General features: G+C 63.2%; 877 protein-coding genes, 13 tRNA genes, 2 other RNA genes, 2 pseudogenes and 1 riboswitch (2 of these 895 only partly in view). Of the genes and pseudogenes, 486 read left to right on the top strand and 408 right to left on the bottom strand.

All coding sequences use genetic code 11. The features are described 5' to 3' along the window. Positions 1–2,132, top strand: partial view of a TonB-dependent receptor gene (locus tag Q9K02_RS11935; RefSeq protein WP_305933093.1) — the 3' portion only. Its footprint begins 595 nt before the window's first position; only the last 2,132 of its 2,727 coding nucleotides appear in the window; its start codon lies off the left edge, out of view; the stop codon is at positions 2,130–2,132. Positions 2,133–2,365: 233 nt separating this feature from the next. Continuing rightward, positions 2,366–2,599 (top strand): annotated as a pseudogene (locus tag Q9K02_RS14565) (HNH endonuclease); the annotation flags it as partial. 110 nt (positions 2,600–2,709) lie between these two features. Here the strand turns inward: Q9K02_RS14565 and Q9K02_RS11930 are convergent. Both Q9K02_RS11930 and Q9K02_RS11925 read right to left on the bottom strand, forming a co-directional pair. Next, positions 2,710–5,217, bottom strand: a complete 2,508-nt coding sequence (locus Q9K02_RS11930; protein ID WP_305933092.1) for an ABC transporter permease — start codon at positions 5,215–5,217, stop codon at positions 2,710–2,712. A 26-nt stretch (positions 5,218–5,243) separates the two neighbouring features. After that, entirely contained in the window at positions 5,244–5,933 is a 690-nt protein-coding gene (locus Q9K02_RS11925) for an ABC transporter ATP-binding protein (RefSeq protein ID WP_305933091.1), read from the bottom strand. A 62-nt stretch (positions 5,934–5,995) separates the two neighbouring features. On the opposite strand from Q9K02_RS11925, the gene Q9K02_RS11920 reads away from it, so the two are divergent. After that, positions 5,996–6,682 (top strand): arylesterase, encoded by a 687-nt coding sequence (locus Q9K02_RS11920; protein WP_305933090.1) that lies wholly within the window; start codon positions 5,996–5,998, stop codon positions 6,680–6,682. Here Q9K02_RS11920 and recF read toward each other — a convergent pair. Further along, on the bottom strand, positions 6,679–7,758 hold the full coding sequence (recF, locus tag Q9K02_RS11915) for a DNA replication/repair protein RecF (protein ID WP_305933511.1): 1,080 nt from the start codon (positions 7,756–7,758) through the stop codon (positions 6,679–6,681). The genes Q9K02_RS11920 and recF overlap by 4 nt on opposite strands. A gap of 232 nt (positions 7,759–7,990) precedes the next feature. Here recF and Q9K02_RS11910 point away from each other — a divergent pair, with 232 nt between their 5' ends. From Q9K02_RS11910 to Q9K02_RS11905, 3 genes are read left to right on the top strand one after another with little or no spacing between them, the layout of a single operon-like run. Continuing rightward, positions 7,991–8,110 (top strand): recombination protein F, encoded by a 120-nt coding sequence (locus Q9K02_RS11910; protein ID WP_278328117.1) that lies wholly within the window; start codon positions 7,991–7,993, stop codon positions 8,108–8,110. A 35-nt stretch (positions 8,111–8,145) separates the two neighbouring features. After that, positions 8,146–8,262, top strand: a complete 117-nt coding sequence (locus Q9K02_RS14560) for a recombination protein F (protein ID WP_422785429.1) — start codon at positions 8,146–8,148, stop codon at positions 8,260–8,262. Next, positions 8,259–8,480 carry a PspC domain-containing protein gene (locus tag Q9K02_RS11905; protein WP_305933089.1) on the top strand — a complete coding sequence of 74 codons (222 nt, stop codon included), beginning with the start codon at positions 8,259–8,261 and terminating at the stop codon, positions 8,478–8,480. The genes Q9K02_RS14560 and Q9K02_RS11905 overlap by 4 nt, the downstream gene beginning before the upstream one ends. Before the next feature lie 125 nt (positions 8,481–8,605). Here the strand turns inward: Q9K02_RS11905 and Q9K02_RS11900 are convergent, their stop codons facing one another. Genes Q9K02_RS11900 through Q9K02_RS11880 form a run of 5 tightly spaced genes read right to left on the bottom strand, consistent with a single transcriptional unit; the run spans position 8,606 to position 12,170 of the window. Next, complete coding sequence (locus Q9K02_RS11900; protein WP_305933088.1) at positions 8,606–9,388, bottom strand: SDR family oxidoreductase; 783 nt, start codon at positions 9,386–9,388, stop codon at positions 8,606–8,608. Continuing rightward, entirely contained in the window at positions 9,385–9,963 is a 579-nt protein-coding gene (locus tag Q9K02_RS11895; RefSeq protein ID WP_305933087.1) for an NUDIX hydrolase, read from the bottom strand. Before Q9K02_RS11895 ends, Q9K02_RS11900 begins: the two co-directional genes overlap by 4 nt. A gap of 12 nt (positions 9,964–9,975) precedes the next feature. Continuing rightward, positions 9,976–10,653, bottom strand: coding sequence for a TPM domain-containing protein (locus Q9K02_RS11890; RefSeq protein WP_305933086.1), 678 nt, complete (start codon positions 10,651–10,653; stop codon positions 9,976–9,978). Further along, entirely contained in the window at positions 10,654–11,481 is an 828-nt protein-coding gene (locus tag Q9K02_RS11885) for a TPM domain-containing protein (protein ID WP_305933085.1), read from the bottom strand. 11 nt (positions 11,482–11,492) lie between these two features. Continuing rightward, positions 11,493–12,170 (bottom strand): LemA family protein, encoded by a 678-nt coding sequence (locus Q9K02_RS11880; protein ID WP_305933084.1) that lies wholly within the window; start codon positions 12,168–12,170, stop codon positions 11,493–11,495. 136 nt (positions 12,171–12,306) lie between these two features. Between Q9K02_RS11880 and mscL the strand changes: the two genes are divergently transcribed. After that, a complete protein-coding gene (gene mscL / locus Q9K02_RS11875; protein WP_305933083.1) occupies positions 12,307–12,816 on the top strand; it encodes a large conductance mechanosensitive channel protein MscL in 510 nt (169 codons plus the stop codon). A gap of 185 nt (positions 12,817–13,001) precedes the next feature. Next, positions 13,002–13,346: a transfer-messenger RNA gene (gene ssrA, locus Q9K02_RS11870) on the top strand. Positions 13,347–13,406: 60 nt separating this feature from the next. Here the strand turns inward: ssrA and Q9K02_RS11865 are convergent. The 4 genes from Q9K02_RS11865 to Q9K02_RS11850 form a co-directional block, all read right to left on the bottom strand. After that, on the bottom strand, positions 13,407–13,652 hold the full coding sequence (locus tag Q9K02_RS11865) for a hypothetical protein (RefSeq protein ID WP_305933082.1): 246 nt from the start codon (positions 13,650–13,652) through the stop codon (positions 13,407–13,409). 144 nt (positions 13,653–13,796) lie between these two features. After that, positions 13,797–15,050 (bottom strand): N-succinylarginine dihydrolase, encoded by a 1,254-nt coding sequence (locus Q9K02_RS11860; protein ID WP_422785428.1) that lies wholly within the window; start codon positions 15,048–15,050, stop codon positions 13,797–13,799. Further along, the gene (locus Q9K02_RS11855; protein ID WP_305933080.1) at positions 15,047–16,063 is read right to left on the bottom strand and encodes an arginine N-succinyltransferase; all 1,017 of its coding nucleotides are present in this window, start codon (positions 16,061–16,063) and stop codon (positions 15,047–15,049) included. The genes Q9K02_RS11860 and Q9K02_RS11855 overlap by 4 nt, the downstream gene beginning before the upstream one ends. Continuing rightward, positions 16,060–17,268, bottom strand: coding sequence for a hydrolase (locus Q9K02_RS11850; RefSeq protein WP_305933079.1), 1,209 nt, complete (start codon positions 17,266–17,268; stop codon positions 16,060–16,062). Before Q9K02_RS11850 ends, Q9K02_RS11855 begins: the two co-directional genes overlap by 4 nt. Positions 17,269–17,408: 140 nt before the next feature. Here Q9K02_RS11850 and Q9K02_RS11845 point away from each other — a divergent pair, with 140 nt between their 5' ends. After that, the gene (locus Q9K02_RS11845) at positions 17,409–19,499 is read left to right on the top strand and encodes a malate synthase G (RefSeq protein ID WP_305933078.1); all 2,091 of its coding nucleotides are present in this window, start codon (positions 17,409–17,411) and stop codon (positions 19,497–19,499) included. A gap of 1 nt (position 19,500) precedes the next feature. On the opposite strand, the gene Q9K02_RS11840 is transcribed toward Q9K02_RS11845, so the two are convergent. From Q9K02_RS11840 to Q9K02_RS11820, 5 genes are all read right to left on the bottom strand, one after another. Continuing rightward, positions 19,501–19,968, bottom strand: a complete 468-nt coding sequence (locus Q9K02_RS11840; RefSeq protein WP_305933077.1) for a hypothetical protein — start codon at positions 19,966–19,968, stop codon at positions 19,501–19,503. A 362-nt stretch (positions 19,969–20,330) separates the two neighbouring features. Next, entirely contained in the window at positions 20,331–21,161 is an 831-nt protein-coding gene (gene rsmA / locus Q9K02_RS11835) for a 16S rRNA (adenine(1518)-N(6)/adenine(1519)-N(6))-dimethyltransferase RsmA (protein WP_305933076.1), read from the bottom strand. Beyond that, positions 21,154–22,158: a 4-hydroxythreonine-4-phosphate dehydrogenase PdxA gene (gene pdxA / locus Q9K02_RS11830; RefSeq protein ID WP_305933075.1), complete on the bottom strand. Its 1,005-nt coding sequence runs from the start codon at positions 22,156–22,158 to the stop codon at positions 21,154–21,156. Before pdxA ends, rsmA begins: the two co-directional genes overlap by 8 nt. Positions 22,159–22,163: 5 nt before the next feature. Further along, positions 22,164–23,507: a peptidylprolyl isomerase gene (locus Q9K02_RS11825; protein ID WP_305933074.1), complete on the bottom strand. Its 1,344-nt coding sequence runs from the start codon at positions 23,505–23,507 to the stop codon at positions 22,164–22,166. 155 nt (positions 23,508–23,662) lie between these two features. Beyond that, positions 23,663–26,053, bottom strand: coding sequence for an LPS assembly protein LptD (locus tag Q9K02_RS11820; protein WP_305933073.1), 2,391 nt, complete (start codon positions 26,051–26,053; stop codon positions 23,663–23,665). 100 nt (positions 26,054–26,153) lie between these two features. Between Q9K02_RS11820 and Q9K02_RS11815 the strand changes: the two genes are divergently transcribed. From Q9K02_RS11815 to Q9K02_RS11785, 7 genes are all read left to right on the top strand, one after another. After that, a complete protein-coding gene (locus tag Q9K02_RS11815) occupies positions 26,154–27,611 on the top strand; it encodes a leucyl aminopeptidase (protein WP_305933072.1) in 1,458 nt (485 codons plus the stop codon). Positions 27,612–27,631: 20 nt separating this feature from the next. Next, positions 27,632–27,799 (top strand): DUF2256 domain-containing protein, encoded by a 168-nt coding sequence (locus Q9K02_RS11810; RefSeq protein WP_305933071.1) that lies wholly within the window; start codon positions 27,632–27,634, stop codon positions 27,797–27,799. Continuing rightward, positions 27,796–28,242, top strand: a complete 447-nt coding sequence (locus Q9K02_RS11805) for a DNA polymerase III subunit chi (protein WP_305933070.1) — start codon at positions 27,796–27,798, stop codon at positions 28,240–28,242. The genes Q9K02_RS11810 and Q9K02_RS11805 overlap by 4 nt, the downstream gene beginning before the upstream one ends. 133 nt (positions 28,243–28,375) lie before the next feature. Then, complete coding sequence (locus Q9K02_RS11800; protein ID WP_305933069.1) at positions 28,376–28,795, top strand: hypothetical protein; 420 nt, start codon at positions 28,376–28,378, stop codon at positions 28,793–28,795. 177 nt (positions 28,796–28,972) lie between these two features. Continuing rightward, complete coding sequence (locus Q9K02_RS11795; protein ID WP_305933068.1) at positions 28,973–29,464, top strand: hypothetical protein; 492 nt, start codon at positions 28,973–28,975, stop codon at positions 29,462–29,464. Between the two features lie 118 nt (positions 29,465–29,582). Then, positions 29,583–30,005, top strand: a complete 423-nt coding sequence (gene ndk / locus Q9K02_RS11790) for a nucleoside-diphosphate kinase (protein WP_278328140.1) — start codon at positions 29,583–29,585, stop codon at positions 30,003–30,005. 83 nt (positions 30,006–30,088) lie between these two features. Beyond that, complete coding sequence (locus tag Q9K02_RS11785) at positions 30,089–30,508, top strand: nuclear transport factor 2 family protein (protein WP_305933067.1); 420 nt, start codon at positions 30,089–30,091, stop codon at positions 30,506–30,508. 45 nt (positions 30,509–30,553) lie between these two features. On the opposite strand, the gene Q9K02_RS11780 is transcribed toward Q9K02_RS11785, so the two are convergent. From Q9K02_RS11780 to purM, 4 genes are read right to left on the bottom strand one after another with little or no spacing between them, the layout of a single operon-like run. Further along, complete coding sequence (locus Q9K02_RS11780; protein WP_305933066.1) at positions 30,554–31,750, bottom strand: sulfotransferase family protein; 1,197 nt, start codon at positions 31,748–31,750, stop codon at positions 30,554–30,556. Next, complete coding sequence (locus Q9K02_RS11775) at positions 31,750–31,944, bottom strand: hypothetical protein (RefSeq protein ID WP_278328143.1); 195 nt, start codon at positions 31,942–31,944, stop codon at positions 31,750–31,752. The genes Q9K02_RS11780 and Q9K02_RS11775 overlap by 1 nt, the downstream gene beginning before the upstream one ends. 31 nt (positions 31,945–31,975) lie before the next feature. Then, a complete protein-coding gene (gene purN, locus Q9K02_RS11770; RefSeq protein ID WP_305933065.1) occupies positions 31,976–32,575 on the bottom strand; it encodes a phosphoribosylglycinamide formyltransferase in 600 nt (199 codons plus the stop codon). After that, a complete protein-coding gene (gene purM, locus Q9K02_RS11765; protein ID WP_305933064.1) occupies positions 32,568–33,677 on the bottom strand; it encodes a phosphoribosylformylglycinamidine cyclo-ligase in 1,110 nt (369 codons plus the stop codon). The genes purN and purM overlap by 8 nt, the downstream gene beginning before the upstream one ends. Before the next feature lie 69 nt (positions 33,678–33,746). Between purM and Q9K02_RS11760 the strand changes: the two genes are divergently transcribed. From Q9K02_RS11760 to Q9K02_RS11745, 4 genes are read left to right on the top strand one after another with little or no spacing between them, the layout of a single operon-like run. After that, positions 33,747–35,042 carry a heavy-metal-associated domain-containing protein gene (locus tag Q9K02_RS11760; RefSeq protein ID WP_305933063.1) on the top strand — a complete coding sequence of 432 codons (1,296 nt, stop codon included), beginning with the start codon at positions 33,747–33,749 and terminating at the stop codon, positions 35,040–35,042. Positions 35,043–35,055: 13 nt separating this feature from the next. Then, complete coding sequence (locus tag Q9K02_RS11755; protein WP_305933062.1) at positions 35,056–35,667, top strand: P-loop NTPase family protein; 612 nt, start codon at positions 35,056–35,058, stop codon at positions 35,665–35,667. 26 nt (positions 35,668–35,693) lie between these two features. After that, positions 35,694–36,383 carry a serine O-acetyltransferase EpsC gene (epsC, locus tag Q9K02_RS11750; RefSeq protein WP_305933061.1) on the top strand — a complete coding sequence of 230 codons (690 nt, stop codon included), beginning with the start codon at positions 35,694–35,696 and terminating at the stop codon, positions 36,381–36,383. After that, positions 36,383–36,733 (top strand): DUF2794 domain-containing protein, encoded by a 351-nt coding sequence (locus Q9K02_RS11745; protein WP_305933060.1) that lies wholly within the window; start codon positions 36,383–36,385, stop codon positions 36,731–36,733. Before epsC ends, Q9K02_RS11745 begins: the two co-directional genes overlap by 1 nt. A 4-nt stretch (positions 36,734–36,737) precedes the next feature. Here the strand turns inward: Q9K02_RS11745 and Q9K02_RS11740 are convergent, their stop codons facing one another. From Q9K02_RS11740 to Q9K02_RS11730, 3 genes are all read right to left on the bottom strand, one after another. Further along, the gene (locus tag Q9K02_RS11740; protein WP_305933059.1) at positions 36,738–37,880 is read right to left on the bottom strand and encodes a hypothetical protein; all 1,143 of its coding nucleotides are present in this window, start codon (positions 37,878–37,880) and stop codon (positions 36,738–36,740) included. A 64-nt stretch (positions 37,881–37,944) separates the two neighbouring features. Then, complete coding sequence (locus Q9K02_RS11735; protein ID WP_305933058.1) at positions 37,945–38,874, bottom strand: SDR family NAD(P)-dependent oxidoreductase; 930 nt, start codon at positions 38,872–38,874, stop codon at positions 37,945–37,947. Between the two features lie 134 nt (positions 38,875–39,008). After that, a complete protein-coding gene (locus tag Q9K02_RS11730; RefSeq protein ID WP_305933057.1) occupies positions 39,009–39,692 on the bottom strand; it encodes an HAD hydrolase-like protein in 684 nt (227 codons plus the stop codon). A 60-nt stretch (positions 39,693–39,752) separates the two neighbouring features. On the opposite strand from Q9K02_RS11730, the gene glmU reads away from it, so the two are divergent. Both glmU and Q9K02_RS11720 read left to right on the top strand, forming a co-directional pair. After that, positions 39,753–41,111, top strand: coding sequence for a bifunctional UDP-N-acetylglucosamine diphosphorylase/glucosamine-1-phosphate N-acetyltransferase GlmU (gene glmU / locus Q9K02_RS11725; protein ID WP_305933056.1), 1,359 nt, complete (start codon positions 39,753–39,755; stop codon positions 41,109–41,111). A gap of 16 nt (positions 41,112–41,127) precedes the next feature. Next, complete coding sequence (locus Q9K02_RS11720) at positions 41,128–41,406, top strand: HNH endonuclease (RefSeq protein ID WP_305933055.1); 279 nt, start codon at positions 41,128–41,130, stop codon at positions 41,404–41,406. Positions 41,407–41,462: 56 nt separating this feature from the next. Here Q9K02_RS11720 and Q9K02_RS11715 read toward each other — a convergent pair whose 3' ends face one another. Further along, positions 41,463–43,601: a prolyl oligopeptidase family serine peptidase gene (locus tag Q9K02_RS11715; RefSeq protein WP_340310184.1), complete on the bottom strand. Its 2,139-nt coding sequence runs from the start codon at positions 43,599–43,601 to the stop codon at positions 41,463–41,465. Positions 43,602–43,700: 99 nt separating this feature from the next. Next, on the bottom strand, positions 43,701–45,185 hold the full coding sequence (locus Q9K02_RS11710) for an ArnT family glycosyltransferase (RefSeq protein WP_305933054.1): 1,485 nt from the start codon (positions 45,183–45,185) through the stop codon (positions 43,701–43,703). Positions 45,186–45,263: 78 nt separating this feature from the next. Between Q9K02_RS11710 and Q9K02_RS11705 the strand changes: the two genes are divergently transcribed. Both Q9K02_RS11705 and Q9K02_RS11700 read left to right on the top strand, forming a co-directional pair. Continuing rightward, a complete protein-coding gene (locus Q9K02_RS11705) occupies positions 45,264–45,959 on the top strand; it encodes an SGNH/GDSL hydrolase family protein (protein WP_305933053.1) in 696 nt (231 codons plus the stop codon). After that, the gene (locus tag Q9K02_RS11700; protein WP_305933052.1) at positions 45,877–47,103 is read left to right on the top strand and encodes an acyltransferase family protein; all 1,227 of its coding nucleotides are present in this window, start codon (positions 45,877–45,879) and stop codon (positions 47,101–47,103) included. The genes Q9K02_RS11705 and Q9K02_RS11700 overlap by 83 nt, the downstream gene beginning before the upstream one ends. A 4-nt stretch (positions 47,104–47,107) precedes the next feature. On the opposite strand, the gene Q9K02_RS11695 is transcribed toward Q9K02_RS11700, so the two are convergent. The 10 genes from Q9K02_RS11695 to Q9K02_RS11650 form a co-directional block, all read right to left on the bottom strand. Then, positions 47,108–48,628 carry a hypothetical protein gene (locus Q9K02_RS11695; RefSeq protein WP_305933051.1) on the bottom strand — a complete coding sequence of 507 codons (1,521 nt, stop codon included), beginning with the start codon at positions 48,626–48,628 and terminating at the stop codon, positions 47,108–47,110. 2 nt (positions 48,629–48,630) lie between these two features. After that, positions 48,631–49,020, bottom strand: a complete 390-nt coding sequence (locus Q9K02_RS11690; protein WP_305933050.1) for a GtrA family protein — start codon at positions 49,018–49,020, stop codon at positions 48,631–48,633. After that, the gene (locus Q9K02_RS11685) at positions 49,020–49,709 is read right to left on the bottom strand and encodes a class I SAM-dependent methyltransferase (protein WP_305933049.1); all 690 of its coding nucleotides are present in this window, start codon (positions 49,707–49,709) and stop codon (positions 49,020–49,022) included. Before Q9K02_RS11685 ends, Q9K02_RS11690 begins: the two co-directional genes overlap by 1 nt. After that, positions 49,696–50,724 (bottom strand): glycosyltransferase family 2 protein, encoded by a 1,029-nt coding sequence (locus tag Q9K02_RS11680; RefSeq protein ID WP_305933048.1) that lies wholly within the window; start codon positions 50,722–50,724, stop codon positions 49,696–49,698. Before Q9K02_RS11680 ends, Q9K02_RS11685 begins: the two co-directional genes overlap by 14 nt. Positions 50,725–50,870: 146 nt before the next feature. Next, positions 50,871–51,128 (bottom strand): ATP synthase F1 subunit epsilon, encoded by a 258-nt coding sequence (locus tag Q9K02_RS11675; RefSeq protein ID WP_278328160.1) that lies wholly within the window; start codon positions 51,126–51,128, stop codon positions 50,871–50,873. A gap of 2 nt (positions 51,129–51,130) precedes the next feature. Continuing rightward, on the bottom strand, positions 51,131–52,588 hold the full coding sequence (gene atpD, locus Q9K02_RS11670) for a F0F1 ATP synthase subunit beta (protein WP_305933047.1): 1,458 nt from the start codon (positions 52,586–52,588) through the stop codon (positions 51,131–51,133). Positions 52,589–52,621: 33 nt separating this feature from the next. Further along, on the bottom strand, positions 52,622–52,954 hold the full coding sequence (locus tag Q9K02_RS11665; RefSeq protein ID WP_305933046.1) for a hypothetical protein: 333 nt from the start codon (positions 52,952–52,954) through the stop codon (positions 52,622–52,624). A 54-nt stretch (positions 52,955–53,008) separates the two neighbouring features. After that, entirely contained in the window at positions 53,009–53,884 is an 876-nt protein-coding gene (locus Q9K02_RS11660) for a F0F1 ATP synthase subunit gamma (RefSeq protein WP_305933045.1), read from the bottom strand. Positions 53,885–53,906: 22 nt separating this feature from the next. Continuing rightward, on the bottom strand, positions 53,907–55,436 hold the full coding sequence (gene atpA / locus Q9K02_RS11655) for a F0F1 ATP synthase subunit alpha (protein WP_305933044.1): 1,530 nt from the start codon (positions 55,434–55,436) through the stop codon (positions 53,907–53,909). Positions 55,437–55,448: 12 nt separating this feature from the next. Continuing rightward, complete coding sequence (locus Q9K02_RS11650) at positions 55,449–56,003, bottom strand: F0F1 ATP synthase subunit delta (protein ID WP_278328165.1); 555 nt, start codon at positions 56,001–56,003, stop codon at positions 55,449–55,451. Positions 56,004–56,197: 194 nt separating this feature from the next. Here Q9K02_RS11650 and Q9K02_RS11645 point away from each other — a divergent pair, with 194 nt between their 5' ends. Beyond that, on the top strand, positions 56,198–57,028 hold the full coding sequence (locus Q9K02_RS11645; protein ID WP_305933043.1) for a TauD/TfdA dioxygenase family protein: 831 nt from the start codon (positions 56,198–56,200) through the stop codon (positions 57,026–57,028). A 7-nt stretch (positions 57,029–57,035) separates the two neighbouring features. Here the strand turns inward: Q9K02_RS11645 and Q9K02_RS11640 are convergent, their stop codons facing one another. Further along, positions 57,036–58,592 carry a S1 family peptidase gene (locus Q9K02_RS11640; RefSeq protein ID WP_305933042.1) on the bottom strand — a complete coding sequence of 519 codons (1,557 nt, stop codon included), beginning with the start codon at positions 58,590–58,592 and terminating at the stop codon, positions 57,036–57,038. A 91-nt stretch (positions 58,593–58,683) separates the two neighbouring features. Between Q9K02_RS11640 and ada the strand changes: the two genes are divergently transcribed. After that, positions 58,684–59,724: a bifunctional DNA-binding transcriptional regulator/O6-methylguanine-DNA methyltransferase Ada gene (gene ada, locus Q9K02_RS11635; protein ID WP_305933041.1), complete on the top strand. Its 1,041-nt coding sequence runs from the start codon at positions 58,684–58,686 to the stop codon at positions 59,722–59,724. Between the two features lie 15 nt (positions 59,725–59,739). Here the strand turns inward: ada and Q9K02_RS11630 are convergent, their stop codons facing one another. Then, positions 59,740–61,116, bottom strand: coding sequence for an NAD-dependent succinate-semialdehyde dehydrogenase (locus tag Q9K02_RS11630; protein ID WP_305933040.1), 1,377 nt, complete (start codon positions 61,114–61,116; stop codon positions 59,740–59,742). A 135-nt stretch (positions 61,117–61,251) separates the two neighbouring features. Between Q9K02_RS11630 and Q9K02_RS11625 the strand changes: the two genes are divergently transcribed. After that, entirely contained in the window at positions 61,252–61,908 is a 657-nt protein-coding gene (locus tag Q9K02_RS11625) for a response regulator transcription factor (RefSeq protein WP_305933039.1), read from the top strand. On the opposite strand, the gene Q9K02_RS11620 is transcribed toward Q9K02_RS11625, so the two are convergent. The 3 genes from Q9K02_RS11620 to Q9K02_RS11610 all read right to left on the bottom strand — a co-directional run bounded on the left by Q9K02_RS11620 (position 61,844) and on the right by Q9K02_RS11610 (position 66,244). After that, on the bottom strand, positions 61,844–62,266 hold the full coding sequence (locus Q9K02_RS11620) for a hypothetical protein (protein WP_305933038.1): 423 nt from the start codon (positions 62,264–62,266) through the stop codon (positions 61,844–61,846). The genes Q9K02_RS11625 and Q9K02_RS11620 overlap by 65 nt on opposite strands. 201 nt (positions 62,267–62,467) lie before the next feature. Beyond that, a complete protein-coding gene (locus Q9K02_RS11615; protein WP_305933037.1) occupies positions 62,468–64,045 on the bottom strand; it encodes a cryptochrome/photolyase family protein in 1,578 nt (525 codons plus the stop codon). Between the two features lie 33 nt (positions 64,046–64,078). Further along, on the bottom strand, positions 64,079–66,244 hold the full coding sequence (locus tag Q9K02_RS11610; RefSeq protein WP_305933036.1) for a primosomal protein N': 2,166 nt from the start codon (positions 66,242–66,244) through the stop codon (positions 64,079–64,081). Between the two features lie 64 nt (positions 66,245–66,308). On the opposite strand from Q9K02_RS11610, the gene Q9K02_RS11605 reads away from it, so the two are divergent. Genes Q9K02_RS11605 through Q9K02_RS11565 form a run of 9 tightly spaced genes read left to right on the top strand, consistent with a single transcriptional unit; the run spans position 66,309 to position 74,313 of the window. Next, entirely contained in the window at positions 66,309–67,010 is a 702-nt protein-coding gene (locus Q9K02_RS11605; RefSeq protein WP_305933035.1) for a DUF4197 domain-containing protein, read from the top strand. A gap of 57 nt (positions 67,011–67,067) precedes the next feature. Then, entirely contained in the window at positions 67,068–67,886 is an 819-nt protein-coding gene (locus tag Q9K02_RS11600) for a sugar phosphate isomerase/epimerase family protein (protein WP_305933034.1), read from the top strand. 27 nt (positions 67,887–67,913) lie between these two features. Further along, the gene (fsa, locus tag Q9K02_RS11595; protein ID WP_305933033.1) at positions 67,914–68,576 is read left to right on the top strand and encodes a fructose-6-phosphate aldolase; all 663 of its coding nucleotides are present in this window, start codon (positions 67,914–67,916) and stop codon (positions 68,574–68,576) included. 9 nt (positions 68,577–68,585) lie between these two features. After that, positions 68,586–70,409 (top strand): cobaltochelatase subunit CobT, encoded by a 1,824-nt coding sequence (gene cobT, locus Q9K02_RS11590; protein WP_305933032.1) that lies wholly within the window; start codon positions 68,586–68,588, stop codon positions 70,407–70,409. Next, entirely contained in the window at positions 70,410–70,826 is a 417-nt protein-coding gene (locus Q9K02_RS11585; RefSeq protein WP_305933031.1) for a hypothetical protein, read from the top strand. A 5-nt stretch (positions 70,827–70,831) separates the two neighbouring features. Beyond that, a complete protein-coding gene (locus tag Q9K02_RS11580) occupies positions 70,832–71,506 on the top strand; it encodes a nitroreductase (protein ID WP_305933030.1) in 675 nt (224 codons plus the stop codon). Positions 71,507–71,532: 26 nt separating this feature from the next. Further along, positions 71,533–73,026 (top strand): cysteine--tRNA ligase, encoded by a 1,494-nt coding sequence (gene cysS / locus Q9K02_RS11575; protein ID WP_305933029.1) that lies wholly within the window; start codon positions 71,533–71,535, stop codon positions 73,024–73,026. Positions 73,027–73,028: 2 nt separating this feature from the next. Beyond that, on the top strand, positions 73,029–73,340 hold the full coding sequence (locus Q9K02_RS11570; protein WP_305933028.1) for a DUF559 domain-containing protein: 312 nt from the start codon (positions 73,029–73,031) through the stop codon (positions 73,338–73,340). 34 nt (positions 73,341–73,374) lie between these two features. Then, positions 73,375–74,313: a D-2-hydroxyacid dehydrogenase gene (locus tag Q9K02_RS11565; RefSeq protein ID WP_305933027.1), complete on the top strand. Its 939-nt coding sequence runs from the start codon at positions 73,375–73,377 to the stop codon at positions 74,311–74,313. A gap of 9 nt (positions 74,314–74,322) precedes the next feature. Here Q9K02_RS11565 and Q9K02_RS11560 read toward each other — a convergent pair whose 3' ends face one another. Both Q9K02_RS11560 and Q9K02_RS11555 read right to left on the bottom strand, forming a co-directional pair. Continuing rightward, complete coding sequence (locus Q9K02_RS11560; RefSeq protein ID WP_305933026.1) at positions 74,323–74,676, bottom strand: hypothetical protein; 354 nt, start codon at positions 74,674–74,676, stop codon at positions 74,323–74,325. Next, complete coding sequence (locus Q9K02_RS11555) at positions 74,666–74,878, bottom strand: hypothetical protein (protein ID WP_305933025.1); 213 nt, start codon at positions 74,876–74,878, stop codon at positions 74,666–74,668. The genes Q9K02_RS11560 and Q9K02_RS11555 overlap by 11 nt, the downstream gene beginning before the upstream one ends. Before the next feature lie 111 nt (positions 74,879–74,989). Between Q9K02_RS11555 and Q9K02_RS11550 the strand changes: the two genes are divergently transcribed. Both Q9K02_RS11550 and Q9K02_RS11545 read left to right on the top strand, forming a co-directional pair. Continuing rightward, positions 74,990–75,676 carry a LexA family transcriptional regulator gene (locus Q9K02_RS11550; RefSeq protein WP_305933024.1) on the top strand — a complete coding sequence of 229 codons (687 nt, stop codon included), beginning with the start codon at positions 74,990–74,992 and terminating at the stop codon, positions 75,674–75,676. A 96-nt stretch (positions 75,677–75,772) separates the two neighbouring features. Continuing rightward, positions 75,773–76,117, top strand: coding sequence for a hypothetical protein (locus Q9K02_RS11545; protein WP_305933023.1), 345 nt, complete (start codon positions 75,773–75,775; stop codon positions 76,115–76,117). Positions 76,118–76,133: 16 nt separating this feature from the next. Here the strand turns inward: Q9K02_RS11545 and Q9K02_RS11540 are convergent, their stop codons facing one another. Further along, entirely contained in the window at positions 76,134–76,505 is a 372-nt protein-coding gene (locus tag Q9K02_RS11540; protein WP_305933022.1) for a cytochrome c, read from the bottom strand. A 119-nt stretch (positions 76,506–76,624) separates the two neighbouring features. Here Q9K02_RS11540 and Q9K02_RS11535 point away from each other — a divergent pair, with 119 nt between their 5' ends. From Q9K02_RS11535 to Q9K02_RS11505, 7 genes are all read left to right on the top strand, one after another. Next, entirely contained in the window at positions 76,625–77,266 is a 642-nt protein-coding gene (locus tag Q9K02_RS11535; RefSeq protein WP_305933021.1) for an MBL fold metallo-hydrolase, read from the top strand. Positions 77,267–77,533: 267 nt separating this feature from the next. After that, positions 77,534–77,713: a 50S ribosomal protein L32 gene (gene rpmF / locus Q9K02_RS11530; RefSeq protein WP_200980932.1), complete on the top strand. Its 180-nt coding sequence runs from the start codon at positions 77,534–77,536 to the stop codon at positions 77,711–77,713. A 27-nt stretch (positions 77,714–77,740) separates the two neighbouring features. After that, positions 77,741–78,778, top strand: coding sequence for a phosphate acyltransferase PlsX (gene plsX, locus Q9K02_RS11525; RefSeq protein ID WP_305933020.1), 1,038 nt, complete (start codon positions 77,741–77,743; stop codon positions 78,776–78,778). After that, a complete protein-coding gene (locus Q9K02_RS11520) occupies positions 78,775–79,740 on the top strand; it encodes a beta-ketoacyl-ACP synthase III (protein ID WP_305933019.1) in 966 nt (321 codons plus the stop codon). The genes plsX and Q9K02_RS11520 overlap by 4 nt, the downstream gene beginning before the upstream one ends. 124 nt (positions 79,741–79,864) lie before the next feature. Continuing rightward, positions 79,865–80,164, top strand: a complete 300-nt coding sequence (locus Q9K02_RS11515) for an integration host factor subunit alpha (protein WP_305933018.1) — start codon at positions 79,865–79,867, stop codon at positions 80,162–80,164. 8 nt (positions 80,165–80,172) lie between these two features. Continuing rightward, a complete protein-coding gene (locus Q9K02_RS11510; protein ID WP_305933017.1) occupies positions 80,173–80,535 on the top strand; it encodes a MerR family transcriptional regulator in 363 nt (120 codons plus the stop codon). Positions 80,536–80,557: 22 nt separating this feature from the next. Continuing rightward, positions 80,558–81,076, top strand: a complete 519-nt coding sequence (locus Q9K02_RS11505; RefSeq protein ID WP_305933016.1) for a TPM domain-containing protein — start codon at positions 80,558–80,560, stop codon at positions 81,074–81,076. Positions 81,077–81,131: 55 nt separating this feature from the next. On the opposite strand, the gene Q9K02_RS11500 is transcribed toward Q9K02_RS11505, so the two are convergent. From Q9K02_RS11500 to Q9K02_RS11480, 5 genes are all read right to left on the bottom strand, one after another. Continuing rightward, on the bottom strand, positions 81,132–82,484 hold the full coding sequence (locus tag Q9K02_RS11500) for a M24 family metallopeptidase (RefSeq protein WP_305933015.1): 1,353 nt from the start codon (positions 82,482–82,484) through the stop codon (positions 81,132–81,134). A 22-nt stretch (positions 82,485–82,506) separates the two neighbouring features. Next, complete coding sequence (smc, locus tag Q9K02_RS11495) at positions 82,507–85,929, bottom strand: chromosome segregation protein SMC (protein WP_305933014.1); 3,423 nt, start codon at positions 85,927–85,929, stop codon at positions 82,507–82,509. Positions 85,930–85,952: 23 nt separating this feature from the next. Next, positions 85,953–86,696, bottom strand: coding sequence for a thioredoxin domain-containing protein (locus Q9K02_RS11490; RefSeq protein ID WP_305933013.1), 744 nt, complete (start codon positions 86,694–86,696; stop codon positions 85,953–85,955). 111 nt (positions 86,697–86,807) lie between these two features. Then, entirely contained in the window at positions 86,808–87,515 is a 708-nt protein-coding gene (locus Q9K02_RS11485; protein WP_305933012.1) for a DsbA family protein, read from the bottom strand. Next, entirely contained in the window at positions 87,512–88,090 is a 579-nt protein-coding gene (locus Q9K02_RS11480; RefSeq protein ID WP_422785450.1) for a DUF721 domain-containing protein, read from the bottom strand. Before Q9K02_RS11480 ends, Q9K02_RS11485 begins: the two co-directional genes overlap by 4 nt. 29 nt (positions 88,091–88,119) lie before the next feature. On the opposite strand from Q9K02_RS11480, the gene Q9K02_RS11475 reads away from it, so the two are divergent. Further along, entirely contained in the window at positions 88,120–89,118 is a 999-nt protein-coding gene (locus Q9K02_RS11475) for an A/G-specific adenine glycosylase (protein ID WP_305933010.1), read from the top strand. Here Q9K02_RS11475 and Q9K02_RS11470 read toward each other — a convergent pair. Further along, positions 89,115–89,336: a hypothetical protein gene (locus tag Q9K02_RS11470; protein ID WP_278328195.1), complete on the bottom strand. Its 222-nt coding sequence runs from the start codon at positions 89,334–89,336 to the stop codon at positions 89,115–89,117. The two genes, Q9K02_RS11475 and Q9K02_RS11470, sit on opposite strands and share 4 nt — an antisense overlap. Positions 89,337–89,445: 109 nt before the next feature. Here Q9K02_RS11470 and Q9K02_RS11465 point away from each other — a divergent pair, with 109 nt between their 5' ends. The 3 genes from Q9K02_RS11465 (at position 89,446) to Q9K02_RS11455 (ending at position 92,308) form a co-directional block, all read left to right on the top strand. Beyond that, complete coding sequence (locus Q9K02_RS11465; protein ID WP_305933009.1) at positions 89,446–90,774, top strand: serine hydrolase domain-containing protein; 1,329 nt, start codon at positions 89,446–89,448, stop codon at positions 90,772–90,774. A 71-nt stretch (positions 90,775–90,845) separates the two neighbouring features. Then, positions 90,846–91,628 carry an NAD(+) diphosphatase gene (gene nudC / locus Q9K02_RS11460; RefSeq protein WP_340310348.1) on the top strand — a complete coding sequence of 261 codons (783 nt, stop codon included), beginning with the start codon at positions 90,846–90,848 and terminating at the stop codon, positions 91,626–91,628. After that, a complete protein-coding gene (locus Q9K02_RS11455) occupies positions 91,625–92,308 on the top strand; it encodes a DsbA family oxidoreductase (protein WP_305933007.1) in 684 nt (227 codons plus the stop codon). The genes nudC and Q9K02_RS11455 overlap by 4 nt, the downstream gene beginning before the upstream one ends. A 54-nt stretch (positions 92,309–92,362) precedes the next feature. Here Q9K02_RS11455 and Q9K02_RS11450 read toward each other — a convergent pair whose 3' ends face one another. From Q9K02_RS11450 to mgtE, 4 genes are all read right to left on the bottom strand, one after another. Further along, entirely contained in the window at positions 92,363–92,605 is a 243-nt protein-coding gene (locus Q9K02_RS11450) for a hypothetical protein (RefSeq protein ID WP_278328198.1), read from the bottom strand. 137 nt (positions 92,606–92,742) lie between these two features. Then, positions 92,743–92,877, bottom strand: coding sequence for an Entericidin EcnA/B family protein (locus tag Q9K02_RS11445; protein ID WP_278328199.1), 135 nt, complete (start codon positions 92,875–92,877; stop codon positions 92,743–92,745). Positions 92,878–92,972: 95 nt separating this feature from the next. Beyond that, positions 92,973–93,362: a DUF1489 family protein gene (locus tag Q9K02_RS11440; protein WP_305933006.1), complete on the bottom strand. Its 390-nt coding sequence runs from the start codon at positions 93,360–93,362 to the stop codon at positions 92,973–92,975. A gap of 30 nt (positions 93,363–93,392) precedes the next feature. Further along, positions 93,393–94,841 (bottom strand): magnesium transporter, encoded by a 1,449-nt coding sequence (mgtE, locus tag Q9K02_RS11435; protein WP_305933005.1) that lies wholly within the window; start codon positions 94,839–94,841, stop codon positions 93,393–93,395. 94 nt (positions 94,842–94,935) lie between these two features. Between mgtE and Q9K02_RS11430 the strand changes: the two genes are divergently transcribed. From Q9K02_RS11430 to miaB, 3 genes are read left to right on the top strand one after another with little or no spacing between them, the layout of a single operon-like run. Continuing rightward, positions 94,936–95,397, top strand: a complete 462-nt coding sequence (locus tag Q9K02_RS11430) for a peptidylprolyl isomerase (RefSeq protein ID WP_278328202.1) — start codon at positions 94,936–94,938, stop codon at positions 95,395–95,397. Further along, positions 95,390–95,758, top strand: a complete 369-nt coding sequence (locus tag Q9K02_RS11425) for a hypothetical protein (RefSeq protein WP_305933004.1) — start codon at positions 95,390–95,392, stop codon at positions 95,756–95,758. The genes Q9K02_RS11430 and Q9K02_RS11425 overlap by 8 nt, the downstream gene beginning before the upstream one ends. Before the next feature lie 35 nt (positions 95,759–95,793). Next, the gene (miaB, locus tag Q9K02_RS11420; RefSeq protein ID WP_305933003.1) at positions 95,794–97,137 is read left to right on the top strand and encodes a tRNA (N6-isopentenyl adenosine(37)-C2)-methylthiotransferase MiaB; all 1,344 of its coding nucleotides are present in this window, start codon (positions 95,794–95,796) and stop codon (positions 97,135–97,137) included. A gap of 15 nt (positions 97,138–97,152) precedes the next feature. On the opposite strand, the gene Q9K02_RS11415 is transcribed toward miaB, so the two are convergent. Then, a complete protein-coding gene (locus Q9K02_RS11415; protein ID WP_305933002.1) occupies positions 97,153–98,046 on the bottom strand; it encodes a DUF2059 domain-containing protein in 894 nt (297 codons plus the stop codon). A gap of 198 nt (positions 98,047–98,244) precedes the next feature. Between Q9K02_RS11415 and Q9K02_RS11410 the strand changes: the two genes are divergently transcribed. Continuing rightward, complete coding sequence (locus tag Q9K02_RS11410; RefSeq protein ID WP_305933001.1) at positions 98,245–99,288, top strand: PhoH family protein; 1,044 nt, start codon at positions 98,245–98,247, stop codon at positions 99,286–99,288. 102 nt (positions 99,289–99,390) lie between these two features. Here Q9K02_RS11410 and Q9K02_RS11405 read toward each other — a convergent pair whose 3' ends face one another. Continuing rightward, positions 99,391–99,918, bottom strand: coding sequence for an ester cyclase (locus Q9K02_RS11405; protein ID WP_305933000.1), 528 nt, complete (start codon positions 99,916–99,918; stop codon positions 99,391–99,393). Between the two features lie 248 nt (positions 99,919–100,166). Here Q9K02_RS11405 and ybeY point away from each other — a divergent pair, with 248 nt between their 5' ends. The 3 genes from ybeY to Q9K02_RS11390 all read left to right on the top strand — a co-directional run bounded on the left by ybeY (position 100,167) and on the right by Q9K02_RS11390 (position 102,555). Further along, positions 100,167–100,655, top strand: a complete 489-nt coding sequence (gene ybeY, locus Q9K02_RS11400; protein ID WP_305932999.1) for an rRNA maturation RNase YbeY — start codon at positions 100,167–100,169, stop codon at positions 100,653–100,655. Between the two features lie 21 nt (positions 100,656–100,676). Then, the gene (locus Q9K02_RS11395) at positions 100,677–101,600 is read left to right on the top strand and encodes a hemolysin family protein (protein WP_305932998.1); all 924 of its coding nucleotides are present in this window, start codon (positions 100,677–100,679) and stop codon (positions 101,598–101,600) included. A 70-nt stretch (positions 101,601–101,670) separates the two neighbouring features. Then, positions 101,671–102,555, top strand: coding sequence for a LysR substrate-binding domain-containing protein (locus Q9K02_RS11390; RefSeq protein WP_305932997.1), 885 nt, complete (start codon positions 101,671–101,673; stop codon positions 102,553–102,555). Here Q9K02_RS11390 and Q9K02_RS11385 read toward each other — a convergent pair. The 7 genes from Q9K02_RS11385 to Q9K02_RS11355 form a co-directional block, all read right to left on the bottom strand. Further along, on the bottom strand, positions 102,552–103,457 hold the full coding sequence (locus Q9K02_RS11385; RefSeq protein ID WP_305932996.1) for a lysophospholipid acyltransferase family protein: 906 nt from the start codon (positions 103,455–103,457) through the stop codon (positions 102,552–102,554). The genes Q9K02_RS11390 and Q9K02_RS11385 overlap by 4 nt on opposite strands. Further along, positions 103,429–103,851, bottom strand: a complete 423-nt coding sequence (locus Q9K02_RS11380) for a Fur family transcriptional regulator (RefSeq protein WP_221587950.1) — start codon at positions 103,849–103,851, stop codon at positions 103,429–103,431. The genes Q9K02_RS11385 and Q9K02_RS11380 overlap by 29 nt, the downstream gene beginning before the upstream one ends. Positions 103,852–103,924: 73 nt before the next feature. Next, positions 103,925–104,365, bottom strand: a complete 441-nt coding sequence (locus Q9K02_RS11375; RefSeq protein WP_305932995.1) for a Ros/MucR family transcriptional regulator — start codon at positions 104,363–104,365, stop codon at positions 103,925–103,927. Between the two features lie 138 nt (positions 104,366–104,503). Next, on the bottom strand, positions 104,504–104,956 hold the full coding sequence (locus Q9K02_RS11370; RefSeq protein ID WP_305932994.1) for a GNAT family N-acetyltransferase: 453 nt from the start codon (positions 104,954–104,956) through the stop codon (positions 104,504–104,506). Beyond that, positions 104,953–105,567, bottom strand: coding sequence for a tRNA (adenosine(37)-N6)-threonylcarbamoyltransferase complex dimerization subunit type 1 TsaB (gene tsaB / locus Q9K02_RS11365; protein WP_305932993.1), 615 nt, complete (start codon positions 105,565–105,567; stop codon positions 104,953–104,955). The genes Q9K02_RS11370 and tsaB overlap by 4 nt, the downstream gene beginning before the upstream one ends. A gap of 37 nt (positions 105,568–105,604) precedes the next feature. Continuing rightward, complete coding sequence (locus Q9K02_RS11360; RefSeq protein WP_305932992.1) at positions 105,605–106,213, bottom strand: malonic semialdehyde reductase; 609 nt, start codon at positions 106,211–106,213, stop codon at positions 105,605–105,607. A gap of 22 nt (positions 106,214–106,235) precedes the next feature. Then, complete coding sequence (locus tag Q9K02_RS11355; protein WP_305932991.1) at positions 106,236–106,817, bottom strand: NifU family protein; 582 nt, start codon at positions 106,815–106,817, stop codon at positions 106,236–106,238. Positions 106,818–106,914: 97 nt separating this feature from the next. Here Q9K02_RS11355 and Q9K02_RS11350 point away from each other — a divergent pair, with 97 nt between their 5' ends. The 10 genes from Q9K02_RS11350 (at position 106,915) to Q9K02_RS11305 (ending at position 120,519) form a co-directional block, all read left to right on the top strand. Further along, complete coding sequence (locus Q9K02_RS11350) at positions 106,915–109,854, top strand: M16 family metallopeptidase (RefSeq protein ID WP_305932990.1); 2,940 nt, start codon at positions 106,915–106,917, stop codon at positions 109,852–109,854. 131 nt (positions 109,855–109,985) lie between these two features. After that, positions 109,986–111,359 carry a class II 3-deoxy-7-phosphoheptulonate synthase gene (locus Q9K02_RS11345; RefSeq protein WP_305932989.1) on the top strand — a complete coding sequence of 458 codons (1,374 nt, stop codon included), beginning with the start codon at positions 109,986–109,988 and terminating at the stop codon, positions 111,357–111,359. A gap of 94 nt (positions 111,360–111,453) precedes the next feature. Further along, positions 111,454–112,560 carry a GGDEF domain-containing protein gene (locus Q9K02_RS11340; RefSeq protein WP_305932988.1) on the top strand — a complete coding sequence of 369 codons (1,107 nt, stop codon included), beginning with the start codon at positions 111,454–111,456 and terminating at the stop codon, positions 112,558–112,560. A gap of 112 nt (positions 112,561–112,672) precedes the next feature. Continuing rightward, a complete protein-coding gene (egtB, locus tag Q9K02_RS11335) occupies positions 112,673–113,923 on the top strand; it encodes an ergothioneine biosynthesis protein EgtB (protein ID WP_305932987.1) in 1,251 nt (416 codons plus the stop codon). Continuing rightward, the gene (gene egtD, locus Q9K02_RS11330; RefSeq protein WP_305932986.1) at positions 113,923–114,921 is read left to right on the top strand and encodes an L-histidine N(alpha)-methyltransferase; all 999 of its coding nucleotides are present in this window, start codon (positions 113,923–113,925) and stop codon (positions 114,919–114,921) included. Before egtB ends, egtD begins: the two co-directional genes overlap by 1 nt. Then, the gene (locus tag Q9K02_RS11325) at positions 114,921–115,862 is read left to right on the top strand and encodes an NAD(P)/FAD-dependent oxidoreductase (protein WP_305932985.1); all 942 of its coding nucleotides are present in this window, start codon (positions 114,921–114,923) and stop codon (positions 115,860–115,862) included. The genes egtD and Q9K02_RS11325 overlap by 1 nt, the downstream gene beginning before the upstream one ends. 45 nt (positions 115,863–115,907) lie before the next feature. After that, a complete protein-coding gene (locus Q9K02_RS11320; protein ID WP_305932984.1) occupies positions 115,908–116,570 on the top strand; it encodes a retropepsin-like aspartic protease family protein in 663 nt (220 codons plus the stop codon). Positions 116,571–116,645: 75 nt separating this feature from the next. Beyond that, a complete protein-coding gene (gene otsB, locus Q9K02_RS11315) occupies positions 116,646–117,356 on the top strand; it encodes a trehalose-phosphatase (protein ID WP_305932983.1) in 711 nt (236 codons plus the stop codon). Then, a complete protein-coding gene (locus tag Q9K02_RS11310; protein WP_305932982.1) occupies positions 117,353–119,137 on the top strand; it encodes a glycoside hydrolase family 15 protein in 1,785 nt (594 codons plus the stop codon). The genes otsB and Q9K02_RS11310 overlap by 4 nt, the downstream gene beginning before the upstream one ends. Continuing rightward, positions 119,119–120,519 (top strand): alpha,alpha-trehalose-phosphate synthase (UDP-forming), encoded by a 1,401-nt coding sequence (locus tag Q9K02_RS11305; protein WP_305932981.1) that lies wholly within the window; start codon positions 119,119–119,121, stop codon positions 120,517–120,519. The genes Q9K02_RS11310 and Q9K02_RS11305 overlap by 19 nt, the downstream gene beginning before the upstream one ends. A gap of 9 nt (positions 120,520–120,528) precedes the next feature. On the opposite strand, the gene Q9K02_RS11300 is transcribed toward Q9K02_RS11305, so the two are convergent. Beyond that, positions 120,529–120,978 (bottom strand): response regulator, encoded by a 450-nt coding sequence (locus Q9K02_RS11300; RefSeq protein WP_305932980.1) that lies wholly within the window; start codon positions 120,976–120,978, stop codon positions 120,529–120,531. Positions 120,979–121,097: 119 nt separating this feature from the next. On the opposite strand from Q9K02_RS11300, the gene Q9K02_RS11295 reads away from it, so the two are divergent. Further along, positions 121,098–121,877: a tyrosine-protein phosphatase gene (locus Q9K02_RS11295; protein WP_305932979.1), complete on the top strand. Its 780-nt coding sequence runs from the start codon at positions 121,098–121,100 to the stop codon at positions 121,875–121,877. Positions 121,878–121,941: 64 nt separating this feature from the next. Further along, entirely contained in the window at positions 121,942–122,925 is a 984-nt protein-coding gene (gene trxB, locus Q9K02_RS11290) for a thioredoxin-disulfide reductase (protein WP_305932978.1), read from the top strand. 101 nt (positions 122,926–123,026) lie between these two features. Here the strand turns inward: trxB and Q9K02_RS11285 are convergent, their stop codons facing one another. From Q9K02_RS11285 to Q9K02_RS11275, 3 genes are read right to left on the bottom strand one after another with little or no spacing between them, the layout of a single operon-like run. Next, on the bottom strand, positions 123,027–123,461 hold the full coding sequence (locus tag Q9K02_RS11285) for an MAPEG family protein (RefSeq protein WP_305932977.1): 435 nt from the start codon (positions 123,459–123,461) through the stop codon (positions 123,027–123,029). A gap of 10 nt (positions 123,462–123,471) precedes the next feature. Further along, positions 123,472–123,924, bottom strand: a complete 453-nt coding sequence (locus Q9K02_RS11280; protein ID WP_305933509.1) for an MAPEG family protein — start codon at positions 123,922–123,924, stop codon at positions 123,472–123,474. Between the two features lie 49 nt (positions 123,925–123,973). Further along, entirely contained in the window at positions 123,974–124,936 is a 963-nt protein-coding gene (locus Q9K02_RS11275; protein WP_305932976.1) for a threonine ammonia-lyase, read from the bottom strand. Between the two features lie 64 nt (positions 124,937–125,000). On the opposite strand from Q9K02_RS11275, the gene Q9K02_RS11270 reads away from it, so the two are divergent. Genes Q9K02_RS11270 through Q9K02_RS11260 form a run of 3 tightly spaced genes read left to right on the top strand, consistent with a single transcriptional unit; the run spans position 125,001 to position 128,343 of the window. Further along, positions 125,001–126,212, top strand: coding sequence for a saccharopine dehydrogenase family protein (locus tag Q9K02_RS11270; RefSeq protein WP_305932975.1), 1,212 nt, complete (start codon positions 125,001–125,003; stop codon positions 126,210–126,212). Then, on the top strand, positions 126,212–127,165 hold the full coding sequence (locus Q9K02_RS11265; RefSeq protein WP_305932974.1) for a peptidyl-alpha-hydroxyglycine alpha-amidating lyase family protein: 954 nt from the start codon (positions 126,212–126,214) through the stop codon (positions 127,163–127,165). The genes Q9K02_RS11270 and Q9K02_RS11265 overlap by 1 nt, the downstream gene beginning before the upstream one ends. Continuing rightward, positions 127,165–128,343 (top strand): carboxynorspermidine decarboxylase, encoded by a 1,179-nt coding sequence (locus tag Q9K02_RS11260; protein ID WP_305932973.1) that lies wholly within the window; start codon positions 127,165–127,167, stop codon positions 128,341–128,343. The genes Q9K02_RS11265 and Q9K02_RS11260 overlap by 1 nt, the downstream gene beginning before the upstream one ends. Here the strand turns inward: Q9K02_RS11260 and Q9K02_RS11255 are convergent, their stop codons facing one another. Continuing rightward, positions 128,344–129,300: a DUF3137 domain-containing protein gene (locus tag Q9K02_RS11255; protein WP_305932972.1), complete on the bottom strand. Its 957-nt coding sequence runs from the start codon at positions 129,298–129,300 to the stop codon at positions 128,344–128,346. It abuts the gene before it with no gap. Positions 129,301–129,368: 68 nt separating this feature from the next. Here Q9K02_RS11255 and Q9K02_RS11250 point away from each other — a divergent pair, with 68 nt between their 5' ends. Then, entirely contained in the window at positions 129,369–129,944 is a 576-nt protein-coding gene (locus tag Q9K02_RS11250) for a LemA family protein (RefSeq protein ID WP_305932971.1), read from the top strand. A gap of 198 nt (positions 129,945–130,142) precedes the next feature. After that, on the top strand, positions 130,143–131,345 hold the full coding sequence (locus tag Q9K02_RS11245) for a type III PLP-dependent enzyme (protein ID WP_305932970.1): 1,203 nt from the start codon (positions 130,143–130,145) through the stop codon (positions 131,343–131,345). 4 nt (positions 131,346–131,349) lie between these two features. On the opposite strand, the gene Q9K02_RS11240 is transcribed toward Q9K02_RS11245, so the two are convergent. Continuing rightward, positions 131,350–132,123 carry a hypothetical protein gene (locus tag Q9K02_RS11240; RefSeq protein WP_305932969.1) on the bottom strand — a complete coding sequence of 258 codons (774 nt, stop codon included), beginning with the start codon at positions 132,121–132,123 and terminating at the stop codon, positions 131,350–131,352. 138 nt (positions 132,124–132,261) lie between these two features. Here Q9K02_RS11240 and Q9K02_RS11235 point away from each other — a divergent pair, with 138 nt between their 5' ends. Both Q9K02_RS11235 and Q9K02_RS11230 read left to right on the top strand, forming a co-directional pair. Next, a complete protein-coding gene (locus tag Q9K02_RS11235) occupies positions 132,262–132,960 on the top strand; it encodes a glutathione S-transferase N-terminal domain-containing protein (protein WP_305932968.1) in 699 nt (232 codons plus the stop codon). Next, a complete protein-coding gene (locus Q9K02_RS11230) occupies positions 132,957–133,571 on the top strand; it encodes a 2-hydroxychromene-2-carboxylate isomerase (RefSeq protein ID WP_305932967.1) in 615 nt (204 codons plus the stop codon). The genes Q9K02_RS11235 and Q9K02_RS11230 overlap by 4 nt, the downstream gene beginning before the upstream one ends. Here Q9K02_RS11230 and Q9K02_RS11225 read toward each other — a convergent pair. From Q9K02_RS11225 to murI, 4 genes are all read right to left on the bottom strand, one after another. Beyond that, entirely contained in the window at positions 133,568–134,263 is a 696-nt protein-coding gene (locus Q9K02_RS11225) for a nitroreductase (RefSeq protein WP_305932966.1), read from the bottom strand. The two genes, Q9K02_RS11230 and Q9K02_RS11225, sit on opposite strands and share 4 nt — an antisense overlap. 63 nt (positions 134,264–134,326) lie before the next feature. After that, positions 134,327–135,520 carry a cell wall hydrolase gene (locus Q9K02_RS11220; protein WP_305932965.1) on the bottom strand — a complete coding sequence of 398 codons (1,194 nt, stop codon included), beginning with the start codon at positions 135,518–135,520 and terminating at the stop codon, positions 134,327–134,329. Between the two features lie 46 nt (positions 135,521–135,566). After that, positions 135,567–136,787, bottom strand: coding sequence for a 5-aminolevulinate synthase (gene hemA, locus Q9K02_RS11215; RefSeq protein ID WP_305933508.1), 1,221 nt, complete (start codon positions 136,785–136,787; stop codon positions 135,567–135,569). 109 nt (positions 136,788–136,896) lie between these two features. After that, complete coding sequence (gene murI, locus Q9K02_RS11210; RefSeq protein ID WP_305933507.1) at positions 136,897–137,691, bottom strand: glutamate racemase; 795 nt, start codon at positions 137,689–137,691, stop codon at positions 136,897–136,899. A 119-nt stretch (positions 137,692–137,810) separates the two neighbouring features. Here murI and plsY point away from each other — a divergent pair, with 119 nt between their 5' ends. Then, positions 137,811–138,416: a glycerol-3-phosphate 1-O-acyltransferase PlsY gene (gene plsY / locus Q9K02_RS11205; protein WP_305932964.1), complete on the top strand. Its 606-nt coding sequence runs from the start codon at positions 137,811–137,813 to the stop codon at positions 138,414–138,416. Then, entirely contained in the window at positions 138,413–139,507 is a 1,095-nt protein-coding gene (dprA, locus tag Q9K02_RS11200) for a DNA-processing protein DprA (protein ID WP_305932963.1), read from the top strand. The genes plsY and dprA overlap by 4 nt, the downstream gene beginning before the upstream one ends. Positions 139,508–139,538: 31 nt before the next feature. On the opposite strand, the gene Q9K02_RS11195 is transcribed toward dprA, so the two are convergent. Continuing rightward, positions 139,539–140,024 carry a YybH family protein gene (locus tag Q9K02_RS11195; RefSeq protein ID WP_305932962.1) on the bottom strand — a complete coding sequence of 162 codons (486 nt, stop codon included), beginning with the start codon at positions 140,022–140,024 and terminating at the stop codon, positions 139,539–139,541. Positions 140,025–140,236: 212 nt separating this feature from the next. Here Q9K02_RS11195 and topA point away from each other — a divergent pair, with 212 nt between their 5' ends. Next, complete coding sequence (gene topA, locus Q9K02_RS11190) at positions 140,237–142,819, top strand: type I DNA topoisomerase (RefSeq protein ID WP_305932961.1); 2,583 nt, start codon at positions 140,237–140,239, stop codon at positions 142,817–142,819. Between the two features lie 250 nt (positions 142,820–143,069). Next, positions 143,070–143,252, top strand: coding sequence for a hypothetical protein (locus Q9K02_RS11185; protein ID WP_278322337.1), 183 nt, complete (start codon positions 143,070–143,072; stop codon positions 143,250–143,252). Positions 143,253–143,335: 83 nt separating this feature from the next. Here the strand turns inward: Q9K02_RS11185 and Q9K02_RS11180 are convergent, their stop codons facing one another. Further along, positions 143,336–143,530, bottom strand: coding sequence for a hypothetical protein (locus Q9K02_RS11180; protein ID WP_305932960.1), 195 nt, complete (start codon positions 143,528–143,530; stop codon positions 143,336–143,338). A 183-nt stretch (positions 143,531–143,713) separates the two neighbouring features. Here Q9K02_RS11180 and Q9K02_RS11175 point away from each other — a divergent pair, with 183 nt between their 5' ends. Next, a complete protein-coding gene (locus Q9K02_RS11175; RefSeq protein WP_305932959.1) occupies positions 143,714–144,325 on the top strand; it encodes a hypothetical protein in 612 nt (203 codons plus the stop codon). Between the two features lie 111 nt (positions 144,326–144,436). Here Q9K02_RS11175 and era read toward each other — a convergent pair whose 3' ends face one another. Genes era through lepB form a run of 3 tightly spaced genes read right to left on the bottom strand, consistent with a single transcriptional unit; the run spans position 144,437 to position 146,828 of the window. Then, positions 144,437–145,342 (bottom strand): GTPase Era, encoded by a 906-nt coding sequence (era, locus tag Q9K02_RS11170; RefSeq protein ID WP_305932958.1) that lies wholly within the window; start codon positions 145,340–145,342, stop codon positions 144,437–144,439. Then, complete coding sequence (gene rnc / locus Q9K02_RS11165; protein ID WP_305932957.1) at positions 145,339–146,013, bottom strand: ribonuclease III; 675 nt, start codon at positions 146,011–146,013, stop codon at positions 145,339–145,341. Before rnc ends, era begins: the two co-directional genes overlap by 4 nt. Beyond that, entirely contained in the window at positions 146,010–146,828 is an 819-nt protein-coding gene (lepB, locus tag Q9K02_RS11160) for a signal peptidase I (protein WP_305932956.1), read from the bottom strand. The genes rnc and lepB overlap by 4 nt, the downstream gene beginning before the upstream one ends. 70 nt (positions 146,829–146,898) lie before the next feature. Here lepB and pgi point away from each other — a divergent pair, with 70 nt between their 5' ends. The 4 genes from pgi (at position 146,899) to Q9K02_RS11140 (ending at position 150,217) form a co-directional block, all read left to right on the top strand. Then, on the top strand, positions 146,899–148,455 hold the full coding sequence (gene pgi, locus Q9K02_RS11155; protein ID WP_305932955.1) for a glucose-6-phosphate isomerase: 1,557 nt from the start codon (positions 146,899–146,901) through the stop codon (positions 148,453–148,455). An 81-nt stretch (positions 148,456–148,536) separates the two neighbouring features. Beyond that, positions 148,537–148,728, top strand: a complete 192-nt coding sequence (locus Q9K02_RS11150; RefSeq protein WP_305932954.1) for a hypothetical protein — start codon at positions 148,537–148,539, stop codon at positions 148,726–148,728. A gap of 63 nt (positions 148,729–148,791) precedes the next feature. Next, positions 148,792–149,778: a calcium/sodium antiporter gene (locus Q9K02_RS11145; RefSeq protein WP_305932953.1), complete on the top strand. Its 987-nt coding sequence runs from the start codon at positions 148,792–148,794 to the stop codon at positions 149,776–149,778. A gap of 214 nt (positions 149,779–149,992) precedes the next feature. Continuing rightward, on the top strand, positions 149,993–150,217 hold the full coding sequence (locus tag Q9K02_RS11140; RefSeq protein ID WP_305932952.1) for a hypothetical protein: 225 nt from the start codon (positions 149,993–149,995) through the stop codon (positions 150,215–150,217). On the opposite strand, the gene Q9K02_RS11135 is transcribed toward Q9K02_RS11140, so the two are convergent. After that, positions 150,195–150,434, bottom strand: coding sequence for a DUF6894 family protein (locus Q9K02_RS11135; protein ID WP_305932951.1), 240 nt, complete (start codon positions 150,432–150,434; stop codon positions 150,195–150,197). The genes Q9K02_RS11140 and Q9K02_RS11135 overlap by 23 nt on opposite strands. A gap of 63 nt (positions 150,435–150,497) precedes the next feature. Next, positions 150,498–151,211, bottom strand: a complete 714-nt coding sequence (locus Q9K02_RS11130; RefSeq protein WP_305932950.1) for a Crp/Fnr family transcriptional regulator — start codon at positions 151,209–151,211, stop codon at positions 150,498–150,500. A 320-nt stretch (positions 151,212–151,531) separates the two neighbouring features. Here Q9K02_RS11130 and Q9K02_RS11125 point away from each other — a divergent pair, with 320 nt between their 5' ends. Together Q9K02_RS11125 and Q9K02_RS11120 are read left to right on the top strand one after the other, a co-directional pair. After that, on the top strand, positions 151,532–152,911 hold the full coding sequence (locus tag Q9K02_RS11125; protein ID WP_305932949.1) for a DEAD/DEAH box helicase: 1,380 nt from the start codon (positions 151,532–151,534) through the stop codon (positions 152,909–152,911). Positions 152,912–152,977: 66 nt separating this feature from the next. After that, positions 152,978–153,664, top strand: a complete 687-nt coding sequence (locus Q9K02_RS11120; protein WP_305932948.1) for a CDP-alcohol phosphatidyltransferase family protein — start codon at positions 152,978–152,980, stop codon at positions 153,662–153,664. Positions 153,665–153,791: 127 nt separating this feature from the next. Here the strand turns inward: Q9K02_RS11120 and Q9K02_RS11115 are convergent, their stop codons facing one another. Further along, positions 153,792–154,874 carry a mechanosensitive ion channel family protein gene (locus tag Q9K02_RS11115; RefSeq protein ID WP_305932947.1) on the bottom strand — a complete coding sequence of 361 codons (1,083 nt, stop codon included), beginning with the start codon at positions 154,872–154,874 and terminating at the stop codon, positions 153,792–153,794. A gap of 177 nt (positions 154,875–155,051) precedes the next feature. On the opposite strand from Q9K02_RS11115, the gene gorA reads away from it, so the two are divergent. Next, complete coding sequence (gorA, locus tag Q9K02_RS11110; protein WP_305932946.1) at positions 155,052–156,416, top strand: glutathione-disulfide reductase; 1,365 nt, start codon at positions 155,052–155,054, stop codon at positions 156,414–156,416. On the opposite strand, the gene Q9K02_RS11105 is transcribed toward gorA, so the two are convergent. Next, positions 156,413–157,522, bottom strand: a complete 1,110-nt coding sequence (locus Q9K02_RS11105) for an NAD(P)/FAD-dependent oxidoreductase (protein ID WP_305932945.1) — start codon at positions 157,520–157,522, stop codon at positions 156,413–156,415. The genes gorA and Q9K02_RS11105 overlap by 4 nt on opposite strands. 152 nt (positions 157,523–157,674) lie before the next feature. Between Q9K02_RS11105 and Q9K02_RS11100 the strand changes: the two genes are divergently transcribed. From Q9K02_RS11100 to Q9K02_RS11080, 5 genes are all read left to right on the top strand, one after another. Next, positions 157,675–158,232 (top strand): TspO/MBR family protein, encoded by a 558-nt coding sequence (locus Q9K02_RS11100; RefSeq protein WP_305932944.1) that lies wholly within the window; start codon positions 157,675–157,677, stop codon positions 158,230–158,232. A 199-nt stretch (positions 158,233–158,431) separates the two neighbouring features. After that, positions 158,432–158,677: an accessory factor UbiK family protein gene (locus Q9K02_RS11095; protein WP_278328264.1), complete on the top strand. Its 246-nt coding sequence runs from the start codon at positions 158,432–158,434 to the stop codon at positions 158,675–158,677. A gap of 31 nt (positions 158,678–158,708) precedes the next feature. Then, positions 158,709–159,308 (top strand): DNA repair protein RecO, encoded by a 600-nt coding sequence (gene recO / locus Q9K02_RS11090; RefSeq protein WP_305932943.1) that lies wholly within the window; start codon positions 158,709–158,711, stop codon positions 159,306–159,308. Further along, on the top strand, positions 159,305–160,372 hold the full coding sequence (gene leuB / locus Q9K02_RS11085; RefSeq protein WP_305932942.1) for a 3-isopropylmalate dehydrogenase: 1,068 nt from the start codon (positions 159,305–159,307) through the stop codon (positions 160,370–160,372). The genes recO and leuB overlap by 4 nt, the downstream gene beginning before the upstream one ends. Before the next feature lie 32 nt (positions 160,373–160,404). After that, on the top strand, positions 160,405–161,535 hold the full coding sequence (locus Q9K02_RS11080; RefSeq protein ID WP_305932941.1) for a glycosyltransferase family 2 protein: 1,131 nt from the start codon (positions 160,405–160,407) through the stop codon (positions 161,533–161,535). A gap of 56 nt (positions 161,536–161,591) precedes the next feature. Here the strand turns inward: Q9K02_RS11080 and Q9K02_RS11075 are convergent, their stop codons facing one another. Together Q9K02_RS11075 and Q9K02_RS11070 are read right to left on the bottom strand one after the other, a co-directional pair. Next, positions 161,592–162,863, bottom strand: coding sequence for a phospholipid carrier-dependent glycosyltransferase (locus Q9K02_RS11075; protein ID WP_305932940.1), 1,272 nt, complete (start codon positions 162,861–162,863; stop codon positions 161,592–161,594). Positions 162,864–162,906: 43 nt separating this feature from the next. Continuing rightward, a complete protein-coding gene (locus Q9K02_RS11070) occupies positions 162,907–163,293 on the bottom strand; it encodes a hypothetical protein (protein WP_305932939.1) in 387 nt (128 codons plus the stop codon). A 90-nt stretch (positions 163,294–163,383) separates the two neighbouring features. On the opposite strand from Q9K02_RS11070, the gene Q9K02_RS11065 reads away from it, so the two are divergent. Together Q9K02_RS11065 and metZ are read left to right on the top strand one after the other, a co-directional pair. Continuing rightward, positions 163,384–163,908, top strand: coding sequence for a TetR/AcrR family transcriptional regulator (locus Q9K02_RS11065; RefSeq protein ID WP_305932938.1), 525 nt, complete (start codon positions 163,384–163,386; stop codon positions 163,906–163,908). Between the two features lie 40 nt (positions 163,909–163,948). Next, the gene (gene metZ / locus Q9K02_RS11060) at positions 163,949–165,154 is read left to right on the top strand and encodes an O-succinylhomoserine sulfhydrylase (RefSeq protein WP_305932937.1); all 1,206 of its coding nucleotides are present in this window, start codon (positions 163,949–163,951) and stop codon (positions 165,152–165,154) included. Here metZ and Q9K02_RS11055 read toward each other — a convergent pair. The 3 genes from Q9K02_RS11055 to Q9K02_RS11045 all read right to left on the bottom strand — a co-directional run bounded on the left by Q9K02_RS11055 (position 165,151) and on the right by Q9K02_RS11045 (position 166,924). After that, complete coding sequence (locus Q9K02_RS11055) at positions 165,151–165,567, bottom strand: DUF6628 family protein (RefSeq protein ID WP_305932936.1); 417 nt, start codon at positions 165,565–165,567, stop codon at positions 165,151–165,153. The two genes, metZ and Q9K02_RS11055, sit on opposite strands and share 4 nt — an antisense overlap. 101 nt (positions 165,568–165,668) lie before the next feature. After that, entirely contained in the window at positions 165,669–166,445 is a 777-nt protein-coding gene (locus tag Q9K02_RS11050) for a hypothetical protein (protein ID WP_305932935.1), read from the bottom strand. Continuing rightward, positions 166,442–166,924 carry an MgtC/SapB family protein gene (locus tag Q9K02_RS11045; RefSeq protein ID WP_305932934.1) on the bottom strand — a complete coding sequence of 161 codons (483 nt, stop codon included), beginning with the start codon at positions 166,922–166,924 and terminating at the stop codon, positions 166,442–166,444. Before Q9K02_RS11045 ends, Q9K02_RS11050 begins: the two co-directional genes overlap by 4 nt. A 67-nt stretch (positions 166,925–166,991) precedes the next feature. Here Q9K02_RS11045 and Q9K02_RS11040 point away from each other — a divergent pair, with 67 nt between their 5' ends. The 3 genes from Q9K02_RS11040 to apaG all read left to right on the top strand — a co-directional run bounded on the left by Q9K02_RS11040 (position 166,992) and on the right by apaG (position 170,426). Continuing rightward, positions 166,992–167,603, top strand: a complete 612-nt coding sequence (locus Q9K02_RS11040; RefSeq protein WP_305932933.1) for a 2-hydroxychromene-2-carboxylate isomerase — start codon at positions 166,992–166,994, stop codon at positions 167,601–167,603. 382 nt (positions 167,604–167,985) lie between these two features. Continuing rightward, positions 167,986–169,938 (top strand): alpha/beta hydrolase family protein, encoded by a 1,953-nt coding sequence (locus Q9K02_RS11035; RefSeq protein WP_305932932.1) that lies wholly within the window; start codon positions 167,986–167,988, stop codon positions 169,936–169,938. Between the two features lie 89 nt (positions 169,939–170,027). Then, positions 170,028–170,426, top strand: coding sequence for a Co2+/Mg2+ efflux protein ApaG (gene apaG, locus Q9K02_RS11030; protein WP_305933506.1), 399 nt, complete (start codon positions 170,028–170,030; stop codon positions 170,424–170,426). 31 nt (positions 170,427–170,457) lie between these two features. Here the strand turns inward: apaG and Q9K02_RS11025 are convergent, their stop codons facing one another. The 3 genes from Q9K02_RS11025 to Q9K02_RS11015 form a co-directional block, all read right to left on the bottom strand. Further along, positions 170,458–170,769, bottom strand: a complete 312-nt coding sequence (locus Q9K02_RS11025) for a hypothetical protein (RefSeq protein WP_305932931.1) — start codon at positions 170,767–170,769, stop codon at positions 170,458–170,460. Positions 170,770–170,845: 76 nt separating this feature from the next. Then, positions 170,846–172,327, bottom strand: coding sequence for a Ppx/GppA phosphatase family protein (locus Q9K02_RS11020; RefSeq protein ID WP_305932930.1), 1,482 nt, complete (start codon positions 172,325–172,327; stop codon positions 170,846–170,848). After that, on the bottom strand, positions 172,324–174,504 hold the full coding sequence (locus Q9K02_RS11015; RefSeq protein ID WP_305932929.1) for an RNA degradosome polyphosphate kinase: 2,181 nt from the start codon (positions 174,502–174,504) through the stop codon (positions 172,324–172,326). Before Q9K02_RS11015 ends, Q9K02_RS11020 begins: the two co-directional genes overlap by 4 nt. 96 nt (positions 174,505–174,600) lie before the next feature. Between Q9K02_RS11015 and Q9K02_RS11010 the strand changes: the two genes are divergently transcribed. Continuing rightward, positions 174,601–175,386 carry a LysR family transcriptional regulator gene (locus Q9K02_RS11010; protein WP_305932928.1) on the top strand — a complete coding sequence of 262 codons (786 nt, stop codon included), beginning with the start codon at positions 174,601–174,603 and terminating at the stop codon, positions 175,384–175,386. 153 nt (positions 175,387–175,539) lie between these two features. Next, positions 175,540–176,064 (top strand): GNAT family N-acetyltransferase, encoded by a 525-nt coding sequence (locus Q9K02_RS11005; protein WP_305932927.1) that lies wholly within the window; start codon positions 175,540–175,542, stop codon positions 176,062–176,064. Here Q9K02_RS11005 and Q9K02_RS11000 read toward each other — a convergent pair. The 7 genes from Q9K02_RS11000 to Q9K02_RS10970 all read right to left on the bottom strand — a co-directional run bounded on the left by Q9K02_RS11000 (position 176,025) and on the right by Q9K02_RS10970 (position 180,993). Then, positions 176,025–176,684: a GNAT family N-acetyltransferase gene (locus Q9K02_RS11000; protein ID WP_305932926.1), complete on the bottom strand. Its 660-nt coding sequence runs from the start codon at positions 176,682–176,684 to the stop codon at positions 176,025–176,027. The genes Q9K02_RS11005 and Q9K02_RS11000 overlap by 40 nt on opposite strands. 80 nt (positions 176,685–176,764) lie before the next feature. Next, entirely contained in the window at positions 176,765–177,688 is a 924-nt protein-coding gene (locus Q9K02_RS10995; RefSeq protein ID WP_305932925.1) for a hypothetical protein, read from the bottom strand. Beyond that, positions 177,685–179,064 carry a glycosyltransferase family 2 protein gene (locus tag Q9K02_RS10990; protein WP_305932924.1) on the bottom strand — a complete coding sequence of 460 codons (1,380 nt, stop codon included), beginning with the start codon at positions 179,062–179,064 and terminating at the stop codon, positions 177,685–177,687. Before Q9K02_RS10990 ends, Q9K02_RS10995 begins: the two co-directional genes overlap by 4 nt. Positions 179,065–179,341: 277 nt before the next feature. Then, positions 179,342–179,608: a hypothetical protein gene (locus Q9K02_RS10985; protein ID WP_305932923.1), complete on the bottom strand. Its 267-nt coding sequence runs from the start codon at positions 179,606–179,608 to the stop codon at positions 179,342–179,344. A 269-nt stretch (positions 179,609–179,877) separates the two neighbouring features. Beyond that, positions 179,878–180,381, bottom strand: coding sequence for a hypothetical protein (locus Q9K02_RS10980; RefSeq protein WP_305932922.1), 504 nt, complete (start codon positions 180,379–180,381; stop codon positions 179,878–179,880). A gap of 162 nt (positions 180,382–180,543) precedes the next feature. Then, a complete protein-coding gene (locus Q9K02_RS10975) occupies positions 180,544–180,822 on the bottom strand; it encodes a hypothetical protein (RefSeq protein WP_305932921.1) in 279 nt (92 codons plus the stop codon). A 9-nt stretch (positions 180,823–180,831) separates the two neighbouring features. Next, positions 180,832–180,993 carry a hypothetical protein gene (locus Q9K02_RS10970; protein ID WP_305932920.1) on the bottom strand — a complete coding sequence of 54 codons (162 nt, stop codon included), beginning with the start codon at positions 180,991–180,993 and terminating at the stop codon, positions 180,832–180,834. A 342-nt stretch (positions 180,994–181,335) separates the two neighbouring features. On the opposite strand from Q9K02_RS10970, the gene Q9K02_RS10965 reads away from it, so the two are divergent. The 37 genes from Q9K02_RS10965 to Q9K02_RS10785 all read left to right on the top strand — a co-directional run bounded on the left by Q9K02_RS10965 (position 181,336) and on the right by Q9K02_RS10785 (position 208,583). Then, a complete protein-coding gene (locus Q9K02_RS10965; protein ID WP_305932919.1) occupies positions 181,336–183,009 on the top strand; it encodes a P-loop NTPase fold protein in 1,674 nt (557 codons plus the stop codon). Between the two features lie 403 nt (positions 183,010–183,412). Beyond that, positions 183,413–183,784: a 30S ribosomal protein S12 gene (gene rpsL / locus Q9K02_RS10960; RefSeq protein ID WP_006831873.1), complete on the top strand. Its 372-nt coding sequence runs from the start codon at positions 183,413–183,415 to the stop codon at positions 183,782–183,784. A 264-nt stretch (positions 183,785–184,048) separates the two neighbouring features. Continuing rightward, positions 184,049–184,519 carry a 30S ribosomal protein S7 gene (rpsG, locus tag Q9K02_RS10955; protein ID WP_278328288.1) on the top strand — a complete coding sequence of 157 codons (471 nt, stop codon included), beginning with the start codon at positions 184,049–184,051 and terminating at the stop codon, positions 184,517–184,519. A gap of 107 nt (positions 184,520–184,626) precedes the next feature. Continuing rightward, complete coding sequence (fusA, locus tag Q9K02_RS10950) at positions 184,627–186,720, top strand: elongation factor G (RefSeq protein WP_305932918.1); 2,094 nt, start codon at positions 184,627–184,629, stop codon at positions 186,718–186,720. A gap of 91 nt (positions 186,721–186,811) precedes the next feature. Further along, a complete protein-coding gene (gene tuf / locus Q9K02_RS10945) occupies positions 186,812–187,987 on the top strand; it encodes an elongation factor Tu (protein ID WP_305932917.1) in 1,176 nt (391 codons plus the stop codon). Positions 187,988–188,309: 322 nt separating this feature from the next. Next, positions 188,310–188,621 carry a 30S ribosomal protein S10 gene (rpsJ, locus tag Q9K02_RS10940; protein WP_061924928.1) on the top strand — a complete coding sequence of 104 codons (312 nt, stop codon included), beginning with the start codon at positions 188,310–188,312 and terminating at the stop codon, positions 188,619–188,621. A 246-nt stretch (positions 188,622–188,867) separates the two neighbouring features. Next, complete coding sequence (rplC, locus tag Q9K02_RS10935) at positions 188,868–189,749, top strand: 50S ribosomal protein L3 (protein WP_305932916.1); 882 nt, start codon at positions 188,868–188,870, stop codon at positions 189,747–189,749. Positions 189,750–189,752: 3 nt separating this feature from the next. After that, positions 189,753–190,376, top strand: a complete 624-nt coding sequence (gene rplD / locus Q9K02_RS10930) for a 50S ribosomal protein L4 (RefSeq protein WP_305932915.1) — start codon at positions 189,753–189,755, stop codon at positions 190,374–190,376. Further along, the gene (locus Q9K02_RS10925; RefSeq protein WP_278328294.1) at positions 190,369–190,677 is read left to right on the top strand and encodes a 50S ribosomal protein L23; all 309 of its coding nucleotides are present in this window, start codon (positions 190,369–190,371) and stop codon (positions 190,675–190,677) included. Before rplD ends, Q9K02_RS10925 begins: the two co-directional genes overlap by 8 nt. A 14-nt stretch (positions 190,678–190,691) precedes the next feature. Then, positions 190,692–191,528 carry a 50S ribosomal protein L2 gene (rplB, locus tag Q9K02_RS10920; RefSeq protein WP_305932914.1) on the top strand — a complete coding sequence of 279 codons (837 nt, stop codon included), beginning with the start codon at positions 190,692–190,694 and terminating at the stop codon, positions 191,526–191,528. A 6-nt stretch (positions 191,529–191,534) separates the two neighbouring features. Further along, positions 191,535–191,810, top strand: a complete 276-nt coding sequence (gene rpsS, locus Q9K02_RS10915; RefSeq protein ID WP_278328295.1) for a 30S ribosomal protein S19 — start codon at positions 191,535–191,537, stop codon at positions 191,808–191,810. Continuing rightward, on the top strand, positions 191,810–192,187 hold the full coding sequence (gene rplV / locus Q9K02_RS10910; protein WP_067690121.1) for a 50S ribosomal protein L22: 378 nt from the start codon (positions 191,810–191,812) through the stop codon (positions 192,185–192,187). Before rpsS ends, rplV begins: the two co-directional genes overlap by 1 nt. A 1-nt stretch (position 192,188) precedes the next feature. Further along, positions 192,189–192,884, top strand: a complete 696-nt coding sequence (gene rpsC, locus Q9K02_RS10905) for a 30S ribosomal protein S3 (protein ID WP_278328296.1) — start codon at positions 192,189–192,191, stop codon at positions 192,882–192,884. Between the two features lie 21 nt (positions 192,885–192,905). After that, positions 192,906–193,340: a 50S ribosomal protein L16 gene (gene rplP, locus Q9K02_RS10900; RefSeq protein WP_278322378.1), complete on the top strand. Its 435-nt coding sequence runs from the start codon at positions 192,906–192,908 to the stop codon at positions 193,338–193,340. After that, positions 193,340–193,549 carry a 50S ribosomal protein L29 gene (gene rpmC / locus Q9K02_RS10895; protein ID WP_305932913.1) on the top strand — a complete coding sequence of 70 codons (210 nt, stop codon included), beginning with the start codon at positions 193,340–193,342 and terminating at the stop codon, positions 193,547–193,549. Before rplP ends, rpmC begins: the two co-directional genes overlap by 1 nt. Before the next feature lie 10 nt (positions 193,550–193,559). After that, on the top strand, positions 193,560–193,850 hold the full coding sequence (gene rpsQ, locus Q9K02_RS10890; RefSeq protein ID WP_278322380.1) for a 30S ribosomal protein S17: 291 nt from the start codon (positions 193,560–193,562) through the stop codon (positions 193,848–193,850). 57 nt (positions 193,851–193,907) lie between these two features. Beyond that, positions 193,908–194,276 (top strand): 50S ribosomal protein L14, encoded by a 369-nt coding sequence (gene rplN, locus Q9K02_RS10885; protein ID WP_067464754.1) that lies wholly within the window; start codon positions 193,908–193,910, stop codon positions 194,274–194,276. Next, positions 194,276–194,596: a 50S ribosomal protein L24 gene (gene rplX / locus Q9K02_RS10880; RefSeq protein ID WP_305932912.1), complete on the top strand. Its 321-nt coding sequence runs from the start codon at positions 194,276–194,278 to the stop codon at positions 194,594–194,596. The genes rplN and rplX overlap by 1 nt, the downstream gene beginning before the upstream one ends. Continuing rightward, positions 194,589–195,167: a 50S ribosomal protein L5 gene (rplE, locus tag Q9K02_RS10875; RefSeq protein ID WP_278328299.1), complete on the top strand. Its 579-nt coding sequence runs from the start codon at positions 194,589–194,591 to the stop codon at positions 195,165–195,167. Before rplX ends, rplE begins: the two co-directional genes overlap by 8 nt. A 26-nt stretch (positions 195,168–195,193) precedes the next feature. Continuing rightward, positions 195,194–195,499 (top strand): 30S ribosomal protein S14, encoded by a 306-nt coding sequence (rpsN, locus tag Q9K02_RS10870; RefSeq protein ID WP_278322383.1) that lies wholly within the window; start codon positions 195,194–195,196, stop codon positions 195,497–195,499. A gap of 11 nt (positions 195,500–195,510) precedes the next feature. After that, positions 195,511–195,906, top strand: a complete 396-nt coding sequence (gene rpsH, locus Q9K02_RS10865; protein ID WP_305932911.1) for a 30S ribosomal protein S8 — start codon at positions 195,511–195,513, stop codon at positions 195,904–195,906. Beyond that, positions 195,906–196,439, top strand: coding sequence for a 50S ribosomal protein L6 (gene rplF, locus Q9K02_RS10860; RefSeq protein ID WP_305932910.1), 534 nt, complete (start codon positions 195,906–195,908; stop codon positions 196,437–196,439). The genes rpsH and rplF overlap by 1 nt, the downstream gene beginning before the upstream one ends. Before the next feature lies 1 nt (position 196,440). Further along, positions 196,441–196,785: a 50S ribosomal protein L18 gene (gene rplR, locus Q9K02_RS10855; RefSeq protein ID WP_278322386.1), complete on the top strand. Its 345-nt coding sequence runs from the start codon at positions 196,441–196,443 to the stop codon at positions 196,783–196,785. Continuing rightward, positions 196,785–197,645 carry a 30S ribosomal protein S5 gene (gene rpsE / locus Q9K02_RS10850; protein WP_305932909.1) on the top strand — a complete coding sequence of 287 codons (861 nt, stop codon included), beginning with the start codon at positions 196,785–196,787 and terminating at the stop codon, positions 197,643–197,645. The genes rplR and rpsE overlap by 1 nt, the downstream gene beginning before the upstream one ends. Before the next feature lie 5 nt (positions 197,646–197,650). Next, on the top strand, positions 197,651–197,836 hold the full coding sequence (gene rpmD, locus Q9K02_RS10845) for a 50S ribosomal protein L30 (protein ID WP_278328303.1): 186 nt from the start codon (positions 197,651–197,653) through the stop codon (positions 197,834–197,836). Positions 197,837–197,953: 117 nt separating this feature from the next. Then, entirely contained in the window at positions 197,954–198,478 is a 525-nt protein-coding gene (rplO, locus tag Q9K02_RS10840) for a 50S ribosomal protein L15 (RefSeq protein ID WP_305933505.1), read from the top strand. A gap of 102 nt (positions 198,479–198,580) precedes the next feature. Beyond that, on the top strand, positions 198,581–199,945 hold the full coding sequence (gene secY / locus Q9K02_RS10835; protein WP_278328304.1) for a preprotein translocase subunit SecY: 1,365 nt from the start codon (positions 198,581–198,583) through the stop codon (positions 199,943–199,945). Between the two features lie 33 nt (positions 199,946–199,978). After that, positions 199,979–200,626 carry an adenylate kinase gene (locus tag Q9K02_RS10830; RefSeq protein WP_305932908.1) on the top strand — a complete coding sequence of 216 codons (648 nt, stop codon included), beginning with the start codon at positions 199,979–199,981 and terminating at the stop codon, positions 200,624–200,626. A gap of 61 nt (positions 200,627–200,687) precedes the next feature. Beyond that, on the top strand, positions 200,688–201,290 hold the full coding sequence (locus Q9K02_RS10825; RefSeq protein ID WP_305932907.1) for an SRPBCC family protein: 603 nt from the start codon (positions 200,688–200,690) through the stop codon (positions 201,288–201,290). A gap of 74 nt (positions 201,291–201,364) precedes the next feature. Beyond that, a complete protein-coding gene (gene gdhA / locus Q9K02_RS10820; protein WP_305932906.1) occupies positions 201,365–202,729 on the top strand; it encodes an NADP-specific glutamate dehydrogenase in 1,365 nt (454 codons plus the stop codon). A 290-nt stretch (positions 202,730–203,019) separates the two neighbouring features. After that, positions 203,020–203,388, top strand: coding sequence for a 30S ribosomal protein S13 (rpsM, locus tag Q9K02_RS10815; protein ID WP_278322393.1), 369 nt, complete (start codon positions 203,020–203,022; stop codon positions 203,386–203,388). A gap of 56 nt (positions 203,389–203,444) precedes the next feature. Next, positions 203,445–203,834 (top strand): 30S ribosomal protein S11, encoded by a 390-nt coding sequence (rpsK, locus tag Q9K02_RS10810; protein WP_006831904.1) that lies wholly within the window; start codon positions 203,445–203,447, stop codon positions 203,832–203,834. 110 nt (positions 203,835–203,944) lie between these two features. Then, the gene (locus tag Q9K02_RS10805) at positions 203,945–205,000 is read left to right on the top strand and encodes a DNA-directed RNA polymerase subunit alpha (RefSeq protein WP_305932905.1); all 1,056 of its coding nucleotides are present in this window, start codon (positions 203,945–203,947) and stop codon (positions 204,998–205,000) included. A gap of 91 nt (positions 205,001–205,091) precedes the next feature. Then, complete coding sequence (gene rplQ / locus Q9K02_RS10800) at positions 205,092–205,514, top strand: 50S ribosomal protein L17 (RefSeq protein WP_305932904.1); 423 nt, start codon at positions 205,092–205,094, stop codon at positions 205,512–205,514. An 89-nt stretch (positions 205,515–205,603) separates the two neighbouring features. Further along, positions 205,604–206,965, top strand: coding sequence for a serine hydrolase domain-containing protein (locus Q9K02_RS10795; RefSeq protein WP_305932903.1), 1,362 nt, complete (start codon positions 205,604–205,606; stop codon positions 206,963–206,965). 133 nt (positions 206,966–207,098) lie between these two features. Further along, complete coding sequence (locus tag Q9K02_RS10790) at positions 207,099–207,674, top strand: hypothetical protein (protein ID WP_305932902.1); 576 nt, start codon at positions 207,099–207,101, stop codon at positions 207,672–207,674. Between the two features lie 204 nt (positions 207,675–207,878). Continuing rightward, positions 207,879–208,583 carry a hypothetical protein gene (locus tag Q9K02_RS10785; RefSeq protein ID WP_305932901.1) on the top strand — a complete coding sequence of 235 codons (705 nt, stop codon included), beginning with the start codon at positions 207,879–207,881 and terminating at the stop codon, positions 208,581–208,583. Here the strand turns inward: Q9K02_RS10785 and Q9K02_RS10780 are convergent. The 5 genes from Q9K02_RS10780 to lpdA (Q9K02_RS10760) form a co-directional block, all read right to left on the bottom strand. Continuing rightward, a complete protein-coding gene (locus Q9K02_RS10780; protein WP_278328312.1) occupies positions 208,580–209,200 on the bottom strand; it encodes a trimeric intracellular cation channel family protein in 621 nt (206 codons plus the stop codon). The two genes, Q9K02_RS10785 and Q9K02_RS10780, sit on opposite strands and share 4 nt — an antisense overlap. Continuing rightward, positions 209,197–209,913, bottom strand: a complete 717-nt coding sequence (locus tag Q9K02_RS10775) for a PepSY domain-containing protein (RefSeq protein ID WP_305932900.1) — start codon at positions 209,911–209,913, stop codon at positions 209,197–209,199. Before Q9K02_RS10775 ends, Q9K02_RS10780 begins: the two co-directional genes overlap by 4 nt. Before the next feature lie 15 nt (positions 209,914–209,928). Further along, positions 209,929–211,263, bottom strand: coding sequence for an amidase family protein (locus Q9K02_RS10770; RefSeq protein ID WP_305932899.1), 1,335 nt, complete (start codon positions 211,261–211,263; stop codon positions 209,929–209,931). A gap of 48 nt (positions 211,264–211,311) precedes the next feature. After that, a complete protein-coding gene (locus Q9K02_RS10765; protein WP_305932898.1) occupies positions 211,312–212,133 on the bottom strand; it encodes a hypothetical protein in 822 nt (273 codons plus the stop codon). A 75-nt stretch (positions 212,134–212,208) separates the two neighbouring features. Next, positions 212,209–213,621, bottom strand: coding sequence for a dihydrolipoyl dehydrogenase (lpdA, locus tag Q9K02_RS10760; protein WP_305932897.1), 1,413 nt, complete (start codon positions 213,619–213,621; stop codon positions 212,209–212,211). Between the two features lie 115 nt (positions 213,622–213,736). On the opposite strand from lpdA (Q9K02_RS10760), the gene Q9K02_RS10755 reads away from it, so the two are divergent. Together Q9K02_RS10755 and Q9K02_RS10750 are read left to right on the top strand one after the other, a co-directional pair. Then, on the top strand, positions 213,737–214,219 hold the full coding sequence (locus tag Q9K02_RS10755) for a MarR family winged helix-turn-helix transcriptional regulator (RefSeq protein WP_305932896.1): 483 nt from the start codon (positions 213,737–213,739) through the stop codon (positions 214,217–214,219). Further along, complete coding sequence (locus Q9K02_RS10750; protein WP_305932895.1) at positions 214,216–215,181, top strand: S41 family peptidase; 966 nt, start codon at positions 214,216–214,218, stop codon at positions 215,179–215,181. The genes Q9K02_RS10755 and Q9K02_RS10750 overlap by 4 nt, the downstream gene beginning before the upstream one ends. 14 nt (positions 215,182–215,195) lie before the next feature. Here Q9K02_RS10750 and Q9K02_RS10745 read toward each other — a convergent pair whose 3' ends face one another. The 8 genes from Q9K02_RS10745 to Q9K02_RS10710 form a co-directional block, all read right to left on the bottom strand. Then, complete coding sequence (locus tag Q9K02_RS10745; protein ID WP_305932894.1) at positions 215,196–215,498, bottom strand: hypothetical protein; 303 nt, start codon at positions 215,496–215,498, stop codon at positions 215,196–215,198. Between the two features lie 11 nt (positions 215,499–215,509). Further along, on the bottom strand, positions 215,510–216,766 hold the full coding sequence (gene odhB / locus Q9K02_RS10740; protein WP_305932893.1) for a 2-oxoglutarate dehydrogenase complex dihydrolipoyllysine-residue succinyltransferase: 1,257 nt from the start codon (positions 216,764–216,766) through the stop codon (positions 215,510–215,512). Positions 216,767–216,807: 41 nt separating this feature from the next. Next, the gene (locus Q9K02_RS10735; protein WP_305932892.1) at positions 216,808–219,642 is read right to left on the bottom strand and encodes a 2-oxoglutarate dehydrogenase E1 component; all 2,835 of its coding nucleotides are present in this window, start codon (positions 219,640–219,642) and stop codon (positions 216,808–216,810) included. Between the two features lie 100 nt (positions 219,643–219,742). After that, the gene (gene sucD / locus Q9K02_RS10730) at positions 219,743–220,633 is read right to left on the bottom strand and encodes a succinate--CoA ligase subunit alpha (protein ID WP_305932891.1); all 891 of its coding nucleotides are present in this window, start codon (positions 220,631–220,633) and stop codon (positions 219,743–219,745) included. A gap of 1 nt (position 220,634) precedes the next feature. Further along, positions 220,635–221,240 carry a hypothetical protein gene (locus Q9K02_RS10725; RefSeq protein ID WP_305932890.1) on the bottom strand — a complete coding sequence of 202 codons (606 nt, stop codon included), beginning with the start codon at positions 221,238–221,240 and terminating at the stop codon, positions 220,635–220,637. Then, the gene (gene mdh, locus Q9K02_RS10720; protein ID WP_278328324.1) at positions 221,237–222,199 is read right to left on the bottom strand and encodes a malate dehydrogenase; all 963 of its coding nucleotides are present in this window, start codon (positions 222,197–222,199) and stop codon (positions 221,237–221,239) included. Before mdh ends, Q9K02_RS10725 begins: the two co-directional genes overlap by 4 nt. 254 nt (positions 222,200–222,453) lie before the next feature. After that, the gene (locus Q9K02_RS10715; RefSeq protein WP_305932889.1) at positions 222,454–222,795 is read right to left on the bottom strand and encodes a hypothetical protein; all 342 of its coding nucleotides are present in this window, start codon (positions 222,793–222,795) and stop codon (positions 222,454–222,456) included. Between the two features lie 134 nt (positions 222,796–222,929). Next, positions 222,930–224,036 carry a cell wall hydrolase gene (locus Q9K02_RS10710; RefSeq protein WP_305932888.1) on the bottom strand — a complete coding sequence of 369 codons (1,107 nt, stop codon included), beginning with the start codon at positions 224,034–224,036 and terminating at the stop codon, positions 222,930–222,932. 171 nt (positions 224,037–224,207) lie between these two features. Beyond that, a riboswitch (cobalamin riboswitch) is annotated at positions 224,208–224,370 on the top strand. A gap of 153 nt (positions 224,371–224,523) precedes the next feature. On the opposite strand from Q9K02_RS10710, the gene Q9K02_RS10705 reads away from it, so the two are divergent. From Q9K02_RS10705 to Q9K02_RS10685, 5 genes are read left to right on the top strand one after another with little or no spacing between them, the layout of a single operon-like run. Beyond that, the gene (locus Q9K02_RS10705) at positions 224,524–226,329 is read left to right on the top strand and encodes a TonB-dependent receptor plug domain-containing protein (protein WP_305932887.1); all 1,806 of its coding nucleotides are present in this window, start codon (positions 224,524–224,526) and stop codon (positions 226,327–226,329) included. Continuing rightward, a complete protein-coding gene (locus Q9K02_RS10700) occupies positions 226,326–227,138 on the top strand; it encodes a helical backbone metal receptor (protein ID WP_305932886.1) in 813 nt (270 codons plus the stop codon). Before Q9K02_RS10705 ends, Q9K02_RS10700 begins: the two co-directional genes overlap by 4 nt. Beyond that, positions 227,135–228,088: a FecCD family ABC transporter permease gene (locus Q9K02_RS10695; RefSeq protein ID WP_305932885.1), complete on the top strand. Its 954-nt coding sequence runs from the start codon at positions 227,135–227,137 to the stop codon at positions 228,086–228,088. The genes Q9K02_RS10700 and Q9K02_RS10695 overlap by 4 nt, the downstream gene beginning before the upstream one ends. Next, positions 228,085–228,813 carry an ABC transporter ATP-binding protein gene (locus tag Q9K02_RS10690; protein WP_305932884.1) on the top strand — a complete coding sequence of 243 codons (729 nt, stop codon included), beginning with the start codon at positions 228,085–228,087 and terminating at the stop codon, positions 228,811–228,813. Before Q9K02_RS10695 ends, Q9K02_RS10690 begins: the two co-directional genes overlap by 4 nt. A 14-nt stretch (positions 228,814–228,827) precedes the next feature. Further along, positions 228,828–229,127, top strand: coding sequence for a GCN5-related N-acetyltransferase (locus tag Q9K02_RS10685; RefSeq protein WP_305932883.1), 300 nt, complete (start codon positions 228,828–228,830; stop codon positions 229,125–229,127). Here the strand turns inward: Q9K02_RS10685 and Q9K02_RS10680 are convergent. From Q9K02_RS10680 to Q9K02_RS10635, 10 genes are all read right to left on the bottom strand, one after another. Next, a complete protein-coding gene (locus Q9K02_RS10680) occupies positions 229,124–230,323 on the bottom strand; it encodes a GGDEF domain-containing protein (protein ID WP_305932882.1) in 1,200 nt (399 codons plus the stop codon). The two genes, Q9K02_RS10685 and Q9K02_RS10680, sit on opposite strands and share 4 nt — an antisense overlap. 116 nt (positions 230,324–230,439) lie before the next feature. Beyond that, positions 230,440–232,695 carry a M3 family metallopeptidase gene (locus Q9K02_RS10675; protein ID WP_305932881.1) on the bottom strand — a complete coding sequence of 752 codons (2,256 nt, stop codon included), beginning with the start codon at positions 232,693–232,695 and terminating at the stop codon, positions 230,440–230,442. A gap of 165 nt (positions 232,696–232,860) precedes the next feature. After that, positions 232,861–233,406, bottom strand: a complete 546-nt coding sequence (gene thpR / locus Q9K02_RS10670; protein ID WP_305932880.1) for an RNA 2',3'-cyclic phosphodiesterase — start codon at positions 233,404–233,406, stop codon at positions 232,861–232,863. A gap of 101 nt (positions 233,407–233,507) precedes the next feature. Then, a complete protein-coding gene (locus Q9K02_RS10665) occupies positions 233,508–234,407 on the bottom strand; it encodes a lysozyme (protein ID WP_305932879.1) in 900 nt (299 codons plus the stop codon). 309 nt (positions 234,408–234,716) lie between these two features. Beyond that, positions 234,717–237,344, bottom strand: a complete 2,628-nt coding sequence (locus tag Q9K02_RS10660) for a calcium-binding protein (RefSeq protein WP_305932878.1) — start codon at positions 237,342–237,344, stop codon at positions 234,717–234,719. A gap of 434 nt (positions 237,345–237,778) precedes the next feature. Further along, positions 237,779–238,840 (bottom strand): helix-turn-helix transcriptional regulator, encoded by a 1,062-nt coding sequence (locus Q9K02_RS10655; protein WP_305932877.1) that lies wholly within the window; start codon positions 238,838–238,840, stop codon positions 237,779–237,781. A 155-nt stretch (positions 238,841–238,995) separates the two neighbouring features. Beyond that, positions 238,996–241,944 (bottom strand): calcium-binding protein, encoded by a 2,949-nt coding sequence (locus Q9K02_RS10650; protein WP_305932876.1) that lies wholly within the window; start codon positions 241,942–241,944, stop codon positions 238,996–238,998. A gap of 163 nt (positions 241,945–242,107) precedes the next feature. Continuing rightward, complete coding sequence (locus Q9K02_RS10645; protein ID WP_305932875.1) at positions 242,108–245,833, bottom strand: M10 family metallopeptidase C-terminal domain-containing protein; 3,726 nt, start codon at positions 245,831–245,833, stop codon at positions 242,108–242,110. A gap of 394 nt (positions 245,834–246,227) precedes the next feature. Then, the gene (locus Q9K02_RS10640; protein WP_305932874.1) at positions 246,228–248,159 is read right to left on the bottom strand and encodes a calcium-binding protein; all 1,932 of its coding nucleotides are present in this window, start codon (positions 248,157–248,159) and stop codon (positions 246,228–246,230) included. Positions 248,160–248,332: 173 nt separating this feature from the next. After that, on the bottom strand, positions 248,333–248,926 hold the full coding sequence (locus tag Q9K02_RS10635) for a response regulator transcription factor (protein ID WP_305932873.1): 594 nt from the start codon (positions 248,924–248,926) through the stop codon (positions 248,333–248,335). A gap of 316 nt (positions 248,927–249,242) precedes the next feature. Here Q9K02_RS10635 and uvrA point away from each other — a divergent pair, with 316 nt between their 5' ends. Continuing rightward, positions 249,243–252,230 carry an excinuclease ABC subunit UvrA gene (uvrA, locus tag Q9K02_RS10630; protein ID WP_305932872.1) on the top strand — a complete coding sequence of 996 codons (2,988 nt, stop codon included), beginning with the start codon at positions 249,243–249,245 and terminating at the stop codon, positions 252,228–252,230. A 70-nt stretch (positions 252,231–252,300) separates the two neighbouring features. Further along, positions 252,301–252,771, top strand: coding sequence for a CHRD domain-containing protein (locus Q9K02_RS10625; RefSeq protein ID WP_305932871.1), 471 nt, complete (start codon positions 252,301–252,303; stop codon positions 252,769–252,771). Between the two features lie 251 nt (positions 252,772–253,022). Here the strand turns inward: Q9K02_RS10625 and Q9K02_RS10620 are convergent, their stop codons facing one another. Further along, complete coding sequence (locus tag Q9K02_RS10620) at positions 253,023–253,922, bottom strand: hypothetical protein (RefSeq protein WP_305932870.1); 900 nt, start codon at positions 253,920–253,922, stop codon at positions 253,023–253,025. A gap of 341 nt (positions 253,923–254,263) precedes the next feature. On the opposite strand from Q9K02_RS10620, the gene Q9K02_RS10615 reads away from it, so the two are divergent. Next, positions 254,264–254,632: a hypothetical protein gene (locus tag Q9K02_RS10615; protein WP_305932869.1), complete on the top strand. Its 369-nt coding sequence runs from the start codon at positions 254,264–254,266 to the stop codon at positions 254,630–254,632. Between the two features lie 366 nt (positions 254,633–254,998). Continuing rightward, complete coding sequence (locus Q9K02_RS10610) at positions 254,999–255,976, top strand: hypothetical protein (RefSeq protein ID WP_305932868.1); 978 nt, start codon at positions 254,999–255,001, stop codon at positions 255,974–255,976. 132 nt (positions 255,977–256,108) lie between these two features. Here the strand turns inward: Q9K02_RS10610 and Q9K02_RS10605 are convergent, their stop codons facing one another. After that, positions 256,109–256,621 (bottom strand): septal ring lytic transglycosylase RlpA family protein, encoded by a 513-nt coding sequence (locus tag Q9K02_RS10605; protein ID WP_305932867.1) that lies wholly within the window; start codon positions 256,619–256,621, stop codon positions 256,109–256,111. 923 nt (positions 256,622–257,544) lie between these two features. Further along, on the bottom strand, positions 257,545–258,759 hold the full coding sequence (locus Q9K02_RS10600) for an argininosuccinate synthase (protein ID WP_305932866.1): 1,215 nt from the start codon (positions 258,757–258,759) through the stop codon (positions 257,545–257,547). A 917-nt stretch (positions 258,760–259,676) separates the two neighbouring features. On the opposite strand from Q9K02_RS10600, the gene Q9K02_RS10595 reads away from it, so the two are divergent. Next, positions 259,677–259,946: a hypothetical protein gene (locus tag Q9K02_RS10595; protein WP_305932865.1), complete on the top strand. Its 270-nt coding sequence runs from the start codon at positions 259,677–259,679 to the stop codon at positions 259,944–259,946. Positions 259,947–260,390: 444 nt separating this feature from the next. Here Q9K02_RS10595 and Q9K02_RS10590 read toward each other — a convergent pair whose 3' ends face one another. The 9 genes from Q9K02_RS10590 to rlmN form a co-directional block, all read right to left on the bottom strand. After that, entirely contained in the window at positions 260,391–261,641 is a 1,251-nt protein-coding gene (locus tag Q9K02_RS10590) for an SAM-dependent methyltransferase (protein WP_305932864.1), read from the bottom strand. Between the two features lie 39 nt (positions 261,642–261,680). Then, entirely contained in the window at positions 261,681–262,421 is a 741-nt protein-coding gene (locus Q9K02_RS10585) for a molybdopterin-dependent oxidoreductase (protein ID WP_305932863.1), read from the bottom strand. Next, the gene (locus Q9K02_RS10580; RefSeq protein ID WP_305932862.1) at positions 262,411–263,082 is read right to left on the bottom strand and encodes a cytochrome b/b6 domain-containing protein; all 672 of its coding nucleotides are present in this window, start codon (positions 263,080–263,082) and stop codon (positions 262,411–262,413) included. Before Q9K02_RS10580 ends, Q9K02_RS10585 begins: the two co-directional genes overlap by 11 nt. Beyond that, on the bottom strand, positions 263,079–263,852 hold the full coding sequence (locus tag Q9K02_RS10575) for an SDR family oxidoreductase (protein ID WP_305932861.1): 774 nt from the start codon (positions 263,850–263,852) through the stop codon (positions 263,079–263,081). The genes Q9K02_RS10580 and Q9K02_RS10575 overlap by 4 nt, the downstream gene beginning before the upstream one ends. Before the next feature lie 120 nt (positions 263,853–263,972). Beyond that, a complete protein-coding gene (locus Q9K02_RS10570) occupies positions 263,973–264,359 on the bottom strand; it encodes a glycine zipper 2TM domain-containing protein (protein ID WP_305932860.1) in 387 nt (128 codons plus the stop codon). A gap of 131 nt (positions 264,360–264,490) precedes the next feature. Then, positions 264,491–265,138 (bottom strand): MOSC domain-containing protein, encoded by a 648-nt coding sequence (locus Q9K02_RS10565; RefSeq protein WP_305932859.1) that lies wholly within the window; start codon positions 265,136–265,138, stop codon positions 264,491–264,493. 178 nt (positions 265,139–265,316) lie between these two features. Beyond that, on the bottom strand, positions 265,317–265,913 hold the full coding sequence (locus Q9K02_RS10560) for a class I SAM-dependent methyltransferase (RefSeq protein WP_305932858.1): 597 nt from the start codon (positions 265,911–265,913) through the stop codon (positions 265,317–265,319). Next, positions 265,910–266,917, bottom strand: a complete 1,008-nt coding sequence (locus Q9K02_RS10555; protein WP_305932857.1) for a septation protein IspZ — start codon at positions 266,915–266,917, stop codon at positions 265,910–265,912. Before Q9K02_RS10555 ends, Q9K02_RS10560 begins: the two co-directional genes overlap by 4 nt. Positions 266,918–266,921: 4 nt before the next feature. After that, positions 266,922–268,163 (bottom strand): dual-specificity RNA methyltransferase RlmN, encoded by a 1,242-nt coding sequence (gene rlmN / locus Q9K02_RS10550; protein ID WP_305932856.1) that lies wholly within the window; start codon positions 268,161–268,163, stop codon positions 266,922–266,924. Positions 268,164–268,444: 281 nt separating this feature from the next. On the opposite strand from rlmN, the gene Q9K02_RS10545 reads away from it, so the two are divergent. Then, positions 268,445–269,113, top strand: a complete 669-nt coding sequence (locus Q9K02_RS10545) for an outer membrane protein (RefSeq protein WP_305932855.1) — start codon at positions 268,445–268,447, stop codon at positions 269,111–269,113. Positions 269,114–269,172: 59 nt separating this feature from the next. On the opposite strand, the gene Q9K02_RS10540 is transcribed toward Q9K02_RS10545, so the two are convergent. The 3 genes from Q9K02_RS10540 to Q9K02_RS10530 are packed head-to-tail and all read right to left on the bottom strand — an operon-like array spanning position 269,173 to position 272,088. Next, positions 269,173–269,655 (bottom strand): invasion associated locus B family protein, encoded by a 483-nt coding sequence (locus Q9K02_RS10540; protein WP_305932854.1) that lies wholly within the window; start codon positions 269,653–269,655, stop codon positions 269,173–269,175. Then, positions 269,648–270,139, bottom strand: a complete 492-nt coding sequence (gene greB / locus Q9K02_RS10535; protein ID WP_305932853.1) for a transcription elongation factor GreB — start codon at positions 270,137–270,139, stop codon at positions 269,648–269,650. The genes Q9K02_RS10540 and greB overlap by 8 nt, the downstream gene beginning before the upstream one ends. Positions 270,140–270,159: 20 nt before the next feature. Further along, positions 270,160–272,088: a lytic transglycosylase domain-containing protein gene (locus tag Q9K02_RS10530; RefSeq protein WP_340310130.1), complete on the bottom strand. Its 1,929-nt coding sequence runs from the start codon at positions 272,086–272,088 to the stop codon at positions 270,160–270,162. 102 nt (positions 272,089–272,190) lie between these two features. Between Q9K02_RS10530 and dapA the strand changes: the two genes are divergently transcribed. The 9 genes from dapA (at position 272,191) to alaS (ending at position 283,921) form a co-directional block, all read left to right on the top strand. Then, positions 272,191–273,072, top strand: a complete 882-nt coding sequence (dapA, locus tag Q9K02_RS10525; RefSeq protein ID WP_305932851.1) for a 4-hydroxy-tetrahydrodipicolinate synthase — start codon at positions 272,191–272,193, stop codon at positions 273,070–273,072. 45 nt (positions 273,073–273,117) lie between these two features. Beyond that, entirely contained in the window at positions 273,118–273,600 is a 483-nt protein-coding gene (gene smpB / locus Q9K02_RS10520) for an SsrA-binding protein SmpB (RefSeq protein WP_305932850.1), read from the top strand. 109 nt (positions 273,601–273,709) lie between these two features. Further along, complete coding sequence (locus Q9K02_RS10515; protein ID WP_305932849.1) at positions 273,710–274,315, top strand: DUF2062 domain-containing protein; 606 nt, start codon at positions 273,710–273,712, stop codon at positions 274,313–274,315. Then, positions 274,312–276,789 (top strand): hybrid sensor histidine kinase/response regulator, encoded by a 2,478-nt coding sequence (locus Q9K02_RS10510; protein WP_305932848.1) that lies wholly within the window; start codon positions 274,312–274,314, stop codon positions 276,787–276,789. Before Q9K02_RS10515 ends, Q9K02_RS10510 begins: the two co-directional genes overlap by 4 nt. A 137-nt stretch (positions 276,790–276,926) precedes the next feature. Then, positions 276,927–277,991 (top strand): recombinase RecA, encoded by a 1,065-nt coding sequence (recA, locus tag Q9K02_RS10505; RefSeq protein ID WP_278328364.1) that lies wholly within the window; start codon positions 276,927–276,929, stop codon positions 277,989–277,991. Between the two features lie 240 nt (positions 277,992–278,231). Beyond that, positions 278,232–278,858, top strand: a complete 627-nt coding sequence (locus Q9K02_RS10500; RefSeq protein ID WP_305932847.1) for a glutathione S-transferase family protein — start codon at positions 278,232–278,234, stop codon at positions 278,856–278,858. 91 nt (positions 278,859–278,949) lie between these two features. Then, positions 278,950–280,116 carry a nucleotide sugar dehydrogenase gene (locus Q9K02_RS10495; RefSeq protein ID WP_305932846.1) on the top strand — a complete coding sequence of 389 codons (1,167 nt, stop codon included), beginning with the start codon at positions 278,950–278,952 and terminating at the stop codon, positions 280,114–280,116. Further along, entirely contained in the window at positions 280,116–281,138 is a 1,023-nt protein-coding gene (locus Q9K02_RS10490; protein WP_305932845.1) for an NAD-dependent epimerase/dehydratase family protein, read from the top strand. The genes Q9K02_RS10495 and Q9K02_RS10490 overlap by 1 nt, the downstream gene beginning before the upstream one ends. A 119-nt stretch (positions 281,139–281,257) precedes the next feature. Further along, the gene (gene alaS / locus Q9K02_RS10485; protein ID WP_305932844.1) at positions 281,258–283,921 is read left to right on the top strand and encodes an alanine--tRNA ligase; all 2,664 of its coding nucleotides are present in this window, start codon (positions 281,258–281,260) and stop codon (positions 283,919–283,921) included. Between the two features lie 55 nt (positions 283,922–283,976). On the opposite strand, the gene Q9K02_RS10480 is transcribed toward alaS, so the two are convergent. From Q9K02_RS10480 to Q9K02_RS10465, 4 genes are all read right to left on the bottom strand, one after another. After that, the gene (locus Q9K02_RS10480; protein ID WP_305932843.1) at positions 283,977–284,162 is read right to left on the bottom strand and encodes a hypothetical protein; all 186 of its coding nucleotides are present in this window, start codon (positions 284,160–284,162) and stop codon (positions 283,977–283,979) included. Between the two features lie 63 nt (positions 284,163–284,225). Next, complete coding sequence (locus tag Q9K02_RS10475) at positions 284,226–285,986, bottom strand: cation:proton antiporter domain-containing protein (protein ID WP_305932842.1); 1,761 nt, start codon at positions 285,984–285,986, stop codon at positions 284,226–284,228. A gap of 49 nt (positions 285,987–286,035) precedes the next feature. Further along, positions 286,036–287,604 carry a bifunctional GNAT family N-acetyltransferase/carbon-nitrogen hydrolase family protein gene (locus Q9K02_RS10470; RefSeq protein ID WP_305933504.1) on the bottom strand — a complete coding sequence of 523 codons (1,569 nt, stop codon included), beginning with the start codon at positions 287,602–287,604 and terminating at the stop codon, positions 286,036–286,038. 192 nt (positions 287,605–287,796) lie between these two features. Continuing rightward, the gene (locus Q9K02_RS10465; RefSeq protein ID WP_305932841.1) at positions 287,797–289,017 is read right to left on the bottom strand and encodes an NADP-dependent isocitrate dehydrogenase; all 1,221 of its coding nucleotides are present in this window, start codon (positions 289,015–289,017) and stop codon (positions 287,797–287,799) included. A gap of 252 nt (positions 289,018–289,269) precedes the next feature. On the opposite strand from Q9K02_RS10465, the gene Q9K02_RS10460 reads away from it, so the two are divergent. The 16 genes from Q9K02_RS10460 (at position 289,270) to Q9K02_RS10385 (ending at position 306,989) form a co-directional block, all read left to right on the top strand. Further along, a complete protein-coding gene (locus Q9K02_RS10460; protein WP_305932840.1) occupies positions 289,270–290,631 on the top strand; it encodes an exopolysaccharide biosynthesis polyprenyl glycosylphosphotransferase in 1,362 nt (453 codons plus the stop codon). 167 nt (positions 290,632–290,798) lie between these two features. Further along, positions 290,799–291,080, top strand: a complete 282-nt coding sequence (locus Q9K02_RS10455) for a hypothetical protein (RefSeq protein WP_305932839.1) — start codon at positions 290,799–290,801, stop codon at positions 291,078–291,080. Between the two features lie 162 nt (positions 291,081–291,242). After that, on the top strand, positions 291,243–292,553 hold the full coding sequence (locus tag Q9K02_RS10450; RefSeq protein ID WP_305932838.1) for an O-antigen ligase family protein: 1,311 nt from the start codon (positions 291,243–291,245) through the stop codon (positions 292,551–292,553). Next, on the top strand, positions 292,550–293,242 hold the full coding sequence (locus Q9K02_RS10445) for a polysaccharide biosynthesis/export family protein (protein WP_305932837.1): 693 nt from the start codon (positions 292,550–292,552) through the stop codon (positions 293,240–293,242). The genes Q9K02_RS10450 and Q9K02_RS10445 overlap by 4 nt, the downstream gene beginning before the upstream one ends. A 58-nt stretch (positions 293,243–293,300) precedes the next feature. Further along, positions 293,301–295,469, top strand: coding sequence for a GumC family protein (locus Q9K02_RS10440; RefSeq protein WP_305932836.1), 2,169 nt, complete (start codon positions 293,301–293,303; stop codon positions 295,467–295,469). 12 nt (positions 295,470–295,481) lie between these two features. Continuing rightward, positions 295,482–296,627, top strand: a complete 1,146-nt coding sequence (locus Q9K02_RS10435; RefSeq protein WP_305932835.1) for a hypothetical protein — start codon at positions 295,482–295,484, stop codon at positions 296,625–296,627. Between the two features lie 57 nt (positions 296,628–296,684). Then, positions 296,685–297,248 (top strand): dTDP-4-dehydrorhamnose 3,5-epimerase, encoded by a 564-nt coding sequence (gene rfbC, locus Q9K02_RS10430; RefSeq protein WP_305932834.1) that lies wholly within the window; start codon positions 296,685–296,687, stop codon positions 297,246–297,248. After that, complete coding sequence (rfbB, locus tag Q9K02_RS10425; protein ID WP_340310125.1) at positions 297,245–298,288, top strand: dTDP-glucose 4,6-dehydratase; 1,044 nt, start codon at positions 297,245–297,247, stop codon at positions 298,286–298,288. The genes rfbC and rfbB overlap by 4 nt, the downstream gene beginning before the upstream one ends. Beyond that, positions 298,285–299,130, top strand: a complete 846-nt coding sequence (gene rfbD / locus Q9K02_RS10420) for a dTDP-4-dehydrorhamnose reductase (protein WP_305932833.1) — start codon at positions 298,285–298,287, stop codon at positions 299,128–299,130. Before rfbB ends, rfbD begins: the two co-directional genes overlap by 4 nt. After that, the gene (gene rfbA / locus Q9K02_RS10415) at positions 299,127–299,996 is read left to right on the top strand and encodes a glucose-1-phosphate thymidylyltransferase RfbA (RefSeq protein WP_305932832.1); all 870 of its coding nucleotides are present in this window, start codon (positions 299,127–299,129) and stop codon (positions 299,994–299,996) included. Before rfbD ends, rfbA begins: the two co-directional genes overlap by 4 nt. A gap of 26 nt (positions 299,997–300,022) precedes the next feature. After that, positions 300,023–301,306 (top strand): lipopolysaccharide biosynthesis protein, encoded by a 1,284-nt coding sequence (locus tag Q9K02_RS10410; RefSeq protein WP_305932831.1) that lies wholly within the window; start codon positions 300,023–300,025, stop codon positions 301,304–301,306. A gap of 32 nt (positions 301,307–301,338) precedes the next feature. After that, the gene (locus Q9K02_RS10405; RefSeq protein WP_305933502.1) at positions 301,339–302,253 is read left to right on the top strand and encodes a sulfotransferase family protein; all 915 of its coding nucleotides are present in this window, start codon (positions 301,339–301,341) and stop codon (positions 302,251–302,253) included. An 80-nt stretch (positions 302,254–302,333) separates the two neighbouring features. Continuing rightward, entirely contained in the window at positions 302,334–303,332 is a 999-nt protein-coding gene (locus tag Q9K02_RS10400; protein ID WP_305932830.1) for a sulfotransferase family protein, read from the top strand. 2 nt (positions 303,333–303,334) lie between these two features. Then, positions 303,335–304,582: a glycosyltransferase family 4 protein gene (locus tag Q9K02_RS10395; protein ID WP_305932829.1), complete on the top strand. Its 1,248-nt coding sequence runs from the start codon at positions 303,335–303,337 to the stop codon at positions 304,580–304,582. Beyond that, positions 304,579–305,886, top strand: a complete 1,308-nt coding sequence (locus Q9K02_RS10390; protein ID WP_305932828.1) for a hypothetical protein — start codon at positions 304,579–304,581, stop codon at positions 305,884–305,886. The genes Q9K02_RS10395 and Q9K02_RS10390 overlap by 4 nt, the downstream gene beginning before the upstream one ends. Continuing rightward, on the top strand, positions 305,886–306,989 hold the full coding sequence (locus tag Q9K02_RS10385; protein WP_305932827.1) for a DUF1972 domain-containing protein: 1,104 nt from the start codon (positions 305,886–305,888) through the stop codon (positions 306,987–306,989). Before Q9K02_RS10390 ends, Q9K02_RS10385 begins: the two co-directional genes overlap by 1 nt. On the opposite strand, the gene Q9K02_RS10380 is transcribed toward Q9K02_RS10385, so the two are convergent. The 3 genes from Q9K02_RS10380 to cpdR form a co-directional block, all read right to left on the bottom strand. Next, a complete protein-coding gene (locus Q9K02_RS10380) occupies positions 306,986–308,128 on the bottom strand; it encodes a hypothetical protein (RefSeq protein WP_305932826.1) in 1,143 nt (380 codons plus the stop codon). The genes Q9K02_RS10385 and Q9K02_RS10380 overlap by 4 nt on opposite strands. A 71-nt stretch (positions 308,129–308,199) precedes the next feature. Further along, a tRNA-Val gene (locus Q9K02_RS10375) sits at positions 308,200–308,274 on the bottom strand. A gap of 78 nt (positions 308,275–308,352) precedes the next feature. After that, positions 308,353–308,742: a cell cycle two-component system response regulator CpdR gene (cpdR, locus tag Q9K02_RS10370; RefSeq protein ID WP_305932825.1), complete on the bottom strand. Its 390-nt coding sequence runs from the start codon at positions 308,740–308,742 to the stop codon at positions 308,353–308,355. 291 nt (positions 308,743–309,033) lie between these two features. Between cpdR and Q9K02_RS10365 the strand changes: the two genes are divergently transcribed. Together Q9K02_RS10365 and Q9K02_RS10360 are read left to right on the top strand one after the other, a co-directional pair. Further along, positions 309,034–311,610 (top strand): M10 family metallopeptidase C-terminal domain-containing protein, encoded by a 2,577-nt coding sequence (locus Q9K02_RS10365; protein ID WP_305932824.1) that lies wholly within the window; start codon positions 309,034–309,036, stop codon positions 311,608–311,610. Between the two features lie 85 nt (positions 311,611–311,695). Then, positions 311,696–312,637, top strand: a complete 942-nt coding sequence (locus tag Q9K02_RS10360; protein WP_305932823.1) for an N-formylglutamate amidohydrolase — start codon at positions 311,696–311,698, stop codon at positions 312,635–312,637. Positions 312,638–312,830: 193 nt separating this feature from the next. On the opposite strand, the gene Q9K02_RS10355 is transcribed toward Q9K02_RS10360, so the two are convergent. From Q9K02_RS10355 to Q9K02_RS10335, 5 genes are all read right to left on the bottom strand, one after another. Next, positions 312,831–313,643 (bottom strand): class I mannose-6-phosphate isomerase, encoded by an 813-nt coding sequence (locus tag Q9K02_RS10355; protein WP_305932822.1) that lies wholly within the window; start codon positions 313,641–313,643, stop codon positions 312,831–312,833. Next, positions 313,628–314,668 carry a mannose-1-phosphate guanylyltransferase gene (locus Q9K02_RS10350; RefSeq protein ID WP_340310123.1) on the bottom strand — a complete coding sequence of 347 codons (1,041 nt, stop codon included), beginning with the start codon at positions 314,666–314,668 and terminating at the stop codon, positions 313,628–313,630. Before Q9K02_RS10350 ends, Q9K02_RS10355 begins: the two co-directional genes overlap by 16 nt. Positions 314,669–314,756: 88 nt before the next feature. Continuing rightward, the gene (locus Q9K02_RS10345) at positions 314,757–315,770 is read right to left on the bottom strand and encodes a M48 family metallopeptidase (RefSeq protein ID WP_305932821.1); all 1,014 of its coding nucleotides are present in this window, start codon (positions 315,768–315,770) and stop codon (positions 314,757–314,759) included. Then, the gene (locus Q9K02_RS10340; RefSeq protein WP_278328394.1) at positions 315,745–316,542 is read right to left on the bottom strand and encodes a SapC family protein; all 798 of its coding nucleotides are present in this window, start codon (positions 316,540–316,542) and stop codon (positions 315,745–315,747) included. The genes Q9K02_RS10345 and Q9K02_RS10340 overlap by 26 nt, the downstream gene beginning before the upstream one ends. A gap of 68 nt (positions 316,543–316,610) precedes the next feature. Beyond that, positions 316,611–318,059 (bottom strand): FAD-binding oxidoreductase, encoded by a 1,449-nt coding sequence (locus tag Q9K02_RS10335; RefSeq protein ID WP_305932820.1) that lies wholly within the window; start codon positions 318,057–318,059, stop codon positions 316,611–316,613. Between the two features lie 160 nt (positions 318,060–318,219). Between Q9K02_RS10335 and Q9K02_RS10330 the strand changes: the two genes are divergently transcribed. The 5 genes from Q9K02_RS10330 to Q9K02_RS10310 all read left to right on the top strand — a co-directional run bounded on the left by Q9K02_RS10330 (position 318,220) and on the right by Q9K02_RS10310 (position 323,727). Beyond that, the gene (locus Q9K02_RS10330) at positions 318,220–318,795 is read left to right on the top strand and encodes a hypothetical protein (protein ID WP_305932819.1); all 576 of its coding nucleotides are present in this window, start codon (positions 318,220–318,222) and stop codon (positions 318,793–318,795) included. Between the two features lie 127 nt (positions 318,796–318,922). Beyond that, positions 318,923–320,302: a DEAD/DEAH box helicase gene (locus Q9K02_RS10325; RefSeq protein WP_305933500.1), complete on the top strand. Its 1,380-nt coding sequence runs from the start codon at positions 318,923–318,925 to the stop codon at positions 320,300–320,302. 159 nt (positions 320,303–320,461) lie between these two features. After that, on the top strand, positions 320,462–321,712 hold the full coding sequence (gene wecC / locus Q9K02_RS10320) for a UDP-N-acetyl-D-mannosamine dehydrogenase (protein ID WP_305933499.1): 1,251 nt from the start codon (positions 320,462–320,464) through the stop codon (positions 321,710–321,712). Then, a complete protein-coding gene (wecB, locus tag Q9K02_RS10315) occupies positions 321,709–322,845 on the top strand; it encodes a non-hydrolyzing UDP-N-acetylglucosamine 2-epimerase (protein ID WP_305932818.1) in 1,137 nt (378 codons plus the stop codon). The genes wecC and wecB overlap by 4 nt, the downstream gene beginning before the upstream one ends. Before the next feature lie 54 nt (positions 322,846–322,899). Beyond that, positions 322,900–323,727, top strand: a complete 828-nt coding sequence (locus tag Q9K02_RS10310) for a sterol desaturase family protein (protein ID WP_305932817.1) — start codon at positions 322,900–322,902, stop codon at positions 323,725–323,727. A 92-nt stretch (positions 323,728–323,819) separates the two neighbouring features. On the opposite strand, the gene Q9K02_RS10305 is transcribed toward Q9K02_RS10310, so the two are convergent. After that, entirely contained in the window at positions 323,820–326,129 is a 2,310-nt protein-coding gene (locus Q9K02_RS10305) for an ATP-dependent helicase (protein ID WP_305932816.1), read from the bottom strand. A 134-nt stretch (positions 326,130–326,263) separates the two neighbouring features. Between Q9K02_RS10305 and Q9K02_RS10300 the strand changes: the two genes are divergently transcribed. Together Q9K02_RS10300 and Q9K02_RS10295 are read left to right on the top strand one after the other, a co-directional pair. Further along, positions 326,264–326,818, top strand: a complete 555-nt coding sequence (locus tag Q9K02_RS10300) for a hypothetical protein (protein WP_305932815.1) — start codon at positions 326,264–326,266, stop codon at positions 326,816–326,818. Between the two features lie 268 nt (positions 326,819–327,086). After that, on the top strand, positions 327,087–327,536 hold the full coding sequence (locus Q9K02_RS10295; protein WP_305932814.1) for a hypothetical protein: 450 nt from the start codon (positions 327,087–327,089) through the stop codon (positions 327,534–327,536). 6 nt (positions 327,537–327,542) lie between these two features. On the opposite strand, the gene rsmD is transcribed toward Q9K02_RS10295, so the two are convergent. From rsmD to Q9K02_RS10280, 3 genes are read right to left on the bottom strand one after another with little or no spacing between them, the layout of a single operon-like run. After that, a complete protein-coding gene (rsmD, locus tag Q9K02_RS10290; protein WP_305932813.1) occupies positions 327,543–328,097 on the bottom strand; it encodes a 16S rRNA (guanine(966)-N(2))-methyltransferase RsmD in 555 nt (184 codons plus the stop codon). Further along, complete coding sequence (locus Q9K02_RS10285) at positions 328,094–328,861, bottom strand: pseudouridine synthase (RefSeq protein WP_305932812.1); 768 nt, start codon at positions 328,859–328,861, stop codon at positions 328,094–328,096. The genes rsmD and Q9K02_RS10285 overlap by 4 nt, the downstream gene beginning before the upstream one ends. Positions 328,862–328,879: 18 nt before the next feature. Beyond that, the gene (locus Q9K02_RS10280) at positions 328,880–330,043 is read right to left on the bottom strand and encodes an aromatic ring-hydroxylating oxygenase subunit alpha (protein WP_305932811.1); all 1,164 of its coding nucleotides are present in this window, start codon (positions 330,041–330,043) and stop codon (positions 328,880–328,882) included. Positions 330,044–330,114: 71 nt separating this feature from the next. Between Q9K02_RS10280 and Q9K02_RS10275 the strand changes: the two genes are divergently transcribed. Next, positions 330,115–331,839: an MFS transporter gene (locus Q9K02_RS10275; protein ID WP_305932810.1), complete on the top strand. Its 1,725-nt coding sequence runs from the start codon at positions 330,115–330,117 to the stop codon at positions 331,837–331,839. A gap of 68 nt (positions 331,840–331,907) precedes the next feature. Beyond that, the gene (locus tag Q9K02_RS10270) at positions 331,908–332,303 is read left to right on the top strand and encodes a hypothetical protein (RefSeq protein WP_305932809.1); all 396 of its coding nucleotides are present in this window, start codon (positions 331,908–331,910) and stop codon (positions 332,301–332,303) included. Between the two features lie 6 nt (positions 332,304–332,309). Here Q9K02_RS10270 and Q9K02_RS10265 read toward each other — a convergent pair whose 3' ends face one another. The 9 genes from Q9K02_RS10265 to radC form a co-directional block, all read right to left on the bottom strand. After that, positions 332,310–333,569: a bifunctional folylpolyglutamate synthase/dihydrofolate synthase gene (locus Q9K02_RS10265; RefSeq protein WP_305932808.1), complete on the bottom strand. Its 1,260-nt coding sequence runs from the start codon at positions 333,567–333,569 to the stop codon at positions 332,310–332,312. 8 nt (positions 333,570–333,577) lie between these two features. Further along, entirely contained in the window at positions 333,578–334,426 is an 849-nt protein-coding gene (accD, locus tag Q9K02_RS10260) for an acetyl-CoA carboxylase, carboxyltransferase subunit beta (protein ID WP_305932807.1), read from the bottom strand. Further along, positions 334,423–335,223, bottom strand: a complete 801-nt coding sequence (trpA, locus tag Q9K02_RS10255) for a tryptophan synthase subunit alpha (RefSeq protein ID WP_305932806.1) — start codon at positions 335,221–335,223, stop codon at positions 334,423–334,425. The genes accD and trpA overlap by 4 nt, the downstream gene beginning before the upstream one ends. A 534-nt stretch (positions 335,224–335,757) precedes the next feature. Further along, complete coding sequence (gene trpB, locus Q9K02_RS10250) at positions 335,758–336,972, bottom strand: tryptophan synthase subunit beta (protein ID WP_305932805.1); 1,215 nt, start codon at positions 336,970–336,972, stop codon at positions 335,758–335,760. Then, positions 336,969–337,610, bottom strand: a complete 642-nt coding sequence (locus tag Q9K02_RS10245; protein WP_305932804.1) for a phosphoribosylanthranilate isomerase — start codon at positions 337,608–337,610, stop codon at positions 336,969–336,971. The genes trpB and Q9K02_RS10245 overlap by 4 nt, the downstream gene beginning before the upstream one ends. Before the next feature lie 7 nt (positions 337,611–337,617). After that, positions 337,618–338,292 carry an orotidine-5'-phosphate decarboxylase gene (pyrF, locus tag Q9K02_RS10240; protein WP_305932803.1) on the bottom strand — a complete coding sequence of 225 codons (675 nt, stop codon included), beginning with the start codon at positions 338,290–338,292 and terminating at the stop codon, positions 337,618–337,620. Beyond that, positions 338,289–338,678 (bottom strand): hypothetical protein, encoded by a 390-nt coding sequence (locus Q9K02_RS10235; protein WP_305932802.1) that lies wholly within the window; start codon positions 338,676–338,678, stop codon positions 338,289–338,291. The genes pyrF and Q9K02_RS10235 overlap by 4 nt, the downstream gene beginning before the upstream one ends. Before the next feature lie 71 nt (positions 338,679–338,749). Next, positions 338,750–340,060, bottom strand: coding sequence for an adenylosuccinate lyase (gene purB / locus Q9K02_RS10230; RefSeq protein WP_305932801.1), 1,311 nt, complete (start codon positions 340,058–340,060; stop codon positions 338,750–338,752). A 115-nt stretch (positions 340,061–340,175) separates the two neighbouring features. After that, positions 340,176–340,874 (bottom strand): RadC family protein, encoded by a 699-nt coding sequence (gene radC / locus Q9K02_RS10225; RefSeq protein WP_305932800.1) that lies wholly within the window; start codon positions 340,872–340,874, stop codon positions 340,176–340,178. Positions 340,875–340,944: 70 nt separating this feature from the next. Here radC and Q9K02_RS10220 point away from each other — a divergent pair, with 70 nt between their 5' ends. The 9 genes from Q9K02_RS10220 (at position 340,945) to Q9K02_RS10180 (ending at position 347,964) form a co-directional block, all read left to right on the top strand. Beyond that, positions 340,945–344,178 carry an intermembrane phospholipid transport protein YdbH family protein gene (locus Q9K02_RS10220; RefSeq protein ID WP_305932799.1) on the top strand — a complete coding sequence of 1,078 codons (3,234 nt, stop codon included), beginning with the start codon at positions 340,945–340,947 and terminating at the stop codon, positions 344,176–344,178. Then, complete coding sequence (locus Q9K02_RS14530; RefSeq protein WP_340310117.1) at positions 344,175–344,438, top strand: YnbE family lipoprotein; 264 nt, start codon at positions 344,175–344,177, stop codon at positions 344,436–344,438. The genes Q9K02_RS10220 and Q9K02_RS14530 overlap by 4 nt, the downstream gene beginning before the upstream one ends. Further along, a complete protein-coding gene (locus Q9K02_RS10210; protein WP_305932798.1) occupies positions 344,438–344,842 on the top strand; it encodes a YdbL family probable chaperone protein in 405 nt (134 codons plus the stop codon). Before Q9K02_RS14530 ends, Q9K02_RS10210 begins: the two co-directional genes overlap by 1 nt. A 17-nt stretch (positions 344,843–344,859) precedes the next feature. Then, complete coding sequence (locus Q9K02_RS10205) at positions 344,860–345,285, top strand: hypothetical protein (protein WP_305932797.1); 426 nt, start codon at positions 344,860–344,862, stop codon at positions 345,283–345,285. 109 nt (positions 345,286–345,394) lie between these two features. Then, positions 345,395–345,715: an AtpZ/AtpI family protein gene (locus Q9K02_RS10200; RefSeq protein ID WP_278328421.1), complete on the top strand. Its 321-nt coding sequence runs from the start codon at positions 345,395–345,397 to the stop codon at positions 345,713–345,715. Positions 345,716–345,768: 53 nt separating this feature from the next. After that, complete coding sequence (locus tag Q9K02_RS10195) at positions 345,769–346,557, top strand: F0F1 ATP synthase subunit A (protein WP_278328422.1); 789 nt, start codon at positions 345,769–345,771, stop codon at positions 346,555–346,557. A 40-nt stretch (positions 346,558–346,597) separates the two neighbouring features. Further along, a complete protein-coding gene (locus Q9K02_RS10190; protein ID WP_305932796.1) occupies positions 346,598–346,825 on the top strand; it encodes a F0F1 ATP synthase subunit C in 228 nt (75 codons plus the stop codon). 85 nt (positions 346,826–346,910) lie between these two features. Then, positions 346,911–347,405, top strand: coding sequence for a F0F1 ATP synthase subunit B family protein (locus Q9K02_RS10185; RefSeq protein ID WP_305932795.1), 495 nt, complete (start codon positions 346,911–346,913; stop codon positions 347,403–347,405). Continuing rightward, a complete protein-coding gene (locus tag Q9K02_RS10180) occupies positions 347,398–347,964 on the top strand; it encodes a F0F1 ATP synthase subunit B family protein (RefSeq protein WP_278328424.1) in 567 nt (188 codons plus the stop codon). Before Q9K02_RS10185 ends, Q9K02_RS10180 begins: the two co-directional genes overlap by 8 nt. Before the next feature lie 64 nt (positions 347,965–348,028). Here the strand turns inward: Q9K02_RS10180 and Q9K02_RS10175 are convergent, their stop codons facing one another. The 6 genes from Q9K02_RS10175 to aroA all read right to left on the bottom strand — a co-directional run bounded on the left by Q9K02_RS10175 (position 348,029) and on the right by aroA (position 354,117). After that, positions 348,029–349,003 carry an NADPH:quinone oxidoreductase family protein gene (locus tag Q9K02_RS10175; protein ID WP_305932794.1) on the bottom strand — a complete coding sequence of 325 codons (975 nt, stop codon included), beginning with the start codon at positions 349,001–349,003 and terminating at the stop codon, positions 348,029–348,031. A gap of 4 nt (positions 349,004–349,007) precedes the next feature. Then, entirely contained in the window at positions 349,008–349,763 is a 756-nt protein-coding gene (gloB, locus tag Q9K02_RS10170; RefSeq protein ID WP_305932793.1) for a hydroxyacylglutathione hydrolase, read from the bottom strand. Between the two features lie 98 nt (positions 349,764–349,861). Next, on the bottom strand, positions 349,862–351,565 hold the full coding sequence (rpsA, locus tag Q9K02_RS10165; protein WP_305932792.1) for a 30S ribosomal protein S1: 1,704 nt from the start codon (positions 351,563–351,565) through the stop codon (positions 349,862–349,864). A 376-nt stretch (positions 351,566–351,941) separates the two neighbouring features. Further along, positions 351,942–352,565: a (d)CMP kinase gene (locus Q9K02_RS10160; protein WP_305932791.1), complete on the bottom strand. Its 624-nt coding sequence runs from the start codon at positions 352,563–352,565 to the stop codon at positions 351,942–351,944. After that, a complete protein-coding gene (locus tag Q9K02_RS10155; protein ID WP_305932790.1) occupies positions 352,562–352,831 on the bottom strand; it encodes a CBU_0592 family membrane protein in 270 nt (89 codons plus the stop codon). Before Q9K02_RS10155 ends, Q9K02_RS10160 begins: the two co-directional genes overlap by 4 nt. Next, a complete protein-coding gene (aroA, locus tag Q9K02_RS10150; protein ID WP_305933497.1) occupies positions 352,828–354,117 on the bottom strand; it encodes a 3-phosphoshikimate 1-carboxyvinyltransferase in 1,290 nt (429 codons plus the stop codon). Before aroA ends, Q9K02_RS10155 begins: the two co-directional genes overlap by 4 nt. Positions 354,118–354,293: 176 nt before the next feature. On the opposite strand from aroA, the gene Q9K02_RS10145 reads away from it, so the two are divergent. The 8 genes from Q9K02_RS10145 (at position 354,294) to Q9K02_RS10110 (ending at position 359,799) form a co-directional block, all read left to right on the top strand. After that, positions 354,294–354,638 (top strand): TIGR02300 family protein, encoded by a 345-nt coding sequence (locus Q9K02_RS10145; protein WP_067689751.1) that lies wholly within the window; start codon positions 354,294–354,296, stop codon positions 354,636–354,638. A 90-nt stretch (positions 354,639–354,728) separates the two neighbouring features. After that, positions 354,729–354,804 (top strand) — tRNA-Ala (locus tag Q9K02_RS10140). Positions 354,805–355,087: 283 nt separating this feature from the next. Next, positions 355,088–356,584 carry a signal recognition particle protein gene (gene ffh / locus Q9K02_RS10135; RefSeq protein WP_305932789.1) on the top strand — a complete coding sequence of 499 codons (1,497 nt, stop codon included), beginning with the start codon at positions 355,088–355,090 and terminating at the stop codon, positions 356,582–356,584. A gap of 34 nt (positions 356,585–356,618) precedes the next feature. Then, entirely contained in the window at positions 356,619–357,101 is a 483-nt protein-coding gene (rpsP, locus tag Q9K02_RS10130; RefSeq protein WP_305932788.1) for a 30S ribosomal protein S16, read from the top strand. 9 nt (positions 357,102–357,110) lie between these two features. Then, positions 357,111–357,596, top strand: a complete 486-nt coding sequence (rimM, locus tag Q9K02_RS10125; RefSeq protein ID WP_305932787.1) for a ribosome maturation factor RimM — start codon at positions 357,111–357,113, stop codon at positions 357,594–357,596. A gap of 33 nt (positions 357,597–357,629) precedes the next feature. After that, on the top strand, positions 357,630–358,367 hold the full coding sequence (locus Q9K02_RS10120) for a DUF5818 domain-containing protein (RefSeq protein WP_305932786.1): 738 nt from the start codon (positions 357,630–357,632) through the stop codon (positions 358,365–358,367). Positions 358,368–358,405: 38 nt separating this feature from the next. Beyond that, positions 358,406–358,963: a glycine-rich domain-containing protein gene (locus Q9K02_RS10115; protein WP_305932785.1), complete on the top strand. Its 558-nt coding sequence runs from the start codon at positions 358,406–358,408 to the stop codon at positions 358,961–358,963. After that, a complete protein-coding gene (locus Q9K02_RS10110) occupies positions 358,960–359,799 on the top strand; it encodes a TIGR04222 domain-containing membrane protein (protein ID WP_305932784.1) in 840 nt (279 codons plus the stop codon). The genes Q9K02_RS10115 and Q9K02_RS10110 overlap by 4 nt, the downstream gene beginning before the upstream one ends. On the opposite strand, the gene Q9K02_RS10105 is transcribed toward Q9K02_RS10110, so the two are convergent. After that, positions 359,796–360,710 carry an NAD(P)/FAD-dependent oxidoreductase gene (locus tag Q9K02_RS10105; protein WP_305932783.1) on the bottom strand — a complete coding sequence of 305 codons (915 nt, stop codon included), beginning with the start codon at positions 360,708–360,710 and terminating at the stop codon, positions 359,796–359,798. The genes Q9K02_RS10110 and Q9K02_RS10105 overlap by 4 nt on opposite strands. Positions 360,711–360,766: 56 nt before the next feature. Here Q9K02_RS10105 and trmD point away from each other — a divergent pair, with 56 nt between their 5' ends. From trmD to Q9K02_RS10040, 13 genes are all read left to right on the top strand, one after another. Beyond that, complete coding sequence (trmD, locus tag Q9K02_RS10100; RefSeq protein WP_305932782.1) at positions 360,767–361,492, top strand: tRNA (guanosine(37)-N1)-methyltransferase TrmD; 726 nt, start codon at positions 360,767–360,769, stop codon at positions 361,490–361,492. A gap of 12 nt (positions 361,493–361,504) precedes the next feature. Continuing rightward, positions 361,505–361,873, top strand: a complete 369-nt coding sequence (rplS, locus tag Q9K02_RS10095; protein WP_278328437.1) for a 50S ribosomal protein L19 — start codon at positions 361,505–361,507, stop codon at positions 361,871–361,873. Between the two features lie 300 nt (positions 361,874–362,173). Continuing rightward, positions 362,174–364,435, top strand: coding sequence for a S9 family peptidase (locus tag Q9K02_RS10090; protein WP_305932781.1), 2,262 nt, complete (start codon positions 362,174–362,176; stop codon positions 364,433–364,435). A gap of 85 nt (positions 364,436–364,520) precedes the next feature. Then, the gene (locus tag Q9K02_RS10085) at positions 364,521–365,546 is read left to right on the top strand and encodes an aspartate-semialdehyde dehydrogenase (protein WP_278328439.1); all 1,026 of its coding nucleotides are present in this window, start codon (positions 364,521–364,523) and stop codon (positions 365,544–365,546) included. Then, positions 365,543–366,106 carry a hypothetical protein gene (locus tag Q9K02_RS10080; RefSeq protein WP_305932780.1) on the top strand — a complete coding sequence of 188 codons (564 nt, stop codon included), beginning with the start codon at positions 365,543–365,545 and terminating at the stop codon, positions 366,104–366,106. Before Q9K02_RS10085 ends, Q9K02_RS10080 begins: the two co-directional genes overlap by 4 nt. Positions 366,107–366,131: 25 nt before the next feature. Continuing rightward, on the top strand, positions 366,132–366,779 hold the full coding sequence (locus tag Q9K02_RS10075; RefSeq protein ID WP_305932779.1) for a 2-hydroxychromene-2-carboxylate isomerase: 648 nt from the start codon (positions 366,132–366,134) through the stop codon (positions 366,777–366,779). Next, positions 366,776–367,225, top strand: coding sequence for a GFA family protein (locus Q9K02_RS10070; RefSeq protein ID WP_305932778.1), 450 nt, complete (start codon positions 366,776–366,778; stop codon positions 367,223–367,225). The genes Q9K02_RS10075 and Q9K02_RS10070 overlap by 4 nt, the downstream gene beginning before the upstream one ends. Continuing rightward, entirely contained in the window at positions 367,222–367,986 is a 765-nt protein-coding gene (locus Q9K02_RS10065) for an alpha/beta fold hydrolase (protein WP_305932777.1), read from the top strand. Before Q9K02_RS10070 ends, Q9K02_RS10065 begins: the two co-directional genes overlap by 4 nt. A gap of 69 nt (positions 367,987–368,055) precedes the next feature. Next, positions 368,056–369,903 carry a M2 family metallopeptidase gene (locus tag Q9K02_RS10060; RefSeq protein ID WP_305932776.1) on the top strand — a complete coding sequence of 616 codons (1,848 nt, stop codon included), beginning with the start codon at positions 368,056–368,058 and terminating at the stop codon, positions 369,901–369,903. A 2-nt stretch (positions 369,904–369,905) separates the two neighbouring features. Continuing rightward, complete coding sequence (locus Q9K02_RS10055; RefSeq protein WP_305932775.1) at positions 369,906–370,916, top strand: YncE family protein; 1,011 nt, start codon at positions 369,906–369,908, stop codon at positions 370,914–370,916. Then, positions 370,913–371,377, top strand: a complete 465-nt coding sequence (locus Q9K02_RS10050; protein WP_278328445.1) for an ATP-dependent zinc protease family protein — start codon at positions 370,913–370,915, stop codon at positions 371,375–371,377. The genes Q9K02_RS10055 and Q9K02_RS10050 overlap by 4 nt, the downstream gene beginning before the upstream one ends. Then, positions 371,374–372,279, top strand: coding sequence for a 30S ribosomal protein S6--L-glutamate ligase (gene rimK, locus Q9K02_RS10045; RefSeq protein ID WP_305932774.1), 906 nt, complete (start codon positions 371,374–371,376; stop codon positions 372,277–372,279). Before Q9K02_RS10050 ends, rimK begins: the two co-directional genes overlap by 4 nt. Further along, positions 372,279–372,773, top strand: a complete 495-nt coding sequence (locus tag Q9K02_RS10040) for a YbjN domain-containing protein (RefSeq protein WP_305932773.1) — start codon at positions 372,279–372,281, stop codon at positions 372,771–372,773. Before rimK ends, Q9K02_RS10040 begins: the two co-directional genes overlap by 1 nt. On the opposite strand, the gene Q9K02_RS10035 is transcribed toward Q9K02_RS10040, so the two are convergent. From Q9K02_RS10035 to rpsF, 5 genes are read right to left on the bottom strand one after another with little or no spacing between them, the layout of a single operon-like run. Then, on the bottom strand, positions 372,774–373,544 hold the full coding sequence (locus Q9K02_RS10035) for an SDR family NAD(P)-dependent oxidoreductase (RefSeq protein WP_305932772.1): 771 nt from the start codon (positions 373,542–373,544) through the stop codon (positions 372,774–372,776). Between the two features lie 26 nt (positions 373,545–373,570). After that, positions 373,571–375,121: an AMP nucleosidase gene (locus Q9K02_RS10030; protein WP_305933496.1), complete on the bottom strand. Its 1,551-nt coding sequence runs from the start codon at positions 375,119–375,121 to the stop codon at positions 373,571–373,573. An 18-nt stretch (positions 375,122–375,139) separates the two neighbouring features. Further along, entirely contained in the window at positions 375,140–375,820 is a 681-nt protein-coding gene (gene rplI / locus Q9K02_RS10025; RefSeq protein WP_305932771.1) for a 50S ribosomal protein L9, read from the bottom strand. Positions 375,821–375,831: 11 nt separating this feature from the next. Then, positions 375,832–376,056: a 30S ribosomal protein S18 gene (rpsR, locus tag Q9K02_RS10020; protein ID WP_050601121.1), complete on the bottom strand. Its 225-nt coding sequence runs from the start codon at positions 376,054–376,056 to the stop codon at positions 375,832–375,834. Continuing rightward, positions 376,056–376,421 carry a 30S ribosomal protein S6 gene (rpsF, locus tag Q9K02_RS10015; RefSeq protein ID WP_278328450.1) on the bottom strand — a complete coding sequence of 122 codons (366 nt, stop codon included), beginning with the start codon at positions 376,419–376,421 and terminating at the stop codon, positions 376,056–376,058. Before rpsF ends, rpsR begins: the two co-directional genes overlap by 1 nt. 191 nt (positions 376,422–376,612) lie before the next feature. On the opposite strand from rpsF, the gene Q9K02_RS10010 reads away from it, so the two are divergent. Beyond that, positions 376,613–377,587, top strand: coding sequence for a DUF808 domain-containing protein (locus Q9K02_RS10010; RefSeq protein WP_305932770.1), 975 nt, complete (start codon positions 376,613–376,615; stop codon positions 377,585–377,587). A 10-nt stretch (positions 377,588–377,597) separates the two neighbouring features. Here the strand turns inward: Q9K02_RS10010 and Q9K02_RS10005 are convergent, their stop codons facing one another. Next, entirely contained in the window at positions 377,598–379,025 is a 1,428-nt protein-coding gene (locus Q9K02_RS10005) for a glutamate ligase domain-containing protein (protein ID WP_305932769.1), read from the bottom strand. A gap of 53 nt (positions 379,026–379,078) precedes the next feature. On the opposite strand from Q9K02_RS10005, the gene Q9K02_RS10000 reads away from it, so the two are divergent. From Q9K02_RS10000 to Q9K02_RS09980, 5 genes are all read left to right on the top strand, one after another. Continuing rightward, entirely contained in the window at positions 379,079–379,903 is an 825-nt protein-coding gene (locus tag Q9K02_RS10000) for an LD-carboxypeptidase (RefSeq protein ID WP_305932768.1), read from the top strand. A gap of 25 nt (positions 379,904–379,928) precedes the next feature. Continuing rightward, a complete protein-coding gene (gene fabD, locus Q9K02_RS09995) occupies positions 379,929–380,867 on the top strand; it encodes an ACP S-malonyltransferase (protein ID WP_305932767.1) in 939 nt (312 codons plus the stop codon). Continuing rightward, complete coding sequence (gene fabG / locus Q9K02_RS09990; RefSeq protein ID WP_305933495.1) at positions 380,867–381,619, top strand: 3-oxoacyl-[acyl-carrier-protein] reductase; 753 nt, start codon at positions 380,867–380,869, stop codon at positions 381,617–381,619. Before fabD ends, fabG begins: the two co-directional genes overlap by 1 nt. A gap of 323 nt (positions 381,620–381,942) precedes the next feature. Further along, entirely contained in the window at positions 381,943–383,067 is a 1,125-nt protein-coding gene (dnaN, locus tag Q9K02_RS09985; RefSeq protein ID WP_278328455.1) for a DNA polymerase III subunit beta, read from the top strand. A 59-nt stretch (positions 383,068–383,126) separates the two neighbouring features. Next, positions 383,127–384,197 (top strand): DUF2855 family protein, encoded by a 1,071-nt coding sequence (locus Q9K02_RS09980; RefSeq protein ID WP_305932766.1) that lies wholly within the window; start codon positions 383,127–383,129, stop codon positions 384,195–384,197. On the opposite strand, the gene Q9K02_RS09975 is transcribed toward Q9K02_RS09980, so the two are convergent. From Q9K02_RS09975 to Q9K02_RS09950, 6 genes are all read right to left on the bottom strand, one after another. After that, positions 384,194–385,204 (bottom strand): zinc-dependent alcohol dehydrogenase family protein, encoded by a 1,011-nt coding sequence (locus tag Q9K02_RS09975; protein ID WP_305932765.1) that lies wholly within the window; start codon positions 385,202–385,204, stop codon positions 384,194–384,196. The two genes, Q9K02_RS09980 and Q9K02_RS09975, sit on opposite strands and share 4 nt — an antisense overlap. Then, positions 385,201–386,952 (bottom strand): N-acyl-D-amino-acid deacylase family protein, encoded by a 1,752-nt coding sequence (locus tag Q9K02_RS09970; RefSeq protein ID WP_305932764.1) that lies wholly within the window; start codon positions 386,950–386,952, stop codon positions 385,201–385,203. Before Q9K02_RS09970 ends, Q9K02_RS09975 begins: the two co-directional genes overlap by 4 nt. 63 nt (positions 386,953–387,015) lie before the next feature. Beyond that, positions 387,016–388,497, bottom strand: coding sequence for an MFS transporter (locus Q9K02_RS09965; RefSeq protein ID WP_305932763.1), 1,482 nt, complete (start codon positions 388,495–388,497; stop codon positions 387,016–387,018). 40 nt (positions 388,498–388,537) lie between these two features. After that, the gene (locus tag Q9K02_RS09960) at positions 388,538–389,398 is read right to left on the bottom strand and encodes an alpha/beta fold hydrolase (protein ID WP_305932762.1); all 861 of its coding nucleotides are present in this window, start codon (positions 389,396–389,398) and stop codon (positions 388,538–388,540) included. Between the two features lie 21 nt (positions 389,399–389,419). After that, a complete protein-coding gene (locus Q9K02_RS09955) occupies positions 389,420–391,108 on the bottom strand; it encodes a PHA/PHB synthase family protein (protein ID WP_305932761.1) in 1,689 nt (562 codons plus the stop codon). A 90-nt stretch (positions 391,109–391,198) separates the two neighbouring features. Next, positions 391,199–392,512 carry an FAD-dependent oxidoreductase gene (locus Q9K02_RS09950; protein WP_305932760.1) on the bottom strand — a complete coding sequence of 438 codons (1,314 nt, stop codon included), beginning with the start codon at positions 392,510–392,512 and terminating at the stop codon, positions 391,199–391,201. A gap of 193 nt (positions 392,513–392,705) precedes the next feature. Between Q9K02_RS09950 and Q9K02_RS09945 the strand changes: the two genes are divergently transcribed. From Q9K02_RS09945 to lepA, 3 genes are all read left to right on the top strand, one after another. Next, a complete protein-coding gene (locus Q9K02_RS09945; RefSeq protein ID WP_305932759.1) occupies positions 392,706–394,922 on the top strand; it encodes a putative bifunctional diguanylate cyclase/phosphodiesterase in 2,217 nt (738 codons plus the stop codon). Positions 394,923–395,029: 107 nt separating this feature from the next. Then, positions 395,030–397,213, top strand: a complete 2,184-nt coding sequence (locus tag Q9K02_RS09940) for a sensor domain-containing protein (protein ID WP_305932758.1) — start codon at positions 395,030–395,032, stop codon at positions 397,211–397,213. 158 nt (positions 397,214–397,371) lie between these two features. Beyond that, a complete protein-coding gene (gene lepA / locus Q9K02_RS09935; protein ID WP_305932757.1) occupies positions 397,372–399,189 on the top strand; it encodes a translation elongation factor 4 in 1,818 nt (605 codons plus the stop codon). Here the strand turns inward: lepA and Q9K02_RS09930 are convergent, their stop codons facing one another. The 8 genes from Q9K02_RS09930 to Q9K02_RS09895 all read right to left on the bottom strand — a co-directional run bounded on the left by Q9K02_RS09930 (position 399,190) and on the right by Q9K02_RS09895 (position 407,823). Beyond that, entirely contained in the window at positions 399,190–400,176 is a 987-nt protein-coding gene (locus tag Q9K02_RS09930) for an O-methyltransferase (RefSeq protein ID WP_305932756.1), read from the bottom strand. Further along, entirely contained in the window at positions 400,166–401,557 is a 1,392-nt protein-coding gene (locus tag Q9K02_RS09925) for an ATP-binding protein (protein ID WP_305932755.1), read from the bottom strand. The genes Q9K02_RS09930 and Q9K02_RS09925 overlap by 11 nt, the downstream gene beginning before the upstream one ends. Next, on the bottom strand, positions 401,554–401,970 hold the full coding sequence (locus tag Q9K02_RS09920; RefSeq protein WP_305932754.1) for a very short patch repair endonuclease: 417 nt from the start codon (positions 401,968–401,970) through the stop codon (positions 401,554–401,556). The genes Q9K02_RS09925 and Q9K02_RS09920 overlap by 4 nt, the downstream gene beginning before the upstream one ends. A 2-nt stretch (positions 401,971–401,972) precedes the next feature. Further along, positions 401,973–403,070, bottom strand: a complete 1,098-nt coding sequence (locus Q9K02_RS09915; protein ID WP_305932753.1) for a DNA cytosine methyltransferase — start codon at positions 403,068–403,070, stop codon at positions 401,973–401,975. A gap of 73 nt (positions 403,071–403,143) precedes the next feature. After that, positions 403,144–403,992 carry a hypothetical protein gene (locus Q9K02_RS09910; RefSeq protein WP_305932752.1) on the bottom strand — a complete coding sequence of 283 codons (849 nt, stop codon included), beginning with the start codon at positions 403,990–403,992 and terminating at the stop codon, positions 403,144–403,146. Positions 403,993–404,323: 331 nt separating this feature from the next. Beyond that, the gene (locus Q9K02_RS09905; RefSeq protein ID WP_305932751.1) at positions 404,324–405,664 is read right to left on the bottom strand and encodes a methyl-accepting chemotaxis protein; all 1,341 of its coding nucleotides are present in this window, start codon (positions 405,662–405,664) and stop codon (positions 404,324–404,326) included. An 85-nt stretch (positions 405,665–405,749) separates the two neighbouring features. Beyond that, complete coding sequence (locus Q9K02_RS09900) at positions 405,750–407,018, bottom strand: glutamate-5-semialdehyde dehydrogenase (protein ID WP_305932750.1); 1,269 nt, start codon at positions 407,016–407,018, stop codon at positions 405,750–405,752. Positions 407,019–407,055: 37 nt separating this feature from the next. Continuing rightward, positions 407,056–407,823: a pyrroline-5-carboxylate reductase family protein gene (locus Q9K02_RS09895; protein WP_305932749.1), complete on the bottom strand. Its 768-nt coding sequence runs from the start codon at positions 407,821–407,823 to the stop codon at positions 407,056–407,058. A gap of 217 nt (positions 407,824–408,040) precedes the next feature. On the opposite strand from Q9K02_RS09895, the gene proB reads away from it, so the two are divergent. From proB to nhaA, 3 genes are all read left to right on the top strand, one after another. Further along, entirely contained in the window at positions 408,041–409,186 is a 1,146-nt protein-coding gene (gene proB, locus Q9K02_RS09890) for a glutamate 5-kinase (protein WP_305932748.1), read from the top strand. Between the two features lie 217 nt (positions 409,187–409,403). Continuing rightward, positions 409,404–409,577: a hypothetical protein gene (locus Q9K02_RS09885; RefSeq protein WP_305932747.1), complete on the top strand. Its 174-nt coding sequence runs from the start codon at positions 409,404–409,406 to the stop codon at positions 409,575–409,577. Positions 409,578–409,585: 8 nt separating this feature from the next. Then, positions 409,586–410,791: a Na+/H+ antiporter NhaA gene (gene nhaA, locus Q9K02_RS09880; protein WP_305932746.1), complete on the top strand. Its 1,206-nt coding sequence runs from the start codon at positions 409,586–409,588 to the stop codon at positions 410,789–410,791. A 41-nt stretch (positions 410,792–410,832) separates the two neighbouring features. Here nhaA and Q9K02_RS09875 read toward each other — a convergent pair whose 3' ends face one another. Next, on the bottom strand, positions 410,833–411,009 hold the full coding sequence (locus Q9K02_RS09875) for a Flp family type IVb pilin (protein ID WP_305932745.1): 177 nt from the start codon (positions 411,007–411,009) through the stop codon (positions 410,833–410,835). 185 nt (positions 411,010–411,194) lie between these two features. On the opposite strand from Q9K02_RS09875, the gene Q9K02_RS09870 reads away from it, so the two are divergent. From Q9K02_RS09870 to recN, 3 genes are all read left to right on the top strand, one after another. Continuing rightward, positions 411,195–411,998: an outer membrane protein assembly factor BamD gene (locus Q9K02_RS09870; RefSeq protein ID WP_422785449.1), complete on the top strand. Its 804-nt coding sequence runs from the start codon at positions 411,195–411,197 to the stop codon at positions 411,996–411,998. 55 nt (positions 411,999–412,053) lie between these two features. Then, positions 412,054–414,066 carry a CapA family protein gene (locus tag Q9K02_RS09865; protein WP_305932743.1) on the top strand — a complete coding sequence of 671 codons (2,013 nt, stop codon included), beginning with the start codon at positions 412,054–412,056 and terminating at the stop codon, positions 414,064–414,066. A gap of 61 nt (positions 414,067–414,127) precedes the next feature. Further along, positions 414,128–415,792, top strand: a complete 1,665-nt coding sequence (recN, locus tag Q9K02_RS09860) for a DNA repair protein RecN (RefSeq protein WP_305932742.1) — start codon at positions 414,128–414,130, stop codon at positions 415,790–415,792. Between the two features lie 9 nt (positions 415,793–415,801). Here the strand turns inward: recN and Q9K02_RS09855 are convergent, their stop codons facing one another. Further along, entirely contained in the window at positions 415,802–416,794 is a 993-nt protein-coding gene (locus Q9K02_RS09855; protein ID WP_305932741.1) for an acyl-CoA thioester hydrolase/BAAT C-terminal domain-containing protein, read from the bottom strand. A gap of 76 nt (positions 416,795–416,870) precedes the next feature. On the opposite strand from Q9K02_RS09855, the gene ligA reads away from it, so the two are divergent. Beyond that, complete coding sequence (gene ligA, locus Q9K02_RS09850) at positions 416,871–418,940, top strand: NAD-dependent DNA ligase LigA (RefSeq protein ID WP_305932740.1); 2,070 nt, start codon at positions 416,871–416,873, stop codon at positions 418,938–418,940. Positions 418,941–419,103: 163 nt separating this feature from the next. Beyond that, positions 419,104–419,595, top strand: coding sequence for a CinA family protein (locus Q9K02_RS09845; protein WP_305932739.1), 492 nt, complete (start codon positions 419,104–419,106; stop codon positions 419,593–419,595). Here the strand turns inward: Q9K02_RS09845 and Q9K02_RS09840 are convergent, their stop codons facing one another. Continuing rightward, on the bottom strand, positions 419,596–420,267 hold the full coding sequence (locus Q9K02_RS09840) for an SDR family oxidoreductase (protein WP_305932738.1): 672 nt from the start codon (positions 420,265–420,267) through the stop codon (positions 419,596–419,598). A 161-nt stretch (positions 420,268–420,428) separates the two neighbouring features. Here Q9K02_RS09840 and Q9K02_RS09835 point away from each other — a divergent pair, with 161 nt between their 5' ends. After that, the gene (locus Q9K02_RS09835; protein ID WP_305932737.1) at positions 420,429–421,895 is read left to right on the top strand and encodes an FAD-binding protein; all 1,467 of its coding nucleotides are present in this window, start codon (positions 420,429–420,431) and stop codon (positions 421,893–421,895) included. 42 nt (positions 421,896–421,937) lie between these two features. Next, a complete protein-coding gene (locus Q9K02_RS09830) occupies positions 421,938–423,035 on the top strand; it encodes a serine hydrolase (RefSeq protein ID WP_305932736.1) in 1,098 nt (365 codons plus the stop codon). Here Q9K02_RS09830 and Q9K02_RS09825 read toward each other — a convergent pair. The 4 genes from Q9K02_RS09825 to Q9K02_RS09810 are packed head-to-tail and all read right to left on the bottom strand — an operon-like array spanning position 423,032 to position 426,212. Next, positions 423,032–423,697 carry a DUF2459 domain-containing protein gene (locus Q9K02_RS09825; protein WP_305932735.1) on the bottom strand — a complete coding sequence of 222 codons (666 nt, stop codon included), beginning with the start codon at positions 423,695–423,697 and terminating at the stop codon, positions 423,032–423,034. The two genes, Q9K02_RS09830 and Q9K02_RS09825, sit on opposite strands and share 4 nt — an antisense overlap. Then, complete coding sequence (locus tag Q9K02_RS09820) at positions 423,694–424,599, bottom strand: 50S ribosomal protein L11 methyltransferase (protein ID WP_305932734.1); 906 nt, start codon at positions 424,597–424,599, stop codon at positions 423,694–423,696. The genes Q9K02_RS09825 and Q9K02_RS09820 overlap by 4 nt, the downstream gene beginning before the upstream one ends. Next, positions 424,592–425,512 carry a subclass B3 metallo-beta-lactamase gene (gene bla, locus Q9K02_RS09815; protein ID WP_305932733.1) on the bottom strand — a complete coding sequence of 307 codons (921 nt, stop codon included), beginning with the start codon at positions 425,510–425,512 and terminating at the stop codon, positions 424,592–424,594. Before bla ends, Q9K02_RS09820 begins: the two co-directional genes overlap by 8 nt. Further along, complete coding sequence (locus Q9K02_RS09810; protein ID WP_305932732.1) at positions 425,502–426,212, bottom strand: SDR family NAD(P)-dependent oxidoreductase; 711 nt, start codon at positions 426,210–426,212, stop codon at positions 425,502–425,504. The genes bla and Q9K02_RS09810 overlap by 11 nt, the downstream gene beginning before the upstream one ends. 109 nt (positions 426,213–426,321) lie before the next feature. Here Q9K02_RS09810 and sdhC point away from each other — a divergent pair, with 109 nt between their 5' ends. The 5 genes from sdhC to Q9K02_RS09785 are packed head-to-tail and all read left to right on the top strand — an operon-like array spanning position 426,322 to position 431,123. Then, on the top strand, positions 426,322–426,711 hold the full coding sequence (gene sdhC, locus Q9K02_RS09805) for a succinate dehydrogenase, cytochrome b556 subunit (protein WP_305932731.1): 390 nt from the start codon (positions 426,322–426,324) through the stop codon (positions 426,709–426,711). A 9-nt stretch (positions 426,712–426,720) separates the two neighbouring features. Further along, on the top strand, positions 426,721–427,107 hold the full coding sequence (sdhD, locus tag Q9K02_RS09800; protein WP_305932730.1) for a succinate dehydrogenase, hydrophobic membrane anchor protein: 387 nt from the start codon (positions 426,721–426,723) through the stop codon (positions 427,105–427,107). Next, a complete protein-coding gene (gene sdhA, locus Q9K02_RS09795; protein WP_305932729.1) occupies positions 427,107–428,948 on the top strand; it encodes a succinate dehydrogenase flavoprotein subunit in 1,842 nt (613 codons plus the stop codon). The genes sdhD and sdhA overlap by 1 nt, the downstream gene beginning before the upstream one ends. Further along, entirely contained in the window at positions 428,948–430,258 is a 1,311-nt protein-coding gene (locus Q9K02_RS09790) for a M20/M25/M40 family metallo-hydrolase (RefSeq protein ID WP_305932728.1), read from the top strand. The genes sdhA and Q9K02_RS09790 overlap by 1 nt, the downstream gene beginning before the upstream one ends. Continuing rightward, positions 430,236–431,123, top strand: coding sequence for a glycoside hydrolase (locus tag Q9K02_RS09785; protein ID WP_305932727.1), 888 nt, complete (start codon positions 430,236–430,238; stop codon positions 431,121–431,123). The genes Q9K02_RS09790 and Q9K02_RS09785 overlap by 23 nt, the downstream gene beginning before the upstream one ends. On the opposite strand, the gene Q9K02_RS09780 is transcribed toward Q9K02_RS09785, so the two are convergent. Together Q9K02_RS09780 and Q9K02_RS09775 are read right to left on the bottom strand one after the other, a co-directional pair. After that, entirely contained in the window at positions 431,120–431,761 is a 642-nt protein-coding gene (locus Q9K02_RS09780; RefSeq protein ID WP_305932726.1) for a peptidylprolyl isomerase, read from the bottom strand. The genes Q9K02_RS09785 and Q9K02_RS09780 overlap by 4 nt on opposite strands. A gap of 26 nt (positions 431,762–431,787) precedes the next feature. Beyond that, on the bottom strand, positions 431,788–432,348 hold the full coding sequence (locus Q9K02_RS09775) for an ATP-dependent Clp protease proteolytic subunit (RefSeq protein WP_305932725.1): 561 nt from the start codon (positions 432,346–432,348) through the stop codon (positions 431,788–431,790). Positions 432,349–432,498: 150 nt separating this feature from the next. Between Q9K02_RS09775 and Q9K02_RS09770 the strand changes: the two genes are divergently transcribed. Further along, the gene (locus Q9K02_RS09770; RefSeq protein WP_305932724.1) at positions 432,499–432,888 is read left to right on the top strand and encodes a BlaI/MecI/CopY family transcriptional regulator; all 390 of its coding nucleotides are present in this window, start codon (positions 432,499–432,501) and stop codon (positions 432,886–432,888) included. Continuing rightward, positions 432,885–434,582: a M56 family metallopeptidase gene (locus Q9K02_RS09765; RefSeq protein WP_305932723.1), complete on the top strand. Its 1,698-nt coding sequence runs from the start codon at positions 432,885–432,887 to the stop codon at positions 434,580–434,582. Before Q9K02_RS09770 ends, Q9K02_RS09765 begins: the two co-directional genes overlap by 4 nt. Positions 434,583–434,644: 62 nt before the next feature. On the opposite strand, the gene ypfJ is transcribed toward Q9K02_RS09765, so the two are convergent. Next, positions 434,645–435,490, bottom strand: coding sequence for a KPN_02809 family neutral zinc metallopeptidase (ypfJ, locus tag Q9K02_RS09760; protein ID WP_305933494.1), 846 nt, complete (start codon positions 435,488–435,490; stop codon positions 434,645–434,647). 86 nt (positions 435,491–435,576) lie between these two features. Between ypfJ and Q9K02_RS09755 the strand changes: the two genes are divergently transcribed. The 4 genes from Q9K02_RS09755 to Q9K02_RS09740 all read left to right on the top strand — a co-directional run bounded on the left by Q9K02_RS09755 (position 435,577) and on the right by Q9K02_RS09740 (position 439,627). Then, positions 435,577–436,335: a 3-hydroxybutyrate dehydrogenase gene (locus tag Q9K02_RS09755; protein ID WP_305932722.1), complete on the top strand. Its 759-nt coding sequence runs from the start codon at positions 435,577–435,579 to the stop codon at positions 436,333–436,335. 69 nt (positions 436,336–436,404) lie between these two features. Then, on the top strand, positions 436,405–437,865 hold the full coding sequence (gene guaB / locus Q9K02_RS09750) for an IMP dehydrogenase (RefSeq protein ID WP_305932721.1): 1,461 nt from the start codon (positions 436,405–436,407) through the stop codon (positions 437,863–437,865). A 15-nt stretch (positions 437,866–437,880) separates the two neighbouring features. Further along, on the top strand, positions 437,881–439,059 hold the full coding sequence (locus Q9K02_RS09745) for an RsmB/NOP family class I SAM-dependent RNA methyltransferase (protein WP_305932720.1): 1,179 nt from the start codon (positions 437,881–437,883) through the stop codon (positions 439,057–439,059). Between the two features lie 49 nt (positions 439,060–439,108). Continuing rightward, the gene (locus tag Q9K02_RS09740; RefSeq protein WP_305932719.1) at positions 439,109–439,627 is read left to right on the top strand and encodes a hypothetical protein; all 519 of its coding nucleotides are present in this window, start codon (positions 439,109–439,111) and stop codon (positions 439,625–439,627) included. An 18-nt stretch (positions 439,628–439,645) separates the two neighbouring features. On the opposite strand, the gene Q9K02_RS09735 is transcribed toward Q9K02_RS09740, so the two are convergent. Beyond that, positions 439,646–440,083 (bottom strand): RNA pyrophosphohydrolase, encoded by a 438-nt coding sequence (locus Q9K02_RS09735; protein ID WP_422785448.1) that lies wholly within the window; start codon positions 440,081–440,083, stop codon positions 439,646–439,648. Between the two features lie 35 nt (positions 440,084–440,118). After that, positions 440,119–441,069: an alpha/beta hydrolase gene (locus Q9K02_RS09730; RefSeq protein WP_305932717.1), complete on the bottom strand. Its 951-nt coding sequence runs from the start codon at positions 441,067–441,069 to the stop codon at positions 440,119–440,121. A 174-nt stretch (positions 441,070–441,243) separates the two neighbouring features. Here Q9K02_RS09730 and Q9K02_RS09725 point away from each other — a divergent pair, with 174 nt between their 5' ends. After that, on the top strand, positions 441,244–443,178 hold the full coding sequence (locus Q9K02_RS09725) for a 2-oxoacid:acceptor oxidoreductase subunit alpha (RefSeq protein WP_305932716.1): 1,935 nt from the start codon (positions 441,244–441,246) through the stop codon (positions 443,176–443,178). After that, on the top strand, positions 443,178–444,212 hold the full coding sequence (locus Q9K02_RS09720; RefSeq protein ID WP_305932715.1) for a 2-oxoacid:ferredoxin oxidoreductase subunit beta: 1,035 nt from the start codon (positions 443,178–443,180) through the stop codon (positions 444,210–444,212). Before Q9K02_RS09725 ends, Q9K02_RS09720 begins: the two co-directional genes overlap by 1 nt. Before the next feature lie 12 nt (positions 444,213–444,224). Here Q9K02_RS09720 and Q9K02_RS09715 read toward each other — a convergent pair whose 3' ends face one another. Then, on the bottom strand, positions 444,225–444,944 hold the full coding sequence (locus Q9K02_RS09715; protein ID WP_305932714.1) for a phosphatase PAP2 family protein: 720 nt from the start codon (positions 444,942–444,944) through the stop codon (positions 444,225–444,227). A 68-nt stretch (positions 444,945–445,012) separates the two neighbouring features. Here Q9K02_RS09715 and Q9K02_RS09710 point away from each other — a divergent pair, with 68 nt between their 5' ends. Both Q9K02_RS09710 and Q9K02_RS09705 read left to right on the top strand, forming a co-directional pair. Continuing rightward, on the top strand, positions 445,013–445,975 hold the full coding sequence (locus Q9K02_RS09710; RefSeq protein WP_305933493.1) for a metal-dependent hydrolase: 963 nt from the start codon (positions 445,013–445,015) through the stop codon (positions 445,973–445,975). Positions 445,976–446,002: 27 nt separating this feature from the next. Then, the gene (locus Q9K02_RS09705; RefSeq protein WP_305932713.1) at positions 446,003–447,403 is read left to right on the top strand and encodes a cryptochrome/photolyase family protein; all 1,401 of its coding nucleotides are present in this window, start codon (positions 446,003–446,005) and stop codon (positions 447,401–447,403) included. Here Q9K02_RS09705 and Q9K02_RS09700 read toward each other — a convergent pair. Beyond that, positions 447,382–448,065 (bottom strand): sulfotransferase family protein, encoded by a 684-nt coding sequence (locus Q9K02_RS09700; protein ID WP_305932712.1) that lies wholly within the window; start codon positions 448,063–448,065, stop codon positions 447,382–447,384. The two genes, Q9K02_RS09705 and Q9K02_RS09700, sit on opposite strands and share 22 nt — an antisense overlap. Positions 448,066–448,136: 71 nt before the next feature. Here Q9K02_RS09700 and Q9K02_RS09695 point away from each other — a divergent pair, with 71 nt between their 5' ends. Next, positions 448,137–449,390: an SAM-dependent methyltransferase gene (locus tag Q9K02_RS09695; RefSeq protein WP_305932711.1), complete on the top strand. Its 1,254-nt coding sequence runs from the start codon at positions 448,137–448,139 to the stop codon at positions 449,388–449,390. 2 nt (positions 449,391–449,392) lie between these two features. Continuing rightward, positions 449,393–450,580 (top strand): serine hydrolase domain-containing protein, encoded by a 1,188-nt coding sequence (locus Q9K02_RS09690; protein ID WP_305932710.1) that lies wholly within the window; start codon positions 449,393–449,395, stop codon positions 450,578–450,580. Positions 450,581–450,713: 133 nt separating this feature from the next. On the opposite strand, the gene Q9K02_RS09685 is transcribed toward Q9K02_RS09690, so the two are convergent. From Q9K02_RS09685 to purF, 3 genes are all read right to left on the bottom strand, one after another. Beyond that, the gene (locus Q9K02_RS09685; RefSeq protein ID WP_278328512.1) at positions 450,714–451,061 is read right to left on the bottom strand and encodes a PilZ domain-containing protein; all 348 of its coding nucleotides are present in this window, start codon (positions 451,059–451,061) and stop codon (positions 450,714–450,716) included. Between the two features lie 117 nt (positions 451,062–451,178). Beyond that, complete coding sequence (locus Q9K02_RS09680; RefSeq protein WP_305932709.1) at positions 451,179–451,892, bottom strand: SDR family NAD(P)-dependent oxidoreductase; 714 nt, start codon at positions 451,890–451,892, stop codon at positions 451,179–451,181. After that, complete coding sequence (purF, locus tag Q9K02_RS09675; protein ID WP_305932708.1) at positions 451,889–453,361, bottom strand: amidophosphoribosyltransferase; 1,473 nt, start codon at positions 453,359–453,361, stop codon at positions 451,889–451,891. Before purF ends, Q9K02_RS09680 begins: the two co-directional genes overlap by 4 nt. A 191-nt stretch (positions 453,362–453,552) precedes the next feature. On the opposite strand from purF, the gene Q9K02_RS09670 reads away from it, so the two are divergent. The 11 genes from Q9K02_RS09670 (at position 453,553) to Q9K02_RS09620 (ending at position 463,826) form a co-directional block, all read left to right on the top strand. Next, complete coding sequence (locus Q9K02_RS09670; RefSeq protein WP_305933492.1) at positions 453,553–454,794, top strand: lipoprotein-releasing ABC transporter permease subunit; 1,242 nt, start codon at positions 453,553–453,555, stop codon at positions 454,792–454,794. Next, complete coding sequence (locus Q9K02_RS09665) at positions 454,787–455,473, top strand: ABC transporter ATP-binding protein (RefSeq protein WP_305932707.1); 687 nt, start codon at positions 454,787–454,789, stop codon at positions 455,471–455,473. Before Q9K02_RS09670 ends, Q9K02_RS09665 begins: the two co-directional genes overlap by 8 nt. Before the next feature lie 49 nt (positions 455,474–455,522). Then, positions 455,523–455,801: a hypothetical protein gene (locus Q9K02_RS09660; RefSeq protein WP_305932706.1), complete on the top strand. Its 279-nt coding sequence runs from the start codon at positions 455,523–455,525 to the stop codon at positions 455,799–455,801. Between the two features lie 11 nt (positions 455,802–455,812). Next, positions 455,813–456,292 (top strand): glutathione peroxidase, encoded by a 480-nt coding sequence (locus tag Q9K02_RS09655; RefSeq protein ID WP_305932705.1) that lies wholly within the window; start codon positions 455,813–455,815, stop codon positions 456,290–456,292. Positions 456,293–456,323: 31 nt separating this feature from the next. Then, on the top strand, positions 456,324–456,644 hold the full coding sequence (locus Q9K02_RS09650; protein WP_305932704.1) for a hypothetical protein: 321 nt from the start codon (positions 456,324–456,326) through the stop codon (positions 456,642–456,644). 73 nt (positions 456,645–456,717) lie between these two features. After that, the gene (dnaE, locus tag Q9K02_RS09645) at positions 456,718–460,194 is read left to right on the top strand and encodes a DNA polymerase III subunit alpha (protein ID WP_305932703.1); all 3,477 of its coding nucleotides are present in this window, start codon (positions 456,718–456,720) and stop codon (positions 460,192–460,194) included. 20 nt (positions 460,195–460,214) lie between these two features. Beyond that, positions 460,215–461,819 carry a long-chain fatty acid--CoA ligase gene (locus Q9K02_RS09640; protein WP_305932702.1) on the top strand — a complete coding sequence of 535 codons (1,605 nt, stop codon included), beginning with the start codon at positions 460,215–460,217 and terminating at the stop codon, positions 461,817–461,819. Position 461,820: 1 nt separating this feature from the next. Then, positions 461,821–462,315 carry a GNAT family N-acetyltransferase gene (locus tag Q9K02_RS09635; protein ID WP_305933491.1) on the top strand — a complete coding sequence of 165 codons (495 nt, stop codon included), beginning with the start codon at positions 461,821–461,823 and terminating at the stop codon, positions 462,313–462,315. 41 nt (positions 462,316–462,356) lie between these two features. Then, positions 462,357–462,824 carry a DUF411 domain-containing protein gene (locus Q9K02_RS09630; protein WP_305932701.1) on the top strand — a complete coding sequence of 156 codons (468 nt, stop codon included), beginning with the start codon at positions 462,357–462,359 and terminating at the stop codon, positions 462,822–462,824. Positions 462,825–462,849: 25 nt separating this feature from the next. Continuing rightward, positions 462,850–463,281: a DUF1330 domain-containing protein gene (locus Q9K02_RS09625; protein ID WP_305932700.1), complete on the top strand. Its 432-nt coding sequence runs from the start codon at positions 462,850–462,852 to the stop codon at positions 463,279–463,281. A 50-nt stretch (positions 463,282–463,331) separates the two neighbouring features. After that, positions 463,332–463,826, top strand: a complete 495-nt coding sequence (locus Q9K02_RS09620) for a hypothetical protein (protein WP_305932699.1) — start codon at positions 463,332–463,334, stop codon at positions 463,824–463,826. On the opposite strand, the gene Q9K02_RS09615 is transcribed toward Q9K02_RS09620, so the two are convergent. The 5 genes from Q9K02_RS09615 to Q9K02_RS09595 all read right to left on the bottom strand — a co-directional run bounded on the left by Q9K02_RS09615 (position 463,827) and on the right by Q9K02_RS09595 (position 469,078). Beyond that, the gene (locus Q9K02_RS09615) at positions 463,827–464,912 is read right to left on the bottom strand and encodes a PA0069 family radical SAM protein (protein WP_305932698.1); all 1,086 of its coding nucleotides are present in this window, start codon (positions 464,910–464,912) and stop codon (positions 463,827–463,829) included. It lies immediately after the preceding gene. A 39-nt stretch (positions 464,913–464,951) separates the two neighbouring features. After that, positions 464,952–465,950 (bottom strand): sodium:calcium antiporter, encoded by a 999-nt coding sequence (locus Q9K02_RS09610; RefSeq protein ID WP_305932697.1) that lies wholly within the window; start codon positions 465,948–465,950, stop codon positions 464,952–464,954. A gap of 87 nt (positions 465,951–466,037) precedes the next feature. After that, complete coding sequence (gene moaB / locus Q9K02_RS09605) at positions 466,038–466,565, bottom strand: molybdenum cofactor biosynthesis protein B (RefSeq protein ID WP_305932696.1); 528 nt, start codon at positions 466,563–466,565, stop codon at positions 466,038–466,040. Between the two features lie 12 nt (positions 466,566–466,577). Next, a complete protein-coding gene (locus tag Q9K02_RS09600) occupies positions 466,578–468,296 on the bottom strand; it encodes a lytic transglycosylase domain-containing protein (protein WP_305932695.1) in 1,719 nt (572 codons plus the stop codon). Continuing rightward, positions 468,293–469,078 (bottom strand): uracil-DNA glycosylase family protein, encoded by a 786-nt coding sequence (locus tag Q9K02_RS09595; protein ID WP_305932694.1) that lies wholly within the window; start codon positions 469,076–469,078, stop codon positions 468,293–468,295. Before Q9K02_RS09595 ends, Q9K02_RS09600 begins: the two co-directional genes overlap by 4 nt. An 80-nt stretch (positions 469,079–469,158) precedes the next feature. Between Q9K02_RS09595 and Q9K02_RS09590 the strand changes: the two genes are divergently transcribed. From Q9K02_RS09590 to Q9K02_RS09560, 7 genes are all read left to right on the top strand, one after another. Further along, positions 469,159–470,805, top strand: coding sequence for an electron transfer flavoprotein-ubiquinone oxidoreductase (locus Q9K02_RS09590; RefSeq protein ID WP_305932693.1), 1,647 nt, complete (start codon positions 469,159–469,161; stop codon positions 470,803–470,805). 240 nt (positions 470,806–471,045) lie between these two features. Beyond that, a complete protein-coding gene (locus tag Q9K02_RS09585; protein WP_305932692.1) occupies positions 471,046–471,858 on the top strand; it encodes a 4-(cytidine 5'-diphospho)-2-C-methyl-D-erythritol kinase in 813 nt (270 codons plus the stop codon). Beyond that, positions 471,855–472,580 (top strand): N-formylglutamate amidohydrolase, encoded by a 726-nt coding sequence (locus tag Q9K02_RS09580; protein ID WP_305932691.1) that lies wholly within the window; start codon positions 471,855–471,857, stop codon positions 472,578–472,580. Before Q9K02_RS09585 ends, Q9K02_RS09580 begins: the two co-directional genes overlap by 4 nt. A gap of 91 nt (positions 472,581–472,671) precedes the next feature. Then, positions 472,672–474,528: a dihydroxy-acid dehydratase gene (gene ilvD / locus Q9K02_RS09575; protein WP_305932690.1), complete on the top strand. Its 1,857-nt coding sequence runs from the start codon at positions 472,672–472,674 to the stop codon at positions 474,526–474,528. A 38-nt stretch (positions 474,529–474,566) separates the two neighbouring features. Next, on the top strand, positions 474,567–474,923 hold the full coding sequence (locus Q9K02_RS09570; protein ID WP_305932689.1) for a hypothetical protein: 357 nt from the start codon (positions 474,567–474,569) through the stop codon (positions 474,921–474,923). Continuing rightward, positions 474,920–476,305 (top strand): NAD(P)H-hydrate dehydratase, encoded by a 1,386-nt coding sequence (locus tag Q9K02_RS09565; RefSeq protein ID WP_305932688.1) that lies wholly within the window; start codon positions 474,920–474,922, stop codon positions 476,303–476,305. Before Q9K02_RS09570 ends, Q9K02_RS09565 begins: the two co-directional genes overlap by 4 nt. Then, positions 476,302–477,516 carry a class I SAM-dependent RNA methyltransferase gene (locus Q9K02_RS09560; protein ID WP_305933490.1) on the top strand — a complete coding sequence of 405 codons (1,215 nt, stop codon included), beginning with the start codon at positions 476,302–476,304 and terminating at the stop codon, positions 477,514–477,516. The genes Q9K02_RS09565 and Q9K02_RS09560 overlap by 4 nt, the downstream gene beginning before the upstream one ends. Here the strand turns inward: Q9K02_RS09560 and Q9K02_RS09555 are convergent. From Q9K02_RS09555 to Q9K02_RS09540, 4 genes are read right to left on the bottom strand one after another with little or no spacing between them, the layout of a single operon-like run. Then, the gene (locus Q9K02_RS09555; protein WP_305932687.1) at positions 477,513–478,289 is read right to left on the bottom strand and encodes a hydrolase 1, exosortase A system-associated; all 777 of its coding nucleotides are present in this window, start codon (positions 478,287–478,289) and stop codon (positions 477,513–477,515) included. The two genes, Q9K02_RS09560 and Q9K02_RS09555, sit on opposite strands and share 4 nt — an antisense overlap. After that, the gene (locus tag Q9K02_RS09550; RefSeq protein WP_305932686.1) at positions 478,286–478,915 is read right to left on the bottom strand and encodes an alpha/beta hydrolase family protein; all 630 of its coding nucleotides are present in this window, start codon (positions 478,913–478,915) and stop codon (positions 478,286–478,288) included. The genes Q9K02_RS09555 and Q9K02_RS09550 overlap by 4 nt, the downstream gene beginning before the upstream one ends. A gap of 59 nt (positions 478,916–478,974) precedes the next feature. After that, positions 478,975–479,277 (bottom strand): phosphopantetheine-binding protein, encoded by a 303-nt coding sequence (locus Q9K02_RS09545; RefSeq protein WP_305932685.1) that lies wholly within the window; start codon positions 479,275–479,277, stop codon positions 478,975–478,977. 37 nt (positions 479,278–479,314) lie between these two features. Beyond that, positions 479,315–480,304, bottom strand: a complete 990-nt coding sequence (locus Q9K02_RS09540) for a GNAT family N-acetyltransferase (RefSeq protein WP_305932684.1) — start codon at positions 480,302–480,304, stop codon at positions 479,315–479,317. Positions 480,305–480,330: 26 nt separating this feature from the next. Here Q9K02_RS09540 and Q9K02_RS09535 point away from each other — a divergent pair, with 26 nt between their 5' ends. The 12 genes from Q9K02_RS09535 to Q9K02_RS09480 all read left to right on the top strand — a co-directional run bounded on the left by Q9K02_RS09535 (position 480,331) and on the right by Q9K02_RS09480 (position 495,438). Further along, on the top strand, positions 480,331–481,845 hold the full coding sequence (locus tag Q9K02_RS09535; RefSeq protein WP_305932683.1) for an acyl-CoA ligase (AMP-forming), exosortase A system-associated: 1,515 nt from the start codon (positions 480,331–480,333) through the stop codon (positions 481,843–481,845). Next, positions 481,842–483,068, top strand: a complete 1,227-nt coding sequence (locus tag Q9K02_RS09530) for a pyridoxal-dependent decarboxylase, exosortase A system-associated (protein ID WP_305932682.1) — start codon at positions 481,842–481,844, stop codon at positions 483,066–483,068. The genes Q9K02_RS09535 and Q9K02_RS09530 overlap by 4 nt, the downstream gene beginning before the upstream one ends. A 291-nt stretch (positions 483,069–483,359) precedes the next feature. Next, positions 483,360–483,890 carry an XrtA/PEP-CTERM system exopolysaccharide export protein gene (locus Q9K02_RS09525; RefSeq protein ID WP_305933489.1) on the top strand — a complete coding sequence of 177 codons (531 nt, stop codon included), beginning with the start codon at positions 483,360–483,362 and terminating at the stop codon, positions 483,888–483,890. Between the two features lie 15 nt (positions 483,891–483,905). Continuing rightward, positions 483,906–485,426 (top strand): XrtA system polysaccharide chain length determinant, encoded by a 1,521-nt coding sequence (locus Q9K02_RS09520; protein ID WP_305932681.1) that lies wholly within the window; start codon positions 483,906–483,908, stop codon positions 485,424–485,426. Between the two features lie 15 nt (positions 485,427–485,441). Further along, complete coding sequence (locus Q9K02_RS09515) at positions 485,442–486,494, top strand: P-loop NTPase family protein (protein WP_305932680.1); 1,053 nt, start codon at positions 485,442–485,444, stop codon at positions 486,492–486,494. Beyond that, a complete protein-coding gene (locus tag Q9K02_RS09510) occupies positions 486,484–488,151 on the top strand; it encodes a preprotein translocase subunit YajC (RefSeq protein ID WP_305932679.1) in 1,668 nt (555 codons plus the stop codon). The genes Q9K02_RS09515 and Q9K02_RS09510 overlap by 11 nt, the downstream gene beginning before the upstream one ends. Positions 488,152–488,163: 12 nt before the next feature. Continuing rightward, complete coding sequence (locus tag Q9K02_RS09505; RefSeq protein ID WP_305932678.1) at positions 488,164–489,363, top strand: XrtA/PEP-CTERM system-associated ATPase; 1,200 nt, start codon at positions 488,164–488,166, stop codon at positions 489,361–489,363. 17 nt (positions 489,364–489,380) lie between these two features. Beyond that, positions 489,381–490,253: an XrtA system polysaccharide deacetylase gene (locus tag Q9K02_RS09500; protein ID WP_305932677.1), complete on the top strand. Its 873-nt coding sequence runs from the start codon at positions 489,381–489,383 to the stop codon at positions 490,251–490,253. Next, the gene (locus Q9K02_RS09495; protein ID WP_305932676.1) at positions 490,250–491,311 is read left to right on the top strand and encodes a FemAB family XrtA/PEP-CTERM system-associated protein; all 1,062 of its coding nucleotides are present in this window, start codon (positions 490,250–490,252) and stop codon (positions 491,309–491,311) included. Before Q9K02_RS09500 ends, Q9K02_RS09495 begins: the two co-directional genes overlap by 4 nt. Positions 491,312–491,325: 14 nt before the next feature. Next, a complete protein-coding gene (locus tag Q9K02_RS09490) occupies positions 491,326–492,549 on the top strand; it encodes a TIGR03087 family PEP-CTERM/XrtA system glycosyltransferase (RefSeq protein WP_305932675.1) in 1,224 nt (407 codons plus the stop codon). A gap of 58 nt (positions 492,550–492,607) precedes the next feature. Next, positions 492,608–493,528, top strand: a complete 921-nt coding sequence (xrtA, locus tag Q9K02_RS09485) for an exosortase A (protein ID WP_340310095.1) — start codon at positions 492,608–492,610, stop codon at positions 493,526–493,528. Positions 493,529–493,539: 11 nt separating this feature from the next. Beyond that, positions 493,540–495,438 carry an XrtA/PEP-CTERM system amidotransferase gene (locus Q9K02_RS09480; protein ID WP_305932673.1) on the top strand — a complete coding sequence of 633 codons (1,899 nt, stop codon included), beginning with the start codon at positions 493,540–493,542 and terminating at the stop codon, positions 495,436–495,438. Between the two features lie 7 nt (positions 495,439–495,445). On the opposite strand, the gene zapE is transcribed toward Q9K02_RS09480, so the two are convergent. The 3 genes from zapE to Q9K02_RS09465 are packed head-to-tail and all read right to left on the bottom strand — an operon-like array spanning position 495,446 to position 497,809. Then, positions 495,446–496,561 carry a cell division protein ZapE gene (gene zapE, locus Q9K02_RS09475; RefSeq protein ID WP_305932672.1) on the bottom strand — a complete coding sequence of 372 codons (1,116 nt, stop codon included), beginning with the start codon at positions 496,559–496,561 and terminating at the stop codon, positions 495,446–495,448. Then, on the bottom strand, positions 496,558–497,025 hold the full coding sequence (locus tag Q9K02_RS09470; RefSeq protein ID WP_305932671.1) for a PaaI family thioesterase: 468 nt from the start codon (positions 497,023–497,025) through the stop codon (positions 496,558–496,560). The genes zapE and Q9K02_RS09470 overlap by 4 nt, the downstream gene beginning before the upstream one ends. A 1-nt stretch (position 497,026) precedes the next feature. Next, positions 497,027–497,809 (bottom strand): succinate dehydrogenase iron-sulfur subunit, encoded by a 783-nt coding sequence (locus tag Q9K02_RS09465; RefSeq protein WP_278328552.1) that lies wholly within the window; start codon positions 497,807–497,809, stop codon positions 497,027–497,029. Between the two features lie 222 nt (positions 497,810–498,031). On the opposite strand from Q9K02_RS09465, the gene Q9K02_RS09460 reads away from it, so the two are divergent. Next, entirely contained in the window at positions 498,032–498,757 is a 726-nt protein-coding gene (locus Q9K02_RS09460; RefSeq protein ID WP_305932670.1) for an SDR family NAD(P)-dependent oxidoreductase, read from the top strand. 65 nt (positions 498,758–498,822) lie between these two features. Here Q9K02_RS09460 and Q9K02_RS09455 read toward each other — a convergent pair whose 3' ends face one another. Next, a complete protein-coding gene (locus Q9K02_RS09455) occupies positions 498,823–500,493 on the bottom strand; it encodes a M10 family metallopeptidase C-terminal domain-containing protein (RefSeq protein ID WP_305932669.1) in 1,671 nt (556 codons plus the stop codon). 193 nt (positions 500,494–500,686) lie between these two features. Further along, the gene (locus tag Q9K02_RS09450) at positions 500,687–501,706 is read right to left on the bottom strand and encodes a D-alanine--D-alanine ligase family protein (RefSeq protein ID WP_305932668.1); all 1,020 of its coding nucleotides are present in this window, start codon (positions 501,704–501,706) and stop codon (positions 500,687–500,689) included. 138 nt (positions 501,707–501,844) lie between these two features. Between Q9K02_RS09450 and Q9K02_RS09445 the strand changes: the two genes are divergently transcribed. After that, a complete protein-coding gene (locus Q9K02_RS09445; RefSeq protein ID WP_305932667.1) occupies positions 501,845–502,480 on the top strand; it encodes a class I SAM-dependent methyltransferase in 636 nt (211 codons plus the stop codon). A 77-nt stretch (positions 502,481–502,557) separates the two neighbouring features. Here Q9K02_RS09445 and Q9K02_RS09440 read toward each other — a convergent pair whose 3' ends face one another. Then, positions 502,558–505,326: an Rne/Rng family ribonuclease gene (locus Q9K02_RS09440; RefSeq protein ID WP_305932666.1), complete on the bottom strand. Its 2,769-nt coding sequence runs from the start codon at positions 505,324–505,326 to the stop codon at positions 502,558–502,560. Positions 505,327–505,775: 449 nt separating this feature from the next. Here Q9K02_RS09440 and Q9K02_RS09435 point away from each other — a divergent pair, with 449 nt between their 5' ends. From Q9K02_RS09435 to Q9K02_RS09415, 5 genes are all read left to right on the top strand, one after another. After that, positions 505,776–506,633 (top strand): N-acetylmuramoyl-L-alanine amidase family protein, encoded by an 858-nt coding sequence (locus Q9K02_RS09435; protein ID WP_305932665.1) that lies wholly within the window; start codon positions 505,776–505,778, stop codon positions 506,631–506,633. A 67-nt stretch (positions 506,634–506,700) separates the two neighbouring features. Beyond that, positions 506,701–509,208, top strand: a complete 2,508-nt coding sequence (locus tag Q9K02_RS09430) for a penicillin-binding protein 1A (protein ID WP_305932664.1) — start codon at positions 506,701–506,703, stop codon at positions 509,206–509,208. A gap of 89 nt (positions 509,209–509,297) precedes the next feature. Beyond that, on the top strand, positions 509,298–510,425 hold the full coding sequence (gene prfB / locus Q9K02_RS09425; protein ID WP_305932663.1) for a peptide chain release factor 2: 1,128 nt from the start codon (positions 509,298–509,300) through the stop codon (positions 510,423–510,425). Beyond that, positions 510,422–511,186: a class I SAM-dependent methyltransferase gene (locus Q9K02_RS09420; protein WP_422785425.1), complete on the top strand. Its 765-nt coding sequence runs from the start codon at positions 510,422–510,424 to the stop codon at positions 511,184–511,186. The genes prfB and Q9K02_RS09420 overlap by 4 nt, the downstream gene beginning before the upstream one ends. Beyond that, positions 511,186–512,592 (top strand): NAD(P)H-dependent flavin oxidoreductase, encoded by a 1,407-nt coding sequence (locus Q9K02_RS09415; protein ID WP_305932662.1) that lies wholly within the window; start codon positions 511,186–511,188, stop codon positions 512,590–512,592. Before Q9K02_RS09420 ends, Q9K02_RS09415 begins: the two co-directional genes overlap by 1 nt. A 4-nt stretch (positions 512,593–512,596) precedes the next feature. On the opposite strand, the gene Q9K02_RS09410 is transcribed toward Q9K02_RS09415, so the two are convergent. Both Q9K02_RS09410 and Q9K02_RS09405 read right to left on the bottom strand, forming a co-directional pair. Next, positions 512,597–513,025 (bottom strand): nuclear transport factor 2 family protein, encoded by a 429-nt coding sequence (locus tag Q9K02_RS09410; RefSeq protein ID WP_305932661.1) that lies wholly within the window; start codon positions 513,023–513,025, stop codon positions 512,597–512,599. Between the two features lie 54 nt (positions 513,026–513,079). Beyond that, the gene (locus Q9K02_RS09405) at positions 513,080–514,096 is read right to left on the bottom strand and encodes a 2-hydroxyacid dehydrogenase (RefSeq protein WP_305933487.1); all 1,017 of its coding nucleotides are present in this window, start codon (positions 514,094–514,096) and stop codon (positions 513,080–513,082) included. An 84-nt stretch (positions 514,097–514,180) separates the two neighbouring features. On the opposite strand from Q9K02_RS09405, the gene Q9K02_RS09400 reads away from it, so the two are divergent. After that, positions 514,181–514,648, top strand: a complete 468-nt coding sequence (locus tag Q9K02_RS09400; protein WP_305932660.1) for an SH3 domain-containing protein — start codon at positions 514,181–514,183, stop codon at positions 514,646–514,648. Positions 514,649–514,701: 53 nt separating this feature from the next. Here the strand turns inward: Q9K02_RS09400 and Q9K02_RS09395 are convergent, their stop codons facing one another. Continuing rightward, positions 514,702–515,133: a hypothetical protein gene (locus tag Q9K02_RS09395; protein ID WP_305932659.1), complete on the bottom strand. Its 432-nt coding sequence runs from the start codon at positions 515,131–515,133 to the stop codon at positions 514,702–514,704. Between the two features lie 58 nt (positions 515,134–515,191). Continuing rightward, complete coding sequence (locus tag Q9K02_RS09390) at positions 515,192–516,388, bottom strand: thiolase family protein (protein WP_305932658.1); 1,197 nt, start codon at positions 516,386–516,388, stop codon at positions 515,192–515,194. A gap of 88 nt (positions 516,389–516,476) precedes the next feature. On the opposite strand from Q9K02_RS09390, the pseudogene Q9K02_RS09385 reads away from it, so the two are divergent. The 24 genes and pseudogenes from Q9K02_RS09385 to Q9K02_RS09270 all read left to right on the top strand — a co-directional run. Next, a pseudogene (locus Q9K02_RS09385) lies at positions 516,477–517,925 on the top strand (coniferyl aldehyde dehydrogenase); the annotation flags it as partial. Between the two features lie 163 nt (positions 517,926–518,088). Beyond that, on the top strand, positions 518,089–518,463 hold the full coding sequence (gene ndhC, locus Q9K02_RS09380) for an NADH-quinone oxidoreductase subunit A (protein WP_278328567.1): 375 nt from the start codon (positions 518,089–518,091) through the stop codon (positions 518,461–518,463). Positions 518,464–518,531: 68 nt separating this feature from the next. After that, positions 518,532–519,077 carry a NuoB/complex I 20 kDa subunit family protein gene (locus Q9K02_RS09375; protein WP_278328827.1) on the top strand — a complete coding sequence of 182 codons (546 nt, stop codon included), beginning with the start codon at positions 518,532–518,534 and terminating at the stop codon, positions 519,075–519,077. A gap of 10 nt (positions 519,078–519,087) precedes the next feature. Further along, a complete protein-coding gene (locus tag Q9K02_RS09370; RefSeq protein ID WP_305932657.1) occupies positions 519,088–519,978 on the top strand; it encodes an NADH-quinone oxidoreductase subunit C in 891 nt (296 codons plus the stop codon). Then, the gene (locus Q9K02_RS09365; protein WP_305932656.1) at positions 519,975–520,517 is read left to right on the top strand and encodes a hypothetical protein; all 543 of its coding nucleotides are present in this window, start codon (positions 519,975–519,977) and stop codon (positions 520,515–520,517) included. The genes Q9K02_RS09370 and Q9K02_RS09365 overlap by 4 nt, the downstream gene beginning before the upstream one ends. Then, positions 520,514–521,725: an NADH-quinone oxidoreductase subunit D gene (locus Q9K02_RS09360; RefSeq protein ID WP_278328570.1), complete on the top strand. Its 1,212-nt coding sequence runs from the start codon at positions 520,514–520,516 to the stop codon at positions 521,723–521,725. The genes Q9K02_RS09365 and Q9K02_RS09360 overlap by 4 nt, the downstream gene beginning before the upstream one ends. After that, positions 521,722–521,904 carry a hypothetical protein gene (locus tag Q9K02_RS09355; RefSeq protein WP_305932655.1) on the top strand — a complete coding sequence of 61 codons (183 nt, stop codon included), beginning with the start codon at positions 521,722–521,724 and terminating at the stop codon, positions 521,902–521,904. The genes Q9K02_RS09360 and Q9K02_RS09355 overlap by 4 nt, the downstream gene beginning before the upstream one ends. Beyond that, positions 521,897–522,565, top strand: a complete 669-nt coding sequence (locus tag Q9K02_RS09350) for a complex I 24 kDa subunit family protein (protein ID WP_305932654.1) — start codon at positions 521,897–521,899, stop codon at positions 522,563–522,565. The genes Q9K02_RS09355 and Q9K02_RS09350 overlap by 8 nt, the downstream gene beginning before the upstream one ends. Next, positions 522,565–522,738, top strand: coding sequence for a hypothetical protein (locus Q9K02_RS09345; RefSeq protein WP_305932653.1), 174 nt, complete (start codon positions 522,565–522,567; stop codon positions 522,736–522,738). Before Q9K02_RS09350 ends, Q9K02_RS09345 begins: the two co-directional genes overlap by 1 nt. Then, complete coding sequence (locus Q9K02_RS09340; RefSeq protein WP_278328574.1) at positions 522,738–522,881, top strand: hypothetical protein; 144 nt, start codon at positions 522,738–522,740, stop codon at positions 522,879–522,881. The genes Q9K02_RS09345 and Q9K02_RS09340 overlap by 1 nt, the downstream gene beginning before the upstream one ends. Continuing rightward, on the top strand, positions 522,881–524,173 hold the full coding sequence (gene nuoF / locus Q9K02_RS09335) for an NADH-quinone oxidoreductase subunit NuoF (protein ID WP_278322676.1): 1,293 nt from the start codon (positions 522,881–522,883) through the stop codon (positions 524,171–524,173). Before Q9K02_RS09340 ends, nuoF begins: the two co-directional genes overlap by 1 nt. Further along, positions 524,170–524,856 (top strand): hypothetical protein, encoded by a 687-nt coding sequence (locus Q9K02_RS09330; RefSeq protein WP_305932652.1) that lies wholly within the window; start codon positions 524,170–524,172, stop codon positions 524,854–524,856. The genes nuoF and Q9K02_RS09330 overlap by 4 nt, the downstream gene beginning before the upstream one ends. Before the next feature lie 3 nt (positions 524,857–524,859). After that, positions 524,860–526,848, top strand: a complete 1,989-nt coding sequence (gene nuoG / locus Q9K02_RS09325; RefSeq protein ID WP_305932651.1) for an NADH-quinone oxidoreductase subunit NuoG — start codon at positions 524,860–524,862, stop codon at positions 526,846–526,848. 133 nt (positions 526,849–526,981) lie between these two features. Then, positions 526,982–528,037, top strand: coding sequence for an NADH-quinone oxidoreductase subunit NuoH (gene nuoH, locus Q9K02_RS09320; protein WP_305932650.1), 1,056 nt, complete (start codon positions 526,982–526,984; stop codon positions 528,035–528,037). Further along, the gene (gene nuoI / locus Q9K02_RS09315) at positions 528,034–528,522 is read left to right on the top strand and encodes an NADH-quinone oxidoreductase subunit NuoI (RefSeq protein WP_278322679.1); all 489 of its coding nucleotides are present in this window, start codon (positions 528,034–528,036) and stop codon (positions 528,520–528,522) included. Before nuoH ends, nuoI begins: the two co-directional genes overlap by 4 nt. Positions 528,523–528,549: 27 nt before the next feature. After that, the gene (locus tag Q9K02_RS09310) at positions 528,550–529,173 is read left to right on the top strand and encodes an NADH-quinone oxidoreductase subunit J (protein WP_305932649.1); all 624 of its coding nucleotides are present in this window, start codon (positions 528,550–528,552) and stop codon (positions 529,171–529,173) included. Continuing rightward, positions 529,170–529,475: an NADH-quinone oxidoreductase subunit NuoK gene (nuoK, locus tag Q9K02_RS09305; RefSeq protein WP_305932648.1), complete on the top strand. Its 306-nt coding sequence runs from the start codon at positions 529,170–529,172 to the stop codon at positions 529,473–529,475. Before Q9K02_RS09310 ends, nuoK begins: the two co-directional genes overlap by 4 nt. 6 nt (positions 529,476–529,481) lie before the next feature. After that, a complete protein-coding gene (gene nuoL / locus Q9K02_RS09300; RefSeq protein ID WP_305932647.1) occupies positions 529,482–531,539 on the top strand; it encodes an NADH-quinone oxidoreductase subunit L in 2,058 nt (685 codons plus the stop codon). Continuing rightward, positions 531,539–533,083, top strand: a complete 1,545-nt coding sequence (locus Q9K02_RS09295; protein ID WP_305932646.1) for an NADH-quinone oxidoreductase subunit M — start codon at positions 531,539–531,541, stop codon at positions 533,081–533,083. The genes nuoL and Q9K02_RS09295 overlap by 1 nt, the downstream gene beginning before the upstream one ends. Continuing rightward, the gene (gene nuoN, locus Q9K02_RS09290; RefSeq protein ID WP_305932645.1) at positions 533,083–534,546 is read left to right on the top strand and encodes an NADH-quinone oxidoreductase subunit NuoN; all 1,464 of its coding nucleotides are present in this window, start codon (positions 533,083–533,085) and stop codon (positions 534,544–534,546) included. The genes Q9K02_RS09295 and nuoN overlap by 1 nt, the downstream gene beginning before the upstream one ends. After that, positions 534,543–535,265 (top strand): biotin--[acetyl-CoA-carboxylase] ligase, encoded by a 723-nt coding sequence (locus Q9K02_RS09285; RefSeq protein WP_305932644.1) that lies wholly within the window; start codon positions 534,543–534,545, stop codon positions 535,263–535,265. The genes nuoN and Q9K02_RS09285 overlap by 4 nt, the downstream gene beginning before the upstream one ends. 3 nt (positions 535,266–535,268) lie before the next feature. Next, on the top strand, positions 535,269–536,042 hold the full coding sequence (locus Q9K02_RS09280) for a type III pantothenate kinase (RefSeq protein ID WP_305932643.1): 774 nt from the start codon (positions 535,269–535,271) through the stop codon (positions 536,040–536,042). Further along, entirely contained in the window at positions 536,039–537,688 is a 1,650-nt protein-coding gene (locus tag Q9K02_RS09275; protein ID WP_305932642.1) for a ribonuclease J, read from the top strand. Before Q9K02_RS09280 ends, Q9K02_RS09275 begins: the two co-directional genes overlap by 4 nt. Before the next feature lie 9 nt (positions 537,689–537,697). Further along, entirely contained in the window at positions 537,698–537,970 is a 273-nt protein-coding gene (locus Q9K02_RS09270; protein WP_305932641.1) for a DUF1467 family protein, read from the top strand. On the opposite strand, the gene Q9K02_RS09265 is transcribed toward Q9K02_RS09270, so the two are convergent. Continuing rightward, the gene (locus Q9K02_RS09265; RefSeq protein WP_305932640.1) at positions 537,971–540,601 is read right to left on the bottom strand and encodes a coiled-coil domain-containing protein; all 2,631 of its coding nucleotides are present in this window, start codon (positions 540,599–540,601) and stop codon (positions 537,971–537,973) included. Between the two features lie 86 nt (positions 540,602–540,687). On the opposite strand from Q9K02_RS09265, the gene Q9K02_RS09260 reads away from it, so the two are divergent. The 4 genes from Q9K02_RS09260 (at position 540,688) to Q9K02_RS09245 (ending at position 544,697) form a co-directional block, all read left to right on the top strand. Beyond that, complete coding sequence (locus Q9K02_RS09260; RefSeq protein WP_305932639.1) at positions 540,688–540,993, top strand: Hpt domain-containing protein; 306 nt, start codon at positions 540,688–540,690, stop codon at positions 540,991–540,993. Positions 540,994–541,072: 79 nt separating this feature from the next. After that, positions 541,073–542,251 carry a hypothetical protein gene (locus Q9K02_RS09255; RefSeq protein WP_305932638.1) on the top strand — a complete coding sequence of 393 codons (1,179 nt, stop codon included), beginning with the start codon at positions 541,073–541,075 and terminating at the stop codon, positions 542,249–542,251. 89 nt (positions 542,252–542,340) lie between these two features. Beyond that, on the top strand, positions 542,341–543,252 hold the full coding sequence (locus Q9K02_RS09250; RefSeq protein ID WP_305932637.1) for a hypothetical protein: 912 nt from the start codon (positions 542,341–542,343) through the stop codon (positions 543,250–543,252). 2 nt (positions 543,253–543,254) lie between these two features. Then, positions 543,255–544,697: a sensor histidine kinase gene (locus tag Q9K02_RS09245; RefSeq protein ID WP_305932636.1), complete on the top strand. Its 1,443-nt coding sequence runs from the start codon at positions 543,255–543,257 to the stop codon at positions 544,695–544,697. 53 nt (positions 544,698–544,750) lie between these two features. Here the strand turns inward: Q9K02_RS09245 and Q9K02_RS09240 are convergent, their stop codons facing one another. Both Q9K02_RS09240 and gltX read right to left on the bottom strand, forming a co-directional pair. Then, positions 544,751–546,037 carry a citrate synthase gene (locus tag Q9K02_RS09240; protein ID WP_278328592.1) on the bottom strand — a complete coding sequence of 429 codons (1,287 nt, stop codon included), beginning with the start codon at positions 546,035–546,037 and terminating at the stop codon, positions 544,751–544,753. 10 nt (positions 546,038–546,047) lie between these two features. Next, entirely contained in the window at positions 546,048–547,499 is a 1,452-nt protein-coding gene (gltX, locus tag Q9K02_RS09235; RefSeq protein ID WP_305932635.1) for a glutamate--tRNA ligase, read from the bottom strand. 121 nt (positions 547,500–547,620) lie between these two features. Between gltX and Q9K02_RS09230 the strand changes: the two genes are divergently transcribed. Further along, positions 547,621–549,735: a ComEC/Rec2 family competence protein gene (locus tag Q9K02_RS09230; RefSeq protein ID WP_305932634.1), complete on the top strand. Its 2,115-nt coding sequence runs from the start codon at positions 547,621–547,623 to the stop codon at positions 549,733–549,735. Between the two features lie 75 nt (positions 549,736–549,810). Here the strand turns inward: Q9K02_RS09230 and lexA are convergent, their stop codons facing one another. The 8 genes from lexA to Q9K02_RS09190 all read right to left on the bottom strand — a co-directional run bounded on the left by lexA (position 549,811) and on the right by Q9K02_RS09190 (position 558,335). Further along, the gene (gene lexA / locus Q9K02_RS09225) at positions 549,811–550,509 is read right to left on the bottom strand and encodes a transcriptional repressor LexA (protein ID WP_305932633.1); all 699 of its coding nucleotides are present in this window, start codon (positions 550,507–550,509) and stop codon (positions 549,811–549,813) included. 148 nt (positions 550,510–550,657) lie between these two features. Further along, the gene (gene trpC / locus Q9K02_RS09220; RefSeq protein WP_305932632.1) at positions 550,658–551,443 is read right to left on the bottom strand and encodes an indole-3-glycerol phosphate synthase TrpC; all 786 of its coding nucleotides are present in this window, start codon (positions 551,441–551,443) and stop codon (positions 550,658–550,660) included. Further along, positions 551,440–552,432 carry an anthranilate phosphoribosyltransferase gene (trpD, locus tag Q9K02_RS09215; protein ID WP_305932631.1) on the bottom strand — a complete coding sequence of 331 codons (993 nt, stop codon included), beginning with the start codon at positions 552,430–552,432 and terminating at the stop codon, positions 551,440–551,442. Before trpD ends, trpC begins: the two co-directional genes overlap by 4 nt. Beyond that, complete coding sequence (locus Q9K02_RS09210) at positions 552,429–553,043, bottom strand: anthranilate synthase component II (protein WP_305932630.1); 615 nt, start codon at positions 553,041–553,043, stop codon at positions 552,429–552,431. The genes trpD and Q9K02_RS09210 overlap by 4 nt, the downstream gene beginning before the upstream one ends. Before the next feature lie 61 nt (positions 553,044–553,104). After that, complete coding sequence (pip, locus tag Q9K02_RS09205; protein WP_305932629.1) at positions 553,105–554,067, bottom strand: prolyl aminopeptidase; 963 nt, start codon at positions 554,065–554,067, stop codon at positions 553,105–553,107. After that, positions 554,064–554,663: a phosphodiester glycosidase family protein gene (locus tag Q9K02_RS09200; RefSeq protein WP_340310086.1), complete on the bottom strand. Its 600-nt coding sequence runs from the start codon at positions 554,661–554,663 to the stop codon at positions 554,064–554,066. The genes pip and Q9K02_RS09200 overlap by 4 nt, the downstream gene beginning before the upstream one ends. Before the next feature lie 230 nt (positions 554,664–554,893). Further along, positions 554,894–556,393 carry an anthranilate synthase component I gene (trpE, locus tag Q9K02_RS09195; protein WP_305932627.1) on the bottom strand — a complete coding sequence of 500 codons (1,500 nt, stop codon included), beginning with the start codon at positions 556,391–556,393 and terminating at the stop codon, positions 554,894–554,896. A 7-nt stretch (positions 556,394–556,400) separates the two neighbouring features. After that, complete coding sequence (locus Q9K02_RS09190; RefSeq protein ID WP_305932626.1) at positions 556,401–558,335, bottom strand: peptidylprolyl isomerase; 1,935 nt, start codon at positions 558,333–558,335, stop codon at positions 556,401–556,403. A 202-nt stretch (positions 558,336–558,537) separates the two neighbouring features. Here Q9K02_RS09190 and tpiA point away from each other — a divergent pair, with 202 nt between their 5' ends. From tpiA to Q9K02_RS09175, 3 genes are all read left to right on the top strand, one after another. After that, positions 558,538–559,299: a triose-phosphate isomerase gene (gene tpiA, locus Q9K02_RS09185; protein WP_305932625.1), complete on the top strand. Its 762-nt coding sequence runs from the start codon at positions 558,538–558,540 to the stop codon at positions 559,297–559,299. A gap of 87 nt (positions 559,300–559,386) precedes the next feature. Continuing rightward, positions 559,387–559,743, top strand: coding sequence for a preprotein translocase subunit SecG (gene secG / locus Q9K02_RS09180; RefSeq protein WP_305932624.1), 357 nt, complete (start codon positions 559,387–559,389; stop codon positions 559,741–559,743). Between the two features lie 103 nt (positions 559,744–559,846). Continuing rightward, on the top strand, positions 559,847–561,481 hold the full coding sequence (locus Q9K02_RS09175) for a CTP synthase (RefSeq protein WP_305932623.1): 1,635 nt from the start codon (positions 559,847–559,849) through the stop codon (positions 561,479–561,481). 334 nt (positions 561,482–561,815) lie between these two features. On the opposite strand, the gene Q9K02_RS09170 is transcribed toward Q9K02_RS09175, so the two are convergent. After that, positions 561,816–562,286, bottom strand: coding sequence for an Hsp20 family protein (locus Q9K02_RS09170; RefSeq protein ID WP_305932622.1), 471 nt, complete (start codon positions 562,284–562,286; stop codon positions 561,816–561,818). 159 nt (positions 562,287–562,445) lie between these two features. On the opposite strand from Q9K02_RS09170, the gene grxC reads away from it, so the two are divergent. The 4 genes from grxC to Q9K02_RS09150 all read left to right on the top strand — a co-directional run bounded on the left by grxC (position 562,446) and on the right by Q9K02_RS09150 (position 564,131). After that, a complete protein-coding gene (gene grxC / locus Q9K02_RS09165; RefSeq protein ID WP_305932621.1) occupies positions 562,446–562,709 on the top strand; it encodes a glutaredoxin 3 in 264 nt (87 codons plus the stop codon). Next, positions 562,710–563,528 (top strand): carbon-nitrogen hydrolase family protein, encoded by an 819-nt coding sequence (locus tag Q9K02_RS09160; protein WP_305932620.1) that lies wholly within the window; start codon positions 562,710–562,712, stop codon positions 563,526–563,528. A 9-nt stretch (positions 563,529–563,537) separates the two neighbouring features. Further along, complete coding sequence (locus Q9K02_RS09155) at positions 563,538–564,017, top strand: DUF1178 family protein (protein WP_305932619.1); 480 nt, start codon at positions 563,538–563,540, stop codon at positions 564,015–564,017. Between the two features lie 37 nt (positions 564,018–564,054). Beyond that, a tRNA-Arg gene (locus Q9K02_RS09150) sits at positions 564,055–564,131 on the top strand. A gap of 2 nt (positions 564,132–564,133) precedes the next feature. Here Q9K02_RS09150 and Q9K02_RS09145 read toward each other — a convergent pair. The 5 genes from Q9K02_RS09145 to hppD form a co-directional block, all read right to left on the bottom strand. Further along, a complete protein-coding gene (locus tag Q9K02_RS09145) occupies positions 564,134–565,312 on the bottom strand; it encodes an MFS transporter (RefSeq protein WP_305932618.1) in 1,179 nt (392 codons plus the stop codon). Beyond that, entirely contained in the window at positions 565,309–566,214 is a 906-nt protein-coding gene (locus tag Q9K02_RS09140) for a haloalkane dehalogenase (protein ID WP_340310340.1), read from the bottom strand. Before Q9K02_RS09140 ends, Q9K02_RS09145 begins: the two co-directional genes overlap by 4 nt. Positions 566,215–566,289: 75 nt before the next feature. Continuing rightward, positions 566,290–567,168 (bottom strand): mechanosensitive ion channel family protein, encoded by an 879-nt coding sequence (locus Q9K02_RS09135; RefSeq protein WP_305932617.1) that lies wholly within the window; start codon positions 567,166–567,168, stop codon positions 566,290–566,292. Between the two features lie 81 nt (positions 567,169–567,249). After that, entirely contained in the window at positions 567,250–567,822 is a 573-nt protein-coding gene (locus tag Q9K02_RS09130; protein ID WP_305932616.1) for a VOC family protein, read from the bottom strand. Continuing rightward, a complete protein-coding gene (hppD, locus tag Q9K02_RS09125) occupies positions 567,819–568,940 on the bottom strand; it encodes a 4-hydroxyphenylpyruvate dioxygenase (protein WP_305932615.1) in 1,122 nt (373 codons plus the stop codon). The genes Q9K02_RS09130 and hppD overlap by 4 nt, the downstream gene beginning before the upstream one ends. Before the next feature lie 149 nt (positions 568,941–569,089). Between hppD and Q9K02_RS09120 the strand changes: the two genes are divergently transcribed. The 8 genes from Q9K02_RS09120 to Q9K02_RS09085 all read left to right on the top strand — a co-directional run bounded on the left by Q9K02_RS09120 (position 569,090) and on the right by Q9K02_RS09085 (position 575,576). Beyond that, on the top strand, positions 569,090–569,404 hold the full coding sequence (locus tag Q9K02_RS09120; protein ID WP_305932614.1) for an FtsB family cell division protein: 315 nt from the start codon (positions 569,090–569,092) through the stop codon (positions 569,402–569,404). Positions 569,405–569,535: 131 nt separating this feature from the next. Then, positions 569,536–570,612 carry a pyruvate dehydrogenase (acetyl-transferring) E1 component subunit alpha gene (gene pdhA, locus Q9K02_RS09115; RefSeq protein WP_305932613.1) on the top strand — a complete coding sequence of 359 codons (1,077 nt, stop codon included), beginning with the start codon at positions 569,536–569,538 and terminating at the stop codon, positions 570,610–570,612. 3 nt (positions 570,613–570,615) lie between these two features. Continuing rightward, entirely contained in the window at positions 570,616–572,001 is a 1,386-nt protein-coding gene (locus Q9K02_RS09110; protein WP_305932612.1) for a pyruvate dehydrogenase complex E1 component subunit beta, read from the top strand. A gap of 280 nt (positions 572,002–572,281) precedes the next feature. Beyond that, positions 572,282–573,538, top strand: a complete 1,257-nt coding sequence (locus Q9K02_RS09105) for a pilus assembly protein TadG-related protein (RefSeq protein WP_305932611.1) — start codon at positions 572,282–572,284, stop codon at positions 573,536–573,538. Between the two features lie 8 nt (positions 573,539–573,546). After that, a complete protein-coding gene (locus Q9K02_RS09100; protein WP_305932610.1) occupies positions 573,547–573,990 on the top strand; it encodes a TadE/TadG family type IV pilus assembly protein in 444 nt (147 codons plus the stop codon). Beyond that, a complete protein-coding gene (locus Q9K02_RS09095; RefSeq protein ID WP_340310083.1) occupies positions 573,987–574,391 on the top strand; it encodes a TadE/TadG family type IV pilus assembly protein in 405 nt (134 codons plus the stop codon). Before Q9K02_RS09100 ends, Q9K02_RS09095 begins: the two co-directional genes overlap by 4 nt. 44 nt (positions 574,392–574,435) lie before the next feature. Next, the gene (locus tag Q9K02_RS09090; protein ID WP_305932609.1) at positions 574,436–575,089 is read left to right on the top strand and encodes a squalene/phytoene synthase family protein; all 654 of its coding nucleotides are present in this window, start codon (positions 574,436–574,438) and stop codon (positions 575,087–575,089) included. A gap of 28 nt (positions 575,090–575,117) precedes the next feature. Beyond that, a complete protein-coding gene (locus Q9K02_RS09085; RefSeq protein ID WP_305932608.1) occupies positions 575,118–575,576 on the top strand; it encodes an EF-hand domain-containing protein in 459 nt (152 codons plus the stop codon). On the opposite strand, the gene trmFO is transcribed toward Q9K02_RS09085, so the two are convergent. Next, a complete protein-coding gene (gene trmFO, locus Q9K02_RS09080; RefSeq protein ID WP_305932607.1) occupies positions 575,573–576,940 on the bottom strand; it encodes a methylenetetrahydrofolate--tRNA-(uracil(54)-C(5))-methyltransferase (FADH(2)-oxidizing) TrmFO in 1,368 nt (455 codons plus the stop codon). The genes Q9K02_RS09085 and trmFO overlap by 4 nt on opposite strands. A gap of 52 nt (positions 576,941–576,992) precedes the next feature. Between trmFO and Q9K02_RS09075 the strand changes: the two genes are divergently transcribed. Beyond that, a complete protein-coding gene (locus Q9K02_RS09075; protein WP_305932606.1) occupies positions 576,993–577,649 on the top strand; it encodes a lysoplasmalogenase in 657 nt (218 codons plus the stop codon). On the opposite strand, the gene Q9K02_RS09070 is transcribed toward Q9K02_RS09075, so the two are convergent. Next, positions 577,646–578,494, bottom strand: a complete 849-nt coding sequence (locus Q9K02_RS09070; RefSeq protein WP_305932605.1) for a TauD/TfdA dioxygenase family protein — start codon at positions 578,492–578,494, stop codon at positions 577,646–577,648. The genes Q9K02_RS09075 and Q9K02_RS09070 overlap by 4 nt on opposite strands. A gap of 10 nt (positions 578,495–578,504) precedes the next feature. Then, positions 578,505–581,345: a DNA gyrase subunit A gene (gyrA, locus tag Q9K02_RS09065; protein ID WP_305932604.1), complete on the bottom strand. Its 2,841-nt coding sequence runs from the start codon at positions 581,343–581,345 to the stop codon at positions 578,505–578,507. 301 nt (positions 581,346–581,646) lie between these two features. Between gyrA and Q9K02_RS09060 the strand changes: the two genes are divergently transcribed. Further along, entirely contained in the window at positions 581,647–582,918 is a 1,272-nt protein-coding gene (locus Q9K02_RS09060; RefSeq protein WP_305932603.1) for a tetratricopeptide repeat protein, read from the top strand. A gap of 81 nt (positions 582,919–582,999) precedes the next feature. On the opposite strand, the gene Q9K02_RS09055 is transcribed toward Q9K02_RS09060, so the two are convergent. Then, complete coding sequence (locus Q9K02_RS09055; protein WP_305932602.1) at positions 583,000–583,725, bottom strand: NYN domain-containing protein; 726 nt, start codon at positions 583,723–583,725, stop codon at positions 583,000–583,002. A gap of 39 nt (positions 583,726–583,764) precedes the next feature. Next, complete coding sequence (locus Q9K02_RS09050; RefSeq protein ID WP_305932601.1) at positions 583,765–584,403, bottom strand: carbonic anhydrase; 639 nt, start codon at positions 584,401–584,403, stop codon at positions 583,765–583,767. 84 nt (positions 584,404–584,487) lie between these two features. On the opposite strand from Q9K02_RS09050, the gene lipA reads away from it, so the two are divergent. Continuing rightward, on the top strand, positions 584,488–585,429 hold the full coding sequence (gene lipA, locus Q9K02_RS09045) for a lipoyl synthase (RefSeq protein WP_305932600.1): 942 nt from the start codon (positions 584,488–584,490) through the stop codon (positions 585,427–585,429). After that, positions 585,429–585,887 carry a type II toxin-antitoxin system RatA family toxin gene (locus Q9K02_RS09040; RefSeq protein ID WP_305932599.1) on the top strand — a complete coding sequence of 153 codons (459 nt, stop codon included), beginning with the start codon at positions 585,429–585,431 and terminating at the stop codon, positions 585,885–585,887. Before lipA ends, Q9K02_RS09040 begins: the two co-directional genes overlap by 1 nt. Here the strand turns inward: Q9K02_RS09040 and Q9K02_RS09035 are convergent. Both Q9K02_RS09035 and Q9K02_RS09030 read right to left on the bottom strand, forming a co-directional pair. After that, a complete protein-coding gene (locus tag Q9K02_RS09035; RefSeq protein ID WP_305932598.1) occupies positions 585,848–586,351 on the bottom strand; it encodes a CinA family protein in 504 nt (167 codons plus the stop codon). The two genes, Q9K02_RS09040 and Q9K02_RS09035, sit on opposite strands and share 40 nt — an antisense overlap. A 10-nt stretch (positions 586,352–586,361) precedes the next feature. Next, a complete protein-coding gene (locus Q9K02_RS09030) occupies positions 586,362–587,504 on the bottom strand; it encodes a bifunctional 2-C-methyl-D-erythritol 4-phosphate cytidylyltransferase/2-C-methyl-D-erythritol 2,4-cyclodiphosphate synthase (protein WP_305932597.1) in 1,143 nt (380 codons plus the stop codon). Between the two features lie 76 nt (positions 587,505–587,580). On the opposite strand from Q9K02_RS09030, the gene dusB reads away from it, so the two are divergent. The 7 genes from dusB (at position 587,581) to hflX (ending at position 596,788) form a co-directional block, all read left to right on the top strand. Next, positions 587,581–588,600 (top strand): tRNA dihydrouridine synthase DusB, encoded by a 1,020-nt coding sequence (gene dusB, locus Q9K02_RS09025; protein ID WP_305932596.1) that lies wholly within the window; start codon positions 587,581–587,583, stop codon positions 588,598–588,600. After that, a complete protein-coding gene (locus Q9K02_RS09020) occupies positions 588,597–589,658 on the top strand; it encodes a two-component system sensor histidine kinase NtrB (protein ID WP_305932595.1) in 1,062 nt (353 codons plus the stop codon). The genes dusB and Q9K02_RS09020 overlap by 4 nt, the downstream gene beginning before the upstream one ends. Positions 589,659–589,667: 9 nt before the next feature. Next, positions 589,668–591,080 (top strand): nitrogen regulation protein NR(I), encoded by a 1,413-nt coding sequence (gene ntrC, locus Q9K02_RS09015; protein ID WP_305932594.1) that lies wholly within the window; start codon positions 589,668–589,670, stop codon positions 591,078–591,080. 61 nt (positions 591,081–591,141) lie between these two features. Next, entirely contained in the window at positions 591,142–593,355 is a 2,214-nt protein-coding gene (locus tag Q9K02_RS09010; RefSeq protein WP_305932593.1) for a sensor histidine kinase, read from the top strand. 23 nt (positions 593,356–593,378) lie between these two features. Beyond that, the gene (ntrX, locus tag Q9K02_RS09005) at positions 593,379–594,764 is read left to right on the top strand and encodes a nitrogen assimilation response regulator NtrX (protein WP_305932592.1); all 1,386 of its coding nucleotides are present in this window, start codon (positions 593,379–593,381) and stop codon (positions 594,762–594,764) included. A gap of 165 nt (positions 594,765–594,929) precedes the next feature. Continuing rightward, positions 594,930–595,472, top strand: coding sequence for an RNA chaperone Hfq (hfq, locus tag Q9K02_RS09000; protein WP_305932591.1), 543 nt, complete (start codon positions 594,930–594,932; stop codon positions 595,470–595,472). Continuing rightward, positions 595,451–596,788: a GTPase HflX gene (gene hflX / locus Q9K02_RS08995; RefSeq protein ID WP_479692277.1), complete on the top strand. Its 1,338-nt coding sequence runs from the start codon at positions 595,451–595,453 to the stop codon at positions 596,786–596,788. The genes hfq and hflX overlap by 22 nt, the downstream gene beginning before the upstream one ends. Here the strand turns inward: hflX and mazG are convergent. The 10 genes from mazG to Q9K02_RS08945 all read right to left on the bottom strand — a co-directional run bounded on the left by mazG (position 596,785) and on the right by Q9K02_RS08945 (position 605,718). Next, a complete protein-coding gene (gene mazG, locus Q9K02_RS08990) occupies positions 596,785–597,561 on the bottom strand; it encodes a nucleoside triphosphate pyrophosphohydrolase (RefSeq protein WP_305932590.1) in 777 nt (258 codons plus the stop codon). The genes hflX and mazG overlap by 4 nt on opposite strands. 117 nt (positions 597,562–597,678) lie before the next feature. Further along, positions 597,679–597,846, bottom strand: a complete 168-nt coding sequence (locus Q9K02_RS08985) for a hypothetical protein (RefSeq protein ID WP_278328640.1) — start codon at positions 597,844–597,846, stop codon at positions 597,679–597,681. After that, positions 597,843–598,610 carry an MBL fold metallo-hydrolase gene (locus Q9K02_RS08980; protein ID WP_305932589.1) on the bottom strand — a complete coding sequence of 256 codons (768 nt, stop codon included), beginning with the start codon at positions 598,608–598,610 and terminating at the stop codon, positions 597,843–597,845. Before Q9K02_RS08980 ends, Q9K02_RS08985 begins: the two co-directional genes overlap by 4 nt. After that, entirely contained in the window at positions 598,607–599,383 is a 777-nt protein-coding gene (locus Q9K02_RS08975; protein WP_305933483.1) for a TatD family hydrolase, read from the bottom strand. The genes Q9K02_RS08980 and Q9K02_RS08975 overlap by 4 nt, the downstream gene beginning before the upstream one ends. Continuing rightward, entirely contained in the window at positions 599,383–600,942 is a 1,560-nt protein-coding gene (gene metG / locus Q9K02_RS08970; RefSeq protein ID WP_305932588.1) for a methionine--tRNA ligase, read from the bottom strand. The genes Q9K02_RS08975 and metG overlap by 1 nt, the downstream gene beginning before the upstream one ends. Beyond that, on the bottom strand, positions 600,935–601,882 hold the full coding sequence (locus Q9K02_RS08965; RefSeq protein ID WP_305932587.1) for an AAA family ATPase: 948 nt from the start codon (positions 601,880–601,882) through the stop codon (positions 600,935–600,937). The genes metG and Q9K02_RS08965 overlap by 8 nt, the downstream gene beginning before the upstream one ends. Beyond that, positions 601,882–602,520 (bottom strand): dTMP kinase, encoded by a 639-nt coding sequence (tmk, locus tag Q9K02_RS08960; protein WP_305932586.1) that lies wholly within the window; start codon positions 602,518–602,520, stop codon positions 601,882–601,884. Before tmk ends, Q9K02_RS08965 begins: the two co-directional genes overlap by 1 nt. Then, a complete protein-coding gene (locus tag Q9K02_RS08955; RefSeq protein ID WP_305932585.1) occupies positions 602,517–603,683 on the bottom strand; it encodes a D-alanyl-D-alanine carboxypeptidase family protein in 1,167 nt (388 codons plus the stop codon). Before Q9K02_RS08955 ends, tmk begins: the two co-directional genes overlap by 4 nt. 33 nt (positions 603,684–603,716) lie before the next feature. Further along, positions 603,717–604,712, bottom strand: coding sequence for an SPOR domain-containing protein (locus tag Q9K02_RS08950; RefSeq protein WP_305932584.1), 996 nt, complete (start codon positions 604,710–604,712; stop codon positions 603,717–603,719). After that, the gene (locus Q9K02_RS08945) at positions 604,696–605,718 is read right to left on the bottom strand and encodes a lytic murein transglycosylase (protein ID WP_305932583.1); all 1,023 of its coding nucleotides are present in this window, start codon (positions 605,716–605,718) and stop codon (positions 604,696–604,698) included. The genes Q9K02_RS08950 and Q9K02_RS08945 overlap by 17 nt, the downstream gene beginning before the upstream one ends. 121 nt (positions 605,719–605,839) lie before the next feature. Between Q9K02_RS08945 and Q9K02_RS08940 the strand changes: the two genes are divergently transcribed. Next, positions 605,840–605,929: transfer RNA gene (locus Q9K02_RS08940), tRNA-Ser, on the top strand. Position 605,930: 1 nt separating this feature from the next. On the opposite strand, the gene Q9K02_RS08935 is transcribed toward Q9K02_RS08940, so the two are convergent. The 7 genes from Q9K02_RS08935 to Q9K02_RS08905 all read right to left on the bottom strand — a co-directional run bounded on the left by Q9K02_RS08935 (position 605,931) and on the right by Q9K02_RS08905 (position 613,435). After that, positions 605,931–606,116 (bottom strand): hypothetical protein, encoded by a 186-nt coding sequence (locus tag Q9K02_RS08935; protein WP_305932582.1) that lies wholly within the window; start codon positions 606,114–606,116, stop codon positions 605,931–605,933. Positions 606,117–606,167: 51 nt separating this feature from the next. Next, on the bottom strand, positions 606,168–606,899 hold the full coding sequence (locus Q9K02_RS08930) for a sulfotransferase-like domain-containing protein (RefSeq protein WP_305932581.1): 732 nt from the start codon (positions 606,897–606,899) through the stop codon (positions 606,168–606,170). Then, positions 606,896–607,831: an aminotransferase class IV gene (locus tag Q9K02_RS08925; protein ID WP_305932580.1), complete on the bottom strand. Its 936-nt coding sequence runs from the start codon at positions 607,829–607,831 to the stop codon at positions 606,896–606,898. The genes Q9K02_RS08930 and Q9K02_RS08925 overlap by 4 nt, the downstream gene beginning before the upstream one ends. Next, positions 607,831–609,690: a cation:proton antiporter domain-containing protein gene (locus Q9K02_RS08920; RefSeq protein WP_305932579.1), complete on the bottom strand. Its 1,860-nt coding sequence runs from the start codon at positions 609,688–609,690 to the stop codon at positions 607,831–607,833. The genes Q9K02_RS08925 and Q9K02_RS08920 overlap by 1 nt, the downstream gene beginning before the upstream one ends. A 22-nt stretch (positions 609,691–609,712) precedes the next feature. Next, positions 609,713–611,128, bottom strand: coding sequence for a dihydrolipoyl dehydrogenase (lpdA, locus tag Q9K02_RS08915; RefSeq protein ID WP_305932578.1), 1,416 nt, complete (start codon positions 611,126–611,128; stop codon positions 609,713–609,715). A gap of 169 nt (positions 611,129–611,297) precedes the next feature. Next, entirely contained in the window at positions 611,298–611,684 is a 387-nt protein-coding gene (locus Q9K02_RS08910) for an acyl-CoA thioesterase (protein ID WP_305932577.1), read from the bottom strand. A 410-nt stretch (positions 611,685–612,094) separates the two neighbouring features. Next, a complete protein-coding gene (locus tag Q9K02_RS08905; RefSeq protein WP_305932576.1) occupies positions 612,095–613,435 on the bottom strand; it encodes a pyruvate dehydrogenase complex dihydrolipoamide acetyltransferase in 1,341 nt (446 codons plus the stop codon). A gap of 128 nt (positions 613,436–613,563) precedes the next feature. On the opposite strand from Q9K02_RS08905, the gene Q9K02_RS08900 reads away from it, so the two are divergent. Then, on the top strand, positions 613,564–614,016 hold the full coding sequence (locus tag Q9K02_RS08900; RefSeq protein ID WP_305932575.1) for a universal stress protein: 453 nt from the start codon (positions 613,564–613,566) through the stop codon (positions 614,014–614,016). Positions 614,017–614,020: 4 nt separating this feature from the next. Here the strand turns inward: Q9K02_RS08900 and Q9K02_RS08895 are convergent, their stop codons facing one another. The 10 genes from Q9K02_RS08895 to radA all read right to left on the bottom strand — a co-directional run bounded on the left by Q9K02_RS08895 (position 614,021) and on the right by radA (position 625,608). Beyond that, positions 614,021–614,542 (bottom strand): peroxiredoxin-like family protein, encoded by a 522-nt coding sequence (locus Q9K02_RS08895; protein WP_305932574.1) that lies wholly within the window; start codon positions 614,540–614,542, stop codon positions 614,021–614,023. Between the two features lie 50 nt (positions 614,543–614,592). Further along, positions 614,593–616,923 (bottom strand): ribonuclease R, encoded by a 2,331-nt coding sequence (rnr, locus tag Q9K02_RS08890; protein WP_305932573.1) that lies wholly within the window; start codon positions 616,921–616,923, stop codon positions 614,593–614,595. Between the two features lie 12 nt (positions 616,924–616,935). Further along, the gene (locus tag Q9K02_RS08885) at positions 616,936–618,315 is read right to left on the bottom strand and encodes a M28 family peptidase (RefSeq protein WP_305932572.1); all 1,380 of its coding nucleotides are present in this window, start codon (positions 618,313–618,315) and stop codon (positions 616,936–616,938) included. 37 nt (positions 618,316–618,352) lie between these two features. Further along, complete coding sequence (gene proS / locus Q9K02_RS08880; RefSeq protein WP_305932571.1) at positions 618,353–619,894, bottom strand: proline--tRNA ligase; 1,542 nt, start codon at positions 619,892–619,894, stop codon at positions 618,353–618,355. A gap of 48 nt (positions 619,895–619,942) precedes the next feature. Then, positions 619,943–620,497: a polyhydroxyalkanoate synthesis repressor PhaR gene (gene phaR, locus Q9K02_RS08875; protein WP_305932570.1), complete on the bottom strand. Its 555-nt coding sequence runs from the start codon at positions 620,495–620,497 to the stop codon at positions 619,943–619,945. 79 nt (positions 620,498–620,576) lie between these two features. Then, the gene (gene alr / locus Q9K02_RS08870) at positions 620,577–621,611 is read right to left on the bottom strand and encodes an alanine racemase (protein WP_305932569.1); all 1,035 of its coding nucleotides are present in this window, start codon (positions 621,609–621,611) and stop codon (positions 620,577–620,579) included. Further along, entirely contained in the window at positions 621,604–623,223 is a 1,620-nt protein-coding gene (locus Q9K02_RS08865; RefSeq protein ID WP_305932568.1) for an MFS transporter, read from the bottom strand. The genes alr and Q9K02_RS08865 overlap by 8 nt, the downstream gene beginning before the upstream one ends. Before the next feature lie 41 nt (positions 623,224–623,264). Further along, positions 623,265–623,705: an iron-sulfur cluster assembly scaffold protein gene (locus Q9K02_RS08860; RefSeq protein WP_305932567.1), complete on the bottom strand. Its 441-nt coding sequence runs from the start codon at positions 623,703–623,705 to the stop codon at positions 623,265–623,267. After that, on the bottom strand, positions 623,702–624,226 hold the full coding sequence (locus Q9K02_RS08855; protein WP_305932566.1) for a CvpA family protein: 525 nt from the start codon (positions 624,224–624,226) through the stop codon (positions 623,702–623,704). The genes Q9K02_RS08860 and Q9K02_RS08855 overlap by 4 nt, the downstream gene beginning before the upstream one ends. Positions 624,227–624,240: 14 nt before the next feature. Then, positions 624,241–625,608 (bottom strand): DNA repair protein RadA, encoded by a 1,368-nt coding sequence (radA, locus tag Q9K02_RS08850; RefSeq protein ID WP_305932565.1) that lies wholly within the window; start codon positions 625,606–625,608, stop codon positions 624,241–624,243. A 71-nt stretch (positions 625,609–625,679) separates the two neighbouring features. Here radA and Q9K02_RS08845 point away from each other — a divergent pair, with 71 nt between their 5' ends. Then, complete coding sequence (locus tag Q9K02_RS08845; RefSeq protein WP_305932564.1) at positions 625,680–627,995, top strand: patatin-like protein; 2,316 nt, start codon at positions 625,680–625,682, stop codon at positions 627,993–627,995. Here Q9K02_RS08845 and Q9K02_RS08840 read toward each other — a convergent pair. From Q9K02_RS08840 to dnaK, 3 genes are all read right to left on the bottom strand, one after another. After that, positions 627,992–628,882 (bottom strand): MBL fold metallo-hydrolase, encoded by an 891-nt coding sequence (locus tag Q9K02_RS08840; protein ID WP_305932563.1) that lies wholly within the window; start codon positions 628,880–628,882, stop codon positions 627,992–627,994. The two genes, Q9K02_RS08845 and Q9K02_RS08840, sit on opposite strands and share 4 nt — an antisense overlap. A 49-nt stretch (positions 628,883–628,931) precedes the next feature. Further along, positions 628,932–630,050: a molecular chaperone DnaJ gene (gene dnaJ, locus Q9K02_RS08835; protein ID WP_305932562.1), complete on the bottom strand. Its 1,119-nt coding sequence runs from the start codon at positions 630,048–630,050 to the stop codon at positions 628,932–628,934. Positions 630,051–630,123: 73 nt separating this feature from the next. Then, complete coding sequence (gene dnaK, locus Q9K02_RS08830) at positions 630,124–632,052, bottom strand: molecular chaperone DnaK (RefSeq protein WP_305932561.1); 1,929 nt, start codon at positions 632,050–632,052, stop codon at positions 630,124–630,126. 188 nt (positions 632,053–632,240) lie between these two features. Here dnaK and Q9K02_RS08825 point away from each other — a divergent pair, with 188 nt between their 5' ends. The 3 genes from Q9K02_RS08825 (at position 632,241) to Q9K02_RS08815 (ending at position 633,831) form a co-directional block, all read left to right on the top strand. Further along, on the top strand, positions 632,241–632,723 hold the full coding sequence (locus tag Q9K02_RS08825; protein WP_305932560.1) for a copper chaperone PCu(A)C: 483 nt from the start codon (positions 632,241–632,243) through the stop codon (positions 632,721–632,723). A 113-nt stretch (positions 632,724–632,836) separates the two neighbouring features. After that, positions 632,837–633,262 (top strand): vgr related protein, encoded by a 426-nt coding sequence (locus Q9K02_RS08820; protein WP_305932559.1) that lies wholly within the window; start codon positions 632,837–632,839, stop codon positions 633,260–633,262. Continuing rightward, a complete protein-coding gene (locus tag Q9K02_RS08815) occupies positions 633,259–633,831 on the top strand; it encodes a hypothetical protein (RefSeq protein WP_305932558.1) in 573 nt (190 codons plus the stop codon). The genes Q9K02_RS08820 and Q9K02_RS08815 overlap by 4 nt, the downstream gene beginning before the upstream one ends. A 66-nt stretch (positions 633,832–633,897) precedes the next feature. On the opposite strand, the gene Q9K02_RS08810 is transcribed toward Q9K02_RS08815, so the two are convergent. The 4 genes from Q9K02_RS08810 to hrcA all read right to left on the bottom strand — a co-directional run bounded on the left by Q9K02_RS08810 (position 633,898) and on the right by hrcA (position 637,687). After that, entirely contained in the window at positions 633,898–634,188 is a 291-nt protein-coding gene (locus Q9K02_RS08810) for a YMGG-like glycine zipper-containing protein (RefSeq protein WP_278328672.1), read from the bottom strand. A gap of 63 nt (positions 634,189–634,251) precedes the next feature. Continuing rightward, a complete protein-coding gene (locus tag Q9K02_RS08805; RefSeq protein WP_305932557.1) occupies positions 634,252–636,003 on the bottom strand; it encodes a DUF885 domain-containing protein in 1,752 nt (583 codons plus the stop codon). 25 nt (positions 636,004–636,028) lie between these two features. Further along, positions 636,029–636,631 (bottom strand): nucleotide exchange factor GrpE, encoded by a 603-nt coding sequence (gene grpE, locus Q9K02_RS08800; protein WP_305932556.1) that lies wholly within the window; start codon positions 636,629–636,631, stop codon positions 636,029–636,031. A 12-nt stretch (positions 636,632–636,643) separates the two neighbouring features. Further along, positions 636,644–637,687: a heat-inducible transcriptional repressor HrcA gene (gene hrcA / locus Q9K02_RS08795; RefSeq protein ID WP_305932555.1), complete on the bottom strand. Its 1,044-nt coding sequence runs from the start codon at positions 637,685–637,687 to the stop codon at positions 636,644–636,646. A gap of 85 nt (positions 637,688–637,772) precedes the next feature. Here hrcA and rph point away from each other — a divergent pair, with 85 nt between their 5' ends. Together rph and rdgB are read left to right on the top strand one after the other, a co-directional pair. After that, entirely contained in the window at positions 637,773–638,489 is a 717-nt protein-coding gene (gene rph / locus Q9K02_RS08790) for a ribonuclease PH (RefSeq protein WP_305932554.1), read from the top strand. Next, complete coding sequence (rdgB, locus tag Q9K02_RS08785) at positions 638,486–639,112, top strand: RdgB/HAM1 family non-canonical purine NTP pyrophosphatase (RefSeq protein WP_305932553.1); 627 nt, start codon at positions 638,486–638,488, stop codon at positions 639,110–639,112. The genes rph and rdgB overlap by 4 nt, the downstream gene beginning before the upstream one ends. A 3-nt stretch (positions 639,113–639,115) precedes the next feature. On the opposite strand, the gene Q9K02_RS08780 is transcribed toward rdgB, so the two are convergent. Continuing rightward, a complete protein-coding gene (locus tag Q9K02_RS08780; protein WP_305932552.1) occupies positions 639,116–639,676 on the bottom strand; it encodes a CAP domain-containing protein in 561 nt (186 codons plus the stop codon). Between the two features lie 38 nt (positions 639,677–639,714). Between Q9K02_RS08780 and hemW the strand changes: the two genes are divergently transcribed. Together hemW and Q9K02_RS08770 are read left to right on the top strand one after the other, a co-directional pair. After that, positions 639,715–640,869, top strand: a complete 1,155-nt coding sequence (gene hemW, locus Q9K02_RS08775; protein ID WP_305932551.1) for a radical SAM family heme chaperone HemW — start codon at positions 639,715–639,717, stop codon at positions 640,867–640,869. Then, positions 640,866–641,762, top strand: a complete 897-nt coding sequence (locus tag Q9K02_RS08770) for a tyrosine recombinase XerC (protein ID WP_305932550.1) — start codon at positions 640,866–640,868, stop codon at positions 641,760–641,762. Before hemW ends, Q9K02_RS08770 begins: the two co-directional genes overlap by 4 nt. Here the strand turns inward: Q9K02_RS08770 and Q9K02_RS08765 are convergent. From Q9K02_RS08765 to rsmI, 4 genes are read right to left on the bottom strand one after another with little or no spacing between them, the layout of a single operon-like run. After that, on the bottom strand, positions 641,759–642,367 hold the full coding sequence (locus Q9K02_RS08765; RefSeq protein WP_305932549.1) for a DedA family protein: 609 nt from the start codon (positions 642,365–642,367) through the stop codon (positions 641,759–641,761). The genes Q9K02_RS08770 and Q9K02_RS08765 overlap by 4 nt on opposite strands. Positions 642,368–642,391: 24 nt before the next feature. Then, entirely contained in the window at positions 642,392–643,360 is a 969-nt protein-coding gene (gene gshB, locus Q9K02_RS08760) for a glutathione synthase (RefSeq protein WP_305932548.1), read from the bottom strand. 10 nt (positions 643,361–643,370) lie between these two features. Next, entirely contained in the window at positions 643,371–643,721 is a 351-nt protein-coding gene (locus Q9K02_RS08755) for a YraN family protein (RefSeq protein ID WP_305932547.1), read from the bottom strand. Continuing rightward, on the bottom strand, positions 643,718–644,587 hold the full coding sequence (gene rsmI / locus Q9K02_RS08750; RefSeq protein ID WP_422785424.1) for a 16S rRNA (cytidine(1402)-2'-O)-methyltransferase: 870 nt from the start codon (positions 644,585–644,587) through the stop codon (positions 643,718–643,720). The genes Q9K02_RS08755 and rsmI overlap by 4 nt, the downstream gene beginning before the upstream one ends. Positions 644,588–644,606: 19 nt before the next feature. Between rsmI and Q9K02_RS08745 the strand changes: the two genes are divergently transcribed. Together Q9K02_RS08745 and parE are read left to right on the top strand one after the other, a co-directional pair. Beyond that, positions 644,607–645,764, top strand: a complete 1,158-nt coding sequence (locus tag Q9K02_RS08745) for a penicillin-binding protein activator (RefSeq protein WP_305932545.1) — start codon at positions 644,607–644,609, stop codon at positions 645,762–645,764. Positions 645,765–645,828: 64 nt separating this feature from the next. After that, positions 645,829–647,820: a DNA topoisomerase IV subunit B gene (parE, locus tag Q9K02_RS08740; protein WP_305932544.1), complete on the top strand. Its 1,992-nt coding sequence runs from the start codon at positions 645,829–645,831 to the stop codon at positions 647,818–647,820. Here the strand turns inward: parE and Q9K02_RS08735 are convergent. Beyond that, on the bottom strand, positions 647,817–649,037 hold the full coding sequence (locus tag Q9K02_RS08735; protein WP_305932543.1) for a bifunctional alpha/beta hydrolase/OsmC family protein: 1,221 nt from the start codon (positions 649,035–649,037) through the stop codon (positions 647,817–647,819). The two genes, parE and Q9K02_RS08735, sit on opposite strands and share 4 nt — an antisense overlap. A gap of 101 nt (positions 649,038–649,138) precedes the next feature. Here Q9K02_RS08735 and Q9K02_RS08730 point away from each other — a divergent pair, with 101 nt between their 5' ends. Further along, positions 649,139–650,005 (top strand): AAA family ATPase, encoded by an 867-nt coding sequence (locus tag Q9K02_RS08730; RefSeq protein WP_305932542.1) that lies wholly within the window; start codon positions 649,139–649,141, stop codon positions 650,003–650,005. 83 nt (positions 650,006–650,088) lie between these two features. On the opposite strand, the gene Q9K02_RS08725 is transcribed toward Q9K02_RS08730, so the two are convergent. Then, positions 650,089–651,489: a methyl-accepting chemotaxis protein gene (locus tag Q9K02_RS08725; protein WP_305932541.1), complete on the bottom strand. Its 1,401-nt coding sequence runs from the start codon at positions 651,487–651,489 to the stop codon at positions 650,089–650,091. A 125-nt stretch (positions 651,490–651,614) separates the two neighbouring features. On the opposite strand from Q9K02_RS08725, the gene Q9K02_RS08720 reads away from it, so the two are divergent. The 3 genes from Q9K02_RS08720 to Q9K02_RS08710 are packed head-to-tail and all read left to right on the top strand — an operon-like array spanning position 651,615 to position 654,043. Next, a complete protein-coding gene (locus tag Q9K02_RS08720) occupies positions 651,615–652,796 on the top strand; it encodes a vWA domain-containing protein (RefSeq protein WP_305932540.1) in 1,182 nt (393 codons plus the stop codon). Between the two features lie 6 nt (positions 652,797–652,802). Continuing rightward, a complete protein-coding gene (locus tag Q9K02_RS08715; protein WP_305932539.1) occupies positions 652,803–653,636 on the top strand; it encodes a DUF817 domain-containing protein in 834 nt (277 codons plus the stop codon). Positions 653,637–653,656: 20 nt separating this feature from the next. Next, positions 653,657–654,043 (top strand): hypothetical protein, encoded by a 387-nt coding sequence (locus tag Q9K02_RS08710; protein ID WP_305932538.1) that lies wholly within the window; start codon positions 653,657–653,659, stop codon positions 654,041–654,043. Here Q9K02_RS08710 and Q9K02_RS08705 read toward each other — a convergent pair. From Q9K02_RS08705 to Q9K02_RS08690, 4 genes are all read right to left on the bottom strand, one after another. Continuing rightward, entirely contained in the window at positions 654,040–655,332 is a 1,293-nt protein-coding gene (locus Q9K02_RS08705) for a spinster family MFS transporter (RefSeq protein WP_305932537.1), read from the bottom strand. The two genes, Q9K02_RS08710 and Q9K02_RS08705, sit on opposite strands and share 4 nt — an antisense overlap. Positions 655,333–655,449: 117 nt before the next feature. After that, the gene (locus Q9K02_RS08700; RefSeq protein ID WP_305932536.1) at positions 655,450–656,412 is read right to left on the bottom strand and encodes an aspartyl/asparaginyl beta-hydroxylase domain-containing protein; all 963 of its coding nucleotides are present in this window, start codon (positions 656,410–656,412) and stop codon (positions 655,450–655,452) included. Further along, positions 656,409–657,611 carry an exo-beta-N-acetylmuramidase NamZ family protein gene (locus Q9K02_RS08695; protein WP_305932535.1) on the bottom strand — a complete coding sequence of 401 codons (1,203 nt, stop codon included), beginning with the start codon at positions 657,609–657,611 and terminating at the stop codon, positions 656,409–656,411. Before Q9K02_RS08695 ends, Q9K02_RS08700 begins: the two co-directional genes overlap by 4 nt. Next, a complete protein-coding gene (locus tag Q9K02_RS08690; protein WP_305932534.1) occupies positions 657,608–658,093 on the bottom strand; it encodes a DOMON-like domain-containing protein in 486 nt (161 codons plus the stop codon). Before Q9K02_RS08690 ends, Q9K02_RS08695 begins: the two co-directional genes overlap by 4 nt. 89 nt (positions 658,094–658,182) lie before the next feature. Between Q9K02_RS08690 and tyrS the strand changes: the two genes are divergently transcribed. From tyrS to Q9K02_RS08665, 5 genes are all read left to right on the top strand, one after another. After that, positions 658,183–659,412, top strand: coding sequence for a tyrosine--tRNA ligase (gene tyrS / locus Q9K02_RS08685; protein ID WP_305932533.1), 1,230 nt, complete (start codon positions 658,183–658,185; stop codon positions 659,410–659,412). A gap of 111 nt (positions 659,413–659,523) precedes the next feature. After that, on the top strand, positions 659,524–659,862 hold the full coding sequence (locus Q9K02_RS08680; RefSeq protein WP_305932532.1) for a PilZ domain-containing protein: 339 nt from the start codon (positions 659,524–659,526) through the stop codon (positions 659,860–659,862). A gap of 74 nt (positions 659,863–659,936) precedes the next feature. After that, on the top strand, positions 659,937–661,250 hold the full coding sequence (locus tag Q9K02_RS08675) for an MFS transporter (protein ID WP_305932531.1): 1,314 nt from the start codon (positions 659,937–659,939) through the stop codon (positions 661,248–661,250). Continuing rightward, positions 661,247–662,164 carry a cysteine synthase A gene (cysK, locus tag Q9K02_RS08670; protein ID WP_305932530.1) on the top strand — a complete coding sequence of 306 codons (918 nt, stop codon included), beginning with the start codon at positions 661,247–661,249 and terminating at the stop codon, positions 662,162–662,164. Before Q9K02_RS08675 ends, cysK begins: the two co-directional genes overlap by 4 nt. Next, positions 662,161–662,871: a dienelactone hydrolase family protein gene (locus tag Q9K02_RS08665; protein ID WP_305932529.1), complete on the top strand. Its 711-nt coding sequence runs from the start codon at positions 662,161–662,163 to the stop codon at positions 662,869–662,871. The genes cysK and Q9K02_RS08665 overlap by 4 nt, the downstream gene beginning before the upstream one ends. A gap of 76 nt (positions 662,872–662,947) precedes the next feature. On the opposite strand, the gene Q9K02_RS08660 is transcribed toward Q9K02_RS08665, so the two are convergent. The 4 genes from Q9K02_RS08660 to Q9K02_RS08645 form a co-directional block, all read right to left on the bottom strand. Further along, entirely contained in the window at positions 662,948–664,753 is a 1,806-nt protein-coding gene (locus Q9K02_RS08660; protein WP_305932528.1) for an acyl-CoA dehydrogenase C-terminal domain-containing protein, read from the bottom strand. A 45-nt stretch (positions 664,754–664,798) separates the two neighbouring features. Further along, entirely contained in the window at positions 664,799–665,257 is a 459-nt protein-coding gene (locus Q9K02_RS08655) for a MerR family transcriptional regulator (RefSeq protein WP_305932527.1), read from the bottom strand. Between the two features lie 31 nt (positions 665,258–665,288). After that, entirely contained in the window at positions 665,289–665,660 is a 372-nt protein-coding gene (gene hisI / locus Q9K02_RS08650) for a phosphoribosyl-AMP cyclohydrolase (protein WP_305932526.1), read from the bottom strand. A gap of 350 nt (positions 665,661–666,010) precedes the next feature. Beyond that, a complete protein-coding gene (locus tag Q9K02_RS08645) occupies positions 666,011–666,784 on the bottom strand; it encodes a ComF family protein (RefSeq protein ID WP_305932525.1) in 774 nt (257 codons plus the stop codon). A gap of 54 nt (positions 666,785–666,838) precedes the next feature. Between Q9K02_RS08645 and Q9K02_RS08640 the strand changes: the two genes are divergently transcribed. After that, positions 666,839–667,597 carry a class I SAM-dependent methyltransferase gene (locus Q9K02_RS08640; RefSeq protein WP_305932524.1) on the top strand — a complete coding sequence of 253 codons (759 nt, stop codon included), beginning with the start codon at positions 666,839–666,841 and terminating at the stop codon, positions 667,595–667,597. On the opposite strand, the gene ppdK is transcribed toward Q9K02_RS08640, so the two are convergent. The 3 genes from ppdK to Q9K02_RS08625 are packed head-to-tail and all read right to left on the bottom strand — an operon-like array spanning position 667,594 to position 673,472. Beyond that, complete coding sequence (gene ppdK / locus Q9K02_RS08635) at positions 667,594–670,257, bottom strand: pyruvate, phosphate dikinase (RefSeq protein WP_305932523.1); 2,664 nt, start codon at positions 670,255–670,257, stop codon at positions 667,594–667,596. The genes Q9K02_RS08640 and ppdK overlap by 4 nt on opposite strands. 60 nt (positions 670,258–670,317) lie before the next feature. Next, positions 670,318–672,576, bottom strand: coding sequence for a glycine--tRNA ligase subunit beta (gene glyS / locus Q9K02_RS08630; RefSeq protein WP_305932522.1), 2,259 nt, complete (start codon positions 672,574–672,576; stop codon positions 670,318–670,320). Further along, positions 672,573–673,472, bottom strand: coding sequence for a glycine--tRNA ligase subunit alpha (locus Q9K02_RS08625; RefSeq protein WP_305932521.1), 900 nt, complete (start codon positions 673,470–673,472; stop codon positions 672,573–672,575). Before Q9K02_RS08625 ends, glyS begins: the two co-directional genes overlap by 4 nt. 192 nt (positions 673,473–673,664) lie before the next feature. Here Q9K02_RS08625 and Q9K02_RS08620 point away from each other — a divergent pair, with 192 nt between their 5' ends. The 9 genes from Q9K02_RS08620 to Q9K02_RS08580 all read left to right on the top strand — a co-directional run bounded on the left by Q9K02_RS08620 (position 673,665) and on the right by Q9K02_RS08580 (position 679,300). Continuing rightward, positions 673,665–673,982 carry a UrcA family protein gene (locus Q9K02_RS08620; protein WP_305932520.1) on the top strand — a complete coding sequence of 106 codons (318 nt, stop codon included), beginning with the start codon at positions 673,665–673,667 and terminating at the stop codon, positions 673,980–673,982. Positions 673,983–674,049: 67 nt separating this feature from the next. Then, positions 674,050–674,187, top strand: a complete 138-nt coding sequence (locus Q9K02_RS08615) for a hypothetical protein (RefSeq protein WP_305932519.1) — start codon at positions 674,050–674,052, stop codon at positions 674,185–674,187. 14 nt (positions 674,188–674,201) lie between these two features. After that, positions 674,202–674,399: a helix-turn-helix transcriptional regulator gene (locus Q9K02_RS08610; RefSeq protein ID WP_278328712.1), complete on the top strand. Its 198-nt coding sequence runs from the start codon at positions 674,202–674,204 to the stop codon at positions 674,397–674,399. Further along, the gene (locus Q9K02_RS08605) at positions 674,383–675,036 is read left to right on the top strand and encodes a hypothetical protein (RefSeq protein ID WP_305932518.1); all 654 of its coding nucleotides are present in this window, start codon (positions 674,383–674,385) and stop codon (positions 675,034–675,036) included. Before Q9K02_RS08610 ends, Q9K02_RS08605 begins: the two co-directional genes overlap by 17 nt. Before the next feature lie 29 nt (positions 675,037–675,065). Beyond that, on the top strand, positions 675,066–675,986 hold the full coding sequence (locus Q9K02_RS08600) for a TraB/GumN family protein (protein WP_305932517.1): 921 nt from the start codon (positions 675,066–675,068) through the stop codon (positions 675,984–675,986). A gap of 69 nt (positions 675,987–676,055) precedes the next feature. Continuing rightward, positions 676,056–676,937: a TraB/GumN family protein gene (locus tag Q9K02_RS08595; RefSeq protein ID WP_305932516.1), complete on the top strand. Its 882-nt coding sequence runs from the start codon at positions 676,056–676,058 to the stop codon at positions 676,935–676,937. Positions 676,938–677,062: 125 nt separating this feature from the next. After that, a complete protein-coding gene (locus Q9K02_RS08590; protein WP_305932515.1) occupies positions 677,063–677,764 on the top strand; it encodes a 50S ribosomal protein L25/general stress protein Ctc in 702 nt (233 codons plus the stop codon). Between the two features lie 91 nt (positions 677,765–677,855). After that, complete coding sequence (gene pth / locus Q9K02_RS08585; protein ID WP_305932514.1) at positions 677,856–678,425, top strand: aminoacyl-tRNA hydrolase; 570 nt, start codon at positions 677,856–677,858, stop codon at positions 678,423–678,425. 143 nt (positions 678,426–678,568) lie between these two features. After that, positions 678,569–679,300: a cistern family PEP-CTERM protein gene (locus Q9K02_RS08580; protein ID WP_422785423.1), complete on the top strand. Its 732-nt coding sequence runs from the start codon at positions 678,569–678,571 to the stop codon at positions 679,298–679,300. A gap of 104 nt (positions 679,301–679,404) precedes the next feature. Here the strand turns inward: Q9K02_RS08580 and Q9K02_RS08575 are convergent, their stop codons facing one another. Further along, positions 679,405–680,928 (bottom strand): tetratricopeptide repeat protein, encoded by a 1,524-nt coding sequence (locus tag Q9K02_RS08575; protein WP_305932512.1) that lies wholly within the window; start codon positions 680,926–680,928, stop codon positions 679,405–679,407. Positions 680,929–681,040: 112 nt separating this feature from the next. On the opposite strand from Q9K02_RS08575, the gene Q9K02_RS08570 reads away from it, so the two are divergent. From Q9K02_RS08570 to Q9K02_RS08545, 6 genes are all read left to right on the top strand, one after another. Beyond that, complete coding sequence (locus Q9K02_RS08570) at positions 681,041–682,036, top strand: SDR family oxidoreductase (RefSeq protein WP_305932511.1); 996 nt, start codon at positions 681,041–681,043, stop codon at positions 682,034–682,036. Positions 682,037–682,101: 65 nt separating this feature from the next. Then, complete coding sequence (ychF, locus tag Q9K02_RS08565; protein WP_305932510.1) at positions 682,102–683,202, top strand: redox-regulated ATPase YchF; 1,101 nt, start codon at positions 682,102–682,104, stop codon at positions 683,200–683,202. Positions 683,203–683,212: 10 nt separating this feature from the next. Then, the gene (locus tag Q9K02_RS08560) at positions 683,213–684,478 is read left to right on the top strand and encodes an alkaline phosphatase family protein (RefSeq protein WP_305933482.1); all 1,266 of its coding nucleotides are present in this window, start codon (positions 683,213–683,215) and stop codon (positions 684,476–684,478) included. 58 nt (positions 684,479–684,536) lie between these two features. Then, positions 684,537–685,349 carry a DUF1206 domain-containing protein gene (locus Q9K02_RS08555; protein ID WP_305932509.1) on the top strand — a complete coding sequence of 271 codons (813 nt, stop codon included), beginning with the start codon at positions 684,537–684,539 and terminating at the stop codon, positions 685,347–685,349. Between the two features lie 41 nt (positions 685,350–685,390). Then, positions 685,391–686,131: a glutaredoxin gene (locus Q9K02_RS08550; RefSeq protein ID WP_305932508.1), complete on the top strand. Its 741-nt coding sequence runs from the start codon at positions 685,391–685,393 to the stop codon at positions 686,129–686,131. Positions 686,132–686,146: 15 nt separating this feature from the next. Next, positions 686,147–686,611: a MaoC family dehydratase gene (locus Q9K02_RS08545; protein ID WP_305932507.1), complete on the top strand. Its 465-nt coding sequence runs from the start codon at positions 686,147–686,149 to the stop codon at positions 686,609–686,611. Between the two features lies 1 nt (position 686,612). Here Q9K02_RS08545 and Q9K02_RS08540 read toward each other — a convergent pair whose 3' ends face one another. Further along, entirely contained in the window at positions 686,613–687,098 is a 486-nt protein-coding gene (locus tag Q9K02_RS08540) for a hypothetical protein (RefSeq protein ID WP_305932506.1), read from the bottom strand. Beyond that, entirely contained in the window at positions 687,098–688,903 is a 1,806-nt protein-coding gene (mutL, locus tag Q9K02_RS08535) for a DNA mismatch repair endonuclease MutL (RefSeq protein ID WP_305933481.1), read from the bottom strand. The genes Q9K02_RS08540 and mutL overlap by 1 nt, the downstream gene beginning before the upstream one ends. A 192-nt stretch (positions 688,904–689,095) precedes the next feature. Between mutL and Q9K02_RS08530 the strand changes: the two genes are divergently transcribed. The 9 genes from Q9K02_RS08530 to Q9K02_RS08490 all read left to right on the top strand — a co-directional run bounded on the left by Q9K02_RS08530 (position 689,096) and on the right by Q9K02_RS08490 (position 697,628). Continuing rightward, positions 689,096–690,139, top strand: a complete 1,044-nt coding sequence (locus tag Q9K02_RS08530; RefSeq protein WP_278328727.1) for a rod shape-determining protein — start codon at positions 689,096–689,098, stop codon at positions 690,137–690,139. Between the two features lie 12 nt (positions 690,140–690,151). Further along, positions 690,152–691,042: a rod shape-determining protein MreC gene (locus Q9K02_RS08525; RefSeq protein WP_305932505.1), complete on the top strand. Its 891-nt coding sequence runs from the start codon at positions 690,152–690,154 to the stop codon at positions 691,040–691,042. Further along, complete coding sequence (locus Q9K02_RS08520; RefSeq protein WP_305932504.1) at positions 691,042–691,593, top strand: rod shape-determining protein MreD; 552 nt, start codon at positions 691,042–691,044, stop codon at positions 691,591–691,593. The genes Q9K02_RS08525 and Q9K02_RS08520 overlap by 1 nt, the downstream gene beginning before the upstream one ends. Beyond that, complete coding sequence (gene mrdA, locus Q9K02_RS08515) at positions 691,593–693,710, top strand: penicillin-binding protein 2 (RefSeq protein ID WP_305932503.1); 2,118 nt, start codon at positions 691,593–691,595, stop codon at positions 693,708–693,710. The genes Q9K02_RS08520 and mrdA overlap by 1 nt, the downstream gene beginning before the upstream one ends. Positions 693,711–693,751: 41 nt before the next feature. Beyond that, positions 693,752–694,825, top strand: a complete 1,074-nt coding sequence (rodA, locus tag Q9K02_RS08510) for a rod shape-determining protein RodA (protein WP_305933480.1) — start codon at positions 693,752–693,754, stop codon at positions 694,823–694,825. 110 nt (positions 694,826–694,935) lie between these two features. Then, positions 694,936–695,011, top strand: a tRNA-Lys gene (locus Q9K02_RS08505). Between the two features lie 116 nt (positions 695,012–695,127). Further along, entirely contained in the window at positions 695,128–696,366 is a 1,239-nt protein-coding gene (gene ribB / locus Q9K02_RS08500; RefSeq protein WP_305932502.1) for a 3,4-dihydroxy-2-butanone-4-phosphate synthase, read from the top strand. A gap of 4 nt (positions 696,367–696,370) precedes the next feature. Then, on the top strand, positions 696,371–696,793 hold the full coding sequence (gene ribH, locus Q9K02_RS08495) for a 6,7-dimethyl-8-ribityllumazine synthase (protein WP_305932501.1): 423 nt from the start codon (positions 696,371–696,373) through the stop codon (positions 696,791–696,793). 4 nt (positions 696,794–696,797) lie between these two features. Continuing rightward, on the top strand, positions 696,798–697,628 hold the full coding sequence (locus Q9K02_RS08490; protein WP_305932500.1) for a DMT family transporter: 831 nt from the start codon (positions 696,798–696,800) through the stop codon (positions 697,626–697,628). On the opposite strand, the gene Q9K02_RS08485 is transcribed toward Q9K02_RS08490, so the two are convergent. Both Q9K02_RS08485 and Q9K02_RS08480 read right to left on the bottom strand, forming a co-directional pair. Continuing rightward, complete coding sequence (locus tag Q9K02_RS08485; protein WP_305932499.1) at positions 697,625–698,716, bottom strand: Rv3169 family protein; 1,092 nt, start codon at positions 698,714–698,716, stop codon at positions 697,625–697,627. The genes Q9K02_RS08490 and Q9K02_RS08485 overlap by 4 nt on opposite strands. Then, positions 698,716–699,765: a phosphotransferase gene (locus tag Q9K02_RS08480; RefSeq protein ID WP_305932498.1), complete on the bottom strand. Its 1,050-nt coding sequence runs from the start codon at positions 699,763–699,765 to the stop codon at positions 698,716–698,718. Before Q9K02_RS08480 ends, Q9K02_RS08485 begins: the two co-directional genes overlap by 1 nt. Before the next feature lie 77 nt (positions 699,766–699,842). Between Q9K02_RS08480 and Q9K02_RS08475 the strand changes: the two genes are divergently transcribed. Continuing rightward, positions 699,843–700,100: a hypothetical protein gene (locus Q9K02_RS08475; protein ID WP_305932497.1), complete on the top strand. Its 258-nt coding sequence runs from the start codon at positions 699,843–699,845 to the stop codon at positions 700,098–700,100. On the opposite strand, the gene eno is transcribed toward Q9K02_RS08475, so the two are convergent. After that, the gene (eno, locus tag Q9K02_RS08470; RefSeq protein WP_305932496.1) at positions 700,097–701,383 is read right to left on the bottom strand and encodes a phosphopyruvate hydratase; all 1,287 of its coding nucleotides are present in this window, start codon (positions 701,381–701,383) and stop codon (positions 700,097–700,099) included. The genes Q9K02_RS08475 and eno overlap by 4 nt on opposite strands. A gap of 173 nt (positions 701,384–701,556) precedes the next feature. Between eno and Q9K02_RS08465 the strand changes: the two genes are divergently transcribed. From Q9K02_RS08465 to Q9K02_RS08440, 6 genes are all read left to right on the top strand, one after another. Next, complete coding sequence (locus tag Q9K02_RS08465) at positions 701,557–702,195, top strand: hypothetical protein (RefSeq protein WP_305932495.1); 639 nt, start codon at positions 701,557–701,559, stop codon at positions 702,193–702,195. Positions 702,196–702,217: 22 nt separating this feature from the next. Next, positions 702,218–702,652 (top strand): phage holin family protein, encoded by a 435-nt coding sequence (locus tag Q9K02_RS08460; protein WP_305932494.1) that lies wholly within the window; start codon positions 702,218–702,220, stop codon positions 702,650–702,652. Next, entirely contained in the window at positions 702,649–702,966 is a 318-nt protein-coding gene (locus tag Q9K02_RS08455) for a hypothetical protein (RefSeq protein ID WP_305932493.1), read from the top strand. Before Q9K02_RS08460 ends, Q9K02_RS08455 begins: the two co-directional genes overlap by 4 nt. Before the next feature lie 46 nt (positions 702,967–703,012). Beyond that, entirely contained in the window at positions 703,013–703,546 is a 534-nt protein-coding gene (locus Q9K02_RS08450) for a hypothetical protein (protein WP_305932492.1), read from the top strand. Positions 703,547–703,648: 102 nt separating this feature from the next. Continuing rightward, positions 703,649–703,879: a DUF4170 domain-containing protein gene (locus Q9K02_RS08445; RefSeq protein WP_278328742.1), complete on the top strand. Its 231-nt coding sequence runs from the start codon at positions 703,649–703,651 to the stop codon at positions 703,877–703,879. Positions 703,880–703,889: 10 nt separating this feature from the next. After that, a complete protein-coding gene (locus tag Q9K02_RS08440) occupies positions 703,890–704,366 on the top strand; it encodes a GNAT family N-acetyltransferase (protein ID WP_305932491.1) in 477 nt (158 codons plus the stop codon). 19 nt (positions 704,367–704,385) lie between these two features. On the opposite strand, the gene greA is transcribed toward Q9K02_RS08440, so the two are convergent. From greA to carA, 4 genes are all read right to left on the bottom strand, one after another. Further along, the gene (greA, locus tag Q9K02_RS08435; RefSeq protein WP_278328744.1) at positions 704,386–704,853 is read right to left on the bottom strand and encodes a transcription elongation factor GreA; all 468 of its coding nucleotides are present in this window, start codon (positions 704,851–704,853) and stop codon (positions 704,386–704,388) included. Between the two features lie 110 nt (positions 704,854–704,963). Further along, a complete protein-coding gene (gene carB / locus Q9K02_RS08430; protein WP_305932490.1) occupies positions 704,964–708,311 on the bottom strand; it encodes a carbamoyl-phosphate synthase large subunit in 3,348 nt (1,115 codons plus the stop codon). After that, positions 708,311–708,805 carry a hypothetical protein gene (locus Q9K02_RS08425; RefSeq protein WP_305932489.1) on the bottom strand — a complete coding sequence of 165 codons (495 nt, stop codon included), beginning with the start codon at positions 708,803–708,805 and terminating at the stop codon, positions 708,311–708,313. The genes carB and Q9K02_RS08425 overlap by 1 nt, the downstream gene beginning before the upstream one ends. Beyond that, positions 708,802–709,980 carry a glutamine-hydrolyzing carbamoyl-phosphate synthase small subunit gene (carA, locus tag Q9K02_RS08420; RefSeq protein WP_305932488.1) on the bottom strand — a complete coding sequence of 393 codons (1,179 nt, stop codon included), beginning with the start codon at positions 709,978–709,980 and terminating at the stop codon, positions 708,802–708,804. Before carA ends, Q9K02_RS08425 begins: the two co-directional genes overlap by 4 nt. A gap of 150 nt (positions 709,981–710,130) precedes the next feature. On the opposite strand from carA, the gene Q9K02_RS08415 reads away from it, so the two are divergent. The 11 genes from Q9K02_RS08415 (at position 710,131) to Q9K02_RS08365 (ending at position 720,417) form a co-directional block, all read left to right on the top strand. Beyond that, positions 710,131–710,583, top strand: coding sequence for a GatB/YqeY domain-containing protein (locus Q9K02_RS08415; protein ID WP_305932487.1), 453 nt, complete (start codon positions 710,131–710,133; stop codon positions 710,581–710,583). Next, positions 710,580–711,278, top strand: a complete 699-nt coding sequence (locus Q9K02_RS08410; RefSeq protein WP_305932486.1) for a hypothetical protein — start codon at positions 710,580–710,582, stop codon at positions 711,276–711,278. Before Q9K02_RS08415 ends, Q9K02_RS08410 begins: the two co-directional genes overlap by 4 nt. 36 nt (positions 711,279–711,314) lie before the next feature. Continuing rightward, a complete protein-coding gene (gene dnaG, locus Q9K02_RS08405; RefSeq protein ID WP_305932485.1) occupies positions 711,315–713,168 on the top strand; it encodes a DNA primase in 1,854 nt (617 codons plus the stop codon). 55 nt (positions 713,169–713,223) lie between these two features. Beyond that, positions 713,224–715,254 (top strand): RNA polymerase sigma factor RpoD, encoded by a 2,031-nt coding sequence (gene rpoD / locus Q9K02_RS08400; RefSeq protein ID WP_278328751.1) that lies wholly within the window; start codon positions 713,224–713,226, stop codon positions 715,252–715,254. Positions 715,255–715,404: 150 nt separating this feature from the next. Continuing rightward, on the top strand, positions 715,405–716,817 hold the full coding sequence (locus Q9K02_RS08395; RefSeq protein WP_305932484.1) for a sensor histidine kinase: 1,413 nt from the start codon (positions 715,405–715,407) through the stop codon (positions 716,815–716,817). Beyond that, a complete protein-coding gene (locus Q9K02_RS08390; protein WP_305932483.1) occupies positions 716,814–717,167 on the top strand; it encodes a response regulator in 354 nt (117 codons plus the stop codon). Before Q9K02_RS08395 ends, Q9K02_RS08390 begins: the two co-directional genes overlap by 4 nt. A 68-nt stretch (positions 717,168–717,235) precedes the next feature. Further along, positions 717,236–717,673 (top strand): ribose 5-phosphate isomerase B, encoded by a 438-nt coding sequence (rpiB, locus tag Q9K02_RS08385; RefSeq protein WP_278328754.1) that lies wholly within the window; start codon positions 717,236–717,238, stop codon positions 717,671–717,673. Between the two features lies 1 nt (position 717,674). After that, a complete protein-coding gene (gene glyA / locus Q9K02_RS08380) occupies positions 717,675–719,000 on the top strand; it encodes a serine hydroxymethyltransferase (RefSeq protein WP_305932482.1) in 1,326 nt (441 codons plus the stop codon). 4 nt (positions 719,001–719,004) lie between these two features. Next, positions 719,005–719,226 carry a hypothetical protein gene (locus tag Q9K02_RS08375; protein WP_305932481.1) on the top strand — a complete coding sequence of 74 codons (222 nt, stop codon included), beginning with the start codon at positions 719,005–719,007 and terminating at the stop codon, positions 719,224–719,226. An 8-nt stretch (positions 719,227–719,234) separates the two neighbouring features. Then, positions 719,235–719,702: a transcriptional regulator NrdR gene (nrdR, locus tag Q9K02_RS08370; RefSeq protein WP_278328757.1), complete on the top strand. Its 468-nt coding sequence runs from the start codon at positions 719,235–719,237 to the stop codon at positions 719,700–719,702. After that, a complete protein-coding gene (locus Q9K02_RS08365; RefSeq protein ID WP_305932480.1) occupies positions 719,689–720,417 on the top strand; it encodes an RNA methyltransferase in 729 nt (242 codons plus the stop codon). Before nrdR ends, Q9K02_RS08365 begins: the two co-directional genes overlap by 14 nt. Here the strand turns inward: Q9K02_RS08365 and Q9K02_RS08360 are convergent. After that, the gene (locus Q9K02_RS08360; RefSeq protein WP_305932479.1) at positions 720,407–720,718 is read right to left on the bottom strand and encodes a chorismate mutase; all 312 of its coding nucleotides are present in this window, start codon (positions 720,716–720,718) and stop codon (positions 720,407–720,409) included. The genes Q9K02_RS08365 and Q9K02_RS08360 overlap by 11 nt on opposite strands. Positions 720,719–720,926: 208 nt before the next feature. Here Q9K02_RS08360 and rpsD point away from each other — a divergent pair, with 208 nt between their 5' ends. Together rpsD and Q9K02_RS08350 are read left to right on the top strand one after the other, a co-directional pair. Continuing rightward, the gene (gene rpsD, locus Q9K02_RS08355; protein ID WP_278328760.1) at positions 720,927–721,541 is read left to right on the top strand and encodes a 30S ribosomal protein S4; all 615 of its coding nucleotides are present in this window, start codon (positions 720,927–720,929) and stop codon (positions 721,539–721,541) included. A gap of 121 nt (positions 721,542–721,662) precedes the next feature. Next, on the top strand, positions 721,663–721,833 hold the full coding sequence (locus Q9K02_RS08350; protein ID WP_278328761.1) for a hypothetical protein: 171 nt from the start codon (positions 721,663–721,665) through the stop codon (positions 721,831–721,833). Positions 721,834–721,837: 4 nt separating this feature from the next. Here Q9K02_RS08350 and Q9K02_RS08345 read toward each other — a convergent pair whose 3' ends face one another. The 7 genes from Q9K02_RS08345 to Q9K02_RS08315 all read right to left on the bottom strand — a co-directional run bounded on the left by Q9K02_RS08345 (position 721,838) and on the right by Q9K02_RS08315 (position 728,597). Further along, complete coding sequence (locus tag Q9K02_RS08345; protein ID WP_305933479.1) at positions 721,838–722,500, bottom strand: M50 family metallopeptidase; 663 nt, start codon at positions 722,498–722,500, stop codon at positions 721,838–721,840. A 111-nt stretch (positions 722,501–722,611) separates the two neighbouring features. Next, complete coding sequence (tgt, locus tag Q9K02_RS08340) at positions 722,612–723,745, bottom strand: tRNA guanosine(34) transglycosylase Tgt (protein ID WP_305932478.1); 1,134 nt, start codon at positions 723,743–723,745, stop codon at positions 722,612–722,614. Positions 723,746–723,747: 2 nt separating this feature from the next. Continuing rightward, positions 723,748–724,641: a DUF481 domain-containing protein gene (locus Q9K02_RS08335; protein WP_305932477.1), complete on the bottom strand. Its 894-nt coding sequence runs from the start codon at positions 724,639–724,641 to the stop codon at positions 723,748–723,750. Between the two features lie 165 nt (positions 724,642–724,806). Next, complete coding sequence (locus tag Q9K02_RS08330; protein ID WP_305932476.1) at positions 724,807–725,361, bottom strand: outer membrane beta-barrel protein; 555 nt, start codon at positions 725,359–725,361, stop codon at positions 724,807–724,809. 111 nt (positions 725,362–725,472) lie between these two features. Next, positions 725,473–726,237: an ABC transporter permease gene (locus Q9K02_RS08325; RefSeq protein WP_305932475.1), complete on the bottom strand. Its 765-nt coding sequence runs from the start codon at positions 726,235–726,237 to the stop codon at positions 725,473–725,475. Continuing rightward, positions 726,234–727,169, bottom strand: a complete 936-nt coding sequence (locus tag Q9K02_RS08320; protein WP_305932474.1) for an ABC transporter ATP-binding protein — start codon at positions 727,167–727,169, stop codon at positions 726,234–726,236. Before Q9K02_RS08320 ends, Q9K02_RS08325 begins: the two co-directional genes overlap by 4 nt. Further along, entirely contained in the window at positions 727,170–728,597 is a 1,428-nt protein-coding gene (locus Q9K02_RS08315; RefSeq protein ID WP_305932473.1) for an 8'-apo-carotenoid 13,14-cleaving dioxygenase, read from the bottom strand. On the opposite strand from Q9K02_RS08315, the gene Q9K02_RS08310 reads away from it, so the two are divergent. Then, positions 728,598–729,242 carry a TetR/AcrR family transcriptional regulator gene (locus tag Q9K02_RS08310; protein ID WP_305932472.1) on the top strand — a complete coding sequence of 215 codons (645 nt, stop codon included), beginning with the start codon at positions 728,598–728,600 and terminating at the stop codon, positions 729,240–729,242. Here the strand turns inward: Q9K02_RS08310 and queA are convergent. From queA to Q9K02_RS08285, 5 genes are all read right to left on the bottom strand, one after another. Further along, positions 729,212–730,240, bottom strand: coding sequence for a tRNA preQ1(34) S-adenosylmethionine ribosyltransferase-isomerase QueA (gene queA / locus Q9K02_RS08305; RefSeq protein WP_305932471.1), 1,029 nt, complete (start codon positions 730,238–730,240; stop codon positions 729,212–729,214). The genes Q9K02_RS08310 and queA overlap by 31 nt on opposite strands. Before the next feature lie 84 nt (positions 730,241–730,324). Next, positions 730,325–731,005: a peptidylprolyl isomerase gene (locus Q9K02_RS08300; protein WP_305932470.1), complete on the bottom strand. Its 681-nt coding sequence runs from the start codon at positions 731,003–731,005 to the stop codon at positions 730,325–730,327. 80 nt (positions 731,006–731,085) lie between these two features. Then, complete coding sequence (gene coaD, locus Q9K02_RS08295; protein WP_305932469.1) at positions 731,086–731,598, bottom strand: pantetheine-phosphate adenylyltransferase; 513 nt, start codon at positions 731,596–731,598, stop codon at positions 731,086–731,088. Further along, entirely contained in the window at positions 731,598–732,488 is an 891-nt protein-coding gene (locus tag Q9K02_RS08290; RefSeq protein WP_305932468.1) for a polyprenyl synthetase family protein, read from the bottom strand. The genes coaD and Q9K02_RS08290 overlap by 1 nt, the downstream gene beginning before the upstream one ends. A 14-nt stretch (positions 732,489–732,502) precedes the next feature. Continuing rightward, positions 732,503–732,760: an exodeoxyribonuclease VII small subunit gene (locus Q9K02_RS08285; RefSeq protein WP_305932467.1), complete on the bottom strand. Its 258-nt coding sequence runs from the start codon at positions 732,758–732,760 to the stop codon at positions 732,503–732,505. Between the two features lie 64 nt (positions 732,761–732,824). Between Q9K02_RS08285 and Q9K02_RS08280 the strand changes: the two genes are divergently transcribed. Genes Q9K02_RS08280 through Q9K02_RS08260 form a run of 5 tightly spaced genes read left to right on the top strand, consistent with a single transcriptional unit; the run spans position 732,825 to position 737,315 of the window. Further along, complete coding sequence (locus tag Q9K02_RS08280; RefSeq protein WP_278328774.1) at positions 732,825–733,220, top strand: DUF2177 family protein; 396 nt, start codon at positions 732,825–732,827, stop codon at positions 733,218–733,220. Between the two features lie 7 nt (positions 733,221–733,227). Then, entirely contained in the window at positions 733,228–733,908 is a 681-nt protein-coding gene (locus tag Q9K02_RS08275; protein WP_305932466.1) for a hypothetical protein, read from the top strand. A gap of 11 nt (positions 733,909–733,919) precedes the next feature. Then, positions 733,920–736,166 carry a phosphoribosylformylglycinamidine synthase subunit PurL gene (gene purL, locus Q9K02_RS08270; protein ID WP_305932465.1) on the top strand — a complete coding sequence of 749 codons (2,247 nt, stop codon included), beginning with the start codon at positions 733,920–733,922 and terminating at the stop codon, positions 736,164–736,166. A 46-nt stretch (positions 736,167–736,212) separates the two neighbouring features. Further along, entirely contained in the window at positions 736,213–736,620 is a 408-nt protein-coding gene (locus Q9K02_RS08265; RefSeq protein WP_305932464.1) for a DUF3052 family protein, read from the top strand. Positions 736,621–736,643: 23 nt separating this feature from the next. Further along, complete coding sequence (locus tag Q9K02_RS08260) at positions 736,644–737,315, top strand: nitroreductase family protein (RefSeq protein WP_305932463.1); 672 nt, start codon at positions 736,644–736,646, stop codon at positions 737,313–737,315. A gap of 3 nt (positions 737,316–737,318) precedes the next feature. Here the strand turns inward: Q9K02_RS08260 and Q9K02_RS08255 are convergent, their stop codons facing one another. Together Q9K02_RS08255 and serB are read right to left on the bottom strand one after the other, a co-directional pair. Continuing rightward, the gene (locus tag Q9K02_RS08255; RefSeq protein WP_305932462.1) at positions 737,319–738,152 is read right to left on the bottom strand and encodes a Coq4 family protein; all 834 of its coding nucleotides are present in this window, start codon (positions 738,150–738,152) and stop codon (positions 737,319–737,321) included. A gap of 72 nt (positions 738,153–738,224) precedes the next feature. Then, positions 738,225–739,109 carry a phosphoserine phosphatase SerB gene (gene serB / locus Q9K02_RS08250; RefSeq protein ID WP_305932461.1) on the bottom strand — a complete coding sequence of 295 codons (885 nt, stop codon included), beginning with the start codon at positions 739,107–739,109 and terminating at the stop codon, positions 738,225–738,227. Between serB and miaA the strand changes: the two genes are divergently transcribed. From miaA to Q9K02_RS08210, 8 genes are all read left to right on the top strand, one after another. Continuing rightward, positions 739,102–740,055: a tRNA (adenosine(37)-N6)-dimethylallyltransferase MiaA gene (miaA, locus tag Q9K02_RS08245; RefSeq protein WP_305932460.1), complete on the top strand. Its 954-nt coding sequence runs from the start codon at positions 739,102–739,104 to the stop codon at positions 740,053–740,055. The two genes, serB and miaA, sit on opposite strands and share 8 nt — an antisense overlap. A 108-nt stretch (positions 740,056–740,163) precedes the next feature. Continuing rightward, positions 740,164–741,915 carry a biosynthetic-type acetolactate synthase large subunit gene (gene ilvB, locus Q9K02_RS08240; RefSeq protein ID WP_305932459.1) on the top strand — a complete coding sequence of 584 codons (1,752 nt, stop codon included), beginning with the start codon at positions 740,164–740,166 and terminating at the stop codon, positions 741,913–741,915. After that, entirely contained in the window at positions 741,915–742,214 is a 300-nt protein-coding gene (locus Q9K02_RS08235) for a hypothetical protein (protein ID WP_305932458.1), read from the top strand. The genes ilvB and Q9K02_RS08235 overlap by 1 nt, the downstream gene beginning before the upstream one ends. Continuing rightward, positions 742,211–742,726, top strand: coding sequence for an acetolactate synthase small subunit (gene ilvN / locus Q9K02_RS08230; RefSeq protein WP_305932457.1), 516 nt, complete (start codon positions 742,211–742,213; stop codon positions 742,724–742,726). The genes Q9K02_RS08235 and ilvN overlap by 4 nt, the downstream gene beginning before the upstream one ends. Positions 742,727–742,853: 127 nt before the next feature. After that, positions 742,854–743,888 carry a ketol-acid reductoisomerase gene (ilvC, locus tag Q9K02_RS08225; protein WP_305932456.1) on the top strand — a complete coding sequence of 345 codons (1,035 nt, stop codon included), beginning with the start codon at positions 742,854–742,856 and terminating at the stop codon, positions 743,886–743,888. Positions 743,889–743,934: 46 nt separating this feature from the next. Next, positions 743,935–744,525 carry a DUF6151 family protein gene (locus Q9K02_RS08220; protein ID WP_305932455.1) on the top strand — a complete coding sequence of 197 codons (591 nt, stop codon included), beginning with the start codon at positions 743,935–743,937 and terminating at the stop codon, positions 744,523–744,525. 84 nt (positions 744,526–744,609) lie between these two features. After that, positions 744,610–745,254 (top strand): YceI family protein, encoded by a 645-nt coding sequence (locus Q9K02_RS08215; RefSeq protein WP_305932454.1) that lies wholly within the window; start codon positions 744,610–744,612, stop codon positions 745,252–745,254. Positions 745,255–745,296: 42 nt separating this feature from the next. Continuing rightward, complete coding sequence (locus tag Q9K02_RS08210) at positions 745,297–746,445, top strand: alpha-hydroxy acid oxidase (protein WP_305932453.1); 1,149 nt, start codon at positions 745,297–745,299, stop codon at positions 746,443–746,445. Here Q9K02_RS08210 and Q9K02_RS08205 read toward each other — a convergent pair. Together Q9K02_RS08205 and Q9K02_RS08200 are read right to left on the bottom strand one after the other, a co-directional pair. After that, on the bottom strand, positions 746,442–747,569 hold the full coding sequence (locus Q9K02_RS08205; RefSeq protein ID WP_305932452.1) for an epoxide hydrolase family protein: 1,128 nt from the start codon (positions 747,567–747,569) through the stop codon (positions 746,442–746,444). The two genes, Q9K02_RS08210 and Q9K02_RS08205, sit on opposite strands and share 4 nt — an antisense overlap. Beyond that, positions 747,566–747,994, bottom strand: a complete 429-nt coding sequence (locus tag Q9K02_RS08200) for a PaaI family thioesterase (RefSeq protein ID WP_305932451.1) — start codon at positions 747,992–747,994, stop codon at positions 747,566–747,568. Before Q9K02_RS08200 ends, Q9K02_RS08205 begins: the two co-directional genes overlap by 4 nt. Positions 747,995–748,222: 228 nt before the next feature. Here Q9K02_RS08200 and leuA point away from each other — a divergent pair, with 228 nt between their 5' ends. The 4 genes from leuA (at position 748,223) to Q9K02_RS08180 (ending at position 752,870) form a co-directional block, all read left to right on the top strand. Then, positions 748,223–749,899, top strand: a complete 1,677-nt coding sequence (gene leuA, locus Q9K02_RS08195; RefSeq protein WP_305932450.1) for a 2-isopropylmalate synthase — start codon at positions 748,223–748,225, stop codon at positions 749,897–749,899. Positions 749,900–749,993: 94 nt separating this feature from the next. Continuing rightward, a complete protein-coding gene (locus Q9K02_RS08190; protein WP_305932449.1) occupies positions 749,994–750,512 on the top strand; it encodes a PilZ domain-containing protein in 519 nt (172 codons plus the stop codon). Positions 750,513–750,764: 252 nt separating this feature from the next. Then, complete coding sequence (locus Q9K02_RS08185) at positions 750,765–751,820, top strand: amidohydrolase family protein (RefSeq protein WP_305932448.1); 1,056 nt, start codon at positions 750,765–750,767, stop codon at positions 751,818–751,820. Between the two features lie 81 nt (positions 751,821–751,901). Beyond that, positions 751,902–752,870: an NAD(P)H-dependent flavin oxidoreductase gene (locus tag Q9K02_RS08180; protein ID WP_305932447.1), complete on the top strand. Its 969-nt coding sequence runs from the start codon at positions 751,902–751,904 to the stop codon at positions 752,868–752,870. Here Q9K02_RS08180 and Q9K02_RS08175 read toward each other — a convergent pair. The 3 genes from Q9K02_RS08175 to Q9K02_RS08165 all read right to left on the bottom strand — a co-directional run bounded on the left by Q9K02_RS08175 (position 752,867) and on the right by Q9K02_RS08165 (position 754,774). Next, positions 752,867–753,202, bottom strand: a complete 336-nt coding sequence (locus Q9K02_RS08175; protein WP_305932446.1) for an AHH domain-containing protein — start codon at positions 753,200–753,202, stop codon at positions 752,867–752,869. The two genes, Q9K02_RS08180 and Q9K02_RS08175, sit on opposite strands and share 4 nt — an antisense overlap. 196 nt (positions 753,203–753,398) lie before the next feature. Beyond that, a complete protein-coding gene (locus tag Q9K02_RS08170) occupies positions 753,399–754,082 on the bottom strand; it encodes a hypothetical protein (RefSeq protein ID WP_305932445.1) in 684 nt (227 codons plus the stop codon). A gap of 206 nt (positions 754,083–754,288) precedes the next feature. Beyond that, a complete protein-coding gene (locus tag Q9K02_RS08165) occupies positions 754,289–754,774 on the bottom strand; it encodes a flavodoxin family protein (protein ID WP_305932444.1) in 486 nt (161 codons plus the stop codon). An 80-nt stretch (positions 754,775–754,854) separates the two neighbouring features. Here Q9K02_RS08165 and recJ point away from each other — a divergent pair, with 80 nt between their 5' ends. The 12 genes from recJ (at position 754,855) to Q9K02_RS08105 (ending at position 766,720) form a co-directional block, all read left to right on the top strand. Further along, a complete protein-coding gene (gene recJ, locus Q9K02_RS08160; protein ID WP_305932443.1) occupies positions 754,855–756,639 on the top strand; it encodes a single-stranded-DNA-specific exonuclease RecJ in 1,785 nt (594 codons plus the stop codon). Between the two features lie 83 nt (positions 756,640–756,722). Beyond that, positions 756,723–756,798: transfer RNA gene (locus Q9K02_RS08155), tRNA-Glu, on the top strand. Positions 756,799–756,847: 49 nt separating this feature from the next. Continuing rightward, positions 756,848–756,923: transfer RNA gene (locus Q9K02_RS08150), tRNA-Glu, on the top strand. A gap of 268 nt (positions 756,924–757,191) precedes the next feature. Then, positions 757,192–758,184 (top strand): sensor histidine kinase, encoded by a 993-nt coding sequence (locus tag Q9K02_RS08145; protein ID WP_305932442.1) that lies wholly within the window; start codon positions 757,192–757,194, stop codon positions 758,182–758,184. Between the two features lie 144 nt (positions 758,185–758,328). Then, positions 758,329–759,675 carry an OprO/OprP family phosphate-selective porin gene (locus Q9K02_RS08140; RefSeq protein WP_305932441.1) on the top strand — a complete coding sequence of 449 codons (1,347 nt, stop codon included), beginning with the start codon at positions 758,329–758,331 and terminating at the stop codon, positions 759,673–759,675. 78 nt (positions 759,676–759,753) lie between these two features. Beyond that, complete coding sequence (locus tag Q9K02_RS08135; protein ID WP_305932440.1) at positions 759,754–760,800, top strand: substrate-binding domain-containing protein; 1,047 nt, start codon at positions 759,754–759,756, stop codon at positions 760,798–760,800. A gap of 17 nt (positions 760,801–760,817) precedes the next feature. Continuing rightward, positions 760,818–762,203 (top strand): phosphate ABC transporter permease subunit PstC, encoded by a 1,386-nt coding sequence (gene pstC / locus Q9K02_RS08130; RefSeq protein WP_305932439.1) that lies wholly within the window; start codon positions 760,818–760,820, stop codon positions 762,201–762,203. Then, the gene (gene pstA, locus Q9K02_RS08125) at positions 762,196–763,458 is read left to right on the top strand and encodes a phosphate ABC transporter permease PstA (RefSeq protein ID WP_305932438.1); all 1,263 of its coding nucleotides are present in this window, start codon (positions 762,196–762,198) and stop codon (positions 763,456–763,458) included. Before pstC ends, pstA begins: the two co-directional genes overlap by 8 nt. 38 nt (positions 763,459–763,496) lie before the next feature. Further along, the gene (pstB, locus tag Q9K02_RS08120) at positions 763,497–764,243 is read left to right on the top strand and encodes a phosphate ABC transporter ATP-binding protein PstB (RefSeq protein ID WP_278327901.1); all 747 of its coding nucleotides are present in this window, start codon (positions 763,497–763,499) and stop codon (positions 764,241–764,243) included. 4 nt (positions 764,244–764,247) lie between these two features. Beyond that, positions 764,248–764,928 carry a phosphate signaling complex protein PhoU gene (gene phoU, locus Q9K02_RS08115; RefSeq protein ID WP_305932437.1) on the top strand — a complete coding sequence of 227 codons (681 nt, stop codon included), beginning with the start codon at positions 764,248–764,250 and terminating at the stop codon, positions 764,926–764,928. Positions 764,929–764,995: 67 nt separating this feature from the next. Then, complete coding sequence (gene phoB, locus Q9K02_RS08110; protein ID WP_305933478.1) at positions 764,996–765,682, top strand: phosphate regulon transcriptional regulator PhoB; 687 nt, start codon at positions 764,996–764,998, stop codon at positions 765,680–765,682. 42 nt (positions 765,683–765,724) lie between these two features. After that, complete coding sequence (locus Q9K02_RS08105; protein WP_305932436.1) at positions 765,725–766,720, top strand: META domain-containing protein; 996 nt, start codon at positions 765,725–765,727, stop codon at positions 766,718–766,720. On the opposite strand, the gene Q9K02_RS08100 is transcribed toward Q9K02_RS08105, so the two are convergent. The 4 genes from Q9K02_RS08100 to Q9K02_RS08085 all read right to left on the bottom strand — a co-directional run bounded on the left by Q9K02_RS08100 (position 766,721) and on the right by Q9K02_RS08085 (position 773,753). Further along, positions 766,721–767,446: an extensin-like domain-containing protein gene (locus tag Q9K02_RS08100; RefSeq protein WP_305932435.1), complete on the bottom strand. Its 726-nt coding sequence runs from the start codon at positions 767,444–767,446 to the stop codon at positions 766,721–766,723. It lies immediately after the preceding gene. A gap of 61 nt (positions 767,447–767,507) precedes the next feature. After that, positions 767,508–771,065, bottom strand: coding sequence for an error-prone DNA polymerase (locus Q9K02_RS08095; RefSeq protein WP_305932434.1), 3,558 nt, complete (start codon positions 771,063–771,065; stop codon positions 767,508–767,510). A gap of 4 nt (positions 771,066–771,069) precedes the next feature. Then, positions 771,070–772,512 carry a UdgX family uracil-DNA binding protein gene (locus Q9K02_RS08090; protein WP_305932433.1) on the bottom strand — a complete coding sequence of 481 codons (1,443 nt, stop codon included), beginning with the start codon at positions 772,510–772,512 and terminating at the stop codon, positions 771,070–771,072. Continuing rightward, a complete protein-coding gene (locus Q9K02_RS08085; protein WP_305932432.1) occupies positions 772,509–773,753 on the bottom strand; it encodes a putative DNA modification/repair radical SAM protein in 1,245 nt (414 codons plus the stop codon). Before Q9K02_RS08085 ends, Q9K02_RS08090 begins: the two co-directional genes overlap by 4 nt. Positions 773,754–773,880: 127 nt before the next feature. On the opposite strand from Q9K02_RS08085, the gene Q9K02_RS08080 reads away from it, so the two are divergent. Together Q9K02_RS08080 and Q9K02_RS08075 are read left to right on the top strand one after the other, a co-directional pair. Then, the gene (locus tag Q9K02_RS08080; protein WP_340310057.1) at positions 773,881–774,690 is read left to right on the top strand and encodes a carbonic anhydrase; all 810 of its coding nucleotides are present in this window, start codon (positions 773,881–773,883) and stop codon (positions 774,688–774,690) included. Between the two features lie 114 nt (positions 774,691–774,804). Beyond that, complete coding sequence (locus tag Q9K02_RS08075) at positions 774,805–775,203, top strand: PilZ domain-containing protein (RefSeq protein WP_305932430.1); 399 nt, start codon at positions 774,805–774,807, stop codon at positions 775,201–775,203. Here the strand turns inward: Q9K02_RS08075 and Q9K02_RS08070 are convergent. Together Q9K02_RS08070 and Q9K02_RS08065 are read right to left on the bottom strand one after the other, a co-directional pair. After that, on the bottom strand, positions 775,200–776,771 hold the full coding sequence (locus Q9K02_RS08070; protein WP_305932429.1) for a Y-family DNA polymerase: 1,572 nt from the start codon (positions 776,769–776,771) through the stop codon (positions 775,200–775,202). The two genes, Q9K02_RS08075 and Q9K02_RS08070, sit on opposite strands and share 4 nt — an antisense overlap. Beyond that, entirely contained in the window at positions 776,768–777,601 is an 834-nt protein-coding gene (locus Q9K02_RS08065; RefSeq protein ID WP_305932428.1) for a hypothetical protein, read from the bottom strand. The genes Q9K02_RS08070 and Q9K02_RS08065 overlap by 4 nt, the downstream gene beginning before the upstream one ends. Before the next feature lie 122 nt (positions 777,602–777,723). Here Q9K02_RS08065 and Q9K02_RS08060 point away from each other — a divergent pair, with 122 nt between their 5' ends. Next, entirely contained in the window at positions 777,724–778,209 is a 486-nt protein-coding gene (locus Q9K02_RS08060; RefSeq protein WP_305932427.1) for a pyridoxamine 5'-phosphate oxidase family protein, read from the top strand. Positions 778,210–778,276: 67 nt separating this feature from the next. On the opposite strand, the gene Q9K02_RS08055 is transcribed toward Q9K02_RS08060, so the two are convergent. Together Q9K02_RS08055 and Q9K02_RS08050 are read right to left on the bottom strand one after the other, a co-directional pair. After that, the gene (locus tag Q9K02_RS08055; protein WP_305932426.1) at positions 778,277–779,860 is read right to left on the bottom strand and encodes an amino acid permease; all 1,584 of its coding nucleotides are present in this window, start codon (positions 779,858–779,860) and stop codon (positions 778,277–778,279) included. Positions 779,861–779,963: 103 nt separating this feature from the next. Continuing rightward, complete coding sequence (locus Q9K02_RS08050) at positions 779,964–781,394, bottom strand: sodium-dependent transporter (protein ID WP_305932425.1); 1,431 nt, start codon at positions 781,392–781,394, stop codon at positions 779,964–779,966. 129 nt (positions 781,395–781,523) lie between these two features. Here Q9K02_RS08050 and panB point away from each other — a divergent pair, with 129 nt between their 5' ends. Next, the gene (gene panB / locus Q9K02_RS08045) at positions 781,524–782,396 is read left to right on the top strand and encodes a 3-methyl-2-oxobutanoate hydroxymethyltransferase (protein ID WP_305932424.1); all 873 of its coding nucleotides are present in this window, start codon (positions 781,524–781,526) and stop codon (positions 782,394–782,396) included. Positions 782,397–782,411: 15 nt separating this feature from the next. Then, positions 782,412–783,479, top strand: a complete 1,068-nt coding sequence (locus tag Q9K02_RS08040; RefSeq protein ID WP_305932423.1) for a DUF475 domain-containing protein — start codon at positions 782,412–782,414, stop codon at positions 783,477–783,479. Here the strand turns inward: Q9K02_RS08040 and Q9K02_RS08035 are convergent. From Q9K02_RS08035 to Q9K02_RS08005, 7 genes are all read right to left on the bottom strand, one after another. Further along, positions 783,412–784,413: a bile acid:sodium symporter gene (locus Q9K02_RS08035; RefSeq protein WP_305932422.1), complete on the bottom strand. Its 1,002-nt coding sequence runs from the start codon at positions 784,411–784,413 to the stop codon at positions 783,412–783,414. The genes Q9K02_RS08040 and Q9K02_RS08035 overlap by 68 nt on opposite strands. A 39-nt stretch (positions 784,414–784,452) precedes the next feature. Beyond that, positions 784,453–786,213: a tetratricopeptide repeat protein gene (locus tag Q9K02_RS08030; RefSeq protein ID WP_305932421.1), complete on the bottom strand. Its 1,761-nt coding sequence runs from the start codon at positions 786,211–786,213 to the stop codon at positions 784,453–784,455. Then, complete coding sequence (gene prsR, locus Q9K02_RS08025) at positions 786,197–787,564, bottom strand: PEP-CTERM-box response regulator transcription factor (RefSeq protein ID WP_305932420.1); 1,368 nt, start codon at positions 787,562–787,564, stop codon at positions 786,197–786,199. Before prsR ends, Q9K02_RS08030 begins: the two co-directional genes overlap by 17 nt. Continuing rightward, on the bottom strand, positions 787,564–789,672 hold the full coding sequence (gene prsK / locus Q9K02_RS08020) for an XrtA/PEP-CTERM system histidine kinase PrsK (protein ID WP_305932419.1): 2,109 nt from the start codon (positions 789,670–789,672) through the stop codon (positions 787,564–787,566). Before prsK ends, prsR begins: the two co-directional genes overlap by 1 nt. Continuing rightward, entirely contained in the window at positions 789,672–791,057 is a 1,386-nt protein-coding gene (locus tag Q9K02_RS08015; RefSeq protein ID WP_305932418.1) for a TIGR03013 family XrtA/PEP-CTERM system glycosyltransferase, read from the bottom strand. Before Q9K02_RS08015 ends, prsK begins: the two co-directional genes overlap by 1 nt. 142 nt (positions 791,058–791,199) lie before the next feature. After that, positions 791,200–791,496, bottom strand: coding sequence for a hypothetical protein (locus Q9K02_RS08010; protein WP_305932417.1), 297 nt, complete (start codon positions 791,494–791,496; stop codon positions 791,200–791,202). Positions 791,497–791,580: 84 nt separating this feature from the next. Beyond that, positions 791,581–792,963, bottom strand: coding sequence for a helix-turn-helix domain-containing protein (locus Q9K02_RS08005; RefSeq protein ID WP_305932416.1), 1,383 nt, complete (start codon positions 792,961–792,963; stop codon positions 791,581–791,583). A 153-nt stretch (positions 792,964–793,116) separates the two neighbouring features. Between Q9K02_RS08005 and Q9K02_RS08000 the strand changes: the two genes are divergently transcribed. Next, positions 793,117–794,715 (top strand): isocitrate lyase, encoded by a 1,599-nt coding sequence (locus Q9K02_RS08000; protein ID WP_305932415.1) that lies wholly within the window; start codon positions 793,117–793,119, stop codon positions 794,713–794,715. Between the two features lie 20 nt (positions 794,716–794,735). Continuing rightward, a complete protein-coding gene (locus Q9K02_RS07995; protein ID WP_278327903.1) occupies positions 794,736–794,918 on the top strand; it encodes a hypothetical protein in 183 nt (60 codons plus the stop codon). Between the two features lie 100 nt (positions 794,919–795,018). Here Q9K02_RS07995 and Q9K02_RS07990 read toward each other — a convergent pair whose 3' ends face one another. The 8 genes from Q9K02_RS07990 to efp form a co-directional block, all read right to left on the bottom strand. Further along, positions 795,019–796,326, bottom strand: coding sequence for an amidohydrolase (locus Q9K02_RS07990; protein WP_305933477.1), 1,308 nt, complete (start codon positions 796,324–796,326; stop codon positions 795,019–795,021). A 78-nt stretch (positions 796,327–796,404) separates the two neighbouring features. After that, a complete protein-coding gene (locus Q9K02_RS07985; protein WP_340310053.1) occupies positions 796,405–798,195 on the bottom strand; it encodes an SLC13 family permease in 1,791 nt (596 codons plus the stop codon). A 61-nt stretch (positions 798,196–798,256) separates the two neighbouring features. Then, complete coding sequence (locus Q9K02_RS07980) at positions 798,257–798,865, bottom strand: hypothetical protein (protein ID WP_305932413.1); 609 nt, start codon at positions 798,863–798,865, stop codon at positions 798,257–798,259. Positions 798,866–798,959: 94 nt separating this feature from the next. Then, a tRNA-Leu gene (locus Q9K02_RS07975) sits at positions 798,960–799,043 on the bottom strand. 68 nt (positions 799,044–799,111) lie between these two features. Then, positions 799,112–799,444, bottom strand: coding sequence for a hypothetical protein (locus tag Q9K02_RS07970; protein ID WP_305932412.1), 333 nt, complete (start codon positions 799,442–799,444; stop codon positions 799,112–799,114). A 110-nt stretch (positions 799,445–799,554) separates the two neighbouring features. After that, the gene (locus tag Q9K02_RS07965) at positions 799,555–800,373 is read right to left on the bottom strand and encodes an inositol monophosphatase family protein (RefSeq protein ID WP_278326979.1); all 819 of its coding nucleotides are present in this window, start codon (positions 800,371–800,373) and stop codon (positions 799,555–799,557) included. A 10-nt stretch (positions 800,374–800,383) separates the two neighbouring features. Continuing rightward, positions 800,384–800,734, bottom strand: a complete 351-nt coding sequence (locus Q9K02_RS07960; RefSeq protein WP_278326980.1) for a hypothetical protein — start codon at positions 800,732–800,734, stop codon at positions 800,384–800,386. 12 nt (positions 800,735–800,746) lie between these two features. After that, positions 800,747–801,310 (bottom strand): elongation factor P, encoded by a 564-nt coding sequence (efp, locus tag Q9K02_RS07955; protein WP_305932411.1) that lies wholly within the window; start codon positions 801,308–801,310, stop codon positions 800,747–800,749. 146 nt (positions 801,311–801,456) lie between these two features. Between efp and Q9K02_RS07950 the strand changes: the two genes are divergently transcribed. Next, complete coding sequence (locus tag Q9K02_RS07950; protein WP_305932410.1) at positions 801,457–801,822, top strand: elongation factor P; 366 nt, start codon at positions 801,457–801,459, stop codon at positions 801,820–801,822. A gap of 3 nt (positions 801,823–801,825) precedes the next feature. Here the strand turns inward: Q9K02_RS07950 and Q9K02_RS07945 are convergent, their stop codons facing one another. From Q9K02_RS07945 to thiE, 3 genes are read right to left on the bottom strand one after another with little or no spacing between them, the layout of a single operon-like run. Further along, positions 801,826–802,521, bottom strand: coding sequence for a M23 family metallopeptidase (locus Q9K02_RS07945; RefSeq protein ID WP_305932409.1), 696 nt, complete (start codon positions 802,519–802,521; stop codon positions 801,826–801,828). Between the two features lie 17 nt (positions 802,522–802,538). After that, positions 802,539–803,837 (bottom strand): L,D-transpeptidase family protein, encoded by a 1,299-nt coding sequence (locus Q9K02_RS07940; RefSeq protein ID WP_305932408.1) that lies wholly within the window; start codon positions 803,835–803,837, stop codon positions 802,539–802,541. Positions 803,838–803,888: 51 nt separating this feature from the next. Further along, on the bottom strand, positions 803,889–804,512 hold the full coding sequence (gene thiE, locus Q9K02_RS07935; protein ID WP_305932407.1) for a thiamine phosphate synthase: 624 nt from the start codon (positions 804,510–804,512) through the stop codon (positions 803,889–803,891). Between the two features lie 80 nt (positions 804,513–804,592). On the opposite strand from thiE, the gene Q9K02_RS07930 reads away from it, so the two are divergent. Continuing rightward, a complete protein-coding gene (locus Q9K02_RS07930) occupies positions 804,593–804,982 on the top strand; it encodes a hypothetical protein (RefSeq protein ID WP_305932406.1) in 390 nt (129 codons plus the stop codon). A 3-nt stretch (positions 804,983–804,985) separates the two neighbouring features. Here the strand turns inward: Q9K02_RS07930 and Q9K02_RS07925 are convergent, their stop codons facing one another. Then, positions 804,986–805,873, bottom strand: coding sequence for a fructose bisphosphate aldolase (locus Q9K02_RS07925; RefSeq protein ID WP_305932405.1), 888 nt, complete (start codon positions 805,871–805,873; stop codon positions 804,986–804,988). Between the two features lie 126 nt (positions 805,874–805,999). On the opposite strand from Q9K02_RS07925, the gene Q9K02_RS07920 reads away from it, so the two are divergent. Beyond that, a complete protein-coding gene (locus Q9K02_RS07920) occupies positions 806,000–806,758 on the top strand; it encodes a flavodoxin family protein (RefSeq protein ID WP_305932404.1) in 759 nt (252 codons plus the stop codon). Here the strand turns inward: Q9K02_RS07920 and Q9K02_RS07915 are convergent, their stop codons facing one another. From Q9K02_RS07915 to tkt, 4 genes are read right to left on the bottom strand one after another with little or no spacing between them, the layout of a single operon-like run. Beyond that, positions 806,759–807,217 carry a PaaI family thioesterase gene (locus Q9K02_RS07915; protein WP_305932403.1) on the bottom strand — a complete coding sequence of 153 codons (459 nt, stop codon included), beginning with the start codon at positions 807,215–807,217 and terminating at the stop codon, positions 806,759–806,761. Next, the gene (locus tag Q9K02_RS07910; protein WP_305932402.1) at positions 807,214–808,413 is read right to left on the bottom strand and encodes a phosphoglycerate kinase; all 1,200 of its coding nucleotides are present in this window, start codon (positions 808,411–808,413) and stop codon (positions 807,214–807,216) included. Before Q9K02_RS07910 ends, Q9K02_RS07915 begins: the two co-directional genes overlap by 4 nt. Before the next feature lie 10 nt (positions 808,414–808,423). After that, positions 808,424–809,431, bottom strand: a complete 1,008-nt coding sequence (gene gap, locus Q9K02_RS07905; RefSeq protein ID WP_305932401.1) for a type I glyceraldehyde-3-phosphate dehydrogenase — start codon at positions 809,429–809,431, stop codon at positions 808,424–808,426. Between the two features lie 15 nt (positions 809,432–809,446). Continuing rightward, complete coding sequence (gene tkt / locus Q9K02_RS07900) at positions 809,447–811,438, bottom strand: transketolase (protein ID WP_305932400.1); 1,992 nt, start codon at positions 811,436–811,438, stop codon at positions 809,447–809,449. A 174-nt stretch (positions 811,439–811,612) separates the two neighbouring features. On the opposite strand from tkt, the gene Q9K02_RS07895 reads away from it, so the two are divergent. The 7 genes from Q9K02_RS07895 to Q9K02_RS07865 all read left to right on the top strand — a co-directional run bounded on the left by Q9K02_RS07895 (position 811,613) and on the right by Q9K02_RS07865 (position 815,496). After that, entirely contained in the window at positions 811,613–811,831 is a 219-nt protein-coding gene (locus Q9K02_RS07895; RefSeq protein WP_278326992.1) for a hypothetical protein, read from the top strand. Then, on the top strand, positions 811,828–812,145 hold the full coding sequence (locus tag Q9K02_RS07890) for a cell division protein ZapA (protein WP_305932399.1): 318 nt from the start codon (positions 811,828–811,830) through the stop codon (positions 812,143–812,145). Before Q9K02_RS07895 ends, Q9K02_RS07890 begins: the two co-directional genes overlap by 4 nt. Positions 812,146–812,171: 26 nt before the next feature. Then, positions 812,172–812,359, top strand: a non-coding RNA gene (ssrS, locus tag Q9K02_RS07885) — 6S RNA. Between the two features lie 29 nt (positions 812,360–812,388). Then, a complete protein-coding gene (locus Q9K02_RS07880) occupies positions 812,389–812,970 on the top strand; it encodes a 5-formyltetrahydrofolate cyclo-ligase (protein WP_305932398.1) in 582 nt (193 codons plus the stop codon). 10 nt (positions 812,971–812,980) lie between these two features. Further along, a complete protein-coding gene (locus Q9K02_RS07875; RefSeq protein WP_278326995.1) occupies positions 812,981–813,196 on the top strand; it encodes a DUF2842 domain-containing protein in 216 nt (71 codons plus the stop codon). Between the two features lie 47 nt (positions 813,197–813,243). Next, a complete protein-coding gene (locus tag Q9K02_RS07870) occupies positions 813,244–814,680 on the top strand; it encodes an MFS transporter (RefSeq protein ID WP_305932397.1) in 1,437 nt (478 codons plus the stop codon). A 33-nt stretch (positions 814,681–814,713) separates the two neighbouring features. Beyond that, positions 814,714–815,496 (top strand): Fpg/Nei family DNA glycosylase, encoded by a 783-nt coding sequence (locus Q9K02_RS07865; protein ID WP_305932396.1) that lies wholly within the window; start codon positions 814,714–814,716, stop codon positions 815,494–815,496. 13 nt (positions 815,497–815,509) lie between these two features. Here Q9K02_RS07865 and Q9K02_RS07860 read toward each other — a convergent pair. The 5 genes from Q9K02_RS07860 to thyA all read right to left on the bottom strand — a co-directional run bounded on the left by Q9K02_RS07860 (position 815,510) and on the right by thyA (position 820,629). Continuing rightward, a tRNA-Asp gene (locus Q9K02_RS07860) sits at positions 815,510–815,586 on the bottom strand. A gap of 304 nt (positions 815,587–815,890) precedes the next feature. Continuing rightward, the gene (locus Q9K02_RS07855; RefSeq protein ID WP_305932395.1) at positions 815,891–817,204 is read right to left on the bottom strand and encodes a dihydrolipoamide acetyltransferase family protein; all 1,314 of its coding nucleotides are present in this window, start codon (positions 817,202–817,204) and stop codon (positions 815,891–815,893) included. Positions 817,205–817,209: 5 nt separating this feature from the next. Continuing rightward, a complete protein-coding gene (locus Q9K02_RS07850) occupies positions 817,210–818,271 on the bottom strand; it encodes an alpha-ketoacid dehydrogenase subunit beta (RefSeq protein ID WP_305932394.1) in 1,062 nt (353 codons plus the stop codon). Continuing rightward, on the bottom strand, positions 818,268–819,581 hold the full coding sequence (locus tag Q9K02_RS07845) for a 3-methyl-2-oxobutanoate dehydrogenase (2-methylpropanoyl-transferring) subunit alpha (RefSeq protein WP_305932393.1): 1,314 nt from the start codon (positions 819,579–819,581) through the stop codon (positions 818,268–818,270). Before Q9K02_RS07845 ends, Q9K02_RS07850 begins: the two co-directional genes overlap by 4 nt. Before the next feature lie 91 nt (positions 819,582–819,672). Continuing rightward, positions 819,673–820,629, bottom strand: a complete 957-nt coding sequence (thyA, locus tag Q9K02_RS07840; RefSeq protein WP_305932392.1) for a thymidylate synthase — start codon at positions 820,627–820,629, stop codon at positions 819,673–819,675. A gap of 79 nt (positions 820,630–820,708) precedes the next feature. Here thyA and Q9K02_RS07835 point away from each other — a divergent pair. From Q9K02_RS07835 to Q9K02_RS07810, 6 genes are all read left to right on the top strand, one after another. Further along, a tRNA-Pro gene (locus tag Q9K02_RS07835) sits at positions 820,709–820,785 on the top strand. An 85-nt stretch (positions 820,786–820,870) separates the two neighbouring features. Further along, positions 820,871–820,999, top strand: coding sequence for an Entericidin EcnA/B family protein (locus Q9K02_RS07830; RefSeq protein ID WP_305932391.1), 129 nt, complete (start codon positions 820,871–820,873; stop codon positions 820,997–820,999). 94 nt (positions 821,000–821,093) lie between these two features. Further along, positions 821,094–822,293 (top strand): GGDEF domain-containing protein, encoded by a 1,200-nt coding sequence (locus tag Q9K02_RS07825; protein WP_305932390.1) that lies wholly within the window; start codon positions 821,094–821,096, stop codon positions 822,291–822,293. Positions 822,294–822,332: 39 nt separating this feature from the next. Then, positions 822,333–822,806: a low molecular weight protein-tyrosine-phosphatase gene (locus Q9K02_RS07820; protein WP_305932389.1), complete on the top strand. Its 474-nt coding sequence runs from the start codon at positions 822,333–822,335 to the stop codon at positions 822,804–822,806. Continuing rightward, positions 822,799–824,139 (top strand): ABC1 kinase family protein, encoded by a 1,341-nt coding sequence (locus Q9K02_RS07815; protein ID WP_305932388.1) that lies wholly within the window; start codon positions 822,799–822,801, stop codon positions 824,137–824,139. Before Q9K02_RS07820 ends, Q9K02_RS07815 begins: the two co-directional genes overlap by 8 nt. Beyond that, positions 824,136–824,942 carry a fructosamine kinase family protein gene (locus tag Q9K02_RS07810; RefSeq protein WP_305932387.1) on the top strand — a complete coding sequence of 269 codons (807 nt, stop codon included), beginning with the start codon at positions 824,136–824,138 and terminating at the stop codon, positions 824,940–824,942. Before Q9K02_RS07815 ends, Q9K02_RS07810 begins: the two co-directional genes overlap by 4 nt. Here the strand turns inward: Q9K02_RS07810 and recG are convergent. Then, positions 824,939–827,002, bottom strand: a complete 2,064-nt coding sequence (gene recG / locus Q9K02_RS07805) for an ATP-dependent DNA helicase RecG (protein WP_305932386.1) — start codon at positions 827,000–827,002, stop codon at positions 824,939–824,941. The two genes, Q9K02_RS07810 and recG, sit on opposite strands and share 4 nt — an antisense overlap. Before the next feature lie 161 nt (positions 827,003–827,163). Between recG and Q9K02_RS07800 the strand changes: the two genes are divergently transcribed. Both Q9K02_RS07800 and mfd read left to right on the top strand, forming a co-directional pair. Continuing rightward, positions 827,164–827,442 carry an FAD assembly factor SdhE gene (locus tag Q9K02_RS07800; RefSeq protein ID WP_305932385.1) on the top strand — a complete coding sequence of 93 codons (279 nt, stop codon included), beginning with the start codon at positions 827,164–827,166 and terminating at the stop codon, positions 827,440–827,442. Between the two features lie 117 nt (positions 827,443–827,559). Then, a complete protein-coding gene (mfd, locus tag Q9K02_RS07795; protein ID WP_305932384.1) occupies positions 827,560–831,051 on the top strand; it encodes a transcription-repair coupling factor in 3,492 nt (1,163 codons plus the stop codon). Here the strand turns inward: mfd and Q9K02_RS07790 are convergent. Further along, entirely contained in the window at positions 831,048–832,370 is a 1,323-nt protein-coding gene (locus Q9K02_RS07790) for a GGDEF domain-containing phosphodiesterase (protein WP_305932383.1), read from the bottom strand. The genes mfd and Q9K02_RS07790 overlap by 4 nt on opposite strands. 130 nt (positions 832,371–832,500) lie before the next feature. Here Q9K02_RS07790 and Q9K02_RS07785 point away from each other — a divergent pair, with 130 nt between their 5' ends. Next, positions 832,501–833,280 carry an NAD kinase gene (locus Q9K02_RS07785; protein WP_305932382.1) on the top strand — a complete coding sequence of 260 codons (780 nt, stop codon included), beginning with the start codon at positions 832,501–832,503 and terminating at the stop codon, positions 833,278–833,280. A 95-nt stretch (positions 833,281–833,375) separates the two neighbouring features. Beyond that, positions 833,376–833,450 (top strand) — tRNA-Asn (locus Q9K02_RS07780). A 5-nt stretch (positions 833,451–833,455) separates the two neighbouring features. Here the strand turns inward: Q9K02_RS07780 and Q9K02_RS07775 are convergent. Next, entirely contained in the window at positions 833,456–834,193 is a 738-nt protein-coding gene (locus Q9K02_RS07775; RefSeq protein ID WP_305932381.1) for a sulfite exporter TauE/SafE family protein, read from the bottom strand. 60 nt (positions 834,194–834,253) lie between these two features. On the opposite strand from Q9K02_RS07775, the gene Q9K02_RS07770 reads away from it, so the two are divergent. Continuing rightward, positions 834,254–834,871: a GNAT family N-acetyltransferase gene (locus tag Q9K02_RS07770; protein WP_305932380.1), complete on the top strand. Its 618-nt coding sequence runs from the start codon at positions 834,254–834,256 to the stop codon at positions 834,869–834,871. 18 nt (positions 834,872–834,889) lie between these two features. On the opposite strand, the gene secA is transcribed toward Q9K02_RS07770, so the two are convergent. Together secA and Q9K02_RS07760 are read right to left on the bottom strand one after the other, a co-directional pair. Beyond that, positions 834,890–837,655 (bottom strand): preprotein translocase subunit SecA, encoded by a 2,766-nt coding sequence (gene secA / locus Q9K02_RS07765; RefSeq protein ID WP_305932379.1) that lies wholly within the window; start codon positions 837,653–837,655, stop codon positions 834,890–834,892. Between the two features lie 99 nt (positions 837,656–837,754). Next, a complete protein-coding gene (locus Q9K02_RS07760; RefSeq protein WP_278327029.1) occupies positions 837,755–838,027 on the bottom strand; it encodes a hypothetical protein in 273 nt (90 codons plus the stop codon). Positions 838,028–838,190: 163 nt separating this feature from the next. Between Q9K02_RS07760 and Q9K02_RS07755 the strand changes: the two genes are divergently transcribed. From Q9K02_RS07755 to Q9K02_RS07745, 3 genes are read left to right on the top strand one after another with little or no spacing between them, the layout of a single operon-like run. Continuing rightward, on the top strand, positions 838,191–840,251 hold the full coding sequence (locus Q9K02_RS07755) for a spermine/spermidine synthase domain-containing protein (protein WP_305932378.1): 2,061 nt from the start codon (positions 838,191–838,193) through the stop codon (positions 840,249–840,251). Between the two features lie 39 nt (positions 840,252–840,290). Next, a complete protein-coding gene (argJ, locus tag Q9K02_RS07750) occupies positions 840,291–841,517 on the top strand; it encodes a bifunctional glutamate N-acetyltransferase/amino-acid acetyltransferase ArgJ (RefSeq protein ID WP_305932377.1) in 1,227 nt (408 codons plus the stop codon). Continuing rightward, positions 841,514–842,323, top strand: coding sequence for an inositol monophosphatase family protein (locus Q9K02_RS07745; RefSeq protein WP_422785421.1), 810 nt, complete (start codon positions 841,514–841,516; stop codon positions 842,321–842,323). Before argJ ends, Q9K02_RS07745 begins: the two co-directional genes overlap by 4 nt. On the opposite strand, the gene trxA is transcribed toward Q9K02_RS07745, so the two are convergent. The 8 genes from trxA to ahcY all read right to left on the bottom strand — a co-directional run bounded on the left by trxA (position 842,320) and on the right by ahcY (position 855,138). Then, entirely contained in the window at positions 842,320–842,640 is a 321-nt protein-coding gene (trxA, locus tag Q9K02_RS07740) for a thioredoxin (RefSeq protein WP_278327032.1), read from the bottom strand. The two genes, Q9K02_RS07745 and trxA, sit on opposite strands and share 4 nt — an antisense overlap. Positions 842,641–842,693: 53 nt before the next feature. Further along, positions 842,694–846,173 (bottom strand): double-strand break repair helicase AddA, encoded by a 3,480-nt coding sequence (gene addA / locus Q9K02_RS07735; RefSeq protein ID WP_305932376.1) that lies wholly within the window; start codon positions 846,171–846,173, stop codon positions 842,694–842,696. Further along, the gene (gene addB / locus Q9K02_RS07730) at positions 846,170–849,175 is read right to left on the bottom strand and encodes a double-strand break repair protein AddB (protein ID WP_305932375.1); all 3,006 of its coding nucleotides are present in this window, start codon (positions 849,173–849,175) and stop codon (positions 846,170–846,172) included. Before addB ends, addA begins: the two co-directional genes overlap by 4 nt. Beyond that, entirely contained in the window at positions 849,168–849,890 is a 723-nt protein-coding gene (locus tag Q9K02_RS07725; protein WP_305932374.1) for a nucleotidyltransferase family protein, read from the bottom strand. Before Q9K02_RS07725 ends, addB begins: the two co-directional genes overlap by 8 nt. Beyond that, positions 849,887–850,876: an aminoglycoside phosphotransferase family protein gene (locus tag Q9K02_RS07720; protein WP_305932373.1), complete on the bottom strand. Its 990-nt coding sequence runs from the start codon at positions 850,874–850,876 to the stop codon at positions 849,887–849,889. Before Q9K02_RS07720 ends, Q9K02_RS07725 begins: the two co-directional genes overlap by 4 nt. Then, entirely contained in the window at positions 850,873–851,310 is a 438-nt protein-coding gene (tsaE, locus tag Q9K02_RS07715; protein WP_305932372.1) for a tRNA (adenosine(37)-N6)-threonylcarbamoyltransferase complex ATPase subunit type 1 TsaE, read from the bottom strand. The genes Q9K02_RS07720 and tsaE overlap by 4 nt, the downstream gene beginning before the upstream one ends. Continuing rightward, positions 851,307–853,649, bottom strand: coding sequence for a sensor histidine kinase (locus Q9K02_RS07710; RefSeq protein WP_305932371.1), 2,343 nt, complete (start codon positions 853,647–853,649; stop codon positions 851,307–851,309). The genes tsaE and Q9K02_RS07710 overlap by 4 nt, the downstream gene beginning before the upstream one ends. Positions 853,650–853,722: 73 nt before the next feature. Continuing rightward, positions 853,723–855,138: an adenosylhomocysteinase gene (ahcY, locus tag Q9K02_RS07705; RefSeq protein ID WP_305932370.1), complete on the bottom strand. Its 1,416-nt coding sequence runs from the start codon at positions 855,136–855,138 to the stop codon at positions 853,723–853,725. Positions 855,139–855,362: 224 nt separating this feature from the next. On the opposite strand from ahcY, the gene Q9K02_RS07700 reads away from it, so the two are divergent. Next, positions 855,363–855,842, top strand: coding sequence for a peroxiredoxin (locus Q9K02_RS07700; RefSeq protein WP_278327040.1), 480 nt, complete (start codon positions 855,363–855,365; stop codon positions 855,840–855,842). Between the two features lie 172 nt (positions 855,843–856,014). Here the strand turns inward: Q9K02_RS07700 and folE are convergent, their stop codons facing one another. From folE to Q9K02_RS07685, 3 genes are read right to left on the bottom strand one after another with little or no spacing between them, the layout of a single operon-like run. Beyond that, complete coding sequence (gene folE, locus Q9K02_RS07695) at positions 856,015–856,626, bottom strand: GTP cyclohydrolase I FolE (RefSeq protein WP_305932369.1); 612 nt, start codon at positions 856,624–856,626, stop codon at positions 856,015–856,017. Continuing rightward, the gene (locus tag Q9K02_RS07690; RefSeq protein WP_305932368.1) at positions 856,623–858,161 is read right to left on the bottom strand and encodes a phospholipase D-like domain-containing protein; all 1,539 of its coding nucleotides are present in this window, start codon (positions 858,159–858,161) and stop codon (positions 856,623–856,625) included. The genes folE and Q9K02_RS07690 overlap by 4 nt, the downstream gene beginning before the upstream one ends. Positions 858,162–858,175: 14 nt before the next feature. After that, positions 858,176–858,667 (bottom strand): hemerythrin domain-containing protein, encoded by a 492-nt coding sequence (locus tag Q9K02_RS07685; RefSeq protein WP_305932367.1) that lies wholly within the window; start codon positions 858,665–858,667, stop codon positions 858,176–858,178. Between the two features lie 93 nt (positions 858,668–858,760). On the opposite strand from Q9K02_RS07685, the gene Q9K02_RS07680 reads away from it, so the two are divergent. Then, the gene (locus tag Q9K02_RS07680; protein WP_305932366.1) at positions 858,761–859,153 is read left to right on the top strand and encodes a metallopeptidase family protein; all 393 of its coding nucleotides are present in this window, start codon (positions 858,761–858,763) and stop codon (positions 859,151–859,153) included. Between the two features lie 101 nt (positions 859,154–859,254). On the opposite strand, the gene Q9K02_RS07675 is transcribed toward Q9K02_RS07680, so the two are convergent. Together Q9K02_RS07675 and Q9K02_RS07670 are read right to left on the bottom strand one after the other, a co-directional pair. Further along, positions 859,255–859,331: transfer RNA gene (locus tag Q9K02_RS07675), tRNA-Arg, on the bottom strand. A gap of 44 nt (positions 859,332–859,375) precedes the next feature. Beyond that, complete coding sequence (locus Q9K02_RS07670; RefSeq protein ID WP_305932365.1) at positions 859,376–859,798, bottom strand: NUDIX domain-containing protein; 423 nt, start codon at positions 859,796–859,798, stop codon at positions 859,376–859,378. 92 nt (positions 859,799–859,890) lie between these two features. Between Q9K02_RS07670 and Q9K02_RS07665 the strand changes: the two genes are divergently transcribed. Together Q9K02_RS07665 and Q9K02_RS07660 are read left to right on the top strand one after the other, a co-directional pair. Further along, a complete protein-coding gene (locus Q9K02_RS07665) occupies positions 859,891–860,070 on the top strand; it encodes a Flp family type IVb pilin (protein WP_305932364.1) in 180 nt (59 codons plus the stop codon). Positions 860,071–860,188: 118 nt separating this feature from the next. Beyond that, positions 860,189–860,362: a Flp family type IVb pilin gene (locus tag Q9K02_RS07660; protein ID WP_305932363.1), complete on the top strand. Its 174-nt coding sequence runs from the start codon at positions 860,189–860,191 to the stop codon at positions 860,360–860,362. Positions 860,363–860,446: 84 nt separating this feature from the next. On the opposite strand, the gene Q9K02_RS07655 is transcribed toward Q9K02_RS07660, so the two are convergent. The 5 genes from Q9K02_RS07655 to Q9K02_RS07635 all read right to left on the bottom strand — a co-directional run bounded on the left by Q9K02_RS07655 (position 860,447) and on the right by Q9K02_RS07635 (position 865,866). After that, positions 860,447–861,922 carry a M48 family metalloprotease gene (locus tag Q9K02_RS07655; protein WP_305932362.1) on the bottom strand — a complete coding sequence of 492 codons (1,476 nt, stop codon included), beginning with the start codon at positions 861,920–861,922 and terminating at the stop codon, positions 860,447–860,449. A 105-nt stretch (positions 861,923–862,027) separates the two neighbouring features. Next, a complete protein-coding gene (locus Q9K02_RS07650; protein ID WP_305932361.1) occupies positions 862,028–862,972 on the bottom strand; it encodes an acetyl-CoA carboxylase carboxyltransferase subunit alpha in 945 nt (314 codons plus the stop codon). A 9-nt stretch (positions 862,973–862,981) separates the two neighbouring features. Continuing rightward, positions 862,982–863,860: a tyrosine recombinase gene (locus tag Q9K02_RS07645; RefSeq protein WP_305932360.1), complete on the bottom strand. Its 879-nt coding sequence runs from the start codon at positions 863,858–863,860 to the stop codon at positions 862,982–862,984. Positions 863,861–863,869: 9 nt separating this feature from the next. Then, entirely contained in the window at positions 863,870–865,708 is a 1,839-nt protein-coding gene (locus tag Q9K02_RS07640; RefSeq protein WP_305932359.1) for a hypothetical protein, read from the bottom strand. Then, on the bottom strand, positions 865,705–865,866 hold the full coding sequence (locus Q9K02_RS07635; RefSeq protein WP_305932358.1) for a hypothetical protein: 162 nt from the start codon (positions 865,864–865,866) through the stop codon (positions 865,705–865,707). The genes Q9K02_RS07640 and Q9K02_RS07635 overlap by 4 nt, the downstream gene beginning before the upstream one ends. Positions 865,867–865,914: 48 nt before the next feature. Here Q9K02_RS07635 and Q9K02_RS07630 point away from each other — a divergent pair, with 48 nt between their 5' ends. From Q9K02_RS07630 to Q9K02_RS07620, 3 genes are read left to right on the top strand one after another with little or no spacing between them, the layout of a single operon-like run. Further along, positions 865,915–866,481 carry a shikimate kinase gene (locus Q9K02_RS07630; RefSeq protein WP_305932357.1) on the top strand — a complete coding sequence of 189 codons (567 nt, stop codon included), beginning with the start codon at positions 865,915–865,917 and terminating at the stop codon, positions 866,479–866,481. Beyond that, on the top strand, positions 866,472–867,593 hold the full coding sequence (gene aroB / locus Q9K02_RS07625) for a 3-dehydroquinate synthase (RefSeq protein WP_305932356.1): 1,122 nt from the start codon (positions 866,472–866,474) through the stop codon (positions 867,591–867,593). Before Q9K02_RS07630 ends, aroB begins: the two co-directional genes overlap by 10 nt. A 32-nt stretch (positions 867,594–867,625) precedes the next feature. Next, positions 867,626–868,393 carry a cyclase family protein gene (locus tag Q9K02_RS07620; protein ID WP_305932355.1) on the top strand — a complete coding sequence of 256 codons (768 nt, stop codon included), beginning with the start codon at positions 867,626–867,628 and terminating at the stop codon, positions 868,391–868,393. Here the strand turns inward: Q9K02_RS07620 and Q9K02_RS07615 are convergent, their stop codons facing one another. From Q9K02_RS07615 to Q9K02_RS07560, 12 genes are all read right to left on the bottom strand, one after another. Next, a complete protein-coding gene (locus tag Q9K02_RS07615; protein WP_305932354.1) occupies positions 868,394–868,654 on the bottom strand; it encodes a hypothetical protein in 261 nt (86 codons plus the stop codon). A gap of 180 nt (positions 868,655–868,834) precedes the next feature. Next, on the bottom strand, positions 868,835–870,892 hold the full coding sequence (locus tag Q9K02_RS07610; protein ID WP_305932353.1) for an acetyl-CoA carboxylase biotin carboxylase subunit: 2,058 nt from the start codon (positions 870,890–870,892) through the stop codon (positions 868,835–868,837). After that, the gene (locus Q9K02_RS07605; RefSeq protein WP_305932352.1) at positions 870,892–871,284 is read right to left on the bottom strand and encodes a lysozyme inhibitor LprI family protein; all 393 of its coding nucleotides are present in this window, start codon (positions 871,282–871,284) and stop codon (positions 870,892–870,894) included. The genes Q9K02_RS07610 and Q9K02_RS07605 overlap by 1 nt, the downstream gene beginning before the upstream one ends. 23 nt (positions 871,285–871,307) lie before the next feature. Further along, positions 871,308–872,039, bottom strand: coding sequence for a heme-dependent oxidative N-demethylase family protein (locus tag Q9K02_RS07600; RefSeq protein ID WP_340310040.1), 732 nt, complete (start codon positions 872,037–872,039; stop codon positions 871,308–871,310). A 58-nt stretch (positions 872,040–872,097) separates the two neighbouring features. Beyond that, on the bottom strand, positions 872,098–872,484 hold the full coding sequence (locus tag Q9K02_RS07595) for a hypothetical protein (RefSeq protein WP_305932351.1): 387 nt from the start codon (positions 872,482–872,484) through the stop codon (positions 872,098–872,100). Further along, positions 872,481–873,491, bottom strand: coding sequence for a biotin synthase BioB (gene bioB, locus Q9K02_RS07590; RefSeq protein ID WP_305932350.1), 1,011 nt, complete (start codon positions 873,489–873,491; stop codon positions 872,481–872,483). Before bioB ends, Q9K02_RS07595 begins: the two co-directional genes overlap by 4 nt. Positions 873,492–873,800: 309 nt before the next feature. Then, positions 873,801–875,957: a methylmalonyl-CoA mutase gene (gene scpA / locus Q9K02_RS07585; protein WP_305932349.1), complete on the bottom strand. Its 2,157-nt coding sequence runs from the start codon at positions 875,955–875,957 to the stop codon at positions 873,801–873,803. Between the two features lie 8 nt (positions 875,958–875,965). Next, complete coding sequence (locus Q9K02_RS07580; RefSeq protein ID WP_305932348.1) at positions 875,966–876,577, bottom strand: glutathione S-transferase family protein; 612 nt, start codon at positions 876,575–876,577, stop codon at positions 875,966–875,968. Between the two features lie 23 nt (positions 876,578–876,600). After that, positions 876,601–877,062 (bottom strand): methylmalonyl-CoA epimerase, encoded by a 462-nt coding sequence (mce, locus tag Q9K02_RS07575; RefSeq protein WP_305932347.1) that lies wholly within the window; start codon positions 877,060–877,062, stop codon positions 876,601–876,603. An 80-nt stretch (positions 877,063–877,142) separates the two neighbouring features. Further along, positions 877,143–879,182, bottom strand: coding sequence for a S9 family peptidase (locus Q9K02_RS07570; RefSeq protein ID WP_305932346.1), 2,040 nt, complete (start codon positions 879,180–879,182; stop codon positions 877,143–877,145). A gap of 119 nt (positions 879,183–879,301) precedes the next feature. Then, positions 879,302–880,834 (bottom strand): acyl-CoA carboxylase subunit beta, encoded by a 1,533-nt coding sequence (locus Q9K02_RS07565; protein ID WP_305932345.1) that lies wholly within the window; start codon positions 880,832–880,834, stop codon positions 879,302–879,304. A gap of 54 nt (positions 880,835–880,888) precedes the next feature. Beyond that, positions 880,889–881,626, bottom strand: a complete 738-nt coding sequence (locus Q9K02_RS07560) for a TlyA family RNA methyltransferase (protein WP_305932344.1) — start codon at positions 881,624–881,626, stop codon at positions 880,889–880,891. A 34-nt stretch (positions 881,627–881,660) separates the two neighbouring features. Here Q9K02_RS07560 and Q9K02_RS07555 point away from each other — a divergent pair, with 34 nt between their 5' ends. The 3 genes from Q9K02_RS07555 to Q9K02_RS07545 all read left to right on the top strand — a co-directional run bounded on the left by Q9K02_RS07555 (position 881,661) and on the right by Q9K02_RS07545 (position 884,355). After that, entirely contained in the window at positions 881,661–882,236 is a 576-nt protein-coding gene (locus Q9K02_RS07555; RefSeq protein WP_305932343.1) for a hypothetical protein, read from the top strand. A gap of 598 nt (positions 882,237–882,834) precedes the next feature. Beyond that, positions 882,835–883,914 (top strand): branched-chain amino acid aminotransferase, encoded by a 1,080-nt coding sequence (locus tag Q9K02_RS07550; RefSeq protein ID WP_305932342.1) that lies wholly within the window; start codon positions 882,835–882,837, stop codon positions 883,912–883,914. A gap of 243 nt (positions 883,915–884,157) precedes the next feature. Further along, entirely contained in the window at positions 884,158–884,355 is a 198-nt protein-coding gene (locus tag Q9K02_RS07545) for a hypothetical protein (RefSeq protein WP_305932341.1), read from the top strand. On the opposite strand, the gene Q9K02_RS07540 is transcribed toward Q9K02_RS07545, so the two are convergent. After that, positions 884,356–885,258 carry a LysR family transcriptional regulator gene (locus Q9K02_RS07540; protein WP_305932340.1) on the bottom strand — a complete coding sequence of 301 codons (903 nt, stop codon included), beginning with the start codon at positions 885,256–885,258 and terminating at the stop codon, positions 884,356–884,358. A 106-nt stretch (positions 885,259–885,364) separates the two neighbouring features. On the opposite strand from Q9K02_RS07540, the gene Q9K02_RS07535 reads away from it, so the two are divergent. Next, the gene (locus Q9K02_RS07535) at positions 885,365–886,066 is read left to right on the top strand and encodes a pirin family protein (RefSeq protein ID WP_305932339.1); all 702 of its coding nucleotides are present in this window, start codon (positions 885,365–885,367) and stop codon (positions 886,064–886,066) included. A gap of 14 nt (positions 886,067–886,080) precedes the next feature. Then, entirely contained in the window at positions 886,081–886,665 is a 585-nt protein-coding gene (locus Q9K02_RS07530) for an FMN-dependent NADH-azoreductase (RefSeq protein WP_305932338.1), read from the top strand. A gap of 51 nt (positions 886,666–886,716) precedes the next feature. Here the strand turns inward: Q9K02_RS07530 and Q9K02_RS07525 are convergent, their stop codons facing one another. The 3 genes from Q9K02_RS07525 to Q9K02_RS07515 all read right to left on the bottom strand — a co-directional run bounded on the left by Q9K02_RS07525 (position 886,717) and on the right by Q9K02_RS07515 (position 891,207). Beyond that, positions 886,717–888,780, bottom strand: coding sequence for an NAD(+) synthase (locus tag Q9K02_RS07525; protein ID WP_305933475.1), 2,064 nt, complete (start codon positions 888,778–888,780; stop codon positions 886,717–886,719). A 281-nt stretch (positions 888,781–889,061) separates the two neighbouring features. Beyond that, entirely contained in the window at positions 889,062–890,075 is a 1,014-nt protein-coding gene (locus Q9K02_RS07520; protein ID WP_305932337.1) for a sensor histidine kinase, read from the bottom strand. 127 nt (positions 890,076–890,202) lie between these two features. Continuing rightward, the gene (locus Q9K02_RS07515) at positions 890,203–891,207 is read right to left on the bottom strand and encodes a DNA topoisomerase IB (protein ID WP_305932336.1); all 1,005 of its coding nucleotides are present in this window, start codon (positions 891,205–891,207) and stop codon (positions 890,203–890,205) included. 94 nt (positions 891,208–891,301) lie between these two features. Here Q9K02_RS07515 and yghU point away from each other — a divergent pair, with 94 nt between their 5' ends. Then, a complete protein-coding gene (gene yghU / locus Q9K02_RS07510; protein WP_305932335.1) occupies positions 891,302–892,153 on the top strand; it encodes a glutathione-dependent disulfide-bond oxidoreductase in 852 nt (283 codons plus the stop codon). Positions 892,154–892,278: 125 nt separating this feature from the next. Here the strand turns inward: yghU and Q9K02_RS07505 are convergent. Beyond that, a tRNA-Gln gene (locus tag Q9K02_RS07505) sits at positions 892,279–892,353 on the bottom strand. 108 nt (positions 892,354–892,461) lie between these two features. On the opposite strand from Q9K02_RS07505, the gene Q9K02_RS07500 reads away from it, so the two are divergent. Together Q9K02_RS07500 and Q9K02_RS07495 are read left to right on the top strand one after the other, a co-directional pair. Further along, positions 892,462–893,754 carry a DUF3422 domain-containing protein gene (locus Q9K02_RS07500; protein ID WP_305932334.1) on the top strand — a complete coding sequence of 431 codons (1,293 nt, stop codon included), beginning with the start codon at positions 892,462–892,464 and terminating at the stop codon, positions 893,752–893,754. A gap of 74 nt (positions 893,755–893,828) precedes the next feature. Further along, the gene (locus Q9K02_RS07495; protein ID WP_305932333.1) at positions 893,829–894,413 is read left to right on the top strand and encodes a pseudoazurin; all 585 of its coding nucleotides are present in this window, start codon (positions 893,829–893,831) and stop codon (positions 894,411–894,413) included. 97 nt (positions 894,414–894,510) lie between these two features. Here the strand turns inward: Q9K02_RS07495 and Q9K02_RS07490 are convergent, their stop codons facing one another. The 3 genes from Q9K02_RS07490 to puhE form a co-directional block, all read right to left on the bottom strand. Further along, complete coding sequence (locus Q9K02_RS07490; protein WP_305932332.1) at positions 894,511–894,714, bottom strand: hypothetical protein; 204 nt, start codon at positions 894,712–894,714, stop codon at positions 894,511–894,513. Between the two features lie 83 nt (positions 894,715–894,797). Beyond that, positions 894,798–896,018 carry a 5-aminolevulinate synthase gene (gene hemA, locus Q9K02_RS07485; RefSeq protein ID WP_305932331.1) on the bottom strand — a complete coding sequence of 407 codons (1,221 nt, stop codon included), beginning with the start codon at positions 896,016–896,018 and terminating at the stop codon, positions 894,798–894,800. A gap of 2 nt (positions 896,019–896,020) precedes the next feature. Continuing rightward, positions 896,021–896,135: the final stretch of a putative photosynthetic complex assembly protein PuhE gene (gene puhE / locus Q9K02_RS07480; RefSeq protein WP_305932330.1), read on the bottom strand. It continues 692 nt past the right edge of the window; 115 of the gene's 807 nt are visible here — the last part of the coding sequence; the start codon falls outside the window, past its right edge; the stop codon is at positions 896,021–896,023.

Raw genomic sequence — 896,135 nt, 5'->3', positions numbered from 1 at the left:
AAGCGAGTTACGGCAATTTCGACGCTATGGTTGCCAAGGGCTACGTGACGGGACCGATTAGCGAGTCCTTTGCCTTCAGCGTCGGCGCGGGGATAAACAAGCGTGACGGCTATCTGACCAATGGTTTCAACGGTCAGGACATCAACGATCGTGATCGCTGGTTTACCCGCGGCCAGTTGCTCTTTGACAATGGCGGACCGCTCCGTGCGCGTATCATCGGCGACTACGATAAGATCGAAGAACGCTGCTGCGGCGTCGTCAATGTCCGCCCGTCTGCCGAAACAGGGGCAGTTCTGGCGGTAGGCGGACTGGTCAACGATTTCCGCGACAACCCCGACGGCGATGTGATCTTCACCGATGTCGATCCCATCAACGATGTCGAGAACTACGGCATCTCAGGCCAGATCGATTACGACTTGGGTGGTATCTCGCTGACGTCGATCACAGCCTATCGCGAAACCAAGCTTGCAGCCAATCAGGACGTCGATTTCACCAGCGCCGCGCTCGCATCGGGTGCGAATATCGGCGACGCAGCGATCGACACCTTCACCCAGGAACTCCGGATTGCATCGGACTTCGACGGTCCGATCAATTTCCTGATTGGCGGCTACTACTTCGACGAGACTGTCGACACCTCCGACCAGATCGTCTTCGGCGAAGATTTCCGTCCCTATGCCAACCTGCTGCTGCAGGGAGCGACGGGCGGAACGCAGAACATCGACACGGTTGAAGCAACCCTCTCGGCGCTGAACGGCCAGGATTTCACGGGCCAATTCTTCGCTGAAGGTCAGGGTTTCTTCAATAACATCGTGCAAGACAACGAGGCATATTCGATCTTCGGAAACGTCGATTTCGAGTTTGTCGACGGTCTCGTCCTGACGTTGGGTGCGAATTACACCAAGGACAAGAAACAAATCGTCACGGACTCGACGAGCACCGATGTCTTCTCGAACATCGATCTCGTCGCTTCAGGCAATCGGGCGATTTTCGCTACGGCATTTCCGGCGCAGGTCGGGGATGCTTTCGGACTTGGTGGGCCTGCCACGCCAGAACAGATTGCCGGTCTGCTAGCCAATCCGAACTTTGCACCGATCGTGGCGCAGATCCAGCAAGGTGTTCAGGCATTCGCCGACGCCAACGACACCAATCCGGCGGTCAACCCCCTGCTCGCGCTCACCCCTTTCCAGTTCCTGCCTCCCTTGCAGAACTGTCCGAACGCGGTGGAAGATTGCGCCACGAATGATGACGATTTCAGCTGGAACGTGCGCCTCGCGTACGAGATCACGCCGACGCTGAACGTCTATGCAAGCTGGGCGACCGGCTACAAAGCGCCGAGCTTCAATCTTTCGCGTGACAGCCGCCCGCTTCCGGGCGATTTCGCTGCGCTCGTGGACCAAGGCTTGGCGGTCACGAACCTTCGTCCGGGTACTCGCTTCGCAGATGCCGAAAATTCCGAGGTTTACGAGATCGGCTTCAAGGGCAATTGGGAATACGCTTCGGCCAACTTGACCTTCTTCAAGCAGTCGATCGAGGATTTCCAGGCAAACACCTTTACCGGTACGTCCTTCATCCTTTCGAATGCCGGGAAGCAGGAAACGCTGGGGGTCGAATTCGATGGCCAGGTTCGTCCGACCGACGCACTGACACTGAGTGTCGCGATGACTTACCTCGACGCGAAGTACGACAGCTTCACCAATTCGCCTGTCGGCGATCTGACCGACGAAGAGGTGGCCGGTGTGCCAAAGCTGTCCGCCGTATTCGGCGCTCAGTACGACCAGGAGGTCAATTCGAACGGCGATCGCATCATCCTGCGCGGTGACTTCTCCTACCAGTCGCCCGTTCAGGTGATTGCCGGATTGACCAACTTCATCGTGACCGATCCGGCCACGGGCGCCCGCGATTTCGGCCCGGCCCGCGATGCGGCTCGTCCGTTCCGCCGGGAGGTCAACAGCCTCAACGCTTCGCTTACCTACGCATTCGACATGGGGCTGGAACTTAGCGTTTGGGGCCGCAATCTGCTGGACGATCGTTATATCACCACGATCTTTCCCGCCGTGGCGCAGGGCCAGTCGATCTCCGGCTATCCCAATCAGCCGCGGACCTACGGCGTGGGAGCCCGCTTCCGCTTCTAAGCCAGGCGGATATGTGCAATCAGACGGGGAAGGGGGCTGTCGGGCCCCCTTTTCTTTGTCTTGACTGCGAGCCAGCGAAGACGATCTTTCAAAAGGCATCGAACAGAAGTTCGATGTGTGAGGTTGTGGGGGAACGGCATTAGCCGCCTATAGCGCGAGCCATTAGGCTCTTTCCTCGAGCGGTTAATAACCGGTGCGCACCGCAGGAATGTAATTTCCTTTCGGAGGCATCAATGGCCGATTTAAAGACTAAAACCTCGTTCCATTTTCAGAAGCAGAACGGTCTTTGTTTCTATTGCGACGACCCCATGTGGATCAACGATCCGGATCACTATCGCCAGAAATTCCGACTTACCCAAAAGCAAGCACGCCAACGCCAAGCCACCGCCGAGCATCTGGTTGCCAGATCTGAAGGGGGCTCAAACGATCGGGACAATCTCGTTGCGGCATGCCGCTTCTGTAATACCCAGCGGCATAAATGTCCGGTAGCCAAATCTGCCGAAGATCATCGGAAGCATGTCAGGCGTCGAATGGAGCTAGGAAAATGGCATCAGGCCAAGCTGAACCGGCCGGATTTCTATAGCGCCCGCAATGCCTGCGCCGGTTTGGCCCTCAGCAGCGGCAGGGACGCCCCGAGCGCAAAGGCCAGAACGATCCCGAGTCCCAACCCGAGCACAGCCATCACCTCGCCCCAATCGGGCAGCCAGTCGAATTCGAACAGCTGGGTCACGACCAGCCAGCCGGCAAAGCTGCCGACAGCGAGCGCGACGATGGCAAGAGCGCCAGCCAGCGCGACATATTCGATCAACTGCATGGCAAGGATCTGCCGCCGGTCCGCGCCGAGGACGCGCATCACCACGGTATCGTAGGTCCGCGCCGCACGCGCGGCCGCAATCGCGCCAAGCAGCACGGCCAGACCCGCAAGCACGGCTACGCTGGCGGCGGCCAGCGTGGCGAGACCCACCTGCTCAAGGATCGTCCGGGCCTGTCCCAGCACGCCACCGACCTCGATCACCGAGGCGGAGGGAAAGCTCGCGACCAGAGACTGCAACAGCGGCCCGGTCGGTTTGCCTTCGGACAGTTCGATGGTGGCGGCCAGATTGTGCGGCACATCGGCCAGCGCATTGGGGCTCAGCACGAAGACGTAATTGAAACCCATGCTCTCCCAGTCGATGCGGCGCAGATTGGCGATCCGTGCCTGTTTCTCGACGCCCAGCACACCGAAAGTCAGCATGTCGCCGATTTCGAGGCCGGCGGCCTCGGCGAATTCCTCATCGACAGAGACCAGCGGTTCCCCTGCATACATTGGCCCCCACCATTCGCCTGACGTAATGCTATTACCCTCGGGGACATTGTCGGCATAGGTCAGGCCGCGCTCGCCGCGTAGCGCCCATGCGCCGTCGGGGATGTCCTCGAGCTCCGAAGTGCGGGTCATTGCGCCTTCCGGGCCGAAGGCGAGGACGGAGCCGCGCAGGGCGGGCACGGTGCGCCAGTCGGCCTGCGGATCGGCATCCTCGATCAGAGTTTCGAATTCGGCGATCCGGTCTCGCGGGATGTCGAGCACGAAATAGTCGGGCGCCTGCTGCGGCACGCGGCTTTCGATATTGCCGTCGATCGCGGATTGCACCGCGGCGAGGAGAACGAAGGCCGACAGACCAAAGCCGAGCGCGGTGACCAGTGCTCCGGTCGAGCTTCCGGGCCGGTGCAGATTGGCGAGCGCGTTGCGCGCGATAGGGTCTTTCGGACGCGGCAGCGCGGCGGCGAGTTTGCGGATGCCCCAGCCGAGCAGGGCCAGCAAGCCTAGCAGAACGGCGGCGCCTGCAAGGAACCCACCAGACAGCAGAGGTTGCTCCGCCGTCAGCAGCGCCAGCGCCACGATGGCCGCCAATCCCCCGCCGACCACCAGCAAAGCAACGCGATCTCTTGCGAGCGGTGCTACTCGAGCCCGCATAAGCGCCATCGCCGGAAAATTGCGCGCTCTCAGCAGTGGAGGCGCAGCGAAGACCAGCGCGACGAGGAGGCCATAGGCTAGCGCGAGCAACAGCGGGCCGGGTGCGACGACGAAGCCGGTCGAGACGGGCAGCAGTCCTTCCAGTGCGGTCGCAAGCAGCGGGACGATCGCGATGCCGGCTACGATGCCTGCAATACTACCGGCCACAGCAGCTGCGGCGATCTGAAGTGCATAGATCCGCGCGATATCGCGGCTCGTCGCGCCGAGAATCTTGAGAGTGGCGATCCCCTGCCGCCGCGCGTCGAGATAGCTGGTCACCCCGCCACCGATACCGATTCCCGCGATCACCAGCGCAGCAAGTCCCACCAGAGTGAGGAATTCGCTCATGCGGTCGATGAAGCGGTCGGTGCCGGGGGCGGCGCGATCGGCGGTGTCGATGTCGAAGCCGGACTCGGGAAAGCGCTCTTCGATGTCTTCGCGCACGTCCTCCGCATTCTGCAGTGTGTCGAAGCGGACACGGGTCTTGGATTCGTACATGGAGCCGGGCGCGATCAGGCCGGCGCGCTGCGGGAGGTCGTCAGCCACGATGATCGTCGGGCCGAGCTGGAAACCTTCGCCGAGCCGGTCGGGTTCGTCCGCGATCAGCCCGCCGACCGTGACCGTTTCGGTGCCGATCGCGATCGTTTCTCCGACCGAAACACCCAGCCGTTCGGCCGCGCCGGGGGAGAGCCAGGCCTCACCCGCTTCCGGCTGCCCGACCGAGCGGCCGTCCTCCAGCACGAGTTCGCCATAGAGCGGATAGGCACCGTCGATGGCCTTCAGTTCGATCGGTGCAGCCTGCTCGCCGTAGCGGGCCATCGCCTGCAAGCGCGTGCCTGCCGAGACCGTGCCGTATTCGGCAAGCGCGGCGCTCTCTTCCTCGTTGAGGCCGCGCTGCCACAATTCGATCTGCAAGTCCCCACCGAGGAACTGGCGGCCATTGGCCTCCAGTTCGCGCTCGATCGCGGCGGTCAGCGTGCCGATGGCTGCGAGCGCTCCGGTGCCGAGAAACAGGCACACGAGCAGCAGGCGGAGCCCGCGAAAACGCGCGTTGAGGTCGCGCCGGGCGATGCGCCAGGCCGTCGACCAGCCCATCGCTTGTTTGTTTGTCCGCGTGTCGCTCATGCGGCGGTGTCGGTTGCGATGCGTCCGTCACCCAACGTCAGCACCCGGGCGCAATGCTCGGCGAGTTCGGGATCGTGCGTGATGACGAGCAGGGTCGCGCCGGTTTCCGCGCGGCGGGCGAACAGCAAATCGACGATTTCGTGACCGGTGGCAGCGTCGAGATTGCCGGTCGGCTCGTCGGCGAAAATCAGGTCGGGGCGCGGCGCGATGGCGCGGGCGATGGCCACGCGCTGTTGCTCTCCGCCCGAAAGTTGCGACGGGTAGTGATCGAGCCGGTGGCCGAGGCCGACCGCCTCGAGCTCCGCACGCGCGCGGTCCTGCGCATCGGCCTCTCCCGCCAGCTCCATCGGAGTGGCGACGTTCTCCAGCGCGGTCATGGTCGGCAGCAGGTGAAAGGCCTGCAACACAATACCGATGGCACCGCGGCGCGCATGGGCGAGGGCGTCCTCGTCCATCGAGGCGAAGTCTTGCCCGGCGACCTCCAGCGTGCCGCCGCTCGCGCGTTCCAGCCCCGACAGCACCGCCATCAACGAGCTCTTGCCCGAACCCGACGGCCCGAGCAGGGCGACCGTCTCTCCGTTGGCTATTTCGAGATCGATCCCGCGCAGGATTTCGACCGGTGCGGCGTCGCTACCGAGAGTAAGGGACAGGTTGCGGGCTGAAATAGCGGCTTGAGATGTCGTCACGGCGCTGCGATGGCATGGGGTGACCGGTTGCACAAGGAAACTCGCCGATGCGGCTTTATCATTTGTCGATTGCCATTCTCGTCGCAGCGCTGGCCGCCTGCGGCACTGAAACAGCGGAAGCGCCCGCGCGCCAAGCCGGTGAAACGCCTTCCGTGGCGCGCCCGGACGTCGCCGTCGAGGGGCCGGAGCGGCGCATCCTGGCCTTCGGCGACAGCCTGTTCGCCGGCTATGGCGTTGGCGAGGAGAACAGCTATCCGGCGCTGCTCGAAGACGCTCTGCGGGAGCAGGGCATCAACGCGCGGATCGCCAATGCGGGCGTGTCGGGCGATACCAGCCAGGCGGGGGCGCAGCGGCTGGCCTTCACGCTCGACGCGCAGGCCGAAAAGCCCGATCTCGTCATTCTCGAATTGGGCGGCAACGACATGCTGCGCGGCGTTTCGCCTGACCAGACGCGGGCGAGCTTCGAGGCGATGCTGGGCGAGTTGCGCCAGCGCGATATCCCGGTTTTGCTGATGGGCATGCGCGCGCCGCCGAATTACGGGCCCGAATACCAGACGCAATTCGACGAACTCTACGCCGAACTGGCCAGCGAATATAATGCAGAGCTTATCCCGTTCTGGCTGGAGGCGATCTACCAGGATCCGAGCCTGTTCCAGTCCGACCGCATCCATCCGACGGTCGAGGGTATCGAGGCTCTGGTCGCGGACACGGCGGACGAAGTCGCGGCGGCGCTACCTCAGGTAAACTAGAGCCGCTGGACCTCACCGTTGGCGATCCGCCAAATCGCCGCTTCACTCAAGATGGTGTCGAAAGGGGAAGGCTCGGTTCCGGTGATCCAGACCTGCGCGCCGCTACCGCGCAGCTGGTCGAACAGGGCGGCGCGGCGGACAGGATCGAGATGGGCGGCCACCTCGTCGAGCAGCAGGATACCGGCGCGACCCTGCGCCGCGAGCCCGGCGTGAGCGAGCGTGATCGCCACCAGCATGGCTTTCTGCTCGCCGGTCGAGCTTTGCGCGGCGGGAACGCGCTTCGCTGCGTGGATCACCTCCAGCTCGTCGCGATGGGGACCGGATAGCGTGCGCTGCGCCAGCCGATCCTTGCTGCGTCCTTCGTAAAGGGCCTGCGACAGGCCGTCCGGACTATCCGGCGCGCCCGGCGCATAGGTGATGGCCGGCCGGGCGAAAGGCTCCGCAGGCATGGCAGCAAGGCGCGCCATGAGGGTCTCGATCAGGCGCGCGCGGCCCGTCATCAGCGCCCCGCCATGCTGGACCATCTGCGCCTCGATCGCATCGAGCCAGCCGCTCTCCGGATCGCGCCGGTCGGACAGCAGCCGATTGCGTTCGCGCAGCGCCGCTTCGTAGCGCGCGGCGTGGCTGGCGTGCGCCGGGTCCAGCGCGAGTGCCATGCGGTCGACGAACCGCCGACGGTCGGCGGCAGGGCCGGTGAACAGCCCATCCATCGCCGGCGTAAGCCAGGTGATTGCGAGCCATTCCCCGAGCGCGGTGGCATTCGTGTCCGAGCCATTGATCCGGACTCGTCGCCGCCCCGGGTGGGCGTTTTCGCAATATGTGCCCAAGCGCACAGGCTCGCCGTCCTGCTTCAGGCCTGCCGCGACGGTAAACCCCACCTGGCTCCCGGCGCGCACCATGTCTGCCAGCGCGGCGCGGCGCAGGCCACGGCCCGGCGACAGGAGCGACAACGCCTCAAGCACATTGGTCTTGCCCGCCCCGTTCTCGCCCACCAGCAGGTTGAAGCGCGCCGTGCCCGAAAGCTCGGTCGCGGCATGATTGCGGAAGTCGGAAAGGGCAATTCGATCGAGCGCCATGGTCGGCTGCAGCGATAGCGGGCGGTGCGTCATGCCGCCACTCGAAACCCCGGCTCTAAAAAGTGGTGAAATTTCCCAACCTTTCGGATCGATGAACGGCGTTGGGGCGCTCGGTTCAGTTAAGAATGGCTGAAATCTGCGGTTTTTCGAGTTTGGCACGCCTCCTGCAAAGCATTGGTCAACCCGGATGGTCCGGGGGAAACAACAGACCAAGGTTCAAGGAGACCACCAAATGTCCGCTTTCGATTATGCCAGCAACCGCGCTCTCGCCGCCGTTTTCGCTCTCGCCGTTTCGGCCGTCAGCATGGCGATGGCCATCGTCCCCGCAAGCCCCGCCGTCTTCGTCGCCTGACGTAGACCGCAACTCGATCAACAAGGAAGGAAACGATGTTTAACTCTGAAAACTCCAGCAAGCTTTTCGCAGCTGCTTTCTCGCTGGCCCTCTCGGCGGTGTTCTTCGCCACGGCCATCATCCCCGCTTCGCCCAATGGACTGATCGCATGAACGACCTGAAATTTCGTGACACCGACCACGCCGTCCGCCCCGCCAAGAGCTTCGCGCTCGACCGCAGCAACGGCAAGCTGATGGGCGTATGCTCCGGCATCGCCGACTACTTCGGCATCGACGCACTCTGGGTTCGCCTGGGCTTCGTCGCAGGAACGCTGCTCGGTTTCGGCAGCTTCATCCTGATCTACCTCGCGATCGCGCTGATCGCGGATTGAGCACGGCCCCGCGCCGTCCGACCCGGTTTTCGTGTCGGCCGTGCCTTCAATTTCGAGAAAACCGGGAGGGGCCGTCGGGCCCCTCTTGTGATTCCAGCCCCCTGAGATTCTAACGGCTGTGGAGATCACATCGCCGAAATGCCGCCATCGAGCTTGAGTTCGGCCCCGGTCATAAACCGGCTCTCGTCACTGGCGAGATAGACCACCGCATTCGCGATATCGTTCGGTTCACCGACGAACTTGAGCGGGATCTGCCGCGCCAGCTTGTCCATCAGCACACCCTTGTCGAGATTGTGGTTCTTCGCCGTCCCGTCGAGGATCGGCGTATCGACGAAGGTCGGGTGCACCGAATTGCAGCGGATCTGCATGTGCTTCTTCGCGCAGTGCAGAGCGATCGACTTGGACAGCATCCATACCGCCGCCTTGGACGAATTGTAGGCCGGCATGGTGTCGCTGGCGATCAGCCCGGCAATGCTGGAAATGTTCACGATAGAGCCCGGCGCATGCTCGCGCATCAACGGCAGCGCCTTCTGGCAGCCGTGGAAGATCGAATCGACATTGATCGCGAAGCAGCGCTTCCAGTCGTCGAAATCGCAGGTCTCGATGTTTCCGCCGACCCCGATGCCGGCATTGTTGACCAGCACGTTGAGCCCGCCGAGTTTCTCGCGCGCCGCATCGACGGCGGCTTCCCATTGACCCGGATCGGTGACGTCGTGCTGAAACCCGAAGGCCGTGCCGTCGCCCAGCTGTCCGTTGATCAGCGAAGCGGTTTCTTCCGCCCCGGCGCCGTTGATGTCAGTGCACAGCACCCGTGCGCCTTCTTCCGCCAGCCGCGTCGCGTGCGCCCGGCCCAGACCCTGCGCCGCGCCTGTCACCAAGGCCAGCTTGCCCTCACACCTGCCGCTCATCCACTCTCTCCCAGAAAACTGTCCAGCGACGCCATCAGCATCGCAATTCGTACATCCACACCGTGACCCATCGCGCGCCAGCGGGCAACGAATTCCGGCAACTGCGTGCGAGGCACGTGGTGGACGACGATGTCTTCGCTGTCCGTGCCGCCACCTTCGCCGGTTCTGGTCAGCCCGTGCGCGCGCAGCAAGGTGAAGCTTTCGCTCACCATGCCGGGCGAGGAATAGAATTCGCCGAGCTTCTCCATTCGCGCAGCGCGATAGCCGGTTTCTTCCTCGAGCTCGCGAATGGCGGCCGTTACGTCGCTTTCGCCGCTCTTGTCCTTGTCGTCGCCGATGAGGCCGGCCGGGATTTCGAGGCAGATGCGGCCCAGCGGCACGCGGTATTGCGAGACGAGGATCACGCGATCCTGATCGTCGATGGCGATGATAGCGGCGGCCCTGATCCCGCGCGAGCGGCTGGCATATTCCCAGCGACCCCGCCGTTTGGCAGTGACGAAGCGGCCCTGCCACATGGTTTCTTCGGGCAGGTCGGCGTCCGGGTCGCGGCCCGGGGTTTCGATGGGGTCGGTCATTGCCCGGCAGGCTTAGACTTCGATCAGCCGGTCCGGCAACTCATTCTGATCCTCGTCGCCGCGCGGGAAATGCTCCGCCAACACTGCGCCGACATCGCGCACGCCCGCCGCAAGTCCCTCGGCCAGACGGCCCTGTTTGATCTCGACCAGCATGTCGGCCATCGCTTCGCCCCAGACCTCCGCCGGGACGATCGCGGCGATAGGCTCGTCGGCGACGATCTCCGCGCGGTGTTCCTGCATCGAGAGGTAAAGCAGCACGCCGGTGCGCCCATGGGTGCGCCGTTCCGCCCCGACCTTGAAGTGCTTGATGGCGGCAGCGCGGACACGTGCCTGCTTCGCGGGCGAGGGCGTCAGGGCGAACCGAAGCGGATCCCAAGACAGCAGCAGCCAGGTCAGCGCGAAGCCGATCAGGCCCAGCGCAATCGTCATGGTGGCGAGTTCGCCGGTCGTCCATTCGTGCATCCACCCGCCGACGAGTTCGTCCCAAAGGTCCATGAATGGCTTTGGCAGAACGGCAAAAAGGCTCATCAGTGTGAAGGCCACGCCCGCCGCCCACACCAGAACGACATCGGAATATCCGTCCGACCGGTCCGCCAGCACAGTGACGATCTCGCCCGAGGTCGTGCCCTCCGCGGCCGCAACGGCATCGCTGACGATTGTGTGCTGCGCTTCGTTCAAATAGCGTGCCATCTACCACCCCCCGGAGGCGCCACCGCCTCCGAAACTGCCGCCGCCGCCGGAGAAGCCGCCGAAGCCGCCGCCTCCTCCGCCGAAGCCGCCACCGCCCCCCCAGTCGTCGCCACCGCTCAGCGCGCCGCGCGCGATGGCCGAGCCGACTTCCCACAGGATGATGTCGCCCGCTGCCTGTCCCAGCCGTCCGCCACGGCCATAGCGCCGCCGCTTGCCGCGCCGCAGCATCGGGATGATGAAGAAAAAGAAGATAAAGGCGATCCAGATCGCGCCCCCGAGCGGGAAACCACCCCTGCTCTCGCGCGCCTCTTCGGCCTGCTGCGCAACCTGCGCGGCTTGTTCTGGCGGCAGTTCGAGCTGGGTGATGATTTCATCCGCCGCCCAACTGATCCCGCCGGAATAGTCGCCCGCGCGGAAATAGTCCTTCATGCCCTCGATATATTCGAAGGCGAGGCCATCGGGGATCGTGCCTTCGAGGCCATAGCCAACCTCGATCCGCATCCGCCGCTCGTTCGGGGCGACGATCAGGATGATGCCGTCGTTGCGCTCCGCATCGCCCAGAGCCCATTCGCGGCCCAGGCGATAGCCGTAGTCCGCGATGTCGTAGCCTTCGAGATCGGGGATCGTGGCGATTACGAACTGGCGCTGGTTCGCTTCCTCGAAGGCATCGAGCTTGGCGGTAAGCTCGGCCTCGGTCGCCGGGTCGATGATATTGGCCGCATCGACAACGGGAGCCGTCCCGCGCTCGGGAAAGTTCTGCGCCGCAGCGGGCAGCGCAAAGCCCAGCGCGGCGGCGCAGATCAACAGCAGTCGCAGCAAAGCCTGCATTGCAGGGCCGCTCAGTTGGCGGCTGCGGCGTCGGCAGGCTCGCTGGTGTTGTCGTTTGCCCCTGCGCCAGTGGCAGTGTCGCCGCTGGCGCGCATGTTGAGTTCTGGAGCGGTTTCCGCGCCTTCGCTCACTGCTTCGTAGGGCACCATCGGCTCCGCACCGTGGATGATGTTCGCTCCGATCGTGTCGGGGAAGGTGCGGATGGTGGTGTTATACTGGCGGACCGCCTCGTTATAGTCGCGGATGGCGACACGGATGCGGTTCTCCTGGCCTTCGATCTGGGTCATGAAACGACCGAAGTTTTCCTGGCTGCGAAGTTCCGGGTAGGCTTCGACATTGGCCATCAGGCGCGACAGCGCGCCGCCGAAGGTGTTCTGGGCCTGCTGGTACTGCGCCATGGCTTCGGGATTGTTGAGATCGTCGCCATCCAGCTGGATTTCCGGGCGCGTTGCGGAAGCGCGGGCCTGGATTACACCCTCAAGCGTTTCGCGCTCCTGCTCGGCCGAGCTCATCACGATCTGCTCGAGATTGGGGACGAGATTGGCACGCTCCTGAAAGGCGGCCTCGACGTCTGCCCATTTGGCCTTGGCGTTCTCTTCCGCAGTGGGCACCGAGTTGATGCCGCATGCCGACAGGGCGAGCGCCGCTGCGGCAACTATCGATGTTCGAAGGGCGGCGAAACGGGTCATGGGGAGGGTCCTTTGGTAGTATTACGGTACTGACTTATGAAGATAGCACACCTCGCCGATCATTCAAGATTAACGACGTGCTTGTGGGCAAATTCGCTCTGTGCCAGAAAACATGGCGAAAAAGGGGTTAATGCGGATGAGCCTGGGTACGGAATTCAAAAAATTCATCGCACGCGGCAATGTGATCGACCTCGCCGTAGGTGTGGTCATCGGCGCGGCGTTCAGCGGCATCGTGACACAGCTGACCGAGGCGATCCTGATGCCGCTGATCGGCTGGATTTTCGGCGACATCGACTTCTCCAACTGGTTCTTGCGGCTCGGTGAGATACCCGAGGGTTACGAGGGCGCGCTCGACAATTACGAGCAGCTGAAGGAAGCCGGGGTTGCGATGATCGGATATGGCGCGCTGATCACCGCCATGATCAATTTTCTCATCGTGGCCTTTGCGCTGTTCATGCTGGTGCGCAGCGTCAACAAGGTCAGCGACGAGATCAAGGCCAAGCAGGCGGAAACCGAAGACAGCTCGACGAGCGACGAGGTGCCGACCGATCCGCAGCTCGATGTGCTGAAGAAGATTCTCGCAGAATTGCGGAAGGGCGATGCGGCGACGCCGGACTACGCGGCCGAGAAGGGGCCGATGGGGTAGGGGGTTTTTGGTCGCGTGCGGTCGGGACATCCGTCCCGACTTTGCTGTTCCGTCCCACGCCCCCACCCGGCCACCCACGGCACTATACTGTTTGGGTGGCCGGGTGGCGGCGAGGGATGGAACAGCTTAAGCCTACGACGGAAGTCGAAGTCGCACCAAACCATGAACCCGACAAAAACCCCTGCTCACTTCACATTAAGCTGCGACGCTCTATATAGAACCTCGCCGGTTTCGACCGGCTATGGCGATAAACTGCGCCGTGCAATAGGTACAACGGACCCGGGGGCAGTACCCGGCGGCTCCACCACAACCCGCGATTTTACGCGGTTTCTGACGGGGCCGAACTAGGATCGACGTGTGCTGAAAGACGGTGTTTTCGCCCGGGCTGAGTATCCCGTGAAACTGTTCACAACACACAAGTGCCAACGATAACGAAGCACTCGCTCTCGCTGCGTAACCTGACGGGCTAACGCCCTGATCTTACAAAGCTAAAGCGCGGTCGGACCCACCGGGCAACAGAAGCGGATTCCGGGGCTCCGGGGGTAGCTAGCAACAGAAACCCCCACCTTCTTCTACGATAATATCTGGACTTAGTCTTCGCTGTCCTGAGAGGTTGCCGCCGCCTCGCGCTCATATCGGATCGCGTCGAGGATTTTCGCGCCGCCGAGGAACACCGCGCCGGCCGTCGCGGCAAACAGCAGATAGCCGCCCACACCGGGATATTCGACCGTGTAATGCGCGCCGCGGGTCATGGCGCCCAAGGCGAGGGCGAAGATGATCAGATACGCTTCGAAGCGCGTCTTGATCACGAACAGCCGTTTCACCTTGGTCAGCACGCTTTTGCGGTCTCCGTTTCTTAACCCTTCATCGTGCAAACCCCGTGCCAAGCGCGCGGTTCCGCCGATCGAATGGTTAACTCATCGCCGAGTGTAAGCGCTGCCGACGCGCAGTCCAGCGCGTTAACCACCTAAATCCGTGAGTTATGCCAGTTCGTCCAGCGACAGGACGGCCAGCAGGGCCTCGCGCGCTTCGATCACGGTCTTTGCCAGAGCTTCGTTGCCGATATCGGCCGGATCGATCTGCTCGGGCCAGGTCTGGGCGATGATTGATTCGATCCGCTCCGCCCGCTGCTCGTCGAGCAGGAAGCGGGCGTCTACCGTGGCGGGGTCGGCGACGACGCGCAGCCGCAGGCAGGCGGGGCCGCCGCCATTCGCCATCGACTGGCGGACATCGACGGGGATCACCTTGCGGATCGGCCCGTTGCCCGCGAGCATATTCTCGCACCAGTTCCACACGGCGGCGCTTTCCTGGCACTCGCTCGGCACGACCAATGCGATTTCTCCTGACGAGAGAGTGACCAATTGCGCGTTGAACAGGTAGGTCTTGATCGCCTCGGCGAGGCTGACTGCGCTCTCCGGCACCTCGACCACCTCGAGCGCGGGAAACGCCGCACGGATCGCGTCATAGGCGCCCTGCCGGTCGGCAAAGGCGCGCTCGTGCGTGAACAGCACCCGCTCGTTGGCTACGGCGACCACGTCATTGTGGAACGCGCCTGCCTCGATGGCTTCGGGGTTCTGTTCGATGAAAACGCAGGCCGCGGGATCGAGATCGTGAAGGCGAGCGACCGCGCGGCTGGCCTGTTCGTGCTGGCGTGCCGGGAAGCGGCCACCTGGTCGGCCATAAACGAAGACCTCGACGCCCTTGCTGCCGTGCCCTTCGCAGAATCGCATGTGGTTGGCCGCGCCCTCGTCGCCGAAGCTGGGCGGGACGGCATCGTGGACGGCGAAGTGGTCGCGGTCGCCGAAGGCGATTTTCAGCTGCGCCTGCGTATCGCGCCATTCCTGCCCGCGATGGAGCATCGTCACGAGATTGGCGGGCGTCAGATGGCAGCGCCCGTCCGCAGTATCCGGCGCGGGGCTGACGGTGGCGGCATTGGCGGTCCACATGGAACTCGCGGACCATGCGGCAGCGCGCAAGGCGCGATCGGTGTCCTCATCGACGCCAAGCCGCTCAAGCAGCGAAAAGTTCGGCCGCGGGAGGGGCAGCAGATAGCCCTGCGCCAGCCCGCGCTCCATATTCCCGCGCATCTTGGCGATACCCTGGAGCGCGGCGGCACGCGGATAGGAGGGGTCGCCCTTGTGGCTCGCGCTGGCGATATTGCCGAGGCTGAGGCCAGCGTAATTATGCGACGGGCCGACGATGCCGTCGAAGTTGATTTCGACAAGCTTGCTCACCGCGCGACGCTCCATACCGAATCGCCCTTGGCGACGCCCAATGCTTCGGCGCATTCGGCATCGATCGCGATCGTCCCGTCGTCGCCGATATGGCGCATCCCATAGGCGCTGCGGAATTCGCCGAGCTTGCCGGTGGCGACCAGCGCCCGCTCGCCGTCGTCGAGATCGGTGGCGGAGAGCGTCTTTTCCGCCGCTTCGGCGATGCTTTTCACGCTGTCTGTCCGCGTGGTCATGGTCGGCCCGCCGTCGAAGATATCGACATAGCCTTCGTAGGCAAAATTCTCGTTCTCCAGCATCCGCATCGCCGCGCGGCCGCTGGGGTGCGGAACGCCGATCACCTTGCGCGCCTCGCCGTTGAGCATGGCGATGTAGACCGGGTGTTTCGGCATCAGATCGGCGATGAATTGGTTGCCATTAATGGCGTTGAAATAATCGGCTTCCTGGAAGGTCATGCCGAAGAAGCGCCCTGCGACCCCGTCCCAGAAGGGCGAGCCGCCGCGATCGTCGATCACGCCGCGCAATTCGGCGAGGATCCGGTCTGCAAAGCGCGCGCGGTGCATGGCGATGAACAGATAGCGGCTGCGCGCCAGCAGCAGGCCGAGCCCGCCGGCGCGTTCGCCCGGATGGAGGAACAGGCCGCCCACTTCGCTCGACCCCTCGAGATCGGTAACGAGGCTCAGCAATTCGGCGCGCACCGTGCGGTCGAGTTCCTGGCTATGCTGGGTCAGCGTGGTCAGGCGATAGGAGTAGAAGGGCCACTGCTGCCCGACCTGCGTGAACAGCTGGCAGGTGCCGCGCACCTGGCCGTTTTCGCTATTCTCCAGGACCAGCGTAAACACGTCATCGCCCAGCGTGTTCTCGGTACGGGCGAAGGCTTCTTCGGCGCGCTCCAGCTTTCTGGTTAGCGCGGCGCGATCTGCGGGCAGATTGGTGAAGCCGCCACCGGTCAGCTTGGCCATCTCGTAAAGATGCTCGAGGTCGCCGATCTGCGCGGCGCGCAAGCGAAAGGTCACAGGGGATCTCCGGTCGAAAGCCTGGTCAGCACCAGCGCCGACAGGGCGGCGCGTTCGCGCAGGGATGGCACGATCATGAACTCGTCAGGCGAATGGATCGCCCCGCCGCGCACGCCCATGGTATCGACCACCGGAACGCCGGTGGCCGCGATATTATTGCCGTCGCACACGCCGCCCGTGCTCTTCCAGCCGATCTGCTGACCAAGCTGGGCACCGCAGTCTTTCACGAGATCGAACAGGCGCTGCGCTTTCCCATCGACTGGCTTGGGCGGCCGGGTGACGCCGCCGTGGCGGTGGACGCCGACTTCGTGCTCGGCCTCGATAAGGCGCAGGATCGCGTCGAGCTCGCCATCGAAGCGCTCCATCGCGTCGGTTGACTTGGGGCGGATGTTGAAGCGAAGGACTGCGAGGTCGGGCACGACATTGTTCGCCGCACCGCCCTCAATCTTGGCCGGATTGACGGTGATGTCCTCGGCCTCGAGCGCCTTGACGCGCAGCACCAGGTCGCTTGCCGCGACAATAGCGTTGCGCCCGTCCTGTGGATTGCGGCCCGCGTGCGCGCTCTTGCCGGTCATCGTGACCGAGTAATTACCCGTGCCGCCGCGCGCATGGGCCAGCGTGCCGTCGGGAAGAGCGGAGGGTTCGTAGGTCAGCGCGGCGTATTTGCCACGCGCCAGCTCCTCGATCAGGCCGCGGCTGGCGAGGCTGCCGGTTTCCTCGTCCGAATTGATCATAACATCGTAGCCGACGCGCGATGCGCCCTCGGTCGTCTCGAACAATTTCAGCGCATGGAGGATGACGTCGAGGCCGCCCTTCATGTCGGCGGTGCCGGGGCCGTTGATCGTCTCGTCGTCGAGCCAGCTAACCTCCTGGAACGGGTGATCTGCCGGGAAGACGGTATCCATGTGCCCGGTGAGCACAAACCGCCGCTCCGCCTCTGGCCGCACACGCAGGACCATGTGTTCGCCATGCGGTTTCTCGAACTCGCGCCCCTCGGCGGAGATTGCGGTGACGGTCGCGGGCTCCAGCAGCTCGACCTCGCCGGGAAGCTGGCTAAACGCATCGGCAAGCTTGCCCGCCATGGTGGCCAGCCCGTCCAGATTGCCGGTGCCGGTGTTGATCGCCGCCCAGTCCTGCACCTCGCGCAGCATGGTGTCGGCATCGACGGCATCGAGAAAGGCTTGCGGGGTGGCGTCCGGTTTCATCGGCAACGGTCTCTAGCCATGGCACACCGCAAGTCCACCCCTGCGCACTGTGAGCAGGTTGCAATGTCACGGACCATCGTTATGGAGAACGCCTCCTCCCCGGGCCGAAATTGTGATTTGCATACCCCTAGAGGAGTTCCATGACCGATTATGTGACGCGCGCCGGGATCGAGGTCGATCCGCAGCTGGCTACCTTTATCGAAACCGACGTGCTCCAACCGCTCGGGCGCGATGTGGACGGGTTCTGGCAGGGGTTCGCGACACTGCTGAGCGAGTTCGCGCCGCGCAATGCCGCGCTGCTGGCGAAGCGCGAAGACCTACAGGCGAAGATCGACGCGTGGCATGGCGAGCGCGCTGGCCAGCCGCACGACGCCGGTGCCTATCGCGCGTTCCTGGAAGAGATCGGCTATCTCGTGCCCGAACCGGGCGATTTCACCATCGGCACGCAGAATGTCGATCCCGAGATCGCGACCATGGCCGGGCCGCAGCTGGTGGTGCCGATCCTCAACGCGCGTTTCCTGCTGAACGCGGCAAATGCGCGGTGGGGCAGCCTCTACGATGCGCTCTACGGCACCGATGCGCTGGATGCGCCTCCGGCGAAGCCCAGTGGCTATGACGAAGAACGCGGCGCGGCAGTGATCGCGGAAGGGCGCAAGCTGCTCGACGAAATCCTGCCGCTTGCGAGCGGAAGCTGGGCGGATCTCGAAAGTCTCGACGACCTCGCACTTGCCGATCCATCGCAACTCGTCGGCGCAACCGATAAAGGGCCGCTATTCCGGCACAATGGCCTGCACGTCGAGATCGTAGTCGATCCCGACAGCCAGGTGGGCAAGACCGACCGGCTGGGCATTGCCGATATCAATCTGGAAGCTGCGCTGACCACGATCGCCGATTGCGAGGATTCGGTCGCAGCAGTCGATGCCGAGGACAAGCTGGTCGCCTATCGCAACTGGCTCGGCATCATGCGCGGCGATCTCGAAGAGAGCTTCGAGAAGGGCGGCCGGACGCTCACGCGTACGCTGGCGGGCGACAAGACTTACACGGACAGCGAGGGTGGGGAGCACAAGCTGCCCGGTCGCAGCCTGATGTTCGTGCGCAATGTCGGGCACCTGATGACCAATCCGGCGATGCGCTGGGACGGCGGCGAAATTCCCGAAGGCATCATGGACGCCGTCCTCACCAGTGCAATCGGTGCGCATGATGTCGAGGGCCTCGGCAAGTTCGGCAATTCGCGCTGCGGATCGATCTATATCGTGAAGCCCAAGATGCACGGGCCGGACGAATGCGCCTTCACCAACGACCTGTTCGATGCGGTGGAGGATTTGCTCGGCCTGCCGCGTCACACCGTCAAGGTCGGCGTGATGGACGAGGAACGGCGCACCAGCGCCAACCTTGCCGCCTGCATCCATGCGGTGAAGGACCGGATCGTCTTCATCAACACCGGCTTCCTCGACCGCACGGGCGACGAAATCCACACCTCGATGCGGGCCGGGCCGATGATGCGCAAGGGCGAGATGAAGAACTCCGCCTGGCTCAAGGCGTATGAGGCGCGCAATGTCGGCATCGGCCTGGCGCATGGCCTCGCGGGCCGCGCGCAGATCGGCAAGGGCATGTGGGCCGCACCCGACCTCATGGGCCAGATGATGATTGAGAAGATCGGCCACCTGCGCGCAGGCGCCAACACCGCCTGGGTGCCGAGCCCGACTGCGGCGACGCTCCATGCGATCCACTATCACCGCGAGGACGTGTTCGAGATCCAGAAGGGCCTGCCCGATGCGGCGAAACTGGACGAGTTGCTGACGATTCCGCTGGCCGATGGCGTGAACTGGTCCGAAGACGAAATCCGCGAGGAACTCGACAACAACTGCCAGGGCCTGCTCGGTTACGTGGTTCGCTGGATCGACCAGGGCGTCGGCTGCTCCAAGGTGCCCGACATCAACGACGTCGGCCTGATGGAAGACCGCGCAACGCTGCGCATCAGCTCGCAGCACATCGCCAACTGGCTGCTGCACGGGGTGATCTCGGAGGATCAGGTCATGGACAGCCTGCGCCGCATGGCCGCCAAGGTCGACGAACAGAACGCGGGCGACCCATTCTATGAACCGCTGCTCGAAAACGAGGACGGCCCGGCCTTCAGCGCGGCGAAGGACCTGATCTTCAAGGGCGTGGAGCAACCGAGCGGCTATACCGAACCGCTGCTCCATGCTTGGCGGAGGCGGAAGAAGGATTAGCTTAGAGTTCGCGCTTTTTTGCAGCGAGATCGAGCGCGTATTCCTTGGCCTGGATCAACAGCTCGCGAAGTTTGCGATCACGACAGCCGGTGAGTTCGGACTCTATCGAACTAAGAAAATTATCGAGCGCCCGCTTCGACCGTTTCACGAGCGGAGAGCGCTGCTTCATTGAGAGCAAGAGTCCGACACCAGCATAAGGATAGATTTGAACCACGATGCTGCGGTCTTCCGGTAATGCGAGGAGCGATTGGTCAAAATAATCGAAGGTCTCAAACCGGAAGTTGTTGCCCGTTTTCAGCTCACCATCGAAAGGAGAAACTACGCTCCATGGTTTGGGTCCAAAACTGTCGCCGAGATCGTTCAGCGCGAAAAGTTCGCCGCCCGAAAAGAATTCCACGAAGCGATAGTCATGCCAATCTAGCCCAAATTCGGCTTCGACTGTCGAAATGACGCGATCATTGAACATCATGGGTTTCGATCACCTGGCGGCAGGAAAAATGGGCGGGAGGGTAGAGAGGCAATGCCCCGCAGCCGGTTGGCTGAAAGACGGATTGTGGGTGGTTAGCGGACATCGGCGATAGTAGGGGTGTTTAATGGTCAAGTTCGTCCGCCAGCACACCAAACCCGATCATACCGAGCAGGTTATCATATCCAAGCGAGATGACGGTTCGTTTACCTATCAGATGCGGTGGCGCGAGGGGGGAGAGTGGGGACCACTCGGACCAGAATGTGGGCTATATGACACCGCACTAACCGCCGAGACCGAAGCAATGCAGAGGGTTTCATGGCTCGCTGTTGCTAGGCACTAGCTCACGGTCCGCAATCGGGTCGTTAGCCGCCATTCCCCAAGACCCGCGCCAGCATCACAAACTCCTCGACCGTCACCGTCTCCGCGCGCCTTTGCGGGTCGATGCCGAGGCTCTCCAGCCCCTCGACCGCGCCGGGCACGCCCTTGAGGCTCTGGCGCAGCATCTTGCGACGCTGGCCGAAGGCGGCTTCGGTGAGGCGTTCGAGCAGGCGGGCGCTGACGCCCTCGGGCATGGCGGCGGGCTCGACATGGACGATGGCGCTCATCACCTTGGGGGGCGGGGTGAAGGCGCTGCGGTGGACCTTCATCGCCAGTTTCGCGACGCTACGCCACTGGGCGAGGACCGCCAGCCGGCCATAGACCGATCCGCCCGGCTGCGCGACGATGCGCTGTGCGACCTCCTGCTGAAACATCAGCGTCAGGCTGGTCCATAGCGGCGGCCATGCTTCGCCGCCCAGCCAGCGCACGAACAGCGCGGTGCCGACATTATAGGGCAGGTTGGACAGCACGGCGAAAGGCTCGCCGCCCATCAGCTCGGCATGGTCGATCCTGAGCGCATCGCCTTGCACGACGGTGAGCTGGCCGGGAAAGGCCTCGCCCAGTTCGGCGAGCGCAGGGAGGCAGCGCGTGTCCATCTCGATCGCGGTAACGCGCGCGCCGGCACGCAGCAGTGCGCGCGTGAGGCCGCCGGGGCCGGGGCCTACTTCGAGCACCTGCTTGCCTGCGAGGTCTCCGGGGATCGCGGCGATGCGGTCGAGCAATTGTTCGTCGAACAGGAAGTTTTGCCCCAGGGCTTTCGATGCGCTGAGGCCATGGCGCGCGATGACGTCACGCAAGGGAGGGAGGTCAGCCATGGCTGGCCCGCCGCGCCGCCATCTCGCCTGCCATCCTGAGCGCGGCGATCATCGCGCCGGGATCGGCCACGCCTTTGCCCGCGATGTCGAAGGCAGTGCCGTGATCGGGGCTGGTGCGCACAATGGGCAGGCCGAGCGTCACGTTCACACCTTCGTCGAAATCGAGCGCCTTCAGCGGGACGAGCGCCTGGTCGTGATACATCGCCAGCGCTGCGTCGTAAGTCTGCCGCGCGCGGGGCGTGAACAGTGCATCTGCGGGGTGCGGGCCGGTGACGGCGAGCCCCTCGGCCTGCAATGCCTCGATCGCAGGCGTGATGATGCGGGCTTCCTCGTCCCCAAACCTGCCGCCTTCGCCCGCATGCGGATTGAGCCCGCAAACGGCGAGGCGCGGCGCGTCGATCCCGAAGTCGCGCCGCAATGCGCGGGACACGATGCGCGCGCGGTGCTCGATCAGGTCTTGCGAAAGCCGGCCTGGCACTTCGGACAGCGCGCAATGGACCGTAAGGGGCACGGCGCGCAGGCTCGGCCCGGCGAGCATCATCACCGCGTCCTCCTGCTCGAGGCCGCAGACATCGGCGAGAAATTCGGTCTGGCCCGGATATTCGAAGCCGACCTGTGCCAACTGCGCTTTCGCGATGGGAGCGGTCACTAGGGCCGATGCTGATTCCAGCAGCGCGCAACGCGTCGCCTCGGCCAGCGAGTGCAAGGCGAGGGCTGCGCCGCTCGGCTCGGGTTGTCCGGGCGCATACGCGCTGTCTTCCTGTCCGAGCACAGGGAGCGCATCACTGAAAACCGTCTCGGCTTCGGCAGGGCTGGCGATCGGCTCTACCGGAACCGAAAGACCGCGGGCTTTCGCCGCCGCTTTCAGCACACCCCCTCCGCCGACCACGAAAAAGGGCGCGAGGCCGTATTCCCGGCGCCGCGCCCAGCTTTCCGCGATGATCTCCGGCCCGATCCCCGCCGGATCGCCAATCGATACGGCGAGCGGGGCAGTCATCGGTGTCAGTTGTACTCGATATAGGCGTCGTTGCGCAGGTCGCGCAGGTAGCGCTGCGCACGGCGCTGGATGCGCTCTTCTTCGAGCTGACCCATCAGCGTATCGAAGTCCGGGCCGCTGGCGGCCTGCGGATCGTCGCGGCCACACAGCATCAGCACGCGCACACCTTCCTCGAAAGACCCGAAGGGCGGCGTGACCTGGCCGAGCTGCAAGTTCAGCACGAGCTGCTGAAGCTGTTCGGGCAGGGCACGCGCGGCGATCTCGTCATTGGTGACCACGGTCGCACCGAGGGCAGACGCTCCGGCTTCGGCATCGCCGCATCCGCGCAGCTGCTGCACGCCGGCCAGGAAGCTTTCGAGCCGGGGTGTGCGCTCTGCTTCCGGCACGCCGGTGAAATCGAGCGCGATCTGCTTCAGCGAAAGGACAGCGTCACGCGGGTCGGCCGTCAACACCTGCCGCTTGTCGATCAGCAGGCCGATCCAGTAGCCGCCGGGAATCTCCAGCGGGCCGACCAGCTGGCCCGGGCTCATTTCGCCGACCACGGTCTCGAGCTGCGGGTTCTTCAGCTGGGGCAGGGCGATCCAGCCGAGGTCGCCGCCGACCGCCGCGGTCGAGGCTTGCGAGAACTGGCGGGCATAGGCGACGAAGCTGCCGCCCTGGCGGAGCTGCTCGACGATCTGCTGGGCATTGCCCTGCACCTGCGGCGCGGTTTCGGGCGTTGCCTGCAGGAAGATTTCGCCAAGGCGATATTCATCGGTCCCGCGATTGGCCTCGAGCCGCTGGATAAGGTCGTTCACCTCGTCGGCCGAGACGTTCACGAAGGGTGCGAAGTTGCGCCGCAGCAAACGGCTCCATGCAAGCTCTCCGTGAATCTGGCGCTTGAGCGACTGCGGCGAGGAGCCGATGCTCCGCAGATATTCGCCCATCGCGCTTTCGTCCTGCCCGAAGTTCTGGGCAGCGACACGCGCATAGCTCTGGTCGATCTCGGCCTGCGGGATCGTGATTTCCTGCGTTTCGGCCGCCTGGATCTGCAGCGTTTCGTCGATGAGGTTGCGCAGCACCTGCATCTTAACGCGCTCGAGTTCTTCGGGGCTGATTTCACGCTCGTTCGCTGCGACCAGCAGCGCAGCGCGCTGGTCGACATCGGTGCCGGTGATCACGAAGCCATTCACCACCGCCGTCGCCTTGCGGACGTTCGGATCGGAATTGCCGAGAATGCTCAAATCGGTCGGCAGACCGAGGGGATTGGCCGTTTCCGCCGTTGCCTGCGCCGACACGGAAATCGGCGACAGCGCCAGACCTGCCACTGCGGCAAGGGAAAGAAACTTGGAAATGCGGTTTGCGCTCACGTGTGATACCCAATTGCGGCACCGTTGCGGTACCAGTCCATGACGGGGCCGTGCCGTGTGGCGGCTTAACCCAAGCTGATTGCCGTAGAACACCTGCCCCGTTCGTCTTGCGAGCGCGGATAGCCTGTTCGGCGCTGTCTGCCAACGGGTGCGACTTAGCGAAAACCCAGATTCTTGAGGCTGAAGAAAACCTGGAAGGTGTCGCCCCGCCGAGCGTCGCCCGCGGTTTCATAGTCGCGTCGCCAGGTTACTCCCATTTCGAGACAGTCGTCGGAATAGGCGACGCCGAGGCGGGTGCGGATGGGCTCGAACCCGTCGGAGCTAAAGGTCGGGTCCTCCTCGCGATTCGTCAGGTTGAATACGCCGGAGCCGAAGACGGACCAGTAATTGGCAAATGCGACGCGCACCGCGCCGCGCAATTCCTCGCGGTCCTGCAAGTCTTCCACGGCGGTAATGTCGCGATTGAGGCGCACATAGCCGAGCTCGGCATAGGTGCGGCGCGATCCGACCGTCGCGTCGATCTCGTTGCGGCGGACGGCGAAACTGTCCTTGTCCAGCCGGAAACGGTGAGTGAACTTCACAAAGTTGCGATAGCGGACCTCGGTGCGGCCCACGAAGTCGGAGAAGCGCTCTGACAAGCCGGTGCCATCGGGCAGGATGTCTGCATCCTCGTCCAGCCGATAAGACTGGCCGAGGGTCGATTTCAGCTCCCAATTCGGAACTCGCAACTGCCAATCGAACCCGTAGGTAACGCGCGCACCGTCCTCGATCCGGTCGTATCCGGGAAAGCGGTTGAGCGCGAAGAGGTTGGAATCTTCCAGATCGATCGCGCGCGCATCCTCGTTCGGGATGGCGAGATTCTTGATCGGGGGCGTGGCAACCAGTTGGACCCGCGGCGTCAGGACCTGCTCTCCGCCGAACAACTGGCCGACCAGCGGCCATTGCACGTCCACCGCGCCCAGCGCGACGCCGCGCGCCTCCCAGCCGGGATTGCCGCGATAGAGCGCCGTATCGGTGAGGAAGTTCTCGTCCGAATGGTAGATGTCGCCGCGCACCATGCCGGTCAGCGTGACGACTTGGCCGAGCCCGGTGACCGTGGAGATATCCCATTGCGCGCGGGCGAAGGCGCGCTGCGTATCCTGACCGACGTCGCGCATGATCGCGAGCGTATTGGCCTGCAGCTCCAGCTTGCCGCCCAGCAGCGGGTCCTCCAGCCGCTTGCGGAAATCCATCACCGGCAGAGCCACCGGCACCTCGCCCTGCGGCTGGTTCAGGCGCAGCGTCTGCGTGGCCCAGCCGGCGAGTGAGAAATAGGTGGAGTCGCTGATGCGCTCGAGGTTCACCGTGGACCGCAACCTGTCGTCGCGGCTGATATCGTAGCGCCGCAGGAAGGTGCGGTCGCTGGCGCGGCGGATGGAACCGGTCACGCTCCATTCCGGGTTCAGCTGGAACTTGCCGTTGGCGAAGACATAGCCGCGGAAATCGCTGTCGCCGGTCGTTTCGACGCCGGTGAAATCGGAGATCCTGCGGCTTTTCGTCGCATAGCCGGTGATCTGGTAAGCGCCCTTCTCGGTAAGATGGCGCCACTGTCCCGAGATCATGGGTGGGGCATCGGTGTAAAGGAAGCCGGTTAGCGTCAGATCCTTATTGTCGGCGAGCCGGATATAATAGCTGCCCGACACCTCGACGCCGTTGCTTTCGGAAAAGCGCAGGTCGGGGACCAGCACACCGGAGACTGCGCCGCCATCGGTTCGCACTGCCAGCCCCGGCAACGGCAGGATGCGCGCGCCGAACAGTTCGAGATAAGCCCCGGTAAAGCGGACCCGCTGCTCATCGGGGTCGTAGACCACCCGTTCGGCGGTGATCCGCCAGCTGGGTTCTTTGGGACAGCCTTCGGATGTCACGACATCGCAGCCGGAATAGGCCGCCTGTTCCAGCGCGATAGTGCCGTCGCTTTCGCGCACGCCGCGATTGGCCGCGAGCCGCCCGCCCTGGCGCAGTGCGAGCAGCAGGTTCTCCATAGCGCCCGCTTCGAACTCATTGGTCAGCTCGACCCGTTCAGAGAATAGCTGATTGCCGTTCTCGTCGACGAAGCGCACGCGGCCTTCTGCCAGAATAACGCCGGTGCGCCTGCTCCAGCTCACCGAATCGGCGCGCAGCGACCGGTCGCCGCTGCGCAGCACGACATTGCCGCTGGCCGTGACGAGGTCGGCATCCGAATCATAGCTGAGGACGTCTGACTCGAAGTCGATCTCGCGTTCGCCCGCTGCGTTGAGACCATCGTCGCCAGTAGGCTCAGGCGGCGGACCGACTTCGGGGAAAGGGTCCTGAAGGCTGGGCGGCTCGTCAGGCTCGGCGGCCGTTGAAACGGAAGGCGCGTCGGGTTGCGGATCGCCGGGGTCGCCCTGCGGGTCTTCGACCGATCCGACATCGTCGCCGACCTGCTGCGCGGCGAGCGGCGTCGCCAGCGCAAGCGTTGTCGCCACGCCAAGCGTGCGCAGTGCCAGCCGGCTGGCTTCGATGGCTGTCTCGGCGGGCAGGGCCATGCCTTGCCTATCGCACCGGCCACGCCTAATCGCAATCGCCATCCTATGGGGCGAGCCGGAATGCGCTTCGCACCCGTCAGTCACATCTTTGGGAGAGCCCATGCACATCCAGTTCAGCCAGTCCCGTCCGGAAACGGCGCGCCTTCTTGCCCAAGTCGTGGACAAGGGCAAGCTGCCTTCGTCGCTCGAAAAAGCGATGAGCGAAGGGGCTGACGCGGCGCGCTTCAAGGGCGGCGCAGGCCAGCTGTTCGAAAGCTTCGTCGAGCGGGATGGCAAGGTCCTGCGCCTCGCGCTCGCCGGAGCAGGTGATCGCAACGACGAGGCGCGCAGCGCCAACCTCGAAAAGGCAGGCGCGGCCATCGCCGGGAAATATCAGTCGAGCGGCGAGACGGAGGTCGTCCTAGATCTCGCGGACAGCGGGCTGTCGGCCGATGAAGCCGCCAGCGTCCTCCTCGGCCTGCGGCTGCGGAACTGGCGCTATGATGTCTATCGCACGCGGATGAAGGACGAGCAGAAGATTTCGCTCGAAACCGTGACGGTTATCAACGCGCCCGAAGGCAGCGAAGCCGCCTGGGCGGAGGCCGCGCATCTTGCCAGCGGTATCGAATTCACCCGCGAGCTGGTCACCGAACCGGCCAACATCATCTACCCCGAAAGCTTTGTCTCGCGCTGCCGCGAACGGTTCGAGGGCACCGGCGCCGAGATCGTCGTGCTCGGCGAGGCGGAGATGGAAAAGCTCGGCATGGGATCGCTACTCGGTGTCGGCCTCGGGTCGGAGCGCGAATCGCAACTGCTCGCCATCCGCTGGAACGGCGGCGGCAGCGAGGCGCCGGCAGCCTTCGTCGGCAAGGGCGTGACTTTCGACACCGGCGGCATCAGCATCAAGCCGGGGCCGGGCATGGAAGACATGAAGTGGGACATGGGCGGCGGCGGGGCCGTCGCGGGTGCGATGCTCGCACTCGTCCTGCGCAAGGCGAAGGCCAACCTCGTCGGCGTGATCGGCCTCGTCGAAAACATGCCCGACGGCAAGGCACAGCGCCCCGGCGATGTGGTCACCTCCATGTCGGGTCAGACCATCGAGGTGCTCAACACCGATGCCGAAGGTCGTCTGGTGCTGGCCGATGCGCTGCACTGGACGCAGGAAGAATTCCAGCCCAGCCGCATCGTCGATTTCGCCACGCTGACCGGCGCAATCATCATCTCGCTCGGCAACGAATATGCAGGCGTATTCTCCAATAATGACGAACTCGCTGGCCAGCTTTACGACGCCGGCATCGCCACCGGCGACAAGAACTGGCGCCTGCCGATCAGCGCCGCTTACGACAAGCTGATCGACAGTCCCATTGCCGACATGAAGAACATCGGCGGCAAGGCGGCCGGTTCGATCACCGCCGCGCAGTTCCTGCAGCGCTTTATCGCGAACGACACGCCCTGGGCGCATGTCGATGTGGCGGGCATGGTGTGGTCGGACAAGCCGGGCCAGACCTGGGGCAAGGGTGCGACGGGCTACGGTGTGCGGCTGATCGACCGCTTCGTCGCCGACAATCTCGAAGGCTGAGACCGGTCCGGGAGGTCGCTATGGCGAAAATGCGCCGCAAGGGCGACCTCCCGACCAAGACCTGCGTGACCTGCGGGCTCGATTTCGCCTGGCGCAAGAAATGGGCGAAGGACTGGGACGAGGTGAAGCACTGTTCCGAACGGTGCAGGCGCAACAAGTCGCAGCCGGGCGGTGAGGGGCAGCCATGACCACGCGGGTGGACTTTTATCAGCTCAGCCGCGACCCGGTCGATGTGACGGTCGCGAAGCTGGCGCGCAAGGTCCTGCAATCGGGCGAGCGCCTGCTGGTCGTTTCCGGATCGGCGGAGCAGCGCGAGGCGCTGTCGAAGACCCTGTGGGAGCAGGGCGGCGCGGCATTCCTGGCCAATGGGATGGCCGACGCGGCCCACGCCGATCGTCAGCCGATCCTGCTGTCGAACGGGTGCGAGGCCACAAACGGTGCGAAGCTAGCCATCATAGCCGATGGCGAGTGGCGCGAAGAAGCTGCCGGTTTCGAGCGGGTCCTGCTGCTGTTCGAACCGGAAGGGCGAGACGCCGCACGCGAACTATGGCGGCGTCTCGATCCCGACGAGGCGTTCGACAACCGCATTTTCAAGCAGACCGAGCAGGGTGGCTGGCGCGAAGGTCGTTAATTCGGAACAGAGCAGGCTTTCGTCCGTCGATTGGGCGATGCGTTCGTTTGCTCTTTCTTTATTGGCCACTGCGGCAGTCCTGTTTTCTTCGTGCTCCAAAGTAGAGCCCGACCACACAGACGAAGAAACCGCGATGGTCGATCCGCGCGGGACTTTCGATGTGGATCAGGAGACCGGCGAAACGTCGGCTCGGTTCGAAGCGGAGGATGGTACCGTGACCGCGATGCGGTCCGGCCGCACGGTGCCGCCAGACCTTCCAGAGGGGTTCACTCTCTATCCGCAGGCGCGCGGGGTCAACGTCACCCGTGTCGACCAGGGCGAGCGACGTTCGATCATCGTCGACATGCGCAGCGACGCGACGCCGCGCCAGATTGCCGATCACTATCTCGCGGAAGCCGAGGCGGCAGGGTTCACGATCGAACCGCGGGTGCGGAGCGACGAGACCGAGGTCCTCGCTGGCGAGAATGCGGACGGACAAGCCTTCTCTCTGGTCGCAAAGCGCGATGACGGTGCGACGCAGGCCCAGTTGTCGATGGGCGACACGTTCCGCTGAATACGGATTGGAGGGATAGCTCCAGTCCGGAGGCATTTCTTGGCGCTTGTCTTGTCGAATGCCGAATGGGGCAGCTATCGATCGGGCGAGATGGTTCCGGACATCGCTTTTAACTTCGAGGCTTGACTCGCTGTGTGCGTATGATGTTTTAACCGCTCGGAATTCGGGGGCTTTTACATGAAAAAATACTGTGCGGCGGTGGTCATTCTCGCTCTGGCAGCCTGCAGCGAAAGTGAAGCCACTTCGGTCATCTCGGCCGATGGCACGACCGAATACGAGGTGTCCGGCACCGGCGACGATAATCGAGTGCGGATGTCCGATGCCGAGGGCAACGAGGCAGTCGTCACAGTGGGCTCCGACGCGTCTGGCGAGTTGGACCTTCCCGATGGATATGCACTCTATCCGGGGGCCGAGGTGGAATCGAGCACGACATTCAATGGGTCGCAGGGCAGCGGCGTGATGGTAACTTTCGCCGCCGATGCCCCTCCGCAAGAGCTCGTCGAATACTACCGCAAGCAGGCGACGAGCGCCGGGGTAGAGATCGACACCGACGCGCGCACCGGCGAAGAAAGGATGATCGCCGGTGAAGGGCCAGGTGGGCTGTCCTTCAGCCTCCAGACCTCCCCGGGCGGCAGCGGTTCGACCGGCATATTGGTGATCGCGCAATAGGGAAGGCTGCGGCGGACGCGCTTGCCAATACGAGGATCGTAGCAGGCTTGCCGACCCGACGAAGGGCGGCTATCGGCGCGCATCGATTCCCCCCTTTCAAGTTTCAAGGATTTTCACCATGGCGGTCACCCGCACCTTTTCGATCATCAAGCCCGACGCCACGCGCCGCAATCTGACCGGTGCCGTCACCAAGATGCTGGAAGAAGCCGGCCTGCGCGTCGTCGCTTCGAAGCGCATCCAGATGACGAAGGAACAGGCCGAAGGCTTTTACGCCGTCCACAAGGAACGCCCCTTCTTCGGCGAACTGGTCGACTTCATGATCAGCGGCCCGGTGGTCGTTCAGGTCCTCGAGGGCGAAGACGCGGTGAAGCGCAATCGCGATGTCATGGGCGCCACCAACCCTGCCGATGCCGACGATGGCACAATCCGCAAGACCTATGCCGAAAGCATCGAAGCCAACTCCGTCCATGGTTCCGACAGCGACGAGAATGCGAAGATCGAAATCGACTATTTCTTCGACGAAGACGAAATCGTCGGCTGATTTCAAAGGCCTTCTGGCCGATTTAACATCTGATAATCAAATATAGATTGTGACGGGTCGGCTTATCGATAAGCTGGCCCGTCATGGTTTTCGGCGGGTTCCTCAAAAGACTGCAAAGCAGACGGCAGCGGCGCATTGCGGCGGTCCGGAGGATTTCGGACCTGCTGAATGCTATGGAGCAGGATGCTGCGCGCCCGCTGCTCTCGCCTGACCTCATCGTAGTCGATGGGGCCGGTAGGCGTATCGAAGGTATCGATGATTTTCTGACGGCCGACCGCAATCTCCGGATCGCGGCGGGGCACGCTCAGGTGCGGATCGACGATATTTCCGTCAGGGATAATGAGGTCTTCGTTAGCGGCACGATCGATAGCGAGAGCAAAGAAATGTCCGGGCAGACGTTCTGGCGATTGACCTTCGACGGCGAAATCGTTTCGGAAATCCACATAACGCGCGATCCCGAACTGATGACGGTGACGCGCTACCACGCCATGCAGTTGCGCTGATCGAGGATCGAGAAAGCGTTCGCCTCCCCGACCTGGGAAATAGGCTCAAGCAGCACTGAAACCCGCCATCTGCTCCGCATGATCGTGGTGCGGGTCATCATGCGACTTTTCCCGTTCTTTGCGCATTGCCCCGACAGCCTCGGGTGTCAGTTCGATGTCGAGTGCACGGTAGGCTGTACCGATCGCGGATCGCCAATCGGAGTTCAGTGCAGCGAAGTCGATTGTCGCCAGCAGACCGGAAAAGTTTCGGAGATCGTGCTCCATCGCAGCCTCGCGGTGCGAAATTTTCTCCTGCCACATGGCGGTGAGCCACTGCAGGTCATGGTGGTCGGACTGAAACGCCATCTGGCTGGCAGTCATCGAAACGCTGCTTTCCAGGATATCTTCCTTCGGGCGCCGGCAAAGCACCAGACGCGCATCCGGGAATTGTGCGAGCAGCACTCCCAGATCTTCGGCGAATTGCGGGCACTTGAGGACGCGAGGGCGGTTGGCTTCCTGCATCACGTGGGCATCGGTACGCAGGATACGCGCGAATTCGCGGTAGACGGGCCCTGCGTCCCGCGCGCTACTGAATGCCACGAAAGAAGGGATTTGCCATTGAGCCTCGAACGTAGCCGGTGACAGGGCCGCTGCAAGCCACCCGATTTCCTCATCGGTCCGCAACGCTCCGAAGGGATGGACGGTGTCGAGCCAGGGATTGATACGCCTGGCGACGGCGAGAGCGGCGCGAGCCTTGATGGGCCGCAAGTCGGGCGTTGCGGGAACAGGATCGTGGCTGTTGCAGAAACGCGTGCCCGAATGGCGCGGATCGGCGGCGAGCAGGCGCTGGACCCGCGTGGTGCCGCTGCGCATCTGGCCGACCACGAGGATCGGCGGCGCGATCTCGCGCTCGGCCATGCCCGGGTTCTCGTTCCAGAACCGGCCGAGGGCATGGCGCTTGCGAATGGCAGCGGTGATCTGGCCATAGGCCATCGTATGGCCGAGGGGATTGAGCGACGCCTCTTCGTTGAGCGCGACGCACAGCGCCTCCAGCCGGTCCCGGAAATCGGCGACGTCTTCCGCGCTACGGATAGAATGCTCGTCCTCCGCCGAAAAACCGTCCGAGCCGACGCTCCACAGATAGTCCGGTTCCAGCGGCGGGCGCTTCGTCAGCCCGTGCTGCCACATCGTGGCGAAAGCCCGGCTTGCCAGCTCGGATGCCTTCGAGCGCGCGAAAGGATGCGGACGGGGCGGGGCGGTCATTAGCCGCTACGTCTCGCATTGAAGCGCGCGATGACAATACGCGCGACCAGCACGAAGAGCAGCACGCCACCGACAACAAGCAACGTCTCCGTCATGCTCGCCTCGGAATGTCGGCCTTCGATGTCGTTCGCATTGCTGGCGACGATGACGAGACCGATGGCGGCCAGTGCGTAGAATATGAAAGAGCGACCCATCGGGCGCACACTATCCGTCCGCACAGGCATATCAAGCGCGCTCTCGCATACGCTGCACATAATCGGCCAGGACGCGCGGATAGAGCTGGTGTTCGGCGACCCGCACGCGATCGGCGAGCCTTTCAGGGGTATCGGTAGGCCAGATCGCCACTTCGATCCTCCCGAGGGCCTCGCCCGCGTCGAGATCTTCGGTCACGAGGTGCACCGTGGCGCCGGCATGGCTATCGCCGGCCGCGATGGCGCGGGCGTGGGTGTCGAGACCGGGATACTTCGGCAGTAGCGAGGGGTGGATGTTGAGCATCCGTCCCTTCCAACGCTTCACGAATTGCGGCGTGAGGATGCGCATGTAACCTGCCAGTACGATCAATTCCGCACCCGCATCTCTCGCAGCGGCTTCCATCTCGCTATCGTGATCGCCGCGGGACATCCCCTTGTGCGACAGGGCATAGGTCGGGACGCCTTCGGCCTCGGCTAGCACCAGCGCTTCGGCCGCCGGATCGTTCGACGCGACGAGGCAAATCTCATAAGGGCAAACCGGCTGACGGCTGGCGTAGAGCAGCGCGGCCATATTGGTGCCCTTGCCGGACACGAAGACTGCGACGGGCACCTTCGTGGCCGCCGTGTCAGGCATTATGCGTTGCCGACCAATCTTCGCGCGCCGCCCAGGTCCCGGCGCTACCGCGGACGGTACAGCCTTTCGCGCCCTCGACGATGCGGCCGACCGGCAAAACCGTTTCACCCGCACTCTCAAGCCGTGTGCGCACGATTTCCGCGTTCGCAGGTTCGACCGCCAGCACCATGCCGACGCCGCAGTTGAAGGTGCGCGCCATCTCCGCAGGCTCGATATTACCCTGTGCCTGCAGGAAGGCCATCAGCCCCGGTTGCTCCCACCCGTCGGCATCGACCTCGGCATGGGCGCCGGAGGGCAGCACGCGTGGAATATTTTCGAGCAAGCCGCCGCCGGTGATGTGCGCCATGGCATCGATCAGCCCCGCTCGCGCCAGTGGCAGCAGGCGCTGAACGTAGATGCGCGTCGGTTCGATCAGCGTATCGACCAGCAGGCGATCGCGGTCGAAGAGGGCGGGGCGATCCAGCTTCCAGCCCTTGTCCGCAGCAAGGCGGCGGACCAGCGAAAAGCCATTCGAGTGCACGCCCGAACTTGCAAGTCCGAGCAATATGTGGCCGGGAGCAACACGCTCCCCCGTCAGTTGTTCGCCGCGTTCGACCGCGCCCACACAGAAGCCGGCGAGATCGTAATCGCCCGCTGCATACATGCCTGGCATCTCGGCGGTCTCGCCGCCGATCAACGCGCAGCCGGCCTGCTTGCAGCCATCGGCGATGCCCGCGATCACGCGTTCGGCGACTCCGTTCTCCAGTTTGCCGGTGGCGAAATAGTCGAGGAAGAACAGCGGCTCCGCGCCCTGCACGATCAGATCGTTGACGCACATGGCGACAAGATCGATGCCGACCGTGTCGTGTCGCCCGGTGTCGATCGCGAGTTTCAGTTTGGTGCCGACGCCGTCGTTGCCTGCGACCAGCAGCGGATCCTTGTATCCGGCAGCCTTGGGATCGAAAAAACCGCCGAATCCGCCGATCTCGCCGTCTGCACCGGGACGCATTGTCGCCTTGACCAACGGGCCGATGGCTTTCACCAGCGCATTGCCCGCCTCGATCGAGACGCCCGCCTGTTCATAGGTATAGGACGTGGCTTTTTTGCCGGGTTCATCGCTCATGCCACCCGCCTTACGCATTCGCGCTTGGATTTCCAGATTCCTTTCGGCAAAAGGCCCGCTGTTTCCCCGATGGATTACGCCATTCCCCTCCGAACCGCGTCGCGACGCACTTGGCTGCTGCTGCTGGCCGGCATCGTCGTGCTTGCCGGACTGGGCGCGATCGCCTGGGCACAGGTCGGTGGCGAGCGCGGCATCGCGGCCATCGCCGCCTCGAGCGATATCGAAGTGTCCGGCATCGAAGTCGACGTAAGCGCCGACACGGGCGAAGAGGCGCGCGAGGAAGCTTGGGTAGAGGCGGCCAAGCTCGCCTGGGAAAAGATCGAAGGGCCATCGCTGCCCGACTCCCAGATCAATTCGCTCGTCTCCGCCATCGTGATCGAGCGCGAGCGGCTCGGGCCAAAGCGCTATATTGCGACGCTCGGCGTGATCTTCGATCGCCAGCGCGCGTCGCGCTATCTCGGCGCGGAAGGGGCGGCTTCGCGCTCGGCCCCGATGCTGCTGGTACCCGTGACCGTCTCGGCCGGCACCAATCTCGTCTACGAGCGCGTCAATCCCTGGCAGCGGGCGTGGGCGCAATATCAGGCGGGCGCGAGCCGGATCGACTACGTCCGACCGGTCGGATCGGGCGGCGATTCGCTGCTCGTCACCTATGGGCAGACGGGGCGCCGTAGCCGCGTTTGGTGGCGCAATGTGCTCGACCAGTTCGGAGCCGCCGATGTGCTGACACCGGTCGCGCGACTGCGGTACACTTATCCCGGCGGCCCTGTGGAGGGCACTTTCACCGCACGATACGGGCCGGACAACATTTATCTCGACAGCTTCACTATGACCGCCGAGACGCCTGAGCAGCTGCCCGCCATGCTGGACCGTGCAGTGGTGCGCTTCGACAGCGTTTTCACGCGAGCACTGGCGGACGGAAGGCTGCGGCCAGATCCCACGCTCAACCTCGGGTCGCCCGATTCCGATCCGGCTATCCAGCGCCTGATCGAGCTTGGCCGCGCCCTCATCGCCCAGGATCGCGCGAATCGTGAACAGGCAACCCAGCGCGGAAGCAACGAAGAGGCGACCAGCGAGAGCGGCGATGCCATCACTGCCGCGCCGATCCGCACGCCGCCGCCGGAAGGCTCGGTCGCGCTCTACACGGTGCAGGTCGCGACGCCCGATGCGGCAAGCTTCGACAGCGCGCTGGCCGGCATTCGCGGGGCGAACGGCGTTCGCAGCACCGGGGTGCGCAGCACGGCCATCGGCGGCACCACGGTCGTGACCGTCAGCTTCGGCGGGTCGATCGGCGAATTGGCAGATGCGCTGCGCGCCCGTGGCTTCACCGTCCAGCAGGGCAGCAACGCGCTTTCGATCAGTCGCTGAGGGCGCGGGGGGCATGTCCCAGATCGCTCTCCCGCTGGCGCCGGTGCATAGCGGCGATCCGCCATCGATCGTGATCGGCAGCGGCAACCGGGCGGTTGCCGAAGCCTTGCAGGCACCGGAGAACTGGCCCTTCCGCAGTGCTGTCCTGTTAGGTCCTTCGCGGTCCGGCAAATCGCTGCTGGCCAAGTGGTTCGTCGATGCCGGGCTCGGAGGGGCGATCGACGGGGCCGATGCACAGGACGAAACCACGTTGTTCCACCGCTGGAACCGCGCACAGGAGGATGGCACGCCGCTCTTGCTGGTCTTGAACGGCGAGCAGTGGAACATCGACCTTCCGGACCTCCAGACCCGGATGCGCGCCTCGCTGCAGCTCGAAATCGGGCCGCCAGACGATGCCATGGCGGCCGACCTCATCCTCTCGCACGCTACCCAGCGCGGGCTGGCTCTGGGCGAGGGCGCGCCCGCTTATCTCGTCCCGCGATTGGAGCGAAGCCATGCTGCAATCGAGCGCGTCGTTGCCGAAATCGACCGGCTCAGCCTTGAACGCAAGGTGCCCGCGACCCTATCTGTCTGGCGTGACGCGCTGGAAGCAGTGCAGGGTCCGGAGCAGGGTCGCTTGCTTTAGAGCGCAGCCGGTGGGAGAATACGCGCATGTTTGAACGGCTTGTCGCCTATCTCGACAGCATCAAGGCCCGCGATCCCGCGCCGCGTAGCCGCTGGGAAATCCTCACCTATCCGGGCGTCTGGGCGCTGTTCTATCACCGCATCGCGCACTGGCTGTTCGAAGCCGAGCTGTTCTTCCTCGCCCGGCTGGTCAATCACTGGAGCCGGATGGTGACTGGGATCGACATTCATCCGGGCGCGAAGATCGGGAAGAACTTTTTCCTCGACCACGGCTTCTCGGTGATCGGTGAGACGGCAGAGATCGGCGACAACGTGACCATGTACCAGCACGTGACTTTGGGCGGAACGAACCCGACCAATGGGGTCGGCGGCAAGCGCCACCCGACAATCGAGGACGATGTGATTCTCGGCTCGGGCGCGCAGGTGATCGGGCCTGTGACGGTTGGACGCCGCGCCAGGATCGGGGCGAATGCCGTCGTGACCGACGAAGTGCCCGAGGGCGCGACGATGATCGGCCTGAAGGCGCGCAGCACGCTGGTTCCTGCGGAGGAGTGGATGAAGGAGTTCGTGCCCTACGGCACGCCTTGCGAGGATGCCGAGGGCAACCGGATCGACTGCATCGAGAAGCTGGAGAGCGAACTGCGCTCAATGCGTGAGGAAATCGCCGCCCTGCGCGCCGAGCGCGAACCCCAGCGCCGCAGCGGAACCGCCGATTGATGAGCGCTGCCAGCGGCACGGTCGTCGCTTTTCCCGGACGCAGGCCCAACCAGATCGGCTTCGCGCGCGAAGAGCTGATGCGCATCCTCGATCTCTACGGGCGCATGGTCGCCGCTGGCGAGTGGCGCGACTATGCGATGGACTTCACCAAGGACACCGCGACCTTCGCCGCCTTTCGCCGGACCGCTGAACGACCGCAGGCGCGGATCGAAAAGCGGCCCGCGCTACGCAATCGGCAGGGTATGTGGACCCTGTTCGGCGAGCATGGCCAGGTGCTGAAGCGCGGGCACGAGCTCGCCGGTGTGATTGCCCCGGTGGAGCGACGGCTGCTCAAGGCCGTCGACGACTAGGCAGTCAGGCTGTCGCCGGCAGGCGCGTCCGCATGTCTCCCGGCAGGCTGCCGACCACGGCGGCGCGGATCGGCGTCCACAGCGCGCTCAGCGTCAGCAGGGCGGAGCCGATCACCAGGGCGGTCAGCGCGAAATTGAGCTCCACAGCGCCGAATTCACGGAACAGGAAGGTCAGCGCGATCAGCACATAGGCCAGTGCCGACACTAGCAATGCACGGCGATCGACCGCCAGCGCGACCAGCCCGAACACGACATACACCGCGATCACGGCAAAAGCCGCGCCAAGGCCGATGTTGTCGCCGTCAGTCACGCCAATCAGCGCGAAGACCGGATGGGCGATCATGGGCGCGGCCAGCAGGTGCAGCCAGAAGGCGACGTCGCTGCGACGGGTAGACCGCGCCGTATCGCTCATGTCCCAGCGCATGGCGAATGCGAAGATGACGAGACCAACGATGAAGACTACCGAGAGGACGACCGTCTCCAGATTGTCGCTACTGGGCCCGATCGCCGCGACCAGCAGGAGCACGGCGGTTCCGGCGACAGCGGCGGTCATGGCGGCGACGGTGATCGGCACCATGAACCGCTTCCAGTGCAGCCATGAAGCGCCTGCGGTGACCAGCGCGGCAACCGCGAGCAGGATTACGCCGATGGTCTCGCTCGTCGTGCTGCCGCCGTTGAAGAACGACATGATAACGCCCGCCTGCGTCACCATCACTCCTATCGCGAAGGCGAGGAGAAGAATGATGCTCGGCAGGGCCATGCGGCGCTTCAGAGTAAAGAACTCGGCCAGCAGCCAGGCGGTCGCCGCTACGAAGGCTGCGGCGAGGGCGGTGCTAATCCCTTGCGCAAGATCGCGCTGGGCGCGCGTGTCGGCATACCAGTTGGGGTCCCATTCGGTACCATCGTAATAGGGAGCCGGATAAATCGCCCCCGCGACAGCCTGACTGATCGCGCCGACGGCCAGCAGCATGATCACCACGCCGATCGATACGAAAATGTCGTTAAAGCCGGTGATCAGCCGGAAATGCTCGGCGTCCGCCGGGACCGCATCGCGGGAAGCGGCGACATGCGTGCGCAGCGCGTCGGCCGCTTCGGCGCTCAAGGCACCTGCCGCGACAGCCGAGTTGATGTCTTCCTGACTGTACAAAAGCCTATGCTCCCCTGTTTCGGGGAACATAGGCTCTAGTGTATTACCAAGTCAATACGGCGGGTCAGCCCCGCGCGCTGCTCGGGCCGGTGCCGGTGACTTTCTGCATCGCGGTCAGGATCGCGCCCGACTGTTCGGAACCGCTCTGCGGCGCCTTCAGGTTGGAGAACTCGCTGATCTTGTCCCAATTGGCGGCGAAGCCCTCGACCGTGCGCTCTTCGTCCTTCAGCCAGACGGCATCGTTCATGACGGTCCAAGCGCTGTGGAAGCCGCCGGCTCCCGCGCCAACGATGGCATTGGTCGGCGCATCTTCGCTGACGAGAAAGAGCGCGGCGGGGACCACGTTCACCGGATCGAACAACTTGAACGCTTCCTCGGGGAAGAGGTCTTCGGTCATGCGTGTGCCGGCAACCGGCGAAATCGTGTTGACCTTGATGTTGTACTTCGCGCCTTCGAGTTGGAGCGTCTTGGTGAGGCCTGCGAGACCGAGCTTGGCCGCGCCATAATTCGCCTGGCCGAAATTGCCGAACAGGCCGGTCGAGGAGGCGGTCATCAAGATGCGGCCATAGGCCTGCTCGCGCATGGTTTCCCACACGGCCTTCGACACATTGGCCGAGCCGTTGAGGTGCACGTCGACGACGAATTCGAAATCCTGCATCGTCATTTTGGCGAAGGTCTTGTCGCGCAGCACGCCCGCATTGTTGATGACGATATGCACGCCGCCCCACTTCTGCTTGGCGTCGGCGACCATCTTTTCCATCTGCTCGAATTCGGTGACGCTGCCGCCGTTCGACATCGCTTCGCCGCCGGCCTTCTCGATTTCCTCGACCACCTGCAGCGCCATGTCCGAATGGCCGGTGCCGTCGCGCGAGCCGCCGAGATCGTTGACGACGACCTTCGCGCCGCGACGGGCGAGTTCCAGCGCATATTCGCGGCCCAGACCGCCGCCGGCGCCGGTGACGATGGCGACCTTGTCCTTGAAATCGATGCTCATGGGATGGCTCCTGCTGTTTTTCGTTTACGTAAAGGTCAATTGTGCGGTGCGGCGTGGCACTTTTGCCTTGGGCTTGCAACCGTATGCGCGGTGCTCCGCCGTGCCGTAGGGGCAGGGCGAGAACGGCTGGCGGGTCAGAGGCGTTCCAGCGCAGCGACCAGTTCGGCCAGCGAATCGATCTCCGCATCGGCGCCCAATTGTCCGCGCGGTTTGTCGCAATAGCCGTAGCGGGCCCCGATCACCGGAACGCCGGCCCCGCGCGCCGCTTTCACATCGTAGCTGCTGTCGCCGACGAAGGCGAATGTACCCCCGCCGCCGCGCTGCCGTGCTTCGATCAGCGGATCGGGCATGGGCTTGGCGCGGTGAGTGCCGTGCTCGTCCTTGCCCAGGCTGTTGCCGCCGATGATCGCGTAGAAATGGTCGGCCAGTCCGAGCGTCGTGAGAATCTGCTGAGCAAATTCCTCGAACTTGTTCGTAACCAGCGAGAGCTTCACGCCGCGATCCGCCAGCGCCGCCAGCGTGTCCTCGGCATGCGGATAGGGGCGGGTGTGCACGGCGTTGTGCTCGGAATAATAGGTCAGCATCTGCTTGTAGAGCCTGCGAAACTCGTCGTCCGGCATGCCGCCCTGCGCATCGACCGCCTGCTTCAGCATGATCTTCGCGCCGCCGCCGATGAGGTCGCTTGCACTATCCGCAGGCACCGGATCGAACCCGCCCAGTTCCAGGGCGTGATTCACGGCCGCGCCCAAATCGCGGTGGCTTTCGACCAGCGTGCCATCGAGGTCGAAACCGACGATATCGAAAGGGAAATCGCTCATGCGCAATCGCGTGGCGGATGGTTCTTCAAACCGCAAGCAATTGGTGGCATGGGCGAGGCCATGAGCCAATCGACAGACTTCGCCGCCGTCATCCTCGCCGCGGGCAAGGGCACGCGCATGAAAAGCAGCCTGCACAAGGTCTTGCACCCGATCGCCGGGCGCCCGATGTTGATGCATCTGCTCGACAGTTTCGCGCAATTGGAGCTGAAGCGCACCGTCGTGGTGGTCGGCGACAAGCGCGAACAGCTCGATGCAGCCCTGGCGAACCGCGACGTCAGCACGACCCTGCAGGATCCTCAGCTCGGAACGGCCCATGCAGCATTGCAGGCACGCGAGGCGCTCGACGGTTTCAGCGGCAATATTCTCGTGTGCTTCGGTGATTGTCCGATGGTGAAGGCGGAGACCGTCCGCAAGCTCGCAGCCGCGCTGGAGGGTGGCGCGAAGGTCGCCGTGCTCGGCTTCCGGCCCGAAGATCCACTGCAATACGGTCGCATCATCGCGGATGAGGGCGGCGCGGTATCCAAAATGGTCGAGTTCAAGGATGCCAGCGAAGCCGAGCGTGCCTGCGACCTCTGCAATTCGGGGCTGATCGTCGCTCATTCGGACGATATGTGGCCGCTGCTCGACGCGGTCGGCAACGACAACGCGCAGGGCGAATACTACCTGCCCGACGTCGCCACCAACGCGATTGCGCGCGGCGACAAGGTGGTGGTCGTGGAGACCGAGGCGAACGAGGTCGCCGGGATCAACAGCCGCGCCGAACTCGCCGCCGCAGAGGCGCAGTGGCAGACCGAACAGCGCGAGCACTGGATGGCCGAGGGCGTGACCCTGCGTGCCCCGGAGACGGTATTCTTCAGCTACGATACCGAGCTGGCTGCAGATGTGACCATCGACCCCAATGTGGTTTTCGGCCCCGGCGTCACTGTGGCAAGCGGGGCGCATATCAAGAGCTTCAGCCATATCGAGGGCGCGACCATCGGCGAAGGTGCGCAGGTCGGCCCTTACGCCCGTCTGCGGCCCGGCGCGGTGATGGAAAAGGGCAGCTTCGTCGGGAATTTCGTCGAGATGAAGAAAGCGACCCTGGGCGAAGGGGCGAAGGCAAGTCACCTTACATACCTCGGCGATGCGGAAGTCGGCGCGGGCGCGAATATCGGCGCAGGCACGATCACCTGCAATTACGATGGCTATTTCAAATACAAGACCGTGATCGGGGAGCGGGCTTTCATCGGCTCCAACAGCGCGCTGATCGCGCCGGTCACTATCGGCCCCGACGCCATCGTGGCGGCAGGAAGCGCAGTGAGCCGCGACGTGGGTGCCGGCGACTTGCGCATGGTCCGCGCCGAGCAGGTGGTGAAGCCCGGCTGGGCCGACCGTTTTCACGACACGATGAAGAAGAAAAAGGCGGCCGGGAAGAAGTGAGCGTGCTATCGCGGGAATGAGTGCTGTGGCAGAGGCTTGCTGGCTATGCGATCGTCCGCTCGGTCGCCGCGTGCAGCAGCATCACACGGTGCCCAAATCGAAAAAGGGCAGGACAACCGTATCGGTCCACCCGATCTGCCACCGCGCGATCCATGCGAACTTCACCAACGCCGAGCTTGCCCGTATCGGAGAGGATCGCACCGCATTGCTGGAGCGCGATGCGCTTAGGAAGTTCGCAGAGTGGGTCGCAGACAAACCGCCCGACTTTCACGCGCCGACCCGCTCACGGCGCTGATACGGCAAGGGCGACCCATCTCTGGGCCGCCCCTCTGGTTTGTTTCATATCCGAACTCAGCCGCCGGTCTGTTCGTCGTCCGCCAGCTGCTGGAGCAGGTAGACATATTGCAGCGCCTGCAATTGCGCGCGCTGTTCGTTGTCCACGCCGCCCGAGTGGCCGCCGGTCATTTCTTCATAGTAATAATACGGCTGGCCGAGCGACTTGAGCTTCGCCGCACCCTTGCGGGCATGGGCCGGATGCGTGCGGTCGTCGGCGGTCGAAGCCCAGAGGAAGGGGGTGGGATAGTCCACGCCCTCGACGATCTTCTGGTAGGGCGAATAGCCTTCGATCCACTCACGCTGTTCGGGAATGCGCGGATCGCCATATTCGCCGATCCACGAGGCACCGCGGCCGATCAGGTGATAGCGCAGCATGTCGAACAGCGGAATCTGGACGATCGCCGCGTCGAAAAGGTCGGGGCGCTGGGTGAAGGCCGTGCCGACCAGCAGGCCGCCTTGCGAGCCGCCCTGGATGCCGAGGTGATCGGGGCTGGTGATCCCGCGCGCGACCGCATCCTCGGCGATGGCGATGAAATCGTCCCAGGTGCGCTGCTTGTTCTCGCGAATGGCGCTCTGGTGCCAGCCGGGGCCGAATTCGCCCCCGCCGCGCATGTTGCCGAGGATGTAGACCCCGCCGCGTTCCAGCCACATCTTGCCGGTCGTGCCGAGATAGGCAGGTAGGCGCGGGACCTGGAAGCCCCCATAGCCGGTCAGCAGCGTGGGGTTCGTCCCGTCGAGCGTCGCGCCCGCAGGCTTGACGACGAAGTATGGAATCTTCGTGCCGTCCTTGCTCGTCGCCTCGAACTGCTCGACCTCCATGCCCTCGCTGTCGAAATAGGCGGGTGAGGTCTTGAGCACTTCCATCGTGCCCGCTTCGCCATCGAGGTAGTAGAGGCTCGACGGGTTGAGGAAGTCGGTAACCGTGAACATCACCTCGTCGCGCTCGTCGGAGGAGGCGTTGATCCCGATCGTCGCGTTTTCGGGCAGGTCGACTGCGTTCCGAACCCACTCGCCATCGGCATAGTCCAGCTTCATCACCTTGCCGCGCACGTTGTCGAGCAGGGTGACGTAGAGGCTGTCCGAGGTAATCGTTGCTCCTTGCTTGGTCTGGCGATCCTCGGGCGCCCACACGAGCGTTTTCGTCGCGCCGTTCGGGTCGGCCTTGAACGCTTCCAGATCGACCGCGATCAGCGAGTCGGCCGGGAATGTCTGCCCCTGCGTTTTCCAATCCACATCGGTCGAGAACAGCAGTTGGTCGTCGACGATCCCATAGGGAGATGCCTTCAGTGGGATGTCGAGACGCACCCACTCGCCGTCTTTCTGGAAGTAGTGCTCGGTCTCGTGGAAGCTGACCGCGCGGAAAGCGGTGTATCCGTGGACCACGGCATCGCCGTCGCGCAACAGGCTCGCGCCGGACCAGACGTCGCTCTGCTCGCCGCGGAAGATTTCCGGTGCATCCTCGATTGAAGTGCCGCGTTTCCAGACGCGTGTGCTGAGGGGATATTCGCTATCGGTGAGCGAACCCTCGCCGAAATCGCGGCTGACGAGCAAGGTATCTTCGTTGAGCCACTGAATGCCGCCCTGGCTTTCGTTCTCGAGCACGAAACCGCCTTCGACGAAACTCTTAGTCGCCATGTCGAATTCGCGCAGGATGGTCGCGTCCTTGCCGCCGTCGCTCAGCGCGATCATGCACATGTTCTGGGCCGGGGGCAGGCAGGTCGAGCCCTTGTAGACCCACTCCTTGCCTTCCGCTTCGGCCAGCGCATCGACATCGAGCACGGTTTCCCACTCCGGACTGTCGGTGCGGTAGCTTTCCAGCGTGGTGCGACGGACGAGGCCGCGCGGGTTTTCCTTGTCCTGCCAGAAATTGTAAAGTCCGTCCGGACGGATCGAGACATAGGGGATCTTGTCCTCGCTGTCGTAGATCGCCAGTGCCTCGGCTTTAAGCGTCTCGAAGCGCGGATCGCTGGCGAGCGCAGCCATGGTCAGCTCGTTCTCGGCGCGCACCCAGTCGAGCGCTTCGTCGCTGCGGGCCTCTTCCAGCCAGATGTGCGGATCGTCTTCGGGGCCGGGCACGCCGTCCTGTGCAGCGGCGGGGGTGGTGGTTGCAAGCGTCATGGCTGCGGCCATGGCCAGCGTGGATACGAGTTTCAAGTGCAGTCTCCCATGCGTTCTACGCCCTATGAGCCATAGCTTGCGGGCGGTGCAAGGGGAGGGGCTATCGACGGAGGGCGGACTCCGGCGGACCAAGGCTCACCGGCGGAGTTCCCACGCGCGGATCGTGCGGTCTCCGATCTCGATTTCAGCGAGTTCGCTATAGTTGCGATCGATGTATCCAAGCACCAGCGCCTTCGCCTCCTCGTTCTGCGGAGTAAGCGGCGTGTCGGCGGTGACGATAACGGGCGGACGGGTCGCGAGAATGCGTGCGACCTCACCCTCCTGCGATATCCCCAGCGCATCCCGCTCAAGCGCATTGTTGAGATGGTCGGGATAAACGAAGCGCGAGGGCAGGCAAGAATCGGCGAGGCGATAAAGCGAGCTCGGCCCGTCGAACACGAAGATGCAGGCATCGCTGTTTTCGCTGCTCTGCGCGACGGTCGCAGCGAAACGGTCGTAATCGGCGGCGCGCTGACGAACCTCATCCAAAAGCGAAAGGGGCCCAACGAGCGCGAACGCACCCGCTACGACGAGGGCAAGCGGACCCCACCGTGCAGGTCCCGTGCGGTCGAGCAGGGGGAGGGCGAGCAGCACGCTCGCCGGGACGAGGGCGGCGAAATAGTAGCGGTAGACCGTGCCCGGCAAAAATGCGGTTGCGAGGCAGGCGACGAACCAGAGCGCGATGTAGGCATAGTGCGGACTGTCGCGCGGCGGGGTCAGGCGAGTGGCGGCGTAGAGACCGCCGCCAGCGAGCACGGCCAGCGGGACAAGGCCGACGAGCAGATCTTTGTGAAGCCGCCCGGCGCCTGACGGCGCGCGGTCGAAGAAGGACAGAAAATTGGCGAAGAAGAAGCCGTCCCAGTGCCCCGCCAGCGCATAGTATAGCGCCACCAAGGTGGTTGGCAGCAGGCCGAGCGCGAGGAAAGCAGCGCCAAGGACGACCAGTCGTGCTTTGCTCGCTCCTCGCCGGTACTGACCCCACAGCGCCCACAGGCCGAACATCGCGCATTGCGGTGCAACGGTGTATTTGACCTGCAAGGCCAGACCGCCAATCAGCATGGCTACGAGTGCGCGACGGATGGCGTTCGGGTGGGCAGGATCGCTCACGAGTACGGCCATCGCCAGCATCAGCGGCACGTGGAACGCTTCCGATTGCCCCGACGCGCTGCCGTAAACCGACATCAGCAGGACATAGAGCATGCCTGACCCCGCGGCAGTCGCGCGGTCGACCAGCGGCCTGGCCAGCACTGCGGTGAGCCAGCCACCCCCGACGGTAAACAGCAGGGCGAGCGCCTGGTAGGCTTCGGGCCCAGACCCGCCGAGCGCGTGCGCTGCAGCGAAGAGGGCAAACAGCCCGATTGGCTTGCGATCCCAGACGTCGACGAATGGCAAAGCGCCCTGCGTGATCGCCTGCCCGATCAGCGAATAGAGCTGCTCGTCATAGCCAGCGATTGGGAAGCCAAACCACGGAAGTCGTGCAACGAGAGCCGTCGCGACGATGGCAAGCAGGACCAGCGCATCGCTGCGCCATGCTGGCCGCGCCCGGGGTGCCATGTCGATATCGCCTGCAATACTCGCCACGCGCAGCTGCCCCTTTCGCGCGCTAGCCTGCCATCGCGATGGTTAATTTTTCGATGATAGCGTCATCGCTACCGGACCATGGAAAGCATTTCTGAACTGTACTGCGCTAAACAGGCCCCCATGGCGCAGCGGGCGAAAACCATTGTCGGGGCGGTCGGATGGGTCTTCGTCGGGCTTGGGCTGGCCCTGCTCGCCTTCGGCGCCTGGGCGATCGCGCCGTTCTCGTTGAAGCCTTTTTACGTCATCCGAACCGCGGAACTCGTACTCAAAGCCCCTTTCACCGAGCGCATGGTGATCGGGGATAGCCGCGTCAGTTTCGCTGAGGCCCCGAGCGGTAGCCTGTTCGCAGGCTATGGAGGCGCGACAAGCCGCGATCTCGAACGCGTTTCCGGAATTCTTTGCACACTTAGCAACGCGCAAGTCACCATCGCGCTCGGCATCAACGACACCAAGCCATGGGAGCATGACGAAGCCGGCTCGCGTCGCGCATTTGGAAAAATCGTCGCCAACTGCCAGCGCGACCATCTTTGGCTCTCGGCAATCTGGCCGGCGGAAGCTTCCATGCCGCCGGGAGGCAAGGCCTACGATCCAGTGATGACGGCTACGTTGAATGCGCATCTCGAGGCTTTGGCGCAAAGGGCGGGGGCTCGTTTCATGTCCGCACCGCAGATGCAGCCAAATTATACATACGATGGAGTGCATTTCACCGAGCCGGTATCGCACGATTACGCACGCCGCCTCGCTTATCCGGAGCAGGTGCTTGCCTCGCCTTAACGTGATTTCAAGCATGATCAGGCATAACCGAGCGATGGCCCGGCCGCATTTCATCACGCCTCCGATGTCCATCTTACTGGATGCGGTGCGTGCCATTGCCGCGCTGCTGGTGCTGGGTGGTCATGCAGTACAGGTGGGCATCTACACCGGCCCCTATCCTTTCGGCCCGACGACGCAGCATTATGCGGTGATCGTCTTCTTCGTCCTTTCGGGGCTGGTTATCGCGCATTCGGTGCGCGGCGGGCGTTACACCTTGCGGGATTACGCCATCGCGCGTGCCGCGCGCATCGTACCAGTCGCGGCGTTCGCGGTGCTGTTCGGCTCGGTGATATTTTACCTGTTGACCTCGCGCGGCTTGTGGCCGCAGCCGACCGCGCCGGTCCCCGATAGACTGACAATGCAATCGGTGGTGATGCCGCTGCTGTTTCTCAGTGAAAGCGGCGACGGCATTTCTCCCGTGTGGAACCCGCCCTACTGGTCGCTCAGCTACGAAGTATGGTTCTACACCCTGTTCGGCGCAGCAGCCTTCCTGCGCGGCACGAGGCGCGTATTTTGGGTCGCGCTGCTCGCCTGGATCGCAGGTTGGCGCATCCTCCTGATGATGCCGATCTGGCTCATCGGTGCGGCGCTCGTTGCGCATGGAACGCGCTGGGAGCCCAAGGGCACGCAAGCCATCGCATTGGCGCTGTTCGGCGTCATTCTGCTCAGCCTGTCGCGCCTGTGGGCATACGACGTTCAGACCGCGATGGCCGAGTGGCATGCCGGCTTCGGCTATCACGCACGCATGAGCGAATATTTCGTCACGGATTTCATCTTCGGCTTTGGCATCGCAGTGCTGTTTATTTCAGCGCGCCCGTTTGCGGAGCGTTTTTCGAGAACCTTTCATCGTTTCGAGGCGCCCATCCGCAGGGCCGCCGGATTCAGCTTCTCGCTTTATATCCTCCACTGGCCGATGCTGTCGGCATTATCCGCGCTCGGTATCGGTGCCGGGGAGAGCCCGCTGGCCTTTCTGGCGCTGGCTGGGGGCATAATCGGAGCCTGCGCATTGATCGCACAATTCACCGAATATCGCAGCCGCGAGGTGCGGCACTGGCTGGCCAGCCATCTCCTCGGCGCTTCTGCCAAGCCGCGTGCAGCCGCCTGACTTCCTATCGGTTGATTTCGAACACGATACCGCTTTCTCCACGCCAGATCTCGCTAGCGGGGAAGGGGAGGGCGACAGCGTCCGGTTCGATGCCGTGGATCCAGATATGGGTGAATGCATCACGCGGCACGTTTGAGAGCGAATGAGCCAGAGCGGGCAAGCCCGAATCGGCGCATTCGACTGAAACGACCGACTGCGATGGATCGCGCACGAAAGACTCGCCTTCTGGGTAGTGCACGGTGAGCGCATTAGCGCCTGCCATTTCCCACTGATCGTTGGTGAAAGCGCTGCGCCGCGCAATCGCAAATCCGCCGAGATGTCGCAGCGGATTGAGGCGCCACTGGAAGCCGCATTGCTCGACTGCGAAGTTGACGACGCGAGCGCCGCGCGGGATTACGTCGAGAGCAGGCAAATTGGCCTGAACCAGCCGGTCCTTGTCGACGAAATCGACGCTGGTGGCGCCGATCCTCAACCCGAGAAACGCAAGCGCAGCGACGAACATGACCCGCTGCAAACTCCGGCTGAGATCCGACCCGCTCAACGCCAGCAGCGCGACGATCAGTGTATAGGGCACCAATCGCATGTCGGCGTAGAACGAGCCGAATACTCGCGCGGGCAGCGCCATGAAAGCACCGATGCAGAACAGTGCTGCAATCGCCATGGCACCATGAACGCGGACGGGGCGCAGCACGAAACCTGCAAGGACAACAGCGGCGAGAAATCCGGCCGACAGCCAGTCCAGCATCGGCGGCCCTGACCGGAAGACCGAAACAAGCCAGACGATCTTGAGCAGGACGGACCATTCGGTGGTGTCCGCGCCCGCAGACCCTGTGCGCCACACCAGCATCGGCACGATAGCCAGTAGCAAGACGCCGCAGTCGCTCAGCACCCGCAGGACGAGGTCCGCACCCCGCAGTCCCTCGGTCCAGCGCGCATGGAGGGAGGCGCTTCCGCAGAGCAAGCCGAGGAAAGCCCAGCCGAAGGCGTGGCAGAGCCAGACGGTCAGTCCCGCGACGGCAAGGAACAGCGGCGCTCGCAATGCGACCTGCGATTGCCGCAAGTGCAGCCATGCGGCGAAAACAAGCATCGCGAGCGCCATCGAGAGCGAGAAGTTGAGGAATCCGTACTGGAAGGGGAAGGCGTAGATGAGCGGCAGAGCGCAAACCGCGAAGGGCGTGATTCGCCCGTGCAGGGCCGTACTGATTGCCAGAATGCCTGATGCCGCCAGCAATTGAGTCGCCAGCACGATAAGCCCCACCGTAGGCTCAAGCCCCAGAATTGGCGCGAGCAGTTCGACGACCAGGTCCGCGCCGAGATTGCCAACCAATTGCCACTGGTAGCTGAAATAGGGCTGTAGCTCCGGTCGCTCTGCCAATTGGGTCTGTATCGCATAGCGCCCAAGATGGCCGAACAGATCCACCAGCGGCGGAAATTCGACCAGCAGCAAGGGCACGGCGCAGGCGAACAGCAGCACCGGCCAGAGCAGCCGCTCGCGCGGATTGAAGCTAATTGTGGCCTTCTGCACCCCTATGCGCCCTGCCGGTGTACGAACACCAGTCGAACGCTAAGGACGTAAAAAACTGCCGTGTAAGTCGCCAGCGCAGGTAATTGCACCAATGCATAGCCCTCGCCAAAAAAGGCTCGACCCACAGTGAGCACAGCGAGGTTTGCGGCATAGGCCAGCATGAGGGCCACGGCAAAGCGCGCGACCTCACCTTTCTGGACTGGTCCGCGGAGGCCGAAGGTAAAGCGTCGGTTGAGCGCGAAGGACAATAAAAAACCTGTGCCATAACCTATCGCATTGGCGAGATAGTCACCGATCCCGATCGACAAGCAGAGCAATATCACGCCGTAACCGACCACCGTGTTGACGATGCCCGCCAGCCCGAACCGTCCAATCTGCCAATGCTTTTGCATCAGCTCGCAATCAACGAATATTGCGCCCCGATCGGCAGCCACGCGAGGCTTCTCTCGAGAGGACGGAGCCGTGCGAGTGGGGCGGGGAAGAACACACGATAATCGAGTTCGATCCGATCGAAGCCAGCCGCTGCCAGCCGCCGCCGCATTTCGGGCCCTGAAATCAATACTGCGTTCTCGTCGAAGGGACAGGTTCGGACGGCATGTTGCGTCAACGGATTCCAGGGATTGTGTTCGAACATCGCGAACCGGCCCGCATGGGAAAGCACCCGGCGAATTTCGCCGAGCAGTGGCAAATGGTCGCAGGCGTCGATGTGGTGAAACACACATGCCGTGAATACCAGGTCGAACTCCCCGTCGGAACAAGGGATTGAGCGACCGTCATAGGGTAAAACCGTCATCGGTCGAATGGCACGCGTGCTACATTGTGCCAGCGACTCTCGTGAGACGTCGAGGCAGGTAATATCCGCAGTAGGAAAAGAGCTTTGCAGATGAGGCAGTGAATTGCCGATCCCGGCGCCGAAATCGAGAATGCGCTTCGGCACGATCCCGTCGTGATTTAGCGAGTGCGCGACCGCCTCGATCTTGTACCTGTGAAAATACGCGGGGTCCTCGCCGCTCAGCCGAATTGAAGCGGCGTGCTGAGCATCATAGGCCGCGGCTACGCCATCGAACTCAGCTGGCTTCACGATAAGCCTCGCGAAGATCCTGGTTCATCCGATGGACTGCATTGCCTGCCCCTTCCGCAGATTCTCTGGTGCGGATTTCATCGACGATGAACAAGGGGCGGCCTTTCGCTTCCATATACATCCGGCCGAGATATTCACCGAAGACGCCGAGCACCATCAGCTGGACGGAACCGATGATCAGGATCAGCGCGGCAAGGCTCGCCCAACCTTGCACGGCCTCGCCGCTGAGCCAGCCCCAGCCGACCCAGCCCAGCGCGAGTATGCCCAACAGGCCGAAGGCCATGCCGAGATGCGAGGCGAAGCGCAGAGGTACTGTCGAGAAGCTGGTGACGGCATCCACCGCAAGGCCGATCATCTTGCGCAGCGGGTAGTTCGTCTGACCGGCAAAGCGCGCATCTCGCTCGTAAGGGACGGCGACCTGCCTTAAGCCGATCCAGCTGACCATGCCGCGCACGAAGCGATAGCGTTCGGGCATGGCCTTGAGTTGCTCGACCACGCGGCGCGTCATCAGGCGGAAATCGCCCGTATCGCGCGGGATCGCGACGTCGGTCATGGTCTGCAGGAAGCGATAGAACAGCGCCGCGGTCCCGCGCTTGAATGCCGTCTCGCCTGCGCGGGCGGTGCGTTGGCCGTAGACCACGTCTGCGCCGTCGGCGATCGTCGCGACCATCTCGCCCAGCAATTCGGGCGGGTCCTGCAAATCGGCATCGAGCACGAAGACGAGCTCGCCGCGCACATGCTCCAGTCCGGCGGCGAGCGCCAGCTGGTGTCCGTGATTGCGCGAGAGGTTGATGCCGACGACATGCGGCTTCGCGTCGGCGTGGCGGCAGATATGCGCCCAGCTGTCGTCGCTCGACCCGTCGTTGACGAGGAGGATTTCGTAATCGTCCGGGTACTGCGCTGCGCAGACGGCCTCGACGCGGCGCATCAGCTCGTCGATCCCGGCTTCTTCGTTGTAGACCGGCACGACCACGGACAATGCGCGGTCGCAGATCGGTGCCGGTGTTGCGTTCATCGCCTGCCCCCGTGGAACTCTTGCGTCGGGGCTAAAGATTATTGGTAAACGGAGAGTAAACTGAGCGCCTTGGAGCCATCGCTGCGCCATACGAAAAGGGCGGCCCCGCAGGACCGCCCTCTTACGTTGTCTATGAGTGCGGAGGCTTAGCCCTCGACGTGTTCTGCAAGCACCGTCAGGCCCTTGTCGCCCACTTCGGCGAAGCCGCCACGGACTTCGATCGTCTCGGGCGCACCGCCTTCGGTCTTGTAGACCTGCACCGCGCCGTCGCGGATCGTGGACATGAAGGGCGCGTGGCCTTCGAGCACACCGAATTCGCCTTCCGCACCGGGGACGACCACCATATGGACATCCTCCGAGCGGACCAGCTTGGCCGGCGTGACGAGTTCGAAGTGAAGAGCCATGCTCAGTCTTCTTCCGCCATCTTCTTGGCCTTCTCGACCGCCTGGTCGATGCCGCCGACCATGTAGAAGGCGCTTTCCGGCAGGTGGTCGTATTCGCCGTCGACGACAGCCTTGAAGCTGGCGACCGTGTCTTCGAGCTGGACGAACACGCCCGGGATGTTGGTGAAGACTTCGGCGACGTGGAACGGCTGGCTGAGGAAGCGCTGGATCTTGCGGGCGCGGGCCACGGTCAGCTTATCTTCTTCCGACAGTTCGTCCATGCCGAGAATGGCGATGATGTCCTGCAGGCTCTTGTACTTCTGCAGCGTTTCCTGAACGCGGCGAGCGGTCTGGTAATGCTCTTCGCCGACGACGCGCGGTTCGAGCACGCGGCTGGTCGAATCGAGCGGGTCGACGGCCGGGTAGATGCCCAGCTCAGAGATCGCGCGGCTCAGCGTGGTCGTCGCGTCCAAGTGGGCGAACGAAGTTGCCGGGGCCGGGTCGGTAAGGTCGTCGGCAGGAACATAGATGGCCTGGACCGAGGTAATCGAACCCTTGGTGGTCGAGGTGATGCGTTCCTGCAAATTACCCATGTCGGTCGACAGGGTCGGCTGGTAGCCAACGGCCGAAGGAATACGGCCGAGCAGGGCAGACACTTCCGAACCCGCCTGCGTGAAGCGGAAGATGTTGTCGACGAAGAACAGCACGTCCTGGCCTTCGACGTCGCGGAAATATTCTGCCATGGTCAGGCCCGACAGGGCGACGCGGGCGCGCGCACCCGGAGGCTCGTTCATCTGGCCGAAGACGAGAGCAACCTTCGAACCTTCGCTGATAGCCTCGCCATTGTCGTTCTTGGCGATAACGCCGGCGTCGAGGAATTCGTGGTAGAGGTCGTTACCTTCGCGAGTACGCTCACCGACACCGGCAAAGACGGACACACCACCGTGGCCCTTCGCGATGTTGTTGATGAGCTCCTGGATCAGCACGGTCTTGCCGACGCCTGCGCCACCGAACAAGCCGATCTTGCCGCCCTTCGCGTAAGGGGCGAGGAGGTCGATGACCTTGATGCCGGTCACGAGGATGGCCGCTTCGGTCGACTGGTCGACGAACAGCGGGGCTTCCGCGTGGATGGGGCTGGTGCTGTCCGCACCGATCGGGCCGCGTTCGTCGATCGGCGCGCCGACGACGTTCATGATGCGGCCGAGCGTCTTGGGGCCGACCGGGACCGAGATCTGCGCGCCGGTGTTGACGACTTCCTGGCCGCGCACGAGGCCGTCCGTGCCGTCCATCGCGATGGTGCGGACGGTGTTTTCGCCAAGGTGCTGCGCGACTTCGAGGACCAGCGTGTTGTCGCCGTTCTTCGTTTCGAGCGCGGTGAGGATCGCGGGCAATTCGCCTTCGAACTGCACGTCGACGACGGCGCCGATGACCTGGCTGATAGTGCCGTTGGGGCTCTGGTTAAGTACGGGTGCGGTGGCCATGATCTATGTCCTGACTAGTGGGTTTCTCGCGCCTTAGCCGACGCAAACATTTTCCGGATCGGCAAAAACCCAGTCGCCGTCGCCGGCGGTAAGGGTTGCCTCGTTACGCAGATATTCGTCCTCGCCGAGACCGAATTCGCAGACGACGTCGGGCGAGCCCATGCCGGCGCGGCGGCAGACGGCGGTATTGACGGCCTCTTCTTCGGGGCACTGCTCGGCGTATTTTGCAGTGAAATAGGCCTGGTCGGGCGGAGTGAGCGTCTCGATCGGCTCAGGCGTCGCTGTTTCGACCGGAGCGGGCGCGGGCTCTTCGCTGCATGCAGCAAGCAAAGCGACGGCGACGAGGGTGAAAACGGGTTTGGTCATAAATCTGGCTCCGGTCGGCGTTCTTGGACGTCTCTCCGGCATCCTCTCCAATTCTTACAGCGCTTCGGCGCCGGCGATGATTTCGATCAGTTCGGTAGTGATCGCGGCCTGGCGGCTGCGGTTGTACTGGATGGTGAGCTTCTGGATCAGGTCGCCCGCATTGCGCGTTGCGTTGTCCATCGCGGTCATCGAGGCACCCTGTTCGGAGGCCTCGCGCTCCAGCAGCGAACCGAACAGTTGCGTCTTGACATAACGCGGCAGTAGTTCTTCGAGGATTTCCTCCTCGCCCGGTTCGTATTCAACCACGGCGTCGCCGCCAGTGCCCGCATCGCCTTCGGGCGAGGGAACGGGAATCAGCTGGTCGACGGTCGGGTCCTGCGCGAGGGCCGACTTGAAGATCGGGTAGACGAGATGTGCGACGTCGAATTCGCCCTTTTCGAACCGCTCGATCAGATCGTCGGCAATCGCTTCGGCCTCTTCGAAGCCGGGCGTACGGACTTCAGAGGTGTCGAAATGCTTTTCGATCCGGTTGGCATAGTCGCGCTTGATCGGTGCGCGGCCCTTCTTGCCCACGAGGTAGAAGGACACGTCCTTGCCCTCTGCGATCAACTCGCGCGCCTTGGCCTTGGCGGCCTTGACGATATTCGCATTGAGGCCGCCGCACAGGCCCTTGTCGGTGTTGACGACCACCAGCAGGTGGCGCTTGTCCGAACCGGTGCCCTTGAGCAGCTTGGGCGCGCTGTCACCGCTCACCTTGCCGGCGAGGCTGGCCATTACGCCCGACAGCCGCTCGGCATAGGGGCGCGCGGCTTCGGCAGCCGCCTGCGCACGGCGCAGCTTGGCCGCCGCGACCATCTGCTTGGCCTTGGTGATCTTCTGGGTCGATTTGACCGAGTTGATCCGGCCCTTGAGTTCTTTCAGCGAGGCCATGACGGCTCCCTAGTTACGGCTCTTAGGCGAACTGCTTGGCGAAGGTCTTGAGCGCGCTGACGACCTTGTCCCTGGTATCGTCTTCGAACTTGCCGGTGGTGCGGATGGTTTCCAGCACGTCGGCGTGTTCGCTGCGCATGTAGCTCAGCATCTGCGCTTCGTAGTCCGTCACGCGGTCCACCGCGACATCGTCGAGGTAGCCGTTGGTGCCGGCGAAGATCGATACGGTCTGCTCTTCGAACGGCATCGGCGAGAACTGCGGCTGCTTGAGCAGCTCTGTCAGGCGCGCACCGCGGTTGAGCAGCTTCTGCGTCGCGGCGTCGAGGTCCGAGCCGAACTGCGCGAAGGCGGCCATTTCGCGATACTGCGCAAGGTCGAGCTTCATCGAGCCGGAAACCTTCTTCATCGCCTTGGTCTGGGCGGCACCGCCCACACGCGAAACCGAGAGACCGACGTTAATCGCCGGGCGCACGCCCTGGTAGAAGAGGTCGGTTTCGAGGAAGATCTGGCCGTCGGTGATCGAAATCACGTTGGTCGGGATGTAGGCCGACACGTCGCCCGCCTGCGTTTCGATGATCGGCAGCGCGGTCAGCGAACCGCCGCCTTCCGACTTGTTCATCTTTGCCGCACGCTCGAGCAGGCGGCTGTGAAGATAGAATACGTCGCCCGGATAGGCTTCGCGGCCCGGAGGACGACGCAGCAGCAGCGACATCTGGCGATAGGCGACGGCCTGCTTGGAGAGGTCGTCGTAGCAGATGACGGCGTGCATGCCGTTGTCGCGGAAGAACTCGCCCATCGCGCAGCCGGTGTAGGGCGCGAGATACTGCAGCGGAGCGGGCTCCGAGGCGGTCGCGGCGACGACGATGGAATATTCCATCGCGCCGTTTTCTTCGAGGCTCTTGACGATCTGGGCCACGGTCGAGCGCTTCTGGCCGACGGCGACATAGACGCAGTAGAGCTTCTTGCTCTCGTCGTCGCCCGCGTTGGCTTCCTTCTGGTTGATGAAGGTGTCGATCGCGACGGCGGACTTGCCGGTCTGGCGGTCGCCGATGATCAGTTCGCGCTGGCCGCGGCCGACCGGAACGAGCGCGTCGATGGCCTTGAGGCCCGACTGCACGGGTTCGGAAACCGATTCACGCGGGATGATACCCGGCGCCTTTACTTCGACGCGGCGGCGCTCGGTCGATTCGATCGGGCCCTTGCCGTCGATCGGGTTGCCGAGAGCGTCGACCACGCGGCCGAGCAGGCCCTTGCCGACGGGGACATCCACGATGGTGCCGGTGCGCTTCACACTGTCGCCCTCGGCGATGTCCGTGTCGGCACCGAAGATCACCGCACCGACATTGTCGGCTTCGAGGTTCAGCGCCATGCCCTGAACGCCGTTGGCGAATTCGATCATTTCGCCGGCCTGCACGTTGTCGAGGCCGTGGATGCGGGCAATACCGTCACCCACCGACAGCACGGAACCGACTTCGCTGACTTCGGCTTCGGTTCCGAAATTGGCGATCTGGTCCTTGATGACCTTGGAGATTTCTGCGGCGCGGATATCCATGAGTAAAGTCCTTTAAGCCTTCATGGCCTGGGATAGCGAATTGAGACGGGTGCGGATCGAGCCGTCGATGCGCTTCGATCCGATGGTGACGACGAGGCCGCCGAGCAGCTCGGGATCGACCTTCGTGGAAAGCTTGACCGTGCGGCCTTCGCGGGCCGTCAGCTTGGTCTTGAGGTCGGCCAGCTGCGCGTCGGTCAGCGCATGGGCGCTGGTGACTTCGGCGGTCACCTCGCCGCGTTGAGCGGCGGCGATGGCGCGGAAGGCGCGGATGACCTGCGGCAACTGCGACAGCCGGCGGTTCTGCGCCAGCACGCCGAGAAAGTTCTGGGTGAGCTCTGAGAGACCCATGATCGCGGAAACGCCCCACAGCGCCTTTTCGGCGGCTGCGCGCGAGATCTTGGGATTGGTCGTGAGGGCGGCGAGCTCGGGCGATTCGTGCAGCCCGGCTTCGAGCTTTTCGAGGTCCGATTCGACTGCGGTGACCGTGCCGGCCTCGCTTGCGAGATCGAACAGGGCCGAGGCGTAACGGCCTGCCAGGCTAGCCTGAATACCGGCGGAAATATCCACGCGCTTGAGGTCCTCTTGGGTCCGGAGAAAACTTTGTGCGTCCCGACCGGTTGCAGGCGACGGAACACATCGCCCCGGCAGGGTCGGCGCGCGCCTAGCAAAGGCCCTTTCCAAAGGCAAGCCGACTCCGGCCCGGATTCTGGACTCCTTGTGCGAGCGGCGTAGAATGCGCGAGGAGAGTTGGGAGAGATGCGATGGAGATGGTGCCGCTGGCTCCGAAGTGCGGGGTGGAGATCACAGGTGTCCGGTTGAGCGAGGCGGACGGCGACACGCTCGATCCGATCCGCATGGCGATCTACGAGCACGGCGTCGCGCTGTTTCGCGGGCAGGACGATTTCACGCCCGAAGCGCATATCGCTTTCGCCAAGCGCTGGGGCGGGATCGACATCAACAACTACTTTCCGCTGACCGACGAGCATCCCGAGATCGCCGTGGTCCGCAAGGCTGCCGATCAGCAGACCAATATCGGCGGCGACTGGCACACCGATCATTCCTATGATCAGGTGCCCGCGATGGGCTCGATCCTTGTTGCGCGCACCTTGCCGCCCAGCGGCGGCGACACGCTGTTCGCGCACATGGGTGCGGCTTACGACGCGTTGCCGGACGATCTCAAGCAGGAGATCGAGGGGCTGGAGGCGTTCCACACTGCCGACCATATATACAAGGCCGACGGGCTTTATGCGAAGACCGATATGGGCCGAGAGCTGCGCGGACACGATCTGAAAACCGGCGCGACGCATCCGGTGGTGATCCGCCACCCCGTCACGGGCCGCAAGCTGCTCTACGTCAACCGCGCCTTCACGGTGAACATAGTGGGAAAGACCCGCGAGGAGAGCCTGCCGCTGCTTACTCGCCTTTATGCCGAGGCGCTGGCGGCGGACAACACCTGCCGCGTAGAGTGGGAGCCGGGCGCAGTGGCGATCTGGGACAACCGCACCACCTGGCACAATGCGCTTAACGACTACCAGGGCCACGCCCGCGAGATGCATCGCATCACGCTGAGCGGGGAAGCGCTGGCGGCATAAACGCGCGCTATCGCCGCTCGCTGCACTCGTAGACCAGCCGTTCGTTCGCCTGCCGCGGGAGCTGGCCGAGCACTTCGGTCTGCAAGTCGCCAAGCTGGCTCGCAGCATTCTCTGCGCCGCAGACGGGGGCCTTGTACTTGCCGCGCGCTTCGCGGGCTTCGGCCATCGCGCTGCGCGGCAGGAGGTAGCGTTCGACGCGATAGATGCGGCGGTCGGGGTCGAAACTGTTGACCGAGACCGCATCCTCGGAATTGGGCACGAAGACCCGGCTCCAGGTGCCGCCGAAGAAGCCGTATTGCGTGCGCTCGTTGACGCAGCCGCCCTCGGCCCAGTCGAAGCTGAGGTCCTGCGCCTCGGCGCTGGTGATGCGGCTGCGTTCGGGCAGAAGCGTGCATTGCAGGGCGAGGTCGCCGGTAACCGGCTCTTCGGAAGAGCCGGGTTCACTATCTTCCTGCATGGCTGCGGCGACTCGGCGGTCGATCTCGTCCAGGCCCGGACGGGTGAGATAGGCAGCGATCGCGGCCAGAACCGCGACAGCAGCAGCGACCGCGACGATGCGCATGCGGGTTTCGTCGCGCTCTTCCGAATTGTAGATCGCAATAGCCCATTGGCCCAGCGCAAACGCCACCAGTAGCAGCACGAAGGCGAGGAAGACGCGGTCTTCGCGCTCGGTCATTACGGCCTGTTCGGCCTCCAACTGCGCGCGCTCGCGCTTGGCGCGGCTGGCTTCGGCGCGCTGGGCGAGGTCCTGTCGTGCGGCCTGCTGTTCGCGCTCGATCCGCTCGCGTTCGGCCGCATCGAGATCGGCCATCGAGCGGCAAGGCCGTTCGTTGACACGCGGCGTCACGTCGTTGGCGCGCAGGAACGGCAGCAATTCGCGCATGGATACGGCGAAGAAGAACTCCGCATCGCCGCCCTCGTTGTCGGCCCCGAAACTGTTCACACCGAGCACGCGGCCGCAGGTGTCGAGCAGGGGCCCGCCCGAATTACCCCGAGCAATGGGTGCGGTGTGGAGGATCGTGTCGAACTGGCGGCTGGGACGCTGCCCGGAGATAAAGCCGCGGCTCTTCACCGGCGGCTGGCTGCGGAAGATATCGCCAATCTCCAGCCCCTGTGCGCGGTCGACATTCATCGGATAGCCGACGCTGGTCACCTCGCCGCTGTCGGGCGGCGCGCCGCCGGCTAGCGCCAGCGGAGGCAGACGCAGGTTTCCGCCGGTGATGCGGATGAGCGCGAGATCGTTCTGGGGCGAGGCCGCGATGAGCCGGCCATAGGTCGCCTCGCCGCCGCCGTTCGGCACGATGCCGATTTGCAGCCCCGAATCGCGCACCGCATCGCGCACGACATGGGCATTGGTGACGACCGTGTCGCCCGAGACCGCAAAGCCGGTTCCATGGCTGATCGGATAGAGTTCTCCGTCGCCATCCTCGCCGATGATGATGACGCGCACCACGCCGCGCGCCGCCGCATCGATGTCGGCGGCATCGGCATGCGCGACCAGCGGCGCGAACAGTGCCGTGACCAGCGCCGTGACCACTGCGAGATATGCGAGAATGCGTCCCATCGGCTGGCGCTTTTGGCGGGCATTGGCTTTGATCGCAAGGTGCGGGATGCAGCTCTTCGCAAGCTGCTCTAGCCAGGCAGTGAAATCGGCTATGGAGGACGATGCTATGATCGGTGACGATGAAGCCTGGGCCGCAGTGAAGCGGCGCGACCGCGCTTTCGACGGGCGCTTCGTCACGGGTGTGCTCAGCACGGGCATCTATTGTCGCCCGTCCTGCGCGGCGCGCCATCCGCTGCGCGACAACGTGCGTTTCTTCGCCAGCGGAATTGACGCACGGGCGGCGGGCCTGCGCGCCTGCAAGCGCTGCCTTCCTGACGATGTCGCGCGCGACGAGGCGGCAGTGCTGGCGGCAATCGACGAGATTCGCAGCGCGGAGGAAGTGCCGACGCTGGAGGAATTGGGTGCGATCGTCGGCTATTCTCCGGCACATTTCCAGCGGGTGTTCAAGCGGGCCACCGGCCTGTCGCCCGCAGCCTATGCGCGTGCCTTGCGTGAAGAGCGCGTTCGCGATGCACTGGGCGAAAGCAAGAGCGTCACGGGTGCGATTTACGAGGCCGGTTATGGCTCGGCCTCGCGATTCTACGAGCAGACGAAGGGACGGTTGGGCATGACGGCAAGCGACTGGCGCGACGGAGGCAGGGGTCGCACGATCCACTGGTCGGTGGTCGACACCAGCCTCGGCACGATGCTTGTTGCCGCGACCGACAAGGGCGTCTGCTGCCTGTCGTTCGGCGAAGGCGAAGCAGACCTCCGCGCCCGTTTTCCCAGGGCGGAACTGGTGCAAGGCGGCGCAGACTTCGAAATGCTTCTCGGGCGAGTCGTTGCAGCGGTCGAAACGCCCGGCGCGGACAGCTCGAATATTCCGCTCGATGTGAAAGGCACCGCTTTCCAGGAAAAGGTGTGGAAGGCGCTCCGCAAGATCCCGCCTGGCGAAACCCGCAGCTATGGCGAGTTGGCAGCCGAGCTAGGCAACCCGAATGCCAGTCGCGCCGTCGGCGGAGCCAACGGCGCGAACAACATTGCCGTCCTTATCCCCTGCCACCGCGTGGTGCAGGCTGACGGCTCATTGGGCGGCTACGCCTACGGGCCGGAAATCAAGGCCGAGCTTTTGCGAAGAGAGCGAGAAGGATAACCATCGCTGCGCCCTTTACTCAGCGCCTACGAAGATCGCCTTTGCATTGACGAACTCCTTGACGCCGAAGCCGCCGTGCTCCTTGCCGTATCCGGAGTTCTTCACGCCGCCGAAAGGCATCGACGGATCGGCCACGCCGTAGGTGTTGATGTAGACCATGCCGGTGTCGAAATGCTTCGAGGCCAACTCGATCGCGCGTTCCGTGTCGCCGCACAGGATGCCGCCGCCCAGGCCATAGCGGCTATCGTTGGCGAGGCGCATGGCGTCCTCGTCATCCTTGGCGCGGATGACGCTGGCTACGGGGCCGAACAGTTCATCGTCATATGCTGGCTGCCCGGGCGCTACATCGGTGAGGACGGTTGCCGGATACCACGCACCCTTTTTGTCGGGCACGCTACCGCCGCAGGCGATCTTGGCGCCGTTCTTGACCGACTCGTCCACCTGATCCTGCAGGTCGTCGCGCAGGTCGGCGGAGGACATGGGGCCCATGTCGCTGTTCTCGTCGGTCGGATCTCCCAGCTTCACGCCCTCGAAATGCGCCACGAACTTCTCTAGGAATGCGTCGTAGACCTTGTCGGTCACGATGAAGCGCTTGCCGTTGATGCAGGTCTGGCCGTTGTTGTAGAGTCGGGCCTGCGCGCAGACCTCGGCAGCCTTGTCGAGATCGGCGTCTTCCAGCACCATGTAAGCGTCGTTCGAGCCGAGCTCGAGGACGGTCTTCTTGATCGCCTTGCCGGCCTTCTCGCCGACGTGGCGGCCTGCGCCGTCCGATCCGGTGAGCGTGACGCCGCGGACCTTGTCGTGCCCGATGATTTCGTCCGACGTATCATGGTCGATCACCAGCACGGTGAACAGGTTCTCGGGCAGGCCTGCGTCATGGAAGATCTTCTCGATCATCAGGCCGCTTCCCGTACATAGCGAGGAGTGCTTCAGCAGCACGCCGTTGCCGGCCATGAGGCTGGCGATGGCATAGCGGATCACCTGATAGGCGGGGAAATTCCAGGGCTGGATGCCATATACCACGCCGATCGGCGAATACGTCACGATTCCGCGCGCAGCATTGCTGGGATCGCGCTGTTCGTCGGCGAGTTCCTTCGGCCCGGTGGAGGCGGTGTAGTCGCAGATGCCTGCACACAATTCTACCTCGTCGCGGCTGTCGCCGATCAGCTTGCCGACTTCGCGCGTCATCAGTTGCGCCAGGTCTTCCTTGCGATCGCGCAGGGCCTTGCCGATGGATTTGATGACTGCGGCACGATCCTGGAGGCTTTTCATCTTCCATTCGGTGAAGGCCTGATGGCAGGCTTCGACCTTGGCAAAGGCTTCGTCCTTCGAAAGCTTCTGATAGGTTTCGATGTCTTCGCCGTTCGCGGGATTGACGGTGGTGATGGGCATAAATGCGCGCTTTCGTGAAATGATTGAGTTGTATTCATCAAGCGGCGCAGCAAGCGAAGCGTTCCGGATCGAACGACAAATCGCTGCGCTCCCGGTTGGCGATCGCCCACGGGACTACGTAGTTTTGCGGAGTAGATGAAAACGCGAAGTTCTTTAGAGGCACGTGCAAAAGCGCAGCAGAACGGGGCCGTCATGAAAGCGCATGTAATTGACCCTGATATCGGTCGGCGAGGCAAGCTTGCACGACGCTTTTTCGAATTGGGGCATCACGCTGAAGTTTTCGAAAGTCCGGAAGAATTTCTTCGGTTCGGTCCCGAATTTGGTTATGTGTTTGCTTATGACAATTCGACGGAACACTCAGCGGCGGATTCGTCTCCCGGCGCCTCCGTCTGCGACAGTGGTCTGCCAGTCGTAATGTATTCCGACGATCCCGACCTCGAACGCGTCGTCAAGGCGATGGTGGCCGGTGCCCTCGACTATCTTCGCTGGCCGATCGACGGGGAAAAAGTCGATCAGCTGATCGCCGACGTGACCGCACGCGAGAATATCCGCGCACGAGAAGAGGGCATTCGCAAAGATGCCCGCGCCAAGATCGACCTCCTGTCGAAACGCGAGAGAGAGACGCTTGCCCTGATCACGCGGGGACTCGGCAACAAGGCGATCGCGCAAGAACTGAGCATCAGCCATCGCACGGTGGAAATTCACCGCTCCAACGCGTTCGAAAAGATCAATGCCGCGTCGACGGCCGATGCTGTTCGGATCGGGGTCCACGCAGGACTGGATCGGGATTGATCAGGAACTCGTGGGTCGCCTTGCTCTGCAGGTCGATCAGGCAATTGAGCCAAGCGATCAAAATCGATTTCGCTGAGGTGTCGTTCGATGCCTTGCCGGACGCATCGAACCAGGGCGCTTCGATAGTCACAATTGCATGCCCGTTCGGTTCGGAAAGCTTCAACGGGAAATGATCGGCAACAAGGGCGTGTGCTGCGTCCATATGGGCGCCGCTATCCAGCCATTCTTCAAATACGTCCTCGCCCACATCGACTGTAAGGACCTCGGCTAGGGCACCCGGCACGATCTGGAGCAGGTGAAACACATGGCGCAACGCAGATTCATCGTCGATCGCGCCCGTCTCCAGTCGCGCCTGCACCAGCCTGATACGCTCGAACCAGTCGTCCGGCGAAAGCGGTGTGATAGATCCCGCATCACTCACAATGTCACTCTTATCGGTATTCCGGTGGTTTGGGTAGGGCTTCCCGGATAGGCGGTGGCTGGACTAGTCCGGATACCCCGCGCATTCCGATGCGTGTTTCACCCGGTGTGCCAATGTGAAACGCAATGCAGGCTGCTCTCAACTCTGTTGCATGCGGGCCCATTTCGGATCTGCCGGTTCGAGCGTGTCGAGAAACGCCTCTGCGCTGTCGAGATATTCCTGTTGCTTTTCGTCCCCCATCCGGTCCCAGGTCGAGTAGATCCGACCGATCCGGTGATTGCTTTTGAGTCGTTCGCGGTGGCGGTTCATGAAGTGCCAGTAGAGCGAATTGAAGGGACAGGCGCCCTCGCCGGTCTTCTTGCTGGGGGAATAGGTGCAGCCCTTGCAGTAGTTGCTCATCTTGTTGATGTAATTTCCGCTCGCGGCATAGGGCTTGCTCGCCAGCTTGCCGCCATCGGCATAGAGGATCATCGCCGCCACGTTGGGCAGTTCGACCCATTCATAGGCGTCGGCATAGACGACGAGGTACCAGTCCTGCACCTCGCGCGGGGATATGCCCGCAAGCAGCGCGAAATTGCCGAGCACCATCAGCCGCTGGATATGATGCGCATGGGCATTGTCGCTCGTCGATCGGATGGAATCGGCGAGGCAGCGCATATCGGTCTCGCCGGTCCAGTAGAATTCCGGCAGGCCGCGCTGGGCGTTGAGCGCGTTGGCTTCCTGCAGATGCGGCATCTGGTGCCAGTAGAACCGGCGGACATATTCGCGCCAGCCGATGATCTGGCGGATGAATCCCTCGACCGAATTGATCGGGGCCTTGCCGTCCTTGTAGCTTTGCTCCGCACGCCGGCAGAGTTCCAGCGGATCGAGCAGGCCGAGATTAATGCTGGTCGAGAGCATCGAGTGGTAGAGGTCGTCCTCCCCGCAGACCATCGCGTCCTGATAGGGGCCGAAGTGCTCGATCCGCTCGGCGAAGAAGGCGTCGGCGGCTTCTTCCGCCTCGTCGCGTGTCACTGGCCAGCGGAATTTTTCGAGGCTGCCGAAGTGGTCGCCGAAGCGGTCCTCGACCAGTTCGATTACTTCCTGCGTGATGTCGTCGGGTTCGAAATTGGGGCGCTCGGGCGACGTCATGCCGTCCTTGGGCGGCTTGCGATTCTCGCTGTCGTAATTCCACTCCCCGCCTTCGGGCTTGTCGCCATCCATCAGCAACCCCGTCTTGCGGCGCATCTCGCGGTAGAAATACTCCATCCGCATTTCCTTGCGGTCCTCGGCCCAGTCGTCGAATTCGGCCTGGGTGGAGATGAAGCGGTCGTCGCGCAGGATCTCGACCTCGCAGGGGAACTTGTCGGCCCACTGGTCCATCGCCTCGCGCACGCGCCATTCGCCGGGTTCGACCACATTGATGGCGCGCGGAGAATGCTCCTCGACAGCGCGCGCGACTTCGCCGGTGAAGCTACCCGCATTGTCCTCGGAATCGAGTTTAACATAGTCGACCGTCCAACCGGCATCGCGCAATTCCTCGGCGAAGTGCCGCATGGCGGAAAAGATCAGAACGATCTTTTGCTTGTGATGCTTGACGTAAGTCGCCTCGTCCCAAACCTCCATCATCAGGATGACGGTATCGTCCTTCGCCCGGCCCCTGATCGAGGCGAGGTCGCGGGTCAGCTGGTCGCCGAGGATGGGGACGAGGACGGGGCCTTCGGAGGTGTCTGCCATGGCGGGTGAACGCGCAATCTGGCCGCCGGTGCCTCAAACGAAACTGTAGGGATCGATATCCACTGCCACGCGCACGCCAGGCGGGTGGTCGACCTGCCGCAGCCAGCCGCGGATCACTTCCTGCAATTGAACGCTTCGGCGCGCGTTGATGAGGAAGCGATAGCGGTAGCGATTGCGGAGCAGGGCCATGGGCGCGGGGGCCGGGCCAAGGATCATGCAATCCTCCACCTGCGGGCGGAATGCGCCGAGGCGGTTGGCGGCCTCGCGCGCTTCGGCGTCGTCTTCGCTGGAGATGATGATTGCCGCCCAGCGGCCGAAGGGCGGAGCACCGGCATGGCGTCGTGCTTCGGTTTCCGCTTCGTAGAAGGCATCGCGGTCGCCCTCTGCCAACGCGGCGATGACGCTGGCTTCGGGATGGCGGGTCTGGATCAGGACCTCGCCCGGCTTGGTCCCGCGCCCGGCGCGCCCCGCCACCTGCGCGACCTGCTGGTAAGTCCGCTCTCCCGCACGCAGGTCGCCGCCCTCGAGGCCGAGATCGGCATCGACCACGCCCACAAGCGTGAGCTCGGGGAAATGGAACCCCTTGGTTACCAATTGCGTGCCGACGATCACGTCCACCTCACGCGCCTCGACCGCGGCGATGAATTCCGCGGCCTTGCCGGGGGAATTGAGCGTGTCCGACGTCGCCACGAACACCCGCGCTTCGGGCAGACGTTCGGCCACCTCGTCGGCGATCCGCTCCACGCCCGGGCCGCAGGCGACGAGGCAATCGGGTTCGCCGCATTCGGTGCAGGCCTGCGGGCTGGGCGTCTCGTGGCCGCAATGATGGCAGGCAAGGCGGCGGCTGAAGCGGTGCTCGACCAGCCAGGCGCTGCAATTGGGGCATTGGTAGCGGAAGCCGCAATTACGGCAGAGCGTCAGCGGCGCATAGCCGCGGCGGTTGAGGAACAGCAGCGACTGTTCGCCCTTGGCCAGCCGGTCCTCGATTCCGTCGATCAGCCGCTGGGCGAGCCACATGCCGGTCGGCGGTTTCTCTTCGGTCAGGTCGATCGTGTCGATGCTCGGCAATTCGGCCCCGCCGAAGCGGCTCGGCAGGTCGATCTTGGCGTAGATCCCGCTCTCGGCCATCTGCAGGCTTTCGAGCGCGGGCGTGGCGCTGGCGAGGACCACCGGCACCTTCTCGAAATGTGCGCGCATCACGGCGACGTCGCGCGCATTGTAGCGCACGCCGTCCTCCTGCTTGAAACTGATCTCATGCGCCTCGTCGACCACGATCAGGCCGAGTTTCGCGAAGGGCAGGAACAGAGCCGAGCGCGCGCCGACCACGACCTGCGCCGCGCCCTGCGCCACCGCGCGATAGGCGCGCCGCCGCTCGGTCGATTTGAGCGAGGAGTGCCATAGCACTGGGGCTGCCCCGAACCGCTCCTCGAAGCGGTGGAGAAAGTTTTCGGTCAGCGCGATTTCTGGCAGCAGCACGAGCACCTGCCGGCCCATCCGCAGCGCCTCGGCGACAGGCTCGAAATAGGTTTCGGTCTTGCCCGACCCGGTCACTCCATCGAGCAGGAAGGGGGCGAATTCGGCCTTGCGAACCGCCTCTGCAAACACGCCGGATGCCTCGGCCTGTTCGGCGCTCAGCTCGACATGGGCGAAGTCGGGCCGCGCATCGGGATAGGGCCGGTCGCAATCGACCTCGACCGGTTCGAGCACGCCTTGATTGACCAGCCCGCGCAGCACGCCTTCGCTGACACCCGCAATCCCGGACAATTCGCGGATGTTCGCCTGCTCACCCTCCAGCGCCTCCATCGCCGCCTGCCGCTGGGGCGTCATCCGCTCCGGCATGCCGCCGGTCAGCCGATATTCGGTCATCGTCGCCGGGCCTTTGAGCGCTCCGCCGGAGGACAATGCCATGCGCGCCACGCTCGACAGGGAAGCGACGTAATAGTCCGCCGTCCATTCGATCAGCCGCCTGAGCGGGGCCGACAACGGCGGCACCGGCAAAACTCCACGCAAATTCCGCAACTTCTCCGCCGGAACCTCGCTGCCGGGAAGCCGTTCAGCCTCCCAGACGATGCCGATGATCGTGCGCGGGCCCAGCGGGCATTCGACGACCGACCCGGCTTCGACCTTCAGCCCCTCGGGCACCTTGTAGTCCAGCGGACCCAGGGCGGCGTTGAGGACGAGGCAGCGGACACGGTTCATGGCGCCGTCATATGGGCGGCGCGACAGGGGCGAAACAAGGGTGGGAAACATGAGGACTGAAAATATGACCGATATTCTTGTGAGACCTACCGGACGCCGCGCCTTTCTCGGCGGGCTGTCGCTCGGCGGGGCGGCACTGGCGCTGCCCGCCTGCACCAGCCTCGGCGGCTTCGGCCTGGTGGATGCCGTGCAGCGCATCCTGTTCCTGTCGAGCGAGCGGGCCTTCGGGCGCATGCTCCAGTCGAACGGTTTCTGGGACGAGCAGGTGGCGCAGCTTGGCCTGAACAATCTGCTCGGCACGCGCGGCGATGTGCTCAGCCGTATCCTGACCTCCACGCTGTTCAAGAATCGTCTCCAGAATGCTTTCGGCGACATCGCCTATGAAGGAGCAGAGCGTGCCGCGCCGCTGGTAACCGATGCCGTGCGCACCATCGGCATCCAGAACGCGATCGATCTCGTGCGTGGCGGACCGACCGCGGCGACCGGCTTCCTGCGCCAGTCGATGGGCCGCACGCTGATCGAGGCGATGGTGCCCGAACTCGGCACCGCGATGCGCGTCGCCAGCGATCCGCTGGTCGGCGAACTCATCAACGGCCTCACCGGCGTCGACCTGTCCGGCGCGACCACGCGCTTTGCCGACAATATCGACAACACCATCTGGCGTGAAATCGGCAACGAGGAAGCCGCCATCCGCCGCGATCCCGGCGCGACGCGCGACCCGCTGATCATCGGCGTGTTCGGGGCAGGCGGCCAGGCGGGGTACTGACCTGCTGGCGGCCTAGGCGCGCTGGCTCTGCGGCGTGCGCTCTGCCATGAATGCCGGATGAGATTTGCTTTTGTGATGGCGGCAGGCCTGCTTGCCGGTTGCGCGACGCCGCAAGTTGCGCCGGAGCCCGCAAGCTTCGGCGTCCAGCTCTACACCGTGCGCGAGTCCATGCAGCGCAATCCGTTCGCCGCGATCCTCGACGTGGCGCGGCTCGGCTATGACGAGATCGAGTTTGCGGGGACCCATGGCGCCGATCCGGCGCTGCTATGTCGCTATGCGCGCGGGATGGGGTTGGAGGTCGCCGCCGCGCATGCCGACTGGCGACAGCTCAAGGCCGATCCCGCCGCCGCGATCGCCGAGGCGAAGGCGTTGTGTGCCGACACCCTGTTGCTCGCATGGCTGCCCGAGGAAGAGCGCCGCACGCTAGACCAGTGGCGCGAATGGACTGCGAGGCTTAGTGCGATCAATACGCTGGCCAAGGCCGAGGGCCTGTCGCTCGCCTATCACGCGCATGATTTCGAATTCGCGGAGACCAATGGCATCCGCCCGATCGACCTGCTGTTCGAAGGGCTGGATAGCGACATCGGCTTCGAACTGGACACCTACTGGCTGGCCACGGCCGGCGTCGATCCGCTCGCCTTTCTCAAGGCCAACGCCGACCGCGTAACCCATCTCCACCTCAAGGATATGGCAGCTGACGGCAGCATGGCCGATGTCGGCGAGGGCACGCTGCCGATACAGGCGATCATCGCGCAGGCGCGGACGCAAGGCGTGCGCCATTTCCTCGTCGAGCGCGACGATGCGCCCGATCCGTGGGCGAGCCTCGCGACGAGCCTTGACTCGCTGCGCGCAATGCCCTTGCAGCAAGGCGAATAATCCACCGCCTTTCCGGAGCGCGCAGCAATGAAATTCTTCGTCGACACCGCCGACATCGCCGACATCAAGGAAATGGCCGACACCGGCCTGCTCGACGGGGTGACCACCAACCCCTCGCTGATCGCCAAGTCGGGCCGCGATTTCATGGAAGTGACCAGGGAAATCTGCGACCTCGTCGATGGCCCGGTCAGTGCCGAAGTCGTCGCGCTCGATCACGAGACGATGATGAAAGAGGCCGAAACGCTGCGCCGCATCGCGGACAATGTCTGCATCAAGGTGCCGCTGACGATCGACGGGCTGAAGACCTGCAAGAAGCTGACCGGCGACGGCACGATGGTGAACGTCACGCTGTGCTTCTCGGCCAACCAGGCGTTGCTCGCGGCCAAGGCCGGCGCAACCTTCGTCTCGCCCTTCGTCGGTCGGCATGACGACAACGGCTTCGACGGCATGGCGCTGATCCGCGACATCCGCACGATCTACGACAACTATCCCGGCTTCACGACCGAAATCCTCGTCGCCAGCATCCGCAATCCGGTCCATGTGCTGGAAAGCGCGCGCATCGGCGCCGATGTCGCGACGATGCCGCCCGCCGTCATCAAGGGGCTGTTCAAGCACGTCCTGACCGACAAGGGCATCGAAGGCTTCACGAAGGACTGGGAAAAGACTGGCCAGACCATCCCGACGTCCTAAATAGGCCGCGTGGCAGACCAGACCCCCCTCGATCGTTTCAAGCAGGCGCTGACCGGTGCCAGCCGTGCGCTGGCGAACGAGCCGGAAGTCGAAGTCGCGTGGAGCGCGGACGCCCCCGCACAGGCGGGCAAGAACTTCCGCGTTCCGCTGCCGGGCCGCACGCTCCCACGCGAGCAGGCGACCGAGGCGCGTGGCTTCGCGGACAGCTTCGCGCTCAAGCTGCGCCATCACAACGAGGCGCTGCACACCAAGGGCGCTCCCTCCGAGCCGATCGCCCGCGCCTGTTACGATGCCATCGAGCAGGTCCGCTACGAGGCGATCGGCACCACGCGCTATGCCGGCATTCGCGACAATCTCGGCTCGGCAGTCGAGATGCGCACCAATGCCGACCCCATCGTCCGCGCCGACGAGGCGAACGAGGTCCCGCTGCCGACCGCGCTCTCGCTCATGCTGCGCGAGGCGCTGACGGGCGAGGCGATCCCCGAACGGGCGCAGGGCGCGGTGGAGATGGTGCGCGAGGATATCCTCGCCAAGATCGGCACCGACATGGACGATCTGGCAGGCGTGCTGGACGACCAGACTGCCTTCCAGGACCTGACGCTCGACATGCTGCGGCATCTCGACCTGACGCTGCCCGACACGCCCGATGCCACCGATGCCGAAGATGGCGACGAGGACGATGGCGAAAGCCCCGAGCAGGACGAGGATACCGACGAGGAAGACGAGGGCGGCGCCGAACCGCAGGCCAGCGACATGCGCTCGGACGTGACCGACGGCGAGGCGGAAGGCGACGCCGACCAGGAGGTCGAAGGCGAGCAGGAAATGTCCGACGGCGATCCCTCGGACGAGGAGGGCGAGGGCATGCAGCCCGTCCGCCCGAACCGCCCGTGGACCGAGATACCCGAAGGCTTCGACTACAAGCCCTATACCGACACATTCGACGAGGTCGTCGAGGCACCCGAGCTGTGCGACAACGAGGAACTGGACCGGCTGCGGCAATATCTCGACAGCCAGCTGGCGGGCCTTCAGGGCGTCGTCACCCGGCTCGCCAACCGCCTCCAGCGCCGCCTGATGGCGCAGCAGAACCGCAGCTGGGACTTCGACCAGGAAGAGGGCATGCTCGATGCCGCGCGGCTGACCCGCGTAGTCGTCAGCCCCGGCCATGCGCTGTCCTACAAGATCGAGCGCGATACCGAGTTCAAGGACACGGTCGTCACCCTGCTGATCGACAACTCGGGCTCGATGCGTGGCCGCCCGATCAGCATCGCCGCGATCAGCGCCGATATCCTTGCGCGCACGCTGGAGCGATGCGGCGTGAAGACCGAAATCCTCGGCTTCACCACCCGCGCATGGAAGGGCGGGCAATCACGCGAGGCGTGGCTCGCCGATGGCCGCCCAGCCAATCCCGGTCGCCTCAACGATCTGCGCCACATCCTCTACAAGCAGGCCGACGAGCCCTGGCGCCGCGCGCGCCGCAACCTCGGCCTGATGATGCGCGAAGGGCTGCTGAAGGAAAACATCGACGGCGAGGCGCTGCTCTGGGCCCACGACCGCCTGCTCCGCCGCCCCGAAGATCGCCGCATTCTGATGGTGATTTCCGACGGCGCCCCGGTCGACGACAGCACGCTGAGCGTCAACCAGGCAGGCTATCTCGAAAGCCATTTGCGCAAGGTGATCGACTGGATCGAGAAGCAATCGCCGGTGCAACTGGCGGCGATCGGGATCGGACACGACGTGACACGGTACTATCGGCGCTCGGTCACGATCATGGATGTCGAGCAGCTGGGCGGGACGATCATCGAACAGCTGGCCGATTTGTTCGAGGTGGAGTGATTGGAAAAATCTGGACTTTCTGGGTTTTCATTAGCCGATGCCCAGCCTCCTCGAGCAAAGGGCGCGTGGAGGTTATACGAGATTGAAGCTGTTGTTTGGGATGGTCGATCCCTGCGGATCCAGATGCAGGATCACACTCGGTCGGTGACGATCTCTTTCGATCTGCCTACGAGTTTTCGCTCGCAAGACGAGGGCGACATGCTCGATTATTGGACCGTGCGTAAAGCGGAAGAGATTGAGGTCGCTACTGTCTACACAATTGAACAAAGCCCCTATCTCGAATGGTTGTCTGCTAACAGTGTTGCTGGCCTGACTGGACCTCAAAAGCACTGGCTAATTGCAGGACTCGATCAGTGTGTGGAAGTGATATGTGATGCAGATGATCTTCCCACTATTGAAATGAGGATTTTGAAGTAATTACGATGAAGGTATCCGAAGCCGTCCAGACCCGCCGGTCCGTCCGTGCGTTCACCGATCAGCCGGTCGAGCGTGAGATGCTCACCCGCATCCTAGAGAAGGCGCAGCGTTCTCCCTCCGGCGGGAATACCCAGCCGTGGCACGGCATCGTCCTCACCGGCGAGCCGATGCAGAAGCTGTTCGACCGGATTGCCGAGGAGTTTCCCAAGGGCCGCGCGGCGCATGCGCCCGAGTATCACGTCTATCCACCCGAACTCGATGGGGCCTATGAACAGCGCCGCCGCGGGGTGGGCGAGGACATGTATGGTGCGCTCGAAATCTCCCGCGAGGACAAGGGCAAGCGCCTGATGTGGTTCGCCAACAACTTCCGCGCCTTCGGTGCGCCGGTGCTGATGCTGGTCCACACGCCCAAATACATGGGCCCGCCGCAGTGGAGCGATATCGGCATGTGGCTCCAGACCATCGGCCTGCTGTGCCGCGAAGAGGGCCTCGACACCTGCTTCCAGGAAGCCTGGGCGGTCTATTCCCCGCAAATCCGCGAGATGGTCGACATTCCCGAGGACCACATCTTCTTCTGCGGCGTCGCCATCGGCTACCGCGACGAGGATGCAGCCGTGAACCAGTTCGAAGTGAAGCGCGCCGACATCGACGAGGCTGTGCGCTGGGAGGGTTGGCAGTAGGCGAAGCGCGACCTAATGCGCAGCCCATGACCGAGACGCCGCTCAAGCTGTTCAATTCGCTGACCCGCCAGCTGGAAGAATTCCAGCCGATCCACGAAGGCGAGGCGCGCGTCTATTCCTGCGGGCCGACGGTCTACAACTACCAGCACATCGGCAACATGCGCGCCTATGTCTTCGCCGACACGCTGGGGCGCGTGCTGCAGTGGAAGGGCTACAAGCTCACCCATGTGATCAACATCACCGATGTCGGTCACCTCACCTCCGATGCGGACGAGGGCGAGGACAAGATGGAGAAGATGGCCGCGCGCGAGAACAAGAGCGCGTGGGACATCGCGAAATTCTACCAAGAGGATTTCGAGCGCGATCTGGCGCGGCTGAACGTCCAGCCCAAGCAGCATCCGCGCGCCACCGAATATGTCGAGGCGATGATCGCCTGGGGCGAGAGGATCGCCGACAAGCACTGCTACGAACTCGACAGCGGGCTCTATTTCGATGTCTCGACGGTGGCGGATTATGGGCGGCTGGCGCGCGCCGCTACGGACGCCAACGACGGTGACGCCGAGGGCCGGATCGACACGGTCGAGGGCAAGCGCAACCAGGCCGATTTCGCGATCTGGCGCAAGACGCCCGCAGGCGAAACGCGGCAAATGGAGTGGGATTCGCCTTGGGGCAAAGGCGCTCCCGGCTGGCATCTCGAATGCTCCGTCATGGGCGAGAAACTGCTCGGCTTTCCCTTCGACATCCACACCGGCGGGATCGACCACCGCGAGATCCACCACCCGAACGAGATCGCGCAGAACCAGGCTTATTGCTGCACGAACGGGTTGGACGACGCGCGCAATTCGGGCGCACGGATCTGGATGCACAACAACTTCCTCGTCGAACGCAGCGGAAAGATGAGCAAAAGCGCGGGCGAATTCCTGCGCCTGCAACTGCTGGTCGACAAGGGCTACCACCCGCTCGCATACCGCCTGATGTGTCTGCAGGCGCATTACCGCAGCGAGCTGGAGTTCAGCTGGGAGGGACTGCAGGCGGCGCTGACGCGATTAAAGCGGATGGTGATGGCGGGAGAGCGCGTCCTTGCAGAAGATGAAAGTTGGCATGCGCTTCCCATGGAGGAGCGACGGGCCAAATCTCTGAACACGCCAAAGGTTCTTCATCCGCTGCTTAAGCGATTTGAAGCATCGCTATCTGACGATCTTAACACGCCAGAGGCGCTGACAGCGCTCGAAGAGGTCTTGGCTTCGAAAAAGGTCGATCCTTCCGAACGCCTTGGTCTGGTTCTTTCGATGGATCGAGTTTTGGGATTGAACCTGCTCCAAATAGATCGCACCGACCTTCGCATCCGCCCGAAGGACGCACAGCTCACCGAGGCCGAGATCGAAGCCGAACTTCAGCGCCGCAAAGAAGCCCGCGCGGCGAAAGACTTTGCAACTTCCGATGCAATCCGCGACAGTCTCGCGGCGAAGGGCGTCGAGGTCATGGACGGCGACCCGCTGGGATGGGAATGGAGACTGTAGGAATGGCAGACCCGCACGCGCTTCTCTGGGAACATCTGAAAGACGCGCCGCGGGGGCTGACATTCGTCCGTGACTATGCCGGCGACGGCTTCACCCTGCCGTTCTATTGCGAAGACGCGCATCTCGCGGTCGAGATCGAGGACGACCCATTCAAGACCGCGAAGCACGAAACCCGCGATGCCTGGCAGGAGGCGAATAGGGTGGACATCATGCAGGTCCCGCCCAGCCACGTGAAGCAGAACGCCTCCGAAGTCGCCGATGCGATCCTCGACATCGCCGCACCGCGCCGCGAGCGGTTTGCCAGGGCGGTCTGAACCGGCAAGAAGGCCTGCCGAGGAGAACCGCCCGATGACCATAGCCGTCCTGTCCGCCCTGATCCGTCCGCTCGTCGAACCGCGCCTGCCCGAATGGGTCGAGCCCCACTGGTTTGCCAGCAAGGAAGAGGCGCTGGACCTCGCGCCCGAAGCCGAGATCGGCTGGTTCGACCTCAATGAGAAGGAGCCGATGATCGAGATCGCCAGGGCGGCGACCAGTCTCAAGTGGCTCAACTCGATCTATGCCGGGCTCGATTTCATGCCGCTGGACCTGCTCAAGGAACGCGGCGTGGTCGTGACCAACGGCGTCGGCATCAACGCACTGACCATCGCCGAATATGTCGTCATGCTGATGCTCGCCCATGCGAAGGGCTATCGCGAGGTGGTGCGCGCGCAGGACCGCAAGGAATGGCTGATGGATAGCCCGGGCAAGCGCGAACTCGCTGGCGAACGGGTCCTGCTGCTCGGCATGGGCGCGATCGGCAGCCTGGTGAAGACGCGGCTCGAAGCTTTCGACATGACCGTGGTGTCGGTGCGCCGCTCGGGCGGGGAGGGCGCATTGCGACCCGGCGAGTGGCGCCAGAAGCTGGGCGACTTCGACTGGGTCGTACTCGCCGTTCCCTCGACCGAGGAAACGAAAGGCATGATCGGCGAAATCGAGCTCGCCGCCATGCGCCCCAATGCCGTGCTGGTGAACATCGCGCGCGGCGATGTGGTCGATCAGGACGCGCTGGTCGCCGCCCTCAAGGAACAGAAAATCGAAGCGGCCCTGCTGGACGTCACCGATCCGGAGCCGCTGCCCGACGATCATCCGTTGTGGGAGATGGAGAGCGCACAGATCACCATGCACCTGTCGGGCCGCGCGCAAACGAAGATGTTCCAGCGCAGCGCCGACCGCTTCATCGAGAACCTGCAGCGCTGGGAAGCGGGCGAGCCGGTCCAGCCGCAAATGGACCTCGACGCGGGCTACTAACCGGGCGGTTTACGCGTCCTCCAGCAACAGCAACTCGCATTGCACCACAAACCGCGGGTCGGGCGCGATGCGGTGTTCGACTTCGACAATGGTCGCGTCGGCCACCAGCTGGCCGGGAATGGCGAATTCGTGATCGGGGAGCTCGGCCACGAAATGCTCGCCCGCTTCGACTGCGTCCGCGCCTGCGAACACCAGCGCCAGAGAATGCCGCGTCCCGGCAAAGGTGATGCTGGCCCAAGCCTTTTCGCTATGTGTTATGACCTGCGCGTGATGCTGGGCCAGCGTCATCAGAGCTTCGCACAAGCGGTCGCCGGACGTGCGGCGGGTGCGGGAAGGGCGCTTGAGTTTCGCTTCAACCGACATGGGCTGCCTCCCGCACACAGCTCTCTTGCGCGGCTTCGAAGCCGGCCATGAAGCCGCGGATGCGCTGTTCGGTGCCGTCGCGCGGCTCGCGCCCCAACCTGAGGTCGAGCACGAATCGCGGATCATGCGCGGCGAGGCGGCCGAACTTCGTGGCCGCCATTTCGTGCTGGCGCAGGAATTTCTCGATGGATCGGATCAGCATGCGAAAGCTCCCAATTGGCTGAACTGACTGGCGAATCGCTCGCCGTGTTCACTATACGTTCCAACCGAAATCCTACTTGTCTAGGAAAAATCCTATGCTATAGGAAATTTCATGGAAAACATCCCACGCGACGAACAGCGCGCCCGCCGGCGTTTGCAGGATATGGCCCTGCATAAGGGGGCAAGCCTGGCCGGGCTTTCACGCTTGATCGGGCGCAATCCCGCCTATCTCCAGCAATATGTGACTCGTGGCAGCCCGCGTCATCTGGACGAGCCGGATGTCCGCAAGATTGCGGAGTTTCTAGGAATATCTACGCGTGCTATCGAAACGCGGCATTTCGACGACCCGCCAGCCGCTCGCCATGCGGCGCAGGTTGGTGATCCCACGGCCGCCCGGGGCGAGTGGGTCGAAGTGCCGCGCTTGCCGCTCGATGCATCTGCTGGACCCGGCTCTTTCTCGGCAGAGGAAATTTCCTACGATCTCTTCCAGTTCTCCCGCCGCTGGTTACGCGAAATGGGGCTGGAAGGCGCCGACCTGTCCGCGATCCGCGTCGAGGGCGACAGCATGGAACCGCTCCTGCGCAGCGGGGACGAGATCTTCGTCGACCGCAACAAGCGCGCGGGCGAGGGCGTGCATGTCGTCCGCATCGGCGACGCGCTGCATGTCAAACAGGTCCAGGCCAGTGCCCCGGGCCGCATCAAGCTGATCAGCGCCAACGATGCCTACGCCCCGATCGAACTCGCGCGCGACGAGGTGGAGGTCATCGGCCGCGTCGTATGGAAGGGCGGGCGGGTGTAATCGGAAGCCTATTCGGAACAAACGCTTACGGCACTCGTAATTCCGTCATTCCTGCGTCGGGTGGGCGCGGCAGGTCACACCAGACGGAGAACCCGAATGCGAAAGATCCTCTTACCCCTCGCCATGGCTGGAACGCTCGCCCTAGGAGGCTGTGCCGCCTACGGCGGTAACGGCGGCCTGCTCGGCGGTATTCTCGGCAACGATCGCTATGACGATGACCGTTACGGCTACGACGGCGGCGACGATTTCGAACAGGCGGCGGTGCGCGCCTGTGGCCGCGAAGCATCGCGCTATGGCCGCATCCGCATAGACGATGTGGACCGTCCCAGCAGTGATCTCGTGCGGGTACGCGGGCGAATCGACGTCCGCAGTAGCGATCGCGACCAGTTCAACTGCGTGTTCCGCAGCGATGGCCGGATCGTCGAATTCCGCCGCTACTGATCGGTCGCTCCTGACCTCATCCCACCGGTTTGGAATACTCCTCGGATTGCAGCGTCATCAGGTAATCCGCGATCAGTTCGATGTCCTCTTCCACCAGGTCGACATCCATCTGCATCGGATAGTTGTGTGCGTCCGACAGGAAGGTCTCGAGAGTTTCGCGGGTGACGCCCGGGCTGTTCGCAATATCGGCGAATCCCGGCGCTTGCGGGTTGGGGGAGATGGCATCGAGCGTCACCGCGTGACATTCGCCGCAGACACCGCTGACGAAAGTCGGCACTTCGGCGGATGCCCCAGCGACCGGCGTGCCGGTTGTCTCTTGCTGCGTGTCGTAAGCTGCGCAGGCGGCCAGTGTGAAAACGGCGACGATCATCATACCCGAACTGTTCATGCCTAGGCTCCTTTTCCACGGACCATAACATGATTGCGCGGGCAAACCTTGTTTTCGATCAACAATCCGACCATTTTCGAACCATGGAACAAAGTACCCAAGCCCCCGCGAAGCCTCCGATGAAAGCCGGCATCGTACCGGTGACGCCGCTCCAGCAGAACTGCTCGCTGATCTGGTGCACCGCCACCAACAAGGGCGCGCTGGTCGATCCGGGCGGCGATCTCGACAAGCTCAAGGCGGCGGTCGCCAATTCCGGTGTCGAGCTCGAGAAAATCCTCATCACCCACGGCCATATGGACCATTGCGGCGAGGCCGGCGTGCTGGCGAAGGAACTCGGCCTGCCGATCGAAGGCCCGCATGAGGCCGATCGCTTCTGGATCGCGCGCCTTGACGAGGACGGCGCGAAATACGGCATGAACGCCGAGGTGTTCGAGCCCGACCGCTGGCTGGTGGACGGCGACACGGTGACCGTCGGCGACCTCACGCTGGAAGTCATCCACTGCCCCGGCCACACGCCCGGCCATGTCGTGTTCTTTCATCGACCGAGCAAGTTTGCCGTCGTCGGCGACGTCCTGTTCCAGGGTAGCATCGGGCGGACGGACTTTCCGATGGGCAACCACCAGGACCTGATCGACGCGATTACGCAGAAGCTCTGGCCGCTGGGCGACGATGTGACCTTCATTCCCGGCCACGGCCCGACCAGCACCTTCGGCCAAGAGCGCAAGACCAATGCCTTCGTAAGCGATTACGCGCTTTCTTGATGCATGCGGAAAGCGCATGCGCGCTTCCCTTCGGCTTCGGGAGGGGGCGTGGGACGGAACAGCCAAGGAAAGCGCAGATGCGCTTTCCGCTCGCAGCACATAAACCCAACCCCACATCGCTTGCATCGCTCATGAAATTCGCTATAGCGCGCGCCTTCACCGCACCTGTCGGGATGTTTCGGGTTCACGCACACTTGTGCGATGCCGGACCTTCCCCTAGGGCGGCCACCGAAATTGATTGAATTTGTTTGAGGAAAAGGTGCCGCCATGGCCGTCCCCAAGAGGAAAGTATCGCCCCACCGCCGCGGCAACCGCCGTGCGCATGATTCGCTCAAGGTCGAAGCTCATCACGAGTGCTCGAACTGCGGCGAACTGAAGCGTCCGCACAACCTGTGCCCGCATTGCGGCCACTACAACGGTCGCGAAATCATCGCCGTCGGTCTCTAAGACCACGCTGATAAACCGGAGACGCTCATGAGCCTGCCGCGTATCGCTGTCGATGCGATGGGCGGCGATGAAGGCGTGCGCGTGATGATCGAAGGCGCGGCGCTGGCCCGTCGCCGTCACGATAGATTCAAGTTCCTGCTGGTGGGTGACGAGCCGCGCATCAAGGCGGCGCTCGAAACCCATCCCGGCATGGCCGAAGCCTCGGAAATCCTCCACTGCGAGGACGTGATCGCGGGCGACGAAAAGCCGTCGAAAGCGCTGCGCCGCGCCAAGACCACCAGCATGGGCCTTGCTGTCGATGCGGTGAAGCGCGGGGAAGCCGGCGCCGCCGTATCTGCCGGCAACACCGGCGCGCTGATGGCGATCAGCAAGCTCGCCCTGCGCACCATGCCCGGCCTCGACCGGCCCGCACTGGCCGCCCTGCTGCCAACGCTGGGCGACAACGACGTCATCATGCTCGACCTCGGCGCCAATCGCGAATGCGATGCACGCAACCTCGTGCAATTCGCCATCATGGGCGCGGCCTATTCGCGCATCGTCACCGGCATCTCGCGCCCGCGGACCCGGCTGCTCAACATCGGCACGGAAGAGACCAAGGGCACCGAGGATATCCAGAACGCCGCCGAGACATTGCGCGCCGCGACCGGCCTCGAAATGCAGTTCGAAGGTTATGTCGAAGCGGACAAGATCAATCGCGGCGAGTGCGATGTTGTGGTGTGCGACGGCTTTTCGGGCAATATCGCGCTGAAGGCGATCGAGGGGACGGCGCGCTTCGTCACCGACCTGCTGCGCCGGGCTTTTACCAGCTCGATCCGCTCAAAGGTCGGCTTCCTCGTCTCGCGCCCCGCGACCGAGCTGCTCAAGCACCATCTCGACCCGAACAACCACAACGGCGCGGTCTTCCTCGGCCTCAATGGTGTGGTGGTGAAGAGCCATGGAAGCGCCGATGCCAAGGGCGTCGCCAATGCGGTGGAAGTCGCCGCACGGCTGCTGGAGGACGACATTCTCAACCGCATCAAGCACGATCTCGGCGAAGTCGGAACCGATACGCTGGTGGCCAAGTGATCCGGTCGGTCATCACCGGCACGGGATCGGCGCTGCCGGCGAATTGCGTAACCAATGCCGAGCTTGCCGAGCGCGTCGATACCTCCGACGACTGGATCGTCGAGCGCACCGGCATTCGCCAGCGCTATATCGCCGATGAGGACGAATTCACCTCAACGCTAGCAACCAAGGCGGCACGGGCCGCGCTCGAGGCCGCGGGGATCGACGCGAGCGAGATCGGCCTGATCGTCCTCGCGACTGCCACGCCAGACCACACCTTTCCGGCCACCGCCACGCAGGTTCAGGCCGCGCTCGGCTGCGGCGGCGGTATCGCCTTCGATGTGCAGGCTGTCTGCTCGGGCTTCCTCTATGCGCTCGCGACGGCGGATTCGATGCTGCGCACCGGCATGGCACAAAAGGCGCTGGTGATCGGCGCGGAGACCTTCAGCCGCATTCTCGACTGGGAGGATCGCACCACCTGCGTTCTGTTCGGCGACGGCGCAGGCGCTGTCGTGCTGGAGGCGCACGACGTGGCCGAGGACGGCCCCGGTATTCTGGCATCGCGGCTGCATGCCGAAGGCGCGCACAAAGACATGCTCTATGTCGATGGAGGTCCGTCGACCACCGGGACGGTCGGCCATTTACGCATGAAAGGCCGCGAGGTGTTTCGTCACGCGGTCGTGAACCTTGCCGATGTGCTCAAGGAAGTGCTCGCAGACACCGATCTCAATGCAGGCGACATCGACTGGGTCGTGCCGCACCAGGCCAATGCCCGCATCCTCGACGCCACCGCGCGCAAGCTCGACCTCCCGTCGGAAAAGGTCGTGGTGACCGTCGACCGCCATGCGAATACCTCCGCTGCGTCGGTACCGCTCGCTCTCGATACCGCGGTGCGCGACGGGCGGATCAAGCAGGGCGATCTCGTCATGTTCGAGGCTATGGGCGGCGGCTTTACCTGGGGTGCCTCGCTCGCCCGAATGTAGACCTGCGCTTTCGGCAAGGCCGGATTTGCCAGAATCGCGCCAAGCCCCTATATTGCTTGGCGAAGTTAAGACGGGGTCGCACTACCACTCAGGGTCGCATCTGAGGGGGAAGGATAGAATGGATATGATGCGCTCCGTGGGCACGCTGACTCGCGCCGATCTGGCCGAGACGATCAACCGGAAGATGGGCCTGAGCCGTGCAGAATCACTCGATATGGTCGAGGCGATCCTTGAAAAGATGTGCGACGCGCTGTCCGATGGCGAGAATGTGAAGATTTCCGGTTTCGGCAGCTTCGTGCTGCGCGATAAGAAGGAACGGATCGGCCGCAATCCCAAGACCGGGGTGGAGGTGCCGATCACGCCGCGCCGGGTGATGACCTTCCGCGCCAGCCAGTTGCTCAAAGAGCGGATCGCGAACGGATAGGATCACGTATGGCGCAATTCGACGACGGTAAGGAAGCGGGCGCGCTGCGCACCATCGGCGAAGTCGCCAAGGCGACCGGTATCAAGGCGCATGTCCTGCGGTACTGGGAACAGCAGTTCCCCATGCTCAAGCCGCTGACCCGCAACGGCGGCAGGCGTTACTACCGGCCCGAGGACGTCGCGCTGGTCGAACGGATCGACCGGCTGGTGAACCGTGAGGGCTATACGCTGAAGGGTGCCAAGGCGGCGCTGAAAGGCGTGCCGGACCAGCAGGCTGCGGCGCAGCAAACTGGCCCAAGAAGCGAGACTTCGGACATCGTCCCGCGACTGAAAACCATACGAGATGATCTTAGGGCTGCGCTGGCGGCATAGCCCCTCACTGTGGCCGCCTCGTATGCGAGTGCTTTTCCTTTCGTTTCTGCTGCTCACGGGTGCATGCTTCGACCCCCAACCGGGCGCTCAGTTGCCGGACGCGCCGGGACAAAAGCAGCAGATTGCGCGATCGCCAAGCATCGTTCAGCTTGGACGTGTTTCGGACCACGCCGATATTCTAAGCTTTTCGCAGGAACAGGCTTTGACCGAGCAACTGGAGGCTTTCGAAGCGCAGACCGAGCATCAGATGGTCGTAGCGACAGTCGACTCACTCAATGGCGAGGAGATAGCGGACTTCGCTCGCGATCTCGCCAACGCTTGGGGAGTCGGCCGCGCCGATCACGATGATGGTGTCGTGATCCTTGTCGCCCCGAACGAGCGTAGAGTCAGGATAGCGGTCGGCTACGGTCTCGAAGAAGAATTGTCGGATACGTTTTGCCAGGGAGTCCTGGATTCCATCATTTTGCCAAGCTTTCGAGAGAACGATTTCGCTAATGGAATCGCTGGCGGTGTTAAAGCGATCACCGAAAGACTGTCGTAGTCGGACGAGGACAGGAACTGTGATCCACAGCCCAAGAGCGGGTTGTCTAGGTACTTCACTCCGACCCGATCAACGTCAGCTCCGTCTGCCGCCCGTCGAGGAAGCGCACGGTCTCCCCATCGAACCAGGCATCCTCCTCGCTGCGGAAATCGACCTTTTGGCCGCCCCATTCGGGCACGGCAGTGTAGCTAGTCAATTCGATCGACCAGCCGGTATTGGCGCGAAGGCGGTATTCGCTGCGCGGGTCGCCGTTCTGGTTGTCCCAGAAACCCACCGCCGTGCCTGCGCCGTGGCCGTGCGAGCCGATGGGGTGTGAGTAGATCGACGGGTCGAGGCCGTCCGCGATGGCCGTCGCGCGGGCGCGGGCGAGGATTGCGTTGCCGGTGAGGCCGATCTCGAAGGCCGCGATGAGGTGATTCTGCACGCGATTGGTCGCCGCGAGCCCGCCGCGCAGGCCTGCGGGTGCCTCGGTCTCGCCGGGCTTCAGGACATAGGCGAGATGCTGCGTATCGGTGTTGAGCCGCAGATAGGTGATGCCGAAATCGGTCCACAGCAGATCGCCCGGCTGGATCACCGTGTCGCCCGACAGCATACCATCAGCGCCCTCTCGCTGGATGCCGACCGAGGGGTGGAACCACGGCGTCAAGCCCAGCGAAGCGAGAGTCTCGCGATACCACCACTGCACATCCGCTGCCGTCGTCTCGCCCGGCGTGATGACCTCGCGCGAAAACGCCTGCGCGATTAGCGCGTGCGCGATGCGAACGATGCCGGGATAGATTTCGAGCTCGCTTGGAACGCGGCTTTCGAGCCAGCGCACGGCCAGCGTTTCGCCCGAAACGATCCGCTCGCGATAGGGCTCGGGCAGGGCAGCATGCATCAGGCGATACTGGCTCAGCGTCATGCCGTCGCCGAAAGCGGTGAGGTCGGAGAAGTTGATCGCGATTTTCGCCGGATCGCGCGCGGCGATCAGGTCGGCCACCGCCTGCCACTGGTCGGGCTGCTGCGCCGGTTCCCAGCTCGCCTCGAACAGGTCGGCGAGACCATAGCGGCTGACCGTCAGCCGCTCGACCGGCTGGCCGTCGCCCGGATCGTGGAAGACCAGGATCGTGCGCCGCCGCGCGCTCATACTGGTCGCATCGAGCATGGTGGCAACCACCGGCTCCTCGAAATACTCGCGCGCCATCAGCACCCACATGTCGATGCCTTGCTCGCGCATGATCGCAGGGATGATGGTATCGAGCCTCTCGGCAAGGATGCGGTCGATCACCTCGGCTCGCTCGCGCATCGGCAGGATGGGTGGCAGCTCCGGCGCGGCATGCTCGGTCTCGCTCATCAGCAGGATAGGCGGCGAGGCGAGGGCGGGCGTGGAAAGCAGCGCAACAACCACGGCGGCGAAACGTAAGATCATCGGTATCTCTCCTCCGGCAGCGTCACTCCGCCGCCAGCAATTCCTCCGCCGCGCCCAGATCGACGCTGACGAGCCGACTGACGCCCTTTTCGATCATGGTCACGCCGAACAGGCGGTGCATACGGCTCATGGTCACGGCGTTGTGCGTGACGATGAGATAGCGCGTATTCGTCTCGCGCGTCATCGCGTCGAGCAGGTCGCAGAAGCGGTCGATATTCGCATCGTCGAGCGGCGCGTCGACCTCGTCCAGCACGCAAATCGGCGCGGGATTGGTCAGAAACAGCGCGAAGATCAGCGCGGTCGCCGTCAGCGCCTGTTCTCCGCCCGACAGCAGGGTGAGCGACTGCAGGCGCTTGCCCGGCGGCTGAGCGAAAATTTCCAACCCGGCCTCGAGCGGATCGTCGCTGTCGATCAGCGCGAGATGTGCCTCGCCGCCTTCGAACAAGCGGGTGAAGAGACGCTGGAAGTGGTCGTTGACCTGCTCGAAGGCAGCACGCAGCCGTTCCCGCCCCTCGCGGTTGAGGCTGCCGATAGAGCCGCGCAGCCGGCTGACGGCCTCCCGCAGTTCTTCCTGCTCGGCGGAGTTGGCACCGTGCTCGGTCTCGATCCGCTCGAGCTCTTCGGCGGCGACGAGGTTGACCGGTCCGATCCGCTCGCGACTTGCGGTCAGGCGGTCCATTTCCTCACTCTCGGCCTCGGCACTGGCGATGGCGGTTTCATCGAAGGCAAAACGCTCGGGCAGCAGCGGGGGCGGGCATTGGAAGCGCTCGCCCGAGATGCGCGCCATTTCGATGCGGCGGCCATCCTGGTTCTCCGCCCGCGCGGCGAGGCCGGCCCGGTTTTCGCGCGCTTCGGCGAGCGCCTCGTTGGCCTGCGCGAAGGCCCGGTCCGCTTCCTGCGCCACCTCGTTGGCAGCAGCGACGGCCTTTTCCGCCTCGGCAAGTTCTGCGCCGAGCCGCTCGCGGACCTGATCGCCCTGTTCGATCTCGCGAATCAGGCCTTCGGGCTTGGCAGCAGTCACGGCGCGTTCTTGAGCGATCTCTTCGGCGCGGATCTCCATGTCGGAGAGGCGGCGGGCGGCATCGCCGCTGCGGGCCTGCCAGTTCGCCATGTCGCTGCGCTGCGCCGACGCCCGCTCACGCGCCACGGCAAGCGACTGGTCGTGCGCGGCAAGCTCGGCAGCACGCGCCTGCAAGGTCGAGCGGGCCGCCTCGTTCTGCGCGCGCGAAGCCTCGAGCGAGGCGCGTCCCGCCTGCGGATCGGGCAGCGCGTCACGCTTGGCTTCGGCTGCGGTTAGGTCTGCCTTGGCCGATGCGATCAGCTCGCCATGCTCGGCCTCGTTGCGTTCGAGTTCTTCCAGTCGCGCGGCGAGCCGCTCGCGCGCCGCCTCGGCCTGGTCGAGAGCCCGGAGCGCCTGCCGCTCCGCATCGGCGGTCGCGGCCAGGTCCCGTTCCGCAGCCACGAGATCGCGCTGCAACTGGCTCAATTCCTCGCTTGCCGCGTCGAGCGAGGATTGCGCCGTTTTCGCGGCTTCGCGCAGTTCGGGCAGGCGCGCTTCCAGTTCGGCGAAGCGGTTCTCGGCCTCCAGCCGCGCCGCCTCGGCAGAGCCTTCGCCGCGCACGACCAGCCCGTCCCACCGCCGCAAGCTGCCGCCCAGCGTCACCAGCGCGTGGCCGGGGGCGAGCGTCCGTCCGTCGTCGGTTTCCGCCACATGGACCAATGCCAGCCGCGCGCGCAATTCGTCGGGGCATCGCTCGACTTGGTCGGAGAGGCTGTCCTCCACCGCTGCGGGAGCATCGGCCCCGGTCCAGTAACGCCCCTCGGCATCGCCATCGGGTGATCCGAGCAGCGCCTTGCCGTCGCGCCCCAGAGCTGCCGCGACCGCGCGTTCATAGCCCTTTGCCGCCCGCACGCCGTCGATCGCCTGCTGGCGGCCGCTGCGCTTTTCGGCAGCGCGTTGGCGTGCGTCGCGGTCGCGTTGCAGGGCATCGTATTCGCGCTGGACACCGGAGAGTTCGGCCTTCGCTTCGGCGAGCGCAGAGGAGGCTTCGTCACGCTCGGCCTGCAGCTCGCTCTTGCGCGCCTGCATCGTCTCCAGCGCCGCGCGCTGCTGTGCCAGTTCAGCCTCGGCCTGCGCCAGCGCCGCCTTCGCCGCATCGACATCGTCGTCCGGGTTCTCGCCCGCCAAAGCCTCGCGCTGCTGCGCCATGCGCCGCGCTTCGGCCTCGACCCGGTCGAGCCGCGCGCGCGCCTGTGCGATTTCGGCCTCGGCCACCCGCCATTCGGCTTCTACACCGGCATTGTCCGCCGTCGCCTTGGCGAGCGCGAGTTCGGCGGTGCGGCTGTCGCGCTCGGCCTGCTCCGCCGCGCGTTCGAGGGCGGGGCGCTTGGACTCATCGTCGGCGAGAGTCTTCTCGACCGCTGCCAGATCGCGTTCGAGCCGCGACAGCGCTTCGGCGGCATCTTTGGTCAGCCGGTCCGCCTCGCCGCGATCCGCCTCCAGCCGTGCCGTCTGCCGGTCGAGGTCGGCGAGGCGCTGTTCGGCGGCTTCGAGCTGTGTGGTGAGGGCAGCCATGCGGTGCCCATGGGCGCTGGCATCGTCGCGCCGGTCAGCCTGCTCCTCGCGCGCCTCGGCCAGAGCCTCCGCCGCCGCCCGCTGGGATTTTTGCGCTGCGTCCGCGGCAGCCTGGGCTGTGGCGACCCGCGCTTCCGCCTCGCTCGCTGCCTTCTTGGCTTCGTCCGCGGCGGTCGCAGCATCGCGCCACCGGGCGAAGACCAGCCGGGCCTCGGCGGTCTTGATCTGGTCGGAAAGTTTCTTGTAGCGCTCCGCCTGCTTCGCTTGCCGCCGCAGCGAGGCAATCTGGCTGTCGAGGCTCGCCATGATATCCTCGAGCCGCTCGAGATTGGTCTCGGTCTGACGCAGCTTGCTCTCGGCATCGCGGCGGCGAACGTGAAGCCCCGCGATACCCGCAGCCTCCTCCAGCATCTGGCGGCGCTCGGTCGGCTTGGCAGCGATCACCTGCGCAATCTTGCCCTGGCTGACGAGCGCCGGACTATGCGCCCCGGTCGCGGCATCGGCGAAGATCAGAGCAATGTCCTTGGCGCGCACATCGCCGCCGTTGAGGCGATAGGCGGAACCCGCGCCGCGCTCGATCCGGCGCACGACTTCCATCTCGTCGCCATCGTCATCCGCGCCCTGCAGGACCACTTCGGCGAAGTCGCGCGGCGGGCGGCTTTGGGTGCCGGCGAAGATCACGTCCTCCATCCCGCCCGAGCGCATGGACTTGGGCGAGTTTTCGCCCATCACCCATCGGATCGCTTCGAGCAGGTTGGACTTGCCGCAGCCGTTCGGGCCGACGACCCCGGTCAGGCCAGGTTCGATATGCAGGGTGGCGGGTTCGACGAAGCTCTTGAAGCCGCTGAGCCTGAGCTTCGTAATCTCCATCCCCGCCCCCGCGCTGCCGCGCCTTACCTGGCGCCGGCGCGCTGGAGGATCGGCTCCAGCGCGGCCCAGGTGTTGGCGTCCGCAGCCGTCCCGTTGATGAGGAAGGTCGGCGTGCCGGTGATGTTCAGCTCGTCAGACTGGCGGGTCGAGTTGTCGGCGATGGTCGTATAGGCCTGCTCGTCGGCAAGGCATTCGCGCGCCTGATCCTCGCTAAGCCCGCGGGCTGCGAAGAAATCGTAGAAACCGCCGACTTCGGCCAGCCGTACGAGGCGCTGCTCGGGCGGCAGGTTGAGCGACTGCTCCACCGCGGCCTGGTTTTCGAAGATGGGTCCGAGGACCTGCTGCTGGTTGGCGAAGACCTGGTCCGACAGCGGGATGAAGGCTTCGTCCGCCGTGCAGCGCACCAGCGTCGCGAGCGCAAGGTCGTGCGGCCCGTGGATCTGGTTGCGCAGTTCGAAGCTGACACGGCCAGAGTTCACATATTCGCTGATCAGCGGCTCCATCCCCTCGGCGGCGAAGCGCGCGCAGGTCGGGCAGGTGAGCGAGGCATATTCGACCAGCTTGATCGGCGCATCGGGATTGCCGATCATGTAACCGTCCATATCGGTAACCGTGACCGTGTCGCTCCACTGGGTGCCTTCGGGCGCGGGGACGGCGGCAACGGCGTCGCCTTCGATCTCCCCACCGGTATCGGCAGCGTCCGAACCGCAGGCGGCCAGCGCCAAGGCGAGAGGGGCAGCGAGGGCGAAACGAAGCGTCTTGGTCATGAATATCCTCTTTGTCGGCAAAGCGGAGGCTAGATCAGGCGAAACCGCCAGGGAAAGGCGGGGCAGGGGGTATCCACAGGGCTTTCCCCCGAAAACCGCGCTAAATTACGTTCAAAGCGCCTTGTCGAGCTGCGGCTGGAGGTCTTCCCAGGCATGGGTGCCGTCCAGCAGCTCGCCATTGAGCATGAAACTGGGCGTGCCGCTGATCCCGTGCGCCTCGATATCGGCGCGCGATCTTTCGGCCAGCGCATTGGCCTTGGCCTCGTCTGCAAGGCATTTGTCCGCCGCGACGCGCGAATACCCGCGGCCTTCCATGATGTCGTAGAAATCGAGATCGCTGGCGATGGCCTGGAAGCGCGCGCCGAGCGAGCCGAACTGCCAGCGGGCGCGCTGTGCCTGCGTGGTCTTGCGCGCCTTGGCCATCCAGGAATCGTGACGCGCCATGAAGGCTTCGTGATTGCCCGGGAATTTCTTCGCCTCGCCGCAATGCGTCAGCAGTACGGCGGTCAGGTCGACCGGATCGCGAACCAGATGGCGGATTTCGAAACTCATGCGTCCGCTGGGCACATAGAGCATCTTGAGCGCCGCGTCGCCGGTGCGCGAAAAGCTGGCACAGTGCGAGCAGGTGTAACTCATGTACTCGACCAGCTTGGTCTCGGCCTTCGGATTGCCGAGCAAATGGCCGCCCGACGTCTCGGCGACCATGCCGGCCCAGTTGCCGCCCTTGACCGGCAGGCCGCCCTGAGCGCTGGCGCCGAGCGCGAATGTGCTCGCCGCAGCTACCAGAAGTCCCGCAAAAAGCGATGTTTTCCTGCTCACGTGTCGTCTTGTCCCTCGTTGTGCGACCCGAGGCCGCGCGCCAGCGATTCAAGCACCGTGCGCAGTTCGGGATCGCCAATATCGCGCAGACTGTCGCCAAGTTCCATCGGAATCGGCTTGAGCGACGGCGGCGCTTTCGGTTTGTCCTTCGCAGGGGGCGCCTGAACCACACCTTGCCGCAGCTTGATCCGGGCCACCGCGCGGTAGCCGAAGAAGCGGTTCACCCGCTCGATGATGTCGGGCAGGATCTGCTGGATCAGCGGCGCGTGGGCAGGCAGGACGACGAGGTGCATGATCCCATCGGACTTCTCGCCGGGCGGGAAGCGGATCATCTCCGGCGTGCAGACGCGCGAATGCGTATCGCCGACGATCTCCGGCCAGCGGCTGACTACCGAGCTCTGGACGAAGCCGAAGCGGCGAAAGGCACTGCGCCCGATCTGCGGCATGAGGTCGCTGATCGGCTTGGCCCCGCCGCCGCGCGGGCGGCTGTAGGTCTTCGGTTTTTTCCCGCCTGCCGCTGCGCTGCTCGATGCGTGCGGCTTTTTCGCGCCCGTTTTGCTGTCGTCCCGTTCCATTGCACCTTCCGCCATGCCATAGGCGCGGCGTGGCCGCCACTGTCTCCGAAATTTTACTCGACTGGTACGATCGCCATGCGCGCGATTTGCCGTGGCGCGCGCCGCCCGGAACGCCTGCGCCCGAGCCTTACCGTGTCTGGCTGTCCGAGGTCATGCTGCAACAAACCACCGTCGCTGCCGTGAAGCGCTATTTCAGAGCCTTCACCGAACGGTGGCCTACGGTCGAAGCGCTGGCTGCGGCGCCGGAAGAAGACGTCATGGCGGCATGGGCGGGGCTGGGCTATTACTCGCGCGCCCGCAATCTGGTGAAATGCGCCCGCGCAGTTGCGGACATGGGAGCATTCCCTTCCAGCGAGAAGCAATTGCGCGAACTGCCGGGTTTGGGCGACTACACTGCCGCTGCGATCGCCGCGATCGCCTTCGATAAGCGGGCGGTGGTGGTCGATGCAAATGTCGAACGAGTGGTTGCGCGGCTGTTCGCCATCGGCGAGCCGCTACCCGGCGCGCGCAAGGCGATCCGGGCGAAGGCGGACACGATCACGCCGGAGGCGCGCGCGGGCGATTTCGCGCAGGCGATGATGGATCTGGGGTCGTCGATCTGCACGGCGCGTGACCCAAAGTGCCTGCTGTGCCCGCTGGCGGACGAATGCGAAGGCAGGAAGACCGGCGATCCTGCCCGCTTGCCGGTGAAGGCGCCGAAGAAGGCCAAGCCGCTACGCAAGGGTCGCGCATGGTGGATCGAGCGCGACGCTGCGGTCTGGCTCGTCCGGCGGGAAGGCACCGGCATGCTCGGCGGGATGCGCGCGCTACCCGACGACGGCTGGACCGCGCGCGTCGACGGGGAGGGCGGACCGGACGGCGAACCACTCGGCCTCGTACGCCACGGCTTCACGCATTTCGATCTAGAACTCTCGGTCGAACGGCATGACGCGCCGATGGGCGAGGGCGAATGGTGGCCGCTCGACAAGCTCGACGAGGCTGGCCTGCCGACGCTGTTCGCCAAGGCCGCTCGGCTGGCGCTCGCCTAGAGTATCCCGCCGCCCAGGCTCAGCCGGATTACGGCTATAAGCAGCACAATCAGGTTGAAATTGCGCCCCGAATTGCTCGACGACAACTGCCCCACGATGATGCCGATCACGATCAGCGGCAAGGCGAGCCAATTGGCCCAGCCGAGGAAGGGGATGGTCGCCGGAATGACGATGACGAGCGAGACGAGTCCGAAGAGGAACGAAAGGATGTTCAGCATGTGTCTTATATGGGTAGGACAGCGCGCATAATCAAGCGTTTCAATTCGCAATTGACCGTTCAGCTATGGTCCCGCACATAGCCGGGCGACCCGACCGGAGAGGATTTTCATGGCATATCGCGAATTCGACACCCCGCAGATTTCCCGCCGCTCGCTATTGCGCGGCGGTGCCTGGCTGACCGCGAGCGCCGCGCTGGCGGCCGTGCCGATGGGCCGTCAGGCGTTCGCGCGCACTCCAACTGCCACGTGGACGAATGTCGAGGCGATGGTCGATAAATATGTCGGTTCGCGCAAGGTCGCCAACATGGTTGCGACGCTCGGCTGGGGCCAGCGCGATCCGCTTACCATCGCGCGTGGCACGCTGGCGCTGGGAGGGCCGACCAAGGTCGATCCCGACAGCTTGTATCGCATCTATTCGATGACCAAGCCGGTGACCGGCATGGCCGCGATGATGCTGGTCGACGAAGGCCGCCTCGGCCTCGACCAGCCGATCGCCGAACTGCTGCCCGCCTATGCCAACATCCAGGTGCAGAAGACCTATGACGGCTCGATCGAGGATGTCGTCCCGGCAGAGCGGCCGATCACGGTGCGCCACCTGCTCACCCACACGGCGGGCCTCGGCTACGGCATCGTTCAGAAGGGCCCGATCACCAAGGCCTACGAGCGGCGCGGCCTCGTGCCCGGGCAGGTCAGCCGCATGCCGATCCCCGGCATCGGGCGTGCGCAGGCGGTCGAAGGTCTCGATGTGTTCGCGGACCGGCTCGCCGAACTGCCGCTGGTCCTCCAGCCCGGCACCAAATGGAGCTATTCGGTCGGCCTCGACCTGATGGGTCGCGTGATCGAAGTTGCCAGCGGCATGGCGTTCGACGCGTTCCTGAAAGAGCGGATTTTCGAGCCGACCGGGATGGACAGCACCTTCTTCACCGTGCCGGAGAGCGAAGTGGACCGCTTCACCACCAATTACGGCATTCTCAACAACACGCCGCTGCCGATCGACCCGGCCAGGGCGTCGATCTATCTCGACAAGCCGGCTTTCCCCTTCGGCGGGGCGGGCCTCGTTTCCTCCAGCCGCGATTACGATCGCTTCCTGCGCATGCTGCTGGGCTACGGCGCGATCGACGGCAAGCGCGTGATGAGCGAGGCGGCGGTCAAGCTCGGCACCTCGAACCTGCTGCCCGACACCGCGACGACCGAGAACACCTGGGTCGAAGGACAGGGCTTCGGTGCAGGCGGTCGCGTGTCGGACGGCAGCTACGGCTGGGGCGGCGCGGCCGGCACGGTCGGCTTCGTCAATTACGCCGCCGGGCTGCGGGGCACGCTGATGACGCAGTACATGCCGTCCGAAGCCTATCCGATCCATGCCGAATTCCCCAAGGCCGTAATGGCCGATCTCGCCGCCATGCAGGCGGCACGGCAGGGAGCGGGAGAGGCGCTTTGATCGCCTTCACCGGCTCGCGCCTCGACCGGGCGGATCATGTCCGCGCCGATCCTGAGCGGTTGGCAGGGTATATAAACTGGAAGGCGCGGCTCCTCGCGCTCGACGGGTTGATGCCCGCGCTCGACGACGACGGGCGGCTTGGCTGGGGCACGCTGGCCGATGTGCCGGAAGACGCGGAGCTGTGTTTCCTTGGCCTCGACGAGGGTAAGGCCTGCTTCGCCGCCGTTCCGCCGCGCGGCGATTCCCGGCCGCGCATGGCCAACCCGCAACTCTGGTCGCTGATGGCGACGCTCTCGCCGGACGATCTTGCACTCTACGGCGGCGCGCGCAGCCTGACCGACTGGCACGCCCGCCATCGCTTCTGCGCGCAATGCGGCGGCGACACGAAGATTGCCAAGGGCGGCTGGCAGCGCGACTGCAGCAGTTGCGGCGCAAGCCATTTCCCGCGGACCGATCCGGTCACCATCATGCTGGTCGAATTCGAGGGGCACCTGATGCTCGGCCGCGGACTCGGCTGGCCGGAGGGCAGCTTCTCCGCGCTCGCAGGTTTCGTCGAGCCGGGCGAGAGTATCGAGGAGGCGGTCGCGCGCGAGGTGCTGGAAGAAGCGGGCGTTGCAGTGCGCGATGTCAGCTATGTCGCAAGCCAGCCGTGGCCGTTCCCCAGCCAGCTGATGATCGGTTGCCACAGCCATACCGACAGCGACGATCTGACCATCGACGAGACCGAGATGGCGGAGATCGAGTTCTTCACCCGTGCCGATGTCGAGGCGGCACTTGCCGGCAACGGCCCTTTCCGCTGCCCGCCGCGCCATGCTATCGCGCATCACCTGATGGAATGGTGGGTGAACCAATGAGCGAACCGAGAACCCTGCGGATCGATATCTGGTCCGACGTGATGTGCCCCTGGTGCCTGGTCGGATGGGGCAATCTGCAAAAGGGTCTCGAGCAGCTGGACGGCGAGATCGCAGCGGACATCCGCTGGCATGCGTTCGAGCTCAATCCCGACATGCCTGCCGAGGGCGAAGAGCGCACCGCGCATATTGCGCGCAAATACGGTTCGACGCCGGATCAGTCGCGTGCCGTGCAGGGCCGCATGCGCGAGGCTGCGAAGACGGCGGGCGTCTCGCTCGATTACGAGGGTTCCGATCCGGCACCCGAAGCGATGATGTGGAACACCTTCGCTGCGCACAAGCTGCTGACCTGGGCGGGCGAGGAGCATGGTCCCGAGAAGCAGACCGAGCTTAAACTCGCGCTGTTCAAGGCGCATTTCAACGAGCGCCGCAATATCGGCGAGGAACCGGTGCTGCTCGACGTCTCGGAGAGCGTCGGGCTGGACCGCGCGGCGGCCGACGCGGCGCTCGCCAGCAAGGAAGTCGCCCACAAGACCCGCGCCGAAGAGCGCGCCGCGTGGGATCTCAATATCTCCGGCGTGCCTGCGATGATCGTGGAGAGCAAGTTCATGATCCCCGGCGCGCAGCCGCCCGAAGCCTATGTCAACGCTCTGCGGCGCGTGGCGGAAAAAGTGCCGGCTTGAACGAAAACGCCCCACCAACCTGGCGGGGCGCTTGTCTTCGATTTGTCCGGCTGATCAGCCGCGCGAGTCCTGCATTGCGGCAAGGGTCTTGTCACCCTTCTTCGCATCCTGCTGCGGATTGTCGGAGCCGACTTCAGGCTCGCGATTGGCGGGATCCTTGGCGCTGTTCTCTTCGCCCCGTTTGCCGACACGGCGATTGACCTCGCCGCCTGCGGAACCCTGATGGCTCGGCGTCGGGTTTTCGGTCAGTTCGTCGATATAGTCGTTGTCGGGGTGCATGGATTGACGTTCGGGCATGTGTATCTCCTTCACAGAACCAATGGTCGGGAAGGGCGGCTAGTTCCGCGGAGCCACTAGCGTGATGGAGCCCGAAACGACGATGGCGCCACCCGCGGGGGCAGCGCCATCGAATTGCATTGGCTTGTCGCCGGTGGTCAGCAGTTGCCTTCCACACCGTCGGCGCAATCGCCCACGGATTCGACGTCTTCACCGATACCGTCGACGGTATTGCAGGCTGACAGCAGCGCGGCGGCGCCGAATGCGAAAATGGTCAGGACACGTTTTTTCATTGTCATACTCCCCTGGCGCCGGGCGAAATTGTCCGGGCGACGGGCAATCAACAACTTATCGAGTAAGCCGTTCCAACGGAGCGGCAGGCAGGGCCTTAGATCAAGCCGAGCCGTTCCAGCTTTCCGGCGAGCTTGCCGGGCAGGGCGTCGCCTATATCCTCACCCTCTTCCAGATCGCGCGGGGGTTCGCCCTTCAGGTAGCGCCAGCCCTGATGGGCGCGCTTGGGGCGCGGATAGACCCGGACGAGTTCGGGCTTCAGGTCTATCGACCAGCGTCCGGTTTTCGTCTCGCTGAAGCCGAGGATTTCGCTGCGCGCGACGATGCTGTGCTGGTGGATCCAGTAGAGCGAGCCGCCGATGCATTGCTCCCACTTGGTCGGGCGATAGCGGGTCGTCAGATTCGGGCTCCGCCGCTGCGCGTACCAGCTTTCGATATCGTCGTAAGACTGCGCGCCGAAAGCGATCTTGGTCAGGTGGAGCGGCATGGGATGGATGTAGGGGGTGCTGCCCCCGAGTCAAACCACCCCCAGCGCCACAGCCAAGCCGAGGAAGGCGAAGAAGCCCATCGAGTCGGTGATCATCGTCACGAACACGCTGCTCGCCACGGCCGGGTCCTGGTCGAGCCGTTCGAAGGCCACCGGCACAAGCACGCCTGCGAGCCCCGCCACCGCCACGTTGATCACCATGGCGAGTGCAATCACGACGCCCAGCAGTGGCGTGAAGATCGCTGCCGTCGCCGCGCCGATCAGCACGGCGATGGTCGCGCCGTTGAGCATGGCCACGCGCATCTCGCGCCATAGGATGCGCCGCGTGTTGCTGCGGGTGAGCTGATTGGTGGCGATCGCGCGCACGGTCACCGCCATCGTCTGCGTGCCCGCATTGCCGCCTATGCTGGCGACGATCGGCATCAGCACGGCCAGCGCTACCAGTTGCTCGATCGCTGCGCCAAACAGTGCGATGATCAGCGAGGCGACCAGCGCGGTGCCGAGGTTCGCGACCAGCCAGCGCACGCGGGCGGAATATGCCTCGCGGATCGGCTCGTTGATGTCGCCTTCGCCCGCGCCGCTCATAAGCAGCGCGTCTTCGCCCGCTTCTTCGGAGATGATGTGGACCACGTCGTCCACCGTCATCTGGCCGACCAAGCGCCCGTCGTCGTCCACCACGGCGGCGCTGATGAGGTTGTACTTTTGGAACATCAGGCCGACCTCTTCCTGGTCGAGCATGACGGGGATCAGCGTCTGGTCGCGCTTCATCACATCGGCCAGCGCGATGGCGCGGGGGGCGCGCAGCACCCAGCTGAGCGCACAGGTGCCGACCGGATGGTGCTTTTCGTCCACCACGAAGATTTCGTAGAATTCGTCCGGCAGCTCGCGCCCATCGCGAAGGTAGTCGATCAGATCGCCGACGGTGAGATGCTCCGGTACCGCGACCAGGTCGCGGCTCATCAGGCGACCGGCGGTTTCCTCCGGATAGGAGAGGGCGGACTGGATCGCGATCCGGTCTTCAAGCTCGACCTCGGCCAGGATGGCGCGCTGGTCGGCCTCGTCGAGATCCTCGATCAGTTGGACCGCATCGTCGGTTTCCAGCTGGTCGACGATCTGCGCGACTGCCTCGGGCGGCAGGCCTTCCATCATGTCCTCGCGGACGTAGTCGTTGAGCTCCGCGACCACATCCGACGTCATCAGATCGGTGATCGCCTCGGCCAGCTGGTAGCGTTCCTCGCGCTCGAACAGTTCGAGAAGGTCGGCGATGTCGGCGGGGTGGAGCGGTTCGACGAGGTCGTAGACGCGCGCCGTGTCGCCTTCGTCCAGCGCTTCCTCGACGCTTTCGACATATTCCTTCTTGAGCGTGTTCTCCTCGTCCATCCGCTCGTCGTCGATGCGGTCGTCCGGGCGCGCCTCCTCCTCCGGCTCGCGCGCCAGCAGAAAACCGTTGTCGTCGAGGGGGCGGTCGCTCTCGCTCATGCGCTCGCTCTAGGCAGGGGGGCACGAAAAGCAAGCCGTGACACAGGCGCTGCGTTTGCTAGGGAGGCGCCAACCGAAATACAGGAGACGAACAATGGCCGATAAGCTGACCTTCACCCTCGACACCGGCGACGGCGAGAACAAGGACGTGGTGATCAAGCTGCGCCCCGACCTGGCGCCGAACCATGTCGAGCGCATCACGACGCTTGCCAACGAAGGCTTCTACGACGGCGTGGTGTTCCACCGAGTGATCCCCGGCTTCATGGCGCAGGGCGGCGATCCGACCGGCACCGGCATGTCCGGCAGCGACAAACCCGACCTCAAGGCCGAATTCAACAGCGAGCCGCACACCCGCGGCACCTGCTCCATGGCCCGCACCCAGGTGCCCGACAGTGCCAACAGCCAGTTCTTCATCTGCTTCGACGACGCCGAATTCCTCGACGGCCAGTACACCGTCTGGGGCCAGGTCGAGAGCGGCATGGAACACGTCGACGCGCTGCCCAAGGGCGAGCCGCCGGCAAACCCAGGCAAGATCGTGAAGGCGACCGTTGGGTAAGCTTCTAGCCTTTTCTTTTCCGGTACTGGGCGCCGCTCTCGCAGGAGCAGCGGCGCACCATTACACGAAAACGCCCACCCTCATGCCAGAGGTTTTGCGACTGACATCCGATGCGCAGCCTGGCAACGTTGCCGAGTGTTTGAAAGAAGCAAGAACGCCAGCGTTTGGTGAGATGCGGGTTTCTCGTTCTGCGAGTGCGGTGGGGGCGTACGACACTGCAAAGGTTATTGAAACTGAGGTCGGTGCCAAAATTTATCTCTACGATGCGCTCGGCGATCGACCGACGGCTGCGGTTCGGTCTGAGGTATTGCTGACTCGAGAGCAGGAATTGTTGATGCGTGCCTGCGTGGGTTCAGATTGAAACCAATTAGCCTTCCCGCTAAAGCGCCCTCTCCCATGAGACCGACCAATTCCCCCAAGACCTACAGGGTCAAGAGCTTCGGCTGCCAGATGAACGTCTATGACGGCGAGCGCATGGCCGAGATGCTGGGTGAACGGGGCATCGTGCCCGCGCCCGACGGCGAGGAGGCCGACCTGGTCGTGCTCAACACCTGTCACATTCGCGAGAAGGCGGCGGAGAAGGTCTATTCGGACATCGGCCGCCTGACCAAGGCGGGGCGCGAGGCTGGCAAGGAGCCGCTGATCGCGGTCGCGGGCTGCGTCGCGCAGGCCGAGGGGGAGGAGATCATGAAACGCTCTCCGGCGGTCAGCATGGTCGTCGGCCCGCAGGCCTATCACCGTCTGCCCGAAATGCTCGACAAGGCGGTGAAGGGCGAGCGGGCGACCGACACCGACATGCCCGCCATCGCCAAATTCGCCGCGCTGCCGGAACGCCGCCGCACCAATCCGGCGAGCTTCCTCACCGTGCAGGAAGGCTGCGACAAGTTCTGCACCTATTGCGTGGTGCCCTATACGCGCGGCGCGGAAATAAGCCGTCCCTATGCGGACCTCGTCACCGAGGCGCGGAAGCTGGTCGACGCGGGCGCAAAGGAAATTACGCTGCTGGGCCAGAATGTCAGCGCATGGTCGGGCGAGGACGAGAAGGGCCATCGCGTCGGCCTCGCCGGCCTGATCCGCGACCTTGCCAAGGTCGATGGCCTCGCGCGCATCCGCTACACCACCAGCCACCCCGCCGACATGGACGACGCCCTGATCGCCGCGCATGGCGAGATCGACAAGCTCATGCCCTTCCTCCACCTGCCGGTGCAGGCAGGCAGCGACCGGGTGCTCAAGGCCATGAACCGCAGCCACACGGCGGAAAGCTACCTCAAGCTGCTCGACCGATTCCGCGCCGCGCGACCCGACCTCGCGCTCTCGGGCGACTTCATCGTCGGCTTCCCCGGCGAGACCGATGCCGAGTTCGAGGAAACGCTCGCGCTGGTGGACGAGGTCCAATACGCACAAGCCTTCAGCTTCAAGTATAGCCCACGCCCCGGCACGCCCGCCGCCACGATGGACGGACAGGTTGCGAAAGAGGTCATGGACGAACGCCTCCAGCGCCTCCAGGCCGCGCTCAACCGTGACCAGCTGGCCTTCAACGAGGCGAGCGTCGGGCGCATCTGCGAAGTCCTCGTCGAGCGCAAGGGCAAGCACGAGGGCCAGTGGCTCGGCAAGACCCCGTGGCTGCAAAGCGCCTGGTTCGAAGGCGATGTGGCGATCGGCGACCTCGTGCAGGTCGAATTGCTCGAGGCGGGTCCGAACTCGCTCAGCGCCAAGCTGCGCGAAACCGTCGCCGCCTGAGCTTCTGCCAGCGCGTCAATCCTTCGCGCGGATCACCTTCTTGCGATATTCCGACCAGGCGGCGTCGTGGATCTGCTCGCCGCGCGCCGTGCGGGGCAACCGATAAAGCGCTTCGAGATAGGCCCAGTCGAATTCGGTCATTTCCTGCGGCGCAGCATCGGCGTCGAGGAAGAGCGAGAGGATCGTCGGCGTCGTGTCCGGACCGTCGGAGGCCATATCGTCGATCGAGGCGAAACTGCGCATGGAGGCATAGTCCGCCAGCTGTTGCAGTGTCTTGCCCGGCACCAGCGCCCGTTCCATCAGCACGACCGAGCCGATCATGTCCATGCGGATTTGCTGGGTCATGCGCGTGGCGTTGAAGGGATCGCCCGCCTTCACCTGGCGCGGCGGATCGCCGACCTCGATCACGGCCAGCTGCTTGCCGTCGACTTCTCTCTCCTCGGTCGAATGCCAGGCATGCGCCCCGCCGCTGCCGCGCAGAATCCGGTCGTATTCGTAGTCGAGCAGCGTGGAAAACAGCCACGGCGCTTCTTTGCGGAGCTGTTTCACTTCCTCGGGGCCGTCGTCCACGAAGGCGACCAGCGTGTTGACCTGGCAACCCTCGCCGGCAATCGCGATGTCGAGCCGCCGGGCATTGGCCTCGATCCGGTCGATCAGCACGCCTGCATAGGCGGGGTCCATGCCCATAACGCCGACGCAAATCTGGCCGTATTGGCGGGCCACCGGCTTGTCCACGCGGGGGCGGCGGGTGATGGCCCGGGTCATACCCTCGACCCGCTCCATTGCTTCCTGCTCGCGCTCTCCCGTCACGATGATGACTTCTTCGGCAGGGTCGGTGTCCTGCGCCAGCAGAGGGGCGGCGGCCGACAAGCAAAGAGCGACGGCGGAGCAAATCGTGAGCTTTTTCATGGCGCTACTCCAGTATCTCCACCGCAGAAAGCCAAACCGTTTTCGGCAGATGCCCCAGCCGTTCGACCAACGACTTGCGCAACCGATCAACGCACAGCCGGATGACATCGGTATTACTATCCACCATCCGGAAGGTGCGTCCAGCTTGCGCGCGCGACAATCGGGGCTACATTTCCGACTCGCACACGAAAGGAGCGCATGGCCCGTAAACCCGCACCGAAGGACGCCAGGTCCTTCACCCCGCCGCCCAGTCCGCAGCGCGAGGTTCGCCGCGCGCAGGTCGACATCAGCTTCGACAACCAGAGCCTGCTCGGCGCGCTGTTCGGCCAGTTCGATGCCAATCTGGTGCAGGTGGAAAACCGGCTCGGCGTGTTCATCTCGGCACGCGGCAACCAGCTCCATATCGAAGGCCCCGAAGACAGCGTTGCCCGTGCGCGTGACGTGCTGAAGGCGATGTACGACCGGCTTGCCATCGGGCAGGAGCTCGACGGCGGCGCGATCGAGGCGCTGATCGCCATGTCGGACGAACCCACGCTCGACGGGATCGTCGATGCCGAACCCGGCAAGGGCAAGAACGCCCCGCCGATCATGATCCGCACCCGGCGCAAGACCATCGTGCCGCGCAGCGCGATGCAGGCGACCTACATGCGCAGCCTTGTGCGCGACGACATCATCTTCGCGCTCGGCCCGGCGGGGACCGGCAAGACCTATCTCGCGGTCGCGCAGGCGGTGGCGCAGCTCATCACCGGCAGCGTGCAGCGGCTGATCCTCAGCCGTCCGGCAGTGGAGGCAGGCGAGAAGCTCGGCTTCCTGCCCGGCGACATGAAGGAGAAGGTCGATCCCTATCTCCGGCCGCTCTACGATGCGCTTTACGATTGCATGCCGCCCGAACAGGTCGAGCGGCGGCTGGCTTCCGGCGAGATCGAGATCGCGCCCATCGCCTTCATGCGCGGGCGCACGCTGGCCGATGCCTTCGTGATCCTCGACGAGGCGCAGAACACCACGCGCGAGCAGATGAAGATGTTCCTCACCCGCTTCGGCCAGAACAGCCGCATGGTCATCTGCGGCGACCCCAACCAGGTCGACATCCCCGGCGGCGGCGGCATGAGCGGCCTTGCAGATGCGGTCGGCAAGCTGGAGGGCGTGGAAGGCTTCGGCACGATCCGGTTTACGGCAGCGGACGTGGTGCGCCACCCGATCGTGGGGCGGATCGTCGAGGCGTATGAGGGGAAGGGCGAGTAGGGCGGGAAATGTCCGCTAACGGTGCGACTGCGGGAGTGCAGCCAACAGCATACGGCCTTGGAATTGCTGCGCTCGGCATTCGCTAGCGGCGAGCGCTATTGTCTAGCTCTCATTGGCTGGCTTCCCTCCACCCGGGGGCTGGGGTAGATCGATATCATGTCGATGGTTCCAGATTTCGACTATTTTCCCGTTCTCATCAAATCGGAAAACATTGATGATCGGCACTCGATCGACCTTTGTAATTCCCATAGCCTTGCCTCGCTCGCTTGGGTCGAGTGAAACAAACCATCGTGTCGCTACCTTATCGCCCTCGGCGATTTGATAATCAATCTCTCCGCTCAAAGCGCCAAAGCTATGAAAAAGATCGGCGACTTCCTTTTGCGCGATTGCAGGTTCTGTGACGTTCTTACGATCTCCGATATCGTGAACTACATATTTCTCTGCAACGAAGTCTGCGTAAACGCCAGTGTTGTTGGTGAACCAGAGATTTTCGTAAAAATCCGCAGCAAGGCGCTTGTTTCTTTCGAGCGTAGTTTCGGCATTTTCTTCGCGGGATGGCTCCGCTGCAACCTCAGAGCAGCCCGGTAGAATAGCGGCACTTAGTGCAACTGCGAAAATAATCTGACGCATAAAACATCCCTCCATGTTTCGGGTCCCAACTTAATCCGCCAGCGTGTCGATGGCAAATGGCCTCCTTCCCTAAATCAAGGCCATTGCCAGCCACCGCTTTCCTACCGTTAGACGCTCAGCTAGGTGGCGCGGATGATCTACGGTTATCTCTGCAGGCTAACGTCCGTTCTTACCAAGCGAATGGAAGGCAGGTTTTTAGGCCCAGGACAGTGTAACATACGGTCCATGTCTCGGAATTTGGCAGGCTGATGGACCTCGATATCGCGATCGATGGTTGGCCCGAGGCGATCGATTGGGCGGAGCTTGCGGACGGTGCGGCCGACGCGGCAGCCGGAGTGGAGCCGATATTATCGAGTGAGCGACTGACCGCCTCGATCCTTTTCACCACCGACGCGGAGGTCCACGACCTCAACCGCGAGTGGCGTGGCAAGGACAAGCCGACCAATGTGCTCAGCTTTCCCATGCTGGAGCGCGACGCGCTACTCGCGCTCGCGCCCGATGGCCCACCCGAAATGCTCGGCGACATCGCGCTTGCCCAAGAAACATGCGCTCGCGAGGCGGCGGAGAAGGGCGTCAGCCTCGAACACCATACCGCCCATCTGATCGTCCACGGCCTGCTCCACCTCGCCGGGCACGATCACATCGATAGCGACGCGCAGGCCGAGGCCATGGAAGCGCTCGAGATCGCCGCTCTTGCAAAAATGGGCATCGCCGACCCATATGGGGATCGCAACTGATGGGAGCGCATTGTTAGGGCCATGCCCGATTCGTCATCACCCGCCGGAGACGCGGAGAGTAGAAGCGGGCTGTGGCTCGCAATCCGGAAAATGTTCGATCCCGACGGCGGCGAGCGCAGCCTGCGCGCGCAGCTGGAAGAAGCTATCGACGAGCACGAGGACGAGAACGGCGAGGACGAGCCCGAGCATAGCGGCACGGGCGACCTCTCGCAGGTCGAGCGCCAGATGCTGCGCAACCTGCTGCACTTCTCCGAACACGATGCCGACGACGTGGCCGTGCCGCGCGGCGAGATCATCGCCATGAACGCCACCGCCAGCTGGGACGAGCTGGTCGAAACCTTCGCCGAACACGGCCATTCGCGCATGCCCGTCTATCGCGACCAGCTCGACCATGTGATCGGCATGGTCCATCTGAAGGACGTATTTCCCTATCTGGCGCGCGGTGACGAACCGCCCGCGGACTGGACCGTGCTGATGCGCCAGCCGCTCTACGTGCCGCAGACGCGCAATGCGCTCGATGTGCTGGCCGATATGCGCGCCCAGCGCATGCACCTGGCGGTGGTGGTGGACGAGTTCTCCGGCACCGACGGGATCATCACGATCGAGGATCTGGTCGAGGAGATCGTCGGCGAGATCGAGGACGAGCACGACGACGCGCCCGAGGAATGGATCGTGCCGATCGGCGCAGGGATGTGGGATTGCGACGCACGCGCCGAGCTGGACGATGTGGCCGAGCAGGTCGATCCCGCCCTCGCCGAAGTCGAGGAATCGGTCGATACGCTGGGCGGCCTCGCCTTCGTGCTGGCCGAGCAGGTGCCGCAGGTCGGCACCGTGGTCGCGCATCCCAGCGGCTGGCGGATCGAGGTCACCGACGGCGACGAGACCCACGTGAAGCGCCTTCGCCTGCACGAACCTGCCGGCGAGGACGAGGGCGAAAGCGACTGATCGCATTGTTGCACGAATCCGCACATTCGCCCTCGACAGGCGCGCATCCCGTCCATAGCTAGCAAGCATCATGGCAACCCGGCGACTTCCCCCCCTGCGTGCGCTCGAAGCATTCGTGCGCACCGTCCGGCTAGGTTCCGCCCGGGCGGCGGCGGAGGAATTGGGCCTCAGCCCTTCGGCCCTTTCGCGGCGGATCGGAAACCTCGAGGAATTCGTCGGCAAGAAGCTGTTCACGCGAGCGCGCCAGTCGATGCAGCTGACGGACGACGGGCATGCGTTCTACGAGGCGGTCAATCCGCAACTAGAGGCGCTGGCGCGGGCGGTGGAGAGCCAGTCCGACAATCTCTCGCTGCTCCGTTTGCGCCTCGGCGTGCTGCCGCTGTTCGGCACTCAGCGCCTGTTCCCGAAGCTCGGCGAATTGCGCACGCGCCACCCGTTGCTGCACATCGATATCGATACAGGCGCGCATCTCGAGGATCGCGTCGGCGACCTGCTCGATGCCGCGATCATCCTGTCGCGCGGGCCGGAGCGGGGCCTGCATGCCGTGCGGCTGGACTACAACAAGGTCCATGCGATCTGCAGCCGCGGATTGCAGGAAAAGCTGGGCGACAACCCCGATCAGGAAGCGCTCGCCAAGCAGACCTTCCTCATTCACAACGAACTGTCCGAAAGCTTCGTCGCCTGGCGACAGGAGATCGACATGCCCGATCTGGAGCCTGCGGCAATCGATCACTTCGATTCAGGCCAGATCATGCTGGAAGCGGCCGCGCAGGGCCTAGGCATCGCGATCATGCATGACGATCACTTGCGCCGCGCGCATGACAACCGGCTCGCCCGTCTGTTCGATGTCGATGTGGAAAGCCCCTACAGCTACTGGTTCGTGTGCAAGCCGACTGCGCTGGAAGAAAGACCCGTGCGGCTGTTCCACGACTGGCTGATCGGCGCCGAACTCTAAGTCGCGTCGCCGCCGCCGTCCTTCGGGCGATAGCGCACCGCATCTACGACATGCTGGAAATCGCGCAGGGGCCTGCCGAGTGCCGCGATCAGCGCTTCTTCGATCTCTTCGCGCGCCTTGGCGGCGATCGCCTTGCGGCCGCGGTGGTCCTCCGGACTGAACGGCTCGAGGTAATTGATGACTAGCGGAAAGGTGCCCTTGCGCGCCATCACGCGCATCGCATTGTGCAGGCCGCTTTCGTCGCCGACCCAGCCGATTTCCTCGGCATTCTCGCCATAGTCGAGCATAACCGGCTGGACGAGGACCCCCGGAGGCGGAGGCTCCAGCACCGATAGCATAGAAGACTTGAAAGGCAGTAGCGACTGTCCGTCCGTCACCGTGCCCTCGGGAAAGACCGTCACCGACCAATTGTCCTGCAGCGCTTCCTTCAGCGCATTGATCTGCTCGGCCACACCCAGCCGGTTCTCGCGCTTGACGAAAACCGTCCGATTGAGGCGGCACAGCCAGCCGATCACCGGCACCTCGGCCAGTTCCTGCTTGGCGACGAAGGCCGTGCCGCTGGCTCCGGCAGAGGCCAGAATATCCACCCACGACAGGTGGTTGGAGATGAAGAAGACGTCCCGCCGAAGCGGCGTGCCGACGATAGTGACGCGCGCTCCGATCACCCGTGCCGTGTAACGCAGGAACAGCATCGGGAAGGGGGACCCATAGGCGAAGATGCGATAGAGATAGTGCAGCGGCACGAACACGATCAGCAGGACGAGGATGCCGAGCGCGCGCAGAGTGAATCGCATCCAGCCGATGGCGGTCAGCGGCACCTTCTCTCCGCGCGCGGCGGCCAGCCGACGCTCGGTATAGCGCGCGAGGCGCCGCTCAGCTTTCGCGGTCGAGCCGGACGCCATAGAGTTCCAGGCGATGATCGACGAGGCGGTAACCGAGCTTCTCGGCGATCTGTTTCTGCAGCGCCTCGATCTCGGGATCGACGAATTCGATGACCTTGCCGGTTTCCACGTCGATCAGGTGATCGTGGTGGGCCTCGGGCGCCGCTTCGTAACGGGCGCGGCCATCGCCGAAATCGTGGCGGTCGAGGATGCCGGCCTCTTCGAACAGGCGCACCGTGCGATAGACGGTCGCGATCGAAATGCCGGAATCGATCTTGTTCGCGCGCTCGTGGAGCAGTTCGACATCGGGATGGTCGTCGCTTTCCGACAGTACGCGCGCGATTACGCGCCGCTGCTCGGTGATGCGCAGGCCCTTGTCGGCACACAATTGCTCGAGATCGATTTTCTGGTGCATTTGCTTCCCGATTGAAAAACGCCCCGTACCCTTATCGGGCCGGGGCGTCTTCCTCAAGGCGAACCGAAGGGCTTTACGCGCTCTTCTTCTTGCGACCGCGCTTCTGGCCGGGCTTGCGGCCGAGGCCGATCTTAACCGCGAGGTCGCGGCGGGTGGCGGCATAGTCCGGTGCAACCATCGGATAATCGGCCGACAGTCCCCAGCGCGCGCGATAGTCTTCCGGCGTCATGTCATGCTCGGTCGACAAGTGCCGCTTGAGCATTTTCATCTTCTTGCCGCAGTCGAGGCACACGAGATGATCCTTCTTTACCGAAGAGCGGATCGAAACAGCGGGATCGGGAGTGGGCTCGGCGGGGGAGCCTGCACTGTCGAGGCCGGAAAGGGCTGAATAGACATTGGAAATAAGCGTCGGCACGTCGTCGACGGCCACGCTATTGTTGCTCACATGTGCAGCGACAATATCCGATGTCAGCGTGATAAGCGTTTCGGTCATGTCGGTTTCGATAGTGTCCATTCGGCAAGGCTCCCTTCAGCCTGTCTTTATTGATGCTACCCTTTGGTTGGCAGCATTGTATAAAATCGACAAGAGAAGGTAAAGCGCACAGTTCACAGGATTATTTTGACGCAAATATACAAGTGAATTGGCGCGTATTTACAACTTTCGGCCGAATGTGATGGCATCGAGTGCCTTGCCGTCCAGAGTGCGGTAATAGGCGGGCCGCTGACCGATCGGCTCGAATCCGACTGCGCGGTAAAGTCGCTCGGCCGGGTTATTGGCGCGCATTTCCAGGAATACCTGCTCTGCGCCGCCATTGCGCGCGCTCTCGAAGAATTGCTCGAGTAAATTGCGGCCGAGGCCTTTGCCGCGATGGTCGGGGTGGACTGCGACCAATAGCAATTCTTCCTCGCCTGGCGCGCGGCGGGCGAGAACGAAACCGGCGGCTTCATCATCTGCGCCGACGGCACCGCCTTGGGGGTTGCACAACAAAGCGTAAGTATGGGGCAGGGCGAGCGACCCCTCGACCTGCGTCCGCGTCCACGCTTCGCGCCAATGCGGGTCGAAAGCAGCATCCATGACTGCCATCAACTTGTCGATCTCGTTCATTTGCTCGGAAGCTTCGCGTCCGGCCCCCGACCGTAGAGGGGCGCGAGATCGGTGGTGAGGCGGCTCTCGTGGAGCAGGTATGCCGCGCGGGCATCGGGCGTCAGTTCCAGTACAAGAGCATCTTCGTCCAGCAGCACGGCCAGTTCCTTGGCGCGATTGCCGACCAGGATGCGGTGGCGAGTGGCCTCCGCTGCCGCGTCAGGCGCGAGCGATCGGACCTCGTCTTCGGCATGCCCATCTGCGGCGAAATTCTGGATGAACCATTCGCCATGGCCCCCGTTCATGCACACCGTGACGGCGCGGGGATCGGGTTGCCAGCTGCGCACGCGCACCAGCTCCAGCGTCGGATAACCGAGCACTTCGGCACCCCAGGCGATTCCCAGTGCCCGTGCCACCGCAAGTCCGATCCGCACACCGGTGAAGCTGCCCGGTCCGAGGGACACGAGGATGCGATCCGCGCGGCCCTTGCCGGGCAGTTCGGCAATCATCGGCACAAGCCGTTCGGCATGACCGCGGCCCAGCACCTCGTGCCGCGCGTCGACCAACACGCTGCCGTCGAAGAGCGCTACCGAGCAGGCCTCGGTCGCCGTTTCTATCGCCAGAATACGCATCCCCAGCGCCCTGCCTCAGGCGCGGCTGCGCTTCAAGTCAGGCGATGCGGTTGAACTTCTCGAAATCGGGGCGCGGGCTGCGGCCGAAGATCGTCGTCTCGTCGCCATAGCCGATGGCGCAGACCCAGTCCGCCTTGTGCCGCGGATTGTCGGCGAAGAAAGCCTCGGTGACCTTGTCGAGGTCGACGCCCGACATCGGCCCGCAATCGAGTCCCTGCGCGCGCGCGGCAATGATAAGGTAAGCGCCCTGCAGCGCCGAGTTACGCTTGGCCCCTTCTATCCGCCCGTCTTCGTCTCCTTCGAACCAGCTCTTGGCGTCGGTATGCGGGAACAGCCAGGGCAGTTCTTCGTGAAAGTCGATATCGTAACCGATGACGACGACGACCGGTGCGGTCTTGATTTTCTCCTGATTACCCTCGCTAGCGCATTCGGCGAGTTTGTCGCGCGATTCCTGCGACACGCACCAGACGAACCGGCCCGGCTGCATATTGGCCGAGGTCGGGCCCATTTTCAGCAATTCGTAGATCGCCTGGATCTGGTCTTCGCTCACCGGCTTGTCGAGCCAGCCATTGTAGCTGCGCGCTTCGCGGAAAATCTGGTCGAGCGCGTCGGCGGAAAGCGTATTGTCGTGGAATTGCTTGGTCATGAAGTCCTCTTGTCTGGGCCGTTCAGGCTGCGCGGACTTCAACGACCTCCGGGACATAATGTTTCAGCAGGCCCTCGATGCCATGCTTCAGCGTGGCGGTGGAGGAGGGGCAGCCCGAGCAGGCGCCCTGCATCTGCAAATGCACGATCCCGTCGCGATAGCCGCGATACTGGATATCGCCGCCATCGCCTGCGACAGCCGGACGCACGCGGGTTTCGAGCAGTTCGTTGATCTGGGCGATGATGTCGGAATCCTCGTCACGCTCTTCGACCAGCATGCTTTCGTCTTCCGCCGGTACGCTGATGCCGCCAGCGCTTCCGGGCATGAATAGCGGCGCTTCGGACACAAAATGATCGAGCAGGATGGCGACGACCTGCGGCTTCAAGTCGGTCCAGCTGACGCCGGGTGCGGCGGTCACGGTGATGAAGTCGCCGCCGAAGAACACGTTGGTCACATCGCCCAGATCGAAGATCGCCTGGGCCAGCGGGCTTGCCTCCGCCGCTTCGGGCGTAGAGAATTCGCGGGTGCCTGATCCCATTACGGTCTTGCCGGGCAGGAACTTGAGGCTGGAGGGATTGGGCGTGGTTTCGGTTTCGATGAACATGACAGCTATTTAGGGATGGCGGGAACCGGTCACAAGCAACAATGCTTTTTGCCGATGTTCACTGTCCCTTCACACCAAGGCTCCCTATATCCACGCCATGGCTATTCTTCCGCGCGCCGTCCGGCGTCTCGCGCTTGTCCTCCCCTTTGCTCTGCTGGCACCGCAGCTCGCGGTTGCGCAGGACCCGGTCCCGCCGACACCGCAATATTTGACGGAAGAGGGCGAGACCCCGTGGATTTACGAGGGCAGCGACGTCCCGCGCGACGAGGAATGGACCTTCGGGGAGCTGCCCAATGGCCTGCGCTATGCCGTGCGCAAGAATGGTGTCCCGCCCGACCAGGTCTCGATCCGCGTGCGGATCGATGCCGGGTCGCTGCACGAGGAAGATAGCGAGCAGGGCTATGCCCACTTGCTCGAGCATCTTCTGTTCCGCGAGAGCGAATATCTCGGCCCGGCGATGGCGATCCCGACCTGGCAGCGGCTCGGCGCGACTTTCGGTAGCGATACCAATGCCGAAACCAGCCCGACGCATACGGTCTACAAGCTCGACTTGCCCAATGTGGACGAGGCGAAGTTGGCCGAGAGCATGAAAATCCTCTCCGGCATGGTTCGCGCGCCGGTGCTGAGCGATGCCAATGTGCAGGCCGAAGTGCCTATCGTGCTCGCCGAGAAGCGCGAGCGGGGCGGTCCGCAGCAGCGTGCTGCCGAGCGGACCCGCGAGACGTTGTTCGCCGGTCAGAAGCTCGCCAACCGCCTGCCGATCGGAACCGAGGCCACATTGAACGGCGCGACCGGCGCTTCGGTCAGTGCGTTTTACGAGCGTTGGTATCGCCCCGAGAACACGGTGATCGTCGCGGTCGGCGACCTCGATCCGATGCAGCTCGCCGCCGAAGTCGAAAAATGGTTCGGCGACTGGCAGGGCGAGGGCGCGGCGACTCCCGCTCCCGATTTCGGCGATCCCGTCGCACCTCCCGGCGCCGATCCCGCCAATCCGGTGGGCGAAGTGGCGGGCATTGTCGCGCCCGGGCTGCAGCGTAGCTTCACCTATGCCGTGATGCGTCCGTGGCGTCCGGTGAACGATACGATCGTCTATAATGAAGGGCTGCTGCGCGACAGCCTGGCGCAGGCGCTGATCAACCGGCGGCTCGAAGCGCGGGCGCGTGCGGGCGGCAGCTATCTCTACGCGCAGGTCGCGCAGGACGATGTCAGCCGCTCCACCGATGCGACGTTCGTGTCCTTCGCACCGCTCTCCGAGGATTGGGAAGCGGCGCTGGCCGACGTGCGCGGCGTGATCGCCGATGCGCTGGCCAATCCGCCGACGCAGGAAGAGATCGACCGCGAGCTGGCCGAATTCGAGTCCATCTTCGCAAGCTCGGTCGAGCAGCGCCGCGTCATGGCGGGTGCGCGACTGGCAGACGATATCGTCAATGCCGTCGATATCCGCGAGACCGTGGCCGCGCCGGAGACGGTGCTGACTGTGTTCAACTCGATGCGCGAGAAGGTCACGCCGGAGCAGATGCTCGAACAAACCCGCAAGCTGTTCGCCGGCCCGGTCATTCGCGCGGCCTATGTGACGCCGGAAACTGGCGAGGCGAGCGATGCGGAAATCCGCACCGCCATGCTTGCGCCGGTCGAGGTAGCATCGGATGCGCGGATCGCGGCGCAGGATATATCCTTCGAGGACCTGCCCCCTATCGGCGAGCCGGGCACCATCGCCCAGCAGGGTCCGCTCGGCGTGCTCGATATCGAGCGGGTGGACTTCGCCAATGGTGTGAAGGCCATTTTGTGGGCCAATGATGCAGAACCGGGCCGTGTTGCGGTCAAGGTGCGCTTTGGCGGCGGCTGGCGCGCGATTGCCGAGGACGAGGCCGCTTACGCAATGCTCGGCCGCATGGCGCTGGTCGGGTCGGGCGTTGGCGAGCTGGGACAGGAAGAACTCGACCGCATTTCCACCGGACGCCGCATGGGCTTCGATTTCGACATCACCGACGGGGCCTTCACTCTGTTCGCGCAGACCCGCAAGCAGGATTTGGCCGACCAGCTCTATATCTTCGCGGCCAAGTTCGCGATGCCGCGCTGGGATCCGAACCCGGTCGAGCGCGCCAAGGCTGCGGCGCGGCTGGCCTATGAAAGCTATGCTGCCAATCCGGCGGGCGTGATCAATCGCGACCTCGAATATCTGCTGCGCGACAAGGATGGCCGTTTCGAAGTGGCCGATCCTGCCGCAATCGCGGAAACGACGCCCGAAGGCTTCCGCGAAGTGTGGGAGCCGCTGCTCAAGAACGGCCCGATCGAAGTGCTGGTATTCGGCGACTTCGACAAGGCCGAGGGGATCGCCGCGCTGACGCGGACTTTCGGTGCGCTCGACCAGCGCGGTGAGCTCGCCGCCGATGTCGCGAGCGAAAGCTTCGGCTTCCCCGAACCGGGCGAGACCGTGGTGCGCTATCACAATGGCGATGCCAACCAGGCCGCTGCCGTCATCGCATGGCCGAGCGGCGCGGGTGTCGACGGCCTGCCCGAATCGCGCCAGCTCGAAATCCTGACGCAAGTGTTCAACAACCGCCTGATGGACGCGATGCGCGAACGGGCCGGGGCGAGCTATGCGCCGGTGATCAACAGCCAGTGGCCGACCGATGTCGCAAGCGGCGGGCGTATAACCGCCTTCGCCCAGTTGCGGCCCGAGGACGTGCCGGCCTTCTTCGCCTCCGCGGACGCAATCGGGCAGGATCTCGCGACCACGCCGCCGAGCGCGGACGAACTCCAGCGCGTCACCGAGCCGCTGCTGCAATATGTGAACCGCGTGTCGACCGGAAACCTGTTCTGGCTGTTCCAGCTTGAGGGATCGACGCAGGACCCGGCCCGCATCGGCCTGTTGCGCTCGCTGCTGAACGACCTCACGCAGACCACGCCGGAGCGGATGCAGGCGCTGGCGCAGAAGTATTTCGGCGACACGCGCGGTTGGCGCATGGCGGTGATCCCCGAGGGACAGGAATTGGCGACGCGCGTTACGACCGCGCCCGCCGAGGCTGGCCGCTAGGCGGTCGCTCTCCGGTCACAGCAATCGGGTTTTTGGGCTGGCCAAGCAAAAGCTGCTTGCGGCATGAGGCCCGTTCGTCTGCGATAAGCTGATAGGACTGGCGCAATTCCGCGCCGCAACTGGAATTTTCAATGGCGACGAACTGGGCACCGGATAGCTGGAAGAGCTTCGAGGCACGGCATCTGCCCGAATATCTCGACGCCGCGGCGCTTGATGCTGCGACCACTGCGCTCGAAACGCATCCCCCGCTCGTCTTCGCGGGCGAGGCGCGGGCGCTCAAGGCGGATCTCGCCGAGGTGGCCGAGGGCAAGGCGTTCCTGTTGCAGGGCGGCGACTGCGCCGAGAGCTTCGCCGAGTTCCACCCCAACAATATCCGCGACACCTTCCGCGTGCTGCTGCAGATGGCGGTTGTCATGACCTTCGCCAGCAAGAAGCCGGTGGTGAAGGTCGGGCGCATGGCAGGCCAGTTCGCCAAACCGCGCAGTTCGAACACCGAAACGCAGGACGGCATTACCCTGCCGAGCTATTTTGGCGACAACATCAACGGCATCGACTTCGACGAAGCCAGCCGGACCAACGATCCGCAGCGCATGGTGCGCGCCTATTCGCAGGCTGCTGCCACGCTCAACCTGCTGCGCGCCTTTGCCGGTGGTGGTTATGCCAACCTGCGTCAGGTTCACCAGTGGACGCTCGAATTCATGGGCCGCAGCCCTTGGGCGGACAAGTTTAAGGACGTCGCCGATCGCATCGGCGAGGCGCTCGATTTCATGGAAGCCTGCGGGATCACGCCCGAAACACTGCCGCAATTGCGCGGCACCAGCTTCTACACCAGCCACGAGGCGCTGCTCCTGCCCTATGAGCAGGCGCTGACCCGCCGCGACAGCCTGACCGGCGACTGGTACGATACCAGCGCGCATATGGTCTGGATCGGCGACCGCACGCGCTTCCGCGATAGCGCGCATATCGAATTCGCCCGCGGCATCGGCAATCCGCTGGGCATGAAATGCGGGCCGAGCCTTGAGACGGACGATCTTCTGCACCTGCTCGACATGCTGAATCCGGCACGCGAGCCGGGCCGCATCACGCTGATCAGCCGCTTCGGCCACGACAAGGTCGAAGACGGCCTGCCGCGCCTCGTCCGCGCGGTGAAGGCGGAAGGCCATCCGGTGGTGTGGAGCTGCGATCCGATGCACGGAAATGTCGTGAAATCGGAAAGCGGCTACAAGACGCGGCCCTTCGACCGCATCCTGACCGAGGTAAAAGGCTTCTTCGCCGTCCACCGCGACGAAGGTACGCATCCGGGCGGTATCCATGTCGAAATGACCGGGCAGGATGTGACCGAATGCGTCGGCGGCGCGGTAGCCATCACCGACGAGGCGCTCAAGGATCGCTATCACACGCATTGCGACCCGCGCCTCAATGCGGCGCAATCGCTGGAGCTGGCCTTCCTGATCGCCGAGATGCTCAACGACGAGCACGCGGTGCGCCGCGCCGACGCCGCCTGAGCCGCAGCACTAGGCATTATCCCCTAGCTGCGGTTTGCGGCGCATTTCCCGACGCTCGCCTACTCCCGGCGCTGCGAAAGGAGATCGTGCGCCGATGCCGACGAGCCGGGTCGATACTGCATTGCTGGCGACAGCATGGCTGCTGGTTTGCACAACCCTGTTTATGCTCGTGGCTGCGGGTCATGTCGGTGCCCCGCTGTGGTTGATGCTTACAGCGCACGTAGTGCTTGGCGCGTTGATCCAGCGGCACGCCAAGCGCAAACCCGCCCCGGCGATCAGCCCGCCGCGCCCCCTGCAGTCGCTCAACGCCAGTCTGGCGGACGAGCTCGCCGGGATCGGACGGTTGAGTTTCGATCCAGCCAGCGGGCGTCATCGCTGGTCGCGCGAGTTTTGTCGGATTGCCGGACTGCCGCCGATGACCGCGCCCGATGAGGCATGTTTGGAGGCGCTCATGCCCCAAGGCTTGAAGCAAATGCGGGTTACGCTCGCCCGCCATGCAAAGGACCGCGAGACCTACACCGTGGAATTCGAGATCGAGAATCCGCAGCTCGGCACCCGGTTGCTCCGCGCTCGTGCGCGCAACATGTTCTCGCCCGAGGGGGCGTGCGAGCAGGTGCTGATGGTCGTGCGCGACGTGACCGAGGACTATTCGCAGGTCGCCCGTATCGAGGAAGCGCGCGCAGCGGCCGTGCGAGAGGCCGAAGAGGCGAGGCAGCAGGCCAATACCGATGCTTTGACGGGTCTCGCCAATCGTCGCAGCGCGATGCAATCGCTGGACCGCGAGATCATGCGCGCGCGACAGAGCGGCGAGCCGCTCGCGCTGCTCGTTTTTGATGTCGATCACTTCAAGGCTGTCAACGATACCCATGGCCATGCGCAGGGCGATCTCGTGCTGGCGGAAATGGGCGGAATCATCCGGCGGCAGAAGCGCGACGGACAATTCGCGGCGCGCGTCGGGGGCGAGGAGTTCCTGATGATCCTGCCGGGCGCTGACGGGCGCGCCGCGTCCGCTGCGGCCGAAAGGCTGCGGCTGGCGATCGATCACGGCACGCGAATGGCGGACGCGCCTTCCGTCACCGTAAGTGTCGGGCACGCGGCCCTCGGGCCGGGCGATACCAGCCTGACCCTGTTCGCCCGCGCGGACGAAGCGCTCTACGCGGCGAAGCGCGGAGGCCGGAATCAGGTCAGATTGGCGGCATGACGTCGGATCAGCGCGGCACTGCCAACCTAAGTCTTTAAACTGCCAACGGATTGCGCCATGTATGGCGATGGTCGTCGCATTCTGACGTCCGTCGCAATCAGGGGGCGCACCAATGTCACGCCCGAATCCAGTACCGGTCCGCACCGATGCGCCGCTCGCCACACGCTTCGCCGTCGTGCGCGCGCTCACCGAAGCGCTTGCCGCACCGCTGTCCGAAGCGGATGCCACCTTGCAGTCAATGGAAGATGCCTCGCCTGCGAAATGGCATCTCGCCCATGTCACGTGGTTCTGGGAAACCTTCCTGCTGCGCGACCACCTTGATGGCTACAAGCTTTATGACGAGCGCTGGCCCTTCGTCTTCAACTCCTATTACGAGGCCGAGGGTGAGCGGATCGCGCGTTTTTCCCGCGGCATGCTGTCGCGCCCGACCGTGGCGGACATCCTCGACTGGCGCGCTCATGTCGATGCGGCGATGGAGCCGCTGTTCGAGCGCGAGGAGCTCGCACCGCTGATCGAGCTCGGCTTCTCGCACGAACAGCAGCATCAGGAATTGCTGCTGACCGACATCAAACACGCGCTGTTCCAGAACCCGCTTGGGCCGGCGATGTGGGACAAAAAAACACCACAGGCGCAAGTACAAGCGGACGACTGGCATTCGCACCCTGGAGGGATCGCGCGGATCGGGCATCAGGAAGCAGGCTTCGCGTTCGACAACGAAGGCCCTGCGCACCGCGTGCTGCTGGAACCCTTCGCGCTCTCGTCGCGGCTGGTGACCAATCGCGAATGGGCCGAGTTCATCGCCGATGGTGGTTACGAGACCGCCTCGCTGTGGTTGTCGGACGGCTGGGCGTGGGTGAATGACAACAACATTCGCGCCCCACTCTACTGGCATGAGGACCAGCACTTCACTCATAGCGGATGGCAAGCGCGTGACGCGCATGCACCGGTCACGCATCTCTCCTATTTCGAAGCCGACGCTTTCGCCAGCTGGGCGGGCCACCGCTTGCCGACCGAGTTCGAATGGGAGGCTATCGCGCGCGGCCAAGAGGGCGAAGCTGTGGCGCACGATCCGGCAGGTGGCAACCAGCTGGACGAGGCCGCGCCCCCGCTGCCAGTCGGCGGAGACAGCCTGTTCGGCGACTGCTGGCAGTTCACCCGCTCGGCCTATCTCCCCTATCCGCGGTTCCAGCCCGCCGAGGGTGCGGTGGGCGAGTACAATGGCAAGTTCATGAGCGGGCAGTTCGTCCTCAAGGGCGCGAGCTGCGCCACGGCGCGCGGCCATTCGCGCGCGTCCTATCGCAATTTCTTCTACCCGCACCAGCGTTGGCAGTTCACCGGTGTGCGGTTGGCAAAGGATATTTGATGAAAGCCGATAATGGTATCGCCATCGTCGACCGCGATGAGACGGGCGTCGACAAGGCCTTCCGCGCCGACGTACTCAAGGGCCTCGCCCAGCGGCAGAAGGCGATCCCTGCGCGCTGGTTTTACGACGAGCGCGGGTCGCAACTGTTCGAGGATATTACCAAGCAGCCGGAATATTATCCGACCCGCGCTGAGACCGAAATCTTGCGCGACCGTGGCAGCGAATTCGCAGAACTGGTCGGACCCGATCGCGCGGTGGTTGAATTCGGATCCGGCAGTTCGGTGAAAACGCCGCTGTTGCTCGAAGCGGTCGCACCCGGGGCGTACGTCCCGCTCGATATATCCGGTGAGTTCCTGCGCCAGTCGGCGGCTGCGCTGTCGGAGAAGTTTCCCGGCCTGCCGGTTCATCCCGTCGAAGCCGATTTCATGCGGAAGGTCGAACTGCCCGACGAGGTCGAGCAACTGAGGAAGCTCGGCTTTTTCCCGGGTTCGACGATCGGCAACATGGTGCCGCGCACGGCGGTCGACCTGCTGCGCTCGATGCGCGCCACGATGGGCGCGGACGAGGGCCAACTCCCGATGCTGCTGATCGGCATGGATCTGGTCAAGGATCGCGAGGTACTGGAGGCCGCCTATGCCGACGAGCAGGACGTCACGGCCGAGTTCAATTGCAACTTGCTGCATCGCATCAATCGCGAACTTGACGGGACGATCCCGACGGAGAAGTTCGAGCATCGGGCCATCTGGAACGACGATTTCGCGCGGATCGAAATGCATCTTCTCGCTACCGAGGCAGTAGATTTCGAGGTTTCCGGCAAGCGTTTCTCGATGGCAAAAGGCGATACAATCCACACCGAGAACAGCCACAAGTTCACCCGGCGCAGCGCCAACACCCTGCTGCTGGCAGGCGGATGGACGCCGCTGAAGCGCTGGACCGACGCAGAGAAGCGCTTCTCGCTGATCCTAGCGCAAGCCACAGAGCAGCGCGACGCGCCCTGATGCCGGGTGAAATCGCAATTGTTGGTGCAGGTATGGCCGGACTGGCCTGCGCGACAGAACTCTCACGTGCCAGACGGCAGGTCACCCTGTTCGACAAGGGACGCGGACCGGGCGGGCGCATGGCGACGCGCCGTGCCGAGATCGACGGCGAGACGATCCGCTTCGATCACGGCGCGCAATATTTCACTGCCCGCGATTCAGGTTTTCAGGAACAGGTCGCGCGGTGGGAAAGCGAGGGGGTGGTCGCGCGCTGGCCGGCGGCGGACGAGGATGCCTGGGTGGGGACACCGGCCATAAATACGCCCATCAAAGCACTGGCCGAGCCGCTCGGCGTGCATTGGGCCGCCCGCGTGACCGACGTGGCCAAGGGTGAGCAGGGCTGGCGTTTGAGTGTCGACAATGAGATTCACGAGTTCGACAGTGTCGTGCTCGCGATTCCGGCCGAGCAAGCAGTCGAATTGCTCTCCGATGTCCATGCGAATTTCGCGGACCGTGCCCGTCGCACCCAGTCCCGTCCGTGCTGGGCGCTGATGGCGCACTTTCCGGAGCGGCTTGAGTGTGGCGACGTCCTGCGCGGCGGGGAGGGCGATACGGTCTCCTGGGCCGCGCGAAATGGCGCGAAGCCGGGCCGCGACGGGTCGGAGAGCTGGGTCGTCCATGGCTCGCCCGACTGGTCCGTCGCGCACTTGGAGGAAGAGGCGGAAAGCGTTGCAGGCCAGCTTCTCGATGCGTTTCTACATCAGGCGGAAGTCAGACCGCAGGCACCGTTGCACATGGCGGCACACCGCTGGCGGTTTGCCATGGCGGAGCCGGTCGATGGGCCTGATGCACTGTGGGATGCTAGTACGCGGCTCGGCGTGGCGGGCGACTGGCTGATCGCACCACGCGTCGAGGCGGCTTGGCTGTCGGGCACGCGGCTGGCGCGCGCTATCCTCGCCTAACCTTCCGTTCATTGGAAAGCAGGCTCAGCGCTCTATATTAGCTGCATGGACCTCGCTTCCACCTTCTCCGCCATCGCCGATGCCCTGCGCGCCATCCCTCGCTCCGAACTGCTGCTGGCGGCGGTTGCGGCGATGGTGCTCGGCTGGATCGGGGCGATGGTGGCCCGGCGGTCTGCGTTCGGCGGGGTAATCCGGACAGTGAGCTCCTTGGCGCTTGGCGTGATCCTGCTGACCGTGGTGCTGCAATTGTCGCGCTTCGACCCGCGGTTCGATGTGGCCGTTCCGCAGATCGGCCTGCCCGAGCAGGTCGTCAGCGGCGGCGAAACCCGCATCCCCCTCTCGCCCGATGGCCACTACTGGGTCCGCGCCAGCGTCAATGGGGTCGAGGGCAATTTCATGATCGACACCGGCGCCACGTTGACCGCAATCTCCGCGCCGCTGGCGGAAAAGGCCGGGCTTGAACCGCGCCGCGGCGGCATTCCGATCCTGCTCGGCACGGCGAACGGCACGGTGCAGGCGCATGTGACCACCATCGATAGCCTCGAACTCGGGAATATCCGCGCCAGCGGGACCGACGCCGCGGTTGCCGAAAGCTTCGGCGATTTCAACGTGATCGGCATGAATGTGCTCGCCCGGCTGGACGAATGGCGGGTGAAGGACGGCACGTTGATCCTCGTGCCGAAGGCGGAAGACGCTATCTCCGAGTAGGGGCTTTACCTTGGGCCGCGAGCCGCTAGACCCGCGCCGATGGTCAGCCCCGACACGCTTCCACCGCCACCGCCCATGGCCCAGCTCATCGCCGAGGGCCCGCTCGCCCTGTTCCTCGATTTCGACGGCACGCTGGTGGAAATCGCGCCCAGCCCGGGCGATATCGACGTGCCCGAGGGACTTGCCGACCGCCTGCGCGGCTTGCGGGATCGGCTGGACGGCAGGCTCGCGCTGGTCAGCGGCCGCGCCCTCGACGATCTCGAAATGCATCTTGGCCCGTGCGAACTGTGCCGCGCGGGATCGCACGGGGCGTCGCGCCTCCTGCATGACGGCTCGCGCCTGGGGGAAGCGCCGGAAGGCCTGCCCGACGATGCCGTAGCCGAACTGCGCGCCTATGCCGAAAAGCACGACCTCTATTACGAGACGAAGTCGCACGGCGGGGCGCTGCATTTCCGCAAGTCCCCCGAAAAGCGCGAAGCAACGCTCGCCTTCGCCCGCAACTTTGCCGAAGGGCGCGAGCTGTGCGTAACCAGCGGCAAGGGGGTCGCTGAGATCGTCCGCCACGGCGCGACGAAGGAGGCGGCCGTGGAGGCGTTCATGGCGATCGAACCCTTTACCGGAACCACTCCGGTCTTCATCGGCGACGATGTCACCGACGAAGATGGCTTTGCCGGTGCAATCGAATTCGGCGGCTTCGGGGTGGCGGTGGGCGATCGCATCAGCGACAAGGCACGCTATCGCCTCGCAAGCGTTACCGCAGTGCACAATTGGCTGGAGCTGGAATGACCGCAAATCTCGAACTCGCCCCGATCGGCAATTGCCAGGTCAGCGCGCTGGTGGACGAGGAGGGCGGTTTCGTCTGGGGCTGCGTTCCGCGGGTCGACGGCGATCCGGTGTTCTGCTCGCTGCTCAATGGCGACGAGAAAGACCGCGGCACCTGGCGCTTCGAGCTCGAGGGGCAGGTCAACGCCAGCCAGCATTACGAGCGCAACAGCGCGATCCTGAAGACCCGGCTCGAGGCGGAAGACGGCAGCGCGGTCGAGATAAGCGATTTCGCCCCGCGCTACGAAACGTCCGGGCGGATGTATCGGCCCGTCGCTTTTACGCGCATCGTCCGCCCGGTGGCAGGAGCCCCGCGGCTGAAGGTCGTGCTCGCGCCGATGAAAAATTATGGCGAGCAGCTCGCCCCCACCAACAACGGCACGAACCATATCCGCTATCTGGCCGGACCGCAGACTCTGCGTCTGTCCACCGACGCGCCGGTGGGCTACATCCTCGAAGGCCGCCATTACCGCGTCGAAAGCGACCAGCACTTCTTCCTTGGCCCGGACGAGCCCTTCGTGGGCAATATCCGCAGCGAAGTGCGCCGGATGGAAGCCAATACGGCGAAATATTGGCAGCATTGGGTGCGCGGCCTGCACATCCCGCTCGAATGGCAGGAAGAGACGATCCGCGCGGCGATCTCGCTCAAGCTGTGCCAGCACGAAGAAACCGGCGCGATCGTGGCCGCGCTGACGACTTCCATCCCCGAAGCGGCCAACAGCCAGCGCAATTGGGATTATCGCTACTGCTGGATCCGCGACAGCTATTACACGGTGCAGGCGCTCAACCGTTTGGGCGCGCTGGACGTGCTGGAAAAATATCTCGCTTATTTGCGAAACATCGTCGACCAGGCGCGCGGCGGGCAGATCCAGCCGCTCTACTCGGTCATGGGCGCAGAAGAGCTCGACGAGTTCGAGGCCGAGCACCTCGCTGGCTATCGCGGCATGGGGCCGGTGCGCGTGGGCAACGCGGCATACAAGCAGGTGCAATACGACTGCTACGGCCAGATCGTCATGCCGACTGCGCAGGCCTTCTTCGACCAGCGCCTGCTGCGCATGGCCGACGAGACCGATTTCGCGCATCTCGAGGAGGTCGGCGAGGCCGCCTGGGCGAAGCATGATAAGCCCGATGCTGGACTATGGGAGTTCCGTACGCGGCAGGAAGTGCACACCTACTCCGCCGTGATGTGCTGGGCCGCCTGCGACCGGCTGGCCAATGTCGCCGCCACACTGGGCAAGGGCGATCGGGTCGTCTTCTGGAAACAGCGCGCCGAGAAAATTCGCGCCACGATCGAAGAGAAAGCCTGGAGGGAGGATGGCGAGCATTACGGCGCGAGCTTCGAGAACGGCTATCTCGATGCGAGCCTTTTGCAGATGGTCGAGCTGCGTTTCCTGAAGCCCGACGACGAGCGCTTCATAAAGACCTTCGCCGCGATCGAGCGGGACTTGCGCCGTGGAGATCATATGCTCCGCTATGCTGCGGAAGACGACTTCGGCGCGCCCGAGACGGCGTTCAACGTCTGCACCTTCTGGCTGATCGAGGCACTGGGCCTGGTCGGCCGCCGCGAGGAGGCGCGCGAGATCTTCGAAAGCATGCTCAGCCATACGACCCACTCGGGATTGCTGAGCGAGGACCTCGATTACGAGACGGGCGAGCTTTGGGGGAACTTCCCCCAGACCTACTCGCTGGTAGGTATCATCAATTGCGCCGGCCTGTTGAGCAAACCGTGGAGCGAAGTCCGCTGACCGACACCCCCCGTCTCGTCGTCATTTCCAACCGCGTTGCCGTGCCCAAGGCGCGCGGCGCAGCAGGTGCGCAAGGGGGGCTGGCAGGCGCGCTGCATGCGGCATTGAAAGACCGCGAGGGCCTGTGGTTCGGTTGGTCGGGCGAGGAAAGCGAGAGCGGGCGCACCGGCAATATCGACACCCAGACCAACGATGGCGTGACCACCGCGACCATCGACCTTTCGCAGCGCGATATCGAGGAATATTACAACGGCTACGCCAATTCGACGCTCTGGCCGCTGTTCCACTACCGCCTCGATCTGGCGAAGTTCGAGCGGGAGACCGGCAAGGGCTACGAACGCGTCAACGAACGCTTCGCCGAGCTTGCAGCTCCGTTGATTGAGAACGACGATGTCGTCTGGGTGCACGACTATCACCTGATCCCGCTCGGCGAACGCCTGCGGTCGCGCGGACTGAAAAACCGGATCGGGTTCTTCCTTCACATTCCCTGGCCCGCCACGCGGCTGTTCGTCTCGCTACCCTATCACGAGCGGCTGGTGCGCACGATGCTGCATTACGACCTCGTCGGCTTTCAGACCAAGGAATGGCTCGACAGCTTCCTGCACTATTGCCGCACCGAATTGGGCGCCGAGGTGGACGAGGACAGCGGCAGCGTCACGCTGGACGGACGCACGACGCTGGCGCGCGCCTATCCCATCGGGATCGACTGGGACCACTTCAGCAAGCTGGGCGAGACCGGCGAGGCGCGCAATGCTCAGCAGCGGATGATGGCCTCGACCCGGCGGCGCATATCGATGATCGGCGTCGACCGCCTCGACTACTCAAAGGGCATCCCCGAGCGGATCGACGGTATCGGGCGCTTCTTCGACCGGGAGCCGGAGCGCATTCGCGATCTCGTTTTCGTCCAAATCGCTCCGCCGAGCCGCGAAGACGTGCAGAGCTATCAGGAAATCCGCGAGACCCTGGAGCAGAAATGCGGCCAGATCAACGGCGCGCGCAGCGAGGTGGACATGGTGCCCATCCGCTACGTCAACCGCGGCTATAGCCACGAGGAGCTGTTCGGATTTTTCCGCGCCTCGAAGATCGGCTTGGTCACGCCTTTGCGCGACGGTATGAACCTCGTGGCTAAAGAATATGTTGCCGCCCAGGACCCGGACGATCCCGGCGTGCTAATCCTCTCGAGTTTCGCCGGGGCGGCGCTGCAATTGCAGGATGCGGTGCTAGTTAATCCGCACAGCCCCGACGATATCGCCCATGCGATCCGCAAGGCGCTCGACATGCCGCTGGACGAGCGCAAGGCGCGCTACGAGAAAATGGTAGCAAGTGTGCGCGACGAAAACGTGCAGGCGTGGACTGCCGACTTCCTGCGCGACCTGGGCTGAACCGCTCGTCTAGACCAGGCGGTGGGCAGGGTCCGGGACCTGCGACTGATAGCCAAGCGCCTCGCTCAGTGACAGATGGCTGGGCCGCCCCTCTCGCGAGGCAAGCACCAGCTCCACGGTGCGGACCAGGAACTTGTCGAGGAAGGGCTTGCGGATATGGCCCTGCGCCCCGCCGTAGAGTGCGGCCTGTTCGTCATAAGCCCCGTGGATCGCGGTAAACATGATGACCGGCAGGTCGTAATGCTTTTCCGACTGGCGTATTTCGCGCAGCACCTGCTTGCCCGTCAGGCCAGGCATGTCCTGATCCAGCAGCAGCACGTCCGGCCGCCGCCAGCGCAGCAGGTCGAGCAGTTTGGTCCCCTCTGTCACCCAGCCGCAGGCGTGGCCCGCCTTGATCAGGATGTCGGCAGCCATCTCCGCGATCAGTTCGTCGTCGTCGGCAATCAGGATATGCGCCAAGTTTCCGGCTCCTCGCATGGGGTTTGTGCCGATGAAACTAGGTGCCACGCGTACCGATCGCCTATCCTGAGGACTACGTAAGATTGCGCAGTGCGGGGAGGGCTGCCACCACGGCGCACATGATTCGCGATCCCTTCCTTTCGACCACCGGCATCCACAATTTCCGCGACTTCGGCGGGTGGGAGACCGGCGATGGCGGTCGGGTGAAGACCGGCCTGCTATGGCGTTCCGGCCAGCATGTCAGGGCGAGTGATGCAGACCTCGTCGCGATGGATGCGCTCGGCATTCGCACTGTCATCGACCTGCGCGGGGAGAGCGAGCGGGAGCGCAATCCGTGTCGCCGTAGCGATGCCTTCGACGCAGACGTGCTGGCCTATGAAGGCGAGACGACCTCCAGTCCGCCGCACATGGACATCGACCAGAACAGCACGACCGAGGACTTCGCGCGCCAGCGTATGCTCGCGGTCTACACGCGCATGCCGCGCAACCCGGCGATGATCGAAATGTTCGGCCGCTACTTCCGCGCTCTGGACGAGCGCGAGGGCGCAAGCCTCGTCCATTGTTTCGCCGGCAAGGATCGCACCGGCGTTGCCGCCATGCTGGTGCTGCATGTGCTCGGCGTGAATCGCGACAAACAGATGGCGGAATTCCTGCGCACCAATGACGCGCCGACGCTGGCCGTGTTGCGCGATCAGTCCGTGCCGGGGATCGAGGAACGGCTCGGCCGCAAGCTGGACGAGGGCGCGGTGATGGCACTGCTCGGCGTGCGCGAGGAATATCTCGAACGGTGGTGGAGCGAGGTCGAGACAGAATACGGTTCGCTCGATGCCTTCCTCGACGGACATTTAGGTGTGGACGAGGCCATGCGCGAACGCCTGATCGCACGCTTCGTGGCGTGACTCTTCGCGCCCGCATCCCATATAGCGGCCAGACACGAATTCCAGACTGACGGACGACACCACCATGGCTACCCATCGCACCAAGATGCTCATCATCGGCTCCGGCCCGGCGGGGTACTCCGCTGCAATCTACGCGGCGCGCGCCATGATGGAACCGATCGTGGTGCAGGGCCTGCAGCCCGGCGGCCAGCTGACCATCACGACCGATGTCGAGAACTATCCCGGCTTTGCCGACGTCATCCAGGGACCCTGGCTGATGGAGCAGATGCAGAAACAGGCCGAGCATGTCGGCACGCGGATGATGTGGGATACGATCGTCGATGTCGATGTGGCTGGCGGTTCGCCGTTCACGGCCAAGGGCGACAGCGGTGACGAGTATATCGCGGATGTGCTGGTGATCTGCACCGGCGCGCAGGCGAAATGGCTCGGCGTGCCGGGCGAGCAGGAACTGGGCGGCAAGGGCGTTTCGGCCTGCGCAACCTGTGACGGCTTCTTCTATCGCGGCAAGAAGGTCGCCGTGATCGGCGGCGGCAATACCGCGGTCGAGGAGGCGCTCTATCTTACCAACCATTCCGATGACGTGACCCTGATCCACCGCCGCGATGAGCTGCGGGCAGAGAAGATCCTGCAGGAGCGACTGCTCAACCATCCGAAGATTTCGGTGCTGTGGAACAAGACGGTCGATAGCTTCGCAGCCGGGCCGACCGGTGCGCTGGGGCATCTCAATCTCAAGGACACCCAGACCGGCGAGACGAGCGAGTTCGCGACTGACGGCGCATTCGTCGCCATCGGCCACGCACCCGCGACCGAGCTGTTCAAGGGCAAGCTGCCGATGGACGATGGGGGCTATCTGCTGACCGAGCCGGGTTCGCCCAAGACCGACGTGCCCGGCGTATTCGCTGCGGGCGACGTGACCGACCACGTCTATCGCCAGGCAGTCACCGCAGCGGGCATGGGCTGCATGGCCGCCCTCGATGCCGAGCGCTTCCTCGCCAATCTCGAGATCGACGCGGACGGGCACGCCCACGCGGCGGAGGCTGCCGAATAGTCCCTTAAATCCGTTCGTATCGAGCGGAGGCCGTCAGGCCAAAGTCGAGATACCATTGCCAAGGTGTCTCGACTTCGCTCGACACGAGCGGCGGGTCATTCTCAGAAGTGAATATCGAACGCGAAGATCGCCGCGTGGAAAATCAGCGCGATCAGCACGAGGCTCGCCAGCGCGTAGAGCACGAAGCGCACCATCACGACATTGGCGGTCGCCTGCACCAGCGAATGCATGATGCGCAGGCCGACATAGATCCACGCCAGCAGGGCATTCATCCCGTCGCCGAAGCCGACAATCGCGAGGATGATGCACGTCGCGTAGAACACCGTCGGCTGTTCATGCAGGTGGTTGTGGTTGTGCGCCTTCCACTGGACTTCGGCCGGCAGACGCTCGTCCAGCCCGGAGGTCTTGCGCGCATCGTTAGGCTCGATGCCAGCCTTCGACATCGCAGGAATGCGCACGACGTACATCCACAGCCACATGACCATGGTCCAGGCGAGCAGGACGACGACGGGCTGGAGTATTTCGGATCGGATCATGGCTCTCTCCTCATCCCGTCACGATCGACGGGTCGTGGAACAGGGTAGCGAGCATTGCGCGGACGGCCAGCACGGTCAGGGCAAGCGTGGACAGCAAGAAAATCAGGAAGCGGACCTTCACGACATTGACGGTCGCCTGATAGACCGAATGGATGATCCGCAGCACGACATAAATCCATGCCAGCACCACATCGATCGCGCCTGCGCCCATGATCGCCAGGATCACGACCGCCGGATAGAAGATCGTCGGCTGCTCCATAAGATGCGCGTAATTATGCGCTTTCCAGTTGACCTTGTCGGGGATCACGCCTTCGAGGTCCTGGCCGCGACCCCCCGGTTTCGCTTTTCCCACATCCCGGCCTAGCTTGCTCATGGCGGGGAAGCGCGTGAACGCCATCCAGTAAAGCATGATCAGCGACCACACCACCAAGACGGCGGCCGGTGCGAGCATTTGTGCCTGTATCATGGTTTCTCCCTGTTTCGCGCAGGACTGCGGCGGGAGCGGCGCAAAGTCAAACCCCGGCGATGGTCCGGGCGAAGCTTTCCGCATCGGTGTTCCCGCCGGTCAGCATGATCACGGTATCGGCATCCACCGGCACTTTGCCCGTCAGCGCCGCGGCCAGCGCCGCCGCGCCACCCGGTTCGACCACCAGCCGCAGCTTCGCAAAGGCGAAGCGCTGGGCCTCGCGCACTTCCTCGTCGGTCACCGTGACGCCCGACTCCGCGCGGCCCTGCAACACGCCGAGATTAATGGCTTTGGTCGCATCCGGCTGGAGCGCGTCGCAGATGGTGGCGGGTGGATCGTCGTCGACGCGCACGATCTCGCCGGCTTCGAGGGACCGGCCGACCATGTCCCACCCTTCCGGCTCGACCACATGGATCGCCGCCGTGGGGCAGGCGAGGGCGAGACCGGCGGCGAGGCCCCCACCTCCGCAGCACACGATGAAGCGCGAGGGAGTCTCACCCAACTGCGCCGCAGCCTCGTGCCCCGCGCTGCCCTGTCCCTCGATCACCCAGGGATCGCCGAAGGCATGGACCAGCACCGATCCGCGCTCCTCGATCAGCTTTGCCGCCACCTCGTCGCGGTCCTCGCCGGGGCGATCGTAGAGTACGATTTCCGCGCCAAGAGCTCGGGTCGCTTCCAGCTTCACCCGCGGTGCATTGCGTGGCATCACGATGGTCGCAGCGATACCGAGCTTTTGCGCCGCCCATGCCACGCCTTGCGCATGGTTGCCGGAGGACACCGCCACCACGCCGCGCGTCCGCTCGTCCTCGGTGAGATTGACCAGCCGCCACCATGCGCCCCTGATCTTGAACGCGCCGACCGGTTGCAGCACCTCTGCCTTGGCCCGGCACTGCACTCCGCCGATCTCGACCGGCAGCAGCGGTGTCATCGGCAGGCCGATTTCTTGCAGGCTTTGCAGGGCCGCAAACGTGCCCTCGGCGGTCGGTGCGCGCATATCGTCTCGGATCATTTGGCGCGCTTAGCGCATTTCGTTACAGGGCGCGCAAGAATCGAATTCAGCCAAGAGGTTTTCCATGTCGACAGTTCTGGTCATCGGCGCAGGCGGCGTCAGCAGCGTGTGCGTCCACAAGATGGCGATGAATGCGGACATCTTCACCGATATCCATCTCGCCAGCCGCACCAAGAGCAAGTGCGACAGCATCGCCGCCAGTGTGAAGGAGCGCACCGGCGTCGATATCTCGACCTACGAGATCGACGCTGAGGAGGTGCCTGCGATGGTCAATCTGATCCGCAAGATCGGCCCGAGCCTCGTCGTCAATCTCGCGCTGCCCTATCAGGATCTCCCGATCATGGACGCCTGCCTAGAGGCCGGTGTGAGCTATCTCGACACCGCCAATTACGAGCCAAAGGACGAGGCGAAGTTCGAGTACCATTGGCAGTGGGCCTATCACGACCGCTTCAAGGAGGCGGGGCTGATGGCGCTGCTCGGTTCCGGTTTCGACCCGGGCGTGACCAGCGTGTTCACCATGTGGCTGAAGAAGCACAAGCTGAAATCCATCCGCCAACTCGACATTCTCGACTGCAACGGCGGCGACCACGGCCAGGCCTTCGCCACCAACTTCAATCCTGAAATCAATATCCGCGAAGTGACTGCGCCTGCGCGTCACTGGGAAGGTGGCGAATTCGTCGAGACCCCGGCGATGGGCAAGAAGGTTGAATTCGACTTCGAGGGCGTTGGCCCCAAGAACATGTACATGATGTATCACGAGGAGCTGGAAAGCCTCGCCAAGTTCAATCCGGAGCTGGAGCGTGCGCGCTTCTGGATGACCTTCGGCGACGAGTACATCAAGCACCTCACCGTGCTGCAGAATGTCGGCATGACGCGCATCGACCCGGTGCGTTACCAGGGCAAGGACATCATTCCGCTGCAATTCCTCGCCGCCGTGCTGCCCAAGCCCGAAACGCTGGGCGAGACGACCAAGGGCAATACGAACATCGGCGTGATCGGCACCGGCGAAGCCCTCGACGGGTCGGGCGAGAAGACGTTCTACATCAACAATATCTGTAGCCACGAGGCCGCTTACGAGGAAACCGGCAACCAGGCGGTTTCCTATACCACCGGCGTCCCCGCGATGATCGGCAGCGCGATGATGGTCACCGGCAAGTGGTCGGGTGACGGCGTGTTCAACATGGAGCAGATGGACCCCGATCCCTTCATGGATATGCTCAACGAGCATGGCTTGCCGTGGCAGGTGAAGGAGCTGGACGGGCCGGTCGATTTCTGATGCGACGATTGCTGACCGCTTTGAGCGCGCTGGCGCTTGGATCCTGCGGCAGCCCACCTGAAGAAGATCTGCCCCGCGCGGCGATCGATACCGGCTGGCCGACCATCCCCGACGATGCGGTCTTCGGGCAGGTCAGCGCGGTGGAGGCGGATAGCCACGGGCATATCTTCGTGCTGCATCGCGCGGGTCGCGAGTGGGAAGAGCCGTTTCCTGCCGAACCGATCGCCGAACCGACGGTCTTCATGTTCTCCCCCAGCGGCGTGCTGCTCGGCCAATGGGGCGCGGGCGAGTTCGTCATGCCGCACGGACTTTCGGTCGATGCGGGCGACAATGTCTGGATCACCGATGTCGCGCGCGAGCAGGTCATCCAGTTCGATCACGAAGGCAACCAGCGAATGGTCCTCGGCGAGCGTGGCGTGTCGGGGCAGGACGACAGCCATTTCGGCCGTCCAGCCGACATCGCCTTCATCGGCAATCGCGTGCTCGTCGCAGACGGCTATGTGAACACGCGGGTCGCGGAGTTCGACCGCAGCGGCGCTTTCCTGCGCGAGTTCGGCAATTTCCGTCTCGCCCACGGCATCGCGGTGGACGAGGACCGCGTCTATGTTGCCGACCGGGAGAACGAACGCATCCAGGTGTTCGACCACGCCGGAAAACTGCTCGACAGCCGGGACACGCCCACCGGCGGGCGGCCCTATGGCGTCGCGACGCTGGGCGGGGGCTGGCTCGTCACGGTCGAGGGCAGGGATCGGGCTGATAATTTCGGGGCGATCGTGCGCGTCTATACGCCCGAGGGTCAGCTCGAGCGTTCGCTCGATGTTGCGCTCGACGGTCGCAACGCCAGCCTCGGCCACGATATTGCTATCGGTCGCGACGGCATGGCCTATGTCACCGACGTCTATGGCGACCGCGTAGTCCGCTTCGAACTCTCGCCCGAACAGGAACCCGAATAATGGAAACGAAAGCCGGCGATCCCGGAGCCTTCCGCAATTTCGACTTAAATCGCGTCGACAGCCCCGCCTTCGTCGTCGATGCGGCAAAGCTGCGCGCCAACTGCCAGGTGCTGGCAGAGATCCGCGACGCGGCAGACATTAAGGTCCTCGCCGCGCTAAAGGCTTTCAGCATGTGGTCGACCGCGCCCATCGTCGGCGAATATCTCGACGGCGTATGCACCTCGGGCCTGTGGGAAGCACGGCTGGCGAGCGAATTCTACGACGGCGAAATCGCCACCTATTCGGCGGCCTACAAACCGGAGGAGCTGGAAGAGGTCTGCCGCCTGTCGGACCATATCATCTTCAACTCGCCGGGCCAGATGGAGCGGGCGGCGCTGATCCTCGAGGCTGCGCGCGCGGCAGGGCAGGATTTCGACGTCGGCCTGCGGATCAATCCGATGCACCCGACGGGCGAAGTGCCGCGCTACGATCCCTCCAGCCCCGGCAGCCGCCTCGGCTTTCCGATCGACCAACTGACGCCGGAGATCATGGAAGGCGTGGAGGGCATCCACTTCCACAACCTCTGCGAGCAGGATTTCGAGCCGCTCCACGCGACATGGGACAAGGTGTTCGACGCGATCGAGCCGTGGTTCGGGCAGCTTAAATGGATCAACATGGGGGGCGGTCACCACATCACCCGCGCCGATTACCAGCGCGAGGAACTGGTCGAATTCCTGCGCGATGCGAAAGACGATACCGGCGCGGAAATCTACCTCGAGCCGGGCGAGGCGGTGGCGCTGGATGCGGGCGTCCTCGTCGGCACCATCCTCGACACCGGCTTCAACGGCGTGCCGGTGGCGGTCGCGGACATTTCGGCGACGTGCCATATGCCTGACGTGATCGAGGCGCCCTATCGCCCCGCCATGCTGGGCGAAGCGCCCGACCGCGAGGTGCCCGAAGTCCGCATCGGCGGCCCGTCCTGCCTCGCCGGCGACGTGATCGGCGATTACCGCATCCCCGGCGGCGCGGAGGTCGGCAAGCGTTTCGCTTTCCTTGACCAGGCGCATTATTCGATGGTCAAGACCAACACCTTCAACGGGGTTCAGTTGCCAAGCATCTGGCTGTGGGACAGCGAGACCGACCAGCTCGAGCTGATCCGCGAATTCGGCTACGAGAGCTTCCGCGACCGGCTGAGCTGATCAGCCGTAGCGCTCTGCCGGGCGGATGCGGTTCATCGTCAGCGCCAGGTCCGCGATCCCGGCGAATTGCCGTATTGTCTGGGCCACCATCGCGCGGTCGGCCTGCGGGTTGAGCGATCCGCTCTCGAACAAATTGCCGCCTTCCAGCGCCAGGACCATGTTGCCGCCGGTGAACACCACCGCGCTGCCCTTGCCCTGAAACAGTCGTTCGAGGTTTAGCAGCCGCTCGATATACTCCGGATTGATCAGCCAGCGCGCCTCGGTCTGGTCGGTGGTGTAGACGTCGAACCGGTCCTCGAAATCCGGGCTGACCATGTCCGCGAGCTGCAGCACCTGCCCGTCCAGCTTCACGCTGTCCTTCGCCCCGCCGAACAGCTTCTTGAACTGCCCGTCCTTCGCCAGCAGCGTGGTGCCGTGGAACGGGCGCTCGAACGCCACGGACACGATCGCGCCGCGAAACACCGTGACCCAGCGGCGGTTCTTGCCTGATCCGCGTCGTTCCTGGAGGTGCGCTTCATGCAGGGTGAAGTCGTGGCCTGCCGTCTCGCCTTGCCACAAATCCTCGAAATCGCGTTTCTGGTGCTTGGGGAGCAGGCGGTATTCGCGCGCGATTTCGAAGGCATCGGTGGCCTCGCAATCGTGGCAATATGTGAGACCGAGCGCGCCCGCGATGGCCTCGTTTATGCCGGTCTTGACCTGTTTCTTCGCCTTCTGCTTCGGAATTTGCGACCACGCCCATGCACCCGTGAGGGCAAAGCCCGTCAGCCACAGCTTCGGAGTAAATTCGATTGGTACGAGAATGAAGAAAAACGCGGCCAGCGGCAGCAGCACCATGCCCGCCTTCCATAGCCGGTCCCACGACAGCGCAACCGCATCGGCGCGGACCTGCGCTTGGCCTTCCAGCCACGCGCCGAGCTCGCCCGCCATCAGCCGGTCCGCATCGGGATACTCGATCACGCCCTACTTCCCCCGTTAACGTCTTCGGTCTAACATAGGGGGCGAAACGTAAAAGGGGGGTTTTTACCGTGTCCGAAGTCGCCAGCGCATTCTGGACGTCCGTCGCCCTGTTCCTGGGGGCCGGCCTCGTCGTCCTGCTGATCGTCATCTACAACAGGCTGGTCGCCCAGCGCCAGAACGTGAAGCAGGGCGTCGCCGATATCGACGCGCAGCTGCGCCAGCGGCACGATCTCATCCCCAATCTGGTCGAGACGGTAAAGGGCTATGCCGGGCACGAGCGCGAGACGCTCGATGCGGTGATTTCCGCGCGCAACCAGGCGGCCAACGGCCCGATCACTTCCGGCGACGAACAGGGCCTGCGCGTCGCGCTCGACCGCCTGCTGGCGTTGAGCGAGAATTACCCCGACCTTAAGGCATCCGCCAATTTCCAGGAACTGCAGCGCGAGCTCTCCCATGTCGAGGACAAGCTCGCCGCCGCCCGCCGCGCGCTGAACGCCGCCGTCTCACGCTACAACACCGTGCGCGAGAGCTTCCCGGCGGTGCTGTTCGCCGGCCTGCTCGGCTTCAAAGAGGCGGATTTCCACCGCCTCGACGACAGCGAGAAGGGCACCGTGGACCAGGTGCCGTCGATCAGCTTCCAGTAGCACGTTCTCAGGAACGGCCCATCGCAACATACGCCCGCCGCACCCCGCGGCGGGCTTGCACATTTTCGCCGTGTATTCACTTGCGTTTCATGACCCACGAACTATACGCCGCGCTCCCGCTGCCCCAAGGACCCTTCCTAACCGCAAGGCAGCTTGTCGTTTCATGGTCCGCTAGGACCGTTTAGGGGGTCCCTTGAGTTGCAGCATTTTCCCGACGCCAAGGCTGTAGTCCGCGTTCTTCGCCCTGAAGAGCCGGTCATCCTCAACCGCCCGCACGCCGCGGCGCGCGCTGCCCGTTTCTTCGTCGAGAAGTTTCCGGGCAAGTCGCTCTATGCGGTGAAGGCCAATCCCTCGCCCGAGCTCTTGCAGATCCTGTGGGACAATGGCGTGACGCATTTCGACGTCGCCTCCATTGCGGAGGTGCGCTTGGTGCGCTCGACGCTGCCACAGGCGACGTTGTGCTTCATGCATCCGGTCAAATCGCCCGGCGCGATCCGCGAGGCATATCACAGCCATGGCGTGAAGACGTTCAGCCTCGATAGCGTCGAGGAGCTGGAGAAGATCGTCGAGGCTTGCCGCGACGACGAGGGCAACGCTGCTACCGACTTGCGCCTCTGCATCCGCCTGCGTGTCTCGAGCGAGCATGCTGCACTCAGCCTAGCCGCCAAATTCGGCTGCGACCTCACCGAAGCGCCCGCGCTGCTGCAGCAGACCCGCCAGCATTGCGACTGGCTGGGCGTGTGCTTCCATGTCGGCAGCCAGGCGATGAGCCCCTTCGCCTATGTCCAGGCGATCGACCGCGTGCGCGCAGCCATCGCCGAAGCCTCGGTCGTGATCGACATGATCGACGTCGGCGGCGGCTTTCCCAGCGTCTATCCCGGCATGGAACCGCCGCCGCTGGAGGACTATTTCAAGATTATCCACCAGCACTTCTACGCGCTACCGATCGCCTATAACGCGGAGCTGTGGTGTGAGCCCGGCCGCGCTTTGTGCGCGGAGTATTCCAGTCTCGTCGTAAAGGTGGAAAAGCGCCGCGGCGAGGAACTCTACATCAACGACGGCGCTTATGGCGCACTGTTCGATGCCGCGCACGTGGACTGGAAATTCCCTGTCCGCGCCCTGGAGGATGATCTGATCAAGCCGGAGATGGACTTCGCCTTCTACGGCCCAACCTGCGACGATGCCGATTACATGCCCGGCCCGTTCGCCCTGCCGGAAGACATCCAGGCGGGCGACTACCTCGAGATCGGCATGCTGGGCGCATATGGCGCGGCAATGAAGACCGATTTCAACGGTTTCGGTGCGGCAGAGCGCATCATCGTGCAGGACGAGCCCATGGCCAGCCTTTACGATGGCAGCCGCACTCGGCCCGAGGCGGACAATGTGGTCAGCCTGCGCTGAGCGATCAGCCGTGCTCGGCCCGGTGGCGGTCGAGCACGGGCTTTACCCGGCCGAGCGCTTCGCCGATCAGCGTGGGAAATTCTTCCTCGCCCAGCTCGCGCACGGCGTTGTGTGCAGCGGCCACGCGGCGTGCGTCGGCCCAGTCGATCCCCAATTCGATCGCCCAGTCCCTGAATTCGTCGGCAGCGCCTGCTTTCGGGCTGAGCGCCTTGTCCAGCGTCGGGTGGAAGCTCAGTCGTCCGGTCATCGGCAGGGCCGATAACGGGAAGCCCTTGTCCAAGTAGACCAGCGTATCGTCCACATGGATCGTCCCGCTGGCGCGGTGCAGGGCGAGGATGGACGAGAAATGCACCGACTCGTCCTCGCACACCAGCGGCATCCCCTTCGGCTGCGAGAAGGCAAAGGTATCGCCGAACTTCTCGGCCAGCGCCGGTTCTTCGCAGCGGGTCGCGTGCCAGGGCAGATCGGGCAGTTTCTCGTGATGGCGCGCGGTGCCGTAAAGCGTCGCATCCGGATAGGTGCGGTGCATCCACTCGCAATGGAGCGTGTGGTAGGGATGCAGGTTGATGATCGCATCGAGCTTGCGCCCCTCGTCGGTCAGCGCATCGACCTGCTGGCGGACTGGGGCGGGCAGGGTGTAGCTGTCGAGGAATACGTACCGCCCGTTTTTCCGCCGCACCAGCGAACACTGCGTGCCGATATCGAGCAGGCCGCCGACCCGCACCTCGCCGGTTATGCGCCAGAAGCCATCGGCAAGTCGGGTCATCGTCTCGGGCATCGCAATTCCTTCGTTGGGGTTTGCTGACCCTACGCCCCCCGCGCCCGATATATCCCTGGTTATCGCGAGGTTTTGGAATTCCGCTTGCGTCCTCTCCAACCCCTGCCGACAATACAGGCGAGAGAGGAGGGACCGCCGATGATCGAATTCTTCACCGCGCCAGCACCCAACGGGTGGAAGGTCGCCATCATGCTCGAAGAATGCGGGCTTGAGTATGAGCCGCGCTGGGTGAACCTGGCGGCGGGCGACCAGCACACGGAGGACTATCTCGCGATCAATCCCAACGGCCGGATCCCTGCGATCATCGACCACGCGCCGGAGGACGGCGGCGATCCGGTGACGATCTTCGAATCCGGTGCGGTGCTGCTGTATCTTGCTGAAAAGTCGGGCCGCTTCCTGCCCGATGATCTGCGCGGCCGGTCCCGCGTGCGGCAATGGCTGTTCTGGCAGGTAGGGCATCTGGGGCCGACGTTGGGCCAGCATGGTCACTTCCACCTCTATGCCGAGGAAAAGCTGCCTTACGCCATCGAGCGTTTCCACCGCGAGGCGCTACGCGTGTACGGGGTGATGGACCGGCAGCTCGCCGATAATGAGCACATCGCGGGCCAGGACTATACCATCGCCGACATGGCCTGCTTCCCTTGGGTGCGGACGTGGAAGGCGCAGGGGATCCCGCTGGAGGACTTCGCCCATGTGAAGCGCTGGTACGACACGCTCAAGCAGCGCGATGGGCTGCGGCGCGGCGTCGCGCTCGGCAGCGATATGGCGCGGCGCGGGGAGATGAGCGAGGAAGAGCGCAAGAACCTTTTCGGCACCGGCAAGGCGAGGGTGCGATGAGCGTCCCGGTCGAGTTCTTCTTCGACCTGTCCAGTCCGTGGACCCGGCTCGCATTTGCGAATGTCCGCCCGGCGCTGGACGGTCTGGATTACACTATCCGCTGGCTACCCTTTCTGGTGGGCGGCGTGTTCAATGCGGTGAACCCATCGGTCTATGAGAGCCGCAAGCCGGAGAATGCCGCGAAGCTGGCGCGCAGCTTCGAATGGCTGAAGCAATGGGCGCAGCTGGCCGGCGTAGGGATGAATTTTCCGACCGAGCATCATCCGCTGAAATCGGTCCACGCCATGCGGTTCTGCTGTGCGCTCGAAGACGACCAAGAGGCGCTGGAGCGTTTTGCCCATGCCGCGTTCGAGGCCTATTTCACCGAAGGCCGCAATCTTGACGATCAAGCGGAACTGGTGGCGGTGGCGGATGCCTGCGGCTTCGGTGGATCTGCGCTAGGACAGCAAGCGACCAGCCAGCCGATAAAGGATCGGCTGCGCACCAATACCGAAGAAGCGATCGAGCGCGGCGCCTTCGGTTCGCCGACGCTGTTCGTCGGCGGCGAGCACATGTATTTCGGGAACGACCAACTGCCGCTGGTGCGGCAGAAGGTTGCCGAGCTCGCCTAGTCGTCGAAGCCGACAAAACGCGCGGCTTCGTCCACCTCGCGGCGGGTTATCTTGACCGGGTTGGCGGGGAAGTCCTCGTCCGGCCAGCCCATCGCGACGGCCTTCATGATCACCTGATCGTCCGGGATGTTCGCATGTTCGCGCACAACCGGGCTTTGCATGATGCCTTGCGAATTGATGACGCAGCCGAGCCCGCGCGACCATGCAGCATTGACCAGCGCGGTCGTCACTGCGCCGCAATCGAACGGCGTGTCGTCGCTGCCGGAAAGTTCCCTGTCATAGGTCACGATGACGCAGACGGGTGCGTCGAACTGGCGGAAACCGCGCAGCACCCAATCTTGCCGTGCGTCCTTGTCGTCGCGCTCGATCCCCATCGCCTCGAACAGCTGGACCGCGCAGCCGATCTGGCGCTCGCGATGCTTGCCCGAGAAGGGCTCGCCACGGCGGAATTCGCGGCTGTCCGGCTCGCCGGCGAGGATACGCTCGGTATTGCCCTTGCGGATCCGGTCGAGCGGCTCGCCGGTGATGACGTGGAAATTATAGGGCTGCGTGTTCATCGAGGAGGGCGAGCGCATGGCCAGCGCCAGCACTTCCTCGATCAGGTCGCGCGGCACCGGCTTGTCCAGATAGCCGCGGATGGAGCGGCGGCCGTTGACCACCTCGTCGAATGTCATGTCCGGATTGCCGCTCATTACTCTCTCCCGAATGCGTTTCGAAAGGGGATTTAGCGTGCAATGCGCGCAGGACAAAATACCTTACGGCCGCGCCTGCGGCAGGCAGGTGCCGATGGTCGGATCGGGGAATAGGCGGCAGTCGAAATAGACGATCGGGTCGCGACCCTGGCGGGCGGGCAGGTAGCTGAAGCGCAGGGTGCTGCGCGCGGCGAAGGGGAGGGGGAGTTCGCCCGGCATGTCCGAGGCACTGCTCCAGCCATAGACCTGGCAGTATCGATTGCCTGGGCACAATGCGCGCGCCCTATCGACGAGTGCTTGCGGCGAATCGCCGCCGGAGACGAGAACGAAGTGGACTCCGGGATCGGGCGATCCGGGGCGGGCGCTCGTCGATGGGGAAGGCTTCGCACCGCTGCTGTCACTCGCTCCGTCGGCGGTGATGGTGCGGATCGCGACGCCCTCATCCACCAGTTGCGGGAGCAGGTCGGCGGGCCGCTCGACGGCCTGTGCCCGGCTGCGCAGCGCCAGCGGGTCCGGCTCGCCCCCGGCATAGCGGGCGGAGAAGCCGCGCTGCGTGCCCCATGTGCCCTTCCAGCGCAGGAATATATGCGGCCCGACCACCGCGACCTTGTCGAGCGAGGGGGACCAGTAGGGGTAGACGTAATCGGCGTGGTAATGCGTGGCCGTCCCGACCGCCTGGTGCACATAGCCGCCGAGCGCTTCCTCCGCGCGGGCGCGGGCACTGCGCCACGCCCCATCGGAATAGCGCCGCGCGAGCGAGCCGTCGCAGGTAAAGGTGAACTGGCAACCGGTGGGCCGCTGGGATCCTTCGAACACCACGCCGCAGACCGTATTCGCAAAGGCCGGATGGCGCGTGCGATTGAGCACCACCTGCATCACCGCGCGCTGGTCCGCATCGCCGCTGCCCGCTTCCGCCATGGCTGCCAGCGCGAGGCAGTCGCGCGCGCGGGTGCGGTCGGCACTATCGCCGCGAAAGGCGAACGGAGAGATGGGCGAGAGTGCCGCAGGATCGACCGGAACGGCGGCATTGCGAGCCTGCGCGTCGTCTGCGGCAAGTTCGGATGTTAGCACCGTATCTTCGGCAGAAGCCGGTAGGTCGGGCATCATGAGCGGCTGCTCCGTAGCTTCCACTTGCCCCTGCTCGGGTTCGGGATGAGACTGAAAGATCGCGAGCAGCAGCAGCGGCAGCAGCACGAGCGCCGCCAGCGCAACGTATGGCCCGATACCGTCGGTCTTGTCGGATTGTTCTGCGACCATCACCGGCAATGTAGGAATGCGCGCGAACGCAAAACAGGTGCGGGCGTCAGGCCGCCTGCTTGAGCTCGAGCTCCAAGCGGCCCCAGATCTCGACCAGAGCCTCGACCAGCTCGTCCATCATCGCGGGCGTGTGGGCCGGGCCGGGGGTGAAGCGCAGGCGCTCGGTCCCGCGCGGCACGGTGGGGAAGTTGATCGGCTGCACATAGACGCCATATTCGGCAAGCAGGATATCGCTGATCTTCTTGGCTCGCACCGGGTCGCCGACCATCAGTGGGACGATATGCGTGACGCTGTCCATCACCGGCAGGCCCGCATCGCGCATCTTTTGCTTGAGCATGGCCGCAGCGGCCTGCTGGCCGTCACGTTCTTCGCTGCTTGCCTTGAGATGGCGGACAGCCGCCAGCACGCCTGCGACCAGCACGGGGCTGAGCGAGGTGGTGAAGATGAAGCCGGGCGCATAGCTGCGGATGCAGTCGATGATCCGCGTGTCGGCTGCGATGTAGCCGCCCATCACGCCGAACGCCTTGCCCAGCGTGCCTTCGATGATGTCGATGCGGTGGGCCGCCTCGTCGCGCTCGGTGATGCCGCCGCCGCGCTTGCCGTACATTCCGACGGCGTGGACCTCGTCCACATAGGTCAGCGCATTGTACTTTTCGGCAAGGTCGCAGATCGCGTGGATCGGGGCGACGTCGCCATCCATCGAATAGACGCTTTCGAAGGCGATCAGCTTGGGTGTCGCCTCGTCCTCTGCGGCGAGCAGTTCTTCCAGATGCTCGAGATCGTTGTGACGGAAGACGCGCTTCTCGCAGCCCGAATTGCGGATGCCCGCGATCATGCTGGCGTGGTTGAGCTCGTCGGAAAAGATCACGCAGCCCGGCAACAATTTGGCGAGCGTCGAGAGCGTAGCGTCGTTGGAGACATAGCCGCTGGTAAACAGCAGCGCGCCGTCCTTGCCGTGGAGGTCGGCCAGCTCATGCTCCAGCTGGATGTGGTAATGCGTGTTGCCGCCGATGTTGCGGGTGCCGCCGGAGCCTGCGCCAACGTCGTGCAACGCCTCTTCCATCGCCTCGATCACTTTGGGATGTTGGCCCATGGCGAGGTAATCGTTCGAACACCACACGGTGACCGGCTTCGGTCCGTTGTGGCCGGCAAAGCAGCGCGCATTGGGGAAGGCACCCTTGTTGCGCAGGATGTCGATGAACACGCGATAGCGGCCCTCCGTGTGGAGGCGGTCTATGGCTTCGTCGAAGATCTGGTCGTAGTTCACGCGGGAACCGTCCCGTATCGGCGCCGCGCGTTCGCGGCCAAGTTCGGGCGCGACATAGGGCGAATGGCGACGCAATTCCACCGCGATCTTTGCGAATCGTTCGCAAGCTTCAGAGGTGGACAAGACCCTTCAGGCCGTGCGCGGCGAACGCTTCGGTCAGCTCTTCGAAATCGTCCATCGGTCCGGTGGTGACCGCGAAATCTGGCACCTCGCGTTCCATCTCCTGCCCCTGGACGAGGCGCGCGATCTGGCGGGCGATGCCCTTTGCGCCGTCGATGAAGGTCACATCCTTGCCGAACGCCTCGCGCAATTCAGGCTCCAGCAGGGGAAAGTGGGTGCAGGCGAGGACGACCGTATCGAGGTCCTCGCCTCCCGGCTGGAAGACGAGGCCCGATGCGGCCTTGGTCACCTCGTCGACGCAAATCTCCTCGCCGCGCAGCTTGGCCTCGCCCAGCGCAACCAGCCCGCTCGCGCCGTAGCGCAGCAGCGTCTTGCCCTGCGCGAATTCGCGTTCGAGGTCGTCGACATAACCTTGGCGGACGGTCGAATCGGTGCCGAGCAAACCGATGGTTCCGGTCTTGGTGATCTCAGCGGCAGGCTTGATCGCAGGGACCGTGCCGACGATCGGCGTCTCCAGCACCTCGCGCACCATGCCCAGCGCAATCGTGCTGGCGGTGTTGCAGGCGATGCAGATCAGCCGGGGATGCCAGCGCTCCGCCATCCGGCCGAGCAGTCCGGCGACGCGAGCGGCGACCTCGGCCTCGGTCTTGGTGCCATAGGGCAGGCCGGCCATGTCGGCGGCGTAGATAACCGGAGCATCGGGCAGCAGTTCGCGCAGCTCGGCCAGCACGGTCAGCCCGCCCACGCCGGAATCGAACAGCAGGATGGGGGCAGAGGGCGACAATTTATCCAAATCCGTTCATCCTGAGCTTGTCGAAGGTTCGCCCTTCACCTTAAACGCGGGGGGGTAGAAGAAAATGCAGCCCTTCGACAAGCTTGGGGCGAACGGTTAGGGGACATCGCATGGATTTCGGAAGCGGTTTCACCATCACCACGCTCTATGCCGCGCTGCTCGGCTACGGCTTCGGCTCGATCCCCTTCGGCCTGATTCTCGCCAAACTGGCCGGAAAGGGCGATATCCGCCAGCAGGGCAGCGGCAATATCGGCGCGACCAATGTCCTGCGCACCGGCAGCAAGGGGCTGGCGGCGGCGACGCTGCTGCTCGACCTGCTGAAGGGCTTCGTGCCGGTGTTTCTCGCCAAGCTCTGGTTTCCCGAAGACATGGGCTGGACCGCGCTGTTCGCCGTGCTCGGCCACTGCTTCCCCGTCTGGCTGGGCTTCAAGGGCGGCAAGGGCGTAGCGACCAATGCGGGCGTTGCCTTCGGGCTCATGTGGCCGCTTGGTGTCGTCTACGCGATCGCCTGGCTGGGCATGCTGGCGGTGACGAAGATCAGCTCGCTTGCGGGAATGGTCGCTGTCGTGGTCACCGCGATCGCCGCGTATTTCGCAGGCGAACCCACTTTTGCGAAGGTCATGGCGATCATCGCCGTGCTGGTGCTGTGGCTCCACCGCGAGAACATCAAGCGGCTGAAGGCCGGGACCGAACCGAAAATCGGCTCCAAGGGGTGAGCGCGTCGCTATCGCAAGACGAGGCTTTCGCCCGCATCCGGCTGCTTCGCTCGCCCAATATCGGGCCGGTCAGCTATGCGCAGCTGCTTGCGAGGTTCGGCTCTGCGGCAGACGCGCTGGAGGCCCTGCCTGAACTCGGAAAGAAGGGCGCTCGGCAATATCGGGCCGCGCCCGCCGACCGGATCGAGCGCGAGGTGGATGGCGTGCGCAAGGCGGGCGCGAGATACCTCTTCCATGACCAGCCGGACTATCCCGCGTTGCTGGCGCAAATCGACGGTGCGCCGCCGATCCTGACCTGGCGCGGGGACCTGTCACTGGCGGCCAAGCCCTGCGTGGCGATGGTCGGCGCGCGCAATGCCAGTGCGGCGGCGGTGAAGCTGGCGCGCGAGTTCGCACAGGGTCTTAGCGAGGCGCAGTTCACCGTCGTCTCGGGTCTGGCACGCGGAATCGACGGCGCAGCGCATGAGGGCGCCTTCCCGCGAACCATCGGCGTGATCGCCAGCGGGATCGACATCGCCTACCCGCCGCAGCATGCCGAGCTGCAGGAGCGGATAGCGAGCGAAGGCCTGCTAATCGCCGAACAACCGCCGGGCACCGAACCGCGCGGCAGCCACTTCCCCAGCCGCAACCGCATCATCGCCGGGCTGGCGGGCGGCACGCTGGTGGTTGAGGCGGCGGTCAAATCCGGCAGCCTCATCACCGCGCGGTTGGCGGGCGAGGCGGGGCGCGAGGTCATGGCGATCCCCGGCAGCCCGCTCGAAGCGCGCAGCCACGGTTGCAACCACCTCATTCGCGAAGGCGCGGTGCTGGTGCAATCGCCCGAAGACGTCGTCGAGCTATTGAGCGATTTCGACGGCAACCCGCGCAGCACCTTCCGCGAGCCGGTCGAGCAGTTCGATTTCGAACCGTCCGAACTGGCCGAGGCCGAACCGGCGGACATCGCCTCGCTCCTGACCACCGCGCCGGTCGCAATCGACGAACTGATCCGCCAGTCGGGCACCAGCGCCGCGGCGGTCCAGCTGGCGCTGCTGGAGCTGGAAATTGCGGGCAGGCTGGAGCGGCACGCGGCGGGGCGGGTGAGTCTGGTCTGATGTCCGCTAATGGATGGAAAGCCGACGTCGACTAAAACGATATGTCTTCCACCACTCGCCAGCCGAAACCCGGCTGCCGTTGCATCACCAAAAGATAGTTACTGTCGATGGTGCGGACCGAACTTTCCTGCCGATCCGTATAGGTCACGCTCAATCTACCGCGTGTGTAGGCGAGGTCGGAAGAGGCTGATACCTTGGTGAACTCGTTCACATAGTCTAGCCTGAAATTGCGATCTTCCATGTACCGAGAAATATTGGCGGCGATAGCATCACGGCCCAGGGTAGGTGGCTGGCCGGGGATGAAAACGTAAGCGTCAACCGCGTAGTAGTCCGCTGCCAGAACTGCGTTCCCGCCGTTGTAGGACGCGAACACTTCGGCTTCGAAAGCACGAACTTCACGTTCTAAGGAAGCGAATTCAGAATTAGACGGATAGCTTGTTGCTGCACATGCTGGCAAAAGGAGGAACGACGCCCCCGACAGGAGCATCACCGAAGATCCTGTATTCATTTTAATCATCTTCACCTCGCTATTTCACGTTTTGTGACCTTGCAAAATTTGTCGCAATGTTCGCAAGGGCCAGTGTGATAAACTTGGAGTACGTCGGCTAATGGGTCATTTATGGACAGCCCCTCTACGCCCGGATCGAAACCCGCTTGACGCCCCCGAAACCCGAACTCCATTTTCGCGCGTATACGCACGTACACACGTAAGGGACGTCCCGAACCACAATGCAACTCGTCATCGTAGAATCGCCGGCCAAGGCGAAAACCATCGAGAAATACCTCGGCAAGGACTTCAAGGTCCTCGCCTCCTACGGCCATGTCCGCGACCTGCCGCCCAAGGATGGCAGCGTGCGGCCGGACGAAGGCTTCGAGATGGACTGGGAGCTTTATCGCGACAAGCAGAAGCGCTTCAAGGAAATCAGCGATGCGGCGAAGGGTGCGGACCGGCTGGTCCTCGCCACCGACCCCGATCGCGAGGGCGAGGCGATCAGCTGGCATGTCCGCGAATTGCTGGCCAAGCGCAAGACGCTGCCCAAGGAAGTCGACCGCGTCACCTTCAATGCGATCACCAAGCAGGCCGTCACCGATGCGATGAAGGCACCGCGTGAGCTCGACCAGCCGCTGATCGACGCCTATCTCGCCCGCCGCGCGCTGGACTATCTCTACGGCTTCACACTCTCGCCCGTGCTGTGGCGCCGCCTGCCCGGCGCGAAGAGCGCGGGCCGCGTGCAATCGGTCGCGCTGCGCCTGATCGTCGACCGCGAGATCGAGATCGAACATTTCCGGCCCGACGAATATTGGTCGGTCATCGCCAAGCTGCAGCAGGACGGCAGCGAATTCGACGCGCGGCTGGTGAAATTCGACGGCACAAAGCTGGAGAAGCTGACGCTCGGCGACGAAGGCAGCGCGATGGCTGCGAAGAAAGCGGTCGAGGCTGCGAACTTCACGGTCGAGGAGGTCGAAAACAAGCCGTTCAAACGCAACCCCTCCCCGCCGTTCACCACCTCCACCCTGCAGCAGGAAGCCGCCCGCAAGCTCGGCTTCTCCGCCAGCCACACCATGCGGCTCGCCCAGTCGCTCTACGAAGCAGGCGCGATCACTTATATGCGGACCGATGGCGTGAGCATGGACGGCAGCGCGATCGCTGCCTGCCGCAAGGCAGTGGCCGATCGCTACGGCGGCCACGCGCTTCCCGACAGCCCGCGGATGTACAAGACGAAGGCCAAGAATGCGCAGGAAGCGCATGAGGCCATCCGGCCGACCGAATTCAATCGCGACCGCGCTGGATCGGGGGACGAGGGCAAGCTCTACGACCTCATCTACAAGCGCGCGATGGCGAGCCAGATGGCCGCCGCCCAGCTTGAACGCACCAGCGTGACGCTGCGCGATCCGACCGGCCAGCACGAGCTGCGCGCGACGGGGCAGGTGGTGAAATATCCCGGCTTTCTCGCCGTCTATCAGGAAGGCCGCGACGATGCGGGCGACGATGACGAGGACGGCCTGCTGCCGGCCATCGCCAAGGGCGACAGCCCGCTGAAAAAGGGCGTCGAGGCGAACCAGCACTTCACCCAGCCGCCGCCGCGCTTCTCCGAGGCGAGCCTGGTCAAGCGGCTGGAGGAGCTCGGCATCGGCCGCCCCTCGACCTACGCCAGCACGATCCAGACCCTGCGCGACCGCAACTATGTCCGCATGGAGAAGAACCGCTTCTTCGCCGAAGAGTCCGGCCGCCTGCTGACCGCCTTCCTCGAACGGTTCTTCGAGCAATACGTCGCGTTCGACTACACCGCAGGGCTCGAAGACGAGCTCGACACGGTCAGCGACGGACGCGAGGACTGGAAGAAACTGCTCGAAGCCTTCTGGCGCGACTTCAAGCCGAAGACCGAAGAGGTGATGGAGAAGAAGCCCTCGGAAGTGACCGAGGTGCTCGACGGATTTCTGGCCGATTACCTCTTTCCCGAACGCGCCGACGGCAAGGACCCGCGCACCTGCCCGCTCTGCGAGACCGAGGGCCGCGAAGGCGGGCGTCTTGCCCTGCGCGGTGGCCGTTACGGCGCCTTCGTCGCCTGCGCCAACTATCCCGAGTGCAAATACACCCGTCAGTTCGCCAAGCCCGGCGGTGCCGATGCCGATGACGGCGCGGACGATGGCGTGATGGGCGAGCATCCCGAAACCGGCCTGCCGATCGAGCGCAAGAGCGGGCGCTTCGGCCCCTACGTCCAGATGGGCGAGGGCAAGGAAGCGCAGCGCGCGAGCATCCCCAAGGACCTCGACGACTTTGATCTCGAATGGGCGATCAAGCTCCTCGGCCTGCCGCGCATCGTGGGCGAGCATCCGGAGACCGGCAAGGAAATCGAAGCCGCCATCGGGCGTTACGGACCGTACCTGCGGCACGATGGGAAATATGCGAAGCTGCAATCGACGCGCGATGTCTTCGAAACGGGCATGAACGCGGCGGTCACGCTGCTCGCCGAAGCGGCTAACCGCAAAGGCGGCGGGCGCGGCAAGGCTGAACCGATCAAGACGCTCGGCGAACATCCGACCAGCGGGGCCGAGATGAAGGTCATGCCGGGCCGCTACGGCCCCTATGTCACCGACGGCACGACCAATGCGACGATCCCCAAGGACATGAAGCCCGAGGACCTGACCGAGGCGCAGGCCATCGAACTGATCGATGCCCGTGCTGCGAAGGGTCCGGCGAAAAAGAAGAAGGCTCCGGCAAACAAGAAGGCTGCTGCGAAGAAAAAGGCCCCGGCCAAGAAGAAGGCCGCTTCGAAGAAAAAGCCTGCCGAAAAGAAGGCAGCCGACTGATGGAGGTTCAGGCTTCTGCCGACGATTTGCTAGGCCTTCTCGGATTGGCGATGGTTGAGATACGGGCTTCGGAATCGCTCCGCCAAGCGCAAGTCTGGGCGGACGTTTTCCATAATGTCCCATCCGCCGTGCGGAATGGTTCTTCGCCGAAAGAAACGATCAATCGCCTCTTGGCGTGCGCAGAGCGCCATAACAAGCGCGAGTACTTCGAGAGGTATATCACGAGCTATCTGGGCGAGGCAGCCGACTGATGGGCAAGGAGCATTTCGAGCGGCACAAGCAGCCCTGGACCGGCGAGGAGGCGGGCCAGCTCCGCACGCTTGCCGCCAAGGGTCAGGGCCTCAAGCAGATCGCCAAAGCGCTGGGCCGCAGCGAGGAATCCACCAAGGATTTCGCCAAGAAAAACAAGATCAAGGTAGCGAAAAAGCGGTAGCCCGCTGCCTGCCATTCACCCTACTGTAAATGAGAAAGGGCAGCGCCGGACAAACCGGCGCTGCCCCTTTTCAAATCGACCGCTCAGGCGCCGGTCGGCAGGTGGCTGGTGCCCGTTTCCATGTCGGGCGCTCCGTTCGGGTAGAAGCTGTTGCCGACCCATTCGCCGCCAGGATAGCGCTCCAGCATATAGTCGTACCAGCTCTGGCCCGGAGCGGGATTGCCGCCGGCAACCGTCAAAACTTCCGTCGCGCTCATATCCTTGATCAAGGTCATCATCCTACCTCCAATTATTGGTGAGAATCGAAGGCTAGGGGCTAAGTGGCGGACCGACGATAGGACGAATGAGCTATTCGATCGCAGCTGAGGACTTCGCAGGGATTCAGTAGCTATCTTCCTTCGATCGGAATGCGGATTAGACGGCTGTTTGCATTTGTAAGCGTTCGTTTTAAGCACAGCATTATGAATAGCCTGATCGTACTCCTCCTATTGAGTATTTCGGTGCCGCGTTTCGGATTGGATGAAGCACGTTATGTGCACGGTAAAATGCCGAATTCGATTGACCGCGATGGAGCATGGGTCGCTGCTAATGTGGAGCTTTGGGTCGATGTCGATGGCCGAATAGAGACCTGCAATCTCGGCACTTTCGTGGGCGATGATCAACTCGCGCAACGCATCTGCCCGATCTTAGTCGACAGGAAGCTGGATAGAGGGCGAGGAGCGGAAGGCCAACCCAGCGCCAGCCGCATCCGTACACGAATTTTGGTTTCTCCCAGCGACGTCCCAAACCTCCAGACCCAGATGATTTCCAGCTTGGACAGGGCGGGTGGCTTATTCCTGCTGGACGGCACGGCGTATGCCGAAAAAGAGGCTAAGGTCACAGTGGCAATTGAAGTCGCTTACGACGGTACAGTTAAAGCTTGCGGGGAGGGACGCAAAAAGGCCGATCGGCGATTGATTGAGCTAGCTTGCCAAATGGCCTCCGAGCGCGACCATGCAGTTTACCGCACTGACAATGGCGAGGCCGCGGACTATGTTAAGAGCTTCAGCGTACAATTCTCCAAGGCTGCGTGAGTCACTACGTCAGGCAGCCTGACAGTCATGCGATGGGTCGGCTCGAACGAGTTTTCTGAAGAGCCGAAGAATTACCTCGTTGATAGCGCACGTTGTTGCGAGAGACCTGGATCAGCTCTTCCACTCCAGCCCCATTTCCTCGAACATTTCCTTGTCGTCGCTCCAGCGTTCGTCGGTCTTGACGTGCAGGAACAGGTGGACCTTCTGGCCGAGTAGTTCGCTCAATTCCTTGCGCGCGGCCTCGCCGATGGACTTGATGCGGCTGCCGCCCTTGCCGAGCACGATGGCGCGCTGGTTGTCGCGCATCACCACGATCTGCTGGTGGATCTCGACGCTGCCATCCTTGCGCTGGATGTATTTCTCCGGCCGCACCGCGCTGTCGTAGGGCAGTTCCTCGTGCAGTTGCTGGTAGAGCTGCTCGCGCGTGATTTCGGTGGCGAGCAGGCGTTCGGAGGCATCGCTAACCTGGTCTTCGGGATACATCCACGGGCCTTCCGGCATCATGTCTGCCAGCGCCTGTTTCATTTCCGGCAAGCCGTCGCCGGTAAGGGCGGAAACGAAGTAGATCTCCGCGAAATCGACCTTCTCGCCCAGCTCCTGCGCCAGCGCGAGCAGCGGCTCTTTCTTGGCGACATCGACCTTGTTGAGCACCAGGATCTTGCGCTCCGGACGGCTGGCGACCTGTTCCAGCAGCGGTTCGAGCTCGTGGCGGCGCTGCTTCACTGGATCGACGAGTAGCAGCACCGCATCGGCCGCTTCCGCGCCTTCCCATGCGGCACTGACCATGGCGCGGTCGAGCCGGCGCTTGGGCGCAAAAATGCCGGGCGTGTCGACAAGGATCAACTGTGTCTCGCCGTGCAACGCAATTCCCATCATTCGCGCGCGGGTGGTCTGCGCCTTGGCACTGGTGATGGCGACCTTCTGGCCGACCAGCTGGTTGACCAGCGTGCTCTTGCCCGCATTGGGCGCGCCGAGGACGGCGACGACGCCGCAGCGTGTGGTTTTCTGCTCGCTCATCCGAACTGCTCCATGAATGCCTGTGCGGCGGCCTTTTCGGCTTCGCCCTTGCTGGTGGCGCTGCCTTGCGCCTCGCCGACTTTGTGCACGCTCACGCGGACGGTGAAGCGTTGCGCGTGGTCGGGGCCGGTGCGCTCGACAATCTCGTATTGGGGCGGCGCGCGGCGATTGCCCGCGGCCCATTCCTGCAGCGCGCTCTTGGGATGCTTGGCCTTGCCCGCACCGCTTTCCAGCGCCGGGCGGAACAGCTGATGGACGAGCTCCTTCGATGCCTCGAACCCGTTGTCGAGAAATTGCGCGCCGAGCAAGCTTTCGACCACGTCGCCGAGGATGTTGTCGCTGTCGCGCCCGCCATCGGCGCGTGCCTGCTTGGAGATACGGATATGGTCCGCCAGCCCAATGCCGCGGGCGACCTGCGCGCACATTTCCCGGCTGACGATGGCGTTGAGACGCTGGGCAAGCTTGCCTTCCGGCGCTTCGCTTTTGGCAAACAGCCAGTCGGCGATGGACAGGCCGAGCACGCGGTCGCCGAGGAATTCGAGCCGCTCGTAATCGCGCGTTTCGCCCATGCTCCCATGCGTCAGCGCGGCGACCCAGCGGGCCTCGTCCTTCACGGTGAAGCCATTCGCGGCGAGGAAAGTGCGGGTCTCGGGTTCCAGTGTCTGAGTCATATGTCGCTCCCGATCCGGTCCCAGCGGGCAGCGGTGAACCAGGTCCACGGCAGCAGCCATTCCGCGCTTCCGTCCGTCGACCACAGCACCATGCTGGCGCGTGCCACCAGCAGGCGCTGATCGACGAGGCCGACCCCGCCGCCGGCCTGCGCGGGGAAGCGGCTGTCCTGCGAATTGTCGCGATTGTCACCCATTACAAACAGCTGTCCCTCGGGCACCACCACAGGGTCGAAATCGTCTTTGGGCCACGGGCCGAGGTCGATCACCGGATAGCTCTTGCCGTTCGGCAATGTCTCGAGGAACTGCGTGTAGCGGCATGCCGGGCCATCGGGCGTTTGCACTTCTTCGGCACGCATGTTGCACTGCGTGTTGAGGCTCATCGGCAGCAGGATGGGCGGGGCTGCCTGCTGCGGCACCGGTTCGCCATTCAGGAACACAGTCCCGCCGCGCATCGCCACCGTATCGCCCGGCAGGCCGATCACGCGCTTGACGTAATCGAAGCGGTCGACCGGATGTTTGAACACCACCACGTCGCCGCGTTCCGGCACATTGCCGAATATTCGTTCGTCAGGTCCCGGCAGGCCGAGCGGCAGCGAATTCTCGTTATAGCCATAGGGCCATTTGGCCGCGATCAGATAGTCGCCGGTGCGCAGGCCCGGCAGCATGCTTTCGCTGGGGATCGTGAAAAAGCTGAACGCCAGCGTGCGGAACAGCAGCACCGCCAGCACCAGCTTCGCGCAGAACCACAGGAAGCTGGCCCAGCTTTCCTGTTTCGGCTCGTCGGCGGTGTTTGCGTCGGCGCTCTTCGCTGTCATGCGGGGTTCTCAATCATCGCCCAGTCCCCTAGTCGCAGCCCTCGCAACCATCAAAGGATTTTCGCCCGCCATGTCGACCGCTGCCGAACTCTGGGACACTCTCGAAAACCTGCCGCGCCCGACGCTGGGCGAGCTGTTCAGCGCGAGCCGCGATGGCGGCGAGGGCGCGGACGAGCCGGGCGGTGACGAGCGCGTCGCGATGCTTTCGGGCCGGATCGAGCTGGAGGAGGGCGGCATCCTGTTCGACTGGTCGAAGACGCATCTCGACCGCGCGGTGATCGCGGCCTTCGAAGAGCTGGCCGAGGCGATGGACTTCGCGGGCATGCGGGCGAAACTGTTCGGCGGCGAGGTGGTCAATCCGACCGAGGGCCGGGCGGCCGACCACGCGACCCTGCGCGGAACCGGCGACGAGGCGAAGGTCGAGGAAGCCGCCGCGCTGATCGACCGCATGGGGATGCTAGTCGAGGCGATCCATCAGGGCGCGCTGGGCGAGGTCGAGCACCTGATCCACATCGGCATCGGCGGCAGCGCGCTGGGCCCGGCGCTGGGCGTGGACGCTCTCTCCCGCGACCTCAGCTATTGCGACGTCCATGTCGTCTCCAATATCGACGGGGTGGCGCTGGAGGCGGCGTTTGCGAAATGCGATCCGGCCAAGACGCTGATCGCGGTGGCCAGCAAGACCTTCACCACCATCGAGACCATGACCAACGCCGAAAGCGCGCTCAAATGGCTGCGCGACAACGGCGTCTCCGACCCCTCGGGTCGCGTCATCGCGCTGACCGCCAATCCCGAAGGGGCGGTCGAATGGGGCGTCGACGAGACGCGCATCCTGCCGTTTCAGGAGAGCGTGGGCGGGCGCTATTCGATCTGGTCGTCGATCGGCTTTCCCATCGCCATGGCCGTCGGGATGGACGATTTCCGCGCTATGCTGGCAGGGGCCAAGGCGGTGGACGAGCATTTCCGCGACACCGACGGCGCGGCCAATCTCGTATTGCGCGCGGCCTTCGCCGACCTCTATTACACTCGCGTGCGCGGCTGCCAGACGCGGGCGGTCTTCGCCTATGACGAGCGGCTCAGCCTGTTCCCTGACTATCTCCAGCAGCTAGAAATGGAGAGCAATGGCAAACGTGTGACCGCCCACATGCAGCCGGTCGACGGGCCGACGGCACCGATCACCTGGGGCGGGGTGGGGACCGATGCGCAGCATGCAGTGTTCCAGCTGCTCCACCAGGGCACGCATCTGATCCCGGTGGACTTCATCGCCAGCATCGCGCCGGGCGACGATCTCGACCCGGCGCACCACCGCATTTTGCTGATGAATTGCTTCGCGCAAGGCGCGGCGCTGATGGCAGGGAAGAAGGGCGAGGATCCGGCGCGCAACTATCCTGGCGACCGTCCCTCGGCGACGATCCTGTGCGACGACCTCGACGCGGCCGCGTTGGGCGCGCTGATCGCGTTTCACGAACACCGCACCTTCGCCAATGCCCTGCTGATGGGAATCAACCCGTTCGACCAGTTCGGGGTGGAACTGGGCAAGCAGATGGCCAAGGCGATCGAGCAAGGCGGCGAGAGCTTCGATGCGGGCACCGAAGCCTTGCTTAGTATCGCCGGATTGCAGCAGGCTTAGAGTGGCCTTAACATTTGATATATTAGACTAAATTAAACGTTTTGAGCTATCCGGCGCTCATTGCTTTGAGGGGAATGACGCTTGGCACTGGCCGACCGGGAATTGATGCTGCAGGAGTTCCGAAAGGCTTACGACCGGCTGGAAGCAGTCCGGAAGGCAGCGAAGGAAACTAGCGACACGCGCGCCTTGTCGCATGCCGAGCATAATTTTCATGCGGTCGCGGAAGGTCTCGCGCGCCTCCTCATCCGTGCGGAGAAGCGCGCCAACGATTAGGCTGGCATGGCGATTTAAGTGCGTGCTGGAAAGTGCGTGGTGCTTGGCCTAAGCGCCGGCTCTATGACGACGACTATCCTGCTCTTGCTCGCCGGTTTCGCCCTGCTTCTGCTGGGCGGTGAGCTGCTGGTTCGCGGCGCTTCGCGACTTGCCGAAAGGTTCGGACTCTCGCCGATGCTGGTCGGTCTGGTGATCGTCGGACTTGGCACCTCGACGCCCGAACTAGCCGCCAGCGTGCAGGCGTCACTTGCCGGATCGCCGGGTATCGCGATCGGCAATATCGTTGGATCGAACCTCGCCAACATCCTGCTGATCCTCGGCACCGCAGCGCTGATTGCGCCGATTGCCGTGGGGGCAAGCGCGCTGTGGCGGGACGGGATGGTGGGAGTCGGTGGGGTCCTTCTGCTGTTACTCGCAGGGTCCACCACCGGTCTTTCGCAACTGGCCGGCGGCGCGTTTCTGCTGATCCTCGCGGCCTATCTCGCTCTCGCTTACCGGCAGGAGACGGCAAGCGCCGGCGCTTCCGCGGCAGGACAGCGCACCGCGGCTGCCGAGCATGCCGATCCGGGCCTTCACCCCGAGGACAGCGGCACGGCCGGCGGCGTCGCCGTGCCGATCCTGCTGTTCGTGGTGGGCACCGCCATCATCATTGCCGGCGGTTACATCCTCGTCGATGCCGCCATCGACATGGCCGCGCGGCTGGGCGTCTCTGACGAAGTCATCGGACTCACCGTCGTCGCTGCGGGCACCTCGGCCCCCGAACTCGCCACCAGCGCCATCGCCGCCTTTCGCAAGGAGAGCGACATCGCGCTCGGCAACGTGCTGGGCTCCAACATCTACAACATCTTCTTCATCGGCGGCGTGACCGGCCTCGTGGCCCCCGGCCCGATACCCGGCGGGATCATGACGGTGGACCTCTGGGTGCTCCTCTCCGCATCGATCGTCGCCATTATTTTCGCCTACACGGGCGGTCGGCTCGGTCGGCGCGAGGGCGGACTGCTGGTTGTGGGCTATGTTGCCTTCCTCGCTGCCACAGCCGGTTTGGTCTGAGGGATACCGTCTCCCGATCCACACTCAGCATGCGAAAAATTTTCGCATAGCTAATGCATGTTATCGCGCGCGTGCAGCTTTTGGGATGTTAAGTTGCGGCAGCCGACCGTAGGCGAACGATCTTACTGTCCCAAACAGCGGCAAATTGTCGACCCATCTGTTCGTCCACCCGCTTTTGCGGGGCGTCGGTTGCGTTCTTTTTCGGGAGGGGCCCATGCCGAGATACGTGTTGCACTACAGGGAAAATCGACACCAGGTCGAACACAAGATTGAATTCCAATCTGTCTGCCCGGCGAGCGTGCTGGATGTCGTCGCTCGCAAGAAGCAAGGGCTGGACGCCGATCTTTACGAAGACGGTCGGCCTCTATGCCATCTGACCAATCTCGGTCCGGAAGAGGTGTGGCTGGTGAGCCGGTTCAACGGTGATCGACGAGCTTGATGTGTACGGTGAAGAGGATGGTTCCCTCCTCATCCCGCGCATCGACAGCCAATCCCTTGCTATCGAGGATCGATGGCTCGTTCTTCAGGATTTCGCCCGCGAATTCGACAGCTGCGACCTGTGCTGCCCTCTGGCTGTCAAGTTCCGTGCCAAGCCGGTCGAACTCGCTCGAGTGGTCGTGCAAGTCGAAAAAATAGCGCGGCATCGAGCTGTCCATAGTAGTTCCTTCAGTTAAACGCTCGAAGACAGATAAATATTCCGTATTTCCGTGCTGGTTCGATCAACGGCGTTCCAGATGGAGATAGTCACTGTTGAATTCCGCGATATCCTTGAGCTTGTCGATGTCGCAAATTTTTAGACGGCGCTGCTCGAATTCGATCAAACTTTCGCTGCGCATACGTTGAAGCGTGCGATTGACGTGGACCGGGGTGAGTCCGATCGTATCGCCAAGCTGGTTCTGCGTCAGCGGCAGGTGGAATTCGTCTTCGTCGGCAAGCCCGACGATGGTCATGCGCAGCCATAATTCGCAGAAAATATGCGCCATGCGTTCGTAAGCGAAGCGCTGACCCAGATTTGTCAGCCACTGGCGCAGGATCGATTCGTCCACGAGGCTCGACCACCACAAACCTCTCGCGATGCGCGGACTCGAATTGAAAGCCTCGAGGATCTGGTCTTTGGACACTGCTGCACATTTGAGGTCGCTGAGTGCACCGATCCCGTGGTCCATCCGCTTAAGGACGAAGACGAAGGGATCGCAAATGTCGCCCGGCAGGAGATAGCCAGTAATCTGCCGCTTGCCTTCGGGAAGCAGCTTGTATCGAAAAGCCCAGCCTTCCAGCTGAATGAAGACCTGCTTCGGTGGAGCAGATTCCTCGATCAAATCGTCCTCGGCACTCAGTGTGCGGACATCGGAACATAGACCGGTCAGGATCGCGCGATCGTTTTCGTCCAGGTCGGTGAAGCAGCTTAGCCGTCGTTCGAGTGGAGTGCTCACTCTCGATCTTCGCCCGCAGATCATCCGCTACGTGGCTTGAACGCCTGTTCAAACCATTCGATCAGGCGCAATAACAAAAGTTACACGCCGATGCAGCTCATGCGCAATCGATTGACTTTTTGCGCTGCAGCATCCACATGGCGGCCATCGAAGCGCGCTAGCCAGCGTGAAGCGGCAGTCGGAGAGACATCCATTGCCCCGGCCGCGCCTCGGTCTCTTTTCCAAAGACTTCCCTTTTCACGCGGGTCGTTTGACACCCGCGCCGCGCCCGGACTCTATTGAGTGTCCGTCTGCGCGCCGCATATCGAATGCGAGTATTCATGACCAAATTTACCGACCTCGGGCTGTCGCAGCCCGTCCTCCAAGCCCTCGACATGAAGGGCTACGACACGCCGACGCCGATCCAGGCGCAGGCCATCCCGCCCGTTCTCGAAGGCCGCGACCTGATGGGCATCGCCCAGACCGGAACCGGCAAGACCGCGGCCTTCATGCTGCCGAGCATCGACAATCTGCGCGAGGCCGACAATCAGACACCATTCAAGTCGTGCCGCATGCTGGTGCTCGCGCCGACGCGCGAACTCGCCGGCCAGATCGCCCAGAGCGCCAAGGATTACGGCGCGATGGCGGGCCTCAAGGTCCAGTCGATCGTCGGCGGCACCTCGGTCAACAAGGACCGCAACAAACTGCACCGCGGGACCGACATCCTCGTCGCGACGCCCGGCCGTCTGCTCGACCTGATCGACCAGAAGGCCTTCACGCTCGACAAGGTCGAAATACTGGTCCTCGACGAGGCGGACCAGATGCTGGACCTCGGCTTCATCCACGCGCTGCGCCGCATCAGCCAGCTGGTGCCCGAAGACCGGCAGACGCTGTTTTTCAGCGCCACCATGCCCAAGCAGATCCAGGAACTGGTCGGCAAATACTGCCGCAATCCGGTCAAGGTCAGCGTGACGCCCGAAAGCACCACGGCAGAGCGGATCGACCAGTATCTCTTCATGGTCCAGCAGGACGAGAAACAGACGCTGCTCGAAATGATCCTGAAAGAGCGCCACGAGGTACCCGGCAAGTTCGAGCGCGTGTTGATCTTCGCCCGCACCAAGCATGGCTGCGACCGCATCGTGAAGAAGCTTGGCCAGGCGGGCGTCCCGGCGAATGCCATCCACGGCAACAAGAGCCAGCCGCAGCGTGAACGCGCGCTCGACGAGTTCAAGCGCGCGAAGACACCGATCCTCGTCGCGACGGATGTCGCGGCCCGCGGGATCGACATTCCCGGCGTCAGCCACGTGCTGAATTACGAACTGCCCAACGTGCCCGAGCAATATGTCCACCGGATAGGCCGTACCGCCCGTGCGGGCCGCGACGGCGTGGCGATCGCCTTCTGCGCCGAGGACGAGCGCGACTACCTCAAGGACATCCGCAAGAAGACCGATGCGGAGTTCGAGCGCTTGCCGCTGCCGGACAATTTCCGCGCCGTGGTCGAAGGTGTCGGCCCGACCAAGCGCGAACAGAAACCACGCCTCGCCAAGCCCAAGGTTCGCCCTGCGGGCGGCGCGGCGAAGAAGACCAAACCGAAGCAGAAGCACACCGCGCGCAAGGGCAAGCCCGAAGGCGCGGGCCAGGGTCGTCCGCAGGGCGGGAAGCCCGGCGGCGGTCGCAACCGGAACCGCAATCGCAACCGCTCGCGCGCGGCGCAGGGCTGACCGACTGGACACACGTACTCGCCACGCGCAAATATCGTTAAATCTACGGTCTGCTGGAGCTGACAGATGGAACCCGGATTCAAGCCGAAGATAACTCCGATCGACCGCATCCAGGAAAACCTCGTCGCTCGCGTCGAGCGCACGGCTCTTGATTGGCTATGTGCGCGGCTGCCGCGGCGGGTTTCGCCCGATATGCTGACCGCTCTGGGCATGGTCGGAGCGGTTCTGGTATTCGTGGGGTATCTCGGAAGCAACGCGGACCGCGACTGGCTCTGGCTCGCAGTGGCCGGATATGTGGTTCACTGGTTCGGAGATTCGCTCGACGGTAGTCTGGCGCGTTACCGGAAGATCGAACGCCCGCGATATGGCTATTTCCTCGATCATAGCTGCGATGGATTGGCGACGACGCTGCTGGTCGTCGGCATCGGACTGAGCCCCTACGTCGAACTCGAGGTCGCGCTGATCGCCCTGGCCGGATATCTGCTGATGTCCATTCATGCCTTCCTGTCGGTTCGCGTTCTCGGCGAGCTGCGGCTGTCCTACATGAATGCCGGACCCACCGAGCTGCGCCTTGTCCTCATCGCTCTGACCCTGGCGATGTATTACGCAGGGCCCGAGGCGCCGATCCTCTGGCAGCTCAACGGCTTCGACCTGTTTGTCGGAGCGGTAGGCTGCCTGTTGGTGGCGCTGTTCGTCATCCAGACGGTACAGGTCGCGAGGCGCCTGGCGGTGGAGGAACCGCCGCGAAATTGACGCTGCCTCTCGGTCTGTCGAAACGAAATGGCCGCCTATCCCAATTTCCGGCGTAGCTGCCTTTGGCAAGAGACCGGCGCATAGCTAACATTATCCCGCGCCGCCGCCGGACCCGCATTCGCGCGGTTCAATTGGTAACGGCGTCCATCTCCGGAGAAGCTATGCGCAGCCGCGCGAAGGCTTCGGGCATCGTTTCGGCCAGCCAGTCGAGCATGCCTTCGCGAATGTCACAGCGCAAATCGAACAGCGCGGAAGAATCCTTCGCGCTCATCAGTAGACGGACCTCAATCGCATCCCGCATTGTCTCGGTGACCTGCGCCACCTGAACGCGTCCGTCCCAAAGTGCGTTCGCGTTGATCTGCCGTTCGAATTCGGCCCGGATCGGCGCAATCTTCGTCGCCGGGTCGAGGTAGAGCATCACCGAGCCGAGCAGCTGCGCGGTCTTCTTGGTCCAATTCTGAAATGCGTCTTCGAGAAAACGCGTGGTTGGCACGATCAGTCGGCGTTCGTCCCAGATTTTCACCACGACATAGGTGGTGCGGATGTCCTCGATCCTGCCCCACTCGCCTTCGATGATGACGACGTCGTCGATATTGATCGGCTCGGTCAGTGCCATTTGCGCCCCGGCGATCAATGACTTGAGCGCGGGTTGCGCCGCCGCCCCGACCGCAAGACCCGCCAGCCCCGCCGATGCGACAAGCGTTACGCCGATATCGCGGACGCCGGGGATCGAAAGCAGCATCAACCCCACGGTCACGAAGACGATGATGAAAGTGACGATCCGGCTGAGCATGGTCAGCCGTGTGCGCCGTCGCCGGGCGGCAAGATTGTCGGCCACGGTGATGTCGGCGCGCAGTTTCATCGCCTCCACCAGTGCGTGCAGGATGGCGAGGGCGATCCAGCCGATTAGCGCTGGCATGACGAAGCCCGCGACCTTTTCCCAGATGGCTTCGAACGCCGGGATTTCCCGCGCCGCGATCACCAAGGCGAGCGCGATCAGCGCGACCCGCGTCGGCGTGGCAAGCCGTCGGACCAGCAAATCGTCGGATTCGCTGTTCGACGATCTGGCGAAGCGGCGCAGCAGGCGGAATGCCAGCCAGTGGACGGCAAGCGCCACAGCGGTCGCCGCAGCGGCGAAGGTGAGGTAGTTCCACGGATAGGGCAGGAACTCGGCTCCACCCTCGATAATTTCGGCAATCGGTTGCTTCATGCTGTCTCCCGATGTGTTGCGGGTTCGGGCAGCATCCCCTCCCAGAGATATCGTTGTAATGGATCGCACAGGCTTGCGGTTCCTCTGCGCAGCGGCACGGAACGGATCGGGTAAGGCCCTTGTGCTGTTCACCCGAAAGCCCCAATTGCACCGGCGAACAGAGATTGGAGACAGATTTTGGCGACAGAACCCGGCGGCGAATACGATTTCGACCTCTTTACCATCGGTGCGGGGTCGGGCGGCGTGCGCGCTTCCAGGGTTTCCGCCGCGCACGGAGCGAAGGTGGCGATCGCGGAGGAGCACCGGGTCGGTGGCACCTGCGTCATTCGCGGGTGCGTGCCCAAGAAGATGCTCGTCTACGGCGCGCATTTCGCCGAGGATCTGGAAGATTGCCAGCGCTTCGGCTGGGAAATCGGCGAGCGCAAGTTCGACTGGAAGACGCTCCGCGACAATGTCCTCGACGACGTGACGCGGATCGAGGGTGCCTATACCGACACGCTCGAAAACCACGACGTCACGATCTTCAAGGAACGTGCCGAAATCACCGGCCCGCACGAAATCACGTTGGCGAGCGGCAAGACCGTCACGGCGAAGTACATCCTGATCGCCACCGGCGCGCGCCCGCGCATGCCCGAATGCCAGGGGGCCGAACATGCCATCAGCTCCAACGAGGCTTTCCATCTCGACGAACTTCCGGAGAAGATCATCATCGCGGGCGGCGGCTATATCGCCAACGAGTTCGCCGGTATCTTCAACGAGTTCGGCTGCGACGTGCACATCGTCAATCGCGGCGACCGCCTGCTCCGCAGCTACGACGAGGCGGTGCGCGACCGGCTGCTTCAGATCAGCACGATGAAGGGGATCAAGTTCCGTTTCAACACTACCTTCGAATACATCAAGCCATGCGACGAGGGCGGATATTTCGTGAAGATGTCCGATTGCGACGAGGAGAAGGCCGACCTCGTCATGTTCGCCGTGGGGCGGATTCCGAATACGGAAGGGCTCGGCCTCGACAAGGCGGGCGTGGAGCTGGGCGATGGCGGCGAGGTCAAGGTCGACCGCTTCAGCAAGACGAATGTCGACCACATCTATGCCGTCGGCGACGTGACCGACCGCGTGCAGCTGACCCCGGTCGCCATCCGCGAGGGGCAGGCGTTCGCCGATACCGTCTTCGGCGGTCACGATCCGGTCGCGGTGGACCATGGCTGCATTCCCAGCGCGGTCTTCAGCCATCCACCTATTGCGGCGGTCGGCATGACCGAGGGCGAGGCCAAGAATGCGCTCGGCAGCGTGAAGGTCTATCTGTCCGATTTCCGCCCGATGAAGAACGTGCTGGCGGGACGCAACGAACGCAGCCTGATGAAGATGGTCTGCGACGGGGATAGCGGCAAGATCGTCGGCATCCACATGATCGCGCCCGAAGCACCGGAAATGATGCAGGCCGCTGCAATTGCGGTGAAGGCGGGTCTTACGAAAGCCGATTTCGATGCGACCACCGCGATCCATCCAACGATGGCGGAAGAGCTGGTGTTGATGCGCTAGGCGAAGCGGCTCGGCGATAGCTGGTCCGGCGTCACGCCAACGGCCTGCAATTCCTCCGGCCATTTCGCGCCAGTCGCCAATGCTTCGGCGGCGAGCGCCATTGCGGGCGATGTCTGCAGGCCGAAGCCGCCCTGTCCGGCCAGCCAGAAGAAGCCCGGAGCTTGTGGATCGAAGCCGCATACCGGCAGCCGTTCGGGCGTGAAGGTCCTGAGGCCGGCCCACTTGCTGGCGAGGCGCGGGATGGCGAGCGTCGTCGCCTGCTCGACGCGCCATGCGGCCAAGGCTATATCCTCCTCCTCAGGCTGCGCGTCGCATGGGTCGGACGGATGCTCATCCATCGGGCAGGCCAGCAGGCGTCCGCGCCCTTCCGGCTCGATGTAGAAGCCGGGACCGACCGTCTTGGTGAAGGGCCATGCCGAGACGTCCATGCCATCGGGCACATCGAAGGTGATCACCGTGCGCCGCAACGGTATAAGGCCGAGAAGCGCGACGCCCGCCAACCGCGCGATCTCGTCGGCCCAGGCCCCGGCGGCATTGACCACGACCTTCGCCGAGTAGCTGTTGCCCGGCGTATCGACGATCCAATGCGCGGCTTCGTGACGCAGCGACGTTACCGGCGATTGTGTTGCGATCTCGCTTCCTGCCGCGAGCAAGGCGTGCCTGTGCCCTTCGAGCAGCGCGTGGGCATCGAGTTTGCGACCGGCTTCGTCCAGCAGCGCTCCGATAATCCCGTTCTCCCCATCGCGGAGCACCGGCACGAGCGAGCGCGCCTCGTCCGAGGATAGCCGCCGCACGTCCGGCTGCCATTCCCGGTAGCCTGCCTCGACGCGGTCGAGGTCGCTCTCCTGCCCCTCCAAAGCGATGAATAAAGCCGGGTGCCTGCGCGCACCCGGTTCCTCGAGCAGCGGCAGGCTCGCTGCGGTGAGTGCGCGCACCAGCGGCGCATCCATGTCGAAATGCGCGAAGGCGGCGCTGCGGCCCGAGGCATGGACGCCGGGAGAACCCTCTGCCTCGCAAACGACTACACGGCCATGCTGCGCCAACCGCGCCGCTGCGGACAGACCTGCAATGCCCGCTCCGATCACGAAGTAATCGACCGTCTGCATAATCTGCTCACGATAGGCCGCTCTAGCGGTCTCGCATAGCGCCAGCGTCGACTCAACCGCACCGGATCGGGACTAAGCGGCGCGGCGCATTGCGCCTGCGCGCATGGCTCGCCACAACTTGTTGAACGATTCGCCGATTTCGGGGAGATTGCATGAACACGCTGGCTTCGCGCGGACAATTGCGCGCGAGTTTCATTCGCTGGGCACTCTTTACCGTGCCGCTGGTTTTCCTGCTGGGCTTCCTTAGCGGCATGGTTGGCAGCCCGGATTCGGCCTGGTTCCAGTCGCTCGAAAAGCCTGCGATCTATCCCGAGCCCAAGTGGTTCGGCATCGTTTGGTCGGTGCTCTATGTGATGATCGGCCTTGCCGTCGCCATGGTAGCCTCGGCCTGGGGCGCGCGCGGCCGCACGGCAGCCTTGTGGATGTTCGCTGCGCATTTCGTGTTCAACCTGGCGTGGACACCGGTGTTTTTCGGGGCCCAGCAGATCACGGGCGCGCTGGTGGTCATCGCGTTGATGGCGGTGACGCTGATCGCCGTGATCGCGCTGTTCTGGAAGGTCCGCAAGGCGGCCGGACTGCTGCTGTTGCCGTATCTCGCATGGGTGCTGTTCGCAGGCCTTCTAAACTTCCAGTTCCTGCAGCTGAATCCCGATGGTGGAGCCGCCGCGAGCGATAGCGGCGCGGTCGAGCGGGTGAGAATAGGGAATTAGTTTTTGCCGGGTGCGGTCAGGACATCCGTCCTGACCTCGCTGTTCCATCCCGCTCCCCCACCCGGCCACCCACGGCACTATACTGGTTGGGTGGTCGGGTGGGGGAGTGGGATGGAACAGCCAAGGGAAGCGCGGATGCGCTTTCCGCACGCAACAAGGACTCTGGACAAAGACTTCGCTGCGCCCCATCTGCATCTCCATGCAATCCAAGAACCCCCTCGTTGCCGATTTCGTCAAACTCGCCAACTCGGCGGCCGGTACCTTGGCCGGCATGGGCCGCGAAGCGCGCGATGCGGCGCGGGAGCGGGCTAAGGAGACGTTCGGCGGCATGGACTTCGTCAGCCGCGAGGAATTCGATGCGGTCAAGATGATGGCCAGCAAGGCCCGCGAAGAAGCCGAAGACCTTAAAGCCCGCGTGGCGGCTCTGGAAGCCAAGGCCAAGTGACCGTCGCCCCTGCCACAAGGTAGGGACGAGAATGCACCTCACAGCCCCCGCAATTTTGCTCGCCGCGCGCCCGCATGGCGAGACGGCGGTGATCACGCGCATGCTGACCGAGCAGAGCGGCGTGGTCGCGGCCTATGTCGCGGGTGGTCGCGGGCGGCATCTGCGGCCGGTCGTAATCCCGGGCAACATCGTGCAGGCCGAGGTTCGCGCGAAATCGGACAACCAGCTGCCCTTCGCCCGGCTGGAGCTGGTGACGAGCCGCGGGCCGTGGCTTTCCGAGCCACTCCCCGCCGCCGCGATCGCATGGGTCACGGCACTGACCGCCGCTGTGCTGCCGGAGCGCAATGCCTATCCCACGCTCTACGCTGCGCTCGGCGCATTGCTCGAGGCGATCTGTTCTGCCGATGCCGCGCGACAGTGGGTGGAAGTGCTGGCGGTGTATGAGGCGCTGCTGCTGCGCGAACTGGGCTATGGCGGAGAGCGGCCTGCGATAGCCGACCTTGGGCAGGCCTTGGAAATTCTCGACCGCCAGGAGCCGTTGATCGCGCGCTACCTGCTTGCCGACACCCGCGCCGACGTTCTAGCCGCAAGACAGCTCTTGAGGCAGCGGCTGGCACGGATGATGGAATGAAGATCGCGATTTTTCCCGGCGACGGGATCGGACCCGAAGTGACGGCACAGGCGCGCCGCGTGCTCGATGCGCTCGACCTGCCGGGACTGACGCTGTTCGAAGGCGATGTCGGAGCGGTCGCCTATCGCCGCCACGGGCATCCGCTTCCCGCAGAGACGCTGGAGATGGCGCGGGCTGCAGACGCCGTGCTGTTCGGCGCGGTCGGCGATTTCTCCTGCGACGATCTGCCGCGCGAATTGCGGCCCGAACAAGCGATCCTCGGCCTACGGAGCGAGCTCGGCCTGTTCGCGAACCTGCGCCCTGCGGCAGGCTTCCCGGGCCTCGAGCACTTGTCTTCGCTCAAGCCCGATATTGCTCGCAGCATCGACTTGCTGGTGGTGCGCGAACTCAATGGCGACGTCTATTTCGGCGACAAGGGCGAGCGCGACAGCACCGGTGGGCGCGAGGGCTGGGACGCCATGTCCTATAACGAGGCCGAGGTGCGCCGCATCGCGCATGTCGCCTTCCGCGCAGCCATGGGGCGGGGCAAGCGCCTGACCAGCGTCGACAAGGCGAATGTCCTCGAAACCAGTCGCATCTGGCGCGAGACGGTCATCGAGATGGCGAAGGACTATCCCGAGGTCGAACTGGACCACATGTATGTCGACAACGCAGCCATGCAGCTGGTGAAATCGCCCGGCCAGTTCGATACGATCGTCACCGGCAATCTGTTCGGCGACATATTGTCGGACCAGGCCAGCGCCTGCGTCGGCTCCATCGGCCTGCTTGCCAGCGCCAGCCTGGGGGAGCGGCAGGCGGAATATGGCACCTTCGGCCTCTACGAACCGATCCACGGCAGCGCGCCCGATATCGCCGGGCAGGGCAAGGCCAATCCCGTGGCTGCCGTTCTCAGCCTCGCCATGCTGTTGCGCCACTCACTCGGCCGCGAGGAGGAGGCCGTGGGGGTCGAGCGCGCGGTTGAGGGCATCCTTGCAGACGGCGTCTTCGGTGGCGACCTCGGCGGCAGCGCCTCGACCTCGGAGATCGGCGACGCCATTGTTAGGAAGCTGCTAACCATATCTTGAGGATTGGCGGATATTCGCGTCATGCAATGGATATGAACCCGCAAACGCAGCCCGTCGTGGCCGGCCGGACCGATCCGCTGGACCTCGCCATCATCCTGCCGACGCTCAACGAGCGCGACAATCTTGCACCGCTGGTCGAGCGGATCGAGGGTGCGCTGGGCGCGAGCGGCTGGGAAGTGCTGATCGTGGACGACAATTCCGCCGACGGCACCAGCGACGAGGCGCGCCGCCTCTCGCTGACCGACAGCCGCGTCCGCGTGATCCAGCGCATCGGCCGTCGCGGGCTCTCGAGCGCCGCCATCGAAGGTTTCTGCGCCACCGCCGCACCCTATGTCGCAGTGATGGATGCCGATCACCAGCACGATCCCAAGCTGCTCGTGGACATGCTCGCCGCAGTGAAATCGGGCGAGGCCGAAGTCGCCGTCGCCAGCCGCTTCGCCGAAGGCGCGAGCATGGAAGAATGGGGCCGCCCCGACCGCGAGAAGCTGTCGAGCGTCGCCAATTTCCTTGCCCGCAAGCTGACCGGCGTCGAGCTCTCCGACCCGATGAGCGGGTTTTTCCTGTTGCCCGCCGAAACCGCGCGGAAGCTGGTACCCAATCTTTCAGGAATCGGCTTCAAGATCCTGCTCGACTTGCTCGCCACCTCGGACACACCGCTCAAGGTGAAGGATTTCCCGATGAACTTCTCCGCCCGCCGCTCCGGCGAATCCAAGCTCGACCGCGCCATCGCGCTCGATTTCCTCGCCGGGCTCTACGACAAGAGCTTCGGCCGCGTGATCCCGACCCGCTTCGCCCTGTTCGGCACGGTCGGCGTGCTCGGCATCGGCGTGCACATGGCGATCCTCTACGCTTTTCTGCTGGTCGCAAGCACGGATTTCAGCTGGAGCCAGGCGGTCGCGACCTTCGGCGCGATGACCTTCAATTTCTGGCTCAACAATTTCCTCACCTACCGCGACCGTCGCCTGAAATCGGCGGACAAAGTGTTCTGGGGCTGGGTCAGCTTCATTGCCGCCTGCTCCATCGGCGCCTTCGCCAATGTCGCTGTAGCGACGACCCTGCACGACCGCGGCCTGCACGAAGTGCTCGCGGCACTGGTTGGCATCGGCATCGGGTCGGTATGGAACTACGCCCTGTCGAGCCGCTTCGTCTGGGGTAGGTATTGAGTTTTACCGGGCGCAGAGACTGACGCAGTCAGTCGCGGATGGATGCCAACGAACCCTCACCTCCACCCTTCGATCCAAGTCCACACGGCAAAGCTGTCCGGCCCTGCCAGCGGCTCGGCGCTGAGGATCGAGTAGAACCACGCGAAGACCAGTACGCTGCCAATAAGCGGGGCGAGGGCGGTCTTGCGCCAGCCGTTGCGCCATAGCGCGTCGCAGGCGAGCGCCAATGCGGCCAGCAGCGGGAAGCTCGGCAGCGAATAGTGGTAGTAGAACTGGATCGGCTTGGCTGCGACGATCCAGAAGCCGAGGCTCACTGCATAGAGAATCACTACACCGAGCGCGGCCCAGTTTCGGCTCAGCAGGCCGTGGAACAGGCACCACGCCAGCCCGGCAAGGCCCAGATACATCGTCAGCGGATTGCCGATCAGCATGATCCCGCGCTGCACGCCGTCCACCGGCTCGTAGAGATACCAGATCGAGCGCGCGTTCAGCACCCAGTCCTGCCAGGTCGACTGGTAGGGATGCGATTTCAGCACCTGCGTCTGTAGATCGAGCATGAACCGGTGGTGGAACGCCAGCCCCTCGGTAATCGGGTTCACGGCGAAACGGTAGGCCGGGAGGAAGGTCGCGGCGTAAACCAGTAGCGGGACAAGGCCGAGCCACAGCGCCGCTTCTACCAGCGTGATGCCCGGCCCGGGCGCGCCGCGGCGGCTCAGCAGCAAACGGCGACGGCCGGCCAGCGCGCGGGCGATCAGGAAGGTCAGGCCCGGCAGGGTGGCGACGACTAGCGCATTCCACTTCGATCCCATCGCCAGGCCCAGTGCAACGCCTGTCAGCGCCAGCCGCCAGCGGCCCTGCTCGGGCTGGCGGATCGCGGCGGCGAACTGCCATGCGGCGACGCTCAGGAAGGCGAGGTAAAAGATGTCGAGCATGGCGATGCGCGCATGCACGAACAGGTGGAAACCGGTCGCCAGCAATACGCCATAGGCCAGCGTCGCGAAGCGGCTGCATGTCGCGAACCACAACGCGCGCATGTTGGCGAACAGCGCGAGTGTGCCGAAGAGCGTCGGCAGCAGTCGCCAGCCCCAGGGATTGTCGCCGAAAAGAGCAATGCCCAGCGCGATCAGCTCTTTGCCGACCAGCGGATGCTCGCGATTGGTGAATTCGCCCAACACCAGCAGCTCGCGCGCGGCGGGAAGGTAATGGACCTCGTCGAAATAGGCGTGCGGGACGATCGTGAGGAACGGCAGCGTCGCCAGCCAGAATGCCAGCGCCAGCGCGCCGCACCAGCGCAGGGGATCGACGGGTTGCTCGGGCGCGCGGCTCATCGCGCGATGGCTTAGGCAGAGGCCCGCGCGCCGACAAGCGCGTTCACGAAGTTGTGCGCGACTCCAGCCAGAACAGGCGCGCGACCATCGCAAGGAGGCCGATACTGGCAGTCGCGGCGACAAAGAGGATCCACAGCGGGACATTCATGCCCTGCGCTCTCGCACGCGGCAAAACCAGAAAGACGGCCACGCCCAGTGCGAAAAGCAGGTCCCACCAGACCTGCACGCCCCACAGATTGCTCGTATGGTTGAGCCAGACGGGCATCACGCCCTCGGTCGCAATCGTGACGGCCGTGTAGGCACCGAAGGCCGCCGAGAGCATGGCTGCCAGGATCGGGCTGCCGGTCTTTTCGCGGCTTGCGAGCATGTAGCCCAGCGCGGCCAGAACGGCGACAAGCCCAACTGTGAAAAGAGCAATATACGGCGTCATTACGGCAGGCTCCCGAATCGTATGTAGCGAGTGCTACACTTGTAGCGTTTTGTAGCACTCGCTACAAGCATTGCCATGTCGCCTGCTCGGATGTCTCGCGAAACGCTGCTGCCGCTGCTTGCCACCCATGTCATGGAGCACGGGCTCGCCGATGCCTCGCTCCGCCCGCTGGCAAAGGCTGCGGGCACCAGCGATCGGATGCTGCTCTACCACTTCGGCAACAAGGATGCTCTGGTCGCCGCTCTCCTCGAATATCTGGCCGGCATGTTCGCCGATGCGCTCGGTACCGCCTTTCCGCAGGAGCGTGCACGATCGCGTCGTGCCTGCGCGAAGACGGTATATGACATTACCGGCAGGCCTGAATTCGCGCCTTTTCTTCGCGTCTGGTGGGACATCGTCGCCGGATGCGCGAACGACAATGCAGCCTATTTCGACGCAGCAGGAGGAATCATGGACGTATTGCTCGACTGGGTGGTCGACCACCTGCCGGAAAGCGACCCCGACCCCAAGGCGGGTGCGCGGGCAGTGATGACCGTGATCGAGGGGGCGCAAATGCTGCGGTCTGTCGGGCGCCCCGATGTCGGCGAAGCGGGGCTTGCCGCGCTGGAAGGCTGACCCGCTTGCCGCGCCGCACGCCTATGCTATCGCGCGGTCCATGAAGAAGACCACCGGCACCGACCGCTCGATCACCAGCAAGTGGCGTCCCGCAACGCAGGCCGTGCGCGGCGGCACCTGGCGCAGCGAGCATGGCGAGACCAGCGAGGCGCTGTTCCTCACCAGCGGCTATACTTACGATGACGCCCAGACCCCCGCGGATCGCTTCGCGGGCGAAATGCAGGGCATGACCTATTCGCGGTTGCAGAATCCTACCGTCGCCATGCTGGAAGAGCGCATCGCGCTGATGGAGGGTGCCGAAGCCTGCCGCGCGCAGGCGAGCGGAATGGCGGCGATGACCACCGCGCTGCTGTGCCAGCTGTCCGCGGGCGATCACGTGGTCGGCGCGCGCGCTGCCTTCGGTTCGTGCCGCTGGCTGCTCGATCAGCTGCTGCCGCGCTTCGGGATCGAGACCACCGTGATCGACAGCGCCGACGACGACGCCTGGGAGGCGGCGATCAAGCCGAACACCAAGGCCTTTTTCTTCGAGACACCCGCTAACCCCACGCTCGACGTGGTCGACCTCGCCCATGTTTGCGGCGTCGCCAAGGCGCATGGCGTCACTACCGTGGTCGACAATGCTTTCGCCACCAGTGCGCTGCAGAAACCGATGGAATTCGGTGCGGACGTGGTCGCCTATAGTGCGACCAAGCTGATGGACGGGCAGGGGCGGGTGCTCGCCGGCGCGGTCTGTGGATCGCAGGAATGGATCGACGAGGTGCTGCTGCCGTTCCAGCGCAACACCGGCCCCAATTGCGCGCCGTTCAATGCCTGGGTGGTGCTGAAGGGCCTCGAAACGCTCGACCTGCGCGCCCGGCGCCAGAGCGAGAATGCCGTTGCGCTCGGCGCATTCATCGAGCCGCGCGTGCCGAAGATGCTGCATCCAGGCCTGCCGAGCCATCCGCGCCACGATCTGGCGATGAAGCAGATGGTCGCCACCGGGCCGATCTTCGCTTTCGACGTCGGCGACCGCGCCACGGCTTTCGCCGTGCTCGACGCGCTCGAGCTGGTCGATATCTCCAACAATATCGGCGATGCGCGTAGCCTGATGTGCCACCCGGCCAGCACGACCCACGCCAATATGGGTGAGGAGGGCCGCGCCGCGATGGGGGTGACCGAGGGGCTGCTGCGGATCAATGTCGGGCTGGAGGATATCGAGGATCTGAAAGAGGACCTCGACCGCGCATTGTCTGCAGCGGGCCTCTAGCCGCCGCGCCAGCCTATCCGCGCAGCCAGCGCGCTGAGTTCCTCTCCGAGCGCTTGCGCTGCCGAGCGAGCGCGGTGGCAGGGCGCATCGTCGGTCAGCGCGGCATAGGTGGCGAGGTCGGCATTGCGCAGCAGGTCGATCATCAGCGCCTCGTCGCGCGTCATGCCGGTCGCACAGCAAGGCGCGAGCGTGAGTGTCCGGCGCGAGGATCTTGCGAGTTCGACGACGAAGCACCGGGTGAGTACCAGCAAGCGGCGAAATCCGCTGCCAGCTACATCCAATGCCAACATCGCCGCCCGCGAATCGTCGGGGCCTTTCATCGCCATTCGCCGGACCAGCACTAGCGCTAGCGACAAATCGCGGCGGGCAGGCAGGGGCAGGTCGAGCGCGGGAGCGGGAGATCGGTGGGTCATAGGAAGTCCTCCTTCGGCTCGCGATCATATGCTATTGCAAATCATTCGCAAGTATGAACGTGGCGAGTGCGGGAGATTTCTCGCCTCGTCGTTTGAGATGTTCACTCCGGAGGCGCGGGCATCATGTCGAGCGTAGTCATGCTTCCCTCGAAGAACTCCATCAACACGGGCAGCCGGTAGGCACGGCGCAAGGCATCGCACTGCGAGAGCGCGTCATCGACCACGCCTTCCTTTTTCGAGTCGCCGATCATCAGGTAGACCGCCCAGGAGCGCGACGGGGAGCCGCCTTCGCCCTGCAGTGTAGGCAGCAGTTGGCGTGCGGTCGGCCCTCCCTGTTCACGGCGCGCCATGAATTCGTCATGCGAGAGTGGCGCATCGTAGCGCACCACCACCGGCACGTCCTTCGCCCGGTCGCCGAGCGGGGGCGGGCGGATCGGGTCGGAGCCGGTCACGACGATCTCGTAGATCAGTGGCGGCGGAGCGTCCGGCAGGGTCTCCTCCGGACGCGGCGCGAAATCGTAGCCGACTCCGGCATAGGCGAGGCGGCCTGACAGATTCTCTCGCGCCCACCGACCGAGCCAGAGGCTGTCGGAGCGAACCTCTCGCAAACGTGATCGTACCTCCGGCTGCTCCGTCCAAGCGGGTCGCTCGATCTCACGGGCGAGGCACGGCTCCCCGGGCATTCCGGCAAAGGCCGACTTTTCGAGCATACGCTGAAGATCGGGAGGGTAATCGGGAGTTTCGGTTGTGGCGCTGACCTTTGGCGCGCTCGCCATAGCGCTCTGCTTCGGCATTTCGACCGGCGGCGTCTCGGTTGGCGCGCACCCCGCGATCATGGTCGCACACGCTACGCCGAGGCCGAGGCGCACCCACGTCATTCAGTATCTGTCCCCTTGGTCGATCCCGGGTCCCAGCGCTCGGTGAAGGGGCGGCTCACGATCAGCAATAAAAACACGATGATCGAAACGATCGCGCCGAGCCACAATTCGCCCATCCCGCAGACGAGGCCGATCGCCCCGGCGCACCAGATCGATGCGGCGGAACCTGCGCCCTGCACGTAATTGCCTTCGCGGAACATCGCGCCCGCACCGATGAAGCCGATGCCGGTGATGACCCCTTCGATGACCCGTGTCGGGTCGATCTGCGCCTGGCTGTCGTTGCTCGACTGCAACAGTTCGATCGAGCCGATCAACAGTCCGCAGGCAGCCACCGAGATGATGACGAAGGGTCGGAAATCGATCGGTTTCTTGTGAAAGAACCGCTCGAGCCCGACGATCAAGGGAAACAGAGTCGCCGCCCCCAGCCGCCATGCGACGTCGAACCAGCTGAGCGAGGACGGGTGCAACATGTCTGTCATAAAAAAGCCAACGTTGCGGGGTGCTTTCGTTTCCGCCTAAGCCTGGGTGCGAAAGGCAGGAACCCACATGACCCGCACCATCGAATACATCCTAGATCTCGCCGCGCCGAACGGATATCTCGCGTGGTATCCGCTCAAGGCCATCGCCGAGCGGACCGGAGCGGAGCTTGTGGTCACGCCGGTGTTTCTCGGCGGTATGCACAAACTGACCGGCAATGCGCCGCCGATGTTCCGGGACAAGGATGTGAAGGGCAAGGTTGCCTATGCCGCGCTGGAATTCCAGCGCTTCCTCGACCGGCACGGGATGAGCGATTTCTGCATGCATCCGGCGCTGCCGTTCAATTCGATCCTGCTCCAGCGCATCCTCGTCGCCGCGCAGGACGAGGACGAGCGGCGCGCGCTGGTGGATGCGCTACAGCCTGCCGTGTGGGAGCGGAACATCGATTGCGGGGACGTGGACGCGGTGCGCGGGGTGCTGGAGGAGGGCGGCTTCGACGCCGATCGGTTGCTAGCCGGGACGCAGGAAGCAGAGGTCAAGCAGAAGCTGATCGACAACACCAGCCACGCCGTCGAGCGCGGCGCCTTCGGCATACCGACGGTCTTCGTTGGAAAGGAAATGTGGTTCGGGAAGGAACGTCTCGGGCAGATCGAGGACTATCTGTCGGGCGGAAAGCCCTGAATTAGAGCGCGAGCAGCGTGGCGCTGGCGAGAGTCAGCGGTGCCACCCATACCGTCGCGAGCCCGCTCTGTTCGCGCACGAGGCGCTGGATGAATGCGAATACCATCGAAACTGTCCCATTGCTTCGGTCGTCCGACCCCTCGGACTGCCGTAACGTAAGCATGCGGAACTTAGCGCCTCCTCTCGCAACGCGGTAAATCGAAATTAACCAGAAGCCGCCGATCAATGGCTCGTCCTCTACGTCCGTCGAGAGCAGCCGTCTGGGATCGCGGTTTTCGAATGCATCCCGCCCGATGCTTCCAGTCATTAATAACCGCATGCGCGCAATCTTGCCCGATACTTGCATTGGTGTATTGCTGACGCTGATTGGTTCGGGGGTCGCATGTTTCGTTTCGCATATCTCGCCTTGTTGGCGACAGTGGTTTCTGCAGCGCCTGTTGCGGCGCAGCAAACGGGCGGTCATTCCGCGCAGGCGGCTTCTTCCCGTCCGCCGATCATACCGGGCGCGGCTTTCGCCAAGCGCAGCCCGTTCTCGCACACGCAGCTTTCGCCCGACGGGAAAGTGATTGTCACCAAGGCCGTTGTCGACGGTGAACAATCTGTGGCGCTCATCGATGCGGCGACGCAAGAACCCTTCCGGCGCTTTTCGATCGGCGAGGAGCATGAGATCGAATGGGTGCGCTGGGCGGGAAGCGACAAGCTGCTCGTCTCCCTCTCGGCCAGCGGACAGTGGCGTGGGGACGATGTGCGGTTCACTCGCCTGACCTTCGTCGATCTCAAGACCGGCGCGATGGAAGTGCTGGGTGCGAAATTTCCCACCATCGATGGCGACAACGTCGTCCATATCGCGAAGGATGGATCCTACGCACTCGTATCCGTACAGAAGTCGCTCTACGAATACCCGAGCGTCATGCGATACGAGCTTCGGGAAGGTGGCGACGCGCGCATCCTCCAGCGCCCGATCGACGGTGTGTGGGACTGGTATGCCGACGATGCCGGCGTGCTTCGCCTCGGGATCGGCTATCTGCACCGCAAGATGCGTATCCATTACCGGGCCAACGCCGACGACAAGTTCCGCCTGATCGAGAAGATCAAGGAAGACGAATTCGAGGAAAAGTTCTGGGACGTGCGCCAGATCGTCAGCGGGTCCGATGAAGGCTACGTCCTGCGCGAAGGCGAGAACGGGCGGGTCGGCCTGTATCTCTACAATCTCGCCACGCGCGAGCCGATCGAGACCGTGTTCGAACATCCCGAACATGATCTCGACGCCGTCGTCATGCGCGACGGCAAGCCGCTCGGCGTCTATTATGCCGACGACCGCGACCGCGCGCACTGGTTCGATCCCGAATACGATCAGCTCTACAATGCGCTGAGCGGCGCGTTGAAAGAGGAAGAAGTCTGGGTTGCATCGCGCGCGGAGGACAATTCGCGCATGATCGTATGGGCAGGCGGCTCGGCCGATCCCGGTGCCTATTACCTGTTCTCCCCTGCGGAGAAGAAGCTCGACCTGTTCATGGAGCTTCGGCCCCACATCGACGAAAGCCAGCTCGCGAAGCCGAAGCCGGTCACCTATACCGCGCGCGACGGAACGAAGATCCGCGCCTATCTGACCACGCCCAGAGGGCGCGAAGCGAAAGGTCTGCCGCTGATCGTGCTGCCGCATGGCGGACCGTACGGCGTGCGCGACAAGCTCGACTACAACGATGAGGTCCAGCTACTCGCCAATCTCGGCTATGCCGTTATCCAGCCCAATTTCCGCGGCTCGGGCGGCTATGGCGAGAAATTCTTCGAGCTGGGCAGCGGGCAGATCGGCCGCGCGATGCAGGACGATCTCGACGATGCGATGGATTGGGCCGTCGCCGAGGGCATCGCCGACAAGGATCGCGTCTGCGTGGTCGGCAGTTCCTATGGCGGGTACGCCGCGCTGTGGGCCGTCATTCGCAATCCGGACCGCTATCGCTGCGCCGCCAGCTTCGCCGGGGTCACCGACTGGGAGCTGATGCTCAAGTACGATCGGCGCTATTTCAGTCGCAAGGCGGGCAAGAAATGGGAACAGCGCGTGCAGGGCGAGGAAGAGTTCGACCTCGACAGCGTCTCACCCTATCGGCTGGCGGCAGGCCTGAACCGTCCGGTACTTGTTGCGCATGGCAAGGAGGACAACAACGTCCCGTGGTCGCAGTTCCGCAAGTTCACCAATGCGGCGGAGGATGCACCGGTCAAGCCTGTAGAACTGCTGTTCGAGAAGGAGGGGCACGGCTTTACCGACCCCGCCAACGAGCAGAAATGGTACGATACGCTGGTCGCCTTCCTCGCAGAGCATAACCCCGCCGACTGAAGCTGCACTGCCCTATTCGGAGGAAAACTCGCCGTGTTGCAGGCGCGAAGCCTTGCACCACGGCGCATCCGTATTACGTTGGACCCGTGATCAAGGAGCTTTTCCAGCATGCCGCCACGACCGACGGAATTACCGTCCGGGTCGCGGTGAACTTCCTGCCCGAACAATCGCAGCCCGAAGCGGGCAAGTGGTTCTGGGTGTATCACATCCGCATCGAGAACGGCTCGCATGAGCGCGTCCAGCTGATGACCCGCCACTGGCGCATCACCGACGGGCGCGGCATGGTCGCGCATGTCGATGGCGAGGGCGTGGTCGGCGAACAGCCGGTGCTACGCCCGGGCGAGAGCCACGATTACGTCAGCGGCTGCCCGCTGGAAACGCCGCACGGCTCGATGGAGGGCTTCTACACCTTCCACGCCGAAGACGGCTCGCCGCTGGAAATCCGCATCCCGTTCTTCCCACTTGCGGCTCCTGCCACGGCGGATTGACTGCCGACCGCTTTTAGGTGGAAGGCGGACGCTAGATAATCACGCCCTGACGGTAAGCGATCTTGGCTGAGCCCAGAATTTTGCTTCCACGCTTTGTTATTTCCAAACTAACTGATGGACGCTGAATTCGAGTGAATAGAACACCAAGACAGTCGTAAAGTCTCATGTCCCGGCCAACATTCGCCTCGACGTGGAGTTGCAACGAATCCGGATCGGGCCCGTAATTGCGAATGACAGCGTCTTCGCCATAAAAACGCTCGATCGTCTGCCGGATAAACTTTGCCTCATGCTCCTCCAACATAGCTGGGTTTTGGGGAGGAAGGGGAGACGAAGCTTCAGGCATCAGATACCTATATCCGCTACGGCAACGTTCGCAAACGGGTCGAAAGCAGACATCCATACTTGACGCCGAGAGCTAGCTAACTCCCAGCTGCGACCTTCGCTTCAAGCCCAAGCCAGTCGGCTAGCCGTTGCAACTCCGTTTCAACCGGCCCCGCCGCCAGTGCCGCGCGTTCGGGATCGAGGCGCAAGACCAGCGCCCCGTTTTCGCGCCGTAGCGAGCTGTGCGACAGGCTCTCGCGCGTCCCCGCGCCCAGCCGTTGCGCCAATCGCAGGCCGAGCCCCCATGTCATGCCCTCGCGCAGGTCGTCGTCGCTGGCGAGTTCGCGCAGGCGGTCGGGCAGTTCGGTGCGGCCGAGCGAGCCGACCAGCGCCGCGCAGATCATCGCGCGGCCCCGCGGGCTGAGATCGATCCAGCGTTTGTCGAGAGACCATTCGACCGCGTTCTTCAGCCGCAAATTCGGCTCCACCCGTCGGAGCGAGGCGGCAAGCTGTGCGGCGGCGATCCGCTTACGCTCGTCTCCGGGGCGGGATTTCTCGACGAGGTCGGCGGTCCAGGCCGACACCAGCGTCGCGTCGATCACGTGGCTATCCCGCGCGGCAGCGAAGGCGCCGACACCGGCCAGCAGAGGGTCGCGCGCCTGCTGGGCCGCATCGAGCCGCGCATATAGCAGCCCTTCGCGAATGCCCCAGCTCGAAAACACGAGCTCTTCCGGCTCGAATTCCTCCAGCAACGGACGCAGCAGAGCGGCGGCATCGGGCAGGTATTCAGACCTCATGCTGGAAATGCCGCTGATGTTCGACAGCTTCTCCGGTTTCGCATCGACCAGCTCGGCCGCCATGCGGTCGGCATCTTCGACCGAGAGAACGAAGCCGTGCGGATCGTCGAGCGGATAATCGAGCTCGCGCATGGCGTAGGACGCCAACGCGCGCCATGTGCCGCCGATCATGTACATCGGGCCGGAATGGTCCGCAGCCCAATCGACGTCATTGATCGAGGTCCGCACGCGATCTTCGAACCCGCCCGCGGCGCGAACGGCGGGAAGGCGCAAGGTGCCGAACGGCAGGGAAATGGCATCGTGGCACGCGTTCTGCCCGATGGAGACCAGTTCGAGGCTGCCCCCGCCCAAATCGGCGACCACGCCATGCGAGCCGGGAAAGGCACCCAATGCGCCATGCGCGGAGATGCGAGCCTCTTCCTCGCCGCTCAGCAGGCGCGGTTCCAATCCCAGATCGGCCACCGCCGACAGGAATTCCGGCCCGTTTTCGGCATCGCGCGGAGCGGCAGTCGCAACGGTCTGGATGTCCTCGATGCCGAGGTCGCGGATGATCAGCGCATAGCGGGCCAGCGCAGCAAGCGCCTCGTCCTGCGCCTCTTGCGGGATACGCCCGGTTTCCGACAGGTCGCGCCCCAGCCGCGCGGCAACCTTCTCGTTCCAGACCGTTTCGGGTGCGCGTTTGCTGCCTTCATAGATGACCAGCCGGACGGTGTTCGATCCGATGTCGATCACGGCGCGAGGGGGCTTCAGCAGGCGCGCGGCGGTCCCGCGCTTGCGGTTCACGTGTGCTCGCCCTTCAGGGTAAGGCGCGGCACGTCATGGGCCTTCAGCGCATTGCCGCGGCCCGACAGCGACGGGTTCTCCATGAAATATTCGTGGCAGTTGAAGCCGTCTTCGCCAACCCGCATCCGCTCGTATTGCCCGTCCGCGCCCAGCCGCCAGCTGCGCTCGGTATCGAGGATGTTGGCCAGCATCACCTGATCGACCAGCTGGTCGTGTACGGTCTTGTTGGTGACCGGCACCATGACCTCGACGCGGTGCTCCAGATTGCGGCTCATCGCATCGGCGCTGGTGATCCAGACGTCGGCTTTCTTGCTCGGCAGGTCCGCCCCATTGGCAAAGGCCCACATGCGGCTGTGTTCGAGGAAGCGGCCGATGATCGATTTGACGCTGATATTGTCCGACAGACCGGGCACGCCTGCGCGCAGGCTGCAGATGCCGCGCACCACCAGCACGATCTCCACGCCTGCCGCGCTCGCCTCGTAGAGCTTGTCGATCACGCCCTGGTTGGTGATCGAGTTCATCTTGGCCCAGATGCCCGCTGGCTTGCCCTTGGCCGCATTGGCGATCTCGCGATCGATCAGTTCGTAAAGCTTGTCCTGCAAGCCGATCGGAGAAATTGCGAGCTTCTCGAGGTCGGTCGGCTCGATATAGCCGGTGACGAAGTTGAACATCTTCGCCGCATCGCGCCCCAGGGCAGGGTCGGCGGTGAAATAGCTGAAATCGGTGTAGATCCGCGCATTGACCGGATGGTAATTGCCGGTGCCGAAATGGCAGTAGGTGGCGTAGCCATCCTCATCGCGGCGCACGACCAGGCTGACCTTGGCGTGGGTTTTCCATTCGGTGAAGCCGTAGATCACCTGCACCCCGGCGCGCTCCAGCTCGGTCGCCCACTGGAGATTGCGTTCCTCGTCGAAGCGGGCCTTCAGTTCGACCACGGCGGTCACGGCCTTGCCGTTTTCCGCCGCTTCGATCAGCGCGGCGATCACCGGCGACTGGTCGCCCGCGCGATAGAGCGTCTGCTTGATCGAGACGACCGCCGGATCGCGCGCGGCCTGGCGCAGGAAATCGACCACCACTTCGAAGCTTTCGTAGGGGTGGTGGATGACGATGTCCTTCTCGCGAATGGCGGAGAAGCAATCGCCGTCATGCGCCAGGATGCGTTCGGGATAACGCGGGCTGAAGGGCGTGAACTTGAGATCGGGGCGCGGTTCGCTGCATACGGCGGCAAGGTCCGCGAGGCCAAGCATGCCGCTGGTCTTGACGGTCATCTCCTCGTCGACTTCGAATTGCTCGCGCAGCAGGGCCTCGGCCACCTCGTCGCATTCGTCGTCCAACTCCAGCAGCACCACATTGCCGCGGCGGCGGCGCTGGATGGCGGTGCGGAAGAAGCGCACGAGGTCTTCGGCCTCTTCCTCGACCTCGATGTCGCTGTCGCGCAACACGCGGAACAGCCCGTCGCCGAGGATCTTGAAGCCGGGAAACAGCAGTTCGGCGAACTCCACCACCAGCTGCTCGATGGAGACGTAGATCGCCTTCTCGCCCGGGACGCGCACGAAGCGCGGCGCGGCGGTGGGGATGAGGACCATCTCCATCAGATCCGCCTTGCGCTTGCCGCGCTTCAGCCGGAAGATCACGCCCGCGCCGAAATTGGCGACGAAGGGGAAGGGGTGGCTCGGGTCGATCGCCTGCGGCGTGATCAGCGGCAGGATGTCGCTTTCGAAATAGTCGCGCAGCCAGCCTTTCTGCCCCTCATCGAGATCCTCGAAGGTCGCGATCCAGATGCCTTCCAGCGCGAGCAGGCGGCGTAGATCGTCCAGCACGCGCTGCTGGCGCACGACCAGCGCCCCCATCTGCTCGCGGATCGCCTCCAGCTGCTGCTGCGGATCGCGGCCGTCGATGCCCAGCGTTTCCAGCCCGCGGCTCGCCTGACCCTCCAGCCCCGCCACGCGGATCATGACGAATTCGTCGAGATTGCTGGCGCTGATCGAGAGGAAACGCAGCCGTTCGAGGAGCGGGAAGGCCTCGTTCTCCGCTTCGGCCAGCACCCGGCGGTTGAAGCTCAGCCAGGACAGCTCGCGATTGACGTAGCGCGTCTCTGGCGTGTCGAAGCGCGCAGGCGCTTCGGGCGCGGGATCGGGCGATACGTCGTCGTTCATGGCGAGCGGGGTCTTCGGCATTCCCACTGTGTGCCGCATGTTGCAGCCCTGTGACAAGCTTCTCCCGAACCGCAGCGACTTGTGCGGCAGCGCAGCATTGCCTAAGTCGCCTGCCTGATGAAGCGCACGCACCTGCCCTTGAACGCCTTGCGCGTATACGATGCCGCCGCGCGGCACCTCTCGTTCACCCGCGCTGCGGACGAGTTAGCGGTGACGCCCGCCGCCGTCGGCCAGCAGATCCGCGCGCTGGAGGATCACCTCGGCACGGTGCTGTTCCGGCGTACCAGCAAGGGGCTGGAACTGACGCAGGAAGGCGCGGCCGGGCTCGATGCGCTGCGTGAAGGCTTTCTCAAGTTCGAGGAGAGCGTCTCCGCCATGCAGGCAGGGCAGGCGAACGACAGCTACACCATCGCCGTGCCGCGCGAATTCTATGCGCAATGGCTCGCCCCGCGGCTGGCGAAATACACGGCCGAGAACCCCGATATCAGCTTCACTTTCGTGCCCGACGAGAATGCCGATTTCACCGAGGTCAATCTCGACTTCGCGATCCGGTTGGTGGACGGGCCGGGCGATCTGCAAGGGGTCGAACTCGCCGCCGCGCGCCGCGTAACGGTGGCTGCCCCCGGTGCGCCCGATCGCTGGATCGACTGGGGCCTGCCGCTGCAGGACGGCCAGCCGGCGCATGTCACGGTGAGCAATGCCGGGCAGGCGCTGTCCTCCGCGATGGCGGGGCTCGGCCGGGCGATCCTGCCCGAACTGCTGGCCAAAGACGCGATCGAGGCCGGGCGGCTGGAACTGCTCGACGGGCCGGAACCGGGCACGCGCGCCTACTGGCTGGTCGCCCCGACGCCGCAATGGCGCACGAAGAAGGTCAAGGCCCTCGTCGCCTTCCTGACATCCTAGTTTTTCGCAGCCGCATCCGCGGCTGCATCCTCGCTACACGCGCAGCAAGCTGCACCCGCTGCGGGCGGCCGTGCAGGTGGCCTTTGGCCAGCTGCGGCTTCGCCTTCGCTCCCGGCCTTGCCTCGGCTGGTGCCTCGGTTATCAACGCGCGCCATGACCGAGGCCCAATTGCAGACCGAGCGCTTCACCCTGCGTCCCTTGCGCGCAGGCGATGAGCAGGCGCTGTTCCCCACGCTGGGCGACGAGGCCCAGTGCCTCTATCTCTCACGTCCAGCCTTCGCCTCGGCGGAGGAGCTGTGGGGCTGGCTCGCCGAACCCGATTGGCCGGGGCGCACCTGGATTGCGGAGGATGGCGATGGCCGGGTGGCGGGCCGCTTCGTCGCCGTGCCTGCCCATGAGGAAGGCGTGCTGGAGATCGGCTACATCACCTGCATCGACCGGCAGGGCGAGGGCGTCGCGTGCGAATGCACCGCTGTGCTTGTAGAGCACCTGCTGAACTCCGGCACCCGCAAGATCATCGCCGAGGTGGATGTCGAGAACACCCCCTCGATCCGCCTGCTCGAACGGCTCGGGTTCACCCGCGAGGCGCTGTTTCGCGAGCACGAGACCACGCACAAGGGCCTGTGCGACGTCGCGGTCTACGGCCTGCTCGCCTCCGACTCCAGACGGTCGAAGTAAGCGAATACGTCCGCCAGACCCGGCGGGTCCGTCTCCCCCCGCAGCTTGGCGAGCGCCGGGGCGACCTCCAGCCGGTACTCCGTCTCCGGCCCTTGGCTCCCAACACGCTCCGCCCCCAGCCTGCGGATGAAGCCGCGCGCAGCGTCGTTTTCCGCCAGCACATGCGCGCTGAACGCATCGACCGCCTCGTCTGCCGCATCCAGCAGCAGCGTCGCCGTCAGCAGCCGTCCGAGGCCGAGCCCGTGGTAAGCGTCCACCACGCCGACCGAGAACTCCATCACCCGGTCCGCCGCATCGGGCCGCATCGCATGGACCACCGCCATCGCTGGCTCCTCCGGGTCCGACAGGTCGATCGCCCCCCAGGCAAGGTGGAGCGTGCCGTCGGCATCCAGCAGCCGCTCGATCACCCAGTCGGGCGGGCTCGTCGCGCCGGAGAAGAAGCGCAAATAGCGCGAGCGCGGGCTCATCCGCGCGATCCCGGCGCGCAGCCGCGCCTCGTCGGCCGGCGTCACCGTGCGGATGCAGATTCGCCGCCCGTCCTCCAGCCGCGTCTGGATGGAAGCATCGCCGCACGCGCCGCTCCAGCGGGTTTTCGTTCCGGATGTATTGGCATGGTCCATGGTGCGCACTTTTCAGTTTGTGCGGGCACTATACTCCGAGCCGGCGGGCGTGGCGAGGCTATCGCCGTGAGCGCTTGCCGTCAGAACCGTCGCATCACGCCGATCCTGCCTTGAATATAGTCGTAGCCGGACCCGATCGTCGCCGTGTTGGAAGGCGTATCGGTGTAGGTCACGTCGCCGAACGCGGTCCAGTTCTGGGCATTTCGCGGGCTGTGGAAACGGAGGTGGGCAAAGTTCGATTGGCGCCAATCCGTATTGGCATCGCGCTGCGCCCCGATGCCCCCGGCCCCGACGAGTTCCCAGCCGCCGACGAAGCGGCGCAGTTGCACCACGGGCAGGGCCTGCGCGTACCAGCGCGGTGAATAGTAATCGAACTCGCCCGGATCGCTGTCGCGGAAGTAACGCCCCCGCAGTTGCAAGCTCAGGCCCCATTCGGGTTTGACCACGTGCACGTAGTTCGCCCGCGCATGAAGGCGAAGGTTGTCACCGGTGAACTCCTGCACGCCGCCCAGCACCGTGACGATGTTTCGCTCGTTCAACGGCAAGTCGATCGCCGCGCCGATGAAGGTGGAATAGATATCCTCGTCCAGCCCGCGCTGCGTTTCGACCACGTCGCGCTCGATGAAGACTTCCTTGCGAAACGCGGAATTGTCGTGAGCGGACGCGGAGCCGATGATCGTATGGCCGTCGGTGCCGGCCAGTATCGCAATGTCCCAGTCGCCGCTGGTAGTCGCGAAGCGTCCGAACACGCGCTCGCGCTCGCGCGTGCCCGTACCTGAAGGGTCGTACCACGCTTTCTCGACGCGGACGCCGATCCGGTCGTTCTCGCCCGCATTGCGCAGGTCGAAGTCGATTGCGGTGCGCAGGATGTCGGTGTCGTCGCTATCGCTGGAGGCGAAGACCTCGGCCCCGACCGCGGGACCCGGCTCAATGTCCTGTGCCGCGAGCGCAGCAGGCATCGCCGTTGCCAGCGTGACTGCCGCGATTGCGCTCTTGTATCTCAATTCCACTGTTTGCGGCCTCCGAATAGTTCGGCGAAATAGCCCCACACCGAAACCGGCTGCATCAGCAGCGGATAGATGAAGGCATAGAGGAGAAAGCCGGGCAGGCTTTTCTCCATTTCGATGTCGTTGCGTTTCAGCATCCGGGTCTGGATGCGATAGATGACGATGTTCCACAGCGCCGCCAGTGGCAGCACCAGCAGGGTGATCGGCCCCGCCAGCCAGAAAATACCCAGCAATGCCAGGATCAGTCCGGGGATGAAGGCAAAGGTGAAGGTCAGGTCGATGCTGACGAACAGCAGGTTCCACCAGATGAACATGGTGCGCAACTTGCGCATCTTGAGCAGTGGTTTGTGGATCGCCAGCGCCTCGATCATGCCGCGGGCCCAGCGCTTGCGCTGTTTGGCCAGGCCCTTGAACGTCTCGGGAGCGTGCGTCCAGGCCACGGCGTCTTCCGCGTGGCCGGTCTTGTAGCCCTTGCGGAGCAGAGACCACGTCAGCACGATATCCTCGCCCACTGTGTCCGGCCAGCCGCCTGCCTCTATCAGCGCGTCCTTGCGATAGATCGAGAACGCGCCCTGTGCGACCAGCGTGCCGTTATACATGCCCTGCATGCGCTTTACGGCGGCGATGCCGTGGAAATAATCCCACTGCTGTGCCCGCGTGACCCAACTTTCGTCGTGGTTCGCGACCAGCACCGATCCGGCGATCGCCTTGGTTTCTGGCGGGCTGGCATGGAGGTGTTCGACCAGCGAGACGAGGCAACCCTTCTCCAGCAGCGTGTCGGCGTCGATGGTGACGATGAGGTCGTGCGAAGCGAGCTTCAGGCCGTGATTGAGGACGCGCGCCTTGCCCCGGTTCTTTCGCTCGCTCACAAGTTGCAGTTCCATGCGCGGGTGGCCTGCGAACAGCGCCTCCTGTGCGCGCACCGCATCGGCCGTGCCGTCGGTCGAGCCGTCGTCGAGCACCATGATCTGCAGCTTGCCGGGATATTCGAGTTCCGACAGGCTCCGCAATGTCTCTCCGATCAGCGCCTCTTCGTTATAGGCGGCGATCAGGATGCTGAGCGAGGGCCAGTGTGCGGGTGTGCGGCGCAGCGGATCGGGGCGGAACACCAGGCTGAACAGCAGGAAGGCGTTCATGAACCCCGGCACATAGGCGACGAAGGCCAGCACGAACAGCGCGACGATCGGATGGCTCAGATCGCCGAGGTCGCTCAGCCAGGGCAGCGACAGCCAGATGCTGAACACCACCCAGGCCATGGCCAATGCGATCGACACCGTGAAGCGCAGGGCCGACTTGCGGTCGCGCTGGTCCCAGTATTTGCGGCTGAGCGGGGCGCTTCCGCCGGCAGGGGAGGGGGCGGCGATTTCGGTCATGTAGTTTAAGCCCGTCTTTTCCCTGATGCGATCCGGTTTGTTGTCGCAGCTTCCAGAGCGAACAAAAGTTCCAGCAAATTCAGTCGACTATGGTTAACGGCTGGATAACCCTGATCCCGAACACTTCGCTAAACCCGCACTGCCATGGTGATCCCGAAGCCAAGGGGATTTTCCATGTACGACACGCTTGCCAACCGCCTTATCGACGGGGCGCTCGCTCTGGTCGTGCTCGGTGGGAATGCGGCTGCCGCGCTGATTGGTTTCTGAGCCGGCGGGATCACTCGGCATCCCGTGCCGCCGCGCTGCCCTCGCGCTCGATCCGGTCGGCAGCGGCATGTGCCTTGTCCTCGACCTTCTCGACCACGTTTTTAAGGTCCGGCGGTTCGGCCAGCCTGTGTTCGCGGGTCGCGTCTTCCAGCGTCGACCAGGCCCCCCAGACCAGCAGCAGCGCCAACGCCGCAGCTACCCCGGCGAGGGCGAATACGCCGCCGGCGCGCGTTTTGCCGTAATCGTAGTCGGCCTCGCCTGACTGCACATCGTTCATAATGGACCCTTGTTCTTCGCGGTTGGCCGCGCCCTGGTTCGTTGTGGAGGAGAAGAAACCCGCCGGTTACCCTGTTGGATGCAGGCAGGTAATGCAGTTCATCGCTGCAGTGCACCATCTCGTCGGTCGTTAACCATAGTCGTTAACCTTTGCCCCGCTTTCGCGATGCTGGCGCTACCTCGCCCGGCCGAGTGAAGCTTGCGCGCAGATCGGACGCGCTCCCTCCAGGTCGCCCCCGCGCCAGACTGTCCCGCCGGGCGGCGAGGGCGTCAGACCAGCCCTTCTTCCGCCAGCACCTCGTCGCGGATGTTTTCGTAGAGCGGGTGGCCGGGGACGATGCGCCGCATGTCCTCGCGATACTGGCCGCGATAGGCGAGGATGAAACACAATAGCGAATTGGCCCGCGGGTTGGAGAACCCCTCGGCCAGCGCCCGCTCCGTCGCGCAATCCTCCAATCGCCACACGCCGTATTCCACCGCCTCGTCCCACGCCGCCGCGAAGCCTTCCGCCCCGGGCAGTTTCCGCAGCTTGTAGAGCGCCTCCATGCTCTTCCCGATGGAGCGCGCCGCCTGCACGACGATCCCGGTCGCCGCCAGCGTGGCGACGAAGCGCCGCTGGAGATCGGGCGTGATCGAATTACGGCGCGGCTGCTTGTGGAGATAGGGGGTGAAGGCGAGGAGCGGGTCGTCCTCCTCCGGCAGGTCGGAGGTGTAGGCGACGGCGGAGGTCGCCTGGCGTGGAGTGGCGCGGGTGGGGGTGGGGCGGTCTGACAAAAGCTGAACCTCTCAAACTGGCGAAATCAACCGAGCCGCAGGCGAGGCAAGGGCGACCGCCCGCCCGAGCTTATGCGAGGAAGCCAAGCGACGCGGATGCGTCGCGCCCGGCGTTTGAGGGACGAAAACAAAAAACTGCGAAGTAGGAAAACGCTTTCGCCCCTACGCCCCGCCAGCCTTTAGCCACGCCAGCGCGCCCGCTTCCATCCCCTTGAACTTGGGCCAGCCGTCGGGATTGTCCGCCAGCGGCGCGCAGGCGAGGGCGGTGCCATCGGGCAATTGCCATTTGATCCGGTGGTAGAGCCTGGAGCGGGTGAGGTGGGAGCGCACCAGCCATAGGCCCTTGGCCAGCGGGTGCGCATCGCCATGCATGTCGAACGGCTCCGCCGGCGCGGCCCCGGGATCGTGCCAGATCAGGTAGAGCGAGGTGTCCTCGGCCACGCTGCCTTCCTAGCTCAACAACCCGAATATCAGTGCCAGCAGCACGAAGCCGACCAGCCCGGCGATGAAGATCGCCCGGCTGCGACGCTTGGTCAGAATAATCTCCGCCCCGCGAGCCTTATCGGCATCATGGTGGATGGGTTCGTCGTTTCGGTCCGGTGGTGTGGGCATGGCGTTCTCCTTGCCGGAACCAACGGGTGAGGGGCGGGGGAGGGTTCCGAAGCTCGGGCGAGTGTCTCACTATCTGGCGAAATCACCGAGCCGCTGGCGAGGCAAGGGCAACCGCCCGCCCGAGGTTATGCGAGAAAGCCAAATAGCGCGCAAATCCGATCCGCCCGGCGGATACACGAAGCCAGAAAAAATGCGTTCAACGAGACGGTCTTTAATTGGGGACTTCGATAGTTGAAAAGTAACTTCGGCGCGAAGGAAATTGCCGATAACCTGAGCGCCTAAACTGAGGCTTTGGAGAGCAGTCGTGCTACATAGCGCGTGAAGGAATATATTGGAGAGCACATGTCCACCGAATATGTCATCGCCGAGATTGAACGCTTTTTAACCTCTGATGAGAACGCCGTTCTTTGTATTAGCGGAGCTTGGGGCGTTGGGAAAACGTTCACTTGGCGCAAAATTGTCCAAGAAATTGGCTCAGATAAAAAAATAAAAGCTGAATCATATTCATATGTTTCACTTTTCGGACTTAAGACATATGAAGAAGTGAAAAGAGAAATATTTAGAAAAACTGTTTCGACAACTGAACCATTGAGGAAGTCAGACGAAGAGACGGTGTCCGGCCAGCTCAGCAAGGTTTTTGATGGTATAAAGGGAAATCTCGGCGCATTTGGCGCGGTTTTTGGCAATAAAGGGTCTGCTGTTTCCAGCTTATTGGAAGAACTGTCATTCGCGGCGATTAGGAATAGACTGATATGCTTTGACGATTTGGAGCGAGCCGGAGCAGATATTTCTATCAAAGATGTACTTGGCCTCGCTCACTACCTCAATGAAGAAAGAGATTGTAAGGTCGTTATTCTTCTTAACGACGATAAATTTGACGATGAACAAGACCATAATGCCTTTCGCGAGCAGTTCGAGAAAGTTGTTCACTCCAATGTTGTCTTTGCTCCTAGCCCTGACGAAGCGCTAGGAATCGCTTTAGAAGTCGACGGGGTAGCTCGTGAGCAGATTAGAAAAGTTATGAAAGCTGTTAGCTGCAACAATATTCGCATAATCAAAAAGATCGAGCGCATCTACAATCTATGTTTAATTGAAGATCATCCTGACCATGAGAAGCGTCAGTTTGCTCACACTATCGCGGTAGCGGCGTATCTGCGGTTCGGCGTGTCAGATACGGGTGCGCTGCAGGGGTTGAGAAGCTTTAATACGTTCTCGTTTGTCAATGATGGCGAAGAGCAAGAGAAGGACTGGGTGCAGCAGGTAAAGGCTGCTGGTTATCTTGCAACCGACGACGTCGATTTGTTGCTCATTGATGCCGTCGAGAAAGGATATGTTGAGGAAGCGAAGTTAGAACGGGCCCTTGAGGACTCTCGCAAACATCGCATTCTGCACGGTTTGGAGAATGAGTTTTCTAAAGCTTGGGAATCTTTCCATAGCAATCTGCGCCATGAACCAGCTGATATCGTCAGTACCCTTTCGGAAGCCATGAAAAGTATGCCCGAAGCTATCAGCCCATCGAATGCTAGCGGGACCTTAAATTTGATGGACGAACTCGGCTTCGAAGACGCTGCCAATGATGCGGCCAAGGTGTATTTTGCCGAGAGAGATTTCGACTTTAGGCAACTCGAAGATGATCATTTCCTTTGGCTAGAGGGGCGGGCGAACCCTCGATTTCAAGCAGAAGTCGATAGATTGAAAGATACCTTCGTCGATAATCGTCGTCCATCAGATATCATAAAGAAAATGACAGAGGACAGTGGTTGGGGCCGGCGAGATATCCAATTGCTCAACACGTTGAATGTCCAGCAACTCGTCACGATGATCGATGAATTGGAGGGCGAAGATTTGACGCGAAATCTGCGTTTCTTGCGGACATTTGTTGGGTCCCAAGATGACCAATATCAGCCATTCGGAGAAAGGCTGCAGGCGGCCTTTGTAGAAATTTCGCATCGATCACCTAGCGTAGAAAAGAAATTGCGGGCAGAGCGATTGCTCCCAAGAGAAGATGCCAACTAACCACCTCCCTTGACCCCACCTCCCATTCCCCCTAAGTGCGCGGCCATCCGGTGTTGGATTCGTCCACCGTCGGTCAGATAGAGCTGAACATTGCCGGTCATGTCCCGGGGCCTGGTGCGTCATGCACTCGGGCTCTTTTCTATTGCGGCGGGGGTATCCCTCTCGCCGGTGGGCAGCCGTCAAAGTAACCCGGTGGCCGTGGGGCCGGTGGGTGGAGTGTTTCAGGCTCGTGCTGGTGCAGGGTGACGCGCAAAGAGCGCGGTGTCCTTGTTAGCCTTGTCCCGGATCAAGTCCGGGATGACGAAAGCGCGAGACCCCGAACAATTCATTCCGAAACCCCTAGTCGTCACCATTCACGCTTTGACCCATCCGGGTCGGGCAAACGGTGAAGAGAAGAGAATCTATGCCGACGATCAACCAGCTGGTCCGCAAGGGCCGCGTTCCGCAGAAGGCCAAGTCCAAGGTCCCTGCGATGGAGCAGAACCCGCAGAAGCGCGGCGTTTGCACCCGCGTCTATACGACGACCCCGAAGAAGCCGAACTCGGCTCTGCGTAAAGTTGCCAAGGTCCGCCTGACCAACCAGCGCGAAGTCATCTCCTACATCCCGGGCGAAGGCCACAACCTGCAGGAACACAGCGTCGTGCTGATCCGCGGCGGCCGTGTGCGCGACCTTCCCGGCGTGCGTTATCACGTGCTGCGCGGCGTGCTCGACACGCAGGGCGTGAAGGACCGCAAGCAGAGCCGTTCCAAGTATGGGGCGAAGCGGCCGAAGTAAGGGTTTTTGTTGGGTGCGCTGACGACATCCGTCGTCAGCTTCGGCACCGGCCCGCTCCCCCTCCCGACCACCCATGGGATTGTCCGATAGGATGGTCGGGAGGGGAAGCGGACCGGCACCGAACCCAGAGGTTTCAACGCGGGGACAGTCCTCTCCTCCGCCCGGACACCATACGAAGGTAGTCTCTGGGTGGCCGGGCGGGGGAGAGGGCTGGCACCGCAAGCCCCGACGGATGTCGGGGCGCACTCCGAAGGAGTTAAAGCAATGTCACGTCGTCGTCGTCCCGAGAAGCGGGAGATCCTGCCTGATCCGAAGTTCGGTGATCAGGTCCTGTCGAAGTTCATGAACAACCTCATGCTCGACGGTAAAAAGGCCGTTGCCGAAGGTATCGTGTATACCGCGCTCGACACGGTCGAAGCCAAGGCCAAGGCCAATCCGGTCGAGCTGTTCCATGCAGCGCTCGACAACATCAAGCCGCAGGTCGAAGTGCGCAGCCGCCGTGTCGGCGGTGCGACCTACCAGGTGCCAGTCGAGGTGCGTCCCGAGCGTGCCCAGGCGCTGGCGATCCGCTGGTTGATCACCGCTGCGCGCGGCCGTCCGGAGACCACCATGGCCGCACGCCTGTCGGGCGAGCTGATGGATGCGTCGAACAACCGCGGCAACGCCGTCAAGAAGCGCGAAGACACGCACCGCATGGCGGATGCGAACCGCGCCTTCAGCCACTACCGCTGGTAAGGCGGGGCATGTTTGAGGCCGGGGGCGTGCTCCCGGTCTCGAAACTGTCGCACTAATCCCTACATGGGGGTCGAGTTAGCTCACCCCCGACTTACGAGGAATTCCACATGGCCCGCGAATATCCGCTGGAGCGGTACCGCAATATCGGCATCATGGCCCACATCGATGCCGGCAAGACCACCACGACCGAACGCATCCTCTACTACACCGGCAAATCCTACAAGATCGGCGAAGTCCACGACGGCGCCGCGACCATGGACTGGATGGAGCAGGAGCAGGAACGCGGCATCACCATCACGTCGGCTGCGACGACCACCTTCTGGTCGGCCGAAGACGGCGAAGGCCCCAAGCACCGCATCAACATCATCGACACCCCAGGCCACGTCGACTTCACCATCGAAGTCGAACGCAGCCTGCGCGTCCTCGACGGCGCGGTCGCCGTGTTCGACGGAGTTGCCGGTGTAGAACCGCAATCCGAAACCGTCTGGCGCCAGGCCGACAAATACGGCGTCCCCCGGATGTGCTTCGTGAATAAATTGGACCGCACCGGCGCAGACTTCTATTACTGCGTGCAGTCGATCATCGACCGCCTCGGCGCGAACCCGCTGGTCCTCTATCTCCCGATCGGCGCGGAAAGCGACCTTCAGGGCGTGGTCGACCTCGTCAACATGCGCGGCATCGTTTGGCAGGCGGAAGACCTCGGCGCGAAGTTCGACTATGTCGACATCCCCGCCGATCTCGCCGACAAGGCCGCCGAATATCGCGAAAAGCTGGTCGAGACTGCCGTCGAGCAGGACGACGACGTGATGGAACAGTACCTCGAGGGCAACGAGCCCGACGCGGCGACGCTCAAGCGTCTCATCCGCAAGGGTACCATGAACCGCGATTTCGTGCCCGTGCTGTGCGGCTCGGCGTTCAAGAACAAGGGCGTGCAGCCCCTGCTCGACGCCGTTGTCGATTACATGCCGAGCCCCCTCGACGTTCCGGCCATCAAGGGCGTCCTGCCCGACAGCGACGAAGAAGCGACCCGTCCGTCTTCGGACGATGCGCCCTTTGCCGCGCTGGCGTTCAAGATCATGAACGACCCGTTCGTCGGATCGCTCACCTTCACCCGCATCTATTCGGGCCAGCTGTCCAAGGGCAGCGTCCTGAACTCGGTGAAGGAGAAGAAGGAAAAGATCGGCCGCATGCTGCTGATGCACTCCAACAACCGCGAGGACATCGACGAGGCATTTGCCGGCGACATCGTCGCGATCGCAGGTCTGAAGGAAACGACGACCGGCGACACGCTGTGCGATGCGTCCAAGCCGATTATCCTCGAGCGTATGGAATTCCCCGAGCCGGTCATCGAACTGTCCGTGGAACCCAAGACCAAGGCCGACCAAGAAAAGATGGGCGTCGCCCTCAACCGCCTGGCTGCCGAGGATCCGAGCTTCCGCGTCACCACCGACCACGAAAGCGGTCAGACGATCATCAAGGGCATGGGAGAGCTTCACCTCGACATCCTCGTCGATCGCATGAAGCGCGAATTCAAGGTCGAAGCCAATGTCGGCGCACCGCAGGTTGCTTATCGCGAATATCTCGGCAAGCCGGTGGACGTGGACTACACCCACAAGAAGCAGTCGGGTGGTTCGGGCCAGTTCGGTCGCGTCAAGGTCAAGGTCACCCCGGGCGAGCGCGGCCAGGGCTTCGTGTTCGAAGACGAGATCAAGGGCGGTAACATTCCGAAGGAATACATCCCGGCCATCGAGAAGGGCTTCCGTGAACAGGCCGAAAGCGGCCACCTCGTCGGCTTCCCGATCATCGACTTCACGGTGAACCTGTACGACGGTGCGTACCATGACGTCGACTCGAGCGCGATCGCGTTCGAAATCGCCGGTCGCGGTGCGATGCGCGAAGTGGCCGACCGGGCCGGCATCAAGCTGCTCGAGCCGATCATGAAGGTTGAGGTCGTGACTCCCGAGGATTACCTTGGCGATGTCATCGGCGACCTGAACTCGCGTCGTGGCCAGATCCAGGGCACCGATAGCCGCGGCAACGCCCAGGCGGTCGAAGCCAACGTGCCGCTCGCGAACATGTTCGGTTACGTGAACGAGCTGCGTTCGTTCACCCAGGGCCGCGCACAGTACTCGATGCAGTTCAGCCACTACGACGAAGTTCCGGCGAACGTGGCTCAGGAAGTCAAGGAGAAGCTTGCCTAAGGCAGCATCTCCGTCTAGGGGCGGCGCCTGATTCCGCGGGCGCCGTTTCCAACCCGCAGAAATTCACTTTCAGATTAGAGGTTATTGGAAAATGGCGAAGGAAAAGTTCGAGCGTAATAAGCCGCACGTTAACGTCGGCACCATCGGTCACGTCGACCACGGCAAGACCACGCTGACCGCGGCAATCACCAAGGTCATGGGTTCGGCCGTCGATTTCGCAAACATCGACAAGGCGCCCGAAGAGCGTGAGCGCGGCATCACCATCTCGACCGCCCATGTCGAGTACGAAACCGACAACCGCCACTATGCGCACGTCGACTGCCCGGGTCACGCCGACTACGTGAAGAACATGATCACCGGTGCCGCCCAGATGGACGGCGCGATCCTGGTCGTGAACGCAGCCGACGGCCCGATGCCGCAGACCCGCGAGCACATCCTGCTTGCGCGCCAGGTCGGCGTTCCGGCTCTCGTCGTGTACATGAACAAGGTCGACCAGGTCGACGACGAGGAAATCCTCGAGCTCGTCGAACTGGAAGTGCGTGAGCTGCTCAGCTCGTACGACTTCGACGGCGACAACATTCCGATCGTCAAGGGTTCAGCTCTGGCTGCTCTCGAAGGTCGCGACGAAGAAATCGGCGAAAACAGCATCAAGGAACTGATGGCTGCCGTCGACGAGCACATCCCGACTCCCGACCGCCCGGTCGACAAGGACTTCCTGATGCCGATCGAAGACGTGTTCTCGATCTCGGGTCGCGGTACGGTTGTCACCGGCCGTGTCGAAACCGGCGTCGTGAACGTTGGCGACGAAGTCGAAATCGTCGGCATCAAGGATACCAGCAAGACGACCGTCACCGGCGTCGAAATGTTCCGCAAACTGCTCGATCGCGGTGAAGCCGGCGACAACATCGGTGCCCTGATCCGCGGCGTCGGCCGTGAAGACGTCGAGCGTGGCCAGGTTCTGGCGAAGCCGGGTTCGGTTACGCCGCACACCGAGTTCAGCGCCGAAGTCTACGTCCTGTCGAAGGACGAAGGCGGCCGTCACACGCCGTTCTTCGCGAACTATCGTCCGCAGTTCTACTTCCGCACCACCGACGTCACCGGCGAAGTGATCCTTCCCGAAGGCACGGAAATGGTCATGCCGGGCGACAACGTGACCATCTCGGTCAAGCTGATCGCTCCGATCGCCATGGACGAAGGCCTGCGCTTCGCTATCCGCGAAGGCGGCCGCACCGTCGGCTCGGGCGTGGTTGCTTCGATCCAGAAGTAAGTCGCAAACGACACAGCAGGGCCCGTCCTTCCTTCGGGGAGGGCGGGCCCTTCGCTTTAAATGAGGGCGAATGACGGAACGTGCTGCACGTTTCGTCGCCTCCCGGAACCGCGCGGCAAAATGCACGGATTTCGGGGTTGCCAGATCGGGGTGTCCCCCTTATATGCGCGCCCACAGGCAGGGATTCGTCTCCGCCAACCCAATTCAGAAAGGCCGCCCGCTGCGGGAAACCGGGCATAGCGGGGCCGGCCTTTGTTTTTTGAGGGTTGCCCAAATTTTCGGATGAAGGCGGCCCTTTGGCTCTTTCGCATCGGTGTAGGTAATGGAAGCTCAGAATATCCGCATTCGCCTCAAGGCGTTCGACCATCGCGTTCTCGACCAGGCAACTGGCGAAATCGCAGAAACCGCACGTCGTACGGGTGCCCTTATTCGTGGTCCCATTCCCATGCCGACGCGCATCGAGAAGTTCACCGTGAACCGCGGCCCGCACATCGACAAGAAGTCGCGCGAGCAGTTCGAGGTGCGCACCTACAAGCGGCTGCTCGACATCGTGCAGCCCAACGCCCAGACCGTCGACGCGCTGATGAAGCTCGACCTCGCGGCTGGCGTCAATGTCGAGATCAAGCTCGCTTAACTCGGCTACGTCCCCGGAAGGACGTTAAATCGACCGGAAGTTCAGGGGCGCTCGATAGCCCCGCCCGATCTTCGGATCAGGCAAGACATCGGGATACCGCCGGATTTCATCCGGGCCTGCGTCCCCCGTCTCGCTCTCCAGGGCTTCGGCCACGGACAGCACTCAGCCCGGACGGGGCGACGCATCATTAAACGGGCTGGCAAGCACGCGGGATGGGCCCGTGTGCCTCTGTGTTAGGAGTTTACGATGCGCACAGGCGTTATCGCAAAGAAAGTCGGGATGACCCGCCTCTTCCAGGAGGACGGTCGGCACGTGCCGGTCACCGTTCTCGCACTGGAAGATTGCCAGGTGACCGCCCACCGTACTGCCGATCGCGATGGTTATTTCGCGGTCCAGGTCGGTTCGGGCGAAGCCAAGCAGAAGAACGTGAACAAGCCGCAGCGTGAAGCCTTTGCCAAGGCCGAGGTTCCGCTGAAGATGAAGGTCGCCGAATTCCGCGTTGACACCGAAGAAGGTCTGCTTCCGGTCGGTGCCCGCATTTCGGCAGAGCACTTCATCGCCGGCCAGAAGGTCGACATCACCGGCCACACCCAGGGTAAGGGCTTTGCCGGCGCCATGAAGCGCTGGGGCTTCGGGGGCCTGCGCGCCACCCATGGTGTATCGATCTCGCACCGTTCGCACGGTTCGACGGGTAACCGCCAGGATCCGGGTCGCGTGTTCAAGGGCAAGAAGATGGCCGGCCACATGGGCGACCGTCAGCGGACCCAGCAGAACCTCGAAATCGTCCGCACGGACGCCGATCGCGGCTTGCTCTTCGTCAAGGGCTCGGTCCCGGGCGCGAAGAACGGCTGGCTGCTCGTCAAAGACGCGGTGAAGGTCAAGCATGACGAACTGCCGTTCCCGGGTGTGATGTATCGCAACCGTGAAGAGTTCGAGCACGACGAAGCCGCTCCCGGCCTGGTCGAGAGCGCGGCCGAGTCCGAAGTCGGCACCGAAGTTTCGCCCGAGCAGCAGGAAAAGCTGATGCAGCAGCAGGATGCTGGTGCGGATGCCGAAACCGGCGCAGCCGATGACAACAGCACCACGCCGAGCGTCGACAAGGACGCCGGCGAGAATAAGGAGGGCTGATCCGTGAAGGTGAAGGTCCAGAAAATCGACGGCAAGGCGTCGGGCGACATCGAGCTCAACGACGACGTGTTCGGGGTCGAGCCGCGTGCCGACATCCTGCACCGCGTCGTGACGTGGCAGCTCGAGAACCGCCGCGGCACCGCCCGCCCGACGCGCGAGCGTTCGGACGTTGCCCGCACCGGCAAGAAGTGGGGTCGCCAGAAGGGCGGCGGCACGGCTCGCCATGGCGATCGCGGCGCTCCGATCTTCATCGGCGGCGGCAAGGCTCATGGTGCGCGCAAGCGTGACTTCGAGCAGTCGCTGAACAAGAAGATCCGCGCACTCGGCCTGAAGATGGCCCTGTCGAGCAAGGCGAAGGACGGCCTGATCGTCGTCGACAGCCTCGAGCTCAAGGACGCCAAGACCAAGGCGCTCAAGAGTCACTTCGACAAGAATGGCTGGGCCGGCAAGGTCCTCGTCATCGACGGCGAAAGCGTGAACGACGGCTTCAAGAAGGCCGCCGGCAACCTGCCGGGCGTCAATGTCCTGCCGGCCATGGGCGCGAACGTCTACGACATCCTGAAGCACGACACGCTCGTCCTCACCAAGGACGCGGTCGAGAAGCTGGAGGGCCGTTTCAATGGCTAAGAAGCAGGAAGTAGCCGCACGTCACTACGACGTCGTGCTTGCACCGCACATTACCGAAAAGTCGACGCTGGCTTCCGAGCACAATGCCGTCGTCTTCAAGGTAGCGAACGATGCCACCAAGCCGCAGATCAAGGAAGCCGTCGAGGCGATCTTCGATGTCAGCGTCACCGGCGTCAACACGATCAACGTGAAGGGCAAGACCAAGCGCTGGAAGGGCAAGCCCTACAAGCGCAACGACCTGAAGAAGGCCGTGGTCACCCTGAAGGACGGCGATTCCATCGACGTCACCAGCGGTATCTGAGGGGCTAGGGAACAATGGCACTCAAGAACTACAAACCCACGAGCCCGGGCCGTCGCGGCCTGATCCTCGTCGACAAGTCGGGCCTCTACAAGGGCAAGCCGGTCAAGTCGCTCGTCGAAGGCAAGCGCAAGACCGGTGGCCGCAACAACAAGGGCCACGTCACTTCGCGCGGCATGGCCGGCGGTCACAAGCAGAAGTACCGCTACGTCGACTTCAAGCGTCGCAAGTGGGGTGTCGAAGGCACCGTCGAGCGGCTCGAATACGACCCGAACCGCACGGCGTTCATCGCGCTCGTCAAGTATGACGATGGCGAACTGGCCTATATCCTCGCTCCGCAGCGTCTGGCTGTCGGCGACAAGGTGATCGCGGCCGAGAAGGCCGACACCAAGCCCGGCAACGCCATGCTGCTCGGCCAGATGCCGGTCGGCACGATTTGCCACAACGTGGAAATGAAGCCGGGCAAGGGCGGCCAGATTGCCCGCGCTGCAGGCTCCTACGTCCAGCTCGTCGGTCGCGACCGCGGCATGGTCATCGTGCGGCTCAATAGCGGCGAGCAGCGTTACCTGCGCGCCGACTGCATGGGTACCGTCGGTGCCGTGTCGAACCCGGACAACCAGAACCAGAACCTGGGCAAGGCCGGTCGTCGTCGCTGGATGGGCATCAAGCCGCTGACGCGCGGTGTCGCCAAGAACCCGGTCGACCACCCGCACGGCGGTGGTGAAGGCCGCACCAGCGGTGGCCGTCACCCGGTCACTCCGTGGGGCAAGCCGACCAAGGGCGCCCGTACCCGCAAGAACAAGCAGACGGACAAGATGATCATCCGTTCGCGGCACGCGAAGAAGAAGAGGTAATCGGACATGGCACGTTCCGTCTGGAAAGGTCCGTTCGTCGAACTCAGCCTTCTGAAGAAGGCTCAGGAAGCTCAGGATGTAAGCAATGCGAAGCCGATCAAGACCTGGTCGCGTCGCTCTACCATCCTGCCCGACTTCGTCGGCCTGACGTTCAACGTCTACAACGGTCACAAGTTCATCCCGGTCTCCGTCTCGGAAGAGATGGTCGGCCACAAGCTCGGCGAATTCGCGCCCACCCGGACCTTCCCGGGTCACGCCGCCGACAAGAAGGGTAAGCGCTGATGAGCAAGCAGAAAGCTCCGCGCCGCGTCGCCGATAACGAGGCCCTGGCTGTGGGTACCACGATCCGTGGTTCGGCCCAGAAGCTCAACCTCGTTGCCGAACTGATCCGCGGCAAGAAGGCCGAAGAGGCCCTCAACATCCTCGCCTTCTCCAAGAAGGCCATGGCGAAGGATGCCACGAAGGTGCTCGCTTCGGCGATCGCCAATGCGGAAAACAACCACAACCTCGATGTCGACGCACTGGTCGTTGCCGAGGCTTCGGTGGGCAAGTCGATCACCATGAAGCGCTTCCATACGCGCGGTCGTGGCAAATCGACGCGCATCCTGAAGCCGTTCAGCCGCCTGCGCATCGTCGTCCGCGAGCAGGAAGAGGCGTAAGATGGGCCAGAAGAGCAATCCGATCGGTCTGCGCCTGCAGATCAACCGCACCTGGGACAGCCGCTGGTACGCCGAAGGGCGCGACTATGCCAAGCTGCTCAGCGAGGACATCGAAATCCGCAAGTTCATCCTCGAGAACGCTGCCCAGGCCGCGATCTCGAAGGTGGTCATCGAGCGTCCGGCCAAGCTGTGCCGCATCTCGATCTACGCAGCCCGTCCCGGTGTGATCATCGGCAAGAAGGGCGCGGACATCGAGAAGCTGCGCACCAAGCTGTCGCAGATGACCGAAAGCGAAGTGAAGCTGAACATCGTCGAGATCCGCAAGCCGGAAATCGATGCCAAGCTCGTCGCCCAGGGCATCGCCGACCAGCTGATCCGCCGCGTCGCCTTCCGTCGCGCCATGAAGCGCGCCGTGCAGTCGGCACTCCGCCTCGGCGCGGAAGGCATCAAGATCGTCTGCGGCGGCCGTCTCGGTGGTGCTGAAATCGCTCGTGTGGAATGGTATCGCGAAGGTCGCGTGCCGCTGCACACGCTGCGCGCCAACGTCGACTATGCGGAAGCCGAAGCGCTTACCGCCTACGGGATCATCGGCATCAAGTGCTGGATCTTCAAGGGCGAGATTCTGGCGCACGACCCGACCGCTCAGGACCGCCTGATGATGGAAGCCCAGACCTCTGGCGTCCGTCCGGCGCGCTGATTGCAGGATTAGGAAAGAACCATGCTGCAACCGAAGAAAACCAAGTACCGCAAGGCGTTCAAGGGCAAGATCCATGGCAACGCCAAGGGCGGCACCACACTGAACTTCGGGTCCTATGGCCTGAAGGCGCTGGAGCCCGAGCGGATTACCGCTCGCCAGATCGAAGCGGCTCGCCGCGCGATCACGCGCCACATCAAGCGTCAGGGCCGTCTCTGGATCCGCGTCTTCCCGGATGTGCCGGTATCGAAGAAGCCTGCCGAAGTCCGTCAGGGTAAGGGCAAGGGTTCGGTCGAATACTGGGCTGCCCGTGTGAAGCCGGGCCGCATCCTGTTCGAACTGGACGGCGTCGCCGGCCCGCTGGCCGCCGAAGCGTTCAGCCGTGCGGCGATGAAGCTGCCGATCAAGACCAAGGTCGTTGCCCGCTTGGGCGATGAATCTCACCTGGGAGGCGAATGATGGCCAAGACCGAAGACCTGCGCCAGAAGTCGGACGACCAGCTGTCCGAAGAGCTGACCAACCTGAAGCGCGAGCAGTTCAACCTGCGTTTCCAGGCTGCGACCAACCAGCTCGAAGCCCCGGCGCGCATCCGCGAAGTCCGTCGCACGATCGCCAAGATCAAGACGCTGCAGAACGAGCGTTCGCGCTCGGCTGAAGCGAAGGCGTAAGGAGTAGACCATGCCCAAGCGTATTCTGATCGGGACCGTCACCTCCGACAAGACCGACAAGACCGTGACCGTGCTCGTCGAGCGCAAGGTGAAGCACCCGCTCTACGGGAAGATCATCCGTCGCTCGAAGAAGTACCATGCCCACGACGAGAACAACGAGTACACGCTCGGTGATGTCGTGCGCATCGAAGAAACCAAGCCGATCTCGAAGACCAAGACCTGGATGGTCAAGGACCGCGTGACGGCAGGTGGCACCCAGGCTGTCGAGGCCGACCTCGAAGTCGAAGCCGCCAGCAACTGACGTATTAGGAACTGCCGGGCAGCTGTCCCGGCAAGCCAGTGAGAAGGAAACGGATCGATGATCCAGATGCAATCCAATCTCGACGTCGCGGACAACAGCGGCGCCAAGCGCGTCCAGTGCATCAAGGTACTGGGCGGCTCGAAGCGCCGCACTGCGTCCGTGGGCGACGTGATCGTGGTTTCCGTAAAGGAAGCCCAGCCGCGCACCAAGGTGAAGAAGGGCGATGTCCATCGCGCCGTCATCGTGCGTACGAAGAAGGACGTCCGCCGCCCCGATGGCAGCGTGATCCGCTTCGACAGCAATGCCGCAGTGCTCGTGAACAAGAGCGAAGAGCCGATCGGCACCCGTATCTTCGGCCCGGTGGTTCGTGAACTGCGCGGCCGCGGCTTCATGAAGATCATCAGCCTAGCTCCGGAGGTGCTGTAATGGCTTCCGCAAAGATCAAGAAGGGTGACAGCGTCGTCGTCCTGTCCGGCAAGGACAAGGGCAAGACCGGCACCGTCGCGAAGGTCATGCCGAAGGAAGGCAAGATCGTCGTCGAGGGTGTCAACGTGGCAGCGCGTCACCGCAAGCCGACGCAGCAGAACCCGCAGGGCGGTATCGATCGCTTCGAAGCGCCGATGCCGATCAGCAAGGTTGCTGTTGCAGATCCGAAGGATGGCAAGCCCACCCGCGTCCGTTTCGAAGAGAAGGACGGCAAGAAGGTGCGTGTTGCCGTGAAGAGTGGGGAGACCATCGATGGCTGATTATACCCCCCGCATGAAGCAGAAGTTCGAAGACCAGATCGTCAAGGCGATGACCGAGAAGTTCGGTTATAAGAATCGCCTTGAAGTTCCGAAGCTCGAAAAGATCACGCTCAACATGGGTGTGGGCGAAGCGAGCCAGGACAAGAAGAAGGTCCAGACCGCTGCCGAAGAAATGGCGCTGATTGCCGGCCAGAAGCCGGTCATCACCAAGGCGAAGAAGTCGATCGCGCAGTTCAAACTGCGAGAAGGCATGCCGATCGGTGCGAAGGTTACCCTACGCCGCGATCGCATGTACGAATTTCTCGACCGCCTGGTCACTGTCGCAATGCCGCGCATTCGCGACTTCCGTGGCCTCAACCCGAAGTCGTTCGACGGCCGTGGCAACTACGCCATGGGCCTGAAGGAACAGATCGTCTTCCCCGAAATCTCCTACGACAAGATCGAGAAGGTCCGGGGTATGGACATCATTGTCACCACGACGGCGAAGACCGACGACGAAGCTCGCGAGCTTCTGAAGCTGTTCGGTTTCCCGTTCCCGGCTGAAAAGTCGGAAGAGAAGGAGGCGGCGTGAGCCGCTAGAAGAGGAACTTAAGTCCAATGGCGAAACTGAGTTCGATCAACAAGAACGAGCGTCGCAAGAAGCTCGTCAAGCAGTATGCGGACAAGTACGCGAAGCTGAAGGCTATCGCGGACGATGAAAGCCTCGACGAGACCGAGCGCCTGATGGCCCGGCTCAAGATGGCGGAGATCCCGCGCAATGCGAACCCGACCCGGGTGCGCAACCGCTGCTCCACCACCGGCCGCCCGCGCGGCTACTACCGCAAGTTCGGCCTCAACCGCATCGAACTGCGTGACCTCGGCAACAAGGGCCTGATTCCGGGCCTGACCAAGTCGAGCTGGTGAGGTAAAGACAGATGGCTATGACCGATCCCCTGGGTGACATGCTCACCCGCATCCGCAACGGCCAGCGCGCGAAGAAGGACAGCGTCCTTTCGCCCGCCAGCAAGCTGCGTGCAAACGTTCTCGAAGTGCTCCAGCGCGAAGGCTACATCCGTGGCTACAGCGACGACGCTTCGGGCAAGCACCCGCAACTGCGGATCGAACTGAAATATTTCGAGGGCGAACCTGCGATCAAGCATGTCGCTCGCGTCTCCAAGCCTGGCCGCCGCGTCTACTCGGGTTCCAAGGAACTCCCGGTGGTGCGCAACGGCCTCGGCATCACCATCGTCTCGACGCCGAAGGGCGTGCTTTCCGATGCGGAAGCCCGTGCTGACAACGTCGGCGGCGAAGTGCTGGCGGAGGTGTTCTGATGAGCCGCATCGGCAAGAGGCCGGTAGCGATCCCGAGCGGGGTCACTGCCAATATCGAAGGCGACACGCTGAGCGTGAAGGGACCCAAGGGCACCCTTTCCATGGGCATGTCCGACCTGATCGAGTACAAGCTGGAAGACGGCGAGATCTCGGTCAAGCCGGCCAACGACACTCGCGATGCTCGTAATCATTGGGGCATGCAGCGCACGCTGGTTTCCAATCTGGTGGAAGGTGTCACCGAGGGCTTTTCCAAGGTCCTCGAGATCACCGGCGTCGGCTATCGTGCGCAGGCACAGGGCAAGAAGCTCAAGCTTCAGCTCGGCTATTCGCACGACGTCGATCTCGACGTTCCCGAGGGTCTGGAAGTGAAGACCCCGGACCAGACCACCGTGGAGATTTCCGGCATCGACAAGCAGGCCGTGGGCCAGTTTGCCGCCGAAATCCGCCGCTGGCGCAAGCCCGAGCCTTACAAGGGCAAGGGCATCAAGTACCGCGGCGAGTACATCTTCCGCAAGGAAGGGAAGAAGAAGTAAGATGGCAAAGCTCTCTCTCTTTGAACGCCGCCGCCGCCGCGTGCGCACTGCGCTCCGCAGCGTGTCGGGTGGCAAGCCGCGCCTTTCGGTCCACCGCACCGGCAAGCACATCTACGCGCAGGTCATCGACGATGCGGCGGGCAAGACGCTCGCTGCGGCCTCGACGCTCGGCGTGAAGGGCTCGGGCGCGAATGTCGATGCCGCCAAGCAGGTCGGTAGCGACATCGCCGCCGCTGCCAAGAAGGCCGGTGTCACCAACGTCGTGTTCGATCGCGGCGGGTTCCTTTTCCACGGTCGCGTCAAGGCGCTGGCCGACGCCGCCCGCGAAGGCGGGCTGGAGTTCTGATGATGGCTGACGAAAACAAGACCCCCGAAACCGAAGCGACGCCCGAACAGGCTCCCGGCGTTCCCGAAACGCCCGAAGTCGCGAAGGCCAAGGCCGATGCCGGCGTCGTCGAAGCGGAAACGCAGAACGCCGTGACCAACGAGGAACCGGCTGTTGCCGATACGCCGTCGGAAGCTGCCGCCAACCAGAGCCCCGCACAGGGCGCCGAAGGTCAGCCGCGCGAACGTCAGGGCCGTGGCGGTCGCGACAATCGCGGCGGCAACGATCGTGGCCGTGGCCGCGGTGGCCGCGACAATCGTCGTGGCGGACGCCGCGAGGAAGAAGACGACGGCATCATCGAGAAGCTGGTTCACATCAACCGCGTCTCGAAGACGGTCAAGGGCGGTAAGCGCTTCGGCTTTGCTGCGCTCGTCGTGGTTGGCGACGGCCAGGGCCGCGTCGGCTTCGGCAAGGGCAAGGCCCGCGAAGTGCCCGAGGCGATCAGCAAGGCGACTGCCGCTGCGCGCAAGCACATGATCCGCGTCGCACTCAAGGAAGGTCGCACGCTGCACCACGACGGCAAAGGCCGTTTCGGTGCCGGCAAGGTGACCGTCCGCACCGCGCCTCCGGGGACCGGCATCATCGCCGGTGGTCCGATGCGTGCCGTGTTCGAAAGCCTCGGCGTGGCCGACGTGGTGACCAAGTCGGTCGGCACGTCGAACCCCTACAACATGATCCGCGCCACTTTCGACGCGCTGCAGGACCAGACTTCGCCGAAGTCGGTTGCGCAGCGTCGCGGCAAGAAGGTCGCCGACCTTCTCGGCCGGGGTGGTGCATCGGAGGCCGAGGCTGAAGCCGACGCCGCCGCTATTGCGGAGTAAGATCGATGGCGAAGAACAACACCATCACGCTGAAGCAGGTCGGTTCGCCCCTGCGTCGGCCGGAAGTACAGCGCAAGATCCTGATCGGTCTCGGGCTGAACAAGATGCACAAGACGGTCACCCGCCAGGACACCCCAGAGGTGCGTGGCGCGATCGCCAAGATCCCGCATCTGGTCGAAATCGTCGAGTAATCCTCCCGGCGATACAATTTGACGGGGGCGGCCTGCTGCGATAGCGGGCCGCTTCCATTTTATCAGCGCGAACCCCGGTATGGGGCCTGGAAAGCGAAAGCGAGTGCACACATGACTATCAAGCTGAACGAAATCCGCGACAATCCCGGCGCACGCAAGGACCGCATCCGTGTCGGTCGCGGCATCGGCTCGGGCAAGGGTAAGACCGGCGGTCGTGGCCAGAAGGGCCAGAAGAGCCGTTCGGGTGTCGCCATCAAGGGCTTCGAAGGCGGCCAGATGCCGCTGCACATGCGCCTGCCGAAGCGCGGCTTCAACAATCCGTTCGGCAAGGACTACGCCGAAGTGAACCTGGGCATGGTCCAGAAGTTCATCGATGCGAAGAAGCTCGACGCCAAGAAGGACATCGACCACGCAGCGCTCAAGGCCGCCGGCCTCGCACGCGGCGGCAAGGACGGTGTCCGCCTGCTTGGTAAGGGCGAACTGAAGGCCAAGGCCAAGTTCGTGGTCGCCGGTGCCTCCAAGGGCGCGATCGAAGCGGTCGAGAAGGCCGGCGGATCGGTCGAAGTGATCGCCAAGGCCCAGCCTGAAGCCGAAAAGAAGGCTGCGCGCACCGAAGCCAACAAGGCCAAGAAGGCCAAGTGATCGGATAAATCGGGGGCGGGGTTCGACAATCCCGCCCCCGCTCCCTATCTGTCCGGTCAGCGCCGGGACGGGCCGGCGACAAGCTAGGATCGAAATCGACCAATGGCATCACGCGCCGACAATCTCGCGAGCAATCTCAGCCTCGCCAATTTCTCGAAAGCCACCGAGCTGAAGAACCGCATCTGGTTCACCATCGGTGCGCTGATCGTCTTCCGTTTCCTCAGCTTCGTTCCGCTCCCGGGCATCAACGCCCGCGCGCTGAACCAGCTGGCCGATGTCGCCCAGGGCGGCATCCTCGACATGTTCAACATGTTCACCGGGGGCAGCCTCGAGCGCATGAGCCTCATCGCGCTCGGCGTGATGCCGTACATCACGGCCTCGATCGTGGTGCAATTGGCCGCAGCGCTCCACCCGGCACTTGCCGCGCTGAAGAAAGAGGGCACGGTCGGTCGGCAGAAGCTCAACCAGTACACCCGTTACGGCACTGTGTTCCTGTGCACGATCCAGGGCTGGTTCCTGGCTGCGGGTCTCGAAAGTTTCGGCGCTTCCAACGGCATCGCTGCGGTCGTCGATCCGGGCTACATGTTCCGCATTGGCGCCGTCATCAGCCTCGTCGGGGGGACGATGTTCCTGCTGTGGCTGGGCGAGCAAATCACCAGTCGCGGCATCGGCAACGGCGTGTCGCTGATCATCATGGCAGGCATCGTCGCCCAGTTCCCGACCTTCGTCTCGAACATGGGTTCGGGATACTCGGAAGGCTCGATTTCGACTGGGATCGTGGTCGGTTTCATCTTGATGGTGATCGTGCTCATCCTCGGCATCTGTTTCTTCGAGCGCGCCCAGCGGCGCCTGCTGATCCAGTATCCCAAGCGCGCGACGCAGCGCGGCATGATGCAGGCCGATCGTTCGCACCTGCCGCTCAAGCTCAACACCGCTGGCGTGATCCCGCCGATCTTTGCCAGCTCGCTATTGCTGCTGCCTCTCACGATCACGCAATTCGCCGGCAATTCGGTCGACACGGATTCCGCCACCGGCGGCGCGCTTCAGAGCGTCCTGCAATACCTCCAGCACGGCCAGCCGCTCTACATGACGCTTTATGGCCTCGGCATCATCTTCTTCTGCTTCTTCTACACTGCGATCGTCTTCAATCCGGAAGAGACGTCGGAGAACCTGAAGAAGAACGGCGGCTTCATTCCAGGCATCCGTCCGGGCAAGCGGACCGAGGAATATCTCGATTACGTCCTCACGCGCATCACCGTAATCGGCGCGATCTACCTGACCGTCGTGTGCGTCGTGCCGGAGTACATGATCGCGCAGACCGGCGTCCCGCTGTTCCTTGGCGGCACCAGCCTGCTCATCGTCGTAAACGTGACTGTGGACACGATCAGCCAGATCCAGTCGCACCTGCTGGCGCACCAGTATGGCGACCTCATCAAGAAGGCCAAGTTGAAGGGCCGCATGCGGTAAAGCATAGCGCGGGCGACAGGGAACTTTCTGACTATGGACATCATTCTCCTCGGCCCTCCGGGCGCAGGCAAGGGCACCCAGGCCCACCGGCTCGAAGAGCATCATGGCATGCGCCAGCTTTCGACCGGCGACATGCTGCGCGGTGCGGTGAAGGCGGGCACGCCGGTCGGCATCAAGGCCAAGGAGATCATGGACCGCGGCGATCTGGTCTCCGACGAGATCGTCAGTGAGCTGATCGACGCCGAACTTACCGCGATGGGCCCGGAAACCGGTGCCATCTTCGACGGCTATCCGCGCACCGAGGCACAGGCCACGATGCTCGACGATATCCTTGCCAAGCACGGCCGCAAGCTCGACCATGTGATCGAACTGGAAGTGAACGAAGACGAACTGGTCAAGCGCATCACCGGCCGCTTCACCTGCGCCGAATGCGGCGAGGGCTATCACGACAGCTTCAAGCAGCCTGAGACGCCAGGCAAATGCGACAAGTGCGGTTCGACCGACTTCAAGCGGCGTCCGGACGATAACGAAGAAACCGTGCGTAACCGCATGGGCATTTATCGTAAGGAAACCGCGCCGATCCTGCCGGGCTACGAAGCCCGCGGCATCGTCAGCCGCGTCGACGGGATGGCTTCGATCGGCGAAGTCACCCACGCGCTCGACGCGATCCTCACTCCCTGATCCGATCCGCTCTTTCCATTCCGCTGCGCTTTTCATAAGCATGGCGCGGAGGGAGACGGCAATGATCCGATACAATCTGGCACTTGCGGCATCGTTAGTGGCCGCACCCCTGTCGGCCGAGGTTGTGGAAACCAGCGAAGATGGTTTCGTCACGCGTGACACGGCGAATGTCGCGGCCAGCCCGATGGAAACCTGGCTCGCTTTGACCCGCCCCGGCCAGTGGTGGAACGACGAGCACACCTGGTCTGCCGATGCGGCCAATCTGACTCTGGAGCCGCAAGCCGGCGGATGCTTCTGCGAACGCGTGCCCGGCGAGGATCGCGACGACGGCTTCTCGCTCGACGGCAGCGTGCAGCATGCGACCGTGGTCCAGGCATACCCCTTGCGCGTTCTCCGCATGCGCGGCGGATTGGGGCCGCTGCAGGGGGAGCCCGCCACCGGCATACTCACAATCACGCTCAAGGAAATCGACGGCGGCACGCGCGTGTTGTGGGAATATAACGTCGGTGGTCCGATGCGGTACGAAATCCCGCAGATATCGCAGGCGGTAGACGGCGTCATGAGCCAGCAGCTGGCCGGCTTGCGCGATCATCTCGGTGCGCTGGGCGGCGCTGAAACCGTTCCTGCCGAAGCTGCGCCCACCGAAACGCCGGATGGCGAATAAGTCCGGCACTCTCGCCGCCTGCCTCCGTTGTAAGCGAAACGCCCGCACTCTGGTGAGCAACGAAGCAGGACTCCATGGCATCGAAGAACCACCAGGCCGTCGATTTAGATACGTTTATCGAGGGCCTCGAAAAGCGCAACGAAGGCCAGACCGAATTCATCCAGGCCGTTCGCGAAGTGGCTGAAGATATCTTTACTTTCGTAAAGGATCGGCCCGATTATCAGGAAGCGCAAATCCTGCGCCGCATCGCTGAACCCGATCGGATCGTCAGCTTCCGCGTCTGCTGGGAAGACGACGACCACAACATCCGCGTCGAGCGCGGCTGGCGCGTGCAGAACAATAACGCGATCGGGCCGTACAAGGGCGGGTTGCGATTTCACGAAAGCGTGAACGAGAGCATACTCAAGTTCCTCGCCTTCGAGCAGACATTCAAGAACTCGCTCACCGGCCTGCCGCTGGGCGGAGGGAAGGGCGGATCGAACTTCAATCCCAAGGGCAAGAGCGATGCGGAGATCATGCGCTTCTGCCAGAGCTTCATGACCGAACTTTATCGCCACATCGGCCCCGATACCGACGTGCCCGCGGGCGACATTGGCGTCGGCAGTCGCGAGATCGGCTATCTCTTCGGTCAATACAAACGCATCACCGGCCGGTGGGAGGGCGTGCTGACCGGCAAGGGCACTGCCTATGGCGGCTCGATCATGCGCCCGGAGGCGACCGGTTATGGTGCGGTCTATTTCTTGCGCGACATGCTGCGCGAGGCGGACGAGGATATCGAGGGCAAGAGCGCCGTGATCTCCGGCGCGGGGAATGTTGCACTGCATGCGGCGGAAAAGCTCTGCGAACTGGGTGGCAAGGTGCTGACCCTGTCCGACAGCGATGGCTTCGTGCATGATCCCGACGGGATCGATGCCGACAAGATCGCCTGGGTGAAAGAACTCAAGAACGAGCGCCGCGGGCGGATCAGCGAATATATCGAGGAGTATTCCGGCGCTACATACCACGAGGGCGAGGCGCCTTGGCGCGTCGATTGCGATATTGCGATGCCCTGCGCGACCCAGAATGAACTCGATGAAAGCGATGCGAAAGCGTTGGCGGACAATGATGTCATGGCGGTGTGCGAAGGCGCCAACATGCCGACGACCATGGAGGGTGTGAAGGTCTTCCAAGACGCGGAAATCCTTTACGCTCCGGGCAAGGCCGCCAATGCGGGCGGCGTCGCGGTATCGGGCCTCGAGATGAGCCAGAATTCCGAACGCGTCAGCTGGAACCGCGAGAAGCTGGACGACATGCTGACCGATCTGATGGAAGACATCCACGGCAAGTGCGTCGAACGCGGTCGTTCGGGCGACAGCGGCCATGTAAATTATGTGAAAGGCGCGAATATCGCCGGGTTCGAGAAGGTCGCCGACGCAATGCTCGCCTTCGGGGTCGTGTAGCCGCTTTTGACGAGCGGCGAGCGCTTGTGTATGTAGCCCTTGATCGAACGCGCGGACCGCCCATATCGGCGGTCTCGCTGCTTTGCGCGCCCATGGCTGTTGACCTCGCGGTCGAATCCCCCTAAGCGCGCCTTTCATTCGACAGTTGCGGTGAGTCCGGCAGGCGGCAGCCTATTGCACGCCATCCGGGCTTTTTGCGTTAGCATACCGCGACCTGGTCGGTGAATTTGAGCGATGAGATAGGGGTGTCGGCCCGATCCGGCAGTCCCCTGTGGAGCATGGAGAAGTAAGTGGCTCGTATTGCCGGGGTAAACATCCCCACTAACAAGCGCGTGATCATCGCGCTCACCTATATTCACGGTATCGGCCGCACCACGGCCGTCGAGATCGCCGACAAGCTCGGCATCGATCACAAGACCCGCGTGCAGGACCTGACCGACGAGGAAGTCCTGCGCATTCGCGAGACGATCGATGAAGATCACATGGTCGAAGGCGACCTTCGTCGCGACACCGCGATGAACATCAAGCGCCTGATGGACCTGCGTTCCTACCGCGGCCTTCGTCACCGTGCCGGCCTGCCCGTACGCGGCCAGCGCACTCACACCAACGCCCGCACCCGCAAGGGCAAGGCCAAGCCGATCGCCGGCAAGAAGAAGTAAGCCGGTCCCACGGACCGACGCTTTTCCCTTCTTGATAGAATAGAGGAATACACATCATGGCACGCGAACCCGGCCGCGTAAGGCGCCGCGACAAAAAGAACATTTCGAGCGGCGTTGCGCACATCAACGCCAGCTTCAACAACACGATGATCACCATCACCGACGCGCAGGGCAATGCGATTAGCTGGTCCAGCGCCGGCATGATGGGCTTCAAGGGCAGTCGCAAGTCGACTCCCTACGCTGCGCAGGTCGCCGCCGACGACGCGGGCCGCAAGGCCGCCGAACACGGCGTGCGCACCCTCGAAGTCGAAGTGAAGGGCCCGGGCTCGGGCCGCGAAAGCGCGCTGCGCGGTCTCGCCGCAGTCGGCTTCACGATCACCTCGATCCGCGACGTGACGCCGATCCCGCACAATGGGGTCCGTCCTTCCAAGCGCCGCCGCGTCTGATCCGTACCTGCCTGGTGGCTCGGATCCGCTGAGCCACCGACACATTTCACGGACCGGACGCTCTCGCCAGAGGGCTCCGGTCCCGCCCGCATCCGAACCAGGGGATTTTCATGTCCGTCAACATCAAGAACTGGCAGGAACTCAAGAAACCCAATACCCTTGATATCAAGGATTCCGGCGACAAGGCCCGCAAGGCCACCTTCGTCGCCGAACCGCTCGAGCGGGGCTTCGGCCTGACGCTCGGCAATGCCCTGCGTCGCGTGCTCCTGAGCTCGCTCCAGGGTGCCGCGATCACCTCGATCAAGATCGAAGGCGTGCTGCACGAATTCTCGTCGCTCGCCGGCGTTCGCGAAGACGTGACCGACATCGTCCTCAACGTGAAGCAGATCGCGCTGAAGATGGAAGGCGAGGGCATGAAGCGCCTGCAGCTTTCTGCCACCGGCCCTGCCGAAGTGAAGGCCGGCGACATCGCCGTGTCGGGCGACATCGAGATCATGAACAAGGATCTCGTGCTCTGTCACCTCGATGAAGGCGCGACGCTGAATATGGAACTGACCGCCGACACCGGCAAGGGCTACAAGCCCGCCGTGATGAACCGCCCGGCCGATGCGCCGATCGGCCTCATCCCGGTCGACAGCCTGTATTCGCCGGTCCGCCAGGTGAGCTATAAGGTCGAGAACGCCCGTGTTGGGCAGGAACTCGACTATGACAAGCTCTCGCTCAACATCGAGACCGACGGCACCGTCACTCCGGAAGACGCCGTGGCCTATGCCGCGCGCATCCTTCAGGACCAGCTGACGCTGTTCGTCCACTTCGAAGACGGCATTCCGCAGCCCAGCTCGGCCATGATCGGTCAGGCCGCAGAGCCGCAGGAAAGCGACACCAACCAGCTCAATCGCTACCTCCTCAAGAAGGTCGACGAGCTGGAACTGTCGGTCCGCTCGGCGAACTGCCTCAAGAACGACAACATCATCTACATCGGCGACCTGGTCCAGAAGACCGAGGCCGAGATGCTCCGCACCCCGAACTTCGGCCGCAAGAGCCTCAACGAGATCAAGGAAGTCCTGAGCTCGATGGGCCTGCGCCTCGGCATGGACATCCCGGGCTGGCCTCCCGAGAACATCGAGGAAATGGCCAAGAAGCTCGAACAGGAGCTGCTGGGTTAAGATCTCGCACACGGGAATGGGCCGGACCCGCTAATCCGGCCCGTACCGGGCTACCTAGAACGGGCCCCTTACGAACGAAGGAAGAATTACGATGCGTCACAAGATTTCCGGCCGCAAGCTGCAGCGCAAGACCGGCCACCGCAATGCGATGTTCCGCAACATGGCTGCCGCGCTGATCAAGCACGAGCAGATCATGACCACGCTGCCCAAGGCGAAGGAAATGCGTCCGTACATCGAGAAGCTGATCACGCTGGCAAAGCGTGGCGGCCTGTCGAACCGTCGCCTCGCCATGAGCCGCTTGCAGGACGAAACCCAGCTGAAGAAGCTGTTCGACGTCCTGGCCGAGCGTTACGGCGACCGCGAGGGTGGCTACACCCGCATCATCAAGGCTGGCTATCGCGGCAGCGACGCGGCGCAGATGGCGATCATCGAACTGGTCGATCGCGATGTCGACGCCAAGGGTCAGGACAGCGGCCCGGTGATGACCGACGAAGACGAATTCGAAGACGCGTAAGCGCGATTGGAACGAACAAGCAGGGCCGGAAGAGCGATCTTCCGGCCCTTTTGTTTTGCGCGGAAGAGAACCCGTGGCACAAGGCAGACATGACCAGATACGCCATCGCAGCCGCAGCGCTACTCGCCTCCGCTCCGCTAGCCGCGCAATCCGTCACCCAGGAAGACTTGCAGGCCCGTTACGACCGGGCGCTGGCCGCCGGATACAAGTCGCTGTTCCTGTGCGGGGCGATGGCGTCCGACCCCAGCGGGCTGCGCCGCACCGAGCGCTCGGTCGAAGTTTATGAACTGACCGGCATCTACGGTGCGCTCGACCCCATAGTGCGCGAACTTGAGTATCGCATAGAACGCGGCACCGATGGCAGGATCGATTACGTCGCGACCGATTGGGCGGAGGACATGCCGCCGCGCGTGGCCGAGTATCGCGGTGACACAGGCTGTGCGTTGCTACCGATCGGGGCTTCGCTACCGACGACGGAGGTAGTCCGGGGCATGCGCATCGACCGCGTGGGCGACCCCACCGTCTACCCGCTCGAAGAACAGCTCGTCCCGCGCGTGCACCAAGCTGCGCAGCAGGCGCTCTGCGATACCTATGGCGAGGGCACGCGCACGACAGCCGTGCTCATCCGCCAGGGCGATGTAACGAAGGGCAAGGCATTTGCGGTCGGCTTCGACGCCAACAGCACGCAGCGGACGTGGTCGGTCGCCAAGAGCCTCGCCGCGATGCTCGTGGGTGCTGCAGTCCAGAGCGGCGCGGCGGACGTCTCGCAATCTGCCGGGCTGGGCCTCGGCGACAGCGATCCGCGCCGCGCCATCACCATCGATCACGCGCTGCGCATGGCCTCGGGCCGCTATTCGGACACGCCGGGTAATCGCACCGACCCGCTCTACATGGGCGGAACGACCGTGAACGAAAGCGCGCTGGACTGGCCGCTGCTCAATCCTCCAGGCACGGTGTACCGCTATGCAAACAATGACACGCTAGTCGCGGTAAAGGCAATCGACGGCTATCTGGCCGAAAACCCGCCGATCGCGTTGTTCGAGCGGATCGGCATGCATTCCACGAAAGCGGAAACGGACTGGCAAGGCGACTATATCCTGTCGAGCCAGGTCTGGACCAGCGCTGCCGATCTCGCGCGGTTCGGTCAGCTTTATCTCAACGACGGCATATGGCGCGGCGAACGCGTATTGCCCGAGGGCTGGCTCGAATATGTTTCCGCCCCCTCCGGCCCGCAACCGGAGAACGGATTCGGCTATGGCGCAGGTTTCTGGCTGTTCAACGACCACGAGGGCATTCCCGCCGACACCATCGCCGCGATGGGCAACCGCGGGCAGTATGTGGTGATCGTCCCGAGCATGAACACGGTTATCGTTCGCAGGGGCGAAGATCCGGCCGGCTCGCGCTTCGATATTGTCGCGTTCACGCGCGATGTGCTTGAAACGCTAAGATAATCAGTGTTAATATAACTGGTAGATTAGCTGAATAAAAACTGTAGCCCGAATTCAGCCTCGCCTCAGTGGCGCTCTCCTATAACCATAGTCAACCGAGGCAGTCCCGCCGCGGTGCAGACGAGGAGAGCCTCACATGACCAAGAACATCACAAGCTTCGTGAAGGGTGGGATCGCAGCGGCTGCCGTCGGCGCAATGGCGCTCGCCACAGCGACGCCCGCGCAAGCCCAGTATCGTGACCGCGACAGCGACGGGATCTCCGTCGGCGACGTTATCGCAGGCGCCGTAATCATCGGCGGGATCGCCGCCGTAGCCAGTGCCGCGAGCCGCGACCGGGGATATCGCTATGACGACCGCCGCTATCGCGACCGCTATTATCGCGGCGATCGCTGGAGCCGCCGGGGCAATCCGCGCGCAGCCGTGGAGCGCTGCGTCAACGCCGCCCGTCAGGACGCCCGCCGCTATGGCTATCGTTATGCGCAGGTGACCGACATCCGCGACGTCGATGACACGCGCTATGGCTGGAAGGTCAAGGGCCGCATCATGGTCGATGGCAATTATCGCGGCGGACGCTACGACCGCTATGGCTATCGCGACCGGTACAATCGCTACAACCGCTGGAACGACCGCGACAGCGGCAAGTTCACCTGCCGCATCGATCGCGGCCGCGTGACCGATCTCGACTTCAGCGGCATCCGCGGTCTCCGCTGATCGACCAAAGATAAACCTACCACAGGCGGTTCAGGCTCCATGCAGTCTGGACCGCCTATTCGCATGTCATCGTGTCATCACGCGTGCCAGGTGGGGGTGCGCCTTGGGGTTAGATAAGTCATGACATCCTTTCGCAAATTTGCAGCCGTTCCCGCTTTCGTGGCGGCTTGTTCGCTGGCAGGCACACCTGCTGCCGCCGCGGACATGCCCGCTCCCATCAGCGCGTCGCCCATCGAAGCCGCTTCGGGCTGGGCGCCCGGCGACGACACTTCGGACTACCATCGCCGCTACCGCTATCGCCGCCATCGCGGCGTGAGCGCGGGCGATGTGCTCGCCGGCGTGCTGATCATCGGCGGGATCGCGGCCATCGCGAATGCCGCGAAGAGATCCGACGATCGCCGTTACCGCGATCGCGACTACCGCTATCCGGACCAGCGCCGCGACGACTATCGTCAGGATTACGATGCGCGCGGCGTGGATCGCGCGGTCGAGATGTGCGCCGACGAGGTCGAGCGGAACACGCGCATCGGCAGCATCGATACCGTGAACCGGACCGCGAGCGGATGGCAGGTCACCGGTTCGCTCTATAATGGCGATGGCTTCACTTGCTCCATCGGGCAGGACGGCCGGATCGACGCTATCGACTACGGTCGCGGCGGATCGGGCTATCAGGGCGCGATGGGCGATTACGACGACGCGCAGGACTATGACGGGGCGGACCGGCAGGACGATCGCCAGTACGACAGCGAGTATTATTCGGCAGCGCGCTCGCGCATGGACGCGGATGGCGTGCCCACGCAGACCGGTGCGCAGCCCGCCTATCCGGGCGGTCCGCTGTCCGGCGAAGCGCAGGACGAACCAGACATTGAATACGGCAACGGCTACAAGGGCGTCGGCGCCGGAAGCTAATCCCGCTCGTAAGCCGGCAGCGACAGCTTCCATTGAATGGCGGCGAGCCGCAAGCCGAAACCGCATGTTGCGGCGATGACCCACACGGCGCTGCGGGCGACGGGTACGAACTCGCCCGCGACGGTCAGCGTGGCGGAGAGCGCAGCTGCCGTAACGTAAAGCTCGGGCCGCATCAGGATCGAAGGCCTGCCAGCTATCACATCGCGGATAATCCCGCCGACTGTGCCCGTCACCACGCCCATCACCGCTGCCGGCACGGGCGGTACGCCATATTGCAGCGCCTTGGCCGTGCCGAGAACCGCATAGGCCGTCAGGCCCAGGCCATCAGCCACGTCCAGCAGTTTTCCGTCCCACCATCGGGTCGGTGTGAACCAGGCGAGCAGGGCGATAGCCAAGCACACCACCGCGACCAGCCCGTCCTCGATCCAGAAGACCGGCGCGCCGATCAGCAGATCGCGCACGGTTCCTCCGCCGACGCCGGTGAGCAGGGCGAAGAACGCCAGCGTGACGAAGGTCTGCTTCTCCCGCGCGGCGACGAGCGCTCCGGTGAGGGCGAAGATTGCGACGCCGGCAAGGTCCAGCCAGTCTAGCACCGGGGTCAGCACTTCGGCGTTCACGCAGCGGCCTTTGCCTGGGTTGAGACGCGCGCCTTGCGGCGGCGGAACATCAGAATACAGCCCAGCAGCGATCCGATCACCGCCAAAACGGCGAAGAGGATCAGGATCGGATGATGCGTGTCCTCGCGCGTTTCGAGGTCCATGATGTGAAGGCCCCACATGACGTCGAACAGCCGCCACCAACGCGTGCGGACCGCCTCGATCCGGCCGGTCTCCGTCCCGACATAGACATGCGTCCCGTCTTCCAGCGCAACCTGCCATACAGGCATGGGCCGCCGGAAATCGAATGGTACGCCATCTGCGGAATAGAGCGTGGTGCTGGCGACCTTCTCACCGCCCTCGATCGCTTCGGCCACGATGAGTCGTGCCTCCACGTCGGACAGCGGGCTCATCCGTTCGCCATCGGCGCGGAAGCGGTCGCTTCTTCCGTCCATGTAGGTGATCCGCGTGACCGCTTCGCCGCGCTCCATTTGCGTCGCGACCAAGCGCACCGGCCTTGTCCCGTCGGACGCCAGGGCAATGGCGATGTTCGTGTCGGCCGGCAGCGGCTCCTCCGCCACATCCTTGCGCAGGTGATTGCCGCGCACCTCCTCGATAGGCTTGGCAACCATGACGAGACCCGTCACGGTCCACATCAGAATCGGCAAACCGACAAGCCAGCCGAGCCAGATGTGCCATTTGGCGAAGCGCCGCATGGTGCGCTGGTGTCCCATGATGTCTCGCCGTCCTCAGCCGTGCAGAATGCGTCCGATCGCCTCTGCCGCGGCAATGCAATCGAGATCGGCCCACCTGCGCGAAATCACCTGCATGCCGCAAGGCAGGCCATCGGTGTCGCCCACAGGCAAGACCGTCGATGGCAGGTTGGGATAGGTCGCCAGGCCCGCCCAGCAGAGCGCCGAGCCGCCCGGCACCTCTGCGCCGTCGATGGCGATAGTACCGTCGAACACCCGCCCTTCGCGATGCGGCACGGCGAGTACCGGAGCGGGCGGGCCAAGAACGAAATCATAAGTGTCGAACAGCGCCGCCCATGCATTCTCGTTGCGCGCCTGGAGGTCGAGCATGTCGAACCAGTCCGCTGCGCTGGCCCGCTTGCCATCGGGCGCGGGCGCGCCGCGCGCCATGGCGACGTTGAGCATGCGCATATAGTCGGATTGCTGGCGCTCGAGGTCGGGCAGCAGGTCGCTGGACCGCTCGATGCTCATTCCCGCGTCGGTGAGCGCAGTCAGAGCCGCTTCGATAGGCCTGCGGACGGCATCGTCGGTCGGGCAGGAGGGATGGTCCAGCAGCGCGAGAATGCGGCATTCGCCTAAAAGCTTGCCACGGGCCGTCAACGGCAGGCTGGCGGTAAGCTCGAGCAGGAGGCGCAAGTCCGCGGCATTGCGTGCCAGCGGCCCGGCGATGGAAAGCGCTCCGTCATGTCCGTCCGAGCCAGCCATCGCCGGATGGTCGTGCCCGTGTTTGGAGATCAGTCCCCAGCTTCCCTTGTGGCCCCAGATGCCGCAGAAATGCGCAGGCACGCGCACCGACCCGCCAATGTCGGAGCCGAATTCGCACGGGACCATGCCGCTCGCGACGGCAGCGGCCGACCCGCCCGATGATCCGCCAGGCGAACGCGCGTGATCGTGCGGATTGTTGGTCCGGCCATAAACCGGGTTGTTCGATTGCCAGTCCGCGAGATCGGGCGGGACATTCGTTTTCCCGACGAAGACCACGCCGGCGCGCTTGAGCCGGTCCACCACATGGGCGTCGCGAATGGCGATGTTCTCCGCGTATTCTTCGTGCCCCCAGGTCGAAGGCAGGCCGGCGATGTCGAAGCTCTCCTTGATCGTCATCGGCACGCCGAACAGCGGCTGGTCGGCACCGGCCTTGGCCACATCCATGGTGCGAGCCTGATCGAGCGCCCGGTCGAAATCGGTCACGACGACCGCATTGATATGCGCGTCGTCCTTCTCGATCCGGGCGATCGCCCCTTCGACCGCTTCATAGGGCGACATTTCGCCGCGCCGTATTGCTGCGGCAGTTTCGATTGCGCCCGGCTTCTGGGTCAGTGTCGGATAGGCCATGCATTCCTCCCGCCGTCAGTCTACGCCGCAAGAAATTGCACGCAAGCCTTACTCCGCGACTGGTGGAGCTTTGCTTTCCGCTCGCTCGATTTGCGACAAGGCAAACGCAAACCCGAGGATCGGGGCGGCACCATAGCCGATCAGTGCGCTGGGATAATTCGACAGCACGGCAGCGATGGAAAAGCCGAACAGGGTTCCCGCCAGCGTATGCCGCTGGGCCATGGGAGCAGGCAGGGCGTGCAGGATCAGGAGGAAACTCGCGACGAGGCAGGCCAGCAGGGCCAGAGCGGCGAGCGGCTGGACCACCGCGACATCGACCAGCACCCGCTCGACGAAGGGCTGGGCGGGCAATGCCCCGCGCACCCACATGACAAGCGTGGCGAAGAAACCGGTCCCGGCAACGACGCCATCCTTCCAGTCGCGCTTCGCGTTGTAGAGGCCCATGGCCGCGAAGGTGAGCGCCAGCCCGCTCGCGGCGTCGGGCTGGAATGCGGCAGCGAGGATGCCCGCCAGCAGGATCGGTGCCGAATAGTCCTCGTCGCGGGCGGTGAGTGCTGCCAGCATTGGGATGGCCAGCATGCCGGCGTGCAGCGTGAATGGTCCGAGTGGCAGCCAGCGGGCGATGCCGTTGACATAAGGGCCGGTGAGCAGCGGTAGCGCCAGCAGGACGAGCAGCGCCACAATAGCGAAACGTCGCGTCTTGGTAGCATCGATCTGCGGCAAGAAGGCGATAAGCGCGAGGCCAACCACCAACGTCCCCGCATTGACCATCAGGAACGACGCGGGCGCGCCCATCAGCCAAAGCGCGCCGAGCCCTCCCATGACCGGGAAGGCGAGGGCGAGCAGACCGACAAAGCCCGCGCGGCTCATTGCAAGACGGCAAGCCGATAACAGCCCGCACCGACGATTGCGACGCTGCGGGCCATGATCGGAGCCTCCAGCGGATCAGACGTGGATGGCTTTGCCCTGCACGGCCATCGCCGCTTCCTTGAGCGCTTCGGAATGCGTCGGGTGGGCGTGGCAGGTGTAGGCAATATCCTCGCTCGTGGCGCCGAATTCCATCGCCTGCGCCGCCTGCGCGATCATCGTGCCGGCGACGTTGTTGATGCACCATACGCCCAGCACGCGGTCGCTTTCCGCTTCGGAGATGACCTTCACGAAACCGTCGGGCTCGTGATTGGTCTTGGCCCGGCTGTTGGCCATCATCGGGAACTTGCCGACCTTCACCTTGGACTTGTCGCCGTCCATCTTTTCGATGGCCTCTTCCTGCGTCAGGCCCACACCGGCGAATTCGGGGAGGGTGTAGACCACGCCCGGGATTATGTCGTGGTTCACGATACCGGTCTGGCCCGCGATGTTCTCGGCACAGGCAATCCCTTCGTCCTCGGCCTTGTGGGCGAGCATCGGGCCGGGCACGCAGTCGCCGATCGCCCAGACGCCGTCCACCGACGTGCGGAAGTCGTGGTCGGTTTCGATCTGGCCGCGCTTGTTGGTTTCGAGGCCGATATTTTCGAGGCCGAGGCCTTCGGTGTTCGGCTTGCGGCCGATGGACACCAGCACGCAGTCCGCCTCCATCGTTTCGCTCTCGCCCCCATCGGCGGGCTCGAGCGTCAGCACGGCCTTCTTGCCCTTGACCTCCACGCCGGTGACCTTGGTCTTCATTTTGAGGGTCATGCCCTGCTTCTTGAAGATCTTGGCAGCCTCCTTGCGGACGTCGCCATCCATGCCGGGCAGCAGCTGGTCGAGGAATTCGACAACCGTCACATCCGCGCCGAGCCGATTCCAGACCGAGCCCATCTCCAGCCCGATCACGCCGCCGCCGATGACGACCATCGTCTTCGGCACCGCCTTCAGCTCGAGTGCGCCGGTGGAATCCACCACCACGCCGCCATCGTTGTCGATCTCGACATTGGGCAGCGGAGTGACCGAAGAACCGGTCGCAATGATAATGTCCTTGGCCGTGACGGTCTCGTCGCCGACCTTTACCGTATGTGCGTCCTGGAAAGTGGCGTGGCCCTTCTTCCAGTCGACCTTGTTTTTCTTGAACAGGAACTCGATCCCGCCGGTCAAGCCCTTGACCGCATCGAGGCGCTGCGCGTGCATCTGGTCGAGATTGAGCTTGGGCTTCACGTCGATGCCCATTTCCGCCATCGCGCCATTGGCGGCGGCGTCGAAGAACTCGGACGCGTGCAGCATCGCCTTCGACGGGATACAGCCGACGTTGAGGCAGGTCCCGCCCAGCGTCTCGCGGCTCTCGGCGCAGGCGGTCTTCAGACCCAGCTGTGCCGCGCGGATCGCAGCGACATAGCCACCCGGGCCAGCGCCGATGACAAGGACGTCATAGTCGTATTTAGCCATTTCAATTCAACCTTCGCGTGCCGCAAATACAGGATTCCAGTGTTGCGAGCGACATAGAGATTCAGCCGTCGATGGCAACCGTTGCCAAACGTCCTAGCACTTTATATAAGTCGTTATGGAAAAGGCACAAGACGTACCACCGGTCGGTCTGGGCACCTTGCTCCGGGCGGTGCTCGCCCAGCTCGAACCGGCGGTGGAGCAAGCCTACTCGGCAGCCGACCCCAGGATGCGGTCGCGGTACTACCCGATCCTGCGGCATTTGCTGATCCACGAACAGGCGAGTGTGGGACAGATCGCGGCAGCCGTCGGGGTGAGCCAGCCCGCGATTACCCAGACTATCCGCCAGATGGCGGAGGTCGACTTGCTGGACGTCAGGCCGGGAGAAGACCGCCGCGCGCGAAACGTCAGGCTGAGCGCCGCGGGGTTGGACATGGTCGAACGGCTACGCCCGGTCTGGAAGACCGTATCGGCTGCCGCCGACGGTTTGGAGCGCGACAGCGGCCAGCCGATCTTCGCCGCACTCGAGGCAGTGCTGGAGGCACTTTCGAGCCGGGGTTTCGCAAACAGGATCGCGCAAGAAAAAGGCACCGAAACATGAGAATTCTTTCAGCCGCAGCTGCACTCTGCCTGGCTGCTGCCCCATTGCACGCGGCTCCCGTAGACGAGAACGAACAGCGCGCCGCCTTGCGCGAAGCTGCCCGCATGATCGAAGACCGCTATGTCGCCGTGGAACGCGTCGACAAGCTTGTTGTGGCATTAAAGCAGCTGGAACGAGAGGCGACGACCACTGTCGAGGGCGAAGATTTCGCGGCCACTGTCACTGCACGCATGCGCGAGGTCTCGGGCGACGGTCATCTCGGCCTGTCATATAGCGAGCAGCCGATTGCGGAGCCCGAAGAGCCAAGCGAGCAGCTGACGCTCAACGACGATTTCGAGCAATGGTACGGAGCGCCGGTCAACAACGGCGTCGAGAAGATCGAGCGGCTGGAGGGCAACATCATGCTGCTCGACCTGCGTGCTTTCCCACCACCATCGATGGGCGCCGAGACGATCGCGGCTGCAATGAATGTCGTCGCGCAAGGCGAGGCGCTGGTAATCGATCTGCGCCGCAATGGGGGCGGGGCGGAAACGGTCCTGCTAGTGATGGGCTATCTGGTCGATCCCGGCAGCCCGTTCATGTCGACCTACGACCGGCCGAGCGACGCATGGACCCATCAATCGGTGCCCCAGTGGGTGCCGGGCAAACGCTTCGGGTCCGACAAGCCGCTTTACGTGCTCACCTCAAAGCGCACATTCTCTGCGGCGGAAGCGCTTGCCTACAGTTTGCAGGCAATGGGTCGCGCGACGATCGTCGGCGAAGTGACGGGCGGCGGAGCGCACCCGTTCGAATATCGCAAGGTCAGCACGCATTTCGCGCTCGACCTTCCCGAGGCGATGTCACGCCACCCGCTTACGGGCACGAACTGGCAGGACGTCGGGGTGACACCGGACTTGGAAGTAGCGCAAGAAGACGCATTGGCCGTCGCTCTCGAACTTGCGCGGAAGGCTATCGGCGAATGAAAAGGACTTGCGGGTCAGCCGGTTGATTGGCCGGTTGGCTCGTCTCCGATGCAGGCTCTCAAGACCTCTTCCACCCGTGCCGGGTTGATATCCAGCTGTCCGTCAGCGGAGAAATCTTTCTGAAAATTGTCCGCGCTGCATTCGCATGCGGCATCGATACGCTCCGCAGATATGCCGACACCTTCGGCGATACCCTGACACCGTTCGATATAGCGCGTGCGGACTTCGTTGCCGATCGCGTCACCCGCCATCTCGGAAGCTACGTCGCACCCCGCCAGCGCAAAGCTGGCCGCGGCGCATAGGATGAGCGCTCTCATGCTCCGGCTCCTCACAAATCAATCAGCATCCGCGTGGGATCTTCGATCGCTTCCTTGATGATCTTGAGCGCGGTGACCGCCTCGCGCCCGTCGATAAGGCGGTGGTCGTAGGACAGCGCGATATACATCATCGGGCGGATCACGATCTCGCCGTCGACGACGACCGGGCGATCTTCGATGCGGTGGAGGCCGAGAACGGCGCTCTGCGGCGGGTTGATGATCGGAGTCGACATCAGCGATCCGAACACGCCGCCGTTGGAGATGGTGAAGGTGCCGCCCTTCATGTCTTCCATCGTCAGCGTGCCGTCCTTGGCGCGCTTGCCGAAGTCGGCGATGTCCTTCTCGATCTGCGCGAAGCCCTTGTCCTGCGCGTCGCGGATGACCGGGACGACGAGGCCGTTGGGGGCCGAAACTGCGACCGAAATGTCGACATAGTCGTGATAGACGATCTCGTCGCCTTCGATATAGGCGTTGACCGAAGGGACATCCTTCAACGCCAGGCAGGCGGCCTTGGCGAAGAAGCCCATGAAGCCGAGACGAATGTCGTGCTTCTTGGCGAAGAGGTCCTTGTATTTGCCACGCGCTTCCATCACCGCCGACATGTCGACATCGTTGAAGGTGGTCAGCAGCGCCGCTTCTTCTTGCGCCCCCTTAAGGCGCTTGGCGATGGTCTGGCGCATGCGCGTCATTTTGACGCGTTCTTCGCGGCGCTCGCCTGCCGGAGCCGATGCGGTCGCGGCCTGTTGCGGCGCGGCGTCGGCGATCGAGCCGCTGCCGTCCTTCTTGGCCTGCGCGGCGGCGATCACGTCTTCCTTGGTCAGGCGGCCGTCCTTGCCGGTGCCCTTGATGGTCGAAGGATCGACGCCGTGCTCAAGAACCGCACGGCGGACGGCGGGCGAGAGCGTCTGCGAGGCGTCGGAGGAGGCTGCGGGAGCGGGGCTGGGCGTCGGCGTTTCCGAACGCTCTTCCTGTCCCTCTGCCCGCTCTTCCTTGGCGCGGTCTGCTTCTTCGCCGGTGGCAGCGCCGGTTGCGCCTTCTTCGATCACGGCAATAACGGCGTCGACCTCGACCGTGTCACCGACCGCGACCTTGAACTCCTTGATCACGCCGGCGACAGGTGAGGGGGCTTCGACCGCGACCTTGTCGGTTTCGAGGCTGATAATCGGCTCGTCCACGGCGACCGCATCGCCGACCTGCTTCAGCAGTTCGCCGACGCTCGCTTCGGTAACGCTTTCGCCCAGTGTGGGGACTTTGACTTCGGTGGCCATGTCGTTCGGGTTCCTTCTCTGGCCCTAAACCTTGAAACGGATCAATTGCACGTGGTGGTCGCGGCGGAAGTGTCGCCGTCGTTCAGACCCAGCGCGATGCCGACCAGCGCTTCCTGCTGGATCTGGTGGCGGCTGGCATAACCGGTGGCGGGGGAGGCAGCGACTTCGCGCCCGGCGTAGCAGGGGCGCATGCCCTTGTGTCCGGCCTGCTCGGCCGCTTCCTCGATCAGGCGGTCGACGAAGAACCACGAACCGTTGTTCTTCGGTTCTTCCTGGCACCAGACGATCTTTTCCAGATTGGTCATGCGCTTCAGGCGCACGGCCAGCGGTTCGCCGGGGAAAGGGTAGAGCTGCTCGAGCCGGACGATGGAGACGTCGTCCAGCCCGGCCTCGTCGCGGCGCTGCATCAGGTCGTAGGCGACCTTGCCACTGCACAGCACGAGGCGCTTTACCTTCTTGTCGTCGATCTCGGTCATGTCGGACTTGATCCGCATGAAGTGGTGATCGCCCATGAACTCTTCCGCGCTGGACTTGGCCAACGGATGGCGGAGCAGGCTCTTCGGCGTCATGATGACCAGCGGCTTGCGGAAGCCGCGCAGCATCTGGCGGCGCAGCACGTGGAAGTAATTCGCCGGCGTGGTGATGTTGCAAACCTGGATATTATCGTTCGCACACAGCTGCAGGAAACGTTCGAGCCGCGCGGAGCTATGCTCCGGACCCTGGCCTTCGTAACCATGCGGCAGCAACAGCACGAGGCCGTTGGCGCGCAGCCACTTGGCCTCGCCGGCGGCGATGAACTGGTCGATCATGATCTGCGCGCCATTGGCGAAGTCGCCGAACTGCGCTTCCCACATCACCAGGCTCTTCGGGTCCGCCATGGCGAAACCGTATTCGAACCCGAGCACGCCGTATTCGGACAGCGGGCTGTCGTAGACCTCGAACTTGCCATGGGGCAGGGTGGTCAGCGGGATGTACTTGCGCTCGTCCTTCTGGTCGACCCACACGGCATGACGCTGGCTGAACGTGCCGCGGCCCGAATCCTGGCCGGAGAGGCGGACGCCGAAGCCCTCGGTCACGAGGCTGCCGAAGGCGAGCGCTTCGCCGGTCGCCCAGTCGAAGCCTTCTCCGCTGGCGAACATCTCGCGCTTGGCATCGAGCACGCGGCCCAGCGTCTTGTGGATCGTGATGTCTTCGGGGACACTCGTCAGCGTGCGGCCGAGGCTGTCGAACAGCTTCTTCTCGATCCCCGTATCGGCATTGCGGCGCGCGTTCTCCGCATCGGCGGGCTTGTTCATGCCTGCCCAGCGACCACCGAACCAGTCGGCCTGATTGGGCTTGTAATCCTTGGCTGCGGCGAATTCTTCTTCGAGCAGGCTGGTGAATTCATCGATCAGCTGGTCGGCATAGCCCTTCTCGATGACGCCTTCGTCCTCGAGCCGCTTGGTGTAGAGCTCGCTGACCTTGGGATGCTGGCGGATCTCGTCATACATCAGCGGCTGGGTGAACTTGGGCTCGTCTCCCTCGTTATGGCCGAAGCGGCGATAGCACCACATGTCGATCACGATGTCGCGGCCGAACTTCTGACGGTATTCGATGGCCAGCTTGCAGGCGAAAGTCACGGCCTCCGGATCGTCGCCATTGACGTGGAGGATCGGCGCCTGGACGCCCTTGGCCACATCGCTGGGATAGGGGCTGGAGCGCGCAAATTGCGGGCTGGTGGTGAAGCCGATCTGGTTGTTGATGACGAAGTGCAGGCAGCCGCCGGTGTTGTAGCCGCGCACGCCGGAGAAGCCGAGGCATTCCCACACGATGCCCTGGCCGGCGAAAGCCGCATCGCCGTGGAGCAGCACGGGGAGGACCTGCTCGTGCTTCTTGAGGTCGTCGCGGATGGCCTGCTGCGCGCGGCTCTTGCCGAGCACCACGGGGTTCACCGCTTCGAGGTGCGACGGGTTGGGCACGAGGCTCATGTGCACGTCGATGCCGTCGAACTCGCGGTCGGTGCTGGTGCCGAGGTGGTATTTCACATCGCCCGAACCGCCGACATCGTCGGGGTTGGAGGACCCGCCGGAAAATTCGTGGAAGATGACCTTGTACGGCTTGCCCATCACGTTCGCGAGCACGTTCAGGCGGCCGCGGTGGGCCATGCCGTAGATGATTTCGCGCACGCCGAGCTGGCCGCCGTACTTGATGACCGCTTCGAGTGCGGGGATCATGGATTCGCCGCCATCGAGGCCGAAGCGCTTGGTGCCGACGTATTTCTTGCCGAGGAACTTCTCGTACTGCTCACCGCGGATCACGGCGGCGAGGATCGCGCGCTTGCCCTCGTCGGTGAACTGGATCGTGTCTTCGGGCGTCTCGAACTTGTCCTGGAGGAAGCGGCGTTCCTCCGTGTCCGAGATGTGCATGTATTCGAGGCCGACATTGCCGCAATAGGTTGCGCGCAGGGCATCGTAGAGCTCGCGCACGGTAACCCATTCGAAGCCGAACACGCCGCCGACATAGACCTCGCGGTCGAGTTGGCCGTCGAAGCCGTGCCATTCGAGCTTCAGGTCGTCGGGCACTTCGCGATGCGACAAGCCCAGCGGGTCGAGATCGGCTGCCAAATGCCCGCGTACACGATAGAGCCGCACCAGCAGCATCGCACGGATGCTGTCATCCGCGGCCTTTTCCAGCGCCTTGGGGTCGAGCTGCTTGCCGGCTTTTTCCGCCGCTTGCGCGACCGCAACGCGCATCTGCGTGGGGTCGAGCGCGGCGGTCAGATCCGCCCCGCTGTCGACCACTTCGGCCAGCCAGCGCGGGTTGCCCCAGCTCGGACCCTGCTGCGGGCCTTCCTGATCGCCCATCTCGGGCAGGAAATCGTGGCTCTCGTTACCCATCGGGTCCCTTTCGCACCGACCCTAATGTCGGTTCATAATGCCAATGCTTCGGCGGTGCGGAAGGCTCCCGGGGAGGAGACGGCCTGTCCGCTGCGAAGGCTCAGGCGAGTTCCTTCAGCAGGCTGTCAAGCGTCGTGCCGAGTTCGGAGGGCGAGGGCGACACGCGGATGCCGGCCTTCTCCATCGCCTCGATCTTGTCCTCGGCGCCGCCCTGGCCGCCGCTGACGATGGCGCCTGCGTGGCCCATGCGGCGGCCCGGAGGCGCCGTGCGACCGGCGATGAAGCCGACGGTGGGCTTTTCGAGACCCTTCTTGCGCTGGTGCGCGATGAATTCCGCCGCTTCCTCTTCCGCGCTGCCGCCGATCTCGCCGATCATGATGATCGACTTGGTGGCATCGTCCTTGAGGAACAGGTCGAGCACGTCGATGAAGTTGGTGCCGTTGACCGGGTCGCCGCCGATGCCGACTGCCGTGGTCTGGCCGAGGCCGACCATGGTGGTCTGGTGGACGGCTTCATAGGTCAACGTGCCCGAGCGCGAGACCACGCCGACGCTGCCCTGCTTGAAGATGGAGCCGGGCATAATGCCGATCTTGCATTCGCCGGGCGTCAGCACGCCGGGGCAGTTCGGGCCGATCAGGCGCGACTTGCTGCCTTCGAGGGCGCGCTTCACGCGCACCATGTCGAGCACGGGAATACCTTCGGTGATGGCGACGATCAGCTCGATCTCCGCATCGATCGCCTCGAGGATCGAGTCCGCAGCGAAGGGCGGCGGCACGTAGATGCACGAGGCGGTCGCCCCGGTCGCATGCTTGGCCTCGGCGACGGTGTTGTAGACCGGCAGGCCGATGTGCTCGGTCCCGCCTTTGCCCGGCGTGACGCCCGCAACCATCTGCGTCCCGTAATCGAGCGCCTGCTGCGTGTGGAACGTGCCGGTGTCGCCGGTCATCCCCTGGGTGATGACCTTGGTGTTCTTGTCTACGAGGATGGACATTCTAGTTTGCTCCTAGTGTATCTGACATCAGCACAACTCCAGTGAAGCGTAACATTTCTGCAGCAGGACTGTCGGCAGGCACATAAAAAATTCTGAAACTGTCGTGTTCTGGATTCAATCCGGGGGTCCATTCGCTTCGTTGAATTTCTGGACGGTCAAGCAGGTTGTCCGGCTCGCGCCCCAGTTGACGCTCTCCAAAGCTCGGTGGGATTGAGCGCGATTCTCCGAAATCATAGAGCTGGCAACCACTTACCCGAGACCCATCCAAAACATATTCGTCGAGGATGATGAAGACTTTCTCATCGGCCACCGTTTTCTCAAACGCTTGCAACGGGCTCATCGTAGCGTCTTCCGCTGCAACCGCACCTAGTGCCAATTCATTAGAGAACGCGATAAAGTCTGCCAGCTCTCCGGCCTGATCTTCTGCGTCAACCTTTCGCCAGCCACGCGCTTCCAATCGAGCGGCGGTGCTCGCTTGGTTTTCGATTGGACCGCATCCATCACGGAACGCTTCGAATACTTCATCCGCCGGATAGGTTTCGTCCTGCGCCGAAGCCGGCGAAGCAAGGGCGAACGAAGCGATCGTGAGTAAGAAAGTCCGCATCACGCCAGCGAGCTATCCAGCCCCTTGCACGCTTCCAGCAGTTCCTCGACCGCGTCGGTCGAGACCTTGAGGTTGCTCTTTTCCTCGTCCGAGAGCTCGATCTCGATCACTTCCTCGGTGCCGCCTGCCCCGATCACGGTGGGCACGCCCACATACAGCCCGTCGAGGCCGTACTTGCCTTCGACATAGCTGGCGCAGGGGAGGACGCGCTTCTGGTCGCCGAGATAGGCTTCGGCCATGCTGATTGCGCTGGTGGCAGGCGCGTAATAGGCCGAGCCGTTGCCGAGCAGGCCGACGATCTCGCCGCCGCCGCCGCGGGTGCGCTTGACGATCTCGTCGATGCGATCGGCCGAGACGCCCTTGATCTTGGCATAGTCGTTGACCGGGATGCCGTTGATCGTGGTGTAGCTGGTGACGGGGACCATGGTGTCGCCGTGGCCGCCGAGGACGAAGGCGTTCACATCCTTCACCGACACGTCGAATTCCCAGGCGAGGAAGGTGGCGAAGCGCGCGCTGTCGAGCACGCCGGCCATGCCGACGACCTTGTTGTGCGGCAGGCCGCTGAACTCGCGCAGCGCCCAGACCATCGCGTCGAGCGGGTTGGTGATGCAGATCACGAAGGCGTCGGGACAGTTGTTTTTGATGCCTTCGCCGACGGCCTTCATCACCTTGAGATTGATGCCGAGAAGGTCGTCGCGGCTCATGCCGGGCTTGCGCGGGACACCGGCGGTGACGATCACGACGTCGGCGCCGGCGATGTCGGCATAATCGTTCGTGCCGGTGATCTTCGCATCGAAACCTTCGATCGGGCCGCACTGGCTGAGATCAAGCGCCTTGCCCTGGGGCATGCCCTCGGCAATGTCGAACAGGACGATATCGCCCATTTCCTTCTTCGCGGCGAGGTGGGCGAGGGTGCCGCCGATCATGCCGGAGCCGATGAGCGCGATCTTCTTGCGTGCCATGTAGGGGAGGGTCCTTGTCCTGTCGCGGGACCGATCATGAAACACGAGAGACCGATAAGTGGGCCATGCCGTAAGTGTCCCGCGAAGGCGGCACGGCACCCGGTCGATTGCGAGTGCGACCTAGGCTCCCACGCACACGAATGCAACCGGCAATCGGCTGGCTAGTTCACATATCTTTGAGAATGGTTCGCAGTAGCAATAAGCGTTGCTAGGCTTGGTTCACAAGAGCTCAACCGGCCACCGCCCGGAAAGTTTCAGTAGATGAGCGCGCTCGTCGTATCGAGGCGGCGGACGAGGTCTTCCGCCACGCGGCGATCCAATGTCCGGCAGACCTCCAGCCACCATTCGTAGCTTTCCGTATCGCCGGTGAAATGCGCCTGTTCCGCCTGGTTGCGCGCCTCGCGTGCCGCGCCGAGACCGTGCTGCGCGAAGTGCTTCAACGCCGCGCGCATCATCGTGTCGAAGGAGCTTTCGACCACCACGTCGCCGCCAGCCACGCCATTGTCATTGGCCGCGCGGCCCAGCGCCTTGCGGGCCAGCGCGCGTGCGATCGGCGAATGGGCGGTGGAGCGGGCGGCGGCGAAGTGAACGGGCATGGGCAGTTGTCCTGCTTTCTGTGGCGGCGCGCTGCGTCGCGCTCACCCGGCTTTAGCGGGAGGCACCTAAGCTTGTGTTCCGCGGTATGGTTGTGAAGACGTAAATCTTTGTCTTCACTGGCAGACGCGACGGCCTATTCGCTCTTGCCAGGCTCCCTGATCCAGCGCCCGCTATTGGCATACTCCTCGCGTACACGGCCTGACGAGGGCAGGTTGTCGTCCTTGGCGGGAGCTGCCGTTGCCTGCTTCGCGGGTGCGCCGACCGGTACGTCGGGCGTCCGGTCCGCACCGATCGCGGAGTTCGGCGGTGGCGCAGCTGCTGCGACCGGGCCGGGCACGTCGGTCTCGGCGCGGCGCACAGCGGGTGCCGCGGCACCCGGCTCCACGCCCGCATATGCATCGGTGAAGGCGCCCGAGCGTCCGGCGGAACCCTTCCAGCGATAAAACCGATGCGCGCCGATGGTGCGAATGTAATCGAGGCTCGACGCCCAATAGGGATTCACGTAATTCGTATGATAGTGGGTGGCGAGGCCGATGGGGCCGTAGACATCGCCCGCGAGAGCCGCCAGCGCGATCGACTGGGCGCGCGCATAACCGCCGCGCGACGGGGTGCGACGCATCGACCCGTCGCAGGTGAAAGAGAACTGGCAGCCGGTCTTGCGCTCCGATCCCTGGAACACGACGCCGCAGACGCTGGCCGGATAGGCGGGGTGCGCCACGCGGTTGAGCACCACCTGCGCCACCGCCTGCTGGCCTCCGTAGCTCTCGCTCGCCGCCTCGTAATAGATCGCCATCGACAGGCATTGCAGTGCCCGCGCCTTGTCGAGCCCGCCGCCCGCCTGCCGGAAGGCCTGCGCCGCCGCGCCCGCGCCGTGGCTTTCAGCAAATTCTACCGTTTCCAGCGTGCCTTCTTCCTCGCGCAGGTCGGCGAGATCGGTGGCGAGGCGGGGCGCGTCCTCGAGGTAATAGAAGGCCGATCCGGGGAAGCTCTCCCCCGCCGTCTCGAACGGCATCGGCGTCAGCGCGACGCGCTCTTCCTCGAGGCCGATGGCACTGCGCAGGTTGGAGCCGAGTTCGCCTTGTGCCGCATAGGTCGGCAAGGCGATGGCAAGTGCGAGCGCGCCGAGGCGCACAGCCATCTGGCGCCTGTCGCGCTGGCGTTCGGCCCGGCGCTGCGCGCGCGTCGGCGCAGGGCGCTCGCTGCGCTCTTTACCGCTATCGCTTTCAGCCCTGCTGGCCAAATGCCGTAATCCTTTCGCGCCCTGCATAGCCTTTCGCGAGATATTGCGGGAGTGGCTGCAGGTCCGGGTCCCGCCACGGGACGTCCTTCGCCGCGCCCCTTACCACGCAAATACTTAATGCGAACTCCAACTTGTGCGCCGCAATATCGCGGTGTAGGGGCGCGCCTGCGTCATGGGTTGGCCTGTTCGCGCAGGCCCGAAGAGGGAAGGAGGTGCGATACCTCCGCTGCCCCCGCAACTGTGACCGGTGAGGCGCGCTCCATCATGCCACTGTCCATGCGGGCGGGAAGGCGGGGCGCAGCCGGCGATCCGGGAGCCAGGAGACCTGCCCATGCGTGTCGTTCGGCCGCGGGCGGGGTGTACCGATGGCAAACGTGGATGCGAGCAATCCCGCTCCCTCCCGTCATGAGCGACGTTCGCTTATGATGGAGGTTTTGTGTCCAGGTTTCTGCTTTTACTGACTGTTTCCGCGTTTCCCTGTGCTGCGATGGCGCAGGATTCTGACAATACCACGCTGCTTGGTGTCGAAATCGTCGAGGATCGCGCCGACACCATTACCGTGACCGCGAACGGCCTCGGTACCGATATCGGCAACACCGGCCAGGCGGTCACGATTATCGAGCGCGAGGAGATCGAAAGCGTGCAGGGGCCGGATGCCACCCGCGTTCTTCAGCGCACGCCGGGCCTTTCGCTGACCCGCAACGGCGGCATCGGCGGCTTCACCGGCGTCAGCGTCCGCGGCGCCAATTCGGAGCAGCTTCTGGTGCTGGTCGATGGGGTGAAGGTCAACGATCCGTCCTCGCCCTCGGGCGGGTTCGATTTCGGCAATCTCCTTCTCGGCACGGCTGGCAAGTTCGACATCCTGCGCGGCTCGAACAGCACGATCTGGGGCTCGGACGCCATCGGCGGCGTTGTCGATGTTTCCACCCGCGCAGAGACCGGCGTCGAAGGCAATGTCGAATATGGGTCGCGCGACACCCTCTACGCCAGCGCGGTCGGCGGGCTGAAAGGCGATCGCTACTTCGCCGGGCTCACCAGCTCCTTCTACCGCACAGACGGTTTCTCCGCCGCCGCCTCCGGCACGGAACCCGATGGCTTCGAACAGGTCGCGCTGGGCGGCACGGCCTTCTTCGACATCACCACGAACCTCGAACTGTTCGTCCATGCCAATTGGAGCGAGGGTACGCTCGACATCGACGGCTTCCCGCCGCCGACCTTTACGTTGGCAGATACTCAGGAAACGCAGGAAACGCGCCGCCACTGGGGCGATGTCGGGCTGGCCTATTACGGCAACGACCTCACCCTGCGCGCGGCCTACAGCCTGTCCGACACCGAGCGCGACAATCTCGACGAAGAAGGCAATGTGACCTTTGCCGGAGACGGCCGTTCGGAGCGCGTGCAACTGCGCGGCGAATATCGCGCCATCGGCCCGGTCACCGTGGCCTTCGGCGCGGAACACGAGTGGAGCGATTACGTCACCAGTTTCGATGCGCCGGGCGAGATCGGAATCTCCGGTGCCTACGTCCAGCTCGGCTTCGCCTTAGGTGATATCGCCGCGCATATCGGATCGCGCGTCGACGATCACGAGCTGTTCGGCACCAACGGCAGCTATGGTGCCGACCTGTCCTACGGCCTCGGCAATGACTGGCGTATCCGCGCGAGTGTGGGCGAGGGCTTCAAGGCGCCGACGCTCTACCAGCTGCGTAGCTTCTACGGCAATGCGGAGCTTCGCCCTGAGGAGAGCACCAGCTTCGACCTCGGCGTTGAAAAGGGACAGCGAGGGCGCGGCGCGCATATCGCGCTCACCGCCTTCCGCCGTGACACGACCGACCTGATCAACTTCGCTTTCAGCGCGGATCGGCCGTTCGGCTTTTACGACAACACCGCGCGCGCGCGGGCGCAGGGGTTCGAGGCCGAGGCAGGCTTCGAAGTGACCGGCGCGTTTCGGGTGGCGGGCGTATTTTCCTACGTCGATGCCGAGGACCGGGCGACCGGCCTCGACCTTGCGCGCCGCCCGCGTCATTTCGGCACGCTATATGCCGATTGGGATGCGCCATTCGGGCTGAAGCTGGGTGCGGACCTGCGTTTCGCTGGCGAAAGCTTCGACGATGCCGCCAATTCGATCGCGCTTGGTGGTTATGAGGTGCTCGACTTGCGCGCCGCCCTGCCGTTCGGCGAAACGCTGGAGGCCTATGGCCGGGTCGAGAACGTGTTCAACGCGGATTACGCGACCGCGCGCGGCTATGCGTCGCCCGGCCGCGGCGCCTTCGTCGGCGTGCGGGCGCAAATGTGATCCGGCTGCTGCTTGCGCTGGCCCTGCTGCTCGCCGGATGCGCGAGCGAGGGGCCGGTGCGGACGCCCGATCTTGGAGGGCCGACTATCGTCAGCCTCAACCCCTGCACCGACGCGATCCTCGCCGAGGTCGCAGCGCCCGGCCAGCTGCTCGCGATCTCGCATTACAGCAAGAATCCGCGCGCGACCTCGATGGAGCCGGCGGATGCCGCCCGCTACCGCGCCACGGGCGGTACGGTCGAAGAGATCCTCGCGCTCGATCCCGATGTCGTGGTCGCAAGCAGCTTCATTGCCCCCGCGACGCGCGCTGCGCTGGAGGATCTGGGCGTCGAAGTCGTGACCTTCGGAGCGGCGAGCACGGTCGAGGAAAGTCTCGATCAGGTGCGTGCGCTAGCCCAACTAGCGGGCGACACGACAGCAGGGGAGCGCCTTGCAGCGCGCATCGATGAGGCCCTTAGTCGCGTGAACGCGGAGGAGCAGTCCATCGAAGCGGCCTTGTGGCAGCCGGGCGGCATCGTTCCCGGCGAGCGCGCGCTGATCAGCGACCTGTTGCGCCGCACAGGCTTCACCAGCTACGGCGAGGCTCGCGGACTTGCTCAGGCAGACTTCCTCGCGCTGGAGCAGGTGGTCGCCGACCCACCGGAGGTCTTGCTGGTGGCCGGTAACGATAATGGTCAGCGTCATCCCGTCCTCGACCAGCTTCCCGGCATGCAGCGCGAGATTTTCGAGACGCGCCTGCTCTATTGCGGCGGCCCGACCATCATTCGCGCAGCCAAGCGGCTGGCCGAAATCCGGCGGAGCGTCTCTTGAACCGCGCGGTGCTGATATTCGGCCTATTGCTTGCGATTGCCTTGCCGCTTTCGCTTCTGGCGGGGCGCGTGTGGCTCTGGCCCGACACCACGCCGAACGCAGCGATCATCCTCGCAGAGCTCCGTTTGCCGCGCGCTTTGCTGGCGATAATCGTCGGGGCAGGCCTGGGTGCGGCAGGGGCGGCGATGCAGGGCTATCTGCGCAACCCTCTCGCCGATCCGGGGCTGTTCGGCATCGCACCAGGCGCGGCGCTGGGAGCGGTCGTGGCGTTGTGGTTCGGCTATACGGCAAGCGCGTGGTTGCTGCCTCTCTTCGCTCTGCTGGGAGCAGGCGGGGCTATGGCGTTGCTGGCTATAATCGCCGGACGCACCGGGGGCATCGCGCTATTCACGCTGGCCGGCCTGATGGTTGCCAGCCTCGCCGGAGCGCTGACGGCGCTGGCGATCAGCATGGCGCCAAACGCCTTCGCCATGAGCGAGATCGTCCTGTGGCTGAACGGCGCCCTCACCGACCGCAGCTGGCGCGAGGTCACGCTGGCCGCGCCGCTGGTCGGGCTCGGTGTGCTGCTCCTGTGGCGTAGCGGCAAACCGCTCGACGCGCTGACTTTGGGCGAGCCGGTCGCCCGGTCGTTGGGCGTGAATACCGGCGCGTTGCTCTGGATGCTGATTGCAGGCATCGGTCTGACCGTCGGTGCAAGCGTGGCGGTTGCCGGGATCATCGGCTTTGTCGGCCTCATCGTGCCGCATCTCGTGCGACCCCTGACCGACAGTCGCCCCTCACAACTGATCGTCCCAAGCGCGCTCGCGGGCGCACTGCTGGTGCTGGTCGCGGACAGCGCGGTGCGGGTCTTGCCTTTCGTAACGGAATTGAGGCTCGGCATCGCGCTGAGCCTGCTGGGCGCGCCGTTCTTCCTTTGGCTTCTGATACGGATGCGCAGGGGGCTCGCATGACGCTGACCGCGCAAAACCTGTCGATTGGCGACCGCCTACACGACGTGTCGCTGGCCGTGGAGCCGGGACAGATCACCGCAATCTGCGGCCCGAACGGTGCAGGCAAATCGACATTGCTCGAGGCGTTTGCGGGTCTGCTCCCGCCGGATGACGGGGCGGTCAATCTCGGCGACAGCAATCTCGCGGCCCTGCACCCGCGTGAGCGCGCACAGCGTATCGGCTATCTCCCACAAGCGCATGAAATTGCGTGGGATGTTCCGGTCCGCAGCCTGATCGAGCTTGGTCGCATGCCGCATGGCGACGCCCGCACGGAGCCGGTCGAGGCCGCCATTGCCGCCCTCGACCTCGGACCACTCGAAAACCGCCGAGCCCAGTCGCTGTCCGGCGGCGAAACCGCCCGGGTATTGCTGGCCCGCGTGCTTGCCGGAGAGCCTGCATGGATCCTCGCAGACGAGCCGCTCGCCGCGTTGGATATCGGGCACCAACTCGCGTTACTGCGCCACTTGCGCGATGCGGCCGACCAAGGCGCGGGCGTGGTGCTGGTACTGCACGATCTCGCTCATGCGATGAATTGTGCCGACCGGGTCATCGTGCTCAGCGAAGGCAGGCTCGCCACTGACGGGCAGCCGGAATCAGCATTGGACGTATTGGCCCTGCAAAACGTCTGGAAAATCGACGCCCATTGGATCGGTGTGGAAGGCAAGCGGGCACTCATCGCACGCTGAAGGGTTGCCTTCGCATGACCCGATCCGATCTCGAAAACCAATGGTTTGCGCTCACTCGCGATGAAATGCCCAGCCTCGCGCAAGAACGCGGCTGGCCGGTGCATCTCGACCATTGTTTCCAGCGTGTCCTGCTGGACAATGCCGTTGGCGCGAAATGGAACGAGGAGATTCCCGCGCCCGCCTATCGCAATGCCGAGGATGCCGTTCTGGAGAAAGCCATAGCGCTGGGCCGTTCGGCCATTTCGGGTGATGAAGATCTGGCCGAACTCAACAACAACTCACTGGCGTGGCGGGGAAAAGCGAAAGCTGCCTAGGCCGCGGCCCGCTCTTCGAAGCGGGCGACCACGCAATTGCGGCCCCGCTTTTTGGCCACATATAGCAGCTTGTCCACCTGGCCGAGCGCCGTCGTCAGCGGCAATCCGCCCGACCACCCCATGACGCCGAAGGATGCCGAGATGCGCAGATGCGGCACGTCGCGCACCGGAACGAGTTGCTCGATCGTCTGGCGAAGCTGTTCGGCAAAGGCGCGGCCCGCGCTTTCGTCCGATTGTTCGAGCACGATGGCGAATTCCTCTCCGCCAAGCCGATAGCTGCTGTAGCGCCTCTGCCCCACCCCTCGCATCGCATTGCGGATGCTGTCGGCGACCGCGACGAGCACTTCGTCGCCCGCCTGGTGGCCGAAGGTGTCGTTGATGGATTTGAAATTGTCGAGGTCGATCGAAAGGATCGTTCTTGGGCCGTCCGGCTGGATAAGGTTTCCGTAGTCTTCGAACAAAGCGCGGCGATTGCCGAGGCCGGTCAAGGCATCGTGGCGCGAGAGATATTCGGCATGGTGCAGGGCGCTTGCCACTTCCTCGTGGAGGTGAAGTTTGTCGACCGCGTCTTCGGCGGCCCTAATGGCCTGGCGTCGCTGCCCGATACCGAATGGAACCGCGCCGATCAGCGGAAGCAGGACCGCCGCAGTGAGCGCCGGCTGCGATCCGCCGCTGGCGATGAAGCTGCCGGCGAGAACGGAGAGTGCGAAAGCGCAGGCGAAGCCGACCAGAACCCATGGGACAAGGCCGACCATCGAGCAGATCATGCACACCCCGGTAATAACCAGCACCAACAGCGCCAGTCCGGCAGGCTCGACAGCCGGTAAAGCGAAGACAGGAAAGGTCAGCAGTCCCCATGACAGCCCGGAAAGGGAAAGAGCGATCCCGGCCAGCCGGAAAGCGGCTTCGAAAGGTTTGCCTGCTTCAAGCGTCCGGCGCAGATGGGCGCACGCCCAGCGCGTCAGGCCGATCGAAACCGGCCTGAAAAGCAGGGCGATGATGAGCATGATATCGGGACCGATAATCGTTGCGATGACCAGGCAAAGAGAATAGCCGACCAGGCTCGCAGGAAGTGAATGCGCCTCGCGATCCGCCAGACCGGATATGATTTCGCGGCGAACTTCTGCCGCCCAGGCGGCATCGCGCGTGACGCACACGCCCAGCCCGTCCTGATCCTTGAGTGTGTTCTCCGTCACGCCTTCCGTCCCTTCGGTACGAATAGGCTCGCACCGTTGCGAACGGGTTAACCTCGCAACGAAAAAGAGGCCGGAGCCACAGGACCCCGACCTCTCAAACCAACAGGAAAAAGCGATCAGTTGCCGATCGGCATCGTCGTCCCGCTATCACCGATGGTCGCAGCGCCGTCGTCCGCAACCTCGCTGTCGGCCGCCTCGTCGCCCGGGATTAGCCCGCGCGCTTCGAGCATCGGGCCGACTTCGGGCGCGCGGCCCATGAAGTTCTGGAACATCTGGTAATAATCCATCGTCCCGCCGCGGCTCAGCACGGTGGCGCGATAGTGATCGCCGTTCTCGCGGGTGAGGCCACCATTGTCGAGGAACCACTTGCGGCTGTCACGGTCGAGCATCTCGGTCCACAGATAGCTGTAATAGCCTGCCGAATAGCCGGCGGGTCCGCTGAAGATGTGGTTGAAATAGCTGCTGCGATAGCGCGGCGGCACGAGGTCGATCTCGAGACCGAGTTCTTCCAGCGCCTGGCGCTCGAACGCATCGACCTTGGCCGGCGTATCGATGGCGGCGGCTTCCGCCGGAGACAGAGCGCTCCACTTCATGTCCAGCAGGGCCGCTGCGACAACTTCGCCGAAGTCGTAACCCTGGTTGAACTTCGACGCGGCTTCGATCCGGTCGATCATCTCGGTCGGGATGGTCTCGCCCGTCTCGTAGTGCTTGGCGTAGTTCGAGAGGACCGAAGGATAGGTCGCCCACATCTCGTTCACCTGGCTCGGATACTCGACGAAATCGCGCGCCGTGGCGGTGCCGGACAGGCTTTCGTACATCTGGTCCGCGAAGAAGCCGTGCAGCGCATGGCCGAATTCATGGAACAGCGTGTTGACGTTGTCGAAGCTGACGAGCTGGACCTCGCCTGCCGGAGCCTTCGGAATGTTCAGCACATTGTAGATGACGGGCTTGTTGCCCCAGAGGTCGCTCTGGTCGACGAAGTTGCTCATCCACGCACCGCCGCGCTTGGAAGGGCGCTGGAACGGGTCGAAATAGAACAGGCCGAGCTCCGATCCGTCGCGGTCGAACACCGTGTAGGTGGTGACGTCCGGGTGATAGACCGGGATGTCGGTCCGCTTCTCGAAGTTGAGCCCGTAGAGCTGGTTGGCAGCGTAGAACACGCCGTCTTCCAGCACCTTGTCGAGCTGGAAATATTCCATGACCGCGTCTTCATCGAGCTGGAAGTTCTCGGCCTTCACCTTGTTGGCATAGCGATACCAGTCCCACGGCTGGACTTCGTAATCGCCGCCGTCCGCTGCGATCGCGGTGTTCAGCAGGGCCGCTTCGCGCCGCTGGGTCGCGGCGAGGGCGGGAACCATCTGCTCCATGAAGTTGAGCGCGGTTTCCGGCTTCTCGGCCATGCGATCCCACATGGCATAGGTCGCCCAGTCGGGCTCGCCGAACAGCGCGGCTTTCTCGGCGCGCAGGGCGGCAATCTGGCGAACCTGGTCGCGCGTGTCGAACCCGCGCTGGCCGTCGGCGCGGTGGTAGGACAGCTTGAACAGCTTCTCACGCGTCGCCCGGTTCTCCAGCGTCGGCAGGAGCGGCTGCTGCGTGGTGTTTTGCAGGGCGAGGGCGAACTTGCCCGGCTGGCCCTTCTCTGCGGCAAGTTCTGCCGCAGCTTTGATGTCGGCTTCCGACAGGCCCGCCAGCTCCTCGCGCGTGTCGACGATCAGCGGCTGGTCGCTCATGGCAGAGCGGACGGTCTGGCCAAACTCGGTCGTGACTTCGGACAGCTGCGTGTTGATCTGCTTCACGCGTTCACGCTGCGCATCGGTCAGCATGGCGCCTGCATGGACCATACCTTCGTAGGTATCCTCGAGCAGCTTGGCATCTTCGGGCGTCATCGTCATCGCGGCGCGGTTGTCGTAGACCGCCTTCACGCGGGCGAAGAGCTCGGGGTTGAGGGTGATGCTGTCGGAATGGGCGGTCAGCTTGGGACTGATTTCGGTGTTGATCTCGTCCAGCCGATCGGTGGTGTTCGATCCGGTCAGCGCGAAGAAAACCGTTGCGACGCGGCCCAGCATGCGGCCCGATCTCTCGAGCGCGACAATCGTGTTCTCGAAGGTCGGCGGGGCGGGATTGTCGATGATCGCCTGGATTTCGGCCTGGTGGATTGCCATGCCCTGCTCGAAGGCGGGCATGTAATCGTCTTCCGAAATCTTCGTGAAATCGGGCGCCTTGAACGGCAGCGTGCTTTCGCTGGCGAAATAGCCGGTGGCCTGCGGGACTTCATTGGCTTCGGCCATGGTCTCGATCTCTCCTCCGGGGGTGGTGGTGCAGCCTGCGGCGAGTGCGGCGAGGGCGGCGGTGGCCAGGATCTGGGCCTTCATAGTATCTCCCTTGGACCGGGCAGGGTGATGCCTGACCGGATAGATAGAATTGCGATACGCGCTTGGACCGGATTGCGTGGCTTGGAGCAAGCGAACGCATGTCGCCGGTCGGCGCTTGTGCACGCTTTATCGAACGGCATCGGGCCTTGCGTGTTCCTGAATGGCTCAGGCTACCGCGCCGAGCGGATAATCGACAACTTCGGTGTAGAGCGATCCTTGCTCGCGCAAGTGGCTCTCGAACAGGCCGAAAGAGGTCGCGTTCCAGCTACCGAACCGGGTGGTTGCAGTGTCGGCAAGGAAGCTACCGACCGGGCCGCTGGACGAATTGAGCCGGGCCAGAGTGACGTGGGGCATGAACTTGCGGTGTTCGGCCTCGATCCCCGCGCTTTGGCAAATCCGTTCGATCTTCTTCTGCAGACGCCGGAGTGCCTCGTTCGGCGCGACACCCGCCCAGATCAGGTGCGGTTTACCCTTGCGTTCGAACGCGCCCGTACCGACCAGCTCGATTTCGAAACACGGCATGCGCAAGCCGCCGAGTGCTTCGGCAAGATCGTTGGCGCAGTGCCTGTCGACCTCCCCGACATATCGCAACGTCAGGTGCAACTGGTCGTCATCCTGCCAGCGCGCGCCTGTCACTCCGTCCATGCTGTCAATCAATCTATCACGGACGGGAGGCGGAGGGCGCAGAGCAATGAACAGGCGGTGGGTCATGCGGCGGATTGGATCACCGAGCGTAATTCGCCTTGTTAATTCCCCGAACTTGAGCAGTTCGGCAATGCTTACTCACTGGATCGGCAAGGCATCAACAGACGTCAGGCGTTGGCGCTCGAACTGCCGATCTCACGCGGATCTTCGTAATCGGCTTCCGCAAAGATCGCAGCACGCCGCTCAGACCGAAATTCCAAGCCTCTCGCGACAGCACCGCCGGCATGAGTGTAGTCCAACTGCGATGCTACCTCATCATAATCTCCGGCATCGATCGCCGCATTCAGTCTCGGGCTTCGTTCCGGTGAGACGTTGCCGATGCCGACATTATAGACGAGATCCACGAGGGCATCGAATTCATGCTGATAGAGCGGGAGGGACCCGACGAGCTTGCGCACGCCGCGCTCCGCTTCTGCGAGATCCGCCGTAAGAAATGCCATGGCGCGATTTTCGCTGATCGTGTCGCCAACGCGCAGATTATCTTCAGGCTCGACCAGGTGTCCGACCCCTACGGTAGGATAACCTGCGACATCGCGGTAGACTGTATATCGCACGCCCTCTTCCTGAATTAGGGCTTGCTTGAAATCCTCGCTTGTCTTGAGAAGTGCAGCAGGCTTCCGAACCTCTACACCGTCTGCATCGACCGACGTTGCGGCGACAGGCGCTTTTTGCTTGGTACCCGACAGCTGTGGTCCGGTAAACGCGGTTAGTCCGACCGCTCCTGCGGTAAGCATCATTGTAGCATGTCGACGCGCGGAATGGCGCGGCTTGACGCCGAACGCCTTTTGCGCTGCGCGTCTGGCACGCTTCAGATCGCTGCGGTGCCGACGTTTGGACAGCAATCGCTTGACCGGATTGCTGGAATTCTCGGGTTCACCGGGATTTTGCGTTGAGGGCCGCTTCTGCCAGCCGCTCTGATCGAGCGGACTGTTCAGCTCTTGGAGAAGTTGCTCAAGTTTCGGCGATCTCTTTCGGATATCTTGGTTTTGTCTGTTGGTCCCTGTCATGGCGAGGCAATTGCTTTCATTTTGCTTAGCCGCGCGATGGTCGAAAGTTTTATATATTCGAAAATTTCCCGCGCGGGCGTTTGTCTATAAAACGCGCGTGGCAAGGGGTCGGTCCGCCACTCACCGCGCAATGGCAACGCTTGGGAGGGAATCCCCGCCTAAGCGCGGTATCTGCTGAAAATTGGCGGAAAATATTAGAAAAACAGAGGTTTAACCATGTTTGACAGCACAGCGCTCGATTTTCGGTCACGGAACGAAAAACGGGCGGGAGATACATCTCCCGCCCGCATTTTTTGCACGCTGTTCGGTTTACAATACGAAATCGGCCGCCGTGAGATCGACCAAACCATCGAGGGTCAGGTACAGATCGGCCACTCCGTCGCCGTCGCGGTCCATCTCCACCACCGTCTGGCCCCCTGCCTGGGCATAGCGCAGTTCGCCGGCGGTGCCGCTGAATGCGCTTTCCCCGACGAAGGAGAAGGCCTGATTGCCGCCAGCCGTGGTATTGGCGTCGATGCCGGTCAGACTAATCGTGTCACCGTCGGACTGGCTGAAGTCCGTGATTGTGTCGGTGAGGGCGAACGTGCTGTTGAGGTGCGTTGCATCGCCGAAGAAGAACAAGTCGGCTCCACCACCACCCGTCAGCGTATCGGTGCCGGTACCGCCACCGATGTTGTCGGCGCCGAACCCGCCGCGCAACCTGTCGGCACCGGCGCCGCCGCGCATGAGGTCGGCACCGTTGTCGCCGAGTAGCAGGTCGTTTCCATCGCCGCCGAACAGCGAATCGTCGCCGATGCCGCCGCCGAGGTTATCGGCCCCGAACCCTCCTGTGAGCGTGTCGACACCGTCGCCGCCGCGCATCAGATCGGAGCCGGCCCCGCCATCGAGGAAGTCGTTACCGGTGCCGCCAAAGAGACTGTCGTCGCCATCGCCGCCGTCCAGCGAGTCAGCACCGGCATCCCCATAGAGAGTGTCGTCGCTTTCTTCGCCGAAGAGCGTGTCGTTGTCGCCGCCGCCATAGAGGAAATCGATGCCGAGGCCGCCGGATAGCGTATCATTGCCGAGGCCACCGCGCATTTCGTCGGTGCCCTGGCCGCCCAGCAACGTATCGGTGCCACTGCCGCCGCGAAGAATGTCGCGGCCATCGCCTCCGATAAGAACGTCGTCGCCAAAGCCTGCGAAGATGCGATCGTCGCCGGTGCCGCCGTTCAGCGTGTCGCTGCCGAAGTTGCCGATCAGCAGGTCGTTATCGTTTCCGCCGAGCAATGTGTCGGTGCCGTTACCCCCGATCAGCGTGTCGTTTCCGGCACCGCCATCGAGGAAGTCGTTACCTGCACGACCATCGAGCGTATCATTGCCGGCATTGCCGACTATCGAGTTGTCGACGAAGGTTCCGGTAACGTCGTCATTGCCGATCCCCATCACCGCGTTTTCGAAATTGACGAAGCTCTCACCACCGTAATTGGTGTCGCCGGTTCCCATATCGAAGACGTAATCTCCGTCCCAGGTGGTGGTGTCGACCGTATCGATGCCATCGCCACCGTCGAGCACTTCGCTTGCGAAGGTAAGGCCTGCATAGATTAGATCGTCACCGCTGCCGCCATAATATTCCCCGTCGCCGCTGGAGTAGATCGTATCGTTACCAGCACGCGCACGTACGATATTCACGCCGCCCCCGGAGTCGATGATATCGTTTCCGGCAAAACCGAAGATCGAATTGCTGTCTGCGTCGCCGTTGATGGTCGATCCGGTGGTCGAGTAGCCATAGATCACTTCGGTATCGACGAAATTGGCCAGCCCCTGATCGTAATCGGATGCATCGATTGCGCCATCGCGCGGGTCCCATACCGATGCGAAGATTTCGCCGCCCGAATCCAGTTCGACCCAAGTAAACAGGATGCGCCCGTCACCGGTCACGCTGATGTCGGGCGTGGTCGGTTCATTGCCGGCAACAACGAAGGCGCTGCCATCTGCAACCCCGTTGCTGAAGAAAGCCTGCGCTTCCAATGTCGAATCCGTATCGTTGTCCCAAGTGATGACAAAACCGCCGTCCGGCAGCGCTACGATCCTGGATTCGTTGACGAAGTCACTTCCGGTTGCGACCGTGCCGGTAGTCACAGAACCGCCCGAGGCGGTCCGAATGGCGTAATTGATTACCCCGCCGTCTTCCCAGCTTACGACGAAATTGCCGTTAGCTAAGGTGGCGACGTGCGGGTTAAAGCCTGTGGACGTGACCTGAATGTTCGAAATGACAGATCCTGCCGAGTTAAAAATGTGTGCCTCGATGCCCACATTCGGACTGTCTGTCTCTTGATAGACGGTCACATAATTGCCGTTGGCCAGAACCGCGACTTCTCCACTCGTATCATTATCGGGACTGTTCTGCGCCGCGTCGTACTCGGCGCTGACGACATTGGAACTGTCAATGGTGACCGCGCGGATGTCGATGTCGCCCGCTTCGACATCCGTGAATGTGACGACCGCCTCTCCGGTTACATGATTGAATGTTACTTCCGGATTAGAATGGGACCTATCAGCTACACCTTCGGTTGCTACGGCGCGGAAAACGGTGGAATCTCCATTCGCGTCATACCGCTCGTAAATAATATTCTGTGAGTCGAAATCGACGTCATCGTCCAGATAAACCAGTGCAAAACCACCATCGTTGGTTGCTACGATGTCGAAATCGTATTCTTCGTCGATCTGGTTGCTGTTCAGTTGAAAGCTGTCGCGCACGACGTTGCCATCGGCATCGTAGATTTTGCCGACGATGTCGAGCCCGTTGGCTGTCGCGATCGTGCCGTCGGAGCTTTCCGACCAAACGACTAGAAAATTGCCGTTGCTCAGCCCGATAATCTGTGGGGCATACTGAAAGCCAGTTGCTGCCGGGCCGGTGTTGACCTGGAAATTGTTGAGCCATTGGGTAGGTGTAGGCATTGTCGTTCTCCTCAAGCATGCCTGCGGCACGCTGCAAGTCTTGAACGAACCCCTTGTCTTGTGCGTCTCGGTCGACCCTCGGAGGTCGCGGTTGCACTTTTCCTAAGCGCAGTTCGCAAACCTGACAGGGACAAATACCGTTCGGGGTCGCTCGTTCCTCCATGGCGAACGGCACAAGAACCGTTCGGCGTCGATGCGACCTGACCGAATATCCCGCACTTGGTGCGGCAATTTTTTATCGTGACGACCTGACTAAACCGGCACTGCTTGAACGCGGCGCTCTCGTTAGCTCCCGTGTCGGAAACTAGCCTGACACGTATGAGTCGGCGGGCTGACTACACCTTTTGCCGAAATCAGTAAAGGATGGTCGATCCAAGGTTCTACTCGTTGTTCTTAAATGGGCGAAGGTTTCGATAACGTCGCGTCCTGTCGGATCAGTCGAGGCTACCGCGACGCGCCGCATCGAGCATGGCATCGCGGCGGCTGGTCGCGCTCTTGTCCAACATGTTCTTCACGTGCCAGCGAACGGTCTCGTAGCTTCTCCCGAGAACCCGGGATGCCTCGCGCAGGTCGGGATTTTCGACAAGCTGCGCCAGAAGTTCGCTCTCGCTGTCGGAGAAATCATGCGCGAGGGCGTACAGCCCGGCGCGTGTCGATGTTTGACGCTCTCGCCGTGCAATGGTCAGGAATGCACTGTCGTGACTTGCACTCCAGCGCAGAACTTCGGGCACCGGCGAAAATTGCAGCTCATATCCAGCCAATCGCAAATCGAGCCGGGTTCCCGACACAGCCCTCTTGACGGCGGAAGAACAGGCCAGGTCGACTAGAGCGGACGGGGTTGTCAGTTTGCCTGCGGCAATGCCCAGCGGTCCGCCATCGGCAAAGATCGGTAGGTCGTCGGTGCAATCGAAGAATTGGATATTCAGACCGGGATCGATCAGCAGATACGCATAGCCATTGTCGCTCGCCTGAGAGCCGAGGATCCTCGCGATGCGCAGGGAGTCCCTGATCGCTTCTTCCAGGACCGGCAGCAGAGCCTGCAATCGCCCAGCCTCGGTAGCGGAAAAGAAATCCTCGGCAAAACCGCGCTGGACGCTGATCGTCTGGCGACCCGTCTCCGCACTATCGGCGATAATCCCGTGCACACTGTCTTTCACATCTGCAAACAGGCTGATGGCATCGAAATACTCGGTCGCCTCGATATCTTCGTTGCGGACATATTTCTGGCCAAGCTGACACACGTGAAGAGGCGTGACCTTCGAGAAAGGAGCGCGCGGGTCCAGCAGATTATAGCGGCTATTGTACCGCTCGGTCGCCTCGGGATTGTGGTTCCAGCTTAGCGAATGGCGATAGGGACCGAATGGGGAGACGCCGAGCAACATGGATTTGGATCCACCCACCCACTCTCCGATGTCCTGCAACAGGCGCGACCATTCGTATGCGCCAACGCCAGCCGCGCGGCATCGCTGTGCCAGCAGTTCGAAAGTCGCCCCCATCCAGGCACAAGACCATCGATGGCAAGTAATTACAACAGCCGGACCTTCGATCGGCATAGCTACAGTGGTCGCGGCGCGCTTCGCAACAATTTGGCCATAAGGCGAAAAAAGGGGAGGGCGGCCCGATCGGCTGCCCTCCCGCAGGTTGCGCAAAATCAGAAAGCGAAGTCGTTGATCGTCAGGTCGACCGTGCCGTCCAGCTTGAGGAAGAGATCGGCCATGCCGTCGCCGTTGCGGTCCATTTCGATGACGGTCTGGCCGTTGCTCTGACCGTAGCGCAGTTCCCCCGCTGCGCCGGTGAAAGCGGCATCACCGATAAAGGCAAAACCCTGGTTTCCAGCGGTGGTCGTGTCTGCATCGACGGCGGCCAGATTGATCAGGTCTCCGCCCGACTGGGTAAAATCGGTGATGACGTCGGCGAGGGCCAGCGACGCGCCCAGGTCCCCGGCCGAGCCGAACACGAAGACATCGCTACCTCCGCCACCTGTGAGTTGGTCCGTGCCCGCGCCACCGGCAAGATTGTCTGCACCATACCCACCGGAAAGCCGGTCGTTGCCTGTCCCTCCGCGCAGAAAGTCTGCACCGTTGCCGCCTACGAGAAGGTCGTCGCCAGCTCCACCGAACAGACCATCGTCACCGTAGCCGCCGCCGAGATTGTCGTTTCCGTTTCCGCCTGCGATCGTGTCGTTCCCGTCGCCGCCGCGGAGCACATCGCTGCCTTCTCCGCCGTCGAGATCGTCGTTGCCGAAGCCTCCGATCAGCGTGTCGTTGCCGTCGTCGCCCCGCAGCGTGTCATTGCCTATTTCGCCGTCGAGATAGTCGTCGGCCTCGTTGCCCCGCAGCACATCGTCGCCTCGACCGCCGTAAAGGAAGTCGATCCCGAGACCGCCGTACAAGCTGTCGTTGCCGATGCCGCCATACAGAACGTCGGTTCCTTGGCCGCCGTTAAGGGTGTCATCGCCTTCTCCCCCGTAGAGGACATCGCGACCGTCGCTGCCGAACAGCTGGTCGTTATCGTAACCGCCATAGAGGTCATCGTTACCCGCACCGCCGTTGAGCCTGTCGCTGCCGTAATTGCCGATCAGCAAGTCCGCACCATCGTTTCCGAAGAGGGCATCGTGGCCATTGCCGCCGGTCAGCTCGTCATCGCCGAGGCCGCCGCTCAGCGTGTCGTCGCCATTGTTGCCGAACAACCGGTCATTGCCCCCGTTACCCTGGATCCGGTCGTTTCCGCGACGCCCTTCAATCAGGTCATTGCCCGCCCCGCCCAACAGTTCGTCGTTGCCGGCGCTGCCGAACAGGCTGTCATCGCCGCCGCGACCATCGAACAGCACGCCGTCGATACCTTCGTCGCGGTTCGGATCGACTTCGAAACGGTTCGCGGCATCCGTACCGATGACGACGGATTGGAAGCCGGACGCCGTCTGCACGATGACATTCTCGACGCCTTCGACATAGGTATAATGCCCGCGTGGGGTAATGGCATAGGCGGCGTTGAATTCCAGATCGACAAACATTCCGAAGGTGGTGCGCAGGGTGTCCACGCCGTCACCGCCATAGATGAAGGCGTCGGCATCTTCGCCGTAGCGCGGGAAGATATCGAACGTGTCGTTCCCCCCTTCGCCAAACGCGGTATCGCCGGCCCCGACATACATGAAGTCGTCGCCGCCACGGCCGAAGTAGGTGTCGGCGTTTTCGTAGCTGCCGAAGAAGGAGTCGGAATAGTCGCCTCCGACCAGCTCTACCGAGCGATCGTAATTCGGCAGGAAGAAGCTGTTCGACCCGTTGAGCGACCCGAAGATCTGATCCACGCCCAGCAATCTGTATCCGGCGACGTCGATTGCGTCGGTATCTTCACCGTCGAATGTCGAGGCGCGGAAGATCAGCCTTTCCGGGAAAATACCAACCGCAGTCGCATCGACGGTATCGTAACCGGAGCCGCCGTCGAGGAAGACTACATCGCCGCTGTCGTTCACTTCGGTAATGGTGAAATAGTCATCCGTCCCGTCGTCGACGATGGCGCCGATGACGAGTTGCAGGGGAACGGAGCCCGCCCGTTCCTCGATCCCGAACGCGCCGTTGGTCAACCTGATCGTGCCGTCGGAGAAGCCGTCACCGTCCTGGTCGACCTGGATCCAGGTTTCGTAGCCGACGATCTCGTAGCGGATCTCGGAGCCGGTTCCGGAGAACTCGGCATTACCGACGAAAACCGAATTGTACTGGCTGAAAAAGCTGAGGTCGATGATGTCTTCGGCCGAGAAATCGGTGATGAAGGTATAGTCGAGCCAAGCTGCTTCCGGGGCAAAAGCGAAGATGTCGGACCCGCCGCCGCCGGTGAAGTAATCGTAGCCGTCGAACCCTACCGTGCCGCCACTCTTGAAGAAGACGTCCGTCGCAGAACCACCGATGAAGGTATCGTCGCCGGCGCCGTCGAAGAACCGCACGCCGATCTGCGAAGCAGACGCGTCGACCAGCAGATGCGACCAGCTATTGAAGGTCGCAAGCACGCCGACCGTCTCGACATTGGTCAAGCTGGCGAGCTGGGCGTCGTAGCCCATCCATTGGCTGACTGTGGTCACGCCATTGGTGGTCGAAATCGTGATGGTGCCGCCTTCTTCCATCTGGTTGATGCGAACCGCATCAAAGCCGTCGCCGCCTTCAACTGTGTGGTTTTCTCCGCGCACTTGGAAGAAGTCGTTATAGGCGGATCCGGTGATCGAGCTGTTAGCTTCGAACATGCGGACGCTTAGCTGGTAATAGCGGCTGTCGAACCCGGTCGGGACGAAGGACGAGGCATCGAAGGTGACCATTTCCGGATTGAACGACAGGAACTCGAACGTTTCGATGCCGGCGAAATCGGTATTAACTCGGCCTGCGGAGTCGAAGAAATTCCCCGAGCCAAGAACGTAGCTGACCGGCCCGGTCGTGCCGGCGAAGTCTTCCATGACGAAACGCAGCGTATCGCGCCCCTCGCCGCCATCGATGTAGTCGTTGCCGCCCGAACCATAGATCAGGTCGTTGCCGCCCAGGCCGTAATAGCTCTCGTCGGCGTCCGTCCCGTCTTCGAACAGATCACTACCTTCGGTACCGTAAATCTCGATCATCTTCTGCGACCCCATACAAAGGAAGTCGCACGGATTGATCGGCGACCCGAGGAGGTCAAGCAAATCTGTAAAGGCAATATGCTATTACTTGAAGTGTGCTCCAACTGTCACAGAATACTCGAGGGGGCAGGGGTGATCGTCGCGTGCGAAAAGCTGAACCGGGTCAGAAAGCGAAATCGTTGACCGTCAGATCGACCTGCCCGTCGAGCACGATGCGCAGATCGGCGAATCCGTCGCCATCACGATCCATTGCAATGACGGTCTGGCCGTTCGAATGGGTAAAGCGCAATTCCCCTGCGGTCCGGCTGAAAGCCTGCCCTCCGATAAACGCAAACGCCTGGTTACCCTCGGTCGTCGTATCGGCGTCGATTGCAGTAAAGTTCATCAGGTCGCCGTCCGATTGCCGAAAATCGCGGATCAGATCGGTGGCTGCCCGGTCCAAGGCCAGATGATCGGCGCTGTCGAACCTGAAGACATCCGCACCGCCGCCCCCGACCAGGATGTCGCGACCGGCCCCGCCGCCGAGGTTGTCCGCGCCATAGCCGCCCTCGAGCGTGTCGTCCCCGCTGCCGCCGCGCAAGACATCTTCGCCATTGCCACCGAGCAGCAGGTCGTCGCCCGCGCCCCCGGCCAGAGTGTCGTTCCCGGCGCCGGCGTTGAGCTGATCGTGTCCGCCATCGCCAGTCATCGTATCGCCGCCATCGCCGCCGCGTAGCGTATCGTCGCCATCGCCGCCGAACATATAATCGCCGCCACCGGCACCCACCAATACGTCGGCGCCAATGCCGCCGTGCATCAGATCGTAGCCCCGGCCTCCATAGAGCGTATCGTTGCCATGGCCGCCGCGCATCGTGTCTACACCGTCGTCGCCGTACATCGTGTCGTCGTGCACGCCGCCGAACATCCGATCGTTTCCAAAACCGCCGCGCAGCAGGTCCTCACCGTCGTTGCCGATAAGCTGGTCGTCGCCACTTGCGCCGGTTACGGTGTCGTGACCGGCCCCGCCAATCAGCATGTCATCGCCGTCACCACCGGACAAGGAGTCGTCGCCCGCACCGCCGTCGAGGACATCGTTGCCGACATCGCCGAACAGACGATCTGCGCCACCTCTGCCATCGATCACATCGTGGCCGGAATCTCCGTATATCGTATTGGCGTCTTCTGAGCCGGTGAGCCGATCTGCGAAGCGAGAACCGGTAAGGTTCTCGATGTCTACCAAAGTATCACGGCCGGCGCCGAACGTGTCTTGCTGCACGGCACCCAATCCCAAGTCGACACGGACGCCTCTTGCGGCGTCCAGGTAAATGGCGGTGTCCGTCCCGGTGCCGCCATCGAGCAAGTCATCTCCACGGCCGCCTATCAGAGCGTCTGTTCCCCTACCTCCATAGAGGCTGTCGTTACCTAACCGGCCGTCGAGCGTATCTGCACCCGCGCTCCCGAAGATGCGGTCATTACCCGACCCTCCGTCAAGGTCGTCGTTCCCATCACTTCCGTACAGAGTCCCGCCTGCGCCATTGATCTCGAAATTCGAGAGGTCGATATCGCTATCGATCGCAAAGACGAGATCGCCGGAAGCAGTGGTGACGGTCACCTCGTTAAAGTGGAGGTAATGGACACCGGCCCCTGACGTGTCGCGGACGGTTCGCGTGCCCGTAAGCGAGATGTACTCCACATCCAGTGCGGTCAGATCGATAATATAGTTCGAGGCGTCGGACCTGCGCAACAAGTCGGCCGCCGCCGATGTGGAATCCTCGACCGAATTATAGACGATCCGGTTGAAGCCGAACTGCAGCGAGAACGTGTCGGCGCCAAGACCGCCGATCATCGTGTTGTATCCGCCGCTGCTGAAGATGGTATTGTGCCCGCTGTTTCCGATGAGCAGGTTATCCTGCTGATTGCCGCGAAGCCAAGTGTTGCCGGTACCTAGCAGCACACCGGTTTCGGTATTTGTCGGCAGACGAAACGAAGACCAGCCGCGCACTTCATCGATTCCTCCGGTGGCGGTTTCGAGGATAAGGTCAGAGGCTGCATCGACATAATAGATATCGTCTCCGTCGCCCCCGAACATTTGGTCCGAGCCAGCGCCCCCGTTCAGTATGTCGTGGCCGCTGGATCCGAAAAGGGCATCATTGCCACCGCCTCCGCGAATAGTGCCTCCGTCCGTAGCGATGTATAGCGCGTCGTCGCTCGCTCCACCTTGTACTTGCGAGTCTGCGGGACTGGTTATTATGTCCGCGCGCGACACGCTTCCCTCGATAAGAATTTCAAGCATGCCGGCGGGCGTCAGCGCCCGTAGCAGCGTTCCGGAACCGCTTCCCGAAAGGGTAAAGTTGTCCACGCCGAGGAGGCCGAGATCGATGACATCGCTGCCGCTCTCGAAGTCGGTAATGATATCGCGAGAAGCTGAAGTTGAATCCGACGCTGCGCGATAGAGGAAAACGTCTGCACCGGTGCCGCCAGACAGCCTGTCACTGCCGCCTCCGCCCGCGATGATATCCGATCCCTGCCCACCGTCGAGCCTGTCTTCCGCATCGCTACCGGACAGAAAATCGAACCCGTCGCCGCCAACAACGCGGCCGGATACGAAACCATTGCGGCCGCCATCGTAAACATCCGACCCCGCGCCCATATCGACCGAGCCCAGAAGGCGCGCCTCGTTGACAAACTGGTCGAGAAGAGGGCCGAGCGACATGTCGCCGCGCCAAAATCCGCCTCGGGCGTTATGGATCAGATTTACCCCGTTTACGGATATTTCGAGAGATCCTTCGACGTGGCCTGAATTGATCAGATCGATCGAGGAGCTGTAATTGCCCGAAAGAATGATCGCTCGATCGGCGACTATGGTCCCCGAATTGTCGAAGCTCATCTGACTGTAGAGATTTGTTGCGTTTGCGAAAAATCGAAACCCAACCGACTCCACCTGGTCGGTGTTCGAAATTACGTGCACAGTTCCTTGGTTGTCCACGTCGAAAGTGCCGCCGGCGCGAAAACCGATGATGCCGAGCGGATCGGCGGATTGACCATCGTAGTCCGATCCGCCTTCGACGTAGATTGTGCCGCGATTCACAAATCCAGGCCCGAAGCTCCTGGTCACGCCATAGGCGTCGAAGTTGGAAACAACTTCGACCAAGCCGTTGTTTTCGACCAGCCCGCTACTTCCGATTGCTCGCCCGACACCCCGTGCCGATGAGTATGGTCCATCGTGGGTCGCGGAGATCACGCCATTGTTCGTGCCATAACCACCTACCGCGATCAGGTCAGCGGAAACTCCATCGGCGTTGATCGCGGCGATCCGGCCATTATTGATGAGATATCCGTTCGGAGTTGTTGGTCCCACGGCCACGACTTGTGAACCATCGCCAGTCCCGCGGAGAAATATCGACCCGTTATTGGTGAAGTTCATCACGACGTCAGGGTCGTCGTTTCCGACCAAATATTCGATGTAACCTTCGTCGGCTGAAAATCGCACGAAAGAATTTGGGCCGATAAAGGTGTCGACAACGTCTCGCAGTAAAACCGGGGAATCGTAGTCGATCCAAGACTGGCCGGCCTCATCGCGACCGTTGATCTCGATGCCGATATTTGCATGATGAAGACGACCGTTCTGGCGATAAGTGATGACGAAGCGGTCGAGGGCGGTTTCGCCGTTTGAAAGCAGATTCGTGTCCGTATCGTAGTTGTCGAGCACGTAGGTAAAGCTGCCGTCGGCGTTCACCCGCAGTGAACCGAAAATACCGTCGAATTCGGCTCCGACATTTCCGTACCGTCGCCCTGCTATTGCAACGCCGACGACCTCAATTCCGGCAAGATCGCCTGTTGCGAGATTGCCTGTGATCGTGGTCGATGGTGAAGAATTACTCTCTCGAACCTCGCCAGCTGTAATCGTCATCGATTGGACCCCCCTGAGAATTGATACCTCTATGGGTTAGCGTGGTTTTTGACGCAATGCATGCTGATGATTTATTATGAAGATAGTTTGGAAGATTGAAAGGTGGGTCGGTTCGCTCAACCCGGACATCAGGGCAGCCGTGCCCTGCCGCTGGCACCCGTTGAGACCGTTTGCAGGGCGCGAGAGCATAATCTCAAGGTCGTCGATATCGACCTGCCGCGCGACAGGTTGACCGTGATCTCCGGGCTGTCGGGCTCGGGCATTCGAGCTTGGCGTTCCTCCCTCCGACGAAAGCGATCCATGGTGATAAGATGCACGGCTTACCGTGCGATGAGAAAGCGCAAAAAAGGGGGAGCGGGCGCCGCCCGCTCCCCCGGTAGTCACTTTGTCGAGATCAGAAGGCGAAGTCGTTGATCGTCAGGTCGATGGTGCCCTCAAGCGCGAGGAAGAGATCGGCCATGCCATCCCCGTCGCGGTCCATTTCGATCACTGTCTGACCATTGCCCTGAACGTAGCGCAGTTCGCCCGCGGTACCGCTGAAAGCGGCATCGCCGATGAAGGCGAATGCCTGTTCGCCGTCCATGGTCGTGTCTGCATCGAATTCATTGAAGCTGATGGTGTCGCCATCCGCCTGCGTGAAATCGGTGATGAGATCGGCCAGGTCCACGCTGCTTGCCAGATCCGCAGGATCATCGAAGAAGAACACGTCCGCGCCGGATCCTCCCGACATGACATCGCTGCCCAGACCGCCGGCGATGTTGTCCGAGCCCATTCCGCCGCGGATGACGTCGTCTCCGTCGCCGCCGCGAAGGGTGTCGTGGCCGTCGCCGCCTTCGACAAGGTCGTTGCCCGCACCGGCGAAGATACGGTCGTTGCCTTCTCCGCCCCCGAGATTGTCGGCACCAAACCCGCCGGTCAGCAGGTCGCTGCCGAGGCCGCCGCGCATGAAGTCGTCTCCATTGCCGCCCTCAAGCCGGTCGTCGCCCGATCCGCCGAACGCATTGTCGTTGCCATCGCCGCCCACCAGTACGTCGTTGCCTTCCTCGCCATAGAGGAAATCGTCCCCCTCATCGCCGAAGATCGTATCGTTGTCGGCGCGGCCATAAAGGTAGTCTGCGCCGAGGCCGCCGTGCATAAGGTCGTCGTCCTGCCCGCCATACAAGACGTCGACGCCCTGGCCGCCGTAAAGGCTATCCTGACCGGAACCGCCGCGGATCGTATCGCGGCCGTCTCCGCCGGCCAGCAAATCGTCGCCGAAGCCGCCGAACAGGCGGTCTTCGCCCGAATCGCCCTGGAGTGTATCGTTGCCGAAATTCCCGACGAGCAGATCGTCACCATGACCGCCGATCAGCAAATCGTCGCCGGCATTGCCGTAGAGGGCATCGTTCCCCCAGCCGCCGTCGACCTGATCATTGCCGTCGCCGCCGTAAACGGTGTCGTTGCCGGCGTTGGTAACGATGATGTCGTCCATGGCTGTGCCGCGAACGGTGATGTCCGCATCGAAATCGGTCACTGAGCCACCATTGGTGAAATCGACCCGGAGGGGCCCGGTGGCTGCCGATGCATCGAGCTCCGTCGTGCCACCGCTGCCGCCTGCGACCAGGTTACCGGCAACCACCGCAACATTTTCGACACTTGTCAGGGACACGAATTCGCCCGCGGTGCTGAAGATTCCGCCATCGGTATAGGTGAACGAATTGCTGCCGCTCAGATCGATCCGGATGAGAGCCGCGTCATCACCTGCACCGCCATCTGCCGTCGCCTGAGTGTTGGTGCCGGCGCCGATAAGGAAGGAAAACACATCGTCGCTGCTGCTGCCGACGAAAGTGTCGGACCCGCCACCGCTGATGAACTGGACACCTTCGCTACCGGAAAAGGCACTTGCGTCGGCACTATCGTTATTGGTGTCGACGATCATTCCTCCGACATTGGTGCCGAACCGCAGCACGATACCTTCGATGTTCGACATCGAGGTCTGCACGTCCGGTCCCAAAAGGCCGCCTTCACCGGTGCGGACGGATGAATTCGTGATCGTCACATCGCGGGGCGATCCTTCGTCGGCGTGCCGAACCGCACTGGTGAAGTCGAACATGAGATAATCGGTACCGGTGCCACCGTCGACGATATCGATTCCATCCGACCCGATGATCACGTCATCGCCCGAAAATGTCGAAATTACATCGAGACCTTGCGATCCGGCAGTATGATCGTTTCCAGCCGTTCCCGTACTAACGGGCAAGCCAATGGCAAGATCGATATTTATCAATCCTATTTCGAGGTCGAGATCGATAATTCCGAGATCGGCTTCAATGTCTATTAGGCTCATTGCAACTCTCCAGTTCCCCCGCCGATTTATTCGGTCGGTCAACGCTTTGACACGCTGTTTCTAGTAATCGGAGAATTGGCTATACCAATAGCCGAGGCAACATCGTAATAATTCGAAATTCGGTATTTATACCGTGAAAATACGTTATAATATTAACGGCAAATTAAGGCCATTCATTCGGCTTTTGCGGCAAGCAGCAATGCGCCGGCAAAGTTGCGCACGTCCAGCTTCTTTATGATGTTCGATCGATGCATCTCGATCGTCCTCACGCTCAAACCGAGTGAGTGCGCGACCGACTTTGCGCTTCGTCCGTTGCTCGACGCCTTCAACACGCTCAATTCGCGCGGCGTCAGCTGTGCCAGGGACATGAGATCCTGCTCGGCGAGTTCGGTCGATGGGGCGCGGGTCAACTTGTCGCGAGCCTCCTTGACGGCATCGACCATTTCCGCCTGCCGAAAGGGCTTTTCGAAGAAGTTTATCGCGCCTTCCTTCATGGCGTGAACTGCGTCGCTGACGCTGCAGGGCCCGCTCAGCAGGATGATCTCGTGGCCATTGTCGCAGTCGCTTTTCAATTTATGCAGCAGCGCCATGCCGTCGAGATCGGGCAGGCAGGTGTCCAGAATGATTAGGCCACGAGGAAGGTTTTCGCATTCGTTTAGAAATGGCCTGCCCTTATCGTACCATTGTACCTTCGGATGCATGTGAGCCACAACATCGCAAATATGTTCTTTTTCTCGCTCGTCTTGCTCAACAATGTAAATATACATAATACACCAGACATCTAAGTTTCAATCTTGTAGAATACAGTACTTCTACGGTACCTGTTACATCTAAGATTCAACTAAAACTGCGATTATCGGCGACGCTAGATAGCTTTTTTTATAATTGAGACCTCCAACAAACCTTCCGCCCGAATGGTTACTGAATGTTATATGCCGTAGCATGCATAGGCTTAGCTTTTGATATAGCGTTTTCCAAGCTGAATCTGAGGCTTTCGACCTGCCGAAGGACATGTTTGGTTGAATGCAAACCAAACCGTCAAGGGGCTGGAATTGTTCAACTGGAAGGCCCATCTGCCTGCCCATGGCACTCACCAAAATTTCCGTCCGCGGCGCGCGGGAGCATAATCTCAAGGGCGTCGATATCGACCTGCCGCGAGACAGCTTGATCGTCATCACGGGCCTGTCGGGCTCGGGCAAATCCAGTCTCGCTTTCGATACGATCTATGCCGAAGGTCAGCGGCGCTATGTCGAGAGCCTCAGCGCCTATGCGCGCCAGTTTCTCGAGATGATGCAGAAGCCCGATGTCGAACATATCGACGGGCTTTCTCCCGCAATCTCGATCGAGCAGAAAACCACCAGCCGCAATCCGCGTAGTACCGTAGCCACCGTCACCGAGATCTACGACTACATGCGCCTGCTGTGGGCGAGGGTGGGGGTGCCTTACAGCCCTGCCACCGGCCTGCCGATCGAGGCGCAAACGGTTTCCAACATGGTCGATCGGGTCATGGCCTTGCCCGAGGGCACGCGGCTCTATCTGCTCGCGCCGGTGGTGCGCGGGCGTAAGGGCGAATACCGCAAGGAGCTGGCCGAGTGGCAGAAGGCGGGCTTCACCCGCGTGAGCATCGACGGCGAGATGTACGCAATCGAGGAAGCGCCCGCGCTCGACAAGAAATTCAAGCACGACATCGAAGTGGTGGTCGACCGCCTCGCGGTGAAGGCCGGGCTGGAGACGCGGCTGGCGGACTCGTTTGAGACGGCGCTGAAGCTGGCGGACGGGCTGGCATATGTCGATCTCGCCGACACGACCGTGGCCGAGGCGCTGGCGGAGCGGCAGGATGTGCGCCCGGCGACCATTGGGCCGGACGCAGGCAAGGGCGGCGCAATGAAAGGCGCAGGCCTGCCAGACAATCGCATCGTCTTCTCCGAACGCTTCTCCTGCCCTGTCTCGGGCTTCACCATCGAGGAAGTCGAGCCGCGGCTGTTCTCCTTCAACGCGCCGCAGGGGGCCTGCCCGACCTGCGACGGGATCGGCGAGAAGCAGCTGTTCGACCCGCAACTGGTCGTGCCCAACGAGGCGCTCAGCCTGAAGAAGGGCGCGGTGGTCCCCTGGGCCAAGTCCAACCCGCCGAGCCCCTATTACATGCAGGTGCTCGCATCGCTTGCGAAGGAATACGAGTTCGATCTCACCACGCCGTGGGAAGATTTCGACAAGGAAATCCGCGAGATCATCCTCTACGGCACCAAGGGCCGCGCCATCCCGCTCACTTTCAAGGACGGGCGCAAGCAGTACACGGTGAAGAAGCCGTTCGAGGGCGTGATCGGTAACCTCAACCGCCGCATGCTGCAGACCGAGAGCGCCTGGATGCGCGAGGAGCTGGCCAAGTTCCAGACCGCGCAGCCGTGCGAGACCTGCGACGGCAAGCGCCTCAACGAGAAGGCGCTGGCGGTGAAGATCGCTGGCACCGACATCGCCACGCCGACGAAGATGAGCGTGGCTGATGCCAAGGACTATTTCCTGGGGCTCCCCGATGCGCTGAACGATACCCAGCAGCAGATCGCCAAGGCCATCCTGAAGGAGATCAACGAGCGGCTGGGCTTCCTCGACAATGTCGGGCTCGACTACCTCAATCTCGACCGCACCAGCGGCACGCTCAGCGGCGGGGAGAGCCAGCGCATCCGTCTCGCATCGCAGATCGGCAGCGGTCTCTCGGGCGTGCTCTACGTGCTCGACGAGCCCAGCATCGGCCTTCACCAGCGCGACAACGACCGGCTGCTGGAGACCCTCAAGCGCCTGCGCGATCTCGGCAATACGGTGATCGTTGTGGAGCATGACGAGGATGCCATCCGCACCGCCGACCACGTGGTCGACCTCGGCCCCGGCGCGGGCGTGCACGGCGGCGAAGTGGTGGCGCAGGGTACGCTCAAGCAGGTGCTGAAGTCGAAGAAGTCGCTCACCGCGGCCTACCTCACCGGACGGCGCGAGATTGCCGTCCCGAGCACCCGCCGCAAGGGCAACGGGCACGAACTCACCGTCCACGGCGCGCGGGCGAACAATCTCAACGACGTCACCGCCAGCCTGCCGCTCGGCACCTTCACCTGCATCACCGGCGTCTCGGGCTCGGGCAAGTCGTCCTTCACCATCGACACGCTATACGCCTCCGCAGCGCGCACACTGAATGGCGCACGCGTGGTCGCAGGCGCGCACGACAAGGTCACCGGCCTCGAATATTGCGACAAGGTGATCGAGATCGACCAGTCTCCCATCGGCCGCACCCCGCGATCGAACCCGGCGACCTACACCGGCGCCTTCACCCAGATCCGCGACTGGTTCGCCGGCCTCCCCGAAGCGCAGGCCCGCGGCTACAAGCCCGGCCGCTTCAGCTTCAACGTCAAGGGCGGCCGCTGCGAGGCGTGCCAGGGCGACGGCCTGATCAAGATCGAGATGCACTTCCTGCCCGACGTCTACGTCACCTGCGAGGAATGCGGCGGTAAGCGCTACAACCGCGAAACGCTGGAGGTGAAGTTCAAGGGCCTCTCCATCGCCGACGTGCTCGACATGACGATCGAGGATGCGGAAGGCTTCTTCAAGGCCGTCCCCCCGATCCGCGACAAGATGCACATGCTGAACGAGGTGGGGCTGGGCTACGTCAAGGTCGGCCAGCAGGCGACCACGCTGTCCGGGGGCGAGGCGCAGCGCGTGAAGCTCGCCAAGGAACTCAGCAAGCGCAGCACCGGGCAGACGCTCTACATCCTCGACGAGCCCACCACGGGCCTCCATTTCGAGGATGTCCGCAAGCTTCTCGAAGTGCTGCACCGGCTGGTGGAGCAGGGCAATTCGGTGGTCGTGATCGAGCACAATCTCGACGTCATCAAGACGGCCGACCACATCCTCGACCTCGGCCCCGGCGGCGGGGTGCGGGGCGGCGAGATCGTCGCTCAGGGCACGCCGGAAGATGTCGCGAAGGTCGATGCCTCCTACACCGGCCAGTACCTCGCCCCCATGCTCGAGCGTGCGGGCGAACGGGCCAAGGAACGCAACGGCGAGCGTACACGGGAAGCGGCGGAGTAGCGCGGGCGTTTCCGCTTCCCCCTTGCGCGCCCCCGGCCTAGGGTCGGGCGCAATCCAAGGGGAGAGAGCCATGAACCGCCTGAAATCCGCCGCCGCCACTGCCGTCGCCGCAGCCTCCGCCCTCGCGCTGTCGGCCTGCGCCACCTATGCCGAGCAAGACGCGCTGGACTTCGGCACGCGCCTGTCGGCCAGCCTCGACGGCGCCAACGAAGTCCCCCGCGTGGGCGATCCCGACGGCTCGGGCGACTTCCTCGTCGCGCTCAACCCGCAGGGCCGCATGTGCTACCAGATGGAAGCGCGCGGCACGGACCTCATCACCGCCGCCCATATCCACGAAGGCGCCGCGGGCGTTGCCGGAGGCGTCGTCACCCCGCTGATCACCCCGCAACTGGGCCAGCGCGCCAACGCCTGCACCGAGATCGACGCTGGGCTGGCCAAGCGCATCCTCGCCAACCCGGGCGGGTTTTACGTGAACCTGCACAATGAGGCGTATCCGGCTGGGGCGGTGAGGGGGCAGTTGATGGTGGTGGGGGCGGAGTAGGGCGGAGGCGTTACGCAAGACCTGGGAGAGCGACTTGATGAAGATCCGTCGCGGCTTCCACTCTGCCCGCAAAATCTGCAACTGCGTTATTAAAAGGGCACGGCCTGGCGCGAGCGCGAACCCGACGCCAACGAAACGCGCGAGCTGCACATGTGCTACGCGAAGCAGTGGGTGGAGTTGGGGGTGATGGGGAAGAATATCCGCTTATGATAATCTAATGAATTAGAAACATCCCGACAACTTCCTAAACGTTATACTGATTTCGGAAATTCTTTATTTTCGATGATCAGCATACCCAAAGCTAGAGCACCATCGTAATCTCGCTTTTCAACAGATGCGATGATGCGCGCCAACGCGACACTCCAGTCAGCATCAGCGATCTGATAAATTCGGCGCGACGGTTGCTCCGCAAGGATGACGAATGGCCGATCTTCCATATCGTTTAGTGCCTCTAAACCGTAAAATGAAAGCGCAGCGTCCAGCGAAACGATAGGTTTCTCTGGAGAATTTTTGGCGCAGTAAATTCGCGCTAGCATCAGAATCAAGCTGACCGCCCGAAGCGTTTTGTGCGGCTTTTTTGCGGGGTCGAAATCGAACGCCTTGAAAAAATATCTAGGCGAGAATGCCAAACCAGTTTCGAACGCCTCCATTTCGCCATCTTCGAAATCGTTCCGGAATAAAGCGGAAAACGCAATCAAGGCATCCCGGTCCGCAAGCAGGTCGAGTTCGGCTACCAATGGCGAGAAGCCCAATGATTTCAGCACCTGTACGTCTTCAAAACGCTCAACGCGCTGATCGATATGCCGCAACTCATGCAACAGGAAGATCGCGAGGATCATGTTACAAAGTGGAATAATCTGCCCGGGGTCAAGTTGTAGGTCTTCGTCTGAAATATCTTCGAATACGACTTCGAACGTACGCCAAAGCGGCGTTGCGTTCAGGGTGAGAGTGTCACCTTCGAGATTAAAAGCGCGATCACCTAACTCGGCGATCTCAACCCTGCGCACCGAGCGAAGCGCTTCAGCATACCGGTGCGCCGCGTCACTTTCGGGCTTTGTCTCTGCATAGCTACGAAGCCTGCCAATGCAGTTTTCAGCCCATTCTTGCAACGTACTAGCGGTGATTACAGTTACGTCATTATCAGGAGGCATCAGGCCCCTCCCTGCTTTTCGTCGCAGCCCCTCCCCTCTGGCCCCCAGACGAAATGTTGGAGATTGCGTTATTCGCGGTTAATTAGGCAAGCCTTTTAACGAATTGGCAGTCCTACTTCAAGGGTGCTAACGGGGTACAAACGTCAGTTCACCGTAAAATGCACACGGTTTATCGCCAATCTTTGATTCGCTGCATTGACTTAGGGACCCCAAAAGTCTTCCAGAACAATTAACCCATACATCTCACACAAACTGAATGTTTGACATCTTGGTGTTGCGGTCTGCGTTCAGCCGTGTCGTGTATCACATAGATGTCACAAGTGGAAACTCTGGAGAGAGTAATGTTCGATGTTGGTGCTAACGCCATGACCAATTTTCCCCACACTGATGAGCCGCGAAACGAAGATCGGGCAGAGGAGAAGCTACAATATACAATCAAGGGTATTGAGCGGCGGTCAGTCGATTTGATGCGTAGTGCCGCTAAGCAGGACGGAATGAAGATAGGTGCATGGGTGTCGCGCAGGATGCGTGAAGCGGCTCAGGCTAGCCTTGATGGTCGTGATTCTTCCTATTCAAAAGATATAACATCAGCTAGCCATGACAGCTCGAAAGAGTTATTAGATGCTATTAGGGCCCTTAGTCAAGAAATCGAGGCTGTTAAAGAAAATCAGAGATTGCTTATATCTGGATTGATCGCCGCCAAGGACTAGGCTTTTCTGCATCAATTGCGTTGCAAGGCATGACTTGTTCGTTTGACTTTGAAATATTGACGCAGCCGCCTCAGTCCGATGGGCTTCTCTCCTTCGGCATCTCACTAGGGCCATTTTGTTTCTCCTGAATTCAAAGCGGCAGGTGAACCATCGATTTCAGAGTTCTTTGGCTTCGCCCTCGAAGGCCGGGCGCGAGCCATCCGGCTCGCTTGGCTTCCTCGTATAATCTCGGGCGGCCGGTCGGCCTTGCCTCGCCTTCGGCTCGGTAATTTGCCAGCCAGCTAGTGTGGGATGGGAAGTTCTGTCCTACACCCCTCGCGCTGTATAAGTGACCCGGTTCCCTTCTTCCTTCGCAAGGTGAACCGCATGACCGATCTCAGCAACCACCCCATCGTCCTCCACACCGATCTCTTCGCCGAGCACGAGCATGCGCCGCAGACGCAGTTCGTGGCGGAGCGGCAGGTGGCGTTTCTCGAGGCGCTGGCGGTCACGGGATCGGTTCGGGCCGCGGCGCGGCGGGTGAAGGTTTCGCACCAGACCTGCTATCGCGCGCGACGCAACTCCGCAGCCTTCGGGCGGGCGTGGGATGCCGCGCTGGTGGTCGCGCGCGCGGCGGCGGAGGCGAAGCTGGCGGATTGCGCCATGAACGGCGTGGAGGAGGAGGTGTGGTATCACGGCGAGCTCGTCGGCACGCGCCGCCGCCTCTCCGACCGCCTGCTGCTCGCGCATCTCGGCCGGCTCGACCGCCTGCGCACCGACACGCGGATCGAGGAGCTGGCGGAGAATTTCGACGCCATGCTTACCCGCATGCGGCGCGGGCAGGCGATCGAGGTGGCGCCTCCCGCCGAGACCGCCGAGATTTTGTCCCCTGGACCGTGTAACATGCGGTCCATGTCTCCGGGGGGCGAGGGGCTTGCGGAGGCTCCCGATGCGCCGCCCGAGCCGCCCTGCGACTGCATCGGCGCGCAGCTCGGCACCGATCGCGGGCAGCCGCACTACCGCGTCGGAGCCGAGGGGTGGGAGCCGGTGTGCAATGTGGGCGAGACGGCGGATGCGGGCGCTGCGCTATGCTGCGCCGCGCCGAGCTGGCCGGAATGCCGGGAATGCCCGCACTACCCGCGCGTCTCGCGCCTGATCGAGGAAATGGACGAAGCGCGCCCCGCCGATGCGCCGCCTGTCGAGGAGCTGTCGGGCGAGGCGTGGGACGTGGAGGCCTGCCAGATGGCCGCCTTCGAAGCGGGCGACGAAGACTGGTGGCGCTACGGCGCGGACTGGGCGCTGCACACGCGCGATGAGGCGGGGGAGTGGGTGGCCGAGGGGGAGGGGGTCGAGGGCCCGGGCTGACGGCACCGTGGCGCAACGCGTGCCTCTCCCAGAGAACCGAGCGCCAGCGAGGCAAGCACGACCGTGCGCCCGCAGCGACCGGAGGGAGCGAGGATAGCCTAAGGCCGCGGATGCGGCCGCCGGCGCTTGAGGCTAGTCAAGTAACGCCAGTTCCACCCGGCCATGCCCGCGCTGGATCAGGCCAAGCTGCTCGGCGGCGGCGCGGCTCACGTCGATCACGCGCTTGCCGTGGAAGGGCCCGCGGTCGTTGATGCGGACCGTCACGCTCTTGCCGTTGCTGGGGTTGGTGACCTGCACCAGCGTGCCGAAGGGCAGGGTTCGGTGCGCGGCGGTCATGGCGTGCATGTCGAACGCCTCGCCGCTGGCGGTGCGGCGGCCGTGGAACTTGCGGCCGTAATAGGATGCACCGCCGCTCTGGAGGACGGTGAGCACGGGTTCGGGCTCCACCGGCGGATCGAAGGTGCCGAGGTCGACGACCTTGCCCGCCGCCTCCGGCTCGGGCGGGAGGCTGGAATAGGGGGCGAAATGCTCGACGAAGGCGGCTTCGGTCGCGGGCATCGGCCCGGCGCTCTGCGAATGGCCCGCGCTGGCGGGAAGGGTAACGGCGGCAGCAAAAAGCAGCGCGCGGATCGTGCGTTTGGTCATCAGATGAACCTCCCGTTCGGATCGGGTGGCTATACCGGAGGGCCCGGCGGGAGTCGTTAACCCGGCGGGCGATGGCCCCATTCCCGCCACAGTTCGTCGCGCTTCCGGGATCGGAAAGCGCGTGCGTACCGGGTTTCGTGGGTCAGGCTAGCTCGGGCCACTAGAGGTTGAACGAAGGAGGATTCGCCTGCGCGGCAGGAGGCCGCATAGCAAATGGGGCCGGCATCGCTGCCGACCCCACTCTCACCGATGCGTGGCCGAGTTCCTTCATCCGAAGATCAAGGGACGCGTACTTGGCATCCGATGTTTTCCCTTCCGTTCCGTCCGAAGACTTCCCTTCCGGTTCTGTCACCGGCGCTCGCACCGGCATCCGGATCCACCCTCCGGCTGACCCGCTCGGGTGCGCCAGGTCGCAAGGACCCTCGCTTCCGTCGCAGACCGGCCTTCATCAGGCGGTTCCGCAGCTTGGCTTGCCGTTGATGGCCTTCCGCCTCGAACGGTCACATCGCTGTCCGGTCCGAAGACCTTTCCTCGACGCCACCTTCGGCTTCCGGCCGGGTTGGCCAAGCTCGTGTCGAAACACCTTCGCGGTTCCGTCATCGACCCGCCTTGCGTCCGACCGAGGTCTTCAGCACGAGGGTCTCTTGAACCGCGCGGACAGGTTCCGCCACGTCATCCCGGTTTGGAAAAACTCCGATCTATCAAGCCTTTCGGCTGTCCAGTTCAGCTTGTTTCCGCGCCGTTCCGATGACTTGAAGCTGCGCCTGAAGGCCCGATTCTGCAACCGCCCGACCGGCGACTTTTCCACTTTCGCTAGTTTTCGCTGTGGACGGGAGTGGATAACTAAACCGTCTGTCGCAAATTCCTGTCGCTCAGGGTCTCGCAGGCGCAATATCGCAGTGCACAACAGTGCTGCGACGCAACTAACGATCGCGTTTGGCGAGCAGCCGCAGCCGCAGGGCGTTGAGCTTGATGAAGCCTTCCGCATCCTTCTGATCGTAAGCGCCCGCATCGTCCTCGAAGGTCACATGCGCCTCGGAGTAGAGCGAGTTCGGCGACTTGCGCCCCACAACCATCGCATTGCCCTTGTAGAGCTTGAGGCGGACCGTCCCGCTCACCTTCTCCTGGCTCAGGTCCACCGCCGCCTGCAGCATCTCGCGCTCGGGGCTGAACCACAGGCCGTTGTACACCAGTTCGGCATAGCGCGGCATCAGCTCGTCCTTGAGATGCGCCGCCCCGCGATCGAGCGTGATCTGCTCGATGCCGCGGTGGGCGCGGGCGTAGATCTCGCCGCCCGGGGTTTCGTACATCCCGCGGCTCTTCATGCCGACGAAGCGGTTCTCGACCAGATCGAGCCGCCCGATGCCGTGCTTGCGCCCGAGATCGTTCAGCGCTGCAAGCAGCGTCGCGGGGCTCATCGCCTCACCATTCAGCGCCGTGCCGTCGCCTGTCTCAAAGTCGATGGTGATGTATTCGGGCTCATCGGGCGCATCCTCGGGATGGTCGGTGCGCGAATAGACGTAGTCCGGCGTCTCTTCCCACGGGTCCTCCAGCACCTTGCCCTCGCTCGAGGTGTGCAGCAGGTTCGCATCGGTCGAGAAGGGGCTCTCCCCGCGCTTGTCCTTGGGCACGGCGATCTGGTGCGCTTCGGCCCAGGCGATCAGCGCGGTGCGACTGGTCAGGTCCCACTCGCGCCACGGAGCGATCACGCGGATGTCCGGGTCGAGCGCATAGGCCGACAGTTCGAAGCGCACCTGGTCGTTGCCCTTGCCGGTCGCGCCATGGGCGATGGCGTCGGCACCGGTCTCGTGCGCGATCTCGACGAGGCGCTTGGAGATCAGCGGGCGCGCAATGCTGGTGCCGAGCAGGTAATCGCCTTCGTAGCGCGCATTGGCGCGCATCATCGGGAAGACGAAGTCGCGCACGAATTCCTCGCGCAGATCCTCGATGAAGATATGATTGTCGGGGATGCCCATGCCGCGGGCCTTCTCGCGCGCCGGCTCGATCTCCTCGCCCTGGCCGAGATCGGCGGTGAAGGTGACCACCTCCAGCCCGCGCTCCACCTCGAGCCACTTGGCGATGACGGAAGTATCGAGACCGCCGGAATAGGCGAGGACGACACGTTTGATCTCGGACATGGATACACCTTCGCTAGCTTGGCCGCGCCGCTAGCAGGAGCGTGACGCTGTAGGCAAATGGGAAAGTGTGGGGGAGGTAAATAGGAAGGAGGAGACGGATCGGCGCTCCTTAGCTTTTCGCGGCAGCCAAGACGCAAAACGATCGTTCGATTTGCTGATCATGGAGCCATCAATTACGGTGCGATACGTGACCACTGGCACAGAACAAGTTCCGCATACTTTCCCTTGAATTTCGCAGTTCAAAACGTCGTGATTGTCGCTTCAAAGACTGCAGAATTCTCCAAGTCGAACCGGACTAAAAGATTGAGACACTTAGTACAATCCATCTTATGTGCAGTTTGGCTCATCGGAGCGAGAAGCGAGCTGGAGCGGAAGAGGGTCGCGGCTGCACGTGAGAAGCTCAATAAGGTACTTGCAAGTTCAATAGAGCCGCCTGCTTACGTACAATGTTTTGAGGGGAGGCTGCTAGTTTCCGAAGGGAGGCACGGAGAAGCTAAAGCAAAATTCTTCGATTTCTTGCAGATAGAATATAGCGATGGTATCAGTTACGATTATCTGGTGGAATATTGCGAATTCTACATACATCTTCTCGCAGGTGACGAGCGATGTTTGCAGCATAGAGTTCTAGCAAAAAGCTTGTCTCCTAAGCCTATGGTGAGACGACTCCTGCCGTTTCCATCGCAGAGCATTACCATTGCACTATTAACTTACTTTTCTTCGGAAGAATCCGAGCGCGACGTTTTGAAGTGACGCTGCGCACCTTTTTTCCGGCCAGATCATTGGACATATATCTAAAATAGAGAAGCCTCGTGAGACTTGTTCTAGTAGTCCTGCTTCTGCAGACCAGTTCATGCTTTTCTACGGACGGAAGGCCAGCGTTGGACCCTCGCCCATACTTCGGTTGCTATGGCGATGGAGTGAATACAATAATCGTCTCTTCAGAAACTTTCGAAATCAACGGAAGTGATTTCGAATATACTGTAGAGGATCGAAAGATAGGCAAGATTTTTGTGGTACCTGCTATTTTTGAAAGTGACGGATCTCTCCTGAAAGCTTCTGACGCTGAAGGACATTTCTATCGGATCATCAAAAATCCTACCGAAACATGGGTCCGGATCCATGATCAAAATGGTTTTGCTTTCAACCTGCTCAGAGAAAGATGTTCTCCTGGGGTTCGTGAGAGCTAAATAAATGACTTTGAAATGAGGGACAAAGTCGCGGGGCTAAATACCTAAATATCGCTGCCCTTTTGGTCGGGCTTTTGCATCGCATCAAGTATGGCAGCGCCGCAGTCAGGTGTCTCAACCTCGATGACGGAGATGCTCTGATACGCAAGTAAGCGTCCAACGCCATCCGGTTTGCTCGCCATATCTATGGTTGCTCGGCAGGCGATGATTAGGTGGCGGGCTATGGTCGGCGTGTCCTAACTTTCCTACTATCCCCGCGCGGTGGTAACGAGATGCATGGCCTACTCTGCGCCCACTCCACGTTTCTCCAGCACCAAACCGCCCCCGCATCCCCCGGCAGCTTTTTCCGCATTGGACCGTGTAACATGCGGTCCATGTCGTAGGATTGCGCGGGGGCGAACCCTCGGTTCGTCCTACACGGCCATCACGCGCAAATCCGCGCCCTCAATCCCCGCCCAGCAGCCGCTTCTCCGCCGCCGCCATGTAGTCGCGCGTGATCGGCAGGGCGCGGCGGTCGCGGACGTACTGGATCTGGTAGTTGCCCATGCCGCCCCATTCGAAGGCGGCGGTCGCGCCGGCGAGGTAGAAGGTCCACATGCGGTAGAAGCGCTCGTCGTAGAGCTCGACGATCGCCGCGCGGTTGGCTTCGCAGCGGGCGTACCATTCGCGCAGGGTCCTGGCGTAGTGCAGCCGCAGGGTCTCGATGTCGGAGTGGATGAGGCGGGATGTCTCGCTCGCCGCCAGCGTCTCCGACAGGGCCGGGATGTAGCCGCCGGGGAAGATGTATTTGGAGGTGAAGGCGTCGGTCGTGCCCGGTCCCCCGAAGCGGCCGATGGTGTGGACCAGCATGACGCCGTCGTCGGCCAGCAGGTTGGCGCAGGCGCGGAAGAAGGTCTCGAACTGCGGGCGGCCGACATGTTCGAACATGCCGACCGAAACGATGCGGTCGAAGCGCTCGCCGCGTTTGGCGAGATCGCGGTAGTCGACGAGCTCGAAGATCACGCGGTCGTCCACCCCGGCTTCGCGGGCGCGGCTGCGGGCGAGGGCGAGCTGTTCCTCGGACAGGGTGATGCCGTGGACCTCGACGTCGAAATGCCGTGCGAGGAAGATCGCCATGCCGCCCCAGCCGCAGCCGATGTCGAGCACGCGCTGACCGTCGGCCAGTGCCAGCTTGGCGGCAATATGGGTGAGCTTGGCGTGCTGCGCGTCGGCGAGGGTCTCGACGCCTTCGGGCCAGTAGGCGCAGCTGTATTGCATGTGCTCGGGGTCGAGCATCAGGCGGTAGAGGTCGTTGCCGATGTCGTAGTGATGGGCGACGTTCTTGCGCGCGCCGATGCGGTCGTTGATCGACCCGATGGCGAAGGTGGCGCGGTTGCGGATGCGGCGGCCGAGAGAGGGTGGGCGGAGTTTGCCGCCACGCTCCCACGCGGAATTGGAGCGCAGCAGCTGGACGAGCTCCATGATGCCGCCGCCCTCGAGATCGAGGCGTTGGTCCATATAGGCTTCCGCAGCGCCGATGCGGGGATCGAGCAGGATGTCGCGCGGAACCTTGCCGTCGCGGAAGATCACGGCGAGTTCTGGATAGCCCTCTGCAGGCTGGCCGAAACGGGCGGTGCTGCCGTCGGCGAAGCGCGCTTCGAGCACGCCCTTCTCGATGACGGAGCCGAGGAAGCGGGACAGCAAGCGTTTGCTCATCGCGCTATCTTGCCAAAGCCCGATGTCGTGTCCAGCCCGTCAGATGCCGGCGTACCACTGATAGCCGGCGCGGTCTTCCCAATAACCGCCCTGGCCCTCTCCGATGTCGTCGAGGCTGGCGACGGCCTCGATACCGGTGAGGTACTTGGCGTGCTTGTAGCCCAGCTGCCGCTCGATCCGCATGCGCAAGGGGGCGCCGTTGCGGACGGGGAGGGGTTCGCCGTTGAGGCTGTGGGCGACGATGGTCTGGGGGTGGTAGGCATCGATCAGGTCGACGCTCTCGTAGTAGTCATCGCCGTTGAGGTTGTCGGCGCAGCGGAAGACGATGAACTGTGCCTCGGGGTGAAGCTGTGCCTCGTCGAGCAGCAGGGAGAGCTGCGGACCGGTCCATTCGCCGATTGCGCTCCATCCCTCGACGCAATCGTGGCGGGTGACCTGCGAACGCTGGGGCAGGCGGCGGATGTTGTCGAGCGTGAGGGCGAGCGGGTTGCGGACCAGCCCGCCGACGGTGAGCTGCCAGTTGACGAAGCCCTCTTCGACATGGCGCGGATAGTCTCCGTTCTGCGGGTCGACCGAGCCGTTGCCGCGGAAGAAGGGGGAGACGGCGCTGCGCGGGTACTCCGGGGCGAGCGCCTCGCGATTGGAGAGCAGGCGGTGCGCGCCCATGTGCCACTTCTCCGCCGCAGACAGCAGCCGCGCGCCTGCATCGCTATCGGCGACCTTGTTGCAGCCGGCCACGAAGGCGGCACCCGCAGCGGCCAGGAACCCTCTACGCTTCATGGGTCGATCCCCCGGTTATCATGGCGCGCATCTGCCCGATCGGACCGGACAGCAGGACGAGGGCGACATGCACGATGAAGAAGCCCAGGATTGCGAAGGCGAAGATGAAGTGCAGGCTGCGCGCCGACTGGCGCCCGCCGAGGAGATCGACCAGCCAGCCGAAGGTCGGCTCCATGCCCGGGCTGATGGCGATGCCGGTGAAGACCATCATCGGCAGGAAGACACCGAGCACGAGGCCGTATGCCAGCTTCTGGAGGAAGTTGTACTTCCCCTCTCCATGGTCGAAATTGAGCTTGGCATGCTCGACGAGGTCGCGCCAGGTCGCCTTCGGTTGCCACTCCTTGCGGGTTGTCCTCAGGTCGCGCTTGAAATGGCGGTTGAGCAGCATGGCGATCCACATGAACAGCAGCCCGAGCGCGAAGGGCCATGCCATCAGGATGTGCCAGTCGCGGGCAACGGCGAGGCTGTAATAGCCCGGGATCGTCATCCAGTCGGGAAAGCGCGGCACTTCGAGCCAGGCTTGGCTGCGATCGAAACCCCAGTCGCCCCAGTAGAGTAGGCGATGGGCGTTGCTGATGGTCAGGCCGGACATGAACAGCACGACCACGCACAGCAGGTTGAGCCAATGCCAGATTCGCGTGGAAAGGACGTGCCTCTTCATCCTGCGCCCCCCTCGCGCGCCAAGTAGATCACATCGCGCGATTGCGCCAGCAGGTGCTGTCCGCTGTCGATGTAAAGGGTCTGGCCGCTGGACAGGTGCCTCCCTGCCAGGAACAGGGCTGCATCCGCGACTTCGGCGGCGTCGGTCTTGCGGCGGAGCAGGTTCAGGCGGTGCGACACCACGGTTTCCGCTTCGCTCTGGTCATGGCTCGGCAGGATGGCGCCGGGTGCGAGGCCGTAGACGCGGTCCGCGTCATCCGCCGCGCCCATGGACAGCATGTCGATGGTGGCATCCAAGGCGTGCTTGCTCATCGTGTAGCTGAAGAAGTCGGGATTGGGATTGGCGAGCTTCTGGTCCGTGACCTGAATCACGCAGCGCCCAGCCTCGCTTCGCGCGGTGGCGAGGTAGGCTTGTGCCATGCGGGCCGGGGAGGTCGCGTTGACTTGCATCGCTCTCCTGTTCGTTGCCGGGTCGAGCCCGGTTACACTGTCCTCCTCGAACAGCGAGGCGCAGTTGACCAGCGCAGCCCAGTCGGGGAGCTTCGCGGCGAGGTCGTCGACCATGGCGACGGCGCTATCACCATCGGCGAGGTCGCAGCGGATCGTCTCCGCGCTCGGCAACGCAGCGGCCAGTCGCTCGGCAGCATCGGCGGAGCGGCGGTAGTGGATGACGACATGCCAGCCAGCCGCGCCGAAGGCCTTCGCGATCGCTGCGCCGAGGCGCTTCGCGCCTCCGGTGACGAGCACGGCTGGTCTGTTGGTCTTCGGCATGGCTTTCCTACCTTAGCCGAACGCGCTCCAATGGAAAGGCGCGCCATGCGGGGCCGAAACCTCGCATGGCGCGCCTCCTGCGAACCGAAGGGCTGAACCCCTCGAACTATCCGAATATCCTTAGCGGCAGCGAAGGCTCCCGCGGTCGATCTCGCGGCCGACGATCGCGCCCAACGCGCCACCGAGTATCGCACCGAGCGTACGGTCGCCGCGGCCCGCGAGTTCGTGGCCCGCCAGCGCACCGACGCCGGCACCGATCACCAGACCGGTCGTGCCATTGTCGCGGCGGCAGTAGTAGCGGCCGTCGCGGCCGCGCCACATCCGGCTGCTGCGCGTGATCCGGCGCGGCTCCATATAGTAACCACGCCTGTCGTAGATTGCGCGATCCTTGGCACGCTTGCCATGGGCCGGCGCCCAGGACGGCGGGTCGGCAGCAGCCGGAGCTGCTGTGCCCAGTCCGGTGACGGCCAACGTGCCGGCGGCGAATGCGAGAGCGAGTTTCTTCATCGTTTGTGCCTCATTATCCTGTGGTCTGGCTCTTCAACCGGGACAGTGGTCAGCGGGTCCACAACCTCGGATGAACGAGCGCCACAGAGGCCAGATTAGCGATAAGCCGACCCGCCGAGCACGACGAGTTGCTAGCCATTGCGTCGCTTTCCCGCCTTGTCTCGCCATTGATCGGTGAGCCGGTCCAGTGCCGCGATTTCGCCAAGCTCCGCTCCGGTCGCTTCGCTGTTCGGGTCGTAAAGCGCTGCAAAAACGCGGGTGACGCTCCAGCTGTCATGCACCCGCTCGACCAACTCCAGTGCGTCGCCGGCCTCAGCTTCGCCCTCCTCGATGACGCGGTAGTACCAGCCGCACATGTGCCCGGCGAGGATACGCTTCACCATGCCCTTGTGCCCGAAGCGATGCTCGATCTTCCAGCAGGGCTGGCGCGGCTGGCTGACTTCCAGCAAGGCGCTGCCGAAGCGGAAGCGATCGCCGATGCAGACATCGCTCTCCGCCAGCCCCGTGCTCATGAGGTTCTCTCCGAAAGCGGCGGGCCCGTGCAGCAGGGCATGTCCACCGAGCCAGTCGTCCCACGCGGCATAGTGATCGCTCGCATAGTGATGCACGGCCATGTCCGGCCCGCCATGATGCTTCGTATCGGCGACCATATCGCCTTCGATCCCGAAGCTGCGGATGGCCACCGGACCTGCGACCGGCCGCTTGTCGATCGCGCTGAGTTCCGCGCCGTTGAAGGGGCGGGGCAGGCCGATACAGACTGCCGTGATGACCACGCTCATCGCCAAACTTCCATCCCTACAGGATCGGAGACATGGACCGCATGGACCACTGTCCTGGGCGGAAAAAACCGACCACCCGCAACGCGCCGGTTAATCGCGGTTTGAAAAAGGATTAGATCGACCATGCCGGTCTTTGAGCATAGCCCGCTGGTGTAGGAAAGCCGGTCGGTTGACTAGCTCATGCGTGAAGCCGCTGCACCGTCAGCGCTATCCAGTCGCGCTGCGTTCCGTCGGCCGCTTTTCCGGCATAGATCTCAGAAGCGACAATCACGAAACCGGCTGCGCGATAGACCTCTTCGAGCCAACCGGCATCGGGGAAATTATGCAGCCGTCCAAGCAGGTCCCGGCCTTCGCCGTCGCCCAGCTTGAAATTGGCGAAATGCCAGCCGCCGGGCCGCAGCGCGCGATGGATGGACGCCAGCACCGAGGGCAGGTCGGCCCGCGCAACATGCAGCAGGCAGGCATGCGCCCAGACGGCGTCGTATGCGGCTACGGCCTCGAGCTCGTCGAAGCGAAGCAGGCGCGCCCCGACATCGAAGCGCTCGTTTGCCTTGCGGACCATTGCGGGTGTGCCGTCGGTCGCATCGAGGCCGAAACCGCGTTCGACAATCCGGGCCGAATCCTGTCCACCGCCACAGCCGAGCTCGAGAACGTGGGCCCCGGGCTTCAGCCGATCGAGGAAGCTCTTGAGGTGCCGGCTCGGCGCCTGGCCGAAGCCCAGCGTGTAGCGCGGCGCATTCGTTTCGTAGAACGCTATCGTCGCCGGGTCGCTCATTCCGGCGGTGGCTCTCGATAGACTGGGGCTACATCGCGCAGCATCTTGCCTTGGGCATACCGGAACACCATCAGGATCAGCACCATCGTTACGAAGAAATCCGCGAAGGTGCTGTAGAACAGCCAGAAATCGGTCGACCCGTAGAACGCGACAACCAGGTTTAGACCGGCCATGATCGCGCCGAGTACACCCATGCCGATGCCGAGCCGCGCGGGATCTATGTCGCGATAGGGCAGATAGCGTTTCAGCCGGACCGCAAGCCGGTTCCCGCCAGCCACACCGTCGAAAAAGAACAATGAGGCGCTGACGAGGCCGACGACGGACGAGCGGTACTTGACCGCATCGTCGGATTGAAAAACCAGCGCGAGGCCTGCGGAAAGCAACAGCAAGGCTATGCCGAATAGCGCCAGACCCCCAAGCAGGTCGACCTTGGTCAAACGCTGGGCCACCAATAAGGCGACACCGACTGCGGCCCCGATCAGCGCAGCGGTGGTGAGATCGGTCAGCTTGGCGACGACGAAAAAGAGTAGGCCCAGCAGAATGTCGACCGCCAGCGGAATGCGATTGCGCTTGAAGGCGCCGAAATCGATGTGGGAGTTGTGGCCGCCCGCGCCGTCCTTGAAGCCCTGCGACAGTGCGTCGCCGACCGTTCCGTTGGCATAGCTTTCCATCATCTCCCGATATTGCTCGGGATACGCGATGGTCTTTCCGGGGTGGCTTTCGTGGATGAGTTCCCCGTCGCGCCGCACCGCGATGCCAAGGTTCATCGAACTGATGTAGCCGGCTTCGATCTCCATCAACGAGCCGTCGGGGAGCGGCGCGGACAAGCGATGATTGCGCACGGCGTCGGGGCCGATGGCCGGGGTCGCATCCATTGAGACGACCCTGCCATCGAGGCACAGTTCCGAGAACAGACCATCGCTGCGCGATCGCAGCGTTACCAGACCGTTGGTGGAACCGACCCGAAAGCGGCGCCGATAGCGCCAGATCGTCACCCCTGCCACAGGCTTAGGCTTCGATCGCCTCGGCCGCCTCGCGGTCGCGCTGAGCACGGCTTTTCTTTTCGGCAGCCGTCTTCAGCTGTCCGCAGGCCGCATCGATGTCGCGGCCGCGCGGCGTGCGGACGGGGGCGGAGATGCCGCCTTCGAACACGATGTCGGAGAAGCGCTTCACCCGCTCGGGCGTGGACGTGTCGTATGCCGCGCCCGGCCAGGGGTTGAAGGGTATCAGGTTCACCTTGGCGGGCAGCTTGTACTGCTTGAGCAGCCGCACGAGTTCGCGCGCGTGTTCGTCGGTATCGTTCTTGTCCTTCAGCATCACATATTCGAAGGTGATGCGGCGGGCATTGCTGGCACCGGGATAATCGGCGCAGGCCTGCAGCAAGTCCTCGATGCCGTATTTCTTGTTGAGCGGCACGATCTCGTCGCGGATTTCCTTGGTCACCGCGTGTAGTGAGACGGCCAGATTGACGCCGATTTCCTCGCCGCAGCGGTCCATCATCGGCACGACGCCGCTGGTCGATAGCGTGATGCGCCGCTTGGAGAGCGCAAGGCCGTCGCCGTCCATAACCAGCTTGAGCGCACCCTTCACGTTGTCGAAATTGTAGAGCGGTTCGCCCATGCCCATCATGACGATGTTGGTGAGCAGGCGGCCATCACTTGTGTAGTGGCCTTCGTCTTCCGCCTCGTCCAGGCCCGCCATCGAACCCTTGGGCCATTCGCCCAGCGCATCGCGCGCCAGCATGACCTGGCCGACGATCTCGCCCGGCGTCAGATTGCGGACCAGCTTCATAGTGCCGGTGTGGCAGAAGCGGCAATTGAGCGTGCAGCCGACCTGGCTCGACACGCACAGCGTTCCGCGATCCGCATCCGGAATGAAGACCATCTCGAATTCGTGACCGTCGGCGGTCTTGAGCAGCCATTTGCGCGTGCCGTCGGTCGAGTGCTGAGCCTCGACCACTTCGGGACGGCCGATAACGAAACGCTCGGCCAGCCAAGGGCGCATAGTCTTGGCGATGTCGGTCATCGCTTCGAATTCGGTCACGCCGCGGTGGTAAAGCCAGTGGAACACCTGCTTGGCGCGCAGCTTGGCCTGCTTGGGATCAAGGCCCGCCTCGGCCAACAACTCGCGGATGCGGTCTTTCGGCAGGCCGATCAGATCGATGCGGCCATCGGCGCGCGGCGTTATGTCGCGGGCGACGGGAACCGGGTCCACCTGCCCGGGGATGCTCATGAGTGTCGTATCGGCCATGGGAACGGCGCATATAGGCGCGTGAGGGCGTTTTGGCCAGATGGGATGGAGCGCGCAAAATCGATTTGGTGCCATCGGGTTCCAACGGTTTGTCGTGAATTCCGTACTATCTGTTTGCGCCTGCATTCGGTCGATGAGGCGGCACGGCTTGGCGCAAGATTGTGTCGCAGATGCAACACTTTCTTGTTGTGGAAGGTTAATGAAACTGCGCGCGGTCTTTCGCCGTTCTTGAAGTCCACGCTGCTCGTGAAGCGGCGTCGATAAGAAACGGAGTACTAAGAATGAAAAAGACAGTCGCACTTTTCGCAGCCGCCTCGGTGGCCGCTATCGCAGCCCCCGCAGCCGCTCAGGACGCGACGGACGGCACCTTCACCGGCCCGCGCGCCGAAGCGCTTGTCGGTTACGACGTCAGCAAGGCCGGCAGCGACATCGACGACGATGCCAACGAAGGTAACGACCAGTCGATCGATGGCGTCACCTATGGCGTCGGCGTCGGTTACGACTTCAATGCCGGCGGCGTCGTCCTCGGCCTCGAAGGCGAGCTGACCGATTCCACCGCGGACGTCGAGTTCGACGGTGCAGACGGTGAATTCTTCGGTCTCGGCAATGTGAATGCGGGCCGCGACATCTATGTCGGTGCGCGCGCCGGTATCCTCGCGAACCCGGACCTGCTGCTGTACGTGAAGGGTGGCTACACCAACGCCCGCTACAACGTGAACAGCTCGTTCGACGGTGACGAATTCCGCGCCAAGATCGACACCGACGGTTTCCGCGTGGGTGCGGGTGCGGAATACGCGCTCAACGAGAACACCTATGCCAAGCTCGAATACCGCTATTCGAACTACAGCGATGCGGAACTCGATTTCGAAGGCGACACGCCGGATGTCGATCTCGGCGAGATCGATGTCGACCGTCACCAGGTGATGCTCGGCTTCGGCTACCGCTTCTAAGCAGAAGTCGTACTGAAAACGGGGCCGGCAGCGCAGGGCGTTGCCGGTCCCTTTTCGTATCAGCGGCGTGAACAGGCGAGGGTGGCTGCATCCATCGCAGTGGCCGCGCCGGAAAGTGAGTAAGTGTTCGAAAAACGTCGCCCGCGACTGTCGGTCGCGCGGATCGTCATGCTCTGGGCCGAGCGCATCGCGGCGACGATCGCTGCGTCCATCCTCCGATCTTTCGCCCAGGCATCGCCGCCGCCGCCGGTCAGCTCGAAGCGCTGCGAACCGATGCGCAGCTGTATCGACGGCGTTTTCGCCAGCATGCGCGACAGGCGGAAATGCACCTGTCCGCGGATCTGTCGGCGCGGCCAGGTGCCGATGGTGGCGAAGGGCTCGTTGTCGCGCGAGAGGCGGCTCGGCATCGGCTTCGCAATGGCATAGCAGCGCGGGACCGAGGGATCGCGAAAGGCGCCCCAGTCGGAGAAAACGCCGAGGCTGTCCTTCGCTGCCAGCGGGCTCGCGAGGAGGAGCAGGGTGAGGGCGAGCGCTCTACGCATAGTCGATGGCCACCACTTCCCATTCGCGATCACCGCAGGGAAGCCTCACGAGTCGCAAATCCCCGACCGACGCGCCTTTTAGCGCGCGGGCAAGGGGCGAGGACCAGTCGATCCGGCCGGCGCTCGCATCCTGCTCGTCGTCGCCGACCAAGGTGACAGTCTTCTCGGCGTCGTCCTCGTCCGCAAGTGTGACGGTGGCGCCGAAGAAGGCGCGCGATTTGTCGGGCTGCTCCGCGGGATCGATGACGCGCGCGGCCTTCATCCGGCGCGAGAGATGGCCGAGTTCGCGGTCGATCTCGCGCATCCGCTTGCGGCCGTAGAGATAGTCGCCATTCTCGCTGCGGTCGCCGTTCCCGGCGGCCCAGCTGACGATCTCGACGATTTCCGGCCGCTCGGTGCCGAGCAGATGGTCGTATCTCGCACGCAGCGCGGCGTAGCCTCCCGGCGTGATCGGATTGCCCGGTACGGATTTCTGCGCGCCCATCGGCCCGCCCCTAGCGTATTCTATCGCGGCAGGTAACTCGCGATATCGCGCTGGCGGGCCGTGGACTTTTCAGGATGCATATTCGCATAGGCGACCGCATTGCCGATCACGCGCATGACGTAATAGCGCGTCTCGAAATTCGACGGGATCTGCTCGATCCAGGTCACCCAGTCGACAGAGCCGTTGCGCGGATCGCCATTGAGGCGGAGCCACTCGTTCACCCGGCCAGGGCCTGCGTTATAGGCCGCGATGGCGAGCGGGTAAGCTCCGTTGTAGCGGTCCATCAGCCGCGCGAAATGCGCATCGCCTAGGCGGATGTTGTAGCTGGGATTGGCGGTCAGATCGGCCGACATATAGGCGACGCCGATCTTGCCCGCTTCCTCACGCGCCGTGCCGGGCATGAGCTGCATCATGCCGCGCGCACCGGCGTGGCTGACTCGGGTGCGGTCGAACTCGCTCTCCTGCCGCGCGATGGCGTGGACCATGGTCCAGTTCGCGCCGCTATGCGTTTGCACGGTCGGGAAACCGATGCGCTCGTAGCCCTTGAGGCCGTGCTCGCCCGCGACCAGACCCGCGACCACTGCCATTTCCTCGAGGCCCGTCTGCCGTGCAAGTTCGCCGACCAGCGCCATTTCTTCAGGCGTATCCGCCTTCTCGGCGACCGCTTCGAAGAACGCGCGCTCCGTGCGCCAGTCCTGCCGGTTGCGCGAAAGCGCGCGGATAGCCTGTGTCAGCGGATCGCTGTCGAAAGCGGAGCGCTGCTCCGACGACGACTGCGGCTGGGGCAGGGCGGCAAAGCTGGGCATCGGACGGCCCAATTCGCTCAGCGCCAACTGACCGTAATACCACTCTGGATATTCGGCCGCCATTTCCCAATAGCGCTGCGCTTCGGCGCGATCGCCTGCACGTGCCGCAGCGCGCCCGGCCCAGAAGAAGCCTTTCGAACGAGTGAGCGGCGTCTTGGCGGCGGTGCCGTAGCGATAGAACAGCGGCGCGGCGCGCTGGCCGTCACCCATGGACCAGAGCGCCTTGGTGCCACCGAGCCACATGAGGTCGGTGTATTTGTCGCGCAGAGTGAAGGACCCTTCCGAAATATCGGTCCCCGGTGCGAAGAAATCGTCCACCTTGGAGGCGATGGCGACCGCCTGGCTCGGAGCGCCCGCGCTCTTCGCGACAGCCAGCGCTTCGCTGATGAAGGCGTCACCGTCGAAGGCAGGCGCATTGAAAGTTGCGCGATTGCCGAGCAGGTTCACCGCCTGGAGTGGCTGGCCCGAACTGCGGTAATACTTCGTCAGATTATACACATAGCCCGCATCGCTCATCGCGTCCTGCGGAGCCGAGCCCATCGAGCCGCCGAGCAGCGACATGCGCGCCTGCGCCATCTGGCGATAGGCGGGCGAAACGCGCGCGATGTGGCGCGATGCGGCTTCGAGATTGCCTTGCCACAGCAGCGCATCCATCCGCGCATCGTGGTCTTCCGGCGCAAAGCGGCTGCCGAAGAGACCCACGAGATAAAGCTCTGCCGGCCCGCTCATGGTGCCGCCCCGCCACGCCTCACGCGCCATTTCCAGCGCCTCGGGCCGGTCCATCGAGGCGAGTGCCAGCGCATAGCGCGCTCGGCCGCTATTGGTCAGCGGCGGGTTCTTATCGAAAAATGCCACCAGAGCCTGCGGCGACGCGGCCTCGCTATCGAGCGCGTTTTCGGCGCGGCGCTGGAGCAAGTCTTCCTTGGGGAAGTCCGGATAGGTCGTGATGAAATTGGCGTAGGAGCCGAAGGACAGATCGTCGCGCTTGGTGAGATATTCCCACTGCGAAATCGCCGCATCGATCCGCGCGGGCTGCTGCGCCACCATGGTGCTGCGCCCGTCGCTCTGCGCCGAAGCAGTGGCCGGCAGCACGAAAGCGGTGGTTGCGAGGAGGATCGAAGTGATTGCTGTTGTCTTGCCCATGCTGGACATAATGGCTCCCGGCTCCTTATCAGGCGCTGAATGAAAAATCCCGTCGCGCGATTTCTCGCGACTTGTCATCTATCTAACGCAGGACCTCAGTAAATGTTCTCAGGCTCGATACCGGCTCTGGCGACTCCTTTCCGCGACGGAGCGTTCGACGAGAAGGCTTTTCGCCGCCTGGTCGATTGGCAGATCGACAATGGCAGCAAGGCGCTGGTGCCCTGCGGCACCACCGGCGAGGCCTCCACGATCTCCAATGCGGAGCATCACCGCGTGGTGGAGGTCTGCATCGAGCAGGCCGCAGGCCGTGTTCCGGTGATCGCCGGCTGCGGCAGCAACGACACTCGCAATGCGCTGCTGCACATGAACTTCGCCGAGAAGGCCGGTGCCGCAGCCGGCCTGTGCGTTGCGCCTTATTACAACCGCCCGAGCCAGGCGGGGCTGATCGCGCATTTCAGCTTCCTTGCCGAAAACAGCGATCTGCCGATCGTGCTCTACAACGTTCCGAGCCGTACGGTCACCGATATAGAGGACGAGACGGTGGTCGAGCTGGTGCGCAAATTCCCGAAGCAGATCGTCGCTATCAAGGATGCCAGCGGCGACCTGTCACGCGTGGCCGACCACCGGATGGGGCTGGACCACGATTTTTGCCAGCTGTCCGGCAATGACGAGCTCTGGCTTCCGCATTCGGCCGCGGGCGGGGCGGGGTGCATCTCGGTGACGGCGAACGTAGCCCCGGCGCTATGCGCGGAATTCCACGAAGCGATTGCGGCCAACGATCTCGTGAAGGCGCGCAAGCTCAATGACCGCCTGTTCCCGCTGCATTATGCAATGTTCTCCGACGCGAGCCCCGCGCCGGTCAAATACGCACTCAGCCGCGTCCACGACTGGTTCTCCGAAGACGTTCGCCTGCCGCTGTGCAACGCGAGCGATGAAAGCCGCAAGCAGGTCGACGAAGCGCTGGAAATCGCCGGGCTGATCTGACCGCCCTTTCCTTTTGTACACTGCGACCCTAGATGCGCCCACCCTATGGCCCGTCCCAAACCCGCCACCTTCGACAAGCAGAAGACCGTCGCCGACAACCGGCGGGTGCGGTTCGACTATCATGTCGAGGAGACGTTCGAGGCCGGACTCGCGCTGCAGGGCACCGAGGTGAAGGCGCTGCGGGCGGGCGAGGCGAGCATCAAGGAAAGCTATGCCGAGGTGCGCGACGGGCAGGTGTGGCTGATTAATGCCAACATCCCCGAATATTCGCACGGCAACCGGCTCAATCACGAGCCGCGCCGGCCGCGCAAGCTGCTGCTGCACGCGCGCGAGATCGAAAAGCTGTTCGGTGCGGTCGAGCGCAAGGGCATGACGCTGGTCCCGCTGTCGGTCTATTTCAATTCGACCGGGCGCGCGAAGGTCGAACTGGCGCTCGCCAAGGGCAAGCAGGCGCATGACAAGCGGCAGACGGTGAAGGACCGCGACTGGAAGCGCGACAAGGCGCGCTTGATGCGCGAGAAGGGCTGAGCGGCTCGTCCTTCGTCAACCGGCCGATAGCCATTGCGCATTCATCGCCATGCGCTAGAGCGCGGGCCTTGCACTCGCCGGGGCGCAAGCGCATCTGTGAAACGTGGTCATGAGCAATCCGAAGTCCAAAACCTTCCTGTCGGACCTGATCCGCAAATACATGCCCACTCGCGAGCAGCTTGCCGAGAACAAGTATCTCAAGCCGATCGCCCATCGTTTCCTGACGCCGGAACTCTGGCGCTTCACGCGGCGCAGCGTGCCGCGGGGGGTGGCACTGGGGATATTTGCTGGATTTATTATCCCGGTCGGGCAGATATTCCTCGCCGCCTTCATGGCGTTGCCCGCTCGCGCCAACGTGCCGCTGTCGGCGCTGGTCACCTTCATTACCAACCCGTTCACCTTCCCGATCTGGGCGGTTATTGCCAACCGCGTCGGCGCATTCATCCTCGAGGTCGATCTCGACGTGACCGGCGGTGCTGCGCAGGATGAAATCACCAGCGGGCGCTGGGCGTGGCTGGTCGAGATGTTCGAAGGCGTCGGGGTGACCGTGCTGGTGACGATTTTCGGCTTCGTCGTTCTGGCCGTCGTGGGTGCGGCCATCGGCTATCTTCTCTCAAGCTTCGTCTGGCGTTTCATTGTCGCCGGCAAGCGCCGCCGCCGACTGCGCGCGGCCGAACGCCGGATGGACGAGCGCTTGGCGGAGGACAACGAATGACGCCCTCCGACGACACGACCATAGCGCGCCTTCCGCCGCTGCCGCTGATCGCCGGGGTGCTTGGCGCCTGCGTGCTCTCCATCGTACTGGTCGGGCTGGTCGGCGGGGAAGCCGTGGTCGCGATAGCCTATGGCGGTGCGCTGGTCGCTTTCCTGCTCATGCTGCTGCTCGCCGCGCGATTGCGGACGGGGCCGGTCGAGCAGGAGGCCGGGGTGCCCGATTGGTCGGTTACCGCGGCCGCAGTCGAAGACAGCAAGCGGGCAGTCGCCATCACCGATCGGGCCAACCGCTTGATCTGCGCCAATTCCTCTTACGAGGACTGGTTCGGGGAGGCAGTTCCGCCGCTCGACGTCGCCTTTGCGTCGAAATCCTCCGAACGCCTGATGATCGCTGCGCGCGAGGCCTGGCGCGACGGGCATGCGCGCGTAGATCTCCTGACCATTGAAGGTGTCGAGAAGCGCTTCCGGCTCGATGTCGATCGCGCCGGGCGGGGCGAGGATTATCTCGTCTGGCGCTTCGGCGAGATCGTCCAGGAACGCAGCTACGACGGGCTGGCAGAGCGGGTCGAGGGGCCCTTCGGGGAAGTCATGTCGCGCGCCGGGCTCGAACTTGCGATGGTCGCGCCCGACGGTATCGTGCAAGCGGCCACCGTGGGCCTGGCCGAGCGAGCCACGGGCGATGCCGCTACATCGCTGGTCGGCATGGAATTCGTCCAATTGCTGCGCTCGGACGACCGCGACCGTATCTTCTTCGCGCGCGAGGGCCAGCAAGGCTCGCCGCAGACGCTGGTCCATGTCCCGCTGGAATTGCAGCGCGGCAATCGCGCCAAGGATGCCGACCAGGCGCCGTCGCTGATGCTGCTGATCGACCGGACCGTCGGGATCGGCGGCGGCTTCGAAGGGAATGGCAAGGCGGCGATTCCGCAGCTCGAGGCATTGCTCGCCGCGCTCCCGCTGGGCCTCGCGCTGACCGATCGCGACGGGCGCTTCCTGTTCGCCAACGCTGCTTTCCTGCGCGCCGTCGAGCGCGAGGAGCAAGGGCTGCCGCAATTCCCCTCCGATCTCGTCGTGCGCGAGGACAAGGCGGCGATCGCCGACACCGTGCGCCGCTTCGCCAAGGGCGCGAGTTCCAGCGGAGACATGGCGGTGCACCTCGCCGGCAACAAGGAGGAGCCGGTCTCGATCGGCCTCGCCGGGATCCGCGGGCTGGGCGATGCGGCAGTGCTGCTGTCGATCACCGATTCCACCGAAGAAAAGCGCCTGCGCCGCCAGGTCGCGCAAGCCACCAAGATGCAGGCGGTCGGCCAGCTGGCGGGCGGCGTCGCGCACGACTTCAACAATGTGCTGACCGCGATCATCGGCTATTGCGATCTCATGCTGCTGCGGCACACGCCCGGCGATAGCGACTACGACGACATCCAGCAGATCAAGGCGAATTCCAACCGTGCAGCCAGCCTCACGCGCCAGCTGCTTGCCTTCAGCCGCCAGCAGACGCTGCTGCCGGTGGTGCTCCAGCTGCCCGACGTGGTCAGCGAGGTGAGCCAGCTCCTGAAGCGCCTGATGGGCGACAAGATCGAATTCGTCGTGCGCCATGACCGCGAGCTGGGCCCGGTGCGTGCCGACCCGCAGCAGCTCGAACAGGTCATCATCAATCTCGCCGTGAATGCTCGCGATGCGATGCAGGCGCATGCCGCGAAAAGCGGGAAGCAGGATTGGAAGGGCCGGCTCACGCTCGCCACACGGCGCGTGTCCGCGCGCGACGTGCGCAAGATGGGCAGCGACATCATGCCGGCGGACGATTACACCGTGCTGATAGTGCAGGACACGGGCGGGGGCATCCCGCAGGACCTCATCAGCAAGATTTTCGAGCCCTTCTTCACCACCAAGGAGCAGGGGAAGGGCACGGGCCTCGGCCTTTCGACGGTCTACGGTATCGTCAAGCAGTCGAACGGCTTCATCTTCGCCGACAATGTGCGCGGGCCCGATGGCAACACCACCGGCGCGCGCTTCACCATCTACCTGCCGGTCCACAGCGGCGAATTGCCCGCCGTGATGCGCCGCGAGGAAGAGGCGGAGCCCAAGGCCAGCGAATGGTCCGGCGGGGGAAAACTGCTGCTGGTCGAAGACGAGGATATGGTCCGCGCCGTCGCCGAGCGGGCGCTCGTGCGCGCGGGTTATACCGTCACCACCGCCTCTGACGGCGAGGAAGGCCTGGCCGCGATCGCCAATGGCTCGGACAATTTCGACCTCATCGTGTCCGACGTGGTCATGCCCGCGATGGACGGACCGGCGATGGCCCGCGCGATCCGTCGGGTTAAACCGAAGATCCCGATCCTGTTCATGTCCGGCTATGCCGAGGAACAACTGCGCAACGATATCGACATCGACAACATGTATTTCATCGCCAAGCCCTTCAGCGTGCAGCAGATCAACGCCAAGGTCGCCGACGTTCTCGCCGCTCAGGGCGGGGGCTAGGCGTCAGTTTCTTGCTTACGCGGAACAAACCGCGAAAAAATTTCGTTCCCTACTTGTTCTTTGAGAACAAAGCCGATACATCATGTTCCAGTTGAAGAGTCGAAGGGCGGCTCTTTGCAAGCGCAGGAGGTGATGTCATGGCGGCCAATCTGAAGCTGGTAGAAGGAAAGCAAGTGGACGCAGACCGTCAGAAGGCACTCGACGCCGCGCTCGCACAGATCGATCGTGCGTTCGGCAAGGGTTCGGCAATGAAGCTGGGCTCGAAGGAAGCGATGAATGTGGAGGCGATCTCGACCGGCTCGCTCGGTCTCGACATCGCGCTCGGGATCGGCGGCCTGCCCAAGGGCCGTGTGATCGAAGTTTACGGCCCGGAAAGCTCGGGCAAGACGACGCTGGCGCTGCATGCCATTGCCGAGGCCCAGAAGGCCGGCGGCACCGCCGCCTTCGTCGACGCCGAACATGCGCTCGACCCGGTCTATGCCAAGAAGCTCGGCGTCGATATCGACGAGCTGATCGTGTCGCAGCCCGACACGGGCGAGCAGGCGCTCGAAATCACCGACACGCTGGTGCGCTCCAATGCGATCGACATTCTCGTGGTCGACTCGGTCGCTGCATTGGTGCCGCGCGCCGAGATCGAGGGCGAAATGGGCGACAGCCATGTCGGCCTGCAGGCGCGCCTCATGTCGCAGTCGCTGCGCAAGCTGACCGGCTCGATCAACCGCTCCAAGTGCATGGTGATCTTCATCAACCAGCTGCGCATGAAGATCGGTGTGATGTACGGCAATCCGGAAACCACGACCGGCGGCAACGCGCTGAAGTTCTACGCTTCGGTCCGCCTCGACATCCGCCGCACCGGCCAGATCAAGGACCGTGACGAAGTGGTCGGCAACTCGACCCGCGTGAAGGTCGTCAAGAACAAGGTCGCACCGCCGTTCAAGCAGGTCGAATTCGACATCATGTATGGCGAAGGCATCTCCAAGATCGGCGAGATCCTCGACCTCGGCGTGAAGGCCGGCGTGGTTGAGAAGTCGGGCAGCTGGTTCAGCTACGACAGCGTCCGCATCGGCCAGGGCCGCGAGAACGCCAAGACCTTCCTCAAGGAAAATCCCGAGATGTGCGCCAAGTTGGAAGCCGCAATCCGCGGCCGCACCGACGAGGTGGCCGAAGAGATGATGACCGGTCCGGACGCGGACGAGGACTGATATCTCTTCAAGCGGGAGCGCGCCTGCCCATCCCCCGGGCCCGCGTGATAGCCGGACTGTCCCCCGGCGCTCCCGAATGAACGGAAAGCCGGTGCGCGCCTCCCTTGGCCGCACCGGCTTTTCCGTTTGGGCTGCTTGTTCATCTTGGCGCTGCTGGCGAGCCGCTTGCGCCTCGCCTAGGGTCTCGGGCGAATCGATCCGCCGACAAACCTCGCGATGGCGGCGCGCAGGAGAGAGCCGATGACCATCACCGTCCACCATCTCAACAACAGCCGGTCGCAACGTATTCTCTGGCTGCTCGAGGAATTGGGGGCCGATTACGAGATCGAGCATTACCAACGCGACGCGGAGACCAATCTCGCACCGCCCGAACTCAAGCAGCCGCATCCGCTCGGCAAGTCGCCGCTGATCGAGGACGACGGCCTGCGCGTCGCCGAAAGCGGCGCAATCATCCAGTATCTGTGCGAGCGCCATGGCGGCGATAGCTGGCTGCCCGAGACGTCCGGTGAAGACCGTGTCCGCCACCTCGAATGGATGCAGTTCGGCGAAAGCAGCTTTTTCGTGCCGGTGATGCTCAAGATCATGGCCGGCCGGCTCGGCGAGGGCGCTGCGCCGATCATGCCCCGCATTGACGAACAATTCGCCGCGCATGTCGCCTTCATGGAAGACGGGATCAACGACTCCGGTCATTTCGTCGGCGACGACTGGACGGCCGCCGACGTCATGATGAGCTTCCCTGCCGAGATCGCCGTGATGCAGGGCTACGGAGAAAAGGCACCGAAGACCGTGAAATTCGTCGAGGCCGTGCACGCCCGACCCGCCTGGCAGCGCGCGCGTGAGCGCGGTGGCCCGTATTTCGTCTGGTGAGATCGCTCTGCCGCATGACTTGAGTTTGTACCGTCCAGCTTGCAAAGCGGGCTCCGTGTCATGACCTCCATCGCAGGTACGGAAAACAACAATGAAGATTGCAGTGTTCGGCCTGGGATATGTCGGCCTTTCCAACGCCATCATGCTGGCCAAGCACAATACGGTGGTGGGCTGCGATATAGTGTCCGACCGCGTGGCATCGCTGAACGCTCGCCGTTCGCCGATCCAGGACGATCTGGTCGAGGAATATCTAACCCATGACGATTTGGACCTGAGTTTTACGACCGATGCAGCCGAGGCGATCGACGGGGCGGATTTCGCCGTGGTTGCGGTGCCTACCAATTACGATCCCGAAACGAACTTCTTCGACACATCGGCTGTCGATGACGTCATAGAGAAAATCATAGCTGCGAGCCCCGACACTGTGATCGTCGTCAAATCGACCATCCCCGTCGGCTATACTTCCGACGCGCGGGCCAGGTTCGGATCGGACAATATCATATTCAGCCCGGAATTCTTGCGAGAAGGAAAGGCCCTCTACGACAATCTGCATCCCTCCCGCGTAATCGTCGGGGAGCGGTCCGAGCGAGCGCAACAATTCGCCGATCTGCTGGTCGAGCCGGCGCTCATTTCCGATGTCCCTGTCCTCCTTACGGAGGCGGAAGAAGCCGAAGCGATCAAGTTGTTCGCCAACACCTATCTCGCCATGCGGGTTGCGTTCTTCAACGAACTCGACAGCTACGCTCTCTCTCGTGGGATGGATACGCGCCAAATCATCGAGGGTATCGGCCTCGATCCGCGCATCGGCATGCATTACAACAACCCGTCTTTCGGTTACGGCGGATATTGCCTGCCGAAAGATACGAAGCAGCTTCTCGCCAACTATTCCGAGGTTCCGCAGAACCTGATCCGCGCGGTCGTGGATGCGAACCGGACCCGGAAGGATTTCCTCGCCGACCGGATAATCGCCCGTCAGCCGAAGACCGTCGGCGTATTCCGCCTCGTGATGAAGGCCGGATCGGACAATTTTCGCCAATCGTCGATCCAGGGGATCATGAAGCGCATCAAGGCGAAGGGCATCGAAGTCGTGGTTTACGAGCCCGTAATGGACGACGATTCCTTCTTCGGTTCGCGGGTGATTCGCGACCTCGATGAGTTCAAGCGCGAGGCGGACATCATTGTTGCCAACCGGCTCGATCCCGAACTGGAGGACGTGCGCGACAAGGTCTTCACGCGCGACCTGTTCGGCGCCGATTGATGGCCGAGACCCGCACGGCGCTGGTCACCGGATCGGCCGGCTTCATCGGCTCGTTCCTATGCCAGCGGCTGCTCGACGACGGGTTTGCGGTCGTCGGTGTCGACAATATGTCGGACTATTACGATCCGGAACTGAAACGCCGTCGGCAGGCGCGGCTGCTCGAGGTTGAAGGGTTTCGTGCTGTAAACCAGCCGATCGAAACACCCGGTTTGCTTGCAGATCTTATGGGCGATTGCGAGCCCGAAATCGTCATCCACCTCGCAGCTCAGGCTGGGGTGCGCTACTCGATCGAGAACCCGCGCACTTATATCGAAAGCAATCTGCTCGGGACTTTCGAGTTGCTCGAGGCGGCGCGCGCGCATCCCCCGCAGCACATGCTCCTCGCCTCGACCTCGTCCGCCTACGGCGCGAACACCGACATGCCCTATCGCGAGACGATGAAGGCCGACCACCAGATGTCCTTCTATGCCGCCACCAAGAAGGCCAACGAGGCGATGGCGCATTCCTACGCCCATCTCTTCGATCTCCCGGTGACGATGTTCCGCTTTTTCACCGTGTATGGTCCGTGGGGTAGGCCCGACATGGCTCTTTTCAAATTCGTCCGGGCCATCCTGCAGGGCGAGGCTATCGACGTTTACAATCATGGCCGGATGATGCGCGACTTCACCTATGTCGAGGATCTGGTCGAGGCGATCCGTCGCCTGATCGATGTGCCCCCCGTTCGTCCTGGCGACGGAGAAGAGATCGCGGAACACGACAGCCTGTCCCCGGTTGCACCGTGGCGGATCGTCAACATCGGCAATTCGGCGCCGGTCGAACTGATGGACATGATCGAGGCGGTCGAGGCCGCTCTGGGCATGACGGCCGAGAAGAACTTCATGGAGATGCAGGCGGGCGACGTTCCGGCGACCTGGGCCGATACGGAGTTGCTTGAGTCGCTCACGGGATACGTCCCCCGCACGGACATCCGGGACGGTGTCCGCAGCTTCGTCGAATGGTATCGGGACTATTACAAAGTCTGAGGCGAGCAATGCCCCGGCGGCTGTCCGGCGCATAGCGTCACCGCCGATCGCAGCCCCCGCACAGTCTGACCGGGCATTCCCGCTTGTCGCTGGCGCGCCGATTGCCTAACTGCGCTGGCATGACCTCGACCAACGACATCCGCCGCAGCTTCCTCGACTATTTCGGCTCCAGCGATCACGCCGAGGTGGCGAGCGCGCCGCTGGTGCCGTTCAGCGATCCGACGCTGATGTTCGTCAATGCGGGCATGGTGCCGTTCAAGAACGCTTTCACCGGCCTCGAGACCCCGCCCGCCCCGCGCGCTACGAGTTCGCAGAAATGCGTGCGCGCCGGCGGCAAGCATAACGATCTCGACAATGTCGGCTACACCGCGCGGCACCACACCTTCTTCGAGATGCTCGGCAATTTCAGCTTCGGAGACTATTTCAAGGAACAGGCGATCGACCACGCCTGGACGCTGCTGACCAAGGAATGGGGCCTCGATCCCGAACGCCTGCTGGTCACCGTCTACCACACGGATGACGAGGCTTTCGACCTCTGGAAGAAGCGCACCGGGTTCGCGGACGAGAAGATCATCCGCATCCCGACCAAGGACAATTTCTGGGCCATGGGTTCGGACGGTCCGTGCGGCCCGTGCTCGGAAATCTTCTACGACCATGGGGACCATATCTGGGGCGGACCTCCGGGGTCGCCTGAGGAAGACGGCGACCGTTTCGTCGAAATCTGGAACCTCGTCTTCATGCAGTTCACGCAGGAAAACGACGAGATCGTCGGCGACCTGCCCAAGCCCAGCATCGACACCGGCATGGGGATTGAGCGCGTCGCCGCGGTCATGCAGGGCGTGCACGACAATTACGACACCGACACGTTCAAGGCGCTGATCGGCGCAAGCGAGAGCCTGACCGGTGTAAAAGCCGAGGGCGACAACACCGCAAGCCATCGGGTCATTGCCGACCACTTGCGTTCCACCAGCTTCCTGCTCGCCGACGGCGTTCTGCCGAGCAATGAGGGCCGCGGGTATGTCCTGCGCCGCATCATGCGCCGCGCTATGCGGCATGCGCATCTGCTGGGCGCAAAGGATCCGCTGATGCACCGTCTCGTCCCGGAACTCGTCAGCGAGATGGGTGCAGCCTATCCGGAGCTCGTCCGCGGCCAGCCGCTGATCCAGGAAGTGCTGGAACGCGAGGAAGTGCAGTTCCGCCGCACGCTCGACAAGGGCCTGCGCCTGCTCGACGATGCGACCGCCGACATGGGCGAGGGCGGCACGCTGCCCGGCGAGACCGCGTTCAAGCTCTACGACACATATGGCTTTCCCTACGATCTGACCGAGGATGCCTTGCGTGGCCGCGGGATTGCGGTCGACAAGGAGGGCTTCGACGCAGCGATGGCCGAGCAGAAGGCCAAGGCGCGCGAAGCGTGGAAAGGCTCTGGCGAGGCGGCGAACGAGGAAGTCTGGTTCGACATCGCCGAACGTGCAGGCTCGACCGAATTTACCGGCTATGCCTCCACGACCGGCGAGGCCGAGGTCGTCGCGATCGTCAAGGACGGCGCGGAAGTTGCGAGCGCCGCAGAGGGCGAGGAGGTCATCATCCTCACCAACCAGACGCCGTTCTACGGAGAGAGCGGCGGCCAGACGGGCGATGCCGGACGAATCTGGACGCCGGAAGGGCTGGAATTCGCGGTCGAGACGACCAACAAGCCGCTCGGCCGCTTGCACACCCATGTCGGCAAGGTCGGCAAGGGTTCGGTTGCGGTGGGCGACGCCGTGCATCTCGAAATCGACGCCGAGCGCCGGGATCGCATTCGCGCGAACCATTCGGCGACCCATCTCGTTCATGCCGCCCTGCGCGATCGTCTGGGCGATCATGTTACGCAAAAAGGCTCGCTGGTTTCCGACGACCGCTTCCGCTTCGACTTCTCGCACCCGAAGCCGATGACCGAGGACGACATCGCGGTGGTCGAGGCCGAAGTGAATGCGGAAATCCGCGCCAACGAACAGGTTTCGACCCGCCTGATGACGCCGGACGATGCCGTGGCCGCCGGCGCGCTCGCGCTGTTCGGCGAGAAATACGGCGACGAGGTCCGCGTTCTGTCCATGGGCAGCAAGGGCGAGGGCGGACGCAATTATTCGGTCGAGCTCTGTGGCGGTACGCACGTGAAGGCCACCGGAGACATCGGCCTGTTCAAGATCGTGTCCGAAAGCGCGGTCAGTTCCGGCGTGCGCCGCATCGAGGCGCTGACCGGCGAGGCTGCTCGCGCCTGGCTGGTCGCGCGCGACGAGGCGGTCCGGGCTATTGCCAGTGCGCTCAAGACCTCGCCCGACGAAGCGCCGCAGCGTGTCGCTGCGTTGGTCGACGAACGCAAACGCCTCGAAAAGGAGTTGGCCGAGGCGAAGCGCGCGCTGGCGCTTGGGGGCGGCGGATCAGGCGATGCCGGCCCCGCCGACGAGGACATCGGCGGGATCGCCTTTTCCGGTCAGGTGATCGACGGGCTCAACCCCAAGGAACTGCGTCCGCTGCTGGACGAGGCCAAGACCCGCATGGGGTCGGGCATCGCTGCGATCTGTGCGGTGAACGACGGCAAGGCTGCCTTCGCCTGCGCTGTCACCGACGACCTCACCCACCGGTTCAGCGCAGTCGAGCTCGTGCGCGCAGGCGTCGAGGCACTTGGCGGCAAGGGCGGCGGCGGCCGTGCGGACATGGCACAGGGCGGCGGTCCGGACGGATCCAAAGCGCAGGATGCCTTGGCCGCCGTGCGCGAAGCGCTCGCACGCGAAAACGCCTGACAGCCGCGAAGCTGCCAGGCGTTCCTCTCCTCTCCGGAGAAATCTGTGGTGCCAATCAGGCGCTGGGCGTGCTCTTCGTCGTGGGCTGGGAGCCGTGTGCTACATCGTAGCCTTCGGTATCACCCGGCGCTCCGCGCTTTTCGGTCGGAGCGCGATCCTTCAGCGGGTCCTGCACGTTCTGCGGCTTGAACTTCTCGCTGTTCGGCGTCGGCTTCGTCGGATCGTTTTCGGGGTTGCTCATGTCTATCTCCTTTGCCCTTTCAACGCATTGAAAAGCCAAAGGTTCAGATAATTCCCGAAAGTCTCAGCCGTCCGCCGTGCTCGATCGCAATTTAGGCTTGTAATCGAGCGCGCCCTCTTCCTCGATCTGGGCGCGGAATTCGTCGCGCTTTTCGTGGATCGAGGCGATGACCGGCCCCATGGCGACGCCGATATCAACCAGCACGGCCTCGGATAGTTGCAGCGAGCTTTCGAGCGTTTCCGGGACAGCATGGCTGGCGCCGGCACGGTAAAGCTCCGCCGCATGCCGCACGTCGCGCGCGCGGCATACGATGAGCAGGTCCGGGTAATCCTTGCGTAGCTTGGCCACCAAGCGCTGCGTCAGCACCGGTTCGTCCATCGTCAGTACGACAGCGAGCGCGTCATCCACGCCCAACCGGCTCAGCGCATCGCCGCGTGCAGCATCGCCGAAGGTCGCGCGATAGCCTTTACGCTTGGCTGCCTCGATCAGGTCCGGATTGGAATCGATGGCAACATAAGGCTTGTCGTGCGCCTGCAGCATCTGGGCGACCAGCAAGCCGACGCGACCGGCACCGATGACCACCACGCGGCCTTCTGCCTCGTCCTCTTCGGGCAGCTCGGGAATGGGTTCTACCCGCCGCGCGATGGCGCGCCCAAGCATGGCAAGTAGCGGCGTGACCGTCAGGCCGATCGCAGTGACGATCTGCCAGAACTGCGCCGTCCCGGGCTGGATCAGCAGCGCCGAACTGGCTGCGGCAAGCACGATCAGCGTCGTTTCCGATGGGCTGGCCATGAGGATGCCGGTTTCGGCCGCGGTGCTGCGCCGCGCGCCCATCAGTCGCAGGAGGATGCCGGTGACCGAGGCCTTGAACACCAGGATCAGCACCACGGCGGTCGCGATCAGGCCGAGATTGTCCCAGATCGTCGCAAGGTCGATGCTCATACCGACGGTGATGAGGAAGATCCCGAGCGCGAGACCCTTGAAGGGCTCCATGATGCTCTCGACCTCGCCGTGATATTCGGTCTCCGCGATCAGCAGGCCGGCAATCAATGCGCCGACAATCGGCGAAAGGCCCACGGCGGCCGTCGCCAGGCTCGCGCCGATAACCACCAGCAGCGATGCCGCGAGGAACAGCTCGGGGCTTTTGGTGCGCGCCGCCTGGCCGAACAATCGGGGAAGGGCGAAGCGACCAAGGACCATCATCGCAAGGATCACCGCGCCGCCCTGCCACAGGGTCGTCAGCATGCCTTCCCACCCCTCGGCCTCGGCATTGGGTGCCATCGCGCCGAGGATGAAGATGATCGGCACGATCATGATGTCCTCGAACAGCAGCATCGAAAGCGCCGCGCGCCCCACTGGCGTGTGCGTGCCGGCAATCGGCAGCACGATGGCGGTGGAGGAGAAGGCGAGGGCGAAACCGAGCGCCAGCGCCCCGGTCCAATACTGGCCCATCATCGCCAGGAAGATCGCGGCGATCGTCCCGATGACGAGCAGCTCCAGCGCGCCGAGACCGAAGACCAGCCGACGCATCTGCCACAGGCGGTTGAAGCTCAGCTCGAGGCCGATCGCGAACAGCAGCAGGATGATCCCGAACTCTGCGAACAAGTCCAAAGAGTCCGGATCGGATATGGTTATGTGATTGAGCCATGGATGCTCGAACACCATCCTCCCCAGACCATAGGGTCCGACGAGGATTCCGATCAGGATGAACCCGATGACCGGCGTGATGCGGAAGCGGGTGAAGACCGGAATGACCAATCCCGCCGCGCCGAGAATGACCAGCGCGTCGGACAGGGCGGGGGAGGCGAGTTCGGCGGAAGCCATGGATTTCGTCTAGTGCGAAGGCGGCGGGCTGTCACCCGCGTTGACGGCGTTAGCCACCGCCGGGCCCCGTCGGGCCGAGAGGCTCACGGCGAGGCTTCGGCTTGCCAGGATGCTTGCCTTCTTCGTCCCACTCGATGCGGTAGAGATCGAAGCGCCGGTCCGCGAGATTGCGGACGGTCCCTTCGGCCCGTGCCCAGCTAAGATCGGCGAGATTCACATCGCTGATAGTGAGCGTTTCGACGTTCTCGCTCGATTCGGCGGCGATACCGTCGCGCGCGAAGGGAAAGTCGCAGGGCGTCAGGATGCAGCTCTGGGCATACTGGATGTCCATATTGCCGACATTCGGCAGATTGCCGACATTGCCCGACAGGACGACGAAGCACTGGTTCTCGATCGCGCGCGCCTGTCCGCAATAGCGCACGCGCAAGTATCCCTGCCGGCTGTCGGTGCAGAAGGGCACGAAGATGATGCGCGCGCCTTCATCAGCCAAGCGGCGGCTGAGTTCGGGGAATTCGCTGTCGTAGCAGATCTGCACGCCGATGGGGCCGCAGTCGGTCTGGATCACCTCGACCTTGTCGCCGCCCTTGATGTTCCACCAGTACCGTTCGTTGGGGGTGGGGTGGATCTTCTCCTGCGCATGCACAGACCCGTCGCGCAGGCAGACATAGGCGACGTTGTGGATGTCGCCATCGTCCATCCGTGTCGGGTGGCTGCCGGCGATGATATTGATGTTGTAGCGCATCGCCATGTCGGAGATGTCGTCGCGCAGGCGCGGCGTGTATTCGGACAGCCGCTCGATCGCCTCGACGGGGGAGAGTTCTTTCTCCTCGAAACTGAGCAGCATGAGCGTGAAGAGTTCGGGAAAGACGATGAAGTCCGCCTCGTAATCGCTTGCGACGTCTACGAAATATGTCACGTGGCGCATGAACTCGTCGTAATCCGCGACCGCGCGTGCCTGCAGCTGGCAGGTGGCGACACGCACTGCCTCCACACCGCGCGGGAGGCGCTTCTTCACCGGCTGGTCGCGCTCGACATAGGGATTGCGCCAGACCATCATCACGGCGTTGGCCATGCTGGCCTTATCCTCGGGGAGGTAGCCCTCCATGATCCGCTCGGGCTCGAAGCCGTTAGCGAGCTGGAAGCGCAGGACGGGGTCGTGGAGCTTTCCTTCGACCACCTTGTCGAGATAGTCCTGCGGATTGTCGACGCGGCGGCGGAAGCGGCGGTAATTGGGCATGCGGCCGGCAAAAACGATGCCGGTCAGGTCCTTCTCCTCGGCCAGCGCGCGGCGCTCTTCATAGAGGCGGCGCCCGATGCGGACCCCGCGCACCTTGGGATCGACGCACATCTCGTAGCCATAAAGCCAGTCGCCGGTAGGATCGTGGCGGCTGCCGAAGCCGTTGCCGGTGATCTCCTCCCAGTCGTGATCCTGGAAGGCGAGCGCTTCGGCCAGCTGCATGGTCGCGCAATAGCCGACAACTTCCTCGTCGAGCAGGGCGACGAAGCAGCCTTCCTTGAAATTGTTGATCTGGCCGCGGATTTCGCCGTGCGTATAGGCAGGCATGTCCTCGTAAACCCGGCGTACCAGGTTGGCGATGCCCGGAATATCCTTGATCATCGCATTGCGCACTTCGAGCCGGCGCTGGCCGAACTTCTCGCTGCCCTTGCGCTTCGGCGTGCGCTTCCTTGCCGGTGGATTAGCCACTTTCGTCCCCGTTGTTCTGCGATCCGCAAACAGAAACGGGGCCGGCGCGCGCCGACCCCGTATGGTCTAGCCATGCCTACGTAATGACGCAGGCGGCGATGGGTTTCAGCCCCAGTTGGCCATTTCGGCTTCGAGACCCTCGACGATCGCCTCGAAGAACTGCTCGGTCGTCATCCAGCTCTGCTGCGGACCGATCAGAAGCGCGAGATCCTTTGTCATCTTGCCGCTTTCGACCGTCTTGATGCAGACCTTCTCCAGCGTTTCGGCGAACTTCACCACATCGGGCGTGTCGTCGAACTTGCCGCGATACATCAGCCCGCGCGTCCAGGCGAAGATGCTGGCGATCGGGTTGGTGCTGGTCGCCTTGCCTTCCTGGTGCTGGCGATAGTGCCGGGTGACGGTGCCGTGCGCCGCTTCCGCTTCCACGGTCTTGCCATCGGGCGTCATCAGCACGCTGGTCATCAGGCCGAGCGAGCCGAAGCCCTGCGCCACGATGTCGGACTGTACGTCGCCGTCGTAGTTCTTGCAGGCCCAGACGAACTTGCCGTTCCACTTGAGCGCTGCGGCGACCATGTCGTCGATCAGGCGGTGTTCGTAGGTCAGGCCGTGCTTCTCGAACTCGGCCTTGTATTCGGCTTCGAAGACTTCCTCGAACAGGTCCTTGAAGCGGCCATCGTACTTCTTGAGGATGGTGTTCTTGGTCGAAAGGTAGACCGGCCATTTGCGGTCGAGGCCGTAGGCGAAGCTGGCGCGCGCGAAGTCGCGGATCGAATCGTCGAGATTGTACATCGTCATCGCGACGCCCGGGCTCGGGAATTCGAAGACGTCGATGTCGATGTTCTCGCCGTTCTCGCCTTCGAAGACCATGCGCAGCTTGCCCTTGCCGGGGATCAGCGTGTCCTTGGCGCGGTACTGGTCGCCGAAAGCATGGCGGCCGACCACGATGGGGTCGGTCCAGCCCGGCACAAGGCGCGGCACGTTGTCGATGACGATCGGCTCACGGAAGACGACACCGCCGAGGATGTTGCGGATGGTGCCATTGGGCGAAACCCACATCTTCTTGAGGTCGAATTCCTCGACGCGCGCTTCGTCGGGCGTGATGGTGGCGCATTTCACGCCGACGCCATGCTCCTTGATGGCATTGGCTGCATCGACCGTGATCTGGTCGTCGGTCTCGTCGCGCTTCTCGATCGAGAGGTCGTAATATTTGAGGTCGATGTCGAGGTAGGGCAGGATCAGCCGCTCGCGGATCCACTGCCAGATGATTTTCGTCATTTCGTCGCCGTCGAGTTCGACGACCGGGTTGGCTACCTTGATCTTGGCCATGAGTTTCCTGTCTGTTCGAATGGGATTGCGGGCGCTTTAGCAGAGGGGCGCGTGAGGGCAAGGGAGCGGGGCCGTGCGCTGCAAGCGGCCAGCTGCGGGACGTCCGCAAATTTTCCAATTAACATCGACAGAAATTGCGCTAATAGGGCGTCGGCTGGCATGCCATTGGTTCGCTCGCCGTTGACAAACAACCACATAAGTCGCGCCCCAAACAAGATCGCTTAACCGGCAGGCGGAGCGCCGAGGATGTACTTGGAACACGTCGAATCAGTCACGCCGCGTCCGGCGATGCAGCAGAAGCGGGTTCAGCTGTACCTTCTGATGCTGCTCATTGACGGCGCGTTGCTCCTGGGAAGCTTCGTGCTGGCTGGCGGTGTCTATCGCAACCAGTGGCCGTTGCCCTTCGCCCTTTCGATGGGGTGGGCTGTCTTGCCGATCTTCCTCGTCATCGCAACCTATCAGCAGTGCTATTCGCTCCAGGCGCTGGACAGCTGGCGACATGCCATCGGGCGCATGGTCGTGGCGCTTCTGATTACAGCCGTAATCTGTATGGTTATGATTTTCTACGCCAAGGCGGCGACCGATTTTTCGCGCGTCATGCTCTCGCTCGCCCTCGTTTTCGCGTTTGTGTCGATGGCTGCAGCCCGCGCACTGCTGAGATTCTATATCCGCCAAAGGTTCGGGCCGACGATGAGCTCGACCTTGCTGGTCATGGACGGTGGTCCGCAAATCGAAATTCCGGGTGCCGAAGTCGTCAAGGCCGACTCCTTCGACTTAGCCGGGGCAAACAGCGATCCACGGCGGTTGGACCAGATCGGTCGCCTGATGCGGGGGATGGACCGGGTTGTAGTCAGCTCCGACGACGAGCGCCGGGCTTTGTGGGCGCGCATTATGCGAAGCGCGGGCGTGCGTGGTGAAGTGTTGAGCGAGGGATTGCAGGATCTCGGAGCGCTCGGGCTTCGAGTGCAGGACGGGAAGGCACTCCTGCTGTTGTCGACCGGGCCGCTGGCCCTTCACGCAAGGTTGTACAAGCGTGCCATGGACCTGGCATTCACGGTTTCGGCGCTGTTGGTCTTGAGCCCGCTGATGTTCCTGATTGCAGTGTTGATCAAGCTGGAGGACGGCGGTCCGGTCTTCTTCGTCCAGCCCCGCATGGGGCAGCACAATTGCCTCTTCAATATGCTGAAGTTTCGCTCGATGAAGGTCGACAAGGGCGATCGCGACGGTGCGCGCTCGACTTCACGCGCAGACGATCGCGTCACGAAGATCGGTAAATTCATTCGCAAGACGTCGATCGACGAACTGCCGCAATTGATCAATGTGTTGCGATCGGAAATGAGCCTTGTGGGACCTCGGCCCCATGCATTGGGCTCCCAGGCTGGGCAGAAGTTGTTCTGGGAAGTCGATAGCAATTACTGGCTGCGGCATTCTTTGAAGCCGGGCCTTACCGGGCTTGCGCAAGTGCGGGGCCATCGCGGCGCAACCGAAACCGAATCGCATTTGATCAATCGCCTGGACGCGGATCTGGAATATATTCGCACCTGGTCATTGTGGGGCGACATCAAGATCCTTTTTGCGACGGTTCGAGTACTTATTCACCCGAATGCATATTGACCTGTGGGATTAACGGTTTAGGCATGATCGCACGATAGAGGGGCTGATGCGTCACTATCTGTTGTAAATATGCGACGTAATCAGAGGATTAAGCAGTTGCGTAGCGTCAGAATCGCTGCTAGCTGCTTGGTCGGACGTAAAGAAGAATAATCTCTAGGAGACTGACTATGAAGACCAGCCGCCTTCTGACCGGCCTCGGTGCAGTAGCTCTCGCAGCTACCTCCGTGACCGCACACGCAGGTACCCGTGCAGCAGACGCTCCGGTCGTCGCAGAGCCCGTGAAGCTCTCGACCGCCAGCGACGTCACCCGTTCGACCGCTACTGCCAAGAAGCAGAGCGAACTCGGCGGCCCGGGCCTGATCATCGCTGTGATCGCCGGCATTGCAATCATCGTGGGCATCATCATTGCTGCCGACGACGATGATGACGATTTCTCGCCGGGCGGCTAAGCGCCTAGGCGATTGAAAAATTATCCCGCCGGCCTTCTGGTCGGCGGGATTTTTCATGCCTGCGATCCATTCGGAAAACAGTGTCACGCGAAGCTAGTGTGAGTAGGAATGCCTAAGCGTCATCGTTCCGCAGCTGCCTCGAGGTCGTCGCTACCTTCAGAGATGCTCAAGGTCTTGGGTTGGCCCATCCTGCTACTGACCACGATTGCGTTGGTATTCGGCGGTGGCGGCAGCCGCTATCCCCTAGCCAATCTCCTAGTGCAGTTGTCGGCGCTCGCGCTGGCCCTGCTCTTTATCGGATTTGCCCGCGGCCGCCTCGCCGCAGTACCGAAGGGTATTTACATACTGGTAGGGCTGACACTCGCCTTGCCTTTGCTCCAGATTGTCCCTCTTCCGCCGGCGATCTGGCAGCAATTGCCCGGACGGGACCTGGTACAGGCGAGCCTCGAACTTCTCGGCACCGACGGGGGATGGTTCCCTTGGAGCGTGGATCGCGGGCGTACGATAGTGGCCTTTGCCTCGCTGATTCCGGTGATCGCGGCACTTGCGCTATATCCCTGGAGTCGCACCGATGCCGGCTATCGCGCGCTCATTCTACTTGTGGCGCTGGGGGTGGGCAACTTCATCTTTGGAGCTCTCCAGCTGGCGGTGCCGGGCGATGTGCTCAACCCTTATCCGGTGCTGAGCTCGGGAAGGCTTTACGGCTTTTTCGCAAGCCATAATTCGAGCGGACTGTTCTTCGTCATCTGTCTGTGCGCCTCGATCGGCGCGTTTCGGATGACGAAGCGAAATACTCTGACGCGCGGGTTTCTCGCACTGGCGGGCATCTTGATGGTCGTTGGCGCGATCCTCACCAATTCGCGCTCGTCCACATTCCTGCTGCTCTTGCCGATCGCGCAGATGCTCTGGTTGGGCTTCAGGTCCAGATCGAATAAACTGTCGGGCCGTGCAGGTGTCGCCGTGGGTGCCGGGGTACTGACCCTGATCGGCGGGATCGGCATTTTCCTGGCCCAAGGTACGCGTCTTTCCGCGACCTGGGCCCGATTTGCGGAACTCGACGACCGTCGCCCTGAGATTTGGGAAGACAGCCTCTTCTCGGTCGAACGCTTCTGGCCTTTCGGTAGCGGAATGGGGACCTTTCGCGACGTATTTCCCGTCGACGAATCTCTCGAGCATGTCTTGGCGGGTACGCCGGGCAGGGCGCACAGCGAGTATATCGAACTGGCCATCGAGACCGGCATTTTCGGTCTGATACTGGCCGCTGCCTGGGCGGTGTGGTTGGCTCTGCGCTTCTGGATGGGGCGGCATCAGGTGAATTCGGCCGCAGTCCAGGCCGCGGCGCTCGCAATCCTGTGCATCTCCCTGCAAGGTTTGATCGACTATCCGCTGCGAAATCAGGCTTTATTGTGTATAGCTGGCTTGCTCATCGCAACGATGGTTGGCAGGGAGCCGGACAGCAAGGGATCGTTATGAATAACAAGTTTCGTCTGGCCGCTCTGGTGGCTGCGTCTAGCTTTGCGAGTGGCTGTTTTTCTCCGTCGGCAGATCTGGCCCGGGGAGATGAAGCCTACAGGATCATGCCGTCTGCAGGCGCGTCGGAACGGCTGGTCGAATACCGCATCGGCGTGCTCGATACCCTGTCGGTGCGCGTCTTCCAGGAACCGGAGCTGACGTTCGAACAGATCTCCGTCAATTCGGCTGGAACGATCAACTTTCCTTTCGTCGGCGAAGTTGTTGCCGAAGGAAAGACGCCGATCGAACTGAGCCGAGAGCTCGAGGCCGGTTTGGGTTCGCGCTATATTCGCGATCCACAAGTCGTGGTCGGCGTGGTCGCGTCGGCTGCGCAAAGGGTGACCGTCGACGGGATGGTTACTTCGCCGGGTGTCTACGAAATCGCGGGAACGACCTCGCTCGTGGAATCGATCGCGCGTGCGCAAGGTCTGACGAATACGGCTGTGGACGACGAGGTCATCATTTTTCGCGAGATCGACGGCGAGCGCTTCGGAGCCGTCTTCAATCTCAAGGCCATTCGGGAAGGTCGGGCGAGCGATCCCGAAGTTCTCGGTGGCGACAGGATCGTGGTCGGGTATTCGGCTGTTCGCGGGATCTATCAGGATTTCCTGCGGGCGGCACCGATCTTGAACGTATTTACAAGGTTCTGACGTGAACATTCATTCGAATTCACCGGCTATCACCGTAGAGGGCGCTGGCGATCCCTCAATGACGACGGCCCAGGCCAAGCCGACGGACGCGACCGATCAGGTCGAGATCGATTTCCGGGCGATCGTCGCGGCCTTTCGTCGCAACCTCATCTGGGTCGTGGCCATCGTCGTGGGATTCCTCATCCTCGGCGCACTTCTGACCTTGCTGGTGGTGCCACAATATGTCGCCACGTCGCGGGTCCTGGTCGAGATGGAAACCGACCAGATCATCGAGGGGGCGGATACCGCTCCGGCTGCTGCGTACCAGGACGCCGATCGCTTCCTGCAGACCGAAGTCGACATTCTGCGCAGCCGGTCGCTCGCCCAACGGGTCGTCGAACAGGAGAACCTAGCCGAGAGCGCGCGCTTCTTCGAAGCGCAAGGCATCGACATGCCGACCGAGGAAGCGCTGCCCGAGGGCGTTAATTCTGCCGTCCAACTTCCCGCTTACCGGGAAGAAGTAGCGATCGATGCGCTGCAGGACAGCATGAATGTCACGCTGCCCATGGAGAGCCGGATTGTCTCGATTTCCTTCGAGAGTGCCGATCCGCAGCTCGCTGCGACGATCTCCAACGCGACGGCCGAGGCCTATATCGCCTCCAACCTGTCCCGCAAGTTCGACAGCTCCGCCTACGCACGCGACTATCTGGCGCAGGAACTGGCCGATGCGCGTGCAAAGCTCGAACAGAGCGAGCGCGACCTCAACCAGTATTCGCGCGCTGCGGGCCTGATCCGTGTCTCGGGGCAGGGCCAGAACGCGGACCAGGAAACGACGCTTTCGATTACGAACGATGCGCTGCAGCAGTTCAACGCTGCCGCCAGCGAAGCAACTGCGCGCAGGATCACGGCGCAGCAGGATTGGGAATCGATCTCCAACCAGCCGACGATGTCCATTCCGCAGGTACTGCAGAACAACGCCGTGCAGGCTCTACTGGCAGATAAGGCGGAAGCGGAAGCCGAACTGTCGGCCGAGCGTTCGCGGCATCTGGACGACCATCCCAATGTTCAGGCTCTGCAAGCCCGCGTGAACGAGATCGACGAGCAGATCCAAGCGGTCGCCAGTTCGATCAAGCGGTCGGTTCGGTTGCAGTATGAATCGGCGCTCGAGCGTGAGGAGAATATCCGCGGCCAAGTGACCGGTTTGCGGTCCGATGCGCTCAACGAGCAGGATCGCGGTGTCCAGTACAACGTGCTGAAGCGCGTCGCGGAAACCGATCGCGCGCTCTACAACACGCTGCTCACCCGATATAACGAATTGAGCGCAACGGCGGGTGCATCCTCGAACAATGTATCTCTGGTCGATGTTGCCGAACCGCCTCGCAAGCCTAGCTTCCCGGATCCGATCCTGAATATGTTGGTGGCATTGCTGGGTGGTCTGGTTTTCGCATCCGGTTTCGTTTTCGTCCGCGAGCAGTACGACGATGTGATCCGCTCGCCGGACGATGTCGAACGCAAGCTCGGCCTCTCGCTTCTGGGCCTCATCCCGAAGACTGTCGAGGACAGCCCGCAGGAAGAACTGGCCGATCCGAAATCGGCGATGAGCGAGGCCTATCGCTCATTGTTGACCAACATCCGCTACAGCAGCGCCAATGGCGTGCCCAAGACGATCGCCATCACAAGTTCGCAGCCAGGTGAGGGCAAGACCACCACCAGTGAAGAGCTCGCCCGCGGTATCGCCGACCTGGGGCGCAAGACCCTGTTGATCGACGCCGACCTTCGTCGTCCCACGCTGCACAAGCGCACGGACGATCGCGAGCGGGAAGGCTTCACGACGGTTCTCGCCGGCGAGAACGATATCGAGAGCGTGGTCTTCCCTTCCGGTCGACCGAATCTCGACTATATGACGGCGCTGCCCATTCCGCCGAACCCGGCCGCCTTGCTGACGTCCGACAAGCTCGAGAGCCTGCTGGCCGAAATGCGGACGAAGTACGATTGCATCGTCCTCGACGCACCTCCCGTGCTCGGCCTTGCGGATGCTACGACGCTGGCGGCCCATGTGGACGCATTGCTGGTCGCGATCGATTCCTCGAGCGCAAATCGCGGGGCAATCAAGGCTGCGCTGCGCCGCTTGTCGCTGGTCAATGCCAAGATCCTCGGCGCCGTGCTGACCAAGTTCGATGCCCGCAAGCTGGGCGGCGAATATCAGTACTATGCCGCCGAGTATTACGCCTACAAGGGCGACGACTAGGGTCTGTGACTGATGGGTTCCGGTATCTTCGGATGGCTGGCGAGAATCGCCCTGTTTCTTGCGCTTGGCGCCGCGATTTCGCTGTTTCAGCTCGATCGGGCCACGGCTAGCCGACCCGAGCTTATCGGGCTAATCCCCGAAGGGCTGGGCGGGGAGGCCGATCTTACCCGCGCCCAGATGCTGATCACCACGGAACCGACGTCTGCCGATACCGCTACGCGCAGCGTGTTGCAGCACCGTCCGATCCCGGCCCACCATCTCAGCCTGCGCGCACTTCATCTGGTGGAGAGCGATCTGGTCGAGCCGGCAAGTGTTGCCCTGACGGAAGCATCGAAGCGCGGCTGGCGGGACCTGTACACCCAGATCACCGTGCTGGGTTCGGCGCTCTCTAATGGAAATGCGGTTGCCGCTGCGCAGCGGCTGGAGGCGATCATCCGTCACGTCGAAGAATGGGACGTGCAGGCCGCTGCGGCGGAACAGGTGCTCATGGTGCTGGAAGGCAGAGAAGCTTTTGCGGAGCGGCTGGCCGAAAGCCCCGGCTTGTCCGCGCATCTTGTCGAGTTGAGCCAGCGCTACGCCAATCTCGCACCGCCTACGGGCGAAATGTTCAGGCTGGCGAGCAGTAACGGGGGCGCGATCCCGTGCGAGGATACTGCCTCGCTTGCCCGCCGCCTGTTGGCCATGGGCGAAGGCAAGTCCGGTTCCGACCTTTGGTACGAAACATGCGGACAGGACGATCGATCCGGCTTCGCGCTGCAATATGCCACCAATGACATAGATCCGTTCGGTTGGCAGTTCGAGAAGGGCGACGGGGTGGCAACGAAACCCGGTTCGCAAGCCGACACTCTCACTGTCGCCAACCGCTCACCCGTGCGTAAAGCTGTAGCTTACCGGTTCGCCAGCCTGCCCGCCGGGGTTCACCGCTTCCGCCTGCAGTGGAAGGCGGAACGACCGAGCGCATCTGCCGGGGAGTCCGAGCTGGATCTGGAATTAAAATGCGGCGGTCGCCAAAGCACCGACCTTCTCGAAAATTCGGCGATGGTGGATGACGAATTCCAGTTCACGGTACCGGCGGACTGCGATCTGCAAGTGCTGTCCCTGATTTCGTCGCGTGGTCGCAAGGCGGACGTGAAGCTCAGTAAAATCCAGCCGGTATAGCTCCGCTGCTGGCGGCCACCCACCCAACCGACGAACACCAAGCCAAGTCAGGACAGCATGATCGAAGGAACGCCGCTCCCCGGAGTTTTCCGTATCGTCCCACCGCGATTCGGCGACGAACGCGGTTTCTTCAGCGAAAGCTGGAATTCCAGGAAGCTTCGCGATGCCGGCCTCGACCTGCCTGAATTCGTGCAGGACAACCACTCGATGTCCAGCCAGGTCGGGACCGTGCGCGGACTGCATTTCCAATCGCCCCCTCACGCCCAGGGCAAGCTGGTGCGCTGTGGACGCGGTGCCATCTTCGACGTTGCCGTCGATATCCGTCGTGGCTCGCCAACCTATGGACAATGGTTTGGTGAAGAGCTGAGCTTTGCGAACGGCAGGCAATTGTGGATTCCCGCCGGGTTTCTCCACGGGTTCGCCACGCTCGAACCTGACAGCGAAATCGTCTATAAATGCACCGATTTCTACGCGCCGGAATGCGATGGCGCGGTTCTGTGGGACAGCGTCGGTATCGACTGGCCGCTCGGCGAAATCGACCCGATACTGTCCGAAAAAGACGCGGCGGCAATGCCGTTCTCCGAATTCGAAACTCCCTTCGACTACGAGGCAACATCGTGAAGATACTTATCACAGGCGGCGCAGGCTTCATCGGTTCCGCCGTCGTCCGCCTTGCGGTTTCCCGCGGCCACGAAGTCGTCAACTGCGATGCTCTGACCTATGCCGCGTGCCTTGCCAATGTGGCGCCTGTCGCCGAAAGCGATCTTTACGCTTTCGAGCAGGTCGATATTCGCGACCGCGAGGCGCTGGACGCGGTCTTCCAGAAGCACAGCCCCGATGCGGTCATGCATCTTGCGGCAGAAAGCCATGTCGACCGGTCGATCGACGGCCCTGCGGACTTTATCGAAACTAACATCACCGGCACCTTCAACATGCTGGAGGCGAGCCGGTCCTATTGGCAGCAGAAGGGCAAGCCCGCCGATTTCCGCTTCCATCACATCTCGACCGACGAAGTTTTCGGATCGCTCGGCAAGGAAGGCATGTTCACCGAGGACACCCCTTACGATCCGCGCTCTCCCTATTCGGCCAGCAAGGCGTCTTCGGACCACCTTGTGCGGGCGTGGCACGAGACCTACGGGCTGCCGGTGGTGCTGACCAACTGCTCGAACAATTACGGTCCATATCACTTCCCGGAAAAGCTGGTGCCGGTGGTGATTATCAATGCGCTCGCAGGCAAGCCCATCCCGATCTACGGCAAGGGCGACAATGTGCGCGACTGGCTGTTCGTGGAAGATCACGCGGATGCGCTGCTGCTCGCGCTGACCCAAGGTGAGGTCGGTCGCAGCTACAATATCGGCGGCGAAAACGAGCGGACGAATCTCGAGCTGGTGGAAACCATTCTCTCGATCCTCGACGATGTGCGGCCCAAGGCGGAAGGGTCCTACAAGGACCAGATCACCTTCGTTGAGGATCGCCCGGGGCACGACCAGCGCTATGCGATCGATCCAACTCGTATTCGCGACGAACTTGGCTGGCGTCCGTCGGTTACGGTTGAGGAAGGGCTGGAGCGCACCGTCCGCTGGTATCTCGACAACGAGGATTGGTGGCAGGCCCTGCTGGACCGCAAAGGCGTCGGCGTCAGGCTCGGCACCAAGGCATGATCCTTGTCTTCGGAAAGACCGGCCAGGTGGCTTCGGCGCTGCGCGAGCTGGTGCCCGATGCGCATTTCGCCGGTCGGGACGAGGCCGATCTTTCGCGCCCGGAAGACTGCGCAGCGCTGATCGCAAAGCTGCAGCCCAGCGGCGTCATCAACGCCGCGGCCTATACGGCTGTCGATCGCGCAGAAGAGGAGGCCGAGTTGGCCCGCACGGTCAACGCGCAAGCTCCTGCGGCCATGGCGAAAGCCTGCGCCGAAGTGGGCATCCCTCTGGTCCACATTTCGACCGACTATGTGTTCGACGGGTCGGGGGAGGGTGCCCGCAGTCCGGATGATCCGATCGCGCCGTTAAATGCCTATGGGCAGACCAAGGCCGAAGGCGAGGACGCGGTCCGAAAGAGCGGTGCCGATTACGCCATTATCCGCACCAGCTGGGTGTTTTCGCGGTTCGGAGGTAATTTCGTGAAGACCATGCTTCGCCTCGGGGCCGAGCGTGACACGCTGCGCATAGTCGCCGACCAGATTGGTGGCCCGACGCCGGCCGAAGCGATCGCCAAGACGTGCCTTTCCGCGCTGGATGCTCTGCACGCCGACCGTGCTGCCAGTGGCGTCTATCACCTCTCGGGAACTCCCGATGTCAGCTGGGCCGACTTCGCCCGCGCGATTTTCGATGAAGCCGGGCTCGAGGTGACAGTCGAGGACATCCCGACTAAGGACTTTCCGACACCCGCAGCCCGGCCGCTGAACAGCCGCCTGGACTGCTCCAGCCTGTCCGCCATCGGTGCGACCAGACCGCAGTGGCGACCCGCGCTGGAGCCGATAATCGAGGAATTCAAAGCATCATGACCCAGCGCAAAGGCATCATCCTGGCCGGAGGATCGGGCACACGACTGTATCCGCTGACCATGGCGGTCTCGAAGCAGCTCATGCCGATCTACGACAAGCCGATGATTTATTATCCGCTCTCTGTGCTCATGCTCAGCGGTATTCGCGAGGTCGCGATCATCACCACGCCGGAGGATCAGGCGCAATTCAAGCACTTGCTGGGCGATGGCAGCCAGTGGGCGATGCGGTTCGAATATATCGTGCAACCGTCACCCGATGGCCTTGCCCAGGCATACTTGCTGGCCGAGGAGTTCCTGGACGGTGCCGCTTCGACGATGGTTCTCGGCGACAACATATTCTTCGGCCACGGACTGCCCGAACTGCTCGAATCCGCCGCGGCGCAAGAGCGGGGGGGAACCGTCTTCGGCTATCACGTCGCAGATCCGCAGCACTACGGCGTGGTTGGTTTCGACGAAACCGGCAAGGTCGACCAGATAATCGAAAAGCCCGCCGATCCGCCGTCCAACTACGCGGTGACGGGCCTGTACTTCCTAGACGGCGAAGCGCCCGAACGCGCGAAGTCCGTAAAGCCGTCGGCACGCGGCGAACTCGAGATTACCTCGCTCCTGGAAACCTATCTTCGCGATGGATCGCTCGACGTGAAGACGATGGGGCGCGGTTTCGCATGGCTCGATACCGGAACCCATGGATCGTTGCTCGATGCCGCCAACATGGTTCGCACACTGGCCATTCGGCAAGGCATGCAGACCGGCTGCCCCGAGGAAATCGCTTTCCGGAAGGGCTGGATCAGCGAGACGCAGCTTGGCGACCTTGCGAAAAAGCTCGGCAAATCCACCTACGGGCAATATCTGCTGACCTTGCTCTGACACGGCAAAGGTGATCGCGGCGCGACATGCTCAAATGGCTGATCAAGTTTGGTGGCTACACCACCATTCTTCGCGTGATCGCGATCGGGGTTTCGCTGGCCTTCGTGTCCGCGCTCTCCCTGTGGATGCCGAAGGATGACTACGGCCTTCTGGCCATGGTCGTATCGGTAGCGACCCTTGCTGCAGCCATTGCCGGGTTCGGCCAAGCTGAACTGGCCGTGCGCGAGGTGGCTCCTCTGGTCGCGCGCAAGGACACGGAGCAGGCGCAAGCCTATTTGCACGAGGCCTACGGTCTGGTGCTCGCCGTTTCGGTGCTGACCGGGGCTGCGATCGGGGCCTATTTTCTGGTTGCAGGTTACTCGGCCTTGGTGGCCGGATCGGCCGGAGCGATCACAGCGCTCCTGGGGATCAATCTCGTCCTGTCGGGTGCCGCGCGAAGCCAGGATCGGTATTTCCTCGCCTTCGCCCCGAAAGACATACTCTGGCGCGGTGCCGCAATTCTTGCGACCGGAGCGCTGTTCTTCGGCGGCTTCTCGACCACGATCGACATCGTCGCACCGCTTTGCGCGGTCGTCCTGCTGGTTATCGTCGGCGGTCAGGCCGCGCGATTGTCGTTCAGCCCGCGCAAGCTGTTGGGTAGCTTCGGGAGATCGTTCGGGGGCGAGCGGATGGGCGCGGGCGCGGCCCTGATGTTCTCCGCCGTGGCACTGACCGCGATGAATACGATCGACGTCTTCCTCGTCGGAGAACGGATGTCGCCAACGGTGGCTGCGGAATACTTTCCCGCCAACCGGATCGCGCTAATGTGTGGGTTCTTTCTGCTCCCCATGCAGATGGTGATCATGCCGCGGATCGCGGTGATGATGCGCGAAAACGATCTGCCCGGAGTGCGAAAGCTCTTCACCTACGCCACCCTTCTGATCGGAGCGGCGAGTATCGTCACGGGTGCAGTTCTGGTTTTCGCCTATCCTCTCTACGCGCCTCTGTTCGGCACAGCCAGCGGGGCGACGCGAGAAGCGCTGACCATACTCGTCGCCGGCTACGCAATTGGTGGCCTGCTTGGCCTGCCGGGGATAATCCTCATCACGGCCAAGCGGCAAAAGCTGCTGGCCTCGGTGAATATAGGTTGCGCACTTTGCGCTGTGGCTGCCCTGTTCCTTGTGACCGGCACCGGCGATTTGTCGGCGGTGGCTTACACCGTCGCGGGGTTTGAACTCTTGCGAAAAATTCTCATAGCGTTATCAGCCTATTTCGCTGCGGATGTCGCTCCGTTCAGTCTCTCCTCCTTCACCAAAACTCGCGTTTCATAAACGATAGGCCAGACGTGCTTCCAAACTTGATTATGCCTGGCGCGCAGAAGTCGGGAACGACCTTTCTTGCTGCGTTGATAGCGCAGCACCCGGAAATTTTCCTGCCGAGCGTTAAAGAGCCTGCGCACTTCCTGACGGCGATCGACAAGCCGTTGGCGAAGCCCAATGGAAAGCCGCAACGCCTCGCATATGCCAAAAGCGAGACCTATCGCTCGCTGTATACGGAGGGGAAGCACTCGAAATACCGGCTCGATGCATCGACCGGGTATTTCGCAGTCCCAGAGGTCGCACGCGCAATCCGTCAGGAAGTCGGCGATGCGAAGATCATTTGCGTGGTGAGGCAACCGGTGGACCGGGCTTATTCCGCCTATGTCTATCACCGACAACTCGAAGACACGTCCTGCGCCTCTTTCGCGGATGCTCTCGATGAAGAGCAGTCCATCAACGGAAAGGGGGACGTGGTTATACCGCAGCCTTATTTCGGAACCGGAGAATATGCTCGGAACATCTCGGTTTGGCAGAGCGAATTCGGTCTCGAGAACGTCCTCGTACTGTTCTTCGAGGATCTGCTGGCCGACCCGCAGGGCGCTTGCAGCAAGGTATTCGATTTTCTCGATCTAGAGCCGTTTACCATTGATCCGGTCGTCGAAAAGAACGCCTCTCACGAACCTCTGACAAGTTGGCGACGACTTGTCCTGATGGCTAGTCGCGGTGATTTGCCTGTGCTAGCGCCGGTGTCGTTCGTTATGCGTAAGCTGATCCCACCCGCCAGGCGCAACGATCTGCGGTTGGCAATTAAGCGGAACCTCCGGCCGAGGCCGGGGAGCAAGCGTCCGCAGAAGTTGGGCGCTGAGGAACGGGCCCTCTACACCCGTAGGTTCCACGATGACATCGATCAGCTGTCCCGAATGACGGGCAAAGATTTAAGCCACTGGAAAGCTGATTGAACGCCAGAGATTAAAGACCGGGTCGCGCTTGTCGCAACTACGAAAGCCGAACTGAAATGGTAGCGCAAATTGACCGCAGCATGCTCCGCAAGCGGCCGGGGAAAATTCTTGCCCGCATTTATTCTTGGGCCTTGGTAGAAGGCCGCCCTCTGACCACGAAGGGCAGGTGGATCAATCCCGTCGTTTTCGGTAGCTTCGTATTGGCGACCAAGCTCCCTGCGAAAAAGGAGGCGTACGAGCCGATCTACATCATCGGTACCGGACGGTCGGGCACCACGATCCTCGGCAAATTGTTTGCGATGCACAAGGACGCTGCGTTTCTGAACGAGCCCAAGGCCGTTTGGCATTATGCGCATGGTGCAGAGGATATCGCCGGGAACTACATGCAGGGAGCGGCGACAATCAGGCTGCCTGAATCGGATGCCAGTCCGAATCTTGCGAAGAAAATTGCCCGGATATATTCGATGGTGCTCCGTCTGGGCGTCGCAAAGCGCGTCGTCGACAAATACCCCGAGCTGCTTTTTCGGCTTCCGTTTGTGCGCGCCCTGTTTCCCAAAGCAAACTTCATCGCCTTGCAACGCGATGGTGTGCACACCTGCTCTTCTATAGATCGATGGTCGAAGCTGGAGGGACGTGAAAGCGCCGAAGGTGAAGAAGACTGGTGGGGGCTCGACAGCCGCAAGTGGCATCTGCTGATTGAACAGCTTGTGCCTGAACATTCGGATCTGTACGAAATCCAGGATAAACTTCGATCCGTTACCGACGACCGCGATCGCGCCGCCGTGGAGTGGATTCTCAGCTCTCGCGAACTTCGCAAGGTCGATGGCGCCGACGATGTCATCGTCGTGAAATACGAAGAATTATGCGCCGATCCGGAAGCGACCCTCCACAGAGTTCTGGATCGAGTTTCGCTCGAAGTCGATGAGAAATTCTTCGAATATGCTCGTTATATTCTGGAAGAGGCGAATACGCACGGTCGCCTGGAGCTAATGCCAGAACTCGTAAAGCCTTTCCAAGCGGAGCTTGCGGCGTCAGGTTACCACTCGAGCGTAAATTCCGTGAGCGCCAGAGACACCTGACATTGCCCCATCTCCTGTCCCTGAACAGTTACCACTATCGCAGAGGCGGTTCTGACGCGGTCTATTTCGATCACGCAGAGTTGCTACGCGAGCGTGGGTGGCGCACCAGCTTCATGTCGATGAAGCATCCGCGGAATTTTCCCAGCGACGATGAGCGGTATTTCGCGGATCTGGTCGATTACGAGTTCGTCGAGGGCCCGATCGACAAGCTTCGCACCGCAGGGCGCTCGATCTACAACGTCGATGCGCGACGGAAAGCGGAGCGTCTGGTCTCGGACAAGCAAATCGATATCGCGCATGTGCACTGCATCTATCATCATCTGACGCCGTCGGTATTTCCGGTGTTGAAAGACGCGGGAATTCCTATCGTGCTGACTTCGCACGATCTGAAAATTGGATGTCCCGCCTATCTCATGCGGTCGCCAGAGGGAGTTTGCGAAGCCTGCAAGGGCGGCAATTACATGAATGTCGTCCGCAAGCGCTGCATCAAGGGGTCTCTGGCAGCAAGCGCTACAGTGGCCGCCGAGGCCTATCTTCACCGCGCGCTGGGTAGCTACGAGAACAACCTCGACATGGTGGTGGCGCCCAGCACCTTCAATCGGGACAAACTGATCGAATGGGGCTGGCCGAGCGATCGGATCACCTACATTCCGAACTTCACCCGGATCATCGATACCCGTTTCCGTGCGGACTATAGTGGGCGCATCCTGTTTTTTGGCCGGCTTTCGCCAGAGAAAGGTGTTTCCACCCTGATCGAAGCGTCGGCCATAGCAGGCGTTGCAGTCGATATCGTCGGCACGGGACCGATCGAGCAGGAACTGCAGAACCTAGCGAGGCAGCTCGAAGCGCCGGTGACATTCTTCGGGCGTCTCGATGGCGACAAGCTGTGGGAACAGGTCGGTGCGGCGCGGGCAGTCGTGATGCCATCGGAATGCTACGAGAACGCGCCGCTGGCCGTTCTCGAAGCATTTCAGCTCGAGCGTCCGTTGATTGGTGCGGATATCGGCGGCATCCCGGAACTGGCCCACCCGGACGCACACGACACGTGCGGCTGGCTGTTTCCTTCGGGTAATGCGCGTGTGCTTGCCGAGCGCCTCAAGGAAGTCGACGCAATGTCGCCGGCGGACTTGCGCCAACGGGGAGCGGCCGGCCGCTCCCTTGCACTGGAGCGCTTCTCGAAAGAGCGGTACATTTCGGAGATGCTCGAAGTGTACGCCGCACTTGGCGTGAAAGAGGATAGGGTGGCATGATCCTGCGCGTATCGACCCTGGTCCGCTTCGCCGTCATCGCGGTTTTCCTGGTTTATCTGGCGGGCAACCTCCTGGCGGCAGAAACGCCGTTCGAACCGGTGCCCGATGCAGCGGCTATTATCGCGCTGGCGCTTGCCCCTCTTGCCTTCATCATCGCACGGCCGCTTGCCGACGCGGAAATCCGCAGGTTCCTGTTGCTATACGGCGGCTATTTGTTCCTGCTGCTCGTTTCGACCTTGGTGAATGGCAATCCCTATTTGCCGACCTGGCAGAGTTTCGGCCTGGATTTCGCGCTGGACAGCAAACCCTTTGTCTTCGCATTCCTGCTGCTCGTCTTCGTCCCTGCCGACGAATTGGAAAGGTTTTTCAAGACTTTCATCTTGCTGTTGGTCGCAGCGGGCGTGCTGAACCTGCTGTTCATCATCCATGATCTCTTTTCGACGACCAATGCCTATGGGATACCATTGCAGCAGCGGTCGGGTCTCTCCGTCCCGACAGGCTTCCTTAATCACAAAACCAAATCGGCGCAGTTGCAGCTGATCGCATTCATCGCCGCACTGTCGATGATTCGCGTCGGCAATCGCTCGAGGTTGGGCAAATACGTATTGCCCGTCACCGCCGCACTGGGCCTGAGTATCGCGGTTCATCTCTCCGTGAAAGAGATCGGGTCGGCGATTATCGCTGTAATCCTCTTCTACTCTTTGAAGCCGGGACGCCGTATCGGCCGGGCCGCGATCTTCGGCATGGCACTGACCGGTCTTGCCGCAATTGCTCTTACGTTCGAATCGCCCGTTCGTTCGGCGGCGATGAACCGGATCGACATCTTTCTGGGCGAGCGCGGATCGCGGACCGTCCGGACTGTCGCTTATCCGGTATCCGTTGATCTGGCGAATGGTCACTTCCCCCTCGGAACCGGTGCCAGCACATTCATGTCCAAGGGGTCGCGCGATCTCGCCTATTCGCCATATTATGTCCAAACAGGGATTAGCCGTTTGCAGGGCGGCAGCCGGCGTGATGGCGGTTATCTGATGGATGTCTTCTGGCCCAAGGTCCTCGCACAAGCCGGATATTTCGGGTTCTTCGCGTTTCTCGGGCTTATTTTCTGGCCGATCCTCCAAGCGCTCAGACGGATGCAGACCGAGGCTGGGGGCGCCATTTTCGCATCGGCAGGGATCATGGTCAGTCTGGCGATCGCGTCGATGGCGGCGCCGATTTACACTGACGATCACCTGCTGATCCCCTTTGCAGTCGCACTGGCTTACGCGCTGAAAATCAAACCCGTTCGGAAGAAACTGTCGATCTGATGCAACTGAATATTCTGGGGATCCGCGGCCTTCCTGCAGCACACGGCGGCTTCGAAAGCTTCGCTGCCAAGCTTGCACCTTATATGCGTGACCGCGGTCACGATGTGCTGGTGTATTGCCAGTCCGAAGGCCAGGATGCGTCGGCCCGTCATGAAGACACATGGGAAGGTATCAAGCGGGTGCATTTCTCGCCGCGACTGAGCGGCGCGGTGGGCACGATGGAATTCGACCTGGCATGCGTCCGCGATGTTGTGAAGCGGCCGGGCGTGGATCTGGTGCTCGGTTACAACACCGCCATTTTCTGCGGGCTCGAGAGGGTGCGCGGACGTAAGATCGCGATGAATATGGACGGGATCGAGTGGAAACGCGAAAAGTGGGGCATAGGCGCCAAGACGTGGTTCTTCGTCAACGAAGTCGCCGGCGCCAATATCTGCAGCGTGCCGATTGCCGATCATCCTGCCATCGCGGAGCATGTCGCGCGAAGGTGCCGCAAACAGCCGGCGGTCATACCCTATGGCGGAGATCTTATCGAAGAGGCGGATCCTACGGTTCTCTTGCCGATGGGATTGGCTCCACAGTCCTACCTCGTGTCGATTGCCAGGATCGAGCCCGAGAACAGCATTCTCGAGATTGTGCGCGCCTATTCGCGCCGTCCGCGCGGAGCGAAACTTGTCGTCCTCGGCAATTTCGACGACCGGAATGCGTATCACCGCGAGGTGAAGGCGAGCGCTGGGGACGAGGTTCTTTTTCCGGGAGCGATCTACGATCAGGCTATCGTCCAGAGCCTCCGGTTCCACGCGCAAGCGTATTTGCACGGGCACACGGTAGGCGGGACGAACCCCTCGCTGGTGGAAGCGCTAGGCGCGGGGAACGCCGTAATCGCGCATGACAATCGCTTCAACCGCTGGGTGGCGGGCGAGGGTCATCGCTATTTTACGGACGAAAACGACCTCGACGCCATTATTTCTGACACTACCACCGGGGGTGCGTGGCTGCAGGCGGCTCGGTCCGCAGCACGCTCACGCCATCGAGAAGCATTCCGATGGGACGATATTCTCGCCCAGTACGAAAAGGTCCTGCTGGATTTGGCAGGCGGGAACTAAAGCCCGATAGTCCGCATCCGTCCGATCGAGCATTCACCGTCAAGGCCGATCGGCCTGAAATTGCCTGTGCTCTCGTTGACCAGCAAGGCCTCTCCGATGCGCGGCACATTGCCCTCCTTGCTGCGCCGGATGCAGCGCAAAACGTAAGCGGTCTCGTCCGCCTTTTCCGCGCCTACGAACACCGCTTCGATCCTGTCGATTCGCGGTGCCGAGTCCCTGATCTTGAAGACCGGTTGCTTCGGTTTCGTGGTGCTCTGTACGCGGACTTGCGTGAGCTCGATGTCGAAGTTCTGGTCGGACGCGCCCGAGTTGTTGAGGATTGAAAAGCCGAGTCCATTCGACTGGCTCACCGTCAGCGAGCCCCGCGCGCGAATATGCCCGGGGGCCCGGCGCAGCGTATAGATCGCGACGCATTCGTCCTCCCCACCAGTCTTCGCGAATTGCGGGTTTGCGAATTGGAAATCCGAACGGAATTCGGGTCCGAGGCGCTGTTCGTCCACGTCACGGAACCAGAAGCCCCCGATCGCCGTGCTGGTATCGAACGTCAGGCGGTAATTGCCTGCTATCGCGGCTCGATTGTAGAAATAGAAGTCCGGACCGTTGCAAACATTGCCGTCCTTGGAAAAGCCGGCGAACTCCATCGCGATCCGCGACAGATGGCTCAAACCGGTGAAGAGGAACGGGGCTTCGGGCGCAGTCGGGCTGGAGCGAACGAATTCCACGCGGACGCCGGGGCCGATATCGACATCGTAGCTGGTTTCCAGCGGGTCCGTATAAAGCGAATTTCCTCTGGCCGATCGCATCAGTATCGCGCCGCGCTTCGACCAGCGACCCGCGCGTTTTTCGATGGAGAAAGCCCGGTCACCGCGGATCATGATCCGGCCGCCACCATCGAGCAGCGTGAGCGAGCCCATGAAGACAGTCCCGCGAACCGTAATGTCGTTGTTCAGAACCAGCTCGCCGTCTGTGGCATGTGCCCAGTCGAAAGCAGCCTGTAGGGCTGTGTGATCGGAGCCGAATTGAGATGTAGATCGGCGTTCGCGCGCAAGAGCCGTTCCGGGCACGAGCAACCCTCCCATGAGCGAGCTCGCGCCGATGAGGAATGCTCGCCGTCCGGTCTGAAGATCCTGAATGGTCATTTGTTGATCAGACAGCATGACACCTGCAGGAAAGATGAACTGACACAAAATTCAGGAAGTCGGGTTTGCGATGGTGGGCGTACCAAGGTTCGAACTTGGGACCCCTACGATGTCAACATAGTGCTCTACCACTGAGCTATACGCCCACACCATCAGCGTGCTGCCTCGCAAGGCAGGCGCGCCCTTTAGCGAGCCTGAAACACCCGCGCAAGGCTTATGGCCGCTTAAATTTGCGCGCTGACTTTTTCCTCGAGAACGCGTTCCACTTCGAGCACGAGATCGCGCAGGTGAAAGGGTTTCGACAGCACCTTCGCGTGCGGCTGCTCGCGGCTTGCCTTCAGCGTCACGGCGGCGAAACCGGTGATGAACATCACTTTCGTATCGGGGCTGATCTCGTTGCAGCGCTGGGCAAGTTCGATACCGTCCATTTCCGGCATCACGATGTCCGACAGGAGCAGGTCGTAAGACTTGTCTTCCAGCAGCGGCACGGCCGACGTGCCGCGATCCACTGCGTCGACCGCGTATCCTGCATTGACGAGTGCGCGTTCGAGATAGACGCGCATCGCGTCGTCGTCTTCGGCTAGAAGGATGGTCTGTGCTGAATTTCCGCTCATACCTTCTCGTAGCACGCGAGCGCTTAAAAAAACATGTAAACGGGCGGACGTGTCACCCTGCGACAGAAGCTGCCGGTCGAGTAAAGAAATGATCTTTCTCGCATTCATCACTTGCTAAGCGTTTCTGTACAATTTCTCTTTGCCGAGTTTGTGCTATCGCTTGCCTATCAGGAGGGGTTGGTCTGATTCCCGTGCTCGGAATTCACGAGTCAACGGATGGAATTTGCCACCGGGTATGCACGCCTCTGCCAGAGCCGTTTGACTTGGCAGTGAAGTGGAAGGGATCGACGAATGTACCAGGATTTTTACTTTAATCAGTGGGTTGGCGCGCGCATGGCGGAGTCGGCGCAGATCCGGCTCGCGAACATGGTTAGCGAGCACGATAGCGGGGGTTTCCTTTCAAGTGGCGCGAGCCTGTTCGCCCTGTCGAGCGATCCCGCACCGACTTTCGAGATTACGCACAGCCAGGCATGCAGCTGCAGTTCGTGCTGTGGTTCCGACGAGAAAGCGACTGGTCCCACTCCCGCAGGCGATGAGCCCGTCTTCGTCGCAGGCGATATTGCCGGCGATACTTCGACCACGGCGACGATCACGGTTGGTGGGTCGCTGACCAGCGAACTCGAGACGGTCGGTGACACGGACTGGGTTGCCATCACGCTGACGGCCGGTCAGACGATCGACATCTCGCTGTTCGGTTCGGGTGCCAACCCAGTCGGGGATACCTATCTGCGAGTGCGCGATTCTTCCGGCAATATCGTGGCATTCAATGACGATGCCGACGGGCTCAATTCTGCCCTGACCTTCACCGCGACGGGTGCGGGCACGTATTATATCGAAGTCGATTCCTATCTCAGCAGTTATACCGGCGAATATACCCTAACGGTGGACGAGGGCGTCCCGCCCGAGCCGCTGGATGTCTATACCTACGATGAAATCGCAGTGCAGCTTACGCAGACCTATTGGGGCGGCAGCGCACGCTCATGGGATGTCGGCGCGGACGGATCGATCACTGTCAATATCACCGAGCTTTCGGCGGACGGTCAGTTCCTGGCCCGGGCTGCTCTGGAAACGTGGACGGATGCCACCGGCATCCAGTTCGTCGAGGTCGGCGGCGTTGCGGAAATTACGTTCCAGGATTCGGATTCAGGTGCTTACGCTTTCTCAAGTGTGAGCGGTGGCACGATCAGCAGTTCTACCGTCAATGTGTCGCTCGACTGGATCGAAAACTATGGGGCCGGCCTGAACTCCTATTCGTTTCAGACCTACATTCATGAAATCGGCCACGCCCTGGGCCTCGGCCACGGGGGCAACTACAATGGTTCCGCCGGTTATCCCAACGACGCGAGCTACGCGAATGACTCCTGGGCGACCACGATCATGTCGTATTTCTCGCAGAACGAGAACACCTACTTCGCGAACCAGGGGTTCGACTACAACTTCGTCCTTACGCCGATGGCTGGCGATATTGCTGCTGTGGAAGCACTCTACGGCCTTTCGTCCTCCACGCGGCTGGGCAATACCGTTTACGGTTTCAACAGCACGTCGGACCGCGACATCCACGATGCGACGCAGTTCGTAAGTATCGCCTATACGATCGTGGACAGCGGCGGTAACGACACGCTGGACTACAGTGGGTTTACCCAGGACCAGGTCATCAACCTCAATCCCGAGACCTTCATGAACATCGGCGGTGAGACCGGCAATGTCGTGATCGGAAGGGGCACCGTGATCGAGAATGCATTCGGCGGTTCCGGTGCGGATACGATCGACGGTAACCAAGCGAATAACGGCATTCAGGGCAACGACGGTAATGATACCGTCAACGGCCGTGGAGGAGACGATACGATCTACGGCCAGGCCGGATCGGATTCGCTCTACGGCAACGGCGGCAACGATAGCCTGTTCGGCGGTGACGATCGGGATTACCTCTACGGTGGGAACGATGCCGACTCCGCTTATGGTGGGTCGGGGAACGATGTCGTCATCGGCAACTATGGCGACGACACGCTGAATGGCGGTGTCGGGGACGATCTCATCTTCGCCGGTTACGGCAATGACACCGTCGATGGCGGCGATGGCCGCGACACCATGCGCGGCGGTTTCGGAACCGACACTCTGTCGGGCGGCCAGGGAACCGATGCCATTTATGGCGGCGCTGGTGATGACACCCTTTATGGCGGCACGGGTCAGGATTTCCTCTACGGAGGAAACGGCGCCGACTTCTTGTCCGGTGGCGCGCAAGACGACCGACTGGAAGGGGACGAGGGTGATGACCGTCTCGACGGCAACGACGGCAATGACAATGTGCTCGGCGGTGGCGGGAACGATGTCGTCATCGGCGGAACCGGCGACGATCTGCTCAGGGGCGGAAGCGGAAACGACTTCCTTCGCGGCGGCAACGGGAGCGACAATCTCGGCGGCGGCGCGGGAGCGGACCGTCTTACCGGAGGGGCCGGAAACGATATCGTGACCGGCGGCACCGGCGCCGATGAATTCGCATTCATCGCGATGGGCACGGGCAATGCCGACACCATCACCGACTTCTCGGTGGCGGACGATACGATCGTTTTCGATGGCTCGATATTTGGCGCTCTGAATGCCGGTGTGCTGGCAGCTGGCGCATTCCGGATCGGGAATAGTGCGCAGGATGCCAACGATCGTATCATCTACAACAACAATACCGGCGAACTGTTCTATGATTCGGATGGTGCCGGTGGGGCGGAGCAGAAACTGGTCGCGCAGTTGTCTGCCGGTCTTGCGCTGACGAATGCCGACTTCTTTACCGAAAGCGGTGCGGCGAACGCCGGCCTTGCCGACATCAAGCAGGATTACAATTTGGCGGCGATGCCGGAGTTCATTTTCGCCTGACCGGCACGGGTCAATAATCCTGTTTCTGCCGGTTTTCGGGGTTGGAGTGTTTTGACATTTGATCCCGATCCGGCAGAAAGACGATATGTCTGCTGGCGATGATACTCGGGACCCGCTCTCCATGGAGGGCGGGTCCATCCCTAATTCGGACGCCCCTGCCTTTCGCATGTCGGATGTTGCCGACGCGGAAATCCCGTTCTTGATTGCCGCGCCACATGGTGGACGGCATTATTCGACCGATATCTGGGAGAAGATGCGAACTCCGCATTCGGTTTCGCTCAAACTCGAGGATCGGCTGGTCGATCAGATTGCCAAAGCGGTGTCGATCCGCACCGGTGCCGCGGCGCTGATTGCTTACGCCCCGCGCGCGCTGATCGATCTCAATCGGGATCCCGAGGACATCGACTGGGACATGGTCTCGGGTAGCAAACCCGACCGCCGTATCGGCAATGCTGCAAATCGTCGCGCGCGGGCGGGGTTGGGCCTGGTGCCACGGCGGCTCCTCAGAACCGGTGAGATATGGAAAGCTCCGCTCTCGCGCAAGGAACTGGAGCAACGCGTTGGGCGGGTACATACTCCCTATCACCATACGTTAAATCGTATGCTGCAGTCACTACGTGACAAGTTCGGTGTGGCATTTCTTTTAGACCTTCATTCGATGCCGCCCTTAGCACCGACGAAGCGCCAAAACAGGCAGGTCGAATTCGTCGTAGGAGACCGTTTCGGAGCTTCGGCGCCCAACAGCATTTCGACCGCTGCCGTTGAATTTCTCGAAAGGCGGGGCCGAGTTGCAGAGCGCAACAGCCCCTATGCGGGCGGTTATATACTGGATCGGCATGCGAGGCCGATGGGCGGGATATTCGGGCTGCAACTAGAGATCTGCCGCTCGGCCTATCTCGACCACACGCTGACCTCGGCTACGCCGCGGATGGGTACCATTGTGAACCTGGTTGCGCAGCTCGTCATCTGTCTGAACGCTCAGATTTCGCACGATCTCAGACCGGATCTGCGAGACGCTGCGGAATAAAAAACCACCCCGCGTGAAGTGCACGGGGTGGCCAAGGTTCAGGGAGGAGGTGCACTCGCGTGCACCAATCGGGCAGGCTATGAGGGGAACACTGCCCGACGCACTAGAAATGGGGTTTTGGACCGCGCTTTCAAGATAGCGGCAGCAGCAAAATGCGCGTCGTCCAGCGCAGAATTGGGGCAGTTCGTCCGCCCTATCGCGACGGCTGGGCAATCAGCGCTACGCCGGTTCCGTCGAACCCAGCTTCCGCCAAGTCCGAAACGAGTGCACATTCTCCGCAATCGAGACTTTGCCCGCCGAGGAGTACTTCGTCTGAAAACGGAACGACGAGCGCTTCGCCATGATCGAGCTCGGCGGGGCGGTTCGCACCTCTAGTATGGAAAAGGCGAAAATGCGGTCCGTCGACCAGCAGGCCAGCATCGCCCTCAATTTTCCGGCGAAGAGACGCTGGATAAGGCCCGGTATCCGCAATTTGCATGCCGTCATCGAGATGCAATTCGCGCGGGCGGCCATAGTCGAACAGGCGGAACGTCACATCGCTGTTTTGCTGTACTTCGATCAGCGAAACACCGCCGCCGATCGCATGCACCGTTCCTGCGGGAATGTAGAAGGCGTCTCCGGCCTCGACCTCGTGCCAGACAAGATGCTCGACGATCGAGCCGTCCAGAGCAGCCTCGCGCAGGACTTCGGGCGCAATCTCCCGATGGAAGCCGACAGCGATCGTGGCGCCCGGTTCGGCGTCGAGAATGACCCAGCATTCGCTTTTGCCCGCTCTGCCATAACCCATGGCTTCGGCCTGATCGTCGTCCGGATGGGCCTGAACCGACAGGCGTTCGCTGGTGAAGATATATTTGACCAGCAGTTGCGGCAGCTCCTGCGGCGGGTCGAACCAGACCTCCCCGATGCGATCTTCGGAGGGATGGGGGAAGGGGGTGGGCAGCTGGTCCACGCCCCAGACCTTGTCGACGAAGCGGCGTGGCAGCTTGCGGATCACTGGGCCCTGCATCGGCTGGCTTCTCCCACGCGCTGGACGGCAGCTCGGGTCGTGACCAGGATATCTTCCCCATCGACAACGACCACGATATTGTCCGCTCCAACGACCGTCACATGGGGCCCGTCGCTGTCGATCATCGTTCCACTCGCTCCGATGATCTCGCCATTGCCGATGACCACGTTCGCCGCGTTGTCGGCGTCGCGCTTTTGCAGCAGCGCGTCCCAGTTTCCAATGTCCGACCAGCCCATCGCGGCATCGACCATCGCGGCGCGCTCGGTGTTTTCCATGACTGCATAGTCCACCGACTCGCCGTCGATCGCGGCGAACAGGTCCGCATCGGGCCGCAAGGCATCGCCATCGATGGTGCGCGCTTCGAAGGCCGCCTTCGTCTGCTCGGCGAGCTCCGGACGATGCCGCTCCAACTCGGCTAGGAATTGGCCTGCGCGAAAGGCGAATATGCCGCCGTTCCAAGCATAGTCGCCCTGCGCCAGGAACTTCATCGCCGTGTCGTGGTCCGGCTTCTCCACAAAGCTGTGGACGCGGAATCCACCTGCCAGCGCCTCGCCGCGGCGGATATAGCCATAGCCGGTTTCCGGCGATGTCGCCTCGATGCCGAAGGAAACCAGCCAATCCTGCGCTGCAAGGTCGGCTGCGGACTGTGCCGCTGCGACGAACGCGTCCGTGTCGCGAATGTGATGGTCGCTGGGGCAAACCAGCATGATCTTGTCCGGGTCCAGCGCATGCGCCGCCAGCGCGATCGCAGGCGCCGTGTTGCGGCCCATGGGCTCGACGATGAAATGGGCGTCGCGCGCAATTGCAGCCGCTTGGGGTCGCGCGAATTCGAGATGCTTTTCGCCCACCACCACGATCGGCGCGCCGAAGACGCTGCGATCGGAGCACCGCTCAATGGTCGCCTGATAAAGCGTATTCTCTCCGATCAATGGAATGAACGGCTTGGGCCGCGTCGCGCGGCTGCGCGGCCAGAGCCTCGTCCCGCTCCCGCCACACAACACAACCGGCACGATCTCGCCCATCATTCGCTCCGCAAGCCCATCCTCTACGCACGATTGGCAGAACAGGTCGCGAAGGGAAAGGTGCGAGGGCGATTAACCGCCACGACGCCCGCTAAAGTGGCGGCAGCAATCGAGTAAAATGCACGCGCCAGTTCGCCTTGCCGGTCTCGGCTTGCGCAGCGGCGATCATCGGGAGTTCGGCTTCGATGAACTCGACCCGCTCGTCCCATCCATCATGCGTGCGCTTGCGGAAAATCCATCCGCCATGGCGCGGGCCCCACAATTTCATGAAGCGGGCGGCGGCCGCAGGATCGTAACCCGCATTGGCGAGCAACCAGGGCATTAGACGATCGGCCTCGCGCTCGCTCAGTCGGACGAGGCTGCGCTTGCGCCCGCTCTCCTCGAAATAATCGAGATGGCCGAGGAGGTTGTGTGCCATCTCGTGCGCGATCAGTGCAGCGAATTCATCTTCGGCATAAGCGAAGCCGGGGAAGTTTTCACCGACGAGGACTCGTTCACCATCGGCGCTGGCCTTGGCGGAATTGGTCAGGAGCTCGAAGCGTGAGGCACAGGCGGGAACCGGCGTGAGCGCGGCATTGCGGGAGTTGGTTCCTGCATCGAACCAGTCGATATCCAGTGTGCCTGCCGCCAGTTCGTTGTCCATGAAATCGCGAATGTCGTGCCCGCGCTGCCAGCCCGGCTTGGTGGGTTGCCAGCGCGCCGAGATCGCCTGACCGCCGAGGGCTGAAATCGTATCGTTGCGCCTAAGTCCGGCCTGTTCCGCAGGAGAGCCGGGGGCCACGGATTGTACGCCGAGATCGCCCTTCAGCCCGAACAGGTAGCGCACGGCCGCGGGTTCGCCATAGGCTTCCGCGTCATGCAGCAGCAGACCGGACACTGGCTGGGTTGCATCGCAGAATTCGGCATTGGCGGTCGCCAGCCGGTAGCCGACTCGGAACAGCAAGTCCTCGCGCAGCTGGAAGACTTCGAGCGGGTGATATTCGCGCTCGGTGGCTTCGGCATCCTGCGCAACAGCTGTATTCGGCGCAGCAAAAAGGGCGGCCAGGCCAAGCCCGACCGCCCCCCATATATTGCGCCAATCAGGCAGTGGTGGATCCGTCCACACCGTTCAGCTGCGCCTGCGGCTGCGGTGCGGTGCCCTGGTTGGTCTGGCGTGCAAACAGCACACGCATCTGTTCGAGCGAGAACAGGTGGGCGAAGATGAGCTGCAGCAGCCCACTCTCGTTCCACTTGCGCAGCTGGTCGCCGCGCAGCTCGCGCAGTTTCTCGGCGTTGACCATCTGGAAGCCACGATAGATGAAAGGCTTGTCTTCGCCCGGGCGCTGGATCGAGACTTCGCCGTCCATCAGCAATCCCGCATCCTTGATTTCGGTCATGAAGGCCTGCGTGCGCTGGCCGGCCTGTTCGAAGCTCTCGCAGAATTCGAGAATGCCCTTGGTAGCCTGGCTCGGCTCCTTGTCGTCGAACAGGCGCTCGCCGTCATCGAACTCACCGACCGAATCGGCGGTGGGGTCGAAGCAGAGCGACAATTCTTCCGCATCGGGGCGCAGGCGGGCGAGCATGAAGGGATAGCGGCGAATATAAGCCGGAAGATATACAGGTTCGGTGACCTTGCCGGTTTCGTCCACATAGGTGTTCACGCCTTCGTTGAGTGCGAACAGCGCCAGCGGAAGGGGGCTGTCCCCGGCCGAAAACACGATCGGAAGCTGTCGCTGTGCCTGGACGAACTCATCGACCGTCAGCGGAACGGCATGCTGCTTCGAAAGCCACGGAGCCAGATCGACCGGGCGCGTTTTCAGGTCCGCGTGATCATTGCTGTTGAGCGGCATCAGGTCGTTGTAAAAGAGGGGCAGGTTCGGCTGCGGCGCGCTGGCCATGGAAAATCTCCGAAAACAAAGGAATGGACGGGCATGCGCCTGGGCACGCGCGCGTGGTGCGCAGCGCTTTAAGCGGTCGCGTGGTCTTTCGCAAGCGGCACAAGCTTGCCCGGATTGAGCAGTCCATCGGGGTCGAGCGCCTGCTTGACGCTGCGCATCATGGCAAGCGCGACGGGGTCGCCAAGCCGGCCCAGTTCATCGCGTTTCACTTGCCCGATCCCGTGCTCGGCGCTGATCGAACCGCCGAAATCGTCGACGAGGTCGTGAACGAAGGCGCTGACGCGCTTGCCCTCGTCGGCTTCCCATTCGCCGCGGGAGGCACCCGCCGGGGCGAGCACATGGAAGTGGATATTGCCGTCGCCGAGATGGCCGAAGCCGACAGCACGTGTGCCGGGGAATTTGGCTTCGACCTGCGGGCTGGCTTCTTCGACGAACTTCGCCATCGCAGCGACGGGTACCGAAATGTCGTGCTGCATCGCCGGGCCGATCGCGCGCTCGGCAGGCGCTATCGAATCTCGCAGCAGCCAGAAGGCATCGGCTTGTGCTTCGTTGGCGGCCAACACCGCATCCTCGAGCAAGTCCTTCTCGAACGCCTCCGCGAGCATCTTTTCAGCCGCCGCGCGCACTGCATCTTCGGCGTCCGCAGTGCCGACCAGTTCTATCAGCGCATGCCATGCGTGGTTCCCGGCAAGTGGTGCTCGCGCATCGGGTAGGTGGGCGATTACGGCTTCAAGGCAATGCGCCGGCAGGACCTCGAACCCTTCCAGCATGTCGCCCGCAACGTCGCCGCAATGCAGCAGCAGTTCGCGCGCCGCCCCGATCGTTGGCAGGCCGACCCAGGCGACCATGCGCTCGCCGATTTCCGGCAGCAGGCGCAAGGTCGCGCTCGTGACGATGCCCAGCGTGCCCTCCGATCCGATCAGCATCTGCTTGAGATCGAAGCCGCGATTGTCCTTCTTGAGCGGTGTAAGCGCGTCGAAGACAGAACCATCGGCCAGCACCGCCTCGATCCCCAGCACCTGCGCGCGCATCGTGCCATGGCGCAGCACCTGTGTGCCGCCCGCATTGGTCGAGATCAGGCCGCCTATCGTGGCCGAACCCTTTCCCCCGAGGGTGAGCGGGAAGCGCATGCGCTCCGCCGCTGCTGCTTCGTGCAAGGTCTGAAGGATAACCCCTGCATCGCAAGTGACCTGTCGGGCGCGCGTATCGAGCTCGCGGATCGCGTCCATGCGGCGCAGCGACAGCAGGACCTGCGCTCCGCTCTCGTCGGGGGTCGCGCCGCCGGACATGCCGCTATTCCCCCCCTGCGGTACGATTGGGACCCCGTGGCGGGCGCACAATCTCACGAAAGCCGCGGTTTCTTCTGTGGAGGAAGGCGAAGCAAGGCCGATTGCCTTGCCGGTATAACGACCGCGCCAGTCGGTCAGCCAAGGTGTGACCAGCTCGGGATCGGTGGTGAAGCCGCGCGACCCGAGCAGGCTGACGGCTTCCTCGATGAAGGCTTGCGTATCGGACATCGCGGCATCCTTGCCACAGGTGGGCGGGCAAACGCCACCGCCTTGCTATCGCGGCGCGATCAATTAAGCGGATATTCAAGCGCATGGGGGCAAGGGGGCGTCCGTCGCTATTGAGCGAGCCGCGAGTATCTTGCGGCACAGGAGCCGACCGAACGCGCCAATGCCATTTGTTTCCGCCATCCTCTCCTTGCTGCTTCCGCTGGCAGCCACACCCGACGATGTGCGGGCGGACGAGGTTGCGCGGCAGTCGAATGCGCAGGAACAGGCTGGACCGATGTCGCGCCACGACATGTCAGAAAGACTGCCGCCTTGGCACGGGCTGGCGGACCTCTCGGAGCCGCCGGTCGCCAACCAGGTGCGGATCGAGCGCCGTGTGATCTTGCGGATCAGCCCTCAGCCCAGCCGCGCACGGAGCAATCTGCTTTCGCAATTGCCGCGCCAACCGGTCGCGACGCAATTGGTGGAGCGGCCGATGGGCGATTGCCTCCCAGCCAACGACATCGTCGGCGTGTCCGACAGGGGTAGCCGGCTGATTATCTATATGCGCGACCGCAGCCTGATTTCCGCACAGCTGGAAAAGGCCTGCAGCCCGCGCGATTTCTATCTCGGGTTCTATGTCGAGCGCAGTGACGACGGCCAGCTCTGTGTAGATCGCGACCGGTTGATGTCGCGTGCGGGTGCGAAGTGCCGGATTTCCGAGATGAACCGGCTCGTTGCCGTTCGGCCACGCGACTAGGCAAACCGGCGCGCAAGGCCGGCCTTATCTTGACTTTGTCGCCCGGAACCGCAAAGGGCGCGGCCTGCCGATGGCGCATTCTTGCGCCATGCGACCGGCACCAAATCCAGGGATACATTTGACGCGCATGACCTTTGCCGATCTCGGCCTTTCCCCTGACTTGCTCAAGGCAGTCGACGAAGCCGGCTATACCGAGCCGACCGACATCCAGCGCGAGGCCATTCCGCCGGTGCTGATGATGAAGGACATCATCGGCATTGCGCAGACCGGCACCGGCAAGACGGCCAGCTTCGTGCTGCCGATGATCGACATCATGGCGAGCGGCCGGCGCCGCGCGCTGATGCCGCGTTCGTTGATCCTCGCACCCACCCGCGAACTGGCGGCGCAAGTGGCGGAAAACTTCGAGAAATACGGCAAAAACCATGACCTTAAGCTCGCCCTCCTCATCGGGGGCGTGCAGATGGGTGATCAGGTGAAGGCGCTGAACGAAGGCGTCGACGTGCTGATCGCGACGCCGGGCCGCCTGATGGATCTGTTCGAGCGTGGTAAGATCCTGCTCAACGGCTGCGAACTGCTGGTGATCGACGAGGCCGACCGCATGCTCGACATGGGGTTCATTCCCGATATCGAATTCATCTGCGACAAGCTGCCCGAACAGCGCCAGACCATGCTGTTCTCGGCCACCATGCCGCCGCCGATCGAGAAGCTGGCCAAGAAATTCCTCAACAATCCCAAGCGGATCGAAGTCAGCCGTGCGGCGACGACCAACAAGGACATTACCGCCTTCAAGGTACCGGTGACGAGCCGCCAGAAGCGCGAAACGCTGCGCTGGCTGCTCAACAACGATCTGGTTGAAACCGCCATCATCTTCGCCAACCGCAAGACGACCGTTCGCGAGCTCAACAAGAGCCTGCAGAGCCACGGATTTGCGTCCAGTGAAATCCACGGCGACATGGACCAGTCGAGCCGCCTCAAGGAACTCGACCGTTTTAAGAGTGGCGATGTAAATATCCTCGTGGCGTCCGACGTTGCTGCGCGCGGGCTCGACATCAAGGGTGTCAGTCACGTGTTCAATTTCGACACGCCGTGGCACCCGGACGATTACGTCCACCGCATCGGCCGTACGGGTCGCGCTGGGGCAAAGGGTCGCGCCTTCACCTTCGTCGCTCCCGAAGATGCCGAAGCGATCGACAATGTCGAGAAACTGACCGGATCGAAAATCGACGTCTTCGGCAAGAAAGACGTTCGTGTTGCGCTGAAGGACTCCAGCGCGAACAACGGCGCGGACGCCGATGACGGGAACGACGATGGGCCGGCTCCAGAGAAGCCCAAGGGGCGGAAACAGGCGCCGTCCAAGGCAAAGCCTGCGAAAGCGAAGCGGGACGCCAAGCCGAAACCGGACCGTGCGCCGAAGGGGCAGGGTAAGGCCTCCGCCGACAGTATGCCTGCTGATGCCGACGACTGGAACGGGCCGGTTCCTGGTTTCCTCGACGTCTCGGCGACCTGAAACATGATTTACGCTCGCTTTACTTTAATCGGGCAATAGATACATCCGGAAGCGTCGCTCGGACACCGCCGAGCGAAAGTTCAGGCTGCAGTACGCGATCCGGAATTGCGTTATGCTCCGGGGGTGTCGAGTTTGGAAAATCCAGAAGTTTTCGCGAGTATGCGGAACGACGAGTACGATGTAGTCGTGTTCGGCTTAGGCTATATCGGCCTTCCGACCGCATCGATCATCGCTTCGTCCGGGCTGCGTGTGTGCGGCGTGGACGTTTCCGAGCGCGTGGTCGACACGATCAATCGCGGCGCCATCCATATCGAAGAAAAAGACCTCGACCAGCTGGTAGAGCGGGTGGTCAAGGACAAGATGCTCTGTGCCTCCCTGAATGCGCCACAAGCCCAGTTTCACGTCATTGCGGTGCCCACACCGCTGCTCGAAGACAATACGCCCGGTCTGGACTATGTCATGAGCGCGGTGGAAGCGATCGCCCCGAAACTCAGGCCCGGCGATTGCATCATTCTCGAGTCGACCTCGCCGGTGGGGACGACCGATGAAGTAGCGAAGCTGATCGCGCAACGGCGCCCCGATCTGGGCGTGCCGGGCAACACCCACGGCCCGGCCGACATCGCCATTGCTTATTGCCCGGAGCGCGTCTTGCCGGGGAAGATCATCGCTGAACTGCGGTCGAACGACCGTGTGATCGGCGGAATGACACCCGACTGCTCGACGAAAGCCCGCCGTCTCTATGCCCGCTTCGTCGAAGGCATTTGTTTCGAAACGGATGCGCGTTCTGCGGAGATGGTCAAGCTGGTCGAAAACAGCTTCCGGGACGTCAATATCGCATTCGCCAACGAATTGTCCCTCGTCGCGGACCGGTTCGACATCAACGTCTGGGAAGTCATCCGACTGGCCAACCGGCACCCCCGCGTCAACGTGCTGCAACCGGGACCGGGAGTAGGGGGGCACTGCATCGCGGTGGATCCCTGGTTCCTGGTAGCTGCGGCACCTGAAGAAACGCCGCTGATCCGCACCGCGCGCCAGGTCAATCTCCATAAGACCAAACATGTGATTGAGGGCCTGTGCGCCATGGCAAAAGCCCAGCCGACCGGGAAGGTCGCCGTGCTGGGCTTGGCGTTCAAACCCGATATCGACGATTTCCGCGAAAGTCCGGCGCTGGAGATTGCTGAGCATCTGGCCGGCGAGATCGGCGACCGCATGCTGGTCGTCGAACCCTTCGCAACCGAACTACCTGCGCGGCTGCAGCAATTCAGCGCCAAGCTTGTTTCCCTGGACGAAGCTCTCGAGGCGGCAGAAACCGTTGCCATTCTGGTCGATCACACGGACTTCAAACACCTCTCGCTGAGCGATTTTGCCGGCAAGCAGGTCTACGATACCCGGGGCTTGCTGCAACGATGAACGGGCGTCCCAAGGTGATGGTTACTTTCGGCACGCGACCGGAGGCGATCAAGATGTTTCCCGTCGTCCACGCCTTGCGTACGGATGGCCACTTCGATGTGAAAGTGGCCGTGACGGCGCAGCATCGAGAGATGCTGGACCAGGTGCTTGCAATTGCGGGGATTACACCCGACATCGATCTTGATCTGATGCAGCACGGTCAGAGCCTCGACGCGCTTGCATCACGCATCTTGCTTAGTTTTGGTCAGGTGCTGGACGACGAAAAACCGGATCGCGTGCTGGTCCATGGCGATACCCTGACCACCATGATGGTCACGCTTTCGTGCTATTTCCGCAAAATTCCGATCGGTCATGTCGAAGCAGGTTTGCGCAGCGGCGACATCTATTCGCCGTGGCCTGAAGAGGTAAATCGGCGGGTCACCGGGACGATTGCCGATCTTCACTTCGCGCCGACCCAAACTGCGGCAGACGCATTGCTGGCGGAAAACAAAGCGCACGAAGACATATTCGTGACCGGGAATACCGTGATCGACGCGCTGCTCGCGACGAAGTCGAAACTGGAAACCGATCCGGCGCTGAGCAAGGGAATCGACACTGCCTTGGCCGGGGTGGGTAGCAAGCGTCTGATCGCCGTGACAGCGCATCGTCGGGAGAATTTCGGTGAAGGCATGCGCAATATCGCTGCCGCATTGAAAACCTTGGCCCGACGCGAGGACGTCGCGATCGTCTATCCAGTGCACCCTAATCCGAATGTTGCAGGCGTGATGAACAAACAGCTCGGGACGCTCGACAATATCCACCTCATGGATCCGCTTGACTATCCGAACTTCGTCCGCATGATGATGCGGGCGGATATCATCCTGACCGATAGCGGCGGCATCCAGGAAGAGGCCCCCAGTCTGGGTAAACCCGTACTCGTCATGCGCGACACGACCGAGCGCCCCGAAGGCATAGCTGCCGGCACCGCGCTGTTAGTGGGCGCAGACTGTGACGCCATCGTCGAACACGCCTCGCGGTTGCTCGACGATCCGGGCTCTTATGCGAAGGTCGCACAGGCGCATAATCCCTATGGGGATGGAACGGCAGCACAACGGATAGCTGCCATTATCGCATCAAGACACCGCTTGACCTGAGCGCAAGGCTGCTCTGTTTACGACCGATTTACCCTGATCGATTAAGCAGATCGGATGATAGCACTGGCTCAATCGGTCCTGGCTTTGCTGCGCGAATTGGCCATCTATGGCGCAGTGTTCGGCGTGCTTGCGCTGGTGCTGAAGCGGCAGGCCATCGGGCGCGCAATCGTGGTCTGCCACAGGGAAGCCAGTACGAATTTCGGCCTTGCCGCGTTCAATGCGCTTTTCATCGCTCCTCTTTTCGCAGTCCCGGCAGCAGCGTTGGCGATTGTCCTTGACGGAACAGGATATCTCGGAGGGTTTTGGGAAAGCGTTCCCGAAGTCGTGACGCTCCTGCTTGCTATCGCGCTGATCGATTTCGTGGCCTACTGGCGCCACCGGCTCGAACATGACCGCAGCCTCTGGCGTTTTCATGCCACCCATCACGCCGATACCGCGATCCACTGGCTGTCGGTCCAGCGCAAACACCCGGTCGCCAAAGTGATCTCGCTACTGTTCGACACCGTGCTGGTGATCGCCCTGGGCATGCCGGCGTGGGCGATTATCGGAGCGACCCTGATACGCAGCTGGTGGGCGCATTTCATTCACGCCGACTTGCCGTGGACGCTCGGCGTGTTCGGCGAGGTGCTGGTTTCACCGGCGGCGCACCGGTTACATCATATTCGCGACGAGCGCCTTATGGGGAGCAACTACGGCAATACCATCACGCTGTGGGACAAATTGTTCGGCACATGGTGCAATCCCGCCCCCTACCTCAACTGCGAAACAGGCATCGAAGAGGGAACGCGCGGCATCTGGGGCGAGCTTAAACGACCGTGGGAAGCCCGGTATCGCCGGTCCGTGACGCCGGGCGACGAAACGCCGGACAAAGCCAGCGCCTAATCCTTGCTGTCGATCGGCTAGGCGCCTTTGCCGAGCGCCGGAATCACCGCTTCCGGGTCCACGCAAGTCTTCGAGCGAGCGAACCCGCCAAGCTAGTCCGCAAGTTTGACGAAGCTGTCGAGCACACGCTTCTCGCCCGCTTTCTCGAATTCGATGATCAGCTTGTTGCCTTCCTGGTCGGTGACGGTGCCGTAGCCGAACTTGTCGTGAAACACGCGGGCGCCGATCGCGATATCTGTGCGCGGCTTGGCTGCGAAGCTGGCGGCACTGCGGCCCGGTTCGGCTAGGCGCTTGGGCGTCGCATCATATCCGGTCGATAGCGCCCGCTGCCAACCCGGGCCGCGCTTGTCCGCGCGTCCCGGCGCATCGCGAGCGACATGCGCGAAGGGGTCTTCGGTCTCGGTCCAGTTCGCCCGCCAGAGCGATGCGCCGCCGGTCATCGTTGTCTCGCGCTCGATCGTTTCCTCGGGCAGCTCGTCGATAAACCGGCTGGGAATCGAACTGGTCCACTGGCCGTAGATCCGCCGGTTAGCAGCGTGGAAAATCGTGCAACGACGTTTGGCGCGCGTGATGGCGACATAGGCGAGGCGGCGCTCTTCCTCGAGACTGGCGAGGCCACCTTCGTCGAGCGCGCGCTGGCTGGGGAAGACGCCTTCCTCCCACCCCGGCAGGAAGACGTGGTCGAACTCCAGCCCCTTGGCCGCATGCATCGTCATGATGGTCAGCTTCTCGCCATCGTCGGCGCGGTCGTTGTCCATCACCAGGCTGACATGCTCGAGGAAGTCGGTGAGACTCTCGTACTCCTCCATCGCGCGGGCGAGTTCGGAGAGGTTTTCCAGCCGTCCGGCGCTTTCCGCGCTGCGATCTTTCTGCAGCATGTCCTCGTAACCGCTTTCGGCGATGACCATGCGCAGCAGTTCGGACGGCGTGACTTTCTCGGACTGCTGCCGCCAGTGCACGAACTGCGCCAGCAGCCCCGTCAGAGTATTGCGCGCGCGGGCGGGCAGCTCATCGCTGTCGGCAAGGTCGAGCGAGGCGGCGGCGAGCGGCGTCTGCGTGCGGCGGGCATGGCGGCGCATGGCCTCCAGCGTCTTCGCGCCGAGGCCGCGCTTGGGCTGGTTGTAGATCCGTTCGAAAGCGAGATCGTCGGCGGGCTGCTCGATCACGCGCAGATAAGCGAGGGCATCGCGGATTTCGGCGCGCTCGTAGAAGCGAAAGCCGCCGACGATGCGGTAATTGAGGCCAATCTGGATGAACCGGTCTTCGAATTCGCGCGTCTGATACTGCGCCCGCACGAGGATGGCGACCTCGTCCAGCGAGGCGCCTTCGGACTCCAGCCGCTCGATCTCCTCGCCGACCCGGCGCGCTTCTTCCGGGCCGTCCCAGACGCCGATCACACGGACTCTTTCGCCCGCCGGAAGTTCGGTCCACAGCGTCTTGCCGAGCCGTTCGCTATTGGCGTCGATCAGGCCGGAGGCTGCGGCCAGTATCTGCGGGGTAGAGCGATAGTTCTGCTCCAGCTTGATCACCGCTGCGCCGGGGAAATCCTTCTCGAACTTGAGGATATTGGCCACTTCGGCCCCACGCCAGGAATAGATCGACTGGTCGTCATCACCCACCACACAGATGTTCTTGCGATCCTGCGCCAGCAGGCGAAGCCACAGATACTGGACCTGGTTGGTGTCCTGATACTCGTCGACGAGAATGTATTTGTAGCGCTTCTGGTACTGCTCCAGCACGTCACGATGCTGCCGGAAAATGTTCAGCATATGGAGCAGCAGGTCGCCGAAATCGCAGGCGTTGAGCGTCTTCAGTCGTTCTTGATACAGTTTGTAGAACTTCGCGCCCTGACCGTTGGCGTAAGCTTCGTTCTCGGCCGCATCGAGGTCACCGGGATTGAGACCGCGGTTCTTCCAGCGGTCGATCAGCCCGGCCAGCTGGCGCGCCGGCCACCGCTTTTCGTCCAGCTCTTCCTGCTGGATCATCTGCTTGAGTAAACGCAACTGATCGTCGGTATCGATGATCGTATAATTGCTCTGCAGGCCGACCAATTCGGCATGGCGGCGAAGCATGCGCGCACCGATCGAATGGAAGGTGCCGAGCCACGGCATGCCCTCCACGGCGTCCCCGATATGCCGTGCGACACGCTCGCGCATTTCGCGCGCTGCCTTGTTGGTGAAGGTCACGCACAGGATCTCGGAGGGCCACGCCCGGCGGGTCGCGATGAGATGTGCCAAACGCGCGGTGAGTGCTGCGGTCTTGCCGGTACCCGCTCCGGCCAGCATTAAAACCGGCCCCTCGGTGGTCAGAACCGCTTGGCGCTGTGGTGGATTCAACCGCGCCGCATAGGGCGGAATCCCGCCGTTTTCGCCGGTTTCCGAGATGGGTACGATATCTGACATGAGCTCCGGAACAGCTAGGGAACGCGGGGCGGCAATACAAGCCTGACGTGCCCCGACGTACTGAGGACCCACGGAACAATGCAGTGCGGTGCTGCGTAGGAAGGGCAATGGAAACAAAGATGGAGAACACTCCAATGCGTAATATCATCCTTGCCGGTGCAGCAGCCCTGGCTCTTACCGCTGCCCCCACCATCGCCCAGGATATGGATACCGACGGCTACATGTGGACCGACGCTCAGGAAGCCATGTACGATGGTTGGCCTGCCGATCGACAGACTGCCTATGATGCATGGCCTGCAAATGTGCAGGAGTATTACTGGACGCTGACGCCCGCGCAGACCAATGGCTGGTGGATGCTGAACGACGAACAGCGCGTGCGCATCTATGAGATGACACCGCAGCAGCGCTCGACCGCCTGGACGCAGATCGCCGCCCAGATGAATGGCGCGAGCACGACGGCTACCACAGCTACGACTGCATCGACGTCAGCCTCGACTTCGCCGCGTTTCGTGAGCAAGGAAGTTGCTCAGCCGGTGACGCGTAGCACCGCAGCGAATATTTCGGCTGAGGACCTTCCGGTCTGCACGCCCAACCAGCAGGATGGTTGCATCAACAGCTGGGAAAAGAACCGCACCGGCACGAAGCCGCTGGATTATTGGCCGGGTCGTCCCGCCAGCCAGATGGACTGATTTGAGCTAATCTTTCATGGTGTGTCGCAAGTGCGAATTGGCTGTGAGTTCGAGGGCGGGACCGTAAAAGCGGTCCCGCCTTTCGCTTATGCGCTGGATTCCGTTCGCCGCATTTTTGCCACGATCACCGTTGGGCGGTGCGGAAAGCGCGATTGCGGTCGCGGCAATCCATTGCTTATCGGAAGCGTTTGAAACGATAAGGAAGGTCCCGGAGGGGTAAGTATTCGGGTCGCGTTCGTTGCGCATGTCACTTCTGGAGGAAGAGCACATGCGAAAGACTTTTTGGTACATTCTCGGTGGCCAACTGGCCACGATTTCTATCCCTGCAATGGCGCAGGATACTCCCGAAACCACGGCACCACCGCCGGCTGATGCCCAGCCTGCCGAGGCGATGATGACGCCCGAACAGATGGCGGTCGTCGACGGCTGGCCGGAAGAGCGACAGGTCCAGTTTCGGCAGTGGTCGGGCGAGGTGCAGGGGTATTACTGGACGCTTGCTCCCGAGCGGCAGGAGCTGTTCTGGCGCCTGGCCGATGGCGACAAGCTGGCGATGGTCGCCATGGACGAGGCAGGGCGTGAAGCGGCATGGGGCCAGATAGAAACACAAATTGGTGGGGCGAATTCAAGCGAACCCGCTGCCGATGCCGATCCAGTAGACGAAACGGATGCTATCGATGAAGCGCATTCCGAACCTGCCGACCCTATGAAGCGATCGTAAAGCGCCTCACGCCGCGTCGGTAGCGAGCCTCAGGAGCGAGAGCCGAGCCTTGCCGACGCGGCGATCCGCCACGCATTCGAGCCCGCTCACCCGCGGTTCTTCCTTCGCGCCGGTTTCGAGCGCGATCCAAGTCGTGGGATCGATCCAGCCGAGCCGCAGCATGCGATCGAGCGCAACTTCGCCTGCGCCAGTGCCGTAAGGCGGGTCGAGCAGGACCAGCTGGTGCGCGGATTTGGCCGGACCGAGGCTCATCACCGATGCCTGCTGAACGCTCGCTCTGGTCCGCGCCTCGAAGGTCTCGATATTGCTGCGGATCGCCTTCACCGCCGCGCTGTCCTGCTCGACGAACAGGCAGGAGGTCGCGCCGCGCGACAGCGCTTCCAGGCCGAGCGCGCCCGAGCCGGCGAAGAGGTCGAGCACGTGCAACTCGTCGAAGCTGCCAAGGCGGCTGGCGAGCATGTTGAACAGCGTCTCGCGCGTCCGGTCCGCGGTCGGACGGGTTGCTTCGCCCGGCGGCGCGACCAGCTTGCGTCCGCGCCAGTCGCCCGCAATGATCCTCACTGGCGGCCTCCACGAGCCAATTCGCGCTTGAAGCCAGCCACGTCGCCGCCCTTGATCTCCAGCGCCTGCCCGCGCGGCAGGTCGCCGATGTGGAACGGGCCGTAGCCGATGCGCAGCAGACGGCTCACCTCCAGCCCGAGATGTTCGAGCACGCGGCGCACCTCGCGGTTCTTGCCCTCGCGCAAGGTCAGCTCGATCCAGCGATTGCGACCCGATCCGCGTTCGAGATTGGCTTCGATCCTCCCATAACGGATCCCGTCAACTTCGACGCCCTCGATCAGTTCGTCCAGCTGTGCCTGCGTCACATCACCGAACGCGCGGGCGCGATAGGTGCGCGGGACGCCTGACGAGGGCAACTCCATCGCGCGCTTCATCTCGCCATCATTGGTGAGCAGCAACAGCCCTTCCGTGTTGTAGTCGAGCCTGCCCACCGGCATCACGCGGCCCGCATCCTTGGGCAAGGCATTGCGCAGCGCGGCATAGATCGTCGGGCGTCCCTTGGGATCGTGCTCGGTCGTCAGCATGCCCGAGGGCTTATGGAACGCGAACAGCCGCGTTTCTTCCGTCTTGCCGACCGGCTTGCCGTCCACCGTCACCCCGCGCAAGCTGTCGAGCTTGATCGCCGGCGTGTCGAGCACCTTGCCGTCGAGAGCGATGCGCCCGTCGGCGATCATGCGCTCGATCTCGCGCCTGCTGGCCACGCCTGCGCGTGCGAGCAGCTTGGCGATGCGGTCGCCAGCTTCGGGAAGTCGGTTGTCGGACATGAGGGCGCGGTTAGGCGCTCAGTTCACAGCGCGCAAGGCTTCCTCGACCGTCTCGTGATAACGTCTGATGCCGCCCTCCATCGTCCCCAGGGTGAGATGCGGGACCGCTCCCGTCGAAAGGCCCTGCTGGCCGAGTTCCGCGGCACGAAAATCTTCGCTCGCGAAGACGCCGCCATCGAGCAGCGCCCAGCTGCGCTCCCAGTGATCGCGGGCCTTGTCGGTGGCCGGATGCTCGGGGATGAGCATGAAATCTTCCACCAGCGTACGGTCGTGCGCCTGCGGCATCATCACCATCACGTTGATGTAATCGGGGCTGGGAATGATCAGCGCGCCCGGAAGCAGCTGGTAGGCGAAGGTGACGACACGGCGCAGCGCGGCCATGTCGGCAAGGTCGATGCCCTCCATCTCTTCCAGCCGCCCGACCGCGCTGCGCGAATGCGGTCCTATCATGTCGCCGCTGGTCGCGCCGTCCTTGAAGAACGGGCCGATGGTTTTCGCATGTAGGCGGGTGACGTGATAGCTTTCGAGGAAGGCATCCATGATGAGCTTCCAGTTTCCGGCGACCTCGTGAGTCTTGCGGCGGAAGAGCACGTGGTCGCCCATGCCGAGCGCATCGAAATCCTCGCCGAGCGTATTCGCTAATCCGAAGTCGGCCGTCTCCCCCTGTGGACAGAACCAGATCAGCCCACCGGTCTCGCGCGAGGGTAGCTCGACGAGTCCGTACTCGCCCTTTTCGAGGCCGGGGAAGGTATCGGGACGGGGCAGGGCGAGAAGCCGACCATCCACGGCATAAGTCCATGCATGATAGGGGCAGACGAGCTTCTTCGTGCACTGCACTTCCGCGCCTTCGACCAGCCGCGTGCCGCGATGACGGCAGACGTTGAGGAAGACATGGGCGTCGCCTTCGGCATCGCGGGTGATCAGCAACGGGCGCCCCGTTGCGTCATGTGGCACCGCCATGCCCGGATCGGGCAGCAGCGCCGAAGGGCACAGGATCTGCGGCATCCGGTCGTAGATCGCGGCCTTCTCGCGCGCCCAGTACTCGGGATCGGTATAGACGGAGGCAGGCACGGTGCTAGGCTCGGCAGCATCGCGTTTGCGGTCTTCGGCAATGTCTTTGGCTAGCGCCAGCATCCCGTCTGTGGGACGGCGTTCAGGCAGCGTCTTTGTCGGAACGTCCACTGTGCTGTTCCTTTCTCTCTCCAGCGGCTAGTGTCGCAAGAAATCACGATATTTGCAAAGGATGCCTGCGTATGGCCGAAGCCGCCGAGACCAAGAAGATTTCCGCATGGCGGGCGCTCGGCATGGCTCTGGGGGATCGCAAGACCGGCTTCATGCTGCTGTTCGGCTTTGCCAGCGGCCTGCCTTTTGCGCTGTTTCTTGGCACGCTGTTCGCTTGGTTGACGGAAGCGGAAGTCGATCTGGAAACGATGGGCATCTTCTCGCTGATCGGCCTCGCCTATGCATTCCAGTTCCTGTGGTCTCCGCTCATCGACAAGGTCAATATCCCCATGCTGCGCAAGCTCGGCAGGCGGAAGCAATGGATCGTGCCGATGCAACTGCTCCTGGGTGCGATTCTCATCACTATGAGCCTTCTGGAGCCACGCACGCAACTCGGCTGGTTTTCACTGCTCGCGGGGATCGGCGCCTTCGCCAGCGCGACGCAGGACATCGCGATCAATGCCTGGCGTATCGATGTGGCGGACGAACGTGCCACCATCGACATCCTCTCGACCGTTTATCAGATGGGCTACCGACTCTCTTCGCTCGTCGGGGGGGCGCTCGGGCTGATCATCGCAGCCCGTATTGGCTGGCCCCAGACCTATATGATGATGGGGGGTATTTTGCTGTTCGTGGGCTTTGTCGGCCTGTGGGCGCCCAATGCCTCCGGTGTCGCCGAAGAGAATCAGGGCGACGAACAGGTCCGCGCATTGCGAATGGCTGGCGAATTGAATCCGCACATCCGCAATCGCGCGCTCGCACTGGTCGGCTTGCTGTGGGCAGGTGCGATCGGCATCGTGCTCGCCTTCATGGTCATGTCCATGACCTATGCGCCGGAGGATCGGCCGAACCCGACGGAATTTACGGTCAACGTCGGTCCGTGGATCATCGTGGCTACGATCATCCTGCCCGCGCTGATCGCTGGCTGGCTCGCTTCACAGAAGAAGCAGGGCAAGCACCTGCTGCGCGAGGACGCGCCGCCGGTGAGCGGGGGCTCTTATGCGCTCGATCACCTCTATCGCGCGCTCGTGCTGCCGCTGGTCGAATTCGTCGGCCGGATGGGCTGGTCGCTGGTGCTGATCCTCGCGGTCGTTCTGACCTATCGCATCTGCGATGCCATCTGGGGGACCTTCGCCTACCCCTTCTACCTCGGCGAGCTCGAATATACGAACGACGATGTGGCCTTCGCCTCGAAATTCTTCGGCGTGGGCGCAATTATCGCAGGCCTAGCGCTGGGCGGGCTCATGCTGACGACCATCGGCCGCATGGCGACGCTGCTGATCGGCGGCATTCTCGCGGCGTTGACCAACCTGCTTTACGCCGACATGGCCATCGGGGGCGCGAATATGCAGGCGTTCAGCGATGCCGTTGGCTTCACCTATCTGATCGAACAGGTGCCCGGCATCGGCGATGCCGAACTTGCCAGACTGACCATCACCATCGCGTTCGAGAACCTAGCTATCGGGATTGCGGGGGCGGCCTATATCGCCTGGCTGTCCTCGATCGTATCGAAGAAGTTCAGCGCGGTGCAATACGCCCTACTGTCATCGCTTACCCTGTTGGTCGGCACGCTCGGCCGCGGTGCGCTGGGCGAAATGATCGAGAACCAGGGCTATTACGACGTTTTCATCCTGACCACCTGGATCGGTCTTGGGGCAGCAGTCCTCGTGTGCATCGAGTGGTGGCGCGAAAGCCGCTCGAAAGCGGCTGCGGGCATCGTTGCACCGGAGACTGGAGAAACCGTGCCAGCAGAGTAGCTTGTAAAGCTATAAAATCCGGGCCTTTTAAATTTGTGATAACCTTTTTCATTGTAGCCCTGTCGGCAATGGGGACGCAGCATAAAGAAACTACACAACCGAAAGAGCGCGACTTCTTGCGCCTGCCTCTCGGTGTACTCGGCTATCTCGAAACGCTCGAAGGCCGCAAGCGGGTGGAGATCGTCGATTTGTCGCAGGGCGGGGCGCACATCCTGCTGTTGGAGCACGATGAGCGGGCCGCGAGCGACATATCGGACTGCTTCCTCAAATGGTTGCAGTTCGACGCCTTCGGAACGGTGACCTGGAAAGACGGGCCGCGTATGGGCCTCGCCTTCGAGCAGCCTTTGCGCCCGGGGGTGATTAAGGAAACGAAAAAGCAGGCCCCCATCATGGTGCGCCGCGATTTCGACGAGCTACGCAATGTGGCGAAGCTCTGGTCGAATGGCGTGTTCCCGAGCACCTGAGTGCGGTTAGTCTGGTAGCTCGCCATTCAGCCTGAGCACTTCTCCTGCGAGATATAGCGAGCCAGCGATGAGCACTGGCAATGCGTCCATTGGCAATGCAGCCATGGCTTCCGGCAAATCGGTTGCAGCTCGGTCAGCCTGGCCGAACGCATCGGGTCCGTGGTGATCGTGCCCGGGCACAGGGACCGCCGTAAGGCTCGCGATCGAGCCTGCCAGTGGATCGATCAGCGCCTGCGGATCCTTCGCCTCCAACATGCCGAGGATGAGGTGGATGCGTTGGCCGCGAAAGTGTTCGGCCAGCATCTCACCGGCGGATCGATTATGGCCACCGTCGAGCCAGACTTCGCGATTGCCGACTAGCGCACCCTTCGACAGCCGGTGAAGGCGCGCAGGCCATTCGGTGCGGGCGAGGCCGCGTTCGATGGCTGCGTCGGAAACCGTCAACCTGTCTTGCGAGGCGAGCATAGCGACGGCAAGCGCGGCATTCCAATGCTGGTGGGCACCCGGCAAGCCGAGGTCCTTGCGGGAGAGGCGCTCGACCACCGATGGATCGATCTCCCGGCTGATTGCTCCGTTCTTCACGGCCACAGCTGCAATCGCGTAGCGAGCGATTTCGGGATAGGTCTCGCACAACGTCACCAGCGGCACGCCCCGCTTGGCAATTCCGGCCTTCTCGAAGGCGATGCGCGCGATGGGGTCCTCCGGGACGCCAGTATCTGGCGCGAGCAGGAAGCGTTCGTGGTCGATCCCCAGCGCGGTGATGCCGCAGGCGGCCAGTACGTCGGGCTCGAGCACATTGGTCGCGTCGAACCGGCCGCCGAGGCCGACCTCGACCACGCAAGCGTCGGCGGGCACGCGGGCGAACTCGGTGAAGGCGGCGGCGATGGTGACTTCGAAGAAACTCGGTGCGAGATCGGCACTGGCATCGAGGACCTCTTCAAGCACTGCGGCCAGCCGCTCGTCGGAGATCAGCTCGCCCGCGAGCCGAATGCGCTCGTTGTAGCGCACGAGATGCGGGCTGGTGGTGACGTGGACGCGGTAGCCTTCCGCCTCCAGCATTGCGCGCAGGAAGGCGCAGGTCGATCCCTTGCCGTTGGTCCCGGCGACATGGAAGGTCGGCGGCAGGCGCTTGTGCGGATCGCCGAGCCGCGCCAGCAACGAACGAATAGTGTCGAGGCCGAGCCGGCCCTGCGGCACGGAAAGCGCACCCAGCCGGTCGAGCTGGCGCTGGACATCGGGACTGTCGGAGCGGGCGAAGTCCCGCATGACGGAGCTCAGGCAGCCTCGGCAGGCGCCAGATAGTCGAGCAGCGTCGCCAGCGTGTCCTTCAGGTCGTGGCGATGCACGACCATGTCGACCATGCCGTGCTTGTGGAGGTACTCGGCGCGCTGGAAGCCGTCGGGCAGCTGCTCGCGGATCGTGTCCTGGATCACGCGCTGGCCCGCGAAGCCGATGAGGGCCCCGGGCTCTGCGATATGGACGTCGCCCAGCATGGCATAGCTGGCGGTCACGCCGCCGGTGGTCGGGTCGGTCAGCAGCACGATATAGGGCAGTCCCGCCTCTTTCAGGCGGCGCGTCATCACGGTCGCCTTGGGCATCTGCATCAAGCTGAGAATGCCTTCCTGCATGCGCGCGCCGCCCGCGGCGGTGACCACGATATAGGGCGCACGGCGGGTCAGCGCACGCTCGGCCCCCTGGCAGAACGCAGTGCCCACGGCCATGCCCATCGATCCGCCCATGAAGCCGAAATCCTGCACGCCGACGACGGCAGGCTTGCCCTCGATCGCGCCGGAGCCGACGATGAAGGCGTCCTTGTGCGGGCTCTTGGCGCGCGCCTTCTTCAGGCGGTCGGTATACTTCATCGAGTCGCGGAACTTGAGCGGGTCCTCCTTTACCTCGGGGACGGGAAGGACCTCATAGCCCTCGTCCAGCAGCTGCCGCAGGCGTTCGTCCGCGCCGATCCGGCCGTGATGGTCGCAGCGCGGGCAGACATAGGCGTTTTCTTCGTATTCCTGCGCGAAGACCATCTGCTGGCAGCTGGGGCACTTGACCCACAGATCCTTGTCGGTGGTGCGCTTGGAGAGCGAGGTGATCGAATTGCGGACGCGGGTGAACCAGTTCATGCGGAAGCCCTTGCCGCCGAATGGACGGCCTTGGCAAGCCCTGCGGTGAGCTCGCGCAGCCTGGCCGGGGCATCCGCGCCGTGCTCGGCAACCAGCTCGACCAGCGCCGAGCCGACCACAACGCCATCGGCCACGCGCGCGATCTCGCCTGCCTGTTCGGGCGTGCGCACGCCGAAGCCGACTGCGACGGGAATGTCGGTCGATCGCTTGATGCGGGTGACATTGGCCTCGATCGACTCGATCGCGGCCTGCTGCATGCCGGTGATGCCTGCGACCGCGACGTAATAGAGGAAGCCCTCGCTCCCTTCCACCACGGCGGGCAGGCGCTTGTCATCCGTGGTCGGCGTTGCGAGGCGGATCGGGGCGATGCCTGCCTCGCGCAGCTCCGGGCCGAGCGCGTCATCTTCTTCGGGCGGGATATCGACGCAGATGACGCCATCGACACCGGCATCACTCGCGGCGGAGGCGAACCACTCCGGCCCGCGCCGGATCATGGGATTGGCATAGCCCATCAGCACCAGCGGGACGTCGGGATGCCGTCCGCGAAACTCGGTCGCGATGCGCAGCACATCGGCGGTGGTCGTCCCTGCGCCGAGCGAGCGAATGTTGGCCTTCTGGATCGCAGGGCCATCGGCCATGGGATCGGTAAAGGGCATCCCCAGCTCGATCACATCCGCGCCGCCCTCTACCAGCGCGTCGAGATTGGCCGACGTGTCGCCATCGCCTGCGGTGAGGAAGCAGACGAGCGCGGGGTGCGTTTTGGCGAAGGCGGCGGAGAGGCGATTCGGCGTGGTCATAGGGTCAGGTTCGTTCATCTAACTCGGCGGAAGTCTGAGACATGGACCGCATGTTACACTGTCCAAGGGGGAAAAAGCGGGAGGTGGGCGAGCGGGGTGATTTCGGTTCGGCGGAGGAGAGAAAAGCGGCGCTTCATGCTCGTCTCATGGCACGGATATCAGGGTGTAGGACAGTTTTTCAATCTTCCGTCACCCCGGCCTCCGAGTCGAGGTCCGGTTTCTTAATGGCGGCGCGGGTAGAAGCGGGACCCCGGGGTCAAGTCGGAGATAACGAGGAGGATAGTGTGACATGGCAAAGTATTCAGAAAATCTAGCGAGCACCTTTTTTCATCCGCCGAAGAAGGAACCCGATGGCGACGAGAGAGGCGACGGCAATTAAGTTCCACGGGAATGGAAGAAGCCTTCGCCCCAAACGCGGGGTCAGGACCCCTTTCAGCCAATCGATGTCGAACACTAACGCGATTAAGTAGGCAGTGCCGAATGCAGCGATGAGAATTGCGAGCACCGACAGCATTATTCGAAATGAGCGAACGCTCAAATTTGGACTCCCAACCGCTCAGCCACGGTGAAGATGTCTTTATCCCCGCGTCCGCACAGGTTCGCGAGGATCACGCTGTCTTTCGGCATGTCCTTTGCGCGCTTGGCCACCGCAGCAATAGCATGGCTCGGCTCCAGCGCGGGAATGATCCCCTCGGTGCGGCAGAGGAGTTGGAAGGCCTCCAGCGCCTCCTCGTCGGTGATGGCGGTGTATTCGACGCGGCCCGTGTCTTTCAGCCAGGCGTGTTCGGGGCCGATGCCGGGATAGTCGAGGCCGGCGCTGATCGAGTGGCCTTCGGTGATCTGGCCGTCCTCGTCCTGCAGCAAATAGGTCTTGTTGCCGTGAAGCACGCCGGGGAAACCGCCGAGCAGGCTTGCCGCGTGTTCGTCGCCATCCAAGCCATGTCCTGCCGCCTCGACTCCTAGCATCTTGACGTCCGGATCGTCGAGGAAGGGGTGGAACAGGCCGAGTGCGTTGGAGCCGCCGCCGATGGCTGCGACCAGCAAATCGGGCAGGCGGCCGATGCGCTCCTGCATCTGCTGGCGCGCTTCCTTGCCGATCACGCTCTGGAAGTCGCGGACGAGCTCCGGATAGGGATGCGGGCCGGCGGCAGTACCGATGATGTAGAAGGTGTCGTGGACGTTCGCGACCCAGTCGCGCAGCCCTTCGTTCATCGCGTCCTTCAGCGTACCGCGACCGCTGGTGACCGGCACAACCTCGGCGCCGAGCAGCTTCATGCGGAAGACGTTGGGCGACTGGCGCCGCACGTCCTCCGCGCCCATGTAGATGACGCAGGGAAGGCCGAAACGCGCGCAGACGGTGGCGGTGGCGACGCCGTGCTGGCCCGCGCCGGTTTCCGCGATGATGCGCGTCTTGCCCATGCGGATCGCGAGCAGGATCTGCCCGATGCAATTATTGATCTTGTGCGCGCCGGTGTGATTGAGCTCGTCGCGCTTGAACCAGACCTGCGCGCCGCCAAGCGCCTCGGTCAGCCGTTCCGCGAAATAGAGCGGGGAGGGGCGGCCGACGTAATGTTCGAGAAGGTCGTCAAATTCAGCTTGGAATGCGGGATCGGCTTGGGCTGCGCGATATTCACGCTCGAGGTCGAGCACGAGCGGCATCAGCGTTTCGGCGACATAGCGGCCGCCGTAATTGCCGAAGTGGCCGCGATCGTCGGGTTGGTTGCGGAAAGAGTTTGGCTGGTCTGTCATATCTGGCGAGCCGCTTCGCAAAATGCCGCGATCTTGTCCACGTCCTTGACGCCCGGCGCGCATTCGACGCCGCTCGAGGTATCGACCAGCGGCGCGCCCGTTTCGGCGATCGCCTGTGCGACATTGGCAGGGGACAGGCCGCCCGCCAGACCCCAGCCGGTCTTGCCGCGCCAGCCGGAGAGGAGGGACCAGTCGAACCGCAGGCCCATGCCGCCGGGCAGGGCGGCGTCTTTCGGCGTCTTCGCATCGAACAGCAGCAGATCGGCGACGCCGCGATAAGCTTCGGCCTTCTGGACGTCAGTCTCCGTCGCGATCGGTAGGGCCTTCCATACCGGCAGCCCGAAGCGCTCTTTCACCTGCGCCACGCGTTCTGGTGTTTCTTCGCCATGCAATTGCACCGCATCGAGCCGACCCGCGCCGATCGCATCTCGCAGCAAACCGTCATCGGCATCGACGAACAGCCCGACCCTCCCGATTTTGCCGCCGCCGCGCGCCGCCAGCGCGGCGGCGGCATAGGTATCGACATGGCGCGGCGACGGCGGAAAGAATACGAGGCCGGCGAAGTCCGCCTCAGCCGCCACCGCCGCGTCCAGCGCCTCGGGCGTCGATATCCCGCAAATCTTGATCGCTGTCCGCATGGCTGGGCTAGAGCGTCGCTTCGATGTCGCGCGCGGCCTGCGCGGGATCGTCCGCGCGGCTGATCGGGCGGCCGATCACGAGCACGCTGGCGCCGTCGTCGCGCGCTTGCCGGGGTGTGACGACGCGCTTCTGGTCGCCCGCAGCGCTACCGGCGGGACGCAGGCCGGGGACGACGAAGAAGCCGTCCTTCCAACGGTCATGCACCGCCTTCACTTCCTGCCCCGAGCAGACGATCCCGTCGAGCCCGGAGTCATGCGCCAGTTCCGCCAGCCGCATTACGTGATCGTGCGCGCTGCCTTGGATGCCGGTGCGTTCGAGATCGCGGTCGTCCATGCTGGTGAGCATGGTCACGCCGACCACCTTGGTATGCTCGCCCGCAGCGGCCTTCGCATCCTCCAGCATGGCCCGCCCGCCGCTCGCGTGGACGGTGACGATGGAGGGTTCCAGCACGTGGATCGCCTGCATTGCGGCGGCGACGGTGTTGGGAATGTCGTAGAGCTTGAGGTCGAGGAAGATCGGCAGGCCGAGCTGGCCGATCATGTGCACCCCGTGTGCTCCGTGTGCGCAGAAGAATTCCAGCCCCAGCTTGATCCCGCCGACATGGCCCTTGACGGACTTCGCGAGGTCGATCCCTTCGCGCAGGCGCGGAACGTCGAGGGCGAGATAGACGGGATTGCTCATCGCGGGCTCTTGGGTTCCGGATCGACGGGATTGGCAGGTTCGGGCGGCAAGTCACTACGCGGTGATGCGGCGGGACTCGTGGCGGGAGCGGGGGCGTGACCGGTGGCGGGTGTCGCGGCGGGAGCATCGCTCTTCGGCGCGGCCATGCGCGTGGTCGCCGCTTCCAGAGCGTTGACGCGGCGCGTCATGCGCCATTTCGCGGTCCGGTGGATCAACCACATCGGAATGAGGCCGAGCAGGAAGGCGACGATCACCAGCGCCGGCAGCTTCGTTTCCAGCACGATGTTCGACCAGATCTGCACCTCCACCGGCTTCCAGTTGAAGAAGCTGAAGGCGAGCAAGGCGAAGAGCAGCAGGACCCAGACGATGGTGCGGACGATCTGCATTGTGGTTCGGCTCCCGATATATCCTTTGCTATAGTGCTAGGCTGCGAGAGCGCGCCCGTCCAGTGACAGGGTCAGCCGAACACCCGCGCGAAGATCGTGTCGACGTGCTTGAAGTGGTAGTCGAGATCGAAGCGGCCCTCGAGTTCCTCCTCGGACAGGGCGGCGGTCACTTCCTTGTCCTGCTTCAGCAGGTCGAGCAGCATCAGGCGGCCGTCCGATTCCCACACTTTCATCGCATTGCGCTGGACGAGGCGATAGGCGTCCTCGCGGCTCACGCCGTTTTGCGTGAGCGCGAGCAGGACGCGCTGCGAATGGATGAGGCCGCCCATGCGGTCCATATTCGCCTGCATTCGCTCGGGATAGACGAGCAGCTTGTCGACCACGCCGGTCAGGCGGGCGAGCGCGAAGTCGAGCGTGATCGTCGCGTCCGGGCCGATAAAGCGCTCCACCGACGAGTGCGAAATGTCGCGCTCGTGCCACAGCGCCACGTTTTCCAGCGCGGGCAGGGCGTAGGCGCGGATCATGCGCGCCTGGCCGGTGAGGTTCTCCGTCAGGATCGGGTTGCGCTTGTGCGGCATCGCGCTCGAACCCTTCTGGCCCTTCGAGAAGAACTCCTCGGCCTCGAGCACTTCGGTGCGCTGCAGGTGGCGCACTTCGACGGCCAGCCGCTCGATGCTCCCGGCGATGACGGCGAGGGTGGAGAAATACATCGCATGGCGATCGCGCGGGATGACCTGGGTGGAGACAGGCTCCGGCTTCAGGCCCAGCTTTTCGGCGACATACTCCTCGACGCTGGGATCGATGTTGGCGAAAGTGCCGACCGCGCCCGAAATGGCGCAGGTCGCGATTTCCTCGCGGGCGGCGAGCAGGCGGGTCTTGCAGCGATCGAACTCGGCATAGGCTTGCGCCAGCTTCAGGCCGAAGGTCACGGGCTCTGCATGGATGCCATGGCTGCGCCCGATGGTCGGCGTGAACTTGTGCTCTTCCGCACGGCGCTTGATGGCGGCCAGCAGGTCGTCGAGATCGGCGAGCAGGATGTCGGTGGCGCGCGCCAGCTGCACCGCCAGCGTGGTGTCGAGCACGTCGCTGCTGGTCATGCCCTGGTGCATGAAGCGCGCTTCCTCGCCGACGTTTTCGGCCACCCATGTGAGGAAGGCGATCACGTCGTGCTTGGTCACGGCCTCGATCGCATCGATCGCTTCGACATCGATCTTCGGATCGGTCGCCCACCAGTCCCACAGCGCCTTCGCCGCGCTCTTCGGGACGACGCCCAACTCGCCCAGCTTTTCCGTCGCATGCGCCTCGATCTCGAACCAGATGCGATATTTCGCCTCCGGCTCCCACAGGGCGGTCATGTCGGGGCGGGCGTAACGGGGGACCATGGCGGTAAGGCTCCGGTTTGGAATGGCGGGAGAATACGCCGCAGCCGCTAGGCGCGGAGGTAGTATTGCGCAAGGGTGCGAAGCGATACGTAGTGGCGAACGAGCTCTTACTGGGTCAGATCAGCCCTTTGGCGCGCAGCGAGACATGGCCGCTGCGCCCGACGATCACGTGGTCGTGCACCGTTACGCCGAGCAAGCGGCCCGCTTCGGCGATCCGCTGGGTGATCTGGATGTCGGCGCGGCTCGGTTCCGGATTCCCGCTCGGGTGGTTGTGCACCAGGATCAGCGCGGTTGCGCCGATGTCGAAGGCCTTGCGGATAACCTCGCGCGGATGGATCGCGGCCTCGTCGATCGAGCCGTCGCCCACGTGATGGTCGAGGATAAGGCGGTTCTGCGTGTTGAGATAAAGCACGCGCACGCGCTCCACCGTGAGATGCGCCATGTCCACCGCGAGATAGTCGAGCAGCGCCTGCCAGCTGCCCAGCACTGGCTTGTTCTCGACTTCGCCGCGCGTCATGCGGCGGGCGGCCAGAGCGACCGAGTGGAGCGCCGCCGCGCTGGTTTCGCCCATACCCTTGACCTGCTTCAGCGCGCCCAGCTCGGCGTTGAGAACGGCGGAGAACGAGCCGAAATGCGCGATCAGGCGCTTGGCGAGCGGCTTGGTATCGCCCTGGCGGAAGGCAGCGAAGAGGAGATACTCAAGCAGCTCGTAATCGGCGAGGGCTTCGGCACCGCCGGTCAGCATCCGCTGGCGCAGCCGCTTACGATGGCCGGACCCGGCGTGGCTCGCCGCTGATTTACTATTCTCCGGCAAGCGTAACCCCGTCACTTCGATTCAATTACTTGCATTGCCTTTGGCGCGGCTTGCGCGCAAGTGTGCCGCAATGGCAAGCGCTGGCATCGATGACTCGGGCGAGGAAGGGGCGCAGCCTGCCCGATCGCGTCCGCGCTGGCGCAAGAAACGCTGGATGGTGCCTGCGACGCTGGCGCTGCTCGCCGTCGCCGCGCTGCTGGTCGCGTGGTTCAGCCGCTACAGCATCGCCGAGGATTTCGTCGCCGACCAGCTGGCGGCCAACGGGCTCGAAGCGACCTATGAAATCGAGCGGGTCGGCGGGCGCACGCAGATAATTTCAAACCTCGTGGTCGGCGATCCGGACGCGCCGGATTTGACTGTCGAGCGGGTCGTGGTTCGCCTGCGCCACCGCCTCGGCCTGCCGGAGATCGCTTCGGTCAGGCTCGTTCGCCCGCGTCTGTTCGGAACTTATCGCGATGGCGAGCTGAGTTTCGGTGCGCTCGACCCGGCGATCTTTCGCGAAAGCGACGAGCCGCCCGGACTGCCGGCCCTGAATGTGACTGTCGAGGACGGGCGAGGGCGGCTGGAAACCGATTACGGCCTTGTCGGCCTCAAGGTCGAAGGGGCTGGTGAGCTGGACGATGGGTTTGACGGAATCATTGCCGCGAGTGCGCCCGAACTTGCATTCGGCAGCTGCGCCGCGACCGGTGCCACGGCCTTTGGCGATGTGACGACCGACGGCGGCCAGCCACGCTTCAGTGGGCCGGTGCGCTTCGGTCGGCTGGCATGCGAGGATAACGGGTTGGCCCTCGCGGATTACGACTTCGAACTCGATGCCTCGCTGGACGGAGAACTTTCCGGCGCGAAACTGGCAGCACGTATCGAAGGCGGAGCGACGCGCCTCGCCGACTATACTGCGGATGGTGTCACGGGGACGGTGCGCGCCAGCGTCCCGGGGGAGACAGTGGCGGTCCGCTATGCGCTGGTCGGCCGCGGGGTCGAAAGCCCGCAGGCGCTCGCGGCGATCCTGTCGCTCGAGGGGCAAGGACGCCTGCGCTCCGATTTCGAGCGTGTTCAGCTCGAGGGTCGTCTCGAAGGCAATGGCCTGCGCCCGGGCGCGCAGATGCTGTCGTCCTTCCAGTCGCTGGCCGAGGTGGGTGGCGGGACACTTTTGGAGCCGATCGTCCGCCAGATCGCGGGAGCGCTTCAGACAAAGGCCAGGGGCAGCGCGCTGGAAGCCGATTTCCGCTTCCGCCGCAACGGTGAGAATCTCGCACTGATCCTGCCATCCGCGCAGCTTTCGAGCGGTAGCGGCGAGCGCGTCGTCTCGCTTTCGCGCTTCGAATACGGCGTCGAGGGCGATGGCGCTCCGCGTTTGTCAGGCAACATCGCGACCGGCGGCACAGGCATGCCGCGGATCAACGGACGGATGGAGCAATCGGCGCGAGGCGCTTCGGTCTTCCGCCTGTCCATGCAGCGTTACGCGGCCGGGAACTCGGCTTTGGCAATCCCGCAGCTGAACGTGTTCCAGGCCCCCGATGGCGTCGTCCGCTTCGCCGGACGAGTCGAGGCGTCTGGCCCGCTCCCGGGCGGAGCGACCGAGAACCTGCGCATCCCCGTCGACGGGCGCTGGCAATCCGGCGGATCGCTGGCGCTGTGGAGCAGCTGCACGCCGATCGCTTTCGACCGGCTCGAACTCGCCGACCTCCGCTTCGAGCGGAAGGGACTGACCATCTGCCCGGCGAGCGGCCGATCCATCGTGTCGAGCGGCCCCGGAGGATTGCGGGTCGCGGCGGGCACGAGCGCTCTCGACCTCGAAGGCTTCCTCGGCGAAACCCCGATCCGCATCGCCAGCGGGCCGGTCGGGCTGGCCTATCCCGGCGTCATGACGGCAAGCGCACTCGACATATCGCTCGGCCCGGCGGACACGGCGAGCCGCTTCCGCATCAGCGATCTCACCGCGCGCTTCGGCAGGGATATCGCCGGGACCTTCGACGACGCCGAAGTCACGCTGGCCTCCGTTCCGCTCGATATCAGGAATACCAGCGGCAATTGGTCCTTTGCCAATGGCGCGCTTGCTATCTCGGACGGCGTCTTCCGTCTGTTCGACCGGCAGGCCGATGCCCGTTTCGAGCCGCTCGACGCCCGCGACGCTCGCCTGACGCTCGTCGACAATGTGATCGACGCGAATGCCGTGCTGCGTCATCCGGGAAGCGACCGGGTGGTGACCGAAGTCGATATTCGCCACGATCTGTCGACCGGAGCGGGCTATGCCGACCTCGATATTCCGGGCGTCCTGTTCGACGGGCAATTGCAGCCGGACGAGCTATCACGGCTCGCCCTGGGCGTCGTAGCCAATGCCGATGGTATCGTAACTGGCGCGGGCCGGATCGACTGGTCCCCCGATGGCGACGTTACTAGCACCGGCAGCTTCTCCACCGAGGACCTCGATTTCGCAGCCGCCTTCGGGCCGGTGACCGGCGCCAGCGGGACGATCCGGTTCACCGATCTCCTCGGCCTGACCACCGCGCCCAACCAACGGCTGCGCGTCGCGGCGGTCAATCCTGGCATCGAAGTGCTCGACGGCGAGGTCGAATTCGAACTGCGTAATGGCGAGGTGCTGGCGGTGGCAGGGGGCAGCTGGCCCTTCATGGGCGGCCAGCTCTACTTGCGCGATGTCGACTTCAACATCGGGGCAAGCGAGGAGCGGCGCTACATCTTCGAGATCGTCGGCCTCGAAGCCGCGCAATTCGTGGCGCAGATGGAGCTGGAAAACCTCTCCGCGACGGGCAAGTTCGACGGCACCGTTCCCATCGTCTTCGACGCCAACGGCAATGGGCGGATCGATACAGGCGTGCTCATCTCCCGCGAGCCCGGCGGCAATATCTCCTATGTCGGCGAGCTGACCTACGAAGACCTATCGCCGATCGCCAACTTCGCCTTCGATGCGTTGAAAAGCCTCGATTATCGCCAGATGCGCGTGGTGATGGAAGGGCCGCTGACGGGCGAAATCGTCACGCGGGTGCGCTTCGATGGCGTGAGCCAGGGCGAGGGTGCCTCCTCCAATTTCATCACCAAGCGCCTCGCCGCGCTGCCGCTGCAGTTCCGGATCAATATCCGAGCGCAATTCTACCAGCTGCTCACCAGCATGAAGGCGCTCTACGATCCGTCTGCCGTGCGCGATCCGCGCGAGCTGGGCCTGCTCTCCGACGACGGCGAGCGCCTCTTGCGACGCAGCATCACCGGCGAGGAAGCCGAACCCGATATCGACCCGGCGGACCTCGTCCCCGATGAACCCACCATTCAGCAGCAGGAAAGCGAATGAGCGCTATGACAAACGGCAAATTGACGGACCGCGCGCGCGCTGCGACAAGCCTTGCCATGCAGGGGGATTGCAAAGCACGCAGGTTCGCACGGATGGCGGCGGTAGCGCTCGTTCCGCTCGGTCTGGCCGGATGCATCACGGTGAATGCGCCCGAAGAGCCGATCGTGATCGAGCTCAATGTCAACATCCGGCAGGAAGTGATTTATCGCCTGGCGGAAGACGCGGGCAATACGATCGAAGAGAATGCGGATATTTTCTGATGGGTGACATGATGACCAAGCGAATTTCCAAGGGCCTGCTGGCAGGCGTCGCGATCGCGACCGCCATCGGCGGTTTCGCGACCCCGGCCTTCGCCCAGCGCGATCCCGCCTATGCCGCAGCGCGTTCCGCCGGGCAGGTGGGCGAGAAGATGGACGGCTACCTCGGCATCGTCGGTGCGAGCACGCCGGAACTCCAGCGCCTCGTCAACGACATCAACATCAAGCGCCGCGCGGTTTACGCCGAGCGCGCAAAGGCGACCAATGCGACGCTGGAAGAGTATGCACTGACCGCCGGCTGCCAGGCGATCCTCGCGACTGCACCGGGCGAGAAGTATCAGGCGCCTAGCGGTAGCTGGGAAACCCGCACGAGCGCACCACCCATGCGGGACGCGCGTTGTCCTTGATGGCGGCCGTATACTAGGTGGTCGGGCCGCCGCGATATTTCATCTTAGCTTACGGGCTCAGCTGGCTCTATGTCGCTCTGCTATTTGGCGCGCTTCTTTTTGATCCTGAGCTTAGCTATGCATCTCACTACAGCGCGACGCCGACGCGGAATGCGATGTTCGGCCTTTGCCTCTATCTGGCAGCCCCCTTCTTGAGATCCGCCGATCGATGGTTGGCTATCGCAATAACGTCGTCGGTTATTGGTTTTCTTTTTGTAGATGCTTTGCTCGTTGCCTTGACCCAAGCCTATATCGGCGACCCTCTTTGGGGAAAAACGCCCTGGTCTTGGGAGGACTTGCTAAACCTGCCCTTCATCGCGCTGTACGGCTTCATCGCTTGGTTCGCATGGACCCATCGGCGGGAAGATTGGCGTTGGGTCTGGAGAAGCGAGAAGAGGGACTGAATAACACCCTCTTCATGTTGACTCCCCAATGCCCCCCTTCTAAGGGGGCGGCGCCCTCGGCGGGCAAGTCCGTGCCCGTGCCGCGCAACCCCCTTCAAAGGAGCCTGGCATGAGCGACGACAAGCCTGCACGAGAGACCATCGAGGAGGATGCGCGGATCGACGCGCTGGAACAGCGGCTCAATGCCGCCCAGCAGCGCGAAAATCAGCGTAACCAGCCGAAAATGTCAGGTGCGGATGCGAATTATCGCTCCGGCAACCGGGTATTGGCTGACCTTCTGGGCGGTATTCTCGGCGGCGCGGTGATCGGGTGGACCGTAGACTGGTTTGCCGGCACATCGCCCTGGGGTCTGTTGGTGGGATTGTTCCTCGGGATAATCGTGGCCTTCAGGAACATTATCCGCGCGGCAAACAAGCGCCCCGATGAATGATCCCGCAAGCGGGATTTCGGGGCGCTGTTCATAGGACTTGAGGACACTTAGACGTGGCAGCCGAACAGGCCAAAGTCGATCCGATGAAGCAGTTCGCGATCGAACCGATCGCGGGCACGCAGGGCTGGGAACTCGCCGGCTTCAACATCGCCTTCACCAACAGCGCGATGTGGATGCTGGTCACCGTCGTGGTGCTGTTCCTCTTCGTGCTCGGCGGCATGAAGCGCGAGCTGGTGCCCGGTCGCTGGCAGATGATGGTGGAAACCTTCACCGGCTTCATCGACAACATGCTGGAAGCGAACATCGGCAAGGAAGGGCGCAAGTACGTGCCCTATGTCTTCAGCCTGTTCATGTTCATCCTGGTCGCGAACCTGCTGGGCCTTCTCCCGCTCGGCATCGTCGGCATTCATCCGTTCACCTTCACCAGCCATTTCACCGTCACCGGTGTGCTGGCGATCATCAGCTTCTCGATCGTCCTGTTGGTCGGCTTCTGGAAGCACGGGCTGCATTTCTTCAGCCTGTTCGTGCCGCACGGCACGCCGCTGCCGATGGTCCCGGTGATCGCGCCGATCGAGTTCATTTCCTTCATGGTGCGCCCCTTCAGCCTCGCGCTGCGTCTGTTCGTCGCCATGATGGCGGGTCACGTGCTGCTGAAAGTGCTGTCGAGCTTCGTGATCGACGGCACCAATGCGGGCCTCGGCTTCGGCGCCCTCGTCGGCCTGCCGAGCTTCATCCTGATGATCGGCATCAGCGCCCTCGAAATTCTGGTCGCAGGCATCCAGGCATATGTCTTCGCCCTGCTGACCTCGCTCTACATCAACGATGCAGAGCATCTTCACTAAGTCTTCAACGCAATTATCTGTTTTCCCAAAGGAGTTTGTCATGGAATTTGAAGCTGCCAAGATGGTCGGTGCCGGTCTCGCTGCAATCGGTGCCGGCATGGCCGCCATCGGTGTGGGTAACGTCTTCGGTTCGTTCCTCGAAAGCGCGCTGCGCAATCCCGGCGCTGCCGACGGCCAGCAGGGCCGCCTGTTCATCGGCTTCGCCGCTGCCGAGCTTCTCGGCCTGCTGTCGTTCGTCGTTGCCATGATCCTAATCTTCGTCGCCTAAGACGAAACGGATCGATCCGGCCGGTCGGCGCAAGAGCACCGACCGGCCGCATGATTTCTTGCGGTCCCGCTAATCGAGAGCTGACATGCCACAGATAGCACAGCTTGCCGAAACATGGTCCAGCCAGGTCTTCTGGCTGCTGATCTTCTTCGGCATTACCTTCTTCGTCATCGGCCGGGGCATGGTGCCCAAGGTGATGGACACGGTTGCCCAGCGCGACTCGCAGATCTCGGGCGACCTGGCTGCTGCCAAGGCCGCGCGCGACGCGGCCGACGCCGAGGAAGAAGCCTGGCGGGTCAAGGAAAACGAAAACCGTGCTGCGGCGCAGGCGATCGTTGCCAAAGCCAAGGACGAGGCGGCCGCCAAGTCCGAAAGTCGGCTGAAAGCTGCGCAGACCCGGCTCGACAAGAAGCTGGCCGATGCCGAAACCCGCATCGCCGAAGCGCGCACTGCCGCGCTGACGGAAGTGGAATCGGTTGCGGTCGAAGCGGCGCAGGACATCGTCGCCACCCTTGCGGGCGTGAAGGTAACCAAGCCGACCGCTGCCAAGGCCGTGAAGGAGGCCATGACCCATGGCTAACACTCCCCAGCCGCTGACCACGGGCGAGCCCGAAGCGGTCGTCGAAGTCGATGCGGGTGCTGCCAAGCATTCCGAACCCTCGCTGTGGGGCCTTGAGCCCTATCAGTGGGTCTCGATCTCGATGCTGGTCCTGATCCTGATCGCCCTGTTCGGCGCCAAGGTGCACAAGACCATCGCGGGCGGCCTCGACGGCAAGATCGCCGCGATCAAGGAACAGCTCGACGAAGCCAAGCAGCTTCGCGCCGAAGCCGAGGCGCTGCGCGACGAATATGCCGCCAAGATCGCCAGCGCCGAGAAGGATGCAGAGGCCATGCTGGAAAATGCCCAGCACGAAGCCGATGCTCTGCTCGTTAAAGCCGAGGAAGACAGCAAGGCGATGGTCGAGCGCCGCAAGCGCATGGCCGAAGACAAGATCGCCGCTGCCGAGCGCGAGGCGGTCGAGGACGTCCGCAACCGTGCGGTGACTGCCGCCACGCAGGCGAGCCGCAAGCTGATCGCCGAGAAGCACGACGCCGAAGCCGATCGCGCGCTGGCCGACAAGGTGATCGCGGGGATCTGATCGCCCCGTCGCAATACTGACTTTCGAGAGGGCGGTCCCGCGGGGCCGCCCTTTCTGATTCCGCTCAGGGTTCGAGCACGACTTTCCCGATGATCTCGCCTCGCTGCATGGCCTCGAATGCCTTGCGCCAATCCTCCAAGGGCAGGGTCCGGTCGATATGCGGGGTGATTGCGCCGGCGCTGGCGAGCCGGTCGACCTCCGCGGCAATGCGCTGGGCGCGGTCGGGGAAGCGTCGCGCGTATTCCCCGGCGCGGGCTCCGACGACGGAGAAGCCCTTCATCAGCGGAATGTTGACCGCGATTTCGGGAATGCGACCTGATACGAAGCCGATCACAAGCAGCTTGCCGCCGAAGGTGACGCATCGCGTGCTCTCGTCGAACACATCGCCGCCGACGGGATCGTAAACGAGGTCGCACAGCCGCCCGTCGGTCAATTTGGCGACCTGTTCGCGGAACCGGCCGGTGTTGAGGATCACAGCCTCGGGCTGCACAATGCGCTCGAGCGGTTCGATCTTGTCCTCGCGGTGGGTTGCAGCAATCACCCGTGCACCGAGCGCCTTCGCAAGATCGCAGGCCGCAAGGCCCACTCCACCGCTCGCACCGTGAACCAGGACCGATTGTCCGGCCTCCAGACCGCCCAATTCAACCAGCGCGACATAAGCGGTGTGATAAGCCGCGCCCATCGCCGCAGCTTGGCCGAAATCCAGCCCCTCGGGCACGGCTCGCAGCGATTTGGCGGGAAGGGCGACATAGTCGGCGAAGGCGCCCGTCTTCGCGCCGCCCATCACCCGGTCGCCGACCGCGAACCCGCTGTCCGGGCCAGCCTCGACGATCTCGCCTGCCATTTCGAGGCCGGACACGAACGGAAGCTCTGGTTTGAACTGGTACTTGCCCTGCGTCATTAGCAGGTCGGGATAGTTGAGCGAGGCCGCACGCACGCGGACCAGAACCTCGCCGGGCTGAGGTGAGGGCCGCTCCCGCTCCACCAGCGCGACGCCGGACAGGTCGTCGAACAGCGCGCTGACTTCGAGCGCCCGCATCGTCTTAGAAACTGTCCTTCGCCGCGCGCAGGGCCGCAAAGGTTTCTGCCGGACTGCTGCCGCCCCAGCGGTCGCGCATGGCGCGGTCGTCGGCGCGCAGGAAAGGGTTGGTCTCCAGCTCGCGCGAAAGCACCGTCGGCACGGTCGGCTCGTCCTTGGCGCGCTTTTCCTCGACCTGCGCGGCGTAGAGCCGCAATTCGGCATTGTCGGGATCGGCATGCAGCGCGAACTTGGCATTCGCTGCGGTGTATTCGTGCGCACAATAGAGCTGGGTGTTCTCCGGTAGCTGCCTGATCCGGTCTAGGCTGTTCCAGAACTGCTCCGCATCGCCTTCGAACATGCGTCCGCATCCCAGCGCGAACACGCTGTCGCCGACGAAGGCCATGTCGGCATCGGCAAGGTGATAGGCGATGTGGCCGTTCGTGTGGCCCGACACGTCGATCACGCGCGCAGTCCATTCGCCCAGCGAGACGCTGTCGCCATTGCCGACCACGCGGTCGATCGGGCTGAGCTTGTCGACCTCCTGCGGGGCGATAACCGTCGCGCCTGTCGCCTCGACGATGCCCTTGTTTCCGCCCGCATGGTCCGGATGCCAATGCGTGTTCCAGATCTGCGTAATCCGCCAGCCTTTGGCCTCGGCCTGTTTCAGATACTCCTCGCCATCGGGCGTATCGATCGCAGCGGTCTCTCCGCTGTCGGGATCGTGGAGGAGGAAGCCGTAATTGTCGGACAGGCACGGGAACTGGTGAACTTGCAGCATGGCCGGGAGTGTAGGACGCCCGGCCCAACTAGGAAAGGCCCGCCTGCTCAGATGAGCAAGCGGGCCTTCCTGATTACCCTGAGATGGGAAGGAAGAGCTTAGTCTTCCTTCTTCTTCAGCGCTTCGCCGAGGATGTCGCCGAGCGATGCCCCCGAATCCGACGAACCGAACTGGGCAACCGCTTCCTTCTCTTCGGCGATCTGACGCGCCTTGATGGAGAAGTTGGGCTTCTTCGAGCGGTCGAAACCGGTGACCATAGCGTCGACCTTGTTGCCGACCTGGAAGCGGTCGGGACGCTGCTCGTCGCGGTCGCGGCCGAGGTCGCTGCGCTTGATGAAGCCGGTCGCGCCGTCTTCGCCGACCTGCACCTCGAGGCCGCCATCGCGGACTTCGAGAACGGTGACGGTGACGGTTTCGCCCCTGCGGAGGCTGCCCGAAGCGCCGGCTTCGGTCGGCGCACCCTTTTCGAGCTGCTTCATGCCGAGGCTGATGCGCTCCTTGTCGGTGTCGACGTCGAGCACGACGGCTTCGACCTGCTCGCCCTTGCGGTGCAGGGCGAGGGCGTCTTCACCCGAAATGCCCCAGGCGATGTCCGACATATGGACCATGCCGTCGACGTCGCCGTCGAGGCCGATGAAGAGGCCGAATTCGGTGGCGTTCTTGACTTCGCCTTCGACCTTCGAGCCGACCGGGTGCTTGTCTGCGAATTCTTCCCACGGATTGCGCTGGGCCTGCTTGAGGCCGAGCGAAATGCGGCGCTTCTCGCTGTCCACTTCGAGGACCATGACTTCGACTTCCTGCGAGGTCGAGACGATCTTGCCCGGGTGGACGTTCTTCTTGGTCCAGCTCATTTCCGAGACGTGGACCAGGCCTTCGATGCCCGGCTCGATTTCGACGAATGCGCCGTATTCGGTGATGTTGGTCACGGTGCCCGTCAGCTTCATACCGACCGGGTACTTGGCCGAAACGCCATCCCACGGATCCGATTCCAGCTGCTTCATGCCGAGGCTGATGCGCTGGGTGTCTTCGTTGATGCGGATGATCTGCACGGTCACGGTCTGGCCGATCTCGATCATTTCGCTGGGGTGGTTGACGCGCTTGTAGCTCATGTCGGTGACATGCAGCAGGCCGTCGATACCGCCGAGGTCCACGAAGGCGCCGTAATCGGTGATGTTCTTCACCACGCCGTCGATCACTTCGTTCTCGCTCAGCTTGTCGATCAGCTCGCTGCGCTGTTCGGCGCGGGTCTCTTCCAGAACCGCACGGCGCGAGACGACGATGTTACCGCGACGGCGGTCCATCTTGAGTATCTGGAAGGGCTGGGCCATGTCCATCAGCGGGGTGACGTCGCGCACGGGGCGGATGTCCACCTGGCTGCCGGGCAGGAAGGCCACGGCGCCGTCGAGGTCGACGGTGAAGCCACCCTTGACGCGGCCGAAGATGCGGCCTTCGACACGCTTGCCTTCGCCGAACTCGCTTTCCAGCTTGTCCCAGGCGGCTTCGCGGCGGGCGCGGTCGCGCGACAGCATGGCTTCGCCGTCGGCGTTTTCGACGCGGTCGACATAGACTTCGACTTCGTCACCGGTCTTGGGCGCTTCGTCGCCTTCGCCGCGCATGAATTCCTTGAGGTCGACGCGGCCTTCGCTCTTCAGGCCGACATCGATGAGGGCGAAACCGTTCTCTACGGAAGTGACGGTGCCCTTGACGACACGGCCTTCGAAACCGCCTTCGTCAGCGCCGCCGAGCTGCTCGTTGAGCATCGCTTCGAAATCGGCGCGGGTGGGATTGGCTGCAGTTGCCATATGTGAGTAGTCCTGACGTTCGTTTTGCTACCGGCCACCGGTTTTCCCGGGGTCTTTCTCCGTCTGCCTGCGCACCATCGCGCGGGCCGTACGGGGCAAGAGGGCCGTGTTCTCCGCGAGGCCGGATGCCGCCGCGAAGGTCCGTTCGATCCATTTGATGTTCTGGACGGGCGCGCGCTTAGGCGAAAGGGGCGTAAAAGGCAAGCGAATTGCAGGGGCGCCGCTCCTACACATGGACCGCATGGACCACTGTCCTGGCGGGAAAAAGTCCGGGCGCGAAAATGCGCCATCGGTGCGACAGTTTTTCTGGACTTCGGACGGCGTGACGATGGCATCGGCCAAGTCCTGCCACGACGCATCGCCCGTAGGAAAGCGGCTATCGCTCCGCCGCGCTCGTGACCGCCTCGATCGCGGCTTCGATCGCTTCGTCCTTACCGAAATTGGTCGTGTCGAAGATCAGCGCATCGGCGGCCGGCTTGAGCGGTGCGTCGGCGCGGTTCATGTCGCGCGCGTCGCGCTGGGCGATGTCGGCGGTAATGTCTTCCAGCGTCACTGCGCGGCCCTGCGAGCGCATCTCCGCGAAGCGGCGCTGGGCACGCGCGGCGACGCTGGCAGTGACGAACAGCTTTACGTCCGCCTCCGGCGCGATGACCGTGCCGATGTCGCGCCCGTCGAGCACCGCGCCGCCGTCCTGCTCGGCAAAGGCGCGCTGGCGCTCATACAGGGATTTGCGAACGGCGGGGTGGACCGAGACCTTGCTCGCGAGCGCACCGACGGCCTCGCTGCGCAGTTCGGGGTCGTCGAGCAGGCTGTCGGGGAAAGCGCAGGCGGCCAGCGCATCGGCCAGCGAGTTCGGCTCGCCACCGTCCTGCGCGCATTGGTAGCCGACCGCGCGGTAGAGCAGGCCGGTGTCGAGATGCGGCAGGCCGAAGTGCGCGGCGAGCGCCTTGGCGATGGTGCCCTTGCCCGAGGCGGTCGGGCCGTCGACGGCGATGATCACGCTTCGCGCTCCTGCCCCTTGCGGCCCGTGCGGGCGGCCTTGGTAATACCGACCAGCGCGATGGCGGCCCAGAAGCCTTCGAGCACCAGGCTCGGCCAGTTGGTGTGCACCAGCAGTGAAATGGTGAGCAAGCCTGCCCCGGCAAGGTTGGTGCCGTGCAGGACGAAGGCGTTCGGCGCGTCCTTCAGCGTGAGATAGGCGTAGGCGCCGATGATGCACGCGGTGCCGAGGAAGCCGATGAGGGAGTAGATGTCGAGGTCGATCACGCTGCAGACTCCGCGAGCAGGTCCATGAAGTTCGGGAAGCTGGTCGCAATCGGTTCGGTGCTGTCGATTTCGACGCCAGTTGCGCTGAAGAGGCCAGCGACTGCCATGCTCATGGCGATACGATGATCGAGATGAGTGGTCACGGGGCCGCCGTCGGGAAGAGGCTCGCCGCCGCTCCCCTTGATCAGCAGGCCGTCTCCACGCTCCTCCAGATCCGCGCCGGCGTTTGCCAGGGCCGCCGCCATTGCGGAGAGCCGATCGCTTTCCTTGACGCGTAATTCTTCGAGGCCGCTCGTGACGGTCGTGCCTTCCGCCAGCGCGGCGGCAACGAACAGTACCGGAAATTCGTCGATCATGCTCGGGGCGATGGCCGGGTCGACCTCGACACCTTTCAGCCTCGCATGGCGCACCCGCAGGTCCGCGACCGGTTCGCCGCCGACTTCGCGTTCGTCGAGATAGTCGATACTCGCGCCCATCTGCTCCAACACGCGGAAGATGCCGTTGCGGGTCGGGTTGAGGCCCACGTTCTCGATGACGAGGTCGCTGCCCGGAACGATGCTGGCGGCAACTGCGAAGAACGCGGCGGATGACGGATCGCCCGGGACGACGATGTCGCAGGGCGTCATGTCGACGGGACCGGTTACCGAGATGCGCCTCTCGCCGTCCACATCCTCCACCTGCACATCGACCCCGAAGCCGCGCAGCATGCGCTCGGTATGGTCGCGCGTCGGGACCGGTTCGATCACTGTGGTCGTACCGGGCGTGTTGAGACCCGCCAGCAGCACCGCACTTTTCACCTGCGCGCTGGCGACCGGCAGGCGATACTCGATCGGGACGGCGGGCTGAATGCCCTCCATCATCAGCGGCAACGTACCGCCGGGCGAGGGCGTGAAGCTCGCGCCCATCAGCGAGAGCGGGTCGATAACCCGGCCCATAGGGCGCTTCGAGAGGCTGCCGTCGCCGGTGAAGGCTGCGGTAACCCCGTGGCTCGCCACGAGGCCCATCAGCAGCCGCGTCGAGGTGCCCGAGTTGCCCATGTCCAGCGCCTGTTCGGGCTGGAGCAGCGTGCCGACGCCGACGCCGTCGACGACCCAGTCCTCGCCATCACGCTCGATTACAGCGCCCATCGCGCGTAGCGCGGCGGCGGTGGCGAGCACGTCTTCGCCCTCCAGCAGGCCGGAGATGCGGCTGCGCCCGACGGCCAGTGCGCCGAACATCAGCGCGCGGTGGCTGATCGATTTGTCGCCCGGCACGCGGATGCGGCCGGTCAGCGGGCCCGAGGGCATGAAGCGGTAGGCGGTCACGAATGCGTATCCATATGAAGGCGGCGCTTTGACAGCGCATACCTGTTCTGGCAAGGCGCGCGCGCTGTTGATTCCTGCCCAGCAGGTACCCATCAATACATATACGAATTCACGGCCCCCCGCGCAGCGGCGAGGGGGCGGCAATCCAAGGATTACACATGGTCAAACCTGAATGGGGCACCAAGCGGACCTGCCCGAATTGCGGTACCCGCTTCTACGATCTGAACAAGGACGATCCCGTCACGTGCATCGAATGCGGTGAAGAGTGGACGCCCGAGCCCGTGCTCAAGTCCAAGCAGCCGATCCTCGCCGAGGAAGAGAAGAAGGACAAGAAGGGCGAGGCCGACAGCGATCTGGGCGGCGACGATGACGATGACGATCTGGACATCGACATCGACGAGGACGACGATTCGCCCGACAACGAAGTCGACCTCGGCGGCGACGACGATCTCGGCGTCGAAACGAAGTCCAAGGGCGACGACGACGACGCCGACGAAAGCTGAATTAGCTGTTGCAATGCGGGGAGCCTCTTTATAAAGGGCGCTTCCCGCAAGGGTGACATGCCTCCCAGGGCATGTCTTTCGAAATGGCTCGGGGCCTTAGCTCAGCTGGGAGAGCGCTACAATGGCATTGTAGAGGTCAGCGGTTCGATCCCGCTAGGCTCCACCATTTCACCGTCTGTTGGCCCGTAGTGGCCTACAAACGGAAAATCCGCAGTCGGGGTATGATGGTAGCAGGTCGTGGCGACGGCTGCGGCTTGCTTCCACCACACCCGGGCAAACAGTTTGGGTTTCATCGGGGAATTCCCCACGCTGGCCGACGAGTTCTCGTCCGCCGGCGATTTTTGCGTTTACGGGAGTTTCCCAGATAAAGTGGCTTCCACTTTTTCGGTTCGGGAAGCGACCAGACAAGGAAGGTCCGGTAGCGCAAGTTACTGGAAGGAGAAGTAGGCATGTTCGACAGTCTGTCCGACCGCCTCGGCAATGTTTTCGACCGCCTGAAAGGGCGCGGCGCGCTGAGCGAAGGCGACGTGCGCGAGGCGATGCGCGAAATCCGCATCGCGCTGCTCGAAGCCGACGTCGCGCTGCCGGTCGTCCGCCGCTTCATCGATGCGGTTACCGAAAAGGCGATCGGTTCGGACGTGCTCAAGTCGGTCACGCCCGGCCAGCAGGTCGTCAAGATCGTCGACGACGAGCTTACCGCGATGCTCGGCGGCGGCGAGGATGCCGATCCGAAGGATCGCGAGCTGAACTTCGCCGCCAAGCCACCGGTCGTCATCATGATGGTCGGCTTGCAAGGCTCCGGTAAGACCACGACGACGGCCAAGCTCGGCAAGCTGATCCGCGAAAAGCACGGCAAGAAAGCGCTGATGGCGTCGCTCGACGTCAATCGCCCGGCGGCGCAGGAACAGCTCAAGGTGCTGGGCGAGCAGGTCGATGTGGCGACACTGCCGATCGTCGAAGGCCAGCAGCCGGTCGACATCGCTCGCCGCGCGATGGACAGCGCCAAGCTGCAGAGCGCCGACGTGCTGCTCCTCGACACCGCGGGCCGCCTGCATGTCGACGAAGCGCTGATGGCCGAAATGAAGGCGATCGCCGGCGTCTCCGCGCCGACCGAAGTGCTGCTGGTGGTCGACAGCCTGACCGGCCAGGACGCGGTCAATGTCGCGCAGAGTTTCACCGGCGAAGTGCCGCTGACCGGCGTGGTGCTGACCCGCATGGACGGCGATGCGCGCGGCGGGGCGGCGCTTTCCATGCGCTATGTAACCGGCAAGCCGATCAAGTTTGCCGGGACGGGCGAGAAGCTCGACGCGATCGAGGCTTTCGATCCCAAGCGCGTCGCGGGCCGCATCCTCGGCATGGGCGATGTCGTGTCGCTGGTCGAAAAGGCCGCCGCGACGATCAAGCAGGATGAAGCCGAAGCGCTCGCCAAGAAGATGGCGAAGGGTCAGTTCGACCTCGACGACCTGCGCATGCAGCTGAAGCAGATGCAGAACATGGGCGGCCTCGGCATGCTGGCGGGCATGATGCCCGGCATGAAGAAGGCCAAGGCGGCGATGGCAGCCTCGAACATGGACGACCGCGTGCTGCTGCATATGGATGCGATCATCGGTTCGATGACGCCCAAGGAGCGCAAGAACCCCGCACTTCTGAACGCCAAGCGCAAGAAACGTGTGGCGGCAGGGTCCGGCACGCAGGTGCAGGAGGTCAACAAGGTGCTGAAAATGCACCAGGAAATGTCCCGCGCCATGAAGCAGATCAAGAAGATGGGCGGTCTCAAGGGCCTCGGCGCACTGTTCGGCGGCGGGGGCATGGGTGCTGCGATGCCGGGTCTTGGCGGCCCGGGTGGCGCGGCAGGTGGCCTTCCCGGAATGGGCGGCGGCAAGGGGCCGGGAGTCGATCCCACCACGCTCCCTCCCGAACTCCGCGATCTCCTCGACAAGAAATAGATTTCAGACGTTTACATTCGAAAGGTAATATCAAATGGCAGTTGCAATCCGTCTTTCCCGCGGCGGCGCGAAGAAGCGCCCCTACTACCGCATCGTCGTTGCCGACTCGCGTGCTGCGCGTGATGGCAAGTATCTCGAACAGATCGGCACCTACAACCCGATGCTGCCGAAGGATTCGGAAGAGCGCGTGAAGCTCAACGAAGACCGCGCCCGTCACTGGCTGAGCGTCGGCGCCACGCCGAGCGACCGCGTCCATCGCTTCCTCGACGCCGCCGGCATCCTCGAGCGTGCGCCGAAGAACAACCCGAAGAAGGGCGAACCGGGCGAAGCCGCGAAGGAACGCGCCGAGGAAAAGGCCGCCAAGGAAGCCGAAGCCGCTGAGGCAGCCAAGGCTGCCGAGGAAGAAGCCAAGGCTCCGGCTGAAGAAGAGGCTGCTGCCGACGAAGGCGCTGCCGAAGACGGTGCCGCTGCAGAAGCTGCGGAAACCGCCGACGAAGCCGAAGAAAAGGCCGAGTAAGCCACTTTGATGCCGGACAAGCCCCTCACGCTCGCCGCAGTCACCGGCGCGCATGGCGTGGCGGGCGAAGTCCGCCTGAAGCTGCTGGGCGAGGGGCTCGATGCACTCAAAGCGCACAAGAGCTTCAACGACGGCGCCCTGACGCTGTCGAAGGTCCGCTCCGACAACAAGGGCGGTGCCATCGCGCGATTTGCCGAGGTCCGGGACCGGACCGCGGCAGAAGCGTTGCGGGGCACCGCCCTTCGCGTGCCGCGCGAAGCGCTGCCGGAGCTGGACGAGGGCGAGTTCTACTTCTCCGACCTTCTAGACCTGACAGTCGTTACAGAAACGGGCGAAGCGGTCGGCACCGTCTGCTCAGTCGAGAATTTCGGCGCGACGGACATCGTCGAGATAGAGAAGCCCGACGGCAAGAAGTTCATGGTACCGCTGACCACGCAAGCGGTGCCCGGCTGGGATCATAGTACGCTGACGATCAATCCGGACTTCATGGATTAGGAACATCCACGATTGCCGTGTCGTTGAAACGGCATGACGACGACATCTCGATTGCAGAGCACCCTCGCCATCGCAGCGTCCCTTTCCCTCGCAGCCTGCACCGGCGCGGGAGAACCGGATCCGGGGTCTCCTCCTGAAATTAGCGACGAAACCGGCAATCCGGCCGCTGGAACCCGGCCGTCCGGCCAGCCGGCGCTCGTCACCAAACAGGGCCGCATCGGTGACGGGGTCGAATGCGCAACTTTGACCACTCCCGACGGCGAACTCTGGTCGTTCACGATGGGCGACACCGATTTCGCAGCTGGAGACTATGTGTCCATCACGGGCGAAATTGCCGATGCCAGCTTCTGCCAGCAAGGTCAGGGGACGCTCATCGTGCAGGACATAACCAAGGCCGAGCCTCCCGCACGCGACCGCGATCCGGCGAGGGCCGGCGGCATTGCGCTGACCACCGAGTATCTTATCGGAGAGTGGGTCGCCAAGGGCGTCGACGCGGATTGCGCCAGGCCGGATTTCGCCATCCGTCGAAGCCCGGGCGCGCTGGTCCTCGAGGCCGAGATTGACGGGCACGACAACGATGCGGCCATCGTTCTCGGTAACTACCCCCGGCTCGATCTGGACGAGCCGCGGCAGGACCTGCCGATGGAAGCGCGCGGACCTGACGGTGTCGCTATCTTGCGCCCGGCGACCGACGCGGCCTACGATCCCCTCACGATCGGCTCCGCTACGATCGCAGGCGACGGCGTGGTTTTCATCAGGTGCAGCGGATAGGTATTTTCATCCCCTGACGGCGACGCCATTATGAGGCCATGTCCGCCGTCTCCACAGACCTCTGGCAACGCCTTGCCGCCCATGAGATCGGCCCTTCGGGTGCATCGCTGAGTTTCGCGCAGCGGCTGGCCCGCGAAAACCGCTGGAGCGCGGCATTTGCCAACCGGGTTATTCGTGAATACAAGCGCTTCTGCTACCTTGCGAAGACCGCCGGGCACGAGGTTACGCCGTCGGACGCGGTCGACCAGGCCTGGCATCTCCACCTGACCTACAGTCGCGATTACTGGGAGACCTTTTGCCCGAAAGTCCTCGGCGCGGAACTACATCACGGGCCGACGGCGGGCGGGGAGCGGGAGCGCACGCGCTATTACGATCAGTATGCGGCAACGCTGAAAAGCTATGAAGAGGCATTTGGCGAGCCGCCTCCGGGCGATATCTGGCCCGATGCGCAGCGCCGCTTCATGGTGGATCCGCGGGCCATCCGGGTCAACCCGCACGACGCGCTGATCCTGCCGCGCAGGTGGATTGCGCCTGTCGGCATCGTGTGCCTAATTGCGCTGGCTTGCGTGGTTCTCTGGATGGGAGCGAACCGATGATCACCGATTTCTCCGCCATGTCGGGCGGCACTTTCCTGCTCTATTACGGGGCACTGGTGATTGGTGCTGTAATGGCCGGACTGTGGTTGCCGGCTTTCCTGCGCCCCGATGGCCGCCACCAGCAGGTCAGCGACCAGGGGCAACTCGCCTGGCTGGCATCGGGGCCGGGACGCTTCACCGAAGCCACGCTGGCGCGGCTTTTCGGACGCGGCCTGCTCGAGGCCGATGCGGGCAACAAGCTGCGAGTCTCGCGGGCAGGCGCGGGCGACAGCGAACCGGAACGCCTGCTGACGGCGGGTGGGGGCGTGTTCGGCATCACCGAGGCGCACCGCATGCTCAAGCCCTATGCCGCGCGTGTGGAGGACGAGCTTATCGAGCGCGATCTGGTCATGGACAGGGGCGCGCGCTGGCAGTTGCGGCTGGCCGGCGCCGCTCCCTATCTCGCCGTGCTGGCGGTGGGTTGGTACCGGCGGCAGGCTGGCGAGGCGCTGGGCGAGCCCACGGGTTTCCTTACGGCGCTCATGGTGGTTGCCGCCCTGCTGATGTTCTGGCGTTTGGTGCGACTCGATCCACGGACCCGCGCCGGACAGGCTGCGCTGGGTGAGGCGAAGATAAAGGCTGCGCGCCTTCGTTCGGCGGCGACCGGGCCGGAGCTCGGCATCGGCGTGGCGCTGTTCGGTACGGCCATCCTGGCCGGAACCCCCTATTCCCAGCTGCACGCAATGCGGACGGCGGCGACGGGCGACGGAGCAGGCGGCTATGCCGGGGACGGTGGCGACAGTGGCGGCGACGGCGGGAGTGGTTGCGGCGGAGGGTGTGGGGGTTGCGGCGGTTAGCGCCTGAGAGGCTTTTCCTCCGCCAGATGATTGCGAATGGTCGTCGCAGCAACGCCGGCCTGACCCATCGCATGGCTGATCTGGTCGAGGCCGAGGACGACATCGCCGGCGGCGAACAGGCCCGGCACGCTGGTTTCCATGTGAGCGCCGACGATGATGCAGTCCTTGTCGGTCACTTCCGCGCTGCATGATTTCGCTAGGCCCGAGCGAACGACTGAGCCGAGGGCAGGGTAGATGGAATCGAATTCCATGCGCCCCTGTGAAGTCTCCACCTCAAATTTATCACCGGCGATAGCGAAGCCGCCACAGGGGCCTGCCACGCGCACGATCCCGGCGTCGTCCAGCGCGGCGGAGCATTCGTCCGACAAATCGTGGTCGCCGTGGGGGGAGATTAGCGTCAGGTCGGCGGTGTAGCCGCGCAGGAACTGCGCTTCGGCGGTGCCGTGCTCGCCCGTGCCGATCACGCCGACCCGCTTGTCGGTCACTTCGTAGCCGTCGCAGACCGGGCAGTAGCGGATCAGGCCGCGTGACAGCGCCTCGTCGTGCAGTTGCTCGTCGATGCCCTCGGGTCGGTTGTTGACCACGCCGGTCGCCAGTAGGACGGAGCGCGCGCGATAGGTCTCGTCGTCGCAGGTGACGATGAAGGTGTCGCCGTCCTTCGCCAGATCGGTGACGCGCTTCGGCTCACGCCGTGCGCCGTACTTAGCCGCCTGTTCGCGCATGCGGTCGAGCAACTCCTCGCCGTGGATGCCGTCGGGAAACCCGGCGTGATTATGGCTCGTCGGGATCCAGCTCGCGCGGCTGGTGCCGCAATCGAACATGCGGATCGAAAGGTGATAGCGCGCGAGATAGATCGCGGCAGTCAGCCCGGCCGGGCCAGCGCCCACGATAATGCAATCGTCCACTTCCATGCAGCCGCAACGCGCGGGATGGCAAAGCGGTGCCCGCGACGCTAATGGCTCGCCCGATGACCTTCGCCGCCACCATCCTCACCCTCTATCCCGAGATGTTTCCCGGGCCGCTGGGCGTGTCGCTCGCGGGCAAGGCGCTCGAGCGGGGGGACTGGTCGTGCGAGACCGTGCAAATTCGCGATTTTGCCACGGACAAGCATCGTACGGTCGACGATACGCCCGCGGGCGGCGGGGCAGGCATGGTGCTCAAGGCGGATGTGCTGGGGCGGGCCATCGAAAGCGTTGGTGAGACCAGGCCGATCCTCGCCATGACGCCGCGCGGGAAACCCATCACCCAAGAGCGCATCCGCGAGATCGCTGGGGGCCCCGGCGTCGCCATCGTCTGCGGCCGGTTCGAGGGCTTCGACGAGCGACTGTTCGAGCATTATCCGCAGATCGAGCAGGTCAGCCTGGCCGACATCGTGCTATCCGGCGGAGAGCCTGCCGCGCTGGCGATTCTCGACGCTTGCATTCGCCTGCTTCCCGGAGTAATGGGCGCGCCCGACAGCGGGCATGAGGAGTCGTTCGAAGACCGGCTCCTGGAATACCCGCAATATACCCGACCTCAGGAATGGGAAGGGCGCACGATCCCTGAAGTGCTGCGATCGGGGGATCATGCGAAAATCGCTGCATGGCGCAAGGCCAGGAGCGAGGACGATACACGGTTACGCAGGCCGGACCTTTGGGAGCGTTACAGTGACGCTCGGGACCGACCTGCCTCTGATGCGCGGCAAAAGAAGTAGGAAATACAGGCCATGAACCTGATCCAGCAGCTCGAAGCCGAAGCGATCGAAAACCTCGGCAAGGACATTCCCGAATTCCGCGCAGGCGATACCGTCCGCGTCGGCGTGAAGGTTGTCGAAGGCACTCGCGAGCGTGTCCAGAATTTCGAAGGCGTCGTCATTGCCCGCTCCAACCGCGGCATGGGCAGCAACTTCACCGTCCGCAAGATGAGCTTCGGCGAAGGCGTGGAACGCGTGTTCCCGCTTTACAGCCCGATCGTCGACAGTATCACCGTGGTCCGCCGCGGCATCGTGCGTCGCGCGAAGCTTTACTATCTGCGTGGCCGCACCGGTAAGCGCGCCCGTATCGCCGAGCGTCGCGACAACGCGCCGAAGGCGTAAGCGCGCCTCACCGCGAACAGCGCAACGAACAAAGGGCGGCTCCCCGATATGGGGAGCCGCCCTTTTGCGTGGGGATCGTAAGAGGAGGCCGGACTTGGCCTCCCTTCGATGTTGCCGCCGCGGGACCTGTGAGCCGGAAATTCGGCCCCGCGACGTCCATGCCTGTCTGCGCTGCCACGTCTTAACGGGATTTAAGGAAGCGCGCTTAAGGCGAAATTAGGCATGGTTTGCAGGCGCATGGGGCTTGCGCCGACCAGCCGCGCTCGCCATCACCGGCGCCGGACTGCCGGGAGAGATCGATTGCGCTCCATTACCTTCGCCGCCGTGCTGGCGCTGGGCACCTGCCTCGCCGCGCCGCTCGCCGCCCAGACTGCCCCATCGTCAGAGGAGACCGCGCCTGTGGAGCTGACCTTCGAACGCGTCTTCGCCTCTCCCGACCTCGATGGCCCCGCGCCGCGCCAGGCGAAGCTATCGCCCGACGGCCGCTATCTCACCCTGCTGCGCAACCGCGAGGACGACCGCGAGCGCTACGATCTGTGGGGCTACGATCGCGAGAGCGGCGAATGGTCGATGCTGGTCGACAGCGAAGCGCTCGGTACCGGGCGCGAGCTGTCGGAAGACGAGAAGATGCAGCGCGAGCGCGCCCGCGTCGGCAATCTCAAGGGCATCATCAGTTACCAGTGGACCAAAGAGGGCGACGGGGTGCTCGTCCCGCTCGACGGCGATCTTTATCTCGCGCGCATCGGCGGCGAGGTGGTCCAGCTGACCGATACCGAGGAAAGCGAACTGAACCCGTCGCTCAGCGGTACGGGCGAGTACGTCAGCTTCGTGCGCGACCGCCAGTTGTGGGTCGGTGAGGTCGGCGAAGAGGCCACCCCGATCACGCCGAAAGAGGGCGAGGCGATCCGCTGGGGCGAGGCGGAATTCGTCGCGCAGGAGGAAATGGGGCGGCTCACCGGATATTGGTGGAGCCCAGACGACAGCCGTATCGCGGTGCAGCGCTTCGACGAAAGCATGGTAGGCATCGTCACCCGCGCCGCCATCGGTGCGACGGGGACGCAAGTGTTCGACCAGCGCTATCCGGTCGCGGGCAGCGCGAATGCGGTCGTCGAACTCTATGTGATGAATCCGGACGGCAGCGAACGGGTCAAGGTCGATCTCGGCGACGATCCGGACATCTATCTGGCCCGTGTCGACTGGGCCGCGGACGGCAATACGCTCTACGTCCAGCGCCAGAACCGCGAGCAGACCGTGCTCGATGTTTTGGAGGTGTCGCCGCGAACGGGTGAGAGCGAAGTGCTGTTCACCGAGCGCGCGGCAGTGGACAATTACTGGATCAACCTCGGCGACGACTACAAGTGGCTCGACGACGGCTCGCTCATCTGGTGGTCGGAGCGGGACGGCTTCGGACATCTCTACTTCCGCGATCCGGACGACCAAGATTGGCAGCAGATCACCAGCGGCGACTTCGTCGTGACCAAGCTCGTCGGTGTCGATCAGCGGCTGCGGCGGGTGTTCTTCCAGGCGACCAGCGCCGAGGACCCGCTGGCCCAGCATATCTATGCGGCCGATTTTGGGGTGGGGGAAAACCCACCGGCGACCAAATTGACCGAGGACGGCTTCACTCATTCCGCGACGATGGACTCGCGGGGCCAGACGCTGCTGATCACGCGGTCCAGCGACGACACGCCGCCGCAGATCTATCTCGCGGACCAGACGGGTGAGCGGCTCGCTTGGGTCGAGGAAAACGCGCTGGACGCGGAGCATCCCTATGCGCCCTTCCTCGCCAGCCACCGCCCGACGCAATACGGCACGATTGCCGCCGAGGACGGAACGCCGCTCTACTGGGAAATGGTCACGCCAGAGATGGAGTCGGGCAAGCGCTATCCGGTCTATTTCTACCACTATGGCGGGCCGGGGCCGCAGATCGTCAATCGCGGCTGGAGCGGGGCGCTGCGGCAGGCGATCGTGGACAAGGGCTATATCTGGTTCGCGCTCGACAATCGCGGCTCAGCCAATCGGGGCGTCGCCTTCGAACAGCCGATTTACCGCGCGATGGGCGGCGTCGAAGTGCGCGACCAGAAAGCGGGGGCGGAGTACCTCAAGAAGCTCGATTTCGTCGATCCGGACAAGATCGCGATCGATGGCTGGTCCTATGGCGGCTACATGACGCTGAAGCAGCTGCAGGCCGATCCGGGGCTTTACGCTGCCGGTATCTCGGGCGCGCCGGTGACCAAGTGGGAGCTTTACGACACGCACTACACCGAACGCTACATGGGCACGCCGCAGGCCGATGGCGCGGCGTATGCGGCGGCCAGTGCGATCCCGAATGCGACTGCAATCAGCGATCCGCTGCTGATCATCCACGGCATGGCGGATGATAACGTGGTGTTCGAGAACGCGACCGAGATCATCTCGAAGATGCAGGAAGGCAATGTACCGTTCCAGATGATGCTCTATCCCGGTTACACCCATCGCGTGGCGGGCGAGCAGATCAGCCCGCACCGCTACAACACCGTGTTCCGCTTCCTCGAGCATCACGGCGTGACGCCGCCGGACTAGCGCTTTACCCTGCGCAATCGAATGTGCGGTTGCGGGCGCGCCAGCAGTCGCTATCTCGGCGGCGAACAGTTTCTGGAGAAGTGATTTGGGTTATCGTATCGTCGTCGTCGGCGCGACCGGGAATGTCGGGCGCGAAGTCATGCAGGTGCTGGCCGAGCGCGAGTTCCCGATCGACGAGATCGCCGCCGTCGCCTCCAGCCGCTCGCAAGGGTCGGAGGTCGAATTCGGCGACACCGGCAAGATGCTCAAGTGCAAGAATATCGAGCATTTCGACTGGTCGGGGTGGGACATTGCATTGTTCGCCGCAGGCAGCGGTCCGGCCAAGGAATATGCGCCCAAGGCGGCGGCTGCGGGCTGCGTCGTGATCGACAACAGTTCGCTCTACCGCATGGACCCGGATGTGCCGCTGATCGTGCCCGAGGTGAACCCGGACGCGATCCACGATTATTCGAAGCGCAATATCATCGCCAACCCGAACTGCTCGACCGCGCAGCTGGTCGTTGCGCTCAAGCCGCTGCACGATGCGGCGACGATCAAGCGCGTGGTCGTCAGCACCTACCAGTCGGTTTCCGGCGCGGGCAAGGCGGGCATGGACGAGCTGTTCGAGCAAAGCCGCAACATCTTCGTCGGCGATCCGGTGGAACCGGTGAAGTTCACCAAGCAGATCGCCTTCAATGTCATCCCGCACATCGACGTCTTCCTCGACGACGGCTCGACCAAGGAAGAGTGGAAGATGGTGGTCGAGACCAAGAAGATCCTCGACCCGAAAATCAAGCTGACCGCGACCTGCGTGCGCGTGCCGGTGTTCGTCGGCCATTCGGAAGCCGTCAGCATCGAATTCGAGAAGGAAATCTCCGCCGAGCAGGCGCAGGAAATCCTGCGCGAGGCCCCGGGCTGCATGCTCGTCGACAAGCGCGAGGACGAGGGATACATCACGCCGGTCGAGGCAGCGGGCGACAGTGCCACCTACATCAGCCGCGTGCGCGAGGATCCGACGGTGGAGAACGGCCTCAACCTGTGGTGCGTGTCCGACAATTTGCGCAAGGGCGCGGCGCTGAACGCGGTGCAGATCGCGGAACTGCTCGGGCGCGAGTGCCTTAAGAAGGGATGATGCGCAAAGTTCTACTCATTGCGTTACCGTTCGCACTGGTTGCTTGCGGCGGCCCCGAGGATTCCGCCAATCCGGACGAGCCGGTGACGGAGGTCACATCGGCCGACGAGCGGCTGACCGACGCGAAGCTCGTGGTCTCTGCCGACGGTGTCGGAGCCAAGGGCAGCGAGCCGCTCCGCTTCGGCGCCACGCGCGAGGAAGTCGATGCCATGGCTGCGCAGGCCTTCGGCTCGGAGGGCGAAGAAAGCTCCAACGTGGAGTGCGGTGCGGGGCCGATGGATTTCAGCCAGTACGGCCCGCTGCAACTGGCGTTTCTCGACGGCAAGTTTGCCGGCTGGTTCCTGCGCGAAGGCGAGGCCGTTGCGACCTCGGACGGCGTGCGGCCCGGCGTCTCGACGCTCGATGCGCTGAAAGGCGAGCGCCAGGTGCAGGAGCTCGACACGACGCTCGAAGGCGAGTTCCAGTACACCACCGCCGATTACGGGACGATCACCGGTTTCGCCGACGAGGCGGGGGAAATCGACGCCTTGCAGGCTGGGGTGAGCTGCTTCTTCCGCTAAGGCGCCAGCTGCGTATAAGGGCGCGATGACCCTGACTGCAGAGCTCTATTTCAGCTTCCGATCGCCCTACAGCTATCTGTCGGTCGGTCGCTATCGTGCGGTGACGGAGGATTACGATCTCGACATCGCACTGCGCCCGGTGTGGCCGCTGGCCATCCGCGAGCCCGATTTCTTCGAGCGCAACCATCCCAACTGGCTCGGTTACACCATGCGCGACATGCTGCGGGTGGCCCAGTTCCACGACATCCCTTTCGGTGCGCCCCGGCCCGATCCGATCGTGCAGGACACCGCGACCCGCAAGATCGCCAAAGACCAGCCTTACATCCGGCGCGTCACGCGCATGGGTCAGGCTGCCGCCCGGCGCGGCGCTGGCCTGGTCTTCGCCGCCGAGGCAGGGCGCATGATCTGGGGCGGCCAGGAATATTGGCACGAAGGCAGGCATCTGGCCGAGGCGTTGAAGGCTGCGGGTCTCGATCCGGCGGAAATCGAAGGCGAAATCGAGAGCGATGCCGACGCGCTCGACGACGAGATCGCCGCCAATCAAGACTCGCTGGAGGCGGCAGGCCATTGGGGCGTGCCGACGCTTGTGTTCGACGGCGAACCCTTCTTCGGGCAGGACCGGATCGAGATGGTGCGATGGCGGATGGAGCAGAAGGGATTGGCGAAGCGATGAAGGGCGAACTGACGGGCAAATGCCTCTGCGGCGCGGTGACTTACACGCTCAGGGAAGGGTTTCGGATGAACCCCTATGCCTGCCATTGCACCGAATGCCAGAGCCGAACCGGGAGCGCCTTCAGCGAGCATATGCTGTTCATGTTGGCGGACCTCGAAATCGACGGCGAACTCGACATCGCGCGCTACACCCAACCTAGCGGGGCACAGGCAGAAATCTTCGGTTGCGCAGTTTGCAAGGCACGCATCTACGCGGTGAACAACACTCGCGAAGGCATGGCCAGCCTGCGCTGCGGCACGCTTGACAACAGCGCATCGGTGGTCCCGACCACGCATCTTTGGGTGCGCAGCAAGCAACCGTGGATCGGTCTACCGGAGGGCGCAAAAACGATGGACGAGCAGCCGCGCACGAACGAGGAATGGATCGCACAGGTGGGCATCGCATGAGCGATCTACGGACCGAGACCTTCACCAGCTTCGACGGCACCGAACTGGCCCTCCATCGCCACGGCGAGGGACCGCCCTTCGTGTTGCTGCACGGGCTGTTCTCCAGCGTGGAGATGAACTGGATCAAGTGGGGCCACCATCTCGCCATCGCGGCGAGGGGCTATGAAGTGCTCATGCTCGACTTCCGCGTACATGGCGACAGCGCGGCACCGCATGAGCCGGAGAAATATCCTAAGAATGTGCTGGTGCGCGATGTCGCGGCGCTGGTGGAGCATCTCGGGCTCGGGGATTACGATCTAGGCGGCTTCTCGCTCGGTGCGCGCACGACGTTGCACGCGGTGGCGCATGGCGTGCTCGAGCCGCAGCGGATCGTGGTCGGCGGGATGGGCACGGCGGGCCTCGGCGAGTGGGACAAGCGTGCGGCGTTCTTCCGCCGCGTGATCGACGAGTTCGATGCCATCCCCAAGGGCGATCCGGCCTATTTCTCGATGCAGTTCCTGAAGTCGCAGGGCGTGGACCGCACCGCGGCGCGGCTGCTCCTCGATACCATGCCCGATCTCGACCTCGCCTTGCTCGACCGGGTCACCATGCCCGCGCTAGTCGTCTGCGGCGACGAGGACCGTGACAATGGCTCGGCCGAGGAACTCGCCGGCCTCCTGCCCAATGCCGATTTCGTCGAAGTACCCGGCACGCATATGAGCAGCGTTACCAAGCCCGACATCGGCCTCGCGATCGCCGAATGGCTCGGCGATCCCGCTTGATTAAGCACTGGCACAGGTGCAATCCGGTAGCTGATGAAACCAGTCGCAATATTGTCTGAGAGAACGCCCATGAAACTCATCCGCACTTCGCTCGCCGCTCTGGCCATCGCCAGCGCCGCTCCCGCCTTCGCCGACAACCATGTGTCCAACGAGATGGAGGCTGCGGAAGAATTCCCGATGACGCCGCAAGGCGCGGCCGACTGGGTGGCGATGGTCGAGGAGGACATGTTCGATTTCAGCGTCGAATACGGCCGGGTGCTGTGGATAAACTCGACGTATATCATGCACGACAGCGACCAGCTGGCGGCCAAATATGGCGCAGAAGCGACCGAAAAATCCGTCGCCTATGCCAATAAGGCCGCCGAATATGCGCGCGTCGCCGGACTCGACCCCGAAGTCGCCCGCAAGCTCGACATCCTGCGCAACGGCATCGTCATGCCCGCGCCGGTGCGCGATGGTGCGGCGACCGAGCTCAACGAAATCGCGACCAGCCTCAACAGCCAGTACGGCAAGGGCAAGGGCACGCTGAACGGCGAGGAGATCAACGGCTCGGATATCGAAGCCGAGATGGGCAATCTCGAGCGCACGCCTGCCGAGAAAGCCGAAATGTGGACCAGCTGGCACGACAATGTCGGCGCGCCGATGCGCGAGGATTACCAGCGCATGATCGCCATTGCTGGCGAGGGCGCGAGCGAGCTGGGCTTTGCCGATCTCGGCGCCATGTGGCGCTCCAATTACGATATGGACCCCGACCAGTTCGCTGCCGAGACCGAACGGATGTGGCAGGAAGTGAAGCCGCTCTACATGGCGCTGCACACCTATGTCCGCAGCAAGCTGAACGAGGAATACGGTGCCGAGGTCCAGCCGGCGACCGGCCCGATCCGCGCCGATTTGCTTGGCAATATGTGGGCGCAGGAGTGGGGCAATATCTACCCACTGGTCGCGCCCGAGGGGGCGGGCGACATCGGCTATGATCTCACCGAACTGATTGCCGAAAAGCAGTATGACGAAGTCGGCATGGTTCGCGTGGGCGAGGCGTTCTTCTCCTCGCTCGGCTTCGATCCGCTGCCCGAGACCTTCTGGGAGCGTAGTCAGTTCGTGAAGCCACAGGACCGCGAGGTGGTCTGCCACGCCAGCGCCTGGGACGTCGACAATGTCGATGATCTCCGCATCAAGATGTGTATCAAGCGCAATGCGGACGATTTCAAGGTCATCCACCACGAACTCGGCCACAACTATTATCAGCGTGCCTACAACCAGCAGGACTATCTGCATCTGAACGGCGCCAACGACGGCTTCCACGAAGCCATCGGCGATATGATCGCGCTGTCGATCACGCCCGAATATCTCGTACAGATCGACATGCTCGACCGCAGCCAGGTGCCGAGCGCCGACAAGGACATCGGCCTGCTGCTGCGCGAGGCGATGGATAAGGTCGCCTTCCTGCCCTTCGGCCTGATGGTCGACCGCTATCGCTGGCAGCTGTTCGACGGCACCATCCCGGCCGACCAGCTCAACAAGGGCTGGAACGACCTGCGGCTGGAGTACCAAGGCATCGTCCCGCCGGTCGCGCGTGACGAGAGCAAGTTCGATGCGGGCGCGAAGTATCACATTCCGGGCAATGTGCCCTACACCCGCTATTTCCTCGCGCGCATCCTGCAGTTCCAGTTCTTCAAGGCCGCCTGCGACCAGGCGGGCTGGGAAGGCCCGCTGCACCGCTGCTCATTCTACGGCAATGAGGAGGTAGGCAAGAACCTCAACGCCATGCTCGAAATGGGCGCGAGCAAGCCGTGGCCCGATGCGCTCGAAGCATTCACCGGCGAGCGTCAGATGAGCGGCACGGCGATGGTCGAATATTTCGCCCCGCTGATGGCGTGGCTGGAAGAGCAGAACGAAGGGAAGCCGCAGGGGTGGTGAGGGTGAAATCGGCGATCGCGCTTGGCAGTATATTGGCGCTGGCCGCTTGTGCACCGCAGGCGCGGGAGCCGAACCCCGGCTTCCTCGTCGATCCGGTTGCGGATGGCGCGCTGTTCGTTGCGGGCAAGTTCGGCAACACGCTGGCCAAGGTCGATCTGGAGAGCGGCCAGCAGACCTTGCTCGTGGAGAGCTGCGCCAATCCGCACGAGCTGGCGACATCGCCCGATGACCGATACGTCGCGCTCGCTTGCTATGGCGGGCAGACGGTCGACATCTTCCGCACGGAAGATCTCGTCCGCACGCGCAGCATCGATCTTGGCGAAAACGCTCGGCCCCACGGGATCGTGTGGCACGCGAATGGCGACCTCTACGCAACTGCTGAGGGCCGACAATCGGTATTCTGGATCCGCGACCCGCTCGGTGCAGCCGAGACGTTCGAATATGGGACCGGCAAGGAGGGCAGCCATATGATCGCCGTTGCACCCAGCGGCAATCACGCCTGGACCACCGATCTCGGCAGCAAGACAGTGACGCTGGTCGATCTCAAGACCCGCCGCGCGCCGCGCTCGGTCGAGGTCGGTGAGGAGCCGGAGGGCATTGCCCTGTCGCCCGATGGCGAAACGCTGTGGGTCAGCGCACGCGGATCGGACAAGGCTTTTGCGCTTGACCCGATGACGTTGGAGGTGCGGCAGCAGATTGCGACCGGGGCATTCCCGCTGCGCATCGCCGTGCGACCGCAGGGCGATTTTGCCGTGACCAGCGATCTTGCCGATGGCGGCCTCACGGTGATCGACACTGCGACCGGCGAGTCCGTGCGCTCGATCAGGGTGGCCGGGCCGGGCGGCGCGCAGGAGCGCATGCAGGTGACGATCCTCTGGTCGCCCGACGGCGAGCGCATCTATGTTGCCGAGACGCGTGACAACACTATCGCCGAAGTCGATTTCGCCAGCGGCGAAGTCCTGCGGCGTCTGCCGGGGACCGGCGGCGGCGACGGGATCGCGATCATCGAATGACGGCAAAGCGCAAGCTCCTCCCCGCGGTCGGCTGGCGCGAGTTGGTGCATTTGCCCGACCTCGGCCTGCATGGTGTCCCGGCCAAGATCGACACCGGCGCGCGCACATCGTCGCTGCATGGCGAGGTTTTGGAAGAGTTCGAGCGCGACGGCGAGAAGTTCGTCCGCTTTGCGGTCGATTTCCAGCAGCAGCATGTGCGCCAGGTGTGCGAGGCGGTGCATGTGGATGTGCGCGGGATCACCAGCTCCAACGGCGAAACGCAATATCGCTATGTCATCAAGACGCCGCTGAAGATCGGCGATGTCGAATTCCGCGCCGAAATCAGCCTCGCCGACCGAAGCGACATGAAGTTCCCCATGCTCATCGGTCGATCTTCATTGCGTCGCCGCTTTGTCGTGGACAGCGGCTATTCCTGGCTCCAGACGCCGGAAATGAAGGTCAAGAAAGGCCACAAACCATGAAAATCGCCATGCTGGCACGCAATCCGAACCTCTATTCGCACAAGCGGCTGAAAGAGGCGGCGGAAGAGCGCGGGCACGAACTCGACATCCTCAACACCACGCGCTGCACGGTGCATATCGCCAGCCACCGGCCCGAGGTATATTACAATGGCGAACCCTGCGTGGGTTACGATGCGGTCATCCCGCGCATCGGGGCCTCGATCACCAATTACGGCCTGTCGATCCTGCGCCAGTTCGAGATGCGCGGCTGCTGGCCCCTGAACGAGAGCGTCGCCATCGGCCGCAGCCGCGACAAGCTGCGCAGCATGCAGATACTCGCCAAGTACGGCATCGGCCTGCCGCTGACTGCCTATGCCAACGATCCCAAGCAGGCGGAAGAGATCATCAAGGCGGTCAAGGGCCCGCCGGTCGTCATCAAGCTTTTGGAAGGCACGCAGGGCATCGGCGTGGTGTTGGCGGAAACGATGTCCTCGGCCAAGTCCGTGATCGAGGCGTTTCGCGGGGCGAACGTCAACATCCTGGTGCAGGAATTCATCAAGGAGGCGGGAGGCACCGACATCCGTGCGCTGGTGGTCGGCGGGAAGGTTGTCGCGGCCATGAAGCGCACCGGTGCGGCGGACGATTTCCGCAGCAATCTGCACCGCGGCGGCAGCGCCCAACTGATCAAGATCACCCCCGAAGAACGGAGCACCGCCGTGCGCGCCGCCAAGCACATGGGCCTGAACGTCTGCGGCGTGGACATGCTGCGGAGCAATCACGGGCCGGTAATTATGGAGGTCAACAGCTCGCCGGGGCTGGAGGGGATCGAGAACGCGACCGGCAAGGACATCGCCGGAATGATCGTCGATTACATTGCGAAAAACGCGAAAGACGGGAAGACGAAGACGAAGGGGAAGGGGTAATGAACTTTTCGAGGGCGATACCGGGCGCAGCCGCTCTTGCGGTGGCAATCCCGGCAGCTGCTTCGGCTCAGGATGTTACCGCAGCCGATCCGCAGGGCATGACCGAGCTATTGGACATGGCGGGTTACGAGGCGGAACTTGGCAAGGATAACGCGGGCGACCCCATGATTACCGCAGAATTCGGCGGTCGATCTGCGCGGGTTTACTTCTATGGTTGTGACGAAGAAACGAAGGCCGGTTGCGATGCGGTCCAGTTGAGTGTTGGCTTCGATCGCGAGGATTCGTGGACGGCGCAGGAAGCGATTCAGCTATCGAAAGATTTCCGGTTCGCCGCTGTCAGCCTCGATGACGAGGGCGATCCCTATGTCACCTGGGATATCGTGACCGGCGAAGGCATACCGGCCAAGGTCTTTCTGCGATCGATCGTGCTCTACAGCGACATGATCTCAGAAGCGGACCGTATCATCTTCGCCGCCGAACGTGGGCAGGAGTGACTAGGCATTCCGCGCCATCAGTCCACCGTCCACGGGTATCACCGCGCCGGTAATATAGCTCGCCGCGGGTAGCACCAGCGACAGCGTCATGTGGGCGACTTCCTCGGGGTCGCCGTACCGCCTGAGAGCGGTGCGGCGCTTGGCGAAGATGGTTTTGTGCTCGTCGGGCACGGCGTCGGTCATTGCTGTCTTGATGGGTCCGGGGCAGATGCAGTTCACCGTAATCCCCTCTGGTCCGAGGTCGACCGCGAGCCCGCGTGTGAGACCGGTTACGCCGGTCTTGGCGGCCACATAAGGCGAATCGCCGGGTGTTGCGCCCAATCCCTCGGTGCTGGCGATATTGACGATGCGCGCGGCGTCGCTCCGGCGCAAATGGGGCAGGGCGGCGCGGACCATGCGCTGGTGCGCGGTCAGCATGACGGCCAGCGCGCGGTGCCAGACATCGTCGTAGCCATCGTCTTCGAGCGGGCAGAAGCTCGAGACGCCGGCGTTGTTGACCAAAATATCGAACCCGCCGAAATCGTCGGCAATGGCCGCAACGACCAGCGCGATGGCGTCCTTATCCGTTACATCGAGCGCATAGGCGCGGGCATCTGCGCCGCACTCCGATGCCACCGCTTGGCACGCAGTCAGGTCGAGATCGGCCACCGCCACTCTCGCGCCCTCGGCGGCGAACAGTTTCGCCGTCGCCGCCCCCATACCGCTGGCGGCCCCCGTAACGATCGCCACGCGGCCTGCAATCGAGCGCGAGCGGTTAGGCGTGTCGGTCATGTGTTTCTCCCCAATCGGGAGCGACCTTAGCGGAACGGCGGCTCGTTGAAAGCGCGCAGCTTGCGGCTGTGGAGGCGCGGTCCTTCCTGGCGCAGCAGGCGGCAGGTGGTGACGCCGATCTGGAGGTGGGCCGCGATGGCCTCCTCGTAGAACTGGTTCGCCTGTCCGGGCAGCTTGATTTCGCCATGCAGCGGTTTGTCCGATACGCACAGCAACGTGCCGTAGGGCACGCGGAAACGGTAGCCCTGGCCCGCGATTGTCGCGCTCTCCATGTCCACACCGACCGCACGGCTGAGCGACATGCGCTTGGCCGATTGGGTGAAGCGCAGTTCCCAATTGCGGTCGTCGGTAGTGACGACCGTCCCGGTGCGCATGCGCTTCTTGAGGTCCGCGCCATGCTCGCCGGAAACTTCCTCGGCGGCGGCGGCGAGGGCCTGCTGGACCTCGGCAATCGCGGGGAGGGGGATCTCCGGCGGGAGGACCGGATCGAGCACGTGATCGTCGCGTAGGTAGGCGTGGGCGAGCACGTAATCGCCGATCTTCTGGCTCGGGCGCAGGCCGCCGCAATGGCCGATCATCAGCCACGCTTCTGGCCGCAGCACTGCGAGGTGATCGCAGATGGTCTTCGCATTCGACGGGCCGACGCCGATGTTCACCAGCGTGATCCCGCCGCGGTTCTCGCCGATCAGGTGATAGGCGGGCATCTGGTGGCGGCGCCATGCCGTGTCGGACAGCTGGCCGCGCGCATTGTCGGTTTGCTCGGTCAGCATCAGGCCGCCTGCACCGGCAAGCGCAGTGTAGCCGCCCTTGCCGAGTTGCGAGCCCGCCCAGTCGACGAATTCATCTACATAGCGGTGATAGTTGGTGAACAGGATGAAGCGCTGGAAATGCTCCGGATCGGTGCCGGTGTAATGGGCCAGGCGGGCAAGGCTGAAGTCCGTCCGCAACCCGTCGAACAGGGACAGCGGGATCGGATCGTCGACGCTGTCGAGCACGATGCCGTCCGCCAGTTCGTCACCGATATCGGCAAGCTCGGTCGATGGGAAATAGCGCGCGATCGCATTGGGATCGACGCCCGCGAGAACCGAACCGGCATCGCCGTCGAGCACGTAGGGAAAGGGGATTTCCTGCGTCGAGGATCCGACCTCGACCTCGACCTCGTAATTCGAGGAAATCAGTTCGAGCTGCTCGCGCAGGTAATCGCGGAATAGGCGTGGGCGGGTGACGGTGGTGGTGTAGAGGCCCGGCGCGTTCAACCGACCGAAGGCGCGATTGCGGTCTTCGGGCTGGTCGCCGCCACGAAAGCGCAGGCGCAGTTCGGGATAGGCATAGCTGCCGTCGCTGCGGCGCTCGGGCGCGGGCAATTCGCGCGTGGCACCGAAGGCCATCACGTCTTCGCGCAGCCGCTCCACGGCGGCGTCGTAAATGGTCTCGATCCGGTCGAGGATCTGGGGTATGTCGTCCATGGGCGTTGCTCCTGCCTCTTGTTGTTTTCGATTTCGCGTCGCCGCCCCACATAGGGTGCGCGGACGCGTCTTACAAAAAGGGCGCGGGGGCCGAAGCCGCCGCGCCCTGATTGGGTCGTGAGCGGGCGATCAGGCCTGCTCGTCCTCGTCCGCACCTTCCGGCGCGGTCGCGGCGATCGTGGCTTCCGTCACGGTCATGTCGTCGGGCGTGCTGACGCCGTCTTCGAGCATGTCGGCCGGAATTTCGCCGGGCTCGAGGTTCGGGTCGGTGCGGTTCGCCTCGGCCTGTTCCTCGATTTCGCGCTGCTCTTCCTCGAACATCTGCGCCATCACGTCGATGCCCTGGCTCTGCAGCTCGGCTTCGTCGTCCGAACGGGCGACGTTGGCCTTGATGCTGATCGAGACTTCGGGGTGAAGGTCGATGCGGACTTCATGCATGCCGATCGTCTTGATCGGGTCACCCATGATGACCTGCTTCTTGTCGATGTCGTGGCCCTTGTCGTTGAGGGCGGCAGCGACGTCGCGAACATTGACCGAGCCGTAGAGCTGGCCGGTGTTCGACGAAGCGCGGATCAGGATGATTTCCTCGCCATCGACCTTTTCGCCGGCCTTTTCGGCCTCGGTACGACGCTCGGCGTTTTCCTTTTCCAGGCGCTCGCGGTTCGCTTCGAAGACCTTCTTGTTGGCTTCGTTGGCGCGCAGGGCCTTCTTCTGCGGGAGCAGGAAGTTGCGGGCATAGCCGTCCTTCACGGTGACGACGTCACCGATCGAGCCGAGCTTTTCGATCCTCTGAAGGAGAATGATATCCATCGGTATTCCCCTTACTTCACGATGTACGGCAGCAGGCCGATGTGGCGCGCGCGCTTGATGGCCTTGGCCAGTTCACGCTGCTTTTTCGCGCTGACGGCGGTGATGCGGCTGGGAACGATCTTGCCACGTTCGGACATGAAGCCCTGCAGCAGGCGGACGTCCTTGTAGTCGATCGTCGGGGCGTTCTTGCCCGAGAAGGGGCAGGACTTGCGGCGGCGGAAAAACGGGCGGGCCATCAGTCGCGCTCCTCACGTTCACGGCGCTTCTTGGAATCGCGCTCGTTCTTGCGCATCATCACCGACGGGCCGCTTTCGTGCTCGTCGACGGCGATGGTCATGTAACGGATCACATCTTCGTTGATGCGGGTCTGGCGCTCGAGCTCGGCAACGACGGAGCCGGGGCCCTCGATGTTGAGCAGCACGAAATGCGCCTTGCGGTTGCGGTCGATCTTGTAGGCGAGGTTCTTGAGGCCCCAGGTCTCCGTCTTGGTGACCTTGCCGTCGTTCTTCTCGACAATCTCGGTAGCGGTGGCGGCGAGCTGGTCCACCTGAGCCTGGCTCAGGTCCTGTCGCGCCAAGAATACATGCTCGTAGAGAGCCATGCTCTTGTCCTTTCACGTCTGGCCGATCGCTGGCTGATCCGCGGGATTGCGGGGCCCCTCCGGCTTTCTTCGAATCCCCCGGCGGACCGAAGGGATGCGCGCACATAGCGGGATTGGGGCGAAACGCAAGGCTTGCGGGCAGGGAACGGGGCGGGCAGGGCGGCATTGGGTTTGAAACGAAGGAGACACGCATGCCCGGTGGATTGGTAGCCCTGCTCGACGACGTATCGATCATCGCGCGCACTGCAGCGGCTTCGGTCGACGATATTGCCGCTGCTGCGGGGCGCGCCGGGTCGAAGACGGCTGGCGTCGTGATCGACGATGCGGCGGTTACCCCGAGCTACGTTACCGGCCTCAGCCCGGCGCGCGAGCTGCCTATCATCTGGGCGATCACCAAGGGCAGCTTCAAGAACAAGCTGCTGATCCTGTTGCCCGGCGCCGTGTTGCTGAGCGAATTCCTGCCCTCTGCGATCATCTTCATCCTGATGCTCGGCGGGCTTTTCCTGTCCTATGAGGGCGCTGAAAAAGTTATGGAGAAGCTCGGCGGAGAGAAGCACGGCAAGACCGTCGAAGATGTGATCGAGGACCCGGTCAAGTTCGAGAAAGAGCGGATCGCGGGCGCCATACGCACCGATCTGATCCTGTCGGCCGAGATCATGGCGATCGTGCTGAACGAATTGTCCAACGAGGCGATTGCGGATACGTTCTGGGGCCGCGGCCTCGCGTTGGGTCTCGTCGCAATCGCGGTGACGATCGTGGTCTATGGCTCGGTCGCTTTGATCGTGAAGATGGACGATCTGGGGTTGCATTTGTCGAAGAAAGAAAGCGCTGGCGCGCAGAGCTTCGGCAACTTCCTGCTGAAAGCGATGCCGTTCCTGTTGAAGGCCCTGTCTTTCATCGGCACCATCGCGATGCTTTGGGTGGGCGGCGGCATCCTGCTGCATGCCATGCACGAATTCGGCTTCGACCCGATCTACGATGCGGCCCACGGCCTCGAATATGCCGTCAAGAATGCGACCGGGGGGCTGGGTGGCCTGCTTGGCTGGCTGACCTTTGCTGCGCTCTCGGCTCTGCTCGCGCTATGCGTTGGCGCGGTGTTCGCCTTCCTGCTCCACAAGGTTTTCAAGATGGGCCACGGCTTCGGCAAGGAAGCGGAAGCGCACTGACCTGCGAGCTTCACGTGAGACGTTTGAAGAGATCGCGGGCAAACTCGCTCAGCGTGTCGTCGCGAGCGCCCATGATCACGATCCGGTCTCCGGGTTTCGCGAGTGAAACAATGCGGTCGGCCACGGCCTTGCGCGTCGGCACATACTCCGTGTCGCCGCCATGCCCTTCGATCAGCCGCACGATCCGCTCGCTACCCTCGCTGCGGTCGACCGTGCCGCCGAAATAGACCGGGTCGCTGAAGATCGTCAGGTCGCCTTGGTCGAGTTCGCGGGCGAAGGTTTCCGCCAGCTCGTCGCCCATCTGCCGCAAGGGGCCGTAGCCATGCGGCTGGAAGAAGGCGATCACCCGGCCGGGATGCGATTTCAAGGTACGCAGGGTCGCAGCGCATTTCTCGGGATTGTGGCCGAAATCGTCGATGACGGTGATGGCGGAAACGGTGGTGCCGACGATATCGAAGCGGCGAGCGAGCCCTTCGAAGCCTGCTAACGCCTCGACCGCGTTTGCGACCGGGATCCCCGCCGCGACTGCCGCCGCGATCGCGGCGAGAGCGTTCGAGAGATTGTGCCGCCCCGGCATGTTCAGGCGAAGCGCATGCTCGCTGCCGTCGTGGCGGTCGAGGACCATCGCGGCCTGCCGCAACGGCCCTTCCGCGATAGTACCCGGCACGATGCCGATCTGCGCCTTCTCCTGTTCGATGCCGAAGGTAATGACCTCCTTCGCATGCGGGAGCAGGGCGAGCGCTTCCTCGTCGTCGGCATTGATCACGCTAATGCGGCTGCGCGCCAGGTAATCGCCGAACAGCTGGCGCAATTCCTCCATGCTCTTGTGGTCGAGGCTGACGTTCAGCAGTACGCCGACCGCCGGGCGATAGAGCGCGATCGAGCCGTCGCTTTCGTCCACCTCGCTGACGTATAGCGATTGCCCGCCGACCACCGCGCTGGCGAAGGGTCGTTCGGGCGACACGAAGTTCTTCATCACCGCGCCGTTCATGATCGTCGGTTCGCGGCCCACGGCGTGAAGGATCCAGCCGAGCATGCCCGTGACGGTCGATTTCCCGCTGGTGCCGGCGATTGCGAGCCCGGCGCCGCTGGTGTTGAACAGGATGGAATTCAATTCGGCGCGGGTCAGTCGCAAGCAGCCGAGTTCCTTCGCGCGCTTCGCATCGGGAACCGTGTCCTCGACCGCGGCGCTGGCGACGAGGATCTGGTCCTTCGACACGAGCCCGCTGCCGTCCTGAGGATGCAAGCCGAAGCCCTGCCGCTCCAGCGCGGCGAACTTTTCCGGCGTATGCCCCTGGTCGAAGCTGCGATCCGACCCTTCGACCGTGCATTCGCGCCCCTTCAGGATCTGCGCAAGGGGCTGCATGCCGGACCCGCCGATGCCGCAGAAGAAGAACGGTCGCGCGAAAAGCTCGTCGGGGCTGGGCATATCGGTCATGCTCTCGCAGCTATTGAGTTGTGCCGCGCGATACAAGCGCGCTAGCAGGACGCATGGTGAAAATCGCGATCTGTGCTCCGGGAAAACCGCTCAAGCGCGCCAGGGCCGATGCGGTGCTGGCGCATGTCGCGGGCCGCGAGGACATCGAAGTGCATTTCCACGAGCAGTGCTTCGCGAAGGAGGGCCACTTTGCCGGACCCGACGAGGCCCGGCTCGATGCGCTGCTGGAATGCGCCAACGATCCCGCATTCGACGCCGTGTGGTTCGCGATGGGTGGCTATGGCTCCAACCGCATTGCCGCGCAGGCCGTGGCAGGGATGAACGAACAGGCTCGTGCCAAGAGCTATCTCGGCTATTCCGATTGCGGCTTTCTGCTCGCAGCGCTCTACAAGCACGGCATCGGGCGCGTCGCCCATGGCCCGCTCGCCGGCGACATCCGGCGCGATGGTGGCGAGGTAGCCATCGACCGCGCGCTGGGTTGGCTGACCGGTGACGACAGCGGCCTTGAGCCGCATCTCGACGATCGCCCTGCCGTTGCGTTCAACCTGACTACGCTAGCCATGCTGTTGGGTACAGAGCTTGCGCCGGACCTATCCGACCATGTCGTCATGGTCGAGGAGGTGGCAGAATATCACTACGCAATCGACCGGCTGTTCTTCCACGTGACCCAGCATCTCCGGGACATCGCGGGCTTGCGCCTTGGACGGATCACCGATGTGCCCGAGAACGACCGCCCCTTCGGCAAGGACGAGGTGCAGATCGCCGAGGAATGGTGCGCGCGCAGCGGCATCCCCTATCTCGGGCGCGCCGATATCGCGCATGATGCCGCCAACAGGATTGTCCCCTTCGGACTTGAGGCCCGCCGCCCACGCGCCTAGGCGCGCTCCTCAAGAGGAGATTTTCATGACTGCATTCATCTTTCCCGGCCAGGGGAGCCAGAAGGTCGGCATGGGCGCCGATCTCGCCGAGGCAAGCGCGCATGCCCGCGAGGTGTTCGAGGAAGTGAACGAGGCGCTCAAGCAGGACCTGTTCGGCCTGATGACCGGCGGGCCCGAGAGCGAGCTTACCATGACCGCCAACGCCCAGCCCGCGATCATGGCCAATTCGGTCGCGACGGCGCGGGTGCTGGAGAAGGAATTCGGCGTTGCGCTGGCCGACAAGGCGGACTGCGTTGCGGGTCACTCGCTGGGCGAGTACAGCGCGCTGTGCGCCGCCGGGGCCTTTTCGCTGACCGACACCGCCAAGCTGCTGCGCCTGCGCGGTATCGCCATGCAGGACGCGGTCCCGATCGGCGAGGGTGCAATGGCGGCACTGCTCGGCGCCGATATCGAGAAAGCGACGGCGCTGGCAGAGGCTGCTGCCGAGGGGCAGGTCTGCGAAGTCGCCAACGACAACGATCCGACGCAGGTGGTCATCTCCGGCCATGCGGAAGCCATCGACCGGGCGATCGAAATGGCCAAGGATCATGGCATCAAGCGCGGCATCAAGCTGCCGGTGTCCGCCCCGTTCCACTGTTCGCTGATGCAGCCCGCCGCGCTACGCATGAAGACCGCGCTGGGCGAGACGCCGCCGACGGCTTTCACCGTGCCGCTCTATGCCAATGTCACGGCGGCGCGCGTCACCGATCCTGCGGAAGAGCAGGCGCTGCTGGTCGACCAGATCACCGGCCGCGTCCGCTGGCGCGAAAGCGTCCTCGCCATGCAGGAGGCAGGCGTCGAACGCTTCGTCGAGCTCGGCGGCAAGGTCCTCGGCCCGATGGTCGGCCGGATCGCCAAGGACGCCGCGACGGTCAGCCTCGTCACCATGGAAGACCTCGAGAATTTCGCGAAGGAGAACGGATGATGTTCAGCCTCGAAGGCAAGACCGCCCTCGTCACCGGTGCCAGCGGCGGGATCGGATCGTCGATCGCCTATGCCCTGGCGAAGCAGGGTGCGCGGCTGGCGCTGTCCGGCTCGAACGCTGCCAAGCTGCGCGCCTTTCGCGAACAGCTGAACGACGAGTTCGGCCACGATCACGTCGAGATCACCTGCGACCTGTCGAACCCCGAGCAGGTCGAGGAGCTGATCCCGGCCACGGTCGACACGCTCGGTAGCATGAACATCCTCGTCAACAATGCCGGCATCACGCGCGACAACCTCGCGATGCGGATGAAGGACGAGGAGTGGGACCAGGTGATCCGCATCAACCTCGAAGCCAGTTTTCGCCTGATGCGCGCCAGCGCGCGGCCGATGATGAAGGCCAAGGGCGGGCGGATTATCTCCATCACCAGCGTGGTCGGCCACACGGGCAATCCGGGCCAGATGAACTACGTCGCGGCCAAGGCGGGCCTGACCGGCATGAGCAAGAGCCTTGCGCAGGAACTCGCCAGCCGCAACATCACCGTGAACTGCGTTGCGCCGGGCTTCATCCGCACGGCCATGACCGACGCGCTCAACGACGACCAGAAAAGCGCGATCAACACCCGCATCCCGATGGGCCGCATGGGCGAGGGCGACGAGATCGGCGCCGCGGTTGCCTATCTCGCCAGCGACGAGGCGGCGTATGTGACCGGGCAGACGCTGCACGTGAACGGCGGCATGGCGATGATAGGGTAGGGGAGGGGTTTTTGTTGGGTGCGCCTTCGACATCCGTCGAAGGCTTGCGGCACCGGCCCACGCCCCCACCCGGCCACCCACGGCACTGTATTCTATGGGTGGCCGGGTGGGGGCGTGGGACGGAACAGCAAGGTCAGGACGGATGTCCTGACCGCACGCAGTAAGGACTCAACAAAAACCTCCCAGTTTTCCCCAAGGAATCACCCTTGCGGCGGGCGCAGCCTTGCCCCCACATACCGCCCCGCTAAGGTCGCTATCCGTATTCCGGCGCGCGAGGGGCGATTCCGGCCCTCGATGTGCCCAGCAGGGACGAAAGTAGGACCATGAAGGCCACCATCGAACGCGCGACGCTGCTGCGCTGTCTTTCCCACGTGCAGTCGGTCGTCGAACGCCGCAACACGATCCCCATCCTCTCGAACGTCCTGATCGAGGCAGAAGGCGACAGCTCGCTCAAGGTCATGGCGACCGACCTTGATTTGCAGGTGGTCGAGCACATGGACGCCAGTGTCGAGGACGCCGGATCGATCACCGTCTCGGCCCACCTATTGTTCGACATTGCCCGGAAGCTGCCCGAAGGCAGCCAGGTCAGCCTTGAGACCGCTGAAAACCGCATGGCGGTCAAGGCCGGGCGCAGCCGTTTCTCGCTCCCGACCCTCCCGCGCGACGATTTCCCGGTGATCGTGGAAGGCGATTTGCCGACGAGCTTCGAACTGCCCGCCAAGACCCTCGCCGAGCTGATAGACCGCACGCGCTTCGCGATCTCGACCGAGGAAACGCGCTATTATCTCAACGGCATCTTCTTCCACGTCTCGGACGAAGACCAGCCGGTGCTGAAGGCCGCTGCGACCGACGGTCACCGCCTCGCGCGCTTCACGATTGCCCGGCCCGAGGGTGCGGACGGCATGCCCGACGTGATCGTGCCGCGCAAAGCGGTGGCCGAACTGCGCAAGTTGCTCGAGGAATCGATGGACGGAAATGTCCAGATCGACCTCTCTGCCAGCAAGGTCCGCTTCACGCTCGGCGGCGAGGGCGGGGTGGTCCTGACCAGCAAGCTGATCGACGGCACCTTCCCCGATTATTCCCGCGTCATTCCAACGGGTAACGACAAGCTCCTCAAGCTCGATCCGAAGAGCTTTTTCGCCGGCGTCGACCGCGTTGCGACCATCGCGACCGAGAAGACCCGCGCAGTGAAGATGGGCCTCGACAAGGACAAGATCACGCTGACCGTGACCTCGCCCGACAATGGCGTGGCATCGGAAGAAGTACCCGCCGAATACAGTTCCGACGGGTTCGAAATCGGCTTCAACGCAGGCTATCTGAAGGACATCCTCAGCCAGATCGACAGCGATGTGGTCGAGATCCACCTCGCCGATGCGGGCGCGCCGACACTGATCCGCAAGGACGAGAATGCGCCGGCACTCTACGTGCTGATGCCGATGCGGGTTTGACACTCGCCGGGGGCTGAAATTCGCGCTAGCGTCGCTCCTTCGAAAAAGGGAGAGATGCGATGCGCGAAGTCCATGTCGACAAGGCCGATCTGACCAAGACCCATATCGCGGAGCGCGAACTCGGCGATCTGGCCGACGATGCCGTGCGCCTCGAGATCGAAAGCTTCTCGGTGACGGCAAACAACGTCACTTACGCCGTGGTCGGAGACGGCTTCGGCTATTGGAATTTCTTCCCCGCACCCGACGGCCACGGCATCGTGCCGATGTGGGGTCATGCGCGGGTCGTCCGGAGCAACCATCCCGATTTCGCCGAGGGCGAGCGGGTCTATGGCTATCTCCCCATGGGCACGCATCTCGACGTCCTCCCTGGCAAGGTTTCGGCCAGCGGCTTCACCGACATGGCCGAGCATCGTCAGCCGATGAGCCCGATCTACAACCAGTATTCGCGCCTTGCCGCCGATCCCGAGCACGATCCGGCCCGCGAAAGCGAGCGCATGATCTTCGGGCCGCTGTTCAAGACCGGTTTCCTCATCGAATATTTCATGCGCTCCGAGGAGTGGTTCGGGGCGAGCCAAGTGGTCCTTACCAGCGCATCCTCGAAGACCGCGATGGGCCTGGCGAGCGTGACCAGGCGCCGCTCGCCCAATGTGCGACGCGTGGGGCTGACGTCTGCCGGAAATGTCGCCTTCGTGAAGGAAAGCGGCCTCTACGACCGCGTACTGTCATACGACGACATCGGCGAGATCGAGGGGACCGATAGCGTCTCGGTCGATTTCGCCGGCAATGCGAGTGTCCTGCGCCGCCTGCATGAGCATTTGGCCGATGCGCTCAAATACTCATGCCTCGTCGGTGCGACCCACGTAGATGAACGTGGCAGCGGCACCGATGGGATTCCCGGACCCGCGCCGACACTGTTCTTCGCGCCCGATCATGCGGTGGCCCTGTTCAAGTCGGTCGGACCGGAAGAGGCGGGTAAGCAGATAGGCGCAAGCTGGCACGGTTTCCTAAAGGATGCAGGCGACAGCATCGAGATCGAGCGCAAGCAGGGGTTGGAGGCCGCGCGCGATACTTTCGTCGCAATGCTCCGCGGGGATATAGACCCCGCGAAGGGGATCGTGATCGAGCCTTAAATCTCCACCGCGATTTTGCCGAAGTGGCTGCCGCTTTCCTGATGGCGGAAGGCAGCGGCAAGATCGGCCAGGGCGAACGTGTCGCTGATCACCGGCTTGATTCCGTTCGCTTCGATGGCAGCAATCATGTCCTGCTGCATGCTCCGGCTTCCGACTGTCAGGCCCTGGACCGTGAGGTTCTTTGAGAAGAGCAGAGCGGTCTGCACCGGTCCGGCAAAGCCCGCCAGCACGCCGATCAGCGCCACGTGCCCGCCGACCCGCGTCGCCAGCATCGACTGGTCGAGCGTGCCTGCGCCGCCGATTTCGACGACGCAATCGACCCCGCGTCCGCCCGTCAGTTCGAGCGCTTTCGGCCCCCAAGCCTCGACCTCCTTGTAATTGATGAGGTGATCGGCGCCCATTGACTTCACCCGCTCCAGCTTCTCGTCGGAGGAGCTGGTCGCGATGACGGTCGCGCCTGCCGCCTTGGCGAATTGCAGCGCAAAGATCGATACGCCGCCGGTGCCCTGGACGAGGACAGTGTCTCCGGGCTTCACGGCGTAATCCACGAACAGCGCCCGCCATGCGGTCAGGCCGGCGCACGTCAATGTCGCCGCTTCGGCATGGCTGAACCCGGCTGGCGCGCGGGTGAACCAGTGTGTCGGCGCGGTGATTGCGTCGCGCGCATAGCCGTCGATCCCGTCGCCCGGCACGCGGGTGAAGGCGCTTTGCGGAGGGGGGCCGGTCAGCCAGTCGGGGAAGAAGGTCGAGACCACATGATCGCCAATGGCGAATTCGCTCACCCCGCCGCCCACCGCAGTCACCACACCCGCGCCATCGGACATCGGGATGCGACCCTGTTCGGTCGGGATCATGCCCTTGACGACCGCGTAGTCGTGGTAATTCAGCGAGCTGGCCTTGATATCGACCGTAATTTCTCCCGGCCCCGGATCGGCGGGACCGTCGATGTCGACCAGTTCGAGGGCATCGAGCGTGGAGGGCGTCGCGCCGGTGCGGATCGCCTTCATTCGGCTGCCTCCGCCAGTTCTGCCCGCTGTGGGCCGCGGATCAGCCCGCCCGGCGTCTCGCCGGTCCACTCGCCCTCGCGGAAGGTCACCTTGCCGTTCTTGATCGTCGCGACATATCCTTCCGCCTTTTGCAGCAGGCGCTTGCCGCCTGCCGGAAGATCGAAGGCGAGCCACGGCTTGCCCAGCTTCAGGCGGTCCATGTCGATGATGTTGAGATCGGCGAGATAGCCCGGCGCGATGACGCCGCGATCCTCGAGACCATAGAGCCGCGCGGTATCGGCGCACTGCCGCTTGATCGCATTCTCGAGACTGATCGTGCCGCGGTCCCGGTCGCGCACCCAGTGCTGCAGCATGAAGGTGGGCGAGGCCGCATCGCAGATCGTCCCGCAATGCGCACCGCCATCGGAGAGCGAATTAACCGTGTCGTCGGACTGCTGGAGGTCCATCAGGAAGTCGAGATTGCCATCGGCGTAGTTGAGGATCGGCAGGTAGATGAAGCCCTTGCCATCGTCGCGGCAGAGGAGGTCGTAGGCGTATTCTTCGCCCGACTTGCCCGCCTTTTCCGCCCGTGCGGCGATGCTTTCTTCCGCCGTCGGCTCATAATTGAAGTTCGGGTCCATCTCGAACTGCATCGGCCAGCCCTGGCAGACGACCATGATCAGCCCGATGATGTCCTGGTTGACCTCGGACAGGTCGTTCTCTTCCGACAGGACTTGCGCCTTAAAATCGGGGTCGAGCAGTTTCGCCTTCTGCTCCTCCCACGGCAGTTCCTCGATCGCCTGCCAGCTCGGGCGGAAGCGGAAAGGATGGACGGTGCCCTGCCACGCCATGACGATACCGTTTCCGCGCAGCGCGATCTGGGCGACGATATTCGCGCCATTGTCGTTTTCCGCGCGCATGCTTTCGATCTGCTCGTCGAGCGACATCTCCTTGGCGATCGATTGCAGTGCGGCATAGGTGCAGGGCAAGCCGGTTTCGCGGCTGAGCGCGCCCATCCAGCCGAACTCGTCCCACTCGCGCTTCATGTCGCTGGCCATCTCGAACACGCCGTGACCGGCGCGGCCCATGGCGCGGCCTATCTCGATCAGCTCTTCCTTCGTTGCCGTGGTCCCGGGCACGACTTCGCCGTCGATATCCCGGTGGAGCACGGTGCGGGAGGTCGAGAAGCCGAGCGCGCCTGCACGGACACCGTCCTCGACGATGGCGGACATCTGCTTGATATCTTCATCGGTCGGGATCGCGCCGGGCCGTTCGCGGTCGCCGAGCACATAGGCGCGGACCGAACCGTGCGGAACATGCGTGCCGACATCCACTGTGCGCGGCAGTTTCTCCAGCGCGTCGAGATATTCTGGGAAGGTCTCCCAGTTCCAGTCCATCCCTTCGGCCAGCGCGGTGCCAGGAATGTCCTCGACGCCTTCCATCAACCCGATCAGCCATTCATGCTTGTCGGGGCGGGCGGGCGCGAAGCCGACGCCGCAATTGCCCATTACCACCGTAGTGACACCGTGCCAGCTCGACGGGGCCATTTCCTGGTCCCATGTCGCCTGCCCGTCGTAATGCGTGTGGATGTCGACGAAGCCCGGTGTTACGAGCTTGCCGCGCGCATCGATTTCCTCGGCCGCGTCGCCGGACACCGTGCCGACTTGCGCGATCAGGCCGTCCCTGACGGCGACGTCTCCGGTGAAGCGGGGATTGCCGGTTCCATCCACGATGGTGCCGTTGCGAATGATAAGATCGAATGCGGGCATGATTATTTGCTCCTCTCTCCGCGGAAGAAGGTTCCACATTGCAACCGATCTGTCCAGCGCTTCTCAGGCGGGGCGTTCGGGCATCCGGACGGACAGCAGGATCGCGAGGCCGATGGCGAACAGCAAGTGGATCGAGGTCATACCGATGCGCTGGTCGCCCGACCAAAGGGTGAACTGCTCGACCAGCAACGGACCCATCCATACGGTGATTGTCCCGGCGATGGCGTAGAGGCCGAAGAACTCCCCGCTGCGCCCCGGCGGCGCGAGCGCGACGAGCATGGTCCTGCTGGAGCTGATGCTCGCCGTGGCGGTGATGGCGATGACGCTGATCAGGCCGAGATAGACGAGATCGGAGAGGGTCGAGAACACGAGACCGTCCCAGACTTCGACATTGTCCACCAGCCCGAAAAACAGGCTCTCGCGCGTGATGCTCAGCTGCACCAGGCCGGTGACGACCATGGCGAGAATCTCTAGCGCCAGCGCCGTCTTCACGCCGACGCGCTCTTCCAGCCAGCCGCCGAAGATGCCGCCGCCGAAGGCGCAGGCACTGGCGAAGATCGCGTAGCAGAGCATTTCCAGGAAATTCCATTGCAGGAACAGCGCGACATAGACCGCGCCCAGCGCAAGTAGTGCCGCCATCGCATCGGCATAGAACATGCGGGCGATGAGGAACTTCATCAGTTCGCGGAACCGCGTCGCCTCGCGCAAGGTGCGGATGACGCTGCGCGCTCCTTCGCCGAAAGCCTTCGTCCAGCTTGCGCCCGGTTGCCCGGGGTCTTTGGCATTCAGGAAAAACGGAATCGAAAATGCGGCCAGCCAAACCGCGCAGATCGGACCGACGAGCCTTGCGTGCTCGAACCGCTCTAGATCGACGCCGAACAGCGGCGCTGCAAAAGGCCAACCGACTGCCGCGGGCAGGACGAAAAACAGGGCGATTGCAATGAAGATCAGCGTCGCCGCAAGATTGCCGAGGCCGAGACCCAGGCCCGATATCATCGCCAAACGACGCGGCTCCCCGGCGACGCTCAGCATCGCGTTGTGCGTCACCTCGGAATAGGTGTAGCCGACATAGGCCACCACCAACAGGGTCATGATCGCCGGAGTAGAAAGCCCTTCGCCACCGGGCATGGCGAACCACAGTCCCGCAGATGCCAGCGCGATCGCGCCAAGGAAAACCGCAAGGATGGGTTTGAGCCTGCCGCCCCTATCAAGCGCGGCCCCGAGAAAGGGCGCGGTCAGCGCGGCAATCACGCCGGCCCATTTCGTCACGCTGGCGATGGTCGCCTGGCCGATGGCATTCGCCTGCGCCAGCGCCTCCTCCGGCTCCAGGCTATCGAGCGTGCCGCTGGCCAAAACATCGCCGCCGATAATGTCCCGCGCGAAATAGGGCGCGAAGATGTAGATGACGACGAGAATGTAATAGGGATTGCGGGCCCATTCGAAGACGGCCCAGGCAAAGCCCGTGCGGCTCAGCGCACCGCCTTCGCCGGTATGGGGGCGAGCGAAGGCAGGCCGGATGTTCGGGTCGGGATTGGCGGTTTCCATCGGTCTGGCTCGTCCTTTCCGATGGTCCACCGTGCTGCCTTCAGGCTGCGCGGCGGCCTTCCGCTTTAGTTTCCGGAGCGCCGAGGAATTCGCGTAGCATCGCCACGCTCTCGTCGGCGTGGGTCAGCAGGAACAGGTGTCCGCCGCCTTCAAAGACCTCCAGCCGTGCATTGGGAATGGCGGAGGCGAGAATGCGCCCGTTGATCAGCGGAACGATCTGGTCCTCGTCGCCCATCATCACCAGCACCTCCTTGGCCATGAAAGGCAGGGCGGGGAGGCTGGTCCAGCCGAGCATGGCGAGCAGCTGGTAGAGATAGCCGCGCGGGGAGGGCGGCTTGAGGCGACCGATGTGGTCTTCCTTGCTCCCGGCCCGCTTGGTCATGCCGCCGTACAGTGTCATGAAATGCTCATTCATGAAGTCAGGATCAATATAGCGGCGCGGGTTGGCCATCTTGGTAAGGGCCGCTGGCTTCCCGGGCACCATCAACATGCCGGCCGTCGTCGCGACCAGTACAAGTCTCCGGGTCCGTTTGGGATATTGCAGCGTGAAGTGCTGCGCCATCGCGCCGCCCCAGCTCACACCCATGACATCCACCTCGCCCAAGCCGAGTTGATCGAGTATCTGGTTCGCCGTCCAGCTCATGGTGAAGGGATTGTACGGCACGGTCGGATCGGGGCTTTCGCCCGTGCCCGGCATGTCGAACATCACGAAACCGCGCTCGGTCAGCCGCTCCGCCAGCGGGGCAACCGCCTCGATGTTCGCGCCGATGCCGTTGAAAAACAGGATGGGCGGGTGGTCGGACTTCTCGTCCAGCCGCCAATGCGCCACACGCAATGTGCGCCCGCCAGCCTCCATCATCTCGATGGTGGCCGTCATGGGTTCGGTTTTGGATGCGGTCACGCAGTGGTGCCTTTCTTAAGCTCAGCAGGCTTCCATAACGTACAGACCGGGGGCCGGGTCCAGCGGTTCGTAATCCTTGTTCCCCAGCTTTGCTGGCGCCTTTTTCTTCTCGCCCGCGCGTGCCTGCACCCATTCCATCCAGAACGGCCACCAGCTGCCCGCGACTTCCTCCGTCCCCTTCAGCCACTCGTCAGCGGTTTCGGGGAGCTTCTTCCTGCCATCCTTCTGGATAAAATACTTCGCCTTCGGATTGCCCGGCGGGTTGAGGATCGCCTGCATGTGGCCCGACTGGCTCAGCACGTAAGTCACGTCTTTCGAGCCGAACAGGCGGGTCGAACGATAGGTCGCCTTCCACGGGGTGATGTGATCGGTCACGCCGCCGAGGATGAACAGGTCGCCGGTCACCTTGCTGAGGTCGATCTTGTGGTCGACCATCTCCACCTCGCCCTGTTTGGTGAAGGCGAGCGTTTCGTAGACGGTCAGGAAGTCGCCCATCAGGCTGGCCGAAAGGTTCGTGGCGTCGGCGTTCCAGAACAGCACGTCGAATGCGGGCGGGTCCTGGCCGAGCAGGTAGTTGTTGATCACGTAGTTCCAGACGAGATCGTTGGGCCTGAGCCAAGCGAAGCCGCGGGCGAGATCGTCGCCCTTGATCACGCCTTTCTTTGCGGCGCGGCGCTTGGCCAGCGCAAGGCCGTTTTCGCTGACGAGCGAGCCTGCCTCGATATCGTTCTGCTTCGGGTGCAGTACACACACCATCAGCGTCAGCGCTCCGAGCAAGTCGTCTTCGTCCGAGGCCATCTTGCTGGCCAGCATCGAGGCGGTCTGGCCGCCCGAACAGCCGGCCGAGACATTGACCTTCTTGCTGCCGGTAATCTTGCTGACCGCCTCCATCGCCTCGCGGCAGGAGTTGACGTAATCGGCCATATCCCAGTGGCCCTGTTCCTTCGACGGGTTCTTCCAGCTGATCACGAAGGTCTGGATGCCGTTGTCGAGCTGGTATTTCACCACCGACTTCTCCGGCGAGAGGTCGTTGATGTACATCTTGTTGATTTGAGGCGGGATGGTGAGCTGCGGGATCTCGTAGACCTCGTCGGTCGTCGGCGCATACTGGATCAGTTCCATCATCTCCGTGCGCAGGACGACCGAGCCTTTCGATGTCGCAATGTTTTCGCCCAGCTTGAAAGGCTTCTTGTCCACCTGGCTGACCATGCCCTTGTTATGGACCATGTCGTCATAGACGTTCTTGAGGCCCTTGATCAGGGACAGGCCGCCGCTGGTGATCGCCATCTTCTGGGCACTGGGGTTACCGAGCAGCGTGTTTGTCGGCGCGAGGCCGTCGATGATCATGTTGGAAACGAACCGCGCCCGGTCCTTCTCCAGCTCGTCCAGTTCGAGGTCCTCCAGCCATTTCGCCGCGCCCTTCTGCACGGCGAGGTAATATTGCATGCCGGCGCGCATGAAGGGGTTGTACTGCCAGGCCGGGTCCTGGAAACGTTTGTCCTTCGGATGGGGGGCGAGCTCGCTCTTGCCGGTCATGACCTTGATCATGTCCTGCCCCATGTCCTGGCTATGCTTCATCAGGCGCTGGGGGTCCGACGCGGTTTCGCGCAGCATCACGGCCACGGCGCCGAAAATGTCTTCGCGGGTCAGCCCGACGAGGGGGCCGAGCGCGCTGGTTGATTGAGCGGCTTCGTCTTCAAGCTTCGGCATGGGCGGTGTCGTTCCTCTCCAAAGGTATTTCTTTTCTGACCCTCCGGCAGCAACGGGTGATGGGACCGCCGCGTTCCGAATGCAAGCTCGCTAAAGCGGCCCGCGCGCGGCGATCATGCTGGCGACATCGACGAATTTTTCGCGCGGCGCACCATCGCGGGCAGCGGCCTCTTCCGCCTGCTCGATGTTCTGCCAGTCCCGGAAGGTCACAACGTCGAGACCGCGCGTCTCGACCCATTCGTCGAAGCCTTCGCGGCCTTTCTTCCGCTCGCCGGCGCCGATGTCTTCTTCGACCAGTTCGATGACACCGTAACCATCGGGGCGATTGGTGCCGATCGTCCCGGACGGCCCGCGCCGCGCCCAGCCGACGCAATAGAGCCCGGGCAGGATGCGACCCTCGTCATTGGCGAAGCGACCGGCCCGCTCATCGAACGGGACACCGTCGATGGGGGACGAGCGGTAGCCGATGCATGTCACCACCAGATCGGCGGGGATGGAATAGGTTTCCCCTGTCGCCACCGCGCGTCCGGCCTCGACCCTGGTCCGCTCGATCTCGACCGAAGCGACCTTGCCGTCCTCGCCGTGAAACGCCTTGGGGCTGGCGAAGAAGTCGAATTCGATCGCGATGGGTTTTTCGCCATGGATGTTCTGCGGGATCGCGGCGAAATCGCGCAGCAGCGTTACCGATTTGCGCAGGCCGGGTTCGAGGATCGCGTCGTCATCCACCGGTGGCAGATCTGCCGTATCGACCTGCGGGCTGGCCCGTTCGAGATGCATGAGTTCGCCCAGCTCCTTGGGCGTCATCATGATCTGGTGCGGGCCGCGTCTGCCCACGATCGTAATGGTTTCTATGCCGGACCCGGCCAGCGCGTCGAGCGCATGTGCGACGATGTCCGAGCCTGCGAATTCCTGCTCGGTTTTGGAGAGAATGCGCGCGACATCCAGCGCGACATTGCCCATGCCGATCACCACGACGTGATGCCCAGAGAGGTCTGGCGCCAGACCGGCAAACTGCGGATGGCCGTTATACCAGCCGACAAATGCCGCGCTGCCGAAGACGTTCGCAAGATCGTGTCCGTCGAGGTTTAGCTGCCTATCGTTCGGCGCACCTGTGGCGAGGATGACCGCATCATAGAGGGACTGCAGCTCCGCTATCGAAACATCGCTGCCGACCGAAACATTGCCGACGAAACGGACGTTATCCGACAAGGCCGTCTTTTCGTAGCGCCGCGATACGCCCTTGATCGACTGGTGGTCTGGCGCAACGCCCGTCCGGATAAGACCGTAGGGTACGGGCAACTGGTCGAACACGTCGACCCGGACTTCCTCGCCCCATTTCTTCGCTGCGGCTTCCGCCGTGTAGTAGCCCGCAGGCCCCGAGCCCACGATCGCGATATGCCGCATCAAGGTCCTCCCCCGAGAAACGAGCAATTACACTGCACAACCCAGCCCATGCTGGCAAGCGCCTGCCGGAGCCGCGCATGGGGGAGGGCTTTCGATGGTTATCCGTTTGGAAAGAAATTCGTCCTAGTGAGGCCAGTCACATGGACCTCGTGCCCAATCCGGCGCGATGTCGACTAGCAAATAGGGACTGCCAATGGCTGGCTTTTTCTCGCGGGGTGCGCGGGCAAGGAAGGAAATGGAGGAAGAGGCAGCGGAAAGCGAGCTGAAGCTCATCAGCCACGCCGATCTGCGGCGCCGCGTCCAGTTGCTGGATTCTTTCGAGAATGCCGGTCTCGGCTGGTTCTGGGCCACCGACGGGCAGGGCCGACTTATCTACCTGTCCGAGAATGCGGTCGAGAAGCTCGGTGAGGACGGAGCCTCGCTGATGGGCAAGCAATTGACCGAGGTTTTCGAACCGGAGACGGATGAAAGTCTCGATCAGCAAGTTCAGCGGCCGCTGCCGTTCCTGCTTGGAGCGCGCAACTCGATTTCGCAGCTGGTCGTCAAGGTCATCGCCGGCAACCGCGTGCAATGGTGGGAGATCGCTGGCAAGCCGCAATTCGATGCCAAGCAGGAATTCGTCGGCTATAGGGGTAGCGCAAAAGACGTCACGGCTACTTTCCAAAGCTCCAAAGATGCCGAACGACTGTCCCAGTACGATTCGCTGACCGGTCTTGCGAACCGCCACCGGATGGCGAAGCGGCTCACATCGATCCTGACCGCGTTCCGCAATTCCAAGCGCAGTTGCGCACTGCTGATGCTGGACCTCGACCGCTTCAAGCAGGTCAACGACACGCTGGGACACCCGGCGGGTGACGAACTGCTCCGCCAGGTCGCCGCTCGCATCGAGAAGGTCATCGGCAACCGGGGCGAGATCGGGCGCCTTGGCGGAGACGAGTTCCAGATCATTATCCCGGACATGGACGATCGCGGCGACCTTGGTGAACTGGGCCAGCGCCTCATCCAGATGATCTCGCAGCCCTATCAGATCAGCGGCTCACGCGCCGTAATCGGGACCTCTGTCGGTATCGCGGTGTCCCCTTATGACGGAGTTGATACCGACGAGTTGGTTAAGGCCGCCGACCTTGCACTCTATGCGGCCAAAGGCGGCGGCCGAGGTCAGTACCGTTTCTACCATATGGATTTTACCGACGGCGCGAAGCACAGGCGGCAGATCGAAGAGGATCTGCGCGACGCAATGGAAGCCGACACTCTGGAAATGTATTATCAGCCGATCGTCGAATCCAAGACGAATAAGCTGAAATGTCTCGAAGCGCTCATGCGCTGGGAGCATGAGGAGCGCGGCTTTATTTCGCCCGGCATCTTCATTCCGGTCGCGGAGGATATTGGACTTATCAAGGATTTAGGCGAATGGGCGCTGCGCCGGGCGTGCTTTCAGGCCAAGGAATGGCAGCTGGACCTGCGGGTCGCGGTCAACGTGTCGGCGATCCAGTTCGCGCGCGACGATTTCCCCGATTTAGTCAAATCGATATTGATTGAATCCACGCTAGAGCCGCATCGCCTCGAACTGGAGATCACCGAAAGCGTCTTCGTCGGCGATGCCGAGCGGACGCAAGAAAAGTTTGAAGAGCTCAAGCGCCTTGGTGTGCGCTTGGCTCTCGACGATTTCGGCACCGGCTACAGTTCGCTCAGTTATTTGCAACATGCGCCCTTCGACAAGATCAAGATCGACCAGAGCTTCGTTCGCGGTGCGACGGAGAAGGGCAACAATAATCCTGCGATCATGAGCGCAATCGTGAATCTGGCCGAGTCCCTCAAGATGGAAACGGTGGCCGAGGGCGTCGAAACGAAGGACGAGCTCACTCTCGTGACCGAACGCGGTGCGAGCCACGTGCAAGGCTTCATTTTCTCGCAGGCTATTTCGCAAGAAGAGTTGCTCGAGCGACTGGAACGCAAAGACGTGTTCTTCGAACCGCGCGGTCCGGAGAAATATCGCGCCGAACGAAAATCGGTCTATCGCAAGATCAAGCTGATTCACGACGACCACGTTTACAACGTCACTCTTCGCAATCTTTCGAAGACCGGCGCGATGATCGAAGGCTTGCTCGATGTTCCGGTAGATACGCCGGTGGTCCTCAATCTGGGCGGTGGCCAGCTGGCCGTCGCGAAGGTCAGGCGCTCCGACGGATCGATCCAAGGCGTGGAATTCGAAACCCCGTTGATCAGCGATGGCGCCGACGGGCTCTGCACTCGTCACCGCGTGTCGCCCTACCAGATCGAAGCGGCCGGCAAGCCGCTGACGAGTTTGCCGGAGGACCCGTACGAATTGCTCAAGCTGGAGATGTCGGGCGGCGGCACGAGACCGCGCAGTTTCCTCGAAGTCGACAGCTCTTTATCGCGCAAGAAATGATGTTTTGAACCAAGTAGCGGCTGGTCGGTGTTAGGCAAAAAATAACCATTGTCGGCTAGCTCGTGTTCATAACGTCATTGCCGTGAGGTAAGCAGAGTATGGGGGCGATGCCCTTCTCGGAACTCTTCAAGGGAAAGAAGCCTTCGGGCGCGCGCAGCAGCGCGTCTCCCGATGGCGTGAGTGCCGACGAAAAGGCTGCCGTCGTCGAGCAAATCGAAGACAGCGGCGCTTATGGCTTCTGGACTACCGATAGCCGCGGCAATGTGGTCTATCTCAGCCGTTGGATCGTTGAGGCTGTTGGCAAGGATTTTGCCGCGCTGGTCCACCAGCCGATGCAGCACGTCTTCGCGCCGGTCGAAGGCGAGACCGACGGACGCTCGCTCGGCCTCAAACTCGGCACGCGCAAGAGCTTTTCGGGGTTGGCGGTCAAGGCGGAGACTGACGGTAGCAAGCTGGTGTTGCGGCTCAGCGGCCGCCCCCTTTACGATGATGCCGGCGACTTCCTCGGCTTCCGCGGCACCGCCATCGATGTGACCGAGGAATTCATTGCGGAAGAAGAGGCCAATCGCCTCGCCAAATACGATTCACTTACCGGCCTCGCCAACCGTCACCGCATGGAACAGCGCATCGATTCTACGCTGCATGCCTTCAAGAGCGCTGAACGCGCCGCAGCGCTGATGATGCTCGATCTCGACAAGTTCAAGCAGGTCAACGACACGCTTGGCCACGCGGCTGGCGACCAGCTGTTGCAACAGGTGGCCGATCGTCTACGCGGTGCGGTGGCCGGGCGCGGCGAAATTGGCCGACTTGGCGGCGACGAATTCCAGGTACTCATTCCCGATCTCGACGATCGCGGCGAGCTGGGCGAGATCGCCAAGCGCATCATCCAGATTCTTTCTCAGCCCTATTCGGTCGAAGAAGGCCGCTGTACCATCGGCTGCTCGGTCGGCATCGCGGTCGCTCCCTATGACGGGGTGGAACGGGAAGAGCTGACGCGTGCAGCCGACCTAGCGCTTTATGCCTCGAAAAATGGCGGTCGCGGCCAGTTCCGATTCTATGCCGGCGATCTGGAGCACGAAGCGACGCTGCGTAAGCGGATGGAAGAGGACCTGGCTGAGGCCATCGAAGCCGGCCATTTCACGCTGGAATACCAGCCCGTCGTGTCGCTGGCTGACAACCGCGTCACGGCGCTCGAAGCGCAATACTGCTGGTCCGATGAGGAACGGGGACGTGTGGAACCGGAGACTTTCCTGCCGGTGGCCGAAGGCAGCCGGCTGATCGTACCGATCGGGGAATGGGGCCTGCGAAAGGCGTGCGAAGATGCCGTGAATTGGCCGGATTCGCTGATCGTTTCTCTGCAAATCTCGCCGGTGCAATTCGAGACCAACGGCTTTGTCGACACCGTCGAGCAGGCGCTGGAGGCGACCGATCTCGATCCTGCACGGCTCGAATTGCGACTGCCGGAATCGGTTCTCTTGGGCGATGGTTCGAAGGTCGATGCAGCGCTCGCGCGGCTATTCAAGCTCGGCGTGCGCCTCACGCTCGACCAGTTCGGGAGCGGCCTGTCTTCGCTCAGCTATCTGCGCCGGGCGCCGCTGAACGCGCTCAGGATCGGCGAGGAATTCTTCGAACCCGTCATGGGCAACGACCTCGGCGATATCGAACTCGTCCGCGCCGTCGTCGCGCTCGCAGGTGCCATGGGGATGGAAACCGTTGCTTCCGGCGTCCATGCGATGAAGCTGATGGAAGAATTGAAGCAGCTCGGCGTGTATCATGCCTGCGGCTTCGTCTACTCGGGCGCGCTGACGGCAGAGCAGGTGCTCGAAGACATTGCCGACGGCGACTGGACGATCGCGCCCAGCGATGCAGGTACCCAACGTGCGACGCGCCGTACGGTTTTCCGCAAGATCGGCCTCATTCACGAGGATCACTATTACGATGTGACGCTGCGCAACCTCTCGCGCACCGGGGCGATGATCCAGGGCCTGGAGGATGTGCCTGCCGGGACCATGTTCGTGCTGGACTTCGGACAGGGCCAGCTTGCGGTATGTACCGTGCGCCGCTCAATGGACGATACCCAAGGCGTGGAATTCGAACAGGAACTCGTCGACGACGGGGCAGGGGGGTTGTGCACCCGCCATCGGGTAAGTCCTTACGAGCTGGCAACTGCCGGTGCGCCGCTCCAGGCACTGCCGCCGGGTAAATACGCTCCGGCTAGCGGCATGGGGGCCAGCGGGTCCTTCGCTCAGTTCAAGCTCTCGGCGAATGCGCCGAAGCAACAGGCGGCGTGATTCTACTACGTTTCCCGCCATTCGATCGACGAAGTGCCTTAACTAAGGAGACCTGGACCGTACCGATCCTCGTCACGAACCTTGGCTTAGGCAAAAAGCGCTCCCCCTACGCGCATTGCTGCTGACACGGGTGTGGTTCGTCGCTAATTGCGCGGGCGATGACTGACCTTTCGAAGATCCGCAACTTCTCGATCATAGCCCATATCGACCATGGCAAATCGACGCTGGCCGACCGGCTTATCCAGCATTGCGGCGGGCTGACCGATCGCGAGATGTCCGAGCAAGTGCTTGATAACATGGACATCGAGAAGGAGCGCGGCATCACGATCAAGGCGCAGACCGTGCGCCTCGACTACACCGCCAAGGACGGCGAGACCTATGAGCTCAACCTCATGGACACGCCCGGCCATGTCGACTTCGCATACGAGGTCTCCCGCTCCCTCGCCGCCTGCGAAGGCGCGCTGCTGGTGGTCGATGCCGCGCAGGGTGTCGAAGCCCAGACCCTCGCCAATGTCTACCAGTCGATCGAGCACGACCACGAAATCGTCCCCGTCATCAACAAGATCGACCTCCCCGCCGCCGAGCCCGACAAGGTCCGCGCGGAAATAGAAGACATCATCGGCCTTGACGCATCCGACGCCGTCCTCACCTCCGCCAAATCCGGCATCGGGATCGAGGACACGCTCGAGGCGCTCGTCGCCCGCATCCCGCCCCCCACCGGCGACCGCGACGCGCCGCTCAAGGCCATGCTCGTCGACTCATGGTACGACCCCTACCTCGGCGTCGTCATCCTCGTGCGGGTGATGGACGGGGTCATCAAGAAAGGCCTCAACGTCAAATTCATGCAGGGCGGCACCCAGCACCTGATCGACCGCGTCGGCTGCTTCACCCCCAAGCGCACCGACCTGCCCGAACTCGGCCCGGGCGAGATCGGCTTCATCACCGCGCAGATCAAGGAAGTCGAACAGGCCAAGGTCGGCGACACGATCACCACGCTGAAGGGCGGGGCGGAAAAAGCGCTGCCGGGCTACAAGGAAGTCCAGCCCGTGGTCTTCTGCGGCCTCTTCCCGGTCGACGCGGCGGATTTCGAGAAGCTGCGCGAAAGCATCGGCAAGCTGCGCCTCAACGATGCCAGCTTCAGCTACGAGATGGAAAGCTCCGCCGCACTGGGCTTCGGCTTTCGCGCCGGCTTCCTCGGCCTGCTGCACCTGGAGATCATCCAGGAACGCCTCAGCCGCGAATACGACCTCGACCTCATCACCACGGCCCCCTCCGTGGTCTACCGCGTCCACCTCGGCCATACGAAGAACGAGGACGCGCAGACGATCGACATCCACAACCCCGCCGACTGGCCGGACGTCAACCGCATCGAGGCGGTTGAGGAACCGTGGATCAAGGCGGTGATCTACACGCCCGACGAATATCTCGGCGCGATCCTGAAGCTGTGCCAGGACCGCCGCGGCATCCAGACCGACCTCACATACGTCGGCGGCCGCGCGCAGGTGAGCTACGAGCTGCCGCTGAACGAGGTGGTGTTCGATTTCTACGACCGGCTGAAATCGATCAGCCGCGGCTATGCCAGCTTCGACTACGAGCAGATCGGCCTTCGCGAAGGCGACCTGGTCAAGATGAACATCCTGGTGAACAACGAGCCGGTCGACGCGCTATCGCTGATCGTCCACCGCAGCGTTGCGGAAGAGCGCGGCCGCGGTATGTGCGAGCGCCTGAAGGACCTCATCCCGCGCCACCTGTTCAAGATCCCGATCCAGGCCGCGATCGGCGGCAAGATCATCGCCCGCGAAACCATCGCCGCCCTGCGCAAGGACGTGACCGCCAAATGCTACGGCGGCGACATCACGCGCAAGAAGAAGCTGCTGGAGAAGCAGAAGAAGGGCAAGGCAAGGATGCGCGAGTATGGCAATGTGAGCATTCCGCAGGAGGCGTTTATCGCTGCGCTGCGGATGGGGGAGGAGTGATCAGACAAACTCCACATTGTGAAATGCGGGCACGAACCGATGCAGAGCTTTGTAGCTCGCCACATTTTTAATAGCTTGTTGGCGGTCTTCGCCAGGCAAAAAGCCTACGTCATCAATTATATTTTCCGGTGTTTTGGAGATATTTTGATCAAGAAGAAATTTCTCTTTCGCGGAAAGTTCGGGGACATTTATTGATAGAATGTCCGTCCAATCATTTGGTTTAAAATCCCATTCCCCGAGCAAGTTGTCTCCAAAGTTTCCGTCGCTAATAACTAGTGTCGCAGTAAACATTCGTTGGCCATCTTGATATTCCGTCAAGAGAACTGGTGTCGCCTGACCTTCCCACCCTTCGTCTCTCGCCTTGTTTTCTGCGAGCCGTACAGCGTTCGATAGCAGTGCTGGAAAAGTATTGCCTGTCAGCACTTCGAAGGTCTCGTCATAGAATTCACCGAGGTTTTCGCGAGCTTGGCTTGCTCTAAAAGATCCGATCGACTCAAACCCTGCATCGCGAAATTCTGATGGCCCCAAGTTTGCTGTGTGAGCATTCAATGTAATTCGTATCAGGTCATTGGAGCGCGACACTTTGAGTAACTCAGTCAATTCCTGAAGCTGGGAAAACCGCTCGGTCGACATATAGTCCAACCAGATTATCGAGTTTGTTGCATCTTGAAATCGCTCGTAAAGAATCTCGAGATGTTCAGGTAATTCATTGCTCCAGAGCGTCTCGCAAATCGCACTGTCGACAGGTCTGTTGATCAGTTGGCGAGCTATAAGCTCATCATTTCCGTCAAATGAAAATAGTCTGCTATTTCCGGTGTGGCGATAGAAATGGTTGTGATCCACCATGTGGCTAGCGCCCATGCTAGCGTAAAAAAATCGAGCATCGCAAAAATGGCTTGTCCACCTCTTTGCTAAGTCCATAAAAATTCGCCGATCAACAAACTTGTTCGGCCGAATTTGATACCAGACAGAGCGTTTATCGGCCATTCTTTTGCGCCTCGAGAAGCTTGAGGTCGAAGCATTCAGCGCCAACCTCGGCTGGTTTCGTTTTTTCGTCGTCGAATAGGTAACTTGCTACCTTCTTGATTTCAGAGCTTTCCCTGACAAACGAAATCCGGCGACGAGGGTCTTTCGATTTGGGCTCTGGCAACGCCGGCCGAAATCTGACCGCGTCGGTTTTCGCTACCTTCCGACCATGCTTGTGAGCAAACGCTATCCCTTTGCGGGCTTCGGTAGCTTTGGCACCGTCGAAGAAGTCTGTCGTCTTATGCTCCATCCCTTTCCATTTGTTGGTGAAATTCGTAAATGCCTTTATCCCCTCCACGCACGCTTGACGCGCTATGAGGTAGACATCGGACCCAACATCCAAATCATTCTTGGTAGTCGCTATCGGCAGTTTCGATGCATCGTTGCTTGAAATATCGATCAAGCCGGCAATTGCTCGAAACTGCGGGTGAAACCGCGGTACACCCCCGTCGCCCCAGCCTGTCTTGAGCGTGCGATCAGAAAGCAGTATAACTCGATCATTACAAACGACATTTATACCTGCCTTCTCTACGCCCTCATGTGGATTGGTTTCGCCATCTACTTCGTCCTCCGTGGCTAATGGTCGAAAAAGCCCAACGACTACCCGAATACGGACGCCATCAAGCTCGTGGCTGTAATCAAATGCCGTGATACCCTCGGGAGCAGCCCTTTTATCGACAAAAAGCGAGAGGACGGTGCCCGGAACCGGAGATCCGTTAACGCTTATGTTCAAGCCGCGTTGAATGATGTAACCAAAGTGGTGAGAAATCTTCGAACGGATCGAATTGATGAATCTTTCACTCGAGAATGATTTCGAAACTTCAGATTTCAATTCATCAATTCGGATTTCAACGCCTTTACGTCCTTTGATGGACTTTTTTGTGGTCAGCGGAATTTCCCAATTGTTATTCTCAGGGCGGAGCCACTGAGCGGAATACTCGACTTTGTTGTATTCTGACGAATGATTGGAAACAACGGAGGCGGAGTGAGCCATTTTGAAGATGGCTCGTTTCATGCCAATTCCGTACATCCCAATCGTTGGTAGATCGCCATCTTTATCAATGGATGGGCGGCCAAGAGAAAAGGCATCTGAGACATAATCGGGTGGGATGCCGCCACAATTGTCACTAATCAAAAAAGTTTTTTCGCTTAGCGTTAGGTTTACCTCATGACCCTTGTACAGCAACCACTCGTCTTTGTTTTTCTTTAAGCGCATTACGCCGTCGACGCTGTTATCGACTAAATCTAATATCGCGTCTTCGAGACTGATATCTCTCGTAAGCATCGACACAAAAAACCGCTTTTGCGGACCACCGTAAATTTCCTTGGTTTCGTCGGTCATTGTTTTCTTTCAAACAGGCTTTCCAAGCGGCGGGAAAGTTCGGCTGGGTCCTTGGTTTCACATTCCCAGATCACTTGCGCATCCCACCCCAGTGCACGAAGATTTTCAATATTTCGTTGATCGCGCTCCACATTTTTCTCGAATTTGCTCTGCCAGAACTGTGAACGAGTCTTTGGCGACGAAGCCTTCGGGCAGTTTGGGTGGCGATGCCAGAAGCATCCGTGGACGAACAAAGCTAATCGATATTTTGGAAAGACGAGATCGGGCCTTCCCGGCAAGTCTTTTCGATGGAGTCGAAAGCGTAATCCCATCGCGTGTGCCAACTGACGCACTCGTATTTCGGGAGTAGTGTTCTTTCCTTTCACCCGAGACATGAGCCATGAACGCCTCTCGGGTGAAATGTGGTCGACCACGATTACTCGGCAGCTTCTGCAAACTGCGACGCTGTCAGTCGGTCATGAACCGCCGATAGCACGGCTTCCGCAATGATCGGAGACACCGAATTGCCGATCTGTCGAAAACTATGCCAGATTGTCGGGTGGAACCGATGTTCATCGGGAAATCCTTGGAGGCGTGCACCCTCGCGAACGGTAATCACGCGATCCTCGGTCGGGTGTATCGGCCTTATCGCCTGATGTGATCCTTTGTCCGCGCCCGTCCCGGCCCGAAGGGTAGGACACTGTCCACCCCATTTCAGCCTCGGGTATTTCCCTACAGGATCGAATTCGCCCTGCTTCACTTTCGCGAAACGTTTCAACACATGTTCCATATGTGCCGTCCGCTTGTTTCCGGTGAGGGTGCGATCGGGTGAGTGAAGCTTCATTGCATAGTCCGAACTGGCAGCGTTCTTTCTCAGCCGCCAAACATCGGTACCGTCGTCCTCAACGTCGACTTTGCAAATCGAACCTAGGTCGGAAATCGCATCTTCGACCGTGGCCGGGTCCTTCTTGAGATGAGCAAGGTCGGCGAAGTCGAATTGCCGTGGAGGATGATTGGGGTTCTCGCAGAGCAAGCCGACTACAAATGCGCGACGCCGCTTGGTCGCTGCGCCATAATCTGCCGCGTCCAAGACGGTGGGTTCCGAAATTACATAGCTCGGTACCAAGTCGAGCGCCTCATTCAGTTCGTCTCGTGCTGCCCCCATGAGTAGGCCCTCGACATTTTCTACGACGAAAGCGAGTGGGCGTGCCTCTTCAACGATCTCGAAAAACTTCTTCAGCAGGCTCCGGCGTGGATCGTTCTTGTCACGTTTGCCGATCATGCTGAAGCCTTGGCATGGCGGGCCGCCGAATATCAGGTCGACCGAACCCCCTGCATCTTCGACCAGCTTTTCGCCGGTCAGGTCGGAGATATCTGCCGGAACCAGCTTGGTCTTCGGGAAATTCCGTGTGTAGGAATAGGTTAGGTTCGGCTCGTTGTCGTAAGCAACTACCACATCGAAGCCGGCTTCGTGCGCTCCGCGCGAAAAGCCGCCGGTCCCACAGAAAAGTTCGGCGGCGCGAAGACGTCCCATGGAGGGAATATGTTGCCGAAAGAAAGACCTAGGGCAAGTGGTACTTAGCACTTATGCTAATTTTCGTAGGTCGCTAATCCCATCCCTCATCCTTCAACGTCCGCACCCTCGGTCCGGCGTCTTCGCTCTCCTTCACCTCGCGCTTGCGCCAGTCGGGTGGGGGTAGGGCGGTCGGCTCGTCCTCGGCCTCCGCATGGTTCTGGGCGTTGGGGTCGATGTAGAGTTCGTGGTCCGGATCGCGGGTGCAGTCGTAGCCGGCGGCGCGGTCGGCTTCGATGGCGGCCTCGACCTCGGCGCGCAGGGCTTTCACGCGAGGGCTCTCGCGGCGATCGCGGTCGATGATCTTCTGGCGGTATTCCTCGACCTTTCGGTCGAGGGTGGCGCGGATTTGGGCGGGGGAGACTTGCTTGCGTTCGGCCTCCCACTCGGCGCGCCATTCCTTCTTCTTGCGCTCCAGCTCCATCTTGCCGATCGCGTCCGGGCCTTTTGCGCGGCCTTCGGTGAAGCGCTCGGGCGCGCGGTTGCGGAGCATGAACATCAGCAGGCGGTCGTTATAGACGGTCCGGCTGCCGAGGAGCTTGCCGTAGGAGTATACCGGCTGCTCCACGCCGTTGAGCGCGCGGTCCATCGCGACATCCTCGATCCGCTGCACGCCGAGATCGAGCGCGGCAGCCCAGGCCTTGCGGAAGCTCTCCGCGCCTTTCTGGCGGCGCAGGTGATAGGCGCCGACGGTGCTCATGTTGACCGCGCGGCAGGCGGCCTCGACGCTGCCCGTATCGGCGAGCGCCTCGATGAAGCGGCGCTGGCGGTCGTCGGTCCAGCCGTCGTGGCGGTTGGTCTGGCGGGGGACGGGGGTGAAGGCGGGAAGCTCGCCTGCCGGAACGGGGAGGCGGGTCTCGCGGGGGTCTGCTTTGCGGGTCATCCGCGAGCGTGAAGCAGATTTCGGGCGAGTAGGAAAATGGGGGGAGAGGGGGGAGGAGGAGAGGAGGAGTTTTTGTGTTTCGCACCCGCATCCGCGGGCGCGTCCTCGCTATGCGTGCAGCAAGCTGCACCCGCTGCGGGCGGGCGGTCGCCCTTGCCGGGCCTCCGCCGGCCCGGATCCAGCGCCTACATCTCGCCTCCTAGAGAACCGAGGCGAAGCCGAGGCAAGGGCGACCGCCCGCCCGAGCTTATGCGAGGGAAGCGTAGCTGGCCAAAGGCCAACCCAAGCCGCACGGATGTGCGGCGCCCGGCGTTTGAGGGCTTAAAGAAAACTACGCCGCGATATCGGAGAGAAATTCGGCCACCGCGACCTCGAGCTGGCCGAGCTCGCCGGTGATCATCGCGAACATATCCTCGACCCGCACGGCCTTCTCGTCGATCTCCTGCGCGGAGGCGCTGACGGCGGCGATGGTCTCGGCCATGGTGCGCGCGGTCATCGCGGTCTCGTCGATCATGCTGGCGATGGTGGTCACCTGGCCCGACTGCGCCTCCATGGTGCGCTCGAAGCTGGAGGTGGTCTGGGAGACCTGGCCGATGCTCTGCGCGATGGCGAGGTTGGCCTGGACCGTGCGCCCGCCGGAGGACTGGATGCCCTCGACCTGGCGGACGATCTCGTCGGTGGCGGTCTCGGTCTGCTTGGCGAGCGACTTCACCTCTTCCGCGACGACCGCGAAGCCGCGGCCCGCCTCGCCGGCGTGCGCCGCCTCGATGGTGGCGTTGAGGGCGAGCATGCGGGTGAGGTCGGCGACCTGGCGGATCATGCCGACGACGCTCTCGATCTCGGTGGTGTGCTGGCTGAGAGCGTTGATGACTTCGCCGGCCGCATCCGCCTCGCGCGCGGCATCGGTGCTGACGCGGCTGATCTCGCCGACCGAGCGGCGGGTCGTGTCGATGCTCTCGACCAGCGTGGCCGATTCCTGCGCGGCATTGCCCATCACATTGGCGGACTGTTCGGCTGCAGCGGCTATCTCCGCCGCATTGGTGGCCATGGATGCGGTGGAGCGGCGGGCGCGCTGGGCCAGCTTGCTCACCGCGCTGCCCCGCTTGTTGGCGTGCCCGACGAGCTCGGCGATTGTGGTGCGGAAGCGTTCGGCGATTTCCTTGCGGCGGTCGGCCTCTTTGTAGCGCGCAATGCGATTGACGCGAGCAACAGCGAGTTCGCACGCCATATGGTTGATCGCGCCGAGGACGGTCAATCGTGCGGCCCGCTCGTCCGCATCGGCGGCGTTCTCGACCGCGAGCGCCTTCACCCGGTTGAAGGAGAGGTGCATCAGGGCGATGACGCGATAGGGATCGGTCTTGTTCTCGGTGATCCAATTGCCCACGCCGGCGGCGACCTTCATCCAGGTATCGTCGATCGTGCGGCCGAAATGCATGATCATGCACTTGCGCATCGCTTCCAGCGTGGCGGCAACATCGAAATCGGGCGGCAGATCGCCATCGCGGACCTGAGTCGTCAGGCGCTCCTCCATCGGTGCCATGATCCAGTCGAGATGCGGCTCAGCCTCGGCCCAGATGCGCGCGATGAGCTGCTGTTCTGCCGGCCCGATATTGAAATACTTCAGCCGCTGGCCGACGTCGATCTTGCCGCTGTCCGATTGGATTTGCTGCATGATACTGAAAATCCCCCAAAACCAGATCGGTCAACGATCTAGCCCGGAGGATTTACAGTATAGTTAACGACTGATGATGGCCGGATCAGGCAGGCCGCGTCTGCCCGTCGCCATGGACGAGGTATTTGAAGCTGCACAGTTGCTCCAGACCGACCGGGCCACGCGCATGCATCTTGCCGGTCGCGATGCCGATCTCCGCGCCCATGCCGAATTCGCCGCCATCGGCGAACTGGGTGGAGGCGTTGCGCATGACGATGGCGCTGTCGATGCTGTCCATGAAGCGCTTCGCAGCGGCATCGTCCTCGGTCATGATCGCATCGGTATGGTGCGAACTGTAGGTCGAGACCCATTCGATCGCATCGTCGATGCCGTCGACCACCTTCACCGAGGCGATGGGATCGAGATATTCGGTGCCCCAGTCTTCATCGGTGGCAGGCGTGATGCGTCCGTCGATCGACACCGCGGTCTCGTCGCCGCGTAGTTCGCAATCATTGCCCATGATCTCGGCGAGGCGCGGGATGAAATCCTGCGCCACGGCCTTGTCGACCACCACGCTCTCGGTGGCCCCGCACACGCCGGTGCGGCGCAGCTTGGCATTGCGGATGACCTCTGCCGCCTTGTCGAGATCGGCGGCTTCGTGGACGTAGCTGTGGCAATTGCCGTCGAGGTGGAGAAGAGTGGGGACCTTCGCCTTGTCCCGCACCAGTTCCACGAGCCCGCGCCCACCGCGCGGGATGACAAGATCGACATGCTCGACCGCTTCGAGCAGCGCTGCGACGGCGGCACGATCGGTGGTCTGGATCGTCTGAACCGCATCGCCCGGCAGGTCTGCAGCCTTGAGGCCGGCCTGCATGCACTCGACGATCACGCGGGTTGAATGACGGCTTTCCGATCCACCGCGCAGGATAACAGCATTGCCGCTCTTGAGGCACAGGGCGCTTGCATCGGCGCCGACGTTCGGGCGGCTTTCGTAGATCATGCCGATGACGCCGATGGGGACGGCGACACGTTGGATTTCGAGACCGTTCGGGCGATCGAAGGTTGCCAGCACGCGGCCCACGGGATCGTCGAGATCGGCGATCTCTTCGAGCGCGGAGGCCATGCCTTCGACGCGGTCTTCCGTCAGACGCAGGCGATCGATGAAGCTCTCGGGCTTGCTGCCAGCCACGCTGTCGACATCCTTGCTATTGGCTTCGAGAAGTTCCGCCATGCGCGAACGCAGCGCCTTGGCTGCCTCACGCAGGGCGAGGTTCTTCTGGTCGGTCCCCGCGATCGCCAGCTTGCGCGAAGCGTCGCGCGCGCGGCTGCCGAGTTCGTGGACGTGGATCTGGGGGTCGAGTTTCTGGTCGGTCATATATCTTGCTTTCTTGTCAGAGGGCAGGAGGCGCGGATTAGCGCAGCTCGACCGCCCGGTTGTAGGCCGCTTTAAGTGTTTCACGCATTTTGCGCGAAATGGTTCCGTCGCCATTCAGCGCGTCCAGCCCGGCGGCAGTCGTCCCGCCCTTGCTGGTGACGGAGTTGCGCAGGTCTTCGAGGCCGGCGGCACCGGGCTCCAGCGCCATGGCGGTGGCGCCTTCGATCGTGCCGAGAACCAGCGCGCGCGCTTCGTCTTCATCGAAGCCCATCTCCATAGCCGCGGCGACATAGGCGCGGGCGATTTCGAACACGTAGCCGGGGCCGGAGCCGGCGACGGCGGTAACCCGATCGATCTTGTCCTCGCTGTCGACGACGACGGCAGTTCCGGTGCGGCCCATCATCGCTTCGGCATGGGCGAGGGCGGGGCCCTGGCCCTTGTCGTCCGCACACAAGCCGCTGACGCCCTTGCCGACCGCTGCGGGCAGGTTAGGCATTACACGCACTGCGGGGGCGCCGCCCATCAGGCGCGACAGGCGCGACAGTGAGCAACCGGCTGCAATAGAGAGCACATAGCCATTCTCGGACAGCATCGAGGCATAGTCGGGCAGGATATCGTCGATCATCTGCGGCTTTATCGCGACGATGACGACATCGAACGTCTCGCTCGCAATTTCGCTGCGATCCCGGACGAGCCGGGCGCCGTCTGGAGCGCTGTCCAGCGCTGGATCGACAACCGTGAACTGCTCGTTCCCTTGCATCCAGTGCGAAAGCAGGGCACCTCCCATCTTGCCGCATCCGACCATGACGATGTTGGAATAAGTAATGACTAGCCTCTTTCGTGTTTAATTCTTGTTTTTTCTTAACAGTGAAAACCGATCTGCGAAGAACGTGACCGGTCTTTTAGTAAGAGAGATTTGCGAAATCGAATTCGCCAAAAAAATCTGCGATCTGTGGTTGTGCACTGCACCATAGATACCTACCATCTGGGTCGAAAATTTCAAGCCGTATGGATTGTCTATTGTGACTAAGAAACGCAAGATTGTTATAAAGATCGGTTCCGCGCTGCTCGCCAACCAGGACATGCTGACCCCGCGCTTCGGCTTCCTCCAGCGCCTCATGGAGGACATGGCGCGGCTTCGTAACCAGGGGCATGAAGTCATCCTGTGTTCGTCGGGATCCGTCGCGCTGGGCTTGCGTATCGTGGGGGAAACGCCCGAGTCCGCCGGAGTTTCCGACAAGCAGGCCGCCGCTGCCTGCGGTATGCCGCTGCTCCTCAATGCCTACAAGCAGGTCGGCTATGAGTTCGGCCTCGAGATTGCGCAGGTTCTGCTGACGCTTGGCGATTTCGAGGACCACCGCCGGTTCCTCAACACGCGCAACACCGTGCATCGCCTGCTCGAGGCGCAGGTGATCCCGATCATCAACGAGAACGATTCCATCACGACCGAGGAAATCCGCGTCGGCGACAACGACCGGCTGGCTGCCAAGGTCGCGCAGATGGTCGGGGCCGAGGATCTGATCATTCTGACGGGCGTCGACGGCCTTTACGATCGCAACCCGGACGATCCGGAAGCGCAATTCGTGCCCGAGGTCACCGATGTCTCCGAATATATGGAAGCTACCAAGGGCAAGAGCACGCTTGGTACGGGCGGCATGGCCACCAAGCTGCAGGCTGCCAACATGGCGCAGGAGGCCGGCTGCACGACATGGATCGCACAGGGTGAAGTCGATCGGCCGCTGACCAGCGTGCTTTCGCAAGAGCGTCGCTCCACCAAGATCCTGCCCTATCCCAATCCGATCTCCGGCTGGGACAGCTGGATTGCCAACCGCCTGCAAATGGCGGGCAGTCTGGTGGTGAACGACGCGGTGTTCGAGACCATGGAAGATCGCCAGCGCGCCATCCGGCGTGAGGACATCATTTCGATGGATGGCGATTTCACGCGCGGCGATGTCCTGCATATTTACGACAAGCAGGGGATCGAGCGGGCCCGTGGCCTCAGCGATTTCACTTCGGAAGAGGTTCGCGTGCTGACCAACAATCCGGATGCAGATGCCGACCAGTTGCTGGGCTATCACACCAAGGGCGAAATCATCCGCGGCGCGAACCTCGTGCCGCTGGAAACGCGCCATCTACTGTGGGACGCACCAGCCGCCATCACCGAGTAGGACGAAAAAATTTTCGCCGCTCCTTGGAACCGAGGGCGAGCGATCCGAATTGTGTATTTGCGGACCGGGCCCCTCTGGCGGGCGGTCGTTTGACCTCCCGTGATGTCGGACCGCATCGGATATGCCGATGCGTGCTGGCGGGCTTCCCTTCCCCCCTCCCAGCTAGCCAGGCGCATCGGCTATCCGATCGATAAACATATCGACCGAGGAGATAGCGATGACCGCCCGCATGTTCCGCCTGATGCTGATGCACCAGCGCATCGACGAACGCCTGCGCTTGGAATTGCGCAAGCGTGCGCCCGACCTGGGCGAATTTACAAGGCTGCAATTGCTGCGTTCGCGCGCCAAGAGACTGTTGGGTCGTCTGGCGCTTCGCGCTGCTCCGGCCTGAGACTTGCCATGGTGAAGGCAATAGCTCCCATGCTGCGCGATTTCCTGCAAAAGGAATCGGCGGGCGGCATCGTCCTGATTTGTGCCGCGATCCTCGCGATGATCGTCGCGAACAGTCCCTTGTCTTCGGCCTATCTGGCGGGCCTGGACATCCCGGTAGTCGCCGGGATCGGCAGTTTCGTCATCGACAAGCCGCTGCTGCTCTGGATCAACGATGGCCTGATGGCCGTGTTCTTTTTCCTCGTCGGCCTCGAAGTGAAGCGCGAGGTCCTGGACGGCCAACTGTCGAGCTGGAACAAGGCTTCCCTGCCGCTGGTCGCTGCGATCGGAGGCATGGCGCTGCCCGCGATCGTTTTCGTCGGTATCAATAGCGGCAGCCCGCAGAACCTGGCAGGCTGGGCAATCCCGGCGGCGACCGACATCGCTTTCGCCCTGGGAATTTTGGCCCTGCTGGGACCCCGTGTGCCGGTGGCGCTCAAGGCGCTGTTGCTCGCGGTGGCGGTTATCGACGATATCGGTGCCATAACCGTGATCGCGCTGTTCTATTCCGGCAGCATCGACATGACGATGCTCGGTTCGGGGGCGATCGTGCTGCTGGTGCTCGGCCTTGTCGGGCGCATGCGGGTTGCCTCTAGCATTCCCTATGTCCTGCTTTCGATCCTGCTCTGGGTCTTTATCCTGAAATCCGGCGTCCATGCGACATTGGCCGGCGTTGCAGCAGCATTGTGCGTGCCGATGCAGGCCCGCGGCGATGCGCGGCCGCTCGAACGCATGGAGCACGCGCTGCACCCGTGGGTCGCGTTCCTGGTGATACCGATTTTCGGCTTCGCGAATGCCGGCGTGACGCTGGCGGGCATTCGGCCTGCGTCGCTGCTCGATCCGTTGCCGCTGGGCATTGCCCTTGGCCTGCTGATCGGCAAGCAACTGGGCATCTTCGGTTTCGCATGGATAGCGGTAAAGGCGGGTATCGCTTCCCTGCCGGAAAGCGTGACCTGGAGGCAGATCCACGGGCTGTCGCTACTGGCTGCGATCGGTTTCACGATGAGCCTGTTCATCGGCAATCTCGCCTTCGCCGATCCGGCGCAAGTCGATGCCGTGAAGCTGGGCGTGCTCAGCGGATCGACCATAGCGGCGATCCTCGGCTATGCGCTCATCCGGTCGAGCTTGCCATCAGTTCGCGCCGGCAATGCCGTGGCAGAAGGTGCCGCAAAATAGATCGGGCGGGGGCGCTCGATTTCGAGTCCCCCATTCGCCGATCACGCGGAGTTGCTGTCTGCCATCGTAGTGTCGATCGTATTCATCGTGGTCGACAGTTCTTCGCCCAAGGATTGAAGCGCGGTGATGCAGGCGACGGCAATGAGCGCGGCGATCAACCCGTATTCGATCGCAGTCGCGCCCTCTTCGTCGCGCGCCAAGAGGTTGATGAAAGCCATGATTTAATCGCCTTTTCGCAAGAGTGCTTGCAGGCAGGTTTAACCGCTCAGCCTTTGCGGCAGCTTCACGTCCATGGTTAACCGCGTCTTATCGCCTGCCTCCCGATTTGCTGAGGGCAGGGGACACGCCTGCGAACTTCACTTGGCGTTCAGCAGGGCGCTGGCTATAGGCTGGCCCCATGACCATGCATTCGCGTTCCCCAAGCAAGCTCGTCCTCGCCGGTTTCGTGGCCGGAGCCAGTGTCCTCACCGCAGGCTGCGCCGGGCGCGGTGGCGGGGACGACCTGAAGAACACCGCCTATGTCGCGCGCGACGTGGAGACGCTGTACCGCGAGGCGAAGAGCCGGCTGGACGCGGGCAATGCGACACTTGCCGCAGCCCTGTTCGACGAGGTGGAACGCCAGCATCCCTATTCGCCCTGGGCCCGCCGCGCGCAGCTGATGAGCGCCTTCAGCTATTACGTCGCGCAGGAATACAATCCGGCGATCCAGTCGGCCCAGCGGTTCCTTTCGATTCACCCGGGCAACAAGGACGCGCCCTATGCCTACTATCTGATCGCGCTCAGCTATTACGAGCAGATCAGCGATGTGCAGCGCGACCAGAAGATCACCGAGCAGGCGCTGACCGCGCTACAGGAGGTCAACCGCCGTTTCCCGACCACGCAATACGCCGCCGATGCGCGTCTCAAGATCGACCTCGTGCAGGACCATCTCGCCGGCAAGGAGATGGAGATCGGGCGGCATTACGAACGGTCCGGCCAATGGATCGCCGCGCAGATCCGCTTCCAGAACGTGGTCGATAATTTCCAGACCACCAGCCACACGCCCGAAGCACTCTATCGCCTGACGGAAACCAGCCTCGCGCTCGGCATTCCGACCGAAGCGCAGAAATATGCGGCCGTTCTGGGTGCGAACTATCCGGGCAACGAGTGGTACGAAAAGGCCTTCGCGCTGATGCAGCGGCACGCGCCGGGCGCAACCGCCAGCTGAGCTTTCGCCGCCCAGGTTAACGCTAATTTTGCCATCCCGGCGCTAGAGATGGGCCATGTTGCGCCGGGTCCCTTCCGCCATCGCTGTCGCTGCGGCATCGCTGTGTGCGGTGCCGCTTGCCGCGCATCCGGCCGACGCGCTGGTCGGCGGAGAGATCGCAGCGCCCGGAGAGGTGCGGATGGGCGGCGTCCTCGACGGCCGACGCGACCGCATCGACTTCCGCGATGTCACTGTCACGATAAACGGCTCTGCTGCCGCACTGCGCGAGGACGGTCACTTCGCCGTAAACTTGCCCACCGCTCCGATCTATCGCCTCGATATTCGCGGGGCGGGCGTATTCACCGTCGTGCAGACCTTCGGCCATGCCGAGCTGAGCAACGAAGCATGCGATTGCCTCGCCATTCCGGCCATTGAGGTTGTCGCGCGCAAGAAGGGCCGGATCGAGCTTTTCTTCGGCGGCGACACCATGGCAGGACGCCGATATTTCGAGCCTTCATCAGGCCAGCGCCAGCTGCTTTTCCGCGATAGTCTCGCCGCCGACCTCGACCGGCTGCTCGCACACATGCGACCATATATGGAGAGCGCGGATCTGGCGTCGGTCAATCTCGAAACGGTGCTTGCCGACGAGGCTCCCGGTCCGCGCCTACCGGGCAAGAGCATCACCTTTTTCTCTCCGCCCGCACTGGCAGCGGCATTGAAACGCGCCGGGGTCGACTATGTCTCGCTGGGCAATAACCACATTTACGATTACGGCGAGCCCGGTATCGCCTCGACCATCGCCGCGCTGGATCGCGCCGGCCTTGCGCATTCGGGCGCGGGCCATGACGAGACGCAGGCCGATCGAGCAGCCGAGATCCAACTCGGCGACACCTCGCTCGCCATGCTGGGCTTCGTCGGCTGGGAAGGCTCAAACGGAGCGCACCAGGTTGCGACTGCGGACAAGGGCGGCGCGGCATTCGGCACGCGCGGGCAGGTCCGCCGCAGCGTCGAGCGCGAACGAAAGCGGCGCAACGTGCCGGTGCTGCAATATCATGGCGGCGCGGAATATATCGACCGGCCGAGTGACACGACCATCGGCCGACTGCGCGAAGCGGTAGAACAGGGCGCGCCGCTCGCCATCGGCCATCACCCGCATCTCGTCATGGGGGTCGAGGTCTATCGGAAGGCGCTGGTCGCACCGTCGATCGGCAACTTCCTGTTCGACCAGCAACATCCGCGCACGCATGTGACCTACGCCATCCGCGCGATCCTCGAAAAGGGGCGCTTCCTGCGGGCGGAGTTCGTGCCCGTCGGCGTGATCGATTACCGCCCCATGCCTGCGGTTGGTGCGATGCGCGAGCGTGTGCTCCGCCGCCTGTTCGGCTTCTCGGTCGAACGCGGGACGAAGCTCTCAATGAGCGGCGGCCACGCGGTCGTCTACGCCGATCAGCGCGGCGGTATGGATGAAAGCTGCCATCGTCGGGCCACGGACGAATTCACGCTCTCCGATTTCGCTCCTTCCTGCGAAGGCACGCGATTGGGCCGCGACGTGATCGGACGCGGCGATTTCGCTATGGCGCGCCAAGGCGATGCGATGGAGCGCGCCTTCATGAGCGACGATGCGGGTCTCGAGTTTGCCTCCCACGATGGCGAGGCCTACGCTGTGCTGCGCCCGGAAAAGGCTGCATCAAACCCGGCGTTCTTCACCCACGCCTACCTGCGCGATGTACCTGCGGGCGCATACACCTTGCGGGCGCGGGTCAAGCTGCCGGTGGCGGCGCGGATCGAGCTGCGCATCAAGGATCGACCACAGCCGGGCGAGCAGCCCAGCGCCCGCTGGCGCGGCGACATCCTTGAAACCCGCGAAATGCCCGCCGCCGAGGCATGGCAGGACTTAAGCTTCGATTTCGTCAAACCCGAGGAAGCGGAGGGCAACACCCGCCCGTTCCGCCCGATCCTGCGCTTCGTCCCGATGGCCCAATCCGGCAATCTCGAACCCATCGCCATCGATGATTTCGAGCTCATCTCTTGGAGCGTCGATGGCGCATCCGAAGCCGACCGCTGGCACGCCTCGCACGTCGCGCAATAATTCACAGGCCCGCCGCCTGCTATCGTGACGCGGCCATCGGCCTGCGCTAAGCACATCGGCGATGCTGACCCGGCTCGCCATTCGCAACATCGTGCTGATCGAAGCGCTCGATCTCGATTTCGGGCGCGGGCTCGGCGTGCTTACCGGGGAAACCGGGGCGGGCAAGTCGATCCTGCTGGACTCGCTCGGCTTGGTGCTGGGCAATCGCGCCGACAGCGGGCTGGTCCGCGCGGGCGAAGACAAGGCGAGCGTCACCGCCAGTTTCGAATTCGCCGCGCTGCCCGCGCCGCTCGCCGAATTGCTCGACGATGCCGATATCGAGGTGGAGGATGGTGAGCCGCTGATCCTGCGCCGCCAGTTGAAGGCCGACGGCAAGAGCAAGGCCTTCGTCAACGATCAGAACGTCAGCATGGGCTTGCTGCGCGAGATGGCGGCGCATCTGGTGGAGCTGCATGGCCAGCACGACGACCGCGGCCTCGTCAATCCGCGCGGCCACCGCGCCTTGCTTGATCGTTTTGCCGGTGCCGACACGGCCCGCGTCGCGCAGGCGTGGAGCAAGTGGCGCAGCGCCGAGGAGGCGCTTGGCGAGGCGCGCGAGGCGGTGGAGACGGCCAAGGCTGATCAGGACCTGCTACTGGCGCACCTCACCGAACTCACTGCACTCGAACCGCAGGCGGGCGAGGAAGCGCGGCTCGCCGAAGCCCGTGCCGACATGCAGAAGGGCGAGAAGCTGTCCGGCGATCTCGAGGAGTTGCGGCATATCTGGGAGGGTTCGGATTCGCCGCTAGCTGCTTTACGCGTGGCAGCGCGGCGGCTCGACCGGATCGCGCCCGAACATCCTTTGCTGGCAGAAGCCCTCGGCGCACTCGATCGGGCGGTGATCGAAGCGGGCGAGGCCGAAGACAAGTTGCAGGCGGCCGCCGAAGCGCTGGTCCACGATCCGCAAGCGCTCGATGCAGCGGAAACGCGGCTATTCGAATTGCGCGCGCTGGCCCGCAAGCATCGCTGCGAGGTCGACGAACTGCCCGAAAAGATGCGCGAATTCCGCGCCGCGCTGGACTCGATCGAGGGCGGTGAGGCCGAACTGGACGCGCTCGAAGCCGCAGCGAAAGAGGCGGGCGCACGCTATCGCGCCGAGGCCGAAGCTCTGCATGCCAATCGCGTGGCGGCGGCCTTGCGGCTGGACGAGGCGGTGGCGGGCGAGCTTGCTCCGCTCAAGCTAGACGCCGCGCAGTTCAAGACGTCCGTCACCGAATTGCCCGAAGAACGCTGGGGCGCGCACGGGTTAGACGCGGTCGAATTCCTCATTTCGACCAACCCCGGCGCCGATTTCGCCCCGCTCGCCAAGATCGCCAGCGGCGGCGAGCTCTCGCGCTTCATCCTCGCGCTGAAGGTCGCGCTCGCGGAAAAGGGCGGAGCGGCCACGATCATCTTCGACGAGATCGACCGCGGCGTCGGCGGCGCAGTGGCCAGCGCCATCGGCGAACGTCTCGCCCGGCTGGCGGCCGACGGCCAGTTGCTTGCCGTGACTCATAGCCCGCAAGTCGCAGCGCGCGGCCGCACGCATTACATGATCGCCAAAAGCTCCGACGGCACGGTGACTCGCACCAGCGTGGCCCTGCTCGACGAGGCGGGGCGGCAGGAAGAAATCGCCCGCATGCTCAGCGGCGCGGAAGTGACGCCCGAGGCGCGGGCGCAGGCGGATCGACTGCTGGAGGGGGTTTAACTTTCGCCGCTAGCGGAGACTGGCCCGCAGAAAAGCGAGGATTTTCGGCCATTGGTCCTCGCGCGCGGCCATGTCGGCTTCTTCGCTTCCGCCCATCCGGCCGAGATAGCGCTTGTCACCCTCGGCAAGGCTCGTGGCCGAGCCGAAACCCCAGTGGCCTGCGTCCTCATAGGCGAGAAGTTCGACTTCCGGCCCGCCCGCTGCGGCGCGATCGCGCAGATTGCGGGCCATGTCGCAGCCGGGCCAGAGATTGTCCTGCTCGCCGCAGATCAGCATCACGGGTGCCTCGATCTGCTCTATGGCGATTAGGGCATCGGCCTGCCCTTCCGCCGCCGCGCGGCTGCCCTCGAACATGTCGAGCATGGTCGCACCCGAGGCCCATTCGTACCATGGCAGCATTTCGTAGCGAGCGTAGGGCACCGGCTTCCCGCCCGCGCTCCATGAAGACTGCAGGTCGGACATATCGATCTGGTCGAAGGAGAAACCCTGCCAGACGACATCGCTCGGCATCGCCGCGACGACGGCGCCGATCCGCGGATCGCGGCTGGCGAGCAGCAGGGCGCCTTCCGCTCCCTTCGAATGGCCGATGGCTGCGACCGGACCCGATGCGATGTCCGGTCGCGCGGCGAGCCAGTCCAGCGCCGCGTCGAAGATCTCGAGCGGCACCATGTTGAAGGCGCGGTTCGCTTCTCCCGTCGCGGTGTAGCCGGGGTAGAGGACCGAATAACCCTCGGCGGCGAGCTGGCGCGCGTAGGCGTTGCGGAAGTCCTTCAAGCCGCCCTCGGACCCGCCGAGCAGCAGGATGGCCGGACGCGGTCCTTCGCCTGCGCCGGGATAGAAATTGGCAGGCGTCTCTCCGAGCATGACGCGTTCGCCGCCATCGCCTGCCTCTGCCACGACGATAGGGCGGGGTTCGCGGGTGAACCAGAACCATGCGCCCGCGCCGACCAGCGCGAGTATGATCGCCAAACATCCGATCCCGACTTTGCTGCGCGTCCGCATATCCCATCCCCTGTTGCGCCCATCCGCGATGTGTAATGGGTAGGCCGGGCATCCCGAGCGAGACAATGATTCTTCGATGAGCAGCGAAACCAAGCCTACCGAAGCCGAAGCCGCCAACGAGCTGATGCGGCTGGCGAAGCAGATTGCGCGGCACGACCGGCTCTATCACGCCGAGGACGCTCCCGAGATCACCGATCAGGAATATGATGCGCTGGTGCGTCGCAATGCCGAGCTGGAGGCGGCGTTTCCGCATCTGGTGCGCGAGGACTCGCCGTCGAAGAACGTCGGCCATGGAATCGCCGCCTCGCCGCTAAGCAAGGTTGCACACGAGGTCCGGATGATGAGCCTCGACAACGGCTTCTCGGACGAGGAGATCGCGGAGTGGGTCGCGCGCGTGCGCCGCTTCCTCGCGCTCGACGACGACGCGCCGCTCGCCTTTACGGCGGAGGACAAGATCGACGGACTGTCCTGCTCGCTACGGTACGAGAAAGGCAGGCTGGTGCGCGCGGCGACGCGGGGCGACGGGCAGGTGGGCGAGGATGTGACGCGCAATGTCGCGCATATCGCCGATATCCCGCAGAAATTGGCAACCGACAGCTCGCCAGAAGTGTTTGAGGTGCGCGGCGAAGTCTATATGGATAAACAGGCTTTTGCTGCACTCAATGCTGCGCAGCAAGAGGCCGGTGGCAAGCTGTTCGCGAACCCGCGCAATGCGGCCGCAGGATCGCTCAGGCAGAAGGATGCGAGCGTGACCGCAGAGCGCCCGCTGCGCTTCTGGGCGCATGGTTGGGGTGCGGCCTCCGACGTGCCGGGCGATACCCAACACGCCGTCGTCGACAGCTTGCGCGAATGGGGATTTCCGATTTCGCCGCTGTTCACTTGCGTCGACGATCTCGCAGGCCTGCTCGCGCATTACGAGACCATCGGGAAGGCGCGGCCGGACCTGCCCTACGAGATCGACGGCGTGGTCTACAAGGTCGACCGGCTCGACTACCAGCAACGCCTCGGCTTCGTCGCCAAGGCACCGCGCTGGGCGCTGGCGCACAAGTTCCCAGCCGAGCGCGCCGAAACGACGCTGGAGAGCATCGACATCCAGGTGGGGCGCACCGGCAAGCTGACCCCGGTCGGCCGCCTCGCGCCGGTGCTGGTCGGCGGGGTCACGGTGACCAATGTGACGCTCCACAATCGCGACGAGATCGCGCGGCTCGGCGTGCGGCCCGGCGACCGCGTGGTGGTGCAGCGGGCGGGCGACGTTATTCCACAGCTTGTGGAAAACCTTACGCCGGAGGCCGACCGCGAGCACTATGTGTTCCCCGATCGCTGCCCCGAATGCGGCAGCGAAGCGGTGGCCGACGAGGGCGAGGTCGACGTGCGCTGCACCGGTGGGCTGATCTGCCCCGCCCAGCGCACCGAGCGCCTCAAGCATTTCGTCTCCCGCGGCGCGCTCGATATCGATGGGTTGGGGGAAAAGACCATCGACCAGTTCTTCGCGCTCGGCTGGCTCGAAAGCCCGGCGGACATCTTTCGCCTGAAGGACCGCCGCGAGGACATCCTTGCGCTGGAAGGCTGGAAGGAGAGGTCTGTGGACAATCTGTTGAAAAGTATCGAGGCGCGGCGCAAGCCCGATGCTGCGCGGCTGCTCTTCGGCCTCGGCATCCGGCACGTTGGCGCCGTCACGGCGCGCGATCTCATGAAGCATTTCCACGAGTTGCCCGCGCTGCGCGAAGCGGCGGAAAAGGCCCGCGAGGGCAATGAAGAGGCGAGCAATTCGCTCACTTCGATCGACGGGATCGGCGGCGCCGTGGTGGAGGCGCTCGGCGATTTCTTCCACGAGGATCACAACAAGTCCGTGTGGGACGACATTCTCACGCAAGTCTCCCCACCGCGTTACGAGGTCGAAACGAAGGACAGTCCGGTCTCCGGCAAGACCGTCGTTTTTACCGGTAAGCTCGAAACCATGAGCCGGGACGAGGCCAAGGCGCAGGCCGAGCGCCTCGGCGCAAAAGCCAGCGGTTCGGTCAGCGCGAAAACCGACCTGCTGGTCGCGGGCCCGGGAGCGGGCAGCAAGCTCAAGAAGGCCGCGGAGCTCGGCATCGAAGTGATCGACGAAGCGGCATGGGCCGAGATCGTCGCGGCGGCGGGATGACGATGATCTTCGTCGAGAAATTCACGCTTCCCACCCAATTGGGTGGGGACCTCAGTTTCACCGCTGGTAAAGCCCCGGGTGCGACCCGAAGGGCTCTTCGAAGCCTTTTCTCCTTGCGGGAGGTGGGCTTGCTTGCCTCCCGCATTTTTCTTGAGGTCGCAAATTGCTGACAGAGACGCATTCCATCGCGCTCCGCATTGCGGCGCGTCTGCGGGAGCGAGGCGAGAAGATCGCCGTCGCCGATGGCGCGACGGGCGGGCTGATCGCCGCATCGCTGCTCACCGTGCCGGGGGCGCTAGACTTCTTCGTCGGGGGCGGTGTGGTCTACTCCTTCCGCGCCCGCGATGTGCTGTTCGCCCTGCCGCGCGATGCCTATACCGGGATGCGCGGGGCGAGTGAAGACTATGCACTGCTGCAGGCGCGCGCCATCCGCGACAACTTCGGCGCGGAGTGGGGAATCGCCGAAAGCGGTTCCGTCGGCGGGTCGAACCATCCGAGCGGCGCACCCGCCGGTCGGAGCGTAACGGCAATCGTCGGCCCGGACGGCTTCGAGCATGTCGCTGTCACCGAAACCGGACGCGACGACCGCATCGCCAATATGGAAGCCTTTACCCGCGCCGCGCTGGCAGCGCTGGAAGAGGCGCTAAGCCGCTGATCAGTCGTTTGGCATGATGTGAATCTCGCGCACCGCCGCCGTATCCGGCTGCAAGAGAGCGAAGACCACAGCGCTGGCCACATCCTCAGGCTGGATCTTGTCGGGCTTGGCCTCGTCGAAGAAGGGCGTGTCGACCATGCCGGGCGTGATGACCGTGCAGCGGCCGCCCCATTCGCGCATTTCCTCCGCCAGATTGCCGGCGAAGCCCTGCACGAACCACTTGGTCGCGCCGTAGATCGATCCCTTCAGGTGATCGCGCCCGGCCTTGGAGCCTGTGACCACGAAGTGCCCCTTGGTCTTCCGCAGTTCGGGCAGGGCGGCATGCGCGGTGTAAAGCACGGCAAGGATGTTGAGATGGATCATGTCGTGCCATTCGTCCGGATCGCCTTTTTCGACGCCCGGTGAGTCCACCCCCCTGCCGGCGTTGGCATAGACCGCGTCGAGCGCGCCGAATTTCTCGACCGTTGTGCCGATCGCATCGCGCAACTGGTCTTTGTCGGTGACGTCGCAAGGCAGGGCGAGCGCGGCGTCGCCGATGTCGCCTGCAAGGCTCTCCAGCTTGTCCTCCGAACGCGCCAGCAGGGCGACGTTCCAGCCCGCTTCGGCTGCAGCGCGGGCGGTTGCCGCGCCGATACCTGTCGATGCGCCGGTGATGAGAAGTGTCTTGGTCATGATGCAATCCATGTGTTTCGAAGAGATGCCTCAGGAGTGGGTGAGCGCGGGCTTGGTTCCCCGCCAGGCCGAGCCTCTCTGCGGACGCCGCGATGTCGCATCTATCCTCGCTTGCGCGAAACGAAGCTGATATTCCTCGCGAAAGGGGGTCAGGGGGCATTATGTTCGAGGAAATTCGGCGCGGGCGGAAGCAGCGCAAGCTCGACCGGCAGGCGGGTGAAGAGGGCACACGGCGCATCGCGTCGTGGATCCACGTCTATCGCGGCGATGCCGAGGCGCGCATCCCGCATGACGAGGCCAAGCTGTGCGCGGACATGGCGAAAGGCTGCTATAGCTGCGTCGGCAAGTCGCACTCCTATAACGGCGTCCAGATCGTGCCCGGTATCAACGCTATGATGATGGAGGAGGGCGGTCTCGACCGGATGGATTACGATCCGGCAACCGGCATCGCGACGGTCGGCGCGTCGGTCACGGTCGAGCGGTTCAAGCGGTTCCTGATCAAGCACGACCGCCGCCTGATCAACTCGGGCAATTACATGAAACAGACGGTGGTGGGCGCGCTCGCGACCGGGACGCATGGCTTCGGCGACCGAGGGGTGATGGCCGATGCCGTTACCGCGCTGACGTTCCTCGACGATAGCGGAAAGCGCGTCCGCCTGACACGCGCCGATCCCGACTTTGCCTATGTCGCCCTGTCGTTCGGCACGATTGCGCCCATCGTCGAACTGGAGCTGGAGACGGCACCGGTCGAGGCGTTCATCTCGACAAGCCATATCAACCGCCTGTCGAAACTGCGCGAATTGCAGCAAGGCACCATCGCGTCGAACTGGGTGGTCCTCCCCTATTCCAATCCGGACGATCCGGTGATGATGCTGGCTACCCTCTCGCCCTGCCAGACGACAGCGCGGGTGGAGAAGGTGCGAGAGGGCGGGGGTTTCCTCGCGCCAATCGCGCGCTGGATCATCAAGCGGTACCAGAAGCTCGACCGCTTCCTGCCGGCGCTGCGCCGACCGCTGCAGCGCTTGCTCGACAGGCTCGATCTCGTCCAGCGTGACCAGATCCAGACCGATCCTTACGACCTCGACTATCTCTACGATCCCAAGCCCGGCCTCGCCAGCGAGCGCGCGCCCGATATCCTGCGCGGCTGTTTCTCGACGACTTACACCGGATACAATCTCGCGTTCTTCGTGCCGCTGGAAAAAGGCCCGGCGGTGGTCAAGTTCATCATGCGCGAGGCCGACGGCTTGCGCGATCTCGGCTTCTTCCTGAAGGGCGTCATCAGCGTACGCGAATTGCCGGGGACATCCGACCTCGTCTTCGCCGCCAATCACGACGGGCCGGTTGCAGCCATCGACCTGTTCGCCGATCCGCGCGATTACGCTTGGCTGGAGAGGTTGCAGCGAATGGTTCTGCAATACGAGCCGGAAACCCGTCCGCATTTCGGCAAGAGCGCGCTGATCCCGGGTTTTCGGAATTCGCTCGGTGAGAACAATCTCGACCGGCTCATGGCGATCCACCGGAAGCATTATCCGAACGGGAAGCTGATGTTCAGTGAACGGGTGCGGGCCTTCCTGCAGACCGGCAAACCGCTACCGGGCGAGGCCGTGGCGGACGCGAAGCTCGCCTGAGGAATCTCGGACCTGATTGCGTAGCGCCGCGTTGCCGACAGTGTGACCAGCTATTTCCGTTTCGTTTTCCTACTCTTGCCTGTGCTTGCCCTCGCGATTTTCGTGACATGGCTGCCGCGCGCGCAGCAGGGGAAGAACGCGCCTATTGTCGCACAGGAAGAGAGCGAGGAGCAGCCGCGCTCCATCGCGCAGATCGAGCTCGAACTGGAACTGGAAGAGATCGCCGAACGCTTCCCGGGCGAGGTCGGCATCGCGGTCTACGACATCGCGGCGGACCGGATGGCGTCTGCCAATGGCGAGGCGATGCTGCCGCAGCAGAGCGTCAGCAAGCTGTGGGTGACGATGACTGCTCTCGCCCATGCGGACGAGCGCGACCTGGACCTTGGCGAGCGGGTGGTGATCCGGCGCGAAGACCTCACCCTGTTCCACCAGCCGATCCGCGACATCGTGCGCACGCAGGGCATGTTCAGTTCGGACTATGCCGAGTTGATCGATCGTGCCCTGACCCGCAGCGACAACACGGCCAACGATCGGATTCTGCGCCGAGTGGGCGGGCCGGAAGAGGTCGAGGAGTTTCTCGAGGATCGCGACATCGAAGGCGTTCGCTTCGGGCTCGATGAACGTAACAAGCAGAGCGCTATCGCGGGGCTGACGTGGAACCAGTCCTACAGCTATGGCAACAGCTTCTACGAAGCGCGTGACGAAGTGCCCGATGCGGTTCGCAGGAGCGCGTTCGAAAGCTATCTTGCCGATCCGATCGACGGGGCGACGGCCGAGGGTATCGCGCTGGCCTTGGGCCGCCTTGTGCGCGGCGAACTGCTCTCGTCGGTGTCGACCGAATACCTGCTGCAAATCCTCGGCGAGACGCGCAGCGGGCCGAACCGGCTGAAGGGCGGCCTGCCACCGGGCTGGACGATCGCGCACAAGACCGGCACCGGCCAGTTCTTCGATGGCGAGCAATCGGGCTATAACGATGTCGGCGTCGTAACCTCCGATGGCGGCAACCAGTATGGCGTTGCCGTGCTCATCGCCCGGACCCGCGCATCCTATGCGGCGCGCATGGGCATGATGCACGAGGTCGTGCGGGCGATCGAGGCTTATGAAAACCGCGAATACGCGCAGGGCGCCAACGCCGCCTAAAGCTGCGGCACCCATTTCATCACGCCGCCCGGCAAGGGCGTCCACCAGCCCGTCCTGATACCCGCGGCGGCCAGCGTGTCGCTGGTCCACTGGTTGCAGGTATTGCCGAGGTGATAGGTGCCGGGCGCGTCGTAGAAGACGTCGTAGGGGGCATAGCCTGCATGTAGTTTACGCTGGTCGGGCGGCAGGACCTGTCGCTCGATCTCAGCGACGAGGCGGGCATACTGCGTTTCCGTGATACGCAGCGGGCGGATGTCGGCGGACGGTGCCGGGCGGACATAATGCGCGGCGTGGAGCAGGCCATCGCCGCCGAAGGCTGCGCCGATCGCCGTGCCCAAGGTGAGGTCCGCCCAGGTCGGCGTATTGAGGAAGACCTCTCGTTCGCCCCAGCTGACAGAGACATGGGTATAGGGGCGGTACGGGTTCCCGAGGTCCGCTGCCGGGAAAGCGCTGCGCCAGTCCTTCTGCGGCGTGACCAGCGGCATCACGATCCCGGTGTGGATGCCGTTGGTCTCGATGAGGATCTCGACGCCTTGGGTAGGCTCGGCCCAGTCGCCGTTGCGCGGGATCGAACTGCCGATCCAAGTGCCGAGCAGAAAGAGTATCGTGAGCGTCAGCGGCACGCCCAGCAGCCACGCGAGCCAGCGCAGCGGGCGTGTCACCGCACCCGGCTCTTGCGCAGCCAGAGGATCGACCAGTCGCCGTTCACCAGCCGCCGGGCGAGCCGGAAGCCGAGCGCGCGATAGGCTTGACGCACCTGGGGCTCTTGGGTTTCCAGCAGGCCCGCCAGCAAGAGGTTCGCACCCGGTGTCATCGCTGCGGCGAACTCGGGTGCGAGTTCGACCAATGGCCCGGCGAGGATATTGGCGATGAAAAGGTCGTACGGTCCGCGCGCTTCGAGCAGCGCATCGGCCATGCCATTGGCAATCACCATCGTCAGCGCGCCGGAACCGGCTCCTTGCGGAATGCCGTTGAGCTCGCAATTGTCGGCGACGACGCCTGCACAAACGGCATCGATGTCGGACGCGGTCGCCTTCGCATTCGGCCACAGGTGCAGCGCGGCGAAGGCGAGCAGACCGGTGCCGGTGCCGATATCGGCTATATTGCGCGCCGACACGCCCTCGCGCTTCATCAGGTCGAGCATGGCGAGGCAACCGGCAGTGGTCTGGTGCTGTCCGGTCCCGAAAGCCTGGCTGGCGGGGATGACGAAATCGACCAGCTCGGGGTCGGCCGCATGCTCCGGCGTTCGAACATGGAAGCGCCCCGCGCGGATCGGATCGACGCCCTTCTGGCTTTCGACCACCCAGTCGGTGTCGGGCAGTTTCTCGCCGATCAGCGCGGGTGCCTTGCCTTCGAAAAGGGCGGCGACGCGCTTTATGTCGGCTGGTTTGGGCTTATGGTCCAAATAGACTTCGAAGGTCCAATCGTCCGGCAGGTGGTCGGCAACCTCCATCCCGGTCACCACCCAATCGGCCGGCCAGTCGAGGTCCTCCTCATGCGCGACGAGCGCGGCCGTCGCCTGATCCTTCGAGCACTCGGTGTAGATCTTCCAGCTGTCAGCCACCGGCAGCTTCCTCGGCAAGACGCTTGTCGAGCCGTTCGCCGATCGCGCGTGCGTAGGCCTGGCACTGTCCGGCCACGCCGAGCGAACCGCTACGCAGCTTCTGGATCATCTGGCTGGCGGAAGGGTGCGGCGTCAGCAATTCGTCACAGGGCAGGGCCGCGACCCTGGCGAGGCTGGAGCGGAAGGTTCCAACGACATCGGGATGATCGCTAAAGCGATAGCTGTCCGCAGAGACTGGCGAGAGGCTATCGACATAGGCGAGGCGGCGGCAGACCGGCGGCTCGTCCGGGTCGGAGCAGGCGGTCCAGGTCCAGCTCGTCGCTCCCGGACTATGACCAGGCGTGAGATGGGCTGTAATCGCGATATCGCCTAGTGTTAGTACCTCGCCGTCCGCCACGATGCGCGCGACCGTCACCGGCGTCATGTCCGGATGTCCGGCATCGGCCTGTGGGTCATCGGGCAATACCTTGCCGGTTTGGAGGACAGGCGCAGCTTCGGCCGAAGCGACGATCTCCGCTCCGGTCGCCGCCGCCAGCACCGCGTGCCCGCCGACGTGGTCGAAATGTTCGTGGCTCGCGAGGATGTAGCGCACGTCTTTCGGATCGACGCCGATGGTCCGCAGGTTCGCGAGGACGACCTCGGCCCCTTTTTCGGTCCCGCTGTCGATCAGCACATGCCCGGCCGGATCGGCGATCAGGATCGAGGCGATCCCGCAGGTGCCGACATACCAGCTGTTGCCGAGGATGCGGAAGGGCGGGGCGGGCTTATCCCACTCGTCCCACGGCTCGCATTGCTCGGCGAATTGCGTGGAAGAAAGCCCTGCCTGCGGGAGCGCGGGCAGGGCAGCGGGCTGAGGGGTATGCGCTGCGGTGCACCCGGCCAGCAGCAATAGAGGTGCAATCCTAGCGAACATAGCTGGCTCCATTGGCGTCGAGCGTCGCCCCGGTCATGCTGGGCGGCGCGTCGAGGGCGCAGAATTCGATCAGTTTGCCGATCTCCTCCGGCTGCGCGACGCGGCCGAGCGGGATGTCGGCGAGCAGGCCCGGCCCGCCGCGGCTTTCCAGATAGTCGCCCGCCATCGCAGTATCGGTAAAGCCCGGCGTGATTGCGAAGCTCAGGATGCCTTCGCTGGCATATTGACGCGCTATCGTCTTGTGCATCGCGAGCATTCCACCCTTGGCAGCAGCGTAGTGCCAATGCGCCGGAGAATCGCCACGATGGCCTGCGCGGCTGGCGACGTGGACGATCCTGCCGCCGACACCGCGCTCCTGCCAGTGGCGCACGGCGAAGCGACTCAACTGCGCGGCAGCGGTGAGATTGATCCGCAGCGTATCTTCCCACGCATCGAGCCATTCGATGTCCGACCGGTCGAGCGGGTTGGGATCGAACAGCCCGGCATTGTTGACCAGCACGTCGATCTCTCCACCCGCCCGGGCGAGCGCGGCTTCCCATAATTCGTGCGGGGCACCGGGATCGGTGAAGTCGGCGGGCACAGTGTCGACCGCACTACTGGAGGTCGCCTGGCCGACGGTTTTCACGCCGCGCGCTTCGAACAGGGTCTTGGCCGCTGCGCCGATTCCGCGCGAGGAGCCTGTGAGCAAGATGCATGTCATGCATCACGCTATTCGGAAATTTGCAGCACTTGTCGAGGCCGCGTGCCTTGCGCAGAGCGCGCACTTCGCTAAGTGGAGCGCAACACGTCAGCTTTTCGGGTGAGAATACATGGCAAACCGGCCAATGGCGCCACATCTGCAAGTCTGGAAATGGGGCCCGCACATGGCGATCTCCATCCTCCACCGCATCACCGGCGACGGCATGGCGACCGTCGGCCTCGGCGTATTGCTGTGGTGGCTGGGCGCGATGGCCGGCGGTCCGGAAGCCTATGCGACCTTCGAAAGCGTCATGGGCTCGCCCATCGGCATGATCGTCCTAGTCGGCCTCAGCTGGGCTTTCTTCACCCACATGATGAGCGGCCTGCGCCATTTCGTGCTCGACATCGGTGCGGGCTACGAACTCGACACCAACAAGACGTGGTCGATCGTGGCACCGCTGATCGCCCTGTTCATGACGGCCGCGCTGTGGGCCGTCATCTTCCTCAATCTCCTGAAGTGAGCCGCAACCATGGGTAATGGAACCTCCATCGGACGCGTGCGCGGGCTCGGCTCGGCGCATGAAGGCGCGCATCATTGGCTGCTGCAGCGCTTTACCGCCGTCGGCAACCTGGTGCTGATGCTGTTTCTCGTCATCAGCCTCGCGCTGCTGCCGAGCTATGATTACGCAACCATGACCGGCTGGGCCTCGCAGACGCTACCCGCCACGGCGCTGGCGCTGCTGGTGATCTCGGTCTTCTGGCACGCGCGGCTCGGCCTGCAGGTGCTGATCGAGGATTATGTCCATGACGCCGGCACCAAGTTCGGCACTCTTGTTCTTCTCAACCTTGCAACCATCGGCGGCGCGGCCTTCGGCATCGTGTCCATCGCGCGCCTCGCCCTTGGAGGAGCCGCCTGATGGCCAGCAGCGACACTTTCACCATCGGCGACCGAGCCTATCCGATCGTCGACCACACCTACGATGTCGTCGTCGTGGGCGCTGGCGGCAGCGGGCTGCGTGCTACCATGGGCACAGCCGAGGCGGGGCTGAAGACGGCGAACATCTCCAAGGTGTTCCCCACGCGTTCGCACACCGTGGCAGCGCAAGGCGGCATCGCGGCTTCGCTGGGCAACAATTCGCCAGACCACTGGTCATGGCACATGTACGATACCGTGAAGGGCTCCGACTGGCTCGGCGACCAGGACGCGATCGAATATCTCGTGCGCGAGGCCCCGCAGGCGGTCTACGAACTGGAGCACGCCGGCGTGCCCTTCAGCCGCAACGATGACGGGACGATCTATCAGCGCCCCTTTGGCGGCCACATGCAGAACATGGGCGAAGGCCCGCCGGTGCAGCGCACTTGCGCCGCCGCCGACCGTACCGGCCACGCCATGCTGCACGCGCTCTACCAGCAGAGCCTGAAATACGATGCGGACTTCTTCATCGAGTATTTCGCACTCGACCTGATCATGAAGGACACGCCCGAGGGCAAAATCTGCGTCGGCGTGATCGCGATGTGCCTGGATGACGGGACGATCCACCGCTTCCGCGCCAAGGCCGTGGTGCTGGCCACCGGCGGCTATGGCCGCTGCTACTTCACCGCGACCAGCGCCCACACCTGCACCGGCGATGGCGGCGGCATGGTGCTGCGCGCGGGACTCCCGCTGCAGGACATGGAATTCGTCCAGTTCCACCCGACCGGCATTTACGGCGCGGGCGTGCTCATCACCGAGGGCGCGCGCGGCGAGGGCGGATACCTTACCAACTCCGAAGGTGAGCGGTTCATGGAACGCTATGCGCCGAGCGCGAAGGACCTCGCTTCGCGCGACGTCGTCAGCCGCTCGATGGCGTTGGAGATGCGCGAAGGGCGCGGCGTCGGTCCGGAAAAGGACCACATCTACCTCCACCTCGACCACATCGATCCCGCCGTGCTAGCCCAGCGCTTGCCGGGCATTACGGAGAGCGGCAAGATCTTCGCCGGCGTCGACCTGACCCGCGAGCCGCTGCCGGTGACGCCGACCGTGCATTACAACATGGGCGGGATCCCCTGTAACTTCCACGGCGAAGTGATGGCGGGCGACAAGGCCGATCCGGAAAAGATCGTCCCCGGCCTGTTCGCCGTGGGCGAGGCAGCCTGCGTGTCGGTCCATGGCGCCAACCGCCTTGGCTCGAACTCGCTGATCGACCTCGTGGTGTTCGGCCGCGCGACCGGCCACCGCCTGCGCGACCTGATCAAGCCCGGCACCAGCCATGACGAGTTGCCCGGAGACAGCGCCGAAATGTCGCTGAGCCGCCTCGACCACTTCCGCTATGCCGACGGCAGCACACCGACAGCGGCGCTGCGCGCAGACATGCAGAAGACCATGACCCGCCACGCGGCGGTCTTCCGCGACAGCAAGCTGATGGCCGAGGGCGTCGAGAACCTGAAGCAGATCAACAAGCGGATGGAGGACGTGAAGGTCTTCGACCGCTCGCTCATTTGGAACAGCGACCTCATCGAAACGCTCGAGCTCGACAATCTCATGGCGCAGGCCAATGTCACGATGGCCTCGGCGGAAAACCGCAAGGAAAGCCGCGGTGCCCACGCGCATGAGGACTTCCCCGAGCGCAACGATGCCGAGTGGATGAAGCACACAATCGCCTGGTTCGATGGCTGGGGTGGAAACGGCGGCGGCGTGAAGATCGATTACCGCCCGGTGCACGAATACACGCTGACCGACGACATCAAATATATCGAGCCGAAGAAGCGGGTTTACTGATGCGGATTGCGGGACTGGCAGCGGGCGCGATTGCAGCAGCCCTGCTTGCCAGCCCGCTATCGGCGCAGCTTTCCGCGCCCGAACAGGTGGCCGTCCAGGCTGTCGATGCAGGCTTCGAGCGCGACGTGAATGCGCTCGAGCAGATCACCCGCGTCAACTCGGGCACGCATAATCACGAAGGCGTGAAGGCCGTCGCGGATATGCTGATGCCGGCATTCGAAGAGCTCGGTTTCACGGTCCAGTGGATCGACCAGTCGGCGGCGGGCCGTGCGGGGCACCTCTTCGCCCGTCGTCTCGGCGATCCCGATACCAAGCGCATCCTGATGATCGGGCACCTCGATACGGTGTTCGAGCCGTCCTCCCCCTTCACCGGTTTCATGCGTGATGGCGACCGGGCCGTCGGACCCGGCATTCTCGACGACAAGGGCGGGGTCATCGTCATCCTCTCGGCTCTGCGCGCCATGCAGGCCGCCGGAACGCTGGACGGTGCGAATATCGTCGTGGCGCTGACCGGCGACGAGGAAGATGCGGGCGACCCACTGGAAGAGGCCCGCTGCGATCTGATTGAGGCAGGGCAATGGGCGGATGTGGCTCTGGGGTTCGAGGGGCTTTCGACGCTCGACGGCAACGACGCAGGCGTGATCGCGCGCCGGTCTTCGTCCAACTGGACGCTGACCACGCGGTCGGCCAGCGGTCATAGCTCCGGCATTTTCTCCGGGAGTTCCGGCTACGGCGCAGTCTACGAGATGGTCCGCATCCTCGACCGTTTCCGGGCCGAGCTGCCGGAAGAGAACGCGACGTTCAATGTCGGCTTGATTGCCGGCGGAACTCCTGCCGAGCTGGCGGAGGATGAGCTCTCCGCGACGACCGAAGGCAAGACCAACATCATTCCCTCCGTGGCCGTGGCGCGCGGGGATCTCCGCACGCTGACGCCCGAGCAGGACGAGCGGATCGTGGCGAAGATGCGAGCCATCGTGGCGGACAACCTGCCCGGCACCAGCGCCGAGTTCGACTTCGAGTCCCGCTACCCGCCGATGGCCCCGACCGACGGCAATCGCGACCTTCTCGCGCAGCTCAATCGCATCAATGCCGATCTCGGGCTGGATGAACAGCAACCCTATCCGCCCTCGCGCCGCGGCGCTGCGGACATCAGTTTCGTCGCGCCTTATGTCGATGGATTGGCGGGCATGGGGCCGGGCGGCGGCGGCAGCCATGCCGAGGGCGAATATATCGACCTGCCCACGATCGCGCGGCAGGCCATGCGCACAGCGATCCTGGTTGGCAGGCTTGCCCGGCAGCCGCGCGACTAGAAGGCGCAGCGCCCTCGCGCTGTTGTTCGCTACCGCGCTGTCATCCTGCGCGACCGGGCCGACAGCGCCGTCGCCTGAGCTGAGCGCACCGCCGTTCTACACCAAGCAAGTGACCGCGCGCGGCATCCCGATCCTGTCCTCCGTCAAGGTGCCTGACGAAGCGCTCTTCGCCGCCCGCAACATGGCGCAAGGCATGTTCGCGCACCGGCCTGAACTCGCCGAATGGCTCGCGGCGAACGATTACCGCGTCGCGATCATGGCAGTAGACGAAGCGCTGCTCGACCTGCCGGAGAATGCCGACTGGACCAAGCCCGCCTTCGACGATCCGCGTCTCACGCGGTGCGAGCGCAAACTCTACGACACGCGCATCGGGCGGCTTTCGGATCGCGAATATTGGGACAACCGCGCCCGTGCTATTGGGGGCGAGCGGACGGTCGGTTCGGAAGAGGACGTGCTCGGCCTGCCCGTCAGCCGCTATTTCGGCGAAACGATCTTCGTCCACGAGATGGCGCACAATGTCCTATTTGCGATCCATGCCGTCGATCCGGCACTCTACGCGCGGGTGCAGGCGGCGTACGACAATGCGCTTGCGACCAATCTCTGGCTCAACGAATATACGACGACGACCATCCAGGAGTATTGGGCGGAAGGCACGCAGTTCTGGTTCGATTCCAACCGCCTGCAAGCCTTCGATGGGCGGCGCATCCTGAACCACCAGGACCTCGCCGCTTACGATCCGCAGCTCTATGCGGCACTGGCCGAAGCGTATGGCGACAATCACCGCCTTGAAAGCGACCCGTTCTGGCAGCACCCTGCCCGCGTCCCGCCAGGGCCGCCGCCGGAAAACACCGCCGAAGAGTGTTAGCCGGTCGGCTGTTCCACCCGCCGGACATCGACGATCACCACCGGGTCGGCCAGCATCTGCCCTTTCATCCAGCCTTCGCCCTTGTCGGGATCGGTCGGCATCGCGTGGATCGCATGCACGACGTCCATTCCGTCCACGACATAGCCGAACACGGCATAGCCCACCCGCTCGTTCGGGTCGTCGCTATCGGGCATCGCGTCGAGACCGGTCTGGTCCTTGACCATGATCGAGAAGTCGCCGGTCGCCGTGCCCGGCTCGAGCCGCGCCATCGACAGGGCACCATCGGTGTGGCTGAGGCCGGTCTCGCTGGTCGGCTCATGCGCGATGCCGGGCAGGATGCGCTCGGGGTCGTTCTGCGTGCCGGCCTGGATCAGGCCGTTGGGCGGTTCGCCATAGTCGAGTCTCATCGCGCGATAGAAGACGATGCCGTCGAACCGGTCCTCGTCGACATAGCGCAGGAAATTGGCCGTCGTGATCGGTGCCCGCTCCGTCTCCAGCTCCACAGTGATGTCGCCCGCCGTCGTCTCCAGCACGACGAGTTCGGTCGCGGGAGCAGGGAAAGCATCGGTGTCGGCGTCCTGCGCGGCGAGGGGCGCGGCGAACAGGGCGAGGGCGGCAAGAGCGAGTCGATTAGTCATGCCCCGCACCATGCCACGGAGGACATTCAGATCACACCCGCGATCAGTCCGCGCTCGGCTGCTTCCTCGCAGGGGATGTACCAATTGTCCGGTGCCTTCTCGCGGACCTCTTCGAAATCCACTTCGGAATTCTCGGTGATCTCGCGGAATCCCATTTCCTCGATGTCGATCGAATGCTCGATTTCGTTCAGCGCGGCCTTCAGCTGCGCGATGCAGCTCCGCAAGGGACCGTTGAGATTGATCGTCTTGGCGATCTGGCGCTCGTGCAGCAGGATGCTCGAGCCTTTGGTGAAATACCGGCACTCGACCGGAAATCCCGCCATGAAGGTCGCCCCGGCGGAATAGACCGCCGCCTTGCCGAGGAAATAGATCGTCCGTCCGGCATCGCGGATCAGGCGCACGTCGTCCGCCATGGCGCGGGCGACTTCGGGATTGCCGCCCAGGGTCGTCATGGCAATCACCAGCGGCCCATCCTGCGGCGCAGCGCTGAGCTGGTTGCGGAATTCGGCATACATTGCCTCGTCGACGCTCCCGATGAGTCGCAACTGCGGCGCTGTCAGGATTTTCTGGCGGTCGGTGTCGTTCATCGGGTCGCTTGGTCCTTTTGCAGATCGCAAGGGCTTAGCGTTCCGCTCCGAACTGTGTTCCATGCTATGCTATCCGCATAAAAGGTTTACATGCGTAGTCGAGCTGGCTACAAGCGTAATCGATACAGATTACCCTCAGGGAGCAGATGGATGGCAAAGCGCAACGACGCGCCCGGTGACCGGATCAGCGAAGCCGAACATGCGGTGATGGAGGTGCTGTGGAAAAACAGCCCCATGAGTGCATCGGACGTGTGCGATCGGGTCTGCGCGCAGCGTGACTGGTCGATGCCGACCGTCAAGACGCTGCTAAGCCGTCTGGTGTCGAAAGGCGCACTGGGGACGGAGCCGCTGGGCCGCAAGTTCCTTTACCACCCGCTTATCGAACGGTCCGACTATGTCGGCACCGAATCGCGCCGCCTCGTCGAACGCCTGTTCGGCGGCCGTGCGGCCCCGCTGTTCGCGCATCTCGCGGAGAACGAGGCGCTCAGCGACAAGGATCTCGACGAGATCGAAGCGCTCTTGAGGGAGATGCGCAAATGACCGAGCTTTTGCGAGAATATTGGGACTGGTTCCTGCTCGATACGCTTTTATGGACAGGCGCGCTGATCGCGCTGGTGCTGCTGGTCCGCCGACCGGTCGCGCGCCATCTGGGGGCAGGCGCGGCTTATGCGCTTTGGGCCCTGCCGGCCCTGCGCCTTGTCATCCCGCCGATGACGCTGCCGGCGTGGATGGCGCCGACGACACCGGCCCCCGCTGCCGAGCCGATGGCTTTCGAGCCTGGCATAGCCGCGGAGCCGCAGTTCGCTGCCTTTACGCCTGCGGAGATGGTGGCACCGCTGCACTCGCTGCCCGAGCCCACCGATTTCATGACGCCGCTGGCGTTGATCTGGCTGCTCGGTGCAAGCATCTTCCTCGTTCGCCGCTTCTGGCTTTATGCCCGATTGCGCGAGGAGCTGCTGGAAGACGCGGTGCCGGTGGGCGAGGTCGGGAAAATCCGCCTGGTCGAAACGCCCGCTATCTCGGGCCCGCTGGCCTTCGGCGTACTCGACAAGGTGATTGCGCTGCCGTCAGGCTTCATGACCGCGCGCGACCGCATCGCCCGCGATCTCGCGATCGAGCATGAGCTGGCCCATCATCGCGGGCACGACCTGCTCGCCAACATACTCTTGCAGCCGCTGTTCGCCGCGCACTGGTTCAACCCGCTCGGATATATGGGCTGGACCGCATTGCGCCGCGACCAGGAAGCTGCCTGCGACGGCCGCGTCGTCGCCGCTCGTCCTCGCGAGGAGCGTGCGGTCTACGCCGGAGTGATCGCTGATTTTGCACGCCGTCCGCAGGCAGCCCCGCGCCCCGCGCTTGCTGCCCCGATGGCGTGCCCGGTTTTGGGGGACAAATCCATCATTCACCGTTTGAGGAATTTGTCCATGGAAGACGTATCGAACCGCCGCCGCATGGTTGCGCGCTCCGCCATCGCCGCTTCGTTGCTGGCGCTGCCGATGACAGCAACGATCGGCTATTCGGCTGCAGTCGCAGCACCTGCCGAAGACGAAGAAGCTGTCGCCGCGCTCCTGCCGGAAATGCCGCTGGCTCCCCCGGTGCCGCAAGCGGCTCTGCCGCCGGAAGCTCCGCTGGCACCCGAGCCGCCTGCACCACCAGAGGGATGGAGCGCGGACGAGCGCGAGGAATTGCGCGAAGAGCTGCGCGAGCAGCGCTTGGAGCGCCAGGAGCAGCGCCGCGAGTGGCGCGAACAGCAGCAGGAGGAGCTCCGCGAAGCTCGCCTCGAGGCTCGTCAAGAACGGGCAGAGGGCCGCAAGGAGTGGGCGCGCGGACGCGTCGCCTATGCCGAGGGTCGCAAGCAGTGGGCCGAGGGCCGCGTCCAGTGGGCGGAAGGCCGCGTGCAGCATGCCGTCGCGCGGCAGGACCGCGCCGAAGCGCACGCCTATGCGATGAGCGATGCCGAGATCAAAGAGATCGAGAAATCGGTCGAGCTGGCCATGCGGCACGTTCCCGAAGTGGTGGAATCCTGCCGCTATCCCGATGCGCCGGTGACCAGCATCGAGGGCCGCGACGGCCGTGTGACGATGTATATCTGCGAGACGGCCGGCGACCGTTTGGCTCTCAAGGCGCTGAAGCAGGCGCGGGCAGGGATTGCCCACAGCACCAACCTTTCCGCCGAAACGCGCCGCGAGGTGCTGCGCGACCTCGACCGTGAGATTGCCGAACTCTCTCGCTAAAGGTTCGTGAGAACGAGCTGGAGGCGGCCATCGTATTCCCGATGGCCGCCTTTTTCGCGACGTCAGCCGACGTTGGTGATGTTGTCGCAGGCGCGGTCGTCGCCCTGCAGCCCGAGCCGTAGAGCCTCGCTGCGCTGGCGGCTGGTGCCGTGTGTGAAGTTGTCGCTCGACACACGCCCGCCGGTCAGCCGGTCGTCGCCGATCGCGGCCGCGGCCTGCATGCCTTCCTCGATATCGCCCGGCTCGATGAGATTGCGGTTCTTTCCAGCCCAGACGCCGGCATAGCAATCGGCCTGCAATTCCATCAGCACGCTGAGCTGGTTTGCCCGGCGCGGGTTCTGCTGTTGCGCACTGCGGATCTGTCCGGAGATGCCAGTGATGGTCTGGATGTGGTGGCCGTATTCGTGCGCAACGACATAGAGACGTGCGAAGTCACCCTCGTTGCCCGCCATCTGCGCCAGTTGGTCATAAAAGCTCGTGTCGATATATATGCGCTGATCAGCGGGGCAGTAGAACGGACCCATTCCGCTGGACGCAGGACCGCACTCGGTCTGAAAACGTCCGCTGGCAAAACGCAAGCCGGGTTCCTGAAACCTCTCACCGAAGCCTTGCTCCTGGAAAGTCCGCGCCCAGGTTTCGTTCAGCGAAAGCAATGCATTGCAGGTTTCGGTGGCGTATTGGTTCGACGTGCAGAGCGCCTGTTCGTCCTGCGTACCCGGCTCTTGCGAGGCCTGGCTCTGCTGGACGCTTTCGACGGTTGCTGCGGTCTGCATCGGATCGAGACCGAACACGAAATACCCAAGCGCTGCGATGATGATAGTGCCGCAACCAAGGCCGCCAGCCTTGCCGACGCCGCCCCCGGCGCTGCCCACATCGATCTTGCTGGTATCGAACGGATTGAGACGCATCGCTTCCCCCATTGTCTGGCCGCTTTACAGCGCACCCCTTGTGCGCGATGGCCGTCGCATTGTCACTATAACGCCCGGAGGCTCAAATGTTTCTTCAAGGTAAGCGCGCGCTCGTCACCGGATCGACCAGCGGAATTGGCCTGGCCATCGCGCGGGCGCTGCATGGCGAAGGGGCGGAGGTGATCCTCAACGGTTTCGGCGACGAGAGGGAGATTGCGACCTTGCGCGAGGAACTGGGCGACGCGGCGCATTACGGAGCGGACCTGACCGATGTCGCCGCGGTAGAAGCGATGATGGCCGATGCGGGCGCAATCGACATCCTCGTCAACAATGCAGGTGTCCAGCATGTCTCGCCGGTAGAGGACTTCCCGGTCGACAAGTGGAACCTCATCATCGCGTTGAATCTCACCGCCGCATTCCACACGACGCGGCTGGCCGTACCCGGAATGAAGGCGAAGGGCTGGGGGCGGATCATCAACACCGCCAGCGCACATTCAAAGGTCGCGAGCCCGTTCAAGAGCGCATATAATGCCAGCAAGCACGGCATCGCGGGCTTCACCAAGACCATCGCCCTCGAACTCGCCGAGCACGGCGTGACCGCCAATTGCATCAGCCCCGGCTATGTCTGGACCCCGCTGATCGAGGGCCAGATCCCCGACACGATGAAGGCTCGCGGCCTGTCCCGCGAAGAGGTCATCAACGACGTGCTGCTGGTGAAACAGGCGACGAAGAAATTCGTCCAGCCCGAAGAAGTCGGCGCACTCGCTGCATTCCTGTGCCGCGACGAGGCGCAGAATGTGAACGGCGCGAACTGGAGCGTCGACGGCGGTTGGACGGCGGAGTGAGACACTAGCGCCAGCCCCTATCCGTCGTTACATGGGCCGCCACATTCCTCCCGGCAGGCGATTCTCCACGTGGCAAATTTCGACATCCCCCTCGGCCTTACTTTCGACGACGTCCTGCTGGTCCCGGCGGAGAGCGAAATCCTGCCGTCGATGGCCAAGACCGCCACGCAGCTGACCCGCGAGATCGGGCTCAGTATCCCGGTCATCTCCAGTGCGATGGATACGGTGACCGAGGCGGATATGGCGATCGCCATGGCGCAGCTGGGCGGGATCGGCGTGCTCCACCGCAATTTCGAGGTCGAGGACCAGGCTGCTGCCGTGCGCGCGGTAAAGCGCTATGAAAGCGGCATGGTGGTCAATCCGATCACCATCAATCCCGACGCCACGTTGGGCGAGGCGCAGGACATCATGGCGAAGAACCGCATCAGCGGCATTCCCGTGACCGACCGCGGCGGCAAGCTCGTGGGCATTCTGACCAATCGCGACGTTCGCTTTGCTGAAAATGCGCAGCAACCGGTCAAGGAACTGATGACCACCGACAACCTCGCCACCGTGCCGCTCGGCACCGGGCAGGACGAGGCGCGCAAGCTGCTGCACCAGCGCCGGATCGAGAAGCTGCTGGTCGTCGACGACAGCGGCCGCTGCGTCGGCCTGATCACGGTCAAGGATATCGAGAAGGCGGTCGCCTATCCCGAAGCGACGAAGGACGAGCAGGGCCGCCTGCGCGTCGCCGCGGCGACGACTGTGGGCGACAAGGGCTTCGAGCGGACCGAGGTGCTGATCGATGCCGGGGTGGATGTGGTCGTCATCGACACCGCGCATGGCCATAACAAGGATGTCGCGCGCTCGGTCGAGCGGGTGAAGAAACTGTCGAACAGCGTGCAGGTCATCGCCGGCAATATCGCGACGGGCGAGGCTGCCAAGGCACTGGCCGGCGCGGGCGCCGATGCCGTGAAGGTCGGCATCGGGCCGGGTTCGATCTGCACCACGCGCGTGGTCGCAGGCGTTGGCGTGCCGCAGCTCACCGCGATCATGGACTGCGTCGAGGAAGCTGCAAAGCATGGCGTCCCGGCGATTGCCGACGGCGGCCTGCGGACCAGCGGCGATGCGGCCAAGGCGCTTGCCGCCGGGGCCTCCACCATCATGATCGGATCGATGTTGGCGGGTACCGAGGAAGCACCGGGCGAAACCTTCATATATCAGGGCCGCAGTTACAAGGCTTATCGCGGGATGGGCAGCGTCGGCGCGATGGCGCGTGGCAGCGCCGACCGCTATTTCCAGGCCGACGTCAGCCAGCAGAAGCTGGTGCCCGAAGGCATAGAGGGGCAGGTGCCGTACAAGGGGCCTGCGAGCGCCGTCGTCCACCAACTCGTCGGCGGGATCAAGGCGGCGATGGGCTATACTGGCAGCGCCACCATCGAGGAACTCAAGCGAGCGAAATTCGTGCGTATCACCAACGCCGGTCTGACCGAGAGCCACGTCCACGACGTGTCGATCACCCGCGAGGCACCGAACTATCCGACGCGCTGATCGCCGGACCGCGACATGACGCCTGCCGCGCGGGTCCAGACCGCTATCGAACTGCTCGACGCGATCATCGCTTCTGCGCGTGCGAAAGGCGCGCCGGCTGACCGCATTCTGGCGGAATGGTTCCGCAATAACCGCTTTGCCGGGTCGAAGGACCGCCGCGCCATCCGCGAGCTGGTGTTCGGCGCCATTCGCGCCTGCGGACCGGTGCCGGAGACGGGCAGGGCGGCCATGCTGCGTCTTGCCGAAACCGACCCGGCTATCGCGCCGCTGTTCGACGGGTCGAAATATGGACCGTCCGCGCTCGGTGCCGATGAGGCGGCAGCAGAGGGCGGGATCGCGCCCGAATGGCTGGAGCGGAAGCTCGCCGCCTCGCAGATCGCGGGTGACGAAGCCGCAGCGCTGCTCGACCGCGCTCCGCTCGACCTGCGGGTAAACACACTCAAGGCCGATCGCGCGAGTTTGCAGCTGCCGGTCGAAAGCCACCCCACCGATGCGCCGAACGGCCTGCGGCTCGAACCCGGCACGCCGGTCGAACAATGGGAGGCGTTCCGCGACGGACGGATCGAAGTACAGGATACGGGCTCGCAGATCGCCTGCCTCGCGGTAGGCGCGCAGCCGGGCGAGACGGTGATCGACCTGTGCGCCGGGGCGGGCGGCAAGACTCTTGCGCTCGCTGCGACGATGGACAATCTCGGCACGCTCGTCGCCGCCGATACCGATCGCAACCGCCTGTCGCGCCTTGGTCCGCGGGCGGAGCGGGCGGGCGTGACCAACATCGAAACCCGCCTGCTCGACCCGAAGAAGGAGCGCGAAGCGCTGTCCGATCTGATGGGCAAGGCCGATGCGGTGCTGGTCGATGCACCGTGCTCTGGGACGGGGACATGGCGGCGCAATCCCGAAGCGCGCTGGCGGCTGGACGAGGCGGAGCTGGCGCGTCTCGCCGAAGTGCAGTCCTATCTGCTCGATCTGGCGCGAGAGCTCGTGCGGCCCGGCGGACGTATCGTCTATGTCACCTGCTCGCTGCTGGATGAGGAGGGGGCGGACCAGTTCGAGGCCTTCCTGGCGCGGGACGATGATCTCGAAGCTCAGCCTCCGGCGCTGCCTGCCGGTCGCCCGCGCGGGAACGGGGTTCGGCTCACACCGTATCACGATGGAACCGACGGATTTTTCATCGCCTGTGCAGGAAGGGCATGATACCACGCGTGTCATGGCCGAACCGTCAGCCCCTGCACGCCGATCCCCGATGGAGACGATAATGCGCTTTGCCCCAGCCGCCGCTGCCCTTTCCCTGGCTCTCGCCATGACGGCCAGCGTGGGTTGGAGTGCGGAGCGCGATCCCGATCCGCGCGCGGCCATGCTGATTGCAGAGGGGCAGACCGCGCTGCAGGGCGGCGACGTCCAGGGCGCCATCGATGCCTACGAGGCCGCGTTGGTCGTCGATCCGGGCTACACGCCGCTTTACCTGCGTCTCGCCGAAGCTGCCCGTGCGGACGAGATGCAGGGCAAGGCCATCCGCTACTATCGCGAAGTGCTGAACCGTGAACCGCGCAATTACGCTGCGATGTCGGGCGAGGGCGAGGCGCTGCTCGAAAAGGGCGCGCTGGAAAAGGCCCGCGCCAATCTCGCGCGGCTGGAATCGGCCTGCGGCAAGAGCTGCCCCGAAACGCAGCAACTCGCCGCCGCATTGGCGATCGGCCCGAAGCAGGCGGTGCAGACGGCCGAGGCGACGATCACTTTGGAGCCGCAGCCGCAGTCTAACTGACCGCCGGCTAATTGACGCTCAGACGAGTTCCCGAAACGCGTCCAGCACCGCGCGGTAGACGCGCTTCTTGAACGGCACGATCAGCTCCGGCAGGTCTTCCGGATCGGCCCATTTCCAATCGCAGAACTCGGGTGGATCGTGCGCTTCGAGGTCGACGTCGGCGTCGGTTCCGGAGAAGCGGGCGAGATACCAGACCTGCTCCTGCCCGCGATATTTGCCGCCCCACAGCTTGCCCATGAGTTCCTCGGGCAGGTCGTAACGGATCGGTTCTTTCGTGCTGTCGAGCAGGGTGACGTGCTCTGCGCGCACGCCGGTTTCCTCGGCCAGTTCGCGAAAGGCCGCTTCCTGCAGATCCTCGCCCTCGTCGACGCCGCCCTGCGGCATCTGCCACCAATCGCCTTCCTTGTTGTCGATGCGGCGGCCCACGAAGACCTTGCCTTGGGCATTCACCAGCATCACACCCACGCAGGGCCGGTATGCAAGCGGTTCGTTCACTTGTAGCGCTCCACCATCAGTTTGGTCGCGTCGAGAAAGGCTTCCAGATCGCGTTGTCCGCTCGGGATTGCCTTCCGCAGGGTTGTGAAACCGTGAATGATTCCTGGAAATTCGAGATAGACGACTTCGGTTCCCAGACCGACCAGGTGTGAGGCGTATTCACGGCCGCTATCGCGCAAGGGATCGAGGCCCGCCGTGCAGACCACGGTCGGCGGCGTGTTCGAGCAGTCGCCGACCATCGGCGTGTGGCGCGGATCGTTGGCGTCGCCGCCATATTGCTCGGTAAACCAGCTCATCGCCGCGCCGGTCAGCAGAAAGCCTTCCGCGAAGGCGGCAAGGCTGGAGTGCTGCGATACGTCGCTCGCCACCGGATAGATCGGGGCCTGCACGATCACCGGCGCATCCGCCGGCTCGTTCATCAGCTGGTTGGTAGTGACGATGGTCAGGTTTCCGCCCGCGCTGTCCCCGGTGATGACCAGCCCGGTGATCTCACGGCCGAGCTCGGCGGGCGATGAGGCGACCCAGCGGGCCGCCGCTTCGCAATCGTCGGGGGCGGCTGGGAAGGTGTGTTCGGGGGCGAGGCGATAGTCGACCGACACCACTGGCAGGTCGAGGTGATGCGAGATCTCGCTGCACAGGGCGTGATACACGTCGAGATCGCCGATCACGAAGCCGCCGCCATGGATGAAGATCACGCAAGGGCCGGCCTCGCGGCTTTCCTTCGTGTCGTAGAAGCGCAGCGGGATTTCGCCCGCTGGCCCGGGACAGGTCAGGTCCTTGATTACTGCCAGCTTGCGCGGCTCGCTCTCGGCCACGGCGCCCAGCGCTTTCATCTGTTGGCGACCCTCGATCGCGCCGACTTCTTCCACGCTCTGTCCGCCCATCTGTTCCAGCATGTCGAGGAAGCCCCGCACATCGTCGCGGACATAGTGTTCGGTGTCTGCCATCATCTCTCTCCCATTCTCGTTGCGTTTCGAGACTTACCGTATCGGCTGCGCTTTTCCACCGTGCATTTTCTCGCTAGCAGAGAATCTTGATTGCGAGAGGATAGGGTGCCTCCTAGGTGCGGCTCCCCAATGGAAAAGGCACGCGGATCATGCGTGCCAGACAAGGATTTACGGATGGCAACAGCCGCCACCACGCCGCAGGACTCCGCGTCCTCCACCCCCGATGCCATCGTCGTCCGCTTCGCCGGGGACTCGGGTGACGGGATGCAGCTGACGGGAGGCCAGTTCACGTTGTCGACCGCGCTGGCGGGCAACGACCTTGCGACCTTCCCCGATTTTCCTGCCGAAATCCGCGCGCCGCAGGGCACGCTATTCGGTGTGTCTGCCTTCCAGATCAACTTCGGCAGCCGGCAGATCAACACGGCGGGCGATGCGCCCGATGTGCTGGTGGCGATGAACCCGGCGGCGCTGAAGGTGAACCTCGCGGCGCTGAAGCCCGGCGGCCTGATCATCGCCGACACCGGTGCCTTTACGAAGCGCAATCTCGACAAGGCGCATTACGAAGCCAATCCGCTGGAGGACGACAGTCTCGCCAAATTCGACGTGCTGGCCTTCGACATCAGCGAGAAGACGATCGAGGCGGTCAAGCCCTTCGGCCTCGGCAACAAGGATGCGCTGCGCTCCAAGAATATGTGGACGCTGGGCCTCGCGCTGTGGATGTTCGGCCGGCCGAGAAAGCCGATCCACGACTGGCTGAAGGCCAAGTTCAAATCCAAGCCCGACATTGCCGACGCCAATATCGCGGCGCTAGATGCGGGCCATGCTTTCGGCGAAACGGCGGAGCTGTCCGGCCCGATGCGGCAGATGGAAATGCCGCCGGTCCAAAGCGAGCCGGGGCTCTATCGCACTATTACCGGCGCGGAAGCCGTGTCGCTGGGCCTGGTGGCGGGCGCGCAGTTGGCCGAGCTGCCGATGTTCTTCGGCGGCTATCCGATCACGCCCGCCAGCGCGATCCTCCACCACCTCGCGCGGCTCAAGGAATACGGCGTCACGACTTTCCAGGCGGAGGACGAGATCGCCGCGATCTGCGCCGCCATCGGGGCGAGCTATGCCGGTCAGCTGGGCGTCACCAGCTCGTCCGGGCCGGGCATCGCGCTGAAGACGGAAGCCATCGGGCTCGGCATCATGACCGAGCTGCCGCTGGTGATCGTCAATTCGCAACGCGGCGGGCCGAGCACCGGCCTGCCGACCAAGACCGAGCAGAGCGACCTCTATCAGGCCGTCTATGGCCGCAATGGCGATGCGCCGATGCCGGTGATCGCAGCGCGCAGCCCGTCCGACGCGTTCGAGGTGGCCATCGAGGCTTGCCGCATCGCGACCGAATATATGACCCCGGTCATGCTGCTGACCGATGGCTACATCGCCAATGCCGCCGAACCGTGGAAGGTGCCGAACCCGGCCGATTTCACGCCGTTTCCCGCGCAATTCCTCACCGAACCGCGCGGCGAGCAGTTGCTGCCCTACAAGCGCAACGAAAAGGGCGCTCGCCCCTGGATCAAGCCCGGCACGCCCGGCATGATGCACCGTATCGGCGGAATCGAGAAGCACGAGGAAACGGGCAATATCGACTATTCGCCCGACAACCACCAGCGCATGACCGACCTGCGCAAGGCGAAGATCGAGAACATTACCGTGCCCGACCAAGAGGTCGCGCTGGGCGAGATGTCCGGCACGCTCGCCGTGGTCGGCTGGGGCAGCACCTACGGCCCGATCCATCAGGCCGTGCGCCGCAGCATCGCCAAGGGCTGCTCGGTCAGTCACATCCACGTGCGCCATATCTGGCCGATGCCGAAGAACCTCGGCGAGTTGCTCAAGGGCTTCGACCATGTGCTGGTGCCGGAAATGAACACTGGCCAGTTCAAGACCGTGCTGCGCGACCAGTTCCTCGTCGACGCGCAACCGCTCACCAAGACCAGCGGCCAGCCCTTCCAGATTGCCGAACTGGAAGCGGAGATCGCGAAATATTTCGACGGCATCGAAGGCAATGAGGGTGGCGAGGTCGCAGTCAATGACCAGCAGCTTCCCAGCCCTGTTGCGGAGAACGACTGATGAACGCACCGGTTAAGATCGAAACCACGCTCAAGGACTGGGAAACCGACCAGGAGGTTCGCTGGTGCCCCGGGTGCGGCGACTATGCCATCCTCAAAGCCGTGCAGCGCACGCTGCCGCAGCTGGGTGCGGATCCGGCGAACACGGTGTTCATCAGCGGCATCGGCTGTTCGAGCCGTTTCCCGTACTACATCGAGAGCTACGGCTTCCACACCATCCACGGCCGCGCGCCGGCCTTTGCGACGGGGGCCAAGCTCGCCAATCCGGAGCTCGACATCTGGCTGGTGACGGGCGACGGAGATGGCCTTTCCATCGGTGGCAATCACCTGATGCATGTCCTGCGCCGCAACGTGAACATGCAGATCATGCTGTTCAACAACGAGATTTATGGTCTCACCAAGGGCCAGGCCTCGCCCACCAGCCGCGAAGGGACCAAGTCGCCCTCGACGCCGATCGGCAGTTACGACCACCCGGCTCGCCCGGCGGCCTTCGCGCTCGGCAGCGGTGCGCGCTTCATCGGGCGCGGGTTCGATGTGTCGAAGCATTTGCCCGACGTGCTCAAGGCCGCCCATGCGCACAAGGGCGCGGCGTTTATCGAGATTTTCCAGAACTGCATCGTCTACAACAAGGACGTGTTCGACGATTTTGCCGCACCGAAAGGCGCGGAGGATCGCCAGCTGTGGCTTGAGAATGGCAAACCAATGCTGTTCGCCAAGGACACGAAGGGCCTTGCGCTCAACCGCGAGACGCTCGGCCTCGAAGTAGTCGATGTGACAGACGGCGATTGGGAAAGCGCGGGCGTGATCGTCCACGACGTCACCAACCGTTCGGTCGCGCATATGCTGATCGAAATGCCCTTCGGCCCGTTCCCCATGGCGCTCGGCGTGCTCTACGACGATCCGCGTCCGACCTTCGAGGATGCGGTTACTGAGGAACGCGAGCGGGCCAGCGCGGGCAAGGAAGCGAACCTCGCCAAGCTGCTCGGCACGGGGCAGACCTGGACGGTCAGCGGGACGGCGCAGGACCCCATCTAGGCCGGGGCCGATCTAGGCAGGGACCGGGTCTTCCCCCGGTTCTTCAATCTGGTGGCGTTCCTGCAACCGGGTGGCGATGAGGCCCATCGCCAAGGCCCAGCTGGCCCCGACCGTCCAGCCGCCGAGTACGTCGGTCGGGTAATGGACGCCCAGATATAACCGGCTGAACCCGATGGCGAGCACCAGCAGCGCCGCTGTGCCGATGGTGAATATGCGCGCACGGCGCTCGTCGAAGCTGCGCGAAATCATGACTGCCAGCGTCAGGTAGACGATGGCGCTGTTCATCGAATGGCCGCTTGGAAAGCTGAGCGAAGTTACCTCGACGAGATGCGGCACCACTTCGGGCCGTTCGCGCGCGAACAGGCTTTTGAGCAATTTGCCCATCACCGCCCCGCCGCCGGTAGCCAGCGCGGTGTAGAGCGCCTGCTTCACGCGGCCGCGCATCAGCAGGAACGCGATCGCAAGCGCGGAGACCAGCGTCAGCACGGTCACCCCGCCGAGCGCGGTTATGTCACGCATGGAATCGAGCAGCCATGACGGGCCGATCGGGGTGGCGAGGTCCCCCGGTATGCGGAGCGACTTGAGGAAAGCGATGTCGAAGGCCTGCGTGTCGTCTTCTAGCATCTCGCCGGCCAGCTTGATGAACCCGCCGACCAGCGCGGCGCCGACCAGAAGACCGATCAGCAGGCCCTGTTCGCGGTGGATATAGGTCTTGAGGGTGGATAGCTGCACGGCCGGTCCTTTGCGATGGTGCGGCGATAACGCATGGGTGGCCGAGGTTATCCGACAGGAGAGATACGCTGGACAATCTGACCCACTCCCTCGTCGGGGCGCTGATCGGGCAGGCTGGGCTCAAGAAGAAGACCGGCCTGGCCATGCCCGCGCTGATCATCGGGGCGAACCTGCCCGATGTGGATGCGGCGTGCTTCCTGTGGCTCGACGGGGTGGAGCATCTCGGCTTCCGGCGGGGGATCACCCACGGCCCGCCCGCTTGGCTACTGCTGCCGCTCGTGCTGGCGGGGTTGCTCTACGGGTTCGACCGCTGGCAGGCGAAACGCGGCACACGGCCAGCGGCGCGGCTGCCGGTGAGCTTCAAATGGCTCTACCTGCTCGGCTTCATCGGTTGCCTGACGCACCCGGCGCTCGACTGGCTCAATGTCTACGGCATCCGCCTGCTGGAGCCGTTCTCCAGCCGCTGGTTCTACGGTGACACGCTGTTCATCATTGACGTGTGGTTGTGGGGGCTGATGGGCTTCGCCACGTGGTTCTCGCTCCGCCGCGAGAAGCGGGGCGGGGAGTGGCGACGGCCTGCGCGTATCGCGCTGAGCGTGGCGCTGGCGTACATCGGGGTGAATGGGGCGATCACGGCATACGATAGAGCTAAATACGGGAACCAGCTCAGTTCCGATGCAGAGTATATTTCGAGTCCTCTACCGCTCAAATTTTGGGAGAGAGAACAGATTATCGGACGTGATCACGATGTTTGGTACACTCTTAGGTCGCTAGCTCCGGGAGGGCCGATTGAGAAGGGCCTCGAATTGCCGGTACCATCGAATCGATGTGCATGGCCGTCATCAGAACAGCTGGCTAGAGCTGGCAGCCAGTCGCGGGCTTTTCTCTTCTGGTCCCGCGCACCCTTTGCCGAGCAAGCACCCGACGGCTCCGTCTTGCTCCGAGATGCGCGCTTCTACGATCCGCGTGCGCGTGACCGCTTCACCGTCGCGCTGCCCGATGTGACGTGCGAGGAACTTCCCGCGCGCTGATCCCGTTGCCTCGCCAAAGGGGAACCCATGACTTCACCACAGATCGTCTGGCTGCGGCGCGACTTGCGCATGAAGGATCAACCCGCGCTCTATGCCGCCGCGCAGGCAGGGCCGGTTATTCCGGTCTACATTCTCGACGAGGAGCGTGCAGGCGACCGCAAGCTGGGCGGGGCGCATCGCTGGTGGTTGCATCATTCGCTGGAGGACCTCGCGAAGAGCTATGGTCGGCGGAATGCGCAGATCGTGATGCGCCGGGGCGATAGCGTCTCCGTGTTGCAGGGCATCGCGCGGGAAACCGGGGCGAGCGCGATCCACGCCAACCGTCATTACGAACCCTGGCACCGCGAGGCCGAGGAAGACCTGCACGATGCGCTGAAGGACAGCGAGTGCGAGCTTGTGCTGCACGACGGCAACTACCTCCTTCCCCCCGGCACGGCGCGCACCGGCGGCGGCGATCCCTACAAGATCTACACGCCCTTCATGCGGGCGGTGAAAGAGCTGCTGCCCCCGCGCGACGAGTTGCCGGAGCCGGACACGATCTCGCAGCCCTCCGACATGCCGGAAAGCGACGACCTCTCCGACTGGGAGCTGCTGCCGAACAAGCCCGATTGGGCAGGCGGCCTGCGCGATTTCTGGACCGTGGGCGAGGATGCGGCGCACGAGCGGCTCGACTGGTGGGCCGATCACGTCGGCGGCTATGACGACGGGCGCAATCTGCCGAGCGAGGATGCGACCTCCAAGATGTCCCCGCACCTCCACTGGGGCGAAATCTCGCCGGTCAGCATCTGGCACCGCATGAAGGACATGCGCTCCGACGGGTGGCAGGTCTACGAGAAGGAGCTGATCTGGCGCGACTATGCGCAGAACGTCATCTGCCAGTTCCCGAACTATCCCGAAGAAAGCTACCGCGATTACGACGAGCAAACGCTGTGGCGGAACCCCAATCGCGGGCACGTGATCCAGTCCGAACTGGAGGCGTGGCAGCAGGGGCGGACCGGCTATCCGATCGTCGATGCCGGCATGCGCCAGCTATGGCAGACCGGCTGGATGCACAATCGCGTCCGCATGATCGCGGCCAGTTTCCTCATCAAGCACCTGCTGATCGACTGGCGCCATGGCGAGCGCTGGTTCTGGGACACGCTGGTCGATGGCGACTATGCCAGCAACGGCACCAACTGGCAGTGGGTCAGCGGCACCGGCGTCGACAGCAACATGTTCCCGCGCATAATGGCCCCGCTCAGCCAGAGCGAGAAGTTCGACGCGGCGGAATATATCCGCGAATACGTGCCGGAGCTTGCCGATCTCGACGACGAGCACATCCACGATCCCGGCGACGAGCACCGGCCGGAGGATTATCCGGAGAAGCTGATCCGCCACAAGGAAGCCCGCGAGCGCGCGCTGCAGGCCTATCGGGACAGCAAGGACTGACGCTGGGCATCGATGAAGCGCCGGGTGGCCTGCTGCACATCGGCGAAGGTCAGCCTCGCAAAATCCATGCCTTCTGCAGCAGCGTTCATCGCGTCGCGGTCGTTAACGTGCGGGAAGGGTTGATCGGGCACCGGCATGCCGAGGAACCGGCACAGCGGCTCCCATCCGTCCTTCGCCTCGAACTCCAGCAAACGATCGGGCGCGATGGTCTTGCGAACCTCGTCGCCATAGCGCTCGAAATGCCGAACCATCGCCTGCCGTTCGAGCCGCAGTCCGAACGGCGGATTGGCCAGCGCCGCCGGCGCTAGGGATGAGCGGAGCATGAAGCGGACGTGCTCCGCACTGCCGACGGTCTCCATAACGGATTCGTACCACCGCACAGGATCTCGCCGCGTCAGGATGACCTTGGCTTGCGGGAAGCGCTTGGCGAGCTGCTTCCACAATGCGCAGGACGGTGCGTCGAGCGTGGCATGATACTCCGCCCACAGCGGATCGAGCAGCCCCGGACGCGCTCGCGCGAAGGTCCAGCGCCAGCGATGCTCGGGGTGCAGGATCAGCTCGCTCATGTGGTAGCAGCGGGCGAAGCCCAGCATTTCGAGCGCGAATTTCAGCGAGAGCGTGCCGGTACGCGGCAGAGCCGCTCCGACGATCTGCAATGCCATCCCGCTAATCTCCCCGATGTCGGCAAAGCCGGGTCTTGCACGGTTCGCGCGCCGACTCCATAGGCCCTCGCATGGCGACGCGCGTGCGACACGAAACGGACAGGGGTATCCGGTTGACCGAAGGGGCGCAGCGCTTCGCGAGGCGGCCCGGCCTGTTCGCGCGGATGGTTGCGCCGGGGGTCGAGAAGATCCTCGACAGGATCGACCGGGCACTGGTCTCCGGCACGATCCACGGCACGCTGCCTGACGGCACGCCGCGCACGCTCGGCGGCCGCGCGCCGGGGTTCGAATGCACGGTCGAGCTGCGGAGCTATAACGCGCTGCTGCGGCTGGCCAGCAATGGGTCGGTCGGCTGGTATCAGGCTTGGGAGGCGGGCGAATGGTGGAGCCCCGACCCCGTGCCGCTGTTCGCGCTGTTCATGCAGCATGCGACGCGGCTGGGGGACACGGCACGCGCGAAGGGGCCGTTCCGCCACGCGCTGAAGCTGGCGCATCTGTTCAACCGCAACACGCATGAAGGCGCGCAGAAGAACATCAGCGCGCATTACGACCTTGGCAATGATTTCTACGAGGCATGGCTCGATCCGACGATGAGCTATTCCTCCGGGCTCGACGTCACGGCGGACGGGCTGGAAGCAGCGCAGAAGCGCAAGTGGGACGCGCTGGCGTCACGCATTGGCGATGCCGCCACGGTGCTCGAGATCGGCTGCGGCTGGGGCGCACTGGCTGGCGATCTGGCGCGGCGAGGCGGTGACGTCACCGCCATCAGCCTTTCGGGCGAACAGCTCGACTGGGCGAGGGCACGCCACAGCGACGCCATCGATTTCCGCAGGCAGGACTATCGCGACACGGCCGGCAGCTATGACGCCATCGTGTCGGTCGAGATGGTCGAGGCGCTGGGCCGCGAATACTGGCCGACCTTCATGGATTGCATCGCCCGCAATCTGAAACCGGGCGGGCGCGCGGCGATCCAGTATATCTCGATCCACGATGACATCTTCGAGGATTACGCGGCGAGCGCCGACTTCATCCAGGCCTATATCTTTCCCGGCGGCCTGCTGATCCGCACCAGCGAATTCCGCAGGCTGGCCGAAGAACGCGGCCTCGCATGGCAGGACCAGCACGATTTCGGGCTCGACTATGCCGAGACGCTGAAAGCGTGGCGTCAGAACTTCGATGTTGCGGCCCGCGAAGGGCGCCTTCCCGTCGGGTTCGACCGCGAATTTTGCGAGCTGTGGCGCTATTACCTGATGTATTGCGAAGGGGGTTTTCGCGGTGGCGGGATCGATGTGCATCAGGTTACTCTGGTGAAAGAGGGAGAATGAGGATGCGAGCACTTCTGGCTTCGACGCTGGCGATTGCGCTGGCGGGATGCGCGACGGCTTACGATAGCGATGCACCGGTCGCGGCGGCAGCGGCCGTCACGCAAAGCATGCCCGAGCAGATGGCGAGCATGGATCCGGGCGACTCGATCTTGTTCTGGGACGATGCGCGCCGCTCGGCGGCCTTCCGCGACATGGAAAGTCTTTTCCCGGGCCTCGAAGTCGCTCCCGCGAACAATCCGCGTGTGTTCCGGCAGGGCCCACCACTGTCGCGCGACGTGCAAGTCGCCATCCGCGATTTCATGGCGAAAACGCAGGCTGCGGGCGTGATGGTCCTCGATGATGGCGTCGTCCGGTTCGAGGAATACGGGCTCGGCATGATGCCCGACGATCGCTGGACCAGCTTCTCGGTCGCCAAGAGCTTCACCTCGACACTACTCGGTGCCGCCATCGCCGATGGAGCGATCGAGAGCGTCGATACGCCGGTGACGTCGATCATTCCGGCACTCGTCGGCACGGCTTATGATGGCGTGACCGTCGGCCAGATCGCCACAATGACCTCGGGCGTGGCGTGGAACGAGGACTATACCGATCCAAACAGCGACGTCGCGCGAATGCTGTCGGTCGCGCCGGTAGCAGGGGAATCGCAGGCTGTTACCTATGCAAAGACGCTTAGCCGCGAGGCTCCCGCAGGCGAGAAGTGGGTCTATAAGACGCTGGAGACCAATCTGCTCGGGCTGATCGTCGAAGAGGCGACGGGCAAGTCTCTGGCAGCCTATGCGGCGGAGAAGATCGTCGAACCCGCCGGTTTCGAAGGCGGTCTGTTCTGGATGCAGGACCTTACCGGCGGCAATATCGGCGGCTGCTGCCTCTCGCTGCGCCTGTCGGACTATGCACGCATGGGCCAGTTCGCGCTGGAAGGCGGCAAGGGCGTGGTGCCGGACGGCTGGTTTGCGACGGCCGGATCGCCACTGGTCGGTTTCCCTAACGCGCCGGGCTATGGCTATGGCTACCAGTGGTGGACCTATCCCGGGGCGTATGGTGCGCAAGGCATCTTCGGGCAGGCGATAACGATCGTGCCGGAGAGCAATCTGGTCGTTGCCGTGGTGAGCAACTGGCCGACTGCGACCAGCACTGCCAACCGCAACGGCTTTCGCGAAGTGGTCGGCCGGATCGCCAAGGATATCGACTGAATGCAGTGGTGGCGGCGACCGCTAGGGACACCGCCACCGGCAACGAGCACTCAAAACACGGTTCAGGCCGGGCCCTGAGGCCGCTGCCAAAGCGTCGGTGCGGTTGCCTGCCCGAGAGGCCGGGAACGAAGGCTTAGTATGGGCGGTAGTTGCCGGCCCCGGTGTAACGCGCGATGATGTTGTCGTGGACGATCGGCGAGAGCAGCTCGTTGAACGCGCAGCCGACCATGCAGTTTTCCCACCACACGACCTGTGCCTGGAGCGATTCGAGGCCGGGCAGGGTCAGCCAGCACATCTGGCCTTCGTGCATGCGATTGAGCGCCGCTGCCGAGAAGCCCGAGATCGAGAGATCGTGGATGACCGTCTGGAATGCGCGGCCGCCCGATGCACGCAGCTGGCCGGGAATGGTCAGCTTGGTGCGCGGTGCGCAGCGGTCTTCCTGAGCGGCAACCAGGTAGCGGTCCTGGGTCTGATAGGTCATGTTGCGCCCTTCCAATGCGAGAATTTCCGGCTTTCGTAACTCCCGCACGCTCGCGAGAGGAATATCCGCAGAATCTCGACTGTTCGGGTTACGAAGTCCTGACCGCTATTGGTTAACTCATGCTTCCACGCGCTCTCGGTGAAACCCGTCGAAATCGTTAATTTGCAGCTCGACGAGCCGATTTGCGACCACATCGGGCGATTTCACCGTCTTCGGATCCTCGCCGGGATAGGCCTTGGCGCGCATATCCGTCCGAGTCGCGCCCGGATCGATCAGGGCGACGCGAACCTTGGAAACCTTCTCGACTTCTGCCGCATAGCACTCGAGTAGGTTGTCGAAGGCCGCCTTGGTCGAGCCATAAGCGGACCAGTAGGCGCGCGGATCGGCACCGACGCTGCTGGTGAGACCGTACACACGCCCCGCATCGGCGCGCTTCAACAAAGGGTCGAAATTCGCGAGCAAGGCCTGGGTCGCCAGCACGTTGACCGTGATCGCCTGGCTGAACTGCTTGCCATCGATCTGCGTAACCGGTGTGAGGGTCGGCAAATAAGCTGCTGAAATGACGAGCGCATCCAACTTCTCCCAGCGTCCGGCAATAGCGGAGGCAAGGCGCGCGATGCCGTCGCTTTCGGCGAGATCGACCGGGGCGATCGTCGACTGGCCACCGGCGTCGTGGATCGCATCCTCTATCGTTTCGAGGCCACGCACGTCGCGCGCGGTCAGGACGACATGCGCTCCGGCGGCGGCAAATGCCTTCGCCGTCGCAGCACCGATGCCCTTGCTCGCCCCGGTAACGAGGACGAGACGGCCGTCCAGCGGTGTGTCGCTCATTCTGCAGCCTCCACCGGCAAGCTCAGCTGTTGTTGCTTGTCCTCGCGCCGCGCAAGGTCGGTCAGCGAGGTCGGGTAGTCGCCGGTGAAGCAGGCATCGCAGAACTGCGGGCAGGAGGAATTGCGCGGCTTTTCGCCCACCGCGCGGTAAAGCCCGTCGATCGACACGAAGGCCAGACTATCGGCCTTGATGAATTCGCGCATCGGCTCGACATCCATGCGCGCGGCAAGCAGCTTGCTACGCTCGGGCGTATCGACGCCGTAGAAGCAGCTATGCGCCGTCGGCGGGCTGGCGACGCGGAAATGCACTTCGATCGCGCCGGCATCGCGCATCATCTCGACGATCTGCATCGAGGTCGTACCGCGCACGATACTGTCGTCGATCAGAACGATCCGCTTGCCCTCGACCAGCGCGCGGTTGGCATTGTGCTTGCGCTTGACGCCTGCGTGGCGCGCGCCGTCGCTCGGCTGGATGAAGGTGCGTCCGACATAATGCGAACGGATGATCCCGAGCTCGAAGGGAATGCCCGACTCCTGCGCATAGCCTATGGCGGCGGGCACGCCGCTGTCGGGCACGGGAATGACGAGATCGGCCTCGACCGGTTTTTCGCGAGCAAGTTCCGCCCCGATCGCTTTGCGCGCCTCGTAAATGCTGCGCCCGTCAAACACCGAGTCCGGGCGGCTGAAATAGACATGCTCGAAAATGCAGGGGCGCGGGGCATGATTGCCGAAAGGATGGAGCGAATCGACATTGCCGTCGAAATCGACCTTGATCACCTCGCCCGGCTCGACCTGGCGGACAAATTCCGCGCCGACGACGTCGAAGGCAACCGTTTCGGAGGCGAAAACGGTCGCATCGCCGATCCGGCCCATCTGCAGCGGCCGGATGCCGAGCGGGTCGCGGCAGGCAATCATGCCTTCGGGCGTCATCACGATCAGCGCATAGGCGCCCTCCAGCAGGCGCAGCGCATCGATCAGCCGGTCCATGATCGTGGGATAGCGACTGGTCGCAACGAGGTGGATGATGACTTCCGTGTCGCTGGTCGACTGGAAGATCGATCCGCGGCGAACGAGATCGTCGCGGAGCATGCCGGCGTTGGAGATATTGCCGTTATGCGCCACGGCAAAGCCGCCGCTGGCGAGATCGGCATAAAGCGGCTGGATGTTGCGCAGGCCCGATCCGCCGGTGGTGGAATAGCGCACATGGCCTGCCGCCATCGTGCCGGGCAGTTCAGCGATCGCTTCCTGGCTGGAGAAATTCTCCGCCACATGGCCGATGCCGCGCCGGGTGAAGAATTCCGCGCCGTCGAAGCTGGTGATGCCGGCGGCTTCCTGCCCACGATGTTGCAGGGCATGAAGGCCCAGCGCCGTGGCAGCGGCAGCATCGGTCGCGTTGATCGCGCCGAAAACGCCGCACTCTTCGCGCAGCTTGTCGCCATCCTCGTCATGAAACGGGTGGGTAAGGTTCATCGGGGGCCTGTCCGCGCCAGCAATCGGGATGCGCGACCCAATGGCGATGTTACGGCGGGATTACAAGGCCAGTGCGACGAGCGCGGAGGGATTGCGTCGAGGCTGTTGCACGATTTCATTGCACAGACAGCTTCGCCTGCCTAAACGCCTCCCCACCACTCGCGAACACCCTGCGACAGATAAGGGCCGGTCTGATCCTCTCTCCTTTCGAATGGACGATTGCCAAGCGTTACCTGCTCCCCGGCAGGAGCGAGGCCTTCATCGCGCTGGTCGCGGGTATCTCCATCACCGTGGTTATGCTGTCTGTCGCGATGCTGGTCATCGTGATGAGCGTGATGAACGGTTTCCGCGCCGAATTGCTCGACAAGATCGTGGGGCTGAACGGCCATGCGATCGTGCAAGCCTATGGCGGCAAGATGGAGGACTGGGAGAATATCCTCCAGAACGTGCAGGAAACGCCGGGCGTGGTGGATGCCAGCCCGCTGATCGAACAACCGCTGCTGACCAGCTTCAACGGACGCGTCGAGGCGATCCTTGTGCGCGGCAATACGGCGGACGACATTACAGATCTCGGCGACAAGGTCGTCAGCGGCAACATCGCGCGGCTCGAACCGGGGGCGAGCCGTGTAGCGATCGGCGTAAGGTTGGCGGAGAACATCGGCGCGCGCGTCGGCGACACGATCACGATCATCAATCCGCAGGGGCGCTCGACGCCCTTCGGCACGGTACCACGGCAGATCGGCTACGAAGTCGCAGCGATATTCGAAGTCGGCGTTTACGATTACGATGGTGCCTTCGTGGTGATGCCGATGGAGGATGCGCAGACACTGCTGCTGCTCGGCGATACGGTCAGCATGATCGAGGTAACCGTGGAGGACCCGGACGAGGTCGGCGAAATCCTCGAGCCGGTCCAGCGCGCGGTGCAGGGCAGGGCCGTGGTGGCCGACTGGAAAACAATCAACTCGACCCTGTTCGAAGCGCTTCAAGTGGAGCGTGTGGCCATGGCATTCGCCCTGAGTTTCATGGTCTTGGTGGCGGCTTTCAATATTCTTTCGAGCCTTGTCATGCTGGTGCGCGCAAAAACGCGAGACATCGCGATTATGCGAACCATGGGCGCGACGCGGCGGAGCCTGATGAAGATCTTCGTGACGACCGGTTTTACCGTCGGAGCAATCGGCACTGTCGCTGGTCTTATCTTTGGCTTCATAGTGCTGACCTTCCGCCAGCAGATCACCACGGCGATCGGCTGGGCGACCGGGGTCGAGCTGTGGGACCCGCAGGTGCGGTTCCTGACCACGCTCCCGTCCAAGACCGATCCGGTCGAAGTCGCGATGATCGTCGGCTTAGCGTTGGTGCTCAGTTTCCTCGCTACCCTTTACCCCGCGTGGAAGGCGGCGAGCACCGATCCGGTTCAGGTGCTGCGTTATGAATAGTCCGGGCGTGCAACCGGTCGTCGAGCTCAAGGGCCTTACGCGCAGCTTCGAGCAGGGCGGCGTGCGCATCGACGTGCTCCGCGGGGTCGACCTGACCGTGCGCCCCGGGGAGATCGTCGCGTTGCTCGGCCCGTCCGGCTCGGGCAAGTCCACGCTGCTCCAGGCAGTCGGCCTGCTGGAAGGCGGTTTCGGTGGCGAGATCGTGATCGCGGGCCATTCGGCCGAAAAATCCGACCCGCATGCGCGCACGATCCTGCGGCGCAAGCATCTCGGTTTCGTCTACCAGTTCCACCATTTGCTGCCCGATTTCGACGCGGTCGAGAACGTCGTACTGCCGCAGCTTGTCGCAGGCACGCCGCGTGGCGAAGCGGAGGATAGAGCACGTCAGCTGCTGTCGGCGCTGGGGCTGGAGCATCGGCTCGACCACCGGCCCAGCCAGCTTTCCGGTGGCGAGCAGCAGCGTGTGGCCGTCGCCCGCGGGCTTGCCAATCGCCCTGCGCTGGTCCTCGCCGACGAGCCGACCGGCAATCTCGACGAAGCCACCAGCGACCGCGTGCTGGGCGAATTTCTCGCTCTCGTTCGGGGCGAGGGCAGCGCTGCGCTGATCGCCACGCATAACGAGCGGCTGGCCGCGCGAATGGATCGCGTGGTGCGGCTGCACGAAGGCTTGCTGGAATAGGAAACGCAGCGCGGTTTCATCCGTTGGGCGGGCAAAGGAGATTACCAGTATGACCGACCACCCCAGCACCTACCGCGCCGAAGACACACATCGCCCGGGCATCCAGTGGGACGACCGCGCCAGCCTGCACCGCGTGGGCGATGGCGACGGCGTGTTCGACGGTGCGAAGGGCTTGCGTCAGGGCACCTTCGCCGACCTCATCCGTCACATCATGCTGATGAGTCCCGACGAGCGCGGCGACTATTATATCGAGAAACTCGGCGACCGCGAATATCATTCAGAGGAAATCGCCTCGCTCGCAGCGCGCGACGATTTTCCGCGCGGCTGAGGAATTCTAGAATGACAACGATCGCCGATTTCACAGTGTCGACCAGCAAGGGCGAGCCGCTCGATCTGCAAAGAAAGCTCGGCAAGGTTCTGCTGGTGGTGAATACGGCCAGCAAATGCGGATTTACGCCGCAATATGACGGGCTGGAGGAGCTATACCAAGGGTACGGCGAAAAGGGCTTCGAAGTGCTGGCCTTTCCATGCAACCAGTTCGGCAATCAGGAGCCGGGCGATGCCGACGAGATCGAGCAATTCTGCAAGGTCAATTTCGGCCTTACCTTCCCGCTGATGGCCAAGGTGGACGTGAACGGCGACGAGGCCAGCCCACTGTTTGACTGGATGAAGGCGGAGGCGCCCGGGCTGATGGGCTCGAAGGCAATCAAGTGGAACTTCACCAAGTTCCTGATCGACCGCGAAGGCAATGTCGTAAAGCGGTACGGCCCGGCCGATGCACCCAAGGGCATTGCGAAGGATATCGAAAAGCTGCTGTAACCAGCCGCTGTCGCGCTACGAAAGACCGGTCATGCTTGCCGATATCAACCAATGGTTTCTCGCCCTCGGCGCCGAATATGGCGTCAATCCCTACATTTTCGGCGGGATCTACGTCGGGGCGATCCCCTTCTTCCTGCTCTCGATCGGCTGGCTGGTGAAGCGTGCCCGGGCGGGTAAATCGACTGTGTGGCCGACCATGCTGGCGGGGTTTTTCTTCGTATCTGCCTATCTCTATCTGGCGATCGCGGGACGCAATATCCCGGTGTGGGTCTGGATCTTCCTCGCCGCGCTGGTGATCTATGGCGCGTTCTCGACGATCCGCGATACGCGCAGGAAAATCCGCGAGGGCTGATTTCTCCACGCGCTGTGGAGAAACAACGCGTCCGGAGCCTTCCGAATCCACGCAAAAGGCTTACTTTGCTCGCATGAGCTACAAGCCTTTCGTCCCCTTGCGCGTGCTATCTGCCTATACGATGCTCGAAGGGGCGATCGACCCCAAAGCGATGGCCAAACTCGCGAAAGAGCGCGGCTTCCCTGCGATCGCGATCGCCGACCGCAACGGCCTCTATGGCGCGGTGATGTTCGCCAATGCCTGCAAGGCGGAAGGTATCCAGCCGATCATCGGAACGCTGCTGGGCGTGGCGCGCGATGCCGAGGGCAAGCAGGTCGATTACCTGCCGCTCTATGCACAAGACGAAGCGGGCTACGATAATCTCTGCCATCTGGTTTCCAAGGCGCATCTCGAGCGCCCGGTGGAGTTCGAACCGCATGTCGCGATGGCAGACCTCGAAGGACGCACCGACGGACTGCTGGCGCTGACCGGCGCGAGCGAGGGCGCGGTGACGAGGTTGCTCGCTGAAGGTCAGCAAAGCCATGCCGAAGCTGCCCTCGACTGGCTGCAGGCGCTGTTTCCGGACCGCCTCTACATCGAGCTTGCCCGGCGCGGGAACGAGGTGGAGCAGCGCGCCGAGGAGGCTCTGGTCGATCTCGCCTATGCGCGCGACCTGCCGCTCATCGCGACCAATCCCGCGAACTACGCCGAACCGCATATGCACAAGGCGCATGACGCCATGCTGTGTATCGCCGGGTCTACCCATGTGGATGCGGAGGAGCGCGCCCGGTCCAATCCGGAAAGCTACGTCAAGACATACCACATGATGGACGAGGCGTTCGCCGACCTGCCCGAGGCGGTGGAGAACACCATCGTTCTCGCGCAACGCTGTGCCTACGCGCCTCCCTATCGCGACCCGATCTTGCCCAGCCTTGCGGGCGATCTGGAAGGCGAAGCGCGGGCGCTGGAAGAGGACGCACGTAAGGGCCTCGAAGCCCGGCTGGAGCCCTATGGCGAGATGTCGGAGGAAGACCGCAAGGTCTATTTCGACCGGTTGAAGTTCGAAGTCGACATCATCAACCAGATGGGTTTTCCTGGCTACTTCCTCATCGTTGCCGATTTCATCAAATGGGCCAAGGATCAGGACATTCCTGTAGGGCCAGGCCGTGGGTCCGGTGCAGGCAGCCTGGTCGCCTGGGCGCTGACGATTACCGATCTCGATCCGATCCAGCTCGGCCTGCTGTTCGAGCGCTTCCTCAATCCGGAACGCGTCTCGATGCCCGACTTCGACATCGACTTCTGCGAAACGCGGCGCGGTGAGGTGATCCGCTACGTCCAGCAGAAATACGGCCACGATCATGTCGCGCAGATCATCACCTTCGGTAAGCTCAAGGCCCGCGCGGTGCTGCGCGATACGGGCCGCATTTTGCAGATGAGCTACGGCCATGTGGACCGGCTATGCAAGATGGTGCCCAACCATCCGACCGACCCTTGGACGCTGCCGCGTGCGCTCAATGGCGCGGCAGATTTCAAGCGCGAATACGACAATGACAATGAGGTAAAGCGCCTCGTCGATCTCGCGATGCAGCTGGAGGGCTTTCCGCGCAACAGCTCAACCCACGCGGCCGGCGTCGTGATCGGGGATCGCCCGCTGGCGCAGCTGGTCCCGCTCTACCGCGATCCACGCTCGGACATGCCGGTGACGCAATACGACATGAAGAATGTCGAAAGCTCCGGCCTCGTGAAATTCGACTTCCTTGGATTGAAGACGCTTTCGGTGCTCAAGAAGGCCACCGACCTGCTCAAGCGGCGCGAGATCGACATCGACCTCTCGACCCTCTCGCTCGACGATCCCAAGGTCTACGAGCTGATGAAGGCGGGCAACACGGTCGGTGTTTTCCAGCTGGAATCGGAAGGCATGCGCCGCACCCTGACGGCGGTGAAGCCGACAAATTTCGGCGACATCATCGCGCTGGTCTCGCTCTATCGTCCGGGTCCGATGGACAACATCCCGCTGTTCGGCAAGCGCAAGGCGGGCGAGGTGGCGATCGAGTATCCGCACGCCAAGCTCGAGGGTATCCTCGCCGAGACTTACGGCATCTTCGTTTACCAGGAACAGGTCATGCAGGCCGCGCAGATCCTGGCGGGCTACTCGCTTGGCGATGCCGATTTGCTGCGCCGCGCCATGGGCAAGAAGGTGCAGGCCGAGATGGACGCTCAGCGCGAGCGGTTCGTCGAGGGCTGCAAGGAAGTCTCCGGTATCGAAAAAGCCGAGGCGAATGCGCTGTTCGACTTGATCGACAAGTTCGCCGGCTACGGCTTCAACAAGTCGCATGCCGCCGCCTACGCGCTGCTCGCCTACCAGACCGCCTGGCTCAAGGCGCATTACCCCGAGGAGTTCTTCGCGGCGTCCATGTGCTTCGACATGCACCAGTCGGAAAAACTGGCTGTGTTCGTCGACGATGCGCGGCGCAGCGGGATCAAGGTGCTGCCGCCCGCGCTTAACTATTCCGAGGCGGAATACAGCGTCGAACAGACAGACGATGGCTATGCCGTGCGCTATGCGCTGGCGGGCATCCGCAATGTCGGCGAGCGGGCGATGGAGGCGATCGTCCACGAGCGGGAGGTCAGCGGCAAGTTCGAGAGCCTGCAGGACCTGTTCGAGCGGCTGCCCAAGGGATCGATGAATTCGCGCCAGCTGGAGGCGCTGATCTCGGCCGGCGCACTCGACGAGTTCGAGACCAACCGGGCGAAGCTGTTTGCCAATGCCGACATGCTGCTGGCTATCGCAGACGCTGCCGAGCGCGAGCGGTCGAGCGGGCAGGCGGCGCTGTTCGGCGGCGACGATGCGGCCAGCGAAGACACGCTGCGCCTCAAGGATGCCGATCCCTGGCCGCGTGCCGAGCAGATGGCGCGGGAGAAGGAGAACTTCGGCTTCTACTTTGCCGAGCATCCGGTCGAAGCGTGGCGCACCGTGGCCAGCGCGCAAGGTGCGCGCAGCTATGCCTCGCTGATGGCCAGCGGTGCCCCTCCCGGCGGCCGCGCTGGCGCGGTGATGGCGGCCATGGTCGAGAAGGCGAGCAAGGGCACCACCAAGCGCGGCAAGCCCTTCATCCGCGCCGATTTCTCCGACAGCTCCGGCCAATTCAGCGCCGCCTGTTTCGAGGAGGGAATTGTCGACCGCTTCCTCGAATGGGCCGATAACCAGACCTGCGTGAAGCTCGACGTCGAGCTCGACAGTCCAAGCCCCGACGAACCGCCGCGGATCACCGTGCGCGGCGCCGTGCCGCTCGATGCAGTGAAAGGCAGCATGGCGATGCTGCTCACTCTCGAAGTCGAGAGCGTCGATGCGCTGACGGAACTGGCGCTGGCCTTGCAAACCGCCGGCGAGGGCGGCGACGAGGTGATGGCGACGCTGCACACCGGCGATCCCGATCCTCCGGTGATGCGCCTCGGCCGTGCATTTTCCATCGATGGAGAGCTCGCTGAACGCTTGGCAAGCGTGCCCGGCCTTGCCAAGGTGCAGCTGACCGCGCGACGGGGGAAGGCAAACTTGCGCCTCGTCGCCTGAAATCGGCGAGAGGAGAGCATATGTCGTTAGGCGCCATGCAGGATTGGACCATGCGGATTTCGCATGTGATCGACCATGCTGCGAGAGAAGCCCCCACCCGCGAGATCGTGACCCGCTGGGCCGATGGCAACGAGACGCGCACCGACTGGGCAGGCATCCACCGCGATGCGCGTAGGATGGCGCAGGCGCTGCAGGCGCTCGGCCTCAAGCCGGGCGACAAGGTTGCGAGCCTCGCGATGAACCATGCGCGCCACCTCGTCAGCTGGTTCGGCGTCGCGGGGATGGGCGGCGTGCTGCACACCTGCAATCCGCGCCTGTTTGAGGAGCAGCTGGAGTACATCGTCGGCCATGCCGAGGACAAAGTGATGCTCTACGATGCGGCCTTCCAGCCGATCATCGACAAGATGCGCGACCAGTGGCCGACGGTCGAGCACTACATCTGCTTCGATCCGCCCGAGGGCAGCGATGTCACGGCGTTCGAGGACTGGATCGGCGCACAGGATGGTGAATTCGAATGGGTCGCTGGCGACGAGCGCGATCCCTGCATGATCTGCTACACCAGCGGCACCACCGGCAATCCCAAGGGCGTGCAGTACGAGCACCGCTCCACCGTGCTCCACGCGCTTGCCGGCTTGCAGCCGAGCACGTTCAATTTCAGCGCGTCGTCGGTCATGCTCCCGGTTGTGCCGATGTTCCACGCGGCCAGCTGGGGCCTGCCCTATGCCGGCGCCATGGCGGGGATCAAGTTCGTATTCAGCGCGGTCAACGATCCGGCCGTGCTCGACGAAATGATGAAGAAGGAAGGCGTAACCGACAGCGCCGGTGTGCCCACCGTCTGGCTCGCTCACTTCCAGTATTGCGATGCGAACGACATCGAGCTGCCGAAGCTACGCGCGGCGACCATTGGCGGATCGGCTGCCCCGCGCTTCATGATCGAGCGGCTGATGAAGAACGGCACCCGCGTCCAGCACGCCTGGGGCATGACGGAAACCTCTCCCATCGGCACAGTCGGCGGTCCGACTGCGGACTGGGACGAGATGACCTTCGAACAGAAGGTCGAGAAGACCATGAAGCAGGGCCGCCCGATTTTCGGGGTGGAGCTGCGCACGGTCGATCTCGACGATCGCACAAAGGTCCTGCCGCGCGATGGCGAGGCTTCGGGTGCGCTGCAAATCCGCGGTCCGTGGGTCGTCAAACGCTACTTCAAGGCCGAAGAAGATGCCCTGACTGCGGATGGCTGGTTCGATACCGGCGATGTCGCCATCCTGCATCCGGACGGCACGATGCAGATCACCGACCGCACGAAAGACGTCATCAAGTCCGGCGGCGAATGGATCAGCTCGGTCGAGCTCGAGAATGCGGCCGTCGGCCACCCGGCCGTGGCCGAGGCGGCCTGCGTTGGCATGTTCCACCCCAAGTGGGACGAGCGCCCGGTGCTGTTCGTGGTGAAGAAGGAAGGCAGGGACTGCACGGCGGAGGATGTGGTGAACTTCCTCTCCGACAAGGTCGCCAAGTGGTGGCTGCCCGATGCGGTCGAATTCGTCGACGACATCCCGCACACTGCCACCGGCAAGATCAGCAAGAAGGACCTGCGAGATCGGTTCAGCGACTATACGCTCGCCTGACATAGCTGTGCGTGCCGCAGTGGCGGAGGATGCCGCTGCGGTGCAGGCGATCTATGCCCATCACGTCGCGCACAGCACGGCGACCTTCGATACAGAGGCGCCCGACGAGGCCTTCTGGCGCGAGAAGATCGACGCGGTCGTTGCGCGTGGCTGGCCGTTCCTGGTGGTCGAGCGGGACGGCGAGGTGGCAGGCTATGCCTATGCGACGCAATTCCGCGACCGCGCCGCCTATGCGCTTACCTGCGAGAACAGCATCTACATCGCCGACCCGCAGCGCGGCGCTGGTCTAGGCTCGATCCTGCTGGCCGCACTGGTCGATGCAGCGGGCAAGGCCGGTTTCGAGCAGATGATCGCAGTTATCGGCGGCGGGGAGCCCGCCTCGGTCGCGCTCCACGGCAAGCTCGGCTTTGTCGAGGCAGGGCGGATGCGGCAGGTCGGCATGAAATTCGGGCGACGGCTGGATACAGTTTACATGCAGCTAGCCTTGCATAGATAAGCTGCGACAGTCGCTCGCAAGACTTTTCAAGGAGTTTTCGAATGCCTCGCTTTCGCCCTGTTTTCGCACTGGCCCCGCTGGCTTTGATCGCCTGCGCGCAGGCCGCCTCCGCCAGTACCATCGACGTAGCGAAGACCGCGTGGTGCGGCTGCTGCAGCGAATGGATCGAGCGGATGCGCGACGCCGGTTTCGAAATGACCGTGCGCGATGTGGAGAATACGACGCCTGTCGCGGATGCGGCAGGCGTACCCGCCAATCTGCGCAGCTGCCACACCGCGACGGTCGAAGGGTATGCCATCGAAGGCCATGTGCCCGCCGAGGACATACGGCGTCTGCTTGATGAGAAGCCGGATGCCGTCGGGCTCGCCGTGCCGGGCATGCCCATCGGCTCTCCGGGCATGGAGGTGGCGGGGCGCAGCCAGACCTACCAGACCGTCCTGATCATGCGAGACGGGAAGCACCGCGTATGGGCGACCCATGAGGGGACAGCGGAAGCCCACAATCACTGAGCACGATCGATTACGGAGAGACTATTTGACTAATTACATCGACCCGAGCCGCGCCAATTTCGACGCTTTTAAGGCCTTGCCGCGCGACGAGCCGATCCACATGCTCAACCTGCTGCTTTATCGTGACGAGGCCGAGTACCCCGAGGGGCACGAGCACCATGGCAACGGCTGGAGCGGCCGCCGCGCCTATGAGGAATATGGCAAGACCAGCGGCCCGATCTTCCGCCGCGTCGGCGGTTCCATCGTGTGGCGTGGCGCGTTCCAGACGATGGTGACCGGGCCGGACGACATGCGCTGGCATGACGGTTTCGTCGCGCAGTACCCGAACAGCGGCGCCTTTTTCGAGATGATCAAAGACCCGGAGTACCAGAAGGCGGTCGTCAATCGGACGGCAGCGCTGTTGGATAGCAGGCTGGTGCGGTTTGCGCCGGGTGAGGCTGGTGATGGGTTCGGATGATTTCGGACCTTTAATGGCCTACCCGTGTTGGTCCCGCAAAAGGGAGAGACATGCTAAAACACTGGAGTTGGCCCATTTTCGCTTTCGTAGCGATCTGCGCGTTCGGATACGTTGCGCGTGAGGCGATCGGAACGATCTACAGCTCCGGTGAAGCGATCATGTTGCTCGAAGCGCTGGCTCGGTCTGGTCTCTATCTCGGTTCCGCAAGTGCGACGGCTTCGGCCACAACGCTAGCTCTGATGCTGACGTTGATTGGCATGGTCCGCAGATCCGATCACGATTTCGACGATGCGGTTTACCAGAATATCGACCGCATCGCGAAGCTGGCGACGGCATCGCTGATGGTCAGCCTCATGCTTCTGCTGGTGCTCGTGTTTCCCGTCGGCGAGTTCGACGATTTGCCGAACGACTGGTATCCCAATCTCTACGAAGGGCTGTTCGGCCTGACAGTGCTCGCGGTCGCCCTGCTCGCCTCGACTGTGGCGATGCTCTATCGCACAGTACGGCACGTGATCGCATCGATTACGCCTGGCGACGAGGTCTGATCAGAGCAACCGCAACTGCCCACCCAACGCGGGCGGTCGGAACTGCGTGCAGTCCAGTTCGAACTTCGCCTTGCCCATACCGCTGCGTTTGCAGGCGAGGCGGAAGCGGGCGCGGAAGAGGTCGGCCCAGACACCGGTGGGGCGCAGGCGGCTGAAGAAGTTGGGGTCGTTGTCCTTGCCGCTGCGGATCGACTGCACGATGCTCATCACCTTGTCGCCGCGCTCGGGATAGTGGACCGAGAGCCATTCGCGGAACAGCGGGGCGACTTCGTGCGGCAGGCGCAGCGGGATCCAGCCGCAGCTATCGACGCCCATGGCCGCGGCGCGTTGGACGATCTCCTCCATGAACTCGTCGGTGATTGCCGGGATGACAGGCGCGACCGAGCAATGTGTCGGTACGCCAGCTTCGGCGAGTTTTCCCAGTGCCTGCAATCGCTTGGCAGGCGATGCTGCGCGCGGTTCGAGTTTGCCGGATAGCTTGGGATCGAACGTCGTGACCGAGATCGCCACTGCCACCAACCTGCGCTCGGCCATTTCGGCAAGCAGGTTTAGATCGTCGAGAACGCGGTCGGACTTGGTGGTAATCGTCACCGGATGCCGCGCGTCGAGGCACACCTCCAGTACCGACCGCGTGATCCGGTAATCGCGCTCGATCGGCTGGTAGGGATCGGTATTGGTCCCCATCGCGATCGGCTTCGGACGGTATTTCGGCTTGGCCAGAGTGGCGCGCAAGATTTCAGCCGCATTGGGTTTGGCGAAAAGCTGCGTCTCGAAATCCAGCCCCGGCGACAGGTCATGATAGGCGTGCGTGGGCCGCGCGAAGCAGTAAACGCAGCCATGCTCGCAGCCGCGATAGGCGTTGATCGAGCGGTCGAAAAAGATGTCCGGCGACTGGTTGAAGCTGAGGATCGTTCGTGGGCGCTCTTCCGTCACATGTGTCTGCAACTTCACGGGAGGTCCGTCGAGCGCCTCCATATGATCGCGCCAGTCACCATCAGTCTCGCGCGTGGCGAGGCCGAAGCGCGTCGGCACGCTGGCCGACTGCGCGCCGCGCCCGGCGATGGCTGGCTCCATCCGCTTGTCCATGGATAGAACATAAACGGAACAAATGAGTCTGTCGAGTGGTCAGCCGAGCGAAATCTGCAGAGCAGCTCCGCCGAGCCACAAGCCGATCAGCAAAACCGATTCCCAGCCGATCCCTCCTGGCCCCTGTCGTTCGCGCCGCAGCAGGCCGAGCAGGAGGATGCCCGTCATCAGTATCGAGAGCGAGATCCAGAACACGCTCCGCTCGCTCATCGCATTGTAGATGCTGCCTTCGCGATAGGCGACGTCGCTGGCGGCGATGAACAGTGCGTCGAACATATTGCCGCCGATGATCCCGCCGACGGCCAACTGCAACGCGCCCTTGCGGACGGCGGCGATGGTGGTGACCAGTTCCGGCAAAGAGGTAACGATGGCGGTGCCCAGCGCCCCGACGACGCCCTGCGATATGCCGAGCCTGCCGGAGAGTTCAAGGCCCGCGGTCCCGACGACATAGCCGCATAAGCCAACCACGGCGACCATGCCCCCGAAGATCGCAAACAGCAGGGCGAGAGGCCGCCGGTCGTCGCACTCGTCGTCGTCCTCGTCGCGCGTGGCGTCGGTCTTTCGTGGCAGCCACATCGGCCGCTGCTTGATCCGGTGCGCGTTATGCAGGCCGACGAGATAGACCATCACCAGCACCGGCGTCAGCGGATTGACGCCGAGGATGGCAAATGGCGGCGAAACCCAGGCCATGATCGGCAGCACCATGAGGATAATCAGCACCGTCGACTGGCCGAGATTTACCGGGCTGGCCGCTGCATGCTCCAGATTGACCTTGCGATAGGCGACATCGGCCACGGCCAAGAACATTGTCTGCGCGGCGATCCCGCCCATCGCGTTGGATACGGCCAGATCGGGCGCGCCGCTCGCTGCCGTGCTGGCGGAGGTGACGATGCCGGCAATGCTCGTGCCTGCGCCCAGCAGCACCGATCCGACGAGCGCTTCACCGAAGCCGGTGCGGTCGGCCAGCGTGTCTGCCAGCCCTGCCATGCGCGTACCGACGAGTGCGATCAGCACGGCCGCGCCGCCGAACAGAATCATGAGCGTCTGCGTCGAAAAGGCCGCTATCTCGAACAGTTTGCTCCCCCGGGTGCGTGCCCGAACGACGCGCGAGGAACGGTAGCGTTCCTATCGCTCGCGCAGGCGCGGCATGAGATCGACGAAGTTGCAGGGCCGGTTGCGGCTGTCGAGTTGCTCGGCGAGGATCATGTCCCAGCCATCCTTCACCGCGCCGTTCGATCCGGGCAGGGCGAAGATATAGGTCCCGCGCGCCACCACGCCGCAGGCACGGCTCTGTACCGTGCTCGTCCCGATGGTCTTGTAGCTCAGCCAGCGGAACAGCTCGCCGAAACCGGGTATGTCCTTGCTCTTCACCCGGTCCAGCGCTTCAGGCGTGACGTCGCGGCCCGTAAGCCCCGTGCCGCCGGTGGTGATGACGCAATCGATCGCCTCGTCGTCGATCCAGCGGTGGAGGTGCGCGGCGATTTCCTCGGTGCTGTCGCGGCTGATCTCGCGAGTTGCGAGGCTGTGGCCGGCGGCTTCGATCCGTTCGGCGAGGATGTTGCCCGAAGTGTCGTCGGCCAGCGTGCGGCTGTCCGACACGGTCAGCAGTGCGATGCTGACCGGCTTGAACTCGCGGCTTTCGTCGATCGCCATTGCGCTGGGCTCCTAATTCGCGCGGGGGAATTGCGGCCAGTCGTTCTCGGCGAGGTCGATCCGGCTCGGCGCGGGCGCTGCCGCCTGGCGCAGATACATCCAGTAATTGCGCATCACGATCGCGACATAGCTGCGCGTCTCCCAATAGGGCAGCGACTCCATGTAGAGCAGCGGATCGTCCTGGTCGCGGACCTCGCTTTCCCAGCGCGCAACCGGCGTCGGGCCGGCGTTGTAGGCCGCCATCACCTTGGGCAGTTTGCCTTGCGTGTAACGCGCCGTCCCCAGCGCTTCGAGCGTACGCTGGCCGAAGGCGAGATTGACTGCCGGGTCCTTCAAGTCCGCGCCGCTGCTCATATTGATTGAAGCGGCATATTCGCGCTGCGTGATCGGCATGATCTGCATCAGGCCGATGGCGCCGGCCGGGCTGACCACGCGCTCGCGAAAGTTCGATTCCTGCAAGGCGTGCGCAAAGGCCAACGCCGGATCGACACGCCAGCCGCCAACGGGCTCTCGGAAGGTGACCGGATATTTGAGGCTCGCCGGAGCGCCGGTGCGCGGCGGGGCGTTGTACGCCATGAAATTCTGCGTGCCGGTGAGGCCGAGGGCGCGGGCAAGCCTGCCCAGCGCTGCGAAATCGTCCGAGTCGCCGGTGCGGACCAGCCAGCGCAAGGCTTCGTCGGCCTGCTCACGCTGACCGATTTCCGCGAGCATCACGGCATTGCGCGCCGCCTCTTCGCGCGAGAGGCGCTGCCAGTCGTCCTGCGTCAGATCGGGCGTGGTGTGCGTATCGGGGAGGGGTTTGCCGAGCCGCTCATGGGCGATCATGCCGTAGAGCGTATCGGGAAAGCGCGCTGCGCCGCGCAATTGCTCGGTCGCGTCTTCTGGCTGGCGACAGCGGACCAGCGCGCGGCTGGCCCAGTAATAGGCGGCGCTGGACAGCTCCGGGTTGTGCGCCGCACCCGCACTGCGCCCGAAAGCCGCTGCGGCGCGGGCGCAATCGCCGAGGCGCCATGCAGCAAGGCCGGCGACCCAGTCGCCTTCCGCGACCCATGCCCCGCTGCCGCCGTTGCGAACCGTTTCCGCAATCGCCGAGGCCTGCGCATCGCGGTTCTCGATGTAATAGCTCCACGCGACCCGCTGCCGCCACTCGGCGCGGGCCTCGGACGATAGTGTCGCGTCGACCCCGTCCAGCAGCAGGCGAGCGCCGTCCGGATCGTCGTTGCGGATATGGCCGAGGATCGCCTCGCTCACCGCTTGCGGCATGGTGCCGTCGCTCACTGTGCGTGGCAAGGTGCGGCGGGTGATGCCGGACTGACGCACGAGCCGCTGCTCGCGACGCAAATTGTAGTCCCCTTGCAACCCGCGCGTCTGGCCGAGCCGCACGATATTCTCGGCATCCGGCAGGTCGCGGTAGTTCGCCAGCCATGCCTCGATCCGCTCCAGCGGAATGCGCGGGCTTTCGGGATGGAGATAGTAATGCGCCAGCGCTGCCCCGTGCAGCGGCCCGGACTCGCGCTGCGCCAGCAGGATCTCCACCCGGTCCCAGTTGCGGGCATCGATCGCTTCGTAGAGCGAGCCGTAATAGCCACGATCCTCGCTCGACAGCAGGCGCGGCAACGCCTCTGCATGCGAGCGGGTGAAGTAATCGACGCTGCTCTGCTGCGCGACAGCGGGGGTGGCGTAGATCGCGCCTGCCACCAGGGCGAGGGCGAGTGTCGGTCGTATTGTCATGCGGTCCATTCCAGCCAGCGATGCCACAAATTCGCGCGCCGCGCGGCGCTTCGGGCAATCTGCGAAAAATCGGGAGCGGCGAGGAGAGGCAGGTTCTTGCCGCCGCACTCCAGCACCAGCGGGTCGCGCACTTTTTCGGGCGCGATGTCGAAGAGCGTCAGCTGCGCCCGGCCGATCGCAAGCACGCGTTCGGGCGCGGCGAGCGTCAGATGGTGGCGCGTAACGTCACCCAAGGCGCGCGCGGCGAGCGAGTTCCATTCCGGCATGGCCATGGGCGCGGGGAGGGCGCTCGCGACGTAAACCTGGTGCGCCCCCACGCCCATCGCTTGCAGCATGGCGGTAAGCAGCTTGCCCGCGCCGCCGGTCAGCAAGCCCTCGGCGTCATCCGGCTCGGGTTGCGGGACCAGCACGCACAGTTTTGCGCCGGCCACCCCCCGCGGCGGCACTCGGCGGTCGAGCGATCCTTCGGCCAGAGACGGCTCGGTCATCCACCATTCGCGAAATTTTTCGAGACTGCCCGGCCAGTTCTCGCGCGCGCCACCGATGGGCGGGCCCATATCCTGCTGCAGGGCGCGCGAGAGCGGCGTGGCGGGCGGCGGAGGTGGCGGGGCAGCGGGTTTCGGAGCCGCTACGGCATCGTCGATCTCCGGCTCTGCCAGCCATTCGGTGGGCGTTTCGGAATAGTCGAAATCGACCCCTGCCTCGCGCCACCACGCGATCGCCCCTTCCAGCGCCTCGGCTGCGTCGAAATCGCGGGTTTCGGGGGTATCGGCCTGCATCATCGTGTCGGCGCAGGTCTTGACCTCTAACGCCCCAGCAATCAAGGCATCGGCAACACATTTAGCGACGAAAAGAGAGAGACATGAGCGAACGCGAATCCATGCCCTGCGACGTCGTCATCATCGGCGGCGGGGTCGCCGGGATGGCTGCAGCGATCCGGCTGAAGCAGATTAACGAGGAACTGGAAGTCGTCGTGCTCGAAAAGGGCAGCGAAGTCGGCGCGCATATCCTGTCGGGCGCAGTGGTCGATCCCAAGGCGCTGAACGAGCTGCTGCCCGACTGGCGCGACATGGATTGCCCGATGGCGGAAACGCCGGTGACGGAGAATCACCATTGGGTCCTGTCCGGCACAGGCATGTCCGAAATGGCGGAAGTCCTGCTTCCGCCCTTCATGCGCAACGACGGCAATTACACCGGCTCGCTCGGCAATCTCACCCGCTGGCTGGGCGAACAGGCCGAAGGGCTGGGCGTGATGGTCTTCCCCGGCTTCCCGGCCGCCGAAGTGCTGTTTGACGACAATGGTGCGGTGTCCGGCGTGATCACGCAGGACATGGGCATTGCCGAGGACGGCAGCCAGAAGGGCGATTTCCAGCCCGGCATGGAAATCCACGCGAAATACACGCTCTTCGCCGAGGGCGCGCGCGGCAACCTCACGAAAAAGATGAAGGCGAAGTTCGACCTGGAGGCGGATTGCCAGCCGCAGGTCTACGGCCTCGGCATCAAGGAATTGTGGGACATCGATCCCGACAAGCACGAGCCGGGCCGCGTGATCCACACGCAGGGCTGGCCGCTCAGCGAAACCGGCACCTGGGGCGGCGGCTTCATCTACCACCAGGCAGGCGGGCAGGTGGCGATTGGCTTCGTCACCGCGCTCGACTACAAGAACCCCTACGTCTCGCCCTATCAGGAATTCCAGCGCTGGAAGCATCACCCCGATGTCGCCGCGATCCTCGAAGGGGGCAAGCGCGTGGCCTATGGCGCGCGCGTCATCAACGAAGGCGGCTGGCAGTCGGTGCCCAAGCTCGCCTTCCCGGGCGGCGCGCTGATCGGCTGCGCGGCGGGCTTCGTCAACGTTCCGCGCATCAAGGGCAGCCACACCGCGATGAAGAGCGGGATGCTGGCCGCCGAAAGCGTCGCCGCGGCGATTGCCGAGGGCCACGAGCACACCGAGCTGATGGATTACGATGCGAACCTGCGCGACAGCTGGATCGCGAAGGAACTCAAGCTGGTCCAGAACGCGCAGCCCGCCGTCGCAAAGTGGGGCGAGGACATCGGCACCGTTCTGGCCGGGATCGACATGTGGATGCGCACGCTCAAGATCGGCCTGCCGATCAGCATGAAGCACCACCGCGATCACGAGATGCTCGAACGCGCGGACCTGCACACACCGATCGCCTATCCCAAGCCCGACGGGGTGTTGAGCTTCGACAAGCTGACCAATGTGAGCTTCAGCTACACCAACCATGCGGAAGACCAGCCGGTCCACCTCAAGGTGCTCGACCGCGAACTGCAGCGCGAAAGCGAGTTCGAGGTCTTCGACGGCCCTTCCAACCGTTACTGCCCCGCCGGGGTCTATGAATGGATCGTCGAGGACGGCAAAGAGCCGAAGTTCCAGATCAACTCGCAGAACTGCGTCCACTGCAAGACCTGTGACATCAAGGACCCGAACCAGAACATCGAATGGACCACGCCCGAAGGCGGCGGCGGGCCGAATTATCCGAATATGTGAGGCGCGTGACGAAATGGATGCCCGCACACTCCAGTTTCGGACGGCGCTTATACGTCGGATCAAAAATGTGTACCCGGGTTGGAAGTTCGAAATCGCCGAATTTCAGGACAGTATAGCGCTCCAGTTAATTGGCGAAAGCGGAACGCCGTGCGGCCGCGAAGCGAAATTCTATGGATCGCGGAGCGTCGAGATAAGCAAAACAGCGCTCGTGAAACAGACTGGCATCGAGCCTTCGAAGCTTTGACGGGCTTCGAAACCGCCTATGCCAAGATCAACCTCGCGCTGCATGTTCGCAGGCGTCGGGACGACGGGTATCACGAGCTGGAAACGCTGTTCGCTTTCGTCGATGCGGGGGATGTGCTGAGTGCCAGCAGCGCCGAGCGGGACCGCGTTCGGGTGCTCGGCGAGTTTGCAAGCGGGCTCGACGATCCGTTTGACAATCTCGTCGCCAAGGCGCTGGGTAAGCTGCTGCGCAGCGAGGGTCTCGCAGTCACGCTCGAAAAGAACCTGCCGGTCGCGGCGGGGCTGGGCGGGGGTTCGGCGGATGCCGGGGCCGTGTTCCGCATCGTGCGCGAGCGGTTCGGTCTGCCGGACGACTGGCAGGAGCGCGCCGCTGCGCTCGGCGCAGACGTTCCAGCTTGCGTGGAGAGCCGCACCTGCATCGGACGCGGGACGGGTACCGAGCTCGAGCCGGCGGACGACAGTCTTGCCGGAACCCCTGTGCTACTGGTCAATCCGCGCCTGCCGCTGTCGACCGGGCCGGTGTTCAGGGTATGGGACGGGGCGGACCGTGGGCCGATGCCGCAGGGCGACGCGCGGACGATCGCATTGCAAGGCCGCAACGACCTCGAAGCCCCGGCCATCGAACTGTGCCCCGAAATCGCCGACGTGCTCGCCGCAATGCGCGGAACTTCGCCGTTTCTCGCCCGTATGTCAGGTTCGGGCGCGACGTGTTTCGCGCTGTTCGAGAACGAAACAGCGCGGGACGAGGCCGCGGCATGCATCGCCGCCGACCATCCCGGCTGGTGGCAGATGCAAGGGAACCTCAGATGATCGACGGCCTTCCGTACCGCCAGGTTGGTATGGACACGATCCGCCCCGGCGGACTGATCTGCGTGGCGGACCACGCCTCCAATTTCGTGCCGGAGGATATCGATCTCGGCATCGATCGTAAGCTGCTGAACGATCACATCGCCGTCGATATTGGAGTGGGCGGCATCGCCGATCGGCTTGCGCGCCGCCACAATATCCCCGCCCATATCGCCACCGTCAGCCGCCTCGTCTGCGACTTCCATCGCAAGGAAGACGAGCCTGCCGTCGTGCCGACCGAAAGCGACGGACACCTCATCCCCGGCAATATCGGCGCCGACGTTGAGAAGCGCCTCGATCTCTATCACCGGCCCTACCACACCGCGCTGGCGAGCTTCATTGCGGATGCCAGGCCGAAGATGATCATCGCGCTGCACAGCTTCACGCCCAGCCTTGCCAGCAGCGACGAGCAGCGTCCGTGGGAAGTCGCTCTGCTCTACAATCAGGACGATAGGGCCGCGCGCCATGCGATCCGCCTGTTCGGCGAGCAGGGGCTGACCGTGGGCGATAACGAGCCCTATTCGGGCAAGCAGCTCAACGCCACGATGGACCGCCATGCGGAGGCGAACGGCATCCCTTATTGCACGGTCGAAATCCGGCAGGACCAGATCGATACGCCTGCCGGTCAGGCGCGCTGGGCGGTGATGCTGGCCGATGTGCTGGGGCGCGTCGCGCTCGAGGTCTGATAGTCAGGCTTGGCCGCCCTCGCGGCAATCTACCGTTAGCGTAGGCACTCCCGTCTGCTAGGCTTGCTGCCGAAGCAAAGAGAGACCCGCCATGCCTGCCTACCGCTCCCGCACCACCACCCATGGCCGCAACATGGCCGGCGCGCGCGGGTTATGGCGCGCGACTGGGATGAAGGACGGCGATTTCGGCAAGCCGATCATCGCGGTCGTGAACAGCTTTACCCAATTTGTCCCCGGGCATGTCCACTTGAAGGATTTGGGGCAGCTGGTCGCGCGCGAAATCGAGGCGGCGGGCGGCGTGGCCAAGGAATTCAACACCATCGCGGTCGATGACGGAATTGCGATGGGCCACGATGGCATGCTCTATTCGCTGCCCAGCCGCGACCTGATTGCCGACAGCGTCGAATACATGGTCAACGCCCACTGCGCGGATGCGATGGTGTGCATCTCCAATTGCGACAAGATCACGCCCGGCATGCTGATGGCGGCGATGCGGCTGAACATCCCGGCGGTCTTCGTCAGCGGCGGACCGATGGAGGCGGGCAAGGTCGTAGTAAAGGGCAAGGAAGTCGCGCTCGATCTGGTGGACGCGATGGTCGCCGCGGCGGACGAAAGCTACACCGACGAGGAAGTGACTGCGATCGAGCAGAACGCCTGCCCGACTTGCGGCAGCTGCTCGGGCATGTTCACCGCCAATTCGATGAATTGCCTGACCGAGGCGCTGGGCCTGTCGCTCCCCGGTAACGGCTCGACTCTCGCCACGCACTCCGACCGTCAAAGCCTGTTCGAGCGGGCGGGGCGGCTCGTGGTGACGCTCGCCAAGCGCTATTACGAAGAGGACGACGAAAGCGTCCTGCCACGCACCATCGCGAGTTTCGAAGCCTTCGAAAACGCGATGAGCCTCGACATCGCGATGGGTGGTTCGACAAACACCGTGCTTCACCTGCTAGCAGCAGCGAACGAAGCAGGGGTCGACTTTACCATGGAAGACATCGACCGCCTCAGCCGCAAGGTGCCGTGCCTGTCCAAGGTCGCCCCCGCCAAGAGCGACGTGCATATGGAAGACGTCCACCGCGCAGGCGGCATCATGTCGATCCTCGGCGAGCTGGAAAAGGCCGGCCTGCTTCACACTGCGCTGCCGACCGTGCACAGCCCGACCATGGGCGATGCGTTGGACGATTGGGATATCGGGCGCACGCAGAACAACAAGGTCCGCGAATTCTACTCGGCCGCGCCCGGCGGGGTGCCGACGCAGACCGCCTTCAGCCAGTCGCGCCGCTGGGAAGAGCTCGATCTCGACCGCCAGAACGGCGTCATTCGCAGCGCCGAGCATGCGTTCAGCCAGGATGGCGGCCTAGCCGTGCTCTACGGCAACATCGCGCGCGACGGCTGCATCGTGAAGACGGCCGGGGTGGACGAGAGCATCCTCACATTCTCCGGCCCTGCCAAGGTCTACGAAAGCCAGGACGATGCCGTGACCGCCATCCTCACCGGCCAGGTGGTGGAAGGCGATGTGGTCGTGATCCGCTATGAAGGGCCGCGGGGCGGGCCGGGCATGCAGGAGATGCTCTACCCGACCAGCTATCTTAAATCGAAGGGCCTGGGCGCGGCTTGTGCGCTGCTCACCGACGGCCGCTTCTCCGGCGGCACCTCCGGCCTGTCGATCGGCCACGTTTCGCCCGAAGCGGCGGAAGGTGGTGCCATAGGACTGGTCGAGGAGGGCGACATCATCGCCATCGACATTCCCAATCGCACCATCACGCTGGAAGTCTCCGACGCGGACCTTGATCGCCGCCGCACCGCGATGGACTCGAAGGGCGACGATGCTTGGGCTCCCGCCGCTCCGCGAGAGCGCCGGGTGACCGATGCGCTGAAAGCCTATGCCGCGATGACGACCTCTGCGGCCCGCGGCGCGATCCGGGACGTTTCGCAGATCAGGCGCCGCTGAGGCTTGCCCCGCACGGTCGGGCGTGGCAGCCGCTGGGCATGAGATTTCGAAAGCCTCCGTACGGTGCCACTGCAGCGCTGTGCCTTGCTGCAGTCCTCGCCGCCTGCTCGGAGGGGCAGGGCGTGGCCGAGGAGGGCGCCGAGCCGGTTCTCTGCGCGCTCGACGGCGAGGGCGAGTGGTCCGACGAGTGCCGCCTCGAAACCGCGAGGGTCGGCGGAGCAAACGTCTTCGTGATCCGCCATCCCGACGGCGGCTTCCGTCGCCTTGTCGAGCGCGGTGACGGTTTCGCCAGCGTCGACGGGTTCGAGACTGCGCGCAGCGAGACACGCGACGGCAGGATTTTTGTGACCATTGGCAACGATAGCTACAATTTCCCGGCACCGGCCTCGCAATGAACTCTACAGCGGTTCTCAGCGTCGAAGCCATGCGCGCGGCCGAGCAGGCGGCGATGAATGCCGGGATCAGCGAATGGGAGCTGATGCAGCGAGCCGGCCAGGGCGCAGCTCGATGGGTGATGCGGATGGCTGCGGGTCGACCGGTTACCGTGCTGTGCGGGCCGGGCAACAATGGCGGGGACGGTTACGTCATCGCCGGTTGCCTGCATGCGAAGGGCTACAAGGTGCGCGTTATCGCTCCCGTGGAGCCGAAAAGCGAGACCGCGCGCAAGGCACGGGCGGCTTTCGATGGCGAGGTGATGGGCCGCGCGGCTTTGACCGATCCGGTCGTCGTCGACTGCCTCTTTGGTTACGGGCTATCGAGGAACGCCAAGGGCGAGTTTGCTAACTTGCTTGAAGAACTCGCCGCAAGCGACTGTTACAAAATCGCGATCGATGTTCCGAGCTCGGTTGAAAGCGACTCCGGATCGGTTCTCGGTCCGCTGCCCCGATACAACCTCACGCTTGCACTCGGGGCCTGGAAGCAAGCCCATTTCCTGATGCCCGCGATGGCGTCGATGGGCGCATTGCGCTGTGTGCCGATCGGCCTCGCGTTGAACGACGCAAGCGACCAATCGACAACGGCGCCGCGACTGACAGCGCCTGCGGCAGACAGTCACAAGTATCGGCGCGGGCTGCTGGCAGTTGTTGCAGGATCGATGCCTGGCGCTCCGCTCCTTTCTGCCGAGGCCGCGATGCATGCGGGGGCAGGCTATGTGAAGCTGGTGAGCGACCACTCGCATCCCGATGCACCGGCGGATCTGGTGATCGAGCAGGACCTTGACGCCGTGCTTGAAGATGAGCGGATATCTGCAGTGCTCACCGGGCCCGGACTTGGCCGCGATGACGAGGCGCGCAAGCGGCTATCGCGGGTCTTGGGAAGCGGCCGCCCATGCGTTCTCGATGCAGACGCTCTGCATCTCCTGCGGCCAGATATGCTGAAGGGGGCCGACGTCACGAAGCTCTGCCTGACGCCGCACGAGGGCGAGCTTGCGACGTTGTGCGAAAGCTTTGGCGTCACGCTTCAAAGCAAGCTCGACCGCGCACGGAGGTTGCACGACGTCACTGGAATGACCGTGTTGGCCAAGGGACCCGACACTGTGCTGGCGGACCGTGAGGGAATGCGCTTTTTCCCGCGCGGATCGAGCTGGTTATCGGTGGCAGGCAGCGGCGATGTGCTCGCCGGCATAGTGGCGTCACGTTTGGCGGTGCATTCGGACACGATGCGCGCCTGCGAGGAAGCGGTCTGGCTTCATCACGAGGCCGCTAGACGGGCCGCCCCGGCCTTCTCGGCCAGCGATCTGGCGTGCGCGCTGATACCGGCCATGGCGAGCTTCCTGTGAGCGAAGGCGAGCCGATCCAGCGCATTGCCGCCCGCGGCGATGGCGTTACGGCCTCCGGCCGTCATGTAACGGGAGGTGTCCCGGGTGACGTCGTGCTGCCCGATGGCACGCTCGACGCAGGGCCGCAACATGTCGAACCGCCGTGCCGTCACTTCGCCGTGGCACAAGACAAGGGCTGTGGTGGCTGCCAGGTCCAGCATGCTGGCGAGGACGCTTTGCGCCAGTTCGTCACCGACCGCGTGCTCCATGCGGCGCATGGGCAGAGCATCGAGCCGCAAGACGTGCTGCCCACGCACCTTTCGCCGCCGGCAACGCGCCGCCGCGCGACGCTCCATGGATTGAGAAAAGGCAAGAGTGCAGTGCTGGGGTTTCGCGAAGCGCGCTCGCATCGGATCGTCGACCTGCGCGAGTGTCCCGTCCTCCTCCCGGAGCTTGCGGCACTGGTGCCCCCGCTAAGGCAGCTGATAGCCGCCTATGCCGGTCGCCAGCCGGTCGATGTCGAATTGACGATGGTCGACCAGGGTGTCGATTGCACGATCAAGGGGATCGAGGCCGAGGGCTTGGCAGCTACCGAAGCGCTGCTCGATTTCGCGCGGGACCACGGTCTGGCGCGACTGTCGCTCGATCGCGGATACGGCGCGGAAACCCAATGGGAACCGCAACCGGCCACCGTTACGCTCGGCCCGGTTCCAGTCGGTTTTCCGCATGGCAGCTTTCTCCAGCCGACGCAGGACGGAGAAAATGCCTTGGTCGAGGATGCCAAGGCATATCTGCAGGGCGCGAATACCATCGCCGATCTGTTCTCAGGGCTCGGCACATTCGCGTTTGCGCTGGCTGGACCTCCCAAGGTGCTGGCCGTGGAGGCCGCGCGCGATACGCACCTCGCGTGCAAATCCGCAGCCAATTCGCGGGGCCTTCCCGTCCACGCGATGCATCGCGACCTGTTCCGCAATCCCCTGCAGCCCGATGAGGCAAGCCGGTTCGGCGCGCTCTTGCTCGACCCGCCACGTGCTGGTGCGCGCGAGCAGATCGCGCAGATTGCGGCAAGCGAAGCCACCCGCGTCGCCTATGTCAGCTGCAACCCGGCAAGCTGGGCCAAGGATGCGCGCACGCTGGTCGATGCGGGTTTCCGGCTCGAGAAACTCCGCCCGGTGGGCCAATTCCGCTGGTCGACCCACGTCGAGCTGACCAGCTACTTCACTCGCGGCTAGGCTCTCAGCGCTTCGAGCAGTTGCGCCCGCAGCCAGACATGCGCCGCTTCGCCCGCATAGGCATGGCCCGCGTTCGGGCATCGGCGGATGCGGGTGTCGGAGTCGTCCCATTGCTCGGCAAAATGCAGGGCGGTGCGGTCGTTCTCGGCGAGCAGGATCGTCACCGGCCCGAGGAAAGCCGCTAGCCCTTCGCGGGCTTCCTCGGCAAGCGATGAAGCAGTGGGCCGTGGTTGGGCGGCCCGGCCGAGTCCTCGCACCAGCTTTCTCAAGTCGACCTTGCCGGTGAGTAATCGCTTCAATTCGGCGGGATTGGCCAGCTTGCTGGCGTAGCGCGACCGGATAGCGGCGGGCGAGGGCGTGGTATCGGTCTCGTCGTCGATCACCCAGGGATTGCTCAGAACAAGGGCGTCGCACTCCGCGCCGCTCGCCAGCATGAGCGCGGTTGCCGCATCGCAATTTCCGAAAGCGACCACGCGCTCTACTTGCGGGGCGAGCGCGCGAAAGGCGAGCAAGGCTGCGGCGATGTCTTTGCGGGATTTGCGATAGCCGCGGTTCTCGCCCTCGCTGTCGCCGATCCCGCGACGGTCGAAGCGGAAGACGGGAAAGGCTTTCGTCGCGATCTCCCTAGCGAGCCGCGAAGCGCCGTTGAATGCGCCCGCGCGCACCTCGTTTCCGCCGCTCACCATCAGCAGGCCGGTAGTTCCGGGCGCGCTGTCCAGCGTGGCACCGCAGCGCTTGCCCTGGCATTCGAAGGTCAGCGGGAGCCTGCTCATGACAAGTCCAAACGCTCGACGAGGATCGCGGCCAGCGCCTTGGCCTGCGCAGGATCGAAGCCGGGTTCCGCGCGCAACCAGAGGGGGCTTCCGCCGACTTCTTCCTGCGTTATTGGTAGGTGGGGCCGACTCTTTTCCAATTCACTCGCGGCCAGCTCGTTCACGAGATCGGCTCCGAGGGGCCAGCCGGCCAGCGTGACGCCTTTCTCGCAACCTTCGGCGATCAGCTCTTTTGCCGTGACAGCCTGATTGGCTTCGCGGACAGATATCTGTTCCGCGCGTGCAAGGCGCGAAAGAACGGAGCTTGGCTTCACACGCTCGTATGCCCAGCCGGGCAGGTCTCCAGGCGCCACCAGACAGCCAGACCGCACGCCAAGCACATGGGTCGCCTGAACGTGTGCCGCTGCGCTTGCAGCGGCGTCCCGCCAACCAGAGAGGCGCTGCTCTGCATGCGACCTGACGCTTTCGTTGCAGCCCGGTAAATCGGGGCAGAAGCAATCGACGCCCGACTGATCGAGAATGCGCATGGTTTCAACGACTTGCCGGCGCATCTTGCTGGCCTCGTCGAACAGCGGCATCAGCACTAGCAGGCGATGGTCCCGCTTGCGATCGAAGCCGAGCAGCATCTCGTCCGCCGTCGCCCCGGAAGGCATCGGGCAGGGCCAGCTGCTATACACCGTACCGGTCAGCTCTCGACCGTCTTCGCCTCGGCGAAGGCTAGCAGGCCGCCATAAGTTTCGAGCATTTCGCCATCGACATCGTCGTCGTCGATCACGATGTCGAGCCGGTCTTCCATCTCGGTGAAGAGGCCCGCAACCGCCATGGAATCGAGTTCCGGCAAGTGGCCGAACAGGCCGGTGTCAGCGTCGAAGGTTTCGACCTGGTTCTGATCCAGCGCGAGCACATCGCGCAGGATGGCGCGCAGGGTGGTGTCGATTGCGCTGCGGCTCGGCCCTGTCGGCTCTGCTGTGGCGGTCCCGGCGGTCATGTAGCTTGCGTATCCCCTACGTCGCGAGGCGTTGCCCTTAGCGGCGCGAATTGCCACGTGCAAGGCGCCGCGCCACGGCCTTGGCGATGCGCTTCCAGCTGCGGGGGTTGCGCCAGTCATGGCATTCGAGCCGGTAGCGCGGGCGGACCGTTTCCATCCAGTCGCGCTTGTAGGCATCCGAACCGGTGCCGAAGTCGATAAGGTCGACTCCATCGATGTCGATCGCATGCTCGAACAGCGCCGCACTTAGCGTCGTGCCGGCGGAGAGCGGTTTGGCCGCCTCGGTATGCGCCAGCTTGTGGATGTAGGCCGTGCCGTTCTCGACCGTCCAGAACTGCGCCGCGACCGGCACGCCCTCGGCGCGTGCAATGCCGAGGCGGATCCGGCCCGCCTCGCCTTCCATCCGGGCGAAGGCTTCGAGGACATCTGCCCGCTCTTCGGCAGGTTTCCAGCTATTCCTGTAGACGATCCGATAGTCGTCCCAGGCTCGCTCGTTGAAGCGGGTCAGGATTTCGATATCGACCTTCTTCGCCTTGCGCTTGAGTGTGGTCCGCATCTGGCCGGGGCGATAAGCCCAGTATTCCGCGAAGCTCCGGCCCTCGACATGGAGCACGTAATTCTCGTCGGACTGCTCGCGAAAGACGGCCCAGCCGGCGGTGCGAAAGGCCTGCTCCAGCCGCGAGGCACTTCCGTCCTCGTCCGGGAGCGGGGCGAGCGCGATAGCGCAGACGCGGCCGCGCAGATCTTTCGCCATCGTGGTCAGGATCACGTCGACCAGCTCATCGTCGCGGCCGAGCGGTCTCCATGTAAAGCTGAACCAGTTGGCGAGGCTGGCAAGGCCATCGCCCGACGCCATCAAGGGTAGGGCGGCAATGCGATGCTTGCTCCGTCCGACCACGATAACCGGTCTCATTCCGCCTTGTTCGAGCAGGGCGTACCATTCCGGCCGGTCGAAAGGTCCACGCGCAAACTGGGCAAACTCTTGCAGTTTGCTAACCGTCTCGTGATAGCTGACTTCGATAGTCACCCGTTCGTCCTCGCTCCGGAGCCTCGATGCCTGATCCCACGCCGTACCCGCTCGATCAACTGACCGAGAGAGGCGATGCACAGGCCTCTGCGCTGGTTTTGCGGGACCGAACGTTGACCTATGGCGATCTGCGAACACGCGTTTCGCTGCTGGCCGGGTGGCTCGTCGGCAAGGTAGAGCCCGGCGCGAGAGTGGCGAGTTGGGCGGCGAAGGGCGAACTCACATGCCTGCTCCCGCTCGCCGCGGCTCGAGCAGGGATGGTGCATGTGCCGATTAATCCGCTGCTCAAACGCGCGCAAGTCGCCCACATCCTGAGCGACAGTGGCGCGGTGCTGCTGATGGGGACGAAATCACGGCTCGCGACGCTCGAAGATGGCGATGTCCCTACCGGTTGCGGACTGCTGGAGGAAAGCGCCGTCCTTACCGAGGCGGAAGATGCTGCGGCGACACTCGGACCATCGCAGCACGATCCCGACGACCTGGTCGCCATTCTCTACACGAGCGGATCGACCGGCGCGCCCAAGGGCGTGATGCTGAGCCATGCCAATCTTTGGCTGGGAGCGGTCTCGGTCGCGCATTACCTCGGGATGGCGGCGAACGACGTGACGCTGGCCGTGCTGCCGCTCAGTTTTGATTACGGGCAGAACCAGCTGTTCTCGACATGGTACGCGGGCGGCAGCGCGGTGCCGCTCGACTACCTTTTCCCGCGCGATGTGGCCAAGGCTTGCGGAAAGCACCGGGTGACGACGCTTGCTGGCGTGCCGCCGCTCTGGGTGCAGCTTACCGAAGTCGACTGGCCGGAGGATGCGGTATCGACCATGCGCCGCATCACCAACTCGGGCGGCGCATTGACTTCGCAACTGGTGGAAGACTTGCGATCTATCCTGCCGGAAACCAAGATTTTCCCGATGTATGGCCTTACCGAGGCCTTCCGCTCGACCTATCTCGATCCGGCACTCGTTTCGACGCATCCGACGTCCATGGGCAAAGCCATCCCCTTCGCGGAAATCCTTGTCATTGACGACACTGGCGAGGTGAGTGCGCCGGGCGAGGAGGGCGAGCTGGTCCATTGCGGCCCGCTGGTCGCTCATGGCTATTGGCAGGACGAGGAGCGAACCCGCGAACGGTTCCGACCGGCGCCGGCTATGTCCGAGTATGGTGGCACAGCCGTTTGGTCTGGCGATCGCGTAAAGCGCGACACCGATGGCTTGCTCTATTTCGTCGGTCGGCGCGATGCGATGATCAAGAGCGCAGGCAACCGGATCAGTCCACAGGAACTGGAGGATGCAGCGCGCGCAACGGGCCTTGTCGCTGAAGCGGTGGCGCTGGGCGTGCCTGACGACAGGATCGGACAAGCAATCCATCTGGTGGTCCGGGCGCAGACGGGTGCGCAGGACGCGCAACAATCGCTAGAGAAGGCGCTCAAGAGGGATTTGCCGAACTTCATGCAACCGCACACTATCGACTGGCGCGAGACTCTTCCGCTCAATCCGAATGGCAAGATCGACCGCGCCGCGCTGGCGCGAGAGGTGGGCGCATGAAGCCCCTTGGGCCCATCCCGGCAGGGTTCGAAGCCGTGAAAGGCGAACTGGCGATCGGCGGAGAAGCGGTTTCCGCTTTGGTCGAGCAGGCCGGCGAAACACCGCTATTCGTCTATTCGCGAGACCTGATCACACAGCGGATGGCCGAACTCCGCCATGCCATGCCGGACCGAATAAAGATCAATTATGCGATTAAAGCCAACAGTTTTCGGCCCGTCCTTGAGCACATTTCGACCCTTGTCGACGGCTTGGATATCGCGTCGGGCGGCGAGCTAGAAATGGTCGAGGCTATCGGTTTCAACCTATCGAAAGTCAGCTTCGCGGGCCCCGGAAAACGCGATAGCGAACTCGAAGCGGCCATTGCGGTGGGCGTCACACTGAACCTCGAAAGCGCCAACGAGGCGAGGCGAGCCTTAGCTATCGGTGAGCGGCTCGGCAAAACGCCCCGGCTCGCCATCCGCGTGAATCCCGATTTCGACCTCAAGGGATCGGGCATGAAGATGGGCGGCGGGCCGAAGCCGTTCGGCGTGGATGCCAGCCAGGTCCCTGCGTTGGCGCGAGAGGTCGTCGATGCAGGCTGCGAATGGCGCGGCCTGCATATCTTCACCGGCAGCCAGGCGCTTTCGGCCGAGGCGGTCATCGACATGCAGGCCAAGGTGCTGGAGCTTGCCGCGCGGATCATCGATGACGCGGGCGTCGGCTTGCCCAAGCTCAACATGGGCGGTGGTTTCGGCATTCCCTATTTCGCCGGTGACGTGCCGCTCGACATCGCAGCCGTCGGGGCCGAACTGGACGAGCGGTTCTCGGCCTTGCCCGCCAGCCTGCAAAAGACCGATTTTTTCCTCGAACTCGGGCGGTATCTGGTCGGCGAAGCGGGTGTGTATTTGACCCGTATTGTCGATCGCAAGGAAAGCTACGGCGAGACATACCTGGTCACCGATGGGGGCCTGCATCACCAGCTCGCCGCGTCGGGCAATTTCGGCACGGTCGTTCGGCGCAACTATCCGGTTGCGATCGCCTCCCGGTTCGATGCAGAGCCGCAGGAGGAAGTGAATGTCGTCGGTTGTTTGTGCACGCCGCTGGACCGCTTGGCCGACAAGGCACACCTGCCACGCGCCGATGTCGGAGACATCGTAGCGGTCTTCTGCGCCGGAGCCTATGGTGCGAGCGCCTCGCCCAGCGCTTTCCTAGGACACGGACCTGCCGCCGAGATTCTGGTCTGACCGATGAGTCCCGCTTTGGGACGGGGCTGCAAAATGAAGGTAAACCCGCGGGAATCAGGCGCTTTGGCGCTGTATGGATAACGCTATATTCACCTTTTGCAGCGCATAGAGCCTGCCAAATGGGGCATAGCGGTCACACAGTGTGTCCGAGGGCCCTTGCTGACCCGTGGGGACCGATTGATGCGATTGAGCTATACCACCAGGCTGATCGGCGGCTGCATTTCCGCCACGCTCGCCTTGGGTGGCTGCACCACCACCGGTGACGAATTGCCGCCCGCGACCTTCGTCGCGATGCAGGAAGGCCCGGGCGAGGAATATGTCATCGGCCCGCTCGACGAGCTGACTATCCACGTCTGGCGCAATCCCGAGCTGGGCGCGGAGAAGATCCAGGTCCGCCCCGACGGGCGTATCACCATCCCGCTGGTCAAGGACATGCCCGCCGTCGGCAAGACGCCATCCATGCTGGAGGAGGATATCCGCCTGCAGCTGAGCCAGTACATCGAGGATCCGCTCGTTTCCGTGATCGTCAACGAATTTGCCGGCACCTTCAGCCAGCAGATCCGCATCGTCGGTGCGACCGAACAGCCGGCCTCGCTGCCTTACCGCGCGAATATGACCGTGCTCGACGCCATGATCGCCGTCGGGGGCCTCAGCGAATTCGCCGCGGGCAACCGCGCCAAGCTGATCCGCTTCGACAAGCAACAAGGCCGCCAGCGCGAGTATGCGCTGCGGCTGACTGACTTGCTCAAGCGCGGCGACAGCGATGCGAATGTGCTGCTGCAACCGGGCGATGTCATCATCATCCCGGAAAGCACTTTCTAGGGGTAGAGCGGGGGCATGCAGGAAGTCTTCGACGAGATCCGCAGCGCGCTGCATACGGTGTGGAACCGCCGCTGGCTGGCACTCGCCGTCGCTTGGGGCGTCTGCATCGTGGGCTGGCTGTTCGTGGCGACCATCCCCAACAGCTATGAAAGCCGCGCGCGGATTTATGTCGAGCTCGACGACGTACTCTCCAAGCAGCTCGAGATTTCGGGCGAGGGGCGGCAGGCGATCACCAAGGTGCGCCAGACGCTGACCAGCGCGGTCAATCTCGAGAAGGTCGTCCGCGCAACGCAGCTGGGCGAGAACGTGAACACCCAGCGCGAGATGCAGTCGGCTGTCGATAGCCTGACCGACCATGTCGGGGTCGTGAGCACCGAGGACAATCTCTTCGAGCTGACCGCGACGATCGGCAATTCCTCCATGACCGATGCGGAAAATGCCGCGCTGGCGCAGGACGTGGTGCAGAAGCTGATCGACATATTCCGCGAGGAGAACGTCGCGGGCAATCGCGGCCAGGTCGCCGATACGCTCGCTTTCCTCGATCAGCAGCTCGAGGAGCGTAAGCAGGAGCTCGAGGCTGCCGAACAGCGCCGCCTCGCCTTCGAAGCGCAGAACCCCGAGCTGATCGGCGGCGTCGGCACCGTCACGACGCGGATCAATGCGATGCGCGACGAGATGCGCGACGTCGATAGCGACATCGCTGCGGCCTCCAGCTCGCTTGCTGCGATCGATGGCCAGATTGCAAGCACGCCGCGCACCATCGCGACGTTCGGCGCCGAAGGTGGCGCGCGCGCGGCTCTGGCACAGGCCCAATCGCAGCTTTCCGCCATGCGCGCTCGCGGCCTGACCGATAGCCACCCGGATATCCAGGCCCAGCAGCGCCAGGTCGCGTCCCTGCGCGAGCAGGCGGCGAAAGAGCCTTCCGGAGCCGGTGGGGCGGCAAACCCCGCCTATACCTCACTCGTCGCCATGCGGTCCGAGCGTCAGGCGAATTATCAGGCGCTGCAGGCACGCAAGGCTGCGCTGCAGTCCGACATCTCGCGCCTAATCGCCAATCAGGCGGAAGAACCCGCCGTGGCTGCCGAGGCCAACCGCATCAGCCGCGACTACGAGGTCCTCAAGGACAAGTATGACGAGCTGCTCAAGGACCGCGAGGAAATGCGCCTGCGCGGTCAAGTCGAAACCGAGCGCAGCGCGTTCCAGTTCGAAGTGATCGATCCGCCGACCGCGCCGACCAAGCCGGCCGCGCCCAATCGCCCGCTGCTGCTGGTCGTCGTGCTGCTGGCCGGATTTGCCGCCGGTGCGGCCGTGGCGTTCGTGATGGGGCAGCTGCGGTCCAGCTTTACGACGTCGGAGAAGCTGGAACGCGTGCTCGACATGCCGGTCATCGGCACGATCTCGCGTTCGATCACGGCAGCCGACCGTCGCCGCCAGCGGGTGCAGCTCAAGAAGTTTTTCGCCGCCAGCGGCGCCTTGGCAGGTGTCTGCCTGCTGCTGCTGGTCGTAGAAGTCATCCAGGTCGGCTCGGTCGCCTAAGGGGGGAATGTGTCAGTGAACAAGCCCACCAAGATCTCGCCGCCGGAAAAGCAGGCCAAGCCGGACCGCGCATCGCTGCTCGAACGGGCGAGCGGTGCGTTCGGCCTCGACAATCTGCGGCCTGCCGGAGTTCCGAAGGGGCTCGATAGCGGCAAGGCGAAGAAATTTGCCCCCAAGCGCGCCGCTTCGGAGGCTCCGCCGGAGCCAACGCCAAGGCGGCGCGCATCGGACTACATCGGCGAGAAAGCTGATTTGGCTCCAGCAGCTGCCCAAACACCGGTGACCAGCTCTCCCGCATCTGAACCCGAGGTCCCTTCGGTCCGGTTCAGCGGGGAGAAGCGAGAGGTCGTCCGCTCCTTCCTCAGCGAGCAGGGTCTGATCGATCCCGACGGCGGTGCCTCCACCCTGCTGGAAGAGTTCCGCATCGTGAAGCGCCAGGTCCTGGCAGCCGCCAAGGCGGAAGCCAGCGCGACTGCGCGCCGGGTGCTGATCTGCTCGCCGCATCCCAATGAAGGCAAGACCTTTTGCGCGCTGAATCTCGCCATCGCGATGGCAGCCGAGCGGGATACGGAAGTGCTGCTCATCGATGCCGATTTCGGCAAGCCCTCGATCATGTCGAAGCTCGGTTTGGACGCAGGCAAGGGTTTCATGGACGTGCTGGCGGATCCCTCGGAGCACGTCGAAGATTTCGTGGTGGGTACGGACATCCCCGGCCTGTGGGTGCTGCCCGCCGGCGAACGCACCGGGCGCGACAGCGAATATCTCGCCAGCGAACGAACCTGGGAAGTGCTCAACCGCCTCACCCGCGGTGCGCCGAACCGTTTCGTCATCTTCGACAGTCCGCCTGCCTTGGCCGCGACACCTGCAGCCGAGCTGGCGAAACATGTCGGCCAGGCATTGCTTGTCGCGCGCAGCGATCAAACCGGGCGCGCTGCTCTGGAGGATGCCGTCGATCTGCTGTCCGCATGTCCGGATATCAAGCTGCTGCTCAACGATACCACTTTCAGCCCGAGCGGGCGCCGTTTTGGCAGCTATTACGGTTATGGAGAGACATCCCGTGACCAGTAAGGCGTTGCTCGCACTGGCAACTCTGGCGCTTTCGGGCGTTCTGCCGCTGGCCAGTCCGGCCATGGCACAGCAAAACCGCGACGCCGGTGCCGATGAGGCCGAGGGCCGCTCGGAAAGCCGCGGCTCGCGCCGCACGCGGATCGATCCCTATATCGAAGCGAATACGATCGCCAATTGGCAGATCACGCCGGGCGACGATGTGCTGACCTATACGCAGCTGGCTGCGGGCGTCGACGCATCGGTGCAAGGACGCAATACGGGCGCTGCCGTGTCGCTGCGCTACGAGCGGAACTTCGCGCACCAGTCCGATGGCGCGGATTCCGACACGCTGACCGGCATCGCCCGGGGCTATGCTTCGGTCGTTCCGAATGTGCTTACGATCGAGGCCGGTGCGCTCGCGACGCGGACCAGCGTAGATGAGTCGGGTCGCTCGATCATCGCTCCTTTGGCTGCGGACGATCTCACCACCCAGACCTATTCGGTCTATGCTGGCCCGACGCTGCAGACGCAGGTCGAGGGCGTGGACGTCTCCGCCAATTACCGGATTGGCTATACGCGGGTCGACGGACCGGATTTCGTCAGCGCCGGTGGCCAGCCGGTCGACATTTTCGACGAGAGCGTAAGCCACAGCGCGAATGTGCGCGCCGGGATCGCTCCGGGACGGGCAGGGCTGCCGGTCGGCGTGGGAGTCGGCGCTGGCTTATACCAAGAAGACATCTCCAATCTCGATCAGCGTGTCCGCGACGTCTACGTTCGCGGCGACGTCACGGTGCCGGTCACGCCCACACTCGCGGTGGTGTTCGGCGCAGGGATCGAGGACGTCGAAGTGTCGAGCCGCGATGTCCTGCGCGATGCGGACGGCGATCCGGTGATCGGCAACGATGGCCGCTTCATCACCGACGAGAGCAGCCCGCGCACCATCGCCTACGAGGCGGACGGGCTGATCTGGGACGTCGGCGTGATCTGGCGACCGAGCAGCCGCACCGAATTGGAGGCGACCTTCGGCCACCGCTACGACAGCGAAACCTTCTACGGCAGTTTCACCTGGGCTCCGAGCAGCCGCAGCACGCTGGGTATCGGCGTTTACGACAGCATCCAAGGGTTCGGCGGCCGCCTGAATAATGCGCTGGCCGCCCTGCAGACCGATTTCGAAGTCGTGCGCGACCCCGTTACGGGCGACATCACCGGCTGCGTCAACAGCCTTGACGGGCTCGGCTGCATCGACGGCGCGCTTGGTTCGGTCCGCTCTTCGGTCTTCCGCGGGCGCGGTGTCGTCGTGAGCTACACGCATGAGATGGGCCGTACGGTGGCCGGTATTGGTGCCGGGTACGACCGCCGCCGCTTCATCGGCGCGCCGGGCACGATCTTGGAGCTTGCCGACGGGATCGTCGACGAAAGCGTATATGTCACGGCAAATCTGGCTGGGCCGTTCGGTCGCGGCAACTACGCACTCAACACCTACGCCAACTGGTTCGAAAGCGGTGCCAGCTCGCTCGGCGATGCCTTCACGCTCGGCACCTCGGCTTCCTATACAGAGCAGGTGTGGCGCAATCTCTCGGCACGGGCCGCAGTGGCGCTCACCATGATCGATCCGGAAGCATCTCCCGACGAGTTCCTCACCGCTTCCGCGCTGCTCGGCCTGCGCTACGACTTCTGATAAGGACGCAGCATGTACGAAGATTTTTACGGCTTTCGCGAGCGCCCTTTCCAGCTGACGCCCGACCCGGCTTTCTACTTCGAAAGCGTCACGCACAAGAAAGCGCTGAGCTATCTCGGCTATGGTCTCAACCAGGGCGAGGGCTTCGTCGTCATCACCGGCGAGGTCGGTTCGGGCAAGTCAACGCTCGTCGCGCATCTGAAGGAGAAGCTCGACGACGAGCGCATGACGGTGGGCGAAGTCGTGACCAGCGCGCTGGACGACGACGAGATGATCCATGTCGCCGCGCGCAGCTTCGGCCTCGACATCGAAGGCGGCGACAAGGCAGCGGCGCTCGCTGCAATCGAGCTGTTCCTGCACGAAGAAGCCCGCAACGGCCGCCGCGTGCTGCTGATCGTGGACGAGGCGCAGAACCTTTCCATCGGCGCGCTTGAAGAATTGCGCATGCTGTCGAACTTCCAGCTCGGCTCGCATCCGCTTCTGCAGACGCTCTTGCTCGGCCAGCCCGAATTCAAGCACCTGCTCGCGCAGTCCGAAGAGCTCGAACAATTGCGCCAGCGCGTCATTGCCGCGCATCATCTCGAACCGATGCAGCCGGGTGAAATCGAGCCCTATGTGGAGCATCGCCTGGCGCATGTCGGGTGGGACGGTAATCCCGAAATCGATGGCAGCATCTGGGTGAAGCTGCACAAGGCGACGGGTGGCATTCCGCGCAAGATCAACCAGGTGATGACCCGCTTGCTGCTGATGGGGGCAGTCGAAGAACAGTCGGTCCTCGAAGCCGACATGCTTGAAGCAGTGCTCGAGGAGATGAATGGCGACAATGCGCCGGATGCCGAGACCGAGACCGCCGCCAAGCCGCGCCCGGACCGCGATCTCCCGGCGGCGGAGGCCATCGCCCGTGCACGAAGCGAGCCGGCGCGGCCATCGCCGGCCAGTTCGGAGGCGCACGACAAGGGGCTGCTCGATCACCAGATCGAAGCGATCGAGAAGGCGTTTGCGGAGCGGGACAAGCACATGGCCGCGATGCGCCGCGAGGTGCAGAAACTCGCCGCCTCGCGCGATCAGGCGACGGGGGGCCTGCCGCAGGATGCCGACAAGCGCCTCGAAGCCATCGAGCGTCGCCTCGACGAGCAGGAACAATCGCTGCGACATGTGCTCACGATGATGATAGACTATTTCGAGAGCCAGGCGACGCGCGCAGCGGCCTGACACGTCGGGAGGGGCCGGTGACACAGCACAGAATCGTCAACGGCCTGTCGGTCGATGTCGAGGATTGGTTTCAGGTCGGCGCCTTCGAACACACGATCAAGCGCGAGGACTGGGATTCGCTTCAGCTTCGCGTCGGCGATAATGTCGCGCGCATCCTCGACCTGTTCGACGCCGCCGGAGTCAAAGCCACCTTCTTCTCGCTGGGCTGGGTGGCGCAGCGCAATCGCGCAGCCATGCGCGCTATCGTCGAGCGCGGGCACGAACTCGCCAGCCACGGCCATGATCACACGCGTGTGTTCACCTTCACCCGGCAGGAATTTGCCGAGGATCTCGCGAAGGCACGGGCAATCCTGGAGGACGCCGGCGGCACGGCAATCACCGGCTACCGAGCGCCGAGCTTTTCCATCGATGCCCGCAACCCCTGGGCGCACGAGGTGCTGGCCGAGCAAGGCTATGCCTATTCCTCCAGCGTCGCCCCTGTGGTCCATGATCATTACGGTTGGCGCGAGGCGCCGCGGTTCGCGTTCAATCCCGTACCGGACAGCGATCTGGTCGAGATACCGGTGACAACGGCGGTATTCCGCGGTCGCCGTCTTGCTGCGGGCGGCGGCGGCTTTTTCCGCGTCCTGCCCTATGCCTTCAGCCGCTGGGCCATCCGGCAAGTGAACCGGCAGGATCGGCGGCCGGCGGTCTTCTATTTCCATCCCTGGGAAGTCGATCCCGACCAGCCGCGCGTTGCCGGAGCGCCGATGCGCTCGCGCCTGCGGCACTACACCAACCTTTCGCGCATGGAGGACAAGCTGTCCGACCTGCTCGGCGAATTCGCGTGGGGGCGAATGGATGAGCTGGCCGAGCGAGAGGCAGCGCGCAGTCTCGACTGGGCGGCATGAACGCGCCTGTGACGCATAGCGCCAAGCTGCGCGCGGTCGATTTCGGTGACGCTACCGAAGTCGCACGGATCGAGCGTTTCGTGGCCGAGAATGATGGCAGCGTCTTCCAGCGCCCCCTGTGGCTATCCGCTATTGCAGAGGGCACGGGCAATCCGGCGCACGGGATCGTCGTCGAGCGTGGAACGACCTTGTCGGGCTGGCTGCCGCTGACACTCGTCCATTCGCCCCTGTTCGGGCGGGCGCTGGTTTCGAGCGGATTCGGAGTCGGCGGCGGAATACTAGTTTCGCGCGAGCGCGACGTCGATCTCCTCGCCCAGGCTGCCACCGAACTCGCCCAGCGCCTGTGTGTGCCGAGCATCGAATTGCGCGATGCGGTTGCGCCCGATGAATGGGACACGATCGCGGGCAAGCACGCCAATTTCACGCGCGATCTCGCGGAAGACGACGAAGCGCAATTGCTCGCCATCCCACGCAAGGCGAGAGCGGAAGTCCGCAAGGGCCTCGCCAACGATCTGACCATAACCGCCGGCAACGGCGAGCAGGACTGCGCTGCGCATTACGGGGTCTATGCCGAGAGCGTGCACAATCTCGGCACGCCTGTGTTCCCGCGAAGCCTGTTCGATGCAGTGCTCGACCGCTTCGGGGACGATGCCGACATCCTCACCGTGAGCCATGGCGGGAGACCGACCGCGAGCGTGCTGTCGCTCTACCACAACGGCACCGTGATGCCCTTCTGGGGTGGCGGGACCTTCGCCGCCCGCAGCCTCCGCGCGAACGAGCGCATGTATTACGAGCTGATGCTCCATGCGCGGCGAAAGGGCTGCACGCGATTCGATTTCGGTCGCTCCAAGACCGGCAGCGGCCCATTCAGTTTCAAGAAGAACTGGGGCTTTGAGCCCGAACCGCTGGTCTACCGCAGCTGGAGCGCACCGGGCAGCGAGGCACGCAATATCGACCCGACCAATGCGGGCTATTCCGCCAAGATCGAACTATGGAAGCGGCTGCCGCTGGGGCTCGCCAACCGGATCGGCCCTGCCATCGCGCGCGGTCTCGGCTGAGGGCGGCGCTGGCCATGGGCGACATTCTTTTTCTCGCGCACCGCGTCCCATTCCCGCCCGATCGCGGCGACAAGATCCGTTCGCACCACCTCCTCAAGGGGCTTGCGCGCCTTGGGCCGGTCCATGTCGGAGCTTTCGCTGAAACCGAGACCGATCTGGCGCAAAAGGGTGAACTGGCCGCAATCGCCAAGACCCATGCCCTGATCGAGCGCAGCAAACCGCTGCCGCTTGCTGGAATCCAGGCCGTGCTCGCCAACAAGCCGGTGAGCCTTGCGGCGTTCGAGCATGAGGCCATGCGGCGCTACGTCCACAAGACGCTCGGCAACCACCGTGTCGACACGATATTCGTCTTCTCGGGGCAGATGGGGCAATACATTCCCGACAGCTTTCATGGTCACGTCGTGGTCGATCTGTGCGATGTCGATAGCGCCAAGTTCGCAGCCTACGCGGAGGCGGGTCAGCGAAAGTGGCTCAACGGTCGCGAGGCGCGGCTGCTGGCGCGCGAAGAGGCGCGCCTCGCGCACCGAGCCGACCGCCTGATGCTGATCAGCAGCGCCGAGGCAAACCTGCTCTCGGCCAATCTCGACAATCTATCGGGAACGGACATTCGCCCGCTCGGCAACGGGATCGATGCCGAGTTTTTCGATCCGGTTGGCGTGACCGGGCATGAGGAACTGGTCAAGGCCGAGGACCCGCAGATCGTTTTCACCGGACAGATGGACTACGCGCCGAATATCGCGGCGGCCGAGTGGATGATCGAGGGGGTCATGCCGCGACTGCGCACCCGCTTTTCCCGTGCTCGCTTCCACATCGTCGGCCGTGCACCCACCGCTGCGCTGAAAGCCCGCCATGGTGAAGCGGGGACGCGCGTATGGGGCGAGGTTCCCGATGTCCGCCCGTTCCTGAAAGCTACCGATATCGTCGCGGCACCGCTGATGATCGCTCGCGGTGTGCAGAACAAGGTGCTCGAAGCCATGGCGATGGCGCGGCCTGTGCTGCTGACGCCGGGCGCGGCCAACGGCATCGATGCGGAAAGCGATGTCCATTTTGCTGTCGTCAAGCCAGAGCCCGATCTGTGGGTCGAGCGAATCGAGCGGCTTGTAACTGATATGGCGGCGGCACGCGGCATGGGAGCGGCGGCGCGCCGGTTTGTGGTCGATAACATGAGCTGGGAAAGCGTCTATGCGCAGCTCCCTCAGATCCTCGCCCCGGGAAAGGCCGGTCGGGATGCCGCCTGAGATCGCACTGGACTCTGCGCCTGAAAGGACTTGGAGCAGCCGCCTCGTTCAGCTTGGGTTGGTTTGGCTGCTTCTGTTCGTCGTGACCTTCGAGGAATGGGCGCAAATGGCCCACCAGTGGTGGAATATCGACACCTACAGCCACATCCTCCTGATCCCGGCGATCATCGCCTGGCTGGTCTGGATCAAGCGTGACGAGCTTGCTGCGGTAGTTCCAGAAGGCTGGTGGCCGGCGCTCGCATGGTTCGTGGGCGGGTTTTCGGTGTGGCTCGGCGGCCGCGCGCTGGATATCAACCTCTTCGCACACGCTGGTGCGGTGATGACCTTTCAGGGCGCTGCCATCGCGCTGCTGGGCTTGCGAGCGAGCCTGATCCTCGTTCTGCCTATCGCCTACTCATGCTTCCTCGTCCCTTTCGGCGACGAGATCATTCCGCAGTTGCAGGCCATCACTGCACGTCTCGCGACATGGCTCACGGAAGCGAGCGGCGTCGCCATGATATCCGACGGCATCTATATCGACACGCCCGCCGGTCTCTTCATCGTGGCGGAAGCCTGTTCGGGCGTGAAGTTCCTCATCGCGATGGTTACGTTAGGCACGCTCGTCGCCTTCACCTGCTTCGAAAGCTGGACTCGCCGTGCATGGCTCATGCTCGCCTGCGTCGTCGTGCCGATCATCGCCAACGGGATCCGTGCCTGGGCGACGATCTTCATCGCGCAGTATGTGGGCGCGGAGGCTGCCGGGAGCTTCGATCATATCGTCTACGGCTGGTTCTTCTTCGGCATCGTCATCGCGATCGTCATTGGCGTCGCCTGGCGCTGGTTCGAGCGTGACCCAGAGGATGCCGGCTGGTCGTTGGCCGAGATCGATGCGATGCCGTCCGTGGCGTCGCTGGAGCGAAAGAGCATTTCAGCGACCTTCATCGTCGCCATCATGCTCGCCGTCGCAATCGCCTTTGCCGCTGCCGCGCACCTCGGCTAGGACGCCGGCCCATGTGCGGGATCGCGGGTATTTTCCATTACGAGACGGTGAAGCCGGTCGATCCCAAACGGGTCGAGACGATGACGAATGCGCTCGCGCATCGTGGCCCGGACGGTGCAGGCGTCTGGACGGCGCCGGGCGTGGGCCTCGGTCATCGGCGGCTCTCGATCATCGATCTGGCCGGTTCGCCCCAGCCCATGCATTCGGCGGACGGGCGCGCGGTCATCGTCTTCAACGGCGAGATCTACAATTACCGCCGGCTGCGCCGCGAGCTGGAGCAGGGCGGGGCGCAATTCCGCACCGATGGCGACACCGAGACGATCCTCGCCGCGTGGCAGAAATGGGGGCCGCGGTGCCTCGAACGGCTCGACGGCATGTTCGCCTTCGCGCTCTACGATTGCGCGACCCGGCAGCTGTTCCTCGCACGCGACCGGCTCGGGGTGAAGCCGCTCTACATTGCGGAGCTGCCCGGAGGCGCGCTGGCCTTTGCGAGTGAATTGAAGGGCCTGCTGGCCAATCCGCTGCTCAGGCGGACGATTGACCCGCTGGCGATCGAGGATTTCATGACCTGGGGCTATGTGCCGGATCACCGCGCGATCCTGCGCGGAGTTCGCAAGCTTCCGGCGGGGCACTATGAATTGCTGGAGCACGGTCGCACCCCGGCTTCGCCGGTGCAGTGGTGGGACGTGAGCTTCGCCGAGCGGTCGAGGGGTTCGCAGCAGGATCACTCCGCCGAGCTGCTCCACCTGATGCGCGAAGGAGTGACCAGCCGGATGGTCGCCGACGTGCCGCTGGGCGCGTTCCTCTCGGGCGGGGTGGACAGCTCGTCCGTCGTTGCGCTGATGAGCGAGGCAAGCGCGCAGCCGGTGACGAGCTGCTCCATCGGGTTCGACGTAGCGGGCGTGGACGAGACGGCGCATGCCCGGAAGGTAGCGGAGCTATTCCGCACCGATCATCACGAGCGCATCGTGTCGGCCGACCAGTTCGACGAGATCGATCGCATCGCTGCCATATTCGACGAGCCGTTTGCCGATGCGAGCGCCTTGCCGACGCTGCGGGTATGCGAACTGGCGCGCGAGCACGTGACGGTGGCGCTGTCGGGCGATGGCGCTGACGAAGCGCTGGCAGGATACCGCCGCCAGCTCTTTCACGCGCGCGAAGAACAAGCTCGCGCAGTCCTGCCGCAATTCCTACGCGAGCCGGTGTTCGGCGCACTTGGAAGCATCTGGCCAAAGGCCGACTGGGCGCCACGTCCGCTGAGAGCCAAGGCGACACTGCTGTCGCTCGCCCAGAACGGCGAGGCCGGTTACGCACGCGCGCTCGCCATCCTCGCCCCCGAGCAGAGAGCAGCCATCTACGGCGAGGGGATGATCCGTGACCGCGGAGATTATCGCGCGGAGCAGCCTTTCGAGACACTGATGCGCGGAGCTCCGACGCGCAGTGGGCTGGACAGGGCGCAATATGCCGATCTCAAGTTCTGGTTGCCTGGCGACATCCTTACCAAGACCGACCGTACGAGCATGGCCGTCGGCCTCGAGGCGCGCGAGCCCTTGCTCGACCACCGCTTCATCGAATTTGCCGCGCGCCTGCCACACCGCCAGCGCATTCGCGGCACGATGGGCAAGTGGCTGATGAAGCACACGATGGAACGCTATCTGCACGACGACATCCTCTATCGGCCGAAGCAGGGTTTCGTCACACCCATCGCCGATTGGTTTCGCGGGCCGTTGGCGGATGCCGCGCGCTCCGTGGCGTCGAGCGAACTGCTGGTCGGGAGTGGATGGTTTGCCCGCAAGCCGCTCGCCGAATTGGCGGAAGCGCACATCGCGGGCCGGTCCGACAACAGCCGGGTGCTGTGGCAATTGCTGGTTCTGGAACGCTCGCTGCGCCACCTCAAGCCCAGCGGCTGAGCCCGGTTCAGTCGGCGAGACCGTGGCCGCGCGCCATGTATTCGGCGCTTTGCATTTCCTTGAGGCGGCTGACCGTGCGCTCGAACTCGAACGATCCTTCGCCGGCGGTGTAGAGGTCCTCCGGCTCGGCGGCAGCGGTGGCGAACAGCTTGACGTTGTTCTCGTACAGCGCGTCGATCAACTTGGTGAAGCGGATCGCCTCGTTCTGGTTGTCAGGCGACATGGCCGGGATGCCGACCACGATCACGCTGTGGTAGGCATGGGCGATCGCGAGATAGTCGGCGGCGCCGCGGTTTTCGCCGCACAGCCGCTTGAAGCTGAATACGGCCACGCCCTTTAGGCTCTTCGGCACATGCAACGTCCGCCCGCCGCCGAGGTCGAGCGTACCCGACGGCACGTGCTCGGCATCCTCCGGTTTGTAATCGGTGAGGCGGAAGAATGCTTCGCGCACTTGCGCGGTCGCCTCGTCGCCGAGCGGCGAATGCCAGGTGTCGATATCGCCGAGCCGGTCGAGCCGGTAGTCGGTCGGACCGTTGAGCGGCAGTACATCGAACTCCGCCTCGACCAAGTCGATGAAGGGCAGGAAGAGCGAGCGGTTGAGGCCGTCCTTGTAGAGGTCGCGGGGAGGGCGGTTGCTGGTGGTGACCACGGCAAGCCCCTCGTCGCAGATCAGCGCGGTGAACAGGCGGCTCATGATCGCGGCATCGGCCGTGTTGGTGACCACCATCTCGTCGAAGGCGAGACAGCGGACGTCCTGCGCGATGTCGCGGGCGACTTTGCCCGTCGGATCGCCCGGATCGGTCTCGCGCCGCTCGCGCATGCGGCGGTCGACCTCGAGCATGAATTCGTGGAAATGGGCGCGGCGCTTCTGCTCGATCTCCAGCGTCTCGACGAACAGGTCCATCAGCATAGATTTGCCGCGCCCGACGCCGCCCCACATGTAGACGCCCTGCGGCCGCGTTTTCTTGGGCCGGAAGAGCTGCGAGAGGATGCCGCCGGGCGTTTCCGCCTGCAATTCGCGCTGAAGGCGATCGAGCCGTTCGGCAGCGCGGCGCTGGTCCGGGTCCGAGCGCAGCTCGCCGGCGGCCACGAGCCGCTCGTAGCGGGCGAGCATGCCGCTCATTGCGGCGTCGGGCGGCGGTGCATCTTCTTCACGATGCCGGAGAAGCTGGCGACGGTGTGATCCTCCTGCTCGACGGTACCGCGCACGAATACCATGCTGCCGGTCTCGCGCACGATCTCGCACACCGCATCGAGCGGGCGGTCGGGCTGCCCGCCGCCGACGAACTGGGTGGAGAGCTCGACCGTCACCGAAGGGCCGGCGTTGCCGCTGCCGATCGTGTGCATGGTCGTGAACAGGCTGATGTCGATCAGCGACAAGGTGACTGCGCCGTGCACGATGCCCTGCAGGTTCTCGTGCCGTCGTTCCGGGAACATGCGCAGCCGTGCCTTGCCGTCATCGTCGACGCGCGTGATCATCTTGCCCATCACCGCGCCGTTGAACAGCGACTGGTCCTTCAGGTTCCAGTGCCGCCAGCCCGGGTTGTCCGGGTCCGGCCCGTGATCGAAGACCTCGTCCGGAAGCACGTCAGATCGCGCGTTCGGCGATCATCTTCTTGGTTTCGGCGATCGCCTTGGCGGGCGAGAGGCCCTTAGGACACACGTTCGCGCAGTTCATGATCGTGTGGCAGCGATAGAGGCGGAAGGGGTCTTCCAACTGGTCGAGCCGCTCGCCGGTCATCTCGTCGCGGCTGTCGGCCAGCCAGCGATAGGCCTGCAACAGGATCGCGGGGCCGAGGAACTTGTCGCTGTTCCACCAATAGCTGGGGCAGGCGGTCGAGCAGCAGGCGCACAGGATGCACTCGTAAAGCCCGTCGAGCTGCTCACGCTGCTCGGGCGACTGGAGACGTTCCTTGCCGCTCGGCGTGGTCGAAACGGTCTGCAGCCAGGGGCGGATGCTGGCATATTGCGCGTAGAAATGCGTGAAATCGGGCACCAGGTCCTTGATCACGTCCATGCTCGGCAGCGGGGTGATGCGGATTTCGCCCTTGAGATCCTCGATCGCCGTGGTGCAGGCGAGGCCGTTCTTGCCATTGAGGTTCATCGAGCACGAGCCGCAGATGCCTTCGCGGCAGGAGCGACGGAAGGTCAGCGTCGGATCGATCTCGTTCTTGATCTTGAACAGCGCGTCAAGAACCATAGGCCCGCAATCGTCGAGGTCGAGCTCGAAGGTATCGTAGCGCGGGTTTTCGCCGGTGTCGGGATCGTAGCGGTAGATCTTGAACTTGCGGATGCGAGAACCGCCGTCAGCACTATGGGCGCGGCCTTTGCCGGTGATCTTCGAATTCTTGGGAAGGGTGAAGGTCGCCATTACGCAGTCGTTCCTGTTGCTTTCTGCCACCCATCTAGCGGTTCATGCGAGTGGCGCAAGGCCGACGATGCTGCAATTCCTGCACACTGTGTCCAACAGGATCGAAGACATGGACCGCATGGACCACAGTCCAGGGCGGAAAAAAGCGAGATTGCGAAAATGGCCGAATTCTGCGGGGGTCGAGGGAACAATCCGGTCATGCAATCGGTCTAGTCCGGTAGGATGGACGTAGGAAAGCCAATTCACAGAGCCGCCGTGTTCGGAGCCAGCGGCGGCATCGGGCGCGCGCTTGCGGAGGCGCTGGTGAAGCAGGACGCGGAGATCTGGGCAGGGTGTCGTTCGGGCGATCCCGGCATTGCCGGGGCGCACTCCTTTGCCTTCGATTTGGACGACGAAACCAGCATCGCCGAGGCGGCGGACGCCATGAGCGACGCACCGCCCGACCTCGTCATCGTCGCCAGCGGGGTACTGACCCTCGATGACGGCACCGGGCCCGAGCGAAGCTACCTCTCGCTCGATCCCAATGCGATGGAGCGAGTTTTCCTGCTCAACACTATCGGCCCGGCAATTATCGCAAAGCACATGCTGCCGCTGTTCGACCGGAAGGAACGCTGCGTGTTCGCGGCGCTATCGGCCCGCGTGGGCTCGATTTCCGACAATCGTCTCGGCGGTTGGCATAGCTATCGCGCCAGCAAGGCGGCGCTCAACATGCTGCTGAGAAACTTCGCGATCGAACTGGGTCGCACCCACAAGCAGGCCGTGGTCACCGGCCTCCATCCGGGCACGGTCGACACGCAACTATCCGAGCCGTTTCAATCGAACCTGCCCGATGGCCAGCTCACTGCGCCGGATGAAGCTGCTGCAAACCTGCTCGAAGTCATCTCCAAGCTCGGGCCTTCGGACAGCGGCAAGATTTTCGACTACGCTGGCGAGGTGATCCCGGCATAGAAAAACCGCCCCGCGCCGGTTGGCGCGAGGCGGCTTCTTTTCAGGCGGCTTTAACCCTTCTCGGATCAGCCGAACAGGATATCGCCAACCGGGATCGCATCGAGGTTTTCGAAGATGATCGTCTGATCGATCACGCCATCGCTGTCGATGTCGATTTCCAGGCGATTGTCGATAGCGGTCAGGGTCGAGGCTTCGGTGATACCGAGGCCCGACAGGTCGACAGTATCGACGCCCTCTTCGAAGTCGGTGATGATGTCGGTCCCGCCATTCGTGAAGCTGTCGTCGAACAGCCGCTCGTCGGAAGCGAAGACGAACACATCGGCACCGCCGTTTCCGGTCAGGACGTTGTCCTGCTCGTTGGTGATGATGACGTCGCGATAGTCGGTGCCGACAGCATTCTCGATTTCGGTGCCATAGGCGATCGAGATGTTCTGGTACTGCATGGCCTCGACGCCAGCATGACCGGTATCGGCGGCGATGTCGCGGGCGTTCAAGCCCATATAGCGGCTTGTCACGCTGTCGATCGTCGCTTGATCGGCAGGCGCGTAGTAATCCACTAGGCCGTAAGCCACCTCGATCGCGTCATTCAGCGATTGCAGAGCCTCTGCCTGATCGGCCGTGGTGATATTCCCCTGGCCGGCCGACGAGAACTGCCCGTCGCGCAGGTCGATAAGAACGCTCGCTTCGAAGCCCGAGAGGTCGATCGTGTCGATGCCACCGGCGTCGTAGATCGTCAGATAGGGGTGCTCGTTCTGCGTGAAGTCGAACACCGCACGATCTGCGGTCGAGTTGAAGCCGTAGGTGGTATCGTCGGCGCGGGTGGTCGGATCGGCGCCGTAAACCTGCTGGATGGTGTAGACATCATGTAGCAGCGGCGTCTGCGGATTACTGAAGAAGAACGTTCCCCAGTTGACGATGCGCGCACCGGTTTCCGATGCGCCCCAATACGACATAATCGAATACTGCTCGGAATCCTGGGCATATTCGGCCTGGTCGAGATAGGTCGTTGCGCCAGCACCATTGTAGGCGCCGGGGTGACTGAGGCCGATCGCATGACCGATTTCGTGGGTGAGCGTCGTTGCGCCGTAACCACCAAAGCTCAGGTCGCCGTTGGAATAGTTCCCTTCGTGAAGAAGCGTGCCATCCGCGTCGAAATAGCTGCGGGGATCGGCGACAAAGACGTCACCGAAGAAATTGTAGCCGCGAGCGTTCGTGAAGCCGTATTCCGGATAGTAGGCATAAGCCTGCGCCGGGTCCCAGCTGTTCGCGAACTGGATGTCGGCGCCGCGACCGTTGCTCTCCACGAATTCGGGCGAAATCAGATCGTCCCACAGGGCGATCGACGCACGTGCGGCGTCCTGCTGGGCAGCGGTGAAGGGAGCGGCTCCGTTATTGGCACCAAAGCCGTACTGCGGGTTGTTGTACAGGCCGACGAGGTTGTCGCCCTGCAGGAAGGTGTAGGTGATCCGGTTGCTGCCGGTGATGTTGTGCGAATTGCCGGAGAAGATCTGGTCGACGACCTGATCGAGGTCGGCGATCAGCTTGCCGCGGTATCCGAAACCGAAGCCGCCGAAGTTGTCGAGGTTGAAGTCCTCGGCCAGCGCGCCGGTATCGTAATCGAGCACGGTGTCGAGCGTGATCTGATCACGCAGTTCGCTGCCGTGATCGCAAGCGTCTGTGCAGGTGTGCGTGTAGAGATAGTCTGTCCCCTCGGACAGCACGTTATGGCGCGGCATGGACCCCTCCAGAAATGTGAAAATACGACCCTTGGTGCACCAAGCACCAAGTAACCGCATCCTAACCATAGGTCAGGCGGTGGCAAGGGCGTTTACCGCTTTTTCACGCAGTTCGGGAAACATATCTGAAGTCGCGGAGGATGTCCGCGCAATATGACGAACGTGCTATCCGTCGGCGATATTTGCGCACAACTCAGCCGGCAGCGATGAGTCCGTTCCTCCGCCACGATTCGGCAAGCAGTGTTTCGAGCAGATCGGCATGGCTGAACCCGGCTTTCGCCGCAGCCTTGGCCATGACCTTCTCCGACCACAAATTGCAGTTGAGATTGATCTCGATGAAGTTGATGTCGCCGGTTTCGAGATCGAGCCGGAACTCGATCCGCCCGTAATCGAAGGGCACGAATTCCTGCGCGACCTTGCGCGCCATGGCCTCGATCTTCGGCGCAAGGTCGGAATCGTCGAAACGCTTGAGCGCCGCCTTTTCCTTGTTTTCGACCAGGTCGCGCTTTTCGTAGTAGGTCCACAGGCGCTGCGTATCCTCGCGCTCGTACCACAGCATGGGGAGGGCGATCGGCTCGTCCTCGATAGTGATGAACGCGCATTGGACGTCGTAGCCGTTGAGATACGGCTCGACGATCGCATCGTGGCCTTCGGTATGGATGTGCCAGACCGCGTTGGCAACCTCGACCCAGTTGCTCGCGTCGGTGATGCCCCAGCTGGCGGAGGAGGCGTTTGGCTTGATTACCCAGCGGCCGGCGTCCTTCACGGGAAGGTCGTCCTCGCGGATGGGAGCGCCGCGGCGGTAACAGAACCAGGGCGCGGTCGGCACGCCGGCGTGTTCGCAGACGAGCTTCGACACCGATTTGTCGTCGCCCAGTCCGCGCAGAAAGGGCATTGCGCCGAGATAGGGGATGGCGTGCTTGTTGCACAGGATCGGAATCAGCATCTCGCTGTTCACGAAGCCGCCCCGGTTAAGCAGCGGAAACACGAAGTCCACGTCGGGCTTCTCGAACAGCACTTCGTAGTGATTGGCGAATTCGAGATTGAGCCCCAGCCCTTCCAGGGTGGTGCGGACCTCGTGATGATAGATGGCGTGATTACCGTCTTCAGGGTGCATTCCGCCGCCGAACAGGGCGTGCTTGGCCATGAACAGCGTGCGGATACGGTCCTTGGCTTCTTCAGGAATGCGAAGGGGGGAAATCGGTTTGGTCATGGCATACCCGTCTGTGATTTTCGCCGCCAATACGCCGCGCAGCCCCACGCCGCCACCGAATTCTGCGCGAGAAACCGCTTGCCGCACGCCGGAAACGCGATAGCTTGTTTCATCGACTTCGCGGGAGAGGAGCCGGCGGTGGGACTGAAGAGCTGGTACGATGCGCACGTCATGCCGCGGGTGATCACCTATGCCTGCGCCCAGCCGGAAATCGAGGAACGCCGCCGCATGGTCGTTCCGCTCGCTCGCGGGCATGTATTCGAGATCGGCTGCGGCGGGGGCCTCAACCAGAAACTCTACGATACGGAGCAGGTGACGGCCTTCAGCGGGATCGATCCGCATGGCAAGCTACTCGACGGTGCCCGTGCCGAAGCCGAACGCAAGGGCTGGGCGGTCGATCTGCGGCAGGGTGTTGGCGAAGCCATACCGTTCCAGGACAGCAGTTTCGATACGGTCGTATGCACCTATACCCTGTGTTCCGTGGACGATCAGGCGAAAGTCTTGTCGGAAATGCGGCGCATCCTGCGTCCGGGAGGCCGATTGCTGTTTCTCGAGCATGGGCGTTCGCCAGATGCGGGGGTCGCGAAATGGCAGGAGCGGATCGAACCCGTCTGGAAGCCGATGGCCGGTGGATGCCATCTGACCCGACCGATCGGATCGGCACTGCGCGGGGCAGGTTTCGCCGTCGAACCGCTGGGACAGGCCTATCTGCCGAAAGCGCCGAAAGTGATGGGCTGGATGGAATGGGGCGTCGCGCGCAAGGAAGGCGCGTGATCCAGGCGACTCGATAAACAAACGCCCCGGACCCTTGGTGAGGCCGGGGCGCTGTCGTTCAGGCAATCTTTTCGGGTTTAGCTGTCGCCGAAGGTCCGCTGCCACCAGCCCTTGCGGGGCTTGGCAGTTTCGACGGTTCCGGCTGACACTTCTTCCTCCGGCGCAGCGCTCATCTCAGGCGCAGTATCGGCATCGGACTTGGGCTTCGCCTTCGCCTTGCTCACACGCGGCTTACGGGCAGGCTTCTTTTCGGCAGCGGCCTCGGCAGTTTCGGGAGTGCCTTCCGGTCCGGCGACGACTGCCATGTCTTCGGTGACCTGTTCAGCCACTTCGCCGGAAGCCTTGCCATCCGCTTTCTTGGGTGCCGCCTTCTTCGCGCGAGTACGCTTGGGCTTCGGCTTTTCCTCGGAGTCGGCATCGGAAGCGGTTTCCGCCTCAGGCTTCTCCGCCTTCGGCTTGCGGGTGCGCTTGGCCTTGGGCTTTTCCTCGGTGGCGGCGCTATCGTCGGTTGGCTGGTCGTCGGTCTTCTTCGGCTTCCGAGCGCGCTTCTTCGGCTTCGGCGCATCTTCCTCGGCTGCGGCTTCCGCCGTTTCCGAGCTGTCTTCCGGACCGGCGACCACGGCCATGTCCTCTACGACCTGCTTGGACACCGGTTCGAGGTTTTCGACCTCCTCGCCGGCATCGTTGCGATTGCCGCGACCGCGACCGCCCCGACGGCGTCCACCACGGCGGCGCCGCTTCTTCGGGTTGTCATTGCCGTTATCCTCGGCGGTTTCGTCTTCCTCGTCGTCGTTATCGTCGCTGTCGTCGTCTGCACTATTGTCGTCGTTGCGGCGCTTGTTGCGGCCACGACCACCGCGACGGCGGCGACGCTTCTTGCGGGGACGATCGTTGTCGTCATCGTCTTCATCCTCATCGTCGAAGGCTTCGGTGTCGACGTCGTCGTCATCGTCCTCGACGAGGGTTTCGAACTTGGGCACGTTGGTTGGACGAGGGCCGGAGCTCGACACGCTCATCTTCGCGCCTTCGTCTTCGCCTTCTGGACGGACGACCACGGTCACGCCGTAACGCTCCTCGATCTCCATCAGATCGGCGCGCTTTTCGTTGAGCAGATAGACCGAGGCCTCGGTGCTGGCGGCCAGCGTGATGATCGATCCCTTGCCCTTGGCGGCTTCGTCTTCGATCAGACGCAACGCCGACAGGCCGGCGGAGGACGCAGTGCGCACAAGGCCGGTGCCATCGCAATGCGGGCAGTCCCGGGTGGTCGCTTCGAGCACACCGGTGCGCAGGCGCTGGCGGCTCATTTCCATCAGGCCGAAGCTCGAGATGCGGCCCACCTGGATGCGCGCGCGGTCGTTCTTCAGCGCTTCCTTCATCGCCTTTTCGACCTTGCGGGTGTTGGAGTGGTGCTCCTGGTCGATGAAGTCGATGACGACGAGGCCCGCCATGTCGCGCAGCCGCAACTGGCGAGCGATCTCGCGCGCAGCTTCCAGGTTGGTATGCAGCGCGGTCTGCTCGATATTGTGCTCCTTGGTGGAGCGGCCCGAGTTGATGTCGATCGACACCAGTGCCTCGGTCGGGTTGATCACGAGGTAGCCGCCGCTTTTCAGCTGCACGACAGGATCGTACATCGCCTTGAGCTGGTCTTCCGCCCCGTAGCGCTGGAACAGCGGCACGGGGTCGGCATATTGCTTCACCCGGCGCGCGTGGCTGGGCATCAGCAACTTCATGAATTCCTTGGCCGACTTGTAGCCTTCTTCGCCCTCGACCACGACTTCCTCGATCTCGCGATTGTAAATGTCGCGGATGGCGCGCTTGATCAGGTCGCTGTCCGAATGGATCAGCGCCGGCGCGGCGGAAGACAGGGTGCGTTCGCGGATCTCGTCCCACAGGCGGGCGAGATAGTCGAAGTCGCGCTTGATCTCGGTCTTGGTGCGGCTGAGCCCGGCAGTGCGCACGATCAGCCCCATGGTCTTCGGCAGGCTCAGGTCGCTGACGACCTGCTTCAGGCGCTTGCGGTCCGATGCGCTGGAAATCTTGCGCGAGATGCCGCCGCCGTGGCTGCTGTTCGGCATCAGCACGGTGTAACGTCCGGCCAAGCTGAGATAGGTGGTCAGCGCCGCGCCCTTGTTGCCGCGTTCTTCCTTGACGACCTGCACGAGCAGCACCTGACGGCGCTGGATGACATCCTGGATCTTGTAGCGGCGACGCAGCGCCATGCGCTTGGCGCGCGCATCGTCGACTTCCTTGGCGCGGCTGCGGCCGCCCTTGCCCTGGCGGCGACCACGACCCTTGCGCCCGCGTCCACGGCGTTGGTTGCCGGAGTCGTCGTCTTCATCTTCGCTATCGTCGTCCTCATCCTCGTCGTCGTCGCCGTCGAGTTGGCCTTCCTCGATCGTGGAGACCTTGTCCTTGTCGGACGTGTCGACTTCTTCGAGTCCGTCTTCGGCGAGGTCTTCGGCGAGAGCTTCGGCGCTTTCGTCTTCGGCGTCATATTCGTCGCCGGGCATTTCGCCGCGCTCTTCCTCTTCGGCGCGCAGGCGGGCTTCCTCTTCGGCGGCCTCGGCCTCGGCGGCGAGCAGGGCCTCGCGGTCCTCCTTCGGGATCTGGTAATAGTCGGGATGGATTTCGCTGAAAGCGAGGAACCCGTGGCGATTGCCACCGAAGTCGACGAAGGCCGCCTGCAGCGACGGTTCGACCCTGGTTACTTTCGCGAGATAGATATTGCCCTTGATCTGCTTGTGATCGGCAGATTCGAAATCGAACTCCTCAATCCGGTTTCCCTTGAGGACCGCCACCCGGGTTTCTTCCTGGTGGCGCGCATCGATAAGCATGCGCGTTGCCATGTAATTGTCTCCAGCCGCAGCGGGGCGGGGCAGGCCCGTCGTCCGCGCGGCGTATTATGTTGGGATTTCCGCGTCCGTTCACCGGAGCCGCGGCGTTGAAGGACCGGCCGTCATGCAGATATGCGCGGGGCCGGGTATTCGTGACTGCGGAGACTGCCCTGCGCGTATTCAGCGCTGTCCGGCCCGACGAAAACGCGTCCCGGCGCGGGGCCGGGGATGCGTTTGTCGGGGAGGAACGGGGCATGTCCTGCATCAACCTGTATTCGTTGCGATCCTGATTGCCGAACGGCTGCGGATCGGTGGGCGGCAAGCCCGAATGTCCCTCTTCGTCGCGCGTTTCGCGCCGATCGGAGGCATCGGACAGCCGATACGCTATCGCTAGCACCGTGGGTTTCCAACAGCAACCATATTGCGCGGAGCGGCAAGAAAGCCCTAACGATTCACCATAAATGGCACCGCGCACGCAAATCCTGCTGCTTCTCGCAATTCCGCTGGTCCTCGTCGTGGGTCTGGTGCTGACCTCGCAACGCCTGCCTTCATCGGAGGTTGGCCGCGCCTATGTGCAGCGTGTGACCTTGCCGAGCGCTTCCGACGATCTCGATCTGCCGAGCGTGTCGGGCGATGAAGCCTTGCCTCTGATCGTGATCGACGCCGGGCATGGTGGGCATGACCCCGGCGCATCAGGGCAGGGACTGGTGGAGAAATCGCTCGTGCTGTCACTGGCCAGCGAGCTGAAGGAGGAACTCGAGGCACAGGGCGGCGTGCGGGTCGCGCTGACCCGCGATGACGACCGCTATCTCCTCCATGCCGAACGGTTCGAGATCGCGCGCCGGCTGAATGCCGATCTGTTTCTATCCATCCACGCCGACAGCGCAGGCGACGCGAGCGAGGTGGAGGGAGCCAGCATCTACACGCTGTCCAACGAGGCATCGAGCGACGCGGCCGCCCGCTTCGCCGAGCGCGAGAATGCCTCCGACAGGCTCAACGGCGTCAATCTGTCCGACCAGAGCGACACGGTGAGCACGATCCTCGTCGAATTGTCGCAGCGTCGCACGCAGGAACAGTCGGCGGAGTTCGCCCGCCTGATCCGGCGCGAAGGCGAGGGCGTGCTGCGTTTCCATCCTCAGGCAATCCGCTCGGCCGCGCTGAAAGTTTTGCGCGCGCCCGACGTGCCTTCCGTGTTGTTCGAAAGCGGTTTCATCACCAATGCGGCAGAGGCGGAACGGCTCGGCTCGGCAGAGGGCCGCGAACAATTCGCGCAAATCATGGCGCGGGCCATCCGTATCTATTTCGCCCGGCAGCAATAATCGCGTCATCGGGCCATTCTTGTTCTGGCGATATGCAGAAAGCCCGTGCTAAAGGCGCTGCCTAGATATGTCCGACGCTACCCCCCTCCAGTATTATCGCCACCGGCTGACCGACGATCCACGGCGGTTGATCGTCTGGTTCAAGGACAATTGGGCCACCAATCGCAAGCTGCGAGTCGTCAGCTATGCCGCCGGCGTGGCCGTGGTCCTGCTGGTGCTCGCCTGGGCGACGCTGGCGCGCAACCTGCCCGATGCGGAAAGCCTGCTCGATTACGAGACGCCGCTGCCGACCGTGGTGCGGGGAGTCGATGGCGAGATCGTCCATTCCTACGCCCGCGAGCGTCGCGTGCAGCTGCAATATGGCGACTTCCCCGATCAGATGATCGAGGCCTATCTCTCGGCCGAAGACAAGACCTTCTTCAGCCATGGCGGCGTCGACCTGACGGGCACGCTGAATGCCGTCGTGGATTACGCGACGAAGTTCGGTTCGGACGAGCGCGCCGTGGGCGGATCGACCATCACGCAGCAGGTGGCGAAGAACCTTCTGCTGGGCGACGAGTATTCGATCACCCGCAAGCTCAAGGAAATGATCCTTGCGACGCGCATCGAGAGCGTGCTGACCAAGCAGGAGATCCTCGAGCTCTATCTCAACGAAATTCCGCTCGGGCGGCGCAGTTTTGGCGTGCAGGCAGCAGCGCGCGCCTATTTCGACAAGGATGTCGGCGATCTCGACCTGCACGAGACGGCATTCCTCGCGATCCTGCCGAAGGCGCCCGAACGCTACGGCCGCGAGCGCTATCGCGAACTGGCGCTTGTCCGGCGCGATTTCGTACTCGACCAAATGCAGGCAAACGGATTTGTGACGTCGGCAGAGGCGAGCCGCGCCAAGGCACAGCCGCTCGGCCTCGTTCAGCAGCGAAGCGAGCGATCGGCCGATGCGGGCTATTTCCTCGAAGAAGTCCGCCGGCAGCTCATCGACCGCTTCGGCGAGACTGCCGAGGACGGCGGCAACAGCGTCTATGCTGGCGGGCTGTGGGTGCGGACCTCGCTCGACACCGAGTTGCAGGATGCCGCGCGCGATGCGTTGCGCGCGCAGCTGATTAGCTACCACGGCAATCGCGGCTTCACCGGGCCCGTCGCCACGCTCAATCCCGAAAACGGCGACCTGCACTCGCAGCTCGCCTCGTCCAATCTCTCGATCAATTACGAAGACTGGCGCATTGGCGTGATTACCGCGACCGGTTCGTCGCCGACCATCGGCTTCACCGATGGCGAAGACTATCCGCTGATTGGCGCGCCCTCGTCGCTCAAGCTGGGCGACGTGGTGGCCGCAGTCCAGTCCGGCGATGGCTATCGCTTGCGCGGCGTGCCGGAAATTTCGGGCGGTTTCCTCGCTCAGGCGCCGCAGACGGGCCGCGTGCTTGCCATGCAGGGCGGCTTCGACAGTCGCCTCGGCGCATTCAATCGCGCGACGCAGGCCGAACGCCAGCCCGGTTCGACGATCAAGCCTTTCGTCTATGCCTCCGCGCTCGACCACGGCATGACCCCGGCGACCGAAGTACCAGACCAGACATTCTGCGTCTGGCAGGGCGCAAATCTCGGCGAGAAATGCTTCCGCAATTTCGGCGGTGGCGGTGGCGGAGTGCACACCATGCGCTGGGGGCTCGAACAAAGCCGCAATTTGATGACCATCCACATCGCCGACACGACCGGCATGGATAATGTGGTCAAGACGATCAAACGCGTCGGCATCGGCGACTACGAGCCGTATTACTCCTTCGCATTGGGCGCAGGCGACACGACGGTCGCTCGTATGGTCAACGGGTATGCCGCACTGGCCAATTGGGGGCGGCAGACCGAGGGTTCCGTCATCGATTACGTGCAGGACCGCCGCGGCAAGGTGATTTTCCGCTCCGATAATCGCGAGTGCACCGGCTGCAACATGGACCAGTGGGACGGCCAGCCGATGCCGCGCTTCGAACCGCAAGGGAAGCAGGTGCTCGATCCGCGCACCGCGTTCCAGGTCGTCCACATGCTGCAGGGCGTCGTGACGCGCGGTACCGCCGTGCGCCTCCGCAGCCTCGAGCTGCCGCTGTTCGGCAAGACCGGGACTACCAACGGGCCGACCAATGCCTGGTTCGTTGGCGGCACGCCGGATATCGTCGCGGGCATGTATGTCGGCTTCGACCAGCCGCGCAATCTCGGTGGTTGGGTGCAGGGCGGCAATACTGCCGCGCCGATCATGAAGCGCTTCGTCGAGGCCACGCGCGAGCGCTGGAATGCCGAGGACTTCGTCGCCCCGCCCGGTGTGCGCATGGTCAAGGTCGACCGGCGCACAGGCAAGCGCGTGTTCGACGGCACCCCGTCGGACGATCCGAAGGCGGCGATCATCTGGGAGGCATTCAAGCCCGATACCGAACCGCCGCGCTCCACCCGCTCGGACGTGATCGCTGCCAAGCGCAACGAAATCCTCGAGCTGATCCGCCGTGCCCGGCAGGGTCCGACCCAGCGGGCAGCGGCTCGCGAGGTGGAACGTCCCGACGATTTCGTCGAGGAACAGGGCGGTATCTACTAGCCAGCACCGGCTACCCAGCTTTACAATCGCTGCCCGCGCGTTAGGGGGCGGTGGCAAGTGATTTGCCGCAAGTTTTGAAGGAATTCGTCATGCGTGCCGAAGGGCAGGCCCATATCGAGAGGATCGAAGCCGCATTGGCGCTCGTCCGCCAATCGCTCGACTGGGAGCGCGCCTTGCGCCGCCTCGACGAACTCGACGCGCGAGTGCAGGACCCGACCCTGTGGGACGATCCCAAGCAGGCGCAGGTCATCACGCAGGAGCAGAAGCGCCTCGAAACCGCGATCACCACCGTGCGCGAGATCGAGAGCGAGATGTCCGACGCCATCGAATTCGTCGAAATGGGCGAGGCCGAGGGCGATGACGAAGTTGTGAGCGAGGGGCTGTCCTCGCTGGAAGGCCTCGCCGATCGCGCCGATCGCGACAAGGTGCAGGCGCTGCTGTCGGGCGAGGCCGACGGCAACGACACCTATATCGAAATCCACGCAGGCGCGGGCGGGACCGAAAGCCAAGACTGGGCGGAGATGCTTTTCCGCATGTACGCCCGCTGGGCCGAACAGCGAGGCTACAAGGTCGAGACGGTCGAATATCAGGCAGGCGACCAGGCGGGCATCAAATCCGCTACGCTGCTGGTGAAGGGCGACAATGCCTATGGCTATGCGAAGACCGAGAGCGGCGTCCACCGCCTCGTCCGCATCAGCCCTTATGACAGCAGCGCGCGGCGCCACACCAGCTTCAGCTCGGTCTGGGTCTATCCGGTGATCGACGACGATATCGACATCGAGATCAATCCGGCCGACCTCAAGATCGACACCTACCGCGCCAGCGGTGCGGGTGGACAGCACATCAACACGACCGATTCCGCGGTCCGCATCACTCACCAGCCTACCGGGATCGTCGTCGCCAGCCAGAACGACCGAAGCCAGCACAAGAACCGCGCGACCGCGATGAACATGCTGAAGGCCCGCTTGTTCGAGCGCGAAATGGCCGAGCGCGAAGCGGCAGCCTCTGGGGAGTACCAGGAAAAGAGCGATATCGGCTGGGGCCACCAGATCCGCAGCTACGTCCTCCAGCCGTACCAGATGGTGAAGGACCTGCGGACCGGCGTTCAGTCTCCCACGCCCGACGATGTCCTCGACGGCGCGCTCGATCCGTTCATTTCCGCCGCACTCGCTCAGCGCGTGACCGGCGAAACGGTCGAGGTGGAGGACGCGGAGTGAGGCGCGGCCTCGCTCTTCTCCCTCTCATCGCAGCCAGTCTCGCCGCCTGCGATGGCGGGCTGCTGAGTACCGGAGACGAACCGGCCGAGTTCCCCGCGCCCGACCGTCCCGTGTCTGGCATCGGCACCTATTCCATCGACAGCGAGGACCAGCGCGACAGCCGCGGCGAAGCGCAGACGGTGATGGACCTTGCCGAACTCGAACCCGGCATGACAGTGGCCGATATCGGCGCAGGCAATGGCTACTACACGCTGCGCCTAGCCAAGCGCGTCGGCGAAACCGGCCGCGTGCTGGCACAGGATATCGACGGCGATGCTCTGGCGCGTCTCGGCCGCCGGGTAGAGCGTCAGCGGCTCGACAATGTCTCGATCCGCCGCGGCGAACCGGCCGACCCGCGCCTGCCCGCCAACAGCTTCGACCGCGTGTTCATGGTCCACATGTACCATGAGATAGAAGAGCCCTACGAATTCCTCTGGCGGCTGTGGCCGTCGCTGCGAGAGGACGGTCAGGTCATCGTGGTCGACAAGGATCGCCCGACTGACCGGCACGGGATCGACCCGCTGCTATTGTCTTGCGAGCTGGAGCGGGTGGGATACGAATTGGTCGCGTTCAAGGATGCGCCGGAACTGCTCGGCTACTATGCACAGTTCAAGGCAGCGGCTACGAGGCCCGAACCCGGAGAGATCGAACCGTGCCGCGGCGACAGTGTCGCACACGAGGCGCCGCCCATCGAGCGGCCGACGAAGAGAGAGAAAGCATAATGAGTTTCAAGGGTCTCAAGCCCATCGTTTACGGCGGCAAGGAAGTCTGGCCGCTGATCGAGGGCGGCAAGGGCGTATCCGCCACCAATCACATGAGCTCGGGCGCCTGGGCCGCTGCGGGCGGCATCGGCACGGTTAGCGCAGTCAATGCCGACAGCTATGACGAGGACGGCAGTCCGATCCCGCAAGTCTACCCTCAGGCCACCCGCAAGGAGCGCTTCGAACAGCTCGTGCGCTACGCAATCGACGGGGCGACCGAGCAGGTGAATCGCGCTTACGAGATTGCCGACGGCAAGGGCGCGATTAATATCAACGTGCTGTGGGAGCAGGGCGGGGCGCAGCAGGTCCTCGAAGGCGTGCTCGACAATTGCGCCGACAAGATCGACGGCGTCACTTGCGGGGCGGGGATGCCCTACAAGCTGGCCGAGATCGCCCAGCGTTACAATGTGCATTACCTGCCGATCGTCTCTTCCGCGCGCGCTTTCCGCGCATTGTGGAAGCGGAGCTATTCCAAGGTGCCGGACCTGCTGGCGGCCGTGGTTTATGAAGACCCTTGGCTGGCGGGCGGGCACAATGGCCTGTCCAATGCCGAGGACCCGACCAAGCCCGAAGATCCCTATCCGCGCGTGAAGGCGCTGCGCGAAACCATGCGCAACGAAGGCGTCAGCGAAGACACGGCCATCGTGATGGCCGGCGGGGTCTGGTTCCTGCGCGAATGGAACGACTGGATCGACAACCCCGAACTCGGCAAGATCGCCTTCCAGTTCGGCACGCGCCCGCTGCTCACCCATGAAAGCCCGATCCCGCAGGTGTGGAAGGACATGCTGCGCACGGTCGAACCGGGCGACGTGCTGCTCCACAAGTTCAGCCCCACCGGATTCTATTCCAGCGCGGTGAAGACGCCTTTCCTCTACGATTTGATGCACCGCAGCGAGCGCCAGATCCCGATCTTCAAGCGCGACGAGGAAGAGGGCACCATCCCGCTCGCCGATCACGGCAAGGCAAAGTATTTCTACGTCCATCCCGGCGACCAGCGCAAGGCGCAGAGCTGGATGCACGAGGGCTTCACCGAAGCGCTGAAGACACCCGACGACACGGTGGTTTTCACCACCCCCGAAAGCGCCGAGCAGATCCGCACCGACCAGCAGGAGTGCATGGGCTGCCTGTCGCACTGCCAGTTTTCCAGCTGGAAGGATCACGACAACCACACCACCGGCCGTCTCGCCGATCCTCGCAGCTTCTGCATCCAGAAGACCTTGCAGGACATCGCCCATGGCGGCGACCCGGACGAGAACCTAGCTTTCGCGGGCCACGCCGCCTACCGCTTCAAGCAGGATCCGTTCTACTCGAACAACTTCACACCCACGGTGAAGGAACTGGTCGAGCGGATCCTGACCGGGGATTGAAGCTTTAGCGCCAGAGCTGCATCGCCCTGATCGCATCCGGCATCTTTTCGTCGGTGTCCGGGCGCGAGAGGGTGCGTTCGATCAGCTTCCACTTTCGCGCGATCTTTCCCTTCTGCCACAGGTCGACGACCCAACTGTCGCCGGTCCAGTCGCGGCCTTCGATCGAGGCTTCCAGCCCCAGGCGCGTGGCGAAGACTGCGACATTGCCATGGCGGCGCACATAGACCTCGTCGAAGCGATAGCCGGTGCAGCGGAAGCGCGTAGTCGCGGCTTCCAGCCAGCTGGCGCGGTCGAGGATCACGGGCTTGCTAGACCCCAGGAGAAAGATGAAATCGCGCGCTGCGAGCGATTTCATCTGATTGCGGTCGCGCTGCATCCACGAGCGCATCCACAGGTGTTCGAGCGCTTCGATCTTGGCTGAAAATTCGTCCATGGCGTGAGGGCGTTACAGGCTTGCCCGCCGATGGCAAGCGGACTTCTGCGAAGGTCAGCCGAGGCCGGTCAGCACCTGGTCTGGCGGGCGATGCCCGTCGGCCCACATGCGGATATTGGCGATCACCTTCAGGCCCGATTCCTCGCGCCCTTCGCGCGTGGCGCTGCCGATGTGGGGCAGGGTCATCACGTTGGGATGGCGGATGAGACGTTCGTCCACATTCGGCTCGTCGGGATAGACGTCGAGCCCCGCGCCGGACAGGTGGCCGTTCTCCAGCGCGGCGATCAGCGCTTCCTGATCGACCAGATCGCCGCGCGCGGTGTTGATCAGGCTAGCGCCCGGTTTCATCAGGCCGATGCGCCGCTCGTCGATCAGTCGATGCGTGCCCGGCGTCGCCGGGCAGTGGAGCGTGAGAATGTCCGCCTGCGCCACCAGATCGTCGAGGTTTTCGACATAAGCGGCATCGAACATGCGCTCGACCGCTTCGGGCAGGCGCTTGCGATTGTGATAGGCGATACGCAGGCCGAAGGCGCGCGCGCGATGGGCGACGGCCTGGCCGATTCGGCCCATGCCGACGATGCCGAGCACCTTGCCCGCAAGCTTCGTTCCGAGCAGCGCGGTCGGCGTCCAGCCCGTCCACTCGCCACTGCGGATCAACTGCACGCCTTCGCGAATGCGGCGCGGGACGCCGATGATGCCTGCCATGGCGAGGTCGGCGGTGTCGTCGGTGAAGACACCGGGCGTATTGGTTACCATGATGCCGCGATCATGCGCCGCCTTCAGGTCCAGATGTTCGGTGCCGGCGCCGAAATTGGCGATCAGGCCGAGATCGTCGCCCGCCTCCGCGATCATGTCGCCGTCGACGCGGTCGGTGACGGTCGGCACGAGGACATCGCAGGTCTGCATGGCATCCACGAGTTCGTCTCGCGTCAGCGGTCGGTCCTCGCCGTTGAGCGTCACGTCGAACAACTCGCCCATGCGCTCTTCGACCGAGGGCATAAGATGACGGGTGACGACAACCCGCGGCGTGCGGGTGAGGCGTTTCTCGACCTGTTCGGGGGCGCTTTCCATGCTGGTCAAAAGCGCTAGGGCGAGGGCGGGGTAATGGTCAAGCGCGGTTGCCGTGGCAGCGCAGAATCATGTAAGAGGTCCGCCATGGTCGCGCGCCTCCTCATCGCCCTCGTCTGCTTCGTCGGTCTGCCCGCTTCGGCAGCCGCGCAGGAACGTGAGGTGCCTTACTGGGCGACCATCCGCGCGAGCGAGCTCAACATGCGCGTCGGACCGAGCGCCGATTACAAGATCGACTGGGTCTATCGCCGCCCCGGCCTGCCGGTGAAGGTTGTGCGCGTGATGGAAGGCTGGCGGCTGATCGAGGATCCTGCGGGCGACAAGGGCTGGGTCGTTGCCCGCCTGCTGAGCCCTGATCACGGCGCAATCGTCATCGGCGACGGGCCTGCCGATATGCGCGCTAGTCCGGCAGCGGATGCCGCGCTCAAATGGCGGGTCGAGCCGGGCGTCGTAACGGCCTTGGGCGACTGCGAGGACAGCTGGTGCGAGGTGACGATCGCCAACCGCCGTGGCTGGATCGCTCAGGATCGATTGTGGGGCGCAGGCACGCCGTAACGTGAAAAAGGCGGCCCTTTCGAGCCGCCTTCTCCGTTTTCTGGTCTGACCTTTTACATGGTCGTTTCGGCAGCGACCCCATTGCCGTCGACCTTGCGCACTGTCGCGGTGGTGTTGCCATCCGCATCGCGCATCTGGAAGCTGCCATCCGAGCCAGGCGCGCCGCCGGCGTAGCATTCCTCGGACTCGGTGCCTTCGGGATCGAAGCACATCTGCGAGCCGTCCTGGCGCCAGGTGCCGCGTTCGGTTTCAGTACCGTCCGGCATCGTATCGACATAGGTGCCGTCGGCGTTGATCTGCTGCATGGTGACGCTGCCGTCGGCCATCTGAACCTCGTAGGTTCCGGTCATATCGCCGGTAGCAGTGCTGCCGAGCGTCGTGTCGGCCGGTGTCGCCGTATCGAGCGGTTCGGGAGCGGGTTCCTCGTTGGAGCCGCAGGCGGCGAGCGCTACCGTTGCGGCAGCGACGAAAAACATGTTCTTCATGGCACTTCCCCTTTCGCCGCACCAACGCGCAGGTGCGGGGGAAGTGCCGCGAAGAACGTCAGACAAGCTCGACTGCGACTGCCGTGGCTTCGCCGCCGCCGATGCAGAGCGAGGCGATGCCGCGCTTCTTGCCCTGCTGTTTGAGCGCGTTGAGCAGCGTCACGATGATCCGCGTGCCGCTGGCACCGATGGGGTGGCCGAGCGCGGTCCCGCCGCCGTTTACGTTGATCTTGTCATGCGGGATGCCAATGTCGCGCATGGCGAACATGGCGACGCAGGCAAACGCCTCATTGACTTCCCACAGGTCGACCTCGTCCGCCGACCAGCCGGCCTTCTCGAGCACCTTTTCGATGGCGCCGACAGGTGCGACGGTGAATTCGCTCGGCTCCTGCGCATGCGCCGCCATGGCGACGATCTTCGCGACCGGTTCGTGCCCGTTTTCCCTGGCGACGCTTTCGCGCGTCAGGACCACGGCAGCCGCGCCGTCGGAAATCGAGGAGGACGTTGCTGCGGTAATCGTGCCGTCCTTGGCGAAAGCGGGGCGCAGGGTCGGGATCTTGTCGGGCTTGCCCTTGCCGGGCTGCTCGTCATGCTCGACCGTCACGTCGCCGCGGCGCGTCGAGAAGCTGACGGGGACGACTTCGTCCGCAAAAGCGCCGCTTTCGATGGCGGCATTGGCGCGGCGCAGCGACTCGATGGAATAGTCGTCCATCTGTTCGCGTGTCAGCTGGTAGTCGTTCGCGGTGTCCTGTGCGAATGTGCCCATGGCGCGGCCTTCCTCATAGGCATCTTCGAGCCCGTCGAGGAACATGTGGTCGTAAGTCGTGTCATGGCCCAGCCGCGCGCCGCTGCGGTGCTTCTTCAACAGGTAGGGTGCATTGGTCATGCTCTCCATGCCGCCGGCGACGATGTAGTTCACATCGCCCGTGGCGAGCGCTTCTGCGCCCATGATAACCGTCTGCATGCCGCTGCCGCAGACCTTGTTGACCGTAGTCGCCTGCACCGATTTCGGCAGGCCGGCCTTGATCGAGGCCTGGCGGGCAGGGGCCTGGCCGAGGCCTGCGGGCAGCACGCAGCCCATGTAAGTGCGGTCAAACTTATCGACCGGTACGCCCGAGCGCTCGACAGCAGCCTTGACCGCAGTAGCGCCGAGATCGGTCGCCGAAACATCGGCAAGGGCGCCCTGCATGCCCCCCATCGGGGTGCGTGCGTAAGACAGGATGACGACGGGGTCGGCTGCGCTGAACTGGGTCATGCTTGTGCTGGTCCTCTGGTTCTGTGATATCGGTTGCCAATGGCGACCTATCTAAGGTTGGCTTCTACCTAGTGCTGCGCCGCAGCAAGATCAAATGGAGAGAGCGATGGCGGACGACCGGAAGAGTGAGATGGAAGACGTGCTGCGCAAACAGCGCGCCGCGCACACACAGACCCGCCCGGAACCGATGGCTCTGCGCAAGGATCGCATCGAGCGCGCCATCAACCTGCTGAAAACCCATGCCGACGATCTGTGCAAGGTGATGAGCGCCGATTTCGGCAACCGCTCGCCCCAGCAATCGATGATGACCGACATCGTCGGTACGATGAATTTCGGCAAATACTGCCTGAAGAACATGGATAAGTGGGCGCGACCCGACAAGCGGCACGTCCAGTTCCCGCTCGGCCTGATGGGTGCGAAGGCGGAAGTGCGGTACGAGCCGAAGGGCGTAATCGGCATCCTCAGCCCGTGGAATTTCCCGGTCAATCTCAGCTTCGGTCCGCTGATGCAGGTCTTCGCTGCGGGAAATCGCGCGATGATCAAGCCGAGCGAGTTTACGGAAAAGACCAGCCTGCTGACGCAGGAACTTGTCGAAGAGTACTTCACTGCCGACGAGTGCGCGGTCTTCACCGGAGGGCCCGAAGTCGCGGCGGCCTTCTCCGAACTGCCCTTCGACCATCTCGTATTTACCGGCTCCACCGCGACCGGCCGCAAGGTCATGGAAGCTGCAGCGAAGAATCTCGTCCCCGTCACATTGGAATTGGGCGGCAAGAGCCCGGTCTTCCTCGGCGAAAGTGCCGACTTCGCCAAGGCGGGCGAGCGTATCGCGCTCGGTAAGATGCTCAATGCAGGCCAGATCTGCCTTGCCCCGGACTATCTCTACGTGCCGGAAAGCAAGCAGGACGAAGCGATCCATGGCGTCTGGCAGGGCACTGCGAACATGTACCCGACCATGCTGGAGAACGAGGACTACGCCAGCATCGTCAGCGACCATCACTTCGAGCGCCTCAAGGGCCTGGTTGCCGATGCGAAAGACAAGGGTGCCGAGGTGATCGAGGTCAACCCGGGCAATGAGGACTTCGGCAATGCCAACCAGCGCAAGATGCCGCTGACCATCCTCAAGAACGTCACCGACGATATGAAGGCGATGCAGGAGGAAATCTTCGGGCCGGTCCTCCCGGTCAAGACCTACAGCCGCGTCGAGGAAGCGATCGACTACGTGAACGAAAACGACCGTCCGCTCGGCCTTTATTATTTCGGTGAAAGCAGCGACGAACGCGAGAAGGTGCTGACCAAAACCATCAGCGGCGGCGTGACGGTGAACGACGTGATCTTCCATGTGTCGATGGACGATCTGCCGTTCGGCGGCACCGGGCCTTCCGGCATGGGCAGCTATCACGGGGTCGAGGGCTTCCGCGAATTCAGCCATGCGCGCAGCGTTTACAGCCAGCCCAAGATCGACATCGCCAAGCTTGGCGGTCTCAAGCCGCCCTATGGTGCTGCTACCGACAAGGCGATCAAGTCCGCCTTGAAATAGGCTCGCCGGACGCGCGGCCGGGTGCGGAGCATCCGGTCCCGGTTCGCGCAATCGTTTGTGCGGGATTTGCGCGTGCCGCACCCTTGCACCTGCCCGCCGAGGGGCCTAGAGGCGTGCGCGAACCGTACCCAAGCGGAATCGCCTCCGCGGCAAGGAACTCTACGTGGTCGACCTCGAACAATATCTGCCCATTCTCATCTTCCTGTTCATCGCGGTCATCCTTTCGGCAGCCTTCGTGTTCCTGCCGATGGGTGTCTCGCGCCTCACTGGCGCGCATAATCCCGATGCCGAGAAGCTGAGCGAGTACGAGTGCGGCTTTCCCGCATTCGAAGACCCGCGCAGCCAGTTCGACGTGAAATTCTACCTCGTGGCGATCAGCTTCCTGCTGTTCGATCTCGAGGCCTCGTTCCTGTTCCCCTGGGCGGTGAGCCTCGACGTGACTGGCTGGATGGGCTGGGCCGGGATGATGATCTTCCTCGGCATTCTCGCCATCGGTCTCGCCTATGAATGGAAGATGGGGGCGCTGGACTGGCAATGAGCAACCCGAACACCGATCCCGCCCTCGTCGGCACCGCCTCGCTGAACCCCGCGCTCGACGGCCAGCGCATGCGCGACAGCGCGCTGCCGACCGCCAAGGGTGGCGAAGTGCGCCAGCCCGATGCAGATTATTTCAACGCGCTGCAGACCGAGGTGAACGACAAGGGCTTCCTCGTCACCAGCACCGAGGACCTGTTCCACTGGGCGCGCACCGGCAGCCTGTGGTGGATGACTTTCGGCCTCGCGTGCTGCGCGGTCGAAATGATTCACGTCAACATGCCGCGCTACGACATGGAGCGCTTCGGCGTCGCCCCGCGCGCCTCGCCGCGCCAGTCGGACGTAATGATCGTCGCCGGTACGCTGTGCAACAAGATGGCTCCAGCGCTGCGCAAGGTCTACGACCAGATGTCCGATCCGAAATATGTGATCAGCATGGGCAGCTGCGCCAATGGCGGCGGCTATTATCACTACAGCTATTCGGTGGTGCGCGGCTGCGACCGCATCGTGCCGGTCGATATCTACGTCCCCGGGTGCCCGCCGACGGCCGAGGCGCTGCTCTATGGCGTAATGCAGCTGCAGCGCAAGATTCGCCGCTCGGGCACGATCCAAAGGTAAGGGCGAGGATATGGCAACGCTACACTCCGCGCCCCGCTTCACGCTGATCGACGGGCTTAAAGGCACGCTTTCGACCGCGCTGGGAGACCATCTGGTCGACGCGCACGAAGAGCACGGCGAGTTGCTGCTGCACGTAAAGCGCGACAGCATCGAAGACGTGCTTCGCATCCTGCGCGACGATCACGCCTACCAGCAGCTGATGGAGATCGCCGGAGCCGATTATCCTTCGCGGGCCGAGCGGTTCGAGATCGTCTACATGCTGCTCTCGCTCACCACCAACAGCCGGATCATGGTGAAATGCCGGGCGAGCGAGGATACGCCCGTGCCGACGGTCACCACGCTGTGGCCGAACGCCGGCTGGCTAGAGCGCGAGGTGTTCGACATGTATGGCGTGCTGTTCGCAGGCAATACCGACCTGCGGCGCATCCTGACCGATTACGGCTTCGAAGGGCATCCTTTCCGCAAGGACTTCCCGCTGACCGGTTATACCGAGCTGCGTTATTCCGAAGACGAGAAGCGCGTGGTCTATGAGCCGGTCGAGCTTGCTCAGGATTTGCGCCAGTTCGATTTCATGTCTCCGTGGGAAGGCGCGGACTATGTCCTGCCGGGCGACGAGAAGGCGGACATGCCGCCGGTCGACGATCCCAAGGTCACCGAGAAGCCGTCGGACACGGGCGCGGGTGCCAAGACCGACAAGCATGCCGCCGACAAGGTGAGCGCAGGCGCTCCGGCGGAAAAGGACGGCGGCGAGGCCATTGATCCGCCCGAGCCGACCGAAGACCGCGCGGCGCGCCCCAAGCGCAAGGGCAAGACCACCGACACCGCCAAAGCGACCGAAACGAAGAAGAAAAAGGCTCCCGCGAAGCGCAAGCCTGCGGCCAGGAAGAAGGACGACACATGATGCGCGCGTTTCTTCCCCTTGCCGTTCTCGCTCTGGCCGCCTGCTCTTCGCAGGAGCCTGCCGAGCAGGAAAGCGCCGACGATTTCGCCAGCCGCATCGGCGGTTCGGGCGAGGGTGCGGCGCTGGATCCGTCGCAGCCCGATCCCAACGCGCCCAATGTTGCCGTGGAAGCGCCGCCTGCGCAGGCCGATGTCACCACGCTCCAGCAGCTTGGCGACGTCGGCGGGGTCAACCTCGGCCCGCGCGAGGGTGGGTGCACTTTCATGGTCGGCGAGCAGGAAATGATCATCGCCGCCGGCATGCGCGACAAGTCGCTGCCCGGGAAGGCCGTGGTCCGTGTGGGCGATACGCTGGTCATGACCGATGGGGCCACCGGCGGGCTCGATGCGGTCAAGTCCGGCACGAATTTCGAAGGCGAGGGCTTCACCGTCTCGGTCGCACCCGCTGCCGGTGAGGGCCAGACCCGTCCGGCGAACGTCACCGTAACCGATGCCGCGGGCAAGTCGCAGAGTTACTCCGGCAACTGGATTTGCGCATGAGTATGCAGCTCGAAGAGTCGCCCACCACCGGCGACGAAGTCATCACGAACTACACGATCAACTTCGGGCCCCAGCACCCCGCGGCGCACGGCGTGCTGCGCATGGTGATGGAGCTCGACGGCGAGATCATCGAACGGATCGATCCGCATGTCGGCCTGCTGCATCGCGGCACCGAGAAGCTGATCGAGAACAAGACCTATCTGCAGGCGCTGCCCTATTTCGACCGGCTCGATTACTGCAGCCCGCTGGCGCAGGAATACAGCTACGTCCTCGCGATCGAGAAGCTGCTCAACGTCGAAGTGCCGGAGCGGGCGCAGTACCTGCGCGTGCTGTTCGCCGAGCTGACGCGCATCTGCAACCACATGCTCAACATCGGTGCGCATGTGATGGACGTGGGCGCGATGACGCCGAACCTGTGGGTGTTCGAGCTGCGCGAAGACTGCATGAATTTCTTCGAGCGGGCCTCGGGCGCGCGCATGCACGCGGCATGGTTCCGTCCGGGCGGCGTCCACCAGGATGTGCCCGAAAAGCTGCTGGTCGATATCGGCGAATGGATCGACACGCGCCTGCCCGAACTGTTCGGCGATGCGATGAGCCTGGTGCTCGACAATCGCATCTTCAAGCAGCGCAACGTCGATATCGCCGTGGTGAGCAAGGACGATGCCGTGGCGTGGGGCTTCTCCGGCCCGATGATCCGCGCCGCCGGCATCCCGTGGGATCTGCGCAAGTCGCAGCCCTATGACGTGTACGAGCGGATGGAGTTCGACATTCCGGTCGGCACCAATTCGGACTGCTACGACCGCTTCGTGGTGCGCGTGAAGGAAGTCTACGAGAGCGCGAAGATCATGAAGCAGTGCCTGCGCGACATGCCGTCCGGCCCCGTCGCCAGTGACGACCGCAAGGTCGCGCCGCCCAAACGCGCCGAGATGAAGCAGTCGATGGAAGCGCTGATCCACCACTTCAAGCTCTATACCGAGGGCTTCCACGTGCCCGCAGGCGAAGTCTATGTCGCCACCGAAAGCCCCAAGGGCGAATTCGGCGTCTACCTGGTCAGCGACGGGTCGAACAAACCCTATCGCTGCAAGATCCGCCCGACCGCGTTCTCGCATTTGCAGGCGATGGATTTCATGAGCCGCGGCCACATGCTGCCAGACGCCACCGCAATCCTCGGCGCCATCGACGTCGTGTTCGGGGAGTGTGACCGGTGATCGCCCGCGAAATCTTCATCTTCATCGCGGCTTTCGCGGCCTTCGCTTCTGCGGTGGCGGCCTATATGCTCGCCTTCCATGGTGAAAGCTCGCTCAAGGAAATCCTTTCGACGGCCTTCGCCGCCGTCATCGGCCTCTATCTCGGCCGATATCTCCAGCACAGGTTGACCCATGGCTGACCGTTCCCCCGCACCCGATACTCCCGAGCTGCGTGAGCGCTGGGGTGGCTTCGAGTTCACCGAGGCCTACCGCGAGAAGGCGGACCGCGCGATCGCGCGCTATCCTGAGGGGCGCCAGCGCTCCGCAGTGATGCCGCTGCTCGACCTTGCCCAGCGCCAGGTCGGCGAGGAAACCGATACGCAGGGCTGGCTGCCGCTGCCGGTGATCGAATATGTCGCCGATTACCTCGACATGCCGGTGATCCGCGTACTCGAGGTCGCGACCTTCTATTTCATGTACAACATGAAGCCGGTCGGTAAGTATCACGTGCAGGTCTGCGGCACGACGCCCTGCATGCTGCGCGGCTCGGACGGGTTGATCGAAGCCTGCAAGAAGCGCGGCATGAGCAAGGGCCATGTCTCGGACGACGGCCTCTGGACGCTGACCGAGGTGGAGTGCATGGGCAATTGCGCCACCGCACCGATGGTCCAGATCAACGACGACAATTACGAAGACCTCACGCCCGAGCGGCTCGATGCCATCCTCGACGCGCTGGCCGCGGGCGAGCAGCCGAAGACCGGCACACAGGAGCCGGGCCGTCATACCAGCGAGCCTGCCAATGCGCTGAGCTCGCTCCCGGAGATGGTCGACGCCAACCACGACTACCGGAGCGAGTGGTGATGAGCAAAACGCTTTTCATGATCGCGGCCGCGCTGTTTTTCATTGCCGCAGCGATTGCATATTTTCTCGCTGAACGCGGCTCCATGGGTGCGACTTTCCTGGCGCTCGGTGTCGTCTTTCTCGCAATCGGTGCAGGGCAGGGCCGTGCCAAGGGCGGACCGGAGGATCACTGATGGATAGCAATATCATCTCCATTATCGTCGCGCTGATCCTGATCGTCATCGCGTGGAAGGTGTTCAAGGGCGTCGTCAAGACAGTCGTCCTCGCGGCGATCCTTATCGCGGTTGCCATCTTCGTGTTCGGAGGGTTCGCCTGATGCTTGCCGATAAGGACCGCATCTTCACCAATGTCTACGGCTTCCAGGACTGGGGCCTGAAGGCGGCGCAGCAGCGCGGCGATTGGGACGATACCAAGTCGCTCATCGCACGCGGCCATGACGACATCATCGAGGAAATGAAGGCGTCCGGCTTGCGTGGGCGGGGCGGGGCCGGTTTCCCGACCGGCCTGAAATGGTCCTTCATGCCGAAGGAATCCAAGGACGGCCGTCCTAGTTTCCTCGTTATCAATGCCGACGAATCCGAACCCGGCTCATGCAAGGACCGCGAGATCATCCGCCACGATCCGCATAAGCTAATCGAAGGCGCGCTGGTCGCAGGTTACGCCATGCGGGCCCGCGCGGCCTATATCTACATCCGCGGCGAGTATATTCGCGAAGCCGAGACGCTGCAGGCAGCGATCGACGAGGCTTATGACGCGGGCCTGATCGGCAAGAACGCGTCGAAGTCGGGCTACGATTTCGATGTTTTCCTGCATCGCGGCGCGGGCGCCTACATCTGCGGCGAAGAAACCGCGATGATCGAAAGCCTCGAAGGCAAGAAGGGCCAGCCGCGCCTTAAGCCGCCGTTTCCGGCAGGGGCCGGCCTCTATGGCTGCCCGACCACGGTAAACAACGTCGAGAGCATCGCTGTCGTCCCGACGATCCTGCGCCGCGGCGCAAGCTGGTTTGCGAGCTTCGGGCGCGAGAACAACAAGGGCACCAAGCTTTTCCAGATCAGCGGGCACGTAAACAAGCCCTGCGTGGTGGAAGAGGCGATGAGCATCACCTTCGAGGAACTCATCGACACCCATTGCGGCGGCATCGTTGGCGGATGGGACAATCTGCTGGCTGTCATCCCCGGCGGCTCCTCGGTTCCGCTGATCCCCGGCGACCAAATGCGTCAGGCGATCATGGATTTCGACGGGCTGAAGGAACTCGGCTCGGGCCTCGGCACGGCCGGTATCATCGTAATGGACAAGTCCACCGACATCGTTCGCGCGATCAGCCGCATCAGCTATTTCTACAAGCACGAGAGCTGCGGCCAGTGCACCCCCTGCCGCGAGGGCACGGGCTGGATGTGGCGCATGATGGAGCGTCTGCGCACCGGCGACGCCGCGATCGAGGAAATCGACATGCTGCAGCAGGTCACCAAGCAGGTCGAAGGCCACACCATCTGCGCGCTGGGCGACGCGGCTGCCTGGCCGATCCAGGGCCTCATCCGCCACTTCCGCCCGGAACTCGAACGCCGGATCGAAGAGCACAATGCGAAGTTCGCGGAGGCGGCGGAATGAAGATGCGTCAATCCCTTCTGACTGCGTTCGCGTTGATCCTCGCGACGTCCAGCGCATCAGCGCAATGGACCGGGACTCGTTTGGGTGGCAATATCCGCCATGCCGACGCTGAAGAGCTGATGCAGATCACGACTTCGTGCATCGCGAAGCGCGGGCCCGCCTATGCTCGCAAATTCCTTGAGACGGTGCCCGGTACGGAAGCGGAGTTTCTCCTGCTGCGGAGAAACGAAGGCGATCTCGGCCTGTGCATGGACAATACGCAAAAGGCGGTCGGTAGCGTGGAGATGACCTTCACACCGCAACCCTTCCGCCGCGCGCTCGCCCGCGAAATGGTCAAGCCATATTTGTCCAGGGACTTCGATCCTTCCGCCGCAATTTCACAAGAACCGTTTTATCTCATGTCGCTTCAAGCTCTTCCCGAAAACGAAAAGGCCGATGCCTATTCCATGGTCTTCATGGAATTCGGTGATTGCGTTTTCCTGCAGGATCCGAAGGCGACGGTCGATTATCTGCGGACCGAACCGGGGAGTGGCGAAGAGGCCGAAGCGATCGGTGTTCTGATGCCATCGCTGTCACCATGCGTCGCCGCCGGTCAGGACCTTGAACTGTCGCACGAAGCGCTGCGGATCGCTCTAAACGAGCCCGTCTATCATCGCCTTCGCCGCTTGGATTCCGAGAGCTGAATTATGCCTAAAGTCATCGTAGACGGACAGGAACTCGAAGTTCCGGACGGCGCCACCGTCCTGCAGGCGTGCGAGCTTGCCGGGAAGGAAATCCCGCGCTTCTGTTATCATGAGCGGCTGAGCATCGCCGGCAACTGCCGCATGTGCCTGGTCGAGGTGAAGCCTGGACCGCCCAAGCCGCAGGCGAGCTGTGCGCTCCCCGCTACCGACGGGCAGGAAATCCGCACCGACACCGAAATGGTCAAGACCGCGCGCGAAGGGGTAATGGAGTTCCTGCTCATCAATCACCCGCTCGACTGCCCGATCTGCGACCAGGGTGGCGAATGCGACCTGCAGGACCAGTCGATGACCTATGGTCGCGGCGCTACGCGCTATCACGAGAACAAGCGCGCGGTGACCGAGAAGTACATGGGGCCGCTGATCAAGACGGTCATGACCCGCTGCATCCACTGCACCCGCTGCGTGCGTTTCTCCGAAGAGATCGCCGGCGTGGACGAAATCGGCGCGCTCTATCGCGGCGAGGACATGCAGATCACGACTTACCTCGAGCAGGCTGCCGAGCATGAGCTGTCGGCCAACGTGATCGACCTCTGCCCGGTCGGGGCGCTCACCAGCCGTCCCTATGCTTTCGAAGCGCGCCCGTGGGAGCTGAAGAAGACGCTCAGCATCGACGTGTCCGATGCGGTCGGTTCGAATATCCGGCTCGACAGCAAGGGCCGCGAAGTCATGCGCGCGCTCCCGCGCATCAATGACGACGTCAACGAGGAGTGGATCTCGGACAAGGCCCGCTACCAGGTCGACGGCCTGATGCGCCGCCGTCTCGACAAGCCCTACATCCGCAAAGGTGGCAAGCTGCAGGCGGCGACCTGGGACGAGGCCTTCACGGCCATCGCCAAGGTCAAGCCGGGCAAGAACATCGCCGCCATCGCCGGCGACATGCTCGATTGCGAGACCATGTTCGCGGCCAAGGCGCTGCTTAAGGCCTGCGGCTCGACGCTTGTCGAAGGTCGGCAGACGGGGATGGATTACGACACGTCGATCCTCGCTGCGGTCAATTTCAACTCGACTTTTGCGGGCATCGAAAACGCCGACGCGATCCTGATCGTCGGCAGCCACGTCCGCTGGGAAGCGCCGCTGGTGAATGTCCGTATCCGCAAGGCGGTGAAGCGCGGCGCGAAAGTATTCGTAATCGGCCCCTGGTGGGATACGACCTATCCGGCCGAATTCCTCGGCGAAGATCTCGGCGTGCTGAACAAGCTGCCCAAGACGCTCGGCGATGCTTTGAAGAACGCTGAAAATCCGGCGCTCATCGTCGGCGGCGCGGCCCTGAAGGGCGCGCATGGCAAGGCGCTGGCGCTGGCCGAGAAGTTCGGCGCGGCGTTCAACGTCCTCCATTTCAGCGCTGCGCGTATGGGCGGGCTGATGCTCGGCTTCGCGCAGGCCGGAGGCATGGCGGATATCGTGAATGGCAAGCCCAAGGTCGTCCTGAGCCTCGGTGCGGACGAGATGGATTTCGAGCCGTTTGCCGATGCGCTCAAGGTCTATGTCGGCCATCATGGCGACAAGGGCGCGCATGCGGCGGACGTGATCCTGCCCGCGGCAAGCTATGCCGAAAAGGACGGGACCTACGTCAACACCGAAGGCCGCGTGCAATTCGCCGAGAAGGCCGTCTTCGCACCCGGTGACGCTCGGGAGGACTGGACGATTCTGCGCGCGCTGGCCGACGCGCTGGGTGTGGCAGTCGGCTTCGACAGCTTCGCCGAATTGCAGGCCGCGATGATCGCTGAAGTGCCCGCGCTGGGCGAGGAAGGTCTCGCCGACTATGGTGCGCTGCCCAAGGCCGACGCAAAGGCCAAGGCCGAAGGCACGATTAGCGCCTATCCGATCAAGGACTTCTACCTCACCAACCCGATCGCCCGTGCCAGCGAAGTGATGCAGCGTTGCTCGGCAGAACTGCTGCATGGCGAAGATCTGGCGGAGGCGGCGGAGTGACCCATGCTCGACTGGATATGGGACGCTGTTTTCGCAGCTCTGCCGCCGAAAGTGCAGGTGGGGTGCACAGTTCTGTTTGTAATATTAATCGTCCTTGCTTTGGCTTGGGCATTCTGGCCGGAAGCCTCGTGAGATGACCGAATTCTTCCAATCCCTCGGCATGAATTACGAGTTCGCGTGGTTCACCGCGACGATCGCCGGTATCCTGCTGATCGCGCTGCCGGTGATGCTGGCCGTCGCCATGGTGATCTATGTCGACCGCAAGGTCTGGGCGGCGATCAACTTGCGTCGCGGGCCGAACGTGGTGGGTCCCTTTGGGCTGCTGCAGAGCTTCGCCGATGCATTGAAGGTGATGCTGCAGGAAACGATCATTCCCTCGGCCGCGAACAAGGGCATCTTCATCCTCGCTCCCATCGTGACGTTCACAGTAGCGCTGGCTGCATGGGCGGTGGTGCCCTTCGATGCGGGCGTGGTGCTGGCGGATATCAATGTCGGCCTGCTCTACATTCTCGCGATCAGCTCGCTGTCGGTTTACGGCGTGGTTATGGCGGGCTGGGCGTCGAACTCGAAATATCCATTCTTCTCGGCCATGCGCGCCGCGGCGCAGATGATTTCCTACGAGGTCTCGATCGGCTTCATCCTCGTGTGCGTCGTGCTGTTTGCCGGTACCTTCAACCTGTCGGGCATTGTAAACGCGCAGGCGGAATTCGGGCTGGGCGTGATCAATGCCTTCGTCGTGCACCCGCTGATGTTCCCGATCTGGGTGATGTTCTTCATCTCCTGCCTCGCAGAAACGCAGCGCGTGCCCTTCGACCTGACCGAGGCGGAGAGCGAGCTCGTCGCCGGTTACCAGACCGAATACAGCTCCATGGCCTTCGCCATGTTCTGGCTGGGCGAATATGCGAACATCCTGCTGATGTGCATCCTCAACGCCCTGCTGTTCTGGGGTGGGTGGTTGCCGCCGATCGACTGGGAGCCGCTATATTACGTCCCGGGCATCGTCTGGCTGCTGCTCAAGACGTTCATGTTCTTCTTCTTCTTCAGCTGGGTCATGGCGACGGTTCCGCGCTATCGATATGACCAGCTGATGCGGCTTGGCTGGAAGGTTTTCCTCCCGCTCAGCCTGTTCTTCATCGTCGTTATTTCGGGCTATCTGATGGCAACCGGTCACTTTGGGAGCGCGGCATGAGCACGATCGCGCATCTCGTAAAATCGTTCACCCTGTGGGAATTCGTGAAGGCGCATGCCCTCACGCTGAAGTACTTTTTCAAGCCCAAGGTGACGATCAACTACCCGTTCGAAAAGAACCCGATCAGCCCGCGTTTCCGCGGCGAACACGCGCTGCGCCGCTATCCCAACGGGGAAGAGCGCTGCATCGCCTGCAAGCTGTGCGAGGCGATCTGCCCGGCGCAGGCGATCACGATCGAGAGCGAGCCGCGCGAAGACGGTAGCCGCCGCACCACGCGCTACGACATCGACATGACGAAGTGCATCTATTGCGGGTTCTGCCAGGAAGCCTGCCCGGTGGATGCCGTGGTCGAGGGCCCGAACTTCGAATATGCGACGGAAACCCGCGAGGAGTTGCTTTACGACAAGGCCAAGCTGCTCGCGAATGGTGACAAGTGGGAGCGGGCGATTGCCGCAAACCTTGAAGCCGACGCGCCCTATCGCTAACCGCCGCGCCAACGAGAAACGGGGCTCATGATTCAGACCATCGCCTTTTACCTGTTCGCCGTCCTGGTGATCGCCAGCGCCGTCATGGTCATCATGTCGCGCAACCCGGTGCATTCGGTCCTCTGGCTGATCCTCGCCTTCTTCAATGCGGCGGGGCTCATGGTGCTGGTGGGCGCGGAGTTCATCGCGATGCTGCTGGTCATCGTGTATGTGGGCGCGGTCGCGGTGTTGTTCCTGTTCGTCGTCATGATGCTGGACATCGACTTCGCCGAGCTTCGCGCAGGCTTCATCAAGAATTTCCCGCTCGGCATCGCCATTGCGGCCATATTGCTGGCGGAGCTGGTGCTGGGCATCGGCGCCTACCGGGTTGGCGCGATCGAGCTCGGAACGCCGGACGGTGCATCGGCTCCGCTGCTCGACCGCTCGAATATCGAGAGCATCGGTGCGCTGCTCTATCGCGACTATATCTTCCTGTTCGAAGCGGCCGGCATCATCCTGTTGGTGGCCATGGTCGGCGCGATCGTCCTCACCCATCGCAAGGGCCCGGCTGATGCGCGCGGCCAGCAGGATATCGGCAAGCAGAACCGCCGCCGGCCGGAAGAGGCGACGGTGATGAAGCAGCCGGGCATCGGCAAGGGGGTCGAGCTGTGATCGGCATCGAACATTACATTGTCGTCAGCGCGATCCTGTTCGTGCTGGGTGTGCTGGGTATCTTCCTCAACCGGAAGAACATTATCGTCATCCTGATGGCGATCGAGCTCATCCTGCTCGCGGTGAACATCAACCTCGTCGCCTTTTCCGCCTTCCTCGGCGATCTGGTCGGGCAAATATTCGCCATGTTCGTCCTGACAGTCGCGGCGGGCGAGGCGGCCATCGGGCTCGCCATCCTCGTCATCTACTTCCGTGGTCGCGGCACGATCGCCGTCGACGACGTCGACCGGTTGAAGGGGTAAGCACCGGTGCATCCCATCCTGTTCATCGTCTTCCTGCCCTTGCTGGCAGCGATCGTCGGCGGCTTCATCAACAAGTCTGCGCCGAGCGTCGTCGCCAAGTCGATCACGACCGGTGCGCTGTTCATCAGCTGCGCGCTGAGTTGGCCGGTCTTCATCGGCTTCTGGCTGGGCGACAGCACCGCCACCGTCGTGCCGGTGCTGCAATGGATGCAGTCGGGCGATCTCGCCTTCGACTGGGCGCTGCGCGTCGACACGCTGACCGCAGTGATGCTGGTGGTCATCACCACCGTATCGGCGCTCGTCCACCTCTATAGCTGGGGCTATATGGAAGAAGACCCGGACCAGCCGCGGTTCTTCGCCTACCTCTCGCTGTTCACCTTCGCCATGCTGATGCTGGTGACGGCGGACAACCTCGTCCAGATGTTCTTTGGATGGGAAGGAGTGGGCCTCGCCAGCTACCTGCTCATCGGCTTCTGGTTCAAGAAGCCCAGCGCCAATGCCGCCGCTATCAAGGCCTTCGTCGTCAACCGAGTCGGCGACCTCGGCTTCATGCTCGGCATTTTCGGCACTTTCCTGGTGTTCGACACCGTATCGATCCCCGAAATCCTCGAGGCTGCGCCCTCGATGAGCGGCGCGACGATCGGCTTCCTCGGCTACCGCGTTGCGACCATGGACGTGCTCTGCATCCTCCTGTTCATCGGCGCGATGGGCAAGTCGGCGCAGCTCGGCCTGCACACCTGGCTGCCCGACGCTATGGAAGGCCCGACGCCGGTTTCCGCACTGATCCACGCCGCCACTATGGTGACCGCGGGCGTGTTCATGGTCTGCCGCCTGTCGCCCATGTTCGAGACCGCGCCCGTCGCACTCGGCGTCGTGACCTTCATCGGCGCCGCCACCTGCATCTTTGCCGCCACCGTCGGCACGACGCAGTGGGACATCAAGCGCGTGATCGCCTATTCGACCTGTTCGCAGCTCGGCTACATGTTCTTCGCTGCAGGCGTGGGCGCGTATGGCGCGGCCATGTTCCACCTGTTCACCCACGCCTTCTTCAAGGCACTGCTGTTCCTCGGCGCGGGCTCGGTCATCCACGCCATGCATCACGAGCAGGACATGCGCTATTACGGCGCGCTGCGTAAGGAAATCCCGCTGACTTTCTGGGCCATGATGGCGGGGACGCTCGCGATCACCGGTGTCGGCGTGCTCTACGTGTTCGGGTTCGCCGGGTTCTATTCCAAGGACGCCATTCTGGAAGCCGCCTTCGCCCGCGGTACGGAAATGAGCATGTTCGCCTTCTGGATGGGCGCCGTCGCGGCCCTTCTGACCAGCTTCTACAGCTGGCGCCTGATGTTCCTGACCTTCTGGGGCAAGCCGCGCTGGGCCGATAGCGAGCATATCCAGCACGCCGTTCACCACGGCCATGACGAACCCGAAGATCACAATCCCGCCGTGCAGGAAGATGCCGGCCACGATGTCACGCATGCCGTGCCGTCGCCGAATTACGAGGCAGGGACGGGCGGCTACCACCCGCACGAAAGTCCGCTCAGCATGCTGATCCCGCTCGGCATCCTGTCGATCGGCGCGGTCTTTGCCGGCTTCGTATTCAAAGACGCTTTCATCGACGGCGCGGATTTCTGGGACGGCTCGATCTATTTCAACGAGAACCTGATCCACGCCCTGCACAACGTGCCTTACTGGGTGAAGCTGACGGCGACCTTCGTCATGCTGATCGGCCTCGCCATTGCCTGGCTCGCGTACATTAAGGACACGACGATCCCCGCCAAGGGTGCCGAACAGCTCGGCCCGATCTACCGGTTCTTCTACAACAAGTGGTATTTCGACGAGCTCTACCACTACCTCTTCATCGTCCCTGCCTTCTGGCTCGGACGCCAGTTCTGGAAACTCGGCGATGTCGGCACGATCGACCGCTTCGGCCCCAATGGTGTGGCCTGGGTGGTCGAGAAGGGCTCGGTCGGCGCGAAGAAGTTCCAGACCGGATATCTCTATAGCTATGCGCTGGTGATGCTCCTCGGGCTCGTCGCCGCTGTCACCTGGGTGCTGTTCTGATGGAATTCCCCATCCTCTCGCTGATGCTTGCGGTGCCGCTCGTTGCAGCCATCGCCTGCCTGTTCCTCGGCGCGCAGAGCGCCCGCATGGTGGCGCTGTTCGCAACGCTGTTCGATCTCGCGCTCGGTGTGCTGCTGTGGCTCAACTTCGATATCGGCGGCGCGCAGTGGCAGTTCGTCGAGCGGGCGGAAATATTCGCCGGCTTCAGCTATGCGCTCGGCATCGATGGGATCGCGCTGATGTTGATCATGCTCAGCGTCTTCCTGATGCCGATCTGCATCCTCGCCAGCTGGGACGCGATCACCAAGCGCGTGGGCGAATACATGTCGGCCTTCCTGATGATGGAAGTGCTGATGATCGGCGTTTTCGCCGCGCAGGACATGTTCCTGTTCTACATTTTCTTCGAAGCCGGCCTCATCCCTATGTACCTCATCATCGGCGTGTGGGGAGGCGACAACCGCATTTACGCGAGCTACAAGTTCTTCCTCTACACGCTGCTCGGCTCGGTGCTGATGCTGATCGCGATGATGTGGATGGTGAACGAAGCGGGCACCACCGACATTCCGACGCTGCTCAATTACGACTTCAGCCCGCAGGCGCAGACCTGGCTGTGGCTGGCCTTCTTCGCGAGCTTCGCGGTGAAGATGCCGATGTGGCCCGTGCATACATGGCTGCCCGACGCGCACGTGCAGGCACCGACGGCAGGGTCGGTGATCCTTGCTGGCGTGTTGCTTAAGCTCGGTGGTTACGGCTTCATCCGCTTCAGCCTGCCGATGTTCCCTGAAGCGAGCGCCCAGTTCGCATGGCTGGTCTTCGCGCTGTCGATGGTCGCGGTGATTTATACCTCGCTCGTCGCGCTGGTGCAGCACGACATGAAGAAGCTGATCGCTTATTCCTCGGTCGCCCACATGGCGATCGTGACCGCTGGCCTGTTCGCCTTCAACGTACAGGGCATCGAGGGCGCGATGATGGTCATGCTCGGCCACGGCCTCGTGTCCGGCGCGCTGTTCCTGTGTGTCGGCGTGATCTACGACCGGCTGCATACCCGCGAGATCGACCGGTATGGCGGGCTCAGCATCAACATGCCGAAATACGCTTTGTTCTTCCTGCTGTTCACCATGGCCAGCATCGGCCTGCCGGGGACCAGCAATTTCGTCGGCGAATTCCTCGCGCTGGCCGGCCTTTACAAGGTCTCGACCCTTGTGACGCTGGTCTGCACCACGGGCATCATCCTTGGTGCCGCATACATGCTTTACCTCTACCGCCGCGTAGCCTTCGGAGAGCAGCGCAATGCCGATGCGGCGCGCATGCCCGATCTCAACGCACGCGAGTGGCTGATGCTCGCACCCATTGCTGCGGCCACGCTGTGGATGGGCGTCTATCCGGAAAGCTTCCTAGCCCCGATGCGGCAGGACATCGCCGCGCTGGAGGTCCGCATGGCGCGTGCCGCGCCGGAGGGCGACAGCCAGCTCCGGGTCGGCGAGCCGATGGAGCGCAACGCCAATTTTGTCGCAGCCGCACACGATGCGGAGGGAGCGCATTGATGAATCTCGCCAGTTCCCTCTATTTCACCGGCGCCGAGGTCGGGCTTTCGATCGTCGGCCTCGTACTGCTGCTGGTATCGGCCTGGGGCGGTCCACGCTCGGCACGCCTGGTCACCATTCTCGCCGTATCGGCGCTCGTTGGCGCGACGCTGTTCAGCGGGCACCTGTTCGATCTTGCCGCCAGTTCGACGGCAGGTCGCGCGTTCGGCGATCTCTATCGCGCAGACACGTTTGGTAGCTTCGCGAAGATCCTCATCTATCTCGCGACGATTGCTGTGCTGATGGTCACGCCACGCTTCTTCGACCAGCGCGGGGCTTACCGTCCGGAATATCCGGTGCTGATGCTGTTCAATGCCGTCGGCATGGGGATGATGGTTTCCGCCACCGATCTGATGACGCTCTACATCGGCCTCGAGATGTCGAGCTTGGCGAGCTACGTGCTCGCCAGCTTCCTGCGTAACGACACGCGCTCGGCGGAAGCTGGATTGAAGTACTTCGTCCTCGGCGCGCTCGCCTCTGGCATCATCCTGTATGGCGTTAGCTTGGTTTACGGCTTCACCGGCAGCACCAATTACGAAGGCATTCGTGCAGCCTTTGCCATAGAATTCTCGACGGGCGCATTGTTCGGCGTTGTCTTCGTGCTGGCAGGACTTGCCTTCAAGGTCAGCGCCGTACCGTTCCACATGTGGACGCCAGACGTCTATGAAGGCGCGCCGACCCCGGTCACCGCCTTTTTCGCCACTGCGCCCAAGGTGGCGGCCATGGCCATGCTCGTCCGCATGGCGATGGAACCGTTCGCAGGCGAAGTGGACGCGTGGCGCCAGATCGTGATCTTTGCCGCGCTTGCGTCCATCGTGGTCGGTGCGCTCGGCGCAATCGGCCAGCAGAACCTGAAGCGCCTGCTCGCTTACTCCTCAATCAACAATGTCGGCTTCATCCTCATCGGGCTCGCCGCAGCGACACCCGCTGGCGTGGCCGGTGTGTTGACGTATCTGGCAATCTATGTCGCGATGACGGTCGGCAGCTTCACTGCGCTGCTGATGCTCCGCGATCCGATGGGGCAGAATCTCGAAACCTTCGACGACATCGCCGGGCTCTCCACTAACCGGCCTGCGCTCGCGTGGTGCCTGCTGGCGCTCATGTTCAGCCTGGCCGGCATCCCGCCGCTGTTCGGTTTCTGGGGCAAGTTCGTCGTCTTCCAGGCAGCCGTCCAAGCCGATCTGGTCGCACTGGCCGCCATCGGCATTGCCGCCAGCGTCATCGGCGCCTTCTACTACATCAAGTTCGTCAAGGTGATGTTCTTCGACGACGCCACGCGCGAAGTTGAAACAGAAAGCCCGATCGGCCACTGGATCGTTCTGGGCCTCAGCGTCGCGATCATCTCGCCGCTGGGTTATTTCCTGACCATCCCGCTCGGTGAATGGAGTGCGGCTGCTGCGGCGAGCTTCGCCGCCGCGATGTGATCCGCGTCGTCGCCGAAACCGGCTCGACCAATAGCGATCTGGCGGAGCAGCTTCGCCGCGGGGAGGGAGTGCACGAGGGTCAATGGCTCGTCGCCGACCGGCAGGTCGCCGGGCGCGGGCGCCAAGGTCGGACGTGGTTCGACGGGTCTGGCAATTTCATGGGATCGACCATCGTGCGTCCCCATCCACGCGATCCGCAACCCGCCAGCCTCGCCCTGATGACTGGCCTCGCGCTCTATGAAGCGATTGCTCCGCTATTGTCGCCACCGCAAGTCCCGATGCTTAAATGGCCCAACGACCTCATGCTCGGCTCCGCCAAGCTCGCCGGGATCCTGCTGGAGCGGGAAGGGAACGCCATCGTGGTGGGCATCGGGGCAAATCTCGCAGCTGCGCCCGATCTCCCGGATCGCGAAACAGTCGCCCTCAGCGCATTTGCCCCGGCGCCCGATCGCGACCATTTCGCTCACTGCCTCGCTGCGTCGTTCGATCGCGAGCTCGACCGCTGGCGCACTTATGGTCTCGAACCACTCGTACGCCGCTGGATAGAGGCGTCGCATCCCGCAGGCACTCTGCTCACCGTGCATCCACCCGGCGAGGAACCGATCACGGCGGAATTCGCTGGATTGACAGCCGAAGGCGCGCTTTCACTGCGCTTGGCGGATGGCGCGCGGCGTGTCATCCATGCCGGCGACGTGATGCTCGCCAAACAGGAGGGATGAGCCATGCTGCTCGCGGCCGATGTCGGTAACACCAATGTGGTCTTTGCCCTCTTCGACGGGCGGACGATCAAGGCACGCTGGCGCATCGCCACCGATCCACGGCGCACCGGCGACGAATATGCCGTCTGGCTGCTTCAGCTCGCGAAGCTCCAGGGCTTCGAGAAAAACGATATCGAGCAGGTCATCATCGGTTCGGTCGTGCCCCGGGCGATCCACAACCTCACTGTCCTGTCGGAGAAATATCTCGGCATCACGCCGCTCGTCGCAGGACAGGGCGATGCCGACTGGGGCTTCGAGCTGGATATCGAGCAGCCGAGTTCGCTCGGCGCCGATCGCGCGCTCAACACGCTCGCCGCGCATGAGAAATACGAAGGCGATTTGATCGTGATCGATTTCGGGACCGCAACCACTTTCGATGCAGTCGATTTCACCGGCGCCTATAAAGGCGGCATCATCGCGCCCGGCATCAACCTGTCGCTGGATGCACTGGTCGGCAACACCGCCAAACTGCCGCGCATCGCGATCGAAAAGCCGAAGAGCGATAGCGTTATCGGTCGCAATACCGAGGACCAGATGCTGATCGGCGTGTTCTGGGGCTACGTCTCGCTTATCGAGGGATTGATCTCGCGCATGAAGAAGGAAGTGGGGCGTCCGGCCAAGGTGGTCGCCACCGGCGGGCTCGCCATCCTGTTCGACGAGCACACCGACCTGTTCGACGTGGTCGATGCGGACCTCACCCTGGAAGGACTGGCCCTGCTGGCGGAGCGTGCTGCGTGAAGAAAAATTTTACTCCGGAAGACGAACTGCTGTTCCTCGCGCTCGGCGGCTCGGGCGAGATCGGCATGAATGTCAATCTATACGGCTGTCAGGGTCGTTGGCTGATGGTCGATCTGGGTATGACCTTCTCGGGCGACCAGTATCCCGGTGTGGATCTCGTATTCGCCGATCTCGAATTCATCGAGGATCGCGTGGAGCAACTCGAAGCCATCGTGATTACCCACGCGCATGAGGACCACATCGGCGCCGTCCCATACTTCGCCGCCGATCTCGGCGTGCCGATTTATGCGACGCCGTTCACAGCGGAACTGGTGCGGCGCAAGCTGCAGGAAGCGGGCATCGAGAACGAGATTGAACTCAACATCATCGAGGACGATCACGGCAGTTTCGCCGTCGGGCCTTTCGAGGTCACCTACATTCCGCTCGCCCATTCGATCGCGGAGGGCAATGCGCTGTTGATCGAGACCCCGCACGGCCGCATTTTTCACACTGGCGACTGGAAGCTGGACGAGGATCCGATCATCGGCCAGCCGACCACCGAGGAAGAGCTGACCGAGATCGGCGATGAGGGCGTGCTGGCGCTGGTGTGCGACAGCACGAATGTCTTCAATCCAGCACCTAGTGGGTCCGAAGGAGCGGTCTACAAGGGCCTGCTCGAGGAGGTCCAGCGTCACAGCGGCAAGCGCGTGCTGGTGACGACCTTCGCCAGCAATGTCGCCCGGCTTCAGACCCTCGGCGATGTCGCGCGCGAAACGGGCCGGCAGGTCTGCGTGGCCGGGCGCTCGCTCGACCGGATTATCGAGGTGTCGCAGGCGAATGGATATCTCACCGATTTCCCCGATCCGGTCGATTTCGATACTGCGATGGGCCTGCCGCGCGGCGACTTGCTGATCCTCGCGACCGGGGGGCAGGGCGAACCGCGCGCGGCGCTGGCCCGGATCGCCGACGAAAACCACCCGCTCGAACTTGTGCGCGGTGACGTGGTGCTGTTCTCGAGCCGCCAGATTCCGGGCAACGAGATCAGCATCGGCGCGGTGCAGAATAAGCTGGCCGCGCGCGGCATCACCATGGTGACCGACCGGCAGAGCATGATTCACGTGTCCGGCCATCCCGGTCGCCCCGAGCTCGAGGCGCTGTATGGCTGGATCCGCCCGGACGTCCTCGTGCCGGTTCACGGCGAGATGCGGCATATGCAGGAGCAGGCACGGCTCGGCGCGGCAAACGCGATTCCGTCGAACGTCGTGCAGCAAAACGGCGATATCATCCGCCTCGCGCCCGGCGCTCCGGGCAAGATCGCCGAGGTGAGGGCAGGGCGGCTCGTACTCGATGGCGACATCATCGCGCCTGCGGATGGCGAGGCGATCACCATGCGCCGCCGGCTCATGCGCGAGGGCGTGGTAATCGTCGCGCTCGATGGCGACCTCAATCCCCGGCTCGACAGCCTCGGCCTGCCGCTCGACGAGGACTACCCCGAATTTGTCGAAGAGGCGCAGGCCGACATCGTGGCGGCGATCGGCAAGCTCAAGGGCAATGCGCGCAAGGACCCGGCACTGGTTCACGAAGCGGCTCGGCTCGCGGCCCGGCGTGCCGCACAGCGCTGGTCGGGCAAGCGTCCGCAAGTGCGCGTCATTCTGCCGAACCTGTGAGGTGATCAGATGCAGTGGACCAGCATCCTCGCGATCTATTTCCTCTTCCTTGTGTTCAGCGCTTTCGTGTTGCTGCCTTTCGGCGTCCGCACACATGACGAGGCTGGGATCGAGAAGGTGCCAGGGCAGGCCGATAGCGCTCCGGTCGAGTTCCGCCCGGGGCGGCTGATGGTGCGCGCCATTGTGCTCGCTGCCGTCCTGACGACGCTTTACGTCGCGAATTACATCAATGGCTGGATCGGGCCGGAAGACCTGATCTTCTGGGGACCTTCCGCCGGCTGATTATTGCCGCAGGCGTTCGAGCGCCTGTGCCAGCACCACATAGAGCTTGCCCATATCGCTTGATAGCAATGTGACGCTGACGGCGTGCCCGTCACGGGTACTGAGCATCGTCCGCAGCATCGCCTCGAAGTCATGGATGTAGCGGCTGACATGCTCGCGGAAATCGTGGTCCGCATCGTAGAGTTCGGCGATCTCCCGTGCTTCGGTATTGTCGACCAGCCGCACGGCACGGCGGGTGAAAATGCCGCGATCGCCGCGAAGGTAGCTTGCCCAGGACGTGTCGGTCACCTCGGTCGATAGAGCCTTGGCGATGTCGATAGCGTTGGAATTCAGACTTTCGGTGATGAGCGCGACGCGGCGGGAGAAGTCGTTGTCGACATCCTCGGTCGCCCGTTCGCGCGCATGGGCGATGCGGCTCTCCAGATTGCCGGTCAATTCATTGACCTTGGCGAGCTGGTCGCGCAGCTGCCGCGTAACTTCCCGCCCCGCTTCGGAGGAGCGTGTCGTCGCTTCTTCGAGCTTCGCCAGTGCTTCATCGGTATGTTCCGCGAGCGCCTTCTCGATCGACTCGGCGCTCTTCTCGCCGACTTTCGCCGCGATCTGATCGATCCGGTCGGCTTGCTCGTTTTCGATAGCCGCGAGGGCGGACCGCGCGCTTGTCTGCAGCGCCTCGATCGCCTCGCGCAATTCTTCTTGCGCTTTCGTCGCCACGGCTTCGTTTTCGGAGCCGAGCGCTGCGACGCTCGAGCGGAGCCGTTCGATGCTGTCGACCTGTGCCGCGGTGGTTTCCCCGAAATCGGCCTGGAAGCGGTCGATGTCTTCCATCGCCTCGCGGGCCTGGTTCCCGGCTGTGTCCATGCTTGTGCTGGCCTGCTCTCCGGCCTGTCGAGCCTGGTCGAGCAGCGAGTGGACCTCGCGGGCGCGGATCTCGATGGCCGCAAGGCGTTCCTCGCTTGCAGTCATCGCATTGGGCAGGTCGTTGCGGCTTTGATGGGCGCTCGCCTGAATGAGTTCGAGCAGGCGTACGCTCGCATCCGTAAGTGCGGCCACGGCCATATCCGTACCGTCGAGCGCTTCGCGGCTTTCCACAAGCTTCGCGTTGAGCGCATCGACGCCCTCGGCAACGCTGCCGCTGGCTTCCTGGCCCTGCCGGTGGACGGCATCGAACACTTCTCCGAGACGGCCGATCTTCTCCGCCAGCGCATCGCCCTCGCGAGCTAGCTTGTCGGCCTGCTCGAGCTGAGCGGCGCGCTTGGTGGCCAGCGCGTTGTCTAGCGCTTCGAGCCTTTCGTGCATGGTCGCCAACGCCGCTTCCTCGGCCGCGTCGAATCTCGCCTGTCGCCCAGCGGTCTGTTCGTCGAACAGCCGGTTGCGTTCGGTGATGCGGGCATCGACGGCTTCGGCTTCGGCAAAGAGGGCCTTCAGCTTCTCATTCGCGGAGTCGAGAGCGGACTGGTCGATCGCCTTGATCTCTTGGACGGTGAGTTCAAGCCGTTCGCGCATGGCGTCGATCTGGTGGCCCCAGCTCGCCAAGGCCGTTGCTTCGCCTTGGCGCACCTCGGCAGCGATCGTCGCGGCTTCATCGCGCAGGCTGTCGAGCTGGACCCGCAAATGCGCCACAGCAGTCTCATGCTCCGCCGACGTTTGCTGCCCGGTCTCGGCAAGTTCTGCGCGCAAGGTCTCGGCTCGACCGCGCATTGCGGCGAGGGCATCGACTTCGCGCCCGTCCAGTTCCCCGCGAAATGCTTCGCTCTCCTCTCGGAGGACCGCGAAACGCTGCTCTGCGATGGTGCCGAGCTGCTCGGTCTGCGCCTCGAAGGCCACGAGCGCTTCGTCGACGCGCTCTCGAAGGGAAGCGACTTGCCGCTCGCTCGCGGTGCCGAATTCGTTAAGTCGGCGAAAGCCCGCAACCAGCTCGTCCAGTTGGGATTTCGCCGTCCGCCCGGCGCCGCCGATTTGGTTGGACACATCCTTGGCCGAGTTGGCGATGACCGGGAGGTTGTCCCGAAGTTTGTCCATGTTCTCGAGTGCGGCGTCGCTGACGCGGGCGATTGCATCCACTCGCTCGCCATTGTCGTGGATGAGCCCTTGAAGGCGGTCGGCATGTTCTGAAATCCGCTCGCTTGCCGAGCGGCCAAGATATTCGAGATCGCGCGTCTGCGAGCCGAGAAATTCGCGCGCGAGGCTGAGTTCTCTGTTCACCACGGCGAGCTTCGCCTCGAGACGCGCCGACTCCTCCGACAGCGACCGTGCAACTTCGCCGAACCGGCGCGCCTCGCGCCGGGAATTGCGGACGGCCAGCATCCACAAGCTCACCACGAGAAGGACGAGGATCGCCCAGCTGGTAATCCAGCCGGTCCATTGCTGCGCCGTGCCCCCTGCGAGCATTTCGCTCCGGTTCGCCCACACGAAGAAGGCGGTCCATGCTACGATAACAGTCATGGCAAGAGCCGGCGCAACCCATTGGCGACGAAGTGAGGGGTCATCGTCTTCGGCGACGAATTCCTCGTACTCTTCCACATCCGCGTCGTAAAATTCCTCGAATTCGTCCGAGCTTTCATCGACAGGCTGCTGGTAACCCTCGATTTCAATTTCATCGACCGATGTCTCGTCGGAGACAGCCTTGATCATGGAGCGCTTCCTCATAGGGCAGAATCTACCACGTTTCGATTATGCTTAAACCCACTTTAACTCATCCCTGCCTAGGTTTAGGCGCGATGGCCTATCATTCGTCAGATTTCGAAGCCGCTATCGGTGCAGCTGCCGGTGCCGACGAGGCGCTGCAGGCCGAGCTGAAGGCTGCTTTCGCGCAGAGCGTTGCACGGCAGGCCGATTTGCTGGGCAGGGCGCGGTGCGACGGGAACTGGCTGGTCGCTGCCGAACGCCTCCAGGGACTGGCTGCCAGCTTCCACGCGCATGAACTGGCGGCGTTGGCCCGCGAGGCGCTGGAGGGCGCACCGGGCGACCCGGGAATAGTCGTCCGCATCCGTAACTTCAGCGAGGAACTTGCTTTCCGGGACTGAGGGAAATCCACCGACTGGGGTGGCTTAGCCGTCCGGGCAAAACTAGAGTGCCGGCGCAGCAGCCCAACCGGAGAGCGTTTTGCGCGTCGCCCTACTTTCCACGCTCGATGATGCCGTCACCCCGGCACCGGTGCGCGCGGCCTATCGCAATTTCGCGGGCGCACGCGTCATCGACCGGCAAATCGATCTCGCGCTGGCGGCCGGTTGCGAAACGATTGCATGCCTTGTCGAAGGGATTGGCCGCGAGGTCGCGGAGGCACAGCGCCGTGCCGAACAATCCGGCGTCCGCTTCGTCGCCATGCAGAACCCGCGGGCCCTCTCGGGCCTTGTGACTGCAGCTGACGAGTTGTTCGTGCTTGCTCCCGGCGTCCTGCCTTCCGATGCTGCTGTGCTCCGCAATGTAGCTCGCCCGGCGGTGCTGGCCTTTCCAGCCGAAGACGCCGTGCCGAGGGGCTACGAGAGGATAGATCCCGAGTTTGCGTGGTCGGGCGCCTTGCTCGCGCCGGGTTCGGTGGTCGAACGTCTCGCCGAGCTGCCGCCTGATAGCGACGTGGTTGCCAGCCTGCTGCGGCTGTCGCTGCAATCGGGGGTCAAAATCTTGCCATTGGAAAAGCGGCTGATCGAGGATGGTCAGTGGCACATTGATCCCGGCATCGAAGAATTGGTCGATCGGGAAGAACGGTGGATCAAGACCCATGCATCGCCAGCACCCTTCACGGCCCCCGGACTTGCGGTCGCGGAGCGGGTCGGCGCCCGGCTTGCGCGCGACACATTGGGCAAAAAGGGCGCGAGACTTCCAGCGCTGGGCGCTGTGCTCAGCGGTATCGGCGCTCTGGCACTCGCGGCACTCGGCATGCCGGTACCCGCACTGGCGCTCGGTACGGTCATGGCCATGCTCGGCGCGGCGGGAGAGACGGTGGAGCGCATTGCACGGGCGGGGCAATTCGGCGCGCGAAGATCGGCGCTGGCGAAAGCCCTGGACTGGTCGACGGATCCGGTGCTGGCGATCCTCATCGCGGCCGCCTCTCCCGAAGATACCGGTTGGCTGAGACTGTTCGTTCCAGCGGTGCTGTTCGGTCTCTTGCGGCTAGGTGCTCGCCTGCGGGACGACAATTGGGGCGAGACCTACCGCGACCGGATCGCAACCAGCGCATTGCTGGTTCCGTGCGCGTTTGTAGGGATTACCCAGCCGGTCACTGCGATCATGGCCCTGCTGGTGCTGACTTCGATCTTCCTTGTGCCTTACCGTGGCGACTAACGTCGACTTAACCATGTCCATGATAGCGCGAAGGCATGAAGATGGAGATCCCGGTGCCTGACGCTGCCCAAGCGGACCAAGCAAGAGAATTGCGCGATTCCCTGGCTGGCGGGAATGCCGTGCTTGCGCGGGTTACGCCGATACTGGAGCATTTGCTCGCAACACCGGACCATTCGTTGTTCAGCGACGAGATCGTCGCGCGGATTCGCGGCATGTGCCACGATCTTGCCTGGCAGATCCTCCGGGCCCAGGCGGAGGCGACCGGGGAAGCTGGCCGTGAAGCCTTTGCCGACAAGCATGGCGAAGCGCTGGCGCAGCATTTCTTCACCAGCCCTCGTATCCTGTCGCATTGCCATGCCCTTGCGCTCGAGTGGCAATTGGCGACGCGGATGGAGGCGCAATACGGCATCGACCCGGTGCTTTCCCCGCTACTGCAGACCCTGATTGCTTCGCCCGACAGCGGTCAGGCCAGCGCGGCGATGGGGGCTTTGGCCGCGCAGGCGCGCTTCGCCCAATCACAGCGGCGCATGGAGCTTTCGCTCGCCGAACTGCCGGGCGACCTGTTTCACGAACTGCTGCTGGGGTGGCGCAACTTCGGCGGGGATCGGCGGTCCGATGCCATGATCCGCGCAGAAGCGAAGCTGCGCAACGCCTATGACGAGAGCTCGGCCCGCCTGTCGCTGCTCGCGCGGCTCGTGGCGGGGCTTGGTGACGATGTGCGCAAAGCGCTCGACGTGGAACATGCCGGGGTCGCGCTGTTCCTTACAGCACTGGCGGCGCGGTCGAACCAGTCGCGCAACCTTGCTGTGCTTGCGACGAATGAACAGCAGGTCGCGCGGCTCGCTCTGGCGCTGCGCGGCTGCGGTCTAGACGCTGCGGAAGTGAATACCCAGATCCTGCGGTTACACCCACAAAGCAGCCCGCAAGGCGGCCTCGATGGGATCACGCCGGCTGAAGCAAAGAAATGGCTCGCGGAAGCCGGCACGATGGGGATCGTCTGACCATGGCCAGCGTCGGCACAAGCTATATCGCATCTGCCAAGGCCGATGCCGAGGGGCGGCTCGTCGAAGCCGGTGAACCGCTCGCGAGCCTGCAGGAAGCCTGCGGAGGGCAGATCGGAGGCCCGATCGCCATTCCCGAGTTGCAGGCCCTGGTCGACAAGGCCAATGCTTACGGCCTTCGGCTCGCCCGCCAATTTACAGCCATCGATGGCGAGAACAGCATCACTGCGTGGGTAGAGATCACCCCGAAACTCGGCAACGATGGAACTATCTGGCAGAGCGCAATCGATGTCGTCAGCTGGCACAGCGAAGAGCTGCCGCCGGAGAACGAGCTCGACGCCACGCGGCGCCGGATCGAGATCAACCGGCATCTGGCAGATTGCACTGTCAGGCTGAGCCCGTCGCAGGGCGTGCTGTCGGTAGAGACCGAGGCACCCGACCTTGCAGTATTCGTGGACGCCGCGCGCGGGGGGATAGGCCGGCCCTGGACCGATTTCGTCCATTTGCCAGGCAGCACCCACGAGCAGCCGCTCCACTGGCGCTTGCTCGATGGTTCGCGCTGCGAAATCGACGGGTCCAAGCGCGCATGGACGGCGCATCTGGAACCGCTCGGGAAGGGCGAGCCGGGTAGTGCAGGCTTCGCCCTCTACCTGACTGCTGACACGCCTGCTGCGGGCGTAGAGGCTGCGGAAAACGGTGCCGGTATCGAAGGCGCATCCTTCGGTCGCGACCTCACGCCGGTCCTCCGCCAACCGATCAATCGCATCATCGCCAACGCCGAAACGATTAGGACGAAGCTAGCGGGGCCGATTGCTGACGAATACAGTTCCTATGCGGCCGATATCGCTACCGCGGCCCAGCATCTATTGGCGCTGATTGACGACCTCTCAGACCTAGAAGTCGTCGAATCAGACCAATTCGTTACCGCGCCGGACCGTATCGAGCTTGCCGACGTCGCGCGGCGGGCCTGCGGCATTCTCGGCGTTCGCGCGCAGGAGAAGGGCATCACGCTGGTGCCTCCTGTGGAAGGCGAGAGCCAGCTGGCCATCGCCGAATTCCGGCGGGTGTTACAGATCCTGCTCAACCTCGTCGGCAACGCGATCCGCTATGCGCCTGAAGACAGTCAGGTCTGGATCCGGCTCGACCGGATCGGCAGCCGCGCGCTCATCACTGTGGCAGACCAGGGTCACGGCCTTGACGAGGAGCAGCAGGCGCGAGTGTTCGAGAAGTTCGAGCGCTTGGGGCGCAGCGGCGATGGTGGCTCTGGCCTTGGGCTCTATATTTCACGCCGGATCGCACGCGCGATGGACGGCGATCTCACAGTCGAAAGCGCACCGGGGCAGGGCGCGCGTTTCACGCTCTCAGTCCCCGCCGCCGAAGAGATGCGATCGGAGAAGCGCGATGGTCCGGGGCGCGATATTCCTGACGACGACACGAACGCCTGACACGAAAAAGGGGCGCCGCAGCGCCCCTTGATCTATTGCTACGGAAGCCGGGTTTACCGCTTGTCCATCGGCACGTAATCGCGCTCGGTCGGGCCAGTGTAGAGCTGGCGCGGACGACCGATGACCTGGCCGGGATCGGAGATCATCTCGTTCCACTGCGCCACCCAGCCGACGGTGCGGGCGAGGGCGAAGAGCGCGGTGAACATGGTCGTCGGGAAGCCGATCGAATTCAGGATGATGCCCGAGTAGAAGTCGACGTTCGGGAAAAGCTTCTTTTCCTTGAAGTAATCGTCGTTCAGCGCGAGTTCCTCGAGGCGCAGCGCCGTCTCGAACACCGGATCGCTTACGTTGAGTGCCTCGAACACTTCGCGCAGCGTCTTTTGCATCACCGTCGCGCGCGGGTCGTAGTTCTTGTAGACGCGATGCCCGAAGCCCATCAGGCGGAACGGGTCGTTCTTGTCCTTTGCACGCTCGATATAATGCGGGATCTTGTCGGGCGAACCGATCTCCTGAAGCATGTTGAGCGCAGCTTCGTTGGCGCCGCCATGCGCCGGGCCCCACAGGCATGCGATACCGGCGGCGATACAAGCAAACGGGTTCGCGCCCGACGATCCGGCGAGGCGGACAGTCGAGGTCGAGGCGTTCTGCTCGTGATCGGCGTGGAGGATGAAAATCCGGTCCATTGCCTTTTCGATAGCAGGATGGATCTCGTACTCCTCGGCCGGGACGCCGAAGGTCATGCGCAGGAAGTTGCCGGTGTAGCTCAAGTTGTTGTCCGGCTGCATGAAAGGCTGGCCGATGGCATACTTATAGGCCCAGGCGGCGATCGTCGGCATTTTGGCGATCAGGCGGTGGCTGCTGATCTTGCGGTGCTCGGGATCGGAAATGTCGGTGCTGTCGTGATAGAACGCCGACAGGGCACCCACCACGCCGCACATGATCGCCATCGGGTGCGCGTCGCGGCGGAAGCCCTGGTAGAACTGGCGCAGCTGGTCGTGCAGCATGGTGTGCCGCGTGATCGTATAGTCGAAATCGTCCAGCTCTTCCTTACCCGGCAGCTCGCCGTTCAGGAGCAGGTAGGCGACTTCCATGAAGCTGGAATGTTCTGCCAGCTGGCCGATAGGGTAACCGCGGTGCAGCAGGACGCCTTCTTCACCGTCGATATAGGTCAGCGCGCTTTCGCAGCTGGCGGTGGACTTGTAGCCGGGATCGTAAGTGAACTTGCCGGTGCCGCCGTACAGCTTGCGGATGTCGATGACATCGGGGCCGACGCTGCCCTGAAGTACGGGGAATTCCTGGGTCTGGTCGCCCAGATCGAGAGTTGCCTTGTTGTCGGCCACGCGTGTCTCCTCAACGGTTTCCGTCTGGCCCCGGGGCGTCGGCGGCTTGCGCATCGATCCGCGCGAGCGCTTCTTCCTTGCCCAGAAGGACCAGCACATCGAAAATGCCGGGGGACGTGGTCGTCCCCGTCAATGCTGCGCGCATGGGCTGCGCGAGCTTGCCGAGACCCAATTCGAGCTGCTCGGCATACGATTTCGTAGTGGCTTCGAGAGCCTCGATTGTCCAGTCATTTTGCACATGCAGCATTTTCGACAGGCCCGCGAGGCGCTGGCGCGCTTCGTCATCAAGCAGGGCGGCCGCTTTTTCGGTCATCTCGAGAGGCCGTTTGGCGAAAAGAAACTGCGATCCTTCAACGAGTTCGTTGACGGACTTAGCGCGTGTTTTGAGGACCGGCATCGCCTGCTCGAGCAAATCGACATCTGCATCACCGTCCAGCCTCTCGGCCACGATGCGAGCCAGGCGACCATCATCGGCCTCCCGAATGTAGTGACCGTTGAGGTTCTGCAGCTTCTTGATATCGAACCGGGCAGGACCCTTGCCGACTCCGTCGAGGTCGAACAGCTCGATCGCTTCCTCGCGGCTGATCTCCTCGCGATCGCCATGACCCCAGCCGAGGCGCAGGAGATAGTTGAAGAGCGCTTCCGGCAGGACGCCTTCTTCGTCGCGATAACCTTCGACACCGACGGCGCCATGGCGCTTCGACATTTTTGCGCCGTCCGGACCGTGGATCAGCGGCACGTGAGCATAGACCGGATCGGGCCAGCCGCCCTCGATCGCGTCCATCGCGCGGATCACAGGGAGCTGGCGGAAGGCGTTGTTGAGGTGATCGTCGCCGCGGATAACGTGAGTAACACCCATATCGTGATCGTCGACGACCACCGCGAGCATGTAGGTCGGCGTACCGTCGGCGCGGAGCAGGACGTAATCGTCGATCTCGGCGTTCTTCACGGTCACCGGACCCTGGACGGCATCTTCGATGGTCGTCTCGCCCTCGGTCGGCACTTTAAGACGGATAACGAAGGGCGCCCCTTCGGGAGCCTCGCTCCCGTCGCGGTCGCGCCAGCGACGGTCGTAGCGCATCGGTTGCTTGGCAGCGCGCTGGTCGGCGCGCATTTGCTCGAGTTCCTCGGGCGTCGCGTAGCATTTGTACGCGTGGCCTGCTGCGAGAAGCTGGCGCGCTACTTCGGCATGGCGTTCGGCGCGGTCGGACTGGAACAGCGGTGCATCGTCGAAATCGAGGCCGAGCCAGTCGAGCCCTTCGATGATCTTGTCGATCGCGTCCTGCGTACTGCGCTTGCGGTCCGTATCCTCGATCCGCAGGAGCGTGCGGCCGCCGTGGTGCCGGGCGAAGAGCCAGTTGAACAATGCCGTGCGCGCGCCGCCGATATGCAGGTATCCTGTGGGCGAAGGGGCAAAGCGGGTTACGACCTGTCCTTCGGGCGTTCCACTATCGCTTGCCATTGGCTCTCGCTTCCTTTCAAACACTTGCATGGCGACACGCGGGACGCCTTCGGTACCGATGGGGGGGACGGACGGAGGATCCGTGCAGGCTGTGCCGCGCCCTTGGCGCATGCGCGGCCTGATGTCCAGAATTGCGGATCGCTGCGAGACAGGTTTGGCGAGTGCCGGATTTGACCGCGGACCGTGGCTGGCAGTTGCCTTTGGCGGCGGCATCGGTCTGTGGTTCCTGCTCCACACGCCGTGGCAATGGTCTGCAACCATTGGTGGGCTTGTTCTGGTTGCCCTTGCGGCGCTTGCCGCGTGGCGCGATCGTGATGAGCGCGCCTACCTCCTCGCTGCGACCATCGCCACGTCGCTCGTCCTCGCGGCAGGGATCGGGCTGGTCTGGGCGCGCTCCGAATTGATCGGGGCAGAACCAATCGAGCGACCGACGTTCGAACGGCTCGATGCCCGCATTCTCGAGCGCGAGGACCAGCCGGCGCGTGACCGCATCCGGCTCGTGTTAGCCGCTCGCGACGCCGAGGACGGGATTGCAAGAGCCTACCGCGTCAACGTTCCGCTGGATCAAGCGGATAGCGCGTTGCGGGAGGGCGTACGCGTCAGGGTGTCCGCGCGCCTTATGCCGCCTTCGCCGCCAATCGTACCGGGCGCCTACGACTTCGCGCGACGGGCCTGGTTCGATGGCTATGCGGCCACCGGCAGCGTTGTGGGGGATATCGAAATAGTAGAGGAGGCCGGCGGGGGCGGCGGCGAAGGCTGGATCGCGCAGGTTCAGCGGCACCTCTCGGCGCATGTTCGCGACCGTCTCGACGGCGCTCCCGGCGCGATCGCGGCGACTCTCGCCAGCGGCGATCGCGGGGCGATTTCCGAAGCGGACGAGGTGGCTATGCGGGATGCCGGCCTTACGCATCTGCTGTCGATCAGCGGCCTTCACGTGAGCGCAATCATCGCCGCGACCTATCTGATTGCGCTCAAGTTGCTGGCCCTATGGCAATGGCTTACGTTGCGCGTACGCCTGCCGATCGTGGCCGCTGCAATCGCTGCTCTTGCCGGGATCGCTTACACGCTCTTGACGGGGGCTCAGGTACCAACGGTGCGCAGCTGCATCGGCGCGATCTTGGTCCTGACGGCTCTGGCGCTTGGGCGCGAGCCGCTCTCTTTGCGCCTAGTCGCGGTCGCAGCAATCGCGGTGCTGCTCTTATGGCCGGAATCGCTTGTCGGACCGAGCTTCCAGATGAGCTTTGCCGCCGTGCTCGCCATCGTGGCACTTCACAATGCGAAGCCGTTTCGCGAATTTCTCGCGCCACGAGAGGAAAGCGGCCTGCGCCGCTTCGGCCGCCGGGCGTTGATGCTGTTCCTGACCGGCTTTGTCATCGAGCTCGCACTCATGCCGATTGTCCTGTTCCACTTCCACCGTGCGGGAATTTACGGGGCGGTCGCAAACCTCTTCGCGATCCCGCTCGTGACCTTCGTCTCGATGCCGCTCGTTGCCCTGGCTCTGGCGATGGATGTAGTCGGGTTGGGAGCTCCGGCCTGGTGGCTGGTCGGCAAATCGCTCGATGTACTGCTGTGGATCGCGCACATCGTTTCGGCTCAGCCGGGTGCGGTGAAGCTCGCCCCCAAGATGCCGATGGCGGCGATGGCGGTATTTGTCCTCGGCGCGCTCTGGTTGGCATTGTGGCATGGAAGAACACGGCTTTGGGGGGCGCTTCCCGTCGCCGTCGCTTCGGGATGGATGTGGGCGACGCCTGCCCCGGACATCGTGATCACGCGTGATGGGCGCGATGTGGGTATTGCCAGCGCGGATGGCCGGCTGCTGGTTTTGCGGGACAGCGAGGGCAGTTACGCCCAACAAAATCTGCGCGAAATTGCAGCGCTCGATGGCGAGCCCGTACCTTTAGCCGAATGGTTGGGCGCTCGGTGCAGCCGGGACTTTTGTAGCTTGCGTATCGAAAGGGATGGTCGAGATTGGGACGTGCTGATCGCGCGAAGCCGCGAACTTATCGAGGAGCGAGCGCTTGCCGCCGCCTGCGACAGGTCCGACATCGTCATCGCTGATCGCTTCCTGCCGCGCTCATGCAAGCCACGCTGGCTCAAGGCCGATCGCCGGTTTCTCGAGCGGGAAGGCGGTACCGGCATTTACCTTGCCGAAGAGCATATTGATACCGTGGCCGAAGGGCAAGGCGAGCACGGTTGGTTCCGCCCCTTCGTCCGGCGGAACGCGGGCTCCCAATAAAGACAACCTATGAAGGAAGAGAGGGCGCAGCCGACGCCGCGCCCTTCTTCCCAACTAAAACTGTCTCGTCGAGCGTCAGTGGTAGCGCCGGAGCAGACCGGCAAGCTTGCCCTGAACCTTCACTCGATGGGATTCATAAACCTGCGGTTCGTAGGCCCCATTCGCAGGATCGAGGCGGATCCGCCCGCCATCGCGGCGCAGGTACTTCAGCGTCGCTTCTTCATCGTCGACCAGCGCGACGACGATCTCTCCGTCGCGAGCGGTATCGGACCTTCGGACAAGTGCGAAATCACCGTCGAAAATGCCTGCCTCGACCATCGAATCGCCCGACACTTCGAGCGCATAATGTTCACCCGGTCCGAGCAGAGCGGCGGGAACCGGCATGCTCGCCTGGCCCTCGATCGCCTCGATCGGCGCGCCAGCCGCGATCCGGCCGTGTAGCGGCACGTCGATGATGTCGTTCGCCGGCTCCGGCGCGACGGATTTCGCCGTTACCGTGGCCGCCATGGTCGCGCCGGTATCGTTCACAGGCTTAGCTTGGCCGGCGCCTGTAACCGCGTCTTCGGGCAGCTTGACGACCTCGAGCGCCCGCGCACGGTTCGGCAGGCGACGGATAAAGCCGCGTTCCTCGAGAGCGGAAATCAGGCGGTGGACGCCGGACTTGCTCTTGAGGTCGAGCGCTTCCTTCATTTCCTCAAAACTGGGTGAAATGCCGGTTTCCTCCAGCCGTTGCTGGATGAAGCGGATCAATTCGTGTTGCTTGGCTGTCAGCATATCTGCGCAACTCCCGTGCCGCCTGTTCACAACCCTGTGAACGAATGTGGAACAATTAGGCAACGAATATCAGCAAGTCAAGCAATTCAGCCGTTTCGGACCTTTCTTGTCGAGAACAAGCGTTCGCGATACGTGCCAAAGCGCTGGGTCAGCCCTGAAGCAAGGCGCGCGTCGCAGTAGCGACGTCGGCTTGCCGCATCAGACTCTCGCCGACGAGGAAGCTACAGACACCGCTACGCGCGAGGCGCTGGCAATCGGCATGCGTCGCGATGCCGCTCTCACCGACAAGAAGGGCGTCCTCAGGGGCGAGGACTGCCAGCCGCTCGGTGGTCGCAAGATCGGTGGTAAAGGTCCGCAGATCCCGATTGTTGACGCCGATGAGCCGCGATTGAAGCGCCAGCGCGCGTTCCAGCTCCTGTTCGTCATGGACCTCGACCAAAACGTCCATCCCGCGTTCGATCGCGGCAGTTTCGATTTCGCGCATCGTCCCGTCATCCAGCGCGGCTACGATGATTAGTATCGCATCTGCGCCAAGCGCGCGAGCTTCGGCGACTTGCCAGGGGTCGATCATGAAGTCCTTGCGCAGGACCGGCAGATCGCAAGCCGCGCGGGCTTCGACCAGATAATCCTCGTGGCCCTGGAAGTAAGGCGCATCGGTCAGGACCGAGAGACAGGCCGCACCGCCATCGGCGTAATCGCGAGCGTGCTGCGCAGGGTGAAAATCCTCCCGGATCAGACCTTTGGACGGCGAAGCTTTCTTGATCTCGGCAATCAGGCCGAAGCCATTCTGCTGCGCGCGTTCCAGTGCGAAGCGAAAGCCGCGCGGCGGCGTTTGGTCCTTTGCTTGCGCATCAAGCGAGTCGAGCGAATGCTGCTGCTTGCGCTCGGCTACCTCACCAAGCTTGGTTTCGCAGATTTCGACCAGCTTGTTCATTGCGCGATCGCGATCCAGTCTGCCAGCAATTGCTGGGCAGCACCGCTGTCGATTGCTTCGCCAGCCATTTCGGCACCGGTCGTCCAGTCTTCGGTCTTGCCTGCCACGATCAAAGTAGCGGCGGCGTTGAACAGCACGGCGTCGCGATAGGGTCCGGGCGCGCCTAGCAATAGCGCCTCGAGTGCCTTGGCGTTGTGCGACGGGTCGCCGCCGCGGATCGCCTCGACCGGCGCGTGGGGCAGGTTTGCCTGCACCGGGTTCACCCGCCGCATCTCGAAATCGTTGCCGGTCACATCGGCCAGCTCGTTTCCACCGGCAATGCTAAGCTCGTCCAGCCCCTCGTCGCCCGAAGCGATGAAGGTACGCTCCGTGCCGAGCTTGGCTTTTGCCGCTGCGTAGATCGGCACATAGGCCGGGCGCGCGATCCCGATCAGCTGGCGTTTCACGCCTGCCGGGTTGGAGAGCGGGCCCATCAGGTTGAATATCGTGCGAACGCCGAGCTGCTGGCGGATAGGCTGTATCCGGCCCATCGCCGGATGATGGTTCTTTGCGAACAGGAAACAAATGCCTAGCTCGGCCAGTGACTTCTCTGCGGTTCTTCCCGCGGCTTCCATATTGAGACCGAGCGCTTCGAGTGTGTCTGCCGCGCCCGACTTGCTGCTCGCCGCCCGATTGCCGTGCTTGGCCACCGGAACGCCGCACGCCGCGACAAGCAGGCTGACTGCTGTGGAAACATTGAGCGTGTGGTGCCCGTCACCGCCCGTGCCGCAGCAATCGACCGTTCCTTTCGGCGCGTCGATCGGGATCAGCCGCGCCCGCAGGGCCCGCGCCGCGCCCGCGATCTCATCGGATGTTTCGCTGCGGGTGGACATCTCGCGCAGGAACCGGGCGATTTCCTCGTCGCTCGTCTCGCCATCGAGAATCCAGCCGAAGACCTCTTCGGCCTCCTGCTCGCCCAGACGCTGCTCTGCTGCGGGTAGCGTCCTCATGCCGGTACCTTTGCGTCGATTCCGCACAGCGAGAGGAAATTTGCGAGCAGCGCATGTCCGTGTTCGGTAGCGATGCTCTCGGGGTGGAATTGTACGCCGTGGATCGGCAAGTCGCGATGACGGAAACCCATCACGCTGCTGCCATCGAGGCCGGGCGTCGTGCTGGTAGCATTGACCGCGAGGCACTCGGGAATGTCCTCCACGATCAGCGAGTGATATCGGGTAGCTATAAAGGGTGACGGCAATCCGGCAAACACGCCGCTGGCGTCATGTTCCACCGGCGACGTCTTGCCATGCATCAGCCCGCCGCGAACGACCTTGCCGCCGAAATGCTGGCCGATCGCCTGATGTCCGAGGCAGACGCCGAGTAGCGGCTTGCCCGCATCTGCGCATCCCGCCACGAGGTTGAGACTGACGCCGGCCTCGTTCGGTGTGCAGGGACCGGGCGAGATCAGGAAACCCGCAGCGCCGCTGCTCATGGCCTGGTCCGCCGAAATGGCGTCATTGCGCACCACCTCCACTTCGGCGCCCATTTCCATCAGGTAATGGACGAGGTTAAAGGTGAAGCTGTCGTAATTGTCGATGACAAGGATGGAGCGGCTGTCGGTCATTGCGGAACGGTCAATGGCGGCACGGCTGCGGGCTTTCAAGCAACTTCAGCTGCCCGCGACGTCACGCCTGCTTGCCCACCAGCTTGTCGGTCGCCCGCACGAGGCCATCGATGATGCCCGGTTCTGCTGCGGAGTGTCCGGCATCATCCACGATCCACAATTCCGCTTCCGGCCAAGCTTTCTTGAGCGCCCAAGCGGATGTCGGCGGCGTGCAAATGTCGTGGCGGCCCTGAACGATAATTCCGGGTATGCCCGCCAGCGCGCTGACATTCTTGAGCAATTGCGCTTCCTCCAGGAAAAAATCTTCGAGGAAGAACTTCGCGCAAATCCGGGCGAAGGGCACGGCCTTCGCGGGATCGGCGAAGGTGTCCAGCAGGGCAGGATCTGGCAACAGTGTGGCGACATTGCCTTCCCACAGCGACCATTCGCGCGCGGCGGCAAGGCGTGTTTCCTCGTCATCGCTGGTCAGGCGCTTGTAATAGGCTTTCACCAGATCGCCACGCTCATCTTCGGGGATGAGGCCGGTAAACTGGTCCCATTGTTCGGCCATGATTTCGCTGGCGCCATATGTGTAGAGCCAGTCTTTCTCGGTCTGGCGCGCGAGGAATACGCCGCGCAGCACCAGCTCGCTCGTGCGGTCGGGATGGGTCTCGGCGTAGGTGAGGGCGAGTGTCGCGCCCCAGCTACCGCCGAAGACCTGCCACTTGTCATGCCCGCACATCTCGCGGAGGCGCTCGACATCGGCGACAATACGCCAGGTATCGTTATGCTCGATCTCGGCGAATGGCAGCGACTTGCCGCATCCGCGCTGGTCGAACAGCAGGACGTCGTAAAGCTCGGGGTCCCACTGGCGCCGATGATCGGGCGACATGCCGCCGCCCGGGCCGCCATGCAGGAAAACCGCAGGTTTCGCGCCGGGCGTGCCGACACGTTCGTAATAGAGCGAATGACCCTCGCCGACATCCAGGATCCCGGTTTCGTAGGGTTCGATCTCCGGATAGAGGCCACGGCGCTGTTCGGTCATTCGCTGTCCTTCTTTTCGACGACCACGATCGGGCCGATCGGCGCGCCGGTATCGAGGCGGTCGGTCGCCGGGTTCCACAATTGCGAGACGTTCCCGTCGAGGAACAGAGCATTGGGCGTCTTCAGTTCATCGCGATAGAAACGCGCGAGCTTGCCGAAGGAAATCGGCGCGTTCGAAATCACGAAATGGGCCCGGCCCTGCCCATCGACGCCGACTGCGTTGCGGATCAGCCGGGAAGGGCCGTCCTGCGTTATTTCAGGATGCAGCTTGCCGTCGATCACCAGCATCGGCCCGGACTGCGTGCCGAACTCCGGCCGCTCGGTCACATTGGCGAGGAAATCTTCGGTCGTGCGGACGTGCCATTCGCCCGCCGTGCCGTAGAACACGCCATTGGGCTTGAGGTGGAAATTGCCTTCGCCATCGGCTATATTGAGGGTTTCGAGCCGCTCCGAACCTTCAACGAAGTAACCGATTGGCTCGCCCTCGTCGTCATATATGCCGGCGTTCATTGCAAAGGCGACGCCGTTCTCGCCGCGTTGGCGCGAGAACGCAGTCAGGCTGCGATAGGGCGCTTCGCCCGACGGCCCAAGATCCATGCTTATGCGGTGGCGGACGGGATTCGCGAGGCAGTGGGTAAGGGGTGTGTCCTCGAAGATGATGGACCGGCATGCGCTTTCCACCGAGCTTGCGACGGTCGCCGTCTCGCTAGGCTCAGGCGAAGGCGATGGCGCCTGCCCATCAATCCTGGCACGAGCGACAGGTTCGCCGGCAGGTTGCTGTTCGCAAGCTATGAGGCTGCCGAGAGCGAGTAGGGCGATTGCAACCCTCACTGGCCGTATCCCGCTTCGTTTGCGAGCCGCACTGCGTCCTTTGCCGCGGCGAGCAGGGCGCCGGCCTTGGCTTCGCATTCGCGCTGCTCATAGGCTGGATCGCTGTCCGCCACGATGCCCGCCCCGGCCTGCACTTGCATGATCCCATCCTTCACCACGGCGGTGCGCAGGACAATGCAGCTGTCGACCGATCCGTCCGGCGCGAAATAGCCGACGCCGCCCGCGTAGGGGCCGCGCGTTGCAGGTTCCAGCTCGGCGATAATCTCGCAGGCGCGCACCTTGGGTGCACCGCTGACGGTGCCTGCCGGGAACCCGGCAAACAGCGCATCGAGCGCGTCCTTGCCCTCGGCAAGGCGCCCGACGACGTTGCTGACGATATGCATGACGTGGCTGTACCGTTCGACCGTAAAACTCTCCGTGACCTCGACGCTGCCGGCGTCCGCCACGCGCCCGACGTCGTTGCGCCCGAGATCGAGCAACATCAAGTGCTCTGCGCGCTCCTTCGGGTCGGCCAGAAGCGATTTCTCGGCGAGCCGATCCGCCTCCTGCGTCGTACCGCGCGGCCGGGTGCCGGCGATCGGGCGGATTGTCACCTCGCCTTCGCGCACCCGCACGAGAATTTCGGGGCTCGAGCCGACCACGGCGAAGCCGGGTAGGTCGAGAAAATAGAGGAAGGGCGACGGGTTGATGCGCCTGAGCGAACGATAGAGCGCCATGGGCGGCAATTCGAACGGCGAGGTGAATCGCTGCGAGAGGACGACCTGAAAGATATCCCCGGCCGCGATGTAGTCTTTCGCACGCAAGACCATTGCCTGATAATCGTCCGCATCGATAGTCGAGGTGAGCTGAGGTTCGATATGGTCGGGATACCGGTCGGCAGACTGTGACAGCGGCAGGGAGAGCTTCCGAAGAGCTTCGTCGATCCGCTCCTGCGCCAAATCTAGCGATCCGTCCGGCCAGACCGGCGCAATACAGAACAACGTGTCGCTGAGCCGGTCGAAGACGAGGATCACTGTCGGGCGGACGAAAAGCATGTCCGGCAAATCGACGTCGCTCTGCGGAGCCCGAAGAAGTTTCTCGACCAGGCCGATTGTCTCGTATCCGAAATAGCCGACGAGGCAGGCGAGGGCGGGCGGAAGCGCGACAGGCGTCGCACATTGGCAGTCCTGAGTTAGCGTGCGCAGCGCATCCATCGCGCCAATCTTGCACGGAACGAAAGCCTTGCGATCCGTCTGCCAATCGCGATTGATTTCCGCCTCGTCTCCACGCGCGCGGAACACCAAATCGGGTGCGATGCCGATCAGGCTATAGCGCCCGCGTGTCTCGCCACCCTCGACCGACTCGAGTACGAAATCGCCGCGCCCTTCCTCGAACAGCTTGAGCGCCGCGCTGACTGGCGTTTCGGTATCAGCTACGATGCTGCGCCAGACCAGCGCGGGACGACCCTCGCTCAGCTCGGCGCGCGCTTGGTCGAGGCCTTCGAGAGCGGTGGACAAGGGCGGCTCAGTTCGTGCCAAGCAGCTGGCGACGAACGGCTTCGATCGCGTCGTCGTTGCGCTCTACGCCGAGCTCTTCCCGCATCGCAAGCCGCAGCTGATCGGCATATTCCTCGCCGATCACCGGGCCGAGCTGGGTTTTGGCCTGGGCGATCATCGGATCGTCCTCGGCGATATCGTCCATGCTGATATCTTCCAGATTGACGATGAAGAATCCGATCTTTTGCGCGGCTTCGAGCTTCTTGGTGGTGCCTTCGGCCATGCTGAAAAGCAGGGCGAGCGGCGGCGGAATGCGGCGTTCGCGCTGGGCGGCAAGTTGCTCGCGCGTCAGATCGACGCTTTCGGGTGCCGGCAGATTCGTCTCTTCCTCCGCGACGGCGGCGGCAAGCGATGCGCCCCCACGAACGCGCTTCGTCACCCGGTCGGCAGCGGCTTGGGCGCGCTTCAGGCCTTCCGAAATGCGCCAGTTCGCCTCGACGCGATCCTTTATCTCGGCAAGGGGGGCCTTGGCCGATGCTGTAATCTGGGCCACTTCGTAGACGAGGTAGGTCTGCCCGCCTTCGAGAGGGGCGATTTCGGGCTCTTCCTCGTCCATCTGGAAAATGGTCTGCAGCGCGGGCGCCAACACTTCGGGAAGAGTTTCCTGCGTCTGGTAGATGCGGCCATTGGCAATAGCGGGTCGCGTGGTCGTCAGCTCGAGATCGAGCTCCTCGCTCACCTCGCGCAAGGTTGCACCATCGGCCAGCTGGTCGTCGATTTCGTTCGCAAGGTCGGCGAGCCCCTGGACACGCTTTTCTTCGCGCACGGCCGCGGCGACGTCTTCGCGGACTTGTGCAAGCGTCCGTGCGGCTCGTGTTTCGACGTTATCGATCCGCGCGATGTGCCAGCCGAGAGGACTGCGCGCTGGCTGCGTAATAGAGCCTTCTCTCGCCGAGAAATACGCCGCGGCGACGGCTTCGGAGGCCTGTGAGGTCAGCACCTCGCGATCGAGGCCCGTCAACGGCGTTGCTCGTAGCCCGGCTTCGCGCGCCACGGCATCGAAGCTTGCACCGCCTGCGATGCGCTCGCGCAGGGAATTGGCCGCAGCCTGTGTCGGCACGATGAGCTGGGTGACATCGCGCGTTTCGCTTGCTGCGTACTGTTCGCGGTCGGCCTCGTAGCGTTCGGCGATTTCCGCCTCGGTCGGCTCGACCCGGTCGCCCAGTGCACTGCTGTCGAACGTCGCGAAACGCACCACGCGCCGTTCGGGACGAATGAAATCGGCGCTGTTGGACTCGTAATAGGCCCTCAGCGTTGCGTCCGAGGGATCGCCGGTTGGCGCAAAACTCGCAGACGGGAGCAGGGCAATCGTCCCCTGACGACGCTCTTTAAGAAGCTGGGCGTATCGATAGGCAAGCTTGTCCGGAACGGTCGCGCCGAAGGTCGCCGGAACAAAAAGCTGCTGAGAGAGGAGGCCCGTGCCGAAATCCTCACGCGCCTGCGCGTCGGAAATTCGCGCCTGCGCCAGTGCCTGACGATAGACGTCTTCGCTGAAGTTCCCGTCGGCTCCGCGGAATGCCGGGAGCATGCGGATTTCGCTGTTCACCAGATTGTCGCCCGCCCGGATACCGTATTTCTCGGCATAGGCACGGATTGCAAAGCGATCGATCAGGGCATCGAGCGAGCGTTCCAGACCATTTTGCGCAAGAAAGCCTTCCATCGACAGCGTCGGATTTTCCTGCCTGACGCGATCGAGGCCGTTGTTCGCAGCCTGCACCAGATCGGCGGTCCCGATCTTCTCGCTGCCGACCACAGCCACCCGGTCGCCGCCTGCAACACCGCCGAAGGTACCGGTGCTCGATACGTCCGCGCTAGCAAAGGCGAGCGCGATCAGACCGAGAAAGGCGAGCGCGAAGGCAAGGCCGATCTTGGTCTTGAAGATATTGCGAAAGAAAGTGAGCATGAGTGCGGGCGGTCCCGAATAGACGTAGATCGATGGCTTCCGCAGCGAGCGGTCGCCCTTGGCGGCAGCCTTTATCCCCCCTGCGACCTCGCCGCAACAGGTTGCAAAGGGTTTTGACGCGCGAAGAAAGCTTGTCTAGCGGGGCGCAACACAACGCTCCTATAGCGAGCGGCCAATCATCTACTCTTCGCAGGAAATCGCAATGGCCGAACGGCCCTATATCGTTGGAAACTGGAAGATGTTCGGCACGCGGGCGATGCTTTCCGAAGCACGCGCGATCGATCGTGCCGCACAGCGCTACATGAAGGTGGAGGTCGCAGTCGCCCCTCCATACACGCTGATTCACGCCGTTCATCGCGAGGCCGAGCAGATCGGCGTCGGCGCGCAGGACTGCCATCCCGGGGCCGAGGGTCCGCATACGGGCGACATCAACGCCGCGATGGTGGCCGATGCCGGGGCGAAGTTCGTGATCGTCGGGCATAGCGAGCGGCGGCAGGACCATGGCGAGACGAATGAATTGATCAATGCGAAGATCGATTCGGCGATTGAAGCCGGTCTGCGCGTGATCCTGTGCTGCGGCGAATCCCTCGAGACTCGCGATGCGGGCGATGCCGAAGCTTTCGTCCTCGGCCAGATCAAATCCGCGCTCGGTTCGTTCGAGGATCCTGCCGAGCGCCTGACAATTGCCTACGAACCGATCTGGGCGATCGGCACCGGTCGCACGGCGACCTCTGCGGACATCGAAGCGATGCACAAGGCAATCCGCGGCTTGCTCGACGAGACTTACGGAGCCGAAGCATCGGCAGACGTTCGCATTCTCTACGGTGGTTCGGTCAAGCCCGAGAACGCGAAGGAAATCCTGTCGCTGCCCGAAGTGGGCGGGGCCCTCGTCGGTGGCGCGAGCTTGAGCGCCGAGAGCTTCCTCGGCATCGTCGTGGCAGCGTCGGAGACCGAGGACGCCTGAACTCCGCGCCGGCCCGGCACCCTTGCCGTTTGCAGCCTCGCAGCCTAGATGCGGGCGGCACATTTTTACCGAAGAGTATTCGAAGTCATGTTCCTGTTCCTCACCGTCCTCCAGGCCATCGTTGCCGCCGTGCTCGTTGGCGTGATCCTCATGCAGCGCTCAGAAGGGGGCGGTCTGGGTATCGGAGGCAGCCCTTCCGGCATGCTAAGCGCTCGCGGTGCAGCGGACTTCCTGACCCGGTCGACCAAGTGGCTCGCCGTGCTCTTCGTGATCCTGTCGATCGTGCTGGCAGCGGTAGCGGTCGAGACGACCAGCGCGGACTCGCTCGAATCGACGCTCGACAGGAATGTCACGCCCGCAGCACCGGCCGATCCGCTCGGCCCGGCAACGACCGGTGATTCTGCACCTGTCAGCGACGATCCGCTGGCCGGCTCGACCGAATAATCCAAACCAGATCGTGAAATTGTGGATTGCGCGGTACGAGCCGCGCAATCGCACGGCTTTGCGCTTGCACCGACTCCGATCATCAGCTTAAGGCCCGACTCCCATGGCGCGGTATATTTTCATCACCGGCGGCGTGGTCTCCTCGCTCGGCAAAGGTCTCATGGCAGCATCGCTTGCTGCCCTCCTGCAGGCGCGTGGCTACAAGGTCCGCATCCGTAAATTCGACCCCTATCTCAACGTCGATCCGGGCACGATGAGCCCGTATCAGCACGGCGAGGTCTATGTGACCGACGACGGGGCGGAGACCGACCTCGACCTGGGGCACTACGAACGGTTCACCGGCGTATCAGCCCATCAGGGTGACAACGTCACGTCGGGCCGGGTGTACCAGCAGATCATCGCCAAGGAGCGACGCGGCGACTATCTCGGCGCGACCGTGCAGGTAGTTCCGCACGTCACCGATGCGATCAAGGATTTCGCGCTTGCCGACCAAGGCGATCACGACTTCATTCTGTGCGAGATCGGCGGTACGGTGGGCGACATCGAGAGCCTGCCTTTCATGGAAGCCATCCGCCAGCTCAGGAACGAGCTTGAGCCGATGCAGTCGCTCAGCGTCCATGTGACCTTGGTTCCCTACATCGCCGCAGCAGGCGAGCTGAAGACCAAGCCGACCCAGCATTCGGTGCGCGAACTTGCCAGCCTAGGCATCAAGCCCGACGTCCTGCTTTGTCGTGCGGAACATCCGATCCCGGATAGCGAGCGCCAGAAAATCGCCAATTTCTGCAATGTGCGCAAGGAGGCGGTCATCCCGGCGCTGGATGCGCCTTCGATCTATTCCGTGCCGCTGCAATACCATGGCGAGGGCTTGGATACCGAAGTACTGCGCGGCTTCGGCATTACCGATGCGCCCGACCCGGACCTGTCGCGCTGGTACGATGTGGTCGATCGCCACTCGAATCCCGAAGGCGAGGTGACGATCGGCGTAGTGGGCAAGTATGTCGGCCTGCAGGACGCTTACAAGTCGCTCAACGAAGCGCTGATCCACGGCGGCATGGCTCACCGCGTCAAGGTCAACATCAAGTGGATCGATGCGGAGGTGTTCGAGCAGGGCGACAGCGACATCGCGGCGCAGCTCGAACCGATGCACGGCATCCTCGTACCCGGCGGTTTCGGCGAGCGCGGGTCGGAAGGCAAGATCGCGAGCGTTCGGTTCGCCCGCGAGCGGAAGGTACCGTTTCTCGGCATATGCCTCGGCATGCAAATGGCCTGCATCGAGGGCGCGCGCTCGGCGGGTTTCGACGGGGCCAGCTCGACCGAATTCGGTGAGACATCGGAACCAGTCGTCGGCATCATCACTGAGTGGATGACCGAAGAGGGGCTGCAAACCCGCGAAGCGGGCGGCGATCTGGGCGGGACCATGCGCCTGGGTGCTTATGAGGCGAAGCTTGCTGCGAACAGTCACGTGTCGGCTATCTACGGCGGTTGTAGCGACATCTCCGAGCGTCACCGCCATCGCTACGAGGTCAACGGAGCCTATATCGAGCCGCTGGAAAAACAGGGTCTGATCTTTTCGGGGATGTCCCCCGACGGGCTGCTGCCGGAAATCGTCGAGCGGCCCGATCATCCGTGGTTCGTGGGCGTGCAGTTCCACCCGGAACTCAAGTCCAAACCTTTCGACCCGCACCCGCTTTTCGCCGGATTTATCGGCGCTGCGCTCGAACAGGCGCGTCTTGTCTGAATCTTTTCGCGCTCGGCGAGTTCGTCAAGTCGTTGAAATCGTTAAGCCGACATTTTCGAGGCTTGTATAGACGCGACAAACCCCGAATTTCTGCGGAATTTCGGGTTTATCTTTTGATGTATCTGGTGCAGACTACAGTCGTTGTCGCAAAAAATATCGCGGCAATTCGAGATACTTGCGGTGCCGCCATGCGGTGGGGCTTTTCTCGAAGACGGTTGTCTTCTGCGACCCGGACGGCCGATTTCGAGGTAAGGCGGCGTTCAACGTCGCGGGGGCGGAACTTTCGTTCCGCCCCCTAAACGTTTGATCAGCAATTTCTCGAATTGAGCGCGGATCAGGCAGCGGCGCTGTCGTCCTCGTCATCCTTGACGATTTCGAGCGGCTTCTGCCCACCGATTGCGATCTTCTTCGGCTTCATCGCATCGGGCACTTCGCGCAGTAGATCGATGATGAGCAGGCCGTCGGCCAGATCGGCGTTTTCGACGCGGACGTAATCGGCCAGTTCGAAGCGCCGTTCGAAACCGCGGTTGGCGATGCCAACATGCAGCATTTCACCATCTACGCTCTCATCGCGCTTGCGGCCCTGCACCACGAGCAGGTTCTGCTGGGCGGTAATATCGAGATCTCCGGGGCGGAATCCGGCAACAGCCAGGGTTATGCGGTATTCGTCCTCGCCGCGACGCTCGATGTTGAAAGGGGGGTAATTGTCGCCGCCGGCATTGCGTGCCTGACGTTCCATCAGGTCGAAAAGGCGGTCGAAACCGACGGTCGAACGACGATATTGGGTCATATCCATACGATTCATTTGAACAAATCCTCTTGTGAGCGATTCATATAGGCGGGGCCCTTCGTGGCACCCCGTCGCCGCCACGATCCGTGGCGACACGATCAACATAGGTCCGGCGAAAGCGCTTTCAAGATTTCCTGGCGAGCGCTAGATCAGGGCCGGATTGCGAGGACATCGATGAGCCAACCCGACGTTACCATCTATACGAAATTCGGCTGCGGATACTGCGTTCGCGCCAAACGCCTGCTCGATGAGAAGGGTGTCGATTACACCGATCACGACATCACCATGGGCGGCCCCAAGCGCGCCGAGATGCTCGAGCGAGCACCCAATGCGCGCACGGTGCCGCAGATCTTCATCGGCGACACGCATGTCGGCGGCTCCGACGAGCTCGCAACGCTCGAACGCGAGGGTAAACTGGACGCGCTGCTGGAAGGCTGAATGTCGCGTATTGCCATGCTTCAGATGACGTCCGGCATCGATCCGGACGAAAACGCGCGCAGCATTTCGGACGCCGTGCGCGCGGCGAGCGACGGTGGCGCGGAAATGCTGTTCACGCCCGAGATGTCGGGCCTGCTCGATCGCGACCGTAAACGCGCAGAACCGAATATCAGGGCAGAGGCGGAGACGCCGGCGCTCGACGCAGCGCGAAACGCGGCAGCACAGGCTGGCCTGTGGGTTGCGCTCGGTTCGCTGGCTGTCGACACCGGGAATGGGCGCTGGGCCAATCGCGCCTTCGTCATCGCCCCGGATGGTTCGATCGCTGCGCGTTACGACAAGATACACATGTTCGATGTCGATCTCTCGACCGGAGAAAGCTGGCGGGAGTCCAATGCCTATGCCGCCGGAGATCAGGTGGTCACTGTCGAAGACACGCCGCTCGGACGACTAGGTTTGACCGTGTGTTACGACATCCGCTTTCCTGCGCTCTTCGAGGCCCTGGCCCAGCGCCGCTGCGATGCGATCGCGGTGCCGGCGGCTTTCACCGTTCCGACTGGCGAGGCGCATTGGCACGTCCTGCAACGCGCCCGCGCGATCGAGGCGAGCGCCTTCGTGGTGGCGGCTGCGCAGGTGGGCGAGCATGCCGACGGTCGCCGCACCTACGGACACAGCCTTGTAGTCGATCCGTGGGGTGAAGTCATGCTCGACATGGGCGGCGAGCGATCAGGAATAGCCTTCGCCGATCTCGACATGGCCCGGATCGCCGAAGTCCGCCGACAGGTCCCGAGCCTTGAAAATCGTCGGAAGATACCCTCTTAGGCTGCCGAGATGATAGTTTACGACCTCTCATGCAGCGAGGGCCATCGCTTCGAAGGCTGGTTCGGCTCGTCCTCCGACTACGACAGCCAACGCGAACGCGGGCTGCTTACATGCCCCGAATGTGGCTGCGGAGAAGTCGGAAAAGCACCCATGGCTCCGGCGGTTTCGGCGAAGGGTAATCGCACCGAGGCGCCGCGCCAAGCCGGGCCGAGTGGCGACGAAACAAAGCCTATGATCCGCGGGGAACTGCCGGCGGAGGTCAAGCAGGCTCTGGAAACTTTAGCGAAAGCGCAGGCCAAAGCGCTGGAGAAGAGCACCTGGGTCGGTGATAAATTCGCCGACAAGGCCCGCTCCATGCATTACGGCGAGACCGACGAGGCTCCTATCCACGGCAAGGCGACCAAGGACGAGGCCGAAGAAATGGTCGCCGAAGGCATAACCGTAGCGCCATTGCTGTTCCCGGTCGCTCCGCCCGACGAACTCAACTGATTGCCACTCGCTTTCTGTCTGCTAAACGCACCGCCGGGCGCCCGTAGCTCAGTCGGATAGAGCACCAGATTCCTAATCTGGGGGCCACAGGTTCGAATCCTGTCGGGCGCGCCACCTCACTTGCCATAGCGCTTCGCGTAGAATGCCAGCGCGGTGAGAACGCTCGAGAAGACCGCCAGCAGTATGCATGTGCCGGCCCATCCAAGCGCATCGTAGGCTGCTGTCCCGGCATAGCTGCCGAGCCCGCCGCCAATGAACATCAGCACGACATATATCGTGGTCAGGCGCGTGCGCAGATCAGGTCGCAGGGTGAGAAAGGTCATGCGGCCCGTAACATCAATTCCGGGCCCGACCAGATTGGCCAGGACCAGGGGAATGAGCAGCGTGATTACCGCGCCGCCGAGGGGCCAGAGCAACAGGACGCCGAACAGCTGGACGGCGGCGAAAATCGCGCGGGCCTTACGCGCGCCAACCTCGTCCGCCCAGCGGCCGAGCCGCGGCGTCGAGAAAATGCTGACCGCCGCGATTCCGGCGAGATAGCCTACCATATCGGTGCCATAGCCCATCTCCGGCGAGGTCAGATGCAGCGCGAGAGCGAGCCACAGCGCGATAAACTGGCCGAAGTTGAGTGCCTGAATTGCACCGGAGATCAGGATTTCCCGGTAGTCCCTGATCAGCGGAAAAACGGTCAGGAGAAGCGCGCCGTAGCCTTCGCGGCGCGCCGCATCGCGCTCGCCTCCTTCCATCAGCCGGGGGAGGGCAATGGTCACGGCCAGCATCAAGGCAGTCGCAATCCAGTAGACCGCGCGCCAGTCGACATATTCGGCGATCACGCCCGCTCCGACCCGGGCGATCAGGATGCCGAGGATGACCCCTGCCGTCAGCAAGGCCATGACCTGCCCGAGCCGCTCGGGAGCGACCCTCTTGGAGGCGTAGGCCGGAAGCAAATAGGGTGCGATGGTGAAGAAGCCGAGAAGCGTCGATCCAGCAACGAAAAGTACAAAACTTCCGGCCAGCGTCATCAGCGCCAACGAGGCCGTCTGGCCTGCAGCGAACATAATCGTAAGGCGCCGATTCGAAATGCGATCGCCGAGCGGGAGCAACAGAAAGATGCCTATCGCAAGCGCCAATTGGTTGAGCGCCGGCACCAGGCCGATGCGCGCGTGGCTGACGCCGAAGTGGTCCGCCACGTCGCCGATGATGGGATGGATGTAATAGGCATTGGCCGTCACGACCGCGACGGCGACGCAAAGCGAAAATTCTTGTGCGCGGGTCAGGCGCGACAGTTCGTTCAAGCGAGGTGGCCCGCCCTGCGTGCCATGGCGATCACGCCCTCGGCGAGAGCTTCGGGCTGGTCTTCCTGACAGAAATGGCCGCAGGTCGGCAAAATCCGGTGCGGCTGTCCCTCGGTGCCGGCGATGCGATCGATCAGGAATTTCTCGCTACCCTTGGTGACCGGATCTTCTTCACCGAAAAGCGTCAGGAAGGGCTTGTCGTAAGCCGCGAGTGCCGGCCAAGCGGCTTTGTTGTCCTCGACGCCCAGCATGCCATCCTCCACCGGGACGAGGCTCGGGAAGGCGCGCGCCCCGGCCTTATGGGCCTCGGTCGGGAAGGGCGCATCGTAAGCGGCGATCTCCGCCTCGCTTCGCTCGGTCGCTGTCGCCCGGTCGAGCAGCGCGCCAATGCGGAAATCGGGCGAGTTGCGGGAGAATTCGCGCCACGCGAGGAAGGCCTGAGACGGAGTGCCGCCCGCTGGCAGGAAGGTGTTGCTCGCTACGACGCAGGCGAAGAGGTCCGGATCGTGCGCCAGCATGCGCAGGCCGAGTAGGCCGCCCCAGTCCTGGACGAACAGGGCGGCTGGCCGCGGTTCGACCGCGCTGCGCCACTGCTTCAGCCAATCGACATGGCGCGCATAGGTGTAGTAGTCGATATCGTCCGGTTTGTCGCTCTTTCCGAAGCCGATGAGGTCCGGCGCGAGGACCCGCAACCCGGCATCTGCGAGGATCGGAATCATTTTGCGATAGAGAAACGACCAGCTCGGCTCGCCATGGAAAAGCAGGACCGGCGGAGCGTCCTTCGGCCCCTCGTCGACGTAATGCTGGCGGGCGGTCAGCCCATCGCCCAGATCCACCTCGAACCAGTTTTCCGCGAAGGGGTAGTCGGGGATGTCAGCGAACCGTTCGGACGGCGTGCGCAGGATTTCTATGGTTACCTCCCTCGGGGCAAACCGCGATCCAAACAGGCTCGCGAGATCAGTCCTTCATCGAAACCCTTACGGCGTCTTCTTCGTCGTGTCACCCAGCTGGCTGACCGGGACCGTTTCCTTGAACGTGTGCGTGACATAGGGGAACGGGATCTCGATGCTGGCTTCGTCGAGCGCGGCCTTGATCGCGCGGACGACCTTGTCCTTGCTTTCCCATCCGGCCCGCGGTGTCGATCCCGCCCACCAGCGCACGAGGAAATCGACAGAACTGGAATTGAACTCCTGCGCAAAGATGTCGACGCCTTTGCTGGCGAGCACATCGTCGACGTCTTCCACCGCACGGCGGATCACATCGGCGGCATGATCGAGCTGCGTATCGTAAGACACGCCGACCACCACCTCATGACGGCGCTGATCGACATCGGTGAAAATCTCGACCGGATTCTTGAAGAGGATGGAGTTAGGGACGACTGTCAGTTCGCCGGAAAGCTTGCGCACATGCGTTTCGCGCAAGGTGATGTGCTCGACCTTGCCGGTGATGCCTTCGCATTCGATGATGTCGCCGATGCGCATCTTCTCGCGCACCATTATCAGCACACCCGCGAGGAAGTTCTCGAAAATATCCTGGAAGGCGAAGCCGATCGCGACGGCACCGATGCCGAGCCCGGCGAGCAGGCTGGCCGGGGTGAGATCGGGCATCACAACGACCGCGGCGATGAACAGGCCGATCAGCCAGATGCCGAGCTTCACCAGCGTGTCGATCAGATTCTTCAGGCTCGCACGGATTTCCGTGCGGCCGACGATCATGTCCGAAATGCGGACGGCAAACCGGGCTACGATCCAAGTGACGAAAAGTATGACGAGCGCAATGGCTATGCTGGGCAGGGCTTCGATAAACCCGGTTCCCATGTCCTGCAGCTGGTCGCGCAGCGTGCCGATGTAATTCACGTGTATGGAACTCCCTTTGCGGGGCAACGCCGAATGGCTGCAAAGGGTTCCGGCGACACTCAGCCGGTCCGAACAGCGCCGTTACTTCGCGGCGTGCTCCTGGCGTGCGAGTTCGTGCAGCCAGTCGGCATGCCGGGGTGCCTTCTTCGTCTGGCTCCATTCTTCCAGCATCATCGGCGCGACGCGCTTGAGTTCCGCATATTGCTCGTGGGTCCCGATATCGGTTGCCAGTTCGACGCGGTGGCCGTTGGGATCGAAAAAGTAGATCGACTTGAAGATGCCGTGATGCGTCGGACCCAGCACATCGATACCGAGGCTTTCGACATGCTCCTTGGCAGCCAGCAGTTCGTCCTCGCTATCTACCTTGAAGGCGAGATGCTGGACCCACTGCGGCGTGTTCTCGTCGCGGCCCATGTCCTTCTGGTTGGGCAATTCGAAGAAAGCGAGGATGTTGCCGTTACCTGCATCGAGGAAGACGTGCATGTATGGGTCGTATTCGCCGGTCGAGGGTACATGGTCTTCGGCGAAGGCTGTCGTGTAGTCCATGCCGAGGACCTCGCCGTACCACTCGACGGTTTCCTTGGCGTCCTTGCACCGATAGGCGGCGTGGTGAACGCCGCTTAGCTTGACGGGGTGGGGTGCTGTCTCGCTCATTCCGCAGGCTCCGCTTCGACCGTTTCCGCATCCTCGACGCTCAGCACACCGCGCTTGATCTGGTCGCGCTCCATGCTCTCGAAAAGGGCCTTGAAATTGCCTTCGCCGAACCCTTCGTCGCCCTTGCGCTGAATGAATTCGAAGAACACCGGGCCGACTTGTGCCTCAGCGAAAATTTGGAGCAGCAGGCGGGGCTGGCCGCCTTCGGTCGTGCCATCGAGCAGGATGCCGCGCATCTTGAGCTCGTTCACGTCCTCGCCGTGGTCGGGCAGGCGTTCTTCCAGCATTTCGTAATAGGTTTCCGGCGGCGCAGTCATGAACGGCACGCCGAGGTCCTTGAGGTTGTCCCAGCACTTGACGAGATCGTCGCAGATGAGCGCGATGTGCTGAATGCCTTCGCCATTGAATTCCTTGAGGAACTCTTCGATCTGGCCCTTGCCGCCTTCGCCTTCCTCGTTGAGCGGGATGCGGATTTTTCCGTCTGGCGCGGTCAGCGCCTTGGAGGTGAGGCCGGTATATTCGCCCTTGATGTCGAAGAAGCGGATTTCGCGGAAGTTGAAGAGCGTCTCGTAATAGTCCGCCCAGTATTTCATGCGCCCGTTGTAAACGTTGTGCGTGAGGTGATCGATGACGTTGAAGCCCGCACCGTCGGGGAATTTCTCGACGCGCGGCAAATATTCGAAGTCGATGTCGTAGATCGAAAGGCCTACGCCGTCGTCATCGGCATAGCGGTCAATCAGATAGACGATCGCGCCGCCGATCCCGCGGATCGCAGGAATGCGCAGTTCCATCGGCCCGGTCTCGACCTGCACCGGCTCCGCCCCCCGCGCGAGCAATTCGTCATAGGCTTTCTTCGCGTCGCGGACGCGGAAGCCCATGCCGCAGGCCGACGCGCCGTGCTCGCGCGCGAAGAACCATGCGGCGCTGCGCGGTTCGTAATTGAGGATGAGGTTGATTCCGCCCTGGCGCCACAGATGCACGTCTTTCGACCGGTGCGTGGCGACGTGGGTAAAGCCCATTGCTTCGAAGACCGGCTCGATCGCGCCCTTTTCCGGAGCGCAGAATTCGACGAATTCGAAGCCGTCGAGGCCAATGGGGTTTTCGAAGAGATCGGGCATTTCGGTCCTCGGTGTTTTGATTGGTTGCAATGGAAACTAGTTACAAAAGTTACCGTTTGCTGTCAAGGAACGAACGGCTCGGGGTAGCCGCAGTTCCGTCGGTCGCAATTGTGCTTGCGCAGGCGGCCCAACTGTGATTCTGTGACACTGTGAAACGGTCAGGTTCCATCGCAGCGATCCGCAGGGGGAAGGCGAGCCAGCATGGCGCGTTGGCCGCGCTGCTCGTGATGGGCGGAATTGCCATTGCGGGACCGTCGGGCCTCCTCGCCTGGAGCGAGAACCTGCGCCTGCTCGACCAGCGCAAGGTTCAGCTTGCCGAGATCGAGAAAGAGCGCACTGCGTTGAAGAACCGCGTGGCTCTGCTGCATCACGACCATGCCGATCCGGACATGGTGGGCGAACTGCTGCGCAGCCAGCTCAACGTCGTCCATCCGGATGAAGTCGTCATCAAGCTGGAAGACTGAGTTTCGCGCCAAGCGGCTGCATTCCGTAAGGGTTTTCGTATGCACATGCGCACCGCGTGTTGCGCGGCAGGCGCGGCTGTGCCTATAGGCTCGGCACATATTCCTCCCCGGAAGAACAAGGATAGGATGTCTTGGCCAAAGCCCCCAAGAGCAAGAAAAGCCCCGCAAAGTCGCCCACCGATGATACGGATTTCGTCCTCCACTCGCTGCAGGACACGCTGGAGAAGAATAAGCGCTACCAGGCGAGCGACGAGCAGCTGCAGCATTTCTACGAACAGATGCTGCTCATCCGCCGGTTCGAGGAACGCGCCGGCCAGCTTTACGGCCTCGGCCTCATCGGCGGTTTCTGCCACCTCTACATCGGCCAGGAAGCGGTCGCCGTCGGCCTGCAATCGGCACTTACCGAAGGGCTCGACAGCGTCATCACTGGCTATCGCGATCATGGCCACATGCTCGCCTATGGCATCGATCCCAAGGTCATCATGGCCGAGCTCACCGGCCGCGAAGCGGGGATCTCGAAAGGCAAGGGCGGCTCGATGCACATGTTCAGCACCGAGCATAAGTTCTACGGCGGCCATGGCATCGTCGGTGCGCAGGTCTCGCTCGGCGGCGGGCTGGCGCTTGCGCATCAGTACAACGACGATGGCGGCCTCTGCCTCGCCTATTTCGGCGATGGCGCGGCGAACCAGGGCCAGGTCTACGAGACGTTCAACATGGCGGCGCTGTGGAACCTGCCGATCGTGTTTGTGGTCGAGAACAACCAGTATGCCATGGGCACGGCGGTCAAGCGGAGCTCGGCAGAAACCGAATTCTATCGCCGCGGCACCGCCTTCCGCATCCCCGGCATGAAGGTCAACGGCATGGACGTTCTCGAAGTGCGCCAGGCCGCCGAGATCGCCTTCAAGCATGTGCGCGAGGGCAAGGGGCCGGTGTTGATGGAATGCGAAACCTATCGCTACCGCGGCCACTCCATGTCCGACCCAGCCAAGTACCGCACGCGCGAGGAGGTTCAGGACATCCGCGAGCACAAGGACCCGATCGAAGGGCTGAAGAAGTTCATGATCGAGAACGGCAGCAAGGAAGACGATCTGAAAGCGATCGACAGGGACATCCGCAAGGTCGTCAGCGAGGCAGCCGATTTCGCCGAGAACTCGCCCGAACCGGAGGCATCCGAACTCTACACCGACGTTCTGGTGGAGGAGTATTGAGCCATGGCTATCGAACTCAAGATGCCCGCGCTGTCTCCGACGATGGAAGAGGGGACGCTCGCCAAATGGCTGAAATCCGAAGGTGACGAGATCGTCGCCGGTGACATCATCGCCGAGATCGAAACCGATAAGGCGACGATGGAATTCGAGGCGGTCGACGAAGGCACGCTCGGCAAGATCATGGTCGAGGAAGGCACCGAAGGTGTGAAGGTCGGCACCGTGATCGCAATGCTTGCTGGCGAGGGCGAGGATGTGTCCGACATCGAGGCTCCGGCAGCGTCCGACGAGGTCGATGACGTGCAGGGCGAGGGCAAGGATGTCGGTCGCGAGGAAAGCGAGGCCGAGATCACCAAGCCGAAGCCCAAGGCCGATGTCCGCGATCCAGATGTCCCCGAAGGCACCAGCTACACCTCTACCAGCGTCCGCGAGGCTTTGCGCGACGGCATGGCCGAGGAAATGCGCCGCGACGAGCGCGTCTTCGTGATGGGTGAGGAAGTCGCCGAATATCAGGGCGCCTACAAGGTCACGCAAGGCCTGCTCGACGAATTCGGACCGAAGCGCGTAATCGATACGCCTATTACCGAATACGGTTTTGCCGGCATCGGCACCGGCGCGGCGATGGGCGGCCTGCGCCCGATCGTAGAGTTCATGACCTTCAACTTCGCCATGCAGGCGATCGACCACATCATCAATTCTGCGGCCAAGACCAACTACATGTCCGGTGGCCAGATGCGCTGCCCGGTCGTGTTCCGCGGACCCAACGGCGCGGCCAGCCGGGTGGGGGCGCAGCACAGCCAGAATTACGGCCCGTGGTATGCCAGCGTACCCGGTCTGATCGTCATCGCGCCTTACGACAGTGCCGATGCGAAAGGCCTGATGAAAGCGGCGATCCGCAGCGAGGATCCGGTCGTCTTCCTCGAGAACGAGCTGGTCTATGGGCGCAGTTTCGACGTGCCCGACATGGACGATTACGTCCTGCCGATCGGCAAGGCGCGCATCATGCGTGAAGGCTCGGACGTGACGATCGTCGCCTACTCGATCGCTGTCGGGCTCGCGCTCGAAGCTGCCGAGGAACTGGCAGGCGAGGGCATCGATGCCGAAGTCATCGACCTGCGTACCCTGCGTCCCCTCGACAGGGAAACCGTGCTGGCATCGCTCGCGAAGACCAACCGCCTCGTGATCGCAGAGGAGGGCTGGCCGACCTGTTCGATCGCTTCGGAGATCATCGCGATCTGCATGGAAGACGGCTTCGACCATCTCGATGCGCCGGTGACGCGCGTGTGCGACGAGGATGTTCCACTGCCCTATGCGGCGAACCTCGAGAAGCTTGCGCTGATAGATACGCCTCGCATCGTGAAGGCGGCGAAGAAGGTCTGCTACCGGGACTGACCCAGACTAGCTTCGTGTGATAATTGCGGAGGCCCGCGCCCATCGCAGGCGCGGGCCTTCTGCGTGCGGCAACGCGGTATCAAGTCGCAAATTCTTTCCACGGTGGCGCTTTCGATGGTTAAACGCCTGCGTCGTCATTTGCGCCCATTTCCCAGTATGTCCGGCGAAATGGAAGGTTAAGCGAAGGCCACGTTTTAGCGTTCCTTAACCACACCACTTTACGGGCTTCTCATACAGTCGTGGCACAAGGCACGCTCTGCAAAAGCCTGGATGTGGTTTTATGATCGATCGTATGAGAAATCTGGTTCGCGATGTCCGCAAGGACGAAGGCGGCAATGTGCTCACCCTCATGGGTCTGTCCATGATTCCTCTGATCGGGACCCTCGGCCTCGCGGTCGACGTCGCGCAGTGGATCAGCTGGAAACGCGATTTGCGCAGCGCGGCGGATTCCGCCGCCATGGCTGGCGGACTTGAGTTGAAAAACGGCGGCGATGCGGAAGAGGTCGATGCCGTTGTTCGCAACGTGCTCGGCCGGAATACCCAGCATTCCTACATCATCGAAGCCGTCGAGACACCGCCAACTGCCGGGGAATTTGCCGGCGACGCCAGCATGGTGCGTGTAGTGCTTACGACCTCGACCAAACTTCCGTTCTCGAGCATGTTCCTCACGACGGCGCCCACGATCAGGGTGGAATCGGTCGCCCAGGCATCGAGCGAAGTCGCCAACTGCATGATTGCACTTGCCCCGACCGGTACGGCTCTTTCAATCGCAGGTTCGTCCACCGTCGATATGAACTGCGGGTTGCAGTCCAATTCGGATTTCGACGCCACGACGAGCGGCAGCATCGTAGCCGGCGCGCTTTCGGCGGTCGGAAATGTCAACGAAGGCAACAACATCTCGGAAGACACGCGCATCAATCGCGGTGTTGCACCCGAAACCGATCCCTATGCCGATCTCATCTCGGACCCCGATGAGGTATGCTCCAACACCGAATCGATATCGGGCATCAACAACATCCTATATCCCGGCTGCTACAAAGGCATCACCATAAACAGCAACGCTCGCGTGACCTTGCAGCCTGGCACCTATTATCTCGGCGAAGGCGGCTTCAAGGTAAACGGTCATGCTCAGGTGGTCGGCACCGGCGTGACCCTCGTCTTCACCAACACGAGTTCTCCGTTCAATGCCAACAAGGTGGGTACCTTCGACGCGATGGGGACGTCGAACGTGCAGATCACCGCTCCGGATACGGGCGATTACGCCGGTATTCTAATGCATCAGGACAGCCGCACGCCGCTGTCGAATGCCAACCGCCTCTTCGTCACCGGTGACAATAATTCCGAGTTCGAAGGCACGATCTACGCGCCGAGCAATCAGGTGACTTTCAGCGGCAACAGCAGCATGACCACCGACTGCCTGCAAATCATCGCCCAATATATTACTTTTACCGGCAATACGTCGGTGTCGAACACCTGTCAGCCGGGGCGCGGAGTGGTGTCCTTCTCCGGCGATCAAGTCTTGAGGTTGCGCAAATGACGATGCGAATGATCAGTCGGTTTCGCAAAGACCGCAAGGGAACCGCCACTATTGAGCTAGCGCTTGTCACGCCGATCCTGCTGACGCTGGCGCTAGCCGGTATCGATATCGCCTTGGGCTATGTGCACAAGCTGGAAATCCAGCAACATGCGCAGATCGGTGCCGACTATGTAATGTCGGAAATGGAGAATGTTCCGACTAATACCGAAATCAAGACGAGGGTGCATGAAGGTAGTGGATTACCACTTTCCGCTATCACGATCGATCGCTGGATCGAATGTAACGGTGAAAAGAACAGCCTGCCTGCGTGCTTGAACGCCGGCTTCGACTACACCCAGTACCTCTCGATCGAGGTGGAAGACGAATACACGCCGATCCTCGACGTCAAAGGCTACGCCGATTTCGTGGACCAGTTCACGGCAACCGGCAGCGTAACCCTGCAGGTGGAATGATGTCTTTTCTAAGGAAAATTTCGCACGATAACAAAGGCGCCGCAGCGATCGAATTCGGTTTGGCGCTTCCTGTAGCTCTCGTGCTGATATTGGGTTGCATGAATTTCGGCATCTACCTGTATTTTACGAATTCCATGTCGGCAGCGATCGACGACACGGCTCGCTCGGCGACTCTCTGGCCCACCCCCAACGACGCGCAACTGCAAACGAACTTCGAAGACTCGCTGCTGACAGCCAAGACCTTCGGTTCGGCCAATCTCACCGTAACACATGGCACGTCCGCAGACGGCCGCGCATATGTCGATTTAGAGGGCACTGGTGCGTACGACATTAACCTGATCTTCGTGGATCTGGGATCGATCCCAGTGCAGTCGACGCGAAGGGCTTACCTCCAGGCCTGATCTCGGCCATAGGCGTTGGCCGTGACTATGGCCAACGCCTGCCGATGACTGTCGAGGATCTGCCGCCCGAGGCGCAGGTAGCCATCGGCTACGCGTCGCCCGAGCATCGGGGCGCATTCGCAGCGCTGCTGGCCTTCGATCGCAATTTGGCGCGATCGGTGGCCGGAGCCAGCGAGGCCATCGTCGGACAGCTCCGGCTCGCCTGGTGGCGGGATGCGATGGCAGAAAGCGCCGATGACCTGCCGCGCGGGAATCCCTTGCTCGACGCACTTGCCGACGGATTCGGTGAGCAGCGCCAGCACTTGGGCGCCCTCGTCGACGGGTGGGAATCCGTTTTGCTCGCCGAACCGATCGACAGGTTAGCGATACAGGCGTTGAAGACAGGCCGTGAGGCTGGCTGGCTGGCGCTCGGGACAGCTCTCGGCGCCGGGGCGGACGATACAGCGGTGCGACTTGCCGCAGGACGGTGGGCATTAGCCGACCTGCTCTCGGGCTTGCCGCAGGAGGATCGCACCCCGGAAATTATCGCCGATGCGCAAGCATCGCTGGGTCAGCCTGCTCCGCTTCCCCTAGGGATGCGCCCTCTCGCCGTTCTCGATGCCCTGGCGCGCCGCTCGCTTGCTGCCGGTGGCGCGCCCTTGCTTGCCGGGCGCCGCAGCGCCATGGTGGCCTTGCGTGCCGGCGTCTTCGGTCGCTGAAAATCCCAAGCAATCAGGAGGCCAGGACATGAAGGGGTTGGTTGTCGGCAGCACCGCGTCGCTGGCTCTTGTCGGCCTGGGGCTATTCTGGTGGCAGGGCAGGGCGCAAGTCGAAGAGGGCGCGCCGCCCCCGATGGATGTGGAGAGCGAAGCGCCGCTCCCAGAGGTTCCGCCGGTCGATCCGGGTGAGGCGATCGGTCCGGCACCGCCCGAGGCGACCGAGCTGACACGCGAGCAGCGCCGCTTCTTCCGCTACGATCGCAACCGCGACTGGCGCATCACCCGCACGGAAATGCTTTCGACCCGCTCCAATGCCTTCCGCAAGCTCGACAAGGACGGCAACAATCTGCTCGATTTCGAGGAATGGGCGGTGGCCACGGTCGACAAGTTCGAAGGCGCCGATGCCGATGGCGATAACGAGCTTACGCCGGGCGAATTCGCGACCACCGCGCCGAAGCGCCGCAAGAAGCCGCGCTGCGCCTGTTAGGCTGCCACGAGCTCTCCGCGAGCAATCCATTCGGCGAGATCGGCCTTGGCGCGTGAGGTATAGGCCTCCTTGCGCTGCTTCTTGCCCACATCGTGAAGCGGCGGGAACAGGCCGAAATTGACGTTCATGGGCTGGTAGCTCTCGGCTTCCGCATCCCCGGTGATGTGCGCGAGCAGCGCGCCCAGCGCAGTCGTGCGCGGCGGCCCCTGCCACTCGCGACCCGCCAGTTCGGCCGCGGCCATCATGCCGGCGACAAGGCCGACCGCCGAGCTTTCGACATAGCCCTCGCAGCCCGTCACTTGCCCGGCGAAGCGGATATGCTCAGCGCCTTTCAGGCGAAGCTGCCGGTCGAGGACGACGGGCGAATTGAGGAAAGTGTTGCGATGCAGACCGCCGAGACGCGCGAACTCGGCGTTCTCCAGGCCCGGGATCGTCCGGAAGAGCTCCACCTGCGCGCCGTATTTCAGCTTCGTCTGGAAGCCGACCATGTTCCATAGAGTGCCGAGCTTGTTGTCCTGCCGCAGCTGGACAACGGCGTAAGGCCAGCGACCCTGCGGAAACTCGGGCGTGGTGTCGCGCGGGTTGTCGAGACCGACCGGCTTCATCGGGCCGAAGCGCAATGTGTCGACGCCGCGCGATGCCATCACCTCGATCGGCATGCAGCCTTCGAAGTAGGGAGTGTCCTTCTCCCACTCGCGGAACTCGGTCTTATCGCCATCCATCAACCCTTGGTGAAAGGCGAGATACTGATCCTTGGTCATCGGGCAATTGATATAATCGCCGTCCTCGTTCGAGGCCTCGTTGCGCTTGTTCCAGCGCGACTGAATCCAGCAGATATCCATATCGATGCTGTCGCGATGGACGATCGGCGCGATGGCGTCGAAGAAAGCAAGGCGATCCTGTCCGGTCGCTTTCACGATGCTCTCGGCGAGCGCCTGCGCGGTGAGGGGCCCCGTCGCCACGATGGTCGGGCCTTCACTGGGCAGGGCATCCACCCGTTCGCGAACGACGGTGACCTTCGGATGCTCGTCGAGCGTCCGCTGGACTTCGGCGGAGAACACATCGCGATCGACTGCCATGGCAGACCCGGCAGGCACACGGGCCTTCTCGCCTGCGCGCATCACGAGGCTGTCGAGCTTGCGCATCTCGTGATGCAGCAGGCCGACTGCGTTCTTGTCGCTATCGTCGGAGCGGAAGCTGTTCGAACAGACGAGCTCGGCCAAACCGTCGGTCTGGTGGGCCGGCGTCATATCGCCGCCACCGCGCATTTCGGACAGGCGCACGCTGAAACCGCGCTGCGCGAGCTGCCAGGCAGCCTCGCTGCCGGCCAGCCCGCCACCGATGATGTGGATATCGTGGGTCATCGCGCGCCCTGTAAGGCTTGCGCCCCTGTCGCATCAAGGCCTAGCGGGATGTATGGCGCACAAAGCCCTTGCCGATCATCGCCCCTGGTTGCTGCTGAGCCTGCTTGCGGCGGTCACCTATTTCTTCGTCATGGACGACGAGATCGGTGGCGCGTGGCTCATGATCTGGAAAGGCGCGGGCGTCGGTTTACTTTCGGTCTACGCTGCCGCGCGGGGGAGGGGCACCGATGGGCTGCTGATTGCTGCGGTCATGGCGATCGCAGCCTGTGCCGACGTGGCGCTGGAGATCAGCTTTCTGATAGGAGGCGGGCTGTTCGCGCTTTCGCACCTCGTCGCGATCGCATTGTACCTGCGGAACCGGAGAGCGAAGACGAGTTCAAGCCAGCGGCTTGCCGGTCTGGCTCTGGTCGTGTTGCCTGCTGTCATCGCTGCCGGGATGACGCGCCCACTGCCGAACTGGGAACTTGCCACAGCCTATGGCGGGCTGGTCGGACTGATGGCCGCTGCCGCCTGGACGAGCCGCTTTCCGCGCTATCGCGTGGGGATCGGTGCCGTCATGTTCGTTGCGAGCGATCTGCTGATCTTCGCCCGCGAATCGCAAACCCTCCCCGGAGAGCTGACCGAATGGCTCGTCTGGCCGCTTTACTATGCCGCGCAGTTCCTGATCGTCACCGGCGTCGTCCAGACCCTGCGCGGTCGGAAGGTTTAAGGCCGCCAAGCCGCAATCGTGGTGCGATGCAATTCGCGCCTGTGACCTTGGTACCCGCCCGTCGCCTTATGCAGCACGGCGCGGTTGTCCCACACAATCAGCATGTCGGGTTCCCATACGTGGCGATAGACGAATTCGTCGCGGGACTGCCACTGCGAAAGCTCAGTGAGGAGGGCGATCGCCTCGGTCTGGGCCATCCCTTCGATGCCGATGATATAACCGAGCGTCGAGAACAGGGCTGCCTCGCCGGTCTCCGGGTGGCGGTGGACGAGTGGGTGCGTCTGGGTCGCGTTCGCCCTCTCATCGGGCCGGATCGCCATGGAACGATCGCCCGCGCGATCCTTCTCGCCATAGGTGCCATCGGGCGCATAGGCGAGCTTCGCGCTGTGAATGGCAGTCAGGGCGCGGAGTTCGTTTTTTCTCCCGTCCGGCAAGGCATCGAATGCGGCGACCTGGTTTGCGAATAGGGTGTCGCCGCCTGCGGGCGGGATGTCGAAGGACATCAGACAGGTGCCGGCGGGAGGATGCTCCAGAAAGCTCCAGTCGCTATGCCAGTTCTCGGCGAAGAGCGGTGCTTGTTCGGCGGGCTCGCGGAGAATTGCGGCAATTTGCTTTCGCCCAGAGATGGGTTCGAAAAACGGATCCTCGCCGAACCCGCCCATCGCGCGCGTGAACGCTTCGAGCGTATCGTCGTTCGCCGGTTGGCCGGGAAAAGCGAGGACGCGATGTTCGAGCCAGGCCGACCGGATCTCCGCAGCCAGATCATGACCGATCGGGCGGGAAAGGTCGAGCCCGCTTACGCGTGCGCCGCACGCCTGGCCGCTTGGCTCGACCTTCAGACTCACCGGAAAGACCTCATCCGCCCGGCTCGCCGTCGATGTTCTTGTCCGAATGCGCGGTCGTGTGCGGGGTAGTCTGCTCGAGTCCGCCCCGCGCCGCGATTTCGTCGGCGACCTTTTCCTCGGCTTCGTTTTCCGGCTCTTCGGTCTCGTCGATCAACGCTGCACCGACGATGCGTTCGCCTTTTGCAACCTTGAAAATGCTCACACCCGAAGAGGTCCGCCCGGAGATGGAATAGCCCGCGTGGTTCTCGAAACCATCCTCCAGCAAATGCCGGAAATCGATCGGCAGGCGGATAAGTTTCGCCTGGTCGGTCACCAGCATGAGCTGCGAGCCGTGCTTGACCGGGAAGCTGCCGACCACGGAGCCATTGCGGTCCGGATTGCTCGACGGCTCGCCGATATTGGTCAGGCCCTGGCCGCCGCGGCCGATGGTGCGGTACTCGTAGGCAGAGGAAATTTTGCCGTAGCCGCGTTCGGTCAGCGTCAGAATGAACTCCTCGCACTCCTCCATCTGCTCGACCTTTTCGGCATCGAGCGTCGGATCGGTGTCGTTGTTCTTCCAGACCGCGGCGCGCAGATAAGCATCGCGGACGTCGGTGTCGCGCTCGCAGGCGTCGAGCACAGCCAACGAGACGACCTTCGCGCCATCCTTCAGCGTCATACCGCGCACGCCGATGCCGGTGCGGCTCTTGGTTTCGCGCGCATCGGTGGCGGCGAATCGGATCGCCTTTCCGGCGTCCGAGGCCAGGAAAATCTCCTGATCCTCGCTCAGCAATTTGACGCCGATCAGGCGGTCGCCGCTGTCCTCGACGAAGCCCATCGCATATTTGCCGTTGGAGGGGACATTGGTGAATGCGTCCATCGAATTACGCCGGACCATGCCCTGTTCGGTCGCGAAGACGATGTTGAGCGCGCTCCATTCGCTCTCGTCTTCGGGCAAGGGCAGCACGTTGGTCACGCGCTCGTCGTCGCCCAGCGGCAAAAGGTTCACCATCGGGCGGCCTTTGGTTGTCGGTCCGCCTTCGGGCAGCTTCCACACCTTAAGGCGATAGACGCGGCCCGTATTTGTGAAGAACAGCACCGGGTTGTGCGTCGACGTTACGAACATTTCGACGACGGCATCCTCGTCCTTCGTCGCCATCGAGCTGCGGCCCTTGCCGCCTCGGGCCTGCGCGCGGAAGGCTTGCAACGGGGTCCGCTTGATGTAGCCCCCGTGGGTGACGGTGACGACCATCTCTTCGCGCTCGATCAAGTCTTCGTCTTCGAGGCCATCCCAGGCGGGCGCGATTTCTGTGATCCGCGGAGTGGCGTAGCTGGCTTTGATCTCTTCCAGCTCTTCGCGCATCACGCCGTAGAGCTTCACCCGATCGGCGAGGATCGAGAGATATTCCTCGATCGCAACGCTCAATTCCTTGAGCTCGTCGCCGATTTCGTCGCGGCCCAGCGCGGTGAGGCGGTGGAGGCGCAGGTCGAGGATTGCCTTCACCTGCCGCTCCGACAGGCGATAAGTGCCGCCCGTTTGTTCGTCGCTCGGCTCGATGGCTTCGACCAGCGCGATATATTGCGCGATATCGCCGATCGGCCATTCTTTGGCGAGCAGCTTGGCCCGCGCATCGGCCGGGTTCGACGAGCCGCGGATCATCGCCACGACTTCGTCTAGATTGGAAACGGCAACCACCAGGCCGAGCAAGATGTGCGCTCGCTCGCGGGCCTTGTTGAGCTCGAACTTGGTGCGGCGAGTGATGACCTCCTCGCGGAAGCCGATAAAGGCCTGGATGAATTCGCGCAGGGTCAGCGTTTCGGGCCGCCCCCCGCGGATCGCCAGCATGTTCGCCGGGAAGCTCGCCTGTGCGGGCGTATAGCGCCAGATCTGGTTGAGCACGACTTCGGGCGAGGCATCGCGCTTCAGGTCCACGACCACGCGCACGCCTTCGCGCGAGCTTTCGTCGCGGATGTCCGAGATGCCCTCGATCCGCTTTTCCTTCGCGGCTTCGGCGATCTTCTCGACCAGCGAGCTCTTGCCGACTTGGAAGGGAATGGAGGTCAGAACGATCGACCGTCGGTCGCCGCGCTTTTCCTCGAACTCGTGCCGCGCGCGCATCAGGATCGAACCGCGGCCCGTGGTATAGGCAGCACGGGCGCCGGACTTGCCGAGGATCAGGGGCGCAGTCGGAAAATCGGGCCCCGGGATGATCTCGAACAATTCCTCGCTGGTGATTGCGGGATTGTCCATGAAGGCGAAGCAGCCGTCGATCACCTCGCCGAGATTGTGCGGCGGGATGTTCGTCGCCATGCCGACCGCGATGCCGCCCGCGCCATTGACGAGCAGGTTCGGGAAGCGCGCCGGGAGTACGGTCGGTTCGCGCCGGGACTGGTCGTAATTGTCGGCAAAATCGACCGTGTCCTTGTCGAGGTCGTCGAGCAGCGCATTGGCCACCCGTGCAAGCCGTGCCTCGGTATACCGCATCGAGGCCGGCGGGTCGGGGTCCATCGAACCGAAGTTCCCCTGACCATCTACCAGCGGCACCCGCAGCGACCAGTCCTGCGTCATGCGCGCCAGCGCGTCGTAGATCGCCGCGTCACCGTGCGGGTGGTAGTTACCCATCACGTCGCCGACGATCTTGGCACTCTTGCGATATGGCCGTCCGGCGACGAAGCCGCCTTCCTGGCTGGCGAAAAGGATGCGGCGGTGCACGGGCTTCAACCCATCACGTACATCGGGCAGTGCGCGGCTGACGATCACGCTCATCGCGTAATCGAGATAGCTCGTTTTCATCTCATCGACGATGTCGATGCGGGTGTAATCGCCGCCGTCGTAGGGAGGGGGATCGAGGACTTCGGTATCGTCTGACAAGACAGCTTTTCCGTTCTGCGAACTACTTATGTTCTGGTCGGTCGGAGGTTACGCCAAAGCCGCACAGGTTGCCACCGAGGGGAGGGAACACAGGGCGGTTTCGCGCGCTTTTTCCACATATGGGTGCGCGAAGTCCAAATTGCATGCTGAACGAGCGGCACGGGCTGTATTCAAAGCCCGTTCAGCCCGCTTCGCCTAGAACGATTTGCAATGAGAGCGTACTGACGGCATTGCCGATTTCGTTGACAACAATTGGCGCCGCGCGCGCTCAGGCCCCCTTACCATTCTTGGGAGTACAAGTATGATTTTCACTCGTCTCGCCCGCGCCAACGGTGCGGCTTCTACGCTCGCAATGGCGCTCACTCTAGCGACCGGCGCTGCGGTCACCGCGACTGCGCTCGAAGCGCCTGCCTTCGCTCAGAAGAAAGCAAAGCCGAGCTACTCGAAGGGCTTTATCGCCGCTTATTCCCCTTTACAGGAAGCGCTTGGTGTCGAAACGCCCGACCCGGCAACCGTGAAGGCGGCAATCCCGGCCGTAGTTGCAGCAATCGAGAATGAAGACGACCGTTTCGCCGCCGGCGGCGCGATCGTGAATGCCGGCCAAAAGTTCAACGACAATGCGCTTGCCCGTCAGGGTCTGGAGTTGATGCTTGCTAGCGGCAAGGTCGCACCCGAGCAGGTCGGCCCGTATAATTTCATGATCGGCCAGGTCGCATATAACGCCAAGGATTACGCCGCCGCGCGTTCGGCGCTCGAAGCTGCGATGGCTGCCGGCTATACGGACAATAATCCGGAAGCGATCATCGCCGAAACGTATTTCGCCGAGAGCCGTGATGCGGAGGGGCTTGCCTACCTCTCGAACGCTCTGGATGCCCGCAAGGCAGCCGGCGGCACGCTGGAAGAGGACTGGATTAAGCGCGGACTGGCTGTCGCTTATCGCGCCGATATGAAGGACGAAGCGATCAAGTTCGCCAATATGTACGTCTCGGAATTCCCGAGCGAGACCAGCTGGCGCGATGCGATTGCAATTCTGCTGAACACCGGTGGCTATGACAAGCCCGCGACGCTCGATCTTCTGCGTCTGGGCCGCCGTGCCGGCACGCTCAACGACGCCCGCCTCTACGGTGAGTATGTCGAAGCGGCGGATTATCGCCGTCTGCCCGCAGAAGTGGTGTCCGTCATCGATGAAGGTCAGTCGAAGGGCTTCCTATCGGAAAGCGATGCCTATCTCGTGGATACCCGCAAGCAGGCAGCCGATCGCGCTGCGGTCGACCGTGCCGACATGGACGGATTGCTGACCGATGCCCGCAAGTCTGGCGCAACGCTCGCCACTGTTATGGCAGCGGGCGACGCAATGCTCAGCATGGGCCGTCCTGCCGAGGCCGAGGAATTTTATCTCAAGGCTTCCACCATGGCCGGTGCCGACACGCCGATGGCGCTGACCCGCCTCGGTATCGCGCAATACGACCAGGGCAACTACGCCGAAGCGCAGGCGACCTTCAACCGGGTCGAAGGCGCGCGTCAGGCGATTGCCAACCTCTGGGGTGTCTACTCGGGTCAGCAGGGCGGCTGATCCCAACCTACTCTAGATAAGAGGGCGCGAATTCCTGATGGAGTTCGCGCCCTTTTCGTTTGTTGCTAGTGACGATTGTACTCAGCGGAGGCGTTTGACCCACATGGTGTTGTCGCGCCGCTCGATCTTGAACTGCTCTATCGCCTCGAACAGGTCAGAGAGCCGCTTGAAGCCGTAGTTGCGCACGTCGAAGCTGGAGCGGTTGCCCGCGATCTGCCCGACCTCACCCATCTGCGCGAAGCCATCGTCATCGCGGTGCGCTGCCTTCCACGCCGTTCCAAGCAGTTCGACCAACTCGTCGTCGATCCCGGCCTTCCCTTTGGCGCCGCTGGATTTCGGGGCATCCGCCTCATCCGACGCGCCCTTGATGAGCGCATCGATGTCGATGAAGCGCGTGCAGGCGCTCTTGAAGGCTGCGGGTGTCTTACTCGTGCTGCCGAAGCCGTAGACGACGAGCCCATCCTGCCGCAGCCGCGTGACGAGCGGGGTGAAGTCGCTGTCCGAACTCATGATGCCGAAGCCATCGACCTTGCCCTGATATAGCAGATCGATGGCATCGATTGTCATCGCCATATCGGTAGCGTTTTTGCCGGCAGTGAGATCGAATTGCTGCTGTGGCTGGATGCCGTACTTGTGGGTAATCTCTCCCCATTTGGAGAGATTGTTCTTCGCAAAATTGCCATATGCCCGCTTGATGTTGACTTGCCCAAGTTCAGCCATGACGGTCAGGACCGGGTCGATCCCCTTGGGCGTTGTGTTGTCCGCATCGATCAACAGGGCGATGTTCTTGAGGTCTTTGTCGGCCATGCGCAGCCAATGGCGTGCAGCCTGCCCGAACTCAAGAGCTTACTGTGCGGGCGAGAATTCCCCGGAGTTCTCGTCGAGCAGGTGAAGGACCCCGTCCGAGATTGCGAAATAGGCGCCGCGCAGCTTGAGGTCGCCCGCCGCTTCCTTAGCCTCGACATAGGGGAAGGTGCGAAGGTTTTCGAGACTTACCTTGACCGCGGCAAGCTCCATCTCCCGCTCCGCAGTGCGACCCTTCGTGCCGTGCTCTGCAGCGATCGGCTCGCGGACCTCGTCAAGCATGTCGATCCAGTGCGCCACGAAGCCGCCTTCGCCGATGTCGTTGCCGTGAAGGTCTTGCGTCAGCGCCGCTTGGCACCCACCGCACATGCCGTGGCCCATCACGACGACTTCGCGCACCTTGAGGAACTGGACTGCAAATTCGAGAGCTGCCGAGACGCCGTGGCGGCCGGGCGTCGTCTCATAAGGCGGCACCAGCGCGGCGACATTGCGGACTACGAAGATCTCGCCAGGGTCCACATCTAGGATTTGCGCAGGGTCGACCCGGCTGTCCGAACAGGAGATCACCATCACCTGGGGGGACTGGCCCTCCGCTAGCTGGCTCCAGCGTTCGTGCTGCCTTTTCCAGTCGCCGGCACGGAAACGGGCGTAGCCCTCGATCATCTCGTCGAACGTCTTCATGCCTGCTCCGCTGCAACGAATTCGAATGGATGGCAAGAGGCGCGGCTTGCGAGAGGCGGGGCAGGAGCCTAAATGGGCCGCGACATGAACGATCTTTCCACAGTTCCCCAGCCCGAAGGCGAACGCCCGGCCCGCCAGCGCAAGCCCGACTGGATTCGCGTCAAGGCGCCGGTCAGCAAGGGCTATCACGAAACGCGCAAGCTGATGCGCGAACTGAACCTGCACACGGTGTGCGAAGAGGCCGCCTGTCCCAACATCGGGGAGTGCTGGACCAAGAAGCACGCTACGGTGATGATCCTCGGCGATACCTGCACGCGCGCCTGCCGGTTCTGCAACATCAAGACCGGTATGCCGATGCCGGTCGATCCGCTCGAACCCGAGCATACTGCGACCGCTGCGGCAGCGATGGGCCTCGAGCATATCGTCATCACCAGCGTCGATCGCGACGACCTTCCTGACCGTGGGGCAGGGCAGTTCGTAAAGGTGATCAACGCATTGCGCCGCGAGACGCCGGACACGACCATTGAGATCCTGACACCCGACTTCAAGGGCCGGATGAAGCAGTCCATCGCGGAAATCTGCGAGGCAGGGCCCGACGTTTTCAACCACAACCTCGAAACGGTGCCGCGTCTTTATCCGACGATCCGTCCGGGTGCGCGCTATTATGCCTCGCTCCGTCTGCTGGAAGAAGTGAAGGTCCACAATCCGCTCATCTTCACCAAGTCCGGCATCATGCTGGGGCTCGGGGAAGGGCGGCTCGAAGTCCATCAGGTGATGGACGACATGCGCAGTGCCGACATCGATTTCATTACCATGGGCCAGTACCTCCAGCCGACGCCGAAGCATGCGCAGGTCGAGGAGTTCGTTACCCCGAAGCAGTTCGCTGCCTATGGCTCGATCGCCCGCGCCAAGGGCTTTCTGCAGGTCGCATCGAGCCCCCTGACGCGTTCCAGCTATCACGCGGGCGACGATTTCGCGCAGATGCGCGCGGCGCGCGAGGCGAAGCTGGTGAAGCAGGCCGGCTGATGCCCGGTATCCGAGAAAAACGCTTCCTTCCCTATACTTGCGAGCAGATGTTCGATCTGGTTGCAGATGTCGGACGCTACGCGGAATTTCTACCCTGGGTCATTGCCACCCGGGTCCGCTCGGACAGCGAGACCGAAATGGTGGCCGACATGCTGGTCGGCTTCAAGGCGATCCGCGAGCGCTTCACGTCCCGCGTCGAAAAGCGCCGGCCCGAGCATATTGAGGTGTTCTACGTGGACGGTCCTCTGAAAGACCTCGACAACAACTGGACGTTCACCCCGGCACCAAGCGGCTGCGAGGTCGATTTTTGCGTCGATTTCGAATTCCGCAACGCGGTGTTCGAGGCGCTGGCCGGCCAATATTTCGATCGCGCATTCCGCAAGATGATGGGCGCATTCGAGGCGCGCGCCGACGCGCTCTACGGCAACAGCAGTTCGAGCGCGCAGACCGTCGCCTGATGGCGGATATCCGCGCGTGAGGTCGGTTCGAAGCGCTTGAGCTCACCGTCGGGTTCGCCCTCCTGACCCCGAACCACCCGTGCGAACACCACCGTTCCGACAGGCTTGAGAGTCGTGCCGCCATCGGGGCCGGCAACGCCGCTGATCGCAACAGCCACGTCGGCGCCGCTGTTCTGTAGCGCACCCTTTGCCATCGCCCAGACGCAGGCAATCGAGACGGCTCCGAAGGTTTCGATGATGTCGAGCGGCACGCCGAGGCTCTCCATCTTGGCCTCGTTGGAATAGGTCACGAAACCGCGATCGAGCACGGCGGAGGAGCCGGGGATTTCGGTCAGCGCTGCCGCGACCAGCCCGCCGGTGCAACTTTCCGCGAGCACGACTTTGCGGCCGCTCGCGCGGTTTTCCTCGACCACTCGCCGGGCAAGTTCGTCGATGTCCTCGGGCAGGAGAGCGCCGTGCTCCATATTGCCTCCGTCAGCAGCGGATCACTGTGGCAATCGCCTGGGCGGCAATGCCTTCGCCGCGGCCGGTGAGACCCAGCCGCTCGGTGGTGGTCGCCTTCACCGATATGCGACCGATGTCAACGCCCAGCAAGTCGGCAATACGCTGGCGCATGGCGGGCCGGTGCGGGCCAATCTTGGGCGCTTCGCAGATGATGGTAAGGTCGATATTGCCGACGCTGTAACCGGCTTCGCTCATCAATTTTGCCGCGTGGGCGAGGAAGCGATCGCTGCTCGCTCCTTTCCACTGCGGGTCGCTCGGCGGAAAGTGCGTGCCGATATCACCATCTCCGATGGCACCGAGTACCGCGTCCACGACCGCATGCAGCGCGACATCGGCATCGCTGTGGCCTACCAGTCCTTTTTCGTGCTCGATTTTGACGCCGGCGAGCCATAACTCCTCTCCAGCCGCGAGTTTGTGCACGTCAAAGCCCATCCCCGTGCGTATGCTTGGCTGCTCGCTCACGAAATCCTCCGCATAGGTCAGTTTGGCGAGACGCTCGTCGCCGGGCACGAGCGCGACGGTACCGCCTGCCGCGCGCAAAACCTGGGCGTCGTCGCCGGCCACGGGGTCGCCCGTCCATGCCCGGTGCGCGGCGAGAATATCGTCGAAACGAAAGGCTTGTGGCGTCTGGACCCGGCGAAGTTGCTCGCGTGGAGCGGTCCCGGCCATCACGCCTCCTTCGTCCAAGGCGAGGCTGTCTGTGATGGGAAGAACCGGGACGGCACTTGGTGAGTCGCTAAGTGCAGCCAGAACCCGTTCGATGACGGCGCGGGGGAGGTCGGGGCGGGCGGCGTCGTGGACAAGCACACGATCCGCGCTCTCGACGGCTTCCAGACCTTTCGCCACGGACTGCTGGCGGGTGTCGCCGCCCGTGACGACCTCGTATCCGGACAGGCCCGCGAGTGCCCCTTCCACCGCGTCCTCGGCGTTCTCCGGCACCACGACGACCAGCGGGCTTGCTCCGGCATCCAGCAGGCTCTCGACCGAATGCCTGACGACCGCCTTGCCTCTCCACCGCGCGAATTGCTTGGGCAGCGGCTGTCCCGCACGCAGGCCTTTCCCCGCAGCGACCACGATTGCGGCGAACGGGGGGAGGGCGGGCGCTTCGCTCATGCCCTCGCCCGCTAGCGGCTTGCCGTTTGTGCTGCAACGCACTATGTGGCTGCCCAATATTTAGGCACACTCCAGCATGAGCGCACATCCCCTTCCTCCCGTCCCGCCGAAACCGATCCACGTCGGCCCGGTAGCCATCGACACGCCTGTGGTTCTGGCGCCGATGACGGGAGTGACGGATTTGCCGTTCCGCAGGCTCGTGCGCCGCTACGGCTCCGGCCTCAACGTGACCGAGATGATTGCCAGCGAGGCCGCAATCCGCGAGACGCGCATCAGCGTGCAGAAGGCCGAATGGGACCCGATCGAGGAACCGGTGTCGATGCAGCTGGTCGGCTGCGATCCATACAGCATGGCCGAGGCTGCGAAATTGCAGGAAGGCAATGGCGCGGCGATCATCGACATCAATTTCGGCTGCCCGGTGCGCAAGGTCGTCGGCCAACTGGCCGGCTCGGCGCTCATGCGCGAGGTCGAACTGGCCACGCGGCTGATGAAAGCGACGGTCGAGGCGGTCGACGTCCCGGTAACAGTGAAGATGCGAATGGGTTGGGATCATTCCGACCTCAATGCGCCGGAACTGGCGAAGATCGCGCAAGACCTCGGCGTCAAGATGATCACCGTCCACGGCCGCACGCGCAACCAGATGTACAAGGGCAGCGCCGACTGGGCCTTCGTGCGCAAGGTCAAGGAAGCGGTCGAGATCCCGGTGATCGTCAATGGCGACATCTGCGGGATCGATGATGCGGCTAAAGCGCTCGAACAGTCCGGCGCGGACGGGCTGATGATCGGGCGCGGCGCTTACGGGAAACCCTGGCTGCTGTCGCAGGTCATGCACTGGTGGCGCACCGGCGAAATTCTTGCCGATCCGGACATGGACGAGCAATACGCCGTGGTGACAGAACACTACCGGATGATGCTCGACCATTACACCCCGGCGACCGGCGTGAAGATCGCCCGCAAGCATCTTGGCTGGTACACGAAAGGTTTGCGCGGTTCGGCGGAGTTCAGAAATCACGTGAACTTCGTCGATGATCCCGCGCAGGTGCTTGGCGAACTCGAGCGCTTCTACGAACCGTTCCGCCGGCAGCAGGCGGCGTGAGCGGAGCATCGTCCGCTCCCGACGCAGCGGCGCAAATTGCAGGCCTCATCTTTGCCGTACTGTTGATCGATGCCGACGGCATGATCGTGGAGGCGAATGCCGCAGCGGAAGATATGCTCGATTCCAGCGCGCAGCGCCTCATTGGCAAGCGGCTGACCGACGTAGTGGACCTTGCCGACCATCGCGTACGGTCGAGCCTCGACCGGTCCGATGTCCAGATGATTGCTCGCGGCGTGTCCTTCGCCACAAAATACCGCGACCGGCGGATCAATCTGACCAGCTCTCCGCTACACAATCATCCGGGCTGGCGTGTGCTGACGCTTTCCGATGTTGGGCAGGGCGACACGGGCGCTGCAGACGACGAGCGCATGGAGCTCCGCGCTCCGGCTGTGCTGGCCCATGAAATCAAGAATCCGCTGTCCGCCATTCGCGGTGCCAGCCAGCTGCTGGCGCGGCGGGTCGAAGGGAGGGACAAGCCGCTCGCCCGCATGATCCTCGGCGAAGTGGACCGCATTGCGGAACTGATCGATCGCATGCAGCAACTCGGTAGCAAGCCCGTCACCGTGGTCGGTGATTGCAACCTGCACGAGGCTATCCGCAATGCGATGGCAACGGTTCGTGCGGGTCGCATCGAAGGCTGTGAACTTATCGAGGAATTCGATCCGTCGCTGCCTCCGGTCGCGGCCGACCAGGCTGCGCTTGAACAGGTACTAATCAATCTCATCGCCAATGCCTGCGATGCGAGCGCCAAACTGGACGCTCCGCAGGTCACCGTGCGCACGCGGTTCGTCAGTGGATTGGTCTTCAGCGCGATCCGGCTTGGGAAAGCTACCCGGTTGCCTATCGAGATTACAGTCACCGATGCAGGCGCAGGCATTGACGAGGCAATCCGTGATCATGTGTTCGAACCGTTCGTTTCCAGCAAACCACAGGGACAGGGTCTGGGCCTCGCACTCGTGCGGAAACTCGTGCGCGATATGGGCGGGCGCATCGGCCACGAGCGCGACGAGCGCAATGGACTTACCCATTTTCGCATAAACCTGCCGGTGGCGGGTTAGGGGGACATAATGAGCCATGCCGTCCTACTGGTCGAAGACGACCGTGCGATTGCGACAGTAATCAGCGAAGCTTTACGTGAAGAAGGTTATGACGTCACAGCCTGCGAAAGCCTTGCCAGGAGAGACGAACTCGTCGGAGTGAGACACTTCGACGTCATGCTGACCGACGTCATGCTGGAAGACGGCGACGGGTTGGCGTCGATCGACCACGTGCGCGAGTTGGCTCCCGATATGCCGGTGATCGTCCTGTCGGCACAGAACACGCTCGATACCGCCGTGCGCGCGAGCGACAGTCACGCGTTCGAATATTTCCCCAAGCCCTTCGATCTTGACGAACTGACTCAGGCCGTGCGGCAGGCCGTGGCCAACCGGCCGTCGGTCAGTGCCCCAGGGGACGAGGAAGACAGCGCCCTGCCGCTGATCGGCCGCAGCCCTGCGATGCAGAGCGTGTTCCGGATGATCACGCGTGTTCTGCGCAACGACCTGACTGTGCTGGTCACGGGTGAGAGCGGCACCGGCAAGGAACTGGTCGCGGAAGCCATTCACCAGCTTGGCGCACGCAAGACCGGCCCCTTCGTCGCGGTGAATATGGCGGCGATCCCGCACGAACTTCTCGAAAGCGAATTGTTCGGTCATGAACGCGGCGCCTTCACCGGGGCAGTCAGCCAGCAGATCGGTAAATTCGAGCAGGCCAACGGCGGCACGCTGTTCCTCGACGAGATCGGCGATATGCCACCCGATGCGCAGACCCGGCTGCTGCGGGCTCTGCAATCGGGGCGTATCCGGCGCGTCGGCGGGCGGCAGGAAATCGGCGTCGACGTGCGCATAATCGCGGCGACCAATCGAGACCTGGCGCCTATGATCGAGGACGGTCGGTTCCGCGAGGACTTGTTCTACCGCCTCAACGTAGTGCCTATCCCGCTCCCTGCCTTGAGAGAGCGGCGCGAGGACATCGGCGCTCTGGTGAAGCATTTTCTCGGACAGGCAGCCAGCGAGGGGCTGCCGCGACGACAAATCACGGACGACGCCATAGCTGCGCTGGCGGCACGGCGCTGGCCCGGCAATGTGCGGGAGCTTCGCAATGTGGTGTTTCGCCTGGCCCTGCTGGCGCGTGAAGACATCATCGATGTCGACAGCGTAGCGGACACCATCGGCACTGAAATTTCGACGGGGTCGGGCGCGCCTGATTCCGGATTTAGTGCAGCGATAGACGGGTGGTTGGCGGAGAATGGGAATTCCCACGGCACCCTGTATCACGCCGTTCTGGCGTCATTCGAAAAGCCGCTGTTCGAGCATGCGTTGCGGATGACCGAAGGTAATCAGCTACGCGCTGCGCAGTTGCTCGGCATCAATCGAAACACCCTGCGCAAGCGCCTTGGTGAGCTCGACATCGCGCCCGAAGTTTTCGCGCGCCGTCGCTAGCCGCCGCTTTGTCGAATTTGTACTTGCAGTCCTGCAACAGCGCTGTTGTAAGACTGCCACTATGGCGAGCGCCGCTTCAGTCCAGCCCAATACCACACCGAGATGGTGGCGCAGGTTCGTCGTGACGTCACGCAGGGCCAATCTCGTGGGCTATCTCGAGATTTTCTTCGCGGTGGCTTTTCTTGTCATGGTCGCAAGTACGTGGGCGACTTTCACCGCGGCCCCGCCAAACGGGCAGCTTCTACCCAGCAGGCAAGTCGCAGGCCTGCTCATCGGCACGCTTATTCCCGCAATGGCCTTGCTTGTTCTGGCCGGACGTCGCCTGGCCCTGCGCCGCGCCGCAGGTAGCACCGCGCGGCTTCATGTGCGCCTCGTGTTCTTCTTCTCCATGATTGCCGCGGTCCCGACATTGCTGGTGGCAGGCTTCGCCGCGTTTCTCTTCCAGTCCGGGGTCGATTTCTGGTTCTCCGATAATTCGCGCGGTCTCATGGAGAATGCCAACCAGTTGGCCGAAAGCTATTACGAAGAGAACCAGCTCGATCTTGCCAACGAGACGATATCCATGGCGATGGACATGCGCTCGATCCTCGAGCGGGTTCCGGTGACCGATCCCAATTTCGCTCTCGTATACCAGTTCCAGGCGCAACCGCGCGATGTGATCGAAAGCGCAATCCTGCAAGCGCTCCCCGACTCCTCGATGCGGACTGCCGTAGCCTATGGCCTATCCGAGGAAAGCAATCCCGTACCCTTCGCCGAGGAAACACTTGGCGACATTCGCCGTGGGGAACAGGTCGTCGTGCGCGGCACGCCGGAGAGGATCGAGGCAGTGGCTCCGATCGATCGGCAAGCCGGTATCTACCTCTACACTGCGCGGAATGCCGAAGCGACTAGCTTCAGGAGCTGGGAAAGCGCCCGGTCCATCTCGACTGCCTATGACGAACTCACCCGGCGCGCGCGAGCTCTCCAGCTGAGATTTAACCTTGCGCTTTTCTTCGTCAGTCTCGCGTTGGTCGGGCTGGCGGTCTGGTTCGCGCTGCGTTTCGCCGACAGGCAGGTCGAACCGCTCACCGACCTCATAGCAGCCGCTCGCAAAGTCGGCGCCGGAAACTTCGCACTGCGCGTCGAGGGCCGTACCGGAGCCGACGAGATCGGCCTGCTCAATCGCGCGTTTAACCGGATGACGGCGCAGCTGGAAAAGCAGACCGATGCCTTGCTCGCCGCCAACGATGAACTTGAAGAGCGGCGCAGCTTTATCGAAGCGGTGCTGGAGTCCGTGAGTGCGGGCGTCATCTCCATTGACCGCAACATGAACGTCTTACTCATGAACGCTCCGGCGCAGGCCATGCTGATGGAAGACGCGGTAGGCCAACCGCGCCCCGCCACATTACGTCAGCTGGCTCCCCAAATCGCAGTCATGGTCGAGGCAGGCCTTGCCCAGGGCGTAGTCAGCCATTCTCGTCGAGGTGAACTGCTCACGCTCGCGGTGAAGATCGGCGAGGAGGCCGAAGGGTATGTTATCACCTTCGAAGACATCACCCGGCAATTGCTCGACCAGAGGCAGGCTGCGTGGTCCGATGTCGCGCGCCGGATTGCACACGAGATCAAGAACCCATTGACACCGATCCAGCTGGCCACCGAACGCCTGAAGCGCCGGTATCGCAAGCAAATCCATGAGGATGGCGAGCTGTTTGACGAGCTAACCAGCACCATCGTCCGGCAGGTTGGCGGCCTGCGCAAGATGGTCGACGAATTCTCCAGCTTCGCGCGGTTGCCGAAGCCGGTGTTCCGTACGGAAGACGCGCTCGATCTCGTCCGGCAATCGCTCTTTCTCCAGGAGGTCGGACATCAGGACGTGAATTATTTGCTTCTTACCGACAGCGAGGGCCCGATCCGCATTCAGTGTGATCGCCACCAGTTCGGACAGGCGATTACTAATATTCTGAAGAACGCCTACGAAGCGACCGAGGCCAAGGCCCAGAATGCAGAGCCGGATTATCGCGGCAAGATCGTAGTTATGGTCGAAGAGGATGACGACGCTCTTCACGTCGCCATCGAGGACAATGGCATCGGTCTGCCGCAGGACCGCGATCGGATCCTCGAACCTTATGTGACGAACCGCGAGAAGGGCACCGGCCTGGGTCTCGCGATCGTGAACAAGATCGTCGAGGAACATGGCGGCGAGATGACCTTCTCCTCACTCGAAAGCGGGGGAACGCGCGTTGCGATGCGGTTCGCGCGCGATCCCCTCACAACGCCCGTGGGGGGCGCGCAATGATACATAGCAAAGGGTAGCAGCCAATGGCGTTAGACATCCTGATCGTCGACGACGAACGCGACATTCGCGATCTTGTAGCCGGCGTGCTGAGCGACGAAGGCTACGAGTGCCGGACCGCCGGCGACAGTTCCAGCGCGCTTACGCAGGTCGACGAACGCCGGCCCAGCCTAGTCTTGCTGGACGTCTGGCTCCACGGGAGCCCCATGGATGGCCTCGAAGTGCTGGACGAGATCAAGAAGCGCGAACCCGATCTGCCGGTCATCGTGTTCTCCGGCCACGGCAATATCGATACGGCAGTAAGCGCGGTAAGCCGTGGGGCGGTCGACTTCATCGAGAAGCCGTTCGAAGCCGAAAGGCTTTTGCACCTCGTCGGGAGGGCAACCGAGACCGAACGCCTGCGTCGTGAGAACAGCAGGCTGCGCGAAGGTATGGTCCAGAACGGCGAATTCACCGGGAATTCGGCGGCGATCAATGCCGTGAGAGCCACTCTGAAGCGTGTGGCCAGCACGGGCAGCCGCGTACTCATCAGCGGTCCGGCCGGTACCGGAAAGGAGGTAGCTGCGCGCTTGCTGCACAGCTGGAGCCCGCGCGCCGACAAGGCGTTCGTCATCGTGAACTCGGCACGCATAACTCCTGAGCGGTTCGAAGAGGAGTTGTTCGGGGAGGAAGCTGACGGCAAGCTGGTGCGACCGGGGCTGCTCGAGATGGCCGACGGCGGTACGCTCTATCTCGACGAAGTGGCGGACATGCCGCTCTCGACCCAAGCCCGTATTCTTCGGGTGCTGACCGAACAGAGTTTCGTGAGGGTAGGGGGCACGCGTCAGATCGGTGTTGATGTGCGGGTTGTTTCCTCGACGGCCCGTGATCTCGAGAAGGAAATGTCGGAGAAACGCTTCCGCGAAGATCTGTTCTACCGGTTGAATGTCGTTCCAGTGGAGGTGCCGTCGCTCTCGGAACGGCGCGACGATATCCCCTCGCTGTCAGACACATTCTTCACGCATTACGCGGCGGAACAGGGTATCCGTCCTCCGACGATCAGCGAAGAAGCGATGGCGGCGCTTCAGGCTTACGATTGGCCCGGCAATGTCCGCCAGCTTCGTAATGTCGTCGAGCGCACCGTTATCCTCACCCCCCGCGAACAGCTCGAACAAATCGAGGCTGAAATGCTTCCCGAAGAAGTACTGGGCGGTAAGCTCGGCGGAAATGGCGGGGTCGCAGCCCTGATGGGGTCGCCGCTGCGCGAGGCGCGCGAGAATTTCGAGCGTGAATATCTGGCCATCCAGATCCGGCGCTTCTCCGGCAATATTTCTAAGACTGCCAACTTTATCGGCATGGAGCGCTCGGCACTTCATCGTAAGCTGAAACTGCTCGGAATGGCGGACAAGAAACCGGCGTCCGGCAAAGACTAGCCTTCTCAAATCCTGCTATCGCGCGCGGAAGATAATACAAAGATTGCGAAAACGCGTATGAAGGGCCACATTGACAGGGCGCGGCTCGGTGCGCGCATTATCGGGGGTGGTGGGCACCCCAGACTGCGGACCCGCTGAGGGTTAGCCAACAACGGAGAGACAGATATGTCCGAACGAACCCTCTCGGCGCGCCCGCGCCCCGAAAAGCCGTCGTCCGGTGATGGCGGGGGGCAGCGCAAAGGCAATCTCCAGGATGCCTTCCTCAACCTGCTTCGTAAGAACAAGACGCCAGTTACGATGTTCCTCGTGAAAGGCGTTAAGCTGCAGGGTATCGTGACCTGGTTCGACAATTTTTCGATCCTGCTGCGCCGCGACGGCCAGTCGCAGCTGGTCTATAAGCACGCGATCAGCACGATCATGCCGGCACAACCCGTCGATGCAGAACAGTTTGCGAGCACCAATTCAAGCGCCAAGCAGCGTTTGCTGCAGGATGTATTCCTAACACGCGTACGCCAGGCTGAAGCGCAGGTGACGATGTTCCTCGTCAATGGCGTGATGCTGCAAGGCAAGATTGCGGCCTACGACCTTTTCTGCATGCTGCTGGAGCGTGACGGTTACGTCCAGCTGGCATACAAACATGCGGTATCCACCATCCAGCCAGCCACCCCGGTCGATCTGACCGAGGAATGGGACGAGGACGACAGCTGAGTTTCGACGACGACCTGATGGGCGAGGTGTCGCGCGGTGCGCGGGCCCTCGTCGTGTGCCCTGACATCAGAGGCATGGCCTACGATCTCGATGCAGACTCGCGTCTGGCCGAGGCGGAGGGGCTCGCGCTCGCGATCGGCATTATCGTGGCGGAAAGCTTCGTCCTGCCGGTCAGGGAGGTGCGTCCAAACCTGCTGTTCGGCGCAGGGCAGGTAGAAAACATCCGCATCGCCTGCGAACAGGACGAAGCTGAACTGGTGGTGGTCGACGGCGCCTTGAGCCCGATCCAGCAGCGCAATCTCGAAGAAAAGCTTGAGCGCAAGGTCATCGATCGAACCGGCCTTATCCTCGAGATTTTCGGCGAACGTGCGGCCACTGCCGAAGGTCGGCTGCAAGTCGAGCTCGCCCACCTCGACTACCAGCAGAGCCGTCTTGTGCGAAGCTGGACCCACCTCGAGCGGCAGCGCGGCGGTTTCGGCTTCCTGGGCGGCCCGGGCGAGACCCAGATCGAGGCCGACCGTCGGATGATCCGCCAGCGCATGGGGCGTTTGCGCAAGGAATTGGAACAGGTCCGAAAGACGCGTGGGCTGCATCGGGAACGTCGCGAACGTGCGCCCTGGCCGGTGATCGCTCTCGTCGGTTACACTAACGCCGGCAAGTCCACACTGTTCAATCGCCTGACCGGGGCCGAAGTGATGGCCGAAGACCTGCTTTTCGCCACGCTGGATCCGACGATGCGCGCCATCGCCTTGCCGGGCGTGGAGAAGGCGATCCTGTCGGATACTGTCGGCTTCATTTCCGATCTGCCGACACAACTGGTGGCGGCGTTCCGCGCCACGCTGGAGGAGGTGACCGCAGCGGACGTCATCTGCCATGTGCGCGACATGTCGAATCCGTCGAGCGATGCGCAAAAGAAGCAGGTGCTGCAGGTTCTCGCCGATTTGGGCGTAGTAGGCGAGCAGGGCGAGGGGAGCGAAATCCCGATCCTTGAGGTGTGGAACAAGCTGGATCTTCTATCTAATGAGGAGCGAGCCGAACTCGAGGAAGTTGCCTCCGCAGACAAGGACGTGGTCGCTATTTCCGCGCTGACCGGAGAAGGGATCGATGACTTCCTTTCCCGCGTCGATGCCATCCTTACGGCAGGATCACGCGAGCACGAGATCACGCTGGAAGCCGACGAGGGGAAGGCTCTCGCCTGGCTGCACCAGCACGGCCACGTACTCTCGGACGAGCAGGAGGGCGATAACGGGCGGCGCAGTCTGGTCGTGAAACTGTCCGATAAGGAATACGGACGCTTTCAAAGTCTGCAGGACTAAGCGTTCGGGCCTTTTTCGGCCGCTTTCACTTTCTGCCAGACGTCTTCCTGCTCGTCGAGCGCAAGATTAGCAAATTCGCGCCCCTCCGACCGGGTAAGGCGCTCCATGTGGCGAAAGCGCCGTTCGAATTTCGCATTCGAAGCTCGCAAAGCCTGTTCGGGATCGACGCCGTAGCGCCTCACGATATTGACTGCGACAAATAGGACGTCGCCCGCTTCGAGCAAACGTTCGTCATCGCTCTCCGCCTCATCAAGTTCGCCAAGTTCTTCCTGAAGTTTTTCGATCGGTCCGGCGGTATCGGGCCAGTCGAATCCGGCCCGTGTCGCGCGCTTCTGCAATTTGTAGGAGCGCAACAGCGCCGGCAACGCATTTGCGACGCCATCCATCGCGCTGGTCGATCCACCTGCCTCGCGTTCGGCGGCTTTCAGATCTTCCCAGCGACTATCTTCCATCACGCCGCCTTCGTCCCCGAAGATGTGCGGATGACGGGCTTCCATTTTGTCCGAAACGTCTTTGGCAACGTCGTCGAATGCGAAGTGGCCGAACTCTTCCGCCATCCGGGAATGGAAGACGACCTGGAACAGCAGGTCACCGAGTTCTCCAAGCAAATCCGCCATGTCATTCCGCTCGATGGCATCTGCGACTTCATAGGCTTCTTCGATCGTGTAGGGCGCGATGGTGGTGAACGTCTGCGCCGTATCCCATTCGCAGCCGCGTTCCGGATCACGTAGCCGCGCCATGATTGCGAGAAGACGGTTCAGTTGAGCGGTCATGCAGACGAAATAGCCTGACGCTTCCGGTCGAGAAAGGGGCCCAGCGGGAACCTTCCACCGCATTTAGTCAACTGGAGTGATAATATATATTATGTAAAATGAAGGGGTGGTCGATGATCAGCTGACAATGTCGATCACGAGGATAACGATCGCGAAAATGCCAGCCCAAGCCCCCGCCATGAACAACCCCTTGCGCCAGCTGACGTCCCGGTTGGCGAAGCCAGCGGCAATCAAGATCAGAAAGCCTGTCAAAGAAATCAGCGAGACGATTTGATACTCGTTCATGCCGCCATCTCCAGGCCATCGTAACCGACCAGCACGTTAGCCGGTACCTCGGCACAGAGACTCCGATAGTCCATGCTCTTGTCCATATGCGTTAGGACGGTTTTTCGCGCCTTCGTTTTCCGACCAAGTTCAAGCGCCATTTCCAGGTTGGCATGCGTCGGATGCTTCTTCCGGCGAAGGCAATCGACCACAAGGAGATCCGCGTTCTGGAAACAACGAAGCATCTCCTTGGTTATCTCGCTGAAATCGGTTGCATAGATCAGCGAACGGCCGTCCGCTTCGAAGCGGAAACCGGTGCTGGTGACGGGCCCGTGAGGCATTTCGACGTAATCGAAAGAAAACCCCACAACCAGTGGTTTTTCCGTAACTTCTTGCAAGCTAATGAGCGTCGGATACCCGAACTGCCCTTCGAAAACGTAATCGAACCTACGGCGCAGACGCTCGCAGGTTACTTTGCTCGCGAACCCAGGCAGTGGATTGCTGCGGTCGTAGCGCATGACACGCAGGTCATCGATTCCGTGGCAATGATCGGCGTGATCATGCGTCCAGAAAACGGCGTCCACCTTGTCGATATCGTTCGCCAGCAGCTGGCTCCGCAGATCGGTCGAGGTATCGACCAAGATCCGCTGGCCAGCATCGTTCTGGACGATGATGGAAACACGACTGCGCCGGTTCCGCGGCTCGCCGGGATCGCATTCGCCCCAATCGTTGCCGATCCGCGGCACCCCGGTCGAGGTGCCCGAGCCGAGCATCAGCAGTTTCACTGCGTCGCCTTGCTGAACAAGCTGAAGAAATTGCGCGTCGTATAAGCGGCGAGGTCGTCAAGGCTCTCGCCGCGCAGTTCCGCGAGAAATTCGGCAGTGTCACGCACATATCCCGGCTCGCAGGATTTGCCGCGATGCGGGACCGGAGCAAGAAACGGACTATCGGTTTCGACCAGCAGCCGATCGCGAGGAATGGTCTTCGCAATTTCCTGCAAGTCCTTGGCATTCTTGAAGGTCACGATGCCCGAGATCGAGATCGATAGGCCCATTTCCAGCACCCGTGCGCCAAACTCCGCCGAAGCGGTGAAGCAATGGATCAGCGCGGGGAAGGCCCCCTGCCCCAGCTCGTCCTCGAGAATGGAAAGCGTATCATCTTCCGCGTCGCGGGTGTGGATGATGACCGGCAATGCGGTCTCGCGCGCCACATCGATATGCATGCGGAATAGCCGCTGTTGCGCCGAGCGGTCCGAATGGTCGTAATAGTAATCCAGCCCGGTTTCCCCGATACCGACTACCTTCGGGTTTCTCGTAGCCGCGAGCAATTCCACCCGCTTGAGATCGAGATGCTCGTCGGCATTGTGGGGATGAATGCCCACGCTAGCAAAAACTTCGGCAGTTTGCTCCGCCGTGCTCACGACCTGCGCCCATTCCGACTGCTTAGTCGAGATATTCAGGAACGCCGCGACCCCGGCCTCGCGAGCTCGATCAAGGATGGCTGCCTGATCCTCTACCAGGCCTTCGTATTCGAGATGGCAATGGCTATCGACGAGCATCACGCGGCCTCCACTTCAGGGAGTTCAAGCCGCGGGAATACGGGCGTCGGCTTTTCGATCTGTCGTCCGGAAGCCACATTGGCCATGAACCAGCTTTCGTCGGTAAGCGCGGCGAAATTTCGCTGCTCCATGGGGACGCCAAGCTGATCGAGCACAGCTGCCGCTTTTTCGGGGACGACGGGTTGGATCGCGACGGCAAGGTCGCGGATCGCGATGAGCAATGTCTGGAGCACTGCCTTCATGCGCTCCGGATCGGTCTTCTTCAGCGCCCAAGGGGCCTGTTCGTCCACATATTGGTTGCAGGCAAAGACCGCGCGGAGCCAGGCTTCGATCCCAACCGAGAAATTGAGCGCCTCGAACTCTTGCGGCAGCGTGACGGCGCAGGCGTCGCGCACTTTAGCCAGCAGCGCCTTGTCGTCGCCTGTAGAATCGAAAGCTTCCAGCTTGCCGTCCATGTTCTTCGCCACCATCGACAGTGTGCGCTGCGCCAGATTGCCGAAACTGTTCGCAAGCTCGGCATTTACCTTGGTTACAAGAGCTTCCGCGGAATAGCTGCCATCCTGTCCGAAGGTCACTTCGGCCATCAGGAAATAGCGGAGCGCATCCACACCGAAGGTTTCGGCAAGTTCCATCGGATCAGTGACATTGCCGGCCGATTTCGATTCCTTCACGCCGCGATTCAGCAGGAAGCCGTGGCCGAAGACTTTCTTCGGTAATGGTAGATCGGCGCTTATGAGGAAGGCGGGCCAGTAAATCGTGTGGAAACGTACGATGTCCTTGCCAATCAGGTGAAGATCGGCCGGCCAGAATGTGTCCCACAGCTCGCCGCCGTCGGGATAGCCGAGACCGGTGATATAGTTCGTCAGCGCATCGACCCAGACATACATTACGTGCCCATCGGCGCCAGGAACCTTCACGCCCCAGTCGAAGCTCGTGCGGCTGACGGAGAGATCCTGCAATCCGCGCTCGACGAAAGCGATCATCTCGTTGCGGCGGCTTGTCGGCTCGAGAAAACCCGGCTTTCGCAGCAATTCCAGGAGCGGCTCGGCATAGTTCGACAGGCGGAAGAACCAGCTTTCTTCCTCGGTCCATTCGACCGGCGTTCCTTGTGGAGACAGCTTCTCGCCCCGATCCCCTTCGATCAGTTCCTTCTCGTCGTAATAGGCCTCGTCGCGGACCGAATACCAACCTTCATAGCGATCGAGATAGAGATCGCCCTTGGCCTCCATCGCTTCCCAGATCGCCTGGCTCGCGCGGTGGTGATCGGCGTCGGTCGTACGGATGAAGCGGTCGTACGAGATATTTAGAACGTCGAACAAATCCTTGAAGGCAAGGGACATTTCGTCTGCCAGCTCCCGCGGAGTCTGGCCGAGGTCGCGAGCCTTTTGGGCCATTTTCAGGCCGTGTTCGTCCGTGCCGGTCTGGAAGCGCACTTCTCGCCCGCGCAGACGCTGGAAACGCGCCATCACATCGGCTGCGATGGTCTCGTAGGCGTGGCCGATGTGCGGTTTACCGTTCGGGTAGTGGATCGCGGTGGTGATATAATAGGGTTCAGACATTGGCCCGCTCGCTAGCCGGAGCCGCCTTGGCGAGCAAGGTGCCGATTTCCATGGCGAGCAGCCCTGCATCGAAATTATAGGTCGGCTGTTCGCCGGTGAGGCGCACAAGTTCGCTGTGTGCGTCTATAAGCGCGAGCGTAGATCCCGTTTGCGCTTCCAATCTGTCCGCCAGTGCCGAGCGCGCAAGGTCGAGGACGGCTTGCAAGCGTTCGCGATCCGGACGCGCGCCGATCGCCCCGGCAAGTCGGCCGCGCAACGCGAAGTCCGGGTCCCCGGTTTCGAGGATGTTGCGCATCAGCGTGGCAGTCTTGCCGAGATCCAGGTCGACGAAGGACAGCGCTGCACCGGGCGATCCTGCCGCAGCGGAAACGGCTGCGTCTCGCGTTGCCTGATCGGCTCCAGGCGCAAGCTCGGCGAGAAGCGAAGCCATCGCCCCATGAGGCACGACCGGAAAACGCAAGACGCGGCAGCGGGAGCGGATCGTCGGCAGTAACCGGGCAGGACTATGGGCTACGAGCAGGAAGAACGTCCCCTCGGGCGGCTCCTCCAGGCTCTTGAGCAAAGCATTGGCTGCGTTCCGCTCAAGATCGTCCGCCGGGTCGATGATGATGACGCGGCGGTTGCCCGCCGTCGGTCGAGTCGTCAGCCGCTGCTGCATCCTCCTGACCTGTGCGATGCGAATGCTACGCGCGAGTTCGAACGGTTTGCCATCGGCGCGCTTGCGTTCTTCCTTATCGTCCTTCGGTTCGTGTGTGAGCAGGAGGATGTCGGGATGGTGCTCCAGTTCTGTGGACGCGTCGAGCAGTTCGCGCGCCGCGGCCGCAGCGAAACTCGCCTTGCCCACGCCCCTTCGGCCAGCGAGCAACCATGCGTGATGCATCCGGCTGCCCTTCCCGGCTTCGCGCCATTCGCACCAGGCGTCCTGATGGCCGAGGAGCATCAATGGCTCTCGACGAACAAAGGTGAGAGCGCGTGGAGTACACGAGCGTGGACGTCTTCCATGGAACCGGAACCATCGATCAGTGCGAAGCGGTCGGGCTCCTTCACGGCGAAGTCACGAAAAGCGGCATTGACCGACGCATGATACTCTGCCGCTCTTCCCCCGATGGCGTCGGAAAACCCGCCGTCGCGTTCGGTCAGTCGCCGATCGACCTCCGCGGCTTCTGCATCGATGACAAGCGTTATGTCTGGCAGCAGCCCGTCACTGCCGATTGCGTGCAACTCGCGTACGGTCTTGTCCCCGAGTCCTCCCCCGGCCCCCTGATAAGCCCTGCTCGAGTCCAGGAAACGGTCGCAGACGACCCATCGTCCTTCTTCCAGCGCAGGTCGGATAAGCCGCGCCACATGATCCGCCCTTGCGGCCGCGAAAAGCAGGGCCTCGGCTTCCTTCGTCCAGCCTTCGCCGGGAGGATCGAGAAGCAAGCCCCTGATGGCCTCGGCGCCCGATGTGCCGCCCGGTTCGCGCGTTAGACAAGTGGAGACGCCTCGCGCCTCGAGTGCGTCTGCAAGCATGCGGGCTTGAGTCGATTTGCCCATGCCCTCCCCACCTTCGAAAGCAATGAAGCGTCCGCTCGTCACGATACCCAACCGACAAAGCCATTGACCAAGCGCTGAACCGGGCCGGCCACTTCGACATCTCGCTCCGCATAGAGAGGGATGCGGCTCTCGGGCATGCCTTCGATGTCGACGATCAATTCCGCGATCCGCTCGCCCTCGCTTACAGGCGCGCGGATGGGGCCCTCGTAACGAATTGAAAGCGTCACCTTAGGATCTTTCCCGCGCGGAGTGGCGATCCGGACCGGTCCCCGAGCATGAAGGCCGACGGATCGCGCTGACCCCTCTTGCACGCGTGCGGTCGCGATCCGCTGCTCTGCTGGCGCGAGCAGCTTGCTATCGAAGGACCCGAAACCCCATTCGAGCAACTTGCGGGCGGCCTCGTTACGCATCGTTCCGCGCGGACTACCCGCGACCACCATTATCAGCCGCTGGCCATCTCGCTCGGCGGAGCCGAGAAAGCCATAGCCGGCCTGATTGGTGAAACCACTCTTGATCCCGTCGGCCCCGCGCACGACGCCCGTGATAGGATCGTGGTTGCGCTGGGCAATGCCGTTGTACTCGAAACCGGTCGCTCCAAAAAAGTGCGCATATTTGGACGGATGGCGGGCGATCATCGTCTGACCGAGCAGCGCCAGATCCCGCGCGGTAGTGAATGTTCCGCCCTCGTCCATCCAGCCATTCGGCGTCCCGAACCGGCTGTCGGTCATGCCGATCTCGCTGGCTTTGGCATTCATTGCCGCAAGCCAGTCCCCCAGCGTGCCAGCCGCACCTTCGGCCAGCACGATGGATCCGTCATTGGCGGAGATGGTGGTGATCCCGTGAAGCAGGTCGTCCACCGTGACCCGTGCATCGGCCGGCAGAAACATCGTCGATCCGACGCGGTGCCATTTGCGGAAAGTTTCCGGACGGACGGTAAAGACCTGTTGCGGGAAGAGCCGGCCCTCTTCCATCCATTCGAAGGCCAGGAAGGTCGTCATGGTCTTCGTTATCGAGGCGGGCATGAACCGGCGATCGGCCTCGCGCGAGAACAGCACCTGCCCACTCTTGGCATCGATGAGATAGGCGATCGGCGCCGCTTCGACGCTGGGGACTGCTGGTTCGATTTCGGACTGGGGCCGCTGCGCTCCCGCAGCCGTCGCGACCGTGACGGCCAATGCCGAAAGAAAAGTCAGGTGTTTGCGCATGCGGTTCCTGCAGGCCGGTTTCGGGCCGACCGGCTATTCTGCGGTTTGGATCAGGGCGTCTCTATAGCCTTCGCTCCGCAGCTTTGCGAGCGCTTGCGCGGCCTTTTCCCTACTTGCGAAAGGCCCGATGCGAACGAGGCTGAGCGAGCCGCTCGATATGATGAAGCCCTCGACCTTTTCGGCGAGCCGCTCGGCATTGTCGCGCACCGAGAACGCGCCAAGTTGCACAACGAACCGGCCGCCGTCGACTTTCGGAAGGTCGGGATCCGCCGGCTCATTCTCATCCTCAGCGGATTGGGCCATCGGCTCTGGATTTTCGCCCGCATCCGCTTGTTCGCCAGCTTTGTTTACGTCTGCTTCCGCATCCACCGGCAAGCTTTGCAGAGGAGGCTTAGCCAGGTCCGCACTCGGATCGATCGCCGCGATACTGGCTGCATCCGGCTCCCTTCCACTTACCGAATCCTGCCGGGGATCGCGCAGCGAAGCGGAGCCGGCATCCGGCAGCCGGCGCTTGAGCACCTCGACCAGGCTGGCGGGCGTGTCCATGCGAAGCGGTGCTCCCCCCCCCTGCCGCAGCATCGCGCGATGGTCTTCCGGCGGATTGACCCGGCGCACCCGTATCGGCGTCCCGTTACTTGCACCAAGCTGTACGAGTGCGCCAGGTGACAGCGCGAGCAGACGGTCGGTCGTCATGGGGCCTCGCCGTTCGAGGCGAACGAGGATCGTGCGACCGGTCTCCAGCGAAGTCACCTCGACATAGCTCGGCAGAGGCAAGGTCTTGTGTGCCCCGGTCACCCCGCCGCTACCGTCCTCATCGGCTGAGACATACCCGACACGGTCGTAGTTCATGGTGTCGACCGGCGTGAATGTCTCGCCGTCGATCATATACGGTTCGCCCAAAACGATGGGATAGTCCGCTGCTGGCCCGGTAAGCGCCTCTCCGTCTTGGGCGTGAGCTGCGAGAGGCATCGCTGCCGCGCCCGCCACGAGCCCGGCAAAGAAAATTCCGAACCTATCGCGCAATTTCATCTGCCAGCAGCCCCACACTCATGGCGTAGTAATTCGAGCAGTTGTATTCGAGGATCGCACGATAATTTGAGGTTAAGAGCCATGCAGGCGTACCCGGGCCGTCGGGCTGGAACAGCGTAACCAACGTGTCAGGGGCAAGCGCGCGTTGGGGCTGGACGCCGAGCGCACGCCATTCGGCAGCGGTCTTGTACACGCTGTGCCGCTCGTGCACCCGGTTACAGACAGGCGCATCGATGGTCGTGCGATAAGCATCGACGTTGAAGCCATTGGGCACCGATGCGCGCACACCCCAAGGCTGCCCGGTACGCCAGCCGGAGTCGCGGAAATAATTGGCGATCGATGCGAGGGCATCGGTGCCGTTGTTCATGATGTCGGCACGCCCATCGCCATCACCGTCGGCCGCCAGCCGCAGATAGACTGAGGGCAGGAATTGCGGATTGCCGAAGGCACCGGCCCAGCTGCCCTTGAGATCGCTGCGCGAATAGCCCTTGTCGGCCACTTTCATGAGGGCGACCCACTCGCTGGCGAACAGATCACGCCTGCGCCCTTCCCAGGCCAGGGTGGCGAGGGCTTGCGAGAGATCGAAACCGCCCTTTACGGCGCCATACGCCGTCTCGTGCCCCCAGATCGCGACAAGGATTTCTGCCGGTACTCCGTATTCGCTCTCGATGGCGCGCAGGCGCGAGCGGTAGTTCGCATAGGCCCGCTGGCCGCCATTGATGCGCGCGCTGTCGACATGCGTGGCAATGTATGGGGCCAACGGAGGGTATCCACTGCTGGTGGGCGAGCCAGGTTGCGACTGGTCGAGCTGGATTACGCGCTGGTTGGGTTCGAGACCGGCGGTCATGCGCTGAAGCGTGCTTTCGGACACTCCCTCAGCACGCGCTCGGGCGATCAGCAATTGCATATAGGCGTCGAAAGACAAATCGCTCTGCGCTGTTGCGGATGTGGCGGGTAGCGAAAGGGCAAAAGCGGCGGTGAGGGCGAGGAGTTTCTTCAATGTCATGTCCCAATTCTCGCAGACGCGAGATGAATGGCAAGTGTCAGAATTCTGCGCCACCTTGCGAAATCGCGCTTGGCCGGTCGTGACAAGCCGCATGCTTGGCGCTAGCTAGCTCCTCGCTCGCGGACAGGTGGCAGAGCGGTTGAATGCACCGGTCTTGAAAACCGGCAAGGGTGCAAGCCCTTCGTGGGTTCGAATCCCACCCTGTCCGCCAGCTACTCTTCCTTCTTTTTAGGACCGCGAACCAGGGACTGGTCGGCGCGTTGCGAGGCCGGGTAGTCCTCTGCCTCGATGCTCGACTGGTTTTTCAATGCAATGTGATCTTCCACGATACCGCCATCGCGCTGCGCTTCCAGATCGTCTTCCTCACCTTGCGGCTGATCGTCGATTTCATATTCCATGATTGTCTCCTCTGCTCCTTAACGCATGAGAAGACAGTGGGTTGCAGCGCTTCAGTCGGCCGTGAGCTTGTGGCGTGACAGCGCCTCGTAGTCGTCGCGGCAGGCATCGGCGACCCGGGCATATTCTCCGTCCAGCTGCGGCATTTCGCCAGGGGGATGGCCGAAGCCGGTCGATGCGTTGACGTGGTCGTACCAATGCGCACCCCAGACGCCGTCTTCGGCGTGAGGGCCGGTTTCCCACGACAGCATAGCCGGGTCCCACGGGATCTCGAGAGCATCGCACAGGCGTTCGAGTACGCGAGCAGGATCTGCGAGGATGTCGTCCGAATCCACGACCGGTGGAACCTGGCCGGAGCGATCTCGCTCGAACTCGAAATAGCGCCGTAACTGCGCGAACCCAAGCATTTCGGCGCGGCGCAATTCGTTCTTCTTGCGATAGCTCGCTACGACCCGTTCGGGTGCGCGGATGAGGAAGGCGTGGCGATGTCTGTGCATGTCTTCGATCGAGACCGGGCCGACCATGTGATGCGGCATATGCTTCTGATACCAGATCGGTTCGCCGCCCGGTGCAGGCCCGGATTGTGTCTTAAGGATCGAATGCCAGTCGCAATCCATCGATTCGATCGTTTCTCGCCCGAGCGGATGATCCTCTCCACTGGTCTTCAGAAACGCGCCATAGAAAGGTTCGTCTGAAACGGCACAGTCGTCGCGCGCACCGAAGCTGCGCATCATGGCGGTCGAGATGTTGCGCGGTCCCGACCACATGGCGATGCGAATGGTCATGGGCGATCCCTCGCCGCGACATCCTTTGCCAAGCGGTCGAGATAGAGCTGCTGGAGGCGCTCGACGACGGGGCCGCGCTGCGTGGAGATCACGCGACCATCGATCGTTCCCACCGGGGCGACACCGGCGAAGGTTCCGGTCGTGAAAGCCTCTTCAGCGCCATAGACGTGGGCCAGTGAGAAGTTGCGCTTTCGGACCATCATACCAGCCTCTCCGGCGATCTCGATCACCACGCCGCGCGTGATCCCGTCGAGGCAGTAGTCGCCGCTGGAGGTCCACACCTCGCCATCGCGTACGATGAAGAAGTGCGTCGAATTGCAGGTCGCAACGAAGCCTTGCGGGTCGAGCATCAGGCCCTCGTCCGCCCCGGCCTGCGCGGCCTGGATGCAGGCGGTGATGCAGTTGAGCTTACTGTGCGAATTAAGCATGGGGTCCTGCACATCGGGATAGCCGCGGCGCACATGGACCGTGGCGAGCGTCAGCACGCGCGTCGCGGTCTCCGGCGCGGGTTGCTTCCATTCCGGGATCATGACGATCGTCGCGGGCGTCACCACCACGCGCGGGTCCTGATAGGGCGTGGAGCGGATGCCCCGCGTAACCATCAGCCGGATATGGACGCCCTCCCCATCCATCCCGTTCGCGTCGAGCACGGCGTAGAGCCGGCGCTCCATCTCTTCGCGCGTGATACCGATATCCATGAGGATCGCCTTCGCGCCGCGCCAGAGCCGGTCGAGATGGCGATCGAGGAAGGCGAGCCGTCCATTATGCAGCCGAATGCCTTCCCACACCCCGTCCCCCAGCATGAAGCCGCTGTCGAACACGCTGATCTTGGCGTCGGGACGGCGGTGGTGTTCGCCATTTATGTCGATCAGCACATTCTCGTTGCGCTCGTCGGCGACGTAGAGATGTGTTCCGCGAATTTCGGCGTCCATCAGTGGCCCCTCTTCAGGATTTCATCCATTTGCTCTCGCAGGATCGGATCCCACTCGCTGCGCAATTCCTTGACCTTGGCGATCAGCGGCTCGTTCTGCTCGAAGGGGATGTCCATGTCGTAGAGATCGGCGACCTCACGCATCGAGCTGCGGTCCATTTCCTCGAAGGCATCGGTCGCCGCGCGCGCTTGCTGGCGATCCATGCCCAGGGCCTCGAATGCCGAGCGCCCCATGCGCAGCGAACTGTCGTAGGTCTCGCGGATGATGTCACGACAGCCATAGGCCCACAGCTCGTAGACGTGGTTTCGGTCGATCGCCCGCGCGGTCACATGCAGCTTCGGAAAGTTGGCGACGGCGTATTTCACTAACTTGTCGATCTGCTCCTTTTCGTCGAGCGCGACGACCAACAGCTTCGCTTTGTCGATACCGGCCGAGGCCAGCAGGTCCGGGCGCGTGGCATCGCCGAAATAGCTGCGGAAGCCGAACTTGCGAACCATCTCGAGATGCTTGCTATCGTAGTCGATGACCGTGGTGGAGTAGCCCGCGGCCTGCAGCATGCGGTCGACGATTCCGCCGACCCGCCCGCGCCCTGCGATGATGACCTGGTTCTCCTCGTCGATCGTGTCTGCCTCGGGCTGCTGGCCAGTGCAGTAGGCGCGCGCCACGACCTTGTCGTAGAGGATGAACAGCAGCGGCGTGACCAGCATGGTCAGGGCTACGACCAGCAGCAGCAGGTCGGCCATCGCCTGGTCGAACACGGCATTGCCGACGGCAAAAGCGATCAGCACGAAAGCGAACTCGCCCGCTTGCGGCAGGCTGAGCGCGAACAGCCAGAGCGCCTGCCGCCGCAGTCCGTAGCTGTAGCCGACCAGCAGCAGCACCGCCATCTTGGCGAGGATGACCACCACCGCCCAGAACACCACTTCGCCGATCATTCCGGCCGCAAGCCCGAAGTCTATCCCGGCACCGACGGTGATGAAGAAGAGGCCTAGCAGCAGCCCCTTGAACGGGTCGACATCGCTTTCGAGCTCGTGTCGGTATTCGCTAGTCGCGAGCACGACACCGGCGACGAAGGCCCCCAGTGCCGGCGAGAGGCCGACGAGCGACATCAGCAGGGCGATGCCGATCACTACGACCAGCGCTGCCGCAGTGAAGAGCTCGCGCAAATTGGCTGCGGCGATGTAGCGGAACAGCGGGCGAATGGCGTAGATACCGATGGCGACGACGGCTGCGACTGCGGCGACGCGCGAGAGGCCCGCGAGCCAGACGGGCATCGCCTCGGTCAGGTCGATGCCGCCATGAGCGCTCTCCCCTCCGTGCCCCGCCGAGGCAGCGCTGTAGAGCTCCGGCATCGCAAGCAGCGGCAGCAGTGCCAGGATCGGGATCACCGCCACGTCCTGCACCAGCAGCACCGAGAAGCTCGCTTCGCCGCCTTCGCTGCGCAGCAGATTCTTCTCGGTCAGCGTCTGGACGATGATCGCCGTGGACGACAGCGCAAGGATCAGCGCGATGGCCAGTGCGGTCTGCCACGGGTTCGCCGCGATCAGCCCGATCACGAAGATCGCCGCGGTCGTCAGCAGCACCTGTCCGCCGCCCAGCCCGGCCAGCTTGCCGCGCATCTCCCACAGGCGCTTCGGCTCCATCTCGAGGCCGATGATGAAGAGCATCATCACCACGCCGAACTCGGCGAAGACCTGCAATGCTTCCACATCGACATTCAGCGCGCCGAGCAGCGGGCTGATAGCCATGCCTGCCAGCAGGTAGCCGAGCACCGAGCCGAGGCCGAAGCGGCTCGCCAGCGGGACGGCCACAACGCCCGCGACGAGGAGCAGGAAGGCGAGGATCAGGAAACTCGTCATCGCCCTTCCCTATCTTGCCCGGTCAGATGTGCAACGCTCTGCCGTAGCTCGCGAGCACGCTCTCGTGCATGCTCTCGCTGATCGTGGGATGCGGGAAGACGGTCTGCATCAGCTCCGCCTCTGTGGTCTCCAGCGTCTTGCCGACGACGAAGCCCTGAATCATCTCGGTCACTTCGGCGCCGACCATGTGGGCTCCCAGCAGCTCGCCGGTCTTGGCGTCGAACACGGTCTTGCAGAAGCCCTCCGCCTCGCCCAGCGCGATGGCCTTGCCATTGCCGATGAAGGGGAAGGTGCCGGCCTTGACCTCGTGACCCGCTTCCTTCGCCTTTTCCTCGGTCAGGCCGACGCTGGCGATCTGCGGGTGGCAATAGGTGCAGCCCGGGATGTTGGCCCGGTCGAGCGCGTGCGGGTGGAGGCCTTTCACGCCCAGCTCGGTCGCGATGGCTTCGGCGGCAGTCACGCCCTCGTGGCTCGCCTTGTGCGCCAGCCAGGGGCCGGGGGTGCAGTCGCCGATGGCCCACAGGCCTTTCGACTTGGTGCGCCCCATGCCGTCGATCTGGATGAAGCCGCGGTCCATCTCGACCAGCTTGTCGAGGCCGATGGCTTCGGTGTTCGGCGCGATGCCGATGGCGACGATGCAATGGCTGAACTCGGTCTCGCCGACCTTGCCCTTGGCATCCTTGATCTTCGCCTTCACACCCTTATCCGAGACCTTGAGGTCCTCGACACCGGCACCGGTCATGATCGTCATGCCCTGCTTGGTCAGGTTCTTCTCGAGGAAGGCGGAGACGTCCTTGTCCTCCACCGGCACGATGCGGTCGAGCATTTCGACCACGGTCACATCCGCGCCCATGTCGTTGTAGAAGCTGGCAAACTCGATCCCGATCGCGCCGCTGCCGATCACCAGCAGCTTCTTTGGCATTTCCGGCGGGGTCATGGCGGTGCGGTAGGTCCACACGCGCTTGCCGTCGGCCTTGGCGAAGGGCAGGTCGCGCGCCCTGGCTCCGGTGGCGACGATCACGTGCTTGGCGGAGAGCTTCTCCTCCCCCTTCTCGCCCTTGACGGTCAGGCTGGTCGGGCCGGTCAGCGTGCCCTCCCCCATATGCACCGCGATCTTGTTCTTCTTCATCAGGTGGGTGACGCCCTGGTTGAGCTGCTTGGCCACGCCGCGGCTGCGCTTCACTACCGCTTCGAGGTCGGCTTCGATCTTGCCCGCGACCTTCAGGCCGTAATCGCCCGCATGTTCCATGAAGTGCTTGATTTCGGCAGAACGCAGCAGCGCTTTCGTTGGGATACAGCCCCAGTTGAGGCAGATCCCGCCGAGCAACTCGCGCTCGACGATGGCGGTCTTCAGCCCCAGCTGCGCGCAGCGGATCGCCGCGACATAGCCGCCGGGTCCGCTGCCGAGCACGATAACGTCATATTGGGTGTCGGCCATGATTCGTCTCTGGTATCTCTCGTTTCGTCTCAGACATGGACCGGGTGTTACACAGTCCAGGCGGGAAAATTCTTCGGGATCGCGAATGGGCGATTTCGGTCGAGGTCAAGCATGGGCGGGCGACTAACATGCCCTCCATCTGCCATGAACGGCCCTCTGTAGGACAGGCTCACGCCCACTTGCCTCCGACCGCCCGGACGGGGCGCGGCTTGTCGTCGTCGCCCAGCATCACGAATTTGAAGGTACCGCTCGCCACCTTGGTCTCGGCTTCGCCATTGCGCTCGCGGGCGAGAGCTTCGGCGGCGATGGTCAGCGAGGTGTTGCCGGTGGCGAGGATCTCGCAATAGACCGACAGCTCGTCGCCCACGGCCATTGCGCCGGGGAAGGCGAAATCGGTGGCCGAGACGACCACCGCCTTGCCCTTCCCCTCCCGGCTCGCAAGCGATCCTGCGCCTAGCGCCATCTGGCTCATCAACCAGCCGCCGAACACCCCGCCATAGGGGTTGAGGTCGGTCGGCATCGCGGTGATGCGGATGAGGGGGGAGCGGTCAGACATTTCTAGGTTCCAACCGATGCGAGACCCATGCCCAAGAATATGAGGCCGCTAAACCAGCGGCTAGGCCGATTGCAATCAACACTGGAGGAAAGGGACGAGGCATCGTGAGCAATGCGCCGAAACTAGCTGCACCCAAGGCTCCAAGCACTCCGCCAACCAGAACGAATGGCAGACGATGATTTCGGCCCCAGCTACGATATCCGAAAGCCATGTAAGGAAGGCCGGCTAGTATAAACACAGGCAAGGAAAATACTGCCGAAACCTTGAGCCCCAGCTCTACGGCCGCCCAATCAAGAGACCGAACTCCGCCGGGGAATGAACCCCACCAGAGAATGATTAGAGCAGCAATTAGGACTGACACGCCGTAGCTCGTTAGCACTTTGACCAAAGGTCTGCCCACCGACATCGTGTCAAACCACCAGCCCCATCGGGTTCTCGCACAGCTGCTTGAACGCCTCCATCAGCTGCGCGCCGTCGGCGCCGTCGATAGCGCGGTGGTCGAAGGAGCCGCTGGCGGTCATCACGGTCGCGACCTGCAGTGCGCCGTCGACCACATAGGGGCGCTGCTCGCCTGCACCAACGGCCATGATCATGCCCTGCGGCGGGTTGATGACCGCGTCGAACTGCTTGATGCCGAACATGCCGAGGTTGGACAGGCTGGCCGTGCCGCCCTGGTATTCATGCGGCTGCAGCTTCCCCTTGCGCGCTTTCTCCGCAAGCTCCTTCATCGAGGTGCTGATCGCGGCGAGGCCCTTGGTATCGGCTTCGGTAATGATCGGGGTGATGAGGCCGGTCGGCGCGGCGACGGCGACCGACACGTCGGCGCGCTTGTAGCGATGGATCGTGTCGCCCTGGAAACTGACATTGCATTGCGGCACGCGCATCAGAGCGCGGGCCAGCGCCTTGATCAGCAGATCGTTGACCGACAGCTTGACCCCGTCTGCCTCCAGCCCGGCGTTGAGCTGCTTCCGCAGGTCGAGCATCGCATCCAGCCGCACGTCCACGGCGAGGTAGTAATGCGGGACCTGCTGTTTGCTTTCGGTCAGGCGGCGGGCGATGACCTTGCGGACATTGGTGAGCTTTTCTTCCTCGTAAGGCGCGCCGTATTCGCTTTCGGCCGGCGTCTTGCTGGGTGTGCGCGGTTCGGCCATTTCGGCGGTCGCGTCTTGCTTGGCGGGAGCGGCAGCCTTGCCCCCTTCCGCGCCTTCGACATCGGCCTTCACGATGCGACCGCGCGGGCCGGAGCCGGTGACGCTGGCGAGATCGACGCCCTTCTGCTCGGCAATGCGGCGCGCAAGCGGCGAGGCGATGATGCGCTCTCCGCTGTCGTCTCTCGGCGCGGCGGGGGCTTTTGTATCGACTTCGACCGGAGTGCGGGCGGGCTCGGCAGTTTCACGGCGAGTGGCCTTGGCGGGTTCGGCCTTCGCCTCGGGTGTTTCCTCGGCGGCATCTTCTCCAGCAGCCTCATCCCCTTCCGGAGCAGCCGCGGCTGCCTCGTCCAGATCTTCGCCCTCTTCCGCGAGCATCGCGATGACGGTGCCGACCTTCACACCCTCGCTTCCCTCGTCCACCGCGATCGAGGCGATCGTGCCTTCGTCCACGGCTTCGAATTCCATCGTCGCCTTGTCGGTCTCGATCTCGGCCATGATGTCGCCGGCTTCCACCTTGTCGCCCGGCTTCACCAGCCACTTGGCGAGCGTGCCCTCCTCCATGGTGGGCGACAGGGCGGGCATCTTGATCGGCGTGGGCATGTTTACGTTACGTCCTCGCTGGGGAGAGAGTTCGCCCGCACCTCTGGCCAAAATGGCACGGGCAAGCAAGGTCCTTGCGCAGAATACGAATTACAAGATAGGCCCGCGTGCGAGAGAGGGGACTTTGGATGCGTATCTATCTGGTCGTGATGGACGAAACCGAGGAGGCGAAGCGGGCGCTGCGTTTCGCCAGCCTGCGCGCCTACAAGACCGGGGGGACCGTGCACATACTGGCGCTCGTGCCGCAGCAGACATTCAATGCCTTCGGCGGAGTGCAGGCGACGATCGAGCAGGAAGCGCGCGACCGGGCGGAGGTGATGGCCAACTCCGCCGCGGGCAATATTTTCGGCGAGATGGGCAAGATGCCGACCATCGCCGTGCGCCCCGGTCCACCCGCCGACGTCATCCGCAAATATATCGAGGAGCACGGCAATATCGCCGCGCTCGTCCTCGCGACCAGCGCGGAAGGTAATTCCGGCCCTTTGGTCAATCACTTTGCGGCGACGGCGGGAAATCTGCCCTGCCCCCTTTACCTGATCCCCGGCGGCATCTCGAAAGACGAGCTGGACGCGCTGGCCTGACCACTCAGGTCAGCGTGCCGCGTGTGGGGTAGCCTTCGTCAATTGAATAGGTCAGGCCTTCGAGCAGGTCGTCGAGATCGGGCCGCGTAAACGGCGCGCTCTGGACCACGGCCAGATGCAACGTCCCGTCGGGCTTCACCAGGAACAGGCCGGGTTCGGAGAATTTGTCCGGCTCCTCGCTGCCGTCGCGTTTCTCGCTGATATAGAGGCCCCATTCGCGGGCCTTTTCCTCGGTGAGCGAGTGCGCGATCGGCAAGTCGTGGGTCTCCCACTCCTCATGCGCAACGGCGGCACGCTCGGGGCTGTCCATGCTGACCGAGAACACGTTGATCCCCTTGTCGGTAAAATCGGACAATCGCCCGCCGAGCTGGGTCAGGTACTTCTTGCAAATGGGGCAATGCTTGCCGCGATAGAACACCAGCATGGTGTAGTTCTCGGGCTCCTGCTTCGACAGTTCGAAGCGTGCATCGATAGTCAGCGGCAGGTCGAGATCGGGCACTTTCTGGCCGGGGATAAGCTGGGGCATGATGTCTCCTTTTAGAGCATCAATGACCCCTGCCCCGGCCCGTTCCGAAGCTACTTCTTGCGGCCCTGATGGCGGATGTTGCCGGGCCGCCCCCGCTTGCCCTGATCGTGCTTCTGGCGGGGTGTGCCCTTGCCTTTCTTGGACCCGTTCTTGGGAGCCCCCTTGCGCTGGTGCGAGCGCTTCTTCGGCTCGGCGCGATTGCCGCGACTTTCGACACCCTGCCCGTCGCTGTGGGGCACTTCGAACTTGAGCGCGCCGGTCAGCGCATTGGCCTCGGCCAGCTTGAGCTTCAACCGGTCGCCGACGGCATACTCGGTCCCGCTTTTCTCGCCGACAAGCTTCTGAGCCTTCTCGTCATAAGTGAAATATTCGCGGCCCAGCGTGCTGACCGGGACCAGCCCGTCGCCGCCCAGCTTGTCGATGGTGGCGAAGAAGCCGAAGCCTTGGACGCCGGTAATCCGCGTGTCGAAGGTCTCGCCGACACGGCCCGAGAGCCATGCGGCAACATAGCGGTCGATCGTATCGCGCTCTGCTTCCATTGCGCGCCGTTCGGTCTGGCTGATGGCGTCGGTGATCTGGCTGAGCGCCGTCTTGTCGCGATCGGACAGGCCCGAGCCTTCCGGCAGGTCCAGCTTGGGCTTCGGCTGCTCGAGCTTGTAGGCATCCACCAGCGCACGGTGGACCAGCAGGTCGGCATAGCGGCGGATCGGCGAGGTGAAATGCGCATAGCTGCCAAGCGCAAGGCCGAAGTGCCCAGCATTGGCCGGACCGTAATAGGCCTGCGTCTGGCTGCGCAGCACCGCTTCCATGATCAGCGCCTTTTCCGCCGGATCGGAAATGTCCTTCATCATGCGATTGAACAGGCCCGGGGTGATGACCTGGCCCATGGCGAACTTGCGGCCCTGGCTGGCGAGATACTCCTTGAACGCGAGCAGCTTCTCGCGGCTCGGCGTCTCGTGAACGCGATACACGACCGGCGCATTCTTCGCCTCCAGCGCCTTGGCCGCGGCGACATTGGCGGCGATCATGAAGTCCTCGACCACGCGGTGCGCATCGAGCCGTTCACGCACGGCGATCTCCTCGATTACGCCCTCATCGTTCAGCTTGACCTGCCGCTCGGGCAAGTCGAGGTCGAGCGGGTCGCGCGCCTCGCGTGCCTTGTAGAGCAGCTCCCATGCGCCCCACAGGTTCTGCAGGTAGTCCGGCGCATCGCCGGCATCGATGGCCGCCTGCGCATCCTCGTAAGCGATGTTCTTCGCCAGCCGCACGATGGCACGGGTAAAGCGCCAATCGGTGACCTTGCCCTCGGGAGAAATGCGAATGTGGCAGGCCATGGCCGCACGATCGACATCCTGCTTCAGGCTGCAGACGTCGGCGCTCAGCACCTCCGGCAGCATGGGCACGACCCGGTCGGGGAAATAGACCGAATTGCCGCGCTTCCGCGCCTCGCGGTCGAGCTGGCTGCCCGGGCGCACGTAATAGCTGACGTCGGCGATCGCGATGATAGCGCGGTAGCCGCCCTTGCCGTCGGGCTCGGCCCAGATGGCGTCGTCGTGGTCGCGTGCGTCCGCGGGGTCGATGGCTACGATGGGGACATCGCGCAGGTCCTCGCGGTGATCCTCGCTGAGTGGCAGATCGACCGCGCGCTCAGCCTCTTCGATGACTTCGCGCGGGAAGATATGCGGGATGCCATGCTTGGCGATGGCGATCAGACTGAAGGCCTTGGGCGCCAGAGGATCGCCGACGACCTCGACCACCTTGACCTTGGAGCGAGGGGACTTGCCCATGCGCTCGGCCAGCACGAGCTCGCCGACCTCGGCTTCGCCGACATCGCCGATGGGCGAGGAATCGCGCACCTTCTTGTCGACAGGCGCGAGCCAGTAATTGCCGCTGCCGTCCTTCTCCACCACGCCCATCAGGCCTTCGGTGCGGGCGGGCAGCTTCTTGATCGGCGTCGCGCGCCAGCCGCGTTCGGTTTCCTCGTTGCGCGCAAGAATGCGATCGCCGCGCTTGAGCGCAGCCATCTTCTTGCTTTCCTTGACCATCAGGCGCGGCGGCTTTTCCTTGCTGTCGGGCGCCCAGTTTTCGGGCTCCGCGACCGGTTCACCATCCTCGATGGCGACGATCTTGAGCACGGTAACCTTAGGCACGCCACCCATGCGGTGATAGGCGGTGCGCTTGCCGTCGATCAGGCCTTCCTCCGCCATGTCCTTGAGGCGCTTTTTCAGCGCGATCTTTTCCTGTCCCTTGAGGCCGAATGCCTTGGCGATCTCCCGCTTGCCGGCAGGCGTTTCGGAGGTCTGGATGAATTCGAGTATCTGTTCGTTGCTCGGCAGGCCTTTCGGCTTCCGATGTTTGTTCTGTTTTGTCATGCGCGCCATATGGGGATGGGTTTACTCGGTTTCATCCTCTGGCTGCTCCACAGGTTCGAAAGCGCCGCCCGGAACCGCGCTGGCATATGGCGAGCAATAACTGCCGGATGCGCAGGCCCGGACACCGAACAACCAGTCGTCGCCGCGCAATGGGGCGGTATAGCTTATTTCGGCATTGTCCTGCGCGGTCGCCGGCCCGGTGTGAGGAACGGTGGCCGCATCGTCGCGCCAATAAGATTCATCGGTCCGGCGTTTCGCGACTGCATAGGTACCTGCACCTGGCACCGGCAGCCATTTGATTTCTGTATCCACCCGCACGGCAGCATCTGCCGCCGGTTCCGGCGGCATCGGCGCATTGGCCAGCGCATGCAGCGCCCGCACATTCAGTTGCGATGCGCGTGTCAGGTAATCGAAATCCAGCTCTTCGACCGTATCACCATATGTCACGCCGTCCTCCGTGCGCAGGTCCTGATGCTGGTGCTCGTAGTCCTCGACCGCCACGGTGATGCGTACGGCGGGGTAGCCCTTGTCGAGGAAGGGTATCTGGTCGCCGCCGCGTCCCATCCGGTCGGTGCGCCAGATCTGCCGCACCTGCATGCCGTCGGGATGCTTTTCTGCCAGTTCCGCCAGCCAGCGGGACAGGTTGCGGCCCGGGCTGTCGTTCTCGCCGCCGAAGCGACGCTGGAGTGCGCGCAGTTGTGCGGTCGAATCCGCGCGCAGGCCTTCCGAGAACACGCGAACGTGTTGCGCATCGCACACGCCATCGGAGCCGCAGCTATTGCCGATCATGTCGTTGTTGAGCACTGCCTTGACGGTCAGGCCCTCTGCCTCGACCCAGTCGGCTAGGATCTGCGCCCCGTACAGCCCCTGTTCCTCCCCGGTGAGAAGTGCATAGACGATCGTCGAGGGATATTCGCGCTGCGAAAGGATGCGCGCAGCTTCGAGGATCATCACGCTGCCCGAACCATCGTCGTTAGCACCGGGTGCATCGTCGGAAGCATTGAGCGGATCGGTGACGCGGCTGTCGTAATGGCCTTGCACGATGATGATCTCGTCCGGCCGCTCAGTCCCGCGCTGGATGGCGACCGCGTTGCGGACAAGCGTCGGCTCGGGAATACGCCGTCCGTCGGCTTCCACGATACGCTCGACCGATTGCACGTCGAGGCAATTGCCGCAGTTCGCCCCGATCCTGCGGAATTCGTCGAGCGCCCAATCGACCGCGGCTCCGATCCCGCGTTCCGGATCGGTCTGGCTGGACAAGGTATGCCGCGTTCCGAAGCTGACGATGGTGTCCATGTCGGCGCGCAGGCGTTCTTCGGATACCTCCAGCGCCGGGTCGGCCTCCTGCGCTGCGAGCGGTGTGGTGGCGGAGAGGGCGGCGAACAGGGCGAGTTTTTTCATGACCGAAGCTCTCGGCCAAACCCGCCGTCAAATCAAGCTAGTAAGCCTTCGCCAGCAGGACGCGCTCGACAGCCGGTTCGCCAGTGAAGATGCACGAGCCATCGACCGGCGCGGCGTCCATCGGCACATTGCGGATCGTCAGCTTATGCTCCTTGAGCCGCTCGACCACCTTTTCCAGCGCTTCTCCGGTCGGTTTGGACCACTGGACCTCGACCCAGCCGGGATATTTCGACGCTGCGAAATGCTGCTCGACCTGGGCGAAATCGGCCACGCCGCGCGTAAGGTTCTCGTCGCGCCGCTCGCCGGCCGCCGTCAGCAGCGATGCCTGCATGTCGGCGAGAATGTCGGGAACGGTCTGGCCCGCGACCTCGCGAGTAGGCGTCTGGAAAGCAGGCTTGCCGCTATCCGCGTCCCACAGGCGGTCGCGGCGCAGCAGGCTCACGACGCCATTGTCCATGTCGCGTCCGCCGACCTCGATGATGACCGGCGCGCCCTTGCGAACGTAGTCCCAACGCTTGGCCGCGGCCTTGCCGGGCCGGGTGTCGAGGAGGACACGCAGCGGCTCGCCCAGCACATGCTGGCTGGCGAGCGTTGCGCGCAGGGCCTCGCAATAGTCGATTAGCGCTTCGTCCTCAGGCTTGTCGCGCAGCATCGGCAGGATGACGACCTGCTGCGGTGCGATTTTCGGCGGCAAGCAAAGGCCGTCGTCATCGCCATGCGTCATGATGACGCCGCCGACCATGCGGGTCGAAACGCCCCAGCTGGTTGTGTGGCAAAGGCTCTCGCTGCCTTCCCTGTTCTGGAACTTGATGCCGGAGGCCTGCGAGAAATTGGTCCCGAGATAGTGGCTGGTGCCGGCCTGCAGGGCCTTGCCGTCCTGCATCATCGCCTCGATCGACCAGGTCTCGACCGCACCGGGGAAACGCTCGTTCTCGGGCTTTTCGCCCGCGACCACCGCCAGCGCCAGATCCTCGTCGGCGAAGGCGCGATAGACCTCGAGCATCCGCAGCGTGTGTTCCTTCGCCTCGGCTTCGTCGGCATGGGCCGTGTGGCCTTCCTGCCATAGGAATTCGCTGGTGCGCAGGAACATGCGGGTGCGCATTTCCCAGCGCACGACATTGGCCCACTGGTTGAGCTTGAGCGGAAGGTCACGCCAGCTCTGCACCCAGCGCGCCATGGCATCGCCGATGATGGTTTCGGACGTCGGACGCACGACCAGCGGCTCTTCCAGCTTGGCTTCGGGATCGGGAATCAGTCCTCCGTCCTTGCCTGCGATCAGGCGATGGTGCGTGACGACAGCCATCTCCTTGGCGAAGCCTTCGACATGCTCCGCTTCGCGTTCGAAATTCGAGAGCGGGATGAAGATCGGGAAATAGGCGTTGTCGTGCCCGGTCGCCTTGATCCGGTCGTCGAGCAGGCGCTGCATGCGCTCCCAGATGCCGTAGCCCCAAGGGCGGATGACCATGCATCCGCGAACGCCGGATTCCTCGGCCATTTCGGCGGCGGAAATGACTTCCTGATACCAGGCTGCGAAATCGTCGGCGCGCTTGGTGTTCAGGGCATGGCGGATCTGGGCCACGGGCGTTCCTCGGGAGCTATGGGTGTAAAGGCGCGCGGGCCGATGCCGCTATTTGGACAGTTCGTCCAGCTTCTTCTGCATGGCCGCCATCTGCTCGCGCATCTGGGCGAGTTCGTCGGTCTGCTCCGGTTTAACCTCCTTCGCGCCTGTCTTGCGGGTGCCTGGGATGAAGGCTTCTGCGGCGTTCTGCATCATCTTGAAGTTGGCTTCCGCCATCTTGGCGAGCGGGTTGGCCTCGATGCCCTTGGCGAAGGCTGCCTGCAACTGTTCGCGGTTCTTCCGGAAGTTTGCCATGCTCGCTTCGAGATAGCTCGGCATCATCGACTGCATGGAATTGCCGTACATGCTGATGAGGTCGCGCAGGAAGCTGACCGGCAGCATCTGCGTGCCGTGACTTTCTTCCTCGACGATAATCTGCGTCAGGATGGTGTGGGTGATGTCGTCCCCGCTCTTCGCGTCGAGCACCTGGAAATCGACATTCTCGCGGACCATCTTCGCCAGGTCGTCGAGCGTGATGTAGCTGCTGGTGTCGGTGTTGTAGAGCCGCCGGTTGGCGTATTTCTTGATGATGATCGGCTCGCCCTCGGCGGTACGTTTGGCCATCCTTGCATGCTCCCCGAATTGTGCAGTGCGGAGGAAGGCTTAGCACGTGCAAAAACGGCAGCGCAACATGACGCAAAGGTCAACCGAAGCGGTGTCCCAGAACGGTCAGCAATTCATATTGGGAAAGAGAGGTTTGCCGCGCAGCATCGGGCAGGTGATAGGGTAGCGAGACCCAGTCCCCCTCACCGATCTCGGGAGCGTCGGTGAGGTCCAGCACGATCATATCCATCGAGACCTTGCCGAGGATGGGAAGGTGCTTGCCGCCCTCTTCGAAATGCGCCCCGCCCCAGTTGCGCAGAATCCCGTCGGCATAGCCTAACGACACGACTCCGACACGCATCGCCGAAGAAGCCGTGAAGGTCGCATTGTAGCCGACGCTTTCACCCGCTTCGATCTGCCGGGTCTGGATGATCCTCGCTTGCGGAAAGGCGACCTGCCGGATGGTATCGGCGAGTTCCGGCCGAGGTACGCCTCCGTAGAGCGCAAGGCCGGGCCGGGTAAGATCGAACGAGAACTTGCTCCCGAGCGCCACGCCTGCGCTGTTGGCCAGGCTGGTCTCACGATGCGCAACTTTGTTCATGACTTCGCGAAATGCGCCGAGTTGGGCCGTGTTCTTGTCGCTGTCCTCATCGGCACAGGCGAGATGGCTCATCAGGACTTCGACCGACAAGGCCTGGATGGCAGGGTCGCTTGCCTCGCCGAGCGAGATGCCGAGGCGATTGATGCCCGTATCCACCATCAGATGGCACGGGCCGCCGCCGCCCTCGGTCCAGATCTGCGCTTGGCGGAGGCTGTCGATGACCGGCCGCACGCCGGTGGCTCTCGCGTACTCCGCCTCTGCGGCGCACCCGACACCGTGCAGCACCGAAAGTTGCTCGGCAGGTACATGTTCCAGAACCGCGGGGACCTCGGACCAATGCGCCACGAAGAAATCCCGGCATCCGGCGTTGCGCAGGACCGGTACGCAGGTATTCGCGCCAAGACCGTAGCAATCCGCTTTCACCGCCGCACCTGCCCGCGCCGGACCTGAAAGACGGTCGAGCGCGCGCCAGTTCTGCGCGAGGGCATCCTTGTCGATATGCAGCCGCAGGGTGGGCGGAGGCCGGTCAGCCATGCGCGTCTTCGAAGTCCTTCGGCGGGCCGTCGGGAATGCCCCACCATGCGACCAGCAGGCCGAAGGCAACGACCGCAATCGTATACCAAAGGCCGGAATAGGCGTTACCCGTCATGGCCACGATATAGCCCGCGATCAGCGGCAGGAATCCGCCGAGATAGCCTGCGCCGATGTGGTAGGGGATGGACATCGAACTATAGCGGATCTTGGCCGGAAACATCTCGCACAGCAGCGCCGCGACCGAGCCGTAGGTCAGGGCCGACAGCATGCCGAGAACCAGCAGAAGTGCGATGATTCCGATGATGCTCGTCAATGGCGGGGTCTGCCGCTCGAAATTGTAGCCCTGCTCTTCCAGCCAGCCTTGGATCGTCGCCCGGCGATCGCTGTCGCCGACCTCGGCGTACTCATAGGGCTGCGTCCCGATCGCGACCGATTGGGCAGAGCCCGCGCCGATGTCGTAGGGCACCCCTAGCGCCGTGAGATCCTGCAAAACCCGGCCGCAACTGCTCGCCTGCACTTCGGCGAAGGGATCGTAGTCGCATGCTTCGCCCGTCACCACCACCGGCGCGGCATTCGCGCTGGCATTCAACCCCGGATTGGCGAGCGCGCCGATGCCCCAGAACACCGGGAACAGCAGGACCAACGAAAGGGCTGCCCCGATGATGATCGGTTTCTTGCGCCCCACCCTGTCGGACCATTTGCCGACCACGAGGTAGAACGCCATCGATATCGAACCGGCGATCAGCAGCATCCATTCGACGACATTCTCTTCGACCCGCATCGGGCCGCGCAGGAACGACAGGCCGGAGAAAAAGGCTGTGTACCAGATCGTTGTCAGGACGCCGGTAATGCCGAACAGAGCCACGAAAATGCGCTTGCCGTTGCCGGGATAAGTCAGGCTTTCCTTGAACGGATTGGCGGAGGTCTCGCCGGCTTCTTTCATCGCCTGGAACACCGGGCTTTCGGACAGCTTCAATCGCATCCAGAGCGAAATGCCGAGGAGGACGATCGAGAGCAGGAACGGAATGCGCCAGCCCCAGGCCGCGAAATCGTCTGCCGGGATGAACGCGCGGCACGCGATGACCACGATGATCGAAAGCACGAAGCCGCCGACCACGCTGGCCTGGATGAAACTCGTGTAGAAGCCGCGCTTTTCCGGCGGGGCATGTTCGGCGACGTAGATCGCCGCGCCGCCATACTCGCCGCCCAGCGCAAGGCCTTGCAGAATGCGCAGGCCAATCACGATGATCGGCGCTACGATCCCGATGCTTGCCGCGCTGGGGATCAGACCCACGCCGGCAGTCGCCACGCCCATCAGCGTGACGGTCACGAGGAATGTGTATTTGCGTCCCAGCCGGTCGCCGAGGAAGCCGAACAGGACGGCACCAAGCGGCCGAAAACCGAAGCCGACGGCAAAGCCAGCCCACACGAGGAGGATTTCGAGGGTCTCGTTATCGCTGGGAAAGAAGGCCGCGCCGATCAGCGCAGCGAGAGTACCGTAGATGAAAAAGTCGTACCACTCGAAGATGGTCCCCGCCGAACTCGCTGCGATCACGAGACGGATTTCCTTGTCGGTCGGTTCCCTTTGCAAGGCGGTTGTGCCCCCGGACATGCGTCGCTCCCCAATTGCCCTTTTGCGCTGTTTGCCCGGGTTTAGCGGGAGGCTGTTTCCTTGGAAAGCGCGTCCAGCGCAGCTCTCCACGGCAAGAGGATCGCTTCGTGACGGCCTTGATGCGGCAGCGCCGGTTCGAGCATGCCTAGGCGCGGCCAGTCCGGCAGCTCGCCCCCAGACGACAACCACGCAGCGATGCTCCGCTCCGCCGCCTCTAGGTCTGCGAAGTTCCTGCCGACTGCGTCGCCCGCAAAGATCGCCGCGGCTGCCTGGCCGACCGCGCAGGCTCTCACCTTCATGCCGATACTGGATATCGCGCCAGCACCATCGATCGTGCAACCGATGGCCAGCGTGCTGCCGCATGTGCGCGAACGCACTTCGCCCGAATGCGGTGCATGAGGATCGAGAGAAATATCCGCCAATTCGACCGCAAGGGCGAGCATTTGCGGGGAATAGAGCGTGGTTCGCGATGCCGCTGTCATTCGGCGTCGGCGGCCTCTTCCCCGCGAAGGCGAGCGCGCCTCTCTGCCAGAACGTCGGACAACGATCGCGAGCCGGCATCGACGAGCTCGTAGCTGCGAGCGGTCGTGATCCATGCCGGGCGACCCTTGTAGCCCCAGATGTCGTCGTAGCCGAGCACCAGCAGGGAGAAAGCGACCACGGCGATTATGATGCCCTTGATCGCTCCAAAACCGAAGCCCAGCACGCGATCGATCGGTCCGAGGACTGTTCCGCTCGAAGCGGAACTGGCGTTATTGGCAATGACCTTCATAGCCGCATAGGGGATCAGCAGCAGGATGGTGAAGGCGAGCAGCGTCGTGGTGATCCCGGAGCCCAGATAATCCTGCATTGCGAGCGTCAGCGGCGTATGCAGGTACTTGATCGCGAACACCGCAAGCACCCAAGCGGCCAGCGAGAAGAACTCCTGCACGAAGCCGCGCATGAAACCTCCGACCGCCGCAACGCCGACGATGAATAGGACGATGAGATCGAAACCCGTCATGACCGGGCAGAGAATTATGCGCTGCCCATCACCCGGTCAACGAGGTTGGCGAGTTGTCCCAAACCCTTGTAATCGAGTGTGACATCCTTGCCTTTGGTATCGACCGGTCCGAACCCGCGCTCGAAACCGAGTTTCGCCGCCTCACGCAGGCGCAAACCACCATGCGCGACGGCACGAATTTCCCCGGCAAGGGAAACTTCGCCGAGCCAGACGCTACGATCCGGCAAAGGCTTGTCGGCAAGGGCGCTCACCAATGCCGCGGCTACCGCAAGGTCGGCCGCCGGATCGGACAAGCGATAGCCGCCCGCCACGTTGAGATAGACTTCCGCCGAACTGAAATTGAGGCCGCAGCGCGATTCGAGCACCGCCAGCAGCATGGCGAGGCGTCCGCTGTCCCAACCGACGACCGCGCGGCGCGGCGTTGCGCCCGATTGCAACCGCACGATCAGCGCCTGGATCTCCAGCAGCACCGGTCGCGTCCCTTCGATGGCCGGGAACACCGCGCTGCCCGCCATCGGCTCGTCCCGCCCCGAAAGGAATAGCATCGAGGGATTGGCAACCTCCTCCAGCCCCTCGCCCGCCATCGAGAACACGCCGATCTCGTCCACCGCGCCAAAGCGGTTCTTGAGGGCGCGCAGGATGCGGTACTGGTGGCTGCGCTCGCCCTCGAAGCTCATCACCACATCGACCATGTGTTCCAGCACGCGCGGCCCGGCGATATTGCCGTCCTTGGTGACGTGGCCCACCAGCACCAGCGCGACGTCGTTTTCCTTGGCGTAGCGTATCAGCTCGAACGCGCAGCCACGCACCTGGCTGACCGTACCCGGCGCGCCCTCGATCGTGTCCGAATGCATCGTCTGGATGGAATCTATCACGAGGAAGCTCGGCGCTTCCATCTGACCCAGCGTGGTCAGGATATCGCGCACGCCGGTCGCCGCAGCGAGCTTGACCGGCGCATCGGACAGTCCGAGGCGCGCCGCGCGCATGCGGACTTGCCCGGTCGCCTCTTCGCCGCTGACATAGACGACACCCCTTCCCTCGCGCGCGATCTTACCGGCGGCCTGCAGCAGAAGGGTCGATTTGCCGATGCCGGGATCGCCGCCCATCAGGATCGCCGATCCGGGCACCAGTCCGCCGCCAAGTGCGCGGTCGAACTCGGCCAGGCCGGTGGGTTGGCGTGTCGGCAGCGCACCCGGCTTGTCGAGATCGACAAATTCTACCGCCCGGCCGCCGCTGGATAGGTCGTGCTTCAGCGAGAAGACCGTCGCCGGCGCATCCTCGGTCAGCGTGTTCCACTCGGCGCAATCGCCACATTGGCCCTGCCAGCGGTGAGAGACACTGCCACAGGCTTGGCAGACATAGCGTTTCTTGGGCTTGGCCATGTGCGCTTGCTAACCAGAACATTTGCGGAACGCAATTGCCATCTGCGATGCAGCAGTGCAAACCGGACGCGATGCGCCAGAAAGAGTTACGCATAGCGCTGGTCTGTTATGGCGGGGTAAGCCTGGCGGTCTACATGCACGGCGTCACGCGGGAGCTGTGGCAGTTGGCGCGGGCAAGCCGCGATTTCCACAGCGAGAATGCACCGCGCAGCGGGGTCGATGCGGTCTATCGCCGCCTGTTCGAGCAGATGGAGGAGTGCCACGACCTGCGGTTGCGGGTGCTGCCGGATATAATGAGCGGCGCGAGTGCGGGCGGGATCAATGCCGTGTTCTTGGCGCAGGCGATCTATTCCGGCCAGTCGCTAGAGCCATTGACCGATCTGTGGCTGGAGGTGGCCGATGTCGACGAGCTGGTCGATCCTGAGGCCAAGCCGAACTGGCGGCTTTCGAAGATCTGGGCGCAACCGTTTGCCAATTGGCTGCTCAGCAGGCCGGGGAGCGATATTGCAGACACGGTCGCACCGGAGACGCGGCGCGAGGTCGAGCGCAAGGTATCGCACCTGATCCGCGGCCGCTGGTTCGAACCGCCGTTTTCGGGACTGGGCTTTTCGCGGCTGCTGGAACGGGCGTTTGCGGCGATGGAGCAGACACGCGCCGAAGCGCCATTGCTCCCGCCGGGCCACCCACTCGATCTTTATGTCACGGCAACCGATTTTCACGGACACATGGAGCTGCTGCATCTCAACAGTCCGCCGGTGGTCGAGGATACCGAGCACCGCATGCCGATTTCCTTCCGCGAGAAAACGCCGACGCACGGCGGCGAGGGGCTGGCCAATCCGCTCGAACTTGTGTTCGCGGCGCGGGCGACGGCCAGCTTTCCCGGTGCCTTCCCGCCGCTACGCCTTGACGAAATGGATGCACTATCGGACGCGAGCGGGCGCAGCTGGCCAGGGCGGGATGCCTTCCTGGACCGCATCATGCCGGTGCATGTGATGCGCGAAACCACTGATCACGTATCGCTGATCGACGGGTCGGTGCTGGTCAACAAGCCCTTTGCCGGCGCGATCGGTGCGTTGCGGGGCCGTCCAGCTCAGCGTGAGGTCGATCGCCGTTTCATCTATGTCGATCCGCGGCCCGACCGGTTCGGCAAGCCCGATGGCGGGAAACACGAGCCGGTCGGTTTCTTCTCCGCCATCTTCGGTTCGCTTTCGACCATCCCGCGTGAGCAGCCCATCCGCGACAATCTGGAGCAACTCGAGGACCAGACGCGCGAGGCGGAGCGGATCGGGCGCATCGTCTCGTCTTTGCGACCGGAGGTCGAAGCAACGGTCGAAAAACTGTTCGGCCGCACGCTGTTCCTGGACCAACCCACTCCGGCGCGTCTCGGAAACTGGCGGCGCAAGGCGCAGCAGGCGGCGGTGGAACAGGCGGGATATGCGTTTCATTCCTACGCGCAGGCTAAGCTGAGCGGGATTGTGCAACGGCTCGCTCGCCTTACGATGGCGGCCGCACCGCGCCTGGCGTTGGACGATGCCGGACCGATCGAGGCGGTCCTGCGAGCCGAATTGCACCGGCGCGGGCTCGACATGTTGTCTTTGCCCGGAGGCGGTGCGACCCCGCAGGCCATCGCCTTCTTCCGCGAGCACGATATCGGTTTTCGCATCCGCCGCCTGCGCTTGCTTGCCCGCAGGTTGGCTCGCGATTGGGAAGCCGATCCGGAGATTCCCGACGAGGCGCTGCAGCAAGCCCGGGACACGGTCTATGCGATCCTGTCCCTGTATTTCGAGAAGGAGGGCACCGCCGCGCTCGGGCCGGCCTTCGAAGGCGTCGCCGAGCAGGTTCTGGCCGATCCCGGCACGCTGCTGGACATGCTCGATGCCAAACGGCTGTTGCCGGAGATCGACGACCGGGCGGAGGTTATGCTGGCCGAGGCGCTGGAGCAAATGCCCAAGAACCTGCGGCGGCGCATGCTCTTCGCCTATCTCGGCTTTCCATTCTACGACACGGCCACTCTAGCCCTGTCGCGCAACGAGGGACTGACCGAATTCGATGTTGTGAAAGTCGACCGGATCAGTCCGGACGATGCTCGCAGTATTCGCGAAGGTGGTACGCAAGGGACCTTGCGCGGGATCGAGTTCTACAATTTCGGAGCATTCTTCAGCCGCGCCTATCGCGAGAACGATTACCTATGGGGCCGCCTCCACGGGGCCGAGCGGATGATCGACATCGTTTGCTCCACCATGCCCGAGCCCCTGCCCGACGGGGCGTGCCGCGAATACAAGCGCGACGCTTTCCACGCGATCCTCGACGAGGAGCTTGTCGCCGGGCGCTGCTCGGTCAGGTTGATCGATCAGCTCCGCCGCGAAGTGAGCGAGCGCCTGCCTTAGTCGCGCATTTCAAGGCTGCGGTACACGGCTCTTGCGAACCCGTCGGCATCGATGAACCCTTCGCCGCGATCGAAGCTTGCGAGCGGCTGCGTCGCGACGGCCTGTTCAAGGCTCATTCCCTCATCCTTCAAAGCGCGGACCCGATCGACTGCCTGCCCGATCATCGTGCGGTAAGCGACGAGCTCGGACTTGTTCGACACCGGACCGTGGCCGGGGATCACTACCGTCTGGTCGTCGATCATGCGGATCACCGCATCGAGCGAGTTCATCGCGTCGATCACGTTCCCGCCCGATGCCGTGTCGATGAAGGGGAAGCCGGGGATATTGAAATAGAGGTCGCCCATGTGGACGACATTGGCGCCGTGCCACATGACCACGCTGTCGCCATCGGTATGGCCGCCGCCGACGAACATCACATCCGTGCGATAACCGTTCAGATGCATGCTGACGCCCTGTCCATAGGTCACGACCGGCAGGGCTACCTTGGCGGCCGGAGCGATCGGGTTTTCGCCCTCCCGTCCGTCGGCGAGGCGCGCACGGACATTGTGATGAGCAAAGATAAGCGCGCCCTTCTCGCCGAGGTTTTCGTTCCCGCCCGTGTGGTCGCCGTGCCAATGCGTGTTGATCACATAATCGACCGGCTGCGCGCCGAGCCCTGCAATCGCCGCTTCGATCTTTGCCGTTAGGGGGGCGAACTGGTCGTCGATCAGGACCGTGGCGTCCTCGCCGTGACTGACCCCGATATTGCCGCCTGCGCCGAACAAGACGGCGATACCGGGCGCGACTTGCTCGGCAGTGATCTCGACCTCGTCGAAATTGCGTTGGGCGGACAAAGGCGCGGCCACCAGCGCGATGGCACCGGCAGCGCATGCGAAAAATTTGGTCATGGCAGTCTCCCTTGGGGCCTTGGTAGAGCCAGCCGGGAGAGCTGTCGAGCTAGCCGCCGAGCGCGGTTTTCAGCTTGTCGAAGAAGCCGCGGCTTTCGGGGCATTCGTCGCCGGTCTCGGTCTCGCGAAATTCCTCGAGCAACGCGCGCTGCTCCTTGCTGAGCTTCGTCGGCGTCTCGACGGCAATTTCGACGACCAGATCGCCACGGCCCCGACCCTGCAACACCGGCATGCCCGCGCCGCGCTGGCGCAACTGCTTGCCGGACTGGATGCCTGCCGGGATCTCGATCGTCACCTCGTCGCCGTCGATGTTCGGAATCTCGATCGAACCGCCGAGTGCGGCCTTGGTGAAGCTGATCGGCACGCGGGTGGCGAGCGTGGTGCCTTCGCGCTGAAAGATCTGGTGTGGCTTCACGTGGACGAAAATGTAGAGATCGCCCGGAGGCGCACCGCGCGGACCTGCTTCGCCCTTTCCCGACAGACGGATGCGCGTACCGGTGTCGACGCCAGGCGGAATGTCCACCTCGAGCTTTTGCGCCCGGTCGACCCGCCCTTCCCCGCGGCAATCGCGGCAGGGTGAGGTGATGACCTGCCCGCTGCCGTGGCAGTTTGGGCATGGCCGCTCGACCACGAAGAAGCCCTGTTTGGCGCGGACCTGCCCGCGGCCGTTGCACAGGTTGCATGTGCGGGCCTGCGTACCGGGCGTGGCGCCAGAACCGTGGCAGGTGTCGCAATTCTGCGAGACTTCGATTTCCAGCTCGGTCGACTTGCCGTGGAAAGCGTCCTCGAGATCGACCTGCATATCGTAGCGCAGGTCCGCCCCGCGCCGTGCCTGGGCGCGACCGCCGCCGCCGAAGGCGCTGCCGAAGATCGTCTCGAAAATATCGCCGATGTCGCCGAAATCCGCGCCGGGATGCCCGCCGCCCGGGCCGCCGTTCTGGAAGGCGGCATGGCCGAAGCGGTCGTAAGCCGCCCGCTTCTGCGGATCCTTGAGGCAATCGTAGGCAGCGCTCACCGCCTTGAACTTCGCCTCGCTCTCGGTGCAGCCCGGATTGCGGTCCGGGTGATGCTTCATCGCGAGCTTGCGATAGGCGCTCTTGATCGTTGCGCCGTCCGCATCGCGGGACACACCGAGCAATTCGTAGAAATCGATTTCAGTCGCTGACATTGTTTTCCCTACCCAAAATCATACCGCCACCGGAGCGTGCAAGCACCGGTGGCGGGTCGATTTTCATCAGCGATCAGTTCTTCGAGTCTTCGTCGACTTCCGAGAATTCGGCGTCGACCACCTCTTCGTCGTCCGAGCCGGCATCCGCAGCGGCGTCGCCATCCGGAGCCGCCGAGGCGTTCGCCTGTTCCTGCTCATAGATCGACTGGCCCATCTTCATGGCAGCTTGGGTCAGCTCCTCGGCTGCCGAGTTGATGGCGGCCGGATCGTCGCCCTCGAGCGCGGTCTTGGTCGCAGCAAGCTTTGCCTCGACGTCGGACTTGAGCGACGCGTCTATCTTGTCGCCATGCTCCTCGAGTTGCTTTTCGGTCGTGTGCACCAGGCTGTCGGCCTGGTTGCGCGCTTCCGCGCTCTCGCGACGCTTCTTGTCCTCTTCGGCGAACTTCTCGGCATCCTGGACCATCTGGTCGATGTCGGAGTCCGACAGACCGCCCGAGGCCTGGATGCGGATTTGCTGTTCCTTGCCCGTGCCCTTGTCCTTGGCGGACACATTAACGATGCCGTTGGCGTCGATGTCGAACGTCACCTCGATCTGCGGCACGCCGCGCGGCGCGGCAGGAATGCCGACAAGGTCGAACTGGCCGAGCAGCTTGTTGTCCGCCGCCATTTCGCGCTCGCCCTGGAAAACGCGGATCGTCACGGCCTGCTGATTGTCTTCGGCCGTCGAGTAGGTCTGCGTCTTCTTGGTCGGGATCGTGGTGTTGCGATCGATCATGCGGGTAAACACACCGCCGAGCGTTTCGATACCGAGCGACAGCGGGGTCACGTCGAGCAGCAGCACGTCCTTGACGTCGCCCTGCAGGACGCCAGCCTGGATAGCTGCACCCATGGCCACGACTTCATCGGGGTTCACGCCGGTGTGCGGCTTCTTGCCGAAGAACTCCTCGACCACTTCGCGCACCTTGGGCATGCGGGTCATACCGCCGACGAGGACAACTTCGTCCACGCCGCCCTTGTCGATGCCGGCATCGGCCAGCGCCTTCTTGCATGGCTCCAGCGTGCGCTTGATCAGGTCGCCGACCAGCTGCTCAAGCTTCGAACGCGTGAGCGTTTCGACGAGGTGGAGCGGAGTGGTCGCGCCGCCTTCCATGCGCGCGGTGATGAAGGGCAGGTTGATCTCGGTCTGCGCCGAACTCGACAACTCGATCTTGGCTTTTTCCGCCGCTTCCTTGAGACGCTGAAGAGCGAGCTTGTCGGTCTTCAGGTCCATGTTTTCCTTCTTCTTGAACTCTTCCGCGAGGTACTCGACAATCGCGCTGTCGAAGTCCTCACCGCCCAGGAAGGTGTCGCCATTGGTCGACTTCACTTCGAAGACGCCGTCGCCGATCTCGAGGATCGAGACGTCGAAGGTGCCGCCGCCGAGGTCGTAGACGGCGATGGTCTTGCCGTCTTCCTTATCCATGCCATAGGCAAGCGCAGCCGCAGTCGGCTCGTTGATGATGCGCAGCACTTCGAGGCCGGCGATCTGGCCGGCGTCCTTGGTGGCCTGGCGCTGGGCGTCGTTGAAGTAGGCCGGAACGGTGATGACCGCCTGCTTCACGTCTTCGCCGAGATAGCTTTCGGCGGTTTCCTTCATCTTCTGCAGGATGAAGGCGGAAACCTGGCTGGGCGAATATTCCTCGCCGCCCGCTTCGACCCACGCATCGCCGTTCTTGCCCTTGACGATGTCATAGGGGACGAGATCCATGTCCTTCTTGGTGGTCGGATCATCGAACCGCCGGCCGATCAGGCGCTTGATCGCAAACAGCGTGTTGTCCGGGTTGGTAACGGCCTGGCGTTTGGCAGGCTGGCCGATCAGGCGCTCGTTATCCTTGGTGAAGGCGACGATCGAAGGCGTCGTGCGTGCGCCTTCCGAATTCTCGATGACCTTGGGCTTGCCGCCGTCCATCACGGCGACGCAGGAGTTGGTGGTGCCGAGGTCGATACCGATTACTTTAGCCATGGTTTCCCCATCAATTGCTTCGTTGGACACCGCTCTGTCGGTTCCCCGCTACGGGCGGAACCACTCGGCGGCTCGTTCGAGTGGTGGTGTGTTAGGTGTGTTACGCACGGGATATAGGAGCGGTTTTGCTTGGCACAAGGGACCCCCGCGGCTAGTTTTCAAAGCTTGTTGGACACGGAGGCCAATCCATGAATTTCGCGCGTTTCGCCCCTTATGCTGTTGCCGTCGCGGCCTTTTCGGTCGCTGCCTGCTCCGATGGCGGAGATGCCTCGCAAACCGCGGCAGAGGCGAACCCAACAGGCCTGGAAGTGACCGATGCGCGGCTCGTGCTGCCGGCCGTGTCCGGCAATCCAGCGGCGATCTATTTCGAACTGACCAATGCCAGCGAGCGCAATGTCGCCATCCGAAGCGCGTCTGTGGAAGGCGCCAGCAGCGCCCAGATCCATGATACGACGGAGTGGAGCGGTGAGATGGTCATGGGCGAGATGGGGCCGCTGACTCTGAACGCGGGCGACAGTGCGAGTTTCGAACCGGGCGGCAAGCATGTCATGGCCTTCGATCTCGACCCCGCGCTGGAAGCAGGCGGCAGCACGGCGATGACGCTGACGGTCGCGGGTGGCAAATCGATGACCACCGATGTCGAGATTGTCGCTGCCGGGGCTGATCGCTGAGCGGACCGACCGACACGCTTGGGCTGGAAAGCCATGCGGATGAGAGCGCGGCGGCCTGTCCTGCCGGGGGCGAACGCCCGCTCACGCCCGGCGAAATCACGCTGGCACGCACCGTGTTCGGCGATACCATCGATTACGACCGGGTCACGATCAAGCGCCGCAAGTGGTTTCCGTTTCAGCCGCGCCGGGTCACCATGGCCCCGCGCGGCCACCTGCACTTCCATCCTCATAGCGAAGCCTATTGCGACGATTTCAGCACCGCGAGCCTGACGCGGCAGGGCCTTTTCATTCACGAACTGGTCCACGTCTGGCAGGTCCAGACCAAGGGCCGCTGGTATCTCGTCACCCGCCGCATGCCTTGGGCCCGCTACGATTATGCGCTGAAGCCCGGATGGGGGCTGGAGCGGTACGGGATCGAACAACAGGCCGAGATCGTCAAGCACGCCTTCTGGCTGAGGAACGGTATGCGGGTCGCAGGCGCACCCGATGTTTCGGCCTACGACCTTCTCGTCAGGTTTCGCGGAGCAGCGCAGGCGTGACCAATTTCGAGTTCGTATTCATTCTCTACGCCCTGCTGCTCGGCCTCTCGCTGATCGAATTGCTCGCCGGGCTTGGCCATGCGTTGGAGCTTAAATTTGCCAGCGATGCCGGTGGGACGACATTCACGATCGGGTGGTTGACTCCCGCACTGGCGATCTTCGTGATGCTGGACCTGCTCAGCTTCTGGATTTTCGCGTGGCGATTGCAAGATCGGATTACCGTCGACGCGCTATCGCTGCTCGCGGTGATGGCCTTCGCCTCATCCTATTATCTCGCCGCGCGCCTCGTATTTCCTTCAGAGCCCGACCGGTTCACCGATCTTGATACTCACTACGCGCGGGTCAAGCGCGTGGTAATGGTCATCCTGATCGCCCTTGTGCTCGTGCAGTGGGCATATCTCCTGTCGCTCCCCGATTTGCGCGATAGCTTGTTGAGCCCACTTTCGATCGGATTGACGGTGCTTCTTGTCGGATTGATGGCTGCAGTGGCGGTGGTCAGCTCGGTGAAGGCCAATCTGGTGCTGCTCGCACTGCTTATCGCCCGCTACCTCGTCGTTTACGCCATCTGACGATCATGCGAAAAAGCCGCACCTCGTCGCAGAGATGCGGCTTTTGCGCTGATTGAGCAGTAGATCTTACCAGTAGCGCGCGTAGCGATCGTCGTAGCGGCAATCGTCGTCCACATAGCGGCCATCGCCATAATAACCGTCGCAGCGGTCGTTCTTGTCGGTGGCGTAACCGACCACGCCGCCGATGGCCGCTCCGGCGAGGGCATAGGTCTTGATATCTTCACCAAGGATTGCGCCTAATCCGGCGCCTGCTGCGGCACCGGCCGCAGCACCTTCCACGCCGTAGTTCTGCGCGCATGCGCCCAGCGAAAGGGTCGATAGCGCCAGCGCCGGCGCGAGCATGAGCTTCGTCTTCATGAATGTTCTCCGTCTTTCGTCCCCGTTGGAGACACTACGGAGAGGTGCGCTGCATGTTCCGGATCAGTCGTAGGTTACGCCGAGCAGCCCCTGCCCGCCATCTGCGATGAATGCGTCGATGCGCTCTTCCAGAACGGGCAGCGGGACGGAACCCAGCGCGAGCACGACATCGTGAAATTTGCGGATATCGAAGTTCTCGCCAAGCTCCGCTTCGGCCTTACCGCGCACGCGGCGAATAGTCATCTCGCCGAGTTTGTAGGCCAGCGCTTGTCCGGGCCAGCTGATGTAGCGATCGACCTCGGTGCCGACCTCGTGCTCGGACAGCGCCGTGCGCGAGGCGAGATAGCCCATCGCCCTCTCCCGGCTCCAACCGTAATGATGGATGCCCGTGTCGATCACCAGCCGCACCGCGCGCCACATCTCGTAGCTGAGCTGGCCGAAACGTTCGTAGGGCGTGCGGTAGATGCCCATCTCGTTGCCGAGATATTCGGTATAGAGCCCCCACCCCTCGCCGAAGCCTGAGAAATAGGTTTGGCGGCGGAACGGCGGTGCCGCGTCCCGCTCCAGCGCGATCGCTGCCTGAAAGGAATGGCCGGGGGCGCATTCGTGCATGGTCAGCGCCGGGATGTTGTAGACCGGACGCGAAGGCAGGTCGTAGGTATTGATCTGGCAAAACTCTAGCCCGCCCCTGCCCGCGGTGTAGAACGGGGCGATGGCCGGATCGACCGGGCGGATGCCATGGCGGTAGCGCGGCAGGAAGCCGAAATACTCGCCCAGCCGGTCGTCGACCCGCTTGGCAGTATAGGCGGCGACACCCATCAGTTCGTCGGGCGTGTCAGCCACGAACTGGGGATCGGTGCGCAGGAAGGTGACGAACTCGGGCAACGTGCCCTCGAATTCGGCTTCCGCCTTCACCGTCTCCATCTGTGCGGTGATTCGCGTCACTTCGTCGAGGCCGATCCGGTGGATTTCCTCGGCACTCAGGTCGAGAGTCGTATATTCCCTGATCTGTTGGGCGTAATAAGCCGCACCGTCGGGAAACTCGCGTGCTCCGAGCGTGGTGCGGGTGTTCGGCAGATACTCGTCGCGAAAGAAGGATAGCAGTTCGCTATAGGCAGGCGTTACCGCGTCCCTGATGGCGGCCCTGCCCTTGGCCAGCAGACGCTCGCGGTCTTCGGTGGAAAAGCGCTCGGGCATTTGCGCGAAGGCGCCCCAGAACGGGCTTTCCTCGGAATTATCGACGATATAGGCCGTCAGCGAACGGTCACGGCCCTCGAGGGTGACGCGCGGCACGCTGAAGCCGCGAGCCAGCCCCGCGCGGGCATTGGCGGTGTGCTCGGCGAAAAAGCGCGGGATGTCGCGCATCCGGCCGATGTAGCGTTCATACTCCTCGACTGTCGCAAACCCGCGCGATGCGGCGAGATAACTCCAGAAGTTGTTGTCGCTGTCGAAGGGCATTTCCCATTCGCGGAATCGGGCATCGCCGATCTCGGTTTCGAGCAGGTGGCGGAACACCGCCGCATCGATCCGCCCCGCATCGCTGAACTGCGACTCGTCCAGCGCTTCGAGCCGTGCCAGCATTGCCTCAGCATATTCGGCTCGCGCCAGCTGCGCTTCGGGCGTGACCGACGCGAGGCCGCTGCCAGGCGACGTAGCGCCCAAATCCGAAACGATGCGCCCGGCGTCTTCAATCCGCTGGTCGTACCATTGCTCGGTCAGAGCCGACAGGCGATCGTCGCTGGTTTCCTGCGCTACGGCAGGCAACGACCAGGCAGAGGCGACGAGGACCGCCGCTCCGAAGATTGCAGTCCTCATCAAGTCATCCCCTCGAATTCAAAGGTCAGTCCGGCTTCTTCGCCACGCCGACCATGGCCGGGCGCAGCAGGCGGTCCTTGATCATGTAGCCGGCCTGCATTTCCTGCACGATCGTGCCGGGTTCGGCTTCGTCGGTCGGCACTTCCATCATCGCTTGGTGCTGGTTCGGGTCGAGCGGCATGCCGGTCGAGGCGATCCGCGTGATGCCGTTCTGGGTGAAGACCTTTTCGAGTTCGCGCTGAGTCGCTTCGATCCCGGCGATGAAATGCTTCGACTTCTCGTTCTCGCGCAGTTCTTCGGGGATATGGTCGAGCGCGCGAGCGAGGTTGTCGGACACACTTAGGATGTCGCGCGCGAAGCCGGTCGCGGCGTAGTTGCGAGCGTCCTGCACTTCCTTCTCGAGGCGGCGGCGTACGTTCTGCGTGTCCGCGCGCGCATAAAGCACGTCCTGCATCGCAGCTTCGAGATCCGCTTTCAGCTTGGCAAGCGCCTCGTCCAGCGGGTTTTCTTCGCTCGTTTCGTCGGCCTCGCCGTCATCGCGCATGTGTTCGGGCACGCCTTCCATCTCTCGCGCCACTTCTTCATCGACCGCCTTGTCTTGCGGCTCGTTCTTGTTCTCTTCGGTCACTGGTAAACCCTGTCAGCCTATGCGTTTGCCCAAGGATCGGGCCGTGAAATCCACCATGGGGACGACGCGCGCGTAATTCAACCGAGTCGGGCCGATCACGCCCAGCACGCCGACGACCTTGCCCTCACGGTCGCGATAGGGCGAGGCGATGACGGACGAGCCGGACAGCGAGAAAAGCCGGTTCTCGCTCCCGATGAAGATACGCATGGCCTCGGCGCGGCGGGCCCGTTCGAGCAGGGCGGACACCGACTGCTTGCTTTCGAGGTCGTCCAATAGCGAACGCACCCGCTCGATATCGGACAGCGCGCTGTCGTCCAGCAGGTTCGCTTGTCCTCGCACGATCAGCACCGGGCGATGGCTCGCATCCTCGCTCCATGTCGCAAGTCCCCGTTGAACGAGATCGCGACTGGCCTCGTCGAGCGCGGATTTGCCCGAAACGATCTCGGCTTCGACCAGCTTTGCCGCCTCGGCCAAAGTCCGGCCCGATGTTCGCGCGGTGAGGTAATTGCTCGCCTGTTCGAGCGAGGTGCCAAGTGCCTCTGCCGGAAGTGCGAGCACGCGGTTTTCGATATGCCCATCCTCGCCCACCAGCACCGCGAGCACGCGATTGGCGTCGAGCGCGGTCAGAGAGACCTGCGCCAGCTTCGGTTCGCGCGTCGGGACCATCACCATGCCTGCCGCGCCGGATAGGTCGGACAGGAGGGCGGAAGTTTCTTCCAGCGCCCGCTCGATGGGCCCCGGCTCACCGAGGCGCTGTTCTATGGCGGCACGCTCCTCCCGCGTCGGTTCGGCGACCTGCATCATCGCATCGACGAACAGGCGCAGCCCGGTCTCGGTCGGCATGCGTCCGGCACTGGTATGCGGGGCTGCCAGCAATCCGCGCTGCTCCAGCTCCGCCAGCACCGAGCGGATGGAAGCCGGCGAAAGGTTCAGTCCGCCATCGGAAGCGAGCGCTTTCGATCCGACCGGCTGCCCGCTATCGAGATAGCCTTCTACCACAAGGCGGAAGATATCCCGCGCGCGGTCGGACAGGTCGGTGAGCGGCGGGGAATTCATTCCCTCTATCTAGCCCGTCCCCTTGCGGCCTCAAGACCCTTGCGCCAAACGCACACCCGAGATTCGACTGCATTGGAGAATGAGAATGCGACCTTCAGGACGCGCGCCCGACGAAATGCGCGCCATCACCATCGAAACCGGCTACACCAAGCATGCCGAGGGCAGCTGCCTGATCAGCTTCGGCGAAACGCGCGTGCTATGCACTGCAAGCGTCGAAGAACGCATCCCGCCGTGGCTGCGCGGAAAGGGCGAAGGCTGGGTGACGGGCGAATATTCGATGCTCCCGCGCGCCACCCACACCCGCGGCCAACGTGAGGCGGCCAAGGGCAAGCAGAGCGGGCGAACGCAGGAAATCCAACGCCTTATCGGCCGTTCCTTGCGCGCCGTGGTTGATCACAAGAAGCTCGGCGAGCGGCAGATCACACTCGATTGCGATGTGATCCAAGCCGATGGCGGCACACGGACGGCTTCGATTTCCGGAGCTTGGGTCGCATTGCGTCTGGCCGTCGACGGGCTGATGAAGTCGGGCGCAATCACGCGGGACCCCATCACCGCCAAGGTCGCGGCAATTTCCTGCGGCGTTTATCAGGGCACGCCGGTGCTCGACCTCGATTACCCCGAGGACAGCAATGCCGATGCCGATGCGAACTTCGTCCTGATCGAAGGTGGCAAGATTGCCGAAGCGCAAGCGACTGCCGAAGGCGCACCTTACGATGAAGAGGCTTTCCTGCGCCTCTTGCGGCTCGCCCAGATGGGTTGCGCGCAGATCTTCAAGGCACAGGACGAGGCGACGCGCAAATGACCCGCCGCCTCGGTTCCGGCAGCCTCGTGATTGCGACGCATAATGCGGGCAAGCTCAAGGAGATATCCGCGCTGCTGGAACCGCATGGCGTGAAATGTCTCTCGGCAGGCTCGCTCGGCCTGCCGGAGCCTGCTGAAACGGGTACGACGTTCGTGCAGAATGCGCTGATCAAGGCGCGGGCTTCGGCGGAGGCCTCAGGCCTAGTCGCGCTGGCCGACGATAGCGGTTTGTCGGTCGATGCGCTCGATGGACGGCCGGGCGTTTACACGGCGGACTGGGCGGAGCGGCAGTGGTTCGAAGGCGATCCGGGCCGCGACTGGTACATGGCCATTGGCAAGGTCGAGGGGATGCTACAGGAGAAAGGCGCCGATGCGCCACGCTCCTGCGCTTTTCACTGCGTCCTCGCCCTCGCCTGGCCCGACGGCGAATACGCGGTCTACGAGGGCAAGGCTCCGGGCACATTGACCTGGCCGCCGCGCGGAACGATGGGGTTCGGCTACGACCCCGTTTTCGTCCCGGTTGGCCGCGAGCAGACTTTCGCCGAGCTCGATCCGGCCGAAAAACATGCCATCAGCCACAGGGCCGATGCGTTTAAGAAGCTGGTGGCCGAGCAGTTCGGCTGAGGATCAATAGGCTTTACGGCCCCAGACATTTCCGGCGGGCCAGTACCGGCACACAAGCACATCGTTGCCGCGTGCGGTTATCCAGGCGCAGCCGACTTCTTGCGTATCTCGCCACACGACCTGTGTGTAATGCGCGACGTCGGCCCACTTGCCGGTGCGCGAGATGTGGGGAAAATTGCCATGCTGGTAATGCTTCTTCTCTTCGATGAAGAGGTTAACGGCAGTATCTACGGACCAATATCCGGCGGTGCCCATCCAGAGATTTTCGCCCGTGCCGTTGCGAACTGCTCGATCGGCATGCTGGAGTCGGCCCTTGCGCGAAAGCTCGTGTGCCCACTGTTTCGCCTCGCGTTCCAGATGCACGTTCCACTTGAGCTCCGGCAATCGCAAGCGTTGGCGTTCTGCATTATGAAGATGCAGGATGCGCGCGGCTGTATGCACGTCGCTCGACGCAGTGTTGCGCGACGACGCGCTTGCGGCGACGCCGACGCCCGTGGCACATAGCAAGCTCACAGCGCCGATCACCGGCGCTATCCATTTTTTCGACCCGTCCATGCAGGCCATGTTTTCGCCTGCAGGGTTAAGATAAGCTGAAGGCGACCTTGGCGCGCGCACTCTACATCCACTGGCCATTCTGCCTCGCAAAATGTCCGTATTGCGACTTCAACAGCCACGTGCGGGCGACGCATGACGATGATGCGTGGCGGGAGACGCTGATTGCCGACATGCGCCATGAAGCGGCTTCGATCCGCTCTCAGGAAAAGCTCGCAAGTATCTTTTTCGGCGGAGGAACTCCCTCGCTGATGCCCCCTGCCTTGGTTGCCGAATTGCTTCAAGAGGCCGAAAGGCTTTGGGGCTTCGAAGGCGATATAGAAATCACGCTGGAAGCCAATCCATCCTCTGTCGAAGCTGCGAATTTCGCGGCGCTTTCGACTGCGGGGATCAATCGTGTCTCGCTCGGCATTCAAAGCCTGCGCGACGAGGCGTTACGTTTTCTCGGTCGATTGCATGGCGTGGACGAGGCACTGAAAGCCGTCGAAACGGCGCAAACGCATTTCGAGCGCGTCTCAATCGACCTCATATACGCCCGGCCGAAGCAAACCGATGAGGAGTGGCGCACCGAGCTATCCGAAGCTCTGGCCCTGGGGACGAGCCATATGTCGCTCTACCAGTTGACCATCGAGCCGGCGACGCGCTTCGCCTCAGACGTTCGGCGCGGGATTTTCGACCCGCTCGACGACGATCACGGAGCCGATCTTTACACGCTGACGCAGGAGATGACGTCAGCGGCGGGCCTGCCGGCCTATGAGATCAGCAACCATGCTAAGCTTGGCGAGGAGAGCCGTCACAATCTTACCTACTGGCGTTACGAGGATTATGCCGGGATCGGCCCTGGCGCGCATGGCCGACGCGGTGGCGTCGCGACGACACGCCATCGCAAGCCGGAGAACTACCTCGCTGCGGTTGAGCGGCAGGCGCACGGTATCTCCGAAGCGCGCGACCTCGATGCGGCCGAGCAACTATCCGAAGCGCTGCTCATGGGTTTGCGCCTCGCCGAAGGGATTGACGCCACGGCGCTCTCCCGCCGTTTTGGTCTCGACGCCGAACGGGCGATCGAGTTCGACAAGCTCGCGCTCTACACTAACCTCGGCATGATCTGGCAACGCGGCAGCCGGATCGGCGTAACGCCGCAAGGCATGCCGCTGCTCGATGCGCTGCTGGGTGAACTGGTGTCCGCAGACCTCGTGACGTCATGAGCAAAGCCGAGCTTCTGCAAGCCTGGCACGACCACCTTGCTATCGGCCAACGCAAGTCGCCGCATACGGTTCGCGCCTATCACAAGGCGGCAGAAGGGCTCCTGACCCGCCAAGAGCTGACCGACTGGCCCGAGGTCGCCACACTGACGGCAACCCGTCTGCGCACGCATATGGCATCACGACGCGCAGAAGGACTGGCGAACTCCTCGGCTGCGCGGGAACTGTCGGCGCTGAAAGGCTTCATTGCCTTTGCCCGCGCGCAGGCTGGCCATGGCGTCACCGATCCGCCACGAATGCGAGGGCCGCGGATCAAGAAGGGCCTGCCCCGCCCGGTGACGCCCGACGATGCGACTGCGCTCGCGGAGACGGTCGAGACGATGGCTGGCGAGGCCTGGACCGGCGCACGCGATCGGGCGGTGCTCCTGCTGCTCTATGGCGCTGGGATGCGAATAGCCGAGGCGCTTTCCCTGACCGCCGATGTCCTCCCGCTCGGCGAGCGGCTGACCGTCACCGGAAAGGGCGGCAAGCAACGCGTCGTCCCGATCCTGCCCATCGTCAGCGAGGCGGTGGCCAACTATGTCCGCCAATGCCCATGGCCGCTGTCTACCGGCGAGCCGCTGTTCCGGGGGGCGAAAGGCGGTCCGCTGTCGCAAGGTATGGTGCAGAAGGCGACGGCGCGAGCCCGCAAGGCCCTGGGTTTGCCCGATACTGCTACCCCGCATGCGTTGCGGCACAGTTTCGCCACCCATCTGCTGGGCGCCGGAGCAGACTTGCGGAGTCTCCAGGAACTGCTCGGCCACGCAAGCCTCGGCTCGACGCAGATCTACACGCAGGTCGATGCTGCGAAACTACTTGAGACCTACCGCACCGCCCATCCGCGCGACCGGGATTAGGACTCGCTTTCCGATGGCTTCCATTTCCACACCCGCCAGGCATACCACACGGCGCCAAGTCCGATGAAACCGCCGACCGCCCAGCTGGCATAGGTCTCGTATTCGCCGATCAGTCCCGCCAGGGATCGCCCTCCCCAGATCAAGGCACCGTTCCAGACCAGCGATCCGAGGAATGTGAAAAGCAGGAAGCGCCAGAGCTTCATCCTCGCCAAGCCGGCGGGTAACGAGATGATCGTGCGAAGGAATGGCGAGAAGCGGAGCAGGAAAACGATCCAGTCGCCATGCTTGCGAAAGATGCGACGTGATTTTTCGAATTCCTCCCATTCGAAGGTCAGCCAGCGTCCGCGCTTTGCGATGAAGCGCTTGAGGTCCTCCTCGCGCCAGCGTGAGCCGAGCCAGTACCAGAAATAATTTCCCGCGACCGTCCCGAGGGTTCCGATGATGAGCAGCGGCGCGAAGGTCATGCGCCCTTGCGCCACCAGCACGCCGCCGTAGCCCATGATGATTTCGGACGGCATCGGCGGGAAGATGTTTTCCAGCGCCATCAGGATAAATATCCCGATGTAACCGCCGCCGGCGATGGCATTGAGAATGAAGCTGTTCACGCAGGCACCAACGCGCCCGGTCGGCTATTGCTCCGAGTGACGGCGCTCGATGGCATCCCAGATCAGCCCGGCGGTGTCGGTACCGTTGAACTTGTCGATGGCGACTATCCCGGTCGGAGAGGTCACGTTGATTTCGGTCAACCACTTGCCGCCGATTACGTCGATGCCGACGAACACCAGCCCGCGTCGTTTGAGCTCGGGACCCATTGCCGCGCAGATTTCTTCCTCGCGTTCGGTCAGTGTCGCCGCTTCGGCGTGACCTCCCTGCGCAAGGTTAGAACGGAACTCACCTTTCCCCGGGAAGCGATTGATTGCCCCAGCAAATTCGCCATCGACCAGCACGATGCGTTTGTCGCCTTCGCTGACTTCCGGGAGGAATGGCTGGACCATGTGTGGCTCGGGCCAGGTCTGGTCGAAGACCTCGCTTAGCGCCGACAAATTCGTCCCGTCTTTGTCGATCCGGAAAATTGCTTTGCCGCCATTGCCGTGCAGCGGCTTCACCACGACCGAGCCGTGCTTTTTCTGAAAATCGCGCAGATCGTCGAGGTGCCGGGCGACCAGCGTCGGCGGCATATACTGCGCAAAATCCAGCACGAACATCTTCTCTGGCGCATTCACCACTTCGCGCGGGTCGTTCACGACGAGCGTCGTGCCCTTAAGCCGGTCTAGCAGGAAGGCGGCGCTGATGTAGCCGAGGTGGAACGGCGGATCCTGCCGCATCAGGACGACGTCGATATCCTTCGCGAGATCTGCCCTGCGCCGTTCGCCGGCCGTGAAGTGGTTGCCCTCGACCCGCTGGACCGTGACCGGCGCGACATGCGCCGTGATCCGGCCGCGAGGACTGCCGTCGCTTTCGTAAGCCAGCGTCGAGACGTCGTACTGCCACAACTCGTGCCCACGGGCCTGCGCCGCCAACATCAGCGCGAAAGAGCTGTCGCCAGCGATGTTGATGCTTTCCAGCGGGTCCATCTGGACGGCGACACGCAGACTCATCGGCGGCTCCTCAGGGTTGCCAGGCGTTGGCGATGTGGCGGGGGAAGCTGCCGGGCGCAAGCAGGATTACGTCGATCCGTATGTCCTCGCCGTTCTCGGCATAGCGATGCGCGACGGCCTCCACTGCCGCCGCCACGCGCGACAGGCGGTATTCGTCGATCGCATGGTCGAGATCGGCCCGCTTGCGGCGCCATTTGACTTCTATGAACGCGACCACATTGCCCCGCTTGGCGACCAGGTCGATCTCGCCCGCCGGGGTTTTCACCCGTGTATCGAGAATTTGCCAGCCCTTGGCTTTCAACCAGAACGCCGCTCTCGCCTCGCCGTCGCGGCCGCTCTTTTCGGCGAGCTGCCGCCTCATTCAGCGCGCAGTTCCAGAGCGCGGGCGTAAAGATCCTTGCGCTCCAGTCCGGTTTCCCGCGCGACGCGGGCGGCGGCCTGAGACGGCTTGAGCGTTGCCAGCGCGTCGCGCAGTAGGATGTCGGCATCGGCCTCGCTCGCTTCCATCGGGATCGGCGGACCAACCAGCAGGACGATCTCACCCTTGGGAGGATGCGACTCGAAATAGGCACGCAGGCCGTGCGGAAGCCCGCGGCGGACTTCCTCGTGCAACTTCGTCAGCTCCCGCGCGACCGCAACCTCGCGATGCGGCAGCACCTGTTCGATCGCGTCGAGCGACTTGAGCAGGCGGGGCGCGGTTTCGTAGAACACCAGCGTCGTGTCGATGCCGCCAAGTTCCTCGAGCATTTCCCGTCGCGCCTTGTCCTTTGCCGGCAGGAACCCTGCGAACATGAACCTGTCGTTCGGCAGGCCGGACAGCGACAGACCCATCACCGCCGCACATGCGCCGGGCAGCGCGGTCACAGGAATGCCCTCGGCGCGGCAATCGTTGACCAGCCGGTAGCCTGGATCGCTGACCAGCGGTGTGCCCGCATCGCTGACCAACGCCACCGCCCGCGTCCGCATCGATTCGACCAGTCGCCCGCGATCGCGATGCTCGCTATGATCATCGTAGCGCCATAGGGGCTTGGAGATGCCTAAGTGCTTGAGCAGCTTGCCCGTCACCCGCGTATCCTCGCACGCAACCCCGTCGCAGGCGCGCAAAACATCGACAGCACGCAGGGTGATGTCACCGAGGTTGCCGATTGGCGTCGCCACGATATACAGCCCGGGCTCGAGGCTTTTTTCGGGAAGTGCGGGATCGCTCACCCCCTCCCCATGAACCATTGGCAAGGGATGCGGCAAGATGAAGCGCTGGACTATCGACCGTAGAACGCTGGCAACCGCAGCGCTGGCCACGCTGCTGGCCGGTTGCGCCGTCATTCCGCGCGGGGCGGAACGGCCCGCGCCGGTCGATCCGACGCCTACGCCGGAACCGAGCGCGACTGCCCTGCCCGAAGACCAGACCCGCCACCGTGTCGCGCTTTTGGTGCCGATGTCCGGGTCGAACGGTAACGTGGGCCAGGCGATCGCTAACGCGACGACGATGGCGCTGCTCGATACGAATGCGGAAAACCTGCGAATTACGACTTACGATACTGCGCAGGGTCCGGAGGCGGCAGCGCGGCAGGCGGTGGCGGAAGGCAATAGCCTGATCCTCGGCCCGCTGCTCGGCAGCAATATCCCGTCGGTGCTTTCGGTCGCCCGGTCGGCGGACGTCCCGGTCATCTCTTTCTCCAACGATACCAATGCCGCCGGCCCGAATGTCTTCATCATGGGCCACATTCCCGAACAGTCGATCATGCGAACGGTCGAATATGCGCGAGAGCGCGGTGCGCAGAATTTCGCGGTGATCGCACCGGACGGTGCTTATGGCGTCCGTGCCGAGGAAGCCATGCGACGGGCGACTGCGGCCTATGGCGGCAGCGTGGTGTGGACGGAGCGCTATTCGCGCGGAAACACCTCCATCGTCAGCGCGGCGGAGCGGCTGAAGGCGCACGGCGGCTACGACACCGTGCTGATTGCCGATGGCGCGCGGCTATCGATCCAGGCGGCCGGCGCGTTGAAGTCGGGCGGCGGGTCCGCCCGGTTACTCGGCACCGAATTATGGAGCGGGGAAAGCTCGCTGACACGCGCACGCGCGATGAACGGCGCTTTGTTCTCCGCCGTGTCGGACAATCGCTACAAGCGCTTCGTCGACAGCTACGAAGCGCGCTTTGGCGGCCAGCCCTATCGAATCGCGACGCTCGGCTATGATGCGGTGCTGCTAACTTTGCGGGTCGCGCGCGACTGGCAGGTCGGTCGTCCCTTCCCGGTGCGCGAGTTGCGCAGTTCGGACGGTTTCCTCGGTCTCGACGGAGCGTTCCGCTTCGGGCCGAGCGGCATCGTCGAGCGCGCCATGGAGGTCCGCGAAGTGCGCGGCGACAGCGTCGTGGTGGTTGCCAACGCCCCTTCCGGCTTCTGAGCGGGGCGGATAACCTCGCCCGCGCGCTTGTAGCGCGGCTCTGCGGCACGATATAGCCGGTCTCATGTCCAACGATCTTTTCGAGAACACGCCGACTTCCAGCGGCGATTACGATGCCTCCTCTATCGAAGTACTGGAGGGGCTCGAGCCCGTCCGTCGTCGCCCGGGCATGTATATCGGCGGCACCGACGATCGCGCGCTGCATCACTTGGTCGCCGAAGTGCTCGACAACGCGATGGACGAGGCGGTGGCGGGCCATGCGAGCCGCATCGAAATCCGTCTCGACGAGGGCAACAAGGTCACCGTCTCGGACAATGGCCGCGGCATTCCCGTCGCGGAGCATCCGAAATATCCGGGCAAGTCGACGCTCGAAGTAATCCTCACCACGCTGCACTCGGGCGGCAAATTCTCGGGCAAGGCCTATGCGACCAGCGGCGGCCTGCACGGGGTCGGCGTCAGTGTCGTCAACGCGCTGAGCAGCGACACGCGGATCGAGGTCGCGCGCGACAAGACGCTGTATGCGCAGGAATTCGCCAAGGGGCACCCGTCGGGCAAGCTGGAGGAACTGGGGCCGACCCCCAACCGGCGCGGGACCACCGTCAGGTTCGTGCCCGACACCGAAATCTTCGGTGACCGGAAGTTCAATCCCAAACGCCTGTTCAAGCTAGCCCGCTCCAAGGCCTATCTCTTCGCAGGCGTCGAGATCCGCTGGAAATGCGCGGAAAGCCTCGCATCCGAAGACGTACCGGAAGAAGCGGTCTTCAAGTTCCCCGGCGGCCTCGCCGACCATCTGGCCGAGCAGATCAACGGGCGCGAGTGCGTTACCGCCCAGCCTTTCGCCGGCAGCCAGGATTTCCCCGAAGGCGAAGACGGCAGCCAGCAGGGCCGCGTCGAATGGGCGATCGCCTGGCCGCTCTTCTCCGACGGTTCGACCAGCTGGTATTGCAACACCGTTCCGACGCCCGACGGCGGCACGCACGAGCAGGGATTGCGCGCCGCGCTCACCAAGGGCCTGCGGGCCTTCGGCGACCTCACCGGGGTCAAGAAGTCGAAGGACCTGACCGCCGACGATGTGATGGTCGGCGCGGAGGTGATGCTCAGCGTCTTCATCCGCGATCCACAGTTCCAGAGCCAGACCAAGGACCGCCTGACCTCGCCCGAAGCCGCCAAGATGGTCGAAAACGCGGTGCGCGACCACTTCGACCATTTCCTCACCGACAATATGGACCGCGGCAAAGCGCTGCTCGGCCAGGTGATGGAGCGCATGGACGAGCGCCTGCGCCGCAAGCAGGAGCGCGAGGTCAAGCGCAAGACCGCGACCAATGCCAAGAAGCTGCGGCTGCCCGGCAAGCTCACCGATTGTTCGGGCGAAGGCGATGGCGAGACCGAGCTGTTCATCGTCGAAGGCGATAGCGCCGGTGGCAGCGCCAAGCAGGCGCGCAACCGCAAGACCCAAGCGATCCTGCCGATCCGCGGCAAGATCCTCAACGTCGCCAGCGCCACGGCAGACAAGATCCGCGCGAACAGCGAAATCGCCGATCTGTCGCTCGCCATGGGTTGCGGCACGCGCAAGGATTGTGACCCGGAGAACCTGCGCTACGACCGCATCATCATCATGACCGATGCCGACGTCGACGGAGCGCATATTGCAACGCTGCTGATGACCTTCTTCTTCCAGGAAATGCCCGATGTCGTGCGCGGCGGGCACCTCTACCTCGCCCAGCCGCCGCTCTATCGCCTGACCGCGGGCAAGGAGAGTCGCTACGCCCGCGACGACGCCCACCGCGCCGAGCTGGAAGAAACGGTGTTCAAGGGCAAGAAGGTGGAAGTCGGCCGCTTCAAGGGCCTCGGCGAAATGAACCCCGCCCAGCTGCGCGAAACCACGATGAACCCCGACACGCGTTCGCTCATCCGCATAACCCTACCCGCGGAATTCGAGCAGCGCGCGGTGGTCAAGGAACTCGTCGACCAGCTCATGGGCCGTAACCCGGAACACCGCTTCAATTTCATCCAGAACAACGCCGGCGAATTCGACCGCGATATGATCGACGCCTAGCCCGATCTTTCCGTGTGCACATGTAGTTCGCCCTCGAGCGTTCTGTGTACCGGGCACTTGTCGGCAATCTCGATCAGCTTTGCACGCTGGTCTTCCTCCAGACCGGCGCCCTCGATCGTGATTGTACGGTGGAGCGCCTGTAGCTGCTTGCCCTGCTCCATCGCTTCGACATGGTCGCATTCGTCCGCATGCTGGCGTTCGTGGCGCACTTCGACGGTCACGCCGTCCAGCGGCCACTTCTTGCGATCGGCGTACATCTTCATGGTCATCGCAGTGCAGGTGCCGAGCGCGGCATTGAGCAGGTCGTAGGGCGTCGGGCCGGTATCGTCGCCGCCGTAGCCGCGCGGTTCGTCGGCGATGAAGCGGTGCGCCTTGGTGTGGACCTCGGTGCCGAACTTGCCGTGGCCGGTCTTCACGACCACGCCGTCCTCCGGCATCGGCCAGTCGTCGCGTAGGGGTAGATAGCGCTGCGCCCAACCGGCGATGACCGTGGCGGCGAAGCGCGCGTCGGCTTCCTTGACCAGCAGGTGATCCGCGCCTTCGAGGCTGACGAAGCTCTTGGGATGCTTCGCCGCCTGGAACAGCGCGCTCGCGTGCTCGATGCCGACGATCTGGTCCGTCGGCGAGTGGAGGAACATCAGTGGCTTGCGGATGCGGGCGACCTCGGCCAGCAAATCGGCGCTTTCGACCTTGTCGAGGAATTCCTTGCTAAGGCTGAATTCGCGGCCGCCGATGGTGACCGTGGTATCCTCGCCAGCCCGGACCGCCTCGAGGTCGCCATCGATATTCTCGAGCACATGCGGCACATCGCTGGGCGCGCCGATCGTGGCAATCGCGGCGACGTGGTCGGAGCCCAGATCGTCGGCTGCGGCCAGCACGGCCGCGCCACCGAGCGAGTGCCCGACCATCAGGATCGGCCCTCCGAAACGCTCGACTAGCTTGCGGGCCGCGTCGACCAGATCGCTGACATCTGTGGCAAACCCCGCGCGTCCGAACTCGCCCTCGCTACCGCCGAGGCCGGTAAAATCGAACCGCAGCGTCGCAATGCCTTCCTGCGCCAGCGCCCGCGCCACGGTGACGGCGGCCTTGCTGTTCTTCGTGCAGGTGAAGCAATGCGCGAACAGCGCAGCGCCCCGCACAAGCCCCGTCGGGAGTTCGAGGGACCCTTCGAGCGCATGGCCCGCTTCGGTCGTGATGCTGAGTGCTTCTGTCGGCATATTCTCTCCTGTCCGTCCGGCGGGCCATGGAGGTTACAACGCCCCCTTGCCCTTCGCGTGCCCTCCCCCTAACGCTCCCGTCAAGTTGCAAGGGAAAACCGATGGCCGACAACACTTCCGACCAGACACGTTTCGAAGGCACCCAGTCCTATATCGCCACCGAAGACCTCAAGGTCGCGGTGAATGCGGCCGTAACGCTGCGCCGTCCGCTGCTGGTGAAGGGCGAGCCGGGTACGGGCAAGACGGTGCTCGCGCACGAGATTTCGAAGGCGCTCGATGCGCCGCTGATTGAGTGGAACGTGAAATCCACCACCAAGGCGCAGCAGGGCCTCTACGAATACGATGCGGTCGCCCGCCTGCGCGACGGCCAGCTCGGCGACGAGCGGGTGCACGAGATCTCGAACTACATCAAGAAGGGCAAGCTGTGGGAAGCCTTCACCAGCGAACAGCTGCCCGTCCTGCTGATCGATGAGATCGACAAGGCCGACATCGAGTTTCCCAACGACCTGTTGCAGGAACTCGATCGCATGAGCTTCGACGTCTACGAAACGCATGAACGGATCGAGGCGAAGGAACGTCCGATCGTGGTAATCACCTCGAACAACGAGAAGGAACTGCCCGACGCATTCCTGCGTCGCTGCTTCTTCCACTACATCAAGTTTCCCGATCGCGAGACGATGCAGGAGATCATCGACGTCCATTATCCCGATATCCAGAAGACGCTGGTCAAGAAAGCGATGGATATCTTCTACGAGCTGCGCGAAGTGCCCGGCCTCAAGAAGAAGCCCAGCACCAGCGAGTTGCTCGACTGGCTGAAGCTATTGATGAACGAGGACATGCCGCTCGAGACGCTGCAGGACGCCAATCCCAACAGCGCCATCCCGCCGCTCCACGGCGCGCTGCTCAAGAACGAGCAGGACGTGATGATGTTCGAGCGTCTCGCCTTCATGGCCCGGCGCCAGAGCTAGCAACGTCCAGTAAGCAGAAAGTAGCGAAAGGGCGCGAACCAAGTCGTTCGCGCCCTTTTTTGCGTATCGACAGGGGGATGCAATCAGCGGAAGCTGTACGCCAGTTCGAAGTCGCCCCAGCGGCGACCGTTGATTACGATCGGCACATAGACATTGCGCACGACGACGTAATTCTTCCCGTCCCCTTCCTGGCGATAGACCGCCATCATGAATGCATCGTTCTGCTGTTTGGCCTTCTTGTCGATACCGTACAGCATGATGCGACCGTTCCTGCAGTAGGTCGTATCGTGCGTGATGTCTCCGGTGGGTTTGCGGCAACGGTCGCTGATATGCGTGGGAAGGAACCCGTTCATGTCGGCCTGCGAACACATCATGATCGCGCCGCCTTCTGCGACCACTCGGTCATTTACGGGGCGCCAATTGGCATCGGCCCAATTGCAGAGGGACGTCCTGTACTGCTTGGGATTGGTGCCTGCGACATGCACGTAATTCTGGTCGAACAGCTGCTCCATAGTCAGTGAGCTATCGGCCAACGCGTTCTCGGCAAGCTTGGTTATCTCTTCGGCATAGCTTCTAGCCTTATCCACCATCAGGCTGTCGTCGGGCGAAAGTCCGGCTTTGACCAGATTGTCGAACATGTCGCTGGCGGTCAGTTCGAGATCTTCCATGCGGTCGTGCGCAGTGGCGAGCTTCTGCTCGTTGTCGCTGACCGCGGTGTCGAAATCGCCAAGCGTATCCTGGACGCGGTGAACATGTTCCGAAATGGTTGCGGTATTGCGGGCAATCTGGTCCTGCTGCTGATCGACCTCGCCGATCAGTTCGGTGACGCCCTGAAGCGTATGTTCGATGGCAGTGACCGAACTCTTGGCCTCGGCGCTGGCGGTGGCGCCGACCTGGATTTTCTCGATCACCTGTTCGGCTTCTTCGCCAAGCGTGTCGATCGTCCGGCCGATTTCCTCGGTCGCCCGGCGCGTCTCGCTGGCGAGCGTTTTCACCTCGTTGGCCACGACGGCGAAGGTGCGGCCTTGTTCGCCAGCTCGCATCGCCTCGATCGTCGCGTTGAGAGCGAGGATGTTCGTCGTTTCGGCAATCTGGTCGATTTCCTGCGAACTGCGGCGGACCTGATCCATCGCCGCCGCGAAGCCGGTGACATGCTCGGTCAGCGTTTCGACTAGGCCGAGAAGATTACCGATCTGACCGAGCGAATTGCCGATAAGTTCGGAACCCTGGGAAAGCCGCTCGATGGCGCGCTGCGATAGCAGTCGCGCTTCGTCGGTCGCTTCGAGCACCATACGCTGGTCTTCGTCGAGTGCGGACACCGTGCCCTGCAATTCGACATATTCGGAGCGCAAGTGGCCGAACGAGTCGATGACGCCTTGCACGATCCCCGCGACATCGGAGCATCCGACCGTAACCTTGCCGCAACTATCCGGAATTGCCGACAAGTCCTTGCTGTCCGTCATCGCGATTTCGCGCATTTCCATGCTTGGCCACGTCCCTGTATTTCTAGACCCGATTTAGGGGTTAGACGGGAATGGTTATTGCCCGGTTAAGCAGCTTCCGCCGATTTTCGCTTCGCCATCGCGGTAGAGGGCGCTAAGCCTGTGTCATGTTTTTCAATTTCGTCGACGAGCTGCGCGCTGCCGGAATTTCGGCAAGCTTCAAGGAACACCTCACACTGCTCGAGGCGCTCGACAAGGATGTGATCGAGCAGACGCCGGAAGCCTTCTACTACCTCTCCCGCGCGACCTTCGTGAAAGACGAAGGCCTGATCGATCGCTTCGACCAGGTCTTTGCCAAGGTCTTCAAAGGCATCCTGTCCGATTACGGCCAGAACCCGGTCGATATTCCGGAAGACTGGCTGAAGGCCGTCGCCGAGAAGTTCCTCTCCGACGAGGAGATGGAGAAGATCAAGTCGCTTGGTGACTGGGACGAGATCATGGAGACGCTGAAAAAGCGGCTCGAGGAGCAGGAAAAGCGCCATCAGGGCGGCAACAAGTGGATCGGCACCGGCGGCACCAGCCCGTTCGGCAATTCAGGGTACAACCCCGAAGGCGTGCGGATCGGCGGCGAAAGCAAGCACAAGCGCGCGATCAAGGTGTGGGACAAGCGCGAGTTCAAGAACCTCGACAACACCAAGGAACTGGGCACCCGCAACATCAAGATGGCGCTGCGTCGCCTGCGTCGCTTCGCGCGTGAGGGCGCGGCGGACCAGCTCGATATCGACGCGACTATTGACGGCACGGCGAAGCAGGGGTGGCTCGATATCCATATGCGACCGGAACGGCGCAATGCGGTGAAACTGCTGCTGTTCCTAGATGTGGGCGGATCGATGGACCCGTTCATCAAGATCACCGAAGAGCTGTTCAGCGCGGCCACCAGCGAGTTCAAGAATCTCGAATTCTTCTACTTCCACAATTGCCTTTACGAAGGCGTATGGAAAGACAATCGCCGCCGCTGGCAGGAACGGACCAAGACCTGGGATATCCTCCACAAATACGGCCACGACTACAAGGTCGCGTTCGTCGGCGACGCAGCGATGAGCCCCTATGAGATCACCCATGCGGGCGGCAGCGTGGAGCATATGAACGAGGAAGCGGGCGCCACCTGGATGCAGCGGGTCACCAACACCTATCCCGCGACCGTCTGGCTCAATCCCGTGCCCGAAAAGCAGTGGGGATATTCGCAGTCGACAAAGGTGATGAAGCACCTGGTAAACGACCGGATGTATCCGCTGACGCTGGATGGCCTCGACGACGCGATGCGCGAATTGAGCCGCAAGCAGGGTTAGGACGCCTTGCGGCACACCCGCTTCGAGGCGGTCCGCCACCGGCTCGAGCAGTTCGATCCGGGCACGGGCTGGCGGCTGTGGCTCTACGAATTTCTGCTATTCGGCTTCAAGCAGGCTTGGGCCTGCCTTTTCGGGGGCTTGATGCTGGCCCTGCTTCTAGCGACGCATCTGTATTATCCCGACGACGCGTCCCTGCCCCGATACGATTTCATCACCTTGGCAGCCGTTGCAATTCAGGCTGCGATGCTGGCCTTCCGGCTCGAGACTTGGTCCGAAGCCAAGGTCATCCTGATCTTCCACATCGTCGGCACGGTGATGGAGCTGTTCAAGACGGCAGCGGGATCGTGGATCTACCCCGAACCGAGCGTGCTGCGGATTGGCGACGTGCCGCTATTCTCGGGGTTCATGTACGCGGCGGTAGGAAGCTACATCGCCCGCGTCTGGCGCATCTTCGACTTTCGCTATTCGCACTATCCCGCACGCTGGGCGACCTACGCGCTGGCGGCGGCGATCTACGTGAACTTCTTCGCCCATCACTGGCTCCCGGACGTCCGCTATTTGCTGTTCGGGGTCACGATTCTGCTGTTCTGGCGGACGAGAATTCACTTCCGCAATTGGCTGGCGCATCGTTGGATGCCGTTGCTGCTTGGATTTTTCCTGGTCGCATTATTCATCTGGGGTGCAGAGAACATCGGTACCTTCGCTCGCGCCTGGACCTACCCGGGGCAGGAGGACGGCTGGCAGCCGGTCAGCCTCGCCAAACTGGGAAGCTGGTTCTTGCTGATGCTGATCAGCTTCGTCCTCGTCAGCCTTGTTCACCCGGTGCGCGAGCCAGTATGAGAGCAACGAAGGAGAACTCGATGCACTATCTTGTGCTACCCGCCCTCGCCCTCGCAGGGGTCGCCATTGCTGCGGAGCCCGACGAAGAACGCGCGGTATCGGGCGAGATCGAAATGGCAGCGGAAGCAACACCGTGCGATGGCAGCGTGCCGGTTTTCAATCCCGAAGGCTGTCCTGAAAAGCCGATCGACGTGGACGAGTGCGAGCAGACCATCACGCAGGTTCGCGACGCGAATGGCCAGCCTTCGCTGCGGCGGGAGGGAGCCGTCCCGGAAGACGCCGAGATGATCGCGGCGGTCGATCACCGGATCGATGGATGTAGCGTCATGGTGATGCACAACGACACGTCGGATGTGCGCCCGGTGCCCGAACTGGACGATCGCGTCGAACTGATCCCCGCCGGCTAGTCCTGCTTGTCCAGCTCGTCATTGAGACGCAGGCTGCATCGCCAGAAGAAGAATGCCGGAATGAGACCGAGGAATGCCGCGCCATAGAGGACGTAGCGCACGCTTTCCTCGCCATATTCTGGGCGCAGCCAGTCGGACAGCATGCCGAAGAATAACGGCCCGAGGCCCAGCCCGATTAGGTTCTGGAAGAACAGGAGAACTGCGGCCGCGATGGCTCTTGAGCGGAGAGGCACCAAACCCTGCGCCGCGGAGTAGGTGGGTCCGTAATACAAGGAGTTCAGCAGCGTCGGCACGAACAGCAGGATCAGGCCCATCTGCCAAGTCTGCGCCTGATAGGCGAGAAACGCGATCGGCGCTGCAACGGCCATGCCTATGGCCGGCGCCGTGAGAACGTGGCGACGGTTCTGCGATCCGAAGCGGTCCGCAAGCCAGCCGCCGAGCACGGTCCCCACGATGCCCGCGGCGCCGTTCACGATGCCGAACCAGAAGCCGACCTCGCCCGGCGACATGCCATGGGTCCGCTGGAAGAAGATCGTCGTCCAGGTGACCTTGCCATAGGCGAGAAACGCGGCCGCCGATCCGGCACATAAAAGCAGGACGAAGGCGCGCGAGCGCATGACCTTGCCCATCGCCTTGAAGAACGGGACCACGTCATCGGTGCCCCTCTGGCGTAGAACCTCGAGGCTGTCCTTACGGCGCGGCTCTTTCAGGACGAACCACACAATCAGGGCGAGAACCACGCCCGGAATACCAACGAACAGAAACGCCCTGCGCCACCCCACCCAATCGGCGAGGACTCCGCCGATGAGCATGCCGAGCAGCGTTCCTATCGGGATCCCAAGCGCATAGAAGGCCAGAGCGGAACTGCGTTTTTCCGGCGGCACGAGATCTGAAATCAGCGAATGCGCCGGCGGAGTGCAACCGGCCTCTCCCACACCGACGCCGATGCGGGCGAGAAGCAGTTGAATAAAATTCTGCGCTACGCCGCACAGCGCGGTCATCGCCGACCAGGTCGCCAAGGCCAATGCAATCAACCGCGGTCGATTCGTTGTCGGCCTGTCGGAATAGCGCGCAATCGGCAGGCCGAGGACGGTGTAGAACAGCGCAAATGCAAGGCCCGTCATCAGGCCGATCTGCGTATCGCTCAGACCCAGATCCTGCGCGATCGGTTCGGCCAGGATGTTGACGATCTGCCGGTCGATGAAATTGAAGATGTAGACGATCAACAGAATCCAGAGGGTGGCGCGCACTGAACTCTGCGCTGCGCCGGTGGGTGCCGCTGTCGCCATCAAACTCTCTCCCGAAGCGCGGGTATGCCCGTCACTTTCGGTCAAGCAACCCTATCCATTGGCTTTCGTCAAGCGTTCTTCGACCGATCGAAAGTCCGGTTTGGTGCCACGGGTGGCTCAATACGAATCCACCGCGTCGAACAGCGCCGCGATTTGCGCCTGCTCGATTTCGTCGAGGTCAGGATGCCAGATGTCGAAAATCAGGACCAAGCGGTCGGTCTGCGAGTGGTTCCAGGCTTCATGTTCGATCGTGTCGTCGAAAACCATCAGCCGACCTTTTTCCCAAGCGCGCGTCGATGTGCCGACCCGGAGGGCCCCGTCACCCGGCACGACCAGTGGGAGGTGGCATATGAGGCGCGGGTTCAGCATCCCGGTATGCGGGGGAATGTGCGCACCAGCCTTCAGAAGGGAGAACATGATCGTCGGTGCGCGCTTGGGTATCCGGCACTGGGGAGCGAAGTCGGTAATCGCACCAAAGGTGTGCGGGCAGAGCTTCACCCGGTCCGCGATCGGCTTCTCCGAATCGATAAGATCGAAGGTGCTCCAATCGTCATTCTCGAGCAGACCGTGCGAATTGCCCTGTGGGCGGTCTTCGGTGCGCTTCATGTAAGCCGCGAAGGTTTCACCGCCATCCATGAGGGCTTTCGCTTCCGAGACGATCTGCTCGGTATATGCTTCGAGTTCTTCTACCCAGGACCAGCCAGCGGTATCGTAATATTCCGCATAGGGCAGATCGGGATAGAAATAGGTCGTCGGCATTCGGAGATATTGCTCGCCGGTGTTTTCGCGCTGGAATTGGCCGGTCATGATCGCGATGCTTTTGGCAAATCTCGGATGCCATTCCGATTGCGGGAAGCCCTGCCGTTCCAGCGATGCATGGAGATGGCGCACATAGCCCTGCTCGATGTCCTGCAAGCGCCGCAAGGCTCTTTGCGCCGTGGGCCGATCATATGGCGCTCCTGCTTCGGCCTGTTTCAAGGCGGCAGTGTAGTAAGCGGAAGCGGCGCGATGATCGCCAGCATCGAGGCGAGCATCGCCTTCAGCCACAAGACTGGCGAAATCCGGCGCGGCCTGGGTCATCCGTAGAGCAGGTGCGGCGCGATTGTCTGGCGCCATGCAGTTTCGTCTGCGTCCGCGAGGCTATCCAGGTCGCCGGGTTCGGCTTCGCTGTCATCCACCCATTCGCGCAAACTCGGCCCGCCGTTGATCACGTCGATCGCGAGTCGCTCTAGCTCGTACTCATAGGGAAAATCGCGCCACAGATCGTAGTCCGGATAGAGGTTGCGGATCGCCTTAAAGGCCAGCGCCTGAAGCCGCCACGGTCGGAACTCGTGATGATCGTAGAAGGGGCCTTCCGCGTGGATCATCAGTGAGTTGCAGAGCTTCCCGGCGTGCTTGTGGAACGTCGGCTCGAACCAGCACTCGCGCAAAGCGCAGCCCCGAAGCCATGCAGGAGCAAGTCGCTCCATCTCTTTCATAACGCCGCCTGCATCGACATCGGGCGCGCCGAACAGCACTTCGAGCGGCCGGGTCGTCCCGCGACCCTCGCTCAGTGTCGTTCCCTCTATCATGACGGTACCGGCATAGGCCCGCGCCATATTGACGGTGGCGGCATTCGGGCTCGGATTGATCCATACCCGGTCTTCCGGCCAGCCAAAGCCGGGCGCATGACCGGGCTTCCAGCCGACCATCTCGATCACCTTGTAATCGAGGTCGAGGTCGAAATGCGCTTTGAACCAGTGGCCCATTTCGCCCATCGTCATGCCGTGCCGCATCGGCATGGGCGCCGCGCCGACGAAGCTTTCCTGTCCAGGGACCAGCAAGGTGCCTTCCACCGGCCCGCCAGCGGGATTGGGGCGGTCAAGAACCCAGACCGATTTACCCGCCTTCGCCGCCTCTTCCATCAGGTAGAGCAGCGTCGTCACGAAGGTGTAAATGCGGCAACCGAGATCTTGGAGGTCGAACAGGAAAACGTCCGCCGTCGACATCATCTGTCCGGTCGGTCGCCGGACCTCGCCGTAGAGGCTGAAAACCGGGATATTGTGGCGCGGATCGGTCTCGTCCGCCGTCTCGACCATATTGTCCTGCTTGTCGCCCTTCAGCCCGTGCTGCGGCCCGAAGGCAGAGGTGACGTTGACCCCGCGTTCGATCAGCGCGTCGAGCGAATGGTGCAGTTGCGCGGTGACCGAAGCCGGATGCGCCACCAGCGATACGCGCTTGCCCGCCAGCGGGGCGCGAAGTTCGTCTTCGGTCAGAAGGCGGTCGATGCCGAATTTCATGGCGCGGTGGGTGCCGCAAGCGTGCCCGTGAAGCAAGCAGGTTCATGGAAATCCGGCACATCGCCCGAATGGCAGAGCGCCCAGTAACTTTTCGTGCCGCCCTGCTCTTCTAGGATGCAGGTCATTCCATAGTCGCAATCGACTGACGGTATCACATCGGCGGGGATGGCCGCATCGAAGATGGCGAAGCTGCTGCCGGGCCGCATGGTGCAATCAGGCTCGCGAGCCATGGGGAGTTCTCGCATCCCGTTTCGCGGCGCATCGAAGGCATACGCGTTCCAACGCTCCGACGGGGACAGGTTCAATTCCAGGTATGACGTGCCGCCTTTGGGCTTCACGAACATCTCGAAGCAGGTGGTTTGCCAAAGGCAGTCCGCCCGTCCCCGCCCCGCAAACTTCGGTACGACAAGGCTCTGCACGCCCTCGACGCGCCAACGGACACGCAACCAATTGGGGTCGCGGCCGATGATCTTCGCCGTCACGGAGGTTACGCTCGCCGCAGGATAGGCGGCATGCGGCACCAGTTCATGCGTTTGCACGGGCGTCCTTACCTGCTAGCGCGCGCTCCATCATGAGCAGCTTTTCCTCCGACCTCCTGCGCACCCTCGAAGAGCGCGGCTATATTCACCAGATCACCAATGGCGAGGCGCTGGACGCGCTAGCTGCCAAGGGCACGGTGCCGGGCTATATCGGCTTCGATGCCACCGCGCCATCGCTGCACGTGGGAAGCCTTGTGCAGATCATGATGCTGCGCCGGTTGCAGCAGGCCGGGCACAAGCCGATCGTCGTGATGGGGGGCGGCACGACCAAGGTGGGCGATCCCAGCGGCAAGGACGAGAGCCGTAAAATGCTGACCGATGCCGATATTGACAAGAATATCGCCGGCATCCGCAAGGTCTTCGAGCGCCTGCTGACCTTCGGTGACGGGCCGACTGACGCCGTGATGGTCAACAATGACGAGTGGCTAAGCGAGCTCGGCTATATCGAGTTGCTGCGCGATGTAGGCCCGCACTTCACTGTCAATCGCATGCTGACCTTCGATTCGGTCAAACTGCGGCTTGACCGCGAGCAGCCGCTGACGTTCCTCGAATTCAACTACATGATCCTGCAGGCTTACGATTTCCGCGAGCTGGCGCAGCGCTATGGCTGTCAGTTGCAGATGGGTGGGAGCGACCAGTGGGGTAATATTGTCAATGGCATGGAGCTTGCCCGCCGCATGGATGGCAGCGAGCTGTTCGGACTGACGACGCCGCTGCTCACCACCGCCGACGGATCGAAGATGGGGAAGACCGCGGCGGGTGCCGTCTGGCTCAACGAGAACCAGCTACCAAGCTACGACTTCTGGCAGTTCTGGCGCAATGTCGATGACCGCGATGTCGGGCGCTTTCTACGGCTGTTCACCGATCTTCCGCTGGATGAGATCGCCAGACTTGAAGCGCTGGAAGGTGCCGAGATCAATCAGGCGAAGACGATGCTGGCCACCGAGGTCACCGCACTGGTGCGCGGGCGCGAGGCCGCAAATGCCGCCGCGCAGACGGCCAGCGACACCTTCGCGGGCGGCGGCTCGGGGGAAGAACTGCCCTCGCTTTCGGTTGGGAGCGACGGCATGCGGATCGGTGCCGCGCTCACCGCGCTCGGCTTCACGGCCTCCAATGGCGAGGCGAAGCGCAAGCTGGCGGAAGGCGCAGTCAAGCTGGACGGCGAGGTGGTCGGCGACCCCGGTTTCCTTGTGAATGTGGCGCCCGATACGGAGATCAAGCTCAGCCTGGGCAAGAAGAAACACGCGATTTTGCGCCGCTGAACTTGGCGGTCGTCGCCTTGCGAGTGCCAATACCTTCGCGCAGGTTTACCAAATATCAGCCTTTGCCGGGGTATGGGATCTGCGATCAATATTTCGGAGGGATCGCAACAGATGAGTGCCGGAGCACAATTGAGCGTAACCGACCAGCGGCGCATGGCACGCCATCCGGTCGATCACCCCGTCATTGCCGAACATTTCGGCAAGGGTGACCTGCGCCTCCACATCGCCAATATCTCGGCAAACGGCTTTATGGTCGACAATGCCGACGGGCTCAGCCGCGGCGAGCGGGTCATCATTCGCCTGCCGGTAATCGGACGGATCGAATCCTACGTGATCTGGACTCGCGACAATCGCGCCGGCTTCCAGTTCGAGCGGATCATCCGGGTGGACGATTTCCTCGCCCTGATCGACGAGCTTCAGCCGAACCCGCGCCTGCGCAAGCTGCGCTAATCGCCAAGATCTGATTCTCACACGGAAAGCAGGCGCGTCTTCCCAATGGGAGGCGCGCCTGCCATGCGTCTGGTGTGAGCCAGAACGACCAAGCAATAACCCCCGATAGCTCGCCCTTCCGGATCGCGAATTTCCGCGCTTACTGGCTGTCGCGCCTGAGCATGACGCTGGCGCAATATGCGATGATGCTGATCATCGGATGGCAGACCTATAATATCGCGCGCGACGGCGGGTTGAGCGTGGCGGAGTCCTCCGGCCAGCTTGCGCTGATCGGCCTGCTGCAATTTCTCCCGCTTTTCGTGCTTACGCCGTTTTCGGGCTGGGCCGCCGATCATTTCGACAGGCGCAATATCGCGCGTCTGACCATGCTGGCCCAGCTGGGATGCGCGGGAACTCTGGCGTTCCTGACGTGGCACGGCGATCTCTCGCTCGCCTGGCTCTATGGCGTCGCCATCGTCCTCGGCGTGGTGCGCGCGTTCAACGGCCCCGCCTTGTCGGCGCTGGCCCCGAACCTCGTGCCCAAGACGATCCTCCCGAATGCCATCGCCTTGTCGAGCATCGCGTGGCAGGTCGGCATGATCGTCGGCCCCGCGATTGGCGGCTATACCTATGCTATCCTCCCTGCCTTGCCCTACCTTGTGGCGGCCGGACTGTTCGCCGTGTCGATCACTGCGATTTCCTTCATCGGCAAGGTCCCGCAACCACCGCGCGAGGCGAACAAGCGACCGATCCACCAGATGGTCGAGGGGCTTCGCTATGTCGTACGCAACAAAATGGTGCTCGGCGCGATCACGCTCGACCTGTTCGCGGTGTTTCTGGCCGGGGCGACTGCGCTGTTCCCGGTCTATGCGCGCGATATTCTAGAGGTCGGCGAGACCGGCCTTGCCCAGCTCGCCATGGCTCCCGCCGTCGGGGCTGCGCTCACCGCGCTGCTGTTCTCCTTCCGCCCGCTGAAGACCAATGTCGGGCCGAAGATGCTGTGGGCCGTCGCAATCTTCGGTGTGGCGACCATCGTTTTCGGCCTGTCGACCTATATGCCGCTCAGCCTCGCCATGCTGTTCATCGTTGGCGCGGCGGACATGTTCAGCGTCTACATCCGCCAGTCGCTGATCCAGCTGCACACCCCTGACGACAAGCGTGGCCGGGTATCTTCGGTCAGCCTGCTGACGATCAGCGCCTCCAACGAATTCGGCGATTTCTTTTCCGGATCGCTCGCATTCGTGTTCGGCCCGGTGATCGCTGTTGTCGGCGGAGGCGCCGGTGCCATCATCACGGTGGCGCTGTGGAGCAAGCTGTTCCCGGTTCTGCGGACAACCCGGACCTTTGACCCGCCTGAAGAATTGCTAGAACCGACACCGGAAGAAAAGCTCAAGGAGCAGATGCCATGAAAGCCGACTCCATTCTCGACACCATCGGGCGCACACCGCACGTCCGCCTCTCCCGCCTGTTCCCCGACCATGAGGTTTGGGTGAAGAGCGAGCGGAACAATCCCGGCGGTTCCATCAAGGACCGCATCGGCCTCGCCATGATCGAGGATGCCGAGAAGGCCGGCAAGCTCAAGCCGGGCGGCACCATCGTGGAACCGACCAGCGGCAACACCGGTATCGGCCTGGCGATGACCGCTGCGGTAAAGGGCTACAAGCTGGTCCTCGTAATGCCCGAAAGCATGAGCATCGAGCGGCGCCGCCTGATGCTTGCCTATGGCGCGACCTTCGACCTCACGCCGAAGGAAAAGGGCATGAAGGGCGCGATCGAACGCGCGCAGGAGCTGGTCGCCGAAACCGACGGTGCCTGGATGCCGAGCCAATTCGACAACGAGAGTAACTGGAAAGTCCACGCCCGCACGACCGCACAGGAGATTCTCGACGATTTCGCAGACAGTCCGATCGACGTGATGATCACCGGCGTCGGCACCGGCGGCCACCTCACCGGCTGTGCGGAAGTGCTTAAGGAGAAGTGGAGCGGTTTCAAGGCCTACGCCGTCGAGCCTGCCCAGTCCCCGGTCATCAGCGGAGGCCAGCCCGGCCCTCACCCCATCCAGGGCATCGGCGCGGGCTTCGTGCCCGACAATCTGCATACGCAATCGATTGACGGCTCTATCCAGGTCGATGCCGAGGCCGCCAAGGAGATGGCCCGGCAATGCGCCGCGAAGGAAGGTATGCTCGTCGGCATTTCGAGCGGCGCGACGCTTGCCGCAATCGCCAAGAAACTGCCCGACCTGCCCGCAGGAACCCGCGTGATGGGCTTCAATTACGATACCGGCGAGCGTTATCTGTCGGTGCCGGACTTCCTGCCCGAATGAGCGGGCTCAAGCGTATCGATTACAGCGACAACGGCACGCCGCTCGTCGCCCTGCACGGTAAGCCTGCGGGACAGGCTCGCGCGGCGGTGGCCGTCTTCCCGACCTTCATGAACTCCACGCCCGGCGTCGAAGCCAAGGCTCGTGAGCTGATAAACGAAGGCTACGAAGTTCTGATCGGCGACTTCTACGGGCCCGAAGCACCCGCGGATCCCGACGAAGCCTTCGTGGCGCTCGAGAAACTGCGCGGCGATCCGCCCGCGATGCGCCAGCGGCTGCGCGCGACGCTCGATCTGTTAAGCGAGTTGGCACCGGACCTACCGCATCTGGCGATCGGGTTTTGCCTAGGCGGAATGGCCGTTCTCGAGATGGCGCGCGACGGGCAGGATCTGCTTGCGGTGGCGAGTTTCCATGGCCTGCTCGAAACGCGGCTTCCGGCTCAGGACCGTCCGAAGGCGCGCATGCTCGTCTGCCATGGCGACCGCGACGAATTGGTGCCACGCTCGCATGTCATGGCCTTCTGGGAAGAGATGGACCAGGTCGGGGCCGATTGGCACTTCCACAGCTATGCCAATGTCGGGCATGGCTTCACCGCCAAGGTCGGCCTCGACGGCTCGTCCAATCCGGCCTTCGACGCCAGCGCCGATCGGCAGAGCTGGCAGGCGATGCTCGGCCTGTTCGATGAGATACTCTCTAACCCGCGAACGTGACGCCCAACCATTCGGCAATTGGTCCTGCTAAAAAGGTGGCACCAAAGCGCCCCCTTCCCAGTAGATCGTCCGCGCCTCAGGCAGCGGTAGCGAATGCCTCTTCGCCCAGCGCCATCATGCTTTCTGAACCGCTTTCAAGCTTGCGGCGCAGGGCACCGGCATCGGGCAGGAAGCGGTCCATGTAATAGCGCGCACTGGCGAGCTTGGCTTCGTAGAATGCTGTGTCGTCGCTGCCACCGGCCAGAGCGGCCGCCGCAGTCTTGGCCATGCGCAGCCACATCCACCCAAGCGAGACGATGCCCATGATGTGCATGTAGTGATGCGCACCGGCACCGAGGTGGTTGGGGTTCTGCATCGCGTTCTGCATGAACCACATGGTCGCAGCCTGCTGCTGACCAAGCGCCTTCTCGAGCGCTTCGGCCATTGGCGCGAGCGTCTCGTCGTCCTTGGCAGCGGCGATATCCTCGCCGACGACCTTGAAGAACGCCTGGATCGCGGCGCCGCCTTTTTGGGCAAGCTTGCGACCGCACAAATCCATCGCCTGCACGCCATTCGTGCCTTCGTAGATCTGGGCAATGCGGGCATCGCGCACGAACTGGCTCATGCCCCATTCCTCGATATAGCCGTGGCCGCCGAAGACCTGCTGCATATTGGTCGCGACTTCATAGCCCTTGTCGGTACCGTAGCCCTTGATGACCGGCGTCAGCAGGCCGATCATCATGTCGGCTTCTTCGCGCTCTTCCTCGGTCTGCGCCTTGTGCGTCAGGTCGACCTGCAGCGCTCCCCACAGGCACAGCATGCGCATGCCTTCGGTAAAGGTCTTTGCATCCATCAGCATACGGCGCACGTCGGGGTGGACGAAAATGGGGTCGGCCTGCGCATCGGGATCGGCGGGTCCGGTCAGCGCGCGGCCCTGACGACGGTCGAGCGCGTAGGCAACGGCGTTCTGGTAGGACACCTCGGCCTGGCTCAGGCCTTGGATGCCGACGCCGAGACGCGCGGCATTCATCATGATGAACATGGCGGCGAGCCCCTTGTTCTCTTCGCCGACGAGCCAGCCTTTTGCGCCGTCGTAATTGAGCACACAGGTCGAGTTGGCGTGAATGCCCATCTTGTGCTCGATCGAGCCGCACATCACGCCGTTGCGCTCGCCCGGCGTACCGTCTTCGTTGACGATGAACTTGGGCACCACGAACAGCGAAATGCCCTTCGTGCTGTCCGGGGCACCGGGAGTTTTGGCGAGGACAAGGTGAATGATGTTCTCGCTCATGTCGTGTTCGCCGGCCGAGATGAAGATCTTGGTGCCGGTGATGGCATAACTGCCGTCGGACTGCGGCTCCGCCTTGGTGCGGATCATGCCGAGGTCGGTGCCGCAATGCGGCTCGGTCAGGTTCATGGTGCCGGTCCATTCGCCGGACACCATCTTCGGCAGGTACTTTTCCTTCTGTTCCTGCGAACCCTTGGCAATCAGGGCCGAGATCGCGCCATTGGTGAGGCCGGGATACATGCCGAATGCCTGGTTTGCGCTGGAAATGAACTCTTCCATCGCGAAGCCGAGAACATGCGGCATGCCCTGTCCGCCGAATTCTTCGGGATGGGACAGCGTGCCCCACCCTGCTTCGTTGAAAAGGTCGAACGCTTCCTTGAAGCCCTTGGGCGTGGTGACGGAGCCGTCTTCGTTCCGGGTGCAGCCTTCTTGGTCGCCCGACTGGTTAAGGGGCGCCAGCACCTCGGCGCAGAATTTCCCGCCTTCGTTGATGACGGCATTGGTCACGTCCGCGCTGGCCATTTCGAAACCGGGAAGATTGCCATAGCTGCCGAGGTCGAGAACCTCGTTCACGATGAAGCGCGTGTCGCGGGTCGGGGCGGAATAGATGGGCATCTGCGTGTCCTTGCTGGGAATATAACTGGGTAATCGAACCTGAGGTCAATCGAGGTCGAGCGACTCGATCTGGTCTATGAAATCGGTCAGTTCGTTAATTGAGCTGTCGATGTCGTCGCGCTGCTCCTTGAGTTTTGCGACGTGGGCCTTGCACTTTTCTACCGTGACGCGGCGCTGCTCGACCCGCCCGTCGCCGAGATCGTAGAGATCGATCATCTCGCGGATTTCGGTGAGCGAGAAGCCGACGTTCTTGGCTCGCATAATCCAGGCGAGCCGTGCACGGTCGCGCTTCGAATAGATGCGGGTCAGACCGACGCGTGACGGCGCAATCAGGCCCTCATCCTCGTAAAAGCGCAGGGCGCGGGCGGTACAGCCGAACTCGCTAGTGAGATCCGAGATCGAGAACTGCTCACGGTCGAAGGCATCCGGGCGTTCGAGGTGCGCGCCGGCGTGACGGCGGTCGCCTTCGCTGCGCCGAGCATCTTTGGGAAGCGGCTGGTTCATGCCCCTTCCCTACTCAACGTTTACGTAAGCGTCAAGTCTTGACGGGTTGGAGAGTTCGCCCCTCCACGACCCTGTAAAAGCAACTGCGAGCGCCCGTGTGGCACGTGGGCCCGGCGGGGCTGCAGTAGAGGACAAAGGCGTCTTGGTCGCAATCCACCTGGATTTCATCGACCTTCAGGATATTCCCAGACGTCTCGCCCTTTTTCCAGAGCGTGTCTCGGGATCGTGAGTAGAAATGCGCCTCGCCGCTTTCCAGCGTCGCTTGAAGGGCTTCGGCATTCATGAAGGCGACCATAAGCACATCCTTGGTCGCCGAATCCACCACCACCGCACTCAGCAGACCGCGATCGTCGTATTTTGGATCGAGGGTGCGACTGGTTTCACGCTGATCGCTGTCGGACACGCGGCTGGACCTTTCGGGCTTGTAAAAATGCGACGGACTTGTTGCACGATAACCACAAATCCGGTTCAAAATCGAGCAGCTTTCAAAATGCCTGTTCCATCGAGTGCGCGCATGGTGAACATTCCTCTCGTGGATCGCGACGATCCGCCAAACCGGAGCATCGGTGCCGTAAGAGTGCCAGGTTCATGGGGGTCCCGGATCCGCTGCCGCGTTGAGGGTTTTCGCGGCGCATCCGATAACGATGAGGGATGGACCGAGGTGCCTGCTGGGGGGCAGCACCGCCGTCGAAAGGCCGGTCCGGTATTATTCGTCACGTGGCGCCCGGGTTCGCAAGGACCCGGGCGTTTCGTTTAGGCGGCGCGCCGCGACAGGTCTTTCGCCTCTTCCAGAACTCGCGCGAAACAAGCAATGCGAACGGCCCTGGCGCCCGCACGCTTGAGGACCTTCACGCAAGCCGAGGAGGTCGCCCCGCTCGTCAAAACGTCATCCACCAGCAGGACGTTTGCTCCATCGAGGCCCACTTTTGCCTTCGGGTTGATCGCAATCGCTCCGGAAAGGACCTTCTTTCGCGCCTTCGCCCCCAAGCCGCCGAGCGAGGGCGTAGGTCTCGTCCGCACCAGCGCATCGACGATCAACTTGCCGTGACCGAGTTTCTCCAGCTCCCGCCCCAGCAGGGCTCCCTGGTTGTATCCCCTCTGCCACAAGCGCTGGCGATGAAGCGGTACCGGCACGATGATCCGATTTTCTCTCGCCTCGCCTTCAGGGATGCGCGCCGCGATTAAGCGCGCCAGTATCGGGGCGAGTGCGATCCGGCGCCCATGCTTCAGTGCGAGGATCAGCTTCCTAGCTGTCTCACCATAGAGCGTTCCCGCCGCGATCCCGTCGTGAAACGGAGGATCGGCGAAGCACGGCGCGCAGATGGCACCGTGCTCCGGCCCGTTCTCGCCGAACGGGCGTTGGCAAAGGCTGCAATTGGGCTCCGCGGGGATGACCAACTCATTCCAGCAGGCGTGGCAAAGGCCGCCCTGTTCGCCCACGCTCTCGCCACATGCCGGACACCGCGGCGGGTAAATGAAGTCCACGACCGGCGCGAGGCTTTCGGCGAGGAAGCGTCTTGTCGACATCGAAAGGTGATGCCCGTCTTGCGCGCTTCCCGCAAGCACGGCAGGGCACGCGTCATGGCCAGCACGCCCCCGCCCCGCATCTTCTCGCGCCGCCGCAGAATCGCTGGATTGCGGCGCGCGCGGGTCCGCCAGTCGCAGCGCGATGCCGCGCGCTATATCCTGCAGGATATGGTCGAGGATGTGCTCGAGCGCCTTGAGTTCATGCGCTTGTCCCCGGCCACCGCCTTAGTCATCGGCGACTGGACGGGGACGCTCGCGCTGTCGCTGCGCGGACTTGGCGTCGAGGTGGCGGAGGCCGATGTCGCCACGCTTGACGAGGAGCAACCCCTGCCGGGCAGCCCTTACGACCTCATCGTTTCGCTAGCCTCGCTTGACCGAGTGAACGATCTGCCGGGCGCCCTGCTCCACCTTCGCGGCGCGCTGGGCGACGGGGGCATCCTGATTGCCAGCGTGGTCGGGGCCGGAAGCCTCGCCAATCTGCGGACCGCCATGATCGCCAGCGAGCCAGACCGTCCGGCGGCCCGGATGCATCCGCTGATCGACAATGCGGCGGCCTCGGCCCTCCTCCAGCGCGCGCTGTTCCGGCGGCAAGTGGTCGATGGACGCTCGCTGAGCGTGTCCTATGGCAGCCTCGACCGCTTGGTCTCCGACCTGCGCGACCAGGGTCTTGGCAATTCGCTTGCCAGTCCGGCACCGCCGCTGGGCAAGGCAGCACTGGAGCGGGCGCGGGCAGCCTTCCTGCGCTCAGCCAACGCCAAGGGCCGCGTCGTCGAAACCTTCGAGATTTTAACGCTAACCGGCTGGAAAGACTAGCGCAGGCTCGCTTGTGCCGCTGCGAGGCGCGCGATCGGCACGCGGTAGGGTGAGGCGCTGACGTAGTCGAGCCCGGTCTTCTCGCAAAACGCGATGCTGGCGGGATCGCCGCCATGTTCGCCGCAAATTCCAAGCTTCAGTCCATCGCGTGTCGCCCGCCCGCGTTCGCTCGCCAGTTCGACCAACTGGCCGACACCGTCGATGTCGAGGCTGACGAAGGGATCCCGCGCGAAAATGCCCTTGTCGACATAGGTCGTCAGGAAGCGCCCCGCATCGTCGCGGCTGACACCGAGCGTCGTCTGCGTGAGGTCGTTGGTGCCGAAGCTGAAGAACTCGGCGGATTCGGCGATGTCGCCCGCCATCAGGGCGGCGCGGGGTAGTTCGATCATGGTGCCGACCAGATAGTCGACCGTGCAGCCCTTATCCGCGAACACCTGCTGCGCGGCGCGGTCCACCACGTCCTTGAGCAGTTCCAGCTCGCGCTTCGTAGCGACTAGCGGGATCATCACCTCGGGCACCGGCGCCTCGCCGCTGGCCTTCGCTACCTCGCAGGCTGCTTCGAAGATCGCGCGGGACTGCATCTCGTAGATTTCGGGATAGGTGATCCCGAGGCGGCACCCGCGATGGCCGAGCATCGGGTTGAACTCGTGCAGCTCGTTCGCACGGCGGCGCAGCTTGTCGATGCCGACGCCGGTCGCCTCGGCCAACTCCTCGAACTCCGTGTCGCCATGCGGAAGAAATTCATGGAGCGGCGGGTCGAGCAGGCGGATCGTGCAAGGCAAGCCGGCCATCACCTCGAAGATCTTGACGAAATCCCCGCGCTGTTCGGGCAACAGCTTGTCGAGCGCAGCGCGGCGGCCAGACTCGTTCTCGGCCAGGATCATCTCGCGCACGGCGCTGATCCGGCCCGCGTCGAAGAACATGTGCTCCGTCCGGCAAAGGCCGATGCCTTCGGCGCCGAACTGGCGCGCCATCTTGCACTCGGTTTCGGTCTCGGCATTGGTTCGCACGCGCATGCGACGGTGCTCATCGGCCCATTCCATCAGCGTGCCGAAGTCGCCTGCGAGTTCGGGTTCTATGGTGGCGACTTCGCCTGCCATGACTTGACCGTTAGCACCATCGATGGTGATGACATCGCCTTCGGAAAGCTCGCGATTGCCGATAGTAAGCGTGCGACCTTCCCGCGCCATCGCAACCTGCGATGCGCCCGAAACACAGGGCCGCCCCATGCCGCGTGCTACGACAGCAGCGTGACTTGTCATCCCGCCGCGCGCCGTGAGTATCCCGGTCGCGGCATGCATGCCGTGAATATCCTCCGGCGACGTCTCGACGCGCACGAGAATCACCTTTTCGCCGCGATTGGCCCACAGCTCCGCAGTGTCGGCGTCGAGCACGATCTTGCCGCTCGCTGCGCCGGGTGAGGCCGGTAGACCGGTGGTCAGCACATCGCGCGGCGCCTGGGGATCGAGCGTCGGGTGGAGCAACTGGTCGAGCGCCATCGGGTCGACACGCAGGATCGCGGTTTTCTCGTCGATCAGTCCCTCGCCCACCATGTCGACCGCCATCTTGAGAGCGGCCTTGGCGGTGCGCTTGCCGGTGCGGGTCTGGAGCAGCCACAGCTTGCCCTGCTGCACGGTGAACTCAATGTCCTGCATGTCGTTGTAATGCTTCTCGAGCAGTTCGAAGACATGGGCGAGTTCGCCGAAGGCGTCGGGCATGGCTTCTTCCATGCTCGGTTTGTCGGCACCGGCGGCCTCGCGGCGCGCCTTTGTCAGGTATTGCGGCGTGCGGATGCCGGCGACGACATCCTCGCCCTGCGCATTGACCAGCCACTCGCCATAATAGGCCTTCTCACCGGTCGAAGGGTCGCGAGTGAAGGCGACACCGGTCGCGCTGGTATCGCCCATATTGCCGAATACCATTGCCTGCACGTTGACCGCGGTGCCCATGTCGTGCGGGATGTCGTTAAGGCGGCGGTAGATCTTGGCACGTTCGGTATCCCAACTGTCGAACACGGCGCTGATCGCGCCCCACAACTGCTCGATTGGGTCTTGCGGGAACGGCTTGCCGAGCTCCTGTGCGACGATGGACTTGTACTCGGCGACGAGCGTCTTCCACTCGTCCGCGCTCAGCTCGGTATCGGCGTAATAGCCCGCGTCTTCCTTGGCGATTTCGAGCGCTTCCTCGAACAGGCCGTGATCGACGCCGAGCACGACGTCGCCATACATCTGGATGAAGCGGCGGTAGCTATCCCAGGCGAAGCGTTCGTCGCCACTGGTGTTCGCGAGGCCTTCGACCGTCTCGTCGTTGAGGCCTAGGTTGAGGACGGTGTCCATCATACCGGGCATCGAGACGGCCGCGCCGGAGCGGACCGAGACGAGCAGCGGGTCTGCGGCATCGCCGAAGCCCTTGCCGACGGTGCGCTCGACATGCTTCAGCGCCTCGGCGACGTCCTCGCGCAGCTTCGTCGAGAAATCGCTGCCGCCCGCCAAATACTTCAGGCATTCCTCGGTCGCGATGGTGAAGCCGGGAGGCACCGGCAAGCCGATGCTGGCCATTTCGGCGAGGTTGGCACCCTTGCCGCCGGTGATCGTCTTGTCCTTCTGCCGTGCATTCGTATGCGGCGCATCGCCGCCGAAGGTGAAGACTGTTTCGTTCATATTACCGCCCGTCAAACTGAGACATGGACCGCATGTTACACAGTCCATTGGGGAAAATTTTCATCCCTCGATACGAGAGAAATCCGCGACTTTGTGCACTGCAGCACGGAAGCGTGCAAGCAGGTCGAGCCGGTGTGCCCGCTTGTTTTCTTCGTCCGCATTTACCGTCACTTCTTCGAAGAAACGATCGATCGGACCGCGTAGGCCGGCAAGTGCCGCCATCGCCGCGCCGAAGTCCTCCGCTGCAATGGCTCGCGAAGCGGCCGGTTCCGAAGTGTCGAGCGCATCCATGAGCGCCTTCTCGGCCGGCTCGGGCGTGTAGGAAAGCTCCTTCGCGTGCCGCTCGGACATTTTCGCGTCGATCACCGCCTTCATGTCGGGATCGTCGACCAGCGCCAGCGGGTCCTCCTCGCCGGTCTTCGCGATCTCACCCTCCGCGCCGTGCCAGTCTTCCTTCTTGAGGATATTGGCCGCGCGTTTGTAGCCGGCGAGGAGGTTGGCGCCATCTTCGGTGTCCATAAACGACTGGAGCGCTTTCACGCGGGCGAGCAGGCGAACAAGATCGTCCTCGCCGCCGAGTGCAAAGACAGCGTCGATGAGGTCGTGCCGAACGCCAGCCTCACGCTGTTGCACTTTGAGGCGGTCTACGATGAACTGAACGACTTCGCTCGCGACTGTCGTCAGGTTTTGATTGTCCACCTCGACAGTCTGTCCGCGCGAGAGACGGTCTTTGAACCCTTCACCATAGATGCGCTCAAAAATAGCGAAGGAGTCAGTCGCAGGCGAGAGGATTGGAAGTTCTCTAACTGTCTTGAAAAGCGAGAACCGAAGCCCGTTTTCGAGTATCAAACGGGAAACCCCGATTGCAGCCCTTCTCAGGGCAAATGGGTCTTTGGACCCGGTTGGCTTTTCCTCGATTCCGAAGAAGGCAGCTAAATTATCGAGCTTGTCTGCCAAGCTGACTGCAACGCTCTCGGGTGCGCTGGGTACTTCGTCACTTTGGCCGACAGGCTTATAGTGATCGCGGATAGCGTTGGCCTCAACGTCGGAAAGACCTTCTGCTTTCGCGTAATATCCACCCATCAACCCCTGCAACTCAGGGAATTCACCAACCATCTCCGTGACCAAGTCCGCCTTGCAAACCAGTGCAGCATACTCGGCGCGATCAGCATCGGCGTTCGGAACGACTCCTTCTTCGCTAAACTCGCGAGCCATGTTCGCAAGCCGCATCCGTTTGTCGGCGACGGTGCCCAGCTTTTCGTGGAAGGTTATCCGCTCCAGCCCCCTGGCGTGCTCGGCAAGGGTCTTCTTGCGATCGACGTCCCAGAAGAAGCGCGCGTCGGACAGGCGGGCGGCGAGGACTTTGCGGTTGCCATCCACCACTCGCGCGCCGCCGTCTTCCGCCTCGATATTGGCAGTGCAGATGAAGGCGTTGGCGAGCTCGCCCTGCGCATCCTCGCAGACGAAATACTTCTGGTTCACTCGCGCGGTGAGCTGGATGGTCTCGGGCGGAACCTCGAGGAAATCCTCCTCGAACCGGCCGAGCAGCGGGACGGGCCATTCGGTGAGGCCCGCGTTCTCGATCACCAGCCCCTCGTCCTCGACCAGCTTGAGGCCGGCTTCATTCGCTACCTTGGCGGCGCCCGAGCGGATCAGGTCCTGCCGTTCCTCGTGATCGACGATGACATGGCCTGCGCGAAGTTTCATCGCATAGTCGTCGGCATTGCCGATGGTGATGTCACCCGAATGGTGGAAGCGGTGGCCCAGCGTGACCGAGCCGGAGGTAACGCCGTGCACCTCGCATTCGACCACATCGTCACCCAGCAGCGCGACGATGCCCGACAGCGGACGCACCCAGCGCAGGCTCTCGGTGCTGATCGAGGCGGCGCCCCAGCGCATCGACTTGGGCCAGCTGAAATCGCGGATGATTGCGGGGATCGCTTCGGACAGGAGATTAGAAGTCTCGCGCCCTGGAATGTTCTTCACGGCGAAATAGGTCTCGCGGCCCTTCACCTCGCGCACTTCGAGGTCGCCCTTTTCGACCCCCGCCTTGCGACAAAACCCGTCGAGCGCCTGATCCGGAGCGCCGACCGGGGGGCCTTTCAGCTCTTCGCTGACCGCTTCGGTAGCTTCCGGCAGCCCGCGCGCAATCAAAGCAAGCCGTCGCGGGGTCGACCAGACGGTGATTTCGCCAGCCTCGACACCGGCGGCATCCATTTCGCGGCGGAACAGTTTTTCGAGCTCGGCTCGCGCGCCCGCCTGCATCCGGGCAGGGATTTCTTCGCTACGCAGTTCGAGGAGAAAGTCGGAGCCGCTCATTTCGACCACTCCGGATATTTCTCGGCCCAGACGGGCGCTTCCTTGGCCATATGCGCTTCGCAGGATCCGCGCGCGAGGTCGCGGACGCGGCCCATGTAGCTGGCGCGTTCCTGTACGCTGATCACGCCGCGCGCCTGAAGCAGGTTGAAGATGTGGCTCGCCTCCACCGCCTGCTCGTAGGCAGCGATCGGCACTTCATTAGCGAGCGCATTCTTGCACTCGGCTTCGGCCTTGTTGAACAGGTCGAACAGCGCATCGGTTTCGGCGACTTCGAAGTTCCACTTCGACATCTGCTTCTCGTTCTCGAGGAAGACGTCGCCGTATGTGACCCCCTGCCCGTTGAAGTCGAGATCGTAGACGTTGTCGACGCTCTGGATATACATGGCGAGGCGTTCGAGGCCGTAAGTCAGCTCGCCCGCGACAGGCTTGCAGTCGAAACCACCCATCTGCTGGAAATAGGTGAACTGGGTGACTTCCATCCCGTCGCACCAGACTTCCCAGCCCAGCCCCCATGCGCCCAGCGTAGGGCTTTCCCAGTCGTCCTCAACGAAGCGGATATCGTGCTTGAGCGGATCGATGCCGATAACGCGCAGGCTTTCCAGATACAGGTCCTGGATGTCCGGCGGGCTCGGCTTCAGGATCACCTGGTACTGGTAATAGTGCTGCAACCGGTTCGGGTTCTCGCCATAGCGCCCGTCGGTGGGCCGACGGCATGGCTGCACGAAGGCCGCATTCCATGGCTCCGGCCCCAGCGCGCGCAGGGTGGTCGCAGTGTGGAAGGTCCCCGCTCCCATGCGCATATCGTAGGGCTGGAGGATCAGGCAGCCATGCGCGCTCCAGAAATCGTGCAGCGCAAGGATCATGTCCTGAAAGGATTTACGCGGGTTTCGGTCCATGGAGCGGCGCAATGGCGCAAGGGCGAAAACGCGTCAATGCCGCAAGGCTCGCGCCGGCCAAAAGACAAGTCATCAAAACTTTTTGTCAGGTCTTGTTGACATGGTCAGCGAATCACGACATATAGTCAGCACAACCTGACACCAAAGAAGGTTGACCTACCACTGGACCGAATATCCATCTGGAGATGAGAAATGAAAAAGACCGCAACAATTGCTGCCGCCCTCGCGATCCTGCCTGCACAGGCCATCGCGAGCCACATTCCTTCGATCGCCGTCGAGACGACCGATCTCGACCTCGCTTCTGCGGATGGTCAGGATCGCCTGGAAAGCCGCGTCGAGAGCGCCATTCGCAAGGCCTGCACCATCGGCGGCAAAGGTCTGACGGTGATGGCTGCGGAAACGCAATGCCGTGCCGAACTGCGCGAGGCTGCGAATGTCGAAGTCCGCCTCGCCATCGCCGCCGCCCGCGAAGACCGCTTCGCAGCCCTCGACGTCGATCCCGACGCCTGAGCGAAAACTTACCGCCGGGGCGGCGTGCCCTACGCGCCGCTCCGGCGACCTTGCGAAGAGAGTTCTCATGACCAACCCACCCATCACCAAGCGCGATAAGCAAACCCGCAGCCACAATTTCGCGACGCTGGTCGGCCTGCTGTCTTTTGTCGTCGTGGCCTTCTTCGTCGGCAATGCCTGGGCCCGTATCAGGGGGACCGCATGAATGGAGCAGATTGTATGAAGAACCGCCTCAAGGTCCTTCGCGCCGAACGCGATTGGAGCCAGGCCGAGCTCGGCATGCATCTCGACGTATCGCGCCAGGCCGTGAATGCGATCGAGACCGGCAAGCACGATCCTTCGCTTCCGCTCGCCTTCCGCATCGCCCGCCTTTTCAACATGCCTATCGAGGAGATCTTCGATGACGAACTCGACTGACTTCGATGCTCCTGCAAACGAGCAAACTTCCCCGTTCCGCCGTTGGCTGGGCGTGGGTACGCTGGGGTTCATCCTCATCGCCCTGCTAGGTTTCGTCACCGGCGTGCTGATGTCCGCCGCGGAAAAAGGCGGGTTATCAACGCGCGGCGGCATGCTTCTGGCGGTCGCGATCGCCATCATTGCCTTGTGCGCTTGGGGTATCGTCAAGCTCAAGCCGGCGTTTGTGACCGGCGAACCGCAATCGGCGAAAACCAGACGCGCGAATTGGGTGCTGGTCGCCTGCGGAGTACTCGGCGGCGTTATCGGACTGACACTTTCCATTGCAGGGCTGGCCAACGGTGAGAATGGCGTCTTCAGCAACGGATCGCTTTCGCCGACCGTCGCGCTCATCGTCGTCGCCGCCATCGCGCTGCTCGTGCCGCTCCTGAGCTTCTACTGGTACGCCAATGCCGACGAGTTCGAGAAACGCGCTTCGGGCGATGGCGCCATCATCGCGATGTATGTCTATTCGATACTCGCACCATGCTGGTGGTTGCTCGAACGCGCCGCCCTGATCCCGCCGCAGGAACCGATGATCGTGTACCTGCTTGTCATTTCTGTCTGGGGCATCGTCTGGCTGTATCGCAAGGCCAACTGATAGCTTCCTTCACTTGAAAGATAACCGATATGAAAAACCTCCTTCTGGCTACCGCCCCCCTCGCGCTTATGCTCCAGGGCTGCGCTACTTACGCCGACGATACGACGGTTGCCTCTACCCCTGTCGCGCCTGTCGAACAGGGCACCGGCGAAGGCCCCGCCCTGTGGAAGGTCGCCGACGAGGACACGACCATCTACCTCTTCGGCACGGTCCACGCCCTGCCCGATGGCGTAGAATGGTATAAGGGTCCGATCGAGACCGCGCTCGATTCCGCCGATACACTCGTGACCGAGATCCCGGCCGATGCGACCAGCGATCCTGCCTCGCAGCAAGCGATCGCGATGCAGGCCATGTTGCCGGAGGGCGAGACCCTCCGCGGTATCCTGGGTGAAGAACAGGCGGCGAAATACGAAGCGGCGCTCACAGGCTTCGGCCTCCCCGTGAACGCCTTCGACCGGTTCGAGCCGTGGTTCGCCGGCATGACCATGGCGGTGCTCCCGCTGCTCAAGAATGGTTGGACGGCCGAGAGCGGTGTCGAAAACGTCGTCGAGACTAGTGCGGGCGAGTCGGTGGCGCGCGATGCGCTGGAGACGGTCGAATACCAGATCGGCGTGTTCGACAACCTCCCGCAGGACACGCAGATCGAGTTTCTGATGAGCACGATCGATAATATCGACCAACTCGTGCCCCTGATGGATGAGATGCTGGCAGAATGGGTCGCCGGCGATGCCGATGGCTTGGCCGAACTCATGAACCGCAGCCTCACCGATCCCGCGCTTGCCAAGGCTTTGCTCTACGATCGCAATGCCAATTGGGCGGAGTGGATCGATGAGCGGATGGACACGCCCGGAACGGTGTTCATTGCCGTCGGCGCCGGTCACCTGGCGGGTGAAAAGAGCGTCCAGGATTACCTTGCCGGGCGCGACATAGCGGTCACCCGGATCCAGTAAGATGCTCCGCGCGGGGGCGCCTGCGGCGTGCCCCTTGCACGGCCCGGCAGTTTCGGCTGGAAGACCGGCATGCTGAAACGTTTCGTCTTCGGTTTTGCCGTTCTGTCGCTCGCGACGGCTTGCGAGCAGCAACCCTCGCAGCCGCCCGAGCAGGCGACCTACCCCGCGCTGTGGGAAATCGCGCGGGAGGACGGTGCCGTCGAAGGCTGGCTGTTCGGCACAGTCCATGCTTTGCCGGACGATATCGCCTGGCGCTCTCCACAGCTCGAACAGGTGATCGAGGACGCCGACATGCTCGTGGTCGAGGTCGGCGATCTCGGCGATGGGGCGAAGCTCTCCGCTCTGTTCGAGGATATGGCTTTCGACCGGCCCGAAGGCCCGATCCGCGCCCGCATTCGCGAGGATCTGCGCGACGAATTCGACGAGCTGCTCGTAAAAGCCAAGGTGCGCCGCAGCTATTTCGATCCGATGGAAAGCTGGGCCGCCGCCCTCGCCCTCGCCCAGGTTGCTCAGGACGGTCAGTCGAACAACGGCGCCGATCGTGCGCTGATCGAAGCGTTCGAGGGGCGCGACCTCATCGAGCTAGAGGGCGCCCGCGCGCAATTGGCGATCTTCGACAGCCTGCCGCCCGCGGAGCAACGCGACCTGCTGAATGCAGTCTTGGAGGAAGCGGCCACGCACGGACGCGATCCCGGACGCCTCGCCCGCTTGTGGCGCGAAGGCGATACTGACGAATTGGAGCAACTCACACAGAGCGGGATGCTGGCCGACGCGGAATTGCGCCAGGCGCTGCTTATCGACCGGAATACCGCCTGGGCCACGCGCATCGAAAACCTGCTGTCCGCGAGAGACCGGCCGCTAATCGCCGTGGGTGCAGGGCATCTGCTCGGTGACGACGGGCTGCCTGCACTGCTCCAGGCGAACGGATATGTCGTGACCCGGATCGAATAGCCCAGCCCCGCCAAATCGCTTGCCTTTCGCGCCGGACCTGCTAGGCGCGCGCCCTTCGGCACCATGGTCATCCCTGGAGGCGTGGTGGGACCGAACATTCAATATGCATTCGAAAGGTATGTGCAATGAGCGACGCTCTGACCCTGCCGGCCGAGGCGCGCGAACGGGCTGGCAAGGGAGCCTCCCGTCAACTTCGCCGCGAAGGCCGTGTTCCCGCCGTTATCTATGGCGGCAAGGAAGAACCCACCCTGATCCATGTGGAAGCGAAGGAGCTGGTTCGCCAGCTCGGCACGGGCCACTTCATGAACTCGATCGTGGAGATCGAGCTCGACGGCAAGAAGGTCCGCACAATTCCCAAGGACGTCGCCTTGCACCCGGTCAACGACCGTCCGGAGCACGCTGACTTTTTCCGTCTCGCCAAGGGCGGCAAGATCGAAGTGAACGTGCCCGTCGTGTTCCTGAACGAGGAAGCATCGCCCGGCCTCAAGAAGGGCGGCGTGCTCAACGTCGTTCGCCACGAGCTCGAGCTGGTGTGCGACAACGACAAGATCCCCGGCGAGATCGAGATCGATGTCACCGGCAAGGAAGTCGGCGATTCGATCCACATCAGCGAAGTGCAGCTGCCTGAAGGTAGCGAAAGCGCGATCACCGATCGCGACTTCACCATTGCAACGCTGGTCGCCCCGTCCGCTCTCAAGAAGAGCGAAGGCGCCGAAGGCGAAGGCGAAGACCAGACCGGCGAAGGTATGGAGCCGGGCGAGACCGCTGCTACCGAGCAGGGTCCGGACGACGACGCCGCAGACGAGCAGGAAGCGAAGAGCGAATAATCCGCTCCGCATCCAACTGCGAAACACGAAGCGCCGGTCCAGCAATGGGCCGGCGTTTTGCTTTTGGGCAGCACGAAGCTAGAGGGCGCTGATGCAGATCTGGACAGGCCTTGGAAATCCCGGACCCAAATACGCCCTGCACCGGCACAATGTCGGTTTCATGGTGTGCGATGTGCTGGCCGAAATCCACAGGTTCGGCCCGGTACAGAAGAAGTTCTCCGGCTGGACGCAGGAAGGCCGCATCGGCGGCGAGAAGATCCTGCTGCTCAAACCGGCCACATATATGAACGAAAGCGGCCGCGCCGTGGGCGAGGCACTGCGTTTCTACAAGCTGGAACCCGATGCGCTCACCGTGTTCCATGACGAGCTGGACCTCGCACCATTCAAGGTGAAGGTGCGTGATGGTGGCGGTCTGGCGGGCCATAACGGGCTGCGCTCGATCAACCAGCACCTTGGCCCCGATTTTCGCCGCGTGCGGATCGGCATCGGTCACCCCGGCAGCAAGGATCGGGTGACCGGCCATGTGCTGGGCAACTATGCCAAGGCCGAGATGGAATCGCTGGCCGATATGCTCGCCGCGATTGCAGCGGAAGCCGGCTGGCTCGCTGCGGGGGACAATGCCCGTTTCATGAGCGATTTCGCGATGCGAATGCAGGGCTGATCAGTCCACGCGATGCCGCAATTAGCCAATCGGGCGCGGGGTGTTCCCTAATGAGACATACGCTTCGTCCCGATAGTATTTTGGCTTGGCTCCTGACATCTCGGTGCAAACATCTTTTATACGGAACCGAGACGGGGGCTACCGTGAACTTGAAACGACTTTTCCTTAAGGCACTTGCCATTGTCGGCGTGGCGACAGCCGCACCGGCAGCCGCAGAGCCGATCCTGCTCGATGCCGGCTCGGTCGGCGAAAGCTTCACCATCACCTTCGACGGCTTCGTCGACGGCGGCCCCTCGATCGACGGCCTCGGATCCGAACTCACGCTCACGCTGACCGGCATCGAGAACGGCGTCTACACTTTTGACTATACGATGACGAACACCGGCGCGGACGGCGACGGTATTGGCTCGCGCGTTTCTGGATTCGCCTTCAACACGGATCCTGACATCGATTCGGCCACGAGCACCGGCGCTTACCGTTATACGAACACCGATTCGAATTATCCGAACGGCATCGGTACGGTCGACGTGTGCTTCCAGGCACGGCGCACCGGCAGCTGTGCCGGCGGTGGCTCGGGCGGCGTGTTCGACGGCGATAGCGGCAGCGGTACGCTGAGCCTCGATTTCGGCGGGACTGCCCCGGCTTCGCTGACCCTCGACGACTTCTTCGTGCGCTACCAGTCGGTCACCGGCGTCGACGGTGTCGGTTCGGCCAGCGGTCGCCAGACCTCGACCAGCGGCGGCACGACCAGCGGCACCGATGTCCCCGAACCGGGCATGATGCTGCTCTTCGGCCTCGCAGTCCTCGGGCTTGCGATCGGCACCCGCCGTCGCCGCCCGCTGGCAGCGGCTCCGGTCCGGCTTGCCTACGCCTGATAGATGAGCCTCCTGGCTTACGAAAAACGGCGCGAGACCAATGGGTCCCGCGCCGTTTTTGTGTCTGATGACCAAATAGGCCAGATCGACCGGACGGAAGGGATTTAACCCTTCGTCGCATCGGTCAGGTGCCGCTGGATGGTCGGGTTTTCGGGATCGAGCTTCGCCGCCCGGCGCAGCATTTCGAGACCGCGCGCCCGCGACCCGGTCTGGACCAGCAGCCACCCTGCGGTATCGAGGATGGAGGCATTGTCCGGCTCCAGCTTTGCCGCGCGCAGGGCGATCTCGAGCGCCTGCTTTTCCTTGCCGAGCTTCTCTTTCGCGAAGGCCAAATTGTTGAGCACCATCGCATTGTCGGACCGTGTCCGCGACAGGATGCTCTCGTACCGCGTTTCCGCATCGCGCCACTGCCGGTTGCGCAGCGCCTGGTCCGCCTTGGCCAGTTCGCCCCCGACCCACTCGGCCGAGGGCATCTCGGCGCGTCGCACGAATTCTTCGGCAGAGCTGCTTCCCGTCCGTTCTGCGGCGCGGGCGGCGAGGCGCAATTCGGCAGGCGTCGCATCGGCCCGGCTCGCCAGCGGGCGGATCGTGCCGAGGGCGGCGCGTGCATCTCCACCGGCCAGCTGCGCCCGCGCGACAAGCCGGCGCAGCGGGCGCGAGTTAGGCTGCCGGCTCAATTCCGGCTCCAGCACGCCGAGCGCCAGCGCAGGCTGGTCGATCTCGATCAGCGATTCGCCATAAATCGCAGGCAGACCCGCAGCGGACCGCAGCTCGTTTTCGTAAGGCTGCAAAATCTTGCGTACCGCCTTCCATTCGCCCTCGCCCGCAGCGATCCGCGCTTTGAGAAACGCAATCGAGCGGTCCTCGGGCGCTTCGGCCGACAGAGCGTCGGCAATCCCGGCCGCTTCCTCGAACCGGTCGAGCCGGGCGAGCATTTGCGCTTTGCCCAGGCGGCCGTCGAAATTGTCGGGATGCAGTTCCAGCGCCCGATCATAGGCCATAAGCGCGCCGCTCAGATCGTTGCGGCTTTCCCTGACGAGGCCGTTGACCAGATGCGCTTCGACCAGTTGCGGATCGCTCTCGATCGCCTGCTCGACCAATTCAGCGGCCTTGTCGCCCTCGCCATTTGCCAGGGCGAACCGTCCGTATGCAGCCAGCAGCCGTGGATCGACCTCGTCGCGAGCCGCGCCAACAGCGAAGGCTTCCGCCGCTTGGTCGAACTTCTCCTGCCCTATATAGGCCAGCGCACGAATGCGGTCGGCCGCTCCTGCTTCGATTTCCGCCACCCCCGCGAGCGCTTCGTCGAACCGCCCCCGCAAAATGTCCGACTCGGCGCGCACGATGGCGACGCGAGGTTGCGAGGCGAACTCCGCAGGAAGGGCGTCGAGCGACGAAGCCGCACCCTCCCCGTCTCCCAGCGCCAGTTGCGCCCGCGCCAGCAGCAACCGCATTTCGTGGTCGCCGGGCTGTTCCTTCAGTCCCGCAATCAGCGAAATGCGTGCGGCGCGAAAGTCGTTGGCCGCGAAGGCTTCCTCGGCCGTGGCGAAGCGCGTGGCGGGATTTGGCGAACACGCGGCAAGCGCCGCGGCCAGCACGAGGGTCGATGCAAAATGGCGTTTGCTGAGCATGGTTCGCCGCTTAGCAAGATTGCCTGAAATCTTCGTGAAATTTTCGCATCAGAGAGACCCTGTCAATCCGCAGCGCGGGTGCTAGGTTTCGTGACGACTTTAGGAGAAAGCCATGCCGAGCATCAATCGCCGTACCCTTCTCGCCGGAGCAGCTGTCACGGGAGTGGCCGTCGTAGGCGCGCGCGCCGCATTGGCCCAGAGCACGCCGGTCCCCACCAGCTTGGCGGGCAAGAGTATCCTTATCACCGGCTGCTCTTCGGGCTTCGGTCGTCTGATGGCCGAGGATTACGCGCGCAAAGGCGCCAAGGTTTTCGCCACCATGCGCAATTTGCCGCGCCCCGAGGCCGCGGAATTGCGCGCCCTGGCCGAAGCCGACGATCTCGACCTGCACATCATCGAGATCGACGTGACCGACGATGTCCAGGTGACTGCCGGTGTCGCCGAGGCCGAACGGATCGCAGGCGGCGCGATGGATGTGCTGGTCAACAATGCAGGCATCGGAATCTCCTCACCTGTCGAGGTGCAGGACATGGAAGCGACACAGCTGATCTTCGACACCAATGTCTTCGGCTGCCACCGCATGGCCCGCGCAGTCCTCCCCGGGATGCGCGAGCGTGGCTCGGGCCTGATCGTCCCGATTTCGAGCCAGCTGGGCCGGGTCATCGTTCCGAACGCTGGACACTACTCCGCGACGAAGTTCGCGCTGGAGGCGATGAGCGAGCAGCTTGCCTACGAACTGGTGCCGCACGGCATCGACGTCGCGATTATCGAGCCGGGCGGCTATCCCACCGAAGTCTGGGTCAACCGCAACATCTATTCGGCCCAGCTCAAGGAGCGCGCCGAGGACATCCACACCAGCGGCTATCCGCAAGTGGTCGCCCGCATGGGCGAGGAGGACGGCTCCACCCGCAGCGCCGATCCGATGGATGTGCCCAACGCCATCGCCGCGATCATCGCCCTGCCTCCGGGCACCCGCCCGCTGCGCACGCCAGTGCATCCCGGACCGAAGCCCCAGATCCCGATCAACGAGGTCACCGCCAAGGTGCAGGTCGGCTGGCTCGGCGAAAGCGGTTACGGCCCCTGGATCAAGGCCGTCCATAACGTCTGACGCTCTGGCATTCCTGCGGCGGCGGCGCTAAGGGCGCGGCCACACCTAATTTTCCGGAGTTATCGATGGGTTTCCGCTGCGGGATCGTCGGCCTGCCGAATGTCGGCAAGTCCACCCTTTTCAACGCCCTTACCGAGACGCAGGCCGCGCAGGCTGCGAACTATCCGTTCTGCACGATCGAGCCGAATGTCGGCCAGGTCGCGGTGCCGGACGAACGGCTGGACAAGATTGCGGGCATCGCGAAATCGGCCAAGGTCGTGCCGACGCAGCTGGCCTTCGTCGATATCGCAGGCCTCGTGAAAGGTGCGAGCCAGGGCGAAGGCCTGGGTAACCAGTTCCTCGGCAATATCCGAGAGGTGGATGCGATCGTCCACGTGCTGCGTTGTTTCGAGGACGATGACATCCAGCACGTCTCGAACAAAGTCGACCCCATCGCCGATGCGGAAGTGGTCGAGACCGAGCTGATGCTGTCGGACCTCGAAAGCCTGGAGAAGCGCGTGCCCGCTGCGGCCAAGCGTGCGACGGGCGGCGACAAGGAAGCGAAGATCATGGCCAGCGTGCTCGGCCAGGCGCTGGATCTGCTGCGCGACGGCAAGCCTGCGCGCCTTACCGAGCCGAAGGACGATGAAGAGGCGCGGATGTTCCGCCAGGCGCAGCTACTGACTGCCAAGCCGGTGCTCTATGTCTGCAACGTCGCCGAGGAGGATGCGGCCAAGGGCAACGCCCTGTCCGACCTCGTGTTCGAGAAAGCAAAGGCAGAAGGCGCCGAAGCTGTCGTCGTGTCCGCTGCCATCGAGAGCGAGCTGGTCGCCATGCCGCAGGAAGACCGCGCGGAATATCTCGCCGAATTGGGCTTGGATGAATCCGGCCTAAGCCGTGTCATTCGCGCGGGCTACAAGCTGCTCGGTCTCAAGACCTTCTTCACCGCCGGTCCCAAGGAATCGCGCGCCTGGACCTTCCCCGATGGCGCGAAGGCGCCGCAGGCGGCGGGAGAAATTCACACCGATTTCGAGCGCGGCTTTATTCGCGCTGAAACAATTGCCTACGATGATTACGTTGCGCTGGGTGGAGAAAGCGGTGCCAAGGAAGCTGGCAAGCTGCGGCAGGAAGGCAAGGAATACGTCGTTCAGGATGGCGACGTGATGCTCTTCAAGTTCAACGTCTGAGGTGAAACCCATGAACCGGATTGCCGCCGCACTTGCGCTTGGTTTCGCGGCTACGCTGGGTGGCTGCGCGACCTATGTCGATGCTCCGCCGGTTGCCGTAGCGGAGGTGGAACAGCGTGAGCCGGTCACCATCCTCGTCTCGATCGACGGCTTCCATCCGGCCTATCTCGAGCGCGGGCTCACGCCGACATTGTCCCGTCTCGCCGAAAATGGCGCGTCAGCCTCGATGCAGGCGTCCTTCCCCACCAAGACCTTCCCCAATCACTGGACGCTGGTCACCGGGCTGGTCCCTGATAACCACGGCATCACCGCCAACCGGATGGAAGATCCCGAGCGGCCGGACGAGACCTTCGGGATGTCGAACGTCGATCCCTGGTGGTGGGCCGACGCGCGCCCGATCTGGGTCGATGCCGAAGAGGCCGGTATCCGGAGCGCGGCGATGTTCTGGCCGGGCTCGGCCGTGCCTTGGGGCGGCACCGCGAAGCGTTTCGGCCCGGTGGACGATGGCGTCCTGCCGAGCGACTGGCAGGCCTTCAGCATGCAGGTCAGCAATACGCAGCGCGTCAACAGCGTGCTCGACTGGCTGCGTCGTCCGGCGGATATCCGTCCGGAATTCGTGACGCTCTATTTCGATACTATCGATACGGCAGGCCACGATGTCGGCCCGCAGGGCGAAGCACTCGATGTTGCCCTGCGCGATATAGACCGGCACATCGCCGATCTGATTGCGGGCCTCGAGCGACTGGGGCAGACGTCAAATCTAGTCATCGTGTCCGATCACGGCATGGCCGCAACCAGTTCGGAGCGGATGATCGGGCTCGACACGATCGTCGATCCGTCGCTCTATCGCCTCGTCGAGGGCGGAGCATACGCTACCTTCGAGCCGACCGAAGGCAACAGCGCTGCGTTCGAGGCGGCTATCCTAGCCGAGCATGAGCACATGGAGTGCTGGCGCAAGGACGAGATGCCGGAGCGTTTCGATTACGGCACCCATCGCCGGATCCCGCCGTATTTCTGCCTCGCCGATACAGGCTGGACTATCGCGCCGACAGTCTCCGAAAACAGCTGGACGGGGGGCTCCCACGGCTACGATCCCGCCGCGCCCGAGATGGCATCGCTCTTTATCGCTTACGGTCCCGCATTTCGCACCGGGGTCGCCCTGCCCTCGTTCCGGAACACATCGGTAGAGCCGCTGCTGCGAGAGTTGATCGGCCTGCCTCCCCGCACCCGGGGCGATGGTTCGCTGGATCCCCTTCTGCCTGCCCTTGACCGATAGTTCCGGAACGGATTGCGACCGCGCCACGTTAGCACCCTGAACAACAGGGAGCATCGACGTGGTCGACAAGTCAGAAAAATTCAATTGGTTGGTCCGCGTAGGCTATTTCAGCCGCGCCATCCTTTATTTCGTCCTCGGCCTGATCGCGCTCACCAGCGCCCAGAAAATCGCCGAGGGTACCAACGGTATATTCCGCGCGATCCAGGAATTCCCGCTCGGCACCGCGATCCTCTGGATCATGGTCGTGGGCCTGATTGCCTACGCGCTGTTCCGTTTCTGCTCCTTGCTCTTCGATATCGAGAACAACGGCTCCGACGCCAAGGGCTGGGGCAAGCGTATCGGCCATGCCGGTAGCGGCATCGCCCACCTCGCCCTTGCCTATTCGGCTTACAAGTTCGCCACCAGCGGTACGGGCGGTTCGTCCGGTAGTAGCGGCGGCGGCGCGCAGGAGGCGGCTTCCGGCGTTCTCGGGTTCGAATTCGGCGGCATCGTGCTCGGTCTGCTCGGCATCGCGCTATTTGTTGCAGCGTTCCACCAGGCGAAGAAGGGCATCACCGGCAGCTTCATGCACCGTATTAGTGGGCAGGCGCCCGACTTCACCCGTTGGCTAGGTGGAGCAGGCTTCCTTGCACGTGCGGTCGTTTACACCGTCATCGGCTGGTCGCTGTTCCAGGCAGGGTTCATGTCGGGTGGTGCGGACCAGATCAAGACGCTGGGCGACGCTGTTGCCAGCTTGGCAGGTGAGGGGTTCATCTTCACGCTGACCGCAATCGGCCTGCTCCTTTTCGGTCTCTTCAGCCTTGTGCTTGCTCGTTATCGAATCATTCCCGATCTCGACTCGGACGCCGGCGTGCCGAAGTTCCGCGCCTGAGTTGAGTTGAAAGATACCCCCCGGGGGTATATGTGGAAAGGATGACCAAGACCGCAAAGCTCTATCGCATGGTGATGGACAAACATGTCTGTCCCTACGGCACCAAGTCGAAATGGCTGCTGGAGCGAGAGGGTTTCGCGGTCGAGGATCACCACCTCACCACACGCGAAGACACCGATGCCTTCAAAGAGGAACACGGCGTCGAGACGACGCCGCAGACCTTCATCGATGGCAAGCGGCTTGGCGGCTACACCGACCTTCGCAAACATTTCGGATACGACAAGAAGGACGACAGCGGGAAAAGTTACATCCCCGTCCTTGCCGTCTTCGCGGTCGGCGCGGCCCTCGCGGTTGCGCTGAGCCTCTTCGTCTACCAATCGCCCCTCACCATCCGCACCGCCGAATGGTTCGTCGCCTTCTCGATGGCGATGCTGGCAATGCTCAAGCTGCAGGACGTCGAGCAATTCTCGACCATGTTCGTCGGCTACGATCTGCTAGGTCAGCGGTGGGTGCCCTATGCCTATGCATACCCGTTTCTCGAGGCGAGCGCAGCTGTGCTCATGGCCGGGCGAATTCTCCCCTGGATCTCGATACCGGTGGCGCTGACAATCGGCACGATTGGCGCAGTCAGCGTTTTCTACGCCGTTTACATACAGAAGCGCGACATCAAATGCGCTTGCGTGGGCGGCTCTGGCAATGTCCCGTTGGGCTTCATCTCGCTTAGTGAGAACCTCGCCATGATCGGTATGGGGATTTGGATGTTGCTTCGCCCCGCGCTCTGATCCATCCCCGTCGGCATGATCTATTTCGAAGACATCGAAGTCGGCAGCCGCCAGTCTTTCGGCCGTTACGAAGTCACCCGCGAAGAGGTGCTGGAATTCGCTGGCAAATACGATCCGCAACCTTTTCACCTCGACGAGGAAGCTGCGGCACAAACCCATTTCGGGCGGATCTCAGCTAGCGGCTGGCATACTTGTGCGATGACCATGGCGATGATGGTTGAGAACCTGACCGCGAATAAGCAAGCCGGGCTCGGGTCACCCGGTGTCGATCAGCTTCGCTGGAAAAAGCCCGTGTATCCCGGCGACACGCTGCGCTGCGAAAGCGAGATCCTCGAGAAGCGGCGGAGCAAATCGCGCCGTGAAATGGGCATTTTCAAAAGCCGCACGACGACCTTCAACCAGCATGACGAACCGGTGCTAGAAATGATCAGCAACGGCCTGATTCGCGTACGCGACGAGGACGCGCCGATAGAGGATTAGGTCAGGCGCCGCACTGGACGATGCCGGTCGCCTGATAGACCACGCCGCCATACTGGTCTTCGACCGTCAGTTTCCCGGAGTAGTCGCTCGTTTCCATCCCGGTCGGCGCTTCGCTGGCCTCGTCGATGTCGAGCGAGAAGGAATAGGCCTTCCCGTCGTACTTCGAGCGGGCGAGATAGGGCAGTTCCCTGCTTCCCGAGTCCGCCGCGAATGTCAGAATCTCGCCCTTGCGCTTGAGATAGCCTTCCTCTGCCATGGCGATCGCCACGTCACCCATACCGCCACCGTCGGGAGCGAAGTTACACCCGGCACCAAACAGATTGTTTTCTTCGATATCGGGATAACCGATGGGCTCCAGTGCCAGCTCTTCCGGCTCCGGGGCCTGGTTAGCCTCGACTTCGGCAACCGCCGCCTGGCGTTCTTCCTCGCTCGGCTCGGCCGAACAGGCGGCCAGAGCCAGCAGGGCCACGGGAATTGCGATCCGCATTAATGCCTCCCGAAGAGTTTCTCGACGTCTTCCATCGATAGTTTGACCCATGTCGGTCGCCCGTGGTTGCACTGCCCTGAACGAGGCGTGCGCTCCATTTCGCGCAACAGCGCGTTCATCTCGTCGACCCGCAGCGTGCGCCCCGCCCTCACCGAGCCATGGCAGGCCATCGTCGCGAGCGCGAGATCGAGCTTTTCGCCGAGCAACAGCGCCTCGCCGTTAAGCGCCAGATCGTCGTCGATATCGCGCAGCAGCTTCTCCGGATCTGTCCGGGCGATGGCGTGCGGCATGGATCGCACCAGCATGGCCGATGGCCCGAACCGCTCGATGCCGAGGCCGAGTTCGGCCAGCTTCGGCGCAGCGTCCTCGAGCCGGTCGCAGGCGGTTTCCTCCAGCTCGACCACTTCGGGAATGAGCAGCGCCTGCTCGCGCTTTACCGCATCTTCGGCGCCCGCAGCGCGCAGCCGTTCCAACACAAGGCGCTCATGTGCCGCATGCTGATCGACCAGCACGAGCCCATCCTGCGCCTCGGCAACGATATAAGTGTTCGCGACCTGACCGCGGGCGACGCCGAGCGGATAGTCCCTGTCCTCCTCCGCGACCGGCTGCGCCTCTTCCGCGCGGCCGCGCGGTGCGGCCATCACATCGGCTTCCATGCCTCGCCAGGCTTCATTCGGCTCGGACACGCGCGAGGGAGATGGGGCAGTCCAGTCGCGGCCCGAGAAGATCGAGCGAAGTGCAGGCGACGGTTCTTCGCGTGCGGGTTCCGCCTGCCAGCGCCCCATCGCGCCCGCATCGGGGCTTTGCGCGCTGCGCTTGTCGCCAGTCGCGAGTGCCTGCCGCAAGCCCGATACGATGAAGCCGCGCACACCCTGCGCATCCCGGAAACGCACCTCGGTCTTGGCCGGGTGGACATTCACGTCGACATCCTCCGCCGGCACGTCGAGAAACAGCGCCAGTACCGCATGGCGGTCTCGGGCAAGCATGTCGGCATAGGCTCCGCGCACCGCGCCGGTCAGCAGCCGGTCCTTAACCGGCCGTCCGTTGACGAACAGATACTGATGATCGGCGACACCGCGATTATACGTCGGCAGGCCCGCGACCCCGGTCAGCCGCATCGCACCTCGCTCCATATCGAGCAGCACGCCATTGTCCTTCAATTCGCGCGCGACGATCTGGGCGACACGGTCTTGCGGGGTCTCTCCGCCCTGCAGCGCGAGGATACGCCGGTCGCCATGATCGAGCGTGAAGGCAACGTCCGGGCGAGCCATCGCCAGACGTTGCACCACATCCTTGCACGCGGCATATTCGCTGCGCGGGGTCCGCAGAAACTTCCGCCGGGCGGGCACTTTGCCGAACAGGTTCTCGACCCGCACGCGGGTGCCGGGTGGAAGCGCAGCAGGCCCCTCGGCAGTCGTCTCGCCGTGGTCGACGACCCTCTTCCAGCCCGTGTCTGCGCCTTGCGGCCGGCTTTCCAGCGTGAAGCGCGCGACGCTGGCGATGCTGGGCAAGGCTTCGCCGCGGAAGCCTAGCGTCATGACCTGCTCGATCGCCTCGTCGGGCAGCTTCGAGGTCGCGTGCCGTTCGAGCGCGAGACTCATCTCGTCAGCTGTCATGCCGCAGCCATCGTCGGTGACCTCGAGGCTTGCCAGCCCGCCTTCGACCAGTTTCACCGCAATCCGGCTCGCACCGGAATCGATAGCATTTTCGACCAGTTCCTTAAGTGCGGAGGACGGCCGCTCCACGACTTCGCCCGCAGCAATGCGATTGACCAGAGCGTCGGGAAGGCGGCGGATTTGCGGCATTCGCGAATTGTAGCGATGAACGGGCGCGAATCCGAGATCGGGCGAGCGAGTTTCCACCGCTGCCCACAAGGAAATTTTTGGCAATTTCCGCAATGTATCGCTAAAGAGCGCGCCATCCCTGTCCTCCGGGTCGATGCAGCACTCGCTTGCCGCTCTGCACAAACCCAAGATCAAACGGAAAAACGAATTAAAATGGGCTTCTGGAACAACCTCTTCAAATTCGGCGTGCAGAACATGGCGATCGACCTCGGGACCGCCAATACGCTGGTCTATGTCCAGGACCAGGGCATCGTGCTCAACGAGCCGAGCGTGGTCGCGCTGGAAACGATCAACGGCCAGAAGCGCGTGAAGGCCGTCGGTGACGACGCCAAGATGATGATGGGCAAGACGCCCGACAGCATCGAAGCGATCCGCCCGCTGCGCGATGGCGTGATTGCCGATCTCGATGTCGCCGAAGAGATGATCAAGCACTTCATCCGCAAGGTGAACGGCCGCAAGAGCCTGATGCGTTATCCCGAGATCACCATCTGCGTGCCCTCGGGTTCGACCAGCGTCGAGCGCCGCGCGATCCGCGATGCGGCCTCGAATGCAGGCGCCAGCCAGGTCTATCTGATCCTCGAGCCGATGGCCGCGGCGATCGGTGCCGACATGCCCGTGACCGAGCCGGTCGGCAGCATGGTCGTCGATATCGGCGGCGGCACGACCGAAGTCGCCGTGCTCTCGCTGCGCGGTCTTGCCTATACCACCTCGGTCCGCACCGGCGGCGACAAGATGGACGAGGCAATCGTCTCCTATGTCCGCCGACATCACAACCTGCTGATCGGTGACGCCACGGCCGAGCGGATCAAGAAGGATTACGGCGTCGCCCGCGCACCCGAGGACGGCATTGGCGAAAGCATCACGATCAAGGGCCGCGATCTTGTGAACGGGGTTCCGAAAGAGATTACGATCAACCAGGGCCACGTCGCAGAGGCGCTGAACGAGCCTATCGGTGCGATCGTCGAAGGCGTCCGCATCGCTTTGGAAAACACTGCGCCCGAACTGGCCGCCGATATCGTCGACCAGGGCATCGTCCTCACCGGCGGCGGTGCGCTGATCGGTGGGCTGGACGAGTATTTGCGCGAGGAAACCGGCCTGCCAGTGACCATCGCCGAGGATCCGCTGTCCTGTGTCGCCGTCGGCACTGGCCGGGCGATGGAGGATCCGATCTATCGCGGCGTCCTGATGACGGCTTAAGGGGGACTGCATATGGCGCCGACAGGCCAACGGCGCTCGGGCTATTCGCGAAGGGCGCAGTATAATCTCTTCACCGGCTATATCATCGCCGGGATCGGCGCCCTGATCGGTGCCGTGCTGCTGGTGCTGTCCTTCTTCCAGCCCCAGCTGTTCGGCGGGCTGCGAGGCGCGGCGGCCGATGGCTTGTCCCCGGCCACCGAAACTTCCGCCACGGTACGCACGGGCAGCAAGAGCATCTGGGATTCGATCAGCGGATACTACCGCGCGGGGTCCAAGAATGCCGAACTCAAGCGCGAGATGGAGATCGCCCGTATCCGCCTGGCCGAAGCGCAGGCGGTCGAGCAGGAAAACCTTCGTCTGAAGGCTCTGCTGGGCTTGCGGGAAGAAGACGTCGAACCTGTTGCCGTCACACGGCTGGTCGGCTCCACGGCATCAAGCACGCGTCGCTTTGCCTATGTCGGGGCAGGCAGCGACCAGGGCGTCGAGGTCGGCATGCCGATCCGCTCGCCGCGCGGCGTCGTCGGCCGGGTGCTCGAGACCGGCAGCGATAGCGCCCGCATCCTCCTGCTGACCGACACCGAAAGCGTACTGCCGGTCCGCCGCGCGAGCGACGAAGTCGTGGCGTTCGCCGAGGGTCGCGGCGACGGCCTTTTGCGCATTCGCCTGATCAACCTCGGCATCAATCCGCTCGAAAAAGGCGATCTGTTCGTGACGAGCGGCGCAGGCGGATATTATCGCCCGGGTGCTGCCGTCGCGATCCTGGTCGAGAAGACCGACGATGGCGGTCTCGCCCGCATGGTCAGCGATCCCGCGGCGACCGACTTCGTTTCCATCGACCCGATCTTCGAACCCGACGCCGCTTTGGCAGTCGAGACGCCGACCGAAACGGAGCTGTCCGACTGATGGAGCGAATCGACCCGCGCGCGCGCAGCGACGCTTACGGAAATCGCATCAATCGCTCGCATTCGACTTTCCTCGCGACGGTCGTGCCGTGGGGATCGATCCTCCTCGCCTCGATCCTGCCGCTGTTCCCGATCGCTTCCGCTCTGCCGCTCCTGCCACCGCTCGGCTTTCTCATGCTGCTCGGGTGGCGGCTCGTGCGCCCCGGTCTTTTGCCGGTGTGGGCCGGCATTCCGCTCGGCCTGTTCGACGACCTTTTTAGCGGCCAGCCCTTCGGTTTTGCGATACTGACCTGGTCGATCGCCCTGATCGGGATCGAGATCCTCGAAGGTCGGTTGCCGTGGCGCGCCTTCTGGCAGGATTGGTTCACCGCTGGTATAGTCGTAAGCGTGTATCTGATTGTTGGCTGGCTGCTATCCGGCGCCACGCCCAACATCCATTCGCTTATAGCTCTCGTGCCGCAACTTGTGCTTTCCATCCTGCTTTTCCCCATCCTCTCGCGCATAGTCGCGCGGCTCGATCGCTTCCGGCTGCATCGCTGGAGGACGATCTGATGGGCTTGCGCAACAGAAACAAACGGCGCGATATCGTCAGCCAGACAACGCTCGATAATGCTTTCGACCGTCGTACCTTCACCATCGGCACGGCAATGGGCGGGCTCGGTGTCCTGCTTGCTGCGCGCATGGGCTATATCGCCATTGCCGAAAACGAGCGGTACGAACTCGAAAGCGAAAGCAATCGCGTCAATTTGTCGCTGATCCCGCCGCGGCGGGGCTGGCTTCTCGATCGCAACGGTGCCCCCCTGGCATCCAACCGCGCCGACTTCCGCGTCGACATCATTCCGGATCGCACGCCCGATCCGGACCGCACGGTCGCGGTCCTTACCGACATACTCGAGCTCGACGAAAACCAGTCCGCCGACGTCCTTAAACGGATTGAGGACTCACCCGGCTTCCAGCCCGTAGAAGTCGCTTCCGGCCTTAAGTACGATCAGTTCGCCGCTGTCAGCGTGCGCCTGCCCGACCTTCCCGGCGTCGTACCGCAGCGCGGCTTCTCCCGCTTCTATCCGACCGGTCCATCGGTCGGGCACCTGATCGGCTATGTCGGACCCGCCAATGCCGAGGAGTACGAGGAGCAGGACCGCAACCCGCTGCTCATCACCCCCGGCTACAAGATCGGCAAGGACGCGCTGGAGCAGCAGTTCGAGCTTGATTTGCGGGGCATTCCCGGGGCGCGCCGGGTGGAGGTTACGGCTTCGGGGCGCATTGTGCGCGACCTCGAAACGCGCGAGGATGTCCAGGGCGATCCCGTTCGCCTTACGATAGACGGCCCACTGCAGGATTATGCCGCTCGGCGCATCGGCCTCGAAAGCGGGTCTTGCGTGGTCATGGACTGCGAAACCGGTGACGTGCTGTGCATGTCCTCCATGCCGAGCTTCGATCCGAACAGCTTCTCGCAAGGCATCGGTCGTGTGGAATATGCCATGTTGCGCGATGACGAGCGCGTGCCGCTGCGCAACAAGGTGCTGAAGGGGCTCTATCCGCCCGGTTCGACGGTCAAGCCGATGCACTGCATGGCCTTCCTCGATGCAGGGGTGAAGCCGGAAGAGACCATTATCTGTGGCGGCGGCCGGCGCATCGGCAATCGCTTCTTCAATTGCTGGAGCAATCACGGCTCGGTCGACATGGCCAAGGCCATCTACCAGAGTTGCGACAGCTATTTCTATCATTTCGCCCAGCAGGTCGGCTTCGACCATGTAGCGAAATGGGCGCACAAGATGGGTCTGGGCGAAGAATTCCCCCTGCCCGTCACCAGCCAGTTCTACGGCACCGTGCCCGATCCGGCGTGGAAGAAAAAGAAGTTCGATCAGGACTGGCAGCCCTACGATACGGTCAACTCCTCGATCGGCCAAGGCTACTATCTCACCAGCCCGCTGCAATTGGCGGTGATGAGCGCGCGCCTCGCCACCGGCGACAGGGTCATGCCGCGCCTGCGCCTGACCGACGAAAAGCCGAAGTTCGAGCATTTCGACTTCAGCCCCGAAGAGATCGGATACGTCCGCCAGGCGATGAGCGACACGGTCAACGGACCCGGCACGGCAGGCCGCGCCCGCCTGCCGTTCGACGACATTCTCATGGCCGGGAAAACCGGGACCGCGCAGGTGGTCTCGCTGAGCATTTCGGACGGAAAGACCGGTCCGTGGAAATATCGCGACCACGGCCTTTTCGTGTTCTTCGCACCCTTCGACAAGCCAAAATACGCCGGCGCCGTGGTGATCGAGCACGGCGGCGGATCGGGCTCGGCCTATCCCATTGCGCGGGACGTGATGACCTTCATGTTCGATCCTGCGAAGGGCATGGAGGCCTTGCGCCCGCTCGAAGAGCAATGGGGCGGAACGGCGCAAGAGCGCCTCAATCAGAAATATCGCGCCTATGCGGCGGCAGCCGGAGAGGCGGTTCCGCCCGTGCCCGAGCGCGACGAGGACATCTTCGACCAGGTTGAGGCCGAAGCGCGTGTTGCGGCACGGCAGCCCGAAGCCATTGCCGAAGAAGCCAGCCCGTCGCGCGTCGATACCCGCTCTGCCGAAGAGGTGTCCGAAGACACCAGCTCGGCAAGGCCGACTTCGCCCGGATCGACAACACAGGCCACCCCGGCGGACGATCCCGAGTGAGCGGGATCGTACCCGATCCGATAGCCCGCCAGCCCTGGCGGATGCTCTTCCCGCTGTTTGTCTTGATCGGCTTCGGCGCGCTCGTTCTGTTTTCGGCGGCGGGAGGGTCTTGGGACCCCTATGCTTCCTCGCACGTTATCCGCTTTCTCGTATTCCTGCCGATGGCATTCGTCATCAGCATGTTCAGCCGAGAACTGGCGCAGTTCTTCGCCTTCCCGGTCTATATCGTGATCATCGTCATGCTGATGGCGGTGGAGGCGATCGGTTTCGTGGGCGGGGGTAGCCAGCGCTGGCTCGATCTCGGCTTCATGCAATTGCAGCCGTCGGAGCTGATGAAACCGGGGCTCGTCCTCGTCCTTGCACGCTTTTACGCCAACCTGCCCATCGGCCTAATCCCGACCTGGCGATCGGTTGTTCCCGCCGCCGCCCTGATCGGCGCTCCGGTGGCGCTGGTCCTGCTGCAGCCCGACCTTGGTACATCGCTCGCTTTGGCTTTCGGCGGTGCAGTCGTAATGTTCGTTGCAGGCCTGCCGCTACGCTGGTTCCTCGCTGCCGGAGCGGCTGCGGCCGTCCTCGCGCCGATCGCCTTTTTCTTCGGCCTCCAGCCCTATCAGCAGCGACGCGTCTTTACCTTCCTCGATCCGGAAAGCGATCCGCTGGGCGATGGCTACCACATCACCCAGTCCAAGATCGCCATCGGCTCGGGCGGGCTGAGCGGCAAGGGCTTCAACGAGGGGTCGCAGAGCCACCTCAATTATTTGCCCGAACCGCAAACCGATTTCATCTTCTCGACCATGGCCGAGGAATGGGGTTTCATCGGCGGGCTTGTCGTGATCGCCGCCTTCGCCATGATTTTGGGCTGGGGCCTGAAGACCGCGCGCGAAAGTCAGGACCGCTTTGGAAAATTGCTGGCCATAGGCATGACGGCGACGATCTTCTTCTACGTCGCGATCAATCTCATGATGGTCATGGGTCTAGCGCCCGTAGTGGGGATTCCCCTACCCTTCATGAGCCATGGCGGCAGCTCGATGATGACGAATATGATCTGCATCGGATCGCTGATGATGGTCGCCCGCTGGAACCGCCGGGCCCCGCGCACCGGCCTCATTTCCTGAACGATCCAACGGCGTCCGGAAAAAGCCCTTTTAATCGCGAGCAAGCCAGCTATATGAGCGCCTCCCTGATTCGGGGCGCCCAGCCACGGGCGAGCGGCAAGCCGCAGTGTGGACGCATAGCTCAGTTGGTAGAGCAGCTGACTCTTAATCAGCGGGTCCTAGGTTCGAGCCCTAGTGCGTCCACCATTTCTCTTTAATTTCATTGCGCGACTTTCGCTGGCACAGGCGGAATGTGCCACGCTCGGTATGCAATGTGATTACGTTGTTTGACATCACATTATGATGTGATAGTCGGTCGGGCCATGAACACTATCGACAAAGTTCGCTCGCTCGTCTCACAGGGTCTGATGACCCGCGCTGGCCTCGCCCGCGCAGCCGGGTTGCATGCCAATACCCTGCGCGATTGCGCCGAGGATGGCTGGAACCCGACTGCCGATACGCTCGCTAAACTCGAAGCTTTCCTGGAAGCGAACGACGAAACGCCGGTCATCGTCGGGGCCGAGGAGATTATCAACGAAGCCCGTAATGGTCGGATGTATATCCTCGTCGATGACGAGGATCGCGAGAACGAGGGCGATCTCATCATCCCCGCGCAGATGGCGACGCCCGATGCGATCAATTTCATGGCTACCCACGGCCGTGGGCTGATCTGCCTCTCGCTCGACCGCAAGCGCGTCGAGGCGCTCGGCCTGGAACCCATGAGCCGCGACAATCGCGAAAGCATGCAGACCGCTTTCACCACTTCGATCGAGGCCAAGACCGGGGTGACCACCGGCATCAGCGCCGCAGACCGCGCACGCACCGTGTCGGTCGCGATCGATGCGAGCAAGGGACCGGACGACATCGTTACTCCGGGCCACGTCTTCCCCCTCGCCGCACGCGACGGCGGGGTCCTCGTGCGCGCCGGCCATACCGAAGCGGCAGTCGACATTTCGCGCCTCGCGGGTCTCAATCCGGCGGGTGTCATCTGCGAGATCATGAACGAAGACGGCACCATGGCCCGCCTCGACGACCTCGTTACGTTCGCGCGCAAGCACGAGATGAAGATCGGCACGATCCGCGACCTCATCGAATATCGCATGCGCAACGACCACCTCGTCGAACGCGTTGCCGAAGACAATTTCGAATCCGACTATGGCGGCGCATGGCGCATGATGACCTATCGCAACACGATCGATGGCAGCGAAAGCTATGTCCTGCAGAAGGGTGAGGTGAAGCCCGGCGAGCCCACCCTCGCCCGCGTCCATCCGATCTCGATCTTCGATGATGTGCTCGGCAAGCCAGGGGCCCGCAAGCGCACCTTGCAGCGGGCGATGCAGGCAGTCGGCGAGCATGGTTCGGGCGTGATCGTAATCATCACCGGCCGTCCGGCCAGCGGCTATGGCGAGAGCGAGGCCGAGCGCAATGTCGGCATCGGCTCCCAGATCCTCGCCGACCTCGGCATCGAGGACATGATCCTGCTCAGCAATTCGCAACCCAACGTCGTGGCGATCGAAGGCTATGGCCTCAACATCGTCGACCACCGTCCCATTCCGGAGTGATTCCATGGCCAAGTTCCTGATCGTCGAAGCGCGTTTCTACGACCATCTCAACGACATGCTTATCGACGGCGCGCGCGAGGCGCTGGCAGCGGAGGGCCACGAGGCCGAGGTGCTCACAGTGCCCGGCGCGCTGGAAGTGCCCGGCGCGATTGCGATGGCCGTAGACAGCGGGCAGTACGACGGCTTCATCGCCATCGGCGTCGTAATCCGCGGCGAGACTTTCCACTTCGAGATCGTGGCGGGCGAAAGCGCGCGCGGGATCATGGCGCTGACCATGGACGGCATTGCGATCGGCAACGGCATCCTGACGGTCGAGAACGATGAGCAAGCGCTGGTGCGCGCCGATCCGAAGCAGAAGAACAAGGGCGGCGAAGCGGCGCAGGCTGCGCTGGCACTGCTGGACTTGCAGGGGCGCTTCGCCCGCTGAGCAAATGCTCGAAATCGCCGCCCTGATGATGATCGCGTCCGGCGCGATCCATGCGGTGGTGAATGCCGTCCTCAAATCGGGCGACGACAAACTCGCAAGCCGGGCGCTGATCGACCTGAGCGGCGGCTTGCTGGTTCTGCCGACGATCCTTTTCTTCCCGCCACCGCATGGCGCTTGGGGCTGGCTGGTCGGATCGCTGGTCGTCCATGCCGTCTATTTTCTCGCGCTGGTGCGGGCGTTCGAAGTGGCGGACATGAGCGCGACCTATCCCGTCATGCGGGGCACCGCGCCGGTTTTCGCGGCCTTCGGTGCAGTAGTGTTCCTGGGCGACGCGATTACTCTCCCGGTCTCAATCGGTATGGGACTGGTGACGAGCGGGATCCTTCTCAGCGCCATAGGGCGCAACTTGACGCGGGAGGCACTGGGCTATTCGCTGCTCACCGGCCTTGCCGTCGCGACCTACACCGTACTCGATGCGGGCGGCGTCCGGAATGCGCCGACGCCCTATTCCTACATCGCCTGGGCTTTCTTCGTGCTGGGAGCCGTGATCGGCGGGGCCTTTGGAGCTTGGCGTGGCCGCACCTTCATCGAATACACGCGCCGCAACTGGAAGAGCTGCGTCGCAGCCGGAGCGGCGGGCGTCGTCAGCTATGGCCTTGCAATGCTCGCTTATTCGGTCGGCGAATTGCCGCGTCTCGCGCCTTTGCGGGAGAGTTCGATCCTGTTCGCGCTGCTGATTGCGACGCTTTTTCTCGGTGAGCGGCCGGATCGGCTCAAGATCGCTGGCGGCATCGTGATCTTCGGCGGCGTTGTGGTGCTGTTGCTCTCTCGCTAGCTCGCGCCATCGAGAAATTCACCGAGGCCGAGCGGCGAGAACGGCCCGATGATGAGCTGCTCGAATACACCGATACCCTCCTCGCCTGCGCCGCCGGTCACCCGCATCGGCATTTGCACATGAAGGTTCTGGGGTTCTAGCGGATCGAGCTGATCCAGCTCGATGTCTTCGCGCTCGACCTTGAGCGGCCCGTGATGGAGACCGTGCCCCCAATCGGGATCGGTGTACCCCAGCCCCCGCATCTGGAAGCGCGAAAGCGGCTCAAGCGTAACCTGCTCCGGCGCGCCGGGCACGGCCAGCGAGAGCGTTCCGCCGCTCGGCCAGCGAGTGCCGGGCGCGAGCCGTGTCCGCATGCTGCCGTGCCCTTCGCGGATGTCGCTGGCCGTCGCACCGTCCGGAGCCCAGGCCGCGCGCGTGTTCCAGGCGCGGCCGTGCTCGTCATTGTTGACATGGAAGAACAGGCTGCCGTCCGCGAAATTGATCGGTGTCCATTGCCAGAAGAAGCCGGGCATCGGGGCGCTTGGCATGGGCTGCGAATCGCGAGCACCGATGGGCCGCACGCCCCAGCTGCGATCGCGCGTGCCGCCTGTGCCCTCGGCCAGCTCGCGCCGGTCGCCATCCGTAGAGATCCAGCCCTCGTAATGGCCGTTCTGCGTCATGCGCGTGTAGTCCATGAATGCGCGCGGGCCGATGCGATGCGTGAAGCGCGGCTCCTCGATCGCGAAGGCGCGGCTGGTGAAAACGAGATCGGCGGAAATGCCTTCGCATTCATCCACGATCAGGCGCAGCTTGTGCAGCGGCTCGATCACCTCGATGCGGATGGGCCCGACGATCAAATCCATCCGCTCCATGTTCAGCTCGCGGCTCGCATGGATGCAATGCTGCACCCCGTCGCGCACCACGTTGAAATGCGCATCCATCACGTCGAGATGCGGATAGACGCCCAGAGCTAGGGCGAAGAAACCGCTGCCATCGGGGGCATAGCCGTTGAAAAAATACCGGTCGTAGAAATTGCGGTCGGTGCCGCAATAGGCCACCGGCTCCGGCGTCTGGTGGATCGGATATTCGTCGCCGCGGGACAGGACCATCAATTCACCTCTTTCAATGCAGCCAGACTGTCGCGGGCCAGCGCCAGCGAGCAGGCGCCGCGCGCCATGGACAGGAAATTCGCGTCGCCACGCTCGGTACGCTTGACGAAAGCGGCGCTGAAGACGGCAGTAGAGACACCGTGGAGGATACCGCGCCGGTAATCGTCTTCGATATCGTCGTGCTTCAGCGTCACCCCTCGCTTGGCCATTTCGGACAGCCACAGGTCAAGCAAACCGTCCTCGTGCTCGCGCCACAGGGCCTCGCCGATGCCGCAGCCCAAGAAATAACCGACGTCGGTCATGGCCTTGCCGACGGTTACGGTCTGCCAGTCCAGCACGGCAATCGGCTCCGCCCCGCCCCTTATGTCGAACAGCATGTTGTCGAGGCGGAAATCGCCGTGGACGATGCATTTCCGGTCGGGGTCGCTGTGGAAATAGACCGGTGCCAGTTCCGCCAATTCCTCGCACAATGCCATGAAGTCCGGCTCGAGCTGGTCGGCATATCGTTCGCGAAACACGGCCTGAGCCTGCGGATACATCGCGGCGACGGTCGCCCCGAGCTCGGGAGGAGGCTGAATCCATTCCGCCTCGAGAAGCTCGGCATTGTTCCAGCTCGGCGCATGAATCGCGGCGGCCTGAACGATCGCGTCGCGTGCCCTTTCTATTCCGCAGCTGGCAATCTGGTTGCCCTGCTCCGCCGGGCCGAGATCCTCGAACAGGAGGAAAAACTCACTCCCTTCCTCATTGACCTCGGCAAAGTGCACCTGCGGCACGCGCACGGCGAGCTGCGGTGCGGTGCTGCGATAGAATTCGACCTCCTTGCAATACAGGCCGAAGGATATGGCCGTTGCCTTGCTGGCCTCGTCCTCAGCGCTGAACTTTCCGGCCAGCGTGAAGGCGCCGCTTTGTCCGTCGCAATGGAACCGCACACTGTCGCCGACCTGGCCGGTGCCTATGGCTTCCCAGCGCACATTGTCGACCCGCGTCCCGAGCACGTCGCCAAGCCAGCTGGCTGATACCTCGTCCGGATGTGCCGGAAATTGTTCCAAGCTCCTCTCCCACAAAGAGCAATTTTGGAACGCTAGCTTTCCAAACACGTCCTGACAATCATGCAGGACATCGAGAAATGAACGGCCCGCTCGAATGGATCGCCTCCATCGGGACGGTGCTCGCAGCCTCCCTCATCGCGTTCGACATGGGTCGACGCACGACGGGTTGGGGTTTTGTATTATTCTGCATCGTGTCGGCGCTATGGATCTATATCGGCCTCACCGAGGACGCGATGCCACTCGCGGCGATGAACTTCCTGTTGCTGTTGATCAACGCCTGGGGTGTTTATCAGTATTGGCTACACCCTAAGAACCGCAAGGATCCGAAGCGCTAGGCGCCGATCCGGCCGAAACAGCCTGCACCGGCATAAACCGCGCTGTCCCCAAGCTCTTCCTCGATCCGAATGAGCTGGTTGTATTTGGCAAGCCGGTCCGAACGGGCCAGCGAGCCCGTCTTGATCTGCCCGCAATTGGTCGCAACCGCGAGGTCGGCGATCGTCGCATCCTCGGTTTCGCCCGAGCGGTGCGACATGACGGCGGTGTACCCGGCGCGATTGGCGATGCTGACCGCATCAAGCGTTTCCGACAGCGTGCCGATCTGGTTGACCTTGACCAGCAGCGAATTGGCCAAACCACGCTCGATCCCGTCCGAGAGGCGCGCCGGGTTGGTTACGAAAAGGTCGTCCCCGACCAGCTGGACGGTATTTCCGATATGATCGGTCAATGCCTTCCAGCCCTCGAAATCATCCTCGGCCATGCCATCCTCGATCGAGCGGATGGGATAATCGGCACACAGCTTGGCGAGATATTTGGCCATCTCATCGCCCGAAAGAGAGACGTTCTCGCCCGAAATCTCGTATTTCCCCTCGCGATAGAATTCGGTCGATGCGCAATCGAGCGCAAGCGCCATCTCCTCGCCCGGGGTGAAGCCAGCCTGTTCGATCGACGCCATGATGAAATCCAGCGCATCGCGTGTGCTGGCAAGATCGGGCGCGAACCCGCCCTCGTCACCGACCGAGGTTGCCAGGCCTTTCTCGTGCAGCTTCTTCTTGAGCGTGTGAAACACTTCCGCGCCCCAGCGCACCGCCTCGGCCAGGCTGTCGGCGCCGACCGGCATGATCATGAATTCCTGGATGTCGATCGGATTGTCGGCATGTTCGCCGCCATTGATGATGTTCATCATCGGCACCGGCAGGACATGCGCCGCCACACCGCCGATATAGCTGTAGAGCGGCAGGCCGCGCGCATTGGCCGCTGCCTTGGCGACCGCCATGCTGGTCCCGAGAATCGCGTTCGCTCCGATGCGGCCCTTGTTGTCCGTCCCATCGAGCGCGATCATCGCGCCGTCGATGTCGCGCTGGTCTTCCGCATCGAGGCCGAGGATGGCCTCGGCGATCTCGGTATTGGCAGCGTCGACCGCCTTCATCACACCCTTGCCAAGGTACCGGTCCTTGTCGCCGTCGCGCAACTCCACAGCTTCGTGCGCACCTGTCGAGGCACCGCTGGGCACGGCTGCCCGCCCGAAGCTGCCGTCTTCGAGAAGAATATCGACCTCGACCGTGGGATTGCCCCGCGAGTCGAGAATTTCGCGGGCGTGGAGGTCGATGATGGCGGTCATGGGACAAGGCACTCCGGAGCTGAGGTGTTGCAATTGACTAATACACCCCCAGATGGGGACAGGCACGCGCTCTATTCGCCGGAACATCGGCGCGCAAGTTGCGTTGCACAATTGAACCCCCTCGCATCAAAAGCGTTGGGGGGAGGAAACAATTGAGGGCAAGGACGACAGCAATGGCCGATACAGACGGAACCGGCGCACCGAAAAAGCGCAAGACACCAGCCAAAAAGAAATCCACTGCCGCCAAGCCGCGCAAGACCGTGGCGAAGACGCCCGCAGCCAAGGAGACCACCCCCGTGACCAACACCGCAATCGACACTGCCGAAACGACCAACAACAACCGCGCCGAAGCCAAGTCGCGCTTCAATGCCGCCCTCGAGGAGGCCAAGGCCGGCGCAGCCGCGCTGAAGGCGGAAGGTAAGGATCGTGCAACCGCCTACCGCACCCAGGCCAAGGGCAAGGGCGACGACTGGGTGGCCGAAGCCAAGGCCTATGGTGACGATGCCAAGGTCAAGGGCCGTGAACTCGCCACCGAAGGCAAGGTCAAGGCCAGCGAAGGCATGCGCTCGCTCAGCCGGATGGTGAACGACAACGCCTATCAGGTCGACGAGAAGCTCGGCGCGAAATATGGCGACTATGCCCGCACCGCGTCCAAGTCGCTCGATGATTATGCTGCCAAGCTCGACCAGAAGAGCGTCGACGACCTCGTCGACGACGGCCGCGAATTCGTTCGCCGGAGCCCCGGCAAGGCACTCGGCATCGCCGCAGTCGCTGGGTTCTTCGTCTCGCGCCTGTTCGGCGGTCGCCGTTGATCGACGTATCAGGGGGTCTGCGATGAGGGATAACGAAGTTGAGCGCGGGACCGAGAGCTATCTCGGTCCGCTCGACGTGCCGGATGATCACGAACCTGCCGATGAAGAGCGGGGATCCGGCGAAGCGTCTTTGATTGACGATGTCACGGCATTGTTATCCGATGGCAAGACCTACGCCGAAGCCGAACTGGCATTCCAGAAAAGCCGCGCAGGCTACACTGCAAACAGGGCCAAGGGCGCAATCGCCTTTGGCCTTGCTGCGTTCGGCGTGTTCCACCTCGCCCTGATCGCGGGGGCTGTCGGTCTCGTCATTGCACTCGTCCCGCTGATCGGCCCGTGGGGCGCGACAGCTGTTGTGACGCTCGCCCTAATCGTGGTGGGTATCGTACTCCTACGCATGCTGAAGGGTCGTATCGACGATATTCGGGATGCTTTCTCGGAGGGCTCAGAAGAATGACTCGCCGTGAACGAATGCTCGAAGATCGCTATCTCCGCGATTCCGCCAGAGCCTTGGTTGAGGCCGATGTCGAGCATGTGAAAGCCGACCTCGCGCGCAAGGGACTGGCGGCCCGGACCCTGGATACCGTCAAGCACGGTGCTATCGATCTTTACGAAGAAGCGGTGGACGCTGCCGAAGACAACAAGGGTGCGCTTGCCGCGCTGGTCGCTGCGGTCGTCGTCTGGTTTGCTCGCAATCCGTTGCTCAACCTGTTCGGCCTCGGCGAAGGCGACGATTCGAGCGAGGATGACGTTGAACGGGCGGAACAATGAACCCTGCGCAGCCGTTGGATAAACGAACACCAATTCGGAGATTTTCATGGCTGAGACAGCAGAAACCAACAACGTCACCCCAATCAGTGCGGACAGCAAGCTGACCGACGAGCAGAAGCGCGAGCAGCTCCGGGCGAAGATTGAAGCCGGTGAAAAGCGCAATGCCGAGCGCAGCTTTGCAGATCAGGCGAAAGACGTAGCGGACAGCGCCGTCGAATTCACCAAGAAGCATCCGTTTGCCGTGGTCGGAGGCGCAATTGCTATCGGTCTCGCAATCGGCGCAATGACCCGCCCGGGCCGCAGGCTTGGCCGTCGCGGAGGTGCCCTTGCCACCCTTGCACTTGATAGTGTGCTGGCTTACGGGGCGCGCGCCATCGACGGTGCAGCGAATGCCGCGGAATACGCCGGCGACCGCTTCGAAGATTTCGGTGACAGTGCAGCCACCACAGCACGCGGCCTGCGTCGCGATGCGGCCTACCGGATGGACGTGGCCAGCGATGCGCTGCGCGCAAATTCGCGCAAGGCGAAGCGCGCTGGATCGCGTGGAGCACGCTCGCTGAAGACTCGTTTCGGCTACTGATAATACCGATAGCTAGCAGAAGCGGCGCGACGGGCTTGCCTGTCGCGCCGCTTTCGTTATTGGGCCGGGGCACTCTCCCTCCCCAAACGAGAAAGCCATCCCATGGAAGAAACTGAAGCCAAGCAAACGCTCTACCTCGTCATGGGTGGTCGCGTCACCGACCCGCGCTCTGCAACCTTTGCCGATCCGGAAAGCATCCATGTCGCCGGCGTGTTTAGCAATTACGACGCGGCAGTCGATGCTTGGCGCGCCAATGCGCAGCGCACGGTCGACGATGCCGAGATGAAATACGTAGTCGTCCACCTGCACAAGCTGCTCGACCCCGGCGCTTGAACATCGGCGGATGGCTTATGCGATCCGTTCCTACCGCGACGAAGACGCCGGGACGGTTGCCGCAGTCTGCGCCGCAGCGATAGAGGCGATCGGCCCGCGCGCCTATTCGGCGGAGCAGGTGGCTGCATGGCGCGCGCGCCATCCCGGGCCGCAGCGCTATCGTGATGTGGTCGCGAACGGTGCGCAAATCTTGGTCGCAACCGATGAGCAGGACCGGCCTGTCGCCTATGCTTTGCTGGAGCGAAACGGCCATCTCGACCACCTTTATTGCCATCCCGACCACACACGGCGCGGCCTAGCGGACTTGCTCCTCGCCGAAGCCGAAGTCATGGCACGCGACTGGGGCGCAGAGCGGCTATATACCGAAGCAAGCGACCTTGCCCGACCCGTCTTCGAACGGGTCGGCTACGAGGTCATGCACAAGCGAGAGTTCGCAATCGACGGCGTGCCGATCCACAATTGGGCGATGGAAAAGCCGCTGTCCTGACAGCGCCTCTGCACGTCGTTCAGATGAACTCGATCTTCTCGATCAGGTAGAACTTGTCGCCCGACGGCACGGTCACCTCGACCTCGTCGTCGACCTGCTTGCCGATCAGCGCGCGGGCGATCGGCGAATTGTAGCTGATCCGACCTTTGGACGCATCGGCCTCCGTCTGGCCCACGATCTGGTACTTGATCGGCTTGTCGTCCTCATCGAGCAGCGTCACGGTGGCACCAAAGATCACCTTGTCGCCCGACAGGGTCGAGGGATCGATGATCTGCGCGCGGCTGGCCTTGTCTTCAAGCTCGGCGATCTGCGCCTCGACCTGGCCCTGGCGTTCCTTGGCCGCATGGTACTCCGCGTTCTCCGAGAGGTCGCCATGCGCGCGCGCTTCCTCGATCGCGTCGACGATCAGCGGGCGTTCCGCGCGCAGCGTCTTGAGATCGGCAGTGATCTTTTCGTAGCCTTCGGCCAGCATCGGCACCTTTTCCATGGCGCGCGTCCTTCCTGTTCTCCCCTCCCCTGTTCGGACAATTCGACCCCGGCCCGCCGTTCTGCGGGGCCGATCGGGTTCGAATGTCGGGAGGAAATCGCGTTAATCTGTCAGCTATAATAGTCTTGCAGCGAACGCACTTCAAGCTGCTCCGGTGAAACCTCCGCAATCGCGCGCGCTGCAGCGAGGCTTGCGGCAGCGGTGGTGTAGTACGGCAGCTTCTTTTCGAGCGCGGCTTCGCGGATCGACTGGCTGTCTAACAGCGATTGCCAGCCTTCGGTGGTGTTGAAGATCAGCGCCACCTCGCCGTCGATGATCGCATCGACGATATGCGGACGCCCTTCGGCCACCTTGTTCACCTGCTCGACGTCCAGCCCTTGGTCCGCGAGGAAGCGATGCGTACCGCCGGTGGCGATAACGCGGAAGCCCTGGTCGAGCAGCGTCTTGACCGCAGGCAGGATCACTTCCTTGTCGCTATCCTTGACGGAGACGAATAGCGTGCCCTCCCGCGGCGGGATCATGCCTGCGCCCAGCTGGGACTTGAGAAAGGCTGCGGGGAAATCGGTGTCGATGCCCATCACTTCGCCGGTGGACTTCATTTCCGGACTGAGCACCGGGTCGGCGCCCGGGAAACGTGCAAAGGGGAACACGGCTTCCTTTACCGCCATGTGCTTCGGACGGATGTCGAAAGGTTCGAACTCATGCAGCCCCTCGCCCGCCATGATGCGCGCGGCGATCTTGGCGATCGGGCGGCCGATGGCCTTGGCGACGAAGGGCACCGTGCGGCTGGCGCGCGGGTTCACCTCGATGAGGTAGACCTCGCCGTCCTTCACCGCGAACTGGACGTTCATCAGCCCGCGCACCTGCAGCGCCTTGGCCAGCGCTTCGGCCTGCCGCTCCATCTCGGCGACGATCTCGTCGGGCAGGCTGTAGGGCGGGATGGTGCAGGCGCTGTCGCCCGAATGCACACCGGCTTCCTCGATATGCTGCATCACGCCCGCGATGCGGACTTCGAAGCCATCGGCAACCACATCGACATCGCATTCGATCGCATCGCGCAGATATTGGTCGACCAGTACCGGGCTTTCGCCGGAGACGTTCACCGCGGTGGCGATGTAGTCGTCCAGCTGGGCTTCGCTGTCCACGATCTCCATCGCGCGGCCGCCGAGCACATAGCTGGGGCGCAGCAGCACCGGGTAGCCGATGCGTGCGGCGACGGCAGCGGCCTCGTCACGGCTGCGGGCGATGCCATTGTCGGGCTGCATCAGCTTGAGCTTGTTGACCAGCTTGGCGAACCGCTCGCGGTCCTCGGCGAGGTCGATCGCGTCGGGGCTGGTGCCGAGGATCGGGATGCCCTCCCGCTCCAGCGCATTGGCGAGCTTGAGCGGGGTCTGCCCGCCGAACTGCACGATCACGCCGACGACTTCGCCGCGCGACATCTCGACGCGAAGGATTTCGAGCACGTCCTCCTCGGTCAGTGGCTCGAAATAAAGGCGGTCGGAGGTGTCGTAATCGGTGGAGACGGTCTCCGGGTTGCAGTTGACCATGATCGTCTCGAACCCGGCTTCGGCGAGCGCGAAGCAGGCGTGTACGCAGCAATAGTCGAATTCGATGCCCTGCCCGATCCGGTTCGGGCCGCCGCCGAGGATTACGATCTTCTTGCGGTCGCTCGGCTCCGCCTCGTCCTCCGGCTCGCCAAATGTGGGCGCTTCGTAGGTCGAGTACATATAGGGCGTGACCGCCTCGAACTCCGCGGCGCAGCTGTCGATGCGCTTGAAGACGGGATGCACGCCGAGCTTGTCGCGCAGCTTGCGCACCTCCTGCTCGCTCGTGGCACCCGCCATGGCGCGCAAGGCATCGTGAAGCAGGCCCGAACTCTTCGCCCGCGTTTCACCGAGTCCGCCGGCAACGCCGACCGAGCGCACGGCCAGCGTGGCGAGGCGCTTGTCCGAAAAGCCCATCGCTTTCAGGCGCCGCAATTCGTCCGCATCGTTCGGCAGGCCGTTGTGGCCGATCATCTTCTCTTCGTAGATGAGCGCCTCGATCTGCCGCAGGAACCACGGGTCGAAGCCGGTGATCTGCGCAATTTCCTCGACCGTGAACTCCTCGCGGAAGGCCTGCGCGATCTTGAGGATGCGATCGGGGCGGCGCTGGCTGAGTGCGGCGGTGATCTTCTCTTTCGAAACCCCTTCCAGCTCGGGCATGCGGTTGAAGCCGTCCAGCCCGGTTTCTAGGCCACGCAGCGCCTTCTGCATCGATTCCGCAAAGCAACGACCGATCGCCATGACCTCGCCCACGGACTTCATTGCGGTCGAGAGGTCCGGCTTCGATCCCTTGAACTTCTCGAAAGCGAAGCGCGGGATCTTGGTCACGACATAGTCGATGGTCGGTTCGAACGATGCCGGGGTCGCGCCGGTGATCTCGTTCTGGATCTCGTCCAGCGTATAGCCGACCGCTAGCTTCGCCGCGACGCGCGCGATGGGGAAGCCCGTGGCCTTCGAGGCGAGCGCCGAGGACCGCGAGACGCGCGGGTTCATCTCGATCACGATCAGGCGGCCATCCTTCGGATTGACTGCGAACTGTACGTTCGAACCGCCTGTTTCCACACCGATTTCGCGCAGCACGTTGATGCTGGCGGTGCGCATGATCTGGTATTCCTTGTCGGTCAGCGTCAGCGCCGGGGCGACGGTGATGGAATCGCCTGTATGCACGCCCATCGGATCGACATTTTCGATCGCGCAGATGATGATGCAATTGTCCTTGGCATCGCGCACCACCTCCATCTCGAATTCCTTCCATCCGAGGAGCGATTCCTCGATCAGGACTTCGGTGGTGGGCGAGGCATCGAGGCCATCGCGCACGATCTTCTCGAACTCGGCCTTGTTATAGGCGATGCCGCCGCCGGTGCCGCCCAGCGTGAAGCTGGGGCGGATGATGGCGGGCAGGCCGGTGCGCTCGAGCACGGCATAGGCTTCGTCCACCGTATGCGCCACGCCGCTGCGCGCGCTTTCGAGGCCGATCTTGTCCATCGCCTCGCGGAAGCGCTGGCGGTTCTCGGCCTTGTCGATGGCGTCCGCCTTGGCTCCGATCATCTCGACGCCGTATTTCTCCAGCACGCCCATCTCGTCGAGCTTGAGCGCACAGTTCAATGCCGTCTGCCCGCCCATCGTGGGCAGCACCGCGTCGGGCCGCTCCTTCTCGATGATCTTGGCGACGACCTCGGGCGTGATCGGCTCGATATAGGTCGCGCCGTCCGGGCCTCCGTCTTCGCCCGCGACCATTTCCGGATCGGTCATGATCGTGGCGGGATTGGAGTTGACCAGGATGACCCGGTAGCCCTCCTCTTTCAGCGCCTTGATCGCCTGCGTGCCGGAATAGTCGAACTCGCAAGCCTGGCCGATGATGATCGGGCCAGCGCCGATGACGAGGATCGAGGAGATGTCAGTGCGTTTGGGCATTAGTTAGAAACGTCCTCTTGCTCGTCACGACCAAGTCCCTCGATCGGATCAAGCGGGAAAATCCCGGCTTCAACGAGTAGTTTGTCAGTGGCGAGGTAGGCATCATCGAAACGATGAAAGAACCGGACTTCGAAGTCATCCGAAGGCGGACACGACCTCACGCTGCGATCATAGAAATCTTGGACTGTTCTGCGCACTTCCGCGAGCCGTTCCTCCGCGGAATCTCCGAAGGCCATGATGGCCATCGTAGCATGAAGCCCTACCGGCTGTTTGGTATCGCATGCCGGTGCCATCGTCTCCATGAGAAGCGGGCTCGCATAAATCGAAGGCTCTTTAGGAACGAATATCGCAACGAACACATCGTCGACATCTCGCACTAAGGCAGCGTGATACTCCGGATGTGTTCCTACGAACCACTCATCGGATTGGGCTGATGCTACTGATGCAGTCGTAAAAAGACCGAGTGCCGCAAGAATCGCAAGGACGCCCTTCACCCCAACATCCCCACGAATTTCTCGAACAGGTAGAAACTGTCCTGCGGGCCGGGGCTCGCCTCGGGGTGGTATTGCACGCCGAACGCCTTCTTGCCCTTGATCGAAATGCCGCAGTTGGTACCGTCGAACAGCGAGACGTGGGTCTGCTCTACCTCAGGCGGTAGCGTGTCGACATCGACCGCGAAGCCGTGGTTCATGCTGGTGATCTCGACGAGGCCCTCGCTCTCACCCCAGCCCTCGCCCACTCGCTGGACGGGGTGGTTGGCGCCGCGGTGGCCCTGGAACATCTTGGCGGTCTTCGCCCCCGCCGCCAGCCCCAGCATCTGATGGCCGAGGCAGATGCCGAACAGCGGCACGTCCGCGTCCAGCAGCCCCTTGATCACCGGCACGGCATATTCGCCCGTCGCCGCCGGATCGCCCGGCCCGTTGGAAAGGAACACTCCGTCGGGTTTCAGCCGCATGATCTCGTCGAGCGAAGTGCGTGCGGGCACCACCGTCACCTTCGCCCCCGCCTTCACGAGGTTGCGGAAGATATTGTCCTTCGCGCCGTAATCGATCGCGACCACGTGCGGCTTCGCATTGTCCGCCGCGCCGTAGCCGGTGCCGAGCTGCCAGTATCCGCCCCGCCAATCCTCCAGCACGCCGCGCGTCACGCCGGGGACGAGGTCGAGCCCTTCCAGCCCGCTCCACTCCGCGGCCTGGTGCTTCAGCGCCTTCACATCGAACTGCCCGCGCGGGCTATGCGCGATCACTGCATTGGGTGCGCCCGACAGGCGAATGCGGCGGGTCAGCGCGCGGGTGTCCACGCCCGACAGGCCGATCTTGCCATGGCTGACGCACCATTCGACGAATTCGTTCTGCGCGCGGAAATTGGAGTGCGGGGTCACCGCCTGCCGCACCACCAGCCCGACCGCGCCGAGGCCGCGGCTCTCCACGTCTTCCTCGTTCGCACCGACATTGCCGATATGCGGGAAGGTGAAGGTGACGATCTGGCTGTCGTAAGAGGGATCGGTCATCACCTCCTGGTAACCGGTCATGGCGGTGTTGAAGCACACCTCCCCGACCGACGAGCCGGTCGCGCCGAAGCCCTTCCCCCAGATACAGGTGCCGTCCGCGAGAACGAGCACGCCCGTCGCATCTTTGGGTTGCGCGTGCGAAAATACGGGCAGGGCCATGGGCTCTCCGAGTCAGGGGTTTTCCGGCGATGTCGCTAAGCCCCACCCGCTAAGGCCGCTTGCGAGCCCCGTCAAGCGGAACACTTGGCTTTGCGCCAGCTTGTTCTAAATGAAGCGCCAATCATCCACAGATACCGAACGGGACCATCAATGCTCCGCGACACGATCCAGACCGAAACCGTCACCGCCATGAAGGCCAAGGACAAGGAGCGCACCGCCGCGCTGCGCCTGATCGGCGCCAAGATCAAGGATCGCGACATCGAGCTGCGGACCGCCGACAAAAAGCCCGAGGACGACGAACTGGTCACCGACGTGCTGATGAAGATGGCCAAGCAGCGCCGCGAATCGATTACGATGTATGAAGACGGCGGTCGGCAGGAACTGGCCGATAAGGAAAAGGCCGAACTCGCCGTGATCGAGGAATTCCTGCCCCAGCAGATGAGCGAGGACGAGACCCGCGCCGCCATCGCGCAGATCAAGGCTGACCTGGGTGCCGATGGTATGAAGGACATGGGCCGCGTGATGGGCGAGCTGAAGGCGCGCCACGGCGCATCGCTCGACATGAGCCGCGCGAGCGCCCTCGTGAAGGAGTCGCTCTCGTGAGGGCGCTTGCACTCATCGCGCTGCCGCTGGCACTTGTCGCCTGCAGCGAGCCTGCTCCCGAGCCGGAGCCCACCCCCACGCCCACCGTCGCGGCACCGCGCACGCTGGTCGGCGCCGATCTCGACCTGTCGGCGCTGGGCGCGAAGATCGTCGGTCCGCAGGGGCCGGAAGTCAAAACCACGCTCAGCGCCGGCGGTCGCCAGCTTGGCACGATGGTGAGCTACGTGGCTTGCCCCGAGGGAATCGGGGAATGCGTGCCGGGCCAGATGCCGGAGGACACGGTCTACACCTATGTCCATCAGGTCACGCTGGCCGATGCGGATGAGGATGCAGCCGACGCCCAGCCCACCGAAGGACCGGAAGTGCGCGAGACGCCGCCAACCCTGTTCCGCACGACCCAGCGCGCGCACGGCTTCAACCAATCGGTCGGCTATGCCCGCGCGCAGGTCGAGGAAGCCCTCGGCGATCCCGATGCGATCGCGATCAGCATCGACAACGGCAGCCTGATCTGGCGCGTGGTCGCCGGGTCCGGCTGGCAGCCCGGCACCACGCTGACCTTCTGGTGGCAGTCCACCCTGCCCCCGGCAGGCCCGGCAGATGCTTACCTGCTCGAAGTCGATGGCAACCAGGCGAGCGCGACGGGCCCCTTCCCCTCCGAGCCGGAAAATCCGGCAGACGGGGCCGCTGGCAACTAGCGATTCGGCCGGCGCGGCTGTAGGGATTTTCGCCCTATGGCCCTGTCACCCCAATGGCTCGACGAACTGCGCGCGCGGACCACGCTGTCCGCCGTGATCGGCCGTACCACGCGGCTGACCAAGGCCGGGCGCGAATTCAAGGCGTGCTGCCCGTTCCATAACGAAAAGACGCCGAGCTTCTACGTGAATGACGAGAAGGGCTTCTACCACTGCTTCGGCTGCGAGGCGCATGGCGACGCGATCCGCTGGCTGACCGACCAGCGCGGCATGCCGTTCATGGATGCGGTGAAGGAGCTGGCGGCCGAGGCCGGGATGGAGGTCCCCGCTCCCGATCCGCAGGCAGCCAAACGTGCCGAGAAGCGCGCCAGCCTGCACGATGTAACGGCGGCGGCGCAGGAGTGGTTCGAAAGCAATCTGCGCGGTAGCGAAGGTGCGTCAGCGCGCAACTATCTCAGCAGACGGGGATTCTCCGAAGCCACCATGCGCGAGTTCGGCTTCGGCTATGCGCCGGAGGACCGGCAAGCGCTCAAGCGCGCGCTCGGCAAGTTCGACGAGGACATGCTGATCGATGCGGGCATGCGCATCACGGTGGAGGACAAGGAGCCCTACGACCGGTTCCGCGGCCGCTTGATGCTGCCGATCCATGACACCCGCGGCCGGGTGATCGCCTTCGGCGGACGCATTCTCGACGCCGAGGCCAACCCCAAGGCGCCCAAATACCTCAACAGCCCGGACACCCCGCTCTTCGACAAGGGCCGCACGCTCTACAACCACCACCGCGCTGCCCCCGCCGCGCGGCAGAGCGGACGGATGATCGTGGTCGAAGGCTACATGGACGCCATCGCGCTCGCCAATGCGGGTATCCGCGAGGCGGTAGCTCCGCTCGGCACGGCGCTCACCGAAAACCAGATCGAACTGCTCTGGCGGCAGGTCGAGCGGCCAATCCTGTGTTTCGATGGTGACAATGCCGGCCAGCGGGCTGCCATGCGCGCCATTTCCCGCGCATTGCCCATGCTGCGCCCCGGCCACTCGCTGTCCATCGTGCGCTTGCCCGCAGGCATGGACCCTGACGATCTCATTCGCGAAAGAGGCGTCGGCGCAATCGAAACCATGCTCGAACAGCCCGCCAGCTTGCTCGACACGCTATGGGATTTCGAAAAGGCAGCGGCGCCGCTCACCTCGCCCGAAGACAAGGCTGGGCTAAAGGCACGGTTGCTCAACCATGTCGATGCGATCCAGCATCCCGACATCCGTGCCCTCTACAAGCGTGAGCTGCTGGAGCGCTTCTCCGCCTTCGCTTTCCCTCCGCGCCCGCAGCGCCAGTTCACGCCGCGCAGCGACTGGAAGAAGGGCGACTGGAAAGCGCGCGTTCCCACCCTCTCGCCGCAAACCGCCGACAAGCTGAAACGCGCCATCGCCGGCGGCTCCCGCGACCTCTTCTCGCGCGCTGTCATCGCCGGGCTTGTGCGCTTCCCGGACCAGATCGTCCGCCACGAGGAAACCCTGGCCACTTTCGCCAGGCGTGACCAAAATGTCGGCCCCGCGATCGATTTGCTGCTCGAAGCCGCCGAAACGCTTGATTTAAACAGCGGATCGCCCATATCGCTCGAACGAGGCCTTCCCGCCCTGCCGGCTAAACCCAATTTCGCCTTCCTCGATGAAGGCACCGATCCGGATGAAGCGCGCGAGGATCTGGCCGAGGCCGTGTCGCTACTGGTCGAGAGACCGGCGCTGGAATCCGCCTTGGCGGAGGCTACAGCGCGTTTCGATCGCGACCCGGAAGGCTCCATCGCCGAACAGGCCCGATTGCGTGAGCGCTTGCTGGTCCTTAACGAGCGATTGAAGCAGTTCGGGCGCAGGAAGGCGGCGGGACCGGACGATTCGGATTAATGAGTGCCGCGGAAGTGCACACCGCGCGTAACGATAGATTGGGTTGACGTATTTTATGGCCACCAAGTCGAAGTCCACCGACAAGGACGACGCACCTCTGATCGATCTCAACGAGGCATCGATCAAGAAGCTCATCACCAAGGCGAAGAAGAAGGGCTACGTCACCTATGACGAGCTCAACGATGCTTTGCCGCAAGGCGAGATGAGCTCCGACCAGATCGAGGATATCCAGTCAGCCCTGTCGGACATGGGCGTGCAGATCGTCGAAAGCGACGAGGACGCCGAGGCGGCCGAGGACGAGGCCAACGAGGTCGAGGAAATCTCGATCGAGGGCAAGGCCGACAAGAAGGACGCCAAGAAGGCTCCCGCCGCGGCCCCGAAGAAGCTGGCCGCCGGCGAACGCACGGACGATCCGGTGCGCATGTACTTGCGCGAAATGGGCGCCGTGGAGCTGCTCAGCCGGGAGGGCGAGATCGCCATCGCCAAGCGGATCGAAGCCGGCCGCGACATGATGATCATCGGCCTGTGCCAGAGCCCGATTACCTTCCATGCCATCATCCAATGGTCCGAGGCGCTCAATGCCGAGGAAATGCAGCTGCGCGAGATTCTCGATCTCGACGCCATGCTCTCCAAGGAACCGCCGGCCGACAAGATGGCCGAAGACGCCGAGGACGATGACGACGACGGCGAGATCTCCGAGGAAACCGCCGGCCCGACCATCCGCGACGACGACGAGGACGAGGATAGCGACGAGACCTCCGAAGACGAGGACGGCGAGGAAGGTTCGTCCAAGAAGGACGACGACGAGGACGAGGACAACACCATGTCCCTCGCCCAGATGGAAGCGGCGCTGAAGCCCGATGCGATCGAGCGCTTCGCCCGCATTACCGACCTGTTCGGCAAGTTCGAGAAGCTGCAGAAGGAACGCGTCGACCTGATGGCGAAAGGTGAGAACTTCACCGCAGCCAAGGAAAAGAAATACGAGGCGCTGAGTGAACAGCTCACTGCCGAAGTCGAGAGCGTGCAGTTCCACGCGACCAAGATCGAGTTCCTGGTCGACAACCTTTATGCCTTCAATCGCCGCCTGACCGCCCTTGGCGGCCAGATGCTGCGCTTGGCAGAGCGTCACAAGGTCAAGCGCGTCGATTTCCTCGATGCCTATATCGGCAACGAACTCGACGACACCTGGATGGACGACCGGGTCAAGAAGGACAAGAAATGGGCTGCCTTCGCCGAGAAGGAAGCCGACGCGATCGATCGTATCCGCACGGAAATCGCCGACATCGCCAGCCAGACCGGCATGGCGCTGGAGGAATTCCGCCGCATCGTGAACATGGTCCAGAAAGGCGAGCGCGAGGCGCGTATCGCCAAGAAGGAAATGGTCGAGGCGAACCTGCGCCTGGTGATCTCCATCGCGAAGAAATACACCAACCGCGGGCTGCAGTTCCTGGACCTGATTCAGGAGGGCAACATCGGCCTGATGAAGGCGGTCGACAAGTTCGAATACCGTCGCGGCTACAAGTTCAGCACCTATGCGACCTGGTGGATCCGCCAGGCCATCACCCGCTCGATCGCCGACCAGGCGCGCACGATCCGCATCCCCGTCCACATGATCGAGACGATCAACAAGCTGGTTCGCTGTTCGCGTCAGTTCCTGCACGACCAGGGCCGCGAACCGACACCCGAAGAGATGGCGGAGAAGCTCTCGATGCCGCTCGAAAAGGTGCGCAAGGTGATGAAGATCGCCAAGGAGCCCATCAGCCTCGAAACGCCAATCGGCGATGAGGAGGATTCGCACCTCGGCGATTTCATCGAAGACAAGAATGCGATCATCCCGGTCGATGCGGCGATCCAGGCGAACCTCAAGGAAACGGTTACCCGCGTCCTCGCCAGTCTTACTCCGCGCGAAGAACGCGTGCTGCGCATGCGTTTCGGCATCGGCATGAACACCGATCACACGCTGGAGGAAGTCGGCCAGCAGTTCTCCGTGACCCGCGAACGTATCCGCCAGATCGAGGCCAAGGCCCTCCGCAAGCTCAAGCACCCGAGCCGCAGCCGCAAGATGCGCTCGTTCCTCGATCAGTAGGTTTGCGGCGCTCGGAATTGTGGCCGATTAAACACACCTCTTTCCTGCTAGCAAAGATACAGGAACCGCTGGCTCGGCCGTCCATTGAGCATCCACTGGGCAGGCGCAGCTGTCCGACATCTATTGTACGTCGCGTCTGGTGGGTCCGGAATGACAATCGATTTCCAGTTAGTTCTGGCGAAATCCCCAAATCCCTATGTTCTGCTCGACCGAAGTTTTTGCATTGAATGGGCGAACGACGCCTATCTGGCGGCGACCATGCGCGAGTTGGAGGACATCGTCGGACGCAATATGTTCGACGCTTTTCCGAGTGAAGGCGAACCGCGCCGTCAACTGACGAAGTCGCTGGAGAGAGTCCTCGAAACTGGCGAAGCCGACGAGATCGCACATATTCGCTATGATATCCCAAACAGTAGCGGTGATTTCGATGTTCATACCTGGAGCGCGACGCACACACCCATCCTCGACGAGGAGGAGCGCGTTACGCATATCCTTCAGCACACCGTCCGAATTACCGATCTCGACGAGGTAGAGGGACCAAGAAATGTCGCAGGGGTAGCTCGTCGGGCCGAAGCAGTCGAACAACGCTACCAAGGAGCCGCTCGCCAACTGGACCGTTTTAGGGCGATGCTCGAACAGGCCCCGGGTTTCGTCGCCGTTCTCGCAGGTAGGAACCACAGGTTCGTCATGGCCAATGCGGCCTATCGCCAATTAATCGGCGAGAGAAAACTTGACGGGAGGCCGGTTGCCGAAGCTTTGCCGGAGGTGGAGGCCCAAGGCTTCATTGATATTCTCGACCGCGTACGGGAAACTGGCCAGCCCTATTTCGGCCAGAAGGAACGCGTGCTCCTCCAGCAAAAAAACAGCAATCGGCTCGAACCTCGCTTTCTCGAATTCATCTTTCAGCCCATACATGGAGAAGACGGGTTTCGAGGCATTCTCGTACAAGGGCACGATGTTACTGAGGAAGTTGCGGCAGAGGAGCAGCAAATCATCCTCATCAATGAACTCAATCACCGAGTGAAAAACACACTTGCGGTGGTTCAGGGCATTGCACAGCAGACTTTTCGCGACATGTCGCAAGTCCAAGAGCGTAAAGCCTTCACGGACCGGCTCAATGCCCTCGCGACCGCCCACAATCACCTGACTGCTCGCAATTGGGAGACGGCGGATATGGAGTCCGTTGTCCGCCAAGGGCTGGAAGCCATAGCACCAGATGATCCCTGTCGAATTACTATCGAAGGTCCATCGGTGCTTTTGCCGCCACAGATGGCCGTGTCCCTTGCGATGGTGATTCACGAGCTTTGTACGAATGCAATAAAGTACGGTGCACTCTCATCACCCGATGGCTCGGTCGAAATCTCCTGGAATACAGATTCTCAAGAAAGTGATACCCGCCTGATCTTCGAATGGACCGAGCGGGGAGGTCCTGCAGCAACGCCGCCAAACCGTTCCGGATTCGGCATGCGGTTGATTGGCCGGGGTTTGGGAACGCCCGGCGGAAATGCTAGTCTCAATTTCCGCCCAGAAGGTCTGCGCTATCAGTTGGATACGATCCTGTGATCCTTGCTGATCGCCACATTATGGTGCTGGAAGATGAAGCAATTATCGCCTTCGGTCTTGAGGACATGCTTCTGGAGATCGGCGCTAGCGTTGCGGTCGCGACCTCAATTACAGAAGCGTTTGCAATGCTTGCCGACAACGATTTCGATTTTGCGGTGCTGGACGTCAATCTTCACGGCGAAAAAAGCTATCCGGTGGCCGACCGGTTGATTGAAGCGGGCGTCGAGTTTATTTTTGCCACCGGTTATGGCGATGCCGAGCATCCCGAGCGTTTTCGCCAGGTCCCGACCGTTACCAAACCGTATAGCGTAGAGCAGATTCAGGCTGCCGCTTCATCTCCTCGGATTTAAATTGCGCCGTTGAGGACAACGGCACATTACGGTGGCACAGCAGGGGCTAAAGCATTATGGCCCCCACCATGCGTATCGCCATCGCCTCCGACCATGCCGCCATCGAGCTTAAAGCCGAGCTGCGGGACTGGTTGATCGAGCAGGGTCATGAGGTCGCAGACCTCGGGCCGGAGACCACCGACAGCGTCGATTATCCGGATTTCGGCTACAAGCTCGCCAGCGTAATCGCAGATGGCACAGCCGAGCGCGGCGTGGCGCTTTGCGGATCGGGCATCGGCATTTCGATGAGCGCCAACCGCAACCCTGCTGTGCGCTGCGCTCTCGTTTCGGAGCCACTTTCCGCCAGCCTCGCCCGCGAGCATAACGACGCGAATTGCATCGCGATGGGCGCGCGCCTCACCGGCAGCGACATGGCCAAGGCGTGTCTCACCGCGTTCCTCGAAACGGAATTCGGCGGCGGTCGCCATCAGCGCCGCGTCGACAAGCTCTCAAACCCGGAATTCTAACATGGCCACTCTCCCGAAGGACACCTCCCGCGAACAGTCTCGATCCCCTGGGGACCGCTTCTGGCACGATAGTCTCGCCGAGGCCGATCCCGAGATTTATGGTGCGATCCGCAAGGAACTCGCGCGCCAGCAGGATAAAATCGAGCTGATCGCGAGCGAGAACATCGCTTCGACCGCAGTGCTCGAAGCGACCGGCAGTGTGTTCACCAACAAATACGCCGAGGGTTATCCGGGCAAGCGCTACTACGGCGGCTGCGACTATGCGGACGTGGTCGAGACGCTGGCGATCGAGCGCGCGAAGGAGCTGTTCGACTGCAACTTCGCCAATGTGCAGCCAAATTCGGGCAGCCAGATGAATCAGGCCGTGTTTCTCGCCCTGCTGCAGCCGGGCGATACCTTCATGGGCCTCGACCTCAATTCGGGCGGTCACCTGACGCATGGCTCGCCGGTCAACATGAGCGGCAAGTGGTTCAATCCGGTCAGCTATGGCGTCCGGCAGGACGACGAGCTGATCGACATGGATGCCGTGATGGCGACCGCGAAGGAGCACAAGCCCAAGCTCATCATCGCAGGCGGCACCGCCTATTCGCGCGTGTGGGACTGGGAGGCCTTCCGCAAGGTTGCGGACGAAGTCGGCGCCTACCTGATGGTGGACATGAGCCATATCTCCGGCCTCGTGGCGGGCGGCGCGCATCCCTCGCCCTTCCCGCATGCCGACATCGTGACCACGACGACCCACAAGAGCCTGCGCGGTCCGCGTTCGGGTGTGATCCTATGGAATGACGAGAAATATACCAAGCCGATCAACATGGCGGTGTTCCCCGGCATGCAGGGCGGCCCGCTGATGCATGTTATTGCCGCGAAGGCGGTCGCCTTCGGCGAGGCGCTGCGGCCGGACTTCAAGGATTACGCACGGCGCGTGGTCGACAACGCCCGCGCGCTGGCCAAGAGCATCGAGGCGAACGGCCTGCGGGTCGTTTCCGGCGGCACGGACAACCACTCCATGCTGGTCGACCTCACCGCCAAGGACGTGACGGGCAAGGCTGCCGAAGCAGGTCTCGACCGGGCATGGCTCACCTGCAACAAGAACGGCATTCCGTACGACACCCGCAGCCCCTTCGTCACCAGCGGCGTCCGTCTTGGCACGCCGGCGGGCACGACCCGCGGTTTCGGGCCTACGGAATTCGAGCAGATCGGCAAGCTTATAACGGAAGTCGTCGACGGCTTGTCGAAAAACGGTCCCGAAGGCGACGCGCAGGTGGAAGAAAGCGTCCGCAATCGCGTGAGCGAGCTGTGCGCAAAATTCCCCGTCTACCCCGGAAGGTAAACCGATGAGCCAGGACGATTACGACAAGGGTTACGATCTGGGCGAGCGCGCCCGGACCGAGGCAAAGGCCATGGCCAAGGAAGGCATGAGCCACCCTTCAACCAAGCCGGTGCTGACCGGGGCGGCAGTCGGCGTCGTCGCTGCGGCGCTGCTGCCGGTGGTCACCTGGCCGATCGGCCTGGCAGCCGGAGCGGGATACGCATTCTACAACAGGATCAAGAAGTAACCACCTGAATGCGATGCCCTTTCTGTGCCCATGACGACAGCCAGGTAAAGGACAGTCGTCCGACCGAGGATTCCACGTCGATCCGCCGCCGCCGCCAGTGTTCGAGCTGCGGCGCGCGCTTCACCACGTTCGAGCGGGTGCAATTGCGCGAGGTGACCGTCGTCAAATCAGGCGATCGCCGCCAGCCCTTCGATCGCGCCAAGCTGGAGCAGTCGATCACCCTGGCCTGCCGCAAGCGCGACGTTCCGCAGGAGCGGATCGACCAGTTGGCGAGCGGGATCCAGCGGCAGGTCGAAACCGCAGGCGAAGCCGAGATCGCCTCGCAGCGGATCGGCGAGATGGTAATGGACGGCCTGCGCCAGATCGACAGTGTCGCCTATATCCGCTTCGCCAGCGTCTATCGCGACTTCAGCGAAGCCCGCGATTTCGAAGAGTTCGCCAGTACGGTACAGGACGCGGCGAATGAGCGAAGCTGACATGCGCAAGCCGGTGGTCGTACTCGTCCGGCCACAGCTTGGCGAGAATATCGGCAAGGCGGCACGGGCCATGCTCAATTTCGGGCTGACGGAGCTGCGCCTGGTCGAGCCTCGCGATGGCTGGCCCAATCCATCAGCAGGTCCGGCCGCTGCGGGTGCCGATATTGTGCTCGAACGAGCTCGAGTTTACGCCTCAACCGCAGAAGCCGTGGCCGATTGCGCCCATGTCTACGCCACAACAGTCCGTAAGCGCGGCGTCACCAAGCCAGTCGTGACGCCCGAGGAAGCGGCGCGCGAAATGGCCGGGAATGTCGGCCGCAGCGCCTTCCTGTTCGGCCCCGAACGTTCGGGCCTCGAAACCGACGACGTCGCCCTCGCCCGCGCGATCCTTACCGTGCCGATAAATCCCGATTTCGGCTCACTGAACCTGGCGCAAGCAGTGATACTGTGCGCTTACGAATGGTCGAAGCACGAAACGCTGGTGCAGCCCACGCAAGAAGATCTGCTGCCGCCCGCGCCGCAGGACGAGCTCGAAGGTCTGATCGATCATCTGGACCGCCTGCTGGAACCGAAGGGCTATTTCCTGCCCGAAAGCCGGGCGGAAGCCACGCGGCGGACCTTGCGCGGCGTACTCACGAAGCCGGGCTGGAACCACCTCGAGGTTCGCACCCTCCGCGGTGTACTGTCATCGCTCCAGCGTGAGCCTAAGCCCTGATCCGGTCCCATTCCTCGAGTTCATAAGCGATCGAGGTTTCCACCAGAATCTCCCAGATTTCGGCTATTTTCTCGGATGGAAGCTCACGCGCGTCGGCGTCCGTCACCGCATTTGCGATGACTTGAGCCTTTCGGATTTCATCGCGGACCACATTGCGGTCGGTCTTGATGCGGGCTGCCGCTCGCATGTAGCCGAAGCGGCGGTCGAGCAGCTCTATCAGCTGCCGGTCGGTCGTATCCACCCCGACCCGGACTTCGCGCATGTCGGTGCAGTCTTCGGGGAGCTTGAATGTGTCGTCCATGGCGGTGCGCACTGCCCTCCCCGCACCGCTTTGTCGAGCGCCTATCTCGGCGCTTGACGATTGGCGCAAAACTGCTATTCGCGCGCCTCGCTAATTGGCCCCGCACCCCGGTGAAGCGGTGGCCGCGCCAGACCCATGTGGTCCGACGGTGCGATGCCGGGTTGAATGGCGGGCATAAGGTCCGCTCAGCAAATCGAAGGAAAGACTTATGTCGAAGCGCAAGAGCGCCAAGTACAAACTCGACCGCCGGATGGGTGAAAACATCTGGGGTCGCCCGAATTCCCCGGTCAACAAGCGTTCCTATGGCCCCGGTCAGCACGGCCAGCGCCGCAAGGGCAAGATGTCCGACTTCGGCCTGCAGCTGCGCGCCAAGCAGAAGCTGAAGGGCTATTACGGCGACGTGACCGAGAAGCAGTTCAAGCGCACCTACACCGAAGCGTCCAAGATGAAGGGCGACACCGGCCAGAACCTGATCGGCCTACTCGAACAGCGCCTCGACATGGTTGTCTATCGCGCCAAGTTCGCGCCGACCATCTTCGCCGCCCGCCAGATCGTGAGCCACGGCCACATCTACCTGAACGGCGTGAAGACCAATGTCGCCTCGGCCCGCGTCAAGGTCGGCGATGTGGTCAGCCTCGGCAAGAAAGCTCAGGACATGGCGCTGGTGATCGAAGCGCAGAGCCTGCCTGAGCGTGAGATTCCCGACTATGTCGCTCCCGACGGCACCGACAAGGTGACCTTCACCCGCGTGCCGAAGCTCGACGAAGTCCCCTATCCGGTCACCATGGAACCGAACCTCGTGGTCGAGTTCTACTCGCGCTAAGAGGCGACGATATCGTCACGAAAGGGGCGGTCCTGCGGGGCCGCCCTTTTTCGTTTCAATTCGTCGCGTTTTCAGGGGGTTGGCCGGAACCGGTCTGCTTTGTGCGAATTTCGATGATACTATGACACAATATCGCTTCGTGACGCCGAACCGGCGCGGGAAATGGTACGATAACCTCCGCGACGCCCAGTCTTTCGCCAATGCGATCGGCGCCGGTTTTCTCGACGCAGCGGGCCGCTTCGTGCCCTATCGTGGCACGATCCTCGAGATGCGCGAAAAGTCTGCGGCTTGAAGGATTATCGGCGAGACGCGACCCTGAGTGCACCGAAGATGATTGCGACGGCGGTGGCGGTTATCAGAGCGCCCCACAGCCAAAAAGGCAGAAGCAAGGCCTCTTCGATCGCGCCGGTGTCGGAGGTGATAAACTCGCCACCGACATATCCACCGTCGCTGAAGAGATAGCCCAGATCGCGCCAGAGGCTGATCGCCGCTTGCACGCCCAGCAGTTCGATCGCAAAGCGCTGCGCCTTGCGACTGCCCCAGAAAGCGACAGCAACACAGATTGCTGCAAAGGTAGGCAGAACGATCCACCCGGCGAGTGATCGCACCCAGATAATCGTCGATAGGCCGAGGACAAGTCCAAGCGCCGCGAGCAACAGGCGAGTAGCGGCGGGACTGCGCGAACCGAGGATGAGCAGCGATCCTGCAACCGAGGGCCCAAGCAAGCCGACTGCCGCAGTCAGTGCGCGTGACAGCCGGGAAGGCTCTCCCGGCCAGGACGACAGCGCGTAGCCCGAACCGTTCGGGAAGATCACCAGCTCGTCGAAGCGTGCGCCCAGCGCCATCGAGGTCAGGCCATGGCCCATCTCATGAAACCACGTGGCGAGCAGCGAGAACGGGTACAGCACCAATTGACCCAATGGAACCTGCCACAGCACCACCGTGATCATGGCGATCACCAGCAAATAGCTCTCCTGCCGGGGAGCGACTTTAGCATGCGGTAGCGACCACGTCGCAGCTGGAGGAGCCGATTGTCGGTTTCGCCGGGAGAATGGGGCCATCCCGACTAGCTAGGAACTGCCGGCCAGATAGTCACGCCGGAAGTCGCTGGCGAAGGCAGCGAAGCGCCCTTCCCCGATCGCATCGCGCATCGCCTGCATCAGCTGCTGGTAGAAGGCGATATTGTGCTCGGTCATCAGCATCGCGCCGAGAATTTCCTGCGAGCGGACAAGGTGATGGATATAGGCCCGCGAGTAGGTACCGCATGTTTCGCAGCTGCAACGACCGTCGAGTGGTTCCTGGTCTTCTGCGAAACGCGCATTGCGCAGGTTGATCGGGCCGTTCCAAGTGAAGGCCTGCCCGTTGCGGCCCGACCGGCTCGGCAGCACGCAATCGAACATATCGACTCCGCGCTCTACCGCACCGACGAGGTCGTCGGGCTTGCCCACTCCCATGAGGTAGCGCGGGCGGTCCTGCGGCAATTGGCCCGGCGCGAAATCGAGCGTCGCAAACATCGCCTCCTGCCCCTCGCCCACCGCAAGCCCGCCGATGGCATATCCGTCGAAGCCGATGTCGGTGAGCTTCTCGGCGCTGACCTTGCGGAGTGCCTCGTCCAGCGCACCTTGCTGGATGCCAAAGAGGGCCGAGCGCGCGGCATGATCGCCGCCAGCATCGAAGCCATCACGGCTGCGCTTGGCCCAACGCATGGACATCTCCATGCTCGCCGCGATATCGTCGCGCGGGCGATCGGCGCGCGGGCATTCGTCGAAGGCCATCACGATATCGCTGCCGAGCAGTCGCTGGATTTCCATCGAGCGCTCGGGCGTGAGCATATGCTTGGACCCGTCGAGATGGCTGCGAAACTCGACGCCCTCTTCGGTCAGCTTGCGCAAGTCCGAAAGGCTCATCACCTGATAACCGCCGCTGTCGGTCAGGATCGGGCGATCCCAGTTCATGAACTTGTGAAGCCCGCCGAGCCGGGCGACCCGCTCCGCACCCGGCCGGAGCATCAAATGGTAGGTGTTACCCAGAATGATGTCGGCGCCGGTCTTGCGGACCGTCTCGGGCTTCATTGCCTTCACTGTCGCGGCGGTGCCGACAGGCATGAAGGCCGGCGTGCGGATTTCGCCGCGCCGCATCGCGATAACACCCGTGCGTGCCGCTCCGTCGGTCGCGTGGACGGTGAAGGCAAACCGCTCGGACATCATCAGAAACCGTAGATCAGCGTGGCGCGGGTCAGCGTGTCGGTCGACACTTTCCCGGCGGGTGGATTGCTGTCGTAATCGAGCTGGTAGGACATGCGCGCGCGCAGGCTGTCGCTCACTTTGAAATCAAGCCCGGTGATCAGGTTGAGCGTGGTGTTCGACCCATCGACGATGACCAGCGCCTCGCCGCCGGTCTCGGCCACGGCATTCGCATCCTGCGTCAGCGTCAACCTTTCGAAAATTTGCCAGTCGAAATCGAACCCTGCGAGGCCCGCCAAACGGCTTTCGCTGCGCCCGTCGGTATATTCCGTCACGCGATAGGCTGGGCCGGCCTTGACCGCCAGGCTGAGCCCCTCGCGGTCGACCACCTTGTAGCCGAGGCCACCTGAGATGGCATAGCGTCCGTCGATGCCCTGGATCTGGTCGCGTTCGTACTGGGCGAGGCCATAAGCGAAGACGTTCTCGCCGAACTGCCAGCGCGGTTCGTATACCGCCAGCAATTGCTCCCGACTGGTGACGCCATTCTGGCGCTGATAATCGAAACGGGCCCGCAGGCGATGGGACCAGTCGATCCCTTCGCGCTTGAGCTTCAGTCCGGCGGACAGGCCGACGGTGTCGCTGTTGCCGCTCGACTGGAAGCCGCCGAGTTCGCCCTCCCCGCTCCAGCGATCGAACAGCCCTGCGGAGCGAATGGCTTCCTCTTCCGCCTTGGCGGCGGCAGCGGCACGTTCAGTTTTGGCCGCCTTCCATTCGCTCTCGATTTCCACGATCTCGTCAGCTTCGTCCGGCCATGTGGACCGCGCCAGTTCGAGAACCGTGGCGATCTTGGCGTCGTCGCCACTCTCTAGTGCAGCATCGATCATCTGGCGCGCGCCGTCCGGCAGCTGTGCGCTCACTGGTGTCGCGGCGGCAAGCGCCATTAGGATGGCAAGGTTGCGAAGGCAAATTCGTGGCATGGGCGAGCGCCTAGCGTGCTCGGCGCGACCTCGCCACCCCGTATACGAACAAGGCCGGCTCCCTCGGGGAAACCGGCCTCATCGAAAAATTTGATAGAAATGCTATTAGAAGCGCAGGCCGACGCCGACCGTTGCACGCAACGTGTCGAAGCTGATCGTGTCGAGATTGCCGCGCACAAAAGCCCGACCGACCGGAACATCTGCGCCGATGCCGACGAGGTAGTCGCTCTCGGTGTCGTCGATGCCGTCGAAATCGATCGAATCGTCGTCGATGATTTCGCTATAATCGACCTTGATCGCCTGGATGCCGGCACGGCCATAGATCTTCGCGCCACCCGGGACGCTGAAGCCGAGACGGGCATTCGCGCCGTAGTCACCGTCCAGCGCATCGGTGCCGAAGTTGTAGTTGGCTTCCGCGCCGATGAAGAGCGCGGGGCCGACGGGGACGTCGTAGCCGGCGAATATGCCGAAGATCGGGCTCGAATCGTCGAGCTCGAGGCCCGGCCCGATGTCTCCCAGTTCATCGTCAAGGCCCAGGTCGTGCACACCTGCCTGGACACCGATGAAGCCGTTACCCGGCACCACGTCCTGCGCCTGCGCGGCGCTCGGCAGCGCGATTGCTGCTGCGGCGGCGGCGGTGATGAATGCGATTTTCTTCATGTTCTATCCTTGAATCTGTAGCGCCGTTTCCCGTGGCGCACCGGCGCAATTGCGCCCGACCGGCTGTCCGGATTCTGAACGCGGAAAGGGCCTGTCAGAAAGGTTTGGCGATCACGCCCGCAGGCGCCAACCTGTTCTAAAGATATAGGCGATCACTGCCGTACAGGCGGCGAGAAACGCAAGGGTGATGCCGAAGCTGACCCAGATGTTCACGTCGCTGCTGCCGTAAAAGGTCCAGCGCAACCCGCTGACGAGATAGACGATGGGATTGGCCAGTGCGATCGTGTCCCACGGCGCAGGGAGCATGTCGATTGAGTAGAATGTCCCGCCGAGGAAGGTGAGCGGGGTGAGGAACAGCATCGGGATGATGCCGAGCTTCTCGAAATTGTCCGCCCAGATGCCGAGGATGAAGCCGAACAGGCTGAACGCCGCTGCGACCAGCATGATGTAGAGCACGGCAAGCAGCGGATGGGCGATGTTGTAATCGACGAAGAAACGCGCCGTCGCCAGGATGATGGCGGCAAGGATCAGGCTCTTGGTCATCGCCGCCCCGACGAAGCCGATCAGCGTTTCGGCCACACCGACGGGCGCGCTCAGCAATTCGTAGATCGTTCCGGTAAAGCGCGGCATGTAGATACCGAAGCTCGAATTGCTGGTTGTTTCACCCAACAGTGTGAGCATCAGCAAGCCGGGGATGATGAAGGCCCCGTAATCCACGCCGCCAAGGTCGGGCATGCGCCCGCCGATGGCCGCGCCGAAGACGATGAAATAAAGCGTGGTCGTCAGCACGGGGGCGAGGACGGACTGGGAGGCGGTCCGCAGGAAACGCAGCAATTCGCGCTTGTAGATCGACCAGGTGGAGCGCCACGCGATCATTGGGCGTTCTCCCCGAGCAGCGATACGAAGATGTCCTCGAGACTACTCTCGCGCGTTTCTATGCCGACATAATCGATGCCGGCGTGGGTGAGCGCCTTGGTGAGGTCCGCGACTTCGGCCTTGCCGCGGCCGGTGCCGTCCCCGCCGCGGTAGCAAAGCGACATGCCACGCTGCTCGATCTCGACCGGGAACTGCGCGATCGCTGGCAGCAGTGTCTGCATCGGCTCGGCCAGAGCGATATGCGCCTCGGTGCGACCCAGCTTTGCCATCAGCGCGTCCTTCTCGTCCACCGCGATGATCTGGCCGTTGCGGATCACGCCGATGCGGTCCGCCATTTCCTCGGCTTCCTCAATATAATGGGTCGTGAGAATTATGGTGACGCCGCGCGCGCGCATCTGGTCGATGATCGCCCACATGCCCTTGCGCAGCTCGACATCGACGCCTGCGGTCGGCTCGTCGAGGAAGAGCAGGTCGGGCTCGTGCGCCAGTGCCTTGGCGATAAGGACGCGGCGCTTCATCCCGCCCGACAGCGCCATGATCCGCTCGTCGCGCTTCTCCCACAGGCTCAGGCTGCGCAGGATTTCCTCGATCCGCGTGGGATCGGGCGGCAGGCCGAACAGTCCGCGCGAATAGCTGACCGCCCGCTTCACCGGCTCGAACATGTCGGTGCTGAGTTCCTGCGGCACGAGGCCGATGCGGGCGCGCGCCTTGCGCCAGTCGGTGGCGAGATCGTGTCCGAAAGCGCGGATCGTCCCGCCGCTCGGACGCACCAGCCCGCAGACCGCACCGATCAGCGTGGTCTTGCCCGCCCCGTTCGGCCCGAGCAGCGCGAATATTTCGCCCTTGCGGATGGTGAGATCGACATCGTCGAGCGCTTTGAGCCCGCCGGGATAGACCTTGGTCAGGCCGCTGAGTTCGAGAATCGGCTCCACTCAGCCGTGGCTAGCGGCAATCCAGTTCCCGTGGAAGCCCGGCGGGATAAGATGCGGAATATGCACGGAAGCGACCGGCTTCAGCGTGATAGCCTCGAGGATTTCGAGTGTGCTGGTGTTTGCGTTACGATCGATGACATAGCCCATGATCCAGCCATCGCCTTCCGCCGCATCCTCGCTGCGCGGCACGAATACGAACTCGCCGGGGATGCGGCCTTTGCCGAAATCGTGCTCGATCTTTTCGCCGGTCTGCAGGTCGTGGCGATAGATCGGTAAGGCGGAGACGAAATCGAGATCGCCTTCCAGCCCGTCCGACCACAGATAGCGATAGGGCTTGGTGAAGTAGCGTTCGTCAGGTCGTGGAAATTCCTGACCGGCGGCATCCAGCGTCGCCCGCTCGACCGAGTGTGTCGCGGGATCGACCGTCCAGCGCTCAAGACCTAGCGGCTTGCCATAAGGGCCCGGCATCTCACCGTCGAAAATCGTTTCGTATGCGCACAGATCGATTACGACCTTGCCCTCGGCCTCGAAGCTGTTGCCGACATGGAAGACGTAGCAGGGGTCGACATCACACCACACGATGTCGTCCGCGCCGCCTGTCCGAGGCAGCAGGCCTACGCGGGCGCGATGCTCGCGGTTCCAACGATAGGGGAAGCGCTGGCCAGCTAGCATGGCCTTCATCGAGAAGGTCACCGGGAGGTCGAGGATGATGACGTAGTTCTCAGTGATCGAACAATCGTGGATCGACGGGCCGTTGGCCACCGGGATAGGCAGCTCGCGTAGCACTTTGCCTTCGCTATCGAGCGCCACGTGGCGGATGCGGTCGGGTCGTTCGGCTTCGTAGCAGATCGCGTGGAACTCGCCCGTGGTTGGGCACTGATGCGGGTGCGCAGTGAAGGAGCCTGCCAGACCGCCTCCAAAATTATCGTATGCGACGCTGTTCAGATTATCGTCCAGTTCGACCGGATAGGAGCCCGCCTCGACCAGCGCCATGATGCGGCCCCCGACGTCGAGGACATTGGTGTTGACCGTATCGCCGAAACCGCGCCGCGGGCCGCCCACAGCAGCAGGTCCGCCCTTCTCTGCCAGCGAATTCGAGCGGATGAAGCGATTGCGATACCACTCGGCCTTGCCGTCCCTAAGCCGCACGCCGTGGACCATGCCATCGCCGATAAACCAGTGGTGCCCCTTGCCTGCATCGCCGAATGGATTGGGCCCGATCCGGACGTAGCGGCCATCGAGTTCGGGGGGAATTGCTCCAGTCACCGAAAGATTCTCGATCGTCTTCTCTTCAGTCATCGGCGTGTGGACGCCTTTGAGGAACGGGTTTTCCGACGGTTCGGCCAAACGCGTGCGATTGACGCTGGCCACGGCCTGGATCGCCGGTGTGACGGCCCTGCGGATGGTTTTCTCGATGACGCTTGCCATGTGCGAATCGCCTTGTCTAAAGTGAACACCGTCAACATAGAGGCAATGATAACAGTGTCAACATCGGCCGAAGCCTATCATCACGGCAATCTTCGGGACGCGCTCGTCAAGGAAGGTTTGACTGCGCTTGAAGGTGCAGAAGCCAAGGAGCCGTCATTGCGCGAACTGGCGCGGCGCGTGGGAGTGTCCGCCACTGCCGTCTATCGCCATTTTCCGGACAAGCAGGCCCTGAACCGAGCTCTCGCACGGGAAGGTTCTAAACTACTCGGGGATGCGCAGAAGAAGGCCGCAGACAGGGCATCTGATCTCCCGACCAAATTCGCTTTGACGGGACGGGCCTACGTCCGCTTCGCCCTCGCCCATCCCGTGCTGTTTCGTCTCATGTTTACGCAAGGGGAGCCGGTCGAGTCTGGCGACGAAGGTCCGGATCCGGCGCGCGAATTGCTGACCGACATCACGTGCAAATTGTCCGCCACGCGCGAAGAGGCGGAACGCCTCGCAATGCAGGCCTGGTCGATCGCGCATGGTATCGCCATGCTCATGCTCGATGGCCGGATACCGGCGGACGACGCGCTAATCGATCGCCTACTCGACACCGGCAGCCTGTTCCCGGTTCAGGGCAGTAGCAGCGAGGAATCCCCGTAGCTGTAGAAACGGTAGTCGTTGGCGATCGCATAATCGTAGGCCGCCATCATCCGCTCCCGCCCCATCAGGGCGCTGACCAGCATCATCAGTGTCGATTTCGGAAGGTGGAAATTGGTCATCAGCCCATCTACCGCGCGAAAGCGATAACCGGGGGTGATGAAGATGTCTGTGTCGCCCGCAATGGGTTGGATCAGCCCATCCTCCCCTGTCGCGCTTTCGAGCAGGCGCAGGCTGGTTGTGCCGACCGCGATGATCCGCCCGCCCGCTTCTCGCGCGGCATTCAAGCGCCGGGCCGTCTCGGATTCGATACGGCCCCATTCGGAGTGCATCGCATGGTGGTCGGTGTCGTCGCCCTTGACCGGCAAGAAGGTTCCGGCGCCGACATGCAGCGTCAGCGTTTCGCGTGCGACGCCCGCAGCATCCAATGCGTCCATCAAGCGCGGCGTGAAATGCAACGCAGCAGTCGGCGCGGCGACGGCTCCGTCCTCCCGCGCGAACATGGTCTGGTAGTCCTCGAGGTCCTGCGCATCCGTCGCGCGTTTGCCCGCGATATAGGGCGGCAGCGGCATGCGCCCTGCCCGCTCGAGCAGGACTTCGACCGGTTCTTCTCCGTGAAAGGCGAGGACGAAGCTGCCATCGGCAAGGCGCTCTTCCGCTGTCGCCGAAACGCCTCCGCCGAACTCGACTGTCTCGCCCGGACGCAATCGCTTGGCATTGCGGATGAAGGCTTGCCAGCGCCTGAGGTCGATCCTCTTGTGCAGCGTCGCACCGATCTTCGCTTCGCCGCGCCGACCTTCGAGCTGCGCCGGGATCACGCGGGTGTCGTTGAACACCAGCACGTCGCCGCGCCTCAACAGACGCGGCAAATCGCTCACGCCCGCATCTTCGAAAAGCCCTTCGCCGCGCACGACGAGCATGCGCGCTGCATCCCGCGGCCGCGCCGGGCGCAGCGCGATCAGTTCCTGCGGGAGGTCGAAATCGAACAGGTCAACGCGCATGGCGTCGATCCCGACTATCCGGAGCTTCTGGAAGGGCCTTCATGACGAGCGCCGATTAGGCGCGCGTCGTCGAAGGCGCAAACGCTATTCCTGGATCGGCGCGTTGAGGTCGTCGACGCTGATTTCGTCGGCAGCGCGCGGCGCGGTGTTGACCGGCACGGGCTTGCCGTCGGTGGCGATCGAAGCCTGCAGGATCCGCGTCGGGTTCTGCGGAGGCTCGCCGCGCTGGATCGCGTCGACTGCAGCCATGTTCGAAATCACGCGGCCGAAATTGGTGTATTTCTGGTCGAGGCTGAAGCGCGGGTAGAACACGATGAAGAACTGGCTGTTCGCGCTGTTCTCGTCCGCCGCGCGGGCCATGGCTACGGTGCCGCGCACATGCGGCATCGGATTGAATTCCTCGTTAACGTCTGGGAGCTGGGAAGCGCCAGTCCCCGTACCGGTCGGATCGCCGGTCTGTGCCATGAAGCCGTCGATCACGCGGTGGAAGATCACACCGTCGTAGAAACCCTGGCGGGTGAGCGTTTTGATCCGCTCCACATGGTTCGGCGCCCAGCCCGGCATCAGGCGGATCGCGACACGCTCTCCGTTCGACAGGTCGAGCAGGAGGATATTCTCGGGCTCCACCGCCATGTCGAAGCTGACGGGATTATAGGTGCGCGTGTCCTGCGCCGCAGCCGGCGTTTCGGCATCCTGCGCAATGGCTCCGATGGGCATGGTCGCGGCAAGTGCAGCGGCGGCAAGGGCAAGCGAAGTCTTGAACATGGGTATCCCGTCGATGTGTCTGGATTACCGCCCGTCTAACGAGCGCGGTCTGTCCATTCAATGAATAGCATTGGAGTGTCTCAATAATCGCCGCGGAGACCGGTTTCCTTTACCCGCGCGACCACTTCGTCGCATACGGCTTTGCTGACGAAGGGGCTGATGTCGCCGCCAAACATCGCGATCTCCTTGACGAGCCGCGAGGCGATCGGCTGGAGCGAGACATCGGCCATGAGGAACACGGTCTCGACGTCGTCGTCGAGCTGCTGATTCATGCCGGCCATCTGGTACTCGTATTCGAAGTCCGCCACGGCGCGCAGCCCGCGAATGATAACGTTGGCGCCCATCTTCTGCGCGAATTTCACCAGCAGGGCATTGAAGCCGACCACCTCGACATTGGTCAGCCCCATGTCGGCAATCTCGCGCTCGACCATGGCGAAGCGTTCCTCGGTCGAGAACATCGGGTTCTTGGACGGATTGGTCGTCACGCCGATGATGAGCTTGTCGACCAGCTTCGAGCCGCGTCGGAGAATGTCGGCATGACCCAGCGTGATCGGGTCGAAGGTGCCGGGGTAGATGCCGATACGCTCTGCCATCAATGATCCCTCTTCACGATAAAGCGCGCCAGCTCGACCAGCAGCCGCGCGTCCTCACCATGGCTGGCAAGATGCTTGCCTGCCTGTTCGACCAGCATTTCGGCCTGCGCGCGGGCCTGATCCACGCCCATTAGCGTGACGAAGGTCTGCTTGCCCTGTCCTTCGTCCTTTCGCAGGGCCTTGCCAGCCTTGTCCTCGTCGCCTTCGACGTCGAGCAAATCGTCGGCGATCTGGAAGGCGAGGCCGATGTCGCGGGCATAGGCGCGAAGATGCGTGCGGCCCTCCGGCGGAACCCGACCAAGCACGGCACCCATTTCGACGCTGGCGGCCAGCAGCGCGCCGGTCTTGAGCTGTTGCAGCCGGGTGATCTGGCGCAAGTCGTATTGCTGCTCTTCGGAGGCGATATCCATCATCTGCCCCCCGGCCATGCCGTCGTGTCCGCTGGCGCGCGAAAGCGTCGCGACCAGTTCGGCGCGCACGAAAGGATCGGTGCTGGTGTCTGGCTGGGTCAGGATGTCGAAGGCAAGCGCATGGAGGCAATCGCCCGCAAGCACCGCCGTCGCCTCGTCGAAGGCCTTGTGCAACGTCGGCTTGCCGTGGCGCAGATCGTCATCGTCCATGCAGGGCAAATCGTCATGGATCAGCGAGTAGGCGTGGATCGCCTCGACCGCGCAGCCTGCATTCACTGCCGCACTGCGATTGACGCCGTAGAGGTCGGCCGTCGCCGCCAGCAGCAGCGGGCGCACGCGCTTGCCGCCGCCGATCGCGGCATAGCGCATCGCCTCGACCAACGGAGCGCGGCTGTCGTCGGGGACGGGCAGAAAAGCGTCGAAGGCGCTGTCGATCTCTGCCTGAATTCGCTCGAAAGCTGCGGCGAGGGTGTCGGGCATTGCCGTCATCGCGTTCACGCGGGGCTGCCCGCGTCAAACGGCTCGGTTCCGGCCGGTTTGCCGTCGACGCCCTGCACGATCTTCTCGATCCGCGCCTGCGCTGCATCGAGCCGCGCCTGGCACGCCTTGCGCAGGGCCTCGCCGCGTTCGTAGAGGTCGATGCTCTCGTCGAGGGGCACATCGCCGCTTTCGAGCCTGCGAACCACGCTCTCCAGCGCACGCAGGGCTTCTTCGAAATTCATGTCTGCAATCGGAGTGTCTTGCTCTGTCATCGCGGCGGAGCATTGACCGCGCGGGCGTGGGCGGTCAAGTAAACCGAAACAACGGGGAGCCGATATGACGTGGATTGTCGCCTTTGTCGCCGCCGCCATCGCTTTTGGCGTGCTCGACGCCCTCTGGCTTGGCTGGGCCGGCGACAATTTCTACCGCCCTCGCTTGGGCGACATGCTGGCGGACAGTTTCCGCATGGCTCCGGCGCTGGTGTTCTATGTCGCCTACATCGCCGGGATCGTCTGGTTCGCGGTGCGTCCCGGTCTGGCTGGCGGCGTCGGGATGGCGGCGCTGAACGGCGCGCTGCTGGGGGCGCTGTGTTACGCGACCTACGATCTCACCAACCAGGCAACGCTGCGCCAGTGGTCCACGACGGTGACGCTCGCGGACATCTGTTGGGGTGCCTTCGCCACGGCGGTCGCGGCGAGTGTCGCGACATTCGCGGCGACGAAGCTGGTCTGAGCGAAACGTGTTCATCGGCCACTTCGCACCTGCCCTAGCCGCGAAAGCGATCACGAAGGACGCTCCGCGCCTGGGCACGCTGTTTATTGCCGCGCAGCTGGTCGACTGGGCGTTCTTCCTGTTTGCGATGGTCGGTATAGAGAAGATGCGCGTGGTGCCGGGCATCACCGAGATGAACCCGATGGATTTCTATCACATGCCGATCACGCACAGTCTGGTGGGCACCGGAGGGTTCGCTATCGCCTTTGCCGCGTTGGTGTTCCTACTGTCGCGCAATGCGATTGCAGCCACTTGGGCTGGCATAGTCGTCCTGTCACACTGGTTGCTCGACTTGCTGGTGCACCGCCCGGACCTCACCATCGCCGGCGGAGAAAGGAAATACGGCTTCGGACTGTGGGACATGCCCCTCATCGAAATGCCTCTGGAACTCGGGCTGATCGCCCTCGCCTTCTGGTGGTATTTGCGGCGCACGAAGGGCCCGATCGTGCCGCCGCTGGTATTGCTCTTCGCTTTGCTCGCATTGCAAGCGATCAACTGGTTCGGGCCGGAACCACAGGCCGCCGATTTCGCCTTCCTCGCGACGGGCCTGTTCGCCTTCGGTCTGCTCACCGCACTGGCCTATTGGGTCAGCCTCACACGGTGGCATAAGAGCGAGGTGGGACTAGCGGTCGCGACCCCGCCCCGCTAAGGGCGCGGGCCATGAGCATACCCGAGTCCGCCATCACCCCCGACGTCGTCGCCCAGCACGGGCTGAGCGAGGAAGAATACGACCGCGTCCTCCATGCGCTGGGCCGCGAGCCGAACCTCGTGGAACTCGGCATCTTCTCGGTGATGTGGAGCGAGCATTGCTCCTACAAGAGCAGCCGCCTGCACCTCAAGAAGTTGCCGACCGAAGCACCTTGGGTCATTTGCGGCCCGGGCGAGAACGCGGGCGTGATCGATATCGGCGACGGTCAGGCGGCCATCTTCAAGATGGAGAGCCACAATCACCCGAGCTACATCGAGCCATACCAGGGCGCGGCGACCGGCGTCGGCGGCATCCTGCGCGACGTCTTCACAATGGGCGCGCGACCGGTGGCCAACGCCAATGCGCTGCGTTTCGGGCGGCCCGACCACCCGAAGATGAAGCACCTCGTCCAGGGCGTGGTCGCGGGGATCGGCGGATACGGCAATTGCGTGGGCGTGCCGACCGTCTGCGGTGAGACGAATTTCCACCCGGCATACGACGGAAACATCCTCGTCAATGCGATGACCGTCGGCGTCGCCGATGCGGACAAGATCTTCTATTCGGCCGCGACCGGCGTGGGCAATCCGATCGTCTATGTCGGCTCCAAGACCGGCCGCGACGGTATCCACGGCGCGACCATGGCCAGCGCCGACTTCGAAGAAGACGCCGAAGCCAAGCGTCCCACGGTTCAGGTGGGCGACCCGTTCACCGAGAAGCTGCTCATCGAAGCCTGCCTCGAACTGATGGCGACCGATGCTATAGTCGCCATCCAGGACATGGGCGCAGCGGGCCTTACCTCCTCGAGCGTCGAGATGGCGACCAACGGCAAAGCCGGCATCCGCCTCGACATGAACAAGGTGCCCTGCCGCGAAGAGGGCATGACGCCCTACGAAATGATGCTCAGCGAGAGCCAGGAGCGCATGCTCATGGTGCTGAAGCCCGGCAAGGAAGAAATGGCGGCGGCCATTTTCGAGAAGTGGGAGCTCGATTTCGCGGTCATCGGCGAAGTCACCGATACCCAGCACATGGTGCTGGAATTCGGCGGCGAAGTAGTGTGCGACATCCCGCTCGGCCCGCTCGCGGCTGATGCCCCCGAATACGACCGCCCGTATCTCTCAAAGGAAGACTACACCGCCTGGGCCGGCATCAAGCCGATGACCGAGCGCCCCGACACGGACGACGTCGGCGGCGATCTGATGAAGCTGCTCGCCTCGCCCAATTTGTCGTCGCGCAAGTGGATTAGCGAGCAATATGACAGCCAGGTCGGTGCGGATACGCTACAGACCGGCGGCGATGCGGGCGTGGTCCGCGTGCACGGTACGAAAAAGGCGCTGGCGATCAGCACCGACTGCACCCCGCGCTATGTCCATGCCGATCCCTATGAAGGCGGCAAGCAGGCGATTGCCGAGGCCTACCGGAACCTGTGCGCAGTGGGCGCGCGTCCGCTGGCAGTGACCAACTGCCTCAACTTCGCCAACCCGCAGCGCCCGGAAATTATGGCACAATTCGTCCATGCGCTTGAAGGCATGGGCCGCGCCTGTCGCGTGCTCGACTTCCCGATCGTGAGCGGCAATGTCAGCCTCTACAACGAGAGCAAGGCGACGGGCGGCGGCAGCGCCATCCTGCCCACGCCCGCGATCGGCGGTGTCGGCCTGATCGACGACTATGATCGCATGATGACGATGCCGTTCAAAGCCGAAGGCGAGGCAATCTACCTCATCCACGCCGAGGAATGGGCCACCGCCGACCCTGAGCGTTCGCATCTCGGCAAGTCGCTCTGGCTCTCGGAAATCCACGGCCGTGACGAGGGGCGCACCCCGCCGACCGACCTTACGGTCGAAAAGAACGCGGGCAAGATCGTGCTCCAGCTGATTGTCGACGGGCTGGTCAGCGCCGTGCACGATGTCTCGGACGGCGGCCTCGCCATCGCGCTCGCCGAAATGGCGATGGCCGGCGGCATCGGCGCCGAGGTCGAGTGGAACGAGGAATATAGCAAGGCCGCGTGGTGGTTCGGCGAAGACCAGGGCCGCTACGTCGTGACCGTTCCAGACACGCAAGCGTTGAACGAAGCGCTCGCCAAGGGCACCGAGAACGACGAGACCGCCGCAATCGGTTTCCGCCGCCTCGGCAAGACCAGTGGCAGCACGCTTTTCGGCAAATCGATCGATGAGATGCGCGCCGCCCATCGCAGCTTCTTCAGCGAGTGGATGGAAGGCTAAGCGTAGCGTCTACCGGAGTTCGGACTGGCGATGGAACGAAGTTGACATGACCGCAGGCTATTCCGACACCCCGCTCGCCAAGAAGCTCTCGCTGCGTGATGGCCAGCGGGTCTGGTTCTACGAAATGCCGGAAAGCGTGCAGGACGAGATCGGCGAATACGCGCTCGATCTGATCTTCGTGACCAGCCCCGACGAGCGGCCCGATGCAGCCCATATTTTCGTGACCGAGAAATCCCTGCTCGAACGGAAACTGGCCGAACTGCGACACAGCATCGCGCCAGACGGGCAGGTCTGGGTCAGCTGGCCAAAGAAAGATGCCGGCGTCGACACCGAGATCGACGAGCACGATGTCCGCGAGGCAGGCTTTGCTATCGGCTTCGTTGATACGAAGAAGTGCGCGGTGGACGAAATCTGGTCGGGTCTCAAACTGGTCATCCGCAAGGACCTGCGCTGACTCGCCTATCCGAGAGCTTCGACATGCGCGATCACGATAGTCTGCCTTATGCCATGCCTCCCCTCACCGATGTCGAGCGGATCGCGCGCGCCAGCAACATGCGCGATCGACTGAAGGAACGGCGCAGCTGCCGCTACTTCTCCGACGCGCCGGTCCCGCGCGAGGTGATCGAGGCGGCGATCGAGGCAGCGGGCAGCGCGCCCAATGGCGCGAACCACCAGCCCTGGCATTTCGCCGTCGTCTCATCATCCGAAACCAAGCGCGCCATTCGCGAGGCTGCCGAGGCGGAAGAGCGCGCCTTCTACAGCGGCAAGGCGAGCGACGAATGGCTGGAAGCGCTCGGCCCCCTCGGCACCGATGCGGACAAGCCTTTTCTGGAAACCGCTCCGTGGCTGATCGTGGTCTTCGCGCAGCGCAAGGGCGGGATCGGGGAGGACGGGCAGACACAGAATTACTACGTCAACGAAAGCGTCGGCATCGCTTGCGGCATGCTGATCGCAACCTTGCACGAGGCCGGGCTATCGACCCTGACCCACACGCCTTCGCCGATGGGCTTTTTACGCGAGATTTGCGGGCGACCCGACCATGAGAAGCCGCTGATGATCGTGGTTGCGGGCTTGCCGTCGGACGATGCTACCGTCCCGAAGAAAGCGACCGAGAAGAAGCCGCTATCGCAAATCGCCAGCTGGCTCTGACTCTCAGGCGGCGGCGCTTTCGCTCGTTGGTCCGGCGAGCAAATCGTAAGGATCGATCCCTTCCTCACGCCAGATACGATGGCATTCGCGATACCAGCGTGGCTCGGGAATATTGAGCTTGGCTCGCGCTTCGCCGACGTCCCTGGCAAGTAGATCCCTGATCGATAGGCCGACCAGAGGCGGACATGCCTTGCCCGTACGATGCGCCTCGCGCGTTGCCTTGAGCACAGGCGCGCGGCTATCGCGGCGCAGCTTCTTGATGTGCAGCGATCCCGCATAGCCGAGCAGCAGGTGACCCTGGCTAGGCGACTGGCCGTGCGTGAACAGTAGTACGCACTGTTCTCCAAGCGCATCGCGACCATATCCGGTCAGGACATGCATCAAATCGTGCGTGTCGCGTTGGCGGAAGCCGAACCATTGGACCAGATCGGGATATGTCGGACGGCCGGCCTTTTCGAATTCTTCCACCAGGCCCGCAGCCGTCAGCCCCTCGCTCTCCATGAAGTCACAATAGGCTTGCGCGACGCTGCCTTGCGGGTATCTCCGCAGCATGTCGTGATCGTCGAGCAGTGTGGGAAGAAACGGCTCACGCTCGCGCAATTCCTCGCCGCGCGGGCTAAGTGTAAGATCGCGCACCCGCGGCACAAAGCTTTTCGACGGTAGCGCGTCGTAGATTTGGAAGACGATCGCCGTGTTTTCCTTGTCCTTCAACAGCTCGCGAAAGCCCCTGATGGCGGCAAGCGGCCGGTATTTCGGTTGGGGACGATCCGGGTGCCGCAGCGGCGTGCCATCCAGGGCTGCGTCCGTTGCTGCAGTAAAGCTGATATGTTCATTCATTATGCAAACCTCTTTACGGCTTACATATTCGATACCCACAGCGCATGATTGGAAATGCGCGCCATCGGGATATTAACCTTCGACCCAGTCGGATTGCGGGATGCCGAGCAATTTCAGGATAGACGTCAGGTTCTCGTTCGCAATCCGGCCATTGGCCGCATCGCGCGCTTTGAGCTTGGCGCGATAGGCAATGCCGTAATCCGCCGCCTCGATCATCGGAATGTCGTTCGCCCCGTCGCCGGTGGCCAGCACCCTTGCCCCTTCGCCCAACTGGCCGCGCTCTTCCTCGAGCGTTGCGAGCTTGGTCGAGGCATCGCTTATGGGGCCGGCCAGTTCACCGGTGAGCTTCCCGTCGTGCACACCGAGGCGATTGCCGACGACCCGTTCAAATCCCAATCGCTCCGCGACCGGGTCAGCGAAATGATGGAAGCCTCCGGTCACCAGGACGGTGCGGCACCCTTTCTCGGTGAGCGTCGCCACCAGCGTCCTCGCGCCAGGGACAGGCACGATCCGTTCGGCCAAGCATCGGTCGATGGCTGTTTCCTCCAACCCCTCAAGCAGGCTCACTCGCTCGGTCAGCGCGTCGGCGAAATCGAGCTCGCCGCGCATGGCCCGTTCCGTGATGGCCGCGACCCGCTCTTTCAAACCGGCGAACTCTGCCAGTTCGTCGATGCATTCCTGCCCGATCATGGTCGAATCCATGTCCGAGACGAACAGGCGCGGCACCTCGATTTCGTGATCCGCGACGAGCAGATCGACATCGCCGAAATGCTCGACCAGCAGTGCGGTCAGCTGCGCGGCATCTCCGTGAGGAAGCGCGAATTGCAACACATCGCCACAGAAATCGAGCATGCCCGCCATCGCGACGGGCATGCCCGCATCGGCGAGCGCTCGCGTTGCCGTATCGACACGGGTTTCGATGCCTTGCTGGTCTGCTATCAGCCGGGCGATGAGCACTGCGCAATCTCCTGAAAAACCGTCGGTCGCGCTCATTGCAGGGCCGACTGCGAGCGGCAAGAGCGATCTCGCGGTGCGGCTGGCGCAGCGGCTGGAGGCAAGCGGGCGGCGCAGCGCGGTGATCAATGCGGATAGCCAGCAGGTCTACCGCGACCTGCATATCCTCTCCGCCCGCCCGAGCGCGGAAGAGATGGGCGGCATCGCGCACCGCCTGTTCGGCACATGGGATGGCGCGGAGGCCTGTTCGGCAGCCGACTGGGCCATTGCCGCAAAAAACGAAATTGCGCAGGTCCACGCCAATGGCGGAGTCCCGATCCTGTGTGGCGGGACGGGTCTCTACATGCGCACGCTGCTTGACGGCATCTCCCCAATTCCCGCTATCGACCCGAGCATTCGCGAGACTGTGAGGGCGCTCTCGGTGGAAGAATTGCGAGGAGCCTTGGTGGGAGAGGACCCCGAAGCGGCCGGTCGGCTCGGCCCGCGAGACGTGCAGCGCATGGCGCGCGCGCTGGAGGTCGTCCGCTCGACCGGACATCCGATCGTCTATTGGCAGGATCGCCCGACCGGCGGGATCGGCACAGAGATCGCGCTGCATCCGCTGGTGCTGCTGCCCGATCGCGAGTGGCTTTACGCGCGCTGCGATGTACGGTTCGAACGCATGCTCGATGGCGGCGCGCTGGCAGAGGTGGAAGCGCTTCTCGCCCGCAAACTCGATCCGGCGCTCCCGGTCATGCGCGCCATCGGTGTGCCGGAGATCGCGGCCCTGCTCGAAGGCGAACTATCGCGCGACCAAGCTATCGCCGCTGGGCAGACCGCCACACGCCAGTATGCCAAGCGCCAATACACCTGGTTTCGCAATCAGCCACCGCCCGGCTGGCCGCGAGCGGATAACAAAACTATCGCGGAATACGATTTTTTTGTTTCTTTATTTCACGAAGGCGGTTGACCGCGTAATGCCAAGAGGCGTATCAGGATTGCTGTCGGCCCGGTGCTTCAGACCCCAGCACCGGGCCGATTTGTGCCTAGGACCTAGCCATATGGCCCGGAGGATGACGTGACGGACGAGCGCAGCGGTGCTGCCATATTGATCGATTGCCTCAAGCGGCAGGGTGTCGAATTCGTGTTCGGCTATCCTGGCGGCGCGGTGCTGCCGATCTATGACGAGCTCTTCGCAGACGAAGACATCCGCCACATCCTCGTGCGGCACGAAGCCGGTGCGGCGCATGCGGCCGAAGGCTATGCCCGCTCCACCGGCAAGCCCGGCGTGGTCCTCGTCACCAGCGGACCTGGCGCGACCAATGCGGTGACCGGCATTGCCGATGCCTATATGGACTCGATCCCGATGGTGGTGATCACGGGCCAGGTGCCCACTGCGCTGATCGGCACCGATGCCTTCCAGGAAGCCGACACGGTCGGGCTTACGCGTCACTGCACCAAGCACAACTATCTCGTGAAAGACCCAGAGCGACTGCGCGCCACGATCGACGAGGCGTTCCGCATCGCGACTACGGGTCGCCCGGGCCCGGTCGTGGTCGACATTCCCAAGGACGTGCAGATCGCGCTGGCCGATGCGAGCGCTCAGGACGAGACGCCCCTGCCTTCGCACCGCTACCAGCCCCGCATGGTCGGCGCGGCGGACGAGATCGCCGAGGCGGTCGAAATGATCGCGAAGGCAGAGCGCCCTGTGTTCTACACCGGCGGCGGCGTGATTAATGCGGGCCCGCAGGCGTCCGAGACGCTTCGCCAGCTGCAGTCAGCGACGAATGCCCCTGTAACCAGCACTCTGATGGGGCTCGGTGCCTTTCCCGCCGATCATCCCGACTGGCTCGGCATGCTGGGTATGCACGGCACTTACGAAGCCAATATGGCGATGAACAAGGCGGACCTGATCATCGCAGTCGGCGCACGCTTCGATGATCGCGTGACCGGGCGGCTAGACGCATTCGCCCCCCAGGCGAAGAAGATCCACATCGACATCGACCGCGCGCAGATCAACAAGATCGTGCCCGTCGACCTCGGCATCGTCGGCGATTGCGCACATGTACTCGAGCAACTGCTCGAAGGTCTCAAAAGCCGCAAGATGCGCGACCTGAGCGAATGGAAGGCCCGCATCCTCGGCTGGAAGGCGCGCGACTGCCTCGCCTATCCCGACAAGGGTGGCGACCTCATCATGCCGCAAAAGAGCGTGGAGCGCCTCTTCGCCCTGACGCGGGATCGCGATCCGATCATCACCACTGAAGTCGGCCAGCACCAGATGTGGGCGGCACAATATTTCGGGTTCATGGGTCCGAACAAATGGCTCACCAGCGGCGGCCTAGGCACCATGGGTTACGGCCTGCCCGCGGCGATCGGCGCGCAGCTCGGCAATCCGGACAGACTGGTCATCGATATCGCGGGCGAGGCCAGCATTCAGATGAACATTCAGGAACTCGGCACGGCGAGCCAGTATCGCCTGCCGGTCAAGGTTTTCATCCTCAATAACGAATACATGGGCATGGTCCGCCAGTGGCAGGAACTGACCTACGAAAGCCGCTATTCGAACAGCTATTCCGACAGCCTGCCGGACTTCGTGAAGCTGGCCGAGGCCTATAGCTGGAAAGGCGTCCGCATCGAGGACGAAAGCCAGCTCGACGCCGGGATCGAAGCGATGCTCGCGCATGAGGGGCCGGTCATCGTCGATTGCAGGGTGGCCAAGGAAGCCAACTGCTTCCCGATGATCCCCAGCGGCGCGGCGCATACCGACATGTTGCTCTATGGCGACCAGGTCGGCGGCACAATGGACGACGAAGCGAAGGCCCTAGTCTGATGGGTATGGACGCAAAAATACCGTCCGAGTTCGCACAACAGGCCGAACGCCGCGTCTGGTTCGATCGTCAGCACGCCGAGCAAATGCTCGACTGGATTGAGGATAGCGGGCAGCGTTTTCTCGGTATGGATGTTGCCCAGAAGCAGGACGACGGCAATTGGGTACTCTTGCTGGAGACCTTGGACCTCAGCCGCCAGACCGATAATTTCGAAGCCATTCGGCGCGGTCGGGATTTCCTACGGGAATACGATGGCGCCGGGCGGATGTTCGAACCGGTTTGGGAGGGACGTTCGACGTGAAAATCGCAGAGCAAGCGTCCGAGCGGCACGTCCTCAACGTGATCGTCGACAACGAGCCCGGTATTCTCGCGAAGATCACCGGCATGTTCACGGCGCGTGGCTATAATATCGACAGCCTGACCGTGGCCGACATTTCGGAAGACCACGCGATCAGCCGCATCACCGTCGTGACGCGCGGCCCGGAACCGGTGATCGATCAGATCCGCGCGCAGCTGGAACGGCTCGTACCGGTGCACAAGGTCATCGACCTCACCGAAAGCGGCGCGCATGTCGAGCGCGAGCTGGCGCTGGTCAAGGTCGCCGGCAAGGGCGACAACCGGGTCGAGGCGCTGCGCATCGCAGAACTGTTTCGCGCCAATGTCGTCGACACCACTACCAGCAGTTTCGTTTTCGAGCTGACCGGCGCGCCGGACAAGATCGACAGCTTCATCGCCCTGATGCGCGAACTCGGCCTGGTCGAGGTCGGCCGCTCGGGGATCGTGGGTATGATGCGCGGAGCGGAGAGACACTGAAGGACACCACCGCTCGTCATCCCGGCGAGGGCGGGGATCCCGCTCACTTGCGGGACCGAGCGACATGACAGGAAGCGGGACCCCCCGCCTGCGCGGGGGTGACGAGAGAACAAAAGGACCAAGACACGTGCAAGTCTATTACGATGCCGATTGCGACCAGCAGCTGATCAAGGACAAGAAGGTCGCCATCGTCGGCTATGGCAGCCAGGGCCATGCCCACGCCCAGAACCTGCGCGATAGCGGGGTCGGCGAAGTCGTCATCGCGCTGCGCGAGGGATCGGCCACGGCGAAGAAGGCGGAAGGCGCGGGCTTCATCGTCAAGACCGTTTCGGAAGCTGCCGAATGGGCCGACGTGCTTATGATCCTCGCGCCCGACGAGCACCAGGCCGCGATCTACGCGAACGAAATCGCAGGCAAGATGCGCCCCGGCACCGCCCTCGCTTTCGCACACGGCCTCAATATCCATTTCGGCCTGATCGACCCGCCAGGCGATGTCGATGTCATCATGATCGCCCCCAAGGGCCCCGGCCACACCGTGCGCGGCGAATATATTAAGGGCGGTGGCGTTCCCTGTCTCATTGCGGTCCATCAGGAGAGCAGCCAGTCCGGCGGCAACGGCTTTGCCAAACAGCTCGCGCTCTCCTACGCCAGCGCCGTCGGCGGCGGGCGCAGCGGCATCATCGAGACCGATTTCAAGGAAGAGTGCGAGACCGACCTTTTCGGCGAACAGGCCGTGCTGTGCGGCGGGATCACCCACCTCATCCAGGCCGGTTTCGAAACGCTGGTCGAGGCCGGATATGCGCCCGAAATGGCCTATTTCGAGTGCCTTCACGAAACCAAGCTGATCGTCGACCTGCTCTATGAAGGCGGTATCGCCAATATGCGTTACTCGATCTCGAACACCGCCGAATTCGGCGACATCAAGACCGGCCCGCGCATCATTACCGACGAAACCAAGGCCGAAATGGGCCGCGTGCTCAAGGACATCCAGTCGGGCCGCTTCGTCAAGGATTTCGTGCTCGACAACCAGGCCGGTCAGCCCGAACTCAAGGCAAGCCGCAAGGCCGCAGCCGCGCATCCGATCGAGAAGACCGGAGCGCAGCTTCGCGCCATGATGCCGTGGATCGGCGCGAACAAGCTGGTCGACAAGGAACGCAACTAGTCGAAATCCCGGTGACTTTGGCAGAGCGCACGGGAAGCATGGCGGGATGACCGACATGTCCTTTTCTTGCGCTTGCGGCACCGTGACCGGGTCTATCACCGACGTCGGTCCGAAACAGGGCGATTACGTCTATTGCCACTGCACCGACTGTCAGGCGGTCCCGAAGCTACTCGGCGCGGAGGAGCGCATTCTCGAGCGTGCCGGTGGCACTGCGCTCTACCAGACACGCTGCGCGCGATTGCGCTTCGCATCCGGCGAGGACAGGCTGGCGGGGGTTCATATGACGGACAAACCGACGCTGCGCTGGTATGCCGGCTGCTGCGATACGCCTTTGTTCAATACCTACGCCAACGGCAAGCTGCCTTACACCACAATCTTGCTAGCCAATTGCGACGAGGCCGGGCGAGCGGCGCTTGGTGAGCCAAGCGGACACTTGCATCTTGCCGACGCGCCGGGCGAAACCGGCGATCTGAAACCGATGTCGATGGCAGCCCTGCTGCGCAGCTTCTTCAAGCGTCTGGTCAAGGACATCGTCTCCGGCGACAGGCGGCGCAATCCGCTGTTCGATCCGAAAACGCTCGAGCCGATTGCGACACCTCGCCGGCTTACCCCCGGGGAACGCGAGGCGCTCGGATAGTGTGATCGCCTTTTTGTATCGGCGATAGACGGAACGGCGCAGCGTTCCAGGTTTTCTGTGAGCGAACCTTTCAGGAGACCGACCATGAAAAAGCCGATCCTCGCCCTCGCTCTCGCCGCCAGCGGCACGCTCGCCGTGACCTCCATCTCGGCACAGGAGCAGACGCAGATCCCGGGCACGATGGACGTCAGCCGTGTTGCCGCGGGCAGCTACGCGCTCGACCCTGCGCATACGCTGGTCGAGTGGAGCGTCAGCCATTTCGGCTTCAACGACTATTTTGGGCTGTTCGGCGATATCGAAGGCACGATGACGCTCGATCCGGCGGATATCGCCGCCACCGAGTTCGACATCACCATTCCCATCACCAGCGTCGCCGTGCCCAGCGAAGGGCTGCGCGATCATCTCCTGCGCCCCGGTGAAGATGGTGCAGAGCCAGACTTCTTCGGTGCCGAGCCTGAGGCAGCGCGCTTCGCTTCGACGTCGGTGCGCCAGACCAGCGACACCACTGCCGTCGTGACCGGCCAGCTTACGATGAACGGCAATACCGGCCCCGTCACCATGGCGGTGCAGTTCACCGGCGCAGGCCAGAACCCGATGAGCGAAGCACAAACGGTCGGCTTCCACGGCCGCGCCACAATCGACCGCACCCAGTGGGGCGTGAGCTATGGTGCGCCGATGATCGGCAGTGAAGTCGATCTCGACATTTCGGCAGCCTTCGAACTGCAGTAAGCCCTCTCGACAAGCGCATCGCGAGCCGCCACGAGCCATTTGATGCGCTTGTCCGACTGCCACAACATCGACGATTTCCGGAAACTGGCCAAGGCGCGGCTGCCCTGGCCGGTTTTCGATTACATCGACGGGGCTGCCGACGACGAGTTGACCAAGGCGCGCAACACCAGCGCCTTCGACGATGTCGATTTGGTGCCCGACGTGTTGGCGGGCGTGGGCGCGATCGACACCAGTTGCACCATCATGGGCCGCAAAAGCGCCCTGCCGCTTATGCTCAGCCCGACAGCGCTGCAGCGCGCCTTCCACCGCGATGGCGAGCGGGCGGTGGCAAAGGCGGCGGACAAGTTCGGCGTGTGGTTCGGCATTTCCAGCCTGGCCACACATTCGATCGAGGAGATCGCCGGGCTCACTGAAGGCCCGAAGCTGTTCCAGCTCTACGTCCACAAAGACAAGGGCCTGAACGCCAGCATGATCGAACGCTGCCAGCAGGCAGGCTTTGATGCGCTGGCGCTGACGGTCGACACGATCGTCTCCGGCAAACGCGAGCGATGCCTTCGCTCGGGCTTCACGACGCCGCCGCGCTTCACCCCCTCTGCATTATGGAGCTATGCAACCCGGCCGCGCTGGACGCTGGACTACGTTTTCGGACCGAAGTTCCGCCTGCCCAATCTCGATGGGCACGTGCAGGAAGGCAGCGGCAAGGCCGTGAGCATCCAGGACTATTTCAACACCATGCTCGACACCGGCATGGACTGGGACACTGCCGCACGGATCCGGCAGGACTGGGGCGGGACCTTCGCGCTCAAGGGCGTGATGAGCGCCGCCGATGCCCGCCGCGCGGTGGAGATCGGCGCCGATGCGATCTGGATATCGAACCACGGTGGGCGCCAGCTCGACGGCAGCCGCGCGCCCTTCGACCAGCTGCGAGAGATCGTCGATGCGGTCGGCGGCGAGATCGAGATCATCCTAGACGGCGGCGTCCGGCGCGGGACGCATGCGCTGAAGAGTGTGGCCGCCGGAGCCACGGCGGCGAGCGGTGGGCGGCTCTATCTCTACGCACTGGCAGCTGCCGGGCAGGAGGGCGTCGAACGCGCGCTGCTGATACTCAAGGAAGAGATCGAGCGCGGCATGCGGTTGATGGGCGTGACATCTGTCGACCAGCTGACCCCGGACCGGTTGCGCTGGCGCTAGAGCATCTGGCCGAAACAGTTCCGCAATTCGCCGACGAACAGCTCCGGTTGCTCCCACGCCGCAAAGTGGCCGCCCTTTTCGAGTTCGTTCCAATAGACGAGGTTGGTCAGGCTGCGCTCCACCCATTCGCGCGGGGCCGGCAGGATTTCCTCCGGGAAGGCGCTCGCACCCGCAGGGATCGCGACCGTCCCCTCGCCGAACGACCCGAAGCTCTCCCAATATAACCGCGCCGCCGATGCGCCGGTTGCGGGCAACCAGTAGAGCATGATGTCGTCGAGCACTTGATCCATCGACAGCGCATCCCACGGCGAGCCGCCATTGTCGGTCCAGTAGAACACCTTCTCGAGGATCCAGGCCGCCAGCCCGACGGGCGAATCGACCAGCGAGTAGCCGATCGTCTGCGGGCGCGTGCTCTGCTGCTTGGAATAGCCCGAGTCCCAATCGCGGTAGAAACCCAGCTTGAGCAGCGCGCGCTGCACCTTGGGGTCGGTGCTCTGCATGTCCTCCGGACCAGGCCGCCCGATCGGCATGTTGAGATGGATGGCCCGGCACCCTTCCGGCGCCAGCTGGCCGATCGCGGTCGTCACCGCTGCGCCCCAGTCCCCGCCTTGCGCGACCCATCCAGAATAGCCGAGCCGCTGCATCAGCTCGGCCCAGGCGCGAGCAATTCTTTCCACGCCCCACCCCGTACCCGTCGGCTTGCCGGAAAAGCCATAGCCGGGCAGCGACGGCGCGACGACATGGAACGCCGGTTGGTCAGGGTCCGCAGGCTCGGCCAGCTCGTCGATCACACCGAGGAATTCCACCAACGATCCCGGCCAGCCATGCGTGATGACCAGCGGGATCGCGTCCTCGCGCGAACTGCGGCGATGGAGGAAGTGGATCGACAGACCGTCGATCTCGGTCGCGAACTGCCCGATGGAATTAAGCCGCGCCTCGCAGCGCCGCCAATCATATTCGATCCGCCAGTACGCAACGAGTTCCTTGAGTGCCGCCAGCTTCGTGCCTTGCGACCAGTCCTCGACCGTTTCCTCCTCCGGCCAGCGTGTGCGGTCGAGCCGATCCGCCAGATCCACCAGGGAGTCCTCGGAAATATCGAGAGCGAAGGGTTCGATCTTGCTCATCCCTCGCTCTCCCGGGCTTTTTTCGATGCCGCCATCACGCGTTCGACATCGGCGAGCAGGATGGTGCTCGTCGCCTTGGCCAGCACGGTACCTTTGCTGTCTAACAGGTGCCCTTCGTAAAAACTGGTCTGCCGCCCATGCCGCTCGACCCAGGCTTCTGCGACCACCAGGCCGGGGCGGGTCGGGGCGAAATAGCTGACCTTCAGCTCCAGCGTCATCGGCACGATCCCGCTGCCGTTCTTCGCCATCGCCGCATGCGCCATGGCGGCGTCGATCCATCCGCTGATGAAGCCGCCCTGCACCACGCCGCCCGAATGGCATTGCTCCGCTTTCGCCATATATTCGAGGCTCGCGCGGCCCTCCGGATCGGTCGAGACGATCCGCACCAATCCCATCGTCTCGTATAGCGAATGCCCTTCGGCCATGCCCCAGCTCTCCCAACCGTGAAATATAATTTCATGGGATGCCTAAGACTGTTTTGCTTTACAACCCCGTTCCACCCCAGCATAGCTTCGCGCATGCAAACTGCACTCGGCCTGCTTCTGCGACTTACGCGCCCTTGGGCGTGATAGCTGGCGTGCCGGACCGGGTGCGCTGAGCGCCCAAGGGACCGACCGACCACTTCCCGCTTCGCACAACCCGAGACTTTCCCGATGCCCATGCTCTCAGACCCGAGCGCCAAATATGCCGCTTTCCCGCAGGTTCCGCTGATCGATCGCCAGTGGCCGAGCCGCAGGATCACCGCCCCGCCCCGCTGGCTCAGCACCGATTTGCGCGATGGCAATCAGGCGATCGTCGATCCGATGGACGCGCACAAGAAGAACCGCTTCTTCGACCTGCTGGTCGAGATCGGTGTGAAGGAAATCGAGGTCGGCTTCCCGAGCGCAGGCGCGACCGAGTTCGACTTCATCTCCGGCCTCGTGCAATCGGACCGCGTGCCCGACGACGTGATCGTGCAGGTCCTGACACAAAGCCGCGAGGATTTGATACGCACCAGCTTCGCCAGCCTCACCGGGGCGAAGCAGGCCATCGTCCATCTCTACAACGCCGTCAGCCCCGCCTGGCGCGAGGTCGTCTTCGGGATGAGCAAGGATCAGGTGCGCGACATCGCCGTGAAGGGCGCGAAGGTCATGCGCGACGAGGCGGGCAAGCAGCCCGATACGGACTGGCATTTCCAGTACTCGCCCGAAACCTTCTCCACCGCCGAGCTCGATTTCAGCCTGGAGGTTTGCGAGGCCGTGATGAAAGTCCTGGCACCCACGCCCGAGCATCCGATCATCCTCAACCTGCCCGCCACGGTCGAGGCGGCGACGCCGAACATCTACGCCGACCAGGTCGAATATTTCATCCGCAATCTGCCGAACCGCGAAAGCGCGGTGATCAGCCTCCACACGCATAACGATCGCGGCACCGGGGTCGCGGCGGCGGAGCTGGCGCTGATGGCGGGCGCGGACCGGGTGGAAGGCTGCCTGTTCGGCAATGGCGAGCGCACCGGCAATTGCTGCCTCGTGACCATGGCGCTCAACATGTACACGCAAGGCATCGATCCGAAGATCGATTTCTCCGACATCGACCGAGTGATCGAAACAGTCGAATATTGCAACGAACTGCCCGTCCACCAGCGCCATCCCTATGGCGGCGAGCTGGTCTACACCGCCTTTTCCGGCAGCCATCAGGATGCCATTAAGAAGGGTTTCGCTGCGCACGAAAGCCAGAACTCGCCGCAATGGCGGGTGCCTTACCTGCCCATCGATCCGGCCGATCTCGGCCGGAGCTACGAAGCGGTGATCCGCGTCAATTCGCAGTCTGGAAAGGGCGGCTTCGCCTGGGTGCTTGAGCAGGACAAGGGTCTCAAGCTGCCCAAGAAAATGCAGGCCGACTTCAGCCCGCGTGTCCAGCGCATGGCCGACGAACTGGGCCGCGAGCTCAACGCCGCAGACATCTGGCGCGCTTTCCAGCAGGCCTATCACGTGCAGACCGAGGACAAGCACTTCCAGCTGGTCGACTACGAGGAACGCCGCGCAACCGACGGAACGCGCCTGTTCAGCGGCACCATCGCCGTCGAAGGCACGGAGCAGTCGGTCTCGGGCCGCGGCAACGGCCTGATCTCCAGCGTGCTCTCGACCATCGAAGACGCCTTCGGCCTGTCCCTGGAAGTGGTCGACTACACCGAACACGCCCTCACGACCGGTCGCGACAGCCGCGCCGCCGCCTATCTCGAATGCCGCGACGCGGACGGCCGCACCATCTGGGGTTGCGGTATCGACGAAGATGTCGCGACCGCGAGCGTCAGGGCCGTATTGAGCGCAGCGAATTCGGCTATCGATTAAGGCGATTTCCCAGCAAAATCGAAATGAAAGAGTAAGGTTTTCCGGCTATTAACATTCTCGACGGGCCAAAGAGCCCGCTCGGGTACGCATATCGATGACCGGCACCAACACTCCTACGCTGTCCGCGAAGGATGGCGACATCTGGGCCCTTTGGCCCGATGGGAGAGGTGCAATCAATCTCGGCAACGAGGAAGCCTTCTGGGCGGCGGCGGCAAACCTTTACGACGAGCTGCATCCCGAAACCCCGGAACGACCCGAGGCAGCGATGGCAACTGCTCCGCAAATCGATGATCGCTCTTCCCTTCCGCCAGCGGAAACCCGCAAGCAGGCGGAGCGCGTCGAGGCCAGACACGGGGTGACGATCGTGGGCCGGGTCTATGGCCAGGGCGGCAGCCGCGAGGCGACGATCTTCGATCTGTCCGCCCACGGGTGCCGGGTTGAGGATCGAAGTCTTGCGAGGCCCGGTTCGCGCGTCACTATCAAGATCGGCTCGATCGGCCCGCTCGGAGCGGTCATCAGATGGCGAACCGACGACATGGTCGGCCTGAAATTCGAAAGCCCGCTTTATCCCTCCATACTCGAGCATATCCGCAACGAGGTAAGCCTTCGATAGATCGGCGTGTCCGCAAGGGGGGTGATGACCGCTACTTTGACGTGCAAGTTTCCTACTCGACCAGCATGACCTAGAGCGGCGCCATGCAGATCGCTAGCATTCGCTCCATCTACGCCTTTTCCAGCCCTCCGCGCATGCGCCCCTGCTTTTTCTTGCCAGGACAGTGGTCCATGTGGTCCATGTGACGGGACTGGCACGGGGGCCTTCCAACATGGGTCCTACAGCGCCGGCGCGTAGAGGAGAGAGCCTGTTATGACCGCGACCGAAGAGATCATCGAGCCCGATCTGCCGATCATCGACCCGCACCATCACCTCTGGGATTTGCGACCGTTGGTGCCGTCATTTCCCGAACCGCGGCACGACTTTATCGAAGCAATTGCGGGCGCGGACTATTACACTTTCGACGAGCTATTCGCGGACACGCACTCGGGCCACAACGTCGTCGGCACGGTGTTTATGGAATGCGGCGCCTTCTATGATGCGAGCCGGGATGAGGCCATGAAGCCGGTCGGCGAGGTCGAGTTCGTCAACGGCGTTGCAGCCCAGGGGGCGAGCGGGCTCTATGGCGAATACCGCCCCTGTACGGCAATCGTCGGCCATGCGGATCTGACCCGGGGCGATGCGGTAAAGCCGGTAATCGAGGCACTGATCGCAGCGGGCAACGGGCGGTTTCGGGGGATCCGCCATGCGGCTGCCTGGGATGCCGATCCCGATGTGCTCGGCCCGCCCTTCCATGCGCCGGAAGGGCTCTACGGTTCGGACGCCTTCCGCGCCGGCTTCGCAGCCTATGCCGACTACGGCCTGACCTTCGATGCCTGGCTGCTGGAGCCGCAACTGGGCGATGTGCTGGAACTGGCGAAGGCGTTTCCCGACCAGCAGATCGTGCTCGACCATTGCGGCACGCCGCTCAACATCGCGTGCTATCGTGGCAAGCTGCACGAGCGTTTCGACATCTGGCGCAAGTCCATCCACGCGCTGGCCGAGTGCCCGAATGTCGCGGTCAAACTGGGAGGGCTGGCGATGGCGTTCTGCGGTCTGCCCGAAGACGGCCCGGCCAAGGGCTACGGGTCGGAGCATTTGGCCGCCCTCTGGCGACCCTATATCGAGACTTGCATCGAGGCGTTCGGGCCGGATCGCAGCATGTTCGAGAGCAACTATCCCGTCGACCGCTGGGGCGCGAGCTATCCGGTCCTGTGGAACGTCTTCAAACGGCTCGCACAGGGCTACAGCGCGGATGAGAAGCATGCGCTGTTCGCAGGCACCGCCGCGCGGATCTACGGCATCGAGGACGTACTGCCCGCCGCCTGATCCTTACGTAACGTCAATCTCGACAAGCTCCCTTGCGCGCCATAGGTCGCAACCTGCAACCGACCTGAGAGGACCTGCCGCATGCCCCTGCCCGCCCCGTTCGACAAGCTCCGCATCCCCGTCATCGGCTCGCCGCTGTTCATTGTTTCGGGGCCGGAACTGGTCATCGCGCAGTGCAAGGCGGGTATCGTCGGCGCATTCCCGGCGCTGAACGCGCGACCGCAAAGCCAGGTCGACGAGTGGCTGCACCAGATCACCGAGGAACTGGCCGCGCACAATCGCGACAATCCGGACCGCCCGGCCGCGCCCTATGCGGTCAATCAGATCGTCCACAAGTCGAACGACCGGCTCGATGCCGACATGCAGACCTGCGCCAAGTGGCAGGTGCCCATGGTCATCACCTCGCTCGGCGCGCGCGAGGAGGTGTTCCAGGCGGTCGACAAGTGGGGCGGCATCACGATGCACGACGTCATCAACGACCGCTTCGCGAGGAAGGCGATCGAAAAGGGCGCAAGCGGCCTTATCCCGGTCGCTGCCGGTGCGGGTGGCCATGCCGGTACGCTCAGCCCCTTCGCGCTGATGCAGGAAATCCGCAGCTGGTTCGACGGGCTGGTCGCCCTGTCGGGCTCGATCGCGCATGGCCGCTCGATCCTGGCCGCACAGGCACTGGGCGCAGACTTCGCTTATATCGGCTCGCCCTGGATCGCCGCCACCGAAGCCAATGCGGATGAAAACTACAAGAAGGGCATCGTCGAAGGCGATGCGAGCGGGATCGTCTATACCAACCTCTTCACCGGTGTGCACGGCAACTACCTGCGCTCGAGCATCGAAGCCTCAGGACTCGATCCGGACGATTTGCCGGAAAGCGACCCCAGCAAGATGAACTTCGGCAGCGGGGGCAATACCAAGGCCAAGGCGTGGAAGGACATCTGGGGGTCGGGCCAGGGCATCGGTACGGTCAAGGAAAGCGCCCCGGTTGAAGCGACGGTCGCGCGTCTGGAGCGCGAGTACGATGCTGCTAAGAGCGCGCTTGCCGAAGCGACGGCCTAGGCTTCGCGCCAGAGATCCTCAGCCAGGGCATCAAGATCGGCGAAATCGGGAGCCGAGCAGCGGGAATCCTTGCTGCTGAGGCGCGGCGCGCGGCGCGGGTTGAGCAAGTTGAGCCGGAGCCTGTCCTGCAGGCGCGCGAGACGGTCGAGCGCGTCGATGTGGCGCGCATCATTGCTCCGGCCACGAAGCCGGGACCATGACTGCTCGATCCTGCCGACCTTCTCGATGACCATCTCGTTGTAGTCGCGATGCGGACCCCGATGGAGCGGCATGGCCAGACGCATCGCTGCCTCTTCTAGATGGCAACAAAAGCCCATTGCGACGGAAATCATCGAAGCCGATCCGCCTGGGGCCGAGCTTTTCGAACAACTGGCTAAAGCATGGAAAGCTTAGCAACTGACTTGGTAGCAGATGATGCCGTTGCAATGCGGGGTCGTAAGTCGACATGCCAATTCGGTTGACCGCCCGGAATGGTAGGTGGAGACGCCTCCCCCTTAACTGTCTTGAGTGCGACCTCTCCATCCTTGGCTAGACCGGACCGGCTACCATCACACCTCTGTCTGGTTCGTCCCTTAAAGCCACGGTAGGCCACCCGGGGATCTGGAGCATTTCGGGCATATCCTGCGTCGCGAACCCGACGACTTCGTGGATGATGCGTGAGGCCAGACGCGACGCTGCAACATGGTCCACGCGCAATTGTGGACTCACCACCAGTTCGCGATCCGTGAAGAACGCAAGCCCGTCCGATCTGATTCCTCCGTCGTCCGATGGTTCGAAGCCAACCAAGCCGGGAGCGGGAAAAGCACCGCCGTCGAGCCAAGCCAAGATCAGGCGTTCGAACAGGCTCGCCTCCAGCGCGCAACCTGAGGGCGTCCAGACGATGCGTCGCGCGCCTTCGATGGCACTCGCGAGTTGTGCACCGAGGGCGAGCATGGTGCGGACGACCGGCAGGGTATGGGCACCCTCTGCCAGATGCGGCCCAGGGAAAAGGCCGATAGCTTCGAGCGCGATGTTCTCGGAAGCGGCTGAAAATCCAAATCGATGCCGGGGCTCGAGCGCCTTTACACCCGGTCCCGGCGCCAACCCTAGGAGATCGAAAGTGAGGCCATCTTTAAGAACCTCCAGCCACCGCTCCTCATCCGGCCCGTTGGATGCGTCGGCTTCGGGCGCGGGATCGAAACTGATGGAGGTTCGATCGAGCTTGGCGAGCAAATCACGAACATCCGCCCCGCTCGGTCGATATCCAGCGTCAACCAACAGCAAAACGCCGGCAGCCCGCCCTTGCGCTTCAGCATGCGCAATCGATCCATTCCTGCCAGCTATGACCGCGCCCTCCAGTCCCGTACCCTCAATCTGGCATGTAGCCGAGCGTTGTCGAATTAAATAGACGCGATTAAGTCCGATCCGGTTGCTTCAACTTAAAAAATCCCAAGCTCGAGACCTTGGGCGAGAGCCTCGCCGAGCACCTTTGCATCTATAAGGTCACTCTTTTCGACTTCCTTTTGGGCCTCGATCTCCGCCTGCGACTGGGCTTCGGTGACGACGATAAAGGGATCGGCAACTCGCTTCAGCCGCCATCCCGTTGCAATCCGGTCGAGCTGCCGCTGTGCGCCTTCGCCATCGCTGCCGGCAGCGATGATGCTGCCATAGGGCCGCCCTTCGATCTTACCGAGAACCGGATAGTAACAGCGGTCGAACATTTCTTTCATCTGCCCGCTCATCGTCGCGAGATTTTCCGGGCAGGCAAAAAGATAGCCCGATGCATCGAGCAAATCCTGTGGTTCGACATCGCGGGCGGGCTTCAGCAAACCGGCATCACCTGCTCCCTCCGCAGCAGCGGCAGCAAGCGCCTCGGCCGTGCCCGTTCGGCTATGCCATATGATAAGGAGCTGGGGTGACGGCATATCACGCTCCTTCGCTGGCGGCTGTCGATTGTCAACAATCCACCGTTCCCTGACCGGGCCTGCTGTTCTAAAACCATCGCATGGCATCGCAGGCTCTCTCACACGTATTCGGCGTCTCGCAATCCCTCACAGGGCGCGCGTGGCGCTGGCGAGGCGGCAATATGGAGCTAGGCGCAGGCGCCGGGTCCGGACGCGATATCGTCGACCAGCTGATGATCGCGCGCGGCGTGGCGCCGGAGGATATCGATCGGCATCGCCAGCCGACGCTGCGCAACTTCCTGCCGGACCCCTCGATCTTCCAGGACATGGAGACGGCGGCGGACCGCCTTGCTCAAGCCGTCCTCGCGCATGAACAAATCACGATCTACGGCGATTACGATGTCGATGGCGCAACCAGTTCGGCTTTGCTAATCCTCCTCCTGCGCGAGCTTGGCGTCGAGGCCGATTATTACATTCCCGACAGGCTGTTGGAAGGGTACGGTCCGTCGGGCGAGGCGCTGGTGAAACTGGGCGAGAACGGCAGCAGCCTCGTGGTCACGGTCGATTGCGGCGCGATGGCGCATGACGCGCTCGCCATGGCGCATGACGCGGGCGTGGATGTGATCGTCGTCGATCACCACAAATGCGCGGCCGAGCTGCCGAAGACAATCGCGCTTGTGAACCCCAACCGGCTGGACGAAGCCGACGATGCTGCGAGCCACGGGCACTTGGCAGCAGTTGGCGTCGCGTTCCTGCTGGGCGTCGCGCTCGTCCGCACTTTGCGCGAGCGGGACTACTTCGCCGATCGGCCCGAGCCCAATGTGCTGGGCTTGCTGGACCTCGTGGCGCTGGGCACGGTGGCCGATGTCGCCGCGCTCCATGGCCTCAATCGCGCTTTCGTATCGCAGGGCCTCAAAGTCATGGCGAAGCGCGAGAATATCGGCATGGCGGCGCTTATCGACGCGAGCCGGCTGAAGCGTGCCCCCGCCTGCTCCGACCTCGGATTTGCACTTGGCCCGCGTATCAATGCCGGCGGACGGGTCGGTGAGTCGACCCTTGGCGTGCGTTTGCTCACGACGCGAGATCCTGACGAGGCGCGAGACATCGCGGCCCAGCTTTCGGCGCTCAATGACGAACGTCGGGCTATCGAGGCGGCCGTGCAGGAAGAGGCCGAGCAACAGCTTGCCGGCCAGCACAATCGCGCCGTTCACCTGCTCGCCGGCGAAGGGTGGCACCCGGGCGTTATCGGCATCGTCGCCGGGCGAATAAAGGAGAAAACTGGGAAACCCTCGCTCGTCATCGCGCTCGACGCGGAAACGGGCCAAGGCAAGGGATCTGGCCGCTCGATCGCTGGCGTCGATCTCGGTGCCGCCATCATCAGGGCCAAGGACGAAGGTCTGCTGGTCGCGGGCGGTGGCCATGCCATGGCAGCCGGCCTGACCGTGGATGCAGCCCGGATCGAGGATCTCTCGGACTGGCTCGACGCGACGCTGGAGGCACAGGTTTCGCGGGCGTCGGCCAGTCGGGAAATGCTGCTCGACATCGCCGTCGCTCCCGGCGGACTGGTGCCCGATCTCATAGCTTCGCTCGATGAAGGCGGACCCTACGGCGTGGGCTGGCCCGGGCCGCGCGTCGCCGTGGGGCCGGTGCGGCTGGTCAAGTGCGATATCGTCGGTGCAGACCACGTGCGGATCATCGCATCCGGAGACGATGGTCGCAGCTTCAAGGGGATCGCCTTTCGCGCCGCCGACAGCGAGATGGGCCAGGCGCTGCTGCACGGCTCGAAAGGGCGCAAGCTCTGGCTCGCCGGCCGCGCCAAGATCGATGACTGGGGTAGCCGACCGCAAGCGGAATTACACCTCGAGGATGCCGCCTGGGCAGATTGACACGCGCATCGACCGGAAGCACCGCATTGGAGGGTTGACGCCCCGCTCCACCCCGCCTAAGTGCGCCGCCACGCCACCGATGTGGCCCCTTCGTCTAGCGGTCTAGGACGCGGCCCTTTCACGGCTGAAACACGGGTTCGAGTCCCGTAGGGGTCACCACGGTGGCGTTTTGCATTCCGGCGATCCGATTGGTGTCGCTCCGGCATGTGGCCCCTTCGTCTAGCGGTCTAGGACGCGGCCCTTTCACGGCTGAAACACGGGTTCGAGTCCCGTAGGGGTCACCACCACTTCCTTACATGTGACAACTTTGCGAATGTGGTTGGCACGCGCGTGCTTGCGCCGCTAAGCGGCCTGTCGATGGTTGCGCCCCGCCTTCCGCTTCCGGGACTTTTGCTCGCACTCGCGACGTGCATCATACTCGCCTTCGCCGGTGTGGACCTGCTGTACGTGGTCACGATCCTTCTCGTGTGGGCCGGGTCGCTCTGGCTGGTGCATTCCGAGCCCCCTGCCCCTCAGCACGAAACGAATGGCAGAGGCTTTTCTCGGGAGTCGATGGGAGAGCTGTTCGAACATTCCGAAACGCCCATCGTCATTACCGAACGCGACCGGGTGACCATCGCCAATCTCGCCGCGCGAGGCCTGCTCGGTTCGCACATTCTTGGCCAGGATGCCCGAATGGCGCTGCGCCAGCCGGAGGCGGTGCGCCTGCTCGACCGCGATGCAGACGGCAGTGCGATTGTGCGCGGCCTGTCCCGCCGCAACGATATCTGGCGGATCAATCGCAAGAAGCTCGACGATCAGCTGGCAGTCGTGGAATTTGTCAACAAGACCGCCGAGGCCGACATCGCACGCGCGCACACGGACTTCGTCGCGAATGCCAGCCATGAACTTCGCACGCCCCTCGCGGCCATCATCGGTTACGTCGAAACCCTGAGCGAGGATGCGGGCAATCTGGAGACGAAGACCGCCGAGCGATTTCTCGATACGATCCAGCGCGAAGCGAAGCGTCTGCAAAATCTAGTCAGCGACCTCATGTCCCTCTCGCGCATTGAAGCGGAAAAGCACGATTTGCCAAGCGCGCGCATCGAGCTTTCGGGTCTGGTAGAATCAGCCGCGCGGGACGGTGCCGGTAACGAACGGCTCGATCGCCTCGACGTCGCGACAAGTGGCCAGTTCTTCATCCGGGGCGATGCCCAGCAGCTCGAGCAGCTCGTCCGCAACCTCGTCGACAACGCGCTCAAATATGGCCACGCCGACCAGCCTGTGACGATCCGCTTGCATCCGCGCGGCGACAATCGGGTGCGACTGACGGTCACGGACAGGGGTGATGGCATCGCTGCCGAGCACATCCCGCACCTCACGCGGCGCTTCTATCGCACCGATCCCGGTCGTAGCCGCGCTTCGGGCGGAACCGGCCTCGGCCTCGCAATCGTCAAGCATATCGTCGAACGCCACCGCGGACGGCTCGATGTGGAAAGCACTGTTGGCGAAGGCACTCGCGTCACGGTTACGCTGCCGTTGGACAGCGAAGAGTTAGGCAACTGACGCTTCTCAACGAGCGAGAGTTCACTGCTGGCCTACAGCTTGTCCACTGTCGAGCACGACCGCGACCATAGCCTGTCACAATAGTGTAATTTGTCGGTCATAGGGGCGTCGCCGGATCGAAACATTCCCGTCCAAGGAACTCCAATGAACCGCATGATTCGCCTCTCCGTGGCAGCGGCAGCGCTCAGCTGCACGATGGCCACCCCCGTACTCGCGCAGGATGTCACGGTGTCTTCCGACGAGCTGGCAGCCATGCGCGCGCAGCTCCAGGCGATGAACGCCCGCATCGACCAGCTCGAAAGGGAGCTCGCGACCGCTAAGCAGGTCAACACGGCTCAGGACGAGGTCATCGCTGCCAATTCTGCAGCTGCCGAATCGGCGGCCGATCCGGTCGTCGAGGAACTCGCCAAGAGCGATGGGTGGAGCTTCAAGCCGCGCGGTCGCCTGATGTATGACGCTGGCTTCACCAACGCCCCGGAGTCGACTGGCGCCGCCGACGGCTTCGGCAATGAAGTCCGCCGCGCGCGCTTGGGTGTCTCAGGCGATATTCCGGGCGGCTTCGGCTACAAGTTCGAGGTAGACTTCGCGGGCAACGAAATCGACGTTGCGGATGCGATCCTCACTTACGGGGACGGACCCCTCGAAATCGCAATCGGCCACCATAATAATTTTCAGTCGCTCGAAGAGCTGACCAGCAGCCTGCACACGACCTTCATCGAACGCGCCGCCTTTACCGACGCCTTCGGCTTCGAGCGTCGCATCGGTGCATCGGTCGCCTACGAAGCCGGTATCGTGCTCGCCCAGGCCGGTGTCTTCACGGACAATTTCGACGACACGGACACCAAGAACCGCGGCGTGGACGGTCGTCTCGTGATCATGCCCAAGATGGACGATGCCCAGCTGCACTTCGGCGGCTCGGTCCATTACAACGACATCGACGAGGTCGGCGGGACCGTGCGCTATCGCCAGCGCCCGCTGGTGCATTTTACCTCGGAGCGTTTCGTCAACACCGGCAATCTCGGTGCCGAAAGCGAGTTCGGACTGGGCCTAGAAGCTGCCGCAATCGCCGGACCGTTTCATGCCGCCGCCGAAGGTTTTTGGCAGACCGTCAACATGCCCGGCGCGATGGGGGATCCGACCTTCTTCGGGGGCTATGCCGAACTTGGCTACTACCTGACGGCAGGCGATACGCGGGGCTACAAGGCCGGCAAGTTCGATCGGACCAAGCCGTCTAGCCCTGTCGGCAAGGGCGGCATCGGATCCGTGCAATTCAACCTGCGCTACGACTATCTCGACCTCAATGACGCAGGTATCCTTGGTGGAACGCAGAACGGCTACCTCGCCTCACTGATTTGGAAGCCGACCGCTTATGTGCTGTTCGGCGTGAATTACGGCCTGCTCGAATATGACAACGCCGTCATCCCGACCGCCGACGGTGATACGTCCTATTCCGTGGACGCCTTCGGCGTGCGCGCCCAAGTGGACTTCTGATCCGCCGTCAGACTTCTGTCGCAACCCTGTAACATCGAAGCGCTTATGCGCCGCTAGTTAACACGTAAGGGATCTATCATGACCAAGACCAAATCCTTCATTTTCGCTGCAGTCTCGGCTGCCGCTCTCGCCGCTTGCGGCGGCGGTGCGGGCGATTCCGGTTCGCGCGATTCGATCCGTGCGGTCGGTTCCTCGACGGTGTTCCCCTTCGCCAAGGCCGTCTCCGAAGCCTTCGCGCGCTCGAATCCCGACTACAAGAGCCCGATCATCGAATCGACCGGCACCGGCGGGGGCATGAATCTGTTCTGCTCGGGCGTCGGCGCAGATACGCCGGACATGACCCACGCCTCGCGCCGCATGAAGGCCAGCGAATTTGCCGACTGCCAGGCCAATGGCGTCAACGAAATCACGGAAATCCAGGTCGGCCTCGACGGTATCGCCTTCGCATCGGCGCAGGGCGGCATCATGATGAATTTGACCCCGCAGCATGTGTACGAAGCGCTTGCTGCAAATCCCTATGGCGAAGAGCAGACCAACGAAACCTGGTCCGACGTCGATCCGTCGCTCCCCAACGAGCCGATCCTCGTTTACGGCCCACCCAGCACGTCGGGCACGCGCGATGCACTGAAGGAACTGGTCCTCGAAGTAGGCTGCGACACCAATGCCGAAATGAAGGCGCTCAAGGACAGCGACGAAGATCGTCACGCACAGCTGTGCACCGAAGTGCGTTCGGACGGGGCCTATGTCGACCAGGGCGAGCAGGACAACCTCATCGTCCAGAAAATCGAAGGCAATCCCAAGGCCGTCGGCGTCTTCGGCTACAGCTATCTCGAAGAGAATGCGGACAAGGTCCAGGGCCTGCCGATGAATGGCGTCGAGCCGACCTATGAGAACATCGCCAACTTCGACTATCCCGGTGCCCGTCCGCTCTACGTCTATGTGAAGAAGGCCCACCTCGATGCCATTCCGGGCCTGCGCGAATACCTTGCCCAGTGGACCACCATGTGGGGCAAAGGCGGGGAACTCTCGAAGATCGGGCTTGTCGCATCGCCTGACGACGTTATGGCGGCCAACACCAAGGCGGCGACCGAGTACACAACGCTCGACGGCGCGCAGCTGAAGTAAGGCAAGCACACTAGCGTATGTCACCGACCATCCTGCTTCTCCTGGCCCTCGGCCTCGGGCTCGCCGGATGGTTGGCGGCCCGCGCGCGCGCCTGGACGCTCCGCCGCGAAAGCGCTGACGGGCGGCTGTCGAGCCTACCGACTTACCATGCGTGGTATGTCGCGCTATGGATCGTGCTGCCCGTCCTTGCCTTCGTCGCGTTGTGGAGTGCGATTGCGCCCGGTCTCATTAGCCAGGCGGTGCTGTCCAGCCCTGCGGCGGCCGATCTTCCGGCCTTCGGATTTCAGCGCCAGACGATCCTGAACGAAGCCCGCGCGGTCGCGACCGGTGCGGCGCCTGCCGTGTTCAATCCGCAGGCGCGCGATCTGGTCGAGCCCTTCCGGGACGCGCTGTCCTATTACAACACGATCGGCATAGTGGTTACCTTACTGATCGCGTTCCTTGCGGGCACGTGGGCATTCCTGCGCCTCAAGCCGGACTTCGCCGCCCGCACGCGGGTGGAGCGAATCGTGATGGCGATCCTGCTGGCCGCATCGTTGGTCGCCATCCTGACGACCATTGGCATCCTCGCTAGCCTCATCTTCGAAACCGTGCGCTTCTTCGGCATGGTTTCCCCGATCGATTTCCTGTTCGGCACCCATTGGGGACCGGACCCGATGGCCAATCCCGACAATCCGGACGCCTCGCGATATGGCGCCATCCCGCTGTTCTGGGGCACGCTGTTCATCGGTGCGATTATCGCCATGATCGTGGCAATCCCGCTAGGCTTGATGAGCGCGATCTACCTCACGCAATATGCCAACCCGAAGGTCCGCTCGTGGGTCAAGCCGGCTCTCGAGATCCTCGCTGGCGTGCCGACGGTGGTCTATGGCTATTTCGCTGCACTCACCATCGCGCCCGCAATTCGCGACCTCGCCATCGACCTCGGCGCCTCAAACCCATCCAGCGAAAGCGCGCTGGCGGCAGGCCTGGTCATGGGCGTGATGATCATTCCCTTCGTCAGCTCGATGGCCGACGACAGCATCGCGGCGGTCCCGCAATCCATGCGCGACGGCAGCCTGGCGATGGGCGCGACCACCAATGAAACCATCCGCCGTGTATTAGTGCCGGCAGCACTGCCCGGCATCGTGGCAGGCGTCATGCTGGCCATCAGCCGCGCGATCGGCGAGACGATGATCGTGGTGATGGCAGCCTCGACCGCCGCAAACCTCAGCGGTAATCCGCTCGAATCGATGACCACGGTGACCGTGCAGATCGTCGCCATGCTTACGGGCGAAGGCAGTTTCGATCATCCGGCTACGCTGAGCGCCTTCGCGCTCGGTTTCGTGCTCTTCATGGTCACCCTCGGCCTCAACTTCGTCGCCCTGCGCGTCGTCAAACGGTATCGCGAAGCTTATGAGTGAAGAGGCCGCCACCATGCGCGCCCCGACGCGCACCTCCGCCTTCGAAGCGCGGCTGAAGAAGCGTTACGCCGCCGAACGCCGATTCAAGGCTATGGGCCTCGGCGCGATACTGTTCTCGGTCGCCGTGCTGGTTTTCCTGCTCGGCACGATGACGATCAATGGCATCGGCGGCTTCCAGCGCGTCGAAGTGGAAGTGCCCATCGATTTCACGCAGGCCGGCATATCCGCCGATGCTTCGACCATGGCGCAATCGGGGGCAATTCAGTCTCTCGAAGCGCAGGGGCTGCCTGATGTCGTGCAATATTTCGCCACCGAAGCGCTCGGAGACGAAGCGGCCGAGCAGCTCGGCGGGCAGGCGTGGCGCGATGTTGCAGCCGCGATTGCGGCCGATCCCGGGATCCTGCGCGAACAAGTGACCTTCTCGCTGCCAGCCTCGGCCGACCTGGCTTCCGGATATGAGGGCGAAGGCTCGCCGGAGATGCAGGCGCTTGCGAACTCGCTCTACGAGCAGGGCCGGATCGGCAAGAATTTCGACCCGGGGTTTCTCTCCCGCGCCGATGCCACTAACCCGCAGCAGGTCGGCATATGGGGGGCGCTCAAGGGCTCGATGCTGACGATGGTGGTCACGCTGTTGTTAGCTTTCCCGATCGGCGTGCTGGCGGCGCTCTATCTTGAGGAATACGCGCCGAAGAACAAATGGACCGACATCATCGAGCTGTCGATCAACAATCTCGCGGCGGTCCCGTCGATCATCTTCGGCCTGCTCGGCCTCGCTGTTTTCCTGACGATCTTCCCGAACCTGCGCTCCGCGCCGGTGATCGGCGGCATGACGCTGGCCCTGATGACCATGCCGGTGATCGTCATCGCGGGCCGGAATGCGATCAAGGCCGTCCCGCCGAGCATCCGCGACGGCGCGCTGGCCGTCGGCGCCTCGCCGGTACAAGTCGTGTTCCATCACGTCCTGCCGCTCGCCCTGCCTGGCATCCTTACCGGCACGATTATAGGCATGGCTCGCGCCCTGGGCGAGACCGCACCGCTGCTGATGATCGGTATGCGCGCCTTCGTAGCAACCCCGCCCGATGGGTTCACTTCGCCTGCGACTGTTTTGCCGATGCAGATTTTCCTGTGGTCCGATGAAATCGACCGCGGCTTTGTGGAACGCACCAGCGCGGCGATTATCGTGCTATTGCTGTTCCTGCTCCTGATGAACGGACTCGCAATCTACCTGCGCAACAAATTCGAGAAGAGCTGGTGACCGTAGTACACGAAAACCTTGAAGCGACCGACGCCAAGATGAGCGCGCGCGACGTCTCCGTGTTCTACGGCGACAAGAAGGCGATCGACGAGGTGTCGATCGAAATTCCGACCAAGTATGTGACGGCCTTTATCGGCCCGTCGGGCTGCGGCAAGTCGACCTTCCTCCGCACGCTGAACCGGATGAACGACACCATTCCTTCGGCACGGGTCGAGGGCGAGATCACTCTGGACGGCGAAGACATCTACCGTTCCAAGATGGACGTGGTGCAACTTCGCGCCCGGGTCGGGATGGTGTTCCAGAAGCCCAATCCCTTCCCCAAGTCGATCTACGAGAACATCGCTTACGGCCCCAAGATTCACGGTCTTGCCGAGGGCAAGGACGAACTCGATGCCATCGTCGAACGCTCGCTGAAGCGTGCGGGTCTGTGGGAAGAGGTAAAAGACCGTCTGCAAGACAGCGGCACAGCGCTTTCCGGCGGCCAGCAGCAGCGCCTGTGCATTGCGCGCGCCATCGCGGTCGATCCGGAAGTCATCCTGATGGACGAGCCGTGTTCGGCGCTCGACCCCATTGCGACGGCGAAGATCGAAGAGCTGATCGCGGAACTCAATGGCCGTTATGCCATCGTGATCGTAACCCACTCGATGCAGCAGGCCGCTCGCGTCAGCCAGCGTACGGCTTTCTTCCACTTGGGAAAGATGGTGGAGTACGGTCGTACTTCTGACATATTCACCAATCCGCTGGAGCAGCGGACCCAGGACTACATCACCGGACGGTACGGATAAGAGCATGGATTCCATTCAAGAACATACCGTCAAGGCCTTCGACGAAGACATCACGCGCCTGCGCGGCCTGATCGCCGAGATGGGCGGCCTTGCGGAGGCGGCCATCCAGCAGGCGATCGATGCGTTGGTGAAAGGGGACGACGAGCTTTCCGACCGGATCGTCAAGGCAGACAAGAAGATCGACGTGCTCGAGAGCGAGGTCGACAAGCTGGCCGTGCGCATCATCGCTCTGCGTGCGCCTATGGCTGACGATCTGCGCGAAGTCATTGCCGCGCTGAAGATCGCCGGCGTTGTCGAGCGGATCGGCGATTATTCCAAGAATATCGCCAAGGCGAGCAAGGAAATCGGGTCCAATCGCAAGCAGTTCGAGCCGCTCACTCTTTTGCCCGCCATGGCCGAAGTGGCCAGCGAGATGGTGCACGACGTGCTCACCGCCTATGCCGCTCGCGATGCCGAACTGGCGCGCGAGGTTATTGCCGCGGACGAGAAAGTCGACGCCTTCTACAATTCGATTTTCCGCAATCTCGTTAGCCACATGGTCGAGAACCCTTCAACCATTTCGAGCGCGGCGCAATTGCTGTTCGTGGCGCGCAATCTCGAACGTATCGGCGACCATGCCACGAATGTGGCCGAGATGGTCCACTTCGCCGCCGTCGGAACATATCCGCCCGACGGAGACGACTGACACAATTCTGTAGCGAGAAGGTCATACTGCCATGCCCGAAAAGGAATCATCGCGGGAAGGCAAGGATTTGAACGCGGCCAAGCTATTGCTGGTAGAGGACGACCCGGCCCTCTCCGAACTGCTCGAATATCGTTTCGCCAATGAAGGCTACGACGTGCGCACCACCGCCGATGGCGATGAGGCGTTGCTGATGGCTTCGGAGGAAACCCCCGATCTCGTCATTCTCGACTGGATGATCGAAGGCACCAGCGGGATCGAAGTCTGCCGGCGGCTGCGCCGCGACAAGGAAACGGCGCATGTGCCGATCATCATGCTCACCGCGCGCGAGACCGAGGACGACCGTGTCCGCGGCCTCGATACGGGCGCCGATGATTACCTCACCAAGCCCTTCAGCCCACGCGAATTGTTGGCGCGTGTCGCGGCCGTCATGCGGCGCATCCGGCCCGTGTTGGCCGGCGAGACCATCGCGGTGGGCGACATCGTGCTCGACCCGGTCGCGCACAAGGTCACGCGCCGCGGCCAGGATGTGCAACTCGGCCCGACCGAGTACCGGCTGCTCAAGTTCTTCATGGAAAGCCCGGGCCGCGTGTTCAGTCGCGGCCAGTTGCTCGACGGCGTCTGGGGTACCGAAAGCGAAATCGAGTTACGAACTGTCGATGTCCACATCCGCCGGCTACGCAAGGCCATCGAGATTGACGGCGCCAAGGATCCGGTACGCACGGTCCGCAGCGCGGGATATTCCCTCGAAGCCTGACCGTTCAGCCTGCGACAAGGCTAAGCGTGCAAACTCCAGAGGATGCAGCAATCCTCGCCGATCGAGCGCTTGATCTGCGCGCTTGGTGCCACCTGCGCCACCGCGATACTTTTCGCGTGCGTGCCTGCTGTGCAGCAGATGGGAGAGCCTGCGCCGGTGACGGCTACGCCGGTCGACCCAAACCGCGCCACTGTCCAAGTCGAACCGGTTGCCAGTAGCCAGGACATTCTCGGCGAGTGGGACATTGTCAATTTCGACGGTCATGAACCGCGCCGCCTATCGGGTTCGACGCGCGCCGCTTTCGCCGACTTCGGTGAAAAGGGCGTGAGCCTGCAAATCGAATGCAATTACTCGGGTGCATCGGGAACTGTGCGCGACGGGCGCTTCGTGTCGTCGCCCGGCCAACGCTTTCAGACGGAAATCAGCTGCGGACCCGAGATGGAGGAGCGGGAGCGACAGCTTTTCAGCTTCTTCGACCGCAATCCGACCGTAGAACGATTACCGGACGGCCGATTGCTGCTCACGGCCGGAGATACGCAGTTGCTGCTCGAGCGGCCTGTTCAGCGCAGACTTGCCAATTTGCTCCCGCCCCAGGATTTGCTTGGCGAATGGCGTACGGTCGGGATCACGCATTATCTCGAGCAAGGTGGCCATGCAGGGATCGGCTTGACCGAGGTACCCGGACGGATCGTATTCGACGGGATCGAGGCGGAATATTCACGCTGCCCGCAATACAAGATGGCCTATCGGTACACGGAGGCAGGAGTCGTCGAGAAAATCGGAGGTCCCAATTTGCCGTCGAGCGCAATCGATTGCGAACCGCTGACCGAGAAGCCTTTCAACCCCGACATGCCACTGCGCTGGGATGTGATGAAAGTTCTCCATTCCGATCCGCGGCTGGAGAAGGTCGATGACGACACGATCCTGATGTCGACAGACCGCTACGGTGTTTTGCTGAGCAAGGCTGCTTGCGAGAGCCTCGAACAAAGCGACGGTTATTCGGAAACACGTATTGTCGACTGCGCCTCGCCGCACTGATCAGCGGCATACGCCCCGCCAGCGGGCGCTCATGTCGAGATGGAAATGGTCGGCATGGGCGGCGTTGTAGTCGGGGCTCAAGACGGTTGCGAAACTGTCGCATGCTTCGTCGCGGGCGCGGCGAAGGAACTCCGCCTTCGGGCCGTCCACAGCCCAATCTCGGAGCACACTGATTTGCGTCCCGTCGGATAACCGGATGCCGGCAATATCGATGGCGTTGGCCGTGGCATGTTCGCTCCAGGGACCCTCTTCGCGACCGTAGAGGCGGCGACAGGAGTATGCTCCAAGATGTTCGATTTGTTCGATTTCGCTATCGAATAGCTCTCGCGCCAAAGGTTCGAGCACGTCGCGCTCCCATAGGTAGAGCGCCACCGTCGTCGGACAGGTCATGGCGGGTGTCGAGGGGGACAGGGGGTACCCATCTAGCCGCGTCCGATCCTCGCGCCTGCAAGCACCCTCGCCTGCGGGGTCGAGCGCGGTGAAAGCAATCTCGCTCCGCTCCAGCGTCGCGCGGCATTGCGCGGGATCGTCTCGCAGTGCGAGCATCTTTGTTTCCGTTGCCCACCCCACGGGATCGCGCAGGTCGAGCGGTGCCCAGGGGCTATGCTCGGGATGCTCGGCCAGCCACACGCGGCCGGCAAGCGCCAGGCCGATCAGCACCAACAGGATTACCACGCGACGGTCGGCACGAAATCGGCCGATGCGGCGGGAAATGTCAATTTTCATCGATAAGTGCTGCCGACCTGCATACCGCACCAAACCGCTGGCAGGGGAGTTCGCTCCCGCATCAGTGGAAGTCGCGCGATTTCGGGATCACGCGCACATCGCGCGGATGCCGCCCTCCCCAACCGCATTCGCGGTTGCCCGGCGGCGGGTCCTGCCAATCGTCCTTCGGCGGCGGTTTCGCGGTGGGCTCGGAAGCCGGAGCATCGGCACTCCCCGCCGGATTCTCCCATCCTGCCTTGCAATGCGACGGCAGCGGGCTGTTCACATGGTCCGCCCGCGCGATCGGCGCGACCAGCAGGTCGTCGGACAGGCGGTGGAGATCCTGCGTCGCGTCGGTCATGTGCTGGGCGATAACGTGGACGACCTCGTCGTCATATTCCACGCGCCCGCGCACTTCCATCAGCCGCGCGCCCATCACCACCTTGCGCTGGCGGGCCTTGAGATCGGGCCAGATAACGAGGTTCACCACGCCCGTCTCATCCTCCAGCGTGATGAAGCACACCCCCTTGGCGCTGCCCGGCTGCTGGCGGATCAGCACCACGCCCGCCACATTCACGGTGGAGCGGAACTTGCGCTCGCGCAGGTCGCAAGCGCGCACAAAGCCGCGTGCGTCTAAGTCCTCGCGCAGGAACGACATCGGATGCGCTTTCAGGCTGAGCCGCGTGGTCAGGTAATCCGCCACGACTTCCTCGCTCAGCGGCATGTGAGGCAGCTGCGTGGCCGACGTCTCGGCGCCCTCCTCGCGCTCGGCCGCGGCGGCGAACAGAGGCAGGTCCGGCTCCGCGATCAGGCTGCGCGCATCCCACAGCGCCTGACGCCGCGACAGCGCGATCGAACCGAAGCAGTCCGCGCTGGCAAGCCGCTCTACATGCGACGGGCCGATGCGGGCACGGTCCCGCAGCGCCGTGACGTCGGCATAGGGCCCCCGTTCCTCGCGCTCCCCGATCAGCCGTGCCGCCACGGCCTCCCGCAAGCCGTCGACCTGCCTGAGGCCGAGGCGCAAGGCGATCTCGCCCTCGCAGTCTTCCAGCGAGCAGTCCCAGTCGGACAGATTGACGTCGGCGGGCAGCACCGTGACGCCATGTTCGCGCGCATCGCGCACGATCTGCGCGGGTGCGTAGAAGCCCATCGGCTGCGAATTGAGCAGCGCGCAGGCGAAGGCCGCCGGATAATGGCACTTCATCCAGCTCGACACATAGACGAGGTGGGCGAAGCTGGCGGCGTGGCTTTCCGGGAAGCCGTATTCACCGAAGCCCTTGATCTGCTCGAAGCACCGCGCGGAGAATTCGGGATCGTAACCGCGTTCGATCATGCGGCCGACCATCATGTCCTGATGCTCGTTCACCATGCCGCGGCTGCGGAAGGTCGCCATGGCCTTGCGCAGCCGGTTCGCCTCTTTCGAGCTGAACTTCGCCGCGTCGATGGCGATCTTCATCGCCTGTTCCTGGAAGATCGGGACGCCATAGGTCCGCTCCAGGATCGACGAGAGCTCGTCGGGCGGACCGTGCTCCGGCGCGGGCGACGGCAGGTAGAAGTCGGTCTTGCCCTCGCGCGCCCGGCGGCGCTGCTTGAGATAGGGGTGAACCATGTCGCCCTGGATCGGCCCGGGCCGCACGATGGCGACCTGCACGACGAGATCGTAGAATTCGCGCGGACGCAGGCGCGGCAGCATGTTCATCTGCGCCCGGCTCTCGACCTGGAACACGCCGAGCGAATCGCCCGTGCACAGCATGTCGTAGACCGCCGGATCCTCGCGCGGAATGGTAGCGAGCTGGTAGCTCTCGCCATGATGATCTTCTAGCAGTTTCAGCCCCTTGCGGATGCAAGTTAACATGCCGAGTGCAAGCACGTCGACCTTCAGAATGCCGAGATCGTCGATGTCGTCCTTGTCCCACTCGATGAAGCTGCGGTCGGGCATGGCGCCGTTGCCGATCGGCACCATCTCGGTCAGCGGGCCGTCGGTGAGGATGAAGCCGCCGACATGCTGGCTGAGATGGCGCGGCATGCCGATCATCTGCTCGGTCAGCTTGAGCACGCGGCGCAGATGCGGATCGGTGAGGTCGAGGCCGGTTTCGTTCTCGACATGCCCCTCGTCGATCGTGCGGCCCCATCCGCCCCAGACGGTGCGCGCCAGCACGGCGGTAACATCCTCGGACAGGCCCATCGCCTTGCCCACCTCGCGGATTGCCATGCGCGGGCGATAATGGATCACCGTAGCGCATAGCCCGGCCCGATGGCGGCCGTATTTGCGATAGAGATACTGGATCACCTCCTCGCGGCGCTCATGCTCGAAATCGACATCGATATCGGGCGGCTCCTTGCGGTCTTCGGAGATGAAGCGGTCGAACAGGAGCTGGTGCTTTTCCGGATCGACGCTGGTGATGCCGAGGCAGTAGCAGACGGCCGAATTGGCTGCGCTGCCACGTCCCTGACACAAGATCGGCGGATCGACCTTGTTGCGCGCGAAATCGACGATATCCTTGATGGTCAGGAAATAGCGCGCAAGCTGCATCTTCCCGATCAGCGCAAGTTCCTTGTGCAAAGTCTCGCGCAAGCTGTCGGGAATGCCTTCAGGATAGCGCCAGACGGCCCCTTTCCAGGTTTCGCTTTCGAGATAGCCCTGCGGGTCGACGCCGCCGGGATAAAGCTCTTCGGGATATTCGTATTTCAGCGTGTCGAGGCTGAAATCGCAGGCATCGGCCACTTCGCGCGTGGCGGCGATGGCATGTGGCCAGCGGGCGAACATGCGGACCATGGCGGCAGGCGACTTGAGGTACCGCTCGGCATTGCCGAACAGCAAGTGCCCGGCCTCGGCCACCGTGGTCCTGTGGCGGATGGCGGTCATCACGTCCTGCAGGGGCCGCTTGTCGGGCGTGGCGTAATGCACGTCGTTGGTGGCGAGGATGCACAGATCGTTGGCCTGTGCGAAATGATCGAGCCGCTCGATCCGTTCGATATCGCTGGCCGTGTAAAGGTAGCTCGCGGCGATATAGCGCAATGTTGGCAGCTGGCGGGTTACGTGCGGAAGAAGGTCGGCCAGGTCACCCTCGACCTGCGTCCACTGGGTTTTGACTTCCTCCCCTGTATCCGCCTGGCGAAACGGCACGACATTGCTCGGGATCGCAATCGTGAAACGCTGCTCCAGATCGCGCGGCGGCACGAGGATCAACTGCACATCCTCGCTATGCGCAGCGAGCATGGCCAGCGAGATGTGGCACTCGCCCTTGGCCTGCCATTCGCCGTCCAGCGTGGCCATACGTCCCTGCGAAATCAGCTGGCACAGACGCCCGTAAGCAGCGCGATCCTTGGGATAGGCGAGGAAGGCGAAACCCGCGACCGTTTCTATCCTGCAGCCGATAAGCGGCTTCAACTTAAGCGTTTTCGCCTCGCTATGGATGCGCACCACACCGGCCATGGTATTGGCATCGGCAATTCCGATCGCATCGTAACCGAGCCCATAGGCCCGCTCGACCAGATCGACCGCATCGGACGCGCCGCGCAGGAAGCTGAAGCAGGAAACGAGGCCAAGCTCGACAAAAGGCGCGCGCTGCGGCGTCCTTACGAGATCGGGATCGACATCGATCCTGCGCTTGGGGATCTGGTGGTCGTTCTCCGGCACACCGTCACCCGGCCAGTTCCTCGAGCCGTTCCTTCACTGCGGCGAGATCGGCATCGAAGAGCCGCGCCTGCTCTTCGCGCGCGGGGCCGTCGAGCCGCAGGAGATAGGAAGGGTGCGCCGTCACCCACAGCTCGCTGCCGTCTTCCAGCGCGATCGGTTCCCCGCGCACCTTGGTGATGCTGACCGTCTTGCCCAGCATGCCGCGCGCCGCGCTCGCTCCCATGGCGAGGATCAGCTTTGGCTGCACGATCGCCCGCTCGCTCTCGATCCACCAGCGGCAGGTGTCGATTTCCTTTGCGCCGGGCGACTGGTGGATCCGCCGCTTGCCGCGCTGGACATATTTGAAATGCTTGACCGTATTGGTGACGTAGGCCGCACGCCGGTCGATCCCGACCTTCTCCAAATGCGCATCGAGCAACTGGCCCGCCGGCCCCACGAAGGGCCTTCCCTGCTGGTCCTCCTGATCGCCCGGCTGTTCGCCGACGATCATCAGCGCGGCATCCTGCGGCCCCTCGCCCATCACGGCATGGTTGTCGAGCTGGCCGATCGGGCACTTGCGGCAGGCATGGATCGCCTTGTCGATCGCCGCGAGCGTTTCGGGCCGCTCCTCAAATTCAAGCGTTCCCTTCTCGACCATCGCACTTTCCCGCTTCTGCGCGCCTGCCACCAACTCGGGAATGAGCGCGGCTTCGGGCATGTTCTTCCAGTATTTCTTGGGCATTTCCTTCAGCATCGCCCCGATCTTCAAACGCGCGGGATTGAAGATCGACGCGTAGTAGCTGCGCCACAAATCCTCGGTCGGATCGCCGCTCGGCGCGTCGCTGCGGTCGGCGGGCGGACCTTCTGCCATCGTCTCGCCGTCCCAGTGAAGCGAGCCGCGCGGCGTCAGGATCGACCAGCGCATGTTGGAAAATCGCCGCATGAAGAAGCTCGCATTGGCGCGCAGGATGTGGTGGTCGGGCTCGAACCAGGCGACATAATGCTCATCACCCTCCTCATCTTCGACCAGTCGGAAGCGCACGAAGGCATGCATTTTATGACTGTCGCGGCGGACGTTCTTGTCGAGCTCTTCCAGCTTGCGAACATCAAGGTCCGCCTTATCCTCCATGATCCGCGGATTGGCCTGCAATCGCCAGAGCAGGCGATAAAGGAGAGCGAAGCGCTCGGGATCGGAATGGAGCGCGGCATTACGCGCTAGGCTGACGAAGCGGCGGTTGGCGCGCACCGGCGGCGCATCTTTCGGCGGCACCGGCATGCGGCGCTTCCCATGCGCGAACAGGTCGCCGCTGCCACCCGGTTCGACCCATGCGATCCGGTCGGGCGGGACATCGCATTGGATCAGCCCGCGCGCCCGCTCCCGCCAGAAGTCGAAATCGTCCGGCTCGGGCATGTGCACGACGTAATAAGTGCCGAGCTTCACGCCCGAGAGGCTGCGCGAGGACCTCATGCCGCAAATAGCTCCAGCTGCTCGGTCTTCGGCGCGAGCAGGCTGCGCAGGTCCGCGCGGTCGGTCAGCGTGATCGGGCGCCAGTCTACCGTACAGATGAACGGCCGCACCTTGGTGATCGATTGCGTCAGCAGCGCCACATCGTCGAGCCGCAGATTGCGATGGCGGCGACTGGCAATGATCTTGTTTACCGCCTTCACGCCGAGGCCGGGCACGCGCAGCAATTGCTCGCGGCTGGCGCGGTTCACGTCGAGCGGGAACTGCTCGCGAAACTTGAGTGCCCAGGCCAGCTTGGGATCGATATCCAGCGGCAGATTCCCGTCCGCTTCGGTCGCCTGCATGACCTCGGTCGGCTTATAGCCATAGAAGCGCATCAGCCAGTCGGACTGGTAGAGCCGATGCTCGCGGATCAGCGGCGGGCGCTTCAGCGGCAGCACCGCGCTGGCATCGGGGATCGGCGAGAAGGCGCTGTAATAGACGCGGCGCAGGCGGAAATTGTCGTAGAGCCGGCTCGCCTTGCCCACGATATCGGCGTCGCTCGCGGTATCGGCGCCAACGATCATCTGCGTCGACTGGCCCGCAGGCGCAAAGCGCGGCGCGTGGCGGAAGCGTTTGCGCGCATCCTTCGCTTCGACGAGGTCGGCCTTCACCTTGCCCATCGCGCCTTCGATCTGTCGCGCATCCTTGTCGGGCGCGAGGCGGGTGAGGCCGCTGTCGGTCGGCAATTCGACATTGATCGACACCCGGTCGGCATAGAGCCCCGCCTGATGCACGATCTCGGCATCGGCTTCGGGAATGGTCTTGAGGTGGATGTAACCGCGAAAATCGTGTTCTTCCCGCAGGATGCGGGCAACTTCCACGATCTGCTCCATCGTGTGGTTCGAGCTTTTCACGATGCCAGACGACAGGAACAGCCCTTCGATGTAATTGCGCCGGTAGAAGGCCAGCGTCAGGTCCACCACTTCTTGCGGCGTGAAGCGCGCCCGCGCCACGTTCGAACTCTTGCGATTGACGCAGTAATGGCAGTCGAACACGCAGTGATTGGTCAGCAGGATCTTGAGCAGGCTGATGCAGCGGCCATCGGGCGCATAGGCATGGCAGATGCCCATCCCCTCCGTCGAGCCAATCCCCTTGCCGCCCAGACTGTTCTTCTTTGCCGTGCCGGAGGACGCGCAGGACGCATCGTATTTCGCCGCATCGGCGAGAATCTCGAGCTTCTGGAGGATGGTTTGCGACGCCATACGTTCTTTATATGTTCTCTCGCAGGTTTTTCCAACAGCAAAATGCTGCGACCGCGGGAACCCCCACGCCAGAACAGCGTAAAAATTGCACGGACCGGGCCCCTCTGGCGAGCGCGATGTGCTCGTGATGTCGGACGTTGAGCGATCGCCCCTGGCGATAGAGCAAACCAGCGCCCGACCCACTCTTGTCTTCGGGCGCCAAAGGAGAGTGGTTATGATATCTCGTCGATCCATGCTTGGTGCAACGGGGGCTGCCAGCGCCGCCGCGTTGTTGGGCGGTAATTCTGCCCTGGCGCAGGATAATCCGGCAATGCCCGAACCTGCGCCGCCGGCTTCCGACCTCACCCCCGACCAGGCTCTCGAGCTCTTACGACGAGGCAACGAACAGTTCCTTACCGGCGGCCGCACAAGCGTCCTAACTAGTTCCCAACGACGGCTTGATCTCGCCGCCGGCCAACAGCCTTTCGCTGCCTATGTAACATGCTCCGATAGCCGGGTGCCGCCCGAACTCCTGTTCGGTCGCGGACTGGGGGAGCTTTTCATCATTCGTAATGCCGGGAATACCGTGGACACGGTCGCCCTCGGGTCGATCGAATATGCCGTGGCGGTGCTGAATGTCCCCCTAGTGGTCGTGATGGGACATGAGAGCTGCGGTGCCGTAAAAGCGGCGACCGAAGTCGTGACGGACAATGCGACATTCCCGGGCTCCATCGGCCCCATGATCGAGCCGATCATCCCGGCGGTCCTGTCGGTCCGTGACAAGGACGGCGATCTGCTCGATAATTCGGTCCGCGCCAACGTCAGCCGTGTCGTACGGCAGCTTCGACAGCATACGGACCCCATCCTGCTCGAGCCACAGCGAGCTGGCAAACTGAAGGTCGTGGGCGCCTATTACGATCTCGACGACGGGCGAGTGGACTTCTTCGATCGCCCTTGAATGTGAGACGCGCCCGGCCCGGCGTCGGGCGGGTATCCCTAAAGTTTATTTACCGTGTCGGAAAAGGTCGCAGTAACCAGAACCCCGCGATGACGTCCGGTAAGGGGGCACCACGTGGCGCTATTCCAGAGAAAACAGGTCGCGAGCCAATCCGAACGACGCACCAGTCGGCGGCATTCCGTCGACTGCCCCGCGTCGCTTCGCTTGCTTGGCGGCGAACGACGCGGTCGGTTGCGCGATCTGTCGCTCGACGGCGCATGTTTCGAGGCAGAAGACTTGCCGGCCAGCGGCATTTCCGGGCTGCTCGCCTGGGGCGATCAGGAACACTGGTGCAAGGTGGTATGGAGCCGCGACGGTAGCTGCGGGCTGGTGTTCGAACGCAGCATTCTGCAAGCAGCTGTGGACGCCTCGGTCCAGACGGTCGAAGTCGAGACCGGCCCGGTGGCGAATTTCAGCAACATACCCCTCGGCCAGAAGCGCTCGCGCCGCGCGTTCCTGGTGTCCGAAAGCTAGGCGCAGAGCCCCTGCAGGAACCAGTCCGGCGCTCCGCCCCGTCCGTCTCCGGCGATGCCCTGGCGATAGATCCAGTAGCGCCGCCCTCGCTCGTCCTCGATCCGGTAGTAATCGCGTAGGCGGACCGAACCGCGCTCGCGCCACCATTCGGGTGCGATCCGCTCCGGCCCTTCGACCCGCGCGACTTCGTGCACGCCGCCGCGCCAGCGAAAGCGCTGAGGGTAGCCGTCGGGCGAAGCATAGAGCACGGCGATCCGCTCCGGCGTGTCGAGCATCTTCAGCGGGCGGGCGTGGAATTCCAGCACCCCTTGCGTCGGTGGCTCCCGCTCCAGCGGCGGCTTCCAGCGCTGCGCGCGCTCCGGGATGTGGCTGGCGAAAGGCACCGGGCGGCTGACCGCCTTGGGGCCGAGCCGCACCGTCAGCCGGTCGATACAGGTGGCAAGCGAGGTGCCGGGGCTTTCCGCCTGTGCCTCGATATCGCCTTGCGCCAGTGCGAGCGGCTCCGTCCAGCTGGCTCGCAGGCGCAGCAGTTCGATGCCGAAGCCCGCCTCGATATCGTCGAGCCGCGCGGCGAACAGGCGGCAGATATGGGCGGGATCGCGCGTGGCGGCGGACATCTCCAGCCTGCGCACCGCAACCTCGCCATCGACCCGCCACAGCCCCAGTTCCAACCGCCGCGCGCCCAGCCCCTTGCTCTCGAGAAGCCGCGCCATGTCATCGGCAAGATCGTTCACCACCTGATCGAGCAGAGTGCGGTGACGGATCGGCTCCATCAGGCGCCGCTGGGTGAGCGGCGCGTGTTGCTCGATTACCGGGATGAGCGGTTCCGGAATCCGCCCGAGCAGCTGGTCGAGGCGCAGCAGCGGATTGGCCTCAGGCACCTTGCGCTTGCGGAACCGGCGCTGGAGCGCGTCGCGCCCGATGGTCGTGATGTCGCCGATCCGCTTGAGGCCGAGGCGGCGCAGCACGGTGAGCACATCGCTGCCAAGCCGCAGTGCCGCGACGGGAAGGTCGGCCAGCATAGGCTCCAACTCGCGATCCACGATCGCCCCGGCCCGGCCGAAATGCGCCAGCGCCCAGGCTGCCCCTGCGGTGGGCGCAATGGCTGTGCGGATGACGAGATCGCGCTGGGCGAAACCCGCGCGCACATCTTCGAGCAGGTCTTCCTCCCCGCCGAACAGATGCGCGACGGAAGTCACGTCCACCAGCAGGCCGTCGGGTTCGTCCATCGCCGACCACGGGCCCCAGCGCTGCGCCCGGACGGCAAGCTGTTCGAGGAATGCAAGATCTCCCGCCGGATCGCTGGGTGCGGTCGAGATTTCCGGGCACAGCGTGCGGGCATCGGCCAGCATCATGCCCCGGCGCGCACCGGCATCCGTGGCGAGGCGATTGGCAGCCTCGATCCGCGGGCCGTGTGCCGTGTCGGCAATCAGCACTAGCGGCCCGCTATCGAGTTCGCCCCCGGCCTCCCGCGTGACGATCCGCCAGCGGTCGATCGCGAAGGCGGGCAGCCAGATCGCGAGGATGCGGCGGCGGGACGACCCTAGGTCGCCGGCAAGCGCATTCATGCCTGCTGCGACAGCCGCCGCCGCTGAAGCCCCGCAGTCCAGTTAAGCGCGCCGGTGTCGTTGTCCGCCTGCCGTTCGCGCCGGGCTTTCAGTGCCCCGCCCTGCTCGTGTAGCAGCCACTCACCCGGTGCATGCCCGCGCGCCCGGAACAGCTCGGCCCGCCAGACGGGCGCACCTGGGGCCTGCGCATTCCACCGGGGCGCGTCGGAAGGCGAAGATGTCACATCCCAACGCATCCGGGCGGAGGACAGGTCGCGCGCCGCATCGAGCCGGACGAGGAACAGCGGCACGCCGTATCTCTCGCTCGCCAGCGTGAGGCGGCGGGACGCAGTGAAATCGAGCGCCTTCGGATTGCCCGCGATCTCGCCGATCACCCAGGCGATGTCCCGGCAGCGCACCCCCTCTTCCAGCGCAAAGAGTGCATCCTGTGCGGTATCGGCGAGCACGTGGATCAACCGGTCGCGCATCTCCTTCGGCAGGCCGGCGCGGTAAGGACGCCCGGAAAGCCGTGCCGCATCGCGCGTCTGCACCCACAGGACAGGCCGGGCGTCGGGCTCGGTGGGAGTCGCGGCGTGAGCATCGCCGCGACCTCCGGCGCGACCTTCGCTGCGAGGCAGGTTCCGCCAATCATCGAGCGCCAGGGCCAGCGCCGCCCCCGCTCCGGCCGCTTCGTTCGGCGAGGCGAACACCTCGCTATGCAGCGCCGGCGTGCCCGCTGCCGCCAGGCCCGGCCGCCAACGCGAACTGTTCCGCGCCGCGATGGTACCGGCATCGATGAGCGAGGCCAGCGGCAAGGAAGTGGTGGCGGAAGGCATGACGGAACGACTCATTTGTTCCTAATATGTTCCAACACGGATCGATTCGCAATCGGGTAGTTCGGCCTTGTCGCCATGCCCCGGAACGCATCTCCTTTGCCGCACGTTGCACAGGCAAACGACCGAAAGGACCACAAATGAAATACGCCGAAGGCAATGCCGACGAACTCAAGACCAAATTCTGGAAGGCAATGGCGGACTCGCCCTTCGTCTTCCTCGAACTTGACGGCCAGCCCGACACTGCGGTGCCCATGACCGCGCAGCTCGACAAAGATGCGAACAGCTCGGTGTGGTTCTTCACGCACAAGCACAGCGATTTCGCCAAGCTCGGCAACGCCACCGCGACCTTCGCCGGCAAAGGCCACGAAATGTTTGCCCGCTTCGGCGGTGCACTTGCGGTAGAAACCAGCAAGGAGCGTTTCGACCATTTCTGGAACAACTTCGTCGAAGCCTGGTACGATGGCGGCAAGGACGATCCGGATATCCTGTTCTTGCGCATGGACCTCGGCACTGCGGAAATCTGGAACGGTGATCTCGGTATGCTCAACACCGCGAAGATGGCGCTGGGCATGACCGTCCACGACGAAGCCGAAGAACAGCATGCAAAGAAGGTCGACCTCTAAGATCGACCGATAACGATAAAACGTGTCGCAAAGGGCCGCCCCTTACCGGGCGGCCCTTTCTCTTTTATCAGTCGCTGCGTGGGGCAGGGTCAATCGGGATCATCGTTTCCTCGCCCGCGATATCGTCGACAACCTCTACTATCCCCTGGGCCAGATGGCTCTTCCTGCGGCTGTATCCGAAATAGACCAGCAGGCCTATCGCCGACCACAACGGCAATACAAGCATGGCTTCCAGCGGCAGGTTGAGGAAGAGAAACGCACAACCGAAGATAGTGGCAGGGCCGACGAACCATAGCATGGGTGTCCGGAAGTCGCGCGGCCGATCCGGAGCCGTGCGCCGCAGAACCATCACTGCCACCGCGACCATCGCAAAGGCATACAACGTTCCGGCATTGGCAATATCGGCCAACTGCCCGACCGGAAAGAAAGCGGCACCCAAGGCCACAATCGCACCGGTCAGGAGCGTGACGACATAAGGCGTCTTCCACCGCGGGTGAACTTTCGACAAGCCTGCCGGAAGCAGCCCGTCTCGGCTCATCACGAAGAAAATGCGCGTCTGTGCGAACAGCAGCACAAGGATCACTGAAGGAAGAGCGAGAAAGGCTGCAATGCCGAGCAAATTGCCGATACCCGAAAATCCGATCTGCCGCAGCACATGCGCCAGCGCCTCGTCCGAGCAGACGAGAGCGCCCGAATAAGCGGGAAGCGCGCACTGTCGGGCCAGCTCTTCCGAGCCTGCGGGAAACGGCACGCCGCCGGGTCCCATGATCGGTTGGCCGCCGATCGTCCCGATCGCCCCTGCCGCGACGAGAATGTAGAAGACGGTGCAGAAGGCCAGCGAACCTACCAGCCCGATCGGCACGTTGCGCTGCGGGTTCTTCGTTTCTTCCGCAGCGGTCGAAACGGCGTCGAACCCGACATAGGCGAAGAAGATCGTCGCGGCTGCGCCGACCGCGCCCACACCCGTCCCGAAACCGCCGAACACCCCCGCCGGCAGAAAGGGATTGAACTTGTCCGGATCGAAATAGGCGCTCGTCAGGGTGAGGCCGATGAATGCCGTGAGTGCGGTAACCTTGATCGCGACCAATGCCGCATTTACCTTGGCGCTCTCGCTTGTCCCGATCATCAAGAGCCACGTTACCAGCAGGGCAATTACCAAAGCAGGCAGGTTGATGAAGCCCCCCGGTTCCCCGCCCAATGCAAGCGGACCCGCGGAAAGCCATTGCGGAAGCGCGATGCCGAGGAACTCGTTCAGGATGGTGCCGGAGAAATACCCGGACCATCCGACCGACACTGCCGATGCGGCGATGGCGTATTCCAGGATCAGCGCCCAGCCCACCGTCCAGGCGAGCAGCTCGCCCATCGTCGCATAACTGTAAGTGTAAGCCGATCCTGCTACCGGGATCATCGCGGCGATCTCCGCATAGCAAAGCGCCGCCACGATACAGACGGCACCGGCTATTACGAACGCCAGCATCAGGCCCGGCCCAGCCTTCTGCGCGCCGGCGGCGGTGAGGACGAATATTCCGGTCCCGATGATGCATCCGATACCGAACAGCATCAATTGCCACGCACCGAGCGATCGATGCAGCGACTTCTTCTCTGCCGCCGCGAGTATCGCGTCGAGCGGCTTCACCCTGTCGAGGATCATATGTGGCCAGCTGGCTCCACCGGCCCGCCGCGGGACACCCCCGCTCCGCCAGCCGGAACGCCTCGATTACTCGCAAACATCGCGCCCGAAAAGCGCAATGTGATCAGGCCCCGAGAATACTCGGGAACAGCCCCGTCACCAGAATGATCGCCACCGCGATCGGGCAGAGCCAAGCAATCAGGAAGCGCCAGAGACCGAATGCGAGGGGCGAAAGCCCGGTCGTCGTCCGCAGCAGGTTCGTGTCCGCTTTCCAGCCGATGAAAATCGAGGTCAGCAGCGCGCCGACCGGCAGCATCACCTTGCCGGTAAACCCGTCCACCGTGTCGAGGATGTCGGTTTCGGCAAACAGCGACCAGAAGCCGAGCGGGCGGACGTCCGACCAGACGTTGTAGCCAAGCAGGCAGGCAATCCCGATCAGGAACGCGCCGCCGCCGAAGATCAGTGCCGACTTCTGGCGGCTCCAACCGCGCTCTCCGATGCCCCAGGCAGTCGGCACCTCCAGCAGCGAAATCGAACTCGTGACCGCGGCGACAAGGATCAGGACGAAGAACAGGAAACCGAACAGCGCCCCGGCAGGCATGGTCTGGAAAGCAAATGGCAGTGTCTGGAAGACCAGCGTCGGGCCGGCCGCCGGGTCGAGGCCGACGGCAAAGACGATCGGGAAGATCATAAAGCCGGCAAGCAGCGCAACCATCGTGTCCGCGACTGCAATCAGGGCCGATGTCGAGCCGAGGCCGCTGCCTTCCTTGATGTAGGAGCCATACGTAATCAGTCCCGCCACGCCGAGCGAAAGCGAAAACAGCGCCTGCCCGAGAGCCGAGTTCATCACCTGCGGCGTCAGCTTCGACCAGTCGGGCGTGAACAGGAACGCCGCGGTTTCGGCGATATCGCCCTCGATTGCGCCGTAAATGACCAACCCGACGAGCAGGACGAAGAACATCGGCATTAGATAGGTCGCTGCCTTCTCGATGCCCGAGCTGACCCCGCGCGCAACGATGAAAAGCGTCAGCCCCATGAAGGCGAGGTGCATGGCGAGCAGCAGACCGGGGCTGGCGAACATGTCGCCCAGCCGCTGCTGGATCTGTGCCTGATCCTCTCCGGCCAGCGCACCGCGGAACGGCTCGCCAGCCATGATGGCATCGATCAGGTCGCCGCCCATCACGCCAGCGTAATACAGCACCCAGCCGGCGACGACCGAATAGAAGGACACGATCAGGAACGCGGCAATTGCGCCGATTGCCCCGAATATCGCCCAGCTCGGTGACGATTGGGATTGCGCGGCCACCTTGCGGATCGAACCGACCGCATCGGTCTGCCCGACCCGTCCGATTGAAATTTCGGACAGCACCAGCGGCAGGCCGAGCAGGAAGACGCAGGCAATGTAGAAGAACACGAAGGCCCCACCCCCGCTTTCGCCCGCAAGGGTCGGGAAGCGCCAGATATTGCCGAGACCGACTGCGGCCCCGACTGCGGCAAGGATGAAGGCTGTACGCGAAGACCAGCCTTCGCCGGTCGAAGTAGTGGTGGCGACCATTGGCGTCGAATTCCTCTCTGAAGAGCGGCCCCTCAGCCGCACTTTCCCGTCGGCGCCCTTAGACACGCAATCGCTGCCGATTCCAAGCGCCGCTTTGCCTTCCTTTCACGGCTTGCTAGGGGCTGCACCATGTCCACGACTTTCCAGCTCGACACATCGACCAGCCGCGCCAATCCGACGCCCCAGCCGATGAAGCGCCTTACCGTGCCGAAGATCCGCGCGCACAAGCGCGATGGCAAGGTGGAGGAGCCGCTGGTCATGCTGACGGCCTACACGGCCCGGCAAGCGCAATTGCTCGATGCGCATTGCGATATCCTGCTGGTCGGCGACTCGCTGGCGCAGGTCATTTATGGGCTGCCGTCCACGATCCCGGTAACGCTCGACATGATGGCGAACCACGCGGCCGCCGTCGTGCGTGGGAGCTATCACGCGGTGGTCGTGGTCGATATGCCCTTCGGTTCGTATGAGGCGTCGAAGGAGCAGGCATTCGAAAGCGCGGCTTACCTGCTCAAGCAGTCCGGCGCTGCCGCAGTGAAGCTCGAGGGCGGTGAGCAGATGGCCGAGACCGTCGCCTTCCTCAACCAGCGCGGTATTCCGGTGATGGGGCACGTAGGTCTCACCCCGCAGGCGGTGAACGTGCTCGGCGGCTATATGGCGCGCGGGCGCAGCGATGCGGAAGCCGACAAGATCGTGGCCGACGCCAAGGCGCTGGACGAAGCAGGAGCTTTCGCCATCGTCATCGAAGGCGTCGTGGAACCCATCGCGATCGAAGCCACCAAGGCCGTCTCCTGCCCCACCATCGGCATCGGCGCATCGGCCCAGTGCGACGGGCAGGTTCTCGTGACCGAAGACATGCTCGGCATGTTTGAGCGCGTGCCCCGCTTCGTGAAGAAATACGAAGCCATTGCCGATGTGATCGAAAAGACCGTGGCGCAATATGCCGAGGAAGTGCGCGAGCGCAGTTTCCCCGGTCCCGACCAGACCTACCAGCCCAAGAGCTGATTACCGGAAACCTCGATGGAAACCCTGTTTCGCTATTACGCGTTCTCGCTCGGCTTTACGGCTGTCTGCCTCGGACTGGGGGCATGGTACGGCTATGCCAGCACCGGCACGATCACCGGCATGCTGTCGGTCCTGTGGATCGTGATCGTCCTGTCGATCCTCGAAGTCTCGCTCAGCTTCGATAATGCCGTGGTCAACGCCACGGTCCTGCGCGAGATGGACCCGGTGTGGCAACAACGCTTCCTGACCATCGGTATTCTCATCGCGGTGTTCGGTATGCGCATCATCTTCCCCATCGCCATCGTGGCCATCGCGGCAGATGTCGGCCCGGTCGAAGCGGTCAGCCTCTCGCTGAACGATCCCGAGGAATACGAGCGCATTGTTGAAGGCGCCCATATCGGCATTGCCGGTTTCGGGGGCGCGTTCCTCGCCATGGTCGGCCTCGTCTTCTTCTTCGATCACGACAAGGATGTGCACTGGATCGGAGTACTGGAACGGGCGATCAACAAGTTCTCGAATGTTCCGGCGGTGGAGATCGGCCTGGTCCTGACACTCGTCTATTTCGTTTCGACCGCCCTGCCCGCTGCCGAAAAGATTACCTTCCTCACCGCCGCTATCCTCGGACTGGTCACCTATATCGCGGTCCACGCGCTCGGGGCGATCATTGAGCAGCGGGAGGCGCGCAAGAAGGCTGCGGGCGAGATCGTGCGCTCGGGCCTTGGCGGGTTTCTCTATCTCGAAGTTCTCGATGCGAGCTTCAGCTTCGACGGCGTGATCGGGGCCTTCGCGCTGTCGAACAACATGATCATCATCGCGCTGGGCCTTTCCGTGGGGGCGATGTTCGTCCGTTCTATGACCATCCACCTTGTGCGCCAGGGCACGTTGGCGCAATATCGCTATCTCGAGCACGGGGCGTTCTGGGCGATCATCGTGCTCGGCATCATCATGCTGCTGTCGGCGCGCTATCACATTCCAGAGACCATCACCGGCCTGATCGGCGCTTTGCTGATCGGCGTCAGCTTCTGGTGGTCGGTGCGCTACAACCGTCGCCATCCGGAAGACGCGATGCACTCAGCCGACTAGCGAGCGGCGCTGCCAGCACCAGCTGGAACAGGTGGTAGAGCAGCAGGGGCAGGACGATGAACCCCGCCGCTTCTGGCGGGAACAGGATCGTGGCGAGCGGCGCGCCGACGGCGGCGCTTTTCTGCGCGCCGGAAAACAGGAACGCGATGCGATCCTCGCGCGCGAAGCCTGCCAGCTTGGCGACCAAGTATGCTCCGCTATGGGCAAACACGAGAAAGAGCGCCACGAATGCCAGCAGGATGAGCCAGCCCGCGCCATCGACACGGCTCCAGATGCCCTGCTCGACCGCACCGGAGAACGCGACATAGACGGCAATCGCGATCACGAAGCGATCGACCCAGGCGATCTTGCTTCTGATGCTTTCGATGAGCGGCGCTGCGGGCTTCTGGAATATCTGACCCAGGGCAAAGGGCAGCACCAGGATGCCGAGGATCTTGACCAGCACCTCGCTGCCCACCGCCCCCTCGCCGCTCCCGCCAAGGGCAAGGAACAGCGGCACGGATACGAACACGCCGAGGATGTTCAGCAGAGCCGCGCTGACCACGGCCAAGGCCACCGCTCCGCCTGCCAGCGCAGTATAGGACGTCGCCGACTGCACGGTCGACGGGAGCACGCCGAGATAGAGGAAGCCGAGTGCAATCAAGGCGGGCAGAGAAGCCTCTCCGACAAGCGACAGGGCCAGACCGCCCAGTGCCATCGCACCGAACACCCACACCACGAGCACCGCCTGATAGCGCCAATGAGCGATGCCGCGCACGATCTCGCTGCGCGCGATGCGCAGGCCGTTCAGCAGGAACAAGAGGAAGACGGCGCAATTGGCGACGATTTGCGCCATGTCCCTGCCACTGCCAGTCACGGGAACGATCGCTGCGAGCGCGGTGGCAAGCGCCAGCATCCGCAACATCGGGTCGGCTAGGATCGTGCGCAACGCCATGCGCTGTCCCTGCCGCGAGAGGTACGTTTTGTCGAGGTCTCAGGACGCGAGGAGCGATGTCAGCTTTGCCTGGAGATCAGCGCGCGCCGCACTCTGCTCCGGGGGCAAGGTCGCGATCAGGGCGGCAATCGCGCGTGGATTGAGCGGCTGCAATTCGTGGGCCCGAAACGCAAAGTCCAGCGCCGTGTCTGCATCGCCCAGCTGACCGGCGACGATCCCTCTCGATGCAAGCACCCACGGGACGCGGGACTGACCATGCGCGATCGCGTGATCTAGAAGCGCCGCCGCCTGCTTCCACTTGCCTTGCGCAGCATAGGCATCGGCCAGCAGCGCAGCCGCATGGCCGTTCATCGGATTGGCTTCCAGGTAAGTCCTGAGCAGGTTCGCAGTTGCCTCGGGCGTCGCCTGGCTCCCTGCCAGTCTCAGCGTGAGCGGCCAAGGCTGCCTGATATCGGCGGCGCGGACATAGGCATCCCGCGCCGCGCGGCGGTCCCCGCTGGCAAGCTCGGCATCGCCGAGGATCGCATAGCCATCGGCCGAACCCGGAAACCGCCTGACGAAATCTTCCGCACTCCCGACAGCCGATCCTCGCGCCTGCCCGAACAGTACCGAGCGCACGAAATCCCGCGTCTGCGCGCCACCGCCACCGGTAGCGGTGAGCGTCTCGGTGGGCGTGTCGCTCGGCAATGGGGCCAGTCCATCCGGACCGAGTGCCGCAAGGTCGATGAACTGCGCCGCCTTTGCTCGCTGCTCGAGAGCCTCGTAAGCCCTCCCGACCAAAAGACGCAAATGCGGCGACCCTGCAGGACCCAGCGCGCGTTCCGAAAACCGATAGACCAGTTCCCGCTCGCTCCTGCTTTGCAATAGCGCGGAGGCCAGCAATTCCACCGCGCGGACATTGTCCGGCTGATCGAGCAACAGGCGATCGAGGGTCTGCGCTGCGCTTGCCGGATTGGCATTCTGCAAATCGACGATCGCCGACAGCATCAGCGCGGCAGGCACACCCTCGGTTTCCAGGCCGGAGCGTTGCAGCAATTCACGCGCGAGCAGGAATTTGCCGCCACGCGCCGCAATCACCGCCTGAAGGTAAAGCCCGGTGTCGGACAGGACAGCCCCCTCGCCGCCTTCACGTAGCACTGCGAGCGCATCGGCCGCCCTGCCCGCATCGCCGAGAGTGGCAGAATATTCGAGACGCAAGTCGAGGTCGTCCGGATGCAATACAAGAGCACGCCCGAACCATTCGATCGCGGGCACCATCCCCGATGCCTCGCGGATCAGCTGCCCGCGGAACAGCAGGGCGGCCTTGTTTTCGGGTGCAAGCGTCAAAGCCCTGTCGGCAGCTTGCACAGCTTCGACTTGCTCACCGCCCAGAAAGCGCAGGCGACCGATATCTACCCAAAGCTCCGGCTTGTCCGGTGCGACCGCGTGGGATCGGTCGAATGCCTTCCCGGCCGCGGCTAAATCCCCGCGTGCCATCTCCAGCCTGCCGAGCATTCGCCACCCAAGCGCTGCCGTATCGTCGGAGAAAGAGCCGGGTTCCAGCCACCGCGCCGCGCTTTCCAGGTCTCCCGACTGGAGCGCAGCTTCGCCAAGCAATGCGGCGAGGTCCGCCCGATCGGTTCCCTCCGACAGCTGGCGTTCGAGGATGATCCTCGCATCTTCGGGAAAGCCACGCGATATCTCGTATCTGGCCAGCTCGACAGGGTCGAGACGGTCCGGGCCACCCTCGCATCCCGCGAAGCCGATAAAGCAGAGCAACACGGCAGCAACAGGCTGAAGGATGTCACGCCTGAAGATCATACTGCTTCAGGAGGTCGTACAGGGTCGGTCGGCTGATGCCGAGCAACTTCGCCGTATTCGAGATGTTGCCCTCGCTGCGCGCTAAAGCCTGGCGGATCATCCGACGATCGGCCTGTTCGCGGGCCGATTTCAGGTTCAGCGCGAGATCGCTCTCAGCTTCATCGGTATTACCGAGATCGAGATCTTCCGCGCCCACCAGCTTGCCATCGGCCATGATGACGGCGCGTTTCACACGATTTTCCAGTTCGCGGACGTTACCGGGCCAGTTCCAGCCATCGATCGCGGCCAGCGCATCGGGCGCAAACCCTTTGACCTGCGGGTTCATTTCCGCAGCGAACCGAGCAAGGAATGTCTTCGCCAGCAGCACCGCATCGCCCGGCCGCTCTGCCAAGGTGGGGACTTTAACGACGATTTCGGCAAGGCGATAGAACAGGTCCTCGCGAAAGGTCCCCTCCCCGATCATCGCCTCGAGATCCTGGTGTGTCGCACAAACGATCCGCGTATCGACCGGGATCGGCTTGCGGCCGCCGATACGCTCGATCGTGCGTTCCTGCAGGAAGCGCAGCAACTTTACCTGCAGAGGCAGCGGAATATCGCCCACCTCGTCAAGGAACAGCGTGCCGCCGTCGGCGAGTTCGATCTTGCCCTCGGTCGTCTTGACCGCCCCGGTGAAGGCCCCTTTTTCATGACCGAACAATTCGCTTTCGAGCAGGTTTTCGGGGATTGCCGCACAGTTGATGGCAATGAATGCGCGTGACTTGCGATTGCTCGTCTCGTGCACACCCTTAGCCAGTAGCTCTTTCCCCGTTCCGCTTGCGCCGAGCAGCATTACCGAAACATTCGTCGGCGCAACGCGCTCGATTGTACGCGCGACCTTGGCCATCTCCGGCGCGGCAGTCACCAGCGAGCCTAGCACGGTCCGGTCCTCGCCGACCTTCTCCGACAGGCGGCGGTTCTCATGCTCGATACGATGCAGGCGCAGCGCCCGATCCACGATCAGGCCGAGCGTGTCGATATCGACCGGCTTCTGGTAGAAATCATAGGCTCCGCGCTCGACTGCCTGAAGCGCGCTTTCCCGTGCGCCGTGACCTGAAGCGACGATCACTTTGGTATCGGGCTTCATCGCCATGATCGCATCGAGCACGGCGAAGCCCTCGGTGGTTCCATCCGGGTCCGGCGGCAGCCCGAGGTCCAGCGTAACCACCTCCGGCTCTTCCGCGCGCAGGGCGGCCAGCGCGGCTTCGCGCGTCCCGGCGATCACGACCTCGTAATCGTCATAGGCCCATTTAAGCTGGGCCTGCAGCCCCTCGTCGTCCTCGACAATCAGCAGCTTGGGCTTGGAGCCTGCCATTATGCGTCCTCGTAATTCGGTTTGTCGGGTGCCTGCCCAATCAGATGCTTGGTCGCCTGCAGCGGCAGGGTGACGGTGAAGCGGGAGCCGATGCCTTCGCGCGATTCCGCATCTAGCCGCCCGCCCATTCCCCGGATCGTCTCGCGCGCCTCGAATGCGCCGATGCCGAAGCCGCCTTCCTTGGACGAGACGAAGGGCTTGAACAGGCCGTTGCGAAGGAATGTCGCAGACATGCCCTGGCCGTGGTCGATCACGTGCAGCTTGCCGCTGACCCCGTCGGTATAGACTTCGAGTACGACCGAACTCTCGGCGCTGCTGGCATCGATCGCGTTCTGGACGAGATGGACGAGTGCCTGTTCGAGACCCTCTTCGTCGCCCAGCACAAGTGCGCTTTCGGACCTCAGCAGAGAAACGGAGTGGATGGCCGAAAAGCGATCGACGACACGCCGCGCGGTCGAAGCAAGATCGAACGGCGAAAGGGCGCCTTTGTCCTTCGTCCCGTAACGCCCGAGCCGCGCGAGCAGCGTGTTCAGCTTGTCCGCGCTGTTGCGCAGCGTGACCAGCATGTCTGCACGGAATTCCGGCTTGTCCGCGTGCTTTTCTGCATTGCGGAGCAGCAGGGACATCTGACTCGACAGATTCTTGATGTCGTGCATCACGAACGCCATGCGGCGGTTGAATTCGTCGAATCGACCCGCCTCGATCAGCGCCGCCTGCCCGGCTTGCTCCGCCAGATAGCTCGCGAGTTGTCTGCTCACCACGGTCAGGAGATCGAAGTCCTCCCAGTCGAGCTTGCGGGTGACCAAGGGACGCGCGAGGATTGCGAGCCCAACAAGGCGATCGAAGTGCAGCAGCGGGACAGCGGCCCAGGCAGTGGGGTCGTCGCGTAGCCAGTCGGGGATCAGGTCCCGCTCGCCATAATGATCGATTCCGGCCCGTCCTTCGTCGAAATCGACGATAAGTTCCTTCTGCTCCAGCAAGGCTGCGAGCGCAGAGGGAAGCGTCGGCGGCGGCATTTCGTCCTCGCGCCAGCGCCAGTCCGCCGCCAGTTCCAGTGCTCCATCGTCATCGGTCAGGAACAGCATGCCGGAAGGGCTGTCGGTAATGTCGGCCAGCGCCTTGATCGCGCGTTCCGGAAGGCTGGTTTCGTCGAACCCTGTGCGCCCGATCGTGTTCGTGAACCGGATCCACTCGTTGCGGTAATCGTAGCGGTGCTTGAAGAGGTGCTTGACTGCCGTCACCCGCAGCCAGCCCCTGAGCTGTGCCGAAGGCAGCCAGATCAGCGCCAGCGCTCCTGCCGCAATTACGAGGCCAACCTGGACGAGCCGGGCTAGGTCGCCGGTCAGCATGTCGAGCCAGCGGGCAAGGCCGAGCATAAGCATCAGGTATGCGCCGATGACCAGCAGGGAGAGGAAGCGGAACGCCACTGCCCGCGACGGGCGGAATTCCAAGCCCGAAGCGGCGCGGGCGAAGCCCAGAGCAAACGGTATGGCGACAATCCCCGCCGCAAGGCCGCGTAGGGCGGAAAGCTCGACCGGCGCGGACCCGAGTATATAGGCAACGGTGTAGTAGTTGAGATCGAAGGCCCACATGCCGGCCAGTGCGGCTGCATTCCACCGCAGCAATTGGCGAGATGCGGCGGCCGCGCCGACGTAGAGATTGTGGACGAGAACCAACGCGCCCACCGCAACAAGGACGCGGAACATTGCTGCCGTTTCGAAGGTAAGGGAGACGAGTTGCGGCGTCACGGCGTAGCGATGCGCCACGAGTAACAAGACGAAATGTAAGGCCTCGACGAAGCAGAGTGCGACGAAAGCCGGCCGAACGATGCGCAGCGTTTCGTCGCGGCCATCGTTCGCGAAATGGCGGAACAGGACGAACAGCCACGCGAAATTGCGTGCGATTTCGGTCAGTTCGACAATCGCGCGCCCGGGCTCGAAGCTTGCTGCCGCGAAACACCAGTTCGCCGTCAGCGCCAAAGCCACGATGGCCGGCGTCCGGTCGTTGCGGCTCGTGTCGCCCTTGGTGGCCACCCAGACGGCGCAGATCGCGCACACGATCGCGCCGATCGTGTAGGTGACGTAAGAAGCGGTGCTCGCCCAAGCCATCAGCGCGCACCATGCGGCCAGAGGATCACCCGCGCCGTCTGCAACAGGATCAACAGGTCGAGGAAGGGCGTGTAGTTCTTGGCGTAATAGAGATCGTACTCCAGCTTCTGCCGGGCATCCTCGATGCTTGCACCATAAGGGAAGTTGATCTGCGCCCAGCCCGTGATGCCGGGCTTCACCTCATGCCGTTCCGCATAATATGGCAACTCGCGTTCGAGCTCCGCCACGAATGCGGGAACTTCGGGGCGCGGGCCGACGAAGCTCATATGGCCTTTCAGGACCGACCAAAGCTGCGGCAGCTCGTCGATCCTCAGTTTGCGAATAATACGGCCTACACGGGTGATCCGGGGGTCGTCTTCTTCCGCCCATTTCGCACCGCCCGCTTCGGCGTCAGTCCGCATCGAGCGCAGTTTCACGATTTGAAATTCCTGCCCGTACAGCCCGACGCGGCGCTGGCGGAAGAAAACCGGACCCTTGCTGTCCAGCTTCACCGCCAGACCGAAAATGAGGATCAGCGGCAGCCCGACAATCAGGATGAGCAGGCTGCTCGCAATATCGAAAACGCGTTTGCCTGCCGCCGATATGCGGCGCCCGGCCGAAAAGCCATCGGAGAAGATGAGCCAGCTCGGATTGAGCGTGTCGAGATCGACCCGGCCGGTCTCGCGCTCCAGGAAGCTGGAGAAGTCGTTGATCGGCACGCCCTTGGTTTTTACACGCAGAAGATCCTTTAGCGGGAGTGCGTTACGCCGCTCTTGCAAGGCCAAGACCACTTCGCCCGCTCCGATCCGTTCAACGAAATGCCCGAGATCGCCGATAGCCGCGCGCTCGACCGCTCCGTGCACGACGGGTAAGCAGTCACCCATGTCCACGAAGTTGAGCGGCGTGAAGCCGGAACCCTCGGCCTGCGCAAGCCGCTGAAGGCGTGCTGCCCGCTCTCCCGCTCCGAGCACCAATATCCGACGGCGGAAAGTTTCGGAGCCGAGCATGCCCGTCGCGAGCAACCGGTTGCCGACCAGCGCGACCATCGCAATGGCCATCGCGTAAAGCAGGACCGAGCGCCAGAAAGCGGCACCCGGAACGAAGAAATTAATGAGTGAGATACCCAGCACGCCGAGGCTTACGGCCACCAGCAGTCGGGCGGTGCCGAACCGGATGGAACGCAGCGCTTCGGGGCTGTAGCCGCCCACGGCGATAATCGCGAGCCAGACGACGAGGGCGAACCCTCCGAGTTCCGGCAGCCTGTCCCATAGCGGACCGTTGCTCGATCCGATCTGGCTCACGCGCAGGCGCCACGCAGCTTCCCCCGCCGCCGCGAGCAGCAGCAGATCCACGAAGCACAGCAGCACCACGTTATAGGGAAAGTAATGCTTGAAGACGCGGATCATCCGGTCGCGCTCGCGAAATTGCTGGTGTCGGAATATTTGACTAGCAGCGAGGAATGAACCGTCGGTAAACTTTACACAATAGCGACACCGCACGAAAAAGGCGGCGCGAGCAAGCCGCGCCGCCATCGAACGAGTGAAGCGATTATTGCTGGACGGCGTCCGAAACGGCGTCGCCCGCATTCTGGGCAGCGTCGCCAACCTGGCCCGCTGCCTCACCGACCTCGCCGGCTGCGTCCGCAACCGCATTGTCCTTCGCCACTTCCGCACCGCTCATCTGGGTGAAGATGATCACGCCTACGATGGCCACGACAGCCAACAGGATCAGCAGACCCCAGCTCGCGCCGCCGCTTTTGCGAGGCTCGTTGTCGGTGACGACCGTGTGGGTCGTATGGGTATTGCCCGAGGGGGTGGTCGTCTCGGTGATACGTTCTTCGGTCATGAGCTTGTGCTCCCTGATAAATTATTATCGGCGTGCGAACGCTCCATTGCGAAATCCGGTTCCGCGCAGGGCACAGTTTGTTGGTTAATCGCTTGCGAACTCGAAGGGGGTGACGCTGCGCCGGACCGTATCGAAAGATAACGCTCGCCCCCGCGGAGGCAGGGAGCGCTGCGTACATTGCCGCCGGTGACAGTCGGCGCATCCCGGCCCGATCCGCTGGGCATCCTGCGAGCGCAGGGATATGCCGCGCGCCTGAGCGAGTTCCTCTGCAAGGACGGCCTCGACACCCAGCGCGACGACGAATTGCGCTTCGCCCGGCGCGCCGCTGCCCTCCACGGTGCGCGCCAGTGTGAGCCAGCCCCCTTCCCGCTCGCCCGCCACGTCGAGCGCCACGAACTGGACCTGCAATTCGCCCGCGCGTTCGAAGGCCCGGTGGGCATGCCACAGCGGACAGCTGGTGTCGGAGTTGATGAACCGCGCCGTGCTCGCTCCGGTAAAGGTTTTCGAGAACTGCCCCGCGCGATCGAGCCGCACCATGAAGAAGGGCAAGCCGCGCTGGCCGACGCGCTGCAGCGTCGTCAGGCGGTGCGCAAGTTGCTCGAAGCTGACACCAAAACGCCGTTCGAGGACAGGCAGATCGTAGCCGGTTGCTTCGCAGGCACGCAGGAAGCGGCTGTAAGGCATCAGGAGCGCTGCCGCAAAATAACCGGTCAGGTGCCGCGAGAAGAAAGCACGCGCCGCGTCGTCATCGAATTTGGCACCCTTGGCGATGGAATCGATAGGGTCCGAATATTCAAGCCGGGCTAGCTGCAGCGCGAGCTGGAAGTTGCGCGATGCATGGCTCAGCATCTCGGACAACTGAACCTGCCGTGCATGGAGATCGAGCCTGCGAAGGCTGTCGGGCATTACATCGCGCGGCAGGATGCGCACCGACAGCTGATGCCGCTCGCGTAGCCGCTCAGTCAGGGCGAGGCCGATATCGCCGCGCGACAGGCGCATCTCGTCCGCAAGCTCTTCCGCAGCGAGGTCGAGATCGGCGAAGTGATTGCGCCATTTCTCGATTTCACGACGCGAAGCCGCGAGAGGGCCATCGTCGCTGGCGATTGCCGATCCGGCATTATCATAGAGTCGCGCGAAGGCCGCCGCCGCTTGCGGAGCAGCAGAGAGAAATTCCTGCAACTCGTCACGGTCGATCCCGAGATCGGCAAACCGCTCGTCGGCAAAGCGGCGCGACAGGCCATCGAGACCGCCGATCGTCTCGTCCTCGCGCAAATTACGCGGATCGAAATCGAACTGATCCACCAGCTGCATTACAACGCGCGCGCTGACCGGTCGCTGGTTGCGCTCGATGAGGTTTAGATAGCTCGGCGAGATATCGAGTCGGGCCGCGGTGGCGGCTTGCGTGAGCCCTTCCTGCTTGCGGAGCCGACGTATGGCAGGCCCTGCGAACAATGCCTCGTCACCCATGGTGTGTCACTTTCTTTACAGCTTTACAAGATTAAATGCCCGAAGCCAGTGGAATAGACAAGAAAGTTTGTAAATTTTCCTATCGCCGGCAGCGTCTCTCCCCCACTTTGTGCTCAAGGCGATCCCGCCAGACGCATTCTTAGGAGGACTCCCGTGACCTACCAGGCCCGGATCAAGGAACTGAACGAAACCATCGCTGCCAACGGTGCACCCTGGGGCGCGATCGACGCCGAGAGCGCTGCGCGCATGGTCGTGCAGAACCGCTTCCGTACCGGTCTCGACATCGCGAAATACACCGCGAAGATCATGCGCGAAGACATGGAAGCCTATGACCGCGATCCGGCGAATTACACGCAGTCGCTCGGCACCTGGCACGGTTTCATCGCCCAGCAGAAGATGATCTCGATCAAGAAGCATTTCGGCAGCACCAAGCGCCGCTATCTATATCTCTCGGGCTGGATGGTCGCCGCGCTGCGCAGCGATTTCGGCCCCTTGCCCGACCAGTCGATGCACGAGAAGACCAGCGTGCCCGCGCTGATCGAAGAACTCTACACCTTCCTCAAGCAGGCCGATGCCCGTGAACTCGGTGGCATGTTCCGCGATCTCGACACGGCTCGCGAAACCGGCGACGAGGTAGAAGCCCAGCGCCTGCAGAAGGCGATCGACGACCACGAAACCCATGTCGTGCCGATCATTGCCGACATCGACGCCGGTTTCGGCAATGCCGAAGCGACCTATCTGCTCGCCAAGAAGATGATCGAAGCCGGTGCTTGCGCGCTCCAGATCGAAAACCAGGTGTCGGACGAAAAGCAGTGCGGCCACCAAGACGGCAAGGTTACCGTGCCGCACGAGGACTTCCTCCAGAAAATCCGCGCGATCCGCTACGCTTTCCTCGAACTCGGTGTCGAAGACGGCATCATCGTTGCCCGTACCGACTCGCTCGGCGCCGGCCTGACGAAGCAGATCGCCTATTCGACCGAGCCAGGCGATCTGGGCGACCAGTATAACAGCTTCCTCGATTGCGACGAAGTCGACCCGACCGACATCACCAACGGTCAGGTCTTCATCAGCCGTGACGGCAAGCTGCTTGCTCCGAAGCGCTTGCCGAGCAACCTCTACCAGTTCCGCCCGGGCACCGGCGAGGATCGCTGCGTTCTCGACTGCATCACCGCGCTTCAGCATGGCGCCGACCTGCTGTGGATCGAAACCGAAAAGCCGCATGTCGAGCAGATCGCCGGCATGGTCGACCGGGTGCGTGAGGTGATCCCGAACGCGAAGCTGGTCTATAACAACTCGCCCAGCTTCAACTGGACGCTGAACTTCCGCCAGCAAGTATATGATGCATGGGTAGAAGCCGGCAAGGACGTGAGCGCGTTCGACCGCGACAAGCTGATGAGCGTCGATTACGACGGCACCGAACTGGCCGCCGAAGCCGACGAGAAGATCCGCACCTTCCAGGCCGATGCTGCGAAGCGCGCGGGCATTTTCCACCACCTCATCACCCTGCCGACCTACCACACGGCGGCCCTGAGCACCGACAACCTCGCGAAGGAATACTTCGGGGAACAGGCGATGCTCGGATACGTCAAGAACGTGCAGCGCGAGGAAATCCGCAAAGGCATTGCCTGCGTGAAGCACCAGAACATGGCCGGATCCGACATCGGGGACGACCACAAGGAATACTTTGCCGGCGAGGCAGCCCTGAAGGCCGGCGGCAAGGACAACACGATGAACCAGTTTGCCGCTGCCTGAGGAGTGAGAGGATGACGACCATGACCGAAGACACCCCCAAAACCGAACCCGGCCGCGCCCGCGCCCTGTTCTCGACTGCCGACTTCCGCCTCCTGCGCACCGCGCTGACGGCCTATGCCCGGCAGATCGAAGATCGCGAGGAACTGGCAAAGATCAACGCGCTGCACCACCGGCTCGGCACCTATGTGCCGTCGGACGGCTGACAGCCACTAACCTGACAATCGATTCTCCTGGGGAGGAGAATACGGCCGTCGGAGCGACCCCAAACGCTCCGGCGGCCACACTTTTTGCGAAGCTGTTGGTTCAGCCGCCGTTACGCGGCATCAGGTCCAGCGCCGCACTCGCCAACGCTTCGGCGCCGGTGGCGATCACCTTCTCGGCATCGGGCGCCCAGAAGGGCGAATGCAGCGAGGGCAGCGGCGTGCCCTCCTCTTCCAGCGCATCGAGCATCGTTTGCGGGGTGCCGCTGATCCAGAAGATCATGCTGTCGACATTCTCCGGATCGGCGCGGCGGAATTGGCTGAAATCTTCGCCGCCCATCACCGGCGGCCATTCCATCACCCGCTCCTCGCCGAAACGCGCCTTGAAGGCAGCCGCCATATCGTTGCTGAAATCGACGTCGTTGAAGGTCGAGGGCGTATAGGTTTCCTCGACTGCGATTTCCGGCATCAGGTTTTCGGGCAGTCCGGCGGTGATTGCCTCCCCGCGAGCCACTCGGCGAATACCGTCGAGCAGCAGCTTGCGGCTCTCGTCCGAATAGCTGCGAACAGTGAGCTGCAGCTTGGCTTCGTCGGAAATAATGTTGTGTTTGGCGCCTGCATGGAAGCTGCCCACCGTGATGACGGCAGGATCGAGCGGCGAAGAATTGCGGCTCACCACCGTCTGCAGCTTCATCACGATCGCGCTGGCCAGCACGACCGGGTCGACCGTCGTGTGCGGATAGGCGCCGTGGCCGCCGATGCCCTTGACCGTGATATCGACGCTGTCGACATTGGCGAGAGCGAAGCCGGGCGTGTAGCCGATCGTGCCGGCAGGCGCGGGCGCGGCGGCATCGTGGAATGCAAGCGCATAGTCCGGCTTGGGAAAACGGGTGTAGAGCCCGTCCTCGATCATCGCCAGCGCGCCCAGTCCCAGTTCTTCGGCCGGTTGCAGGATCATGACAAGTGTGCCCTGCCACTCGTCCTTGCGCTCTGCCAGCAGCTGCGCCGCGCCGATGAAGCCGGCCATATGCGTGTCGTGGCCGCAGGCGTGCATCACGCCGGTGGTGACGCCGCTTGCAGGTGTGGCGGTGACCGTGCTGGCGTAAGGCAGGCCGGTCTGTTCGACGACAGGAAGCCCGTCCATATCGGCGCGCAGCATCACGGTCGGACCCTCGCCGTTCCGCATGACCGAAACCACGCCGGTCCGGCCCACGCCTTCGGTGACCTCGAAACCGAGCGCCTTCATGCGCTGTGCCAGTTTCGCCGCCGTGTCGTGCTCCTCGAAGCTAAGTTCGGGATTGGCGTGCAAGTCGCGGTAAAGCTCCATCAACTCCGGCATATCGGCCTGCAAATCGGTACGAAGATCGTCGGCCTGCGCCGGACTTGCGACAGCGATAGCCAACGCCGCCATCGATACTGGAGTGAATTTGCGCACGTTTTTCTCCCTCAATTCAAACGGCGACAGCCGGCCTGAGCACCAGCAGTCAGCCTACAGACCGTATGTCATGACCAATAATATCGACAAGGCGGCGACCATGATCAGGACCAACGGAACGCCTGTGCGGACGTAGTCCTTAAACTCGTATGATCCCTCGGCCATGATGAGCATGTTGGTCTGATAGGCGATCGGCGTTGCGTAACACAGGTTGCAGCCGAACAGCACGGCGAGGACCAGCGGCTCTGCCGGCAAGCCAAGCTTGGTCGCGATGGCAAAGGCGATGGGCGTGCCGACCGTGGCCGCCGTAGCGTTGGACGCGAAGTTCGTGAGGAAGGTCATCGCCAGCATGATTGCCGCCAGCGCCGCAGCGGGCGAGAGATAGTCGAGTCCCACGGCCATGACCGTGCCGATCCAGTCGGCCGCCCCGCTGTCGAGGATGATCCGGCCCAAGGCGATACTCGCGGCAATCAGCACGATAACGCTTCCCGACAGGCCCCGCCCGACACGGTCGAACTTCACGCAGCCGGTGACGAACATCAGGATCGCCCCAGCCAGTGCAGCGATGGCGATGGGAATGAGGCCGACCGACGCCAGAGCCAGCGAGCCGCCCATGATCGCCGCGGCGAGGGTCGCCTTCGAACGCCGCGGCAATTCGCGCATGCCCTCGAGCTGCAGCAGGCTGTCCGACCGAGCGAAGTGCTCCATGTCGTCGGGCAGGCCCATGACCAGCAGCACGTCGCCCTCGGCGAAACGATGATCCCCGCCCTCGGAAAATTGCTCCTTCTCGCCGACGATGCGGTCCGGCCGGTGGGTGCCGATAACTGCGACCCCGTAAAGATCGGCAATGCCGGAGCTCGGCAAGGTTCGTCCGATCAGGCGCGAATCCGCCGTGACGATCATTTCGACGACGGCGATGTCGATCCCGGTTTCGTTCGAACGGCGCCGGATGCGGTCGATCACCCAGCTGGGGGCGGCATCGCCGCGCAAGGTTGCCATCGCTTCCTCGATCGCCTCATGCGTACCGGTCATCCGCAAGCGGTGCTGCGGGCGTAGTAGGCCGACCGGAACGTCGTGGAACTCGATGCCCGCTGGAAGGCGGGAGGACACTTCGGACAGTTCGCGACCATTCAGCACGGAATCCTCGGTCACCCGCAGCCGAGTCTCGAACAGGCGCATGGCATGGACCGCTTCGACCCGGTTATCGCCCAGCAGGCGGGGCATGACGATCCACACGAAGGGCAGCGCGACCAGTGAGGCAATCAGCACGATCGGCGTGAAGTGGAAGACGCCCATCTCCGGCATGCCGAGATCGACTGCGATCGACACCACCAGGATATTGGTCGAGGTCCCGATCGTGGTCGCCATACCACCCATAAGCGAAGCGGCATTAAGCGGGATCAGGGTCTTCGATGCCGCCATCGCGCCGCGCATGGCGAGCTGCACGAAGATCGGCATCAACAGCACGAGGACCGGCGTGTTGTTGACCCCCATCGACAGCAGGAATGTCACGACCAGAGAAAACAGCAGGCCAAGCTGGAGATTGACCTTGAACAATCGCTCCAGGAAGCGGGCCGCCGGCTCCAGAGCGCCGGTTACCACCAGCCCTCGGCCCATTATCATGAGGGCGCAGATCGTTATCAGTGCGTAATGGCCGAAGCCCGAAAATGCGAGCGCCAGACCGTCGGTCGGCTGGGTCTCGGGGAGCGGGAAGAAGTACAGGCCGACCGCAATGACAGCTATGGTCAAGAGCGAGATGATCTCGACCGACATCCGCCCGCGGGCGAAAGCGACGAACATCCAGAGCGTGACGACCATGGCCGCGATCGCATGGTATGAAGGCATCCCGATCATCCGGGCGAGGCAATCCCATCCCTAAGCCCGGATGACAAGGATTTTCGCGAGGTCAGGCGCTTGTCGGGACGCCTCGAGACGCTGAATTGTCGAGCAGGAGGACGACGGCCAGAAATGCCGTCACCGCCGTTCCCGAAGCGCCTGCCCCGAACATCCAGGCTTTCGGATCGATCATGGCGAAAAAGTTCAGCACAGCCCCAGCGAGCCCAGCGAGCACGGTCAGTCCGCCCAGCACCTTGGTCACGGTCGTGGTGCCGCGAGCAGCGATCAGTCCCAACACAATGCCAGCGCCTGCCATCAAAACCTTAGCCAGAAAATACAGGAAAAATGCGCCGGCCAGCACCGTCGCCATCAGCTGCGGCTCGCCGTCGCTCGCAGGACCGAACATGGAGAGCCCGATAGCGACCTGCATGACATTGAATATTCCAGCAACCGCGAGGGCTACCCAGAGCGCGGCCTGATCGGGCCTGCGGACGGCCAGCGTGAACGCTGCGAGGGCGGTTGAGAGAAAGGCAAACAGCTCGGTTAGCCACGTGATCGGCCTGAGTACCGTCTCGGGTCCGGCGCTGGACACAACGGTGATATAGAAAAGCTGGCTGGCGACGGTAACAAGCAAGGCGATTGCCAGCAGACGGGTTGGTGCTCGATCGGTATCGGCCATGAGATGAGCCCCTTCGGATTTCGCAGCACAATGCCGCTTTGTCCGCTGTTCGCCGAAGGGACGAGAAAAGTTACACTGCGACAAGCAGAAAGGCTGGTACCCCTGGCCGGACTCGAACCGGCACTTCAAAGAAACTCGATTTTGAGTCGAGCGCGTCTACCAATTCCGCCACAGGGGCACTGTGCGGGTAAGAGCGCGGCGGATAGCTTGGGGGCGCGGGCGATACAAGCGTCGAAATCGCTTGCTTCAGAAATCCCATCCGATCGCAACATGGGCTAGTCCCGGCAATCCCTTGCGGGATTTTCCGAGAGCGCCTGCAGTCAGGACCGGGCCGTCTTTGGCGAGCGGCAAGGTTACAACCGGCGGATCCCAGGCGATGACGCGGGTGTCGGTACCTCGAGGGAGAAGCGGTTCGTCCTGCATAACACGCCTGGTGTCCACGCGATCAGGTGCGGCGAGATCGAACATCGAATCCAGCGGAAGATTTTCGGCCTTGAGCTGCGCGGACTCACCTGGATCGGCGGCGGCCGGAATTGCAAATGTCGCGCACGAAATTGCAATCCCCATAGCGAGTTTCACCTGCGACCAACCTTTCCTTATGCAGAAAGGACGCTCGGCAGGTTTGGTTAGTTCCCGATCTGAAAGTGATGCAAAGCCCTCGCTTGCCCAGAACCGGCGCTGGCTGGAAGCTACTTGAGCGCCGAGACAAGCAGTTTGTGCAGCTTCGAATGCAGCGCATCGTTCGCTGCGAGGATCTGCTCGTCATGTACCGGTTTGGAGCGACCGCGATAGTCGGTCATGAACCCACCAGCCTCACGCACCAGCAAGCCGCCGGCAGCGGTGTCCCACGGGCTCAGGCTGCTTTCCCAAAAGCCGTCGAAACGGCCGGCAGCGACCCAGGCGAGGTCCAACGACGCGGCGCCGAAGCGCCGGATGCCGGCTACATTCGGCCCGATCGCGCCATAGATGCGCGACCACTCGTCGAAATTGCCGACGCCCTGGAACGGCATACCCGTCGCGATCAGCGCGTCGGACAGGTTCCGCCGGGAGGATACCCGCAACCGGCCATCGTGCAGCCACGCACCGCGCGATTTCTCCGCCCAAAAGGTCTCGTCCGTGATCGGCTGGTAGACGACGGCTGCAGTGACATCGCCCCAGCCTCCACCGCCGAGCTTGGGCTCCTGCGCCGCGATCGAGATCGCGAAATGCGGGATGCCGTGGAGGAAGTTGCTGGTGCCGTCGAGCGGGTCGATGATCCAGCGCGGCTGGTCGGGCGCGCCCTCGATCGTGCCGGCTTCCTCCAGCACGAAACCCCAGTCGGGCCGCGCCTGTTTGAGCTCGTCGTACAGCGTGCGTTCGGCGCGAATATCGGCTTTGGACACGAAATCGGCAGGACCCTTGCGGCTCACCTGCAGATGTTCGATCTCGCCGAAGTCGCGGCGCAGGCGGCCACCCGCCTTGCGCGCGGCCTTTTCCATCACGCGGATCAGTCCCGACAATGCGGCCATGGTAACTCTCTTATTCGGTAAGGACGCGGATCGAGCGCGCCTGAAGATGGATGTCGCCCCATTCGGAGCGCATGTCGAAGCGCGAGCCTTCGATGCTGAACTCGGTGATATCGAAGCGTTTCTTGCCGTCGACTCCGCCTTCGGGACGATCGAGCGTCAGCTTGGAAATCCCCGCGAATTTCAGCATTCCGGGATGGAAACAGCAGTCTTCGCCCTCGCCCGGCTGTTCGTAGTCGGCATGGGCGGGATCGAGGCAGAAATCCATCTCCAGCACCAGTTCGTCGTCATTGATGATCACGCCCAAAAGGACGCTCTTCTCGATGTCGATATTCTCGAACCGGCTGGCGATGGATTTGCCCATGATGCGCGTCCCTTAGCTGGCTTTGCCGACGTAGCTCTGTTCGTAGACGTCGACGATAATGCGCGTGCCACTTTCGATATGCGGCGGCACCATGATGCGAACGCCGTTGTCGAGCACCGCGGGCTTGTAGCTGGAGGAAGCGGTCTGCCCTTTCACCACGGCGTCGGCTTCGACGATCTCGGCTTCGACCTGCTGCGGCAGCTCAACCGAGATCGGCTTTTCTTCCCACAGTTCCAGCTTCACCTGCATACCGTCCTGCAGGAACGGGCGGGCATCGCCCAGCAGGTCGCTCGGCAGGTTGATCTGCTCGTAGGTGTTCTGGTCCATGAACACGAGCATGTCGCCGTCTTCGTAAAGGAACTGATAGTCCTGGGTATCGAGGCGCACCTTTTCGACCGTGTCGGCGCTGCGGAAGCGGACGTTGGTCTTGCGACCGTCCTGCAGGTTCTTCATTTCGACCTGCATGTAGGCGCCGCCCTTGCCGGGCTGGGTGTGCTGGATCTTGGCGACCTTCCAGATGCCGCCTTCGTATTCGATGATGTTGCCCGGACGGATGTCCACGCCGCTGATCTTCATGGGGAAGCTACCTTCGACTTGTAAAAGAGCTGGCCACCATTGCTGCGATGACCTCGTGCGCCGCGCGCCTTAGCCGAGTGGAGGCACGCGGGCAAGGCGAGTGGAACTTCGAGCGACATCTGCTATGTAGAGTGTGGACGGATATTATGAGACTCAACGCACTCAGCATCGCGCTCGCATGCATTGCGGGCCTTCTCTCTTCACCCGTCGACGCGCAGGGTCGGCTGACGCTGCTCGACCGCGGGACCTACGTCTGCGCCCTCCCCGGCGACGCGACCGGCAGCGCCTGGGTCGAACAGGCGGGTCGCGAGTTTACGATCGAAGGCGGATCGAGCTACGACACGCCGCGTGGCGGCGGCACCTACCTAATGGAGGGCCGGCAGGTTATCTTCACCCGCGGCCCGATGCGCGGCATGAAGTTGATGTTGTTGAGCTCGGGCCTGCTCCAGGAGATCGGGCGCGACGGAAAGCTCGGTCGCCTGCGCTGCCACCGGACCGGAGCCCGGGACTAGCGTTTAGCGCTGCGTTAACAGGGTATATGGATTGAGGGCATTGGCCGGCTCCCACCATTCCGCATCCTTCGTCGTCTGCATGATCGCGAAATGGAGATGCGGCGCATCTTCGCTCGCATTGCCGCTGCTGCCCACCGTGCCGAGACGCTGACCGCGGCGGACGCGCTGGCCTTCTTTCAATCCTTCCGCGTATTCGTCGAGATGGGCGTAGTAGTAGATCGTCTCGCCGTCTGTCGAGCGGACGTAGACCGTATTGCCGCCCGCTTCGGACTTGAACAGGCGTTCGATCTGGCCCGGCGCGGCGGCGACCACGCTGGTGCCTGTCGGTGCCATGATGTCGATCGCTTCATGAAGACGATCGCCACCACTTCTCGAATCGCTGAAAGTATCGGTCAGATCACCGGGTCGAATGTTCAGCACCGGGATCTGCAGGGTTCCCGACGCCGATGATGCGGGGGCCCTCACCCCATTAGGATCGAGTGGCTCTGCACCCGGACCCGGAGATTCGAGCGCGGGCATCGCGACCCCCGTCGCCGTCTCGGTACTGTCCGGGCTCGGCGCGGCCTCTGCCGGCCGCGTGCTGTCGCGCTGGCCCTCACTCGTCGCGTTTTCGATCAGGCTGCCGCCCACGATGATCCATACCGCGCTGGTCAGCGTGGCCGTGATGACGATGGTGAGGATGCGGTCGACGAGCTTCATGAGTGCTCTCTAGCGCCTCAAGCCTCGAAAATCACCTCTGTCGATTGCGACACCATGCCGGCGAGCCGCGCGGCATCCCAGTTGGTCAGGCGCACACAGCCGTGGCTTTGCGCTCTGCCGATGGTCTCGGGATCGGGTGTGCCGTGAATGCCGTAATGCTCCTTCGACAAATCGATCCAGACCACGCCGACTGGGCCGTTCGGCCCCGGCGGAAGGGTGAACTCCTCGCCCTCAGCGTCTTCATCGCCCTGCAGGACCTTCGGATCGTAATCGAACGGCGGGTTGTATGCTTCGCCCACGATGTCCCATTCGCCAATCGGCAGCGGGAATTCGCTGGAACCGGAGCTGACCGTGAATAGCGCGACGAGCTTTTCACCCTGGTACGCCTTCAGCGTCTTGCCAGCCTTGCTGACGACGATGCGATCGACCTCGGGCTGGTCGCTGCCGACCCCGAGCGAGGCGAGCGTCTGCTGCCAGCTCGTGTCGTCGATTGAACCGGGTGCAATACGGTCGTTCCCGATATTCGGCACGCGAATCTGCTGGCCGGGCGTGAAGTAACTCTCGCCGGAAGATGTGTCGTTCGAAGCCGTGCGCGTCGAACTTGCGCTCGGGGTCGGTGTCGGCGTCGAAGTTCCAGTCGCAGAGGGCGATCCGATAGGCGTTCCGCTGGCCGAGCCGCTCGCGCCAGCTGGCCGACCGTTCGGATTGAGCTGCTTGAGAACATCGACAGTCGTATGAAAACGCTCTGCAAGCCGCTCGTCGAGAGATTTGTAGCCCATTCGTTCAAGCTCGGCCTGAGCCTCCGTTTCCTCGGGAATGTCCGTGTATTCGGCATCGCTCCAGCTGGCAGGGATCGTTACGACGCGCGTCGCCGGGATCCGCTCCCATTCCGACAGCGCTTCTTTGGTCGCGTCATCGAGTTCGCCCGTCACGTCGAGGTCGTTGGCTTCCTGAAAGCCATTGAGCGCGTTCTCGGTGCTCATGCCCATCTTCCCGTCGATCACGCCCGGCCCGAAGCCGATGCGATCCAACACGACCTGCGCCTGCATGATTGGGCGGTCTTCGGGATCTGGAATGTCCGCGGATTGGGTGCTGTCGGCAGAGCCCGTCTCGGATGCATTCATGTAGCGTTCGTCGTTCGAGGCCATGGTATCGGCGAGATTGTCGTCGCCATAGGTCTGGTAACCGTAATCGTTTTGCGCGGTCCTGGTCGCGTCGGTCTGCGGCTGATCGGCTTGGTCGGCACCGCCCGATCCGCAGGCGGAGAGCGCCAGGAGCGATGCGGCGAGTGCGAGGGTATGGGGCTTGAACGACATGGTGGGACCTCCTGAAATCGGGACGCATTCGGTCCCTTTAGGATGTCAAACTCACGCCTCGCCGATTTGCTCCACAAAGGCTTTTACGGCAGCCACTTCGTCGCCCGACCATATTGCACCCGACACGGCGAGAAAGTCGGCACCGGCCTTGATGAGAGGTGCGCAATTTGCCGGAGTGATGCCGCCGATGGCGACCGAGGGCAGCTCGACCATTTCGCTCCACCACTGGAGCAGTTCGATTTCCGCGCGATGCGAGGTTTCCTTTGTTTTGCTCGGAAAGAATGCGCCGAACGCGACATAATCTGCCCCGGCCTCGCCCGCTTCCAGCGCGAGGTGGCGCGAATCGTGACAGGTCACGCCAATCTGCGCTTCCCGGCCCAGGTCTTCGCGAGCCTCCCGCGGATCGCCGTCGCCCTGGCCTAGGTGCACGCCAGCGGCCCCGATACGCTTGGCGAGGGCGACGTCGTCATTGACGATAAAGGCCACATCGCGCGCGGCGCAGATCGCCTGCAGCGGCTCGGCAAGCCGCGCTGCTTCGTGCTGGTCGAGGCCTTTCACCCGAAACTGGAACGCGGTGACAACGCCCTTCCCCGCATCGAGTGCGCGTTCGAGACGCTCCGGAAAGGTGCCCGACACGTCGAGCGGCGAGATCAGATACAGCTGGCAATCGGTCATCGGCCGCGTTCTCTAATGCGCTTGCCGCAATTCGTCACCCGTTCAGATGCGCGACAGCGTCGTTGGCCGCAAATGCCTAAATGAAGACTCTCTTTGCCGCCGCCCTCGCCCTGCCGCTGTCCGCCTGTGCGATCATCCCCGACACGCCACGTGTGAACGGCGATGCCGCGACGCAAGGCACGCCGGTTGCGCTCGGCGAAGCGGTCTGGACGGGCGACACCATTCTCAAACCGCTGGCGGTGACCGAAGACAGCCGCTGCCCCGTCGACGTTCAATGCGCCTGGGCGGGCAGACTGACGGTCTCCACGCGGATCACCGCGACAAGCTGGGCGCAGACTGCTCCCTTGACGCTCGGCGAGCCCTACGAGGTTCTTGGGCGGACCTATGTCCTCACATCGGCAACGCCGGAGAAGACTGCGGCCGGAGAAATCCCGGCCACCGAGTATCGCTTCACCTTCGAACGGCGCTGAGCGTCAAGTAACACTCGCAGCGTGAATCTGGTCGATCGCGGTCGACAGCGTGCCGTCGAAATCCTCGTCGCTCTGGTTGTGCCGTAGATCCTGCAGCAGGCCGCGGCTGAAGCTCGCGATCATGCCGGGATTCTTTGCTAGTTCGGCGCAAGCCTCGTCCGTCGAATAACCACCCGACAGCGCGACGACGCGCAGCACCTTGGGGTGATTGGTCAGACCGGAATAGAGGCCTGCCGTCTTCGGGATCGAGAGCTTGAGCATGACCTGCTGACCGTCGGGCAGCGCATCGAGGCCTTCCTCGATCGCTTCCAGCAGGATCGCTTCGCCTTCCGCGCGGTCCGTGGCAGTGATGTCGTATTCCGGCTCCAGCATGGGCACGAGACCGGTCGACAGGATGCGCGCACCTTCGGCAAATTGCTGGCGCACCGCTTCCTTGATGCCGACCGGATTGGCAGACTTCACCACCGAGCGCATCTTGGTGCCGAAAACACCGAGGTCCTTGGCGCGGCGGCACATGTCTTCGAGACCCGGATTAGGCTTCATCAGCTGGGCCCCGTCACGCTCGTCTTCCAGGCCCTTGTCGACCTTGAGGAAGGGGACGATGCCGCGTTCCTTCAAGCGCGCAGGCACGCTTTTGCCGCCACTTTCGCCGTCCATCGTCTTTTCGAACAGGATGGCACCGATGACCTTGCCATTGCCGAAGCACGGCGCCTCGATGATGCGCTGACGCATTTCGTGGATGAGGCCGAACATTTCGTCTTCGGTGGTCCAGGCGCTGTCCTCGACGCCATAGCCCTTCAGCGCCTTGGGCGTGGAGCCGCCCGACTGGTCAAGCGCTGCGATAAAGCCCTGGCCGGTGGCGACGCGCGCCTTCATCTCATCGAAAGTCATCGGGAAATCCTCGTGCCTGTGCATTCGTATGCGCGCGCCTTAGCCAAGCGGTTTCGCACCTGCAACAGCGCACGGGTAACTTATGCCGTGCCGGGACGTATTGGTTGGAGAGAAGAGGAGAATTGGATGCTCGACGATACGCAAGAGCAACTCTGCAAGGACAATACGACCGACTTTTCCGATTTGAAGGCACTGACGATCAATTGCACGCTGAAGCCCTCGCCGCAGGGATCGCACACCGACAAGCTGCTGGGCCTTGCCGAAGCTATCCTCGTGAAGAACAGCGTCGCCCTGGAGACGGTCCGGCTGGTCGATCATGCCATCGCGCCGGGGGTGTATCCCGATATGAGCGAGCAAGGCGCAGAACAGGATGACTGGCCGAGCATCTGGAAGAAGGTCCAAGGCGCCGACATCCTCATCGTCGGAACCCCGATCTGGCTGGGCGAGAAATCTTCCGTTTGCCAGCGGCTGATCGAGCGGCTCTATGCGCATTCCGGCCAGACCAACGACAAAGGGCAATATACCTTTTACGGCAAAGTCGGCGGCTGCATCGTCACCGGCAACGAGGACGGCATCAAGCATGTCGGCATGGGCGTGCTCTACTCGCTCCAGCACGTCGGCTACACCATACCACCGCAAGCCGACGCGGGATGGATCGGCGAAGCGGGGCCCGGCCCCAGCTATGGCGACGCAAAGGAAGATGGCAGCGGCTATGTCGGCTTCGACAACGACTTTACCCGCCGGAACACGACTTTCATGACGTGGAACCTGATGCATTTCGCGCGCATGCTGAAAGATGCTGGCGGCATACCGGCATGGGGTAATACGGTTGATCTGTGGAAGGAAGGCTACCGCTTCGACGCGCCCAATCCGGAGTATCGTTGATCAGTCCCTGCGGGTGATTTTGCGGATGATCCCGTTGAAGCTGAGCACCGGAGTGCCATCGGCGGTGATCTTGCCGACGACGTAGATCGTCTTGCCGCCAGCCCGCACGACTTCGCCGCGTGCTTCGATCAGCTGGCCGACTCGTGCAGGATCGAGAAAGTCGCCCGCAAGATGCATCGTCACGCCATGCGACTCCGCCAGAGCATCGGTGGCGATGGTGAACAGTGCGCTATCGGCAAAAGTCATCAGGCAGCCGCCGTGCATGAAGCCGGCACCATTCATGTGCCGTTCTTCCGCGCGGAAAGCGGATACGTAATCGCCATCCTCATCGCGGCGCTCGTAGAACGGACCGGCGCGCTGCTCGAAAGCATCGCTGTTCCAGGTGGACCAGCCTGCGAATTCGCCTTCGGTGACCGGGATCAACCCGCCGCCCGATCCGACAGCTTCGTTCTCGCTCATGCTGTCAACGCGGCAACGCCCGGCAGGTCCTTGCCTTCCATCCATTCGAGGAAGGCGCCCCCGGCGGTCGAAACGAAAGTGAAGTCATTCTTCACACCTGCGTGAGCTAGCGCGGCGACGGTATCGCCCCCGCCAGCCACGGAGATCAGCGAGCCGTCCTGCGTCAAAGCGGCGGCCGTCTTAGCCAAGGCGACCGTGGCGGCGTCGAAAGGTTCGGTCTCGAAGGCCCCCATGGGACCGTTCCACACAAGCGTGCGGCAGGTCTTGAGCACGTCGCCCAGCGCCTCGGTCGCGAGCGGGCCGACGTCGAGGATCATCTCGTCATTGGCTACCTCGTGGACGTTGCAGGTGCGTAGCGACGCGGGATTGGCGGCGAATTCCTTCGCGACTACGACGTCATACGGCAGATGCACCGTGCAACCGGCGTGGTCCGCCTCGTCCATGATGCGGCTGGCCGTATCGGTGAGGTCGTGCTCGCACAGCGATTTGCCGACATCGACACCCTTCGCGGCGAGAAAGGTATTTGCCATCCCGCCGCCGATGATCAGGTGCTGGACCTTGCCGACGAGGTTTTCGAGCACGTCCAGCTTGGTCGAGACCTTCGCCCCGCCGACCACTGCCGCCACCGGCTGTTCCGGGTTGCCGAGCGCGGCATCGAGCGCCTTCAATTCCGCCTCCATTGCACGACCAGCGTAAGATGGCAGATGGTGCGCCAGCCCCTCGGTCGAGGCGTGCGCGCGGTGCGCGGCGGAGAAGGCATCGTTGACGTAGAAATCGCCATGAGCGGCGATGCCCTTGGCGAAGTCCGGATCGTTGGCTTCCTCGCCGGGCCAGAAGCGGACGTTGTCGAGCAGGCCGATATCGCCATTGCCGAGAATGCCGATCGACTGTTCGACCACCGGGCCCATGACCTCGGGAATGAACATGATCTCCTTGCCGAGCACCTTTTCGACATCGCCCTGCACGAAGCTGGTCGACATGGTCGAGTGGCGCTGTCCCTTGGGACGGCCGTAATGCGCGAGCAACAGGACCTTGGCGCCCTTGTCGGCGAGTTCGAGGATCGTGGGTTTCACCGCCTCTACCCGCGTGACATCGGTGGCCGACCCGTCCTTCATCGGAAGATTGAGATCGACGCGTACCAGCGCGACCTTGCCGGTGATATCGTCAAGGTCGTCCAGGGTCCTGAAATTGCTCATCGAATAGTCCTTACAGGAACTTCGCCATCACGCCGGCGGTGTCGAGCATGCGGTTCGAGAAGCCCCATTCATTGTCGTACCAGCTGACGACACGGGCGAGCTTGCCTTCCATCACGCTGGTCTCGAGGCTGTCGATGGTCGAGCTGGCGGGATAGTGGTTGAAGTCCGAGCTGACGAGCGGCTGGTCGGTATAGTCGAGCACGCCCTTCATCTTGCCTTCTGCCGCTTCCTTCAGCGCCGCATTCAGCTCCTCGGCGCTGGTGTCGCGGCCGGGGGTGAAGACGAGATCGACGAGGCTGACATTCGGCGTCGGCACGCGGACCGAGCTGCCGTCGAGCTTGCCGGCCAGTTCGGGAAGGACGAGGCCGACCGCGCGGGCAGCGCCGGTGGTGGTCGGGATCATGTTCTGCGCACCGCCGCGGGCACGGCGCATGTCGCCATGCATCTGGTCGAGCATGCGCTGGTCGTTGGTGTAGCTGTGGATCGTGGTCATGAAGCCGCGCTCGATCCCGACCGTGTCGTGCAGCACCTTGGCCATCGGCGAGAGGCAGTTGGTGGTGCAGCTGGCGTTCGAGACGATCACATCTTCGGCGTTCAGCACTTCGTGGTTCACGCCGTAGACGATGGTCGCGGAAACGTTCTTGGCCGGCGCCGAGATCAGCACGCGCTTGGCACCCGCATCGAGATGCGGACGGCAGGCTTCGTCGGACTGGAAGAAGCCCGTGCACTCGAGCACGATGTCGATACCCTGCTCGCCATGCGGAAGCTTGCCGGGCTCACGCTCGCTGGTGACCGCGATGCTCTTGCCGTTGACGATGATGGCGTTGTCGCCGGTCTCGACCGTGCCGGGGAAGCGGCCGTGCGTGCTGTCATACTGGAACAGCAGCGCATTCGCCTTGGTGTCGGCCAGGTCGTTGATACTGACCAGGTCGAGATCGTGATCGTCACGCTCCAGAATGGCGCGCGCCACGAGGCGGCCGATACGTCCGAAACCGTTGATTGCAACCTTCGTCGCCATGGAAGAAACTCCTGCTTAGCCGTTCAATTTGTTCATAATTTGCGGGACGATCGCGTCCGCGGTGATGCCGAATTTCTCGAACAGGTCGGGCGCCGGCGCACTGGCGCCGAAGCGGTCGATACCGATGTTGAGGCCATTGGCCATGGTATAGCGCTCCCACCCGAAGGTCGTGCCTGCTTCGATGCTGACCCGCAGTATCTTGCCGGGATCGACATTCGGCAGAAGGTCAGCCTTGTAGCTTTCGTCCTGCTCGTCGAAAAGTTCGGTGCAGACCATCGAAACGACATCCGCGCCAATGCCCTGCTGTTCCAGCTGCTCGGCGCATTCCAGCGCGACGTGCACTTCGGAACCGGTCGCGATCAGGATGACGCGCCGCTCTGCGCTAGCCTGTTTGAGGCGGTAGGCGCCCTTCGCGCACATGCCGGTCTCGTCCGGCGTGTTGCGAACCTGCGGCAGGTTCTGGCGGCTGAGCGCGAGGACGGTCGGGCGGTCCTTTTCGCGCAAAGCGATGTCCCAGCACTCGGCTGTCTCCACCGCATCGGCAGGCCGCATGACAAGGAGGTTCGGGATCATCCGCAGCGACTGGACATGCTCGATCGGCTGATGGGTTGGACCATCCTCTCCAAGGCCGATGCTGTCGTGCGTCATCACGTAGATCACGCGCGCTTCCTGCAACGCCGAAAGCCGGATCGCTCCGCGGCAATAGTCGGTGAACACCAGGAATGTGCCGCCATAGGGAATTACCCCGCCATGCAGCGCCATGCCGTTCATCGCGGCGGCCATGCCGAATTCGCGGATGCCGTAATAGATATAGCGACCCGAATAATCGTCCGCGGTGAAAGGGCCGATGCCCCCGGCCTTGGTGTTGTTCGAGCCGGTCAGGTCGGCACTGCCGCCCATGGTCTCGGTCAGCTGGCCGTTGATCTGCGCCAGTGCCATCTCGCTGGCCTTGCGCGTTGCGACCTTCTGCGGTTCGGCGATGAGCTTGCCGATATAGTCGTCGAGACTGAAGCTTTCGGGCAGCTCGCCCGCCATGCGCCGCTCGAAGTCGGCGCGGCGACCGTCGTTTGATAGGCGGTCAAGCCAAGTACGATAAGCGTTCTGCCCGTTTTCGGCAGTGCCGCGCCAGTCGGCCAGCACCTGTTCGGGGATTTCGAAGGGCTTCGCGTCCCAGCCGAGCAAGTCGCGAGCGGCGGCGATCTCGTCATCGCCCAGCGGTGCACCGTGGGTTGCGCTGGTGCCCTGCTTGTTCGGCGAGCCTTTGCCGATGACAGTGCTGCAAGCGATGAGCGAGGGGCGTTCGTCCGCCACCGCCTCGTCCAGCGCGCGGCGGATGTCATCGAAATCATGGCCGTTGCAGCTGACTACATGCCAGCCGGTCGCTTCGTAGCGCGCCTTGATGTTCTCGCTGGTCGAAAGGTCGGTCGACCCATCGATGGTGATATTGTTGTCGTCCCACAGCACGTTCATCCGGCCGAGCTTGAGATGCCCCGCCAACCCAATCGCTTCGTGGTTGATGCCTTCCATCAGGCAGCCATCGCCCGCGATCACCCAAGTCCGGTGATCGACCAGATTGTCACCGAAATCGGCGTTCAGCTTGCGCTCTGCGATTGCCATGCCGACTGCCATCGCGAGGCCCTGCCCCAGCGGACCGGTGGTGCATTCCACTCCGGCGAGAAGGAAGTTTTCCGGGTGCCCCGCGCAAGGGCTGCCGAGCTGGCGGAAATTGCGGATGTCTTCGGTTGTCGGCGCATCGTAGCCCGAGAGGTGGAGCAGCGCGTAGATCAGCATGGACCCATGACCGGCAGACAGCACGAAGCGGTCGCGATCGGCCCAGTCGGGCGTCTTGGGATCGTGCTTCAGATATTCGCCCCACAAAACCGTGGCGACGTCGGCCATACCCATCGGCATGCCGGGATGTCCCGAATTCGCCGCCTGCACCGCATCCATCGAAAGTGCCCGGATGGCGTTGGCCATCTTGACCATGCGGGACGTTTCAAGGCTCATGCTAATGCTCTCCGGAAAAGGGCCGATTCGACGCGCGGAAGCCATCGCGGAGGGGAGGCGGCAGGTCAAGGCGGCTACCGGGCCATGCACAGGCGGCCCCGGGCTGACCCAACTTATCAACAGGACGTTGCAAGGCTTTGCCTATAATCGGCAATCTTGGTAATTCGGGACATCATGTCGGCAGAACGCATCACCCAGGCAATGGACCGGATCGACCGTGCGCTGAGCCGGATCGAAACACAGGCGGCGCTCGCGCGCCATTCCAGCAACGCCGCGCCCGAGAACGACGATGCTGGCAATTGCGATCTCGCGCAGCGGCACGAGGCCCTGCGCAAACAGGTCCAAAGCAGCCTTGCCGAACTCGATACGTTGATCGAAAGCCTCGAGAAATGAGCGATGTAAGGCTGAAAGTCGGCGGGCGTAATTACACCGTCGCCTGCCAAGATGGTCAGGAAGCGCATATCGAGCGTCTTGCCGGGGTGATCGACAACAAGCTGAGCACGATGGGTGCCAATCTTTCCAATCAGGAAGCGAAAAACCTCCTGTTTGCGGCCCTTCTTTTGGCCGACGAGCTGGACGAGGCTCAAAGCGCCCCACCGCCGCCTCCCCCGCCAACAGCTCCGGATTTCGACAGCGCCCGGCTCGCTACCCAGCTCGAACGCATCGCCGGTGCGCTGGAGAATGCGGCCACCACCCTTGAGAGCTGACCGCGCGCATCCTAAATAGCGTGGTGGCGGGGCTGCCCGGCACGAGCCGCATGAATATCCCTGAGGCTATAAGCAATCCTAGGGAGCTGTCCCTGCCCTGGAACACGGGCCACTGCGTTTTTCGGAACGGAACCCAGGAACCGGGGTATACGGCGCCCACCTGACGTTTTAGGCGTCAGAGGATTTCAAGGTAACGACCCATGGTGGTCCCGCCACACCATCGCAGACAGGATGCCTCCAAGCGTGACACTTCCGAGCAAGGACGACCTGCGCCAAGAGCTTCGCGCCGCGCGCAAAGCGCATGTCGAGGCTCTGCCGGACAGCATGCGCGCACTCGTCTTCCACCGCCCCCCTGCTCCGCTGCTTGACCTGGTTGCAGACGGCGCCGTGATCGGCCTGTACCGGGAGAATGCATATGAGGCGCCTGCTACGTCCTACGCGAAATTCTTTCTGGAGCACGGCCACGAGCTCGCCCTGCCCCGCTTTGCGGGTGGCGGCGCACCGATGGAGTTCGCGCGCCTCGTCGATCCTTTCGAGGGGGAGGATTTGGAAGAAGGGCCGTTCGGGCTGATGCAGCCATCTCCGGAAGCACCTTTGATGCACCCTGATGTGTTGCTAGTTCCGCTCGTCGGTTTCACCGACAACGGCGGGCGGCTCGGACAAGGTGGCGGGCATTACGATCGCTGGCTGGAAGCCCATCCGGAAACGGTCGCGATCGGCATGGCATGGGATTGCCAGAAGTGCGACTGGCTGCCGGTAGAAGCACATGACAGGCGTCTGCAAGCCGTGGTCACTCCCACTCGCTTTTACGGACCATTCGCATGAGGGCTCATCGATGAGAGACGAACCGACCTGGCGGATACCCGTCGGCCTGCTGGGCCTGCTAGCCGCGCTGCTGGTCTACGGCATTGTCATTGCGCGCTACGTGCCCGAGCTGATCGGCGGTTGGCACGCGCTGGCCCAAACCGTGGTATACCTCGTCCTCGGCCTCGTCTGGCTGCTGCCGTTGCGGCGCTTCCTGATCTGGATGGAAACCGGGCGCTGGGGCTGATTGCCAAGCAGGGATGCCTGCCCTAGCCTCCCTTGTGGGAGAGAAACATGGCAACACACAGTGGCGGCGCAGGCCTGCCCGTCAGCGATAAACCGTCGGTCGGGCTGAAGCTCGCGCATGGGTTCGGGGCGGCGGCTTTCGGCATTAAGAACAACGGTTTCGATTATTTCCTGTTGCTGTTCTACGGCACGGTAATCGGGTTGGAGCCGGGACTGGTCGGCCTTGCCATCCTCATCGCACTGGTCTTCGATGCCCTGTCCGATCCTCTGGTCGGCTATTGGTCGGACAATTTCCGCAGCCGCTGGGGCCGCCGCCACCCCTTCATGTACGCTGCTGCCGTTCCAGTAGCGCTCAGTTACTTCCTGCTCTGGAATCCACCCGACTGGGGAAAGACCGGATTATTCCTCTACCTCACGGTCATCGCGATCCTGATCCGCACCTTCATCACATTCTACGAGACGCCCAGCACCTCGCTAATCCCCGAGCTCGCAGCCGATTACGACGAGCGCACCAGCCTCCAGTCCTACCGGCTGTTCTTCGGCTGGGCGGGCGGCAATATCATGAGCGTGATCATGTTCGGCGTCCTGCTCGCCGGTCCGCTTGGGATGCGCGATCCGGAAGCCTTTGCAACCTATGGCATCATCGGCAGCGTCACGATCTTCCTCGCCATCATGGTCTCCGCTCTCGGAACCCACCATCGCATTCCCCACCTGCACCGCCCGGTGGCCACCGGCGAGCGCTACAGCGTCCGCCGCATCTTCCGCGAAATGATCGAAACGCTCAGCGAACGCAGCTTCATCGCGCTCTTCCTGGCCATGGTTTTCTTCTCGGTAGCGACTGGCCTGGCGGCCTCGCTGTCGTTCCTGATCCTCAATTATTTCTGGGGCTTCAGCGAGTTTCAGATCTTCATCTGGACCTGCTCGGTATTTTTCTCCGCGCTGTTCGGCTTTCTTCTCGCCCCGTGGTCAACCCGGAAATTGGGTAAGAAGAAGGCCACGATCATGCTGGGCCTGCTGGCCTTCACGATCCAGCCAGCACCCGTGCTGCTTCGTCTTATCGGCGCGATGCCCGAGAACGGCGATCCGCTGCTTTTCCCGTTGGTGCTGGCAATCAACGTGATCGACCTCGCTTTGATCATCGCGGTTTCGGCGGTTGCCTATTCGATGATCGCCGATCTGGTGGAAGCGAACCAGTTGAAGACCGGCCGACGGAGCGAAGGCGTCTATTACGCGGCGATCACCTTTACCCGAAAGACAACACAGGGCCTCGGCGTGCTGGCTGCCGGTGTCATTCTGTCCGCAATCGCCTTCCCGGAAGGCGCCGAGCCGAGCAGTGTGTCCGAGGACACTCTATGGGCGCTAGGCGCAGGCTATGCGCCGTCGCTGCTCGTCCTGTGGTTGGCAGGGCTGTATTGTATCTCGCGGTACAAGATCGACCGCGCCGAGCACGAGGCCAACCTGCGTCAGCTGGCCGAGCGGGGCTGAGGAACAGCGACCCCCGGCCTTCGTTCGTTTGCCATGCCGGAGCTACCCGAAAACGAAGCGCAACGCCTGACCCTCGAGCGCGAGTGTCTCAACCGCACCATCGAGGCGGTCGAGCTTGGAAGCGACACCGATTACATAGAGCTGCCCGGCGACAATGCGCGCCAGCGGCTGGTCGGCCACCAGCTCACGCAGACCAGGCGGCACGGAAAGAACATCTTTGCCGGATCGAAGACCGGTCCCTGGATTGCCGTGCATCTGGGCATGACCGGCAAACTCGTGGCATTCGATGCGTCGGAGGAGGTGCCCGAATACACCAAGCTGCTGATAATCTTCGAAGGCGACCGCCGGCTCGCCTTTCGCTGCCCGCGCAAGCTTGGCCATGTCCGCATTATCGACGACGTAGACAGTTACATCGAGAGCCAAAAGCTCGGCCCCGATGCGCTCGACATCGACAAGGCCGATTTCGTCGAAGCACTCGGCAGCACGCGCAGCGCGATCAAATCGGCGCTGATGAAACAGGAGCGGATGGCCGGGATCGGAAACCTCTGGTCCGACGAGATCCTATTCCAGACCGAGATCAACCCGGAGACCAGCGCCAATACGCTCGATGATGCAACGCTAGGCGCGATGCACACCGCGATGCGCCGTATCCTGCAAGGTGTCGTCGATACCGAAGCACATTATTCGCAGCTGCCGCGCAAATGGCTGATCCGCCACCGCGACAAGGGCGCAGAATGTCGACGCTGCGGAGGTGAGATCGCGACGGCCAAGGTAGGCGGGCGAACCGCCTATTACTGCAAGAGCCATCAATCGTAAGGAAATCCCCAAGTGGCGCGAGTGACGGGACTCGAACCCGCGACCTTCGGCGTGACAGGCCGACACTCTAACCAACTGAGCTACACCCGCGTAGCCACTTGGGAGCCGCGCAGTTAGGGCAGGCTCCGATTCCTGTCAATGCAGATCGCCACGCTTTTTTGAGCTTTTTTCGCCAATCCCGGAAGCGACCGGTTTTTACCCGATATTAACCCAACGCAGCGACCATCGAACCCATCGCAATCCGCGTGGGGAACGGGGGCTCGCAATGCTGAGAACAGCTTTTCTGGTCGTGTCGCTCACCATGCTCGCAGGCGGGGCGCTGGCAGCGCAATCGGCGCTGGATATCCAGACGCAGGCGTACCCACCCGTTACGACGCCGTGAGGCGCAGCGCGTTTAGCTGACGAGGATCAGGGCCGGCGCTTCCAGCAATTTCTTCAGCGCCTGCACGAAACTCGCTGCATCCCAGCCATCGACGACGCGATGGTCGCAGCTGATCGAAATGTTCATCAGCTTGCGCTTCTCGATCCGCTCCGCGCCATCGCTGCCGATGACGTACATCGGCCGCTCGATGATCCGGTTCGGACCAATGATCGCCACTTCCGGGCGGTTGATGACCGGCGTCGTCGCGACACCGCCCAGCGGGCCAAGCGAGGTTACGGTCAGCGTGCCGCCCTGCATCTCTTCCGACTTGGCAGTTCCGTTCCGTGCTGCATCGGCGAGGCGGGAAATCTCGTTTGCGAGCTGCCACAGGTTCTGCGCCTGCGCATTCTTGATGACCGGCACCATCAGACCCGCATCGGTCTGGGCCGCCATGCCCATGTGTACGGCGCCGTAACGCGTGACCACGCCGGCCTCGTCGTCATAGCGCGCATTGATCATCGGGAAGTCGGGCAGCGTCTTGCAGATCGCGGTAATCAGCATCGGCAGGATGGTCAGCTTCGGCTTGTCGCCGCGATTGGCGTTGAGCTGGGCGCGCAATTCCTCGAGGTCCGTAACGTCGACCTCTTCAACGTAAGAGAAGTGCGGGATGTTGCGCTTCGATGCGGCCATATTCTCGGCAATGCGACGGCGCATGCCGATGACCTTCTTTTCCTCGTCCTCGCGCGTGGGCGCAGCCGAGCCATAGCCCGAGTTGTAGGACAAGAACTGGTCGAGATCACCGTGGCGGACCCGGCCGTCCTCGGCAGGCTTCACCTGCGCCAGATCGACGCCGAGATCCTTGGCGCGCTTGCGCACGGCGGGGGTGGCGAGGACCTTCGTATCCGCTTTAGCCTCCGGTTTCGGAGCGGGTGTCGGCGACGGAGCAGGCGGCGGGCTCGGATCGGCCGCCATAGCATCGTCGGCATCGGAGGGGTCCGGATTCTCGACCTCGATCCGCTCTTCGACCTCTTCGTCCTTCGGCGCAGGTGCGGGCGTGGCCTCAGCGGCCGCGTCGTTTTCCTCGGCGACCTCGTCGGGCACTTCGCCCTCGACGTCGATCACAACCAACATCGAGCCGATCGAGACCATGTCGCCCTCGCCGCCGGCGATTTCGAGGATCTTGCCGTTGACCGGGCTTTCCATCGGCACGGTCGCCTTGTCGGTCATCATGTCGACGAATTCCTCGTCTTCCTGGACCGTGTCGCCGACCTGCTTGTGCCATTGCACGATTTCCGCTTCGGCGATGCCTTCGCCGATGTCGGGCATATTGAATGTGAACTTCGCCATTGCGGTTACTCCGCCAGAATCTTGTCGAGGGCCTCGCCGATACGGATCGGACCCGGGAAATACGCCCATTCGAGGCTGTGGGGATAAGGTGTGTCGAAGCCGGTCACACGCTCGACCGGCGCTTCGAGGTGATAGAAACACCGTTCGGTAACCAACGCGGAAAGTTCCGCGCCGAACCCGCTGGTGCGCGTTGCCTCGTGAACGATCAAGCAGCGCCCGGTGCGCTCGACCGATGCCTCGATCGCCTCGATGTCCAGCGGGACAAGCGTGCGCAGGTCGAGAATGTCGGCTTCGACGCCTTTTTGCTTGCACACCTCTTCGACCACATGGACCATGGTGCCATAGGCGAGGATCGTGACGCGATCGCCTTCTGTCACGCGCCGCGCTTTGCCGAGCGGGATGCTGTAGTGCCCTTCCGGCACGACGCTTTCGTCGAACCGCTTCCACGGCTGCGCGGGCTTGTCGTAATAGCCGGAGAACGGCCCGTTATAGATGCGCTTTGGCTCGAAGAAGATGACTGGGTCGTTGTCTTCGATCGCGCTAATCAGCAGGCCTTTGGCGTCATAGGGCGTTGACGGGATCACCGTCTTGAGGCCCGAAACATGGGTGAAGATCGCCTCTGGGCTCTGGCTATGCGTCTGCCCACCGAAAATACCTCCGCCGAACGGCGAGCGAACGGTCATCGGCGCAATATATTCGCCCGCCGAGCGATAGCGCAGCCGCGCCGCCTCGGAGATCAGTTGGTCGAGGCCGGGATAGATATAGTCGGCAAACTGGATTTCCGGCACCGGTCGCAAGCCATAGGCACCCATGCCCACCGCCACTGCAATGATGCCGCATTCGGAGATCGGCGTGTCGAAGACGCGGGTCTTGCCATATTTGTCCTGCAGGCCCGCGGTGCAGCGGAAGACCCCGCCGAAATAGCCGACGTCTTCCCCCATCACGACGACGTCGGGATCCTTTGCCATCGACACATCGAGGGCGTCGTTGATCGCCTCGATCATGTTCAGGCGGCGCTCCACGTCCTGCTCCTTTTCGGGCGCGTCCTTGGTCTGCGTCTCGCTCATGCGCCCTTCCCTCCGTTCGGGAGCCCTTCGGGGAATTTGGTCTCGCGCTCGTGGATCGCCTGTTCGGCCTGCTCCTTGAGATGCCAGGGCAGCTCTTCGAACACATCCTCGAACATGGTCCGGAACGGGTGATGGAGGCCATGGCCGAGGATGCCGTTGGCTTCGGCTTCCTTCGTCGTTTTCTTGACGTGCTCGGCCGCTTCGAGGTCCATCTTCTCCTGCCGCTCCTCGTCCCACTCTCCGAGCGCGACGAGGTGATCCTTGAGACGCGTAACCGGATCGCCGAGGGGCCATTCGGTGCGTTCCTGCGCGCTGCGATAGCCGGTCGGATCGTCGGAGGTAGAATGGCCTTCCGCGCGATACGTGAAGAATTCGATCAGGGTGGGGCCAGCATTGGCGCGGGCACGGTTGGCCGCCCACTGCTCGGCGGCATAGCAGGCCAGCGCATCGTTGCCATCGACGCGCAGACCGGCAAGGCCATACCCTAGCGCGCGTGCTGCGAATGTGGTGCGCTCGGCTCCGGCAAAGCCGCTGAAGCTGCTAATCGCCCACTGATTGTTGATGACGTTGAGAATGACCGGCGCATTGTAGACGGTCGCGAAGGTGCAGGCCGAGTGGAAATCGCCCTCCGCCGTGCTGCCCTCGCCCACCCAGGTTGCGGCAATCCGGCTGTCGCCCTTGATCGCGCTTGCCATCGCCCACCCCACGGCCTGCGGAGTCTGCGTGGCGAGATTGCCGCTTATGGTGAAGAAGCTGTGCTCGCGGCTCGAATACATGATCGGCAGCTGGCGGCCCTTCAGCTTGTCGCCCTTGTTCGAGTAGATCTGGTTGATCATCTCGATCATCGGATAGCCGCGCTGGATCAGGATGCCCTGCTGGCGATAGCTCGGGAAGACCATGTCGTCCGCCGCCAGTGCCATGGAGGCAGACACGCTGGTGGCCTCTTCGCCGGTGCATTTCATGTAGAAGCTGGTCTTGCCCTGCCGCTGCCCGCGAAACATGCGCTCGTCGAAGGCCCGGGTCATGGCCATATGGCCCAGCATCTTGCGCAGGGTTTCGGGATCGAGTTTCGGATCCCAGGCACCGTGCGCCTTGTTATCCTCGCCCAGCACACGGACGAGACCGTAGGCGAGCTCGTGCATGTCCTTCGGGTCGCAGGTTTCGTCGGGACGTATCGCCGTGCCGGCCTCGGGCACCTGCAAATGCGAGAAATCGACCGCGTCGCCGGGCCGGAACTTGGGTTCGGGTACGTGGAGCGACAGCTTGGGACGATTATCGCCCTGTCCGGCTCCGGTGGGCCTGTCGGCCATAGAAAACTCTCCCAGACGCAATCTTACGCGCAGGCGTTATATTATTTCACGCGCGCGAAACGGTCAAGGGATGCAGACCGCTCGGTCCGGATCACACGGCGACGGGCGCCTTGATGGGCCCTTGCGGCGTGTAGTCGCGAACCTCGAAATCCTCAATGCGATAGTCGAAGATCGTCGGCGGACGCCGCTTTATGGCAAGCGTCGGATGCCCGCGAGGTTCCCGCGAGAGCTGCTCCTCGATCAGGTGCTGGTGATTGAGATAGAGGTGCGTATCGCCGCCCATCCATACCAGCTCACCCGGTTCGAGATCGACCTGCTGGGCGATCATGCGCGCCAGCAGCGCTGCCGACCACAGGTTGAACGGCAAGCCGAGCGCGACATCGCAGCTGCGCTGGTAGAGCAGGCAATTCAGCCGGTCGCCCGCGACATGGAACTGGTAGGTCTTGTGGCACGGCGGCAAAGCCATCCGGTCGAGCTCCGCGACGTTCCAGCCCTCGATGATGTGGCGCCTGCTGCCGGGGTTGCTGCGGAGCGATTCGACCACTTCGGCAACCTGGTTGATGCCCTCACCCGGCTCGAACAGCCCGTCCTTGCGATAGCGATAGGTCGGCCAGTCGACCCATTGCTTGCCATAGACCGGACCAAGATCGCCCCAGCGCTGCGCAAAAGTCTCGTCCTCGGCAATCCGCTGCACGAACTCGTCGAGCGCGATGTCCTCGCCGGCCTCCTTGACGTAGCGCGCATGGGGCCACTCGTTCCAGATCTTGACGCCTTGCAGCACGAGCGGGCGGATATTGGTGTCGCCGGTGAGGAACCACAGCATCTCGCGGGTGGCCGTTTTCCAGTAGACCCGCTTGGTGGTCAGCAGCGGCATCGCTCCATCCGCCATGTCGAATCGCAGACTCGCGCCAAAGACCGATCGCGTGCCGATACCCGTGCGATCGCGCCGCTCGTCGCCTTCGCGCCAGATGCGCTGCATCAGGTCGAGATATTGCTGTTCGTAATGTGCGTTTTCCACACCACCGGCTCTATCCCGAAAATCGGCCAAATGCCCGCTTGCACGTGCGGCAATCCACACCTATAGGGCCGCCTCTGCCTCGCGGGGTCCGCCCCGCCACGCATCCGGTCGGGGAGTAGCTCAGCCTGGTAGAGCACTGTCTTCGGGAGGCAGGGGCCGGAGGTTCGAATCCTCTCTCCCCGACCAATTTCGTTCATCGCCGATCAACCCATTCTGCGTAACGACGCGGTGGACCGCGCCCGAGGGCGTCAGAGCAAAGGATGTCTTCGAGATGCTTCGCAAATTCGCCGTAGTCGCCCTGGTCGCCGCAGGTGCGATGTCTTTATCGGCCTGCAATACGGTGCGCGGGCTTGGCCAGGACATCCAATCGGTTGCAGACGCCGGAGACCGCGTCACCTGAAGGGCTGGCAAACGGGCGATTTCGCATGCCGTGCTTATCGCCTCGTTAACCCTCTAGTCGCTAGGGCTCCGCGGATGAGTGGGGCTCACCGATCATGTGGCTGATCAGGCATTTCGCGCGGCGATCGCGCGGATCGGACTGGCGCGCTTATTTCCTCATCGGATGCGTTGCCATCCTCGCCCTGCTATTGGCAGGAGCAAGCTGGAGCGCCCAGCGTTCGGCCAGTGAGCGTTCGGCCAACGAAGCCCGCCAGACGCAAACCCTGGAAGTGCTGCTCGAAACCGACCGGCTCCGCACCGCCGCCTTGCAGCAGATACGCGGCGAGCGCGGCTATTTGCTGACCGACGATCCGCTGTTCCTGCAGCCATATCGTACTGGCGTGAGAGATGCGCAGGATGCGCGGACGCGATTGGCGCAACTCATCGCAAACAACCCTGCGCAGACCAGGCGCCTTGCAGCCATGGAAGAGCAGTTCGAACGCCTAAACGCCGTATTTTCTGCCATGATCGAACAGCAAGAGACCGGCCGGAACGCCGAAGCGATCTTTTATATCCGCCAAGGTGCCGATCGACGGGCGATCGAGGCGATACTTGCTGGCCTCTCGGAGATCGAACGTGCCGAGCGCGAGTTGCTGCGTGAACAGACCTCCCTCGCCCAGCGCCGAGCACGCGAGAATGAACTCTATCAATACGGGCTGACCGGGATCGGCGCCCTTTTGCTGATCCTGGCAACGGTTGCCACGTTCTACATCCGCCGGGCCGTCGACGCCGAAGCGCAAGCGCGCCGTGAACTTCAACGGTTCGCCGCGACCGATGCGCTGACCGGACTGCCAAACCGGCGTAGTTTTATGGAAGCGCTAGGTCGAGCGCTCGAGCGTGCAGCAAACGATCCTTCCCGAAAGTTATGTGTCGCGATTTTCGATATCGATCACTTCAAGCGGATCAACGATCGTTTCGGTCATCCGGCCGGAGACGAGGTTATTCGCGAAGTCGGGGTCCGCGCCGACGACTCCCTACGAACGCGCGATTTCGTGGGCCGGATCGGCGGAGAGGAATTCGCAATCATCTTGCCCAAGGCAGATATCGAGGGGGCGAAGACTGTCTGCGAGCGCTTGCGCCTCGCCATCGACGGCAAACCGGTGCGCCATGGCGACGCGATTATCCCGTTCACGATCAGCGTGGGCGTAGCCGAATTCCAGTCCGACGACGACATCGACCATATCATGGCCCGCGCCGACGAAGCGCTCTACGAAGCCAAGACCGGCGGTCGCAATCAGGTCCGCGTCGCAGCCTGAGCACTTGCGTCGAGAGCTGATGGTGCCCAAGTTTGCGCCATGGCCAACACCAAAGTCCTTTTCGTCTGTCTCGGAAATATCTGCCGATCCCCCCTCGCCGAAGCGGCTTTTCGCAAGGCCGCAGAGGAAGCGGGTCTCGAAGTCGAGGTCGATAGCGCCGGGACTGCCGATTACCATGTCGGCGAGCCGCCCGATCCGCGGAGCATTGAGGAGGCGCAGCGCCAAGGAATCGACATTCGCGCCTTTCGCGGACGCCAGCTGGCAGCGGAAGACTTCCACGAGTTCGATTTCATCCTCGGCATGGACAAGTCGAACATGCAGAACATCGCGCAGCGCGATCCCGGCGATGGCAAGGCGAAGGTGGCGATGCTGCTCGATCTCGTGCCCGGCCAGAACGGCAGGGAGGTCGGCGATCCCTATTACGGCGGGGCCGACGGGTTCCGGCAGACTTGGGCCGAGGTGCAAGCTGGAGCAAACGCATTGGTCGCTGTGCTGATCGATCGGAATGGCTGACGACACAGAAGATCCGCGCGACCGCCATCGCTCGGTGCCCTCATCCCGCGCGGGCCGACTGGCTGGCTTCACGCGCCTTGCCGGAGGGGTGGCCGGGGGCATGCTGAGCGAGGGAGCGCGGCGGCTCGCGGCGGGCGAGCGCCCCCGGATCGACCAGCTGATCCTGACACCGGGCAATGCAATGCGGCTTGCCGATCGCCTGTCGCATTTGCGCGGTGCGGCCATGAAGCTGGGTCAGATGATCTCTATGGACGCAGGAGATTTCCTGCCGCCGGAGCTGGCGGAGATACTTGCGCGCCTCCGCGAACGAGCCGACTTTATGCCGCCCCGCCAGCTCGACAAGGTCTTGAGTGCGGAATGGGGGAAGGACTGGCGACGGCAGTTCCGCCGGTTCGAGCCGCGCCCGATCGCTGCTGCATCCATCGGCCAGGTCCACCGCGCTTTGACACCAGACGGGCGGTCATTGGCGGTCAAAGTGCAATATCCCGGGATCGCCCAGAGTATCGATTCCGACGTCGACAATGTCGCCTCGCTGCTCAAGATCGCCGGGCTGCTTCCGAAGGAACTGGACATCGGCCCGCTTCTCGCGGCTGCCAAACAGCAATTGCACGAAGAGGCCGATTATCGGCGCGAAGGCGAGATGATGCAGGCTTTCGCCGAGCGCTTGCGCGATGACGACCGCTTCATAGTACCGGAGCTGGACACGGAGCTGAACCGCGACCGGGTCTTGGTGATGAGTTTCGAGGAAGGGCGTCCGATAGAAACTCTGGCCGATGAGACCCAAGGAACTATCGATCGCATCTTCACAAACCTAATCGAGCTGGTTGCCAGCGAATTGTTCGAATTCGGGCTGATGCAGACCGATCCGAATTTCGCCAATTACCGCTATCGCTCGGACACGGAACAGATCGTCCTGCTGGATTTCGGTGCGGCGCGGCAAATCGATCCGGCTATCGCCCTGTCCTACCGGCGCCTGCTGATGGCTGGGCTCGCCGAGGATCGCGAGCAGGTACGCGAAGAAGCCATCACAGCCGGCTTCATCAATCCTCGCGCGGTGGAACGTCACCCGGACCGGGTCGACAAGGCTATCGACATTATCGTGACCGAGATGGCCCGACAGGAAAAACTCGACTTCGGCGACCGCGCCTTTGTTCCCGAAATTCGCGATACCGTTATGCCGATCGCGCAGGATCGCGAGAGTTGGCACCTGCCGCCGGCGGAGACGCTCTTCGTCCAGCGCAAGGTCAGCGGCACGGCTCTGCTTGGCGCAAGGCTTAAAGCGCGGGTCGATGTGCGCGGTATCGTCGAAGCGACGTTTGCGAGGACTGCTTGACGACCGATCGAGAGCCAGTCGAGCAGATTACCAGCAGTGCAATCGCCGAACAGACGCCCCTGCCCGGCGGCGACATCTCCGGCGCGAGCCTCGCGACTCTCACCGATGGCCGCAGGGTCGTGATCAAACGCGGTCCGATGGTCGAGGCCGAAGGGCGCATGCTCCGCGCCATGGCAGAAACCGGCGCGCCGGTCCCGGCGGTACACGGATGGCGATCGCATTGCCTGGTCATGGAAAACATTGAGAGCGGCGCAATCGATGCTCACGATCGCTGGCAAGCACTTGCCGAGACCCTGCTTTGCCTGACTGGTAGCTACGATGAAGCATTCGGTTGGGACGAGGATTACGCGCTCAAACATGTCGAGGTGCCGAACTCTCGTTCCGGCAACTGGGCGGATTTCTGGCGCGACAATCGGTTGCTCTGCCACCTGCCGCATCTCGATGCGGAGGTGGCCAAACGCGTAGTGGCGCTCGCTGAGCGATTGCACGACCTTCTTCCGTCTGCACCCGCTCCCGCACTTGTCCACGGCGATTTGTGGGGCGGCAACATCGTCCACGCAAACGATGGCCGCGCCGTCCTGATCGACCCTTGCGCCTATATCGGCCACCGCGAAGTCGATGCGGCCTCGCTCACCATGTTCGACAATCCGCCGTCCGCGTTCTTCGATGCTCTGCAGCTAGATCACGGTTGGCAGGGGCGCCAGCCGATCTATCGCCTGTGGATGTGGCTGGTCCACGTTCGGCTATTCGGTGCAAGCTATCGCAGCGCCGTCACGCGCGAACTGGATTTGCTCGGCTTCTAGCCGCCCCGAAGCGTCCTCACGCCGTAGTCCCGTTCGAAGAGATAGAGCAGCACTCTTGCCGCTTCGCCTCGCTTGCCTTCGAGACCGCCGTCCCGCTCCATGAGAAGCCGCGCATCGTCATAGGCCTTCGGCAGTAGCTGGGTGATCTGGTCGAGGCTGGCGACGGTGAAAGGTGTGTCGCCCGATTGCCGCGTGCCGAGCAATTCCCCGCCGCCGCGCAGGCGCAGATCTTCTTCCGCAAGCAGGAAACCGTCCTGCGTCTGGCGCATCAGTTTCAGCCGTTCCTGAGCGGTCTCGGACAGGTTCTCGCCATGCAGCAAGACGCAGAAGCTCTTCTCGCTGCCCCGCCCCACGCGTCCACGCAACTGGTGAAGCTGCGCGAGACCGAAGCGCTCGGCCTGTTCGATCACCATCAGCGTCGCATTGGGCACGTCCACGCCGACTTCGATAACGGTCGTCGCCACCAACAGCTTCGCATCGCCGCTGGCGAACCGCTCCATTGCCGCATCTTTAATCTCGGGCGCGAGTTGGCCGTGCACCAAGACGACATCCTTGCCGAACCGCTCCTTAAGCGCAGAATAGCGCGCTTCGGCGGCCGCGATTTCCTCGGGCCGGTCCAGTTCGCGGACCATGGGGCACACCCAGTAGGCCTGCCGCCCTTCCGCAATCTGGGCGGTGAGACGATCGACCAGCGGGCCGATCTTGTCCTGCCCCATCACGACGGTATCGATCGCCTGTCGGCCCGGCGGCAGTTCGTCGAGCTTGCTGACATCGAGCTCGCCATATTGCGCCAGCGTCAGCGTGCGCGGGATCGGCGTGGCGGTCATTGCCAACACATGCGGAGCGCGCTTGCCCTTGCTGGCAAGCATGAGCCGCTGGCCGACCCCGAACCGATGCTGCTCGTCGATCACGACCATGGCGAGATTGCGATAGGCGACCTTGTCCTGAAAGATCGCATGGGTGCCGACCACGATGTCAACACTACCGTCGAGCAAACCCATCAGCGTCGCCTCGCGCGCCCTGCCCTTGTCGCGCCCGGTCAGCAGCGCGACATGCGCGCCGGTAGGTTCGGCCATCCGGCGCAGGCTCTCGTAGTGCTGTCTTGCGAGGATTTCGGTCGGGGCCAGCAGCGCGGCTTGCGCGCCCGCCTCCACCGCAATCAGCATGGCTTCCAGCGCGACCACCGTTTTGCCCGCACCGACATCGCCTTGCAGCAGCCGCAGCATGGGCGCCTCCTGCGCCATGTCGCCCTCGATCTCGGCAATCGAACGCTTTTGCGCGCCAGTCAAAGGGAACGAAAGTTCGAGCCGTCCACGATAGCTGCCGTCGCCTTGCAGCGCCTGGCCGCGCCGCTTGCGATTGTCTGCGCGCACCAGCATTAGAGCCAAGCTGTTGGCGAGCAGCTCATCATAGGCGAGCCTGTCGCGCGCGGCTTTGTTCTCGCCCTTGTGGGCCAGTACCAGCGCATCGCGCCACGCGGGCCACTCTTCCTTGTCGAGCTGCGAAGCGTCGATCCATTCGGGCAGTTCAGGCGTACGCTCCAGCGCTTGCTCGACCAGCCCCGCGACCTTCGGCTGAGTGAGGCCTTCGGAGAGGCGATAGACCGGCTCGCACAGGCGCTGGAGGCTCTCGCCGCCTTCTTCCAAAACATGGTCCGGATGGACGATCTGCAGCATGTCGCCGAAGCGTTCCAGCCTGCCTGCCACCCAGCGCGTCTCGCTAACCGGTAGCTGCTTTTTCGCAGTGTAGGACGCGCGCCCGAAATACGTCAGCGCGAGGATATTACCGATCGCATCCTGTGCCAGCACCCGGTAGGGCGCGCGCGGACTGCGGCTGGCGCGATGTTCAGTGACAGTCAGCTTGACGACGATCTGCTCGCCCTCGCCGGCCTCGTCGATGTTGCCGACTGCGCGGCGGGTCACGAAGCGTTCGGGTAGGTGATAATCGAGATCGCGTATTCGCGTGAGGCCGAGGCGCCCAAGCGGTTTCTTCAGCTTCGGCCCGACGCCGTCGAGCGTTTCCGTTTCGGCAAACAGCGGATTGAGGACATCGGGGCGCATGGCCGGTCGCTACCAACTTCCGCCCGTCATTGCGAGGAGCCGGAGGCGACGCAGCAATCCATCTCCAAGGCTGTCCACAGCTCAGGCGTCGCACGATGGATTGCTTCGCTTCGCTCGCAATGACTGTTGAAACGCCGAGAGGCGTGCCCTAATCGCTCCCCATGCCCGAGATGCTCACCTTCGATGGCCGCAAGCAGCGCGCGAAGTTTCGCGCCTGGCACCGCGGCACGCGCGAGGCCGATTACATGATCGGCGGCTTTTTCGATCGCTACAGCGCGGACTGGTCCGAAGAAGAGCTCGCATGGTTCGAAATGCTGCTCGAGGAAGACGATGTGGACGTCATGGCTTGGGCGCTAAAGACCCAGCCCACCCCGCCGCGCTTCCAGGGCGAGTTGATGGAAGCGATGCAGGAACTCGATTACGTCGACATTCCGCGTTGACGGGCAGCCTGCGGGCACTATCTCCCCAGTGACGAATTACTGAAGCACCCCCTTCCCGACCGGGCCGGGGGGCACTCGTGCGTGTGCGACAGGCTGCGCCCCGACGACAGGATCCCGATGCCCGACCTTTCCCGTATCCTGAAAGCCGATACCCCGCTCACGCTGGCGCAAGTCGCGCGCGGCGCGCAACCGCTCGTGATGGCCGACCTCGCGCGTGCCAGCACTGGCCGTGCCGTGTTCATCGCGCCCGACGATGCTGCGATGCGCGGAATCGTCGATGCAGCAGCCTTCTTCGCGCCCGAGTTGGAAGTGATCGAGTTCCCGGCATGGGACTCGCTTCCCTACGACCGTGCCAGCCCCGCCTTGTCGATCAGCGCGCGGCGACTTGCTGCGCTCCACCGGCTGCAGACAGGCAAGGCGAAGGCCCAACTGGTCGTAACGACGGCCAACGCCGTGCTCCAACGCGTGCTCACCCCTTTCCGTATTCGCGAGAGTGTGCGCGAGTTCAAACCGGGCACGGAGATCGGCCGCGAGAGCCTGTCGCTGCTGCTGCAGAAACAGGGCTACAGCCGCACCGATACGGTCATCGACAAGGGCGAGTATGCCATCCGCGGGTCGATCGTGGACGTCTTTCCCAGCGGGCTGGACGAAGCGCTGCGGCTCGATTTCTTCGGCGACGAACTGGAAAGCCTGCGCAGCTTCGATCCCACCACGCAGATGAGCACCGGACGGCTCGCCAACCATTTACTCCTACCCGCCAGCGAAGCGCTGCTGGACGAGGACAGCATCAAGCGTTTCCGCAGCCGCTATCGCGAAATGTTCGGAGCCAATGCTACGCAGGACCCGCTCTACGAAGCGGTCAGCGAGGGGCGCAGGCTCGCCGGTATGGAGCATTGGCTGCCGCTGTTCGAGGATAAGCTGGTCACGATGTTCGACCACCTCGGCAAAGACGATGTCGTGGTCATCGACAACGCCTCGCTTGCTGCGGCGGAAGAGCGGCTGAAGGATATCGGCGATTATCATGACCAGCGAACCGCGATCAGCGGACAGGCGAAGGGCAATTACCGCCCGCTGAAGCCCGACGCGCTCTACCTCACCGAAGACGAGTTCAAGTCCGCCCTCGCCGATGCGCCCGCCCATCGCGCGACCAGTTTCGACGAACCGGAAAGCGACAAGGTTATCGACTTCGGTTTCCGCTCCGGCCGCGATTTCGCGCCCGAGCGGGCGCGCGGCGACAATGTCTATCCGGTGCTGGCCGACCATCTGAAAGCCATCGGCAAAGCCAACAAGCGCCCGCTGCTGGCGACCTATTCCAAGGGCAGCCGTTCACGCATCGTCTCTATCCTCAACGAGGCCGGTGTTACGGTGCAACTGGCCGATAGCTGGCAGGAAGCGCTTGGGCAGTCAGCAAATGGCAAGCCTTCGGCGATGATCTTGCCCGTCGAGGCCAGCTTCGCGAATGACGAACTGGAGCTGCTGACCGAGCAGGACATCCTCGGTGACCGGCTGGTGCGCCGCAAGCGCAAGCGCAAGGATGCCGACGCCTTCCTCGCCGAACTGCAGGCGCTCAGCGTCGGCGACCTGATCGTTCATACCGAACACGGCATCGGCAAGTATCTAGGCCTCGAACCCATCCCGGTCGGCAAGTCGAAGCACGACTGCGTCCAGCTCGAGTATCGCGGCGGCGACAAACTGTTCATTCCGGTCGAGAACATTGACGTGCTCAGCCGCTACGGTTCTTCCGAGGAAGCGGTGCAGCTCGACAGGCTGGGCGGAGAAGCATGGCAGAAACGCCGTGCCCGACTGAAAGAGCGCATCCGTGAGATCGCGGGCGAGTTGATGCAGGTCGCCGCTCAGCGTGCGCTCAAGAAGGCGCCGGTGCTCGAAGTGGAAGACGGGCCGTACAACCAGTTCCTCGACCGCTTCCAGTATGAGGAAACCGACGATCAGGAGCGCGCGATCGAAGACGTGCTGCGTGATCTCGAAAGCGGCAGGCCGATGGATCGGCTGGTGTGCGGCGATGTCGGCTTCGGCAAGACCGAGGTCGCCCTGCGCGCTGCCTTCGTCGCCGCGATGAACGGCCAACAGGTCGCCGTGGTTGCCCCCACCACCCTGCTCGCCCGCCAGCATTTCGAGAATTTCAGCCAGCGCTTTGGCGGCTTTCCCCTCAAGGTCGGGCGGCTGTCTCGACTGGTGGGCTCTAAAGAAACGAAAGAGACGCGCGACGGTCTCGAAAACGGCGACGTCGACATCGTCGTCGGCACGCACGCGATCCTGTCCAAGCAGACCAAGTTCAAGAACCTCGGCCTCGTCATCGTGGACGAAGAACAGCGCTTTGGGGTGACGCATAAGGAGAAGCTCAAACAGCTGCGCGCCGATGTGCACATGCTGACCCTGACCGCCACGCCGATCCCGCGCACATTGCAGATGGCGATGACGGGCCTGCGCGAACTTTCCACCATCCAGACTCCGCCAGTCGATCGTCTAGCTGTGCGGACCTACGTAATGGAATGGGATGACATGGTGATGCGCGAAGCGCTGTTACGCGAGCACCATCGCGGCGGGCAGAGCTTCATCGTGGTGCCACGGATTTCCGACATGGAACAGGTGTCCGACTGGCTCCATGAGAATGTGCCCGAGGTCAAGTTCGTCGCCGCTCACGGCCAGATGAACGCGGGCGAGATCGAGGAGCGAATGAGCGCCTTCTACGAGGGTAAATACGATGTGCTGCTGGCGACCACGATTGTCGAAAGCGGCCTCGATTTGCCGAGCGCGAATACGATCATTATACACCGCGCGGACATCTTCGGCCTTGCCCAGCTCTATCAGTTGCGCGGTCGCGTGGGCCGCTCGAAACTGCGCGCCTATGCCTATCTCACTTACGCCGCCGACACACAGTTGAGCGAGGTCGCCGAGAAGCGGCTGAAAGTCCTGGGCGATCTCGACAGCCTCGGCGCCGGGTTCCAGCTGGCGAGCCACGATCTCGACATTCGCGGGGCAGGCAACCTTCTGGGCGACGAACAGTCGGGCCATATCCGCGAGGTCGGCTTCGAACTCTACCAATCGATGCTCGAGGACGCGATCCTTGCAGCCAAGGCCGGTGAACTGGGCCTCGAGGCCAAGCCGGAGCGCGTCAGTCCGCAAATTACGGTCGATGCCCCGATCATGATTCCGGAGGATTACGTGCCGGACCTCGCCGTCCGCATGGCTCTCTACCGCCGTCTTAACGATGCCGAGGACAAGGCTGAAATCGAGGCGCTCGCCGCCGAAATGATCGACCGCTTCGGCGATCTGCCGCCCGCGACCGCGAACCTCGTCCGCCTGATCGAGATCAAGCATCAGGCCATCGAGGCGAACGTCGCCAAGATCGACGTCGGCGCGCAGGGCACGCTGGTGACCTTCCATAATGACGATTTTCCCGACGGCCCCGGCCTGATCTCTTATGTCGATCGCCTGCAGGGAACGGCCAAGCTGCGGCCCGACATGAAGCTGGTCATCAGCCGCGCATGGAATTCGCCGGAGAGCAGGCTGAACGGCCTGTTCCAATTGACGAAGGGGCTATCGGGGATCGTGCGGAAAGCACAAAAGCGCGAGAAGAAGGCGGCCTAAGCCTCTGCCAGCTCTAGAAATTCCTGCGCTGTCATGGGTTCGGCGCGCAGGAAACCCTGATAATATTCGCAGCCCTCTGCGGCAATCAGCGCGCGCTGCTCTTCCTTCTCCACGCCTTCCACCACGACCGCGAGATCGAGCGCGCTGGCCATCGCGATGATGGCGCGAAAGACCGCGAGGTCGCGATCGTCCTCCAGAACGCCGTCGATCATCGAGCGGTCGAGCTTGATGCAGTCGATCGGCAGCACCTTGAGGTAGCGGAAATTGCAGAAGCCCGCGCCGAAATCGTCGAGCGCCAGGCGGATGTCGAAAATCTTGAGTTGGTCGAGCACATGTCCGACCCTGTCGAGATCGGCGAGCAGGACCTGCTCGATGATTTCCAGCGTGATGCGCGACATGGAAAAGCCGATCCGCTCGGCCAGTCGGGCAAATTCCATCGCAAAGCTGTCGGCGGCGAGATCAGCAGGAGTGATGTTTAGCGAAAGCCGCAGATGCTCGGGCCAATGCACCGCCTGCTCCAGCGCCCGCTGTGCGATATGGCGCGAAAGATGCGCGACGTGATCCGCGCGCTCGGCAATCTGGAACAGCGATCCCGCCCCGACGCGCCCGATGGTGGGATGGTGCCACCTCGCCAGCGCCTCGGCCCCGATCATCTTGTCGTCGGCCAGCGCATACTGCGGCTGGAACAGGATCTCGATCTCGTCCTTGTCGATCGCGGCGAGCAAATCGGCCTCCAGATCGCGGAACGACCGGCCAGAGAGTTCGATTTCGCCGCTCGACCAGTCAATCCTGCGCCCCTGCCCCTGCCGCATACTGTTCGCCATTTCGGACAATCGATCGAAAATCCGCTCCGGAGAATCGTCTTCTGTCGCACGTAACAAGACCACGCGCGGCCACAGGCGCAGGCTTCCGACATCGTCTCCCGGGCTGGCGATCGGCATGGCGATCGCATCGGCAAGTGCTTCGGCGAGCCATTCCCAGCGTTCGCGGCTGCATTGCTGACGCGACAGCAGGAGGAAACTCCCGCCGCTGATCCGCGCCGCCAGCCACGCCATGCTGTCGAGCTCGTCGGCGGCGAAATGCTTGATGCGCTGCGCCACTTCGACCAGCGCGCCGTCGCCCGCGCTTTCGCCGAAGGCCACGTTGACGGTGTCGATCCGGCCGAGCGTAATCATCATCGCATGGATCGGGCACGGGATCGTGTCCTGCGGCCAATCGCGCTGCCACCGCGCAATGGTCGCGCGTGCTTCTTCCAGATCGGCCAGGCCGGTCAGGCTATCGCGCGACTCTCTTGTATTGTCTTGGGGCAGCGTTGCCATGGGAACGTTCCTATCCGCTTTACCGACAATTTAATCCAGTCATTTGGCTCTGTTGCCAAATGGGACGTGCGGCCATAGGTAGCGCGCCGAACCGGGCGACCTGCCTGCGGAACGGAGCACGCGCCGCACCATGACCGAATATCGCCGCCTGGCTTTGCTGGTATCGGATACGGAGCGCGCGCAGGAGGCTGCCGCCGATTTTCGCGACATCGCCGATTGGGTCCCGATGGAGGAGGCGGAGGCCGCCGTGGTGCTAGGGGGCGACGGCTTCATGCTGCAAACCTTGCATGCTATGCTGGACAGCGACCGCGTGATCCCGGTCTATGGCCTCAACGTCGGCACCGTCGGCTTCCTCATGAACCGCAATCGCAACCCCGATACGCTGCTGACCCGGATCGGACGGGCCAAGCCGGTCACGATCTCTCCCCTGTCGATGCAGGCCACGACACAGGATGGCACGCAGCATCGCTTCTGCGCCATCAACGAGGTCTCGCTGCTGCGCGAAACGCGCCAGACCGCGAAGATCGAGGTCAGCGTCGACGGCAAGGCCCGGATCAAGGAACTGGTCTGCGACGGCGTGCTTCTGGCGACTCCCGCAGGCTCGACCGCGTACAACCTGTCGGCCGACGGCCCGATCCTGCCGCTGGATTCGCATCTGCTCGCCCTCACCCCGATTTCGGCCTTCCGGCCGCGGCGCTGGAAGGGCGCAATTCTCCCAGACCGCAGCCGGGTGACCTTTCGTGTGAACGAGCCCAACAAGCGCCCGGTTAGTGCAGTGGCGGACCAAAAGGAACTGCGCGATGTCGCTGAAGTCAGCCTCGAGATCGCACAGGATAGTGAGTTGACGCTGCTATTCGACCCCGGCCACGCGCTCGACGAACGTATCGTTGCAGAGCAATTCGTGGTCTGAGCGCCACGGCTCGGCAGAGCTGCGAATTTTTGCCAATTGCCCGCTTGCAAAACCGGAATCGCCCCCATATACGCGCGGCCTGCCTAACGGGCTGCTCCCCGATAGCTCAGCGGTAGAGTAGGTGACTGTTAATCACTTGGTCGTTGGTTCGAATCCAACTCGGGGAGCCATTTTCTCACATCATCAGCAGAAGCCGTGCGCCGACCCAGATGGTCAGCGCCGCAGTGCCAAGCCGTATCCAGCTTTGCGGCAGGTATTTGAGCGCCAGAAAACTGCCGATCTGACCTCCGATAGCGACGGCTAAGAGCAGCGGCAGGCCCAAATCGATAGCCACGGCGATCCGCCCGGTGCCCCCCTTGATGGTCTGCCCAACCAGCCCGAACATCGAGTTCACCAGGATGAACAGGCTGGCGGTGGCAGCCACCGCCTTGGCCGAGTTCCAGCGTACCAGATGAAGAATCGGTGCAAGGAAGATGCCGCCGCCGATCCCGACCAGTCCCGCCAGATAGCCGAGCGGTATCGCGAACAAAGGCATGAAGCGCGCTGCCTTGGCTGGCGCTGTCGACGAGACACTCGGTTTCAGGAGCAGGGCTGCGCCGGCAAACAGCAGGCTTATACCCAGGATCGTAAGGAAGAGTGTCTCCGAAATAGGAGTCAGTCCTCCCACCAAAGCGGCGGGTGCAGCAAGCGCTGTGAGAAGCCCCGCACTTCGCCAAGGCGTAACCCCGGCTCGCGCGAACCGCGTGGTGCTCCCAGCAACCACGACGATGTTGCAGGAGAGCGCAAGCAACGGAAGGATGCGATAGTCCAGTCCTGACAGCGCCAGGAGCGCGGTATAGGTGGAGCCGCCGCCGAACCCGACGCTGGCGTAAAGCAGCGCGGTGACGAAGAAGGCGAGGATCAAAAGCGGCATTTGGTGCGACTAGACCGCCCCGCCCCGTCTCGCTAGCTTGCGATGGGGGTTAAGAACGCAATGACAGCAGACGATATTGTCCTGAGCGACAGCCTCAGCCGAGCGGGACCGGATGATGCGAGATTGCTGGGCGACATCACCGCCGACGCTTTTCGTCACGATCCGTTCAATGCTTGGCTGTTCGGCAATTTCGCAGGGATCGAGCATCTGTTCCGCCTGCAGGCACGCCGGATCTACTCGCAACGCGGATATTGCTACACCAGCGGCACCGACGGCGCCTGCATGTGGATGATGCCGGGCGGCGATGCGAGCTTCAGCACCATGGATTACGCCGCGTTCGCGATCCCCACGCTATTCAAATGCGGAGCCGGCGCAGTTAGGCGCGGTATCCGGACGGGCGAAGCGATGGAGACGCGTCATCCAAATTTCGAACACGCCTACCTCTTCAGCATCGCCGTGCGGCAATCGGCGCAGGGCAAAGGCTTGGGACGCAAGCTGATCCAGCCCGTGCTTGATGCCTGCGACCACACCGGGACCATCGCCTATCTCGAAAATTCGAACCCGGCCAACCGCGGATTCTACGCCAGCTGCGGGTTCGAGGAGATGGGCGGGCCGATCATTCCGGAAGAGGGTGCCCCGCCCCTCGTTCCGATGGTCAGGCAGCCCCGCACCATTTAGAAGCGGGGCTGCTTATTCTCAAGCCTGCGGAGCGGCTCCGATCGCACCGTGGCAATGCTTGTACTTGTTGCCAGAGCCACACGGGCACGGCGCGTTGCGGCTGATGTGCATGTCGGCATAGGGGTTTTCCGTCGCCGAACCGCCGGGGCCGACAGCTGCCTGCGAGCTACCTGCCAGCGCGCCGAAGAGCGCCTTGCGACTTTCCGATCCGTCGCCGTCCTCCGAATTGTCGAGCCCGGTGAGGGGGTCGATATGGCCGGTCAGGAAGTCCGGCAGTTCGGGCAGGTCGATGGGCGGCAGCGGTTCCGGCTCGCGCAGTTCGATGCGCAGCAGCTTGTTGGTCACCGTCTCGCGCAGCTTGTCGAGCATGCTTTCGAACAGGGTAAAGGCTTCCTGCTTGTACTCGTTGAGAGGCTGCTTTTGCGCATGGGCACGCAGGCCCACGACCTGCCGCAGCGCGTCGAGTGTCGCGAGGTGATCCTTCCACTCGCTGTCGAGTTCCTGCAGCAGGATGCTCTTCTCGATCCGCCGCCACATGGCCGCATCTCCCGAAGCGAGCTTGCTGTCCATCGCCTGGTCGGCGGCCTCGCGGATGCGCTCCTCGATGATCTCCGGCTCGACCTGTTCCTCCTGGAGCCACTCGTCCAGAGGGAAGTTCATCCCGAGAACCTCTTCGGTCTGCTCCTTGAGGCCCTCGATATCCCACTGTTCGGGATAGGAGCCCGGGGGGCAGGCATTGGACACCAGCGAATTGATCGCATCGTGGCGCATATCGACGACCACATCGTCGACCGCCTCGCTATCCATGATCTCGGCGCGTTGTTCATAGATGACCTTGCGCTGGTCGTTCATCACATCGTCGTACTGGACGACTTGCTTGCGAACCTCGTAATTGCGCGCCTCGACCTTCTTCTGAGCGGTCTCGATAGCCTTGGAGAGCCACTTGGACCCGATGGCCTCGCCATCCTCGAGGTTGGAGTTCATCATCTTCGAGAACAGCGTATCCGGGCCGAAGATACGGAGCAGGTCGTCTTCGAGACAGAGGTAGAACCGGCTCAGGCCAGGGTCGCCCTGGCGGCCCGAGCGTCCGCGCAGCTGGTTATCGATGCGGCGGCTCTCATGCCGCTCGGTGCCGAGCACGAAGAGCCCGCCGGCATCGAGCACGCGCTGCTTTTCCTCCGCGACCTCGTCCTTGATCTTCGCGATCGCCGCGTCTTTTTCAGGGCCGTCCGGCATATCGGCCAGCTCGTCGCCGATCCTGAAATCGACATTGCCACCCAGCTGGATGTCGGTGCCGCGACCGGCCATGTTGGTCGCAATGGTGACGGCGCCGATGCGGCCCGCCTGGGCAACGATATGCGCTTCACGCTCGTGCTGGCGGGCATTCAGGATCTCGTGCTCCACGCCTTCCTGGTTGAGGAATTCGCTCAGCAGCTCGGACTTTTCGATCGACACCGTGCCGACGAGAACCGGCTGGCCGATCTCGTTCTTCTCGCGGATCGCCTTGGCGATGGCGCGGAACTTGTCCTGCGTGTTCTTGTAGAACTCGTCGTCCTCGTCGATGCGCTGGACGGGAACGTTGGTCGGGATTTCGACCACGTTCATCTTGTAGATGTCCCAGAATTCCGCCGCTTCGGTGGCTGCCGTCCCGGTCATGCCGGACAGCTTGGGATACATGCGGAAATAGTTCTGGAAGGTGATCGAGGCGAGCGTCTGGTTCTCCGGCTCGATCTTCACGCCTTCCTTGGCTTCGACTGCCTGGTGCAGGCCGTTCGACCAGCGGCGGCCGTCCATCATGCGGCCGGTAAACTCGTCGATGATGACCACCTTGTCGTCCTTGACGATGTAGTCGGTGTCTTTCTTGAACATGTGCACGGCACGCAGCGCCTGGTCGAGATGGTGCACGACCTGGGTGTTCTCCACGTCGTAGAGGTTCTCGGTTTCGAGCAAGCCGCGCTCGATGAGGAGCTTCTCGACCTCCTCGGTGCCTTCTTCGGTCAACTGGATGCTGCGCTGCTTCTCGTCCTTCTCGTACCAGTCCTCGGGGAAGGTCTTCACCACCTCGTCGATCGAGATGTAGAGATCGGACTTGTCCTCGGTCGGCCCGGAAATGATCAGGGGCGTTCGCGCTTCGTCGATCAGGATCGAATCGACTTCGTCGATCACCGCGAAATTGAAGGGGCGCTGCACCATCTGGCTGCGCTCGTGCTTCATATTGTCGCGCAGGTAATCGAAGCCGAGCTCGTTATTGGTCGAATAGGTAACGTCGGAGTTGTACGCTTCGCGCCGCTCGAACTCGTTGAGGTTCGGAACGATCACCCCGACCGTCAGGCCGAGAAACTGGTGCAAGCGCCCCATCCACTCGGCGTCGCGGCGCGCGAGGTAATCGTTGACGGTGACGACATGGACGCCCTTGCCCTCGATGGCGTTGAGATAGGTGGCGAGCGTCGAGACAAGCGTCTTGCCCTCGCCTGTCTTCATCTCCGCGATCTCGCCGCGATGGAGCACGATGCCGCCGACCATCTGTACGTCGAAGTGGCGCATGCCGAGCACACGGACAGATGCTTCGCGGACGGTGGCAAAGGCTTCTGGCAGAATGTCGTCCAGCGTCTTGCCATCGGCGAGCTGCGCGCGGAACTTCTCGGTCTGGGCTGCCAGCTCTTCGTCGGAAAGCGCCTGCAGCTGCGGTTCGAGCGCGTTTATCTGGTCGACGATCTTGCCGAGCGATTTGACGTAACGATCGTTGGACGAGCCGAAGACGGCTTTCATCACGGAATTGAACATGGAACTGGGTGCCCCTGAATCTGGAAGGCTGTGTCTATAGATGGAATGCCCGCGCACGCCTGCGGTGCCGGGTCTTGGAATACTGGCGCGGTAGAGACCTTATTCGAAGGCGCGGTCGGGCCCGAACATCACGGTCGGGATGACGACGGTGACGGTGCTGGCCGGTCGACATGGACGCGCTTTCTCACCGCGCGCCTTGCGCTGCCGCTCCCGCTCTTCGCAGGTGGCGATGTCACCCTTGACCGGCTGGTCGGCCCGCTGGCTCTGCTCCAGCGCGACGCCGAGCGTTCCTGCCGCAGATACATGCACCGGCGCACCGACCGCGGTCAGGCCCGTGATGATCGCCAGAAATGTGAGCAGGCGCTTCAGCATACGCAGCACAAGATAGCGCGAATGGCCGAATTGTCTACCGTCCGCCCGTTCGGCCCACAGGCTCGCCGCATCCGGCGCGACATCTTTACCCGCTGGTAACCATACTTCCGATAGCACCCGGCAAACGGTGGGCGATGCACGCCCGACACCGGGGGGAAACGAATTGACCGACATCACTGCCGACAACGCCGCATTCGCTGGCGGCAATGGAACTCAAACGACTGCGGAGAAAGCGATCGACGAGAATCCGGCGGTGGTCCGCCGGCTGATCCTTGCCGCATTCACGATGCTGTTCGTGGAGCTGGCGCTGATCCGCTGGCTGGGCGCCAATGTCGTGCACCTGTCCTATTTCTCGAATTTCGTCCTGCTCGGCTCGTTCCTCGGCATCGGCGCCGGTTTCCTGATCAGCCGGAAAAGCTGGTCGATCTGGCCGCTTTCCCTGCCCCTGCTCGCGGTGCTGGTCATCGCCGTGGTCAAATTCCCGGTCACGATCGAGCAGAGCGGCTCGGACATCATCTATTTCTCCTCGCTCAAGGTTTACGGCCCGCCCGCATGGCTCGCGCTGCCCTTGGTCTTTGTGACCGTCGCTGCCATCCTCGCCGGTCCGGCCGAGCTGGTCGGACGTTGCTTTGCCAAACTGACCCCGCTCACCGCCTATCGCTGGGACCTCATCGGTTCGCTCGCCGGCATCCTGACTTTTACAGCGCTCAGCTTCCTGCGCGCGCCGTCGATCGTCTGGGGATTGATGGCCATCGTACCCTATCTAGTTCTAACCGATCCCAAGCGCCGCCTGGTAAGCCTTGCCTGGTGCGTGGCCCTGCTGGTGCCGCTGGGCCAGGAGAGCCTGCGCGACGACATCTACTGGTCGCCCTATTACAAAGTCGAAACCACGGCCAAGGAAGGCATGCCGGGCTTCATGGAAATCCGCGCCAATCGCGTGCCGCACCAGCTGATGGCCCCCGCCCAGTGGAAGATCGAGCAAGGCGAACACATCTACGAGATGCCATACAACCGCCTGCCGGTCGGCGATCTCGGCAATGTCCTTATCATCGGCGCAGGCTCCGGTTCGGACGTCGCCATTGCCTTGTCGAAGGGTGCGCAATCGGTCGATGCAGTCGATATCGATCCCGTCATCATGGAACTGGGCGCGGCGCACAATATCGACCGCCCCTATGACGATCCGCGCGTCACCCGCCATGTCGATGATGGCCGCGCATTCCTGCAGAACACCGACAAGAAATACGATCTGGTGCTCTTCGCCCTGCCCGACTCACTCACGCTGGTGAGCGGTGCGTCGCAGATCCGCCTCGAAAGCTTCCTCTTCACCGACGAAGCCCTGCAATCGGTCAACCGCGTGCTGACCGAGGACGGTGCCTTCGCCATGTACAATTACTACCGCGAGGACTGGCTGATCGACCGCTTGGCCGGTACTGCCGCCAAGGCGTTCGGCCACGCGCCCTGCGTCGATACTTTCGCCGGGCAGCAGGCCGTCATCTCGGTCGCCAAGCAAGAGTCGTCGCAAACCTGCGATGGGGCATGGACGCCCGGTGCATCCGCCGCCGAAGTCGGCACGGTCAGCGACGATGCGCCGTTCCTCTACTTCCGCGGCAACGGTTTCCCGCCGCTCTACGCAATCACCCTGTTCGGCATCCTCGCCGTCACCGTACTGACCGTGCGCGTGCTGGGTGGGCCGCTGAAGGAAATGCGCCCCTATGCCGACCTGTTCTTCATGGGCGCAGCCTTCCTGCTGCTCGAGACGAAGAACATCGCGACCTTCGCGCTGCTGTTCGGCACCACCTGGTTCGTGAACGCGCTCGTCTTCGCAGGCGTACTCGTGGTGGTGCTGGCCGCGGTCGAGACCGAGCGCAAGTTCAAGACGCCGCCATTGAAGGTCGTGTTTGCCGCCATCGCAGTATCGCTGGCCGCGGCATGGGTGATCAAGCCGGAATGGCTGCTTGCATTGTCTTTCTGGCCGCGCCTGATCGCGGGGACGGTTCTGGCCTTCCTGCCGATCTATCTCGCGAATATCGCCTTCGCGAAGCGCTTCCGGGAATCGTCCAATTCGCAGAGCGCCTTCGCGCTGAACCTGATCGGGACCATCGTGGGCGGCTGCCTCGAGTATCTCGCGCTGTTCAGCGGGTACAACAACCTGCTGATCGCTACGCTGCTGCTTTACGGCCTCGCCTTCTGGCTGGTGCCGCGCGGGGCCGCACGCACCGCCTGACGCTTGGCAAAGCGATTATCGGGGGGTAGCGCGCGAGGCATGGACCTCGCCCGCTCCCCCCTCGCCGTTCCCTTTCCCGAGCTGCCCGCCATCGAGGGTGTGACTTTGCGTGTCGCAAGGGCACGGTACAAGAATTGGGACCGCTGCGATCTGACGCTGGTGGAGCTGGCTCCGGACACGAGCGTCGCGGGCTTATTTACCAAGAGCGCGTGTGCTTCCAGCGAGGTCGAACTGGGCCGGGAGCAAGTAAAGCTTGGTCAGGCCCGCGCGCTTGTCGTAAATGCAGGCAATTCCAATGCCTTCACCGGCTTTCGCGGGCGCGAAGCGGTCGAGCAGATCATGGCACAGGTCGCCGGCGCGCTCGATTGCGAGCCGAGTGACGTATTCGTTTCGTCGACCGGAGTGATCGGAGTGCCGCTGCCGAAGGACAAGGCGCGAGCGGGGATCGATGCGGCCCTCGAGGCGCAACCCTGCGGCTGGCGAAACGCGACCGATGCCATCGGCACGACCGACACCTTTGCAAAGGGCGCCTCTGCCACGGCGATCCTGGGCGAAACGCGGGTCGAACTGGCGGGGATCATCAAGGGTAGCGGCATGATCGCGCCCGATATGGCGACGATGCTCGGCTACGTCTTCACAGATGCGGCGGTGGAGCCCGTCTTCCTGCAGGAAATGCTGGATAAGGCGAACGCCGCGACCTTTTCCTGCATCACCGTCGACGGCGACACATCGACCAGCGACACGGTGCTGGCCTTCGCGACCGGGAAAGCCGGGAACGCACCGCTGGCAGGGTGGGACGATGCCGGGGCAGACGCCTTCTACGCCGCCCTGCTCGAGGTCTGCCGGACGCTGGCCCAACTGGTCGTGCGGGATGGCGAAGGCGCACAGAAATTTATCGAGATCGCGGTTTCGGGCGCGGAAAGCGATGAAAGTGCGCGTCGCGTGGGTCTCGCGATTGCGAACTCGCCGCTGGTGAAGACTGCCATTGCGGGCGGCGATGCAAATTGGGGGCGCGTCGTGATGGCAGTGGGCAAGGCCGGCGAACCGGCAGATCGCGACCGGCTTTCCATCGGCTTCGGCGGCACATGGGCGGCGAAGGACGGGCAGCCCCTGCCCGATTACGAGGAGGGACCGGTGGCACAGCATCTCGCCGGACAGGAAATCCGCATGGACGTCGACCTCGGCATCGGCGAAGGCTGCGCGGCGGTGTGGACCTGCGACCTGACGCATGGATACATCTCGATCAACGCCGACTATCGCTCGTGAGCGACATCGACGCTCTGCATTCGGCAGTCGAACGACTGCTGCGGGAAACGACAGTGAAGGCTATCCTCCCGCATTACCGCAATCTCGCGGACGGCGACATCGAGGACAAGGGCGGCAACGATCCGGTCACCATTGCCGACCGCGAAAGCGAGGCTATGCTGAGCGAGGGCCTGTCGCGGATCATTCCCGGCTTGGCCATGGTCGGCGAGGAAGCGGCCCATGCCGATCCTACTGTCCTCGACCGTTTGTCCGGCGACTGCTGGATCGTCGACCCGATCGACGGCACCCGCAACTTCGCAGCCGGAAGACCACCCTTCGGCATCCTGATCGCGATGGCCTCTGGCGGCGAAGCACATACCGGGTGGATATACGATTGCCTGTCAGGCCGCCTCTGCACCGCCCATCGCGGGAAAGGCGCTTTCATCGATGGTCAGAAGGTGTCGGCGCGATCGACTGACGGTACTCGACCGGTGGCGGCCATCTCGCTCGTCTTCATGGAAGAAGCGCGACGCGAAGCCACAAAGGCGCATATCGCGCCGCATTACGACCTGGTCGACATCCCCTATTGTGCCGCCGAGCAATATCCGCGGCTGGCACTAGGTGTGAACGACGTGTCGATCTTCGAGCGGACGCTGGCCTGGGACCACGCAGCCGGAGCGCTGTGGCTCAACGAGGCGGGCGGAAAAGCAGCGCGGCCCAACGGCTCACCCTATCGCGTGGACGAGGTGGGCCGCACGGGCCTGGTGGGTGCGGCCAGCCCCGCCCTGTGGGATGAGCTGGCCGAACGCTATGCGAAACTGGATTAGAGCTCGCCTTCGAGCCACTGCTTGAGCTGGCCCTTGGGCGCTGCACCGCGCATGTGCGCCGCCGGCTCGCCGTTCTTGAACAGCACGAGATAGGGGATCGACTGGACGCCCATGCCGCCCGGCACTTCCGGGTTTTCCATGATGTCCATCTTGGCGATGGTGACCTTGTCGCCCAGTTCCTCGCTCAGTTCTTCGAGCGCGGGTGCGATCATCTTGCACGGGCCACACCAGTCGGCCCAGAAATCGACCAGCACAGGCTTGTCGCTTTCCAGCACGTCGGACTTGAAGCTGGCGTCGGTTACGGCGGTGGTGGCCATGGGGGTATCTCCTGAAATTCTTTGTCGCGAGCCCATTTGGGGGCGGGCATCGATTACTCAACGGATGGCAGGGCAAAGCTTTCCTGCCGCGCTGCAAACGCGCCCTTGTAGGCATCGAGGCGCGCGGGCGGCAAGGCGATCAGCTGCGGCGTCTGGGTATAGAGTATGGCGGCTTCGACTGTGCGGCCCGGGTAGATCACCTCCAACGCCGCGATGTATGCCGCCATCTGGCGCATCGTGCTGTCGGGCACGTCATGGAGGTCAGAAGGCGGCCGCCGCGCGGTCTTGAAATCGACGACCGTCACGGTGTCGGCCGTCACCAGCAGCCGGTCGGCCACGCCCATGACGACCTGCCCTTCTACCGTCGCGGCCAACGGTATTTCGGCCAGCGCTTCGGGCCCGAAGATCGCGCCGAAGTCGGGGTGATCGAGCACCGCCATCGCCCGACCCAGCATTTCTTCGCGCGCTTCTGCGTCAAAGTCGCCGCCCTGCCGTGCGAGCCATTCGCGTGCACGATCGGCGCGCTGGTCGGGCGCGACCTGCGGCATCCGCTCCAACAACGCGTGGATCAGCGTGCCTCGGCGCGCCGCTTGTGCCGCATGATCGGGCGGCAGCGGCGGATCGCTGCCCTCCACTTCGCCGAGGCCCGATGGCGAGAGGGGCCGTGGCGGCCGCGGTTCCGGGCCGACCGGAGTTGTCGCCCACGCCGGTAGCTGCGGGATGGCGTTTGTCGCGACTTCGGCACTCACCGGCACCGATGGCCCCAGCGCCCCGATCTCCCACCGTGCGCCCCAGATCTCGTCTTCCAGCCCCTCGTCCGCATCGAACAGGTCGCGCAGCCGCGCATACCAGCTATCCTCATGCGGCCCGTTCTTCGCATCGCGCGGGCCGAGCGATCCGCCGATGAACAGCGCCTCCTCCGCGCGGGTCATCGCGACATAGAGCAGCCGCCAATGCTCCTGCATCGCCTTGGCCGTTTCCGCCGCATCGATATCGGCGACCGGCCCGACCTTTTCGTCTTTGGTAAGCCCGGGCAGCGGAACGGCGCGAGCATCGTCTGCACCAAGCGGACGGTCCTCCAGCGCCAGCTCTCCTGCGCCATCGGGGCGAATGGCCGCATCTGCGAGTATCACGATCGGTGCCTGTAGCCCCTTCGAGCCGTGCACGGTCATCACCCGCACCTGGTCTCCGCCCTCGCTCGCTTCGCGCTTCAACTCGCCGTCTCCCGCATCGAACCAGCGGATGAAGCCCTGCAGGCTCGCAACATGCGCGCTGGCGTAGGCATTCGCTGCGTTGAGCAATTCGTCGATCGGATCGTTCGCCTCGCGGCCAAGCCTCGCGACCAGCTTGCGGCGGCCATCCATCGGTCCGACGAGAATCCAGTGGAGCAATTGCTGCGGGCTGTCGTAGTCGGCGCGGCGCAGGATTTCGCGCAGGGACGCGACAGTTATTCGCACCAGCGGCGCCTCGCTCTCGCGCAGATGCTCCCACAGGCGCATCTGAGGTGGCCGAAAGCCGTGCTCCAGCAGGTCCTCCTGCGACCAGCCGATCAGCGGCGACACCAGCAGCGAGGCAAACGTCAGATCGTCGAGCGGCTGCGCGGCGAACCGGATCGCGGCCATCAGATCCTTGACCGCGAGCGGGTTGCCCAGGCGCAGACGGTCGACGCCCGCCACCGGCACTCCATGGCGATAAAGGCGCGCCACGATCAACGCGGCAAGCTCACGACGTTTCTGGACGAGGATCATGATGTCGCCTGCCGTGGCGCGGCGCGGCTCGCCCTTGGATAGGGTGAAGCCCGGTCCTTCCTCGTCCAGCCATTGCCTGACCTGTCGCGCGATCTTGTCCGCCATCATGCGGTCGTGGCGGGCGAGCCAGCCATTGCCGCCGTCAGCATCCTCCATGGCATCTTCGGCGACACGCACGTCTTTCCACAGCGTCACCAGCCCGGGCTTGTCGCTGCCGACATGTGGCTCGTCCCTTCGATCGAGACCGAGGCCGTCATAGCCGATCGCATCGATCGCGCGGTCGACGAAATCGAGCACCACGGCATTGGTGCGATAACTGCGTTCCAGCCCGTATTCCTCGAGCCGCCGCGGGCGCGGCGCGTCACGCAGGGCCTCGGCGGCATCGGCCGTCGCATCCATGCGGTCGCGAAACCAGTCGCGTGCGCTGCGGAAATTCTCCGGGCTGGTGCCCTGGAAACCGAAGATCGCCTGCTTGTAGTCGCCCACGGTGAAGATCGTCCGCACCGCGTTGCCGCGCGCGCCTTCGCCGGAGAAATAGTCGTCGGTCAGCGCCTTGATTATCGCCCATTGCGCGCTGTTGGTGTCCTGCGCTTCGTCGACGAGAATATGGTCGAAACTGCGGTCGAGCTTGTAGCGGATCCAGTCCGCCATATCGCTACGCGAGAGAAGCTCGGCAGCGCGCGCAATCAGATCGTCGAAATCGACCAGCCCCTCGCGCTGCTTGGCCTCCTGCCATCTGAGCGCAAAGGCCCGGCCCGCTTCGAGCTGCGGCGCGAGAAACCCTGCAAGATCGAGCAGCGCCTTGCGTTCGCTAACCAGCCGGACGCCATCGACAACGCTGGCGATCAGCCCCGGGTAGGCCGAATCGATCTTCTCGAGGTTAGACAGCCTGCTCGGCTCACCCTTCTTCGTCAGGAGGGTGCCGAAAAAGCCATCGATGGTCGCGAGTCGTTGTTCCGGACCGGCCGCCAACCATGATGCGGCGAAGTCCGCGTTTTTAAGCCCCGTCGCCGTTCCCCATTCCGCATTGGCTCTGCTGCAGGCGAGCAAGTCTTCAACAGGAAAAGCATCGTCCGAGCAGGCGTCCGCGACCCATTTTTCGTCGGCATCGCTCGGTATGCCGAGCAGCTGGCGGATGCGGGGCTGCATCGGGGGCTGCCAGCTTGCCTGTCCTTCCCACAAGTCCATGTGACGTGCGCAGCGCATCAACCATCCGCGCACGGCATCGGGCCCCTTGCGTCGGCTCATCTCGCCTACCGCCTCGAGAATGCGGGCATCGCCCTCCTGCAGCAGGTCGTGCAGAACCTCGCGGCTCAGCAAGTCGCGCTCGCGGTCTTCCATCGGGCGCGATCCCGGCAAGAGTCCCGCCTCGCCGGGAAAGGCCGCCAGCAGATATTGCGCAAAGGCATGGATCGTATCGATCCGCAGCCCGCCGCCGGGACAATCGAGCACGCGCGCAAACAGCGCACGGGCGCGTGACTGGGTCTCGGGATCGATCGGAGCGCCCAGATAGCCCAGCTCCTCGGCAAGCCTGACCGCGTCCATCCGCACCCAGCGCGCCAGCACCGAATTGACGCGCACCGCCATCTCCGCCGCGCCAGCCTTGGTGAAGGTCAGACATAATATTTGGGAGGGGTCCGCTCCCGGCTCCAGCAGCAGGCGAAGCACGCGCGCGGAGAGGACCTGCGTTTTGCCGGTGCCCGCGCTGGCCGAGAGCCAGACGCTGTCTTGCGGCTCGACCGCCGGGCGTTGCTTACCCTGGAGGGGATAGACAATGCCGCTCACGCCGCGCCCTCCCCGTCCTGCGTCGCGATCCACTCGTCGAGGCGCATCAGCTGGTCGTAAGTATCGTAGGCTGGATAGTTGGGGTTCTCGCGCGCCGTGAAGGGATCGGAGCCCTTGACGAAGCGCGCAATCGCTTCGGACAGCTTGGCAGCGGTCAGCGGCAGGAACTCCTCTGGCGTCACACCGCTGCGCTTGTTGCCCACCTTCAGCGGCACTTCGACATAGCCGAACCCATGCGCGTTCTCGCCCTTAGCCCTGCCCAGCGACCAGTATTCGTAACTCTCCGGATCGCCCGCAAGGCCGTCGAATCCGCCGCGTTCCGCAATCAGGCCGAGGATACCGAGTTGTAGCGCGAAGCCCTGCTCGACCATGGCAGCGCTGGGCGGTGAGCCGGTCTTGTAATCGACGATGGCGAGGCCGCCATCGGGCAGCCTGTCGATCCGGTCCGCCCGGCCATGGACGCGGACATTGTCGTAGATCATCGCGCCCTTCTTCTCGACGGCCAACACCTTGCGCTCGGGCACACCATCGACCTGCTCCTCGATCCAGCGCAGAGCCGCTTCGAGCCGCGGTTGCCACAGCCCGCGCGTCACCGGGTCGGCCCCTTCCTCATCCAGCACACTGTCCATGATCGGGGCCAGAAGAGCACACGGGTCGCTCTCGCGGGCTTCGTGCCAGCGCTGGAGGATCAAGTGCGCGGCGTTGCCCTGCCACAGCGGCCCGGGTTCTGCATCGAGCGCGTCGAGGTCGCTCAATTGCAGTATTTTCTGCGCATAGAACTGGTACGGATCGCCGAGCAGCCGGTCGAGCGCGGTGGCCGAGATGTCGACATCGCGCTGCTCCGCAGTCGGTGTCGGCGCGGGCCGCGAGTGTGGCTCCATCGGCCTTGCCCGACCCATCGCCCGCGCTAGTTCCACCATCCGACGTTCCCGATGATTCTCCGCGAGGCTGCCGAGCAACGCTTCGACCCGTAGGAGGAAGCGCGAAGGGATGGTCGGGCCGCTTTCGTCACGCTCGGCCCGACTCAGCACAACTTGCGGTGCGCCGAGAGCCCCGGCGAGATCGTGTGCGGACAGGCCGAGCCGGAAGTCGCCTCCGGGAACGCCGAGTCTGCGGAGCAAGGGCGGTGCCAGCAGCGAGTCCACGCTACCCCGAGGCGGCCAGCTACCTTCGTTTAGGCCTCCGCAGATGACGAGATCCGCGCGGTTCATGCGACTTTCGAGCAGGCCGAATACCTGCACGCGGGCATGGCCGCCATAGGGTGGGCGCACCGCGACCTGCTCCATCGCATCGCGAAGGGCGACGGACGCTTCCTTGCGCGCCAGCGTGAACTTCACTTCGCGCGCATTGGCCCGCAGATCCTCGACGAATTGTGCGAGCGAACGGCCGTCTTCGCGCGCCCATAGAGCCTCGCCGCAAAGCGCTTCTCCGGCGAGCACCAACGCGTCGAGCAGATCGGCGAGCGGCGCCTCATCCGGCAGGTCCAGCAAGGGGACGAGAATCGCCTCGACCTGCACAAACCATTCGGCAGCCTGGGGGTGGCTGTCTGCAAGCTTCGCGACAATCCTGCGCACCGGCTCGAGACCGCCGATCATGCGCGGTCCGCGCAGTTCGCGCTCGACCCGGCGCAGCTGTCGCAGCCATGTTCCACGCTCCATATCGCCGCGAACCAGCGGATGGCCGAGCAGCGCCATCAGCGGAACCGGCGCGGCATCCTCCGCCATCACTTCAGCGAGCACCAGCAGCAGTCTGCCGGCCGCAGTCGCCGACAGCGGACGTCCCGCGGAATCGTCGGCGACTATATTCCATCGTTCCAGATGATGGACCACCCGGCGTGCCAACCCGCGATCCATCGTCACGACCGCTACGCGCTGCTCAGGCTGCTCGACTGCCTCGCGAACCAGCAGCGCGATCGCCTGCGCTTCTTCTTCCGGATTGGCTGTCGTCATCAGACGCACACCCGAAAGGCGCCGCTTTTCCGCCGGAAGGTCGATCCAGCTCTTGCTGGCCTCCGGGGGCAGGAACAGCGAGCCGATCGCATGGCTGCGCTCCGGCGGAGCGGCGGTCATGCCCTTGCGGTACCAAGGCTGTACCTCCTCGCGCCGGATCGCCATGCGATTGAGCAGGAGCTTGAGGTGATATTGCGGGTGAGTGACCGCGTCATCCTTCGCGAACGGCGTGTCGCCCGGCTCGGGCGCGGCGCCAGCCCTGCCCAATTCGTCCCAGGTCGCCTGAGCCATCGTCAGATCGAAATCGGGAAGGATGACTGCCCCCTGCGGCATATGGGCGATGACGCGCAGAAGGTTCGCGAGCGACGGGGCTGCGCTGGTCACACCTGCGGCAATCACCGGCGTGGCGGGCGGCTCCCTGCGCCATAACGCAGCTGCATGATCGAACAGCCGGTTCCTCCGCGCGGCCTGGTCGAGCATGCTCAGCGCGTCCAGTTCGGCGAGCCACTTGGCTTGTACGGTCGCGAAAAGACGAAGACTGTCCTGCCAATGCGAGGCGAGCGAGCCGAACAGGTCAAGCACTTGGTCGCCGACCAGTTCCTCCGGCCCGACGCCTTCGACCAGCAGACGGTCCATGGTCGATGCAGCCTCACGCGCAAGACGCAACAGACCCGCGCCGCCCGGTGCCTTCTCGCCGAGCTCCTCGCCGATCAGCTGCGCCAACCGGAACAGCCGCCGCTGCGGATCGATCGCAGGGGGAATGTCGCTCGCGCCGAGAGGATCGAGCAACGGTCCGAGCGTCTCGTCGAGGTCGAGATCGCCGATAATCGCCATGCGCGGCATCAGCAGTCCGCTCTCGCCAGCCGCACCCGCGTGGCGGATGAAGGCCTCAGAGATCGTGCGGCGCGCGCGGCTGCTCGGGAGCAACAGCGTCAGACGCGCAAGGCCGAAGTCCGGCTCGCGATAGCGCGGCACGAGGCCGGCCACGAGGGCGTCGGCAAACCCGCGGTGGGCGGCGATGGAATAGATGCTGGGCTCGGGGCGCTCAGCCACCCCGCAACGCTTCCTCGGTCGGCGCGATGTGTTGCGGCGTGCCGACTTCGTACCATTCGCCGGTGAAGGCGAGGCCGAAGAGGCGCCCTTCCCCGATCGCGCGGTCCCACAGGATATTGGTCGAGAACTTGCCCTCGGGCGCATCGCGGAGCAGCCGATGCGACACGACCTGGATGCCGGTGTAGATGAACGGCGCGATCCGTTCCGGCTGCTTACGGGTCAAGCGCCCGGCGGCATCCATGTAAAAATCGCCCGTGCCGTCGAAATTGAAGGCCCGGACGTGGCTGACGACCAGCAGTAACGCGTCCATCCGCTCCGGGTCCCAGCGCGCGGAAAGCTCGGCGAAAGCATTGCGCGGACCGTCGAGCCAGATGCTGTCGGCATTGCAGGCGAAAAACGGGTCGGGCAGCTGACCGGCAGCCTGTGCCTTGACCATGCCGCCGCCGGTCTCAAGCAACTGGTCGCGCTCGTCGGAGAAGCTGATCGCCGGAGCCTTGCGCGGTCCGACATGCGCCTCGATCGCATCGGCGAGATAGTGGACATTGACCAGCGCCTTCTCGATCCCCGCATCCTCGATCCGGTCGAGCGCGCGGTCGATCAACGGCTTTCCCGCCACCCGCACCAAGGGTTTTGGCGTCGTGGCCGTCAGCGGGCGCATCCGCTTGCCGAGCCCGGCGGCCATCAGCATCGCGGTGTCGGAAACGAGAGCGCTCACGTGATTTCGCCGCCTCCATTCTCGCGAAGGTCCGCCGGAATATTCGCCGCGAACCACGCCGCGAGAGGCGCCGCGACCGGATGCGCGAGATCGCGTTCCATGGCGCGCCATACGCGCGGGATCATCGCGAGATAGCGGGACTTGCCGTCGCGCTTGTAGAGGCGAGTGAAGATGCCGACGATCTTCGCATTCCGTTGCGCGCCGAGCCGCGCGTAGTCGGCCTCGAAATGCTCGCCCGGATCGGCTGCGGCGCGGTAGCGGCACAGCATGTCATGCTCCAACTGTTCGGAGACGTCGCGCCGCGCATCCTGCAGCAGGCTGACGAGATCGTAGGCCGGGTGGCCGACCAGCGCGTCCTGGAAATCGATCAGCCCCTGCTCGCCGCCGAGTTTCCCCGGCTCCAGCAGCATAATGTTCTCCGCATGATAGTCGCGCAGCACGGTGACGCCCGGATCCTGTCGCGACAGCAATGGCTCCAGCACCTCGCGCCAGGCTGCGGTCCAACCCTTCTGATCGACATTCAGACCTGCGGCGGGGCAGTACCATTCAGTGAAGAGGTCCACTTCGCGCAAGTAAGTCGCCATGTCGTATGGAGGAAACGGCCCCGGCGGCAGCGTATGCAGCTTGACCAGCGCCTCGATCGCACCGGCATAGATATCGTGCTCGTCGTCGGGATGATCGTCGATCCATTCGCGCACGCGGTGATCGCCGAAGTCCTCGGTCAGCACCCATCCGGCGTCCGCATCCTGAAGATAGATTTCCGGCCCCCGCATCCCGTTTGCGGTCAGCCAATCGGCGACATGCAAGAACGGTTTCGGATCTTCCTCCGGCGGCGGCGCATGCATCAGCATCGCGCTGCGATCGCCCATGCGGAGGCGGAAATAGCGGCGAAAGCTGGCATCGCCGACGAGCGGAGCGATTTCCGCCCCCTCCCATTCGGTGTCGCCGAGAAATGCGTGGAGTCCGTGGGGTAGCGTTGCGCTCATGGCCAGCGGCTTTGCCAAGTCTCGCCTGCGGTTACAACGGCTTCGCGCCCTTCGCCCACTTTTTCGAGCCTTATCGAAAGGCAGCCCGGCTCGTGGGCGAACCCTCCTGCGTGATCGGGCCATTCCGCGATGAGTGCGGCACCGTCGCGGTAGTCGTCGAGGCCCAGCTCGTACACTTCGTCGGGATGGCGGAGGCGGTAGAAATCGGCGTGCACTATCGGCGGGTGCAAGGCGTCATAGGTTTCGATGATCGTGAAGGTCGGTGACGGCACTTCGCCCCGATGGCCAAGAGCGTGCAAAATAGCGCGCGCCAGCGTCGTCTTTCCAGTGCCCAAATCGCCGGCAAGCGCAACCACATCGCCCGGCTGGAGCAGGACGGCGATGCGCGCACCCAGTGCTTCCATCGCAACGAGATTGGGTAAGGCAATCGTCACGGCAGCGTAATGGTCGCGGTCGTGCCGGAACTTGGGCGGCTGACGATTTCCAGTTTGCCGTCATGCGCCTCGATCAGCTGCCGGGCGAGCGGTATGCCGAGGCCATGGCGGCGCTCGATCCCCTTGCCATCGGCCGCCATGCGAATGCCTTCGAGCGCGCGGGCCAGTTCATGCTGGTTCATGCCGCGGCCATTATCGGAGATCACGATCTTCGTCTCGCCGCGCGATTTGCCGAGTTCGACTTGGATACGGCCTCCCTGCGGGGTCGCCGAAATGGCATTGTCGAGCAGGTTCGCGATAGCGCGGCGGAGCTGTTGCGCATCGGCAGTCACCACTTTGCCGGCCCCGCCCTTCAGATCGAGCGTGAGGCCGCCGTCGACGATCCGTTTTTCCTCTGCGCGCACCACTTGCGTGATGAAGGGCAGCAGCTCGATCTTGGCGGTGTTCAGAGGCATCAGCCCCGCCTCGCTTTGCGACAGGTCGAGGACGTTCTCGACCTGCTCGGTCAGCTTGCCGACCGACAGCGAGATGGCCTGCACATATTCCACCGCCTGCGGACTGAGTTCGCCGGCGATGCCGCTCGAAAGCAGTTCGGCGAACCCGCCGATGGAGGTCAGCGGTGTGCGGAATTCATAGCTCATATTGGCGAGGAAGCGCGTCATCACGGCATCCGCTTCCTCGAGCGCCCGGTTCCGCTCGCGCAGCGCCTCTTCCGCCTGCTGCGATGCAGTTACGTCGAGCACGGTCAGCAGGCCGTTGCCGTCGGGCAGCGGAACCCCTTCGAGATCGAGCGTGCGTCCATCCGCCAGTTCCACCCGCGCCGTGCGTTTCTTGCGATCCAGCGTGGCCGAACGGATGGTATTTCCGACCACGTCGATAGCCCCGGGATCGGCGAGATTGCCGGCGATGGCTTCCAGCAGGTCTTCGGCCTGCGGATGTCCATCGACAACTTCAGGCTCCAACCCCCAGGCGCCGGGGAAGCTGCGGTTCCAGAGTTCGAGGTGACCGTCGGGTGCAAAGACGGCAAGCGCCTCGAACAGGCTGTCGAAGGTTGCGGTACGCGTCCGCAACAGCGTGTCGCGCGTAGCCGAGAGAGCCAGCTGTTCGGTCCGGTCTTCGGCGATCATCACCAAGCCGCCATCGGGCAGCGGTTGGGCGACGACGCGCAGGTGCGTACTGTCGGACAGGGGCCATGCCTCTTCGTGCGGCTCGTCGCGCTGGAACCAGTTCACCAACTCGTTGCGCCACGATGGGAAGTCCCGGACTTCGGGAATCCGCCCCGCCTCGCGCGCGATCAGCAGCATGTGCTCGAAGGTCGTGCGATCGTTCACCACGCCCGGCGGCAAAGCGAAAACGCGGTGGAACGGCTGGTTCGCAAAGGTCATGCGGTGCTGCGCATCGAACTGCGCAACGCCGATGGAGAGCTGGTCGAGCATGGAACGCTGCGCTTCGCGGAAGGCCCGGAATTCGCGGGCCTGCTCTTCCATCTCTTCGATATCGACCGCGTAGCCGGCGATGCCCTCGCCGACCAACGGCAGGTCGGTAACGCGGATAGTGCGGCGTGCTTCGTTGATAGTGGCGGACACGATGCGCTCGATCGGCTGGCGGCGGTCGGCGGCCTGCTGGGCGACCTGCGATGCGCTGCGCCCGCCGACGGTCTCGACCAGCTCGACCTGCTTGGTGACCACTTCGTCCGCGCTCTGGGCCCCGACAGCTTCGACATAGGCGCGGTTGACGAGGCGCAGCTTCATGTCGCCGCCGCGAAACCACATGGGCATGGGCGCCGCTTCGATTAGGCCCACGAGCGCGCCGAAATCGTCCTTGGCGCGGGCCGCTTCCTCGCGCAGCTGGCTCAGCTCGGTCTGGCTTTCGCTATAGTCGAACACCCAGACCAGCGCGGCACCATTCGGCGAAACTGCCGGATCGGCCAGCGTTCCGCTGAGCGTCAGCGCACGCTCCGACCCCGGGACAGCGAGCGACATGCGGAAGGGCTTGGCCGTCTTTTGCGTGCGACGAACCTTGCTCGTCAGCTCTTCGACCTGTTCTTCGCTGAGGCCGTTTCCATCGGCGCCGGTCAGTTCGCTGAGAAACTCCGGCACTTTCAAAAGGCCTAGCCAACGCGCGAAACGGTCGGGCGCTTCGATCCGGCCATCGGCCCGCACGAGCAATGGAACCGCAGGCGATTCCTCCAGCATCCGCGCCATCCGCAGCGCCGACTTGCGGGTAGAGGCGAACTTCTGCTCCCGCCCGCTCGCGCGCAGCATCACCCAGACCGCCGCGGCGGTCCAGAGCGCAAGCAACAACCCGACAAGGGCCAGCAATGCAGGCGAGATTTCCATTACCTGCCAGCTATGCCGCCTGTCGCGGGGATGCAATGGCAAGCCATTGCAACTCCCCGCAAAGGATCATCGATCAGTAGCGATAATGTTCGGGCTTGAACGGCCCTTCGACCGGAACGCCGATGTAGTCGGCCTGCTTCTGGCTGAGCTCGGTCAGCTTCACGCCGAGCTTGTCGAGGTGCAGCGCCGCGACCTTTTCATCGAGGTGCTTGGGCAGGACGTAGACGTCGTTCTTGTACTCGTCGCCCTTGGTCCACAGCTCGATCTGCGCCAGCGTCTGGTTGGTGAAGCTGAAGCTCATAACGAAGCTCGGGTGGCCGGTCGCGCAGGCGAGGTTCACCAGGCGCCCCTGGCCCAGCACGATGATTTCCTTGCCGTCGGGAAACTTGACGAGGTCGGTGCCGGGCTTGAGTTCGGTCCACTCGTAATTGTCGAGTGCCGAGATCTGGATCTCGCTGTCGAAGTGGCCGATGTTGCAGACGATCGCCTTGTCCTTCATCGCCTTCATGTGTTCGGCGGTGATGACGTGTTCGTTGCCGGTGGCGGTGCAGAAGATGTCCGCGACCTTCACGGCCTCTTCCATGGTGACGACTTCGAAGCCGTCCATCGCGGCCTGCAGCGCGCAGATCGGGTCGATCTCGGTTACGAGTACGCGCGCGCCGCCATTGCGGAGCGACTGGGCCGAACCCTTGCCGACATCGCCGAAGCCGGCGACGCAGGCGACCTTGCCCGAGAGCATGACGTCCGTCGCGCGTCGGATGGCGTCGACCAGCGATTCGCGACAGCCATAAAGATTGTCGAACTTCGACTTGGTGACGCTGTCGTTCACGTTGATCGCCGGGAACGGGAGCTTGCCCTGCTTGGCGAGGTGATAGAGGCGGTGGACGCCGGTCGTGGTTTCTTCCGAAACGCCGACGATGTTCTTCACCGAGTTGGTCAGGTAGCCGGGGCGATCCTTCAGGAAAGCCTTGAGCGCACGCTGGAATTCGATTTCCTCGGCATTCTGCGGCTCGGGCAGTTCCTCGCCAGCTTCGATACGGGCGCCCCAGAGGGCGAACATTGTCGCATCGCCGCCATCGTCGAGGATGATGTTGGCGGTCTGGTCGGGGTCCTCATCCGTGGACCAGTCGAAAATCTTGCCGACATAGTCCCAGTAATCGGCCAGGCTTTCGCCCTTGATCGCGAACACCGGAATGTCCTGTGCTGCGATGGCAGCGGCCGCATGGTCCTGCGTCGAGAAGATGTTGCAGGTCGCCCAGCGCACGTCGGCGCCCAGCGCGACCAGCGTTTCGATCAGCACGGCGGTCTGGATCGTCATGTGCAGCGAGCCGGTGATGCGCGCGCCCTTCAGCGGCTGCTCTTCGCCGTATTCCTCACGCAGAGCCATCAAGCCCGGCATTTCGGTTTCGGCGATATTGATTTCAGCGCGGCCGTAATCAGCCAGCGCGATGTCCTTGATGACGTAGTCGGAAAATGCGGTCACGCTCATGTCCTCGAGAGATATTTGAAGAGAATGGCCTCGCACGCGGAAGGGGCGATGCCGTATGGCGCTGCCCCTACCCCCTCCCTCGGGCGAAAGCAATTCTCGCCGCCTGCCGCTCGGGTCGCCGCCAAGCGAGTGCCCGACGAGCTGGTTTTCGCCGGGACACCGGTTGCATGGGCAGCCCGCGCGGCCTACCTCGGCACCGGACGGGACAGACAAGGAATTCAGCGATGACGATTTCGGTGGGCGACAAGCTGCCCGATGTGACCTTGGTCAAGGCGACGGAAAACGGCCCCGAGCAGGTTCAGTCCGGCGAGTATTTCAAGGGCAAGACAGTGGCTCTCTTTTCGGTACCGGGTGCTTTCACGCCTACCTGTTCGGCGCGCCACCTTCCTGGCTATGTCGAGAAGGCCGACGAGCTGAAAGCCAAGGGCGTGGACGAAATCGTGGCCACGGCCGTCAACGACGCTTTCGTAATGGGGGCCTGGAAATCCTCTGCCGGCAGTGACGACATCACCATGCTGGCCGATGGCAATGGCGATTTCGCGGAAGCGGTCGGTCTCACCATGGATGGCTCGGGCTTCGGCATGGGCAAACGCGGACAGCGTTACTCGATGGTGGTCGAAGACGGCGTGGTGAAGGAGCTCAATGTCGAAGCGCCGGGCGATTTCTCGGTGTCCAGCGCTGAGCATATGCTCGGCCAGCTCTGACAACGACAGCCGTCCCAGCTGCGGACAATATCGCCCCCCGCCTTGCCCGATTCGCAAGGCGGGGCGCAGTCGTTTCCGCAGGGGAGCGAAGAAAAACGAAACCGGACAGGCGAGACCGCGCCGAAACGAGAACCCCGCGGTTTTCCGGAGAAACTGATCGGCGACTGAGCGGTCAGCCGTAGCCCATCAGGCTCAGCACTTCCTTGCGGCTGCGCTGGTCTTCGAGAAACGTGCCCATCATCCGGCTGGTTATCATGCCCACCCCCGGCGTACGCACACCGCGCGCCGTCATGCAGCTGTGCGACGCCTCAATCACGACGGCGACGCCCTGTGGCTCCAGATTTTCCCAAATGCAGTCGGCGACCTCGGCGGTCAGCCGCTCTTGCACTTGCAGCCGACGCGCGAAGCCATGCAAAACGCGGGCGAGTTTCGAGATACCCACTACGCGATCATTGGGCAGGTAAGCGATCGCCGCCTTACCGATGATCGGGGCCATGTGGTGCTCGCAATGCGACTGGAACGGGATATCCTTGAGCAGGACGATCTCGTTATAGCCGCCGACTTCCTCGAACACGCGGCCGAGGTGAATGGCCGGATCTTCCGTATAGCCGACGCAATACTCCTTCCACGCACGGGCCACGCGCGCGGGCGTATCCAGCAACCCCTCGCGCGAAGGGTCGTCACCCGTCCATTCGATGAGCGTGCGGATTGCATCCTGCACGTGTTCCGGGACCGGCGGTTTGCCGCGCGGATCGTCTTCGTCTGGTCCAACCAGGCTGCTCATTTACGCCACTTGCCTTTCCATCGGTTGCGAGCCCGTTCGAGCCTGCTCCCTTTGCGGAAAAGGCCGCCTTTGGCAAACGGCTCGAACATATCGTCCGGGCGTTCGGGATCGAGCATACCGCTTTCCGCGACCTCTTCCTGCGCTCCGTTCAATTCGGGTGGATGATACCGGATCAGGTTGCGCCCGTCTTCCGTGATGGAATGATCGATCATCGCGGTCATCGATCCCTGCCGCTCTAGCAACTCGGGAACTTCTTTCTCGTCCAGCCCGCAATGCTCGGCCAGCAGGGAATAGCGGATTTTCGCAATCGCTTCGCAGGCGTGCCCGTTTCCTTCGCGCGCACAATCGACAAATACGTCGCATTCGCTGTCGAGGCCCATCGAGCGGTTGTTCATATTGGCCGAACCAATGCGAAAAATCTCGTCATCGACGATCATGATCTTCGCGTGCACGTAAATATGCGTAATGCCGCTGACAGGCGTCCAGATGCTGAAGCGGCCCTTCTTGTCGTTATCCTCGATACATTTGACCAGTTCGGCCCGGGCATGGTCCATCGCCTGCTGCTCCAGCCAGCCATCGGCGTGTGCAGGATGGACGATGACGATTTCGGGCGGATTGTCTTCTTGCACCCGCTCCAATATCGCCTCGGCGATCGCGCGCGATGCGAAATATTGGCTCTCCGCGTAGATGAATTTCTTCGCCCGCTTGATATGCTCGACGAACAGAGTCTCGATCTCGCGGACTTCCTTCCAGTCGCGATACTCGGCGCGCGTGCGGGCGATGCCGATTTCGACGTCTTCGAACGTCGCCTCCAGCCCTTTAGGCCAAAGGCTCTCTTCCCGTTTCTGGATCGGCAGCAAGGGCGTCCCGCCGGCGCGAATCCAGCGGTCGCGACCCAATTCGCTCAACGCATCGGCGATATCGCCTTCCATCATCATCGAGGCATCGTGCCAAGGCTCGTAAGCCTGCCCACGCGGCGTTTTGCGCAGCGGGTTGTCTTCGGCATGGTCGCGAGTGTCCCACCGCTTGACCGTCATGTCGATCCCGCCGCACACCGCCAGCGAATTGTCGAGAACCGCGATCTTCTGGTGGTGGCTGCACCCGACCGGATGTGCGCTGTCGAACTTGAAGTCGATTCGGCGGTGCCGCGCCCAACGTATCAGATCCCACCACATCGATCCGCGCACGACGAACTTGAATACACCGAAGCTCCATTTGAGAATCCGGATTTCAAGTGTCGGTCGATTGCGCATCAGCCACGAAAAGAAGCTCCCCAGGCGCGCCGGATATTTGTCCTTGTAGCTGCGCTGCCACCAGCTGCGACCTTCGGCGAGATGGATACGAGTGTCGAAGTCCCATCCGATCAGGAAGATGCGGTGTCTGGCCTCCAGCATCGCAGCCTGCATCGCGGAGAAATAATCGGCCGCATCGATGATGACGGCAGCGCGCTTGACCTTCTCATAACGCCAGACACCCGGCTCGACGCCATCGTCCAGCCGGGTGACCTGTGTCGGGTCCTGCTCGTGCGTGTCCATACCCCCCGCCGAGCCTATTCCTTGGCATCTTCCTTCTTTTCCGGAGTCACCTCGGCTTCGGCTTTTTCCTCTTCCTTGCGGCGCTCGAACACCTTTTCCATGTGCGCGCGGTCATCATCATCGAGGTAATTCTCGAAATCGGGGAAGTGGTCTTCTTCTTCCTCGTCGATGTGGTGGCGGTACTGGTGATCGAATTCCTTGAATTTGGTCAGCCACGCACTCGATGACATGTCGGTCGCCGCAAGGTCGTTCAGCGCCTCGTCGATTTCGTGGTGTTCGGCCACGGAATGGCGGGTCTCGTCCGTCGTGGGCGGCTTGCGGAGCATGGTCGAATAGAGCGCCTGCTCTTCTGCCGCAGCGTGGCTTTTCAGTTCCTTCGTCAATTCGGTGAAGAGTTCGTCCCGTTCGCTACTGTCGCCGCTCGTCTCCATCAGCTTGTCCAGCAACTCGCGATGCGTGTCGTGATCCTGCTTGAGGCGGTCGAATATTTCTGCGTTGGTGGCCATGGGATTGTCTCCTTTGCCTATCAAACAGGTTAAGCTGACGCGGGTTCCGATTGCTTGCATGCAGCGTCCGCGCCTCTCATATTCGAAGGTACGATGCACCACCGGTCAGGCCCCACCGCAGTCCAGATGCAGCAGATGGCAGAGGCGGTAGTGCGCGCTCTCCCCGGCGAGTTTCGCGAGCAAATGCAGGATATCGTGCTGCAGGTCGAGGATTTCGCGACCCCCGAGCAGCTTGAGGCAGTCGGCTTACAGGACAAATGGGAACTGACCGGGCTGTACGAAGGCGAAGCTTTGCCCGACCGGTCGATCTGGAACAGCGGCAGGATGCCGGCGCGGATCTGGCTGTTCAGAGAGCCGCTAATTGCCGAATGGCGCGCGACGGGCGTGCAGATGGACGACCTCGTCCGCCACGTGGTGGTGCACGAGGCGGGACATCACTTCGGCTTCAGCGACGACGACATGCACAGTCTCGAGGACGAGGCCTGAGAGGAAGCTACCCATGGTGTGCCGGAAAAGGTTGCATGCCACCAACTTCCCCCGTGATAGAACCAAAAAAGCCCACGACCCTCACAGGTCATGGGCTTTTTTGGCGCGCCAGGAAGGATTCGAACCTCCGACCGCCTGATTCGTAGTCAGGTACTCTATCCAGCTGAGCTACTGGCGCGTTGGAGGGGGCCACATAAGGGGGGCATCATTCCTTGGCAATCCCTAATGCGAAGCTTTTTCGAACAGCCCCTGGGCCAGCGCCACGTCCAGAGGCGGCTTGTCCAGCTTCGCAATCTCCTCGGGCCGGAACCAGTCGACTTCGCCGCCCTCCTGCGTCGACAGCGGGCTGCCGTCCCACAGCGATGTGTAAAGAAGGATGACAATCTGGGCGCTTCCGACCGAAGCCGGCTCCTGAGCAAATCCGGCAGGCAGAAGAGTCTCGCTATCCAGCCTGTACGCAAGCTCCTCTTCGATTTCGCGAACCAGCGCCTGCACCGGGTTTTCGCCATTTTCGACCTTGCCGCCCGGAAATTCCCAGAGTCCCGCATGGGCTTTGTCGGGGGGTCGACGATGCATGAGCCAGCGCCCCTGCGCGTCGGCCAGAGCGAGGGCAACAACGGGCAGCCATGTCGGGATTTTTTCCAATTCCGTTTGCCTCCTCAACTTTTTCTTAACGGTCGAGACCGTATCCCGCCGATGTCAGCTTCGACAAACAGACGGATGGGGCAACGGTTTCAATGGTCGATTTCCTGAAAAATCTGGGACGCGACGAAAGCGGTGCCACTGCTATCGAATACGGGCTGATCGCTGCTCTCATCTTCTTCGCGATGGTGGGTGCCGTACAAGCATTTGGTGAAGGGGCCATTGATATGTGGACCGATATTACCACTGCAGTCGTCACCGCCACGGGAGCATGAGGCAGATTTGTTGGTCAAGGCATTAGGGATTTCTCAACACCTTACCTGCAAAAGCACGATCGCTCGAACCGCCTAGTCGGAGAGGGCCGGGAATGAAGACTGAACCAGGAGACATGACATGAAGTTTCTCAACAAGCTGCGCCGCAACGAAGAAGGCGCCACCGCTATCGAATACGGTCTGATTGCTGCTCTGATCGCAGTTGCTGCCATCACCGCAATGCAGAGCCTCGGTGAAGAACTGTCGACCACGTTCAACACGCTCGACACCACCATGGCTGACGCCAACGCCTAATCCCAACGGATTACAGCAAGAGAAGAGGCGGCGGGGTACTTCCCCGCCGCCTTTTCTATGTCTTGCCGAAGTTTCTTCGACTGCTCAGCGACCGCGCACGACAACCTTGACCTTCTGCCCAGGGGTGACGTTCTCGTCGGACGAAAGCCCGTTGAGAACGCGGAAACGCGCGACCTGATTGTCGTCATAGGCCATGTTCCGTGCCAGCGATGCCACAGTGTCGCCGCTCCGCACGGTCACCACATCGACGACCCGCGGGATTACATTGCCTGCCTGTTGCGCGCTGATGCGGCGCATCGACGAGAACATCGCATTGAACGAACTGGCCTGACCGGCCGGGGTTATCGCCAAGAAATGATAGGCGCGATCGTCGGCGAACTCGTAGGCGAATACAGTCACATCGACCTGCCCATTGCCCGACTGCACACGTGTGGAGCCATATGCTGCAGGCAAGCCGTTCACCGTCGTGCGCTGGATCGACTGCGGACGAAGGTTCTGTTCCGAGCTCAAATTGGCAAATACCGTCGAGACATAAGAGCTGAGGTCGCCGTTATAGGGCGCGAGGGTGAATTGCGCCCGCCCGCTCTGGCCGTTGATGGTCACTGCGCTTGTCCCGTTAACCATGTAAAAACCCTGTGGCGCGGTGAAGGCGAGGCGAAGTTCCGGGTGAATGAACTCGCGCCCTTCGATCACGCCCTGCTGCGGATCGTCGCCATAGAGCAGACCGTCGATCCGGCTGAGGAATGTGTCGCGATTGGTAACGCCGGTCATCCCCTGCGCCTTGGACAGCGCAGTCTGGACGCGGCTGGCGGGGTCCGGGTGAGTCGATGCCCATTCGGGAACGGTCGCGTTATCACGGCCCTGAACACGGGCGTCGAGCGCATTCTGCTGGGCGAGACTATTCAGCACGGTCGCCATCGCGCGCGGGTCGTAGCCCGCCTGGTTGAGATAGCGGATACCGAGTTCGTCGGCCTCCAGCTCCTGCGAGCGCGAGAAACGCAGGGTAAGGAGCTGCGAACCCTGCAGCAAAGTCTGCCCGACTTGCTGGCCGAGGCCGGAATTGCCGAGAAGGATGCCGGACAGGATCGCTCCTGCCGCGCCGAGCAGGGTGTTACGCTGGGCCGCCTGCTGGCGGCGCTGCGAGTGGCGCGCGGCCACGTGTCCGACTTCATGCCCGAGAACACCCGCAAGCTCGGCCTCGTTGTTCATCAAGGCAACGAGCTGGCGCGTCGTGTAGACATAGCCGCCCGGGATCGCGAAAGCATTGTTTACCGAGCTGTTGAGCAGCGACACCGTAAAGGCGCTGCGAGCATTGCCCAGTCCCGACTGCACCGCGATATTCTGGCCGACCTGCTCGACATATTGCGCCTGCGATCCGGTCATCGCGCCGCCAAATTCGCTCAGAAGCTGTGGATGGGCCTCGGCGCCCATCTGTGCTTCGCTCTGCGTAATCGGAGCCGACGAATCGGGGATCGGGCCGCCACCGACGGCCGCGCATCCCGCGAGGGCGAGCGACAAGGATGCAGTTGTTGCGGCGAATATGGACTTGGAGCGCGACATGAGGTGTTCCCCTTGCGTAACGAGCGCCGGTTGGCGGTCTAAGTTCGTGTACGCATGGGAGAACATGGCGGCGGGTCGCTTTGTTCCCGCCGAGCGAATGCGTCGCTAGCCTGCGATGCGGAGAAAACGCTCTTCGCGCATCCGTTTGAGCTCGTCTGCCGAATAGCGACCAAGCTTGTCCAATTCTTCGGCAATCGCATCGCCCAGAGAAGTTGCCGCTGCAGGCGGATCGCGATGAGCACCACCGACGGGCTCTGCGATGATTCGATCGATCACGCCGAGGACTTCGAGATCTTGCGCTGTCACCTTCATCGCCTCGGCTGCATCGGGCGCCCTTTCGGCCGTGCGCCAGAGGATCGAAGCGCAGCCTTCGGGGGAAATCACCGAGTAGACCGCGTGCTCCATCATCAGCACGCGCTCGGCGCTCGCGAGGGCCACGGCACCGCCGGACCCGCCCTCGCCCACGATTGCGGCGACCATGGGAACCGGTAGCGCGAGGCACGCCTCGGTCGAGCGGGCGATGGCTTCCGCCTGCCCGCGCTCTTCGGCCTCTACGCCGGGAAACGCGCCCGAGGTATCGACCAGCGTGACGACGGGCAGATCGAACCGCCCCGCCAATTCCATCAGACGGATCGCCTTGCGATAGCCTTCCGGCTTGCCCATGCCGAAATTGTGACGCAGGCGGCTGGCCGTATCGTTGCCCTTTTCGTGACCGATCAGGACGACCTTGCGCCCATCGAGCTTGGCGAAACCGCCGAGGATCGCCTCGTCCTCGCCATAAGACCGATCCCCGCCGAGCGGGACGAACTCGTCGAAGGCGTACTCGACATAGTCGCGGAAATGCGGACGCGAGGGATGACGGGCCACCTGCGTTTTCTGCCACGGCGTCAGCGTTTCGTAAGTGCTGGTGAGAAGCGCTGCGCTCTTCAGCTCGAGCCGCTGCAACTCGTTGGAAATATCGACGTCGTCGCCTTCGGCAGCGGCGCGCAGTTCGGCGATGCGTTGTTCAAGCTCGGCGACCGGCTTCTCGAATTCGAGGTAGGAAATCATCGCGCTCCGCTAGTCCGATGCGCGCTCTTTCGCAAGCGGGTGGCGCTGGTTGACCAGTTCGACCAGCCGGGTGGCATCGACATGTGTGTAGATCTGCGTGGTGGAGATATCGGCATGACCCAGCAGGGTCTGGAGAGCGCGCAAGTCCGCCCCGCCCTCCAGCAGATGCGTCGCAAAGGCATGGCGCAGCACATGCGGACTCAGCTTTTCGGGTGCCAGATCGGCACGGGCCGCCAACGCCTTGACCAGCTGGAACAGGCGAACGCGCGAAAGATGCCCGCTGCGTGACGGAAAGAGCCATGGTGAGCCATCGGGCCGGACCGCGAGCCAGCGCGACAGGGCAGCTTTGGCACGGCGACTGACCGGCACCATGCGCGCTTGCCCGCCCTTTCCTGTCACCGTCAGGAACGGCGCGTCGCGCGGGACGGCAGCAAGCGGTAGCGAGACCAGCTCTGTCGCCCGCAATCCCGAGCCGTAAAGCATTTCCAACAGGACGAGCATTCGGATCGCCTGAGGAGAATCGCCTGCGGCCTCCTCTTCCCCAGTCCTGAACAATCGTTCGATCTCGTCGTGAGAGAGAATTTTGGGGAGCGGCCTTCGCGTCGTCGGACGCGGCAGGGCGTGGGTAGGATCGTCCGACCGCATGCCCTCGTCGACGAGAAAGCCGAAAAACTGCCTCAGCGCGGACATCTTGCGCGCGACCGTCGATGGGGCGAGAGCGGACCAGCCTTGGGCCAGCTTTGCCAATTGCGCAGGTTGCGCTTGCGCCAGCTCGCCACCCAGCATTTCCTCCGCCTGTTCGAGATCGCGGCCATAGGCGAGGATCGTGTTTCGAGCGGCTCCGCGTTCTGCGGAGAGCATAGCCAGAAAATCGTCGATCGCATTCACTGCCCGACCTCAGGCCCGTGCGACCGCCTCCGCGGCGATCATGCGCGCTTCGGCTTCCAGTCCCACGCGGCGCAGCGCGGACACGATATGGAAGAGATGCCGCGCCGTCATACGGTCCCAGCTATCGCCCTGCATTCCGAGGCCGGCGAGAATGGCCACCAGCGCCGGATTGCCCGCGTTCGCCGCCGCATCGATAGCCCTGGTCCAGCGCGTCTGGCCGCCAAGGCTCATGGAAAGCCGACCGCTGTATTCGTCGATCTCGCCCGATCCTACACGTTCCAACCCGGCAAGTCCGGCAAGAAACATGCGCGACTTGCGTTGCCTGCCCGATTCATCGGCATCGACGAAACTGTCGAGTTCGCCGTCGGTAACAGCTTCGCTACGCGTCGGCGCGGCCAGGGCCAGCAAGGCCCAGCCGAGGCTTCCCTCGTCGACGATGCCCGACCAGCGCATGGCGTCACGGTCGAGGCCGGCGGTAAGCATGGAAGCAATGAGTTCGCCTGCTTCGTGGTCCAGCGCATCGTCCGCAGGCAAGCGCGCCGCGGCATAGGCGGTCAGCACGCGGCGTCCATAACCGAAGTCTCCGCCGTCTCCCCACACATCGCGGATGGCGCGGAGGCGAGTGGAAGGATCGCTGCCGACATAGGCTTCGCGAAGGCGCGATGCGCGGCGATAGGCTTCGCTGTCCTCGCCCCCATCGGCGAAAACCTGGCTGTAGAGATCGACCATCGCAGTGGCCGAGAAAATGCCGCTCTGCGCCGCAATATCGGCTGCATCGGAACGCTCGGCAGCGCCCAGAGCCGGCGTGAGAGCCGCGCTTTTCAAAAGCTGCGGACCCAAACCTTCCATCAAGTCTTCGGGGATCGGCTCGCCCAGGGCGTTGGCCATGGCGAAGCGCCAGGGCGTGATCTGCTCCACGCCGTCCCACTCGATGGTGACCGCGCGCCGGCCATCTCCTGCCGCCCCGGCAAACCTCTGGGCAAAGAGGACATCGATCGTTTCGCCCTGCCCGCGGGACTGCAGGCGGCGCAGGTCGTTCTGCGCGCGGGTGGCTTCACCGGCGTAAGCATTGCAGATGCCCGCCAGCATGTTCCATTGCGGATCCTCGCGATCGGTGTCGACCAGGCGCACTGCCGGACAAGCACCGACGATATCGGCCGTACCAACGTAAGCGTCGATCGCGGCATCGACGAGCGCGGGCGAATAATTCGCCGTGTCGATATCCTGCACCAGGGCGCGTGCGACCGCGTATTCGCCCATCGCGTTCAGGGCTCGCACTCGCAGCGTAGCGAACTCGATCGGGTCCATGCCCTCGGGCGCGGCCAAACGGCTGGCAAGCGCACGGCGAAGCAGGATGTGGCCCCAACGCGAGACCAGCGGCGATTGCGTCCCGGCCAATGCAGCGCGGACGAGAGCGGCAGGCTGCCGCGCCAGCGATGCACCGGGCAAGCCGCCCTCAGCCGTCGATATCACTCCCGCACGCTCGGTCGAGCGCCGGGCGGCGGGCGGAATGTCGAATTTGGGTTTCAGGCCGAGTAGCTCGTCGAGTTCGTCGGTCGACATGTTTTCCAGCTGCTCCAGCGTCGGCAGACGGGAGAGGTCGAGACTGGTCGAATTGGAACTTGAGCTTTCGGCGGGCTGATCGGGGATCGGCTGGACGATCTCGCCCGAACGACTGGGAGGCGTCGCTCCGGAACTCGGCGTCGCCGATGGTGCCGGAGAAGGGGTGGGAGTGGGCGCGGGATCTTCGAACCCCGGTGGCAACAGATCGGTCGGTGCCGATTGCGCGACGACGAGCGATGAACATAGCGCCAGTACCGCGCCGCCGACCAGCCATGCAGCCTTCATCGCGCCGCTCCCGGCAGCGTGATCTCCTGCTCGATCGGATGCAGCGGTTCTTCGCCGCCATCGATCCAGGCCAGGATGCAGAGCGCGACGATAATCAACACCGCGATGCCTCCGATCCGCTTGCTGTCCATGGCCAAGTTTTTCGCGTCCCGCTTCAAGTGCTGATACCTTGCCCGCGCCCTAGCCCATCTCTAGGCACGGCGGCAATGACCGAAGCGCCTGCCATCACACAAGATGCCATTTGCGCCATCATCCGGCGGATCGACCGGCCGGTGGTGCTGGTCGGTTTGATGGGAGTCGGCAAATCCACGGTCGGGCGGCGGCTAGCGGCCTTGATGCAAACCGACTTCATCGACGCAGACGACGAGATCGAGCGCGCGGCGGATCGCAGCATCGCGGAAATTTTCGAGGCGCACGGGGAAGCCTATTTCCGTGAAGGCGAACGCCGCGTGATCGCGCGGCTGATGGAGGAGGATCATGGGGTCATCGCAACGGGTGGCGGCGCATTCATCGATGCCGAGACCCGGGCGCTGATCGTCGACAAGGCCATCGCAGTCTGGCTCGATTGCGACATCGATACGCTGGTCGAACGGACCGGCAGGCGCAACACCCGTCCCCTGCTGAAAAAAGGCGACCCGAGAGAGATCCTCACGAACCTGAAGGACCAGCGCAGCGGCGCCTACGCGCAGGCACAGCTGCATGTGGTGACCGACGACGGGCCGCATCACCAGACCGCGCTGCGCATCTTGGAGGCGATCGACGCATGGCTGTGATCCCGGTCGAACTCGCTGGCAGAAGCTACGAAGTGCATGTCGGCAAGGGGTTGCTGGACGAAGCGCTCTCGCTCGCATGCGCTTTCATCGGGCCCTATCATGGCCGCAAAGTACCGGTCGTAGCCGATCGCAATGCCTTGAAGCACCACGGCGAGCGCCTCGCGCATTCGCTTGCAGCTGACGGCTTCGAAATCGCCTGGTACCTCATTGAACCGGGCGAGGCCGCGAAAAGCTGGGCGGGATTGCAGGACTTGGTCGACTGGCTGCTCGGTCTCGGCATCACGCGTGGCGATCATGTGTTCGCACTCGGCGGCGGGGTGGTCGGCGACCTCACCGGCTTCGCGTGTTCCATCGTCAAGCGCGGCTGCGGCTTCGTGCAATTGCCCACGACGCTCCTCGCCCAGGTCGACAGTTCGGTCGGCGGCAAGACCGCGATCAATACATCGGCAGGCAAAAACCTTGTCGGCGCGTTCCACCAGCCCTCTCTGGTGCTGGCCGATCTCGATGCGCTGGCGACTTTGCCCGAGCGAGAGATGCGCGCAGGCTATGCCGAGGTGTTGAAATACGGGGTGCTGGGCGATGCAGGCTTTTTCGACTGGCTGGAAGAGCATGGCAAGAAGGTGCTCGCACTCGAAGATGCGCCGCTCGAACATGCCGTCGCCACCAGCGTCGCCGCGAAGGCTCGCATCGTCGCCGAGGACGAGCGCGAGACGACCGGTACGCGCGCATTGCTGAACCTCGGCCATACTTTCGGTCATGCCCTCGAAGCGGAGACCGGCTTTTCCGATCGCCTGCTGCACGGCGAAGGCGTCGCGCTCGGCATGGTGCTGGCCGCGCGGTATTCGGCGCGGCGAGGCGGAATTTCCGAAGACGACGCTGCACGCGTGACCCGCGCGATCGACAAGGCGGGGCTGCCGGCCGAAATCGCGGCGCTTGGCCTCGAATGCGATGGCAGCGCACTGGTGGCGCACATGCTGCATGACAAGAAGATGGACGCGGGCGGCACGCTGCCCTTCATCCTGCTGCGTGGTATCGGCGAGGCGTACCTCGCGAAAGACGTCGATCTGGCAGGCGTCGCGGCGTTCCTCGACGCGCAACTGCAGGCGCATTGACGGGCCAGAATGCTGCGCTCATGCTGCGCAGCATGACGCGCTTCATCGACCTGTCTATCCCCATCACGAACGATGTCGTCTCCGACCCCGAAGTCATGCGACCGAAGATCCAATATATGACCCACGAGAGCACGTGGGAACAGATCGCGATGTTCTTTCCCGGGCTGGAAAAGGACGACCTGCCGGATGGCGAAGGCTGGGCGGTCGAGATGCTGGAGCTCTCGACGCACAACGGCACGCATATGGATGCGCCATGGCACTATCACTCCACCACGGATAACGGTGCCCGCCCCGCTCCCAGCATCGACGAAGCGCCGCTCGACCGTTTCCTGCGGCCCGGTGTGAAGCTCGATTTCAGCCATCTGCCACACGGCCATGTGGTCAGCGGGGCCGATGTTGAGCAAGCGGTCGCCACGATCGAATACGAGCTCCAGCCGCTCGACATCGTGCTGGTCCAGTCCGGCGCTGTCTACGGCACGGAGAACTTCACCGACCAGGGCGTCGGCCTCGGCGCGGAGGCCACCCTATGGCTGACCGAGCGCGGCGTCGAAGTCGTCGGCACCGATGCCTGGAGCTGGGATGCACCTTTCAGCCACACGGCAAAGCGCTGGGCTGAGGAGCGCGACCCGGCGATCATCTGGGAAGGCCACAAAGCGGGTCGCATCCAGCCCTATTACCAGATCGAAAAGCTCACCAATCTCGCCGCACTGCCCGCGCATGGCTTCACCGTCAGCTGCTTCCCGGTCAAGATCGAACGCGCCAGCGCGGGATGGATCCGCGCGGTCGCGATAATCGACTGATCAGCTTGCTCGTGGTTCGAGCCGGGTCACTTTCGACCCGGCGCCGACAGGCTGGTAATCCGCCATCATCGCATCGTGTTCGGCGAACAACCGCTCGATTTCGCCGCGCCGCTCCAACAGCATCTGCGCAATGCCTGGGGCGAGGCTGTCGCCATCGCCGATCTTGCCGAGAATGCCTGCGAGGTCCGCGATCGTCGCGTCCTCCGGGGTCTTGTGGTAATTACCCCGCGTATCGAAGAACCCTGTTCCCCTGTGTGCCATGCCTAACTCCTGTGCCTGGTGCCTCAGAAGCGAACCGAAGGGGCACAGTATCGGTCATAAACCGAGTCGTTCAAAGCGCCTTCACCACGTTTGCCCCGTGCAGGGACGGAATAATCGCGCGATGGCGCATTCTGGCAATATTCGTTCGACAGCCGGACGTCTTCGGGCAGGCTGGCTGGTCTATTCGAGCTCCAGGATGATTTCATCGACTGCGAGACTATCGCCTTCTCCGGCGTTGATCTTGCTGACGACGGCCTCTTTCTCGGCGCGCAGGATGTTTTCCATCTTCATTGCCTCGACCGTGGCGAGAGGCTGGCCCGGCTGCACTTCGTCGCCCTCAGCGACATGCAGCTTCACCAGCAGGCCCGGCATCGGGCAGATGAGCATCTTCGAAAGATCGGGCGGCTCTTTCTCGATCATGTGACCGGCAAGGTGCGCAATGCGGCTCTGCAGGATACGCAACTGGTGCGTCGCACCGCGGGTGGTGACGGCATAGCCGGTGCGGGTAGGCGATAGCTGCAGAGTGTAGGTCGCTTCGGGCTCGGCGGACTCTTCTCCGAAGAGCGCTACATCGACCATTGCCTCGCCCGGCGTGTATTCCATCTCGAGGACCACCGGCTCGCCATCGACGGTGATCGCGTCCTCGACCAGCCTCACTTCGTGAGTGGTCGAACCTTCCTCGCGTTCGCCAATCCGTACGTTCCAGTCGCCCGGGGCGTAGAAGTCGCTATCAAGTTGCTGGTCGATCCGCCGCGCACGGTCGGCATCGGCGGTGGCAATCACACCGCCGACGGCTGCGAGAACGCGCGTAAGCTGCGTATCGGCGGGTGCGCCTTCGAAGCCCTCCGGATATTCCTCAGCGATAAAGCCGGTCGTCAACTCGCCCGAACGGAAGCGCGGATGCTGCATGATCGCGCTGAGGAAATCGACATTGTGGCCCAGCCCCTCGATCCGGAACGCGTCGAGCGCCTTGATCTGCAGGTCCGCCGCCTCGTCGCGTGTCTCGCCCCAGGTCACCAGCTTGGCGATCATGGGATCATAGTGGATTGAGACTTCGCCGCCCTCGTAAACGCCATCGTCGACGCGAATGCCGTCGACACCGCGGCGGCCGTTCTCGGAGCCGTCGTCAGTCCAAGGTTCGACCGGCGGCTGATAATGCACCAGCCGCCCGATGCTCGGCAGGAATCCGCGATAGGGATCTTCGGCATAGACGCGGTTTTCGATCGCCCAGCCGTCTATCTTCACATCGTCCTGCGTCATGGCGAGCTTCTCGCCCGCTGCCACGCGGATCATCCATTCGACCAGATCGACGCCGGTGATCATCTCGGTCACCGGGTGCTCCACCTGCAGGCGGGTGTTCATTTCGAGGAAGTAGAAGCTTTCGCCGGTCATGTCCGCGCCGCTGACGATCAGTTCGACCGTGCCCGCGCTGTGATAGCCGACGGCCTTCGACAGGGCGACGCATTGTTCGCCCATGGCCTTGCGCATCTTGGGCGTGACGAACGGCGACGGCGCTTCCTCCACTACCTTCTGGTGGCGGCGCTGGATGCTGCATTCCCGCTCGTTGAGATAGAGCACGTTGCCGTGTTTGTCGCCGAGGATCTGGATTTCGATGTGGCGCGGATCTTCGATGAATTTCTCGATGAAGACGCGGTCGTCGCCGAAGCTGTTGAGCCCTTCGCGCTTGGTCGCCTCGAAGCCTTCGCGCACGTCCTTCTCGCTATAGGCGAGGCGCATGCCCTTGCCTCCGCCGCCCGCGCTGGCCTTCATCATCACCGGATAGCCGATGTCGTCGCTGATCTCGACCGCGTGGTCCGTATCGCGGATTTCGCCGACGAAGCCGGGGACGACGTTCACCCCCGCCTCGCGCGCAATCTTCTTGGATTCAATCTTGTCGCCCATCGCGGCGATCGCATCGGCGGGCGGGCCGATGAAGGCGATGTTCTCGGCGGCGAGCGCCTCGACGAAGCTCGCACGCTCGGACAGGAAGCCGTAGCCCGGATGCACAGCCTCGGCCCCGGTCTGCTTGCACGCGACGATGATCTTGTCCGCGACGAGGTAGCTTTCCGACGCCTGCGCCGGGCCGATATGCACCGCTTCGTCCGCCATGCGCACGAAGGGCGCGCGCGCGTCCGCATCGGAATAGACCGCAACGGTGGCGATCCCCATGCGCTTGGCAGTCTTAATGACGCGGCAGGCGATTTCGCCGCGATTGGCAATCAGGATTTTCGAGAACATTATTCGGGGCTCTCCGCCAGTTCGCGCAATTGTTTCGTGCGTTCTTGAGTGACGTCGATGAGGCAGAAGCTCACCAACATTGGTTCCATGGTGCCGCCCCGTGCCTGATAGCCCGCGCTGGCGCAATGCGCGTCGCGATAGGCGATCCAGGCGCGCTGGGACTTCAGCAGCGTATCGAAATAAGTCGGCCTGCCGTCATCCGGCACGAAGTCGCCGCGATCCATGGCGCGCATTGCCGCGGCGGTTTTCTTCCATTGAACGTTCAGCGCACGATCGGCCTTGAGATAGTCGCGGTGCGCGCAGAAATTCATCGCGCTTTGCACCCCGCGCTCGGCCCGCGCGCGGTCGCACGGCGGCAGCGGATTGGGCTTGGTGGCGGCCTGCGCGGCCATGACCAGCGCAGCGGCGATTAGGCTCATGACGTTTCCTCTCGCCGGTTCGCATAGCCGATTAACGCGCCAGCGTAAGCCCCCGCGCCGCGCCGGTCGCCCTCGCCTTCGATGAGGCTGGCGACAGCTGCGGCGAGGCGTTGGCGGTTCGGCTGCGAGAGCTGGCCGAAGGGCGCCACGTAAATGCCGATGGTGAAGAGGATTGCGCCGGTCTGCGGCAGGCGGCGCAGCGTCTGGCGTTCCGAGCGAACGAACAGCGTCTCGCCCGCGTTCTCGGGAGTGACATGGGCGAACGCCTGTTCGGGTGGCTCGGCGACCCAGCGGCGTTCGCCGGTAGCGGCGATGAACCAGTTGCAGCGACCGTAGATCGCGCCGGGTTTTAGCTTGGCCATGAAGTTGTCGACCCCGCTGGCGAGCTGCTCCTCGTACCCCTGTATCGGCGCATGAAGCGCACGCAGCGGCAGCCCCAGCTTGTCGGCCGGCGTCCAGTCGGACGGCCACGCGACCGCCGCACCGACTAGGCGGTATTGGTCTTCTCCGGGACGCAGGGTGAGGAGGCACATATCCTCGTGATGCGCGCGCGCTGCTTCGGGCAAGCCGCCAGACAGGCCGAGCAAAGCAGTGAGTTCTGCCCCAGACGCCTCGCCATCCGGAGAAAGCTGGATTCCCTCCGGGTACGCGGCAAAGCCTTCAGCGCGCCCGATCAGGTCTGGATCAGGCTGGAGCCATTCGCTCTCGCCGAGCTTCGCCAGCCCCATTTTCAGCACCCCGCCGCCGCGAGCGCGGGCAGCAATCTATCGACGGAAAAGCCGAGTGTCACACGAAGGAGCTTGCCAGCAGCGCCATGAACGCGCCTATGCCGCCGCCAAACAGCGCCGGGGCAAGCCGGTGGCCATAGCGCAGCCAACTAGTCGGAGCTTTCTTCCCGCGCGAGACCTGAACAATGTCGGCCTGGCATTGCAGCGCCACGATCCCGCCCGCCGCGACGAGGCCAGATGCCACCAGCATCTGCCAGACCTCGATCTGCTCCGCGAAAACCTTCTCCGACAGCGTCAGGACACCGCCCAGCGTCAGGACCGACAGCGAGGTCAGGTTCTTGAAATAATCGTAGCTGAGATTTTCCGCATCGATCTCGCGGAATTCGGAGAGCAGTTCCTCATCGGTCGAGCCGAGCGGATCGCGCGGGATCAGCCACTTCTTCACTCGGCCGGCTCCGCCACCTTGCACGCACGCATCGGTTCTTCCTGCTGCAGCGCCGTCATGCCGAGTTTGGCCAGCAGCGCACTGTCGCTGTCGTCGCCCGCATTGGGCGCGGTGAGCAGCTTGTCGCCGGTGAAGATCGAATTCGCGCCCGCCATGAAGCAAAGCGCCTGCGTGGCCTCGCTCATGCTCTCGCGCCCGGCGGAGAGGCGCACCATGCTCATCGGCATCGTGATGCGTGCCACTGCCACGGTGCGGACGAATTCGATATCGTCGATCTTGGCGAGCGGGGTGTCGGCCAGCATGTCGCCCAGCACCGTCCCCTTGACCGGCACCAGCGCGTTGACCGGCACGCTTTCGGGATGTCGCTCCAGCGTGGCGAGCGTGTGGACGAAGCCCACCCGGTCCTCGCGCGTCTCGCCCATCCCGACGATACCGCCGCTGCACACGTTGATCCCCGCATCGCGCACGTTCTGCAGCGTGTCGAGCCGGTCCTGGTAATTGCGGGTCGAGATCACACGCTCGTAATATTCCGGCCCGGTATCGACATTGTGGTTGTAGTAATCGAGGCCCGCTTCCTTGAGCATATCCGCCTGTTGCGGCGTCAGCATGCCCAGCGTCATGCAGGTCTCCAGCCCCATGGCGCGCACGCCCTTCACGATCTCGACGATGGCGGGCATGTCGCGGTCCTTGGGGTTGCGCCATGCCGCGCCCATGCAGAAGCGCTGGCTGCCCGCATCCTTCGCCTGCGCCGCGCGCTGGAGGACCGATTGCACCTCCATCAGCTTGGTCGCCTCGACTCCGGAGTCTGCCTTCACCGATTGCGAGCAATAGCCGCAATCCTCCGGACACCCGCCGGTCTTGATCGACAGCAGCGTGCAAAGCTGGATCTGCTCGGGCGGATGGTATTCGCGGTGGACGGTGGCTGCGCGGAACAGCAGCTCGGTGAAGGGAAGGTCGAAGAACTCTGCGATTTCCTCGCGGGTCCAGTCGGTGCGGATTTGGGTCAATGAAACACTTTCATCCAAAATCGAGACATCAGAGGTCGGTACTCGAGTAGATTACATAGACAGCGAGACCGACCAGTATCGCAACAGTGAGAATAACGAACCCAATTGCGAGAGCGACCCACCTTCCATTTCTAAATTCGCTATCCGCATCGAGAGCAAGAAAACCAATCGCAAGGCCAATCAAGACCGGAATCGCGATCATTATCGAATAGTGTGTCGCAGTGGTCGCGCCGAGGGTTTGCGCAATAAGAAAGCCGACGATGGCCGAGAGAAATGCAATCCATCCGAGCTTGTGTGAGCGAGAAAGACTCACTCCGCCGCCTCGCTTACCTCTTCCCCAGCGGGCGGCATGTTGTGCCCCAGCAACCGAAGCACATCCGCTGCGCATTCGACCACATTGCTGCCGGGGCCGTAAATGCCCTGCACGCCTGCATCGCGCAGGAAGTCGTAGTCCTTTTGCGGGATCACGCCGCCGGCGATGACCTTGATATCGGCGCGGCCCGCTTCCTTCAGAAGGCCGATCAATTCGGGGATGAGGGTCTTGTGACCTGCCGCAAGACTGCTCGCGCCGATGGCGTCGACGTCGTTTTCGAGCGCCATGTCGCGAGTTTCTTCCGGCGTCTGGAACAACGGGCCGGAAACGACCTCGAAGCCCATGTCGGCAAACGCGCTGGCGATGACGTTCGCGCCGCGGTCATGGCCGTCCTGACCCATTTTGGCGACCATCAGCTTCGGCGCGCGGCCGAGGCGGCGCTCGACCGCCTTCACGCCCTCGACCACCTGCGCATAACGGTCATCGTCCGAATAGGCTTCGGAATACACACCGCGCACGGGCTTGGGCATGGTGTCGTAGCGCCCATAGGCGTCTTCCATCGCCTGGCTGATCTCGCCCAGCGTCGCATCGTGGCGCGCCGCCTCGACTGCCAGTGCAAGGAGGTTGCCCTCACGCTGCGCTGCACCGCGAGCGAGCGCGTCGAGCGCGGCCTTGCAGGCGAATTCGTCACGACCTGCGCGGACCTTTTCCAGCCGCGCGATCTGGCTCTGGCGCACGGCGTGGTTGTCGATATCGAGCGTGTCGATCTCGTCTTCCTTGTCGCGGCGGTATTTATTCACACCCACGATCACGGTCTCGCCCCGGTCGACGCTGGCTTGCTTGGCCGCCGCCGCTTCCTCGATCTGCGCCTTGGGTTTGCCGCTGGCGACATATTCGGTCATCCCGCCTGCCGCCTCGACCTCGTCGAGCATCTTTTTCGCCTCGTCCACCAGCGCGGCGGTGAGGCTTTCGATGTAATAGCTGCCGCCCAGCGGATCGGCGACATTGGTGATGCCGGTCTCTTCCTGGATCACCAGCTGCGTGTTGCGCGCGATGCGGGCGGAGAAGTCGGTCGGCAGCGCGATCGCCTCGTCCAGTGCATTGGTGTGGAGAGACTGCGTGCCGCCCAGCACCGCCGCCATCGCCTCGATCGTGGTGCGGATGACGTTGTTGTAGGGGTCCTGCTCCTGCAACGAGACGCCGCTAGTCTGGCAGTGCGTGCGCAGCATCTTGGACTTGGGGTTCTGCGCCCCCAGCCCTTCCATGACATCGTGCCACAGATGACGCGCGGCGCGCATCTTGGCGATCTCCATGAAGAAGTTCATGCCGATGCCCCAGAAGAAGGACAGGCGCGGCGCGAAGGCATCGATATCGAGGCCCGCTTCCATCGCGCGCTTGGCGTATTCCTTGCCGTCGGCGATGGTGAAGGCGAGCTCCTGCACCGCGGTCGCCCCGGCCTCGTGCATGTGATAGCCCGAGATCGAAATGCTGTTGAATTTCGGCATGTTGGCCGAAGTATATGCGATGATGTCCGAAACGATCCGCATGCTCGGTTCGGGCGGATAGATGTAGGTGTTGCGGACCATGAACTCCTTGAGGATGTCGTTCTGGATGGTCCCTGCGAGCTTGTCCTGGGAGACGCCCTGCCGCTCCGCCGCGACGATGTAGAAGGCGAGCACGGGGATCACTGCGCCGTTCATCGTCATCGACACGCTCATGGTGTCGAGCGGGATCTGGTCGAACAGGATTTCCATATCGCGCACGGTGTCGATCGCGACGCCCGCCTTGCCGACATCGCCGACCACGCGCGGATGGTCGCTGTCATAGCCGCGGTGCGTGGCGAGGTCGAAGGCGACCGAGAGGCCCTTCTGCCCGGCGGCAAGGTTGCGGCGATAGAAGGCGTTCGATTCCTCGGCGGTCGAGAAGCCCGCATACTGGCGGATGGTCCAAGGACGGCCTGTGTACATCGAGGCGTAGGGCCCGCGCGTGAACGGCGCGATGCCGGGGACGCCGGGATCGAGCCCCTCGGTGTCCTCGCTCGTGTAGAGCGGCTTCACATCGATCCCCTCGGGCGTGTGCCAGGTGAGGTCGCGGCCTTTCACCTCCTTGTCAGCGAGGGGCTTCCAGTCGTCATAGGTGGGTTTGTCGGTCATGATCGCACTCAGGCTTTTGCACTCGGGCGGGCGGACACGTGTTCGTGCCAGCCGCGCAGGTTTTCGCAATCCTCTGGCATGCCGCAGCCGACGAACTCGGCGAAATCGGCTGTCGTCAGCAGGAGGATGTCGGCCGCGCTATAGGCCGGTCCGGCAAGGAAATCGCGGTCCGCCAGCGATTGGTCGAAGAAGCGGAAGGCCTCGGCGACGCGCGGGCGGTTGGCTTCGCCCCACTCGGCATTGCGACCGGGAAGTGCGGCGGTGAAGGGATGCGTGTGGACCCACACCGCAGCAATAGGCGGCATCGCGATCATTTCGACCCGGCGGCTCCACATTTCGATCTCCGCGATTTCGAGCGGGGTCGTGCCGAACATCGGCGGATCGGGATGGAGCGCCTCGAGATAGCGCATGATCGCCACGCTTTCGGCAATCACCGTGCCATCGTCGAGTTCGAGGATCGGCGTCTGCCCGCGCGGGTTTTTGGCGACATAATCCGGCGCCTTTTGCTCGCGTTTGGGGATCGAGACTTCGCGGGCAGGCAGGTCGATGCCCTTCTCTGCCGCGAAAATGCGGACGCGCCGCGGATTGGGTGCCGGGTTTGGGCTGTCGTAGAATAGCATCGTGGTCCTCTCTCCCGCGCGGTTCAGTTCGACCAGTGCGTCGTTTCCTTGGGCGTTTCCATAATCTCGGTCAGCTGGCCCATCATGTCCTTCGGGTGGAGGAAGAAGATCGGCGTGCCATGCGCGCCGATGCGCGTTGGGCCGAGGATGCGCTTGCCCTTCTCCTCGAACCAGCTACGCGCTTCCTCGATATCCTCGACTTCGTAGCACAGGTGGTGCTGCCCGCCCGCGGGGTTCTTGGCGAGGAAACCGGCGATGGGTGAGGCATCGGACAGCGGCTCGATCAGCTCGATCTGCGTGCCGAAGCTGGGGCCGCTCTCGGTCGGATCGCCGGGCGTATCGACGAAGCAGACCTTCACGCCCTGCTCTTCCAGGTCGAAGGGCTCCCGGATTTTCGTCGCGCCCATCACGTCGCGGTAATAGGCGATCGATTCCTCGATCGATGGCGTGGCGACGCCGATGTGGTTGAGACGGCCGAGTTTCATGCGCCTGCTCCTGCAAAAACGAATGGCGCGATCCCGCTAACGGAACCGCGCCACTCAATGCAATGCCTAGCCGCGCGAAATCATTCGCCGGTGGAGATATCCCCCAGCCCTTCGACATATTCGGCGCCCGCGAGGATTTCCGCCGAGCTGCCTTCGAAGCTATCGCCGATCGGCTGCACGCGCCCGCCGAGGCAGGTGCCGAGGAAGCCTTCCATCGCGGCGAAGAAGCTCTGGCGGTTCTCGGGCTTCTGGAAGCCATGCCCTTCGTCGGGATAGTTGATGTAGGTCACCGGCAGGTTCTTCGCCTGCATCGCCGCGACGAGGTTGTCGGCTTCGGGCTTAGTCACGCGCGGGTCGTTACCGCCCTGACCGACCAGCAAGGGCACCTTGATATCGTCGATCCGGCTGATGGCGGAGCGGGCCAGCAGGTCCTCGCGCGCCTGCGGATCGCTCGGATCGCCGACATAGCGATACCATGTGCCGGCGAGGAACGGCTTCCAGTATTCGGGGAAGCTCTCGATCAGGGTGACGAGGCTGGACGGGCCGACGATATCGACACCGCAGGCGAACTTGTCCGGCGTGAAGGTGACGCCGATCAGCGTGGCGTAGCCCCCGTAGCTCCCGCCGCCGATGGCGACCTTGTCTTCCTGCGCGATACCCTCGCCCACGGCCCAGTCGACCGCATCGATCAAATCGTCATGCATCTTGCCGGCAAATTCGCCGACCGCAGCATTGGTGAACTCCTTCCCGAAGCCGGTTGAGCCGCGGTAATTCACGCTGAGCACGGCATAGCCGCGGTTGGCCATCCACTGGTGGATCGTGTTGTAACCATAGCCGTCGCGCGCCCACGGGCCGCCATGGACCCACAGCAGCATCGGCACCGCCTCGTCCGGCCGCCCGTCGCCATCGGCATCGCTGCCCGGCGGCAGGGTGAGGTATGACACCAGCGTCTTGCCGTCGCGTGACGTCAGCTCCAGCGGATGCATCGGCTGCAGCGGCGCATCGGCGAGATCGGGCCGCGTGGCGAACCACGGGGTCAGCCTGTCGGCGGTGCGATCATAGACGTAATACTGGCCGGGGGCCTGAGCCGAGCCGTCGTATACGATCCAGGTGTTGTCATCCTGCGACCGCGAGGTGACCGAGAATTCGCCCTCCAGATTTGCATCCAGGAAGTCGAGCTCGGCCTGCGCCTCGTCGTTCAGGGCGGTCCATTCGCTCTTCAGGTAATTCGTCGAATAGGCGATCGGCTCGTAGGTATCGTTATCGACCATGATGTTGCTGAGATCGGCCTGCTCGGGCTCCACGATTACCCGCCGCTCTCCGGTCGTGAGGTCGACCGCAACACCCGCCGCGAGGTTGCGGTCGCGGCTGTCGATCATGTAGACCGTGTTGTTGTCGCGCGAGAACTGGACGATGTTGGTGTTGAGCATGTCCTCGCTGGGAATGTCCGCGAACACCTCGCCCGGCGTCAGGTCCTCGTCGAGATAAACCGCCTGCATCCCGCCATCGGGCTGCGGGATCATCGCCATGCGCGGCTTGTAGGTGTTGTCGGTGATGAAGGACGCATATCCGGGGTTTTCGGCGATCAGCGTCCGCTCGCCGGTCTCGATGTCGTATTCGTAGAGATCGGTCAGCTGCGGATTGCGCTCGTTCGTGCCGACCAGGATAACGCCGGGCCGGTCGCGACTTGCGCCCATCAGCTGCGCACGGATACCATCTTCCAGCGGGGTAAGGTCGCGCGTTTCGCCGGTGCGCGGGTCGGTGGCATAGACGTGGTAGTTCTCGTCCCCGTCATTGTCCTTCACAAACATCACGTATTTGCTGTCGACCGACCAGAGGTGGTTGGAAATGCCGCGATGGCGATCATCGGTGACGACCTTGCCATTCGACGGATCGCTGGCAGGCGCGACCCAGACGTTCATCACGCCATCGTCGGGCGCGATCCAGCTGACCCACTGGCCATCCGGGCTGATACGCCCCTGGCTGGCGACCGGATTGCCGAACAATTCGCTCCGGTCGATCAGTTCGTATTCGGATAGCGCGTGATGTTCGGCATGGCCGACACCGGTCATCATGGTCGAAGCGGCAAGCGCCGAGGCTGCCAGCAAAGTCTTCTTCATTGAAATGCCTCCTCCTGATTACGCAGGGGAAGCTATCTCTGAGAATAGACGGAGTCTAGCCGTGCTACCGACCTTCTAAGCTACAGCGATGCTTCCCGCTTACCATCCATGCGGAGTACCTAGAGAGGAATATTATCGTGCTTCTTCCACGGGTTTTCGAGCTGCTTCGTCCGCAGCTTGCGTAGCCCGAGCGCAATCCGCCGACGGGTCGAGTGCGGGTAGATCACCTCGTCGATATAGCCACGCGATGCCGCCACAAAGGGGTTGGCGAAGCGGTCTTCGTACTCCTTGGTTTTCTCGGCGATCTTGTCGGGGTCGTCGCGATCCTGGCGGAAGATGATCTCCACCGCACCCTTCGCGCCCATCACGGCGATTTCGGCGGTCGGCCAGGCGTAGTTCAAGTCTCCGCGCAGGTGCTTGGAGGCCATCACGTCGTAGGCGCCGCCATAGGCCTTGCGGGTGATCACGGTGATCTTGGGCACGGTCGCCTCGGCATAGGCGAACAGCAGCTTCGCGCCGTGCTTGATGATGCCGTTATGCTCCTGCGCCGTGCCGGGGAGGAAGCCGGGCACGTCGACGAAGGTCAGGATCGGGATTTCGAAGGCATCGCAGAAGCGCACGAAGCGCGCGGCCTTCTTCGACGATGCGATATCGAGCACGCCGGCAAGCACCATCGGCTGGTTCGCCACCACACCGACCGTGCGCCCTTCCACCCGGCCGAAACCGCAGATGATGTTGGCGGCATGGTTCGGCTGGATCTCGAAGAAGTCGCCCTCGTCCAGCGTCTTCCGAATGACCTCGTGCATGTCATAGGGCTGGTTGGCGTTGTCCGGGATCAGCGTGTCGAGGCTCGGCTCCTCGCGGTCCCAGGCGTCGGCTGTCGGGCGCTCGGGCACGTCTTCGCGGTTCGATAGTGGCAGGTAATCGACGAAATTGCGGGTCGCGAGCAGCGTCTCGATGTCGTTCTCGAACGCATTGTCGGCGACCGAGGTCTTGGTCGTATGTGTCTTAGCCCCGCCAAGTTCCTCCTGCGTGACGACCTCATTGGTCACCGTCTTCACCACGTCGGGCCCGGTGACGAACATATAGCTGCTGTCCTCCACCATGAAGATGAAGTCGGTCATCGCCGGCGAATACACCGCCCCGCCCGCGCACGGTCCCATGATGAGGCTGATCTGCGGCACGACGCCGCTTGCCAGCACGTTGCGCTGGAACACCTCGGCATAGCCGCCGAGGCTGGCCACACCCTCCTGGATGCGTGCACCGCCAGAATCGTTGAGGCCGATCACTGGCGCACCGACCTTCATCGCTGTGTCCATGACCTTGCAGATCTTCTCCGCATGCCGCTTGGAAAGAGAGCCGCCGAAGACAGTGAAATCCTGCGAGAAAACATAGACCAGTCGGCCGTTGATCGTGCCCGATCCGGTGACCACGCCGTCACCGGGGATCTTCTGGTTTTCCATGCCGAAATCGACGCAGTCGTGTTCGACATAGCGATCGAGCTCTTCGAAGCTTCCCTCGTCCAGCAGCACCTCGAGCCGTTCGCGCGCGGTCAGCTTGCCCTTGGCGTGCTGCGCATCGATGCGTTTCTGCCCGCCGCCCAGCTCGGCAGCTTCGCGGCGACGTTCCATTTCGGCGATATTGGCGGACATGCTCTCTCCGTGAAATCTCTCGGCCAAGCGCCTAGAGCCGAGCGAGCCGCAGCGTCAATGTCGGAGCGCACTTATCAGGAATTCGACATTGCCTTCCGGTCCGGTGATCGGGCTTTCGACGATCCCCTGCACTTCGAAGCCGAGGCCCTCGGCCCAGTCGCGCACCTCGTCGCAGACCCGGCTATGCAGCGCCGGATCGCTGACCACGCCCTTCTTGCCGACTTCTTCGCGCCCGACCTCGAACTGCGGCTTGATCAGCGCGACGAGGCGGCAGTCGCGTTCGGCCAGTTCGAGCGGGCGCTCCAGAACCTTTGCGAGACCGATGAAACTCGCATCGCAGACCACCCAGCCGACCGGACGGTCGATCATCTCGCGTGTCAGAATGCGCGCGCTGGTTTGCTCCAGCACGGTCACCCGCTCGTCCTGTCGCAATTTCCAGGCGAGCTGGTTGGTGCCGCTGTCGACAGCGAACACATGGTCCGCCCCACCCTGCAGCAGCACGTCGGTGAAGCCGCCGGTCGAGCTGCCGATATCCATGGCGGTTGCGCCGCGCGGATCGAGCCCGAAATGTTCGATCGCATGGGCGAGCTTGATGCCGCCGCGGCTCACCCAGGGATGATCGCGGCCACGCACATCGAGCGGCGCATCCTCCGGCAGCTGCTGACCCGGCTTGGCAAGCTTCTGCTCGCCGGAAAATACCAGCCCGGCCATCACCAGCGCCTGCGCGCGGGTGCGGCTTTCGACCAGTCCACGGTCCACCAGCATCTGATCGAGGCGTTTCTTTGTCGGCATCGGAAAGAAAGCGCCTAGCGGGCATTGAGGGTATATGAAACCGATCTATGCCCATGCCGCAGGCGCGCTCGCGCTGAGTTTCACCATCGCCGCCTGCGTGCCGGCCCCGGACTCGACACCTGCTCCCGAGCAGGTTGCGACAGCTACGCCGCCTGCGACTCCCACGCCGAGCGCGGCTCCGTTGCCACCTCCGCCGGTCGAGGCAAACTGGATCGACCGCCCGCAGACTGCTGGCACTTGGCGCTTCAGCGGCAGTCAGGCAGCTTTTGTCGAACGTGATAGCCAGGGCGGCCCAGTCGCTCCGAGCACTCCGTTGTTCATCATGGAATGCAACGGGAATGCCGTGCGTCTCTCGACGCAGATGCCCCGACAAGGCGCTCGCGCAATGGCGATACGCACCGAAACGGCTTCACGGACGCTTCCGCTCTCGCCAGTTTCCGGAAGCGCCGAACCCGCGTTCGCCTTCACTGACCTGCAACCTCGCGATCCGCTGCTCGATGCCATGGCGCTCACCCGCGGTCGTTTCGCTGTCGAGGTACAGGGCGCGCCGTCGCTTTATCTCCCCGCCTGGGCCGAGGTGACACGCGTGATCGAAGACTGCCGACGATAGACAAAAGGCCCGCGCAAATTGGCCGGGCCACAAAAACCAATTCTGACGTGGGAAAACTTTTTTTCAAGCCTTGAATTGCGCGCCGCGGCGCAACAAATTGGCAATCAAGATCAGCGGGTAGCGCGGTCTTGGCCCCCGGTGAAACGGGGATCTAGCTCACAAGCTTGAAAGGAGGTGATCCGATGTCTCATGGTTCAGTAGCGAGGTCGGTGAAGATCCCTACGGAGCATATTCGGTAACATTCCTGCCGAGTAAGGCTACGTGAGCGGCGCTTCCGGCCGCTGACCATGCGAAGGCCAGTCTCTCCCTAGGGCGAGGCTGGCCTTCTCATTTTTGCTTGGAGCGGAAAGCGCATCCGCGCTTTCCTTCGGCACCAGCCCACTCCCCCACCCGGCCACCCAATCAGTATAATGCCGTGGGTGGACGGGTGGGGGAGAGGGCTGGTGCAGCAAGCTATCCACGAATGTCGATAGCGCACCCAGAAAAGAATCCAGAGTGGGCCGGTACCGAAGGGAAGCACGGATGTGCTTACCGCACGCGACAAAAGCTTCTCTCCCAAATCTTGCGAAAAATCCCTGCTGGCCTTACGCGCGCAGGCATGGATTTCGAGCACCTCCCCCACCCCGCCCCGGTCCCCGGCGAGACGCGCCAGCAGGCGTTGCAGGACCCGGGCTTCGGCAAGCTCTTCACCGACCACATGGTCGTGATCGATTACGATGCAGATAAGGGCGGATGGCACAAGGCGACGCTCGGCCCGCGCGAGCCGATCAGTCTCGATCCGGCAGCGGCCGTTCTGCACTACGCGCAGGAAATCTTCGAGGGCATGAAAGCCTACAAGCAACCGGACGATGGCCTCGCCCTGTTCCGCCCCGAACAGAACGCCCGCCGCTTCAACGAGAGTGCGCGGCGCATGGCAATGCCAGAATTGCCGGAAGAGCTGTTTCTCGAATCGATCCGCCAGCTCGTCGGGGCGGACCGCGACTGGGTGCCGAGCGACCCCGACGGCTCGCTCTACCTGCGCCCCTTCATGTTCGCCTCCGAAGCCTTTCTCGGCGTACGTCCGGCCCGGCAGTACAAATATATTCTGATTGCCAGCCCCGTCGGCCCATATTTCAAGGGCGGCGCCAAGCCGGTGAAGATCTGGGTCAGCCGTAATTATACGCGCGCCGCCCCCGGCGGGACCGGCGCCGCGAAAACGGGCGGGAACTACGCCGCGAGCCTCGTCCCGCAGGCGGAAGGCATCGAAAATGGTTGCGATCAGGTCGTCTTCCTAGACGCGGTCGAGAAGAAGTGGATCGAGGAACTGGGCGGCATGAACCTGTTCTTCGTGTTTGACGACGGCACGGTGGTTACCCCACCCCTGACCGGCACGATCCTGCCTGGCATCACCCGCGACAGCCTCATCCAGTTGCTGCGCGAAGAGGGCCTGCAGGTACGCGAGGAACCTTACAGCATCGACCAATGGCGCGCCGATGCCACTAGGGGCAAGCTGCTCGAGACGATGGCTTGCGGAACGGCTGCGGTCGTCACACCGGTCGGCACGGTCCTCGGCCCGGATGGCGAATTCACCATCGGCAGCGGCGGCACCGGGCAAATGACCACCAAGGTCCGCGAGAAACTGGTCGGCATCCAGAAGGGCCGCGTCGCTGATACGAACGGCTGGGTGATGCGGCTGTAAGACGCCTGCCACGCGCAGTTTACGCTCCTTCAAGGTCTATGGGGTATGCAAGGGCGATGAGCACGACCGACCGTATCGTAACCGCCCAACTCGACGAGGCGCATGACGGACTGCATTACCGCTGTGGCGGTTTGTGGGACGTGCACTCGATCGACGAGTTGTTCGCCTGCCTCAACGAGGCCTGCCTGCCCTTGGTCAAGCAGCGCAAGGCGATCTATTCGCTCGGCGATTTCCACCACTGCCGTGCCCCAGGATCGCGAAACTGCGGAAAAAATCGGCGACTATCTTCGCACCGCCAAGCAATTTGGCCTTAACCGGACCGCGATCTACGGTGCCCCGGTGCTGATGCGCATGCAGTACAAGCGTGTCGCGCCGGATGTGATTGTCGAGTTCTTCGACACGAAAGCCGAAGCGCTGCAATGGCTGCGCGCCGATCGCTGATCAGTCAGCGCATTCCTTCAAGGCATCGCGCATCGCATCGATCAGCCAGCTGGCGGCCGTCCTCAGCCGGGTATCGCGCCGCCACAAAGCACTGAGCGTGTAATCGGCGCCTGGTTTTTCCGGCAGATCGAGCTGGCACAATCGCCCTTCCACTAAATCGGCAGCGATAGTGTGTCGCGGCATGTTGCCCCAGCCGATCCCTTCCTTCAGCAGGGCATGCTTCGCGCCGAGATCGGCCAGCCGCCAGCTTTGGGGAGACAGGACGGAGAACTCCCGCCCTTCGGTCAGTGGCGAACGATCCGACAGGACAAGCTGCAAGTGCTTGCGACTTTCGCCCGGCTTCGCACCTGATCGCGCCAAGGGATGATCCGGCGCGGCGACCGGCACCAGCTCGACCCGGCCGATAGCCTGCCGTTCGAGCTCCTCTTGGCTGGCCAGCACCGGCCCGCCGATGGCAAGGTCAGCGCTGCCGTCGAGCAGGCATGCGGCCACTGCTCCCAATGCTTCGACTTGTAGCCGCAGCGCGGTGGTCGGAAACATCGTCCGGAATCGACGCAGGACAGTCGCCGTAACTTCGCCCGGCATCATCACATCGACGACCAGCGAGACCTCGCTTTCGAGGCCCGCGTGGAGGCTCTGAGTTTTCGCTAAGAGCGTATCGATGCCATCGGCCACCGCCTTGGCTTCCACCAGCAGGCCCTTGCCCGCCTCGGTCAGCACCGGGCGGCGCGATCCCTCGCGCTCGAACAGCGACACGCCGAGCTGCGCCTCCATCTGCGAGATGCCGTAGCTGACGGCCGATACCGCCCGACCCATCTTGCGCGCGGCTGCGCCGAAACTTCCTTCCTCGGCGACCGCGAGGAAGATGCGCAACTGATCGAGGCTAGGCTCGCCCAGCTTCACTGTTCTGATTTCCTAAACATCTTGCCGCGTTTTATCGCAGTTATCGGAACAAACGGCAAGGCCTATCTGCTAGTCCAACGACACCTTCCCTCACAGGAGCAGGCAAATGATCGAACACCGTCCCTTCGACAGTCTCGGCAAGGCCAATCATGGCTGGCTGGATGCGAACCACCACTTTTCCTTCGCCGGTTACCACGATCCTTCGCGCGTCAACTGGGGAGCGCTGCGCGTGTGGAACGACGACAGGATCGCGCCCAAGAGCGGCTTTCCCACCCATCCCCACAACGACATGGAAATCATCACCTATGTTCGCACCGGCGCGATCACCCATCGCGACAGCATGGGCAACGAAGGACGTACCGAAGCGGGCGATGTGCAGGTGATGAGCGCCGGGCGCGGTGTTGCGCATTCGGAATTCAATCTGGAGGACGAGGAAACCACGCTGTTCCAGATCTGGATCATTCCGGAGGAGCGCGGCGGCGATCCCGACTGGGGTGCGCGACAGTTTCCCAAAGACGATCGCGCCGGACAATTCGTGCCCCTCGCCAGCGGCGTTGCGAACGACGACGACGCATTGCCCATCCGCACCGATGCCCGCGTGCTCGGCGCGACCGTGAAGGCCGGCGAGAGCGTGACCTACAGGCCGCGCACTGCCGACCGTCACCTCTATCTCGTGCCGGCCACCGGCAGCATCCGCGTGGGCGACATCGAAGCGCAGGCCCGCGATGGCATCGCCATTACCAAGGAAGACAGCATCACCATTACCGCCCTCGAGGACAGCGAACTCGTCCTCGTCGATGCGGCCTGAGCAGGAGTAGAACCATGACGAATATCCTCCACATCACCAGCAGCATCCGCGGCGATGACAGCGTTTCGACCAGCCTCGGCAACAGACTGGTCGCAAAGCTCGCTGGCAAAAACGTCGTCACGCGCGACCTCGCCAAGAACGACCTGCCCTTCATCGATGCCGAACGGCATGCGGCCAACCTTGCGCCCTACGCCGACCGTTCGGAGGCGCAGCATGGTCTAGCGAAGATCGCCGACGAGCTGATCGACGAACTCGAGGCAGCCGACACGATCGTCTTCAGCGTACCGGTCTACAACTTCACGATTCCCGCCACGCTGAAGGCCTGGGCCGATCTCGTCGCACGCGCCGGGCGAACCTTCCGCTACACGCAGAACGGACCGGAAGGCCTGCTCACCGGCAAGACGGTCTATATCACGGCAGCGACCGGCGGAACGGCGATCGGCAGCGATATCGATTTCATGTCGCCCTGGTTGAAGTTCTTCCTCGGCTTCCTCGGTTTGACCGATGTGCGGATAGTCGCAGCGGACGGCATCATGGGCGAAGGCGGCGAAGAGAAAATTGCCGCGGCCCATCAGGAAGTAGAACGGCTGGCCGCGTAATCCTCCGACCCTCCCCTCCCTTACGCGCCAGCGACGTGCCGGGAAGCTCGATCAGCTTTCCGGCACGTTTCGCTTCAAGTCGTCGAGCCACAGATCGGCCACCGCATCGCTCGGCGCGCGCCAGTCGCCGCGCGGTGAGAGGGCTCCGCCCGCGCTAACCTTCGGACCATTGGGCAAGGCGCTGCGCTTGAACTGGCTGAAGGCGAAGAAGCGTTTCACGAAATTTTCGAGCCACTTCGCAATCGTGGCGAGGTCGTATTCGTTCTTGCGCTCTTCGGGAAAGTCGATCGGCCACAGACCTTCCTTCGCATCCTTCCACGCATGCCATGCGAGAAACGCGACATGGCTCGGACTCTGCCCATAACGGACGATATGGTGGAGAAAGAAGTCGTTCAGCTCGTAGGGCCCGATGATCGACTGGGTGGACTGGATCGCGCCGTCCTCACCCGCAGGCACAAGCTCCGGGCTGATCTCGGTATCGAGAATGGCGAGCAGCACCTCGTCGCACTGCTCGTCGAACTGGCTGGTCGTGGTGGTCCAGCGGATGAGGTACTGGATCAGCGTCTTGGGAACGCCTGCGTTGACGGCGTAGTGGCTCATCTGGTCGCCCACGCCATAGGTGCACCAACCGAGCGCCAATTCGGAGAGATCGCCGGTGCCGATCACGAAGCCTGAGTGGTGGCCGGCCAAGCGGAAGAGGTAGTCGGTACGCAGCCCGGCCTGCACGTTCTCGAACGTCACATCGTAATGCGGCTCGCCATCGGCAAAGGGGTGGCTGATGTCTTCGAGCATCTGCCGCGCGGCGGGCTTGATGTCGATTTCCTCCGCCGTGATCTCGAACGCGTTCATGAGCTTCCATGCATTCGACTTGGTGTCCTCCGACGTGGCGAAGCCGGGCATGGTATAGCCGCGAATGTCGCTGCGTGGGCGCCCGAGCCGATCCATCGCCTTGGCCGCGACCAGCAGGGCATGCGTGCTGTCGAGCCCGCCGGAGATACCGATGACGAGCGATTTCGCGCCTGTTGCCTGTATGCGCCGCATCAGCGCATCGACCTGTATGTTGAAGGCCTCGTAGCAATCCTCGTCCAGCTTGTGCGCGCGGTTCGGCACGAAGGGGAAACGACGGATCGGGCGCTCCAGTCCCTTGTCGCCGAGTCTGGGCGCATGTTCGAACCCGACCTGGCGGAACCAGTCTTCGGGCCGCCCCGCAGCATCGGCCGCATCGCCCCATGTCTGCATGCGCATGCGTTCGGCCAGGACGCGCTTCGTGTCCACATCGGTCACGCAGAGTTCGGGAGCGAGATCGAAGCGCACGCTTTCGACCAGCAGGTCGCCCAGCTCGTACACCATGCCCTGCCCATCCCACGCGAGGTCGGTCGTGCTTTCGCCGTGCCCGCTGGCCGAATAGGCATAGGCGCAGACCAGGCGCGAGGAGCTGGCGCGGGAAAGCATGTGCCGTTCGTCCGACTTGCCGATGGTGATGTTGGATGCAGACAGGTTGCAGAGGATCGTCGCGCCTGCCAGCGCGGCGAGCGCGCCGGGCGGATTGGGCGACCAGAAATCCTCGCATATCTCGATTCCGAAGGTGAAGCCGGGGAAGTCGTTAGCGGCAAACAGCAGGTCGGTGCCGAAAGGCACGCTCGTCCCGCCCACTTCGATTTCCAGCCCGACACAATCCCGGCCGTGGCTGAACCAGCGCTTCTCGTAGAATTCGCGGTAGTTCGGCAGAAAGCTCTTGGGCACCGCGCCCAGCACTTCGCCGCGCGACAAGACGACGGCGCAGTTGTAAATCCGGCCATTGCGCCGTAGCGGTGCGCCGATGACGAGGACCGGCGAGAAACTGCGGGTCGCTTCGCACACCTCGCCCAGATGGCGCTCAACGGCATCAAGGAGCGCTGCCTGCAAATGCAAATCGTCAATGGCGTAGGAAGAGAGGCTGAGCTCGGGATAAAGCAGCAAGTCGACGTGCCGATCATGCGCCATTTGCGCCTGCTCGACGATCCCCGCCGCATTGAACGCCACATCGGCCGTACGCGTGCTCGGCGTCGCAGTGGCGACCCTGACGAAGCCGTGCGTGTGCAGGTCGTAGAACGGGTGCGTGTCGCTTTGACTCATCGGTCTCGCTTCTTGTTTGATTGCTGGATGGGCAGATACCGGCTCCAGCCAGTCGGCCGGCTGGCAGATGCCGAGTTCGGACATGCGGCGCTGGACGGCTGCGCGGGCAATGCGACCCTTGGCCTCCCAGCCATAGACTGTTCGGCTCGGCCAGGGTTCCGGCTCGCCATACTGCTCGCCGAATTCTGCTGCGGTCAACGGAGGGTCAAGCGCTTCCCTAAAAGCGCGAATTCTGGCTCCGGCGCGGTGCATCGCCCTCTGCGGTATCCTTTTCGGATACTTTAGGCAAGCTCGCTGCGTTTCTCAGCCATCTCGTTGCGGAAGCCATTGAGCACCGGGCCTGCCGAATGCGAGGCCCCCGCCTGATGTGCGAAGGCAAGCATCAGATTTTTGCCCAAGCCACCGGAATTGAGCTTGATTGCCTCTTCGCCGACACCGTCATCCTCGACGGTCAGTCGCCACCCGCCGTCAACAGCCTGCAGGAACACTCCGATCTTGCCGAGCCGGCCTTCGGGGAACGCATATTTCGCACAGTTCGAGATCGCTTCGTTCAGGTAGAGGCCGATAGCCACCGCCGTTTCGCTCGGCAGCCTCATCGGCTCGATCTCGCGGTAGACATTGATGTTTTCGGTCAAGGCAGCCCGCTCGATCCGGTCCAACAGGACATCGAGATATGGTTTCATCGCGACATCGCCGCCCTCTTCGTGGTCCAGCGTCAAGGTGGAATAGGCATCGGCGAAGGTCCGCACGCGGCCGACCGCATCTTCCAGCGCGCCATGCAGGCTCGGGTCGGACATCTGCCGTTTCTGGATTTCGAGCAGACTGGCCACCAGCGCGAAATTGTTCTTGGTGCGATGCTCGAGCTCGGCAAGCAGCGTCAGCCGTTTGTCCGCGCGCTCGCGGATTTCCTTCATGGTGCTCTGCGCAGCCCGACGGAACGCTTCGGCGAAGATGATGACGATCAGGCAGCAAACGGCGTTGAGCAGCACGCGCGCCGGATCGGTCGGGTTGGTAAAGAAAAAGGACGACTGCCCAGGCAGTACGAAATACCACGCCCAAAAGAAGGTGACGACGAAAGACACCAGCCCCGCCCGCCAGTGCCCATAGAAGGTCGCCAGCAACACTGTCGGATAGATCAGCGCGAACGGCCCGGACTCCGGCGCCCACATGTCATAGAGCGACCGCAACCCAATCATCGCCGCTGCACAAATGGCACCGAACGTCAGCTGCGCCGCGAGCTTCCCACGACCAGTGATAAATTGTCGACTGACATCGAATTCCGCGAGACGCTGCACCCCGTCTCTCCTATCGGGGAAGCCAATTCCGTAAGCACGTTGCGGTTCGGAAAGCCGAAACACCCCGGGCATCGGCTCCGCTCTTATATTGAGATTATTGCAACCTGTCGACTCGTCTTGCGCACAATCAGGCAGCTGCAAGTAAATCGGCTGCGCTGGGGCTTTCCTGCAACAACTCGATCAAACCACGTTCTTCGCGGGTCAGCCAGCGCGTCGCTCGCGGCAGCCGCAGGCCATGCCTCCAATCCTCCTGCCGATCAACGAGATCGATGACAGCCGGATGGATATAGCTCTTGCGCGTAACCGCAGGTGTATTGCCCAGCTGCCCAGCCACGCAATCGAGCAGGGCCTTCATCGGCATCCGGCCCTCGCCATCGCGCAGGCACTCGAACCCCATCACGCTGGCGTGCCAGGTGCGGAAGTTCTTCGCTGTAAAGCGCTCGCCCATGCAGGCTTCGAGGTATTCGTTCACATCGCCGGAATCGACAGTCTGCACCTCGCCATCCTCGTCGATATATTTGAAGACGTTCTGACCGGGCAGGTCCTGCATCTTGCGCACCGCGCGAGCGAGGCTGCCGTCGGTCAGGGTGACTTCGCGCATCTTGCCGGACTTGCCCTTGTACCGCAATTTGAGCGTCTTCCCGGTCACCTCGGCATGCTTGCGCCGCAAGGTCGTCGCGCCGTAGCTTTTGTTGCGCTCCGCATAGCCCGTGTTCCCGACACGAACTGCGCCCAGATCGAGCAGCCGGATGACGCTGGCCGTCGCCCGCTCTCGAGTCAGCTTGCTTCCTTTAAGATCCTCCTCGACCTTTTTGCGCACCAGCGGCAGCAGGCTCCCGAATTCGATGCAGCGGTCGAACTTTTCGCCCTCGCGCTCGGCCCGGAAATCGGGGTGATAGCGATATTGCTTGCGGCCTTTCGCATCTATGCCGGTGGCAAGGATATGGCCGTTCGGTGCGGGGCAGAACCATTCGTCTACATAGGCGGGCGGCAAGGCGATCGCGTTGAGCCGACGCTTCTCCGCCCGGTCGGTGATCAGCCGACCTTTCGGATCGTAATAGGCCCATCCCTTCCCCGCACCCTTGCGGGTGATACCGGGCAAATCGTCGTCGACATAGATGAGCTTGGTCATGGCGTAGCGATAAACCGTGGGTGGGCTGTCACGGTTCCCCACCTTGCGACGAATGGACGAGTGACGTAGCCCGATCCTCAGAGGAGACCCCCAAATGGCCGATGCGATATATTCCCCGCCCGAAGTCTGGACCCACGACGCCGAGAATGGCGGAAAGTTCGCCAATATCAATCGGCCGACCGCCGGCGCGCGCGAAGAGAAAGACCTTCCCGTCGGAGCGCATGACTTCCAGCTTTACTCCCTCGCGACGCCTAATGGTGTGAAGGCGACGGTAATGTTCGAGGAGCTGCTCGAAGCGGGATACTCCGGTGCCGAATACGACGCCTGGACGATCAACATTGGCGAAGCACAGCAATTCACCAGCGGCTTCGTGGACATCAATCCTAACAGCAAGATTCCCGCCCTGCTCGACCGCAGCGGCGACAGCCCCGTCCGCGTTTTCGAAAGCGGCGCGATCCTGCTTCATCTCTCTGAGAAATTCGGCGCGTTCGTGCCGAGTGATCACACCCGCGCCGAAGTCCTCAGCTGGCTCTTCTGGCAGGTCGGGAGTGCACCATTCATCGGCGGCGGGTTCGGCCACTTCTATGCCTATGCACCCGAGAAGTTCGAATATCCGATCAACCGCTACGCCATGGAAACCAAGCGCCTGTTCGACGTCGCCGATCAGCGTTTGGCGCAATCGGAGTATCTCGGCGGCGACGACTACACGATCGCCGACATGGCGGCAGCACCGTGGCTCATCCCCTTCGTCGAGGGCACCATCTACAACGAAGCGCGCACCTTCCTGTCGATACAGGAATACGCAAACGTCGAGCGCTGGGCGAAACAGATCGCCGCGCGCCCCGCCGTGAAACGCGGGCGGATTGTCAACAAAGCGTGGGGTGACGAAAACGCACAGCTTCTCGAACGGCATTCGGCCAGCGATTTCGAGGGCAAGACACTCTAGCTCGGGGATGCTGGCCGGGTGGCAGAATTGACCTTCGGCCAGCTCCGCGCTGCGTGCCCCGCTTCCAAACCTGCATGTTCGCTTCGCGAGCAGGTTCGATCCTGAGCAAGCATGGTGCGAATTAGTGGCTGGGGTGGCAGGATTCGAACCTGCGCATGCCGGTACCAAAAACCGGTGCCTTACCGCTTGGCTACACCCCAGCAAGCGAGCGCCCCTATAGCCGAGCCGCGTCCAATGTGAAGGGGGCGGCACGAATTTTCGCGTACCTCTCGGCGAAACGCAACGTGCTTCCCGCACAGCCCCGCTCCATGTACAGTGGCCCTGTGAACCTGACCGAGCATCCCCTGCGACGTGAGCTCGTGCGCGAGATGCACTTGCGCCGCTTTGCACCGGTGCGCGCGCCGGCGTTCATTATGCAGATCGTGTCTCTCGTTTCGGACAGCGAGCGCGCAACCGAGTCCGAACTAATTGCGGAACTCGCCGGTCGGAACGATGTCGATCTGCATGCCGATGCGCGCCATGCGATGATCCCGCTGGATGGCGAGCGAGTCCTGCTGTGGGAGCAGCACACCGAAGCGACCACCCTCACGTTGATCGGCGGGATCGACATCGCGAATGACGACGCAGGTGCAGAGGGCATTATGGCGGACTGGCCCGGCGTGGTCGTCCGGGCCACGCGGATATTCGTCGAGAAAACGGAAAAGCAAGCGCGCAAGCGGCTCGACGAAATGGCCTTCGAAGACAGCGAATTGGTATGCTGCAAGGTCAATGCCGGGGTCATCATCTGGTCCGATTTCCGCATCCGGGAAGACGGCTTCGGCAGGTTGTTGATAACCGCTGGAGACGCGCGGCCGGACGAATTGGGACGGATCGTCCAGCGACTTCAGGAACTCGGCAATTACCGCAATCTCGCTCTGCTGGCCCTCCCCGAAGTGCGACGGCTCTCGCCGCGATTGGCCGACCTCGAGGATCGCCTCGCTCGCCATTCGCTTGAACTGGGTAGCGAAGGCAGCGCGAGCGACGAACGAGTGATGCAAGACCTCTCGGCCCTTTCGGCGGAATTGGCGCAGTTGCGGGTCGAATCCGGTTATCGGCTCAGCGCCAGCCGCGCCTATTCGCAGATCACCATGGACCGGCTGGGCGCACTTGCGATCGAGCCCGTGCCCGGCTTTCCGGACCTCGGCGAGTTCACCGAGCGACGCCTCGTGCCCGGCATGCGCACCTGTGAGACATTCGTCGAACGTCTGCGGCGCCTGTCGGAGCGGACCGGCGATGCGATCGCGCTGCTGAACACGCGGATCGACACCCGCATCAAGGCGAATAACCTCGATCTGTTGCGATCGATGGAAAGCAGCTTCAACCTTCAGTTGCGCTTGCAACACCTCGTCGAGGCGCTCTCCGTTATTGCCGCGACTTACTACGCGGTGGGCTTGATCGCTTTCGTGCTGAAGGGAGCATCCGCCTTTCCGGACGGCAAGGCGGTCGACATTGCTCTTGCCGTCATGGCACCGCTAGTTCTGCTGGCAATCTTCCTTTTGATTTCCCGCATCAGGAAACGGCACCTCGGAGAGAGCGGTACAGGCCGACCGAGAGAGGACTAACCGCTAGGATTGACAGCAAAAAGTGTCTATGGCGATTGACGACGTGGAGTGGATTGGATCTAGGAGAGTGATAAATGAAGAAAATCAGTATCCTGAAGGGAAGCATCGCTGCGGCCAGCCTGATGGCGCTTGCCGCCTGCGGTAGTCGCGCCGACGAAGAAGCGGCAGAACCGGCCGCGGCTCCGGAGCCGGCTGCAACAGAGACCGAAACGGCTACCGCGCCTGCAACCGAACCCGAAGTCGAGCCGAACGGCACCGTCATCGAAGTCCAGATGCTCACGCGCGATCCGGACGGAAGCGGCATGCAGGTGTTCAAGCCCAACCTTATCAATGCCAAGGTCGGCGACACGATCCGCTTCATTCCCACCGATCCAACGCATCAGTCGTCGTCGATCGCCGGCATGCTGCCCGAAGGCGCGCGTGGCTGGGAAGGAGAGATAAACGAACCGGTCGAATACGTAGTGCCGGTGCCCGGCGTATATGGCTTCCAATGCATCCCGCACTATTCGGCAGGGATGGTCGGTCTGATCATCGTGGAAGGCGAGGGCATGACGGAGAACCTCGAATCCGCGAAATCGACCACCCACCCGGGGCTCGCCGGTCGCAAGTTCGAGGAGATCTTCGCCCAGGCGGAAAGCGAGGGGATGCTCTCGCAATAGATCCTCGAGCTCTCGCGAAAAGCAAGCAAAAGCCCCGGCGTCCAGCTCAGGACTCCGGGGCTTTTCTCTGGCGGCGTCGTCGCCGGATTTGCAGCAGTCAGACGATGTCGTCGGTATCGTCCGCGCGTTTGCGCTCTGCCTCCCGGCGGCGCATTTCCTCCGCCGCCTCACCTTCTGGCGTGTCCATCGGATGCCGATTCTTCCGTTTACGCAAGAAGAAGGCGTAAAGCAGCGCAAGGATCAGGATGACCACGATGAGCGTGGTTAGCGAAAGGCCGGATAAGAGGGTGCCTTCATTCATGAGAATTTCCTCGGTCGGGCGGCAAGAGGCGCGCCGCCAGTCGTAAAATCAACTGTTTGCCGCGCAAAGTGGTTCCTAAGGCGTCAGGCAGCGGTCGCCATCCGGGCGAGTTCGCATTGCGACCAGATCTCGCTCAACGCGGTGATCAGCCGGTCGATATCGCCATCGTCGTGCACAGGAGACGGTGTCAGCCGCAGCCTTTCGGTGCCCACCGGGACGGTGGGATAGTTGATCGGCTGGACGTAGATGCCGTGATTGTCCATCAGCCAGTCGCTGATCCGTTTGCACTTGTGCGCATCGCCGACCATCACCGGGATTATGTGGCTGGGATTGGGCAGGTGCGGGATGCCCATGGCATCGAGCCGGGCGCGGACCTGCGCGACACGCTCCTTCTGCCGCTCGCGCTCGGCATTGCTCGTCTTGAGATGCTTGATGCTGGCGCAGGCCCCGGCGGCGACCGCCGGCGGCAGCGCAGTGCTGAAGATGAAACCGCTTGCGAAAGTCCGCACGAAATCGACCAGATCGGCGGACGCCGCGATATAGCCGCCGACCACGCCGAAGGCCTTGCCCAGCGTGCCCTCGATCACGGTGATCCGGCCCATCAGCCCTTCGCGTTCGGCAATCCCGCCGCCGCGCGGGCCGTAGAGGCCCACGGCATGGACCTCGTCGATATAGCTCATCGCGCCGTGCTTCTCGCACACATCCAGTATCTCGGCGATGGGGGCGATGTCGCCGTCCATCGAATAGACGCTCTCGAAAGCCACCAGCTTGGGCACTTCGGGGCCGAAGTTGGACAGCTTGCGATTGAGGTCTTCGGGGTCGTTATGCTGCCAGATCTTGTAGGGTGCGCGGCTGTGGCGAATGCCCTCGATCATGGACGCATGATTGAGCGCATCCGAGAACACCACGCACCCCGGGATCTTGCTCGCCAGCGTACCGAGACCCGCCCAGTTCGAGACGTAGCCCGAAGTGAACAGCAGCGCCGATTCCTTGCCGTGAAGATCGGCCAGCTCTTGCTCAAGCAGCACGTGATGGTGATTGGTGCCGGAGATGTTGCGCGTGCCGCCCGCACCTGCGCCGCACTCGTCGAGCGCCGCATGCATCGCATCGATTACGTCAGGGTGCTGGCCCATGCCGAGATAGTCGTTTGAACACCACACCGTAACTGCCTGCGTGTCCTCGCCGACAAATCGCGTCGCTTGCGGAAAGGAGCCGCGATGGCGCTTGATGTCGGTGAACACGCGATAGCGACCCTCCTCGCGGACGCCGTCGAGTTGCTGCTCGAAAAAGGCTTCGAAATCCATGGTCAGGTCACTCCCTCTTCAATCGCGCCCTGCGTCGCCTGCTTGCGGCTCGGCAGGGCCCAGCCCCACAGCGCGCCATCGCGCAGCGGCAGGGCGAAAAACATGTGCTCGATCGCG

The organism is Qipengyuania profundimaris (genome assembly GCF_030717945.1).
GTDB classification, from domain to species: Bacteria; Pseudomonadota; Alphaproteobacteria; order Sphingomonadales; family Sphingomonadaceae; genus Qipengyuania; species Qipengyuania profundimaris.
The sequence above is the reverse complement of the archived record's forward strand: the minus strand, read 5'-3'. Positions and strand labels throughout refer to the sequence as shown.

What these genes read in the sequence shown, in the direction of transcription:
- recJ (WP_305932443.1), top strand. Translation starts at nt 754,855, where the DNA reads ATGGCATCGCAGGCTCTCTCACACGTATTCGGCGTCTCGCAATCCCTC.
- rpmC (WP_305932913.1), top strand. Translation starts at nt 193,340, where the DNA reads ATGGCCAAGACCGAAGACCTGCGCCAGAAGTCGGACGACCAGCTGTCC.
- yghU (WP_305932335.1), top strand. Translation starts at nt 891,302, where the DNA reads ATGGCCGATGCGATATATTCCCCGCCCGAAGTCTGGACCCACGACGCC.
- Q9K02_RS11270 (WP_305932975.1), top strand. Translation starts at nt 125,001, where the DNA reads ATGTCGACAGTTCTGGTCATCGGCGCAGGCGGCGTCAGCAGCGTGTGC.
- Q9K02_RS10065 (WP_305932777.1), top strand. Translation starts at nt 367,222, where the DNA reads ATGAGCGATCTACGGACCGAGACCTTCACCAGCTTCGACGGCACCGAA.
- Q9K02_RS08560 (WP_305933482.1), top strand. Translation starts at nt 683,213, where the DNA reads ATGAACCGGATTGCCGCCGCACTTGCGCTTGGTTTCGCGGCTACGCTG.
- prsR (WP_305932420.1), bottom strand. Translation starts at nt 787,564, where the DNA reads ATGGCAGGCTCCAAGCCCAAGCTGCTGATTGTCGAGGACGACGAGGGG.
- Q9K02_RS10410 (WP_305932831.1), top strand. Translation starts at nt 300,023, where the DNA reads ATGCTCAAATGGCTGATCAAGTTTGGTGGCTACACCACCATTCTTCGC.
- rpsF (WP_278328450.1), bottom strand. Translation starts at nt 376,421, where the DNA reads ATGGCTCTCTACGAGCATGTATTCTTGGCGCGACAGGACCTGAGCCAG.
- Q9K02_RS11555 (WP_305933025.1), bottom strand. Translation starts at nt 74,878, where the DNA reads ATGCTGATCCGATCCATCGAGAAATTCCTGCGCCAGCACGAAATGGCG.
- Q9K02_RS11785 (WP_305933067.1), top strand. Translation starts at nt 30,089, where the DNA reads ATGGTTTTCGGCGGGTTCCTCAAAAGACTGCAAAGCAGACGGCAGCGG.
- Q9K02_RS08065 (WP_305932428.1), bottom strand. Translation starts at nt 777,601, where the DNA reads ATGAGTCGTTCCGTCATGCCTTCCGCCACCACTTCCTTGCCGCTGGCC.
- Q9K02_RS09610 (WP_305932697.1), bottom strand. Translation starts at nt 465,950, where the DNA reads ATGATTCTGTTCGGCGGCGCGGCCGTGCTGATCGCACTCGTCGGTACG.
- Q9K02_RS07615 (WP_305932354.1), bottom strand. Translation starts at nt 868,654, where the DNA reads ATGGCACACAGGGGAACAGGGTTCTTCGATACGCGGGGTAATTACCAC.
- Q9K02_RS09455 (WP_305932669.1), bottom strand. Translation starts at nt 500,493, where the DNA reads ATGCCGCGCCATAACGTGCTGTCCGAGGGGACAGACTATCTCTACACG.
- plsX (WP_305933020.1), top strand. Translation starts at nt 77,741, where the DNA reads ATGAGCCTGCCGCGTATCGCTGTCGATGCGATGGGCGGCGATGAAGGC.
- Q9K02_RS09910 (WP_305932752.1), bottom strand. Translation starts at nt 403,992, where the DNA reads ATGACCCGCAAAGCAGACCCCCGCGAGACCCGCCTCCCCGTTCCGGCA.
- Q9K02_RS08935 (WP_305932582.1), bottom strand. Translation starts at nt 606,116, where the DNA reads ATGGAATATGAAATCGACGATCAGCCGCAAGGTGAGGAAGACGATCTG.
- ychF (WP_305932510.1), top strand. Translation starts at nt 682,102, where the DNA reads ATGGGTTTCCGCTGCGGGATCGTCGGCCTGCCGAATGTCGGCAAGTCC.
- ypfJ (WP_305933494.1), bottom strand. Translation starts at nt 435,490, where the DNA reads ATGCGTCTCAATCCGTTCGATACCAGCAAGATCGATGTGGGCAGCGCC.
- Q9K02_RS09535 (WP_305932683.1), top strand. Translation starts at nt 480,331, where the DNA reads ATGCCTGATCCCACGCCGTACCCGCTCGATCAACTGACCGAGAGAGGC.
- rpsS (WP_278328295.1), top strand. Translation starts at nt 191,535, where the DNA reads ATGGCACGTTCCGTCTGGAAAGGTCCGTTCGTCGAACTCAGCCTTCTG.
- rplN (WP_067464754.1), top strand. Translation starts at nt 193,908, where the DNA reads ATGATCCAGATGCAATCCAATCTCGACGTCGCGGACAACAGCGGCGCC.
- Q9K02_RS10785 (WP_305932901.1), top strand. Translation starts at nt 207,879, where the DNA reads ATGCCCGCTCCCATCAGCGCGTCGCCCATCGAAGCCGCTTCGGGCTGG.
- Q9K02_RS11500 (WP_305933015.1), bottom strand. Translation starts at nt 82,484, where the DNA reads ATGATCTTACGTTTCGCCGCCGTGGTTGTTGCGCTGCTTTCCACGCCC.
- Q9K02_RS09895 (WP_305932749.1), bottom strand. Translation starts at nt 407,823, where the DNA reads ATGGTCGGATGCGGCAAGATGGGAGGTGCCCTGCTTTCGCACTGGATG.
- Q9K02_RS09440 (WP_305932666.1), bottom strand. Translation starts at nt 505,326, where the DNA reads ATGGCAACGCGCATGCTTATCGATGCGCGCCACCAGGAAGAAACCCGG.
- Q9K02_RS11370 (WP_305932994.1), bottom strand. Translation starts at nt 104,956, where the DNA reads ATGAACGAGATCGACAAGTTGATGGCAGTCATGGATGCTGCTTTCGAC.
- alaS (WP_305932844.1), top strand. Translation starts at nt 281,258, where the DNA reads ATGACCTCGACCAACGACATCCGCCGCAGCTTCCTCGACTATTTCGGC.
- Q9K02_RS09770 (WP_305932724.1), top strand. Translation starts at nt 432,499, where the DNA reads ATGGCAAAGCGCAACGACGCGCCCGGTGACCGGATCAGCGAAGCCGAA.
- Q9K02_RS10265 (WP_305932808.1), bottom strand. Translation starts at nt 333,569, where the DNA reads ATGCGGGACTTCGCCCGCTCCGACAGTCCCGATGTCCAGCGCCAGCTC.
- rpsE (WP_305932909.1), top strand. Translation starts at nt 196,785, where the DNA reads ATGATGGCTGACGAAAACAAGACCCCCGAAACCGAAGCGACGCCCGAA.
- aroB (WP_305932356.1), top strand. Translation starts at nt 866,472, where the DNA reads ATGGCTGTGATCCCGGTCGAACTCGCTGGCAGAAGCTACGAAGTGCAT.
- Q9K02_RS07985 (WP_340310053.1), bottom strand. Translation starts at nt 798,195, where the DNA reads ATGCCTTCATACCATGCGATCGCGGCCATGGTCGTCACGCTCTGGATG.
- Q9K02_RS08605 (WP_305932518.1), top strand. Translation starts at nt 674,383, where the DNA reads ATGACGAACTCGACTGACTTCGATGCTCCTGCAAACGAGCAAACTTCC.
- Q9K02_RS09400 (WP_305932660.1), top strand. Translation starts at nt 514,181, where the DNA reads ATGGTCGCGCGCCTCCTCATCGCCCTCGTCTGCTTCGTCGGTCTGCCC.
- Q9K02_RS09940 (WP_305932758.1), top strand. Translation starts at nt 395,030, where the DNA reads ATGCCCTTCTCGGAACTCTTCAAGGGAAAGAAGCCTTCGGGCGCGCGC.
- plsY (WP_305932964.1), top strand. Translation starts at nt 137,811, where the DNA reads ATGGATTTCGGAAGCGGTTTCACCATCACCACGCTCTATGCCGCGCTG.
- Q9K02_RS08235 (WP_305932458.1), top strand. Translation starts at nt 741,915, where the DNA reads ATGGGTATGGACGCAAAAATACCGTCCGAGTTCGCACAACAGGCCGAA.
- Q9K02_RS07605 (WP_305932352.1), bottom strand. Translation starts at nt 871,284, where the DNA reads ATGGCCGCGCAGGCCGCCACCAAGCCCAATCCGCTGCCGCCGTGCGAC.
- Q9K02_RS08080 (WP_340310057.1), top strand. Translation starts at nt 773,881, where the DNA reads ATGTCGGACGTTGAGCGATCGCCCCTGGCGATAGAGCAAACCAGCGCC.
- Q9K02_RS09055 (WP_305932602.1), bottom strand. Translation starts at nt 583,725, where the DNA reads ATGGCCGACAAAGACCTCAAGAACATCGCCCTGTTGATCGATGCGGAC.
- Q9K02_RS09435 (WP_305932665.1), top strand. Translation starts at nt 505,776, where the DNA reads ATGGCACCGCGCACGCAAATCCTGCTGCTTCTCGCAATTCCGCTGGTC.
- Q9K02_RS11000 (WP_305932926.1), bottom strand. Translation starts at nt 176,684, where the DNA reads ATGGACCATGCCAATACATCCGGAACGAAAACCCGCTGGAGCGGCGCG.
- nhaA (WP_305932746.1), top strand. Translation starts at nt 409,586, where the DNA reads ATGGTGAAGGCAATAGCTCCCATGCTGCGCGATTTCCTGCAAAAGGAA.
- Q9K02_RS07680 (WP_305932366.1), top strand. Translation starts at nt 858,761, where the DNA reads ATGCACCACCGGTCAGGCCCCACCGCAGTCCAGATGCAGCAGATGGCA.
- ligA (WP_305932740.1), top strand. Translation starts at nt 416,871, where the DNA reads ATGAGCAGCGAAACCAAGCCTACCGAAGCCGAAGCCGCCAACGAGCTG.
- Q9K02_RS08705 (WP_305932537.1), bottom strand. Translation starts at nt 655,332, where the DNA reads ATGGCGACAGCGGCACCCACCGGCGCAGCGCAGAGTTCAGTGCGCGCC.
- Q9K02_RS11095 (WP_278328264.1), top strand. Translation starts at nt 158,432, where the DNA reads ATGCAATCCAAGAACCCCCTCGTTGCCGATTTCGTCAAACTCGCCAAC.
- Q9K02_RS10455 (WP_305932839.1), top strand. Translation starts at nt 290,799, where the DNA reads ATGAAGACCAGCCGCCTTCTGACCGGCCTCGGTGCAGTAGCTCTCGCA.
- Q9K02_RS11490 (WP_305933013.1), bottom strand. Translation starts at nt 86,696, where the DNA reads ATGACCAAGACGCTTCGTTTCGCCCTCGCTGCCCCTCTCGCCTTGGCG.
- recF (WP_305933511.1), bottom strand. Translation starts at nt 7,758, where the DNA reads ATGGCGCTCGATCGAATTGCCCTTTCCGACTTCCGCAATCATGCCGCG.
- Q9K02_RS07800 (WP_305932385.1), top strand. Translation starts at nt 827,164, where the DNA reads ATGCCCGAGATGCTCACCTTCGATGGCCGCAAGCAGCGCGCGAAGTTT.
- Q9K02_RS08360 (WP_305932479.1), bottom strand. Translation starts at nt 720,718, where the DNA reads ATGGACGACACATTCAAGCTCCCCGAAGACTGCACCGACATGCGCGAA.
- gap (WP_305932401.1), bottom strand. Translation starts at nt 809,431, where the DNA reads ATGGCGACGAAGGTTGCAATCAACGGTTTCGGACGTATCGGCCGCCTC.
- Q9K02_RS10580 (WP_305932862.1), bottom strand. Translation starts at nt 263,082, where the DNA reads ATGAAGAGGCACGTCCTTTCCACGCGAATCTGGCATTGGCTCAACCTG.
- Q9K02_RS09110 (WP_305932612.1), top strand. Translation starts at nt 570,616, where the DNA reads ATGGCTATCGAACTCAAGATGCCCGCGCTGTCTCCGACGATGGAAGAG.
- trpC (WP_305932632.1), bottom strand. Translation starts at nt 551,443, where the DNA reads ATGAACAAGCTGGTCGAAATCTGCGAAACCAAGCTTGGTGAGGTAGCC.
- rpsJ (WP_061924928.1), top strand. Translation starts at nt 188,310, where the DNA reads ATGGAAGCTCAGAATATCCGCATTCGCCTCAAGGCGTTCGACCATCGC.
- Q9K02_RS08545 (WP_305932507.1), top strand. Translation starts at nt 686,147, where the DNA reads ATGATCTATTTCGAAGACATCGAAGTCGGCAGCCGCCAGTCTTTCGGC.
- lepB (WP_305932956.1), bottom strand. Translation starts at nt 146,828, where the DNA reads ATGACAGCGAAGAGCGCCGACGCAAACACCGCCGACGAGCCGAAACAG.
- Q9K02_RS09130 (WP_305932616.1), bottom strand. Translation starts at nt 567,822, where the DNA reads ATGAGCGAGACAGCACCCCACCCCGTCAAGCTAAGCGGCGTTCACCAC.
- Q9K02_RS08395 (WP_305932484.1), top strand. Translation starts at nt 715,405, where the DNA reads ATGACAATCGATTTCCAGTTAGTTCTGGCGAAATCCCCAAATCCCTAT.
- Q9K02_RS09190 (WP_305932626.1), bottom strand. Translation starts at nt 558,335, where the DNA reads ATGCTCACTTTCTTTCGCAATATCTTCAAGACCAAGATCGGCCTTGCC.
- rplF (WP_305932910.1), top strand. Translation starts at nt 195,906, where the DNA reads ATGAGCCGCATCGGCAAGAGGCCGGTAGCGATCCCGAGCGGGGTCACT.
- Q9K02_RS10605 (WP_305932867.1), bottom strand. Translation starts at nt 256,621, where the DNA reads ATGACCAAACGCACGATCCGCGCGCTGCTTTTTGCTGCCGCCGTTACC.
- Q9K02_RS11815 (WP_305933072.1), top strand. Translation starts at nt 26,154, where the DNA reads ATGCACATCCAGTTCAGCCAGTCCCGTCCGGAAACGGCGCGCCTTCTT.
- Q9K02_RS07770 (WP_305932380.1), top strand. Translation starts at nt 834,254, where the DNA reads ATGACAGCAGACGATATTGTCCTGAGCGACAGCCTCAGCCGAGCGGGA.
- Q9K02_RS10685 (WP_305932883.1), top strand. Translation starts at nt 228,828, where the DNA reads ATGACCCGATCCGATCTCGAAAACCAATGGTTTGCGCTCACTCGCGAT.
- Q9K02_RS07525 (WP_305933475.1), bottom strand. Translation starts at nt 888,780, where the DNA reads ATGAGTCAAAGCGACACGCACCCGTTCTACGACCTGCACACGCACGGC.
- Q9K02_RS07870 (WP_305932397.1), top strand. Translation starts at nt 813,244, where the DNA reads ATGGCAACACACAGTGGCGGCGCAGGCCTGCCCGTCAGCGATAAACCG.
- Q9K02_RS09155 (WP_305932619.1), top strand. Translation starts at nt 563,538, where the DNA reads ATGATAGTTTACGACCTCTCATGCAGCGAGGGCCATCGCTTCGAAGGC.
- gloB (WP_305932793.1), bottom strand. Translation starts at nt 349,763, where the DNA reads ATGCTGCAAGTTCACCAGTTCCCGTGCCTGTCCGACAATTACGGCTTC.
- Q9K02_RS10270 (WP_305932809.1), top strand. Translation starts at nt 331,908, where the DNA reads ATGGGGACGCAGCATAAAGAAACTACACAACCGAAAGAGCGCGACTTC.
- Q9K02_RS07815 (WP_305932388.1), top strand. Translation starts at nt 822,799, where the DNA reads ATGGCTGACGACACAGAAGATCCGCGCGACCGCCATCGCTCGGTGCCC.
- Q9K02_RS08375 (WP_305932481.1), top strand. Translation starts at nt 719,005, where the DNA reads ATGAGCCAGGACGATTACGACAAGGGTTACGATCTGGGCGAGCGCGCC.
- Q9K02_RS11735 (WP_305933058.1), bottom strand. Translation starts at nt 38,874, where the DNA reads ATGAGCATCGATTTCAAGGACAAGGTCGCCATCGTCACCGGCGCCGGC.
- Q9K02_RS11240 (WP_305932969.1), bottom strand. Translation starts at nt 132,123, where the DNA reads ATGCCCGAGACGATGACCCGACTTGCCGATGGCTTCTGGCGCATAACC.
- Q9K02_RS09745 (WP_305932720.1), top strand. Translation starts at nt 437,881, where the DNA reads ATGACGCCTGCCGCGCGGGTCCAGACCGCTATCGAACTGCTCGACGCG.
- Q9K02_RS10285 (WP_305932812.1), bottom strand. Translation starts at nt 328,861, where the DNA reads ATGTCCGACAACCGACTTCCCGAAGCTGGCGACCGCATCGCCAAGCTG.
- Q9K02_RS08530 (WP_278328727.1), top strand. Translation starts at nt 689,096, where the DNA reads ATGGGCTTCTGGAACAACCTCTTCAAATTCGGCGTGCAGAACATGGCG.
- Q9K02_RS11415 (WP_305933002.1), bottom strand. Translation starts at nt 98,046, where the DNA reads ATGAAAAAGCTCACGATTTGCTCCGCCGTCGCTCTTTGCTTGTCGGCC.
- Q9K02_RS09565 (WP_305932688.1), top strand. Translation starts at nt 474,920, where the DNA reads ATGAACTCTACAGCGGTTCTCAGCGTCGAAGCCATGCGCGCGGCCGAG.
- Q9K02_RS09720 (WP_305932715.1), top strand. Translation starts at nt 443,178, where the DNA reads ATGAACGCACCGGTTAAGATCGAAACCACGCTCAAGGACTGGGAAACC.
- pstA (WP_305932438.1), top strand. Translation starts at nt 762,196, where the DNA reads ATGAGTGAAGAGGCCGCCACCATGCGCGCCCCGACGCGCACCTCCGCC.
- Q9K02_RS11745 (WP_305933060.1), top strand. Translation starts at nt 36,383, where the DNA reads ATGAGCGCTGCCAGCGGCACGGTCGTCGCTTTTCCCGGACGCAGGCCC.
- purF (WP_305932708.1), bottom strand. Translation starts at nt 453,361, where the DNA reads ATGAACCTTACCCACCCGTTTCATGACGAGGATGGCGACAAGCTGCGC.
- purM (WP_305933064.1), bottom strand. Translation starts at nt 33,677, where the DNA reads ATGAGCGATGAACCCGGCAAAAAAGCCACGTCCTATACCTATGAACAG.
- Q9K02_RS10145 (WP_067689751.1), top strand. Translation starts at nt 354,294, where the DNA reads ATGGTCAAACCTGAATGGGGCACCAAGCGGACCTGCCCGAATTGCGGT.
- Q9K02_RS09545 (WP_305932685.1), bottom strand. Translation starts at nt 479,277, where the DNA reads ATGACCGCCGGGACCGCCACAGCAGAGCCGACAGGGCCGAGCCGCAGC.
- Q9K02_RS08965 (WP_305932587.1), bottom strand. Translation starts at nt 601,882, where the DNA reads ATGCTCCTCGGCCATCAGGACGCCTGGTGCGAATGGCGCGAAGCCGGG.
- Q9K02_RS10365 (WP_305932824.1), top strand. Translation starts at nt 309,034, where the DNA reads ATGTACCAGGATTTTTACTTTAATCAGTGGGTTGGCGCGCGCATGGCG.
- Q9K02_RS09430 (WP_305932664.1), top strand. Translation starts at nt 506,701, where the DNA reads ATGTCCGACGCTACCCCCCTCCAGTATTATCGCCACCGGCTGACCGAC.
- Q9K02_RS09640 (WP_305932702.1), top strand. Translation starts at nt 460,215, where the DNA reads ATGTCGTTAGGCGCCATGCAGGATTGGACCATGCGGATTTCGCATGTG.
- glmU (WP_305933056.1), top strand. Translation starts at nt 39,753, where the DNA reads ATGAGCCAATCGACAGACTTCGCCGCCGTCATCCTCGCCGCGGGCAAG.
- Q9K02_RS07855 (WP_305932395.1), bottom strand. Translation starts at nt 817,204, where the DNA reads ATGGCGAAGTTCACATTCAATATGCCCGACATCGGCGAAGGCATCGCC.
- Q9K02_RS11760 (WP_305933063.1), top strand. Translation starts at nt 33,747, where the DNA reads ATGGATTACGCCATTCCCCTCCGAACCGCGTCGCGACGCACTTGGCTG.
- Q9K02_RS11010 (WP_305932928.1), top strand. Translation starts at nt 174,601, where the DNA reads ATGAAGCGCACGCACCTGCCCTTGAACGCCTTGCGCGTATACGATGCC.
- Q9K02_RS11065 (WP_305932938.1), top strand. Translation starts at nt 163,384, where the DNA reads ATGTCTCGCGAAACGCTGCTGCCGCTGCTTGCCACCCATGTCATGGAG.
- Q9K02_RS11630 (WP_305933040.1), bottom strand. Translation starts at nt 61,116, where the DNA reads ATGCCCATCACCACCGTCAATCCCGCGAACGGCGAAGACATCGAAACC.
- Q9K02_RS08285 (WP_305932467.1), bottom strand. Translation starts at nt 732,760, where the DNA reads ATGACAGAGCAAGACACTCCGATTGCAGACATGAATTTCGAAGAAGCC.
- Q9K02_RS08900 (WP_305932575.1), top strand. Translation starts at nt 613,564, where the DNA reads ATGCGTATCTATCTGGTCGTGATGGACGAAACCGAGGAGGCGAAGCGG.
- Q9K02_RS10790 (WP_305932902.1), top strand. Translation starts at nt 207,099, where the DNA reads ATGACCAAGAACATCACAAGCTTCGTGAAGGGTGGGATCGCAGCGGCT.
- Q9K02_RS11055 (WP_305932936.1), bottom strand. Translation starts at nt 165,567, where the DNA reads ATGACCCACCGATCTCCCGCTCCCGCGCTCGACCTGCCCCTGCCTGCC.
- Q9K02_RS10190 (WP_305932796.1), top strand. Translation starts at nt 346,598, where the DNA reads ATGGAATTTGAAGCTGCCAAGATGGTCGGTGCCGGTCTCGCTGCAATC.
- Q9K02_RS10405 (WP_305933502.1), top strand. Translation starts at nt 301,339, where the DNA reads ATGCCTGGCGCGCAGAAGTCGGGAACGACCTTTCTTGCTGCGTTGATA.
- Q9K02_RS08680 (WP_305932532.1), top strand. Translation starts at nt 659,524, where the DNA reads ATGAGTGCCGGAGCACAATTGAGCGTAACCGACCAGCGGCGCATGGCA.
- tkt (WP_305932400.1), bottom strand. Translation starts at nt 811,438, where the DNA reads ATGAGCCTTGAAACGTCCCGCATGGTCAAGATGGCCAACGCCATCCGG.
- Q9K02_RS11580 (WP_305933030.1), top strand. Translation starts at nt 70,832, where the DNA reads ATGAAGGTATCCGAAGCCGTCCAGACCCGCCGGTCCGTCCGTGCGTTC.
- Q9K02_RS10105 (WP_305932783.1), bottom strand. Translation starts at nt 360,710, where the DNA reads ATGGAAGTGGACGATTGCATTATCGTGGGCGCTGGCCCGGCCGGGCTG.
- pgi (WP_305932955.1), top strand. Translation starts at nt 146,899, where the DNA reads ATGTCGACCGCTGCCGAACTCTGGGACACTCTCGAAAACCTGCCGCGC.
- Q9K02_RS09405 (WP_305933487.1), bottom strand. Translation starts at nt 514,096, where the DNA reads ATGGAAAGCGCCCCCGAACAGGTCGAGAAACGCCTCACCCGCACGCCG.
- Q9K02_RS11890 (WP_305933086.1), bottom strand. Translation starts at nt 10,653, where the DNA reads ATGGCACGCTATTTGAACGAAGCGCAGCACACAATCGTCAGCGATGCC.
- Q9K02_RS11050 (WP_305932935.1), bottom strand. Translation starts at nt 166,445, where the DNA reads ATGACGTGGGTGCGCCTCGGCCTCGGCGTAGCGTGTGCGACCATGATC.
- folE (WP_305932369.1), bottom strand. Translation starts at nt 856,626, where the DNA reads ATGAGCAGCCTGGTTGGACCAGACGAAGACGATCCGCGCGGCAAACCG.
- Q9K02_RS10645 (WP_305932875.1), bottom strand. Translation starts at nt 245,833, where the DNA reads ATGACGATTACAGCTGGCGAGGTTCGAGAGAGTAATTCTTCACCATCG.
- Q9K02_RS08300 (WP_305932470.1), bottom strand. Translation starts at nt 731,005, where the DNA reads ATGTTCAAGACTTCGCTTGCCCTTGCCGCCGCTGCACTTGCCGCGACC.
- Q9K02_RS11610 (WP_305933036.1), bottom strand. Translation starts at nt 66,244, where the DNA reads ATGAACCGTGTCCGCTGCCTCGTCCTCAACGCCGCCCTGGGTCCGCTG.
- Q9K02_RS07710 (WP_305932371.1), bottom strand. Translation starts at nt 853,649, where the DNA reads ATGGAAATCTCGCCTGCATTGCTGGCCCTTGTCGGGTTGTTGCTTGCG.
- Q9K02_RS07690 (WP_305932368.1), bottom strand. Translation starts at nt 858,161, where the DNA reads ATGGACACGCACGAGCAGGACCCGACACAGGTCACCCGGCTGGACGAT.
- Q9K02_RS07865 (WP_305932396.1), top strand. Translation starts at nt 814,714, where the DNA reads ATGCCGGAGCTACCCGAAAACGAAGCGCAACGCCTGACCCTCGAGCGC.
- Q9K02_RS11455 (WP_305933007.1), top strand. Translation starts at nt 91,625, where the DNA reads ATGAGCGAACCGAGAACCCTGCGGATCGATATCTGGTCCGACGTGATG.
- Q9K02_RS09505 (WP_305932678.1), top strand. Translation starts at nt 488,164, where the DNA reads ATGTACGAAGATTTTTACGGCTTTCGCGAGCGCCCTTTCCAGCTGACG.
- Q9K02_RS09075 (WP_305932606.1), top strand. Translation starts at nt 576,993, where the DNA reads ATGGCGCACAAAGCCCTTGCCGATCATCGCCCCTGGTTGCTGCTGAGC.
- ada (WP_305933041.1), top strand. Translation starts at nt 58,684, where the DNA reads ATGGAGGACGATGCTATGATCGGTGACGATGAAGCCTGGGCCGCAGTG.
- rfbC (WP_305932834.1), top strand. Translation starts at nt 296,685, where the DNA reads ATGATCGAAGGAACGCCGCTCCCCGGAGTTTTCCGTATCGTCCCACCG.
- Q9K02_RS11545 (WP_305933023.1), top strand. Translation starts at nt 75,773, where the DNA reads ATGCGAAAGATCCTCTTACCCCTCGCCATGGCTGGAACGCTCGCCCTA.
- Q9K02_RS09295 (WP_305932646.1), top strand. Translation starts at nt 531,539, where the DNA reads ATGGAATTCCCCATCCTCTCGCTGATGCTTGCGGTGCCGCTCGTTGCA.
- Q9K02_RS09725 (WP_305932716.1), top strand. Translation starts at nt 441,244, where the DNA reads ATGGCAACAGCCGCCACCACGCCGCAGGACTCCGCGTCCTCCACCCCC.
- Q9K02_RS07610 (WP_305932353.1), bottom strand. Translation starts at nt 870,892, where the DNA reads ATGTTCTCGAAAATCCTGATTGCCAATCGCGGCGAAATCGCCTGCCGC.
- Q9K02_RS10040 (WP_305932773.1), top strand. Translation starts at nt 372,279, where the DNA reads ATGAACTTTTCGAGGGCGATACCGGGCGCAGCCGCTCTTGCGGTGGCA.
- Q9K02_RS09035 (WP_305932598.1), bottom strand. Translation starts at nt 586,351, where the DNA reads ATGGAGCACGGCGCTCTCCTGCCCGAGGACATCGACGAACTTGCCCGG.
- Q9K02_RS09975 (WP_305932765.1), bottom strand. Translation starts at nt 385,204, where the DNA reads ATGAAGGCGATCCGCACCGGCGCGACGCCCTCCACGCTCGATGCCCTC.
- Q9K02_RS08860 (WP_305932567.1), bottom strand. Translation starts at nt 623,705, where the DNA reads ATGACAGCGGCATCGCGAACCACGCTCTATTCCCCGCAAATGCTCGCC.
- Q9K02_RS10640 (WP_305932874.1), bottom strand. Translation starts at nt 248,159, where the DNA reads ATGAGCCTAATAGACATTGAAGCCGATCTCGGAATTATCGATCTCGAC.
- Q9K02_RS09495 (WP_305932676.1), top strand. Translation starts at nt 490,250, where the DNA reads ATGAACGCGCCTGTGACGCATAGCGCCAAGCTGCGCGCGGTCGATTTC.
- Q9K02_RS11605 (WP_305933035.1), top strand. Translation starts at nt 66,309, where the DNA reads ATGACCGATATTCTTGTGAGACCTACCGGACGCCGCGCCTTTCTCGGC.
- Q9K02_RS09060 (WP_305932603.1), top strand. Translation starts at nt 581,647, where the DNA reads ATGATTTTCACTCGTCTCGCCCGCGCCAACGGTGCGGCTTCTACGCTC.
- ybeY (WP_305932999.1), top strand. Translation starts at nt 100,167, where the DNA reads ATGGACCTCGATATCGCGATCGATGGTTGGCCCGAGGCGATCGATTGG.
- Q9K02_RS11910 (WP_278328117.1), top strand. Translation starts at nt 7,991, where the DNA reads ATGTCCGCTTTCGATTATGCCAGCAACCGCGCTCTCGCCGCCGTTTTC.
- Q9K02_RS11410 (WP_305933001.1), top strand. Translation starts at nt 98,245, where the DNA reads ATGGCCCGTAAACCCGCACCGAAGGACGCCAGGTCCTTCACCCCGCCG.
- lipA (WP_305932600.1), top strand. Translation starts at nt 584,488, where the DNA reads ATGAACGATCTTTCCACAGTTCCCCAGCCCGAAGGCGAACGCCCGGCC.
- tuf (WP_305932917.1), top strand. Translation starts at nt 186,812, where the DNA reads ATGGCGAAGGAAAAGTTCGAGCGTAATAAGCCGCACGTTAACGTCGGC.
- Q9K02_RS10435 (WP_305932835.1), top strand. Translation starts at nt 295,482, where the DNA reads ATGGGTTCCGGTATCTTCGGATGGCTGGCGAGAATCGCCCTGTTTCTT.
- rplC (WP_305932916.1), top strand. Translation starts at nt 188,868, where the DNA reads ATGCGCACAGGCGTTATCGCAAAGAAAGTCGGGATGACCCGCCTCTTC.
- gltX (WP_305932635.1), bottom strand. Translation starts at nt 547,499, where the DNA reads ATGGCAAGCGATAGTGGAACGCCCGAAGGACAGGTCGTAACCCGCTTT.
- Q9K02_RS10070 (WP_305932778.1), top strand. Translation starts at nt 366,776, where the DNA reads ATGAAGGGCGAACTGACGGGCAAATGCCTCTGCGGCGCGGTGACTTAC.
- Q9K02_RS11565 (WP_305933027.1), top strand. Translation starts at nt 73,375, where the DNA reads ATGACCATAGCCGTCCTGTCCGCCCTGATCCGTCCGCTCGTCGAACCG.
- Q9K02_RS08735 (WP_305932543.1), bottom strand. Translation starts at nt 649,037, where the DNA reads ATGCCGACAGAAGCACTCAGCATCACGACCGAAGCGGGCCATGCGCTC.
- Q9K02_RS11070 (WP_305932939.1), bottom strand. Translation starts at nt 163,293, where the DNA reads ATGACGCCGTATATTGCTCTTTTCACAGTTGGGCTTGTCGCCGTTCTG.
- Q9K02_RS07720 (WP_305932373.1), bottom strand. Translation starts at nt 850,876, where the DNA reads ATGAGCGCAACGCTACCCCACGGACTCCACGCATTTCTCGGCGACACC.
- Q9K02_RS09700 (WP_305932712.1), bottom strand. Translation starts at nt 448,065, where the DNA reads ATGGCATTGCAGATCGTCGGAGCGGCTCTGCCGCGTACCGGCACGCTC.
- Q9K02_RS10475 (WP_305932842.1), bottom strand. Translation starts at nt 285,986, where the DNA reads ATGGCTTCCGCCGAACTCGCCTCCCCCGCCCTGTCCGACGCGCTGGTC.
- Q9K02_RS09740 (WP_305932719.1), top strand. Translation starts at nt 439,109, where the DNA reads ATGGAGACGATAATGCGCTTTGCCCCAGCCGCCGCTGCCCTTTCCCTG.
- Q9K02_RS08710 (WP_305932538.1), top strand. Translation starts at nt 653,657, where the DNA reads ATGCACTATCTTGTGCTACCCGCCCTCGCCCTCGCAGGGGTCGCCATT.
- dapA (WP_305932851.1), top strand. Translation starts at nt 272,191, where the DNA reads ATGTTCTCAGGCTCGATACCGGCTCTGGCGACTCCTTTCCGCGACGGA.
- Q9K02_RS08595 (WP_305932516.1), top strand. Translation starts at nt 676,056, where the DNA reads ATGCTGAAACGTTTCGTCTTCGGTTTTGCCGTTCTGTCGCTCGCGACG.
- Q9K02_RS10010 (WP_305932770.1), top strand. Translation starts at nt 376,613, where the DNA reads ATGCCCGGTGGATTGGTAGCCCTGCTCGACGACGTATCGATCATCGCG.
- egtB (WP_305932987.1), top strand. Translation starts at nt 112,673, where the DNA reads ATGTCACGCCCGAATCCAGTACCGGTCCGCACCGATGCGCCGCTCGCC.
- Q9K02_RS11185 (WP_278322337.1), top strand. Translation starts at nt 143,070, where the DNA reads ATGGGCAAGGAGCATTTCGAGCGGCACAAGCAGCCCTGGACCGGCGAG.
- cysS (WP_305933029.1), top strand. Translation starts at nt 71,533, where the DNA reads ATGACCGAGACGCCGCTCAAGCTGTTCAATTCGCTGACCCGCCAGCTG.
- Q9K02_RS09955 (WP_305932761.1), bottom strand. Translation starts at nt 391,108, where the DNA reads ATGCCGAAGCTTGAAGACGAAGCCGCTCAATCAACCAGCGCGCTCGGC.
- mscL (WP_305933083.1), top strand. Translation starts at nt 12,307, where the DNA reads ATGAGCCTGGGTACGGAATTCAAAAAATTCATCGCACGCGGCAATGTG.
- Q9K02_RS09310 (WP_305932649.1), top strand. Translation starts at nt 528,550, where the DNA reads ATGATTCAGACCATCGCCTTTTACCTGTTCGCCGTCCTGGTGATCGCC.
- Q9K02_RS08780 (WP_305932552.1), bottom strand. Translation starts at nt 639,676, where the DNA reads ATGGCCTGCATGGACGGGTCGAAAAAATGGATAGCGCCGGTGATCGGC.
- pth (WP_305932514.1), top strand. Translation starts at nt 677,856, where the DNA reads ATGCAGATCTGGACAGGCCTTGGAAATCCCGGACCCAAATACGCCCTG.
- Q9K02_RS11930 (WP_305933092.1), bottom strand. Translation starts at nt 5,217, where the DNA reads ATGGGCTGGTCGACGGCCTGGCGCATCGCCCGGCGCGACCTCAACGCG.
- Q9K02_RS09965 (WP_305932763.1), bottom strand. Translation starts at nt 388,497, where the DNA reads ATGGAAACCGCCAATCCCGACCCGAACATCCGGCCTGCCTTCGCTCGC.
- Q9K02_RS11115 (WP_305932947.1), bottom strand. Translation starts at nt 154,874, where the DNA reads ATGAAGCAACCGATTGCCGAAATTATCGAGGGTGGAGCCGAGTTCCTG.
- Q9K02_RS08055 (WP_305932426.1), bottom strand. Translation starts at nt 779,860, where the DNA reads ATGATCCTCGACAGGGTGAAGCCGCTCGACGCGATACTCGCGGCGGCA.
- Q9K02_RS08885 (WP_305932572.1), bottom strand. Translation starts at nt 618,315, where the DNA reads ATGAAAAAACTCGCCCTGTTCGCCGCCCTCTCCGCCACCACACCGCTC.
- Q9K02_RS09095 (WP_340310083.1), top strand. Translation starts at nt 573,987, where the DNA reads ATGATGTCTTTTCTAAGGAAAATTTCGCACGATAACAAAGGCGCCGCA.
- Q9K02_RS07580 (WP_305932348.1), bottom strand. Translation starts at nt 876,577, where the DNA reads ATGCTATTCTACGACAGCCCAAACCCGGCACCCAATCCGCGGCGCGTC.
- otsB (WP_305932983.1), top strand. Translation starts at nt 116,646, where the DNA reads ATGGCCCAGCTCATCGCCGAGGGCCCGCTCGCCCTGTTCCTCGATTTC.
- Q9K02_RS11615 (WP_305933037.1), bottom strand. Translation starts at nt 64,045, where the DNA reads ATGGCAGACACCTCCGAAGGCCCCGTCCTCGTCCCCATCCTCGGCGAC.
- Q9K02_RS10450 (WP_305932838.1), top strand. Translation starts at nt 291,243, where the DNA reads ATGCTCAAGGTCTTGGGTTGGCCCATCCTGCTACTGACCACGATTGCG.
- Q9K02_RS10655 (WP_305932877.1), bottom strand. Translation starts at nt 238,840, where the DNA reads ATGGGGGCGACTTTCGAACTGCTGGCACAGCGATGCCGCGCGGCTGGC.
- Q9K02_RS10560 (WP_305932858.1), bottom strand. Translation starts at nt 265,913, where the DNA reads ATGAGCGACCCGGCGACGATAGCGTTCTACGAAACGAATGCGCCGCGC.
- Q9K02_RS10530 (WP_340310130.1), bottom strand. Translation starts at nt 272,088, where the DNA reads ATGGGCAAGACAACAGCAATCACTTCGATCCTCCTCGCAACCACCGCT.
- sucD (WP_305932891.1), bottom strand. Translation starts at nt 220,633, where the DNA reads ATGTCCATCCTCGTAGACAAGAACACCAAGGTCATCACCCAGGGGATG.
- Q9K02_RS09170 (WP_305932622.1), bottom strand. Translation starts at nt 562,286, where the DNA reads ATGAATCGTATGGATATGACCCAATATCGTCGTTCGACCGTCGGTTTC.
- Q9K02_RS09655 (WP_305932705.1), top strand. Translation starts at nt 455,813, where the DNA reads ATGACAACGATCGCCGATTTCACAGTGTCGACCAGCAAGGGCGAGCCG.
- scpA (WP_305932349.1), bottom strand. Translation starts at nt 875,957, where the DNA reads ATGACCGACAAACCCACCTATGACGACTGGAAGCCCCTCGCTGACAAG.
- Q9K02_RS09345 (WP_305932653.1), top strand. Translation starts at nt 522,565, where the DNA reads ATGAGCAAAACGCTTTTCATGATCGCGGCCGCGCTGTTTTTCATTGCC.
- Q9K02_RS10200 (WP_278328421.1), top strand. Translation starts at nt 345,395, where the DNA reads ATGAGCGACGACAAGCCTGCACGAGAGACCATCGAGGAGGATGCGCGG.
- parE (WP_305932544.1), top strand. Translation starts at nt 645,829, where the DNA reads ATGTCCAACGATCTTTTCGAGAACACGCCGACTTCCAGCGGCGATTAC.
- ahcY (WP_305932370.1), bottom strand. Translation starts at nt 855,138, where the DNA reads ATGAGCGTGACCGCATTTTCCGACTACGTCATCAAGGACATCGCGCTG.
- Q9K02_RS11665 (WP_305933046.1), bottom strand. Translation starts at nt 52,954, where the DNA reads ATGACCAAACCCGTTTTCACCCTCGTCGCCGTCGCTTTGCTTGCTGCA.
- topA (WP_305932961.1), top strand. Translation starts at nt 140,237, where the DNA reads ATGCAACTCGTCATCGTAGAATCGCCGGCCAAGGCGAAAACCATCGAG.
- Q9K02_RS11125 (WP_305932949.1), top strand. Translation starts at nt 151,532, where the DNA reads ATGACCAAATTTACCGACCTCGGGCTGTCGCAGCCCGTCCTCCAAGCC.
- Q9K02_RS11550 (WP_305933024.1), top strand. Translation starts at nt 74,990, where the DNA reads ATGGAAAACATCCCACGCGACGAACAGCGCGCCCGCCGGCGTTTGCAG.
- Q9K02_RS09360 (WP_278328570.1), top strand. Translation starts at nt 520,514, where the DNA reads ATGAGTATGCAGCTCGAAGAGTCGCCCACCACCGGCGACGAAGTCATC.
- Q9K02_RS09370 (WP_305932657.1), top strand. Translation starts at nt 519,088, where the DNA reads ATGGCAACGCTACACTCCGCGCCCCGCTTCACGCTGATCGACGGGCTT.
- Q9K02_RS11275 (WP_305932976.1), bottom strand. Translation starts at nt 124,936, where the DNA reads ATGATCCGAGACGATATGCGCGCACCGACCGCCGAGGGCACGTTTGCG.
- Q9K02_RS08490 (WP_305932500.1), top strand. Translation starts at nt 696,798, where the DNA reads ATGCTCGAAATCGCCGCCCTGATGATGATCGCGTCCGGCGCGATCCAT.
- Q9K02_RS08895 (WP_305932574.1), bottom strand. Translation starts at nt 614,542, where the DNA reads ATGCCCCAGCTTATCCCCGGCCAGAAAGTGCCCGATCTCGACCTGCCG.
- Q9K02_RS09905 (WP_305932751.1), bottom strand. Translation starts at nt 405,664, where the DNA reads ATGCAGCAAATCCAATCGGACAGCGGCAAGATCGACGTCGGCCAGCGG.
- Q9K02_RS11260 (WP_305932973.1), top strand. Translation starts at nt 127,165, where the DNA reads ATGGAAACGAAAGCCGGCGATCCCGGAGCCTTCCGCAATTTCGACTTA.
- Q9K02_RS09330 (WP_305932652.1), top strand. Translation starts at nt 524,170, where the DNA reads ATGAAGATGCGTCAATCCCTTCTGACTGCGTTCGCGTTGATCCTCGCG.
- Q9K02_RS08720 (WP_305932540.1), top strand. Translation starts at nt 651,615, where the DNA reads ATGTTTTTCAATTTCGTCGACGAGCTGCGCGCTGCCGGAATTTCGGCA.
- Q9K02_RS07980 (WP_305932413.1), bottom strand. Translation starts at nt 798,865, where the DNA reads ATGGCCGATACCGATCGAGCACCAACCCGTCTGCTGGCAATCGCCTTG.
- Q9K02_RS10615 (WP_305932869.1), top strand. Translation starts at nt 254,264, where the DNA reads ATGTTCGATGTTGGTGCTAACGCCATGACCAATTTTCCCCACACTGAT.
- Q9K02_RS11395 (WP_305932998.1), top strand. Translation starts at nt 100,677, where the DNA reads ATGCCCGATTCGTCATCACCCGCCGGAGACGCGGAGAGTAGAAGCGGG.
- Q9K02_RS08445 (WP_278328742.1), top strand. Translation starts at nt 703,649, where the DNA reads ATGGAAGAAACTGAAGCCAAGCAAACGCTCTACCTCGTCATGGGTGGT.
- Q9K02_RS09160 (WP_305932620.1), top strand. Translation starts at nt 562,710, where the DNA reads ATGTCGCGTATTGCCATGCTTCAGATGACGTCCGGCATCGATCCGGAC.
- Q9K02_RS09210 (WP_305932630.1), bottom strand. Translation starts at nt 553,043, where the DNA reads ATGACCGACAGCCGCTCCATCCTTGTCATCGACAATTACGACAGCTTC.
- Q9K02_RS11310 (WP_305932982.1), top strand. Translation starts at nt 117,353, where the DNA reads ATGACCGCAAATCTCGAACTCGCCCCGATCGGCAATTGCCAGGTCAGC.
- Q9K02_RS10295 (WP_305932814.1), top strand. Translation starts at nt 327,087, where the DNA reads ATGCGAAAGACTTTTTGGTACATTCTCGGTGGCCAACTGGCCACGATT.
- Q9K02_RS09450 (WP_305932668.1), bottom strand. Translation starts at nt 501,706, where the DNA reads ATGACCAAACCGATTTCCCCCCTTCGCATTCCTGAAGAAGCCAAGGAC.
- Q9K02_RS11225 (WP_305932966.1), bottom strand. Translation starts at nt 134,263, where the DNA reads ATGAGCGGCAATCCGGACATGACATTCGACGAGGTGGTCAACGGCCGC.
- Q9K02_RS08865 (WP_305932568.1), bottom strand. Translation starts at nt 623,223, where the DNA reads ATGTCCGGGGGCACAACCGCCTTGCAAAGGGAACCGACCGACAAGGAA.
- Q9K02_RS11705 (WP_305933053.1), top strand. Translation starts at nt 45,264, where the DNA reads ATGGAAAGCATTTCTGAACTGTACTGCGCTAAACAGGCCCCCATGGCG.
- Q9K02_RS10210 (WP_305932798.1), top strand. Translation starts at nt 344,438, where the DNA reads ATGGGTGACATGATGACCAAGCGAATTTCCAAGGGCCTGCTGGCAGGC.
- grxC (WP_305932621.1), top strand. Translation starts at nt 562,446, where the DNA reads ATGAGCCAACCCGACGTTACCATCTATACGAAATTCGGCTGCGGATAC.
- fusA (WP_305932918.1), top strand. Translation starts at nt 184,627, where the DNA reads ATGGCCCGCGAATATCCGCTGGAGCGGTACCGCAATATCGGCATCATG.
- Q9K02_RS11180 (WP_305932960.1), bottom strand. Translation starts at nt 143,530, where the DNA reads ATGATGACCTTGATCAAGGATATGAGCGCGACGGAAGTTTTGACGGTT.
- dnaG (WP_305932485.1), top strand. Translation starts at nt 711,315, where the DNA reads ATGGCCCTGTCACCCCAATGGCTCGACGAACTGCGCGCGCGGACCACG.
- leuA (WP_305932450.1), top strand. Translation starts at nt 748,223, where the DNA reads ATGCCCATGCTCTCAGACCCGAGCGCCAAATATGCCGCTTTCCCGCAG.
- rpsR (WP_050601121.1), bottom strand. Translation starts at nt 376,056, where the DNA reads ATGGCCCGCCCGTTTTTCCGCCGCCGCAAGTCCTGCCCCTTCTCGGGC.
- Q9K02_RS08140 (WP_305932441.1), top strand. Translation starts at nt 758,329, where the DNA reads ATGAACCGCATGATTCGCCTCTCCGTGGCAGCGGCAGCGCTCAGCTGC.
- Q9K02_RS10575 (WP_305932861.1), bottom strand. Translation starts at nt 263,852, where the DNA reads ATGCCGAAGACCAACAGACCAGCCGTGCTCGTCACCGGAGGCGCGAAG.
- Q9K02_RS11040 (WP_305932933.1), top strand. Translation starts at nt 166,992, where the DNA reads ATGACCCGCACCATCGAATACATCCTAGATCTCGCCGCGCCGAACGGA.
- coaD (WP_305932469.1), bottom strand. Translation starts at nt 731,598, where the DNA reads ATGGCAGAGCGTATCGGCATCTACCCCGGCACCTTCGACCCGATCACG.
- eno (WP_305932496.1), bottom strand. Translation starts at nt 701,383, where the DNA reads ATGACCGCCATCATCGACCTCCACGCCCGCGAAATTCTCGACTCGCGG.
- Q9K02_RS08190 (WP_305932449.1), top strand. Translation starts at nt 749,994, where the DNA reads ATGACCGGCACCAACACTCCTACGCTGTCCGCGAAGGATGGCGACATC.
- lpdA (WP_305932897.1), bottom strand. Translation starts at nt 213,621, where the DNA reads ATGGCTAAATACGACTATGACGTCCTTGTCATCGGCGCTGGCCCGGGT.
- Q9K02_RS07895 (WP_278326992.1), top strand. Translation starts at nt 811,613, where the DNA reads ATGTCGGCAGAACGCATCACCCAGGCAATGGACCGGATCGACCGTGCG.
- trxB (WP_305932978.1), top strand. Translation starts at nt 121,942, where the DNA reads ATGGCTACCCATCGCACCAAGATGCTCATCATCGGCTCCGGCCCGGCG.
- phaR (WP_305932570.1), bottom strand. Translation starts at nt 620,497, where the DNA reads ATGGCCAAACGTACCGCCGAGGGCGAGCCGATCATCATCAAGAAATAC.
- Q9K02_RS10180 (WP_278328424.1), top strand. Translation starts at nt 347,398, where the DNA reads ATGGCTAACACTCCCCAGCCGCTGACCACGGGCGAGCCCGAAGCGGTC.
- Q9K02_RS11345 (WP_305932989.1), top strand. Translation starts at nt 109,986, where the DNA reads ATGGCGACGAACTGGGCACCGGATAGCTGGAAGAGCTTCGAGGCACGG.
- uvrA (WP_305932872.1), top strand. Translation starts at nt 249,243, where the DNA reads ATGGCACTCACCAAAATTTCCGTCCGCGGCGCGCGGGAGCATAATCTC.
- Q9K02_RS11775 (WP_278328143.1), bottom strand. Translation starts at nt 31,944, where the DNA reads ATGGGTCGCTCTTTCATATTCTACGCACTGGCCGCCATCGGTCTCGTC.
- Q9K02_RS11445 (WP_278328199.1), bottom strand. Translation starts at nt 92,877, where the DNA reads ATGAAAAAACGTGTCCTGACCATTTTCGCATTCGGCGCCGCCGCGCTG.
- Q9K02_RS09595 (WP_305932694.1), bottom strand. Translation starts at nt 469,078, where the DNA reads ATGATGCAGGCCGATACCCCCGAAACCCGCGATTTCGACGCAGCCGAG.
- Q9K02_RS10515 (WP_305932849.1), top strand. Translation starts at nt 273,710, where the DNA reads ATGAGCAATCCGAAGTCCAAAACCTTCCTGTCGGACCTGATCCGCAAA.
- Q9K02_RS10495 (WP_305932846.1), top strand. Translation starts at nt 278,950, where the DNA reads ATGAAGATTGCAGTGTTCGGCCTGGGATATGTCGGCCTTTCCAACGCC.
- Q9K02_RS09790 (WP_305932728.1), top strand. Translation starts at nt 428,948, where the DNA reads ATGCGGATTGCGGGACTGGCAGCGGGCGCGATTGCAGCAGCCCTGCTT.
- Q9K02_RS10765 (WP_305932898.1), bottom strand. Translation starts at nt 212,133, where the DNA reads ATGAGCCGCGCGGGCTTTGTCGGTCTGCTCGCCCTCGCCTTCCCGGTC.
- prfB (WP_305932663.1), top strand. Translation starts at nt 509,298, where the DNA reads ATGCGTGCCGAAGGGCAGGCCCATATCGAGAGGATCGAAGCCGCATTG.
- ntrC (WP_305932594.1), top strand. Translation starts at nt 589,668, where the DNA reads ATGAGCCATGCCGTCCTACTGGTCGAAGACGACCGTGCGATTGCGACA.
- Q9K02_RS11360 (WP_305932992.1), bottom strand. Translation starts at nt 106,213, where the DNA reads ATGACCAAGCAATTCCACGACAATACGCTTTCCGCCGACGCGCTCGAC.
- pstB (WP_278327901.1), top strand. Translation starts at nt 763,497, where the DNA reads ATGAGCGCGCGCGACGTCTCCGTGTTCTACGGCGACAAGAAGGCGATC.
- Q9K02_RS09465 (WP_278328552.1), bottom strand. Translation starts at nt 497,809, where the DNA reads ATGGCGACCTTCACCCTTCCCAAGAATTCGAAGATCACCGGCAAAGGC.
- Q9K02_RS09395 (WP_305932659.1), bottom strand. Translation starts at nt 515,133, where the DNA reads ATGAAGAACATGTTTTTCGTCGCTGCCGCAACGGTAGCGCTCGCCGCC.
- gdhA (WP_305932906.1), top strand. Translation starts at nt 201,365, where the DNA reads ATGGCATCGAAGAACCACCAGGCCGTCGATTTAGATACGTTTATCGAG.
- Q9K02_RS10705 (WP_305932887.1), top strand. Translation starts at nt 224,524, where the DNA reads ATGGCGCAGGATTCTGACAATACCACGCTGCTTGGTGTCGAAATCGTC.
- Q9K02_RS09600 (WP_305932695.1), bottom strand. Translation starts at nt 468,296, where the DNA reads ATGACAATACGACCGACACTCGCCCTCGCCCTGGTGGCAGGCGCGATC.
- Q9K02_RS07960 (WP_278326980.1), bottom strand. Translation starts at nt 800,734, where the DNA reads ATGGGCAAATCCATCGCCAGCCGGTTCGAGAATATCGACATCGAGAAG.
- Q9K02_RS10510 (WP_305932848.1), top strand. Translation starts at nt 274,312, where the DNA reads ATGACGCCCTCCGACGACACGACCATAGCGCGCCTTCCGCCGCTGCCG.
- rpsD (WP_278328760.1), top strand. Translation starts at nt 720,927, where the DNA reads ATGTCGAAGCGCAAGAGCGCCAAGTACAAACTCGACCGCCGGATGGGT.
- Q9K02_RS11265 (WP_305932974.1), top strand. Translation starts at nt 126,212, where the DNA reads ATGCGACGATTGCTGACCGCTTTGAGCGCGCTGGCGCTTGGATCCTGC.
- Q9K02_RS08070 (WP_305932429.1), bottom strand. Translation starts at nt 776,771, where the DNA reads ATGAATGCGCTTGCCGGCGACCTAGGGTCGTCCCGCCGCCGCATCCTC.
- recG (WP_305932386.1), bottom strand. Translation starts at nt 827,002, where the DNA reads ATGCGCCCCGATGTCCTCAATCCGCTGTTTGCCGAAACGGAAACGCTC.
- Q9K02_RS08645 (WP_305932525.1), bottom strand. Translation starts at nt 666,784, where the DNA reads ATGTCGACAAGACGCTTCCTCGCCGAAAGCCTCGCGCCGGTCGTGGAC.
- Q9K02_RS11840 (WP_305933077.1), bottom strand. Translation starts at nt 19,968, where the DNA reads ATGATGTTCAATGATCGCGTCATTTCGACAGTCGAAGCCGAATTTGGG.
- Q9K02_RS11640 (WP_305933042.1), bottom strand. Translation starts at nt 58,592, where the DNA reads ATGGGACGCATTCTCGCATATCTCGCAGTGGTCACGGCGCTGGTCACG.
- egtD (WP_305932986.1), top strand. Translation starts at nt 113,923, where the DNA reads ATGAAAGCCGATAATGGTATCGCCATCGTCGACCGCGATGAGACGGGC.
- Q9K02_RS11755 (WP_305933062.1), top strand. Translation starts at nt 35,056, where the DNA reads ATGTCCCAGATCGCTCTCCCGCTGGCGCCGGTGCATAGCGGCGATCCG.
- Q9K02_RS09650 (WP_305932704.1), top strand. Translation starts at nt 456,324, where the DNA reads ATGCTTGCCGATATCAACCAATGGTTTCTCGCCCTCGGCGCCGAATAT.
- Q9K02_RS11780 (WP_305933066.1), bottom strand. Translation starts at nt 31,750, where the DNA reads ATGACCGCCCCGCCCCGTCCGCATCCTTTCGCGCGCTCGAAGGCATCC.
- Q9K02_RS09340 (WP_278328574.1), top strand. Translation starts at nt 522,738, where the DNA reads ATGGATAGCAATATCATCTCCATTATCGTCGCGCTGATCCTGATCGTC.
- Q9K02_RS09630 (WP_305932701.1), top strand. Translation starts at nt 462,357, where the DNA reads ATGCCTCGCTTTCGCCCTGTTTTCGCACTGGCCCCGCTGGCTTTGATC.
- Q9K02_RS07640 (WP_305932359.1), bottom strand. Translation starts at nt 865,708, where the DNA reads ATGAAGGCTGCATGGCTGGTCGGCGGCGCGGTACTGGCGCTATGTTCA.
- Q9K02_RS11080 (WP_305932941.1), top strand. Translation starts at nt 160,405, where the DNA reads ATGAACCCGCAAACGCAGCCCGTCGTGGCCGGCCGGACCGATCCGCTG.
- Q9K02_RS10675 (WP_305932881.1), bottom strand. Translation starts at nt 232,695, where the DNA reads ATGAAGGCCCAGATCCTGGCCACCGCCGCCCTCGCCGCACTCGCCGCA.
- Q9K02_RS08450 (WP_305932492.1), top strand. Translation starts at nt 703,013, where the DNA reads ATGGCTGAGACAGCAGAAACCAACAACGTCACCCCAATCAGTGCGGAC.
- Q9K02_RS11465 (WP_305933009.1), top strand. Translation starts at nt 89,446, where the DNA reads ATGGCATATCGCGAATTCGACACCCCGCAGATTTCCCGCCGCTCGCTA.
- Q9K02_RS09735 (WP_422785448.1), bottom strand. Translation starts at nt 440,083, where the DNA reads ATGCTGGTGAATGCCCAAGGCAAGGTCTTCGTGGGCCGCCGCATCGAC.
- atpD (WP_305933047.1), bottom strand. Translation starts at nt 52,588, where the DNA reads ATGGCCACCGCACCCGTACTTAACCAGAGCCCCAACGGCACTATCAGC.
- Q9K02_RS10330 (WP_305932819.1), top strand. Translation starts at nt 318,220, where the DNA reads ATGCCATTTGTTTCCGCCATCCTCTCCTTGCTGCTTCCGCTGGCAGCC.
- Q9K02_RS11385 (WP_305932996.1), bottom strand. Translation starts at nt 103,457, where the DNA reads ATGGCGTCCGGCTCGACCGCGAAAGCTGAGCGGCGCCTCGCGCGCTAT.
- Q9K02_RS11295 (WP_305932979.1), top strand. Translation starts at nt 121,098, where the DNA reads ATGATTCGCGATCCCTTCCTTTCGACCACCGGCATCCACAATTTCCGC.
- Q9K02_RS08165 (WP_305932444.1), bottom strand. Translation starts at nt 754,774, where the DNA reads ATGCCGTCACCCCAGCTCCTTATCATATGGCATAGCCGAACGGGCACG.
- Q9K02_RS08955 (WP_305932585.1), bottom strand. Translation starts at nt 603,683, where the DNA reads ATGCGCAAACACCTGACTTTTCTTTCGGCATTGGCCGTCACGGTCGCG.
- Q9K02_RS11045 (WP_305932934.1), bottom strand. Translation starts at nt 166,924, where the DNA reads ATGACAGACATGTTGCACCCGTCCTCGCTCAGCTGGTTCGACGTCGCA.
- Q9K02_RS10750 (WP_305932895.1), top strand. Translation starts at nt 214,216, where the DNA reads ATGAGAATTCTTTCAGCCGCAGCTGCACTCTGCCTGGCTGCTGCCCCA.
- rpoD (WP_278328751.1), top strand. Translation starts at nt 713,224, where the DNA reads ATGGCCACCAAGTCGAAGTCCACCGACAAGGACGACGCACCTCTGATC.
- pstC (WP_305932439.1), top strand. Translation starts at nt 760,818, where the DNA reads ATGTCACCGACCATCCTGCTTCTCCTGGCCCTCGGCCTCGGGCTCGCC.
- Q9K02_RS09270 (WP_305932641.1), top strand. Translation starts at nt 537,698, where the DNA reads ATGCAGTGGACCAGCATCCTCGCGATCTATTTCCTCTTCCTTGTGTTC.
- Q9K02_RS07550 (WP_305932342.1), top strand. Translation starts at nt 882,835, where the DNA reads ATGGATTTCGAGCACCTCCCCCACCCCGCCCCGGTCCCCGGCGAGACG.
- Q9K02_RS10970 (WP_305932920.1), bottom strand. Translation starts at nt 180,993, where the DNA reads ATGCCCACACCACCGGACCGAAACGACGAACCCATCCACCATGATGCC.
- Q9K02_RS09085 (WP_305932608.1), top strand. Translation starts at nt 575,118, where the DNA reads ATGAAGGGGTTGGTTGTCGGCAGCACCGCGTCGCTGGCTCTTGTCGGC.
- Q9K02_RS07845 (WP_305932393.1), bottom strand. Translation starts at nt 819,581, where the DNA reads ATGGCCGACAGGCCCACCGGAGCCGGACAGGGCGATAATCGTCCCAAG.
- Q9K02_RS11880 (WP_305933084.1), bottom strand. Translation starts at nt 12,170, where the DNA reads ATGACCCGTTTCGCCGCCCTTCGAACATCGATAGTTGCCGCAGCGGCG.
- rnc (WP_305932957.1), bottom strand. Translation starts at nt 146,013, where the DNA reads ATGACTCAGACACTGGAACCCGAGACCCGCACTTTCCTCGCCGCGAAT.
- hfq (WP_305932591.1), top strand. Translation starts at nt 594,930, where the DNA reads ATGTCCGAACGAACCCTCTCGGCGCGCCCGCGCCCCGAAAAGCCGTCG.
- dnaE (WP_305932703.1), top strand. Translation starts at nt 456,718, where the DNA reads ATGAGCTACAAGCCTTTCGTCCCCTTGCGCGTGCTATCTGCCTATACG.
- Q9K02_RS09460 (WP_305932670.1), top strand. Translation starts at nt 498,032, where the DNA reads ATGGACGTAGGAAAGCCAATTCACAGAGCCGCCGTGTTCGGAGCCAGC.
- Q9K02_RS09550 (WP_305932686.1), bottom strand. Translation starts at nt 478,915, where the DNA reads ATGCTGCTCGGCTTCGATCGCAAGCGGGACCATCGCCTGCTAGTGCTG.
- Q9K02_RS07925 (WP_305932405.1), bottom strand. Translation starts at nt 805,873, where the DNA reads ATGACTTTCGATGAGATGAAGGCGCGCGTCGCCACCGGCCAGGGCTTT.
- Q9K02_RS11795 (WP_305933068.1), top strand. Translation starts at nt 28,973, where the DNA reads ATGAAAAAATACTGTGCGGCGGTGGTCATTCTCGCTCTGGCAGCCTGC.
- Q9K02_RS09365 (WP_305932656.1), top strand. Translation starts at nt 519,975, where the DNA reads ATGATGCGCGCGTTTCTTCCCCTTGCCGTTCTCGCTCTGGCCGCCTGC.
- rimM (WP_305932787.1), top strand. Translation starts at nt 357,111, where the DNA reads ATGCCGGACAAGCCCCTCACGCTCGCCGCAGTCACCGGCGCGCATGGC.
- Q9K02_RS09490 (WP_305932675.1), top strand. Translation starts at nt 491,326, where the DNA reads ATGGGCGACATTCTTTTTCTCGCGCACCGCGTCCCATTCCCGCCCGAT.
- Q9K02_RS11355 (WP_305932991.1), bottom strand. Translation starts at nt 106,817, where the DNA reads ATGTTCATCGAAACCGAAACCACGCCCAATCCCTCCAGCCTCAAGTTC.
- Q9K02_RS08260 (WP_305932463.1), top strand. Translation starts at nt 736,644, where the DNA reads ATGCGCGATCACGATAGTCTGCCTTATGCCATGCCTCCCCTCACCGAT.
- Q9K02_RS09840 (WP_305932738.1), bottom strand. Translation starts at nt 420,267, where the DNA reads ATGACCAAGACACTTCTCATCACCGGCGCATCGACAGGTATCGGCGCG.
- Q9K02_RS07700 (WP_278327040.1), top strand. Translation starts at nt 855,363, where the DNA reads ATGACGATTTCGGTGGGCGACAAGCTGCCCGATGTGACCTTGGTCAAG.
- Q9K02_RS08145 (WP_305932442.1), top strand. Translation starts at nt 757,192, where the DNA reads ATGGGAGAGCTGTTCGAACATTCCGAAACGCCCATCGTCATTACCGAA.
- Q9K02_RS07665 (WP_305932364.1), top strand. Translation starts at nt 859,891, where the DNA reads ATGGTCGATTTCCTGAAAAATCTGGGACGCGACGAAAGCGGTGCCACT.
- Q9K02_RS10745 (WP_305932894.1), bottom strand. Translation starts at nt 215,498, where the DNA reads ATGAGAGCGCTCATCCTATGCGCCGCGGCCAGCTTTGCGCTGGCGGGG.
- bla (WP_305932733.1), bottom strand. Translation starts at nt 425,512, where the DNA reads ATGTTCGCTAGGATTGCACCTCTATTGCTGCTGGCCGGGTGCACCGCA.
- Q9K02_RS08620 (WP_305932520.1), top strand. Translation starts at nt 673,665, where the DNA reads ATGAAAAAGACCGCAACAATTGCTGCCGCCCTCGCGATCCTGCCTGCA.
- Q9K02_RS09580 (WP_305932691.1), top strand. Translation starts at nt 471,855, where the DNA reads ATGATCGACGGCCTTCCGTACCGCCAGGTTGGTATGGACACGATCCGC.
- metG (WP_305932588.1), bottom strand. Translation starts at nt 600,942, where the DNA reads ATGTCTGAACCCTATTATATCACCACCGCGATCCACTACCCGAACGGT.
- Q9K02_RS08920 (WP_305932579.1), bottom strand. Translation starts at nt 609,690, where the DNA reads ATGACGAGTTTCCTGATCCTCGCCTTCCTGCTCCTCGTCGCGGGCGTT.
- Q9K02_RS10115 (WP_305932785.1), top strand. Translation starts at nt 358,406, where the DNA reads ATGTCCGCCGTCTCCACAGACCTCTGGCAACGCCTTGCCGCCCATGAG.
- Q9K02_RS07560 (WP_305932344.1), bottom strand. Translation starts at nt 881,626, where the DNA reads ATGCCGACAAAGAAACGCCTCGATCAGATGCTGGTGGACCGTGGACTG.
- Q9K02_RS11350 (WP_305932990.1), top strand. Translation starts at nt 106,915, where the DNA reads ATGGCTATTCTTCCGCGCGCCGTCCGGCGTCTCGCGCTTGTCCTCCCC.
- recN (WP_305932742.1), top strand. Translation starts at nt 414,128, where the DNA reads ATGCTGACCCGGCTCGCCATTCGCAACATCGTGCTGATCGAAGCGCTC.
- ntrX (WP_305932592.1), top strand. Translation starts at nt 593,379, where the DNA reads ATGGCGTTAGACATCCTGATCGTCGACGACGAACGCGACATTCGCGAT.
- Q9K02_RS07920 (WP_305932404.1), top strand. Translation starts at nt 806,000, where the DNA reads ATGCTCGACGATACGCAAGAGCAACTCTGCAAGGACAATACGACCGAC.
- rlmN (WP_305932856.1), bottom strand. Translation starts at nt 268,163, where the DNA reads ATGGCCGATACGACACTCATGAGCATCCCCGGGCAGGTGGACCCGGTT.
- Q9K02_RS08440 (WP_305932491.1), top strand. Translation starts at nt 703,890, where the DNA reads ATGGCTTATGCGATCCGTTCCTACCGCGACGAAGACGCCGGGACGGTT.
- Q9K02_RS08725 (WP_305932541.1), bottom strand. Translation starts at nt 651,489, where the DNA reads ATGGAAATGCGCGAAATCGCGATGACGGACAGCAAGGACTTGTCGGCA.
- mce (WP_305932347.1), bottom strand. Translation starts at nt 877,062, where the DNA reads ATGAAACTCGGCCGTCTCAACCACATCGGCGTCGCCACGCCATCGATC.
- Q9K02_RS11535 (WP_305933021.1), top strand. Translation starts at nt 76,625, where the DNA reads ATGAAAGCCGGCATCGTACCGGTGACGCCGCTCCAGCAGAACTGCTCG.
- trmFO (WP_305932607.1), bottom strand. Translation starts at nt 576,940, where the DNA reads ATGACCCACGATATCCACATCATCGGTGGCGGGCTGGCCGGCAGCGAG.
- tyrS (WP_305932533.1), top strand. Translation starts at nt 658,183, where the DNA reads ATGAGCAGCTTTTCCTCCGACCTCCTGCGCACCCTCGAAGAGCGCGGC.
- Q9K02_RS07990 (WP_305933477.1), bottom strand. Translation starts at nt 796,326, where the DNA reads ATGGCGGCGTTGGCTATCGCTGTCGCAAGTCCGGCGCAGGCCGACGAT.
- recA (WP_278328364.1), top strand. Translation starts at nt 276,927, where the DNA reads ATGGCGGCCAATCTGAAGCTGGTAGAAGGAAAGCAAGTGGACGCAGAC.
- Q9K02_RS09970 (WP_305932764.1), bottom strand. Translation starts at nt 386,952, where the DNA reads ATGCCCGCATTCGATCTTATCATTCGCAACGGCACCATCGTGGATGGA.
- Q9K02_RS09705 (WP_305932713.1), top strand. Translation starts at nt 446,003, where the DNA reads ATGACTTCACCACAGATCGTCTGGCTGCGGCGCGACTTGCGCATGAAG.
- rpmD (WP_278328303.1), top strand. Translation starts at nt 197,651, where the DNA reads ATGGCGAAGAACAACACCATCACGCTGAAGCAGGTCGGTTCGCCCCTG.
- Q9K02_RS08910 (WP_305932577.1), bottom strand. Translation starts at nt 611,684, where the DNA reads ATGTCTGACCGCTCCCCCCTCATCCGCATCACCGCGATGCCGACCGAC.
- Q9K02_RS09870 (WP_422785449.1), top strand. Translation starts at nt 411,195, where the DNA reads ATGCATTCGCGTTCCCCAAGCAAGCTCGTCCTCGCCGGTTTCGTGGCC.
- Q9K02_RS08590 (WP_305932515.1), top strand. Translation starts at nt 677,063, where the DNA reads ATGAGCGACGCTCTGACCCTGCCGGCCGAGGCGCGCGAACGGGCTGGC.
- sdhD (WP_305932730.1), top strand. Translation starts at nt 426,721, where the DNA reads ATGGGTAATGGAACCTCCATCGGACGCGTGCGCGGGCTCGGCTCGGCG.
- Q9K02_RS10350 (WP_340310123.1), bottom strand. Translation starts at nt 314,668, where the DNA reads ATGATGGGCGAGATCGTGCCGGTTGTGTTGTGTGGCGGGAGCGGGACG.
- Q9K02_RS07890 (WP_305932399.1), top strand. Translation starts at nt 811,828, where the DNA reads ATGAGCGATGTAAGGCTGAAAGTCGGCGGGCGTAATTACACCGTCGCC.
- sdhC (WP_305932731.1), top strand. Translation starts at nt 426,322, where the DNA reads ATGGCAAACCGGCCAATGGCGCCACATCTGCAAGTCTGGAAATGGGGC.
- Q9K02_RS08060 (WP_305932427.1), top strand. Translation starts at nt 777,724, where the DNA reads ATGAAATACGCCGAAGGCAATGCCGACGAACTCAAGACCAAATTCTGG.
- Q9K02_RS11540 (WP_305933022.1), bottom strand. Translation starts at nt 76,505, where the DNA reads ATGAACAGTTCGGGTATGATGATCGTCGCCGTTTTCACACTGGCCGCC.
- rplR (WP_278322386.1), top strand. Translation starts at nt 196,441, where the DNA reads ATGGCAAAGCTCTCTCTCTTTGAACGCCGCCGCCGCCGCGTGCGCACT.
- fabD (WP_305932767.1), top strand. Translation starts at nt 379,929, where the DNA reads ATGACTGCATTCATCTTTCCCGGCCAGGGGAGCCAGAAGGTCGGCATG.
- cysK (WP_305932530.1), top strand. Translation starts at nt 661,247, where the DNA reads ATGAAAGCCGACTCCATTCTCGACACCATCGGGCGCACACCGCACGTC.
- metZ (WP_305932937.1), top strand. Translation starts at nt 163,949, where the DNA reads ATGAAGAAGACCACCGGCACCGACCGCTCGATCACCAGCAAGTGGCGT.
- Q9K02_RS10795 (WP_305932903.1), top strand. Translation starts at nt 205,604, where the DNA reads ATGACCAGATACGCCATCGCAGCCGCAGCGCTACTCGCCTCCGCTCCG.
- Q9K02_RS09680 (WP_305932709.1), bottom strand. Translation starts at nt 451,892, where the DNA reads ATGAGCGACACACCGCTGGACGGCCGTCTCGTCCTCGTTACCGGGGCG.
- Q9K02_RS11340 (WP_305932988.1), top strand. Translation starts at nt 111,454, where the DNA reads ATGCCGACGAGCCGGGTCGATACTGCATTGCTGGCGACAGCATGGCTG.
- Q9K02_RS11145 (WP_305932953.1), top strand. Translation starts at nt 148,792, where the DNA reads ATGACGACGACTATCCTGCTCTTGCTCGCCGGTTTCGCCCTGCTTCTG.
- Q9K02_RS08540 (WP_305932506.1), bottom strand. Translation starts at nt 687,098, where the DNA reads ATGCGGATCGCAATTCCCGTGGCCCTGCTGGCTCTGGCCGCCTGTTCG.
- Q9K02_RS11175 (WP_305932959.1), top strand. Translation starts at nt 143,714, where the DNA reads ATGAATAGCCTGATCGTACTCCTCCTATTGAGTATTTCGGTGCCGCGT.
- moaB (WP_305932696.1), bottom strand. Translation starts at nt 466,565, where the DNA reads ATGGCGATCGACGAAAGCCGCGAGTTCAAGCCGGTCAGCATCGCACTG.
- mutL (WP_305933481.1), bottom strand. Translation starts at nt 688,903, where the DNA reads ATGCCGCAAATCCGCCGCCTTCCCGACGCTCTGGTCAATCGCATTGCT.
- Q9K02_RS11025 (WP_305932931.1), bottom strand. Translation starts at nt 170,769, where the DNA reads ATGCCTGAAGCTTCGTCTCCCCTTCCTCCCCAAAACCCAGCTATGTTG.
- Q9K02_RS10000 (WP_305932768.1), top strand. Translation starts at nt 379,079, where the DNA reads ATGGTGAAAATCGCGATCTGTGCTCCGGGAAAACCGCTCAAGCGCGCC.
- Q9K02_RS09755 (WP_305932722.1), top strand. Translation starts at nt 435,577, where the DNA reads ATGTTTCTTCAAGGTAAGCGCGCGCTCGTCACCGGATCGACCAGCGGA.
- Q9K02_RS08925 (WP_305932580.1), bottom strand. Translation starts at nt 607,831, where the DNA reads ATGGACGCCGAAATTCGCGGAACACATCTCTACGTCGCCGACGAGCGC.
- Q9K02_RS09620 (WP_305932699.1), top strand. Translation starts at nt 463,332, where the DNA reads ATGCTAAAACACTGGAGTTGGCCCATTTTCGCTTTCGTAGCGATCTGC.
- odhB (WP_305932893.1), bottom strand. Translation starts at nt 216,766, where the DNA reads ATGGCCACCGAAGTCAAAGTCCCCACACTGGGCGAAAGCGTTACCGAA.
- Q9K02_RS07685 (WP_305932367.1), bottom strand. Translation starts at nt 858,667, where the DNA reads ATGGCCACCAACGCAGAAATATTCGACCGCCTCAAGCAGGATCACGAC.
- Q9K02_RS08330 (WP_305932476.1), bottom strand. Translation starts at nt 725,361, where the DNA reads ATGAAGAAAATCGCATTCATCACCGCCGCCGCCGCAGCAGCAATCGCG.
- Q9K02_RS08660 (WP_305932528.1), bottom strand. Translation starts at nt 664,753, where the DNA reads ATGCCCATCTATTCCGCCCCGACCCGCGACACGCGCTTCATCGTGAAC.
- Q9K02_RS10035 (WP_305932772.1), bottom strand. Translation starts at nt 373,544, where the DNA reads ATGACCGACACGCCTAACCGCTCGCGCTCGATTGCAGGCCGCGTGGCG.
- Q9K02_RS10060 (WP_305932776.1), top strand. Translation starts at nt 368,056, where the DNA reads ATGAAACTCATCCGCACTTCGCTCGCCGCTCTGGCCATCGCCAGCGCC.
- Q9K02_RS09855 (WP_305932741.1), bottom strand. Translation starts at nt 416,794, where the DNA reads ATGCGGACGCGCAGCAAAGTCGGGATCGGATGTTTGGCGATCATACTC.
- Q9K02_RS10830 (WP_305932908.1), top strand. Translation starts at nt 199,979, where the DNA reads ATGGACATCATTCTCCTCGGCCCTCCGGGCGCAGGCAAGGGCACCCAG.
- Q9K02_RS11675 (WP_278328160.1), bottom strand. Translation starts at nt 51,128, where the DNA reads ATGGCTCTTCACTTCGAACTCGTCACGCCGGCCAAGCTGGTCCGCTCG.
- rnr (WP_305932573.1), bottom strand. Translation starts at nt 616,923, where the DNA reads ATGGCGCGCATGACAAAACAGAACAAACATCGGAAGCCGAAAGGCCTG.
- Q9K02_RS07995 (WP_278327903.1), top strand. Translation starts at nt 794,736, where the DNA reads ATGACCGAAGACACCCCCAAAACCGAACCCGGCCGCGCCCGCGCCCTG.
- Q9K02_RS07490 (WP_305932332.1), bottom strand. Translation starts at nt 894,714, where the DNA reads ATGAATGAAGGCACCCTCTTATCCGGCCTTTCGCTAACCACGCTCATC.
- Q9K02_RS11405 (WP_305933000.1), bottom strand. Translation starts at nt 99,918, where the DNA reads ATGCGTCAGATTATTTTCGCAGTTGCACTAAGTGCCGCTATTCTACCG.
- rplB (WP_305932914.1), top strand. Translation starts at nt 190,692, where the DNA reads ATGGCACTCAAGAACTACAAACCCACGAGCCCGGGCCGTCGCGGCCTG.
- Q9K02_RS10005 (WP_305932769.1), bottom strand. Translation starts at nt 379,025, where the DNA reads ATGACCGATATGCCCAGCCCCGACGAGCTTTTCGCGCGACCGTTCTTC.
- Q9K02_RS09280 (WP_305932643.1), top strand. Translation starts at nt 535,269, where the DNA reads ATGCTGCTCGCGGCCGATGTCGGTAACACCAATGTGGTCTTTGCCCTC.
- Q9K02_RS08180 (WP_305932447.1), top strand. Translation starts at nt 751,902, where the DNA reads ATGCCCCTGCCCGCCCCGTTCGACAAGCTCCGCATCCCCGTCATCGGC.
- zapE (WP_305932672.1), bottom strand. Translation starts at nt 496,561, where the DNA reads ATGAGCGGCATGCTCGCCCGCTACGAGCGGCTCGTGGCCGCCGGCGAG.
- Q9K02_RS11820 (WP_305933073.1), bottom strand. Translation starts at nt 26,053, where the DNA reads ATGGCCCTGCCCGCCGAGACAGCCATCGAAGCCAGCCGGCTGGCACTG.
- Q9K02_RS11015 (WP_305932929.1), bottom strand. Translation starts at nt 174,504, where the DNA reads ATGCCGAAGACCCCGCTCGCCATGAACGACGACGTATCGCCCGATCCC.
- Q9K02_RS10625 (WP_305932871.1), top strand. Translation starts at nt 252,301, where the DNA reads ATGAACCGCCTGAAATCCGCCGCCGCCACTGCCGTCGCCGCAGCCTCC.
- Q9K02_RS10755 (WP_305932896.1), top strand. Translation starts at nt 213,737, where the DNA reads ATGGAAAAGGCACAAGACGTACCACCGGTCGGTCTGGGCACCTTGCTC.
- purB (WP_305932801.1), bottom strand. Translation starts at nt 340,060, where the DNA reads ATGGTCCCCCGTTACGCCCGCCCCGACATGACCGCCCTGTGGGAGCCG.
- mgtE (WP_305933005.1), bottom strand. Translation starts at nt 94,841, where the DNA reads ATGAGCGAGAGCGACCGCCCCCTCGACGACAACGGTTTTCTGCTGGCG.
- Q9K02_RS08085 (WP_305932432.1), bottom strand. Translation starts at nt 773,753, where the DNA reads ATGGCGTCGCAAACCATCCTCCAGAAGCTCGAGATTCTCGCCGATGCG.
- Q9K02_RS07630 (WP_305932357.1), top strand. Translation starts at nt 865,915, where the DNA reads ATGACCGAAGCGCCTGCCATCACACAAGATGCCATTTGCGCCATCATC.
- secY (WP_278328304.1), top strand. Translation starts at nt 198,581, where the DNA reads ATGGCATCACGCGCCGACAATCTCGCGAGCAATCTCAGCCTCGCCAAT.
- trpD (WP_305932631.1), bottom strand. Translation starts at nt 552,432, where the DNA reads ATGAGGACGCTACCCGCAGCAGAGCAGCGTCTGGGCGAGCAGGAGGCC.
- Q9K02_RS09415 (WP_305932662.1), top strand. Translation starts at nt 511,186, where the DNA reads ATGAGTTTCAAGGGTCTCAAGCCCATCGTTTACGGCGGCAAGGAAGTC.
- wecC (WP_305933499.1), top strand. Translation starts at nt 320,462, where the DNA reads ATGCGGAACGACGAGTACGATGTAGTCGTGTTCGGCTTAGGCTATATC.
- Q9K02_RS10990 (WP_305932924.1), bottom strand. Translation starts at nt 179,064, where the DNA reads ATGACCGAAATCGCCGCCCCCTCCCCTGCCGGCGGAAGCGCCCCGCTC.
- fabG (WP_305933495.1), top strand. Translation starts at nt 380,867, where the DNA reads ATGTTCAGCCTCGAAGGCAAGACCGCCCTCGTCACCGGTGCCAGCGGC.
- rplV (WP_067690121.1), top strand. Translation starts at nt 191,810, where the DNA reads ATGAGCAAGCAGAAAGCTCCGCGCCGCGTCGCCGATAACGAGGCCCTG.
- Q9K02_RS11470 (WP_278328195.1), bottom strand. Translation starts at nt 89,336, where the DNA reads ATGCTGAACATCCTTTCGTTCCTCTTCGGACTCGTCTCGCTCGTCATC.
- efp (WP_305932411.1), bottom strand. Translation starts at nt 801,310, where the DNA reads ATGAAGATCAGCGGCGTGGACATCCGTCCGGGCAACATCATCGAATAC.
- fsa (WP_305933033.1), top strand. Translation starts at nt 67,914, where the DNA reads ATGAAATTCTTCGTCGACACCGCCGACATCGCCGACATCAAGGAAATG.
- rpsH (WP_305932911.1), top strand. Translation starts at nt 195,511, where the DNA reads ATGGCTATGACCGATCCCCTGGGTGACATGCTCACCCGCATCCGCAAC.
- Q9K02_RS07495 (WP_305932333.1), top strand. Translation starts at nt 893,829, where the DNA reads ATGAAGAAAATCAGTATCCTGAAGGGAAGCATCGCTGCGGCCAGCCTG.
- Q9K02_RS08465 (WP_305932495.1), top strand. Translation starts at nt 701,557, where the DNA reads ATGGCCGATACAGACGGAACCGGCGCACCGAAAAAGCGCAAGACACCA.
- Q9K02_RS10715 (WP_305932889.1), bottom strand. Translation starts at nt 222,795, where the DNA reads ATGCCCGTTCACTTCGCCGCCGCCCGCTCCACCGCCCATTCGCCGATC.
- Q9K02_RS11810 (WP_305933071.1), top strand. Translation starts at nt 27,632, where the DNA reads ATGGCGAAAATGCGCCGCAAGGGCGACCTCCCGACCAAGACCTGCGTG.
- Q9K02_RS09230 (WP_305932634.1), top strand. Translation starts at nt 547,621, where the DNA reads ATGTCCAGAATTGCGGATCGCTGCGAGACAGGTTTGGCGAGTGCCGGA.
- Q9K02_RS11480 (WP_422785450.1), bottom strand. Translation starts at nt 88,090, where the DNA reads ATGGAACGGGACGACAGCAAAACGGGCGCGAAAAAGCCGCACGCATCG.
- lpdA (WP_305932578.1), bottom strand. Translation starts at nt 611,128, where the DNA reads ATGGCCGACACCCAATATGACGTTATCGTGCTCGGCAGCGGACCCGGC.
- Q9K02_RS08840 (WP_305932563.1), bottom strand. Translation starts at nt 628,882, where the DNA reads ATGACCAAATTTTTCGCATGCGCTGCCGGTGCCATCGCGCTGGTGGCC.
- Q9K02_RS10590 (WP_305932864.1), bottom strand. Translation starts at nt 261,641, where the DNA reads ATGAGCAAACGCTTGCTGTCCCGCTTCCTCGGCTCCGTCATCGAGAAG.
- Q9K02_RS11005 (WP_305932927.1), top strand. Translation starts at nt 175,540, where the DNA reads ATGACCGAGGCCCAATTGCAGACCGAGCGCTTCACCCTGCGTCCCTTG.
- pdxA (WP_305933075.1), bottom strand. Translation starts at nt 22,158, where the DNA reads ATGACTGCCCCGCTCGCCGTATCGATTGGCGATCCGGCGGGGATCGGG.
- Q9K02_RS11730 (WP_305933057.1), bottom strand. Translation starts at nt 39,692, where the DNA reads ATGAGCGATTTCCCTTTCGATATCGTCGGTTTCGACCTCGATGGCACG.
- Q9K02_RS08220 (WP_305932455.1), top strand. Translation starts at nt 743,935, where the DNA reads ATGACCGACATGTCCTTTTCTTGCGCTTGCGGCACCGTGACCGGGTCT.
- Q9K02_RS10600 (WP_305932866.1), bottom strand. Translation starts at nt 258,759, where the DNA reads ATGTCCGAGATCAAACGTGTCGTCCTCGCCTATTCCGGCGGTCTCGAT.
- Q9K02_RS08105 (WP_305932436.1), top strand. Translation starts at nt 765,725, where the DNA reads ATGCAGCAATCCTCGCCGATCGAGCGCTTGATCTGCGCGCTTGGTGCC.
- Q9K02_RS11625 (WP_305933039.1), top strand. Translation starts at nt 61,252, where the DNA reads ATGAAAACGCGAAGTTCTTTAGAGGCACGTGCAAAAGCGCAGCAGAAC.
- Q9K02_RS09615 (WP_305932698.1), bottom strand. Translation starts at nt 464,912, where the DNA reads ATGGACAAGCGGATGGAGCCAGCCATCGCCGGGCGCGGCGCGCAGTCG.
- Q9K02_RS08485 (WP_305932499.1), bottom strand. Translation starts at nt 698,716, where the DNA reads ATGGTCCTGTCCCGCGGCGACGAATATCCGATCCACCAGACGCCGGAG.
- Q9K02_RS10610 (WP_305932868.1), top strand. Translation starts at nt 254,999, where the DNA reads ATGACCGATCTCAGCAACCACCCCATCGTCCTCCACACCGATCTCTTC.
- Q9K02_RS10325 (WP_305933500.1), top strand. Translation starts at nt 318,923, where the DNA reads ATGACCTTTGCCGATCTCGGCCTTTCCCCTGACTTGCTCAAGGCAGTC.
- Q9K02_RS07760 (WP_278327029.1), bottom strand. Translation starts at nt 838,027, where the DNA reads ATGCTGAAGCGCCTGCTCACATTTCTGGCGATCATCACGGGCCTGACC.
- Q9K02_RS11380 (WP_221587950.1), bottom strand. Translation starts at nt 103,851, where the DNA reads ATGCACCAGAAAATCGATCTCGAGCAATTGTGTGCCGACAAGGGCCTG.
- Q9K02_RS07820 (WP_305932389.1), top strand. Translation starts at nt 822,333, where the DNA reads ATGGCCAACACCAAAGTCCTTTTCGTCTGTCTCGGAAATATCTGCCGA.
- Q9K02_RS08730 (WP_305932542.1), top strand. Translation starts at nt 649,139, where the DNA reads ATGGCCGACAACACTTCCGACCAGACACGTTTCGAAGGCACCCAGTCC.
- ppdK (WP_305932523.1), bottom strand. Translation starts at nt 670,257, where the DNA reads ATGAACGAAACAGTCTTCACCTTCGGCGGCGATGCGCCGCATACGAAT.
- Q9K02_RS09410 (WP_305932661.1), bottom strand. Translation starts at nt 513,025, where the DNA reads ATGGACGAATTTTCAGCCAAGATCGAAGCGCTCGAACACCTGTGGATG.
- trpB (WP_305932805.1), bottom strand. Translation starts at nt 336,972, where the DNA reads ATGACAGACCAGCCAAACTCTTTCCGCAACCAACCCGACGATCGCGGC.
- mfd (WP_305932384.1), top strand. Translation starts at nt 827,560, where the DNA reads ATGCCCGACCTTTCCCGTATCCTGAAAGCCGATACCCCGCTCACGCTG.
- Q9K02_RS09925 (WP_305932755.1), bottom strand. Translation starts at nt 401,557, where the DNA reads ATGACCGACGAAACCAAGGAAATTTACGGTGGTCCGCAAAAGCGGTTT.
- Q9K02_RS07785 (WP_305932382.1), top strand. Translation starts at nt 832,501, where the DNA reads ATGACCGAATATCGCCGCCTGGCTTTGCTGGTATCGGATACGGAGCGC.
- Q9K02_RS10120 (WP_305932786.1), top strand. Translation starts at nt 357,630, where the DNA reads ATGACGACGACATCTCGATTGCAGAGCACCCTCGCCATCGCAGCGTCC.
- purL (WP_305932465.1), top strand. Translation starts at nt 733,920, where the DNA reads ATGAGCATACCCGAGTCCGCCATCACCCCCGACGTCGTCGCCCAGCAC.
- Q9K02_RS10380 (WP_305932826.1), bottom strand. Translation starts at nt 308,128, where the DNA reads ATGACCATTCAGGATCTTCAGACCGGACGGCGAGCATTCCTCATCGGC.
- hrcA (WP_305932555.1), bottom strand. Translation starts at nt 637,687, where the DNA reads ATGAATTCCCCGCCGCTCACCGACCTGTCCGACCGCGCGCGGGATATC.
- rpsA (WP_305932792.1), bottom strand. Translation starts at nt 351,565, where the DNA reads ATGGCAACTGCAGCCAATCCCACCCGCGCCGATTTCGAAGCGATGCTC.
- trmD (WP_305932782.1), top strand. Translation starts at nt 360,767, where the DNA reads ATGACCTTCGCCGCCACCATCCTCACCCTCTATCCCGAGATGTTTCCC.
- Q9K02_RS11075 (WP_305932940.1), bottom strand. Translation starts at nt 162,863, where the DNA reads ATGAGCCGCGCGCCCGAGCAACCCGTCGATCCCCTGCGCTGGTGCGGC.
- Q9K02_RS08475 (WP_305932497.1), top strand. Translation starts at nt 699,843, where the DNA reads ATGAACGGCCCGCTCGAATGGATCGCCTCCATCGGGACGGTGCTCGCA.
- Q9K02_RS08040 (WP_305932423.1), top strand. Translation starts at nt 782,412, where the DNA reads ATGGAAACCCTGTTTCGCTATTACGCGTTCTCGCTCGGCTTTACGGCT.
- Q9K02_RS09265 (WP_305932640.1), bottom strand. Translation starts at nt 540,601, where the DNA reads ATGATCAAGGCTGTCTCCGACGAGACATCGGTCGATGAAATTGAAATC.
- Q9K02_RS08525 (WP_305932505.1), top strand. Translation starts at nt 690,152, where the DNA reads ATGGCGCCGACAGGCCAACGGCGCTCGGGCTATTCGCGAAGGGCGCAG.
- Q9K02_RS10335 (WP_305932820.1), bottom strand. Translation starts at nt 318,059, where the DNA reads ATGTCCGATACGCAAGCCTTCATCGAGGAAGCCGTCAGCCTGCTCGGG.
- miaA (WP_305932460.1), top strand. Translation starts at nt 739,102, where the DNA reads ATGAGCACTGCGCAATCTCCTGAAAAACCGTCGGTCGCGCTCATTGCA.
- Q9K02_RS07910 (WP_305932402.1), bottom strand. Translation starts at nt 808,413, where the DNA reads ATGAGCAATTTCAGGACCCTGGACGACCTTGACGATATCACCGGCAAG.
- recO (WP_305932943.1), top strand. Translation starts at nt 158,709, where the DNA reads ATGCACCTCACAGCCCCCGCAATTTTGCTCGCCGCGCGCCCGCATGGC.
- Q9K02_RS11320 (WP_305932984.1), top strand. Translation starts at nt 115,908, where the DNA reads ATGGACCTCGCTTCCACCTTCTCCGCCATCGCCGATGCCCTGCGCGCC.
- ribH (WP_305932501.1), top strand. Translation starts at nt 696,371, where the DNA reads ATGGCCAAGTTCCTGATCGTCGAAGCGCGTTTCTACGACCATCTCAAC.
- glyS (WP_305932522.1), bottom strand. Translation starts at nt 672,576, where the DNA reads ATGAGCGGCTCCGACTTTCTCCTCGAACTGCGTAGCGAAGAAATCCCT.
- Q9K02_RS09175 (WP_305932623.1), top strand. Translation starts at nt 559,847, where the DNA reads ATGGCGCGGTATATTTTCATCACCGGCGGCGTGGTCTCCTCGCTCGGC.
- Q9K02_RS11600 (WP_305933034.1), top strand. Translation starts at nt 67,068, where the DNA reads ATGAGATTTGCTTTTGTGATGGCGGCAGGCCTGCTTGCCGGTTGCGCG.
- Q9K02_RS08950 (WP_305932584.1), bottom strand. Translation starts at nt 604,712, where the DNA reads ATGAAATTGCGCGATAGGTTCGGAATTTTCTTTGCCGGGCTCGTGGCG.
- Q9K02_RS09875 (WP_305932745.1), bottom strand. Translation starts at nt 411,009, where the DNA reads ATGGCTTTCATCAACCTCTTGGCGCGCGACGAAGAGGGCGCGACTGCG.
- Q9K02_RS08090 (WP_305932433.1), bottom strand. Translation starts at nt 772,512, where the DNA reads ATGAGGTCCTCGCGCAGCCTCTCGGGCGTGAAGCTCGGCACTTATTAC.
- Q9K02_RS11570 (WP_305933028.1), top strand. Translation starts at nt 73,029, where the DNA reads ATGGCAGACCCGCACGCGCTTCTCTGGGAACATCTGAAAGACGCGCCG.
- Q9K02_RS09260 (WP_305932639.1), top strand. Translation starts at nt 540,688, where the DNA reads ATGGCCTATCATTCGTCAGATTTCGAAGCCGCTATCGGTGCAGCTGCC.
- Q9K02_RS10245 (WP_305932804.1), bottom strand. Translation starts at nt 337,610, where the DNA reads ATGCGGACAGCGATCAAGATTTGCGGGATATCGACGCCCGAGGCGCTG.
- carA (WP_305932488.1), bottom strand. Translation starts at nt 709,980, where the DNA reads ATGGCCCTGCCCGTATTTTCGCACGCGCAACCCAAAGATGCGACGGGC.
- Q9K02_RS10825 (WP_305932907.1), top strand. Translation starts at nt 200,688, where the DNA reads ATGATCCGATACAATCTGGCACTTGCGGCATCGTTAGTGGCCGCACCC.
- Q9K02_RS08655 (WP_305932527.1), bottom strand. Translation starts at nt 665,257, where the DNA reads ATGAACCAGCCGCTTCCCAAAGATGCTCGGCGCAGCGAAGGCGACCGC.
- Q9K02_RS08665 (WP_305932529.1), top strand. Translation starts at nt 662,161, where the DNA reads ATGAGCGGGCTCAAGCGTATCGATTACAGCGACAACGGCACGCCGCTC.
- Q9K02_RS09390 (WP_305932658.1), bottom strand. Translation starts at nt 516,388, where the DNA reads ATGACCCAGTTCAGCGCAGCCGACCCCGTCGTCATCCTGTCTTACGCA.
- Q9K02_RS09090 (WP_305932609.1), top strand. Translation starts at nt 574,436, where the DNA reads ATGACTGTCGAGGATCTGCCGCCCGAGGCGCAGGTAGCCATCGGCTAC.
- Q9K02_RS08010 (WP_305932417.1), bottom strand. Translation starts at nt 791,496, where the DNA reads ATGACCGAAGAACGTATCACCGAGACGACCACCCCCTCGGGCAATACC.
- Q9K02_RS09555 (WP_305932687.1), bottom strand. Translation starts at nt 478,289, where the DNA reads ATGAGCAGGCTCCCGCTGACCTTCGAATGCCAGGGCAAGCGCTGCGGT.
- Q9K02_RS10965 (WP_305932919.1), top strand. Translation starts at nt 181,336, where the DNA reads ATGTCCACCGAATATGTCATCGCCGAGATTGAACGCTTTTTAACCTCT.
- carB (WP_305932490.1), bottom strand. Translation starts at nt 708,311, where the DNA reads ATGCCCAAACGCACTGACATCTCCTCGATCCTCGTCATCGGCGCTGGC.
- Q9K02_RS11850 (WP_305933079.1), bottom strand. Translation starts at nt 17,268, where the DNA reads ATGAAACCGGACGCCACCCCGCAAGCCTTTCTCGATGCCGTCGATGCC.
- Q9K02_RS08575 (WP_305932512.1), bottom strand. Translation starts at nt 680,928, where the DNA reads ATGCTCAGCAAACGCCATTTTGCATCGACCCTCGTGCTGGCCGCGGCG.
- mazG (WP_305932590.1), bottom strand. Translation starts at nt 597,561, where the DNA reads ATGACCGCTCAACTGAACCGTCTTCTCGCAATCATGGCGCGGCTACGT.
- Q9K02_RS10465 (WP_305932841.1), bottom strand. Translation starts at nt 289,017, where the DNA reads ATGGCCAAGATCAAGGTAGCCAACCCGGTCGTCGAACTCGACGGCGAC.
- Q9K02_RS10690 (WP_305932884.1), top strand. Translation starts at nt 228,085, where the DNA reads ATGACGCTGACCGCGCAAAACCTGTCGATTGGCGACCGCCTACACGAC.
- Q9K02_RS10660 (WP_305932878.1), bottom strand. Translation starts at nt 237,344, where the DNA reads ATGCCTACACCTACCCAATGGCTCAACAATTTCCAGGTCAACACCGGC.
- Q9K02_RS11900 (WP_305933088.1), bottom strand. Translation starts at nt 9,388, where the DNA reads ATGAGCGGCAGGTGTGAGGGCAAGCTGGCCTTGGTGACAGGCGCGGCG.
- Q9K02_RS08615 (WP_305932519.1), top strand. Translation starts at nt 674,050, where the DNA reads ATGACCAACCCACCCATCACCAAGCGCGATAAGCAAACCCGCAGCCAC.
- hppD (WP_305932615.1), bottom strand. Translation starts at nt 568,940, where the DNA reads ATGCCCGATCTCTTCGAAAACCCCATTGGCCTCGACGGCTTCGAATTC.
- Q9K02_RS09695 (WP_305932711.1), top strand. Translation starts at nt 448,137, where the DNA reads ATGGCGACGCGCGTGCGACACGAAACGGACAGGGGTATCCGGTTGACC.
- Q9K02_RS11195 (WP_305932962.1), bottom strand. Translation starts at nt 140,024, where the DNA reads ATGATTAAAATGAATACAGGATCTTCGGTGATGCTCCTGTCGGGGGCG.
- Q9K02_RS11845 (WP_305933078.1), top strand. Translation starts at nt 17,409, where the DNA reads ATGACCGATTATGTGACGCGCGCCGGGATCGAGGTCGATCCGCAGCTG.
- Q9K02_RS10775 (WP_305932900.1), bottom strand. Translation starts at nt 209,913, where the DNA reads ATGGGACACCAGCGCACCATGCGGCGCTTCGCCAAATGGCACATCTGG.
- ilvD (WP_305932690.1), top strand. Translation starts at nt 472,672, where the DNA reads ATGCCTGCCTACCGCTCCCGCACCACCACCCATGGCCGCAACATGGCC.
- Q9K02_RS10355 (WP_305932822.1), bottom strand. Translation starts at nt 313,643, where the DNA reads ATGCAGGGCCCAGTGATCCGCAAGCTGCCACGCCGCTTCGTCGACAAG.
- Q9K02_RS07930 (WP_305932406.1), top strand. Translation starts at nt 804,593, where the DNA reads ATGAAGACTCTCTTTGCCGCCGCCCTCGCCCTGCCGCTGTCCGCCTGT.
- thiE (WP_305932407.1), bottom strand. Translation starts at nt 804,512, where the DNA reads ATGACCGATTGCCAGCTGTATCTGATCTCGCCGCTCGACGTGTCGGGC.
- Q9K02_RS10925 (WP_278328294.1), top strand. Translation starts at nt 190,369, where the DNA reads ATGGCTAAGAAGCAGGAAGTAGCCGCACGTCACTACGACGTCGTGCTT.
- purN (WP_305933065.1), bottom strand. Translation starts at nt 32,575, where the DNA reads ATGCCTGACACGGCGGCCACGAAGGTGCCCGTCGCAGTCTTCGTGTCC.
- rpmF (WP_200980932.1), top strand. Translation starts at nt 77,534, where the DNA reads ATGGCCGTCCCCAAGAGGAAAGTATCGCCCCACCGCCGCGGCAACCGC.
- Q9K02_RS10305 (WP_305932816.1), bottom strand. Translation starts at nt 326,129, where the DNA reads ATGTCAGATATCGTACCCATCTCGGAAACCGGCGAAAACGGCGGGATT.
- Q9K02_RS07950 (WP_305932410.1), top strand. Translation starts at nt 801,457, where the DNA reads ATGAGACTCAACGCACTCAGCATCGCGCTCGCATGCATTGCGGGCCTT.
- tgt (WP_305932478.1), bottom strand. Translation starts at nt 723,745, where the DNA reads ATGTCCGAGCGGTTTGCCTTCACCGTCCACGCGACCGACGGAGCGGCA.
- Q9K02_RS11230 (WP_305932967.1), top strand. Translation starts at nt 132,957, where the DNA reads ATGAGCGTCCCGGTCGAGTTCTTCTTCGACCTGTCCAGTCCGTGGACC.
- Q9K02_RS11235 (WP_305932968.1), top strand. Translation starts at nt 132,262, where the DNA reads ATGATCGAATTCTTCACCGCGCCAGCACCCAACGGGTGGAAGGTCGCC.
- Q9K02_RS10805 (WP_305932905.1), top strand. Translation starts at nt 203,945, where the DNA reads ATGTCCGTCAACATCAAGAACTGGCAGGAACTCAAGAAACCCAATACC.
- leuB (WP_305932942.1), top strand. Translation starts at nt 159,305, where the DNA reads ATGAAGATCGCGATTTTTCCCGGCGACGGGATCGGACCCGAAGTGACG.
- Q9K02_RS10545 (WP_305932855.1), top strand. Translation starts at nt 268,445, where the DNA reads ATGAAAAAGACAGTCGCACTTTTCGCAGCCGCCTCGGTGGCCGCTATC.
- rfbD (WP_305932833.1), top strand. Translation starts at nt 298,285, where the DNA reads ATGATCCTTGTCTTCGGAAAGACCGGCCAGGTGGCTTCGGCGCTGCGC.
- Q9K02_RS09945 (WP_305932759.1), top strand. Translation starts at nt 392,706, where the DNA reads ATGGCTGGCTTTTTCTCGCGGGGTGCGCGGGCAAGGAAGGAAATGGAG.
- Q9K02_RS09100 (WP_305932610.1), top strand. Translation starts at nt 573,547, where the DNA reads ATGATCAGTCGGTTTCGCAAAGACCGCAAGGGAACCGCCACTATTGAG.
- rpsK (WP_006831904.1), top strand. Translation starts at nt 203,445, where the DNA reads ATGGCACGCGAACCCGGCCGCGTAAGGCGCCGCGACAAAAAGAACATT.
- Q9K02_RS11430 (WP_278328202.1), top strand. Translation starts at nt 94,936, where the DNA reads ATGGCCGATAAGCTGACCTTCACCCTCGACACCGGCGACGGCGAGAAC.
- rplI (WP_305932771.1), bottom strand. Translation starts at nt 375,820, where the DNA reads ATGGATATCATTCTCCTTCAGAGGATCGAAAAGCTCGGCTCGATCGGT.
- greA (WP_278328744.1), bottom strand. Translation starts at nt 704,853, where the DNA reads ATGGAAAAGGTGCCGATGCTGGCCGAAGGCTACGAAAAGATCACTGCC.
- Q9K02_RS09050 (WP_305932601.1), bottom strand. Translation starts at nt 584,403, where the DNA reads ATGAAGACGTTCGACGAGATGATCGAGGGCTACGCCCGTTTCCGTGCC.
- Q9K02_RS11680 (WP_305933048.1), bottom strand. Translation starts at nt 50,724, where the DNA reads ATGAACGCAACACCGGCACCGATCTGCGACCGCGCATTGTCCGTGGTC.
- Q9K02_RS07660 (WP_305932363.1), top strand. Translation starts at nt 860,189, where the DNA reads ATGAAGTTTCTCAACAAGCTGCGCCGCAACGAAGAAGGCGCCACCGCT.
- Q9K02_RS09010 (WP_305932593.1), top strand. Translation starts at nt 591,142, where the DNA reads ATGGCGAGCGCCGCTTCAGTCCAGCCCAATACCACACCGAGATGGTGG.
- pyrF (WP_305932803.1), bottom strand. Translation starts at nt 338,292, where the DNA reads ATGAGCAATCCCGTCTATCTCGCCCTCGACGTTCCGCGCCTGCGCGAA.
- rpsL (WP_006831873.1), top strand. Translation starts at nt 183,413, where the DNA reads ATGCCGACGATCAACCAGCTGGTCCGCAAGGGCCGCGTTCCGCAGAAG.
- dusB (WP_305932596.1), top strand. Translation starts at nt 587,581, where the DNA reads ATGAGCGCACATCCCCTTCCTCCCGTCCCGCCGAAACCGATCCACGTC.
- Q9K02_RS09375 (WP_278328827.1), top strand. Translation starts at nt 518,532, where the DNA reads ATGCGCGACAGCGCGCTGCCGACCGCCAAGGGTGGCGAAGTGCGCCAG.
- Q9K02_RS09900 (WP_305932750.1), bottom strand. Translation starts at nt 407,018, where the DNA reads ATGACCGACCAGAAACTCGACCCCCAGATCCACGTCCACGAACTCGGC.
- Q9K02_RS07535 (WP_305932339.1), top strand. Translation starts at nt 885,365, where the DNA reads ATGATCGAACACCGTCCCTTCGACAGTCTCGGCAAGGCCAATCATGGC.
- Q9K02_RS09590 (WP_305932693.1), top strand. Translation starts at nt 469,159, where the DNA reads ATGAGCGAACGCGAATCCATGCCCTGCGACGTCGTCATCATCGGCGGC.
- Q9K02_RS07500 (WP_305932334.1), top strand. Translation starts at nt 892,462, where the DNA reads ATGTACAGTGGCCCTGTGAACCTGACCGAGCATCCCCTGCGACGTGAG.
- smc (WP_305933014.1), bottom strand. Translation starts at nt 85,929, where the DNA reads ATGGAGATTACGAAGCTCAGGCTCAGCGGCTTCAAGAGCTTCGTCGAA.
- Q9K02_RS09530 (WP_305932682.1), top strand. Translation starts at nt 481,842, where the DNA reads ATGAAGCCCCTTGGGCCCATCCCGGCAGGGTTCGAAGCCGTGAAAGGC.
- Q9K02_RS08855 (WP_305932566.1), bottom strand. Translation starts at nt 624,226, where the DNA reads ATGACGGGTTTCGATCTCATCGTCCTATTCATCGTCGGCGTTGCGGCG.
- Q9K02_RS10490 (WP_305932845.1), top strand. Translation starts at nt 280,116, where the DNA reads ATGGCCGAGACCCGCACGGCGCTGGTCACCGGATCGGCCGGCTTCATC.
- Q9K02_RS08415 (WP_305932487.1), top strand. Translation starts at nt 710,131, where the DNA reads ATGCTCCGCGACACGATCCAGACCGAAACCGTCACCGCCATGAAGGCC.
- Q9K02_RS11135 (WP_305932951.1), bottom strand. Translation starts at nt 150,434, where the DNA reads ATGGACAGCTCGATGCCGCGCTATTTTTTCGACTTGCACGACCACTCG.
- accD (WP_305932807.1), bottom strand. Translation starts at nt 334,426, where the DNA reads ATGAACTGGTTCACCCGCGTCCGCAATTCGATCACCTCGCTCTCCAAG.
- Q9K02_RS08290 (WP_305932468.1), bottom strand. Translation starts at nt 732,488, where the DNA reads ATGCCCGACACCCTCGCCGCAGCTTTCGAGCGAATTCAGGCAGAGATC.
- Q9K02_RS11510 (WP_305933017.1), top strand. Translation starts at nt 80,173, where the DNA reads ATGGCGCAATTCGACGACGGTAAGGAAGCGGGCGCGCTGCGCACCATC.
- Q9K02_RS07825 (WP_305932390.1), top strand. Translation starts at nt 821,094, where the DNA reads ATGTGGCTGATCAGGCATTTCGCGCGGCGATCGCGCGGATCGGACTGG.
- Q9K02_RS08625 (WP_305932521.1), bottom strand. Translation starts at nt 673,472, where the DNA reads ATGGACCGAAACCCGCGTAAATCCTTTCAGGACATGATCCTTGCGCTG.
- Q9K02_RS08460 (WP_305932494.1), top strand. Translation starts at nt 702,218, where the DNA reads ATGAGGGATAACGAAGTTGAGCGCGGGACCGAGAGCTATCTCGGTCCG.
- Q9K02_RS09810 (WP_305932732.1), bottom strand. Translation starts at nt 426,212, where the DNA reads ATGACATGCATCTTGCTCACAGGCTCCTCGCGCGGAATCGGCGCAGCG.
- Q9K02_RS10650 (WP_305932876.1), bottom strand. Translation starts at nt 241,944, where the DNA reads ATGATCGAGATTTACGGTACCGAAGGTAGTGATCTGTTCGAAGACGGG.
- rsmA (WP_305933076.1), bottom strand. Translation starts at nt 21,161, where the DNA reads ATGGCTGACCTCCCTCCCTTGCGTGACGTCATCGCGCGCCATGGCCTC.
- greB (WP_305932853.1), bottom strand. Translation starts at nt 270,139, where the DNA reads ATGGGCGCGCAGAAATCCGTACCGGGCAATCCGATCACGCCGGGAGGC.
- Q9K02_RS11505 (WP_305933016.1), top strand. Translation starts at nt 80,558, where the DNA reads ATGCGAGTGCTTTTCCTTTCGTTTCTGCTGCTCACGGGTGCATGCTTC.
- Q9K02_RS08745 (WP_305932545.1), top strand. Translation starts at nt 644,607, where the DNA reads ATGAAGCGCTGGACTATCGACCGTAGAACGCTGGCAACCGCAGCGCTG.
- hemA (WP_305932331.1), bottom strand. Translation starts at nt 896,018, where the DNA reads ATGGATTTCGAAGCCTTTTTCGAGCAGCAACTCGACGGCGTCCGCGAG.
- Q9K02_RS09930 (WP_305932756.1), bottom strand. Translation starts at nt 400,176, where the DNA reads ATGGCCGATAAACGCTCTGTCTGGTATCAAATTCGGCCGAACAAGTTT.
- Q9K02_RS10390 (WP_305932828.1), top strand. Translation starts at nt 304,579, where the DNA reads ATGATCCTGCGCGTATCGACCCTGGTCCGCTTCGCCGTCATCGCGGTT.
- Q9K02_RS10570 (WP_305932860.1), bottom strand. Translation starts at nt 264,359, where the DNA reads ATGAAGAAACTCGCTCTCGCATTCGCCGCCGGCACGTTGGCCGTCACC.
- rplP (WP_278322378.1), top strand. Translation starts at nt 192,906, where the DNA reads ATGCTGCAACCGAAGAAAACCAAGTACCGCAAGGCGTTCAAGGGCAAG.
- Q9K02_RS10635 (WP_305932873.1), bottom strand. Translation starts at nt 248,926, where the DNA reads ATGTATATTTACATTGTTGAGCAAGACGAGCGAGAAAAAGAACATATT.
- Q9K02_RS11690 (WP_305933050.1), bottom strand. Translation starts at nt 49,020, where the DNA reads ATGCAAAAGCATTGGCAGATTGGACGGTTCGGGCTGGCGGGCATCGTC.
- Q9K02_RS08755 (WP_305932547.1), bottom strand. Translation starts at nt 643,721, where the DNA reads ATGAGGCGGCAGCTCGCCGAAAAGAGCGGCCGCGACGGCGAGGCGAGA.
- Q9K02_RS08265 (WP_305932464.1), top strand. Translation starts at nt 736,213, where the DNA reads ATGACCGCAGGCTATTCCGACACCCCGCTCGCCAAGAAGCTCTCGCTG.
- Q9K02_RS08600 (WP_305932517.1), top strand. Translation starts at nt 675,066, where the DNA reads ATGAAAAACCTCCTTCTGGCTACCGCCCCCCTCGCGCTTATGCTCCAG.
- Q9K02_RS11325 (WP_305932985.1), top strand. Translation starts at nt 114,921, where the DNA reads ATGCCGGGTGAAATCGCAATTGTTGGTGCAGGTATGGCCGGACTGGCC.
- Q9K02_RS11375 (WP_305932995.1), bottom strand. Translation starts at nt 104,365, where the DNA reads ATGGACACTATCGAAACCGACATGACCGAAACGCTTATCACGCTGACA.
- Q9K02_RS09835 (WP_305932737.1), top strand. Translation starts at nt 420,429, where the DNA reads ATGTTCGAGGAAATTCGGCGCGGGCGGAAGCAGCGCAAGCTCGACCGG.
- rpiB (WP_278328754.1), top strand. Translation starts at nt 717,236, where the DNA reads ATGCGTATCGCCATCGCCTCCGACCATGCCGCCATCGAGCTTAAAGCC.
- tsaB (WP_305932993.1), bottom strand. Translation starts at nt 105,567, where the DNA reads ATGCGTATTCTGGCGATAGAAACGGCGACCGAGGCCTGCTCGGTAGCG.
- Q9K02_RS10175 (WP_305932794.1), bottom strand. Translation starts at nt 349,003, where the DNA reads ATGCGGGCGCTCGAAGTCAGCGCGCTGTTCGACGACCTGTCCGGCGTC.
- Q9K02_RS09690 (WP_305932710.1), top strand. Translation starts at nt 449,393, where the DNA reads ATGCGAGCACTTCTGGCTTCGACGCTGGCGATTGCGCTGGCGGGATGC.
- Q9K02_RS10500 (WP_305932847.1), top strand. Translation starts at nt 278,232, where the DNA reads ATGACCATCACCGTCCACCATCTCAACAACAGCCGGTCGCAACGTATT.
- Q9K02_RS11450 (WP_278328198.1), bottom strand. Translation starts at nt 92,605, where the DNA reads ATGCCCGAACGTCAATCCATGCACCCCGACAACGACTATATCGACGAA.
- Q9K02_RS11645 (WP_305933043.1), top strand. Translation starts at nt 56,198, where the DNA reads ATGGAGATGGTGCCGCTGGCTCCGAAGTGCGGGGTGGAGATCACAGGT.
- Q9K02_RS11895 (WP_305933087.1), bottom strand. Translation starts at nt 9,963, where the DNA reads ATGACCGACCCCATCGAAACCCCGGGCCGCGACCCGGACGCCGACCTG.
- Q9K02_RS07945 (WP_305932409.1), bottom strand. Translation starts at nt 802,521, where the DNA reads ATGAAGCTCGTCGACCGCATCCTCACCATCGTCATCACGGCCACGCTG.
- Q9K02_RS11220 (WP_305932965.1), bottom strand. Translation starts at nt 135,520, where the DNA reads ATGGTCGCAGAACAATCCGACAAGACCGACGGTATCGGGCCATACGTT.
- Q9K02_RS09950 (WP_305932760.1), bottom strand. Translation starts at nt 392,512, where the DNA reads ATGCGGCATATCGCGATCGTGGGCTCGGGGCCTGCGGGCTACTACACG.
- Q9K02_RS10770 (WP_305932899.1), bottom strand. Translation starts at nt 211,263, where the DNA reads ATGGCCTATCCGACACTGACCCAGAAGCCGGGCGCAATCGAAACTGCC.
- dnaJ (WP_305932562.1), bottom strand. Translation starts at nt 630,050, where the DNA reads ATGTCAGCGACTGAAATCGATTTCTACGAATTGCTCGGTGTGTCCCGC.
- Q9K02_RS07965 (WP_278326979.1), bottom strand. Translation starts at nt 800,373, where the DNA reads ATGGCCGCATTGTCGGGACTGATCCGCGTGATGGAAAAGGCCGCGCGC.
- rph (WP_305932554.1), top strand. Translation starts at nt 637,773, where the DNA reads ATGCGACCTTCAGGACGCGCGCCCGACGAAATGCGCGCCATCACCATC.
- Q9K02_RS11700 (WP_305933052.1), top strand. Translation starts at nt 45,877, where the DNA reads ATGGAGTGCATTTCACCGAGCCGGTATCGCACGATTACGCACGCCGCC.
- Q9K02_RS10565 (WP_305932859.1), bottom strand. Translation starts at nt 265,138, where the DNA reads ATGAGCGTGGTCATCACGGCAGTCTGTATCGGCCTGCCCCGCCCCTTC.
- rdgB (WP_305932553.1), top strand. Translation starts at nt 638,486, where the DNA reads ATGACCCGCCGCCTCGGTTCCGGCAGCCTCGTGATTGCGACGCATAAT.
- Q9K02_RS08135 (WP_305932440.1), top strand. Translation starts at nt 759,754, where the DNA reads ATGACCAAGACCAAATCCTTCATTTTCGCTGCAGTCTCGGCTGCCGCT.
- rodA (WP_305933480.1), top strand. Translation starts at nt 693,752, where the DNA reads ATGCTCTTCCCGCTGTTTGTCTTGATCGGCTTCGGCGCGCTCGTTCTG.
- Q9K02_RS08570 (WP_305932511.1), top strand. Translation starts at nt 681,041, where the DNA reads ATGCCGAGCATCAATCGCCGTACCCTTCTCGCCGGAGCAGCTGTCACG.
- Q9K02_RS07915 (WP_305932403.1), bottom strand. Translation starts at nt 807,217, where the DNA reads ATGAGCGAGAACGAAGCTGTCGGATCGGGCGGCGGGTTGATCCCGGTC.
- Q9K02_RS08255 (WP_305932462.1), bottom strand. Translation starts at nt 738,152, where the DNA reads ATGAATGAACATATCAGCTTTACTGCAGCAACGGACGCAGCCCTGGAT.
- Q9K02_RS08700 (WP_305932536.1), bottom strand. Translation starts at nt 656,412, where the DNA reads ATGACCCAGGCCGCGCCGGATTTCGCCAGTCTTGTGGCTGAAGGCGAT.
- Q9K02_RS09200 (WP_340310086.1), bottom strand. Translation starts at nt 554,663, where the DNA reads ATGGATCTTGGGCCGTCGGGCGAAGCGCCCTATCGCAGCCTGACTGCG.
- Q9K02_RS07555 (WP_305932343.1), top strand. Translation starts at nt 881,661, where the DNA reads ATGAAACCGATCTATGCCCATGCCGCAGGCGCGCTCGCGCTGAGTTTC.
- Q9K02_RS09030 (WP_305932597.1), bottom strand. Translation starts at nt 587,504, where the DNA reads ATGAGCGAAGCGCCCGCCCTCCCCCCGTTCGCCGCAATCGTGGTCGCT.
- Q9K02_RS08985 (WP_278328640.1), bottom strand. Translation starts at nt 597,846, where the DNA reads ATGAACGAGTATCAAATCGTCTCGCTGATTTCTTTGACAGGCTTTCTG.
- Q9K02_RS07940 (WP_305932408.1), bottom strand. Translation starts at nt 803,837, where the DNA reads ATGTCGTTCAAGCCCCATACCCTCGCACTCGCCGCATCGCTCCTGGCG.
- Q9K02_RS09765 (WP_305932723.1), top strand. Translation starts at nt 432,885, where the DNA reads ATGACCGAGCTTTTGCGAGAATATTGGGACTGGTTCCTGCTCGATACG.
- Q9K02_RS08215 (WP_305932454.1), top strand. Translation starts at nt 744,610, where the DNA reads ATGAAAAAGCCGATCCTCGCCCTCGCTCTCGCCGCCAGCGGCACGCTC.
- secG (WP_305932624.1), top strand. Translation starts at nt 559,387, where the DNA reads ATGTTCCTGTTCCTCACCGTCCTCCAGGCCATCGTTGCCGCCGTGCTC.
- Q9K02_RS09685 (WP_278328512.1), bottom strand. Translation starts at nt 451,061, where the DNA reads ATGACCTATCAGACCCAGGACCGCTACCTGGTTGCCGCTCAGGAAGAC.
- Q9K02_RS09245 (WP_305932636.1), top strand. Translation starts at nt 543,255, where the DNA reads ATGGCCAGCGTCGGCACAAGCTATATCGCATCTGCCAAGGCCGATGCC.
- Q9K02_RS10340 (WP_278328394.1), bottom strand. Translation starts at nt 316,542, where the DNA reads ATGGCCAGCGCGCCGCAGCCGAACCTGCCCCTCTTTTACAACGACCTG.
- Q9K02_RS10445 (WP_305932837.1), top strand. Translation starts at nt 292,550, where the DNA reads ATGAATAACAAGTTTCGTCTGGCCGCTCTGGTGGCTGCGTCTAGCTTT.
- Q9K02_RS09730 (WP_305932717.1), bottom strand. Translation starts at nt 441,069, where the DNA reads ATGGCAGACACCGAACACTATGTCCGCGACGATGTGCGGGGCTTCCTC.
- Q9K02_RS08185 (WP_305932448.1), top strand. Translation starts at nt 750,765, where the DNA reads ATGACCGCGACCGAAGAGATCATCGAGCCCGATCTGCCGATCATCGAC.
- Q9K02_RS11515 (WP_305933018.1), top strand. Translation starts at nt 79,865, where the DNA reads ATGATGCGCTCCGTGGGCACGCTGACTCGCGCCGATCTGGCCGAGACG.
- queA (WP_305932471.1), bottom strand. Translation starts at nt 730,240, where the DNA reads ATGCGCGTTGACCTGTTCGATTTCGACCTCCCGCAGGAACTGATCGCG.
- Q9K02_RS08455 (WP_305932493.1), top strand. Translation starts at nt 702,649, where the DNA reads ATGACTCGCCGTGAACGAATGCTCGAAGATCGCTATCTCCGCGATTCC.
- Q9K02_RS08035 (WP_305932422.1), bottom strand. Translation starts at nt 784,413, where the DNA reads ATGGCGTTGCGCACGATCCTAGCCGACCCGATGTTGCGGATGCTGGCG.
- miaB (WP_305933003.1), top strand. Translation starts at nt 95,794, where the DNA reads ATGAGACCGACCAATTCCCCCAAGACCTACAGGGTCAAGAGCTTCGGC.
- lepA (WP_305932757.1), top strand. Translation starts at nt 397,372, where the DNA reads ATGACTGACCTTTCGAAGATCCGCAACTTCTCGATCATAGCCCATATC.
- Q9K02_RS08030 (WP_305932421.1), bottom strand. Translation starts at nt 786,213, where the DNA reads ATGATCTTCAGGCGTGACATCCTTCAGCCTGTTGCTGCCGTGTTGCTC.
- Q9K02_RS07830 (WP_305932391.1), top strand. Translation starts at nt 820,871, where the DNA reads ATGCTTCGCAAATTCGCCGTAGTCGCCCTGGTCGCCGCAGGTGCGATG.
- Q9K02_RS08315 (WP_305932473.1), bottom strand. Translation starts at nt 728,597, where the DNA reads ATGGCAAGCGTCATCGAGAAAACCATCCGCAGGGCCGTCACACCGGCG.
- Q9K02_RS08930 (WP_305932581.1), bottom strand. Translation starts at nt 606,899, where the DNA reads ATGACCATTCGCATCGCCATGTGGTCGGGACCGCGCAACATCTCGACC.
- Q9K02_RS10385 (WP_305932827.1), top strand. Translation starts at nt 305,886, where the DNA reads ATGCAACTGAATATTCTGGGGATCCGCGGCCTTCCTGCAGCACACGGC.
- ribB (WP_305932502.1), top strand. Translation starts at nt 695,128, where the DNA reads ATGAACACTATCGACAAAGTTCGCTCGCTCGTCTCACAGGGTCTGATG.
- cpdR (WP_305932825.1), bottom strand. Translation starts at nt 308,742, where the DNA reads ATGAGCGGAAATTCAGCACAGACCATCCTTCTAGCCGAAGACGACGAC.
- Q9K02_RS10400 (WP_305932830.1), top strand. Translation starts at nt 302,334, where the DNA reads ATGCTCCGCAAGCGGCCGGGGAAAATTCTTGCCCGCATTTATTCTTGG.
- Q9K02_RS08520 (WP_305932504.1), top strand. Translation starts at nt 691,042, where the DNA reads ATGGAGCGAATCGACCCGCGCGCGCGCAGCGACGCTTACGGAAATCGC.
- Q9K02_RS14560 (WP_422785429.1), top strand. Translation starts at nt 8,146, where the DNA reads ATGTTTAACTCTGAAAACTCCAGCAAGCTTTTCGCAGCTGCTTTCTCG.
- Q9K02_RS08975 (WP_305933483.1), bottom strand. Translation starts at nt 599,383, where the DNA reads ATGCTCGTCGATAGCCATTGCCATCTCGAATACGAAGGCCTGGTAGAG.
- Q9K02_RS10080 (WP_305932780.1), top strand. Translation starts at nt 365,543, where the DNA reads ATGATGCGCAAAGTTCTACTCATTGCGTTACCGTTCGCACTGGTTGCT.
- rimK (WP_305932774.1), top strand. Translation starts at nt 371,374, where the DNA reads ATGAAAATCGCCATGCTGGCACGCAATCCGAACCTCTATTCGCACAAG.
- Q9K02_RS09105 (WP_305932611.1), top strand. Translation starts at nt 572,282, where the DNA reads ATGATCGATCGTATGAGAAATCTGGTTCGCGATGTCCGCAAGGACGAA.
- atpA (WP_305933044.1), bottom strand. Translation starts at nt 55,436, where the DNA reads ATGGATATCCGCGCCGCAGAAATCTCCAAGGTCATCAAGGACCAGATC.
- Q9K02_RS09915 (WP_305932753.1), bottom strand. Translation starts at nt 403,070, where the DNA reads ATGGGACGTCTTCGCGCCGCCGAACTTTTCTGTGGGACCGGCGGCTTT.
- Q9K02_RS11390 (WP_305932997.1), top strand. Translation starts at nt 101,671, where the DNA reads ATGGCAACCCGGCGACTTCCCCCCCTGCGTGCGCTCGAAGCATTCGTG.
- Q9K02_RS10110 (WP_305932784.1), top strand. Translation starts at nt 358,960, where the DNA reads ATGATCACCGATTTCTCCGCCATGTCGGGCGGCACTTTCCTGCTCTAT.
- Q9K02_RS09775 (WP_305932725.1), bottom strand. Translation starts at nt 432,348, where the DNA reads ATGAACGACACCGACCGCCAGAAAATCCTGACAGCGCCGCAGTTGCGA.
- Q9K02_RS10735 (WP_305932892.1), bottom strand. Translation starts at nt 219,642, where the DNA reads ATGGGTAACGAGAGCCACGATTTCCTGCCCGAGATGGGCGATCAGGAA.
- phoU (WP_305932437.1), top strand. Translation starts at nt 764,248, where the DNA reads ATGGATTCCATTCAAGAACATACCGTCAAGGCCTTCGACGAAGACATC.
- Q9K02_RS08050 (WP_305932425.1), bottom strand. Translation starts at nt 781,394, where the DNA reads ATGGTCGCCACCACTACTTCGACCGGCGAAGGCTGGTCTTCGCGTACA.
- Q9K02_RS08640 (WP_305932524.1), top strand. Translation starts at nt 666,839, where the DNA reads ATGGCCAGCACGCCCCCGCCCCGCATCTTCTCGCGCCGCCGCAGAATC.
- Q9K02_RS11140 (WP_305932952.1), top strand. Translation starts at nt 149,993, where the DNA reads ATGCCGAGATACGTGTTGCACTACAGGGAAAATCGACACCAGGTCGAA.
- Q9K02_RS07530 (WP_305932338.1), top strand. Translation starts at nt 886,081, where the DNA reads ATGACGAATATCCTCCACATCACCAGCAGCATCCGCGGCGATGACAGC.
- Q9K02_RS10585 (WP_305932863.1), bottom strand. Translation starts at nt 262,421, where the DNA reads ATGAAGCGTAGAGGGTTCCTGGCCGCTGCGGGTGCCGCCTTCGTGGCC.
- Q9K02_RS07655 (WP_305932362.1), bottom strand. Translation starts at nt 861,922, where the DNA reads ATGTCGCGCTCCAAGTCCATATTCGCCGCAACAACTGCATCCTTGTCG.
- Q9K02_RS10470 (WP_305933504.1), bottom strand. Translation starts at nt 287,604, where the DNA reads ATGATCAAGGATATTCCGGGCATCGCCAACCTGGTACGCCGGGTTTAC.
- Q9K02_RS10665 (WP_305932879.1), bottom strand. Translation starts at nt 234,407, where the DNA reads ATGACAGGGACCAACAGACAAAACCAAGATATCCGAAAGAGATCGCCG.
- rpsN (WP_278322383.1), top strand. Translation starts at nt 195,194, where the DNA reads ATGGCGAAACTGAGTTCGATCAACAAGAACGAGCGTCGCAAGAAGCTC.
- Q9K02_RS08805 (WP_305932557.1), bottom strand. Translation starts at nt 636,003, where the DNA reads ATGAGGACTGCAATCTTCGGAGCGGCGGTCCTCGTCGCCTCTGCCTGG.
- epsC (WP_305933061.1), top strand. Translation starts at nt 35,694, where the DNA reads ATGTTTGAACGGCTTGTCGCCTATCTCGACAGCATCAAGGCCCGCGAT.
- hflX (WP_479692277.1), top strand. Translation starts at nt 595,451, where the DNA reads ATGGGACGAGGACGACAGCTGAGTTTCGACGACGACCTGATGGGCGAG.
- Q9K02_RS09865 (WP_305932743.1), top strand. Translation starts at nt 412,054, where the DNA reads ATGTTGCGCCGGGTCCCTTCCGCCATCGCTGTCGCTGCGGCATCGCTG.
- rpsG (WP_278328288.1), top strand. Translation starts at nt 184,049, where the DNA reads ATGTCACGTCGTCGTCGTCCCGAGAAGCGGGAGATCCTGCCTGATCCG.
- Q9K02_RS11560 (WP_305933026.1), bottom strand. Translation starts at nt 74,676, where the DNA reads ATGTCGGTTGAAGCGAAACTCAAGCGCCCTTCCCGCACCCGCCGCACG.
- nuoI (WP_278322679.1), top strand. Translation starts at nt 528,034, where the DNA reads ATGAGCACGATCGCGCATCTCGTAAAATCGTTCACCCTGTGGGAATTC.
- Q9K02_RS10440 (WP_305932836.1), top strand. Translation starts at nt 293,301, where the DNA reads ATGACGACGGCCCAGGCCAAGCCGACGGACGCGACCGATCAGGTCGAG.
- tpiA (WP_305932625.1), top strand. Translation starts at nt 558,538, where the DNA reads ATGGCCGAACGGCCCTATATCGTTGGAAACTGGAAGATGTTCGGCACG.
- mdh (WP_278328324.1), bottom strand. Translation starts at nt 222,199, where the DNA reads ATGGCACGCAAGAAGATCGCGCTCATCGGCTCCGGCATGATCGGCGGC.
- Q9K02_RS09980 (WP_305932766.1), top strand. Translation starts at nt 383,127, where the DNA reads ATGCGCGAAGTCCATGTCGACAAGGCCGATCTGACCAAGACCCATATC.
- Q9K02_RS11440 (WP_305933006.1), bottom strand. Translation starts at nt 93,362, where the DNA reads ATGCCGCTCCACCTGACCAAGATCGCTTTCGGCGCGCAGTCTTACGAC.
- Q9K02_RS08200 (WP_305932451.1), bottom strand. Translation starts at nt 747,994, where the DNA reads ATGGCCGAAGGGCATTCGCTATACGAGACGATGGGATTGGTGCGGATC.
- Q9K02_RS09525 (WP_305933489.1), top strand. Translation starts at nt 483,360, where the DNA reads ATGCAGGAAGGCCCGGGCGAGGAATATGTCATCGGCCCGCTCGACGAG.
- Q9K02_RS08350 (WP_278328761.1), top strand. Translation starts at nt 721,663, where the DNA reads ATGACACAATATCGCTTCGTGACGCCGAACCGGCGCGGGAAATGGTAC.
- Q9K02_RS08770 (WP_305932550.1), top strand. Translation starts at nt 640,866, where the DNA reads ATGAGCAAAGCCGAGCTTCTGCAAGCCTGGCACGACCACCTTGCTATC.
- Q9K02_RS10360 (WP_305932823.1), top strand. Translation starts at nt 311,696, where the DNA reads ATGTCTGCTGGCGATGATACTCGGGACCCGCTCTCCATGGAGGGCGGG.
- trpA (WP_305932806.1), bottom strand. Translation starts at nt 335,223, where the DNA reads ATGACCACGCCGAATCGCCTCTCCGCCGCCTTCGCCAAAACGCACCCC.
- Q9K02_RS10300 (WP_305932815.1), top strand. Translation starts at nt 326,264, where the DNA reads ATGCGTAATATCATCCTTGCCGGTGCAGCAGCCCTGGCTCTTACCGCT.
- Q9K02_RS11285 (WP_305932977.1), bottom strand. Translation starts at nt 123,461, where the DNA reads ATGATCCGATCCGAAATACTCCAGCCCGTCGTCGTCCTGCTCGCCTGG.
- dnaN (WP_278328455.1), top strand. Translation starts at nt 381,943, where the DNA reads ATGAAGGCCACCATCGAACGCGCGACGCTGCTGCGCTGTCTTTCCCAC.
- Q9K02_RS07790 (WP_305932383.1), bottom strand. Translation starts at nt 832,370, where the DNA reads ATGGCAACGCTGCCCCAAGACAATACAAGAGAGTCGCGCGATAGCCTG.
- Q9K02_RS08825 (WP_305932560.1), top strand. Translation starts at nt 632,241, where the DNA reads ATGAATTTCGCGCGTTTCGCCCCTTATGCTGTTGCCGTCGCGGCCTTT.
- secA (WP_305932379.1), bottom strand. Translation starts at nt 837,655, where the DNA reads ATGTTCAATTCCGTGATGAAAGCCGTCTTCGGCTCGTCCAACGATCGT.
- rplX (WP_305932912.1), top strand. Translation starts at nt 194,276, where the DNA reads ATGGCTTCCGCAAAGATCAAGAAGGGTGACAGCGTCGTCGTCCTGTCC.
- Q9K02_RS10050 (WP_278328445.1), top strand. Translation starts at nt 370,913, where the DNA reads ATGACGGCAAAGCGCAAGCTCCTCCCCGCGGTCGGCTGGCGCGAGTTG.
- Q9K02_RS08100 (WP_305932435.1), bottom strand. Translation starts at nt 767,446, where the DNA reads ATGAAAATTGACATTTCCCGCCGCATCGGCCGATTTCGTGCCGACCGT.
- Q9K02_RS11100 (WP_305932944.1), top strand. Translation starts at nt 157,675, where the DNA reads ATGAACACGCTGGCTTCGCGCGGACAATTGCGCGCGAGTTTCATTCGC.
- pip (WP_305932629.1), bottom strand. Translation starts at nt 554,067, where the DNA reads ATGACCGAACAGCGCCGTGGCCTCTATCCGGAGATCGAACCCTACGAA.
- Q9K02_RS08175 (WP_305932446.1), bottom strand. Translation starts at nt 753,202, where the DNA reads ATGATTTCCGTCGCAATGGGCTTTTGTTGCCATCTAGAAGAGGCAGCG.
- nuoH (WP_305932650.1), top strand. Translation starts at nt 526,982, where the DNA reads ATGACCGAATTCTTCCAATCCCTCGGCATGAATTACGAGTTCGCGTGG.
- Q9K02_RS07570 (WP_305932346.1), bottom strand. Translation starts at nt 879,182, where the DNA reads ATGAAGAAGACTTTGCTGGCAGCCTCGGCGCTTGCCGCTTCGACCATG.
- Q9K02_RS10275 (WP_305932810.1), top strand. Translation starts at nt 330,115, where the DNA reads ATGGCCGAAGCCGCCGAGACCAAGAAGATTTCCGCATGGCGGGCGCTC.
- Q9K02_RS08845 (WP_305932564.1), top strand. Translation starts at nt 625,680, where the DNA reads ATGCGCCAGAAAGAGTTACGCATAGCGCTGGTCTGTTATGGCGGGGTA.
- Q9K02_RS08905 (WP_305932576.1), bottom strand. Translation starts at nt 613,435, where the DNA reads ATGCCCACGCCGATCAAGATGCCCGCCCTGTCGCCCACCATGGAGGAG.
- Q9K02_RS08005 (WP_305932416.1), bottom strand. Translation starts at nt 792,963, where the DNA reads ATGGGTGACGAGGCATTGTTCGCAGGGCCTGCCATACGTCGGCTCCGC.
- Q9K02_RS07515 (WP_305932336.1), bottom strand. Translation starts at nt 891,207, where the DNA reads ATGACCAAGCTCATCTATGTCGACGACGATTTGCCCGGTATCACCCGC.
- Q9K02_RS10220 (WP_305932799.1), top strand. Translation starts at nt 340,945, where the DNA reads ATGGCAAGCGCTGGCATCGATGACTCGGGCGAGGAAGGGGCGCAGCCT.
- rplQ (WP_305932904.1), top strand. Translation starts at nt 205,092, where the DNA reads ATGCGTCACAAGATTTCCGGCCGCAAGCTGCAGCGCAAGACCGGCCAC.
- Q9K02_RS11660 (WP_305933045.1), bottom strand. Translation starts at nt 53,884, where the DNA reads ATGGCCTCGCTGAAAGAACTCAAGGGCCGGATCAACTCGGTCAAATCG.
- nuoG (WP_305932651.1), top strand. Translation starts at nt 524,860, where the DNA reads ATGCCTAAAGTCATCGTAGACGGACAGGAACTCGAAGTTCCGGACGGC.
- prsK (WP_305932419.1), bottom strand. Translation starts at nt 789,672, where the DNA reads ATGGCTTGGGCGAGCACCGCTTCTTACGTCACCTACACGATCGGCGCG.
- Q9K02_RS07650 (WP_305932361.1), bottom strand. Translation starts at nt 862,972, where the DNA reads ATGATTTCCTACCTCGAATTCGAGAAGCCGGTCGCCGAGCTTGAACAA.
- ffh (WP_305932789.1), top strand. Translation starts at nt 355,088, where the DNA reads ATGTTCGACAGTCTGTCCGACCGCCTCGGCAATGTTTTCGACCGCCTG.
- glyA (WP_305932482.1), top strand. Translation starts at nt 717,675, where the DNA reads ATGGCCACTCTCCCGAAGGACACCTCCCGCGAACAGTCTCGATCCCCT.
- Q9K02_RS11800 (WP_305933069.1), top strand. Translation starts at nt 28,376, where the DNA reads ATGGTCGATCCGCGCGGGACTTTCGATGTGGATCAGGAGACCGGCGAA.
- rpsP (WP_305932788.1), top strand. Translation starts at nt 356,619, where the DNA reads ATGGCAGTTGCAATCCGTCTTTCCCGCGGCGGCGCGAAGAAGCGCCCC.
- aroA (WP_305933497.1), bottom strand. Translation starts at nt 354,117, where the DNA reads ATGCCCTCGGGCCCGCTGACCGGCCGCATCCGCGTGCCGGGCGACAAA.
- Q9K02_RS09885 (WP_305932747.1), top strand. Translation starts at nt 409,404, where the DNA reads ATGACCGCCCGCATGTTCCGCCTGATGCTGATGCACCAGCGCATCGAC.
- Q9K02_RS08810 (WP_278328672.1), bottom strand. Translation starts at nt 634,188, where the DNA reads ATGAAGACGAAGCTCATGCTCGCGCCGGCGCTGGCGCTATCGACCCTT.
- Q9K02_RS08945 (WP_305932583.1), bottom strand. Translation starts at nt 605,718, where the DNA reads ATGACATTGAAGAAACTCCTCGCCCTCACCGCCGCTTTTGCCCTTTCG.
- rpsC (WP_278328296.1), top strand. Translation starts at nt 192,189, where the DNA reads ATGGGCCAGAAGAGCAATCCGATCGGTCTGCGCCTGCAGATCAACCGC.
- smpB (WP_305932850.1), top strand. Translation starts at nt 273,118, where the DNA reads ATGGCCCGTCCCAAACCCGCCACCTTCGACAAGCAGAAGACCGTCGCC.
- Q9K02_RS08610 (WP_278328712.1), top strand. Translation starts at nt 674,202, where the DNA reads ATGAAGAACCGCCTCAAGGTCCTTCGCGCCGAACGCGATTGGAGCCAG.
- Q9K02_RS10310 (WP_305932817.1), top strand. Translation starts at nt 322,900, where the DNA reads ATGATAGCACTGGCTCAATCGGTCCTGGCTTTGCTGCGCGAATTGGCC.
- thpR (WP_305932880.1), bottom strand. Translation starts at nt 233,406, where the DNA reads ATGACCCACCGCCTGTTCATTGCTCTGCGCCCTCCGCCTCCCGTCCGT.
- Q9K02_RS09520 (WP_305932681.1), top strand. Translation starts at nt 483,906, where the DNA reads ATGCAGGAAGTCTTCGACGAGATCCGCAGCGCGCTGCATACGGTGTGG.
- Q9K02_RS08550 (WP_305932508.1), top strand. Translation starts at nt 685,391, where the DNA reads ATGACCAAGACCGCAAAGCTCTATCGCATGGTGATGGACAAACATGTC.
- rpsQ (WP_278322380.1), top strand. Translation starts at nt 193,560, where the DNA reads ATGCCCAAGCGTATTCTGATCGGGACCGTCACCTCCGACAAGACCGAC.
- Q9K02_RS10480 (WP_305932843.1), bottom strand. Translation starts at nt 284,162, where the DNA reads ATGAGCAACCCCGAAAACGATCCGACGAAGCCGACGCCGAACAGCGAG.
- rplS (WP_278328437.1), top strand. Translation starts at nt 361,505, where the DNA reads ATGAACCTGATCCAGCAGCTCGAAGCCGAAGCGATCGAAAACCTCGGC.
- Q9K02_RS10540 (WP_305932854.1), bottom strand. Translation starts at nt 269,655, where the DNA reads ATGCGTAGAGCGCTCGCCCTCACCCTGCTCCTCCTCGCGAGCCCGCTG.
- Q9K02_RS08325 (WP_305932475.1), bottom strand. Translation starts at nt 726,237, where the DNA reads ATGATCGCGTGGCGCTCCACCTGGTCGATCTACAAGCGCGAATTGCTG.
- Q9K02_RS09570 (WP_305932689.1), top strand. Translation starts at nt 474,567, where the DNA reads ATGAGATTTCGAAAGCCTCCGTACGGTGCCACTGCAGCGCTGTGCCTT.
- Q9K02_RS10985 (WP_305932923.1), bottom strand. Translation starts at nt 179,608, where the DNA reads ATGAACGATGTGCAGTCAGGCGAGGCCGACTACGATTACGGCAAAACG.
- Q9K02_RS08365 (WP_305932480.1), top strand. Translation starts at nt 719,689, where the DNA reads ATGAGCGAAGCTGACATGCGCAAGCCGGTGGTCGTACTCGTCCGGCCA.
- era (WP_305932958.1), bottom strand. Translation starts at nt 145,342, where the DNA reads ATGAGCGAGCAGAAAACCACACGCTGCGGCGTCGTCGCCGTCCTCGGC.
- Q9K02_RS07565 (WP_305932345.1), bottom strand. Translation starts at nt 880,834, where the DNA reads ATGTCCGCCAATATCGCCGAAATGGAACGTCGCCGCGAAGCTGCCGAG.
- Q9K02_RS11105 (WP_305932945.1), bottom strand. Translation starts at nt 157,522, where the DNA reads ATGCAGACGGTCGATTACTTCGTGATCGGAGCGGGCATTGCAGGTCTG.
- Q9K02_RS14530 (WP_340310117.1), top strand. Translation starts at nt 344,175, where the DNA reads ATGAGCGCTATGACAAACGGCAAATTGACGGACCGCGCGCGCGCTGCG.
- Q9K02_RS08210 (WP_305932453.1), top strand. Translation starts at nt 745,297, where the DNA reads ATGCGCTTGTCCGACTGCCACAACATCGACGATTTCCGGAAACTGGCC.
- argJ (WP_305932377.1), top strand. Translation starts at nt 840,291, where the DNA reads ATGGACCTCGCCCGCTCCCCCCTCGCCGTTCCCTTTCCCGAGCTGCCC.
- lexA (WP_305932633.1), bottom strand. Translation starts at nt 550,509, where the DNA reads ATGCTGACAGCCAAGCAACACGAATTGATCCGCTTCATCCAGCAACGG.
- dnaK (WP_305932561.1), bottom strand. Translation starts at nt 632,052, where the DNA reads ATGGCTAAAGTAATCGGTATCGACCTCGGCACCACCAACTCCTGCGTC.
- nuoF (WP_278322676.1), top strand. Translation starts at nt 522,881, where the DNA reads ATGCTTGCCGATAAGGACCGCATCTTCACCAATGTCTACGGCTTCCAG.
- ndk (WP_278328140.1), top strand. Translation starts at nt 29,583, where the DNA reads ATGGCGGTCACCCGCACCTTTTCGATCATCAAGCCCGACGCCACGCGC.
- gshB (WP_305932548.1), bottom strand. Translation starts at nt 643,360, where the DNA reads ATGAGTCTGCGTGTCGCCGTCCAGATGGACCCGCTGGAAAGCATCAAC.
- radA (WP_305932565.1), bottom strand. Translation starts at nt 625,608, where the DNA reads ATGGCCAAGCCCAAGAAACGCTATGTCTGCCAAGCCTGTGGCAGTGTC.
- Q9K02_RS07775 (WP_305932381.1), bottom strand. Translation starts at nt 834,193, where the DNA reads ATGCCGCTTTTGATCCTCGCCTTCTTCGTCACCGCGCTGCTTTACGCC.
- Q9K02_RS08695 (WP_305932535.1), bottom strand. Translation starts at nt 657,611, where the DNA reads ATGAAATTCGGCATCGACCGCCTTCTGACCGAAGACGAACTTCGCGCC.
- rplE (WP_278328299.1), top strand. Translation starts at nt 194,589, where the DNA reads ATGGCTGATTATACCCCCCGCATGAAGCAGAAGTTCGAAGACCAGATC.
- Q9K02_RS08205 (WP_305932452.1), bottom strand. Translation starts at nt 747,569, where the DNA reads ATGAGCAAGATCGAACCCTTCGCTCTCGATATTTCCGAGGACTCCCTG.
- Q9K02_RS07875 (WP_278326995.1), top strand. Translation starts at nt 812,981, where the DNA reads ATGAGAGACGAACCGACCTGGCGGATACCCGTCGGCCTGCTGGGCCTG.
- Q9K02_RS09665 (WP_305932707.1), top strand. Translation starts at nt 454,787, where the DNA reads ATGAATAGTCCGGGCGTGCAACCGGTCGTCGAGCTCAAGGGCCTTACG.
- Q9K02_RS09660 (WP_305932706.1), top strand. Translation starts at nt 455,523, where the DNA reads ATGACCGACCACCCCAGCACCTACCGCGCCGAAGACACACATCGCCCG.
- trxA (WP_278327032.1), bottom strand. Translation starts at nt 842,640, where the DNA reads ATGGCCACCACCGCCGTAACCGACGCCAGCTTCAAGTCCGACGTGCTG.
- nrdR (WP_278328757.1), top strand. Translation starts at nt 719,235, where the DNA reads ATGCGATGCCCTTTCTGTGCCCATGACGACAGCCAGGTAAAGGACAGT.
- Q9K02_RS10185 (WP_305932795.1), top strand. Translation starts at nt 346,911, where the DNA reads ATGCCACAGATAGCACAGCTTGCCGAAACATGGTCCAGCCAGGTCTTC.
- Q9K02_RS11905 (WP_305933089.1), top strand. Translation starts at nt 8,259, where the DNA reads ATGAACGACCTGAAATTTCGTGACACCGACCACGCCGTCCGCCCCGCC.
- Q9K02_RS07600 (WP_340310040.1), bottom strand. Translation starts at nt 872,039, where the DNA reads ATGGGGCTGGCGAAGCTCGGCGAGAGCGAATGGCTCCAGCCTGATCCA.
- Q9K02_RS08280 (WP_278328774.1), top strand. Translation starts at nt 732,825, where the DNA reads ATGACGTGGATTGTCGCCTTTGTCGCCGCCGCCATCGCTTTTGGCGTG.
- Q9K02_RS07620 (WP_305932355.1), top strand. Translation starts at nt 867,626, where the DNA reads ATGACGCGCTTCATCGACCTGTCTATCCCCATCACGAACGATGTCGTC.
- alr (WP_305932569.1), bottom strand. Translation starts at nt 621,611, where the DNA reads ATGGCTGACCGGCCTCCGCCCACCCTGCGGCTGCATATCGACAAGGAT.
- Q9K02_RS11035 (WP_305932932.1), top strand. Translation starts at nt 167,986, where the DNA reads ATGTTTCGTTTCGCATATCTCGCCTTGTTGGCGACAGTGGTTTCTGCA.
- Q9K02_RS10235 (WP_305932802.1), bottom strand. Translation starts at nt 338,678, where the DNA reads ATGCAGATCGTCCGCACCATCGTCTGGGTCCTGCTGCTCTTCGCCTTG.
- wecB (WP_305932818.1), top strand. Translation starts at nt 321,709, where the DNA reads ATGAACGGGCGTCCCAAGGTGATGGTTACTTTCGGCACGCGACCGGAG.
- mrdA (WP_305932503.1), top strand. Translation starts at nt 691,593, where the DNA reads ATGGGCTTGCGCAACAGAAACAAACGGCGCGATATCGTCAGCCAGACA.
- Q9K02_RS07850 (WP_305932394.1), bottom strand. Translation starts at nt 818,271, where the DNA reads ATGAGCGAGACGCAGACCAAGGACGCGCCCGAAAAGGAGCAGGACGTG.
- Q9K02_RS10075 (WP_305932779.1), top strand. Translation starts at nt 366,132, where the DNA reads ATGACCCTGACTGCAGAGCTCTATTTCAGCTTCCGATCGCCCTACAGC.
- Q9K02_RS09780 (WP_305932726.1), bottom strand. Translation starts at nt 431,761, where the DNA reads ATGACTAATCGACTCGCTCTTGCCGCCCTCGCCCTGTTCGCCGCGCCC.
- Q9K02_RS11120 (WP_305932948.1), top strand. Translation starts at nt 152,978, where the DNA reads ATGGAACCCGGATTCAAGCCGAAGATAACTCCGATCGACCGCATCCAG.
- rsmI (WP_422785424.1), bottom strand. Translation starts at nt 644,587, where the DNA reads ATGGTTCATGGGGAGGGGGTGAGCGATCCCGCACTTCCCGAAAAAAGC.
- Q9K02_RS11885 (WP_305933085.1), bottom strand. Translation starts at nt 11,481, where the DNA reads ATGCAGGCTTTGCTGCGACTGCTGTTGATCTGCGCCGCCGCGCTGGGC.
- Q9K02_RS09350 (WP_305932654.1), top strand. Translation starts at nt 521,897, where the DNA reads ATGGCTGACCGTTCCCCCGCACCCGATACTCCCGAGCTGCGTGAGCGC.
- Q9K02_RS11805 (WP_305933070.1), top strand. Translation starts at nt 27,796, where the DNA reads ATGACCACGCGGGTGGACTTTTATCAGCTCAGCCGCGACCCGGTCGAT.
- Q9K02_RS09040 (WP_305932599.1), top strand. Translation starts at nt 585,429, where the DNA reads ATGCCCGGTATCCGAGAAAAACGCTTCCTTCCCTATACTTGCGAGCAG.
- sdhA (WP_305932729.1), top strand. Translation starts at nt 427,107, where the DNA reads ATGGCCAGCAGCGACACTTTCACCATCGGCGACCGAGCCTATCCGATC.
- Q9K02_RS11720 (WP_305933055.1), top strand. Translation starts at nt 41,128, where the DNA reads ATGAGTGCTGTGGCAGAGGCTTGCTGGCTATGCGATCGTCCGCTCGGT.
- nuoN (WP_305932645.1), top strand. Translation starts at nt 533,083, where the DNA reads ATGAATCTCGCCAGTTCCCTCTATTTCACCGGCGCCGAGGTCGGGCTT.
- rfbA (WP_305932832.1), top strand. Translation starts at nt 299,127, where the DNA reads ATGACCCAGCGCAAAGGCATCATCCTGGCCGGAGGATCGGGCACACGA.
- panB (WP_305932424.1), top strand. Translation starts at nt 781,524, where the DNA reads ATGTCCACGACTTTCCAGCTCGACACATCGACCAGCCGCGCCAATCCG.
- Q9K02_RS08015 (WP_305932418.1), bottom strand. Translation starts at nt 791,057, where the DNA reads ATGATCCGCGTCTTCAAGCATTACTTTCCCTATAACGTGGTGCTGCTG.
- Q9K02_RS09480 (WP_305932673.1), top strand. Translation starts at nt 493,540, where the DNA reads ATGTGCGGGATCGCGGGTATTTTCCATTACGAGACGGTGAAGCCGGTC.
- Q9K02_RS10620 (WP_305932870.1), bottom strand. Translation starts at nt 253,922, where the DNA reads ATGCCTCCTGATAATGACGTAACTGTAATCACCGCTAGTACGTTGCAA.